Raw genomic sequence first — 922,746 nt, 5'->3', positions numbered from 1 at the left:
TTTCCTTCATGATTTGTCGCGCTTCTTTATTCAGTTGCTTCTTGATTTCCTTATCATGTGCTTCCATGTCAGAAGCAGACATTTCTTGAGAATCATCTCCTGTTTGTTGTTCTTTTTGATTTTTTCCTTCGATATCGCTACTGCGTTCTTTTTGCATTTGAGGAGGAATCTCGTTTTTTTCTATTGTTTCTTCTTGTTTCTCTTCTCCCTCATTTGGTTCTTCAGCAGACAACGATTTCTTTTCATCTAAGCGCAGAATTTCTTCAGCATTTTCAGTGATGTTTCGTTCATTTGCTTCTTCGGCGCTAATGGTTCTTCCTTTTGTATGCTCAGATTGAGGATGACCCCATTTTTCTTTTCTCAATATGTCCTGAAGTTCCAGTAGCAATCCACTGTCAGACAAAGCTTGTTCAAGAATTGCCAATTCATCTGGATCAGTGGATAATTTATACAAAACTTTTGGATAAATCGACTGGAGTAAATCTTGTCCTTGCTTATAGGTATTTGCCCAATAAAAATAAGAACGCATTCCTGCTACACCTTTGATGGCGTTAGCTTTTGCAGTTTCATCCAACAAACGGATAATCTCTGCCATCTTTAAGAGAAGTTCTTGTTTTTGGATCATAGTTTTCGCCATCGCACGTTCTGCCATGACTTCTAAGGCAGGAAGATCCATTTTTTCCGCATGTTGCATCCGATCTCTTAAAGATTCATTTAATGGGCGATTTCCTTGGTAATTTCGATTTGTAGTGATCACAATGACGCAATCTGGATGGCGACGAATGATTCCTGTCGGTAAATTCAACATCCCATTTGGTTCGAGCGCTGAGTTAAGTGCCACAAGAACAGAGGCATCTCGGATGACAGTCGGCTCTTGAATCTCTAATAAATATCCTTTTTCAATCGCTCGAACGATTTCAGAAGGGTAATAGCTGTAATGGATTGCATCTGGATAATCAGCTTCGATCCTTTGAACTAGCTCTGCTAATTTTTCTTTAGCAGAAAAAGGATCAATGCCGTAATGGTTCTGGATCAGTGTCAGTACAGCTTCAAGTGTATCTGTTTGGTAAATAGCTTCTAGTAATTCTTGGTCTTGTTCCTTATTAGAATCTACTACAGGTAATAAGGCTCCGAAAACATCTGATTTGTCCATATCTGCAAAACAGGTCACTTTTGTATAGGGAAGTTGCAGATCAGCAGATAGTGCTTTGGCTAATTGTGTCTTCCCCGACCCGGCATCTCCTTCCAAAAGTACGTTACTGATTTTCATTTCAGGATCTTGCCAATTCCCTTTGATTTCGGAGGCGATCCGCCATTCTTCTGCACTTGTCCGATGGCTTTTCGGTTTCTTCCAGATCATTTGCTTTTCTAGCCGTGAAAAGGTTCGGTTTTCTGTTAGTGAGAAATTCTCCATGCTTCTCTTCCCCTTTTGATCATCTCTGTCTATTAATATCCTAGCTCATCTAAAAGACGTTTTAAAATACGGAATCGTTCCCCAATCAGTTCTCCGTCTTTTTGTAGTGTATCGTAATACAAAATGATGTCTTCATCGATCTTTGGATTTTTGGTATCTACTTCTACCGTCATTCGGTTCCCTTGCAATCCAATGATGTCTACGACTGGATTTTCTGGATCATAAAATTTTTCATAACGATAAGCATCTTGGAAGTATAAACTTCCTTGCGCAGCTAAGATCGCTAAATCTAAAATACGTGTGATTGGTAATTCTTCCGACTGTCGTGACCATTTTTCTCCAGTATGTCGCCATACCTTGCCTGAGATATCGACTTTTCCACGATCATTCCACTGAGCAAGGCCCAGTGAAAGCCCTTTTGCATCCGTATTTAATGCATTTCTTCCATCAACTTTATCATAGTCTTCTACAACGATTACTGGTTTATGTTTTAAATTTGTTGGTATTTCCATTATTTTAACTCCTCATCCTTTTATTTTTAGTAAATAAGTAAATTAGTAGTTTACTCATTTACTAAACTATATGCGACATTATAGAGGATTGAAGTGAGGATTGCAAAGAAAAAGAGCTTCATTGATAGAAATAAAAACACCATCTCGTTCTTTTACACGCTCATTAGTAACATGTAGAAAGTCCAAGATGATGTTGGAATATTTTTGGTATGTTTTTTGAATAAAAGGAATTATTGCGCTGAAATGGCAATGCCGATGGCTTTTTCACCTAAATGTGTACCAATGACTGGTCCGAAATGACCAATTTCGATTTCTGCATTTGGATATTTTTTCTGCAATTTCTCTTTCTCCGCAATCGCTACTTCTAAATTATTTGCATGTATCACGTAAAGTTTGACTGGCGGTTGTATTTCGTTATTTCTTCTACCAATAATTTCTTCAGCTCGAGCAAATGCTTTTTTACTTGAACGGATTTTTTCGAATAAAACAATTTTCCCTTCAGAAAATGTCAGGATCGGTTTGATTTTTAATAAGCTGCCAATCAGCGCTGCACCATTTGTCAAACGTCCTCCTCGTACTAAATTGTTCAAATCATCTACAATCAGATAAGCGTAGGTATTATCTCGGATTCGATCGACATGTGCAAGTATTTCATCAAGGGACTGACCTTCATCATTTAAGTCTAAGGCAGCTTCTACCATGTGTCCCATCGGCATACTAGTGATCTTAGAGTCATAAGGAATGACCGTTACTCCGCTGATGTCATCTTTCATCGCAAATAATGTGTTGACAAAGCCAGAAATCCCTGAAGAAAGATGGATACTTAAAATCGTGTCATACCCTTTCTCTTTCAATTCCTCATATAAACCCAAAACTTCCCCTACGACAGGTTGTGAAGTAGTAGGAAAATCTTTACTGTTTTTTAAAAGTCCATAATATTCATCCGCTTCGATATCGATTCCTTCGTTATAAATTTTCCCATCCATAATCAAAGGGATTGGAATAACGAATAAGTCGGGATGGTTCTTGATACGTTCCGGCAGATATGCCGAACTATCTGTAACTACTGCAAGTTTCATGTGTTTAATTTCCTCGTTTCAAAGAATTTTTCCAGACCTTATAACTATATCATAAGTAAGATTAGATATGAAACTAAAATTGGAAAATAGAAAAACGACAAGCGTAATCATACGAGTTGCCGTTTTTCAAGTGACAGCAAAAAACAATTAGTTAACCTATTCTTTGCTTCTGCTATGATGTTTAACATTTTTCAACATTCGAAACCCATTTTTTCCGAATTGAGAAAATAAAAATACTAAGCCGCCAATACTTCCTACAGCCACACAATAAATCATTGCATAGCTTTTTGATTCCATTGACAATCGCTGATTCAGCAAAAAGAAAACGGCAAAACATACTGCAAGCATAATCAGGGTGGAGCGGAAAGTTTTTAAGAAAAAATTGCTGATCTTTGCTAAAGGTGCTATTCGGTATTCTTTGCACATAAAGTGATAGCCGCGAACAAAGACAATACCGAATGCTAAGCCATTTGATAAGCTCATCCCGTATCCGCCAACTAATCCTAATCCGATTACTTGGAAGATGACTTTCAGGATAATTGCTTCTACAGTTAATCGGATCGCAAAACGATGGTGATTCAAAGATTGAAGCATCGTAGATAGGATCGTGAATAAAGAGAAAAACAAAGAAGCTAGCAAAGCCATTTGGAAATATCCGACACTTTCAGGATCATAGCCAAAAAACAATGTGTATAGTGGTCCAGCTAATAAAGACATTCCAGTCAATGAAGGAAGAAGAATCAATAACGCAATCGAAAAACTATCTCCTACTGTTTTTTCGATTTGTATCCGATCTTTTTTCTTCATCGTGCTTAATATTGGCAAGCTGCTTATAGCTACTGTTCCTACCATGGAGATCAGGATCAATGTCAATTTATTTGGATTGACAGAAGCACGGCTGAATAAGAATTCCAGTTGCTGATCTGCGATCTCTGGACGGAAAAAGTGAAGCAGTGGTTTCATCGTTACTTGGTCGATCATTTGAACGATAGTAATGACTGAGCCGACAAAAATAAACGGTAGTGTTTCCCGAATGATAGAGACAGAGGCAGATCGGTTTTCTCTTTCGAAATAACGGCTGGAAATCAAAAAATCTTTAAGTTCGAAGAAGTCTTTTCTGCGTCCGACGATATACATATGGATAATCGCAGCTAACCCACCGAAGAAAGAAGCGACTGTACTGATCAATACAGCTTCTAATATGGTTCCGTCAGTCAATACGCGCAAGTAATAAGTACCAGCCAAGATAACGATCACTCGTACAGCTTGTTCAATAATCAAAGAAGTTCCATAAGGTCGTAAATCGTTTTTCCCTTGGAAATATCCTCTCATTGCACTAAGAATTGGGATAGCAATCAAAGATGGGCATAAACTTCTGATAGCTAGTATCCCATTATTAACGTTAGCAATCGGACTGATTCCGGCTAGTAAAGGAGCAAATAAATACATCAGTGCAGCAGAGGCGATACCGATGACAAACATGATATTGATCGTACTTCTAAAAATCAGCCGACAAGCAGCGTTATCTCCTTCTTTTGTGGCTACAGCTACTTTTTTTGCAATCGCATTTGGAAATCCGACTGTACCAAGCATCAGGAACAATCCATAAGGAAGATAGCCAACATTATACAATGTCGTAGCAAGCATACCATCTTGATTGTTCCCCATCATACTTAGCCAGGGAATCAAATAGACTACCCCTAAAACTTTACATAGAAGATTAGCAAAGGTTAGCCAAAATGTTCCTTGCATCAATTTTTTATTCATTTAAATTCCCTCAACTATTCTTTCATAAAATAAACATCTTCCCTATTATAGCAAAAAATCATAGAAGGACAAATCCCTCTCTAATTCCTAAAATAAAAAAGAGCTTGCATCATAAGCCAACACTAATCTTTTTTATCCCTACGAATAAACTTGCATCCAGAATTGACTGTTGCAAATGCAGTTCGGATAGATCAGTTTGAACAACTTATGTCGCAATCTCTGTTTTTAATAAAATAAAACAGTTTAAAGCATAGACAGCAAAAAGACAGACGCAAGTCCTGTCAAAACTGACAACGCCATCGAACGTGTTTTGTAAGCCACGCCTGCTACTAGAATCATTGCAGCTATTTTGATATTCCAAGCAATATCCAGATGTTCATGAGTAATGAAAACATCTTTAAAAGCTAACGCCGCAAATAATGCCACCGGTACATATTTCATCCAGTCACTGAACCAGGATGGCACTTTTCGATGAGTAAAATAAAGCATCGGGAACAAGCGCGGGATATATGCCACGATGAACAGACAAGCAACTAAAAGTAGCAAATATAGTTTAGTCATGGTGATTGGCCTCCTGTTCCGGGAAGTTGAAGAGCGGCTCATTGACATCTTTACCGCGGTCTCTTAGTTTCTTAGCTTTTTCTTTTTTGAATGCCTTCTCCAGCATAAATCCGGCAAATGAAGCAATGACTGTTGCTGCAATCAATCCGAAAGTATTTTGGAATAATACCATGAATACGACCCCTAATACGCCTGAGAATAAACCTGTAAAGATCAGTAGTGCGCTTTTCATCTGCATGATAAACATGAAAATGAACATGGCCGTCAAAGCAAAATGGACAAGGTCAGCATCTACTCGAATCACCGAGCCGAAAAAATTACCGATCATATTGCTACCGGCCCATGCAGTCATTGAGAACCAATTGACATATAAAGCCTTTCTTTTATTCCAGGAAGGGTCAGTTGAAAACTTTAAGTAGTTCACCGCATAGTTTTCATCATTCAGTGATTGAGAAAAGACAGCCAAAAACGTCCGCTTTTCTTTTTTCATAAAACCGGCAAGACTTGCTCCTAATAATGTATAGCGTAATTCTAAAAAGAAAACCATCAATAATGTCGTTGCAAATGATGCTTGCGTCGTAAGCATAGATGCAACTAAAAACTGCGCGCCACCGGAAAAGACCAGAATCGATAACAGTCCTGATAAGAGAGGATCAAATCCAACTTTTTGCAACAATACTCCGCAAGCTAATCCTACTGGTATATAGCTTATACAAAGTGGCATCACTGCATGCAAAGCTTGAAGCCATGGCGCACTTTTCTTTTTGTTCATTAAAATATCTCCTTTAATTACAACAAATAAACAGCGGACTCATTGTAACATAAATTCGCTAAATTGTAGCCGTTTTATTTAAAAACAAGATTATATTTTTCTCATTTTTGCTTCAATTCATGAATAAACGTTTTATTTACGAGAATAATTTGGGTCATATTTATCTGTTTCAATGTATATATACATCTTCTTGTCAGGAAGAGACTGACGCATATTTTTTTCAATATCGTTGATGACCGAGTAAGCTTCATTCTCTTTGTTACCAACGATATCTGCTTTTGCTGCAACTAAAATCTCCGTTGGACTTAAATGAACTGTTTTTATATCGATCAGCCGACTGATCTCAGGACGTTCAAAAGCTAACTTGATTTTTGACAAATCGCTTGCTGTCACGCTTTCACCGATGATCAGACTATAAAATTCTTTTGCTAGGAAAATGGCGGCTCCCATCAGCAAGAAACCGATCAGCAATCCGCTGATCGCATCAAATGCAGCAATCCCGGTTGCATAAGTCAATATTGTTCCTGCTAAAGCCAAGACCAAACCGATTACAGCACACAAGTCTTCCGTAAAAATAATCAGTATTTCACTGTGTCGACTTTCGCGCAAAAAGCGCATCGTGGAAAGTTTTTCAGTATTCAATTCTTTGATTTCTTTCATTGCCACGCGTAACGAACTTCCTTCGATTACCAAACCAAATAACAGTATTGCTATAACAATGATCGGATTACCCACTTCATGGGATGGATGCGTCAACTTTTCAAAAGCTTCCATCACCCCAAGTGCCCCACCGCCGAAGAAAAGCATCATTGCGACGATTGTACTGAAAAAGTATTTTGCTCGTCCTTCACCAAATTGATGCAACTCGCTCTGTCCTTTATTGGCTTGTTTATCACCGAATAACAGCAAAATCTGATTGCTGCAATCAACGATACTGTGGATGCTTTCGTTTAGCATGGCGGCACTGCCACTGATTGCATAGCCGACAAATTTGCTGATAGCCACTAGAATATTAGCCCCTAGAGCAGCAATTACGGAAAACATTCCGCTTTTTTTAAAATTTTCCATGTTATTTTCCTTCTTTCATCAACTGAACTAACTGAATTATGGCAATATTCGCCCTTTAACAGTTTTTTATGAAACTTATAGTTTAGACAAATTGAAAATGACCGATTGTCCATCATTCAATTTGATCTCTTTGGCACCAGTAGTAGCACTTTTCCCGTCCACAGTAAACATCCAATAGAGTTGATTTTTCTCATCCTGTGAGTGCCCTTCAAGCGAAGTGATGAAGCCGTTATCTTCTTCGACTTCAAAATTTCGTTTCAAAATACTCAGTAAATCATCGCCTTTTTTGAAGACCACTTCTTTTTCCGAAAAGTTTTGACCATTTTCTTGTAACGTGATTGTTGCTTTTTGCGATGTTTTTACTTCCTCCTTTTGGTTGGAAGCCGATTGTGTATAGGCTGTACTGCAACTTGTCAAAATGAGTATACTGACACTCATTGCAAGCAAACTATAAATTATTTTTTTCATTTTTTCCTCCTGAATGATTGTAAAAACGTTTGACGACTGGCAGAAAAACAAGAAAGAACACAACATTGCCTATACTGTGCATCAAATCAAACGACACCCCTTGAAGGTAATAGATCCAAGGTTGAGGCAAACGATATAACAGCGTATCAAAAACGGTCATACCTATTCCGTAAACCATGCCCGCCAGAAAAAAACAGACTCCCTTTAACCATAGATTCCTTTGCACTGTTTTTCTCAAGCAGACGATTGAAAACAAACTCAGAACAACAGTATAGCTGATCCATTGGCCGATGACCCATGGTCCAACACCAAAATAAAAACTGCTGATTGCAATAGAAAGACTCATGACAATTAACGCATCTTTCAAGCTTAAGTAAAGTACTATAAATAAAAAAATAGCAGTCATTGGCTGGAAATTCGGAATAAATTGAAAAGCGATCCTACCTGCTACACAAGCAGCAGACAATAAGCTAAGCTGTGCTATTTTATTTGTGGACATTCCTAATGAAATCCCTCCTTCATCAGCAAGTTATTCACGTCCATTTAGTACATACAGAAAAGACTTGTGACAATTATTCTGGATAACTGCCGCAAGTCCTTTGGAACAGAATTATCTGAATGACATCTGGTAATCCAACTTATCCAATCAGGACTTTCTCACCATTAATGGGACCAAGAATTCGTAATTGATAAAGAAATCAATGACAGATCGTGGGTAGTCTCCAGATGAGATCGACAAGACTGTTTGATCTTTTTCGTTTGTTGTTATCGTTAAAGACTGTCCTTTATCTAATCGTACTTGATAAGTAGTTTCGTTGATCTTTTCCATATCGTAGGATGGATTTTTCATTGCCACGATAAAAATATCATCCAATACTTCATTCGTCAATTCAAATTCGCTCTGAAGATTCAAACGAAGTGGCTTCGTATTGTCTAGTAATGTCTGATTAACGGTAAAACCAAGTGTTCTTGCATGGGCTAATAATTGATTCAATTTGTGATTGAATATCGTGATCTGCCCTGCAGAGAATACTCGATCCACTGACCAGTGTCGGATCAAAGAAAGCACCCGGTCATCTTGGACATTGATTTCCATTGTCTCTGGTGATACGTTTAGGAGACTCATCGATTCCACTTGGTATCGTTGATCGATGGTCGGTAATATAAAGGAAAAGACTAATTCGTTTTGTCCATTCAACGTATAATTGATCGAAAAATGTCTTGTTTTCCATGTGTCATAAGCTGAATTTGACCGTTCCAGACCAATATCATTCAACGGTTTCAGTAATTCATACGTGAAGTATTCGATCAGGCTTGTCTTTCCGATCGTGGAGATTGGTTCTTCATTCAATATAAAACGATCATATGATTCTAATAATTGTGGAAAATCTGATTCGATCAAATCTTTTCTCATACGTAAATCCGCTAATTCTGCTTCCGCTGTTTCAATCAAACTGACGATATCTTGATGATCTTGCTCTTTTCCTTCTAAATACCCGGGATTTTCAGTTATTTCGTAAGCATGGGTGTTCTCTGCAGTATTCGTATTCGTCGGAGTTACTTTTTCTTTTTCGTGTATTTTTGTTTCCTCTAGCATAGGGATTTCTTCTGTGTCATCCAGAGGATTACTTGTTTGTTCTTCCAATGAAGTGTTCGTTTCTTCATGATCTTCTGTTTGTTCTTCATTTTTTGTCCATTCTGCTTCATCGTGTTCATTCATACTCGGAACCTCCTTCATTAGATTGATTATTAGGATTCTCATTGCCAAGATAATTCATCAAGAATTCATGGATTGCTTGACCGAATCCCTCTTTGCTACCGAAATAGCGTCTGATTTGCCTTTGTTCTTTTTCTACGATGGCTGCACGAAGCTGGTCCGCTCTTGCTTCTTGCTTCAATGCTTCTTTTTGCTGCTGGATTGTTTCAGGCGTCTCAATATAAGGAAGCCAGCCTAATTTTTCATTAGATAGTACTTGCTTCTTCTTCTCTAATTCTTGAATTTCTTCCTCGATTTTTTTACGATTCAAGAATCCTTTATTGTCGTTCAAATCAGTCATTTGTCGATTAATTTCTTTTATTTGTTCATCTAAACGTTCAATTTCTGTCTGAGCAGTGATCACCTTTGCGTCTAGTTCATTGATTTTTTTGTCATAGTCCGTTGACTCCGGTTGGGAATATTTCTCCCACTCATCATCGATCTTAGGCAAAACAAAAATTTCTGGCAGACTTGCATCAATACCGACCGTGGGCCGATCATGGTAATAAGTGCCGATTTTGTAATAGCTCATCGTTGGCGAGATGCTTTCTACTTGTTCCATAAAAGGAAATTCCTGTAAAAAACGATCATGGATCTTACGCATCAGCAATTGATCGATCTCGTGATTTTCATTTGAGCTTCTTTTTAATTCTTCATTCAATCGGCCATTGTATAAACGGTAGATCTCAGGGATATCTTCTTCGCGGACAGCTTTTTCAAAAGCCTGTAAGTCTTCTAATAATTGGGAAAGATTCATGCTTGCTTTTTCTTTGATATCGTAAAAAGAAGACGATTCTTGTCCTGTATCCTGATCCGCGTTCGTCTCCTCTAGTTCGTCTGGCTCATAATTTGCATTTGTATCTGGCTCTTTCATACTACTTGCCTCCTCTTACTCATCTGTTTTTCACTTATTAATACTTCAATAGTACCATTTTCTGTAAAAAATTGTTATAAAAAAGAGCGGGCAATGCTCCATAAAACAGGCTGCACCAAAATTTGGTACAGCCTTTTTTTCGATCAACTAGTCTTTCCATCTGATAGGACAGAATCGAATCCAATGACCTTTATCTTATTTTTTATTTACTAGGCAGATCTCTTGTTGTGAAATGAATGCGCTGATGCTCATCACGAGTTAGCTGCGTTTCTTCGTTTAGATAAGTAAACGTCAATTGTTCCAATTCGGGATCTTCAAGCATTCTTTCATAACCGGTAAAAATCGAACGGATATAGTGTTTATATGCGTTTTTCTTTTTCTGTCTTTTTTTCATGTAGCACCTTCCTTATCAAAAACTATCATACCAATGAATAACTATCTAGACAAGTTGGTTTAAACCATTTTCTTTGTTTTTTTGAGGAATTTCGCTCTTCCAGTTGACGAATCCTCAAAAAAATGAAAAAATGCTTTAGTACTTAAGGAGGGAACCTAGTGAAAAAAATTGGTTTTGATTCAGAAAAATATATTGAAGAGCAGTCAGCGTATATTTTGGAACGAGTGAACCACTATGACAAATTATATTTAGAATTTGGTGGGAAGCTAGTTGACGACAAGCATGCGAAACGTGTACTTCCAGGATTTGAAGAAGATGCGAAAATCAAATTGCTGCAAAAATTGAAAGATCAAGCTGAAATACTGATTTGCGTCTATGCTGGAGATATTGAACGTAATAAGATCCGTGGTGATTATGGGATTACTTATGATATGGATATCTTGCGGTTAATCGATGAATTACGTGGTTATGGCTTATTAATCAACAGTGTCGTTATCACTCGCTATAGTGGACAGCCTGCCACGAAAGTCTTTATCAATAAACTAGAAAGACGAAACATCAAGGTCTATAAACACTCAGAAATCGAAGACTATCCAGTCAACGTAGAAAAAATCGTCTCAGAAGATGGTTTTGGAAAAAATGAGTATATTGAAACAACTAAACCAATCGTTGTAGTGACAGCTCCTGGCCCAGGAAGTGGAAAGCTCGCTACTTGCTTGAACCAACTGTATCATGAAAGCCAAAAAGGACATGCAGCTGGTTACTCCAAGTTCGAAACTTTCCCAGTATGGAATGTTCCGTTGAAACATCCGCTGAACATTGCTTATGAAGCAGCCACAGTCGATCTAAAAGATGTCAATATGATCGATTCCTTCCACTTTGATGCCTACAATAAAGTAGCTGTGAACTATAATCGGGATGTTGAGACATTTCCTGTAATCAAACGTATTATTGAAAAAATTACTGGTAAAGAATCTGTTTATCAATCTCCTACTGACATGGGTGTGAATCGTGTAGGATTTGGGATCGTGGATGATACCGTTGTCCAAGAAGCCTCTAAACAAGAAATCATCCGTCGTTATTTCCAAACAGAATGCGACTTCAAAAAAGGATTGATCGACGAAGAAGCAGTTAATCGAATCAAACTGATTATGGAAGAAGTCGGTTTACGTCCTGAAGACCGAAACGTGGTAGTCCCTGCCCATGACTATGCAGATAAGATTCAAGCGCAAAGTCCTACAAAAGATCCTTCTGCTGTGATTGCAATCGAATTACCAGATGAAGTCATCATTACCGGGCGTACAAGTTCATTGATGGATGCGTCAGCGGCAGTTATCTTAAATGCAGTAAAACATTTAGCCCATATCGCAGATGACATTCCTTTATTGTCACCATTAGTTCTTGAAACAATACAAGGATTGAAATCAAAGACACTTCATTCCTCTTTGGATGCACTAAGCATCAATGAAGTCTTGATCGCTTTATCAATCAGTGCAGTAACGAATCCAATCGCTCAAGTTGCTTATGATAAACTAGCTGAACTTGAGGGAGCACAAGCCCACTCTACTGTGATGGTCAATAAAAATGATGAACAAACATTGAAAAAACTAGGAATCGATATTACCTGCGCACCTGTCTACCCTTCCGAAAATCTATATTACCAATAGAAAAAGTTTACTTATAAATGTTGAAAACGAAACTATTAGCTTAATCAATAGTTTCGTTTTTTTATAGACTTTACTAAGACGTTACACTTTTTAAACCTTTTATTTTGTTCGCTTTATTTTCTAATGGAAAATGAATGCGTTTCACTCTAAAAAAGTAATGAAAATTTCACTAAAGATTAGTATTTTATTTGCAAAACAGGTAAAATAAAACGGAATTTGGAATAGGAGTGATTATTTGAGTTATTTATTAGGTATTATTGGTTTATGTGTCACATTAGGGCTTGCTTTTTTGATCAGCAGTAATAAAAAAGCAATCAAATTGAAACCACTAATTGTGATGTTCGTTTTACAGCTTGTTCTTGGTTTCGTATTATTACGTACAACTTTTGGTACAGCGGTTGTTTCTGTATTGGCAAAAATGTTTGATCATCTTCTTGCTTTTGCTGGGCAAGGTGTTGACTTTGTTTTTGCCGGTGTAGCAAATAAAGGAAGTGCACCTTTCTTTCTTTCCGTATTGATGCCAATCGTATTTATTTCTGCTATTATCGGTATTCTACGCTATATCAAGATTCTTCCATTATTTATGAAAGCTGTTGGTCTAGGATTAAGTAAAATCAACGGGATGGGCAAATTGGAATCTTATAATGGAGTAGCTTCTGCTATTTTAGGACAATCGGAAGTTTTTATTTCCATAAAAAAGGAATTACCCTTCCTATCTGAGAAACGTTTGTTCACCATGAGTGTATCGGCTATGTCTACAGTTTCTATGTCGATCGTCGGATCTTATATGGCACTGATCGATTCTAAATATGTGATCACTGCCCTTGTTTTGAACTTATTTGGCGGTTATATTCTGGCTTCAATTGTAAATCCCTATGTATTAGAAGAAAAAGAAGATGAGCTGATCATTGAAGAAAACAAAGAACAGACATTTTTCCAAATGTTGGGAGAATACATTCTTGATGGTTTCCATGTGGCGATCACGGTTGCTGCTATGCTTATCGGTTTTGTTGCTTTGATTGCCATGATCAATGCTATCTTTCACGGGATATTCGGCATCACTTTCCAAGAGATCCTAGGTTACATCTTTGCCCCTCTTGCCTTCATCAGCGGAATCCCATGGAAAGAAGCAGTGGATGCCGGTAGTATCATGGCGACTAAACTGGTTACAAATGAATTTGTTGCTATGACAGAATTAGCAAATGGTAATTTCCATTTTACTGAGCGTACAACAGCAATTATATCTGTCTTCCTCGTTTCATTTGCCAACTTCTCTTCTATCGGGATCATTTCTGGTGCGATGAAGGGATTAAATGAAGAAAAAGGAAATCTTGTCGCAAAACACGGATTGAAAATTTTGCTAACAGCGACTTTAGTCAGCTTTTTAAGTGCTATTGTGACCGGCTTGCTGGTATAATATACAAAAAAGCAAAGTTGCTTTTAAAAGCTTTGGAAATATTTTCCAAAGCTTTTTCACTTGTTCAATCATCAAAGGAGAAATGACAATGAATTATTGCTATGTATTTATCGGTCCTTCTGGTTCTGGAAAAACTTCACTCGCAGAAGCTATTTTTCAGCCGGAACAAAAGATCATTACTTACACGAATCGATCACCAAGACCTGGGGAAAAAGATCAAGAGGATTATTATTTTGTTTCTGACAATACATTCAATCAGATGATCAAGGGAAATGAATTTGCAGAGTGGGACCAATATGCTCAACATAAATATGGTTCCAGTAAAGCAGAAATTAAAAAGAAACTGACAGTAGGAAATTGTTACGCCGTTTTGACAGCAAATGGTTTTTGGCATTTATATGAGTATTTCGGGACGGTAGTCCGTCCTATCTTTATTACGATCTCTAAAGAAACATTGCAATCGCGCCTGAAAAAACGTGGAGATTCATCTGAACAGATTTCAGCCAGACTGGCGGTTTATGTAGAAGATTTAGCACAGTTGAAACGTTTGAAAGCTATCCCCTCACTTTTAGTCGTGTCAAACGATGGAGCGTTCCAAGAAGCTGCAGATAAAATAAAAAAAGGATTATTGATATAAATGTATCGAATAATACTCGTAGGATAAGCCGAGAGGTCGTGACAAAAGCTATGTCACGACCTCTCGATGAAGGGAGTTTCAGAAAGCAGCTTTTTCGTAAAATACGCTAAAATTCCACAAAAATTTGAGAAGCATTTTCGGAAATTCTTTCTTGTTTTTTGAAGCTGGCCACTTCTGTTACAACCTCTTGGCTATCATATGATTGTTTTTTTCAGTAGTGTTAATGTCTTTATCTTTGCTCAGATGATTTTATAGTCAATTGATGATTATTTGATATGCTTTTCTTTCGCCGTGTTCAAAAGGAAATTCAATCATCCCTTGATAAGTGAATCCAGCAGAATAGATGGTCTTTTCCATCGGTTCATTAGCTGGATAAGTATCGATACGGATATCTTGGATATTTTTGCTGGCTGCAATCGTCAACAAATGTTCTAAGAACGGTTTTGCTAGTTTTTTTCCTCGAGTACTTTCTGCTAAAGCGACACGATGAATCGATAAATAAGGACCAGTTGATTCTTTCCAACTACCATCTATTTTTGTGTAAACGGGATCCACGCCTGAGACTAATGCAGCTGTTCCAGCAATTTGATCTTCCACTATTAATACATAGCTTTCTTTTCTTTCAATATCGTTCAAAATCGTTTCTTTTGTTGGTTTCTGCCCGTTTTGCCATTGAGGAGAGCCTTGCGAAGCAATGAAATCCGCTGCGGCATTAATGATTTCTACCACTTCTTCTACTTCTTCTTTCCTTGTTTGCCGAATATACATCCAGTTTCCTCTTTTCTATTCCTTTTTCATTTACATTATCTAATCATTGGATCACTTCATATAGTTCCTGAACTTTTGAATAATATTTAAGCCAATCTTTTGGATGATCTAGCAGGTGATTAATAAGTTCCAAATGATGCATAAGTGACCACTTTTTCAACACTCCCAGTCCAGGGAATTTTTGTTGCTGGTAAAGAGCCAATAATTCAATCATTCCTGAAGTAATCAAGAGTTGATGATGGTGACGCATGATCCATTTTTTCATTTTATCTCCTGCTTCAAGAAACTTCAATGCTTGGTCTTTAGCAGAGTCGTTACTGTCAGAGACAAAATGTTTCACGCGTATATTGCCGTAAGCATCAATATACGTTAGATGGATAGCAAGCGCTCGGCTAGGGAACCCTTTATCGAAATAACGGCTACCTTCGATCGTGAAATCAGAAAATCCAATATATCCGTCTGCGTGGAAAAAAAGATAGTCATCACTAAAAAAGTCATCTGTTTTATCTGCATAACTTTCAACATGCTTTCTCGTTTGAAAAGAGTCACGGATCACAATTTTGTTTTCGGGCAGCCAGATGCGAAAGCGACTAGTATCTGGTATCAAAAATTTCGAATCAACTCCTGCCAGCTGTTTCCACACCTCTGTATCTTTTGGGTAGTGCTGTCCATCGAAAACAAGAAACGCTGGAGGTGAATCCAGTACTTCACTGAGATTTTCTGGCGTTAAGATCTGTGCAGGGACGACAGAGCTATTTTCTTTGACTGTCCAACTGTGCACATGCTGATCGAATAATTTGAATTGTCCTACTTGGGGATTTTGGATCACAGCGATTGGATGGTGCTTTTTTTGAAATAATTCGATCACATTTTTAAGCGTAGCGGAATCACGTACTGGTTCGATCACTGGTTGGATTTTATTGGAGAGCAATCCTCGCGACAGTGCTTCTTTTAATGCTAATAGATCAAATTGTTTTCCTCTTAAATAAGGATAGTACATATTTTTCACTCCAATGGCTCTGTAGGCAACCGACGGATCTGCTGTTGTTGCCTCAAATATTCATAATCATGCTGAAGCGCGATAACTTCTTCTTGCAACTCATTGATTGCCTGACTAGCTATTTCCTCTAAAAACCGTTCATAATATCGTTCGTTAGAAAATGGATCTTGATTTTCTGAACGTCTTTTCAATTCTTTGTACAATTGATCTGTTGGAAAATATTTTACGCCTCGCTCCATTTGCTTTGCTTTTCTTACTTCCCTGAATAAAGAAGCCATGAAGCGGTTTGTCAAAGCTTCTTCCGGTACAGCAAGCTCTTTCTTTGCTGCTTTTTTCGCAATCAGAAATGTACCAGAGGCAGGCATCTCCTCTTCAACCGTGTACGGACGATACACTAAAACACCTATTCCTGTAGGGATTTCAGTTTTTACTTCTTCATATAGTTTACTTGGTAAAACAAAATAATTATAATGTCCAACAAATGACAGTTTGGCTGTAGAGCGAAAATCTGCTTTTGTCACTTTCAGCTCATAGCATCGCCATTCTCGGCTTCCATCAAATTTTGTCAAGCAGCTAAGCGTATCTACAATTCCTTGGTCATCAGGCATCGTGACTTCTTCTACAACCAAGCCGCCTTGCTCGATGCAATATTGGTATAACGAGGATTCTATTTCGATGGTTAGCGGGGTCTTCATGTTTTCTACCTCCGAACATATTTTCGATTTACATTTTACATGAAATGGTTTTAAAATACTAGGCAGAATATACAAGAAACAAAAAATAGAAATGGTGCCAGCCACGCTAGCACCATTTCTATTTTTCAGATTGACTGATGGATAGAACGTTTTTCTAAATACTGTTGCACTTTTTCGATCCCGATACAAATGACCCAATAAATCAGTGCAACTAAAATATAGAGAGAAAAATAATCGAATGTCCGACCGCCTATGATCTTTGCTTTTTGAAATATTTCTGGCACTGTGATTGTTGCTGCTAACGAAGTACCTTTCACTAGATCCATAGCTACGTTACTGAGTGCCGGTACTGAGATTCGAAAAGCTTGCGGCAAAACGATATATTTCAATACCCCAAAGAAAGAAAAACCAGAAGCTAAACCAGCGTCCCACTGACCTGAAGAAACGCCTGCTAGTGATCCTCGATAGATTTCACCAATAAATGCACTGCTGGTAATCGTAAAGCAGATGACTGAAGCCGTTAAGGCACTTAATTGATAAGGTAACCCGAAATATAACAGAAACAGCAGGACTAGTGCGGGAATGCCTCTAAAGAACGATAAATAAAAACGAATAAATACATTCAGAGGCAGCCAATCCAAAAGACCTAAAACTGTCAAAAGCAACCCTACCAAATTTCCTAAAAGAAACGACACGAAGCCAATCCCTAATGTGTATACCAAGCCTTGCAGTACGAAAGGAAGTGAAGTCCACATGAGGGAAAAATCAATTAGAGGAAAGTACATCACTCACTCACCGACTCAGCCATCGTTTCTTTCGGTTTGACTGAAACATCAGTTTGAAAATATTTTTCAGATATTTTCTTTGTCGTCCCATCTTCTTTCATCTCTTTTAATACGCCATCGATTTTCTTTTTCAGAGCATCATTTCCTTCTTTCAATAAAAAACCACTTTCGTTTTCATTGAAATAAACGTTCTCCAGTATTTTTACAGGGATATCTGGTAAAGCAGATACGGCCATTTTCTGCAGATAATAATCATTTAGAATAACATCTGTTCGACCATTTGCTACATCGCTTAAATACTGATCATTCGTGGCATTGTCATATGTGACTAATTTAGCTCCGTGTTTTTCCGCTAAACGCATATAGCTAGTATTGGGTTCGCCAGCTGCTTTTTTCCCTTTAAGATCTTCAAGTGAGTGGATTCCTGAATCATCTTTTTTTCGTACGATCATACTGTCAAATGAATATTTGAAAGTCTCTGAAAGGGAGAATTTTTTTTCTCTTTCTTTTGTGATACCAAAATCGTTCGCAGCAAAATCTGATTCTCTTTTTGAAACAGAAGTGATTTGTCCATCCACGTTGTATTCTTTAAAGGAGATTTTGACATTTAACCGTTTAGCCACCTCTTTTGCCAAATCTACATCATAACCAACTAATTCATTTTGATCATTATAATAAGATGCGGGAAACAGTGTGCCAGAAGTCGCTACTACTAATTCTTTCTTTTTTTCTACATTACTCCAGCTGTTATCTTCCTGATTAGCGGCAGCTGTACCGCAAGCGCTTAAAATAAAAAAGGCACTAGTTATTAGAGCAAACAATCTTTTTTTCTTCATTCTTCTTCTCCTTGTTTCTGCTATTTCCATGGATTTGGTAAATGGAACTGATGATTTGCTTCAAATAGATAGCCGATTTGAAATAGCAAATCTTCTCTTCCTCTGGCAGCCATAAATTGGATTCCTAGAGGCATGTTTTCTTTTGTCAAATGAGTAGGCAAGCTGATTGCTGGTTGTCCAGTCAGATTAGCCAACTGTGTATAAGGTGTGATCTTCAAGCTCTCCTCAAACATGGAAGAAACAACGTCTAAACCTTCTACTTCAGAACAATCACTGATGTGTTCCATCTGTGCTCTTATCGCATCACTTTGCAAATCTTCGCTGATTTTAGGGGCGGTAAATGCAGTCGTTGGTGAAAGGAATAGATCGTATTCTTGATGCAAGTTTTCCATGACAATTGCTGCTTCATCCCATACATGCAGAGAATCGATGTAAGTAGCGGCAGAGAGCTTCTGACCATATTGGAACAAAGTCCAAGAAATGGGTTCAAGTTCTTCTTTTCTGACAGCTCGCTGGATGCCTGTTTCAATCGAGCGGATCATTGCTGCTGTTTCTGCGCCATTCATCTGATAATAAGACGTGATCAGTTTACGACCATCTAGTGGGTAAGGAATCTCTGTCAAATCATGCCCTTCTTTTCCAAGGAAATCTACAGCTTTTTTTACAGCAAGTACTGCCTCTTCACTAATCTGTGAGTGGATCGGTGAATCAACACAAAAAGCTATCTTCAACCGTTTTTTTCTTGGATGTGTTTGCCACTCAACTGGCGATACTTGATATGGCGCACCGGAATGGATACTTCTCATCCCATAAAATAAAGCCTCCGTGTCTCTCATAGAAACTGTCAAGCCGAAATCAATAGCAGCTCCTTGCCATCCTCTCCAAGCATATGGACCAACTGGCATCGTCCCTCGCGAAGGTTTCAGCCCAATCAATCCGCAAAACGAAGCGGGTATTCTAATAGAACCACCGCCATCACTAGCACCAGCTAAAGGAACGATTCCTGATGAAACTGCAGCAGCAGCTCCTCCACTTGATCCGCCCGGTGTACATTCAAGGTTCCAAGGGTTTCTTGCTGGGCCATAGATGACTGGGTCTGTAATATTTTTGAAACCAAACTCTGGCGCATTGGTTTGTCCAAAAGGAACTAGACCTATCGCTTCTGCTTGCCGCACATAATTAGATGTATGAGAAGCTCGGTGTGTTTCAAATAAACGAGATCCTGAAGTAGCTAGCCATCCCTTTTTTTCTTGACCGAGCATTTTTAAAGGAAATGGGATACCAGCCAATGGCCCTTTTTCTGACTGGGGAATCAATAGCTCGTGGGAATTACTCTCGAATGGTTCAAGCGCGACAAACGCATTCAATTCATGATTTTGCTTCTTTATTTTTTTCTGTATATCCGTAACTAGTTCTTGAAAACTAAATTCTTTTTCTTTAAGCTCTTTTGCTAATTCTGTTGCATCATTCATATTATCCTCCTTTTTGCCTCTGTTATTTTCCCACAAGTTCGTCTAACATACAATGAGTACGCTTGCACAGGAATGAACAGACGAGTGTTTTTTATAAAAAAAGACGAAGATCAATCATGACCTTCGTCTCTTTGCTATGAAATGGTGCGTAATTTGCCTTTAAATTCGTCAATTGACGTATATCCTTTTTCTGACATAATCTGCGTTAATTCTTTTATGATTCTAGAAAAAATTTCCGGCCCTTCTTTATGAAGCTCGGTACCAATCTGTAACATGCTTGCGCCACATAGCAGATGTTCAAATGCATCTTGTCCTGTCCGAATCCCACCTGTACCAATGATTTGGATTTCTGGTTTCAAACGTGTATAAAAAGCGCGAACATTTGCCAAAGCAGTCGGCTTGATATACTCTCCGCCAATGCCGCCGAACCCTTCTTTTGGTTTGATGACTACTGCTTCTTGTTCTGTATCGATATACAAACCATTGCCCACACTGTTGATAGCATTGACATAGGTCAATGGAAACTGATTCAAGATATCAGCCATCTGATCAAAATGAGCAAAATCAAAATAAGGAGGCAATTTGATTCCTAGCGGCTTAGAAAAGATGCTGAATACTTCTTTCAGTGTTTCATAAGTGGCCTCAAAATCGTAAGCTAGTTGTGGTTTTCCAGGCACATTGGGACAAGATAAATTTAATTCAGTGATCCCATTAAACCCACTTTTTTCTATTTTCTCAAGCATTTCCAAGTTTTCCTGGACACTCATCCCGGCAATGGAAAAAAATAACGGTTGATTTTGGTTTTCCTGCACTTTTTCATACGCAAGAGCATACTCTAGATAATAAGAAAAACCTAGGTTTGGAAGTCCCATAGAATTGATACTCCCTAAAGGAACATCAAAATAGCGTGGTTCGGGATTTCCTTTTCGTTCATTGATCGTACAGCTCTTAGTGATAAATGCTCCTGCTTCTGAATGAGCCAGTTCATCTAATTCCTGGGTAGTCATGCAGTGGACACCAGATGCATTCATCAAAGGATTGGCAAAGATATGATTGGCAAAGGTCGTTTCTAAACTCAAGTAAATCGCTCCTTCAAACAAGTTATTTTATCTAGTGTATCATGACTAAAAGAAAAATCAACTCTTGTTTTCCGAAGAAATTCTTAATCATCTTGTTCAGTTGACAGTACTTCGCCTGTTTGGCTATTGATCTTGACTGATGTACTTTGATTGCCGTCTTTTACTTTGACTTCCCAATAAGTAGTACCTAAATCTTTATCCAAATCCCAATCTGTTGCCGTACCGCTTCCTACTTTGTCGACGGCGATTTTTGCTGCTTCCTCAATCGTGATCAATTTATCAACATCCAGACCATCTTCTTTTTTCTTTTGACCATTTTGTTCATCTCGATCTAGAGTTTCTGGATTCTCTGTCTCCATTTTTTCATTTTGAGCATCAATTCTTGCTTCGTATTCTTTTTGATCATCGACACCTTCTATCTTGTAGAAGTAAGATCCCCAATCACTATCTAATTCCAAACTAGTAATTGCAGTATCTGGGTATTTATCTTGGAACAATTCGATCGCACGAGCTGCAGACACTTTGATATCTGACTGAGTACTTGCTTCACTAGAACTTTTTGTCTGGCTAGACGAAGATGTGCTTGCTTTTGTTGAGGAGTCCGATACCTGTGAAGAGCGCTGTTCGCTACTGGAAGACGTATTCCCAGATGTGCCTTGATTGGTATTTGATTGACAAGCAGCTAAAAACAAAGCTGCAAATAAACTAGTATAAATAACAGTTTTTTTCATTGATTCGATCCCCTTTGTTATAAAATAGTATTCTATTACAAGTATAACGAAGAAAAAATTTTCTGTCATGTTTAAAAATTAAAGAACCAAATTTTTATTATGAAAATATAAAGAAAAAGAAACTAAGCTTTAGAGACAATCCTAGAAGTTAGACAAAAAAGTTCACTTCTGGAGCATCATAAAACTTAGCTTCTTTTTAAATAGTCTTTAAACAGTACTTTTGCCTCAATTATGCACGATGCATTGGGATGTCATTGTTTCCAGGTTGAACAAGCAAATATTGAATCACATCGATATTACTTGATTCAAATGAAGCTGCACAAGCTTGTAAATATAGATCCCACATTCGATAGAAGGAATCACCCATTTCTTTCGTGACTTGATCTTGGACTTGATGAAAATTCTTTGTCCAATGTTCTAATGTCAATTGGTAGTCACGACGTAAGCTTTCCAAATCAATCAGTTGCAAATCGTTTTTTGTAATATTATCAACTAATTCAGTAACACCAGGGACATAACCGCCAGGGAAAATATATTTATTGATCCAAGCATTTGTCGCACCGCCTTGTTGTCGGCTGATTCCATGGATCAAAGCTGTTCCTTTTGGTTTCAATAAATCTTTTACCACTTTGAAATAACCTTCAAGATTTTCAGAACCTACATGTTCGAACATACCTACACTTGTGATATGATCAAACGTTTCGCCTTTTAGTTCGCGGTAATCCATTAATAATACACGGCATTTATCTTCTAAATGTTCTTCTTTTATTCTTTTGGTAATCAAATCGTATTGTTCTTCACTTAGTGTGATCCCAGTTGCCTTGACATTATACTCTTTGGCAGCAGTGAACATCAATGTTCCCCAGCCACAACCGATATCAAGCAACGTTTCGCCTTCTTTGATAAAGAGTTTGTCTAAGATATGATGGACTTTATTGATTTGTGCTTGTTCCAACGTATCTTCAGGTGTGTTGAAATAAGCACAAGAATAAGTCAAAGTTGGATCTAGCCAAAGTTTATAAAAGTCGTTACCTAAGTCATAATGCGCATGGATATCTTCTTTGTTTTTTTGTTTCGTATGTTTTTCTTTCTTTGGCAGCCATTTTAGATAATCTTTTCCTCGTAAAAAGCTGTTTGCTTGCTGATAAGCATCGTTGATTAATGCTTGGATACTTCCCTCGATCTCGATTCGATGATCCATATAGGCTTCTCCTAGTGCCAAAGAAGCGTTACTTGTAATCTCTTTCATTGGGATTTCTTCATGGATATTGATTTTGATTTGGGGAGGAGTGTCCGTATCTCCGTATTGTTTCGTTGTACCGTCCCAATAATTTACTTCGACAGGGAGCGAGAAAGAACGTGAAAATAATTGATTGTATAAAGTTTTCTCTAACATGATTTTCCTCCTTAAAAAAACTACCCTATTACGTTAATACTAAAAAAGAAAAGAATCAACTAAGAAGTTTAATTTTTTCAGAAATTTTTCAAAAACTACTTTATTTTTCATTTTTTTCACATTCATTGTCGCACAAATCACTTAAACTTGTCATTCGACACGCTTATCTTTGAATCTTGTTTTGACAAAAACCCATAAAAGCAGCAAGACAGTTATCGTTGTTTGGACACTTAGCATCAAGATAAAGTCAAAGTGGATAAACCCTACAACTGCTGCTGCCATGGAACCTATTCCCATAACATTCAGCATCAAATTTGCACTCTCTTTGAATGTATGAATGGATGAAAGTTGGCTTTTTCTTGTCATCCACAAGAAAAAGGAAGCCCCGAATAAAATGAGACTCGTCATGACAAGTAGGACAAGACCAAGACTTAAACTATAAGATAAAATGATTGTTGGACGATTACTGGCATAAAATTCTCTTTCTAAAAATCGTTGGAAATCTTCGGGCGTACGTACAGAATCTGGTTGGAAAGATGGGCTATAATTCATCGTATAGCGGCGTATACCAGATTTATCCTTTTGTTGGATCACCCATTGTTCCTTCTCAAAATCAATAAAAGTTCCATGATCGGATTGTTGTTTCTCAGATAAAGACACACCTACCAAAATTTCAGGGGTCACAGCTATCGTTTGTTGCGATGATTGTAACCCAGTTTCAGATAATTCAAGTTCAGAAAATTTTTTGGTTCCTTGTTCATCGATCAGCGAATGAACGGATAGAAATTGTTCTAATGGAATCGCTTGGATCTGATTGGCATAAAAAAGAGTCACAGGCATAACCATCAAGGAAACTAAAAATACAAATATCAAGAAAAATTTAGGCCATGATAATAGTTTGCGTCCCGCAAACACTTGAGTTGGCGTACGTAATGCGGAAAAATAGTTTAACGGAAATGTTTGCATGATACTCTGCTCCTATCCTTTTGTTCCGCCAGATGTCAGGCCGGTAACAAAGTTCTTTTGTAAAAAGAAGAATAATAGACAAATCGGTAGTGCAATCAAAATTGCCCCAGCAGCAAAAAGAGAGACTCTTTGGTTTGTCACATCAGAAATAAATGTTTGTAAGCCGACAGCAACAGTCTGATTTTCAGGTGTACGAAGCAGGAACTTAGCTAACATGAAATCCCCAAAAGGTCCCATAAAAGCCCATAATGCTTGAACGGCGAGCATCGGTTTGACAAGCGGTAATACAATCTGGAAAAAAATCCTGAAATGCCCTGCCCCATCAAGTTTAGCAGATTCATCTAAATCTATTGGTACTGTGTCAAAGTATCCTTTCATCAGCCAAGTATTCATTGGAATCCCACCGCCTATATAGATCATCGTCAAGAACCAGTACTTATCTAGCGCCTCTAATAGGAAAGCCATGACATAAAAGGCAGTCAATGCTGCCATAGTCGGTACCATCTGAATCACTAAAAAGAACATCAAACTTGATTTGCGGCCGATAAAACGATAACGGCTATACGTATAGCCAGCTAAAGTTACTACAGTTACTTGTACGATCATCGTTAGGACAGAGATGATTAACGTATTTTTATACCAAGTCCCGTAAAGTGTTTCACTGAATAGCCGAGTAAAGTTTCCTAAAGTCCAGTCACTTGAAAGATCTAAACTAAAAGCTGCAATATTTCCTGACTTGAAGGCAGTACTTGCTGTGATCAAAAGCGGATAGATGATAATGACTGACAGTATTAAAAGAAAAAAGTAAGTAAAAAAGTGAGAAAGTCGTTTTTGGAATCGAGCACTCGAATGAAATTTTTTCATTGTTAATCCCCCATATTGAACGCATTTGTCTTTTTAAATACCAGCAATGACACACAGATAACGATGATGGAGATAATCAACGTGATTGCTGAAGCCATAGAATATTGCGGAGAAGTTCCAGTCGTAAGTTTATAGATCCAGGAAATAAGAATATCAGTAGAACCAGCTCCTCCGCCTACGCTTCCGGGACCACCATTGTTAAACAGATAGATCATGGAGAAATTATTGAAATTCCCCGTATACTGTGTAATAAATGTTGGCGCTGCCACTAGGAAGACAGCAGGAAGCGTGATGTTTGAAAAGCGCTGCCATGCATTTGCTCCGTCGATTTTTGCTGCTTCATATAAGTCTTCTGAAATCGATTGTAAGATTCCTGTAACCATCACATAGATATAGGGAAATCCTAACCAGCCCTGCACTAAGATAATTGCTACTTTCGTCCAGTTGGGATCTGTTTTCCAAGAGATTGCACTGATATCTACAAAAGGAAGCTGGTTTAGGAAAGGAATCACTTGAGTATTGATGGCTCCTACGCTGTCGTTGAATATATTCGAAAAACTCATGATAGTAATAAAAGCTGGGACCGCCCATGGTAATAAGAAAATGATACCGAAAATACGTTTGAATTTAATAAATTTCTGGTGAGCAACAACCGCTGTGAGAATACCAAGGGTGATTTGCAAAGTTGTTGCACATAAAGTCCAAATCACGGTCCACGAAAAGACTGCAAAAAAAGTATTACGATATGAGCTTAAAAAGAAGATACTAAAAAAGTTTTTAGCCCCTACCCAATCAATCAAACTGGCTGGTGGAATATGATTGAAGTCATAATTAGTAAATGCAGTGAACAATGTAACTAGGACTGGGAAAATGATCGTAAAAATCATGAGAAGATAAGCGGGAAGTGTCAATAGATAAGGAAAACCTTCATCACCTATATTATGTATGACTTCCTTCATCGTCCGATTGATTTTTTTGCCCTCTTGACGCATCTTCGCTACTCGATAAGCGTCTAAAAGATTCAAACCGTAAAAAATCAAGAAAATGATTGTAATGATGAATTGCAAAGTGCCTTCAATCAAAATAAATAATGAATGATCTTCCATTGGTATACTTCCCAAAGTAACCAATCCTACCAATGCATGAAATCCGCCCAGAAGCATCTGACCAATGAATAGGACGAATATGGCGAAAAAAACGATACCTTTAAAAGCTTGGCCATTTACAAACTGCCCCATCCCTGGAATAAGTGAACAAAGCGTGATTTTTTTTTCGTTGATATTGCTTGTTTTATCTTGCTGCATCTGAATGCCCCCTCTAAACTTGCTAAACCGCAAACTGCTTTTAAGATAATGGCAACAAGAGCAAGATAATTTTCCATCTCGCTCTTGCCACTTTTATCTGAAGCACCTGTTCCATTTTTTATAAAAATGGACGGTTATCATTTTAATCAGTATTTTTGTTCTATGGCTTCACTGATTGTTTTTACTGCTTCATCTGCGGATTCTTTTGGTGTTTTTGAACCTGATGCTGCATCGAACATCAAGTTTTCTGCACCTGTCCAAACTTCGCCCATTTCTGGGATGTTTGGCATCGCTTGAGCTGTTTCATATTGTTCAATCACAGCTGTTGTTAATTCATCGTTTTTAGCCTTTGCTGTTTCCCTAGCTTGTTGGTTTGCAGGGATTTCATTTACCATTTCAAAGAATTTTTCTTGATTTTCCTGATTCGTTACATAATCAAGCCATTTTTGAGAGAGGTCTTTGTTTTTAGCATAATTGCTGACTACCCATCCTTTTCCTCCGCCAAACGGTTGATAAGGCTGTCCATTATTTAGAGTAGGAATTTTGGCTACACCATAATTGATATTGTTTTCTTTGTATGTTTGCGCTTGCCATGGACCGTCAATGATTGCTGCAGTTTTATTGGACATGAATTGCTGGCTGGCGAAGTCTCCTGCACTTTTTATGTCTTGCATTCCCTTTGGCCAAACATTTTTGAACCAATCTGTTGCATAAGAGATTCCTTCTACAGCACCTGCATTATTCAAACCGATATCTGAAGGATTTGTACCATCATCACCAAATACATAGCCACCGTAACCTGCAATTAAACCATAGGAATAATAAAAGTCAGTCCATTTAGCTAAAAATCCTGTATTTTTTCCTGCTTCTGACTCAAAAGCAAAACGACTGTCTTTGGATAGATTCTCCAAATCTTTAAACGTTGATGGTGCTGTATCGACTAAATCTTTGTTATAGTACAAAACAAGGGTCTCGATTACTGCAGGTTCTCCGTAGATTTTTCCATCATAAGTCACTTGGGCTTTGTCTGTTTCATCGTAAGCTGCTTCATTTCCCAGTTTTACTTCCGCCAGATGTCCTTGCTGTCCTAACGCACCGATTCGGTCATATGCTGCCATCATAACGTCAGGTCCCTTTCCAGCAGGCCCATCTAACGCTAATGATTCCAACTGATCGAACATGTCCTTTTCTACTAGCTTGATTTTCACATCGTTTTCTTTTTCGAAAGTGTTTTTTATTTCGTTTATATAATCTTTATATCCAGAATCAACGGAAACTGTTAACGTTTTTCCTTCATCGGCTTCCCCTTCTGCTGAAGAGTTACCATTGCCACAAGCCGCTAATCCGCCTAAGATTCCTAAAGAGATTAACCCTAAACCCAACTGTTTCACACTTCTTTTTTTCATCTTCATTTCCTCCTGTGTATTCAACGTGCTGTTACACCCTTATTATAATGGGCACAAATCTTCATTTGCAAACGCTTTCTTGTTGTTACCGGTAACAGTTTTCAACACATGATCAAAAATCCGTATTGTCGTATCTCTGCTTTCCCGTCTTCTAACAACTGACAATTTTGACTAAGAATCACCTCATTTTCCTGTTCTACTACCCAAGGTTCTTTTGACTGATTAAAGTAAACATAGATGATCTGTCCCTCTAGTTCCCGTGTGAAATAGAGCTTATCTTCACGATCATTTACTATTAGCCACTGAGTAGAACCTTCAGAAATAATCTTAGACAACTGTTTCCTTAGAGAAACAAGTTCTTTTATAAAACCGAATAGCTCTAGATCTTGTTCCTCCTTCTCCCATATCATACATTTGCGGCAATCCGGGTCATCTTCACCAGTCATCCCTATTTCTGTCCCGTAATAGATACAAGGAGACCCTTTTTGAAGAAACATAAAGGCCATCACAGACTTCATCAATTCTTTGTTACCTTGGCAAAGGGTCAAGATCCTGGCAGTATCATGAGAATCTAATAAGTTGAATGTTCCTTCGTTCACCTGATCTCTGTAAAGCATTTGCTGATGATTCATTCCACTGACCATTTGTGAAGCTGTGATTTTCTTTTTTGCAAAATAATCTTTAATCGAATCTGTAAATGCATAATTCATCACTGCATGGAATTCATCCCCTTGCAGCCAAGCTTGAGAGGAATGCCAAATCTCTCCAAGGATATAGATGTCTGGTTTGATTTCTGTAACTGCTTCTCTGAATTTTTTCCAAAAATGATGATCGACTTCATTAGCAACATCAAGACGCCATCCATCAATATCGAATTCTTTTATCCAATAAGTTGCGATATCCAGCAAATATTTTTGCACTTCTGGATTTGCTGTATTTAGTTTCGGCATGAATGGAGTAAAAGCAAAAGTATCATATGGGATATTTTCAGCAGTTTCTGGTAAGTCAGTCATCTGATAAGAATCTACTGGGAAAAAACGGATGTGGAACCAGTCTTTATAGATCGATTTTTCTCCGTTTTTGAGAACGTCTTGCCACTGTGGTGAATGGACACCCATATGATTGAATACAGCATCGAACATGATACGTATCCCTCTTTTATGTGCTTCATCAATCAAGTTTTTTAAAAGTTTTTTATCGCCAAAAGCGGGATCCACCTCATAATAATCAATCGTATCGTATTTATGATTGGATGTGGCTTTAAATATGGGACAAAAATAGATGCCATTGATGCCAAGGTCCGTCAAGTAATCCAAATGATCCATCACACCTTGCAAATCTCCCCCGAAGAAGTCTTCTCGGTCTGGATCTTTACTTCCCCAAGGTAAAGTGTGTTCGGGGTCATTTGCTTTGTCCCCGTTTGCAAATCTTTCGGGAAAAATTTGATACCATACTGTTTCTTTTACCCATTCTGGAATAGTGAATCGATCGATTTGATGAAAATAAGGTATTCGAAAATAAAAATTTGGTTCAGTAATCACATTTTCTCGATAAGGAAAAATTCCTTGATCACCGTAAAAACAGTCCGTGTTATCTTCCCCAACAACATGGAACGCATACTGTAAGCGCCTTGTTTCGCTTGTCACTTCAATTTCCCAATAATCATGAACATTGGTACTTAGACATTTTTTCATTGGTCGTTGTTTTTGATACCATTTTTCAGTTGTTATGGTATATGGATCTCCACATAGCACATATACTTTTTTGATATCATTTTTCCTAGTACGAAGCCGAATACGAAATCTTGTATTCGTATATAGAAATGCATATTCACTTTCCGGTCGATGATAAATTGCAGCTGTATCCATTGATTTCCTCCTTGTGTTTTAATATGACGTCATCACTATAAGTGATAGAGAAACAAAAGACAACGCTTTCAAAAATGTTATCGGTAACAGTTTTTTGATACCGAATTTTTATTTTTTAAACTTGCCAAATAGATAGACTTAAAACTTTTAAAAGTTTTAATCTACTTCCTGTACTATTTAGTGTCCTGAATTTATCTTAAGCGATCAATTTATCCAATTTTCTAAAGTAAAAGTTTTTTAACAGTTTTTAACGTAGAAGTATATTCTAGAAGAATGAAACATAATAATTTAGACTAACCTAATTTTTTTATTAATTAAAGTTAACTTAAGGTGAAAAGTAAGTTATAATAAGATAAGAGTATTATTAATGAATTAAGGAAGTGGATAAATGAAAGAAACGAGACAATTTATATGGACATACATTAAGATTATTTTTGCCCTCTTCATATTAGGAGTCGCTATCAATATGTTTTTAGGGCCTCATCATATTGCTGCTGGAGGTGTCAGCGGTCTAGGAATATTACTGGAAGCTGCTTTAGGCTTTGACCGAGCTATAGTTATTTTAGTGTTGAATATCGTTATGTTGGTACTAGCTCTTCTATTTTTAGGTAAAAAACCCTTTTTTAAAGTACTTTTCGGAAGCTTGGTTTTTCCTTTAATCATTGCAATAGTTCCAGAAACAATGATTACTTCAGATCGGTTGTTGTCTGTCATTTTTGGAAGTGCGATTTTTGCTTTAGGAGTTGCGATTTTATATAAAAACAACTCTTCTAGCGGCGGTACGACGATCCCTCCCCTCATTTTTAAAAAATATTTCCACTTGAATACTTCGATTGGCTTATTTTTTACAGACGCATTCGTTGTTTCTCTTAATCTGTTTGTTTTTGGAATAGAAGAGTTTCTTTATGCTATTTTATCTATTGCAATCACTTCAATTGTCATGACTTATATCGAAACAGGTATCAATCGAAAGAAATCTGTTATGGTCATGAGTGAACATTATTTGGAAGACATCCGCCTTCGCTTAAGTGCTGAGATTGGACGTGGCCTTACCCTGCTAGAGGCAAAAGGCGGGTATAATCGAAAGTCAAAAGAGGTTTTATTGATCGTTGTGACTGATCATGAATTTTCCCGAATGAAACCATTGATAGAAGAAATCGATCCAAGTGCCTTTGTCATTGTCAGCAGCGTAGCAGAAGTAATGGGACGCGGATTTACTTATCATCCAATCGAATGAGTTGGTAAGTAAATCCGCTATTTTTTTGAATGCGTTTTCTTTAACTGGTATAATAAAAGAATCTAGTAACTGTTCGACTGAAAAGGAGAGGAGATCTTTATGCATAAAGGAACGGAAATCGATTTTGTATTAAATGATAGTTTGAAAGCACTAGAACTGTATCAAACAATCTTTGATGAAATACAACTGATTGAGGCAACAGATTACCCTAAAGGCAATAATGAAGTCATTTTTACCTTGTATGGCACGAGATTCCATATGCTGGATGAAAACACGTCTCTTGGTTTGACTGCTCCTACTGCTGAACATCCAAATACGACCTGGTTCAATATCATCGTCTCTGATATCGAGGACACACATAATAAAGCATTACGAAATGGCTGTGTAGAGATTCAAGAAATGACAGAAATGATGGACTTTGGTGTGACTAACTCAATGTTCAGAGATCCTTTTGGTTATTTATGGATGCTTCATCAGGTCCATCGTGAAGTAAGTTTTGAAGAAAGAAAACAACTTTTTGAGAAATATATGTAATGTTTATGATGAGATTAGTTTTTGTCTCTGATATTTTTTGTATATGTTTGCTATTCGAGAAAGTGCGTCTGTTTCATGTGCTTTCTCTTATTTATCTTATGCCAATCCATTTCTTTGCTTTTCACAATTATATTGTGTAAAATTCAATTGTATAAAATATAATTAAAGGTGGTAATTTTATGAAAAAAATGTATTCTACGAAAATAATCAACACAGGCGGACGCTCTGGAGAAGTGCATAATCCCGATCGTACATTCGAATTGAATATTGCAGCTCCTGGTAAACGCGTCGAAAATGCAACCAACCCTGAACAATTGTTTGCAGCTGGTTTCAGTGCATGTTTTAACAGTGCATTAGAATTGATCAAACAGCAAAAAAATATCTCTGGGGCTTCTACTGTCAGTGCACAAGTTTCCCTTTATTCAGAAAGTGAAACGAGCTTTGTCTTAGGTGTAGAGATTGAAGGATCTATCGAAGGTCTTTCTCTGGAAGAAACGCAAGAATTATTAGAGGCAGCGCATAAAGTGTGTCCGTATTCAAAAGCTACAGCTGGAAATATAGAAGTTACTCTGAAAGCAGTTAGTGAATAGACTTTTTTGTGTAAATCCGCTATGATACACTATAGTAAAACAGCGGAGGTGGAAAAATGGAAGATCTATATTTAGTTAATCAAGTATGTTTTCCTTTATATGCCGCCTCTAAGGAAATCATTAGACACTACACTCCCCTCCTCAAGCCGCTGAATCTTACCTATACCCAGTATCTTGTGATGTTAGTTTTATGGGAAAAGAAAAAGACTTCAGTGAAAGAGCTAGGAAATGATTTGTGTCTGGATTCTGGTACGCTGACTCCCTTACTAAAAAAGTTAGCAGAAAAAAATTATATTAATCGTCAGCGTGAAACGGGTGATGAAAGAATCGTAAATGTTACGCTGACTCCTCAAGGTGCTGCGTTGCAAAAACAAGCAGAAGGTATTCCACAAAAGATCAAGTCTTATCTTCCACTTGAACAGGAAGAATTGGATACACTGCAACATCTGACCCGAAAAATGCTAGATAATTTTCATCAAGACCAGAAAAAGGGCTGAAACTGCTAGATGAACGATTTTATGAGGAAAACCAACTCATAAGATAACGTCATTTAGCGGTTTTTCTTTTTGCTCTTTCTCTTTCTTATTTTCATATTCCATCATATAATGAATAACGTGTTTATTTTTTGTTATTTGGAGGTTGTCGATTTGACCGTTTATCAGCGTTTTTTGGCGAATGAAAAAATACGCCGTCTCACTGTTTTATTATTTGTCGTTTTTGTTCTTTTCTTAGTTAGAAGTATGATTACAACCATTTTGCTCACATTTATCTTTACTTATTTGATGATTCATCTTGTTCAAATCATTCAGCGATTTGTCCGAATCCCTACAGGTGTTTTAGCTATCATGATTTATACACTGATCGTTTACCTTATCTATCTGGCATTCACAAAGTATATCCCGATGCTTATTCATCAAACATTTGATATGATCCAGTCCGTTATTGATTTTTACGAGCATCAGCCAAAAGATGCAGATCCTGTTTTACAATATATCCATACTTATATTGAGCGAAACGATTTTTTTGAACAGCTTCAAAATGGCGCTTCGATTGCGCTTGGCTATTTACAGGATATAGGAAAAATGGCAGTGGCGTTTGCTATGTCATTCATCTTAAGTTTCTTTTTTATGATTGAAAAGAAAAAAACAATTGTATTCTCAAGATTGTTTTTAAAAAGTGAATTTTCTTGGTTCTTTCAAGATATTTACTATTTTGCCGATAAGTTTGTCAATACATTTGGTTTGGTATTAGAAGCTCAATTTGTTATTGCTCTTTTAAACACGTTGCTCACTACAATCGCCTTGGCTGTATTTGGCTTTCATCAGCTGCTGAGTTTAGCGATCATGATTTTCATTTTAAGTCTGATCCCAGTAGCAGGTGTTATCATTTCTTGTATTCCTCTATCTTTCATAGCTTATTCCCAAGGAGGCATCCGAGATGTTGTTTATATCCTGATTACGATTTTGATTGTCCATCTAATTGAGTCTTATGTGCTGAATCCGAAGTTGATGTCCAGCAAAACAGAACTGCCGATTTTTTATACATTTGTGGTCTTACTTGTTAGCGAACGGTTCTTTGGCGTTTGGGGCTTGATTGTCGGCATTCCGATCTTTACCTTCTTTTTAGATGTATTGAAAGTGAAAAAGATCCCGAACCATCTTCCAAAAGAAACAGATATCCCTTAAAATAAATATGAAGAAAGATAAAGTATGAACGACCCCAAATATCAGATTTCAATCTGGTATTTTGGGGTCGTTTTCTGGATATTTCTTTTTATTTGAAAAATGCGTTCACAGACATTATTCAAATGTTAGAGAGATCTGTTTTGTTTAAATCTTTTTGCAGAAAGCATTGTTGCTATACTTAATAGAATGATTCCGCTCCACAGTATAACTTTGTTTTGTGACTCTCCGGATTTTGGTAGCTGTTTATTTTTCGTTTCAGGACTAGCAAAGGTTGTATCCTTGCTACTTTTTAAGGTTTCAGCTGATTGGGCGCTATCAAATATTCGTGATTTTTTATTCAGCTGCTCTTCATTTATTTTTAGAATTGCTAGATTTGATTTTTTACTCTCTTTTTTTCCATCCTCTTGAATTGTTTTTTTGTTTATTTTTTCTGGTATTCCTTGGTCTCTTGCGTCCGTATCTGGTTCTGGAGTCACATCTAGTTTTTCTTCTGGATCTACCTCTGGTTTTTCTGGATTTTCAGTTTCATTATCTGTGTCTGGATTTGTTTCCGGTACTGTTTGGTTTCCAGAATCCGTATCTGGTTCTGGAGTTACATCTGGTTTTTCTTCTGGGGCTACCTCTGGTTTTTCTGGATTTTCAGTTTCATTATCTGTGTCTGGATTTGTTTCCGGTACTGTTTGGTTTCCAAAATCCGTATCTGGTTCTGGAGTCACATCTGGTTTTTCTTCTGGGTCTACATCTGGTTTTTCTCCAGGGGTTATTTCAGGTTTTGATTCATTGTCTGGCTCTGGTTGAGTTTCTGTATCGGGTTCTTCTCCAGGTTCTATTTCCGGTTTCTGTTCTCCGTCTGGATTTTCTGTAGGCGGTACTTCTGGCTTATTTTCATTTTCTGGTTTATCTGTTGGTTCTTCAACAAGATCTCCTCCTGAGTCGATAGCTGAATCTTGCTCAATTGTCTGCCGCTGACTATACGGCGTTAAATGATGATGATCGTTCGGTAGTCCATCTGATACCTTGACAGTAAAAAGCGCTGGTTTTAACAAGTCCTGATTTAATGTAACGGTGAAGGTAAATATCGCTTGCTTGTGTTGGATAGTCAAAGTGTTCTCGTCATAGCCAATCGACAAAGCGGGATCAACATTCTCAAATGTAACAGCTGATTGTAGTATAGGTGCTAAGTCTCCTGAATAGTCAATTTTTGCTTTGATGGTCGCTGTTTGTCCTTTTCTTAATTTTGCGACTCCTGAATTGAAGGATGAAAATTCATCCTGAAAGGTAATTCGATTGACGTTGGCCCACTTGGTTTCTGTCCATTTGGCTGTTTCTATCTCCTCTGTGTGGACTGTCTGATTTATAGTAAGCGATAAGCTTAAGGCTGCAAATGTTGATATTAAGATGGTTGAATATCTCATAACTCTCTCACTCCTTGATTTTTTTGTATGCAAGAAATAAGATAGTAGAGATTCTACCTATATGTTTACTGTTTTTTTGTCTAAATTTATGAAAAAAACAGTAATATTTTCAAGTTTTAACAATTTAAGTAAAAAGGAGCCTCTTTCATGCAAACTCAAGAAGCGATTAAAACGTTTCTCTTGAAGAAAAAAAGCAATACAAAATTAGATATTTTTCTTTTCCTATCTGAACATCGTTTCTTTATTACTACACAATATTTAGCAGATCATTTCCATATGTCTGAATCAAATTTTTTACTATACATCAAAGAATTAGAACAAGACTTTGAGCGTCTCAATCTAACAAAACTGCATATTGATAAGCAAAAACCTTTTTTAAAGTTGAATTTTGAAGGAATTGATCCGGCTTACTGCTATTATCGTCTATTTGGAAGATACTGCAACGAATCAGTCAGTTATCAGATCTTGACTTCTTTGTTCAGCTGTCAGACAAATTCGATTATCAGTTTAAGTCAGCAAACAAACTATAGTGCCTCTTATTTGTATACGAAAATGAAAAAGATTAATGCATTTTTAGCATTGTACGGTTTGTCTATCTCCTTTTCTAATAACGGCAGAAAGTCTTTTTCTGGAAAAGAGGTACAAATTCAATATGCAGCATTAGATATTTATTGGAACATCTTTTCAAGTACTGCTACAGAATTTTATGATGAAGATCCGCAAGTAGTGGCTTTTATGATGAATACTTTTTTTAAAAAAGAAGTACTTGACCGACTAAATAGCGGTATGATAGATAAATTATATTTTCTATTAAAAATATGTAAAGAGAATTTTCCTGCAACTTCTGTGAAAGACGTACAAAAAGAATTCACAGAGTATGAATATATTGACTTTTTTATTGATCCCTCTGTAGATATTTTGCGACCTAATCTGCCAATTTGTCGCGAACAACGCATCTTAGTGAATATTTTAGCTCGACTTTCTATCACGAAAATCGAATCGGAAGAAACAAGCTTGGAGCAATACAAACTTTTAAAAAAAGCAAACGTTCCTCATGTTCTTTATTCAAGAGAAATGGTGGAGTCCTTTTGTACTGTATTTGATTTGTTTATACCTGAAAAAGAAAAGATTCTTTACTCATTGGCATTCGCACGAAATAAACTTTATAATGGATTTCTTAACTTCAATCAACCAAATACGCCCCTTCCTACTTTCATGCTTTATCAAGAACATAGCGTGTTGAAAGAAGTCCAAACCGCCATTGAACAATTTTATATGGATTTCAGAGAACAAAATCAACACTTGTTACCAGTTATTTTAGAAAAGGAAAATGTGCAATGGATGGTTGAAGACCTAGTACATTTGTATGATCGCTACAAAAAACAGCCGCGAATTGTGATTGGTGTGAACTATACGCGTGATTTTTATATCAGTAAAGATTTGATCGTTAAGATAGAACAAATTTTTTCAAATGAATCGATCAAAATACAAAATGATTTTATGGAGAACTGCAACATCGTTATCAGCGACTGCCCTTTGAAACAATTGCCTTCTCATATCAAAAAAATCTATATTTTAAAAGGAATCATCACACCAGAAGACTGGAAAAAAGTGATTATGAGGATCTCAGAATATATCTTTGAATTAAAAGAAGAAGCACTCATGGATCAATCGAAAAAAGAAAATCAAGTTACTTCCTAGACCAAATAAGATACATAAATCCGAATGCTTATTAACAACCTCCGGATTTATGTATCAAGAATTTGAACATCCTTCTTATTTACATAATAAAATTACAGTTTTTTTCACTAATTATCTTTACTTTTGTTTCCTTTTTCGATTGCTTCCCATAATCCATTTAGATAAACAGCACCTAATGCTCGATCATATAAGCCGTATCCTGGTCTTCCTGTCTCATTCCAGATCATTCTTCCATGATCAGGACGGATGTATCCGTTAAATCCGTTGTCATACATTGTTTTTAGTATGCGGTACATGTCTAATGAACCGTATTCGGATTTATGCGGTGCCTCATAGAAATCTCGATTAGCTAAAAATTTAATATTTCGAACATGTGCAAATGGGATTCGATCTCTTTGACAAAATTCTGCTAAAATCCCATATACATCATTTTCTGGATCTTCTGCAATACTCCCTGTACAAAGAGTGATTCCGTTATAAGGGCTGTCTACTATGCGGCACAACCAATCTAAATCTTCTCGATTCTTTACGATTCGAGGTAATCCAAAAATCGAGTATGGCGGATCATCTGGATGTACAGCCATTTTGACCCCTACCTCTTCACATGTTGGGATGATTGATTGGAGAAAATAGGCAAAATTTTCTCGAAGTTTTTCTTCGTCTACTGATGCATAGGCTTCAAGCAAGGATTTGATATGAGCTAAGCGCTCAGGTTCCCATCCCGGCAATTCAAATTCATTGCTGGAATGTTCGATGCGCGCGACGATTTCTCTTGGATCATCTGGAATATCATCAGATATAAAAGCTAACGTGGATGAGCCGTCTTCTAAGCGGTAGTCAAGGTCAGATTTCACCCAGTCAAATACAGGCATAAAATTATAGCAGATGACTTCTATTCCATATTCTGCCAAGTTTCGGATTGTCTGCTTATAGTTTTCGATATACTGCTCACGGGAAGGTAATCCAATTTTAATGGCATCATGCACATTGACGCTTTCAATTACTTTTAGTGTTAACCCACGAGACTCAATTTCTTCTTTTAGTTCTTTGATCCTCTCCCTAGGCCATACCTCTCCTACTGGTATATCCATCAATGTGCCTACAATCCCTTTGACCGCAGGAATCTGTCTGATTTCATCTAAGGTAATCTTTTCTTCCTGTGATCCGTACCATCTAAAAGTCATTTCCATGATAAATTTCCTCCATGTTCTTGTAAGTAATCCTGTAATGTTTTTCGTACGGCATTCGGTCCTGCTACCATCTTGATGAACATTTCTTCTATTTTTCTGCCAAGCTCTGCTTGGTAAAGATCTACACCAAAAATTTCTTTATTTGACAAAATAGGAACCATTTTCTCATGAATATGTGATGTATCTTGCGTACCCAGTTGAATATCGGAAAGCTTATGCTGAAGGTCTGTCAATAGTGGGTCTGGACTCGGGATGAATGGTTTTCCTTGATCATCAATGCCAATAAGGTATCGAAGCCAAGCAGCGAGAGTCAATGGTATGAATACAAGTGTCTGCGGGTCTTTAACTTCTATTTCCATATATTTTTTAATCGTCTCACCATAACGAATCGCCACCTTTTGAGAGGTATCCGTGGCGATTCGCTGAGGCATATCAGGAATATTTGGATTAGAAAAGCGCACAGTAATTACTTCTTCCAGAAAGATCTTTGGATCAATGATACCTGGAGACTCCACAACTGGGAGGCCTTCATTGTACCCGATTTCAGAAACTAGCAGCGATAAATCTGGATCTTTCATCTCCTCAGCTATGCTCCTATACCCCAGTAAACAACCCATAATAGCTAAAGACGTATGCAAAGGATTAAGGCAAGTCGTCACCTTCATCGTATCTGCTTTATCTACCGTTGCACGATCAGTCAAGAATACCCCAGCTTTTTCGAATTTCGGACGTCCATTGGGAAAATGATCTTCCATGATTAAATAATGGATGTCCTCTGTATTGACAAATGGAGCAATATTATTTCCTTTTGCGGTTTGGAAAATCGACATATTTGAAAAGCCCTCTTTTGCCAACATTTTGCTAACTGACAAGGAAGGATTCGGGGTGATACGATCAATCATCGTCCATGGAAACGCAACAATTTCTTCATTCGATAAGTATTGGATAAATGTATTTTGTACATAACCTTCCTTTTGCCATTCTTTTGCGATCGTTAGCAAAGAAGTACGTAATTGACTACCGTTTTGTGAAAAATTATCTGTAGAGACAAGTGCAATCGGCCAAGCTCCAGATAAAAAACGTTTATAAAGTAGCGCAGCAAGAATACTCATTGTATGTGATGGCTTCTTTGGACCATTTTTTATATCGACTGCAATCGGTCCTATATATTTATTATTTGTATCTTTCAATCGATAACCTTTTTCAGTAATAGCAAAAGTAACTAATTGTAAACTAGGATTTTCAAAGTGTCGAATCATCTTATCAAAGTGTTCAGAACAATCTGGATGACAATACAGACTGTCAGCTGTCGCAGCTAATATACGTTTGACGAACTCTCCACTGCTTGGCATGACCACTTCAAGAATCAAATCATCAAAATCTTGGTAAGCCCTTTCAATTATTTCTTCATCGAATGTTTCACAAACAATGACACCAGTGGACAATTCGCCTAGATCCGCTAAACGTTGAGCGATTTCTGCATGAAATCCTCGATAAAGATTTCCGCCACCGAAATGGATCCAGACAGGATTTTTTTGTCCATTTTCTCTTAATGATGCACGGTCAAAATGAGGTATTTCTACTTCTTTTTGAGATAATTCAGGAATAAAGTTCCTCCAGTTGTTTAAATCAATCATTTTTCCCCTCCTAAACTAACATATTAGTTTTTGTATTCAAGTGAATTTTATGCAATAAAAATCGCTATGTCAACCAAAATTTTACTATTTATACAAATTCCCTAGTTAATGTGACATATCAGATTATTTTTCAGACCTCTTCTGTTATACTACGTTCATAGAAATGATTTTGGAGGTATAAAAATGAAAAGCAGCTTGCAATCTCAAGCTTATCAAGCGATTCGTAAACAAATTATCTATGCTGACTTAGAACCTGGAAGGAAAATATCTGAAAAGGCACTGGAGGAACATCTTGCTATCGGCCGGACTCCCATTCGCGAAGCATTGATTCAACTACGTCAGCAAGAACTCGTGTATACGATACCTCAAAGTGGTACGTATGTTTCAAAAATTAATCTTGTTTCTGCAGAAAATGCTCGCTTTGTCCGAGAACAGTTGGAAGAGCAAATCATGATTGAATGTTGTTCCAAATTGGACACACAAACACGAATAGTGCTAGAAACGATTTTAGAAGAACAAGAAAAAGCAGTCAAAATAAATGACGAACGCGCTTTTTTCCGTGCAGATAATTTATTTCATGAAGCTTGTTTCGAAATTGCAGGAAGAAAAGAAGTTTGGAACTGGTTAGATGACCATAATACCCATTTAGAACGTTTCCGCTGGTTACGAGTGACCATTCAGGGGCTTCCATGGGAAACGATCATGGAACAACATTATGATTTACTCAAGGCTTTAGTTGATAAAAAACCAGAAGAAGCTCGATTTCAAACGGGATTGCACTTACACATGATGCTGAAAGAACAGGAAACTGTTACTCAACGTTATCCCGAGTATTTCCAGCAGTAGCATTTTCTTGCGACCTCTTCTATTTTTATAATTAACCTTCGTTTTTGAGTAATCTTTATTAAATAACAAAATATCCATTGACTTTGCAACTCCAACTAAATTACAATAATTATAAATAAATAATTATTATTGGAGGTTTTACTATGTCATTGATTGGGAAAAAAATCGAAGAATTTAATGCACATGCTTATCATCAAGGAGAATTTTTAGAAGTCAGTGAAAAAGATCTTATGGGGAACTGGAGTATTCTTTGCTTCTATCCAGCTGATTTTACTTTTGTTTGTCCTACTGAATTAGAAGACTTACAAGAACAATACAGTACATTGAAATCTTTAGGTGTTGAAGTCTTTTCTTGCTCTACCGATACCCACTTTACTCACAAAGCATGGCATGATACATCAGATGCTATCGGTAAAATCGAATACGTGATGATCGGTGATCCGTCTCATCAGATTTCTCGTATTTTTGATGTTTTGGATGAAGAGCAAGGATTAGCTCAGCGAGGAACATTTATTATTGATCCAGACGGAATCGTTCAAGCTATGGAAATCAATGCAGATGGAATCGGTCGTGACGCTAGTGCACTGATTGATAAGATTCGCGCTGCTCAATATGTACGTACCCACCCAGGTGAAGTTTGTCCGGCAAAATGGAAAGAAAGTGGCGAAACATTGAAACCAAGTTTTGATCTTGTTGGAAAGATTTAGGTGGTGGATATGTTAGACAAAGAAACTAAACAAAATCTCGAACAATATTTAGCACTGATTGAATCTCCTATTGTTTTTTCTGTTAGTTTGGATACTAGTGAAAATAGTCAAAAACTAGCTGAATTTACGAAGGAAATAGCAGAAATGTCTCCTAAAATCTCTTGGAAAAAAAGAGATTCGATGCGAACACCTAGTTTTTCTATCAATCCAGTTGGCAAAGAAAGTGGAATCGTTTTTGCTGGTATCCCCCTCGGTCATGAATTTTCCTCTTTTTTACTGGCTATGTTACAAATTAGTGGACGGGCACCGAAAATCAGTGAATCTTTGAGTCTTAAAATCAAAAAAATAACACAAACATTGCATTTTGACAGTTATGTTAGCTTGACTTGTCATAATTGCCCCGACGTTGTACAGGCATTGAATATATTAGCTGTATTAAATCCAAATATTACTCATACGATGATTGAAGGTGGGATGTTCCAAAAAGAAATCGATGATAAAAAAATCATGGCAGTGCCAACTGTGTTTTTAAATGGAGAAGAATTTAGTAGCGGACGCATGACGATCGAACAAATTGTTGAAAAAATCACTGGCCCTTTGATTGAAGAAGAGTTGTTTGAAAAAGAACCTTATGATGTATTAGTGATTGGCGGTGGACCAGCAGCTAGTAGTGCAGCTATCTATGCAGCACGTAAAGGAATCCGTACAGGACTTGTCGCTGATTCTTTCGGCGGACAAGTCGTTGAAACACTCGGGATTGAAAATATGATTGGCACCCCTTACACAGAAGGTCCAAAATTGATGCAGCAAGTAGAAAGTCATGTGCGTAGTTACCCTATCGACATTATGATGAATCAACAGGCCGTTTCCTTAAATAAAGAGCAACATTTTATTAATATTGGCTTAGCTAACGGTATATCACTTAAAGCAAAAACCGCAATCATCGCGACAGGTGCGCACTGGCGTTCTATCAATGTACCAGGCGAAAAAGAGTTTAAAAATAAAGGAATTGCTTATTGCCCACACTGTGACGGCCCTTTATTTAAAGGAAAAGAGATTGCTGTAATCGGTGGTGGTAATTCTGGTGTTGAAGCAGCGATTGATCTAGCTGGGTTAGCAAAACATGTTTATGTTCTAGAATTCTTACCCGAATTAAAAGCAGATCAAGTTTTACAGGATAAACTAGTTTCTCTTGCGAATGTCACTGTTATCAAAAATGCAGCGACGAAAGAAATCAGCGGGTCGAATCAGGTCGAATCTCTCTCCTATATCGATCAACATACGAAAGAGTTGCATACTCTAGCTGTTTCAGGTGTATTCATTTTAGTCGGTTTACTTCCTAACACGGATTGGCTAGATGGAACAATCGAAATGAACCCAAGAAATGAAATAGTGACTGAGAAAAATGGCGCGACGAATATCCCCGGTGTTTTCGCAGCTGGTGATTGTACAGATAGTCCATACAAACAAATCATTGTTTCAATGGGTTCAGGAGCTACTGCAGCTTTAGGAGCCTTCGATTATTTGATGCGCACTTGAGCGATGAAGATTATACAAAAGACAGATAGAGGTTGTAAGCCTGCCGTTTCGCTCCGAGTCACAAGGAACAATTTAATAAACAGTTTCTCATGTTTGTTGAATATTGTGACTTGTGACCGAGGAGTTGACAGGACAACACCGTTCACTCGGAAAAAAGGATTGTGACAAGAATTTTGTCACAATCCTTTTTGTTTTTTTGAATAATCGCTTTTTCTTCTCTTTTTCTTATATACTATAAGTAGTAAATAATTTGAAAAAAAGAAAGGTGACTGATTATGGCGCAAAATCGTATTTTTACGACAAGTTTTGCAAGCGTTTATCCTATGTATGTAGCAAAAGCGGAGAGAAAAGATCGTATAAAAGAGGAAGTAGATGAAATCATTTGTTGGCTGACGGGTTATTCCCAAACAGAACTAGAATATCAACTACAAAAACAAGTGACTTTCGAACAATTTTTTGCGGAAGCCCCTGTCCCCAATCCTTCACGTTCCTTGATTACAGGTGTTGTTTGTGGTGTACGAGTAGAAGACATCGAGGATAACTTGATGAAAGAAATTCGTTATTTAGATAAAATGATCGATGAGCTAGCAAAAGGCAAAAAAATGGAAAAGATCCTCAGAAGTTGATTTTTCCAGAGATATTCTTCTCCTTCGCTCATTTTGTAACATTTAATTTGGTAAAATGACTAGTTCACGTTAAAATAAGTCAAAGGAGGTTTTCTTATATGTTTGAGACGATTAAACAAAATATTCAAAAATACGCCTTATTAAGAGCTGCTGTTTATATTATTTCTGGGATTGCGATTGTGCTAAACCCTTCTGCTGTTTTTCATTTTATCGGTTATCTGATCACCGCCTATCTTGTTTTGCTTGGGTTGTTGAATCTTTTTGAGGCTTACCGTTTTAAAAGGAAAACAGGTTCTTGGAGTATCGGTCTGTTCAGTGGTCTTTTTTTCCTGATCTTAGCTCTGATCGTCTATGCTTTTGCACCTGCAATCGTTTCTATCCTGCCGATTCTTCTTGGATTAGCTGTTATCATCAACAGCTTGTTCCAGTTGTTCTTCAGCATGAATACAAAAGCTAAAAGTTGGAGTGTTTATAGTATTCTGTTGTTGATTGGCGGATTCGTCTTATTGTTCAATCCATTCAAAAGTTTGATGCTTCTATTCCAAATATTCGGCTTTATTTTGATTTTCATGGGCATCCAGGAGATTATCAATTTCATCAGAATAAGAAAAATGACTATACGTTAATCATTTTTAGTTATTAAAATAGACCGTATAAAAACCAACAATCCAAAAAAATCTTTTGGATTGTTGGTTTTTTTGTGAGTATATTTTCCTATTTTTTCAATAATGTATGTTATGCTAAGTTCGGGCTATATTTTATACAAAGGAATGATGAGAATGGAATTTATTGGTATTTTATGCCTGATATTGATTTCAACAACGATTGGCTCACATATCTCGCGGAGATTAGGTATCCCAGCAGTGATTGGACAATTACTTGTTGGTGTTTTGCTAGGCCAAGCTGGATTGAATTGGGTCAAACCTGATATTCTAGTCCATGACTTTTCGGAGATTGGTGTGATCTTATTAATGTTTTTAGCTGGTCTGGAAAGTGATTTATCTCTTTTGAAAAAATATTTCCGACCTGGTATGTTCGTTGCTTTGCTTGGGATCATCTTCCCGGTTGTTTTTGGCTGGTTGACAGGCGAAGCATTCCAAGTTTCGGGAAATGAAGCGATTTTCTTTGGGATTATTCTTGCGGCAACTTCTGTCAGTATTTCAGTAGAAGTATTAAAAGAACTAAACGTAGTGAATACAAAAGAAGGATCAACAATTTTGGGTGCTTCTGTGGTAGATGACATTTTGGTCGTTTTAGTTCTAAGTTTCAGCCTATCTTTTCTAACGGGGGAAGCTTCTAGCAATGCTTCTTTACCGCTTGTTTTGATTGAACAGCTAATTTATTTTGTTTTTATTTTCTTATTAGTCAAATGGATTGCGCCTTTCCTACTTTCATTTGCAGAAAAAGTGTACGCAAATTCTTCTATTATCATCGTATCGCTAGTTATTTGTTTAGGAATGTCTTACGTAGCGGATCTTGTTGGGCTTAGCTCTGTCATTGGTGCTTTTTTTGCTGGGATAGCTGTCAGTCAGACAAAGGTTAAAGAAGAAGTATACCACAATGTAGAGGCTTTAGGATATGCAGTATTTATACCAGTATTTTTTGTCAGTGTAGGATTAGAAGTTGATTTTTCTGACTTTAGTGAACAACTACTCTTTATTTCTATATTGACGCTTGTAGCGATTTTGACCAAATTGCTTGGAGGTTATTTTGGTGCTCAGATTGCCGGTTTTTCTCAACATAGTTCATTGATGGTCGGTGCTGGTATGATTTCGCGTGGAGAAATGGCTTTGATCATTTTACAAATTGGACAGCAAAGTCAATTGATCGAACCACAGTACTATTCACCTTTAGTTATCGTGATTTTATTAAGTACACTTATTTCTCCACTTGTTCTCAAATATTTTACAAAAAAAGTTTATGAAGTGTGAGTAAATCAAAAAGAAGTTGTGAAAGAGACATCGTGAAAACCGTTTATTTGAAAAAAGGACTGTGACGATAACGCCACAGTCCTTTTACTGTACTTAAAAAGCAATTTTTTATTGATAATTTTGGTTGAGGTATTGCAATAGTTCCGGTGCTCGTTTGGTTGCTGAATCATCATCTTCTTTATTTTCCAACATGCTGACCATCATATAACCTTGGTTATCAGGATTGAAAGCAAACAAGAAACTGTTCTCTTTCCCCTTTTCATCCTGTTTTTCTTTGATTTCCGCTGTACCAGTTTTCGCTGCCAACGGAATCCCTAAAGCAGAAAGAGAATGTGCTGTACCATTTACATCTTGCACAACTTCTCTCAGATCTGGCACGATCGTTTGTACTGCTGTTTCGCCGATGACATTCTTCTTATCTTTTGTCTCTTTATCTGCAATCAATTTAGGATAGACAAGTGTGCCATTGTTGGCAAAAACAGAATACATTGCTGCTTGCTGGATAGGATTAATTAGAAGTTCGCCCTGTCCATATCCAGTATCAGCTAGCAAGATATCTGAGTTAAAGCTATCTTCATTAGAAATTTGTGCTGGATTCATACTAATTGGCAAATCAAGGTCTTCACCAAAAATGAATTTATCTAAGCCTGTACGAAATTTTTTCTCACCCATTTTCAACGTTTCTTGTGCCATATATATATTATCGGAATAGATCAAAGCAGTTTTTAAGTCTACTTGTGATACATCACTGACACGCGTTACTTGATAAGATCCCCAAGAACTGTCTTTTTGCCATTTAAGCCCGTTGATCGTCAACACTTCATTTGGATCGATAGTGCCGTTGTCGAGACCGATTGCTGCTGTAATCATTTTAAACGTAGATCCAGGAGCATAACCTGTCGCAAATCGGCTGATGAATGGCTGTTCAGGATTTTCTTCATAAGCTTTGTAATCTTCTTGTGAGATCCCGTTTGTCATTTTGTTTGGATCATAGCTTGGAGAGCTAGCAAGCGCAAGAAGATCACCGGTTTTTGGCGTTGTCGCAACAGTTGATCCAGCTTTTCCTCCTAGACTGTCAAAAGCTGTTTTTTGTGCCTTCGCATCGATTGTCAATTTGACATCTTTGCCATTTTGAACTTCATGTTCGATCAGAACTTTTTTCTCTACACCGTCTGCATCTGTAATGCTTAATTTCCCACCTGTTGTCCCACGAAGATCCTTATCAAAAGCCATCTCCAAACCTGAGCGACCGATTTTTCCATTACTGCTTAATTCTGGATTCTTATCAATATCTTCTGCTGTGATATCTCCCACGTAACCAATCAGCTGAGCAGCTGCTTCACCCAAAGGATAATATCTGCCGTCTACTTCTTGAATGGTAGCTCCAGCTGGAAGTTCTGGCGTTGCTCCATCAATGATTTTCAATGGGACAAAGTAATCGGGTTGTACCCAGCTTTGTGAAATCGCCTGATTGATAGCATCTTCTGTTAAGTCGAAGGAGGAAGCAATCGCTTTGATATTGGCTGTTTTTTCGCCTCCATCTCCAAGTTTACTTGGAACGACTCCTAATTGTTTTAGTTTGCCTGTTGTTGCTAATGGTTCACCATTTCGATCTATAATATTCCCTCTTGCTGCTTCTTGTGTGGTCAGGCTTACTTTGTCATTTCCTTCCATTTCTGGAAAAACCAAGTTGGGTTGCCAGTTGATCGTGGTTTGACCATCATTTCTGTCTAATGTTCCTTTATAAGAAAGATCTTTCAATTCACCTAATGAGGTATTCATCTTTGCTTTATATGAAAAACTGTAAGTAGAATCGTCTTTTTTATCTACTTTTAGATTCGATATCTGAAGTCCTTTGACATCAGCAGCACCGTATATATTCTGGTATTTATCTAAGATCTCTTTTTCAGATAATGCACTTTTATTTGCCGCCTTTTTTGATGTCATTTCTGCAGCTTTGTTATAATCTCCCTTGTTCAAAGCTTGGACAAATTGCTCAACTGTCTTTTCTCCAGCTTCTACTGCTTGGGTTTCTTGATAGTGCTGGTAGTAAAAATAACCGCCACCCGCAGCTGCTATTAAGATCACTGCGCCGGCAATATAAGCGCCTGTTCGATTTTTGCCGTGCTTGTCACTTCTTTTCATTTTTTCCTCCTTCTCTTGCTTGTCATTCCTTTATTTTCACTATTTATACCTGTTTATTCTAACATAATAAAAGAAGTCAGAACATAACATAGATTGTTATTTCTAACTTCTTTTATTTTCTTTACTTAATTATTCAGAAATTTTTTGATTGCTTCTTGGTTTTTGGTCAAATCTAATTCCAGAACACTTCCGGAAGGCGTATTGTCGTTGAAGTCCCAACTGCCGTCTACTGGTACGGATAATGTATCGATCTTTTTATTATTGTCTTTGAGGAAATCCATACCACAATCCAGAAGCACACTTTCTGGAAGGTTCGTTTGGATACTACCAAGTAATTTCCCAACCGCTTTGGGTAGCTTGAATATTGAAGTTACGTCTTTCAGCTGCTGAGAGATAGCTTTGATCACTTGCTGCTGCCTTCTGATCCTCCCGAAGTCTCCTTCTTTGTCTTCCCGAAATCGAGCATACTGGAGTAAAGTATTACCATCCATCACTTGCTCTCCTTTGTTTATATATACGCCATCTAAATCTAGAGATTTTTCTGCATCGATCTTGACTCCACCAGGAAACAGTTCATTAACGCAATCGATAAAATCTTGAAATGTGATACTTGCATAATAGGGAGCTTCAAATTTGAAATTTTCCTTTAATGTTTGATTTAATAAATCAACTCCCCCATAAGAGTAAGCTGCATTTATCTTATTCATTCCGTAACCTGGAATATCGACATATGAATCTCTCATGATAGAGATCAGTTTTGCTTGTTGTGTTTTCTGGTTGTATTGTGCAACCAGAAGTGAATCCGAGCGACCGTTTTCGTCTTTCGAACGAGCATCTGAACCAATCAAAGCCACATTTAGTGTGGTAGGGACACTTTTCGGCTCTACCTTTTTCACAGTTGAACTCTGTTTTGCAGACGAAAATCCATGGATAAACTCAATCGAAAAATAGCCAACTACTAATGTAAGCAGTAACAAAATAGATAATATGATTTTTTGAGATACTTTCATTGCGAATTCCTCTTTCTAAAAGAACCTCTCGCTTGAAAAATAAAAGATTGTACTTTATGATAATTCAAACTGAGAGTTTCTCAGTTTCTCTTTATTGTTTTTCAGGTCGATAGAGCGGCAACTCTTCGGCCTGTATCTTTGAAGAAATATTCAACGTGATTCCGATTCCTAAAGAAAGGATCAGATAACTTGTTCCTCCGTAGCTAACAAATGGCAATGGCACACCAGTCATTGGCATCAGCCCCGCGATACTTCCCACGTTCATTATCGTCTGAACGAATAGCAAAGTTCCGAATCCTAAAAGAAACAATCCAGCTTGCTGATTTTTACAGCGACTGCTTAAACAAAAGATTCTCATGCATAATGAGAACAATAAGAAAAGCACACACAATGCACCGATTAGCCCAAGCTCTTCTGTAATAATCGAAAAAATAAAATCTGTTTCTGTCTCTGGAAGATACCCTTTTTTTGTGATACTATTTCCTAATCCCCGCCCAAATATGCCACCATTATATAGTGCATAAAACGAATGGGTCATTTGATAGCCCGCGCCATGACTATCGATAAAAGGATCTCTTAAAGTCGCGATCCTTTCATAAGCATGATTAAACATCTGTGGAAGCCAACCTTTATTTCCTAAATATAATACCCCGCCTGCTGCTCCAATCAGCAATGCAGAAAAAGTAACGATTAGATAGATCCCTTTTTTAAATGGAACCGCCGCTGCCCAAAATATGACCCACGCAATCGAAAGGATCATCAATGCTCCAGCAATCTTTGGCTGGAATAAAATCAGAAAAGTTATACCTACTGTAATCAGGAATGGTTTTTTTAGATCTTTTGGGCTACTATTTCCGTCACGAAAAAACCAGCTTAAATAAAAAATCAAAAAAAGATTTGCCAGTTCAGAAGGCTGGAATTGAATGCCAAACAGAGAGATCCAACGTTGTGCGCCGTTGACAGTGACACCGAATATCCCTATTCTTACTAATACTAAAAAGAAAATCGATAAGGCTAAACCGTATCCTGCTATTTTAGGGTGAAGTAAATAGTGTAGTTTGACTGAACGAGCTAAGAAGATCACGCTCCAACTCAAAAATATGAAAATTAGTTGACGCAATAATAGACTTTTTGTATTTTCATCGGCTTGCAATAAACGATAAGAACTGGCACTGTATACTTCTAAAAGACCGATCATGGACAAAGTCAAATAAGGACCCAAAATCCACCAATCGATCTTTTTTCTTTTTTTCACCGCATCTCCTCCTCACACAGCAATCCACTTGTCAGGTAAGGAGCGAGTTTGTCTCATCAAATAAGTCAGTCACAAAAATATAAAGAAAAGGTCAGAAACCTTTTCGAACAAGAATTCTGACCTAGCATCATCTCATCGTCCGAGTTTTAGCACTATACAACGTAAAGAAAACATTCTTAGCTATTGGAAAAAGCCTTAATCCGACAGTTTCTGTTTTACCCATTGGCGACTTTCGACGTTTCTGGGCAACAGCCTATGTTTGTATAGGAGCCTCACCTAACAAGGTTATTACTATATTCTATTTACGAGTTCATGATAGACTTTTCCTAATGATTAGGCAATGGAATTTGAAATGAAATAGTGAAATTTAACAATCTTTAATATTTTTTAGAAAAAAATAACAAATAAGTTGAAAGAATCCCGTTGCAAATTCTTTCAGTTGCACCAGGATTCTTTGATAATTTTTTAGTTTTATGTGTTTTTTTATGTGTTTTTTCACTTTTCGGAATAAATATTTATTTGTTAAAGTAATTAAACAATCCGCTAATCGTTTGATCTGGCATTTCTATTTCCTTACCATCTAAAGTAACAGTAGTAACGACAAAATGGTCTTGCAATGGCGGAACTTCTAAGTACTGCCCTTGCAGAAAATCATTCACTGTTTCATATTCTTTTTTCATTTCTTTTGAATCTGTCGATGGTTTATAGCTTATTTTTAACATAACTAGTGCTCCTTTTCATTCGGGACGTGCAATCGTGAAAATTTCTCCTATTGCTGCATAATCATTTCCTGCCAAACGGCTTACAGCATTCAATTTTCTTGGATCGATCCTTCCTGTCTTATCATCATAGACTGTTTCATTTAAATGATATTTCTGTACTTCTAGCAAAAATAAATCAGCTGTTACTTTATTTTTATTCCGTATCTCGACATGTTCATATAAGGATGTTTCAAAACGAACTTTTGCTTCTGTCAATGCTGGTACTGAAATAATTACTGAATCAGTTAAAGTCAAGTCAGTCAGGTACAGTTCGCTTTCCTCATTAGGCAGATTGGCTGCTGTTTTATTTACTTCTTCTACGTTGTCCTCATCAAGGATATGGATAACAGCTTCTCTTGTCTCAAGAATATTCTTTGCTGTGTCTTTTACTGCATCTTGTTTTCTCTGGATCGCCAAGGATAAGATGGGTGGATTCGAACTGACGATATTGAAGTAACTGAAGGGTGCGATATTCACTATATCTTTTGCTGATTTAGTCGTTACTACTGCTACTGGTCTAGGGATGACTGAACCAATCAGCAACTTGTAATTTTCACGTTCTGTCAATTCTGAAGGACTCCGTTCAAACAAGGTTTCGCCTTCTTTCTATAAAATTCGTTAAAAAGCAGATCTTGAAGACAAAATGAAAAGTAATGCTTTTTTCATCTTCTTAGAATCTGCTTTAAACTATCTATCAATTTTTCTTTTTTGTCAAGAATCTGTGCCGTGCGTGTTTTTTAGTTATTTGCTTTACTTGCGGCTTCGACATATCTTTTAGTGATCAATTGCGGACGGGTGATAATAGATCCAACTACGACTGAAAAAGCACCTAATTCATATGCTTTCTCTACTTGTTCAGGAGAGTCAGTATGTCCTTCCATAATTACTGGGATATCGACTTGTTCTATGATTTGATTCAATAAATCAAAATCAGGTGTCTGCGTCTTTCGTGAATATTCTGTATAGCCTGCTAAAGTCGTAGACAAAAGATCAAAACCATCTTCTTGCGCTTGAAGCGCTTCCTCAAAAGTCGAAATATCTGCCATAGCTAACCGACCGTGTTCGTGAATCATTTGGACAAGTTCAGCAGTTGTTTTTTCTGTCGGACGTTTACGAGAAGTTGCATCCAGTGCAATGATTTCTGCTTGCGTCTCCAAAAGTTCTTCCACTTCTTTTTCTGTCGCAGTAATAAACACTTCTGACCCATCGTAATCTCTTTTGATAATCCCTATTACCGGTAAATCAACGATTCGCTTGATTTCATTGATATCTTCTGTCGTATTTGCTCGAATACCAACTGCTCCGCCTTCTTTTGCAGCCAAAGCCATTCTCCCCATAATAAAAGAACTGTGTAGCGGCTCGTTTTCCAAAGCTTGACAAGAAACGACGACTCCGCCTTTGATTTGTTCCAGTGTATCCACAATATCTCCTCCAGTAATGTTATATAAAAATACAGCTTCATATAAAAATGTAACCCTTTTCTATTCAGGAGTCAATAATGAGCTATTTCTTTCAGCAGACCTTTCTTACTAAAAGAAAATTACTTCAAATTCTTCGTATACGACCAGCTTCTCTTCTGTAAATTCTATGTTCAACGCTTCTTTATAAGCATGTTTAAAAAACTCAGCATGGACTTTCCGCCAATAAGCTAATGTCCGATCCCCTTCTCCTTCTTTCCAAGCATGCTCTTTCGTGACTTCACTAAAAGGCAAGATGGTCACATTTATATTTTTGATGATACAAACTGGTTCATTTTTTCCATTCAGGACCACGTCTAATTGACCAACTTTTGGTAAAGGCTCATTCTCTTGTTTATACAGATCGTAACCACTTGATGTACCAGTCTTTATCTTTTTTACAACTAGTTCGCTCAACTCGTCTGCCATTTTTTCTGTATCCCCAAATGAAAAGAAACCTAATTTTTCTGATTGATAACTAGGATATTTTTCTTGGAACTTTTTGACATATTCTTCTACTTGCTGATACATAACATCCACCCCTTTGCTTTTTATAATGAAAAAACCATCCAGATACTAGTATAAACAATTATCTGGATGGTGAGCATAATGAATTATTGAATATTCAAGACACGCAGACTATCTTCAACGATTTGTTTTGGTGTTAAATGATAACGTTCATAAAGCTGCCCTACAGGAACGCTATCCGTGAATTCTTTCTCTGCACCAAAATTTAATACGTTCATTGAAGAATCACCATAATAACGACTGATATTTTCGCCAAATCCTCCTGACAAACTACCATCTTCTAATGTGATGACTAATTCATGTGTTTCTTTTAATTTATCTAATGTTTCTACGTCATTTTCTGTGATCGTTCCTGGATTGATCAACGTTGCTTCGATTCCTTTTTTTCTAAAAGCTTTTACTGTTTCTTTTCCTAATTCAAGAAAACCGCCTAAAGCTAAAATTGCTACTTTTCCTCCATTATTTACTGTTTGATAGGCTGGAATACTATAATCATTTGCGATAGCTGTACCATGTTCTACACCATGTGTAGGAATTCGGATTGCTACAGGCTGCGCTGTTTGTTCGAACGCCCAATCTAGCATAGAGATCATATCCTCTTTTGTTGCTGGAGCAAGATATTTGATGTTCGGGATACTTGATAAGTAAGGAATGTCAAATGTTCCTTGGTGTGTTCGGTCACTAGCTGAGATCGTTCCGCCACCGACTAAAATAATCACTGGATTCTCGTTGATCGCTAAATCATGTGATAATTGATCATATGCCCGTTGCAAGAAAGTACTTGATTGGAAGACGACTGGACGTACTCCCTGAGAAGCCAAAGCAGAAGCGAAAGTGATAGAGTGCTGTTCAGCGATCCCCACGTCAAAATAATGATCTGGATGTTTTTCTTGGAATGTTTTCAGTCCAAAGGCGCCTGGTATCGCTGCATTGACTGCGGCAATAGGAGCTGTACTTGTTTGCATTTTCTTATCCAAATAATCCATGATGATCATATTAAATGTTTCTCCAGAAGTTACCTGCTTTGCCTCCCCGGTGGACAGATCAAATGGTACATGCCAATGATATTTCATTTTATTATCGATTGCCGGCTGATAACCGCGACCTTTTTCCGTATGGACGTGAAGTACAATCGGATGATCAATATCTTTTACTTCTTCAAATAAACGGATCACCGTTTCCAGATCGTTTCCATTATCCACGTAACGATAATCAAATCCCATTGCTTTAAATAGGTTATTGCTGCTTTTACCGTTGGTTTGACGAAGCTCAGCTAAGTTTTTATATAAACTGCCATGATTCTCATCAATAGACATCTCATTATCGTTTACTAATACGATTAGATTGGATTGTAAAACACCACCATTGTTCAATCCTTCAAAAGCTAAGCCACCACTTAGGGAGCCGTCACCGATAAATGCTACCACATTTCCTGATTCTTTCTTCAGATCTCTCGCTTTAGCTAAACCTGTTGCTAAGCTGATAGATGTAGATGTGTGCCCCACTGTAAAATAGTCATGTTTACTTTCATGTTGGTTGGAATATCCGCTCACTTCACGGTAATGTCCTTTTTCAAAACCATTTTTTCGACCAGTTAAAAGCTTATGACCATAAGACTGATGGGAAACGTCCCAAACGATTTTATCCTTTGGTGAATCAAATACATAATGAAACGCAATCGTTAATTCTACTACACCTAGATTCGGACCAACGTGCCCACCTACATCGCTGTCCTTTTGCAAGATTTTTTGGCGCATCTCTTCTGCCAACTGCTTCATTTCCTCAACAGATAATTTTTTGACATCTGCGGGGCTATTGATTGCATCCAATACATGTAATACTGTACTCATAATACATTCTCTCCTCCGTACTATCTTCTTTTAATGAAAATAGATTTGTTACACTTTATCTATTCTACTACTTAGAGTTGACTCTAAGTCAATAGCATTTTAAAAAAATTTCAGAGAAAACTTGTTATATAAGTAGATCTTCGCACGAATCAGGACTCAAATAAAAACCTTCTACAGACAATTAAAAAGATTTGTAGAAGGTCTCCTAATTAAGGTCTCATCAAGAAATATGTTTTTTTAATAGGTGAAGTTCCTGAGCAATATGATACAAATGGATGTTTGCACCTTTTAATGAGATTGGATAGATCTTTGTCTTTTCAGTTTCTAATCCATTTTGATAGCTAGCAGCATCGCACAAAACCACTCTTTTTTTCGCACATAGACATTCATCAGGCAATTCTTCTAATGAACGAAATAAAATAGGATTTATTTCGGCGATGCCTTCTTCCGCATACAAATGAAATTGGGTTCGATAAAAAAATTGTTTGACTGAACTTTCTGAAACAACAAAAATTTCTATTTCCTGTCTCCCCGCTTGTTCACTGTTGATCAAAGAAAGACTTTTGACGAATTTTCGAATGAAATTTTCATTCCATCTTAGTTGGATTTGATTTTTCTTTTTCCACTCTTCCAATATTTCTACAATTTTTCCGTACAGAAGTTGTTCTTTTTCTGATAGAAGATAGATCCTTTCCGGTAAAAATACTTGTCCATCTGCCCACAACGTACGGACAAATTGTAAAAAGGATTGCTTGAAAATAAAATTTTCTGCATCGTCGATTTCAGCGATACTAATAATCTGTAAAATCAATTCATTCAGTGATAGGTCATTGAGAACAAAATTTTTATAAACAACTTCGAAATCTTTTCTTAACAGCTCCATGTTCTCATTGGTATAATTTCTACTGTTGAACAAAGAAAAAATATAATAGACATCTTCTTCTTGTAAGTCTAGAATTCCTTTTTGCTCTTCCAATCCTTGACAGACTAATTGAAATAACGGCTTCGTTTCTGCGCTTTTCTTATCTTCTTCTTTCAGTCCAAGGGGAAATGCCTTTCTTCCGATTGCGATCTCTATTCCTCGTATGATAAAGGACTTTTCATCTTCCGAATATCTTCTTTTAAAAAAATGAGTCTCTACATAATCAATCAACTCGTTACAAGCTTCTTCTACATACGGATTTTTATTTTCATAGCCTTCCCAATTGACATAGCGTACTAAAGCTAGCAAGATGTTCCGCGAGTCAAATTCTGGGATAATGATTTCTTTATTTTTCAAATAATCATTTTCTTTAAAAAAATCCAATACGATTTTTTTGATTGTATATACTTTGCTCAAAGAAATAAATTCAAGATCAGCCAGTTCTGTACTCGTGAATATACCATTAAAATAATAACTTAAAAACTTTAAAAAATAAGATTGACCGTACAGAAACTGTGTGAGCTCAGAAAGAGCAATACCATGTTTGAATACGAGTTTATACTTATGCTTCTCTCTTACTTGTTCTTTTATGCAATATTCTAGACACTCGGCTAGACTTTCTAGATCGTGAAGGATCGTTGGTGTAGTCACCCTTAGTGAAATAGCTGTTTGTTCGATATCTATTTCTTGGAATTCAAATAATTGTTCACACAGATACACTTTTCTAAATATATTTCGCTCGATGTAATTTTCCAGCATTCCTGATACACGCCTCCAGTTTTTCTTATGATTTTATTTAATCATATCTGTAAATCGTATTTTTGTTTCCTTTTTATTTAGAAAAGCCCTTTCAAAAACCAATAAAAAAAGAAACTGGGACAAAAGTCAAACAAGCTCACAATTTCAGCCTCATTGTAGGTAGCTTTGAGCCGTTTGGACTTTTACCCCAGCCTCTTTCAAGAATGGTTATTCAAAGATGTCAGCGTCTAGTTCTTTGACTACATCTTTCAACAATTGGATACCAGCTGCGCTGTTACCAAATGGATCTAGTGCCGGGCTGAAGACACCTATGCCGTAACGATTTGGCACAGCTGCCATCAACCCGCCGCCTACACCGCTTTTTGCAGGTACACCAACATGGACGGAAAACTCTCCTGATTCATCATACAAACCAGCAGTTGTCATAATTGATTTGACGATTGTAGCACTTTCTTCAGTAATGATTTGTTTGCCATTCCAAGGAGCGATTCCTTTATTTGCCAGCACAGCAGCTAATTTTGCTATGCCTGTAGCGGTGACATTGAGGGAGCATTGTCTGAAATAAGCATCGAGTATCTCCGATACGTCTCCTTCGATCATTTGATTACCTTTCATATAGTAAGCAAGAGAGCGATTGATATCACCTGTTCTTGATTCAGAATGATAGATTTCTTCATTCAATGTGATATTAGGATCATCACAGATCTCTTTCATAAATGACAAGATTCGCTCAAATTTTTCATCTGCATCTTTACCGGCAATCAACGAGGTTGTTGCAATCGCTCCTGCATTAACAAAAGGATTCATTGGATGTTTGCGATGATTGATTTCCATATTCATGATAGAATTGAAAGCAAATCCGGTTGGTTCCGTGTTGATTGTTTGAAAGACTTTTTCTATTCCGTTGTCTTTGATTGCTAATAACAATACGGGAACTTTTGACATGCTTTCGATGGCAAAGCGCACATCGGCATCTCCACCCTCAATCAGTTGTTTTGTATCCAAATCATAAATCGCCATACCTAATTGTTTAGGATCCACTTCAGCTAATGCTGGAATGTAATCCGCCACTTGTCCTGTTTGATAATAGTGGAAATTTTTTCCAATCAATTGTTCTAATTCTTTTACTTCCATTTGAATAACCAGCTTTCATTTTTTATTTTTCTGCATGCTGGAATTTATGACGGCATGCGTAGATCGTAAATGGAATAACTAAGACGATAAGATAAGAAACAATCAGAATCGTTTCATAAATCCCATGCTGTCCATCTGCGATACTAGCAGGTGGAACAAATGAGATACAAAAAGCAAAAAGTGAAGTCAAAAGACCTAAACAAGCAACGATTACTTTTACAACTTTTCCGCCTGGAACCTGATAGGCTCTTTCAAGGCTGTCATCTTTAAAAACCAGCTTCAAATAGCCCGCGAAAAACATAAAGTACAACATCAGGTAGATTACAACAGTCAATGACATCGCTGCAAGAAATGAAAGATTATTCCCCCCGCCGCTTAATGTAAAGACGGCTGCCCAGATTGTTGCAACGATCCCATTTGCGATCATCAAATGAGCAGGAACACCGTGTGTGTTTTCTTTTGCAAAATATTCAGGAAGTAATCCTTCTTCTGCTGCTACGTGAAGTGCTTTTGAAGGAGAGGTTACCCAAGAAGCAATTTCTCCGATGACACCTAAACAAACAAGAATCGCAAGAATTTTCGCAATCCATGCAAGATTTGGATCAATGTGTCTTAATAGGAATTCTAACGATTGAATCACCCCTGTATTAAGAGACAAACCATGTTGAGGTACTGTAGTAGCGACGGTCAATCCGCCAAAAGTATCTAAAATGATTGCCAGAATAACCAATACAAACATTGCTAATGGATAATCCTTTTTAGGGTTTTCCATTTCATTTGCATGACTGGCAGATGTTTCTACGCCCATATATGCTAAAATAAAGGAAACAAAAACAACCAGCGTAGGCAATTTCGAAAAATCAGGAATCAATGTTTTCATAGACAGTGTCGTTTGTAGTGGAGCGCCTGAAGCGACATAATGGATCCCTAAGCCAAACAAGACTAATGCTGGCAACAAGATACCAGCTACAAAACCGATCCGAGCAATCAATGAAGTATATTTGGTTCCTTTTAACTGTGAGAGTAAAATAGCCCAGAAAATAATCAATAGGATTGCCAATTTCAGATATTTATTGTTTTGTATAGCACCAATACCCGTTGCATAGGATAATGCACCAGTTAAGAAATACAGCATGGTCAAGTAGCCAACTGTTATCTCAAACCATTGGAAAAAGATTGCGGCAAAACCGAATCGTTTTCCCAATGTGCGACTGACCCAAGTATAGACACCGCCTTTTTCCCATCCTTTCACCGTTGCCATCTCTGCTGCGCACAATGCCACAGGGATAAACCATAGCAAACCGCCTAATAACAAGAAAAATACTAAGCTGAAGCCTGAGGTCGCGAATGTGGGATATTCATATAATGAAACGACCATTGAGATGGTCATAGCCAAAAAGCCAAAGAACGTTAATTTTTTTGCAGGAATTTTCGTTTTGCTTTGTTGCATGAATCTTCCTCTTTTCTATTTGAATTTGTTTCAATTGAGTTTGTTGCCAAAGAAGAAAAAGTCCAATCCTTCTTCTTGTTCTTCTTTTGTAGTAGTGATCGTTGTAAAGTGCATCGCCGATTTTAAAATCACTGTTGTCAGCACATAGGCATACACGGCAGTAATGATGACACCAATCACTTGAATCCCTAAGAAGTACCAGCTGCTTGGATTCGTTAGTAAATGGCTGTTAGATGCAAAGATCCCTATCAGAATCGTACCTGTGAATCCGCCCATGCCATGAACACCCCACACATCAAGTGCATCATCCCATTGTTTCTTTTTACGAAAATCAACAGCAGCATGACAGACGATACCCGCAATGATCCCAATCAGCATGGCACTTTTTGCTTCTACATAACCGGCACAAGGCGTAATGGCTGCCAATCCAGCAACGGATCCTGTTAGTACGTCGACAAAATCAAAGCCATTTCCTTTTACTTTTGCAATGATCAGCCAAGTAATCATCGCAAATGCAAGAGCGATGAATGTTGAACCAAATGCATTGACTGCTTGTTCATCTGCTCGAAGTGCACCACCGGAATTAAAACCGAACCAGCCAAACCAAAGCAGTCCTGTACCGATAGCAGCTGCCATAAGACTGCTATGCTGACTTCTTTCTCCTAAAGGAATCTTTCTTTGACCAAGTGTGAGGATACATGCTAAAGAGCCGAATCCAGCTGTCGTGTGGATGACTGCTCCACCAGCGAAATCTCTAAATCCCATCTGATCCAAAAATCCGCCGCCCCATATCCAGTGGCAAACAGGGAAATAAATCAGCAGATTCCAAAAAATAACAAGTATAATATAGCCTTTTAAATTCAATCTCCCTGCAAAAGCTCCTGTCATCAAAGGAACGGTAATCACGATAAACATCAGTTGGTAAAGAAAGAACATTAAAAATGGAATCGTTGCACCATGAAACATGTTGGGGAAGCTTGTAACATGTCTCATCAAAAAGAAATCTGCCGGGTTTCCAATAACACCGCCGATATCCCGTCCAAAGGCCAATCCGAATCCACCAAATACCCACATAATCGTTGTTATCCCAACGGAGAGAAAAGATTGAGACATGATCGTTAGTATATTATTCTTCCGTGCTAATCCGCCGTAAAAAAAAGCTAGACCAGGAGTCATCAGACAAACCATTGCTGTACATAAAATCATGAATGCTGTATCTCCTGTATTGATAGGTAATGTATTCATTTTTTTCGCCTCCTTTCTACGATTACGAGTATAAAAGAAGGTGTAGTTGTTTTTTTCTTCTGTTTTTTTGAATTAATACTTGCATTTATAAAAGACAGACAATTAATAAAAGCTTGATGTGTTGTGCTCTTTTTCGTTTTTCACACAAATAAAGACAAAAAATAAACGGTCTTCTTTTTATAGAAAACCGTTTATTTTCGTCTTTTTTTATTTTTAAAGATATTTTTTCATAAGGAATAAAGAATACTTCATATAAAATATATAAAAAAGAACCGCAGCGAGTGTCGCTACGGTTCTCAAATTTGTTCTTCATTTCAACATAAGTTTTTCTTCAATTTGCTTATAATTTACGTGCAAAGAATGAAACGACTAATACTAAAATGATTGCACCGATCAATGATGGAATGATAGCCATTCCTGCAATTGTTGGTCCCCAAGTTCCTAGTAAAGCTTGTCCAATTGCTGAACCTACTAAACCAGCAATGATGTTTGCGATGATCCCCATTGATGATCCTTTATTCGTGATTGCTCCTGCAATTGCTCCAATGATACCGCCGACGATTAATGCCCAAATAAATCCCATTTTAAATTCCTCCTAACTGACTTTTTACTTCTTATTGTACACGTGGTTCGTTATTTTCTTTGACTTTTTGTGCACCTTTGCCTACAGCAGATTTTGCTTTATCTGTTTGGCGTGAAGCAAATTGTCCTGTTGATTTTGCTGCTTCTGTTACTTTGTCTTGTACTGTTTCTTGATCTTTTTGGTATTCTTCTTGTGTTTTGATGTCTGCAACATTCACATTCACTTCGATAACATCTAAATGTGTCATATTGTTTACTTCAGTACTGATTAATTCTTTGATTTGGTTGTAAATATCTTCGATGTCTTTACCGTATTCTACGATCACATCTAGATCCACAGCTACTTGTTTCTTACCTACTTCTGTATTGATACCTGCTGTTACGTTATCTGTGTTGACTAATTTTTCAGCCATATTTGAGAAAAATCCGCCATCTAATGTCAATAGACCATCTACATCTTTCAAAGCATAACCGATGATTTTTTGGATGACTTTGTCTTCATAAGTCAATTCACCATTCATCATGCGGTTTTCTCCTTTTTCATTTGCCAAAACTGATCCATTTGTTGTATTCATGTTTTTGTTTTCCATCTTTGTTTCCTCCTATGATTTAAAAAATTGATCAACTATTCCTGTCTGTTTCAAATAAAAACCGATTCCTGCGCCAATTGCTGTCATGATTATGATCAACAATGTCTTGAAAAATCCAATCGTTAACCATAAAACAGCTAGCAGTAGTCCAAGACCCCCAAAGATAATAGGGAGCTTGTATGCTGAAAATAGTTCTTTCATTATTTGGCCCTCCTATTCCACTCGAGAGTGCTTGTAGTCTCTTGTATCTTCTTGTTCTTCATAACCGCTGTATGTGACTGCCACTTTGACCGTTTCTTTTGTTCCGAGTACTTTAGTCACTTCTTCTTCGATGTCTTGCATCAATACACCTGTTTTCCCTACTAATGAAGAAGTTCGTTTCAAGTCTCCGTTGACATGGATATGGATTCGATTTTTCGTTGAACGTATCCGTACTTTAGGTGAATGAATGAACTCTTCTTCGTGTAAATGGGAACGTACCAACCCTTCGATCGCTTTTTTGTCGATTGTTAGTTTGCCATCTTCCCGTTTCATAACGAAAGTTCCTCTTGACTTTGGATAGAAAAGAACGACTAGCAAGATGATAATAGCAAGAACGGCAAATACTACAGCTGCCCAGAAAATATATTGTTGCATGTAGTAATTCGTTAAAGTAAAGAAGCGAAATCGTTCCAATTGTTCAGGCATAATATACGGCGCATTGATCAACGCAATCGCTAGAAATACTGAAAGTAGCAGTAAACTCATGATAACACCGATTATTTTTAACCCCTTATTCATTTTCCACCTCCTATAAACATATTTTTACCCTGTAAATAACTCTACCGACAATCACAGTATAGATAGCGAACAGTTAGCATAGCACCAGTAAATAAAGCGCTACCAAACATTGTTGGATCATAACGGCGTTTTATTGCCAGTCTGATACTGAAATAACAATTGCTTACTTATTCTCTATTTACTTTTGATTGCTGGCTATACTTAAAGGATATTATTCAAGATTAAAAATTGCAAAGATTATGCTCAGTTATTATTACAAGATTCTATTTATTTATTAAATTTTTTCGGAGAATTAAAAAATACAATAAATAACTTTAGTTACTTTAATGCGTTCTTGCTTTATTTTTATATTATCATTTTTCTTATTCACTTCTTTGGTTTATACTATTCTTATAAATAAAAACGAGGTATGTCCTATGATGAAAAGATTGTGCTATTCATTGATCATAACGATTGGCTATTTGATTGTATCAAATCTAGGAAATATGGTATTTGGTATCAGTAAAGAATTCAGTTGGACTACTACATTATGGGAATCTCTATTCTTTTTCATCTTCGTATTTTTGTTACAAAATTATCGAAAAAAATAAACATGTGCCATCTATCTGTTGGCACATGTTTTAGGATTTATGGTACTTTTTATTCGGCAATCCATTTTATTTTTCTACTTCTTCTTAATACCTCTAACACTTTTGATTTATAAACTAATCCAATGCATCTACTTGCGCTTATTAAGCTATTTCAGCTAGATAGTACCACCCCATGTGTCAATGCTTGATTTTCCTTTTGTATAACATTGTATAAGCAATAAAGGACAAATAAGTGGAGATTACACCAAACCATTGAATAAGAAAAATTCTGATACGTAAATAAACATGAACTTGAAAAAATTAATGAATCGGTTAGCTACTACGTAGTTGTCTTTTTTCTCATACAGTTCTGTTAACTTACACTTCTCTTCGCTAGATAATAAAAAATCCTCCAACTGTATTGTCCAATATAATCCCAGGCATCTAAACTAGCATTATAGAAGAGACACACATAGAATCTAAAATAACTGGTTTTAAATGTTTCTTACAATCAAAAAAAGCTGTTAAATGCACTCCACACCTTCATACTCTATCATTTTTTATAAACGATATATTTTTATTGTTTTTCGATAAAAAATAGTTGTTTTACAATAATTATTCTGCTATATTTTAGCTATCAAAGATAAAAGAGGGATAAAAATGAAATTTAAAACATTGCTATTAAAATTTGTCGTTTTAGGTATAAGTGCCGTATTTATTTTGTTCGGCGTACTTTTTTACACTCAGATCGCTACAAGCGAAAAAGGATTCAATTTTGATTGGCAGACCACATTATTTGTTTCTGTCATTTACTTTGCCCTTTTCCTAGGGATCGTTATTGCTTATTTCTTATTGAAACTATTGAAAAAAATCGAAGATAACCAAGCTTTTTCCACTCAAAGCTTAAACATACTAAAAAAAATCGAACGAACCATTTTGTTTATTGGTTTCGCTTTTTTTGGCTTACTTCCTAAATTTATGAAAGTAGCGGATTTAGACGATGCTCCAGGTTTGATGTTGGTAGGAATCGCTGTCGTATTCATTCCTTTTGCAGTATACACATTAACAAGCGTGCTGGAAAAACTGCTTGAACATGCGATTTTACTTAAGACAGATCATGATTTGACAGTGTGAGGTGCGACATGGCAATTATCGTTAATTTAGATGTAGTATTAGCTCAAAAAAAAATGAGTGTGACTGAATTGAGTGAGAAAGTGGGCATTACGATGGCAAACATCTCTATTCTAAAAAATGGAAAAGCAAAAGCCATCCGTTTTTCCACTCTCGAAAAAATCTGCCAAGTTTTGGAGTGTCAACCGGGTGATTTGTTGACCTATAAAAATGACTCGAATACTATACCAGAAGAATAAAATAAAGTAGAACAAACAGTAAATAAAAAATAATCTGAATGATAGATGTGTAAGACTTTTAGAAGTTATTTACGTCTATTATTCAGATTTTTTATTTCGATTGAATACCGTTTTATCTATAAATAAGATATGTACTGACTCATACAAAGGGGGCCTTTTCTTCTCCATGTACTATCACTTTTCCTGATACAACTGGTTTCCTGTTACGTTGTAGTTGGATCTGCTTTTAGTATAATACTTTATTCATTCCACCAGATTGATAGCAGTTTGAGCAGTCTAAATAATCATGTAGTATTACAGGCCATTCTGTTTCATACCTTGAAGTGCTTAAAACTTCAGCTAATGGCCCATTGTGTTAACTCTTACTCCATTCTTTTTTAGTAAACTCCCATATATACTGTAAAGCCTTCTATATATTATGTCATGTTGCTTTTACCATTTACTATGTAGTTTTGATAAAATGATTTGAATAACAGTGATGGACTATTCTTTTTTATTTTTAACATTATTTTGATAATAATGATTATTTATTTAAAAATACATTAGATAACATTTGTTACGACACGAAAAAGCTTCACAAACAAATATCGTTATTTTAAAATGAGGGCGAACTCACACAATTAGGAGGAATAGTATGCCATTTATTGTTTACTTTTTTCTTTCATTACTCGTGATCTATATTCCATTACCAACATTTTTCCTGCTCGTCAATCGTCTAGCAGAGCAACATGATACGATTGCTGCTCTTACGAAACTTTGTTTACTTCTATTTGTTTGTCTAGATTACTTTACGAGCTATTATTGGCTAAAACAGACAAGAGTAAAAAAGAGATATTATTTCTTCCTTGTCTTTTTCAATCTCTTTGAGTTTCTGATCCATTGCTTTTTACTTCATCAGTATCATACGATCCATTTGTGGATCATCTGGGTTTTCCAAGTGGTCGTATTATTTTGTATGTTCACCTTTCCTATCTCAAGAAAATTTAGGAAGGCATTGTTTTATTAAAGAAGCTTCTCTGTATCAATAAAGACACATTTAAGGAAAAACTTTTAAAAATCTAATTGGGAATTTGCCCGCATAAATAAGAGGCTGTGACAAAAGTCTTGTCACAGCCTCTTATTCCGAATAAACAGTGTTCAAAAGCTTGCATCTTCGATAATATGCCCAACCAAATGAAAAATATGAGAAGCTATTTTTGTTTGGCTGTTCTTATTACTTGATGAAGAACAGCTTTTTCACGACCTCTTTTTAAAAGTCTTTTTACAGTTTTCGAGCAAAGAATGATACGATTAGTACTAAAATGATGGCACCAATCAATGATGGCACGATTGCCATTCCTGCAATACTTGGTCCCCAAGAACCTAACAATGCTTGACCAAGTGCTGATCCAACTAAACCTGCTACGACATTTGCAATAATCCCCATCGAAGAACCTTTATTCGTGATTGCTCCTGCAATTGCTCCGATAATTCCTCCGACGATAAGTGACCAAATAAATCCCATGTTTCGTTCCTCCTAATGTTTTACTTCCTTATTACTGAACCCGTGGTTCTGTATTTTCTTTTACTTTTTGTGCGCCGCTTCCAGCTGCTGATTTTACTTTATCTGTTTGATTCGAAGCAAATTCACCGGTTTTTTTCGCTGCGTCAGTTACTTTGTCTTGCACCGTTTCTTGATCTTTTTCAAATTCTTCTTTTGTTTTGATGTCCACTACGTTAGCGTTGACTTCGATCACTTCTAAGTGTGTCATATTTTTTACTTCTTTGCCGATTACTTCTTGCATTTCTTCAAAGATTTTTTCGATATCTTTGCCATATTCCACAATGACATCCATATCAACTGCTACTTGTTTTTTACCGACTTCTGTTTCAATACCAGCCGTTACATTATCTGTATTCACAAGTTTTCCTGCCACATTAGAGAAGAAACCACCGTTTGCAGATAATAAACCGTCTACTTGTTCAATTGCGATTCCGATGATTTTTTGCACAACTTTATCTTCATAATTCAGCTCACCGCGCATTGAATCTTCCTGTTCAGAATCATGCTTTCCTTGGTTATTTGTATGATCAGAACCAAGTTTTCCTTGTCCGTTTGTGTGGTCAGAACTAAGTTTTTCTTGTGCTTTCGCATGGTCAGAAGGATGTTTTTGCTCTTCCACAGGTTTAGAAGGATCGATTGCATCATGTTGTTCTGGAACTTTAGATTCTGGAGTTCCTGGATGATGAGGTGCATGCTTTTCTGCATCATGTTTCTTCTCTTCTACTCCTTGTTGAACGTTAGGGACTACTGGATCTGGATGTGCAGATACTGGTGCTGTTTTGTTCTTTTCATCGTTCACACCATTTGATTGGTTTGGTGTCGTTGGGTCTGGATGTGCAGACACTGGTTTTTGGTTGTTCATTTTATTGTTATTATTTTTGTTATTGTTATTCATGGATGTTTCCTCCTAAGATTTAAAATAGTGATCTAAGATTTTCGTTTGTTTCAGATAAAAACCGATAGCGACGCCGATCGCTGCCATGATCAAGATCAATAAGGTCTTGAAAAAGCCCACGGTGATCCATAAAACGGCTAATATCAATCCAAGTACCCCAAAGATGATAGGGAGCTTGTATGTCGAAAATAGTTCTTTCATTTTTGGTCCCCCCCTATTCTACTCGTTTGCGGTCATTGCTTCGTTTAGCTGGTTCTTCAAAGCCTGTGTATTTCACCGATACTTTCACTGGCTCTTTTGTTCCCAATATGTGTTGTACTTCATTTTCGATTTCTTTCATCAATGTTCCTGTTTTACCAATGAGTGCTGAAGTTCGTTTCAACTCCCCTTTTACATTGACGGCGATCTTGTTTTTCGTTGCTTTGACATTTACTTTTGGTGAATGGATGAATTCATCTTCATGCAAGTGAGAACGAACCATTCCTTCAATTGCTTTTTTATCCAACGTCAACTCCCCATCACCATGTTTCAGTAGAAAGTTTCCGATTGTTTTTGGATAAAACAGGAAAACAAGTAACGTGATAATTGTCAAAATAGCAAATGCAACGGCAAGCCAAAATACATATTGTTGCACGTATGAATTAGTGATGGAAAAGAATCGAAACTTCTCTAGCTGAAAAGGCAATGGATAGGTTGCACTTAATAGTATCGCAAACAAAAGCACAGATAGCAAAAGTAACGTTCCGATCACTCCGATCGTTTTTACACCTTTATTCATTTTCGCACCTCCTCATAGGGGTGAAACGATCAACTTCTTATAAGTTGATCGCTTCTCCACCAGTTACTCCGTAAATTTGGGCTGTAACATAACTTGCTTTATTCGATGCTAAGAAAACATAAACTGGTGCTAATTCTCCTGGCTGACCTGCACGTTCTAGTAAACTTTGCTGACCAAATTCAGGGATCGAATCAGAAGGTTGTCCTTCGTCTAGTTGTAATGGTGTCCAGATTGGACCAGGTGCTACACCATTTACACGGATTCCTTTAGGTGCAAGCTGTTTTGCTAAACCGATCGTAAAGTTAGCGATTGAAGCTTTTGTTGCTGCGTAATCTAATAAATGTTCGCTTGGATTGAATGCTTGAACAGAAGTTGTTGTTACGATTGCTCCTCCTGCTGGGATATGCGGAACAGCTTCTTTCACTAAAGCAAACATAGCGATGATGTTTATCATAAATGTGTCTTTGACTTGCTCAAGTGGTAACTCAGCAATAGACTGACAAGAAATTTGCTGTCCTGCGTTTAGTACCATCGTATCTAGCCCGCCAAGTTCACTCACGGCTTTATCTATGATTTCTTTAGGTGCTTGTTCGTCACGAAGATCAAAAGGTAGTAAGACAATCTTACGTCCTGCATCTTTCACGTATTTTGCTACTTCCTCTGCATCTTTTTCTTCTCCTGGGAAGAATTGAAGAGCGATATCTGCCCCTTCTCTAGCAAATGCAATCGCTGCTGCACGACCGATCCCTGAATCTCCACCAGTGATTAGTACACGGCGGTTTTCTAGTTGATTATTGCCTTCATAGGATTCTTCTCCGCAATCAGGAACAGGAATCATATTCTGCTGTAAAGCGGGTGTATCCTGATCTTGTTTAGGAAATTTCTCCGTATGGTACAAGTTTCGCGGGTCGATTAATTTTGGTTCTGTCATTGCTGTATTCCTCCTAGTTTTTAAATTGTATTGCCAAAACAAATTTCTTTGTTTGATACCTGTTTTAAATAGATTCTTTAATTTGTATAATCTTTCCGGTATAAATGGTAACCTAAAACTACTGCTGCTATCAAAGAGCCAAAGACTACGAGTATAAAGCCTAGAGCAGAACTTTTACCCGGTAATCCTCCTGTATTCATTCCCCAAATCCCTGCGAACAACGCCGGAACGGAAATGATTAATGCAGCTGAATCTAGATATTTCATGATATGATTTAGATTATTGTCCATCATCCCGTTGAATAGATCACCAATACTCTCTAATAAATCTCGATATATCTCGATCATTTTTTCTGTTTGTCGCTGTCTCAAATGGACATCATAGAGTAGCTGTTCATCATCTAAACGTTTGATGAAAGTTTCAGAATTCCATAATTGATCCATTGTTTCCCGTTGATCTCTTAAGGTATGATCGATATATACGATGTCTCTTTCAAGATCTGCCTGTTTATACAGTTCTTCATTTTCCGTTGTTTTACGAGCTGCTTTATCCAAAGCGTCAATTCGCTTTTTCATCTCTCTTAGTTCTTTCACGTAATGGGTGTAAATATCTAATAATGTATACGTGATGATCTTTTCAAACGAGTTTAAATGATTTCCATGCTTTGTCAGCAGCCGATCCACAAATTCGGTTTTTCTATCGATACAAGTAATCAAGAGATTATCGGAAAGTACAAAAGATATTGGCGTTAATTTTTTTTCGATACGATTATCTGACTGATCTAGATTAATCACTACCAAAGAAAATGGATGCTCTAGTTTCGTCTCATAAAGGCGCTCCATCCGAGAAACTTCTTCCGGATATTCGGTTCCTACGAAAATATCATCAGGAAGCTCGAATTCTTCGATTGCTTGCTCAATCTCTTCGGGCTTTGCACTATCAAGTACGAGCCAATTATATTTTTTTTCATCTGTTTCTATTACATTCTTTTCTTCATCCACAAAGTAGTATCTCAATGTATACCTCCTTTTTGGACTTTCTCGAAACTATTAGCTGAAGAAGCAGTTCTTTAATTTGATATTATAATCGAGTACTGCGATTTCATTTTCTAATGAAAAGCTGTCAAGCTGTTTGTTGAAGTCCATGTTCAATCGTTTACCGAAATAATTTTGCTCTAATTTAGATGTATAGATGTCCAATAATGGATGCTCGATTTTAGTCGCATATTCTCCAAATTCCGAAACAAAAGGAATGATTTGAAAAAAGCTGCCTTTTGCAAAAGCACCTTTGTCCCTTAAAAATGGATCGGAATCATTGATGAGCGCGAGTGCGATTTTTGTATTTTCCCCAACCTTTTCAATTAACGTCTCTACTGCATTTTTAGACATTGTAATTTCCATTCCTGCTCCCCCTCTTCAGTTGTTGTCTTCTATTATTTAACAACTACATCTGTTTTTGGTTGAACTTTTGCGTATTTTGGATATTTAGGGAATTTAGCTACACAGCGGAAAGCCGTCATCCCTGCATATTTTTCGTAATATTTCTTCGTTGGCCCTTCAAAATCCTTGCTCCACGGTTTCACATGTCCTGAAAAATGGATAATGTAAGGATTGTTGCGAGTTTCTTCGTATTCACGTTCACCTGCTGCTGTTGGATGTTTTTTTGCTTTTGCCATGATATAGCCTTGTGCATTCCAACGCGGATGAAGTGGTAACCAACGGTCATGTAAGATAGCATTTAATGCATCTTGGTCATGGAATCGTAATTTTTCTGGATTATGTTCGATGAAATCTAATACTTTTTGCGTAATATTTTCATCTAACCATTTTTTCACATTGATCAGCATCAAACCTGAGTTGAAATAACGCATTGATTTAGCTGAAATTTCCATTTTTTCCAGTCGTTGATGGAACCCTGCATCTTCAACAGCTGCTACGATTGAATCCCCAAAATCAAGACGCCATAATTTAGAGATGTCTTGTAAAGCGATCATGTCGCAATCCATATATAAGATACGTTCAACTTCTGTGCCGCGGAACAATTCCGGAATCGCAATACGATAATAAGCTGTTTCTGGAATACGATCGCTGATTACCACATTTGTAAAGAATTCTTTATTGATTTTCAAGAATTCCACATCTGAGTTCATTCGTGCGTTTTTCACTGAGAAGCGTAAAAGCTGTTTACTTTCAAAATCGATATCATCGTCAATCACATAGAACCGAACAAATTTAGACGGGTTGCAATTATCTAATACTGAGACAAATAATGCAGCTAAATGTGGTACGAATTTTGTGTTACAACTTGCGACTACTGCTATTTCTTTTTTATTCATTGATCTCGCCTACTTTCGTTAGAGTACTGTGTGCTAATTTTTTTAAGTATAAATTGGTATACGGATGATCTTTCAACGTATTCCAAGGTTTATCATGTCCTGTAAAGTGAACGATCGAAGGTTTTTCATTTCCTTCTTTATACTGACGTTCATATTTTTCATTTGGTGCTGGATGACGTTCAAAAATCAGCGAAGTCTGCATGTTCCATTTTGGATGAAGTTGTTCCCAATCTTCATAAAGTACAGCATTCAAAGCATCTTGGTCGTGATAGATGATTCGATCGCCATTTTCACTGAGGTAATGGATAGTTTTTTCTGTAATTTCTTTTTTATTCCATTGATCAATGTCAATCACCATCACTCCTGAATTGAAGTACAAGTCATCGGAATCGATTCCTAATCTTTCCAAAGCTTTCACTTGACCTGGATCGATAATAGCGCCGATTGTTTTTCCATTTAACGGCTCATCATATAGTTTTACGATATCGTCTAGTACTAACACATCTGAATCTAAGTAAAGGACTTTCTTATAATCCTCTTTAGCTAATAAGTTTGGTAAAGAAATTCTTAAGTAAGCGGTAGTTGTGATATGGTCACTGACTAGGAAGTCTTCGTAGATATCTTTTTCCACTGTCAGGAATTGGATACTTGCATTACTTGAATATTTATTTACCGTTTCTTCCAATCCTTCTTTACTATATTCTGATAGACCATCGTCAATCACATAAAATTTTATGCGTCTTGTTTTATTGCAATTTTCTAATGCAGTTGCGATCATCACGCTCAAGTAAGGAGCATAATTTTCGTCTGAAGCAGTTACCACAGGAACTACGCCGTATCTCTTCTCCATCAAAATCACTCCTTTTTCTAATCTTTTTCTAACCTGTTCTACATCTAGAATATTCCTCATTTGGTTTTAAAGCAAAATATATGCTTTGTTTTCATTGAATATTTTAAAATTTTTTTATCACAAAACGCATTGGTAAGCGCTAACTATTCGTTTTTCATGGCTTTTTATTCAAAGGTATTGACCAAAAACTACTATATATAGCCACCTTTTTCTTAAGAATGTTTTTTGAAAAAATTCATAATGACAAAGCAAGTTAGTTTCATTTTTTTAAATTCTCATTTAATCTTAAGGTAACAGGAAAATAGATATGTAAAAAGAAAGTAGGAAGATAAAATGAAACTAGCAGCGATTGATTTAGACGGTACCTTGCTTGATCGAAATGGAAAGATACCAGAAGAAAATATCCAAGCACTTCGGAAATTTGATGAAAATGGCGGAATCGTAACCGTCGCTACCGGAAGGAACAGCATTTCTGCTAAAGATATTTTTTCCGAATTAGGAATCGGTGGCTATTTGATTTCTTCCAATGGTTCACTGATTGCTGAAATGAAGGATGGAAAAATGGCGAAAGTTCTCAGACGTTCAAAAATAGATAGCGATACACTGAGAAAAGCCTTCTTCTATGCTCAAGAAGCGAAAATATCCATCATTGCTAGCCGAGAAACCCAAGATGATCAGCTGACATTCGATGAATCAAATCTAGTCAAAGATGACCCTTATTATGAACATTTCAATTTACAGAACCATTCTTTTGATCAAATTTTAAATATGTTGGAAGATCCTTCTCTTAGCTATCTTAAATTAGCATTAACAGATAAGAGTGAAGAAAAACTACAGAAGCTACAAAGAGATCTGCAAGCAGATGGTATCCAATCAGTATTCTCTGATCCGCATTTCTTAGAAATCACGCCTACAGGTATCACTAAAGCTCATTCACTTGTTTTTCTGGCGGATTACCTTGGAATCGAATCGAGTGACATCATGGCTTTTGGCGATCAAGAAAACGACATTGCTATGTTGAATTACAGCGGGTTGAGTATTGCGATGGGGAATGCACAGCGACAAGTAAAAGAAATTGCAAACCAAGTAACGCTGACGAATGAAGAAGCTGGTGTTGCTTATATTTTAAAAAACTTTTATTAAAAAGAATAAAATGACGATATGAATGTAGGAGGAAAGAAAATGTTAGTTATTATTGATATGCAAAATCATATTCTTGATCCAAACAGCGAATTTTATATTCCAGAGTCAGATCAATTGGCAGAACGTATTGCTCAAAGATTAGCTAAAGCACGCCAAAATAATGAATATATTCTCTTCACACGGGATATTCCAGTTGAACTGAAGGACAAAGAAGAAGAACGAGAAGATTTGCAATTGATCCCTCTTCTTTCTCCACAAGAAAATGAACGAGTGATTAAAAAGTATTACTTTACGATTCCACCTGAAACTTTAGCTGAAATCAAGGAAACTTTATTTGAAAGCAAAGAAGAACAAAAAGAGATCGAAGTAGTCGGGATTGAAACAAACTTGTGTGTACTCTCTAATCTGATAGGCCTGCAGAGTGCTTTTCCTGAAGCAGACTTTTTTGTTGATCCAATGTTAGTCTCCAGTAGAAAACACGGAGAATCCGCTTTAGAGCTGTTGAAAGATTTCAACGTCTCTATCGTCGAATCATAAAAATATCTATCTTCATTTACGATATTTAACACACAATAAAAAAAGCACGCAGAACTGTTTTAGTCCTACGTGCTTTTTCTATCAAAGTAGATTGGCTTTTTTATGACACATAGTGAAACGGAAGGCTCACGACCTCTTTCTTAAATGGTGTTCAATCAGCTGACCCTCGGTATTAGCTTAACAAACGGCAAAATACGAGGAACTATTTTTCCGTTTGTTTCTCTAATACTCAGGTCAAAACGCTGATTTCACAACCTCTTCCTTAAACGGTATTCAAAAGCTTGCATCTGCAGTAATAAGAACAGCCAAGTAAAAACATAAGAAGCTGTTTTTACTTGGCTGTTCTTATTACTTGATGCAGGGCAGCTTTTTCACAACCTCTTATGTACCTTGTAGGACTCGAACCTACGACCGGACGGTTATGAGCCGTCTGCTCTAACCAACTGAGCTAAAGGTACATCATAAATAAAATTTATTTTTGTTACTTTTCAACTATAGCACGGATGATAAACTCTCGCAAGTTCCAAAATATAAGTAAAATAATATTGTTATTCTTATTTCTTTTACTTGTGTCATAACTATTTTGTTACTTTAATTTTTATTTGCTTATTTTAGAAAAAATGTTATTCTTTTATTTATTCTCAATGTTAGGAGTGATTATTTTGCCATTTATTGCGATTTTATTCGATTTAGTTGCGGCAGCAGCTTATTTTCTCCAATTAAATTATCAAACCTCAGGAATTCTGTTTATTGGAATGATTTTTCAAGGTGTGATTACCCTTTTGCTTCTTGTCATGATGCTCAGCTATAAAGGAAAAAGATATGCCCGTATTCAAACAAAAGTATTTGTTAAATATATTTCCATTCGCTATGGGATCATCATTCTTTCCTTTTTAGTGAATGCGATCGTCCTCTTTTTATATGTATTGAATTACTTAGATATCAATCCATTGATTTTTTCTCGATAGATAAGACACATTCAGCGGAACAGTTCCTGCTTATCAGCAGAAAACTGTTCTGCTTTTTCATTTTTCATTGATCTATTCTTCTTTTATTTTCCTAGCATTTCATTTGTGATGTATGCAATAACATGTTATCTTTTATTATATGAATCGTTGAGGAGTCCGTTACATGATTACGTTGGTGAGAGTTTTGTTTTGGGTGCCTGCGGTCGCACTGGTCGCAAGTATTGTTTATCTTATGAATTGGAACAAAGAACGGTTTTATTTAGCTATTTTGACTCTTTCGGCTATCTACTTTATGTGGAAAGTTTTTAATTACAACTACTTTGAACCCGATAGTGTTTTTATAGAAGAATTATCAGGACTGGTTTTGTCTTTATTGATCGTCATTCTTTATTTGATACGTTTAAATAAAAAACATTGAGTACTATTGATTGCATGTGTAGCTTTCTATAGTCATTATAACTATTCTACTATAATGAAAGGTGATTAAATGAGTATCGAAGAAGCTATTTTACTGGATACTTTACGTTGTCGTCTGAATTTCTTAAGAACTGGCCGATCTTTATCTCAAGTAGCTGTTTCTAGCGCGTTAAGTATTCCTTTATTCAAATATCGTAAGTACGAAGAAGGAGAAGAAATTCCAAGCATCATTGAATTAATCTATATCGCTGACTTTTACGATATTTCCGTTGATTACCTAATTGGTCGCTCAGAAACAGCAAGCAAACTGAAGTGATTTTTTCCAGCCTTGTTGCTGGTTTTTTCATTTAACGTCTAAGGTTAACAATCTATATATAAAGGAGACATTTCTATGCGATTATGGCATGAAAAATTGATTTCAAAGCTTCCTCGTCAACAGCTTTTAGGACAACATCGGGAATGCTGTGCATTAAGAGGAAATGGCTGGGGAAAGAAACATGCTACTGTGGATTATGTTTTTCACTATTCTCCTTATAGATTATTCCAATATCATCAGCTTGTCATGGATGAAATGGAAAAACGTGGTTACAGCCCAGCACCAGAGTGGAAAAATCCTATGTATCGTGGCAAATCATGCGAAGCATTTTTTGATTTACCTACTGTAGAGCGCAACGTGCCGATTTATCCGGAACACGATGAAGTTTATCTAGCAGAATGTTTAGCAAATTTGGAGCAAAAAGGAATTTATCTTACCTAATATAACTAGAAAAGCCTTCTATCTCCTCTTACTTCATTAAAAAGCTTTAACCATCTTAGATCAAGCTAAAATGTCGTAAGTTTTAAGGTTATCTTCATCCTCACGTGCAAAACTAAAAGCGTACTCTAGTTTTGGTTCATCGCCAGCTTCCCTAGACATAAATGAACATCTCCTGACGTGGTTTAAAAGTACCGCATCTTCGACGTCTGTATACGATGCACAGCACAGATTGCTTCTTTTGATCTTTCTTTTGATTTTTCTATTGCTTCTTCTACAACTTCTTCGATTACTACATCGATGCTTACAATTGCTTCTGCCTAATATTCCCATGCATCGTCGATTTAAGCCTCTGTAGTCACTGTGATCGTTTCCACATTTTAACTCCTCTGTCGTGGCTTCAGTTGATTTTGTGATCAGTTCAGTTGCTGAGCCAGAGTCAGAACAACCTGCCATTGCTAGCGTTAATATTAATAGTAAAAATAGTTTTTTTATCATAAGGTTACCCCCCCTGAAAATAGACTAAAATAATAACGCTTTCTTTTTTTGTTTTCAGACGAAAATTAATAATTTCTAAATATTCTTTAAAAAAACTTATAACTATTATGCCTTTTTTAATATATAACACAGTTATTTTTAAAAATAAGAATGCTAAATCACTCTACAATAACGGCGAAAGCACAAAAAACAAAAAAATTATTACGTTATTTAAAAAACAGATGAAAGATCAGGTTTTATTAGATCTCATTCTTTCATCACTTGAAGGGATTTAATGAACTACTTTTTCCTCTTTGTCGTTTTTATATACTCGTATTCCTTCAAACAGTAGGATAGCCTCTTTCAATGCTTGATATTTGAACTGTCCGTTACTTAAAAATGTAGATGTGCCGCCCTCTTCCTAGAACATATTCTTTTTTACTTTTTCATTAATTGACAGACCAATCGAACGAAACTGTAAATTTCGATAGGATAATGATTGGTCAAACTCATTCATTTTCAAGACATCTCGTTTCATATTCAAGATAGGAATCTTTTTATCAACATCACTTTATTCGTATTTTCCTCTACCATAAAAGCCTCACGCTCCACAAAATTGTTTTATACACTACTATTCAGCCCATTCAACGACCAATGAATTTTTTCGTACAAAAAAACCGTCTTTTCTTTCGAAAAGACGGTTAAAAGTCAATTTTTATTAAGCTTTAACAATGTTTGTTGCTTGAGGGCCACGTTGACCATCTTCAACATCGTAAGACACTGCTTGGCCTTCTTCTAAAGTTTTGAAGCCGTCACCTTGGATAGCTGAAAAATGTGCAAATACATCATTTCCATCTTCACCAGTGATAAAGCCAAAACCTTTGTCTGCGTTGAACCATTTTACTGTACCGTTATTCATAAATAAATTCCTCCTGATACGTATCAATGTACGTTTTTTCGTTGCAATAAATATTTGATAGGCAAAAGGAGTTTTATCTATGTAGATATATCGCTCAAATTACGTTTCAAAATAGATTACTCATTTAATATATCATGCTTTTTCTAATAACACAAGGATAATGCAATGAAATATAAAATTCATTGTCTTCTATTGTCTTCGAATCGAAGAAAAAGTTGAATAACCGCGATTGATTCACTTTTTGTTTTCTTGTTTATTTGCTTTTATCTGCAACTTTTGACTTTAAAATTTCTTAACTATGAAAACCTTTCAATTGGTGGTATACTTATAAATGGAATTTCGTTATCAACGCGTTCGTTGCCTTTCAGCAAGTATTTAAAGAAAGGAGAATGGCTATGACATTCTATAACAAAGATATACAATATCGAGTAACCTTGGATACAGATTTGAATCTATTTGTCGTTTTTGACAAAGAAAATACCAATCATGTAGCGACAGGTGTTACGATCGAACAAGCAGTGCAAGAATTAAAAAAATCTGCATAAGGAGTGGAAACCCTCATATGGACGATTCTCGTTCTTCTCTTTAAACGCATCTACTGGTAGATAACAGTAGATGCGTTTTGTGTTTGTTCTAAATTGTTCACTACAAATAAGGTAGATACTTCAAAATAAAAAATTACTTCTTTTTCATCTGTTCCCTCAGTCGTGCAGGACAATAAATAAAGAGGACTAGAAAATAGTCCTCTTTATTAGAGATACAACCCTTTACTTTCTAAAAATCGTTTTGCTTGATGCAGGTCATAAAATTCATAGTCTGCTTTATTGGATTCATATAAACTTACATCTACTTTCAACTTATGCTTCCCATTATGATCGGGCAACCCTATCAAATGATCTTTGATGAGAAAAGACAAAATGCCCGCTCGCCTTGCTGCTTCGATCCCTGCAATCGAGTCTTCAAATACAAGTGCTTCACTTGGAGAAATATTCATTTTTGAACAAGCTTTCAAAAAGATTTCTGGTTCCGGTTTTCCTTTTTCCACGTCATCTCCCGAAATGATTTGTTCAAAAAAATCGTATAGATTTTCCATTCTTAAATACATTTCTATTTTCTCGCGTGTATTAGACGAGGCCACGATTGTATGGATTCCTCTTTCTTTTGCAAAAGATAAAATTTCTTCTGCTCCTTTTTTCGTATATACTCTCTTATCTTCTTTCACGATTTTTTCTTTATATTGATTGATTGCTTCTCGCCATTTGATATATGGAACATCTTCTCCGTACAAAATGCCCATTTGTTCTCTTATCGCCATTTCTGTTTGGCCAGTTAGTAAATAATAGACTTCCTTACGCATTTCATAATCATACTTTTGTGCTGATTTTACATAAGCACGATAAGCTAAACGTCCAGTTTCTAATAAAAGGCCATCCATATCAAAGATGAAGAGCTTGATTTTATTCATAATGCTCTCCCAGTGGTTTTTCCTTACTTATCGCCTCATATAGACCTTGCATGTAAGTGAGTCCCATTGCACGATCATACAGGCCATATCCAGGCATAGCCACTTCACCCCACACGGTTCTACCATGATCAGGGCGTATAGGACCGTCGAACCCTTCTTGCACCAACGCTTTCATAATATGATACATATCAAGGGAGCCTTCTGTAGAGGGATGTGCCGTTTCTTTGAACTTTCTTTCTCCTAAAAACTCCACGTTTCTGAAGTGGACAAAATGGATGCGCGAACCTACCTCATGGATGATTTCAACTAAATCGTTTTCCGGATTTGCCCCTAAAGATCCTGTGCACAGCGTTAGTCCATTATATGGAGAATCTACTGCATTTAGAATTTTCTTCAAGTCGCCAAGATTTTTCGTCACTCTAGGAAAACCAAAAAGTTCCCATGGCGGATCATCTGGATGGATAGCCATTTTTACATCTGCTTTTTCGCACACTGGAATCACTTTTTCTAAAAAATAAGTCAGATTTTCAAATAATTCTTCTTCGGTCATTCCTTCATACAGTTTTTCCAGCTGAGCGAATTTTTTCAACCGTTCTTCTTCCCAACCCGGCAATTTGAATCCCTTTGACTGGCTGTGTATCAATTGATACATTTCTCCTGGCTCCATCTGATCGACGATTTTCTGATCGTATAAAAGTGAATAGCTTCCATCGTTGTTTTCATTAAACAAATCAGTTTTCGCCCATCCAAAAATTGGTTTGAAGCTATAACAAATCAATCGAACCCCACATCGAGACAAGTTTTTGATTGTTCGTATATAGTTATCAATATAGTAATCTCGTTCATCTGTCCCTGCCTTGATTGCATCGTGGATCGCTACACTTTCAATTCCAAGCAGTTCCAGTCCTTGGCTCTCAACAGATGCTTTCAACTCCTCAATTTCTGAAATCTCCCAAACATCTCCAGGCATTTTAGTCAGCAAAGTTCCAATTATCCCATTTATTCCCGGTATTTGGCGAACATATTTTAATGGGATCGAATCCCCTTTTTCACCATACCATCTAAATCCCCACTTCATCTTTTCAGCCTTCCTTCTAAAAATCGTCCTCATCTAATTTTTTTTCTTCCGCTGAAGCATGCCAAACAGTTAAATTATCTTTTCCTTGTTTGACAATTTGTTCCACCGCTTCTTCTATCGGTGTGTGAAGCATCTGATGATTGATTGCTTCTAACAACATTGGCAGATTCACGCCCCCTATGACATAAGTGGCTGCTTTCTTTTCTTCAGTCAGTTCATTGACTGCCAAGAGCGCTTGATTGTACGGACTTGCGCTAATTAGATCAACAAATACTAGCATGGGTTCTGCTGTGTTGATCATAGTTAATTTTTCTTTGACCTTCTCTCCGAATGTTTGGATGTCCTCCCCAGACTCTAAGCACATTGTTTCAATATGGCTCGATGTCCCGACAATTACTTCCGCCGCATCTTTCAGTCCTTCGCTCAACTTACCATGTGTAACGATCATGATTTCCAACATTAGTCTTCTCACTCCTTGTTTTGCACTTTTTACTTATCGAAAAAGAGCAATAATCTGATTGGCATTTTGCCAATTAAATGTTTTCCCTCGTAAATCTGTTTTGGTCAAATAGAAGAACTGCGCTTGCTTTTTTCTTGCACTAAAAATATAATTGACGTTTTTTTCTTTCAACTTATCAACTTGTTTCAGCCACTGTTCTTTATTTGAAAAATAATTTCCCGAAAACTGTAGCGGTGTATCTGCCCCAACAGAGTCTAGATAAAAAAGAATAGCCTCTTTTTTCATACCCGATCTCACGCTGTCTAAGCCCTTTTCTCCATAACAGCCTTCATCAACAAACGCATACGCTACACTCGGATCATCAATCGTACGGATCATTTCCAGCATCGTTAATATGGATGAAGTATTTCGAATAAACGTTTGTCTGCTAGACCATCCGCGCGCTGCTTTTCCCAATAAGAAAAAGTAGCTCCCAAATGCTAGTACAGTGATACTTGTTTGTACGGATAGCAGATCGAATACGTGATGAGGATTTCCGTTATATATCATCATTCCCCACCAACCTAAACTGAACAACAAAATGAAGGACAATAATATAGAATAGATTGTTTTTTTCCGTTGGTCTTTCCAATCAAACATGAAATAACTTCCTAATGTATGAACGGGTGTATCGTAATAAGTACAGATAACTTTCTCTGCTTTTTCGATATCTCCAACATAAATATTTTTTGATCGGTAGGCTGGCGTATCGTAAGCAATGACTGTCACATCTGTTCTCATACTGTAAATATCTGATACCAACGCTGAAAGAAAACGCTGTTTACTTTTTTTTGTACGTCGCTTACGATAAACATAGCGATAACGGAATTCCCAATCACGAAACAGCTCGTTATTCTTCATTTTCCCGCCCTCTTTATCTTTTTTCTAAGCATTTGTTCATGACAAATCAAACTTGTTCAATACATCTTTTAATCCTGTTTTAGGTGCAGATGGAGTGGCTTGAAAATAAATATTCTTTACGCCATATTGTTCATTCATTTCTTTCAATTTTTCAGCATCTGATTTATTTAAATAAACAGATTTCGTCACTAAAAGATCTGTATCAGGATTTTTTTGAGCAATCCCTCCGATATTCAATTCTTCCATGGGGATTCCGTGTTTTACTAAGTCGTAAATCGTTTGGACTGTTTTTGCGATCAAAATACAATTGTACTCTTTAAATTGATATTCATCCCAATAGAATTTAGCTTTCTCTGGTGTAATGACAATTGTTTTTTGTCCTGTACGGCTTCCTGCATTTTTGTAAAGATCTCTCATAAATTTATCTTTTGCTACAACTTCGTCTACAACAAAAATGGAATTCACTCCACTTTTTTGAGATAACGTTACCATTACTTGTCCATGGATCAAACGCTCATCCACACGCGCTAAATTGACTACACCCATCTTATTCACATTCCCTTCTTTTTATAAAATACCGATTCCTGCTAGCACAATTAATATTCCTGTCAGCCATAATAATGCTTGTGTGACTTTCAAACCTTTTTTCGTATAGAACAAGTACACACCCATTACGACAGCCAAAGGTAATATTCCTGGCACGATTTGATCAAGAATTTCCTGGATAACAAACTCACGTCCGGAAATTGCAAATTTCAATGAAGATTCTACTTTTACATAGTTTCCCGCAAGCACCCCCATCATAAACAATCCTAAAACTGATAGCATTTCAATCGCTGTCTGAACACCAGTGTTTTGCATCAGGCCTGTAGCATTACGGCCCATAGTGAAAGCTTGTCTTGCAAAAAATACCCCTAGTAAAACCTGATACAACCCAAAGCAGATAAAAGGAAAAAGTGCGCCTAAAGGACTTCCCTGTTGTGCCCAAGGTACCGCGATTGCGATAAAAATATATTGGACGGTTCCTGAATCGATTGCATCTCCGATTCCTGCTAGTGCCCCCATCAATCCCGCTTTCGTGTTATACATCAAGTCATCCTGCATCAAGATCTCTTTTTCTTCATACTCTTCTTCTGCTCTTTGCTGTTCCATAGAAGACATTAGGCCAGTGATCACACCGCCGCCCCAGCTTAATTGAGTGTTGAAGAACAGTAACTGGCGTTTATACGCTGCTTTTAAAGCGTCTTCATCTTTATAAAGTTTTTTCAAGATTGGCATCATTCCGTATAGTAGTGATGGCGCCAAGTAACGTTCAAAAGAGTGAGGAATTTCGTTTGCAAAATGCCATCTCAGATATGCTTTTGTTACATCTTTTTTCGTGATTTCTTCAGGAGCACCTGTTTGATTATCCATTATTTCAGCCATTTCCCATTCCTCCTAAATTAAAATCCGTCATCATAGTCATCTTCGTCATCAAAAGATGCTGAATTGTTATTGCTTGTAGCAGGCTGTACTTGTTTTCCTTTTTGCGACTGGACAAAGATCAAAGCGATAATAATCCCAAAAATGGCATAAGTAACCATCGTAATATCTAAAGATTTCAAAACAACACTCATAAAATAAGCAAGGAAGAAAAAGACCAGATAATCTTTTCGACCGATAACGTATACAGTTGTCGCGATACCGATTGCCGCTAACCCTCCACCTACTACTTCAAGAATGTGGATAACGACTGTTCCCTCTAAAGCTTTGATTACATCAGCAATCAATGGTGCCCCTAAATATAAAGCAACGAAAACAAGCGGAACGAATAATAAAAATGAGGCAACCGTTGGATAAAGAATAATTGATCGGGCCATAGCTTTTGTATTCAAATCTTCTACAGCTTTATCTGTATATTTACCTAAAAAAGTATTGATGAAAAAACGAAACTGATACAAGTAACTTCCGAGCAATCCGACTGGCACCGCAACAGCAATCGCTGCTTCTGGCGACAGATCCCCTAATAATGCGACTGGTACTGCGATAGCTGCTGCAATAGATGGTTCAGCTGGCATTGATCCTCCTGGAGAAAAAACCCCCATATAAATCATTTGCAAAGCGGCTGTAACGATCATTGCTTGTGCAACTTCCCCCATGATCAACCCGACGACTAATCCAGTCATCAAAGGAGAAAAACGTAAGGTCAACGTGGCTCCTCCACCTAACCAGCGGGACATGACCGCGGCTACCCATAAAGCAATCAACAAACTTTGTACTACACTTAATGTTTCCATGTGTCCTCCTCCTTCAGATCTTTCTGATATAACCTTCCAGTTCCATCATTGACTGTATCAATGATTTCTTTGTCACCTCTATAGGAATCAAATGCACTTTCTCTTTCGAATCAATAAATTCAGCCATTTTATCTATTATTTGTTTATCTTTCGGAAATAATCCCATTTGTTCTAGAGAAACCGGCAGTTCTAATTCCTGATACAAAGGATATAACTCGTCTATTTTTTCCCAACGACCTTCTAGTGCCAATTGGTAGAAAATCCCATACGCCACTTTTTCTCCATGTAGAAAACGATGGCTTTCCGGAATATATTTACTGATAGCGTCATGCATAGCATGTGCTGCCGCATTTCTTGCATATTTATCTCCTAATCCTCCAACTAAACCAGCAACAGCAAAGATAATCTCTGAAAGCTGTTTGAACTCCGATGTCAGTTTTCTTTGTGCCATATCTTGGATTGCTTTAGCAGAATGATTCAAAATCTCTTCTTTGCAGATCTTCGCAGTATCTTGTGCTAGCTTCAAAAATGATTCATCTTGCAAAAAATCTTGTTCTAATATGAGCTCAGATTCATACCATTTGGCAAGTGTATCTGCTAACCCGGCAATGAAATATGGAACAGGGGAATCAATCACTAATTGGGGATCTGTTATAAAAAAAGCAGCTTGTCTGTAAAAGTGTTCTGTTTTCCCTTCTGCTTGTCCATTCTCCTTATACATGACAGCAAGTGGTGTCCATGGAGCACAATTACTAGCTAAAGTAGGTATGACGCCAAAATTGATTTTTGCAAGGTTTGCGCTATAACCCACTAGATCGGTCAGTTTTCCTCCGCCAACGCCAACCAAGAAATCGATTTCATTTTCTTTGATGATTGTAGCTATTCGTCTGGCTTCAGCGTAACTACATTCTCCAGAATAACGATGATAAAAAAATTGAATCGTTTCGTCATTCAAAAATACTAATTTAGGTAGCGCCTTTTCCCATGATACCGTTCCATGGGTAATCAATACTCTTTTTGCGCCGTATGATTCTAAGAGATCAGAAACTTTTGAAATGCCACCTTCTTCATATAAATAAAATTGAGGACCCGTTTTCACTTTTAACCCGTTCACCATTTTCTTCATCATCCTTTTATATAGTTGCTCTTTGTCTGGACAGAACGTTCAGGAAGAAGGTGCTGACTGATCTGTTCGACATCTCTGACACATTTTTCACCCATTGCTTCTAAACATTCCCTTGTGTAGGCCGATATATGTGGCGTAATCACTACTTGTTCAAACGCTAAATACGGATGATCTTGACGTCCCGGTTCTTCTTCTAAAACATCTGTGGCATATCCTGCGATCTTTCCGCTTTTCAGACCATTAATCATCGCTTCTTCATCAACTAGAGCGCCTCTTGCACTATTAGATAGATAAACATTTTCTTTCATCTGATCGACTTCTTTAGCAGAAATCATGTGATAGTTCTCTTCTGTCAAATTCGCACATAAACAAATGATATCTGAATGTTCCAGTAATTCTTGAAGTTCTACTTTTTTTGCACCAAAGCTTTCGATGTATAAATCTGATTTGTGAGGATCATAAGCTAGAACATCACAGCGAAAACCGTTACGCAAAATTTCGATTACTCCGCTGCCGGTATTTCCTGCACCAATCACACCAACTGTTTTGTTAAACAGCGTCCTACCGACGAACTCCGCCCGATCTTCCCATCGATCGTCCTTGACTCTTGCTTGTGCTTGTGTCGTGCGTCGAAGCATGGACAACAAATTAGTTATATTATTTTCTGCTACAGCATTTCGTTCAACTAAAGCAGGTATGATAGATACGATTGTCTGGTGTTCTTTTGCTGCTTTTAAATCAATATTGTTGTAACCAATACCATGTCGGGAAATCAATAGCAATTCATCTTTGTTTTCGAAAAAATCTCGTCGAAAAAATGGCGTAACACTTGCAATAATGATATTGAATCCTTTAAGTAACTCCGCTAATTCTTTTCCTGGAATCTCTTGATCAACAGTAAAGAAATGAACGTCTCCAACCGACTTTAATCTTTCCAAGTGGTGTGGAAAAACTTTCCCGAAACTGCTGGAATTAACGATTGCTATATGATAATCTGGCATTTTACTCACCCTTTTCAACTATTTCATGTCCGCCAAACCCATTTCTTAGTGCTGAAACTACTTTTGCTGAAAAACTATCTTCTTCCTGTGAAAGATTCCTCATGAACAAACTAGTTGCAATTACTGGAACTGGAACAGCCATTTCTAGCGCTGTTTCAACCGTCCATTTTGCTTCACCTGATGCAGAAACGATTCCCCGATAATTACTTAAATTGGGATGTTCTTTTAACTGATCTTCCATGATTTCCATCAGCCAGCCGCGAATCACCGAACCATGATTCCAAACACGTGCGACTTGTTCCAAGTCAAAAGCATACTCACTTTTTTGTACAAGTTGGAATCCTTCACCGATTGCTTGCATCATTCCATATTCGATTCCATTATGGATCATTTTCAAGAAGTGTCCGCTTCCGGATGCACCAGCATACAGATACCCTCTTTCAATTGCTACATCTTTGAATAATTGTTCCACGGATAGAAAAGTTTCTTTATCTCCTCCAATCATTAAGCAGGCTTGATGTCGTGCTCCTTCGATTCCCCCAGAAGTCCCGCAATCCAAGTAACCGATTTCATTTTTCTGAAACTCTTCTGCTCGACGGATTGAATCTTTATAATAAGAGTTTCCGCCTTCAATAACAATGTCTCCTGGTCCGAGTTTTGGAAAAAGTTTTCTTAACATGTTTTCGGTTATCTCTCCAGCAGGAAGCATTAACCAGATGATTTTTTTCTGCTCAAAAGTAGCTAGAAATTCAGAGAGCTCCTGATAAGCAGGAACGCCACTTTCTCTTGCCTGACTAACAGCTGTACTTGAAATGTCGAGTCCTTGTACTTTGTGATGGTGCTCTTTTAAGTTTAAAGCTAAATTCAATCCCATTTTTCCCAAACCAATTACACCAATTTCCATGATAGCGCCTCCATTTCTTATACCCTCATTATACAAAAAAATATTTTTTTGTAAATAGATTTTACAAAAATATTTTTTGTTTGATTTTTTCCTACTCTCCTTGTATCTTTAACATTAATGAGAACGAAAAAAATGATAATCTTATTATGAAAAGGAGGAATTCTCATGAGCGTCTCCATAAGACTACAAATCAAAACAATGTACAACGACTTCAGCCCAAAAGAACAGGCTATCGCCGATTATATTTTAGAAAATCCTAGCAAAGTAAGTCATAGTCCTATTAGCAATTTAGCAAGTGAACTGGGCATTGCTGACTCTACTTTTTTTCAATTTACAAAAAAACTTGGTTATAATGGATTTAAAGATTTTAAAATGGCCATGTTGATCCAAGAAAATGATCTATCTGCTATTTCAATCCACGAAAATATTCAGAAAACGGATACTGAGCTCACTATGGCGCAAAAAGTGTTCGAGTCCAGTATTTCCACTTTAAATGACACAAAAAGGTTATTACAACAAAAAGATCTAAAAAAAGCAGCTACTATTGTCAATGAATCTAAACGTGTCTATTTTTTCGGTGTTGGTGGTTCAGAGATTGTAGCAACTGACGCTTATCATAAATTTTTGCGTTCCCCTATCGCAACTTCTCACAGCACGGATTACCATATTCAATTGATGGAAGCTTCTTTATTGACGGAAAAAGACTGTGCTGTTTTGATTTCTCACACAGGGCAATCAAAAGAAACAATCCATATTGCTGAAACCGTAAGAAAAACTGGAGCAAAAACAATCGTTATTACTAGCCAAGCTAATTCTTCCCTTGCTAAACTTGGCGATGTCGTTTTTATTTCTATTTCTGAAGAAACAGAATTCCGATCTGAAGCTTTAGCTTCCCGTATTTCTCAACTAAGCATTTTGGACTCTCTATATGTGATTTTGATGTTTTACAACGAAAAAGAATCACGTCGTTCTATCGCTAAAGTTCGTCATACGATTTCTGAAATCAAGAAATAGCACCATAACAGAAAAAGTAAAAAATCTATTAAAACCTAAAAAGCCATTACCAAATATTTGGTAGTGGCTTTTTTGGTTCTGTAAGAGTGGTACAGAACATCAATAGTCGGTGGGTTAGAACGTATGTCATCGCATCTTTGGAGAAGGTTGTATTGGTATTATTCGAGTTACTTGTTAGATGCGATAACAAAGTTAGTATACAGTAGTAAAAAATTTATCTTTTCTTTTTTTTATTATTTTTGTTTCTTATTTTCTAAAAAATTAAAAAAAATTTTGGTAAATTAAGTATTTCCTTGATAACACTGGCTTTTGACCTCATTTTAGGTTATCATTTGTAATTTTATTTCACAGTTGATATGATTGTTATGTAAAATAAAAAAGTTTAGGATACATCGAATTTTTGGGGAAATTCTTTTGGGGGTATCCTAAATCTTTTCTATTATATTCCCATATTTTCTATTATTGGTCTAGACGTATGATGGTAAACTTTGTAACTATCTGATTGCTGAATCATTAATTGCTTATCATTAGCCATCTTTGTTTCAAGTTCGCTGGATGATCATTTTATTCACATCCTAACAAACTTGTCACATTTATAGATTCTTAATCTATTTATCATACAATTATAAAAAAGGAGGTGCTGCTTATGAAAGCTATCCATATTTCTTTGCTTTTTTTCGCTAGTGCATTGATTTTATTTGCTATTCATCTTTGTTCCCAGCCTTATATCAATAACAACGGAATATTAGTGGAACCAGCATTCTTTTGCTTACCACTCGGCTTTTTGTCCCTTCTTGCCTCCGCAGGCTTCGGATTTGTTGCTTTTTTTAAACGATCAAAACAACAAATCTGACTTATAAAATTTACGTAAAAGAGATCGTGACAATAATCGTGTGATATTCCCAAATTTCGAATAAAAGGTGCCCCTTGCCATCTCTAACTCCTCAGTCACAAGTTACAATATTCATAAACCATGAAAAGCTTGTTTATTGAAATTGCTCCTTGTGACTTGGAGCTAAGTGACAGATTACAACCTCTTTTGCATCATAAGACTTTACTCCTTGAAAAACATTACTAACTTTTGATATGTTTCTTGCGCTTGTTTATTGCTGAAATCAAACTGATATTCATGGTTCAAAACAGCATTTTTCTCCGCATAATCTACTTTTGTGACTTTCACCCCCGCTTTCTCAAATACAGAAGTTACTTCTTCCATTTGTTTCGTAAACGTATTTGTATTTCCATCCGTTAAGAATGTGTTTTGCGTCCAACGATCCGCATGTCTGACCAAGGCTAAACTTTTGACCTTCTCTGATTGTTCAAAGTCCTTATTATCAAAGTAAGCCCATCCACATTTTTCATAAAGAAAGCTAGAGATTTTATCACTTACTTGAGTAAATGCAGAAGGATCCAACAGACCAGACAAAGAAATAAACTTCGTAATCTGCTTGTTCTCCAAAGTCGGATCAAGATGATCAGCTTTTTTAATTTCTTCATTTTGAAGTGCTAACAAATATTCTCCACTAATTTGTGCACCTGCCGAATCTCCACCAATCGAAATATTCGACCAATCTGCTTGATCTTTTATCTCTTTTTTAGCTGCTTGAATGGCTTCGTTCAATTGGATAACTGGTGTAGGATGTTTTGCTTCCGGTGATCGTTCATAATCTATATTTACGATGATTTGCTGCGTGTCTGAACATAGATATTCCAAATAATCACGACAATCATTTTTATTCCCTCCTACATATGCGCCTCCATGCATCCAGAAAAGAATCGGTAACTTTTTCTTTTCCACTTTCGGTGTGTAGATATCCATATTATTATTTTTGTATTTTGAAGGATAGGATATTTCTTTTTTTATATCGATTTGTTCGATTTTTTGCTGGAAATCATCTGGTCGGGCATATACTTGTTCTTTTTCACTTGTGTCAAATTGTTTTCTAACAAGCAAGCTAATCGGCTTTGGTGTGATTTGATTAATCAAAAATACAGTGACTAAAATAACTACGATGATAACTGGTACTGCAATCACTATTCGCTTGAACCATTTCATTCATTTACCCTCTCTTTCTTCGCCAAATCCATGTGATAATCGTGCTAACAGATAAAAATCCACCTGAATAAATGAGAAGCGAATGTTTCTTTTCTCCAGTTTTCGGCAACATTCTTTTTTTTGCATCTGTCTTTTTTTGTACTTTCACTGTCATCTGAATCGGTTGCGTATCATCACTTGATTGATCCTCTCGAGGTTCATTCTTTCCCTTATTGTCTGCATTCTCTGTCGGATCTTGCTTTTTTAGTGGAGCTACTGGGATTTTTTTGTAATGGTAAATAATAGTTGGTATCGTCTCATTAAAAATCCCTTCAGTCGGTCCTTCAACATTTGCTAATTCGTATCCTTCGAATGTCTTTTGCTCTGTCATATAATTCTCTCCATAAGCTCCGTAAAGCTGGATTTCGTCCTGGTCTTTGAGTAGACTTTTATTGTTTTCATCCACATACTTTATGTTTATCTGATCATGGAACACTACTTTCAAAAAGTCCGTTACATGTTTCGTGTAGGCAGCATGGTCAACTTCCTGTGCCTTTCCATGTCCTGCTCCTTCTACTAATAAAAGATCTTTATACCCTCCTGATAACTCATATAATTTTTGCGCGTTAGACACAGGTACTACATCATCTGCTGTTCCATGGATAATCAATTTAGGCAATGAATCTGACATTCCAATCGTAGGTAGAGCAGCTTTTGTATCCAAATGCATCTCCTGATCAAAATAGTATTGTTTCAAAAGGCCCATAAATAAATCTTCATGCTCTTGATCCCCAATGATGTCTAACTGATTTTTTATGGCATCCGGTAGTGCGGGGACTACTGTCTGGCTGTACGTAAAACGTAGTTGTTCATCAATTGATGCAAATCCGCAATTTTCAATAATTCCTTTGACATTGACAGGAATATCTTTCGCTAATACAGACATCATCGTAGCTGCTCCCATCGAACCACCATAAAGTAAAATCTTTTGAGATGGCCGCTCTCGAACTTCTTGATTTATCCAGTAAAGGACGTCATCTGACTCATATTGTCCATAGGTCACATAATCGCCTCCGCTATTACCAGTCGCTCTGGAATCAACAAATAATAAATTATACCCGGCCTTATAAAAATCATTGTATTCTTCTGTAACGATCCCGTTATTCCAATTCCCTCGAAATCCGCCATGGATCATGACTGTTTTATCTGAACCTTGATCGACATAATATGCATATACATCCATCATTTTGCCATCTTGTTTGTTTAGTACAGTTTGATGAAGTTGTTTTGTATTTGGATAGAAGCCTGTGTTTTCTGTAGGCGTTGTCCCATCATCTGTACCTCCAAGCATCGACATCAACACACTGTTTTTTGCAAAAGCGATATCGTACAATAGATAAGTAGCAATCAGATGTTTGATAATCTCTTTATCTACACCATAATCATTAACAGCAAGCTCAGTGACTAATAACTCTATTAATTTTGACTTGATGTCTTCTGTTGGTCCATTAAGTATTTCTGTCATCTGTTTACCGAAGTAATTCAAATATTCTTTACCATTGAAATTTTCACCTTTACCGATATCATCATTTTCTGTCCCATTCTCTTTGTCACTTACTTTAGCAGAAGAGGATTCGTCGTTTGACATTTTTGTAGCTGTTGCTTCTTCTGTTTGTTGGTTATCTGTGGTAGCGGTCGTTTCTTGATCTGTGCTAGTAACAGATGTCTCAGCCGTTGTTTCAGTATTTGTTTCTGTTTGTGAAGTACTCGATTTCGTTTCATTTCCAGCATCAGTAGTTTCTGTGGTTTCTACCTCCCGAGATTCCGATTCGGAAGAAATGCTCTCTCCATATACTGTCCATTGCGGGACGCTTGTACTTACAGCAAATAAAATGACCAACGCTCCCTTTAATACTTGTTTTGTTCTCAAGCTATTCACTCCTTTTTATGTTTCTAGGAGAATTATATGTAAACGCAAACATTTTTTATACAAAAAATAAATGGTTTATCCCATAAAAATAGAACAGGATTATTTTCTCATTTTACGTAATAAAGCAGAATGGATAAACCAGTATCCATTCTGCTTTTTTTAAACGAAGAAACAACTTATTGCTCCAAAAATGTCAGAAATCGTTTATCCCAAATTTTCTCGTAAAAAGCGATTGTTTCCTTTGCTTTCATAAAAGGATTATCATAAGTTGTCGTTGCTCCTCTACACATCATAAGCTGGTATCCTAATCCATGAGCAAACTTCACAGTCGTATCTATACAATACTCTGTTTGTGCCCCACATAATTCGATCGAATGACAGTCCAATTCAGTTAATAACATACTCAGATTAGTCTTATAAAATGAATTCGCATGGGTTTTTCTCACAAAATAACTGTGCTCAGGAATAGATAATTCCGACAATAGCTCCCATGGTTTTGTTCCTGGTACTAATTGATCATCTTCGTGTTGAACGAAAATAACTGGTTTCCCAATCGTTTCGTATGTTTTGATTCTTTTATTCACTAATGCTGTCACTGTTTCTAATTCGTGTATCGGCGAAGAATCAAAACATACCCCTTTTTGTAAATCGATCACTACTATTGCGTCGGCTGTGTTTGACATACTTGTGCCTTCTTTCTTTTTTCTTGATTTAATAGTATTTCTTATCTAGCTAGTTCCATTATACGTGACAACATTTTCTTATTTTACACCTCTAAATGGCACTTTTCGACTATTTCTTCATGTTATTATTTCATAAATACTTAGCTATTGGAGGAATGTATGATGATTAAATTGTATACAGGTTCTGGCTGCTCGTCTTCAAGACGCGCAAAACGTTGGCTTATCGTCCATGATATACCGTTTATCGAACAAAACTTAATTCGTCAACCACTAACCAAAAATGAATTTATCCACTTACTAAAATTGACAAACAACGGCGTGACCGAAATGCTCTCTACTCATTCTATTAGTTATAAAAATCTTGTTCATAGAATAGACGAGCTCAGTTTGAGTGAACTATACCTTGAGATTCGTACATCCCCTTCTTTATTGAAAAAACCGATTATCTACGACCAACCTGCAAAACTTTTGACTGGATTTAGCGAAGATAAAATCAGGATGTTCCTTCCTAAAACTAAAAGAAAGCAAGAGCTCAATGAACTCTTGCTTTCTGGTCATCTTGTTGATTTTAAAGAAAACAATCTTTTGGCGATGTCTTGATCTTGGCATAAAAAATCTGCTGTTCTTAATTAACGAAATCCAATTTTTCCAATATGGATCTATTTTTCTCATTCCTGATTTTTATGATCTCAGCTTTCAGACGCGCCCAATCATTTTTTGTAGGTTGTCCATTCCAGTAAAATATCTGTGTATTCGTTTGATCATATGCCTTTTTGTCGATAGGATAATCGCTAATGACAATATCAGGTAACTGATCAGCGGATGCACTATATTTTATTGGGCGTTCAGTCATAGATAATATCCTTTTCTTTGCCCATAATTCCTGAGTTTTACCGTACTTCGATTGAATATAGAATATGACAGGTTGTTCGTGTTTTATAAAAATGTCCCTGACTAGCATACAGTATTGAAAAATCAACCGACTGTTCTTTTCATAATAAGTATTAAGCTCTGGAATTCTGCGAGCTACCCCACCAAAAAACTGTTGCATGATTGGATACATCACTGGAAATATATGCTGAAAATCTCTGTCTTCTGCTGATTTTCCGAAAGCATCCACCTTCTTTTTTGTCCCAAAAACCCTTGAATACAAATGGATCATTGCCAAATTGACATATAGATAATTTTTTTCTGAAGTTGTAAAACAAATCTTGAAGTTTTTTTCAAAATTTTCTACAATAGACGATTCAATCCAGCCCCAACTTTCTTGTACTTTATCTGGAGCATCCAACAAATCTTCTTCCAAATAGGTATTCATTACACCAAACATAAAATAAAGGTAAGCTTGCTCTGTTGGAGTGATGTGATTCATCGACCAGAAGTTTGCTTCAAAAAAAGGCTCTAGTATGTAATGCGTAAACTCTTCTTTTGTTATCAATGGATGCACAAATTTGTTCATCTCTTCTGGGACATACGTAATCGGGTGGCCTTGTTTCATTCGTTGCAACGAAATTCTTAGTAGGCTGATCCATTTCTTTCTATCTATACTACGCGTATATGGCGAATGTTTCGCAAATTTTTCTAATAGTTGACGTTTATTTTTTATACTTGATAATATATCAGAATGATTTTCGTCGAATGACTGCCAATACATCAAGTGAAAAAAGTATCGGATACGGTATTCTTCTCCTTCTATCGGATTACCTTTTTTCAAGCTGCAAGATAAATGATAGTTTTTCAAAATAGTATTAAGTTCTCTTGATTTTCTTTGAATCGTACGCAAACTTATATAATTTTTTTGACTAAGATTTTCTAAGGATTGATAAGTACCTTTGTAAAGTGAATCCAGTAAAATATAACCAATCGTTCCCTCTAACAGTATAGAATAAACTTTACTCAGTAAAAACTGAGAAGAAAACTCGACTTTTATCATCTTGTTTTCTGAAAGAAAAGATAATTTATATTCTGGATACCTTTCGCAAAACGATTCTGCTTGTTGAATCACCGAATTCATCTTAGCCAGGGTGTAGTTTAGATCTAAAGCGATATCCTTCACCACATATAATTTCTCGTCTCTTTCATAACAATAGTTCAAAAATTGATATACTTGCCTTTCATTGATATCAATAAATTCTTCAAACAAAGTACATACTCCTTTTTATCTATTATTTAGACTTATTCCGACAGCTACATGAATAACGTACAAATAGATTCGTTACTGATTTTTCAGAGATACTACCATGCGCAGTGTGCATTGTCAATTATTCTTGCTTTTCCATTTGTGTTCCTGTTATTTCCTGTTTCTCAAATATGTTAGTAAACAAAAATAGACCTGGCAAAGCTACAACTTCGCCAGGCAATACAGCACTCTCGAATGAAATATTCACTCAAAAATCTATCGTTTTTTATTCAATTTTAGATCTGTTGCTTTTATTCTTTATTTCACTCGATGGAAGAGAGAACGAAAATAGCTTGCTCCTACAATCAAAATGAGTAACACACCCATCCATGTAATTAGCTTGTTCAAGGTTCTACTACCAGTTTCTGGTAAATCGCTTTTTCTATTATCTGTTTCTTTCGCTTTTTCTTGATGATCAATTCCACGAGAAACAAAATCAGGCTGTTTTAGCACACTTTTTAGGTTGCTCCCTGCATTTCTCTTTTGTTCCTTAGTTGGTATGATAGGTACCAAATCAAGTTCATTATTTACTTTTCCTGTGCTGCTTTCACTACTTGTTCTATCCGTACTGCTTTCGCTGCTCGTGCTTCCTGTGCTACTTTCACTGCTCGTACTTTCTGTGCTGCTTTCACTGCTTGTGCTATCCGTACTGCTTTCGCTGCTCGTGTTTTCTGTGCTACTTTCACTGCTCGTACTTTCTGTACTGCTTTCACTACTTGTGCTATCTGTACTGCTTTCGCTGCTCGTGCTTCCTGTGCTACTCTCACTGCTCGTGCTTCCTGTGCTACTTTCACTGCTCGTGCTTCCTGTGCTACTTTCACTGCTCGTACTTTCTGTGCTGCTTTCACTGCTTGTGCTATCCGTACTGCTTTCGCTGCTCGTGCTTCCTGTGCTACTCTCACTGCTCGTACTCTCCGTACTGCTTTCACTGCTCGTACTCTCCGTACTGCTTTCACTGCTCGTACTCTCTGTGCTGCTTTCACTGCTCGTACTCTCTGTACTGCTTTCACTGCTCGTACTCTCTGTACTGCTTTCACTGCTCGTACTCTCTGTGCTGCTTTCACTGCTCGTACTCTCTGTACTGCTTTCACTGCTCGTACTCTCTGTGCTGCTTTCACTGCTCGTGTTTTCTGTGCTGCCTTCACTGCTCGTGTTTTCTGTGCTACTTTCACTGCTCGTGTTTTCTGTGCTGCCTTCACTGCTCGTGTTTTCTGTACTGCTTTCACTACTTGTGCTATCCGTACTGCTTGGCGGTCCAACAACTGTCCAACTGCTTGGTTTCAAATTCTCCGTAATCGTCATCTGTTCATCATAAAAAACAATCAAATCAACTTTATCTTTACTCTTGATCTCATCAATCGATAGTTCTGCAGAAATCATTATTGTATACTCAATACCAGCGGTCCATTGTACGTCTTTTAAATAAACTTCCCCAATAACCTTTTCTGAACTTCCATTACCATCCCAACCATATGTTAGAACAGCATGTACATCACTAGCATTCACGCTTTTGTTTGGTTTGACCGGAATAGTAATGACTTGTTGTGTCATGTCATAAACGATCCGATCAGTTTTCACAGTAAATGAAAGATTCTCATTTGCTCGTTCATTTGCAGAAGTACTGATTCCAATCATTGCTGCAATTATACTTAGCCCAAGAATAACAAATAATACGGTCGCTGTTTTCTTCATTTCTATCACTCTCCATATAATTACCTTCTATTTGATAAAGGAATTATATAAAATGAAAATGATGAGAACACGACAGTCAGTTGTGAATATCTAACAAAAAATGTCGTGTATTCGCTTGAATTTGTTTACTTTTTCGTTTAATCAATGACAGACTTAAAAAAGCAAGACCGATATCAGCCTTGCTTTCTTCATCTTTTATTGATAAACAGCAGTGTATTTCTTCATCCGCTTTGTTTTATATGCATAGAGTAGCAAACCAACAATCAAGACTAACAAGAATAATGTAGTCGATATAGACGCTTCAGCTCCAAAGTTTCCCCCAGTAATTATTGTGTTTTGCGATTGAACCAGTGTGGAGAAAAAACCTTGTTCTTGCGTTCCGCTGACTGGTATACCCAAAATAGCTCCTTGTGTCCAATTCCAAGTAATATGAGCACCAATAGCCGTAAATAAACTTCCTGTACTGTAGATAAGTGCGCTGAAAAAGCAACCTGCTAAAAAGATATTGCAAACTGCCAGAAATGTCATGTTAGGATTCAATCCGTGCAAAAGAGCAAATAATGCAGCAGATCCAATCATTGCTATTAACGGACCAAATCTAAGCAGCTGGTGCTGAAAAAAGCCACGGAATAAAAGCTCTTCAGATGCCCCCACTGCAATAAATAAAATAAAACTCGTTATCAGCGGCACAATGTTTGCGTTTCCTGAATCTAACCGATACGCCCCCATCAAATATAATGGACTAGTAATAAGCAGAAACACTCCAATTCCAACAACGAGACCTCCCGCTAAATACCCCCAGTCTTTTCCTCGTCCAGAAATACCATAATCTTCCACTTTTTTCCCTTCTATCTTACTAGCAAGAAATAAAGCTAGTAAAAAAACAACTAAATGTCCAACCGTACCAGCAATTGCTCCAATCCATTCACTGTCTCCAATAAACATATCCGCAAGTGCATTATTGACAAGAATACCTAAAACAAAACCAACTAAGACTATTAAAACAGATCCAATCAACCGAATAATCCTGATCATCTTTCATCCCTCCTTTATATTAAGTTTAACAACCCTTTTCTTTCTTGTCTCGTGAAAACTATATAAATGTTCTCCATCATAGAGAGAATAGATTTTTACGAACTAAGAATATCTACAGCAACCTTACGAAAATGAAAGACTGTCTCCCTAATTCTTCTGTTAGACTGTCTTTAATAAGGAAAGGATGGGAAATTTTTTGAAAAAACAACTACTGATTATGTGCCTTTCAGCATTTGCTATTTTACTATTCTCAGGTTGTAGCAAGTCCAATGAAACAATTGCAACGTTTAAAGGTGGAACACTTACAGTTCAGGATTTTTATGATAACCCAAAAGTTAAATCAAACAATCAAACACTATTAAGAAAAATGATTGTCTTCAAAGCATTTGATGATGTATACGGAAAAGAGATTTCTTCAAAGGAAGTTACAAAAGAATATAATGAACAAATCAAAAAACTCGGTCCAAACTACAAGGAACAATTAAAAGCAGTTGGCCAAACAGAAGAGACATATAAGAAACTCTTTAAACAGATGCTGGCTTTCCAATACGGTTTGAAAGCCAATGTAAAATTAACAGATAAAGATCTAGACACTGCTTGGAAAGAATTCTATCCAGAAGTTAGTACACAGATCATTCTATTTTCGACTAAAGAAGAAGCAGATAAAGCAAAAAAAGAAGCAAATGAAGGGGAAAATTTCTCCAAGCTTGTTCAAGCTTATGGAAAAAATAAAACATTAAAGGAAACTGATGGAAAAATGAATTTTGATTCAACCAATCCAGAGATTCCTACTGAAGTAAAAAAAGCAGCATTTAAACTAAAAAACGGGGAAGTTTCTGATATCATTCCTGTAACAGATCCAACGACTTATCAGCAAAGCTATTATCTAGTAAAAATGGTAAAAAAACAGGATAAAGGTTCTAATAAAGACAAATACAAATCTGAGCTAGAAAAAATTGCTACCGAAGCAAAAACTCTTGATACGGAATTCATGGATAAAACAATCCGTAAAGTGATGAAAAAAGACAATGTAACTATTAAAGATCCTTATGTAAAAAATATATTCAAATAAACAAATTTGACCCAATTGGGGATGTGGCAAAAGTGATGGCACATCCCCTTATTTGAATAAATAGTATTCAAAAACAATAAAATTTAAGTAGCTATTTTTCTTTTTTGCTTCTCTAATATTCAGAACAGAACACTGTTTTCACAGCCTCTGTCGTCTGTTTTATTATTATTCTAGGTACGGCGTACGGAAAGAATTATTGATTTTTTTTATTTCCTTCAAGTCACATTTTGGTTGTCGATCATAGGTCAACAAGCCATTGATTTCTTGTTCTACATCTGTCAATTGCGTATAACAAAATCCCCAAAGCCCCTTTGATCTATATACAGCATTTATGATTCGCCGGTAGTTTTTGATGAAATCAATCTCATTTTTCACAGAGGTATATCCCCAACCTTTTTGCCCAGAAAAATCAAAACCAATGCCGCCGAATTCGGTCAACAAAATGGGCTGACCTTGATATATAAACCCGTTAGCAAATATTGGCCACGGAGTAGACGGTCGATTAAGCAAATCTTCTCTTGTACTTAAGGTTGTGACGAAATCTTGATACTTATCTTCCTCTTTTTCCTCTCCATGTCCATAATGATGGATGGCACAAATATCTGTCTCCGTCATTGCCCAGCCATCATTTGAAATAACAAGACGAGTCGTATCCAGACTATGCAGATAATGGTACAGCGATTGGGAAAAATGCTGTTGCTGGCGGTCAAACGAAATTTTAGGTACTCCCCAGCTTTCATTGATCGGTACCCATGTAACAATACACGGATGATTATAATCGCGATCAACGATTTCTGTCCATTCCTGCATCAAACGTTTGCTGGAATCATGTGTAAACACAGCAGGTGCCGCACATTCTCCCCAAACAAGGTAGCCAAGTTTATCCGCCCAATAGAGGAATCTGGGATCTTCCGTCTTTTGGTGTTTGCGGCAGCCGTTAAACCCCATTTCTTTTGCGACTTGGATATCTTTTGCTAATGCATCATCAGTCGGGGCAGTCATTAAACCAGTTGGCCAATATCCTTGATCCAATATTAGCTTCTGATAGTACGGTTTATTGTTAAGATAAATCATTCCGTTTTCTTGATGTATCTTTCTCAGACCAAAATAGCTGGAAACAACATCTTTTATGTTTTCTTTTTGCTTCAATACAAATTCTACATCAAATAAATTGGGTGTCTCTGGTGTCCAAGACCAACCTTCATGATGGAAATTGGTTCGAAAAATATAGTTCTGCAACAGGTCAACAGTCAGTATGACTCTTTTTTCGACAAAAGAATGGGACAATTTTGCGACAATTCTCCCTTTAAAAGCAATACAGCAATCGACAGTTAATCCTTCTCTAAATTCATTTAGTTCCAACTCAGCTACAACTTTTCCTTCATCGAATAGTGGGGTGAATCTCAAGTGAGAAAAATAAACATCTTCCACCACTTCCAGCCAGACAGTTTGCCATATACCCGTTGAATTGGTGTACCAGATTCCCTCAGGTTTTTCTTGCCAAAATTGCTTTCCGCGCGGAATACTCTCATCTTTATGAGGATCTTCTGCTCTTACTGATAGTTGCTGATGCTTTTCATTTGTCAAATAATCGGTTATATCAAACGAAAAAGAGGTATGTCCACCGCTATGTCGTCCGACATGATGTCCGTTCACAAATATATCCGCATAATAATCTACAGCGCCAAAATGAAGGATTGCTCTCTGACCATCCTGTTTGTTTATGTCAAATTCACGGTAGTACCAAACAATATCATAAGGCGTTTGATCATTTATCCCACTTTCCCGGCATTGATATACAAAAGGAACAAGGATTTTCTGATCATAATATTTCGGATGGCTCCCCCATTTTTCTTTCATTCCAACACATTGATCATCAAACGCAAAAAGCCATTCTCCATTCAGATTCTGCCATTTTTTTCTAACAAATTGTGGTCTTGGATACTCGGTTTTATTCATCAAAACGTACCTTCCTTTACTTGATCCCGCTTTGTAGGGACATTGATTTCATAAAGCTTTTCTGTGCGACTAAATAAAGTGCGAATGTAGGAACAAGCGCCAACAACGCGCCTGCAGCACCTATCCCTGGGTAGGTCAGATATTGACCTTGCAGCAGCTGTAATCCTGGAGTAATTGGCAATTTATCTATATCATTGATAACGATAGAAGGCCAAAGAAAATCATTCCATGAACTGGTAAAACTGAATAAAGCAACGACTGTCAATACGGGTTTGATCAAAGGCAGGATGATATAATAAAAGATTTGAAATTCATTTGCTCCATCAACAACTGCCGATTCGTCTAGCTCTTTTGGGATTCCAAGAATAAATTGCCTCACTAAAAAAATATTGTAGACACCTGCTGCACCAGGAACGATGACAGCCATAAACGTATTCGTCCAACCAAGCATATCAATGATCTTAAAATTAGGGATAAGATTCATTACTGTTGGAAACATCATCGTGCCTAAAAGAAGAGAAAAGATCACCTCTCGACCTTTAAAAGTTAGACGAGTATAGCCGTATGCAGACATAGATACGATAAAAAGTACTAATAGCATATGCGAAAGTGAAATAATCAGCGAATTGACAAACCATCGAAAAACGGGAGACGATTCATTACCCATCAGCTGCAAATAGTTTGCTAAAGTCCATTGCTGTGGTAACAAACTGAAACCTGTTGCTTGGATCTCCATTTCTGGTTTGAAGGAAGTGAAGACAGCCCAGATCAAAGGGAACAACCAAATGATACAAACAGCTAGAAGCAAGAAAAAAGCGATTTTTTTACCTAGTTTATTTTCTTTCATTTTCTGTCCTCTACTTTTCTAGTTTTTTCATGCTTACAAACTGGAATATAGATACGATCATGATAGCTAACCCTAAAAGAACAGCCATCGCGGAGGACATTCCCGCTACTGATGTACTGCTTCCAAAAGCATTTTCCTGAATATACATCATCAAGACGCGTGTTGAATTATTTGGGCCACCCCCTGTCAGCATCAAAGGCTGCCCATAAATATTAAACTGAGCAATCGTCGTCATAACTGTCGTAAACAACAATTGATTTTTGATAGACGGGAGAGAAATCTTGAAAAATTTAGTGACGTTGTTTGCACCATCCAACTCTGCTGCTTCTAGCAATTCTCGGGAAACATTGCTAAGCGCTGCAGTATAGATGATGAGATTACCTCCTGCTGTCCACCAAATCGTTACAGCTACTATCGCTAACCAAGCCCATGGTTGCGTACCTGTTAAATGAACATCAAATCCAAAGAGCTCTTTGATAGGTCCAAAAGAAAGACTAAGTAAAAACCCCCAGATGATCATTACAGCTGAAATAGCGAATAATGTAGGCAAGTAAAGAATGGATTGAAAAAAACGGGCAAGTCTTGGTTTAGCTGATAACGCTGCGGCTAAACCTAATGGAATCACGATACATAGCGGAACTGACAATAAAGCAAAAAGCATCGTGTTTTTGAATCCATTGATGAATTGAGTATGATAAATAGAATCTGTATCCCATAGCAACGTCCGAAAGTTATCTAATCCAACAAATACAGGCTGACTGTATAGATCCCATTCTGTCATTGATACGTAAATACCAATCATTGCTGGAATAAGAAAAAATAGGACAAATAAAAGCATATGCGGACCAATAAATAAAGCAGGCCACACACTTATTTTCCCTTTGTTCTTCAATATTTGTGCACTCCTCTCACTTCAGATTCGTTCGATTTCTTTCGGTTACTTCATTTTTTCATCCACTACTTTTTGGATTTCTTCAAAAGTTTCTTTAATATCCGCCTTTCCGGTAATCATATCCCAAGAACGATTATCATACTCAGCAAATACATAAGAAAGACCATCTTGATCGTTTACCGATAAAGCTTCCTGTCCCTTTTCAGTCGCCAATAAAAATGATTGAGGCATATCCGTATACGATTCATTCTCTAACATAGCTAATGAAGTAGGGTTTGCTCCTGATTTGATCCATTCCAATTGATTGCTTTGCAACCAAGTCAAAAATTCGACCATACCAGCTTTTTTATCGTCCGAACGTTCCTCTCTCGTTTTGAACATTGCGAATTGATCAACACCTGTTCCTTGAACAAGATTTTCTGCATCCCATTGTGGTGTGAAGGTCGCTCCCCATTGAAAATCACTAATTTTTTCCATTTGTCCCAACATCCACGTTCCTTCTGGTAAGAAGAGGAGTCTTTGATTCAAAAATAATTTATTTGCATCCTCACCTTCTGGAACCATCAACTTATTATCATGAAGCTTTTTGAATTCTTCTACTGTTCGATACGAATGTTCATTGTTTATATCGATGTTATTCCCGCTATCTAGCCATTCTCCTCCCATCTGCTGATAAAGGTTCGAATAGTTCTGCATCCCCCAAGTATACCCATAACTATATATCCCATCTTCTTTTGCTTTTTGTCCGGCTTCTTCTATCTCTTGGTAGGTGATGATCTCATCATCTAACGCTTGAGGATGGTATTTTTCTACTAGATCCTTATTGTAATACATGATCCACGAGCCCATCGTTGCTGGGATACCATATTGATCCTCTTCTAATTTTCCTACTTCCCAAGCAATTTCTACATAATTCTCTTTTTTTAATTCTGTATCCGCTATCATTTCATTCCAAGTTTCAAGCATGTCCTGATTCTTATAAGTAGGAAGGGCTTCGGATGCAACAAGCGCAATATCTGGGACTCCTCTTCCTGATTTTCCAGCAGTAGTGAGCCGAGAAGTAAATGTATCAGCAGCCATTGAAACAAATTTTACAGGGAAATCGGGGTTTGTTCGATTATATTCGTCGATATTCTTTTTTATTTTCTCCCCATCTGGTCCCGTAGCAGAAGACCATAAAAGAATCTCATTTTTGTTTCCTGAAGAAGTATTTCCCTCACCGCAAGCAGCTAAACCGGTTATTGCAAGTGTTGCTACAGATAATGCCATCCATTGTTTTCTTAACTTCATTTTCCTCTCTCCTTTTTAGTCAACTCTTTCGTTTACTTTTTATTAAACAACTTGTTTATTAAATCATAACACACGAAAGAAAACGCTGTCAAAAGTATATTAAAAGGATTAAAAGCAGTAAACTAAATGGTTTATATTTACATTTGATTTGTACAAAAGTTCTATATATAGTAAACTTGAAACGAAATAAAAAGAAAGGAGATCCGCCATGGAACTCTCCCTTGATCTAGATTCACTTCTTGTTTACAAGGCACTATCAGCAGAAACTCGATTAATCATATTGGATAAACTAGCACAAAAACCGCAGACTTCTAGTGAACTAGCCCAACAAATGAATTTAAGCAAAGCCATCATCTCTCGGCACTTGAAAGTTCTTGAAGCAGCTTCACTTATTTCTCTTTTGGAACTTAGCGAAGTGGAGGAAGACAATCGAAAGAAGATTTATTCTTTATCCGTGGACAAAATAGAAATCCACTTCCCTCAACAAATCTATCTCCCTTATAAAAAAAAGAGCCACGAGATTGCTTTGGGTTATTTTTCGGATTTTTCTGTGCAGCCTTCTTGCGGATTAGCTAGTCCTGAAAAAGTGATTGGAAAAATGGATGACTTGCGTTCATTCGTATCAAACAAACGAGTCGATGCTTCCCTTTTGTGGTTTTCAGATGGGTATGTAGAATATATTTTTCCTAATCCTTTAGAAGCTTCTGATCAACCGGAACTATTGGATATTTCTCTAGAGCTTTCTTCTGAATTCCCAGTTTCCAACAACAACTGGCCAAGCGACATTTCCTTTTATATCAATGATGTAAAAGTTGGCACTTGGACCGCCAATGGCAATTACTCCGACGTCCGCGGAAGATTGACGCCTGACTGGTGGGACAGTCGCTTCAGCCAATACGGTATGTTAAAGCACTTGCGCATCAATACAAAAGACACCGGGATAGATGGAGAGCAGCTATCAATAATCAATCTCCCTGATTTAAAATTGCAGCACTCCCCTTTTATCAAATTCAGAATCGGTGTCGACAAAGAGGCTAAGAACAAAGGCGGATTGACGATTTTTGGGCGCCATTTCGGTAACCACCCTCAAAATATTGTAGTTGATCTTTATTATTCACAAAAAGAAAAACATTGATTTCTCGATAAATAGTATTCATTTCATTAAAATATCCCTTCTGGACTTGTTCTTCTTATTCTGTTATACTAGAGAAACACGAAAGATATTTTTATGCGACACTTTTCATTTGTTTTTATGAAATTTATTCAAAACTGGCGTAACTTCAGAGTTACAAGGATGTATTAGAGGTTAGGGAATACATCGTTTAAATGAGAAATAAGTAATAGTTAGTAATAGTCACCCAAACTTTAAATTAATGAATATTGAATCGTCAGATAGCCTTCTCGAGTTTTCGAGAAGGCTATCGTTTATTTTATGGAGAAATTGATTCAGAAGTAATCAGCGACCTTTTTTAGTTCACCAATCGTTTCTGCTTGGAAAGTTTGCACCCAATCTTCTTGGAAGCCCCTCACTGCTTTATCAATCGAGGGCATCTCTAATACTTGATCTAGTAGCTCTTTACCTAACGTTATCGCATGAGCTCCAGATCGAATGGCTGTAGTGACTTGTTCACAATTTTTGAAACTAGCTGCTAATATTTTTGTTGGACTTTGCGTACGTTCGATCTCAGTCCGCAACGAATCAATCACTTTCATAGCATCAATGCCTTGATTTTGCATCCTGTTATAATAAGGTGCAATATAATCTGCTCCATTATTAATAGCTAAATACCCTTGTAATTCTGTGTAAATAGCTGTACCGGTAATCAAATAACCTTCTTTTTTCAACTTTTTGATTGCTTGAAGGCCTGCTTGATTCACCGGCACCTTGATAAACGTATCTTTTCCCAGTTCTTCTATGATAACTCGAGCATCCTCTATCATTTCTTCTTCCGTTCTTCCTATTGTCTGAATATGGATGGGAATCTGTCCGATTATTTTTTTGATTTCTTTCATATGCGAGAAGAAGTTTGACACTCCTTCTTTTTTCAGAATAGTAGGATTTGTTGTTACGCCTGTTAAATTCAAAAACTGTTGACAAGAATAAATACTTTTTGTATTTGCTGTATCAAGCATGATTTCCATATAGCTTTCCCCCATTCTGATCCTCTTGATCGATTTTAATGATTGTCCCCTTTCTTAAATACGGCATTTCCTTATCTTCTACATACATTGTTCCTGGAAGTTCCGGCTCATGAGATCCATCAAATTTTATCGTGATATGTCCTAATTCATTCAAATTAGTTTGGACAACATCTCCTACTGCTGTGATTACATACATTTGTTTATCAAAGCAGAGCTTCATATCACAAGTTATTTCTTTTCTTACCTGATTCAATTCAATCTTATAACAATAATCTGTTAATGTTTCCGGTGCTTCATCTCCAAATAAAATCATTATTTTTTCTTTCCTGAATACTTCTGCTTCTATACCAACATCTGTTACAACCGTTTCAAAGATCGTCATCTCTGTTCCTCCTAAACTCAGCTATATAATCCAAAACTTGCTACCCAAGCAATGATAACTCGTGGGATGCCGTTAAGAAATCTTGAATAAAGAACTGATGGTACACCTACTTCTACTGTCTCAGCTTTTGCTTCTTCCAAACCTAGACCGACTGGAATAAAATCACATGCATTTTGAGTATTGATAGCAAATAGTGCCGGTAATGCTAATTGGGGAGGAATATTTCCTTTCCCAATCTCTACACCGATCAATGTTCCAATCACTTGGCTAATAACTGCCCCTGGACCAAGCAAAGGAGATAAAAATGGCAGTGAACAAATAAAGCCAATAATTGTTAATCCAACTGCATTTCCTGCTAAAGGTGCCATAATGTTAGCAAATACATTACCGATCCCAGAACCTTGTATCACACCAATCAAAAGGGAAACGAAAGCCATAAAAGGGATCACTGTCCGGATCATCGTATCTACTGCTTCTCTTGCTGATTGATTGAATGTAGCAACTACTTTTCCCGCGCCCATTCCAATTTTTGCTATCCAGTTTTGCTGCTCTGCTTTTTGCTCGGTTATCTTTTTAGAAGTATCATATTTGTACTTTTTATCTGGAGATGCAGTATTTACTGTTTCTTTGTTATCACCAGTTTCCATTAGTGGCTGTATTTGTTCTAATCCTACTGCTGAAACATAAATATCTTCAGTGATATATTGTGCTAATGGGCCACTTTTTCCTGTGGGAACGATATTGATGGTTGGTATCCCTTTTTTAGGATAAATTCCACATCTAAGAGTCCCTCCACAGTCAACGATTGCAAGCGCGATTTCACTATCAGGTATTGATGTTTTGAATCCATTGATAGACTCCATGCCTGTCAGTTCTTCTATTTTATCTACGATCATTGGCCTCTCACCTCCACCTGTGACATAGATGAACTTGTGTTTATCTTTTGTCGGCCTAATAATCAAAGGACCTCCATACCCGCCGTTTCCTTTTACGATCTTGATATCACTATACATTTAAAACTCTCCTTTCTCTAATCAACTGAAAGCTCTACTTTTTTGCTAAGAACGATTCCTTGCTGTCTGCATACAAATCCAGTAGTAAAATCAGTTATCCAACCACCAATAAAGTTCATCAGCAGTCCCACAAGCAAGTATCGGATAGCCAGCTCCATCGAATTTAGCCCTAAGGTTTCGATCCCTTGAGCAATCCCAATCCATACAAACAATTCTCCAGGATTAATATGGGGGAATACACCATTGCTCGTATGACAAAATTGAGCTTGAGCAGCATAATAGCTTGGTTTGTAGTATTCTGGAAGGAAACGAGCCATTGTAAATGACATAGGATTTCCCAACATAAAAGCAGATAAAAACGGTAACACAAGGTAACGAGTAAGCGGATTTTTCGCTGATAATTTGGCTACTTTCGTTACTCGGTCTTCACCTAAAAAAGCAATCAGCGTATTCATTGCAACCATCAGCATCAAGACAACTGGTACGATTCCTGTCATCCAGCTTATGAATGTTTCTGCACCTGTTTGGAACAGCCTCATAAATCCCTCAGCAAATTTTGTTATGATATCCATCGTTTGTCACTCCTTTTTTCTTTGATCGTATTTTTCCATATCCGAAAATTATTGAGCATAGCAATAAAAGGCAATGAAGGTTGTTCACTTTTTTCATTTCCTGCCTCTATTCGTAAGTATACTTCTCTGGCATTTTCTAAAGCTGCTTGTGTCAAACGATCTTCCGCTCGAACTGAGGGATGGTAACGATCGATGTAATGGATATCTTCACCCGCATAGACAGGTAATGAATGAAATTTCGCCAAAGATGTAACCCCTTGCATTTTTCTGACTTCTAAAACTTGATCATGATCGTCTATAGCTAGCATAACAATCGTGCCTGAACGGATTTTCCCAGGTCGTTTACCAATCGCTACTTTTCCTTTTCTTCGCAGTTCGCTATATGTTTGATTGAAATGCTTTAGTTGCTTCCAACTGATAACTGCTTGCAGCACATAAGCTGAAGCTGCGAAAACTATGAATAGATACATATCATTCATGAAGTCTCTCTCCTTTACTTTTGATTAGTTTTAAAAATGATTCCTGTGTCGGTGCTAATTCAATAAACTCATCTATTCCCATTTTTATGAGTTCAAATAGGATATCGTATAGCTCAAATAATTCATTTTCAACTTCAGCCGTCATTTCTTCAGGTATGGCAAATAAAAAAATAACTCCATTTCCTCCTGTTTCTGCTAAACCTTGATCAGTTATTAGCCCTACTGATAAAACAATGTGTTGAGATAGCTGGTTGGTTGTGTGAGGAAAAGCAAATTCTTTGTTAACAAATGTGCTTTGCTGAGATTCTCTTTTCAAGATCCTTTTTTCAAATTCTTCATCCACATAATAGCCTCTGATCAAAGGAGCGACTAATTTGTTTAAATATTCTTGATACGTCTTTTTTTCTTTCCATATTTGATAGAAAAAAACAGTAGAATGAAACCCGACTAATCGCTTTTTTTTTGCTTTTTGCCATTGTGCCCTTAACCAAGAGTCATCGAAAAGATTAGTCAAATGGATCACCGGTGTCTCTTCATTTACATTTTTTAACGGAATCGTTGTAAAAACAGCGAAATATTTGTTTAGATCTACTTTTTCATATTGTTCTTCTGAAACATGTGTTATTTGTATATCCCTCCCCAATATCCTTTTGATTTGTCTTTGGATCATTAATGCTGTTCCTTTTCCTGTCGTATGAACAATGGCTACTTTTTTAGAGGAAAAATGCTCTTTTTGATATCGAAATGCTAACTCCAAATACAACGTTAGGTAGCTGATCTCTACTTTAGAGATCGTATGTTGCAAGATAGCTTCTAATGCTTGTATGCATTCGCTAGCGATTTGGTAAGAAAAAGGATACTTTTTTTCTATCTCACCATAAAATAAATCAGTCAATCGATAACGAAAAATTACCCGATTTATCAATAAAGAGAGGTGCTGTTTCATCTCTTGATATAAGAAGGACTCATCCAGATCAATGAGATCTAATCGTCGAATACGCATCATCATGGGGTCGAAATATAAGCGCAAATCAGAGTTAGCTTTTCTTATCATCGTTATACTTGTGTTGATGATGTTCAAAGGAAAACTGATAAAATCTTTTTCATATTGGCTCAAAGTTAGTTCATAGATTTCTTCCAACTGATTGATCAGTTCATTGAATTCTTGGATATATTCAAAACACCCACTGTAACGATTGATGGGCTTCTTCAACAGATAGTTACTAGAGATTCTATTCAAAGAAATACCGATAACTTTCGTCAAAAGGGTGATTTCTTGTTTACTAGCATTCGTCTTCTTCTGAAAATGTTTGATTGCTTGTTTTTCTTCTAGAAACTGTTCTGTTTTCGTCTCTGAAAAATAGGGAGAAACAAAATAAAATAAAAGTAGTCGTAATTCTAGCTCATCTCCTATTATTCTTAGTCCTTTATTTGGTGTGCCTGTAATCTTTACATCAAAATCATTGATCATCTCTTTTAATGTCTTTAGATCCTTGACCACTGTTCCTCTGCTGACACCGACTTCTTCAGACAAATCATCCATACGTAAGAAATCCTCTGTTTCGATCAGCCTATTTAGTAAATAAGCGATTCTTTTGGATGCCGAATTGAAATCACTGGCTGTTTTCAATTTTCCTTGCATGATCTCATCAAAAAAATCAAAATCATAAATTTCAAGTTCAAAATGTTTGTTTTTTTGGATGATTTTTGCAATACCGGCAATTTCTTCATTCAACTCCCCAATATCTTTTTTTATGGTTTGATTACTGGTTTTGATTTCTTTTTGCACTTCCTGGATTGAAACTTTCTTGTGAGTGACTAGTAATTTCAATAATTGGTACCATCTGTTTACTAGCGTCACGTGCGTCCCCCCTATTCTTTATCCTCTTGTTTTACCTCCTGAAATATTAGTCGTGACTCCAGTGATATAACTTGATCTTTCTGAAAGATAATAGCAGACTAGATCCGCCACTTCTTGCAGCTTACCACTCCTTCCTAGAGGGATCGTACTTGTTCGACTGTAACCGTTTCTCAGCTGTTCGACGCTTATACCTCTCGTATAAGAAAGAGCTTCTTCATATTCTTGTGTTCTCAAACCGGTTTCTTCCAGTATCCCTGGTGCAACACCTACCACACGAACATTCCTCTTTCCTAACTCTTTTGCCCAAGAACGAGTAAAACTGTTCATCGCTGCTTTTGTAGCAGCATAACAGCTCTGTCCTTCTGATCCTTCCAATCCTGATTCAGAAGAAAGATTCACGATCACTCCTGATCCCTTTTGCACCAAGATTCTTCCAACTGCTTGGCTCATCAAATATACACTTTTTTGATTGACAGCGATCATCTTATCAAAAACTTGTTCTGATAATTCATACTTGCTTTTTGGATGATTTCTATCTATTAGAAGAGAAGGAATATTTATTCCTGCATTATTGACTAGACCATCGATCGTCTTGAAATGTTTCATTACTTTATATATCCCTTCTTCTATGTCCGTTTTAGAAGACACATCGACTTTTAAAGATAGTAGGTTTTCATGCTGTATACGGCATTCAGTTACATCAAAATTCGCTACTTGTGCATTCTGCTTCAACAAATTTTCGACGATACTTCTTCCAATTCCTGAGGAACCTCCAGTTACAATTACTACTTTTCCTGCAATATCCAACCAATCCGACATATGTGATCCTCTCCTTCTTTTTTCTTACAAATCCAGTATAAAAGCTCACTAAAAAAAATTAAGACATGAAATTTACAGCTTCAGCTAAAAAATGTGTACTAATGGAAGAGCAAAAAAAATTTTCATCTTTTTGCATAGATTGCTAAAATTCCTGAGCGTTATATAAGCAATGTTTCTCTTTTTGATATATAATTGTTTTATCATTTAAGAAAGGAGAATTCTAATGAAAACTTTAGATGCTATTGCATTAACTTTATTGATTGTGGGAGGGTTGAACTGGCTGTTGGTAGGCTTGTTCGAACTTGATTTAGTAGCTATGATTGCTGGTGGTTCAACAACTATTTTTGCGAAGATCATTTATATCGTCGTAGGTATTTGTGCGATCTACTGCTTGAAATTTTTCCCAATGATTACTAGAAAAGTTGATGAAAGATATTAGAAAGCTATAATTATTAAAAAAGTTATTATCTTCATGAACCTTCCCTTTATCGGGAAGGTTTTTTCATTTTAAACCATCTGCTTTTCTTTGTTTAAGTGATATACTGAATAAAGATAATCTATTTTAGGAGGAGCTATCATGCATAAAGGGATTTACGCAGGCTTGTTGGGAACTGTAATACTTTTTTCTGCCTGTGGATATAAAACAAAGAATTCTGTTAAAGAATCTTCAGCAGCCATTTCAACAACTGAGGTTGGTTCAACTAAAAGTACTTCTACTACTTCCATTACTAATACTTCTACTGGTAATGTAGATTCGCAACATAGCCAATCAAGTATTCAGTCGTCTAGCATTTCTTCAACATCTGAAATGCAAGAAAGCACTGTACCTTCTCTTCCATTAGAAAACTCTGACAAAGCACTTCTATTTCTTATTGCCCACCGTTCCGAATTACAAAGTGACGATATTGTTATTAGCTTTTATCAAAAAATTGATCGAGATTATTTGTTCACAGCTTCCAGCAAACAAATCCGTTCCCAAGGGGGATCTGGAAGCGTTGGTTTTTATCGAGTGTCACCCGAAGGATCGATTACGATGACAGATGCAAATGGAACACCATTTTGATTAGATGATATTATACGGATTTACAGTACTAGCAAGTCATTATCGGTATTATTTTTTCTGAGAAAGTTATATGGAGTATAAATAAGCATTTGCATTAACCTAATAATTCGTTACAGCTATTTCTCTTATGAATATACTCACTTCTCTACTTGCTCTCTTGATAAATTTTTGGTATCTACTTCATTTTCGGTCAACTGAGTTAATGAAATTTATTGTCGGACGGTTTTCTAGATTCAATTTTTCTATATTTGGATAGAAGAATTTACTTTTTTACCTTTTGACATATTTTCTTCTTATTATTTTAATGATCCCTTTTTCAAATTAGAAAGATAGCCTTTGTATCGTATTAGATGAAATATTCACAAAGCTAACCATTATACTTGCATTTTTTTCAAAATAGAGTTATTACGTAAATAGGGATAAATAAAAAATACTTATTGAAAGGATGATCAAAAATGGCAAATGTACCTAGCATTCGCGACATGTTCCCTGATTTCAATGACGTGTTTAGTCCAGCATTCAATGATTTTTTAGGTGTTTCAAGTTATCCAAAAGTAGATTTAGTCGAAAATGAAAAAGAATACAAACTAACTGCTGATATGCCTGGCTGTGACAAAGAAGACACGACAGTTGAATATTCAGATAATACTTTGACGATCTCCGCCAATCATGAGTCCCATACAGAAGATAAAGAAGATGGCAACTATGTACGGAAAGAAAGACATTCGGTCTCTTACAAACGTTCATTCTATCTTCCTAATGTTGATGAAGAAAAAATCACTGGAACCTTTAAAAACGGTGTGCTGAAATTGGTATTACCTAAAACAGCTCATCAGCCAAAAGAAACAAAAAAAATTGAGTTAAATTAGAACTTATCGCCTCTCGATGAATGAGGGGCGATTTTTATATATTTGGATAAAAACGAGTATGTTTAAATTTTCAAAATGAGCAAAAAAATATTTTGTTTTTACGATAAAGATGTTATGATCTCTCTTGGTAAAAAATATGGGAGTTGATCATTTGATTGTCTTAAGTAAACTTTTGTTTTGGATACCATTTATCATAATGACCAGTGCTTTCTTTTACTTATTCAAAAGGCCTAACAAATACTTACTCTTATCTGCTTGTCCGATGATCTATTTTATCCATAAGATTAGAGGATTTTATTATTACGACTCTGGTATCTCATTGTTTTGCTACGAAATCGGCTTATTAGCTTCGGCCATCTTTTTCATATTTGTGTTAGAATATTTCAGAAAAAAATAAACTTCCAGTCAGTTTTGGCTGGAAGTTTTTTATTTGGTGCAGATCTTTTCAGCTGTTATTCATACAAGTTGATCCATTTTTCTATTATTAAGTACATACCATTGTTACTCTTTGAATGTGGGGGAGAAAAAAATAAAAGGAGCTGGTATTTTGTTAGTTATGAGTAAAGCTTTGTTTTTACTTCCCTGCACGTTCATGTTTATTGTTTTATGTTATTTCAAAAGAAGAAAAAAATGGTGCTGGATCGATGTTCTACTATTCCTTCCCTTTTTCCCGCTTATTTATTTTCTTGAAGAAATATGGGATGATATGGCATGTGATTCTGCTTTTCTTTTTAGTCATTCATTGGGGCTTATGATCTCTCTTACGATCTTTGCCATTGTGCTATTTTTTTTGAATAAAAAATAATGTATTAAAATGTATTAACTCGTTTGTCCCAACTTCCAAAACATATTTTTGAAAGTTGGGTGTTATCTTTTTTGAAGTATAAAAAGATCTCAAATCAATCCACTTTACTTTCTTATTATGTTATTCATAGTAACAAAATCCCACCTACTTTATCTTATAACTTGATTTTTTGCATAAAAACTAAATAAAGAGTGCGGCATTTCGCACTTTTTTATTATAGATAAACGTTTAGACAAATTGGAGTACTTCTAGTTTCGTGATATATTGGCATAGAAATTACTTGCAGTCTTCAGGTTTACATAATTTAATTATAGTTACACTCTATTTTATCTCCCATTCACTAATATTTCAAAGATGATTTCTCCATCTCGTTAATTATTATAGAAAATCATATGACAAAAGTGTTAGCTTTTTCGATTGTGATTCTTGCTCAACTTTATTAATAATACAACTGTCACTTGTTTCATTTATTTAATTAGGAGGGAAAAATTTGAATACTGTTAGCTTGAAAAAAGGATTTTCTACCTTTGATCTAAAAATTTTAGGGATTACGTTGATGTTTATCGATCACATTCATCAAATGTTTTATCCGTTTGGTGCTCCCGATTGGCTGGATTGGTTTGGTAGGCCAGTTGCTACTTTGTTCTTTTTTATAAGCGTTGTAGGCTTCTCACATACACATGATAAAAAGAAATATATGAAGCGACTTTATTTCTCAATGGTTCTTATGGCTTTCTTCACTTATTTTCTTGGTAATATCGTTCATTATGATGAAGTGGTATTGATAAATAATATTTTTAGAGATTTGTTTATTGGTACGGTCATGATGTATGCAATTGATCTTTTCACTGATGGAAAAAATACTGGAAGTTGGAAAAAGATTCTTACAAGTATTTTCTTGTTCATTTTACCAATCTTACTCTCACTATTTATTCCCTTGTTATTTTCCAGTCCAGTAATCGTTCAAAATAAAATTGTTTTTATGCTGATTACGTCATTTTTACCTGCACTGCTTTTAGCAGAAAATAATTTTATGGTTCTTTTGATTCCTTTACTTTATTTAGCAAGAAATCACCGTAGCATTCAATGTATTATTATCTCAATCGTTGCCGGCATATACTTCTTCTTGGGTACGACCCAGTGGATAATGATCTTTTCAGTCATCCCGATATTGTTATATAACGGACAAAAAGGAAAAGGAATGAAATATTTCTTCTATATCTTTTATCCGGCACATATTTCCCTATTATATTTGCTATCCGCGTTTTTATATAAATACTAGACTGATTATTAATGAAAGAAAAACTTGTCATAAACACTTAAAGAATCCCATGAAACTTATGCAGGAGAATTCACCATTTCGATTTAGTTCCTTTCCTTAGTCTTTTTTACCCATTCCATGTTACAATCGCTTTGCAATCGATCTCACAAAAAGGAATCTGGAGGGAAAAAGATGAAGCAAATATTGCCGTTTTTGACGTATAATGGTCAAGCAGAAGAAGCAATCAATTGGTATCACAAAGCTTTTCCTAACTCCGAAATCACTAAGTTGAATCGGTATGGAGATACCAGTAAAGAGGAACCGGATCTTATACTTGAAGGCGAACTTAAATTAGGCAATCAAGTAATTGGATTTTTGGATATGTCAAAAGATTTCCCTGCACCTGCCTCCACCTGGGCATCTACCATTTTGATTGAAGTAGATGATCAGGCAGAATTCGATCAGGCGTTTAATATATTAAAAGATAGCGGAACTGTAATGATGCATGAAAAAAACTATGAGAAGTATACGGAAGTTTGCTGGGTGACTGACAAGTTTGGCTTTACTTGGCAATTGTTATTCTAAGCATGAGATAAAACGTAAAAAACGATAGTTGACATCCATTAAATATGGAAAGTCAACTATCGTTTTTTCTCTCGAGTAATATTACTTTTCTAACTTGAATAAATCGTCTAATGCATTTGAGAATGTTGTTATTTCAAAATCTGGAAATTTCTTTTTAAATTTATCAGAATTAAACTTGTTGTCATAATGATATCTAGGTAATAACTCTTTTAGCTCTTGCATATTTTTATTGAATATAGAGCCAAGATCAAACATCCATTGTTTGATCACTTTATATTTTACCGGTTTGTGCAATTTTTCTTCCATCAACTTTATCATCTCTTCATATGTTCGACTTACATCACAAGGTAGATGCCAGGTTTGGTTATAAGTGTCAGGCTGATTTGCTAAAAGCGCCATGGCTTTACTAGCATCAGGTGTCCATATTAAGGTCCTTAATGTTTGATCAGAAATTGGTAACCAAGCAGTCTTATCATTTTTCACTCGGTTAAACAATAAACTGTTTGTAATACTTTGCGTCTTATTAGGTCCATAAAATTCAGGAGCGCGACAAATCATCACATCGATGTCAGGATTCTCCATTTCAGTCACTAGCCGGTCTGCCATTTTAGCTCGAACAGTGGATTTGATACCATCATAAATAAATTTGCTATCCTCAAATTGTTCCGTGTCATTTTTTTCGTACATATAAGTATTATCGAAAAAAACTAATTTCGCCTTTGTTTCTTTACAAGCCTGTATGACGTTTTCTAACATGATTTCAAATTTTGTTTTCCACTGTTCGGAGTCCATCGGTAATCCTGCAGCAAAATAAACAATCTCACTTCCTGCTACAGCGCAAATAGTTGCCTCACGATCTAAAATATCCGCTGAGATTAGTTCGTCTGTATCGTTGATTGATTTCGGATTTCGACTAACTAAGCGAAGCTGTTTCCCGTAAGTTTGATTAAGTTCTTTTGCTAACTCGTATCCAATTTGGCCATTACTGCCAATAACTGTTTGCATTTAGATAACCTCCTTGATGAATGTTCGTGCTAGTTCTCTTGTTGAATACGGATTTTGTCCAGTAATCAGATGTCCATCCTTTACCACATGACTCTTAAAGAAACGCTTCTTGATAAAATATCCTTTTCTCCTTACAGTCATCTCTTCATTATCAAAAGGAACTACTTTGCTTTTCATCGCCAATAATTCCTCCGTTTTAGTAAAACCAGTCAATTTTTTATTTGCTATTAAATAGTCATTATTAGCAAGTCTGATATTAAATAAACCTGCTATACCATGGCACACAGATAACACATATCCATTTGATTCATAAATATCACTAGCTATTTTTTGTAATGCACTATTCTCGGGAAAATCCCACATGACACCATGCCCACCAGTAAAGTAAATAGCAGTATAATCTTTGCTCTTTACGTTTGCAGGAGACAACGTATTCCTCAAACCTTTTTCAATAAAAGCTTTATTAGAATAAAGGTCTATTACATCAGAATCTAGATTTCTCATACTTCGAGGGTCAATCGGTACATAACCACCTAACGGACTGACAAAATCAGCTTCAAATTGATATTTATAGATTTCTGCTAAAAATTCTACTGTTTCTCCTAGCCAAAGCCCAGTAGCTTTATTTGTTCCTTTGTATTGATTGACATTTGTTTCAACTATCAGAATTTTCTTCACTGTTTTTTAGCTCCTCTATTTCGTCTATTACGTCAGACAAAAAATCTCTTAGTTTATATATATTTTTATTTTCGTGTTTTAAATAGTAAAAATTTTTTGTTCCTTCTTCTCTGACCTCTAATAAATCGGCGTCTTTTAAAATTTTCAAGTGGTGCGATACTGCTGGTCTTGATAAACCTGTATCGTCAGTTAGTTCTCCTACTTGCAAACCATGACAGCTTTTTTCATTTAATAATCTAATCAAAATCAATTGTCTTTTTCTGTCACCTAAAGCTGCTAAAAAATCACTTAATGATTCTAGTTCTGTTTTTAAGCGATCGTGTCCATTCATTGTGATCTACCTCTTTCGTTTATTAGTTTAAACCATTAAACCATTTTTAATAAAATATGTAAATTCCTTTGCTCAAAAAAGTAGCTTCTTTACGATTCGACAATTTCAGATAAAGCAGGTAAAAACTGGCTGTCAGAAAATAGCCAAACTGAAGCAAAAAATAATGTTAAAATTAATTAATGAACGAAAAAAATCCCTCACCTAATATTACGGTGAGGAATTTTTTCTACCGACATAAACAAAAAAACCACCTCATATGAGGCGGTAAACGTTCAACATTATTTTACGATATTTACTGCTTGAGGACCACGTTGTCCTTCTTCAATATCATAAGTAACTGCTTGGCCTTCATCTAAAGACTTAAAGCCTTCTCCTTGGATTGCTGAAAAATGAGCGAATACGTCATTTCCATCTTCACCAGTGATGAAACCAAAACCTTTATCTGAGTTAAACCATTTTACTGTACCGTTATTCATATATATTTCCTCCTGATACGTATATAATACGTGTTTTATTGCAATTAATATTACTTGGTAAAAGGAGTTTTTATAGTGTGAATATATCGCTCAGATTACGTTTCAAATTAGATTACTTATTTACTATAACACGGATGTAATGCTAACACAAGGATAATCACTCGATATACGGCTTAAATATAAATAAAAAGATGTGAAATTTCAGAAAATCACAATAATTGATTAACCAACGCGAAAGACCTTCAATGAATGATCTCTCTATCAATTAATCGAGTAATATCTAGTTTCTTTTTGTTCTTCGTTAACTACTTCCGTTTTTAAACAAAATGTTTGCAGTGTGGTTATATTAGCAATACTATTTTTCGCAACTTTATATGTTTCTTCTTCAGAAACTCCGTATTCTTTTTTTAATTTTGCTTTCGCTGCAGTTAGTTCGTGTTTTCTTAATTTTGTTAATTTGAGGTATCTGTGATTCATTCGAAACTATTCTTCTTATTATTTGGTTATTAGTTGGCTATTAGGTGATAAAATGCTATTATCCTAATTGATATAAGACTATATGGGAGATGATACTGTGGTCACATTTAGTATGCTTTTATTTTGGATTCCAGTCTGTATTGGTGTCATCTCTTTCTTTTACTTCACTAAACGTTCTAGAAAAGCGATTATATTAGTGCTTTCTTTTTTACCATCTGCGTTTTTTATAATAAAAATAATAAAACATACATTTTATCAATCGCTTTCAGCATTAAATTTTTACGTAGTAGGGTTGTTTTTATCTCTTATTCTTTTTATCGTTGTTTTGCGATATCTTTATAAGAATTATTAATTTTTCTGCTTTTATAACTATAAATTTTCTCACTTGTTGTTTTTGTCTTTATACTAGTACTATCAATCGACATCCATCTGTTTCTCCTTAATTCTTGTTTCTATCGACTTATTATTAAGGTATTGACTATAAAATAAATAAGAGATACTCTTTTCTAAAAGTGATTGGAGGTAGAAACATGACACCTATCAACAAACTTAACACTGATATATTTTTGTACATCGGAATGATTCTTGTTATTCTTAATGCTATTTTTTTAGATTTCAATTTTTTTGTAAATATTTTAGGTCTTGCTCTTATCTTATTTTCTAGCAATATTATAAAATTAATTGGTAACCTTCTAAAAGACGATCACTAGTTGATTGTCTTTTTTTCTGAATGTCTATGTAACTAAAAAATATGAAAAGAATCTGTTTATCTTTTCCCCTAACGGTAGTCGCTAGACTTTAAGTGCCTTATTTTCTCTTTTTTTACTCATTTAAATAAAATTCTGATTTATCTTGTTGTGGATCAATTCATAATACGCCTTACTAGAAACCGCTGTGCTTATCTTAGCTTTATTATTTTACAAATCTTACACGATCAAACTGCAAAAACGACCATTTATTGTAATCTGTGTTTGATTTGTTTTATCAAATTTTTCATTTGAATAATTAGCTGCCTCTTCATTCTTCTCCTGCATAATGACCTCAATCTTCTCTTCAGCAAAAAAATAGCTAGAAACAGAAGTATCATGTATAATTAAATTAAAATTAAAATAATTAGAGAAGGTGAAGTTATGGATGAATTTCAAATGATAAAAAGCACTCTTGCATCTATAAAAGAATATGTATCAATGAGAAGTAGCTTTCCTAATGAAAGTGATAGAAACAACGTTATAAGGAATTTTAATATTCAGTTTATAGGAAAAGAACGTAAAAAAGTTATTTCTATAGAGATTGCTAATTATTTAAAATTAGAAAATAGGATATTTAACAAATATATTGAAGAAGTTGCCAATGAACTCCACATCAAATTAGAAGGACTCCATAAGGTAAATTCTGTTACTTCGGAAGCTGATGCGTATTATATTTATCTTTGACAATAAGCAATTGATATATTTTAAGTAAACATAACTTTGATGTTTATAAATTGATAGACAGCAACGGAAATAGTAAAAACAAGGATGTGAATTTCAACTCTTCCTAATTGTTCTTACTATTTTTCAACCGTTGCTGTCTATCGCATTTCATCATTCTTTCAATCCGAATTAATTAGGGTACTTTATCGGCATATCTAGTATTTAACCATCAATACCATGACTACTATCGTAAAATCCGTCTTTTATTTTTATTCCGTTCCCTCCCATTGACGATCATTATCTAATATAGAAATCCAAACTTACGAATAGCTTCACTCGCATTAACAATACGTCGATTTGCCATTTTATATACTTCTTCTTCAGAAACTTTGTTGTGACTTCTCCCCTTAGTCTCATTTCTTTCTCATAATAAATAAATAGTGATAAAATAAATATATTGGGAAAGAGAAAAAATAAAGGGGATATAACTTTGTTATTTATTAGTAAAATCTTATTCTGGGTTACTTGTGCATATAAAATTATTGTTCTAAGTTGTTTGAAAATATGGCGTAAAAAAGATTGTTTATTGATCGTCTCATTCCTCCCATTTATCTATTTCATGATCAAGATTTGGGATGATTCAGATTCTGATCCCCTTTTTTTATCCAATTATTTAGTTGGGTTAGTGTTTTCGATAGTATTTTTTATTTGTATATTAATTTATCTGAATACAAAAAATTAACTTTTCCAGCTCTTGTAGCTGGCTTCTTTTGTTTCTAGCCTAATTATTTTTCTAAAAAGTTATTTGAATAAATACTCTTTTTGAGAGATCTTAGCCAAACCATTTTTTAAATAGCTAGGGATTCTGCGTTAACTTAAACGGCATAACTCAGTTTATACATGTATTCTTTTGATTAATCCAAAGTTGTTTCCAACTCATCCACTGATTCCAAGGTATCCAAGGCATTATTTGATGTACACCTATTCTCATGTGACAAATAAGATAAAAACTGAAACGATAGATATCATGGAGAATTTAAGAAAAAATTCTTGAATTTTACCAAAAAAAGCCACCGGTAACAATCCGGTGGCAAACCCAAAAGAAATCCAGGCTCGAGTTGGTCATTCTAGATTAGTTACTACTATGGATGCTTACGCACATGTAACCAAAAAATGAAAAATGAAGCTGTTGATATTTTCGCCCAACGTCTGAAAAGATCTTTGATTTAAAATGCAAAAAATTCGCCCAAGTAAAAACTTGGGCGAACATAGGGCGAATATTTTTGAATTTCACAAATTTTGAAAGCTAAGAAACTCCTAAATTCCTTGCTACTTCTTACTTTCTTCCTCATCCATTTTCAGAACGGCCATGAAGGCTTCTTGCGGAACTTCGACGGAGCCGATTTGTTTCATCCGCTTCTTCCCTTCTTTTTGTTTCTCTAAGAGTTTACGTTTACGAGAAACATCTCCACCATAACATTTAGCCAAGACGTTTTTACGCAAGGCCTTGATGTCTGAACGGGCAACGATTTTTTGTCCAATAGCTGCTTGGATTGGCACCTCAAATTGTTGGCGTGGGATTAGTTTTTTCAGTTTTTCAACGATTGCTTTTCCACGTTCATAGGCAAAGTCTCGGTGAACGATAAAGCTTAATGCATCGACTTTTTCTCCATTCAGCAAGATGTCCATCTTCACTAACTTGCTTTTTTGATAACCAGACATTTCATAATCCAATGAGGCATAGCCTTTCGTGCTTGATTTCAATTTGTCGAAAAAGTCAAAGACAATTTCAGAAAGCGGAATATTATAGACGACATTTACTCGGTAATCATCTAAATAATCCATCGTAATGAATTCTCCCCGTTTTCGTTGAGAAAGTTCCATTACTGCACCGACAAAATCATTTGGGACCATGATCTGTGCTTTGACGAATGGTTCTTCTACATCCTGGATCGTTACAGGTTCAGGAAAATCTGCCGGGTTATCTACTGTAGCAGTCGTACCATCCGTTTTATTAACATGGTAAATAACGGATGGTGCAGTCGTGATCAATTCTAGATTGAATTCCCGTTCCAAGCGTTCTTGGACGACATCCATATGAAGAAGTCCGAGGAATCCACAGCGGAACCCAAAACCTAATGCTTGAGAGGTTTCTGGTTCGAATTGTAAAGCAGCATCATTCAATTGCAGTTTTTCTAAAGCTTCCCGCAAATCGTTGTAACGAGAAGTATCAATTGGATAAAGACCACAATAAACCATCGGATTCATTTTTCGGTAACCTGGTAAAGCTTCAGCAGCAGGATTGTCTGCTAACGTTACTGTATCCCCTACTCGTGTATCTTGGACAGTTTTGATACTTGCTGTGATATAACCGACATCACCGACCATCAAAAAGTCTCTAGCAACTGCTTTTGGCGAGAAGACCCCGACCTCTGTAACATCAAATGTTTTTCCATTACTCATCAGTTTGATTTTGTCTCCGGGTTTGACCATACCGTCCGTGATTCGGACATTTAGAACAACACCGCGGTAACTATCATAAATAGAGTCAAAGATCAAAGCTTTTAGCGGTGCATCTAAGTCTCCACTTGGTGCAGGAACATATTCCACGATCTGCTCGAGAATATCTTCAATCCCAATCCCTGATTTGGCACTAGCTAATACAGCTTCACTAGCATCAATTCCGATTACGTCTTCGATTTCTTGACGGACACGTTCGGGATCTGCTGCGGGTAGGTCGATTTTATTGATGACTGGCAGGATCTCCAAATCATTGTCTAAGGCCAAATAAACATTGGCCAATGTTTGGGCTTCGATTCCTTGTGCTGCATCGACCACTAAAACGGCACCCTCACAGGCAGCAAGGCTTCGAGAGACTTCATAGGTGAAGTCGACGTGCCCTGGGGTGTCAATCAAGTGAAAGATATATGTTTCTCCATTTTTCGCTGTGTAATTGAGTTCTACAGCATTTAATTTAATCGTGATTCCACGTTCACGTTCCAAATCCATCGAGTCTAACAGCTGATCTTGCATTTCGCGAGACGTCACAGTGTGCGTCATTTCTAAAATACGATCGGCCAATGTAGATTTCCCATGGTCGATATGAGCGATGATCGAAAAATTACGAATCTGCTCTTGGCGTTCTTTCATTTTCTTTATATCCATAGCGTCTCCTCTTTTCATATAATCAGCACTTTCCATTATACCAACGAAAAGCAGTAATTTAAAGAGTTTTTAATTAGTCAGCTATAGAAGTTTTTTTTGTAGAATTTTGCTATACTGTTATCAAGCTAATAAATGGAGATGAAAAAATGGATCAAAAAGATTTTAGAGAAAATCTTGAATTAAAACCGGTCACTCAAGAACATATCGATCAATTCAATGAATTACTTTCCTATGTGTTCCAAGTGACTGAAGCAGATATCGAGGAAAGCGGGTTTGAGAATAAACGAGCTTTTATCCGTTCCAAAAAACCGATTTTGGAAGTATCGAAAGTGTTCGGATGGTTCCACGAAAATAAACTGATCTCTCAAATCGCTATCTATCCTTGTGAAGTCAATATTCACGGTGCACGTTATAAAATGGGTGGTGTGACTGGAGTTGGAACTTATCCAGAATATGCTAACCATGGATTGATGCAAGATCTAATTATCGTTGCATTGGATAATATGCGCAAGAATAAGCAATGGATCTCTTATTTGTATCCTTACAGTATCCCCTACTATCGGCGTAAAGGATGGGAAATCATGTCTGATAAACTTTCCTTTAAAATCAGAGATACACAGCTACCTAAACAAATCCCAGTAAGTGGTATGGTTGAGCGATTACCAGTTGATCATCCAGACGTATTTTCCGTTTATGACAAATTTGCCCAACAAAACCATGGTGCTTTATTCCGCAGTGATTTTCATTGGGAAGAGTATTGGCGTTTCGAAAATGAAGATGAGCGCACAGCCGCTGTCTACTACGATAGCAACCATGAACCAAGAGGTGTTCTATTCTACTGGGTAGCTGAAGAAATATTTCACGTAAAAGAAATGTTCTATCTTGATCAAGAAGCTCGAAATGGCTTATGGAACTTTATTTCCGCACATTTTTCCATGATCTACTGGGTACATGGAGATATTTATAAAAATGAGCCTTTAGCATTTTTGATTGAAGATAGTCAGATCAAAGAGCAGATCGAACCATATTTTATGGCTCGGATCGTTGATGTAAAAGAATTCCTTCAACGGTTTCCGTTTGTTGGAACAGCTGATGCTTTTCATTTCATCATTGAAGATCCTGTCGCTCCTTGGAATAATGGTGTCTTCGCTTTAACATGGGATGAACAGGGACAAGTCCGTGTCTTAAATGAACCTATAGGAAAATCCGTTCGACTGGATATCCAAACATTGACTTGCTTGATGATGAATTATCGCCGTGCTTCTTATTTGGCAAGAATCGAACGGTTAGAAACAGATGAAGAAACACTGAAGTCACTAGAGCGTATCATTCCAAACATGGAAGCTTACTTTAGCGATTATTTTTGATAAAAAGGATGATGTTTAGATGAAAATTTATTTTGCCGCACCAATGTTTGCTAAAAGTGATTTGTTATATAACCAACAGTTAGTTAAAGAAATCAGAGAGCTCTCTTCTGAGCTTTCGATCTATCTTCCTCAAGAAAATGAAGCAATCAATGACAAAACTGCTTATGCAGACAGTCGAATGATTGCTCTTGCTGACACAGAAAAAGTGTTGGCTAGTGATTTAATGATTGCTTTACTAGATGGGCTGACGATCGATGCCGGGGTAGCATCGGAAATCGGTGTGGCTTATGCGAAAGGCATCCCAGTGATCGGCTTATATACTGATACTCGACAGCAAGGCGGAACCCACCCGAAAAAAATCGCTGCGCTACAAGAAACAGCTGAAAATCAATTTCACTATCTGAACTTATATACAGTAGGACTGATCAAATTGAACGGAAAAGTGGTTTCTTCAGAGACTGAGTTGCTTTCAGAAGTAAAAAGATTTTTAGATGGAGGGACTTTCAGTGATTAAAGAAATCAAAAAGGTTCAAATAGCTTTACTTGCTTTTGGTGTATTCGTTGTCTGCTATAATTTTTATGAATTTATCACCCAAAAGTATTCGACTTCTCAAGGAATCACATTTATCGTGGAATCTTTATTAGGGATTGCATTGATTTTCATGCCACAAGTCATTTTGACAGTTTTCAAACTTAAAATTCCAGCAGCAATCGTTTTGTTTTACTGGTTCTTCTTATTCATCTCTGTCTTTTTAGGTACAGGGATGCATTTGATCAGTATCATCTCTTTTTGGGACAAAATCTTACATGCGGTGAGTCCAATGGTCCTGACAGCTCTTGGCTATGGATTGATTGGTTACTTGATGAAAGATGCTGAGATATCAAAAACCAGTCCTTGGTTGTTCCTCTTATTCGGCTTTGCGTTTGCTGGACTTTGCGGCGTGTTTTGGGAGTTCTGGGAATTCTTATGCGACCAGTTCTTAGGCATGAATCTTCAACGTTTTGCTGCTTCTGATGGCACACTGTTTGTCGGACGAGCAGCATTGATGGATACGATGGGCGACTTGCTGACAAATACGATAGGTGCTGCCTTAATGGGATTGTTTGCATGGTCTCAAAGTAAAAAAGATGAGCGTTACTTTGAAAGTTATAAATTAGAAAAAGTGAAAAATACCTAATAAAAGAGGTTGTGACAGAAGCGGGCAGCTTCAAGAAATTTCGACTTATTTTTCGAAGAAGCTACTTCTGGAATTTATTCGGAAAAAGGGGGTGTGACACTAGTTGTGTCACACCCCCTTTTTCTTTCATAGTCTCAATGGAAGATTAGACGATTTCTTCTAGCTCTTCTGTTTTGAAATGAAGTTGTCCATCAAGTAAAGTAATCGTTACTTTTGATTTAGGCATAACATGTCCTGCAACGATTTCTTTAGCTAGTGGTGTTTCTACTTCCTTAGTGATAAATCGTTTCAATGGTCTTGCACCATATGCTGGTTCATAAGCATTTTCAGCAATCCACGTTTTGGCTTCATCACTGATTGTCAGCAGGATTTCTTGATGTTCCAGACGTTGTGCCAATTGCGCCACCATTTTGTCAACGATTCCTTTCACGTTGTCTAGGCTCAATGGTGTAAATAAAATCGTGTCGTCGATTCGGTTCAAGAATTCTGGTTTGAAGTTTCCACGTAATAGCGTGTTGACTTGTTCAGCCACTGCTTCTGGAATCGTTCCATCAGCAGTCACACCTTCCAACAGTAACTGTGAACCGATATTGCTAGTCATGATTAGAACCGTATTTTTGAAATCTACTACTCGCCCTTTTGAATCAGTCAAGCGTCCGTCATCTAGGACTTGTAACAAGATATTGAAGACATCCGGATGCGCTTTTTCGATTTCATCCAACAAGACGATTGTATAAGGATTTCGTCTGACAGCTTCCGTTAATTGACCACCTTCTTCGTAACCTACATAGCCTGGAGGAGCTCCGACTAGACGAGACACAGCATGTTTTTCCATATATTCACTCATATCGATCCGTACCATATGATCTTCTGAGTCAAACAAGTTCTCAGCTAACGCTTTCGCTAATTCGGTTTTTCCGACACCAGTTGGTCCTAGGAAAAGGAAAGAACCTAGAGGACGATTTGGGTCTTGCAATCCAGCCCGTGAACGAATTACCGCGTCACTGACCGCATCAACTGCTTCATCTTGACCAATCACTCGTTTGTGAAGTGTTTCATTCAATTTAATCAGTTTTTCTCGTTCACCTTCTACAAGTTTCGTTACGGGGATACCCGTTAATCTGCCAACGACTTGAGCAATCTCATTTTCGGTAACGGACTCTTGAACCATCTTAATCTCGCTGTCTTTTGCTTTAGCTTCTAATTCCTTCAATTCTTTTTCTAATTGAGGTATCGTACCATGACGCAATACAGCAGCGCGTTCTAAATCATAGTTATTTTCTGCATCTTCTAATTCGTGTTTTGCTTTATCGATTTCAGCACGTTTTGCTGAAACAGAATTGACTTCTTCTTTTTCTGTTTCCCACTGCATCTTCATCGCATTTGCTTCTTCACGAAGTTCAGCTAATTCTTCTTGCAAATTTTTCAAGCGTTTTTTACTTGCATCATCTGATTCTTTTTTCAGTGCAGCTTCTTCGATTTCCAACTGCATCAAACGTCTAGTAACTTGATCTAATTCCGTTGGCATAGAGTTCATTTCTACCCGAATCGTTGCACTGGCTTCATCGATCAAATCGATTGCTTTGTCCGGTAAGAACCGATCAGTAATATAACGGTCAGATAAAGTAGCTGCTGCTACTAATGCGTTGTCATGGATGTTAACACCATGGTGGATCTCAAAACGTTCTTTTAATCCACGCAGAATACTGATCGTATCTTCCACTGTTGGTTCTTTGACTAATACCTTTTGAAAGCGACGTTCCAACGCTTTGTCTTTTTCCATATATTGACGGTACTCATCTAAAGTTGTGGCACCGATCAAATGTAATTCACCGCGAGCAAGCATTGGTTTCAACAGATTTCCGGCATCCATACTTCCTTCTGTTTTTCCTGCCCCTACGATATTGTGGATTTCATCGATGAACAAGAGGATACGTCCATCACTTTTTTTGACTTCTTTCAAGACTGCTTTTAGTCTTTCTTCAAATTCACCACGGAATTTTGCTCCAGCGATCAATGCACCCATATCTAATGAAAAAATCGTTTTATCTTTTAAATTTTCAGGCACATCTTTGCGTACGATACGTTGAGCAAGCCCTTCAACGATTGCCGTTTTCCCTACACCGGGTTCTCCTATCAGAACAGGATTATTTTTTGTTTTTCGTGAAAGAATACGGATGACATCACGGATTTCTTCATCACGACCGATGATTGGATCCATTTTTCCGCTTTTGACTTGCTGTACTAAATCAACGCCGTATTTTTCTAATGCTTTGTATTGTTCTTCTTGGTTTTGTGAGGTCACTCTTTCTCCTCCTCTCATCTCTTCGATGTTTTTACGCAATTCTTTTTCAGATAATCCGTTTTTATTCAAATAAACAGTTAACGGATAATTTTTTAATTTCATCAACGCTAAAATAACGACTTCCGTTGAAAGAAACTCGTCGCCGAAGCTTTCACGTATTTGGTCTGCTTCATTCAATAATCGAAAGAAATTCTGGCTGAGGTTTTGTCCATATTGGACGTTTCCACCAGAAACAACTGGATACTCATCCAGTAGACGATCAATTTCATGTTCAAAAGATTCGACATCCAATCCGGCATCCGTATAGAAATTTCGACCAAAATGATTAGGTTGTAAAAAGATTTTCCATACATGGGCAATGTCGATATCTTGATGTTTTCGAGTGACCGCAATCTGTTGAGCTTCAGCAATCGCTTCTTGAAGCGTCGTAGTCATTTTCTCAATATTCATACAGGTATACCCTCCTAATTAAAGGTAAGATCACTTATTTCTTTGATCTTTACAAAAACTATTATATCGCTTTGGTCAATTTTGGTCAAAATATACACATAGTTTTTTGACTTTTTTTCTCGACTTATATAAATCTTAAAAAACAAAATTGATTGTATGTATATAAAAAAAAGAGCCAAACAAACGTAAAATTATCTTATCCATAACGTTTTTCTTTGATTTGATAAAAAGGGTAGATCTTATAAAAGACCTACCCTTGATTTTCTTTATTCTCTTTTTTTACTTCTATTATTTCTTCTTTGATCACTCTTCGCCGTTCAGCAATCACATACACAAATCCATAGAGAAATGGCAAGATAAAGGAACTGAAACGATACAGTAAAAGCGAAGAAACTGCGTCAACTGTTCCAACAACTGGTCTGAATAATAACAAATAGACAAATTCAAAGGAACCAATACCAGCAGGCGTAGGAATAACCCCTGAAAGCACTACTGCAAAGCTGATAAACGAAATGGTCAGTAGAAAATCTATTTTAGGATGGTTTTCAATCAGAATCAAATAAGGAAGTACATACCAAAATACAAGTTTTAACATATTCCATAGATAAATCCGCAATAGCGCAGTCCTGTCTTGGATAATGGTTTGGACCGTTTCCCTTAAAGAGTAGATCTGCTGATTGCATGTATCCACCCATTTCCGCAAACGCTCACTTTTAAATAACTTATTCGATAAGCTGACAAAAAATATTTGAACATTCAAGCTGACGGACATCGCCAATAAAAAGGCAACAATCACGATCGTCAAAAGGATACCAGCGATGATAAACCAGATCATTGATGGACCATTAGAATAAAAAAGAGAGAATTGGATGACCAAGCCAGCTAATGCATAAGTGATCACTGCCAGTTTGTACATAATCATATGGAGTGCTGTCACCCCTGCTCCCTGGGATAGCTTCATTCCTTTTTTGTTATAAAAATAAATCTCCGAGATCAGCGTTCCTGTACCAAACGAAACGATTCGGTAAAACGCAATATAGCTAGAGGTCAAGAACCCATCTTTCGTTGTAAAATTCGGCGCGAAAGGTTCAGCAATTTCTTTGATTGAGCGCCCTTCAGCGATTTGGTAAACTGTCCCTAATATAACAGCCGCTGCCAAAACAACAACACTGGTAGACAGCAATTCGGCAAAGATATCTGCAAATGATTGATTGATTAAATAATAAATAATGGCAAAAATCACAATCAGCAAAAGCAGATTCAGAATGATTTTAGTTTTCGTTCCTTTAGACGACATCTCCTGCTCCTTAATGGAAAAAATAAATGAGAATCAAATCAACAAGTACACCTGCAGCGAATCCTATAGTAAACTTCTTTTTCCGAGTTTTATGATGGAAAACTTTTCGAGAGATCAATCCTCCCAAACCACCGCCTAACAGGCTGACAAATATCAAATTATTCTCAGGAACACGCCAGCCGCTAGTTCTAGCCTGATGTTTATCATACCCCATCAGACAAAATAAGTAAAAATTCACAATGAAAAGGTAAAACCACAAAGGATTGTGTAACAATACATCCATTACTCTTCTTCCAACTTTCTGTTAACTACTATTTCTAAGCTTTTTCTTCTTTCTTTGGTGAATAAACTGTTAATCCTTTTGATACAACAGATAATTCAACTGGAAGATCATCTGTCGTGTCTCCATCCGTTCGAGTGCCCACAGATTTTTCCTGCGCTTGGATTTTCATGCGTTTGGCTGTGAAATAAGTAATGCCGGGGATCGTATAGAATTTGCCTCTCATGATTCTAGGCAAATAAAAAATAAATCGGAAAATATCTAAGGAAGGTACGATCGTTACATGAAATTTTCCATCATCTGGGGTCGCTGAGTCGTCAAAATTTGTAAAACCGCCCACGGAGTTAGACATCGTGACTGTCAACAGTTGGGATTTTCCTTTCCAATGCTCCTCGTCTGTTTCTAAATCCAAATGATACTTTTTCTTCTTCAGCAATAACTTAAAAAACTTCTTGATAAAGATCCACGAGCCGTAACGCTGTTTTTCTTCTTGACTGATCCAAACTGCTGTATCTGCTAAGATACCGATTGTCAGTGTAGAGATAATGACTTCATCATTGACTTGACCATAGTCTATTTTCCGTACATTGCCTTCCAGGATCACGTCAGCAGCTTCTTCTTTTTTGAGTGGAATCTCAAGAACACGTGCAAGGTTGTTGACAGTTCCACCTGGAAGTAATCCGACATGGTATTGAGATAATGTTTTTTGGAACGCTTGGACGATATGATGAATCGTGCCGTCTCCACCTATAATTACTAAAGTATCAGCTTCTATGGCTTCTGCTTTCTTGACTAATTCCGCATCATCAATCGATGGGCCAGTTTCAGCTAGTTCTACATATAATTCTGGCTGCTTTTCTTTTACATAATCTTGAAACCAGCGTGCTAATTTCTCACCCTCATCTTTCCCTGAACTTTTGTTATAAAAAACTAGCAGCTTTTCCATTCTTTACCTCCTATTTACTCTTCAAAAAAGAGGGCGGGACAACCAATTCCATTGTCCTGCCCTTTAGCCTTAGACAGATGACATTCCATCATTGGGACGAACGCCTTGTCATAAGCTGTTCTTTTTCGATTTTAACTCTTTGTGTTCAATTCTGCAATTTTTACAATCACGTCTGTTGCTTTTTCCATTACTTGTAAAGAAACAAATTCGAATCGTCCGTGCATATTTTCTCCTCCGGCAAATAGATTTGGCGTCGGAATACCCATGTAAGAGATTTTTGAACCATCTGTTCCTCCACGAACTGGTTCGATCACTGGAGAGATACCAAGCTCGATCATTGCTTGTTTCGCTAATTCCACGATGCTCATATCTTTTTCAATGATTTCTTTCATGTTGTAATATTGATCATACATATCTACTTTGATTCGTTCTTGATCAAATCGCTGATTCAACTCTTCTTGGATATGTGTGATTTGTGCTTTGCGTGCTTCGAATTTTTCACGATCATGATCGCGAATGATATAACTCATAGAAGCTTCTTCAGGATTCCCATCCAATGCCATCAAATGGAAGAAACCTTCGTATCCTTCCGTTTTTTCTGGAACTTCATCGGCTGGAAGCTGATTATGAAAATCGATTGCTAACTGTAGAGCATTGATCATTGTATCTTTTGCCGTCCCTGGATGTACATTTTTCCCTTGGATCGTAATATTTGCTTGAGCAGCACTAAACGTTTCATACTGCAACTCACCTAAAGGACCACCATCGACTGTATAAGCAAAATCTACATCGAATTGCTCAACATCGAATTTATCCGCTCCGACACCGATTTCTTCATCAGGACCAAAAGCCACTTTGATGGTACCGTGAGGGATAGAAGGATCATTGATCAAGATCTCCATTGCAGTCATGATTTCCGCAATCCCTGATTTGTCATCTGCTCCCAGTAATGTACTGCCATCTGTTGTGATCAATGTGTGGCCTTCATAATTTTTCAAATTTGGAAAATCTTTTGTATTCAATGTATAGCGTTCTTCCGCATCTAGTACGATCGTAGACTCGCCATCATAGTTTTCAATGATTTGTGGATTGACTCCTACTGCATTAAAATCTGCTGTATCCATGTGGGAAATAAATCCAATGGAACGCACTTCATGATCAACATTGCTTGGTAATGTTCCCATAACGAATCCGTTATCTTCATTATAGAAAACATCAGCTAAGCCTAACTCTTCTAATTCTTTTTTCAATTCTTGCGCAAAAGCAACTTGTGTCTGAGTCGATGGAGTCGTTTTGCTTGTTGCATCGGAGCGTGTTTCTGTTTTGACATATCGTAAAAAACGTGGCAAAAGATTTTCGTACATAGTATTCTCTCCTTTTAATTAAATTGAAATGGGTTTGTATTTGTTTCAGAAACGAAAAAGTTAATATCCCAATTTTCTTCTTGTTTCCAAGATTCAAATTTCTCGATAAATCGTTGCTTGCATAACGATTCAATATAATGACCGGGATCAATTGCAATCAACCCAGCGCTTTGCATATCATGAGCCGTATGATAATAGATATCTCCCGTGATATAGACATCTGCTCTTTGGGCGATTGCTTGCGGATAAAATTTTTCACCGCTTCCACCGCAAATCGCAATGCGCTTCACAGAGGATTTTGCATTTTTTGGCTGGACTATTCTCAGTCCATCTAGTTGGAACGCTTCTTTTACTTGTTCTACAAATGCCTCTATAGAAATTTCTTGCGGCAATTCACCTACTCGTCCTAACCCAAACATTTCGACTGGTTCATCTATAGCGAAAAGATCATAAGCAGGTTCCTCATAAGGATGAGCTGACCGCATGGCTTGAATCACTTGTTTTTCGATAGTTTCCGGCAAAATAACCTCAACTTTTGCCTCTTGAACTTGTTCTGTCTTCCCTACTTTCCCAATCGCTGGTTGTGCACCAGCTTCCGGAGTAAATCGACCGTGTCCAATCGAGGTAAAACTTGTACCGGTATAATCACCTTGTGTACCAGCACCAGCTGCAGCTAATACTTCACGCATTTTCTGTGCATGATCCACAGGTACATAAACGGCCAGTTTTTTATAATGAATCTCATGAGTCTTTACTAAATAACTCTCCACTTCAATACCGAGAAGTTCACAAAACCAGTCATTCAGTCCATCCCAAATAATATCCATGTTCGTGTGTGCTGCATAGACGGCAATATCATGTTTCAACAAATCTGCATACATTTTTTCTTGTGGCTGATCAGTAACCAGCCGTTTTACAGGACGAAAGATTGGAGGATGTTTAGCAATCAGCAAATCGATTTTTTTCTTGATTGCTTCTTCGACCACTTCTGGACGAACGTCTAATGTCATCATTACTCGTTGGATTGGCTTATCCAATGTTCCGATATGCAGTCCGACTGGGTCTCCTTCTTCAGCTAGCCACTGAGGACAATAGCTTTCAAACTTTTGGATGAAGGTGCGTCCGCTGATTGTCATGTCTTTAAAACCTCCTCAATCATTTGGATTTCCTGCTCGATTTGTTTTTGACGTGCCTCTTGATTAGCTGCTTGTTTGAGCTGTTCACGGATAGCTTTTCTTTGTTGAAGCTCTCTTGTCCATTTTGATTTGAAGATCTCACTTTTCTCTTCAAGCAGAAATGGCCCGAACATCAGCTCCATTTCATTGTAAGTAACTGGTTTTTGTTCTTTTTCGGCTACAATGATTTCATATATTTTTTTATTTTCTTCAAGTATTTTTTCTGATTGGATTTTATACTGATTTTCTTGCAGCCAAGATCGTAATGTACGCTCTCCGATGTTTGGCTGAAGGATCAAACGTTCTTGTCCGCTTAAGCGTTGATTCAACTTGCCAGCTTCTAGGATATCTCGGATCAGTGAACCTCCCATACCCGCAATCGTGACAGCTGTAATACCATCTTGTGGCTGGATAGCATCTAGACCATTTGCAAGGCGTACGGTGATACGGTCTTCTAATCCATCTTTTTTGACTTGCTTACGTGCTGATTCATAAGGACCTTGAACGACTTCACCAGCAACTGCATATTCGATTTTTCCTCTTAATATCAATGCAACGGGTAAGTAAGCGTGATCTGATCCAATGTCTGCTAAACGAGCGGATTCAGGGACAAAGTCACCCACTGCGGCTAAGCGCTGAGATAAATCTAAATGGTTCATAGCTTCACTCCTTCTAGATAATTATAGCATTTTCCAAATAAAATAAGGAGACTAGGAATAAAAAAATTCCCATATCTCCTTAAAAAATATACCTTTTCGTTCTATAAAACAACATTTTCTTATTTTTGAAAAAATGTTGTTGGTTATTTGTTCAATGAAACATCAATAATCGAATCTCCAGGAACTTGCGGTGGGATAGACATCGTCATGATCGGCATCTCAACTAATGTAAATTGGACTTTGTCACCGATTTTCAATTCATTTATGTCCACGCTTATTTTTTCAGCAGTAGCATTTAAGATCACTCCGTCATTGCTGAATGACGTTCCCATATTCGCTGGATCTTCTTTGGCCATGACATCGACGAGTTTCAACTGAAGCGTTTCTTCTTCTTCTTCTACTTGAGTGATACTTTCAATCGTTCCGACAAATATGCTTTGTCCCTCCGTTTTCGTACTGCTTGTTTTTACTGTTTGACCCGCATCAATCGAATCAACAGAACCTGTGTTGCTATCTGCGCTACCGCAGCCTGCTAAAAGAAAAAATAGACCAACTACAGATATACTAGAAAAAATAGCCCTCATAAAAAATCCTCCGTTTAAGTTTCTGCATTACTTGTTGCGGTGATTGTCTCCGGTCATTTCTGTCCATATAATGATTCGCTGACCTGCTTTTACTACTAGGTCAAATGTCAGTTGGACTTGTCAACTGTTCAACCATTGCGTCGGTTGCGACCAGTCATTTCGATTTCTTTTGTCAAATAACGTATGCGTTCCATTATCCGTTTCGCTTTTAGCGGCTCTTCATCTCCACGTTGAGTGACGGACAAATGCTGTTCCAATTCATCCATTGTAAAATTCGATGAGAAGAAGGTTGGTAACTGTTCCTGCATCCGATATTGAAGGATAACACCGAATACTTCGTCTCGTATCCAACTACTCATCGCATCTGCACCAATATCATCGATCATCAAAATAGGTGAACGTTTCACTGCATCTAACTTTTCTGCCACTTGATCTTTTCCGATTGCCTGTTTCATCTCAACGGCAAATGTCGGAAAATGGACTAGCGTCGTGGTGAATCCAGCAATCGCTAATTCTCTCGCTGTTGCTCCTAATAAATATGTTTTTCCAATACCAAAACTTCCTACTAGATACAGTCCTTTATGATACCCTTTTGGATCAGCAGTATATTTCTCTACAAAATCTAGGGCTTCTAAGCTCGCATATCCTCGTCCATCTGTACGTTCAAAGTTTTCAAAAGAAGCCGATTGAATATCTTTTGGCATATCCATTGCTTTTACTCGGCTTCTGATTTCTTCTTGTCTTTGCCGTGCTAACAATGCTTCCGTTGGTACATAAGTGACATCCACATAATGAAAATTCAACGTCAGCTTCGGCTCATAGCCGGGAGCGATCATCGTTGGATCGTTTTTTTGATATTTACGCTTTTCTTGCACGAATTCATACAATTTAGCGTAACTTTTTTCAATATCCGCTTGTGTCAATTCTTCTTGGTGTGCGCTTAGAAAAGCTTGAACATCCGCATCATTTAAGACTTCAGCGATCATTTCAGCATACTTTTCTTGATAATTGCGTTTGCTGATGATCCTCTTCAATTCTTTGCCTACGTCTTCCATTAGATGTCACCCTCCTTTTTTGCCAGGTATTCTTTAAAACGGCGGTCAATCTCTGCTTTTTTCTCGCTGCTGATCTGTTTTTCATCTTTTGGCTGATTGACCCAATCAGGAAGCTTTTCCCGCCGAACATTTCGCTTGCCGTTTGGATAATTTGTTTGCTTCTTTTGTTTTGATTGTTTTGCTTGATTGCTTATTTGCCGAATATGCTGAATTGCTTCTTCTGCTGTGGCGATTTTCTTTTGTGCCCATTCATTTGCCACTGTATTTACATAACTGGCATTTAAGCTAGCATTATTCTTGATCACTAGTACATAATTCAGCAAAACATTGATCACGCTACTGGAAAGACCTGATTGAGAAACAAGATCTTGCAGTAACCAGTTTTCTTGTTTAGAAACATATCCGCCTTTTTCTGACTTGATTGCTTCCAGATATTTCATCGGTGGAATGCTCTGTGCTTCTTTTATCAGCTGAAGCGCTGCGTTTGTCAAATGTTCGTTTGACGAGGGTTCATTACTGTTTTCAGAAACCGCAACTGTTTCTTTTGTTTGCTTCACCGGACGTCTCTGCATTGCCAAAATGGCTTTTTGCAGTTCTTTTTCAGATACTTTTTGTTCACTAAAGTCATAAGATTGACTGATCAGTTCGCCAAGTGTCAATTCATCGAAACCGTAAAGCTGATGATACATGTCGACTTGTTTGATGATTGGATCATCAAGACTTGCAATATGTTTTTTTGCCAGCCAATCATTCAAAAACTGCCAATCGAATGTCGAATCTGCTTCAAGTAATGCTACTGATTCAGATTCTTCAAAAGATTTATTCAGTGATTCGATGTTTTCTTGATTAGCAGCGTACACTGCTTCATTGAAGCGATAAACATCTAAAAATTTTTTTGTGATTTTTTGATATCCCTCTGCTGTATGCCTTTTAGGTTCAAACAATTTGGTAAGCTTCTGGAATCGTCGTTCACCAACTTTTTCCAGAAGAAGAAAAGCCAGAACAGAGTCTTTGAAAAATGCTTTAGGAATGAGTGGTTCTAACAGCTCATAAATAAAACGAGGTCCCAGATCACTATCTTCTTTAAAATAAACATCCAGTAAGCCGATTCCTTCTAGCTTTTTTCTTGCATCATAAAATTGCGGGATACCACAGCCTAGACTACTAAGCAGATCTGCATGCATCCCTTCAGGACCTTTGCCAGATTCTTGAGAGATTTCTGATAACAGGGTGAAATAGATACTCAAGGCTTCTCCGCCGATTAGTGGCTGATAAAGATACAGCAAGGCGTTCTTGCTGTCTTCTCTCAGCGGAGCCGCTTTTCTTCCTTGGTAAATATTTTTTGGTTGAAGCTCTTTCCAAGCATTTTCCAAGGAAATGCCTCCTTTTTGTTTCTTAATTGTTTTCTTTATTGTTCTCTTTATTATTTTCTTTTGCTTTATCCACGATATCTTGCAATTCTTTTAAGAAAACAGACATATCTTTGAACTGGCGATAAACACTTGCAAAACGAATATAAGCGATTTCGTCTAAATCAACTAAATCTTCCATCACATATTCACCAATTAGATTCGTCGATACTTCGTTTTCTCCGAGACTGCGTACGCGGTTTTCGACATGGTTGACGATTTGTTCCATTTGTTCCATAGCTACAGGTCTTTTTTCTGCTGAACGGATGAGTCCTCTTAAAATTTTATCGCGATTGAACTCTTCGCGTTCCCCGTTTTTCTTGATTACTAATAACGGAGCAGCTTCAATTCGTTCAAATGTAGTGAATCGGAACGAACAATTCTCACATTCGCGACGGCGACGGATCGCACGTCCATCATCTGCTTGACGGCTGTCGATTACTCGTGAATTATTATGTTGACATCTGGGACATCTCATTTTGTCTCACCTCTTGCATCGCATTTTTATATAAAGGGTGTGTCTTTCTTTACAACTAGTTGTATTATAACACGAAACAAATCACAAACGCGACTGTCCTACCCAAAAAACACGGATATAAGAACAATTTTTTCTACTTTCATGCGTAATTGTGTCCCCTGTCCTTACCAAATTTCAATTTTCCAATACTGATCACCTTGATTACTGAGAAATAACTTACACAAAAGCTGATTTAGTCATCTAGCACAAAAAACTTGAAGCAGATGAACACCTTCTCATCTGCTTCAAGTCACATCTCGATTTTTTACTATTTTATAACTTCTCTTCGATTCCTGTATAGTGTTTCATTCGCTGTTCCTCGATTTTTTGCTCATCAGGAATGTGGTCACTTTCTGGGAGCGGTGTTTTACTACGATCAGGTGTCGGATTTTTTCGTTCTTGAGTCAAATCTTGCCGCTTCGCTTCTTCTTCTGCCTGCTGGTCTTCTATTTCATCGATTCTTGCTTGGTACTGCTTTTCTTTTTCTTCTGCTGTTTCTGATTGCGTACGACCTTCATCGATTAGATTTTCTTTATTGAGTATCTCGCCGATTTTTTCTTTTGCGTTACCTACGACTTTATCCTTTTGATTTTTTAATGATCCCATCGCTATCCCTCACTTTCTATACTCAGGATAGCAAAATTGACACAGATACTCAAAGAAAGCGATTAGCAAAAAGCCAATTTTCGATTTGTCCCACAAGTTTTTCTTTTGTTCCATTGTTGTCGAACAAAATATCCGCACGCTGCTTTTTTTCTTCGATTGGAAGCTGACTACTAATTCTCTGCTGCGCTTGTTTTAGCGTCAGTTGATTACGTTTCATCAAACGCTGAAGCTGAGTTTCTGGCGTAGTATAAACGACAGCTACTGCATCCATATAGTGGTCATAATGACCTTCGTAGAGCAATGGGATATCTACAATTACTAAAGGCTGATTGGAACTTAGAGAGGCGATTTGATCTTTTATCGCTTTTCGGATAAACGGATCTAATAGCTGATCAAGTTTTTGCCGTTTTTCCTTTGATGGAAAAACAATCATCCCAAGTTTCCCTCGATCTAGCTGCCCATCAGACTGCAATACCTCTTGGCCAAACACTGACACAATTTTCCTCAGAGCAAGCGTTCCAGGCTCAACAGTTTCTCTGGCAATCACATCGCCATCGATCAAAGGAAATCCATGAGACTGAAAGACTTTGGCTGCCGTACTTTTACCGGTAGCTATTCCACCCGTCAAACCTAAAACAAATCCTACTTTGCGATTTTTAGCCTTTGACAATTCGGACAATAGTGCGTCCCCCTTTGTGCCACTTTTGTTTTCACGATCGGCGTTCCACAACGTATACATGGTTTGCCAGTTTGCTGATAGACATGCAGTGCTACTTGAAATCCGCCTGATTCTCCTAATGCATTCAAATAACTGCGAATCGTGGTACCTCCGGCTTCTATTGCACGATCCAAAACATCAATGATCGATAGACGTAATTGTTCTACCTCTTTGGGGCGCAGTGTGTTCGCCGGTTGTTCTGGATGGATCTTCGCTTCCCATAATGCTTCATCTACATAAATATTACCTAGACCAGTCACTAGACGTTGGTCTAGCAGCAATGGCTTGATTGCTTTGTGGGACTTTTTCAGTCCATTTGCGAAATCTGCTAATAAGAAGCTATCTGGCAAAGGCTCAGGTCCCAATTTCATGATTCCTCGGTAAGTTGCACTTGCTCCTTTTTCGACGATTGTCATACGACCAAATTTTCGTACATCGTTGTAGCGAAGTTGGCTTCCATCCTCAAAAAAGAAAAGTACATGCGTATGTTTATCGATTGGTGTATTTTCTTTCGTAAATTGATATTTTCCTTCCATTCGCAAGTGTGAGATCAGTTCATAATGATCGAGATGAAAAATTAAAAACTTCCCTCTACGTCCAATGGATTGGATGGTTTCGCCAACAAGAGAAGCCTCAAAGATGGGTGTCTCTGGTTGCTCGATGATCTTGGGCCACAAGACCTGAACTTTTTGAATCGTTTTTCCTACTACTAACCGTTCCAATCCTTTACGAACGGTTTCTACTTCTGGTAATTCTGGCATTTTTTCTTTTCACCTTCATTATATTGCTCTGTCTTAAACAATGTTTATTTTGCTTCGTACCACGTTTTTCCCCAACTGCTGTCAGTGATCAGTGGTACATGAAGAGAAACAGCTTGTTCCATAACTTCCTTCACCAATTTATCTAATGATTCAAGTTCTTTTTCCGGTACCTCGAAGACAAGTTCATCATGAACTTGTAACAGCATCGTAGCTTGAAGACCTGTTTCTTTTAATCGTTTATCCAATTCGATCATCGCGATTTTCAAAATATCAGCAGCACTTCCTTGGATTGGTGTATTGATAGCTGTTCGTTCCGCAAAAGAACGGATATTGTAATTTCTTGAATTGATGTCTGGCAGATATCGACGGCGGTGATACAGCGTTTCGACGTAGCCTTGGTCTTTTGCTTCGCGTACGATTCTTTCCATATATTCTTTGACACCTGGGTATTTTTCAAAGTACGTATCGATGTATTGCTGTGCTGCTTTTCGGCTGATTCCTAGATTTTGTGAAAGTCCGTAATCAGAGATGCCATACACGATACCAAAATTCACTGCTTTTGCCTGCCTACGCATATTTGGTGTGACATCCTCTGCCTTTTCGATTCCAAATACACGCATCGCTGTGCTGGCATGGATATCTTGACCTTCTAGGAAGGCAGCTTTCAAATGTTCATCATTTGAGATATGCGCAAGTACGCGTAACTCGATTTGTGAATAGTCAGAAGAATAAATCAGCCAGTCTTTTTCTCTAGGAACAAATGCCTGACGTATCTTTCTCCCTTCATCTAATCGAATCGGGATGTTCTGCAAATTAGGATCAACAGAGCTTAATCGTCCTGTTTGGGTCAATGTCTGGACATAACGGGTATGCACTTTTCCATCTGATTGGATCACTTTCAGCAGTCCCTCGACATAGGTAGATTGAATTTTTGCAATTTGACGATAGGTGAGGATATCCTCTACGATTGGTGCTTGTTCACGAAGCTGTTCCAGTACATCTACAGCTGTGGAATATCCAGTTTTTGTTTTTTTGATAACGGGTAATCCCATTTTTTCAAATAAGATCACTCCTAATTGCTTTGGTGAATTCAAATTGAATTCTTCGCCGGCTTCTTCGTAGATTTTTTGTTCGATCTCTCTTAAGCGAGCAGAGAACTCGCCCTTCATTTCTTGTAAGCGAGTCGCATCTACTTTGATCCCGCTTATTTCCATCTCTGCCAAAATGATAGACAATGGCAGTTCCATTTTCCGGAAAAGATCTTCTTGGTTTTTATCTGCCAGTTCTTGGCTCAATTTTGGTGTCAACGCATTGATTGCAGCTACTTTTCGCGCTAAATGAGCAAAAAAGAGTTCCTCTTCTTCTGGTAAACCTTTTTTCGCCCCTTTGCCGTATACAGCTTCATCTGATTGGATATCGTTGTATCCGTAATGAGCAGCTATTCCTTCGATATCTGTGCTTTTTTCATTCGTATCAAGAAGGTATGCACCTAGCAAGACATCAAAATCGATTCCTTTCGTTTTTCCAGTATAGCGGTTTAAAGCAACATAAGTTCGTTTCGCATCATATACTTTTTTCAGCCGAGTCGGATCAGTGATCCAAGAATGGAACGCTCGGTTTTCGAATACAGATAGATCGTTCGTGACATAAATTTTCTTTTCTGTCCCCCACGCTACTCCGACGATTTCCTCTGTATGATAATTGTCGCCCATCATTTCCACGTACAACGCCATATCCGTAGTAAACATTTCCTCTTTGAATTCATGAACGACTTCAAACAAAATATCATCCATTTTTACTTCTTCTTCTACGATATTCAATTTAGAAAGGAACTGATTGAAATCCATTTCTTTATAAAACGGAACGAGTTTATCGAGATTTTTCCCTTCATACTTCAATGAGTCGATAGAGACATCCACAGGCGCTGAAGTATTGATGGTCGCCAATTTTTTCGATAAGAAAGCCTGCTCTTTGTCATTTATCAGATTTTCTTTCATTTTGCTTTGCTTCATTTCATCGATATGTTCATAAATTCCTTCGACTGAGCCATATTGTTTCAATAGCTTGATAGCTGTTTTTTCACCGATTTTAGTCACACCGGGGATATTGTCAGAGGCATCTCCGGCTAGTCCCTTCATGTCAATAATCTGTTTTGGCGTCAACCCATCATATTTTTCCGCTACATGTTCTGGTGTATAGCTTTCGATATCGCTGACACCTTTTACAGTGATATCCACTTTTACTTCTTTACTAGCTAATTGAGTCAAATCCCGATCACCTGAAAGCACGACGACATCAAATTGATCTTTGTCTACTTTTTCTGCCAAAGTACCGATAATATCATCTGCTTCATAATTGGGCAATTCGTAATACTGTACCCCTAGTCCTGTCAACAAATCACGTATATATGGCATTTGTTCTTTGAATTCGCCAGGTGTTTTGGATCTTCCACCTTTGTACTCCGCATACATCTCTGTCCGAAAAGTCGTTTTTCCTGCATCGAACGCAACCAGAACATGAGTCGGTTGCTCTTTTTGCATAACATTTTCAAACATCGTATTGAATGCATAGATTGCATTTGTATGAAGACCGTTTCTATTTTTGAAACGTTCAAGAGAATTGTGAAGCGCAAAGAATGCGCGAAAAGCCACACTGTTCCCATCAACGAGTAATAATTTATTTTTTGTCATCTTCTTAACTCCTTACTGTAAAGTTCTTATTCATTCTAACAAAGAATCCTGCGGAATGCGAAAAGAAAAAGCGGGACCATACCAAATAATTCGGTATAGCCCCAACTGATGAATTTTTTTCTTTTTTAGTTGTTCCGTCCAAAGATTCTCAGAAACGCCAAGAACAAGTTGATAAAGTCCAAATACAGCTTCAATGCCATGAATACAGCAATTCCACTATGTGCTGTTCCGTTTGTCTGGACATAGATATTACGGATGCTTTGGTTATCATAAGCTGTAATCCCTGCAAAGATGACGACTAACAGTAGGGAGATGAACAACTCAACTGCGCTACTTCTCAAAATGAAGATGTTCAAGACTAGTGCAATGATTACTCCGATTAAAGCTGCCTGTCCTGCTCTTCCAACCCCGCTAAGATCTCTTTTTGTTGTTACTCCGACAACAGACATCCCCATGAACATCAAGGTAGCTGTCAAGAAAGCTTGCGTTACTGTTCCAATATCGTAGTATGCAAGAGTAACTGCTAATGTTATGCCATTCAAAAGAGAGTAGGCAATAAATCCACCGATTGCTAAGCTCGGATTCTTTTGTGCTTTTACGCCTAGAACCATTACTAAAATCAGTTCAACGATCCACAGACCCACAAAGCCTAGTGGAAAATTATTGATAAAAGTTGCTAATTGCAAAGGGAATACCCAAAGAGCCAAGTAAGAAGTGGCTGCACTAAGGGCAAGTCCCATACCTAAAAATCCATAAACTTTTGCATAAAAACGATTGATACCTGACATTGATGTACTTGGATTATTCATTCAATTCACCTTCACTTTCGATTGCTATTTCCAATTCAGGAACTTGTGGCGGTTGGACCATAACGACAGCATCCAACACACGATCTTCGTTCGTATTCTCCGCTTCTACAGAAATCGTCACCACATCCTTCATCTTATCTACTTTTATGACCTCAAACTGAAAAGTCAGTGTTTCATAATGGAAAACCGGTTCAATAAAATTGACAGAAAAATTGACAACATGTGATCCTGGTCCAGGAAGATGCTTTGAAATTGCACTTGTGATGATCCCCATCAGCATCACTGATGGAACGATTGGCTGTTGATATTCTGTTTTTTGTGCAAAGTCATGTTGGATATACAAAGGATTTGCATCATTCGTCAATCCCAAATACAGCAAAAGCTGGTTATCTTCAATAGATTCTGTTAAGGATAACGAGTCGCCTTCCTCGATTTCATTTATTGTTTTTCCTAGTTTTCTCGGCTTACCTATGTTCAAGATAGAAACCCTCCAGTTTATTTTTAATCATACATTATTGTACCAAAAGTAGCGTAAAAGGCAAGTTCTGCTCCCTTGATTTAACAGATTCCTATAGTTTACAGAGGTCGTGAAAAAGCTGTCCTGCATCAAGTAATAAGAACAGCCAAGAAAAAACAGCTTCTCATGTTTTTGATTTGGTTGGGCTTATTACCGCAGATGTAAGCTTTTGAACACCGTTTATCAGAGGTTGTGAAAAAGCTGCCCTGCATCAAGTAATAAGAACAGCCAAGAAAAACAGCTTCTCATGTTTTTGATTTGGTTGGGCTTATTACCGCAGATGCAAGATTTTGAACACCGTTTATCTGAGGTCGTGAAAAAGCTGCCCTGCATCAAGTAATAAGAATAGTCAAATAAAAATAGCTCCTCATATTTTTCATTTGGCTGGACTTATTACCGCAGATGCAAGCTTTTGAACACCGTTTATCATAAGTTGCAAAAAAGGGGGCTTGGCAAGATTTTTGCCACTCCCCCTCTTTCTATTTTTATAAGGACACTGCAGTAATTGTATTACAGTACATTTTTCGTCGTGCTGCTTAAAAGTTTTTCATACGCTTGTTCAAATTTTTGAACATCTCCAGCACCCATGAAGATTACTACTGCATCATGATAATCTAACAATGGAGATACATTATTTTCTTTGATGACTTCTCCACCTTTTTTGATTTTCGCTCCAAGGTCTTCAATCTTAACGTTTCCTTGTTCTTCCCGAGCCGAACCAAAAATATCGCATAAGTAAACTTTATCAGCTAAATCAAGTGCTTCTGCAAATTCATCCATCAATGCAATCGTACGCGTAAACGTATGGGGTTGGAAAACTGCAATTATTTCTTTATCTGGATATTTTTGGCGTGCGCCATCAATCGTTGCTTTGATCTCTGCAGGGTGATGCGCATAATCATCGACTACGGTCATGTCTGCTACGATCTTTTCACTGAATCGACGTTTTACTCCTGGGAAAGTCAGCATTTCTTCTGCAACTTCTTTCAGATCCAGTTTTTCGAAATAAGCTACTGCAATAACACCTAAAGCATTTAAGATATTGTGTTTACCGAATGCTGGTACAGTGAAGTGCCCAACAAATTCATCCCCATGATAGACATCAAAAGCAGAACCAGAAGTTGTGCGTTCGATGTTTCGTGCTTGGATATCATCGTTTTCTGTGACACCATAATAATAAATCGGCACATCTGCTTTTAATTTGCGTAAATAAGCATCGTCACCATACGCAAAAATAGCTTTTTTCACTTGTCCAGCCATTGTTTGGAAAGCTGTAAATACATCGTCGATACTTGTATAATAATCCGGATGATCAAAATCGATATTGGTCATGATTGCATAGTCTGGTGAATAGGCAAGGAAATGACGGCGATATTCACAGGCCTCAAATGAAAAGAATTCCGCTTGCGGATCACCATGTCCTGTTCCATCTCCAATTAGATAACTTGTTGGACGGACACCACTCAATACATGAGAGAGCAGTCCAGTCGTACTTGTTTTTCCGTGAGAGCCTGTTACAGCGATACTCGTATAGTTTTGGATAAAATGACCAATAAAGTCGTGATAGCGAATCACTTCCAAACCTAATTCTTTTGCTCGCTGGATTTCTTCATGTGAATCAGGAAATGCATTTCCTGCAATGATCGTCATCCCTGGTTTTACATTATCTGCGTTAAATGGCAGAATCGTGATATTTGCTTTTTCTAAATCTCTTTGTGTAAAGAAATATTTTTCAATGTCTGATCCTTGGACATTTAGACCTTGTTCATGTAAAACAAGAGCCAAGGAGCTCATTCCTGAACCTTTGATACCAACAAAATGATACAATTTATTTTGATTTTCCATTTGAATCCTCTTCTCTTATCTAGCGTCCATTCTTTTAGCTATTACATTCAACACGCTCCTCATTATCTTATAAACGATTGAAAATTTCAACCAAATTTATTTGGAAAGGAGGATTCGCTTGCTAAAATGGTCAAGTACGGGAAAAATCCGTTTTTATTGACTCTTTAATTCTGGTGTAAGAAGACCAAACTTCCTCTGATATATCAATGTGAGGAATAAAATCTTTTCCTTTCGGACCATAGCCGTTCTCATCGTCATGGAGTCGTTCCATTTCTCCTAATACTAGCGCATGGAAATATTCCTTAGGCCATTGGTGGTTCAGTTCTTTTGCTGTAAAGATGATCTCTTCAGAAAAGTGAAGGATTTCCGGCACAAATGGCACAGCATTCGCGAAAATAGTTTGTTCATTTTGCCATACTTTCTCAAAAGTTGCTCGAGTCCTGCGTTGCAGTGTCGGATCATTCATCAATAAGATTTTTTCTGGTACAGCTCCTAAGGAATGAAGAATCTCCAGTGAAAAAGTGGCGTTCTCTCCAGAATTTGTAGACTTCGATTCTATCAGAAAAGCCTTATCGGGCAAATCATAGACTTCTTTTAGATACTGACGACAGATTTCACTTTCACTCATGCCATCTTCAAAATGAAATCCTTGCTTTTCAAAATTCTCATAAAGGATTCTAGTCGCATGCCCCACCCCTCCGACCAAAAACAATTGATCTACTTGGCCATTTAAATACATTTGTGCTGCTTTATCAGCTAAGATAGGAAGACAGTTTCCAGCTAAAATAAGTGTAGGTGCCGTCAGTTCCTCAAAATTTCCCTCTTCAGGTGCGGCTAAAAAATTTAATAGCTGATTCCAGTCTTTTAGATTCCTCTGCTCACTTTTTTCCAAAGGCCTTCTATCCTTTCATCTGATTTTTTGTGCTTCATTAAAGTCTTCTCTTTTTGTCTCAATCCATTTGATTTCTCCATGACATCTTCCACAACGATATTTGCGTACATCGATTCTTCTCTTGCGGCAGATCGTGGCAGAACAATCTTGGCATCGATAATACTCCATCTTTATCTGTTTCTTCGTCAAGGCTGGTGCATAGCGCAACCCTCCTGTTTTTTTCAAAAGATACTTGAAATCCATATCTTTATGCTGATACCCTCTTCCAGCTAGATGAAGATGATAATGGCAAAGTTCATGTTTGATGATTCCTGCAATCGTCTCTTCGTCTGACTCTTCAAATAGCTTCGCATTAAAATCTAAATGATGATCGTTTAAATGATAGCGCCCGCCAGTTGTACGTAAGCGTGGATTGAACATTGCTTGGTGCTTGAAAGGAAGCTGGAAGCTTTTTAATGATATCTCTTCTACTAACTGCTGCAGTTCTTCTTGTGTCAATTTTTGTTACTCCTCATTGTTACTCTTCATAAGGGGAAAGCATCGTCAAACTGATTCTGCCTTTTTTCGTATCGACTTGTTCTATCCAAACTGTTACGATATCTCCTACTGACACGACATCTGTAGGATGCTTGACGAATTTTTTGCTGAGTTTCGATATATGGACAAGTCCGTCTTGCTTCACACCGATATCAACAAATGCGCCGAAGTCAATGACATTACGGACCGTTCCAGTCAATTCCATCCCTGGTTTCAAGTCTTCCATACTCAATACATCTGTACGTAATAAGGGCGCTGGCATCTCATCACGCATATCTCGTCCAGGTTGTGTCAGCCCAGCTAAAATATCGGCTAACGTTTCTTCTCCGACTGATAGGCTTTCAGCCAGTTTCTCTACGGATAATCGTGTCAATTTTTCTACTGCTTCTTCTGTACCAAGCTCTTTTTCTGAAAGTTGGACTGAAGTTAATATTTCTTTTGCAATAGAATAGCTTTCGGGATGGATACCTGTGTTGTCCAAAATGTTTTTCCCACCAGGGACTCGCAAGAATCCGATTGCTTGTTCATATGCTTTTGGTCCTAAGCGTGGCACTTTTTTCAATTGAGTTCGTGCGGTGAATTCTCCGTTTTCTTCACGATAAATGACAATGTTTTGGGCAGTTGTTTTATTCAATCCTGATATATGCTGCAAGAGCTGCGGGCTTGCTGTATTCACATCCACGCCTACTTGGTTAACCGCTGTTTCCACAACAAAATCCAATTGTTCAGCCAAACGTTTTTGAGAAACGTCATGTTGGTACTGGCCTACTCCGACAGCTTTAGGATCGATTTTGACTAATTCAGCTAAAGGATCTTGCAGGCGACGGGCAATAGAAACAGCACTTCTTTCTTCAACTTGTAGATGTGGGAATTCTTTTCGTGCAATTTCACTAGCGGAGTAAACAGAAGCACCTGCTTCGTTGACGATGGCGTAATAGGTTTTATGGTCGGCGGATTTCAACTGCTCAGCCACAAAAAGTTCAGATTCCCGACTGGCTGTACCATTTCCGATAGCTACCATATCTACTTGATATTTATTAATTAATTGGATAAAAGCTGGTCCAGCAGCTTCTCTTTTTGCTTGCGCTGCAGGTTTATGAGGATAAATAACTTCGATTGCTAAAACTTTCCCTGTCGCATCTACGACTGCTAGTTTACATCCAGTACGATAAGCCGGATCAAATCCCAGGACAACTTTACCTTTTAGTGGCGGTTGCAACAAAAGATTACGGAGGTTTTCGCCGAAAATAGCGATTGCTTGCTCATCTGCCTTTTCAGTCAATTCATTGCGCAGTTCTCGCTCGATTGCTGGCTGAATAAAGCGTTTATAACTATCCTGATAGGCTTCTCTGACGAATGAAGAAGAAGGAGAGGCAGGATTTTTGACTATTTGGCGATCCAAGTAAGCTAAAATTGCTGCTTCATCTACTTGAAGGAATACTTTCAGAATATCTTCTTTTTCTCCACGATTAGTAGCTAATATTCGATGAGAAACCATTTTATGGACGGGTTCTGCAAAGTCATAATACATTTCATATACGCCTTTTTCATCTGCTTGCTCATCCTTGACATTGCTGACATACATACCTTTGTTATACGTATAAGACCGAATCCAAGTCCGAAATTTTGCATTATCGCTGACTTGTTCAGCAATAATCTCATGAGCACCGTGCAACGCTTCTTCGGCAGAAGAGACTTCTTTTTCTTTGTCAATATATTTTTCTGCTTCAGATTGCACTTCTCCATCTGTAAGCTGCATCAGCCACTTCGCGAGTGGTTCAAGTCCTTTTTCTTTAGCAATCGTTGCTTTTGTCCGTCGTTTTTGTTTGTATGGACGATACAAATCTTCCACTTGTTGCATTTTCACGGCTTGGGTGATTTCTGCTTCTAACTCGGGAGTCAGTTTCCCTTGTTCATCGATTAGCCGAATCACTTCAGTTTTACGTTTTTCTAAGTTTTCAAGATAGGCATATCGCTCTTCGATTTCACGAATCTGGACTTCATCAAGACTTCCAGTCATTTCTTTTCGGTAACGCGCGATAAAAGGAACAGTGTTTCCTTCATTTAACAAATTAAGTACAGTAGTCAACTGCTTGGGACGATAGTCTGAAAGCTCTTTTTGTACAAGCTGAATGATCGTCTGGTTCAAATTTTCCGTCATTAAAATGCCTCTTTTCTGCTAAAAATTGCTTCTTTATTCTATCATACTTTTTATCCTAGGTTAAACTACTGAAAGAAACAATATTCTCTATACAAATAAAAAGAGCCGCAACAAAGTCACAGCTCCTTCATTCTTTCCATTAGTCAGATTCCATGCCAAGGTCCTTCGTTGTTCTGATATTCAATGTCTTGAAGAATACCTTCCTTGTCAAAAACAACCCCATGCAATGACCCTCCAAATACAGCTCCACCGTCCATGCCGATTTTATGATCATGGATCCAGAGGTCTGTTGTCTGCATATCTCCATGGAGCATGGGTGTAATCGTATGTCCAAATACAATTGTCTTACCTGTATTGTTTTTCCCTTCATGAAATGGTTCCCGTATCCAAATAAAGTCTCTTAGACTTGTCTTACGCCAGTCTTTCTTTGTCAAATCCACACCGGCATGGACAAAAAGATAATTTTCCCATTCATAATACAAGGGGCGCTGGACTAAAAATTTAATCAGTTCTGAATATCTCGATTGGATCATCATCGAGATTTCAGTTGGGGAGTATTCCTCCGATGCCCCTGGGTGAAGCAGGCTTTCAAACGTTTCTTTTCCACCATTTCTCATATAAGGCGCATACCAGTCCTCCGGTGATTGCAGAAATTGCAAAAAATATTCTTCATGGTTTCCCCGGAGGTAAATGGCTCCTGTTTCTTCGACTAATTGCTTTCCTAATAAAAAACATTCTTTTGTACGAGGACCTCGATCATTGAGATCCCCTAATAAAACAAGCTGATGGATCTTTGGATCATAATAGTGAATAAGTTTTTCAAAAAGCTCATATTTGCCATGGACATCCCCAATAGCATAAAGTAATGATTTCATGTGGATCACCATCCTCAACGCTAGTATAGCGCATATTGGAAATGGTCGACAATCAAAACTATTGTTTTCTATTTACTTAAAGCTGTAAACCGCAGTTCTGCTTCTTCTGGAGAGATTCCATGGTCTTGAACATAGCGATTGCGCGGATGTTTCGCACACTCTATGCTACATGCTCCTAAATGTTTTTCTTCATTTTCAATGGAAGCAAGAATCTGACGATTGCACTCAGGATTGCTACAATTGATATATCGTTCACATGGTGTTCCGTCAAACCAGTCGCGACCGACGATTTGTTTATCTACTTGGTTGATATCGACAGCGATCCGTTCATCAAACACATACATCTTGCCGTCCCATAATTCTCCTTGGACTTCAGGATCCTTACCATAAGTAGCAATACCGCCATGCAGCTGTCCGACATCTTTGAATCCTTCACGGACAAGCCAACCAGAAAACTTCTCGCAACGAATGCCACCAGTACAGTAGGTCACTACCCGTTTTTCCATAAATTCTTCTTTGTGCTCGCGGATCCAGTCTGGAAGCTCTCGAAAACTGCGTATATCTGGGCGTACAGCCCCTCGAAAATGTCCCAAGTCATATTCATAATCATTCCGTGCATCAATCACCACTGTCTGTTCATCTAAAATAGCTTCTTTAAATTCTTGCGGTGAAAGATAAGCACCTGTCACTTGGTTTGGATCAATGTCCTCTTCTAGCTTTAAACTTACAAGCTCTGGACGGTATCTTACAAACATCTTCTTAAAGGCATGTCCTTCGCTTGGATCGATCTTGAACATCGTATCAGCAAATCGAGGATCAGCTTTCATTGCTTCCATATAGGCAGTTGTGTTTTCAACGGTTCCAGACACAGTACCATTTATTCCTTCTTCAGCTACTAGAATACGACCTTTAAGATCCAAAGATTTGCAAAAGGCTAAATGATTTTTGGCAAATTCCTCTGGTTCTTCGATTTTTGTATAATTGTAATAAAGCAGTACTTGATAATCCATGTATTTCTTCCTTCCTTCTTTTCGTTCCTAAACAGTATAAAGAAGGCGTTCGCATTTGACGATTTATTTGCTTGTGTATAATTACGCATGGAAAGTTTTTTTGTTTACATAATATTATTATTTGAATTAAAAAGACTTCGCTTTCCTGTTTCGCACAGAAAAACAAAGTCTTTATTTCTATTATTTACCTGTAACCGCAAAGTAGTTGCCATCGGGATCAGCAAAGTTAAAGACATATTCTTCTCCAAGCTGTACCATATCACCTAATGTGACTGATTGCGTCTGCATTTTTTTATATAGTCCAAAGATATCTTTACTGTAAAACATCAAAGATGGGGCACTAGTAGCTGTGCCAGGTGAATGGGACTCAACAAATGCTCGATCATATAACAGAAATGAGGTTTGACTATCCTCAACTCCTACTTCAATTATAAGCGTCCCATCCATTTCTTGACGATCTTTTTCTGCAAAGCCAACTGCTCTCCAAAACGTTGCATTTTTTTCTACATCGTCCACATAAAGCATGATTTTTATTTCATTCGTAAACATCTGTTTCCTCCTAAACGATCTGTTCTAACATTCTCAACTTTGTCAGTTTACCATAGGAAAATGGGAAAATCTACGAAAGCTCTCAACAGAATCGTCCTACTTAAATACGCTTTTCTTTAATAATAAATAAGTTGGTTGTTTTTGTTATTCACGCTTTCACTTTTCGGAATAAATAATATGTGTTTATATGGAATAAATAAAAAAAGAGGTCGTGACTAAAAACAAGTCACAACCTCTGGTAAACGGTGTTCTCCTGACAACTCCTCGGTCACAAGACACAATATTCAACAAACATGAGAAGCTATTTTTTGAAATTGCTCTTTGTGACTCAGAGTGAAACGGCAGGCTCACGACCTCTTTCTTAAACGGTGTTCAAAAGCTTGCATCTGCGGTAATAAGCTCAACCAAACGTAAAATATGAGGAACTATTTTTGTTTGGCTGTTCTTATTACTTGATGCAGGGCAGCTTTTTCACAACCTCTTATTCACGGTGTTTCAGAAGTAGCTTCTCGGAAATAAGCCGAAATTTCACAAAAATTTGAGAAACTATTTTTAGGAAACTTCTTCTTATTTCTTAAAGCTGACCACTTCTATCACAACCTCTTTTTGACTATGCATTCACATCGATCACTTTAGAATCATCATTGATGACATCGCGATCTAAATCTTTGATGCGTGCACTTGTCACGATACCAGCTACCATGCTACCGCTGACGTTTACTGCTGTACGTGCCATATCGATCAATGGTTCGACAGAGATAACTAACCCAACGATTGCTACTGGCAAGTTCATTGCCCCTAAAACGATCAGTGAAGCAAATGTTGCGCCCCCACCGACTCCAGCTACACCAAAAGAACTGATTGTTACAATTGCCACAAGCATCAAAATAAATTCCAAACTAAAGACATTCACTCCAGCTGCTGGTGCGACGATCGTTGCCAACATAGCTGGATAAACGCCAGCACAGCCGTTTTGTCCAATAGACAAACCAAAACTTGCTGAGAAATTAGCTGTTGCATCATCTACTCCTAAAGCTTTTGTCTGAGTCTCGATATTCAATGGCAAAGCTCCAGCACTTGAACGTGAAGTAAACGCAAAGCTCAATACCGGAAAGGCTTTTTTGAAATAGTTGATTGGATTGACTTTTGCACCAATCAAAATCAGTGAGTGGACAATCAAAACAGCAAGCAATGCTACGTAAGAAGCAACGACAAATTTACCTAAATTGACGATAGCTGCAAAATCACTTGTTGCCAAAACGTTTGTCATCAAAGCAAATACTCCATAAGGTGTCAAACGCAAAACAAGCGTCACGATCCGCATAATGATTTTATACAGACTGTCGACTAAATCTGAAAAGAATGCTGCTTCTTTTGGCGCTTTTCTTTTCACGCCTAGATAAGCGATTCCGACAAATGCCGCGAAAATAACGACTCCAATCGTACTTGTTGCACGACTACCTGCTAAATCAGCAAATACGTTTTTAGGGATAAAGGATAAAATCTGCTGTGGAATCGATAAGTTTTCAACTGTTTCCTGACGTGTTGCCAGTTCAGAGATTCGTGCTGTTTCTGCAGCTCCTTGTGTGAATTTAGCTCCTTGGAGTCCGAACAGCATTGTTGAACCAATTCCGATCAATGCTGCAATAGCTGTTGTTCCAAGTAAAGAAGTCAATACAGTCGCACTAATTTTCCCTAGCTTTTCAGAAACTTTCATTTTTGTGAATGCACCAATGATCGAAATAAACACTAAAGGCATAACTAGCATTTGCAAGAATGATACATATCCTTGACCTACAATCCCGATCCATTCCATGGATTGAGTAACGACTTTGTCGTCTACACCAAAGATCAATTGAAGCAGACCGCCAAAGACGATACCAACTCCTAATGCTGTAAAGACGCGTGTTGAAAATTTTGTATGGCGCTTTTGCATACGATAGAACACATATAATAATGCCGCAAAAACTAGAACCACTAAAACTGTGATGAGTGTTGTCATTTTTCTCCTCCTCATATTATTAATGACAAGTCCATCGAAGGAAGTAAAGGTTCCCGAGAATGATTCTTCAACCATCCTCCTGAAAAAATTTTTTTCAGTGACTTTTATATTTTAGACGATTTTTATCGAAATGACATTCTTTTTGCTTACAATTAGTAATAAAAAAACATACCTGTGATAGCTTTAATCTATCACAAGTATGTTTTTACTGTCTATTCTTGTTTTTCTGATTGAAAATTCAATTTTACCCCAGGCTGATCTAAGGCGATCTCTGTCACCTCATAAGACATCCGGCGTACGATATCGAATAACGGTGCTACTAGCTCGTCCACTTCTTCTTGTGTGACATCATTTTGACCTTCAATTTTCCGATTGAGGATATGATTGATCTGACTCACACTTCCAGATAAAACATATGTATCAAACACTAAACGGAACTCTAAGCGTGCTCCTACGATGCTATGTTCTTTCGGATAGTTTTCGATCGTTTCTTTTAAAGGCGAGAAACCCACTTTCAAATCTGTTTCTACATCTTGATTTGGCAATCTCATATCATAATGAAATGCTTCTACAACTTCTTTTTGTCTTCTGATTTCCATATAATTTTATCACTCCTTTATGAAAATTATAACATATCTCCTTTGAAAGGGGATACTACTTTTTAATGATGCTCTGCAAGGTAAGGATTTCATTCAGATTTCCTACCACATAATCTGCCGGGATCTCACCCAGAAAATGATCGATGTCGTAAAGACAAGTAGCGACTCCTGCATTTTTCCCTGCTTCGATATCTAAACGACGATCGCCGATCATCATCGTGTCTGTTCTTTCTAAATGAAAAGTATCGATCAAATAATTTAAAGATGCTGGATTAGGTTTACGAGGAAAGTCCTGATCGATCCCTACTACTTCCTCAATCAGATGTGCCAATCGATGTTCTTTTAACAGGCCCCATGTTGATTCTGTCAAACGATGGGTCAGGATGAAATGACGACCGCCGTTGTCTTTTAGCATTTCCAGTACTTGTTTCGTTTCTGGAAATGGACGGGAAACTTCCGTACTTTCTTTTTCATATCGGTGAAATAATTCATTAAACTCTTTGGCGTTCAAGTTTGATTCATTGATCAAATAACTAGTAGAATACTTTTTCATTTTGAAGTAGATTTCTTTTTTGTCCATACTGATACCAAAATCTTTTAGTGCTTGCCATGCACCATCTACCATTGCGGGATACGTATCAAACAATGTACCATCAAAGTCCCATATATAATTTTTCATGTTCCTTTTGTTCCATTCCTTTGCTTCTTTTTTCTATCTCTCACTTTAGATAAAGGTGTTCTTTAAAGTATTTTTTTGTCCAGAATTGTCAAATCATCTGCTAATGTATACTGGATTGGTTGTGCATTTGGGATATCGATCGTATCCATTTGATCTTCAGGAACATCTTCTAAATATTTTGTCAGTGCTCGGATGCTATTACCATGACCCACAACTAGTAAATCTTGCCGATCTTTTAGTTTTGGTGCTAGATGATCTTGCCATAAGGGAATGATCCGATTCACTGTCATTTCCAGACTTTCTCCGTATGGGATCAAATGCGGGTCCAAGTGATCATATCTGCGGTCAAATCTATTTTCTGCGGTTAACGGCGGAACTTCCGTATATCCTCTGCGCCATTTTTTTACTTGATCTTTTCCGTATATTTCTTTCATCTTATCTTTGTTTTTACCCACAAGATCCCCATAATGCCGTTCATTTAGACGCCATGTTTTTATTATAGGAAGCCATAACTGACCCATTTCTTCTAGTGCGACTTGTCCGGTAAGAATCGCACGTTTCAAAACAGAGGTATAAACGGCATCGAATTGAAGGCCAGCTTCAAGCATTTTTTGACCGGCTACTGCTGCTTGTTCTTTTCCTTTTTCTGTTAAGGCGACATCTAGCCATCCTGTCCAGTAATTTTCAAAATTTGCTTCGCTTTCGCCATGACGTAATAATACTAATTTCATTCTTTTCTCCCTTAAACATTCGTTTCGAATTTTATACCACATGTTTTGCATGTCACGCGTATTCGTCCTTTTCCTTTAGGCGCACGCTGCTTTTGATGACAATTCGGGCACTCAAAAAAAGTATAACTTTTTCGATCCATTTTAGCTTGCTTTTTGTTTGTTATCTGATGATATTTTTCTTTGACTCTATCAAGATATTTCAAATAACGTTGATTCTCATTTAGTCTGGGGTAGATTTTTTTTGATAGGAAACGAAATATCATCCATCCGAAAAAGACGATGAACAACAATTGTCCGATTCTATAGGGCAACCAACGACTTAGCAAACTAAAGACAAGCGCAGCGATCAATAGACCGCGATTCAACTGATCAAATTTCGCATATCTTCCCTGCATAAGTTTGTGATAGTTCTGCTGAAATCGTATTAGCCTTTCTAACCATGTTTGCATCATATTATCTCCTCCATCATCTAATATTTATTATGACAAAAAAATCCAAAAAGAAAAAGCCTTAATTGGCCTTTTCCATTGCAACTTGGTGAAGGACATTCCGATTTCTGGTAAAGTCAATCACAATCACTTTCTTTTTATCTTCTCTGTTGACTACTCGAAATGTGTCCGTCAATGGAAGAAACAGCTTCTTAGATGGTAGCTGTTGCATACGTATAAAACGATGGATCATCGTAATCAATTGAGGAAATTGAATAGACGTGTGAAGCAGACCTGGATATTTTTTCAACAGCTGTGTCGTTTTGATCAGATTCCGTTTTTTACTGATCACTTTTAAAAAGCTTTTTAGAATCTTTTGCTGACGTCTAAAAATAGAAAAAGAATTTTCGTCATCTATTTGATAACGCATTTGTTTTTGCAGTTCTGCTGCAGTCAGATGGATCTTCCCATCGTTTGTATCGATCATTAAACCTTCTGGAAACAGTTCAACCACTGCTCGATCCCAAGATTCAAGAGAAAGCTCGATATAATCTTTTACTGGTAATTCCAATTCTACCTTAAAAAAGTGCAAAACAGCCGACAGCCCTTCTGCTTGATAGATTTCTCCTAATGTTAGCCCCTCTAGATGGAACTCTGGTGAAAAATGCAGCAATGTTTTATTTTCCTGCAATTGAACATATAGAAATGTAGATCGCTCAATCAGAGTATCTTTTAAAACAACTAAAAAATTCATTTTTCTCCCCCTTTTTTCATCATTTTTAAAATAGCATATTTTGAAAAGAAAGTCTGATGCTTAGAGTAGAATTTCATAAAAATTTACTATTTCATAAGTATTCACGAGAAAAATACAAACAAAAAAGCGGAAATAACGCTCATCCGCCTTCTTGTTTATGTTTATTTCCTCTTCAAACGCTTGTCTATGATTCAGACTCTTCTCTATCTTTATTTTCATCTAAAAGTTCTTGCATTCCGATAATTTCTCGATATTGATGAATCTTAGTGATACCAATGACTTTGTCTACATCAATACTAAAACAAATACCATTACCTGGAATATCGATGTTGATGCCTTGACCAATCGCATCCATTACTTTATTCGTCAAACTATCGGGTACTAATGTCAACACAATATCTTTTTCTGGCGAAATGTCCAAACCTAAAAATTTCCCTGAATCATGTACACCAGAACCTCTTCCATGTAAGATCGTTCCGCCTGCTGCACCTGCTTCTTTTGAAAAGTCGATAACATCTTCGCCCGTTCCTCCGTCAACGATCGTCACAATCATGTGAAGATTCAATGCTACAAGATCTTTCATTTGCTTTCCCCCAATTTTTGCAATCTTTCTTTTTCGATTCTGTCTTTTTCATCTTTTCGTTTATAAATATATCCTAGTACTAAAGTGGATAATATTGGTGTCAATGCAATCATTGCAACCACACCAAACCCGTCAATGATCGGATCTCTTCCCTCAATTTGTGCAGCGATCGCCACGCTCATTGATAAAATAAATGTCGAACACATCGGACCCGTTGCTACTCCACCGTTGTCAAAAGCCATTGCTAAAAAGATCTTGTCCACTTTTCGTCCTAAAATAAATGCTAGCCCGTATCCTGGGATCAAGAAATAATAAAGAGAGAATCCGACGAGCAAACGCCACATAGACAACCCTACTGCTGCGCCAATCCCAATCGAAATCACCATCAGCATGACTTTCGATCGGATTCTCCCCTCGCTCAATTCTTCAACCTGTTTGACCATTACATGAATCGCCGGCTCAGCAAACCCTACTAAGAACCCCATTAAAAAGCCAAGGGGAACCAGTATATAATTGTAAGGCAATCCCGCAATAGCACTGCCTAAATGCTGTCCTACCGGTACATAAGCCATATTGACTCCGTGCAGGAAAAGGATCAACCCAATAGTCGTTATCAAGAAACCTTTCATAATGTCAAAGAAACGCTTTTTGCGCATACGAAAACTAATGATATTCATTAAAACAAATAGGATTACGATAGGTGCCACTGCCAAAATGACTTCCATGGTAACGATTTCGATTCCATCTATCACTTGCTGCCAGAAACTCATTGGAAGATCACCCCCAAAATCATCACGGCAAGAATCGGCCCTAACGAAGCAATACCGACCATTCCAAAACTGTCATTTTCATTTTTCTTTTGTTTGATCATGCTAGTCATCCCTCCGGCAAGGGCCAAAATAAACGGAACAGTTACTGGACCAGTAGTTACTCCGCCCGAATCAAAAGCAATCGGCATAAATTCGGAACTGGTGAAAAATGAGGCGATCAAAACGCCTATGTAGCCTATAGCCATCAATTGATAATAGGATAGCTTGAATACGACCCGAAGTAGCGCAAAGGCTAAAAATACTCCAGTGCCGACGCTGACGATCCCAATCAGCAACACTCTGCCAATCTCTCCGTCAGATATATCATATACTTGTTGTCCCAAAACTTGCACGGAAGGTTCAGCAATCGTGATCACGATCCCGATAGCAAATCCCAAACTGACCAAAACAGCCAAACTTTTCTTTTTGATCATATATTTCCCTACTAGATCTCCGACTTCCATCATAGAATAATCTGCTCCAAACAAAAAGAGCGTCATTCCGATCATCATGATTGCCGCACCAACCAGAAATGAAGCGAGGTCTTCTCCTTCTAACGGTGCAAAAACAAACGTTAAAATGACAATCAGGACAGTCATCGGCAATATAGCAGCAATCACTTCTTTAAAATTTTTTAGCATGTATCCTCCTCCTTTACTCTTTAAGTTTACCTTAAAATGAAAGAGTTTTCGAGCACAAACTTAAAACGTTATCATTTAATTTTTCTCAACATAAAATAACACGCGTCCCAAAAGTATCTTTTTACTTGGAAAAATGACTTTGAAGGAACGCGCTTATTGTGTTTTTTTATTTTACAGAGCCGATCATTCCTTGAACGAATTGCTTTTGCAAAACAAAAAATACGATGGCAGTTGGTAAAGTAGCGATGACTAATCCAGCCATGATCATTCCATAGTCTGGTGTATAGGAAGCACCCATAGCAGATAAAACAAGCGGAACCGTCCGTTTATCAGGAGATTGCAAAGCTACTAAGGGCCATAAATAATTGTTCCAGCTACTCATGAATGTGATGATTGCAGCCGCGGCATAGGTATTTTTAGCCGTCGGCATATACACTCTAAAAAAAATACTTAGTTCTTTTAGACCGTCTAATCGAGCGGCTTCTACTAGATCTTTTGGAAAAGATTTAACATTTTGTCGAAAGAAGAAGATCAAAAAAGCAGTGCTAACAGATGGCAGGATGACAACCAAGAAACTGTTGATTCCCAAAACCGTTCCGTTCAATTGTGAAAACATTCGATACAAAGGGATCATCAATGCCGCAAAAGGAACCATCATCGATAGCAGTAGAATATTGAAAATTAGGTCTTTTCGTTTACTTTGATAAATCTCAAATCCATATCCTGCCATTGACGAAATCAGTAATGCAAACACAGTGGTCACCAAAGCGATCATCGCTGAATTCCAAAGGGAACGAGTAAAATTCAGCTCATTGGAAAACAAATTTTGAAAATTGATGATCAAGTTACTGCCAATCTTTATTTTTCCCGATGTGATATCCACGGGTGTATTCGTCATTCCCAAAACCATCCAGACAAAAGGGAAAATGGAAATAAATGATAGGATGCTTAATGCTGTATACTTTAATACTGAACCAATTGTCGAACGAAGTTCTAATGCTTGTTTTTTGACGTTGGGGCGTTCGATTGTTTCTTTTTCTACCATATTTTTCATCGACTTTCTCCTCCTACTTTCGTTTGGATTATCGACAATATCACAATAAAGGAAACAATAACAAAGGAAACTGCTGCCGCATATCCAAAATTAGGCGTGAATTTATAACTCAAATTATAGATGTATTGAGATAGGGTGGTCGTTGCATTTGCTGGTCCCCCGCCAGTAATATTTTGTACTTCATCAAAAAGCTGCAATGTCCCGATCGTCGAAGTAATGGAAGTAAACAAAATGATTGGTTTTAAATTTGGGATCGTCACTTTGATAAACTGCTGCCATTTAGAAGCACCGTCAATAGATGCTGCTTCATAAATCTCCGAATCAATATTTTGCATGCCTGAAAGGAAAAAAATCATATTGTATCCAGTCCAACGCCAAGTGATCGAAAGAATGATCAGAACTCTCGCCCAAATTGGATGAGTCAACCAGCCAATCGGTGTGTCAATCATACCAATGCCCAACAACAAGTTGTTTACAAGGCCAGATTGAGAAAATAGACTTTTCATGATCAGAGAATAACTGACCATCGAAGTGATACATGGAAGAAAGATAGCGGTTCGAAACAACCCTTTATATTTCAACTTTTTATCATTTAAAAGGTTGGAAATAAAAAGTGCTAGAAACAACATGATCGGTACTTGTACAAGTAAATACAGGAATGTATTAAAAAAAGCTTTTTTAAAAGTTGCATCTGTCAACATCCGCTGATAATTACCTAACCCGTTAAATGTCATATTGACAGGGGGACCACTTTGAAAAGACGTGATCAAAGCCAAAACCATCGGAATAAAAACCATGATTGATATCAAAATGACTGGCAAGATTAAAAAAGCATGCCCGTTTTTGAATAAATCTTTCTGCTTCATTCTTTTCCCTCCAATTCTATCATTGATTATCTACATGAAAAGACAAGAAAGACAACATCTGTAAGGCAGACGTGATCTTTTTTGTCTTTTCGTTTGTCTGATGAAAAAGCGAAGAAATTCACTTTTTTACCACCGATCAATTAGCCAATTGTGCTTCTACTTGTTTTTGTGTATCTGCTAGTACCTTGTCTGTCTCTTCTCCATTGATGATTCGATGAAGAGCTTCAGCTACGACTGCTTCAATTGCATAGGTCTCATGTCCGTAATTCACTTCTGGTATTTCAGATGTCCATGTTGAAAAATCGTCAAAGATCTTTTGACCACTGTAAAATTCAGAAGCTTCTTGATAAGCTTCTTGTTCATTCGCGCTAAGCATCGTAGATACTAGTCCGATTTCTTTCGCAAGAGTGCCCATCAGTTCTTCATTCGAAGCAAACGTTGCTTCTAGGAAATCTTTCGCTGAATCTTCTCCAGCTACTCCTTTGATCACATACCAGCCAGCGCCGCCAAGGTTAGAAGCTTGCGCTTTTTGCAGATTTTCTGGAAGTGCAGGTATTGGTGCAATCTTCCATTTTCCAGATTGGTTTTCTGCTCCTTGGATCGTTGAAGAATACCAAGCGCCAGTTGGGCTAGAAGCTACTGCTCCTGATTGTATCGCAGTTACTCCAGCATTCCAGTCAGAGGTTTGTTCGACTAGATCTTCTTTCAAAAGAGTGGCAAACAATTCAAGACCATACTTTAAAGATGCATTGTCTTGGATCGTGACTGTCTCCCCATCTTCAGATGTATACCATTCTCCTGCCTGTTGCATAATCATCCTTACTCGACCAAGGTCAGAAGGATTGACTTCAGCGATTTTCTTTCCCGTCTTTTCTTTGACATCTCGCGCTACTTGAATATACTCGTCCCATTTTAGATTATCCATATCCTCTTCTGTATAACCTGCTTCTGCCATCAGATCCGTACGATAGAAGTTTGCTGTTACGCCCGAATCGAAAGGAACACCGTATATTTTATCTCCTACTTTGTTTACCGCAAATTTATACGGTGCAAAATGATCTTCCTTTACAATAGCAGACAAATCAGCGAATGCATCTGGATAAGAAGTCAAATAGCCTTGTATCCTATAATCTTCAATCAAGACGATATTGGGCAATCCTTCTGTATTCCCGCTCGCTAAAGCGGTGTTCAGTTTCTGAACGATATCATCCTGAGACATCGTAACAACTTCTATCTCTGTTTCTTCGTTCTCATAAACTTTTTTTGCTTCATTCACTGCTTTGATATTGAATGTCTCATCCCACGCCCAGACAGTGACTTTTTCTTCGTTGTCTGCTGTACTACTAGCACTTCCGCATCCTGTTAAGAAACCTGATGCTGCCGCTAAACAAACGACTCCAGCAATTAACTTTCTGATGTTCATTTTTATCCGCTCCTTTTCCATCCATTAGTTGTTTACGTTTGCTACATTCATCATACCAAAATTTGAAAACGGTTTCTTTATTATTCAGATACTTCAAAAATTTCTCCTAAAATAATAAAAAAATACAAATCAACTATGACAAAAGGAATAATCTTAGCATCTAGACCAAAGATCGAAATGGTGAGGTTTCTTTAAAATAAAAATATCCTTGCATTTTCTCCTAGAAATAAGTATTTTTAAATTACAAGACTATTCTTAAGGCGGGTAAAAAAATGCCAATACGCGTAATTCTTATCGATGATGAACAGACGATTTTAGATGGAATGAAACAGTTGATCAATTGGTCTGAGCACGGGTTTCAATTAATAGGGACTTTTTCCAGCCCATTGAAAGCGCTTGATTTTTCTTTGGTACATGCAATCGATATCGTGGTCACAGATGTAATGATGCCTGAATTAAATGGAATCGAATTATCGCGGCTATTAAAACAGCAACAACCTGAAACACAGATCCTTATCCTCTCTAGCTATGATGAATTTGATATGGTTAAAGATTCTTTTAAAGAAGGCGTCGCTGATTATCTTTTAAAGCCTCGATTGAGTCCTGATTTTTTTCTAAATTCCTTAACTGCCGTTTCACAAAAAATCAAAAAAAAGCCCAACAAAAGCCCAATCACCAATCGTTATGAGCAGATCTGCGAGAATCTTTCACAGCAGATTGCTGGACAAACTCGTCCATTGCTTGACCCTCTTCTTTTTGAACACACCCTGTTTTTTCTGTTATATACCGAAAAACGGCCATTCAGTTTAAAACAAGGCTCTAAACAAAAACAGTCGATCACCCATTCATTGATGGATAGCGACGATTCGTTTACTATTTATCCTGTTTCTACCTTTTCGGAAGAATCCGGCTATGTGATCAATACTGATTCCAAAGATACATTTAGGAAGTTTGTTCAAAAGTTTCGTCAAGAAGTTTTTCCAGGTGATTTTTTTGTTGTTTCTGATTCTTTTGCAATCCAAGATATCAATGAAATATTCCAAGAGATCAGAAATTGCACCAAAGGACAACGTTTCTATCATAAGGGAAAGAACCTTGCTTATCAGCATGAACTTCTTCCGTTATTAACCAACCACGAGCAGCAAGCAAGTAGTTATTTAACAAAAATCGTTCATAAAGACTACGCTTTAGCTATCAAAGAACTTGAGAATTTCTTCACGACGATATTGGAACAGCCTATTGATCCAGCTTATTTGAAACATGAGGCAATCAATCGTTTCTATGCATTACTCAACGCTTTGGCTGACGAGCATGTTGGGAATGAAGAACTTTCTTTGCTCAAGATCGCCCTTCCTTCTTTATTAGCCGATGCTGAGTATTTCGAAGATTTTTCTATTCTTGTCAAAGAAACACTTGAGAAACTCACCCACTTTTCTGCAAATGCAAAAAAAGACAATTTCGATATCTTGACTTTGATCTACGAGTTCGTCCAGGAAAATTATGAGAAAGAAATCAATTTACAACTTCTATCCGAAAAATATCATTTTTCATATAGCTATCTTTCAGCCATCTTTACTGAAAAATTTGGCATCAACTTTTCAAAATATCTAAAAAAAGTCCGTATCAGTAAAGCCAAGCTCTTTTTAACGGAAACACGGCTTACTTTGACGGAAATCTGTGAGAAAGTCGGCTATACCGAACTGGGTTATTTCTCCAGAGTTTTTAAAGAAGAGACAGGAATGACACCTTCTCAATACCGTAAAGGAACTTTTGTAAAATGAGAAAAAAAATCAAAGAGCATGAACTCTTTACCAAACTTCTGTTCATTTTGTTCATCGGTCTTTTTCTGCAAGCCATCGTCATCTCTTTGTTTATTTATCATCGATCAAGGGATGCCTATATCCAGCTGTTCAATCAATCGAATGATGTGGTACTAAAAAAGATCCAATCTGAATTTGAAAGCTTGAATGATACAATCGAGAATACATTAGCCGCTTTTGATTCTAATCCAGCTGTCGAAAGCTATTTTTCCAATGATCCAGCCCAACATATGGAACAGCTTCAGCAACTAAGAACAATCCAAAAAATGAATGACTCTCTTTCAAAAATCCATCCAATGATCGATTACGATGTATTGATCTTTGGAGAAAATGGAAGAACTTTTGTCGGAAACGACATGCTCACTGCCGTATCTGCCAATTCTTTTTTTCAATCTGCGATTGCTCAGAGAGTGAATGAACGTGCTGCTGATACACAAATGCTTTTTGCACACCACGGATTGACTCTTCGCGATAAGAAAGCACCCAGCGTCTTCTTTGTCAAAAAACTGAAAAATACATTGAATCACGTTTACGGATATGCTGTTTTATCGATCTCATCCAAGCAACTAGCGAATCTTTTTCAATCTGTAGTAAATCCTGAGATATCGAAGATCTCCTTCATGAACGAAGAACAGACGATCATCGCATCAAATGAAGAAAATACAATTGGGAGCCGATCAATGATTTTCAAAAAACTAACAGTAGGTGAAACAACGATTTCAAATGGACAGCAGTTGACCCGTCTTCCTTTGTACCGCCAGGATTGTACATTACTCAGTCAAGTCGATCTTCATTCTTTGTCTAACCAAATGGGCGTGATTTTTCCGATTATTTTGTATAATATCGTGACACTTGCTTTTGCTGGCTCATTGGTATTTATGTATTTGGATCGACACACAAAATCGATCTACCGCTTGATTGATTCGCTAAAACGGCTAGAGGAAGATGGCTTAAAAGCTATTGTTCCTGTACAAGGAAGCCATGAAGTCCAATTGCTAGGGAATACGATCAATCAATTGCTAAGTAATGCTCAGCATCATTATGAACAGACGATCCAAGACGAAAAGAAGAAACGTTCGCTTGAAATCCAAACTATGCAAGCACAGATACAGCCCCATTTTATTTATAATACGCTGACTAGCTTGAAATTTTTGATTTGGCAGAAAAAAACAGATGAAGCAGTTCAAGGAATCGACAGTTTCATTACTTTACTAAGAAGTACGATTGGGAAAAAAGAAGAAGTGATTCCAGTCAAGGAAGAAATCAAAAGCGTACAAAGTTACATCGATCTTTTGAGTATGCGATATGGCGAAAGAATCTCGGCTAAAATAATGATTCCTGATGAACTGCAGTCATTATCTATGCCGAATATGATCCTTCAACCAATTATCGAAAACGCCTATCTTCATGCTTTTCACAATAAAACGCAAGGATTCATCACGGTGTACGGCAAAACAAAAAATCAGCTTCTTTTATTCGAAGTGATTGATAACGGCGATGGCTTCGATACTGAAAATACCAAACAAAAAAATGATCATTTTTCAGGAATCGGCATCAGCCATGTAGATGAGCGGATACGCCTAATGTATGGCGATGCATATGGCTTAACGATCCAATCAGTGATTGGGACAGGAACGACTGTAACGATTTGTCTACCGCTTCTTCCTAAAAATCAATCAGAATATCAAAAATAAAGAATAGCCAAGCGCTGATTTTTTTATTTTAAGTTAAATAAATCAATCAGTATTCTTGACTTTCATCTACGCGTCTCTTCTACTGTCAGCACTGGATAACAGCCCAATATTTGACTTTCTCCTCCGAGCATCTTGATTTCTTGGAGCGCATTCTCTACTAATGTCATTGGACGGTCCAACAACAAATCGATCACGAAAAAATATTCTCCCAAGCTAGTTTTCAATGGTCGGGATTCAATCTTACTTAAGTTGATTTCCCGCCAGCCAAAAGCTGCCAGCATTTTATGAAGCATCCCTGGCCGATTAGCAGGTAGTGTCAAGATGACACTCATTTTTACTGGAGCTGACTGCTGGCTGGTCATCTTTCGGTCACCGACGATCCAAAAACGTGTCTGGTTCAACTCATTATCTTGGATATTCTCAGCTAAGATCTCCAATCCAACATGCTGTGCTGTTTCTAATGAAGCAATCGCTGCTGCGTCTTCTTTCGGATGTTCTGCTACATACATTGCTGCAGCAGTTGTTGATTCTGTTGCTACTAAAGGAACATTAGGATAATGCGTTTCTAAAAACTGTTGTGATTGTGCTAGTGCTTGTGGATGTGAAAGGATTTTTGTAATCTTTGTTGCTGGATTGCCTAAAAGCTGCTGCTTGATAGGAAGAACGATTTCACTTTTAACTTCGACTTCTGGATGTTTGGAAAGAAGATCGATTGTGTGATGAACAGATCCTTCCAATGAATTCTCTACAGGAACGACAGCCAGATCGACTTGTTTGCGAAACAAAGCGCGCAAACAAGCAGGGATGGAAGCATACGCAGTCAATTGTTCTGTAGGAAATAGCTGACAAGCCGCCTGATAAGTGAATGAACTTTCTGGCCCTAGATAGCTGACGTTCATATGCTTTTGATCCTTTCTATAATGGTATCGATGATCTTTTCTGGTGTTTGATTGGTCGTGTTGATTCGATGTGTCGCACTTTCTTCATACCAAGAAAGTCGTTGTGCCAATAATGCTTTTATTTCTTCTCTTGTTTTTCCAAGAGCTAAAGGTCGAATAGACGTTTCATCTTGTTGGATACGATCAACTAGACAGTCCGCTTCTGCCTCTAAGTAAAGAACAATCGGCTGTGTTTTTAAAAAACGCCGATTTTCTGCACTTTGGACAATCCCTCCACCAGTCGCGATAATTTTGTCTTCATTTGACAGCTTTCTTAAAATATCTGACTCCACTTTTCGAAAGCTTTTTTCACCGTAATAGTGAAAATATTCGGCAATCGACAATTGGATATGTTCCTCAATCTTTGTATCTAAATCTACATACTCTTTTTGTAAACGTTGAGCTAACCCTTTACCGATTGTTGTTTTTCCAGCGCCCATGAAACCAATCAGCAAAATGCTAGCCATGAGCTTCTCCTCCTGACACAAGTTCTGCTAAATCGTCAAAAAATGCCGGATAAGAGATTGAAACAGCTTCAGCTCCTTCTAGTTCGCAAGGTCCATCAGCTATCAAAGCAGCTACTTGCAGCATCATACCGATTCGATGATCGCCTCTGCTGGACACTTTTGCGCCCTGCAGAGGTGTCGGCCCATGGATGATCAGACCGTCTGCTGTCGCTTTTATCTTTGCTCCCATTTTCTGTAATTCTTCTGCCACCGCATCAATTCTGTTGGTTTCTTTTACTTTTAATTCTTCTGCGTCTTTGATGATCGTGATTCCTTCTGCTTGAGTAGCCACTAAAGCTAGAATGGGCAATTCATCAATCAGACGTGGAATGATTTCTCCACCAATCGTTGCTTTCTTCAAATGACTCGTCTTGACACTTAAATCAGCCGATTGGTTCTGTTCATTGTGATTCGTCTGGGTAATCGCTGCGCCCATCTCCTCCAACACATCTAAGATACCGGTTCTTGTTGGATTGACCCCGACATTTTTTAACAACAGTTGGCTTTCCGGAACAAGAAGCCCTGCTGCTAGAAAGAAAGCAGCCGATGAAATATCGCCTGGAACAGTTATCTGTTGACCAGTTAATTTTTGTGGTCCGGTCACTATGATCGTTTTACCTTCTACTGAGATCCTTCCGCCAAATTGACGAATCATTTCTTCCGTATGGTTACGGGAACGTTCTTTTTCAACGATTACGGATGTGCCTTCTGCTTGTAATGCCGCAAACAGCAAAGCAGATTTGACTTGCGCACTGGCTACAGGCATATTGTATCGGATAGGTGATAAAGAGTTGGTTCCTGTCACAGTGATTGGTAGATACTGCTCATTCTCTTTTCCTTGCAAGTCAGCGCCCATCTCGCGTAAAGGTTCCATCACTCGCCCCATTGGACGTTTAGACAACGAAGCATCCCCGAACAGAGTAGTCGTAAAAGGCTGTCCAGCCAAAATACCCATCAATAAACGTATGGTCGTACCGGAGTTTCCCATGTCGATTGATTCGGTTGGTTGGACAAATGAGTGGCTACCGCGACCATGAATCTTGATCATCTCTTCCTCTTCTTCGATTTCAACGCCTAATTGCTGGAAGGCATGTAAAGTACTCAGACAATCTTCTGCGCGCAAAAAATTTTGTATAGTCGTCGTTCCTTCCGCAATTGCCCCAAACATGATGCTGCGATGAGAAATTGATTTGTCTGCTGGTATCCTAACAGTTCCTCTTAATCCATGTATTTGTTGTAATAATTGCATTTATCCAGCCTCCTATTTGATCCAGCAATGATAACTGGTATTAGACATAATGATTCTTTTTGCTTGTAACAAATCCTGTTGGTTTTTAAAACTGATTTGCAGTATTCCTAAAATATCTTCCCTGGTCTCTTGGATCTTCAAATTAATCAAAGAAACTCCCGCTTTTCCGATCAGTCCAGTTACTTCTGCAATAACGCCAGGTTCATCTGGCACATCGATAAATAAATCAAAAAAGGCAGGAATCGCGCCTTGCTTATGGATAGGCAACTGGTCTCGACTTTCTTTTGCCCGATTGAAAAAAGAAAAGATTTCCGATTGGTTCTCAGTCATGATCCATTCTGCTATTTGTGCCATTTCTTGCTGCCAATCCGCCAATCGTTCCAATAATATCTGCTTATTGCTCAACAAAATATCTGTCCACATAACAGGATCCGAGGAAGCGATCCTAGTGATATCTCGAAAGCCTCCTGCTGCCAGTTGTTTGGCTCGCGGATACTCTTGATTGAATTGTTCTGCCTGATTGACTAAGCCAGCTGCCAGAATATGTGGAAAATGACTTAGCATTCCTGTTATACGGTCATGTTCTCTTGCTGTAAGAGTTACATATTTTGCTTTGGTTCCGCAAAATAGTTCTTGCAGTTTTTCAACATCTTTTTTCGTCTTTTCCAAAGGTGTAAAGATATAATAGGCATTTTCAAATAGTTTAGCATCTGCTGCCTGTATACCTGATTTATGAGAACCAGCCATTGGATGTCCACCGACAAACCGAAGATTTTTCTGCTCAGCGGATGTCACGACTTGCTGCTTCGTACTGCTGACATCCGTAATGATGACGTGATCAGACAAGTTGATTCTTTCAAGGACATCAAGATAAGCTAAGGTTGTACGGACGGGAACGGCTAATAAGATAACGTCTGCTTGTTCTGCACCTGTTTCAAAATCACTTGCAACGTAATCAACGATCTGCTGTTCTACTGCTTGCTCACGGGTTTTTGACTGACTATCCCAACCAACTACTATCAGTTCTGGATTGGTCTGACGAATACAAAGTGCCATAGAAGCACCAATCAGTCCAAGCCCCACGATAAAAACATGTTGTGCCATCTTATTTGCCCCCTTTTTAATAATGTTTCAAGTAGTCACGGTACTCCTTCACTGCAACTTTCAACTCAACAAGCGAATCACTTGGGAATTTTGACAATAGCTCTGTCGCTACCACAGTGGCTACAACATTTTCCGCAACGACGCTAGCTGCAGGAACTGCTGTACTATCCGAACGTTCTACACTTGCTTTGTAAGGTTCTTTTGTATCGATATCAACACTTTGAAGTGGCTTGTACAATGTAGGAATGGGTTTCATGACCCCGCGAATGACAAGTGGTTCGCCATTGGTCATTCCGCCTTCGAAGCCGCCTAGATTATTGGTACGTCGGAAATAGCCTCTTTCTTCTTCCCATAGGATCTCATCCATCACTTCTGAGCCTGGTAATGAACCAGAAGTGAATCCGACCCCAAATTCTACGCCTTTAAAGGCATTGATACTAACCACAGCTTGTGCGATTTTGGCATCTAGCTTCGTGTCCCATTGTACGTAGCTTCCTAATCCAGCTGGAACGCCTCCAACGAGCACTTCTACAATTCCTCCGATCGTATCTCCATTTTTCTTTGTCTGATCGATCAAATCTTTTATTCTTTGCTCAACTGCTGGATCAACAACTCGTACTTCTGACGCTTCAGAAATTTCTTTGATTTCTTGAATCGAGATATTTCCAGGTATTTCTGCTTGGATTCCACCAAGACAAATCACGTGTCCTGCTACGATGATGTCAAGTTCTTCCAGAATTTTCTTGGCAATTGCGCCGATTGCTACACGCATGGTCGTCTCTCTTGCAGAGGACCGTTCAAGCACATTCCGAAGATCTCGATGATGGTATTTCATACCGCCTACCAAATCCGCGTGTCCTGGACGCGGACGTGCAACTCGCCGCAGTGATTGGTCTTTTTCAGGCACTTCTGCTACAGACATGACAGTTGTCCAATTTTTCCAATCTTTATTTTCTACCACTAAAGTGACAGGTGAACCAATTGTTTTGCCGTGACGGATGCCAGACGTGATCCGAACACGATCTTTTTCGATCTTCATCCTTCCTCCTCTGCCGTAACCAGCTTGTCTGCGAGCGAGTTCGTGATTGATTTCTTCTTCTGACAGAGGTAATCCTGCTGGTAGTCCTTCAATAATCGCTGTTAATTCTGGTCCATGGGATTCTCCCGCAGTCATATAACGCATCTTACAGTCCTCCTAAGTAATCTTTGAATGTCTCTGTGGGAACAGGAACGATTTTTGCTTGCCCAATCTTTTCTAGCAAGATGATATTCAATTGGCTTCCTCTTGCTTTCTTATCATGGGTTATCGCGTGGAATAATTCATCTGGATGACTTAGATCGTACGTAATCGGCAGATGGAATTTTTGAAGTATCCTTTCTAAAGCAGCTGTCGATCCAGTTGGAGACAAGCCGATTTTTTCTGCATGAGAAGTGATGGCTACCATTCCAATAGCTACTCCTTCTCCATGACTGACTACCCCATATCCTGCTGTATTTTCAATTGCATGGCCAATTGTATGACCAAAATTTAAAATAAGTCGATTTCCTTGGTCAAAGACATCTTCTTCCACTACTTTTCGTTTGATTTCCAACGTAGCAGTAATGATTGGAACAGCATGTTCCAGAAGATCTTTTTCGTCTTTCAGCTCGTTCAGCTGTTTCCAAAGCGTTGCATCTGCTATAGCTGCTGATTTGATGATTTCAGCGATTCCTTCTCGTAAACGACGTACCGGCAAAGTTTTTAGAACCTCAGGATCAATCAATACACCAGCTGGCTGGCTAAATGTTCCGACAAGGTTTTTCGCTTTGTTTGTATTGACTGCTGTCTTCCCGCCAATACTAGAATCTACTTGTGCAAGTAGCGTAGTCGGAATTTGAACGAAATGGATCCCACGCATGAACGTCGAGGCCACGAATGCGGCTAGATCACCCACCATTCCTCCACCAAGTGCAAGTATCCCATCGCTGCGGGTAAAATCATTATCTGCTAAAAAATCGTATAACTCAGCTGCTTGTTCTAAAGATTTACTGGTCTCACCCGCCGGTATGATTGAAAGGACTGGTTCAAAATTAGCTTGTCTCAATTGGAACATGATTTTTTCTGCATATAGTGGAGCAACGTTTGTATCAGTGATCACAGCTACTTTTTGAGGTCTCCAAATCGTTTGAAGCCATGATCCAGCCTGTTCTAGTGCGCCTTTTTCAATATGAATATCGTATTTTTGGTTATCAACATGTACAGTAAGCATTCGTTTCACTTCTTTCTTTTAAAAAGCTGGAATTAATCGAGTGTCTGAATCTTTTCCATTGCTTCTTTCATGATCGCAACTTCTTTCATCATGCGTGAGTAAGTCTTTTCATTCAACGATTGGGGACCGTCTGACCAAGCATTTGCAGGATCAGGATGGATCTCTACGATCATGCCATCTGCTCCGCTTGCCACACCCGCACGAGCCATTGGTGGTACAAGATCCCAAATTCCTGTACCATGACTTGGATCAACAATCACAGGGAAATGAGTTAATTTTTTCATCAATGGGACAGCACTTAAATCAAACGTATTACGTGTCGCTGTCTCGTAAGTCCGAATTCCACGTTCGATAAAAATGACAGGAGATTTGTCTTCGACTGCAATGTATTCTGCAGCATTAAGCCATTCATTGATCGTACCGGAAATTCCACGTTTCAATCCAACAGGTTTACCTGTTTTACCGACAGCAGATAGCAGTTTAAAATTTTGCATATTACGTGCGCCAATCTGTAGGATATCGCTGTACTCAGCCACCATATCGATATGCCCTTCATCCATCACTTCAGTAATCACTTTCATTCCAAATTCATCAGCCGCTTGACGGATGTATTTCAATCCTTCTTCTTCTAAACCTTGGAAAGCATATGGAGAAGTACGTGGTTTGAAGGCACCACCTCGCAGAATTTTTGCGCCCCCGGCTTTGGCCATTCGCGCACATTCTCTGATTTGGTCTAATCCTTCGATAGAACAAGGACCAGCCATCGTCACGAAACTGCCGTCACCAATTTTTACTCCGTCTACATCCACGACTGTATTGCCAGGATGGAATTCTCGAGAAGTCAATTTGTATGTGTTTAAAATACGCACAGCATTTTCTACTCCTTCATAGCGTGTAAATGCTCCTTCTTGTAAACTTCGCGTATCACCTTTTAGTCCAATCACTACTCGTTCTGTTCCTTGATCGATTGAGACTTTGAATCCTTCTTTTTCGATATGATCGACGACTTTTTTTATTTGTTCTTCCGTTGCTTCTTTTTTCATAATTACTATCATTGTTTTTCCCGCTTTCTTTTGTTTACTTATCTATCTTGGCTGATTTTCTCTACTTTTTCAAGGTGGTTTTACATTAATTCCTACTAAATGACCGTGTCCTGTTGTTCTCATTTTCGCTCCTTCTTTCCTACTTATGACCCAGATAATCAACAAAAAAAGATGTCCCTGTAGGAAATTGCCTCTACAGTGAACATCTTCAACGAGCCTTAAAAAGCGCTGCAAAAATATAAAATAGCCACTATAGATGAATTTCTCTACGTGGCTGTAAGTCGTGTTTAAAAATCTTTAGCCATCATAGATACAAACCTGGTTTGTTTGTACCCACGAAGTCATGAATACAAACCTATCTAAAATAGCTAAAGTAATACGTATTCAGTTTTGTAAGTTTTCTAGATTTCATAAAAAATCGCTCCAAACTGATGTAAGAATTGTACCTAGTATAGACATAAAAAAATCGACTGTCAATCATTTTTATGAAACTTTTTTTAATTTTCTGATAGTTAACTTTGTTTTTCAGAAAAATAACAATTGGTTTTATTGAAGAAAATAGTCATGAACAAAAGTATCTGAGAACTTTTTTACTCTCTTGTTCATGACATATAGAATAAAGCAGCTTTGTCTTGTAAACTCCGTTTTTCAAATAATAATCTAAAGATTGCTACTGAATAATAAAGCCGATTTCATGGTCCTCTTCGCTGCTGATTCGGTAAGGTGACTCAACATCCGCTCCCCAGCTATTGATACCCCCGACTCCTCTTACTTTTGCAAAAATCGTAAGAACCGTTCGTCTTTCTGGCGGTAGTTCTTCTATATGTGTTGCCTGTTCCAGTTCTTCTGCTTTGAATGGTAAAGTGGAAAAAGCAAATGGCGTATCCTGCTGTTCAAATCGCAACGAAAAATCTTCTTGATCTTTATCCGTATTATCCAACGTTTGATTTCTTGTTAGTTCTACCCATTTCGTTTCCATATGCATGCCGCATTCTTGGGGAACAAGGTATGGGGAAACGGGGAGTCCTGCCACTTTATAAATACCTTCGACACCACCAGCCATCCGATCCGGATATGTTTCCCCTGATAGGCCTTCATACTCAAAAAATTTTGCTTTCGTTGGCATAATGAACCTTAAACCCAATGCGGGTAATTCCGGTAATCCTTTTTGTCCATAATAATGCATATTGACAAGCATTTTACCCTCTCCAGCGATTTGGTAGGAAATTGTCACTTGGGTTTTTGGTACTGTGTTGATTTCCAGTGTAAAAATGATTTCAAACGTTTCAGCGTATTCATTACTTGAATATTGATTATTTACTGGAGCAATCGGCAAATCGATCTTTTTATTGTCCACCAGTACTTCTATTTCTTTGACTTTTGGATACAATCCGGCTCCTAACCACATACCGGATTTAAATCCAAATCCGCTACCTCTGTCATTATCGGTCGTTGCTCGCCAAAAAACTGGAAGTGTTTCCCGGTATAGCCATTCTTTTCCGTTTTTATTGAGCGATTCCAGTCCGCCTCTTGTATAAGAAAAAATATAATGCGTATTCCCCGATTTGACACCTAATGTACAGTCGCCGAAGACGATTGCAACTTTTTCCGTATCCATATGACTTTTATTTACTGTATTTTTCATAATAATATCTTACCTCCTGCATGGCGGGTTTTTCTTGTCCATCTGCAAAAACGATTCCATTCCCTGAGAATTCATAGTCACTTGGTTTATCGTCAAAGTCACCGCCATAGCGCATCACTTCTCTACCAGTGATTGGATCAGTCACTTGGATCGCCTGATCTTTAAAATCCCATATATAGCCTCCTTGGTACATTTCATAACGATCAAGCAACGTCATGTAAGAATCCATTCCACCTAACGAATTCCCCATGTCATGCATGTATTCACATAAGATGAACGGTTTTTCCGCTTTATTTTCAAGGTAGTCAATAATCTCTTCTGGTGGCGCATACATGCAGCTTTTTACATCTGAAATCGAATCTTCGAATGCTGGATTTGGAAAATTCCCTTCATAATGGACAAGTCGATCGGGGTCTACTTTTTTGAAGTAATCGTTCATTTGTCGAATGTTTTCTTCCGCATAAGATTCATTTCCAAGAGACCAAAAAAGAATACTTGGATGGTTTTTTAATGTTTCGAAATTCGTTTTTGCTCGATCAAGAACAGCCGCCTGCCACTGAGGTACTGCACCTGGTACGTTGTAAGAAGGCTCAAATGCGCCCATTTTTTGCCATGAGCCATGGGATTCGAGGTTCGTTTCCGCCATCACATGGATTCCTGCTTGGTCGCATAAATAATACCAAGTGATCTGGTTGGGGTAATGAGATGTCCGTACGCCGTTGATCTTTGCATTTTTTATGATAGCCAAATCTTTTTCCATATCTTCTATAGTGATGGCGCGTCCTTTTTTCGGATGCCACTCATGTCGATTTACCCCGTTGATAATCATCCGTTTTCCATTGAAGTATATGATTTTATCTTTGATTTCGATTTTACGAAAACCGAAGGAATAGTCAATATATTCTGTTACTCTTTTTTCTTCGTCTATCGTCTCCAATTCAAGCTTATATAAATTGGGCTGAAAATGCCCCCACAGTGCCACATTTTCAAATCCATCGATGCGAATCGTCATTTGCTCTTTTAACGGATATTGCTGTTGATAGATTTCCTTCCCATCAGGATCTAGTATCGCTACATTCAGCTGACTGTTTTTGGCTACTTGCTCAAAAGACAAATCTACTTCAAGTTTGCCATTTTGACATTTGTCATCTAAGCGAGGTTTGATCCAAAGATCTTCTAAATGGTTTTGTCCTCGAGCAACTAAGAAGACATCTCTGAAGATCCCAAAAAATCGGAAAAAGTCCTGATCTTCCAAGAATGCAGCTGTACTTCTTTTGTAAACCTCCACAGCTAGAATATTTTCTTCTTCCAAATAAGGTGTTAAATCAAATTCAGACGGAGTGAACGAATCTTCGGCATACCCGATAAAATGACCATTCAACCAAATAAACATTGCTTGTTCTACACCAGCAAAATGAATCGAGATTTGTTTTCCCTTTAGACCTTCTTCTAATCGAAAAGTCGTCAAATACGAACCAACCGGATTGTCTTTAGCAGCTGAAAAGATCCCTTCCGCCTCTTTCTCAGGGCTTGTCGTGAAAGGGGGACGGCGAAATACATGTCCCTCCCACGGATACATCGTATTGATGTAATGGATCTTGTCATAATTTGCTAATTCAATATGACTAGGAACAGTGATTTCATCAAAAGAACAGGCATCAAAATCTTTTTTATAAAATGTTTTTGGTCGTACCGAAGGATTTGGCGAATAACAAAAACGCCATGATCCATTTAAAGACTGTTTAAGGGAGGATGTGGTTTCTACTTCTTCCCTTGTTGCATAGCAAACATGATCGCTATGTGCATTTGATTGGTTCACTCTAAAAACTTGTGGATCATCTAACCATTTTATATTTGCTTTCATACTTTTTTCCTTCTCTCTCATAACTTTTTGAAATGAAGCAGTTCTGTTTGGAAATCACCTTGAAAATCGGGGAAGTAAAGTCCAACTGTCATCAATTCGGCCCCCGAAAATATCCGCTTCGAGGTCTGTTCCTGATAAAGTGCCTCATCATCTAACCCCATCAGATATACTTCATGGAACGCTGGTTGAGCTGAAGCTAGTATCCTCCCTAAAAACACAATAGCTTCATCTTGTTTAGGAGACACAAACATCCATGCGGCAATATTTTCTTCAAAAGGACTCGCCAAACGATAATAATGGCCATACTGGATCACCGGACGAATCGTTTGATAGGATATAATTTGGTCTTTGACTTGCTTTTTTTCTTCAGGAGACAGCTTTGTCAAATCCAGTTCATAACCAAAAACAGCGCTCATAGCTGTTTCTCCTCTTGTTTTCAACGAAGTAGATCTGTCGGTCTGATGATTTGGTACAGCTGATACATGAGCTGTGATGGACGAAATCGGATAAGCAAGGCTTGTTCCATATTGGATTTTCATACGCTCCACTGCATCCGTGTTATCACTTGTCCATGACTGCGGCATATAATAAATAAACCCGGCATCAAACCGTCCACCTCCACCAGAACAGCCTTCCCATAAGATTTCCGGATAATCAGTTGTCAAATGTTCAAGTAGTTCATAAAGCCCGAGCATATAACGATGCGCTACTTCTCCTTGTCTCTGTGGGTCAAGGGTAATCGAATAGACATCTGAAAGCGAACGGTTCATATCCCATTTGATGTAGTCAAGAGGAATCGTATCTAAAATCTTTCTCATTTGTTTCTCAATCGTCTGCCGAACATCTAACCTTGTAAAATCCAGTACATGTTGTGATCTGGAAGCAGAAGGCATTCTACCTGGCTCCTGCATAAGAAAATCAGAATGTGTTCGATACAGTTCAGAATCAACCGAGATCATTTCAGGTTCAAACCATAAACCAAATTTCAACCCTTTGCTATGAGCATAATCTGCTATTTCACGTAATCCATTTGTCAACTTGCCTTCATACTCGAACCAGTCTCCTAATGAAGAATTGTCCGCATCTCTTTTTCCAAACCAGCCATCATCTAATACGAACATTTCGATGCCTAGCTCCTTTGCTTCATCAATGATCGCCTTGATTTTTTCACTATTGAAGTCAAAGTAAGTGGCTTCCCAGTTATTGACCAGAATCGGCCGTTCAGCAAATTGATGACGACCTCTTGCGATTCTTTCACGTAGCAACTCATGGTGGATCTGACTCATTTTGTTCAATCCCTGACTTGAGTAAGAAAGGATCATTTCAGGTGTTTGAAAAGACTGGCCTGCATTCAATTCCCACGAAAAACGATGGCTGTTGATCCCACCGACGACTCTCAATTGATTGATTTGATCTTTTTCAAGTTCGAAAGAATGATTGCCGGAATAAACAAATTGAAGTCCGATCGCTTCTCCAGTATTTTCTGTCGTATGATGATGAACTAAAGCAATAAAGTTATTCATATGGTGACTGCTCGTTCCTCGACGGCTTTCAAATACTTTTGTTCCAGATAAAACAGATTGCCGTGAAATCTGTCTTTCATTGACATGTGCTCCTGGCAAAGCAATGACTTCATCAAATCGCCTAGTATGGGCAAAGTCTAGCTGGAAACTAGCTGCTTTTTCTAGTTTGATTGTTTCTCCGGTTTCATTTCTTATCTTTACAGATCGTGTGATCACTGCTCTATCAGTAAATATGGTATAGAACAAATCGAAATAAATCGCTGTTTCTCTATCCTTAAGTGAAATCACCAACGTTTGTGCCTCTGACTTGTCCATCACATAAGTTTGAGGCAAGCCTTCGATCTCTGGCTTCCCATCTGTAATATAATGGCTGTCATATCTCAGATCCAGTAAGTCTGACCCATTCTTGCGCTGAATGATCGATGCGGGCGTTCGAAAGTCCATGCTGCCATGAGAAGAGTATTCTTGCGGTAGTGTATCTTTCGACAGAGACCGGTCAGGATTTAAGGGAACATTTCCTGAAAATCCACGATCTCTTCGGGGATAATTTTTATTGTCTTTGTACTGCTTGACTGGTTTGCCAAAATAAATATGCGCCAATACATTGCTTTCTTCTATCTTTATCAGATAAGAAAGAAATGTATTTCGTAAATGGAAGACTCGGCTCTTTTCATCAAATAAGATGAAATTTTTATCTGTTTTTCTATGCGTAATATCCATCATTTCACTCCCATCAAAACGGAAACCGTTTACTTTTTTTATAATTCCTGTATACTGTTTACTAAACAATTTTGTCAATAAAAATTTTTTATTTTTTTGAGGAGTGTGTAAAAATGGTTGGAATTAGAGATGTCGCACGAAAGGCAAATGTCTCTCCTGCTACAGTTTCCCGCGTGTTGAATAACGATCAGACGATCCATGTGGCTCAGACTACTCGGCAACGGATAGTAGAGGCAGCTGCTGCGTTGGATTATGACATCAGTACTCGTAAATATATCAAAAAGAGAATGCCTTCGATTGGTGTGATCTCTACGATCGGCAAAGCGAGCGAAGAACAGGATATCTATTACAAACATTTGCGAGTAGGGATGGAAGAAGAAGCTCGACGTCTGCATTTAGGGATGAATCGAATCTATAATCTATCTGATAATCCTAAACAATGGGAAGATCTAGATCAGTTAGGTGCGGTGATCGTTGTTGGGACTGTTACGAAAGAATCGATTACCGCCTTGTTAAAACAAAACATGCAAATAGTCGTCGTGGATAACCCTGACATCCAGCAAGAGGTCGATATGGTGTACGCAGATCTTGAACGGATGACTAAAACCGTACTGGAATTGTTCTTAGAAAATGGCCATAAAAGAATAGCCTATATCGGGGGATATAAAGTCGATATGGATGAATTCGGTGGGAAGCAGATTTCTATAAACGAAAAGAGGATGCGTGCCTATCAGCATTTTATGATCGATCATCACTTAGAAAAATATATGTCTTATCGTCTAGGTGGCTGGACAGAAAAACAAGGTGAGATACTTGCGACTGATCTATTAGAAAATGAATCCCCTCTTCCTACTGCCATTCTTGTCGGGAGCGATCCAATGGCAATTGGTGTCTATCGGGCATTGAAACAAAAAAATATCCAAATTGGAGAAGAGATTGTTGTAGCAAGCTTTGATAATATCGAGACAATCGCAAACCTCTCCCCTGGCTTGACCAGTGTTCAAATCAATGCGAAATCAATTGGGCAAGCAGCTGTTCGAATGGCATTGGAGCGAATTGACGGTATACGGGACGAACCAATCATTTTGACTTATCCTGCACGATTGATTGTTAGGGAAAGTTTTATCCCAAGAACAAAAAGGTATTGAAAGAGAGGTTGTGAAAAGCCGCTTCGTTTCTTCATACTCAAAACGAAACGGCTTTTTCACAACCTCTTACTTATACTTATTCACAAAATCCAATGTCTGCTGGTAACAAATTTGCGATTCTTTTAGCGTGTAATCAAATTGGTATTCATGGGTAATCTCTTTTTTTGTATCTGTATAAAACAAGGATTGCACGGGTACCTTTAATTCTGTCAACCGATTTTCTAATGCTTGACCTTGTTCCTGGAATGAGTATGCATTTCCGTCAGTTATATACGTTGGCGGAAATTCCTTAGAAACATGGTCAGCCACACTAGCTTCTTTCAGTTGCTCGCTCGTTTTCCAATCTTTTGTTCCAATCAACGACCATGCAACAGTTTTGACGAAGAACTTCATAAATCGATCATCCGAATGTTGCTGTGCTGTTAGCTTCAAATCAACGGGTCCGCAATAAGAAATGGTTCCTTTCAAACTATCTTTTGGAAGTACCTGTTTGATTTTCATTTGTTTGGCATATGCTTCGTTTGTTTGTAGAGCTGCATATTGCAAAGCGATTTGTGCACCTGCACTATCTCCGCCAAAAAATAGTTGTTCCATGTCTAGCAGTTTGTCGTCTTTTTCTTCAGCTAATAAATCTTTGACCAGCTCATTCACTTGAAGAACTTGATTAGGGTATTCTGAATCAGGCGCTAATTCATAATTCATCGCAACCACTGCGATGTTGGCGTCTGATACTAATTTTGTCGCAAATTCCTTGACACCTGATTTATCTCCGCCGACGAACCCTCCACCATGTACCCAAAATAGAACAGGAACAGGCCCCTTGCTGTTTTTTGGATAGTAGATGTCATAAGTATTCTCTTTATACTTGGACTCATACGTCAAATCTGTTTTTTTCGCCACGTTTTTTTCTGCTTGATCGAACGTTTTTTTATCAGTGATTTGAACAGTATTTGAAAACATATGGTTGATCAAGAATGCTCCAGGTCTGGGGGAAAGCTGGAAGGCAAGAAAGATTGCAAACGCGATCCCAAGAATGATTCCGAAGAACCATCCGATAAATTTAAGAATTTTCTTTTTCATAAGGCTCCCTCAGTAGTTAGTATTAAGCATTCTGATTATACCATAGTGTTATTTCCTATCAAGCTCTCCTAGATGATTTAATGATTTTCCCCAAACTTCTTCTGCAATGCTTCTGACAAAAGAAATTTTTTCCATTGTTCTTCAAACAAAACATTTTCTTCTTCTGTTGAAGCAAATCCACATTGAGGACTTAAGCACAAACGATCCAAAGGCAGATATCGTGTCGCTTCGTAGATCCGGTCAATCACTTGCTAGTGCTCTTCCATTTCGCCATTTTTCGTTACAGTCAAAATCTAAGACAACTAATTTATCTTCAGAGACTTTCTCTAAAAGAACAAAGCTCCCAGCACGTTCACTATCGTATTCTAAATAGTAGGCACGGACAAAAATAATGGGTCTGCTACGTCGTCATTCCCCTGATGCCGCCCAAATCGAATAATAATTTCCGCGTCAAACATGTATATTTAGTGTTGAATCATTTGAGAATATGAAAATAAAAATCTTTTTGATCAATCAGTTAATCAAATTGAAATAACGAAAAATCTGAGACAGAATGACGTTCATTCTGACCCAGATTTGATTTTGCACAACTCAACAGTCCTTATTGGCAAATCGCCAAAATAATGTAGACTAACTAAAAAGACTAAGAAACAATAACAAAAGTTAACGCTTCTTAGTCTTTCTTTAGCACGTCTATTTATTAAAGATTTTAGGGCCTTTTCTCATGTTTTTACGATCATTTTTAGGTGTTTCCATTTGTTTGGATCGGCCTCCACCTTGTTTCTTTTTGATCAATTCTTTCATTTTTTCTTTTTGGTCCATTTTTATTCTCCTTTAACGAATGAAGCGACTAATTCGATATGATGGGTTTGCGGGAAAAGATCTACAGGCTGAACTTTCTTCACGGCGTAACCTGCTTCTGCAAATAACTTAGCATCTCTTGCAAAAGTTGCTGGATTACAAGAGATATAGACGATTCGTTCTGGTGACATTTCGATTGCTGATTCAATAAAATGATGATCTAATCCTTTACGTGGAGGGTCTACTACGATCACAGATGGTTTGACCCCTTTTTCTTGCCATTTTTTCATGACTTTTTCTGCTTTTCCGACTTCATAATGAACATTTTCGATTTTATTATTTAAGGCATTGAACTGTGCATCTTCAATTGCTTCTGGAATAACTTCCATCCCATATACCTTATCTACTCTGTCAGCTAGAGACAATCCGATTGTACCTATTCCTGAATAAGCATCGATCACAATGTCTTTTTTATCCAACTCGGCAAATTCGATGGCTGTTTGGTACAAATACTCTGCTTGTTGAGTATTTACTTGATAAAATGACTTCGCTGAGATTCGATAGGTTTTTCCTAATAGCTGATCTTCGATATAGTCTCTGCCGTATAAAACTTTTTCTTTGTCTCCTAAAATCACATTTGTTTTTTCTTCATTGATATTTTGGATGACCGAAACCACTTCTGGCAATTCTTCATGAATGGCTTCAGCAATTTCCTTGGATTTAAAAAATTTTTCTTTACGAGTAACTAAAACGACCATCATTTCATGGGAATAATGACCACGACGGATAATGATGTGACGAAGCTGTCCTTCATTTTTTTCTTCATTATATCCTCGTACTTGGAACCGTTGCAAGATATCTCTGACTACTTTGATTGCCTGATCGATGACAGGATCTTGGATATAAAAATCTTCGATAGGGACTAGATCATGGCTATTCTTTTTGTAAAAACCGGTGGCTAACTGTCCATCGATACGGCGAACAGGGATCTGTGCTTTATTACGGTAGCCGAATGGTTCTGCCATTCCGACCGTTGGAAGTACAGGAACTTCTGGCATCTTAGCAATCTTCGCCATTACATGCTCTACTTGTTTTTGTTTGAAGACAAGCTGTTGTTCATACTTCAAATGGGCTAAAGGTGCGATACCTGTGCGAAGTAATGCATTGTTTTCTACAGGCTGACGATCAGGTGATTGTGTAATAAATGTTTCGACTTTTCCATATCCAAACTTATTGCCTGCTTTCACTACTAGTATTTCTACTTCTTCTCCAGGGAGTGCATTTTCGATAAATAATGGATAACCATCGATTTTTGCTACCCCCATTCCTTCATAACTCAAGTCGACGATTTCGACTGTATATCGTTCGTTTTTCTTTACTATTTGCTGTTCTGTCATATTTTGCTCCTTTAAGCCTATTTTTCAATCCTACTGAACTCTACTATAAATCAGCTAATTACACAACTAAAACCGGCACTGACCTTACTACGTTCAGCACCGGCTTTTGATTAATTCTTTTGATTAGGTGTTTCGTCTGCTATTTTTCCGTCACCGTCGATATCTTCATCCGTTAAACGTTCGACTTCTTTTACAAATTCTTTGCTAACAACCTCTAATTCTTCTTCATCTGTGCCTGTGATTGCTTCATCAGGAATCTGATCGGTATTTGCAAAGAACTCAATATGCTGATGAAGATTTTGGAAATGCATCGGTGCTTCCCCACCATATTCACCATCTAAGTTGATCATTACTGGTCGATTGATATCATCTTCTGTTTCGACGAACAAACTGCTTGTTTTGGTATAGATTACTCTTGGATCATCGACATGTCGACCGCCATTTAGCATGAGTGCCGCAATATGCAAGATCTCAAAGATATTTGCTGTCTTCACAATGATTAAAGAAAACTTCCCATCATCCAATTTGGCATCTGGCGCGATCTGTTCGAATCCTCCAACAGAGTTCGTCAGCCCTAGGAAAAACATCGAAGCATTTCCGATATATTCCCCTTCATCATACTTCAAACGCATTTTGATGGGCTTTACTCGAGGGAGCATCTCTGCTCCTTTTGCAAGATAAGCAAGATAACCAAAAATACTCTTTAGTTCTGATGGAACTTCATAAGTCAATTCTGTCAAATAGCCACCTGCAGCGATATTGATGAAGTAACTGTTATCAGAAAGGCCGATGTCCATTTTTACGGTTTGGTGTTTTTTTATCACTTCTGCTGCTGCTTTAATATTATCTCTAGGAATTTTTAATGCTCGAGCATAGTCGTTCGTTGTACCAGCTGGGATGATGGCCATTTTAGGACGGTGTTCAAGCGGAGCGATTCCATTAACCACTTCGTTGATTGTGCCATCGCCACCAGCTGCCACTACTAGATCAAAACCTAGTTCTGCGACTCTACGTGCTTCATTCTTGGCTGAATCTGGTTCTGGTGTAGTTGCATAGGCGCTGGCTTCAAATCCTGCTTCTTCTAATGCCTGTAGGATATCCGCCAAATTTTTTTTCAATAATTCTTTTCCCGAGGTGGGGTTATAAATTACGCGTGCTTTTTTCATTTTCAGCCTCTATCGTTTCGCTAATTCATCTTTAAGTAGCTTATTCACGACACCAGGATTTGCTTGTCCTTTAGTTGCTTTCATAATTTGACCGACTAGGAAGCCAACCGCACGATCTTTTCCATTTTTGAAATCATCGACAGATTGTTGGTTGTTATCCAAAATTTCATTAATGATTGGCAGTAGTTTGTTCGGATCAGATAATTGCACCCAACCATTTTTTTCAACTACTTCTTGGGCTTCTCCGCCATTTGTGATCAATTCACGGAAGACTTTTTTGGCGATTTTTGAGCTGATCGTTCCATCGGCGATCAAACGAATCATTCCTGCTAAGTTCTCAGGTGTCAATTTTGTCTCAGCTAATTCCAGTTTCTCACTGTTCAAGTAAGCAGAAACTTCACCCATCAACCAGTTAGATGCTTGCTTGGCATCTGCACCATTTTCCAAAACAGCTTCAAAGAAATCAGACATTTCTTTTGTAAGTGTCAATACCATTGCGTCATACTCTGGAAGACCAAACTCACGGATATAGCGTTCGCGACGAGAAGCTGGCATCTCAGGCAAACTAGCTTTTACTTTTTGAATCCATTCGTCATCGATCACGAATTTCGGGATATCAGGCTCTGGGAAGTAACGATAATCACTAGACCCTTCTTTGACACGCATCAAAACTGTTTTATTCGTTGTTTCGTCAAAACGGCGTGTTTCTTGTTGGATTTCTCCTCCTGAAAGAAGAACTTTTGCTTGACGTTTTTCTTCAAAAGCTAAACCTTTTTTCACGAAAGATAAAGAGTTCAAGTTTTTCAATTCTGCTTTCGTACCGAACTCTTCTTGTCCATAAGGGCGAAGAGAAATATTGGCATCACAGCGCATAGAGCCTTCTTCCATTTTCACATCGCTGACTTCTGTAAATTGGATAATTGATCGCAATGCTTCTAGATAAGCGTATGCTTCTTCTGGTGAACGCATATCAGCTTCAGAAACGATTTCGATCAAAGGCGTGCCTTGTCGGTTCAAATCAACGTAAGAATAACCGCCAATACCATGCATGTTTTTTCCAGCATCTTCTTCTAAATGGACACGTTCGATCCGGATTTTTTTCTTTTTACCTTCTACTTCGATTTCGATCCATCCGTCATGACCGATTGGTTGATCAAATTGGGAAATTTGATATGCTTTTGGATTATCTGGGTAAAAGTAATTTTTCCGGTCAAAATGAGTATCTTTAGAGATTTCACAGTTTAATGCCAAAGCTGCTTTCATCCCGAATTCCAGCGCAGCTTTATTCATTACTGGCAGCACGCCTGGATAACCCCAGTCGATCACGTTTGTATTGCTGTTTGGTTCTGCACCAAAATGAGCTGGCGCTGGAGAGAAAATTTTTGAGTTGGTTTTTAACTCGACGTGGACTTCTAGTCCAATGACTGTTTCAAAATTCATTCGTCTTTCCCTCCTAAAATAGCTGGTTGTTGTGTGTGGAATTCTGTTGCTTGTTCAAACGCATATGCCGCTTGATACATCGTTTTTTCATCAAAATAATTACCGATGATCTGCAATCCAACTGGTAATCCTTCTGATAAACCTGCCGGTACAGACATACCTGGAAGTCCAGCCAAGTTGACAGGGATCGTTAAGATGTCACTCATGTACATTGTGATTGGATCGTTAATGTTCTCACCGATTCCGAATGCAACTGTTGGTGAAGATGGCCCGATGATCAAGTCATAATCTGCAAAGACTTTTTCAAAATCTCGTTTGATCAATGTACGGACTTGTCCTGCTTTTTTGAAGTAAGCGTCATAATAACCCGCGCTTAAGGAGAATGTACCTAACATGATACGGCGTTTTACTTCTTCACCGAATCCTTCTGAACGTGAGTTGACATATACATCATCTAATGATTTCACATTTTCAGAGCGATAACCGTAGCGGATACCATCGAATCGTTGCAAATTGGAACTTGCTTCTGATGAGGCAATGATATAATAAACAGCCACACCGTATTTTGAATGAGGCAAGCTGACTTCTTCCACAACAGCACCTAATGAACGGAATGTTTCTGCTGCTTTCAATACAGCTTCTTTTACGCCAGGGGCCACACCTTCGCCTAAGTATTCTTTAGGTAAAGCAATCTTCATTCCTTTGATGTCGCCTGTCAATCCCTCTGCAAAATCAGGAACTGAAACGCCTGAAGAAGTACCGTCTTTTTCGTCATAACCGCTGATAGCTGTCAATGCTAATGCATTATCTTTCACCGTACGGGTCATTGGTCCGATTTGGTCAAGAGATGAAGCAAAGGCAATCAAACCAAAACGTGAGACACGGCCATAAGTAGGTTTCATCCCTACGATGCCGTTAAAAGCTGCTGGTTGGCGGATACTTCCCCCAGTATCACTACCTAAAGAAACTGGAATTTGTCCAGCTGCAACTGCTGCTGCAGAACCACCAGAAGAGCCACCAGGTACTTTTGTTGGGTCCCAAGCATTTTTTGTTTTCTTGAAATAAGAAGTTTCTGTACTTCCACCCATAGCAAATTCATCCATGTTTAGCTTACCAACAGGGATCATATCTGCTTGATAGATTTTATCCATGACCGTTGCATCATAAATTGGTTCAAAATTGTAAAGGATCTTAGATGCAGCGGTTGTCAAGATATCTTTTGTTACGATATTATCCTTGATACCAATTGGAATACCAGCAAGGACGTTGCTTTCATCAATCCCTTTTTCATCTAAAGCTTTTGCCTGTTCCAATGCTTTTTCTTCGTTCAATGTAATGAATGCTTCGACCTCAGGCTCTGTTTCTTTGATTCGTTCAAATGTTGCTTTTGTCAAATCTTGTACAGTGATTTCTTTCGATACAAGCATATGATGCAGTTCTTCTAGAGAACGATTGTGTAATTCTGTCATTATGCGCCAGCCTCCCCATTATCGATGATTGCGGGTACTTTGATAAAGCCGTCTTCTGTTTCCGGCACATTTTTCAATAATTCATCGCGGTTCCATCCAGCTTGCGCCCGATCTTGTCGCATCACGTTTACTGTTTCAACCACATTCGACGTAAATGGAACACCTTCCGTATCTACTTCTTCCAGCATTTCAACCATATCGATGATTTTACCTAATTGGTCGGTAAAACTTGCAAGTTCTTCATCTGCGAACGCAAGTTTTGCTAATTTGGCAACGTGTTTCACTTGTTCTTCACTAATCGCCATACTACCCCTTCTTTCTAAACGAGTTAAAAACTTTGCTCTCTATTTTAACATAAGAGTGCCCTGTCTGAAATTATTTATTGAAATTTGTCTGAAAAAACTCAATATTTATTCTTTTGCTGAGTGGCTTTTAGCCAATGCTTCTGCCATTTGATCTTCTGTCCAAACTTCGATTCCTAATTCTTGTGCTTTGGTCAGCTTGCTGCCAGCATCTTCTCCTGCTACCACGATATCCGTTTTTTTCGATACGCTACCAGTCACTTTCCCGCCAAGATTTTCGATCGTCTCTTTTGCTTCTTCACGAGTAAATCGTGTTAGTTTACCAGTAAGGACTACTGTTTTTTCTTTAAAAGGAGACTCGACTTCTTGCAATTGGGCATTTCGAAGCCCTTTGTATTCGAAATTGACGCCTGCTTGTTTTAATTCGTTCATCAATTCATGGACTTCTTCGTTACTGAAATAAGTGACTACACTGTCGGCAATGATATCACCGATCGTATCAAGCGCAATAATCGACTCATAGTCACTTTTACTCAATGTTTCTAGATCACCGAAATGTTCTGCTAAAATTTTTGCCGCTTTCGCTCCGACATGTCGGATTCCTAACCCGAAAATCAACCGCTCGACCGAATTATCTTTGCTGTTGTCGATTGCTGTCAAAATATTATTTGCTGATTTTTCTTTTATTTTGTCCAACGTCAATAACTCTTCTTCTGTCAATTTGTAAAGATCAGCAACATCTGCTACTAGTTTTTTATCATACATCTGTTCAAGTACGCGCGGCCCCAACCCATCGATATTCATCGCATTTCTTGAAACAAAGTGGTTCAAACCTTCTTTCATTTGAGCAGGGCATTTAGGATTGATGCACCGTAAGGCTACTTCTTCATCCAAATGGACAAGTTCACTTCCACAAACTGGACAATGTGTAGGCAATTGGTATTCTTCGCTGTCTTTAGGTCGTTTATCTAACACGACTTGCGAAACTTCTGGGATGATGTCTCCAGCTTTATAAATCAGAACTGTATCTTTCAAGCGGATATCCTTCAACTTAATATAATCACCGTTATGCAGGCTGGCACGGCTTACTGTCGTTCCTGCTACTCGGACTGGTGTCATGATAGCTGTTGGCGTTACTACCCCTGTTCGACCGACTGTCCATTCGATGTTTTCGATTAGCGTTTCAACTTCTTCTGGCGGAAACTTGTAAGCTGCTGCCCATCTCGGTGCTTTGACAGTAAAACCAAGTTGATCTTGTAGCGAGAATTCATTCACTTTGATGACGATTCCATCGATTTCATAGGGCAAATCCACACGTTTGTCATGATATTCTTCAATGTATGACCACACTTCATCAATCGAATGACATAGACGTTTTTCCCGATTCGTGTGGAATCCAATTTTTTCTAGCTCTTCTAGCGCATCATACTGGGTTTTTGCTTGCATAGGACCGAAATCAGCTACTGTGTATAAAAAAGTGTCCAGATTTCTTTTCGCTGTGATTTTAGAATCTAACTGACGCAAAGAACCAGCTGCGGCGTTCCGAGGATTCGCAAAGATATCTTTTCCCTCTGCTTCTCTGTCTTGGTTCAATTGGACAAATGACCGTTTTGGCATGAAACATTCGCCTCTTACTTCGATGTTCATTGGTTCTTTTAATTTGATTGGGACCGACCGGACAGTTTTTAGGTTTTCAGTGATGTTTTCTCCTACAGTTCCATCCCCGCGAGTCGCACCTCTCACGAAATTTCCATCTTCATAACGCAAAGAAACGGAAAGTCCATCTATTTTTAGTTCACAGCAATAGTCAACTACACGTCCCACTGCTTTTTGTACACGTTGATCAAAAGCTATCAGCTCTTCTTTGCTGAAAACGTCGTTCAAACTGTAAAGCGGAATATCATGAGTGACTTTTTCAAAACCTTCTAATACTTTTCCGCCTACTCGTTGAGTGGGAGAATCAGACGTGATCAAATCAGGATATTGTTCCTCGATTGCTACTAATTCTGCGTATTCTTTATCATAAACATAGTCTTCCACTGTTGGTTTATCTTCTACGTAGTATTCGCGAGACCATTGGTTCAGTCTTGTACGAAGTTCTTCTGCTCGTTTAGCAGCTTCGTCAATCGTCATTTCATGTTCCATCATTTACCCTCCACTACTAAGCTTTTTCAATTGGCGCAAAGGCAGCCAAAAGACGTTTTACTCCTTGACTTGGGAAAGCCACATCTAGTTCTAGATCCTTCGACGTCCCGCTTACTCGGACGACTGTTCCTAGACCCCATTTTTTGTGTTTGACTTTATCTCCAGGTTTCCAGCTGTTATTTTCCCCTCCAGTAGCACTTTTAGAGGGAACAACCGCTGTCTCTGGCTGTTTATAGCTATATGCTGTTTTTTTAGCGAATACAGGTGTTTTTTTAGGCGTAGGACGCATGCCTTCGATTTCCAGTAACTCCTGATCGATTTCTTCTACAAAACGAGAAGGTCGGTTATATTGCGTCCGTCCATATAATGTTCTGGAGAAAGCATTTGTTAAATACAACGCTTCTTCTGCTCGCGTGATCCCCACATATGCGAGACGGCGTTCTTCTTCCAGTTCGCTTTCTTCCATCAATGCTCGAGATAAAGGAAAAACCCCCTCTTCTAGACCAATCAGGAATACAACTGGGAATTCTAATCCTTTGGCTGCATGCAAAGTCATCAATGTCACTTGGGAAGCATCTTCTTCTAAATTGTCAATGTCGGAAACAAGTGCCAGATCATTTAAGAAGACCGTTAGTTTTTCTTCTGGTGCATCAGCGTCTTCTTCATTTTGCTGTTCGAATTGTTTGTCGAATTCTTGTGTGACCGTTAAAAATTCCTCCAAGTTTTCGATGCGTGCTTGTGCTTCTAATGTATTTTGGATTTTTAAGTCTTCTAGATATCCGCTACGATCCAAAACCTCTTTCGTCAATTCTGTCACTGTCAAGTATGGGATCATCTGAGTGACTTCTTGGATCATCTCTCCAAATGCACCTAATTGCTGTCCTGCTTTTCCACCGATATTTGCCAGATCCACATTTTGCGCTGCTTCAAGCAGTGGCCATTCATGAAGAGAAGCAAAACTGCGTAGTTTTTCGATAGATCCTGGTCCGATGCCTCGTTTGGGCGAATTAACGATACGCTCAAAACTGATTGAATCTTGAGGATTTGCCAGCACATTCAAATACGCTAAAATATCTTTGATTTCTTTACGATCGTAGAACTTGTGCCCTCCAACCATTTTATAAGGAATATTTGCTTTCAACAGAGTTTCTTCCATTACACGAGATTGTGCGTTCGTCCGGTACAAGATGGCAAAGTCGCCGTAATTCCGATGATTGCTTCGAATCTCTTCTTGCATCCGGTCTACGATAAAACGGGTTTCGTCTCGTTCATTATCTGCACGGTAGTAAGTGATCTTGTTTCCTTCTTTGTTTTCTGTCCACAAGTTTTTTGGTTTTCGATTGCTATTGTTTTCAATGACTTGGTTTGCTGCGCTAAGGATGTTTTTCGTGGAGCGATAGTTTTGTTCTAGCAAAATTACTGCAGCATCTGGATAATCTTTTTCAAAATCCAAGATGTTCTGCATATCTGCACCGCGCCAGCCGTAAATACTTTGATCTGCATCTCCCACGACGCACAGGTTCCTAAATCTACCTGCCAATAAATTGACTAGCGTATACTGTGCGTGATTTGTATCTTGGTACTCATCTACATGAATATAATGGAATTTGTTTTGATAATATGTGAGTGAATCAGGATGTTCTTCAAATAATCGAATCGTATTCATGATCAGGTCGTCAAAGTCCATACATTGATTATATTGAAGCTCTTTTTGATAAGCAGCATAACATTTTGCCGCAATCTCTTCGTAATAACTGCCTTGCATTTTTGTAAAATCCTGAGGGGTCTGCAGGCTGTTTTTTGCTTGAGAGATTGTTCCTAATATACTTCGAGGATCATATTTTTTCGGATCAATGTTCAGTTCTTTTAGTATCCGTTTCATCAAGGTCAGCTGTTCAGAAGAATCGATGATTGTAAAGTTCCGGTTATACCCGATAAAATCAACATCTCTTCTTAAAATACGCACACACATCGAGTGAAAAGTCGATACCCAGACATCTTCGCCTCCAGATGCGAGAATCGCATTGACACGTTCTTTCATTTCTTTTGCAGCCTTATTGGTAAAAGTAATCGCTAGGATGTTCCAAGGATTGACTTCTTTTTCCTCAATCAAATAGGCAATGCGGTGTGTCAGCACTCTCGTCTTTCCACTTCCTGCACCTGCCATTAGCAGTAATGGTCCGTCAGTGTGAAGAACAGCTTCTTTCTGACGGGGGTTCATCCCGTTTAATAATTCAGCTTTGGATGACATTAACAACATCCTTTCTTTTATCAATCTTGTTAATTATAGCATTTTCTTGGCTTTCATTAAACTAGCTAGTTCAAAATCATTTGTTTCTTTTTATGGATTTTTCCTTGTCAATTCGTTGATTTCGCGCTAAATTAAAAGAAAGCGAGGCGTTTGAATGGAAAAAAAAGGAAAAATCAAAAAATTAGATAAGACTCAGATATATTTTATTCTAAAAGGAATATTTGTTGGACTGCTGACAGGAATCGTCGTTAGCCTGTTTCGATTATCTATCGAAAAGCTAAGCGATTTAGTTCGAAGTATCTATGAAATGAGTCGGGAACAGCCGATTTACTTAATTGGCCTAGCTATTTGCTGCATCCTTGCAGCATTTTTCGTGGGTTATCTGGTCAAAAATGAACCGGATATCAAGGGAAGCGGGATTCCACAAGTAGAGGGACAGCTTCGCGGGGAATTATCAATGAACTGGTTCTCTGTTTTATGGAAAAAGTTCATTGGCGGTGTACTTTCAGTTGGTGCGGGCCTTTTTCTAGGTAGAGAAGGACCTTCTATACAGCTTGGCGCATCCATTGGACAAGGAGCTGGACAATTGTTTCGGAGTCCATCTTCAGAAGAAAAGATTTTAATTTCTAGCGGTGCAAGTAGCGGACTTGCAGCAGCATTCAATGCTCCTATCGCAGGATTACTCTTTGTTTTAGAAGAAATCCATCACTCCTTTTCTCCACTTGTTTGGCTGACATCATTTGCTTCAGCAATCACTGCTAACTTCGTCTCTCTTTACTTTTTCGGCTTGAGACCTGTTTTATATCTAGGTGACCTTCCTTCTTTGCCGTTGAAATATTATGGTTCCTTAGTGATCTTAGGAGTACTTCTAGGCGTCTTAGGTTTTATTTATCAGAAGGTCTTGCTGGCTTTGCCAAAATTTTACAACCGATTGCCTTTACCAGCTTATTTTCACGGGTTCGTTCCTTTCTTGCTGATTTTGCCAATTGGTTATTTATGGCCTAATACTCTAGGCGGAGGCAATCAAATCGTTTTAGCTTTTGGACATGCTTCCTTGCCAATCATTATGATTATCGGTTTGTTTGTTCTTCGATTCGTTTTTTCCATGATTTCTTACGGTGGTGGTCTTCCAGGGGGGATTTTCCTTCCGATATTGACATTGGGGGCTTTAATCGGTAGCTTTTATGGAAACATTATGGTTGATTTCGGGATGGATCCAATCTACATCAAGGATTTTGTCGTTATTGCCATGGCTGGTTATTTCACAGCGATTGGAAAAGCACCGCTGACAGCAATTATTTTAGTGACAGAAATGGTTGGCTCTCTTAATCATCTGATGCCTTTAGGATTGGCTGCTCTTGTTGCTTATATCGTCAATGACCTTCTCGGCGGTAATCCAATTTACGAATCATTATTGGAACGTCTACTTGGAAATACTCAGACCGCCTCACTAAAAGGTGCAAGGACAACTTTTGATTTTCCAGTAACGGCAGAGAGTTCTTTAGACGGTTTAATGGTACGAGACTTCAATTGGCCTAAAAATATGCTGCTAATCTCTATACGCAGAGGAAATCAGGAAATCTTGACTCACGGTGATACGATCATGAATGTAGGAGATATTTTGGTTATCTTGACTGATGAAGCAAACTTGCCAAGAATCAAGCAGGAAATCGAGGCTAAATCTTCTATCACAAATTTGAAGCAATCATTTTAACGAACATGGAAAAACTATTTTACAACAACTATTCATCTACACTACTTGATTCTATATGATTCTATAAAAAAAGAAGAGACTGGGAAAACCCAGCCTCTTCTTTTTTATTTCTATGCTTCTGCTGCTGCAGGAGCTTTTCTCAATAACCCATAAATCACACCAGATACGACTGCTCCGATAGCAATAAACACCAAATACATGACCGGGTGACTCAGTAAGAATACAACGAAAATCCCGCCATGAGGAGCCAGTAATTTGATCCCGAAAGCTCCGACTAATCCGCCAGTTAAAGCAGAACCAATAATAAAACTTGGAATGGCACGAATCGGGTCAGCTGCTGCAAATGGAATCGATCCTTCCGTGACAAACGATAGTCCCATCACGATGTTCGTCAAACCAGCATCTTGATCTGTTTTGCTGAATTTATTCTTAAACAAACGTGTAGCAACGAAAATTGCCAATGGAGGTACCATTCCTCCAGCCATAACAGAAGCCATCACGACACTTCCGCCAGTTGCAACAGTCGTAGCTAAAGTTGCTGTACCAAACACATAAGCGGCTTTGTTGATTGGACCGCCTAAATCTGCCGCCATCATTCCAGCTAATAATGCACCAAGTAAAGCAGCATTCGAACCACTCATACTTGTCAAGAAACCGTTCAATGCATCATTGATTGCTTTCATAGGGACATTGACCAGCAACATCAAGAAACCAGTAATCAGTAAGCCAAACACTGGATAAAAGAGGATCGTTTTAATTCCATCCAATGATTTTGGCAAGTTCTTGAATAATTTACGTAAAAATACGATGACATAACCAGCTAAGAATCCACCAATCAGTGCACCTAAGAATCCTGCACCGCCTGTATTAGCTAATGCACCAGCAGCAAATCCAACGATCAAACCAGGGCGATCACCGATACTTGAAGCAATAAATCCTGCTAATACCGGCAGCATGAAACCAAATGCAGCTTGTCCGATTTGGTTGAACCAGCTAGCAGCTTGATTGTAATTCCCTAGATTTGATAATTGATCATGTGGCACGCCAATAAATTGGTCGATCATGAAAGAAAGCGCAATAGCGATTCCTCCACCAATAACGAAAGGTAACATGTGTGATACGCCGTTCATCAAATCTTTGTAGATTCTTTGTCCGATAGTACCATCCGCATTTCCTTCTTCTGAACTGCTTTCTTTTCCATCACCATGGAATACTGGTGCAGTACCACTAAGGGCTAGATTGATCAGCTCTTCTGGTTTACGGATACCATCACTGACAGGACGATTGATCAGTTCTTTTCCGTCAAAGCGATTCATCTCTACTTTTTTGTCTGCTGCAACGATTACACCTTCTGCACGGGCGATGTCTTCAGCAGTCAATCGGTTTTTGATTCCTTCTGAACCGTTCGTTTCGACTTTGATCTCCACACCCATTTCTTTCGCTTTTTTCTTCAGAGCATCTTCTGCCATGTAAGTGTGAGCGATCCCTGTTGGACAAGCTGTAACGGCAACAACGAATTTTCTTTCTGGATGAGCAGAAGCTTCTGCAGCTTGTGTTTCTTGTTCTGCTTTTTCTTCTGCTTCTTTTTGCTCTTCAGCTGTTTGGAACAAGTCTTGGACTTCTTCTGGTGTATTTGCTTCTTTTAATTTTCCTACGAAATCTGCATCAATCAGCAATCGAGATAGTGCTGCTAATGCTTGCAAATGTGTGTCGTTTGCGCCTTCTGGAGCTGCGATCATGAAAAACAGATAAGTTGGCTGTCCGTCTAAGGCTTCATAATCTACTCCTTTTTGGCTTTTTGCGAATAAAACTGTTGCTTCTTTAACTGCACTGTTTTTCGCGTGAGGCATGGCGATTCCATCACCAAGACCTGTAGAAGTTTGTGCTTCGCGGGCTAGAATTCCTTCTTTATATGTTTCGATATCGGAAATCCGGCCGGCATCAAACATTTTTTGGACCATTTCATCGATTGCGCCTTTTTTATCAGTCGCTTGCAAATCCATGATCATCGCTTCTTTGACCATTAAATCCTTGATATTCATGATTATCCTCCTTGAAACTAATCAATTTTTGTGATTTCAACTTCTGGCAGCAACTCATCAATCAATTCGCGAGCTGCCAAGTCATCAGAAAAAGCTGTTGCGCTTCCGCAAGCAACTCCCCATTTAAAGGCTTCGATTGGATCTTTCGTACGGCTGTAAGCCCCAATAAAGCCTGCAATCATTGAATCCCCTGCACCTACTGAATTTTTCAATGGGCGAACTAATACATTCGTTTTATAAGTTCCTTGTTCCGTGAAGAGCAAAGCACCGTCTCCAGCCATTGAGATCAGCACATTCTGTGCCCCTTCAGCTAGTAATTTTTTCCCATACGGAATGATTTCTTCTACAGATTGGAAGGTTGTGTTGTAAAGCTCAGCTAATTCGTGATTGTTTGGTTTGATCAACAACGGTTTCTTAACAAGTGCATTTTTTAGGTCATCACCTGTTGTATCAATCACGAAATCTGCACCTTTTTCTCGAATGATATCAATCAGTTCTTGATAAAATCCTTTTCGCAGGCTAGCTGGCGCGCTTCCTGACAATACGACGATATCTCCTTGCCCTACTGTTCCTAATGCTTGCTTCAACTCATCGATTTCTTCATCTGAAATAGATGGGCCTAAGCCATTGATCTCAGTTTCAGTGTCTGATTTTAGTTTGATATTGATTCTTGTATCTTCTTTTACGGTTGTGAACAAAGACTGGATTTGTTCTTTTTCAAGCCACTTCGAAATAAATTCGCCAGTGAACCCTCCTAAAAACCCTAGTGCTGTAGATTGAGAATCGATCCGTTTCAAAATACGGGAAACATTGATCCCTTTTCCTCCAGGTAACTTGAAGTCTTCCTTCATTCGGTTCAAATCGCCTAGTTTTAACCCATCTACGCGTACGATATAATCAATTGATGGATTAAGTGTTACTGTGTAAATCATTGTATTGCCTCCTTAATTGTTGTCTTTTCACGGAATTCATTAACGAATTCTAATGGACAACGCTCGGTTATGATCGTGGCTGCTTCCAAAGGTGCAACAGAGGTGAAGGACAACTGGTTGAATTTGGTATGATCAATCAATACAAATGTCTCTTCGGAATTTGTCATGGCTAAACGTTTAACAGCTGCCTCTTCTGGATCCGGAGTCGTGAATCCTTGTTCAAGATGGGCACCGTTCATTCCCATAAATGCTTTATTAAAATGAAAATTTTTTAGTTGTTCTATCGCATTAGATCCTAAAACAGCATTAGTTGCCAGCTTTATCGTTCCACCTAAAATAATGGTAGCAAGCTCCAAATCAACTAAATTTGCCGCATGTTGAACGGAATTTGTCACTACTGTGATCTGTTTTCCTTGCAGAAAAGGAATCATTTCTAACGTAGTAGAGCCAGCGTCTAAATAAATGACATCTTCGTCATTAATGGTTTCAGCTGCCGATTTGGCGATTTGCTGTTTTTCGTGAACGTTTTTGAGTGATTTTTCACTCATATTCTGCTCAAAATTCAATAATTGCTCTTTCTTAGCTCCGCCATGAACTCTTTCTAGAAACCCACTATTCTCCAGCTCTTGTAAATCACGTCTTATCGTTGATTCAGAAGCATTCAAAAGGTTTACAAGATCTTGTGATTTCACGATTTTCTGCTGTTCAAGCAAGTCTAGGATTTTTTGTCTGCGTTCCTCTGTAAGCATTTTCACGATCACCTCAATACAAATAATAGCATATTTTTTTTCTACTCGCAATATAAATCAGTCAAAAACGTTCATAAAAATTATAAATCAGTCAAAAAAAATAAAAAACCAGTCAAAAAGACTGGTTTTTTATTTTTTTGTCTATCATCAAGCCGTTTTATCGTTTTTTATTTTCGCTTCTTGTTTTTTTCATATAAACAGAAGCAGGTTTTCTTTCCTTATGAAGAAGATAATAATAAAGTCCCATCCCGCCAAACATGACCAAAAAACCGATGACTGATCGAATAGGAAAATTAGGAACAAAAAAGAGACAGACGGATAATAATGATGCCGGAACCATTATTCGATAATAGAGTTGTTTATCCATTTTCTTCACCTCATATTTTTTGTAAAGTAATCAATTGTTCTAATTCTCGGTAATCTAAAAATTGCACACGCAGATGCTGCTCACCTTTCTTGACATCGAATTGGATACTTCGCCGCTTTTTCTTTATTCGTTTGAAGGTAACATCAGAGAGTCTATGTTTGATTTCCTTTAACGGTAATTCTGACAGGGATTCTGAAGGAACATAGATTCTTAAGGATAAAAGATACTCTTGATATTTTTCATCTGTTACCTCTACTTCTAGATATTCCCTAATATAATAACAATAAGCTTCGATTCCATTATCCAAAGCAACAGTCGGATCGATAACTTTATAGCACATCATGCGCGAGCGATTCTCGTCAACCCAAGGAAAATACGCCTGAGCATTTAGTGTTCCGCGAACACGCCTTTCTTTATAATCTCCTTGTTGAATATCATAACTTTTTGTTACAAAAAATGAAGCATTCTTTTTAGGAACAGGTTGCATTTGTGCATTCTGATACTGGACAGATTGGATCGTATGGTCAGTGTAAATGTATTCAACGAATGGCGGTTTCAATAAACCGACACCATTGTCCCAAGCAAGATGATCAAATCCAAGCTGGTCCCTAAAATAGGATTGAAACATTTGATTGTTTGGCTTTTGCCAGTTAAAGGGGTCTCGATAAAGCTGGATACATATGACTTCGTTTTCTAATTCCTTCACTTTTTCTACTTGTTGGATGTCGAGAAAAATCGGTTTAGGGATGATTTGATGATAATAGCGACTATAATACATTTCCCAACACGAAGTGAAACATAAACCTTGGTAAAAAAGATCGTATCCTGGAAATTGGTTGCAATCGACTACTACTTCCCCGTTTTGTTGTTTCATTTTAGGTAAATGTTCGATTTCATCCTTTTTCTCAAACAATAGCCGTTGAGAGATCTGTTTTGTATTGTGATAGATAAACTCGCTATAAGCTCGCATATAGGCGAACACCCCATGAGCAATCATTTTTTTCTGAATGAAGTCTCGAATCAAAAATTGCTTTTCTTTGAAAACAGAGATAGACAATACATTTTTTATCAACAATTGATTATCTTCCAAGCGAAAACTACATTCGTTCTCGTCATTTCCTACAACTAACCAACTTTCGTCTCTTACCGATGCTAGCATTATTTTTTCTTGAAGCTTTCGAAGATCATACGGATCCGCTTGTTGTGTGAAAGAGCGGATAAATGTTGGCTGGATCAACAGACGTGTCAAAATAGCCCAATCGCTTATTTCCTGTTTTTTTTCTTCTTCATTTAAGTCTGTGAGCTGGATAGTCATCAATAATTTATCTTCGCCAATCATTTTCTCACCTCTTTCAAATCTTTTTATAATTTAATTATAACCAATGATAAAGAAAAACTAAAACTTTATGTCTTAGAAACCAATTTGGACGATTACATGATAGACTAAGTAAAAAGAAGCAAAGAGGTGTTTACAATGGGGTTGAAATTTGAACGTACAGATAATTTAGATAAACTTTTCGAATCATTTGCTGTCGATCCGGAAAAAACAGTTGCACCAAAAGAAGAGATCGATCGATTTCTAAAACCACAGCCACAAAATGAAAAGAAAAAAGACAAGAAACAAAAGTAAGTTAAGCTCAAAAAAAGACTTACCAGCCAAACTTTTATGAAAGAGTTTGGCTGGTAAGTCTTTTTTATTCTTTTTATGATTCAATTGCTTGTTCGATTGCTGCCCACGCTTCTTCTTTTCCCTGTTTTGTAACGGAAGAAAAGAGAATAAACGTGTCATTGCGATCAAAATCCAACGCTTTTTTGATTTCGCTCTCATGCTTGTTCCATTTACCACGAGGGATCTTATCTGCCTTAGTGGCAACAACAATTACAGGGATATCATAATACTTCAAAAATTGATACATCTGGATATCTTCTTGAGAAGGCTTATGACGCAAATCTACTAAAGAAACGACCGCACGTAGCTGGTCTCTAGTCGTTAAATATGTCTCGATCATCTTTCCCCATTTTGCTCGCTCAGTTTTGGATACTTTTGCATACCCATATCCCGGAACATCGACAAAATGTAATGCGTTCTCGATCAAATAAAAATTCAATGTCTGGGTCTTTCCTGGCTTACCGGAAGTACGGGCTAAATTCTTTCGATCAATCAATGTGTTGATAAAAGAAGATTTCCCTACATTTGATCGTCCTGCCAGAGCTATTTCTGGCAATTGTGTATCTGGATATTGTTTTGGTGCCACTGCACTTATGATAATTTCAGCTTGATGGACTTTCATGGTCTCTCTCCTTAACAAGGTGATGAATAAAGCAAGCGGCTGTCGCAAAAGCCAAAATGACTTTTACGGCAGCCTCTTTTCATCAACCCGCTTTTTTCTCTGAATCTTTATAGATTACTGTTGGCTCACCAGACAATTCAGCTGCTTCTTTTGTGATAATCACTTTTTCGATGTTTTCATTTGAAGGGATATCAAACATCACATCCATCATGATTTCTTCAATGATGGAACGAAGTCCTCGAGCACCGGTATTGCGTTCGATTGCTTTTTTCGCAATGGCTCTCAACGCTTCAGGTTCGAATTCAAGTTCGGTATTATCTAGAGAAAGAAGTTTCTGATATTGTTTGACTAGCGCATTTTTCGGCTCAGTCAAGATCCGTACCAGATCATCTGTTGTCAATTTCTCTAAAGCTGCCATAACAGGTAATCGTCCGATAAACTCAGGGATCAATCCGAATTTTAGTAAATCTTCAGGAATGATATGCTGCATGACACTTTCGTCTTCAGAAAGTTTTTGGTTTTGTGTACCAAATCCAATCGTCTTTTCGCCCATACGATTCTTCACAATCGTTTCGATGCCATCAAATGCACCACCTACGATGAACAATATGTTCGTCGTATCAATCTGAATAAATTCTTGATGTGGATGTTTACGTCCTCCCTGAGGTGGCACGCTTGCAACAGTTCCTTCTAGAATTTTCAGCAAGGCTTGTTGGACACCTTCGCCGGAAACGTCACGAGTAATAGATACATTTTCGCTTTTACGCGCAATTTTATCGATCTCATCAATATAGATGATCCCTTTTTCTGCACGTTCCACATTGTAATCAGCAGATTGAAGCAATTTAAGCAAAATGTTTTCTACATCTTCCCCCACATAACCAGCTTCTGTCAAACTTGTCGCATCTGCGATTGCAAAAGGTACATTCAATGTTTTTGCTAATGTTTGTGCTAAAAATGTTTTACCAGACCCTGTAGGTCCGATCAAGCAGATATTGCTTTTTTGCAGTTCAACATCATCTGTGTTTTCTTGTGCTTGCTGATTGACACGTTTATAGTGATTGTATACGGCAACAGCTAACGAGCGTTTTGCGCGATCTTGTCCAATCACGTAGTTATTCAATACTTCAAGAATTTCTAGTGGTTTAGGGACTTCAGTGAATTCGCGTACAGCTTCTTCATAAAATTCTTCATCAATGATTTCTTTACATAGGTCGATACATTCATTACAGATGTAGACCCCTGGACCAGCTACGATCTTTTTCACTTCTTCTTGGGTTTTCCCGCAAAAAGAACAGCGTACGGTCTCATTGCTACTTGGATTGTCATACATGGTCTTCACCCCTTAACTTGCAAAAAGTATGCAAGAAACTATCAAAGACTTTACAGTCTTTTACTATCATAACATAGTTTAGTAAAAAGAAAAAGTGTTTAACAAAGGATCAACTGACCTATACCTTTGCATTTTTTACTCTTAACAAAAAATAAGGAACTGTGACAAAATCGTGTCACAGTCCCTTATTTCGAATAAACAATTTTCTAGAAGTAGCTTCTTCAGAAATGATTTATTACTTGATTTCTATTCTTTCGCTTCTGTCGCTGTACCTGTGATCAATTCGATTGCTTTTTTCATTGTCACATCATGTTCCAGCATATCTTCTGTCAACACGCGTTTGATTTGTTCGATTGGCATGTTGTATGTTTCTGATAATTCTTGGATTTCTGCATTGATTTCTTCTTCTGTTGCTTGAAGATTTTCAGCAGCTGCAATTGCTTCGATCACAAGATTTGTTCTTGTGCGCATTTCTGCTTCACCTTCGAATTGTTTATGCAAGTCTTCTTCTGTAGAACCAGTTAATTGATAGTACATTTCAGGAGAGATACCTTGACGTTGCATGTTGTTCAAGAATTCGTCCATTGAACGATGTACTTCATCATGAACCATCACGTGTGGCAATTCAACGATTTCTGCGTTTTCAACAGCCATACGGATCGCTGCTTCATCTTTTGCATCGTCCGCTGCTTTTTCTTTTGTTTCTACTAATTCTTTGCGATATTTTTCTTTCAATTCGTCTAATGTTGATACTTCGTCATCAACATCTTTTGCGAATTCGTCATCTAATTCAGGCACTTCTTTTGCTTTTACTTCATGGATTGTCACTTTGAAGACTGCTTCTTTTCCAGCAAGATCTTCTGCTTGATAATCTTCTGGGAAAGTTACATTTACATCTAGACTTTCACCTGATTTATGACCAACTAATTGATCTTCAAAACCTGGAATGAATGAGCCTGAACCTAATTCAAGTGAGTAATTTTCGCCTTTTCCGCCATCAAACGCTTCGCCATCTACAAAGCCTTCGAAGTCGATTACTACTGTATCGCCATTTTCAGCTGCAGTATCTTCTTTGATAACTAATTCAGCTTGTGCTTCTTGTTCACGTTTGATACGTGCATCCACGTCAGCATCTGTTACTTCACGGTCTTGTTTTTCAACAACTAGATCTTTATATTGTCCTAATTTTACTTCTGGTTTCACTGTTACTTCAGCAGTGATTACCCAGTCTTGACCTTTTTCCATGCTTTCAACATCGATTTTTGGTTGAGAAACAGGATCGATGCCAGCTTCTTTGACAGCAGCTTCATAAGCTTCTGGTAATACAGCATTCAATGCATCTTCATATAAAGCTTCTTCACCGTACATACGGTTGAATACTTGACGAGAAACTTTCCCTTTACGGAATCCAGGTACGTTCAAGCTTTTTTTCACTTTATTAAACGCAGTTGTTAATCCTTTTTGGATTTCGTCTTGCGCAATCGTAAATTTTAAAACACCATCATTCGTGCCTTTTTTTTCAAATGTTGCAGTCATTTAATTCCCTCCGAGTTTAGAAATTCATTTTATACATCAAAAACGTTTCATGCATACCTTTAAATAGTACACTAACCCTTTCAAATTGTAAACATATTGAATGGATAGAATCCTTGTTTTTCATAACATTTTTATCTTTTTCACTGATAAAATCTAATGGAAGAAGATCATTTGCTGCAAAATTTTTTCTCTTTTTTTTAAAAAATCTTGTTTTTCATCTTCTGTACCTTCATACATCGTTTTTCCTGTACACGCCTCTACAGTCAGTTGAAACCAGCGCTTCGGGTCTTCGATGTATGTATCATAGACAGGATAAACAATTGCAGATTGCAACGTGAATTCTTCTTTTAACACGGAACTAAGCAGCGCATCTTCATTACCGTAACGATCTGAAAACACACATAATCGCTGGTAACTTGCCTGCTGCTGCGGCTTTGGCAGATCTTTTGGTATGACTTTGACTAACTTTTCTTCAATCGTCAAATAGAAAACAGGATGGCATTCGTTCAATTGCCTAAGTGTCTCCAGTAATTTTGCCCTTGCTAAAATATGGACCTCTGGCGATACAATAAGTTTACTCGCTGTTTGGATAAACTCATGATAAGGAAGCTGTTCGATCTCATCAATAGACGCAAGCTGACGTGCAGGTTCCAACGAAGGAAGTTCCTCCGATTTATTGTGGAGTGCCTTGATCTTCTGCCTCTCCATTTGTCCGGATAATTCTTCTGCAAATTGGATTTTTTCAATGACCCGCTGCTCGAAAGCTTCATAAAAATCTGTACTTGCTATCAATTTTCTAGCATATAAAAAATCTTGTGTACTGATTAACAAGTCAAAATAAAATTCAGCAAACTCCTCATTTTGAAGATACTGTTTTTCATGCAAGAGTGCTTGCTTCAATGCTTCTTTTTTCTCGTCCAACTCGTAAAGACAAAAAACAAGCAGGCTATTAGCCTCAAAGCTTTCTTTCAACTCGTAAGCTCGTTGAAATAATTCTTTTGCCTGCTGATATTGCTGGTTTGCTAGTGCTTGTTGTGCTACTCGCATTAAATTCTCATATTTTTCTGGAAAATCAATCGGCTTCACGCAGTGTCCTCCTCTTGCTCATGTTCAGCTCATGTTCAGCTCATGTTCAATAGTAGCAAAACAAAAAAAGCATGACAATTAAAAATAACTGAAGCACCCTCTAAAAGCTAGATTTTAGATCTGACTTTTAGAAGGTGCTTTCAACTGTTACTGCTTTTTATTGCTCATCAGCTGTTGACTTCCTGGTTGAATGCTTTGATCAGATTGATCGTAACAACACTTGTATTAGTGAAAAAATCGCCCAGATGTTGCTTTTTCTGATTAAAGATTGCTGGAAGATACCCTAACATTAGCAAAGGAAATTTTAGAATGAACCGGCAAGCACCTTCTCTAACTAAAACGGTTGACCAGCTAAGTTCTTCTTCATCAAAGCTGATGACTCGAATACCAAAGATCATTTTCCCAATCGTTTGGCCATGATTGAATTTCGTCAATAAAATAAAATACGCTAGATAAATAAGTAAGGCTGTGAATCCGTAGAGACTCAGATAAGAATCTGAAAAATTAAGCCAACCTAGATTTTTGGCAATACCAAGTGTTAAACGCGTAATAGCTCCGATACACAAAAGATCGACCAAGAAGGCAAACATTCGGATAAAAAAACCTGCATAGAAATACTTAGGAAAATCATTTGCTTTTGGCGGTTCATTTCTTGTGTCCGTATACTTTTTCCATTTACGTTGTTTCTTTTTGATTTCTTCGGGCGTCAAAGGCTCTCTTTCAAAAGAGCTCAGTACCTTTTGGGAAAAGTTGGAGTCAGGTCCTACAGCAGGCTGCTGTTGCTTATCTTTTTCTTGTTCCTTATTTTCATTTGAAAGCTCTGACATGCTTACTCACCTCCGTAATAATACATTGCTTTTGGTGATTCCGCTGTCCCTAGATTCTCAAGAACGGATAAGATCTGACTAGTCTCAGAAGGCTTCAATCCCTGGAATTCTGCTAGTTTACTTCCTAACCATGTACTAGCAAACCCAGATGGCGTGGAAGAATATTCTACTAGTTCCGCATCTTCAAGCTGTTGTTCCTTTCGCATAGCTTTTAAAGCATCTTCAGGAAATCCCAATTCATCGACTAAACCTACTTCTTTTGCTTGGACACCATCATAAATCCTTCCATCAGCAATTTTTTTGACTTCTTCTTCAGATTTATTCCGTCCCTCGCTGACGATTGCTACAAAACGACTATATGCGCTGTCGATATATGCTTGAAGCACCGCTTCTTCTTCTTTTGTCTCTGGTCGCGTTCCTGAACCCATATCTTTCAACGCTCCGCTTTTAACTGTTGTATCTTCCACACCCAGTTTTTCTAGAAGTCCTGAATAATTCAATCCTGACATGATCACACCAATTGAGCCGGTCACTGTTTCTTCTGTTGCAAAGATTTTATCTGCTTGAGCAGAAATATAGTAGCCACCGCTAGCTGCCATGTTTTTCATGCTGACATACATTGGGATATCATGTTCTTTACGAATCGTATCCAATTTCTTAGCGATTTCCGCACTTTCGTAGACACCGCCACCAGGAGAATTTACTTCTAAAAAGATACCTTTGACTGTTGGATCTTCTTCAATCGCCTTCAGTTGTTCCATAAAATTTTTATGATTGTAACCTTCAGAAGCAAATAAACCTGAAGACCCTCCCGCAGCAATCGTTCCATCTACTGATAATTTTACGATTTTTTGCGTACTGTCTCCCTCTTCCAACACATTTGGAGCTAGTTCTTCATCCCCATATAACCAACTGTTCAATCCCTCAATTTGATCGTTTTCCTGAGGCTTAGTCAAACTAGCTGAAACTAACGAAACCACAAATAATCCTGCAGCAATCAGAACTGCTGCCCAACGTCTTTTATTCATTCTTTCTCCTTTCTAATACAAGTTTTTTATGACGATCACAGTTTCTGACTGCTCAGAAGTGTCGAACCGCTCTGCTTTTTCTTCCCGCGCATACCCGGAAAACGACTCTTTTGTCAATTCATCTTCTACCGTAAACTCACGAGCTTGAGCAACTTCCAAGGCATCAGGTGCGATTTCTTGGATGCTATCCCAGCCAGTATCTAAAAATATTTTCGTATCATCTGATACACCAGCTGATGCTTCGAATTTGGACAATTGTTTTTTTAACATTCCCAGTGTCATGATCTCAATTTTTGAATCCATTTTTACTCCTCCTCTATCCGATTACTTTCTATTGTACCGAACTCCTGAAAAAGATGATAGATAAAAACCCATTATTTTTTGACATAAAAAGGACATTTGACAAAGCATTTGATATATACCAATTTATTTTTTATTCTTTTTTTGTTGACAAGAACATTCGCAAAAGGTTATGATTTTAAATGTTTCCAGATAAAAAACAAAAAAGGAGGATAGTTATACCTTTTAGGATAGCGCCAGGTCTGTGTAAACAGATGACGAGGAGAGGGTTTATCGAAAGATTCGGCGGATGGCCCTAGGGACTGCACTCTACAGAAAATCCACAAAAAGTATCTGCAAAGATAAAACAAAAGGATTTTCCTGCAGCTGGAAGCATTCATACGAATTCATTATAGAAAGTAGGATGTTTTTTATGTGCGGAATTGTTGGAATGATTGGATTAAAAAATGTAACACCAGGATTGATTGACGGTCTAGAAAAATTAGAATACCGTGGTTATGATTCAGCTGGTATCTTTGTCTCAGATGGCACAACTGATTATCTGGTCAAAGCACAAGGCAGAATTCAAAATTTGAAAAACAAAATAAATATTGATACTACAGGAAATATAGGTATTGGTCATACACGTTGGGCAACTCACGGGCAACCTTCTGAAGAAAACGCCCATCCACATACTTCCCAAAGTGGACGCTTCGTGCTCGTTCACAACGGCGTAATCGAAAACTTTGAAGAACTTAAAATTGCTTATTTAGCAAATGACCACTTTATTGGTGAGACCGATACTGAGATTATCGCTCATCTAATTGAAACTTTCGCGAAGGATACTACAACGCAAGAGGCGTTTTTAAAAGCTTTGCGGGTCATCAAAGGTTCTTACGCTTTCGCTTTGATTGATCGGACAGCACCTGATGTTATTTACGTCGCTAAAAATAAAAGTCCACTATTAATCGGACTCGGCGATGGATTCAATGTGATTGCCAGCGATGCAATGGCTATGCTTGCTCATACGAAGGAATTCGTTGAGATTGAAGATGAAGAGATGGTTACCGTCACATCAGAAAAAGTTATTATTCAAAATTTTGCAGGTGACATCGTAGAACGTTCTTCATTCGAAGCACAAGTAGATTCTTCAGATATCGAGAAAGGTACCTATCCTTTTTATATGCTGAAAGAAATCGACGAACAGCCTATTATCATGCGTCGTATCGCTCAAAAATACGTAACAGAAGACAATCGTGTCTCTCTTGATCAAAAGCTGGTCGATACATTGTCTGATAGCGATCGAATCTATATCGTTGCTTGCGGAACTAGTTACCATGCGGGGTTAGCAGGTAAACAGACTTTGGAAAAATTGACACAGATCCCTGTTGAGGTTCATTTAGCCAGTGAATTTGGCTATAACACACCTCTTCTTTCAAAAAAACCATTCTTTATTTTCTTGAGTCAAAGTGGCGAAACAGCAGATAGCCGCCAAGTTCTGGTAAAAATCAACCGTCTCGGCTACCCTTCACTTACGATTACAAATGTTGCTGGTTCTACTCTTTCGCGGGAAGCATCCTTTACACTGCTATTGCATGCTGGACCCGAAATCGCAGTAGCATCAACGAAAGCTTATACTGCACAAATAGCTGTACTAACTTTATTAGCCAAAGCTATCGGTGATAAAAAAGAATTTGAAACTTCTCTTGTATTCGATATCACTCATGAATTGAGTTTAGTTGCTAATGCGATGGAATCGGTCATCGCCCAAAAAGATTATTTAGAAGAGTTGGCAGAAGTATATCTCAGCGATACAAGAAATGCCTTTTACATTGGACGTGGCGCTGACTACAACGTTTCTCTTGAAGCTGCTTTGAAATTGAAAGAAATCAGTTATATCCAGGCAGAAGGTTTTGCCGCTGGCGAATTGAAACATGGAACGATTGCTTTGATCGAAGAAGGAACACCAGTGATCGGAATCATCAGTGAAGAAGTGACTGGTGCGCATACTCGAGGAAACCTGAAAGAAGTCGAAAGCCGTGGCGCTAAAACACTAGTTATTGTCTCAGAGGGATTAGAAAAGGAAAGTGACCAGCTGGTGCTACCCACTGTCCACCCTTATCTAACTACTCTAACCACAGTCGTACCGACTCAATTACTTGCATATTACGCAACGCTATTACGGGGATTCGACGTTGACAAACCACGTAATTTAGCGAAATCAGTGACAGTAGAATAATAAAAGAACAAGGACCAGTGTCAGACATCTGACACTGGTCCTTGTTCTTTTATTTTTTATGAAAATATCTCTTAATCCAGTCCGATTTCTTCTTTGACTACTGCCGCGATTTTATCGACATAGTAATTAACTTTCTCATCAGTAGGCGCTTCTGCCATCACTCGAAGTAATGGTTCTGTACCGGAAGGACGAACTAGGATTCTTCCTTCTGATCCCATTTCAGCTTCTGCCTCTTCAATCACTTTTTTGATTGCCGGAACATCCATCGCACCGTTTTTATCACTTACGCGGATATTCACTAATTTTTGCGGATAGATTGTTACCTCTGCTGCAAGCTCTGATAATTTCTTACCTGTCTGTTTCATGATATTCAGTAACTGAATTCCTGAAAGCATCCCATCTCCAGTTGTGTTAAAATCTAAGAAAATCATGTGCCCAGACTGCTCGCCGCCAAAGTTATAATCGTTTTTGCGCATTTCTTCTACAACGTAACGATCACCAACTTGTGTAACGACATCTTTCAAACCGATTCCTTCCACCGCTTTGTGGAATCCTAAGTTACTCATGACAGTCGTAACGATCGTATCTTTTTTCAATCGATTTTTTTCTGCCAAGTATTTAGCACAGATAAACATGATTTTATCACCGTCGACAATGTTTCCAAGTTCATCCACCGCAATAATACGATCGCCATCGCCATCGAAAGCTAGTCCAGCATCTGCTCCTTTTTCAACGACCATCTCAGCTAAACGTTCTGGATGGGTAGAGCCTACGCCATCATTGATATTTAACCCGTCTGGATTTGTGCCCATGGTATAAAAATCTGTTTCAAGATCGGCAAACAAACGATTAACACTTGTTGAAGTGGCTCCGTTTGCTGCATCGACACAAATGGTCAAACCGGAAAGGTCACCGTTGATCGTTTGTACAAGGAATTGAGAATATTTCAATAAGCCTTCTGGAAATTCTTCTACAGTTCCCAATCCTTCAGCTGATGGACGAGGCAATTCATCCACTTCAGCATCTAATAATGCTTCAATTTCTAGCTCTTGGTCATCTACTAGTTTAAAACCATCTGCACCGAAAAATTTGATTCCATTATCTTGTGCTGGATTATGAGAAGCAGAAATCATGACCCCTGCGCTTGCTTTTTGCAAACGTGTCAGATAAGCAACACCTGGTGTAGAGATCACACCTAGCTGGAACACTTCGATACCCACCGATAAAAGTCCTGAAATCAGCGCTTCTTCTAACATTTGACCTGAGATTCTTGTATCCCGCCCTACTAACACGCGTGGGCGTTTTCCTTCTTCTTCATGCTGGCTTAGGACATAACCTCCGCACCGTCCCAGCTTAAATGCAAGTTCTGGCGTAAGTTCCTTGTTGGCTTCACCGCGTACGCCGTCTGTTCCAAAATATTTACCCATAGTTGTAAAATTACTCCTTTAACTTAATTTTCTGAGGAATTTGTTCTGCTCATTTGTGTTGATTCGCTTGTTTCTGATGTTTCTTCTGTACTTGTGGTCGAGTTGCTTGTCCCAGATTCCGAACTGGAAGAAATGGTTGTTGTCGATGGTTCCGTTCCTGAATCAGCAGATGAAATACTTCTACTCGTACTTGTATTTTCTTGTGTCCGACTGCTCGTCGAAGCAGAGCTACTGCTTGACGTTTGCAACACGGGTGTAATCTCCACACTAACTGATTCGGGCTTGATACTTAACCCCTCTTCTACTGGTATTTCAATTTTACGAGTTGTTCGATGATTGATACCTGAGACATTGATCGGTACAGCAATACTGTCACCGATCGATGCAAGCAAATCGCTAGAGCCGCTTACTTCTGCTTCCAGTTTTGAAAAACTGAAATCATAGCTTTCTACCCCGGCAGCTGGTGTTCCTTGCTGTATCCCATAAAGTCGTACCGACTTGCTTGGCTTGATCGAATCAGCTCTCACTGTTACTTGCACTGGATCAGAGACGATACTTAATACTTCCCCTGCTGCATTCAGCGCCTGTATTGGGACCTCACTATTAATCCCATCATCTGTGACCATCGAAGCGTCCACATCAGCTACTACTCGTTTGATTTCTGCCAATGTTTTGTCACCTGTAGTGATAGAGACTTTTTTAGGACTAACGGAAGTATCATCAAGTTCATATCCAGATGGTGTGAACGTTGAAGGAATCAACGTTTCCACATCGAAATCTTTTATTACCTTTTTCTCAACCGTTACTGTAATAGTCGATGGTTCGATCTTTGCTGTGACAGCACTGCTCAAATTTTGAATTTTTAGCGGAACTTCATGTGTTCCTTCGCCCAGCTTAGTGATATCTGCTGTGACGCGGAACATCCGTGTATCTTCGTTTGCCTCTGCATTCAACTGAACTCGGTTTGCACTGGAAAGTTTGACAGTCACTGCATTTTCATATCCATGGATATAGTAGCGCTTTGAATCATAAGAAATCTTGATCGGCACCCCCGTAACTGTTTGATTATACGCTTCATTTCCAGAAAGCGTATTTGGAACGGACTGGCCATTTGCATTGAAGTACAGCGCAATACTGAACAGCAATGCAATAAAACTGTAAAGAATGCTTGTCCGTTTCTCTTTTGAGATCATTTGCGATCCCCTCCCTTAGTCATACCGTCTAGGAAAGATTGAATCACGTTTTTCTTGTTTTTTGTTTTCTCTTCAGCAATTAGTTCTCTACGCAAGATTGCCAAATATTCTTGCTGGGATAAGCCAGCCATCAGTTCATTATCTAACGTGATGCTGACGTCCCCGGTTTCTTCAGAGACAACGATGGTAATCGCGTCACTGACTTCGCTTATACCGACAGCTGCCCGGTGTCGAGTCCCGAATTCTTTAGGGATCAACATACTTTCTGATAGAGGAAGATAGGCGCTTGCTACTGCGATCTTTCCTTCTTTTACAATAACTGCACCGTCATGCAGCGGTGTATTAGGAATAAAGATATTGATCAGCAGCTCCCCAGTGATATCTGCATCTAAAGCAATCCCTGTCTCAATATACTCATCTAATCCAGTATGACGTTCGATAGTGATCAACGCACCGATTTTTCGCTTGGACATATATTGGATGGCTTTGTCAAAAGACAAGATCATCTTCTCATCTTCCTGCTGTTCGCTTTTTGATTGTTTGAAAAGCGAACTGCGTCCAAGATGTTCCAGTCCTCTCCGGATTTCCGGCTGAAAAATCACGATAGCAGCTATCACCCCGTACGTAATGACTTGGTTCATCAGCCAAGACAAGGTGTGCAGACCAATGATTTCCGCTACGATTCGGATAACAATAAAAATAGCTACACCTTTCAGAAGCTGAATCGCTTTTGTGCCTCGCAGCAGTTGGATCAGTTTGTATACAAGATACCAGACAACCAGAATATCAAGTATGTTCACCAAAAAATTCAGAGAGAACAAGTCACCGGAAAACATTTGCTGCCAATAGTCCAAATTAAAAAGTTCCCCGATTTGAAATGACATAAAAAGCCTCTCTTCTCTTTTGAGATTTCCTCTCTAGTATATCATATGTTTTAATTTTAGAGGCTGATCTGCTCGTATTTTTCTTGAGAAAAACGCATAATTTTCAAGAAAATTGCAAGTATGCGTTTTATTTTTCTCTGCAATAAATATTTTTAAACTTCAGAGAATTATTCATTATATTTTTTCTGTTATTTTTCCTTTTTTTCTTTTGTAGCTTGTTCCATTTTTTTACGTCGTTCTGCTCTGGCAGCTCTTCTAGCAGCTCTTCTTTCTTCTGCTTCAAGGTCCGTCGTTTTTTCTTTTCTAGTCTTAACGGGTACATCGATAGATTCCTCTGGTTCAAGTCGTTTCTTGATTTTTTCTAATTCTCCCGTCAGTGCAGCATAGTTGTAAAAACGTGTTTTAGCGTCGTGGACAGTCTTTTCAAATAAAGCTTTTGCAAGATTTGGATTTGCGTTATCTAGCGAGGAAAAGCGAACTTGTTTCCTCATGAAATCAGGCATAGCAGAGAAATCAGGTTTTTTGTAGTCCAAAGTCATTGGGTTCTTGTTTTTTTCGACCATTGTAGGGTTATATCGATATAATGACCAATAACCAGAAGAAACAGCTTCTTTTGCTTCTTTAAGCGATTCTTTCATTCCGCCAAGCAAGCCATGTGTGATACAAGGCGTATAGGCAATAATCAGAGAAGGACCAGGATACTTTTCTGCTTCTTCAAATGCCTTGATCGTTTGCATTTGATTGGCACCTGAAGCAATTTGCGCCACATAAACATTTCCATATGTCATCGCCATCATTCCTAGATCTTTCTTTGAAGCATACTTTCCACTAGCCGAAAATTTAGCGATTGCCGAAGCTGGTGTTGCTTTTGAGGTTTGACCGCCAGTATTGGAATAGACTTCGTTATCCAAAACAAGGATATTCACGTCTGCTCCGCTGGCAAGTACATGATCGATCCCGCCAAAACCAATGTCGTAAGCCCATCCGTCTCCACCAATCATCCATTGGCTGTTTTTTACGAATAGATCCTTTCTCTTGTATATATCCTCCAGTTCAGGGAAAATTGATCGTTCGCTTTCGATCGCAGCTTGCAGTTTTGCTGCTCTTTGCTGCGTTCCTTCACTCTCAAACATGTGTACTAACCAGTCTTCCATCAATTCTCGTAGTTCTTCTGATACTTTTGGCAATACTTCTTTGATTGAACTTGCCAAAGCCTCGCGACGAGTCTGTGCCGCTAGAAGCATACCATAACCAAATTCAGCATTATCTTCCAATAAAGAATTTGACCATGCAGGCCCTTGACCACATTCATTGGTCGTATAAGGAGAAGCAGGAGAAGCACCGCCCCAAATAGAAGAACAGCCTGTCGCATTCGCGATCATCATTCGATCACCGAACATTTGTGTCAATAATTTTACATAAGGTGTTTCGCCACAGCCTGAGCAAGCGCCCGAGAATTCAAGAAGCGGTTGATTGAATTGTGTAGACAAGACAGTATTCTTTCCTTTGACTGGATTTGCTTTTTGTCTTAATGTCATTGCAAAAGCCCAATTCACAGCTTGTTCTTTCTGTTCTTCATAAGGCTTCATCACTAAAGCTTTTTCTTTTGCGGGACAAGCCTCTACACACAGACCACAACCTGTACAGTCTTCCACTGAAACTTGGATACGGTATTTTACGCCGTCTGCGCCTCGCATTTCTCTCACGATAAATTCTTCTGGCGCTTCTTCCATTTCCTCTTCATCTGCTAAAAATGGACGGATGGCAGCATGAGGACAAACAAAGGCACATTCATTACACATCGTACAGCGATCACTAATCCACTCAGGTACTTCTAAAGCGACGCCCCGCTTTTCCATAGAAGCCGTTCCTAAAGGCATTTCGCCAGTTGTCATTCCATTTGCTACAAGTGTACCAACAGAGAGTTGATTTCCTTCCTGTGCATTCACTGGTTCAAGTATTTCTTGTACATAACCAGTGTTCCTTTTATTGATTTTTTCAGGCATCTCCAACGTTCTCCAATGGTCTGGGATCGCGACTTGATGAAGCAGTTCGGTCGTCCGATCGATTGCTTGTATGTTTTTTTCTACGATAGCCATTGATTTATGTCCATAGCTTTTCAGGGCTTCTTCTTTTAGCAGCGGAAGCACCTCATCAAAAGGAATGATGTCAGCTAATTTAAAAAAAGCCGTTTCCATTGCCGTATTGATCCGGCGTCCCAAATCGACTTCTTGGGCCAATCTCATGGCATTGATCGTATAGAATCTAATGTTATTTTCAGCCAAGTAACGTTTTAATTTTAAGGGCAGATGCGTTTCTAATTGTTCGTCGCTCCAAAGAGTATTCAATAAAAAAATGCCACCTGGCTTCAATCCTTTGACCAAGTCATAGCTATGCAGGTAAGCTGGTGTGTGACAGGCAACAAGGTCCGCATGCTCGACAAGATACGCTGAACGTATCGGCGTATCTCCAAAACGAAGATGAGAGACAGTCAGACCGCCAGATTTTTTCGAATCATAATAAAAATAGCCTTGCGCATATTTATCGGTGTGATCTCCAATAATCTTGATAGCTGATTTATTTGCTCCGACTGTTCCGTCAGATCCAAATCCCCAAAACTTGGCCTGGAATGTTTGCGGTTCTGTCAAATCCAGACTTTCCTTTGGTTCCAAAGATTGATAAGTCACATCATCCACGATCCCTATGGTAAACCGTTTTTTGCGTATGCTTGGGTCTTTTTTCAATTCATCAAAAACTGCTGAGATTTGGTCGGGAGTCACATCTTTAGACCCCAATCCGTAGCGACCACCAATAACAGCCGGGCGAAGTTCAGAATCATATAACGCACTTTGAACGTCTAATAAGAGAGGTTCTCCACCTGCCCCTGGTTCTTTACTTCGATCAAGAACAGCAATTGTTTTTACTGTATGAGGCAACTTTTGCACGAATGTTTCCACTGGAAAAGGACGATAAAGATGGATATTCAAAAAACCTGTTTTCCGTCCGTTTGCATTCAAGTAATCAATCGTTTGTTCAATCGTCTGTGCAACTGATCCCATAGAAACAATGACTTCTTCCGCATCGTCTGCTCCGTAATAAGTCACCAAGTCATAAGAAGTTCCTCGTAATCGGTTGATCTCTTTCATATATTTTTGAACGATTTCAGGTAATTTATCATAATAGGGGTTGATCGTTTCACGTTGTTGAAAATGGATGTCTGGATTCTGGTTCGTACCACTAACAGTCGGATGATTGGGATTCATCCCTCGTTTACGAAATGAAGCTAATTTCTCCTGATTGATCAGAGGAGCTAATTCTTCATATTCCAAAACTTCGATTTTTTGAATCTCGTGACTCGTACGGAATCCATCAAAGAAATTCAAAAAAGGGACTTCTCCTTCAATAGAAGCAAGATGGGCAACAGGTGCTAAATCCATCACTTCTTGTACACTGCTTTCAGCTAACATAGCAAATCCTGTTTGTCTTGCAGCCATCACGTCTCCGTGATCTCCGAAAATATTCAACGCATTTGTCGTCACTGCCCGACTAGCAACGTGGAAAACACTTGGCAGTAGTTCCCCAGCAATCTTGTACATATTCGGTACCATCAAAAGCAGCCCTTGTGAAGCGGTATATGTAGTTGTCAGTGCACCAGTTTTCAATGATCCATGGACCACACCAGCTGCTCCTGCTTCGGATTGCATTTCTACTACTTTTACTGGTTGACCGAATACATTTTCTTTTCCTGCTGCTGACCATTGATCTACTAATTCAGCCATGGTCGAACTGGGTGTTATTGGATATATTGCAGCAATCTCGGTAAATGCATAAGAAATATATGCGGCTGCCGTATTGCCATCCATTGTTTTCATTTTTCGCATGATTCATCATCCTTGTTCATATTCTCTCTTATTATCTGTTCCATTATAACGTAAAACATGCCATTTTTTTCTTTTATTTATAAAAATATTTTACATGTATCTATTTGAATTGGTCATCTAATTTTTAGACAAACAGTCTAAATCGTTGCCTTTTTTTGTCAGACATGTATAAACTATAAGCGAAAGAGGTGTTTTAACATGGATATATCAGTGATTGATGCAACGAAAACAAATACACAAAAAGGAATCCTTTATGGTTCATCGAATGCTCCTAAAAAAATGGTCGAATTCATCAACTTAGCTTGTCCGTATTGCCGACAATGGTTTGAAGAATCTTATGAGCTATTAGAAGAAGCAGTCCAAAGCGGGCAATTGCAGCGAGTGATCAAATTGTTCGATAAAGAAAAAGAAAGCTTGCAGCGAGGAAACGTGATGCACCGGTATCTCACAATCAGCGATGGTCAAAAAGCGATCAAAGAGATCAAACAAATATTCGATACTCAAGACGAGTGGAAACATCTTTCTCTCCAAGAAGTAGCGGATTTTGCAGTAGATAAACTAAAGCTGACAGAACAAAAAGACGAACAGCTGAGCCAAGCTGTCATCAACGAAGCTGAGCAAGCACATATTCGATTTGTTCCGACTGTCATCTTGGGTAAAGAAATCTTTGATGAATCTATTTCAATAGAGGAATTAAAAGAATTGATCCAAACAAAATAAAAAAATAAGGAGCGTGGGACAAAAGTAAAGAACACTTTTGTCTCACGCTCTAAACACGTATAAACGGCGGAAGCAGAAGCAACTCCTTCTTATTTCTTGGAGTTAAACGCTTCTGTCCCAGCCTCCTTATTCCGAATAAACGGTGTCCAAAAGCTTGCATCTGCCAGATTATCTCATTTCTTATGACAAGCTGAGCAAATTATCTCCACCAAATAATTTATTCATATTTTTGACTTGCGCATACTAACTAATTCTTAAATTTTCATACAAAATTTCTCAATTTCCCTTAACGAGTAATATTTATGTACGGTGATTCTCACTAGTATCCCAATCACTTTTTAAGTTATCCCGATTTCAATTCTACTTCAAAAATAGTTGCTTTTATGTATGCTGTTAGTTGATTAGATGGTCATTTGTTGAGCTAGGTCGTTTATTTTAAACAAGTTGTTTCTTTAGCTTATACCTATCTCGTCTACCAAACGCAAGATGGCAAACACAAATGCATACGCATCTGTATTTGCCACTTTGATTCGTATAAAGCTAACAACTATTAACTCCTCTCAGCTAATAGTTGCTCTCTTTTTTATTCAGATTCATTTTTGCTGATCACAGCCTAGTATTTCAATGGTTTTGAACACTAAACCAAATTGTTCCATTACAACATTCACTGGCTGATGAAATGGATTAGTAGATTTCGATTATTCAAAGCGATTTTCTATTGGTGGATCGTGTTCCCAACTAATAAGACGGATTCCAAACCTATCGTACAGATCTTCTAAACCACTTATAAATTTTGCACCTATTTCAGGTGTTTTATTGCGTGGATATTCTATTGTTACGCCATTAAATGGATACCAATTAGGATTAGGCTCTCTTTTTTTCTGTACATCTCCCATAAAATAGTTAGCACTTTCTGGGACATAATATATTCTTCGACCATCCTCTAATTCATCTAATAAGATATTTCGTGATCGTTTATCACTTGCTAAATGTAGACGCCACGTGCGATACCATGCCATGCTACCTGCATCTGCAGAAAATCCATCAAATAATGCAACAATTGTATCTTCTATCACAATCCTTTCCCCATCTACTTCATATTCTAATCTAAAATCAAACTCCCCTCGGGTAATTTCTGGTCTTGGAGGCTTAGGACCCAATATTATTCTACTTAAAACCGCATTCGTTCCCAGATGAAACACAGCTATAACAACAATAATGATTAATATTTTGTTTCTATTTGATAAATTTCTCATTATACGCACATCACCTCTACATTCTCACATATTAGTTCGTAATACTCCTTTAATATCAAAATATCTACTGGTCGTAATAATATTCGCTATGAATTCCTACTACTCGTATAAGAAAGGCCAAATCATCAGCTTTTACTTGCTGATGATTTGGCTTGTTTCTATTTATCGTAATTGTTTTCTAATCACCAAAATTGTTAACAATCGGTTCAGATATTTCCCAGTTGATTAAGGTAATTCCGTATTGTGTCAAAACTTCTTGCGCTTCTCCGAAATTAAGTACAGTTCTTATGTATCCACTTTCTCCTAATATAAAGTCTACCTCTCTTCTAAAACCTTCCTCGAGATTTCTAAGGGCTATATGTGGTTTTAATGACATTGATTGTACATTTTCCCCCATATAATATTGCGCACTTCCTCGACTAAAATAGATTCCTAGATCGTCCCCAAAAGGTAGATCTTCTCTATCACTAGCTAATCTACTTCTCCATCTTCGTTCTCTTTTCATAGAACCTGCGCTGAACTCACATCCGTTAAACTCAGCTATGACAGTATCTTCAATTATGTTAATCTGTCCATCTAGTTCGTATTCAATCCTAAATGGAAATTCTCCATAGGTGATTTCCGGTTCGGGTATTTTAGGTGAGATTAATGCAAAGAAAGGAAATATTAAGCTTGGTAACATCAAAAACACTCCTCCTATAATCACAATTCCCGATGCAATCCAAAATATAATTTGTACAATTCTCATTGATCCATTGTATTCCATTTTATTCCCCCTATTACTATTCATATCCGCCTATCTATATCGATCTTCCAATGCAGAGATAATTGCTTCCATACCTTGATTTTTTACTGAGTTACCTATGTGAGATATCATTCTCCACCAAGGTGCATCATATTGTCTATCTAACATGATTAACTCTCCAATCGGACTACTTATTCCACCGAAAAAATTATTTAATGCATCTCCTTCGACAACATAAGCTACCATGTTTGCTGTATATGTGTTTGAGTCTAAGTCATAAGCAGATAAATTTACTGTCGCTGGATTAAATATAATCGTATTCGTATTTATAGCTACTGAATTTGCTGCTTCAGCACCACCTTTTGAATGTCCGATCATTGTGATTTCAATAGTAGGATTTACGTGGACAGCCCTCACCGTTTACCCTGACCATTATAGAAATCGCTTACTTTTTTGAACTACGCAACAAAGGATACAATGCTCCTAACTTCACTGTCTCCATTTTTGTCCACTAAGGAATATAAAAAATAGGCATTAGTTCATTTAATTCGGTCACAACACATTACCTTTTAAATCATTATACTGTATCTCATACATTATTATCAATAAACTATTATAAAAATGCAAAAAATGCTTTATCAATCTATTTTGTAATTGGTCATAATATCATTGAAATCATACCCTGTATCGATTTTTCCTATGAATCTCATCTCTTTGTGATTGACGAAAAAGAGGCAAGACAGACACTGGAATGGTAATTTTACCCACTATTTTGCTCCAACTATTTGTAATCATACCCACTTTTGAAATACCAAGATGATCATTTTAATTGATATGCTGATTCCCAAGCAAAACCCCAAGAAATTAAATGCTCTATCGCATCTAGCTTCTTGGGTTTTGCTTATATAAATTCCAACATTTAAATTTTTTATGCTGTTCGGTCTCAGAAATGCCGTTTTTGCTTATATCACAATATCAAGATGTCAAATTATTCGTGTTGCCGATGACTTTGATTAATTTTTTTCAAATTGTTTATTAAGACTAATGCTGTCTTTTTGCAGATACCAATGTTCGAACTTTTTAACATTATCATATGATCCTGCAAGTTATAACTTCTTACCATTAGATGTTATCAAAGTTATAATTAATCTTGCCTTTTTCCCATTAGGATCTTTTATTTTATGAATTTTCTGCAGGTAATCTCTCCTAATGGCAACTATTTTTACCTCATCAGTGCTGATAAACCATTGATCATCCACATACATACTGCCTGTTATGTTGTGTTTTTCCATTTCTTCCGAGAACGAAAAGTTTAAGGCTCGTTCTTACTTCCAAAGTTGAATGAGTCCATGGATTGGACTTAGTGTGAGAATTGAGAACAACAATAAGAATCCATATCCTCCCGCAAACATCCCTAAGGCTATACTGTCTCTCCATCCATAAGTAGGATTAGAAGAGAAAAGAGTCACCGTTTGTAATAATATGAAAAGGAATAATCCAGCACAAACACCAAAGATAACAACTCCAAACATTGAATTTTTATACAATGACCATTTATTTATAGGCTTTTCTTTCATTTTACTTCCCCCTACTGTTCTGTTCACACGGAATGAATTCAAAGTTCATAAGCCCTCCTCTTTGAACATATGAATACGACTTGCTAACTATACTTTAAAAAAGCTTGTTTTAAGCGGTTATAGGCGGGTTGTAATCTCTATTCATCTCATTAGCAAATATCTTGCCGAAAAGTCTACTGAAATTAAAGCAGATAGTGGAAGAATTATCTAGCCAGGATAGACACTATTTGTGAAACACATGTCTTTACTTTTGAAATTCTATGATGAAAAGCCTTGGAATACAGTAGCTCTTAATTGGTAATACTTTTTCCATTATAAATAACCTCTTTTCATTTTATATTTATCCCCTCTAAAAATAATATCTAATCTAATATTTTAAACTTATATTTCCCTCGCTGTGCTAATAGAGCATTACTAAATAAATAGAAACTAGAAAAAAGCATTACGCCTGCCAGAATAAACCAATTATTTGAAACTATAAACGCCACCATCGAAGAAACAGAAAACAGTATAAGCATTATAAAAATTATCAACAACCTTGATCCTTCTTTTATAGATTCAGGAAACAGTATAATTTTAGTACTAGACAAATTGTTTACACCGATTAGTGTTAAAATATCTTTATTCTTCTTGCTAACATAACCCTTTATGCACAAAAGAACGGCTGTACTTAAAGTAACAAACAAATAACGTATTCCAATAGAAAAATCACTATAAATACTCTCTAGGACAGAACCGACAATTGAAGAAGTCACTACCGCAAATGCTGGACCTATCCAAGCAACATTAGAATGTTCTTTCTCTCTTTTCCTTTGTAAATCTTTGTTGAGTATTAATCTATTTATTTCTTCTGCAGGCAAGTTAATTTTCATAACCTTATGGGGGATTATCCAATTGAAAATTGGAAAAAGGTAGCCTCCCCAAAAAGTATAGTGATCTGTGTCAATCAGATAATAACCTGATTTTGATTCCAGAATAACATATCTCAAAGCCGAACGAAAATTTTTCATGAATATCCATAATCTCACTGTTTCCACACCTAATTCCTCCAATTCCAATTAAATGGATTTATAGCATCACCAATTATGTTAACTGCCTGACCAACCTCATTGATAAAATTGGCACCACTATCCCATGCTTCAACAATGCTATATATCTATCAAACAAAAAATGGAAAACTAAATACTCGCGCACATAAATTTTACATTCTGTTTTTTATAAGACTAATAATAATCATTGAAAAAATTTCTTATCGGTGGCGCATATTCCCAATTGATTAATGTGATCCCATATTCTGCAAGTATTTTACGAGCTTCTTCTAAGTCATAGTGAGAAAAATGCATAAAACCTGCAATACGATCACGGACTGTGAGCTGTGGCTTGCTTCCACCATCATTCATAAAATATCCAGCAGAGCCACTACTTAAAGTGATTGTTACATCTTCACTTTCTATTATTAAGAATTCATAATGAAATGCTTTCAACTCTCCACTATTATTTAAAAGTTTTATACTCCAACTTCGTCTAGGTTGAGTTGTCACATTCCCTCTAAAACTTCCTATAAATTCTGCAATCACCGTATCTTCAATCAAAATTCTTTCCTCATCTATTTCATATTCAAGACTAAACGGAAATTCTCCATATGTAATCTCTGGCAATGGTGGTGCTGTAGTTCTCCAAATAAATACAATAACTGTGAATAGAAAAAATCCAACGATCGATATAAATGTTATGAGACCTGCTCGAAGTAAAACCCGATATAATAAAAATGCTGTATTTCGCTTTGCTATATCTAGAAAAATAAAAAGTACTGCAATCATAATGATAGTAAAAGTTGTAAAAAAGCACATTTTTTGCCCTCCCTTTATAAACATCGATTCTCAAATTCTAAACCAAATCTTGATAGTTCAAGTTCAGGTATAACGTATACCAATCATACATCCCAATTACTATTTATGAACTTATGATTATCACTGAATAAATCACTCCATTCCCTTGTTAAAACTTCTACATTAATTACACCTGGTTGTTTTCGACTAGCTAATCCAATGAACTTATCAACCATCCTTATCCACCAACCACGAGAATCTTGACCAGAAGTAAGAAAAACAGTTCTCAAGGTTGATCGAGCAGTTCCTTCCAGTTTTTAATTAATCTCCAGTTATAGATAAATACTTGATCCTATCTATATCAGGACTTCTATATTAAGCAAAAGTTTATGTATAAAACTAAAATCTTCATTCAGTTGTCTCCCCGCTTTTTATACGATTGTATTAAAAAACAATAGAAGCCTTTCAAAATTATGTTACACCAGTAAAGTTGGAATTATAGTTTGACGGAAGAAAAGCAAGTATAGCTTTTAAAAAAAAACTGATACATTCGCATCTCCTGCTTCATGTATCAGTTTTTTCTTTGGATTAAACTGCTTCTTCACGCAGTTTTTCCGCAAATTCATTTATTTTTCGAATTCGGTGATTAATTCCCGATTTTGATATTGCACCTGAGGGAATCATTTCCCCTAATTCTTTCAAGCTGACCTCTGGATGTTGAAGCCGAAGTTCTGCGATTTCCTGAAGTTTTTCAGGAAGAGCATGTAGACCGACCTTTGCTTCGATCAATTCGATGTTTTCGATTTGTTTAGAAGCCGCATCAATCGTCTTGTTCAGATTTGCTGTCTCACAATTGACTAGACGATTGACCGAATTTCTCATATCCCGTACGATTCGAACATCTTCAAATCGGAGCATTGAGTTGGTTGCACCAATCAATGTTAAGAAATCAGCAATTTTTTCTGCTCCTTTTAAATAAGAAATATAGCCATTGCGCCGTTCAAGCGTTCGAGCATGTAGACCGTAATAATTTAACATATCGCAAATGTCTTGGTTATGCTGTTCATAAATAGAAAATATTTCCAAATGATAACGGCTCGTTTCCGGATTATTGACTGAACCTGAGGCCATAAAAGCACCACGTAAGTAAGAACGCATTTTTTGCGAATTTCCCATAATCTCGTCCGAAACGTGTCCATTGAACATCATACCATCCATGATATCAAGATCCATCAACACATCTTTTGTGCCTTGCTTCAACCGGACGATATAGACATTGTTCTTTTTTAATTTCATTTTTTTACGAACGAGTAGCTCACTTCGTACCTGATAATGATCTTTCAAAAGAGAATAGATACGTCTGGCAATTGCAGCATTTTCTGTTTGGACGTTCAAAATAAACTGCTGGTTCACAATACCTAAAGAGCCGTTCATTCGCAGCAAAGCAGCTAATTCCGCTTTCGCATGTTCTCGATGAACTTCCAAACCAGTTAGTTCTTTCTTCACATCTGCAGCAAATGACATCCTATTCTCCTCCTTTCTCCAACAATAAATTGCTTAATATTTTGAACCGAAAACTAAACGGAACAATTCTTCTACTACTTTGTCTCCATCGTGGAAGACACCACCATCTTTCAATTCTAAAAAGTCGGTGGAAATCACTCGACATCCTTCATTTCTCAATCCGTTGAAGTCGTGTGCGACTTGTACTAGATACTCATCATAGATCTCTGGGTCCATATAATCTTCAGGCACTTTTTCCGTATTGACCAATACTGTATCGATAAAAGGCTGATTCAAATGCTTGTGTAAAACACGTATATGATCGGCATCTGTGAAATGTTCCGTTTCCCCTTTTTGGGTCATGATATTACAGATATAGACGGTTTCAGCAGTTGTCTTGAGCATTGCTTCGCCGATTTCTGGTATCACTAAATTTGGAAGGATACTGGTGAATAAACTTCCGGGTCCCAAAACGACCATGTCGGCGTCCATAATTGCTGAAACGACTTTTCGAGCCGCTTTGGCTTCACTTTTATCATTTGTGTTGCAGACATACACACGGTCAATGGTTTTACGGTTGATCGCGATTTTAGATTCTCCTACTGCAGTCGTTCCGTCTTTAAAAACAGCATGCAAGGTCAAAGGAGTTTCTGAAGAAGGGTAAACATGTCCATCTACATGCATCATTTTTGCTAATAATTGAATCGCCTCATAAGTGCTTCCCCGCATCTCGGAAACTGCGGCAATGATCAGATTACCGATCGTATGATTGGCTAAAAACTGATCTTCCTTTTTGAAACGGTATTGGAAAATATCTTCATAGAATTGTGGCATATCCGATAACGCCACTAAGACATTTCTCAAGTCACCAGGAGGAGCCATAGCGATCGATTCTCTGATTGCACCGCTGCTTCCACCATCATCTGCAACAGTCACTACTGCTGTGATATCTGCTCCTTGGTTTCGTAAACTTTTCAGGATAACTGGCAGACCAGTGCCACCGCCGACCACTACGATCTTTGGTTTTCTTATCCGGTAGGTTTTCATTTTCACGACCGGTTCACCGTCTCTTTCCTTTTATCCTTGTCCCGATGTGTCACATTGACTTTATAGTTTTTCCCTAAAGCATTTGCCAAACGTTCAGTCAATGCCACAGAACGGTGTTGACCGCCTGTACAGCCGATTGCAACTGTCAAGCTGCTTTTTCCTTCTTTAATGTATCCAGGCAATACAGTTTCCAGAAGATCCAAAAATTTATGGTAGAATGATTGCGTTTCATCAAAGGACATCACATAATCATAGACTGGCTGATCTTTTCCGGTCAATGGTCTTAGTTCCGGGATATAATGAGGGTTGGGCAAAAAACGCACATCCATCACAATATCCGAATCGATCGGCAACCCGTATTTAAAACCAAATGATACAAATTCGATCCGAAATCCTTGGTCTCCCTTTGATTTGAATGACTCATTGATTTTTTCACGTAATTGTCGTGGTGTCAGTGTTGTCGTATCAATGATCACGGAAGCTTGGGCTTTCAAGTCGTCTAGTATCGCCCGTTCTTTACGTATCCCTTCAGTGATCAAACCGTCCATCGCCATTGGATGTGCTCGTCTTGTTTCTTTGTAGCGAGCCACTAGTTCTTCGTCTGAAGCATCTAAAAATAAGATAGAAGTGTCGATGAAGTTCGTATTTTCGATTTCGATCAGCATGTTTTGGATTTCTTCAAAGAAGGAACGAGAACGCAAATCCACTCCTAAAGCCATTTTTGTGACTTTACCTGATTCTTTGATCAATTCCCAGAATTTTGGAATCAATCGAGGCGGCATATTATCGATACAAAAATAGCCCATATCTTCAAAACTTTGGATAGCTACTGTTTTCCCTGCACCACTCATACCTGTTATGATGACTAATTGCAAATTATCTGTCATATTTACGAACCCCTCTCACATTGTGCATAATAAAACTATATCATTCCGGGCGTATCATTACCAGTTTTCTTTTTCTTTTACAAAAAGATTTGGACCAAATATCTTTTAGGATATTTGCCCCAAATCCAATTTTTTTACTTTTCCGATGCTGTATCCAATGCCTCGCTTCTTTCAGCTAATGCACGTTCGATCGTTCGATCCGCTAAAATAGATTGAGCATCGATCACTGGGTAATGATTATCTTTAGCAAATTCATGCATCAAAGATAATTCTGTGCAACCTAGGATGACTTTTTCACAGTTTAGGCGCTCTACCGCTTCCTCTAAGATTTCGTAATAGAGCTCTTGATTCAAATAATCCGATTCCTTGATCTCATGATAGATCAGGTAATTGATTTTTTCTTGAAGCGCAGTATCAGGAATCACTGTTTCGAAACCAAGATTTTTGACTTCGCGTTCATAGATTCCAGCTTTCATACTTCCTTCTGTTCCTAGAATCGCTACTCTCCCTGTCGTATGCTGACGGACAAGTTCATTTGCTGCTTCTCTTGGCATATGCAAGATAGGAATATCCGTTGCCGCTTGTAACTCTTCAAAAAAGTAGTGTGCGGTGTTACAAGTCAACACAATGAAGTTTGGTCGCAATAAATTTTGTTTCTCAATATCATCCAGCAGAAACGGCATTGGATTTTCTTCTGATCGATCTAAAATATAAGCTGTACGATCAGGAACTGTTGCATGATTGAATAAGACATAATTCAAATATTCTTGATCTTTTGTAGCTTTCGTTCGGTGGTTGATCAAGCGAACAAAACTTTCTGTCGCCATCGTGCCCATTCCGCCTAAAATACTGAAAAAATTCTCCATGAACTAGCCTTCTTTCACATGAAAATACTTTTTGAATCTTGGAATATAGTTATGGAACATATATTTCATCAACAACCAGCGCTTGATTGACCGGTCTTTTTCATAAAATACAGTAGTACCGTAACGATTTTCTTTGATCATTTGCTCAGCTAGTTTTTTGTCTTCATTTTCCCGAGCATATTCTAAAAAGATTTTTTTGGGCACACCCATCCATAATCTTGCTTTATCTGATTGATTCGTTCCATAGGTCGTTTCAACAAAGGGTTTGTTAAACACACGATCTTCTGTGACGAAACGAGCCAGATTCAAGCCGTTCAATGTCACAAAGAAACTGCTACGACCTTGTCTCAAATTGATTTCAAATAATTTATATTCTCCATCTCTAGGATCATACTTCATATCGAAATTGGCAAAGCCGGTATATTCGATTTTTTCCAAAAATGCCTTAATGGTTTGATAGATTTTTTCGTTATAATCTGGCATGATCACAACGTAATTACCAATCGATGCTGGTGTAGGATCTTCTAACAGTGGATGACCAAGGCACATCATCCGAACTTGATGATCTTCATCTACATACGCATTTAGCACACGCATATTACTATCATCACCCGGGATAAAATCTTGTACAATCATTTCACTTTTATAACCGGCTTCGTATATCCGGCCTAAAATTAAATCGAACTCTTCTCTAGTCTCTAAAATAAAAGCTTTTTTTCTTCCTTCAAATTGGACAGAAAGATACTCCACACTGTTTGCAGGTTTCAAAGCAACTGGGAATTCAAAAGGCAATTCCTGTTCCAAATGTCCATTTACTAACATTTCTTCTCTGACGATCAATGTTTTAGGATACGGAAGATCATATTCTTCACAAACTTCATAAAAGCTTACTTTATTGATCAGTCTTTCAAATAAAGAATAATCAATATATGGACAGATAAAATATTCTGACAGCTCTTGTTTATGTTGGGAGATCAATTCTGCATATCCATCACCACAAGCAATCAAAAGATATTTTTTACTCTTATCAGAATATCTTTCTTTTGCCAAACGAAGCATCGTCTCGATAAATACAGGGTCTTTATCAAATCCTGGAATAACTTCTACATTGACAATTTTACTGTAGCGGGTAGGGGCTAACTGATCCGAAGCATATGCTTGGCAGATTTTGCCGTATGCTTCATTAAAAGAACGTGCCATACCATAAACGTTCATGTCGCTTCCTAATAATATAGGGATAAATTCTTCATTTTCAATACTGTTCATCATTATCTCTCACTTACTCATAATCTCTTGTTTTTCTTTTCCAACTACACAAGGAATATCATACCATAAAGAAAAAAGCAATCAAAGGAAACTCCTCCGATTGCTCAATTCTTTTTTGAACGGATTGAACTTATAGGAAGTTTTTATCTATACCAATCAGTGTAGAAAGAACTACCATGTAATGATTCTAGAACACTGATATTAATAAAACAAGCAAAAATTCATTTTTTTATGTTTTTTTAACTATCTCAGCTATCTATCCTCTTTATACCATTATTTTTTTCAAATAGTGACCTGTATAACTTTCTTTTACGTTAATGATTTCTTCTGGTGTTCCAGTCGCAAGGATCGTTCCTCCACCTTCTCCACCTTCTGGTCCTAAATCAATGATATAATCTGCTGTTTTGATTACATCTAGATTGTGTTCAATCACTAAAACTGTGTTACCAGCATCTACTAATCTTTGTAATACATGCAACAAGCGGGCGATGTCATCGCTATGAAGTCCTGTCGTTGGTTCATCTAGTATATAGAAATTCTTTCCATTAGAGATTTTGTGCAATTCACTGGCAAGTTTCATCCGTTGTGCCTCACCACCGGACAATGTCGTTGCTGGTTGCCCCATCGTCACATAACCTAAGCCAACATCAACAATCGTTTGCAGTTTGCGATGAATCTTTGGAATGTGCTTGAAGAATTCTACAGCATCTTCTACTGTCATTTCCAAAATATCAGCAATGCTTTTTCCTTTGTAATGCACTTCTAATGTTTCAGAATTATATCGTTTACCATGACATACTTCACAAGGAACATAGACATCAGGCAAAAAGTGCATTTCGATCTTAATAATTCCATCCCCGCGACAAGCTTCACAACGACCGCCTTTTACGTTGAAACTAAAACGCCCTTTCTTATAACCCCGCATTTTTGCCTCGTTCGTTTGAGCAAATAACCCACGGATATCATCAAATACACTTGTATAAGTCGCTGGATTACTTCTCGGCGTCCGGCCGATTGGGCTTTGATCGATATCGATGATCTTTTCGATACTTTCGTAGCCGGAAATTGTCTTGAATTTACCTGGCTTAGCAGAATTCTTATTTAATTTTTGCGCTAACGATTTCTTTAAGATACTATTGACCAATGTACTCTTTCCAGAACCAGACACACCTGTGACTGCTACAAATTCTCCTAATGGAAATTCAACACTAATATTTTTCAGATTGTTTTCTGAAGCACCAGTGATCTTGATTGCTTTCCCATTACCTTTACGGCGTTCTTTTGGTACAGGGATTGATTTTTTCCCTGAAAGATATTTCCCTGTCAAAGAATTTTCATCATTAGCTACTTCTTCAGGAGTGCCTGCAGCCACGATTTGTCCGCCTTGTTCTCCGGCCCCAGGTCCGACGTCAATCAAATAATCTGCTGCCCACATCGTATCTTCATCATGTTCGACTACAACGAGGGTGTTGCCAAGATCACGCATTTTCTTTAATGAGCCAATCAGTCGATCGTTGTCGCGTTGATGCAATCCGATCGATGGTTCATCTAAAATATACAAAACTCCAGAAAGATTCGATCCAATTTGTGTAGCCAATCTGATTCGCTGCGCTTCTCCCCCAGATAATGTTCCGGAAGCGCGACTCAAAGTTAGATAGTCTAGTCCCACATTTTCCAAGAATGAAAGTCTGTCATTTACTTCTTTTAAAATCGGTTTGGCAATTACTTTCTCTTGTTCAGATAACGTTAAGTTTGAGAAGAAATCTACTGCTTTTTGAATAGACAACTCATTTGTTTGCCCGATATTCGTTCCATTGATTTGAACAGATAGAGCTTGGGGATTCAATCGATAACCTTTACATGTCTGACAAGTTAATTCTGTCATATAAAGACGCATTTGCTCACGCGTGAAATCACTGTTCGTATCATGATAACGACGCTCGATATTCTTCAATACCCCTTCGAAAGTCGTTTCTACATCGCGAACGCCACCAAAATCATTTTCATAATGGAAATGGAAAAGATCATCTGTCCCATTCAAGATGATCTCCTGATGCTCTTCCGGTAATTCTTCGAATGGTGTATCTAAATCGATACCGAAACTTTCACAAGCCTGCGCTAACATTTGAGGATAATACTGAGAGCTGATTGGATTCCATGGAACGATAGCACCTTGACTAAGTGTCTTCGTTCTATCTGGAATCACTAAATCTTGATCGACTTCTAATTTGACACCTAAACCATCACAGTCTGGACAAGCTCCAAAAGGCGCATTGAATGAGAACAGTCTTGGTTCTAGTTCGCCAACAGTAAATCCGCAATAAGGACAGGCATAGTGTTCGCTAAACAACATTTCTTCTTCACCGATCACGTCAACCAGAGCATAGCCGTCTGCTAATCGCAGGGCCGCCTCTAAAGAATCAAATAGGCGAGAACGAATCCCTTCTTTCACAATGATCCGGTCGATGACGATCGCGATATCATGTTTTTTGTTTTTCTCCAGCTCAGGCACTTCACTTAAATCATAGATCTCACCATCGACTCGAACGCGGACGTATCCCTCTTTTTGGATTCGTTCGAATATTTTTTTATGTTGTCCTTTTTTCTTTACCACGATCGGTGCCAACACTTGGATCTTTGTGCGCTCAGGCAAAGCCATTACTTGATCTGCCATTTGATCTACAGATTGACTGGTAATCTCGATATGATCGTTGGGACAAATCGGATGTCCTACACGTGCAAACAACAAGCGTAAATAGTCATTGATTTCCGTCACAGTACCTACTGTCGACCGAGGATTTTTACTTGTTGTTTTCTGATCAATAGAAATCGCCGGACTCAATCCGTCGATGCTATCTACGTCCGGCTTATCCATTTGTCCTAAAAACTGACGAGCATAAGCAGAAAGGCTCTCTACGTATCTCCGCTGCCCTTCAGCGTATAGCGTATCAAATGCTAGGGAACTTTTTCCAGAACCGGACAAACCTGTAACGACCACGAATTTATCTCGTGGAATCGTTACATCTATATTTTTCAAGTTATGGGCACGTGCACCGTGAATCGTAATTTTATCGTTAGCCATGTTGTCCTCCTACTTTGAAGCTTTTAATTCTAAAATCATATCTCGCACATTAGCGGCTGTTTCAAAATCCAATGCTTTCGCCGCATCTTTCATTTCTTTTTCTAATTTCATCAATAACGTATCTTTTTCTTCTTTCGTCATTTCTTCATACGAGACTTGTACCGCTTCTTTTGTATCATCTTCCGATTCTTTCGTAATAGAAATCAAATCTCGGATTTCTTTAATGATCGTTTTTGGAACGATCCCATGTTCTTCATTGTACTTCTGCTGAATCGTACGGCGTCTTGATGTTTCATCCATCGCTAGACGCATAGAATCTGTTACTTTGTCTGCGTACATGATTACTTTACCTTCTTCATTCCGAGCAGCTCGTCCAATCGTTTGGACTAAGGAACGTTCACTACGTAAAAAGCCTTCTTTATCCGCATCCAAGATAGCAACAAGGGAAACTTCAGGTACGTCTAATCCTTCACGAAGCAAATTGATTCCAACTAACACATCAAATTCACCTAATCGAAGATCTCGAATGATTTCTGTTCGTTCCAGCGTTTTGATATCACTATGCAAATATTTGACTTTGATCCCTAATTCTTTGAAATAATCTGTGAGGTCTTCTGCCATTTTTTTCGTCAATGTCGTTACAAACACCCGCTGGTCTTTTTCGACTCGTTCATTTATTTCGCCTACTAGATCATCGATTTGTCCCATGATTGGACGGACTTCAATTACTGGATCAAGCAGCCCTGTCGGACGGATGATTTGTTGGATAACGGTATCTGTTTGTTCATGTTCATATGGTCCTGGCGTCGCAGAGACATAAATGATCTGATTGACATGTTTTTCAAACTCTTCTAACCGAAGTGGCCGATTGTCTAAAGCAGATGGCAAACGGAAACCGTAATCTACTAGCATCTGTTTTCTCGCTCGGTCACCATTATACATTCCTCTGATTTGAGGCATGGTTACGTGCGATTCGTCCGCCACGATCAAAAAATCTTCAGGAAAGAAATCCAATAGCGTATAAGGCGGTTCACCTTCTTTACGTCCGTCCATATGCCGAGAATAATTTTCAATTCCCGACGTGTAGCCCATTTCTAACATCATTTCAATATCGTAATTGGTTCGCTGTTCTAAACGTTGAGCTTCCAGAAGTTTGTTTTCATTTCGCAAGACAGTTAAACGCTGTTCTAATTCCGCTTTGATATTCGCTACGGCATGCTCCATATGTTCATCATTCGTCACAAAGTGAGTCGCCGGGAAGATTGCTACGTGTTCCGTTTCTCCTAAAACTTCACCTGTCAGTGCATTGACTTCTCGGATACGTTCGACCTCATCTCCAAAAAACTCCACACGTAAGGCACGTTCATCTCTTGAAGCCGGAAAAATCTCCACGACATCACCGCGCACTCGAAAACGACCGCGCTGAAAATCTATATCATTTCTTTCGAATTGGATACTGACTAAGTCACGAATCAACTGATTGCGATCTAGTTCTGCTCCCTGTCGAATCGAAACTACTTGTTTTTGGTACTCAAAAGGCGAGCCTAATCCAAAAATACATGAAACGGATGCAATGACGATCACATCATTTCTTTCTAATAATGAACTAGTAGCCGAATGTCGTAATTTGTCGATCTCATCATTTACACTTGAATCTTTTTCGATATACGTATCGCTTGAAGGCACATAAGCTTCAGGCTGATAATAATCATAATAAGAAACAAAATATTCAACAGCATTGTTAGGGAAAAATTCCTTGAATTCCCCGTACAGCTGACCAGCCAATGTTTTGTTATGAGCAATAATCAGTGTTGGTTTATTCACTTTCTCAATAAGATTGGAAATCGTATATGTTTTCCCTGTTCCAGTCGCACCTAATAAGATTTGTGCTTTTTTCCCGCCGACTACGCCATCCACTAATTGGTTAATCGCTTCAGGCTGATCACCAGCCGGTTGGTATTTCGAGACAAGCTCAAAGTGTCGGGAGGTATCTCTCTCAATCATTCTTCGTCCTCCTTTTCATTCATTCCTTTTCATTTTACGACCAATAAAAAGAAAAGGAAAGCAAAGGCATTCCTTACTAAAAAATTATACCACACCGAACATACTTTCGCCACTTTTTTATCTTATTATGCATGTTATGTTTTATAACATAAAATGTTAGAAACTCGCATTTTTTTCATTTTTTCGAGCTTACAGTCTTGTCTGATTCAGCACTTTTCGCCTATAATAATAAAATATTGGAAATTTAGGAGGTTGATTATGAAAAGAAAGCATTTATTTCACTCATTTGTTTTCTTAATGACAGGACTTGTGACACTTGCGTTTGGTCATGTTGCACAAGCTGACAACACTACAACGGCAGAGTCAAGCACAAGCGAGACAATGCAAAAAATAGAGCCCAAAAAAGACGTATACGTAATTGCCAGTGACTCTGCTTTTGCTCCATTTGAATTTCAAAACGCAAAGGGCGAGTACGAAGGCATCGATGTAAAATTGATGGAAAACATCGCCAAACTGCAAGGATTTAACATCCGAATGGACTACCGTGGTTTCTCTGCTGCTTTGCAAGCTTTGGAATCAGGACAAGCAGACGGAATGATTGCCGGAATGACTGTAACAGATGAACGAAAGAAAAGCTATGATTTTTCTGATTCTTACTTTGATAGCGGGATCCAATTAGCTGTCAAAAAAGGAGATACTTCGATCAAGTCTTATGAAGATTTGAAAGGAAAAACAGTCGGAGCAAAAGTTGGTACCGAAAGTGCTGAATTTTTAAGCGACCATGAATCTGAATATGGCTATTCTATCAAATATTTTGATGCTGCTGATCAATTGTACGACGGGTTAAAAGTTGGCGCAATCGATGCAATGATGGATGATTATCCGGTAATCGGTTATGCGATCAAACAAGGACAAGAATTGGAAACACCGATCAAAAAAGAATCTGGCGGAAAATATGCATTTGCCGTTAAAAAAGGACAAAATCCTGAGCTTCTTAATATGTTCAATGAAGGATTGAAAGAATTAAAAAGAACAGGCGAATACGATAAGATTATTAAAGAATATGTAGCGGATGGTTCAGAAACTTCCAGTGAGTCTTCCACTGCTGATGAATCAACATTTCTTGGACTTATCCAAAACAACTATCAAGCATTGTTGAAAGGACTTTGGAGAACAATTCTCCTAACTTTGATCTCCTTTGCTTTGGCTATAGTAATCGGTGTGATTTTTGGATTATTCAGTGTAGCACCAATACGCGCTCTTCGCACAATTGCTAGTATTTATGTCGATATCATCCGAGGAATTCCAATGATGGTTCTTGCGTTCTTTATTTTCTTTGGGTTGCCTGGTATCGTTGGATTTACGATTCCTGACTTCCTTGCTGGTGTTATCACCTTGACTCTTAACGCAAGTGCTTATATCGCAGAGATTGTTCGAGGCGGGATCAACGCCGTTCCTGTCGGACAAATGGAAGCTTCCAGAAGTTTAGGTCTTTCTTATAATCGGACAATGCAAAAAATCATTTTGCCGCAAGCGATACGCATCATGATCCCATCATTCGTCAATCAGTTCGTTATCTCATTAAAAGACACAACGATCATTTCCGCAATCGGTGTAGTCGAATTGCTGCAAACTGGTAAGATCATTGTTGCACGTACAACACAAAGTACGTATGTTTACTTGATCATTGCGATCATGTACTTGATTTTGATCACAGCATTGACAAAATTAGCAAAAGTTTTAGAAAAGAAGGTGAAGTAAGATGGCAGAAAAAATCTTAGTTGAGCATTTAGTCAAAAAATACGGCGATAACACAGTATTAAACGACATCAATGTATCCATCAACGAAGGAGATGTCGTCTGTATCATTGGCCCTTCAGGTTCAGGAAAAAGTACATTCTTGCGTTGCTTGAATCGTTTAGAAGAACCTTCTGACGGTGAAATTATTATTGACGGCGCCCACTTGATGGATAAAAGCACAGATATCAACTTGGTGAGACAACATATCGGAATGGTATTCCAACACTTTAACCTATTCCCTCATCTTTCTATTTTGGAAAACATCATTTTAGCACCGATGGACCTGAAGAAAGAATCTAGAGAAGAAGCAGAGAAAAAAGCAATCAAATTACTGCAGACAGTTGGTCTAGAAGATAAAAAAGATATGTATCCTGAAATGCTTTCTGGTGGACAAAAACAGCGTGTGGCTATTGCTCGTGCTCTAGCGATGAACCCTGACATCATGCTTTTTGATGAGCCTACTTCTGCACTTGATCCTGAAATGGTCGGTGATGTCTTGAACGTCATGAAAAAGTTAGCAGAACAAGGTATGACGATGGTTATCGTTACGCACGAAATGGGGTTCGCTAAAGAAGTGGCCAATCGCGTCATGTTCATTGACGACGGAAACTTTTTAGAAGACGGAACGCCTCAACAAATCTTTGAAAATCCGCAAAATGAACGGACAAAAGATTTCTTGAATAAAGTATTAAATATTTAATAAAAACCAAAAATGCACGGTCGCCATGAAGGGACCGTGTATTTTTATCTTCTTATTTTCTCACCTAATCGTATCATCAGCCGCATCGCTTGTTTTCCTGCACAAACAAGCAATCGCTCTACCTGTTCCATCGCATAAGAAAGTACCATCGGTTCATTGATGATATCAAGTACATAGTCGATACCACCCTCACTTAATTGAGCTTGATTTTTCTTTTCCATATTATGTAGTTGTGGGACAACTTTCTGACAATCAGCAATTGTGTCAAGAACGGATCAATCCTTTATTGGAGTTGCTCGAAAGGATCTTCTCTTATTACGGACAGGCTTTGTTCACTGTACATAGACAACAAATCATTATCCTAGTCAATCAGATTTCCAGAGCCTCATTGCTATCATTGCTTGACAAAATCCAGACAAAGTTTAATAAAATGTATCAGTTACAGCTAAACTTTGGAATTGGGTCGCTTTGTTATACAGAGCAAGAGACACCGCAATCTTTCCTTCATGCCCAACACGCTGTGAACGGATAACTTTCCATCAATCTGTGAACGAGATCCGCTTTTTTGAAGATTTAGACCTCGGGATCATTTTACCAGCAATCCCGTCAGATCAACGAACATTATATGTAAAACGTATTTTGAAAAGCCTGACAGAAGAAGAAGTACATTTGTTCAAGAAGACTTTGGCATGCTTCAGTAAAAATAACGGAAGCATCAAAAATTGCTCAGAAGAATTATTTATTCATAAAAACACCTTGCAATATCGATTGAACAAGTTCCATTCTCTCACTGGTTATACCCCTAGAAACTATGACGATTATCATATTCTAAAGCTGGCTTTTTTGTTGGTACAAACATGACAACTACAAAAAAACCAGGCGAACATATGATTGTTCGTCTGGTTTTTAATTATTAATGACTTAGCGTTTTTACTAGAAAAACTACTTCCGCTTTTTCCCGCCAAAAGCATCTTTAAACTTATCGAAGAAACCGTCTTCTTGCTGTTCTTCAACTTTGATGCCGCCAGCTTCAGCGAATGCACGTAATGCTTCTCTTTGTTGTTCATTTAGATTTTTCGGTGTGATCAGTTTTACTTTGACATGTTGGTCGCCTGTTGCACCACCACGTAACTTCGGAGCGCCTTTTCCACGTAAACGGAAGTTCGTACCTGTCTGTGTTCCAGCAGGGATCTTCAATTTCACATCTCCATGGACAGTTGGTACTTGGACTTCATCCCCCAAAGCTGCTTGTACAAAACTTAAAGGCAATTCATAGTAAATTTCAGAACCTTCACGATCAAAGATATCACTTTCTTCTACACGGAAGACCACATACAAATCACCAAATGGTCCGCCGTTTTCTCCCGCTTCTCCTTGACCAGCTAAACGCATTTGTTGCCCTTCTTCTACACCAGCTGGTACATTCACTTTAACTGAATGTGCTTTCTTCTCATGTCCTGAGCCATGACAGGTTGGACAAGGTTCTTTGATTTCTTTCCCTGTCCCATGACAAACATCACAAGTTTGACGGCTCATCACTCGTCCAAGTGGTGTTTGGCGTTCTACATTGATCGTACCTGCACCATGACATTTATGACAAGTAGTTGGTTGTGTGCCTGGTTTTGCACCGTTTCCACCACAAGTATGACAGATTTCTTCCCGATTATACTTGATTTCTTTTTCTACACCAAAAATCGCTTCTTCAAAAGACAAGTCGACCGTATATTGCAAATCAGCACCTTGACGAGGCGCATTTGGATCGACTGACCGACCGCCTCCTCCAAAGAAAGAGTCGAAGATATCTTCAAAACCACCGAAGCCGCCACCAGAGAAGCCGCCGAATCCACCAAATCCGCCACCAGCTCCACCAGCACCGTAATTTGGATCTGTTCCTGCATGCCCGTATTGGTCATATGCAGCGCGTTTTTGCGGGTCACTTAAAATCTCATATGCTTCTGATACTTCTTTGAATTTTTCTTCCGCATCAGGTTCTTTATTGATGTCAGGATGGTATTTTTTCGAAAGCTTACGATAAGCTTTCTTTATTTCATCTTCTGATGCTCCTTTTGAGAGCCCTAAGACTTCATAATAATCACGTTTTGTTGCCATAGGCTTTCCTCCTATTGGTTCTCATCATTTTCACGTCGCTTGTTATCATATCATATTTTGTTTGAAACAAAAACCGATACTTCAAACTATTTTTCAAAAGAAAAAGCCAAAGTAGCAACTTTGGCCTTCTCTCGAAATTCAGTGAACTGATTATTTATCGTCGCCATCGACTTCTTCAAAATCAGCATCAACGACATCATCTGCTCCGCCTTGAGCTGCTTCTGGGTTTTCTTGAGCTTGTTGTTGTGCCGCTTGTTCGTATAGTTTAACAGTCAAGTTTTGAACGATTTCGTTCAATGCATCGCGTTTAGTTTTCATTTCTTCGATGTTGTTTGCTTCAACAGCGGCTTTCAATTCATCGCGAGCTGTTTCTGCTTTTTTCACTTCTTCTTCGTCCACTTTGCCTTCTAATTCTTTCAATGTTTTGTCCACAGAGAATAGCAATGCATCTACATCATTACGTAGGTCAACTTCCTCTTTACGAGCTTTATCTGCTTCTGCATTTGCTTCTGCATCTTTTACCATACGTTCGATTTCTTCGTCTGTTAGACCTGAAGAAGATTTGATCGTGATTTTTTGTTCTTTTTGTGTACCTAGATCTTTCGCAGATACATTTACAATCCCGTTTTTATCAATATCGAATGTTACTTCGATTTGTGGAATACCACGAGGAGCTGCTGGAATATCTGTCAATTGGAATCTTCCTAGAGTTTTGTTGTCAGCAGCCATTGGGCGTTCACCTTGTAATACATGGATGTCTACTGCTGGTTGATTATCTGCCGCAGTTGAGAATACTTGTGATTTACTTGTTGGAATCGTTGTATTGCGGTCAATCAATTTAGTGAACACTCCACCCATTGTTTCGATACCTAATGACAATGGTGTAACGTCAAGTAAAACAACATCTTTCACATCACCAGTGATCACGCCACCTTGGATAGCAGCACCCATAGCAACTACTTCATCAGGGTTAACTGATTTGTTTGGTTCTTTTCCTGTTTCTTTACGTACTGCTTCTACAACTGCAGGGATACGAGTAGATCCACCGACTAAAATAACTTCGTCGATTTCTGATTGTGATAAACCTGCATCTTTTAGCGCTTGACGTACTGGTACTTTTGTACGTTCTACTAAGTCAGCTGTTAATTCATCAAATTTTGCACGTGTCAATGTCATTTCCAAATGCAATGGTCCAGATTCTCCTGCTGTGATAAATGGCAAGCTGATTTGTGTGCTTGATACGCCAGATAAATCTTTTTTCGCTTTTTCAGCAGCGTCTTTCAAGCGTTGTAAAGCCATTTTGTCTTGAGACAAGTCAATGCTGTTTTCTTTTTTGAATTCTGCTACCATGTAGTCGATGATTTTGTTATCAAAGTCGTCCCCACCTAGATGGTTGTCGCCAGCTGTTGACAATACATCAAAGACACCGTCTCCTAGTTCAAGGATAGATACGTCAAAAGTACCGCCACCAAGGTCGAATACTAAGATTTTTTCGTCGCGATCTGTTTTATCTAAACCATAGGCAAGAGCAGCTGCAGTTGGTTCATTGACGATACGTTCTACTTCTAGACCAGCGATCTTACCAGCATCTTTTGTTGCTTGACGTTGTGCATCATTAAAGTAAGCTGGCACAGTGATAACTGCTTTTTCGACTTTTTCACCTAAATAGTCTTCTGCGAATCCTTTGATATATTGGAGGATCATTGCTGAGATTTCTTGTGGTGTATATGATTTACCTTCTACATCTACTTTGTAACCTGCTTCACCGATATGGCGTTTGATTGATGAAATCGTATTTGGGTTTGTCACAGCTTGACGTTTTGCAACTTCCCCTACTTGGATTTCTCCATTTTTGAATGATACAACAGAAGGTGTTGTACGGTTTCCTTCTGGGTTAGCGATGATTTTTGCTTCGTTTCCTTCCAATACTGCTACTGCAGAGTTAGTCGTACCTAAGTCAATACCGATAATTTTACTCATAATTAACGTCTCCTTCTTTAATTGAAAGTGTAAGTTTTATATCCGCACAATTATTGTGCAACAATGACCATAGTTGGTCTTAACACGCGATCATGTAATTTGTAGCCTTCTTGTAGTACTTCTACAATCGTATCGGCTGGTGTATCTTCAGTCGCTGGAACAGTTTGTACCGCTTGATGAAGATTAGGATCAAAGGCTTCTCCTTTAGCAGGGATTTTTTCAATTCCTTCTTCTTCCAGTGCGTTACGCAAACTTTCCAAGACCATTTCCACGCCTTTTTTCAAACCTGCCCCTTGATCATCTGACACTTCTGTGGCTAATGCACGTTCCAGGTTGTCAATTGATGGAAGTAATTTTTTGGCTAAATCTTGTGAACGGTATTTTTGTAATTGCTCACGCTCATTTTTTCCTCGATTTGCCATATTTGCGATTTCAGCACGAGCCCGCAAGTATTTATCTTCCATTTCTTCTAACTCAGCTTTTAATTTCGCTGTTTCGAATTCTTCCGCTTCAGCTTCTGAAATACCCGAATCTTCTGCAGCTTCGACATCGATTTCCGATTCTGGCTGAGCATCTGTCATTTCTTTATCTAGTTCTTCTTGATTTTCTTTCACGATACAGTCTTCCTTTCATTATTCAGTCAGCTGTTTGATTGCTCTTACTAAGAAAGAGAGAACGATCAGCTGCAAATAGCTTCGTTATTCACATTACGAGTTTGACAAGTCAAGCGAACGGTAGTAATCAGCAAGTTTAGCTGCTAGTTCTCTTCGATAAACATCGACTAGACCGAACATCCGAGAATAAGGCATACTAGTAGGCCCTAACAAGGCTATTGTACCTCTTCCATGACCATCTATCTCGTAACTTGCTTGAATCATACTCATATTCTGCAATAAATCATTGCCTAATTCAGCACCAATCTTGATATGAATATTGCTATCCATCGGAGTGATCATTTGTGTAAGTCCGTCTGAGTCTTTCATAAAAGAAAACATCGATTTGAACTGATCAAGATCTTGAAGGGGCTCATAATCCAAGAGATTCATTTGTCCACTGACATAAACCTTATCTTCAAAAACATGACCAAGAACGGTGTCAAATAACTGAGACATCCCTTCTGTCGTCTGGAAATATTTATGAAGAATCATCGGAATCTCCGTACGAAGTTTATGGTACACCGTCATCAGAGGATCTCCGACTAGACGGTCGTTTACAATCTGTACCATTTTTTCTAGTTCCTGACTTCCCATATATTCGGGAAGAGTGAACACTTGGCTTTCTACATTCCCCATATCTGTTACGACGATAGCAATAATCTGTCGATTATTCAAGGGTACGATACGAAAGCCAGTCAGTCGGCGGTCTTTTATTTCAGGTCCCAATGAAAAAGTCGTATAGCTTGTCAGCTCAGATAATATCTCAGCAGATTGCTTAATAATCTCATTGATTTCATGAAATTCTCTGCCTAGAGACTGACGAATCAGCAGCAAATCATCTTCTGCTACGCGAGCAGGTTTTAACAAATGATCCACGTAATAACGATAGCCTAAAGCAGATGGAATCCGCCCAGAAGAAGAGTGAGTCTTCAACAGCAATCCTTCATCTTCTAATGCTTTCATATCATTGCGAATCGTTGCTGAGCTGGCCTTGACTCCCTCAGACATCAATGTTTTGGAACCAACGGGCACGCCACTACTCGTATAGTGTTGGATGATCAGACGTAAAATGTCGTTTTGTCGCTTTGTTAACATCTTCCTCACCTCTCATTAGCACTCATATATTCTAAGTGCTAATCCACTTATAAATATAGCAAGAAGCCCTTCTCCTGTCAAGAGAAAGACTCCATTTTTTAGCACTCTAAACACAAGAGTGCTAATTCTAAATAATTGATGTAAATCCAGTTATATCAACGTTTCAATAGTCCTTTATTGTATTTTTGAACTTTTTTTATTTAAATTCAGATAAAAAACAAATATTCTTTAAACTATTTTTCAAACAAAAAGCGCTCAAACACATTGTTCCCCAAAAAGGTCCCTCTTGGTGTCAAATAAACACGGTCTTCTTCATTAACAAGTAACCCTTCTTGCTCTAATTCCCTTAGCACATCACCGTACACCGATTCAATTGTTTTTTGATAGCGATCATAGAAATGTTTTTTAGTAATCCCTGTTTTTTTTCTTAGTCCTAAGAACATTTCTTCTTCTATTTGATTTTTTCGTGTCAATTTTTCTTCTTCCAATACCGGGCGTTCATTTGCTCGTAATGGGCGTAAATAGTGTTGGATTGGTCCTTTGTTGCGGTAACGAATATCTCCAAGATAACCGCTAGCACCAGCTCCAAACCCAAAATAGTGGTCATTGTTCCAGTACATGAGGTTATGTTGAGATTCATGTCCGGAGAGCCCAAAGTTACTTATTTCATATTGGTGACGTCCATGCTTTTCCATTGCTTCAATCGTCTCTTCAAACATTCTGGTTTCCGTTTCCTGATCAGGCAGTTCGAGTCTTCCTTGTCGTACCCAGTTCATGAACATTGTTTTGTTTTCGAGGATCAATGAGTACAAAGAATAGTGAGGCAGATCCAAAGCCAAAGCTTTTTCCAAAGTATCCCGATATCCTTCTAGTGTTTGTCCCGGTAATGCATAAATCAAATCGATGCTTACATTGGTAAAATTTTCTGCTTCTAAAAATTGCATTGTTTGATACACATCTTCTGCAGTATGTTTACGTCCAATTTTTTTCAATAAGCGATTGTCAAATGTCTGCACTCCCATGGATAAACGATTGACGCCATAGTTTTTCATCACTTGAAGTTTTTCACGGGTCAAATCACCAGGATTCGCTTCTACAGTAAACTCATTACCATTTTGAAAAGGCAGGATCTCTCTAGCACCTGATAATAGTCGATCAAGTTGTTTAGCAGATAAAGAAGTTGGTGTTCCGCCTCCTACATAAAGTGTTTCCAAACTCGCTGTAGGATGACTTTCCAGCATTAATCTCATTTCATTCAGCAGCATTTCCACATACTCATCTACTGGCTGCCCTTCTAAAAAAACTTTATTAAAGTCACAGTAATAGCAGATATGCTCGCAAAATGGGATATGAATGTACGCAGAAACCTTGTTTTCTGCGGGATTTATTGTTTCTATCATTGAAATTCTTTCTCCTTACGTCGAAAAGTCGTACCGATTTTCGACCTTCTTTAAACGGTGTTCACAAAGCTGACCTTCGGCATTAACTCAAAATCTGCAAAAATATGAAAAGCTATTTTCACAGATTCCTCCTTAAGTGCTCAGGTCACAACGCTTTGCTTACAACCTCTCATATACGCATACTAAACGTATTTGACGAACAAATCCACTAAAAAATCCAAGAATCGACTTCTTGGATGATTTTTTTACGTTCATGATTCCCCTAAACAATCTTGTCCTTATTTTATTCATAAAAAAATCTAGTTAAATCTCTCACTTCAAGAGGTTTAACTAGAATCCAATTATTATTTTTTTGTAAAAATAAACAGTATCTTAATCATAGATATTTCTTCGGTGTCCTACTTGAATAGCGATAACAACCAATTGTTTATCTTCTATCTCTACCAACACACGATATTTGCCAATTCGATAACGCCATTGTCCTGAACGATTAGCGGTCAATCCTTTTCCGAATTTTCTCGGATCGTCAATACCATCAATATGTTGATACAGCCATCGAACGATCAGCATCGCTTGATGCTTATCCATTTTACGAAGTTGTTTCTGAATTTCAGGCGTGAATTCTAAACGGTAGGTCATTCCAGCCCTCCAAATTCATGAAGGATTTCTTCCATAGATACTGTTGTTTTTCCACTTTCTACCCAATGTTTATGGGCAATTTCAGCCGTTTGACGATCGTATTCATCTTCTAGTTGTTCCATCGAATAGGTTTTTAGAAGCTCAGATAAAGTAATCCCATAAAATTCCGCCATATAAGAAAGCCATTCTTTTTCGGCATCACTCACACGAACCGTAATCATAGCCATATTATCGCCTCCCTTTTGTATCACATTGTAATACAAAAGGGACAAGATGTCAATTTTGTATGATTTACTTAGCTTATTTTGAGATTTTTCCATTTTTTTAACCAATAAAAAAAGTCAGGAGAATTATTGGATTGAATGTGATTTCTGAAGAACTTTATTTTGAAGCTGCAGACCTTGCAAATGAACTCTCAGAAGAAGTGAGTTATTACTGTTCAAAGAAAATGGAACATGTAAAATGCTACGACATTGAGAATTATGTAAATGAAGTTGAAAATATTGAGTTTATAGAGTACAAATTCAAAAATAACTTAAGTAAGAAATTGCTTGGTTCCATTACAAAAGTTCATGGCGAAATCATTATTACCACCAATCAACAATTAATGCTCGAACGTAAAGATTTTACAAAAATGCATGAGATCATCCATTATTATAGGGACGTCCCCTATCTTGGAGAATCTCATGCATTTTCTGATATGATTTTAGAAGATACTTACCTGCCAGAGGACTACGAAAAAGAACTTCGAGCAAATATAGGTGCCAGCATCCTCATGGCGAATGATCGAGCACTACCCTATGCGTTAAAAAAGTTCAGAAATTTTGACGAAGTAGCCAATTACTTTTTCATGAGCAAGGCAGCCCTACGAAAAAGAATCCTCCAGTACTTGGAATTTACTGGAGGATACACTGCAGAAGAAGCTTATCGATTATTTAAAAATTATTATTATTATAAAAGATTCGAATTGCTGAAGCTTTTATAAAAATCTTAGATTTCATTCAGGTGTTTATCCTATTACTAATGATCTAGGACAATTTTACTCAAAAAGATCATCTGAATCTTCAGGTTTATCTAAATCTAAAAGACTATTCTCATATTTCTCATCATACAAAAATTCATCCAAATATCCAGCTTTGTCAAAAGGATCTAACTGTTTTTCTTCTTTCTTATGCTCTTTTAAGTTTTCCAAAAATAATTTGTACATATAATTTTCTTTCTTTTGCTCATGCGTAAGCGTGTTATACAATTCCTTTAAAAAAGCATCTTTATCTATTGTTTCCCTCATATAACTCTTAACGGGATTCTTTTTTAAATGCCTCTTCTCTCTTTTAAACAGATAACCGTCGTTATCGATCCCCAATTCAAAATCATCGTTCTTAGCATTTAATTCATTAATTTGTTTTAGAACTTCTCCTATTTTATTGTATTGAATATTAAATTTATTATTAATATTATACAGTTCTTCCGAAGAAGTCTTCAATTCATTCATTTCTACATCACTTAAGTTATTTGCAAGTTGGACAAATCTTAAATTATTTAGTATATGGAACTCTTTGCTTGCTTCCACTTGCAACTCATTCATTAGATGAATGTTAGGTCCAACCGTCAGATTATGAACTTTATATAACAAGTCTACCTTTTTGTCGGATTTCCCATCATTTGTAACAAATATTACTTTTTTCCCTAATTTATCACTATTTTTTGAATACTTGATAATGTCCTTCCATATTAAGAGATCCCCATACTTTCTTTGATATTCAATATCTCCATAGCGTCGAATAGAGTCGTTTTCATCCTCTTTACCAGTATCATTAAAGCCTGGAGGAATTTTCTTTTCATATCTTTCTTTACCTTCTTCTTCCACGCTAGAAATCCACTCTTGTGTGTACTTATCCCCGATTTTCTCTTCAATTATTTGTATTAATTTATCATATAATTCTACTTCTTCTTTTGTTATGATAGATTCTATTTTTTCTTCGATTAAATTTACTAACTTTTCTGAATAATCTTTAGTTACATCAACTAACTCTGTAATAAATTCTTCTTTTTCACTCTTATCTACTAAGTCAATTGTTGTTATAGCTTTTTCAACTGCTGAAACTGAATTCGTTACAGTATCTTTATACGCTTTTATTTTTTTTATCTTCTCTTTTTTTATACTACTTTTTTTAAAATTAAACTCTAAAGCTGTCAGATAAGGTATATAAATATTATCTTTTACTTTTTCTAATGCTTCAATGTATTTTTTTGAAACAGTTGTAGGTAATTGAATTATATCCAAAAGGTAGTTTGTATCTAACACGATTAAGTTATCAGTTTGATTGCTCAAATCTGACATATTTAAACTAGTTTGATAAAATTCTGGAAAAAGTTCCTTTAAATTTGCCATTTAACGACTCCTTAAAATTTTCTATACAACAAATATTTTAGGTATGAGATTGATCGGAAAAGAATCAAACTCAGACATAACAACATTAAAACCCATATCATCTTCTAAAGTTATTTTTATATCTGCTCTAATTTGCTTTAAACCGTAACAAGTAGAATTAATAAATACTGTTGGTTTTCTAGCATAAGTGTCAAACATTGTGCGTCCTCCTTCTAAAGCTGTAACTATCTATTATTTATACTATTATTGTCCATTCAATTTCAATCTATGTTGACTTTTGATATCAAAATAACTATCAAACAATCAAGTTCTATTACTATATAAACTAGTCATTCTAAGTGTTCTATTAATTTCTCTAGAGATTCAACCAATTGTTTTATCTTGAAATGATCTATTCTCCCTAAACTTATTTTTTCTGATTTACTGTTTATTTTTTTTAGGAATAGCTTTATATCCTCAATTTCTCCTGCGCGAAAATCTTTGGCATTACTAATTCTTAAATATTCAGAATTGATGTATTGCCAAAGTAGGTCAGCTTTATTATTATCTGTCACGATATAGCAACTTATTGAATCTGCTTCTAACATGGCTTTAAAAATATTATTGCTTATTAAGAAGCCACTTTGTTTCAACCTACGAAATACTTCATAATTTTCATTGAATAGACTATCAAGAAATAATTTCATCTTATCTTCAACTATTTTATTATCAATTTGTTTAAATTCTTCAAACAGTTTAGGCTTTTCTTCTTTTATATTCGAAAATCCAGACATAAAGAATCTATCAACTAAATCCATGTCATCATTTACACTCTCAGCATAATATGATTCTATTAGTTTACTTTCAATTATTTCTGAGTAATTACTATCAAGAAATATTAAATCCATCTTCTCAAACTGATTAAGTTGCCCGTAAACAGTAATTAACTCTTTAAAATCAAACTTATCTTCTTCAACATCTTTTAATATATTGTGTTGAATTGCTTTTAGTTCATCATCTGTAAGACGTCTAAAATTACTCAGCTGATCTAGGTTACTTATTTCCATGGATTTAGGAAAAAAGGCCTTTTCCCAAACACTAATATAATTACTTTGATCTATATAACCTGTTAAAATATATGTGCTAATGTCTCTTGAATAAAAGATATAATCATCAAATTCTTCACATTGGTTATGATATTGATCGATAATTTTTTCTTTAATAGTTTTTGTTTCACCTTCACTCAAATAATAGGAAAAGTATCTAGTATCCATTAGTCCATTCAATGATTTTAAACTTTCTTCATCAATATTTCCTAACTTATACTCACTTGTGATAACAAAAATATTTAAAAAAATGCTTTTCTTTATCTTAAGATCATCCGATTCTTGGGTATTAATATTTTCACGTAATCTAGATTCAACAAAATCAAACGTTTCAATTATAGAAAAGAGAGTTCTCATGTTTAATCCTTTTTTCTCTGTTACAACCTGCTGGCTTTCTAACACTATTCTTATCCATGAACTATATTCCTGAATAAAAGTATTTCTGCTTGTTTTTAAAATCATATCTTCAATAGTTGACATATCATATTTAAATTTTACTGTTCTTGATATCACTTTTTCTTTGATTTTTTTAAATTCATCAGAATTTGAAATCTCTGAATTGTTGGACAAAATAATCACTTTACATTTCAATTTTTCTAAAAGCTCATTTAATATGAATCCTAATAAATCTTTTAATTCAATTTCTTTACTTACACGTTCTAAATCATCTATAAAAATAACTATTGATTGTTCATCTGTAGAAGAATTTAGTTTAGCATTATTATATGATTCTAAAATCCAATCACTGATTAAACCAATCGATTTCAATTTACTATTATCTAATATGTTAGAAATTTTTTTAAATTTCTTATTTATTTTACTTATTGATGACAATGTATTTTTATTTGAACCTAAGGCTGAAATTATTTGGTAAAATAATTCCTGTTTTAAATCACTTAAGTCATTGAATCCATATGCAGAAAAGTAAACTGGGTAATTACCTTTCTCCTTTAGAGTGCTCATAACATTATTTTTAATAAAATATGTTTTCCCCGCTCCCCATTCACCATCAATTTGAAGCGCATAGGGTTCTTCGCTTTGAAGATAATTATCTATAATTTGAGTTAAGTTATTCATTTTTCGAATCTCCATTCACAAGCGTACATTCGCTTCTTTAGCACCTATTTCCCATTTTCCGTATTTAAAAACGACACGTAACGAGTCATTATACAGAACTATATCATAGTCACACATTAACTTTTCTCCCTGAACTTCACATTCAAGCTTAGAATTTACTATATAGGGAGATATTGATTTTCTAAACACTCCACTAATTTCTTCGTGTAATTCCTTTTTGGAAAAATACAAATACTCAACAACCAGCTCACTCATTGGCAACACCTCATACCTCATATCATTCAATATAAACTTAAGAGTTTTTAAAATCATTTTTTAAAACTATAATTATGACAAGTATTTTAGAGAGCAAGTAATTCTACATAAATTATTTTTTATTAAATAACAAAACTAGAAAACACGTTAATTTCTACACTATTGATGTCTAGATTTTAACTCATCATCTATTTTTACTACATATATCATTAGAATTAGTAATGATATTGCATTATCTGTATCATACATTGTTGAATCATCATAGTTTGGTACACCATGTTGATACCTATTTCGGATTGCCCAACTGTTATCAAATACTTTATTATTAAGCAAAAAGTTAAGATAGTCCGATTCTTGTTTCGTAAAGAAGGTACTTGAAAAAATAATCAACTCTTCACTTTCCAATTCATCAAGAGCAGCTTTTTCTTCACTTGATGAATGTAAATAACTTGTCGAGCCAAACAAATATATTTCACGAAGAAGCATGATCTTTGTAATATTTTCAAACTGCAAAATATCATTTTTTTCTGTAAGAATTTTATTATCAATTAAATATTGTAATGTTTCTCTATCGTATTCTGGAAAATCTGAAATAGTTACATCGTGATTTAAAAGCAAATCAAAAAAACTATCTCCTTTAATTTCTTCATTTATAAAATTAATTAAAGATTGGTCATCAAAAATTAAATATAACAAATTTTTTGCCAAGTCATTTTCTGAAAGATACGCATATTTTTTGGGAAGTAAGCTTTTTAAATTTGAAATTGAGGGTGTTGATGTTTCATTCACTAAATCACTTTTAATTTCATTTTCTTCTGTAAAAACAAGATATTGTGTACGGATACTTTCTTCAATTCTAAAAAAAGTGGAAGTACGATTTCCTATGTTTTCATCTTTGTGTGGAAGATATAATGGTAGCCACGAAACACCATATTGTTTTACACAATATTCTGTAAAGAACCAATCAATCAGACTTTCAATATCTAAATTCCACCTACTGAGAATCGATGATATAGTCTGAACTTTAGATACAGCAAGTTGGTTCTTAACTTTAAAATAAATTCCATGATCATAAGAGTCATTCGTTTTAACTCCCATAGTTTTACTTACGGTTCCCATTTCCTTATTTGGGTAACTCGGCAAATTAGCTATTAGTTTTTCTGTGAAAAATTTAAAATCCTCACTAAAGTACTTCAATAAACTATCAAAAGAGTGATCATTATCAATTTGTTCTTTGTCTATCAAAGCACTCATTGAACATTGAAATTGTTGCGTCCCTGTACCACCGGTTGCAGCCACAATATTATTAAGAATACTTCGATCTACCGCTTCTTGTATTGTCATCTGGTTCTTTTCTTTATCGACAGCTTCCTCATAATCTTCTCGTTGAATATAAACTGTACTACTCAGAAGCACCCCAGAATCCTTGCTAATAATTTTTTTATTGAACTCTTCGGAACGGTCTATAATACGAAGCTTCTGTTTTGGCGTAACATTGAAATATTTTTTTCCGTCAAGTTTCTGAATTGGGTTTTCAAGTATAGTCATATAATTCAAATTTGCATTTGAGACATCTATATATTCATCAAGTAACCTGTCCCATTCTTCCTTTGATATATTATTAGGAAAATATAATTTTTCCTTATTTACTTCTATAAAATTAGAAATTAGCAGTTCAATACTTAATGGATCTGCTAAAATATAACTTTTTATGGAAGCTGCATAAACTTTTATGAAATATTGCGATTTTAATAAATAGCGAACAGGGATACCTATTCTGTTAAACTCTTTCATAAATTCTTCTTCAGAAATTCTATTAGCATACTTAAAATTGGCAAAATTCTCAAAGAAATCATCTCGATATTCATAACTTAACTCCCCCATAGAATCTAAGATCTCCTCTTTTTTTGCTGTTCCTAAATATTTATCGACACTTTTTTTTAGTACAGTTTTTGCATCTTTGATCTTTTCAATATATTCAGGTGACCAATCTTTAGAGAATATTTCTGCATCTATATATTTGACAACATTCTGTATTTCAATTGCTTCCTCAAAGCTACTTGGGGGCTTAGGGTTGTTTAAAAAAGCATCAATAATTTCTTTAATCCTAGAGAGAAAGGTTGGTGCAATTAAATCCCCTTTGCTATAAAACTTTACTCTATTAATTTTCATCATTACAAATCTCCTCAAAAAATAAGTTCAACCGCTGGATTACAGCAAGTTTTCAATTTGATTCTTTAATTCCTTCATTATATTTTACCATATAGAAATATTTGATTATCATAAAGAACAATAATTTAAAACTACTATTCTCATCCATCAAAGCTTACAATCTCAATAATTATAAGTTTTTTATTGCTAACTTTTTACTCTTCTTAAGTATTTTATTTTACTATATTGTTAATGGTCATTTTAAAATGACGTTTTTGGGGCATGCCTATAAGTAGAGCATGCAGGCGTTTAAATAACTTGCATTGGTATTGTTTGATTAGGACTAGGATATGATTACTTCTGTTAGCCTAAAGCTTTTTAAGGGCTCATACCATACTCCAGAAGACTCCTTTTCGAGTTATATCGAATTGATAACTAAAATTGGAATTTATTAAATATTTTAATGACCGAATACCCACATTCTAAGATGACCAAAAAACAATTTAATTATTACTGCTATTTTTAGTTTACATAATGCACATTATCCTAAGCTCAGATTTTCTATAAACTTTAGCACGAGTAAAAACTCCACAAATTATAAATACATAAGGATAATCACTTAAACAGGAGACGTCCCTATAAAAGTGATCAACCTCATGCATTGATTTAACATTTAAAGTAATTAAATAAAGATTAACTCTTCTCCATCAAAGCATGTACCCTAGTTACTTCTCTTAACAGTTCTACTAAAATTGCTTTATTTTTTCTTAACTGATTGGAAGCATCATTTGAATCGGATAATTTATTCAATACTTTACTTATCTCAAAAGTATTTCTAGTAGCATTCAAATTATATTGACATGTTCTTTTTCCATTTTTCTCAGTAACAATTCTATGAGAGACAGGCCATAGCGTTATGGTATTGTAAAAGTAGTCTAAATAATATTTGGACCATACGATTAGATTAATACCATATTCTGAATAAATATGTTTAATGAACTTTTTGGATTTCTGGCTTAATTTATATTGAGAAACTCCTAGACCACAGTTTCTGTTACATATTCCATAGTAATCTTTGGCAAACGCTAGGATTTCTAATGGATAATCGCTTAAATAAGAGTACTTATTTGTTATTTTAGTGTATAAATCATAAGAGAGTTTATCCCAATCATACTCATCTGAAATTAATAAGAAATAGTCTATATCATCAAGTATTTTAGATAGATTTCTATTCATTTTTATATTGTACTGGCAAAAAATTTTAATTAGCCAACGCTGGATGGACTCACTATATGAATCTATTTCATACTGATAATTAACATTTCTTCTCAGCTCTTTCAATTCTTGATTCTTTTTAGGAGTTTTATCTTCTTCCAATAATTTATAATAGTCAAAGATATAATTAATCAGTTTTTGAATACTCTCGTCTTTGTTTTTTAAATTTGTTTCATCAAATCCGTCATGCTTTTTTCTAAGTTTAATGTAATCTTCTATTTTCATACTGAATCACAGGCTTGTTTCATATATTCTTCATATAGATTATCATCAACTGGTGCAATTTCCTTTTGCCAATAGTACATAACCAATATTTCCAATATTTTCTTTTTCCCTCGAATATAAGGTAAAGTTGACAATTGAGAATAGATAGTATCGATATTAAATTTATTTTTCTTTGCTTTCATAGGGTTATAGCACTTTCCAAATTCTGAAACATCATAAGTTCCTACTGGCCAAATATGTTCATATTTATAAAAATTGTTTGCATATGTCTGCGCCCAGATAAGTAAATTTACTTTATACTTATTAGCTGTTTTTACTACATAACTATCAATTTTTTCGTTAAAACTTGCTTCCTCTTTTTGATCAAATTGATAATTGTAGTTTAATACTCTATGTTGATCAATAATAAATTCATAAAGTTGTTCTATATAATTTTCCATGAAGGGATACTTTTTTATCAATTGTGAGTAGCATTTATATGAGTATTTTCTAAAACTCTCAGGTGAATTAGTCAGTAAAAAAACATCAATATTGTTTAATAATTTAGGGATTTGCTGATTCAGCTTTTTATTATATTGAGTATAAACTTCAATAAGCCATCCTTGGACACTAGATGAATATTTTTCTATTTGTCTTTGATACTTTGCTACCTTCTCATCATTTTCAATTTGTAAAAATTGAGTCTCATCTATATTGATATAGGTATTAAAATAGTCAAAAACATAATTTACACAATCTTGCAGATTAGTTTCCTTCATACTTAAATCCAGCAAATTTTTCTTGTCATCCTTCAATCTTTGTTCAATAAACTTCTCTAATGTAATCATAAGAACCTCTTTCTAAATAAAAATTTTAAGAAAAAGCTTTATTTAATAGTAACAAATTCTGAAATACTTTCTTCAGTAAATTAATCCTTTTTAAACAACATGTATAACACTAAATTTAAAGTTAATATCTTTCATTTATTTCCTTCATAACTACATTCATGACCATCTTCAAGTACATAAGCAGTTTGAAGGATGTCTAGATAACTTTAGTAAAAATCAAACAATCTTCGTTTTGTTATATGCAAAGACTATTCAATTATAGGCGATTATTATGAAACATATTGAAAGTTCAAACTTAACCAAATTTAGCGTACATATATCCCTTAATATCTGAAAATAGGTATTCCAATTTAAAAAGTTCTCGGTATTTTGGATTGATACTCTCTACAGCAACATCATAAGCCACTTTATTTAGACATTCTTTTGAGCAACATGATCCTGAATCTTCCTCAAAATGAATAAGTGAGTTGGGTATAGTATTATAAGAATTTATCCAGTAACGATCCTCTCCCTCTCGTACATCAAACTCTTTTAAACAATTTTTACAAACATAAGGTCTGTTTGACTTCCTCATGTTGCTTTTTCTCATTCTTGTTTTGTTGATATTGATAAGATTGATTGGATAATTACTCTTAAAACTATGACCACTACTTAAATTATTCAGTTCATTGACTAAATTTGCTTTTTTTATGGAAAGATTACTTTTATTAGCTTCTTGAAATTCAATTGTTTTTATTAAAGAACTAACAATTTCTTTCATATTATCTACTGTCAGAACCTCTCCATGACTATCCATCAAATATAGATGTCCTTCATATTCAACAAAATTGAATGAATGATTGTTTAACATTCTAACACTCCGTTCTATTTATATTTAATAATATCATTTTTTATTAACTCTTAAATCTAAACTAGATGATCATAAAGCTTAATCCAAAGAATTTATTTATTGAAATAGTTTATTGCATATAAATCTCCTTAAAAATCCATGCTACTTTGAGAAAATCATACACTATTATGGATAACCAGAACATCTCAAAATTTGATAAAATAAAAATGTAATCTCTTAAGAAGCATACCAGTCATATAAAATATTACTACAGGGATGAACTAGAAGTACTTCGTTATTTGGAGTAATGCTTGATACTTTAAATAGTGTTGTCATTTCAATACTTCTTGATACTCTCTATATGACCACAATAAGCTGCGCAAGCATTAAAATATTGTCCGATTGTTCCATTCTGCCGTAGTATCATGACTCCTTTGTTACATTTAGGACAAATTTTTATATTTTTAGGCAAAGAACTCAATACTTGATATTTCAGCATCATCTCTGGAATTAACTGATTTAACAGTTTTAAAAGTTCATATCTGCCATACCACTCGATTTTATGTACTTTTTCATTTTCAGCTATTTGTTTATAAGCATAACTATTAAAAAAAGACGAAGTGATAAACATCTTTTTAGTCCAGTTTTTGTCAGATATTCCTGCAAAAATTTTTACGTCATTATCAGTGATCAATCGCTCCTCTTTCGTGCTATTTAAGCGCTTTGATTTTGCTTGAACCGCTATACGCTCATTTTCTTTAGTTAAAATCAAATCTACACCACCATCGCCAGTATAGACACGCTTGTCTTTTTTATACCTTTTTTTAGTAATTTCAACTTCATATCCAGCCAACCGAAACACCGCGGCTAAAAATCTCTCAAAATGATCCCCTTGTCTCACTCGATCTCGAATACTACTTCCAAAATCCCTATCCATATCGCTTACGAAATCTACGACAATTTTTTCATCATTATTTAGTGCAAATGATACTTCTTCTAATCCCTTTTTTTCTTCTGGGATAATTTCTTGAATCTCTGTTTCATCTTCTGGCTGACTCGATTTTCCATTTAACTTCTGTAAAAATTTTAGAACCAATTTATTGTCTCCCTTCACAAAGTTATATATCACTTTTTATTGTAAATTATTAACAAGAGTATTAATTTGTTTGACCATAAAAAAATGATTTTTTTGTGAAAGGAAGATTGAACTTTCGAACAATATAAAAATGCATGAGATATTCCACTTTATAGGGATGTACCCTTGAAGAATCTCATGCATTTTTTGATATGAAATTTAAAAAAATTTACTTGCTAGAAAACTGTGAAAAAGAACTTCGTGCAAATGTAAGTGTCAGCATCCTCATGGCGAATGATTGAGCACTTCCTCATGCGTTAAAAAAATTTAGAAATTTTGACGAAGTAGCCAACTACTTTTTCCTGAGCAAGGCAGCACTAAGAAAAAAATCCTCCAGTACTTGGGATTTACTGGAGGACGTACTTCAGAAGAATCATAAAAAATGAATCAGATATGCTACGGCGGCTGTAATAAAATCTAATGTTTAAAATATACATTCGTCTTATTTAGAGTAAAATAATTCTAACAATTACACTAGGATATAAAACACAGAGCATTACCTCACCAATAACTCTCCAATCAAAACCACTTCATTTACGACTCTAGTGAATCATTACTTTTTTATTTAACAATATTTTGCTTTTAAAAATTGTGCTACTTCACTTATTTCAGGATATATAAATCCATGGGTTATCCCAAAAAGTTCTAGCTCTTCTAAAAATTCACTTTTTTTATTGTATGGAATTCTAATGATTACCTTTTTTCCTGTATTTGATTCAACTCTAAAACAATTCAGTTTATTTAAGTTTTTTTTATTTAATGAACATATTATGAATGATCCAAACTGTTGAGATATACGCTTGTTATCTCTTGTTGATACAACAAAATAGTCTTCTTTAAATGTTTGTTTTTTTATAGCTTGTATGAAAGCTGGCTTTTCCAAAGAAACTTCATGTTTCAAACGCTTTACTTCTTCTTTATTATTGAAATCATCATCACTTATTGAACTATCATTTGCGAATTCTATTATATTTTCCTTCACACATTGATCAAAAAAAGAAAGAGAGGCAATTATTGAAACATTATCACTACGGGTATACTTTATTTTATCACTGGAAAAAACGATTAATTCACCATCTTTATCAAAATTATTTTCTACAGCAAAAAATAAAGCTACAAGTAAGTTTTGTGTTACATCTAAAAGTCTAGTTGGCAAACCATAGTGTTGCATTTTTTTTAAGATATTTAAATGATTATTATTTGAATTTTTATATTCTTCTGGGTTTCTAGCTAGTGACTCTTCACATAATAAATGTTCGTTTAAATAACTTTTCTCAGTTCTATAAACCGAAGGGATTAATTGATAATTTATATCTGTATGGCCTCTAAAAAAAATTTCATCATCATTATTATTTTGTAACTTTTTAATTTCCTTTATTCGTTCTGTAATTCTTTGAATAGAACTTCCAGTCCAAATTTCCACTATATTTTTATAATATATATAATCATTTTCTAAAACTAATTCTTCACGAATCTTACCAGTATATTCAATCTTGCCTTTATTAAAATATATTTCGTTATTTTCCCCATGTTTAGTTAATTCTTTGATAATATAGATTCTTACTAATTTTCTGTAATTTTCAGAATCCATAATTGTTTTAAATATTTGTTGTCTCCTATCTTTAAAACTATTTTTTTCCGAAAATTGGAGCAAATGAAGGGTTATTAATACTTTTTTGTCATTCATATCCAATTGATTAAATTCAATATTTTCTTTTTTAAATACATTGTCTATATCCGTTAATAGTTTGTACGTCTCTTCTCTAGAGGAACTTAACAACTTACTCATTATAGCGTGAATTTTTCTTCGTTTTTTATTGTATTCTGGAATTGTATGATAATTCACTTTGAGATCCGTCTTTACCAAAGAGGCAATAATTACTTTAATATTTATATATCCATCTCTAAATAATTTTTCAAAAAAAATATCATGATAACTTTTTATAATAAATTCACTATCACTTTTAAGAGGTTCCTTGTCAAAAAAATAAAAGAAAAACATAATTTCAATTCTCCTATACATATATTTATAAAAATAGAATTCTAAAGGTATTTTTACTTTCTACTGATTTTATTTAGAAATATTTTGTTTAAATTTATTAAATTCGTTATTTTTAAATTGGGCTTCTAATAGTTATTCTTTACAAGAAGTATATCAATTGTCACTATTACTTCTTAAAATTTTTGAAATTTCCTCAATCGTATAAGCAGGTCTCTTTCTATGAATCATTGCATGACAGTTTGGACAAACAGGCTTCATGTCCTCAATCGGATCAATTTCATAAAATTCATCAAGCATACTTAATTCTTTTTCATGATGAACATGAATAAACTCTTTGCCAATTTCCCCGTAAGTTTCTTCAAAATTGAATTTACAGACTACACATCTATATCCATAATGACCTAAACATGCTTTTCTTGCTCTTGGATCTCTTTCGTAAATATTTACATATCTGTTAATTTTTCTTCCTTCTAAAAATTTTTTTCTTTTTAAAGTTTGTTCTTTAACTGTAGCCTGATCCATAGACGGGATCATTTTCCATGTTATCTCGGTCGTCTCTTTATCGTTGTAATCCACCATAACTCCTAACCCTTTGTATTCAAACTCAGGATCATTACTATTTTCTCTAATAAAAATATGAACTGGAAATTCTCCACTTACCATCTTTTGAATAGTAGGAGAATTAAAAGTAGTATTTTTCTTAGCATACCAATATAAGATGTTCCCTTCTATACTATTGTTATAATCATGTCCAGTTCTACCTGCAGATAATATATTAGTGAAAATAAAAAATTCATCTTCATGACGAACATACCCCGTGCTCCAAATCCCACCAATTTTTTCAGGTTCAGAATATCCTAGGAGCTTACGTATTTCTTTTCTAGAATATTTTTGCTCAATATTAAAGTAATGCATTGTGTCTCCAATCTGATAATATTACATTTAATTACTTATAGAACTTACTTGATGTTTAAGTTAGCTGTTATTAATAAGTCACTTTTATTATACATCAGTTCAATTAATATATAACATATTTATCAGAAAGTTTAAGTTTGATATCATTACTGTAATATACAATCAAAAATAACTTCAGATAATTCTAAATTTAAATATTCTAAAGATAAATTTGCAGATCAAAACGATGTACTTATATAAACATAATATCCCCTTAACATTATCTATTCTATTCCATCCAGAGCTAATTCTATTAAATAAAACAATAAAAAATACCAACTAGATTTCTCTAATCGGTATTCTGTCTAATATTGGGCTCTTGTTATACTTTGTCTATTTTTATTAATAAATAGAATTACGTGTAAAATTTTATATTTTTACAGTTTTTTTACTAGCTATAGTTTGATTGAACTTTAATTTCATTTCATCAGCAACTGCTTTGATCATTGGAACAGCAACGCTATTTCCAAATTGTCTATACATCTGAGTTCTAGAAACAGGAATAATAAAATCATCAGGAAATCCCATAAGTCTTTTACATTCTAGCTCTGAAAATAATCGTATACCAGTTTCTCCCCCTTTTACAAAAGTACCCGTCAATCTTTGAATTTTATGGTAACTTGCGACTAAAGTTTTTACTTGAATTTTTGAATTTCGGTCCACGAGTTGTGGTTTACCATCATCTTTTTTAAATAAGTAACTTTCTTGCAAATGTTTAGAAATTGAATACCCTGAAACTTCCGTCTCTAATATTTCTCCCACAGGTTTTCTTTCGTTTTTATTTCCTTCTGGAAAGGTAAAATTATCTATTCCTAAATCATTTCTAAACCCTACAATTACTACTCTTTTCCTTACCTGTGGTAATCCATAATTTTGGGCATCCAGTACATCAGAGAAAACTTGGTAACCAGCTTCTTTTAGCGATTCAATAATCACTCTGAATGTTTCACCATGCTGAATAGTTAATAGACCTTGTACATTTTCTAGCAAAAACATTTTAGGCATATGGTGTTTTAATATTCTTAGTACATCAAAAAATAGTGTCCCTTGTGTTTCATGGCCAAAACCTTCTCTTTTGCCAATCATGGAAAAGGGTTGACAAGGAAACCCTGCTAAAAGGACATCGTGTGCTGGGATTTCCGAAGACATAATTTTGGTTATATCTCCAGCAGGTACTTCGCCGTAATTCGCTTCATAAGTTTTTTGAGCAAATTTATCCCATTCTGAGCTAAAGACACCTATTGTATTTTCATCCTCAAAACCTTTTCTAATTCCTCCTATACCTGCAAATAAGTCAATAAATTTCAGCTTTTCTGTCATATTTAATGCTTTCCTCTCATTTTCAATAAACTCTAAACCTTTCTCCAATAGGTAAACACACTTTTTATTAAAACTTTTACAATCTATTATACTTAATTCTGAAAGTCGTTGTTCCAATGGAGGAGGTAAATAGATATTTTTTGAAATTTTTTTCTTTTATACATTTTCTTCCTGCACCTTCTCTATGTCCACCTCTCATATACACGTACCTCCTTCCAGAACGTTTGTTCACACAAGTATACTATTTTATTTTTGATTTTTCAATTTGTTTTATCTATTATCCATCCGTACTAGACTATTATATATTTTGTGAGATAATTATAATACAATAAATTAATAAGGATGATTTGTAATGACTTATAAATACAATAAAGGTGAATGGTCAGAACTATATACATTTTTAAATGTTTTAGCTTCAGGTGAACTGTACGCTGCTAATGAAAAACTTGAAAAAGATACTTCAACTAAATATAAAGTACTTTCTGCTTTTCAAAAAGATGTTGAGTATGTTCGTAGTGAAACAAATAGTAAAGTATTTTTTGAATATAATTCCACAGAATACGAGATTCCATTTGATCAGTTTGATGAATATAGTAAAAAATTATTTAATGGTATAAAACAAGGAAAGGGTAGAACATTTTCAATAAAAGAAATTGATTCTTTTATTGATGCTTTGAAGATCTCCTCGCTAAAAGCCGGTTCAAGAAAAAAAGGAGATCTCTTGATAAAAATTGATGACATTTTTACTGCACAATATCAAAAGCTTAATTTTAGTGTAAAATCATATATTGGAAGCAAGCCTACTTTGTTAAATGCCTCTGAAGGAACTATACTACAATTTTCGTTAACCGAAAAAATACCTGATAAAAATATAGATCTTATAAACGATATTAGTACTCCAGCAAAAATCAAGGATAGGATATTAAAGCTTAAAGAAATGGGAATAGGCTTAAACTATCACGATGTGCCCTCACCTATTTTTAAAAAAAATTTACAAATGATTGATTATAGATTACCTGAACTCATATCTAAGCTATATTTAGAGTCTTATTTTGTACCAGGAAAAAGAATATCTGCAGTTGTAGATTCATTTTTAAAAAATAACCCCAGTGAAGATAAAGATATAATAATCTATAAAATCAAACAACTCTTAATCGCTGCAGCTTTAGGAATGGTTCCTCTCACACCATGGTTAGGATTAGAAGAAGCAAACGGTGGCTATATTGTTGTTAAGGATAATTCTGATGTGTTATGCTATCATATCTATGATAGAAATAGATTGAGTGAATACCTTTATAATCATACTGCTTTTGATACTCCTAGTACTGGTAGAACATCTGTAGGTAAAGTTATAAGAAACGAAAATGGGGAATTAGGATTTAATCTAACTATGCAAATTAGATTCATTTAATATACTAAGTTCTTAACCTCAATGCATTATAAAGAATTTAATTTAAAGTCACAGTAATAGCAGATATGCTCGCAAAATGGGATATGGATGTACGCAGAAACCTTATTTTCTGCGGGATTTATTGTTTCTATCATTGAAATTCTTTCTCCTTACGTCGAAAAGTCGTGCCTGTTTTCGACCTTCTTAAAATCGCGTTCAAGCACCAACTCATTGAAATAAGCCGCATATTTAGAATCAAGGAAACCTAGTTCTAAAAATGCTTGCTTATTGTCATCGGAGCTACACGGTGCTTTTACAGCCTCTCGATAAACGGTAATCGCAAAGCTGACCTTCGCCATTAAGTCAAAATCTGCAAAAATATGAAAAGCTATTTTCACAGATTCCTCCTTAAGTGCTCAGACCACAACGCTTTGCTTACAACCTCTCATATACGCATACTAAACGTATTTGGCGAACAAATCCACTAAAAAATCCAAGAATCGACTTCTTGGATGATTTTTTCTTTCATTAAACTGGTTACCTAGTTATATATCTCTAGGGTTGTTTTCATGTCTGAGTGCCCGATATGATTTATTTTTCGTTTCTATAATTACTTTTTGCCTTCCAGTTTCTTTTAATATTGTACTCAAGCAAGTGGGAATTGGTTCTTTTGTCATCCATGTATGCAAAATGTTATAATGCTGGTAAACAAAAATGATTACCTGTCATTTTTATTTAGTTCGTATTTAATTAAGTTGACTATCTGTATACTCTGTCTAAAACTTAAGAATTGTTGTTTTCGCTGTCGCTACCCAATTTTAATGAATGTCTGTAGGTTAAAACTGTTGTCCTTGTTATAGATAGTAAAGGAGAGCTTGAAAATGAAAACTGCGATTACGTTTCTATTAGAGGAATATGCCGATTGGGAAGGTGCTTATATTACTAGCACACTAAACCAAAATGAGAAATGGCAAAACAAAACTGCTTCTATCCAATCAGAGGTCACTTCCATTGGAGGATTAAAAACAAAAATCGATTACTTAATCGAACAAATACCTGAAAAAGTTGACCTTTTTATTATGATCGGTGGCAATTCATGGGACATAAAAAATCATCATTTATATCAAATAATCGATAAATTGTTAAAAACAGACGTACCAGTAGCTGCTATTTGTGGGGCAGTTGATTATTTAGCTCAGAGCGGATTATTGCAAGGTTACAAACACACCGGAAATGCGCAATTTCCTTGGTTAGAATCGGAAAATTATCAGAATAAAGAAGATTTTATAGAACAACAAGCTGTGAAAGATCGTAATTTGATTACTGCGAATGGAACAGCTCCTATAGAATTCACAGACTTGATTCTTCAAGCAGTCCATTTTGAAACAGAAGAAATAAGAGAAAAAACGATTCGTCTATACAAACTTGGATTCTATGATTACTATAAAAAGTACGGAGATCCTTTCTCCTAATCATTCTCTTCAATTAAATACTCCTTATCAATAGTGTGACAAGTAATTTTACTGATGATTATTTGTCACACTTTTTCTGACATTTATCAAAGAAGATACACTCTATTTATATTCATAGACAAGGTTTTACGGATTCAAAAATTCAGGATTATGCTATACTGGTATTAAAAAAATAATGAGGTATTTTATATGAAAAAGTTAGGTTTTATTTTATTGTTGGTCTCTTTATTCCTTGTAGGATGTACGTCTCCTAGTAAAGAAAATAGTGATCCATCTGCGACCACAGACAAAAGTTCAATCAGACAAATCAGTTCAGCTGAAAAATCAAGTACTCAGAAATCAGCTTCTACTGAAACGAATACATCTTCAACAAGCAGTAAAGTCTCAGAGCCCAATACTTCTTCTACATCTAGTAGTACAGTTGAGACAAATATTTCTTCTTCAACAATAGACACAACCTCCTCACAGTCTTCTCAGTCAATAGATCCGTTAGCAGGATATTCTGATCTACAAATTGAGTACGCACGTGTTTGGCTAGCTATTAGAGGTAATACTTTTAGAGATACATCGGGTGATTTCGAATTACATGTTATTCATTATCCTGCAGGAACACCTATCGCCCCTTATGATGCAGGGAGTGCAGTCTATCCGAAAGATGTGGTTATGCTCACTGGGAAATACAGTTACCAGGGAGTTTTAGTGTATTCAAGTAACCATGACGGGACAATCACTAGTTATCCAGTTCCTTCACATTGGCAAATGCCTGCAGATCAAACATCTTATCCAGCGTTCATTAGAGAAACAACTCAAGAAATCATTGATAATGCATCTGTAGTAGCTATTCCTACAGGAAATCCAAATGATGTGAAACAGCTGATCAATGTGATAGTTATAGATAATTAGACTTTCTAATATGTTATACAAAAAGAAGCTGACAGCATTTTGTCAGCTTCTTTCACTTTCTTTTCTATTTAGATTTATTGGTCTTTGATAGACTCCAAGGCAGGAAAAAATTTTTTAAATAAACGTTTGCAAAACAGTCGCTTTTCTATCTTCTACCGCTACTTCTGCATAGGCACCATTAATCAATGTCAGTTGTGGCGGTACATGACCACAATCAATATCATACAAGATCGGTAGTTTTAATTCCTTTGACAGATCTTCGTATACATCCTTCATTTTATAATCTAACAAATCCTCTGCCGCACTTCTACCGAACATGATCCCCGAGCTGCCATCAAACCAGCCTGCCAGTTTCATCTGAACAAGTGATCTTCTTAAATCAACTGACGATAGCTCACAGTTTTCTAGAAACCACAAGATCGGCTTTCCATCATTATACTTTCTTTTAAAAGATTGGACATCTCCATAAGGAGTACCGATTAAATGCCTGATCGTATCAATACAACCACCTAATAATCGTCCCTTCATCCTTACTGCATCTCCGCTGACTGATTGCCAATTTGTTGGTTCAGTGAGATGGAAAACAGAAGATGATGAATGCTCATGGGGCCACACTTTTTGATACTTTTCAGAAGATTGCTGTAGAATCGATTCTCCTTCTCTTGTTTTCAGTACACTTTCCCACATTGCTGTCGTTTCATCCAAGTACTCTCCTCTTAAATCAATAAGGTTAGTTCCATGTGCAGTGGCTATCCCTGTTTTTAATGTGACAGCAAGTAGCAACGTACTAATATCTGAATAACCTACTATCCATTTTGGTTGTAGAGCATCAAAATCGACAAAATCGAGAATCTCAATCAATAATTCTCCTCCCCAAGGCGGAAAGATCATTTGGATATTTTCATCTTGCATCATTTGATTGAATTCATCTGCTCGTTTTCTTGCTGGACCTGATTTTTCCTTATCTTGCGTCCAAAGCGTCTTTCCAGTAACTACTTGGAAAGATTTTTCTTCCATTCTCTTTAAAGCTGATTCGAGTAACGAATGGTGTTCCTCTGATACGCCTGAGGATGGTGCAGTAACCCCAATCGTTGCATTTCTTTCTAATAATGGATAACTTATCATGTTGCTTCACCTCCAAGTATGCACTATTTTACTTGGTTAATTGTTTTTTTCGTTTGCCGGCATCAAAAATATCGGCATCTCAAGTAGCTGGATGATTTTGTTTAAGTCAACCGTTTGGATGACCATCGTTTGATCTGGTCTACCTGGTGCAAAAACAAGTTTTTCATTTGATAAGAGCTCTTCATCAATAATAATCGGAATCTGTTTTTCATAACCAAACGGAGAAACAGCGCCCTGCTTTTGTCCCGTTTGTTCTTCCATGCGTTCTGATGAAACAATAGAAAGCCTTTTACCGACGATCTTCCCTAATGCTTTGAAATCCGTTTGTTTCGTAGTAAAAGTCAGATATACGTAGTTATTATCTTTTTTATCTTTTAAGAATAAGCTTTTGGTCTCTGTACCTGTAAATCCTTGTTCTTTCTTTATTACCAAAGCATCTTCATTTGTATAAATGGCTCGATGATGATACAACTCAAAATATATATTTTCGTGTAAGAATTTCTTTGCCAAGTCAATCATTTTTATGTCTCTTTTCTATTTTACTATTTGAGACATCTTATCATATAAATATAGCGGTTACAACATTACTTGTGTTTTGTTCGTTTTTTATACATAACTATTGTTTTTCTGGTAAAATAAATCAAACCACTTAATGGAGGCGTTTTAGAATGGAAAAATTTCAGCCGATCATCAATCAGATCAAAGAAAAAGAACATCAACAAAAGATCAAAGACCTTTTTGCTAAGATAACAGAAACGTATCCCCAGCTAGACACAACTGTAAAATGGAATCAGCCTATCTTTACTGACCATGGTACCTTTATTATTGCATTTAGTTTTGCTAAAAATCATTTTTCTATCGCACCGGAAAAAGCAGCGATTCGTGCCCTTGAAAAAAATATCCAAGAAGCAGGCTACGTATATACGGATAACGTCATCAAAGTTCCTTGGAAAAGTGTAATCAACTGGGAATTGATTGAACAATTGATTTCATTTAATATTGAAGATAAAAAAGGTCATGATAAATTTTGGCGATAAAGCTTTATACGAATAAACCCTTTACTGGCGAGGAAACTATTCATCACCTTATACAGGTTTTGTTCAATCCTATCCTTTTTATCATCCCTGGTTAAACACTTAATTGACAAAGTATCTGCTATTTTTATAAGGAGTCTTTCTTGTGCTGAAAAAAATCACTGATTGAATGGCTTTGAATTTTCCACTTAGTAAAATTATTTTTTCAGCAATTTTCCTGCAAAACTTTTGAATAAGGAAAAAATACGAGAAAATATCAGCGATCTTTCATAATACTGCCCATTATTTTCAGGTATATTTAAATATAATATCACTTTAGGAGAGAAGGAATTTCTTTAGAGAAAGAAAAGTTAGAATTTTCTGACTTGATTTTTACAATGACCTTAATTAAAATCGTTCTTTCTACATTTCGTGATTAAGCAAATATCAACTAAGTCAGTAGAACCATTCACATAGGAGGGTGAACATTGAAAGATTTTTACTCAGTAAATGAATTAGCCGAACAATTAGGTGTTACTACACGTTCTATCAGAAATTATCTTCATGAAGGAAAACTAAAAGGAACAAAGGTTGGCGGGCAATGGAAATTTTCTGAACGTAATCTTTTTGAGTTCCTTTACGGAGATCAAGCAGAGGAAGCAGCAAAAGAAATGCAGCGATTCATGCTAAATGCACCAATCACGATGCGTTTCAACCTTCAGTATCGTGATTTTACAGCAATCAATCAATTCCGAGAACAATTAGTCCAGTACCATAACGATGTTTACGCAAATAAAAAAGACCGTCTTTTACAATACGATCTTTATAAAGACAATCATGCGGAGATACTAATCGGTGGTAACTTCAATTATGTCGTAAACTTTAGTCAATGGATCAATGAAAAATTATTGATCCAGACAGATATTTCCCTTGTATCTTAAACAATTAAAAAGCGCTAGAAATTCCAGAGATGTTGGAAATTCTAGCGCTATTTTTTTATAAGTACTTACTGTTTGATTCAAACAAATATTTTTTTAATAAATGAGATTTTACCATCTTTATCCTCAAATAAAAACCGTAACCATGCTTCCTACTACGATCAGCAATAATCCGATAATCGTTAATTTTTTTTCTTTTGGTGTCTTATTTTCATGCAGGATGTACATACCGCCTAATGTAGAGATAACTACGTTTAGCTGTGTAATGATATATGCAGTAGCAACCCCATTTTCATTTGCTGAAAAAATATAAGCCAATGCTGACACACTAAAGATGGCTCCAACGATCGTTGCTTTCCAACTCTTGTCTTCAGAAAATGCGGTTGGTTTACGGAAAATCACATAAATCACTGCCCCTAAAAAGACACCGATCATTTGCGGAAAGAAAATGGAAAGTCCGCTTGCATCAACTAGTTTGGGCAATGCACTGTATACCCAATAACCAATACTTGTTGATGCTAATAGACTAATTCCTTTTGTGATACCGCCTTTTTTTCCAGGATCATCACTGATTGCCGTTAAAGCAGAACCAAATACAAGAAGAATGATTGCTGCTGCTCCAATGATTTTCCCCATACTTCCAGACCATTCTCCAAAAGCGAAGACACCAATCAACGAGGTTCCGACTAACTGTAATGCAGTCGAAATTGGCATCGTTTTAGAAACACCAATCAAGTTGAAAGATGTATACTGTCCTGTTTGTCCAATAACCCAAAATGCACCAGAAAGTAAACTAATCAAAAATGTAGTCACTGAAATACCAGCTGGAGAAGCGAATAATTGAACGAGTAAGCCGACAAGCACCGCTCCAATACCAGTTCCTAATATCTCATTTGTTGGTCTGCCACCAATCTTTTTCAAAATCAGTGGCTGGATCCCCCAGCCAACTGCAGGGATCAATGCAATCAATAAACCCATTTTTATTCACCCTTATCCTTTTCCACCTTGGAAAGAAGGATATAAAGTCATCCCACCATCTGCAAATAGTGTAATACCTGTAACATAACTGGATTCGTCTGAAGCCAACCATGCAGCTGTCGCCGCTATTTCTTTTGGTTCACCTACGCGTCCTAGTGGGATCATACTTTCCAAGAGTTCTTTTTGTTCAGGATCATCAAATTTTGCCGCATTAATAGGTGTACGGATAGCACCAGGGCCTATACTATTGATTCTGATTCCCTTCGGTGCATACTCCATTGCTACCGTTTCGGTAAATAATTTTACCCCGCCTTTTGAAGCAGCGTAATGAGCAAACGTTGGCCATGGGATCTGTTCATGAACAGAAGACATATTGATGATATTTCCTTTTTTATTATTCTCTGTAAAGTAATTTAAAGCCGCTTTCGTTCCGATAAAAACGCCAGTCAAATTGACTTTTAACACTCTTTCCCAATCTTCAAGGCTAAGTTCATGGGTTGGATGCTGATTTTCCATCCCAGCATTATTAACCCAAACGTCCAGTGTCCCAAAATTTTCTAAAGCCGTATCAAGTAAACGCTGTATTCCTTCTTCAGAACTGACATCTGCTTGTACAGAGACAGCTTTTCCGCCTGCCTCTTCGATTGCTTTGACTGCTTTTTCTGCTCCTTCTTTATCCGAGTTATAGTTGACAACTACATTCATTTTTTCTTTCCCGAATCGTTGAGCAATCGCTGTTCCAATCCCCTTTGAGCCACCAGTTACTACTGCGACTTTGTTTTCTAATTCCTTGTACATAGTACCCACTCCTTTTTCATACCTAAACCTGTTATTACGGATAACTTTTATTTCCGTCTTAAAGTGAGTGTACACCAAGATATATAGTCTAAAGCAAATGATACGCTCTAGCAATCGTTTTCATGAATTGCTAGTGTCCTTTTATTTCTATAAAGAAAGAGGTTGTGACAGAAGTGGTCAGCTTCAAGAAATTTCGGCTTATTTCCGAAGAAGCTACTTCTGAAAAACCATTTATTTGGAAAAAAAGGCTGTGACAAGACTTTTGTCACAGCCCCTTTCCTGGGCTTATTTATCACCCATTTTATTGTAATTGCTAGTTATACATAAACAAGAGATTTTATGCATAATGTTTTATTGCTGAGAAAAATATTCAGCTGTTGCTTGTTCATCCTCTTTGAGTTGTTCAATCAATTCCTCTACACTAGAAAATTTCACTTGATCTCTTAAAAATTGATTCCAGCGTACTGCGACATGTTCACCATAGATATCTTGATTAAAATCCAAAATATACAATTCTACAGTCAGCTCCCGTCCTTCACCGAATGTATCATTATGTCCAATTGAACCCATGGCTGGATACCAAGTTTCCCCAATTTTTATTTCCGATACATAAACACCTTCTTTAGGCAAATGAACTGTGCTCTTTACTTTGACATTTGCTGTAGGGAATCCTAGTAGTCTGCCTCGTGCATCGCCATGGACAACTACCCCTTCTACCTCATATGTGCAACCTAATAGTTTTGCTGCTTCTTTTACTTGTCCGCTGTCTAGTAATCCTCGAATACGGGTAGAGCTGATTTTTTCACCTTGTTCTTCTTCTTTAGAAACTGTGACGATTTTGAATCTTCCTTTGGCATATTCAGGAAAATGAGCGACATCTGCAATGTCTTTTGGTCCATACGTATAATCAAAACCGGAAACAGCATATTTTGCATGTAACCCTACGATGTATTGATCAACAAATTCCTGCGGTGCTAAATGAGCAAAAGAAGAAGTAAAATCAACTTCATATAAATAATCTATACCCAAAGCGGCCATTTTTTCTTCTTTTTGCTTAAGGCTAGTCAAATATTTCACGCTGCTAGGATCGATCTTTTTAAAGACAATAGATGGATGCTGATTGAAAGTCATCAATGCTAATTTCAATCCTTCTTTTTGTGCAATTTCCATACCTGTCTTTATGACTTTCTGGTGTCCGATATGCACGCCGTCGAAAAATCCCAGCACTAAAACGACATCGTCTTCTGGAATTTGTTCTGATTGGTAAGGATGTCTGATCTTGATGATATTCATTCGTTATTCCTCATTTCTCAATACTTTACTAGGTTTTAATTTGTTTTTTTCTTTCGGGTTTGGCTGATAGATACTGACAACTTTTCCTTTATAAAACAAAGCAATTTCTTCTGACGGCATTTCTGGGAGCGCAAATACAGTATAATCAAGTCTCATACCGTTTTTTACTTTCTGCCATACTTCATCAGTAATATCTACTCGTTTGAACCGTTCCACTCCTTTTTCTATTGGCAGCAAACAATCATCGATTGTCCCATTTTTCACAGCTTGAGCTACTTCTTCTAATGTCAGAGCATCTTTCTGGGACATACCGGCACTTGCTGTTCGGGTCAGATCAGACATGTGCGCAGGGTAACCAAGTTTCTTGCCTGTATCTACAGCTAATGTGCGGACATAGGTTCCTTTCCCGCATTCTACTTCGAAGCGCCAAGAAATGGTTCCTGTCACTTCGTCTCTTGTCAATTCACTTGTCCGGATAAAACGGTAAATCTGAGCCTTTCTAACAGGACGCTCCACTGTTTCATTATTGCGGGCATATTCATATAACCGCTTACCGTTGACTTTTACCGCTGAGTACATTGGTGGTATCTGGGTGATCTCACCAATAAATGAAGCCATCACTTCATCTATTTTTTTTTCAGATAAAGACATATCTACTGGTTTTGTTTCTACCCGTTCTCCGGATCGATCTTCCGTCGTTGTACTGAAACCTAGAGTTATCTCGCCTACATAGATTTTCCCAGAATCTGTCAAATATTCGATAACTTTTGTGGCTTTTCCAATACAAATGGGCAACACACCGTCTACGTCTGGGTCAAGCGTACCCCCATGTCCGATTTTTTTCGTATGTAAGATTTTTCTTAATTTGAATACGCAATCATGACTTGTCATTCCGCGTTCTTTCCATAAAGGTAATAACCCGTCCATGTCTTTTCTCCATTTCATTTTTGATTTAACTGAATTATTATAACACATTGCATCAATTACTGACGAATTTGACATCATAATGAACGGTTTTTATTTTTCGGCAATAAAAACGTAACAAAATTCATGCTCACGTAAATAGAAATCATGTTATGCTTTTTTAAAGGAGGGAATAGAATGGAAGATTTTTTCTTTGCACCATTTGATTGGATTTATGGGTGGCTTACAGGTAAATAGTTTGGTTTTCACTTCCCAAAAACGAAAAAAAGACTGGCCATTCTTCCAGTCTTTTTTCCGTTTTTTTTATTTATTTTTTCAGTTTCTTAATCAATGTAAAAAATTCTGTTTTGCGGGATCGATTTTATCATTTTATTGGTCAAGATTTTTCCATTTCCAATCCAATACTTCTGGCAGATCAATACCATTTTCACGAATATAGTTTTGATGTTCTTGTAATTTCTGATCCATTTTTTTCGCAAAATCTTCTGCTTGACTTCCTTTGATTTTTAAAGCTGCGTCTTTTGCCAAATGATAACGATCAAGTTCATTTACTACACGCATGTCAAATGGTGTCGTGATATCTCCATTTTCTTTGTAGCCATGAATCATTAAATGATGGTTATGACGATCAAAGAAAATCGTGCGGACCAATGTTTCATAACCGTGGAAAGCAAATAAGATCGGTTTGTCTTTTGTAAAATATTGATCAAATTCTTCATCGCTCAACCCACGCGGATCTTGACTTGGATGACGTAATTTCAATAAATCTACGACATTGATGAACCGAATTTTCAGTTTTGGGAATTCTTCCAGCAGCAAAGTTACAGCTGCTAATGCTTCTAAGTTAGATTCCGTTCCTGCAGCAGCAATGACCAATTCAGGTTCCTCCTCTTTTGCTGTCGAAGCCCAATCAATGATTTTCAAGCCTTCATTCACTAAGACGGCTGCTTCTTCTGCTGAGTAAAATTGAGCACGCGGATGTTTGGAAGAGATGATCAAATTGATTTTTTCTGACGAGCGGAATGCTTTATCCATGACTGCGAGCAATGTATTTGCATCCGCAGGCAGATATTCACGGATGAACTCCGCCTTCTTTTCTGCCAAATGTGTCAATATTCCTGGATCTTGGTGGCTATATCCATTGTGATCTTGCTGGAAGACTGTTGAGCTTGCAATGAGATTTAGCGAAGGATAATCATTTCGCCAAGAAAGGTCATGTGATTTCCGCATCCATTTGAAGTGCTGAGTCAACATAGAGTCAACCACTCGCAAGAATGATTCGTAACTTGCAAAAAAACCATGCCGTCCAGTCAGAACGTACCCTTCTAAGAACCCTTCATCTTGGTGTTCCGATAATTGACTGTCGATGACGCGACCAGATGGCGAAAGCCATTCATCATTTTCTGGTTCGATTTTTTCCATCCATTGGCGATTTGTCGTTTTGAAAACTTGATTCAATCGGTTTGATTTTGTTTCATCTGGTCCAAATATACGGAAATTTTCTGGATTTTTCTCAATGATCTCGCGAACGAATTTACCAAGTTCGGTCATATCTTCTGCTTTAACGGAGCCTGGTTTTTCAAATTGCAAAGTATATTTTTTCCAATCTGGCATAATAAGCGGTCTTGGATCGATTCCACCATTGGTGATAGGATTTTTTGCCATTCTTTGGTCACCAGTAGGCGCGATTTCTCTGATTTCTTCTAAAATACGTCCTTGTGCATCAAATAATTTTTCTGGTTCATAGGATTTCAGCCAACGGAGTAAAGCATCTGCATGATCCATATGTTCTTGATCTACAGGAATCGGTACTTGGTGTGCTCGGAAGGTTCCTTCAATTGGTTCCCCGTCCCATTCTTTTGGACCGGTCCATCCTTTTGGTGTGCGTACGATCAATACTGGCCATTTTGGCATCACGACATCTGTTGCTGTCTTCAGGCGAGCTTCTTTTTGGATGGATTTAATTTTCTCGATTGCTTGATCCATTTTTTCAGCCATAACAGGATTTAATTTTTCTGAATCATTTCCTTCAATAAAGAAAGGTTCCCAGCCAAGTCCGTTAAAGTAATTTGCTAATTCTCCATCTGATTTACGTGCCAAGATCGTTGGGTTGGCTATTTTTGCACCATTTAAATGAAGGATCGGTAAAACAGCTCCATCTATCACTGGATTGATAAAGACATTTGAGAACCAGCTTCCAGCTAAAGGACCGGTTTCTGCTTCACCATCACCAATCACGACAGCAGAGATTACTTCAGGATTGTCTAATACAGCTCCGACTGCATGTGAAAGAGAGTATCCAAGCTCTCCGCCTTCATGGATAGAACCTGGTGTTTCTGGTGCTGCATGAGAAGCAATGCCTCCAGGAAATGAAAATCGTTTGAATAATTTTTGCATTCCTGTCTCATCTTCCGTTACTTCTGGATAGATCTCTGTGTAACTTCCATCTAAATAAGCATTCGATACCATGACTTGTCCGCCGTGTCCTGGCCCTTCAATATAAAACATGTTCAAATCATATTTATTGATGACTCGGTTCAAATGGACATAAATAAAATTTTGGCCAGGAATCGTTCCCCAATGACCGATTGGATGTTTTTTGACATCTTCTGGTTTCAGTGTACGTCTCAGTAAGGGGTTATCTTTAAGATAAAGTTGCCCAACAGAAAGATAATTAGCAGCACGCCACCAAGCCGTCATTTTATCAAAGTATTCTTTACTAGAATAATCCATACATAACACTCCTTTTCATTATTACTCTTATTCTAGCGCAGATACTCCCAATTGAAACCTAATAAGCACTTCTGTTCATTTGTTTGGATTTTATATCTAGCCAAATGAACAGGTATAAAAAACCACGAAATTTTTCCTTTCGCTGACGTTTTTTACATTGATCCAAAAAACTTGTCGTTATCACAATGGCTGTTCCGCAGTTCATTTCGCTCCTCATCATGCATAATTTGCTGAATGACGCTGGGCCAGTTAACACATTGCTGGAAAACTGGGGCTGGATCGAGCAATTCCTTTCCTGATTGATCCGTTTTATGTAAAAGTCTCTGTTATCTTTGTCAATATGTGAATTGGTATCCCAGCTACTATGCTAATTTCTACAGGGATTATCCAAAATTTGGATCGTGACCAAATCGAAGCGGCGTAATCGGAAATATCAATAACTTCAACGTGATTTTTCTTTTAACTGTCAACGGACCGACAAACTCAAACTTTTATGGTGCAGGTTCCACTGATCTTCTAGTTACTTGGCTATACCTGACTGTCACTAAAATAGATTACAATCTAGCTTCCGTTATCGGTATCTTGATCTTTATCTATATGCAAAAATTTATATACTACTAGAAAAAAGAAAGTCGAATTTTTTACTTTTCTTTTTCTCTTTTTTGGTTAGCTGACACGCCGCAAGACTAAAGTCATGGAACTCTTAGGTAATACGTCTTAATGAAAACAAAAAAATCCCGCAACCCCTGATTTCACAGGATTTGCGGGATTTTTTGATTAGTCTTTGTTCAAGTCGCGAAGCAATTCATCGATATGGTTGCCATAGACAACTGATTCATCAAGTTCAAAGAACAATTCAGGTGTCTTATAAATACTTAGATTGTGCCCTAACTCTCGACGAATCAATCCTGATGCTTTATTCAATCCATCTTGTGCTTTTTTCTTATCTGATGCTAAGTCAGATAAAATGCTGTAATAGATCGTTGCTTGCTGTAAGTCCCCCGTAACTTTCACATCTGTGATCGTTACGTTCTCCACACGAGGGTCACGGACCTTTTTGCGCAAAATATCATTGACTTCTTTTAAGATTTCTTGACCGACTCGGCGGTCACGGTAGTTAGCCATAATGATTGGCCTCCTTTTATCAGTTTTTAGTCATTTTTGACTTCTTCCATGATAAATCCTTCAATTACGTCATCTACTTTGATGTCATTGAATTTTTCAATCATTGCACCACATTCATAACCCATTTTGACTTCTTTCACGTCATCTTTGAATCGTTTCAGACTTGCAAGTTGGCCTTCATAGATTACGATTCCGTCACGGATTACACGGACACCGCTATCTCTACGAATATATCCTTCTGTTACATAGGCACCTGCAATCGTACCAACTTTAGAAACTTTGAAGGTTTCACGAACGATCATTTGACCGGTGATTTTTTCTTCAAATTCAGGGTCTAGCATCCCTTTCATCGCAGTTTCGATTTCTTCGATGGCTTTATAGATGATACGGTGAAGACGAATATCGACTTCTTCAGTATCAGCTTGCACTTTTGCCTGCGGTGTAGGACGAACGTTGAAACCGATGATAATAGCGTTGCTGGCTGCTGCTAAGGTTACATCACTTTCATTGATTGCTCCGACAGCTGAATGGACGATTTTTACACGGACACCTTCCACATCAATCTTCTTCAATGATGCAGCCAGTGCTTCTGCTGAACCTTGTACATCTGCTTTGATGATTACGTTAACTTCTTTCAATTCGCCTTCTTTCAGGCTTTCAAATAAGTTATCCAAAGTCACACGGCTTGTGGCAGCACGGTTTTCTAATAATGCACGTTTCGCGCGTTCTTCACCCGCTGCACGTGCTGTCTTTTCGTCTTCGAAGACTACGAAACGGTCACCTGCTTGAGGTACATCATTCAAGCCAGTGATTTCTACTGGCGTTGCAGGTCCTGCTTCTTTATCGCGACGGCCAAGATCGTTTGTCATTACACGGACACGTCCGTAAGTATTACCGACAACGATTGGGTCACCAACATGAAGTGTTCCTTCTTGGACAAGTAAGGTTGACACAGGACCTTTACCTTTATCAAGACGTGCTTCGATCACTGTTCCGATTGCGCGTTGTGTTGGATCTGCTTTTAAATCTTCTACTTCTGCGACTAACAGGATCATTTCCAGCAATTCTTCGATGTTTTGGCCGAATTTCGCTGAGATCTCAACAAAGATCGTTTCTCCACCCCATGCTTCAGGAATTAACTCATACTCACTTAATTCTTGCATAACATGTTGAGGGTTTGCACCTGGTTTATCAATTTTATTTACAGCGACGATGATTGGAACGCCTGCAGCTTTGGCATGGTTGATTGCTTCAACTGTTTGTGGCATGACGCCATCATCTGCAGCAACAACTAAGATCGTGATATCTGTGATACTTGCTCCACGTGCACGCATACTTGTAAAGGCCGCATGTCCTGGTGTATCCAAGAAAGTGATTGGTTTACCATCAATATCGATCTGGTAGGCACCGATATGCTGTGTGATTCCGCCGGCTTCGCCGCTTGTTACACGTGAATGGCGTAATGTATCCAATAAAGTTGTTTTCCCATGGTCTACGTGTCCCATAATCGTTACGACTGGCGGACGTGAGACTAATTTATCTGGATCGACTTCTTCTGCCTCGAAGAATTTATCGATATCAGCAATGTCAACTTGGACTTTTTCTTGTGGTTCCATGCCATAGTCCGTCGCTAACAGTTCAATCGTATCTTTATCCAGTGCTTGGTTTTGATTGACCATGACACCAAGCATAAATAATTTTTTAATGATTTCTGCTGGCTCACGATGAATTTTTTTCGCAATATCTGCTACGTTCATACCTTCAGTATACTCTAATACATCTGGCAATTCACGGAATTTGCGTGGTGGTACAGCTGGTTTAGTTGATTGTTGCTGTTTGCCTTTTTTACCTTTTTTATTATAACGATTACGGTTATTATTATTAAATTTGCCGCGATTGTTATTGTTTGGTTTGTTGTTATTGTTAGTACGGTTTTGATTGCCGCCTTGGCTCGTTCCTTGACGATTTTGGCTGCTGGTATTTCCCGTATTATTTTGGTTTGTTGTTGGTTTTTTTCCTTGATTCACTTGACCGCTCCCTTGACCGCGATCTTGATAACTGCGGTTATTTTTATTTTTTTGTTGATTGTTCGTTGTTTCTTTTTTACGTTGATCGTTCGGCTGTTGATTGGCTGGTTTTCTGCTTGCTTGTTGTGCAGCTTGTTGTTTCGTGCTTGGGTTTTTGAACGCTTGTTGCAATTTCTTCTCATCATTGCTAGTAATCGCACCCATATGGTTTTTCACATCGATGCCAAGTTGTTGTGCTTTTTCCACGACGTCTTTACTAGATTTTTTGAGTTCTTTTGCTAATTCATAGATTCTTTTGTTGCCCATGCAATCACCTTCCTAACCTTCAATTAGCTCCTTGGTCTTCTTCGCAAATCCGGCATCCATTATTCCGAATACCTTGCGAGGTTTTCCGATCATCTGCGTGATTTCTGCTTCAGAAAATAGCTCAAAGCAAGGAACTTCATAATATGAACTCTTATCTTTTATCTTTTTTCTTGTATTCTCGCTTGCATCGGTTGCCACAAACACCAATTTTGCTTTTTGTTTGCGGATTTCAGCAATGGTCAGTTCTTCACCCGTGATTAGTTTTCCCGCGCGCATCGCTAGACCGATGAGATTCATGGCTTTTTGCCGATTAACTGTATTCATTTTCCAAATAACTCTTTACGTGCTTTTTGGTGAGTGACATAGTCAAGAAGTTCTTGATAAAACTCATCTGTTAATGTTGTTTCGAGTACTCGATCGAGAATTTTTTTATCCCAAGCTTGTTGTACTTCTTCCGGCTCAAGTGAGACATACGCTCCTCGTCCAGGCATTTTTCCAGTTGGATCGATCGATACTTCCCCTTCTTTTGAACGGGTGATTCGGACCATCTCTTTTTTAGGTTTCATTTCACCTGAAACCACGGATTTGCGTAAAGGAATTTTCCTTTGTTTCATCTCTTTGCCTCCTTACTAAAGTTAAGCTTCTGGTTTTTCTTCGACCGTTTCATTGTTGAATGCAATTGTTTCATATTCATCGTCTGTTAAATCTGACTGAACGATTGCTTCATCATGCAGTTCTTCTGTTTCTTTTTGTTGTTCTTGATTTTCATAAAATTCCGTCATGTCAGATTCTGATTTGATATCGATTTTATGGTTAGTCAATTTAGCAGCTAAACGTGCATTTTGTCCGCGTTTACCGATTGCTAGCGATAATTGGTAGTCTGGAACGACAACTGTGCAGGCCTTTGGATTTGTCTCATCGAAGATCACATCCATGACTTGTGCAGGATTCAATGCATTTGCAATGAATACAGCTGGATCTTCATTCCATTCGACGATATCCATGTTTTCGCCTTTTAATTCATTGACGATTGCTTGAACTCGTTGTCCCTTTGGCCCGACACATGTACCGACTGCATCGATATTTGGATCATTTGAGCGAACTGCCACTTTTGAACGATCGCCAGCTTCACGGGCGATGCTGACAATTTCAACGATTCCATCATAGACTTCTGGTACTTCTTGCTCAAATAAGCGGCGCAATAGGTCTGGATGGCTGCGACTAACAAATACTTGCGGACCTTTAGACGTATTTTCTACTCGGGAAACATAAACTTTGATTCGATCATGTGGTTGATAAAATTCATTTGGCATTTGATCTTGTTTAGAAAGAACTGCCTCAATTTTACCAAGATTGACATAAATATAACGTTTATCCTGGCGTTCGACGATTCCTTGCATGATGTCTTTTTCATAAGCACTGAATTCGTTATAAATAATCGTTCTTTCTGCTTCACGTACACGCTGTAAAATAACTTGTTTAGCCGTTTGCGCAGCGATCCGCCCAAAATCTTTTGGTGTTACTTCAAAACGGATCGTATCACCGATCTCATATGCTGGATTGATTAAAAGTGCATCTTTCAATGAGACTTCCAACTGTGAATCCATCACTTCTTCCGTTACTTCTTTTACTGCATAGACATGGATCTTTCCTTTTTTCTGATCAAATTCCACTTCGACGTTTTGTGCTTGGCCATAGTGACGTTTGTATGCAGAAACCAATGCTGCTTCTAAAGCATCGATCACGATTTCTTTTGAGATCCCTTTTTCAGCTTCTAAAGCGTCTAACGCATTTAACATTTCTTTACTCATTTTTTTCTGATTCCTCTCCGTGATTAAAATTGGATAGCTAAGCGAGCTTTTGCAATATTTTTTCGGTCAAAAGTCAATTCTTTTTCTCGTGTTTTTATGCGTATTTTCAATGTAAGCTGTTCAGCATCAAATGATTGAAGAAATCCTTCATATTGTTTTTCGCCATCTACTGGTTGGTATAAGGAGACATGGACATAATCACCAAGTGCCTTTTCATAGTCGCTTTCTTTTTTCAATGGCCGCTCTGCTCCCGGGGAGGATACCTCCAGGAAATAAGCTTGAGGAATCGGATCTGGATCTGCTGCATCAAGTTTTTCACTCAGTTTCTCACTGACAAAGGCGCATTCTTCGATATCGATACCGCCTTCTTTGTCAATAAATACTCGTAAGAACCAGCTTTTTCCTTCTTTTACAAATTCGACTTCGACAAGTTCAAAATTTTGTTCATCTAAAATCGGTGTCACCATTTCTGTGACTGTTTCAACGACGCTACTCAAAAGTTTCGCCTCCTTAAAAAATTAAGTGCGTAATTCCATTAAAAAGAGTGAGCGAAAAATCCGCTCACTCACAGTTAGTATCATTACCTATAAGAACTATACCATACTCTGCTTAAAATTACAAGCAGACAGGAAAACAGATGCTTATAGCATATCGAATAACGATAATTGATTTTCATCTGGTAGATCTTTCAATACGCCATTGTCGTTCATATATTCGATCAATGTTTTTGAAACTTTACCGCGGGTGGCAAGATCTTCTTTGGATAAAAATGGACCGTCTTTTCTTGCTTCAACGATTTGTTTTGCCACGTTGGTTCCCAAACTTGGGACAGCTCTAAATGGTGCGATCAACGTATCACCTTCAATAACAAAGTTAACGGCATCCGATTTATACAAATCAATCATTCCAAATTTGAATCCTCGTTCCAGCATTTCATTGGCTAACTCCAGCACTGTCAGTTGATTCTTTTCTTTTACGGAAGCATCTAATCCTTTGTCCGTGATTTCTTTCATTGCTTGTTTCACAGCATCTTTTCCTTTGCACATGGAGACTAGATCAAAGTCGTCTGCACGTACAGAAAAGTATGCACAGTAATACAAAATAGGGAAATAAACCTTGAAATAAGCGACACGAAGAGCCATCAATACGTAAGCTGCAGCATGGGCTTTCGGAAACATATATTTGATTTTTGAACAAGAATCGATATACCAGTCGGGCACATTATTTTCTTTCATCGCCGATAGATAGGTTTCTCGCAATTCATCAGGGATCTTGTTCCATTGTCCTTTACGAACAGTTTCCATGATTTTAAATGCCATCCCGCTATCTAATCCAGCATGGATCAAATAAACCATAATATCATCACGACAGCCGATTACTTCCGCCAGTGTCGCATCTCCTCGTCGAATCAATTCTTCCGCATTTCCTAACCATACGTCTGTACCATGAGATAGTCCGGAAATTTGCAGTAGTTCTGCAAAAGTTGTAGGATGCGTTTCTTCTAACATTCCTCGAACAAAACGAGTGCCGAATTCTGGAATACCTAATGTCCCTGTTTTGGAATAAATTTGTTCCTGACTTACTCCAAGTACTTCAGGACCGGCAAATATCCGCATCACTTCCGGGTCATCCGTAGGGATCGTTTGTGGATCGATCCCTGATAAATCTTGAAGCATCCGAATAACAGTTGGGTCATCATGCCCTAGAATATCTAATTTCAATACATTATCGTGAATCGAGTGGAAATCAAAATGAGTCGTTTTCCATTCTGAATTTTGATCGTCTGCTGGATATTGGATCGGCGTAAAATCATAGACATCCATATAATCGGGAATAACGATGATCCCCCCTGGATGCTGGCCGGTTGTCCGTTTGACTCCAGTAGCGCCTTTTGCTAATCTGTCGACTTCTGCACTTCGAAACTGCAGATTATTGTCCCTTTCGTATCCTTTTACATAGCCATATGCTGTTTTGTCGGCGACTGTACCAATCGTTCCGGCACGGTAAACATAGTCTTCGCCAAACAATACTTTCGTATAGTTATGGGCTTCTGCTTGATAATCACCTGAGAAGTTCAAATCAATATCGGGCACTTTGTCTCCATGGAATCCTAAAAATGTCTCAAATGGAATATCATGACCGTCTTTGTTTAAGCGTGCACCACATTTTGGACATTGTTTTTCTGGCATGTCAAATCCAGAACCATACGTACCATCTTCAAAAAACTCGGAATATTGGCACTCTGGACAATAATAATGAGGGGCTAATGGATTAACTTCAGTGATTCCTGTCATCGTCGCAACAAAGCTAGAGCCAACAGAGCCACGTGAACCTACTAAATAGCCATCTTCATTACTTTTATGCACTAGTTTTTGGGCGATCAGATAAATAACCGAGAAGCCATTACCATTAATAGAATTCAACTCTTTTTCTAATCGTTTTTGAATGATCTCAGGTAACGGATCTCCGTACATTTGTTTTGCTTTTGTGTAACTCAATTCTGATATTTCATCTTCTGAACCTGGAATCTTCGGTGTATAAAGTTCATCTTTGACTGGAATCACTTCTTCGCAGATATCTGCGATTTTATTCGTATTTTCTACTACGATCTCTTTCGCTGTTTCTTCCCCTAAAAAGTGAAATGCAGTTAGCATCTCATCGGTTGTTCGGAAATGGACATCCGGCAAACTATGACGATTCAACGGATTCGCTCCGCCCATAGAATTGATCAAAATTTTTCGGTAAATGGCATCTTCTTCGTTCAGATAATGTACATTACCTGTTGCAACAACGATTTTATCCAAACTTTTTCCGATTTCTACCAAATTTTGGATAATTTCTTCCAAATCATGTTCATTTTTTACCAATTCTTGCTCGATCAAAGGCGCATAGACCGCTTTTGGCATAACTTCAATATAATCGTAGAATTTTGCTCGGTTTCTTGCCTCTTCTACCCCTTTTTGCATCATGGCTTCGAATATTTCTCCCTTATCACAAGCTGAGCCGATCAATAGATTTTCACGCATCTTTTTCAATTGGGAGCGTGGTATTCGTGGGACGCGTTCGAAGTATTCGACATTCGACATTGAAATCAGTTTGAACAAATCTTTCAGTCCTGCCTGATTTTTTGCTAAAATCGTTACATGGAAAGGTCGAGCCCTTTTGTAAGAATCTCCTTCTCCGATATGCTCATTTAGCTGATCATGATAAAGCATGTTATGATTGTCCATTGCCTCTTTCACAAAGATCCATGCTAAGTGACCAGTTGCTTCAGCATCATAGATTGCTCGGTGATGCTGTTCCAAGCTGACACCAAATTTTTTAGATAACACACCTAATCCGAAACGTTTGAATTGAGGATACAGATATCTAGCTAATTCCAACGTATCAATAACTGGATTGGCCGCTTCAGGAATACCATACCTTGCGTAGCTAGTATTCAAGAACCCCATATCAAAAGCCGCGTTGTGGGCTACCAAAATTGTATCTTTTGAAAATTCAAGGAACATCCGCAATACTTCTTCTTCCGACTTTGATCCTCGAACCATTTCATCCGTGATACCAGTCAGATCTACCGTTGTTCGTGACAAAGGATGTCCTGGATCGATAAACTCATCAAAGCTTTCGATCACATTTCCTTTATACATTTTGACTGCGGCTAGCTCGATGATCGTGTCATATACTGCAGACAATCCTGTCGTTTCCACGTCAAATACGACATATGTGGCTTCACTCAATGCTTCATGTGCATCATTATAAGCAATTGGGACACCATCATCTACGACATTCGCTTCCACGCCGTATAAGATTTTCACACCTGCTTTTTTTCCAGCACTATGTGCTTCCGGAAAGGCTTGCGCACCACCGTGGTCTGTAATGGCGATAGCTCGATGTCCCCATTTCCCTGCTTGTGCCACAAGATCAGAGATGCTGTTTGTTGCATCCATCGTACTCATATTGCTATGAACATGAAGCTCTACTCGTTTTTCCCCTTCAGGAGCATAATCTTTGCGAGGTGTATGTTTGACTTCTATGATATCTTGCGCATTCATGACCAAATCACGGACAAACGTATCTTCTTGAATACTTCCTCGTACCTTTAACCAGCTACCGACACTGATCGCATCAAATACTTGTTCATCTTTTTCGCCGTTCGAGAATTTTTTGACGATAAATGATGAAGTATAATCTGTGATTTTCAAAGTCAAGATCTTGCGTTTTGAACGTAGTTCTCTGACTTCTTTGTCGAATACGTACCCCTCAAGTGTGACTCTTCGTTCTTCTTCAACGATACTGATCATTGGTGTCGTTGGTTCATCGGCTGGAATATTTCGTCCTAGCTGGATGGGTCCTTCAAGAGCTGGCGATTGCTCTTTTCTTTCCTTTTTCTTTTGTTCGTGGACAACTAGACTTTCAGCTGCTTGCTTCATAAAGGCTTCTGCCTGTTCTTGTTTGCGTTCTTCAAAAAGTTTCAATACTCGTTCCGCTTGCTGCTCATCCACTTCTGGTTCGATACGAAATTTTGGGAATCCGTAACTGACGAACAACTCTTCTACTAATGGCAAGTATTGTTGCTTCAAATAAGAAATAGCTCCTGTACTGTCGATTGGCAAGATGACTTTACGATCTTTTATCACAGGTACCTGCGTTTTCAATACTTGCTGTGCTAGTGGTGTATCGCATTGCTGATTTTCCAAAGCTTGGGCCCAGTAATCTTGCAAGAGCTGTTCATCGAATGTCTGGTCATCTGCTAAGATATTCAGTTTGACTTGTGCAATATCTTTAAAAGCGATAGTCAGATGCTGAGTCAATGACCGATATAGCATAATAGGCAAAATTTTGGAAAAATGCAGCGTAAATTCCCATAAACGCGATTTACGATGGACCACTACACTATCCATTTCACCAGCAGTAAGCAGTGGATGATTTCTTTCTGCTTCCTCTAATTGGATTTGTTCCAACAGTTTTTCAAATAAATCTCGTTTTTCTGACAAAGATATACGCCCTTTCTGATGAGAAACAATGCAATTGATCGCATCTTATCCTCTTCTTTTTCAGTACCTTTTAGTATACTCGTTTTTTCTGAGTTTTACATTAAAAAATTGGAACTGCGATTTGAATCGCAGTTCCAATTTTAAAAGCGAATCATCAGATTGTCAAAAACAGCTGATTCAGCTATTTTTATTTTCTGTGTTTTAACGCTTATTATTCGCCTTGGTTCAAGAGGATTGGTAAAGTATTCGCCAATTCTTCTTTACGTACTTCAACCATTTCGCCAGTTTTCTTGATTTTTACTTCTACGATTCCATCCACTGCTTTTTTACCGACAGTGATTCTGATTGGACAGCCAATCAAATCAGAATCCGCGAATTTCACTCCTGCGCGTTCATTTCTGTCATCAACCAGTACTTCATAGCCAGCTTTTGTCATCGCTTCTTCTAGTTCATTCGTCAGGTTTGTTTGGTATTCGTCTTTTAGATTCATTTGGACGACATGCAGATCAAATGGCGCAATTCCTTTTGGCCAGTTGATTCCTTGTTCATCTGAATGTTGTTCTACGATTGCTGATAATAAACGACTTACACCGATACCATAACAGCCCATAATCACAAATTTTTCTCGTCCATTTTCGTCTAGTACAGTTGCTCCCATAGATTCACTGTAACGAGTGCCGATTTTGAAGATATGTCCGATTTCGATTCCTCGAGTAAAGGCAAGAACACCATTGTTGTCTGGTGAAGGATCTCCTTCTTGTACAAAACGAAGATCTTCATAAGAAAGTACAGTGAAATCGCGTTCTGGATTCACATTTTTATAGTGGAATCCTGTTTCGTTCGCTCCAGTAATGGCATTCGCTAAATCTTGGACATAACGGTCTGCATATACTTTTACGTCATCTGAAACACCGACTGGTCCGACAGAACCAAACTCAGCACCTAGATATTTTTGTGCTTCTTCTTCTGTTGCTTCTTCTAAAAAGTCAGCAGATAAAAAGTTTTTCAGTTTTACGTCATTGACTTCATGGTCTCCGCGTACCAAAACAAGGACAGGTTGTTCATCCGCAATGAACAATACAGACTTGATGATTTTTTGAGGTTCAACAGAAAAGAAATCTGCTACTTCGTCAATTGATTTTACGTTAGGTGTAGCTACTTTCTCCAATTCAAGCTGTGTTTCATGCGATTTTTTTGATACATAGTAGCTTGTAGCCATCTCCAAGTTTGCAGCATAATCACTTTCAGTCGAATAACAGATCGTATCCTCCCCGATTTCTGAGATCGCCATGAATTCTTTTGAGTCTTTCCCGCCCATTGCGCCACCGTCTCCGATAATCGAGCGAAATTCTAAGCCACAACGCTTGAATACTTCGGTGTAGGCTTTTTCGTAATCTTTATATGTCTCGTCCAAACTTTCTTCCGTTGCATGGAAAGAATACGCATCTTTCATGATAAACTCTCTTCCGCGAAGCAAACCGAAGCGAGGTCGTTTTTCGTCACGATATTTAGGTTGGATTTGATAAAGATTTAAAGGTAATTTCTTATATGAATTGATTTCATTACGCATCAAATCAGTAAAAGTTTCTTCGTGAGTTGGTCCAAGGATCATTTTTCGATCATTGCGGTCTTTGAAACGATACAAGTTTGGTCCATATGTTTCGTAACGCCCGGATTCTTCCCAAAGTTCTGCTGGCAAGATGGCAGGCATCAGCATTTCTACCGCTCCGATTTTTTCAAATTCTTCCCGCATAATGCGTTTCAGTTTTTCCAATACACGATTTGCTAATGGCAGATATGAATAAATACCCGCTGATACTTGGCGGATATATCCAGCTCTTAGCAAGATTTGATGGCTTAATACTTCTGCATCATTTGGAACTTCGCGTAATGTTGGAATCAACATTTTTGATTGTCTCATTCTATATACTCCTTTATTTCCTCAAAATAGTTATCGTTTGTTATTATACCCTATTTGTCAACTTTTTCTAGAAAAAGAATCGTTGAATATCGTTCCATGTAACTAGCACCATCAACAACATTAAAAATCCAAAGCCAGCTAATGTCAATATTCCTTCTTTTTCTTGACTTAATGGTTTCCCGCGAATCCCTTCAAAAATATTCAAGACTAATTTCCCGCCATCTAAGGCAGGAATCGGAAGCAGATTGACGATTCCGAGATTCATTGAAAGAAGCGCCATCAAACTAATAACAGTTGTTACACCTTGATTTGCTGCTTCTGAAGACAATTGGTACATCATGACAGGTCCGCCTAATTTATCTAAACTGAAACCTGTAAATAGTGATCCTAAGGCTTTGAAAATTTCCAATGAACCGCTGAAAGCTTGACGCGTCCCTCCAATGATCTTATCCATAAAACCTGTATTCATTGGGGCTTTTATACCAAGTTGGCCAACTTTTTCGCCATTTGACTCTACAGATTTCGGTGTCACGTCGACAGATTGCACCTGACCTTCTCGTTCGATCTTAAAGTCTAATGTTTTATCCGGATTTTTCGTAATGACTGTTGTCAGATCATTCCATGAATGGATTTCTTTTCCGTCCACACTGACTACCTCATCATTTTCTTTTAAGCCTGCTTCTGCCGCAGCTCCATTAGGCATGATCTCTCCTACGCGATTAGTGTTCGTCACTTGAACACCACCTTGCATAAATGCCAGAATGATGAATAACAGGATTGCCAAAATAAAGTTATTCATGGGTCCAGCAAAGTTGGTCAGCATACGCTGCCACAATTTAGCCGATTGGAACTGTACGTCTTTTGGCGCAATTCTGATTTCTGTTCCGTCGTTTTCAATAATCGTCGCATCGTGATCAACAGGGTAGGTTACTACTTCTGTTTCGTCTCCATTCACATAACCAGTGATAGTCAGCTCATCTTCTAAATCATAACGGCTCAATTCCATCGGGATAGCATTTGTCAATTGGATTTTCTTACTTAAATTTATCTTCTCTACGATGCCGTCAGAATTTAGTAAAAGAGAAAGAGGCATTCCTGGTGCCATTTCTGTTTCATCATCCCCATTGCCTGCCATTCGAACATAACCGCCAATAGGTAATAGGCGAAGCGTATATGTTGTCCCGTCTTTTGCTTGATGCCCATAAATTTTCGGACCCATACCGATAGCAAATTCGCGAACGAGGATTCCTGATCGTTTCGCAAAGAAGAAATGACCAAACTCATGAACAATCACTAATATACCAAAAACGATGATAAATGTCAGAATCGTTTTCATAGCTTTTTTCTCCTTTACTTGTTTTTTGTGTTTTTTATAAAACAACGATAAAACACTATAATTTTACCATAGTATACCAAAGACACCAATAGTATCAATATAATGAAAAATAAAAACCTGCGTCTTTTATGAAATTCACAAAGAAACGCAGGTATACTTACTAAATAATGCCAAATAAATGCATGATAGGAAATACAAACAGCAAACTGTCGAAACGGTCTAAGATTCCACCATGGCCTGGTAAGATATTTCCCGAATCTTTCACATCATAATGACGTTTGATTGCAGATTCGACCAAATCACCAAATTGTCCGACTGCTGAAAAAATAATCGTCATCAGAAGCATGACAAACATACCATGATTGAATAGTTCTTTTGCTGGGTATAGCAATAAATAAAGAAATGCGACTACAACAGCACTACCGATACCACCGAGCGCACCTTCAATCGTTTTGTTGGGCGAAATATCAGGACTTAACTTATGCTGACCATAACGTCGACCAACCATATATGCTCCGATATCAGTTGCCCAAACAATAAATAGACCAAATATCAAAACAGCCAAGCTTTCTGTTCGTGCATTGACAAAATTCTGGAAACCTATTCCCACATACAAGCTGACAAGCACAGGAAAACCTGCTTCATCAATCGTATACGTATTTTTAGAAATAACTGATGTTCCTAAAAGAATCATAACTATAAGATAAAATAACATAAATGTACTTACATTCTCTGGAAGAAAGAAAAACCATCTTTCTTTTGGCAAAACAAGTAACACTGCACCAACGGCGGATAAAACTCCTTCAAAACTTAAGAGTGTCAATCCTTTCATCCGGAACAGCTCGTAAACTCCTACTACCGCTAAGATTGCTGCTGTAAGCTCAACTGCTATGCCTCCGATCCATATAATCGGAATAAACAAGACTAGCGCCACAGCTGCTGTGATCACACGTTGTTTCATGACTGATCCCCTTTCTCATCTTCTGTTTTTTTTACACCGCCGAATCGACGGTCTCGATTTTGATAAGAGGCGATTGCTTCTTCAAGATGCGCACCATCAAAATCAGGCCAAAGCGCTTTTGTAAAATACAGCTCACTATATGCGATCTGCCATAACAGAAAATTACTAATTCGCTCTTCTCCACTTGTACGGATCATCAGCTCAGGATCTTGTAACTCTTTAGGCAAGAAACCTGTCATTAAATGCTTAGCAATCAATTCATCATCGATTTCTTCTGCGTGTATTTCTCCTTTTGCTACTTCTTCGGCAATTTCTTGGACAGCAGTCACGATCTCTGCTCTACTTCCATAATTCAAAGCAAAATTCAATACCATTCCAGTATTGTTTTTTGTTTGCTCAATTGCACGTCTTACAGCATCTTGCGTATGTTCTGGCAATACGTTTTCATAACCCATGACATGAACTTTGACATTTTCTTTAATCAATTCTGGTACGAACGTATCAAAGAAGTCGACAGGTAGTTGCATGAGAAAACTTACTTCATCTTTTGGTCGCTTCCAGTTTTCAGTCGAAAAGGCATAAAGCGTCAACACTTTCACTCCAAGCCTTGATGCTTTTTTTGTGACTTTCTTTACTGTTTCCATGCCTTCTTTATGGCCAGCAACTCGTGGCAAACGACGGTTTTGCGCCCAACGACCATTGCCGTCCATGATGATGGCAATGTGCTGAGGAATTGGTCCATCGGTATTAAATTGAAATTCGCTTTTTTCTTGAATATATTTGTTTTTTTGCGGAAAAAAACGTAACATTCTTTTTCCTCCTATACTTAAAAGATTCCCACTATCTTAAGTATTATAGCAATATCTAACTGTTTTTCCTATGAAATCATTGTTTTTTTATTTAAAAACTGAATAATTTTTTCTTTTTTTAATTTTTAAATAAAAGAAATATAAATAAAAACAGAGGAAGCGGAATGATCCGCCCCTCTGTTTTTATGATTTTATTAAACTTCCAATAATTCTTTTTCTTTATCAGCAGCGATCTTATCTACTTCTTTGATGCTGTTATCTGTCAATGTTTGTACGTCTTTTTCTAATCCGCGCAAATCATCTTCGGTAATATCACCATTTTTTTGTTGTTTTTTATATTCATCGATCGCATCACGACGGATGTTACGAATCGCGATTTTTGCATTTTCTGCTTCTTTTTTAACATCTTTAGCTAATTCTTTTCTGCGTTCTTCTGTCAGTTGCGGGATAACTAAGCGAATGACATTTCCATCATTGGTTGGACTGATTCCGATATCACTTGCCATAATAGCTTTTTCAACATCTTGAAGAATGCTCTTGTCAAAAGGTGTGATCATTAAAACACGTGCTTCTGGAATTTGGATTGATGCCATTTGGTTCAATGGTGTTGGCGCACCGTAGTAGTTCACAGTAATACGGTCCAAAAGGCTAGCGTTCGCACGGCCTGCGCGGATTTGCCCAAGTTCACGTTGAAGATTTTGTGCTGCTTTTTTCATTTTTTCTTTTGCTTCTGTCATAATTGCATCTGCCATTTTTATTTCCCCCTTACAGTTGTTCCGATATTTTCGCCTAAGATTGCACGGCGAATATTTCCGTGTTCATTTAAATTGAAGACAAGCAGTGGAATATCATTATCCATGCTTAGTGAACTTGCAGTTGAATCCATGACTTGTAATCCTTTGGCAATAACTTCCAGATGAGTCAGTTCTTCAAATTTCACTGCATTTGCATCTACTTTCGGATCAGCAGAATAAACACCGTCTACATTGTTTTTAGCCATCAGGATAACATCTGCGCCGATTTCTGCCGCGCGTAATGCTGCTGTTGTGTCTGTCGAGAAGTACGGGTTGCCGGTACCGCCTGCAAAGATAACGATCCGTCCTTTTTCTAAATGACGTTCTGCTTTACGGCGAATATATGGCTCTGCGATTTGACGCATTTCAATCGAAGTTTGCACGCGTGTCGGTACACCCACGTTTTCCAACGTATCCTGTAAAGCTAAGGCATTCATAACTGTAGCTAACATACCCATGTAATCAGCTTGAGCACGTTCCATGCCCATTTGTGCTCCGATTTGTCCGCGCCAGATATTTCCGCCGCCCACAACGATTGCCATTTCAACGCCCAGCTCGTGAACTTCTTTGATTTCTTGGATGATTTCTTTGATTACTGGTGGTTTGATTCCAAATCCTGCATCCCCAGCTAAAGCTTCTCCACTCAATTTTAAGACTACACGCTGATATTTCGGTGTGACCATGTTCATTCCTCCAATATTTTCTATTGCCATTTTACCATACTTAGATGATTTCGACACTCTAAGACTGGTTTTTCTTGTTTTGCTTAAAAAAAGGGAGCGCACAAACCGTGCGTTCCCGTCTGTTATTCAACAGAATTATTTTTTCACTTGGCTCATAACTTCTTCTACAAAGTTATCTTCGCGTTTTTCGATACCTTCGCCAACTTCGAAACGTACGAATGTTTTAACAGTTGCGCCTTTTGATGCAACGTATTTTTCAACAGTCATATCAGGATCTTTAACGAATGGTTGGTCCACCAAAGCGATTTCTGCTTTGAATTTCTTCAAGCGTCCTTCTACCATTTTTTCAACGATATTCGCTGGTTTGCCTTCGTTCAATGCTTGTTCTGTAAGAACAGTTTTTTCATGTTCTAATTCAGCTTCTGGAATTTGTGATTCGTTTACATAACGAGGATTGATAGCTGCTACGTGCATAGCTACGTCTCTTGCAACTGTTTCGTCAGTTGTTCCATCTAGAACAGTCAATACGGCAATACGTCCGCCCATATGCAAGTATCCACCAAATGCAGCATTGTCGTCTTTTTCTACAACTTCAAAGCGACGGAAGCTGATTTTTTCTCCGATAACTTGAGTTGCTTCGATCAAGTCAGATTCAATTGTACCTTTATCTGTTTTGATTTTCATTGCAGCTTCCATGTCTGCTGGTTTGTTTTCAGCAACAAGTTCTGCAATTTCTTTTACTAAATCTTGGAACATTTCGTTTTTAGAAACAAAGTCTGTTTCTGAGTTTACTTCAACGATTGCTGCAGTGTTACCTTTCACAGCAACTGAAGCCAATCCTTCAGCTGCAATGCGGTCATTTTTCTTCGCAGCCTTTGCCATTCCTTTTTCACGTAAAAGATCAACTGCTTTTTCCATGTCGCCTTCTACTTCAACTAATGCTTTTTTCGCATCCATCATTCCTACGCCAGTCATTTCGCGTAGTTCTTTTACCATTTTAGCTGTAACGTCTGCCATGTTTAACTCCTCCTGTGTGTTTTTCTTTTTAAAAAAAGCTGCTTCAAAGGAGAGTGAGGCTTGTCGCCCAGCCTTTGAAACAGCTCCATCATTCAAAATTATTCTGCTGAAGAATTGTCGCCTTCAACAACATCTACGATTTCTTCGATTGATGTTGCTGTGTTTTCTTCTGTGAAATCTTCTTCAACTACTTGATCTTCACCTTGGTTTCCTTCGATGAAAGCATCAGCCATTTTTGAAGTAATCAATTTAACGGCACGAATTGCATCGTCGTTTGAAGGGATTACTACGTCGATTTCATCTGGATCGCAGTTTGTATCAACCATAGCTACGATTGGGATATTTAATTTGTGTGCTTCTTGAACAGCAATACGTTCTTTACGTGGGTCAACGATGTACATTACATCTGGGATTCTTGGCATATCAGCGATACCGCCTAAGAATTTTTCAAGACGTTCACGTTCTTTGTTCAAACCAGCAACTTCTTTTTTAGGTAGAACTTCAAAAGTTCCATCTTCTTCCATTGCATTGATTTGTTTCAAACGGCTGATACGTTTTTGGATAGTATCCCAGTTTGTCAATGTTCCGCCTAACCAACGATGGTTAACGAAGTATTGTCCTGCACGAGTTGCTTCTTCTTTGATTGCTTCTTGTGCTTGTTTTTTTGTACCTACGAATAATGCTACGCCACCTTCTTCAGCAACGCTCTTCATGTAATCATAAGCTGCATCTACTAATTTAACTGTTTTTTGCAAGTCAATGATGTAGATTCCGTTTCTTTCTGTGAAGATATATTTCTTCATTTTTGGGTTCCAGCGACGAGTTTGGTGACCAAAGTGTACGCCGGCTTCTAGTAATTGTTTCATAGAAATTACTGCCATGTTTGTTTCCTCCGATTTGGTTTTATTTTTCCTCTTCTTATCTTCTACCTTGCCGGCAAACTTTTTCAAGCACCTACCGACAATCCAATAAGAATGTGGATTTGCTGATGCATAAAGCACCCTCAGCTATTATACAGACAAAAGATCCGTATCGCAAGAGCAAATGTACTTTTCTGCTCAACATTCAATAGTTTACCTGAAAGATAAAAAGAATTCAAGAAAAACAGTAGATTTCTCTTTGTTTCTTTATTATCCTTTTTCCATAAAATAATTTTAGGTATAAAAGACGAATATTATTGGGCAATCCTTCTTTTTTTTGTTATGATACATGTGAAATCTTTCGTAAAGGAGAAAGAAAATGCGCAAAGCTCAAAGACATTTGCTGATTAAACAAGTCATTGAAGAATTCCCGATCCGTACGCAAGAAGAACTATTAAACAAACTTGGGCATTATGGCGTTACCGCCACGCAGGCAACGATTTCTCGAGATATCCGTGATCTAAAAATCGTGAAGGCACCTGATGAAAATGGCGTTTCCCGCTTCGTATTGTTTCGCGAAAAAGGAACTCCTGAGACTAGGACTGAGGAAGAGGATCGGCTGGTTCAAATGATTGAAGACATTGTATTGAAAGTCGAACGAGTCCACTTTTTGACGATCGTCAATACCTTGCCAGACAATGCTCATTTATTTGCATCTGTTTTAGATGAGATCAAACCTCCCTCTATTGTCAGTACAATTGCTGGATTCGATACGATCATGGTCATCTCGGAAAATGAGGAGGACGCAAAACGAGTAGAAGAATTTCTTCACCATCCAACTGAAGTATCACTTTTTTAATCAGAGCACGTATTCCTAATATGGAATGCGTGTTTTTTTATTTTCAATATTTTCCTTATTAAATAAACCTTTACACTCTTTACAAAAATACATCATTTTTTATTCAAATTTTTCAACAGCTTGATTGAATCACAATAATCATCATTTATATTGGATGTTAACAAGAGCAGCTTCTTGCTCTTTGTGTATTTCAAAAAAGAAATGAAAGGAAATCATATGTATAAATTATTAACTCCTGGACCATTGACGACTTCTGAAACAGTGAAAAATGCTATGCTGATCGATCATTGTACTTGGGATCAAGAATACAAAGAAATTACACAATGGATAAGAAAAAAATTACTGGATCTTGCTCAAGTATCGGAAGGAATATACACAACGGTCTTAATGCAAGGTAGCGGCTCCTTCGGGGTAGAATCGGTATTAAGTTCTGTGATCAGGCCAGAAGATACTGTACTGATTTGTTCAAACGGCACATATGGACAACGAATGATCAACATGTGCGAATGTCTGAAACTGAACTATACCGTTTATGAGGTATCGGAACATCAAATCCTCCAAGCTCATGTGATTACACAGCTGATTGAAGAGAATCCCTCTATCTCCGCACTAGCAATGGTCCATAGCGAGACTACTTCCGGTATTTTGAATAATTTGGAAGAGATTGCTGCTGTCACACAAGAAAGAGATCTTTTGTTTATAGTGGACGCGATGTCAAGCTTTGGTGGGATACCGATTCGTGTAGCCGAACTAGGGATTGATTTTTTGATTTCCAGCTCAAACAAATGTATTCAAGGTGTTCCGGGCTTTTCTTTTGTACTTGCTAATAAAGCGGAACTAGAAAAGCGAAAAAATGTGAGTCGAAGTTTGTCACTTGATCTATATGACCAGTACCGCGTGATGGAAAACGAGAATGGCAAATGGCGTTTCACTTCCCCTACCCATACGGTTTTGGCTTTTCAACAAGCGCTGAAGGAACTAGAGGCAGAAGGAGGAATCGAAACTCGATATTCACGTTATCTCGCCAATAATCATGTACTACGACAAAAAATGACAGAGATGGGGTTCCAGCCTTTCATTCAAGAATATCAGGGGCCATTCATCACCTCTTTTCTTTATCCTAAGGACTGGCGATTTGATTTTAATCATTTTTATCAGTATTTAAAGCAAAACGGATTTGTGATCTATCCCGGGAAAATCAGCGATCATGAATGTTTTCGTATCGGAAATATTGGCGAGATCTATCCGGAAGATATTTTGGAACTGACAGCAATTATCAAAGACTATAAGGAGAACGTTAATGATTAAAACTGTAATTTTTGATTGGGCAGGAACAACTGTGGACTTTGGCTGTATGGCTCCTGTCCACGCTTTTAGAAATGCTTTTCTAGAAAAAGGAATCCAACTGACTGACAAAGAAATCCGCGAACCGATGGGAAAATTAAAATGGGATCATATCCAACAGCTTCTTTCCCTCCCTTCTGTCAAAAAACAATGGATAGCTATTTATGGACAACTACCTCAGGAAAAAGAGGTAGAGGAATTGTATCAACAATTTGAACATTATCTGTTTAAAGATTTGGCCCAGCATTCTACCTTGAAACCCGACACATTGGAAACGATCGAACGGTTGAGAAACGCTGGGATCAATATTGGTTCCACGACTGGATTTACTGCTCCTATGATGGCAATCGTAGCAGAAACCGCAAAAAAAGAAGGGTATTCACCAGACTTCATAGCAACTTCTGAAGACGTCGAAGGGTATGGTCGACCGTTTCCTTATATGATCCATAAAAACATGCAGTACTTCAAAAACAAGTCGGTTGATGAAGTAATCAAAGTCGGAGATACGGTCTCAGATATCCAGGAAGGGAAAAATGCCGGAGTGTTGACAATAGGTGTAATTGAAGGTAGTTCGCTAATGGGGATTTCTTATGATGAGTACCAAAAATTAAAGATGGGGAAAAAAGATCGTTTAAAACAGTCTGTTGCTCTTAGATTCCAACAAGTTGGCGCTGATATTTGTGTAAACAATTTAAAAGAGTTAACAGAATACATTTTGTACGCTGACAAGAATCCAGAATGACTTTTATACAAAATAAGAGGTTGTGAAAAAGCTGTCCTGCATCAAGTAATAAGAACAGCCAAACAAAAATAGCTCCTCATATTTTTCGTTTGGTTAGGCTTATTACCGCAGATGCAAGCTTTTGAACACCGTTTATTCGAAAAAAAAAGGGAGCTGTGACACGACTTTTGTCACAGTCCCCTTATTTGCAAACAAACAGTGTTTAAGAGACAACCTCTCCACTAAACGGTGTTCATTCAGCTGACTCTCGGTATTTGCTCAAAAAACGATAAAATTTGAAAAGCTATTTTCTCTTTTGTTTCTCTAATACTCGGATCAGAACGCTGATTTCACATTCTCTTTTTCTTACATCTTATCTGGTGCATGAAGTCCTAGCAAACGAAGGTCTTCTTTCAATAATACAGTCACTGCATAAACTAGAGCTAAGCGTGCTTCTTTTTGTTCATCATCAGCTAAAATCTTCGTATGAGCATAGTATTTGTTGAATGCTTGTGCTAATTTGATTGCATGTTTCGCAATCACTGACGGTTCGTATTTTTCCCCAGCAGACAAGACCGTTTCAGGGTATTTTTGAACTAATTTAACCACTTCCCAGCTGGTATCGTCATTCAATGCATAGTCTGCTGTTTCTGAAGGGACAAATCCTGCTTTTTCCAACAGGCTGACTGCACGAGCATGTGTATATTGCACATAAGGTCCAGTTTCTCCTTCAAATCGAACAACTTCTTCCAGGTTAAAGTCAAATGTATTCAGTCGATCGTTTTTCAAATCGTGGAAAATGACTGCCCCAACCCCAACTTGTTTAGCTACAGCATCTTTGTTTTCCAAATCAGGGTTTTTCTCGCTGATTTGTTCTTTAGCAGATTGGATTGCTTCATTTAATACTTCTTCTAATAAGACGATCTTTCCTTTACGAGTTGATAATTTTTTACCACCTTGTGTGATCAAACCAAATGGAATATGGTGCATGTCGTCAGACCAGTCAAAGCCCATTTCCTTCAAGACAGCTTTCAACTGTTTAAAATGATAGCTTTGTTCATTCCCTACTACATATAGAGATTGTTTAAAGTCGTAAGTACGTTTACGGTACAATGCAGCAGCTAAGTCACGTGTAATGTATAGTGTCGCACCGTCTGACTTCTTAATCAACGCTGGATTCAGGTCATAAGCAGATAGGTCAACGATCTCTGCACCTTTATCCTCGTTCAGCAAATGTTTTTCTTCTAAAAGTTTGACGATTTCATCCATCTTGTCATTGTAGAAAGCTTCACCGTTCAACGAATCGAAACGTACTTCCAGCAGATCATAGATTTTATTGAATTCTTTCATCGATTCATCACGGAACCATTGCCATAATTGAATAGCCTCTTCATCGCCTTCTTCCAGACGTTTGAACCAAGCACGAGCTTCTTCATTTAATTCTGGTTCTGTTTCAGCTACTTCATGGAATTGGACATATAAACGAAGCAATTCATTGATTGGTTCTGCTTTAACAGCTTCTTCTGTACCCCATTTTTTGTAAGCGACGATCAGTTTTCCAAACTGTGTTCCCCAGTCACCTAAATGGTTGATGCGGATTGGCTGATAACCGATTTTTTCCATAATGAAACCGATCGAATTACCGATAACTGTCGAACGCAAATGTCCCATTGAGATTGGTTTGGCAATATTAGGAGAAGACATGTCGATTGGTACTGTTCCTTGATTCCCGATATTGCTATCCCCATAATGTTCTTTTTCTTTCACTACTGTTTGCAAAACTTTTTTGCTGATAAGTTCTTTATTCATGAAAAAGTTCAAGTAAGGTCCGACAACTTCGATTTTTTCAAAGTTAGCAGAATCGATTTTTTCTGCTAAATCTGCAGCGATTTGCTGTGGCGCTTTTCGGTAAACTTTTGCTAATGAAAAGGCTGGAAATGCAACATCTCCGTGTTCAGCTGATTTTGGATTTTCTAGTAATTGTTCGACTTGTTCCAGTGTTAAATCATCTTTGACAGCGTCATAGACAGCTTTTGCGACAAGATCTTTATTATTCATCTTTATTCCTCCTAAAGTGCTCCCTTGATTGTTAAACAAAAAAAATCTCTAGCGACGGCATACTTAGTATGCCATCACTAGAGACGAGATTTCCCGCGGTACCACTCCAATTGTCCTAAAAAAGGACCAGCTCCATCTGATATCGGTAGACGACCGTCTGTTTAAAACAGAATTCTCCAAGTGCGCTTCGTTGTATCTTCTTCATTCGGCTTCCACCATTTCCGAATTCGCTAGCCAAGAATGATACAAGTACTCTCTTGTTCAACAAATCTTAGTCTTATTAAACTTTCTTGAATTATATCAGAAAAAAAAACGAAAGGCTAGTCGTTTCTGATAAAAAAACAATCCAGATGGCCTAAAGGAGAAGAAATACCACCTGGATAGCTATAAATCATTTCGTAAATACGAAAGACTTAACAAATTAATCAGCTACGATAATCGTTCCTTCTTCAGAAGCTAAAAGATTCTCGATATTTTCTAAAGAAGTGATGATTGCCTTAGCGTTTGGTTTTGCTTCAACAAATGCAATAGCTGCCTCTACTTTCGGAAGCATGCTTCCTGGAGCAAATTGCTTTTCATCAATGTATTGTTTCATTTCTGAAACAGTAACAGTTTCTAATTTCTTTTGATCTGGTTTTTGGTAATTGACATACACATTGTCTACTCCTGTCAATACGATCAGCAAATCCGCATCGATGATTTCGGCTAATTTTTCTGAAGCAAAATCTTTATCGATTACGGCTTCTCGTCCTTCTAATCCAGTAGCTGTTTCTACAACAGGAATCCCACCGCCACCAACAGAGACTGTGATAACTCCTTGATCGACCAGCGTTTCGATGACACGTGCTTCTTTAATCGAGATGGGTTTAGGGGAAGCGACTACTTTTCTCCATCCACGTCCAGCATCTTCTTTGAATGTCACAGTGGAGTCAGCATTCATTTGTTCTTTGGCTTCTTCTTCCGTGTAGAATGGACCGACTGGTTTACTTGGATTTTTGAATGAAGGATCATTTTCATCCACAATAACTTGAGTGACTAAAGAAACCACATCTTTATCGATCCCTTTTTCCTTCAGTACTTCGCCCATGGCGTTTTGTAACCAGTAACCGATAGATCCTTCTGTCATTGCAACACATGTATCTAAAGGCATTGCCGGTGTTTTCTCAGAATCAGCAGCTTGCTGCTGAATCAATAGGTTACCGACTTGCGGACCATTTCCGTGGGAGATGATCAATTCATCTCCTTGTTCGATAAATTTCACTAAATACTTTGCTGTTTCCATTAACGCTTCTTGTTGGGCTTTTGCACTTGCATCCGTAGACAAGATGGCATTACCCCCTAAAGCGACAACTACTTTTCGTTTGGCCATTTCATTCGTCCTTTCTTCAGTTCTACCGAATTTTCTAGATAACAAAACGAGCCAGCGTTTTGTGATTTTCCCTCAATGCTGACTCGTTTTTTCGTGAGATGAATGTGGTTATGCTTAAACGCGAGGGATAAACAAGTTACCTAATGTTGCTGCCATGATCGCTTTGATTGAGTGCATACGATTTTCTGCTTGGTCAAATTGACGAGCATATTTGCTGCGGAAGACTTCATCTGTTACTTCCATTTCAGTGATGCCAAAGCGTTCTTTCATTTGTTCACCGTAAACAGTGTTTGTATCATGGAAAGCTGGCAAGCAGTGCAAGAAGATCAAACGATCTGTGTTGTGTGTTTTTTCTACCATTTCCATATTGATTTGGTAAGGTTTCAACAATTTGATACGTTCTTCGAATTTATCTTCTTCACCCATTGATACCCATACATCAGAATAAAGGACGTCTGCTCCGTCTACACCTTTATCAACATCGTCGGTAATCATCAATTGTGCACCGGATTTTTCAGCAAAGCCTTCTGCCATTTTGACGATTTCTTCTTCAGGTTGTAATTCTTTTGGTGCAACGATACGCATATTCGCTCCTAAAATTGCACCTGTGACTAATAAAGAGTTAGCCATATTGTTTCGACCATCTCCGCAGTAAGCAACAGTGATACCTTCTACTGTTCCAAAGTTTTCTTGGATAGTTAAAAAGTCAGCGATCATTTGTGTTGGATGCCATTCATCAGTCAAGCCATTCCAAACTGGAACACCAGAGAATTCTGCTAGTTCCTCTACCATTTTTTGACTGAATCCACGGAATTCGATTCCGTCAAACATACGTCCTAGTACTTTAGCTGTATCTTCTGTGGATTCTTTTTTACCTAATTGGATATCATTTGCACCTAAATATTCAGGATGTGCACCTAGATCGATCGCTGCAGTAGTAAATGCAGAACGAGTACGTGTAGATGTTTTTTCAAATAAAAGCGCAATATTTTTTCCTTCTAGATAGTGATGTGGGATACCACGTTTTTTCAAGTCTTTCAAGTGTTCTGAAAAATCGATCAAATATTGTAATTCTTCTTTTGTAAAGTCTTTTTCTGCTAATAAGCTTCTTCCTTGGAATACTGATTCTTTCATATTAAACATTCTCCTTTAGATTGTTTTTATTTAAGATTAAAGAGGAAATCCCGACGGCAGCTGACAGTAAGACCGCCGTCAGGAAACAAATTACTTCAAGTCTTCACGGACAAGTGGTTGGCTCATGCAGCGTGGACCACCACGGCCTCGTGACAATTCACTTGAATTGATTTCTAATACTTTGATGCCATAGCTACGAAGCAATTCGTTCGATACATAATTTCGGTTATAAGTGACTACAACACCTGGAGCGATTGCCAATGTGTTTGATCCATCATTCCATTGTTCTCGAGGTGCAACGATCTCATCTCCATTACCAGTTGGGATCAGTACAAGATCATCTAATCCAAGAGCAGCTTTCATCGTTTCGTGTAAGTTATCTGAATGAGTAATCTTGATATCATCACCATCTGGTTCGATTGTAAAGACATCCATCTTACCGTCTTTACTTTGAATTGCTGGATGGATAGTGAATTTATCGTGATCTACCATTGTAAATACGGTATCCAAATGCATCATTGCACGGTTGTTTGGAATTTTGATTGCTAACACTTTTTCAAATCCTGAATTTTTTGCGAATAGGTGGCGTGCTAATTTTTCTAAAGCTTTCGCATTAGTTCGTTGAGAAATCCCAACAGCTACTACTTTATCGCTTAAGATCAATTCGTCTCCGCCTTCGATATGATCTGGATTTTCACGATCCAACCATACTTCGATTCCTTTATTTGCAAATCTTGGATGATGTTTCAAAATATATTCTGTAAACATCGATTCACGACGACGTGCTTCAAAAGTCATCTTATTGACTGTCATCCCATTTCCCATTGATGCGGAAGGGTCGCGTGTAAAGTACAAGTTTGGCATTGGGTCCATGTAAAATGGATAGTCATCGTCTGCTGACAGATCGTATAGACTGCTAGAACGTACTTCAATATCTTTTGTACGAACCCCAGCCATGATTTTATCTACCATTTCTTGCGTTTCCATTGATAGAAGGAACTCATGAAGACCCTCTCTTACAGCATTCGATGCAATATGAGATTCATCCAACATTTTATTCAAGAATTGTTCTTTGACATTGCCTGCGTCAATCGCTTCTGCCGCTAATTTTTCCAAGTAAAGAGTCTCGACGCCTTCATTTTGCAATGTCTTTGCAAAGTTGTCATGTTCTTCTTGAGCAATCGGAAGATATGGAATATCATCGAACAACAGACGATCCATAATATCTGGTGTCAAATTTTCCACTTCTTGTCCAGGCCGTTTCAGTAAAACTGTCTTTAATTTCCCTATTTCAGAGAAAACGTGAATAGGTTTATCCATGTTGTGTTGCCTCCTTCTTTTTGATTACATGTATAGGATATCCTCCTTTTGTAATCACTTTCATAATTTTGTCTCATTCAAAATGAGACATTCCTCACATTAATATTCGATAATTAAATAATTAAACGTTTTTCTATTTTTAAGCGTAATTTATTCATTTTTTATTCTGTATACACTTTCAAAAAAATATTTATTCATTGAAAAAATTTTTTTGAATAAATTAAAAAAATAAATTATATTAGCGTTGTTAGCGTTTACTATATGTATTATTGTTGTTTTTTATACACAAATCATTCGCTTCAAAACAAATTATTCAATACCATTGTATATTTTTTACATAATAACAAATTATATTTGTAAAGTATTAAAACTTGTTTCTAATGTTGGTATGTTAAAACTTTACAAATTCTTTAAAAAAAGTGACAATAAATATAGTGAACAATAAGGAGAGGACTTTTTAATGCGTGTTAATAAAATCGATTTTCACTTTTCAAAACTCAGATATCAACCTGATTTTGAACATTTCTCGGATGAAGAGTTCCAACAGATCAAGGAACATACTGTTCTTCGTTCTTATAAAAAAGGACAGATCCTTTTCGACGATGGTGATCCCAGACAACGGTTGTATATCTTGACCAAAGGACTCGTTCGTTTAGAACGTTATGATGAAAGTGCAACTTATTACTACTATGACTATGTGAATACAAATAACCTTTTTCCTATGTCAGGAATGTTTGGAGAAGAGACCTACACTTATACAGCTCAAGCGATGACTGATATTGAAACATTCTACCTTCCTGTTTCCTACTATGAAAAATTAGCACGAAAAAATCCCGAACAGTTGATCTATATGATACAAAAAATTTCTAAAGTAGTTGAAATACATGAATTGCGTATCCAAATCGGATTGACCTCTAGCGCCTTTGACCGGGTAAAACAAAATTTATTCATTTTGAAAGAAGAATTGGGCGTACCAACAAAAGATGGTCATATCACCATTCCTTATCCGATCACCTTAAAAGAATTAGCAGTGAATAGCGGCACGACACGTGAAACTGCTGGACAAGTAATCAAACAACTACGTGATTCCGGACTGTTAGATTATGACAAAAAGCGTTTTACTTTCTGTAAGACAGCTACTACTCCAGCTATGAGAGAATAACGCGAACAAAAATAAGCAGTGACCCTGATATTTATCAGGGTCACTGCTTATTTTCCTCCCTAAAACTTCTGAAAGATCCGGCAGTTTTAGATCACTGGGCAAGACTCAAAGATTTTCTATGTGTGTTTCAGTTATGTAATATTCACTGTTTGCAAAAAATACTGATAGATTAATTAGAGGAAGCGTCTTGTCCTCATCCGACCTAGATTATTCGATATTCCTCGACAATAAACGATTAATCAGTGAGGGCAATCAGAGGAACGGATAATGATGAATAAGCTGTAAAAAATAGGGCTTTGACAAAAGCGTGTCACAGCCCTTATTTCGATTAAACGGTGTGTACCTGTCAACTCTTCGGTCACAAGTCATAATGTTCATAAACATGAGGAGCTGTTTTTTGAAATTGTTCCTTGTGAATCAGAGTTAAACGACAGGCTTACGAACTCTTGATTAAACGGCGTTCAAAAGCTTGCATACGCGGTAATAAGAACAGCCAGGTCAAAAACATGAGAAGCCGTTTTTCCTGGGCTGTTCTTATTACTTGATGCAGGGCAGATTTTTCACAACCTCTTTATTCAGATAAAACCAAGCTTGGATCAGCATTCAACTGATAGCTAGCAAAATTTCTTTTTTGCATTTCCACATGTGCTGCTGCTCCAATCATTGCAGCATTATCTCCACAAAGTCGAAGAGGGGGAATCACTAGTTCTACCTCAGGGAATTTAGTTGCCAAAGCATCCTGCAATCCTTCACGCAACCCTTGATTGGCCGCTACACCTCCAGCTACAATCAGTTGCTTGACTGGATAATTTTGACAAGCTCGAAGTGTTTTAGTAATCAATACATCGATCACACTTGCTTGAAAGCTAGCTGCTAAATCATTTTTGTCTAGATCTTCTCCACGCTGTTGTGCATTATGCACCAAATTGATAAATGCACTTTTTAATCCGCTAAAACTGAAATCATAATTATCTTCATGGATCATCGCTCGTGGAAAATGGTAATTATCTTTTCCCTGATGAGCTAGCTGATCGATTTCTTTTCCGCTTGGGTAAGAAAGACCTAATACTCTTCCAACTTTGTCATAAGCTTCTCCTGCTGCGTCATCTCTTGTCTCCCCAATGATTTCATATGATCCATCTTCTTGCATATAGACTAATTCTGTATGTCCTCCGCTAACAAGAAGTGCCATCAATGGAAACTGGAATGGTTTAACCAGACGGGCTGCATAGATATGCCCTGCCATATGGTTTACAGGAATAAGCGGCAATTGGTGTGCCCAAGCAAAAGCCTTAGCTGCAGAAATACCAATCAGCAACGAGCCGACAAGTCCTGGTCCATAAGTGACAGCGACTGCCGATAAATCTTCTGCCGACACACCAGCTTCTACCAGTGCATCTTCCAAGCATAAGGTGATTTGTTCTACGTGATGGCGGCTAGCTACTTCAGGAACTACGCCACCAAAACGTTTATGACTGTTTATTTGAGAAGCAACGATGTTAGATAAGATCTCTGTTCCATTTCTAACGACCGCTACACTCGTTTCATCACAACTTGATTCAATCGCCAGAATCAATTCTTCATTCATTTCATCGTCTCCGTTTTTAACTTTCTGCTCATAATGATCGCATCTTCCGTCGGATTGCGATAATATGATTTCCGTTTACCTAATATACGAAACTTTTCTGATTCATAAAGTTTTCTTGCTGCTTCATTAGATAGACGTACTTCTAAAAAAACATGCAGCGAATCTTTTATTTGTTCCGTAATCAGTAATTGTAACAAATGCCGTGCATGCCCTTTTCCTTGTTCTGAAACTGCAACAGCAATATTTGTGATCTCGACTTCATCTATTACTTTCGAGTATCCAATAAAGCCACAGATCTGGTTATCTTCAACTAAAAGCAGATAATCAGAGTGAGGCTGTTGGATGTCTGCCAAAAACTGCATTTTCGTCCAAGGTGAACCATGTGGATAAGCATTTTCGCTAATCACCCATACGCATTCTGCCAAGTACGCTTCATCAAAATCTTTTTTTCTGCAAATCAACTAATCTCACTCATTTTCTAAAAGTTTTATCATATCCAATGCATCTTCTTTTGTTTCAGTGTAATATCTTTTTTTGATCGTCGTTGCTTGAAAACCTAACTTCCGATAAAGTCTTTGTGCATCTTGATTACTCATACGCACTTCTAATGACATCGTCTCACAGCGATTCATTATAGCAAAGTTCTCGATTTCGTCAATAAGCAGCGAACCGATTCGTTTACGCTGATATGCCGGTCGAACGGCAATATTCGTGATATGGCAATCTAAACCGAACGCTCTTGAACCGATAAAACCAATCATTCTTCCATTATCAAAGATACCTAGATATAGATGAGGAAGCGGTGACTTCAATTCTGATATAAAGGCACTTTTTGTCCATGGCAATTCGCCATTATAGACTTCTCGTTCGACATCCAGCAGCTCTTTGATATCTTCTGTAGTCAATTCTCTTAGTACGTAACGACGATCGATTTGTTCGATTGTTTTTTCTGTATAAATCATTTTATCTTGAAAAAAGCTTCTGGCATACGCTCTAAATTTTTTCAACATAACTTTCGTCTCCAGGTGTGTGCGTCTCCAACCATTTTTCTTCTGCTTCTACCCGTTTTAAATAGCGAGGAAGAAAAGCTTGTTTCTCTGCAACTGGTTCAGCTAAAGTACCTAATTGAGCCACAGTTACACCACTTGGAATATCCCATGCTGGAACTGTATTAATCATCGCACTAGGCAATATTTCCTTTATTTCAGAGAAGAATTTGTGACAATCACTCCCGACGAAATAAATAGCTTCATTCAGCTTTTGTAGTTGTGTGAACAAATCAGAAGCAGAAATATGTACATCTTCAAGTACAGTTTCTAATCTATTTTCTTTCCAGCGGTATGCCCCAGCGTATACATTTTTTCTTCGAGCATCAAACATGGGCACAATAATATTATCCACACCGATGCAATTAGCCGCGATGGTTTTCAGACTAGATACTCCTACTAGCTCTTTATCTAATGTATAAGCAATCGTTTTTGCTGTCGTTACACCTATACGAAGCCCTGTATAAGAACCGGGACCATCAGAAACCGCGATTCGGTCAATGTCTTTTGGACTTATTTGAAGATCTGCAAACAATTGGTCGATTGCAGGCATCAGTGTTACACTGTGGTTGCGTTTGATATTTGTTTGTATTTGTCCAAGAATTTGTTCGTCTTCTACCACACCGATCGCCAAAGTTTGGTTTGCAGTATCTATTCCTAATGTAATCATATATTTGATCCTTTCTGCTATGACATTCTCGCCTTCCATTGTAGCATACTTTTTTATTCTGAGGATGAAAATACCAAAGGCAAAACTAGTACAATGATACATGATTATCTGCTGGCGGGCAAATTTTGCCCCTTCCTGAAACACAAAAAAGCTGCGGTATCACTCCATTTCCCCACAGCTTTTCCATCTTTTATTTCGTTGATTCTCGAATAATCAACTCTGTTTCCACAATAATCTTTCTTGAAACCGGTGCTTTGGAATTACTTAATTGAAGAATCGTCTCCACTGCTAGCTCTCCCATCCATTCGGTATAAACTTTTACAGTAGAAAGAGAGGGCATTACATATTTCGCTACACTGACATCATTGAAGCCCATCACAGAAATATCTTCTGGTACCACTAAACCTTTTTCTTGAATCGCTTTCAGTGCGCCAATCGCTAATGCATCATTAGCTGCAAAAAGCGCATCAGGAACATGCGGATTCGTTTTTAAATACTTCTTAACTGCTTGATATCCTGACTCGACAGAAAAATCTGCTTCGATAATTAGACCTTCGTCGTAGCCTTTTTCTGCCAAAACTTGTTGAAATGCCATAATTCTGGGATCTTTTAGCCGCTGATGGTTTTTCTTCGTATATTCTGTTCCAGCAAGCATAGCGATATGTTGCGCTTTATGGGAGACAAAGTGTTCAATGACTTTTTGAACACTTGACTTAAAGTCGACAACTAGAGAGTCGATTCCTTGAGAAGTGCCGTCAGAATCTACCAAAAGCAAGGCATTTTGGGATCCTTTCATTTCTAATAACTGAGCTTCGTCGAATTTTCCTAGTGCGATCGTTCCATCTGCCGGAAGATCACTAATGGAATCCCACGTTTCTTTCAATAAAGTAACGTTTGCTTCTTCTGCCTTTTTTTCGATTCCTAGGCGAATAGATAAATAATAAAGATCTTCAAGCTCTTCCGTATCGTCGTACCACTGGATCAGGCGAAGCGTTTGCTTAGTATTTGCTGCATTTTTACGATGTTTCGTATAATTTAAGCGTTCTGCTGCTTCAAAAATTTTTTGCTTTGTGGCTAAGCCGACGGAAAGATCAGGATCATAGTTGAGAACTCTTGAAACAGTAGCAGGAGAAACTCCTGCCAACTGCGCAATGTCTTTAATTGTTGCCATTTGTCTCTCCTCCTTTTTTACGTTTATAAAATCGCAGTAAATCGTTCAAACGCTGCCTGTCCTTTTTCATCTCGCTTGAATACTCCAGCGTCTTCCAGTACACGTGCAAAAACCTGACCTACAGATTTTTGTACGACATCGGTGACCGTATCTTTCGTCAAATCAGGATGTTCTTTTTTCAATTGTTCTGCCCACGGACGATGATATTCAGCCATCTGGTTTTCTTCTCCTAATAAGAAATGCTCTACTTCTACTAGTTCTGGTTTCAAACGAGGTGGTAAAACAGCAAGCCCCATTACTTCGATCAACCCAATGTTCTCCTTTTTGATATGTTGGACATCTTTATGTGGATGAAAAATCCCATCAGGATGTTCTTCTGAAACATTGTTGTCTCGAAGGACAAGGTCCAACTCAAAGTAATTGTCTCTTCTTCGTGCAATTGGCGTAATCGTATGGTGTGGTGTACCATCTGCTGAAAAAGCTCTGATAGATACTGTTTCATCCGAATATGCTTTCCACTTTTCCAATACTGAGTTAGCTGCTTCAATCAGCAAGTTTTTCTCTGTTGATTGCAAACGGATCACAGACATCGGCCATTTCACGACTCCTGCGATGACTTGCGGATAATCTTCTAGTTTGATAAGTTTTTCTATCGGTGCTTTTGCCATAGGAAATTCATGACGTCCTGCCTGATAATGATCATGAGAAAGAATCGATCCTCCAACAATTGGTAAGTCAGCATTCGAACCAACAAAGTAATGAGGCAAGACTTCAGTAATCCGAAGCAGTCTAGCAAATGTTTCCTTTGTGATTTTCATCGGGCGGTGTTGTTCTGATAAAATGATCGAATGTTCATTGTAATAAGCATAAGGAGAATATTGGAATCCCCAGCTTTCACCGTCTAGATTCATTCGAATAATCCGGTGATTGGTGCGGGCTGGATAGTTCAAGCGACCTCTATATCCTTCGTTTTCCATGCAAAGCATGCAGGTAGGATAGTCTACTTTTACCGCCTCGCGTTCTGCTGCGATTTGTTTTGGATCTTTTTCTGGCTTAGATAAATTGATTGTGATTTCCAGTTCACCATACTCCGACTCTGCCGGAAATTTGATGTTTTTTGCGATGGCTCTTGTTTTGATATAGTCATTTTTCTTACTTAAATTAAAGAAATACTCAGTTGCTTCCTCTGGGCTTTTCGAATAGTGCTGTGCAAAGAATGCATTGACGACTGAAGGTGGCGGTGTGAGAAAATCCATTAATTGCGCTTCAAAAATCTCTTGTTCTGCTGGCAATTCTGAAAGAACACCATTTTCTCTTGCCTTAGCGACAAGCTGATCCAATAAGTCTACAGATTCTTCCTTAACTGGTCTTACTTCAATGCTTTCTAGAGCATCTTCTCCTACCATCCCTAAAAGACGATTCTGTAAATATAAGCGGTCCATTTCCATCCATCCGCCAGCTTCGATCGCAAGTGTGGCAAAATCACAAATCGTTTGACTGATTGACATATCTCATTCCCCTATTCTTCATAACCATTTGGATGGCTGACATGCCAATCCCATGCTGTTTTGATAATTGCTTTGATATCTGTGTATTCAGGTTTCCAGCCCAGAACCTCTCTCGCTTTTTCACTTGAAGCGACTAATCGGCTAGGATCTCCAGCTCTTCTTGGTGCTATTTCTGCTGGAATTTCTTTTCCTGTCACTTCTCTAGCTGCTTCTAGCATTTCCTTGACTGAGTATCCTTTGCTGCTGCCTAAATTGAAGAAGTTGCTTTCATTTCCTTCTTTCAAGTATTCCAAAGCTAAAATATGTGCAGCAATCAAATCTTCTACTTGAACATAATCTCTGATACATGTTCCATCTGGTGTATCATAATCGTCTCCATAAACAGCCAATGCTTTTCTTTGACCAAGAGCTACTTGTAAAATGATTGGGACAAGATGCGTTTCTGGTGTATGATCTTCTCCGATAGATGCATCTGCTTTTGCTCCGGCTACATTGAAGTAGCGCAAAGCGACATAGCGCATGCCATATGCTTGGTCACACCACTTCATCATTTTTTCCATCATCAATTTACTTTCACCATACGGATTTTTAGGATTAGCTGGTGTATCTTCTGTGATTGGAGACTCTTTTGGTTCTCCGTAAGTTGCTGCAGTAGAAGAGAACACGATTTTATTCACATTGAACTCGTGCATGACTTCAAGTAAGATTTGCATACCGTATACGTTGTTGTTGAAATACATCAATGGTTTTTCGACAGATTCTCCTACTAAAGAGCTTGCAGCAAAATGGATTACTCCTTCAATCGGTTCCTTTTCAAATACGGAACGTAGAAATTCTTTATCCCGGATGTCTCCTTCATAAAAATGAGCATCTGGATGTACTGCTTGTTTGTGACCTGTGAGCAAATTATCTACCACAGCTACTTGATACCCCTTTTGAACTAGCTGGTCTACAGCGTGCGAACCGATATAACCGGCTCCGCCTAGTACTAAAATTGTCATAAAAAACACTCCTTTGATTAGTAAAATTGTGTTTGTTGATTCTATATAATTTAAAAAAACGAAGTTTACTTTTATGGTGAAAACAAACAAAGTAAAATTTCGTAAATTCATATGGTAAATTTATAATAAAACATTTAGTAAACATTTTCAAGGATTTTTTGCAAAGGTTTACAAACAAACGTAAAACTAGCCTTTTTTTCTCTTTTGTTCCATAATGGATATAACAAATAATAAATGAGGTGGATTCAATGAAAAAATTTGTATCTGGAATATTAGTAGGAAGTCTGGCAACAGCCGCTGCCGTTGCTGGTTTGGTCGCTTCTGTGAAAAAAACAGTGATCGATCCAATTGACGAAAAAGAAGCAATGATCGAAGAAAACCGTAAAAAAGCAATGCGCAAACGCGTTTCTCGTTAATAATTATTTAAAAATACGCATGAAGACTTTTGAAAGAACAGATAAGTCATCATGCGTATTTTTATTTGTCAGTCAATATAAGTTGTGCTATTTTATCTGCCTGTCTCAGATTCCATGGATCTGTATAAGGTCTAGCTGCTGCTGCAGTTAGCCAATCCACACCTTCAACAGGTATTCCATAGCAATAAAAGTCAGACTGGATTTCCCCTGAAGCATCAATCACGCGATTCGTACCTCGCTCAACATCTATAGCTTCTGAATGATAACTTCCTGTATTATCTGAAAATGAAAAAGGGCGAACAAGTTTGTTTTCCTTCAAATTTTTTATGACAGGATTACTTGAACGAGAAAAGCTTGTTTGTGGCAATCGAGCTTCAATCAAATAGCGACTGCTGATTTCTTTATCTTGTAGAGAAATAACATAGCGGTTGTGCTTTTGCTGAATATCAAGTGGCGGTTCGATCAAATGAAAAATACCCGCATCTATCAGTGCTACTAATTCTTTCGTCCGAATGACTGGCGGACCGATCGTTAAAAAGCTATTTAGATGAGTAAACCATCCCCATAGTATTTCTTTGTATTCCTTTGCAGAAAAAACGTGCCATTCAATAGCCTGCCGGATTGGATCACGCCAGTCTTTTAATGCATCAAATGTTGAAGCAAATGCTCCTGTGCAATTGCCTTTTTCCGCTTCTTTTATCTGCCCTTCAATAAATGCTCGGCTAGCTTCTGCAAAGGACTCATCCTGATAGGTAAGAGGAATTTCTAAATACGACCAATCCCATCTATAAGGGATTAGTGCTGGATGCTTTCCGAGACACTCCTCTGAAGAGAGGGAGAGAAAATCATGCTCAAAATTTTTCTTTGGAATCGGCAAATGATATTCTTCGATGATTTTCTTGTAATAAAACAACTCAACGTCTTTTTTCAGATAGTCAAAAAATGTTTCGCCAGTCAAAAATCCCGACTGATGCCATTGCTCCAGGTTTTCTTTTGTTAGTAACCGTGGCCATGCCATTGCTCCGCCTTGCTTTTGGTTTCTTCCTCGAGGGTAATAAGGGAGCCCCCTTCTTGATCCACTGTATACAATCGGTTCCTTGCCTGATGGATGATAGACAAGTTTTCCCTTTTCGTTCTCGAAGCGCCCTCCTCTTGATACTGTAAACAATCCGACATAATCAAAAAAACTTAAGCCTAGACCTCTTAAAAAGACATTTTCTTTAGGCGGTATCTTCGAAAGATCGACATCTGCAGGATTAGAAGGAAGCTGATACAGTAAATCATTTTTCTTTGCGTAGTCTACCCACACTCTTTCTTCTTCTGTCTCATCATTTTCCCAGTGACCGCTTGCTAAAACAAGCTGATCGATAGAATAGCTTTGCTGATCTGTCTGTAAAAGATAACCATCTTTTCTTTTGCTGACTTTTTTTACTAAAGAATAAACAAACTGAATAGAAGCTGGAAATTCTTCTTGCAACTTTGAGAAAAACCAGCGTTGATAGAGTCCGTATAAACATCGAGTAGATTGCTGATCTTTTTCCAGACGATTGATTTCTTCTATAATTAGTTGCTTATTTTTGGTTACCGTCTGTTCGATATAATCTGTAGCAGGTCCTTTACTCCATTGAAACAAGTTGGGTCCCTGTGTTACCAATCCTCCACTGGACAATGTTTCATCTGTAAAAAGCGTCACTTGTTGAGAAACAGAATTCATTAATAACTCCGGTGGCTGATTCAACCGCCAAACTCGACCTCCAGGACCATTGGGATCGAAAAGAAAAAGTTCAAGAGAATGTCTGCCCTGATTATTATGGAGAATCCTTTCTGCTACACTTAATCCTCTAGGTCCGGCACCAATGATCCCTATTTTCATTTGCATGCCTCCATTTCGATAAATTTTTTCAATAAAACAGCATGGTTCTGATGTTCATTTTTTGCACCATAAACAAAAGTAATGACTGGATGTTCTTTCATAAGTTGACTGAGTTTAAGAATAGCTTGCTTCTTTTCTTCTTCGAAAATCAATTCTTGCTGGTATTTCTTTGCAAATGAAGCAAATCGTTCTGGTACATGGTCAAAAGTTTTGCGTGCTTCATTACTAGGTGCAATTTCTTTCAACCACAGATCTAACTGCGCTTTTTCTTTTGAAATTCCTCGGGGCCAGAACCTATCCACGAGTATTCTATAGCCATCCTCTTTTTCAGCATCAAGGTAAACACGTTTTAATTTGATCATAGTTGTTTCCTTCTTTCTGCCTTTTCGCTTAGCTTATATATGTAGATAATAGCACAAAATAAAAAAAATGAACGGCACAACTATCCATTGCGCCGTTCATGTGATCTTGGTCAAAATCTAATGATTGATTCGGTTTTTAAAGCTGTCATACAATCATCTGTTTTATACTTTTTTACTTTTGATTTTTCCAGACCATCCGTCATATCCACCCTTAAGTAAATAAATCTCTTGATAACCTGCTTTACGTAATTTATTTGCTGTACGGATGCTCAAACTTTTCTTTTGATCGTAAATATAAACAGGCTGGTCTTTTCGAATAGATCCTAATGAATCTTTCAAAACAGTGTAAGGGATGTTTCTTGCACCTAAAATATGCCCAGCATCAAACACATCTTTTTCGCGAACATCGATTACTTGTGCTTTTCTCATTCCTTCTCGAAATTCTTCTTCTGTCAAAGTCGTTGCCGAACGCTTGGCCATTACTCGTAGATAGACTTCCCAAAAGATGATTGCAAGCACAATCAATAGCAAAATGATATTAATTACCCATAAAACCATGTAATGCCTCCGTTTTTTTAAGCAAATTTCAAGGCTAATGAGGCAGCGCCAATGACACCAGCTTCATTTCCAAGCTCTGCTAATTTGATTTTTGTTGATTCTCTTACTTGCGGGAAAGTAAATTCTTTAAAATATTTCTCTACACGGCTGCGTAAAAATTCTCCTGCTGCCGATACTCCTCCACCTAACACAATACTTGACGGATTCAATGTATTCCCCAAGTTGGCGCAAGCTAAACCTAAGTAGAAGCATACGCGATCAACAACCATCAATGCAAACGGATCGTCTTCTTGAGCCATTTCAAAGATATCTTTACTTGTTACTTCTTCACCGTTGTCTAACATTGCTTTCAGTTTTGAATCTCCTGCGTATTCTTCTGCCAAGTAACGACCTAGACGTACCACACCAGTAGCGCTAGACACAGTTTCTAAACATCCGCGTTTACCGCAAGTACATTCGAACCCTTCAGGATCCACAGTGATATGGCCGATCTCTCCGCCTGCTCCGCTCACGCCGTGAATCAAATTTCCGCCAGCAACGATACCACCGCCAACACCTGTTCCTAGAGTAACGAATACAACGTCTGGATCGTTTTCTCCAGCACCTTTCCATCGTTCACCTAAAGCAGCAACATTCGCATCATTATCGATAGCGAATTTGATTCCTGTTCCTGCCTCGATCAGTTTTTTCACAAATTGAACTTCTGTCCAGTTTAAGTTATACGCACCAATAACCGTTCCAGCTTCGCTGTCCACGCTTCCTGGGGTACCCATGCCGATTCCGATAAAGTCTTCGGCTTTCATATTATATAAATTCAAACGATGGTTGATTGATTCAATGATTTCAGGAACGATATGCTTACCATCATCCAAAATATTGGTATCGATGCTCCATTTTTGTTGAATCTCTCCTTCTGGTGTTAAAATTGCAAATTTTGCTGTTGTTCCACCTAAATCAATCCCAATAATCTTCTTGTCCATTACAAATTTCCTTTCTTTCGGCTTTCTTCAATTCGGTGCTCTCTTTTTAATATGCGCCACGCTGTCATGTATGTATCATGATCAATCAAACGGCTATCATACAGATTACGCAATTCGATAGTCATTAATTCAATGTCATAGATGCGTGCACCCACATAGATAAAGATGCCAAATTTTTTGAACAGCTGCTGTACATCATATAAGCTCTCCATCTTTAAGCACTTCCTTCATATTATACAAGTAAACCATATTTTTTTAAACCCAGTAAAATACATATTACAAAAAGAAATACAAAAACTAGTGTAGAAAGAATCCTTTGGTGTATCGAATAGCTTGTCTGTTGTTTCGGTAGACCCAAAACATTCCCTAACACTAATCCGCCAATTAGCCCACCGACATGTCCCCAAACATCTACAGAGGTATCCAGAAGACCAAAAACAAATGTCAACACAATAAATAAAAGAAAATGTCTGACTAGCTGCTGGATCGCTGGGTTATGTTTAAAATGAAACCCTAAGATAAACAACGCACCGAACAAACCGAATATCGAAGTACTCGCACCACCAGACAGAACATTCGCTTCGTTAAAAGCAAAGCTTGCTGTATTTCCCATTATCCCGCTGAACATATAAATCAAGAAAAAACGCCAATGGCCATAGATTGCCTCGATTTGCTGCCCCATAAAATACAATATCAGTGAGTTCATTACGAAATGCATCAGTCCAAAATGGATGAAGATTGGTGTCACTAAACGCCACCATTCATTGAAGTGAACAAGATAAGGACCATACATTCCGGCATAATAAGGGATCTCAAGTCGCGGAAATAATTCCATCATGAGGAAGACCGCTGTCTGTATCCCTAAAAAAGCATAGGTCCATAACGGTCGTCTTAACCATGCACGCAATTTTATTTGCTGTTGATAATTCATGAAAACCTCCCATTTCATTTTAGTCAATAAACAATTGTTGGATCTTCTGATCAAAGCTCTCCGGTTGCCATTGTTCATTCAATTGTTCACGAAAAACAAGGCTACATGTTTTTTTATGAAAATTATTTAAATACCGGTCGTAATAACCACCGCCAAAACCGATTCGATAACCGGCTCTATTGTAGATAATACCTGGTACAATGAGGAGATCGATCATCTCCGGCAAATAGAGCTTCTCTGATTGTGGCTCAAGAACACCAAAACTCGAACGTACAAGAACGGACTGTTCATCCATTTCATAAAACGCCATCTGACGTTTCGGCAAAGTTTTAGGTACAACTATTTTCTTTTGTTCTTTTTCTGCTCGTTGGATAACCGGCTGTGTATCCAGTTCAAATTCATTCGATAAAGTCGTCCCTATCACTTTTGCTGACTTCCAGTACTCGCTGGCGAATAGCTGTTTATAGATTCGCTGTTCTTTTTCCTTTTTCTTGCCACTTTTGGCCAGATTTTTCAGCTTTTCGATTCCTTTCCGGCGTAATATTACTTTCAATTGGTCCAAAAACTCACCCTTCCTTCTCTCATAAAATGGTATAGGAAAAAAAGAAAAATAGCAATCGAACTTTCAAATAAATGCATAAATAGAATAAAAAGAAGACCTAGAAATGATTGGCCTTCCTTTTTTAATGAATTTCAACTGTTCAGCGCGTGTTTTTGTCTGATAAAAAGTGCATACAGAAAATATGGCGCACCAAAAAGGGCAATCAAAATTCCTGTAGGTACTTCCCCACTTGGTAGAATCACTCTAGCAACCATATCTGCACTAAGTACAAAAATGGAACCGAACAAACCGCTCAGAACAAAGGTCCAGTTATTTTCTTTACGTACGACTAGCTTCGCAGCATGAGGAGCTAGTAGTCCTACAAAAGATAAACTACCTGTCACCGCTACACTACCGCTTGCCAAAGCAACAGCTAACAACAAAAGGATTTTTTGACTTTTAGCCACGTTAAGGCCTAATCCTTGCGCGCGTTCTTGACCAAATGATAGCAATCCAATCCTCTGTGCATAAAGTCCTCCTAGCGGAATTAAGATAACCGCCCATGGAAGCAATGCCCAAACATAAGGCCAGCTCGCACCCCAGATTGATCCCGCTAACCATGCATTCACAAATCCATAATTTTCCTTAGATAATTGGATCGTGCATAGCAATGTTAATGCAGAAAGGCCGGCATTAACGGCAATACCGGACAATAAGATTCGATTCATACCCAAAAAGCCATTTCGATCATAGGCCGCAAGATAGACACAGCAAGCAGCTAAAACACCACCTAGAAAGGCTACAACTAGCAATAGAAACGGCAGCGAATAGTGCGAAAAGAAACCTAAATAAAGCATCACTAAAAATCCTGCTCCGGCATTAATGCCCAATATACTAGAATCTGCCAATTCATTTCTTGTTACTCCTTGCAAGATATAACCAGAAACGCCAAGACAAGCTCCTGCTAATAAACTGATCAGTAATCGAGGAACTCGAAATTCTCTAACAATCAGCGCCAAAGAAGATGATTCTTTCCCTATGAACGTGGCAAAAAGCTGATCCAGGTAAATAAAAGGCGTACCAATCATTAAACTACCTATAGACAGGATGACAAGTACAAAAAGCAAGAAATAAAACGTCCAATATATTTTTTTCACCGTTGTTCCCTCCTTACTTGTATCAGTAAAAACGGAACGCCAATCAATGCAATGACTAATCCAAAAGGTGTTTCAAAAGGGGGATTGATCATCCTCGCTGTAAAATCCGCCAACATAACCAATCCACCGCCAACTAAAAAAGAGACAGGTAGAACATAACGATAGTCCGTTCCAACCATTCCACGAACAACTGGCGGAACCAACAGTCCAATAAAGGAGACTGGACCGACTAACGAAACTGCTATGGCTGCCAACACTGCGACTAGACAGAAAACAATCAACCGCGTTCGTTTAGGATGACTTCCAAGAGCTAATGCATGTGTTTCACTCAAATGAATCAAAGATATTGCTTTTCCTAATGAAAAAGAAACCAAAACAGCAAGTATATATAAAGGAAACAATACTGCTAATTGTTTCCATGTGATATTGGCAGCTCCGCCTACAAACCAAAAAGCAAGATCCTGCTGCAGATTAAAGAATTGGGTAAGTGCTTGGCTGATAGCAGTAAAAAAAGAACTAATAGCTACGCCAGCTAAAATCAGCTGTAAAGGATTCATGCCCATTTTCGAAAACTGCAAAAAACCAAATACGAGCAAAGTTACAGCAAAAGAACCTGCCAATGACATTAGAAACACAGAAAAATCAGAAGCTTTAGGCCAAAAAGCAAAACTAAGGGCCATTGCCAACGAAGCACCCGCGTTGATTCCTAGTAAGCCTGAATCTGCTAAAGGATTTCTTGTCACTCCTTGCATCAATGCACCGCTCAATGCAAAACAACTCCCTACAAGAAATGCTCCCGCCACACGAGGCAAACGAATATTTCGTATGATTTGGTGACTTTGTTTTGATCTATCAAAATCAAACAACGCCTGCCAAAAATCTGCTTTTCCCACAGTCGCTGCGCCATTTGAAAGAGCAACAAAAAAAATAATCAAAAGAACAAAACAGACCAAAAGCAGGAGTCTATTTTTCTTCATAGTCCTCATAATTGATCCTCCTGCTCTTTTGGCAACAAATCATAGGTTAGAAAAACTGGTTTATTTGTTCTTGGAAGCGTGACAATCGTTGCATCAATCTCAAATATTTTTTTCATACACTCTTTTGTGATCACTTCTTCAGGTGTACCTTCTGTGATCAACTTACCGTTTTTCATTGCTAATAAATAATCTGAAAAACGTGAAGCATGATTAATGTCATGAATCGACATCAAGATCGTTGTTTGTTTCATTTGATTGATTTCAGTCAATAACTGTAGGATCTCTAATTGGTGTGCCGGATCTAAAAATGTTGTCGGTTCATCCAAGATCAAGATATCTGTTTCCTGAGCAAGCGCCATAGCGATCCAGACACGCTGGGTTTGTCCACCAGACAGCGTTGCGATATCCCGCATACGAAATCCAGCTAGACCTGTAGCATCCAACGCCCACTCGATTGCTTCATGATCTTGCGTGTCCATGCCACTGAACAGTTTTTGATAAGGGTATCGTCCGTAAGATACTACTTCTTCTACTGTCATACCTGTAGGGTGTTCACTAGTTTGTGCTAATAATGCAATTTTTTTTGCAAGTTCTTTTGAACTGTATGTAGAGATATCAGAGTTATTGACAATGATCTTTCCTGATTTCACAGGTAGTATACGGGTAAAACTTTTCAATAAAGTAGATTTTCCACTTCCATTTGGCCCAATCAAACTCGTGATTTTCCCTTCAGGAATCGTAACAGACATGTTTTCAATGATTTTTTTGTTTTCGTAGCCGGCTGCAATGTCAGCTGCTCTTAATCTCGTCATTTCACCCATCCTTTCGCTGAAAATCATTCTCAATTATGACGCTGTTTCAACATTTCGTCAAGCGCTACTTTCATATCTATAGCCAAATGAAGCGGTTGACAGCGTTCGAAATATCAGGAATAATAACCAATGAGAAAGATTCTCAATTATGTCAGGAGGAAAGAAATGAAATTAAAAACAAAAGTATTCACATTATCTAGCATATTGCTGCTGGCTGGAGTACTGAGCGCTTGCTCCCCCTCTTCAGATAAAGAAACAGCTACAACTGCCAATTCGACGACTTCATCCAATAGTACTCATACAGTCACAGATACACTTGGACATAAAGTAGAGATTCCAAACGCGCCCAAACGGATCATCGGCAGTTACTTAGAAGACTATCTGATTGCACTAGAGGAAAAACCTATCGCCCAGTGGACTGTTGGCAGTGGTTCCATTCAAGATTATCTGCAAGATGATTTAAAGGATGTCCCAACGATTTCTTATGACCTTCCTTATGAGAAAGTGTTAAGCTTTGAGCCTGATTTGCTGTTGATTTCTTCTTCCGCTACTGTCGAAGGCGGGAAATACGAACAATATAGCAAAATCGCGCCAACTTATGTTGTAAAAAACGGAACAGATGTCACATGGGAAGAACAACTAAAAGATGTCGGCAAAGCTTTGGCAAAAGAAAAAGAGGCAGAAAAAATCATTTCCGATTATCAAAAATCCATCAAGAAAACTCGAGAAGAACTAGCAGATAAAATCGAGAACAAGACAGCTGCAGTGTTGTGGGTGACCAACAACTCAGCCTTTATGGTCAGCAAAAATCGGTCAAGTGGAAGAATCGTATACGACGATCTGGAATTTGGTGTTCCTGATCTAGTGGAAGAGGTCTCCAAAAAAGCCACTTCTGACTGGTCTGCTGTTTCCTCTGAAAAGCTAGCTGAATTAGATGCTGACTACATCATCCTTGTGAACAGTGACAAAGATGCTGCCATGTTCAATGAACCAAGCTGGAAGAATCTTAAAGCAGTGACAGACAATCATGTACTGCAATTCGGACCTGAATCTAGCTGGCTATATAACGGACCTATTGCCAGTCAGGAAATGGTCAATGATATCAAAGAAAAACTAAATTGATTTTAACTAAAAAAAGCATCTTCACGATTAGTCGTGAGATGCTTTTGTTCTTATTAACAAACTAGACGCATAGATTTTATTCTTCTTTTGAAGCAACCCTATTTTTTACTCTTTCCCATTTTTGAAAACGATGGGCATATAGATTTTCTTGATCCGTTATCCCCTCATACTCCTCTATAAGGGTGAAGTCTGAAAAATCAATATTCCCAATATACGTATCGCCTTCAAACGTGCTATCGATCAATGTTCGCCAGATCCGACCAGTGTAAGGAAGAAGTTCTTGAAAAATCCGACTACCACCCGAAACATAGATATCTTCTGAGATCGTTTGACTATACGACAAAAGTTCATCGATCGAATGCATTACTTCCGCATTTTCTTTCGTACGAAAATTTGGTTGCGTTGTCAACACGATGATATGGCGATAAGGAAGTGAAAGATCCCCCATTCCTTCATAGGTCTTTCTTCCCATCACTAAAATTCGATCCATTGTATGTTCGCGAAAGAAACGCATATCATTTGGCAATCGCCATGGTAACAAACCATTTTTGCCGATCAGACCATTTTTATCTTGTGCCCACATGGAAATAAACATATTATCCGCTCCTTATGATTTTAGATGTTTTGAGATAAAAAAAGTCTCAATTCTTTGACCAGCAAGGAATTGAGAACTTTAAAAACATTATTTTGTTTCACGGTGCAAAGTAACTTTGCGTTCGCGTGGGCAATATTTTTGTTTTTCCAAACGATCAGGATTGTTACGTTTGTTTTTGCTTGTTAGATAGTTACGTTCTTTACAAGAAGTACACTCTAAAGTGATGTTTACGCGCATGATCTTCCCTCCCATTTTTACAAGAATCCTCTAAGATGACTCTCAGACTTGATTATCTTACCATGATTTTTTCCAGATTGCTAGTGTTTTTCACGATTTTGTTAAGTAAAACTACTTGACGATAAATACAACGGTTTTACTTCTCAGACAAAATCTTTTTCTTTTTGTATAAATACCCTTACACTTGTTTATAGAGACTATGTTTTTTTAAATAAAGGGGGATACTAATATGCCATGGAACATGAAGGACTTTCCTGCATCAATGAAAAACTTAGATAAACTGACAAGAAAAAAGGCGATCGACATCGCAAATGCTCTATTAGACGAGGGTTACCCTGATAGCCGTGCGATCCCAATTGCCATTGATCAAGCAAAAGAGTGGTATGAAAATGCTAGTGAATCAGAAAGACGAACATTCGAAAAAGAAAAAAATCCAAGTAAGTCGGATAAACATGATACGAATCCTCGTGCCGGAAAATTGCTTGATTCAGATGTGATCGTAGAATATGCCGAAGAACAATGGATCGTGAAATCTAAAGGAGCAAAAAAGGCTAGCAACCATTTTGATACAAAGAAAGAAGCGATCGAAAAAGGAAAGCAAGTAGCACAAAACAAAGAATCAACTTTGGTCATTTATAAAAAAGATGGGACAAAAGAAAAAGAAATCGATTATTGAACATATGTAAAGGGGTTGTGACGAAAATCGTGTCACAACCCCTTATGTTCGAAACAATGGTGTTCCTCTGCCAACTCCGAACCACAAGTCATAATATCTATAAAACGGGAAGAGCTGTTTTTTGAAATTGTTTCTTATCACTCGGTGTTAAACGGTAGGAGAAAACCTATTTTTTATTGATATTTGATTTTCATCAAACAGTCACATAGTCGATTGCTTCTGCTTGCGGAATCGTTTCATCTACAAAGTAGACTTTATACCATGTCAAGAAACTGAAGATTGTCCAGATTTTTCTTTGCTCTTCTTTACGTCCTTCGTGATGGTCATCTAGCAACTTCATGATTTTTTCTTGATCAAAAAATTCTTTTGCAAAATCTGCTTCGAATAATGCTTTGACTTGTTCGTAGCCGTGTTCTTCTTTCAACCAAGCTTTGATTGGCACAGGAAATCCTAATTTCACCCGATTCGACCACTCTTCCGGAAGATGTTTGTTCGCAGCTTGTCTGAAAATATCTTTTGTGTTGTTTTGATTCAATAAGAACTTACTTGGTATTTGTTGAGCCAATTTCATGACTTCGATATCCAATAAAGGTACTCGGACTTCCAAAGAACTTGCCATAGAAAGTTTATCTGCCTTCAACAAGATATCTTTTGGCATCCATTGATGAAGATCGACATATTGCATCTTATTGACTTCATCTTTGATTCCTTCTGTTTTCTCGTAATGAACAGTCATGATTTCATCCACAGATGGTGCTGTTTGATATTTTGGTGTCAACACTTCTGATGCTTCTGATTCTTCGAACACTCGAGCATGACCGATAAAATATTCTTTTGCAGGAGCAAGTGATTCATATAAATGGATCCGTCCATGGAAATTTTTCATTTTTCCGATTTTACGTCCTAAATTATAGCGTGTTCCTTTTGGTAATTTTTTCAATCCTTGAGCAATCACACGGATGAATTTTGAATTCGTATGGAATCCATACGTTTGGTATCCCGCAAACAGTTCATCCGCCCCTTCTCCAGATTGGACTACCCGCACGCTTTGTGAAGCAAGATTTGCTAAAAAGTACAAAGGTACGCAAGAAGGATTTGAATCAGGTTCATCTAAGTGATACTGGATCAAAGGGAATGCTTTGAACGACATGTCTCCGTCGATCACTGCTGCTGTATTATCTAAGTCCAATAGTTCGGTTAGTTTTCTGGCTTCAATCGCTTCATTATAGGTTTTATCATCAAACCCGATTGAGAAAGAATGATCTGGTTTCAATACAGAGGTTACATAACTGGAATCAACCCCGCTGGATAAGAAAGAACCAACTTCTACATCACTGACCGTATGTGCTTCAATAGAAGCTTGAACGGTTTCGTCGATTTTTTCGATCCATTCTTGTCGGGAATGCGTTTCTTTTGTTTCAAAATCTGCATCCCAATATTGCTGAATGTCTAGTTTTCCATCTTTATACGTATAATAATGGCCTTCAGGCAAACGATAGACATCTTTGAAGAATGTTTCGCCGTTTAATGGAGAATATTGGAAAGTCATATAAGGTTTCAACGCTTCTTTGTTCAATTCTTTGTTAAAATCAGGATGAGGCAGAAAACTTTTGATTTCTGAACCAAACATAAATGTTCCGTTCATTTCTGCATAATAATATGGTTTGATCCCAAAGTGGTCTCTTGCACCGAATAACTCATTCTTTTCATTATCCCAAATAGCAAAAGCAAACATTCCGCGGATCTTTTGCAATAATTCTGTTCCCCATTCTTCGTAACCATGCAAAAGGACTTCTGTATCTGCATGTGTTTGAAAAACGTGGCCAGCTGCAATCAATTCTTCTCTCAAAGGCTGGTAATTATAGATTTCGCCATTAAAAATAATGATCTTTGTCCGATCTTCATTGTAAATAGGCTGAGTACCGCCCTCTAAGTCAATAATACTTAATCTTCTGAATCCTAAAGCAACATGTTTATCGATATATTCTCCTGAACTATTAGGTCCACGGTGAACGATTCGATCCATCATTGTATTAATAATTGTTTTTTTGTTGTCCTTGTCGTTAACAAAACCTACAATACCGCACATTTAACTTTCACATCCTAATATAAAATTACTGTTTATTTCATTCATATGCATCTTATCATAGAATAAATAGCGGACGAATATTTTCTCTCTTACAGTTTCGTCACGTGAAAACAAAAGATGAAAGTTTCTGTTTTTACAGAAAATAAAGTCCCAATATCTAATTTACCATGTTTTCTTTTTTGAGGCTATCTTATTCTCTTCGTGTTAAAAAAATATTAGTGGATGCTATTTCCAAAAAAACCAGCAAAAAAAGACACGACCTAAAGATCGTGTCTAATTATGACTGTATCAGAAAATATGATACCAAACGGATCTATTCATTAATTAATTGACATAGTTTATCTGTTGCTCTTTTATGACTGGATAACTGACCAATTCATGACGATTCAAGTCTTCTTTATTCATATTTACAGCAGTAATCTGACTGTCTTCATACGTACGATAATAATAAATCCCTTTATCAACGTTACAGCAAGAAGAATAAATCGTATATTCGTATTTTCCTTCTCCAGTATCGCATACTCCTTTTTGTTGCTCGACTGAGCCTAGTATATGAAAAAATTGACTGATACTTTCAGATTCTGAATCACCTGATGCAGCATTCATTTTAGTAAATGTGGCTTTTACAAATCGAGAAACAGAAGAGAGATCTCCAGGTAAGCCCAATCCTCCCATCCCACGACTATAAACATTCAAGCTGATCTGGTTTGAAAAATGATTTTCTGGTGTTCCATTTGATAGCGAGCGATAATTGTTCAGATTAAATAATTGATAATCAAATGGCGGATTATTTGTCAACACACCGACAGGATTATCATATAAATGAAGTCCATCTTTCATACTTTCAATTACTATCGATTTTTCTTTATCAGCTAATAACCAGTGTAAAGGTGACAAGGGTAGTTTTTCACTAAAATCGATATTGACTAGATTGATAGTAGCCAATAATTCTTTAGCTTCGTCTATGGTTGAGCATTGCCCTAGTATCCATGGAATAAACTCAAATGGTGCAACGTTATCTTTTCCTTCTTGTAATTCTTTATAATCAGCATTGCCAGGAAAATTCAGTCCTGCCATACTCAACCCTTTTTCATTGGTAGCCTCATAATAGAGTGGATAGTTGGCTACCCCAGCTGCTATCCCAATCATTGCATAATGTTTATCTAAATTTTTTACCTTTCTAAAATCGAAACGATAATTTCTTGGAGTAATAGTGACTACTTCATTATAAGACATCTCATAATCAAAATTCCTTCCAAAATAATGGTCTTTCGTTGCATAAGTGATTGCGGTACACATCGTTTTCCCTCCTAAAACAAATCGTTTTTACACTTTTATCTTACATCTAGTATTTTTTTTTATCAAAAAAAAGGCCAAAGAAGATTGATTTACTAGCATTTATAAAAAATAGTACTCAGGGGGAATCAAAAAATATTGTAGGCTAAAAGTACAACAAAAATAAGGGGCTGTGACAAAAGCCTTGTCACAGCCCTTTATTCCGAACAAACGGTGTTCAAAAGCTTGCATCTGCGGTAATAAGTCCAACCAAATGAAAAAATAGGAAAAGCTATTTTTGTTTGGCCGTTCTTATTACTTGATGCAGGACAGCTTCTTTACAACCTCTAATCGTTGATATAAGGAAGGTACAGGATTTGAACCTGCGCGCCGGTATTAGCCGGTTCGCCGGATTTCGAGTCCGGTGCATTACCACTCTGCCAACCTTCCGTAAGTACTATTTTTAAACTTTTTCCACGAAATGTCAAGCCTATTTCTAATAGATAAATAACAGAAATCGCTTTTTTTAGCAAAAAAGTCCATTGACAGTTTGCAGCCAACGGACTTACCGATCAAATTCATACTGATAGAACACTATCTGATTATTTCAGGATTATCTAATGCTAAAATCGAGTCAATTGTCCGTTTGATCAGTGCAATGATTTGTTCTTCTGTTGGATGCATGATATTTGATGACATCAATGACGCTAAGCCAGTCACTGCTACCCACGTACCAGTATGCAGAGCATCGACATATTCATCCGATAATTGATTGTATCTTTCATCTTCTTTAACTATTTCACAGAAATAATTGTATGAAAAATCATGCATTTTCTTTCCGTCCCCATGTTCATCAATGTACAATGCCATGTAAAGACTATGATGCTTTTTTGCAAAGTAGATATAGTTCAAACCGAGATCAATGATTTTATCACCAGTACGTTCAATAGGGAAAACATCTTCTTTTAGTTGTTCAAAGATAGAATCCAGCAACGTATTTTTTAAATCTTCCATGTTTTTGAATTCCAGATAAATCGGCTGTGTCGAAATCCCCATCTTTTTAGCAATATTTCTCGCAGTAAATCCTTTAAACCCTTCCTTTGCAACAACATCATAAGCAGCTTTTAGAATTTGATCCTTGGTATAGACTTTTCTTCTCATTAAAACTCCCCCACTTCTTTACTGCAGTATATGTTGTTTTATTGTACCCTATTTTTAGCATTTTTTGCAAACATTTTACTCAAAACGTTATATTTTAAATTTTTTTCTCAGTCTTCTTTAACTTTTTTTGCAAAATTAAAAAAATTTGGTTAAATTCAATGGGTTCCCTTACATTTTTAGTTTTGACCTAAATGATAGTTGACCAAATCTTTCATTTCAAGTTATAGTTAAAGAAAATGAAAAAGAAGGTGTGTAATGGAAAACGAAACTGACGTTATTTATATTCATCCTCAAAAACGAATCGTTTCACAGAAAAGAAAGTATTTTTATCTTGGTTTTACAGGTGCTTTTTTTCTTTTTATTGGCTTGCTTTCTGGTACTCCTACTGATAATTGGAGTGGATTGCTAACTATTCTTACCTCGCCAAGCAATCTTTTGACAGATTATTTTGCTTTAGGCGGTTTCGGAAGCGCATTCATAAATGTAGGGATTTTGACCTTACTTTCTGTGCTTTTAGCTTATCGGCACAAGGTGATTTTAAACGGTCCCTTATTTGCTTCGATTCTAACAGTTACCGGTTTCTCTTTTTTTGGCAAAAACCTTTATAATTCTATCTCAATCATTTTAGGTGTGTATCTATACGCTGTATTTGTCAATAAACCTTTTTCTCAGTACATCATGATCGGACTGTTTGGTAGCGCATTATCACCGGTCGTTAGTTATATCACTTTTGGTATGCGTTTTCCTTTACTGATAGGTATTTTATTGGGGAATTTAGCTGGCATAGCAATTGGTCTACTTCTTCCGCCCTTAGCTGCTCAAACTTTAGTTTTCCATCGTGGATTCACACTTTATAATATTGGATTCACCTCTGGGTTGATTGCGATGACTTTTACTGCTGTTTTGAGGTTATTCAGCTATTCAATCGTCGAAAATACATTGGTTTCCAATGAATATCACTTTCCTCTCATTTGGATTATTTTTGGCTTTTTTTCGCTGACAGTCGGAATTGGTTTCTATTATAATTCCTTTCGGCTTTCGGGGATTCGAGAGATTTTCGATTCATCTGGAAAATTGACAACTGATTTCATTGCTAATTCTGGTATTGGTGCTACTTTGATCAACATGGGCTTAGTTGGTCTGATGCTGTCTTCTTATGTTTTACTGGTTGGCGGTCAGTTAAATGGACCTGTCATCGGTGCTATTTTATCTGCGGTTGGTTTCAGTGCTTTTGGTTGTCATTTAAAAAACAGTTTTCCGATACTAGTCGGAATATTTATTGCTTCTTTGTTTGGAACTTTTCATGAGATCACCAGTACTGGCATGCTTGTTGCAGCTGTGTTTGGGACAGGTCTCGCGCCCATAAGCGGTTTTTACGGCAGTTTTTACGGTGTAATAGCTGGTGTGCTACATATTGCTCTTGTCCATAACGTCAGCACTTTACACGGAGGACTAAATCTATATAACAGTGGTTTTTCAACTGGTTTCGTTGCAGGTATCCTTGTACCGATACTAGATAACTTTACCGCTGTCAGAAAGGAAAAAAAGACACTTGGAAAAAGAATTATCAAAAAGAATCATCGATGAGCTTCTTACTTATTTATATTCCCATGAAATAACTGAAATACGTATTGGAGTAGAATTTGCTGAGGAAGGGCTTTTCATAGAGATACAGGGTACGGCAGAAACTCAGCCAGAAGATTTAGATGTACTTGCTGATTTGCTGAACAATCCTCGGGACCCTAGTATGGAAATCTACTATCAGGAACTATTAGGTAATCCCCGACATGATCGGGAAGATTATCATCTGTTAGGTAGTTTGATTGATGACGTGGAAATCATGTACGCCCAGCCGATTATCAATATTAAGATCTTTCGACGTGCTTCTCCTCGTTCCTATTATTAACCCTATTTTCTATTTATAAAAGACTGAATCAAAAAAGCAGCTCCTGAAAGTTCGATTAAAATCTACTTTCAGGAGCTGTTCAAGCTTGACATTATTGATTTTCCAATCCTTCATACACTTCATCTGTTACAGGTTCTAAAAACTCTGAGTTTCCGGAAGTGATCGCTAAATGTTCAAACCAACTGTCTTTTGTAGCACCATGCCAGTGTTTGATTCCTTTGTGCGTCACCACAACGTCTCCAGCTCTTAATCGTCTTGCTGGCTTTCCTTCTTCCTGGTACCATCCTTCTCCGCCAGTCACAAGTAAGATTTGATATCCATCTGTATGGACATGCCAGTGATTGCGACAACCTGGTTCAAATGTTACATTCCCTACACCAACAGAAACTTCGGGATCATTCACTAACATATTCAGATAGCTTTGCCCAGTAAATACCTGAGCGTAAGCTTCGTTTTTTTCCCCTGCTGGAAAAATCACGCCATTGTGTATTTCTTCGTATTTTGTCATCATTTACGCCTCTTTCTTGTTTACGCTGTTTCCTTCTAGATAGATTTCTTTTGCTAAGTTAAAAGCTGACCAAGCTTTTGGCCATCCTACATAAAAAGCTAAATGGGTAATGATTTCTGCTATTTCTTCACCAGTAATGCCATTTTGTTTGCCAATCTTCAGATGAGCTGGCAATTGTTCAAAATTTCCTCCTGAAATTAATGAAGATATGGTGATGATACTACGCTGATGAGCAGATAATTCTTCTCTGGACCATACTTGTCCAAATAAAACATCATCATTCAATTCTGCAAATTTTGGTGCAAAATCTCCTAATTGATCTCGTCCTGCGGTTTGTTTTTCTGCCATTTCTCTTATTCTCCCTTCACGACTGTTAGGTGATTCAACTGTGGTTCTAAGGCAACTTTATTTTCTATTGTTTCTTCGTATTTCATTTTAAATGTAGTCTTTCAGCCTGTCCAATGCTTAGTTTATTCAGTCGATATGCTTTTTAAGCATAGTTGCTAACGCTTTTTTTATTTTAAAAAAAAACAAGTTATTAAATAAGTCTTTAGTTGGATGTTTTTTTGAGATCAATCTTTTATACTTATGATGAACTTACAAAATTGTTTGTTTTCTGTCATATCAAAAAATGGCGCAGTTAGTTGCTTTTCTAGTAAAGTATAGTTAACAAAGAACCTCTAAGGAGTTGGTGAATAATGAATATTGCTGCCTCTCGAAAACTGATAAATTTCATATCCATTATCGGATTAGGCCTATCAATCGCGCTGACGATTTATTTTATTAATTTAGGTGTTTTCAAAGATTTGAATGCGTTAAGAGGATTAGTAGGTGATTCCATCATTTTAGGACCGATTATTTTTGTCTTCATCCAAATCCTGCAAGTAGTTATTCCAATCATTCCTGGAGGGATCAGTACTGCAGCTGGTGTCCTGATATTTGGCCCTTATGCTGGATTTATCTATAACTATATTGGAATCTGCATTGGTTCGATTATCATTTTTCTGCTAGGGCGTCGTTATGGAAAGCCATTCATACTTTCCATGATTAGCGATAAGACATATAACAAATATATTGGCTGGCTGGATAATCAAAACCGCTTTGAGAAGCTGTTTGCTCTAGCTATTTTTCTTCCAGTTGCTCCTGACGATGCGTTATGTTTGATGGCTGGATTGACAAACATGTCAGTGAAACGATATACACTAATCATTTTGATTGCTAAACCACTGTCGATTTTCTTATATAGTATGGCCTTGATTTATGGAGGCCAATATCTAAGTGGTCTTCTTGGATAATATTTATTTTGCAAAATTAGTCATTGATTGACAATGTTAAATCTGGGAAAGGGTCTGCAAAACACACTGCACCCTTTCCTTTTTCATTAGATTTGCGCTACAATGTGAAGAGCAGGTGATAGGATGAATTATTTAAAACGTAGCTTAGGTAATGCTTGGGACTTTTTAAAAGGAACACAAGCTTATTTCCGTGATGTCTTGCTGATGCATGGCTTTATTTTATTTATTTGTTTACCCTTATTGAGCAGTACGACCCGTTTTATTTTACACCGAGGGGCAATTGACTATTTGTCTTATGACAATATTCCTTCAATTTTTTCTCAACATCCTGGAGTTCTACTCTCGTTAATCGTAGTTTTGATGATGATTTTACTGTTAGTTTATTTCGAATTTACTTTTCTTTTGATGAGTGTCTTTTTTATTAAAAAGAAAGAACCAATCTCTTTGAAGCAACTCTTACACTTGACGATACTTCAGCTGAAGAAAGTGAGACCCATTACTTTTTTGTTTTTCCTTGCTTATTTTTTATTGATTCTACCGATCAGCGGATTAAGTTTTAATTCTGATCTACTGTCAAAAATAAAAATCCCCGCTTTCATTATGGATTTTATTTTTGCTAACCGTTGGATCATCGTCAGTTCCTTTTTACTCGTTTATATTTTCCTTGGCTATATTGGGATTCGACTGATTTTTGCTTTACCGGAAATGATTCTACGAGATCGTCCTTTTCGAGCAGCCATTCGGGAAAGCTGGTCATTGACCAAATCGCGTCTTTTGGCCATCACGGGCCAATTTATTGTGATTGGCGGTACGATTTTACTCCTTTCTTCTTTAGGATATATCGTTGTTATTTTGGCACAAAGTATGGTTGAACAATTTTTCCCAGACTATGCATTGATCAGCGCTGTGTTTGCTATGACGCTTTTACAAGGGATTTTATTATTCAATATCGTGATGTCTACCGTAGGGATTTTTTATATCATTGTTGATTTCATGGATGACGAAGGCTTCTTGCCTGAGATCCCTAAGTGGTTTATCCCACAAGCCCCCAACTTGCGTTTCTCTGCGCTGAAAAACACTGGTTTGACTCTTTTTGCAGTTTTTTTCGGTATTGGCGTCTGTCTTTACAATATGGATTATCTAACTTCAGCTGTTCAGACAAAACCAGTGACTGTCTCTCACAGAGGTGTGAGTACCCAAAATGGGGCGCAAAATACTTTAGAAGCACTTGAAAAAACAAGCAGAGACTATCATCCTGATTATGTAGAGATGGATGTTCAGGAAACAAAAGATGGTCATTTCGTAGTGATGCATGATGCAAATCTTCGTCACTTAACAGGGGTAAATGGAACACCACAGGATCTTACATTGAAAGAATTGACAAATCTTACAGTTACTGAAAACGGAGTGCAAGCCCCTGTTTGTTCTTTTGATTCTTATTTGGAAAAAGCACATAAGCTAAACCAAAAATTACTTATTGAGATCAAGACCTCTAAAAAAGATTCGGATGACCTTGTCGAACGATTTGTCCATAAATACCGCAAAGTTATCTTAGAGAACCATCATATTTTGCAAAGTTTGACGTACCAAACCGTTTCAGATTTAAAAGAAGCAGAACCAAACTTTTATGTGGGCTACATCTTACCTTTCAATATTGTTGGGCCCCCTGTGACGCCTGCTGATTTTCTGACAATGGAATATAGTACGATCAACCGTAACTTCATTAATTCTGCCCACCAAGACGGAAAAGAAGTATATGTATGGACAATCAACGATTCAGATGCCATGAGCCGCATGATGTTTTATGGTGTGGATGGTATCATAACCGATGAGATGGGACTACTAAATGAAAGTGTGAAACAAACAGATGAAGAAATCACTTATTCAGATAAACTGCTAAATTTTGTTTTGGGAGTCGGCTAATCAAAAATCGTTAATGAAAAAAGTCTTTATACAACAAAAAACGCATAACCTGCCACCGCAGGTATATGCGTTTTTTGTTTGACGCTCATAATGTGTGCTTAACTTTCTCTTGATTCCTTCATCGCACGAACAATAGCTAAAATAGCAGGAATTGCAGAGATTACTGCAAGAATAATTCCCATTTTCCCTGAACTTTTTCTTTTTGGCATATCTTCTCGCTCCCTTCTGTCTTTATTTATATTATAAGGGAGTTCTTGCGAATTCTCAAAAATACTGTTTAAGAAACCAATTCAGCAGGTGCGCTAATATCACAGAATTTTACGAGCATGCGATACTTGCTTTCATTGATAAGTTGATAGTCTCGTTGGTCATAACTTTCAACATACACGACAGCCGTGTTGATATATGTACGTTCAATACAGCCGATTAGTTCATGAGATACTCCGATCGGTTTGCATATATAAGATCTTCCTACTTCTGCTTTTACCATTTCATTCCCTCTTTTCTTTATTTTTATTTTGTTTTTTCTTTATTTTATAATAACAAATTACCTTATATTTGAAAACGTTTTTATTCATTTTTTTATTTTTTATTTTGAGTATCTTTCTGCTTTTTAGATAACTATTTTTTAACACGATCTTAGACGTTGTGACAAAAACGTTTGTTTATATTCCTATGTTGTTCGTGCGTTTTTTTCTTTATATTGCTAAGTTATTTATAAAGAGGTGAGCATATGATTTATATTCAAGCAATAGTATTTGTAACCTTAATGATTGGGCTACTTATCGGATTAAAAGAAAATAGCTAAACCATTTAAGAAAAAATAAATAAGGAAAATGATAAATGCTTTTTAATTGCATCAAAAAACGTACGATGCTAAACTTGGTATAAGTTCGAAAGTTTAAAGGAAACTTTCAAGAACTAAATTACATTACAAAGGAGATGGATTTTATGACGTTTACAAAAACAAATATGCAATACCGCGTAGCTTTTGATACAACTTCTAACCGTTTTATGGCGATTGATGCACAAAACGAAAATAACGTTGCGTTTGGTATTACAATCGAACAAGCAGTCCGAGCATTAAACGAATCTAGATAAGGAGTGAACCATTCCAAATGGCGACTGATGAGATCTCGGAAAATCAATAAAAGACGTTTGTAACGGTAATCCGCGACAAACGTCTTTTTGTATTCATTACATATATTTGGAAATTGTCTCTCTTTATCTCTAGACCTAAACAAAAACACAAGTTCTAATATCAACCATCTCGTTTTTTATGACAATTTTGTTAGCTGTTTCGATGATAATATTCCGTTATTATCTGTATAATATTTAATATAATAAAAATAAAAAAGGAGATCTTTCATGAAAAAAATTTTAGGGTTGATCGTTATCATATTGATTGCTTTTATAGGATGGAAAGGTTGGGACTACTATCAGTCTACTTATGTAGGTAAAGATTATTATGCGGTAGTCAAAGCTCCAATGCCTGCAGAAACTGATATCAAAGCAGATAATGGGGAAGTAATTGGAAGAGGTTTTAAATACAACGTAGATGCTTATGCTGAAAACGGTGAAAAAAGACAGTTAGATTTCGATGTCATTACTTCTGGTGACTCTGCCAATGGTTCTGCTTACCCCGAAGGAACGATCTTGCAGTTGAAAGCAAGCGAAAAGCGGATCATAGAGAAAAAAGTAATTACCAGCGATAAGGTACCCTCATCTGTAAAAGAAAAATTAGGCCTATCTTAAGCTAAGAATATATCGTAAAAAAGCACTCGAAGTGAGTGCTTTTTTTGTTGATTTTAGAAAACAAAAAATAGAATGGGTCTTCGAAGTCAGCCTCACTGTTCTTAAAGTCCTAAATCAAACTAAAGAACAAGGCAATCAATCGATTTCTATACAAACAAGGGACTGTGACAAAAGTCTTGTCACAGCCCCTTATTCTGAATAAACGATGCAGTATGTTTGAGTACCTAAATGGATACCAGTTTTCATTTTAAAGCGAACATGTTTCTATCACTGATTATTTAAATCTAGCGAAAAACCCTTATTTTAAAGGCGTTCGTTCAATTCTTTAGCAAGATCTTCAAAGCCTGGTTTGCCTAGAAGTGCGAACATGTTTTTCTTGTATCATTTATACATTTATTACTTTTTTTCTCTTTTATACCGTTAGAAAACGCCGAAATATCAGCATTTTATCTATCTCTTGTTTTTTCTATCTTTTCTGATTTTTAATATCACTATCACCAAAGCTATCACTAGTTTTTCTATTATTTTTACTTTTTTATATGTATATTGAAACAGGAGTTAGAAAAATTAATAGAAGAACGAAAAAAGACCTCAACCAAATTTAATTGCTGGGGTCTTTTTATAAGAAGAAATGCATATTATCGTTTAGATATTGTAAATACATATTCAGGAAAATCTATTTTAGGGTTTACAATAAGAACGTTTGTTCGTATACTCTTTTTGAGGTGAACTTTATATGTTAATGGAAGGAAAAACACAATTATGGTTTAAATTTGATCCTTCGAATAGATTTGTCAAAGATTTTTATAAGGTGTGGGATTCAGAAGTTTTCTTTTTAGCAATCGAAGATAGCTTATTAATCAATCTCTACTATTCTAATAAGAACTACTTTAAAATTCCTGCTGCGAAAACTAGAATGAAGAAAGATGTATATTTTTTGTTTGATATCGTGACTGACGTGCCAGACGCACGGAGCGATCATCGGCGTTATGACTATATAAAGTATACTTTCGTTGATCCAGAAAGGTATATAGATTAAAATAAGTTACCTAAAAAGGACAAATACAAATTTTATTATCTTATTTATAGTAAGAAGATAATTTTAAGATTGCGAAATACGATACTATTTGTAATCTATAGTATCAGTCCTATAAAATAAACATCTAATTAATTACTCTAAATCCTAATTATAAGCCTTTTTTCTCACTTTTTTTCAAAAATATGGTATGCTTCTTAGTGAATTCAAATATAAAAGAGTTTAAAGCGTAATACACTTATGGGGAAGTGGTTTGGGGTGCGCTTTAAACTCTTCTTTATTATTATCTCACAGCATACTTAAAAGGTCTATGGATTAAGTTATGTAAAAAAGTGCCTCTTTAAACGTCCTAAAATCCAAAAAAGAATAGCATAATATACACTATCGTTGATCCAGAAAACAGGTAAATAAATTTTGCAAAAGCAATAAGTTAAAAACATTACAAAAAAGACAAGGATATCACATCAAGAAAAAATGTTTTGAAAATATCTTTGCCTTTTTGTATTATATCTATATTAAATACTCAACCACAACATACTAACTAATTTATATATTTAATTTGTTGTTTTTCTATAATTGGATAACTAATTAACTTATGACTATCTAAGTCTTCTTTATTCATATCAATTGCAGTAATTTGGCTGTCCTCATATGTCCGATAATAATAGATTCCTTTGTCAACATTGCAACAAGAAGAATAAATTGTATATTCATATTTTCCATCACCAACATCACACAAACCTTTTTGTTGTTCTACTGAACCTAAGATATGGAAAAATTGACTAATACTTTCTGACTCTGAATCTCCAGATACAGAGTTCAGCTTCGTAAAAGTCGCTTTAACAAAACGAGAAACTGAGGACAAATCTCCAGGCAATCCTATCCCTCCCATACCGCGGCTATAGGCATTCAAACTTATTTGATTTGAAAAATTATTTTTAGGAGTTTCACTCGATAAGACACGATAATTGTTTAAATTAAATAATTGATAGTCAAATGAAGGATTATTGGTAAGAACACCCACAGGGTTATCATATATATGAAGTCCATCTTTCATACTTTCAATGACAATTGATTTTTCTTTATCAGCTAATAGCCAATGTAAAGGGGATAAAGGAAGTTCATCACTATAATTTATATTTGCTAAATTGATATTTTTTAACAATTTTTTAGCTTCTCCTACTGTTGAGCATTGTCCTAAAATCCAAGGAATAAATTCAAAAGGAGATACATTGTCTTTCCCTTCTTGTATTTCTTTATAATCAGCATACCCAGAAAAATTTAGCCCAGCCATACTCAATCCTTTTTCATTTGTCGCATCGTAATAAAGAGGGTAGTCAGCTATACCAGCGGCAATACCAATCATTGCATAATGAGTATCCAAATCATTTACCTTTCGAAAATTCAACTTATAATTTCTTGGAGTAACAGTGACTACTTCATTGTAAGATATTTCATAATCAAAATTCCTTCCAAAATAATGATCACTTGTTACATAAGTAATAGACGTACACATAGTTTATTCCTCCTAATATTGTTCTGTCCACGTTCATATTACTCCAAAGTTTTCCTCATTCCAAAAGAAAAGCACAGAATACACGAAGAAGCGTTTCTATTTGTATAAACTATATCAAAGTTCTATACTTAAATTATCAAATAAAAAGGACGTGAAGATAAATGTCAAATTTAGAAAACAAAGAAGAAAAAGTTGTAAACAAAATTGTTTCTGTTGTCAATAAACTGGATAAAGAGTTAGACGAACTTGATACGTTATCTGAAAATCCAGAAAAAAAACATAACCTAAAAAAATGGTTAGTTGAACGAAAGGCTATTCACGAAATTAAAAAAGTTCTTCATGAAGCTGATAAATATGAAAAATATGATGAAAAAGAACTTGATAAAGAATTTAAAGAAATCAATGACTTATTACTCTGATTTGTTAAACGACTCATTATGAGTCCAAAGAAACTATCTAGAGGTGATCCAAATATAAATATTGATTGTGGTACAAAAAAGAAGCGTCCGAAGACGCTTCGCTGTTTAAATACGTAAAAAGATTGGGAAATTGATTCATCAGCTATTACGATTATTATTATAATCTCATCCTGTAAAAAATCAATACTAAAAAAGCTACTCTTTCGAGTAGCTCTGAACAGATGTCATCATAACTTATGAAGGAAATAGACATAAGATTGTGTATAAAAAAATAACCACCCGAAAGTGGCTGAAGAAAGCTTTTATTTACATGAATACTCTTCTAAGTAATTTTAACACACAACTAACTTAATTACTATATGTAACTCGAACCTACGACCGGACGGTTATGAGCCGTTTGCTCTGACCAACTGAGCTAAATGTACCATTGGAGGAATCATTCATAAGTTAATGAACAATAAAGAGGGTTTCCGCGACAACGTATTTAATTTACTTGAATTAAAGTAATATGTCTATAGAAACAAAAAAGCCTCAACCATCCTTGGCTAAGGCTTTTAACTACATTTAATAGGCTGATCATAAATTTTGCTCAAAAAGCTACCAATATAATAAAAAAAACCGCCTAAGGCGGCCAACAAGAAAGAGGTGACAATACATATCACTTACTAAATAGTAGCTCTATAATCTTGTTTATCAGCTATCACTGCTGCAATTGAATAATAGCATATATATTTTTTTTACGCAATACTTTCGCTAGAAAAAAAATTAGGGTGTTTTCTACAACACGTATCTGTTTTTTTATCTAACAAAATCTTTAGGTCTTTAGATTTATTTTGGAAACGTTGGAACTTACAATTTGCAAGTAAATCTGCTACCTGTATCAATGGCTCAGACTTAGAATCCATGTATTCGACTTTAAAATCTACATCAGACTCTAGAAAGTATTCACTGTTTTTATAGCACCCTTTAAATACTTTGTTAATATAATTTTTAAAACTATCACGATTACATACATTAGTTTGGCTTTGATTATCAATGTAAAGATTAACTTTTTTTATGTGTCCATACCCTAATTTCTTTATTTGTTTCAGGGCATCTTCTACTAGTCTTCTCAAAATATAATTTTTATGCAATTGAACGGCTTCACAATTAAAAAAATCAATAGTTAAACTTGATACTTTAGTAACTACATAAATCGGATGAACATCTTCTTTAACAATTTTTTTTAGAAAACGTTTCTTTTCCCAGTGTTCCATGTTACTGCTTTTTATTTCTTTACTAGTATGAAATAATTGTCTTTTAGTTTTTGAAAAAGCTGATTTTATCTTAGATTTCTCAGAATCCAAACACCAAAATCCACCGTAAACAAAATAATCAGAATAATAGTTTGAGTGTAATTGACCTGAGTCATCAATATAAATTGAAATTTCCATTTTGCACCTCCTAATTACAAGGATATGAATATCTATGTTATCTGTCAACCTATCATTATCTAGGAGAATACATTGATAATTAATATATGTACTGCCCCTCAACGAGGGGCTATTTTTATTTATAGCGTCAAATAGATATCAGAAATCCGCACATCATTCACTGCGCCTTCACCATTAGACTGATTGCATCGACGTAAGATGATATCAATTTTCTTTCCTTTCATCCAACTAGAATCAAAAGTAACATCAAAACCTAGCGCGTCGCCACCTTGATAGCCGTATGCCTTTTTGACATCTGGACGAGCAATTCCTTGAGATTGGATACGTGTTAATTCTTTAGGTGTCCCGTGTTCCATCACAAGTACGTAAGCATAAGTTCCAATTGCACCTTGTGGTTTATCAGGAACCAACCAACCAGCCACACGAACAGTTTTGTCTGATACCTTCTTGAAAATATCTAGTTTTCCATAGGCATTCCCTTGATGCGTTGGCGTACTTGCTGATACTTTATCATCATGATTCTGATCTTCTGTACTGCCATCAGGTTTCAATGCGGGATTATCATGGTATTTCTTGATTTGTGAAATAAAGTAATCTTGCATTTGAGCAGTGATGGCTGCAGGAACTGCTAACGTAGAATCATAGCCACAATGTTCCATCAGTGAACGCTTAGGGCATTCAGTTGCTGAAAATTGATGATGGCATTTGACTGTATCTCGGTTAACTGGCAATCCGTAAAAACGAAGATCCTCCGCTGCTTGCCAGAAAGCATTTTGCTCCGCTTGTAGGAAGACTGCTTTTGGCGTTTCCCGATTCCCACGCACTTCATATCCGAGATAGCTATTATTACCGTCAGAATTAGCGACGTGCCAAGCACGATTATAAGTATCTTCTGTGCGAATAATCGTGTTTTCATCACAGTAATAATGAGCAAATCCTGCTTCTAACTGTTTATCTGTCATTCCTGCTAAACGATTCATTTCTTGTTCTGCTGTTGTGTTTGTCCAAGTATTATGGATGACTACACCCTTCACATCTCCTACACGTTTACCTGCTACACCACGACATACTGAATTATTGATAATATTGACCATTATTGTTTTCCTCCTAAAGTATTATTTTTGTCTTTTCCTTGTTCTTCAGATGAATCTTTTAATTTGCTGAATCGATCTTTCACAAAATCTGGAATCGGGATTCCTAGCTGACCTAAATTCTCGATCACCGAGATTCCATAAACAGCAATGTATGAAAGCACAAAAGCTGTTGCGACTCCTTCAAAGTTCATGATTTTAAGATAGGGATACGCAATCAGCACAAGCGCCACGACCAGCAAATGCTTTACTACCCCCATTAGTCCCTTAGTACTATTTGTTTCTTTTCCAGCAAGTCCTTTACAAACTCCTGTAATGATATCCGCAATGACAATCCAAACAAAAATTTGAATATAAACGTTGCTTACTAGATTTTTAAACTCTGATAACAAAACTAAATTATCAATGATCACCATGTTTCCACCCTTCACTTTCTATTTTTGGCCATACAAAAAGCGCACTCGTTTGAGCACGCTTCTATTCTTCGCTATTAATAATCTCATCCGCTTCTTCATCCGTAATACATAATGGAACAAATTCACGAACCTGTTCTTCTGTAAAACAGCCCCAGTCAAACATCATTTTCACATCGCTAAAACTAAACATACTACTCGCCTCCTTCTGTCTCTGGATTTAATTGCTCTTTAATTTCTGCAATATCCTTGCTGTTTTGAAGCGAAGCAAGCATTGTCTTTGAATTGATTTGTGCTAAACTATCAGCTTTTTCTTTCAATGCAGTATTTTCCTGTTTAATTGCTACATCGTTTAGCATGAGTTTGGCATTTAGCTGTTTTAGGTTGTCATTTTCATGTTCCAGAGCCTTGTACATCGCTTTGAGATTGTTTAAATCGTTGTGATCTAGTGCGTTTGCTAAAACAATCCATTGGTTCAATTTAGGATCAAACATCTGATCAGCAATCGTTAGTGGTTCACCATCAGCACGTACCCCTTCAAGTGGTGGCTGATCTGTGTAAGGAACGGATACAAGCATGTCGTCCAACACTTTTCCTGCGTACTCTCCGCCAGTACGCCCGTATTTCCAAATGTTTTTCATTCATTTCACTCCTAGTCTATATAGTATTGAATTGGTGCTAAAAACAAGTTGACTGTTCCCCTAAATGAAGGTAGACCGCAAACGCCGTTCGGTCGGATATAAGCCATCCCGCCATTGTCTAAAGTATTGCTACTTTGTGGTGGTAACAAGAATTGATACTCATAATTATCAGTTGGATTACTTGGTCTAAATCCTTCTGGAATCGTACAAAAATCTTGTGTACTTAGCGTGCTACCTTTTAATGATCCACGGAACATCACTAGTTTTCCAATTCTCCTAATTTGTCCCTGTTTATTCCAGGAGTGGCCGTTGATCGCTGTTAGATTTACCCATCCGGTATCTTCTGGAACTATAGCAACTTCTTTTCCCGCTATTTGCAAACCATCCTCAAAGTTTTTAAGCCCTAAAACAGTTTCAGGCTCGGTTAAGCTCACAGAATCATTCAAGCCTTTTTCAGTATATTCAGGTGTGATGTCCCAGCTGTAGTCGTTCGGATTGTTGCTGTCTTTCAATCCTTCACCGAAGTATTTATACTCACTAATATTGGGAGTTCGGGTGTTGCCTTTTTCAATCTTTAGCCAGTCAATTTGGCATGCGCCTGCTGTTGATTGCGGATACTGAAAAATACGAAATTCTTTAGGCGCATTTGAAGCGATTTTCGTTGGTGTGAATGTTAGTGACCATACGTCTGTCAATCCCTCAACTGGCTTTAGGTTTCCAAAACTAATAACCCCATCATTATACGCTACAAATGTTTGACTCGCGGGTTTTGTTCCTTTAAGCGTGATAGTATATGTTTGACCTAATATATACTCTTCTTCCATGTTAGCTTTATATATTTGGTACTCGCTAGATTTGATTGGGAACGTCGTACCTTTATTTGCAATATTCTTACCCAACGATGTTTTACCTACCCAGTAAGGGTCATCAAGTAAGTTAGGTTGATATGGTGTGGCTGTTGAGCCTTCTTCAATCTTAATGTCACTGACTATTACCCCACCATTTATCCGACTACTATACCCTTCAAGATCAATAGTTAAATAAAACCTTGATAAATCTGTGAGTTCATAATTTACTACACCTGTAGCCTTTACCGTTATTTCTTTACCTATTTCAATATCTTTAGCAGTAACACTTAATAAAATAGTACCATTGTTAGTTTTACGATAAGATATTCTTATTGTATTAATATCTCCAGTTGTACCTTCATCTACTTTAACTTTTGCACTTATGGTGTACGTTTTACCACTAATTAAACTAGGTGCGTTATTTGAAGTAAATGCGTTGAGTCGTTCAGCACCTTTCGAGATTACGTGTATAGCATTAGTAGAAACATCTGTTACAACAGTATCACCTTCTAGATGAAAATCAGAAGCTTTAATTACACTCATTAAATTCGGATTCCCCGAATAATCATAGTTCCCGAAGTCGATGCTATTGGAGTACATCTTTTTCAGCTTGCCGAGATCACCGATTTGCTGATTGGTTTGATCAATACGATCATTTGTCTTATCAATATTAGTATTGAGAGTTGCGACATCTTGATTGGCTTTCGTGATTTTGTCGTTTGTGTCTTTTAATTTCGCCTCAATCTGCGTTTCAGATTCCGCAATTTTCTGTTCAATCTCTTGCTTCCCATCAGCTAGAATTTTTTCGATTTTGTCAATGGTCTGACTGAAACCATTGAAATAATAATCTTCTAGTTCTGGTGTACTATCATCGATTTGACTGCGTTTGATGTCAAAAGTAAAACGACCAGCTGTATCTAACGAGCGGTCGTTTGGAAAATCAATATATACGCTACCTTCTACTTTTCCGACATATCCTAAAATATTATCTTCTAATACGATAGACACAATACCATTCACACGATCTTCAATGGTGGCAAGATAGTCATGTTTTCCATATCCACCTTCTGCTGTTGCAGATTTAAATATCAGACGAATAGGAACCGTAGTTCCTTCTGGTAGGCTCTGAGGAATCCCGTTTTTTCTTACTAACTTCATTCGAAGCTTAGCTGTTCCTCGATCATGCGACCAAAAAACAACATTCGTATTAATGGGCTTAATTGCTTCTGCTTGGATCACAATGATCGATTCATTCATTTTATAAACCATCAGCTTAACACCTGCCCATTATTGATAATCAATCCTCGACCAATAATTCTATTTTCAGTTGTCGCAAATCCTGCAGCTGGCTTGGCATATCTAGCAGTTGCTGCATCAACGTACACCCCAATGCTATTGCCTGAGCCTTTCAAGTCGCCCACGCTAAACTCTGATAGCAAACGAACTTGCACAGCTATGTCTTGATTAATGAATGTTGTTGAACCATACATATTCATCTTAGAAGTCCCACCTACGTATACAGCGTTATATGCCAATGATTTAGTATTCTCCGCAAATTTACACTGACTAATAGCCATATAGCCACTCTGTTCATTGACAATTCCATACTGTCTTCCTTGAAAAAGTGGAGAATTTGCAGCATCAACGATCTGCATTCCGACGATTTGACAATAGCCAGTACATGTTGCGAACATAATACTTCTAACTTTTACTGGGCAATCAGATACTTGAGGGTCTAATGTGCTGGTATCGTTTAAAGGACGTATGACAAACGTTCTAAACGTTAAACCGTTGACAAGTACGTCTTCCAAATACACCCCATCACTAATCCAAATAGTGACAGTAGAAGTTGTAATGAGCGGAACCGAATTAACAGCAGTTTGAATCGTGAGAAATGGTTTCTCTTGAGATCCATCTCCAGTCTGGTCGTTTCCATCCTTTGAAACATAGATACTGATAGGTTCGTTATACCCTCCAATGATTTGTTGGACTGCTTTGTTTAATTGCTCTACTTGTGCTTTTTGACTAGCGGCATTTGTAATTAATTCACTAATTTGTTCGTCCGACAGGTTTTCATGTTCTAATAATCTTCCGTGTAATGTATCAAAGATTTCTCCCTTATTATTTACACGTGCATCCACTACTTCGTTAGGAGAATCACCGCCTGAATGAAGCACGAGATTATCAATACGACTGTTCGTTGATTTGTCTTGAACAGATAGTTTCTTTTCAAGATCATTGAGGTAGTCAATGTTTTTATTAAATTTCTCTTTCCATTCTGTAGAGATACGGTTACTGATTAATTTTAATAACCCCATCAAATCACTCCTTTCTGTGCCATTTCAGCGAGTATCGACGTCATTGTTTTCTTTGTATTACTCAATGTGATTTCTGGTGGCTTATTTGGTATTGCTGGATACGTCTTGATTCCTACCACTTGAATGTACGTATTGATATTCAAAGGTTCATAAATGAATGGGACGTGATCGCCTTTGTCGGGACTGATTTTCCATTTCAACGTTACGGATCCCGAAATACTTGGATAGTCTTGCAAGTCTGTCTTTAACCGCTCGAGCATATTCCCTGATATGGTATATCGTTCATCCTTAACAGGATCTTGTATCCTGATTCCCCACTTCTGTGATTCAGGACTTGTGTAAGTGATAGGAGTAAATCTATAGTCACTATCTTTAGGATTCTCAGTATTTGCGCCATCCTTCAATTTTCCATAGCCTTTGATCTGCGTCTTCAAGGAATACGTATCAATATCAAACGACACTTCATCTGTATTGTATTTATAGCGAATCTGTTCTTCCGTCTGTTGGCCGTACTCACTGGCAGGATAAAAAGTTAGATGTTTATTATTCGGAATCACGACTGCATTATAGTCAGACAGAATCTCATTGATCAGCTTCAAGTAATTCGCATTACCAAAGTTTTCTTGTTCGACTGTAAGGAATTTCTTGTTTGGATCAATAACTTCCCATGTAAAGCCGCGACTACCTGCACTAAATACATGCGTGAGTAACTGACTAATAGATCTCGACCCTGTCACTGTGTTGTACTGATAGCCATCTTGAACGGTGTAATAGATATGTGTCGCAACTACTTGTTTCGTCAACAACTGTCCAAGTGCTTTGCGAGTCATTTCTTTGATCACAAATTCCTGTCCGTTGTAGAAAACAGAAGACTCGTATTCGACTAAATCAAATACTTCTTGATTCAACGAATTGCTGGTAACGGTAAAGCCGATCTCCCACGTTTCATTTTGTTGCCAGTTTTCATAAAAAGAACCCTTGTCATAACCGACAAGGATTTCTTCTTTGGTTTGTTCATAATTTCGAATAATTAAATCAGTCACTCAATCACCTACTTATATAAGAAACGGAAATCCCATGAAGATTTCACGCGAGTAATATTTTGAATTTCGATTTCATTGACTCCCTCAACCAAATTGATCAGTCCGTGATTCGTATTGATTCCACAACTTACACCGTTCAATTTTGGAATCACGCCATCCAAGACTAATGTCTGTCCGAGATTCGTAGAAAGTGATGGATAGTAAACAAATCGATCACCAGTCGTTTTATTAAAGATCGTTACATTACCTTCTGATTCCCCTTCTAATGCGATCCGCAGATAATGTTCACGTGGATCAATTTCAAAGCTTCCAGCATTGTAAATAATGAAGTGACTAGTCTGATGCGTGTACTTGTAATCTTCCGCCACTAGACCTTGCGAGAATTGCCATTCTTCCTCTAGATTGAAATCCGTTAAAGTAGTTGCGATGGATTCAGAATATCCTCTGATAGCTTCCAGATTTACAGTATATCTTGTGTAAATTACGCCTTTTCTTTCATCGTCAATAGAATCATAAACTACTCGATATTTTTTACCTGGCTCTTTGCTGTAAATTAGATAAAATTCCGGTTCTCTAGTAAACAATTCGCGGAGTTCCGTCTTTTGTAAAACTAAGTCAAACATCGATTGCTCTCTACTTCGAATGTCAAATGAGAGAGTAATAGGAAAAGCGTCAAACGAGCTGTTCGAAAGACGCTTTCCATTCGTTCCAGAAAACTCAACAAACTCATTTTTTGCCACTGGCATACCTATATTAATCTCAATCAATCTCAGATAAGAATTATTTGTCAATTCGACAACTTCATCAGAAAATTCAAGATATACACGAGTTTTCTCATTCATTAACCTATTCTCCTCTCATGTACGATCTACGATTCAATACTTTTCCAAAACGTTGATCCATATTATCCCCTACTAAAGTTCCATCTAAATAACTTGAGACCCGTACTGGCTGTTTTGCAATTACTTGTGCAAGCTTTTCAACATCAAATTGTTTATGATTGTTGTAGGTATTATTAACTATTTGTGATCCAACAGATGCCATCCCCATCCTTGAAGTGCCAAGAGCTGATTCTGGCGTGATAGAATTCATCAAACCATTAGAAAGCTTATTCATTGCTGAATATGCAGATTTCGCATCTGCTTCGATACCTACAGCTATTCCTTGAGGGATAAACTTACCAACGTAATCTCTCATCCAACGTGATGGAGAATGAATTCCAAGCGCGCCAGTTATTTTGTCTTTAATGTTTCCAGCTACTTCAGAAATTTTAGAAGCAACTGCTCCAACCATTGAACCGATACCGTTAATTAATCCTTGTATGATGTTTGAACCAATTTCAAATAAATCAATCCCACTCAAAGTATCTATTATAGAGTTTCCTATATTAGATACTGCACTGGTTACTGACCCTATCACACTAAGAATCCCAGAAACTAAGTTTCTAATTAAATTGGCTCCAGCATTCACCATTTGTCCAAGAAACTGAGCTATAGTACTCAATAATCCAGTAATTAATCTCGCTCCAGCTGATAATAATTGTCCCAATAAGCTCAAGATTCCTCTAATAAGTGCGTTGATCAATTGAACACCAGCTGATAAAAGTTGTGGTATAGCACTTACTAAAGCTTTGAACAAAGCAGCCATTAATTGAATAGCAGCTGATACTAATTGAGGAAGTACTGAGATCACTCCATCTACCAACGCAACAATCAATTTAATACCCGCTGATATCATTTGAGGCAATGCACTAATCAACGCATTAACTAGGGCAATAGTGATTTGAATTGCCGCTGCAACCAACTGTGGTAATATCGAGATTATTCCTTGTATTAATGCTAATAACAGCTGAATGCCAGCAGCAATAATTTGCGGAAGCGCACTGATTAATGCACTAATCAAAGCCATTGTGATTTGGATAGCAGCATTTATTAACAACGGAAGAATAGAAATTATGCCTCCGATAAGCGCCATTAACATTTGTATTCCTGCAGAAATTAATGTCGGTAAAGCTTCAATAATTGTTGTTAGCAAAGTAGTAACGATAACGGTAGATGCTTCAACAAGTTGAGGCAATGCAGTTATTATCGCATTCACGAGAGAAGTGATGATTTGTAATCCAACTTCTAAAAGCATAGGTAGTACTGTTAAGAACCCATCAATCAGTGTATTAATAATCTGAATGACAACTTCAATTATCGTAGGTAGTGCTGCTACGATCCCTTGAATAAGCATAGTTAACAAATTTGTGCCAACTTCAATAATTTTTGGTAGAAGCTCAGCAAAAGCAGAAATGAGTTTTGTAATTATCTCTGTTGCAGCCAATAGCAGTGCGGGAAGAGCTAATGAAATGCCTTGTACAATAGTAGTTATTATTTTCGTGGCTATTTCAATCAATTTAGGCAAATAAGTAACAATTGCATCCGTCAATGTTTGAATAAGCTGTATAGCTATCTCTGTTAGTTGCGGTAACATTTCAACTATTTTGTCGACAATACTTGTAATCACAGAAGTAATACTTTCGATAATTTGCGGGAGATATTGAGAGATAGAACCTGCCACATTACTAATTGTTTCACTTAATTGATCAAGCACTTTTGTGATTCCATCTGCACTAAAATCGCCAGTTTTAGCCCACGCTGATATAAATGAAATAATTAAAGAAACTGCTAATCCGAATGGACCAGTAAGCCCTAGTGCTGCTATTGCTACTTTAGTCAAAATGCCGATAACTAGAGAAACTGCTCCGCCGACTTTACCAAAAGCTCCTCCAAATTTTTCCAGCAGATTACCTGCCAATTCTATACCAGAAGAAAAAATCCCTGACAATACAGAGCCTATTTGCGAAAGAGTAGAGCCAAATCTTTCTATGCCAGAAGAAACAATTCTTTTTACTGCATCAACAAAATTAAAAAAAGCTGGTACCGCTACTGAAGCAATTGCTGATCCGACTTCGACAACTTTTTGAAATCCTTTAACAAGATAGTTTCCTACTGTATCAGCTACTTTTTGAAGTGTAGGTAATATAGAAATAAAGACTCCTTTTAGATATTCAAATGACTTAATCAGTCCAGATTTTACAACTTCAATAGTTTTATTTATGCCATTTCGAAACGTTTCATTTGTTTTATAAAAATAGATGAAAGCTGCAACTGCTGCTCCTATAACACCTGAAAGTAGTTGAAATACCGTCAGACCAGCTGGAATAATAGCAGATAACAATGCGTAAGCTGTTCCAGATACTCCAAACATGCTGACCATACTACCTAGGGCCGTTATCACTCCATAGATTTTTCCTACAAAACTTATTAATGTACCTAGAGCTAATGCTGTTTTGAAGCCTACATACGCTCCAGTGGCTGCAATAAAAGCTGGAGCTAACAATTCCACAATGTCTAATAGGCCTTTAAAAGCAGAAATCATATCATCAGTATTATCTATCAATATGTCCATTACTTTTGACATTTCTTCAAATGATTCATTAATAATAGATTTCATACTATCAATATTTTGAGCAATAGTTTTACCAGTAAGTTTCTGCACCAGTTCATCAAACTTAGTAATAAGATTAGCTACACCTTTAGAAACAGCATTACTTAGATTTCCGAATGAAGTAGCGATCCCCAGCGAATTCTCCTTTGCCAAGATTGCCAACATTCCTGTTCCAGTTCCTAGCTCAATCAGTTTATCTTGGAATTGATCAAATGTTACTGTTCCTTCTTTAAGCGCATTATAGAGATCTCTTTGAGCTGATTTCCCAACAAATCCCATTGCTTCAGCTGTTTTTTGCAAAGCAAGGGGCATGGTTTCTTGTAAAGTTTTCCAGCTCTCTAAGTCGACTTGCCCAGTCGAAAGCATCTGGTTATACTGTTGCATACCTCGACTGGCATCTTCTGTTGAAGCGCCAGACGCAAGAAATGCATTGTTTAATGCTAAAACAGTGTCCGTGGATCTATCTAAATCTCCAGTGATTGCTGTCATTTGTTGTGTACTTGCTACAACATCATCTAATTTAGTTGGCAAACCATCAATTCCATCGGATAATTTGTTAATGGATCTCTGAGAGTCCTCTGCACTAAAACCTAAAGCTTTCATTACTTTAGGGAATTTTTGCATAGTATCGAAACGGCTAATTGCGGAATCTAGCGAATTCTTTAAAACATTAAAAGCAGCCGCCGCAACTTTAACGAGGCCTAAGGAAACAACTAAATTTTTAATTGAGGCTCCTGCTTTATTACTCTTACCTTCTAACTGATCAAGACCCTTGTTAAGTATGGTAACGCCTTTGCCATCCACATCAACTTCTATCTCTACCCTTCCATCAGCCATCGTCTTCACCTACCTCCGAATCAGGCAATGCATATTTTTGTTGTAGCTTTCTCATGCGTTCTTTTTCTTTAGCTGATTCTCCTTTGCTCGGTTCCCATGTCCTAATCTGGATGATTCGAGCAAGAATGGTGTCATCTGGCAAACTCTCAAGTAACGCTTGGAATTCCTCCCACATCATCCGTCCTTGCTCTTCAAATAGATTGATGCCAATTTGTCTGAACGATGCATAGATGTATTTAGCATCATGAACTAGGCTGATGGTCTTTTTTTCTTTAACTGCATTAGGCATAGGATTGCCTAAACGATCAGTTTCAACACCATCACTATCTCCTACAGAAATATAATTTTCTAAAATGTAGTTAAATAATAAAAACTGTTGTTCAGACGAGCCTTGAAAAATTTTTTCAAAGTCGCTGATCAACAGTTCTAAACACATATTCACTTTTTCTTCTGGAAATAAATCACTATCTTCCAAAATATCAAAAACATCTAGTACATTATCAAATGTTAAATCGATAGGTAATTCTATACCATCAACCTCTATCGAAGTGACTAACGGGTCATTTAACCGCATTTAATCACCTACTTCTTTTTCTTATTTTTCAATGCTTTCTTTTTCAATAAATCAGCTTTCTTCTTAGAAAGTGTATCTTTACGTTTCAAAGCTTCTTTTTCGATTGCTTCCGCAACTTCAAAAGAGATTGGATCAAATAATTCTATTAATTGTTCTGCATCAGGATAAACAGAATAAATTTTTTCAAATGATCCTTCACCAAGCAACGAATCATATTCCGCCTTAGCTAAATCTTTCGTTAGAGAAATAATCTTAATAGCGTCTTCTTTTTTAGGCCGCTCGATATTCTCGATTTGTTTAAGTTGCTGTTTAAGCTCCCTTACCTGTTCCTCAAATTCAGCTTGGGTATCAAAAAAACGTGTCAGTTCTTCTGGAGTAGTATCGAAAAAGAACTCTACTTCTCCAATATTGATAGGAAAACCTTTTTTCTCTATTTGAAATGATAATTTGTTAGTCATGTTATCCTCCTAAAAAAGCTGCCCAGACGGACAGCTCGACTTATTTTTTGATTAATACTACTGGTCTGGACCAAGCAGAACCTAAGAATTCACCATCATGCAAATAGCGTGCTTTCTCGATATCATTAGCCCCTTGGCCAACCACATTGTAAGTTTGGATATAGAAACGGATTTCATCGCCAGCTTCTAGATGTGGCATATCTGCTGCTGATAACGTCCAAGAATTTGTTTCCGTATACCCCATTTTGTTAGCTTCGTGCGGATCTGTTTGATTCGCATCGGTATAGTGTGGAATATAAGATTTTGCTTCGGGCACTGCATCCCAAGAAAGAGAAACTGACCCATCAGCATTCAAAACCCCAGTTACGTTCTGGGGTGCATTAGGGTGTAACAGGAACGTCTTCTGCTTCTGGTGTGCTATCAAATGCGATACCGCATGAGAAATCACCGTATGCAGTAGCATCGCCGACTTGAGCAACTGGCTCTGTTACTGTTGCTTTACCAATACGTTGTTTTTTACCAGATGCAGATACTACTTTGAACCACACTTTCCGAGCATCTCCTGATTTTCCAATCATGCCCTCAATAGCCGCCATCGCAGCATCATCTTCATCGTATAAACCTGTAAATGAATAACCTAACTGATGAGAAGTAACGTCTGTCTCCCCTTCGCCGTTCCCATCATAGTAGCCAGTAGTTTCAGATTCTTCGTTCGAATTATCATCAACGTTAGAAATCCACTTTGCTAACTCCAACCAGCCGTCTTCGGTTGGCGCATCTGTGTTAGTAGGTGTAATTAATTGAATAAAATAAGCTTGTAAGGCATTTTTGCGTCTCATTTATTTTCCCCCTCAAAAGTAGTTAATTTTGTTTGAAAATCTAATAAAAAAACGAACCAACCCTGTTCATCAGCATCATTGATGAAAGGTTTGCTCGTTATAGTTAAATTGTTAAATTCAAAAGATCCATCAGAGCTAGCAACGTCTGACACACGCTCTAACGAATCAGAGATAAGCCAAAGCGTTTGCTCAATTCTATGACCATCTTTTGACTTCATCGCAATTTCAAAATTTAGTTGTACATCTTTAATACCGTCATAGTATTCCACAAGGTTTTGCCCTCCTGGTAATGGGTAAATTACTAAGCTTTCGTCAGCAGAAAGATAGCCTTTTTTCATTTTTAATGGCAGTTCTGGAATACTATTAATCTTATCTTTTATCCGATCGATAAAATCCATTATTGGATACCAGCTCCTTTCAGATACGCTTTTTTCCAAGAAGGCATATACAGTGATTTTGCTTTAAGATCCCATCTTGGACCTGTTCCTGGAGTAGTATATTTTTTCCCATTTAGATAGAACTGTCTCCTTGCGTATTTCGTTTCATACAGAATAGCGTTGCCGTCACTTTTGATATGCGCACTTTGGCGAAGGATATTATTCTTTTTAGGTACAAATGAGTTCATGTCAGCCATTGCTTGGTTGGCTAATGCGTATCTTCCTCGCTTCATAGCCTGTGGGCTGACTTTAGCTCTAACTCCATCAAGATTAACTTTAATACCCATCAAATCACCTCTAATTCGTATGAATAGATAGCATCTGAATACGCTTCTATAATTGTATCGATCTTAGTGATGACATGTTCTTTACCATCATAAATAACTAATGATTGTTCTTTAAAATTCGGTAAAGGGATAGTTAAAGTGTTATAACAAAAAATTACTGCATTATAGAGCAACTGCTTGCCACTTGGCGAAAAAGAATACTGACTTCCTCGGTCAATCCGACAATTTTCTATAGTTACATAATCTCCATAAATAGGTTGGTTATAGTCTCCTTCTCCTAAATATTCTCGATAAATAAAAGAATCCACTAGAAATTGTACTGGAGGTTTTGGCATTACCATGATGGCACACCTCGATATAACAAACCCGTTCCTTCTAAATAAATATAGATATCCTCAGCAACAAGTGATTTACTCTCATTTTTTCCTGAAGGATTATATCTACTAGAGTTTGAGATACTTGTTCTACCAGCAGAAAAGCTTTGTGGTGTATTATTGATACTTTCATAAGTATCTGCTCCAACTTCATCGAAATATATAATTTGTGAACATAGAGCTAGCTTAAATTGTTTTACACGAAAACCAATTGGATCTTCCTCAATTTTATTAAATTGATAAAAATAGTTAGTGATGCTATCTAGAACAGCAGTTGCTTTTGACAAATGCTTTTCGAAAGCAGCTTTAAAATCATCTGTTTTCCCAGTAAGATCTTTGAATTCTTCAAATTCAATATAAGGCATATAACATCCCTCCTTATTAAAAGAAGAGGGAACTATGCCCCTCCTCCTGCTTCTGTTACAGTAACTTCGCATGTCGCTGTTTTACCATTTACTGTTGTTCCAGTAATCGTTGCTGTTCCTGCGGCAACACCTGTGACTTTTCCTTGTACAGGAGTTACAGTAGCAATTGCTGTATCGCTAGAAGAAAACTGAACAGATTTATCAGCTGCATTTTCAGGCAAAACAGTTGCCGTTAATGTTTCAGTTGCCCCTACTTCAAGCGTTAGTGTTGTTTTATTCAATGTAACGCTTGAAGGGGCTACGCTTTTGGGAGGGTGACTTTCATAACAGCTTTTTTATTTGCTGGAAGGATGAACTCTCCCGCTTTACCTGCTCCTTGTAAAGCTACTCCGTCAAAGTCTTCTGACTCAATCGTTCGGGAAGTATTGATTCCAGTAAATTGTTTACCCACACTGACAATTGATGTATATGCTAGTTCACCTTCTTGGAATTTAGCATCTGGAACTTCTTTGATAATGAAACCTTTAAATTTGAAAATTCCGTTTTCGTCAACATTTGTATTAGATGATTTAGCAGTAGTTGTCAGCGGATGATCTACTAGAGCGTTGTAAATCGCTGGTTTGACCCATGCCATCTTAGTGCCTACAGTCTCTAAATTAGTATAGGTTGTAGACAAATCGTTGAAAAGCTTCGTCAAGTTGTCAGCAGTGACAGCTTCTAATTCAATAGTTTTGTCAGCGATACTAGAAATAAATGCTCCGCCTTTGTCATCGAATCTTTGGACTTTCGCTTGCGCTTGTAAGTCTAAACGGTCAGCTATCGCTCCAGTAAAATCTGCATTTACCGTATGACGATCAATTCCTTCATGATATGTCCATTCCCAAGTGTAATTAGCAGGGGTATCTGCATAGATGATTTCTGTACGATTACCAAAACGCGTTGAATTCCCTGTCCCAGTACCAAATCCTACATTTTCTTCTTTGTTATATTCAGCACCGACTACAACTGGAATATCAGATGTTTTAATATAAAAAGCTGTTTGGTTATTCGTAACTCCATCTAATGCTTCTAGTTTTCCGCCAAAAAATTCACTGAAATAGGCTTGTTTTTTATACACCGCTTGTAATAATGCTTTGAATTCCTTTTGATATGAGCGTACTGTTTGATTATTGTTTTCTCCTGCCATATTATTGGCCTCCTTAATTATATTTGGCTAATTTAGCCGAAAATGGATCATTATCCGCACTTCCACTTTGAGGATTTCCTCCTGCTAAAATTTGTGGAGTGGCTGGGTTTGGTTCATTCTTTTCTTGGAACAGAAAGGACTTGCTTTCTTTTAAACCTTCTAATTGCTCATTGAATCCTTGCAATCCGTCATCAGTAACCTTGATAGTATCTCGATCTAAAAGACCTAAGACGATGTTCTCATCAAGCGCATTCGCTTCTTTTAAAGCTAACTTGATTGCAAAGTCTTTTTGTTGCTCTGCAAGTTTTTTTTCAGAATCAGATTTAACAGCATCAAATTTACTCTGTAAGTCTGCAAGTTGTTGAGTCAATTCCTCGTCACCTTTTGCAGATTCTTTAAGTGCATCTAGTTCTGTTTGGTTAGAATCAAGCTGTTCTTTAAATTGATCGCGTTCTTGTTCTGCAGTAGCAAGATTTTTGTTCAATTCAGTAACAGTTTGTCCATGCATTCCCATCACAGAATTTACTTGTTCATCTGTTAACCCCAGTTCTTTCAATTGTTCTCTTTTCATTCTTCTTCATCCTTTCGAGTTTTAACGTGGCAACGAACACGATGGAGCAGTTTGTCTTTTACGCCTTAACAGGCTAAACAAGGCAAAATAAAAACAGCTAAAAAATAGCTGTTTACTGATCATATCTGAAATCTTTTAGCAATGTGCCAATTGGTGTATAAACTTTTTCTCTTGCATAATTTCTACTTAAATACTCATTAGAATCAACTAGAGTACGCAATCGACTTTGTGTGGCTCTAATTTTCTTCGACCAACCTTTTGCGTTTTCGTCTTGTCCGAGAGCTTCTGAGACCATTCTATTCTTTTTATATTTCACAACCTGACGTTCTAGGTAGCGTTGCTTCTTAGTTAATTCTGCAACCCTTTTATTTTCTTTTTCGTTGAATTTAGGTTGATTATTTGTATTGACACTAGGAATAAATGGGATATGCAGATGTTGACAATTTACACCTCGGTGCCCGCCTGCAGTTTCATATTCTGCTTGCCAATACGGGTCGTAGATACTTCTATATTTCCAATTGGGAGGTAAGTCAGACATGGGTCGTAAGTCAACCACATGACCTTGAATCTTTGAGCATGCTTGTCTTGCTCCCATATGGCTTGTGACTAGCACTGTGTGGACACTATACTCGCTCATGCGGACTTTTCTTAATGTGTCATAGGTATTTGATAGGGTAGACTTTAAGACTGTTCTAACATACCGCTCTAAGCTCCATGTATGCCCTCCCTTATCAATAAAAGTAGACTTAATACCTTTTTGAGCCCATCCTTGAATCGTTCTTTCTAGTGCTTCATCGAATGTAAAAAGACCGCTGTTAAATGCAGCAGTCGTTTTGTTAATTATTTCTGTGTACATTTGAGTGATAGCTGTTCCGTAGCCAAAATTGGTAGATAGTAACGTTTGATTCACATAATTGTTTATGTCAGACCATACTTGATCATGATAAGCTTTCATGACATTATCGAGATTCGATGGTAACGGCTTAGAATCGTAAGGCAGTTGTTTGTCTAAGTCTCTGATTATCTTTTCTCCCGAGCTATCAAACATACTTTCAATTTCAGACTCAGCAATTCCTGTTATTTGAGAAATCACTTTTGCAGTTTCTTTATTAAATAGATGCAACTGCTGCAGTTTTTCTCTTTGCCAATCTAAAATATTATCGTGCCCACTATTCAATCGTTTGATGATAATACGTATTAATTCGCCTTCTAACGATTGATATAGATGAGCCATATTAGAAGACCAAAGATCGAGTTGATGAGGAGTAACATCCATTTAGATCACAGCTTTCTTAATTTAGTTAACGACGGCCCGCCAATTCTTGCGGCGAACTCAAACGGATACTTAGGTATTTCAATAAATTTGTCACTTATTTGAGTTTGAATCTCTATGTCTCCTTGATGTACACCTCTCCGTAAACCATCCACAAAAGCACTAGCTACAGATTGGAATTTTTCGGATTTTGAGTTAATTACATTATTACTCATTCTTCTTCCCCCAATTCTTGATTAATTTTTTTCTGTTCGTGCTCCGAATAATCCATGTCTAAATTCTCTGCTCTAATCTCATATACTATCCTTTTTGCTTCTTTTTCTGTAACTCCAGTAAGTTTTTGAATAGCAGTTAACTTAGATGTTAAGCCAGCTGTTACTAGTTTAGAGTAATAATCAGCCTTGGCATCTTGCGATTGGAAAACACCATCATCAAAGTCGATATTTATTCCTAATTCTTTGATAGGATTAAATAACTTGTATGCCGCAGCAAGTTCAAAAATCGTAGTGATCAATTCTTTCAACGCTTCTTCTACAATAAGAACATTATCTGACCGAGTAGAAAAAGTTTCAGAGTTTTCACTAATTATCTCCGTCGCTGTTTTAACAGACTGGCCATCAAAACTAAATGTTCCACTAGAAAAGCCTGTCTGGAGCTCAATAATTCGCAAAATGAAATTGATACTTGCTATAAATTCAGTTGATCGCAATGATGGAGCGAATTCATCAATAAAAGCTTCATCAGATTTAAGCCGTTGAAAAACAGATGTTTTACTGTCAAACCGCTTCACTGGTTTCCCATTGCTGTCATATTTAACTCTGAAAAAGTGATCAGATGCTAAAATTTTTCTTCTAGCTTCTTCTATTTCCCACATAAACTCATCGTATTTTTCATTGATATCTGCCAATTGTCGCTTAGCGTTGTCGATCACACCCAAACTTAGTGGGCTATCTAAATTAATATTATTTTTACCCGCTAGCTTTATATACACAAAAAGAGGACGACTAAAACCATCTAAGATCGTCTCCTCCTGCAGATTTTTGTACTTTTCTAAAGAGTTGAGAGGGATCCTCACACCAACTTGCTTTTGTTCTTCAGATCGATACAATTCGTTTCTGATGCGGTACTTTCCGTCAACCCATTCATGAAATTCTAGCAAAGTATAATAGATTGTCTTTTGTCCCTCGGCTTGCTGAGTTACAGTAGCGATGGCTGCTTCTGAAATATCATTGGTATTGGATTGTAGAGGGAAAAATGTATCAGCTCGACAAAACGAAATTTTGATTTTACCTGAATTGGTATCCACGTAAGGCCTCAAAGCTAAACCGCCAATGGCATAACCAGCCTCTAGCTCTTCTCCGAAGTTTTTCCTGAATTTATTGTCAGCAAATACCGACTGCAAAAATTCATCAGCTTTTTCATCATCCAAACTGATGTTGCATCCATCGTTGAATACTAGCTTAGATAACTTTCTGGACACTACTTTGGATACGTTCAACGAGTGAAAAGGACGCGTCTGCCTATAACCATCACTATTGATATATTCTATGTCCCCATAAACGTTTCTATAAATTTCTTTATTGTTCCTTATTCGACTTAATTCGCTATCACTCATAGCAATCTTTGGATGATCTGTGATACTATTCAACGTTTCAACCATTCCTATTTTTGCACCTCCAATCCTAAACAAAGCTTTTAATTTGTCGAACATTTGTCCACCTCTTTTCTAGGCGATGTAAGTTTTGTAGAAATAATTGTTTCCATATCTCGCTTCATCGAGAGCGTGATTATATTTATCAATCGGTAATCCATTGTCATTTCTTACGTACATAGATATTTCTTTTTCAAAATTGTAGTGATCATATTCTTCTCCGTTTTCCAAGATAATGAATTGCCCACTAGTCATTGTATTTTGGAGACGTTCAATGCCGACTTCGATTTTCAATCCATTACTCGAAACTTTGTCAGAACTATTATTGTCAGCTTTATCAGTCTCAATACCAATTAAATTCAGTTCTGTTCTTAGTGTTTTACATGCTGGATCGACAAAGAACCAGTTCCATCGAGGGAGATATTTCCATTTTGTATAGCACCACTCAACAAACTTTTTGATTTCTTTAGCGTATGTAGACATCGCCTTGGTTTCTCCAGTCTCAGTTCCGCTATGATAGTAGTTAGCTAAACGATACAAATAAAACTTTCCTTCGTGATGAGTAACCACCCAAAAAGCACAAGTCGTAGCATCAGCTTGCCCACCATCTGCAGTAAAAAATGTTTCAATTATATTCCCCTTTATCTCGGTAGCTTTGTTGTTCTTGCCAAACATAGCATAGATAACACCTTGCGGTAATACTCGATGTCCGTACCAGTCACGTTCTAGAAGATATTCACTACTAGAAAGCTCATCAAAAAGTTCTTTCTTTCGCTCCTCACTTAAAATTGGATTGTCGTTCGGTGTCCAATGACGAAATAAAAAACGTCCTGACTTCTCAAAACGTTCAAGCAATTCAAGATTAGGATGGTTTGGCGCTGGTGGGTTCTGTTCTCCTAAGTGGTAACGCCATTCAGCGGCAAATGTCCGTCTAAAGCATTCATTGATAAAGTCTTTGTGCAATAGATTAAATTCGAGAAATGTCACAGAGCCTAAAGACATACCCGTGATAGCACCAACAGAGTTTATCTTCCCTCCGCCTTTATAATAAATTTTCTTTTCACCGTTTGGAGCATATAACAACAGATGATCACCATGTTCATCGTGTCGTATATCGGAACAACCATCAAATATATGGACCAAGCCTAATCCATCTCCATCCATAAACATTCGATAAGCTTGTTCCTGGTTATAAGCAGTTACAAGATGGTTTTGATCAGGGGATCTCAAATAAAAATCAGCCATTTTAAAAATATCGGAAGTTGTCTTCCCACTACGAGGTGTTCCTTCATTCAATTCAAAAGCAATCCCTTGAACCACTTGATTAATATTGCTAATCTGCTTCGGGCTAAACTTCAGCTTCATTACTTCCATTACCTCCAGACTTAACATCTAAGAGAGCTTGAAGTAGATCATTGACTTTCCCACCAGCAGTGAGTTTCTCAGCACTATTTTTAGCGATGTCTGCATCTGCTTTCGCTTTGATTATTTGTGATTCCATCAATTCCAACTTCTTACGTCTTTCGTCTTTTTCGTCAGCAATATTAATGAACTGCTTTATCAAATTTGATAATGTGCTCATTGCTCTTGACTGTGCGTTCATAAAATTAGCTTGTTTATCCCAAGCATATTGAATAGCATATTCTTCTGAACTTCCAGAATCACTCGACGACCACTTAGAAACTTCTTTGGACAAACTATCCTCATAATCCACAAACATGATTTTCTGTGCTCTGATAATAGCTGTGTACTGGATCATAATATTATTCCATAAGATATCCTCAGGTTTGGAGGTTGCAACCTCATTCATAATTTCTAATGTTTCAGAAGGTAACCAATTGGCAAAAAGGCCATGGGTAACAGCGTTTTTGTTGTCCTCTGGCGCTCCTTTGTTGTTCGGAATAGTTGCGTTCTTGGTTGCAACCTTTTCTCGAGACCAGTAACGTGACTTCCACGATTTTACTGTGCTGATGGATACACCATATTTTTCAGCTATTTCTCTATATTTCAATCCTTTTTCATAATCATCTTTAGCTAGTTCGTATTTCTTCACATGTGACACCACCTCGCTTGTTTGCAACATTTGTTTTGTAACTTAGATGTATTTAGATAGGTTAATTTGTATATGTTCATCTGAATAGAAACCATGACCGCAATAGACTAAACGGCATGCATCAATTTCATTCGGTTCGGCTTCTCTGATCATCTCTATAACAGAATATTTGCTTTTCATTTGAACAGATTGAACAACTCTTTTATCACGACAATCTTTACATCTTGGATAATCGTTGATCAATGACACATACCAGTAGTTCCTCATCGGCTTTCCTCCCTAAAATATGTATGAAATAGCCAGCGACAACAAATAGATAATAAGAACGTTTTAGGAGGAGTTGAGTTCACATCCTTTTTATTTATGTTGGTTGCCACCGACTATCGTTAAAGAAGAAGCATCGAAAACGATGCATGTTTTATTTTTGAAGAACAATTATTCGGAATAAAAAAATGAATTAATTTGTGAGTGTCTCATCTAATAATTGCCTTCACTTATAGGTGGGAATGGTTTACAAATTTTAGCTAATCTCAAAAAGGTTGATTTGGTGTCCATATTCAAAATAATTATCAATCTTATTTTTTATCCTCTGAGACATAGATTTGACTGTTCCAACAGCTAAGTCCATTTTTTCAGCAGCTTCTCCATAAGTGCATAGATCTTTATTGATCAGATGGAATAATGTCAGTTCTTTATTAGACAATAAAGATTCTATCTCCGTCACTTGGAGCAACATTTCTTTTTTCTTTGGGGAAATCGTCTCTTCAGCTGGTTTTTCTATTTCTTGCAAGTAAACTTGATAACTCATAACATCGATATCTGCCACTTTAATGGCTCTCCTATGTTTTGGTATCTTCTTAGCTTGTTCATCATCAAATGGTTTTTCTCTCCCTGTTTCTAGCCAAAATAAAGCATATTCTGTTGTTGATATAGCTTCTGCTATCACTTTTTGGTCTGCGATGTCTTGAGGAGTGCGATCATCTATTAATTTATGTATCACTCTCCCGTTTTCGTTAACAGGCACGCGATATCGTTTATTTAAAATTTTTTGATGCTGTTTTTTCAATGTATTCAAGTCAGTTTTGTATTCTTGAATCAACTCATTCATATAGATAGCCTCCTCAATTTCGCAAATAAAAAAGCGGACACAAATCAACAAGAAAATTCTTGTTAACTTGTATCCGCCAGTCTTCTGGTAGGATAATATTTAAAATAGTTGTTTTACTTCTTCTTTAACTTGCTTAACTTTATTGCAATGAGATTCTATAACTGTTGTTCCAAACGAAGGAAGCTCGACACTTTTCATTTGACCGTTTGAAATAATGATTAAACAATGTTCTCCTTGCATTTTTTCAATGTCGCTTAATTCAATTACCTTTAACTCCATAGCTGCCTCCTGTGATATAATAGACTTACCTTGGCAGGGGCAAATCATATTTGTCACGAGCAGCGAGCTAATAATGGCTTGCTGTTTATGTTTATTAATAATATTATGCTGATAATGAATTCACTATTATCTCCTTCAATAATTCTTCATACTTTATATTTAGCAATAAACTCATCGATATCTTTGATGTCATATTTTGGACGGCTGTTTTCACCGAATATGATTACTTTCAATCCTTTTTTTACCCACTCATTTATCGTTCCTGCAGATGTCCCTGTATAATGAACTGCTTCTTTTTGAGTCAAATAGCGTTTAGGCACATATCCTACTAACAATGAGTCTAAGTCATTTTTATTGATAAATTTGTCATTCATATTGATTTCTCCTTATATAACTTATAATTCTCTTTTTATAATCTCCATATCCACCAATCTCACCACTGCTAAATTCTCTTTGCTTTTCGCTGTCCATTTATCGCATTCCATCGTGTTTTCAATACGAATGATCGCCGAGTGATTATAGACATGCTCTACATATCCACGAAACGGATAGATGAACTCCTCTGCTTCACAGCGGACCATGTCACCGACTTTGACTTTTGGTTTCTTATGTGTTTTAGGGTTCTTAGTCAGCATGTCTAGCATTAAACCGCCAATACCATGACTGCTAGCGTAAAATCCGTCTTTTAGTTTCATCTTATTTCCTCCCATTTACGATCATCATTTAATATTGAAATTCCAAACTTTCGAATAGCGTCACTTGCATCTGCAACACACTGACTTGCCACTTTATATGTTTCTTCTACAGAAATTCCGTATTCTTTTTCAAACTTTGCCTTTAGTGCATTCAGTTCTTGTTTTCTCACTTTTGTTACTCTTCGGTGTCTGTTGTTCATACTAATTCCTCCTTCACAATCTATTCGCTATATATGAATTTTCAATCAATTCAACAACAAAAAATAGTTAAATTAATTTTTCCTCATTAAAACGTTTTCCACTTATGTTTTAAGTTAAAAAATATAGGTTATTTTATCTTAAAGTGTATAATTACATTTGCTTTACAATAAGCTTATCAGGAGATGATGCACATGAATAAATTATTAAAAAGAGATTTAAATGCTGGCAAATTGATATTAGGTACACTCATTGTTATATTAGGTATATTAGGTTTATTATATGGCCCATCTGTAATTAGCATTTTAGCTTTAACTGTCACAGGTCTCATAGCGTTTCGTTATGTTTACGGAAAAGGAAATATAAAGTATTTATTTTCTAAACCTATCGCTCCAATAAAAAATATTTTTATCTATTTACTTCTAAACATCGTTGTGAGTTTTATCGTATCCTATGTTTTGGAAAATTTATTGCATTGGAATCTTTCAGGAAATTCTGTTACTGAAGCCTTTCAGCCACTATTGTTAATCGTTTTGCCTATAATGATACTAGGTGAAGAACTATTTTCTATTTATTTTCTTTCAATCTTTTCTAGTAAATTCAGTATTCCTATCGCTAGTGTTTTTTCCGCAATTTTATTTGGATTGATTCATTATTCAACCTATGACAATGGTAATGTATTTCATACTCTAGTCCATATTCTTTTAATACAAGGTGTTGCAAGGTTAATTTTTAACCAAGCGGCAATTAAAAGTAATTCTATAGTGACCAGTTATGCGGTCCATTTAATATTTGATTTAACCGCTATTTTATTAGCCTATTACTTTGGATAATATTCATACTTGCTAATCTAAATTAGATTAGCTTTTTTATTTGGTTGGGTAATTAATCAATTACATTGTATTACCTTCAAACACGATGAAACAATGAATCACTGATAATTCGATAATCTTCAATTCTGATGTCTGGCATATTCTGAACGTTCCCTTCTTAAATTTTCGATCTTTTAGAGAGTTAACTTCTAACAATTTTGTCACTCATACCTTTTCTTAAGCATTTTCATTTATAATTCAAAAATAAGGAGGAGATACTTATGAAAAAATATGACATTTCTATTTTATTTTTTATTGTAAGTGTGATTTTATTTATGACTTCTGCAATTGTCGGTTCACATCTTGATGCAAACGGTATGTTGATTGAGCCTGCATTCTTTTGTATTCCATTAGGCTATTTGTCTCTTATCATCTCAGTTTTTACAGCACTGTATCAATTATTCAAAGGAAAATTTATCAATACTGTATCGAAGTAAACGGCCATTTGGTCGTTTTTTTCATTGCTGCTTTCTTATCCACGCTCATTCCTCCAATCTACGAATTTCCCTTCTTAAGTTCTCTATGTGCAAATTGATTGCCTTTCTAGCCGTTTCATTGACCATCACTGCCTTTGTTCGTTCCAGATCGGCAATCTCACGCTGAAGGCTTCGAATACGCATTTGAATCACTTCTTCTATTGTCATGATGGACCACCTCGTTAAAAACGCTCTTCCTTGAACGTATTCCGATATTTTTTAGCTAAAATCAACGGAACTTGATATTTATGACAAAACAATTTCGCCTTGATCTTAAAGTCTTTTGTCTGCATCCCTTTAACATCTACGACTTTGACAAGCTTACCGTTTTTATAAAATGTGAAGTCGGGAATATACTCGATCTTGCGATACTTCTTTCCGTCTAGTTCAAATTTCGGCATCAGCTCAAATCTTTCCTGAAGTTTTACTTTCCAGCCGTTCGCTTCCGCTTGCCACAAGGCTAGATCGTAGTACTTTGCTTCTGCGATAGAATCGAACTTGATACCTCGATGGATAGTTTTTCGATTACGATATTTATTCATTCTCAAGAAGCGCCTCCTTCTTAGCCTGATAAGCAGCAAAGCGGGCTTCTAATTCTGCTTTTTTATCAGGATCTAGTGCCTTTTCTTCTTGAGGTTTGTTGACCCAATCAGGTAACTTTTCACGCCGTACGTTGTTCTGACGTTTAGGAAGATAGTTTTGTTTTTTCTTGCTCTTAAAAGCTTCTTGGGCTTTTTCTGCTGATTCCATTGTCTTAATCCCTTGATTACTCCATGAATTTAATATCGCTTCAACGTATTTTTTCAATCCTGGCATCTCGACGTTGTTTTCGAAAGCTAATTTAAAAGCAAAGAGAATCATATCTGCTCCCCAAGCTTTAATCATCGGTCCTAATGCTCCTTGCAAAAGTCCAGTAGGTGCTTTCCCCCAGTTTTTTTGGATGAACTCATACACGCCTATATCATCTTCTTTATTTGTCTTGTTTTGTTTTGTATTGTTTATATAAGCTGAAGGATTTACTGTAGAATCTACTGAAGGATTTACTTCCCTATTTACTTTCGAATTTACTTTACTATCTACTGGAATACTTCCAGTAGTGGGATTTTCTACTGTATTATCTACTGTAGTTTTTACTGTAAAATTTCCAGTTAGATCGGAAAGAATATAAACTCCAGCTTTTGTACGACCTCTCTTTTTATATTGAAGGAGTCCATTTTGGATCAATTGGTTTCGATTATTAATCAATGTTTTTTCAGACGTTTTAGTCATTGCTTGTAGCCTTGTATTGGCAATCGATAATTCGCTCTGCCATCCACTTCTGTTTGCTATAGCCATAAGCTTGTACCAAAGCAATTGGGGACCAGCGCCAAGCTCGTTATATTCAAGCCAATTGTCGAAAGCATTAAGCTGTCCGATGTAATCCAATTGAGTCCCTCCTTTCGTTCTAGTAATTTGAGGGAGAAAACTCCCTCATTATTTATTTAACGGCGGATTAGATGCATCAAATAATCCAGTTTGTACATCTTCGTGTTCTTCAGAAATAACCTCTGCTTCTTTTATTTCAGGAATATCTTCTTCAACTTCTGTTTCAGCAATAATGCTGCCATCTTCTTGAACTCTTTGGACTCTCTCATCCGATGTGGTGGCTTCTTGCATTTCGATGGACAAGATCCCCCATTTAGAAAGAAGATTTCTCAGAACAGTTTTTCGTGCCATTGCATTGTAATCAGATGCCCACACACCACTTAACTTTGTCTTATCTCGATCTTTATTGTTAGCAATCCGATGTGCTTCAATTTCTTGTTTAGTCCAATAAACAGTTTTTTTGAATCCATTCAGTAACTCGAAGTAACCTACATATCCAATGACCTTGTCAGATGTTCGACCGTTAGGATCAAACTCGAACTCTTCGGTTAGTCGGTTCCAGCTCTTTAATTCTCCTTCGTAAACTTCAATCACGTTTAATGCTTTGTATTTACCTGAACGTTGGGCTAGTTGGATATAACCTTTATAGCCAAGCATGAATTGAGCTTTCTTTTCCCATTTTCCTGTTTGCTTGTTTTTACTATTGAATGGAACTAAATATGCATAACCTAAATTCTTATCTAGCCCAAGATTTAATGTTGCAGCAGTTAACGCACCACTCATGATAGACATTGGTTCACTATCTGCAAGATAACTATCATTAGATACAAGAGTCATAACATTCGACATAAAAGCATTAGCATTGTCATGAAGTACTTCTTCAAATTTCTTTCTCATTGTTGGTGTATTCATTAGAGCTTTAAGTCCTAACTGTCCTGGTGCAACTTGTTTCTGTGGCTTTTCTGACAATTGGTTTTTTAACGATTCATTTGTTGCCATTGTTCTTTTCCTCCTTCAGTGGTAATCCACAAATCGTACAATAACTCCAAGATGTTTCTCTAACTTCGCTTCCACAGCGGGGACATCTTTCCATCATTTAATCTCCTTTTCTGTCAATCTTCTAGATTCAGTAATGCTATAGATTTCTTCATCACTTGCGATATCTGGATATTTCTCTGCTAGTTTCTTCGTGTTCATGCGTTTAGTACTAACAAGTTTCCATCTGATGATGTTTCTTTGTGTAATGCCGATACTTGCCTCACGTTTTCCTAGCTCGCTGATAATCTCGTTGTCTACTTGACGGATAGCTGACTCAATTTCTTTTTTCGTCCGCTTGAGTTCTCTTTTTTGCTCGATAAGTTCATCAAAACGTGATGGTAGAGCTGTTTGATTTTCTTCTACATCTGCATATTTTTCTTTTAAGAAGTCAGCAGTCGCTTCACTTCCGTCAATTACAGGCTCGATACCTTCAACTACATTTGTTTCCCAAAATTCAACCAAGCGTTCTGTAATTGTATCGATCAATTCTTGATCTCTCGCAATTCGCTTCCAAATGAATCTTTGTCCGCCAATCAACACAGCGATATAACAATAATCTTTGTTCAAAACATTCATATAATGTTGAATCTGACAGAGATAGCTAAGCGGGACTTCTTCGCCTTCCCACTCTTTACCAAGAAATTGGTTAGCTGTTTTGCATTCAAGAATGGCGTTTTCCCCTACTACGTCACGATCAATATTTGCTCTTAAAAATGGATGTAACGGATGTTCAAACACTTGGTTTCTTCTGCGTACTTTTTTGCCTGTACGTTCCTGAAACTCTTTAGCAACAACTTCTTCTAAAACATTGCCCCAATAAGCTGGTTCATTTTCTGATTCTTCAAATACGAATTGTCCTGTTTTTTCTAGCCAGAGTTGATAAGGTGATTTCCACTTATTCAATCCTAAAATCGTTCCGACATCAGAACCTCCGATACCTTTCTTACGGTCTTCGAGCCATTCTTGATGGCTCATTTCTAAGGTAGATTTACTCATCGTCTTCCTCCTCTTTATGTGGCGTGCCCCATTCAGGAGTCGTTAAATATTGATCAAGCGCTTGTCCAAAATCATTCATTGTTTTAGCCTTCCTTTCGTGCTAAAATACAGTTAAGTTATTTTGTTATGTTGCCGATTAGCGATTGCCGTCGCTGGTCGGTCTTTTTTGTGTTGGCATTTTGAAACTTTCTCTTACAGCAGTAACCGCTACTAAGGTTCCCCAATAAATAAGTGCATATGCTGGATTAATACTTGCCAGTACAATAGCTACTAGGCTCATAAGCAAAGCACTTTTGACAGTCATTTTAAAAACTGTTCTCATTACTTCATTCTCCTCTCTAATTAGTATTGCGTTCTTCCCATTCCTTAACTAACTCGAAATCGTATTGCAAAACACCTCTAACTCTTCGGGAAGGTAATGGATCATTATTTGAGTTAGTCCATTTGGAAATAGTAGCTACTGAGACACCGAAATATTCAGCAATATCTTTAGCTTTCTTCCATACTCTTTCTTTTGGCTTCTTTTTTGGAGCTAAAGGAACCACTTTTTCCATTTGTGAAACTTTCATTTTAACTCTCCTTTCATATATCCTTGATTTACCCAGTACGATAATCGCTGCTCACTGAGCTTACGGATGTCGATACCAAGCATTTCGCATAATGCACTGATAAGAGTTACTTCAACCATAATCTCGTCTAAAAACTCATAGGCGTATGAGATTATTTGTTGACGATCGTCAGCGGTTAAATAATTAACTTGTTTAAGAAGAATTTTCTCAACTTCTTGTTTCTTCTGCTTACGTTCGTCAGATTCAATCATTTGCAACTTATCTAATGAAGATGGATCTCTTCTATAAACATCACCATCAATTGATTTGAATAGACCGAAAAACTCATGAATCACTTGAAGAGTAAAATCAGAATCTCGAAAGTGATCAGTTAAAGCTTGGGCATTTTCAAGTGTGACTGGCTTTGTATTATGTGGCGTTGACCAATCGCTTAGTGATTGTTGTGATACATTGATTTGCCTTGCTATTTCCTTCTTGGTTTCACCACTCTTATTAATCGCTTCAACTAACGGCTCTCTAATCACCACTGATTGTTTTAGCATTTTCCCCACTCCTTTTTCTTATTTACCCACATAGTAATATGAACAAATTCCCTATATTATTGATTTATAAATCAAACAAAAGCCGCTTCATCTAATTCTCGTTGAAGTTCTTTTTGAACTTCTGCAACTAAGCGATCAAGTTGATCATCGTTAGCGCATTTGATGATGTGAATCAATCGTGGTCTAGCATCAAGTACAATGTTTATTTTTTCTTGTCGTGTCATTTGGTAACCCCCTTACGTGTCAATTCGCGTCTTTCTTTCTCAAAAAAAATAGTCCAGTCGAATTCTAATGCGGATGCTATACGCATAGCATTCTCGACAGATGGTCTACGTCTTCCTTGCTCTATAGATGAATACGTTGTTCTTGGTATATCAGCTAATCGAGCTACTTCATCTTGCGTCATTTTTTTTGATGTCCGCATTTTAACTAGCCAGTTATTCATTAAAAACCACCCCCTTTCAATGTGTCGAATTGCGTATTTTTATAGTACTACGCATTTTGACACGTGTCAACGATAAAATACTCTTTTTGACACATTTTTTTGTTTATATTTATTATACGCAATATGCGTAGTATGATTAATACGAAGCGAATCATTAGGAGGTGTAAAAAATGTTTGGTAATCGTTTAACAGAATTAAGAAAACAAAGAAATTTAACCCAAAATGATATGGCAAAATTATTAGGTGTTGCTAGAACTACGTACTCATCTTACGAACAAGGCAGAAGAACTCCTGATGTAGAAATCCAAAACAAAATTGCAGACTATTTTGGAGTAACTTTAGATTATCTTCATGGAAGAAACCAAAAGAATGATTCGACTTATACTAAAAAACAACAAACTGTTGCTGCTCACATTGATGACGATGTTTCAGATGATGAAATGAAGGAAATATTAAATTTCATTGATTACATTAAAAATAGAGATCACAGTAAGTAGGTGTTGTTGAGTGGATAAGGTCGAAAAATTCATGTCTAAGTTTCCCAATTTAGAATATAAATTTGAAAAGTATATGCCAGAGAAACAAAAAGGATTGTATATCGATAATGTCATTTATTTAAATCCAGAACAATCAATTCAAGAAATGGCAAGCACTATAACTGAAGAAATCGGTCACCACTTATCTAGCGTTGGGGATATTGTCGATCAGGACACTAATGAAAAAAGAAAACAAGAACAAAAAGCTAGAGATATTGGCTTTACACTGCTGGTTACTCCACAAGATTTTATAGATTGTTATAATGAAAGATTCACATTTATGTGGGAATCAGCAGAATTTCTAGGCATAACAACAGAGGCGTTAAAAAATGCAGTTAGAACATATTCTAAGATTTATCCAGACGGTCTAGCTTATAAGAACTATAAAATCTTATTTAAGGCTAATGGAACTGTAGGCGTTTTCGAGTGGTTTGATTGATTGCTGTAAAGTATTATGAATTTCTAAATATTATAAATATAAATAATGGAGTGAGAAGCATGGGCTTGTTTGGCAATAGCCAAAAGAAAGAAGAAAAAATAAAAAAAAAATTATTAATTCAAGAAGAAAATGAAGAAAAGAAATTACTAAAAAAAAGACAACAAGAAGAAAACTTAAGAAAATTAAAAGATTTTACTCCTAATAGAACAATTGAGAAAAGTATTTTTATAGATACAGAAAAACGACAATTTAAAATCAAGGGGCTCTTTAATTCTAGTTCTATTTATGATTTAGATAAAATAAACAGTTACGAATTAGTCGAAAATGGAACTTCTATTTCTTCAGGAGGATTAGGAAGAGCTGCTATAGGTGCCCTAGCTTTTGGTGGTGTAGGAGCCATCGTTGGAGCAGTTACTGGTAAAAAGAAAGATAATACTATTATAGAGCATCTTAATATAAAAATTAATATGAATGATCTGGATAAACCAGTTATATATTTGCCACTGATCAGTAAGAAAACAAAACGTAGCTCAATGTTATATAAAAATGCTATTGTACAAGCTGATAAAATATTATCAACTTTAGACATATTGTTAAAAGAAACCTCTAAAGAACAAATAAATATTATAGCAGAAAATCAAGTATTTTCTCCTGCTGATGAGTTAAGAAAATATAAAGAACTTTTAGACGACGGAATAATTAACCAAGAAGAATTTAATATAAAGAAAAAGGAATTATTGGATTTATAGAAATCATCTCTAAATTGAGAAATTAACAAATTTATACGGACTTCCTGAAAGCGCGTATAGATTTTTAATTTAATTGGCGGCTACTACTTCCTGCCTCAAAGTGGGAGTAAATTATTTTATTTTTTTGGAGGAAAATATGAAAAAAATAGTTGGGATAGGATTGATTTTGTTTTTGAGCATCACATTAGGTGCTTGTGGTAACAACGATTCAAACTCTGATGTGCCTAAAAAAACGACTACTAATACTTCTACAATGGTTACTTTAGAGAGCAGCAACTCTATGGATTCAAGTACTGAAGAAAAATCTACAAGTGATACAACTTTTGAAGACGATTCATCAAAGATTGTAATAAAAAACACTGAAGAATTATCTAGCCAATATGATCCAAATAAAAAAATATTAGCTATTGAAATTCAATATACTAATAAATCTGACAAAGCTCAAAGTCCTTGGATGGCATTCGCTACATCAATCAAACCTATACAGGAAACAGATAAAACCGAAGAACTATTGAGTGGAGCAAATGGCTTGTTCCCTCAAGACTACAAACCAGATCTTGTAAAGATGGGCGATACAGATGTTAAGCCTGATGCTACTGTTGATGCAGTTGTTGGTGTAGAAATTATTTATCCAGGTTCTCCTATTATCATGAAAGATTTTATGGATAATGGAAGTTTTGAAAAAACTATCCCTACTAATTAAAAAAGGTTGGCCTTCGGGCTTTCTTTTTGTTAAGGCTTTATTAAGGGCGACTATCACTACCTGCCTTCAAGTGGGAGTAAATACTTGATTTACCCAGTGATATATTCAACAAGGAGGAATAAATGAGTACGTTTTTAATTTTAGTTGGGTTCTTTGGTTTTCTATTTGGAGTATGTTTTTTAGTATATTCTTTTTTCTCCAAGAAGAAACGTTCAAAGAAAAAGATTAGTATTGGAATTCTAGTAGCTTTTATAGTTATGGTAATCGGAGGGGCTCTTGCTCCACCAACAACTGGACAAGCAGATGTACACAAAGACGCTAAATCTTCATCTTCTAGTGTATCTGTCTCTTCTGAAAGCCGAGAAAAAGATGAAAAAAAGGCTAAAGAATTAGCTAAAAAGAAAAAGGCCGAAGAACAAAAAGCTAAAGAAGAGGCTGAAAAAAAGCACCAAGAAGAACAAAAAGCTAAAGAAGCTGAGAAAAAGCGCCAAGAAGAACAGAAAGCTAAAGAGGCTGAGAAAAAACGCCAAGAAGAACAAAAAGCTAAAGAGGCTGAGAAAAAACGCCAAGAAGAAATTAATCAAAAAACTTCAACAGCTAAAACCATTCTGGAACAAGCTGAAGCTAATCCAACTAGAGATAACTACAATGCAGCATTATCAGCTATCCAATCTATACCTGGTGGAAACCAAGAATTACTAAATCGCTTAGTCAATGTTGATTCAACTATAAAATCTAATGAGGCAGCTGAAGCAGAACGACAAAAGCAACAAGCTGCTGAAGCTCAGCGTCAGGCTCAAGAACAGCAAGCTGCTGAGGCTCAACGTCAAGCTGAACAACAAAATAATTCATATACTGTTGATGGCCAGTGGTCTATCGCTGCAAATGGTATGGTTTTCGCTCGTTCAGATAGTGGAAAGTACTATTCTCGTGTTACAAATCCAAATAATTATCAATATATGACTCAAATAGATGCTGATAATGCTGGGTATAGTCGTGCCCCTCGAGGGAATCAATACGCTCGGCCCTAATTAGTTGCATTGTAATAGTTTAAGATCAGCCTTCGGGCTTTTCTTTTTAAATATAAAAGAACATAAGTTCGTATAAGAACTCTGTTAATACGAAGATTTTCTAAATATTCGTTCAAATCACATACCTCCCCTAAAATATTCTTATTATTAGAAATGAAATACGAAAGGATTGATTTTAATGGCTTCCATTAAAAAGTACTATTTAAAAAAATCAAAAGAATATCGTTATGAAGTCTATATATCAAATGGAATTGATCCTGGTACTAAGCTACAGAAAAAGATTCATAAAAAAGGGTTTAAAAGTCATGAAGAAGCAGAAAGATTCGCAAAAATTATCGAAGGTGAAATAGCTTCAGAAGAATATACACAAAAAAACCCTAAAAATTTGACTATAGAAAAGTTTATGGACGATTGGATTAATAACTATAAAATGAATGTTAAAGAAGGAACAAGAATTGTTCACAGAGCAAATATAAAAATGTACATCACTCCATATATTGGAAAATATAAACTAGATAAATATACTAGAGCTGATCATCAAAGATTCATCAATCAGTTACTTACTAAAAAGGGTTTGGGGAGAACTAAGGAAGGTCTCTCAGTAACAACAGCCAAAAGTATCAATGCCACTCTTAGCAATGCTTTCAAAAAAGCTATTCAGTTAGGATATATAAAGAATAACCCTACTAGTTTTGTTGAGTTTCCAAGAAATCAATCTGATAAAAAGAAAGTTAAATATTATACTTTTGATCAATCTGAACTATTTCTCGAATTTGCCAAAAAAGAAAAATCATTTATATGGTATCCCTTTTTCCTTATTATATTTGATCAAGGATTGCGAAAATCAGAAGCTTTAGGGCTTCAATGGGCTGATATTGATTTTTCTCAGAATACACTTAATATTAATCGTGAACGACTTGGAGCTGCTGAAAAAGGACCTAACAAAGGTTTGATTATTACAGATGACACAAAAACCCCATCTGGTACACGATCATTGCCTATGACAAAACGAGTAAAGAAAGCCTTATTGACTTTAAGAAATCAAGTAATAAAAGAATTTGGTTTTTTACCTGAAACAGATGACCACGAAGCATTTATTTTTATAAATACTTACGGTAAAAATAAAGGTATTCCAATAAGGGATAGAACTGTTAATGGTGCTTCTCACAGAATTGAAAAACGTGCCAATCTCCCCCACATAACTGTGCATGATGGTAGACATACTTTTGCAGCTAGAACGAGACAAGCAGGAATACCTTTAGAAGATATCAAAGATTTTTTAGGTCATAAAGATGTTTCTACTACACAAGTCTATGCCCATATTTCTCCCGAAGTGAAAAAAAGATCAATGAATCAACTAGAAAACTATATAGAAGAGCAAATAAAAAAGCACTCAAATTGAGTGCTTTTTTTAAGTTCACTATCACTAAAACTATCACTAATTTTATTTAGAAGCGAACATGTTTCTATCACTGATTTTTTAAATCTAGCGAAAAAACCTTATCTTACAGGCGTTCGTTCAATTCTTTCGCAAGGTCTTCAAAGCCTGGTTTGCCTAGAAGTGCGAACATGTTTTTCTTGTAAGCTTCTACACCTGGTTGGTCGAATGGGTTGATTCCATTCAAGTAACCTGAAATACCTACAGCAATTTCAAAGAAGTACATTGTATAACCCAATGTATAAGCATCCATTTCTGGAATTTTGACTAGCAAGTTAGGCACGTCACCGTCTGTATGAGCAAGCAATGTTCCTTCAAATGCTTTTGTATTTACGAAGTCCACTTCTTTTCCTTGCAAGTAGCCTAGACCGTCTAAATCTTCTGCTTGTTCAGGAATTGTGATTGATTTACGAGGTTTTTCAACCTTCACAACTGTTTCAAAAATATTGCGACGTCCTTCTTGGATGAATTGTCCTAAAGAGTGCAAATCAGTTGAGAAGTTTGCGCTTGAAGGATAGATGCCTTTTTGGTCTTTTCCTTCAGATTCACCATACAATTGTTTCCACCATTCTGAGAAGTATTGCATTCCTGGTTCATAGTTGATCAACAACTCAGTTACTTTGCCTTTACGGTAAAGAATGTTACGCATTGCTGCGTATTGGTAAGCTTCGTTTTCTTCTAGTTTGTCGCTTGAGTATGCTTTGCTTGCATCAGCGGCACCTTGCATCAATGCATCGATATCTGCACCACTAACAGCGATTGGTAACAAACCAACAGCAGTTAATACAGAGAAACGTCCGCCGATGTCATCAGGAATCACGAAAGTTTCCCAACCTTCTGCATCTGCTTCTACTTTAACTGCACCTTTTGCTTTATCTGTTGTAGCGTAGATACGTTTGTTTGCTTCTTCTTGTCCATATTTCTTAACAAGAAGCTCTTTGAATACACGGAACGCAATCGCTGGTTCAGTAGTTGTTCCAGATTTTGAAATAACGTTTACTGAAAAGTCGCGATCACCGATTACTTCGATCAAGTCAGCAATATATGTTGAGCTGATTGAATTTCCGGCAAAGAAGATTTGTGGTGCTTTTCTTGTGTTGCTATCTAATAAATTGAAGAATGTGTGATTCAAGAAGTCGATCGCTGCACGAGCGCCTAAATAAGAACCACCGATACCGATAACAACTAATACTTCAGAATCAGATTGGATTTTTTTAGCTGCTTCTTTGATACGTGAAAATTCTTCTTTGTCATAGTTCGTTGGTAAATCGATCCAGCCGCGGAAGTCGCTTCCTGCGCCAGTACCTTCCCGTAATTCGTTGTGGGCTGCTGTTACTTGGCTTTGCATGTACCCTAACTCTTGTTCGTTGACAAACGGTGCTACTTTTGAATAGTCAAAATGAATGTGTGCCATTTGTTCTCCTCCTTATAGGTTTACTCTACAGGTAATACTTTACGTTTTTTTTTATTATTTTTCAAGCAAATAAACAAAATGCTGACAATATTTCCAAGAAAGTTTCATTTTTCAAACTAAACCTTCTGCTGCCATTGCTTTGGCAACTTTTTCAAATCCAGCAACATTTGCTCCAAGAAGCAGATTTTTTTCGTCGCCGTACTCGGCTGCTGTTTGGCGACACGTATGGTAAATCGTTTCCATGATTTGATCCAGCTGCTCATCCACTTGCTCTCTTTCCCAAGTCAATCGCTGGGCGTTCTGACTCATTTCTAAAGCAGATACTGCCACTCCTCCAGCATTAGCAGCTTTTCCTGGACAATACCACACGCCTGCTTCATGAAGAACAGAAACAGCTTTTACTGTACATGGCATATTAGCGCCTTCTGCTACGATTTTGATCCCATTTTCTACTAAGATTTCGGCCAAGCTTTCGTCTATTTCATTTTGAGTAGCACATGGCAAAGCGATATCCGCTTTTTCTTTCAATGTCCAAACAGATTCTCCAGCATGATAAATAGCAGAAGGACGCTGGTTTGCGTATTCCGTCAAACGTTGTCTATTGATTTCTTTGACTTCTTTCAATAGTTTCACGTCTATTCCTTCTGGATCATAGATGTACCCGCTAGAATCTGAACATGTAACAACTTTCCCGCCTAGCTCTTGCACTTTTTCGATTGCATAAATGGCTACATTCCCGCTTCCGGAAACAAAAACTGTTTTTTGATTAAATGAATCTTTTTCTTCGTTCAATAGATGTTTGACATAATACACTAATCCATAACCAGTAGCTTCCGTACGTATCTTACTTCCCCAAAAATCCAAAGGTTTACCCGTCAACACACCAGTATCATATTTTTTCAATCGTTTATATTCGCCGAACAAATAGCCGATTTCTCTAGCTCCTACACCGATATCTCCCGCAGGAACATCAATCGATGGGCCGATATGTTTTGACAATTCCAGCATGAAACTTTGACAAAAACGCATGATCTCATTATCAGATTTTCCTTTAGGATCGAAGTCACTTCCGCCTTTTCCTCCACCGATTGGCAGACCGGTTAAACTATTCTTGAAAATCTGTTCAAAAGCCAAAAATTTTAAGATACTTAGATTGACACTAGGATGGAAGCGTAATCCACCTTTATAAGGGCCGATAGCTGAATTGTATTGGATACGGTAGCCTCTATTTACTCGCCAGTTTCCTTCATCATCTTGCCAAGGCACTCGAAATTGAATAACTCTTTCTGGTTCCGTTAAAAGTTCTAAGATATTCTTTTCGATATATTCGGGATGAGTGTCCAAAAAAGACATAACCGTGGGCATGAATTCATCGATTGCTTGTAAAAATTCTTCTTGCCCTTGATCCTTTTGATGTAGCTTTTCTTGAATTGCTTGAACATATTCTGTTGCGTTTGTCATCGTTCCACGCTCCTTTGCTTATCTTCCCTCATTTTAGCTCATTTTCTCTTTTGGCTCAAAACATTTTTTTCTGTTTTCTTTCTTCAGATATGCTACACTTTCCTTGAGGTGAGGGAATGGAAAAACTGTATGATGTGATCGTAGTCGGCGCTGGAACAAGCGGGATGATGGCAGCGATCAGTGCAGCTGAACAAGGCGCACGCGTACTCTTGATCGAAAAAAACAAAAAAGCAGGAAAAAAACTACTGATGACAGGTGGTGGTCGGTGCAATGTTACGAACAATCGTCCTGTTGATGATTTGATTGCACATATTCCTGGAAATGGAAAGTTTTTATATAGTACGTTTGCGCAATGGAATAATTTCGATATCATGAACTTCTTTGAATCACAAGGCGTACATTTAAAAGAAGAGGATCATGGACGGATGTTTCCTGTAACAAATAAATCAAAAACGATTATCGAAGCATTGCTCAATCGTCTGAAAGAACTAGATGTGACGCTTCTATTCTTTACTCGAGTAGAGAAATTGATCCACAAAGAACATAAAATTTACGGTATACGCACGGAATTCGAAGAGTTCCATGCTCCTGCCGTTATCTTAACAACTGGTGGACGGACTTATCCATCTACTGGTTCTACTGGAGATGGGTACAAGATCGTGAAGCGAGTGGGTCACACGGTGACGCCTCTTTATGCGACAGAGTCCCCCTTGATATCGGATGAACCGTATATTCAGGAGAAAACACTTCAAGGGCTTTCTTTACAAGACATCACTTTACGCGTTTTAAATAAAAAAGGTCGTGTATTGACTGAACATACGATGGATTTACTTTTCACCCATTTCGGTATTTCTGGTCCGGCTGCACTGCGTTGTTCAAGTTTTGTCAATAAAGAATTAGAGAAAACGGGAGAACCAGTGACACTTTCTCTGGATTGTTTCCCTACACAAACCAAACAAGAGCTTATTCATTTATTGACAGAAAAAAGTAAAACCACCAAAAAGAACTTGGTAAATGCCTGGCACGGTTTATTACCTGAGCGATTGTTAGTTTTCTTTCTTGAGCGGCTTGAAATGGATCATCTGACAGGACAACAAGCCTCTCAAAAACAAATTCAAGATTTCGTTCAATTATGCAAAGAGTTTAAGCTATCAATCAACAAGACTTTTCCTATTGAGAAATCATTTGTAACTGGCGGAGGGGTTTCTCTAAAGGAAATTCATCCTAAAACGTTGGAGAGTAAAATCATTGATGGTCTGTATTTTGCGGGAGAATTACTGGATGTCAATGGTTATACTGGCGGCTTTAATATCACAGCGGCTTTCGCTACAGGGCATGTAGCAGGAATGAATGCTGGGCGAAGAGCATAATGTATAAAAAAGAAAGAAGAAGACTGGGCAAACAACATCCCGGCCTCCTTCTTTCTTTTATACGTATGATTTATTGTTTTATATCTGCAAATTGTCCGCTCGTTAATGCACAGATATCTTGAGGTGCTAACTCCATCTGTAGCCCTCTTCTGCCAGCCGAGACAATGATTTGTTCATAGCTTTCTGCAATTTGATCTAAATAAGTAGGAAATAGTTTTTTCATACCTATAGGCGAGCAGCCACCACGTATGTATCCGGTCGTTGCTTCCAAATCTTTTAAATGGAGCATTTCTACTTTTTTATTCCCTGAAACTTTTGCTAATTTTTTTAGATTCAATTCGGCTTCTCCCGGTATCACAGCAACAAGAGGCCCCGTCACATTGCCCACAGCAACCAGTGTTTTAAATATACGAGATTGGCTTTCTGGAAGCTGTTCAGCGACCGATGACGCACTTAGGTGGCTTTCGTCCCACTCACATTCGTGCTCTGTATAGGGAATCTTTTTTTGTTCGACCATACGGATTGCATTCGTTTTTACTATTTTTTTCTTTGCCAAAAAATATCACCTCAAACTTGTTCTACAACGGTTCATTTAATAATTGAATAATTTGCTTCAATGCTTTGACCGGTAATTGTCCTGGAGCAGAAGTAGAATCGCTGCTTAAGGAACCAAATGTCATAACGGAACCCGTCGTTCCGCCAGCCAGACGAGAAATTTTACCAAGATTTCCCATGGACATCGTAATAATAGGCATGGAGACAAAAGCATTTGCCCGTCTAGTCAACTCCATCAACCGCAAAACATCTCGTTCATTATTGGGAGTTACTGCCAGTTTTCCGATATCGGCTCCAAAATGTTCCATGACATTCAGTCGGTAAAGCAAGACAGGGTCAGCTGGTGTTTCTTTAAAATCATGACTACTGATGATCAAAGGGATATCTAAAGATTTGATTTCCTCTATCAGTCCTTTCCCTAAACTTTCAACTTTGAACAACTCGATATCGACCACATCTACTAATCCTGTGTGTATCACATGTTCATAAAGGTCGCGATACTGACGGATCGATATGTCTTGTTCTCCGCCTTCAGCTAAGGTACGAAACGTAAATAATAACGGCAGTCCATCAAGCATCTCATGGATAAGAACCAATGTTTCTTCTACTTCATCAAAAGAAAAAACTTCACGATAATGATCGACTCGCCATTCGACTAAATCGGCCCCTGCTTCACGTGCAAGAACTGCTTCACGTAATACTTCCTCTCGGACGGCCCCGATAAGAGGCGCACAAATCTTTGGTCTACCGCTTCCTATATTCAATCCCTTTACCCGAACCATTCTGCATCGCTCCTTCTAATGGTTATTTTTAATTTGATAAACAAACACTTTCAGATAATTGCCTTCTAAAAAGGTATCCGTCGTCTGGAAATCTTTTGGCAGACGATATAAAGCAAGTTGTTCAAAAAAAACATTTTTGGCATGGAATTCCTCTTCAATCATTGTTTGGAATTCTTCTATCGAGACATTCGCAGCATTTGTAGACGCAATAAGTATCCCGTCTTCTGCTAAAATATCCAGACTATCCTTGACCAGTTCCCCATAATCTTTTGCTACGCGAAAGACTTTTTTCTTATTTCTGGCAAAACTTGGTGGATCCAATACAATCATGTCATATAAAAATTGTTTTCTTTTGGCGTATTTGAAATACTCGAATACGTCCATAACAATGATTTTTTGCTGATCGACATCCAAACCATTCACTTCAAACTGTTCCTGTGTTTTTTTTAAACTGCGTTTTGCTAGATCGACACTTGTTGTTTCGATTGCCCCTCCCATTGCGGCAGCAACAGAAAAGGCGCCGGTATAACTAAACATGTTCAAAACTGTTTTCCCAGAAGCGAAACCTTCTGCTAATGATCCCCGTACTTCTTTTTGGTCTAAAAAGATCCCAGTCATTAATCCTTCATTTAAATAAACAGCAAATTTGACTCCGTTTTCTTTTACGATCAAGGGTTCCGGTGCCTCTTTTCCGTAAATGAACTGGCTCTCAGGCAGATTTACTGATTCAAATCGAATTTTCTCATAGCCTCCTATGATTTCCGGGTAGATTTCACGAAAAGCTTGAATCAATAATTCACGATGTGCATATAACGTTTCGTTATACCAAGAAAAAACAGCATAACCTGCATAATAATCAACAATCAGACCGCCGATCCCGTCTCCTTCTCCATTGAATATACGAAAAGCGGTAGTAGAATCATCTGAAAAAAAGAAAGTTCTTTTTTCTTTTGACTTCACAAAAAGTTCTTCAAAAAATGATTGATCAAATGGGATGTTCTGCTGGCTCAATACCCAACCGATTCCCTTATTCTGCTTTCCTAGATACCCTTTTGCGATAAATTGGTTTTGCGAATCAACTAATTCCACCCATTGCGTGGTTTCTTTTTGGGGATGAGCAAGGTCTTCTTTTTGGATCAGTGGATATCCTTTTTTCAATCGATTGCTTGCTCTTTTTTTTACTTGTACTTTCATTCCTTCACCTGCTTTAGCTTTCTCTTCCCAAGTATAACAAAAAACATAGGACTTGTCTTACTGCTCATTTTTTCATGAAGCTTAAAGAAAACCTTAATGAAACAGCATAAACTTCTGGTTTCAATTGACACTATATTGTCATACTAGTAAAATAAATGAGAATAAGTGAGCTGTGTAACATGGTTTCATGACACTTCTGTGATTAAGAAGTGCAGAAAGGAAGATTATCTTGAAATATATAAAAACACCTGCCTTTTTGAATAAGAGGCTCGGATTTTTTTCTTTACTAGTCGTTTTACTTTGGTTGAAAACGATTTTTGCCTATTTAGTTGATTTCCATCTCGGAATCGAAAGTGGCATTCAATACTTTATCTTGTTTATCAACCCTATTGCAACTACATTGTTATTACTTGGAATTGCTCTTTATATCAGACGCCCTAGAGTTGCTTATATCACGATGATGGTCATTTATTTTCTTTTGACATTGCTTGTTTTTTCGAATGTCACTTATTATCGAGAATTCACGGACTTCATTACGATCAACACGATTTTAGGTGCTGGGAAAGTAGCGAGTGGTCTGGGAGAAAGTGCCATTCGACTGTTTCGCCCATATGATGTGATCTATTGGATCGATTTTATTATCTTGACTGTTCTGCTGATTGCAAAAAAAATCAAGTTGGACCCTCGCCCGATCCGAGCAAGAATGGCTTTTGCGATCTCTACATTAGCAGTTATGATTTTCTCAGGAAATCTTTTTATGGCGGAAGCTGATCGTCCAGAATTGCTGACTCGAACATTCTCTCGTGATTATTTGGTCAAATATCTTGGCTTGAATGCTTTCATGGTTTATGACGGTGTTCAAACTTACCAGACAAACCAAGTGCGGGCAGAAGCAAGTCCCAATGATATGAAAGAAGTAGAAAATTATGTAAAAGAACATTATGCAGCACCAAATGACGATTTGTTCGGGCTCGCTAAAGGAAAAAATGTGATTTATATCCATTTAGAAAGCTTCCAGCAATTCCTGATCGATTATAAATTGACAGATGAGAATGGTGTCCAGCATGAAGTTACACCTTTCATCAATAGTCTTTACCACAGCAACAGCACGTTCAGTTTTGACAACTTTTTCCATCAAGTAAAAGCAGGAAAAACAAGCGATGCGGAAACGCTGATGGAAAATTCATTGTTTGGCTTGAATCAAGGCTCCTTGTTCACACAATTAGGCGGAAAAAATACTTTCCAAGCTGCACCTGATATTTTAAGTCAAACACAAGGTTACACTAGTGCGGTATTCCATGGGAACGCTGGTACATTCTGGAATCGAAACGAGACATATAAGAATTTAGGATATGATTATTTCTTTGATTCTTCTTATTATGATGTTAATGATGACAATTCGTTCCAATACGGGTTGCATGATAAACCATTTTTCCAACAATCCGTACAATACTTGGAACGTCTGCAACAACCATTTTATTCAAAATTCATTGCTGTATCTAACCATTATCCTTATTCAAAATTCACCAATGACGAAGCAGGATTCCCGTTAGCCAATACAAATGATGAAACGATCAACGGTTACTTTGCGACAGCCAATTATTTAGATACCGCCGTACAAGAATTCTTCAATTATTTGAAAGAAAGCGGCTTGTATGATAATTCAGTCATCGTCCTTTACGGTGACCATTACGGTGTCTCGAATTCAAGAAATAAAAATCTAGCTGAATTAGTTGGAAAAACAAGTTCTACTTGGACAAACTACGACAATGCACAAATGCAGCGTGTCCCTTATATGATCCATATCCCTGGACAAACACAGGGCGGAATCAATCACACTTATGGCGGCCAAGTTGATGCTTTGCCTACACTGCTCCATTTACTAGGTGTAGATACAAAAAATTATATTCAGTTAGGACAAGATCTATTCTCAAAAGATCATGAACAGCTTGTTTCTTTCCGTGATGGCGATTTTGTTACTCCAAAATATACTTACTACGGTGGTACCATCTACAGTAATGAAACTGGTGAAGCCATTACTGAACCTACTGAGGAAGTACAGAATGAAATTGATTCACTCAAAGAAAAAGTTGATAAACAGTTAGCTGTTTCTGATCAAATCAATAACGGTGATCTTCTTCGGTTCTATACGAATAGTGGATTAGACCCAATTGATACCAGTGATTATGACTACAAGAATGGCTTAGAGAAATTAAAAGAAGCTGAAAAATCTCTAGGTGACAAATCAACTAGTGTCTTTAGTCAACACAACGGACAATCAACTGTTGATCTTTATAAAACACAAACGTATCAAGAACTTCACGGAACGACCACAAGTTCTTCCGAATGATAAAATAAATTTAAAAGGAGCAGCGACAAAATTCTTGTCGCTGCTCCTTTTTTCGAATAAACAGTGTTCAAAAGCTTGCATCTACGGTAATAGAATAGGGCAGCTTCTTCACAACCTCTTGCTTTTTACAAAATATTTTCTGGTTTTAATTCGTGATTTCACTAAAGGAATTTCATACTTTATTCATATTCATTTTCTATACTTTTTATAGAGGTGAAAAGTATGAAAATAATCCGCTATGCTACTGCTCGATTAATTTATTACAAAAAGCAGACAATACTCTATTGTTTATTTTCAAGCTTTTCTGCTTTTTTATTGATAGCATGCCTGACTCTTTACCATTTGCAATCGGCTTTAGCCAATCAAGTCCAAGATCGGCTTTCATTTATTGGTGCTTCTGCATCTACAGAGCTTCTTCCGGCTTTAGAATTAGCTAGCCGATTTTATATAAAAGGCATATTCAGTTTATTTTTTCTATTTGCCTTCCTTTTTATCTTTTTCTTTTACTATTCAGTCAGGCAAAACAAGCAGGAATTGATCAATTGGCGCCTGACTGGTCTTTCTAAAACCAAATTATTCCTTTTTATTTTCTGGCAGCTGTTCTTTCCTCTCTTTCTTTGTTGTATCTTGGTTTTATTGTGGATCGTCAGCTTCCAGTCAGTTTATGAAGCGCTTCTTCAAAGGATCAATTTTCTTGTCTTAAAGACTACTGAACTGCCAGATATCCGTGATATCTTGACTTCGGTAAGCGGACTGACAATTCCGATGGATCAACAGACTTTTTTTACCATCGATTTCCAAAATGATCTTTTTTTCACAGATATACTTAAGGGATTTGCCCAAACTCTTATTGGACTCAGTGGATGCTGTCTCATTCTTAGTCTATTCCCTTTCACTTTTTTTATCCATCATTTGCAAAGTAGGAGGCCTGGACGTAATGAAACCTGAATATTTGATTCATGCTGAACACTTGACCGTTATTTTGTGTCCTCTCGAAAAACAGCATAAAATATTGGAGCACTTGAAAAAAGAGGTTCTTGTTGCAAAACTGGATAATTTTGCGATCATCCAAAAAAATTGGCCGATGTTTCCTTATCTGAATCTTAAAGACCATGTCCTGTTGGATGTACCGGAAAAAGAAATCAAACAAGATCGTTTGGCCTATCAAGAAAAACTTGATATCTCTTCTTCCTTGCTTAATTGTGCGGCAGCTGAGTTGACGTCTTTTGAAAAAGTAAAGCTGCAATTACTTCATGCCTTGCTTTCCAAGCGAAACAATATTGTTATTGAAGATACATTTGATGAACTTAGTGTATTGGAGATCCAAGAGCTACTCCACTTGCTTTCTTATTTAGCTCATGAAGAAAATCAAGGTATCTTACTCTTTACTCATGATGCTACTATTGCCCAAAGTCCTTATATTGATCGTTTAGAGCCCGCGGGCTAAATCAATCATTTTATAGTAAAAACAAGCGGTATAGAAGATCGATTCATGATCTTTTATACCGCTTGTTTTTTACTCTTCTTTGATTTCTACGTCAGGCAAACGAACAGTGAATTTTGTTCCTTTTCCTAGTTCGCTTTCTACTTCTAATTTTCCTTTATGCAAGCGTACAAGTTGCTGCACGATTGGTAAACCTAATCCTGATTCACCATATTTTGTATTTTTTCTTGAAGGATCTACTTTATAATAACGATCCCAGATACTTTTCATTTGTTGTTCAGACATTCCAATTCCCGTATCTTCAATCGTGATGATCGTTTCAAGATAGCCTTTTTCTAGAGTAATCGTGATTTGGCCGTTTTCAGTAAACTGTATCGCGTTTTGAATAATATTGACCATGATTTGGACAAATCGGTCATAATCAGCGTAAACATCAATATCATCAACGGCTTTCAATGTCAATGTATCTCCTGCTGCTTCTGCTTTAGCTTCTAACTGTGCAACAATATTTTTCAATGTTTCTGTTCCATTGAATTTTTTAATGACCATACTGATTTGATTCGTACGGATTTTTTCATAATCCAAGTTTTCATTCACCAAACGGATCAGACGCTCTGTTTCATTTTTCATCAATTTAATCGCGTTTTCTCGCTGGTTTTCAGGGATTGCATTGTATTCTAACCCTTCCAGAAGTCCGTTGATTGTCGTAAGAGGTGTTCTCATCTCGTGAGAAGCATCTGCCATAAATTGTCTTCGACGATTTTCTTGTTCTTCAATTTCTGCTTGAGATTCTTTCAATGAATTCGTCATTTTATTGAAATCATCTGCTAACTCATCAAATTCATCTTTGTCATGTACGGGGAGCTGTACATCAAAATTACCATTCGTCACTTCTTTCGTCGCATTCCTTAACCGATTGATACGCTTAACTTGGAATGCTGCAAAAGCATAGCTGGCAATAACTGCAACGATACTGGAAAAAATAAATCCTTTGAACAGGTTCAGTGTAATTGGACGAACGCTGTTATCGATATTTCGCGCAGGTTGACTAACTACAAGTGCTCCATAGAATTCATGATTCAAATTAAATGGCACAAGTGCGTAAGAGGTCGCCTGTGCTTGTCCTAAAATATTTTTATTCGATGTGAATTTTTCTTGACGTCCATTCCTCAGATTTTTCCATTGATCAGCTGTTAAGGTAAAATTCAGTAAAGCTGTATTAGTCGGATAAATGACACGTTCGTTTTTATCGATAAATATAAAGTTCACATTTTGTTCTGTCAGTACTTGCTCTGTCAGCAGCAGTGCATTTTGAAACGCCTGATCTTGACTAAACTGCGGGAGCGTATCGGCATAGGTTTGCGTTGTCTTTTCAACTGATTCAGCATATCCAAACAGTTGCTGGTAATTGTTTTCTTCAATCGTTTGTTTTGTCAGTTGTGTAAAAGAAACTCCAACGATCAATAAGATCAATGCGACCATTCCGCAAAAAGCTAAGAGTTGCTGATACAAATAACGCATTAGGCAACACCAGAATCATCGAATTTGTAGCCGACTCCCCAAACAGTTTGGATGACTTGTGGTCCGACCTTTTCGATTTTTTGTCGTAATTTCTTGATATGGGCGTCCACTGTCCGTTCATCACCAAAGTACTGATAATCCCAGACTAATTCAAGCAGCTGCTCCCGAGAGAATACTTGACGTGGTTTTTTTGCTAAAGTAAACAATAGATCGAACTCTTTAGGCGTCAGTCCTTCAATTGGCCGGTTGTCCAGATACGCTTCTCGTGTTTTCGTATTCATCTTGAAATGACTAGTCTCGATATCAAAATGATCATCTGAAACTGCTGCTTCTTCTCTTGCTTCTGCCAACTCACTACGGCGATGCAAAGCTTTCATTCGAGCAATAAGCGTCAGAGGACTGAAAGGTTTTGTGACATAATCATCTGCCCCCATCTCTAAGCCGATCACCTGATCGCTTTCAGAATCTCTAGCTGTCAGCATGATAATCGGCACAGTACTTGAAACTTTGCGGATCTCTCTTCCTACTAGCATACCGTCCAGTGTGGGCAAATTCAGGTCTAGTGTAATCATATCCCAATGTTGTGGGTTTTCTAAAAAGGCATCGAGCCCTTCTTTTCCATCATACTTGAAAGTTGCTTCCCAACCTTCATTTAAGAAAAACATCTGCATCATTTCAGAAACAGATTGATTATCTTCAATCATTAAAATATTCATTATCGTTCCCTCCAGTTTCCAGGTCATATTTCTGTAATTTCTTTTCTGTCATAATAAAAATAGGCATAATTGGAAATACTAGCAAAAGCATTTCAATCAGAAAATAATTCGTATGCCCAGATGTCTTTAAATAATAGCCGATCAATGCCATCAGTAAGCCCATAAGAAAAAACCAGTTTCCGCTTGTCTTTTGAGCCAGCCGCCAATGAGCGTCTGTTTTTGCGGCAAGAGGCGAATGGTACCCATAAAAAGGCAGATTTCCTTTTGAGGGCAGAATCCGAAAAAGACTGCCAATTATTAAGAATAAGATACCAATACTGAAAAAAATCATTCTTTCCCTCCTAAATTCTCTTCTTATAGTATACTCTAAATTGTTGACTGAACCAATATGTTCAGGAATTCTTCACGAAAGGTTTGTCTTTTGTTCATTCTTTGTTAAGATAAACTTATTCCAATAAAAAAGGAGTTTTATTTGTGTCAAATTATCGTGCAATCACTTTCTTTGATCTTGATGGAACATTACTAGATGCGAAATCAAAAATCACACCCGAAGTGGCAAAAGCTATGAACGCATTAAAAGAAAACAATGTTCTCCCCGTCATCGCTACAGGACGTACAGAAGCAGAAATCCACTCTATCATGGAAGATGCGGGCATTACTTCTGCGGTCACCATGAATGGTTCTTTCATTCGAGTAGACGGCGAAGAAATCTATTCTCAAACATTTTCTTCAGAAGAATGTCAAAAAATGTATGATCATGTACAGTTGAACGGTCATGAACTTTCTTACTATAACGATCAGAAAATCTGGTGTACCGGTCATAGCCAAACAATGATCAATGCTTACGACTTCATTCATTCAGATGTTCCGGAAATTGATCCTTTAGGCTTTAAAGAAAACACAGTAAATATGTTGCTGATCTTATCTCAATCAGGTGACGAATACTATCACGAACATTTTCCTGAGCTAACTTTTTATCGGAATGGTCCTTACTCGATCGATACAGTGAAGAAAGGAATCTCAAAAGGGGCAGGTGTCAAACGTCTGCAAAAAGAACTTCAGCTGGAAAAAGTTCCTACTTTTGGATTTGGCGATGGTCCGAATGATTTTGCCTTGTTGGAAGCTTGCGACAACAAAATCGCTATGGGCAACGCCTATGACGGATTAAAAGAACTTTCTACCTTTATCACAAAGAAAAATACAGAAGGCGGAATTGTCCACGCATTGAAGTATTTTGATCTGATTTAAGATCTTTTTTTGAAGCTACCTCTTTTCTTAAGAAAATCGCTTATTTTTTCTTAAGAAAGGGGCAGTTATTATATAAATAATGGGATATGATTCGCTTTTTTATTGAATTTATCCCAATATATGCTATACTAATTTTGTATGAAAAATACACGTAACCCTTGTTAGCTAACGGGGACGTTACGGATTCGACAGGCACAGTCGAGCTTGAATTGCGTTTCGTAGGTTACGTCTACGTAAAAACGTTACAGTTAAATATAACTGCTAAAAACGAAAACAACTCTTACGCTTTAGCTGCCTAAAAACAGTTAGCGTAGATCCTCTCGGCATCGCCCATGTGCTCGAGTAAGGGTCCTAACTTTAGTGGGATACGTTTCAACTTTCCGTCTGTAAGTTGAAAAAGAGAACATCAGACTAGCGATACAGAATGCCTGTCACTCGGCAAGCTGTAAAGCGAATCCTTAAATGAGTTGACTATGAACGTAGATTTTTAAGTGGCGATGTGTTTGGACGCGGGTTCGACTCCCGCCGTCTCCATTGTGAGATTTCAGCAGATTTCGCTAGATGCTTAAATCCTTATTTTATAAGGGTTTGAGCATTTTTTATTTTTGCTGATTTTCGTTAAATGAATGAAAATGGCATTCAAAAAAACACATTTTTTAATATAAATTACTTCCTCCATATTATCAACGCTATTCCTACTTCACAAAAATACTAGTTCGTATATCCTTTTTGAGGTGAACATTAAGTTAATGAAAGGTAAAACATAGTTATGGTTTAAGTATGTTCCTTCAAATAAGTTTTTTAATTATAAACTCTAGAGAAATTAATTCGTCCTAACATAAAATAATTGTTCACTCAAAAGTTTTTCTAGAACAATTAAAACAGCAGGCTTCTCATTCGCTATACATTTGTAAGAAGTAATAATTCTTGTACTAAAAGGCGTAATTGCTTTAATTATTTTTTGACTTCTCTTCAAACACAAGAAGTAGTTGTGTAATAATTGCAGAAATAAGGATTCCAATAATAGATATAAAATTTGACATGGAAACGTCTATAACATTTAAAGAATAAAGTGTTGAAGAAAGTAAACTGATTGAAATAATCCCTCCGTAAAAAATAGTCTGTGAAAATACCCACTTTTTTTCAGAAGACGTACTTCGTTTGGTTCTAAAACCTATCCCTGCATTTCTACTCTTATCAAAAAACCAAATATTTAGAAGTAATAATATTGCTATTATTAAGATAAAATTACTGTAAAAATCCAAAAGCTATCCTCCTAGCAACTATTTAAATGCCCAAAAAAATTACGTCTAGATAATATCATACCTACGTTTTCACTTATAAATTTTTTCATAAAAAAAGCGTTTAGAAGCATAATCGTTAATACAGATGGTAACCAATGTAACTGGTTTGAACTGGGATATCACCCTCTCCATGTATTGCTAAGACTAATAGATACTATAAAAGACTTGATAGTTTTGTATTGATTTTGCCTAATACTGAGCATAGGTGTATGCTAAACGATACTATAAGGAGTGTGTATATAATGAAAAGAATTCTGTTTATCAGTTTATCAAATTTATTGTTACTTACTGCTTGTGGGACTTCTGCATCAAAGAACATACCTTCAGATACGCAAATTTCGAATAGTATCGATTCAACAATTTCTACAAATGAGAAAAATTCTCCGGTAGAAACTTCCGATATAAAAGTTTCTACCTCTGCCAAAAACAGGGTAAAGAAACTGTCAGCACGTCTCCTTTATTTCAAACAAACTCTGAATTAGCTTCTTCATCTTCTTCAGCAAATAATGATGATAGTTTCGCGTTTACTCCTAACTAAATGCAACCTTTACAAATGCTTTACGATAACAAGCCTGAGCTAAATGATCCTGATATCAGTTTTGCATTTTTTGAAATGATTGGATCGGATGATCTTTTTAAAACTACTAGTTTGTCTATCCGAAAATAGGACAGTTCTGGCAGTATAGGTTTTTATCGAGTTTCTCCACCAGGCCTCGTTACAGAAACAGATTCTCTAGGCGAACCTTTTGAATAAATCAAAAATCATGAACAATCACTGCCAACTAAATAAAGTGCCTTCAAAAGCTTGGTCTTCTCGCTTTTGAAGGCACTTTATTTAAATCTTTATGAAACTAAAGTATGTTCATATTTATTGCTGTAGTTATATAGATATTCTGTTGTTTCCAACTCATAAACGTGAGTATATTTTGCCACTACTTTTCCGCATTTTTCTAATATTTCATTGCGATCGACGTCATGATATTCGTCTACGCAGATCACAACACAATTTTCTAATTTACTGATTACTTCTCCAACCACTTTTTGTTTCAAGCCAATAGGTTGGCAAATATATTTTTTTCCTAAAATGATAGTTTCGTTATTCATATTTCATCCATCCTTAATGTGTTTTTCATTATTTAAAATGATAATACCATTAAAATATGATTATGAAAACCAATAACACTTGTGATTTTATAAAAAAATAAAAAAACCGAAAAACAGAAATGCCCACTGTCTTTCCGGCTCTTTTTATTCTTGATTTCTCTTCTTTTTTGTTTCAATAGACGATTTTAGTTATTAATAAATGAAAAAGCATTTATATTAAAATTTGCTAATAAAAGATCTACATATTTTTCTAGAAATGCTTGATCGATTTCATCATACCCTTTCGTTACTCCGCAATCGATATCTAAAACACCGATTAAATGACCTTCTTTTACCATTGGCACTACGATTTCTGATTGTGCGGCTGAATCGCAGGAAATGTAATTTGCATGGGTTTTGACATCATCAACGATCAATGTTTCTTGTTTTTCAGCTGATTCTCCACAAACTCCTTTTCCCATCTTGATACGTGTGCAAGAAACTCGCCCTTGGAACGGTCCTAAAATCAATTCATTACCATCGAATAAATAATATCCTGCAAAGACAGTCTCAGGCAAAGTCTCATTCAACAATGCAGATGAATTTGCTAAATTTGCTAACCAGGTATCTTCTGCTTCTAATAATCCTTGTTGCTGTAATAATAAAATTTCGTATGCATCTTTTTTCTGTTTTTCTGTCCACATGATAAAAACCGCTCCTTTTTGATCTATGGAGAAGATTATAGCTCAGTTTTTTTGTAAACGCTAGGTTTCCTCCTCAAAAAAACGAGATACGTCAGGTTGATCACCTTGAACGCATCTCGCTGTCTTTTTCTATTCTGCTTGTTGGATTTCTGCTGCTAAATCAGCATAATCAATCGTTTCGTGAACAAAAGTCGGATCATCAACTGGAAAATGCTGTACAAGGGACGAGATGCGGCTAATCTCAACTTTTCCTTCAGCCACTTCAAAATCCATTACATGTCCGCCAAATGTATGTGTATCATCGATAAAATGCAGGTGAAATCCCGCTGCAGCAACTCCTTGGAATAATTCAGGCGTAAAGAACCCGACTAATGTTCCTTGGACATTGCTTTGTTGGAATTCTGGTTGAGACTCTGAAATTTTTGCTAGTCTTCTGTAAGGTTTTTCTTGCTTCGGCATGATACGGATGTGCATATTTTTGAATAATCCAGTTATCTTCACTGCCAAAAATAGGTTTTCCCCGGCTTCTCTTACTAATATGTCTTTTTTCAATTGTTCTCCATCTGCAGTTTTTGAGACAGAAAAACTAGTATCTGGCGTAAAATCTGTAATTGCTGCATAGGGGGTAAGTTCACTTCCATCTAATTGGGCAACTGAGCCATCTGATCTTCCTTGATAAGCTACGCCATCTAAAAAGATGACTTCACCATCAAGTCCATGCAATGTTCCCAATCCCAGAGTTCCTTTTTCTAATATATGAGCAATCGTTTCTGTTCCATCCATCAAGCCGGCCATCAAAGCTCCTAATGTCCCGTGCTGGTATAAGATTTTTTCAGTCATGTCGACACTTCCTTAATAGAATTGATCTGGTAAGATTGTTTCTCCCAATTTCTCATTATCACGGTAATCAATCGGAATATCAATAATTACGGGTCCTTCTGTCGCAAATCCTTCTTCTAAAGCTTTTTCTAATTCCTCTACACTTGTAGCTCGGATTCCTTTAGCGCCAAAAGCTTCTGCATATTTCACAAAATCAACTGGACCAAAGTCTACACCTGACGCCCGCTGATATTTCATTTTTTCTTGGAACTCTACCATATTGTAGTGTCCATCATTCCAAATCAAATGAACGATATTCAATTTTTTACGTACAGCCGTTTCTAAATCCTGGGCAGAGAATAAAAATCCCCCATCGCCGGAAACTGATACGATTTGTGTATTTGGACGCACCAATGCAGCAGAAATCGCCCATGGCAATGCAACACCAAGCGTTTGCATACCATTACTGAATAACAAATGACGAGGTTCATAACTTCTAAAGTGGCGTGCCATCCAAATATAATGACTACCTACATCTACGGTAACAGTCATATCATCTGTTACTTTTGACTGAAGCGTGTTAATGACTTCTAAAGGATGCAAGATACCTGCTTCTCCTTTTGATTGAACAATGTCCCGCTCCGTTAATTTTGCTTGAAGAGATGCTAAATATTCTTTTGCATCTTCTGACACTTGTTGAGGCTCTAATGAACCTGTCAATAAATCAAGAGTAGCTGAGATATCACCGATCAATTCTCTTTCAGGCTGCATAAAAGGATCGATTTCAGCTGGCGCTTCATCGATCACAATGATCCGCGCATCTTTTTCCGCATTCCAGTTTCTTGCTTCATATTCGATTGGATCATAGCCAATTGCAATAACTAGATCACTTCGTTTCAAAAGCATATCTCCTGGTTGGTTTCTAAATAAACCCACACGACCAAAGAAATGCGCTTCTAATTCACGTGAGATCACTCCAGCTGCTTGGAATGTCTCTACAACAGGCAATGCTGTCTTTTCAACTAATTGCCTGATGGCTAACGTTTCTTTTTCACTTGATCCTCGCATACCTACTAATAGTACCGGTAGTTTTGCTTCTCTAATGCGTTCAGCTAGGTAACGGATATCATCTGCAGAAGCAGAACCTAATTTAGGATCGCTCAATGGCTTGATGACATTACCTTGGACAGGTGCATCCACTACATCTTGCGGGATACTGATAAAGCTCGCGCCTTTTTTTGAACTCTTAGCCATACGATAAGCATTGGCAATCACTTCTGAAATTGTTTCTGGATCTTGGATTTCTGCACTGTATTTTGTGATTGGCTGGAACAGTGCTGCATTATCCATGCTTTGATGGGTCAACTTCAATAGATCGCTTCGTTTTACTTGTCCGGCAATTGCTAAAACTGGGTCACCTTCTGCTGTCGCTGTTACCAAACCTGTAGCTAAGTTACTAGCACCAGGACCACTTGTTGCGATAACTACTCCTGGCTCTCCTGTAATACGTCCGATTGCTTGTGCCATAAATGCAGCATTTTGTTCGTGACGAGTCACGATTAATTCAGGACCTTGATCCTCTAATTCATTAAATACACCATCGATTTTTGCACCTGGTATACCGAATACATAATCAACGTGATGATTAATCAAACTTTCTACTACAGATTTCGAACCTTGTTTCATTTTTTTAGCCATTGAACATCGTCCTTTTTATGGTTTATTTTTAATTATTAGTTAGAAATAATCACAAATAAGTGATACAGTTTCTAAACCTGTTTCATTCAGAAGTATAGCACGTTTTATTTCATTTGTTTAGCCATATGTTTCAAAAAATGAAAAAGAATGACAGTTTTTACATAAAAAACTGTCATTCTTAATTGAAAGTTTCAACCAATTTCACAAAAGGTCATATATAATTCAGCAACAATCGTGTCTCATCAATCAGAAAGTTTAATTTCTGTCCATTTTTCAAAGTGACAGTAATCATCTCACCATCTTCTTCGATTTTATCTGCTTTTAGAGGAAGATAGTTCAAGTAATCATCTATAATTTGTTTTTTCCCCCGGTTATTTTGATCTTCATCAAAATAAGATAACCGTACAACTTTTTTGTTCGTTTCATCAATGATTGCCGTTCCGTAGCCTGTTTGCGTGAGGAATTCCATTTGCCAAAATACGCTGTCCTCTGAGATCAAAACTTCATAGTCTTGAACAATCACTGGCTCTTTTGGCATGGATAGCTTTTGAAATAGCTGATTTAATTCCTCTCGCAGCCGATTGACCATATCTAATTGGCTCTGATCTGATTCTTCCATAATAGAAAAAGATTGGGCTTGGCTCATTGCTGTTTCGATAGAGTGAGAAGAAGCTGAACTTAAAGAAGAGATATCTACTGTTCTTTGTTCTTTTGCAGTAATACTACTCGCTAAAATATCTGGTAAAAAAAACAATCCTGCGCTGAATACCAGAAAGAAAGCAGAAAGAAGATATAATTTAATTTTCATCTGTTTCCCCTCCTAAAGCAAAATCGATCGTGATCATTGTCCCTGAGTCTAGCGTACTTTCTATGTCAAAAGAACTATTATGCAATTCGGTTATTTTCTTTACCAAAGCTAATCCAAGTCCTAAATGTTTCGTTGTCCTTGAAGGATTTCCTGTAAAAAATTCATCTGTTACTTTAGACAAATTTTCTGCTGGTATCCCTCTCCCATTATCGGAAAACTGCAGAATATAACGCTTTTCTTTCTTTATTCCTTTGACCACTAATTTTCCATCTTCTGCTATAGCTTCTAATGAATTCGCCAGAATATTCATTGCTAGTAACTTGAAAAGATTGATGTCTAGCAAAATATTGGCAGGTTCTAGTTCGATGGTATAAGTAAATCCTTGTTTCATTCCTTTAAGAAACTTGTTTAGATCATTGCTGATCATGCTGGTCGATATTTCTTCAAGAGAGACATTTGTTCTTTCCAGTTCTATCAATTTCAAAATATCATTGGACAAATGTTTTAGCCGGTTGCTTTCTTCAAGGATATAATCGACAGATTCTTCGGCTGATTGGTCCAATTTTTCCCATTTCAGCATTTGCGCATAGCCGATAATGGAAGTCAGCGGCGTTCGAATCTCGTGAGAAAAGCTAGAAACAAATAAATCTTGCTTTTCCTTTGCCTGACGGAGAGTTTCTAAATCGTAGTTCAATTTATCAGCCATATTGTTCAAACTGTTCCCTAATTTCCCAATTTCGTCTTGAGTATTGACTATTGCCCGTTCTTTCGTCTTACCTTCTGTGATATGCTGGGCTACAGAAATCAGCTGATTGATGGGCTTCAAGATCATGCTTGTTAGAAAATAAGTGACGGGAATGATAGCCAAAAGCAAAAAGAGTAAAATCAGCCGAAAATAGACAAGGGAATCTTTCGCGATTTCTTCATAGTTCTTTGCTTGATGGTAAGTAGCTAAACGATAGGTAGTGTCGGGTATCTTTGAAGTCGAATAAAGTATCTTTTTGTTTTTAACAGTAACCATATCACTGATTTCTACAATACGATTAGACAACTCTTTTGGAGAATCGTATTTTTCAAACAAAGTAGGCTTTGTACTAAAAACCGTTTTACCTTTTTTGTCTAGAATCTCAAATTCTCCGATTTTGGCTGCAGCTACGAATTCACCATTTTTTCTCATTTCATCTGTTGTTTCATCTCCGTCTGTTTTCGTCGACAAAAGCAGTAAGAGATTTTTTTGCTGGTTGACTAGCACTTCTTTTTCTTGAGAAACTGTGCGCTGGTAAATCGCATGCAGTGTAAAACCACTGACCACCAAATAAATGAGTAAAAAGAAGAATAATAATGAAAAGAAAACTTTGCTCGTATATTTCAAGTTCACCCCTCCAATAGGTAACCTACACCATAAATCGTACGCAAGTCCTGTCCTAATTGCAATTTATTTCTGATTCGTTGGATGTGTAAATCAAGCGTTCTGGAGTTGGGTTCTTCTTCCCTTCCCCAGATTTTTTGATAGATTTTTTCTCTTGGCAAAATAATTGCTTTATTTCTAATTAAGTAAAGAAGTAATTCATATTCTTTAGGAGTCAAAGAAACAGCTTGATTTCTTGCAGTGACGGCTCTTGTTTTTTCATTGATTTCGATATACTTCCATTTCAATAATTTATTTGAGCTAGATTTTCCGTTTCTTCGAAGAACAACTTCCACCCGTGCCAGCAATTCTTCTAGATCAAATGGCTTTGTTATATAATCTTCAGCTCCTGACCTTAATCCGCTCACTCGGTCGGAAATCTGGTCTTTGGCTGTCAAGAAAATAACGGGGAGATCATACTCACGCATATACGCAAATACTTCATAACCATCGATTTCAGGAAGCATGATATCCAACAACGCCAAATCAAATTCCTGCTGCTCGATGATATCTGCCGCTTCCTTTCCTGTGAATACTGAATAGACCGTATAGCCATTTTTTTCTAATGTACGAACTAAAAGTTTATTGATTGCAAGATTATCTTCTACTACTAGTATCTTCATACAGATCCTCACCTTCTGCCAATAGAGCAAATTTTATCCCTAACTTATAAATATACACGAATATCAGTGAAAAGAAAAAGATGAGTACGATCAATAAAAAAGATGGACTGTCTATCCTGGTAAATGCTTCGATCAATCTCATGAGCGTTTCTTTGCTGTCGGTGAAGACGTCTGTACTGTTCAATCTTAAAAAGCGACCGAAGTAAATCCCTATGGCGTTGATAAACAAGATGATGCTGACAACTAACCATTGATAGACGCCTATTCCGATTTTTTTGACGATTATATCGGTAACTATCCATAAGCTTTCACAACCCAAAAATGTGGTTGGAAAGACAGAAAGAACGACTAGCAACAATTTATACCAGATTTCCATCTCCATACTTATCATCATAGTTGATGGATCATAAGGTGAAAGCAAAGACAGATGGAATAAATCGGTGAACAAATAAAAGTTATTGGGAAAAAACAGTAACCAGAATAAGATCAGCACGAGAGAGACTAATTTGGATCTGCTGGATTTTATCCACATCGCTAATTCAATCGGGATATATGCCAGAATCGTATTAGTAAAAAATAAATAAAAAACACTTTTTTCATAAAAAGAAAGATAAAGAACGAGCAGCAACAAAATGTAATATCCTCTAATAAAATACATCTGCTTTTGAATCATTGGACATCTCTCCTTTTTTAAACTAAACGGGTCGGTGATCATTGCGCCCATAATAATTTTCTGCTTTTGATGGATTATCTAATAAATCGCTGATGGTCGTAAAAGTATATCCTTCTCTTTTTAATTCATCAATCAGCACAGGAACAGCATCTACGGTCTCAGGATAGATATCATGTAGTAAGATAATTGCACCGTCATATACTGTGCTTTTTACTTGCTGCAGAATTTTTTCCTTTTGTCTAGATTGCCAATCTTTCGAATCAACAGACCATTCGATCATTGGGCGATTAATGATTCCTGCTCCTTTTTTTGTGATAGAGCCATACGGAGGTCGGACATATGCTGGCTTTTTACCGATTGCTTTCAAAATAGCGTTATCTGTTTGAGTAATTTCAGCACTGATTTCCTGGTCAGATAGACCTGCTAAATCTTTATGTGAAAATGTATGGCTGCCGATTTGATGACCATCTTGTACCTCTTTTTTCAAAAGTTGTTCGTTCTGGGAAACATTTTCTCCTAGAACAAAAAAAGTGGCATGTATATCTTTTTGTTTTAAAACTTCTAAAAGTTTCGGCGTTGTGGACGGATTAGGCCCGTCATCAAAGGTAAGAGCAATGGTCTTTGATGATTTCATTGTATCTTCCGTTTCTTTATTTTTTTCATTTTTTGTTTGCTGTTCCTTTGTGGTGATCGTTGGACTGGTAGAATTTTGTATTTCTGTTTGCTCTTGTTTCCTGGAGCTTTCAGTATTTTCTATTGTTTTGTCTTCGTTCGTTGAGGGCGTGAAGACTCTGTCTGCCATATAGACGCTTCCCCCTGTGATCCCTATTAGAAGGATGATTATTCCAAAGGCTATCAAACTTTTTTTAATCATATTCCTCTCTCCTGCTTTACCGTAATTGCTGACTGATTCGTTTGATTTCTGCATCAGTCATTTTTTGGTAAGATATGCCGTCAATTATTTCTTCTTCCCCTTTTAATTGATCCGTACTCATTTTAAATTTGTTGTTCTTCGTTATATATAATTTCAGCAATTCTCCCAAAGGTAAATTGGTTTTCATATTGTTGCCTAAAACATTGATGATTTTGTCTACTTTAGGTATGGATTCCAGAGTCAATAGCTTCTGCATAATCGCTTTGATCACTTTTTGCTGTCGAATTTGTCTCCCATAGTCACCATTAGGATCGTCATATCTCATTCTTGACCAGGCAAGTGCTTCTTCTGGAGATAACGTAAGGGAGCCTTTTGGGAAATCATAGTGATCAAAGCTGAAAGCAAAATCATTGTCCACTTCAATATCGCCAACGATACTTAGAATACTCTCCAGCCCTTTCATATTCATTGCCATGTAGTAGGGAATAGTAGTATCAAGCATACTCTCTGTCGTTTGAATAGCAGTTTGTTCTCCTCCGTAAGCATAAGCGGCATTCAATTTGTCAAATCTGTTTTGTCCTGCGATTTGAACATAGGTATCTCGCTCTAGACTAATCAATTTTATTGCTTCATTTTTCAGATCAACATGAGCAGCAATCATTGAATCCGATCTTCCTCGTTCCGTCCTTCCAAATTCTCCAGTATCTACACCTAATAGCAGTACATTGAACCGATCGGGTAATTGTGTGTCTGTATCGGCTGAATATTTCACATTCATGTTGGCGGCTGTTTTTTTTGAAACCTCAGACAGGTTTTGCAATTTCATATATTCGCTTACACCATAAGCACCTGCTGCTATAATAAACATCAATAGAAAAATAGATATGATTTTTAACGTTTTATACATTTATCTTCTCCTCCTTTGCTGTTAAGGATAGAAGCAAAATCTATCTGATTTGTATCTAAATACCATACTTTAGAGAAATTAAAAAAAGGTTGTGCCAAAATTCTTGTCACAACCTCTTGATAAACGGTATTCTAAAAGTAGCTTTTTCGAAAAATAATTTATTTACTGAACTGGCCGATGATCGTTTCTGCCATAGTAGTTCTCGACAGCCGTTGGATGTCCTAATAAATCCCCCACTGTCGTGATGCGATAGCTTTGCTCTTTCAGATAATCGATCACTTGAGGAACGGAACGAATCGTTTCAGGATAGATATCATGGAATAAAATAATTGCCCCATCGTATACTGTTGCTTGGATCTTCTGCAAAATCAAGTCAGGATTTCTTGTCTTCCAATCTTCTGAATCAACAGACCATTCGATGATCGGTCGCTGGATGATCGTTGCTCCTACATTCGTGACAGAACCATAGGGCGGACGAACAAAAGTGGGGGTTTTGCCAGTGACTTTTTTGATCTCAGTGTCTGCTTTCGTCACTTCCTCCGTCATCGACTGGGCAGAAAGAGTGGCCAGATTCTGATGATCGTATGTGTGATTGCCAATCTCGTGCCCTGCTTCAGCTGTCTGCTTCACGATTTCAGGATGTTGCGCCGTATTTTCTCCTAAGACGAAAAAAGTGGCATGCACGTTTTTTTCTTTTAAGATTCGCAGAAGCTGCGGCGTTGTGGTCGCTCCTGGTCCATCATCAAAGCTGATTGCGACGCTTTTGACAGCCGTATCTCGGCTCGTTTTTGTACTGTCTTGTGTTGATTGTGATGACTGACTTTGTACCTTTTCCGCTGATTCTTGAATGGCTTCTTTGACGTTAGCTGTTTCAGTTGATTGTTCTGATTGTTTGAAAGATTGTGACGAATGCTCCGAAGAATGTGCTTGTCCTTTTACTTCGGTGATCAAGGAGGCCACCGAAGTAACTTCGAAAAATAAAATACCTAGCAAAGCAATAATCCCAATAACTAAAAAAGACTGTTTTGACATACACATTCTTCCTTTAATCCTTATTTTTGCAGAATTCTCAAGAAACAAATTTTTTGCTACTTTATAATTACTTTATTATCACTTTATTGTTATATTATCGTCAGTTAGTTCAAAATCAGCGTTCGATAATACTCAGCCTAAAATAAAGGGCTAACATTTCTTTAGAAATTTCTGCTATTTCTCATTGATACTAGGATAAATGATAAATGAATGGCATATGAGATAAAAATGATTTTTTTTACTGTTATTTGATTAATTAATATGATAATTAAAAAAATTCATCCTCACTTTACTCTTTTCAATTGAAACATTCTATGATAATGACCGCTTCCAAGTGTAAAAACACTTGAAAGCGGTCATTATTATTATTCGTAAGATTTTCCTAAAATAGTTAAATCAGTCAACTGATCATCCATGTTTGCAACTTTAGGTAAATGCCCCCACTGCTCAAATCCGTTTTTTCGGAATAGGTTGATGCTCGCTTGATTGGTAGCAAACACAAAAGCTAAAAGTGTATCGATCTTACAATCTAAAAGTTGAGATTCAGCAAATGATAATGCTTTTTGTCCTAATCCATGTTTTCGGTAATTTGAATCAATATAAATACTTATCTCTGCAGTTTTTGCATAAGCTGGTCTCCCGTAAAAATCGCTAAGACTCACCCATCCTGCGATATTTTGATCGATCTTCATAACCCACATCGGGCGTTCTTTTGATTGATGGGCATCAAACCATGCCTTTTTCGATTCTATTGTAACTGGTTCTAAATCAGCTGTAGATAAGCGAGTTGGAATCGCTTGATTGTAAATTTCCACGATTCTAGGCAAATCCTGGATCTGTGATAAAGAAAAGTTGATCATCGTTCACAATCCCCTCATACGTAATTGAGGTTATTATATCATTATCTATAGTTGCTGCAATCATTTTTTCATTTTTCTGAAACAGGTAGTTTATTCAATTATAGAGTAGTTGATCGGGAAATTCTCGCGCATCTGTGATCAAGGTCCTGCCAAATCCTGTAGTCCCTCTTATTCCATGAAAATCAGAACCGCCAAAACAAGAAAAATGATATGTTTTGATGAGATCTGAAAGGATCTTAAGGTCTCTTATACGATGAGCTGGATGATACTTCTCCAAACCATCAATCCCGAATGAAGCGAGTTCTGGGATTAAATCATAGTTATCAAATTTTCCTGGACAGGCTAGAACAGTCAATCCACCACCGTATTTGATTGCCTCTATGGCATCATATACATTTATTTTTTTTCGATTATCAGAAACTTCTTCTGCTGTCATAAGTTTTTGATAAAACGTATGGTCCATCTGTGTACCATAGCCTCTTTTTTTCAATAAACGATATAAATGACAGGGATAAAGTGCAGTTGCCTTCTCTGCTTCCTTCCAAAGTTCCTCTTCCTTCAGATGATAACCTTCTGCCTGCAGTTTTTTTAACTTAAATAAAGTTTGATTGGTTTGAAAATGAAGTAACGGTCTGCACAACTGCTTGATATAGCTCCGATTTGAAAGATTATATCCCAATATGCGGACATGTTTTTGTCTTTTCAAGTCAAAAGCACTAATTTCGATTCCTTCGATCAAATTAACAGGCGACTCAAAGAATACTTCTTTTACTGCTTCTATCCCTGCGAATGTATGATGATCCACGATTGCTAAATGGTTTATTTCTTGAGCTGTCGCTAAAGACAAAAGTTCTTTTGGATGAAAAAAACCATTCGAATAGCAGCTATGCACATGTAAGTCTGCCTTCATTCCCGTTCTCCTCTTTCTATAAAATTTTATGTTTTGACAATATATTTTTCTTTTAATTTCAAAGAAATAAATTCTAACAGTACAGCAATCGTCAAGATCATATAGACCATCACGCCGATTTCTCGAAAATCAAAATAAAAGTTACTAGCCATCGTCAACTGAAAGCCTAATCCTCCTGCACCAGCTGCAGCTCCTACCGCAATCGCATTTGTAAAATTGATTTCAAACCGAATGAATGTCCAAGAAAGCAATGTCGTGAAACAATGAGGGAGAACACTTTGAAAAACAATCTGCCACCAGCTCGCTCCACACGCTTTCAAACTTTCGATCATGCCAGACTCCATTTCTTCAATACTTTCAGAATAAACTTTTGTCAAATAAGCAATGCTGTGAAAAGACATCCCGATAATTGCAGCATTCGCTCCTAATCCGATCAAAATAGAAAAAATCATGACCCATAAAATCGTGGGAACTGCTCGAATAAAAGACATCAGCCCTCTTATCGTATTGGAAAGAAAGCCACTGCTTAAGTTTCGGGAAGCTAACAGGCTAAGAAAGAAAGCAAGAAAAGCACCAATCACAGTTGTTAAAACAGAGAGACCAATCGTTATACCAAGACTTTCTACTAAAGAAAACGTCGTAAATCTTCCAGATAACTGCGGACGCAAGAAAATATTGAACATATTGGAGAAAAAAGCAGAAACTGCTTCTGTTAACTTGACATTCCCGTAATCCATTGTGATCACAGTGTATGCAGAAACCAAACATAAAAGTAGCAGCATGAGCCTTACAATGATCCGTTCTTGTCGCCATAGTTTAACTTTTATCCTCTGATTTCTTTTCCTGAATGCAACCTTTGAATAAGAGGTTGGATTAAATATGGCATTCGTTTCATTTGTCTGATAATCCATCATCAGCGGATCATCCTCCTTACTGTATTCGAAATTGCCTCCAGTGAGATAACTGCAATAATGACAGTCAGCGTAATCATCCCGACCACATCGTATTGGAATTTTTTGTAATAAAAGTCAAATAAAAAACCAATACCAGTCCCTGTCAGTATCCCGACTAGCGTAGCATCACGAATATTATTTTCTATTAGAAAAAGAAGCCAGCTAAGGAGCTGATTCAGACACATCGGCAAAACACCTTGCCAAATGATTTGCAAATAGGAAGCTCCAGATGCCATCATCGCTTCAATGACGCTGCCAGATACTTCATCGATTGTTTCCATGAATGAACGGGTTAAATAACCAAATGTCGTAAAAGTAATCGCCAAATATCCGGTAAACTCGTTTTGTTTGAAACTTAACAACAAGATTATTGCCCATACAACAATAGGGACATTTCTGAAAAAACTCGCCATGCCTCTAGCGATCACTTTTGTGAAACGATTCAAACCGATTTCTCTTGATCCAATCACAGCTGCTATCAAGGCAAAAATAGCACCTGATGTCGTAGCAGTCACTGCCATCAGTATCGTCTGGACGAGTCTAGATATGATGATCGATAAATAGGCTAGGGAATCACTTGTCGGAATAAAGTTGGAGAATAGCCAGAAAAAACTTTTTGGCACAGCAGAAAAAGCTGCTCCTGCCCGAAATCCAACGCCATGTGCTGAAATAAAATAAAGAAAAGCAATCAGCAAAATATAAAACAAGCGATATCTTTTTTGTTGTCTGAAAAATTTTTCTGCCTCTATTTTTTCCATTCTCTCATCCTTTACACTAATAATTTTTTAGATTGATAGATCGTTTCTATTTTTTCTTTTGTCAACTCGTATGGCCTTCCCTCAAATACGATCTTTCCGCTATTCACTCCAATGATCCTATCGGAATAATCGATGGCTGTTTCCACTTGATGCAAGTTGACAAGGCAAGTAATCGCCAATTCATTGGTTATTCTTTTTAAGTAATCCATGATCGTTTTAGCAGATTTTGGATCAAGAGAAGCTATTGGTTCATCACATAAGATGAGTGCCGGATTTTGCATGAGTGCTCTGGCGATTCCGACCCGCTGCTTTTGTCCACCACTTAATTCGTCACATCGAGTGTACGCAAATGCCGAAAGATCCACCTTTTCTATAAGATCAAAAGCCTGTTCTTTTTCTTCTTCTCGATAAAGACCAGCAGCTCCACTGAGTGTTGTTTTATAACCCAAACAGCCATGCAGTACATTTTCGATTACGGTAAGGCGACTGACAAGATTATAATGCTGAAAAATCATACCAATACGTCTTCTTTTCTTTCGCAGTTCTTTTCTTTTCAGTTCATTCATTTCTCTATCCTCAAATCGAATCGTACCACTATCTGCTTCGATTAATCGGTTGATCGTACGCAAGATGGTTGATTTTCCCGCCCCAGACGGCCCGATGATCGAAACAAATTCTCCTTTTTCAAGTGAAAATGAAATATCCTGCAATGCTTGATTTCCGTTTGGATAGGTTTTCGTGATGTTTTTTACTTCTAATAGCATTTGGCTTTCCTTTCCAGTCTTTTCTTATTTGTTCATTTCTTTGATCTCATCATAAAAGTCATCTGAGACTTCCACATACCGCTCATTTCCTTCTTTTGTGAACATACCTGGGACATCAGCATCTTTTGGTGCAAAAATAGCTTTATTTTCAGCTGTACTATCAGCAGTCATTCCTTTGATGATCTTATCAATATCTGCTTCAGACAACGTCTGTTTGTTTGCTGCAATTGGTCCATTCAAGACCGGTATGGAAAGAATAACTTGTGCTTGTTCCCCTCGTACCGTGTCAAAAGGAGCTTGAGCATCTTTTTTTACTTCGTAAATGACTCCTGCCTTGTTTTCTTCTCCTTGGATCACATCAAAATATTGCGGCATATTCATAAAAGCAGCTACATCCGCGTCGCCTTTTAATAAATTGATCATGGATCCTTGATGAGACCCGCCAAACAACACTTTTTCAAAGAATAGACCATCCATGATAAGATCATCTGTATTCTTTAAATCAAAATGTTCAGCGATTTTGTTGCTCGGTACAGTAAAACCAGAAGTTGAGGTATTCGTGACGAAAGAAATCGTTTTGTCTTTGATTGGATCAATCGTATAGCCACCTGTTTCTTCATACTCTTTGCTGTTTTCTGGTTTCACCGCTAAAAAGCTGTAATATAACGCATCTTCCAGCGTTCCGCTTGGCCCAGAATTGGTCAATATGGCTTCTACTTGCTCATTTTTCTTGTTTGCTTCGATATAGCCTTCTGCACCCATATAAGCTAAGTCTACTTGTCCATTTGCAATAGATTCCACGACCACGTTGTAATCTGTACTTGTCACTAATTCAACTTTCTTATCTGTAGCTTTTTCAACCACCGCTTTTACCGCTTCTCTTGCCGGTTCAAACTCTGCAGCAGATTCATTAGGGTAAAAAGCAATTTTGATCGTATCAGAGGATTGGTTTTGATTACCACTTACTGTCTGATTGGACGAACGACAACCTGCTAATACCATTAGAGTTGCTATTAATACTATACTCACCATCGTTTTTTCTATTTTTTTCAACTCAAACATATCTTAGCTCCTTTTATTTATTTGCTACATCTTTAGTGTACCCTCTATTTGTAAAGTTCTAATTTGTATCTTTCTTAATTCAAATAAAGATTGTAAAAACTATGTAAATTCGTGATTTCTCTATCCCAAAAGTTTATCTAAGCAGGAACAAGGTTCTTTGTCTCTTTTCAGCTAGCTAGATCTAAACTGGTTTAAACAAAGATTTACAAAACTCGCTGTGCTGGAAATATTTTTACGGTGGATTCTTTCCTATCTCGGTTAAAAATAAAAAGCATGCCCTGCAATATGCAGGTCATGCTTTTTATTCACTATTATTTAATTAAATAGAAGTTTCTGTGATGATCGCAATCAATTTCTTTCTTAACTGATCGAATTGACTGTAAGACTGATTGAATAATCTCTGCACAGACTGATGGCTGTTTTCCATCCAGTTTTCTGGCTTTTTCTCTCCAAGAAAATCAGCTAGGAGCTGGTCTGTTTTTGTTTTGTTTATTTTCTCCGCTTCTTTTAGCAGATAAAAGTCTTCTACACCACGATACAGTTCTTTATAGCGAAGAGACAAGAGCAGGCTACCGGAGACAGATGGATAAACCAAGCACAAATCACCAATTGGAAGTGAACTGGTATTGTAACGAATATCTTCTCTTGCATGTTCCGGCCAGCAGTTATATGCCCATCTCAGCAGACCATCTGTTCCAAAATAATAAGCTAATGCTCCTTGTAAGCGGCTTTCTGTCAAAGGACTGTGCAAGAATGTGTTTGGTTTATCTGGATAATTGCAGATGTAGTATTGTGTTTTTCCAGGAAACTGTTCCTTCAGCCATTCATAATTTTGACAAGTACAATAAAAAGATGTGACTGGATAGTCGATCTCTGAAATCAAGGCTTGTAAGACTGGTTCCTTGTCAAATGCCACTTTCAGCTGTAATGTTGGTTCAATTTCTTTTAGACACTTGACAGCTTCTTTAAACGTAGCGATTTCATGTGCTTTTGGCTCATCTGCCATGAGACGAACTTTGTCCCAAATGTTCTTTTTCTTAAAATAGGTAAACAATTGCTGGAAATATTGTCTGAGCTCTTCTTGTTTTTCGATGAATGCCATTTGCTCTATTTCCTCATCATAATAACGGATCACAAGTTTTTCTGGATGTTCTACTGCTTTATTCAAAGGGAAGAAGGGTGGCTGCCAGACGCCTAAAAGGCCGAACACATCGATTTCTTTATCGATCCCTGCTTCAAAAAAACAAGCTAAATACTTATCCAAAATTGAAAAATCACACTGGATATTTCCTTCTTTTGTTTTGAGGACTTTGACCATTGAGTATTCATACAAGTTAGCTGGGAAATCTTTGACAATATAATTGAACCATCCTTTCCAAGGGATTTCTCCTGCAATGACTGTGATGGTTTTTTGGCCTAATTCAGCTAAAGTTGAAGCCATTGTCTGAATCAGTTCAAAATGTTGATTACTCCAAAGAGGCACTTGGAATGTACGAGAAAGATTAGAAGGTTGCTGCCAAATGTCTAAATGGAAGGAGTCAGTTACTTTATCACTGAAAGTAAATGCTTCTACAGTTACTTCTAATCGTTTCTGTCCGATGACTGTTTCTTTTGTTGTTATTCCTGCTTGATAAATCGTGATATCTATTGGATAGGTGCCGGTTTTTTGTTGACCATCAACCGGGATTTCTACGTAAATAGGAGTAAAGCGATCACCAGAATAAGTATGTGCTTTTTCTTCTAACAGTTTATCTCCGTAGAAAATGTCGTCTTTTCCGCAATAATATTCAATAAAATTCGACTTGATGGGCAGTTCTGAGTTGATTTCTATTCGGTATATAGGTATTTCAATCGCATCTGGGATCGTAAATTGCTCGTCTAAGCTGTAATGGTTTTTCTTCCCATCATGCAGCAATAACTGAAATGCGGCTGTACTATTTCGATAAACAGATAGATTTTCGAGTGGCTCCGGTTCTTGGGCAAACATACTAGTAGATGGTTTAAAGGTTTCGTTCGTCAGCAAGATATTCATGGACAACCTCCTGTTCTTTTTTCGGATAGGTATATAAAGAGAATTTGATGATTTTAGGCATATTACCGATATATGGCGTATAGCGCTCATCCCCATTTAAAACACGCTCTGTGGTCCATTTTTTTCCTTCAAAATATCCTTCTTCAAAATTCAAAATTTCTGAACACAGCTCTTCATCTACTGCATCGTGGAATAGAGCAAAGTTACATCCAGCAAAAAAATAATCATTTTCTAATTGAAAAAAGAGGCCAGCAGTGTTCAGCTGCTCTTTCTTGTCTTTGCTTAAATATTTGATCAAAAATCGGTAATTTCCATCTTGATACTGATACGTCATGTCCTTTTCCTTTTTAAAAGAATGGATCTTGATTGTTTCATCCGTTAAAAACGGGGTTAGTTCTTTAATTATTTGATAACACTTAGTAAAATAAGGCAAACTTCCTGTCGGATCAAAAGCCGCTTGGTCTAATCCTAACTCTTTCAAAAAAGCCTGATCCTCATCTATTATAGCTTCCGTACTTTTTCTAAGATCTTCGATTCCAAATGGAGAATACAAAAGTGCGCCTTTCCCAAATGCATAGAAACAATTAGATAGATATCTTAGATCTTTTCTTGTTTCTGGTATGAAAAGGGGTTGATCAATCATTTGATAATCTTGAATGATTTCCCGAAAATTTTCTTCATAGATATCTGGAGCAAAAGCCGTTAAGCTAGGTGCATTTTTTTCCCATACGTTTAATACATTTTTTGTAGGACCACCGCTAGGATAGTCGCCCGCGCTTTTTCCTTCTTTATGCAGCCAAGCATTGGTGAACAACGGGATATCTAACCATTTTTTTGCTTCTAATGCCATCTTTTCCAGTGCATGACTAAAGGCATAGGCCATGAATGTCTCGTCTGAAAGTTCCTGCCAGCTGTTTGCTTGAGGATATAATTCTCTGATTCTTTCTGGAAGTGTGGATCCATATATTTGCTGTGCTTTTCTAGAGTAATCCCTTGCCGTTTCAAGACAGCCAACCTCATTTTGGATCTGCATCATGCATACTTGATCTTTCAGCGGATGCTGACTGATAAATTGACATAGGCTAGATAATGCGCGACAATCTGCTTCAATTGCTTTCTCGCAAAACGGTGAGATACAATTTAACTGCTCTTGCTTTTGGTTGACTACTCTAAAATAATTTTCTGTATCTGTCTTGATCCACGGAGGAACATAAGTAGATAAACCGTTTTTCCATAAACCGAACCACAGAAAAACCAGCTTGATCTTATTTTCAGCTGCTTTTTGTAACTGAGCTTCTATCAAATCAAAGTTGAATATTCCCGGAATTGACTCAATGTTTTCCCAATAAACAGGTACAAGCAGGGTGTTCAATCCAATATTGTTCACAAATGGCCAAATATTTTTTTCCATAGAAAGTGTCGTGGAAGCTGCTGAATTATGCACTTCTCCCCCTAAGAGAAGACAGGGTTTTTCATCCATGAGAAAATAGAACCGATTGTTCTTATTGATTATTTCATATTTCATTTATTTCCTCCGATCATCGATTCTTTGATGGAAAAGTTCAAAGATTCCAAGTCAATTCATTTACCCATAGACTGATCTTTGTTTTTGTAAATTTCTCTGGCGAAAATTCACACAGCTGGTTGAGGGACAAACTTCGAATGATTTTGTACCTACTTCTATCGGCTAAAAATGGCAGATGTTCAAGTAAGATCGAACGATTTGCTTCAATGGCGTATAAATTTTTGATCGGTACTTGCCAAACGTCTTCTATTTTTTGTGTAGTTTCTACAGCGGCTTGTGACCAAATGATTTCCAGCCACTCGATACAAAGCTCAAACCACTTGGCAAATCGTGGGTCCACCATCTCTTCACTATTTCCACTCCATTTATTTCCTAATGATAATCCGTGCTTTCCTTTTTGAAAAATATGTGTTTCAAATGGTACATCGTTTTCTTCTAACGCTCTCAAATACAAAATAGAATTCTCGATAGGCACCACATTATCTTCGAATGTAGAAAACAAAAAAGTAGGTGGCGTTTGCGGTGTCACACACATGTCTAAAGAAGGAGCCTTGATTTTCATCGCTTCTGCAAAGGAGCTTAAAATAGCCGGATAGGCAAGGATACAAGCACTTGGTTTTCGATCGGACAAAGTAGACAAAGCGGCTGCTAAATGCCCACCGGCAGAAAAACCGATCACTGCAACTTTGGATTGATCGATTTTTGCTTTTTCAGCTAGTAAGGCAATCAGATCCATGCTTTTTTCTGCATCCGCCAGTGCTTTGTGGAAATCACGGTGTTCTCCAACGTGATAGCGCAGCACACCCGCATGATAACCTTCAGCAGCAAATTTCAATGCAATCGGTTCTGCTTCTCTTTCACTGCAAAATCCATACCCTCCTCCTGGAATCACTAGTATAAACGGACGTTTGTCAATACGGTGAAATTCGGGTTTTTCTTCATGAAGATAAACCGTTAGAGTCGTATTGGCTTCGTTGTCAATAGTCATCGTATTGATCTGCATAGGCTTACTCCTCTTCGTTTAATCCATTTTCAGCAATCAATTTTTGATACCAATAAAAGCTATCCTTTTTATAACGATCCAAAGTATTCAAAGAATCATCTGTTCGATCAACATAAATAAAACCGTATCTTTTTTCGATTCCTTCATGGGTGCTGATCAAATCGATCGCGCTCCACGGACAATAACCGATCACCTCTACACCATCTTCCATTGCTAGATACATTTGCTGGATATGCTGTTTCAAATAGTCGATGCGATACTTGTCATGGATTTTTCCATCTTCTGTTAATTGGTCTTTTGCTCCTATTCCGTTTTCGGTTATCAATAACGGCAGACGATATCTTGAATAGATCTCATTTAACGTATAACGGAACCCTTCTGGATCGATTGGCCAGCCGAATTCAGTCATTGGCAAATGTGGGTTCGTTGTTGCTTGAAAGAAATCCGGGATACCAAAGCCAGATTGCTGATCGATCTTGTTTTCTTTTTGATAATAGGCTGACACAGTCATGGTATTGTAATAATTAAAAGCGATATAATCGCATGTACCTTCTAGCATGATTTTTTTGTCTTCTTCTGTTACTTCAGGACAGGCATTGATTTTTGACAAAATGTGCCAGGCATTATGGTTATAGACACCATAAACCGCAGCATCTAAAAACAGCCAGTTTCTTAAAGCACTCATATTCATTGCAGCCAACTGGTCTTCTGGTTTATCAGAAGCAGCATATACACTGGCAATGTTCGGCGCGGGTCCGATCTTTCCTGGATAATTCCCATCATGATAATTTTTCGTGACTAGGGCTTGAGCAACGAGCATATGATGGTTTTCTTGAAACTTTTCTTTCATTGATTTATTACTTGTACCAATGATCGAACCAGCTAAAGCCATGACATTTTGTTCATTGATTGTTTGCCAATAGTTTACTTCTTGACCGAATGTGTCAAAAAGCAGCTGGCAGTAATCAGCGAAAGCTTGGATCGTCGCCCTATTTTCCCAGCCTCCCTTTTCATGGATTTCATAAGGCAAATCAAAATGGAATACCGTCACGATCGGCTCGATCTCATTTTCTTTCAATAAAGCAATGAGTTTCTTATAAAACTCCAGCCCTTTTGGATTAACTTTTCCATTAGACATGACTCTACTCCAAGAAATCGAGAACCGATAAGCTTTTAATCCTAGCTCTTTAAATAAACGAACATCTTCTTCAAAGCGATGGTAATGATCTACCGCCACTTTGAAATCACTTGTTCCGTCAGGTATTTCTTTCATATCTTGAACAGACGGCGCTTTACCGTCTGCATCCCAAGCTCCCTCTGTCTGATACGCACTAGTGGAAGCTCCCCATAAAAAATCAGTTGGAAATCTCATTCAATCGTACTCCTTTCGCTGCACCGATCAGATTTGCTTCAGACTCAAAGGCGGCAGCTTCTATCGTCATTTTCGTAATCGTTTGTTCGATCATCGGCGACACAGAAAAGATGGCTTCATAGTTTTTCTGGATATCTCTGATCAGCCTTTTTTGTTTACTGATTCCACCGCCAATAATTATTTTGTCCAAATCCAGCAAACACTGGATATTGAAACAAAGAATCGCTACTTGATTGCAGTATGTGCGATATAAAGTTTGTGCTTGTTCATCTTCTTTTTGATATAGATAATCAAATACAAGAGGTCCTTCTGGTTCACACTGAAATAATTTTGCCAGTTCTTTTACTAATCGAACAGCTGACAAATTGATCCCTGCAAATGATTCAGCCCCATTTATCCCACGATCTTGTATCAAGAAACTAACCTCTCCAGCTTGACAATGGGGTCCTTTTCTTACCTGCCTATCTAGCAAAAGTCCAACGCCGACGCCTGTTCCTAGAATAATTCCTGCACCATTTTCAATCCCTTTTAAATGACCGAAACTTGCTTCTCCCAATACAGCAGCTTTCGCATCATTTTCTACGAACACACGAACGGGCAAATGTTTTTCTATTTCTTGCTTTAAATTGACTTCATTCAGGCATGCGACTGCTCCACCAAAAAAGACGGTTGACGCTTCTTTCACCGCACCAGGAACAGAAAATCCGACAAATTCAATGGGTTCGATCTGCTGATAAGAACGGATCAATTCGACAAGGACAAGGATAAAATTGTCCTTATCTGTTTTTGGTGTCTCTATTTGTCTTTTTTCTCTTATTTGCGTATCCATTATTAAAGCTGACTTGATATACGTTCCACCGATATCGATACTTAATGTCCACATGCTTTTCCCCTTCATTATGCTTCGACTTCTGCATTGATGATTTTTTCTGCTTTCATTTCTGCTTCTTCTTTTTCCAGCGCCGCTTCTAACTCTAGTTCTTTCTTATCTGCGATCTTAATGAATGGGTACCACATCACCACACCGATTGCCATACAAATAACCATTAGGATCGTGTAGTTCAATCCGCCTGATAAAGGCATCTTCACAAATGTAGGAGTTGTCCAAGGTAATAGCGACATAGTCGGATTCAAAGAAATCGGCAATATGGTAGTGGTTAATCCCCACGTAACGAATCCTGCAATCAATTGTGTAAAGATTTGTGGAATAAAGAAAATCGGATTCAAGATGATCGGCATCCCAAACATCAATGGTTCTGTCACATTGAATAAGGATGGAACAAAAGATAATTTACCTAACTGGCGCATTTTGGCTGATTTGCTTTTGATCATGAAAAATGTCACGAATCCCATGAATCCAGCTGCGTACATCCCCATGTAGATAACAGACGGAACTAAATAGGGTAATGCTTTTCCTTCTTGGAAGGCAGCAATATTCCCAACGACCATCGTCATACTGATTGCGCCTAAAGGTCCTTGCAAAACAGCATTGTGGATACCGAAGAACCATAAAACAGCTAATAATTCCATGATAATGATGATCGATAACGGACTCGCTACTAAAGAGTTCAATGGGGCATTGATTACGTCGATAAAGAATTGGAAAATCGTTCCTGATTGTGTCAAGCCAAACAATACTCGCAAAGCAAATACAACAACAAAAATGATCGTAACGACAAATACTGGTGACAAGGATTGTGTGACCATTGGCGGCACGCTTTCCGGTAATTTGATCATAATATTTTTCTTAGCTAAGAAGGCATAGAAGCGGGTAATGAGCAAAGCGACAAGCATACCGATAAATAATCCTTGTCCGCCCAGATAATCCAATCGTAACGCACCGACAGCTTGTTCAACTGCTTTCCCATCTTGTGTGACAGTTGTCATGACGGATTGCGGCATCAGCATAATGAAACTTGCCAAAGAGATGATCGAGGCATTCCGTTCATTGGTCCCTAATTGTTTTGCATAAGAGAAAGCTAAACTATATACGACATACAACGAGAAAACACCTGTAGCACCATTAGTGATTGCTTCTACATGAGGAAAAATCCCCACATTTTTCAAAAAATCGATCCAGCCAGGAAATGGGAAATTACCAATAATTGTAATGAAGGCAATCCCTAATGTAATTGGACTCGTTCGGATAAACCCTTCCATCAATGCGGCTAACACTTTGTTCTTTTGTAATTTCTCCGACATCGGCAATAGTCTGCTACTTAAAAACTGTTCTAATTTTTCCATCTTTCTTCTCCTTTTTTATAATTGAATTGTACGGTCATCTTCTGAATCTACTGTCGAGAGAGAAAAAGTAAATTCGCCAGACTCCCAAATTTTTTCCCCTTGATTGTTATAAAACATAAGTGCTTCTTTTGATAATGTATAGTTAATCGATTTTTTCTCATCTGCATGTATAGAAACGACTTGACTAGCAATCAACCGTCTAACTGGTTGCACAATAGAAGCTGTCTTGTCCTTTACATAAATATGGATAACTGTTTCTATTGGTTTTGCTGAATGATTGATTACTTCATAAACAAGTTGCAACTTATCTTCTTGATCCTGTATCTCCTGCCAGCTTGCTTCGACTTTTCCATACGTTTTACCAGTGCCAAAAGCAAACAGTGGCTCATTGGATTCATCAATATACTTGGACACAAAGCGAGTGGAATGCGTACTTGTTTCTAAAGGTCGGCCAGTTGAAGCATGTGCATAATAGATTGGAATCTGTCCCTCACTCCGTGGGAAAGTCATGCTGAGTCGAGCACTTGGCGCTGCTTTTCCTGCAAGAAGATTGGCAATACCGATGCCTCCCATCGTTCCAGGATACCAAACGAGCAGCAAACTAGAGAAATAAGGTTCGATCTCCGTTAGGACAAGCGGACGTCCGGTATATAAAATCCCCACGATTGGTTTGCCCAATGCTGCTAACGCTTTGATCAACCGTTTTTGCTTTTCAGGCAATCGAAGGTTAGTTTTAGAAGCTCCTTCTCCACTTTCTAAAAATTGTTCTCCGATCGTCAGTAAAATCACGTCAGATTTTTCAGCAGTTTCCAATGCTTCTTGGAATAATGTTTCTTCGTCTTCGATTGTTCCATTCAGTTGTTCAATTCCAGCTTTTAACGGTCCAAATGGTTCATAAGAATCAAACAGGTTGAATCCTTTTGCAAATAATAGCTGTTCTTTTGAAAAATGCTGTTCTAGTCCATCTTTTAGTGGAATACTATCTTGAGGTTTACCACTGACAGAAGCCCAGAATCCAATCGTCAGACGACTTTTGCCGTAAGGACCGATAACTGCGATTTTCTGGTGTTTTTTTAATGGAAGTGTATCCTCATTCTTCAGCAAGACACAACTCTTTTCCACTAACTTGACTGCTATTTCTTTCGATTCTTCCGTCAGGATTTCTCCCGTGTTCTCTTCTTCAAGCCCACGATAAGGATCTTCGAATAGTCCAAGTTTGTTCTTTAAATCTAAGATCCGCCACACTGCTTCATCTAACAATTGCAAGATCTCTTTATTTTCTTCTGCTAATTTTTCTAAAGAATTGGCATAGACAGAAGTCATCATATCGAAGTCCACACCGGCTTCTAATGCTTTTTTAGCTGAATCTGCTTGATCTTTCGCATAGCCATGTACTTGCAACTCTTCAATAGCCGCATAATCAGATACCAGTACGCCGTTAAAGCCGAACCTTTTTCGAAGAATATCCCGATTAAGCCAGCGATTACCAGTAGAAGGCACGCCATTCAAAACGTTGAACGCGGTCATGACTAGCAAACAATTGGCTTCAACTGCCGCTTGATAAGGAGCGAGATATTCATTGAAGAGACGTTGGTTGGACATATCGACCGTATTGTATTCCCTCCCAGCTTCTGGAGCCCCGTATCCTGCAAAATGCTTGATACATGCGCCCACTCGGTATTTGTCAATCAACTGGAGATTGTCTCCTTGATACCCTTGGACAGCGTGTTTAGCAAATTCTTTTGCAGTATACACATCTTCTCCCGGAGACTCCATCACCCGTCCCCAGCGAGGATCTCTTACTAAATCAAGCATAGGTGAAAATAGAACATGCAGTCCGCTTAAATAACTCTCTTTCGCTGTTTCTTGTGCGGCTTTTTGAATCAAGTCAAAATCATACGATCCAGCTTGTGCTAACGGAATAGGAAAAATGGTTCGGAAACCATAAATAACATCTGACATAAAGAGGAGCGGAATTTTTTTATTCCTTTCTTCCATTATTTTTTTTTGGATTTTTTTTAGTTTTTCAGGTTCATTTATATTATAAATGGAACCAATCTGACTTAAATCAAAATCATCAGGAAAGCCTAATTCCTTTGTTGGTCCGGTATTCATCACATTGCTATCAGTAAATAAGTCGCCGTTCAACTGGACAGTTTGTGCGATTTTTTCTTTTATTGTCAAGGAATCGACTAATTGCTTTAATTGTTTTTCATCCATTATTTTCTCCTTTTTTGTAACCGTTTTTACACTTTTAATTATAACGATAAAATTTTCTTTGTTATACAACAAAAGAAGACTTTATATAAAAATAGAAGAGAGATACCTGAAAAAATTAATATTCAACATGTTATTTTTGCGATACAATGGAAGAAAAAGGATAGACAGGAGGAAAATAATTGAAACAGACAGCGATTTCTAAAATAATGGATTTGTTATACAAAAAATATCTGATCCCCATGGTTTTATTCGATTCAAGCGGCGAAGTTTGCCACCCGAAGATTTCATGGGAGATACAGCCTATCATGGAAAAATTCATTTCGCCTAAAGAGAATCAATCCGTATGTTTATTTAATCACTTTCCTTTTATGTTTGCTAAACTGGATTTTATTACAGACAGCAAGCCCTATTCCTTATTAATCGGCCCTTGCGGTATGATCGGAGAATCCCCTGATACTTTCCTTTTCAAAGGACATAGCTATCACTATGGTATTCACTATACGAAAGAAACAACTGCAGCTTTTGAAGAATTCGTCCAGCTTATCTATGCTTTTCTAACACACGAACTCTTGAAAAAAGAGGAATTGCACTGGGTTTACCAAAAAGAAATCAAGCAGCGATCTACCACGGATCAACGGTTAGAGGACAGTTTGTACGACCGCCGGATGCAAGAAGCCACTTTTGATTCTTATCAATTCGAGCTTCGATACACGGAGTATATCAAACGGAATCAGCCAGAAAAGATTGATTGGCTCTTCAAAAAGATGCAAGAAACGTATCATGTCGAATTGTCCGAAAATGAATTAGAAGGTTTGAAGCTGAAGTTCTCTGCTTTCGTTGCCATCCTGACGCGTATTAGTATCGATGAAGGAGTCCCGATTAATCAGGCCTTCAGTTTATCTGATGCTTTGATCCAAGGCTTGTTCCGTATCCATTCTTCTAGTGAATGGCACACATATATGAAAGAAGCGACTTATCGTTTCATGCAACTGATCCATCAGCAGCCTCTAGCCGATAAATCCATGCTAGTCAAGCAACTGATCAATTATATAGACAGTCATATTTACGATCGTGTAACGCTTGACGAGCTAGCTGAGACATTTGATAAGCACAAGACACATCTTTCTGCTTTATTCAAAAAAGAAATGGGACAAACGATCCACTCCTATATCCAAGAACGGAAGATCAATGAAAGTAAACATTTATTGCTTTTTACGGACAAGAGTTATAAAGAAATCAGCGTATTGCTTTCATTTGCGAGTCAAAGCCATTTTATTCAAGTCTTTAAAAAAACAACTTCCCTTACGCCAAGAGAATATCGCGATCAACATTATGCTTATTCCGTCCATTAAAAAGATAAAATGATATATTCTCTAATTAATAAAAAAACAAATATCAATTATATGATGAAATTTATAGAAAAAATCTGTTATACTAACCGTAATGAAATCTGTCTTAGGGGAATCGAATCATGAAAATCTACTACATTGAAGATAACTTGTTTCATCAGGAACTATTTAAGAAAGAATTAATGAAACATCAAGAGCTGAGTGTCATCTCTCTTCAAATATTCCCGAACAATGAGTTGGAAACGATTTATAAGCGCTTAGATACACTGGTCTTTTCTTCTTCTGATTTGTTTATTATTGACATTGATCTGAAGACATTGCATAGCGGTATTGATTTTGCTAAAAAAATACGGAACAAAAACCCAGAATGCTCCATTATCTTCCTATCAAATGATAATACACGCGGATTAGAAATCATTAATCAGCAGATTCGTCCCGATTGTTACCTTGATAAAACGAACCTAGATGAAGTTGCGCAAACATTGAAACAACTTCTCTTAGAAAAACTGGAAGCTCATAAACAATCGTCCTCTATCATTGAACTGCAAGGTGCCGCAAAAGTCTTTTTGATTGCGCCAGACGAAGTCAATTATATTTCAACGATCAATGGTTCTCGCTCCACATTAGAATTTTATGGAACAAACGAGAACTTCGTTATTCATGATAAAATGAAAAATATCAAACAAAAATTTCAAAATTATCATTTCTTTAATGACCTGAAAAGTTTTTCTATCAACCCGTTCAATATCAAAGAAGTAGATAAACAAATGATGGAAGTCCATTTCAAAAATAAAGATACGCTTTTTTTAAGTTCTTCTAGTGTAAAAAAACTATTGCGCCATATTGACCAGCTGAAACAAACGAACAGCTGACGATTCCTTTTTTCAAACATCAAAACGGGTAGGACATCTCTGTCCTGCCCGTTTTAACTTCAATAGGCTACTTTACTAGCTATTCAAACAATTTTACTGATAGATTTCTCATAGATTGCTAATTCCAAGACAAACATTTTCGTGCGCTTTAAATATTTGATCCCGTAATTGGCGTTTAGATATTTATCCGTGATTTTCGAGAAGTTATAAAGACCGAGCCCCCCATTTTTTTTCATTGAGCTTCCTCTTTTCATCAACTTAGATAAACTTGTTGATGACATATCAGCTGGATTCTCGATTTTGAAATAAAACCGTTCGTTTGTTTGATTGATCGTGATACTGACGGGCACTTCTTTTCTTGTTTTATCACAATGTTCAATGGCATTATTCAGTGCGATAGATAAAAGACGAAGAACATCGATATAATCTGCTTTGATATTATTGATGATATTTAGAACTTGGATATCATAAGAAACACCTGATTGATTTGCTTTTTCCATAAAATGATAAAAAAGCCCGCGTACCGCTGGATCGCCGATTCGCTTCAGAGGATTATGCCTGGCATCATCGATCGCTTCTAAAGAATAATCCTTTAAATGTGTCAATAGCTTGATAGAATTCTCCTGACTGTCATTCTTCAAGCTGTATTCCAATGCAGAAATATAATTCAAATAATCATGACGGAAATCATCCAATTTCTCGTAGTAGTCTTTTGTCTCCTGATTGTCTTTCAAATAAAGTTCGATCACTTGGAACTTTTTCTTGTATATAATAAAAACAATAAAAAAAGCCGTATAAAAAATACTATATAAAAGTGTGATGATCGAAGTAAGGATGTAATCCAATGAATAAAAACTAATACCTAAATGAAAGATGTAAATCAGCACATAAATAACAACGGATAAAACTGTCAGTCCTTTCAGTTTTTTCGTGTAACCGCTGAAATAATCGAATATATCATATTTTTGGTCTGCTTTTCTGATGATTGAAAACAAGCAAGCTGCTAACGCTAGCTCTACTGAAAGGTTCAAATAACTTGTATAAAATCCCAAATATCTTGGAATATCGATTGCTAAGAAAAAGGAAATACCTATCACATTCAATAGAAAATTCTGTAGCAGGACCGATAAAAAAATATTTTCTACCAAAAGATACAAGAACCAGCATGTCACAACATAAGCGATTGCAAAGAAAAATGACGTATATGGAACAAAGAACATATTAGCCATCATCAACCCCAAATAAAATAAGATGAATCGCCATTTTGACGCTCCTTTAAATAACATACTCATCCAAATAAACAAATTTAAATAAGCAACAAGAACAAACATGATTGACTCCATCAACTAACCCCACCCTTTCGTCCTTATCATAACAAAAATAAGAAGGAAAAACAGCCGCGTTTCCCCTTCTTATTATTATGGCGCTGTTTCGATCGTCCATTCCAACTGTGACTGATATTCACCAGCATAAGCACCTGGTAAAACAGCTAACTGGAATTGATGGTTCGCATCTTGATGCAAAGAATAATCTGTCGTATTGTTTTGGACTACTGGTAATTCTATTGCTGAACTATTCGTTATTGGCAATTTTTCTTCGCCATTTAGATAAGTTAATTGCGCAGGCAACTCTCTTGTTCCGTCAGAAAAAGAGGAGGTCTGTTTGACTTTAAGCTGCCAATCTTTCGTAATTCCTGTCGTATCTTCTACAACTACCCCAACAGTTGCTTGTGGTGAAGAATAAACAGTGCTACCGAAAATAACCATATTTTGAAATTGGATCTCCGGATCGATCGATTTAAAGCTTACCTTTCCTTGATTCAATATGATTTTAAAACTTTCGTGATTAGATAGCTGACCTTCTGCATCTTTAGCATAAACTTCTACTTGATTATCGCCAAGTTTCAAATCTGTAAGAGATATATCTTGTGAAAAAGGAAGCCATGAGTCTTTTGCTGTATTGCTAACGTTGTCTTGTAAGACTCTTTCTTGACCATTTAGTTTATAAAACAATGTAACCGTATTACTGTCTTTATCCTTCCATTCCCCATTGATCGTCAATGACTGATCTGTTGGAAAAACATTGACAGTAGCATTTGCCAAAGAATCAGAAAGTTTGATTTGTGGTGGAACAAATGGTTGGGCAAGTGTAATGACTGCATCGTCTTCCGCGACTTGGCCATTACTATCAGAAAGCTTGATATGGATATTGTTCGTTCCGATATTCCCCACATTTTTCAGATCAATCGGAATCGCGAATGTCCCGTCCTCTTTAAAACTACCATCTGGTATAGGTAATTCTTTACCATCTACTGTCAGCACAGGATGGATATCATCTTTTGCCCCTGCCCAAAAACCGGTTAAAGTAGTTTGGTAAGAAGAATCGTCTTTGATATCGATCTTTTTGTTTTTAGTTGCTTCATCAAAAGAGACTCTTAGATCTTGAATGCTTGGCATAGATGCTGTTAGAAAATGATCCCAGTCAAAATTACCAGCCTTACTGTCATAAACAGCGGCATGAAGCATAAATTTATCGTTCTTCAATGCTTCTTCTGTCACGGTCGCTTTATAGCTTAAAATGACTTTAGAACCTTTTAGAGCTAATAAATTCGATAAGGCATATCCATCCTCATATGGGCCATCGTCATATTCAGTGGTGATTGGAATCTCTGTCATTCGGCCATCGTAAGTCAGCGGGTCACCGTGATCTAAATTGACCGATGCATTAAACATCATCAATAGATAAATGTGTAATGATTTGGTTATTTCAACAAATCTCCCCGTATCTTGTATCCCTGCTATCTCATATTTAAATTCAGGCTCTCCTTGTAATTCTAAGCCTTGTGTCTTATCAGGGAACAACATAAGAACAGAAGATTGTTTATACTGATCGGGCAAAGCACCATCATCTAACTTTTCTAAAGTGGTCGTAACCGTCACCGTATCTCCAACAGCCGTATAATGAGGGGAATGATCTTTTTTGTAAGAAATCGATGCTTCAACATGTCCTCCAAGAATCGACCCCTCACTCACTTCTGTATAATCTGCTGCTGAAACCTCAATAGAATGAAAAAAGATACTTCCTAAAACACAAATAAAAAACAAACTTAATATATATAACTTATTTAGTGGCTGATTCAATTTCACTTGAAAGACTCACCTACTTTTTTTGTTTAAGTAATTTGTAACTTAAAAATGCGATGATCAATAATAACAAAATTCCGACTGTAATGATAGCTGTGAGATACGGGATTCCTTTATCTTCTGTCACTGCTTCTTGATTGATCTTTTTGGCTTTTTCTGACTGGATCGTAAAATCAGTTGTCAAATGCCATGTTTTATCTGTGTTGCCTTCGCTGGCATCGATTGTTACCGTGTAATCTCCAGCTTCGATCTTCTCCTTATTCAAGCTGATCGGAAAGTCGAAGTTCGTATTAGGAGCGATCGACATGTTCTCTTTTTTTGTTTCATAAAGAACATCTTTTGATCCTTTTTTTGTGATCTTTGCATCGAATTCGACTTTGCTGATAATTCCAGGTGTTGGGTTTTGTACATTAGCAAACACAGTCGTATATGAATTTTGTAGACCTGCTTTTGCTGAGTTCAGCTTCAAATCAGGTGTGACAGCATCTGTATCGTTTTGCAATTTTACACCGATCACGTATGCATATTTATTGCGGATAGCTGTCCCGTCTACTTTTTCACTGACATTATCTTTTTTGCTGATGTGTATTCCGCCAAGGATAATTCCTTTGAAACGATTTTTTGGCATGTGAACTTGGAAAGTCACATCTTTGGATTCACCAGCTTGTAATTCGATTTCTTGATTTTTAGGAGTAACAAGCTGATTCAATACATATTTAGCAGAAGGGTCCTTCTTTAGATCTGTTTGTCCGTAATCAATGACCCCATTACTGTTTGTGGCAGCATTATTAACGTCTACGCTAAAAGTTGCTTTTTCTTTTGCTGAATTTGCTAAATGGATCGAAATCTCTTCTTTTTGATCTAGACCTAATTGCAAATCAAAATAAGAAACGTTCTTATTTTTTTGAAAGTCGGGAATATTCGCACTGACGCTGTACGCTGATTCATTCGAATCAGCGTATGTCGTCAGTGGCACGACTACAACACTTAATAAACTAAGAGCAGCAACAAACAATGATTGAAGTTTGTTCATTTTTCTCTCCATTCTAAGCAGTTGGGCCTGACGTGAGTGTCCAAGTGATCGTTGCCGTGTATTCTTTTGCTTGTGCAGATCCTGCAGGAACAGACAATTGAACATTTGTGTTATTTCCTTCTGTTCCTTTAAAGACATCCAGCCATGTTCCTTGACCTTTCAAGTTACCAGCTGTCATAACTGTTTTTGCTTGAGTATTATCAAAGATCAAATCACTTGCTGTGGGTGCTTTACTTACATTACCAGAAGTTGTTTCTGTTACTCCATGTTTAAATGTTAGTTCTGCACCTTTTAATTCGGATTTATCACTGGCGATAAATTTTGTAGCTGCGGCTGTTAATGTCCATCCGCCTTCTACTCCACGTTTATCAGTGATCTGAACATGTGGTTCTGCATTTTCAGCGTTATATACTTGACTAGTCGTTGAGATATCTTGTGTGCCAAATGTGATATTTGAGACATAGTCGATTGACAAAGGTCCGTTATCTTCAGTCCCGTGGTTATCTGGGTCGTCCGGATCTACTGGGTTCACTGGATTATCAGGATCATCTGGGTTTACTGGATCTACAGGATCAGTGTTATCTCCTGTAAATCTGATCTTTGCTGTCGAAGTGGTAGAATCTTTTGCTGGCTCTGTTTCATCTGCTTGTACGTTCAATGCGCTTAATAATGAGCTTGATAGCAATACTGTCGCTGCTAATGTGTAGAATACTTGTTTTTTCATCGTTGTTCTTCTCTCCTTATTCGTTCATGATAAATGTTTCATTAAGCTGGTGCGTCTGATAAAGTCCAGACAAGCGTAGCTGTGTAATCACCCACTAAGTTACCTGATGGGACTTTAAGCGAAACATTTGCTGTGTCCATTTCATCTGCCCATGTCCCTAATCCTGTATTCGTATTCGCAGTCGCTGTCATAATGTTTTGTGCGGTATCATTAACTACTACTTCGCTTGTAGCAGGAGGTGTAGCCTTGTTATCTGCAACACTTTTAGCAGTTCCGCTAGGTAATGTTAGTTCTGCACCACTCAATGTTTTATCTTCTGAAGTAAATCCTGGCTTTTCTGTATCGTAATTTACTTGCAAATGCCAGCCAGCCCCAGTTCCTCGTAAATCTGATACTTGTGATTCTGTTAGAGACGCAGGTTTTTCGGCAATATATGTTTCTGTTTTCCCAGAAATCGTTTGAGTACCAAAGTCGATGTTTGAGATATAATCGATACGCAAGTCCCCAGTATTTCCAGTTGGATCATTTGAAGGAGGATTATCATCAGGATCGATTGGATCGATCGGGCCTACTGGATTATCTGGATCTTGTTTCGTTAGACCGATTTTTGCTGTACTCTTACCACTTAGGTCATCTGCATGTACGGCCACTGTTCCCGCTAAGATTGTTGTGCTGATTAATAATGTAGCTAAAATTGTTTTTTTCATTCTCTACTCCTCTTTCTATTCCAAAATATAAATAATAAAATAACTACTAAAAGAAATACTCCACTCCATGTAATAAATGTTTGCTGTTGCTCATTGGTCTTCGGGTATTTCTCTTGTCTGGATTGATCTGCTGATTTATCAGCATCTTGCGAGGATGGTACGGATGGATCAGTTGAACTTGGCGGAACGCTTCCTTCAAAAGTGATACCTACACTACTTTTTTCACTTGCAGCAAACACCACTTGGTTGAAAGCAGAAAGTTGTATCAAGCAACTCAACGTAAAAACCAATATCAAACTTTTTCTAAATCTTTTCATGAAAGCTCCTCCCATTTTTCTTTTCGAACACCTCCAAAGTTATAACCTTCATTTCTTTATAATGATTACAATCCAGAACAACGCTTATTATAGCCGATTCCGTTCTATCCTTTTTTTATTTGTAAGCGCTTATTTAATAAGTTGTGTAAATTTTTTGATTTTTTGATTCAAAATGAAAAATAAAAAAAGGAGTGTGACAATAGTTATGTCACTCTCCTTTTTTCAAATAAACGATGTTCTAAAGCTTGTATTTGAGGTAATAAGTCGAAATTATATAAAATATTTGAAAAGCTATTTTCGTACATCTCATCTTATTTCCTGAAACTGACCACTTTTGTCACAACCTTTTTATCAATTAATATTATTGAGTTTCCTTGATTAGAAATGGTTATTACTGTTCAAAAGCTTCTTTAAAACGGTGGATCAATTCATTGACTACAGGTGACAAGATCCGATTCTTTTTCCAGACTAGCATGCAGTTCGTTTCAATCAGCGGGTCAAGCGGAACAAATCTCACTTCCTTTGAATGATTACTTACAGCCCCTTCTATGACTAAAGCAGCTCCTACCTGATTCTCAATTAGCGAGAACACATTGAAAATCAAATTGTACGTTCCTGTGATCAACAGCTGTTCTTTTTTTATACCTAACCAGTCTGCAAACATTCGTTGTATTTCTGGACGCTTAGAAATCAAAAGAGAGACATTGGAAAAGTCTTCTTTTTTTATTGCATCTTTTTGTGCTAAATCAGAAGCTTTTGAAATGAGTAATCCCCATTTTTCCTTTCTTGGCAGCAAAATCGTTTCATATTTTTCTGTATCTACTGGATCTAGCAAAATCGCTAAATCTAACAGACCTTTTTCTAGCCGCTCCGTGATGTCATCACTTGTTCCGCTATGTATATGAAATTGAACGCTAGGATAATCACGGATCAACTCTTCTAGTAATAATGCCAATGTGTCTGAATTATCAGCTTCCACACATCCGATCGTAAATCGTCCGCTGAATAATTGTTTCTTTCTGTTCTCGAATTCTTGAGTCGTTTGATTCGTCAAATCTAAGATTTCTTCTGCTCGGCTTTTTAGAAAATAACCTGCATCTGTCAAGATCATTTTACGATTTTCACGTACAAACAGTTCTATTCCTAGCTCCTCTTCTAGTTCCTTCAATTGTCGGCTTAAGGTGGGTTGTGTAAGATGCAAAACTTCTGCAGCTTGGGAAATCGTTCCTTCTTCTGCAATTGTCCAAAAATATTTTAGCAAGCGTAATTCCATAACGATGCTCCTTGATTTTTTTACTTGATACATTCCATTTTATTTCTAGATAAAACATGATCATATTTCTTGATTTTACCTTGCAAACGTTCTAAACATTCTTGCATTTCAGCAATTTTTTTCGTCAAAAGTTCACTTTCTTCAATCAAAAGCTTACGTCGTTCAGACACAGTTGCTTCTCCTTCGCTAGATAGACGAATATATTCGATCAAAGACTCAATCGATAATCCAGCGTTTCGCATACAAATCGTAAAATCGACCCATTTCAGGTCTTCTTTTGTATAATCACGAATCCCGCCTTTTGTCCGATTAACTGGCGGAATCAGCCCGATTCGTTCATAATAGCGCAATGTATCGGCCGAAATTCCCTTTTCTTCACTGACTTGTTTGATATTCATTTGATCACTCTTTCTTTTATTATCTTACCACTTCTCTTATGTATCTTATTATTCTATAACTTTAAGTGTACTCTAAGTCAATAACCATTTCTATTAAAACTGAGCTGGATCATCTATATCAGCCGGATCTACTCTATTCGGAATAAAGAAGACTTGTTTTTTTATTCTTTTTTGGATATACTTTTAACAATTTAGGAAAATTTTAGGAAAAGGGGTATAAAAATGACAAAGTATCAGCGAAAGGTATTATTATCGACATCGGCGGGAATTGCATTAGAGAATATGGACATTATGTTTTTAGCTTTTTCATTATCTTCAATGATTGCTTCTTTTCATATTAGTGGTACGCAAGCGGGGTTCATTTCAACGATCACTAATTTGGGGATGCTCATTGGAGGTATTTTTTTTGGCATCATAGCTGACAAATATGGTCGCGTGAAAGTATTTTCTCAAACGGTCCTTCTGTTTTCGATTGCTTCTTTATTGATGTATTTTGCTTCAAATATCTACTTAGTTTATCTCTTTCGCTTTATCGCAGGTGTAGGAGCAGGAGGAGAATATGGTGCATGCATGTCCTTGATTTCCGAAAGTTTTTCCAAAAAACAAATTGGCCGAGCTTCGTCGGTTGCTGGTATTGGTGCGCAGGTTGGTGCGGCTTTGGCTGCGATTTTAGCTGCTTTGATCATTCCAGCGTTTGGTTGGAAGATGCTATATGTCGTAGGCGTACTTCCGGTACTGATGGTATTGTTCATTCGTCGCGGTTTGACTGAACCAAAGGAATTCAAATCTATACAATCCGCCAAAAAGAAAACCAAACTTAGCCGACTATTTGAAACAAAACATCTTGCTTGGCAAACATGTGGCCTTAGTATCATGGTGACTGTCCAAATTACCGGTTATTTCGGGTTGATGAACTGGCTCCCTTCGATTATGCAAGATCGATTAGGACTTTCAGTTTCTGGTTCTTCATTGTGGATGGTAAGTACTATTTTAGGAATGTCTTTGGGGATGATGACTTTTGGCATGATCATGGATAAGATGGGGCCTAAACTAGCCTTTTCTTTATTTTTGATTTGTTCTTCTTTATCTGTCTATCTACTTGTATTAGCTCATAGCCAGTGGAGTTTGGTAGCCGCAGCTGTGATAGTCGGCTACTTTATCAATGGTATGTATGGTGGATATGGCGCAGTAATCAGCAGTTTGTATCCAACGGAAATCCGTGCGACGGCGAATAATTTCATTATGAATCTTGGACGAGCTGTTGGTGGTTTTTCTTCTATCGTCATCGGTTTTTTGATGGATCATTATAGTTTAACTGCCGTGATCTTGTTTTTGAGTGGTATTTACCTAGTCAGTCTGCTAGTTCTGACAACTATTACTGGTATTACAGAATTAAGGGAAAGCTTGCAGCATTAAAATTCGATGATATAAAGAACCAAAAGGGAGACTGATTAAAAAGTTATACTATAATAATAAAAATCTTCTGAAGCATAAAAAATAGAAGCTGGCGTTCCAGATAGTAAACCAAAAATAGTAGTTTACACGTCCATTTCGTCAGCTTCTCTTTTTTTATTTAGTCGGTTTCCTCTGCTTTTTTGGACATCTTCATTCATTCTTTCTCAATCAAATAGTACGCCTCTTTTTCTTTTCGCAGTTTGTATCTTCCTTTTTTCAATTTCATTGAAAACTGTTTCGAATGTTTATGTTTTACATGGATTTTAAGTAGGATCTCCTCATGTTGCAAGCGATAGTTCCCGCCCTTCAAATCGGAAAACATGACTAATCCATATTCATCAGAAGCTTTCACGAATGGAACTTTTTCTCTAGTAATATAGTGTTTGCCGTTGAGTGTTTTTACAGAAAAGACCATTCCTTCGATTGGTCGTCCGTTTTTGTTCTTTACATAAAAAGATAAAGGATAGTTTCGCTTAGCAATGGCCAAAAAATCTAAATAAGCTATGATTAACCAAATTAAGCCGATCGATCCAAGTAGTATGCCGATAGTCAATGCAAAAAATTTCCATTTTTTCCATTGATCAATTCCTTGGATTGCTTTTTTTGCCTCTTTTGCATGATAAGGAATACGATGACCAGTCACAAGCAGTCGATGTGTATTGACCATGTAAGGAGTGCAGGTAAGCAAAGTCACGAGATCCCTACCTTTTTGGATACCCAAAGAATCTACTTCATCAGGTAAGACTACTTGGATTTTTTCTACTTGATATGCCAATGTCTTTCCATTGATCTGGATGAAAAATTGGTCTTCTTTCTTCAATTTAGGCAGATCTGTAAATAATTTTGCTTCTGGAAGACCACGATGTCCAGAAAGAACGGCATGGGTGCTTTTCCCGCCAGTCGGGTAAGAGCTTCCTTCCAATAATGACGTTCCTTTTTGCAAAAATATCTCCGTTGTCTGATCAAATATGGGTAAACTGACATTGATTTTTGGGATTTCGATGACTCCAAGCATGTGTGCCATAAAAAAGGCATTACTAGGTAAATCTTTTAATACTTTTGCATCAACTGTCTGGTTGAAACTGGCTATCCCTGGTGATACATTTTTTTCTGCCAGCTGCTGGTTTTTCTTTGTCATTTTTTCTTGCTGTTTTTTTATTTCTGCTGAATTCTTTTTCGATGCTTGCTTTTGATAATGGATGATCATCTGCTGGGCAAGAAAATCATTCAGTGAATCTTCTACAAAAGGATAGGAAAAGATCCCGATCCCAACGACTAAAATGATTGCCATGAAGATGTCCAGTATTCTTATTCTGTTTTTTTTCATCATGTCCACCTGTTTTTTAATATGTATATGAAGAGGTTGTGAAATCAGCGTCTTGACCTGAGTATTAGAGAAGCAAACGGAAAAATAGTTCCTCATATTTTACTGTTTGTTGAGCTAATACCGAGGGTCAGCTGATTGAACACCGTTTAAGAAAGAGGTCGTGAGCCTGCCGTTCAGCTCTGAGTCACAAGGAACAATTTCAAAAAACAGCTTCTCATGTTTGATGAATATTATGACTTGTGACCGAGGAGTTGGTAGGAGAACACCGTTTAAAGAAGAGGTTCTGAAATCAGCGCCTTGACCTGAGTATTAGAGAAGCAAACGGAAAAATAGTTCCTCATATTTTGCTATTTTTTAGAAGGAAAAGCTGTGACAAAAGTCTTATCACAGTCCCTTCTTCCGAATAGACGGTGTTCAAGAGACAGCCTATCGGCAATAAGGCACGATTTTGTAAAATATGAGGAGCTATTTTTCAAAATCGCTTCTTATCGGTCAAGGCTGAACATCTCTTTCACAACCTTTCTCCCCATCTGATTCACTGTCGTTTATTATCGTATGATTTTTGTTTCCAATAGTTTATGCTTCTATTTCTTGATGGCGTTTTTTGAAGTAGATCACTGCTCCTCCAACTAAAGCAATACCTACCAAGATGAATACGATGATCCCCATACCACCAGTTGAAGGCAAGATTCCTTTAGGTTGGTTATCGATCGTTGTTTCATCAGAAGTTGTTGGATCATCATCTACTGTAAATTCAGTGTACGCAGCTTCATTCTTAGGTAATGCGTAGCCTTCTGGTGCTTTTGTTTCTTGAAGGCAGTATGCCCCTTGTTTCAGGCCTTCGATTGAAAATTTCCCTTCTGAATCAGAAATCAATTTCACTTCTTCCCAGTCAGAACCTGTGACTTCATCTGACCAAGCATATAGGTATTCTCCTGAGACAAGGTTTGCTATTTTCTTCATCAATTTAACGGTTGGATCTTTTGCTCTTAGAATAGAAAATTCTGCCCCTCCTAATTTTTCTTGTGTGTTCACGTCTTGTTTGATGAAGTGGAAATCACCGTATTTTGGGACGTTTTCTACAGTAATCGTGTTATCTGTAGTTGTATTTTCCCGATTGACTACACCGGTTGGATTCCCAAGATTTGCTTCATCTGCCCCATGGATGATTCCGGTTGTTTGTTGCAATTTTCCGTTTTTTACTATAAAAGTAGTTTCTTTTTGTGGATCGGTTAATTGATAACCATCTGGTGCTTTTGTTTCAACTAAAGTATAATTGCCGTCTATTAATCCATTGACACTGATGGATCCTTCAGTATCAGTTGTGAATGTCAACGCTGACTCAGCAGGATCATAGAGAGCAACACCAGTGTTTTCATCAAAACCGGTCACGAATTGATTCTCTGAATTTTTGATCTGAAATTGCGCCCCTGCTAACTTATCTACCCCTGAAAAGTTCCCAGCTTTCTGGATTTTGATATTGCTTTCTTTGATGACATTTTTAGCATATAGGTGAATCGTGTCTAAAGGTTTGTCAGGGTCTGATGAATTCGGGTTATAAAAGGGTAAGCTTAACACGATATTTGGCGACGTTTCGACACCGGGCTTTGGTGTTTCTACAAAGACGTATACAGCATCTTTCCCATCAGATTTACCTGGAAGAGTCAGGTTAGCTAATCCTTCACCAGAAGTCGTTACACTTGCGAAGGGTGTAGCGTCTGCTGGAACTGCTGTGTCTTTACTTGGATAGTACGTAGCAGTGATGTCATATACGTTGAATTCAACGCCGTTCAACGGTTCGCTATTCGGAAATGTCAATTCCGTTCCGTTGTTTATTTGATTTTCTGGTGCTGAAGTGAATTTCAATTTATGCAAATTAACCGTAACATTTTCTGGTGTAGGTGATACGGCTGCAGAAACCTCTGCAGTTCCTAGGCCGAGAACGAAAGGAAGCAGCATGATAGCAGCTCCTAAAAACGTCCATATTTTTGTTTTGATGTTTTTCATTTTATTTCCCTCCTATTGTTTCCTTTTTGTTGTTTTTTATAAAACCAAGCTGTCCCTGTTGAAAGGACTAGCAACAACCCTAAAATTGAGAAACCTCCAAGCATCTCTTCGCTTGTTTTTGGAAAGCTTCCTCCATTTTTTTCATTTGATGGACCATTTGTCTGCATCTGAACTGGCGTTTTTCCATTATTCGTCGGATTTGCTTTTGGTTCGTTGATGATTTCCAATGGTATAGGATGAAGCGGATCATAACTGCCTTTTTCAACTTCAAAGGGAATGGTTGATTGACTCAATATATATCCTTTAGGCGGTTTAATCTCCACTAGTTCGTAACTTCCAAAAGACAATCCATGGACAGAAAATGTTCCATCTTTACTGGAAGTAAAAATCGTTGCTCTTGAATCATCTTTGGCTACCCAATGATTTATCCCGTTTTCTTGCGCTAAGTATTGGTCATTTTTTTTGACTAGAAATTGAGCATCTGCTAGTCTTTGTTTCGTTTGCCGATCCACTTTGACAAATTGTTTGCCTCCTGTTTGGATGGCAAGATGTGTTTCTACTGTTTGATTGTCAGTCGTCAAACGTACATCGTTATCAAATGTCGTTTTTTCACTGTTTTCTTTCAATGTCATTTGGTAACGGATCGTTAATTTTTTCCCAGCAAACGAACTGAGATCTTTTCCAGAATCTGATAAGACAAAACCATGTTTTGTTTTTTGTGTGTGAAATGTATGAATCTTGTCTCCACCAATCAAAAAATCGATCGTTTCTGGTTCTAGCCATAACTGAGGATCAGCTGTATCTTTGATCGTATAGGTTCCTATCTCGTTGATGTTCTCAGGAATTGTTACGGTGATGAGATAAGGGACTTTATCCCCATCTGCAAAATCTGTGTGCTTATTCTCTACTGTTTTTGTTAATGTGAGTGCAGCAGGTATTTTTTGTTCACTCTTTGGATACAAGTGGATGGTCGTCAATTTATGATTAGATGAATCTGTCACAGGAAGCACAACGACAAATGGTGCTGATTTTTCTTTTACTTGATCTGAAGTCTTTATTTCCGCAAATCGGTAAACAGCGTCACGACCTTGCTCATCTTTGTCCGATGCACTAAAAGAAGCAATGCCCTCTTCCCCGTCTACTGTTTTTGTCACATTTTCTGCCAGTATTTTTTCACTATCACTTTTTTGTGCTAGTTTTCTTTGTGCGTCTTCCACACTACTTCCTTCTGACCGCAGCTTGTAAAATTCATCCGAGACATCATATATAGCGAAAGTAACGCCGTTCAACCCTTTTACTCCTTGAAAGTTATCTGGGATATTTATTCCGTCGTTTTGACTGATACTTGGCATCTTATCGCTTTCAAACATTCGATTATGCAAAGTAAATGTAATAGGTAATTCTCTAGCTGACACAGTCGGAGAACCTATAAAAAAGACCAGTAGGATAAAAAAGAGAACAGCAAATATATCCACACGTACATTTTTTGTTTTTTTCATCGCTGTTCACCTGCTTTTTTCTTACGATGGATAAAATAAAAGAAGCCAGAAAAAATAAAGATCAGTCCTAAAAAGACAAAGGGCAGTAGACCTATCCCGCCTGTCGAAGGAAGCAAGAGAGTCGGATTGATCGTCAACTTAGCGGTATCTGTTGCGATAATCGTATAATTATTGTTTACAGTTCCTTCGCCTAAACTAATCGTTACTATTTGTGATCCAATATCTGTCCGGCTGTTAACTGTTAGGGTATAATCCAATGATTCGCCTAAGACAACACCGGTAACGTGGAGATTTCCAACCGGAATCGAGTGACTTTGGGCATCATAATTAAAGGCAGCGTCATCGACAGTAATCACTGCGTTAGCTTTATAGATGGTATAAGTTCCTGATGTGTTGGCTATATCAGTAAATGACAACTTGGGATTTGCTGTTTTGACTTTGTCTATTCCGCTATTCGTTAGTTTAATTGTATAGCTGCCAGCATTAACCATATTTTTTGCTGATTGTGCATCTACTGTGTAATCCATACTGCTAAGTGCCACTTGTACTGGAGTAAGCGAACTAGTGACACCCTCTGCTAGCTTGACATGGATTGACGGGACACCTGCTTTTCCATCATATGTCTTACTGCCACCGAGCTCTACCGCACCGCTGATTTGCTTAATCGTATAGACATCAGATGTCTGCACGATAGTAAATAAATAGTTTGTTCTGGCAGCTAGTTTAGCTAGTCCGCTTTTTGTCAATTGCCAAGACGTATAGGTTCCAATTTCAGTAGGCGCAGTTACTTCAACTCCCTTTTCATTCATCGCTTTGAAATCAGTTGGATTCCATGTGATTTGATCAATACTGAGATCATTGTTTAAAAGGGATGTTGATTCTGTTTTATCATTAAAGGCATATTTAACGATCGGTACAACAGAAAGACCATCATAGTACTTACTGCCATTTGCATTGATTGATACTGTTGCATTTGTCTTATAATATAGGATGACTTCAGAAATCTGTTTTCCATTTGCGTCCTTTACGATTACATTTCCATTTGTATCTAAACTAGCTAAAACACTCATTGCTGATTGGTTCTTTGTTTCTGTCGCTGAAACAGCTGTAAAGGTATATCCGCTGATAGTAGGCGTATTAGTCGTCAGGTCTTGTGCGGCACTTCCGTAAGTAATATTCATCATTTTAGGAGGAGCAATCGTCTGTCCAAAATAGTCTTGGTACTTAATAGTGATTGGTGCTTGTTTACCTGTATAGGTCACCGTATTGACGTTACTTGCTAGAGCTGTGAGAGAACCGTTTGTTTGTGTAAAAGAATAGCCCGTTACTGCTGTTGGAGTGATAACCACTTTGTCACCCACATGGATTCCAGATAATGTAGTCCCGTACGTTCCGATTTTTGCTGCTCCACCATTGACTGTATAAGAAAAAGTTCCTGTCCGATTCGCATTGACCTGAACCGTCGCTGCTTGATAGGTTGGGAAATTTGAAACATTTCCCTTACCATCAACGATCTGCCCATTTTTGATCGAGTACCCTGTGAATGGAATATCATTTGCTAACTGTATACCGATTGAAAAAGTACTCATACCTCCTCCGGCAGGAAGCCCTCCCCATGTTGAGGGTGTAAAAGAATAACTTTTATCCGCATTGGGAATAACTGAATCGATCGTATTTCCAGCGGTAGCCACCCCCATATAGATACTTTTTGGGAATGTGATAGTAGTACCATTTACTGTGGAGCCAATAAACAGATTATGGATATCTGGACGGTTATCAATAAAAGCGATTGCTTTGGTTACGCCTTGTAACGCAGTTTTATCCGCACTCATCGATCCGTTAACCGCAACAATGACCCCATCTTTGGCATATATCACTATATATCCATCTGGTATGGTATGTCCGTTGAAATTCGTCGTGGCCGCAACAGCGCTAAATGTCTGGCTTCTACCTGTTTCTGAATAAGCTTTCTCCCCTGCTGCTTTTGCTGCTGCAATTTCTTTTTCTGTCGGATCAATCAGTTGAGTCGAGGATGTGGTTGAGGTTGTCTCGTTGTTGCTAGACTGATTGGTGCTTTCTATGGACTGTATTTCAGAATAGGGTGGACTATTTGTCTCCTCTGTCGTTTGGTTAGCAAAATTTGACGTTTCTGTATAAACGTTTACATAAATACTTGATAAGCTCCCTAAGAAAGTAAAAATCAAGATGATCGAAATCATAATGGGATGTAAGTATTTTCTTTTAGATACAGCTTTGAGTCTAGAAACAAAATGTTTTTGACATATACGTTGGATTTTATTTTGAGTTTTCTTAATCATTTTCATCCCTCCTCTCAATAAAAAATCATCAAATAATCCTTTACACGTTATTCTAAATTTAATTTTTATTATTTTATTGATGTATAGAAAGTTTGGGGCTTTTTTTCTCTTTTTATTCTAAGGTTATTTTAGTCTTGTCCTTTAATACAAAGATTTTATTTTTAAATAAAAAATACTCTTTTTTTACGATTATTGAAAAAAAAAGATAAAACTTGATTAATTGAAGTATTGCTTAAATTTGGAAGCTAGGAGGGAAGAATAAAAGAGTTAGGACGGGATTATCTACTATTTTTCTTTGTTTTAAATATTTGTTATCTTTGAACATAAAAGAGAAATGTGTCGACTGCAGTGTTGTGTCCCTCATCACGAATAAACGGTGTTCAATTAGCTGATCTTGTATTCACTTAAAAAATGGTAAAGTACGAGTTGCTATTCCCCATTTTCAATTTTCTAACGCTCAGGACAAAATACTGTTTTCACAACCTCATTGGAATAAAAGCATATATATTGTTTCAAGAACGAAATCTTGTTATCTTTTTAAAGGGCATCTGTCCAAAATCTAATTTTAGGAGGTACGTTTTGGTATTTATTCGTACAAATAAAAGAGAATTATCTTTATTCATTCTTTATTTTCTATTCATAGGATTTCAATTAGGGATCCTTCCATTAGCCTTATTATCTATGGTAACGAACAGTGATTTAATACATTCAGAGTTTGTTGTGTTCGCGGTTAACTTATGTATTCCTTCTATTATTGGTATCATTTTGTTTCGTAAAGAGATCATAGAAAGTTTTTCTTATTTCAAAGAAAAAACTTGGCTGAGGATTGCTAGTATATTTTTTTGGGTAGGCTTGATCTTTTTAGTAGACGTCTTCATGCAATACATTTTAGGTCCTACTAACCAATCAGCCAATCAGGGATATTTATTGCAATTAGGAAAACAAACGCCGCTATTTTTGACTTTGATTGTTTTTGCTTTCTTTGGTCCGATTTTAGAAGAACTTATTTTTCGTCATCTTTTAATTAATTGGCTTTCTCAATCTATTGGTTTAATTTTGTCTTCTTTGATTTCTATTTTTCTATTTACATTTATTCATGTAACGCATCCAATTGATTTTTTCATGTACGCTCCTGGAACGATTTTACTGACGATTGCTTATTTAACTGCGAATCGCTCATTAGCTTTTATCATAGCTATCCATATTTTGAATAACGTTCTTGGCTTTGTATTATAGATACAGATGACAAAAAAAGTTCAAGTATGCGGTGTAGAACCAATATCGCATACTTGAACTTTTTTCAATGAGTATAAATTAAAACTTCTAATTTTCAATTTCCATCATCTGATATGCCCGACCGTCTGAACTTCTTTTGAAAAAGCCGAATGTGATTAGATAACGTCTTTGTTCGACGTAATCGCCACTAGAAAATACGTTCAGCAGTATCGAATTAACCTCTGTTTCTGTATAAGTCACTCCATGGTTAAAGCGTTTCAAGACTTCTTTCAATAGGATGTATTTCTTTTTTGTTGAACTTGGTACTTGTTTTACTTTTCCATCATTCATGAATGTCTCCAAAACTTTCATCTTCTCTTTCTCCGTATAAGTATAAATCATCTTCTTTCTCCTTTTGATTCTAAGAATACTCCATTTATGTTAGAATATTCTGGATTTTTTATTAAAGCGGTTACTCTTAAGAAAGATATTATCATAGTGCTCTTTTTTTTACTACTACTTATAGGTAGATTTATTCTAATCCATTATTCTCCCCTACCAATAATTAAAGAAAAAAACTGGATCAGGGTGTTCAAATTACATGCTAAGAAAAAAGAACCCTTGAATACCAAGGGTTCTTTCTCAGTCTGATAACAATGATTAACGACGGATTTCTTTGATACGAGCAGCTTTTCCGTGTAATGCACGTAGGTAGTACAATTTTGCACGACGTACTTTACCGTAGCGAACTACTTCGATTTTTGCAACACGTGGTGTGTGCAATGGGAATGTACGCTCAACGCCCACTCCGTTAGAAACTTTACGTACTGTATAAGTTTCGCTGATTCCAGCACCGCGGCGTTTGATAACAACACCTTCAAATAACTGGATACGTTCACGAGTACCTTCAACAACTTTTGCGTGAACACGCACAGTGTCACCAGGGCGGAACGCTGGGATGTCAGAACGTAATTGTTCTTTTGTTAATTCTTCGATTAATGGATTCATGGTTTTCTTCTCCTTATTCCAAATATTCTTATGAGCTTTTCTCACAGCGGAATATCGTAATAGTTAAGTGCTTTTGCACTCACCATAAAATACTAACATATTATCAACCTACTGTAAAGAAGATTTTAGAAAAAGTCACTTGGCTTCATCTGCTGTTTTTTCTTGTTCTTCTTTCTTGATTTCTTCTAAAAATTTCGTCATTTGGGGTGTCCATTCAAGTGTTTCCAAAAGATCAGGCCGACGTTGATAGGTCCTTCTTAGTGATTCTTTTAATTGCCATTCTTCAATCAATTTATGATTTCCATTTGTCAATACTTCTGGTACTTTCATCCCTTTATATTCTGCCGGGCGAGTATATTGGGGATGTTCCAATAAACCGGTTGAATAAGAATCCGTTTGAGCTGAAGTCTGATTCCCTAACACATCTGGCAAAAGCCGAACTGTTGCATCGATCATGACCATTGCACCTAATTCTCCCCCAGTAAGGACATAATCTCCTAAGGAAACTTCATCTGTCACTAATGTGCGGATACGTTCATCATATCCCTCATAATGACCACAAATGAATACTAAGTGTTCTTCTTGTGAAAATTCTTCTGCCATTTTCTGATCGAATCGTTTACCAGCTGGGTCAAGAAGAATTACTCTTTTTTTGACATCCGGTGCAGCTTTTTCAATGGCTTGGATGTTATCATAGATGGGCTGGACTTTGAGCAGCATGCCTGCTCCACCGCCGTATGGATAATCATCTACTGTCTGATGTTTGTTATCTGAATAATCGCGGAAGTTAGAGATATTGATATCTAATAATCCTTTATCTACAGCCTTACCGATGATGGATTCCCCCATAGGACCTTCAAACATTCTTGGAAATAAAGTCAATACATCAATCTTCATCGTCAATCAGTCCTTCTGGGATTTCTACACGGACCACTCCAGCTTCTAAATCGACTTCTTTGACGACAGAAGCGATATATGGAAGCAATATATCAGCTTTTTTCGGACGTTGAACGACCCAAACATCATTGGCACCTGGTGACAAGATTTCTTTTACTTTACCTAACTCAGTTCCATCTTCTAATACACGCAGACCGATGATCTCATGGTAATAGAATTCATTTTCAGCTAAATCTACAGAGTTGTCTTTCGACACTTTTAATATGCCATCCCGATATTTTTCCACATCATTGATAGAAGGATGTCCTTCAAAACTCAATAAGTCAAAATTTTTATGTTTGCGATGACTTTTGACTGTTAATTCCACAGGTGCTTTTCCGTCTTGGAATAGTGTTAGCACCGTTCCTTTTTTGTAACGTTCTTCTGGGAAATCCGTTGTTGAGATCACACGGACTTCGCCTTTGATACCTTGTGTGTTTACGATTTTTCCTACATTCAAGTATTCAGTCAACTTATATCCCCATTTCTTTTTTGTCTGTTTTATTTTAGCATGTGTGAAGAGGCAATTCTAGTTTTCTTTTAAGGTATTAAGCCAAAATTATGCAAAAATGCGGCGTGCTATTTTTGATTACTTCCTGTGACTTGGAGTTAAATGATGGGCTCAGATCAGCGCGCTGATTTCACGACCTCTTCATAGAAACTGCCATCTTCAACGCAGACATAGGATCTTGATGAGTGATCGTATAGGCATTTTTCGGTTCTTGCCAGCTTACTTCTACGGCTCGATTCGTCGTATCACCCATATCAACAGTAATTTTACCAAATTGTTCAGGTGCTGGTAGACTGTTTTCTTCCAAATAAGCTACGATTTCTTTAGCTAATAGTAAGGGATCTTGGCCTTCTATATTATTCCCACGGATTCGAATACGCCAATTTCCTTCTTGCCATTCAAGGTAGCTTGAACCTGCTGCACCTTGCTGATACCCTGTGATTCGAGAACCTAAGTCCACTTGCTGACCATTTGTGTTGATCTCAAAGGGCTGCAAAACTTGGATTGTTTCTTGACTAGAAGCAAACCCATATTGATATAGATAGGTTGCAATAGGCGTTTCTTGATTCAATTCGTCAGCATTCAACCCGAGGGGACGATCTGTTCTGTAATATAAAATAGAATAACCTTGCTTTGTATGTGTCGCTGCGATATTGAGATAGCCTGAAGAGACTGGTACATCTAGAGGCATGGGAACATTTGGCTGTTGTTCTTTCAACTGGTCTAAAGCAGTCTTTTTCTCATTATTTGAGGTAGCCATTGTTTGTTCAGTGGTGGAAGCCGTTTTGGTACTACTTTTTTCTGGACTGGTAACAGTTTCAGATATACTGCTTGATAGATGTGTATTGTCTGATTCTTGAGTAACCGAACTACAAGCGCTTAACAATAGAGCAAATGGAATAAATAACATTTTCTTTCTCATTGGCTGTTCACTCCCTCCTCCTATAAGGATACGCTTTCTTGCTTGTTTTGCCAAATAATCATTTCTTCAATTAATAAAAAAAACAAAAAAGCTGCACTCGAAAATTCGAGTACAGCACGTTTATTTACTTTTCCTTATCATCGATGATATTCAAACGCACTTTTTTCGGTGCATTGATCCGAACACCGTAAACGATTGTGCGGATTGCTTTAGCAACACGCCCTTGTTTTCCAATGATACGGCCAATATCTTCAGGAGCCACTGTTAGATTGTACTCGTAAAAGTCTTTCGACTCTACGACATCTAACTTGACTTGATCAGGATAAGTGACTAGCGGACGAACGATTGTTAAGACTAAGTCGCTTAAATCTTTCATATCCGGTCACCTTATTTCTTTGAGAATTTAGCTTCGTGGTGTTTTTGCATAACGCCTTCTTTTGAAAGGATGTTACGTACAGTGTCAGAAGGTTGTGCACCTTTTGATAACCAGTCAAGAACTAAGTCTTCTTTTAAAACTACTTCTGCAGGGTCTTTCAAAGGATTGTAAGTACCTACAGTTTCGATGAAACGTCCATCACGAGGAGAACGTGAATCAGCTACGACGATACGGTAAAACGGACTCTTTTTAGAACCCATACGTTTTAAACGGATTTTAACTGCCATTATTTATTTCCACCTCCATTGTTTTATTCACAAGATGTAGTGTAACAGTTTTTTTTTACCCTGTAAAGCTTTTTTTCTTTACAGCTTGATTAAATTCGATTTTTTTTAGGAAATAGAAGATTTTAGACTTCTTTTTTGTTAAAAATAAGCCACCCAGCTACGATGGATATGACGATAGAACAACACGTCACTGCTAATGACTGAGTATAATCTGTAAGGTGGATTTCTTTCGCAAGAAAATTTGAGGAAGAAATCAAATAAGTCGGTACATATTCTGCTACTTTAGAGAACAACCCAGCACCATAACTCAGAATGACCGTTCCCCCACTAGCCAACAGAACCGCATAATTGGAAGAAAGAAAAGCTGAATAAAATAAAATCAATGAATAAAGCCAACAGCCAAAAAAATAATAAGTAAAACTGATAAATAAAGGATGAGAGATAATCGACTGGTCCCAATAATAAATCGTGTATGCTAGCGTAATACTATAACAGCACCAATAGCTGACACTCCAAAACAGTATACCCATGATCCATTTCGACAGAAATATCTTCCAGCGCTTCATTCCTTTTGTCAGCAAGTTGATGATTGTTCCGTTTTGGTATTCGCTTGTCAATATCCCGCTGAATAAAAGAAGGAAGAAAATCAACAGCATCGGAATATTTTTATAAAATTGTGTCCATGAAGTCGTGGCATCAACTGTGATTTCCTGAACAGATATCCCTGACTCTGCCAGAGTTGTTGACATAGCTTGCACTAAATAAGGAGTCAATTTAGCTAGCAATGGATTCATTATACCGAAAATCACTGTGAGCGCACTTAATGTGATGATTTTTCCAGTACGCCAGTTTTCTTTTAGCTCCTTTTTAGCGAAGGCAATGAGTTGTCTCATGATTGAACGACCTCCAAAAAGAGTTTTTCTAGCGTAGGTTCTTCCATCTGGACCGATTGGACTGGCAATTGATATTTGGCTAGCAAATCCATAGCAAAAAGCATTTCTTCTTTACTTTTTTGTGGATAAGCTATACGCAGTTCACTTCGGATCATCCCTCCAGGTAAAAGCTCTTCAAATTGTTCGCGCTCTTTTTTGGAAAAAAATACGATCTCAAACCCACTAGCATTTGTTTGCTTTTTCAATTCGTCTACTGATCCAGACAACACGATTTTTCCATTATCCAAAAAAACAACTTTATCACAGATACGCACCACGTCAGATAAAATATGAGTAGAAAATAAAATCGTCGTTTGCTCTTTCACAGAGGATAAGATATCTAAGATTTCTTTTCGACCAACAGGATCAAGAGCAGAAGTTGGTTCATCGCAAATGAGTAATTTGGGCTCGTTCAACAAGGCTTGAGCAATTCCTAAACGTTGTCGCATCCCTCTGGAAAATTTTTTGATCCGATTCTTTTCATTTGACAGACCAACAAGTGACAACAGTTCATTGTTTTTTTCCTTTATCCGCTGTTTAGGCATTCCTGTGAGTTCGCCACAAAAGGTCAAATACTCAGAAGCGGTCATATAATCATAAAAAACCGGTACATCAGCTAGATAGCCGATTTCTTGATTGGTCGTTGTTTGTCCGTACTCTACTTCTTTTCCGTTCACTCGGATTGTTCCGCTGTCTTTTTTGATAAGACCTAAGATCAGTTTCATAGTTGTCGTTTTTCCAGAACCGTTTTTACCGATGAAACCAAAAATCGTCTGTTCTTCTACAGAAAAAGATAAATCATCCAGCAATTTGTTTGTACCAAAGGACTTTGAGACTTTTTCAAGTGTCAAGATAGCCACTACGCATCCTCCTTGCCAAAAATCAAATAAAGGACAGGACCGATAAACTGCATACCAACAATAACAATAATCACCCATATCATTCGATTTCCATGTTTATATGCAGAATGTGTAAAGATATGATGAAGTACATAAATAAGTAATCCAAACTGTACAATGATTAAAGGAATTAAAAACGGAAGAAATTCTTTGATGCCCATATTACTCGCCTGCCAATCGTTTTTTTAGTTTTTCAATTTTTGATCTTTCAATTTGTTGAAAAATCGGATTTTCTAATGCACTCAATGCCCCTTCCCTGATGATTTTCGTGTCTCTTATTTGCTGTACCCCAAGATCTGCTCCTTCAAATATCTCAGTTATCTCATCAAAATACCTATCACCATGAAGGATCCTGCCTTCCTCGCTTAAAAGTATAAGTGTCAAATCCACAAACTGTTTTAAGCACTTTATTACTTGTTCTTCTTTTTCATGTTTCGCATAAGCACAGGCTGCAGCATAAGAAAATTGAGCACAGCTGTTGGGATGGACCGCAGTCAGGTTGAATGCTTGGATCACAGCATCCATTCTATTGACAGTTTCTTCTATAACCGGTAATTGAATGATTTGGATCAATAGATAATGAGTGGCTGAAGATACGATATTGATTAAATGAGAAAACATGCTGTATTGAGTGTAGCTTACCGCTTTTTTTGTTTGACCAGCGGCTCGGTATGCTTGGATAAGTAATGTGTCGCTTTGCTGGGTAAAACGATAAGGATCCGCTTTTTCTTCGATCTCAGATAAAGCTTCTTCTGGTTTGCCTAACTGGAGCATGACCGCTACTTTTAACAAAGAAGCATTATTGCATAGAGATAATTCTGCTGATTCTTCTACGATTTTCGTACATAATGCTTCTGCTTCAGACAGAATTGCTTGTTGTTCCTCCAGATCCTTTGTTAGCATAAAATGATTCAACCACAAAACGACTACTTGTAAAAGAAAAGGATAACATGAGTAATATTGTTTGACCGCTTTTCTACAGTCCTCCATCACATATTCAAAGGGCTCTTCAGAAAAAGCGGTGGTCCACTGCTGATAAAAGTGTCTGATTTGCTCTTTCGTCAATTGAGGATGATAGCCAAGCAGTTCATCAACAGACACATCAAAAAAACTGGCTAATTTAGGCAATATGAGTACATCAGGCATACTTTGGCCTGTCTCCCATTTGGAAACAGAAGCTTTTGTCACACCTATGAATTCAGCTAGAGTTTCTTGAGTCACGCCTTTTTCCTTTCGTAAATTTGCTACATTTTTGGATAATGATAATTCTTCCATCTTATCCCTCCTTTTTCTTCATTATATAGACTTTCTAAGAGGGTTGGCAATGGAGACTAACGATACTTCGCGATCATTTGTCAACTAAAACGAAACTTTTATCAATAAGTGTTTTTATTTGCTCCAGTTACTTATTTTTTGTAAGATTATTATAGATAGTTTGAAGGAGGAAAAATCGTATGACAAAAAAAATTGGATTTTTTATTGGTAGTTTAAGAAAAGATTCTTACAACAAAAAAGTAGCAGAAGCTTTTGCGAAATTGCTTCCTGAAGGGTACGAAAGTGTATTTGTAAAAATCGATGATCTGCCATTTTACAATGAGGATCTCGAAACTCCAGAACAGGCTCCTGCTGAATGGACTCGTTTTCGTGAGGAAGTGAGGGGATTAGACGGTGTCGTTTTCGTTACTCCTGAATACAACCGCTCTGTGCCAGCAGTATTGAAAAATGCTTTAGATGTAGGCTCAAGACCTTATGGACACAGTGTTTGGGATCATAAACCAGGTTTAGTCGTTACTGCATCACCAGGTGGGATCGGCGGCTTTGGCGCAAACCACCATCTACGCCAATCACTTGTCTTTTTGAATGTGCCAACCTTGCAGCAACCGGAAGCATATATCGGAAACGTTGCGAATCTAATTGATGAAAACGGTAATATCGTTGAAGGAACATTAAGTTTCTTCCAAACGATTTTAGATGCGTATCTAGATTTTTCTAACAAATTAGCAGAATAAAATCAGAACAATAATAAAAAAAGAGGCTGGGACAGAAGCGTTTAACTCCAAGAAATAAGAAGGAATTCACGAAAATTGCTTTTCAAATTTTTGTGAATTTCAGCTTATTTCCGAAGGAGTTGCTTCTGCTTCCGCCGTTTATATGTGTTTAGAGCGTGAGACAAAAGTAAAGAACACTTTTGTCTCACGCTCCTTTTGTTTTATTTACTTCTACTTTCGTACGTAATGCAATTCGATAAATTCACCGAATCGTGTCGTATCTAGCAGTTCGAAACGTGCTTCATAGGTTCCTTTTTGGAATAAAGGGATCCCGTCCCCTAATAATACAGGGGCAATCTGGATATACCATTCATCAATCATTTGATGTTCCAATAACGGTTTGATCAATCGACCGCCACCCACAACCCAGATATCTTTTCCTTCTGTCATTTGTAGATTTTTTAGAAAAGCAACAGGATCTTCGTTTACGACCTCAGCATCTGGCAATTGTAATTGTGCGTGGGTGGAAAAAACGAAATTCTTTTTCTCTGGATAAATTGCTTCGGTCTCCAAATATTTTTTTGCTTCCTGATAAGTTTTTCTGCCCATGATGGTCGTATCGATTGTTTCATAAAAAGCTTCATAAGTGGTTTGCTTACCTGTTGGAGTGTCAAAAAGCCATTGAAGATCATCCGTTTTCGTTGCCAAATAGCCATCTAAACTTATAGCACCATAAAATATGATTTTTCGCATGCTTTATTCGCCCTTTCTGCCGATACGTACGACCTCTTCTTTGCGGAAACAACTGTCAAGGTGATCATTGATGATCCCGACAGCTTCTAAAAAAGCATAGATTGTTGTGCTTCCGATAAATTTAAATCCTCTTTTCTTTAGATCTTTTGCTAATTCATCTGAAAGAGGACTTGTTGTTGGGACTTCTTCTTGTGAATGATAAGAAGAATCAACGATTTTTCCATTAGAAAACGACCAAAGATACTCTGAAAAACTGCCGATTTCTTCTTGAATTTTCAAGACTGCTTTGGCGTTTTGGACGGCTGCTTCGATTTTTCTTCGGTTACGAATAATTCCTTTGTTTTCCATTAGTTCACTGATTTTTGTTTCTCCATAATTTGCGACTTTTTTGATATCGAATCGATCATATGCTTCATCGAATGCTTCACTTTTATTTAAAATCGTCTGCCAGCTCAATCCGGCTTGATTAATATCAAGCATCAATTTTCGGAACAGCTTTTGGTCATCATATTCAGGAACACCCCAGACAGTATCATGATATTCCCGCATATTTTCTGTTTGTTCACTCCACGGACATCTCATCTGTGCCACCTCTTTATTTAGAGTAATTGTACCAATAAGTAATAAAAATTGCTGATAGAAAAGCTTCGGCAGTAGACATTCTTCTGTCTATACCGAAGCTGTTTTTCATATTTTATTTCCGTTTTTTCTTTTTCTTCTTGTTTTTCTTGATCATTCGATTCATCGCCATTTTGCCCAGTTTTCCTTTGACACCTGTGCCAAACATTTGGTCCATCCCTGGGATGTTCATATCACCTTTGGACATTTGCTGCATCATTTTTCTTGATTCCTTGAATTGTTTGATCATTCGATTCACTTCAACAACACTGTTTCCAGAACCGGCAGCAATTCGGCGACGACGGCTTGGGTTCAACAGATCAGGATTTGCTCTTTCTGCTGGTGTCATAGAATAAACCATCGCTTTTTTACGTTCTACGTCTTTTGGATCTACCTTGACGTTTTCGATTCCGGGTACTTGATTCATTCCTGGAATCATCTTGATTAGATCTTCCAATGGTCCCATACCCATCACTTGATCAAGCTGTTCAATAAAGTCATTGAAATCAAATGAATTTTCCCGCATTTTCTGTGCAAGTTCTTCCGCTTTTTTCTCGTCATAGTCTTGCTGCGCTTTTTCAATCAATGTCAGCATATCCCCCATACCAAGGATACGGCTAGCCATACGATCTGGGTGGAATACTTCTAAGTCAGTCAATTTTTCACCAGAACCGATGAATTTGATTGGTGCGCCTGTCACTGAGCGGATCGATAGTGCTGCCCCGCCTCGAGTATCCCCATCAAGTTTAGTGATGACGACCCCTGTAATACCTAATTGCTGGTTGAAGCTATCAGCTACGTTGACGGCATCTTGACCAGTCATGGCGTCGACAACAAGCAAAATCTCATTTGGTTGCGTCAATTCTTTGATTTGTTTCAACTCATCCATCAATGTTTCATCGATATGCAGACGTCCTGCCGTATCGATCAATACATAGTCGTTTTTCTTTTCTCTTGCTAACTCCATCCCTTGACGGACGATCTCTACCGGGCTGACTTCAGTTCCCATATCAAATACAGGAACGTCTAGCTGTTGACCTAATACTTTCAATTGGTCGATCGCAGCTGGTCGATATACGTCCCCTGCGATTAGGAGCGGACGAGCATTTTCATTTTTCTTTAAATAATTGGCTAATTTACCAGTAAAGGTCGTTTTACCTGCCCCTTGAAGACCAGCCATCATGATAACAGTTGGTATTTTTGGTGATTTATTTAACTCTGCTGTTTCAGAACCAAGTGTGATCGTCAATTCTTCATCAACGATTTTTACGATTTGTTGTGCAGGTGATAAACTTTCCAGCACTTCTGCCCCTACCGCACGTTCGCGTACGCGCTTAGTAAAATCTTTGACTACTTGCAAGTTAACATCGGCTTCTAGTAAGGCAAGGCGGATTTCCCGCATCATTTCTTTTACGTCAGCTTCTGATACTTTTCCTTTTTTTCTTAGTTTTCCCATCGCCTGCTGGAGACGTTCAGTTAAGCTTTCAAATGCCATATTTTCTTCATTCCTTTTATTTATTCTTCGATTGCTTGAATTTGCTGTACATATTCAAGTAGTTTTTTATCTTCCGGGTACTTATCTGTAATATATGCAGTCATATTTTCCAATACCTGTTCTCGAACAATATAATTAGAGAAAAGATGGAGTTTTTTTTCATAATCCTCCAAGATCTTGCTTGTCCGCTTGATATTGTCATATACTGCTTGTCGGCTTACTTCGTATTCTTCCGCGATCTCACCTAATGAAAAATCATCTGCATAATATAATTCCATGTAGTTCATTTGTTTTTCTGTCAATAAGGTCGAATAAAATTCAAAGAGCGCGTTCATTCGATTGGTCTTTTCGATTTCCATTCTGCTCACCTCTAGTTTTCAGCCATTCTTCATCAGAGAGCACAGTCATTTTTTGCTGAATAAAATAAGCAGTAGCCACTCCGGCACCATTTTTTGTTATTCCGGAAAAACTCCCGTCATAAATCGAACGGGTTCCGCATGAAGGGCTTTTTTCCTTCATGATGACTAGATCAATGTGTTTTTCCTGCAATTTTTGATAGGCTTTGATCGCGCCATTTTTGTACGCTTCCGTTACATCTTCGCCGCTTGTCGTCCATACTTTTGCTTGATCTTTCCACACATCGAATCCATTTCCACCAATGATTTCAGCGGGATCTCTAGGAATTGGTAATCCGCCGATCACTTCTGGACAGACCATGACAGCTTCTCCAGTTTCAACTAGTTCCATCAATTCTGGTACTTCTTTTTTCTGTCCATCATAGCGACATGCCAGACCGCCTAAACATGCACTGATTCCAATCATTGACTGCTCTTCCTTTCTATTCAGCAAAGTGCCTTCCTATTATACCATTTATTTCTTTTGTAAAATAGCCCTTTGTACTGATTCTATGCTAAAATATAAACAGAATGAAACCTATTTAAAGGAGATTTGAATGAAAAAAATACTAGTTGTTGATGATGAACCTTCTATTGTAACGCTCTTGACGTTCAATTTGGAAAAAGAAGGCTACAAGGTAACCAGTGCCACAGATGGAGGCGAAGGATTAGAATTAGCATTAGAACAATCATTTGATTTCATCATTTTAGATGTGATGCTTCCAACGATGGATGGCATGGAGATCACTCAGCGGCTGCGTCAAGAAAAAAATGAAACACCGATTTTGATGCTGACGGCTAAAGATGACCAAGTGGATCGGATCATTGGCCTAGAAATAGGTGCTGACGACTATTTGACCAAACCATTTAGTCCTCGCGAAGTATTAGCCCGTATGAAAGCCATATTCAGAAGGATTGAACCTCGTAAGCAATCAAAAGATGAAGCTGAGCCTGAATATCTATCGATTGGACAAATCACTGCTGATTTGACCAATTATCAAGTGACCGTAGACGACCATCTGATTGAACTAACACCGAAAGAATTTGAATTACTGGTTTATTTCATGAAACGAAAAGACCGTGTGATCGACCGAGACACACTGCTAGACCGCATTTGGAATTTTGACTTCGCAGGACAAAGTCGAATCGTAGATGTACACGTTAGTCATTTGCGAGAAAAAATCGAGCGAGATCCAAAACATCCAAAGTACTTGGTGACTGTTAGAGGATTTGGCTATAAGTTTCAGGAACCAAAACGATGAAATGGAAAAAAATTTATGAACGTCTCTTCTTTCTTATTCTTTTAGTTAGTTTGTTTTTTGGTGGCTGGCAATTGATTTCCCATTATTTTCAACAGCAGATCGTGGAACAGCAAGAAAGCTACCTGACAAAAAAAGCACAACTGCTGATCCGGCAATTAGATGTCGAAAACCTCCAAGCAGCGCAAAACAAAACTGCTTTGGAAGAATTCGTCCATCAGTCGAACGAACGGATTACTTTAATGGATGCTACTGGAAAGATCTTATTTGACACAAACAATGAAACATTGAATGAACAGCGAAACTCCCGTCCCGAAATCAAAGCCGTATTGAATGGCGGAAACCTAGGTAGCGCTTTGCGTAAAAGTACCACTTTGGATGAGGATCTTTTATATGTCGCATTACCAGTCAAAAAAAGTGGCCAGTTAGAAGCCATTTTACGTATCGCAGAACCGACAAGCGGTTTTTTACCGAGAACTGAGAGTTTTCGCCGTTGGGTCTTTTTCTTCTTTCTGTCTTTCTTCCTTGTTCTTGCAGGAATGATCTATTATCTGATCTATCAAAAAAACCAGCCATTGAAAACCGTGCTGCCCGTACTTAAAAAAATGGTGCAAAATCCTAATCAGGCGGAAGTAATCATGCAAACACCCGATCAATGGGAAGAATTGTATCAGACGATCAATGCGTTGAGCGAACAAATGAGTAAGATGTATCGGGCGTATACTACCACAGAAGAGCAATTATATACGTTACTGAACGAACTGATGATTGGCGTATTCCTGATTGATGATGCTGATTCTCGTTTACTACTGCTTAATCCAAAGATGCAGCTACATTTAAACGTGGTAAGCTATCAACCTGAACAGCGGTACACAGAAGTCATTCAAGATCCAAAACTCATTCAGCTGATTCATCAAGTGACTCCTGAGCATCCGCTGATCCATCAGGAGATCACCCTTACAGAAGGTCGGCAGACATTAGACTTGAGTTTGCGCTACTTTACTAATTCAGAAGGTACCGGACAGATTCTAGGGGTGGCGTATGACTTAACGAAAGTGCGACGTTTAGAAAAGCTACAAAAGGATTTCGTTGGCAACGTCTCTCACGAATTAAAAACTCCTGTGACTTCACTGATTGGTTTTACCGAGACTTTATTGGATGGTGCAAAAGATGACCCGCAAACTCTGACTTCTTTTCTTGAGATCATGCAAAAAGATGCGATTCGGTTAGATAAATTGATTCGGGAAATCATCCAGCTGTCAAAAGATGGCGAGAATTCTTACGAGATCCAGACAATTTATATAGAACCTTATTTCCAGCAAATCGTTCAAAATTATCAGCCAATCATCGAAAAGAAACGGTTGACAATTCGATTGATTGGAAAGAACGAATCATTTACTACTAAAGCAGATATCCTTTATCCAATTATCAAAAATCTGATTGAAAATGCTGTCCAATATTCAAAAAGCGACAGCGAGATTATTATCCGCTATCAGGCAACAGATGATCTATCGTTTTCTGTCCAAGATTTTGGTATAGGTATCGACATTGAGGATCAGGAACGTATCTTTGAGCGTTTTTACCGCGTAGACAAGGCGCGAAGCCGACATTCAGGCGGGACCGGATTAGGGTTAGCAATTGTAAAAGACTACGTGCAACTCCTTCATGGTACGATTACTGTAGACAGTCATCTTGGAACAGGTTCGACTTTCACCGTTACCATTCCGAAAATGTAAAAAAGAGCAACTGCTCGTGCGTTTTAAAGTTGGATGACTCATCCTTCTTCGAAAGATACACGAGTGGTTGTTCTTTTTTACTTTTTTTTGAGATACTTTTCGTCAATTTTCTCGTTTAAATATCGATAGAAATTTTTTAACTACGCGACTAAACGGCTTTTGCTCTTTTTCATTTTTACGTTCAAACAAATATTCTACCAATGTGGTCAAATGCCTAAAAATCGAATCTGCCGAGAAAAATAGAATGCTCAACAGCAAAAGCGATACAGCTGAGATACCGGTGATTGAAAACAGCTTATGCAAAAAGACGACCGAAAAAAAGATACCGCTAGCACAGAAAAGAATGATCTGACTTCTGAATTTATTCAGCGGTGAACAGATTTTATAGAGAACGAGGAACCCTACTGCAATCAAAAGCATGGTAGATGCTGTAGAAACATCTGTTTTATTTAGATTCAAAGTCACCCCGCAGATCACCAACGCACCGACTACGATCATATCTGTTAGTCCACCTGGCACAGCTTTTTCCATCACATTCATGATGAATTTCCCTCTGATTCGCTTTTTGTTTTCTTCTAGAGCAAGCAAGAAAGATGGAAGTCCGATAGTAAACAAACTAATCAATGTGATTTGTGATGGTTCTAAAGGATAGGTCAGAGCAAAGATCACTGAAAACAGTGAGAGCAAAAAGGAGAAAATATTCTTCACTAAAAACAAGCTAGCTGATCGCTCAATATTGTTCACAACGCGCCGTCCTTCTGCAACAACTTCTGGCATGCGTGAAAAGTCAGAATCAAGTAAGACCACTTGTGAGGCCTGCATGGCGGCTTCATTTCCGGAAGCCATCGCTATACTGCAGTCTGCTTCTTTCATGGCTAGAATATCATTCACGCCATCACCTGTCATAGCTACTGTATTGTTACGCTTTAGCAATTGAACGAAGATTTTCTTTTGTTCTGGCTTGACGCGTCCAAAAACTGTATATTTTTCGACAGCTGCTTCATATTCTTCTTCTGATAATTTAGATGCATCAACGTACTGATCAGCATGTGAAATCCCTGCTTGGACAGCTACATTGGATACGGTGAGCGGATTATCTCCGGAAATCACTTTGATGGCTACTTGCTGTTTTTTGAAGTAATCAAATGTGGCTCTTGCTTCTTTTCTGATAGGATTAGCAATCAGAATATAGCCTAATGGTGTGACTGCTTCTGTCAATACTGGTTCTTCAAGAATCCCATCGTACACACCAAAGACCAACACGCGATAGCCTTTTTCAGCGAAAGAAACAAACTCTTCCGCATATTCCGGCAATTGATCGCGCAAAACCATTTCGGGCGCTCCTAAAACATACACCTTGTCTGCCAACGCTACACTGCTGAATTTTTGGACAGAAGAAAAAGGAATAACATGGTGATAGGATTGATCAGTGGTTTTTGTAAAATATGCTTTAACAGCTTCCATTGTTGCATTGTCTCCTGCCATCGCTTTTGCATAGTCAGCAATGCATGCTTCCAATTGATCTGACTGACTGATTATTTCTTGTTTTTTAGAGACGATCACTTTTTGAACAGACATTTTATTTTCTGTGATCGTTCCTGTTTTATCTACACAAAGGACATTTACCCTTGCCAATGTCTCAATGCTTTTCATATTGTGTAAAAGAACTCTTTGCTTTGCTAGTTTAGTCGCACTTAATGCTAATGCAATCGTCGTCAGCAAGTACAGTCCTTCAGGTATCATACCGATCAATGCTGCTTCCATTGCAACGACACTTTCTTTGATCGTGTTTCCATTAAAAAAGTAACTTTGAGAAAAAAGCAGGATACCGATAGGAATAATGATGATCCCAATCCATTTGATCAATTGATTAAGAGAAGCAATCATCTCCGACTGTTCTCCTTCTCCCATTGTCTTGGCTTTGACTGTCAGCTGGGAAATATACGAATCTGCTCCAACTTTGTCTAATCGGGCGTAAGCTTTTCCGGAAACAATGAAACTGCCGGACATTAATGGATCGCCTATTTCTTTGGTTATTTCATCTGCTTCGCCTGTCAATAAAGCCTCATTAACTTGCAGTTTCCCTTCCACGACCTCTGCATCTGCTGGAATTTGATGTCCAGTCTCTAAAATAACAATGTCATCTATTACAAGGTCTTCTATATCTATTGTTTGTTCTATCCCGTCTCGTATGACATTGACTTTTGCTGTATTTAAAACATTTAGTTCGTCCAAGATCTTTTTGGATCGAATTTCCTGAAAAATGGCGATTCCTGTATTGGCTATGATAACTGGTAAAAAAGTCAAGTTCTTATAGGATTCTACTAAACAAAGCAAAATAGCTAAGATAAGAAAGATCAAATTGAAATACGTAAAAATGTTTTCCAATACGATTTGCTGATTTGTTTTGAATGTGGGATCGACTGAATCATTTGCTGCACCTTTTTCTATTCGTTCCTTGACTTGATCTGCCGTTAATCCTTTTTTATACGATGGAAAAAGACGGATGACTTTATCTGATGATCTTTGTGTTACTTTCTTTTTTTTACTTCGATTTGTCCATTTATTCTTCATGTGGCTACCTCGATTGATTTCGTTTTCTGGATATTTCCAAACTTCTCCTATCCAGTATAGAACAGATATGGAAAGTGTTCCTCACATTAAGCTTGCAAACACCTTTCATTCCTGTCATATAGCAAAAAAAAGCTACGACAGTTCTATGTCGTAGCTCTTTTTTTCGAATAAACGGTGTTCAATCAGCTGACCCTCGGTATTAGCTCAAAAAACGGCAAAATATGAGGAACTATTTTTCACAATTAAAGGAAAAATGTATATGTGGGGAAACATAGTTGATTTTTCCTTAATAGTAACGACTACCGTAGTATGTTTATCTGCTAGTTATTTGATATTTCCTTCGTGATCACGTTCTACTTCCATCATTGTGATCGGTAAATACCCTAATTCTTTGACAGGACCTTCTTGTATTTCTTCTGTCATCATGTAGTCTAAGAATTTTTGAACTTCAGGGGAAGGTTTTCCGTTCGTGTACATATGTTCATATGACCAGATTCCCCAGCTGTTATCTGCTACATTCTCTTCTTTTGGTTCTACACCGTCGATACTTAGTGCTTGTGTGGAATCATCGAGATATGAGAAAGCTAAATAGCTGATTGCTCCTGGTGTTTGACTTACCAGTTGCCGAACTGTTCCTGATGAATCTTGTTCTTGGGACTGCACAGGGGTAGCACCATCCAGTCCCCATTTTTCGAATGTCGCGCGGGTACCGCTGCCGTTTGCACGGTTCACGACGTTGATTTGTTGATCTTTCCCGCCAACTTCCTTCCAGTTAGTGATTTTTCCTGTAAAGATATCAATCAATTCCTGTTTGGTGATATCTTTGACATCTGTATCTTTATTGACGATTGGTGCCATCCCGACCACTGCTACTTTATGATCCACTAATTTTGAAGCATCAACTCCGTCTCTTTCTTCTGCAAATACATCAGAGTTTCCGATAGTAACTGCTCCAGCTTCGACTTGGCTCAAACCAGTTCCGCTTCCTCCTCCTTGTACAGAGATTTGATAATTTGGATTTTCTTGTACAAAGCTTTCTTGTGCTGCATCGACTAACGGCTGTAATGCTGTCGAACCTACCGCAACGATTTTTACTTGTTCATTTGAGTCACTTGAATTATTTTGTGTGGCAGAGCCATCTGTATTTCCTGATCCTGAGCCGCATCCGGCTAAAAGAATTCCCATCATACCTAGAGTAAACAATACTTTTTTCATTTTATTGCTCCTTTCTTATTTACAACTAAAGTTTATCAGTCGACTGTAAATCCCTCGTATGGTTGCTGTAAAAATATAGTTAAGTTATGTAAAAATCATGTAAACGTTTTTCGCATTCTTTACATAATAATAAAAAAAGCATATGAGAAACATGCATTTTACGCAGCTCATATGCTTTTTTACTGATGATCCACCATCAATAGTTATTTTTTATAGATACAGATCGTTCACTTTTTATCCTGATTTCTGTCCAGAAGTAAAAAAATGTTGCAAGAATAAATGAGGCAATTACTAAATAGAACCATGGTTTGATCGTCAAGAAATACATGGAGGAATAAGCTGAATCCTTCAATCCACTCTCGCTCAAACCATTAGGGCCGATAATCAAGCGAGGCAGCAAAGAAAACATAGATGTAAATACTAATAAGCAAGAAAAGTAAAGCAGCTGCCAATTGTAGTGATTGATCAGAGATTTTGGTAATAAGAGACCTACACTTATCACTAAATAGAAAACAGTCAAAGCTGGAAAATTCCTAGAAACCACAAATCCGCTTCCTTGGATCAGGCCTAATATCTCCGCACCTTGTACAACAGCATTTACCCATGTAAAAGGTAGCAAAACGATAGGAAAAAACCAAAAAAATAAATAAAGCCGATCGATTACTGCTTTTCTTCTCATTAACGTTCCCCCAAACTACTTTTTCTCTCATCATACTATACAATTTTCTATCTAAAAAAATTAGGGGGAAAAACTTTTTTTTTAGAGATAATGGCATGAGAGTTTATTCATTTAATCTAGAAATAATGAAAAAGTAATTGATTATTGCAGGATTCAATTTACAATAAAACTAACAAAATAATAACACTTGTTAGGTGGTGATGAAAGATGATAAAAACTTGCTGGAAAAACCTTCCATTGCTTTTATCTTTTGTTCCTTATGTGCATTTCGCCTTACTGCTTGATTTCCGTTATCATTCCGTAAGCGGGTTCATCACATTGATATTTTTATCTCTTTTTGCTGGATATTATTTTCAAAGGAACAGGCGTATTATATCTTTATTCATTGCCAATATTATATCTACTGTCACTTCCTATTTATTTTGCGCCAATTTTACTGAATGGCGTTACTTCTATCATCCTTTAAAACCGACCCAGCTGATCTTGCTTCTTGCAGGTATTTACTTAGTTCCACAAATCCTTGGGTCGTTATGGGCGGTAGCCTTATCTTATAAAAAAGCTCGGCATCCATAAAAACAAACCATATATGTACAAAGAGAAGCTACTTTCTTCTTTTTATACATATATGGTTTTCTTATAGCTCATGTAGAAAAATTTTCTTGATGATGATTTTATCCATCAATTGAGATTGACTGTTTTGCTCTCCTATGATTTCAGCTATGATTGTCCGATTTTGCGGTTTTCTTCTTAACTGGTAGTTGATTTTCCCAGTTTCCATCAACTCGCTAAGCATATCCACGACTCCGCCAAATCCGGTCTTTTTCGTAATAAAACCTAGTGCTACCATTCGTTCATCTAGATTTTTTGCTGTAATCGTCACACCAGTAATGAGCGAGTGCTGTAATGTTTGGGCCAGCTCTTCCATCCCTTCAGCATTGGATACGACGGAAGCTGTTTTGTTAATAGGTTCTTCGTTTATTTCTTTTGGTTCTTTCCTCTCCACTTTCACTGTTTGACGAAGGACATCTAGTTCTTGCAAGAGCGTTTCGTATTGTTCTTGGGTCAGCATCACGCCAGCTACTTTTTCACGATTAAATATATATACGCCAGTTCCCGCGTCTCGCGCTTGAGCAAATACATCCATCGGCGATCGTTTCACTTCTGTGATCGAAGATGTGGGAACTTCTAATTTCTTTAATTCCAATGGATTTCCTCCTTTACTAATCGCTTTTTATTATATCACAGACTGACTTGTTTTGATCTTTTTTCCAAAGGTTTTATCGGTTTTTGCCTAACCAGTAATTGATATCGGTAAGAAGTCTTTCGATACCAAATGAAGGATGGTACAGATACGTTTTTTGATCTTCGTTATGGTCTAGTGGAAAAAAATGATCGGTGATCACTAGATCTGCATACCGAGGCGGCTTATTTCGAGTACATACATGTATAGAGATCCGTTTTCGATGTCTTAGCGTTTTGTTCAGTACCTCGGCAAGTCTTCTTGCTTCTTGGTGTTCATAGCGAAAAAAAAAGACGATTTTCACTTCAGGAGGGTGGACATCTAAATACCCTCGTTCCTGGAGTGTTTTCAGTAAAAGCATCCCCCACTCTACTGCGGGGTGTGCAAGAGCTTGTTGGATCGCTAGCCGAAATTGATATAGTTTATCTTTGGAATTGGGAAATTTTTCTAATGTTTCCTGATAATAACGAACTTCTTCTTCTACCAGCCGGTCATGGATACCAATTACGTAACGAAGCCATTCTTGGTAAAGTACTTTTGTCAGCTTTGATTTGTTTTCGCTCTCAAATTCGCTATTCAGCCAAAACAGCGAATCAAGCTTTTCAGTCACAATCGTCAATTTCCGATAGTCTTGTGTCTCTTCTATCCGTTTCCACCGCTTTTCAGTAATCTGGTTACAGCTCAAGCGCAAAATTGCTAGATAATTTTTTTCTTTTATTGGCAAAATCTGCTCCTCTCTAAATAGCAATTCAGGAAACAATTCAAAGAATAGTGTTCGACTGTCTCCTAAAATCTCGATTTCTGCCGGATCCTTTCTTTGCTTCAATAATTGGATGAACATCTCAGAAAAGGACTGCTCTCCATCATCTGCAAAAAAATGCGGAAAATCTTTCAAAAAGCAAAACAGCAGATATCTTACTTTTCTTTCTGAACCAAAGATCTGTGCTTTTTTATAAGAAAAAGAAAGGTGGTACTCGCCAAACCACTTTCTCAATCGCTCTTGCGTAGAACGATCGTACTTCTGCTCGTAAGGTTCATTCAATAGCAGATTTTTCAGTAAACAAAACGGGGGTGATTGGATCAGAAAAACAAATAGGAGGTAAGGTTCGCTATATCCTTGATCATAAACTAACTGAACGGTTTTCTTATGAAGAATCAGCTGGATGGGACAGTCGCTTTCCGCCAAACGTTTCAGATGCCGATCCACTGTTTTAACATCGATTTTCAGTTCTTCAGCTAAATCAGCTTTTCGCCAGATCAAATCTTTCATTAGATTGATTAGTGAAAATAAATTTTGTGCATTTTTTGATAATAGTTTTTGCCATCTCATCGATCATTTCTCACCTGATTTCTAAACATATTGTTTGATCAAAATGGATTCACTCCTAAAAAGATAAAAAACTCCCTTTCTATTTATTTAAATACGCAAATTTTCCTCATTATTTTTTATTTTACTCAATTTAATCGTATTCTCATTTCAAAACGAATGTACTTTAAAAAAACATAATAAAATCACTTTGCTTGTAGGATGTATTCCCTTCCATTACAATGAAATAAATAGCGGTTTTATGAGAAGGTGATGTGAAAATGGAAGAAAAAATCGAAGAATCCAAACAAAAAATCGATCAGTTGATACAAGAATTAGAAAAAGCGGTCATCGGCAAACGTTCAACTATCCAATTGATGATCGTGGCCCTATTAGCAGGTGGTCATGTCTTATTCGAAGATATTCCCGGTGTAGGTAAAACGTTACTGGTCAAAGCACTAGCAAAAGCTGTACAGGGAACCTTCAGCAGAGTCCAATGTACTCCTGATCTGCTGCCTAGTGATATTCTTGGTTTTTCCGTATACAATTCACAATCAAAAGAGTTTGAATTTCGTCCGGGACCGATCTTTACCACGATCTTGTTGGCAGATGAGATCAATCGTACGACTCCTCGTACTCAGTCAGCACTTTTAGAAGCAATGGCCGAGAATCATGCAACGATCGACAACAATACATACCCTCTAGACAATCATTTTTTTGTCTTAGCTACGCAAAATCCAATCGAGTACGAAGGAACATATCCTTTGCCGGAAGCACAGCTCGATCGTTTTTTATTCCGACTACAAATCGGTTATCCTTCTTTTGATGACGAACTTTTGCTACTTTTGGATAAATTCGAAAAAGTGTTGGATAACTTAAATGAAGTATTGAACAGTTATGAAATAGAAGAAATAAAAACAAATGTGGCGAATGTCTTTGTCAGTCCCGAAGTGGCATCTTATGCCTTGCAGTTAGTGTCAGCAACAAGAAGCCATGCTGCCATCCAGCTTGGCATCAGTCCACGAGGAAGCCTTTCCTTTATTCAGGCAGCAAAAGCTTATGCTTTAATCCATGGGAGAAATTACGTCACGCCCAAAGATTTGCAGGATTTAGTTCCTTACGTGTTTTCCCATCGCCTGATTTTTTACGATCGTTCATTGAAGGAAGACGAAAAGAAACAAATCATTCATACTCTTGTTGCACAAATTCCTATTCCTGTGAGGTAGATTGAGGTAGATAATGGAAAAAATCAAAGATTATTTCATTAATTTTGTGTTATTTCTGGTATATTTCATCATTGTGCTTTTTGCTCTTGTATTCAACAATTCTTTAGGCTGGTTCTTGTTGGCCTTTTTTACTCTTTATGTATCATGGAGCTTGATTTCATTAAGCAGCTTTCTAAAGAAACTTTCGGTTACTTGTACATTGCAGCCACTCGTTTATCGCAAAAAAAGTATACAGGTTATTTTTTCCATAGCAAAAAAGAGAACTTTTTCTTTACCTCTCCCTCGTTTACAAATCGGCTTCCCAGCAATCTTTGCAGAAAAAAAACAAGAGATTTTGATTCTTACAAATAAACCGCAAGAAGTCCAATTGCTTTGGCAGCCAAAAGAAAGAGGATGCCATGAAACATTAACTGTCATTTTTACAGCCTATGATAGCCTAGGACTTTTCAGAAAAAGTGCAAAAAGAGAGATCTCTTTTCCTGTGACTGTTCTGCCTGCTTTTTGTAAGATTCAAGCAGAAAAATTACAGAGAGTTCTGGAAAAAAAACAGCAGCTGAACGCGTACCAAAGAGGTCTTGATTTTCGGGAACATCGCGCTTATCGTCCAGGTGATTCTTTCAACCGAATCGATTGGAAATTGTCTGCTCATACTCAAGAGTGGTTATACCGTGAATACGATTATCAAGAAGAAGAATGTTCTCCTCTTTTTTGCTTTTGGGGTTCGCACAGTCCAAAATTTGAACCTCTGCTAGACTTGTATTTTTCTTTATGGCATTTGAGAAAAGAAAAGCAGCCGGAACTTCTGATATTAGGCAACCGCGCCTTTCATGGCAAAGACCCCGGTCATACCTATTTTGCTTCTTTGGAAGCTGGCGATGAGAAAGCTTTTTTAGCACACTTGAAAAAATATGCAAAAAAACAAATCGTCCTCTTTGTTCCTGAGAATTCTCCTGAAGTCTCAGAAGCTATTGAAACATTGTCAAAAGATCGAACGGTTTATCTTGTTTATTTCGTAGAAAAACAACTCATGGTCCAAGAAAAAGACAAGATATGTTCATTGCCAGGAGGTGAATGGATTGACGATTAAATGGGAAAAATGGCTGCGTGGCGTTTACTCCTTTGTGATACTAAGTGTAGGTGCTCCGATATTTGTAGTAGCTAATCAATTGCAAAACAGCTACCTTCTTATCCTAACTATTGGTGTCCTATGCCTTATTGTCTGCTGTATTCCTAAAAAATGGGTACGTTTGCTGCTTTCTTTGCCAGTAATGATAGGTTGTTTGTTTTTATATTTTCCTTCGAAGACATTTTCCATATTATGGATCTTACAGTTTTTTTCGTCAGTCACAGAGGAATTCTTCCATCTATCCCAAGGTAAACTTTATTATTTGCCAGAAAAGACAGCTTTTTTTCTCATAATGTTGCTGATCTATTTATTTATTACATTGACCGTGGATTACGACTATTGGTACGCACCCTTTCTTTCTTTGATGGCTTACTTCATGATGCTTACCGTTTTTCGGGAAAAAGATTTACTGTACGAAATGATTGCGGTAGTAACTGTTTTGTTCGTGTATCTGGCAGCAAGGCAATTTTTCTCCATCCGGTTGTTGTCGGGAAACACTCGATTCCAGTCATTGACTACAGTTCTGCTTATTTGTTTCTTAACTTTTAGCGCTATTTTGCCTTTATATCTTCCGAAAGTACACCAATCTCTCGAGGAAACGAGTGAACCGATCCGAGAATATCTTAATGATGAAGGGCTTTATGACACACTCCATGAGTATCAATTAACCGGAAGTGCAAGAACAGGCTTCAGTGAGAATGATGAACAGCTTGGTGGACCTTTATATGATAATGGCGAAGTTGTTTTTACAGCGAACCAAAAAGGAAATGGCTATTGGAAGATCGAAAATAAAAATCATTACACCGGTTCTGGATGGATAGAAGATCAGGACGCACCCATCCAACCAATCCAAGAATTCCCTGTTGACATCACGAGCTACCAAACCGTTATGGAAGACAAAGAAAACATTACATTGACCCTAAAAAAACAAGCTTTCTTACCTTATCCTTATGGAAATACTACCTTGACTGATTTTTCATTAGCTAGTGGACAAACGCTTTACTATTTGCCTGAAAGCCAGCGATTCATTCCTGTCCCGAATGAATCGACACGTTCTGCAACTTTACAAACAGAAAGGTTAGTTTTTACGAGAGAAGAATTAAAAAGCAGTCAGTTAAAAGCTGATGATTTAGAAAATCAGCAGACAAATCTTCAATTGCCAAAAAGTTTGCCTAAACGTATTGAGGACTTGGCGGTCGAATTGACCAAAAATGAAGCAACTTTAATTCGTAAAGTCGAAGCTGTCGAACAGTATTTAAAAACAAGCGGAAATTTCCGCTATTCCAAAACGGATACCGGACATACTCCGAAAGAACACGATTATGTGGATTATTTCCTCTTTGATTCAAAAGTCGGCTATTGTGACAACTTTTCAACTTCTATGGTCGTCCTTCTTCGAACACTTGGTATCCCAGCTCGCTGGACAAAAGGTTTTACAAATGGGCTCAGAACAGGCACAGATAATCAAGGGAATGAGGAATACAGCATTCTCAATAGTCATGCTCATTCTTGGCCAGAGGTATACTTTCCTGGATTTGGCTGGCTTCCATTTGAACCAACCCCTTCATTTGCCAATCCAATGGGTTCACAACCAGTTGCTGAAACAACCGAAACCGTCCAGCCTGCTATCGAACAACCAAATGAAAGCGAAAATATGGCAGAAACTATTTCCAGTGAGAGATCTGAGGTCATTCCATCAGAAGAAACAACAATCACACCAGCTTATAAAATCGTCTTATTCAGCCTTGGAGTGTGTTTATCCGTCTTGTTGTTCTTTCTATTGTTATTCAGAAAATCTCTGCGCTGGACAAGTTATCTTATCTATCTTCATTTTTTTGCTTCTACTAATACGATTGCATATCAAAAACTTCTTAACCATTTGGAAACATTGGTACCGCGCAAACCCGCAGAATCTTTGCAGGAATATAGCCTGCGAATAGAACAAGAATTCAAGCTAGATCTGCGTTTCATTCGATTAACTACTCAATATGAAGCAGAAATATATGGACGACAAGCAGATCCGGTAAAATTCGATAAAAAAACCTATTTAGAAATAACGCATATAATAAGAAAAACGGTATACAAAAAAGTTCTGACAAAAGGGAGCCGCTTCAAAAAATAAGATAAAATTTCTGGAGAATCTACTTCTGGAATGCCGAGAACCAGCTGATTGAGTATCGATTATTCGAAAAAAAGGTTGTGACACGTTTTTTGTCACAACCTTTTTTCATTATTATTTGATTTTCAATGTCAAAGCATTTAGAGCTACAACTACCGTACTTAACGACATCAAGACAGCACCAACTGCTGGACTTAATATGATACCAATTGGCGCAAGAATTCCGGCTGCTAGCGGAATTGCAAGAATATTGTAACCTGCCCCCCACCAGAGGTTCTGGATCATTTTCTTTCGCGTTTGCTTGGCTAGATCAAGGAAATGCAAAATATCTTTTGGATCGCTGTTTGTCAATACGACATCCGCAGAATCGATTGCGATATCTGTCCCTGCACCGATTGCCATCCCGATTGAAGCACGGGCTAAACTTGGCGCATCATTGATCCCATCACCCACCATGATTACTTTTTTCCCTTGGTCAAGGTATTTCTGGACAACAGCTTCTTTATCATCTGGTAATAAACCGCCATAATATTCTTCGATCCCTAAATAATCTGCTACTGCTTGGGCAGCGTTTTTATTGTCACCAGTAAGCATGACAGGAGTGATTTTTCTTTCTTTCAATGTTCGGATAAATTCTTTTGCTTCTGTTTTTACTACGTCACCTAAAGCAACGATTGCAGCTAGATGATTTTCTAAAATCAGGAAGCTGATGGTATTTCCTTGTTCTTGGTAAGGTTTCAATAATGCTTGTTCTACGTTTAATCCGAGACGCTCAACTTCTTTTTCATTAACTATTTTCACTTGTTGTTTTTTGACTGTTGCCTCTAGCCCGACTCCTGAAAGATTTTTTAGATTTTCAGCTTGATAAGGCTTGATTTCATGTTCTTTCAAATAATTCATAATGCCAACAGCCAATGGATGATTGGCATTCGCTTCCAAGGCTCCTAGATATTGAAGGATTTCATTTTTATTGAACGCATCATCAAGTACTTCGACACCCGTTACAGTAAATTTTCCTTCTGTTAGTGTTCCTGTTTTGTCCAGCATGATCACATCTAGATCATTGGCTTGCTCCAGTGCATTGCGGTTTTTCAAAAGTAATCCGTTTTTAGCTGCTATTGATGTAGAGCGAGCAACAACTAATGGGATAGCTAAACCTAGAGCATGAGGACAGGCGATGATAAAGACTGTTACCATACGTTCTAATGCATTAGGAAGATCTGTCAAGAACAACCAGGCGATGAATGCCAGGATACCCACAATTAATGCGACATAAAACAGCCATTTTGCCACTTTGTCAGATAATGACTCTAGCTTGGATTTTTCTCCTTGTGCTTTTCGCACCATTTCCATAACCTTCGCTAGATAACCATTTTCACCAGTTCCAGTTACTTCGATTTCGATCGTTCCATCCCCATTGATAGAACCGCCAATCACTTTGTCATTGGCTTGTTTTTTGATTCCTCTTGATTCGCCAGTCACAGCTGATTCGTCAACAATTGTTTCACCTTTCAAGATTACACCATCTGTTGGCATTTTATCACCAGACCGGACGATCAAACGATCACCTTCGTTTACTTCTTTCAATGAAACTGTCTCTTCTTTTCCATCTTTCGTCAAGCGTTTCACTGATTCTGGCAGTAATTCTGCTAGTTTTTGTAAAGCATTGCTGGCATTCGACACAGCATTCATTTCAATCCAGTGACCTAGTAGCATAATAACGATCAAAGTAGCCAATTCCCAGAAGAAATCCATGACGTGTATATGTGGATTGAGCAGATTTGCGATAAACGAATAGACACTATAAATATATGCAACTGTAATCCCCATCGCGATCAGTGTCATCATAGCAGGACTTTTTTGTTTCAATTCCATCTTAGCTCCACTTAAAAATGGCTGACCGCCATAGATAAATAGTATAGTTGCTAAGATCAATACGAGCCAATCAGAACCAGGAAACGTTACTTGAAATGGAAATTCCATTCCCATCATTGGTGAAAAAAGAATGATTGGGATAGCTAGGATAAGCGATAGCCAAAATTTTTGCTTGAAATTCCCCATGTGCATGGAATGATCCATGCCGCCGTGTTCGTGATCCATGTGCATCGAATGGTCCATTTGTTTGCTGTTTGCTATATCTCCATGGTTATGTCCCATGTGCATGGAATGGTCCATCTGGCTATGGTCATGCTTCATCTCCATCTGTTTTTCAGGAGATTCTGTACTTTCTTTGTTTACTACTTCTTTTTTATGTTCATGTTTTTTCTCCATATCGTTCCCATTCATTTTTACTCCATCCCTTCTCTTACTTTTTCATGTGTCGATTTAAGCTCAGGGAATTCAACAATACACTGACGGAACTAAACGCCATCGCTCCTCCTGCAATGATTGGATTCAAAAAGCCTAGTGCGGCAAAAGGAATACCAATCGTATTATAGACAAAAGCCCAGAAAAGATTTTGTTTGATTTTTCTCAATGTCACCCTAGACAACTCGATTGTTTGTGCAATGGATGCCAAACTGCTACTCATCAGCGTCACATCGGCTGTTTCCATCGCGATGTCCGTTCCACTTCCCATTGCCATACCAACATCAGCTAATGCTAAAGCCGGTGCATCATTGATTCCATCGCCTGCCATACCGACTTTTTTGCCATCTTTCTGAAGTTTTTCTACGTAGGCTGCTTTATCTTCTGGAAGTACTTCAGCAAAGATATGCTTTGGATCAATACCAACTTGTTTACCAATCGTTTCGGCTGCCAGTTTGTTGTCTCCTGTCAGCATAAAAACATCTAATCCTTTATTCTGGAGCTGCTTGATTGCTTGTTTGGCTTCTAGTTTGATTTGATCAGCCACGGCAATCAACCCGATCACTTGCTTTTCATCAGCTAAAAACATGACTGTTTTTCCCTGCTGTTCTAATTCTAACGCGTGTTCTTGGTATTCATCAAATGATAGGTTCAATTCAATTAATCGTTTACGTGTACCCGCAAAATAGCGTACTCCGTTAATCGTACCGCTGATTCCAGCACCTGGGTGAGCTGTAAAATCAATCATATCGTATGTTGCTGCTTCTTGCAGTTTTCCGTATTCCACGATTGCTTTACCTAGTGGATGTTCAGAAGCTTGTTCTAAAGTATAAAAAATAGATAGGACTTCTTTAGAACCGACTAGATCTGTAACTTTGGGCTTTCCTTCTGTAATCGTTCCAGTTTTATCCAAAACAATGCTGTCTAAGTGAGCAGCTGCTTCTAATGCTTCTCCGCCTTTAATTAAGATTCCGTTTCGTGCGCCAACACCCGTACCTACCATAATAGCTGTTGGAGTCGCTAAACCTAATGCACATGGACACGCAATGACTAATACAGAGACACTATGGATCAATGCGAGTTGCCAATCACCAGTGATCAAACCTGTAGCTACGAGCGTGATGAACGCGATGACTAATACGATCGGAACAAAAATCCCTGAGATCCGATCTGCGATTTTTTGGATTGGGGCTTTGCTCCCTTGAGCATCTTCCACCATTTGAATGATTTGCGCTAATACTGTCTGCTTGCCGACTTGTGTAACTTCCATGTGAAGTAGACCATTCGTATTGATTGTCCCGCCAAAGAGCGTGTCATCCGGATTCTTTTCTACAGGAAGATTTTCACCAGTAAGCATACTTTCATCTATCGCACTGCTTCCTGAAATAATTCGACCATCTGCTGGAATCTGCTCACCAGGACGGATGACTAGTTGATCACCAACGACTACTTCTTCAATCGCTAACGTTTCTTCTTTCCCGTTTCTTATCACTTGGGCGGTTTTTGTTTGAAGAGACATCAATTGTTTGATTGCATTACCTGTTTTCGTTTTTGCTGTATGTTCCAAATATTTGCCGAGCAAAATCAGCGTGATGATCATACTGCTGCTTTCAAAATAAAGATCTTGGGGGTGTCCACGGAAAAATCCGTTGTAAATGCTCAATGCAAAGGCAGCCGATGTTCCAATTGCTACCAATACATCCATATTTGGTGCTTTCGTCTTGATTGCATGGTACGCACCTTTATAAAAACGAGCACCGACATAAAATTGGACAGGAGCAGACAGCACTAACTGGACGATTGGAAAATGAAAAAAGTGAACAATCGCCGCATGGCTTCCTAACATCATAGCAATCATTGACAACATCAATGGCAAAGTCAAAACCGTACTCAATATAAGATCGAATAGCATTTTTTTCAAATACGCTTGCTTTTCTTCTGCAATTTTTTGTTTGTGGGCTTCATCGTACAAAATTGCACCATAACCGATGTTTTCTACGCTTTGGATTAATTTTTCAGTGGTCGTCCCTTCATATTTGACACTTGCTTTTTCAGTGGCCAAGTTGACTGTGGCATTGACCACACCAGGTTGTCCGTTCAGCTCTTTTTCGATCCTAGCAGAACAATTTGCACAAGTCATACCTGTAATGACGAACGTATCCATTTTGGTTTCTGCTGTTGCCATCAAATCACCTCTGCTTTATAACCCAATCCATTGATTGCTTGACAAATCTTTTCGGATTGAACTTTTGTTTCATCAAACTTGACCGTACCGTTTGCTTTTTTCAAATTTACTTTCACTTTTTGCACGCCGTCAAGTGCGCTTACTGTTTCTTCTACTCTTGCTACACAATGATTGCAGCTCATACCTTCGATTGAAAATTGTTGTTTCATTTTTTCTTCCTCCTATTGATGTTGTTTACATTCACATTGACCTGGGATACAGTTACATTCGATCGTATCTACTGGTTGCTTTTGTTCCAGTTGTTTCAAAATCTCATTGATATCTTCTTGAGTCAAAGTGGCTTCTTCTACTAGATCCGCAATCGTCTCTCCAATCCTTTTTGCACAGATATGGGAAAAAAGATTTTCCGTCGCACTGCGAACTGTTTCCATCTCCGAGACAGCTGGATGATAAATGAATTTTTTTCCTTCTTGTTCTGTCCAGATCACTTCTTTTTTTACCAAACGTCCCAGCAAAGTTTTGATCGTTGCTGGTTTCCAATCCATCGAATCAGCTAAGATCTGCGTGATTTCTTGGGCTGTCGTCTGTCCAAGTGTCCAAATAACACGCATGATCTCCCACTCTGAATCACTGATTTTTACTGGCGTTTTGACTTTTTCCATTTATTTCACACCTTTCGTTTACAAATGTAATCATTAACTTATGAATACAGATTACACTTGTAAACAAAAACTGTCAATTATTTTTGCTCTCTATTTTCAATTTAGTTAAAAATTCTTGTTTCTCTCGTCTTGTTTTAAGGATGATCAGTTTATTTCTTGCATTAGCTACTTGGATCAGCTGCTGTATTTTTGGTTCATTGTTTTCTTCAAAATGCCAGATAAAAGATAAAAATTCTAAGTATTCCCTGTTTAGTTTCTCCGAAAATGATTCAGGCATATCTGGCCGAGATTTTTTGTTTATCTTTCTTTTTAGAGAACGCCAAACTACTCGGTAGATGGCGAGATAACGCGGCACTTTAAGCCAAATGATCTTATCTGCTTCTTTAATCCTTTCCTCTAACGTAGAAGTATAATTTCCTTCAACGATCCATGACGGATTAGATACCATAAACGATTGCTGTTCTTGCAAAAACCACTTTTTTGCCTGAATACTGTAGTCTGTTGTATGCCATAAAAGGTCTAGCGGCAGTAGCGGAAAGCCGGTGATTTCTTTGATATTCCTTGCGAGGGTCGATTTTCCCGACCCACTTTGTCCAATCACGATGATCTTCATTCTTCTCCCTCACTTCTCTTTGGAATTTGGTTCGATCATACCACTTATAACGCCGCAAAAAAACAAGGGACTGTGACAAAAGTCGTGTCAAAGTCCCTTGTTTCGAATAAATGGTGTTCAATCAGCTGCCCTTCAGCATTAGCTCAAAAAACGGCAAAATATGAGAAGCTATTTTTCCGTTTTGTTTCTCTAATACTCAGGTCAAACCGCTGATTTCACAACCTCTTCCTTAAACGGTGTTCTCCTGCCAACACCTCGGTCACAAGTCACAATAGTCAACAAACATGAGAAGTTGTTTTTTGAAATTGCTCCTTGTGACTCGGAGTTAAACGGCAGGCTCACTACCTCTTTCTTAAACGGTGTTCAAAAGCTTGCCTCTGCGGTAATAAGTCCAGCCAAACGAAAAATATGAGGGGCTATTTTTGTTTGGCTGTTCTTATTACTTGATGCAGGACAGCTTTTTCACAACCTCTGATTCACGGTGTTCCAGAAGTAGCTTCTTCGAAAAACAAGCCGAAACTTCACAAAAACTTGAGAAGCAATTTTCGTAAATTCCTTCTTATTTCTTGAAGCTGACCACTTCTGTCACAACCTCTTGTAACAAGTATTTCTATTTTAAGGCTGAACCACTGTTTCTGGTTCAGTGATTTCTTTGTTTTTGTCTCGACGAGCAATTGCTGGCAAGATCATACCTAATAAGATCAAGACGATTGGTGTGATGATATTCGTAAATAATTGGAACCACCATGCTTTAGGATCAGCAGTATAATCTACTTTTGGCACCATTCCTAGGATACATGCAAACGCAGTGAAGGCAAAGCACCAAGCACCAAAGATAAAACCGATTTTTGGATTTTTAACAAATTTATATTCAGAATTGAATTTCTTATAAGCTTTATTCAACATCATATATGCCAAGAACACCCATAGGTAACGCATTGGCATGACAACTGAGTTCAAGTTCGTCAACCATTTTACTAATTCATTCATATCTTTGATACCAAAGATCGGCAACAAAATAATGATTCCTACTAGTATACCTGTCAGAAGATAACCATTCACCAATGTACCTTTACGATTACGTTTACGTAGCCAGTTTGGTACAAATTCTGGATCCGCATCTGCTAACAAGATTTTTAGTGGTGCATCAATTGAAAAGGCTAATGCGGAGATTTGTCCAATCATGTTTGTCAATGCGTAAATGATCATCAATGAGTTACCGATACCATAGTAATTACCTAAAATTTGAAAAGCACTGTATGCCCCATTTGCCATCAAGTCTTTAGGAATATTATCGCTAGCAAACAGCATACCCATTGCGACTGAGCCTAATACAGCACAAATCCCTACCATTGCTGCTAAGAAGATCATCCCTTTAGGAAATTCCTTTGCAGGATTTCTTGTAGAGTTGACATAAGGGGATATTTTTTCCGCTCCTCCAACTGCAAATACTAGCATCGAAACGGTTGTGAAATAACTGAAATCAAATGTTGGAATATATGTTTTCACTTGATTCATATGTGGTGTGGCAAATTCCATCGTTGGATTGATGAACGGTGCCGTTACAGCTAAAAGAATAAATAAGATCGACATGACGAACATCGCTGTTCCGGCCAGTCCGCCAATCACTTTCAAAGTAGAAAGTCCTTTTGTTGATAAATATAAAAAGGCAAGAAATATAATAAGTGAAATAACTGCTACCATTTGTACTGACATCGTATTTACGATATTTCCATTTCCTTGGACTGCCCAACCACCAGCAATCAGAATTGCTTGAGGCTTTTGTGCCAAATAAGGAATATGGACGACCCAGTAAGTCCAAGCGGCATAGTATGCCAGTCGTTTATTAGATGTCGTATTTTCGACCCATGAACTGACGCCTCCTTTACTATCCTTGAAGGCTGATCCTAATTGTCCAACGATCAATGCGTATGGAATAAAATAAATGGCCAAAATCAATAGCCAAGAGGTGACAACTGATACTCCTTGCTGAGCATAGTTATTAACTACATTCCCCATGCCCCAAACCATGTTAAATGCAATTAACGCAACAGTAAACCAGCGTAATTGTTTGTTGTTCATTCGTTCTCTCCTTTATGATAAAAATTTGTTATCCAGATGTAATCATATTCAATTTTTAACAAACTTACAAGACAGTGTTATTTTATGTGTGTATTCTTTTATTTAATACACATCGTTTTTTCATATTTTTTCCATCAAAAAAATAAGTTATTTTCTTTCATTTCATTGACCTTATTGAATTTCAAGCTATTTTGAATTTTCTGTAAAATTAAAAACATTAGTTATTTTATAATCCTATCTATTTTCTTTACATTTTTCATTAAGAAAAGGATATAAAAAAAAGAGGACGTTCATTCGTCCTCTTCATTGATCAACGTTTATTTTTTACATGCAAGCTTCGCATGGCATTCAAAACAGCTAATACTGTCACCCCAACATCTGCAAATACTGCATCTCCCATTGATGCAAAACCAAAAGCACCTAAGGAAAGTACCAAAATTTTTATCCCAATAGCAAAGACAATGTTCTGTTTGACGATTTTCAATGTTTTCTTTGCTAAATGGATTGCTTCTGCAATCTTCGATGGTTGATCATTCATGATGACTACATCTGCTGCTTCAATTGCAGCATCGCTTCCCAATCCACCCATTGCGATTCCTACATCTGCTCTTGCTAGCACCGGTGCATCGTTGATTCCATCTCCGACAAATGCGGTCTTTTTATTGTTACTTTGTAAGATTTCCTCTAACCGCTGCACTTTATCTTCTGGAAGCAATTCGCTATATATCTTGTCCACGCCTACTTGCTTCCCGATATGATCAGCAATTTTTTTCGAGTCGCCCGTCAACATGACTGTGTTCTTCACACCAGCCTGTTTTAATTGAACCAATGCGTCTACGGCATCTTCTTTCAAGGTATCTGCAATAACAAGATAACCACTGTAACTTTGATCGATCGCTAGATAAAGCAATGTACCGATTTCTTGACTTGAAGGAAAAGAGATTTCAAATCTTTCCATCAATTTGTGATTACCTGCTAATACTTGTTTGCCATCAACTTCAGCTAAGATCCCTTCACCTGCAAATTCTTGGATATTAGCTGTTGGTAAAAGCGGACCTGCGTAGCCTTCTAAAACAGATTGAGCAATCGGATGTGTAGAAAACTGTTCTGCACTCGCAACATATTGCATGAATATCTTTGGATCGATTTTTGTATCGATCGTCTGGATCGAAAAGTCACCTTTCGTTAATGTGCCGGTTTTATCGAATACCACTGTCTCAGTTTGTGCAAGCAACTCCAAGTAATTTGAACCTTTTACTAATACACCGATTTTACTTGCTCCTCCGATACCGCCAAAGAAACTAAGTGGCACGGAAATCACTAATGCACATGGACATGAGATCACTAAAAATGTCAATGCTCGATAGATCCATTCAGAAAACGCCGCTCCAGAAACAACAAGTGGAGGTAAAACAGCTAATAAAACGGCCAATCCTACAACGATTGGTGTGTAATAGCGCGCGAATTTAGTAATGAAATTTTCAGCTGGTGCTTTTTTACTGCTGGCATTTTCTACTAATTCTAATAATTTGCTGATAGTAGAATTTTCATAAGATTTTTCTACTTGAACTAAAAATGGTTTATTTTTATTGATAAATCCGCTTAATACTGTTTCACCAACATATACAGATTTAGGGACTGATTCTCCTGTAAGTGCTGACGTATCGACTAATGATTCTCCTTCGATGATCGTTCCATCTAACGGTACACGTTCACCAGGCTTCACAAGTACAAACTGACCGATCTGCACGTCTTCAGGGTTCACGGTCATCAATCCTTCCGTCGTCTGCACGTGAGCTGTTTCTGGACGGATCGCCATCAATTCGCGAATCGATTTTCTTGAATGACTGACTGCCAATCCTTGGAAATACTCGCCGATTTGATAAAATAGCATCACTGCTACGGCTTCTGGATATTCACCGATCAACATAGCGCCAATCGTAGCAACAGACATAAGAAAATTTTCATCAAAGATTTTTCCTTTGACGATATTCATCACTGCCTTCTTCACTACATCATATCCTATCAGCAGATAAATCAATAAATACCCTATCAAGCGAATTGGTTCATTAAAATCAAATAATAGCAATAAAGCGATACCTGCAAGGGAAAATAAAATCCGGAACAGCGTATTTCTCTCTTTTTCATTTCCATGTTCAGATACTTTTTCCTTATCTATTTCTGTTACTTTGACATCTGGTTCTAATTCCTTCACTACTTTTTTTGTTTCTTGTTCAATCGTAGCCAAATGATCTTCCTCTGCGTCAATCGTTAGTTTTCCAGAAGTGAAGTTTACCGTTGCTTCCTTGACTCCATTGATCTTCTGAACTCCTTTTTCGATTTTCATTGCACAGTTCGCACAATCTAAACCTTCTAATCTGTAACTTTTCATTTTAATGACCTCCTCGCCTCAACATATGAATATCTCTTCATAACTAATTATAAATGAATGGTTATTCATATGTCAAGGTATCCGAAAGAAAAAATGAAAAACATCTGCATCGGAAAATTTCTTCCATACAGATGTTTTGGCTTATTCTTTCTTTTTCTCTTCGATCATTGCCACTGCTCTTATCCAACCCGCACTTGCCTTCTTGATCTTGATAGGATAGCAACTAAGTTTGAAGCCTGTTGCTGGCAATTTGTCTAAATTCATTAATTTTTCGATAGGACAATATCTTTTTTCAATCCCTGCAAAATGTCCTTCCCAGATATTCGAAGCTCCACTAAGCTTTCAAAAATATAGAAAGAGTTCTTTAATGAAAATTATTTCAACTTTCCATAAACAGTAACCCCATATAAATAAAAGACGTAAAAGTCACATGGAAGAACTTATACAGAAAAACGCATAGAGTCAGGTGAAATACATGTATCCCACCTGACTCTATGCGTTATCTAACCTTTATTATTCTCTTTTATACAATTTCTGCACCGAATGGCATCAACGCCAATCGAGCAAGTTTGAAAGATTGCTTGGCAAAAGGTATCCCTATGATCGTGATACATAGAAGGATGCCGCTGACGACATGTGCGAGAGCAATTGGTAGGCCTGAAACGATCAGCCAGATGATATTAACAATCAATGACATGCCAGACTGGTGATAAATTACTTCTTTGCCAAAAGGCGCAAAAGAAAGGGAGGCGATCTTAAAACATTGCATACCGATTGGGATACCTATGATCGTGATACACCAAAGTATCCCCGCTGCTAACCAGCTAAGACCACCGATTAGTCCGCCGAATATAAACCAGATGACATTTCCTAAACAACTCATTGTATTTCTCCTTCTATTACTGTTTTTGATTAAAACTGGGCAAAAAATGATTTTATTCTTCTTTTTTTAGCTTCCAGCATCAAATATTCTGCAAATTTTTTTTGGATTTCTTCCGTATTTTCTTTTGTTACTAATGTGTGTTGGATTAGTTTTCCTGATGGTCGCTGATCCAATCGTTCTTCTGACTGTTGCACGTCCGCTTGCGCAAAACCGATAATCCGTTTTTCTTTTGTTACAGCAACGAGCAATAGTTTATTCTTATCATTTAGGTCAGCTGCCGTTTTTGCTTTTACGAATGATTCTGGATGATCAGTAATCAGCTGATTGATTTGAGGTAGATCTTCTTTTACTGCCCACCGTATTTCCATCATTTTTCACTTTTCTTTCGCTCATTTTTATCTCCACTAAAAAAATCGACTGCGGCAATTGCATCTATCCAGCTTTGTGCAATGATCTCATGTCCGCCAATCGTTGGGTGGACCCCATCTTCTCTTGTATATTTCGAAAAACCATAAGCAATCCCTAAAGCATTGAATATGCCATCTAAAGGAACCAGCAATGCGCCATATTCCTTAGCAAGTTTACGAACAATTTGTATTTTAGGGTCTAAGTCTTTACGCCAGCCATGACGGTCGTCGGTTATAGGAAGTACAAACGGCTCCATCAAGATGATGTTGCAGATTCCCGCTTTTTGAAGTTCATTTAGTAATTTTCGATAAACGGATTCAAATTGCTGAGCAGATTTCTCAGTTCCGAATATAGCCTGATCGCTAGTATTATGCCAGGTATCATTGATTCCGATCAAAATCGATACATAGTCAGGTTGTAAAGCTAAACAATCTTCTTGCCAACGTACTTGCAGATCTGCAATTTTGTCTCCTCCTATCCCACGGTTCATGCATTCAAATTCCATCGTTGGATATTGGGAGATTAGTTTTCCGGCAATCAAAAGTGGATAACCTTTACCTAGATCAGTTGCTTCTGCTCGGTCTCTTCCTGCGTCTGTAATGCTATCACCGATAAATAATATACGTTTTTTCATTTGTCAAAAACTCCTTTTTGAATAAAACGATGATTTTCTTCCTTATATTATCCCATAAGCCCTATCAAGACGAAAGAGAAAATATATGTATAAAAAATGACACCAGCCTAGTCCCTTCAAACAATTGAATGAACGCTCATCAAGTGTCTAGTTTTTTATGCTATTTTTTTCTTAACGTGCCGGATTCCCCTTGATTCCTTCGTTGTTTGGTCCAGAGAGATCGATCATACCCAAGCTTCCGTCAATCAGACCACTGATGACGCCATCAAAACATATATTTATAGGCTCATCTAAGACTTCTAGTAAATGTCCCTTTACTAATATCTCTTCTAGATTGCTTGGGATAGATTGGTCATAACTTTATCTGGTCCGATGATTTCAAGGGTGAATTGAACTTACATATGGATTATTGCATGCTGAAAATACGGACCTACTCCATCTTCGAATGTTACTATTAGTTTGTTTTCAGGTGCTAGATGCTGCTTTATTTCAACAGCAGAAGCATCATCAAATCAGATTTCCATTTGAATTACCTTCTTTGTAAATGTTTGATTGATTGCGGTTTCGTTATAGAACCTTGTGAATCAAATAGCAATTTCTTTTGCTTTCTTCTCTTGTCTGCTGGAAACTTCCTTTATCCCGTATTTTAAAAAAAGAACTGCGAGAGTTCGCAGTTCTTTTTTAGAATAAACGGTGCTCTCCGGCCAACTCCTCGGTCACAAGTCACAATAGTCATCAAACATGAAAAACTGTTTTTTGAAATTACTCCTTGTGACTCGGAGCTGAACGGCAGGCGCACAACCTCTTGATATAAACGGTGTTCAATCAGCTGACCCTCGATATTAGCTAAAAAAACGGTAAAATATGAGAAGCTATTTTTCCGTTTTGTTTCTCTAATACTCAGGTCAAGGCACTGATTTCACAACCTCTTCCTTAAACGGTGTTCAAAAGCCAGTTTCTCGGTATTAAGCCAAATTTATGCAAAAATGTGGAAAGCCATTTTCACAAAATTTTTCTTAATACTCGAAACTAAACAGCTTTTTCACAACCTCTCCACTAAACGGTGTTCAAAAGCCAGTTTCTCGGTATTAAGCCAAATTTATGCAAAAATGTGGAAAGCCATTTTCACAAAGTTTTTCTTAATACTCGAAACTAAACAGCTTTTTCACAACCTCTCCACTAAACGGTATTCAAAAGCTTACATCTGCGGTAATAAGTCCCGCCAATTCAAAAACATGAACAGCTGTTTTTGCTTGGCTGTTCTAATTACTTGATGCAGAACAGCTTTTTCATCACCTCTTATGGATAAATTCGGTTCAACAAACGTGGGAATGGAATAGCTTCACGTACATGGTCGATACCAGCAATCCAAGTGACTGTTCGTTCAAGGCCTAGACCAAAACCAGAGTGCGGAACAGAACCGTATTTACGTAGATCAAGATACCATGAATATTCTTTTTCATCCAAACCGTGATTACGGATTTGTTCTAGCAAGAAATCATAGTCTGTTGCCCGTTCGCTTCCGCCAATAATTTCACCGTAACCTTCTGGTGCGATCATATCTGCACAAATTACCACGTCTTCTCTTGTTGGATGTGGTTTCATGTAGAATGGCTTGATGGCTTTTGGATAGTTTAGGATAAAGACAGGCTGTTCGAATGAATTCGCAATGAACGTTTCATGAGGTGAACCAAAGTCTTCGCCCCATTCGATGTCATCAAATCCATTTTTCTTCAGTAATTCGATTGCATCATCGTAAGTAATACGAGGGAATGGCAATTTTGTATAAGTTTTTAAGACTTCTTTGTCTCGTCCTAGTACATCTAATGCGTATTCGCAATGATCTAAAACATTTTGTACTAAGAATGCTACATATTGTTCCTGTACTTCTAAACTTTCTTCTTGATGAGTGAAAGCCATTTCTGGTTCGATCATCCAGAATTCGATCAAATGACGTCGTGTTTTTGATTTTTCAGCACGGAAAGTCGGACCGAATGAAAAGACTTTTCCGAAAGCCATAGCAGCAGCTTCCATGTATAATTGGCCACTTTGAGATAAATAAGCTTTTTGATCAAAGTAATTTGTTTCGAATAGATCCGTAGTGCCTTCTGGTGCAGAACCAGTCAAGATCGGCGGATCAATTTTGACAAAATGATGTTGATTAAAGAATTCATACGTTGCACGAATGATTTCATTTCTGATCTGCATAATCGCATGTTGTCTTGAAGAACGCAGCCATAAATGACGATGATCCATCAAGAAGTCTGTTCCGTGTTCTTTTGGTGTGATCGGATAATCGTGGCTCTCGCTTACCACTTCCACATTTGTAATTCCGATTTCATAACCAAATTTTGAACGACTGTCTTCACGGATTTCTCCAGTTACTAACACGGATGTTTCTTGGTGTAGATTTTTAGCTGTTTGGAAAACTTCTTCCGACACTTCGCTCTTTACAACTACACCTTGGAAAAAGGCTGTTCCGTCTCTTAATTGTAAAAATGCGATTTTTCCGCTTGATCGCTTATTTGCGACCCAAGCGCCGATTGTTACTGTTTCTCCCACATGGTTTTTCGAATCGATGATTTGAATTTGTTCCACGTATGACTCTCCTTTTATATTCCTTGAATTTCTTCAGGATTAATTTTGACTTTTACTCTCAATAAATTGCTTGATTCTGCGTACCGCTTCTTCTAACGTAGCGCGATCAGTAGCATAACTCATGCGGACATTTTCTGGTGCCCCAAAGCCTTCGCCAGTCACAAGCGCTACCCCTGTTTCTTCTAAAAGATCTTCTACCCATTGTGTGACATTTTCATATTTACACATGCGTAGCGTTTCTTTTACATTAGGAAAAAGATAAAAAGCTCCTTGTGGCTTTTCAAGAGAAACACCCGGCAGTTCTGCCACAAGCGGATATAACGTATTCAGGCGTTCTTCAAAGGCGTTCCGCATTTCTTCCACTGTATCTTGCTCGCCTTTCAATGCTTCAACAGCTGCATATTGACTGACTGCTGTCGGATTACTGGTTGACTGGGAAGCAACAGCAATCATTCCATTGATGATCTCAGAATTCCCCACCGCATAACCAATGCGCCAGCCTGTCATCGCATACGTTTTAGACACACCATTGATGATGATGGTCTGATTTTTGATTGCTTCTGAAATCGTTGCAATTGGAGTAAACTCATTGCCATTATAAACTAAACGGCCATAAATATCATCAGCAACTATCAAAATATCATTTTTTACTGCCCATTCACCGATTGCCTGCAGTTCATTCTTGCTATAAATCATTCCAGTCGGATTCGATGGAGAATTGATGATTACGGCTTTTGTTTTTTCTGAACGTGCTTGTTCTAGCTGTTCAACAGTAACTTTCCAGCTATTGGATTCTTCCCCTTTCACAAAGACAGGAAGTCCTTCTGCCAGTTTTACTTGCTCACCGTAACTGACCCAGTAAGGCACAGGAATGATGACTTCATCTTGCGGGTCAAGGATCGTTTGGAAAAGGGTATACAAAGCAAATTTCGCTCCGTCTGTTACGACTGTTTGTGAAGGTTCATAGACAAGTCCATAGTTTTTCTTCAGATAATCAACGATTGCCTGTCGAAGCTCTGGGATTCCTGCTGTTGGTGTATAATAGCTAGCTTTCCCGTTGCGGATTGCTTCGATTGCTGCTTCTTGGATGTTTTCTGGTGTCGCAAAATCCGGTTCTCCCACAGTCAAACTCAGCACATCTCTGCCTTTTGCTTTTAATGCCTTGGCCTTTGCCGCAGCTGCCAAAGTGACAGACGGTTCTAATCGTTTTGTTCTTTTTGATAACTCCATCCCATTCATTCCTTTACCTTTTAAATTCCCTTGATTGTCTTGACTTCATCTCCAGATTCAAAGCCAATCAGGTAATAATTCAGTTTCCCATTTGTTTCTTTTCCTACTACTTCCCACACAGGCTGATCATCATACATCCCTAAAGCAGCTTTTTCGATTTGGATTTCAGGATGGGCCGCAGCAATTGTCTGTTTTGCTTCGTTTTCAGTCAGTCCCTTTGTTTGATCCAATACTTTTACTTTTTCACCAGATTTAGGAATGATAACGGCGATTTCTTTTCCTTTATCATTTGTACCTGTCAGTGAAAAGTATGTCTTCTTTCGAGTAAACCAATAAAAATGATCGGCTTCCTCAAGATTTGCATATTTCTTTGCGATTTCTACTGCTTCTTTCTTCGCCTGCACCGCCGGACGACTGGAACGCAAGTAAAAAATCGAGCTGATCACGATGACCGCTAATAAAAATACGATCAAGCCAAGTAACACGCGATTAATCGTTTTTTCCTTTGTCTGTTTTTTCTTCAAGGGTCGTCGCTCCTTTATCTTCATTCCTTTTCATTATAGCAGATTTTAATTATGAAAAAAGACAGCTCCTCTAACTTCCTTCTTCATTTTTCTTTAAGAATTCATGGATGTCCTGATAGATTTCCTCCATAGCTAGCTCTTTGATCGGTACTTTTTTCGGTAATGCATGGATGATCCGTGCACCATATTTTGCAGTGACTAGTCTTCGATCCAAAATAAGCAATACGCCACGATCTGTCTCCGTCCTTATCAAGCGACCTAATGCTTGGCGTAACTTCAAAGCTGCTTTAGGTACGGATTCCTGGTAAAAAGGATTGATCCCCTCTGATTCTAAATAAGCGTTCCTAGCTTTGACCATCGGGCGAAGCGGATTATCGAAGGGTAAACGTGTGACTACAACGATCTGCAAAGCATCTCCAGGCAAATCTACACCTTCCCAAAAGCTGTCAGCGCCAAACAATACGCTTTTTTCTGACAAAATGAAGCGTTTCAAAAGCTTCTCCCGGCTTCCGCCAAACCCTTGAGCTAGTATTTCTCGTCCTTTTTCTAGCATGGACAGATGCATTTTCTGATAGACCTTCTGCAAAACATCATGAGAAGTGAATAACACAAGTATTGGCCGATCTTCTTGTTCGATCAGACCTGTAAGTGCTGTCTCTAAATAATCGATATATGCTTGATTGCTGACTTGATGGACGGCAGGTGCCTCTTTTGGCACATAGATCCTTGCCTGTTTCTCATAATCATAAGGAGAGGCAATCACTTTAAGAGGTGCTGCTTCAATGCCAAGCCTCTTAGAGAGATAGTGTCGATTAGGGCCGATCTTCAGCGTTCCTCCAATATAAAGAATACGATCATATCGAGGATACCAAACAGTCGACGGCAACATAGCCGCTTGAAAATCATGGAGATGAAAAATCATCTGCTGCGCTGTGTTCCCAGGAACGAACCAATGGATCAAATGATCTCGCCAGTCTTCCAGCCATTGATCCATCAGCAAGTACTGCTTGTCTAATTGATCAAATAGGCTATATAAACTTGCTAAATCGATCCGCATCTGGTTTGTCCAGCTTTCTTGGATAATCTCAAAAGTCAGACGCATTTGTGACTGTAGCTGCTGGATCTCCTGATAAAAAAGCTGCAGGTGATCAATGGCTGTCCCAGATTCCAGTGGCAGCTGATCCAACATCTCTTTTGTCATCATGACTTCTTCTGGATACTGTCCGTTAGGTTGCTTGCCGCTCACTAAACTCATTAATCCTTCTGCCATACAAATCTGTGCTTCGCATAGCGCAGAAAGTTCTTCTCGATAAATCGATAACCAGCGTAAGGCTTCATGTTCTTTCGGTAAATAGCTTTGTATTCGGTCAAACAGCTGATTTGGTTCTTCTAATTGCTGGATTTGTTTATGGAAATAGTTAATACTTAATCGTTTGTCATTTACTTTTTCAGCGATTTCCGGCAAATGATGTACTTCATCGATCAACAAAAATGGACTAGCTGGAAGCAATGGTTCTTTTCGCTGTGTTTCTTGTACTAAAAACGCATGATTGACAATCAAAAAATTACTTTGCCTGATTTTCTTTTGCAAGAAACGAACAAAGTCTTGTTCGTAAAATGACTGATTTCTTGCTAAAAATCCAATACCTCTGTGCGCGATATCTGCAAAGAATGAATGGTTCAAATTTGTTAAATGTAATTCATCCAAATCACCGGTCTTCGTTTGCGTCAGCCAAACTAAGACCGCCATTTGATACAAAGCATATTGTTTTTGTTCTGGCGGTTCCACAAGTGTGCCTTTAAATCGCTGCAGGTCAATATAGTGGCGATAGCTTTTGATAATTACAGGTTGTATGGGCTGATCTAGCAATTGATTCAGCAATGGAATGTCTTTTTCTATGATCTGCTGCTGCAAAACTAGCGAAACGGTACTGATGACAGCGGGTTTTTCAGGTGTAGCCAAATAACTCAATGGCAGCAGATAACCGATTGTTTTACCCATTCCTGTAGCTGCTTCGATCATCAAATCTTTTGATTCATCTTTTGTGAAATGGTCGTAGACCGCATTCATCAGTCTGTTCTGTTCTTTTCGATACATCAGTGTTTTACCAAACATTTTTTCTTTTGCTTGTTTTTTTCTTGGATATGTCCGCTCGCCATAATGGACGGATGTGAATAGTTCCACTTCTTTTTTCTGCAAAGCTAGCCCATCGACGATTTCTAATGAGGGATCAAGTGGCTCTGGTTTTTCTTTCATTTCTTCAATCACATGATAAATGAAACGACTCGTATCCATACCTGTGTGTCTACTTAATCGCGCAATCTGCTCTAACGTGATGATTGGCAATTTTCTCATCCGTTCTTCGATCAGCAAAAGAAGTTGACCTGTCACTTCGGCATCACTATCTGCCTGATGAGGATTCTCATGAATAAATCCAAAGCTTTCTGACAAATCAGCTAAGCGAAAGCTTGGTTCCGTCGGCAAGAAAATTTGTGCAAGTTCTACTGTATCGATGCCTGGTATCTTCAAACTAGGAAGTCCGCATCGCATGAGTTCATGGTTCAAAAAATTATAATCAAAATAAATATTATGCGCGACAAATATGGTGTCTGCCAAAAGATTGTAAATCGTTTGGGCGACATCTTCGAAATAAGGCGCTTTTTGGACGCGTTGATTCGTGATCCCTGTTAAATGCTGGATTTGTTTTGAAATCTTCCGCCCTGGATGAATATCGATCGAAAAACGTGAAGTGATCCGACCTGATTCAATCATGACGCAGCCAAATTGGATGATCCGATCTTCTTTTGGATTCGTCCCAGTCGTTTCGATATCAACGACTGCATAAGTTCTTGGTTTCAAAATATCTTCCTCTTCTCCTGCCTCTAATGTTCTTTTGAAATTATACTACAAAGTGCAGAAAAATACTCTCATCGCTTTTTAAAGAAAATAGACAAAAACGCCCAGACACGCAAATGTCTGGGCGTTTATTTTTTAGTATAGGTTAATTAAGCTTTAGTAACGTTTGTTGCTTGAGGTCCGCGTTGGCCTTCTTCAACATCGAAAGTTACTGCTTGGCCTTCTTCTAAAGTTTTGAATCCGTCGCCTTGGATAGCTGAGAAATGAACGAATACATCGTTTCCGTTTTCTGCAGTGATGAATCCAAATCCTTTTTCTGAGTTAAACCATTTTACTGTACCTGTTTCCATAATAAAAATCCTCCTTGTGTATCAACACATATTTTGCAATTACTTGAATGGTGTATATCTGGAAGATGTTTATTTGAAACAAGCTACCACAGATTACCGAACAAAAACTACTCCTATAGTATATCATACCGTTTACAAAAAAGCTAGAGTTTTTCGACTTTTTTTATTAAAAAAAGTTTTCTCAGCGATTACATAAAGTGAAAAACCGAACTTTTTTTAAAATAAACGACATATTGTTCAGTTGGTGTTTTTTTGCTCTGATGTTCTTTTTTAAACTAAAAAAATTATTCTTTCTGACTACTTATCGGTTCTGTTTCAACGGTCGAGGCTGGGGAAGATTCTTTAGTAGGTCTGATGTTCTCATGGTATTTCTGATAGCCTATGACAGTTACCAGAAGAACAAGGCAAACCAATACGATCAACGAGATTAGTTTTTCTTTTTTGCTCATATCTATACCTCATAAATAACAGGATGATGTCCATCATATTTCTGAGTATGAGTAAAAGCAAAAGCTGCAGCTGTAGAATGTAAGAAATGCCAGCAACTTTCATAATCACAGGTCGGACAGTACCAAAAGTAACCAAATCTTGGCTGCAAAGACCGTTCTTCTGTTTCAGGAATCGCAGAATCAAGATCTGTTGTCTGTACATAAACATTTTTGTACAGACGTGTGCCTGTAATAGGAGACCGCTGTGTTTCTTCAGCAAAAACTGGCTGACTTGTTAAACTTAGGGATAGAAACAGCAAACACCATAACAGTCTTTTTTTCATAAAGACCTCCTTATCGATAAGTTTTTCCCAATTAAAATCATATCTCAAGAACGCCCGTTATTCACATTTTGTTCATAAATGATGTTTTTTGTATCATAATCGTCAAAAAGAGGTCGTGACCACGTCACAACCTCTTTTTTAAACGGTGTTCCAGAAGTAGCTTCTTCGGAAATAAGCCGAAATTTCACAAAAATTTGAGAAATAATTTTTGTCAATCTCTTCTTATTTCTTGAAGCTGACCACTTCTGTCACAACCTCTTCCTTAAACGGTGTTCAAAAGCTTGCATCTGCGGTAATAAGCCCACCAAACAAAAAATATGAAGAGCTATTTTTGCTTGCTGTTCTTATTACTTGATGCAGAACAGCTTTTTCACAACCTCTCATACACGGTGTTTAATCAGCTGACCTTCGGTATTAGCTCAAAAAACGGAAAAATATGTGAAACTATTTTTCCGTTTGTTTCTCTAATACTCAGGTCAAAACACTGATTTCACAACCTCTTTTAATAACGAAGAATTGCTGTCAGACTCTTTTCATCTGGCGCATCTTTTTGATCCAAAATAAACACTTTTCCGCCATTAATGATCACATCATCTGCTAATGCATTCAACACTTGACGCCGATCATATTCTGTTTCAGGATCTTCACCGAAACCATCAGCTAAGTTTGACGTAGCGATAAATAAATGTGACACTTTTCCTTCTTTCGCAGCTGGAACGATATCAACTAACTGATCGATGAATTTCTTATCTAAGAGTTTATTGTATTCTTTTGATTCTTGAGCTGCGAGTTCACTTGACAGCTTCTTCGCCCCTTCTTCGATATCTCTAAAGGATAGCTGCGCAGGAGAAGCAGAAATCGCAACGTCTGCACAATAATAGGGATTTTTAGCAATTTTTTTGAACATCGTCTGATTTTCTGGTAGAGCGAATAAATAAATCGGCCATTGTTCTGGATTTTCGAAAGAATCCTTCAAGTACGTATCAACAGCTTGGTAATAGTTGACCCAATCGATCTCTACTTCTTCATCTTTTGGATTTACGCCATGGAAAGTTACTCCATCTCGGGCTCCGCCTCCTCCATTAGAAGAGAAGTTCAAACCGCCACCTGTCAGTTCAGATCCCAATGCAGTAACGACATCAACCGGTGCCCCTTCTGGTAGAGATACTTCTTTTACTTGTTTGTTGCTGACCTCATACAATTTCATGGAGTCGCGGTTCAATCCCAATAAATAATAAGAATAGTTGAACTGCCCATTTTTGATAATAGCCAGTAAATAAGGAAGATCACTTACATAGTATTGATCGTCTACCGGGATACTCAAACGATGGATATAGGTTTGGTCAGCAGTTATAATGACCGCTACACTCGTAGTTGCACTACGCCAAAACGAAGGATCTCCTAACAAATTTTCAATTTTTTCTTGGAACGGGGACCAGTCATGTTCGGAATATTTTTTCTCAAAACGTTTCTTTGCTTCTTTCGCAAAATTTTTGAATTTGATCTGATCTTTTTCCACATCTTGATGGGCGACATGCGTATTCAGCATGATCGTGACGAATGGTCCTTTAGCGCCTTCTGAAGTCAATTGTGACAATAATTCTTTATCCTTTTTTGCCATAAACGTACCCCTCCTAAAAAAATCATTCCTTTGTTTCTATCTAAAGTCTACCACAACACTATTTTTCCATACAATAAAACGTATCTAAAAAAATAAAACGGTTTCTACGGTTTTAAATTTAGCTATTTTTTTAAGTTATCTTCATAATTTCCTCAATTATTTAGCCCCAGTCTTCAACTATTCTTCATGAAATGCTGATAAACTAAGAAAAAGAATAAAAGAGGTGGATCTTATGCATTTGATTATGATTTTCAGTTTATTAAGTATTATCAGTTTATTTGCTTTCAGCGCTTCCCGCTTATTAGATGCGGAAACACAGCCTATTCCTGTAAAAGTACGTAAAAACGACCGCTAAACTTCCATAACGCGCGTTCTTATCCTAAAGTTTTTTCAGAAACATTGAAACTCTCTCCCCTCTCTGATAAAATTTTAATTTGTAGCGAAACAAATTAATTACAAGGAGATCGGATATGTCCATAAAAAAAACACGTCTAGTCCTATTATTGGCTAGTCTCATTCTTTGCCTTGCTTCTTTTCTACCAGCTGTTGCTGTGCAAGCTGAAGATACGTTCAAAGTAAATGCAAAAGCAGCTTTTGCTGTAGATGCGCAAAGCGGTAAGATTCTTTATGATCAAGATGGAGAAAAAACCATGGGGATCGCTTCAATCACAAAAATCATCGGTCTTTACATCGTCCTTGATCAAGTAAAAGAAGGAAAACTATCATGGGATGATAAAGTTTCGATTTCAGATTATGCAGAAAATTTGAGTATCACCCCAGATTTATCGAATGTTCCTTTGCATAAAGAAAACACCTACACTGTCAAAGAATTATTCGACTCTGCAATCATCCAGTCAGCCAATGCTTCAATGGTGGCCTTGGCAGAAAAAATCTCTGGCAGCGAAGCTAAATTCACTGAAAGAATGAAAGAACAATTGAAAGATTGGGGAATCAAAGATGCAACGATCGTTAATGCATCAGGATTGAACAACTCTTATCTTGGCGAAAACCGACCAGAAGGCACTGGAGAAAACGACGAAAATCAAATGTCTGCTCAAGATGTGGCCATCGTTGCCCGCCATTTGATCTTGGATTTCCCAGAAATACTGGATGTATCAAGTACTACGACCCAAATGTTTGGCGAAAATACGCAATCACCAGTGGAAATGGTCAACTGGAACTGGATGCTCCCAGGATTCGTTAATTACAAGGAAGGCGTGGACGGATTAAAAACTGGTACGACTGAGCTTGCAGGTGCTTGTTTCGTTGGTACGATCACTAAAAACGATCAACGGATCATCACTGTCGTATTGAATGCGGACGGCCATGCGGAAAACCCGAGTGCCCGCTTCAATGAAACAGACCGTTTGATGGACTACTGCTATGACAATTGGTCAGAAAAAGAGCTCGGAAAAGCTAACGCAAGTATTCCTAGCCTAAAAACCATTGATGTAAAAGACGGAAAAGAATCAACAGTTCCTGTTGTGCTTAAAAGCCCTGTAAAAGTATGGGTACGAAACGATATGGATACTGGCAAATTAACGATCACGCCAACACTTGACAAGAAGCAAGTCACTGACAACGAGATCCAAGCACCTATGGATAAAGGTACAAAAATCGGTACCGCTACGATCACCTTGGCAGACGATAAATTAGGTTATTTAGAAGACAACAATGCGCCATCGACAGAGATCATTACGGATAAAACAGTGGAAAAAGCGAATATGTTCGTGATTGGCTGGCGACGCGTCGCAGAATTTTTCGGCAACTTGTTTTAATTGAACAATAAGAAAAGCATCTTTCCATCGGAAAGATGTTTTTTTGCTTTTTCTAGTTTAAATAACAGCTTTTTTCATCTATTTTCGTTATACTGTATAAGAAAAAGGAGTTGAATTTATGAATCTAACCAGAGATCTGATCTTTTTAGTTCTCTATCTTATTGGGGTATTCTCTATCGTTTATTGGCGAAAACAGAAGAAGGATCCTTCCTTGTTCTTTTACGGCAGTACGTGGACATTTACGGTAATCTTAACTTATTTTGTCGTGTTGGAAATTTTTTATTCGACCTTTTATTTTTTGATTCCATTGTTGTTCTTTAGTATCTTTGCTTTTTCTTATTTCACAGAAAAACGAAGGCTGCTGAATGGTCTTTTATTCAATGTTTTCCTCATCAGTTTCGGCATCTACTTGTTTGTCTTGCTGTATGAAACGCAAAATATTTTCCTTGGCGGACTGATCGCCTTGATCACGATTCCATTGCTACTTGTCCTTTTATTTGGTATTTATGGATTGATTGTTTTTCTTTTTTGGAACGGGGTCACAGTTTTACGTAGAGAATCGCATTCATTAGCTAATCTTTTAACGTTGATACTAGCCATTTTTCTTACACTGTTTCTTGTTTTTGACTTTTTCTTGTTAAAATATTTGCCGCAATGGATAAATGCTTTGTTTTTCTGCGTTCCCCTGATCTTGATCTATCTATTTATCGTATTCTACAACTTTTTGACTGTCTCATTCTTGTATCAGTTCAACCGGCCTCGATACAATCAAGACTTCATCGTTGTGTTAGGCGCTGGGTTGATCAATGGAGAAACAGTTTCTCCTCTTCTAGCCAAGCGAATCAATAAGGCAATTGCTTTTTATCGGGCTCAAAGCCGTGCTACATTAAATCCGCCCATCTTATTGATGTCTGGTGGGCAAGGAGCAGACGAAAAAGTGCCAGAGGCCATTGCGATGAAACAATATGCCATGGAACAAGGAATTCCTGAAAGAGACATTCTTGTCGAAACCAATTCGACAACCACTTTGGAGAACATGCTCTATTCAAAGGAAATCATGGATCAGCAAATGAAAGGGCCATACCGCGCGATCTTCAGTTCCAACAATTACCACATTTTTAGAGCCGGTCTTTATGCGCGACAAGCCAAATTGAAAGCAAATGGTATTGGTGCAAAAACAGCTTTCTACTACTTGCCTAATGCGTTTTTGAGAGAATACATCGCCATCTTGATGATGAACAAAAAAAGACATATGATCATTTGCGGATTGCTTTTCGCAGGCTCCGCATTCTTATCGCTGATTACTTTACTTTTCTAAAAAAACAAGGTGTGACAAAACATATGTCACACCTTGTTTTTTTCTTTCATTCTCTTAACTATTGGCAAAAAGAGTATCCCTTTTTTGACCGCTACTTGCTGAGCAGAATAAATACCGCTGTTGCCTGAACACATAAAGCTGATCAAGCAGATCATAAAGAAGTATACTGCCGCTTGTGAACCGAACAATTCGATCCCCATCACAAAGCAGGCAATCGGTGTATTTGTCGCACCAGAAAATACTCCGATAAAGCCCAATCCTGCAAGAAAAGGAACAGAAACATGGAGCAAAGGCGCTAGTGCTGCACCAAGCGTTGCACCAATTTCAAACAATGGTGTCACTTCTCCCCCTTGATATCCCGCGCCTAAAGACAAAACTGTGAAGAATAACTTCCCAATAAAATCATAGACATGTGCCTGTCCATTAAATGATTCTTGAAGTAACGGAAGACTCAATCCGAGATAACGTTGTGTTTGCAAAATCAATGCTGCTGCCACAACTACAGCTCCACCTATCGTATTTCGCCAAACAGGATGAGGAATCCATTGTGCATATCGTGCTTTTAAAAAGACGATCGAACGGCTGAATACCCAGCCAATCAAACCAAAAGCAATCCCAGCAACAAAAACTTTGAAGAACAGCAACATACTCCATTCAGGAATCACACCCATTTGGTAATGTAGATGAGAAACACCATAGCTTTCCGTCATGAAATTTGCAAACAGTGCAGCAAAGAAGCTAGGGAAGATCGCTTCTGTTCGGACTTTCCCGATTGCCAACACTTCTAATCCAAATAATGTTCCAGCTAAAGGTGTGCCAAATACAGAACTAAAACCCGCACTGATTCCACTGATAATCAAGATTTCCCGTTCTGATTTATCCAATCGGAACAAACGTGCTGTATTATCTGCTAACGCTCCCCCCATTTGAACTGCTGTTCCTTCACGGCCAACAGATCCCCCAAATAAATGGGTAGTTATGGTTCCAAACAGTGTAAGTGGAATAAGCCGCAACGGGATTTTTTCTTCTCCACCATTTCCTTGATCGATCACTAAGTTGTTTCCACGACTAGAAAGACCGCCGTGATACGCATAGAGATAAGCAAAAAGCGCACCACTAACTGGTAGTAGATAAAGGAGCCAAGGATGTGATAGTCGGATATCTGTCACAACTGTCAGGCTATTTAAGAAAAAAGCAGACAAGCTCCCCATGAATATACCGAGAATCGCTGTGATCACCAGCCACTTCAGCATGTACACTAAAATGCGTACTGGACTCGGTAATTGTTTTTCCATAAAAAATTCCTCCTCAATAAAAAAACGCCTACTAAAGAAAGGGGCTGTCCCCAGACTTTAGTAGGCGTCATTAGCTATCTTTCGTTAGCATTTAAAGGCGAACACCATCACCTATTCACTTCCATTAAAAGATAGCATATTTTTCTGTAAAAAACAATAAAATTATCGTTCTTTCTTTACACGTTCAGCAAATTCATAGAAAGGAGCCAATTTCGTTAACTGTTGATTACATTGGTCACTATCATGACAAATATAATTCCCCTTTTTCGTATACGTGCCATCAGAACCTGCTTTCGTTGTAGAAAGAAAAAGCGAAACATTCGATGTTTTCTGACAGATTGCACAGATTCCCTTATTTATCGTTGGTGATAAAGTACCGCTAATCCCTTTTAATTTTTCATCTTCGTAATAGACCATGAATTTTTTCTGCGTACCTGGATCATTCCAGCCGATGTACGTATGTTCTTGCAAGTCGATTTCATTCCAAGCTGGTTGTTTGAGTTTTTTCACTTTTCGGAATAATTTCTCGATTTGTGGTTTGCTAGGCTGCATAAACGGCTGAACGATTTGCTTCAGCTCCTCCAATGCTCTTTCTGCTTGCGCTTTTGTCAGTTTTACGTCTAAAACTGTCGTTAAAAATGTATCGATTTCTGGCAGTTCGTGATCTAATATGTCTCGAATCTTTTCAGCTGCTAGTGCCTGAACTGTTTGTACCGTTTTTGGATCATTGACAGATGAGTACGCATTTAATAACTGTTCTACTTCTCTTTTTATAAAAAAATATTGGTATGGTTTTATTGTTTGTTCCATGATTTTAAAGTCCTTTCTTCTAACCAAAGTGCATACTTTGTAGAAAAAAGTGATCTTCTGCAAAGTATGTGTTACCTGAAGATCCCGGACTCTTTTAAATAAGATACGTTTTGCATCTTATCATCACCCCCTTTAATGCTTATTATTCTATGTACATGATTCATTCGATAAATAAAAGTAAACCGTATCTTGAACAGATAGTCAACTGCAAACAGAAAAAAGGACTGTGACAAAAGTCGTGTCAAAGTCCCTTGTTTCGAATGAATGGTGTTCAAAAGCTTGCATCTGCGGTAATAAGCCGAAACTTCACAAAAATTTGAGAAGTAATTTTCGTAAATTCCTTCTTATTTCTTGAAGCTGACCACTTCTGTCACAACCTCAATATGGTCTATTATTGGTTTTACCTGTTAAATCGAGGATTCTTTGCCAAAGTAACGTTGCCATCTCTTACGCATACTTGCAGACATGGGCTGAGCCGCTTCTTTGACTGCGCAGTATTTGTCCACGAATGTCACGATATATCCTTCTTTGTACTTAGGCGGTGCGATCGTTGCACCCCACATGTGCTTCAAAATGATATCTCGCTCAAGATCCGACAAATCGGTGATTTTTTCTGCATTCTTTACAGCAATTCTTGGATGGATATACGCATGTGTCCCCTCGTCAAATTTCGTCGTACGCCAATCATAGTAGAACAGATCATGCAAAAGTCCAGCACGCGCTGTTGCTTTAGCATTGCCACCCCATTTTTTTGCGAGCAGATAACTATAGTAAGAAACACTGATGGAATGCTCCAAACGAGTGGAATGAACATGCTGTGTGTAATTCGCTAATTTTTTCACTGCTTCTGTTTCTAAAAGATCTTGTACATAAGACATATATTCTTCGTCTTCACGCCATTTTTCTGTCATAATTATCGATCTGCCACCTTTTTGAATTTCATTTTCTTCTGAAATTGATCTAAGTATACCACCAGTGTTCGGATTATTCTAGTCGCTCTAGATAAAATAGCTAAAGCTTAATAGTTCCTTAATCATAAAGAAAAATGATAAAGAACGATCCCTGCTGCGACTCCGACATTCAATGATTCCGCATTTCCTTTCATTGGGATATATACGTTCTGATCAGTCAAAGACAAGATTTCCTGACTTACTCCCTGACCTTCGTTTCCCATAATTATAGCGAAATCCTCTGTTTTTTCTACTTTGTCTAATGCATGTGCTTCTTCATTTAATTCTGTACCGTACACCGTAAACCCTTTGCCTTTCATTACAGGGATTACATCTGCCAAATCTTTTTGTAACACAGGCAAATGATAATTGCTTCCCTGCATGCTTCGCAGCACCTTTGTACTATAAATATCTGCCGTTCCTTTACCTAATAAAACACCAGCCATACCAAACGCATCTGCCGTACGGATCATCGTTCCCACATTTCCAGGATCCTGTACATTATCTAGTAAAAGCCAGCCTCCTGAAAAATCTGGCGTATCTTCAGATGTTAACGTCATCACTGCTAAGATCCCTTGCGGTGTAGGTAGATCTGACATAGCGGTCATGACCTCATCTGAAACTAGAAAAGTAGAAATCTCTTTGTTTACAGCCAGCCAGTCTCCCCATTCTTTCATACCTCTCTGTGTCACAAAAAGTTCTTTTATTTCTGCATCAGACGACGCAGCTTCTTCGATCAGATGGAACCCTTCCAAAAGATATTCTGCCTTTTCTTCTCTGTATTTCTTTTTATGTAGTTTTTTTAATTCTTTGATTCTTGGATTTTTTGCTGATTGGATCTCTTTCACATTCCTTCACCTCACCTGATTATATCATGGAATAGGTGCTTGAGCTTGTTTCATCCTAAAAAAATCGGTATCATTGATTTATAAAACAGGAAAGAAAGGTGACGAACATGCGCAAAGTTAAAATGAATGTCCAAGGACGTGTCCAGGGCGTGGGATTTCGCTATATGACCAAGATGGTTGCTGATCAGTTAGGCGTGACCGGAACGGTAAAAAACGAAGACGACGGCTCAGTCACAATCGAAGCAATCGGAAATGACGACATCATCCAAAAATTTATCGAAGAAGTCAAGAAGTCTCCGAGCCCAAGTGGACGAGTGCAGTATGTGGATGTCCAAGAAGATCCGATGATTGAGGAACGAAAGAAATTTGATGTGGTGGGATAAGGTTGTGAAAAAGTCGCTTAGTTTTGAGTATTAAGGAAAATTTTGTGAAAATGGCTTTCCACATTTTTGCATAAATTTGACTTAATACCGAGAAACTGACTTTTGAACACCGTCGATAAGGTTGTTTTTGAAGCGCTTTGCCTCGAGTATTAAGGAGAAACATTTTAAAAATAGCTTCTCATATTTTGAAATGTAATGACTTAATACCGAGAAACTGACTTTTGAACACCGTCGATAAGGTTGTTTTTGAGGCACTTTGCCTCAAGTATTAAAGACAGGTAGTAAAAAAGCTGATCTATAACTTGCAATAAATTTGCTTAACCCATATTTTCCAGACAGAACAAAAAAGTTTTTAGTTTTTTAAATAAGAAAGAAACACTTGGAATCACTCTTTTCTTTCTAAGTATTTCTTTCTTGATTTTTTGTCTTTTTTCAAAATTTTTCGCTACGAAAAAGAACGAATATTTATATGAAATTTCTATGAAGTTGATTGAATTCCATGCGCTTTTTTAGTATAGTTAAGTTTGTGTAAAAATTATAGAAGAGGAAGTATTCTATGAATAAATGGAAAAACTGGTTATTGGGATCCGGACTTGTCAGTATCCTGCTCTTTTTATCTGGCTGTGTGCGGATGGATTCAAACGGAAACCCTGACACTTCAGGAATCGTTTATCGAGTACTCGTCCATCCTATGGGCCAAGCGATTACATATCTAGTTGAGAATTTCAATTGGTCTTACGGCTGGGCAGTTATTGCAATGACTGTGATCGTTCGTATCATCATCTTGCCACTAGGTATCAGTCAATCGAAAAAAACAATGATCCAATCTGAAAAAATGCAAGCGTTAAAACCACAAGTTGAAGCAGCACAGCAAAAGCTAAAAGCTGCAACAACACGTGAAGAACAAATGGCAGCACAAGCAGAAATGCAGCAAGTATATCGCGAAAATGGATTGAGTATGACCGGCGGAATCGGCTGTCTGCCTCTATTGATCCAAATGCCGATCTTCTCTGCCTTGTATTTTACGGCTCGCTACACAGAAGGTATCCGTGAATCATCTTTTTACGGCATCGATCTAGGCTCACCAAGTATGGTGCTTGTGGCCATTGCAGGGGTCGCTTATCTGCTTCAAGGATATATTTCAACAATCGGTATTCCTGAAGAGCAGAAAAAGACGATGCGTACGATGCTGATCGTCTCTCCTGCTATGATCGTCTTCATGTCGATCAGTGCGCCAGCCGGTGTTACACTTTACTGGGTAGTCGGTGGTGTGTTCAGCTGTCTGCAAACATTCATCACAAACGTTATGATGAAACCACGTTTGAAAGCACAAGTGGCAGAAGAGTTGAAACAAAACCCGCCAAAACAAGTCGTCACTCCAAGAAAAGACGTGACAGAATCAGCAAAGCCAGCTAACAACAAACAAGCAACAAAACAAATCAAACAACCAAAAAACAGTACAAATAACAAAGGCCGCAACGCAGGAAAGCAGCAGAAGCGGAAGTAGATAGTAAATAAGAGTGTAATAAAAATTCATTAACAGTTTTAGCAATTAAAAATATCGACCAAGATTTTTGAAAAAGAAATCTGGTCGATATTTTTATTTAAGTGAATGTTTAATTTGAATCATCGATTGATCGCTATCTAATTGCAGCAGCATCTTTTTATGAAGAAACAACTTTTTCTTATCTATCAACGTAGACAGGTGTTGCTGTTTCTACTAATAGTGTACTTAATTCCTTAATATTTTGTTTTCCTTCTTCTAACATCCAACTACTCGCTTTTTCTTCGCCTTCGGTAACAAAAGGTGCCACTCCCTTCGCCCATGTTGCTCGCCCACATAAGACACCATTGAATGTCGAACCTGATTGTTTTGCAAAACGTAATGTATCTTGAAATAGCGTAGCATTGACTCCCGCACTTAAAAAAATAAACGGTTGTTCAGTCACTTTCGATTGTTCATAGAAATACGCGGATGCCCCTGCTTGACTATAACAAGTCTCTTGCCCATATCCTTCCACAAATCTCATATTCACTGGCACTTCTACTTTCAATACATCCACTTGATAACGTTCTTTTGAAAATTCTCGCATGGCTTCAATAACTTTATGTGGTTTTACTTTTGCATAGGCAAGAGAAGACGGATCGCCAATAGTTGCATCATAAGAAAGGATCTCTAAAAAGAAAGGTATGCCTTCTGCTTCGCATTCTGAACCAATCCGTTCTATAACTATTTGTTTTTGCACATTAATCTCTGCTGGTTCATCAACGTCATAGTACAATAAAAATTTACAAGCATCCGCACCAGCTTCTTTTAACCTTTTCACCGACCAAATATTCAATAAATCAGGTAATCTTCCCGGCATTTTCGTATCATAGCCGGTTTTTTCATAAGCTAGCAGCAAGCCACATTCTTTCTCTCGAAGCGCTGCTGCAGGCAGGCCGTATTCTGGATCAAGTAAAATAGCTGAGGCATAGGGAGTCAGGTATTGAGAAACCATCTGTTTAAATTGGATGATGTCTTCTGATGTAGCTTCTTTATATTGGTTGATCATTTTCTTCAAAGCACCACGCTGGTCGATTGCTAACGCGCTAATAATTCCAGCTTCATCCGTCAATCGCTTCAAACGTTCCTGCTTTTCTATACTCATCTTCTTCATAGATCTTCACCTATTTCTTTAGTTAATATTGTGGCTATTTCTGTTTTTGATTTTGCTTTTCTCAACTGTTCTGTAACCTCTTTTCGCATCAATGATCGTGCAACGAGAGATAATAATTTCAAATGAGTCGTTCCTGCTTCTGAATCTGGAATAAATAACGCAAAAATAAAATCAACTGACTGTCTATCTAAACTGTTCCATTCAATTCCTTTGTTCAGTGTGACGATAATCATACTAGGTTCGTTGATTGTTTGAGACTTCGCATGAGGGATAGCAAAACCTGACATTATTCCTGTAGTACCTTCTTTTTCTCTTTCTAGAAGTTTTTGATATACTTCTTTTTCGTCATGAGCAATTCCTAAGCAGAATGTTTGCTTTGCTAAAAACTTAAATGCTTCTTCTTGACTATCTAATGGCTGTTGTAAAAAAATGTTCTCTTCATGAATGATTGTCATGATAAGCCTCCTGCTCTTCCTTCTTCGATAACTGTACGATTTGCTGCTTTATTATCCATCTTCTTGTCTTTATCAGTTACTCTTTTCTTTTGGATTAATCCTAGTATCACTCCACCAACGATCGAACCAATAAGAATCGCTGTAACCCATTGGATTTTTCCTGTTACTACAGGTAATACTAAAAAACCGCCATGTGGTGCTGGAACTTGGACGCCAAACAAATAAGTCAAGACAGCAGCAATTGATGAGCCTAACATCATCGTGGGTAACACTCGGATCGGGTCTTTCGCAGCAAACGGAATAGCTCCTTCCGTAATATGAGTTGATCCTAAAATAAAATTAACCAAACCTGCATTACGATCATTGGTATCAAAATATTTACCAAACAATAAAGTAGCAAAACCAGTAATCAACGGTGGTGTAATACAAGCTGCTGACACACCAGCCATAAAAGTCGTGTTTCCTTGTGCCAAAAGAGCTGTTCCTGTTACATATGCCGCCTTATTAATCGGTCCTCCCATATCAAACGCACACATGCAACCAACAATCACGCCAAGAACAAGTGGATTCGAATGTTCAAATCCAGCTAAAAAGCTCATCATTCCTTCATTTATAGCCTTCATTGGACCTGCCAGCAAAGACATCACGATGCCAATAAATGCTACACCAATAACTGGATATAAGAAGATTGCCTTCAAGCCATCTAGTTGTTTAGGTAAAATTGTCAGTAGCTTTTGCAAAAATAAGATAAAATAACCTGCTAAGAACCCAGCTAAAATACCTCCTAAAAATCCAGTACCGCCATTCATGGCTACGATTCCACCAACAAATCCAACGACTAACCCTGGACGTTTCGCGATCCCTTCTGCAATATAAGCTGCTAAAACTGGAACCATCATTCCCATTGCTGCATCGCCAACTGCTTTTACCATTGCCGCTGTAGCACTGTATTGTGCATGATCTGGATCAAAAGAATAGATTCCCCAAACTGCAAATGAAATAGCAATCAATACTCCGCCAGCTACCACGAAAGGCAACATATGAGAGACACCATTCATCAAATTTTTATAGATGCTACGACCAAAATTAGCACCACTCATCACTTCTGGTTCTAAAGTATCAACAGCTTCATTATCTGCTAAGACAGTACCTTTTCCTGCCAATGCCTCGTCAATCAGCCGTTGTGCATCCTTGATTCCTGTACTGACAGAAACATCAATGACTCGTTTTCCCGCAAATCTTTCTGAATGGACATCTTTGTCTGCGGCAATAATGACAGCATCCGCCTGTTTGATTTCTTCAGCCGTTAATTCATTTTCGATCCCAATTTGTCCATGGGTCTCTACTTTGATCGTGATGCCTTTTTTCCTAGCTGCTTGTTCTAATGCCTCTTGCGCCATGTAGGTATGCGCAATTCCTGTCGGACAACCGGTTGCTGCAATTAGTTGATATTTTCCCATCTTTCGAACCTCTCTTCCCTGATTTTGATTTGTTTACTTAATTCCTCCACATCTAAAAAATCTGTTAATCCTTTGCGAAAAGCGGTTGAGCTGCCTGCTGCTATGCTTTTACGTAACGTTTCATCAAGTGGTCGTCGATTCATGTATCCTGCTAAAAAAGCGCCTAACATGGTATCACCTGCACATGCTGTATTGACAACTTTTCCTTTTGGCGAGTTTCCTCTAAACACCCTGTCTTTCGTAAAAAGAATCGCTCCTTTCTCACCGAGGGATAACAAAACATTTTCTGCACCTAACTCTACTAGTCGTTGTCCATAAACAAAGTAATCTTCATCTGTAACCATTTTTCGTCCGAACCAAGAAGAAAGTTCTTCCTCGTTTGGTTTCAGCAAAAACGGTCGATAGGGTAAACAATCCATGACTTCTTGATCACTACTATCAATAATCAAATGAATCCCCTTTTCCTGACAAATCCGACTGATTTCTATTAAAACCTTTGGAGACAGCCCTCTTGGTAAACTCCCAGAAACACAAAGATAATCTTCTTTTTGTAATGCTCTTATTTGATTTAAAAAATTATGGACAGCTGTCTGCGGTATTTCAGGTCCTTGATTCACTAATTTGTATTCTTCTCCCGTTTGATTGACTTGTGTAAATACATTGATACGCGTCATACCAGGCACTTCAATAAACTCTGTTTGGATTTGTTTCTGCTGTAAATAGTCTTCTATATACTTTCCTGTGAACCCAGCAGAAAAACCAAATGCCGTACTTGGGAAATCTAGCATCTTTAATACTAGTGACACATTCACTCCTTTTCCGTTTGCCTGAATGTCATCCTCTTTTGTGCGATTTACCATAAAAGGATGCATCTCCTCTGTTTCAATAAATAGATCAATTGCCAAATTCATCGTGCATGTGTAGATAGACATAACCAATGACCTCCTTGACTCTATTATGAAATACGCGAAAGAGAAAATGTTTTCTTAATCGTCCCAACACAAAGAAAACCTTTACATTTATAAACTCGTCGTGCTATTTTTTAACTAACTTTTGGTGAAAGAAGGAAAGAATATGGATCACAAATTAAGTGAAACAGAACAGTACCTCTGGAACTTTATCGAACACCACATCCTAGAGATCCCTAACTACTCCATCGTGAAACTAAGTGAACAAGCAAATGTCTCAACAGCCACCATTGTGCGGACAATGAAAAAGAAAGGCTATGAAGGGTTTACTTCGTTTAAGCATCATCTAAAAGAAGGAGAAAACAAGAACATCAATTTTTCTTTCTTAGATAAAGTAGACAAAGGTATCCGCCGAGCCATTCTAAAAAATGAACAAGAAGTGGTACGTACGATCAATATGTTGGAAATCGGAAACATTGAGGATGCGATACAAAGAATCAAATTTGCTGACCGGGTTTTTGTCTTTGCCCGAGGATTTTCAGAAATGATTGGCCAAGAAATGCTGGTAAAACTTCAATTAACGGGAAAAAATTGTCAAATGCATACTGATCCAGAAATTATCAAAAGCATCAGTCAGAAACTGACTAAGAAAGACAGCGTTATTTTTGTTTCTTTGAACGGCGAGACAAAAGAACTCGTCACCGCCGCAAAGAATTGCTATGATGCAGAGATTGGTTCGATTCTAGTTACAGCCAATCATTCCTCTACACTGAAAGACTATTGCGAGATCAATCTCGTAGGTTTCAAATCAGAAGGTTCTTATTTCCCTGATTATGAAGTACGGTCACGTTTGCCTCTCCAGATCATCGCGAGAATCTTGCTTGACGCCTATGTATTGCGTATGGGGGAGAATTGAGGATATTTGATTTGCGATTGATAACAATTGCTAGAAAAACTGTAAAAAATGCTTTACGTATCTCGCTACTATAATTTATTAGTTTCATTTTCCATTTTAGATAAAAGCTATCGTGTACTTTAGCATGGCTAAAAAATAAATAAGCAAAAAAATAATAAAAAATCTGGAACAGAAGCTTGTGCTTTCTGTTCCAGATTTGGGTTGATGAAAATTAAATTATTTGAGGTTCATATTTTTGTACATAAAAATTCTAAAAATAACTTATTGAAAGTCAATCGGCTTTTCTTGCTGTATTCCAAAATTATAAGCAATTGCATCTAATATACGTTCACTTGCATTACCATCGCCATATGGATTGGACGCTTGCGACATTTTCTCGTATTCTTCTTTATCGCTTAACAGCAGAGTGGCTTCTTCAAAAACTTTGTCTTCTTCTGTTCCCACCAGTTTTAAAGTACCCGCCTCAATTCCTTCCGGTCTTTCAGTGGTATCCCTCAAGACCAATACTGGCACACCAAGAGAAGGTGCTTCTTCTTGTACACCCCCAGAATCAGATAAAATCATATAGCTGTTATTAGAAAAGTTTTGAAAATCAATAACATCTAAAGGTTCAATTAAGTGCACTTGTTTAGAGTCACTTAATGTTTCTTCTGCATTTTTTCTTACCTTAGGATTTTTATGCATTGGAAATACGATATGCACATCTTCAAATTTCTCAACTAATCTATTGATTGCTTTAAAAACATTCGTCATTGGTTGACCTAGGTTTTCCCGACGATGCATTGTGACTAAAATAATTCTTTTTCCTGCTAGATTATCTAGCAATTCATTAGAATAATTTTGTTTGATAGTGTATTCCATGGCGTCTATCACTGTATTTCCTGTAATAAATATAGATTCCTCTGGTCTTCCTTCCTTGAGAAGATTAGATTTACTCATCACTGTAGGTGCAAAATAAATATCTGCTAGTGTATCAGTCAATTGTCTATTCATTTCTTCAGGAAATGGAGAATATTTATTCCACGTTCTCAATCCAGCTTCTACATGGCCAATCTTTATTTGATGATAAAATCCTGCGATAGATGCTGCAAATGTTGTTGTCGTATCACCATGGACCAAAATAATATCAGGTTTAGCTTCTACCAATACGCTGTCTAACTCTTTGATTACTCGGCTCGTAATATCCGTCAATGTTTGTCCATCTTTCATGATATTTAAATCATAATCTGCTTTAAGATCAAAAATATCCATTACTTGATCTAACATTTGCCGATGTTGTGCTGTGACTGTTACGATTGATTCAAAGCGTTCATCATTTTCAATTGCTTTTATCAATGGAGCCATTTTTATTGCTTCGGGACGAGTGCCGAAAATGGTCATGATTTTTATTTTCATTTTTAACTCCTAACTAAAGTCATAATTTATTGGATTTTTCCTGATATCTTGAATAGTTCTCAAAGTATCCCTCTGAATAACCATACTAACAAACAACAATATGATGTTTAATAGAATAATATATTTTAAATTATAGGAATTCATTATACCCGCAAGTAAGAGAACTAGGATTTGCATAGATTGTTTTTTTACAGAAATTTGGAATTTATTTTTTTTAGAAAAGTAAGTTCTTGTATAATAGAAAACTAAATAGCTAATAGATATAGCCAAAGCTGCTCCAGTTGCCGTTATCTTGGGAACTAGAATTAAAGATGTAATTAAACATGTAAAAATTGAAAATAAACTCACATATATATTCAAATAACTTTTTCTAGAAAAGACAATTCCTAAAGTTGTTGTTTCACTTAGAGTATATAAAATGGGTACTAACGCTAATAAACATATAATGTATTGAGAATCTGAATAACTTGTAGACAGTAATAGGGTAATGTTTTTCTTAAATATCGCTAGAATAAAAAAACCCACAGTTGCAATTAATAATAGACAGTCGCTAATAACTTGAAAATGAACTTGGCTCTTACCTTCTTTATACCATCTATATGACAGTGGCACCCAAAAACTAGTAAACGAAACTTGTATTAAGGTTAAAAGATTAGCTATTTTTTGTCCAGCAGTATAAATTCCTAAATCATTAAACGTTCCGTATATTCTCAAAAATAGACTACCAGTTGTATTTAGGAAATAATTCACTGACACTGAAACAAGTAACGGAAAACCAAATCTGAGTAATGTATTAATTAAGGGCCAAGAAAAATTTTTAAATTTTACATCTGTAAATAAAGATTTATATCTAACAATAAGGTATAAATCTCCTACCATTTGACCAATCAATGTTGAATATACTACAACTGTAAAGTCTCTCTTCCCTATATATATTAAAAAAACTGTAACAATCAATATTACAATTTTAAGCAGTACTGAAAATACTGAATATTCAAGTGCTTTTTCCTCCATTCTTATTGACATAAGAATAAATCTTTCAAAAACACCAAATATAACTGCTAATCCAAATAAAATTGATATATATGAATATCTACTATTTCCAAAGATAAATAGAGAAAAGTTCTCTTTATAAAAAGAAAGTACAAGAAGAAAAATACAACTAACCATCACTGGAATCAACAAAGAATTTTGAAAAAGTATTTTCTTATTATTAGAATAATGAAACTCTCTAGAGTATGACTGATCTACACCAAGATAGGATAGTGTAATAACCAATCCATATACCATTGTAAATAATCCCGCTTTCCCAAATTCAGAAGGAGAAATAAAGTACGTTGTCACAGGGATAGTTATCAATGAAATAATTGCTCCCCCAATTGGCCCAATTGAGAAAGAAAAAAATTTTTTTATAAATCCATTCATTTATTTTCACCATCTATCAACTTTAATTCTCTCCAAACAATTTCATTTAGATCACATTTTTCTAAGATTCTTTTTCGCGCGTTTCTAGATATATTATCAAAGCTAGTATCATCATTGCTGATTTTTATAATTGCTGAACAAATATCCTTTGCATTTTTACATAGTAAGCCCTCTGTCTTATCGTCTACAAATTCTGGTATCGCAGTATTATTGGATGCAACTACCACTAATCCACTAGACATCGCCTCACACATAGATACTCCTTGCGCATCCTGACGTGTTGGACACAAAAATATTCCATTTTCTGAATGAAGCTTCACGATCTCATCTGATGTTAAAAATCTGTTAATTAGGCTAACATTGTTGTATTGTCTAAGTGCCTTAGTATCCTTTTCGTAATATTGTCCCTCTCCAACAATTGTTATCGAATATTCAGAAAAATTTTTTTCATTCGATAATAACTCAAGAGCTTTACAAGCAACATCCGTTGCATACTTTCTACTATTGAATGGTCTTATTAAGAGAATATTCTTTTTCAATGAATCCTTTGAGGAATACTTAAATTTTTCAGTATCTATGCCGTTAGGTATAATTTCAAAGTTAGTAAATTTAGCTTTAATATCCTTCTCTGCGATATCCTTCATCCATTCAGAAACAAACACAAAAGTACTATTGGTATCGTAACTTAGATATTTTCTATAGTATCTGAGTTGTAGTTCATTATAATAAATATATTTTATGAAATCTGAACTAAAAATATTAAACATTCGTCGTTTCCAACTCAACGCTTCATACCCATGTACCCATATTAATTTTTTAATTTTAATAAATTTTTCTTCTATAAGTACTGGTATCATTTGCCACGTTAGAAAGTGTATGATTATCTTATCATAAGTTTTATTATCAAGTATCTCCCTTAATTTATCAGCAGTACCTTCTTGTACATTAACTTGTTCATAAACGTACTTATTATTTCTATTATTTAGAACAAATACTTCATAATTATCACTTGTTTCGTTTAAATATCGTTTTACTCTTGTATGAACAAAACCATTTCTATATATATCAGCTTCTTTTGGATACTGCTGAGTTAAAATTAATACTCTCATCATTAATCCCTCCTAAAGATATCTCTCGTATAAACCTTATCCTCTACATCATTAAGTACAGGTTCAACACGGTTCGATACAATCACATCTGAAATAGTTTTAAATTCTTCAAAGTCTTTAACCACTTTAGAATTAAAGAAATCTTCCGCATCTAATGTTGGTTCATAAACAACTACTTCAATTCCTTTTGCTTTGATCCGTTTCATAACACCTTGAATTGATGAATAACGGAAATTATCTGAATTAGCTTTCATCGTTAAACGGTAGATTCCAACTATTTTAGGATTTTTAGCAATGATTTGTTCTGCAATAAAATCTTTTCTTGTCGTATTTGCGTCTACAATTGCATTGATGATATTGCTTGGAACATTTTCATAGTTTGCTCTTAGCTGCTTTGTATCTTTAGGTAAACAATATCCTCCGTAACCGAATGAGGGATTATTGTAGTGAGAGCCAATTCGAGGATCTAACCCTACTCCCTCAATGATTTGTTTTGTATTCAATCCTCGAGATTCAGCATAAGTATCTAACTCATTAAAATATGCTACGCGTAAAGCAAGATAAGTGTTTGAAAACAATTTAATTGCTTCAGCTTCAGTAGGATGTGTCAAAAGAACTGGCACATCTTTATCTAAAGCGTTCCGTTCAAACATATCCGCTATTTCTTGCCCTCTATCAGAACACTCTCCTACAACAATTCGAGAAGGATGCAAGTTATCATACAATGCCTTCCCTTCTCTTAAAAACTCTGGAGAAAAAATAATATTCTCTGTTTTAAATTTTGCTTTTAATTCTAATGTATATCCCACGGGAACAGTTGACTTAATAATAAAGGTAGCATCTGGTCGAATGATCAGAGCTTTTTCAATAACATCTTCAACTGTGGAAGTATTAAAGTAGTTTTTCTTTTCGTCGTAATCTGTCGGTGTAGCGATGATCAAGTAATCCCCAAAAAGTACAGCTTCCTCAAAATCTTTAGTAAATTCCACATTTAAATCATCCCGTTCGAGAAACTCGTAAACTTCTTTATCCTCTAAAGGTGATTGTCTGTTTCTTAGCATATTGATCTTTTCCTCAACGATATCATATGCTTTAACATTTTCGTGCTGGCTAAGTAATAAGGCATTGGCTAAGCCAACGTAACCTAAACCAAATACTGAAATTTTCATATAAATTCTCCCTTTTTCTTTATTTTTTCATATAGTTAACATTTATACTGAATTTCTTGTTATAAGCTACAGAATTCTATAAACTTAAAAACCCATTTATATTGCTAACCAAAGTAACTAAAACTGTCTATCAGCGTAAAATTGTTCCTGAAATAGTAACAATTTATTTTTATTAATTTATTCGTTTACTTCGGAAAACATTAGAAATAGCCCAAATAAATAGCCAGTATCTTAATGATGCAGAACAACTTATAACTGCTAAGAATGATAATCATATGTCCAAAAATATATAACTAGCTTTTATTTTATAGTTAGAGTCAATAATTTAATTCTAAGATAAAGAACTGTAAAACGTGATCTTAATGATATTGTTTGAATTCGTTCCTTAATTAATTCTCTCTTGTCTTCAGATTTTATATTAGAATCTTTTGCAATTCCTCCAATCACAACATTCAACAGAAAACTCTCTCTTGATTGTTTAGATATTAAAGTTTCCACAGATTTTAGCCACTTTTCAGAATCTCTCCATCTATTTACTTTCCCCACGCTTTGAGCTGGGTTCATATTATACACGGTTAAAGGTAGATTCACGTGAATAATTTCTGAATTAAATAATTTTACGGCACGTATTACCCAGTCCCAGTCTTGATGCTTAGGTAGACCACTAGTAAATGGGTTTTTTAAAAATAATTCTCTGCTTGCTAGAATTGTTGATGTTTGAATGAATCCATATGCTCGTCCCAACTTTGTTCCAAATAGATATCCTCCTATTTCTTGACCAGAGTAGGATGTTCTAGGACGAATAACTTTTCTCTGAAATCTATCAGTCGTTTGAACAGACGTGAAGCAGATTGAGTTAGCTGCATTTTTACTATTTTCAATAGCTATCATTTGCTTTTCAATTTTATCCGGTAACCATTCATCATCATCATCAAGTAAAGCCACCCATGGATAGATTGCATTCTGTATGCCTATATTTCTCGATTCATTTCCTCCAAGCCGTGTTTCATTTTTAACAAAACAAAGCTCAACTTCATTATCAGCTTTCCATTTATTTAGAAAAGTACTACATTCAGCATTTTCTCCATCCAAAACAACAATAATCTGAATATTATCGTAAGTTTGTTTCACAACACTTTCTAATGATTTCATAAGAAATGTAGTATTTCCAATCGTTGTAATAACAACACTGACCCCAGAACCATCAGTCATTAACTTTTATCCCCTTTTTAATAAAAATAAAATATTACAGTTTTGAAGAGATAACATATAGGATGTAGTTACCCTTATATGTTATCTCGATAGCTTTTAACTTCTCAGAATATGTTCCAAAAAATGTTTAAATATCCAAATATGCTTTTTTATAATATATAACAAATTTAACTTCTACATAGCACCCAAACATTCTTCAAATTTAAGACACCATATCTATAATAGTATTTTTCTAACTACGATTCATTAATAGATATATTTTGTTCTAACAAGTTTTGATAATAAAAAATTAACTCCTTCTGTTCTATCTTTATATCATAACCTAATGAAATAGCTTTATTTTCATTTCGTTTTAGTCTCGTTTTATTGCTGATCTCAATTATCTTGCGTACCCAAACATCAGTATTTCTAATAGATAAAAAGGAGGTTTTTTCATCAGTTAAATCCTTTGTAATTTTATCGCTTAATAATAAATCCAATCCATTTGCTAAGCTTTCAATAGCGACCATCGGAAACCCTTCGAATTTTGAAGGCATTAAAATTAAATCCAATGAATTCAAAAAGTCACTAATTTTATTTTCATGACTTCTTATCATCACATAATCACTCAAATTCATTTTTACAATTTTATTTTCTAATTTCTTTTGATCTGGTCCTTCACCAATTAGAAGAATCAGAAAATTTTTATAATCATTATTTATTAGTTCCCTTGCAACTTTCAACAAAAATTCTTGATTTTTTTGAGGAGTAAATCTTCCTATACATCCCATAACAAACTTATCCTCAAAATGAAGTTCTTTTCTTATACCAATTCTTTTTCCTTCATTAAAAGAAAAACGCTCTGCCTCAATAGCATTTTTTATTAACTTATACTGTCCTCCTTTAGCTAAAAAAGCACCTGATTCATTTGAGCAGCCTATAAAATTTGAAAAAAACTTTTTCCGACCAAGAAGTAGAAAAAAATTTCTTAGTGCTGATATTTTTTTATCTGAATACTTTGTTGCATGTGAGTGTCCTATGATGATTTTAAAACCGTATTTGGATGCTATTGGAGAAATTAAGAAAGCAATGTTGGGATGATGTACATGCAAAATATTATATTCTTCTATATGCTTTGAAAAAAAAGCATCTATATTTTTTATATTTTGTTTGATTTTTTTTAATGAGATAGCTGGCAAAATATGAACAGTACGTCCATGTTCGCGCATATCTTTATCAAATTTATTATTTCCTTCTGAACCGAAAAACAGAAAATCAAAAATAATGGATTCATCAAAATTCTTTTCAAAATTTCTAATTACAGTCTCTACGCCTCCAGAAGGTCTCTCTGCAGTTATGTTTAGTACTCTAGGTTTCATTGTTTATTCTCCTAATTCCAATAAAATAAATAAGGGTATACTTTATTCCATTCGGGTTTAAAAATAATAATAATTAGATAATATAGCATAAAAAAGGCAAGAAAAAGATACATATAAAAAATGATTTTTTTTGTATTTTTAATCTTCGCTAATTGATTTGGCAAATAGACAATTAGGTTGATAAGAAAAAAATCAGAAATTCTATCAAATAGATTAAACTGAAGAGATAGCAGTAAAACAACTATTCCTATTAAACCGGAATTAAAGCAAAAGTCATCTAAATTAAAAATTTTTTTATTATAATTTTCATTGGAAATGTGTAAAGAGTTAGTTTCAGTCTTTCTATTTTTTCTTTCAAGATAAAAGCTTACAGAGAAAATAAAAGTAAATAAAATTATTTTTAGTACTGAAGCAATTCTGACATTTCCATTTAAATATTCCGAATCAATGTAGTAACTATAAATTGGAAAAATTTCCAATAAAATTACTAATATTTTAATAAAAAATAAGTTAAAAAGAATCACCAAAGTTGAAAGCATCGATATTGATAAAAAGGATAATTTAATTCTTCTTTTATAAATGAAAATAAATGATATAGCGACAATAGCAGTTCTGTGAAACAGAAAAGCAGTAGCTATTCCTACGAAAAAAAGTATCATTCTTGACTTTTTTAATGCAACGATACTTAGCATAACAAAAGCAATTGATACTGAAAGACGAATAACATTCATTGACATATCAAAATATCTCAATAAAAAGAACATTGCGATAGAAAAACCCCATAGAGATGAGAACTCTTTTAAATATATATATAGGGCTATTATGACTATAAACATACACACTGCGAATAACAATATATAGTTTTTACTAACTAAATTTAGTAGTCTATTTAAAAATAAAAAACCCAGTTCATAACGTTCTTTATATCCCTCCCAAGAACCTTGACCTATTGTTTGAAATACTCGAGCATACTCCATAGAATCATTTCCGATTGATAAATGTCTAAACGATCCAAGAAACCAAAAAGGTATTAGACTAAAAAATAAAAGAATATTTGACCTTTTTTTGATAAATGAAAATGAGAGGATCGTCACATATACTAGATAAAAAAATAAAACGTTCATACACGGATTCCTTGCCTTTAAATTATTTTATTGTAATCAGAAATAGCGGCCTCCAAAAACTTCACTATTAAATGTAATATTAAATTAATATTCATTTAATTTACGCTTTTCCTTAGGTACTTATTAGATACAAATTTCAATACTTTTTTTGGAGCTATCATAAAAAACAACTGACTTATAACCACATAAGATAAATCAAAAAAATCACAATATTTTTTTTTATAATATGAATAGATTGTTGAAATATAGTTTATGCAATTCACCTTGTCTTTTCTTCTCAAATAATTATCCTCATTTGATCTAAAGTACAGTCCTATTTCATCTAAGTTTTCCGAGTAATATTCATTATTTAAAGCATTTAAAAAAAGTTCAAGATCTTCTTTCCTACGGACATCTTTATATCCACCTAATTCTAAAATTCTTGATTTCTTATACATTACAGTTGGATGATTAAATGGACTTCTTCTTCTTGAAAATTCGATTATTTCATCAAACTTCGTTGGAACCTGTCGCATACTTACGATATCTTTCGGTGTTGTATAAAATTCAGCAATCTGAGTTCCTAATATTACCAATTCCTCTTTAGAATTAAATCTATTGAGCTGGTGTTCACATCTGGTTGAAAGACTAATGTCGTCGCTATCCATTCGAGCTACTAATTCATTTTTACAATTTGCTAACCCTGCATTTAAAGCTAAACCTAATCCGATATTTTTTTCCAAACTAATTAATTTTATAAAAGAAAACTTTTTTGAATATTTATCTAAAATTAAATCTAACTCTGGTGTTAGCGGTCCATCTTTTACAATAACAAAATCATCTGTTAAAATAGACTGATTAACGATACTTTCTATGCTTTCTACTAAATATTCTGGTTTCTCTTTATAGTATACTGACATTAAAACTGAGTAAGTAGTAAACTTATTCATCTTGTCTCCCCTTATAATTTCTTTTCTCATAAACCAAATTCCCAAACGCCTTATTCGTTAATCTTCCGATTTTTCCTGGTACATATCCGAGTAAGCGTATTGCCCAATTCATATAAGAGAAAAGGTAAATTTTTTTTCCATTTTCTTGAGCAATATCTCTCACCATATGACTTGTGCGAACATATTGATCATTTTGTGGGAAAAATACACCACTGTCTTGAGCATCAATGCGTTCTTTGATAAACTCAGACAACTTATCAATATGTAGCATTGATCGTTCATTTTTTACATCAGGAAAAATAGGTAATTTATTTGCCAACTTCACCAATTGTTGATAGTTTCCCTTACTCCCCGGTCCATAGATCATTGGCGGACGTAAAATAGCGACATGGAAAGTATCGTCGTCTAATGGTTGTAAGCCAATCTCCGCTTGCAGTTTGCTGTCGCCATAGAAATTGGAAGGATTTGGTTTGGTATCTGATGTGATTACACGTTTTTTGTTGATATTTGTTTCTTCACCATAAATAATGATGGAGCTCATATAAATGAATTGGCCCTTTTTTCCTGATAGATCTTGTTTATATTTTTTTGCGGTCTCAATCGCAAGGTCTCGGTTGACCGCATAATAGAGCTGCTTTGTTTCTTCGCTTACTTTGGATACATCTGCGTGCGCGATACCTGCTACATGAAAAACCGTATCATACCCCGAAAAGTCATGTTCTCTCCACGCGTCACCTCGTACACTTAGTGTGTCGATTTGATACTCGTCTTGAAATTGTGTCATCCATTTTTTGAAGGATGTACCGATATAGCTGTTTGCACCAGTAATCAGGATCTTTTTCATTTTGCATCCTCCTTTTTCACCGAACCAGTTCCGCCTTCGACAACGCCGTCGCTTTTAAAGACGGAGATTATGGTTCCAAAAAAGCATTTTAGATCCATCCATGGCGTGATATTTGCTGTGTACTGTCCATCTAAACGTGCTTTGTAGTCGATCTCTAATTCATCTCGTCCACTGATCTGTGCGAGCCCTGTTAGTCCTGGACGGATATCATTTGCATGGTACTTGTCTCGTTCTTCAATCAAATCATATTGGTTCCATAGTGCTGGACGTGGTCCGATGACTGCCATGTCCCCTTTTAATATATTAAATAATTGCGGTAGTTCATCCAGACTTGTTTTTCTAAGGAATTTTCCTACTCGTGTAATAAAAAAGTCAGGATTTGATAACAAATGAGTTGGTGTCTCTTGAGGCGTATCTACTTTCATCGTTCGGAATTTATAGATATAAAAATGGGATTTGTTTTTTCCTACCCGTTTTTGTTTGAAGATGACTGGACCTTTTGAATCGATTTTGATAGCTATACATAGAATCAAAAGGATCGGTGACAATACGATGATACCAACTAAAGATAATAAAAAATCTATCCCTCTTTTTAAACCGTCTTTATACACTTTACTCCCCCTACTTATTCGAAGCATTTGCAAAAGTGACAATGTCTTTAGCCAATTGTTCATCGTCTTGCGGCAGGCTCTTAACAAAATCCATCACTTTTTGTATTGAGTAGCCTTTGATGTTTCCTACAAAGATTTTCTCATAAACTGCTTCATCATTTCTTTCCTTATCCAACAATAGTTCTTCATATAGTTTTTCCCCTGGACGGATACCTGTTTCAATGATTTCGATTTCGTCTTCGCTATACCCGCTCAATCGGATCATGTTTTTCGCTAGGTCTACAATCTTCACTGGTTCACTCATATCTAGAATAAAAATTTCGCCACCTTTTGCTAATGCGCCAGATTGAATAACTAAACGACTCGCTTCAGGAATCGTCATGAAGTATCGGGTCATACGAAAGTCTGTTACAGTGATTGGACCACCTTGAGCAATTTGTTCTCTGAATACTGGAATCACACTACCGCGAGAACCAAGGACATTCCCAAATCTGACAGCTGAGAATTTCGTACAGCCTTCTTCATTCAATCCAGTCACGATCATTTCAGCGATTCGTTTTGTTGAACCCATGACATTTGGAGGATTGTTAGCTTTATCTGTCGATACCATGACGAAGTTTTTCACTTTTGCTGCTTTAGCTGCTTCTGCTACATTTTTTGTACCGAAAATATTGTTTTTGACTGCTTCTTTTGGATTATATTCCATCAGTGGTACATGTTTATGAGCAGCTGCATGGTAGACGATATCTGGATGATATTGTTCCATGATCTCATTGATTTTCTCACGATCTTGGATATCTGCGATGATCGGTACGATTTCTGTAGGACAATTTTGATGATGCGTGCGTAACTCACGGTCAATCAAGTAGATCGAGTTCTCCCCATGACCTAAAAGTAATAGTTTTGCAGGGACAAATTGGATGATTTGCCGGCAGATTTCTGAACCAATTGATCCTCCTGCACCGGTGACAAGAATGACTTTGTCTGTGATCTGATCTTTGATGGATTCAATATCCAGCTTTACCTCATCTCTTCCCAGTAAATCCACTACGTCAATTGTTTTTAATTTTGATACGCTAATTTTTCCTGAAGCAAGTTCTTCTATAGAAGGCATCGTGTTGACTTTCACACGAGCGGATTCGACTAACTCGAAGATTCGTCGTAATTTTTTTCTTGATAAGGAAGGGATAGCGATCGTTACCATTTGAATGTCATATTTTTCAATCAATTCCGGAATATCTTTTAATGCACCTAATACTTTTTTTCCTGAAAGATACGTATTTCTTTTATTTGGATCATCATCTACAAACCCGACAACGTGGATATCTTGAGCCGTTTTGGATCCAAGAAAGCTGTTGTATAAAATACGCCCGCCTTCGCCAGCACCAACAATCAAGGTATTTTTAGCAGAATCTGCTGATACGTATCTCATATTTTTTGTTTCGATGTAGATACGCCAGATCAATCGGCTACCGATGATCAATAAGAGCGAAAGCAGATAAGCAAAGATAACTAACCGTAAACTGTATCGCCGATTAATGAACAGCAGTATGAGGATACTTGAGGCAGCACTTGCAGATAGTGAACTAAAAATTGCAATGATCTCTCTTAAATTTGTATAGCGATTGATCCGAGTGAAAACTTTGAATAAACTACCATAAAATAAATAAAAACCAATCGACAAACCGATAGAGATTAAAATAAGGTCCATTGGTATAGCTACAAACGGCTTCATGAATTTAGCTGCTGCAATATTTGCAGCAATTAATAACAAGCTGTCCACAAAAACCAATGTGGCAATTTTTCTTCTTCTTGTTAATATAAACACTTTTTAATTCCCCCTAAAATAAACCAAACTTCTTCTTTTTTACCTCTTCATAGATTGGATAACTGATTTCATCCCCGTTGATCAGATCCTTTGCGACTTGTTTCATCTGTACTACTTTTTCCTTACCAAAGTCCTTGGCAATCTGTTCATAGCACTCTTTTAAGTAAAAGGTGCGCTTAGAGACCCCATGGGCATCAGAAGCAGCCATCTGCACGAGATTATGTTTGACCATCGTTTTGGCTGTTTTCTGGATATCTTTGCCAAATACCCCAACATAACTTGGCGCAGTAAGTTGGGCCAAACATCCCATATCTAGGAACGGAATTAAATGATTCGGGTCTTCGCGAAAATGCGCATTACGTTCTGGATGGACGATCACTGGTGTCTTTCCTAGTTCTAACAACTCAAAAAAAAGCCGTTCTGCATATAACGGCACTTCCAGTGTCGGAAATTCGATCAGAAGATATGTATCATCTAAATCTGTAAATAAAATTTCATCTCGATGGATGTCTTCGATGAGCGTTCCGGTAATACGTACTTCTTGTCCTTCCAATAACGTCAAAGGCAATTGTCTTTTCTCTAATTCTGCTTGTAACGAAGCGACTAGAGAAATGACTTGTGATTTTTCATTGCTGTATTTTCCATTATTATGGTGTGGTGTGCATAAAATATGCGTGATGCCTTGCTGAATCGCTTTTTCAGCCATTGCAATACTTGCTTCTAAGTTTTCTGCCCCGTCATCGATTCCTGGTAGGATATGGCAATGTAGATCGATCATTTCTCTTGTCTCCTCTCTTCTTATTCCTTAATTTCCGTAGTAATAACCAGCATCTTTGCTATGTTCTGCTCCGTTGTACACAACACCTAAGACTCGTGCTTGTACCATCTCCAGCAGTTCTTTTGCTTTAGTCAAGGATTCTTTACGTGACGTATTTTCACGTACGACCAATAAAGTGCCATCCGTTTTTGAAGACATGATCTGTGCATCTGTTACGGCTACTACTGGTGGCATATCGAATATCACCACGTCAAATAACTGTCTTGCTTCGGCTAGGATCTGATCCATTCTTGGCGAGCTTAACAATTCGGATGGGTTGGGTGGCTTAGGCCCACTAGGCAAAATCGACAAGTTCTCGACTGGCGTTCGTTGGATCACATCTGCTACACTTCCTGATGAACTAAGTGCTGTACTTAATCCACTGGCATTGTTCAGCTGGAATGTCTTATAGACGACGGGTTTACGTAAATCTGCATCGACTAGTAGAACTCGTTGACCTGATTTAGCAAAAACGACTGCAATGTTTGCTGAAGTGGTGGATTTCCCTTCTCCAGGACCTGATGAAGTCACGACAATCGTTTTGATTTGCTGACCAGCTGCGGAGGCAAACTGGATATTCGTCCGGATCGTACGATATTGTTCGGCGATTGGTGAAGATGGGTTTGTTAATGTGATCAAACTGACTGCATGAGTTTGTGCTGCTTTTTGTTTCTGTGTTCGTGCCATTTTTCTTCCTCCTAGACTCTTGAGCGGCTTCTGCGTGATGGGGCTGTTTTATCGTTTGTAGCTTTTGGTCGTGCAGGAGCTGGTCCTTTTTTACGGATACCAGCGTTCAATTCTTTCGCTGACATTTCTGGAACTGTTCCTAAGATTGGGAATCCTAATGTATCCGTCACATATTTTTCATCTTTCACTGTCCGATCAAGTAATTCGAATAAGAATGCCAGACCTACGCCTACCATCATTCCTAATACTAAGCCAATCACTAGATTCAATTTATTATTTGGCGAAACAGGTGTCGTATTGGCAACTGCACCTGAAATAATCGAAATTTTATCGACATTCATCACGTCTTTTGCATTCTCTTGGAAAACTTGGGAAGTTGTGTTAGCGATCTGTTGAGCAGTCACTGCATTCGTGCTTATTGCCTGGATCGAGAACATTTGTGAGTTTTCTGACTGATTGACTGAGATAACATCTTTGATTTGTCCAGCAGTCATTTTCACATTATCTTCTGTCTCTAAACGGTCTTTGACTTCATTGAGCACTAAATCACTAACGATCATATCTTTATACGTATTGATCATTTGCAGGTTCGTATTGACATCATTGACATTTGCAGTGTCTGATTGTGGCAGCGTCACGATCAATTGTGCTTGTGAACTGTATTTGGGTGTCAAGATGAAAAATGTTACGATTCCTGAGATGGCCAAGCCAGCAAACATTGAGATGATGATTGTTGCCAAGTGTTTGCGTAATGTTTCAAAAATTTCTTTCAAGCTGATTGTCTCTTCCATTTTTTCTCCACTTTCCTATTTATTCTCTAGATTCATTTGATCTTTTAATTCTTTTTTCACACGATCAAGTTCTTGATCGCTGACTTTTTGATAGGAGATATTATCTTGCATGAAGCCTTCTCCTTGCAACTGATCTTGCTTGATCGTACCAAATGCCTCCCGATAATCTAAAGCGATTTTTTTCATTTCATCAAAGCTCATGTCTGTTTTCATATTCGACTCTAGGGCATTCAAAACGGATTGATAGTTGCTGACACCGTTTAGACTCAATACTTTTTTTGCTACGCCTTCTACGATCTTTCTTTGACGCTCTTGTCTACCATAGTCACCGTTTGGATCTTCATAACGCATACGAGAATAAGATAATGCCTGATCCCCGTTCAATGTGATTTTACCGATTGTAAAGTCATAGCCATCTTGTGAGAAAGTGAGGTCATTATTGACTTCGATACCACCAACTGCATCAACGAGTTCCTTTAGCCCTTTCATATTGATAGAGACATAGTGATCGATTGGGATGTCTACATATTTTTGTACGGTATCCATCGCCATGGCAGCTCCGCCGAATGCGTAAGCGTGGTTGATCTTGTCTTTTGTGTCACGACCTACGATGTCGACATACGTATCTCGAGGAATGCTGACGATCGTTGTCTGTTTGTCTTCAGGACTGACTGTGGCAACCATCATCGTATCTGATCTTCCTTGATCGACCCGACCTAAATCTCCAGTATCAATCCCCATCAATAGAACAGAGAAAGATTCTTGTTTGTCCAGATCAACTGGTTTCGTTCGTTCTCCTTGGGTTCGTTCCACTGATTCGTAAGTTTTCTCAATAGAATGTGAGAGATCCAGATATAATTTTGCTCCTACTCCTACAATTGCTAATACTAATACGATAAGAACTGCTAAAATAATCAGAAATATTTTTTTCCCTCTTGATTTTCTTCTTCGACTTGCCATAGTTTCCTCCGTTTGCTAACCTTGCTTGAATCAACGTTTTAACTGTCAATAGCTTATATTGCTATAGCCCATTTGCTGAGCAACAGTTTGTGCTTTTGTTGCGTATGCTGCGCGTATTTTTTCATTCCGGATCTGCTCTATTTGACTGAGCACCGTCAAATATTGATCGTAAGTAGCGGTGGCAGTCACTTGACCATCCTTCAACATCGTATCGAATAACTGATCTAGTTGCGTGACTTGCGCGATCTGAGTATCAGCGAATCCTAGATATTGCATAACAACCGTTTTCCAAGGACTATCTTTAAAAAAGCTCATATTTTCACGTACACGAGCGACATCTGCACTTGTCACCTTTTCTTTGATGACGACATCGTCTACAGCTTGCTGCCAGTTTGATACATTTTTAGTAAATAAATCGTTGACAGCTGTCTGGATCTTCAGTTTTGATTCTGCACTATCTAACTGTGTCACGATTGCTTTCTTCTCATCTTGGATTGCAACAGCTTCTTTAGGCAATTCTGATTCTTTGATGTCGTAATCATCTGCTGAAAGTTTGACAGAGGATAGCTTATGGGACAAACTTGTAATTGTTTCTTCTGTTATTTCAGGGTTTAGAAAAATTTTTTCTTTTGTACTATACAGCTTGTCTACTTCTTTCGATAAAGAAGTCAAGGTGTCTTTTTGATTGGTGATGGCAGATTCTGCATAATTGATCCGTTGCTGATGTTGCCGCTGATTATTGATATGGTAACCAAACAAACAGATCGCAATAGCACCTGCACCTACCGCCACAGCAGTCAATGACTTGACGAATGGCTTTTCCATAGATTCACTCCTAAGTATTGATGATAGATAAATTAAGATATAATTCACTTACATAAAAATGACAGCTTTTTATTTTAAAAACATAATTAAACTAATATATTCACAGAAATATTTGTAAACAAGTTTTCCCTATATAATCATACCACAAACTGTTTTCTTGACTAGGGCAATTTACGATTTAAAAATAAATAAAACATTAATAAGATAACAATTAATCGATTTCATTTTTATTTCCTTAATTTTCATAGGTGTTTTTAAAAGTTACACAAAAAATAAAATAACAAAAAAAATTAACATTGAATTAATAATAGTTATTTATATTTATAACAAATAAACCAGAGAAATAGCCTATTTTGTGCCTGTTCTCTGGTTTATTTACATATTAGAAATTATTTTGTGATGATTTGATCTAAACTTGCTAGTGACAAAGCCATGGCAGCAATTTGACTTAATTGCGTTAATCGGTTCTTACGTACTGCTGGTTCTTCTGCCATGACCATCGTCTGATCAAAATAATTTTCGATCAGTGGGCGAAGGCTTACAAGCTGATCATAATTTTCGTTGATCGTTTGGTCAGCAAAGCTTGTTTTCATTGCCTCTACTGCTTTGTGCAGTTCTTTCTCCGCTTCGTTTTCGAACAGTTCAGGGTCTACTTCTGATTGTTTTTCAAGCTCCGCTTTTTTCGCTAAGTTCACGACACGTGTCAAAGCTTCCATCGATGGTTTGAAGTCTTCATCTGCAAGATGCTGCTTGAACAATTGTGCTGCTGCAAATACTTTTGTCAGATCTTTTTGTTCTGCGTTCAAAACAGCTTCGATGACATCATGACGAATATTCTTAGTTGTCAATAATTGGCGCAGACGGCCTTTGATAAAGTCGATCACCTGTTGTTGTCCCGCTGACAAGCCAATGCCAAAACGATCCGTATCTTTACTGATAACTTCACTAATCGTTTCTTGCAGAACAGACAAAGGAAAGGCCCATTTTTTCGATTCGATGATTCGAACGACACCATATGCTTGACGGCGCAAAGCATATGGATCGTTTGAGCCACTTGGGATCATCCCAACTGCAAAGAAAGAAAAGATACTATCTAATTTATCAGCAATCGCTAAAACAGAACCTACTGTAGTCTCAGGTAGATCTCCTTCACTGGATATAGGCATGTAATGTTCACGGATCGCTGTTGCTACGGCTGGTTTCTCGCCTTTAAGCAGAGCATATTTTTCTCCCATGATCCCTTGTAGTTCAGGGAATTCTCCTACCATGTTGGTTACTAGATCAAATTTATAGATTTCAGCAGCGCGTTGCAGATCCATCAATTCTTCCTCAGATAGTCCTACTTGTTCGCCTATAATGCGGGCGATGACTTGTACCCGTTGCATTTTCTCGTAGATGCTACCGATTTTTTCATGGAAAGTAACAGTTTTTAATTTTTCAACGTATTGGTCGATTGAAGCTTTCTTGTCTTCATTATAAAAGAATTCCGCATCTTCTAAACGAGCAGTCAATACTTTTTGATTGCCTCGTACCACATTTTCCAATTTTACCCGATCGCCATTACGAGCAGAAATAAAATGAGGAAGCAACATACCTTGATCGTTCCGTACTTCGAAATAACGTTGATGTTCTTTCATAGAAGTGACTAGTACTTCTTCAGGAACAGATAGATATTTTTCTTCGAAGTCGCCAGAAAAGACAGTTGGATATTCGACTAGATTGTTGACTTCTTCTAGTAAATCTTCATCTAGATCAATGATCCAGTGATTTTTTTCTGCTAATTCGTTTGCTTGTGTGATGATCATTTCTTTTCTTTTTTGCGGTGAAGCAATAACAAATTGTTCATTTAATTTTTCTTCGTATTCTTTTGCATGCGTAAATGTCACATCTTCGCCTAAGAAACGATGACCTCTTGAAGCTCTGTCTGTTTTGACATCCAAGATCTCAAACGGGATTATTTCGTCATCTAACAATGCCACGATCCAGTGAATAGGGCGAATATATTCAAAATCGTATTCTGCCCAGTGCATCGTTACTGGGAAAGTGAGGCTTTTAATGACATCTGCTAAACCTGTCAATACTTCTTTTGCTTCTTTGCCGTGAGTGTATTTCGTTACATAGACATATTCCACGCCTTTTAATTCTCTAAAAGTGATAGCATCTGTCGTCAGACCTTGTCCGCGGACAAATCCTTCAGCTGCTTTCGTCCAGTTTCCATCTGCGTCCAAAGCAATTTTTTTGGCTGGTCCTTTGACTTCTTCTTCGCTGTCTGCTTGACGTTCTGGAATGTTTGTTACTTTGATTGCTAAGCGGCGCGGTGTAGAAAACGTTTCGATCGTATCATAAGTCAATTGGTTTTCATCTAAAAATTTTGCTGTTTTTTCTTCTAATTGTTTCATGCTTGGTGTGACTACATGAGCAGGCATTTCTTCCAGCCCGATTTCAAGTAATAAGTCTTTTGCCATCTTATTCAGCCTCCTTCACGTTTTCTGGATTTGCTGTGTTTTTATTCAATAAAGGGAATCCTAATTTTTCGCGTTCTGCCACAAAGATTTTGGCTACAGCACGAGCCATGTTGCGGATGCGGGAAAGATAACCTGCACGCTCTGTTACGGATACTGCACCGCGAGCATCTAATAAATTGAATGTATGGCTACATTTCAAAATATAATCATACGCTGGATGAACAAGATTTTCATCGATACAGCGTTTAGCTTCTTTTTCAAAACGGTCAAAGTTACTTAGTAGCAAGTCTTGGTCGCTTACTTCAAAAGAATATTTGGAATGTTCATATTCTGGTTGTTTGAAGATCTCGCCATATTTCACGCCATCAGCCCATTCCAAGTCATAGACACTTTCAACTTCTTGAATATATGAAGCAAGACGTTCTAGTCCATAAGTGATCTCAGAAGTAACTGGTTTACAAGGTAGTCCTCCGACTTGCTGGAAGTACGTGAATTGTGTGATCTCCATCCCATCAAGCCATACTTCCCAGCCCACACCGGCACAACCCATCGATGGGTTCTCCCAGTTGTCTTCAACAAAACGAATATCGTGTTCTAATGGATCAATTCCTAAAAGACGCAAGCTTTCTAAATAAAGCTCTTGGATATTTTCAGGTGAAGGTTTCATTACGACTTGAAATTGATGATGCTGATACAAACGGTTTGGGTTTTCTCCATAACGCCCGTCAGCTGGTCGGCGGGATGGCTCTACATAAGCAGCATTCCATGGTTCCGGTCCGATTGCCCGTAAGAATGTATATGGGCTCATCGTACCTGCTCCTTTTTCTGTATCATAAGCTTGCATCAGCATGCAGCCGTTTGATGACCAAAATTTTTGTAATGTTAAAATCATATCTTGGACGGTCAATTTTTTACTCATCTGTTTTGCCCCTTTCAATTTTTAAGCGTTGCTGTCAATAAGAATACAGGAAAGAAAACGACAAAAAGTCCCTATGTCTGATTACAGACATAGGGACGAATAATTTCGCGGTTCCACCCTACTTCCGAATAAAGATTCGGCAGCTTCATTTATCGTACTCGCAAGTGCCTCTTCAAAAATCGTTTGGGTCCGGCTTCCACTCTCCCGAACTCGCTAAACCACGTGTTTTTTACTGATCTTGGTCAATGTACGTATTCATTTTGCAGTTTTCTTGTTTCTATAATAGATCCTCTCAGTGAACGATCTATTTAATCTACGGTTAATAATAGACGGAAGTCCCTGTATTTGTCAAATAGTTTTGATTTTTTTGTTGTATCTTTCATTTATTCTTCTTTTTCAGGTATCTCTTTTTCAGGCATATTTTTCTCTGGCGTCTTTAATACGTGTGCCCAAGACTTCATTTGATCAATGAACTTTTTGCTTTTTAGATGAATACCGACATATTCATCATACAACTGGTCAATGAGGTCACGGATTGCCTGCTTCGTTTCTTCTTTCAAGTGGATTCCACTGATCTTATCATAAGAAATAGCCGAAAACATTCGAACGAAATAAACAGCGCGAGGATCTGCATGATAACGGTGTTCGCCCATTGGCCAGTGTTTCTCGCATATCACACCGCCATATTTGGAAGAATAGTCAAATTTTCCTTTTGTTTCCCCGCATACGACACAGTGCGTCCAAATTGGCGCGATTCCGAAGCGTTGCAGTATTTGAACTTCAAAGATATTCGTGATGATTTCTGCATCATCTCCTTGATCCATCCGCTGCAGAGCTTGTTGCGTAAATTGGAATAAATGCGGGTCATATTGATGATCTTCGATTGCTGCATCTACTAGATTTAGCAAATACGTACCATAACCGCTCAAAAAGATATCTTCTTGGATGTTCCGAAACGCATGGACGTCTTTGACACTGCTTAAAAACGACAAACCTTCACTTCGAAAATTACCGATATAGACTGCTTCGGTAAAGGGGAGCAAAGCCGGAGCTAATGGCTGATTTTGCCGATGGATTCCTTTGATATAAAACATCATTTTGCCAGAAGATTCCGTAAAGATTTTGACTAATTTATCTTTTTCTTTGTAATTACGGCTAGATAAAATCAAGCCTTTCGATTCTGCAAGCTGGCTCATATTCTCCCTCCTAAAAAATAAATCTGGAAAAGCAGATTCTGCCGATCCAGATTATTTATGTTTCGATCTTCCGCCGTTTTTCTCAACGTGCGGATTTTTATCCAGTTTATTTCTATACTTAACCTATAAGAAGTTCAGAATATCAGTATTCATCTTTTCGGTAGCCGAAGTCTTGCAGATAGACTTTTTTGTCTCGCCAGTCTTTTTGGACTTTGACCCAAAGTTCTAGAAATACTTTGTCTCCTAAAAGATTTTCGATATCCTTTCTTGCTTTCGTTCCTACTTGCTTCAGCATTTTTCCGCCTTTGCCGATAATGATTCCTTTTTGGCTATCTCTTTCGACGATGATCGTGGCCTGGATATGGATTTTATCATTCTCGTTTCGCTTCATCGAATCAACAACGACTGCGACAGAATGAGGCACTTCGTCTCGTGTTAAAAACAAGACTTTCTCACGGATCAATTCAGAAACGATGAAGTATTCAGGATGATCAGTCACTTGATCATCTGGAAAATATTGTGGGCCCTCTGGCATTTCACTGACTAATACATCCATTAAGCGTTCGACATTGTTTCCTTCTGTAGCAGAGATCGGAATCACTTGTGCAAAAGGCATCTGCGTTGAATAATCTTCGATGATTCCCAGCAACTCGTCTGGATGGATCTTATCGATTTTATTGATAATCAGATAAACAGGAGAATGCACGTTTTTTAGACGTTCAATAATAAAATCGTCTCCCCGACCGCGTTTTTGATCAGCACTGATCATAAATAAGACTGCATCCACTTCTTTCAACGCACTGTAAGCTGCTTCTACCATAAAATCTCCTAGACGATGCTTTGGTTTATGGATTCCTGGTGTATCGATAAAAATCAGCTGAGCTTCTGGTGTAGTATATACTCCTTGGATTTTATTTCTAGTTGTCTGTGCCTTGTCACTCATAATGGCAATTTTTTGACCCACGATTCGGTTCAATAATGTGGATTTTCCTACATTCGGGCGGCCGACGATTGCGACAAACCCTGATTTATGTTCTGGCATATACGTTCTCCTTTTTAATTAAACAACAAATGATATATTTTAGGGACAAATAAAATCAACCCAATGATGACAGCAAAACAAGCGGTCACTAAAACTGCTCCAGCTGCCATATCTTTGATTTTTTTCCCAATCGGATGAAAATGAAAATCCGTAAACATGTCCACTACATTTTCAAAAACAGTATTGATGATCTCTACTATCCAAACGAGAAAAACAGCTAAAAGCAGCCATAACCACTCTATCCGATCAAACTGGAAAATCACGCCCATAAATAAAGCAAGGATACCGAACGCAACATGTTTCCTCATATTGCGTTCTTCCTCAAAAACGGTTTTGACTCCTTGGACAGCAAATTCCACAGACATCAGGAAATGTTTGTTTTTCTCTACGTTTTTATCTTTTGAGTCCATAGGCATCCAAGATCTCTTTCTGTAAACCAAACATTTCTTTCTCATCTTCTGGTGTCATATGGTCATACCCGTTGATATGCAAGAATCCATGTACCGCTAAAAAGCCAAGTTCCCGATCATATGAATGGCCGTAAGCTTCTGCTTGTTCAGCAGCACGTTCAATAGAGATCATGATGTCTCCTAGTACACGAGGCAATGGATTCTCTCCATCTTCAAAAATCACTGGGATTTCGTCTTCGCCTTCTTCTTCCAGAGCAAAACTGATGACGTCTGTCGGTGCATCTTTTCCACGGTAATCACGATTGATTACTTGGATTGCTGCATTGTCCATGAAAGTAACAGACATTTCTGTTTCCTCTGGTATCTTTAAATAAGATGCTGCAAATTGCAGCAAGTCATCGATTTCTTTCATTTTCTCTTCTGAGACTTGGTTTGTTTCATCCATAAAGGTAATATCCATTATACATCGCTTCTTTCTATTCTTCTTGTTCTTCCTTTATCTTCTCAACTTCTGTTTTCATTTTAGGATATTTGATCCGAGAATGGAAGGTGCTACTTAAACCGCTGATCAATGATTTTTCCACTTTTCGGATTTCTTTCAAGGTCAGTCCACTATCGTCTAATTGACCATCGGAAATACGCTCTTCGATAAGATTATGGACAAAACTTTCGATTTTTTCGCTCGTCGGATGATCCATTGCCCGTACTGCAGCCTCACAACTGTCAGCAATATTGACGATCCCTGCTTCGCGACTTTGCGGTTTTGGTCCAGGATAACGGAATTGCTCTTCTGTTACTTCCGGATTGCGTTCTTTCGCTTTGATGTAGAAATAACGCATTAGCGTGGTTCCATGATGCTGTCTGCAAATATCGATCACCATTTGCGGCATATTATAATCTTCCAATATTTTGGCTCCATCTGTCACATGTCCAAAGATAATATGTTTACTGTCTTCTGGCAATAAGAAATTGTGCGGGTTTTCCGCTCCTGAAGGCAAGTTCTCAACGAAAAAGCTAGCATGTTTGATCTTGCCGATATCATGATAATAGCAAGCTACTCGAGTTAGCAAAGAACGTCCGCCGATTTCTGCTACAGCGTTAGCACTTAGATTAGCTACCATCATACTATGATGATAAGTACCTGGCGCTTCTTCCAGCAACTGTTTCAATAAAGGATGATTTGGATTGCTGAGTTCATTTAATACAATTACACTGTCATCATTGACCATTAATTCAATATATGGGTGTAGACCGATCGTCAGCAAGAATGAGAAGAGTGCACCAGTGAACCCGCAGACAAGCATTAACCAAGTCGTTGCATCACCAAAGCTCATTCCTTGATAGACGATCAAAATGACATCCATCATCACAGGAAAAATAATGACCCACATGGCAGCAGATAATCCTTGTTCTGAGATCCGTTTACGTCTGACAATCGTTGCCATGAGCCCAGAGAAAACATAAGACATCAAGATAATCGTTAGAAAGTTCGTGCCAATCGAATCATAAAAAATGAAAAGTGCAGATACTGCTTGGAAAATACCAGCCATGATCCCTGCTCTTCGATTCAAGAAAAAGCTTAAAACAAGTGGTGCAAAAGCAGCGGGATAAAACAGCGGGATATAAGTAGCTTGTTCCGTTTGGAATAATTGGAAAAATTTCATCAGCACTATGCTGACTGACATAGCTGTCACATAGAAAAGCACGTATTTTGTTCTTTCTCCTGCATTTTGGAATTGAAGTGAATTATAAATCAGTACGCCGATTTGAAGCAAAACAGCTAAAACCATGGCAATTAGCGGAAAAATCGAAGTTGTTTGATTAGTCAGTCCTAGTAATTCCAATTTTTTCATAGCTGAAGCATCGATTTGATTACCTTCACGAACAATGATTTCTCCTTGGAAGATCATCACTGGTTGTACAGCTTCTCGTGCGGATTGTTTCAATTCTTCTGTCTTTTTCTCATTCAATACGTCATTCACTACGATACCTTGATCCACTAAGTAGCGAATCATTTGTTGTTGTGCTGGTGTGACATTCAAATATTGGATTTGCTCTTCTGCTTCTTGTTTAAAAGCTTCCAATTCACTTTCACGAACTTGTTTGCTCATCTGTTCGTCAATGAGCTTCAGACTCTCATCCCTCACAGTATGGATCTCAGTTTCAGTCATTTCAAATATCGTCGAATAAAAATTGTTCGGTAGTTTTTGATAAAACGCAACATTTTCTGCATTCACATTTTCAAAATTTTTCTTCAACGCGGCGATCCGCTCTTCTGTAGTAGGCTTTGGGATATTTTCATCTTCCTTTGCCTTATCAATCTTTTCGTCATAAGATTTGTTGATGGCATCATTCGTCTTATCGATCAATTCAAATAGTTGCTTGATCCGATTGTTCTGGTCATCTGCAAGATCTTTTTGGTAAGTGTATTCTGGAGTGACTGCTTCTGCTGCCAGTTTTCTTTTTTGTTCGGTTTCTTCCGTGTTCTCGATCGTTTTGTTCGCACGGATACTTTCTTCTGCTACTTGGCCTTCTCTGAAATCATTGGCCTTTTGTTTGACACTACTAAATGTAACGCCGCAGATAATGATAAAAAACAAGAACAGCAGGAAAGGCAATGCTGCCTTTCCAAGTTTTTCTTGTAGTTTCTGCAGTGTTTTATTCAACATGTGCTTATCCTCCTAAGCAAAGCTTATTCTTGATGGAGATCTGCCTTTTCATAAGCTTTGATGATTTCGGCAACTACAGGGTGCCGAACAACGTCACTTGCTTCAAAATTAACAAAATCGATTTTCTTGATTTGCTTTAATGTTCGTTCTGCATGAACAAGACCACTTGTTGTCCCTCGAGGCAGATCAATCTGACTCGTATCTCCATTGACAATCATTTTTGATTGATAACCAAGACGTGTCAGGAACATTTTCATCTGAGCAACTGTCGTGTTCTGTGCTTCATCCAAAATAACGAATGCATCATCCAATGTCCGCCCCCGCATGTAAGCTAAAGGAGCAATTTCGATCACGCCTCGTTCCATCAATCGGTTCGTATGATCTAATCCAAAAATTTGGTATAAAGCATCATAAACAGGACGCAGATAAGGATCTACTTTTTCTTTTAGATCCCCGGGAAGAAAGCCTAGATTTTCCCCTGCTTCCACAGCAGGCCGCGTCAAAATGATTTTTTGCACTTCACCTTTTTTCAAGGCAGCGATTGCTAATACTACTGCAAGAAAAGTTTTTCCTGTCCCGGCTGGTCCTACGCCAAATACGATATCATGTTTGGCTACCGATTCGACATATTTCTTTTGGCCGCTGTTTTTTACCCGTATAGGTTTTCCATTACGGTCTTTGACGATCTCTTCCTCATACATCTCAACAAAATAATCTAATGTGCCTTTTTGCCCCATTTTCAGTGCCGTCACGACATCTGGTGTACTTACATGGATTCCTCGTTTGATCAATTCCTGCAATGTCCGAATGACTGAGGCAGCCAAGGAAATCTGGGATTGTTCACCAATGATCTGAATGATTTCTCCACGTGTATGGATGGTTGTTTCTGTTGTTTCTTCAATCAGTTTTATATGCTTGTCGTGTGCACCTAAAAGCATGCTGACATCATCAGCAGCCGTCAATCTAATCTCTAAAGAACTAGACTCTTCCGTCAAAAATAGACATCCCCTTTTTTTCGATTCATTCTTTCCTATTTTACCATACTCAGAAGAAACTATATAGCAAATAAGAAAAGGTTCTAAAAGAGTTGCTTAACCATAAGTACCAAGAAACGTTAAAAAATAGCTGCTTCCATTCTCTAAAGGTCTCGTTTGAATAAAAAAAGCTGATCATGTAAGCTATGCATAAGATAGAGGACAAGTATTCCGTCTAACTTAGCAAGTATTCTCTGGGTATTTTTCTTGTTTCAAAAAAAGAAAACAAAATATTTGAAATATTCTTGCATTTCAAAAAAAACAGGTGTATTATAACGTCAACAAATAAATATACAGCAAAGCGTCGAGGAAAACAGTAGGCTATTCAGTGATTTATTCCCAGTGAGTCATGTAAGTGAGAAATGACAATAAATCGAATAGACGAACATCATTTCCGAGTCAATGTCGAAAACGTAGATCATTGTGGCTGCCTCCATTATCAGGCTAGCGGATAACTTTATCGAAAAGCGTCCGTGAATGAAGAAGCTTTTTTAAGCGAAAAAAGGTGGTACCGTTCTAGAATCTAGAGCCCTTTTCCCAAGTGGAAAAGGGCTTTTTTTATATTTTAAGGTGGTGGTTTTCATGGAATCTGATATTAGTGGTATTTCTAGTTTCTGCAACGTTTATTTTGTTACTCAAAATGATAATTATTGGAGGAAAAATTTATGGAAGAAACAAAAACTTATTCATGGAAGCAATTATTGATGGTCAGTTCACTTATCTTCGGGATGTTCTTCGGGTCAGGTAATCTGATCTTTCCTGTCCACTTAGGTCAAATGGCTGGATCAAACTGGATCAGCGCTGGTGTAGGATTTGCCATCTCAGGCGCTCTTTTCCCATTATTAGCTATCTTAGCTGTAGTAGTGACAAAAAGTGATGGTCTGTATGACTTAGCTAAACCTGTCGGAAAATGGTATGCTGCCTTGTTCTTGATCCTTGTTCATTTAACGATCGGACCATTCTTTGGTACACCGCGGACAGCAGCAACTGCTTTTGAAATGGCTGCTAAACCTTTTTTGCCTGAAAAATATGATTCATTAGGTATGTTTTTATTCTCTGCTCTTTTCTTTTTACTTGCTTATTTCCTTACTGTACATCCAACACGTTTGGTCAAATATGTCGGAAAGTATTTAAACTCCTTGTTTCTTGCATTATTAGCTATCATTTTTGTCGTTTCTTTATTCCAACCCATGGGGAATCTAAACCAATCTGCTGCAGATTCTTATCAGACGAACGCTTTGACAAATGGCGTTTTAGAAGGATACAACACGGTTGATGCAGTAGCTTTACTTGCTTTAAGTGTCACTTTTGTCCATGCAGTTCGTGATCTTGGTTTTAAAGATAAAAAAGTCACAGAATTAACAGCAAAAGCTGGTAGCCTGAGCGTTGCGTTAGAAGTCATGATTTATTTTGGTCTGGTCCTTCTCGGTGCGATGAGTTTGAATAAGATGTCTTTATCAGAAAATGGCGGAACTGCACTTTCTCAGATCACTAATTTTTATTTAGGTAACTTCGGTGCTAGCTTCTTAGGGGTAATGGTCACATTAGGTGTCTTCACTACCGCTATGGGACTCGTTGTTTCTTTTGCACAAGATTTCCATAAATTGTTCCCTAAAGTCAGTTATATGACATGGCTGCGGTTAACGACTTTTGTCTCTTTTGTCGTTGCGAATGCCGGTTTGGATAATATCATCCAATGGTCTTTACCAGTATTGATGCTTTTGTATCCATTGTCACTTGCGTTAATCTTGCTTTCCTTAACAGCAAAATTCTTCCAAAAGAGTCCATTTGTCTATCAAGTAACGATGTTCTTTTCTGCCGTTCCAGCCGTATTGGATATGTTGGCAAATTCGCCTGCATTAGTCAGTCAGCAAACTGTCGTAGCAAGCTTACTAGGATTTTATCATCATTATGTTCCTTTTGCTGCATTAGGTCTTGGCTGGGTCGTCCCAACGTTGCTTGGTTACGCTGGCAGCTTGCTCTTTTATTATGTATATCGCGTATCAGGATATAAACAAGAAGCAAGTGAGTTACCAGAAGAATAACCAAATCAAACACAATTTAACATAAGAGATATTAAACAGGAAAAAAACAGCTAGAAGAAAGAATAAGATTCTTTCTTCTAGCTGTTTTTTAGTTCTTTTTTTACGAACACAAAAAACTGCGGACAATCACTGTCCGCAGTTTAAATGATAAAATTAAGATTGTAATAGTTCTTTCACAATCGCATTCACTTGGTTTCCATCTGCTTTTCCTTTGACTTTAGGCATAATTGCACCCATAACTTTGCCAAATTCTTTCATTGATGAAGCACCAGTTTGAGTGATTGCTTCTTGAACAAGTTGTCGAATTTCTTCGTCGGAAAGTTGTTCCGGCATATATTTTTCGACTATTACAATTTCACTTTTTACTTTTTCAGCTAAATCGTCACGTCCTGCTTCTTCAAACTCATGCAAAGAATCACGTCGCTGTTTCATTTCGCGAGACAACACCGTTAGTTCTTCTTCTTCTGTCAAGTCGTGACCTTCTTTAATCTGCTCGTTTTGTATAGATGACTTGATCATTCGGATGACTTGTAAAGATTCCTTATCTTTCGCTTTCATCGCTGCTTTCATGTCATCGTTTAATCTACTTAGTAGTGACACACTACCAACTCCAATTCATCACAGAACTAGAATTTTTTGCGTTTTCTAGCTGCTTCAGATTTTTTCTTGCGTCTTACACTTGGTTTTTCGTAGAATTCACGTTTACGAGATTCTTGTAAAGTACCCGCTTTTGACACGGAACGTTTGAAGCGACGAAGAGCATCGTCAAGTGATTCGTTTTTGCGAACGACTGTTTTTGACATGTTAATTCCCTCCCTCCGAGCTTAAAAAGTAACCGTAATTGTTATTGAAATATATCTCAAAAAACAAGACTGTCCTGTAAATATTATATCTAATGCTGTTTTGACCGTCAAGGAAATCTTGCTTTTTTTTAAAATTATCAAATGTTATTTTATTTAAATCCTTATTGACAATTTTCACATCTTCCGAAAATCTCGAATCTATGCCCTTCGATCGTGCATCCACCTAGCTGTTCTTCGAAATAATTCATCGGACACATATGGATTTCTTTCGTTGTTCCGCACACTGTACAGATAAAATGATGGTGGTGGCCGATTTCCCCCTGACAGCAATGAAAACGAAACTTCATTTCTCCATTTAAATCGGTTTCTTCCAGTAAATCGATCTCTGCAAAATCATGGAGATTCCGATAAATCGTATCATAACTTACCCCTTTGAATTCCTGATTCATATAGTCAAAAACTTCTTTAGCAGATACGTAGCGGTTACGCTTCACTAAATAAGTTAACAATGCTTCTCTTTTTTTAGTATATTTAAAACCGTTATTTTTCAATGTTTCTAATGATTGTTCGATCAATGTCTGTTTTTTCATGACTTATTCCTCCAAATCAAAATGATTACGAAGTACGCATTCTAGAGTATGGTATAATAAACATAAAAAAAATGCAAGTGAGGTTTTATCCATGTCTTCCGATTCTACAGAAATCGTTACTTTTTTTGTCATCTCCGACTCTGCTGGAGAAACTGCGACAAAACTAGCGCAAGCTACTATGGCTCAGTATCCTACCGTTGAGTTCAACCTATTCCGCAGAACGTTCGTGACAGATGAAAAAACATTAAGGCAGGCATTGCAAGATGCATTAGAAGAAAAAGCACTTGTCCTGCATACATTAATCAATCAAGAACTGATCGAGATAACACGTTCTTTTTGTGAAGAACATCAATTATTTAGTTTTGATGTGATGACGCCACCGATATCAGAAATTGAACGTTTAACTGGTATCAAGCCAATTCGGCAACCTGGTGCCCTCCATTTATTGAATGAGAACTATTTCAAACGGATCAAAGCAATGGAATTTGCTGTAAAATACGATGATGGGAAAGATCCTCGTGGTTTTTTAGAAGCAGATGTCGTTTTGCTAGGCGTATCCCGAACTTCCAAAACGCCTTTGAGCTTGTTTTTAGCAAATAAAAATTTAAAAGTTGCCAATTTACCTTTGATCCCACAAGCACATATTCCCAAACAGCTTTGGGAGATCGATCCTAAAAAAATCGTGGGACTAACGAATAACCCAGATATTTTAAATAATATCCGTAAAGAACGGATGCGCTCTTACGGATTAAACCCTGATACTGCTTATTCCGATATCGAAAAAATTAGAGCTGAACTCGATTTTGCGAATGATCTTTATGAAAAACTAGGATGTGTAGTGATCAATGTGGCATCTTTATCTATTGAAGAAACGGCTTCGCTTATTTTGAATGCTTTAGACCTAGAAGATCATAGTTATTATGGAACTGAAACAACAGAAAAAAGCGATTAATCATTTTTGTCTTTTTCTAAAAAAACACTGGTGTGTGACAACGAAATTTCTTCGTTGTCACACACCAGTGTTTATCTATTTGCACCTATCGTTATTGATGTTCCACATGTTTGAGTGTCTGGTTCAAAATATCCAGTACATGAGAATCATCAAGACTATACAAAATCGCTTTTCCCTCGCGATGAGACTTGACGACATGATTTTCTCTTAATAAACGTAGTTGATGCGATACAGCAGACTGCTCCATTTCCACTGCTTGGGTGATTGCTGTCACATTTTGTTCCCCGTCTTTCAGATATAGCAGAATTTTAAGACGAGTGGGATCACTCAACATTTTGAATAATTGACTGACTTTCTCTACTTTTGATTTTTGCGTGTCTGGCAATCCATTCACCTCCAACTTGAAAAAAGACTGACTTCTAAAGTTTACCACTTTTTCCATCAGTCTCAAGTTTTTTATTCTTCTGTCATCTTTTTGATAATCGCTTCATAAGAGGCTACTTTTTCGGCTGCGTCTTCTGTAGAGCTTCCTTTTACACCAATATAAAACTTGATTTTCGGCTCAGTTCCTGAAGGGCGGATAGCGATCCAGCCATTTTCTTCCAATGTATACTTCAATACGTCGGATGGCGGTGTTGTTAGTTTTTCTACGTTTCCTTCACGGTCTGTTCTCGTCAATTCTTTAAAGTCTTCTGTTTGAATAACTTTTGCTCCGGCAAATTCTGTCGGTGCTTCTTTACGGAATTTTTCCATCAAAGCAGAGATTTTCGCAGAACCTTCTTGTCCGCTCATTGTCACAGAAATCGTTTTTTCTGCGAAATAGCCATAGGTTTCAAAAATCGTTTGCAAGCCGTCATACAACGTTTTGCCTTGTTTTTTATAGTAAGCTGCTACTTCTGCTAATAAAAGCAATGCTTGGATCGCGTCTTTATCGCGAACAAAAGGTTTAACTAAATAACCATAACTTTCTTCGAATCCAAACATAAAAGTATGTGAATGGTCTTCTTCAAATTGTTGGATTTTTTCAGCAATGAATTTAAACCCTGTCAACACATTGAACATGGTAGCACCGTAGTGTTCCGCAATTGCTGTAGGCAATTCGCTGGAAACGATTGATTTCAATACCGCTGCGTTTTCTGGCAAAGTGCCTCTTGATTGATGTGCTTCCAAAATATATTGAGCAAACAATGCTCCGATTTGGTTCCCAGTCAATACTTCATAAGAACCATCTGGCAAACGAACCGCTGCGCCTAAACGGTCTGCATCAGGATCTGTTGCAATCAGCAAGTCAGCTCCTTCTTTTTCTCCAAGTCGTATAGCATATTCAAAAGCTGAATGTTCTTCTGGATTTGGCGATTTGACCGTAGTGAAATCTGGATCTGCCACAGCTTGTTCGGGAACTAGTACGAATTGTTCGAATCCAGCTTGTTTCAACGCACGTTCGCCCAACATTTTCCCTGTTCCATGAAGTGGCGTGTACACAAGTTTCAAATCTTTCCCCATTGTTTCAACCAATTCACGATCAATCGTCACTGCTTTGATTTCTTCTAGATAAGCAGCGTCCACTTCTTCTCCGATGATCGTGATCAACCCGCTATGTTTAGCTTCTTCGTCAGATAATACTTCGACTTTTAGCGGATTGCTGACTTCACGGACATATTTCGTCAATGCATCTGCGTCTGCAGGAGGCATTTGTCCGCCATCTTCTCCGTAGACTTTATATCCATTGTAAGCCGCTGGGTTGTGAGATGCGGTTACCATGATTCCCGCAAACGTCTTCAAATGACGAACTGCAAAAGAAAGCTCTGGTGTTGGACGCAGACTTTCGAATACATAAGACGGGATATTGTGATGTGCCAGTGTTTTGGCTGCTTCCATTGCAAATTCTGGTGACTGATGGCGTGAGTCATAAGCGATAGCGACACCTCGGCGTTTTGTTTCTTCAACTTGTGTATCCATGAAACGTGCTAGTCCTTCTGTTGCTTGTCTTACCGTATAGATGTTCATTCGATTGATCCCAGGTCCTAAGATTCCCCGCATGCCTGCAGTACCGAATTCCAACGGTGCATAAAAAGCATCTTCAAGTTTTTCAGGATCTTCACCCAGATCATTTAATTGTTTTTTTAAGTTTTCTTCTAAATTTTCTTCATGTACCCATTGTTCATACACTTGTTCCCAAGACATGAAAATAACACCTCTTTCTGAAATATGGTTCTTAATAAGTATAGCATTCACTTATTAGATATGAAAGTATGAGGACCAAAAAACGCTTAAATCAAGAAAGGATTCTTTTATCAAAAGGTGTTGGACGTGTTCGCATAAATCAGATTCAGTAAATTTCACGCGAAAAAAAGAGTAAAAGAACAATTGAAACCGTTCTTTCACTCTTTTTAAACTTATGCTGTTGTTTCTTCTAAAGACTCCAAGTATTTATACACTTGTTGTCCAGCAATACCGCCGTCACCAACAGCTGTAGTGATTTGTCGCAAATCTTTTTCACGAACATCTCCGATGGCAAAAACGCCTGGCATATTCGTTTTCATTTCGTTGTCTGTTGGAATCCAGCCAGCCTCGTTCGTCAAACCTGCTTCTCTAAAAGGTGCAGTTAATGGATCCAGTCCAACATAGATGAATACTCCGTCTGCTGCTAAATCAAATTCATTGCCGGTTTTGACATTACGTGCTTTCACACCTGTCACTACCATTTCGTTTCCAACGATTTCGTCAACGACTGTATCCCACATAAAGGAAATTTTTTCATTTGCAAATGCACGGTCTTGGATGATCTTTTGTGCACGTAATTCATCTCTACGGTGGACGATCACTACTTCAGAAGCAAATTGTGTCAAATAGATGGCTTCTTCTACTGCTGAGTCCCCACCCCCGATGACTACTAGACGTTTGTTACGGAAAAACGCACCATCACAGACTGCACAGTAAGAAACGCCTCGTCCAGCAAATTCTTCCTCGCCAGGTACGCCTAATTTACGGTGGATACAGCCTGTTGCGATAATGACTGTTTTTCCTTCGTAACTTTTATCTTCACAGATGACTTCTTTATGGCTGCCGTGATCCTTGATATCTTGAACGATTCCATAAGCATTTTCTGTCCCAAATCTTGAGACACTTTCATACATCTTATAAGCTAGATCGGGACCCATGATCGAATCGAATCCAGGATAATTTTCGATTTCTGCCGTATTGTTCATTTGGCCGCCAGGGGCACCTTGTTCGATCATCAATACGGATAAGTTTGAACGTGAAGCATATAAAGCAGCAGTCATCCCAGCAGGACCTGCGCCAATAACGATTACATCATACATATGTAGATTCTCCTTTACTTAATCAAGTAAGCATACTTTACAGCCAATGCGAAAAAAAGTCTATTGTTCTGCTTGCGTTTCTCGAATAGCTTTATTATACTCGAAAAATCCGCTGAAAAACAATAGACTTTTATAAATCATTGATCAATCGTTCGAAAGATTTTCTCCATTTGAATCAATTACTTTTTTATACCAGTTGAATGATTTTTTCTTTGAACGGGCTAATGTGCCATTTCCTTGGTTATCACGATCGACATAAATGAATCCGTACCTTTTCTTCATCTCACCGGTACCAGCTGATACTAAATCAATACATCCCCAAGTCGTATAGCCTAATAGATCGACTCCGTCTAGTTCTACTGCATCCTTCATCGCCTGGATATGCGCTGCCAGGTAATCGATTCGGTAATCATCTTCCACATAACCATTTTCATCTGGCGTATCGACTGCACCTAAGCCGTTTTCTACAATAAATAATGGTTTTTGATAACGATCATAAATATCATTCATCGTTATTCTCAAGCCTAATGGATCAATTTGCCACCCCCATTCACTTGCTTGCAGATATGGATTTTTGACAGAAGCAAAGATATTTCCTGCAGTCTGTTCCAAGAGTTCGTTGTCGGTAGTCGAAACTCGGGAAGAATAATAAGAAAAAGAGATAAAATCAACAGTATGTTCTTTCAGCAATGCGGCATCCCCTGGTTCCATTTCGATCTGAATGCCATTTCGCTCCATTTCTTTCAATGCATAAGCGGGATATTCTCCTCGTGACTGGACATCAATGAAGAAATAATTTTCTCGATCTGATTTTCTAGAAGCCCAAACATCTTCAGGATTGCAAGTGTATGGATAATATGCTCCTGCTGCCAGCATACAGCCTACTTTGTTCTCCGGATCTACTTCATGAGCAATCTTCGTTGCGATGGCACTTGCAACCAACTCATGATGTGCCGCTTGATATTTGATTTGTTCTTCATTTTCTCCTTCTTCAAAATACAGCCCTGCGCCCATGAATGGTGCATGAAGGATCATATTGATCTCATTGAATGTCAGCCAATATTTGACAAGTCCTTTATAGCGATTGAAGATGACTCGGCACAGATTTTCATAAAAACCAACGAGTTCTCTGGAACGCCACGCACCATATTCTTTGATCAAATGCATTGGACAGTCAAAATGCGTAATCGTCACAAGTGGCTCAATTCCGTGCTTTTGGCATTCTTTAAAGACATCCTCATAAAATTTCAAGCCAGCTTCATTCGGCTCTTTCTCATCCCCCATTGGAAAAATACGACTCCAGGCGATGGACATTCGATAAGTCTTGAACCCCATTTCTGCAAACAAAGCAATATCTTCCTTATAACGATGATACATATCGATTGCAATTTTTGCTGGATAAAAATGATCCTCATCAAATTCAAACATTTTTTTCTTTCCGGTGATAACAGGAAAACGGTCTTTTCCGATTGGCACAACATCTACGTTTGCTAGTCCGCGTCCACCTTCATCATAACCGCCCTCACATTGATTGGCTGCTGTAGCACCGCCCCATAAAAAATCTTTTCTGAATCCCATTATACTTCCTCCATTATATGTGTATTACCTGATAATTCTCTTGCCAGTTCATCTTGAACTTCGATTCCTTCTTCTTTTAATCGGCTGATTGTTTCCTTGAATTGCGGTAAATACTGCTGGTGTGCAATAAACAACTCATCCATGATCCGTTTTGCTGTCTTTCCTGATCGTATAAGTGGATTGATCGTAAACGCCTGTAAAGCTGTCCCATAATCACCAGTCACAGCTGCTTCGATCGTCAGCAATTCCATATTCTTCATTACTTGCAACCAGCCTCTTTCAGCAGCAGGAAGAGAACCAAACGCTACATTTCTCGCTCCTTGTGCGCCAACATAGGCAGTGACTTCTACTACACAATCTGCCGGCAGGTCAGGAACAGCTCCATCATTCTTTGTAGATACCACGATCTGTGTTTCTTTATTTCCATAGATTGAAGCAATCGTTTCACAGGCAGCGTCTGAATAATAAGCGCCACCTCGTTTTTGCAATTGTTCAGGTTTATGGTCTAATTCTGGATCTTTGTATAATTCAAATAGCTCTGCTTCTGTTTCTTTCACTTGCTGCGCTCTTGTACCAATCGTTTGATATTCTTCTAAAGCATGTTCCAGCATTTCTTCTTCACGGTAGTAATAGCGGTGGTAGCCACAAGGGATCATGTTCATTTGTTTTAATTGTTCTTTGAAAAACGGGATATCAAAGATATTTTTCGGTAATCCATTATCTTCATCGTATAAACGATCAATCAATTCTGCCGTGCGGTCATTTCCTTTATTATCTGCTACTTTGTGCCAATGGAAATGATTTAGACCGGCAAACTTGTAGATCAGCTCTTCTTTTTTCTTGCCAAGCATTGCTGGTTCTGTCATCATCGCCATCACTGGCACATTGCATAATCCAATCACTTTATCCCATTTGCCATATCTGATAACTGCTTCTGTCACCATCCCACTTGGGTTCGCGAAATTGATCAGCCAAGCATTTGGACATAAACGCTTCATGTCCTCAACGATTGCCAAAACGACTGGAACGGTACGAAAAGCTTTGAATATCCCGCCAGCACCATTTGTTTCTTGTCCGATCATCCCGTAATAACTAGGGATCCGCTCGTCTTTGATTCGTGCATCTAATTGACCGACACGAAACTGAGTCGTAACAAAATCCGCATCTTTCAATGCTTCTTCCCGATCCAGAGTTGCATAGATCTTGACTTCATACGGAGAAGCATCCCACATACGCTGAGACATCTGACTAACGATCTCAAGCTTTTCTTTTCCTTCTTCTACATCTACGAGCCAGATTTCTCGTATCGGTAATTCCTCATATCTTTTGATAAATCCTTCCATCAACTCGGGGGTGTAACTGCTGCCTCCACCAATCGTAGCGATTTTGATTCCTTTTGCCATGTTCTCACTCCTTTACTTTTTTACACTTTCATTATCTTTTTTGTAAACAAAACAAACAATAGAAATCTGTTTCTTTCCAGTAACATTTACAAAATTTACTGTTTTCTAGTGGATTTTTGTAAATATCTTGTCAAAAAATGTCTATTTTAAGTTATATAGTATAAATCCGTTTACAAATCATTTTCAAAAAAGTTATAATTTACGTAAAAAAATAAGAAGAAGGTATCTACATGTTATTACGTGAAAAAATCAAAGAAATCTCCTTTTCTCCTTCAGAAAATGAAGTGATCCAGTTTCTCTTAAGCGATTCTCCAGCACTTGGCGAAATGACCATCCAAGAGATCGCTGAGCGATGTTATGTCCACCCGTCTACACTCATCCGTGTAGCAAAAAAAATGGGTTTTGATGGCTGGGTCAGTTTTCGTAATGCTTTTTTAGCTGAAACAGCCTATCTTGAAGGGAATTTTCAAGACGTAGATGCGAATCTTCCTTTTTCCACCACAGACGGTATTATGACGATCGCAAATAAAATGGCTTCTTTAGAACAGATGACGATTCAAGATACACTTTCTCTCATTCATCATGACCAACTGCAAAAAGCCAAGTATTTACTGCTCCAGGCAAAAAAAATCGTGATCTTCGCCAGTAACTCGAATACTTTGATTTCTCAAGATTTCATGCTGAAAATGAAGCGCATCAAAATGGATGTCACAATTGTCACCACTTTTGGTGAATCATTCTATGAAGCGTACAATTGCACGAGCGATATGTGCGGGATCCTGATTTCTTATACGGGTGAAAATAAAGTGATTCTTCGTACCGCAGAAATATTGAAACAAAATCATGTTCCAATTTTAGCTTTGACCAGTATCGGTGATTCAACGCTATCTGCAATGAGTACAGCCGCTTTGCGACTTACGACACGCGAGCGACTGTATTCAAAAATTGGTAATTTTACGATCAATACATCAATTTGTTATCTTCTAGACGTGTTATATAGTTGTGTTTTTGCAGAAAATTATCAACAGAATTTAGTCCATCTAATTTCTGTCGGACAAAAATTCGATAAACGCCCTATCAGCTCAGCCATCATGAAAGAGCCTTTCAATTTTGAAAATAAAGAAGTGGAATAAAAAGAATAGTTAAGCCTAGTCCATTCTTCACCTAACCGTTCAGGTCAGTGCGGTGATAAGTGCATCGTCTGGCCCGACCGTCTCCCCTTGGTTTTCCAAAATATCCAAATAATCCGTGTAATTGGTGACGATCACAGGTGTTTCTAAACTGTATCCTTCCTTTTCGATTTTCTTTTTGTCGAAGCGTAGCAACAGATCGCCTTGTTTCACTCTTTCTCCTTGCTGCACTAAGCTTTCAAAATATTTCCCTTCCAACTGCACAGTATCCAATCCGACATGAATCAGCAATTCCAGCCCTGTTTCAGAAACCATTCCGATTGCATGTTTCGTCGGGAACAGGGTCATAACTGTTCCGTCAAAAGGGGCACGTACTTCTCCTTTTTCAGGGTAGATCAGGATCCCTCGACCTAATGTTCCTTGAGCAAAAGCTGCATCCTTCGCTGCATTTAGTGGAGCGATTTGTCCTTGTATCGGTGTTTTTACAATTTCTTTACCTGATTTTTTCTGTATATCATCTGTTTCACCTGCTTCATCCTTCCAAAAGAAAAAAGTCAGCGAAAACCCGATTACCGAAGCAATAGCAATGCCGATAAACGCTTGAAACATACCACTGGCGTCTGTTTCCGTGATGTAGTTTACCACCCCAAAAATCCCTAACCCGCCCATTGTGTAGCTGATTGTTCCAGATGCCATCAAATAGATTCCTGAAACAGCACCACCAATCATCGAGTAAATAAATGGCTTCTTCTTCGGTAAGGTGATTCCATAAATGGCCGGTTCTGTTACGCCGAAGATTCCTGAAATCACAGCTGGCATGCAAAGCGCCTTCATTTTTTGATCCTTGAACTTGAAATACATCGCCAATACCACTGCTGTCTGTGCAAAACTCGCGCCATAAACGCCTACTAACATCTGACTCCACCCATTTTGCGCTAGCTGCATAATCGCAAGAGGGATAATACTCCAATGAAGTCCGAAAATCACCAGTACTTGCCAAAGAAACCCTAGAACTGCACCATACACAGCTGGAGAAAAGTCCATCAATGCTTGGAATCCCGTGCTTAATAGATCTGTCAGTATACTGACAATCGGACCGATAATCAAAAAGCCAGCAGGAAGTGCGATTAATAACACAGAAAAAGGAACCAAAAAGGTCTGGACGACTGCAGGAATCCATTTCTTGGCAATTTTTTGGACTTGTCCGGCAAATGCGATAATGAAGATAACAGGTACGACGCTACTGGTATAACTGCTGCCCACCCATGGGATACCCAAAAATGTTTCATAAGCCGGAAGACCCAGTAAGCTATAAGGCGCAGGACTGCCATCAGGGAAACCACTTTGTAGTGCTGCTCCTTGTACAGTCGGATAACAAAGTGCTGCACCAATCACGAGCCCCACCATCGGATTCAGATGAAATTTTTTCGCTGCTGTGTACCCTAAGATCACTGGCATGAAATAAAAAATTGCATCCCCTATCCCATTCAGCATGATGTACGTACCCGATCCTTCAGTATAAAATTTGAGAAACAAGAACAAAGCATTTAATCCTTTAACCATTCCCGCTGCAGCCAAAGCACCTAAAAAAGGCTGGAAACAGCCACTTAATATGTCGATTAATCGATTGAACAGATTACTACTTGAAGAAACCTCTTCTTCTGCTTCATCGGAAATCCCGGCTACTGTCAGTACTTCTGCATAGACATCTGGCACATGATTCCCGATTACAACTTGATATTGCCCGCCGCTTTTCATGATGGTGACTATCCCTTCCATCTTTTTCAAAACATCATCCTTTGCTTTATTTTCCTCCTTTAGTTTGAAACGAAGTCGCGTCACACAGTGTGTCAAGCTACGGATATTTTCTTTTCCTCCGATATTCTTTACGATGTTTTCTGCTAATTCCTGGTATTTTCCCATTTCTATTCCCTCCAATTAATTAGTGGAAGGTTTAGCCAACTGAATGTCACTACCCTTATTTTCATACGTTCTTGTTAATTTGTCCTCCTTTTTTATTTATTTACAACGATTCTCATGCACTAAACGCGCAGTATGGATCGTTAAATACATTTTTTCATCCGTGGACATCTGGTAGTCGAAAGCACCGGTTAAAAAGTCTGCTATTTTCTCAACGCAACCAAACGTATCCTTATATTTTTTTTGAATAACTTGGAACAATTCTTCAGAAACTTCTCCATCTTCTGATTTTGCTCCATCTAGGACACGTGTCAGAAAAAAACGCAGGTGTGTGACGAATCGAAAAAAGTGGACTGAATCTTCATCAAATGTAATCTTATAGTAATAGCGGACGATATTTAAAATATCCTGTATTGTTGTGGTAAACAGGTAGGTATTGTCTTGCTGGCTTTGAATGCCTTGTGCATTGACTAAATGCAATGCGATAAATCCGGCTTCGTCTTCTGATAACTTGATGTGGTATTTATCCGAGATTTTCTTCACTGTTTTTTTCCCAATGGCATACTCTTTAGGAAACAGTTGTTTGATATCATACAGCAATACATTTGGCACAAAGATCCCCATTTTTTGACGTTCGATAGCTGTATACAAGTGATCCGTCAATGAAATATACACAGAATCATTTAAATGGACTTGCAGAGCCTCTTTTGTATATTCAATGATTTCACAAGAAATTTCTAAGTACTCAAGAGGAATCGCTTGTGCCAATTCTTGGAACTGTTGTGAAAGTCCGTCATTTGTCAACTGAAATTTTTTGTCGATGCATGAGTCAAGAATCGGGTCACCCACCTTCTTTTTGAATGCCAATCCTTTTCCCATCACAATCATTTCCCGATCTCTTTCATCCCTTGTTATTACGACGTTGTTATTCAGTACTTTCTCAATCAGCATGTTTTGCTCCTTTCCATGATATATAGGGCTGTATCCAAAACAAAAAGAAAAACCCAAAAAGCCGTCCATGAAACCATGGGAGACTCATCAGGTTTAGCTTGCATCAGGCAATCACTATCCAAGTTGTATCGTTTTCTTTATATTATCGAAAGCAAACGATTTTGTCAACGCTTTCTTAGGGGCTATTAGGCACTTCTGACTAGCTGACGTCGTCTTTTTTAAATCTGGTAACTACGACACTAACTCTCACAGATGAAAAATATGGGAAGCTATGTTTTATTTTCACTCTAGTGCTTAGGTCAAAATGCTACTGTCACAACATCTTTTATATACCACTGCTTTGCAGTTTGTACATATCTGCATACAAACCATTTTGCGCTAGAAGTGTTTCATGATTCCCGCGTTCTACTATATGACCTTTGTCTAAAACTAAAATCAATTCTGCATCTCGAATCGTTGACAGCCGATGGGCAATCGCAATCGTTGTCCGTCCTTGTCGCATTTTCGCCAATCCTTCTTGGATCAATCCTTCTGTTTCAGTATCGATATTTGCTGTTGCTTCATCCAATACTAGAATTTTAGGATCAGTCACGATTGTTCGCGCAAAAGTGATCAGCTGTCGTTGTCCACTAGAATAGCTGGCACCATGTTCGATCACTTTTGAGTGATATCCTTTTGGTAATTCATCGATGAATTTGTTTGCTTGAACAAACTCAGCCGCATGGCGTATCTGTTCGTCTGTGATAGCTGGATTCATCATCCGAATATTTCCTGCGATATCCCCATAAAACAAGAAAGCATCTTGCAAGACCAGCCCCATTTTCTTACGTAACTCTTCCATTGGATATTCTCGAATGTCATGATCATCAATCAATATCTGACCTTCATAAAATTCGTAAAACCGCATCAACACATTGATGATCGAGCTTTTCCCACTTCCGGTGTGTCCCACTAATGCAACGGTCTCTCCCGGATTAGCAACAAAAGAGATATTGTTTAATACATTGTGCTCTCCATCATAAGAAAAGCTTACATTGCGAAACTCAATCTTACCTGAAGTAATCATTTGATCTGCTCCAGGGTTTTGTTGTGGTGCATATTCTTCTGTATCCATAATCTTCAAGATACGACTACCAGCAACCATCCCATCTGTGAAGATGCTCAAAAAGTCCATCATTTGAGACATTGGATTAAAAAATCCCTGGACATAGGTCGTAAATGCATAGATCAGTCCAACTTCTACGGGAGAATGCAACGCATCGATCCCAAACAAAGTCAACACCAACGCAATCGCCAATGCATATAGAAAATTGATGATTGGACTTAACAGAATCGAATTCGTTTTGATCATCGCATAACGCGTGTCTAAATACTCATTGTTCACTTGTTCAAATTCTTTAGCTAAACGAGCTTCTTGGCGAAACTGCTGGATAATACGCATGCCGGAAATCGATTCATTCAATTTCGTATTCAGCTGACTTAATTTTTCTCGCATATTCCGGTAAATACGAGAACTAAATTTCTGGTAATACCAGATGACGATTCCTAAAATTGGCAAGAACACCAAAGTCCACAAGGCAATTTCTCCATTGATTTGAAACATGGCAATGAATGAAGAAACGACTGCAAAGATCCCAGTCAATACCATCAAAAAGACGTACCAAAATTCAAATAGCGTTTCTGTGTCATTCGTCACTCGAGAAACGGTTGATCCTGCCGGTGTCTGATCAAAATAACGCATACCTAGTGTATGCAGCTTTTCAAATAATTTTACCCTAATATACTGATAGGTCTTCAATGAAGCCATGGAATACAAATACCATTGGAAAAACCAAATGATACTTTTTACTATGACTCCAAATAAGTACATACCAGCAAAAAACAAAATAACTTGTGTCGTAGCCGACTGTTTAGCCAGATGATCATCCATAAAAGTTTGGATGATCCTTGGCAATAGGACATTGATCACAGACAGAGCAAACGCAAATAAGATAGCAACGATGAACGTTCTTCTAAAAGGTTTGGCGAACTTCATCAGTCGTGTGATAATCTTTTTCTGTTCTTTAAGTGGAATCGATTTTGTCCATTCCGATTGATAATTTTCATCCATCAGGCCTCGCCTCCTTCTATCTTCGCTTCTAATTGCTGTTTCTCCCACATTTGTTCATACCAGCCGCCTAGTGCAAGCAGCTCATGATGGGTTCCTCGTTCAATGATTTTCCCTTGATCGACAACAATGATTTCTTTTGCATGCATCACGCTACTTAAACGGTGAGCTGAAATGATAGTTGTTTTCTCTTTTCTTATTTCTTTTAAATTATGCAAGATAGCTTCTTCTGTTTTGGCATCTACTGCAGAGAGTGCATCATCTAATATTAATAATTCAGGATTTTTGATCAATGCTCGAGCAATCGAAATCCTTTGTTTCTGTCCGCCAGATAAAGAGACTCCACGTTCTCCAACTAAGGTATCATAACCTTTTGGTAATTCCTTGATTTCATTGTTGATAAATGCTAAAGAAGCCGCATGCTCTACTTCTTCTTCTGAAAGTTTTGGATTAGAAAAACGGATATTATCTCGAATGGTCATCGAAAACAAGAAGTGATCCTGAGGCACATAGCCGATTGATCCTAATAAAGCATTCAATGAATATTCTTTGATCGAACGTCCGCCAAATTGAATTTTCCCTTGATAATCATCGTATTCACGCATCAGTAATTTGATGATCGTCGTTTTTCCCGCACCAGTTTTCCCAACAATACCTAATGTTTCTCCTTCTTGGATCGCAAACTTGATTTGTTCTAATGCTGGTGATTCTTCTTTCGGATAATTAAAAGAGGAAATAGCTACATTCAGCTCGCCTTTTGCCGGGGTCTGCACTGCACCCAGTTGTTCCACGATATGCGTTTTTTCATGCAAAAGTTCATTGACGCGATCATAAGAAGCATTTCCTCTTTCCAATACGTTGAACAATCGACCAATCGCAAACATCGGCCAAACAAGCATACCGATATAACTAATAAATGAGACCATCTGCCCGATCGAGATCGTGCCTTCCAAGACATACTTTCCACCTAAAATAATTGTTGCAACATAAGACAGACCGATAATCAAGGTAATGAATGGATCAAATAAGGAGTCTAAAAAATTGACTCGTTTGTTTTTAATAATTGCATCTTCAATCTTTTCTTCAAAATCCGCTAGATCTTCTTTTTCTTGTCCAAATGTTTTAATGACTTTGATCCCAGTGATACTTTCTTGTGTCTTATCATTGATACTAGAAAAAGCTTCTTGCGAATCACGAAAAGCATCATGGAGTTTTGACCCCAGCACTCGCGAAGTGACGGCCAGCAAAGGCAGAGGAATCAGCGCAATCAGTGTTAAGCGCCAATCAATAAACAAAATCATCGCAATGATCGTTGTTCCGCCCGTAATCACTGAATCTGCAAAGGTCAAGATACCAGCTCCTGCTACATTCTGGATCGCATTCAAATCATTCGTTGCATGAGCCATCAAATCCCCAGTCCGATATTTTTGGTAAAAGAGATTGTCCATTTCTGTAAAATGTTTGAATAACTGCTGCCGAAGTTCTTTCTCCAACCGAGCTGCACTTCCCCAAATATTCGTCCGCCAGATATAACGAAAAAGATATTGTAAAAAAGCAGCGATAATCAATAGGAAGATCCACCCGAAAATGATCTTTACTGATAAATTTTTATCGGCAATCTCATCAATGATGATCCCAATCACTTTTGGAGGAACTAACTGTACCAAGGCCACTGCGAATAGCGAGAAAACCCCAATTAAATAATGTTTCTTTTCCTGACGAAAAAACCAGCCTAACTTTCTAAAAATCGACATTTTACTCCTCCTTTGTCTTTATCAAGAGCCTAGGATTGTCTGTGCTTGTCTTTTTGCTGAATAATCTGAATAGTCTAACAAATTACGAAATAAAAAACGGACTGAAAAAATCAGCCCGTAAAAAGTCGTTGGGTCAGAACCTATTTTTTCCCTTGGTTCTTCATTTGCTGCATCATCTGGCGAATTTTCTTCTCAGATGGTTTTTGCCCCATTGACATCATCATTGATCGCAACATGTCCTCATTAACGGGAGGATTTTTTTCTAAATAGTCTTTCATATATTTACGCGCTAGGAAAAAGCCACCTACTGCGCCGATTAGCAAAGCAATAATAGCAATAAGTACGACAATACCTGTTGATAACATATAAATCTCTCCTTTCTATTTCCGAATTGCTCTCAATGACTTATTTTACTAAAGTTTATTGAAAAAAGAAAGGCGTATTCTTTAGTTTCATGCAAAAAATAGTGGTTTTTTTAGAGGAGAACAAAATTTCTTTCGTCATTCAGCAAGACGCGCCACGAAAATAAATTAGGCATACCGAATCTTTTTCTTTAATTTTTTCTTTTTGAGGTGTAGAATGTAATCGTAGATAAATAGGAAAGGTGGTTTTTTCTTGAATAATCAATCCAACAAACAATTTCATAAGCATCGACTTATTGAACATACAAATGGTTTATCTTTAGCTGAAGTAAATGGAACAGTTGATGTACCAAAGGGGAAAAGTTTTTTTAAAACGCTTCTTGCTTACTCTGGACCAGGTGCATTAGTAGCAGTTGGTTATATGGATCCAGGTAACTGGTCCACTTCGATCACTGGTGGACAAAATTTCCAATATTTATTGATGTCAGTTATTTTGATGTCTAGTCTGATTGCTATGCTTTTACAGTATATGGCAGCAAAATTAGGAATCGTGACCCAAATGGATTTGGCCCAAGCAATCCGAGCACGCACAAGTAAGACATTGGGTGTCATTTTATGGATCTTGACTGAATTAGCCATTATGGCAACAGACATCGCAGAAGTCATTGGTGCAGCAATCGCCCTCTACTTACTTTTTGATATTCCATTGGTGATTGCCGTCTTTATTACTGTATTAGATGTTTTCGTTCTCTTACTACTGACAAAAGTCGGGTTTCGTAAGATCGAAGCACTGGTTGTCTGCTTAATTTTCGTCATTTTATTCGTTTTTGTCTATCAAGTTGGCTTGTCTAACCCAGATTGGCACAGTTTATTTGCTGGCTTTATCCCTAACAGTCATACATTCTCAGACTCACCGGTCATCGGCGGCGAAACTCCGCTGACTGGAGCTTTAGGGATTATTGGTGCAACAGTCATGCCGCATAACTTATATCTTCATTCAGCAGTTTCTCAAACTCGGAAGATCGATCACCAAGACGAAGAAGATGTAGCACAAGCTGTACGTTTTTCTACTTGGGACTCTAATATCCAATTGTCGATGGCTTTTCTAGTCAATGCACTGCTATTGATCATGGGTGTCGCTGTCTTCAAAACCGGTTCTGTCCAAGATCCTTCCTTTTTTGGTCTGTATGAAGCTTTATCTGATCCATCAGCTATGAGCAATGGTATCTTGATTGCTGTAGCAAAATCTGGTATCTTGTCCACTTTATTTGCTGTAGCACTTCTTGCTTCTGGCCAGAACTCTACTATTACTGGTACGTTGACCGGTCAAGTCATCATGGAAGGATTCATCCATATGCGTATCCCGATTTGGCTAAGAAGACTGGTCACACGGTTGCTTTCTGTGATTCCTGTATTGATTTGTGTTTTGTTTACAAGTACAAAAGGAACGATCGAAGAACATACCGCTTTGAATAACTTAATGAATGAATCCCAGGTGTTCCTGGCTTTTGCGTTGCCGTTTTCGATGATTCCTTTACTGATGATGACCAACAGCCAAGCGGAGATGGGTAGCCGATTTAAAAATTCATTCATCGTAAAACTTCTTGGCTGGTTCTCTGTGATTAGTCTAACTTACTTGAACTTACGAGGATTACCAGGACAGATCGAAAGTTTCTTTGGTGAACAAGCCACTTCCGCTCAACTAGCATTGGCTGATCACATTGCTTATATAATCATTGTTCTTGTCCTTCTCCTGTTGGCATGGACGATTGGTGATTTATATAAAGGAAACAAAAAATATGAACAACGTTTGCAGGAAACGATAGAAGAAATCGAATAAAAACTGATTTTTCCACACAAAGACCCTTGATAGTTAGGTTAAAAATCTAGCTACCAAGGGTCTTTTTATTTAGAAGATAAAGCTTTTTTCAGATTTAATTTACTGAAAACTAGCATGCTTGTTACTACGATGAATTGCGTTAATGGCACGCCTGCGCCAGTGTAAACACTTAAAAAATAATCCTTTTTTTCTGGCGCATAAGAACAAAACCACGAGACACCGAAAAGAAAAACCAATTGTGTCAGTATTAATCCGGTGACCACAATCAAAGAGGAACTATAATAGGCACGATCAGCTTTTGCAAATACGGTTCCTAGTATCATAAGTAATATCCCTGCTATTGAAGCAATCAGCACGGGAATAGCCAGAACTTGGTAAATTTTTATGATGACATTCGCGACTTTTGCTGATTTTGTTAATTGGAAATTAGGTGTTCTCGGTTCATTACTATCGATCCAATTCTCCATTAGCGGAAGGTTTAATAATTCTTGAGCCTGTTTGACTTGTTCTTGCGTTCCGAAACTATAATTTCCTCCTTGATGGAAATCTTTATATCGCCATGCATAAGCGTATCCTGATTGAAGGAAATCGAATACGATTGGCAGATCACTCATCGTCTTTCCATCACCTGATCCCATCAGATAGAACTCTTTTTTCTTTTTGATGGTTCCCTTGTGATAGGCTTCTTCTAATTCTTGGTTGACTTTTTTCCAAAAATCATTGGTTTCTTTTGCATTGTTTTGGTAATAACCAGATTCGCTTACCACATCTCGCAATGCCCAAAAGATGATATCTCCGGGTAATTCTTTTACTTTTCCACCTTGGGTCCACGCGTGAGTCGTATATAATTCGTCAATACGGGTAGAAACAGTATGGAATGTAGGAGATGCGGCTAATGCTTTATTTAGTGCAGCATGTGAGACCCATATCTCACTGTTTTCTTTATTCAAGTTCGTTTCATCATCTATTCGGATCAGTTGTTTCATCAAACGTCCAAATTCTCCACTGGAACGGTCATTGATGGTTGCAATACCGTATGTTGTCTCATTTTTATATTCGATCCACTGATAGACGATGGAAAAGCCAACTATAGGAAGTAAAAACAATGAAAGTTTCAGCCATTCCCGTTTCGAGAGAAGAAAGAGTCGTTTTTTTAACTTCTTTACTTCTTTGAAAGAAAAGTCTTGCCCTAGCAAGATCTGGACGAAACTGATACCCAAAGCTACTACAGTAAAAGGAAGAAGCCAGATAGAATCTTCGCGAATGAACCAAAAGAAAGGAAAAGCGACAGAAAGCCCTAAAAACCATGGCAGCAATTTTCTGCTAGAACCGTATTTGCGGTAATAAATAGCTAGTAAACAAGCGATAATGATCTCAACAGCCGGAATCACGAGGGCATTACGATACGTTCGAGTGGAATATTCATGTGTAAAACTAATCGGAGAAAACAAAAAATAAAAATAGATACTTAAAAGAAGATACTTGTTCTTCACGATCGGTTTAAACGCGAGTGCAACCAATATACTGGCAAAAATACTGAACATGCCGAATAAAACTGCATAAGAAAGATGCAGTTTATGTGCAAGTACTAAAAATAAGCTGTAGGAGATTCCTTTGGAAAGTGTTGTAGTCGTATACTCCCCTAGCCATTTACCGTCCAAAATATTTTGAGCATAGCGAATCAGCAGCTGGTCATCATAGGTTGCTGACATGTCTGTTCCATAGATTGCTTTACTATATAAATACAAACGAATAATTGTAAATAATAGGGCTATGCCAAGAATAAAGTATGTATGTTTCTTTTTTAGTTGGTTGATCAAGGGTTTTAAAGTGTTCAGCATCTTTTCGTCCTTCCAATCACGTTTTGCCACTTGCTTGTGAAACTTTTCGTTTTTTTACTTTTCTACCAGTATACCTTGTTTGTCTAAATTTAAAAAGAGGGGGGAGAAGATGCATGATGAAAAAGACTGCAAAAAGTACTCCTTTGTTTCTTAAACAAAAAAGGACAAGGCAATGTGCCTGGTCCTTTTTTGCTGCTGTCAGATAGAAAATCTTAGAGTATCACTTCTTCTGCTAATAACTCAGGAAACACTTCTGGATCAAATGTTTGCGCTTTGAACATGGCGATTTCTTTTCCATATGGTGCGTAAGCTTTCTTTTTATCTTTGCCGACATAGGGAGTTTCCAAGATTTTCGAAATATTGTCAAACATTGGATCATGGACGATCTTATTCAGCGTGTCGAATCCGATTGTTCCAAAACCAATATTGGCGTGCCGGTCTTTATGCGAACCTTGCGGATTTTTAGAATCATTGATATGGAGTACTTTAAGCCGATCTAACCCGATGATCTTATCAAACTCTTCCATTACACCTGAAAAGTCTTCTTTAATATTATAACCGGCATCATTCGTATGACAGGTGTCAAAAGTAACGGATAATTTTTCATTCAATTTTACTCCATCGATGATTTGCGCTAATTCCTCAAATGTTCGACCGATTTCCGTACCTTTACCTGCCATTGTCTCCAAAGCGATTTGTGCCGTCTGTTCTTTTGTCAAAACTTCATTCAAGCCTTCAATAATTCTAGCAATTCCGGCTTCTGTTCCTGCCCCTACATGAGCACCTGGGTGAAGTGTAATTTGAGTAGCGCCTAAAGCTTCCGCACGAACAATCTCTTCTCTCAGAAATTGGACGGCAAAAGGAAACATTTCTGGTTTGATCGTATTCCCCAAATTAATGATATAAGGGGCATGAACGACGATATTTGTTAGACCGTTTTCTGCCATGTACGCTTTTCCGGCATCAATATTCATCTCTTCGATGGCTTTTCTTCTAGTGTTTTGAGGGGCGCCTGTATAGATCATAAAAGTCGAAGATCCATAACTGGCTGCTTCTTCTGCTGCTCCTAACAGCATTTTCTTTCCGCTCATGCTGACGTGTGAGCCTAATAACATGGATGGATTCCTCCTTGAAAGGCAATTGTTACTAACAATTCCTATATATTGGTAAGATGATATACAAAGAAAATGATTGATTTTTCTTTGCCCTGTTCTCCATAGTAACTGAAATTTTCTCTAAAGAAAAGCTTAAGAACTCTTTTATAAAAAAGATCATTTTCTCACGTTTTAACTCCTTTAAAAAAGAAATTCCTGCCAAAAACAGCCTTGTCTGTTTTTTTGTTCTATTATTTGCTATAATTAGCGAAATAAAACCATTAGTTGAGGTGACCCTTTTGCCACGCAAAAATACTCGAAAAAAACAGAATAGAAGAAAAAAAGAAAAATGGTTTGTTCCTAAGATTATTTTTAGAGTTTTTCAATCATTGACTGTTTTTATTACTGTTCTTCTTTTGATGTTCGCAGCTCTAGGTATTGGAATAGGCGCTGGCTATTTTGCCTATCTCGTCGAAGACACACAATTGCCGACTAAAAAAGCACTGCAGACAGAACTAGGAAACATTACAGAAACGTCAAAGATTGTTTATGCAGATAATACAGAGATATCAAAAATCCAGACAGATCTGATGCGCACGACTATTTCATCTGATAAAATTTCACCTTTATTGAAAACTGCAATTATCAGCACAGAGGATGAATACTTCGATAAACACCAAGGTTACGTTCCTAAAGCTGTTTTACGAGCATTAGTATCTGAAGCTACTGGTATTGGCTCTTCTGGTGGATCAACTTTGACACAGCAATTAGTCAAACAGCAGATCCTTACAGATGAAACAACATTCAAACGTAAAGCAAACGAGATCATTCTTTCTGCACAAGTAGAAAAATACTTTTCAAAAGATGAGATCATTGCTACGTATTTGAATGTCTCACCATTTGGTCGTAATAATAAGGGACAAAACATTGCTGGAGTCCAGGAAGCTGCAAGAGGAATCTTTGGTGTAGATGCAAAAGATGTTACTCTGCCGCAAGCTGCTTATATCGCTGGATTACCCCAAAGCCCGATCACGTATAGTCCATACACGAACACAGGTGCGCTAAAAGAAGATCTTTCTGCCGGCCTTGCCAGAAAAGATTTTGTTTTATTCAGTATGTATCGTGAAGGCCAAATCACGAAAGAACAATACGAAGAAGCAAAAGCCTATGACCTTACAAAAGACTTTCTACCACAACAAATCGCAGAACAGACTGACAGAGAATTCTTGTATTATACTGTGATGAATGAAGCAACAAGAATCATTGCACAACAATTGGCTGAAAAAGACAACGCTGATATGTCTGATTCATCGATCAGTGACGCTTATTATCAAAAGGCACAGCAAACGATCCAAAATAAAGGATATACAATCCATTCGACAATCGATAAAGATGTCTATGCTGCATTGCAAAATGGCGTTGAAAATTATGGATACATGTTAGATGATGGTGCTGGCAGTCAAGTAGAAACCGGAAATGTATTGATGGATAACAGAACTGGCCGCATCTACGGATTCGTTGGCGGACGGAATTACAGTCAGAATCAAAATAACCATGCCTTCGATACAGAACGTCAAGCTGGCTCATCAATCAAACCAGTTCTTGTTTACGGACCTGCAATCGACATGGGGCTTATCGGATCAGAATCCCGTGTATCAGATTATGCAACAACTTGGCAAGAAGGAGAAAATGCTGGCGAGAAAATCGTCAATGCTACTAACGAAGGATCGAACACCTTCCAAACCGTCCGTGAGTCACTAGAATGGTCCAACAATATCCCGGCTTATCACTTATATCAAGATGTGTTGAATTCCGGTGGATCGAAACAATATGCTTACGAGCACTACTTGGCAAAGATGAACTACCCGGCAAATGACAATTGGGGCGTTGAATCTGCTCCTTTAGGTACAGTAGATGTCACGACGCTTCAACAGACCAACGGATTTCAGGCTTTAGCAAACGGCGGGGTCTATGAAGAAGGCTATATCATCGATTCCATCACAGATAACGCAGGAAATGTAATTTATAAACACGAAAGCAACTCTGTCCGGATCTATTCGGAAGCAACGGCATCGATCATGAATGATATGATGCGCAGTGTGATCAATGCAAAAATCACTACACCATTCAAAGATGCCATCTCAAGCTTAAACGGAAATCTAGGAAAAGCAGATTGGGTCGGAAAAACTGGTTCTACCAATGAATACCGAGATTCATGGCTAATTGTCTCTACTCCGTCTATTACCATCAGTAGCTGGGCAGGGCACGATGACAATACTGGAATGGACAGCAAAGCAAGGATACGTTCGGCTAATTATCTTGCCAATCTGATCAATCAAGCTTACCAAGCAAAACCTGACATTTTTGGCACTGATGAGAAATTCGAATTATCATCTGATGTGATGAAGAAAAAAGTATCTGGATTTACTGGTCAAACACCTGGAAAAGTTACTGTCAATAAAAAATCCATCCAAACACCAGGAAAAACAGTTGAATCGCTATGGGCGAAAAATGGACCGAAGAAAAGCGCCTTTAAGTTTGGCGTTGGCGGTACCGATGAAAACTATACAGATTACTGGAACACCGCTTCAGCTTATGCAAGAGCGAATCAAGCAACCAAAGAATCAGATGAGAAAGATGATTGATTTAATAGAATACACAGTAATAAGGGAATGTGACAATAGTATTGTCACATTCCCTTATTTTTTTGATGGTGGTGAACAAAATGCAGCATCTATACATGGATTGTTTTATATACGATAAATGTAATTTCAACCACTTTCTCTCTTTTTTAAGACACAAAAAAAGGATTATAACAAAATTTTGTCATAACCCCTTTTCCCGAATAGACGGTGTTCTCCTGCCAACTCCGAATCACGAGTCACAATATTCATCAAACATGAGATGCTGTTTTTTGAAATTGCTCCTTGTAACGCAGAGTTAAACGGCAGGCACACAACCTCTGAATGGTTGTCCTTTTATTATTTTGTAGATCCTTTTTCTTCGATTCCATAAGGCAAGATAATCGTTTTTTCTTCGACTTCTTCTTTATTCATCATTTTCGTCAATAGGCGCATAGATACCGCCCCTAAATCGTATAATGGTTGTGTGATACTTGTTAAACGAGGACGAGCTACTTCTGTCAGTAGTGAATTGTTACTTGTGATGATTTCGAATTCTTCCGGTACTTTCACGCCACGGTCTAATAAACCATCCAAAATACCGATGGCTAATTCATCATCTGAAACATAGACAGCTGTTGCACCGCTATTATGGATCCGATCGACTAGAGATAGACCATCTTTGAAGTTGTATTGTGCTTCAAAGATCAATCCTTCGCTATATGGCAGGTTATTTTCGCTTAATGCTTCTTTATAGCCTTTCAGACGATTTTGTCCATTGATAGGATCGATCAACGCACCACTGACAAAAGCGATTTTTTTATTGCCGCTTTTTGCCAATTTGTTTACTGCATCTTTTGTTGCTGATACATAATCAATGTTTACGCTACCTACTTGTTCATCTGGATCGATAGAGCCAGCTAATACAACAGGAGTTTTTGAACGTGAAAATTCTCCACGGATTTCGTCTGTGATATGGTGACCCATGAAGATCACGCCGTCCACTTGCTTAGCCAGTAAGTTATTCAATACATTGACTTCTTTTTGGTCGTTACCATCTGAATTTGCTAAGATAATATTGTATTTGTACATTGTTGCCACATCATCGATACCACGTGCTAAAGAAGCAAAGAACATATTGCTGACATCAGGGATGATTACCCCAACTGTTGTTGTTTTCTTACTTGCCAAGCCACGCGCAACTGCGTTTGGACGATAATCCAAGCGATCGATAACTTCCAAGACTTTTTTTCTTGTTGCTGGTTTGACGTTTGGATTGCCATTTACGACACGTGAAACAGTAGCCATCGAAACATTTGCCTCTCTCGCTACATCATAGATAGTGATTGTTTGCTTTTCCATTTGTGTTCTCCTATTCATATTTTATATGTTTTCTGAAAATACGTCTTACATTTCTAAAATAGAATATCAAATAATCTCAAGAATTGCAACCGTTTTATCTCTGTTTTCATGAAAATTTTTACTTTTTTCAGTTTTTAGAACGTTGGTCTTTTAATAAATCAGTGGTACAATTATTGAATACAAAATTAATTTAGAAAGTAGGTTGCCAAATGAATAACGTAAAAATCAATGAACTACGTCAATGGATGGCACAACACCAAGTCGAATTGGCTTATATCAGCGACCCTGGCCACATCGCTTACTTTTCCGGATACGAAAGTGATCCTCATGAGCGTGTACTAGCTCTTTTTATCCCTCTTGAACAAGATCCTTTCCTTTTCACTCCTGCTTTGGAAGTTGAAGATGCTCAAAACAGTAGTTGGGCGTATGATGTCCGTGGCTATTTAGACAGCGAAAACCCTTGGGAGATCATCGGAAAAGAACTTCGTGCTCGCTATGGTCAGCCTGGCAATGTAGGGATTGAAAAGAACGCCTTGACTGTCGAGCGCTTCGATGCTATCTCTGATATCTTGACGGGAACGGATTCTTACACTGATCTAACTTCCATCATCCAACGTCTACAACTGATCAAAACTCTAGAGGAAAAAGACAAACTGATCGAAGCTGGTAAATGGGCCGATGTTGCATTTGAGATTGGCTTTAAAGCAGTGAAAGAAGGCGTGACTGAACAAGCGATCATTGCAGAAATCGAATACCAATTGAAAAAACAAGGTGTTTCACAAATGTCTTTCGACACATTAGTCCTTGCAGGAGCAAATGCTGCAAGCCCTCATGGTACACCAGGAAACACGAAGATTTCACCGAATGAACTTGTGTTATTCGATCTTGGCGTTGTTTGGAATGGCTATTGCAGTGATGCTACTCGTACAATTGCTTATCAAAAACCAACCGACTTCCAAGAAAAAATCTACAACATCACTCTTGAAGCACAGCTTGCCGCACAAGAAGCCGTCCGTCCAGGTGTGACAGCAGGTGAACTTGATCAAATCGCACGAAACGTGATCAACAGCTATGGCTACGGCGAATATTTCAATCACCGTTTAGGTCATGGGATCGGAACAACCGTCCACGAATTCCCTTCCCTTGTAGAAGGAAATGACTTAGTAATCGAAGAAGGGATGTGCTTCTCTCTTGAACCAGGAATCTATATTCCTGAAAAAGTAGGGGTACGTATCGAAGACTGTGTATATGTGACAAGCGATGGCTGTGTGCCATTCACGACTACACCAAAAGAATTACTTGTTTTAGAAAAATAAGAGTAAAAAAGGTGAGAGCTAGTCCGCTCCCACCTTTTTATTCTATAAATTTGTGATTTTAGTGATTTGTAGATGAATCTGTCATTGTATCTTTTATTTCTTTTTTAGCTTCTTTCGCATCTTCTTTTGCCATTTTCATCATTTCTTTTGTGTCATCTGCAACTGGTTTTGCTTCTGACATTCCTTCATTGACAGTATCTCCTGCTTTACCAGCAGCGTCTTTTACATCAATCATGATATCTTCTGAAGTATCTTTAGCAATACTTCCTAATTCATCTGCAGGTTTTTTCATATCTTCTGCCGTTTTTTTGAAACGATTAGATAAATCAGCTGATTGTTCTTTAAGATTTAACAAGATATCGTCAGATTCACTTCCTGCTTCATCTGCTGATTCACTTACTTTTTGTTTGACACTACCTGCTAGATCACCTGCTTGTTGAGAAAGATCTTGCGCTTTTTCTTTTGCAATACCTGTTAACTCAGTCGATTTTTCTTTCGCCATATCTGTGTAATCTGAAGCCATATCCATCAAATCATCCGCTTGGGCAGCTAATTCATCCCGAAGTTCTTTACCAGATTTTGGTGCTAACAATAACGCGGCGATTGCTGCGGCTGTGCCTCCGACTACTGCACCTAATAAAAATCCACCTTTTTTAGCCATTTTTATTTTCCTCCTGTCGTTTCAGTATGTTTTTTGTTTTTAAAAAATTTCATCGCTGTCCCACCGACTTTTCCGGCAACCGTCGCTTTAGCTGTCGTTTTACCGATTCCGCCGACTTTCGTCGCGATGTTTTTACTAGAATGATTAAGTTCTGATACACTTTCACTTAAATCAGCAACTGCTGTGAACAATGGATCGATCGTTGCGACTTTTCCATTGATATCCAAGAGCAGTTCATTACTTTTGACCAGCAAACCTTCTACTTGTCTAGACAAAAGATCTACGTCTTTTGTGACGATTTCGATCGTCGTATTTGCTTCTGCTACAGTCTGATCTACTTTTTCTAAAGTTTTAGAAACTTGCAACAACACACGAACGATAAAAACGACAAGTATCGCAAAGGCGATTGCTGCGATCAATCCTGCAATTTCTCCTCCTGACATGATCAAACTCCCTTCTTGTCTCTCTTTTCTATAAGGATAGCATTTTCGTGTTTTTTAAACAAATAAAAACGAGCTTCAACTACTTTTTATTCAATTAGCAGCTGAAGCTCGTTAGAAAAAAGGGTTATTTTTTCTTTTCTTCTTTGATTTCTGTTATTCCTTTTGGATTATGATCGATCTTGCTTCCTTCTGCTTCTAATGTTTTACCTAAAGACAGGATGTACTCACGTAAAGGTGCACCTACTTCTGGATGTGTTAGACCATATTCAATACTTGTTTTCATAAAACCAAATTTGTCACCGACATCGTAACGTTTACCTGTGAATTTACGGGCAAATACGCGTTGTGTTTTATTCAATGTATCGATTGCGTCAGTTAGTTGGATTTCATTTCCGGCTCCTGGTTGTTGCTCGGACAATACATCAAAAATTTCTGGAGTCAATAAGTAACGTCCAATAATAGCTAAATCACTTGGTGCTTTGCTTGGATCTGGTTTTTCAACAAAGTTTTTGACATTGTATAACCCATCTTCCAATACTTCTCCTGGATTGATAATTCCGTATTTTGAAGTTTCATCATGAGGAACTTGCATAACGGCGATTGTAGAAGCATGAGTACGTTCGTAATCATCGATTAATTGCTGTGTCAATGGTACTTCGTCTTCCATGATATCATCGCCTAGCATAACGACAAATGGTTCATTTCCAATAAAGGCTCTTGCTTGAAGAACGGCATGTCCTAAACCCTTTGGATGAGATTGACGGATGAAATGCAAGTTGACATCTGTCGTTTCTTCTACTAATTTCAATAATTCGGTCTTTCCTTTTTCACTTAGGTTTGTTTCTAATTCAATATTTGAATCAAAGTGATCTTCGATTGGTCGTTTAGCTTTTCCTGTAACGATCAAGATGTCTTCGATTCCTGATTTCAACGCTTCTTCAACGATGAACTGGATTGTTGGTTTATCAACAATTGGCAACATTTCCTTTGCCATAGCTTTTGTTGCTGGTAAAAATCTTGTTCCTAATCCTGCTGCTGGAATAACTGCTTTTTTGACTTTCATATACATTCGCTCCTTCAAAAAATTGTTAATGAGAATTCATTTTCTTTTTTCCCATCACGTAACATGATTTCTTTTGCGGCTGTTTTGATTTCTTTTTGTTCATACAGCACTTCATAGATTGTTTGAGTGATGGGCATTTCGATTTCCATCATTTGGGCTAGTTCCATCGCTGCTTGGGTAGTATTCACACCTTCAACGACCATTCCCATATTGGCTAGCACCTCTTCTAGGGGCTGCCCTTGTCCTAACAAGTTGCCTGCGCGCCAGTTCCTAGAATGAACACTTGTGCAAGTAACGACTAGATCGCCTACTCCGCTTAATCCGATAAAGGTCAGCGGGTTGGCACCCATTGCTACACCTAAACGGCTGATCTCAGCTAATCCGCGCGTCATGATTGCTGCCTTTGCATTATCGCCAAACCCTAAGCCGTGAATAGCGCCAGCACCAATAGCAATAATATTTTTCAAAGCTGCCCCCATCTCTACACCGATCACATCAGGATTGGTATAGATCCGAAAATAATTATTCATGAACAGCTCTTGTACATATTTTGCTGCTTTTGCATCTGTACTTGCAGCTGTGATCGTAGTGATGTCATGTTTCGCTACTTCTTCTGCATGGCTTGGTCCAGAAAGAACAACAACAGCTTTTCTTTTTTCTGCTGGGATTTCCTCTAATAAGATGTCAGAGATCCTTTTATGTGTTCCCTGTTCTAATCCTTTACTTGCATGGATGATCACTGGCTTTGTATTCAATTTAGGCACTAGTTCTTTTGCAACAGAACGTATTGCTTTCGTTGGAATGACGAATAGCACCGCATCTGCGTCTTTTACTGCATCTTCCATATTGGTGAATGCTTGGATGGAATCGGGTAGATAATGATCTGGTAAATAACGTTGATTCGTGTGTTGGGTGTTGATTTCTTCTACTTGTGAAGCACGATGTCCCCAAATCCGAACGTCATGTCCGTTTTCGGCGAGGACTTGTGCCAAAGCAGTACCCCAAGAGCCTGGTCCTAAAACCGCTACTCTATAATTCATTTTACCACTCCTGAAATTTTTTTCATTTTTAACGCTCTAAAAATCAGATAATTTGTTGATTTTTTCCTAATGAGCGGTCATAATCCGGTAAATTTTCTTTTTTTCTGCGCCAAATAAATAGAATCAATGTACCGACAAATAACACAGCAGATAATAATTGAGAAATACGGATCACACCTAAAAAGTAAAGACTGTCTGTACGTAATCCTTCAATAAAGAAACGCCCGAAACTATACCACATTAGATAACATAAAAGGACTTCGCCTTTTTTCAAAAGGTGTGGTTTCTTTCGTAAAAACAAAAGCAAAATAAATCCAATCAAACTCCAAAGTGATTCATAAAGAAATGTTGGTTGACGATAGATCCCTTCGATATACATATTATCAATGATGAATTGCGGTAAATGCAGACTTTCTAAGAAGCTTCGCGTCGTGTCTGGTCCATATGCTTCGTGGTTCATGAAATTTCCCCAACGACCGATTGCCTGTGCTAATAATACACTTGGTGCAGCGATATCTAAAAAAGTCCACAAAGAAATAAAATGATATTTAGTAAAAAAATACAGCGTGATCGCGCCTGCAATCAGTCCGCCATAAATAGCTAAGCCTCCTGAACGGATATTGAATATTTGGATTGGATCAGCTATATACTGGGGAAGATCAAATAAAACATAATATAAGCGAGCGCCAATAATGGAGATAGGCAATCCCCACAACATAAAATCTGTCACATCATCTGCTTTTAATCCTACCCGAACAGCCTCTCTGCTGCTAAGCCACATGGCGATAATGATACCTGATACGATGATCAATGCATACCAGTAGATAGGAATCCCTACAAGCTCAAAAGCAACTCGATTGATTTGTGCTAACATATTGTCACTCCTTGCTAGTCGTTGCCTGAGTTTTCTTCAATCAAGCGACTTAATCTTTCTTCAAATGTTTTCGTCGCGTCAAAGCCCATTGTACGTGCACGGAAATTCATCGCGGCTACTTCAATGATGATTGCAACGTTTCGTCCTGTTTTGACAGGGATTTTTATTTGTGGAATGCCCACTTCCGCGATTTCAACGGTCGTGTCTTCAGAGCCCAGACGGTCGTATTTCTTATCTTTTGCCCATGCTTCCAGATAAACAGCCAACTGGACTTGCATAGAGCCACGTACCGCACTCGCACCAAAAAGATTCATTACATCAATGATCCCGATTCCTCGGATTTCAATCAGATGTTCCAGGATTTTAGGCGGTTCTCCGATCACCGTTAATTCATCTTGCTGATAAACATCTACTCGATCGTCTGCGATCAATCGATGACCGCGTTTGATCAACTCCAACGCTGTTTCACTTTTTCCTATCCCACTGTCACCTTGAATCAGTACACCTAATCCGTAAACATCCACTAAAACACCGTGGACACTTGTTCGAGGGGCAAGGCGACCATCTAAATAACTGGATAATTCTCCTAATAAACGAGAAGTTGAGATGGGAGAACGCAGTACAGCTATCCCATTTTCATTTGCTGCCTGGATCATTTCTTCTGGAGCTGGTAATCCTCTTGAAATAATAAATGCGGGCATATCTTCACTACATAATCTTCTCATGATGATCAAACGCTCTTCTGGGATCATCCGTTCCGCAAAACTGATTTCTTTACTGCCAAATAGCTGTAAACGATTATGGGAATAATAATTAAAATAACCAGTCAACTCTAGTCCTGGGCGTGAGATGTCCCCAGTTACGATGACACGGTCTAAGCTTTTCTCGTCGCCTGTCACGATTTCCAAAGATAATTTTTTCACTAATTGGCTAACTTTTACAACTTCTGACATTCATGCTACCTCATTTCTATTAGAGTGTTCTCTATCATTTTATCATTGTCTAGCCAAAAGTACTACCAATTAAAAAAAACGTTTTTATTTAATTACCAATGTAATAGAAAACGCATTCCTGATTCTAAATAAAAAAACTGCGCCGATAGTTCGGCACAGCTTTCTTTTATTTTCTACTGTTATGTTCGCTGACAATTACATTGACAAGCGACATCAAGATAGCTACTAACAACGCTGCACCGAATGAAGAAAAACTAAAATGTTCTGCTCCCACAAAAAAGGAGGTCATTTTAAGAATCGCTGCATTGATAACAAACGTAAACAATCCCAATGTGACTAATGTAAAGGGCAGGGACAGTATCGTCAAAATCGGTTTGACAAACATATTCAACACAGACAATACAAAGCTGGCAAGAACGGCCGTCCAAATACTGCTCACATGGACCATCGCAGGAAAAAGAACAGCCAATGATATGAATGTTAACGTATTAACTAAAATACGTTGAAAGTACGACATTAAAAGTCACTCCATTCGTCATCATCGATTTTTTCCGCTTCTTTGCGTTTTTTTGTTTGTTTACGATAATTGTTTTTTTTATAATATGCATTGTTATGTCCATAGTTTGTTCGTTCAGAAGGCGCATCTGGAATAATCAAAGCTAATAGAATGTATAAAATGATGGGACTACCAAAAGCAACTAAGCTTAAGAATACATAAAGCACTCGGATAACAGTCGGATCGATCCCGATATATTCCCCTATCCCTGCTAAAGTCCCTGTCAAAACTTCATTTTCATTGGATTTTGTCAACTTTTTTTTCATCATGTCTCACCTCTGTTCTACTATTTTAAATGAAGAAAATCGTTGTGACAACCTTCTTCTTAATCGGTGTCTTTCTACAAAATTCTCGGTCACAAATTACCATATTCATAAAACGTGACGAGCTTTTTCTGAAATTATTCCTTGTGACTCGGCGATAATTGGCAGGTTCATAATCTCTTGGTAAACGGTGTTCAAGAGATAGCCTATCGGCAATAAGGCACAATTTTGTAAAATAGGGGAAGCTATTTTACAAAATCGCTTCTTATTGCTCAAGGCTGAACATCTCTTTCACAACCTCTTTATTTATCTGTATCTTTTAAATAGATACTTCCTGTTGTCGTTGAAAGTTGCACTTGCGCGATTTCACCATCTGAAACACGACGGAATTGCAACATTTGGTTTGTCCGTTCTTTTTTCTCACGAACTACTTCGTAATTGGACAGACGGCTGTTGATACTTCCAAGACTTGTTTTAGCATGTCCTTCCAAACCGATGCCATCTGGTAAAGCGACTTTGACATTTCCGTTCACTGAACTTGCTTCTACTTTTTTCAAATTATCTTCTTTAATCGTAAGACGTACATCACCATTTACTAAAGACACAGAAAGGTTTTCTGCTGTCGCACCAAATGTCACTGTACCATTTACTGTTTCGATAATAGAATCTAAGATGTTCCCGTTTCGAATATCGATATTGCCGTTTACACCTTCTACTTCCAGCATCGTTGCAGTTAATTGGTCCACGATGATGTTACCATTCGTAGATTTTGTATAAATATCTTTAGCTTCCAATGTTTCAATCATGATGTTGCCATTTAGAAGTTTAATAGCTGCGTGGTCGTATACTCGTTTAGGTAAGTAGAAAACAAGGTCTGCACGCACACGTTTATTTGGAATTTGGAAGGAGATATGATCTTCATTAACCTCAATCTGGCTCCGTTCAGAGAATGCTTCAAATGGTTCAGCACCCATTTTTCCGTAAAGTTTGATCTTAGCTTCAACTTTCACATCATCACTGTCCCACGTTTTTAACGTCACGTTTCCGTTTGCTGCCTTGATATCAAGGATACTTGCTGCAGGAGCTTCATAGTAAAATTCATGCTCAAATTTCGTTGTCGCAATCCCAGGGACACGTAAGCTGACATCTTTCCATTCCATGTTGTCATTCACTGTTTCTGAAACAGTTTGGAATGTTTTCTTCAAGAATTTGCCTAGCTGTGATCCAGCTTCTGACATTTTTTCGCCTACTTGATTCAGTGTATCTGTTGCTTGATCTTTCCAATCATCTGGCAATTCAAACTTATCAGTAAACGTTTCTTTTTTCTCAGACCATTGATTCTTACGGATATCTTTTAATTCTGCTTCTAATTTCAATTGTTCTTCTAACAGTGTATCGCCACTAGCTTCTAATTCTTTGATTTCTGCTTCTAACGTCTGACGCTGTGCTAATTCTTCTTCTGTCAACTCGCCTAATTCTTCTTTTGTATTCAGCTGCATCAATGCTTCCTGTTTCTCATTGCGTGCTGCCTTATTGTCAGCGAATTGAGCATTTACTTCATCTAGACGCGCCGAAGTTTTATTCGCTTCAGTTGCTAGTTCATCTAAGATCTTTTCTAAGTTTTCTTGATCTTGTCTTTCTCTTTCCTTTGGATCAACTGGCTCAGAAATTTCTTCTTCGCCGTTTTCAAGTTTATCGATCAATTGACTTGCCTGATCTTTTTCTTTATGACTAGCAGTTACCTTGTCTGCTTCTTTTTTGATTTGCTTTTCGTCTTTTTCAGTTGCCATGCTTTCTAATAAATCTAAGCCTTCTTCAGTCGAAAGGATTCCTTTTTTCACTAAATCTAAAATACGTTCTCTTTCTTTCATGGAAATTGCCTCCTTAAGCAAAATTGTTTGCAAGCTTTTCCTTACATCCATATTATGCACTGATTCAGTAAAAATGTCATAGGACTTAAGTTGTAACTTTTACTCCATCTTGAGTTGTTCTTTCTTTTTTGTAAAGAGATATGCTGTAGTCACGCAGGTTAAAGGAAGAACAAGTAGTGCGGACAATGTGGTAAGAATAGCCATCGTATATTCTAGAACAAATGATTTTTCATTGATCACTTGCTGAAAAGGAATGTCTAAATCAATAAACCAGAGGATCAACGCTAAAGAACTTCCCATGAATGCAAAAAGAAGTGTCATTACTGTTGACGCCAATATTTTTTTAGCAATAGCGAAACTAGAATGGCGCAATTGGTAAAAAGATAATTGCGGATTTGCCTGATATACTTCGAATGTCCCACTAGAAATTGCTACACTCGCATCTAAAACAGCACCACTAAGACTAATCAGAAGCAACGATCTCGTAAGTAATCTAAAATCAATCGCTAAAGTCTTATCTAAGCCAGATAATTCTTCTAGTTCTACCGATGTAAAACCTTGGATCGCTAAAAAATCAGTGATAGGAAGCAATAGTAGGAAACAAAATAAAAAGATCAGTATACTCACAAAAGCTGCACGCATTTTTAGATTATAACCGTTGATAAAAAATAAGATAACCACAGCAATCAATAAAAATCCTATGACCGACAATGCCAGTATCGGCCACTTCTGATGATAACCGAATAACAACAGGAAAAAGATCCCTAAATTGATGAATAAGCCTAAAAGAATATACATACCTTGCGTACCGCCAATAAGTAGCACGCTGATTGCTAAAATCCCAACAAGTATAATAAGTACATTCATCGTTTCAGCCTCCTTACAGTCAGAAAAAAGAGGACCGAGATGGGGATCGATAATACTATTCCTAAGCTGCCAGCAATGACGCGTAAAAATTCCAATGATAAATGCTGTTCTATCGTTTCTTTGAACGACCATTGATTTCCTAAATATAAAAGAAGCGATGGAACTGACCCACTGATATAGACGAACAAAAGGATATTGGTCATCGAGCCAATCACATCTCGACCCACTTGCCTTCCTGAAAGCCATAACTGTTTCGCTGTTATTTCTGGTTGTCGCTTAGTCAATTCTTCTAATGTCGCAATGACTGTGATAACGGTATCGAGTGTTCCTCCAGCTGTTCCAATCAGTACGCTAGAAAGAAAAACAGAACGATACGGTCGTGTCAGATAATTCAGTTCCTCATAGCGCAGTCCTTGGTCTTTCCAATGATTCATTGTCAAAAGACAAATAAAAAATGCTAAAAAAACACTCGTAACTGCAGCTGAAATTTTGATTATACTGCTTCTATTCCATCCATCTAAAGCCAATATGCTAATAATCATCCCTATAACGACGAACAGGATAGATATATTTAATAGAGAAATCCCTTCTGTTTTAGTAAAGATGAGCAACAAAAGTAAAAGTAAAACGATATTGATGATGAGACTTCCTAAAGCAAATAGACCCTGTTTTCCGCCAATAAGCAACATGGCGCCAATGAAGATACTTGTGAAGAAGAAAAGCCAGCCATCATTTTTTTTTGCTACTAGCTGCCATTCATCTCCATGCATTTGGACTAGATACATTTGTCTCGCTTTTATATTTGCTGTTTCTATTTGATTTTTTTGATAAGGAACCGATAAATAAATCGATTCTCCTTTTTGATCCGTGTTCATCAGTCTTCCTGTAATCAATTGATGATCCTCTTTTATTCGTACTTTTTCGATCTCGATGACAGGTACTTCATATAAAGCAGCTTGATGCTGAATAACCCATGAAGTAAGCACACAAATAAAAAATATAGTGATGATGCTAATTTTTTTTTGCATTCTTTATCCTTTCTATGAAATGATGAAAAGGGTTTGTGACATGTTTTGTCACAAACCCTTTCCCGAATAAACGGTGTTCAAAAGCTTGCATCTGCGGTAATAAGTCCAGCCAAACTAAAAATATGAGGAGCTATTTTTTGTTTGAATGTTCTTATTACTTGATGTAGAACAGCTTTTTCACAACCGCTGATTTCACAACCTCTTTTCCTAAACAAACGGCATAATCACAGCTTCAGTTTAGAAAATCTCATTGTGGTTCGTATTTAACTCAGTGATTTTCCCTGTAGCCAAGTAGACGATCCATTCACAGATGTTTGTCACATAGTCTCCGATCCGTTCTAGATAACTGGCAACATTCAAGTAGTCTGTTCCACTGATGACTGTCTCAGGATTTTCCTGCATATTTTTGATTGTTGCATTATAGATTCGATTGAAATAGTCATTGACTCTTTGATCCATATTGGCGATCGTACGTGCGTCTTTTTCGTCTGTTTTGACATAAGCAACTAGGACGTTGTCCACCATTTTTTTCACATAATCGGACATATCGGAGATCTCTTTTTCGATTTCCGGTATTCTCGTCTGCCCTTTTACGCGAATCGTGGATTTAGCAACAGACACCGCATGATCGGCCATACGTTCTAAATCCGAGCTAGCTTTCATGACCGTAATGATCATACGCAAATCAGTTGTAACTGGCTGTTGCAATGCGATCATTTCAAAACTTTTCTTCTCCAAGCGTGTTTCCATGTTATTGATATTTATATCGTTTTCGATAACTTCTTGGGCTAAGATTTTATCGTGTTTGATGTATGCACGAACTGACTTGTGCACGGCGCTGCTCACCATCATCCCCATTTCGTAGAACTGATTATGGAGATTCAGCAATTCTTCTTCAAATTGTGTACGTAGCATTCCGTTTCCTCCTTATCCAAATCGACCTGAAATATAATCTTCTGTCTCTTGTTTTTCTGGATTCATGAATATCTTCTTCGTATCGTTGTATTCGATCAAGTGACCATCTAAAAAGAATGCCGTCTTATCTGAAATACGTGAAGCTTGAGACATATTATGGGTCACGATGATCATCGTATACCGCTCTCTTAATTCTAACAGCATACTTTCGATTTTCCCAGTAGAAACAGGATCAAGCGCACTTGTTGGTTCATCCAATAAGATGATTTCCGGATTAACTGCCAAAACACGTGCGATACATACACGCTGCTGCTGCCCACCGGATAAAGATAAAGCACTTTTATGCAATTTGTCTTTCACATCATCCCAAACAGACGCTGCCTTCAGGCTTTCTTCAACTACTTGATCAAGGACTTTTTTATCTTTTTCCCCTTTTAATTTCAATCCATAGATGACATTTTCATAGATAGAAAAAGGAAATGGGTTTGGCTGCTGGAATACCATGCCGATTTCTTTTCTTAGTTCAACAACATCTGTTTTTGGACCATAGATGTCTTTGTCTTTATATAAAACACTTCCGGTGATCGTTACATTCGGAATCAGGTCATTCATCCGGTTCAAAGAACGCAGATAAGTGGATTTCCCGCAACCAGAAGGACCGATCATCGCAGTGATTTCCCCTTGATTGAAACTTAGATCGATCCCTTTTAGTGCTTCTTTCTTTCCATAATACAGATGAAGATCTTTAGATGAAATAATTTCTTTTGTCATGTTGAGGCCTCCGTCTTAACCAAAATGACCGGACACATAATCTTCGGTTGCCTGAATTTTTGGTCTGGTAAATATCTTGTTAGTTTTGTCATATTCCATTACTTTTCCTAGATAGAAAAAGGCAGTATAGTCGCTAATACGAGCTGCTTGTTGCATGTTATGCGTCACGATGATGATCGTATAGTCTTCTTTCAAGTTTACAAGTGTTTCTTCAACCGTTCCTGTCGAAATAGGGTCCAAAGCACTTGCCGGCTCGTCTAGCAGCAAGATATCAGGTTTCATCGCGATCGCACGAGCAATACATAAACGTTGCTGTTGCCCGCCAGATAAAGCCAAGGCACTTTTGTCCAAGCTGTCTTTTACTTGGTCCCACAAGGCAGCTTGTTTCAAGCTTGTTTCAACGATTTCATCTAATTTCTTTTTGTTTTTTTCGCCGTGCTGTTTCAAAGCAAATGTAATATTGTCATAAATCGACTTGCTGAACGGATTAGGACGTTGAAAAACCATGCCAATCCGTTTGCGCATCTCATAAACATCCACTTGAGGCGCATTAATATCTACGCCTTGATACATGATTTTCCCAGTGATTTTCGTATTAGCGATCCCATCATTCATTCGATTCAACGAACGAAGATACGTAGATTTTCCGCAGCCGGAAGGACCAATCAGTGCAGTGATCTTATTTTTTTCAAATTCCAGATCCACTCCTTTGATTGCTTCATTGTCGCCATACCAGACATGTAGATCATCCGTATATAGTGCTACTTCTTTCTCTTTTGGCATGGTGATGACATTTGTTTCATTCCAGTTATATTTTTTCATTTTGCTTCTTCTCCTTAGGCTGAAGTCATTTTTCGGTATAATCGTTTGCCAATCGCACGAGCGCCGAAGTTGAACAGTAAAACAGCAATGATCAACACGGCAGAAGCGCCAGCCGAAACAGAAACACCATCAGGCATCGTGCCTTCTGTATTGATCTTCCAAATATGGACAGCTAATGTTTCAGCTTGACGGAAAATGCTGATCGGGCTTGAAACACTTAATGGATTCCAGTTCGTAAAATCTAACGCAGGTGCACTTTGTCCAGCCGTATAGATCAATGCAGCTGCTTCACCAAAAATTCTTCCAGAACTTAGGATCACACCAGTCAAAATCCCTGGTGTCGCTTCTGGAACCACTACTTTTATCACTGTTTCCCAGCGTGACAAACCTAAGGCCAATCCTGCTTCTCGTTGTGTGTAATGGACCGCTTGTAAAGACTCCTCAACTGTTCTAGTCAAAAGAGGCAAGTTGAATACAGTCAAAGCCAATGCACCAGAAATAATCGAGAAACCATACTGGAATTGAATAACGAAAACCAAGAAACCGAATAAACCGACAACGACAGAAGGCAACGAGCTCAAGATTTCAATCGACGTGCGAATCACATCTGTTAGCCAGTTTTTTCCAGCATATTCTGAAAGATAGATACCCGCACCTAAAGAAATAGGAAAACTGATGATCATCGTGATCAAAAGCAAATAAATCGAGTTAAATAGCTGTATCCCGATTCCACCGCCTTCTTGGTAGGCTTTGGAAGGTTCGGTCAAGAAGGACCATGAAATGTGCGGTATTCCCCGAACTAAGATATAAAGTAGTAAAGCTGCTAAAATCAATACGATGATCCCCGAAACTATATATAAAACACCTGTAGCAATTTTATCTGAGCGTTTTGCGTTCATTATTTCAGCTCTCCTTTCTTCCCAATCATACGGATCACGATATTAAAGAATAATGACATCAATAGCAAGATCAACGCTAATGACCATAACACATTATTTTCAACTGTTCCCATGATTGTATTTCCGATTCCCATTGTTAAGATGGACGTCAATGTAGAAGCAGGAGTAGTAAGTCCTGTTGGCATCAATGCTGCATTACCGATGACCATTTGGATAGCTAAGGCTTCACCAAACGCACGAGCCATACCAAAAACGACTGCTGTTAAAATCCCGGGCACGGCTGCTCGTAGCACGACTTTGTAGATTGTTTGCCATCTTGTGGCACCAAGCGCTAATGAAGCTTCCCGATAGTGCCGTGGCACTGCCTTTAATGCATCAACAGTCATCGTTGTGACAGTCGGCAAGATCATAACGAACAACACAAATGTACCAGCTAAGATACCAAACCCAGTCCCGCCAAAAATACTTCTGACAAAAGGCACGATAACTGATAAACCGATAAAACCATAAACGACAGAAGGAATACCTACAAGCAGCTCGATGACCGGCTGTAAGATCTTCGTTCCGTTTTTAGGAGAGATCTCCGTCATGAATACTGCTGCACCAATGGCAAATGGCGTGGCAACGATAGCAGATAAAAAGGTCACAATAAACGAACCTGTGATCATAGGCAATGCCCCTACCATTGGTTTCCCATTTGCTCCGATTTGGCTTGGATTCCAATCTGTACCAAACAGAAAATCAAATACATTGATCTTATCAGTAAAAAAGGTGGCCAATCCTTTACTAGCTACAAAATAAAAAATAGATAATACAACCAACACGATCAGCGCGATACATAAAAAACTGATGAATTTTCCACGCTGTTCCATTTTTGAACGTTTTGATTTTGTTAATAATACTTTTTTCACATCTTCCACAGATGACTCCCCCTTAATCAGGTTTAACATACTCACTCAGTGTACAAATTGAACATCAATTTGGTTTTAATAACATGTAAAAGTTTAGCTAAGTTTGTAAATTTTGTGTAAAGATTACTCTTTAACGATATTTCCTTGCCAATCACGTTCGACTTTCATATGAGAAACAGGGATATAACCTAGTTCTCCAACGATGTTATCTTGTACTTCATCAGATAAGATATAGTCTAAAAATTCTTTTGTCAGTTTTTTTGGATGATCTCTTGTGTACATATGCTCATATGCCCAAATCGTCCATTTGTTCGTTGTCACATTTTCATCTGTCGGTTCTACACCGTTAACATTCAACGTATCTACATCATCGGAAACATAAGAAAAAGCAACATAGCTGATTGCACCGGGTGTGTCGGCAACGATCTGGCGCACCATTCCGCTTGAATCTTGTTCTTGTGCCTGAACAGCTGTTTCTCCGTCCAATACCCATTTTTCAAACGTGCTACGGGTTCCGCTTCCTGAAGCGCGGTTCAATATAACTACTGGCTGATCTTTTCCACCGACTTCACTCCAGTTTTTGATCTCGCCTGTAAATAGTTTTTTCAGGTTTTCCATACTGATGTCTTTTACACCAATATCCTTGTTCACAATAGGAGTGATCCCAACAACTGCTACTCGATGATCGACTAATGCTGAGGCATCGATCCCCGATTTTTCTTCCGCAAACAAATCAGAGTTTCCGATGTCGACTGCTCCTGACTGTACTTGAGACAAACCAGTTCCGCTTCCGCCCCCTTGTACATTGATGAATTTTCCAGGATTTTCTGTCTGGTAAGTTTCAGCAACTGTTTCTACTAAAGGCTGTAAAGCAGAAGAGCCAACAGCCGTAATGGATTCTCCTCGATCAATCCACTTTGAACAGCCTGATAAAAGAATAGCTAATCCTATTATTGGTAAGAATAATTTAAGTTTTTTCATTAGAAATCTCCTTTAATCCTAAAGTATGTTTATTTTATCATTTTCATTACTTGATGAAAACGAATCAAAATCATTAAATAACAAAATAAATTCTCATAATTGTAAAAAAACTATCTCATTAAAAGTTTCTATGCTATACTGGCTTTGAAATGTGTCTCTTTTAATAGCATATATTAGCTTATTTCTTGCTTTCCCCAAAAAACAAGAGATACCCCAAAGTTAATTTCGCTCATGCGAGACGCTTTCTCCATTTCTGACGTTCTCTCAGAAATGGCCCCGTTAGAAAAGGACACGAGATCTCCATCTGTTGATGGTTCTCATGTCCTTTTTATGTTTTAAAGGAGCGGCGAAATCAATCTTGCTAATCCTTCTTTCATCTTGATGATTATTCCTCGGTTTTCATACATTTCTTTTGTGAGATGCGTAGAAATTTTCGAGTCTTCAAAAAAAGCTTTTCTTACACGTGAAGCCATTCGTTCATCATAAACCAGTGTATTGACCTCAAAGTCCAAGCGAAATGAACGAACATCGATATTTGCTGAGCCAACTGAAACAATGCCACCATCGATAATCATCGTCTTTGCATGAATAAATCCATTCTCATATGTTTCGATCCTTGCTCCATACTCGATTAGCTCTGCAGCGAAAGAATACGTTGCCCAGTAAACGAGAAGATGATCTGGTTTGTTAGGTATTTGGATATGAACTTTTACGCCTGAAAGAAGAGCCAACTTCAGTGCTTCATGAATCGATCCATCCGGTATGTAATAAGGCGTTTGGATCAATATCTCCCGTTTGGCTAACGAAATCATTTTCAAATAAGTCATTTTGATTTGTTCATGTTCGGTATCTGGTCCGCTTGTCACGATTTGAACAGCTATATCACCAGTAGAGTGAATGGACGGAAAAAATTTGGGAGAATAGCCTACTTCTTTTGTATGCTGAGAATTCCAGTCCATCAAAAAACGGTTTTGCAAGGTATACACCGCTTCTCCGTAAATACGCAAATGATTGTCTCGCCAATAACCAAATTTCTTTACCAATCCTAGATATTCATTTCCAACATTGAACCCACCTGTATATCCGATTTTCCCATCAATAACTACGATTTTACGATGATTGCGATAATTGATCCGAGGATTAATATACGGAACAAATAGAGGAAAGAAAAATGCGACTTCTCCGCCTGCTTTTTTCAAATTCTGAAAAAAGCTGGAAGAAACTTGTGTGGAACCCCATGCATCAAGAAGGACTCTGACTTTTACCCCTCGTCTTGCCGCCTCTGTCAATGCATCTCGAACTTCTTCACCTAATGCATCACTGCGATAAATATAATACTGGAAGTGGATATGGTCTTCTGCCTGCTTGATATCTTCAATCAGCGCATCGAATTTTTCACGACCATCTGTAAATAAAGTGATTTCATTTTTAGTCGTATAGAGCGTACTTTCAAATACCGTGAGCATATAGATCAATTGTTTCACATCTACTTGTCCAGTAGGCGGATGAGGATAAAGCCCTCGCATCAATGCCTGTTTGTCTTCTTCAATTTCCAGGTTCTTACCGATTTTCCCTTGGATCTTCAAATCAAAGATTTTCTCTTTGGAAATCCCTCTTCCTAAAAAAATATATAAAATAAATCCTACAACTGGAATGAACATCAAAACGAGCAGCCATGCCCATGTTTGAGCAGTTTCCTTTCTTTCTCGAAAAACGATGATAAAGGAAAGCAAAATATTCATAATCAAAAGGATCGTAAAAAAATTGTCAACGATAATTTTCACGGCTTCACCTCTTCTTCTACCAACTTAAGAATACCCAAGTTGTTTTTTAAAGTAAAGGGAAAAAAGCCGCTTCCTTCTATTCTCCTAGCCAATAAAAAAAGAAAGCTGGAACGAAACTGTCCAACTTTCTCATTTTATTTATATTGTGGTATTAGAATTTCAAGAAACGTCTCATAGAAATGATCGAGCCAAGTGAACCAATGATCACACCAATGCCGACCATTAAAAGATTGATTTTCCAAACGATATTTTGTGGATGAATCAATGAATAATGGGAACGTAATAATGATGGATTGATCAATTGGAAAAACCATGCATAACCAAATGTGATGATCAAAATCGGAAGAATCGCACCGATCAGACCGATCCAGCCACCTTCAAGGAAAAACGGCCAGCGAATATATCCATTTTTTGCACCGACTAAACGCATGATTTGAATTTCACGCTGTCTAGACAAAATCGTGATCCGAATCGTGTTCGAAATGAGAAACATCGCTACGAACAGCAGCAATGCCGCTGCAACTAATCCCCATGTCCGAACTGCACCAGCGATTTGGAAAATCCGATCTGAGGAAGCTCCACCGTAATCAGAACGAGAAACATTCTTCAAATCTGCTGCTTCTTCTGCTACTTGTTTTGTATAAGAAGGATCAGTAGCACTTACTACATACACATCATATAACGGGTTATTGTCACCTTCAAACAATTTCCAGGAATCACCCATTTCGTTTTGGATTTTTTTCAATTCCTGTTCTTTGCTTGAAAATTCAACTTTTTTAACATGATCTAAGTCATTCAATTCTTTTTCTAGCTTTTTCATCTCTTCGTCTTTTGTACCGATATCTACGAATACAGAGACATCAACGTTTCCTTCTATATCTTGAGCTAATTTAGTTGCGTTCATGATAACTGCCATGAATACACCGACTAAAGTCAATGTGATCGTTACCGCACTGACTGAAGCAACTGTCATCCAGCCGTTACGTTTCAAACTCTTGATACTTTCTAATAAATGGCGGAAAAAGGTTCTAATCATCGTATCCATATTCCCCTTCCGCTTGATCTCGAATAATGCGGCCGTTTTCGATAGCAATTACTCGGTGCCGAATCGTATTTACGATCGTACTGTTATGTGTAGCCATCACGACAGTAGTTCCTTGGGCATTGATCCGATCTAATAATTTCATGATTTCCCATGAGTTTTCTGGATCCAGATTTCCTGTCGGTTCATCCGCGATAAGTACTTTAGGCGTATTCACTATTGCCCGAGCAATAGAGACACGTTGCTGTTCCCCACCGGATAATTCGCTAGGAAAGACTCGAACTTTGTGTTTCAAACCAACAAGGTCCAGCACTTCCATTACTCGTTTTTTGATATCCCGAGGTTTTCTGCCGATAACTTGCATAGCGTACGCAACATTTTCATATACTGTTTTTCTTGGTAATAATTTATAGTCTTGGAACACCACGCCGATTTCTCTGCGTAGATAAGGAACTTCGCGGTTTTTGATTGCTATTAGATCATGACCTGCGACGTTCAAAGTTCCTTTTGAAGCTTTTTCTTCTCGATACATCAATTTGATGAATGTAGATTTACCGGCTCCAGACGGACCAACCACATAGACAAACTCTCCTTGTTCGATGACAATCGAGAGATTGCGGATAGCGGTCGTACCATTTGAGTACTTCTTCATTACATCCTTCATTTCAATCATGGCGTTCTCTCCATATCTTTTTCAGTCTTTAGCTATTATAGCATGGCAATGTTTCAACATGCTTGCAAAATCTTACAATTTTATTTCAATTTAACAATGGGTTCTTATTGTAGATGCATTTTTAAATAGCCGTCAATAAATAAATCAAGGTCACCGTCCATAACTGCTTGGACATTTCCTGTCTCTACGTTTGTCCGATGGTCTTTTACCATAGAATATGGATGGAAAACATAAGAACGGATCTGTGAACCCCAGCCGATTTCTTTTTGTTCTCCTCGAAGTGCAGCTGCTTCTTGTTCTTTCCTTTCCACTTCTAATTGATAAAGCTTAGCTTTTAACATCCCCATCGCTTGCTCACGGTTTTTCAATTGTGAACGTTGTGCCTGACTAGCTACTACTGTTCCTGTAGGCAAGTGAGTGATCCGTACAGCAGATTCTGTTTTATTGATGTGCTGACCACCTGCACCACTTGCTCGGTACGTATCGATTTTCAAATCATCTGGATTGATTTCTATATCGATCGTTTCATCAAGCTCTGGCATCACATCTACCGAACAAAAAGAAGTATGACGTCGTTTCGCTGAGTCAAAAGGCGAGATACGTACAAGGCGATGAACACCTTTTTCTGATTTCAGATAACCAAATGCGTTGTGTCCTTTGATCAGTAGGGTCACACTCTTGATTCCTGCTTCATCACCTGCTTGATAATCTAGTGTCTCTACTTGATACCCATGCTGCTCTGCCCAGCGTGTATACATACGTAAAAGCATACTGCCCCAATCTTGGGACTCCGTTCCGCCAGCCCCTGGATGCAATTCAACGATGGCGTTGTTTCGATCATAAGGACCATCTAACAACATAGATAATTCATATGTCTTCATTTTTTCATCTAGCGCATTGATACGTGTTTCTGCTTCTTCTTGCATGGCTGCATCAGGTTCTTCCTGCAACATCTCCACCATCAATTCGATTTCTTCCAGTTCTTCAGCAAGAGAATGGAATTGATCATAAGTTTCTTTATTTGCATTGTTTTCACTGATCACTTTTTGAGCAGCTTCGCTATCATCCCAAAAACCAGGTTCAGCCATTTTTGCTTCTGCTTCCGCAATGTCTTCTTCCAGCTGGTCTAAGTCAAAGAGACCTCCTGAAGCTTGTGACCTTTTCCTGCATTTCTGTCAGGAGATTTCGAATTTCGGATATTTCCATGTTTTTTCCTTCTTTCACTATACTTTTTTCATTATATCTAGTCTAACAGAATCAGCAAATAACAGAAAGAAGGTGAGACGAATTCTTAAAAAAAGAATTTGTCTCACCAATCCTGCTGTCAGAAATTAGTTTGCATTTTTTCCATGACAGTTCTTATATTTTTTCCCGCTTCCACAAGGACAAGGATCATTTCTTCCGACCTTGTTCACATGGATTGGCTGTTTTTTCGCGCTAGTATTACTATTTTCTTTGGCATCTCCGTCTTCTGAGTGAGAAGCTGTTCCTTGAGAAACCTGTTCACGCTGTACGTTTTGACGGATCTCAGCTTTCATAAAGATTCGAGTGACTTCATACTCGATGGCGCCTACCATATCTTCAAACATCTTATAGCCTTCTGTTTGATATTCGACTAATGGATTGTTCTGTCCATAAGCACGTAAGCCGATTGACTGACGTAATTGATCCATTGCATCAATATGGTCTGTCCATTTAGAGTCCACAACACGCAAGATCACGACTTTTTCAAATTCCAACAGTTGCTCTGGACCATTTAGTTGAGCCGCTTTGGTATTAAATACTTCTTGTGCTCGTTCGTTTAGATACTCTTTGATCTCCTGAGCTGTTTTTCCTTCGATATCTGCAAGAGTAATACTATCTTCATGGACAAGAGTACTGCCGGCAAAATCGATGATACTTTCCAAATTCCAATTTTCTTTCTCTAATTGTGTATGCGCATCTACTACACGACTGATTGTCCGTTTGACCATGTTCATTAGTGGCTTGGATAAGCTTTTTTCTTCCATGATTACTTCTTGTCGCTGTTTATAGATTACTTCACGTTGTTCACGCATCACATCATCGTATTGTAAGACGTTTTTACGTGTGTCATAGTTATTTCCTTCTACACGTTTTTGTGCAGATTCTACTTGTTTCGTCAGCATCTTGCTTTGGATAACAGCATCTTCCTCACCGATCTTCATCCGATCTAAGAAAGCTTTGATTCGTTCTGAACCGAATCGTTTCATCAAATCATCTTCCAATGACAAGTAGAACTGTGACATACCTGGGTCTCCTTGACGTCCTGCACGTCCTCGAAGCTGGTTATCGATACGACGAGATTCATGTCGTTCTGTCCCGATAACTGCTAGACCACCAAGTTCTCTTACCCCAAGTCCTAACTTGATATCTGTTCCCCGACCAGCCATGTTGGTAGCAATCGTCACAGCACCTTTTTGACCAGCATTCATGATGATCTCTGCTTCTTTAAAGTGATTTTTCGCATTCAGCACTTCATGAGGAATACGTTCTTGATTCAGCATATCTGATAATAACTCAGATGTTTCAACCGCAACAGTTCCGACTAACACAGGTTGACCTTTGCGGTAGCGATCTTTGATATCTTGCACGACAGCGTGGAACTTGCTTTGTAATGTTGGGTAAAGTAAATCTGGACGATCATCACGGATAACCGGACGATTTGTCGGAATCTGGTATACTTGGATGTTATAAATTTCTCTGAATTCTTCTTCTTCTGTTTTAGCTGTACCAGTCATTCCCGCAAGTTTCTTATACATACGGAAATAGTTCTGGAAAGTGATCGTCGCCATGGTTTTCGTTTCGTCTTCGATCTCTACGCCTTCTTTAGCTTCGATTGCTTGGTGAAGTCCATCTGAATAACGGCGTCCATCCATGATCCGACCAGTGAACTGGTCAACAATCAGTACTTTTCCGTCTTGGACAACATAATCGATATCTAAAAGCATGATATAGTTGGCTCTCAATGCTTGATCCAAGTGATGGGTCAATGCAGTATTTTCAATGTCGTATAAGTTATCCAAGCCGAATGTTTCTTCTGCTTTTTCGATCCCTGCTTCGGTTAAACTGATTGTTTTTGATTGTACATCGATTTTATAATCTTCTTCTTCTTTCAAACGTTTCACGAAGTTGTCTGCTCTTGTATATAAAGCTGTGGATTTTTCTGCTTGCCCTGAAATGATCAGCGGCGTTCTCGCTTCATCAATCAAGATTGAGTCAACTTCATCGACAATGGCATAATTCAGCGGACGTTGTACCATTTGATGGCGGTAAACGACCATATTGTCTCTCAAGTAGTCAAATCCTAATTCATTATTCGTACTATAAGTGATATCACAATTATAAGCCTCGCGTTTTTCATCCGAAGATTTTGAGTTGATATTCAACCCCACTGTTAATCCTAAGAAATTATAAAGTTCGCCCATTTCCGTCGAGTCACGGGTTGCTAAATATTCATTGACGGTAACTACGTGGACCCCTTCGCCAGTCAGAGCATTTAGATATACTGGCATCGTTGCGGTCAAGGTTTTACCTTCACCAGTACGCATTTCAGGGATATTTCCATCGTGAAGCACGATTCCACCCATCAATTGTACGTGGTATGGATATAAACCTAATACACGTTTTGCTGCTTCTCGGACGACTGCAAAAGCTTCCGGAAGTAATTGATCTAATGTTTCTCCTTTTTGGTATCTGCCCTTGAATTCAGCAGTTTTTGCCTGTAATTGTTCATCAGTTAATGCCGCCATTTGGTCAGCGTATGCTTCAACTTTTTTTGCAATGCTATCTAAACGTTTTAGTTCTTTCTTATCGTTTTCGATAAGTGAACGAATCAAATTGGCCATGCGTTGTGTAATCTCCTTTTCCTTCTGTGTATTATCCAGACTATGTAGACTTTACTTTTCATTTTATCATTAGTTATAGATAATTGAAATATCTTAAGCGTATTAAAGTAAGAACTTCATAATTTATTCATATTTCATCTAAAAGAGGAGGAAACTCAAAAAAAACTTGCGGCAGCTGTCAGTAGCTGCTGCAAGTTTTCGTTGTTATTTAAGTAAGGCTGATCAGTCTGTTTCAATCAGTCCGTATTTTCCATCTTTACGGCGGTAAACGATACTTGTACCATTTGTTTCTGCATCTTCAAAAATAAAGAAGTTATGTCCCAGCATGTTCATTTGCAAGACTGCTTCTTCACTATCCATTGGTTTCAATGAAAGGCGTTTCGTACGTACGATATCTAATTCAGAATCATTTTCGTTTTCGTCCTCTTCATTGAATAAAGCAGCAGCATCTGCAGTATTCATGCCCGTTTCACGGGATTTACGATTAATTTTTGTTTTGAATTTGCGGATTTGGCGTTCCAATTTGTCAACAACCAAATCGATACTTGCGTATAAATCTGGAGAAGTTTCTTCGGCACGTAATACAAGATAAGGTAATGGGATCGTTACTTCCACTTTTGCTGTTTTTTCTGTATAAACTTTTAAGTTCACATGCGCCGTTGCATCGGGTGCGTCACTGAAATAGCGTTCTAGTTTGCCTACTTTTTTCTCAACGTAGTCGCGAATCGCTTCAGTTACTTCGATATTTTCGCCGCGTACATTATATCTAAACATAAAAATTACCCCTTTCGTCTACCACAATCAAGAAGGAGAAGGACCACTCTTTCCCTCTTCTTAATTCTATTATATCGAACTCTAGGTTATTTGCAAATTAAATCGCTATCAAATTTCCACATCTAATTCATCTCGCCAAAGAAATAGTTCGGATGATTTTCGGCTGTGCGATCTGCAAACAATCTGCTGCGTGGAAAAGAGTCTGTCCTGTTGTATAGACATCATCAATAATCAATATTTTTTTATTTTGTATCTTAGAAAAGGTGACTGCAAGTTCAAAAGGTTGCGGCATCTCCAATCTTTCCTTTCGCGTGTTTTTTGCTTGAGCCAGCAGATGCTTCTCTCTTTTGAGTAGCATCTGAAAAGGAATTCTTGCTGCTTTCAACATCTCGCTTACTTGATTGAATCCTCTTTCTGTTCGCCTTTTTTCAGATAAAGGTATTGGACAATAGATGTATGTCGGGTATTCTTTTTTTATCTGCGTCCATTTATATGCAAAGGTGCCTGCTAGTCGGATATCTCCCATAAACTTGTATTGATTGAGCCAGGCCTTCATATTTTCATCGTACACAAAAAAGGCACGGTGCTGAAAATCATAGGTCGGATATTTCTTCTTCCATTCTTGACAGTCACTGCAGTAAACGGGAATAGACTTTACTTTCTTTTTCGTACTCTCTAGATTGAAATGGATTGGTTTTTGACAGCCAGAACAGCCTCTTGTTTCCAATAAATGAAATTGTGCGCGACAAACTGAACAAGTCTGAGGTAATCTGTATTTCGAAACACCAATAATCTCGCTGAATGTTAAATTTTGGACGATATCTTTACTGCAGCAACTGCACCTCACAGCATCTTCTTCCCTTCTTCATTCATTTCTTTGATTTCCTGACAAGCTTTTCGAATAGCTGCAGTTTTTTCTTCATAGAAAAAGTATACTTGACTGTTCGTATAAGGCCCTTTACGATCGGCTCTTCCTGCGATTTGTACCAAAGAAGATTTAGTAAAAACCGGATGATCCGCTCCTAAAACGATAACGGATATTCTTTCAAATGTGACTCCACGTTCAAGGATCATCGTGGTTAACAGTATGTCATATTTTGCTTCTCGCATTTTCTGGACTTTTTCCGCCCGCTGATTGTCTCTTGAAGAAACATCTGTGATCTCATATCTCGGAAGAGCCTCTTGAAGTGTGGCTTTCAAACGATGCATCATCGTGATACTTGGACAAAATAAAAGGATATGGTTTTCTTTAATTAATTGATGAATGATCCGCACCAAAGATTTTATCTTCTTGTTCTTGCATTTTTGTCGCCAATTATTCATGAAAACCAAGACGGGTTCAGGAAGCAAACGCCGATGAAAGCGTAAAGCAAGTTTGTGGATGTCAAACGTCTGCTTGATTTCCTTTAGTAACTTTTTATCAGGTGTGGCACTTAAGTAGATGAATCGTCCGTCTGGTTTAATCGCTGTTTGCACAGCATGAGCTAATCCTGCATCCCCGTTATAAGGAAACGCATCGATCTCATCGATCACTATTAAATCAAAGGACCGATAAAAACGGTATAGCTGATGAATCGTACAGATAACAAAAGAAGTAAAGGTATAAGCCGTTGCTGTATTCCCATGGAGCAACGTGATTTTTTCTTCTGGAAAAACATAACGATAGCGTAAAAACAATTCATTACAAACATCGACTCGCGGTGTACAAATCGCTACTCTTCCTCCAGCTTTTAAAGTTTCCACTAAAATAGGATAAAGCATCTCTGTTTTCCCTGCACCTGTTACAGCCCAAATAAGATGATGTCTTTTTTCTGAATGGCAAAGTATTCTCTTTGAGATTTCCGTTTGTTTTTCAGTAAGCTGTCCTGTCCAAAAAAAGACGACTTCTCGAGGTTTTGCTTCAGGCTGATCAAACAAATATAAATCTTGTTGAGTGTCGCATCGCCCTAAATATAGACAATGTGTACAAAAATAACCGTAATCTGCAAGCTGTCCATCAATGACGGACGTCCTCATTCCACAGCGATGACAAAGAATCCAGTTGCCCAAACGTTCCACTGCTGCGATCTTCTCATAATTTGGTAAATTTACCTCCTCACAGTCTATTGCTTTAATATCTCTCGTCAGAAGCCTTCTGCCCCAAAAATGATTCATATCATTCGCCCTAAAAAAATATACGAAAAAACAAGCAATCTTTTTTTTGGATTGCTTGTTCGATAGTTCTATATAATCTATTTATTCACCAATCAATGTAATTGCTTGTTCTAGTACTTTTTCGCCATTCATCATTCCATAATCAGCCATATTGATGACGTCTAAAGGAATGCCTTTTGGTTCCAGACGTTTTTCAAAATCAGCTTTCATAAAGCGAACTTGAGGTCCTAATAACAGTACATCTACATCTTTATTTGCAAGATTATTATCTGCATCAGAAGCTGACACAGCGAAAATATCAGAATCGATTCCTTTTGCTTCCGCAGCTTTTTGCATTTTTGTTACTAGTAAACTTGTGCTCATACCAGCCGAACATACAAGCATGATTGTTTTTTTAGCCATACTTTTCTCTCCTTTTTAAAACAAACTACGCAAACGTTTTCTTCGCGTCTGTTACTCTATTATATAAAAAGAAAGAAATTTGTCAACGTTTTCTAAACGCATTTTATTTAATCAAATAGCCAACTAGATTTCACTAATTTATTGAACACGACATATTCTTTGTCCAAATTGATGACAACTACTTCATAGCCTGCATTTATCCAGCCATAGGCACCTTTTTCAGGGTGTTTATAATCATTTGCCCACCAATCTGTACTTTCCCTTGCTGTTTTGGGAAGTCCGTTACTGGGAAACAGCAGTTCGTCAAATTGGGTAAAGGTCAACGTTACTTGAGAGCCGCCATTGTTCTTCAAATAATGCGTAATTGCATCGTACTTTTTCATTCGTTCCTGCATCCCCAGATCCACCTGCCTTTGTCTTTATTATCGCATACTACAGCAATTGCGCAACCGTTACAGTGTTGAAACAACCTAGAACTTTATTTATACTGAATAAAGAAAATGAAAAAAAGAGGTGACAAGATGATCGAGCGCTATCGTACAATAAAAGAAAATGGACAAAGTGAGATTGAGATCAAAAAATCACGCTTTATCTGTTCTCTTAGACGAATAGAATCAGAGGACCAAGCAAAAAGTTTCATTCAAGAAATAAAAAAAGAACATTGGAAAGCGAACCATAACTGCAGCGCCTTCATCATTGGAGAAAAAAATGAAATCCAGCGAAGCAGCGATGATGGAGAACCAAGTGGAACGGCGGGCGTACCGATGTTGGAAGTCCTCAAAAAAAATCAACTGATCAATGTAGCTGCAGTAGTCACTCGATATTTTGGAGGAACGAAACTCGGCACAGGCGGATTAATACGAGCATACACTCATGCGGTCTCTCAAGCATTGTCTGACATTGGAATCGTAGAAGGTACCTTGCAACAGGAGATCTCTGTGATGATCACGTATCCGCAACTAGGAAAATTACAGAATTATCTTGAACTCCAACATTTTTTTATAAAAGAAATCCAATATACTGATCAAGTTAGCGTCATCTGTGCTGTAGATGAAAAAAGTGCTGACCACTTTAAAGAATCCATCATTGAGCTGCTGAACGGACAAGTCCAATTTGAAGAGGGTCCTGTTTCTTATCACGAGCAACTGGTAACTGATCATATATAAAAACAGGTGATTCTGATTCTCTTTTATTTCTAATAAGGAATCAGGGATCACCTGTTTTTTATTTTTCCAAATAAAACTCAAAACGATTTCCTACGTATTGCGTACGCACATACTCAAACGGCGTACCGTCTTCAAAATAAGAAATCTGGCGCAAACGAAGAACTGCATCTCCTCGTTTTACCTCTAAATAGTCAGCAATTTTCTCAGAAGCCAACACAGCAGTAATCGTTTGATTCGCTGGACCGATCTTTTTCCCGCCTTTTTCTTCTAGCGTGCGATACAACGATTCAGTAATCTCTGCTTTGCTGTAGCCATCGATCAGCTTTTGTGGCACACTGGCAACTTCAAAACAAATAGGGACATCATCTGCGAAACGAATACGTTCCATTCGCAAGATCGTGTCATCTTTACTCAAGTTTAGTTTTTCCATTTCACTTGAGCTTGGCGAAGTCAAGAAATAAGAGATTGTCCGACTAGACGGTACTCGATTTTGCGATTCCATAATTTCTGTAAAACTTGTTGCACCAGACATTTTTTCTTGTACTTTTTCTCGCGCAACATATGTACCCGAACCGATCTTTCTTTCTAAGATTCCTTCATCTGCCAAGTTTTGAATTGCTTGTCTCAACGTCATACGGCTGACATTGAATTTCACTGCTAATTCTCTTTCTGAAGGAAGACGGTCTCCGACTTTCCATATACCTTGTTCGATTTCATTTTTTAATTGGTCATGAATCTGTATATATACAGGTAATTGATTCGACATAACGTACACCCGTCCTTTCGTTTCTTCTATTATAACTGGTATATACCTGATTCACAACTGAAAAAGATAAAGGTTTCTATCCATCAACTGAGGATTTAGACACACATCGTTCTTCCTACTCCTATTGTCAGAAACAATTTTTTAGATATGTTCAACCTAGAAAATAACAAAAGACCCTAAAATCGATGAAAATGCCGACTTATGGATCTTTTGTTATTATTAGCGGTTTTTAGCCATCCATTTTTTTGTATGATTCGTTGGGCGTTTTGATTTTACCTGGACCGCTTTTCCGCCTTTTTTCGGAATATTCACTTCAATATTGTATTTTTCTGATTTGACCAAATCATATAACTTTTCAGCTGCTTCGTCTACTTTTTCTTTCCATTTCATGTGGATCCCTCCAATTCTTGTAGTTAACTTAACTCTATCTTAAATCAGCAGAATCTTCAAGGAACAAGGTAGCAAAGCAAAAAAAAGAGCTCTCGAACTAACGAGAGCTTACGATTGTGGTATACTGGGGTAGCTGGATTCGAACCAACGCATGAGGGAGTCAAAGTCCCTTGCCTTACCGCTTGGCTATACCCCAATGAAATGGAGGAGAGTGGATTCGAACCACTGAACCCTAAGGAACGGATTTACAGTCCGTCGCGTTTAGCCACTTCGCTACTCCTCCGAAAGGTTTGTATCAACCTGACTTAGTTATAATACCTAATTTTCCAGATTTTTGCAACCCTTTATTGAAAGTTTTTTTGATATTTTTTTATTCGTGCAGATTCCAGTGTCGAATCACTGTTTCTATCGCATTTTCAAGACTTTTTTCTTTTCCAAAATCTTCTTCACCAAAGAAAATTTCATATTCTTTTGGCCCATAGGCTAAGATCTCACCAATCATTTTTTTCCCTATAAATAACTGAGTGACTTCATAATTCTTACCTTTGATATCTTTTTTCACTTCTTCTATACGCACTTCAATATCTTTATTTTTTTTTGACATCATTTTCACCTCTCAGATATTTTATCATACTGCAGCAAATAAAACATTCCTTAGGTAAAAATCTCCTATTCATTTCATTCACTTCTTTTATGCAAGCTGCACCTTCTCTAAAGCTCTTAATTCTCTCCTTGACGTACAGCGAGATAGTTTGCTGCTGCACCTACAAGATTAGCATCGTTTCTGTATTCACATAATAAAATCTGCGGTTCGAAATCATGCAGATCGAATTGTTCTGTCAGCTTCTTCATTCGGTTTTTGATCTCATCAATGAGCCCTTCTTTTGCAGAAACACCGCCGCCTAATACGATCACTTCTGGATCAAATGAAAATTGAATACTGAATAATCCCTTTGTAAGATACGTATAAAAACTCTCAACTTCTTCTTTTGCTATTGCATCTCCAGTTTCTGCTAATTCAAAGACATCTTTTCCGGTATAAGCATTTTTATCGAGACCTTTGCGTTCACAATAACGCCAAGCCATCTGTACCGCTGTACCAAGTTTACTGAATGTCTTATCGCCATTTAAGAACATCAACCCAAATTCTCCACCATAAAGATGTGCCCCTTTATTGATTTGTCCTTTCGTGAACAACGCCCCGCCAATCCCAGTTCCTGCCACAACAAAAGCAACATCTTGATAATCACGGGCAGCACCTTCATAAAATTCAGCCATTCCGGCACAGTTGGCGTCATTTTCAATCGTTACTGGGAGTTGAAACAGAGTTTCCAAATCTCGGAAAATATTAAATCCATGAATATAAGGAATCGCACTGATTCCCTCAATCACCTGTTTCTCATTATTCACTACTCCAGGAGAGCTGATTCCAATTCCTTCGACTTCAAAAGAAACGAGTATTTTTTTATAAACTTGAAATAATTGCGCTTTCATTTCTTCCCAAGATTCAGGCGTTGCAAATTGTCCCTTACCTTTAATCTCTTTGCCATCCCAACAACCATATTTGACAGCCGATCCACCAAAATCAAAAACTAATATTCCCATAAAAATATTCTCCTTTTTGTTTGCTAAAGCTATTGTAATGTATCTATTTAGCATTTGAAAGCATTTTCTCGAATTGAAAGTTTATTAGTTAAAGCTATTTTTAGGTAAGTGAATTGCTAAAATCACTTGATCCCTTAATTGATCTCCATTTTCAAAAATGGGCTCAGAGTAATGATGGATAAAATAGTCTTTGACTCGACCAATCTCCACATAGCCCATTTTTTGATAGAGATGTAACGCCGCACTGCTAGTACTGCCGGTTCGTATGATGATCTGAGTTTGACTGGAAGCGAGTTGTGAAAGCTTCTGAAAAGCTGTCTCAAGTAATTTTCCGCCAATCCCCTTTCCTTGATACGTTGGGGCTACTGCTACATTGACGATTTCGTATTCTTTTTCCCTTGCCACATAGATCAGTACACCTATTGTTTTTTCTTTTTCTTTCCATATCCAGCCACTCCCTCTGGAAACATATACTTGAACTTTTTCTTTATCAGGATCTGCATCTAATAACAAGGACCATGGTAAATCTTTCTTGTTTAGTTCTTCGATCATTTTTTGTCCCCCATATAAGTAGTTGCGGAGTTGTTACTTTGACAATAAATTTCCTCTTTTTCTTTATCGCTCAGTGCTACTCGTATTTTTCACAACCTTTTTTTGACGGTGTTCAAAATCCAACACTTCGGCAATAACTCACAATTTTGCAAAATATGAGAAGCTATTTTCCAAATTGTTTCTTTATCGCTCAGTGCTACCCGTATTTTTCACAACCTTTTTATAATCTGGTTCTTTTTTATCTTTCTTATTTCGCGTTAATCGGAATGTCAATGGTACATAATCGATACCGCCTTTGACAAAAGGATGACAGCGTAAGATCCGTGCAGTCCCCATTACCGTCCCTTTTAGCGCACCATGGGTTTGAATTGCTTTTATCATATAATTGGAACAGGTTGGGTAATAACGGCAGCTAGGTGGAAATGCAGGCGAAATAAAGCGCTGATATCCTCTAACTAAATAAATCAATATCTTCTTCATCAATTAGATTCCTTCTTTTCTTTTACTAAAAAAAGGGATCGCGACTAACGTCAACGTTCCCTTCTGTTTTCTTTTATCATGTTCTGCTTCATGGCTCACTTCATATCGACTAGAACCACTGTGATTCTTATTTATCAATGAAAAAAGTCTCGAATATGAATCCACAAACTTGGCTGGAATACTTTAAATGGATTGCCGCCACCGATGACACCATATCCGATCATCGTTCCGGCCACAAAAAGAAGGATAAGCAATAAGATCACCACTAAAATCTTTATCAAAGTTAATAAGATATATCGTTGGTTACTCATTCAGCCACTTCCTTAAGCAATCGTTTGTGCTGTTTTTTCAGCAGAAGTTTGATCCATGTCTACACGTTCAACGTCTGCACCTAATTGCTGTAGTTTGATATGGAAATTATAATATCCACGGTCTAGATAATTCAAGTTACGCACACGTGTGATTCCATTTGCTTTCAAGCCAGCTAAAACTAATGCTGCTGCTGCCCGCAAGTCTGTTGCATATACTTCTGCACCTTGCAATTCATGGTTTCCATCCATGATTGCTACATTTCCGTCGATTTTGACATGAGCGTTCATACGGCGCATCTCTTCTAAATGTTGGAAACGATTTTCAAACACTGTTTCAGTCACTACACTTGTACCTTCTGCAACTAATTGGATAGCTGTCATTTGAGCTTGCATATCTGTAGGGAAACCAGGATGAGGCATCGTTTTTACATCTGTAGGTAAGATATGTTTTGGTCCGATGACACGGACTCCGCCTTCTTCTTCAATGATTTCTGCACCCATTTCGATCAATTTAGAAATCAATGGGCGGTTATGTTCAGAGATAGCATCTGCAATCAGCACATTGCCTTGTGTCATTGCAGCAGCAACCATAAAGGTACCTGCTTCGATACGATCTTGTACGATTGAGTGGTTGACTGCATGTAAATGATCCACGCCTTCAATACGCATTGTTTCAGTACCAGCTCCATAGACTTGAGCGCCCATTTTATTCAAAATGTTTGCTAAATCAACGATTTCTGGTTCGCGAGCTACGTTTTCAATGATGGTTGTTCCTTTTGCTTTTACGGCAGCCATCATGATATTTTGAGTAGCACCTACACTAGGGAAATCTAAATAAATCGTGTTACCGATCAATTCATCCGCAATTGCTTCGATATAGCCGTTTTTTTGAATAATTTTTGCTCCTAAAGCTTGAAATCCTTTTAAATGCAAATCGATTGGTCGTTTACCAATCGCACATCCACCAGGCATAGCTACTTTTGCATGTCCATTTCTGGCAAGTAGCGGACCCATCACAACGATTGAAGCACGCATTTGACTAACATACTCATAAGGCGCTTCGATTTCTAATTGTCTTGAAGCGTCGATTGTTACTTGATTCTTTTGTTCATCAAAATCTACATCTACGTTTAAGTGACGAATCACTTGATTCATAGTGAAGACATCAGAAAGAATCGGAACGTTGTCTAATGTCGTAATACCTTCTTCTGCTAACAAACTAGCAGCTAAAATAGGCAAAACAGCATTTTTAGCTCCTTCAATTCTTATTGTTCCATTTAATTGATTGCCACCTCTTACGATGATCTCTTCCATGTTGTTCCCTCCAAAAAATTCCAATGAGCATACACTTACTCAAAATCTTTTCTATTATAACATCCTTGCTTTTAAAATAGTACCTTTTTTTAAAATTTACAGGCTAACGAAAAGATTTCGGCATAAAGCGATAACTTCTAAGAAAAAATTACTTGCAGTGTACCCTAAAAAAATTGAAAAAAGTACGATTGCCATTCTAATTTGCGTATTATGCATTGGTCTGAAAAAAGTTTCAATGCGTAACGAACGTAAAGACCAGAAGGCTAAGTAGATAAACGCCAAATGACTCACGATTCGAAGCACCGCATCAATTCCGTATACTTGCATAATGACGTCCTTTCTAACGATTGTTTTATAATAACTAATAAAATGATAATACCATAAAATGTATAAAAGGAAAAACAAGTATACTTAAAAATATAGGAATCCCCTTACATTTTTTAGGAAATAAATGCTAAAAATATGCAAAAAAAGGGACTGAGACAAAAGTCTTGTCGCAGTCCCTTATTCCAAATAAACGGTGTTCAATCATCTGACCCTCGGTATTAGCTCAAAAAACGGCAAAATATGAGGAACTATTTTCCATTTGTTTCTCTAATACTCAGGACAAAACGCTGATTTTACAACCTCTGATATACGGTGTTCAAAAGCTTGCATCTGCGGTAATAAGTCCAACCAAACGAAAAATATAAGGAGCTATTTTTGTTTAGCTGTTCTTATTACTTGATGCAGGGCAGCTTTTTCACAACCTCTGATATACGGTGTTCCAGAAGTAGCTTCTTCGAAAAATAAGCTGAGATTTCACAAAAATTTGAGAAGCAATTTTCGTAAATTCCTTCTTATGTCTTGAAGCTGACCACTTCTGTCATAACCTCTTTTTACTGTTCTTAAACACGGATAAACATCCGCATCTCATTTTATGAGTGCTTAGATACTTTGATACGATTGATTGCTCGGTGCAACGCAACAGTTGCCCGTTTCAATTCGTTCGTATCTTGTTTTGCTTTTGCTTCTTCGATTTGGCGTTCTGCACGTTGTTTTGCACGTTCTGCACGAGATACATCGATATCACGTTCACGTTCCGCACTATCAGCAACGATTGAAACAACATTATCACGAACTTCCATGATTCCGCCATTAACAGCGATCCAATCGACGTGGGTATCTGAATCTGTTCGTTTTACGCGAACTTCATCAATCGTCAATGGAACGATGATTGGTGCATGTTTAGGCAAAATCCCAAGCTCACCAGCTGTCGTACGTGCAACGACGATAGCTGCATGGTGATCATAGACCAAACCGGCAGGAGTTACCACATTTACTGTTAAATATTGATCCATGGGGCACCCCTTTCTAGTAGCCTAGTGTTTTCGCTTTTTCTACGACGTCTTCGATTCGGCCAACACTTCGGAAAGCTTCTTCAGGAAGATCATCGTATTTGCCTTCCAAGATTTCGCGGAATCCTTTCACTGTTTCTTCTACAGGGACATATGAACCTGGAAGACCAGTAAATTGTTCAGCCACGTTAAAGTTTTGTGACAAGAAGAATTGGACTCTGCGGGCACGAGAAACTAACACTTTTTCTTGATCGGATAATTCATCCATACCTAAGATAGCAATGATATCTTGTAATTCACGATATCGTTGCAATACGTGTTGGACTTCTGTTGCTACTTTATAATGTTCTTCTCCCACGATTTCAGGTGCTAAAGCACTTGAAGAAGAAGCCAATGGATCTACCGCTGGATAAATCCCTTGTTCTGTTAATTTACGTTCCAAGTTGGTTGTCGCATCCAAATGGGCGAATGCTGTTGCCGGCGCCGGGTCAGTGTAGTCATCGGCTGGCACATAGATTGCTTGGATCGATGTGATCGAACCTTTTTTCGTAGATGTGATACGTTCTTGCAATTGACCCATTTCTGTTGCCAATGTTGGTTGATAACCAACCGCAGAAGGCATCCGTCCTAACAAGGCTGATACTTCAGATCCAGCTTGAGTGAAACGGAAAATGTTGTCGATAAACAACAGTACATCTTGACCTTCTACATCACGGAAATATTCCGCAATCGTCAAACCAGTCAAAGCAACACGCATACGTGCACCTGGTGGTTCGTTCATTTGTCCGAACACCATGGCTGTTTTTTCGATAACTCCTGAATCTTTCATTTCATAATACAAGTCATTACCTTCACGAGTACGTTCACCTACACCGGTAAATACAGAAATACCACCATGTTCTTGGGCGATATTATGGATCAGTTCTTGGATCAGTACGGTTTTACCAACACCGGCACCACCGAATAGTCCGACTTTCCCACCTTTTAAATATGGGGCAAGCAAATCGATAACTTTGATCCCTGTTTCCAAAATTTCTGTACTTGTACTTAATTCGTCAAAGGCTGGTGCTTTTTTATGAATTTCGCTTCTTTCCGCATCTTCTGGGAAAGGTGTTTCTAAATCGATCGTATCTCCTAGTACGTTGAATACGCGACCTAATGTTTCTTTACCTACAGGAACAGAGATTGCTTTGCCTGTATCAATGACTTCCATTCCTCTTTGTAAACCATCTGTTGATTCCATCGCAATGGTCCGGATCACTCCGTCCCCTAATTCTAACGCTGCTTCAAGAACAACTTTTGATTTATTTTCGTCATTTTTATAAACAACTAATGCGTTGTTGATATCTGGTAAGGATTGGTCTAAAGAAAATTCCACGTCGACAACGGGACCGATTACTTGAACAATCTTGCCTGAACTCATCTTTTTTCCTCCAATCTCAATACTATTCTAGTGCCGAAGCTCCGGCAACAATTTCGGTAATTTCTTGGGTAATAGCCCCTTGTCTTGCACGGTTGTAAGAAACCGTCAGCTCATCAATGATATTAGCAGCATTATCAGTTGCTGTTTTCATTGCTGTCATACCAGCAGCATGTTCTGCTGTTTTGGCGTCAACGATCGCACCGTAGATCAAACTTTCAGCATACTGAGGCAATAACTGAGACAAGATTTCTTCTTTTGAAGGTTCAAAAATATATTCTTGTTCGAAAGTAGTTGCTTCTTCTGGATCTAAGTCTGAGATTGGCAGCATTTTTTCTACACGAAACTGACTAGTTAGCGAATTGATATGATGGTTATAACATACGTATAATTCATCGAATACTTCGTTTTGGTACATAGTTGTTGCCATATTTACGATTTTGCGGACTTCATCAAAGCTTGGCTGATCAGATAGATTGCGCAGCTCATATGCTAGATTGATACCGCGTGCTTTAAAGAAGTCTGCACCAGTTCCGCCAATTGCGATCATCACGTAATCATCGGGTGATTGGTGGTCTTCTTCTAAAATAGACATCGTTTGTTTCAATATCGAGCTGTTATATCCACCGACTAAACCGCCATCTGCAGTGATGACGATATAACCAGTTTTCTTAACAGGACGGCTGAGCAGCATGCTGTTGTAATTGATATCCCCTCTAGGATTTTCTGAGGCAATATCATTTAACTGAGTAGCAGTCAAATGCGTAACGATTTCTCTTACTTTTGTTGCATAAACCTGAAACTTCTGTGAAGAAGCTTCAGATTTTGTCAACTTAGAAGCAGACACCATCTGCATTGCCCGCGTGATTTGGCTCGTTTTTTTCGTTGAAGCGATACGTGTCTTGATTTCATTTAATGAAGCACCCATTCATCTCACCTCACTATGCATTTTGAATGGATTTCAATTTATCTTCTGTAGAGGAATTATTTCCTTTTGTAGCTAAGAACATGTCTTTATATTCCTGAATCGCACTGTTCAACGCTTCTTCTTCTGGAAGATCTTTTGTTGTACGGATTGTTTCAAAGATATCTGAATGATTGGTATCCAGATATTCGAATAATTCATGTTCGAAGTCTAAAATACTGTCTACAGGGATACTATCTAAGAATCCATGTGTCAAAGCATACAAAATCACTACTTGTTTTTCAACAGCTAGCGGTGCATGCAATTTTTGTTTCAAGATTTCTACTGTACGGCGTCCACGATTTAGTTTTGCTTGTGTTGCTGCATCCAAGTCAGAACCGAATTGTGTAAATGCTTCTAATTCACGGTAACTTGCTAAGTCTAGACGTAAAGTCCCAGCAACTTTTTTCATTGCTTTGATTTGCGCAGAACCCCCTACACGAGATACAGATAGTCCGGCATCAACCGCTGGACGAGTACCTGCGTAGAACAAGTCGCTTTCTAAGAAGATTTGTCCATCAGTGATCGAAATAACGTTTGTTGGGATATAAGCAGAGATATCTCCAGCTTGTGTTTCAACAAATGGTAAGGCAGTCATTGAACCGCCACCTAAATCATCACTTAATTTTGCTGCACGTTCCAATAAGCGTGAGTGTAAGTAGAAAACATCCCCTGGATAAGCTTCACGACCTGGTGGACGGCGAAGTAGCAAGGAAAGTTCACGATAAGCAACAGCTTGTTTTGAAAGATCATCAAAAATGATCAAGACATGTTTCCCGTTGTACATGAACTCTTCACCCATTGCAGTACCAGCATATGGTGCGATATAAAGCAACGGCGCTGGTTGAGACGCACCGGCATTCACAACGATTGTGTAATCCATTGCGCCATATTTTTTCAATGTTTCAACTTGTGTACGAACTGTAGAATCTTTTTGTCCGATTGCTACATAGATACAGATCATATCTTGACCTTTTTGGTTGATGATCGTATCGATCGCAATGGAAGTTTTCCCTGTTTTACGGTCACCGATAACTAATTCACGTTGGCCGCGTCCGATTGGTACAAGAGCGTCGATTGCTTTTAGACCTGTTTGCATTGGTTCGTTAACAGATTTACGTTGCATAACGCCTGGTGCCATTGCTTCTACTGGACGAGCTTTGTCAGTAACGATTTCACCTAGTCCGTCGATTGGCTGACCTAGCGGATTAACTACCCGTCCGATCAAGGCCTCTCCAACTGGAACTTCCATGATCTTTCCTGTTCGTTTTACTTTATCTCCTTCACGAATGGACTCGAAATCGCCAAGGATAATGATACCTACATCATTTGATTCTAAGTTTTGCGCCATTCCGTATGAGCCATTTGAAAATTCAAGCAACTCACCACTCATCGCGTTTTCTAAACCATGTGCACGAGCGATCCCGTCACCTACATAAGTTACGGTACCGATTTCTTCGACTGAAAGCACGTTTTGATAATTTTCAATTTGTTCTTTAATCAAGGCACTAATTTCTTCTGCTTTGATGGCCATTCGATTCACCTACCTCTTTGTACTATCTATTTAATTGATTACGCATATTTTCTAATTGCGTGCGAATGCTTCCGTCGATTACTCGATGGTTAGCTTCAACAATCGCGCCACCAATAATAGAAGAATCAACGATTTGTTTTAATTCGACTGATTGATAGTTCATTGTTTTTGCAACATTCTTTTCTAATTGTATTCGTTGTTCGTCTGAAAGTGGAACTGCTGTTGTGACACTTCCCAACAGCAAACCTTGATGTTCATCATATCGACGTTCATATTCTTCGATCATGAACAAAAGATCATCCATTCGGTTATACGCATAAACAACTTCTAAAAAGTTTTTAACGATTCCATCATAGCCACTAACAAGCTTGTCCATGATTTCTCGTTTTTCATGAGGTTCTAGACGAACATCACTTAACATATTACCTAATCCAGGTACTTGTTCATAGATTTGACGTAAGCTTACGAGATCTTGATAGATTTCTTCTGCTTGATTTGAATCGATCGCCAGTTCAAATAAAGCTTTCCCGTAACGTCTTCCTACTGTATATTTATCTAGTTTCATTTGAAGAACCTAGACCTTCGATATATTGATTGATTAATGATTCGTGCATTTCTGGAGATAATTCTTTGTTCAAGATTTTTTCCGCGATTTGAAGAGATAGTTCTGCAACATCGTCTTTTACAGAGTTCAGCGCTGAATCACGTTCTACAGTGATATCAGCTTGGGCTTTACTTTTTAGACGAGCTGCTTCTTCTTGAGCATCCTTCAAAATATTTTGGCGGCTTAATTCTCCACTTTCTTTCGCATTTTTGATGATATCAGCTGCATCAGAACGAGAGGCTAACAATTGTTGTTCGCGTTCTTGTTCCATTTTCGCTGAGTTGATGCGAGATTGTTCTGCAGAATCCAAATCATTGGCGATCTTGTCTTCACGTTTTTTCAAAATATCGCTGATTGGTCCCCAAGCAAAATGCTTCAAGAGAGCCAGTAGTATCAAAAATGAGCCGCTGACAACGATGACATTTCCTAACATCGCATTGCCAACTTCTGCAATTGCCAATTGATTCAGCATAGGCGAGCCTTCCTTTCTTTGAAGTACTTCTAGTTTTCATGTAAAAAAGCAGTAACAAACCAAATTGTTTCTGCCTTAATACTGATTCAATTAAACACCAAAAACTAGAATCAAGGCGACAACTACCCCTAAGATAGGAACAGCTTCGACTAGAGCTACCCCGATAAACATTGTTGTACGGAATTGACCAGACATTTCAGGTTGGCGAGCCATTGATTCGATTGTTTTAGAGATAACTTGACCGTTACCATAACCGGCTCCGATTGCTGCTCCCATGATTGCGATTGCTGCTGCGATATAATTCATAATTGTTTTCCTCCTAAATTAGATAAATAGTAGTTTGTTTTTAAAACGAATATTATTCTTCCACTTCAATCTTATGGCTCATATAAACCATAGATAAAGTAACGAAGACAAATGCTTGGATGCTTCCGATAAACAAGGAGAATGCGATCCAGACCATCTCTAATGGAATTGCTAACGGCAATGAGAACCAGCCTAAGCTTATTACCATTTTTGCAATCAAGGTTAGCAAAACTTCCCCCGCATAAATATTCCCATAAAGACGTAAAGCAAGTGTTAATAAGTTTGTAAATTCTTCAATCAGTTTCATCGGAAACATAAAACTATATGGTTTCAAGAACGAATTTACGAAATATCCTTTGAAGCCTAACTTTTTCACCCCAAATAAGTGAGTAAGTAAGATCATTATAAATGCCAAAGTTAAAGTAACAAACGGGTCTGCTGTCGGGCTTTTCCAAAGTGTTGTTTCGTTAGGTAAAACGATTTTTGTTACTAAACCGATGTTGTTTGCAACAAAAACAAATAAAAACAATGTAAATGCCAACAAATGGAAATTGCTCAATTCTTTTCTAGGCAGATTATCTGTTACGATTCCTCGACTAAAATCAATGACCCATTCTATCGCATTTTGTTTGCCTGTTGGTTTCAACTTAAGATTTCTTGTAAAAAAGTAAGCTAAGAAGAAAACAATCAAACAGGTCAGTAACACCATTATACAAACTGTACCATCAAACCAAATTGGTCCAATGTGGAACGTTAGCGAGCGTTCATCCAATCCATTTCACCTCTTTTCCCCGAAATTCACATAAAATCAATTCATGTGCGTATCTGGTTTTTTCCAATCGGTTTCTAACCACACGGTATCATACCACCATGAAACAGAAAATTCAAAACATTTTCATGAAAATTAGACACTTTTTTATTTCAGTCAAAAACGAAGCGAATTTTTCTTTATACACGGTGCTCCTGATCTAAGAAAAAACCTATGATAATCATGTTTTATCAGATTAAATGCTAACAAATTTTATCATTAAGTAAAAGCAAAAGCACCGAATATGCGAAAAAGGATAATGAAATTATCTAGAGAAATTTTTTAATGTTCGATCAATTTGTCGATCGATATCTTTTCGTTTCAAATCTTCCCGTTTATCATACGATTTTTTCCCTTTTGCCAGACCAATCAATACCTTGGCATAGCCGTTACGAATATAGACTTTTAAAGGAACAACAGTGATCCCAGTATTTTTCAATTCATTTTCAAGACGGATGATTTGTTTTTTGTGTAATAATAACTTTCTCGTGCGCAACGGATCATGATTAAAAATATTTCCTTGTTCATAAGGACTGATATGAACATTATGCAAGAAAGCTTCTCCGTTGCGGACGCGAATAAATCCATCTTTTAGATTGATCCGGCTGTTTCGTATCGACTTGATCTCGGTTCCTTGCAAGACCATCCCTGCTTCCATCGTGTCGATGATCGAATAATCATGGCGAGCTTTCTTGTTTTGTGCAATTAATTTTCCCTCGCCTTTTGGCATAGCTGTTTCCTCCAACTCATTTTATTTTTTCTTTTTCTTCTTTTTAACACCTTTGTAAAATGGCTTCTTCCCTTTTTTCTTACCGAACGTTTGCTTACTATCGCTATATCGTTTGTTCTTCTTGCCATTTCTTTCTGGGCGTTTTCCTGCTTGTTTTCCTTCGCGTTTTCCTGATTTTCCATTTCGTATTTTTGGCCGTTCCAACGCTGTAACCTCTTCTGCGGAAACAAGTTCAAAATCTACTGCCCGTTCATCTGGATCAGCTTTGACTACTTTTACTCGCACTTTCTGTCCGATTTTAAAAGTCAGACCAGTTCTTTCACCTACAAGAGCTAAATGATTTTCAACAAAATGGAAGTAGTCCTGTTTCAATTCATTGATATGGATCAATCCTTCTACTGTATTCGGCAGTTCGATAAACAGGCCGAATTTCACAACAGAGCTGATGATCCCATCGAATTCTTCTCCCACTTTGTCCATCATGAATTCTGCTTTCTTCATGGAATCTACTTCACGTTCTGTTTCTACTGCACGACGTTCCATCTTAGAACTATGATCTGCAATTTCAGGAAGTTCCGCAGCCCACGAACTTTGATTGCTTTCACTTTTATCTTCACTGTAAGAACGGATCAGACGATGGACGATTAGATCGGGATAGCGTCGAATAGGAGATGTAAAGTGTGTGTAGTAATCTGCCGCTAAGCCATAATGCCCAAAATTGTCTTCTGAATAGCGTGCTTGTTGCATGCTTCTTAGCAACATAGTATTGATAACTGCAGCTTCTGGTTTGTCTTCTACTCCTTCGATCACATGCTGTAAATCTTTTGGTGTGATCGTTCCTTTCGTTCCTCGGACCAGAATGCCCAAAGCTGAAGCAAAATCAAAGAAGCGCTGCATTTTTTCTTCTTTTGGCTGTTCATGGATTCGGTAAATAAACGGCAGATTTAATTTATTATAATGTTCAGCTACCGTTTCATTGGCCGCAAGCATGAAAGATTCGATCAAGCGTTCACCAATTCCTCTGCTTCTTAGCTGGATGTCATTTGGGTGTCCTTCAGCATCAACAAGGATTTTCGCTTCGCGATCCTCAAAAGAAATCGCGCCACGTTTGATTCGCATCGTTTCAAGGATTCGATGCAATTCACCCATTTCTTGGAACATAGGTACGAGCTGAGCATAGCGTTGCATCGTTTCTTCGTCTTGATCTTCTAAGATTTGATTGACAGCTGTGTAGGTCATCCGTTCTGTTGTTTGGATCACACTTGGGAAAATATCATGAGAGACTACTTGTCCATTTGGATCAATCTCCATTTCGCAACTCATGGTCAGCCTTGGAACATGGGGATTCAGTGAACAGATACCATTCGATAAACGTTGCGGGATCATCGGAATCACTCGATCAGTCAAATATACACTTGTCCCTCTTTCATATGCTTCTCTGTCCAATTGACTGCCTTGTGTCACATAGTAAGAAACATCTGCAATGTGTACTCCAAGAAAATAATTACCGTTATCTAATTTTTTAACCGTAACTGCATCATCTAGATCTTTTGCATCTTCTCCATCAATCGTAACAATGAGCTGATTTCTTAAATCTCTACGTCCAGTTATATCCTTTTCGCTGATTTGATCTGGAACTTCATCTGCTTCAGACAATACATCATCAGGAAATTTCGTAGGGATACCATTAGCCACGACAATTGAGAGGATATCCATGCCAGGGTCATTCTTATGACCAATCACTTGCTTGATTATCCCTTCTAAACTAGTCGCATACCCTTTTTCAGGGTAATGGGTCAGTTCGATCAGCACAATACTTCCGTCAACTGGACGAACTCCCTCTGCTGCTGCATATACTTTAAATTGGTTGAGCTTTCTATCTTTCGGGATAACAACGCCGTAAAGATCCGTTTCTTGTATTTCTTCTTCTGAATAAGCAACGAATTCCCCTGCTAACTGAGTAGTCGCCCGGTCTCGAATCTCGACTACTTTCCCCTCTGCTCCGCGATCCATATCTGTATTTGCTCGCTTCATGATATCGATTGCTACGGTGTCTCCATCCATTGCAAAACCAGTCGCTTCTTTTGGGATATAGATGTCATCTTCTTCGGGATCAATCGTTACAAATCCAAATCCTCGTTCATTTGCTCGAAATGTTCCTTCGATCAAGATTGGTTTTAAAGGAAGTTTCACTTTTCCTTTTTTATTGAAAACTATACTCTGTTCTCTTTCCATTTGAGCAATCGTTTGTACTAGTAATTTAAAATCATCGCTTTTTTGGAACCCTAAACCTTCAGCGATTTCTTCCATAGAAAAACTGCGTTTGCGACTGCTTTCCATGAAAAAGAGAATTTTCTCTTTTATCGTTTCTTTTGTCATATTTATTCCTCATTCCAAGGTAATTTTTCTAAAAATTCCAAGACGTCTTTTTCTAATTCGCGTCTTGCTGTACCAACTGTAATCACATGACCACTTTCAGGATACCATTGAAGTGTCACTCGCTGACGGCTCAACTTGCGTGCAGTTTCAAATACGCCATTAGGGTCGATCATTTCATCTTTCCCAGCTTGAGCTAAAAATATCGGCTGTTGGATATCTGACAACCTACTTTCTACGATTGCTGCCTGATCTTGTATATCCATTAATTGTTGTTCAGCTAACGAGCGGTAAGCAACTGCTTTTTCATTGATTTCTTTCTCTGATTTACCTGCTGTCTTCAGCACTTGACGTACGTATTTTTCAAAGTTTTCAGGCACGTTTGTTTTTACAGGAGACAAAGGCGAACAGAAAAAACCGCCGCCAATCACTGATTCTTCTTCTAGTGCTCGTACAGCAAAGATGCCGCCCATTGATAATCCTAATACGGCAATATCAGAAAACTGCTCAGACTGTAAAAAATGGATGGCTTTTTTAGTGTCTGCCCACCAGCTTTCTGCTTTTTCTTGCAAAATATCATATGGCTCCATTGTTCCGTGTCCTTTAAAAAGCGGCGCATAAACTGTATAATCTGCTTTTTCCAAAAATCGTGCGAGCATTCGAACATCGTTTGGACTTCCTGAGTAAGCGTGAAGCAGCAAAACCGCTCGCTTTCCATGTTTTGCATAAAGGGGTTTTGGTAATTGTCTCACTCGTCTCACCTCTTTCGCCTCATTTTACCATAGTTTCTTTCATAACTTCTTCTTAAGCGTTCTCTTTGCAATAAAAAAAGCCGCCCGCCGTTTTGCGAGAGGCTTATTCAACTACTTCGAAGATAAATATGCTAGGACAAATAATAAGATCATCCAGATAGCTCCCATAACTGCAGTTGATCGCTGCATGACAGCTTCAAAGCCGCGAGCTTTTTGTTTGCCGAATAGTTGATCCGCACCGCCGGTAAATGCACTCGCTGCACTATTTTGCTTGCTTGGCTGCATCATAATCGCAATGACCATAACAATCGATAAAACGATCACGATTCCCAAAATTAAATTATACATATCGCAGCCTCCTTCCCAAAAGATATCGTCTCTTTAACTTTATCATAGATAAAAGTCCGTGACAACTCTATATAAATGGAATAACAGCTGAAAGTTCAAAACTTTCAGCTGTTATTCTTATGACTGACGTAAGACGTCTTGATATTCTGGTTTCTTTTCAAACTCTTTTTTTGCATAAGGGCATAAAGGAATGATCTTTTTCCTGTCTCGTCTTGCTAATTCTACTCCAGTATACACTAGCTTTTCAGCTAACTTTTGACCACGATATGCTGGATCTACAAATGTATGGTCAATGATCATGATGTCTGGGCCCGCATCTGACCATGTCATTTCTCCGATCTCTTGTTGTTCATCATTGAATAAAGCAAGACGATTTTTTTCTTCTTTGATTTCCATATGCCGCACTCCTCAAATAACTGATATTTTTTTATTCCTACCTTATTTTAGCAGTCTCCTGATCTATAAACAATTATTTATCCTCGAATTACTTACAAAAAAGAAGAGAAAATTAATTCATCGTTATTCTTTGTTCAATAAATGAAAAAATCACTGTCCAATAGGTTTTCGGATCTTTCATCGATGCTTCCAAGTGTTCTGCTTCTGGAACAAGCAGCAGTGCTTTATCCCCTGCCGTAGCATTTTGAATCGTGTACGCTGCTTCTGTAGGGACAAAATGATCTCTTTCACCATGGATGACTAATAAAGGCAGATGATTGCTGCCAAGCTGTCTCGTAGCTGATGCTTGCTTTAAGGAGTAACCGGCGTATTTCTGGGCATAATGATTCGCATATCTCATGACCATTTTTTTAGGAAAGACAGTGATTTTACTTAACATATATCGGAATTCTGCATAAACAGAAACATATCCGCTGTCTAAAATAAATCCTTTGACCGCTGATGGAAGTTTTTCACCACTTGCCATCATGATCGTAGAAGCTCCCATTGATCCGCCGTGTAAAATAATGGACGCATTCGGCTGTTCATCTAAGATGAGTTGGATCCAGGCAATTAAATCTAGCCGATCTAGCCATCCCATTCCGATGATTTCTCCTTCACTTTCTCCGTGCGCACGTAAATCAGGTACAAGAACGTTGAATCCTTTCTCTGCATATCTTTTACCTATATGAGACATGTCTCTTTTCCCTGTGCTTCGGTAATCATGTACGCAAATGACCCATTTATTCTGCTTATTTGGATGGATGAACATCTGACCAGCTAGTTTCAACCCGTCATAACTTTTGATTGTTTTGGGTGTTCCCTGCTCCCAAAAGCTTTCACACTCTTCTTCTAATTTTTGTCGTTTTTTTTCTACTGACGTGACTGCAGCAGGGTCCATCAAACGATGACCAGTGTCTTCATACCAGTCATATCCTCTCTGTACTCCCGCTCTTACTAATTTCTTTGCATAAAAATAAGAAAGAAAATGGTAACTGATCCCTATAATTATCAGAATAAGAATGAAATAAAAAATAACCATTGTACACCCGCCGCTTTCTGCCAAACTATAATCTAACTATTATCCAATGTACCGATCCATAGGATTCTTTATTTTCGGCACACGTAAATTCCATTTCTTTTTCATTGTATCATTTACTTAAAGTTCTCCTCAATAGATTTACTTGTAAGAGAGCATTTACATTCGCAATAAAAGCCAGTATACTAATTTCGTGCATTATAATCAAGACGCTCGTCTTGGACTGGTTCGGAAACTTCCCAGAATAAAAAACTAAGTATCTCTAAAGAAAGGAGATTGGAAATAATGCGAAAAGTAATTATTGATTGCGATCCAGGGATCGACGACACTTTAGCTTTATCATTAGCTGTCAAATCCCCTGATATCGAAGTAGTTGCTATTACCGTAGTTTGTGGGAATGTCCCTGCAGATATAGGTACGCAGAATGTGCTGAAATGCCTGGAACGCTGTGATCGTTTAGACATTCCTGTTTATCAAGGAATGGAAAAACCTTTGAAGCAACCTTTCATCAGTGCACAAGACACTCATGGTATGGATGGTTTAGGGGAAACAAATTTCCCGATGATCTTGAGAAAACAGGCAGAACCTCTCCATGCCGTTGATTTTTTGGCTGATTATTTCAAAGAAAAGACAAATACATCAGTCATTGCTTTGGGTCCTTTGACCAATATCGCTTTTGCTTTGAAAGTCAACCCAAATATTGGGAAACATATGGATCGTTTTGTCTCGATGGGTGGAACTTACAAAAGCCATGGTAACTGTTCGCCAGTTGCTGAATACAATTACTGGTGTGATCCTGAAGCAGCTTCTTATGTATTCGAGAATCTCAAACAAACGATAGAAATGGTTGGGTTAGATGTGACAAGAGAAATCGTCTTGACACCGACTATCCTCGAATACTGCTGTCAAATGAATCCTGAAGAGGGAGAGTATCTAAAAGCGATCACTCGTTTTTATTTTGACTTCCACTGGAAACAAGAAAGAATTTTAGGATGTGTCATCAATGATCCGTTAGCTGTTGCTTATTTTATCGAGGGGGCCATCTGTGAAGGTTTCAAAAGCTTCACTGCTGTGGAAACTCAAGGAATAAGTCGTGGACAAACATTGGTTGATCGTTATGAATTTTGGCAGAAACCTGCTAACAGTAAAATTATGACAAAAGTAGATACTCGTCTTTTTTTCCGAAAGTTTTTAACCGTTCTTTTAAATGCACAAGAAGAAACGATTATGAAAGATTTGGAAAGGTTAAAGATGGGCTAACAAAATGAATAAAAACAAAATGGCAACTCGCGTACTTACAGTGATGGCTTTGTGTATTGGGATCAATTATATTGGAGGAACGATTGCTTTATGGCTTCGTTTGCCAATCTATCTCGATTCTATCGGAACGATTTTTGCTGGTGCATTGCTTGGGCCTGTACCTGGAATGCTGACAGGATTGTCCAGCGGTATTTTAAGTGGAGTGACTACAGATATTTTTTCTCTGTATTATTCGCCAATCCAAATTCTCACAGGCTTGCTTGCTGGATTGATTTTGCCAAGATATCTCGGCAAAGATAAAAACAGCTTGAAACTGTTATTACTCGCTTTGATTTTGTCGGTACCTGGAACGATCGTTTCTTCGATCATTACCGTTCAGTTATTTGGCGGGATCACCTCCTCAGGATCCAGTATGATCGTTCAGCTATTACATGGGTTAGGTTTAAGTCAGACAACAAGTGTGATCTTGGTACAGGCAGGTACAGACTACCTTGATCGTTTGTTGTCTATCGTCGTTGTTTCATTAGTCATCACTATGTTGCCACAACGCTTGATATATTCAAAAAGAAAAATAGGCTGAATAAACAGAGCTGGATTAGCAAAATAATGCTAATCTGGCTCTGTTTTTTCATTTATTAAAAAAATCTTACGCTAAGTAGGATAAAATAATTCCTTGATATTTTTCAATCATATCCAAATAATTATCGATTTCAACATACTCATCTACTTGATGAGGCAAAGTAACGACACCAGGCCCAAAGACGACAAAGTCGAAGGAATGGTTAGCTTTCGTAAATTCGGCTGCATCCGTTGTTGCTGCCGCTCCAACTAAAGGTAATGGCTGGCTGAATTGTTGCTGAATGCAATGAATCAAAGGAGAATCTGGATCAGCTTTGACAGGTATTTTGTTGTAATCGATCATCAATTCCAAATGATAGTCTGTCTCTTGATTCAATTCATTGACGATTGATTGCAGCAATGCAATGATTTTATCATTTGGGTATTCTGGAATCGATCGAATGTTCCCTTGGAGCTGCGCATGGCTTGGGATGCTGTTGACTTGATTCCCGCCACTGATCAATGTAACATTATGGATTGTTTTTCCTAGGACAGGATTCTCGATTGTTTCAGCGAGGTGATTCATTTCAGCATTTGCTTTCGTAATGAATTCATTTAGGTGATTGATTGCATTATAACCTTGGTCTGGCATAGAGCTATGCGCTTCTTTTCCGTGCGAGGTGACTGTATAGTTGATTGATCCCATGTGCGTATACATCAAACTGTAATTGGTTGGCTCTCCGATGATCAAGGCATCTAAGTCATCTACATAGCCTGCTTTCGTGAGCTGTTCCCCACCTAGTTCACCCACTTCTTCTCCGACAGTGGCTAATAATTTGACTGTTCCGTTAAATGGTTTTCCTGACTCTTTCAGTTCGATCATGGCAATCACCATTGCTGCCAAGCCACTCTTCATATCTGTAGCACCACGTCCGTACAAACGGTTCCCATGGATTTCTGCTGCAAAGGGTGCATAGGTCCAAGACGATTCATCACCAGCCGCCACGACATCCATATGCCCAGATAGGCCTAACACTTTTCCTGATTGGCCCTTTTGGTAACGAGCAATCAAATTATCTCTACCATCTCTGTAAGAAACAATCTCTCCTGTTATGTCATGCTTTGCCAAAAGCTTATTCAAATAGGCTGCTACTTCACCTTCGTTTCCATTCACTGATTTAATTCGGATGATCTCTTGTAAAATCACGATTTTTTCTTCTTTTTTCATCTAATCCTCTCCCTTGCCATTTCTTTTTATTGTATTTGAGTGTGCTCGAATTTTCAAATAGGAGCAACCAAAGTAAAAATGAAGAAAGAGAGCCACTTTATGAAAAATATGCTGCTACTTCCCTCCTATTTTATTTATACGAGAGGGCTTGCTCATAGATTCCTATTCTACTGTTCTATCCTTAAAAGCTCTTATATGATGCTAGTTATTGTTAGCTTTCCTTTTTCAAGGATGATCTTTTCTTGTACCATTCTTTGTAAACATCATATACAGAAGCTAGTTGCAAAAAAACTCTCTACCTGCTGATATTTCAGCAAGTAGAGAGTTCGATTACTTAACTAAGTGATCATACTCGACTATCTTTCAATAGTCGATCATGTATCTTCATTAGAAAAGAATTATTTGTTTTTTAAGTTGTAGAAAGATTTCAAACCTTTGTATTCTGCAACTTCACCAAGTTGGTCTTCGATACGTAGTAATTGGTTGTATTTAGCAATACGGTCAGTACGTGATAGAGAACCAGTTTTGATTTGGCCAGCGTTTGTTGCAACAGCGATATCAGAGATTGTTGAATCTTCTGTTTCACCAGAACGGTGAGATACAACTGCTGTGTAGCCAGCTTCTTTAGCCATTTCGATAGCTTCGAAAGTTTCTGTTAATGTACCGATTTGGTTCACTTTGATAAGGATTGAGTTAGCAATTCCTTTTTCGATACCTTCAGATAATTTTTGAGTGTTTGTTACGAACAAGTCGTCACCAACTAATTGAACTTTGTCGCCTAATACGTCAGTTAATTTCTTGAATCCGTCCCAGTCGTTTTCGTCTAATCCGTCTTCGATTGAGATGATTGGATATTTAGAAACTAATTCTTCGTAGAATTTGATCATTTCGTCAGTTGTTTTTTCGCCTTCGCCTGAATCAGCTAGTACGTAAACACCTTTTTCTTTGTCGTAGAATTCTGAAGAAGCAGCATCCATAGCAAGAACAACGTCTTTACCAGGTACATAGCCAGCTTTTTCGATTGCTTCGATGATTACTTCAAAACCTTCTTCGTTTGAACCAAGGTTTGGAGCAAATCCACCTTCGTCACCAACAGAAGTTGCTAATCCGCGAGCTTTCAAGATTGAAGCTAATGCGTGGAATACTTCAGCACCCATACGTAGAGCTTCTTTGAATGTTGGAGCGCCAACAGGCATGATCATGAATTCTTGGAAGTCGATTGAGTTATCAGCATGTGATCCGCCGTTGATGATGTTCATCATTGGTGTTGGCAATACTTTTGTGTTGAATCCGCCTAGGTAGTGGTATAAAGGTACTTCTAGGTAGTCAGCAGCTGCACGTGCAACAGCGATAGAAACACCTAAAATAGCGTTCGCACCTAATTTACCTTTGTTAGGAGTTCCGTCTAAAGCGATCATAGCTTTGTCGATAGCCATTTGGTCACGAACATCGTAGCCAATGATTGCTTCAGCAATGATGTTGTTTACGTTGTCGACAGCTTTAGTTACACCTTTACCGCCATAACGAGCTTTGTCTCCGTCACGTAATTCAACTGCTTCGTATTCACCAGTTGAAGCACCTGAAGGAACCATTCCGCGGCCAAAAGCTCCGCTTTCTGTGTATACTTCTACTTCGATTGTTGGGTTACCACGTGAGTCTAAGATCTCGCGAGCGTAAACATCAGTAATAATTGACATGTTTTGTCTCTCCTTTGAGTTTGTTTTTTCCTAAGGGATTTCCCTCATATACGATTTTAGTTAATTTTGCTCATTAGTGCAAACATTTCTTGCATTTTTCGCAAATTTTCAACAATTATTTTACAGCGTCTAACAATGACAAGAATGAATCTGCTTGCAAGCTTGCGCCACCGACTAAAGCACCGTCAACATTTTCTTTTGCCATGTATTCAGCAATATTTTCTGGTTTTACAGAACCGCCGTATTGGATACGAACTGCTTCTGATACTTCTTTTCCATAAAGTTTTTCAACTGTTTGACGTACAACTCCACAAATTTCGTCAGCGATTTGTGCGTCAGCTGATTTACCAGTACCGATTGCCCAGATTGGTTCATAAGCAATAACCATGTTTGACACCTGTTCAGCTGAAAGATCAGCTAAACCAGCTGTAATTTGTCCTTCGATCCATTCAGCAGTTTTGCCTGCTTCATAGGTTTCTAAAGATTCGCCGCAGCATAGGATTGGTGTCATACCATTTGCAAAGATAGCTTTTGCTTTTTTATTGATGTCTTCGTCTGTTTCATGGAAATATTCACGACGTTCTGAATGTCCGATGATCACATAATGAACACCTAGATCAGCAAGAGCTGCTGGTGAAGTTTCACCAGTGAACGCACCTGAGTTTTCCCAGTAGCAGTTTTGTGCTGAGATTTTTAGTTCTGTACCTTCAGCTGATGTCATTAATTCTTGTAAGAATAATGCAGGAGATCCGATGACTGAATCAACTTTGTCATTTGAAGGGATTTTGTTTTTTACTGCTTCAGCAAATTCTTTTGCTTCTGATGCAGTTTTGTTCATTTTCCAGTTACCTGCGATAATAGGTTTACGCATTGAGGAACACACTCCTTAATTTATTGAAAAATGGCTAGGGAGTCATGAAAACTCCCTTCACCTTTTGTTCGATTACTCGTCAGAATTGAGCAAACTTGGTCGTTTATTTATCGTTGATTGCTGCTAGTCCTGGTAATTCTTTACCTTCAAGCAATTCCAAGCTTGCGCCGCCACCTGTTGAGATGTGTGTGAATTTGTCAGCAAATCCTAATTGTTCTGCTGCTGCGGCTGAGTCTCCGCCACCGATGATTGTTGTTGCGCCTTCTAAGTTAGCGATTGCTTCACAAACACCGATTGTACCTTTAGCAAAGTTACTCATTTCAAATACACCCATAGGTCCGTTCCAAACAACTGTTTTTGCACCTTGTAATGTATCAGCAAATAATTTTACTGATGCTGGGCCGATGTCTAAAGCCATCAAACCATCAGGAATGTCTCCTTCGATTACTTGTGTTTCAACATCATTTGAAAATTCTGGTGCACAGACATTGTCGATTGGCAAGACAAGTTTGTCGCCTGCTTTTTCGATTAATTCTTTTGCTAGTTCCACTTTATCAGCTTCTACTAGAGAGTTACCGATCTTGATTCCTTTTGCTTCGTAGAATGTGTAAGTCATTCCGCCACCGATCAAGATTTTATCTGCTTTAGGAATCAAGTTTTCGATTACGCCGATTTTATCAGAAACTTTTGCGCCACCAAGGATTGCAATCATTGGGCGTTTTGGTTCTTCTACTGCTTCACCGATGAACTTGATTTCTTTTTCCATCAAGAATCCAGCAACTGTTGGGATACCAGTTGAAGCGATACCTACGTTAGAAGCATGCGCACGGTGAGCTGTACCGAAAGCATCGTTAACAAATACATCGCCTAATGAAGCCCAGTATTTACCTAGTTCTGTATCATTTTTGCTTTCTTTTTTACCGTCAATATCTTCAAAACGTGTATTTTCGAATACGACAACGTCGCCGTCATTCATGTTGCGGATTGCTTCTTCTAATTGTTCTCCGCGAGTTTCAGGTACGAATGTTACTTCTTTACCTAATAATTCGCCTAGACGTTTTGCAACTGGAGCTAAAGATTTTCCTTCTTTATCTTCTTCTGTTTTTACACGTCCAAGGTGAGAGAAAAGGATTGCTTTTCCGCCTTGTTCTAGAACGTAGTTGATTGTTGGCAATGCTGCTTTGATACGAGTGTCGTCAGTGATCACGCCGTCTTTCAAAGGAACGTTGAAGTCAACACGGACAAGAACTTTTTTGTCTTTTAAATCGATATCTTTCACTGTTTTCTTAGCCATTTTATTTCCTCCTGAATAAACTTATTATCAAAAAAAGCGGAAGAAGCGCGATTGCTTCCCCGCTTTTAAATGTACATGTCTATAATTTACACTTGTACGTTTGTCTATCTTATAAGTTAGCGAAGTATTCTAAAGTACGTACTAATTGTGCAGTGTATGACATTTCGTTGTCGTACCAAGCAACAGTTTTAACTAATTGTTTGTCGCCAACTGTCATTACTTTAGTTTGTGTAGCATCAAATAATGAACCGTAAGTCATACCAACGATATCTGAAGAAACGATTTCGTCTGTGTTGTATCCGTAAGATTCGTTTGAAGCTTCTTTCATTGCTGCATTGATTTCGTCAACAGTTACTTCTTTTTCAAGAACTGTTACTAATTCTGTTAATGAACCTGTTGGTACAGGAACACGTTGAGCAGCTCCGTCTAATTTACCATTCAATTCAGGAATTACTAAACCGATAGCTTTAGCAGCACCTGTTGAGTTAGGAACGATGTTTGCAGCAGCAGCGCGTGCACGGCGGAAGTCACCTTTAGGATGAGGTCCGTCTAGAGTCATTTGGTCACCTGTGTAAGCGTGGATAGTTGTCATTAATCCTTCAACAACACCAAATTTGTCGTTCAATGTTTTAGCCATAGGAGCTAAACAGTTAGTAGTACATGAAGCACCTGAGATAACTGTTTCTTTACCAGTTAATGTTTCGTGGTTTGTGTTATAAACGATTGTTGGAACATCGTTTCCGCCAGGAGCAGAGATAACAACGCGTTTAGCACCAGCTGTTAAATGTTTTTCAGCTGCTGATTTAGAAGTGAAGAAACCAGTACATTCTAGAACGATATCTACGCCTAGTTCGCCCCATGGTAATTCTTCTGGGTTGCGGTTAGCTAATACTTTAACTTCTTTTCCGTTTACGTTGAATGAACCTTCATGAACTTCAACTGTTCCGTTGAAACGTCCTTGAGTTGTGTCGTATTTTAACAAGTGTGCCAACATTTTAGCATCTGTCAAGTCGTTGATTGCTACTACTTCGATTCCATCTACATCTTGGATACGACGGAATGCTAGACGTCCAATACGTCCAAAACCATTAATACCTACTTTAACTGTCATTTAAGATTTCCTCCTTATGAAAATCAAAAAAATATTTATTTTAAAGGGTTACCCCTTTTAAAATCTCATTTGCAGCAGCTTCATCAGTGATGAGCCACGTTTGGTTTGGTGCATTTTTCATATAAGCTCGAATTGCTTTGGCTTTTGATTTTCCGCCCGCGATTGCCATGATGATCGGGACTTTTTCCAAATCTTGCAATTCTATGCCGATTCTAGGGACCTTATAAACGACTTCACCTTTTTCATTGAAAAAGTAGCCAAAAGATTCCGCAACAGCATTTGCTTGTTTCAGCATGACTAATTCTTTTTCAGTCATCTTACGACGTGCTGCCATGTGTAATGCACGCCCAATACTATGAATAACACAATTCGCTTCACTAATCAAGTTTAAGACTTCTTGGATAGATGGCTCATTGAGTAAAGAATTGTAAGTTGCCAGACTTAATTGTTCCGGAACATAAAGTGCACGGTGGTTACCGTTTGCTTTAGCAGCCATTCTTGCACTGACAGAATTTGCCTGTACAGTTATCGCTTCACCAATCCCGCCTCTTGCAGGGACAAACAGGTTATGCCGTTTCTTATTTTCCAGATTAGACAATTGTTCGGCTACCACAGCCATAGTAGTTCCTCCCATCACAGCGATGATATTCTCGCCTTCTGGAAGTAGTCGGTCTAGGGCTTCGCTCAGCGCTTCGCCGAATGCATCAGCCACTTTGGTCTGCTCTTCGCTGTTTCCTGAAACAACGATACAGCGTTGGTTACCAAAATATTCTGCCAACTGTTGTTCGGTTTGATGCGTACCTAAAAGCTGATCCATGAAGTTTTCAAGGCTTTGATAAACTTCTTCGCCCTTAGTTGTCAGCGTCATACCGCTTTTTGAGGTGTCGATCAAATTCAGATTTTTCAAAAGGTCTGTTTCTGTTCGTAATACTCGTTCTGTGATCCCCATACTTTCCGATAAACTTCGACGTCCAATCGGCTGCATCCAATAGATATTTCGTAAAATTTTATAGCGTTCTTGCAACACTTCGATAATATCTGGTGCAACAGATTCAATCATTTTTATTTCATCCAGCATAGCGATCTCCTTAGTTGGACACTTTACGTCCAATGTAGACTTAAAACGACCCATATACGATAAAAAAAGAAATTAACTATTCGAATTTCACATCAATAAAGGGAAATCTCAACCTCACGACTGTAAGTCTAACAGTTTTGCTCTTGTTTTTCAACTAAAAAGACTAGAAAAAGTGAAATACTTTTTCTAGTCTTTTGACTGATTAGTTATCATAACGTTTTCTTTTTGATGAACTCGGGATTCCTAATAAATCACGATATTTTGCTACTGTTCGTCTTGAGATCGCTATCTCATCTTTTTTCAGCAATTCAACCAATTTCTGGTCAGACAACGGCTTGTTTTTGTCTTCTTGATCGACTAATTCCTGCAACTTTTTCTTCGCTGTATCTGCTGAAAGGTCTTCTGTCTGTTCTGTACTATTCGTAGGAATTCGTGTAGTGAAAAATTTTTTTAATTCAAATACACCGAAATCTGTTTCCAAATATTTCCCGTTGACTGCACGACTGACCGTGGATTCATGCACATCTATCTCAGTTGCAACTTCCTTTAACGTAAGAGGCTTGATTGGACGTTCCTTGTCGATAAAGAAAGCTTTTTGCCGGGAAACAATGACTTGAGCAACCCGCAAAATTGTATCCCCACGTTGGAGGATCGTTTTCTTCAACCATTCGAATTCCTGTTTCCGTTCTTTTAAATAATTTTCAGTTTCTTTATCTGCTTGTTGTGACATTTGTTTGAAGTAACTCTCTTGAAAGCGTATATTTGGCTGATTTTTTCGGTTTGAGATAACTTGTACATTTTTATCGTCGTCCACTAATACCCGGACATCAGGAATAATGTACAATTCGCTGCTACGGTCGAAAATCCGGCCAGGGCTTGGACTCAACGTTTGTAAATAGTCGAATATCTGCTGAACAGCATGTAGATCAACAGAAAAACGTTGTGCGATTTCTTTCCATTTTCGCTCCACCAGTTCCTCAAAACATTCTTCCAACACGATATAAGCTAATTCCGGCGCATAATCATCTCGTTCTGTTTGAAGCATGAGACATTCTTGCAAACTACGTGCACCTACTCCAGCTGGTTCTAATTGCTGAATCAGAGTCAACGCATCGAGCATTTGGATAGGCGTAGCTCCAATCTCTTTTCCGGCTTCTTCTAAACTAATCGTCAAAAATCCGTTCAAATCGATGTATTCTACAAGATAAAGAACGATTTTCCTCAAAAAAGTATCTCGGTAATTCAAATGGACTTGTTCGATCAATGAATCAAATAAAGACCCTTTTGTATCAGGAATCTGATTTAGGTAATTTGTCTCTTCTCCTTCATAAGAAGATGAAGAAGCTTTTATGTAATCTGGCTGCCATTCCGGCTCAACAACTTCCACCAATGGATTTTCCATTGCTTGACTCTCAACGAATGCCAACAGCTCCTCACTGTTATATTGTAAAACTTGGATGGACTGTTGCAACTGTTGCGTCATGGCTAGTTTCTGTGTCTGCTGCTGTTTTTGTGAAAAATTTTGCTCAAATTTCATTTTTTTGTCCAATCCCCTTGTAATTTTTTATCTGTTTAGTTACAATTATCCCAGTGCTTGCGTCCTTAGTGTAGTGGATATCACGTAAGATTCCGGTTCTTGAGACGGGGGTTCGATTCCCTCAGGACGCGTTCTACTGCTATTTTAGCATAATTTACGAATAGTTGCTTCTTTATTTTTAAGTGAAAACTGTCCGCCAAAGAAAATTGGTGGACAGTTTTTTGTTGTATCTGTATAGATATTGTTAAGCCTTTGCAAGTAAGGTAGTTATGTGTTCAACTACTTATTCAAATGTGTTATTTATTAAAGATACTTGTCTCACTTACTGAACTGGTCGATGATCATTTCTGCCATAGTAGTTCTCGACAGCCGTTGGATGCCCTAATAAATCGCCAACTGTCGTGATGCGATAGCCTTGCTCTTTCAGATAATCGATCACTTGAGGAACGGCACGAATCGTTTCAGGATAGATATCATGGAATAAAATAATTGCCCCATCGTATACTGTTGCTTGGATCTTCTGCAAAATCAAATCAGGATTTCTTGTCTTCCAATCTTCTGAATCAACAGACCATTCGATGATCGGTCGCTGGATGATCGTTGCTCCTACATTCGTGACAGAACCATAGGGCGGACGAACAAAAGCGGGGGTTTTGCCAGTGACTTTTTTGATCTCAGTGTCTGCTTTCGTCACTTCCTCCGTCATCGACTGGGCAGAAAGAGTGGCCAGATTCTGATGATCGTATGTGTGATTGCCAATCTCGTGCCCTGCTTCAGCTGTCTGCTTCACGATTTCAGGATGCTGCGCCGTATTTTCTCCTAAGACGAAAAAAGTGGCATGCACGTTTTTTTCTTTTAAGATTCGCAGAAGCTGCGGCGTTGTGGTCGCTCCTGGTCCATCATCAAAGCTGATTGCGACGCTTTTGACAGCCGTATCTCGGCTCGTTTTTGTACTGTCTTGTGTTGATTGTGATGACTGACTTTGTACCTTTTTCGCTGATTCTTGAATGGCTTCTTTGACGTTAGCTGTTTCAGTTGATTGGCTTTTAATGGTTGATTGTTCTGATTGTTTGAAAGATTGTGACGAATGCTCCGAAGAGTGTGTTTGCCCTTTTACTTCGGTGATCAAGGAGGCCACCGAAGTAATTTCGAAAAACAAAAGCACGGATAAAGCAATAATACTGATAACTAAATAATTTCTTTTCACTATATCTCTTCTTTCTCTTTTTCTCTTCTTATTATTTACTTGTACTTACTTGAAAATTGAAACTGCTAGTCGCAACTACTTCTCGTCTAATGATCCAAATAATCTTCCGATGCCAAAATCGTTTTTGTCACGGACTTAGGAATGACAAATTCTGGTGTACCCATATAACCAGGAGCAATTTCGTATTGAGAAAAAGTCAAAACTAATTGATGCTCTTTGTTCAAATAAAAACTTCGTGTAGGCGTAACAAGTGTTGGTTTTTCTATCGTCCCTTCTTGAATATCTTGCTCAGTCCAATAGTACTTAGATGGATCTTCCTTGACTTGTTCGGCCATCTGCCGTTTGACTTCTTTTGTCAAAACAGATAGATAGGTGTCATCTTTGAATAAGAGTGGAAGTGAGAGCTGGACACTGTTTTTCTTGTCGATTATGTCGTATCTTTTTTCAACATGGCTATCTGCTGCTGTTTGGGTGATCTGCCTTTCAATCACGAGAAACCGGTTATCGTCTACGATTTTCTGATAATCTCCCAAAACTTGGTAATGATCCGTTTCAAAATTTCCATATTCTTTTTCAGCTTTTTCAAAATCTGCTTGTCCTTCGCGAAAGTATTTTTGATTTAATCCATGAATTGTTTTATTTTCTTTCTCATTTTGTGTATTGATCTTCGGTACCTGAATATCGATTTTTTCAGATCGATCAGTAAAGCGTTCGCCTAAAATCAATTCAATGACTGATCCTAAGATGGGTAAATCTTCTGCAAAGCTTCGAACTTGACTATTAAAAAGAAGGCTACTTGTTGTAATCATCACGATAGCCAAAGATACTCCGAACCCTTGGAGACGTCTCTTTCTCCGCCTTGCTTTTATAAATGATTGCTCTTCGATAATAAAACGCTGGCGGATCTCCTCTTTAAGCCCTTTGGGAATTGCTTGTTCTTTATAAGTTTTCTTTAGTTTTTTTAAATTTTCTTTTTGGGAATACATGGCACTCTTCTCTCCTTCATTCTAGGATTTGACGTAAAGCATTCAATGAGCGGTACATTTTCGTTTTAACTGTGTTTTCATTCATATCCAAGATAGTTGCAATTTCTTTCAAACGAAATCCTTCAAAAAAGTAGAGGATCAGAATCTCTTTTTCCGGACTGTCTATTTTATCTAAAATCATATGGAGCTCTGCAACGGAAGTTTCTAAAGGTAACTGTTGGGGGATATCTTGAATTTCAAATAAGTCCACAGGCGTCCTTTTTTGTCTGCGCCAACTATCTAATGCCGTGCGGATCAATATCCGATAAAACCATGCACTAAAATGCTCGATCTCTTTTTCTTTTTCAAAATAGTTCAGGGCTTTATGAAAACTATCTTGCATCACATCTAAGGCCTCTTCTTTATCATGTACGTAATTCATCGTAATACGGAACATTTTTTGATAATCAGTTTCGATGAGTCCATTCAGCAGGTGACGGTATTTTTCGATCTGCCGTTTTTTCTTATATCCAGTAAAAATCATTCTCCACTCCTTTCTGCCTCACTTAATATGACGTACAAGGTGCGCTAAAAGTTTCAATTTTTTTATTTTTTATGTATTTACTTGGGATTTTTATATACAAAAAAGAAGGTGTGACAAAAATCGTGTCACACCTCCTTATTCTGATAGGCTGATCGTCTCTGTCACAACCTCTCGTAAGAAAATAATGTTTATTCTTTTTCAGAGTCAGAAAATTCTTCCTCTTCATAATCTTCATCATCATCGTCTTCGTCTATGATACTTAAATCTTCTTCGATATTTCCTGGCAAGTCTTCTTCATCATCTGTCGGGTCATCTGCTCCGATTTCTTGCAAGTCAGAATTATAAGCAGCGATTTCTTCATCTTCATCATCATCGTCATCAAACAGATCATCGTCATCTTCTTCTGTCAGATCTGTATCTTCTGGGTCATCGTCATTGTAATCGATCGCGTCTTCATCATCATTGATAAAGGCGTTGACTTTCTTGCGTTTACGGCGACGTGGAGTATCTTCATCCTCTTCGTCCATTCCATGGTTTACTTCTTCATCGATCGAATCGATAGCATACCATGAACGCAAGCCCCAACGATTATCCCCTAATGAGATAAAGCTGCCGTCAATATTCAAGTCAGTATAAAATTGTGCGAGTGAATCACGAATTTCACTGTCTGATTTCCCAAGATAGTTTTGGATCTGGTTAGCTAAATCAGAAAAATCCATGACATCGCCACGTTGTTCTAAGATCGCGTGTGCTACTTCGATCATTGATAATTCGCTTTTGTTTGCACCTTCAAATACACTAATTTCCAATCAGGACACGTCCTTTCACAGTCTACTCCTTATCATACAAAATCAGACACAAAAAATCAAACTTTTCTTTTATATTTACGCTGTAAAATCCAAGGTCAAATAATATTCGCCGATTTTTTCCGGTCCCATGAACAGATCATAATCGATTCGAACCTTCCCTGCTGTGGGACGGTCTTTCAAACTAACATGCAGTTCTTTCGTAAAAGTAGCAATCTGGATCATACCGTATGGTGTTCGATAGGATGTTTCTAACCGTTCTTTATAGCCAAATTTCAAACGCATCCGCATTTCTCCTGCACGGATCAGCTGTACATGACCATCTGGAACTAATTTGATCGTTACAGGAATCTCATCGCCCGTCTCCTCCTGAATCTCTTTATAACGTATGTACAGCGTATCGCCAATTGTCACCATTTGCCCTTTCAAATCAAAATAAAAATCTTGCACTTCCCCTTGCTGTTTTACTTTTGTACGCAATTTGATTGAAATCGGTGTTCCTTGTGATAATTCCATTATTCATTCTCCTTTACTTCTCATAGCTACATTGTTCCTAGTTTCTTTTGTTTTGTCAACCAACTTGTCCATTTTTACAGAAAACCTTTTTTCCAAAAAAACTCCTTGATTTTAGAGTATAATATTGTAGAAAATATGAATTTATACAAAGGAGCCGGTTGAATGAACCCTGCGATTCGACTAGATCAGCACATTTATCAAAAAAACGACTTTTCCCCTTTTGCATTAACAGATATATTAACGGAATATTCTAAAGAACACCAGCAAATCTTTTTACATTTCTGGCAATATGACTGCACAGTCATCTTAGGTATGAAGGATGTTCGAACTCCTTTTCTAAGTGACGGGATCCAAACACTGAAAGATGCAGGTTACGCTCCAGTGATCAGAAATTCAGGTGGATTAGGGATCGTATCAGATGAAGGAATTTTGAACATTTCTTTGATTTTCCCCCAAAGTGACACAAAAAAAATAACCATAGATGACGCTTACGAGCAAATGCTCCTATTGACTAAATACGCTTTTCCAAAGGCACCGATCCAAGCATTCGAAATCGCCCATTCTTATTGTCCTGGAACTTATGATTTAAGCATCCATGGCAAAAAATTTGCCGGTATCGCTCAGCGTCGGATCAAAAATGGGATTTCTGTTATGATGTACTTAAGTGTCAACGGTAATCAGGAAAAACGCGGGCAAGTCATGAAGCAATTTTATCAATCTGCTTTAAAAGAAGACTTTGGTACAAATGGCTATCCTGCAGTGGATCCTGCTACAATGGCAACACTTGAAGAACTGCTTGACCAACCCCTTTTTGTAAAAGAAGTCAAAGAAGCATTTGCAAAAGCTTTTGAAAAGCTGTATTCTGCAAGTGATTTACATGATTCTACCGACTGGCTAAAAAAAGAAATCCAGCTGGAGCAATGGAACAACCAAATCCAGAGAATGGAACAACGTAATAACATAAAGGAGCTACATTATGACAACCCCTTATAAATATCAAATGCTGCCTATGGAAAAAGTTTTTCGTGATCCAGTCCATAACTATATCCATGTCCAGCATCAAGTAATCTTAGATTTGATCAATTCGAAAGAAGTCCAACGTCTACGACGCATTAAACAATTAGGCACTTCTTCTTTCACTTTTCACGGAGCAGAACATAGCCGTTTTACCCATTCATTAGGCGTTTATGAGATTTCAAGACGAATCTGCGATATCTTTTCTCGAAATTTTTCAAAAGAAAAAATAGGCAACGGAGGCTGGGATGATCAAGAACGGCTGGTGACTTTATGTGCGGCACTGTTGCATGATGTCGGTCATGGTCCTTACTCTCATACATTTGAACATATCTTCCATACGAATCATGAAGCCATCACTGTAGAGATCATCACTTCTCCAGAAACAGAAGTGTATCAGATTCTTAACCGAGTAGAAGAAGGTTTTCCTGAAAAGGTAGCTAGTGTGATCCAAAAAACTTACCCCAACCCACAAGTTGTCCAAATGATTTCTAGTCAGATCGATGCAGATCGAATGGACTATTTGCTTCGGGATGCTTATTTCACTGGAACAGAATATGGAACATTTGATCTTACCCGAATATTACGTGTGATTCGTCCTTATGAAGGCGGGATCGCTTTTTCCATGAGTGGCATGCATGCAGTGGAAGATTATATCGTTAGCCGATATCAAATGTATGTGCAAGTGTACTTCCATCCTGTTTCCCGTGGTATGGAAGTGATTTTGGAGCATCTGCTTCATCGCGCACACGAGTTGTATCAAGAAGATGCCAGCAGTTTTGAACTCCATTCTCAATTACTTCTGCCATTTCTTGACGGAAGCTTTACTTTAGAAGAATACCTCAAACTTGATGATGGGGTCTTGGGCACTTACTTTACTCAATGGTCTGAATCTGCTGATCCTATTTTAAATGATTTAGCTAAACGTTTTTTGAATCGTAAACCACTGAAATCTGCTACTTTTTCTGGCAACCGGGATTCAAAATTAGTCCAAGAACTCACTTTGTTAGTAGAAAAGGTCGGATATAATCCTGTTTATTACACTGCTGTGAATTCTAGCTACGATCTACCTTATGATTTTTATCGCCCAGAACAAGGCAGACATCGCACACAAATCGAGATTTTGCGAAATGACGGAACTTTGATAGAATTATCACAGGTTAGTCAGCTTGTTGCTGCATTAGCGGGACAAGAACAAGGAGATGAGCGATTTTTCTTTCCAAAAGAAATGGTTGATCCGTCCTTGCGTGATCATTATGATTTATTTGACGAAACTTATCAAGAATTTGCCAGCCATATCCGTAATGGCGCATTGATTGAAATAAATTAAAATATATTGGAGGAAATTATGTCTATCAAACTAGTCGCTATCGACATCGATGGTACTTTATTAAATGAGAAAAGAGAAGTAACAAAAGAAGTAAAAGAAGCGATTGCCGCTGCTGTTGCAAAAGGTGTTTCGATCGTTTTATGCACTGGCCGTCCCTTACCAGGTGTCCAGGAACAGTTAAACGAGTTGAACCTTTTTCAAGATAATGATTACGTTATTACTTATAACGGGGCACTCGTACAACAAACGAAATCAGGTAAAATCATCGCCCGTCACGGACTGACTCATGAAGATTTCCTAGAGATCGAAGTGATGGCACGCCGTGTCGGCAGTCATCTCCATTCGATCGATGACAAAGCGATCTACACGCCTAATCGAGATATCAGCGCTTATACGATTCACGAAGCAAGTTTAGTCAAGATGCCGCTAAAATATCGAACACCTGAAGAAATGACACCAGACATGAACATCGTCAAAATGATGATGATCGACGAACCAGAAATTTTAGATGCAGCAATTGCGCGTTTACCGCAAACTTTCCGTGATAAATACACAACGGTCAAAAGTGCACCCTATTACTTCGAAGTACTAAATAAAGAAGCAAGTAAAGGTGCGGCAGTTGCGAATCTCGCACAGCACCTTGGTATTGATCAAGATGAAATCATGGCTATCGGAGATAACGAGAACGACTTATCCATGATTGAATATGCTGGTCTAGGAGTAGCAATGGGAAATGCCGTTTCTCTTGTCAAAGAAGCAGCAAATGTCATCACTTCATCAAACGACGAGCACGGTGTAGCTGAAGCAATCAAAAAATATGTACTGTAATAAATAAAAAAACTGAGAGAAAGCTGATCTACTCGCTTTCTTTCAGTTTTTATTTTTTTCGATCCATCTCTCGACTGCCCATCGGTGGCTACCACGTTTCAATTTCACAAGCGCTTCTTGAGGGCTCACCCACCAAATTTTATTGGTCTTTTCAGTTGGTTCTCCTATGCGCTTCCAAGAATCAGCAACAAAGAAATATCCTGGATTATAATAATAAGTTGCACGATAATTCGAGTAAAAATACTCATCAGCTTCTCCCAGATAAGAAGAAATTTCTGCCACAATTCCCATTTCTTCTATCAGCTCACGGACAATCGCTTCTTCTTTCGTCTCTTCTCCTTCAATTTCCCCGCCAGGAAGAAAAAAAGCACCATTTGGAGCCTCGATCACTGCAATCTGCTGATCTCTTTCTATGACAATATATGCTGCATAACGGGTTTGATAATCAGCAAATTGCTTTTTTTCACCAAAAATTGGTTTATCCATGAATAGTTTCCACCTTAACAGTTTTATTTTCTATCCATTTTACATGAGAAATTTCTCATGAACAAGCACAAATCAACTATTTCCTTACATCTTTTTGTTATGATTGAGTAAAAGGAAAAGGAGAGATGAATCTATGAAAATGGCTCACACATGTGTTCGAGTGAAAGATCTTGAAGCATCAATCGAATTTTATCAAAAGGCATTTGGTTTTGAAGAAAGCCGCCGCCGTGATTTTCCAGAAAACAAATTTACACTTGTTTATTTGACACTTCCTGGGGATGACTATGAATTAGAGTTGACTTACAACTATGATCATGGTGCGTATGATCTAGGAGACGGCTATGGTCATATCGCTATTGCAGCTGATGATCTAGAAAAATTACACGAGCAACATAAAGCTGCTGGTCTTGAGATTACTGACTTAAAAGGATTACCTGGCACTGCGCCTTCTTACTACTTTGTCATTGACCCTGATGGTTATAAAATCGAAGTCATCCGAGGATAGTTAGTATGGGGCATTTTACTCTTGATTGAATAAAAAACAAACACCAATAATTAAAATGAGACGCAAACTTTTCATTAAATTGAAAAAGTTTGCGTCTTTTTTTAACAACCATTGTAGCTATAAGGCTGCCACTCTCCACCAATTTATTTTTAATTCATTTGAAAGAAATCAAATAAACGAGGTACCTTTAGAAAACAAAACTGCTTTTCCTCCTATTATCACACGATCTTCTTTTAATTCACATTCTAGATCCCCGCCCCTTGATGACATTTGATAAGCTGACAATTTTGTTTTATTCATTCTTTCTGCCCAATAAGGAATAAGATTAGAATGTGCTGATCCACATACTGGATCTTCATTGATTGTTAATTTTGGAAAGAAGGTTCTAGAAACAAAGTCTTTTTGCACACTTTCTGCTGTCACGATGACTCCTATTCCTAATTCAAAATTTTTGATAGCTGTAAAATCTGGCTGCAATTTAGCCACCGTTTTTTCATCTTCTAATACGAAAAATAAATCACGTGCTAAGTAGGCTTCTTTAATCTTAGTCCCAATCGCTTCTTCATATTCAGTCAATATCGGCACTTTTTTCGGCATAATACTAGGAAAATCCATGTAATAATAATCTTTAATTCTTGTCACAAATAGATTACCGCTTTGAGTAGAAAATTTAATCGTTTCATCAGGTATTTTGTAATAGTTAAATAAAACAAATGCTGTTGCTAATGTCGCGTGACCACAAAGATCGATTTCTCGATCTGGCGTAAACCATCTAAGCTCAAATTCTTGGTTTTTCTTCACTGTAAATGCTGTTTCAGATAAATTGTTTTCAATGGCAATTTTTTGCATCGTACCTTCTGGCAGCCATTCTTCTAGCACATAAACCGCTGCTGGATTTCCTTTGAACACCTCATCTGCAAATGCATCAACTACGTAATAATCTAAGTTCATTTTAAAGCCCCTTTCTCTAATTTGTTATAAATATATTCTGCACAACAAAGATCTTCAATAGCTAGACCAACTGCGTCGAAAATCGTCGGCCTCGATTCTCCTTTATAAAATGTTTTTTTCTCAGAAACTAATTCGCCTAATGTACCAACAATACAAGATTCCTCTAAATCTCCTTCTGCCATGGCTATAAGCAGGTCCCCGCTTTCTGTTAAGGCAGCTGAGTAATCATCTACATAGATTTGAGAAGTTTCCATCAACGATGTACTTATCTCTCTTGTATCAGGAGTAAATGTGCCCACAGCATTGATATGTGCGTCTTCCCTTACCCACTCTTTTTGAAGAAATGCCTCTTTACTAGAGGTCAACGTACAAATGATTTCCGCTGGACGTACTGCATCTTCTACTGATATTGCATTTATAAACGTTATTTTAGGATACTGTTTTTTAGCTTTAGCGATAAAAGTATTTCGTCTTTCTTCTAAAATATCGTAAACAAACACTGTAGTGATGGGACGAATGGTAGAAATCGCAGTCAAATGCGACAATGCTTGTTGACCAGCTCCAATTAAAGCAAGTGTTTCTGCATGCGGATTTGCTAAGTAATCTGTTGCCAGCGCAGATACAGCAGCTGTTCGAATCCAGGTGACTGCATTTGCGTTTATCAATGCTTTGGGTAGTCCGTTTTGAGCATCAAACAAGAAAATCTCTCCTAAATGAGAAGGTAAATGATACTGATGATTATCCGGAAAAGCGGTAATGACTTTTGTTCCAAAATATCTGTTCTCCCCCAAATAAGCAGGCATCATCGCAAACATATTTTTGTCTTTTCCGTCAGGTAAAATTTCCACCAATCGAGGATTTTGGCTGATTTTACCACTTTCATAATCAAAAAAACATTTTTTCATTACTTGAATCGCTTCTTCAAAACTAAAAGAAGCTACTACTTCCTCAAAATTAATAATTTTCATAGACAATTCCCTCCTCACAAAAGATTAACTTCTAAAATCAATACAATCAATGGTAAAATTGTATGGTATACAATTTTAAGGAGTGGAGAAAATGCCTATTAATTCTTATGACAATTACCCGTTAACTTGGCGACCAGACAAACAAAAATTGAAGCGTCCTTATTATCGATCGTTGATTCAACAATTAGAACAAGATATTTTAAAGAATAAATTACAGAAAAACACTCAGTTACCCTCCCAAAGAGAGCTAGCTGATTATTTAGATTTAAATTTTACTACCGTTGGCAAGGCTTATAAATATGGAATTGAGAAAGGTTTGCTGTATACGAATATTGGAAGTGGCACATTTATTTCTCCCAATGTCTTTGAGTCCATCACCATCTCTACCAATGAAGTAACCGAACATATCATTGATTTTGGTCTGGTTAGTTCTTTTGAAGAATGTAATAAATTCGTTGTCCCGTTTATTCAATCAACTAGTAATAACCCAAATCTTGTTGGTTTGCTTAATTACCAAGATCCCAAAGGCACAAATTTTCAATTGACTACTGCAGCAAATTGGTTAAAAACTCAAGGAGTCATTCCGTCCTTAGAATCTCTATCTATTGTTTCCGGTGTTCAAAATGGATTGGCTATCACACTTTCTGCACTTTTCTCTCCAGGTGATAGAATAGCAACAGACCGATATACATACGCTAATTTCATTGAATTGGCTCAGTTATATCATTTAGAGATCGTTCCAATTGATTTTGACGAGCAAGGAATGCGACCTGATATATTGATTCAGGAATGTAGAAAAAAGAAGATTCATGGTGTCTTTCTTATGCCTTCTTGTAATAATCCTATAGGGTTTCAAATCTCTCACAAAAGACGAGAGCAATTAGCCGAAGTGATTGAAAAAGAAGGTCTATGGGTTATTGAAGATGATATCCATTCATTTTTAACAACTTACTATCAACATACGATCATTCCTCCTTTCCAAAAATTATTACCTAACCAAACAATCTACTTAGCTGGAATGACAAAATTTATTTGTTCTGGATTGCGAGTTGCTTATCTTGTAGTTCCAGTACATGTCCAAAGCAAGATAGAACAAGCAATTTTTAATATAAATGTGAAAACTTCTGGATTAGATGTGGAAGTCATCACTCAAATCCTCCATTCAAATGAAGCAAATAGGATCTTAGAAACTAAATTAAGTCTTACGAAAAGAGCCAATCAGCTTTTTGATTCTCTTTTCAAAGTAGAAAAACCAACGAATCGTGTCCCTTACTATCGAATTCTTCCAGTTGATCCTGAGATTGACCCTAAGATAATTGAGAATGACTTTCTTGCTAACGGTATACGACTTTATCATTCCAGACGCTTTACTACACGTGCGCAACCAGATGCATTCGTTCGAATTTCCCTATCCTCTAATAACCTTGAAATTTTAGCTTCTGGACTAAGTATCGTAAAAGAAAAAATAAAAAAATATGAATTATAACCTATTGATAAATAAAGGAATCAAATCTTATTGATTCCTTTCAATAAAAAAGAGGCACTACCCGAGGTTCAACAACGGGTAGTGCCTCAAAAAATAAACGAACATTTTGCACTTAAAGTATCCAAGAAGCAAGAAAAATTATTTTATTTTCTTATTTTACTAAATCACTAGGTTTCTGTCAGAAGATGAAATTATCCAATCATGACACTTTCTTCTGGATATTTGTATTTTGATTGTGTTCTTTGTGCTTTTGTCATCAGAGAGAAGACCACAGTCAATACACCAACTCGTCCAATGTACATAAGCGCTATAATGATCAATTTCCCTATTGCAGTCAAGTCTGGCGTCAATCCCATCGTAAGACCTACTGTACCAAACGCAGAGAAGACCTCAAAAGCAATATATTCGATGCCAGAAGTTTTAGGTATCGTTTCAGTCACCGATAAAATCATGATGGCGACTACACACAACGTCAACGTAACAAAAAATAAAGTAAGTGCCCGCAACACTGCGCCTTGTCGGATGGTACGGCCAAATGCTTCCGCTCTCGTACGTCCTTTCAACATCGAACGCATCTGGATCAGCAACACACCTAACGTAGTTGTTTTCAATCCGCCGGCCGTCGACCCAGATGTTCCGCCGATGTACATCAAAAACATCGTTAAAATCAGACCTGCATGGCTCATATGGAGGTAATCAACTGAATAATATCCAGCCGTTCTAGGTGTCACACTCATAAAAAAGGTGTTTGCCAATCGTTGAAACATATTCCCTTCCACTAGCGTTGCCCCATTGCGCTCTGTGAAAAAGAACACAACGAATCCGCCTAATAAAAGGGTACCTGTAACGGTTAATGCGATTTTTGAATGAATCGTCATCTTCTTTTTCTGATGATATTCCAGTAAATCACGCCATACGATGAAGCCTAACCCACCAGAAATGATCAAAGCAGATACCACCATGATCAAATAAACATTTTGCTGGTGATTGGCTAAACTGTCTCCTAACAAATCAAACCCTGCATTACAAAAACTAGAGATTGCATGGAACAAACTGTACCAGATACCTTTCAACCAGCCAAATTCAGGCACAAATACAAAAGATAAAGCAACCGTACCAATCAATTGGATCACAAAGGCCAATTTCAGGATGTAAAGCATGAGCTTCATCACACCTGATACTTCTTCTAGATTCAGCGCTTCTTTTAATATAATACGTGTGCTGAGACTGACTTTCTTCTTTATCAATGCAAAGCATAGAATCGGAACCATCATAAAACCAAGACCGCCGATCTCAATCAAAAGCATGATCAAAAATTGACCAGCACTGTTCCAATGCTCTGCTGTATTCAATGTTGTCAATCCCGTTACACAGACAGCAGAAGTTGCAGTGAAAAGTGCATCGATAAAATTTGTCCCATGCCCACTATTACTAAAAAATGGTAGGGTAAGTAGGCCGCCGCCAACTAAAATCAGGAGAAAAAATCCTAATGCGAGAAGCTGAACAGCCGGCAAGCGTTTCTTTATTTGTTTGCTTTGTTTAATCATCGTTTTCCTCTTTTAAAAAAGGATACCACTTAGTCAGTGGTACCCATATTTTTTACTTTGATCAACCTTGTTACTTCTGCGCGCTCGTTTTCTTCCAGCTTCATACGAATATAATAGATCGTTTCTTCTAATTGAGGGATCGTCATATATTCTAATGCATTGACTCGCCGACGTGTCTTTTCGATTTCACTCGCCATCAGTTGACAAGTTTTTTCGATTTCTGTCAGTTCCAAAAGTTTTGGAAGCAGGGTAGTAAACCGATCGATTGACCGATCCAGTTCGGCACTGGAATTCAAATACCCGTATTCCAAAGGTGTGTCTGTCAGCTGTTCATCATATTCAAAATTCATCACAGGTACTTTTACACTCATGATATTTTTGTCTACGATAGACAAATCAACGTTTTCCGCCGGCAAAACAAATAATTCTTCGATGAAAGGTTCCGTGATCGAAGCATTTGCCAATACAAAATCAGACATTGCTTCTGTCATAGACTCTTCCATTTCTTGACGCAGCTGGTTGTTCTTTCGAATCAACAGGATGAATTGACGCATCAGTTCATCTTGCTTATCTTTTAATAATTTATGCCCTCTTGTGGCAGTTGTCAACTGTTTTTTCAATCGAGTCAATTCCATGCGGGTCGGATTCACATTCAATCGTGCCATCAGAACTCACTTCCCTTCTGGCAGATATTTGTCCAGCATGTCGTCTTTGATTCGTTTTAATTCGGTTCTTGGCAACATCGATAGCAGTTCCCACCCTAGATCAAGTGTTTCAGTAATCGAACGGTTCGTGTAGAATCCTTGATTGACATATTCTTTTTCAAACCGCTCAGCAAACTTCGCATAGATCTTGTCTACATCAGATAAAGCAGATTCACCTAAAACTACGGCTAATTCTTTTGCCTGTTTTCCTTGTGCATAGGCTGCAAAAAGCTGATTCATCGTAGCTGCATGGTCTTCTCTTGTCTTTCCGGGTCCAGTTCCCTTATCTTTTAACCGCGAAAGAGACGGGAGTACATCAATTGGTGGCTGAATCCCACTCTTGTAAAGCTCTCTAGTCAAGATGATCTGTCCTTCTGTAATATAACCAGTCAAGTCAGGGATTGGATGAGTTTTATCGTCTTCTGGCATTGTTAGAATCGGAATTTGAGTAACCGATCCTTTTAGTCCGCGGATTCTTCCTGCTCGTTCGAATAAAGTAGCTAAGTTCGTGTAAAGATACCCAGGATATCCTCTTCTTCCTGGAACTTCTCGCCGTGCTGCAGAAATCTCTCGCAATGCCTCTGCATAGTTGGTCATGTCTGTCATGATAACCAAAACATGCATTCCCTTTTCATAAGCAAGATATTCTGCAGCAGTCAAAGCCATACGAGGAGTAGCGATACGTTCGATTGCAGGGTCGTTTGCTAAATTCATAAACATGACAGAACGGTCGATTGCGCCCGTTTGACGAAAATCTTCCATGAAAAATTCAGCTTCTTCAAAAGTGATTCCAATAGCAGCAAAGACTACGGCGAAATCATCTGATGAATCGAGTACCGTTGCTTGTCGCGCGATCTGAGCAGCTAATTCTTTATGAGGAAGACCAGAACCAGAAAATACTGGTAATTTTTGCCCACGAACTAATGTATTCAAATGATCGATTGCAGAGATACCTGTTTGGATAAACTCATCTGGATAATCCCGAGCTACTGGATTGATTACTTCTCCGTTAATATCCAAATGCTTTTCAGGCAGGATCTCTGGTCCGTTATCTTTCGGTCGTCCCAAACCATCGAATACTCGACCGATCATGTCTTCCGATACACCTAGTTCTAAAGGATGGCCTAAAAATCGTACAGAAGAGTCACGTAAATTGATACCACTTGTTCCTTCGAATATTTGGACCATTGCTTTATCTTCTTGGACTTCCAATACTTGTCCACGACGAATCTCGCCATTTTGCATACGGACTTCGATTAATTCTTCATATTTGACACCAGCAACTTTTTCAACCGCCATCAATGGACCGACGACTTCACCGATCGTACGATATTCTTTAATCATTGCTCATGCCTCCTTCTGAAACGATCGTTTGCATCGTTTGCTTGATTTCACCAATAATTTGATCTAGTTTTTCTAATTCTGTTTCCGGGATATATTTGCTTCGTCCGATCCTTTCACGAATCGATACGGTACCGTCCATGATCTCACTTAAATAAGCACCTAACGACAACGCACGGCGTCCTTCTTCACCAAAGGTCAAGATCATCTTCAACATTTTGAACTGTTTCTCTCTTGAAGTGAATGTATCGACATCATCAAAAGCATTTTGCTGCAAATAATCTTCACGAATGGATTTTGCCACTTCTAATGTCAGACGGTCATTATCTGAAAGGGAATCAATCCCTACCAAACGCACGATTTCATTCAGCTGCTGTTCTTCTTGCAAAATACGCATGCCCTCGGTGACCATGGATGCCCAGTCAGCTTGAAGGATATGATCCATATACTTCCCTACTTCTGTTGAATAAAGAGAATAGCTTTGTATCCAATCGATCGAAGGAAAATGTCTTTTTTGGGCTAAACTGGAATCAAGACCCCAGAATACTTTTACAACCCGCAATGTATTTTGTGTGACTGGTTCCGAAATATCCCCTCCAGACGGCGATACAGCACTGATTGCGGTTATACTTCCTTCGCGACCTTCTGATCCTAATGCAATGACTCTTCCAGATCGTTCATAGTATTCCGCAAGCCGTGAACCAAGATAAGCTGGATAACCTTCATCACCAGGCATTTCTTCCAAACGTCCGCTCATCTCACGAAGTGCTTCTGCCCATCGTGAAGTGGAGTCTGCCATGATAGCAACGTCATAACCCATGTCACGGAAATATTCCGCAATTGTGATTCCCGTATAGATAGAAGCTTCTCGAGCTGCTACTGGCATGTTTGATGTATTAGCAATCAATACCGTACGTTCCATCAACGATTCTCCTGTATTAGGGTCAATCAATTCAGGGAATTCATTTAAAACATCCGTCATCTCATTTCCACGCTCGCCACATCCCACATAGACAACCATGTCCACATCGGCCCATTTTGCAATTTGATGCTGAACGACTGTTTTCCCTGCACCAAAAGGACCAGGTACAGCTGCTGCTCCTCCTTTTGTCACTGGGAAGAATGTATCAATCACTCGCTGTCCAGTGATCATGGGTGCATCCGGGTTTAATTTTTCTTTGATTGGCCGACTACGTCTTACTGGCCATTTTTGAAGCATCGTCAAATTTTTGTCACCATTTTCGGTTTCAATGACACATACTGTTTCATCAATAGTGAATGAACCTTTTTCGATTGTTTTGATCGTACCTTTTATCCCATTTGGCACCATGATTTTATGTTTGATAACTTTTGTTTCTTCTACGATCCCGATAACATCTCCGGCACTCACCGTTTCTCCGGTTTCTACTGTTGCTTCGAACCACCATTTTTTCTCATGGTCCAATGCGGGCAATTGAACTCCGCGCCCTAAGAAATTACTTTGTGTGATTTCCATAAAGGTATCTAATGGCCGTTGGATTCCGTCAAACATTTGTGAAATGATCCCTGGTCCTAATTCAACAGATAAAGCTTCACCAGTAGAGCGAACCGGTTCGCCTGGACCAATTCCAGAAGTCTCTTCATATACTTGAATAGACGCCACATCGCCACGCATCTCGATAATTTCTCCGATAACTCCTAGATCTCCCACTAGACACATGTCTTGGATACTGGCATCAGACATGTTCTCAGCCATTACAAGAGGTCCGGAGACTTTTATGATTTTTCCAATTTGCAAAATTTCTATCTCCTTTTCATACTATAAGATATTTTGACCTACTGCTTTTTCTACGTTTTTTTGAATTTCTTCCAGCCCTATCCCTAATGATCCTTGATGATTGGGAATCAATACGATAGCAGGTATCATTTGTTCCTTGTAACGTTCGATCGTTTCTGGGCTCAATGCTGCACATTGCTCTGTGACATAAATCACGCCATACTCATTCTTTGCCATTTCTTCAATTGCCTGACGAACGGTTTGCTTGGTTGTACCATAACGAACATCAAAGCCAAACAATTTGAATGGCAAAACAGAATCTTTGTCGCCAACTACACCAATCTTATGCGTCATAGACTTGTCTCACCCGCTTTCTGATTGTTTCTGATTCGAAATGGCTTCTTTTGCCGATAACCAGTAAACGAAGGTTTTTGCTTTCTACCTCTTTTGCGTTCAAAAAGGCTAGTAGTGGCAGTGGTCCGAAAGCCTGGGTTTGTGCTTCTTGATACAATGAACTTAGATAATCATCTTTCAACTGTTCAAGCTTTACGAGATCAATATTTCCCTCACGGATGACAGGGCGCAGAAAATCAGCATAATCTGTCTCTAATAGAAAATTCGTGTAATCTTCCATATCTTTATCTACAAAGTTCAAAAATACTTCTTTTTCGATACTTCCCGAGCTGGAAAGTACCGTCGTCATGAACCCATATGTTCTTTTCTGCAATATTCCTCGAGCCATCGTTGTGATATTGGTCAAGTCAATAAAAGCAATGACTTCTGTCAGCAATTCTTGATATCCTAGCTTATCGGCAAGCCGTCGCTGCTCTGTCAAAAACTGTCGATCATAAATCACGTCAATTCCCTGAAGAATGGTAGACTCTTCAAAATAATCACGTACTTCTCGTATACTGTCCATAATGCTTTCAGGAAGTTCATTTGAAACTTGCGTATGAATGGCATCCTTCAAGGTTTCTAATGAATAAAATCCATCGTCGATATACAAATGGTCCAGATTTTGATTTGTCATCTCAGCTTTTGTCAAAACCTTCAGATTATGGAAAGTATAACGCATCGTATAGATCCAAACGATTTCAGGCTCCGGTGCTGATTCCTTTAACCAGCGAAATAGACGGCTCTGCTCCTTTAAAAGATTCTGTTCGAAGTCATATTCATATCCGTCATAAATATATGGACTGTAAATCGTGGATTTCAATATTTCACCAAGTGCTTCGACAGAATTTGTTTGAATCATCCGTTCAAATGTCTCATTGGACAAAAGTTCAAGCTCTCTTCCGCGAATCAAGGGATTTAGTTCGTGGTATTCCATACACTGATCCCTCCTTATTCGAATAATTGATTGGCAATCTCAAAACTCATCGTTCCTTGGATATCTTGTACAAGGCTGCTGAAAAGAAAATTATACTGAACTCCTTGATCGTTTATCAGAAAACCCGCTTGATCAGCAACAGTTTCATCACTTAAAATCATCATAAAGGGAAGTTCATTGTTCCATTCATCCAACAACGTCTGAGAAAGATAGGCTGCTGATTTTTCTCCAGCAATGAATGCTACTTTTCCTGTCAAAGGTAATGAATACAATGCATTTTTGATAAACTGGATTTGTTCAGATTCATCCCAATTTTCCATTTCAGTTACCGCATCTGCAAACAATCGTCTTAAAAATTCCTGCTTCGCATTCAAATTTTCTTGTCGTACTTCTACTTGCTGGCGATTCCTTAGCTGACGGTATTTTTTTTCGAGTAATTCGATTTGTTTTTCTTTTTGTTTTTGATGTTCTGTTTCAACTTGCGTACGTTTTTGTTCAAAGTTTTGATCGATCTTCATTCGCTCTTCTTGTTCTAACGCCGCTCTTTCCTGCTCTGCTGCTTCGTTCATCTGAGAGATGATTTTTTCAATGGCGTTCATCTGCTTTTCCTCCTTTATGCTTAGGCATTCAACACTAATAGGAAGGAAATAACGAAACCTAAAATCGCGTATGTTTCAACCATCGCAGCAAAAATGATTCCTTTTGTAGCATGTTCAGGTTTTTTCGCTAAAATTTGAATACCTGCCGCTGCGACTTTTCCTTGGGCAATACCTGAAAACAAGCCTGTAAAAGCAATCGGCAGAGAAGCACCTAGAAAGTTCAGTCCTTGTACAACTGACATGTCATTTCCTAAGTTGATAAAAATCAAAAAGGCAATAACAAATCCATACAAACCTTGCGTACCTGGAAGCAATTGCAGAATCAGAGCCTGCCCGAATTTTTCGGGTTGACTTGTTGTCAATGCTGCTGCTGCCTCACCTGTCATTCCAACACCTTTAGCTGAACCGATCCCTGAAAAAATCGTCGCTGTTGCCATCGCTAATACCGCAAATACCATTCCACCATTTTGACTAATTAAGTAATCCATCATTGTATAAAAATCCTCCAATTATTTATTGTTTTTTTTCTTGTGATTGATGTTGACGTATTTTTCCGCCGTTTTCAGCGGATCAAAGGCACGTCCGCCTCCTGTATAAAACTTCCCAAAAAATTCGACATACTGCAATCGTGCGCCATGGACATAGGCACTTAGCAGTGTCAAAAACATATTCAGTGCGTGTAAAGCGATGATCAAAAGGATCCCTACACTGAATCGAGCAGCTGGCGGCATGAAAGCAACTAGCATATTGAATGCCGCTCCAATACTTCCGCCTGAAATACCCAATGCCATCAAACGTGTATAACTGACTAAATCACCGATATAGCCGGTCAGTCCGTAAAGATTATACGCACCTTTGGCAGCACCTTTGACTTTAGACGGCGTTTGGATAATCGGAACGATCAAGATACATAAGGCAGCAATGATCGATAGCCCAGCGCCAAGGTAAACAAATGCTGTATTTTTTATCAACATGGCACCAACCAACGCAATAACGATCCCAATTAGGATCCCTTGCCAGGCAAATCCATCACTGACAGCACTCAAGTAATCTTTTCTCCTGATATTTTCCTTTGCTGCCACAAATAATCCAACCAAAATCTGTATCAGACCGAAAATCACGGATAAAATCAAAATCGTATTGACGTCATCCGTCGTAGATAGGATTGGGAAAGGCAAGCGGATGCCAAACAGTTCTTTTGGTAATGCCTGTCCGAAAAATGAACTGTAGATCAATCCCCAGATGATCGATGGTATCGAGAGAATCTCAAAGAATTTTACGAAACGTTTCATCCCACGTGGTAGAACAAGTAGTTTTTGAGCTAGTATTGTCCCAATGAGCATCAGCAATCCGTAACCAACATCTGCGACCATCATCCCGAAGAAGACAAGATAAAATGGTGTCATCCAAGGTGTTGGATCTACTTCTTCATATTTTGGCAGACTGTACATTTCAGTCAGCAATTCAAAAGGTTCGACAAGCGGATGGTTTTTCAATTTAGTAGGGACTTCCTGCTGAATCTCTTCTGAGTTTGGTGTTTCGAAACTGACGTATATATCTTCTTCTGATACGGTTTCGTTTAACACATGCAGCAAATTCTGTTTTTCTTCTGCATCTACCCAACCTTGCAAAACGATCAGATAAGTCGCATGGATAAACCGTTCTTTTATTTTTTCTCGTTCTGCAACGGCAAGTGTGACTTCTTCTACCCATTCAAATTCTTGGATATAGCCACTGCACTGACCTAACGCTGTCGTTATCTTCTTTTGCTGCTCGTGAACAATGGATAATTGCTGCTTGGTCTCTTGCAGTTTTTCTTTAGGATTTTGTTCATAAGGATACGTTTCTTTATTGAACCCGTATTTCCCAGCAATTTCTTCTATAACAGCAACTGATTTTTTTAAAGCAACATACGAAAGATAAACTTGTTTTGGCGTATAATCTATTTCTTCCATATAAACGTCATCAAGCTTACTCAGTTCTTCCTTGAAACTTTCAAAATTTGCTGCACTCACAGTCCCCATCTCAAAAATGGTCGTCTTACTTGCATACATACTTGGAGCAATATCCAGCTGTTGCCAATGAAGAAGCCATTCTTCCTCTTCTTCTAAACGATCACGTTTTTCAGTTAGCTGTTCCCACTTTTCTTTTAAATCAAGGACTTCTTTCAATTTATTCATGAAATTTTCTTCGGAATAATTGGCTTCCAAATCTTGTAAGGAAAGTTCTTGACGTTTCAAATGGAGTTTCTTTTGACGGCTATCGCCGTGGTGTTGTATGAATTGGATAGCTTCTTGGATGTCTTTCAACCGATTACCTAAAGCGCTTAATTTTGCTTCTTTATCAATAATCGTGGTATCTGGAAAATACTTCTCTACCCACTGGTTGTTTGTTCTATTTTGATACAGATCCCGGATTTCAACGTTTTGGATTCCTTGTACTGCTTGTAAAATCCTCTCCTGATTTCTTTTATCTGAAATGAGGGTCACTTTTTCCATCTTAGTGACGGCCATAAGTTTCTTTCACCCTTTCAATGATCGCACCGATCGCTTGACTCTGATGCTTTTGATATTGATCTTTCAAAGTTGCTTGCACCTTGTCTGCTTCTGCTTTCAATTTCATTTTTTCTTTTTCTAATTCTTGTATTTCGAATTGTTCTTTTTCTTCCACCAACTGTTTTAGTTGTTGTCGATAGTTTGTTTGGATCGTTTCCAATTCCTGCTCTTTTTCTGTTGCATAGATCTTCAGCTGCTGCCGCAGTGTTTGAGCACGCTTTTCATTTTCTTCTTCTGCTTTTCGGATTTGTTCCAAAGCTTCTAACACTTGCTTCACTTCCTTTCGATTTAAAAAAGAGGTACATGCTTTCTTTTTTCATTGAAAGTATGTACCTCTAAAGATAACTTAGTATAGGCAGGCCCCTTCAATAAAATGTCCTTCTCACCCCTTGAAGAACTAGATCCTTGAAGCTTACGCCCAACCTTTTTATTTCTGCTTACTTTTTATTATAACAAATTAAGCAATATTTTCAACTATCGTCATGAATTTCACACGAAATTTCTCTTTACAGATAGTAACACAGCAAGAACAGATAAGTATAGGGGCAAGTCTTACATAGTTTAATTTTTTTTAAATCCTTGTTACAATAAGTCTACTTTAGGGGGAATACAAATGAAACCAATCATCGGCATTGCCGGAAATCAACTGATTCGAGCAACAGATACTTTCCAAGGAAATCAAGTGAGCTATACACCGCAAGGATTCGTGGATGCAGTTTTAGATGCTCAAGGATTGCCTCTTATTCTGCCAGTCATGTCTCCAGATTCAGCTCCTCAACTGATTGGACAAATCGACAAACTTATTCTTGCAGGTGGTCAAGATGTCAGTCCACAACTTTACATGGAAGATCCTCATCCAAAGCTAACGGAAACAAATATTCAACGAGACCAATTTGAACAGGCACTGATCTTGGAAGCATTGAAACAAAGAAAACCAATTTTTGCAGTCTGCCGGGGACTCCAACTATTGAATGTCGTTTTGGAAGGTACACTTTATCAAGATCTTTCATTATATCCAAAGTGGTCAGTAAAACATGAACAACAGCCCACTGCCCCGCAATTTACGACTCACGAAGTCAAGATTGTTTCAGACAGTTTGTTAAGCAACCTTCTCCCCGATCCATATTTTGTGAATTCTTACCATCATCAGGCAGTCAAAGATCTTTCACCTTTATTAAAAGCCATCGCTTTTTCTAACGATGGACTCGTTGAAGCGGTTCAAAGCAAAGATGATATGCATAAAATCCTCGGTGTTCAATGGCATCCGGAACTTACCCACCGTGTACATCCATCTGAACAGCGCTTATTCGATTTCTTTGTGAATGAATTTTAATAGACTTTCTGAGGGGGTTGTGAAAAAGCTGTTTAGTTTCGAGTATTAAGAAAAATTTTGTGAAAATGGCTTTTCACATTTTTGCATAAATTTGGCTTAATACCGAGAAACTGGCTTTTGAACACCGTTTAAGGAAGAGGTTGTGAAATCAGTGCCTTGACCTGAGTATTAGAGAAACAAAACGGAAAAATAGTTTCTCATATTTTACCGTTTTTTGAGCTAATATCGAGGGTCAGCTGATTGAACACCGTTTATACCAAGAGGTCGTGAGCCTGCCGTTCAACTCTGAGTCACAAGGAGCAATTTCAAAAAACAGCTTTTCATGTTTGTTGAATAGTGTGACTTGTGACCGAGGAGTTGGCAGAAGAACACCGTTTATCCGGAAAAAGAGACTGCGACACGACTTTTGTCTCAGTCTCCAGTCTATGGAACAATGTTCACTGGAATTCTTCTCAATCGTCCTTTCGATAGTCCAACAGCCTTTTGAGCTGGGTAATCTGCTGCTGCAGTTCCATACCTTTTGTTGTATCACGATTGAGTTTGCGTGGTAGCTGCTGTTCGATTACTTTTTTCACATTTGTTTGGTCGGATTTTTTTGCAAATTGTTGTTCAATAGGCAAAAACGGATAATGTGTCACGATTTGGAAACCATAAGAATTGCATAATAGTGAATAACCGGCAATTCCTGTCGTTTTTTGATAAGCTTTGGATAAACCTCCGTCAATGACAAATACTTTTCCATTTGCTTTGATCGGTGACTCCCCTTTTTTTACTTTTACTGGCGTGTGCCCATTAATGATTGCTGACCCTTCTTCTTTTGTGTCGAATTCTGCTAAAATTTTTTCACTGAACCACTCTTCATCTCGCAAGTGATAATAAGGGTTGCTTTTCTCGATGTGCGTATGAGGCTCTGTGAGAAAATAACGTTCAAAAGTCGCCATTTTACTCTTGCCGAATAAAGGCGAAAATGGCCCACTCCACGCATACCAAATCAAATCGGTTGCTAAATCTTCTTTTGCAGTCAGATCTTTTGCGCTTTCAATTATCTGTTTTTCAAAAAAGCCCAGCAGTTCTTTTCCGCGATAAGATTGGTCTAATTCAAATGCTAAGAGCTGTCCCTTCTCGTCTACAGGTATACAGCCATGAAACAGCACATGCTGATTGTTCGTGAGATACATTCCCCCTTTTTCGATCAAAAACGTCATATGTTTTTGCATTCTCAAAGAGTGCTGGAATGAATACATCAAACTATCAATCACTTTTTGTTCCTCTTCCAAGAATTTTTTTGGATCATCTGGCTGGATCGTTTGAAAACAAGTTCCTTTCAACTCATAGAGCTGACCTTTTAAATCAACCGTTGATGCTTCATAGTCGATTTTTTCCAGCAATTTACGATCGTCCATTTTAAATTCAGGTCGACGATCCAATAACTGATGTTCTGATTTGAATTGAAGGATAGAAAGTGCCTGATGGATTTTTTCTAATTCTTCTTGCTCTCTTTCGGATAGATTTTTACTGTTTTTAGGCGCAAATACTGGATTCTTCTGATAAGTTTGATGAGCAAAAGAAAACAATGGACGTAAATTCAACCCATATTCTTTCTCTAATTCAAATAAATAATTATAGCGTGCTGCAATCCGTAAAAGTGTCAGTAAACATGCCTCAGAGCCGCAATACGCACCAATCCACAAAATATCATGATTTCCCCATTGGATATCTACAGAAGAAAAATCCATGATTCGATCCATCACTTTGGCTGCTTGAGTTCCTCGGTCAAAAATATCTCCAACGATATGCAAATGATCGATGACAGATTTTTGGATCGTCTGTGCAAGTTTCGTTAAAAATTTTTCTTCTTCCTTCATCAAAACAAGTTGTTCAATGATTTTTTTTACATAGTCTTTTTTTCCATTGATACGGTCATCGATATACAAGAGTTCCTCAATGATATAGCTATATTCTTTCGGCAATCCTTTTCGAACTTTTGACCGGGTATATTTGACTGTCGTAAACCGTAAAAGATCGATCAAATGATGGATCAGCTGCGATTTATCTTGTTCTTTGTACCAATCAGTCGTTAATGCATATTCTGGATAAGCCGTAAAAATAGTGAATTGGCTGATATCCGTTTCCGTCATTTGTTCAGAAAAAAGGTCTTTGATCTTTTCTTTAAGATTTCCTGAACCGATACGCAGAATATGATCAAAAGCAGGAAATTCGCCATGTATATCACTCAAAAATAACTCTGTTCCTTTTGGAAGCTGCAAAATTGCTTCGAGATTGATGATTTCCGTGATGACATCTTCCGTTGAGGGGAATTTTTCTGAAAGTAAATCTAAATAACGGTCCATTAAAACGCCTCCAAAAATTGGTATACTCAATATTATAAAGTTGTTATACACTATTTTCAATGAATATATATCCAATATAGTAAAATAAATAAAATAGGTCTATACAAAAAGAAGCTGGGAACAATAGATGTCCAGCTTCCTTCTATATTTTAGGATTGTTTTATGCTTTTTTTCGTTCATTCCTCATAATTGAAATCGATTGTTTCAATGAACTCCATAATCCGCCTTCGCTATAAACGAGTACATTCGATTTGTACATGTTTGCAGACAAGATCATCAATAAGAATGTTACGGCTACAAGTACCAACAAGGAAATCAATGCTCCACCCATACCGACTGTCTCATTTGCTAAGCGAACCGGCATAATATATGAAGATAAGAATGGAATATACGAAGTGATCCGAATAACGATATTGTTTGGATCTGAAGCTCCTAGTATCAATCCAAGCATGTATCCGCCTAGAGATAGATAAGTCACTGGCAAAATTGCTTTTGCTGTATCTTCTGCTTTGTTGACCAAAGAGCCACATAAAGCTGCTAAAACAGAAAAAATCAAAATGCCAAAGATCATGAATAGAAGAGAATACCACAAGAATGGTCCAATCAAGTTATCCAATGAGATACCGTCTAATATATTTTTGACCATTTCCATATCTTTGAATTGACTGTATCCTATACCAAAAATAATACCGTATAATGCCATTTGCGTTAATGCAACAAGTAAAACACCTGTTAATTTTCCGTAGAAATGCTTTTGTGCAGTCGTACTGGACAGGATCACTTCCATGATCCGCGTGCCTTTTTCAGAAGCGATCTCTTGTGCAATGATCTGCGCATACGTCAAAATAATAATGAACAAGACAATCGTTGCTACATAACTTACGACATATTGGACTGTCGAGTTATCTTCTCCGACTGTCATTTTTCCTTTTGAATCAAAATTGACTTTTTGTCGAGTCAAACTTGCTTGTTGGCTCAAGCTAGCTACTTCTTCTGGTGAAATGCCTAATTGACTCGCTCGAAGCATCGATTGCAAGCCAGTCAGTTGTTGTTGTATCAGTAGTTGTGTACTTTGTCCTAATGAATTTTCGCTATAAAGCATCCCATTTATCTTATCATTCTCAGTTGAGACTACTAAATACGCATCGATTTTTTCTTCCGAAAGCTCTTTTTGTGCTTTTTCTTCAGAATCAACTGCTTTGAACTCAAAATCATCTGTTTTGACTTGGCTCAGTTGCTGACTGATTTGCTCATTGTCAGCCAATACGCCGATTTTATTGACATCACTATTTTGTTGAGCAAAGTTTCCTGCTACATAAATGATACCCAGCATGATAAAAGGGACTAATATCATGATCAAGAAAGAAATCGACTTAACATTTTTTAAATAGACATCTTTGGTAATAATCCAAAACTTACGCATCGATTTCACCTGCTTTCAATTTGAAAATCTCTTCCAAAGTTGGCGGTTGTTGGTTGAACATAGGAATGTAGCCGAACTGAGTCGCACGAGTAAAGATTTCTTTCCCAGCTTCAGGATCTTCTAAGGTAATCTCTAATGTATTGTCTTCATGAAGGATCACTTTTTTCACGCCTTCGATTTCTTCTACTTCCTGTTGGCTTAAACCAGATTCCAAGAATAACTTCGTACGGCCAAATGATTCACGAATCTCATGTACTTTTCCATTCAAAACCATTTTTCCGTTTCGCAACATGATCAAATGATCGCAGATTTTTTCTACATTATCCATATTGTGGCTAGAAAAAATGACACATGAACCATGTTTTTTCAATTCCAATATTCCATCTTTTAGCAATTCAGCATTTACCGGATCTAACCCGCTGAATGGCTCATCCAAAATGATCAATTTAGGTTCATGGATTAACGTGGCGATCAGCTGGACTTTTTGCTGATTTCCTTTAGACAAAGATTTTACTTTATCCGTCTTTTTCCCTTTTACCTGAAATTTTTCCATCCAAAAGTCAATTTTTGGTTCAATCTCTTTTCTTGATTTCCCTCTAAGTTCTGCAAAATAAAGCAGTTGGTCTTGAATCGTTACTTTCGGATAAAGTCCCCGTTCCTCCGGAAGATAACCGATGACATCATAATCTTTCTCCCCAAGATGATGGCCATTCCATAACACTTCTCCTTGGTCTTGTGTCAAAAAATCCAAGATCAAACGAAAAGTCGTTGTCTTCCCAGCCCCGTTTTGGCCAATTAGCCCCATGATTTTTCCATCGGGGATTTGGAAAGAGACATGATCGACAGCTGTGTAGTTCCCAAAAGTTTTAACAAGATCCTTGACTTCTAACATTTCTTCACTCCTTCTTCAAGAAATCACATATATCCTTAGACACCAGACGTAAGCGATTTATTATTTACCAACAAAACGTAAACGCTCTTTTTGTTGTACATAAAATGATAGGACACTTTACTTTCTTTGTAAAGTGCCCTTTCCTCATTCCTGATGTAATTTATCAAATACGTTTTGTGCGACATTTTTCGGCAGTCCGATTTCTTGTAATTCTTCTGTCGTGGCTGCTGTGATATTTTTCAACGATTTGAACTCTTTAAGCAGCATTTTTTTTCGTTTTGGTCCTAACCCTTCAATTTCATCTAATCGGGAAGCAAAACTGTTTTTACTGCGTAGCTGCCGATGGAAAGTGATTGCGAATCGATGGACTTCATCTTGGATTCGCTGGAGTAAGAAAAACTCTGGTGAATTTCGCTCAAGCGGTACTACAGCCAAATCTGTACCGAATAGCAACTCATTTGTTTTATGTTTATCGTTTTTTGCCATGCCAGCAATAGGAATATCGATTCCTAATTGATTTTCTAAGACATCTTTTGCCACATCTACTTGTCCTTTTCCTCCATCGATCAAGATCAAATCAGGTAAAGGCAACCCTTCGCGAATCACTCGCGAATATCTGCGATAGATGACTTCTCTCATTGATGCATAATCATCCGGTCCGTTGACTGTTTTTATTTTATATTTCCGATATTCTTTTCTTGCCGGTTTTCCATCAATGAATACGACCATCGCAGCCACAGGATTCGTCCCCATGATATTAGAGTTATCAAAAGACTCGATACGTATTGGGGTCGGGATATTCATCGCGTTTCCTAAACGTTCAACTGCTCCGATCGTCCGTTCCTGTTTTCTGGCAATCAGATCAAACCGTTCATTCAAAGCAACTGAGGCATTCTTATTCGCCAATTCAACTAATTTTTTCTTTTCTCCTCGTTTTGGTTGCAGCACTTTCGTAGCTAATAAAGCTTCTACACTTGGCTTGTCGATCGTATCAGGAATCAAGACTTCTTTAGGAATGAAATGCTCATTTTCCTGATAAAACTGACCGATGTAAGTCAAGAAATCTTCTTCTGCTTCGTTATAGAAAGGAAACATTGAAACATCTCGTTCAATTAGCTTTCCTTGTCTTACGAAAAACACTTGGACACACATCCATCCTTTGTCAATCGCATAACCAAATACATCTCGATCCAGTAAATCAGTATTTGTCATTTTTTGGCGAGTCATGATTGTCTCAATGGCACGGATCTGGTCTCGGTACTCTGCAGCTTTTTCAAACTCCATATTTTCAGCAGCTTTTTCCATTTTCTGATGGATCTCTGACTCGATTTTTTCGTGTCCTCCGTTTAAAAAGTTTTTCACTTCATCAACGATTTTCGTATAGACTTTCGGATCTACGTCGAAATAATAAGGACACAGACATTGTCCCAAATGATAGTAAAGACAAGGCTCCTTCGTCTGACTAGGTTTGCATTTTCTCAGAGGAAATAATCGATCGAGGATCTTCTTTGTCTCATTCGCCGCACCGACATCAGGATATGGTCCAAAATACAGTGCTTTGTCTTTTAGTACCTTACGAGTAATCACCAAACGGGGATATTTTTCATTCGTTATCTTAAGGAAAGGATAGGTTTTATCATCCTTTAACATAATGTTGTATTTAGGATCATTTTTCTTTATCAGATTGATCTCTAAGAGCAATGCTTCGATATTCGATTCTGTAACGATGTATTCAAAGTCTTCGATTTCACTAACAAGCCGTTCCGTTTTCGTATTATGACTGCCAGTAAAATATGAGCGGACACGATTTTTTAATATTTTGGCTTTGCCGACATAAATGATCGTTCCATTTTTATCTTTCATCAAGTAACAGCCGGGCTGATCAGGAAGTAAAGCTAATTTGTTTTTGATTCGTTCGTTCATCTGGTACTCCCCTTCATATTCAATTAAAGTTATTATAGCATGTCTGTCAAAAAAACAATCCAGCCTGACAACGTAATTATACTCAAAAAATATTAATTTGAATAACCTTAACTCAACCGCAAAAAAACCGAGGACGGAACTGGATTCAGTTCCACCCTCAGCTTATTTTTGCTGTAAGTTTTTATAAATATTGATCGATCATTTGACGTAGTTGTTCTTTTGAATGAACACCAACAGCTTTTTCTACTACTTGACCATCTTTTTTCAACATTAATGTTGGAATGCTCATGATACCGAATTGTTGAGGAGTTTCTGGATTTTCATCCACATCCATTTTAGCAATTCTGAATTCTTCTTCATCATATTCTTGTTCCAACTGATCCAAAATCGGTGCTTGCATACGACATGGACCACACCAAGTTGCCCAAAAATCAATCAATACAAGTCCTTTATCTGTTTCTTCATTAAATGTCTTATCTGTAATTACTTGTGACATATCAAAGACCTCCATTTTAAAATTTATGACTAGTATAGCATTATGAGAGCTGCTTCTCAATGATTACGACTTTTAATATCTTTTATTGATGGCTAAACATATATGAATAGATTTAAAATAGTTCAACAATACTTAAATTGACTACTGTAAAAATACGACTAAGTTCAATATGGTTAAAGTGCAAAAAGTTAAGCTAAATTTTAATTTTATCAATGGTTCATGTTGTAATTTTACAAACTGATACTGTTATGAATAGCTGTGACATAAAATTTTTGTCTGCTCTAATCATTCTTACCACCCCTCCTTTAACAATCCACAAACAAGGGCTGTTCTCTTCCACAGTGGTATCGAATGATTTTTATTGATATTTTCCAAAGTTCACTCTATGTACTTGATAGATAAACTTTTCATCTACCAAGAAATCAAGGGTTTATAGGCAACCAGCTTGGATATATTTTTGCTATGATTCATTTCAACACCTTATAAGCTTCTCCTTCAAGAAAATCAAAAACTGCTAAGATGTTCATGAACAAGCTTCCAGCTCCCATCTATTTTACAAAAAACATTTGTTGCTTTGCCTTTTCCTTTAACATACTGATCGTTACAATCATATCCTGAGTATTCGTAAATGTAAGTATAAACTTTTGTATGATTATCTTCAAACAAAAGGCTTACCTCATTGGCTGCATAAACTTCATCTCTTATTTCTATCCAAGCATTTTCAAAATAATTTTGTATTTCATTTGGCGTAGAACATATTTGATCTGTAAAAATAAATAGGGATTTCTTTGTTAATATTTCATTTACCTGCTTGAAATCATGTGTGTTGATTCTCATTATATAATCTTCTAAAATATCAAGATTTTTGTATTTATTTGACATTACTCAATAACCACCTTTCTTCTTAATTATATATTGTATCAAAATCATTAAGACAGCGCTAACAAAAATTGCAATATAAACAACTAATTGACTTATGTCCAGTTGACCAAGCAATGAATGCTAATGACAAAGTATCAAGAAATGTATTCCGTGAATGAAGAGATCACTAACTATCCCAAGGAATATTTATAAGATTAAATATTAGCTGATAACACAGAAATAATTAAGCAAGGAGAAACCCATAACGACAAAAATAGATATTCAAAAAGTTTTAAACATTGATCTACTACAAATAAGCGTGATGTTTATCATGATTCATATTTAAATGTTTGTACCTATCTAACTGCTATCAATGAGTTGAATATCTTACAAGAAACCAGTCAATAGTTTGTCATCACCTACGCACCTATTTGAGATTAGACGGGTGGCTATTGAGAAATCACGATTTCAATGTAAGAGATTGCGTTGGGCTAACCTTTGGACCTAATACAGTACAGCTGATAAAAACGATGAGATACACCATGGAACGAATTTATATGAAAGCTCACTGTCAAGGGCACTTTCCCTTATAAAATTCTTGAAACAGTTGAGCTCTACCACATTCAACTGTTTCAAGAAGTGAAAGGTTTTAATGTATTCGCATTGTTTTGAAAAATTTAAGAAAACTTAACTGAACTACTTACCGTTGTCGAATAGATTAAAAAAATAGATGGTAGAGTGTGACTATTCACTCACAATTAGGAAAAGCATATTAATTGGATTGATAACAACTCATCTGATTACCTTTAGTAAGCTTTACTTAAATTTAACAATTGTCGCACCATTTCCGCCTTGGTTTGCCGGTGCAAACTCAAAGCTTTTGACGCTCCGATGGTTTTTAAGATAATCAGTAATTCCCTTGCGAAGTGCGCCTGTTCCTTTTCCGTGGACAATAGTCACTTGAGGATAACCAGCTAGAATGGCAGAATCCAAATATTGATCTACCTCACTTAGCGCTTCTTCGTATCGTTTTCCTCGAAGGTCCAATTGATTCGGCACGTGACTACTAGATTCAGATCGTACAGCATGGATAACTCGTTGTGTCGGCTCTTTTTGAGGAGCAACAGGCGTCAGCTCGTCTTCGGACACATTCATTTTTAATATACCGATTTCTACTTGCCACTGATTCCCGTTTTTACGTAAAAGCGTCCCTCTTTGGCCGTAAGTCGTAACCAACACTTCGTCTCCCGGTTTCAACGTTTTTTGTTCTTTCGCCTTCTTCAATACTTTATTTTTCTTCAAAGTTTCTTCTTGATGTAGATTTGCTAATTGGGTCTTTGCATCGATCAACTGATGCTCTTTCACATTTCCTTGCCCAATCTGCTGTTGCATTTTACGAATATCAGCAATGATTTTTTCTGCTTTTTCTTCCGCCTCTGACACGACTTCATTTGCTTTTTTCTTTGCTTTTTCCATTTCTTTTTCACGTTCTTCAAAGAAATAGCTGTAAGCTTCTTTCAAATCATCGTGAAGTTCTTGTGCCTCAGAAACAAAATGACGCATTTCCAGATATTCGGTCTCTGCCATTTTCCGGCGATTCTCTAAATCTGTGATCATTTCGTTTAAATCTTGGCTCTCATCATTCATCAACTGCTTCGCTTCATCAATAACTTCTGTATCAAGACCTAATCGGCTAGAGATTTCAAACGCATTGCTTCGTCCAGGAACGCCAATCAGCAAACGATACGTTGGACTTAATGTATCCACATCAAACTCCATGCTGGCATTAATCGTATTTGCCCGATTATATCCATAAACTTTCAATTCAGGATAATGCGTTGTTGCCATCACATAAGCAGACTTTTTACCAAGATCATCTAAGATTGCGATTGCTAGAGCAGCACCTTCTTGCGGATCTGTTCCTGCACCGAGCTCGTCAAATAATACCAGACTTTTTTCATTGACTTTTGATAAAATATCTACAGTGTTCGTCATATGAGAAGAAAAGGTCGATAGACTTTGCTCAATCGACTGTTCGTCTCCTATATCCGCAAATACTTCCTCAAAAATACCGATTTGACTTTCTTCACCTGCAGGAATCGGTAATCCTGCTTGCCCCATCAGTTGTAACAGACCTAAAGTCTTCAACGTGATCGTTTTCCCACCTGTGTTAGGTCCTGTAATGACGATGGCTTGATAGTCTTTTCCGATTGTGATGTCATTAGAAACTACTTTTTCCTGATCGATCAGTGGATGTCTTGCTTGTTTCAAGACGACATGATTGTCTTCACTGATTCCCGGCACGATAGCTTTTACTTCTTTACCAAATCGTGCTTTTGCATTCATCAGATCCATTTTACCAATCACATAAGCATTGTGGATGATTTCTTGACGATGGGGAACAAGTTCAGCAGAAAGTTCACTTAAAATACGTTGAATCTCATTTCGTTCAGCGATTTGGTATTGACGCAAACGATTATTCAAATCCACCACTTGTTTTGGTTCAATAAATAAAGTCTGTCCTGAAGCACTTTGATCGTGGACTACACCGCCAAATACACCGCGGTATTCTTGTTTGACTGGGATAACGTAGCGGTCATTTCGCATGGTGATGATCGCATCACTTAAATACTTTGCATTTTTCCCACGGACGATCCCATCTAACTGTTCACGAACAGCTTGTTCACTTCGCCGAATGTTCTGTCTTATGCTCTTTAACTCAGGAGAAGCGTCATCAGTCACGCGTCCGTCTTCATCGATTGCTTCCTTTAAACGGCGGCTCAAAACAGGGATCGTGACTAGCTGATCTGCCCACATATACAAACGCGCAAATTCGATTTCACTGTCAGAAAGATCATCAATGAACCGATGCAATTCACTTGTCGTAGATAACACTCTGGAAACTTGTGCAAGCTCCACTCCATTCAAGTCTGCCCCGATTTCGATCCGTTTCATATGAGGGCGGATATTTTCAAGTTTTGGTATAGGGATCCCGCCTCGCAGACGTTGCACTTTCAATCCATCCTCAGTTTCTTGAAGCCAGTTTGTGATCGTTTGTTTCTCACTCACTGGTACCAATTCTGCCAGTTCTTCTTTTCCTTGTGCAGTCACTACAAATTGTCTGACCATCTGTTTGACTTTTTCAAATTCCAATGTTTCAAGGATTCGGTTATTCATTTTATCACCTTATCTTTCACTATGAAAAAAGAGCTGTGCCGGACATACGCTACGCAGCCTTCTTAAATAAACTACTCTGTACAAAAAACGAAATATTTTCCAGCACTATTTTCCTTAATTCAAAATATTCGTTACCCAAAGCTCATACATCTTGTTGGTAAGAAATGGCGTTCTCTCAACGATAAAACGAGCGAAACTATGCTCGCCGAATTGATTTTGGACCACATCTAATGGAACAAAGGCAAGTAACTGCAAAATCAAAAATATAGTAACGTAAGCCATGATTAGTGACAGGATGCCTCCTGCAATCCAGTCTACCTGTCTCAAGATCGGCACATACGTCAACCCATGGACAAAAACCCCCACAAATCGGGTAAGCAGCCAGCCAATTAGCAAAATAATCAGAAAAGCAGTTCCTGCATAAAAAGCTTCATCTAGGTGAAAGGCAAATACCTGATCAAAAAATGCTAACTTTGATGTTGGGGTGACAGCTGGGTATGGAATGTATAATTCCAAATGACTTGCTAATGGTTTGTAAAAATGCTGGGCAGCAATAAATGACAATACATATCCAATCGCGAATATGATTTGCAAAGCAAACCCGCGACGTGCTCCAGAAAAAAACGCAATTAGCAATAAAAATAAAATCAGCAAACTCAGCATGCTACGTTCCTTTCTCTTCTAACTTTTTTAAATTTTTCTTATTTTGATAAAAGGATCTTAATTAGAAGATTTTTGTTTAATTTGTCCTTTTCGTTTCTCGTTTAAAATCTGTTGTGCTTCCACATGATTTTTAATGGTATGATCTGCTTGACCATTTTCTTTCAATACTTCCCGAGCTTCGTTCTCGATTGCTTCAATGCGTTTCACACGATTTTCAAGCTCTGTAAATTTGATCATTTTTTTCTTTAATTCTGCTGTTTCTTCTTCCAGCTCCAAGATTCTTTCTTGTTTCTTCAATTGATCCGAAAGCGCATTGACAGCCATCAAGATTGCTGCTTGTTCATTATCCATTTGTGGTGATAATTGTTTCAATTCTGCTAACTGTTCATTGATCAGCTTCGTTACGATATCCATATGATGCTTGGTTTCCCGTCCGATAATAGTATATGTTTGGTTGGCAATCACTGCTTTGTAGCGTGTTTTTTCGTGCGCCATACGAATCATTTCCTCCTATTTGATGAAAGTTTTATTTAGTGTACCATGAAGTTGGTTCTTTCACCGTTCTCCACAAATATTTTTCACATACTTAACTATTATATGATAAACTTTAAAAAAATGCTATGTCTCGCAATCTCTTAGAAAACGAAAAGTCGTGAGTTGCGGTATAGTTTTATGTATAAAAACGAGGAGAATTTTATGAGCAACGTCATTATCAAAGCAACAAACGACCAACTTAGTCAAATGAAAGCATACTATCGCTCTTATTTGTTAAATAAACAGATTCCTTATACTAGCTTTGCTGCAAAAAAAGACGGGACGACCATTACCGCTTATACATCCGGAAAAGTGATGTTTCAAGGTACGAATGCAGCAATAGAAGCTGATAAATGGGGGGAGGCACAGGATAAACAAGCCAAGCCAGCAAAAACAGCCTCTTCTTTGCCAAAAAATATCAGTCAATTATCCGTTTTAGGTAGTGATGAGGTCGGAAATGGCAGCTATTTCGGTCCGCTAACAGTATGTGCTGCTTATGTGAAACGTGATCAGCTTGCAGAATTACGTAAACTTGGTGTTAGAGATTCAAAAGAGTTAAAAGATAGCCAAATCATCCAGCTTGCTGACATCTTAAAAAAAACCATCCCCTATAAACTGCTTGTCTTATCTCCAGAAAAATACAATGAGATCCAGCCAAAATACAATGCCGTTCGGATGAAAGTCGCTTTGCACAATCAAGCGATCCATTTGCTGCTAAAAAAAATCGAGCCAGAAAAACCAGAAGCGATTTTGATCGATCAGTTTACGCCGGAAGCAAATTTTAAAAAATATGCGCGTTTAGAAAAAAATCAATTACAAGAAAAACTGTACTTCGTTACTAAAGGAGAACAATATCATTTAGCTGTTGCTGCTGCTTCTATCATCAGTCGTGCCAGCTTTTTGGAAGAGTTACACAAAGCATCAGCTGAAGCTGGAATCACCCTTCCATCAGGAGCTGGAACGAAATCTGACCAAGTAGCGGCAAAACTATTGGAGAAAGGCGGCATGCCTATGCTTGAAAAATATGCCAAACTTCATTTTGCCAATACAGAAAAAGCTTTGAAGCTACTAAAAAAATAATGGAACTGTGACAAAAGTCATGTCACAGTCCCTTGTTCCGAATAAACGGTGTTCAATCATCTGATCCTCGGTATTAGCTCAAAAAACGGCAAAATATGAGGAACTATTTTTCCATTTGTTTCTCTAATACTCAGGTCAGAACGCTGATTTTACAACCTCTCCACTAAACGGTGTTCTCATGCCAACTCCTCGGTCACAAGTCACAATAGTCATCAAACATGAGAAGCTGTTTTTTGAAATTGCTCCTTGTGACGCGGAGTTAAACGGCAGGCTCACAACCTCTTCCTTAAACGGTGTTCAAAAGCTTGCATCTGCGATAATAAGCCCGGCCAAACGAAAAATATGAGGAGCTATTTTTGTTTGGCTGGGCTTATTTATTACTGAAAATAAGTGGTCAATGCTTGTGTCAAACTTGCAGCAATCTGCTGCTGATAACTGTCTGTTACTAATTCCTTTAAATCACTATCATTATTCATATAACCCATCTCGATTAAAATAGATGGTTGAAGATTTTCTCGAAGAACTTGATAGTTCCCAGTGGAGATTCCTCTTGAATCCAGAGGCAGATCAGTGAAGGAGTCAGCAATTGTCTGTGCTAATGTTTCCTCTTGTCCATAGTAATAATATGTCGTGATTCCAGTTGCTTCATTCGCATATTCCGTAGAGTCTGCGTGTAAACTGATAAAGACATCTGCCTTTTTTTCTTCACTGTAGTCGCATATATCTCCAAGCTGTACTAATTCATCTGTAGTATGGGTCAAATAAACCGTTGCTCCAGCATCCTCTAGCGCCTTTTTTACTTTTATGGCTGTACTTAATGTTATATCTTTTTCTTCTGTTTGTTCATCATTGCTTAATGCCCCAGTATCATTTCCGCCATGCCCAGGATCTAATACAATCACTGCATCAGATAGCTCTTCCGGTTTTGTTTGTATATTCTTTGTGACTTTGGTTCCATCTTCGAGGGCTAAATATCCAGTATAGCCATCATTTGTCTTGATTTGATAAGCATTTTTTGTTTCAGAAAGAAACTCCGCCAGCTCTCCGCCGTTTATAGTTGCAAGTGGGGTAGTTAGCGAGTCATCTGTATATAGTGTACGGTCATTTTTTCCGATTTTGATTAATGTCTCTTGTTCTGTATCATCAAATGATTCCTTTGTCTTTGTAACCGTACTGTTCGTACTGCTGACCGTTTGTCCAACTATCTTTTTTTGACCAAAAACATCTATTTGAAAACAGATAATAATGATAATGATTGCAAATACAAAAGCTCCAATTATTTTTTTCATTCTTGACTCTCACCTCGTAGATCCAGACTAAGGGCCAAAACTTAAAATCAGCTTAAGTAAGCAAAAAAGGGGCTGTAAAAGATATAACCGTAGAAAATAACATTACTGCTAAAATGATTTTTTTCATTTTTGGCATATCCTGAAATCTCCTTTTGACTATTCGTGGTGATTCATCTACCCAATAAATAGTTTCCTTCATTCTACAAACAATTAATTTCTACGTTATTAAATTAAAACACTTCCTGGAACACCGACATAATAAATAAAAATATACCCTGATAATCATGAGAGAATAACAAATTTGTATTTATGAAAAACTACCTATATAAAGAAGCAAGATATAACGATCTTCGTCATATCTTGCTTCTTCACCTAACTATTTTCTCCCTATATAACAGCTTTACGCTTCTCCTAATACACCATTCAAATATAAATCGATCAATTGCGCCACATTTAGCGGTTCTTCCACAGGTCTTTTCGACCGGGTGATGTAAGGTGCTAACACTAAGAAAAAATGCCTTGCTGCGATTTCTTTTGAAATCCCATTTCTTAGCACATATTGGTTTGCTGAAAAGATTTCTTCAAAAGGTTCACGATAATTTTTCTTCCATAGAAAGAAAAGATGATCTCTTGTTTCCTTTGAAAGATTGCTTTCAAGATCGTGAAGCATCAGAAACAAATCGACCAGATGTGTCTCAATCAAAAACTGCGCCATTTTTGTCAAGGTCACTTGAAATCCCGTTTCGCTTGTTTGAACGATTTCTCTCAAAGCTTTTCCAACATCTTTTAAGTGGTTTTCTAAAACTGCCGTATATAGTTTTTCTTTATCACCGAAATAATGATAGAGATTGGGCTGGGTGATCCCAACTTTTTGTGCGATTTCTCTTGTTGAAGTGCCGAGATATCCCTTGGACATAAACAAGTCAGTCGCTTCTTTCAAAATTTTTTGCTGTGTATCTTTGTTGTATCGATGGACCATTTTTCCACCTGCTTTTTGGTTATTCTTTTTCTTTCAATACACCATCTTCCATCATAAATATTCTATCGCATTTGTCAATCAGCCGTGTATCGTGAGTAACCATGATCGTTGCTTTATTTTTGTCTTTTGATTCTTTTGCCAAGATATCGACTACTTCTCGTGCCTTTTCTGAATCCAAACTAGCAGTTGGTTCATCTGCTAGAATAATGGACGGATCATTGTACAATGCACGAGCGATTGCGACCCTTTGCCGTTCTCCACCAGATAGTTCTTCTGGATACTTGTTGATCAACTTATCCACGCCAAGCTGCTCAAATAATTCGTTTGCTTCTTTTTGACGATGTTCATGTTTAATCTTATCTACTAATAATAACTGCTTTTTTACTGTCAGAAAAGGAACCAGATTGGAAGCTTGCAAAATAAAGCCAATTTCTTTAAAACGTAGTTTAACGCGTTCGCTTTCTTTTTGATTACTGAATTCTTGATCATTGATAAATACAGAGCCACTGCTAGGCGTCTGCAATCCGCCTGCCAAAGTCAAAAAAGTACTTTTACCTGAACCAGAAGGACCGATGATTGCAACAAATTCCCCTTTATCGATACTCATGGTTGTTTCTTTCAATGCTTTAACTACTTGGTCGCCATCTTGGAAACTTTTTTCTACTTCTTTAAATTCTATTGCTTTCATGTTCTTCCTCCTTCTTATCCAATTGCCTTCAACGGATCGATTTTTACGATTGTCCGAACAGAAAATAGTGCGCCTAACACAGCTACTACTAACATCAACAAGCTAATGACGCCAAAAAACAGCCAATTGCTTTGGAATGGAACCGCATCAGGTAGAACAAGGGATGTTCCCACTGTTCCTAATAGACCAAGAAGAATACCAACAAATGATAAAATGAATGTTTGTGCCACTACAGAACGCGCAATAAATCCTCCTGTGATCCCTTGTGCTTTCATTACACCAAAGATATTAATCTTTTGCATCGTCAGTACATAAATGAAAATCCCGATCACAATAGCCGCAATAACGATCAAAAATCCGATCATAAATCCAAAAGTCAATACTTGCGCATTATATCCAGGTAATTCATTGATGAATTTAGAAATTTTGATCTGTTCTAAATCTTCAGGTAAATTACTGATTTTACCTCTGACAACTATTGCGTTAATCCGTGCATTTTCACTTGTATCTTCTTTTTCGAAGCGGATTTCTTGGTAAGCATTGATGGTTGTATAGAGAACTGGTGAGACATTGAATTTGGCATGATCCGTAAAGCCAGTTAGTTTAAACGTCTTGTCACTACCAGATAACTTAACTGTATCTCCTATGGCTAGACCATATTCTTCTTTCAAACTAATATCGCCTACTGCCTCATCATCGTTATCAAAAGCTTTTCCTTCAACAAGATTGGGCATGATGAATTGATTTTTATCGATACCGAAGAAGCTAACATTGATTTTTCCTTCTTCTGTACTGTCTTTACTAGTCACGACTCCAGGTGTTTGGGCAAGATACGCCACTTTCCCACCTTCGACTTCTTCTGCTATCTTCTTAGTAATCATGGACATCCCTAGATTTGAATTTGCATCTTTCGAAAGCACAATCGAATCTGCCTCCCACTTGTCGACTGCTGTTCGATTATCTTGAGCTAAGCCATAAGCTAACCCAGTCAAAAAAAATACCAGGTAGGCGATCAAAAACATCACCCCTGCAACTAACGCATAACGTAACTTTGAATGCATAATTTCATTTAATGCTAAAAACATTTAACTCCTCCTCCTGAAATAATCATTTTATACAACAATTTTATCACTTGATAAATTTTTGGCGAATATTATGCTCAAAAAATTCTTCCGCTATTTCATTATATGAATTTTTTATTCTCGATTGATTAATATTTATTATATCCCCACACAATAAAAGACCGTGATATTTCTCACAGTCTTTTATCTACTCTATTGCTATTTGCTCTCTTAGCTAGTACTTTAAAAGCTAACTCATTGAGGTAGTGAAAACGAGAGGTGTATTCAGACAGAAATCCAAAATCCTCAACTGCTAGCTGTGGAATCGTAGTTTTGTGTTTCACGATATCCGCAAGCAGGTTCAAATCTGATAATAAGAATTCTTGGCTTATCAGCTGTCCGCCAATTATTTCTAATGTATCCGGATGGTAGATCAGCTTTGCATTTACTGTTTTGTTTTCTTCGTCGTATTGTGGAAATAGATCAAATTCTCCTGAACACGAACCGGTATTTTGTTCCAAGAATGGCGCTTCATCTTCTGTCAGCCCTACAGTTCCTAAAAAGTAGTCTATAATGACTGCTGCTGTTATCTTTTGTCTGAGGTCGTAAGCGGTTGGCTGACCACTCAAAGTTAGCGCTACTGCTCTTGCCATATGTACAGCTCGAGTAACTAAAGGTAAAAAGAGATGCCGTTTATTTTTGTCAAAACTGACTGGGACGATATCTCCAATCGCATAGATGTCCGGATCACTTGTCTGCAGATATTCATTGACTATCACAGTCTCATCCTCATACAAAGCCACTTTTTCTTTTAACAATGTCGTATTAGGACGAGTTTGGGCAGAAAAAATGACCATATCTGCCTTTATTGTTTGAGACAGAAGTTGTACGGATACTACTTTCTCTTCTGATTTTTTCCAATCGATCAAGAATTCATTTGGATAAAAATTTATTTGCTTAGTTTGCAGCTGATTTTGAAAACTGTTGATCATATCCTTATCGAAATATCTTGATAAAACATTCGGCATATAATCAACTAGATGAATAATGTATCCTTTATTTCTCAAAGCATCTGCTAATTCCAATCCAATGTAACCAGCACCGAAGATCACTACTTCTTTTGCTTCTTTTAAAGCGGCAAGTACTTGCTTAGATTGCACTAGATTTTTATAGGTGTAGACATTTTCAGCTTCAATTTGTTTATACAAGGTGACAGGAGAGGAACCTGTCGCTACGATTAATTTATCATAGGTTATGGTCTTGTTTTTTCCTTCTTTGGATGCGAGGATGAGCTGATGTTTGTCTGGATCAAGTTCAGTTACTCTCCATTCGGTGATCAGTTTTGCCCCACTTTCTTGAAGAATCCGCATGTTATGGGCAACTTCAGCTAAACTACGTATCTTTCCTTTTAAATAAAGGTTGATTCCATTTGAAACATAGCCTAGTCCATCTTTATGATCTTCATCGATCAGTAAAACTTCTGCTTTCGGTTGAAGTTTTCTTAGATTTAGGGCAGCTGTGATGCCTGCATGGGAAGCACCAATGATCACGATTTTCATGTTTTATTCATCCTTAAATTCAATTTTTCTAAATAACATTCTTTTAAAAATTGGTTCAAATAGGGGAAATCATAATTATATTCGTTGCTAGTGAATACAAAAACTTTAGCGGACTTCTGTGACGGGTACTCTTTCAATTGGCTAGTCAAAATGATATCATACTGCTTTTCTTTCTCGTATTCGACTAAATCATATTTGATCGTATTCAGCAATTGTTCCTGGATGATTTCTTTCACGATATCCGCCATTAGCCTTTCATAAGGAAGATCATAAGCAATTTGCAGACGTAATTCTAACTGCTTGATCAGCGTCCGTAAAATAGATGCATAGCGAGCAAATAATTCAAAGCGGGCATTTTCCTCGTCTACTTCAGTAAAATCAACAATAGCAAATGTTTGTCTGACCAATCTTTCACATAAAACCAGGAATTGTTTATCTTCTACTTCAGTTAACCGCTGTTTTAATCCTTCTTGGCCAAAAATATTCATCCATCCTCTAAAATAGGCAAAATGAGCGTGATTTTGCATCACTGTCAACGCAATCTTTTGCGAAATCTCTTCTGGAAAAACATAAAAAGAGAAATATTCTTCTATCGATTGTTTAAACGTTCGATTCAATTGAGCTACTACGTCGTCTTTGTATTTTTCGCTTATCAAAAACTCCTGGACATGCGAGTTATGTGTATCTAATGTAAAGTTACTGATCATGAAAAGATAAAAAACCAACGTTTCATTTTGATTCCAAGGAAAGGCATATTGAAAGAAGTAACGGGTCAAAAATGTATGGAGGTCCAATAAAAATTGTGTCGTTTGAAACAATCCAACAGGAAGATTGCTATAATCTGGTTTGGATTTTTTCGTACAGCGCATTCGCTTCTTCATAATGGAAAGCCATATTTCAAATTTCAATCGTCCTTCTTCTGTAATAGCAAAACTAAACTCTTTTTGCAGCAGATCTAAAAAAGTGTTTCCTGATAAATCACTGTATTCTTTTTTGTTTTCAAGATAGGGACGTCCAAACCAAAATAATTGGAAATAAAAATAACGAATTTGACTTTCTGGACCGGTCAGCCGCCCGCTTTTTATTTTCAGATGAAACTCATTTAAAGAATCATTTAATTCCTTCACTCTGCGAGACAAAGTAGCCGAACTGATATTAAGTTCCATGACAAGTTTCTGCCGATCAAATGAGCCATTTTCCAACAGATAAAGAAGTATCTGATATTTTGTAGAATAGCGCAAGTAACAATGATAATAAACATCGACTGCTGCTATATTTCCATGTCTGATTAATAAAATATTCCCTTCTTGGATAACAATTTCCAATTGTTTGATATTTTCCAAGTTAGCTTGTAAATAAAACAGATCTTCTTTCAAGGTAGCCCGATCAACTGATAAGCGGGTAAGTACGTTATTAACGGAAACCTCTCCTTTTTCCTCTAATAAAAGTTGGAAAAGTTTGATTTGCCGTTGTTCATTTTTTTCAAGCAAACTGAAAAGTTCCAAGTCCACTCCTCCAAGCATTTCTGATTTTAACAGCAGAAGTTTCCTTCTCATCCTTGAAAAAGAGGATCTGTGACAGTTATCACAGATCCATACAAATTCTAATCACTTAGCTGGTTGGCCCAGCTGTCAGTTCCCATGTGACCATGCCTTGATACGTTGCGCCAGGTTGAGCATTCGTACTGCTATTTACCTCTAAGAGTAAACCATCGGTATCGGGAAAGTCAACGAGAACCTCTCCTTTAGCTGTTCCATCACTCTCATAAATCAACGTGTTTTGACCTTGCTGAATCAATTGCTTTGATCCAGAATGATTGAAGTATAATTTTGTTCCGCTTAATTCTTGACCTTGATCATTCTTAAATAAAGAAGTCAATGTACCTGTCAGTTGCCAAGGAGACGTGCTTGGAAGCCGAGTATCCCGCACATCAAAAGAAAAATCGCCTTTTGCTTCATAATAACTTGTCTTCAACGGTTTGGGGAGATCGTTACCAAATGTAAAATCATCTGGTACATTAACTAATGTTAATTCTTGTTTGGGGACAAGAATTGTTTTAGCAGATGTTTGGACAACTGGGTTAGGAAGCTTAGCACCATCTGCTAATGTAATATTGCTGGAAAGTACAGCTGCCTTTGTCAGTATGCTGACGGATTGTACAGAAGTATCTACAGTATTTAATTGATAGTTGTAAGTAAGATGAATGGTATCTCCTATTTTGCTCAATAGATCTGCTGGGACAGAAACTCCTTGTTGAATGCCGGTATCTGCGATAGTTGTACCATTTAATTTTAAGGAACCATTGATATAAGTAGTATTTTCAGGAAGTGAGATCGTGATTTTTTTGTCGGTTATCGCATCCCCAGATTTTGTTAACGTGAATGTCACATTTTCTTGAATCGTATCTCCTGATAGAGCAGACAGGGGATCTCCTGTCTCAGGTTGTCTGCTAAGGTTTTTTAGCTGACTATCTGCACTCACAGATGGAAAATTAGCCACTGTTATTTGAGGAAGAGTGGTGATTCCAGCTTGTTCAGACTGCCATTTGTACGCAAAAGACGGATACATGTTAGTAAGTACATCGTCCACCAAGCGATAATCAAAATAATATTGCCCTGAAGCCAATGCAGGTAGTGTAGAAGTAGCTGTATTTACACCCCCGTTATTTGATTGGATCGTTTGGAAAAGTTGATCTGTCCATCCTGTCGCTAATTTTTGGGTTCCTTTCGAATAAAGCCTGTAATGGATCGAACCCTTTTTTAGTTCAGTTGCTGACCAATTGGCCGTGACTTGGTACGATGCAGAAGAAAGGAGCTTTCCCCACTGACTATCGGCTGTTAAGTTTGTTGGTAAAACCGTTCCGTCTAGCTTGTACTGCTCCAATACCTTTAAAGCAACAGGAGAAAGCAATCCGCCTTGCGCATCTTTCCCACTGTACACGATATTGGCTGTCTGATTCAATCCACTTGTGCTTGCTGGAGTATGAGTCAGTATTGCTCCTTGTGTAACGTTTTTTCCTGTAAAATAGTTGACTACGCGATCAAAGCGACTAAATGGCAACTGATCAAAACGTCCTTCAGTCAGCCCCATCGTCAATGTCCGACTATTGGTAGAGCCTGGAAGGTTCTGGTTATTTCCATCCACGTATTCTGTGGTATCAGCAAATGTATTATATTTTCCTGTTGAATCACTTGGTGAGATGTAACTATTCCACGTATTTATCTCTGCACTTGCAGAAAATGCATATGCTCCTGGATTCAAGTTTCCGCCAGTTAATTTAGGATAAAATCTACCTGCAGCTGGAGCTAAAATCGAATTGAACATACGATCTTGGATAATATTATTCGAATCATAAAAATCAACAGAAAAAACGGCCTTTTTAGACATAGAAGGTTGTAATTTACCCTTGGTCAAAATTTTGTTTGGACTCGTATCATATTTATCTCCGTTTTCTGTCATCTTCGCGACATTAGCTGTAACATCAAATTGAAGCGGGATATCGTCCACGTTGAATTCGCCTCGCGTAATAATAGCAATAATATCTGCCAATAGAGTATTTGTATCCCACGACCCCATCCCAAAACGCAAGGTATGGCTTCCTGCTGATAATAAACTTCCGCTAGTAACCTTGATGGGGGCACCGGCAATATACAAGTAGGCGTTGTTCCAGTCAATTGCTTTTAATACATCACTGCTTGATACATGTTCCGGCAAATTGATGATCGCCACAAATGCAAATCCTTGTGCAGTGATATTCACCAAATCAAGTACATTTGTTAGTTTCACATGGCTTTCCCAATGAAAACGGACCGTGCCACCTTTCCAAGGATCATTTGAACCATCGTTCAAATAAGTAGCAGTCAATTTAGGCAATTGGTTAGCCCCAGTTAGTTGGACAAGCTTCCCGCCATTGACTGCACTACGTCCACCATTTGGAGGTACGATATTTTCATACGTGTATGGATCATAAGAAATGGCAGGAGGCGTTGCTCCAACAGCTTCTGCCGAAGGTGAAAAGATAAATATACTTAAAACAAAAAGCGAAGTAAAAAAGAAGGAGCGAAAAAATGAAAATTTATTTTGTAGCAACATGTTCATCCTCCTTTTCCTTTCTTCTCCATAACAACAACCACGCAAGAAGCCATAATTCTATACCAATGATCAAATAAAGAAAACGGATCTTTTGTTCATTCGTCTCCGGGAATACGCCATGTTGATTAGATTCTTTATAAATCGGTAGCTGTGTCTGCTGTTTTGATGCGCCATTGACTGAACCACTTGGATGCGGAACTGGACTTAGATCATAAAATGTAATCGTACCTGAACTTTTGGTATCTGCTTGGACTGGCTCTTGCCAGCTGAAGAACAGCAAACTTGCAATAATCCCTCCCAATAAGATCGATGTTTTCAACGAAATCACCTCATCATGTTGTTTCTCCTTTTTTCTTTTTCTTGTGGACCCACAAAAACAGCAAAATCAACCATAACACTAGAACTGCAGCAACCAATCCTGCATAAAGCCATGGGAAAGATTGTTCTTGTACTGCAAAAACGGAATTTTCATTTACTTTTTGTGCTTTTTCTTTTTTGATCGTAAAGTTTTGTGTAAATCGCCATTCATTACTGTCGCCTGATTTTGCTATGATTTCTGCGCGGTAATCGCCGGCTTTTGCTTTATCACCAGCTAAATCAAGATTCAAGTGAAAATTCGAATTTGGTGCAACTAAAAATGCATTAGACGTATTTTCAATATAAAGCTGATTTTCATAAAAGATCTTGCTCGTAAATATCAAATTGCTGATAATCCTAGGCTGAGGATTTTGGAAACGAAGCTGAACAGTTGGCTTTGCGTTGACCTCGTCCAAATCTCCTGATAAAAGTTTCAGATCCGGTTCTATCGTCTCTTGACTTTCTTGTAAAACGACTGCGAGATTATAAGCAATACGATTTTTGATTTGTGCTCCTTCTGTAGCATTTTCTGTTTCAGCTTCTTCTTTAGGTGAAACATGAATACCCGCTAATACACGTCCCTTAAAGCTTTTTGCTGGGATTTTCACTTCTATAGGTACAGTTGTTTCTGCATGTGCTGATACATTGATTTCCTTTTTCGCAATGAGCAAAACGTCACGGACATCAAACGGCAATGTCTCATCTAACGTTGGGTTTTTTTGACTATAATCGATCGTTCCACCATCACTCGTTACCGCCGGATTGACAGAGACCTCAAATGTTCGTTCTTCATCTGAAGAATTGCTGATAATTACTTCTAGTGTCTGATTTTGTTCCGGTGCCACTAATAAATCAAAATAACCGATTGCTTTATCTATTTGGTTCTCTGGAAATACCGGTTTGATTCCAAAGTCTCCTGCTGAATCCTTTGCTTGGCTGATTGACGGAAAAATGAAAAATAGACTTAAAATAGAAAAAAACGAAACAAACAGTCGTTTACTTTGATTCATTGTCCACCACATCCTTTCAACAACAACTACGGTAAAAAATCCTTCACCTATAGTATTTTCACCGCAGTTTGTTGAATTTATTTCATACTCTATGCTACTGGGCCAGCCACGAGGTTCCAAGTCAAATCAGCCGTGAATGTTCCAGCTGCTGCTTTCGGCACTTTCAGTGTGATATTTGCTGGATCATAAACAGAAAGCCATGTTCCCAGACCTTGATCTTTTGCTGCTGTAAATATTGGTGTCGCTGCACTTGCTTTACTCAACCCAGTTACAGTTTGACTAGTTGGTCCAGTGGATTCGTTATCTGACGTACTTTTAACAGTGGATGTTCCAAAATCTAATTCAGCGCCTTGCAAAACTTGTGAACCGTTTACAAAATCTGAAACCGAAACTGTCACGTTCCACCCTTGTGCTTGGCCATCTGCACCTACACCTCGACGATCTGATACTTGGAGATAAGGTGTATCGTTTTTTGAAGCGTCTACTTGATACGTTTTTGTTCCGCTTTCAATCTCGTGTGTACCAAATGGCAATTCAGGAACTACATCCAATGTTAAAGAACCTATCTGGCCAGTTGCTGGATTTTCCGGATCTGCTGGCTCTACTGGTTTTGAAGGATCAGTAGGGTTAAGAGGCTCAACGGTATTTGTTGGTTCAGTAAAGGTAATATCTCCTTTTGAAGTCGCTTGACCCTCAGCAAAAGCTGGTGTTGCCAAGCCGCCTAGAAGAAGTGTTGAAAGTAATAATGTCCCAATCATGTTCTTTTTCATAATAAATCACTCCTTTTTCTTAGTGACCTAAGTATAGTAGAGACAGTATGCAAAAAATCCTCATGAATTCATCCGCTTACTTGAAATTATGACCCTTTTTGTATAAAAGAGAAAAAAACAATAAAATCGTTTACATGAATATTCTTCCTTTTTTATTAAGTATGAAAAAATATTTCAATTTTATTTTTTCGTTTCAAATTATTCTATTAGTGACATCCTTGAACTATAAAAATAGGAGTACGGCATCATCTGCCGCACTCCTATTTTTTTTCGTCATTTATTTCTTAAATAAAACGATTCTCACGCAATTTTATTTTTTTGATATCTTCTACTGTTTGTGTTCCAGCTAATTGCATGACCATTTCCAATTCTGTTTTAAAGAAATCAAATACTTGATGGACTCCTGTACTTCCTCCTAAAGACAATCCATAAATAACGGGTCTGCCAATAGCAACAAGATCGGCACCTGATGCGATTGCTTTGAAAACATGTTGTCCACGTCGTACACCGCTGTCAAACACGATTGGTACACGTTTATCTACTGCTTCTGCCACATATTGCAACGAATCAAACGCAGCAGGCCCCCCATCTAATTGACGGCCACCATGGTTAGATACCCAAATTCCACCAGCACCAGATTCTAATGATCGATAGACATCTTCTTCTGATTGAACACCTTTCACGTAGACTGGCAAATCAGAATGAGCAGCGATAAATTCTACATCTTTTGGACTAAGTTTTTGTTTGGAAGATTTATATACAGCATCCATCGTTTGGCCTACTCCTGATTGATAAGCCTGAACGATCGGCATTGGCAGCGGGAAGGTAAACCCGTTTCTGCGGTCTGTTTCACGGTTTCCGCCAACTGTTGCATCCGCTGTCAATACGATTGCTTTTGCTCCATTACGCTTGGCCACTTCAAGAATATCCAAATTGATTCCATTATCTTTGCTCATATAAAATTGAAACCATTGCGGTGCTTTCTCCCCGCCTGCTTCTCTTATCTCTTCTAAAGTACAAGAAGCGTAAGAACTTGCTGTATAGATCGTCCCAAAATCTGCTACACCTTTTGCAGAAGCTTTCTCCGCCTTCACATGAGCTAATCCATGAGCAGCAACTGGTGCCATGATGATTGGTGCAGTCAGCATTTCTTCGTCAAAATGTGTAGTTGTATCGGGTAATTCTACATCTCTTAATACATGAGGAATAATCAAACGATGATTGAATGCCCGTTCATTTTCTTGATAAGTAAATAAGTCGCCAGCACCACTGCTGATGTAACCATAACCACCAGCTGGAATCACTTGTGAAGCCGCGATTTCTAAATCTTCCATATTGATAAAATCTACTATTCCTTCATTTGTACCTGCTTGATATGTTTTTTCCATCTAAATGCCTTCTTTCTATAAAAATTGAATGACGAACAATATGATAGCGTTTACACTTTTTATATTACTCTTCGACATTGATACAGGCAAATAATCTGTTTACATTTCAGCCATTCCAGATGTCACTACTCTGGAAGAAATGATTGTAATAAAAATAGATAAAAAACCGATGGGACTTTGACAAAATTCGTGTCAAAGTCCCTTTTTTTGAATAAACGGTGTTCAAAAGCCATTTTCTCGGTATTAAGCCCAACCAAACGAAAAATAGGAGGAGCTATTTTTGTTTGGCTGTTCTTATTACTTGATGCAGGGCAGCTTTTTCACGACCTCTGATTCACGGTGTTTCTTTTTCATCAACATTTTTACGAAATACTGTGGAAGACTATTGAAATAAGTGTGGATTGTTTCTTTGTGTTTCAATCGTTTCTTGCCATTCTTCATTTAATTTTGGATTACCGTTTTCTTCCTTGAACTCATAAGGTCCTAATTCAAAAAGCCCAGACAGTATTTGATTCACGATTTCATATAGTTCAGTGTGATCAGACACATGATTCTTGAAGATCATCTCATTATCACCACGTTTGAACCTCACATTCGGGCTCTCATGATGAACCTCTATGCATTTTTCTCCTTTTTTTAACTGACGGACTTCTGAAAACATCTCATAAATATCTTCTCCAGTAAAACCTTCAGCAAGCGCCAGACTGTCCACAAGACCGCCTACTGTCAGTTCAGAGATTATTGCTTGATTGGAATCTAATTTTAATGTATAGCTTGTCGCTTCTACTACGCCACATGCATTGCAACCGCCTTCTGATAGTTCGCTTTTTCTGATCAATTGAACTTCTTGCATTTTCTGTTCCTCCTCTTAATTTTCTACTTATGTATTTTTATCACCTGACATAGGTGACTCCTATCAACGCTATCATGTGCTTTTTTCCTCATAAATCCTATTTATCCATTCCATCTATCCCTTATTCTTCTACTTTTCTTTCTCTAGCATATAAGAGATACGCATAGTATTCAAGCAAGGATTGTCGATATAAAAAGAACAAATACTGCTATTTTGATTTCTTTTGGCTATATTACATATAAATAAAATTTATCATACCTGCTCTTTTTGACTATATCATCATCTGACTTCTATACTTCGTTTGTATTAAAACTTAGGAGGAATCATTCATGCTTACAGGGTTAAACTTATTAAATAATCCTTTTCTAAATAAAGGAACAGCTTTTACAAAAGAAGAACGGGCAAAATATGGAATCACTGGTATGCTTCCAAGTACTGTCCAAACACTGGAACAACAATCTGTTCAAGCTTATGGTCAATACTTAAGCAAACAAACAGATTTGGAAAAACGTATCTTCTTAATGAATCTATTCAATACGAATCGGACATTGTTTTATAAATTGATGGGCGAACATTTAGTTGAATTCATGCCTGTCGTTTATGATCCTGTCGTTGCGGATTCAATCGAACAATACAACGAAATTTTCTTGAAACCGCAAGATGCTGCATTTCTTTCAATCGACGAACCAGAAAACATCAAAGCAAGTTTGAAGAACGCGGCAGATGGACGAGACATTCGTTTGATTGTTGTGACTGATGCAGAAGGAATCTTAGGTATGGGCGACTGGGGTGTGAACGGTGTTGACATCGCTATCGGCAAATTGATGGTCTATACTGCTGCTGCTGGTATTAATCCAGCACAAGTTTTGCCTGTATCGATCGACGCTGGTACTAATAATGAAGAATTATTGAATAATCCCTTATACTTAGGCAATCGTCATGCTCGTGTAGAAGGCGAAACTTACTATGAATTCATCGATCAATTCGTTCAATCAGCTACCGAATTATTCCCAGAATTGTTATTGCATTGGGAAGATTTTGGACGAGGAAATGCTGCAGCGATCTTAGAAAAATACGAAGATCAAATCACTACTTTCAACGACGATATCCAAGGTACAGGAATTGTTGTCCTAGCAGGTGTATTAGGCGGATTGAATATATCCGGTGAACAATTGAAAGATCAAATAATTTTGACATTTGGTGCTGGTACTGCTGGTGTGGGTATCGCAAACATCCTTTTAGATGAGATGATCCGTCAAGGTGTACCTGAAGAAGAAGCACGCCAACATTTCTATCAAGTAGATAAACAAGGTTTATTGTTTGAAGATACAGAAGGATTGACTCCTGGTCAAATCCCATTCGCTCGCAAACGCTCAGAATTCACTAATGCTGATGAATTGACAAACTTAGAAGCAGTTGTAAAAGCGATCCATCCGACAATCATGATTGGTACTTCTACCCAACCTGGAGCATTCACTGAAGAAATCGTGAAAGAAATGGCTGCTCATACACCACGTCCGATCATCATGCCTTTGTCTAATCCAACAAAATTGGCAGAAGCAAAAGCAAAAGATTTAATAGAATGGACGGACGGAAAAGCATTAGTTGGAACAGGTATCCCTGCTGCTGATGTTGAATATAATGGTGTAACTTACCAAATCGGTCAAGCAAATAATGCTTTGATGTACCCAGGTTTAGGACTTGGTTTAATTGCTTCAACAGCTACACGAGTAAATGCTGAAATCATTTCTCAAGCTAGTCGAGCATTAGGCGGAATCGTTGATGTAACAAAACCAGGAGCAGCTATCTTGCCTCCAGTAGCAAAAATCACTGAATTTTCTCAAACGATTGCTGAAACTGTCGCAAAATCAGTTGTCGCACAAAATTTGAATCGTGAAGAAATCACGGATATCAAAGAAGCAGTTGAATCTGCTAAATGGGTTCCTGAATATAAATCTTTAGAAGATTAAGATCGTTATAGTAAAAGAACATACAGAAACTTTGTATGACGTCTAAAAAGAAAAAAGCGACTGCGGCAAAACAGCGGCCAGCCAACTCCTGCTCTTTTGCCGCTTTTCTTTGGCTTTTTTCATATGATACAGAATAAGAAAGGATCTGTAAAAATGGCACAAAAAACAACAACTGCAACTGCAGTTGAGGAAAAGAAAAAAGAAGGTTTTTGGTCCACAAAAATCACCGGCGTAAGTTTGCCACTTTATTTGATCATGGTCCTTGTCCTGATCATTGCAATGGCTTTAGGGAAATTACCGACGAATATGATTGGACCAATCGCAGTTTTGGTTATTTTCGGTAATTTATTTCATTTTATCGGGACAAAAATCCCTATCGTCAAAAGTTATTTGGGTGGTGGTTCCGTTTTTGCGATCTTCGCTTCTGCTGCGATTGCTACATTTGGGATCTTACCTGAATATGTAGTGAAATCCACAGAAAACTTTGTCAGCAATATGGGCTTTTTGGACTTTTATATTGCTGCCTTGATTACTGGTAGCATCCTTGGTATGAACCGTAATCTATTGATGAAAGCTTCTGTTCGTTTTATTCCCGTTGCACTTATTTCAATGGTCGTCTCCTTTTTTGCCGTAGGACTCGTGGGCATGCTTATCGGAAATGGTTTTGCAAATTCCGTTTTATACATCTCATTACCTGCGATGGCTGGTGGTGTTGGAGCCGGAGCCGTTCCTTTATCAACGATTTATGCAAATGTTTTAGGTACGGATGCTTCTTCTATCATTTCCCGCCTGATTCCTGCTACAGCAATGACAAATGTCTTAGCTATCATCGGTGCAGCATTAGTTGCTCGTGCTGGACAATCAATGCCAAAATTCAACGGCAATGGTAAATTAATGGAAAAAGGCGATCTTGGCGATGGAAAACCTCGAACTGTGAAACCTTCCATTCCACAGTTAGGTGTTGGTTTGATGGTATCATTGACTTTCTTCATCTTAGGACAAATTGGTAACTATTTTGTTCCTAAAGTCCATGCATACGCATTTATGATCATTATCGTTGTCATCTGTAAAATCGCCAACCTATTACCAGAATATTATGAAGATGCAGCTATCATGTTCAATAACTTGATTGTCAAAAACTTGACAGCAGCTGTTCTTGCCGGTATCGGTATTGCGTTGCTGAATCTGAATGTATTAGCTTCTGCTTTGACATGGCAATTTGTTGTCTTATGTCTGACAAGTGTTATCGCGATTTCAGTTGTTTCAGGATTTGTCGGTCGTTTGTTTGGTTTATATCCAATTGAATCAACTATTACTGCTGGCTTATGCAACAACTCGATGGGCGGAACAGGAAATGTAGCCGTCTTATCTGCAGCTAATCGGATGGAACTTATTGCTTTTGCTCAAATGGGCAATCGACTTGGTGGTGCCATCGTTTTGATCATCTCTGGTTTCTTGATGCAATTACTTTCTTAGTCAAAAAAACAAAAATACCTGATCATCAAGTATCGGCTTGATGATCGGGTATTTTTTTGATAAAGATTTACAGGATTTTCAAAAATCTTTTTTGCATTTTATCGGAATGATAACCGATGTGTTCATAAAATTGGTGTGCTTCTACTCTGTATTCTGCAGAATTAAGCCTTATTGCCGTTATACCTCGTTTTTTCGCTTCTTCTTCTACGCCAGTCATCAAAGCCTTTCCGATTCCTCTTTTTTCAGCATATTTAGACACAGCAAGTGCCATAATATTGAACATTGGATCGCTGAAAATCGATTCATAGGACTCCGCTTGTACATAGCCAGCTGCTTTTTTAGAAGTAGGATCTTCATAAACCAAGAAAAAATTTTTCTCTGGCTCCTTCAGCAGTTTCTTCATTTGTCTCACCGTAACGGTTAATGGTATATCATACCCTAATTGATCCGCATTGATTTCACGTAGTGCTTCTGCATCTTCTAAACGCATTTCCCGTAACATCCAAATCACCAGCCAATTTCTGATTTTTTAAAATGAATTTTTTTATCATAGTATACTCTTTTTTTCATTTAAAACAATATGTTTCAGTGATTTTGACTTGCGTTAGTCTAGATTCTCCTAATGTTTGTAAGATGACAAAGGCATTGTAACAATTGACCAAAAGAACCACGAGGACAATTACTTGAAAAATAAAGGTCACTTTTTTTGGAGACAAAATCCTGCTAAATTTTGCTCCCCACAAACCTCCAATAACAGCAGCGGGGATAATATAAAACAACATAGATAAATCAAAGCGCATAAAGCCACTTGTTAAAGCAATCGTTACTAATTTAGCCAGTTGAGAAAAGAAAATCGTAGATAGAGAATACAGCGTTGCTTCTTTTATTGGCAAGGCAAACATCAGCATCAGCAATGAAACATTGATGGGTCCACCACCGATACCTAAAAAGCTAGCTAAAAAGCCCAAGATCACCCCACATATAAGATACCAAATCCATGACGTTAGATGAAATTTTGGCTGATGATGCTTGGTGTAGAAGAACGCAAAAACCAAGGTCAATACCGTCAAGAAAATTTGGATCAGCTGCACATGCTTTTCATTTTCAAACAACCGTAAAAAAACTTCGAATACAATGTTACCGGCTATTCCTCCAACTACAGCTCCACCAGATACCCAACCGACAATCTGCCAATTCAGCGATTTCCCACTTGATACTTGTCGCACTGTCGAAACAATAGACATCGTGAATACCGCAACCGTTGAGTAAAAAGAAATACCTGCAATAGAATGGGCACCGATAAGATCAAGAATCGGTTTGATCAACACGCCTCCGCCCATGCCGGAAATAGCGCCAACTGTATTTGCCAGAACGATCACCACAAAATAAATCAGACCAATCATATCATCTTGTATATCCTTTCTCTTATTTATATCTTTATATCTTTTAGCGATTTTTACTCTTTGCTTATATTATACAGTAAAAGAAACAAACGAGGCTTCGAAAGCTTTTCTACTTTTTAAGGAAATGTAGTACTAAACGAAAAGAGGTTGTGAAAAAGCTGTCCTGCATCAAGTAATAAGAACAGCCAAACAAAAATAGCTCCTCATATTTTTCGTTTGGTTGAACTTATTACCGCAGATGCAAGCTTTTGAACACCGTTTAAGAAAGAGGTCGTGAGCCTGCCGTTCAGCTTTGAGTCACAAGGAACAATTTCAAAAAACAGCTTCTCATGTTTGTTGAATATTGTGACTTGTGACCGAGGAGTTGGCAGGAGAACACCGTTTAAGGAAGAGGTCGTGAGCCTGCCGTTCAGCTCCGAGTCACAAGGAACAATTTCAAAAAACAGCTTCTCATGTTTGTTGAATATTGTGACTTGTGACCGAGGAGTTGGCAGGAGAACACCGTTTAAGGAAGAGACTGTGAAGTCAACGTTTTGACCTGATTATTAGAGAAACAAATGGCAAAATAGTTCTTCATATTTCGCCGTTTTTCGAGCGAATGCTGAGGGGCAGCTGATTGAACATCGTTTATTTGGAAAAAGGGATTGTGACAAGACGTTTGTCACAATCCCTTTTTTTATATCTTATTAATTCATTCATTCTTTTATTCTATTCTTCTTCTTCCGCCATGAATGTATTGAATACTTCTTCAATCATGTCCCATTCTGCGTCTGTTTCGATTTGTTCTAACTCGCCTTCTGTTCCATCTTCGTTTTCGATGTATGCATAAGCTTGTAATTCTACATCTTCATCTTCTGAAACACCAGCAGGATATAAAAGAACATAGTTACGTCCAAATTCTTCTTGTCCGTCAACTGTTAGTAGGATTTCATATAATGTTTCATTTCCTTGGTCATCCACCAATGTGATGTGTTCGTGTCCTTCATGGTCGTGGGAATGGTTATGTTCTGTCATAAGATTACCTCTTTTCTTTTATTATTAAAATAATTGCTTACCTGAGCCGTCTAAATAATTTTGTAAGATCATCACAGCTGCTAATTTATCGATGACTTTTTTTCGTTTGGCTCTTGAAGTATTTGCCTGCTCTACTAGCATACGTTCTGCCTGAACAGTGGTTAATCGTTCATCTTGATAATCAACTGGCAAGGAGAATAGTTCTTTGATCTTTTCTCCATATGACATGGAAGCTTCTGCCCTTGGTCCGATGGAATTGTTCATATTTTTAGGTAATCCAACTACAAACCGGTCTACTTCATATTGTGCTACTAATTCCTTCAACCGATCAAAGCCAAACTCTTCTTCTGCTTCATTGATCCGAATAATCTCTACTCCTTGAGCTGTCCAGCCAAAGGGGTCACTGATAGCAACACCTACTGTCTTAGAACCGACATCCAAGCCCATTACTCTCATAAATTCACTCCATGATTTGAGAGGTAGTCCTTGACAATTACTTCCATGATCTCATCGCGTTCGTGACGGCGAATCAAATTTCGAGCATCACGATAACGAGGAATGTAGGCCGGGTCTCCAGAAAGCAAGTAGCCGACAATCTGATTGATTGGATTGTAGCCTTTTTCTTCCAAAGCCCGATAAACAATCGCTAATGTTTCGCTCACTTCTTTTTTGCGACTATCGTCAAAACCAAAACGTACGGTTTCATCTGTAAAACCCATGATTCTACACCTCTTTCCCGCAAGGTAATTCCAGCTTACCTTCTACAACCTTATTTTACTCGAAGAAAGGGAAAACTACAAACAAATATTCCAAACTTCCGAATAAATTAAGAAACACTATTTGTATGTTTTTTTCCTTTTTTCTGTAGCTTTATCAAAAGTACTCTTTTCATAAAGTATACGCTATATTTCTTTGAATGTATGTTTTTACACAATTTTTTCATAATATTCATAAAAAATTCGAATAGCTGCTACTAATTTTTTGTTTTTGTTGCTTGTCCTGTCTCATAATTGATCGTGTAGCCATCTTGAACATTGTAGATAAAGACATTGAATTCAATTTTTTTGTCTTCAATGCTTTCTGCTTCCAATTGCACTCCCCTGGCTACCAGTTCATCCCCCTCAAAATGAGGAGTGACACGGTAGCGTACATGATGATTTGTTTCTTTGATATATGCCGCAATATCATTTTCGTGAGCAAGCATGTATGGAGCATTCAACGAACGTGTCCCTGTCATCAAGTTTTTAATGTTGTTATTTTGACCAGTCAGCTGGAAACCAATTAAATGGCTGCGATTATATAACCATTGCCCGTCACTTAATTTCTTTTGTTTCCAACCTGTCGGGTCAATATACAAAGGCTCTCTCTTTTCAGTAGGGAACAAATCTTTTCCAAGCATAGCATTGGCTTGTCCTACTCTGTTCAATTTATCAATATTTGAATAGCTTTCCCATGTCCCTTTGGAAAGGCTAAGATCCTCTTTTGTAAATTCCGGCTGATTCCCATTGATTTCTATTTCTTGATGTTTTCCATCATATTCTGGCACATCCGCTACTTGAGAAGCTTGTGGTGTGGAATCAAAAATAGTTGTAATCTGCTGAAAGATATCTGAATCTTTTTGTGTGGTGGAAACACCGAATGCCCCTGCAATCACAGCAGCGACGATCCCCACGATCGCCTTGGTTGTTTTTTTGCTCATTTCTTTACTCCTTTACTAACAGCTCCCTAAATCTTAACATATGTTCCCCTATAAATAAATACTAGAAAGAGATAGAAACAGCAAAAAATAAAACCTGTTTTAAGATGGCTTAAAAATACAAAAAAGAGACGGATTCCTCGTCTCTAATCAGTCACCACTCTATCTGTAAGGTATTTATTATTATTCAAAAATTTTCTTCATACTCAAGACAATACACTGATTTCACAACCGCTTGGTAAACGGTGCGCAAAAGCTTGCATCTGCGGTAATAAGTCCATCCAAGTTAAAAACATAAGAAGTTGTTTTTGCTTGGCTGTTCTTATTACTTGTTGCAGAGCAGCTTTTTCACAACCTATTTTAAGCGGGTGACGGGAATCGAACCCGCGACATCAGCTTGGGAAGCTGGGATTTTACCACTAAACTACACCCGCAATACAAAAACAGTATACGCCTCTTTTATTCCTTCCTCAAGTTTTTTTATTCTTTACGCTTCTGGTATGTTTTGTAGTAAAATAAAACTAATCAATCAATTATTGGAGAAGATGCTATGACGGGAAAAGAATTAGATCTGTTGCTGGACACTTGTTTACTCGCTGGGAAAATCATGATGGAAAGCAATGCGGAGATGTATCGGGTAGAAGATACGATGAGTCGAATTGCTTTAGCTTCTGGAAATTTCCGTTTGGTCAGCTATGTCACTCAAACCGGTCTCTTTATTGGTCTTGATCGTACCTCGACCATCCGAATGGAACAAATTACCAACCGTTCGATTAATTTAGAAAAAGTAGTAAAAGTAAATGATCTTTCACGTAAATATGTTGCTTCAGAGCTAACATTAGAAGAACTTTACTGCGAACTGCAAGCAATCGACCGAGACCGTTCTTTCTTTCCTGTCTGGTTGCAAATCGTTAGCGCGGCAGTGATCAGTGGAACAATTATGGTGTTATTTGGCGGAAAGATGACCGATTTACCTGTGACTTTAGTCATTGGAGGATTGGGATACGCAGCTTATCTATATAGTTTGAAATTTTTTAGAATCAAATTTTTATCGGAATTTTTATCTTCTTTATTGATTGGCATAGCCGCTATCTACAGCGTACGTTTTGGCTTAGGAAGCAATCAGGATCTAATCATTATCGGATGTGTGATGCCTTTAGTTCCTGGAGTTCAAATTACGAACGCTATCCGTGATTTGCTAGCTGGACATTATGTCTCAGGAGTTTCTCGCGGAACAGAAGCGATGATGACTGCTACGATGATCGGTTTTGCGATTGCTTTTATTTTCCAGCTTTTTTATTAGGAAAGGAACACAAGTATGGGGACGATATTTATTCAGTTTTCTTTTAGTTTTTTAGCGACTGCGGCATTTGCCGTTATTACAAATGTACCTAGGCGTTCATTGATTTGTTGTGGTCTTTCTGGTGCTTTTGGCTGGATGATCTACTGGATCTGTGTTCAAATAGGCGGATCTGCTGCTTTTGGTTCATTGCTTGGTTCTTTAGGAGTAGCATTCATCAGCGATCTTTTCTCTAAACGTTTGAAAATGCCCGTAACGATTTTCAATATTCCCGGGATGGTTCCTCTAGTCCCTGGTGGTTTAGCTTATCAAGCGGTTCGGAATCTCGTTACTGAATCCTATCGAGAAGCGGCTCATTATGCGGTCCAAGCAATTATGATTGCTGGAGCAATCGCTTTAGGTCTTGTATTATCAGAAGTCTTTAACCATAACATCCGTAATTTCAAAGTAAAGCGTGACGCAATCATGATGAAACGAAAAAAACGGCTTTTTAAATAAACGAAGTGTAACAAAGAAAAGGTTGTGAAAGAGACGTTCAGCCTTGAGCGATGACAAAATATCTCACAAACATTGCGACAAGTAACCGCAGGAGCAATAAGAAGTAATTATGAGTATTAAAAAAAGTTTTGTAAAAATAGCTTCTTACATTTTTACATAAAATTGACTTAATACTGAGAAACTGACTTTTGAACACCCTCTATCTGTAAAAAAGGGGCTGCGACATGATTTTTGTCACGGCCCCTCTTCTTTATTCAAATTTTTTCCAAAACGTTCGTTGATAATAAACGATCCATAGAGCGGAAAGTATTAGAACTAAACCGATCACAGGAATATTCACTAACCAAAATGGATAAAACAAAGCCAACATTCCGTATAAGACGATAAGAATAATACTGATGATCAATGAACCCATCATAGTTGCGACTAAACCCAAACTTCCTGAACCTCTGTTAAATAATTGGTTAATATTGGTCCAGTTCAGCAGCAGCAACCGATAATCTCTAGCGAAATAACGTAGTGACAATAAGTAGCAGCCGAATAAAGAACCAAATAGCAAGCTAGGGATAAAAAACAAAGGCAGCCGAAAAGACAGTCCGCTTAATAATGCGATCCCACCAGTTAAAAAACTCTGCAATATCCATCCGAATCTGAACTTTTCTTTTAAATATTGGTTCATAGAGATTGGCAAAGAACGGATAAACAGAAAATTTTCTTGATCCAAAGAAATAAGATTACTGATAAAAGAAGTCTGATTAACTGTTAAGAAAGCCAATGCGATCCCTACCAGGAAAACAACACCGATTAACTTATTATCTAAATCAGTTAATTTTATTTCGCCTCCTAGGGCAAAAGCAAGAATAAAAATGATTGGAGTTAACAAGGAAGAAGAAAGAACTTGCATAATCAAATTAGGTTCTTTTACTAATTGAGCATTGTAACTAAATAAAAGCTGATGCACATTTTGGTTCTTTTTATGGGTTCTTTTTATTTTGAACTCACTGTTTGAATCAGTCAGTTGCTCTGTAAGCTTTGGTACTATCAGCTGTTTTACAGCAAGGAAAAATCCCAGAGCCGTGATAGCTAGTATTCCCCAACCCAATAAACCTTGTTGAGAAAGTGGCTGACTGGCAGCATCATAGAATGGCAATAATATCGAAATCGGATGCCGATCTGTTAACTCATTTTCAATAGTCCCCGTTTGATGATTCATCCACATGATTCCAGCAAATGCGATCAGCATCGAGCTGCCAAGCAAGATACTAGAAACTGTTTTTCTATGTTTTTTAAACACTGCTGTTCGAGCCAAACCAAAAACAATCAAACTAGCCAGACAAAAAAGAATAATCAAAAATAGAGAAAACAAAAGGATCGAAATAATGATAGTAAGAAAAATCCCTAGATCAGCTCGCCATCCGGTTAAAATAAACATGACTAGAAGCGGAAAAACAAAAGGAATGATGGTCAAAGCAACTACCAAAATCTTTGCTGAAAAAACCTGTCCTTGTCCAAAAGGCAGAGGCAAAAATACTTGCAGGTCATTTCCTTCAAAAAAGATATTATAAATGACTGATATACTTTGAGTTAAACCTAACATACCAAAAAGTGCCACGTAATAAGTAAAGAAACCTGGCAATTTAACAAAGTTCATAGCAAACATAGCAAATCCGTAAATCAGTAAAAAAATCAGCCCTGAAAAAAGATTTTGAGACAAAAGATAGATAGTTAATCGCTTTCCCTTTTTTCCTTTCTCTCTTGCTTTATTCGTGAGCTGTGGATTAACATATAAAAGATTAACTCGAATTAATTCTAATAATTGTCGCTTATACATACGGTCCATCTCCTGTCGCTTGCCTTCCAGCCATTTTCAAATAAATCTTTTCTAGCGTTTCATCAGGTGAGCCATTCAATAATTCACTAACTGCCCCCTGATAAATCAATTCACCTTTCTTCAAAATAGCCAGTTTATCGCATAACTGTTGTGCGGTATCCAATACATGTGTAGAAAAAATGACTGTTTTTCCTTTTGCGGCATGAGCCTTCATCATTTCTTTCAAATCAAATGCTGCTTGAGGATCAAGTCCTTGCAAAGGTTCATCCAATACCCAAATATCTGGATCTGGCAGCAACGTGCCGATCAAAATCGTTTTTTGACGCATTCCATGTGAAAAACTTGCGATTGTTTCATTTTGATGACTATACATATCAAAAAGCGCTGTCAATTCTGCTAAACGCTTTTCTTTTTTTTGTGTGTCTAATTCATAGGCAGCTGAAATCAAGTCCCAATATTCTCCAGCCGTCAATTGTAAAAAAATATCTGGGGAATCAGGCACATAACCGATTTTTTGTTTGATACTCAAGCGATTTTCCGTCAATTTCATTCCATCTACTAAAATCGTTCCCGATGATGGTTCAATAATACTAACTAAACTTTTAATCGTAGTTGATTTTCCGGCACCATTATGTCCTAAAAATCCAAAAATTTCCCCTTGTCTTATCGAGAGAGACAAGTCTTTTAATGCTTGTTTTTTCCCGTAACTTTTACTTACATTGATGAATTCAATCATTTCTGTACTCCTTTTGTTTGTTATTACTTTTTATTGTACCCTTCGTTATTGGTGGAGTAAATGTCAAAAAGAGTGCATAACAAAAAAGGATAGAAACGACTAGGCTGCTACTTGGGTTGTTCTCTTCTACAGGAAAACACTCTTCTAACAGGTAAGATATGAGTCTTTGTTTTCTTTAAAATGATTCATTTTCTATCTTTTCTTGCATAAAATTCTTTAGTTTATCAATACTTCTCTTTCCCATCTCTAGTTGTTCTCCATTTGCAAATGTTACTATTTCGTTTACTCTGCTAATAGATGTAATGTTTTCAGTATTAATGATATAAGCTTTTAAATCTTTACATAAATACTCATATTCGAGTGATTTTTTATATTTTTTAATTGTGCCGTTTACGAGAATCTCTTCATCTTTCAATACTAGGCCTATTTTATTTTTATAACCTGGCATGCTCATTAGATAAAGGATTTCATCGTAATGGATATAGTGATCGCTATTACCATAACGGACAGTTGTCCACCTTTTTTTCGTAGCATATTGAACAGGATAGTTTTCTTTTTCTTTCAATAAGTAACTTTGGATGCTTTTTTTATTTTTTTCATAAGTGAATTCTTTTATCAAATAACCACTAGGCGTAATCTTTCGATTAATAACAGTTATTGCTTTATTCGGATGAGACGTTAGATAAACAATTTTACACTTTTCATTCTTTTCTCTAAGCATTTCGCCTAGTTCGATACCGCTATAATAGGCGTTCAAATCGATGTCTAGGAAAAAAATATCTGAGGAATAGATTTCATTATTTTTAATGAATTCAACAAATTGTATAACGTTCAATCCCTGAACGATCTCAAATTTCCAAGGACTTAATAAAATTCTGGATTCTTCCAAAATTTCTACTAGCATTTTTTCAAAAACCAAACTATCATCCAAAATAAATATACGCGTTACCATAAAAAGTACCTCCACTCGATATTTTACTATCAAAATCATTTCATACAACTTTTCAACATACATGTTAGGAATAAATTGTAATTCTCTTCACAATCTTTTCCAACACCTTTGAAACCGATATCAAATACTTTCAGGATGCTGCTTCTAAAATAAATATCAAACAAATGAATACATCATGCAAAAAAAGCCAGACAACCGACGTCCTTGCGTGTCAGCTGTCTGAGCTATGTTTATTTATTTTGTTCTTTTAAAAAGAACGATACACATACTGATTTTTCGGAGCAGAGACTTTCTCAGCGTTTGTAACAACTACAGATGGGATTTCACGCTTGAATGGTTGATAATAGTCTGATTGGATGGTTCCTTCTATTTTATACCATTCATCATTTTTAACCGTTACTCCTTCCGGCATATGCGTCAACAAACCAAAGACTCCTGAATCTGCCACACAATGGATAATGCCGAATCGGAACAAGAAAATATCTGTATTGCTATCGTTCGGTGTTTGGTAAACAAATCCTTCATAGCTGATTTTTTTGCCAATGAATTCGCTAGGGTAATTATAAATTAGCTCCATAACTTCTAAATAGTTTTCATCTGTGATCTTGATAGTTTGCTTATCCCCATACTTTTCTTTCAACTCATTCATTTGGTCTAAGTAGTCTGATTTGTTGAAATAAATACTGGTATCCGGCTTTAAGTATTGTGTCTGCATCTCCGGATCCCCTACTGATTCTTTACTTACTGGGAAATTAAATCCTTTGGCTTCTACGATCGTAGTGTCGAGACTAACTGTTGGAAACAACGTCCCCACGATTACTGGCAAAGCTAGCAGTACATAAGCGATTCCACGTTGATAAGGTTTTGACAACCCATGGTCATGATCGTGCTCGTGTGCCTTTTCCTCTGCTTTTCCGTTTTTGACCCACAAATACAGCTGAACTAAAGCCAAAAGAGCAGATAAAATCATTGAAAGAATAGCTAAGTAGCGATAATGGACATTGATATATTGATCGAGTTTGCCAGAAACTTGCAAGTACATCATCAATTCGAAATACCCAGATAAAATCAAAAACCGCAGCATATTTTTCCTCCTAAATAAATAATGTGAATCCAATAACGCTAAGGGCAATCAGTCCGATCAGCGATAAAATAAAGCGTCCTGTAAAATATCGTTTCATCATCAGTAGATTTTTGATATCGACCATTGGGCCAAAGACCAAAAAGGCAGCTACAGGTGCTGTGCCGAACAGACTTAACAAAGAAGATCCTATAAACGCATCTGCTTCTGAGCAAAGAGACATCGTAAAGGCCAATAACAGCATGATGATAATGGCTAAAATCTTTGTTGAGCCGAGCGTTAGCATAATTCTAGTTGGTAAATAAGTCTGCATCGCAGCTGCGATTAATCCGCCAATGATCAAATAACGACCTGTATCAAAAAATTCGTCGATTGAATGTGTCAACACATGCCCAGTTTGATGGATCAGCTGATTTTTTGGTTCATTCTTCTCACTTTGTTCTTCTTCATGGACATGATGATGGTGATTTTCTGCTACTTTAGACGTGATTTTTTCTTTCAATACAGCGTCTTTTTGAAAATAGGCAAGCCAGACACCAATCACAAGGGCAACAAAAAAGCTGCCTATCACCCGCCAGCTTGCCATCTGCCAAGAATTGCCAAATGCGATAAAAGTGGAAAAAATCACGATTGGATTGATGATCGGAGCAGTCAGCATAAAAGCAAACGCTGTGTGAACTGGTACGCCTTTTTTAACAAATTGATGAACGATCGGTACGATGCCGCATTCACATGAAGGAAAGAAAAATCCTAAGATCGAACCAGTAAAAATAGAGAATATACGATTTTCAGGAAGCCATCTCTTCACACGTTCTGGGGTCAAAAATACTTGTAAGGCGCCTGAGATAAGACAGCCTAATAATACGAAAGGTAATGCTTCAATAACGATCGATAAGAAAATCGTACTCATCTGCAAAACCGAATTTGGAATAAAAGAAAACATGAGTTTCCTCCTTTTTATTTCTAGTTCATTCGCTTTGCAAATATACGCTTTTATTCAAAAAAAAACAAGTTGCTCTGTAAATTTTTACACAACTCTTATTTTTTACCAAAGCACTTCAATTGACTTTTTCTGTTATTCCCATTAAATTAAGGTCTCATACATATCACTTCTATCATAAAAGGGAGAATAAAAATGAAACAAACCACTAACTTGACTGAAGTTCAAGACATACTGCAACAGTCATCCGTTGCCGTCATTTATCTTTCGATGCCTAATTGCAGTGTTTGTCACGCTGTTCGTCCACGACTAGAGGAACTTCTCACACATTATGATATTCCGGCACTTCATTTGGATGCATTTGAAACACCAGAAGTAGCTAGTAAATTTGAAGTGCTGACTGCGCCAGTTGTCCTGATTTTTCATCAAGGAAAAGAAGTCTTTCGGCAAGCACGGTTCATCGACTTTAAAAAAATCCGTTATCTACTAGATGAACTGACAGCAGAAGATGATTCCCTTTCTTATGAAGAAATCTTCCGAACAAAATAATCGTTGTCCAAACAGAAAAAAGCGATTGAACAAGTGAAAGTTTTGCCTTCATTTGTTCAATCGCTTTTTATTTTTATTCTGCTGTATTTTCGGAATGCGCATTTGCGTCAGAATGCAAGAAATAGATCAAGGTTTGCAATTCATTCGTCAAATCAACATTTTGGATCAATACATCTGACGGAGCATTCAATCGAGCAGCGGTAAAGTTCAAGATTCCTTTGATTCCTGCTTCCGTTAACTGATTGACTACTTCTTGTGCTCTTTCAGCGGGTATCGTTAAAATTGCTACTTCGATTTGTTGGATCTTGATTTGTTCTGACATATCTTCCATTGGATAAACGGGGATACCGTCTACGATGCGCCCAACGATTTCCTCATTCACATCAAAAGCACAACTGATACGTATGCTATTACTTTGATGGAATTTGTATTTTAGTAAAGCACTTCCCAAGTTCCCTACACCGATCAGCGCAACATTTGTCAATTGATCGTCGTTTAATGTCTTTGCAAAAAAGTGCATAAGATCTTCTACATCATAACCATACCCACGTTTTCCTAATTCGCCAAAATAAGAAAAATCTCGACGGATCGTTGCACTATCTACTTGAACGGCTTCACTTAATTCAGTTGAAGACACTTTTTTCTTTCCAGCATTATTTAAAATCCTTAAATAGCGATAATACAAAGGCAGTCTTTTAGCTGTCGCCTTTGGAATAATATGATCTTTCACGAAATGACCTCCACGTATTGTCTAATTACATCTTTGATTTCTCCATCATAGCAGTATTTATAGGAAAAAATCAATTCCATTGCTCAGATATTGTGAAATTTTATTCTTTATTCATTTATTTATCATTTCTGCAAATCTCGCAGTATAATGGAATTTATGGTAGACTACTAATTGAAAAATAGTTTTTTATTTGAGGAGAATTCACAAAGTAGAAAAGAGGATTCCATGATATTATTACAAGCCAATCAGATTGCTCGCCATTTTGGTGCAGAAGTCTTATTTGAAAACATACATTTAGAAATCAGTACAGGCGCTCGTGTCGCTTTAGTTGGCAGAAATGGCGCTGGAAAATCGACTTTATTAAAGATCATTGCTGGAATTGAAGCACCTGATGAAGGAAAGATCGCTAAAAATAAAACAGCGACTCTCGGATACCTCGCTCAGGACACAGGACTTGATTCCAATGAAACAGTTTGGAACGAGATGCTGAAAGCTTTTGAACAAGTTAGACAAATGGAAGAGCGGATGCGCGAGCTAGAGATTTTCATTAGCGAAGGTACGCCAGACACACCTGCTTATAGTTCTTATTTAAAAGAATACGACCGGCTGCAACACGATTTTTCAGATCGAAACGGCTATGGTTATGAAAATGAAATTCGTTCCGTATTGCATGGGTTTAAATTCGATTCTTCATTTTATGATCAGAAAATCGATACTTTATCAGGCGGACAGCGCACACGTTTAGCTTTAGCTCGCATGCTTTTGCAACACCCTGACATTTTGATTCTAGATGAACCAACGAACCATTTAGATATCGAGACACTTTCCTGGCTTGAGAATTATCTGCAAAGCTATACTGGTGCATTATTGATTGTTTCCCATGACCGTTATTTTTTAGATAAAGTAGTCAATGAAGTCTATGAATTAAGCAGAAGAAAAATGCGCCATTACAAAGGTAACTATTCGAAATATCTAGATTTGAAAGCAGAACAGCTAGCAAGTGAATGGAAGGCTTATGAAAAGCAGCAAACAGAAATCCATAAATTAGAAGACTTCGTTGCTCGGAACCTTGTTCGCGCCTCTACCACAAAACGAGCGCAAAGCCGCAGAAAGACATTAGAAAAAATGGACCGGCTGGATCGTCCTCAAGGGGATGAAAAACAAGCAAACTTTCTATTCAGTATAGAAAAGCCTTCTGGAAATGTAGTCTTGCAAATCGAAGATGCCGCTATCGGATATGATAATGTCACCTTATCTGAACCAATCAATCTAGATATCCGTCGTCAAGAAGCGATTGCTCTAGTAGGTCCGAATGGTATCGGGAAATCGACATTGCTGAAATCAATCATTCACCAGATCCCTTTTATTCGTGGAAAAGAAACGCTAGGGACAAATGTCACCATCGGCTATTACGATCAAGGTCAAGCTGATCTGCATACAAACAAGACGATCCTAGCAGAATTGTGGGATGAGCATCCTACCACTCCAGAAAAAGAGATTCGAAGTGCTTTAGGTGCTTTCTTATTTTCTGGCGAAGATGTAGAAAAACCAATCCCTCTGCTAAGTGGCGGTGAAAAAGCACGGGTTGCTTTAGCCAAGTTAGCGATGAACAAAGAAAATTTTTTGATTTTGGATGAACCAACAAACCATTTAGATATTGACAACAAAGAAGTATTAGAAAATGCATTGATCGATTATGACGGCACACTGCTTTTTGTTTCCCATGACCGATATTTCATCAATCGGATCGCGACAAAAGTCGTCGAACTCTCTGAAAATGGCAGCAAAGTCTATCTAGGAGACTATGATTATTATTTAGAGAAAAAGCAGGAAGAAGAAGAAATCGCCGAATTGTTGGCACAAGATGAGCCAGAATCTGCTCCTGCTCCCACGAACAAATCTGATTATTACCAAAGCAAAGAACAGCAAAAGCTTATCCGTAGCCTTCAACGAAAAATTACTCAGGTTGAAGAAGAAATGGCGCGGATCGATGAATGGATCGATCAGTTGGAACAAGAAATGGTCGCGCCAGAAAACCTGGAAGATCACGTAAAACTCAATGAGCTGAACCAAGATTTAGAAGCTGCTAGACAAAATCAAGAAACAAAATTGACGGAATGGGAAGAACTAAGCTTGGAATTAGAAGAATATGAAAATTAACGAAAAAACCAAAACAGAAACCATTCATGCTGTTTTGGTTTTTCTTTTTTTATTTTATCAAACAAAAATTCCATATTTACCTTTTTCACCAATAAGAAGACCAATTACTAGTCATTCTCACTAAAGCTTCTAAATAATAGTAATCACCCCAAATACAAGGTGTATTTACCCCATTATTTTTGGGCTTATTATAAACAGACTGTGTTAAAAAGCCATCTTCTTCTTCCGTTGTAGCATATCTTTCTTTCAATTGTCGCATAATTTTCCAAACAGCAGACTGGTATAAGTTCTTTTCTGTTTTGTCTAATAGACCTGATTCTATTAATTCTAATAATCCACAAACCATGATCACCATACTAGATGTATCTTTTTCTTCTCTGCTAGAATCATCAAAGATCAAATCCCAATAACAAATGGTATCTTCTGGCAACCGATTCATAAAATAATTGGCTAATATTTTGCTTAAATCAAAATATTTTTGTTCTTTCAAATAACGATAACTTAATGCAAAACCGTAAATCCCCCATGCTTGGCCTCTAGCCCAACAGGAATTATCACTATAACCTTGATGCGTACTTCCATATCTTGGTTTTCCATCTTTGACATCCATATAAAATGTATGATAAGTTGAACCATCTTCTCTTACTAAATAATCTGCTGCATTTTGAATATGAGCCTGAGCAGCTTTTTTATATTTTTGATTTCCAGTTTCTTCACTCGCCCAATACAATAATGGAAGATTCATGCAACAATCCATGATCATTCTACCTTGTTGTGAAGGATCACTAGGATCTCCCCAAGCTTGTATAACTCCTGCCTTCTCCCAAAAACGCTGAAGTAATGTTTCTGCCGCATCAATTGAAGCTTCCTTCATTTTTCGATTTCCCGTTATTTTATAATCTGCTACGGTTGATAAAGAATACAAAAAACCAAGATCGTGATGATTAGTGATAATTTGACAGTCAATCCTGTGGATAAAATCTATATCTGCTTTTTCAGCTGTTTGTTGAAATAAAGGATCACCCGTCTTCTCAAATAACAACCAATTAATTCCTGTCCAAAATCCTTCTGTCCAACCAATATTGTCTCTTAATGGATAACGTCCTTTTATAGGACACTCGCTTGGGAATTGATACTGACTGTTACTGATACGTTTGATTAACCTCTCCGTGTGTCTGCGACAACGCTCGATCTCATTATTCCATTCTTTTTCCATTAATTCTTTATAACATTCATTTATCCATTTTTCTGGATGTATTATCTCTTCAAACATCACTTTATCAAGCATTTCCCCACCAGCCTTTAGCATAATTTTAGTCTTTTTTTATTGTTTTTATTTTGGATAGTTAGCCCGGTTGTCCCATCAAAATCAATTTTGGGACGATTGTTCCATACTTCTAAACTATAATCCCGATCTTGATGAGCAACCACTCCTGTTCCGAGCCAATGGGTTCCTTTTTCAAATGTACCCTCTAATCCAGGAATAAAAGTGTTTTCCCATGTCATCAAGTTTGTATTGGGCAAACCCATAATAGCTGTGGATTTTCGTTTAATAGTATCGTCACTTAAACAGATAATACCTGAAAAGCCAGCTTCACTCACCCTATAGTTTTCCTTGTCTTCTTCTATGATTATTCCTTCTTTCTCAGGAGAACATTCAATAGCAAACCCTGTCTCATATAGAACATATTCTGTATCTAATTCTACTTTGTGTACGCGAATCTGCCAGCCTTCAAAAGGAATAAGCCAAGTTCTGATTTTTGCCTGTAAAGTAGGTTCCCATGTAGAGGCAAGTACCTCTTTCTTACATACAATGTCTCGTACATTATTTCGAACGATGAACTGTCCATAGGTTTTGATGCTCTCATTCTTAAAACTGGTCGTGATATATGTGTCCGCTCGCTGAATCCCTAGCATTGAATCCATTGCCATTTCTGCTTTCAATTGATTCGCTCGCGGTATCGAAAAACCAAATTGACTAGAATAAGCAAATTTTAAATATTTTTCATTGGTCAATGTATGGAAATTTGGCCCTAATTGTCCCGCATTCAAAAAAAATGTATGTCCATTATCATGTTGTATGAGCAAATTGGCTTCTGAAAGAAGTTTAGTTCCTTCACGAATAGGCATAGGCATTTCTTTAGCCGTCCAATACTCATGGTCTTCAGGTAGCGCCAACAATAAAAAAATCTTATTCAGCCATAATGGAGATAACGTACTATTATAGGGTTCAGTCAATGTCAATTGAGGGTAGGTATAACCAATATTCAGGATACCTTTTTCATCAAATATTTCTTTTTGCATCCACCATCTTATATTCCGATTGACTAACCCCTTGATTTCACCTAATTTAAAAGGCAAAAGATCGGCCCACAACATAGCTGACCAAAAGCTTGAAACTGCAAAACGATAAATCATGCTTCGACCAAAAGGCACATTTGCACCATCTTCCGCAAAAAAATGAATATAGTCTCTAGAAAAATCAATAGCTCGGTTCTTATATATCTGGCTAATGGGCTTTTCTGGTTCTAGTACGCTATAAATCAAACCATAATAATGAAATGCAAAAGGATTATAATAATCTTGGCGACCTCTTGAACTGTCTCGATACCAGCCATTTTGAAGATAACAATTTTCTATATTATCAAATGCTTCTTTCAGTGCTGATTCTTTAACTGGATAACCAAATTTTTGGATAATTGTTCCGACAATTATCTTAAAAAATTGCCAATTACCATCTGCACATTCATATTCAAAAATTTGCGAGAACCAATGAATAATCTGGTTTTTTTCTCCTGTATCTAATTTTTTCCATAATAATTGTTCATGATGATATAACGCTAATAACATTGCGGGCATTTCTACCATACGCTGGTCTCTTTCATGTATTTCTCCCCAATAATCGGGATGGGAAGGATCTGTTCCAGCTTTTATTCCTGATAGAATTAATTTCAACCATCGTTCATCTAATTGGTCAATTGCGGGCCCCGCTCCCCATAAAACCCGAGAGAATCCTTCCATTCCTGCAATTTTATTTCCATATCCTACCCCTTGATGTATATAATCAATTTGTGCGCCACTTGCTCGATAAAACGGCTGGAGTGGTTGATTTATCTTTTTAAATAAGTCAAAGTAATCCTGTCTGGTCCTTAATAGTGGTACTGGATATTTCATTGTATTTTCTCCTCTTTTTACTACCAAATAGCTAATTCCGACTGTTCTAATCGAAGTAAGCCTTCAATAAAAAAATAATCAGAATAGATCAGTGGCACATTATAAGTCAGTTCTCTATGGTATGCTTCTGCTCCGCCTCCAATGATCCCATCTTCATCCATATTCCAATTTGCATAGTGCTTTTCTGTCTTTTGGAGTATATTGATAGCAGCTTCATGATACATTTTTGATCGTACAGAGGAAACATATCCTGCTAATTCCAGAAGACCGCATGCAGCGCATACTCCAGCACTGGTATCAATATTCGAATCTTTTACAGCAAAATCAATGAGAGGAATATAACCAGTTTTTTCGATTTTCTGAATAAAATTTACTGCTATCTTTTCTGCTATAGCTAGATAGTACGGATTTTTTGTGTAACGATAACTTAACGCGAATCCATATAAAGCCCATGCATTTCCTCTGCTCCAACAAGAATTCTCATTGTATCCTTGCCCGCCAAGTAACCGAATATATTTCCCTGATTCTGCATCAAACTCTGCGATATGCCCGGTTGATCCATCTTTCCTCACTAGATACTTAGCTGTTGTATCTGCATGCTGCCGAGCAATTTTAGAGAACCTCGGATCACCAGTTTCCCTCGAAGCCCAATACAGTAATGGTAAATTCATCATACTATCAATAATCATCCAACCAGGTTTATGGTCATTCCATGCTACTAAATAGTTCCCTGAAATATTATAGCGTCCAGCAAGTACCGTAGCTGCATGTAACCCTAGTTGTCGACTATGCTTGTTTTGAGACTGTTGATAATGTGCAATAGCCGATGGTAAGAATAAAAAACCTACATCATGATGAACGTCTGAAAAATGGTACAGGGCAGATTCTAATAATTGTTCTTGCTGTATTGCTGCCTCTTTGAACTTTTCTCGTTTTGTCTTGTGAAAGAGCTGCCATAAAATACCACTCCAAAAACCATTGGTCCACCAGTCGATTCCTCTGTCCTTTATTACGTCTGTATATTTTCCGTTGTAAGAAATATATGGAATTTTATTCCCCATTCTGTCTAATTCCGCATCTATCTTTTCAGAAGCTACATTCAAAATTTTTCTTGACCATTCCTTCGTCTGTTCATTCATGGATATCCCGCCATTCTTTTAATTTTTATGAATGTGGAGTTGCTCCTAGAACGAACTAGATGGTTAACATTCGTTATTTTTTTTACTTATTTGCAGCTCCAATGTCATTCTCCTTAAATTTAGACTGCGCCCACACATAAATCAAGACCATTGGGATCACTGAAGTTGCTAAAATTAGCATAATTGCGCCATAATTAATTGGCTCACCTGTACTAGAAACCGTCATATTTTTGATAATTAAGGGAACCGTATATTTATCTTTATCTGAAAGCATGACTAATGGAAATAGATATTGATTCCAACTTCCCATAAAGATAAGTAAACCACTAGTAATAATCGTAGGTGATAAAATCGGTACAGCGATTTTCGTAAAAATCACCCACTCATTGGCACCATCGATTCTGGCAGCCTCCATCAGTGCTGTAGGAAATTGACTGCTATATTGTCGCATCATAAACACTGAAGTTGTACTGGCAATCGAAGGGATGATCACACCTGCATAAGTATTCGATAATCCTAAACGACTCATAATGTAAAATAAAGGAATCAATGTGGTAAAAAAAGGCACCATCCTAGATAGCATAACTGTATTGAACAACAGTTTATTCCCCTTAAAACGATACTTTGCTAATGCATAACCCGCCATTGTAGAACTGGCTGTAGCTAAAACTGTACTGATTACCGCAATAACAATCGAATTCCAAATAATCAAGGGATAATTATATCTCGCCATGATGGCTTGCCAGTTTTTTAATAGCATATCCCCAAACTTGAAATTGATTCCGCCACTTAAAATTTCTTGATTACTTTGCGTTGAAGCTACAATCATATATAAATATGGCATCAAAAATATTAAGGCACCAAACACAATAATGACGTACGTAAAAATTCTGCTTTGTATCTTTTGTTTAGTCATTTTTATCACCTCCGAATTTAAATTGAATAGCCGATAATATAACAGATACAAACACCATCGTCCAGGCAATAGCAGAGGCTTTTCCAAAATCAACCATTTCAAAACTTGTTTTATATAAATTGACTCCTACGACCAAAGCTGAATTTTCTGGTCCATTGGAAGTCCCAAAGAATATATTTGGGATATTGAAATTACCCAAGCCATTGATAGTGGCTAAAACTGTGGCCATTAAAATGATTGGCTTTAGCATGGGGATCGTTAATAAAAAGAATTGCCGAAATTTCGATGCTCCATCTATTTCAGCACTTTCGTATATCTCTTTAGAAATCCCTTGAAGACCAGCTAAAAATAAAATAGTGTTATATCCTACACTAAGCCAAATCATCGTGATGATCATTGATATTCGTATCCAAAAAGGATTTGTTAACCACTGTACACCGTTAATTCCTAGCGCATTCAAAAATCCATTGAATAACCCAGTCGGATTGAAAAAAGTCATGAATACGGAAGCTACAGCCACCGTTGATGTAATGGTTGGAATATAATAGACAGTTCTAAAAAATCCTTTTCCTTTTAACTGTGCTGAATTCAATAAAACAGCAAAGTAAATAGCTAATAGCATCGTTATTGGAATTGATCCTGCCATGATAATCAAAACATTCGTGTAAGATTTAATAAACAATGGATCTCGGAAAATAGCTAGATAATTGTCAAATCCAACAAATTCAAATGAATAGCCAATTTTCATAAAACTAAAAGCAAACGAGATAATGATGGGAATCAAAATCGTCACAATAAAGAAAATAACAAAAGGTGTGACCAATCCATAAGCACTTTTTTTATGAGACGTATCTGTTGCTTTTTTCTTGCTGTTCTTTATTGTCTTGCTTGGTAACGAAGATTGCATCATCGTTAAGTCCTCCTAATATTTTTTAATCACCAATTAATTTTACGCCGTACTTATGAGCAAAATTTTCTGCTTCTTTTAGATATGAATTTTCAAAATCACCTGTTTGCCAATAGTTATATGCAGCGGTAGTCAAATAAGACGTAGCATCTGAATAAGTGGCTGGTAAAACAGTATTTGATGTATTTTCATTGATTTTATTCAATAGTTCATAGTATTTTTGTCCTCCGTAGTAGTCAAACTTTTTCTCAGCTGCTTCTGTTTGATAGGCCAATGAGTTAGATGTAGCCACGCCCAGCTCCAGTGCGTTGGCTAAGCATTCTTCATCTGTCAGCATAAATGTAAGAAATTGTTGTGCCACTTGTGGATTTTTGGCATCTTTAGGGACATAAAAACTTGATCCTCCTGATACTGCACCTTTTCCTGGATTTTCTTTTGAAAAAGGAATCAGTGGAGCCATGCGCCATTTGTCAGATGCATCAGGAAAATTCAAAGACATATTCGTAGCATACCAGCCGCCAGCAACAAACATTGCAGATTCTTGAAATGCTTTCTCAGCATCTTGTGCACCGTAGAAATGTACAATATCTGAGTCGATCATTTCTTTGATTAACTTTGCAGCATGTTTCGCTTCTTTAGTATTCAGACGGATATTTCCTTCTTCATCAAGCAAAGATTGATTCTGCTGGGCTAGCATGTTGATAAACAATTCTTGGTCCCCAGATTCTGGCAAGGCAATTCCAAAACTACCAGTTTTTTCTTTTAATGCTTTTGCCACCTGGATATATTCTTCCCAAGAACTGATTTCTTCAAAATCTACACCTATTTCAGCAAATTTTTTTGGTTGATAATAACAAAGTGCTGGGGTAAAATCACTAGCCCAAGGAATAATCGTTTCATTACTCGTTTGTTGACGCAAAATATTCAATTTTTGATCATAAAACTGATCGCCATATTTGTCATAAAATCCATATTCATCAGCACTATAAAAAGCATCTTGAAATTTTTCCAGCACACCTGCTGCTGAAGTGTCTGCCATGGAGATAATATCCGGCATATCTTCGTGTGTTACCAATTTTGGGGTGATCATTTGTACTGTTGCTGTTCCCGAAGCTACATTCACAATTTTTAAGTCAATATTTGCTCCAGTTTTGCGGTTATAGATTTTTGCAGCATTTTCAACATAGTTTGTCAGTTTGCCGTTTGCGACATATACTTCTAATGTAGTGGCTTTTTTTATCATTGGATCTGCGATGTTTGCTGTTACTTCTTCGTTAGTTTTTCCACATGCACTTAAGCTGAATAATAGGGTAATGTTTAGCAAAGCTATCACCAATTTGTATCTTTTTTTCATGTCTATCCCTTCTTTCTTTTCAAGTTCTTATATAAAACGCTTTCACTTATGTATATTAACGGAATTAGTAACACAAATATTTATATAAAAAAATATTTTACTTGTCGTTTTGGCTTTTCATTTTTGTTATAATAGTCATTAATTATAAATAGAAAGCTTTTTATATAAAAAGAGAAAGGAAAGTGGTTCTTTTGTTAACAAACAACCAATCCTCCAATCTTGTCAAAAAAACACTAACCTATTCCATAGATACCCATCTTCATTTATCTGCTGCTCCCTATTTTCGACTACTAATAAATGAAAGCGCTAATTTATATGCTGAATTTGCACATAAATCTATAGAACTAGATAATCCTTCCCTTTTATTCATTGATAAACAGCAAGAAGTCCAAATCTTTTCTACTCAAAAGGAAACACAAACTTTTATCATTATCCAGTTTTATTTTGATGAGCAATTATTAGCACATATTACGGGACAATCTTTTTCTATAGATCAAGAAATAACATCTATCATTACTTTTCTGAAAAATGAACAGTTCAAAATTGATTATCTAAAACATAGTAAGCCAGCTATTTCCTATGATCAGGAAATCAATTCTTTTTTCATACTATGCCAACAGATGAGCATTCATTTGCTTTCCTTATTAGTTACTTATTGTCTGCAAAAAATTCAATTGTCTTCCTTACCAAGGCATTATCAACAGGAACTTGCTTTATTGACAATACCTTCAAATGAGAAAGTCATTCCTAAAAAAAAGCATATTCTTTATTCAGATGAATTAGTTGATCCAATCATACGATATTTAGAAGAACATCTTTCAGAAAATTTTTCGCTTGAACAATTAGCCCAAATTTTTTTTATCAGTCCAGCCAGCTTAAAAAAACATTTTAGAAAAGTGACTGGAAAAAGTGTTATTAGCTATTTTAAAGAACTAAAAATGGAAAAAGCAAAACGTCTCGTGCTAGAAAATGAATTAACCTATACAGAAATTGCAGATATATTAGGATTTCATTCGATCCATCATTTTTCTTCAGCTTTTAAAAAATATACAGGGTTATCCCCTTCAAAGTATTATCTATCCTTAAAATAGAAAAAAATTTTTAGGTTTTATCCACAAATTATTTCTCTATATTTTCTGTCTATTCAAAATAAACAATAATTTTCCGGCACAATTATTTGCTGTTTTTTACCATAACATAGTACGATCAACGTAGAAAAGGAGATGTTTTTATGAAAGTTGTTGTCATTGGCGGTGTAGCTGGCGGTCCTTCATTTGCCACTCGTTTCCGTCGATTGAATGAAGCGCACGAAATCATTATCTATGAACGCGGAGAAAATATTTCTTATGCAAGTTGTGCTTTGCCTTATTATTTAGGAGGTGTGATCACTGACCGTGACTCGCTGATCGAACGTACACCAGAAATATTGAAAACAAAAAACAACATCGATGTCTTTACTAAACACGAAGTAACAGCAATCGATCCTTCTACTAAGCGATTAACAGTTAAAGACCTATCCACAAATGAAGAAACAAAAACAGATTACGATAAGTTGATCATCTCTTCTGGTGCTAGACCAGATTATCCGGATATTCCCGGAGTTTTTGAAGCAGAAAACGGCTTTGTCCTCCGTAGTGTGACGGATGCGGATCAAATCAAATCGTTCCTTGAAGAAAAAAATCCACAACATGTCGTCATTCTTGGTGCAGGTGTTATGGGTCTGGAATTAGCTGAGAATTTCAAGCATCGCGGCTTAGACGTGACTTTAATCGATCAATTGCCACAAGTCGCTTTCCCTTATGATCCAGAAATTGCTGATTTAGTTTATGACAAATTGCTGAAAGAAGGATTAGCCGTTCATTTAGAAACAAGAATTACTGAGATCCGTGATAAAGGTCGAGAAATAGTATTATCAGATGGCTCCGTCCTTTCTGCTGATATGCTAATCTTTGCTGTTGGTGTTTCTCCGAATAATGAAGTGGTGAAAGCAACCGGCATACAATTATCAGATACAGGCCAGATCATTGTTGATGACCAGTTACAAACCAATCTGCCGGACATCTATGCGATTGGCGATATTATCGAAACGACTAGTGTAGTGACTGGTCAGCCGATCCAAAGTATGCTTTCCAGTGCGGCCAATCGTCAAGGACATATGTTGGCAGATATTTTAAATGGTACGCCTATGCGCTATCGCGGATATATTGGTGCAGGTGTCGCAAAAATCTTTGATCATACAGCAAGTTATGCGGGAATGACAGAACATGCATTAAAAGCATCAGGCATAACAAATTATAAAACTGTTTTTATCACTCCTTTTGACCATGCCTATTTCTATCCAGAAGCTACAAGATTAAATCTAAAGCTGATTTTTGATGCAGATAGCGGTCGTATTTTAGGTGGACAAGCATTTGGAGAAAAAGGTGTCGATAAACGGATGGGAGAACTTTCTGTAGCGATCACCGGAAACTTGACAGTCTTTGATTTACCTGATTTGGAGTTGCCTTACTCTCCACCGTATTCTACTACCCGTGACCCGTTGAATATAGCTGGTTATGTCGCAATCAATCAAATGACGAATATCGTAGAAACGATCAAAGCAAGTGATATACCCGAAAACGATTTGAAAGAAGCGTTCTTTTTAGATATACGTGAACCTAATAAAGCACCTTCTGGCAGTATCTCGGCAACAAAAAATATTCCAATGAATGAGTTACGAGATCGAATCAATGAAATCCCAAAAGATAAAAAAGTTTACATTACTTTCAGAAGAGGATTGAATACTTATACTTCTGCCCGAATCTTGGCAGGTTTGGGTATCAAAGCGATTTTGATTGAAGAATAAAAAAACGACCGCGGTGGGTAGCCGCGGTCTAGGAGTTATTTTTACTTGAGGAGTAAAAATGAAAAAGTATATAGGGTTGTTGGTTGGTATGTATATAGAATAGAAGATAAATGTGAAGAAATTGTGCATTATTTCTTCACATTTATTAGGTTATAGTTTAAGAAAGTTTAAACATTGCGCAATTTAATTATTTTAGCTGTTTCTTTTCATAAAAAAACATGTTGTGACTCTGAGACAAATCATAGTCCATACTGATGTCTCTAGAGTAACTACGCCTAATATTACGAGGCATAATATTAATTCATCAGCACTAGTACCTAAACTAGCATCCCTTTCGAATATTTTTTCTTATATAATAAAGTTTGCTTTCACTCCTCTAATCTCACCAAATCGACTGGCTTGCGTTGTGTGATACTAGGAACTGATTTGTTTAGAACGACTTTTCTATTGTAATCATATTTTTCGCCATCCTCGTTGTCTTCTAATCCTTCAATGAATGATCCCTAATGTGTGTATTAAGTAATTTAATTTTTTTGTTCCTATTTATTTAACAAATAAATAATATAAAAGGTAAATAAAAAAGAGTGGATTTCTCCACTCCATGAAAAGCCGACTTTTTGGGACGCTTTTTTTTGCCAAGCCTCACATTTTCATAGCCAAACTTCTTTTGCGACTTGCTGCAATAATTGGATTTTCTTCCATTGTTCTTCTTCTGTTAAATGGTTTCCTTCTTCTGTTGAAGCAAACCCACATTGAGGACTGATACTTAGATTTTCCAATGGTACAAATTGTTGTGCTTCTTTTATTCGTTCTTTTATTTTCTCCGTATCTTCCAAATCTGGAAACTTAGAAGTAACTAATCCTAAAACAACTTTACTTTCTTTGTTACTCCAATGTCTTAAAGGAGTAAAATCTCCTGCTCGGTCAGAATCATATTCCAAAAAGAAACCATCATAATTTGTTGAAAACAACTCTTCTGCAATGGGTTCATATCCACCGGAAAACAGCCAAGAAGAAGCGTGATTCCCGCGGCAGATATGTGTTGTGATCGTCAAATCTTCTGGTTTGTCTTCCAGTGCGTTATTGATAATCTCTGTACAAATATGGGCCATTTCTTTCGGATCAATTCCTTTTTGAAGAAGTGCTTCTCTTTTAGTTTGATCAGCTAGAAACGCCCAATTTGTATCATCGAATTGCAGGTAACGGCAACCTTTTTCATAAAAAGCATGAATCGCTGCTTTGTAAGTAGAGGACAAGTCCTCATAAAAATCAGATAGATCAGGATAAATCTCCTTGATTTTTGAAGAACCATCATTAGATAGGATCTCTTGTCGTAAAATCATCGTGGGACTAGGGATCGTTGCTTTTGCAACAAAAGTATCATCTGTTTCCACTACTTCTTTCAGAAAAGCAAAATCTTTTAAAAATGGGTGATTTGGATTGAAAGATAATTTATCTACTACCCGAATATTATAAGCTGGAGCTGCTTTTCCGTGGAATGTTTGATTATATCCAGTTTCTGGAACATAGCCTTCGATACCATTTAGTTCTTCTAAAAAATCAAGATGCCAAAATCCACGCCGAAATTCACCATCTGTAATTCCTTTGATGCCGACTGCTTTTTGGTCTTCCACTAATTTTTTTATTTCCTGGTCTTCGATTGCACGAAGTTCTTCTTTTGAAAGTAAGCCTTCTTGAACTTTTTTTCTTGCTTCTTTGATCGATTGCGGGCGTAAGAAACTTCCGACATGATCTACTGTAAATGGTCTATTTTTGCTCATTTCACTCACTCTTTTCTTTGTTTTTTTGTAAAAAAAAATCCTTTTACTAGCAAATACTAGTAAAAGGACGATTATACTCGTGGTACCACCTTTTTTCAGAAAAAACATTCTTTCTCTCAGCCTGACAATAAAATCAGTGGTCTTGGTAACGAAAGACTGTTCGTTTTTGCCTACCTTTCGACAAAAAATCCTCTAAGGCCATTTTCGACAGTCAACTTCTAGCTTTTTACACCAACCAAAGCCTCTCTTGAACCATTTTCTGTCTACTTTCCTTCTCATCGGATACTATTAGAATAAAATTAGAATAGCATGTTTGAAAGAAAAGTCAATAGGGAATAAGAACAAACAAAAACTAATTTGTTATCTTTAGATCACTTCCTTAAAATAATTATACCCGTTTCAACTACATAAAAAGGACCTAGTTTTGAAAATTTTCCCATCAAAACTAAGTCCTTTTTATTATAGTTATGCAAATTTGCTTATTTTCTCGCTATTTCCGATACATCTTGAATTCTAAGAATAGGTCATTATAGATGCCTAGGTATTTCGATCCTAGATCTTCGTAGACTTCAAGATGGGAGATCGTGTCATCAGATGGATAGAATTGTTCGTCCGACGAAATGTCTTTTGGCAATAACGCTTTTGCTTTTTCATTTGGTGTAGAATAACCAATATACTCTGCATTTTGTGCCGCATTTTCCGGTTCTAGCATAAAGTTGATGAAATCATAGGCACCTTCTTTATTTTTCACGGTTTTTGGCATAACGATATTATCAAACCAAAGATTGGATCCTTCTGGTGGGATCACATAATGTAAATGTTCATTTTCCCACATCATATCGGCAGCTTCGCCAGAAAATGTCACTGCCACGGAGGCTTCTTCATTGATCATATACATTTTGATCTCATCTGCCACGATTGCTTTGACATTTGGTGTTAAATGATTCAATTTATTTGCTGCTTCTGTCAGCTGTGCCATATTCTTACTATTCAAAGAATAGCCTAAACTATTCAAAGAAAGCCCCATAACTTCTCGTGCACCGTCAATCAGCATCAAACTGTCTTTTAATTCCGGCTTCCACAAATCATCCCAATGCTTAATTTGATCTGCATCAAAGAATTTATCGTTATATACGATCCCTAAAGTTCCCCAAAAATATGGAATCGAATACTGATTATCTGGATCAAAATCCAAGTCTAAAAATCGTGGATCAATATTATTTAATCCTTTGATCTTCGAATGATCTAATGGAAGTACTAGTTTTTCTTTGATCATTTTTTGGATCATATATTCACTTGGTATAGCGATGTCGTAGTTTGTCCCACCTTGCTGGATTTTTGTGAACATCGCTTCATTAGAATCAAATGTTTCATAATTCACTTTGTATCCATATTCTTTTTCAAATTTCGTGATCAAACTAGGATCGATATAATCTCCCCAGTTATAGATGGTAAGTACCTTTGCTCCACTCATGCCACTTGTTTTTTCAAGTTGACGAACACCAAGCAGCAGCACCGCAATAATGATGAGAATACCTAAAAACAGAGATTGTAATTTTTTCATCGCAGCCGTGCCACCCCCTCGCGTACTCTTCTATTTTTCTTCAGCCGTTTTGGACGGTTTTCTTTACTAATGAAGTAGTATCCAATGACCAATATCATGGAGAACAAGAAAACTAACGCACTTAGCGCATTGATTTCTAAACTGATTCCTTGTCTTGCACGAGAATAAATCTCTACTGAGAGCGTCGTAAAGCCATTTCCTGTGACGAAAAACGTAACCGCAAAATCATCAAGAGAATAGGTAAATGCCATAAAATATCCAGCTATGATTCCTGGAGAAAGATAAGGTAAAATGATATTTTTGACTACTTGGAAATTATTAGCACCAAGATCTCTAGCCGCATCAACCATTGAATCGTTCATTTCCTGCAATTTTGGCAAGACCATCAAGACGACGATTGGAATGCTGAAAGCAATATGGGAAAGCAATACACTCTGAAAACCTAATCCGAATCCTAGTAGTGTAAAGAAAATCAAGAAACTAGCACCGATAATAACATCAGGAGAGACTAATAAGATGTTATTCATGCTCAACAACGCTGTCCGTGCACGTCGTTTCTTCGTGTAATAGATCCCCATAGCCCCAAATGTCCCGATGATCGTGGCGATCAATGCAGATAAGAAAGCCAGCATGAACGTATTCAATACGATAATGATCAAACGTGTATCTTCAAAAACAGCTTCATAATTTTCCCAAGTAAATCCTGTAAAGCTGTTCATCGTTCCTCCTTCATTGAAGGAATAAAAAATCAGATAGAAGATCGGTGCATATAAGAATAAAAAAACAATCCCTAAATAAAGATACGACCATTTAAATTTTTTCATTTATGAGCGACCTCCTTTTTTCTTCTCGCCTGTCAGGAGCATCACGATGAACATAGCAATGATTAAAATCACACCGATTGTAGAACCCATTCCCCAGTTTTGTGTAACCAAGAAATGCTGTTCGATAGCCGTTCCTAAAGTGATCACCCGATTTCCGCCAATCAGACGAGTCAGCATGAATAAAGAAAGAGAAGGAATAAATACTGCTTGGACACCACTTTTCACACCATTTAATGATAACGGAAAAATCACTCGTCGGAAGGTCTCAAAGCTATTCGCGCCTAAATCTCTACTAGCACTGATCAAAGAAGGATTCATCTCTTCCAATGCATTGAAAATTGGCATAATCATAAATGGAATCTCGATATACGTTGCCACGAACAGAAAACTGAAGTCTGTGAATAATATCTGTTTCGGCCCGATCCCGATAAAATCAAAGAAATGATTCACGCTGCCGTGCACACTGAAAATCCCAATAAATGCGTAAGCTTTAAGCAGCAGATTCACCCATGTAGGCAAAATAATCAGCATCAGCCATAATTGCTTGTGCTTCAGTTTTGTTAAAAAATAAGCAGTCGGGTAACTGATGATCAGCGTGAAAAACGTGATCAAAAATGCATACCATACAGAATTGATCGTCATAGAAAGCGATGTCCCCGACGTAAAATAAGATAGATAATTATTCAGCGTGAATTGCCCATTCATATCAAAAAAAGATTGATAAATGATCATTAATACAGGCGCGATCACGAATAAACCGAGCCACAAAATATAAGGGACGGAATAGATCCTGCGCATTGTTTTCATTCTTGTCCCCCCTATTCTTCGTAGCTGTCAAGACGTGCATCGAATTCTTCTTCAGACTCGTTGAAACGCATGACATGGATATCTTCTGGCTCAAAGGCCAATCCTACTTTGCTTCCTTCTTTAGCTTTTTTCGTTGAATGGACCATCCATTCATTTTGCTGTTCATCATAACAGATGATTTCATAATGGACACCACGAAACAGCTGAGTATCGACCGTTACGACTAGTTTTCCTTTATCTGGTGTCGTGATCGTCAAATCCTCTGGGCGTAAAACAACTTCAACTGGTTCATTTAGACGCATCCCGCCATCGACACATTCAAATTGCTTACCAACAAACTCAACTAGATTATCTTCGATCATTACACCGTCCACGATATTGCTCTCCCCAACAAAATCAGCAACGAAATGATTGATTGGCTCATCATAAATATCTACGGGTGTACCACTTTGGACGATTTTCCCTTTATTCATGACAAAAATCTCATCACTCATTGCCAACGCTTCTTCTTGGTCATGAGTAACAAAAATAAACGTGATTCCTAATCGTTGTTGCAGATCCCGCAGTTCATACTGCATATCTGTACGTAGTTTCAAATCAAGCGCCGATAACGGTTCATCTAGTAGCAATACTTTCGGTTCATTTACAATTGCTCGTGCAATCGCTACACGCTGTCTTTGACCACCAGACATTTCACTGATCTCCCGTTTTTCGTATCCAGGAAGCTGGACCATACGCAAAGCATCTTTTACCTTCTTTTCGATATCTGATTTGGACATTTTCTTGATCTTCAATCCAAAAGCAACGTTATCAAAAACATTCATATGAGGAAAAAGTGCATAATCTTGGAAGACTGTATTTACTTGTCGCTTATTAGCTGGCAAATCATTCAACCGTTTCCCTTCAAAATAGATGTCCCCTTCTGTAGCTTCGGTGAATCCAGCTATAATACGTAGGATCGTTGTTTTGCCACAGCCGGAAGGACCAAGCAGTGTATAAAATTTTCCTTGTTCGATCTCAAAACTTACTTTTTTTAATACTGTTTCATCATCATAGCGTTTCACTACTTGATCAAATGAAATGATTGGTTTCCCCACGTTTTTACCCCCTATATTACAAATATGATTGCGTTGCAACAATCAATACTTTTGTTCGTTTTTTGAGATGATTCCTTAATTGATGTTGTTTTGTCGCTTGATAATAGATCGACTGTCCTGCTTTTGCCACATAGACCGTCTCTCCTAAGCTTAACTCTAATTCCCCTTCTAATACAAAAATAAACGTTTCAGATAATGAAGGTTCAAACGTCTTATATTCTCCTGCACCTTCAAAAGTCAGCAAGACAGGCTCCATTTCTTTTTCATTCGAATCAGCCACGAGCCATTCCAATTCATACCCGTTTTCTTCATCGAAATAAACCGTATGATCTTCTTTTGAATAAACCACTTGCAGATTCGCTGCTTCTTGATGAAAAAATTCTTCTGGAGTCACACCTAAGACTTCAAGAATAGAAAAGAATGTTTCCATTGATGGTGAACTTAAATCTCGTTCCAACTGGGAAATATACCCTTTTGACAAATCTGTGCGTTCGCCTAGTTCTTCTTGTGTCAAATTCTTTTGGATGCGCAAATTTCTTAACTTCTCACCAATTTCCATAATTTCCTCCGAATCGAAGTTTTCTAATAGTAAACTTCCTGTTTACTACCACTCGTATTAGTATACGAAATTTATTGAAAAAGGCAACCCTTTGTAAAATTTTTTTTGCTGAATATTTCTTTATCTTTTGGAATAAATTCTAGTTGTTTGATTCTTTATTTTTCACCTAATTTTTGTCTAAATTTACGGAAGAACAAGAATAAAAGAGTAGGCTTTATGGTATGATAAAAGAAAATTTTAAAAGGAGTGTCTCACGAATGAACGCTTTTCGATCTTTTCAGGTAATAAAGGAACCTGTTTTCCATACAGCAATCAGTGATCTGCCATTTACTGAATTGGCTGAAAATGAAGTCTTGGTAAAAATTGCCTATTCTGATGTCAATTATAAAGATGCATTGGCAATGAGCGAATCTGGTCAGGTGATACGAACCTATCCGATGACTCCAGGGATTGATTTATCCGGAATTGTCGTCCAAAGTAACAATCCACGTTTTTCAAAAGAAGATCTTGTACTTGCTACTGGTTTTGGGCTTGGTGTCACCTATCCAGGCGGTTACAGCCAATACCAAAAAGTACCAGGAGACTGGTTAGTCCCTCTACCGAAAAATATGACACTGCGTCAAGCGATGATTTTTGGTACAGCAGGGTTTACTGCTATGTTGTGTGTGAACGCTTTAATCCGTCAAGGTATGACCTCCGATAAAAAAGTTGTCGTTACTGGTGCTTCTGGCGGTGTAGGCAGTACAGCGATAGCCCTGTTACATAAACTAGGATTCCAGTCAATCATTGCCTTTTCCAGAAAAGAAGAGTCTGTCACATGGCTAAAAAGTCTAGGTGCTTCTCAAGTCTTACGACCTGATGAATTTCTGCCAGAGACAACAAAAGCTTTAGGAAAACAGCAAATCGACTATGTCATCGACACAGTAGGTGGCGAGCAGCTAAGCAGTCTTCTTCCATTGATCTCTTATAACGGTGCAGTAGCTTTATGTGGCAATGCTGGGGGAATCAAACTAAACGCGACTGTCTTGCCTTTTATTCTGCGAAACATCCAGTTGATTGGAATTGATTCTGTCAATGTACCAATAGATCAACGTCTTTCTTTATGGCCACAGATGGCGGATTTGCAGATTGCAGATGAACTGGTCGTCCAAGAGATTACTCTGGATCAATTGCCTGAAACAGCATCTAAACTACTTGCTGGAACACACCAAGGAAGAACACTAGTAAATGTAGGTGACCATAAATGAAGATTCTAATCACAGCTGGAGGAACGACTGAAAAAATCGATCAAGTACGTGCTATTACAAATCATTCGACAGGACGATTAGGGCAAGCATTAGCTGATTATTTAGCTGCCAATCCGGATACCACAATCGATTACGTGACTACGAAACAAGCACTGAAACCGAAAAGACACTCCAATATAACGATTTATACGATCGAATCTGCACTGGACTTATTTTTACAATTAGAAGCACTAACGAAAAAAGAACACTACGATGCGATTATCCACAGTATGGCAGTCAGTGATTTTACTCCTGCTTTTAGTTTTTCAGAAGAACAGCTGGCAAAAAACCTACCCACTTCTTCAACGCAAGAAGAACTGGACAATTGGTTTGCGGAAAATGAACAGACAGATACCACTGTTTCAAAGATCTCTTCTGACACCGAGCATCTTGTGCTCGTTTTGAAGAAAACACCAAAAATCATTTCTTATCTACGTGAATGGCAGCCAAAAGCAAAAATCATTGGTTTCAAACTATTAGTAGATGTACCAAAGGAATCTCTTCTGGCAGTCGCAAAAAATAGTCTGATAAATAACAAAACTGATTTTATTTTCGCAAATGATTTGACGGAAATCCATGGCGAGACACACCACGGCTATCTCTTATCTAAAGATGGAACAGTGGAAGAAGCTCAAAGTAAATCTGAGATTGCTGCATTGATTACTGAGAAAATTAGACTGGAGGAATCAAAATGAAAAAGATCTTACTAGGCGTTACTGGAAGTATTTCTGCTTACAAAAGCGCTGATCTTACAAGTCAATTCGTCAAATTAGGTACCCAGGTAGATGTGATTATGTCTAAAAGCAGCACACATTTTATCACGCCATTAACCTTGCAATCTCTGTCGAAGCGCGCAGTCCATACAGACGTCATGCAAGAATCAAATCCGCAGGTAATCAATCATATCGAACTAGCAAAACAAGCTGACTTGTTTCTCATCGCGCCTGCTACAGCAAACATTATCGGCAAGCTAGCAAATGGCATTGCAGACGATCTTCTTTCAACAGTCGCAATGGCGCTTCCAGTGGGAACACCAAAATTGATTGCCCCTGCCATGAACACGAATATGTATCAAAACCCGATCACTCAGCGTAATCTGGAAACATTGAGATCTGTCGGCTATCAGGAAATTGAACCAAGAGAATCTCTTTTAGCTTGTGGAGATTTTGGAAAAGGTGCCTTAGCTGATATTCAGACGATCATCGAACAGGTCATGCTGACTCTTAATGAAAGAAATGCTTAGAAAAAAGGAGTACTTATGAAAAATACAAAAAACTTTACATTAACTGCGATGTTTTTAGCTATTTTGATTTTATTAGCTGTTACGCCTTTAGGTTTTATCCCTATCGGTCCAATCAATGCAACAACCATGCATATTCCTGTAATCATTGCTTCGATCGTTTTAGGACCAAGACTAGGTGCTTTTCTTGGCGGTACATTTGGACTGATCAGCATGATCCGTAGCACAGTTATCCAAACACCTTTGTCTTTTGTCTTTTCTCCGTTTATCCCAGTCATCGGAACAGAACATGGAAGCTGGAAAGCCTTGCTGATCGCGTTTATTCCTCGCATCTTGATTGGGGTGGTTCCTTATTTCGTTTATAAAGGTCTGCGCAAACTAATGAAACAAAAAGCAGATTCCGTTTCTTTATTCTTAGCTGGACTTTCCGGTTCATTGACCAATACGATTTTAGTGATGAATATGATCTACTTTTTATTCCAGCAAGATTATGCCAAAGTCATCGGAACAAATTTAAATGCTGTTTATTCAGCTATTCTAGCGGTTATTTTTACAAGTGGTATACCTGAAGGAATCGTCGCAGGTCTTGCGACTGCAGCAGTATGCAATGTCTTGTTAAGATACTTCAAGCACCCTTCTCTTACTAACTGATAGTCATCGTAGCCGATCTCTGATTTTTTTCTCTTTTGGTGTTACTATTGAATGGAAAGATTTGACGTCGAAAGGATGATCCAAATGAAAATTTTTGTTGTAGGTGCAAACGGACAAATTGGCCGACACCTGATAAAAGATTTAGCTCCAAGTTCCCATGAAATTTTTGCAGGGGTGAGAGATGTTGCTTCCCAAACATTAGTAAAAAAAGAGAATGTTTCGTATGTCTCTTTTGATTTAACTTGGTCCGTGGAAAAAATGACCGAAGCATTCAAAGGCATCGATGTATTGATTTTTGCTGCCGGCTCTCAAGGAAAGAATCTTCTGCAAGTAGACTTGGATGGCGCAATCAAAACAGTGATCGCAGCTGAAAATGCGCATGTCTCTCGCTATCTGATGGTCAGTGCTGTTTATGCAGATGAACCAGCAAAATGGCCTGAGTCCATGACAGATTATTATATTACTAAACATTATGCAGATGAATGGCTGAAACGAACTAACTTAGATTTTGTCATTCTTCAACCAGTCACATTGACTAACGATGAAGAAGTTACTTCCATTCAATTAACTAAGCCTAATGAGAAGGCATCAAAAACGATCACTCGCTCTACAGTTGCTGCTGTACTTGCCGCTCTAGTGGAAGAAACGGATATTTCTCGTACGACTCTAGTACTTTCTGAAGGTAGCAAAGAGTTGAATACAGCATTCCAAGAATGGGCAAAGGAGGAATAGATCCATGCGTGCCATTTCAATCAAGCATCCTGGTTCTGTAGATGTATTAGAACAAATTGAAGTGCCTGTTCCTAAACCAAAACAAGGCGAATTACTGATCAAAGTCCATACAGCAGCTGTCAATCGAACAGATATTATGAAAAGAGAATCAGTCTCTTTGAAACCTCCCTACCCTATTTTGGGAGTCGAAGTAGCTGGAGAGGTAGTTGAGAATAAAAGTGATATCTCCACTTTTACTCCTGGGACAAAAGTATACGGATTAGTCAATCTAGGTGGTTATGCCGAATATGCTGTGATGCCTGCCGATCGTGCAATCCTTCTCCCTGATACGCTAGACTATGTTTCTGCTGCTGGAATCTCAGAAGTTTTTTTGACTGCTTATCAAACACTTTACTGGCTTGGAAAATTACAAGAAGGCGAAACTGTCTTGATCCATGCAGGAGCAAGTGGTGTGGGAACAGCAGCGATCCAATTAGCTAGACAGCTTTCTCACGCGAAAATCATCGTTACTGCAGGATCAGAAGAAAAACTCGCCTTTTGTAAAGAACTTGGTGCAGATGAATTGATCAACTATAAAAAACAAGACTTTCAAGAAGAGGTACGAAAAATCACTGAAGGTCGGGGAGTCGATGTTATTTTGGATTTCATCGGCGCTTCTTACTGGGAAAAGAATTTAGCTTCTGTAGCCGTTGATGGACGTTGGGTCTTGATTGGTATGCTAGGTGGGACCATCGTGCCTGAGATAGACCTTGGTGTATTGATTGGGAAACGTGTCCAACTGCTTGGTACATTATTGACACCTAGAAGTGATCAGTATAAAGCAGAGCTCGCACAAACTTTTATGCAAAAAGCTGGGCCTTTTCTAGAAAATGGCAAGATTCGGCCAATCATTGACCGTACATTCCAATTCAGCGCAGTCAAACAAGCGCATGAATATATGGAAGCAAACAAAAACATCGGAAAAATCATTTTGAAGATAACTGAATAAAATCATGCTGATCAAAAAAGAGGCTGGGACAGAAGCGTTTAACTCCAAGAAATAAGAAGAAATTCACGAAAATTGCTTTTCAAATTTTTGTGAATTCCAGCTAATTTCCAAAGGAGTTGCTTCTGCTTCCGCCGTTTATACGTGTTTAGAGCGTGGGACAAAAGTAAAGAACACTTTTGTCTCACGCTCTTTTTCCGAACAAATGGTGTTCAAAAGCTTGCATCTGCGGTAATAAGTCCAACCAAGTTAAAAACATAAGAAGCTGTTTTTACTTGGCTGTTCTTATTACTTGATGCAGGGCAGCTTTTTCACAACCTCTTCACTAAACAGTGTTCAATCAGCTGACCCTCGGTATTAGCTCAAAAAACGGCAAAATATGAGGAACTATTTTGCCGTTTGTTTCTCTAATACTCAGGTCAAAACGCTGATTTCACAACCTCTTTTTATTTACGTTCTATTTCATTCATTTTCCGAAGCAAATCGAGCTGCTTGTATGCCCGCTTGTCGCCCAAAAATAATGATCTCCGCAACTGAATTTCCACCGATCCGGTTGTTTCCGTGTAAGCCACCTGTGACTTCACCAGCAGCATATAACCCCCTAATTGGCTGGTTTTCTTTATCTAATACTTCAGTGTTCGTATTGATTTTCACACCGCCCATCGTGTAATGGATTCCTGGTGCGATTTTGATCGCATAATAATTCGGAGACGATAAGTCATGTTCCATGGCTGTGGCACGGTTGAATTGAGCATCTTTTTTCTCCGCAACATCCGTATTCCATCCATCAACTGTTTTTGCTAGTGTTTCTTTTGGTAAATCGATTTTTTCTGCTAATTCTTCCATTGTCTTTCCAGTTGTGACATATCCTTTTTGGTCATAAAATTCAATAGCTGTGGCACGATCACGCACGCCTTGGTCAAAAATCAAATAAGCTGATTTTTCAGGCAATGCTGTAATTGCTGCAGATACTTTATCCCTTGTATCCATTTCATTGACAAATCTTTTCCCCTCTTGATCGACCAAGATTGCTCCTTCTCCGCGAACAACCTCACCAATCAAGACCCCCTCATCCTGCTGCACAGTTGGATGAATTTGTATTTTATCCATATCAACGGTTTGTCCACCTAATTTTTCAATCATGGTGATACCATCTCCAGTTGATCCTTCTTGATTTGTCGTAATATAATCAGCTAAATCGGGACGATATTTTTCAATAAATTCTTTGCTGGCACCAAAACCGCCTGTGGTAACTACGATTGCTTTTCCGGTGACCTCTTTTGGTTCTTCTCCTTGAACATGTACAGTCACTTCATTGACCGTTTCCCCATTTTTCTTAATGTCTGTCACATCTGCGTTGACAAAAATAGGGATTTCCCGCTCATGGACGTTATTCAATAACCCCTCCACTAAGTATCCACCAATAGCCGAGCCATCAGACGGACGATGTGTCCTCTTTTCACTCATCCCTCCAGTGATCGTTAAGTTGTCCAGTTTGATACCGTTTTGATCTAGCCAATCGACCGCATCAGCAGAGTGATCGACAAAGTATCGAAGCATTTCTTTATCATTCGTTCCTCCACCACCTTTTAGCGTTTCTTCATAGAAGGCATCATTCGAGTCTTTGATTCCTTCTTCTTTTTGAAATTTTGTTTCTGAAGCATTCATACCGCTTGATGATTTAGATGTGTTTCCTCCGGCAACAGGCATCTTTTCCAAAATTACTGGATTCAACCCAGCATCTTTTGCTTCGATAGCTGCTGCCATCCCTGCACCACCAGCTCCAATAATCACGACATCATAAGATTCTTTCATTTCTTTTGGATCTGTATATACTTGTTCAGAAGCGCCTGATGATACTTCGGCAGATTCCTTCGTACTAGAACTTGTCTGCGCTGTATTTTTCTGATCTGCGCCGCATGCGCTCATAGCAAGAAGTGCAACGGCTGTTAATAAACCAGCAACTAATTTTTTCATTTGTATCCCCCTTTTCTCCTTATACTATATTAAGTGATTTTTTTCACAATATCAACTCTGTTTTTCTTTAAGTCATATAGCTTTGGTAAACACACGCTTCTTAGTATAATTAAGGATATACATGAAGGAGTTATTTTATGAATCATTTGAAAACCTTTTTTACGAACAGTACAAAAACTGCTGGCAGAATCACAAATGGAATCTATATTTTATTACGTATCATCGTTGTTATTATGTTGGCTGATCAGATTTGGAACCAACATTGGGGAAATACGATGCTTTTATTATTGACACTAATTTTATTTGAAATCCCTTATTTTCTGGAAAAGATATTAAAGATACAGATTCCAAATATGCTAGAAATCATTTTGTTATCTTTTATTTTTAGTTCAACAGTTTTAGGTGAGTTAAGTGATTTTTATGGCTATTTTTCAATGTGGGATACTTTTCTACATGCATTCAGCGGATTTTTAGCTGGGGGTGTCGGCTTTTCCCTTGTTTATTTGCTCAATAAAAATACAAAAACCATGAACTTGACTCCTTTATTACTAGCAGTTGTTTCCTTCTGTTTTTCGATGACAGTTGGTGTTATGTGGGAGTTTGTGGAATTTTCAGCAGATAAATTACTGCAATTCGATATGCAAAAAGATACGATCATCCAGCAAATCAATAGTGTGGAGTTAAGTAAAGACGGAAACACTGTCTATCATGTTCCAGATATCACTCGGACAATCATTGAAAGTCAAAATGCAGATGGTAAAACAGATAAAACAATCATCCAAAATGGTTACTTAGACGTGGGAATCATGGATACTATGAAGGATTTATTTGTTAATTTTATTGGAGCAGTTGTTTTCAGTGTATTTGGTTACCTCTATAGTCGAAACGATTACCAAAAATTTACGTTCATCAAGAATTTTATTCCTAAAAAAATCAAACGATAAAACATGCTAAAAAACAAGAGAAGGGGCAGTGACAATACTTTTGTCACTGCCCCTTCTTTTTTGAATGTATGGCATGCCATTAGTTATCCGATAGTATTAACTCAAAAAAGTAAGATATGAGGAATGACTATTTCGTTTTTTATCCCAATACTGAGGACTTATTTCACCATTTCGTTATTTATCTAATTTACTTAAAACCTGCATAACTTTTTCATAATCTGGATTAGGTGTGCCGTCTAGATTTTCAGCAATAAAAGTAAAACCCATTTTTTTATAAAGAGCAATCGCCTGATGGCTCCATGTCTGTGTGTGAAGATAGATTGGTCCGTCCGTATGGAGGGTAGGAAATTCTTGCAAGACTCTGGCAGTCAATGCTTTTGCGAGCCCTTTTCCTTGGTAATCTGGTTTCACTGCTAACCAATGAAAAACCGGATACACTTGCTCTCTTGATTTTTTTCGCCAAGCGGTACAGGTTGCTACTTTTTCTCCTTTTTTTGTCTCTACAAAAAACATCCTTCTTTCAAGTTCTTCAGGATAAGGAGCAAAGTTTTGTTGAAAATACTCAAGTGCTTCATCTGTCGTTTGAAATTCCCCAACGGAAGTCTCAATCTCCGCCCAAGCAGATTCATCTTCTTTTTGATAAAATCGAAATTCAAAACCTTCCGCTAAAGGCGTGATTGGAACATTTTGTTGAAGTGGTCTTGTCATCCAGATTTCTGCGTAAGGTAACGTTTTATCTAACATTTTTCTATCCCTCCTCGTCTCCATTATGCCAAATAACATATGACTCAGCTACTTATTTGACTATAACAGATAGAGATATAAATCAGAACCAGTCATCTGCGTCAAATTCATTTCGATTAGCGTATACCCATGTTCCTGCCATACCTCGCATGAAATCTCCTAAAGCAGAAGAAGAAGGAATACCTCCACCAGGTGCGGGTGTTCCCGGACTAGGAAGTGGTACTTGCGGCTGCAGATGCTCATCGGTGGAATCAATAGTTGACAAGCGTTTTTTCTTCGTTTCCTTCTGGTCATCTGATTCCTTCTGATCTTCCGACTGTTTAGCAACAAATTCTTTTTCTGATTGTTGTTTTATTTTAGGCTCTAAAATTTCATTTTCCAATCCAGAAACTTGTGGGGCCAAATGCGCTTCTTGCCTTATCGTTTTATTAGATTCTGAGATTTTTCTAGATATTCTTGCTAACTCTAGGCTTCTTGTTTGTTTTACTTTCCCTGTTGGAGAAACTGCATGAGCCATTTGTTGTTTTTTTTCTGACAAGCTTTCTTCTTGTCTTTTTTGTTCTTTTTGATCTATCTGTTTGTTTAATGGTAAAACATGTAATAGTGACTGAGCATGGAGTTCTTGGAGTGAATACGGGTCATGATAACTATACATAATCGTAAAATCACCTGTTTGTTTGGTCAAATAACCATCCTCCAATGGTACTTCATTGATTGTAACCGATACATCCTTTAACGGTACGGGTTTATCTAAGGAATTTGTTGCTGATTGGATCAACTCTTCTTTGTTTATTTTTTCGTTTGGATGAACAATAAGATCATGGCCTTCTAATGAACGATTGTCTGGTATATAAACATAAGTAAAGGTAATTTCCCCTCCTGATTGCTTCCTGTTATTCATCAGTTCTGAGTGAAGTACTTCAAGGATCTCCGACCAGTGACTTTTTCTGTCTAATCCGTTTGCTTGCATCCAATCAGAAATAGAAGTGACTTTTCCGTCTTGTTCATAAGTCGATAAATCTATATTTGGCACTCGATCAGAAAATTCAGCAGGTAGGCGCAAATCAGGAATACGATTTACACTACCCATATGTGTTTCTGCTTGAAGTTCTTTATTTGTTTGACTATCTATAAAATGAGTGATGACAGTCGATGAAGCAGCAGATGCTTCTACATAAACTACAGCTGTTGTTTCTGCCACATTTGATGTTTTCGAGTCTATATAAGTTAATACAACGGGATATTCTCCCGGAGTTGTAGTATCTACTGTCCCGTTCATTTTGATTTCTTCTTTATTTCCTGAAGTTCCATCGCTTTTTGTTACATATTCAACAAGATCTTTAGGGGCGTAACTCTCTCCTGTTCTTAAGTGAAGATCTTTTCCTTTGATAGCTGTTTGATCAGCACGAACATGGATCACAGCAGATGCAGTCATTGTTTTTAAAGCAATTGGATCAAAATAGGACAAGGAAATAGTAGATGTTCCTGTATTAGTCGTATCCACGATATTCCCATTGTTTGAAATTACTTTGGACATATCTCCTTGTGTTCCATCTGCGTTCTTCAGCCTTTCTACCAGATCAGATATCGAAACTTTTGTCCCTGCCAGAACATCGATTTTCTTTCCTTCAAACTGTGAATAATCTTTTTCATATACATAAGAAACTTGTGCGCTTCCACCGTCCTTTAGATCTGTCAAAGCATGATTCAAAATATCAGTGATCTGTTTTAACTGATCACCTTTTGTAGGATCAGTCATATCGGAAAAGATAGAAAGCGGCACACTGCTTCCGGTTTCCGATGTCCATAATGTTTTGTTAGGAATTAACCAGTAGTGGTTTATCGTTGGAGGATAACTGACTTTATTATAGGAAGTCAATGCAGGAAGTAGCTGTTTTCCATTTGCATCAGTGAAAGTATGAGTAATAGTGATAGGGGAATCAGTGGTCTCAGAAACAGAGGTACGTACGACCTTGATGGTTTGTGTCGTTGCCTGAACGGGTACATGCATATAGACACCTACAGATAAACTGATCAGCATCGTGCGCATCATAAACTTAACGTAGTGTTTTTCAGAACACGACCGTTCCTTATCTAAACGACAAGCGTGTTTATTTAGTTGTTTTGAACGTCTTTTTGAACACATTTATTCTTAGTCCTCCCTACTCTTGTCTAAACATGAAGTAGTAATTTTCATAAGATGATTTCATTATATAAATAAAATCAAAAGAAGATGGACTATTAGGAGAGTATTTTTTTTGATTTTTTATTGTTTCAAGAAAATCGGAATAATAACTTATGTAATTTTTAATTTTGTTAAGTAATATATCTAGTTATATCTAGTTACCTTTTCTTTGAAAAAAACATAAATCAGCTAATAAATATGTGAGACAAAGCTGCCATCCATAAATACTAGCTGATTTTTTCAGTTAAATGTCTATTTTTTTCTCTGATGATGATATTTCCAAAATATTCCCAGTCATCTGGAGTCGGTGGATTTTTCCAAATTATCTGTTCTTTATTAAATTTTTCAAGTAAACAATCAGATAAATAAATATTCGTACGAGAAGTGATTCGACTCTCAATCACAATATTGTAATTTTTAAATCCTTTCACTTGAGAAATAATGTAATCGGTATAAGCAGATCCTTGCGAAAAATCAATACAGACATGAATCGGTGCTTCAAAATATGATACCGGACAAATACCGACCAATAAAAAGAGATAATCATAAAATAAGCGAATCATGAAACGTTCATCTTTTCCCAAGAAATAGCGTTTATTCTCTTGTATGACCTTTTGGATTGCTGTACTGAATATTGGATACGTCTCGAAGAAAAACTGTAGCTGCTTTTTAGACGTAAAGCTAGTCATCTCAAAGTCGAATATCCAATTTTTTCGATTGACATGCATCATACCCATACGAAGTTCTTTTCGTATATATAGTCTTTCTTCTTCAGAGATTTCAATCGAAAATGGTAATTGATCAATCAATTCCACTGACATTTTTTGACTAATCATGTGGATATCATGAAAATGAGCTTCCGCAAGTCCAAATGCGCCATCTAATTCAAATTCTTCTTCCGTGATCAAAAACAACATGATATAAGAAATCTCATCAATGATCTGCTCTTTAGGGATATGAAGAAAAGAAATATGTGATAAATCCTTGATGATCTTCATTCCTTCTGAGCTCTTAAAGTATTCATCTGAAAAGAAACGTTTTCCGATTGGTTGATTCCCATAGGCCCTCAACAAACTAATAGTGGTTAGCAAATTGAATTTGATTCGTTTTGTTGCAGACAGTTTTAAATTGAACAGATATTCAAAATATTGCACGATACTCTTTGCTTCATTCATGACGCTTTCTCTAAATGGCATAGAAAAACCATTAAAGACCCCGAAATATACCCCAAATAATACGTTCCGTATGTTTATTTCTTCCCCAACTAATATGTTTTTCTTTAACTTTATTTGATGCTGTTCAAGAAAAGAGACTAATTCTCTTCTTTTTACATAGGCTCTTGATATGCTTAAAAAATGATTCTCTGCAAATTTTTCGATCGTTACTTTTGAATCCACGATCTCCGTTAACAGTCGAGCAATTTTTGATCGTTGAAAGTAGATTCTTCTTAAATTTTTGATATCCGTCAAATTCAGACGTTCGACATGGATCTCTGCTTCTTCTGAAATTTGGATCTCTGGCTTTGTTTTGAATTCAGTAAATTCTTTATTTAATTCTATGATATAATTTCTTGTTTTAAATTTAGACAAACCTAATGTTTCATATAACTTAGGTAGCACTACATAATTCTTTTTCTCAAATTCTAAATATCTAGCTAGCAGCAGTTTTTCTCTATCTTCCTCTTCTATAAGGTAATCCAACTTCATATCCTACACCTCAAAAAATGCCTCATACCAATTACTTGATATGCAGATGAAAGTTCATCTTTTCACCTATACTGATTTTATGATGGATTATGCTTGTTTTTTCATCAGTTATTCTCATTTTTTATCTTTTTTTTGAGAATATTGCAAAAAATGGAAAAATTTATGAGGAAATATTCTATATTTTTTGTTTTATTGTGTTAAAATGTACAAGATTTGCGCCATTTGCGTAAACAACCACAAAAAAGAGCAGGGCGGCCACCGTCCTGCTCTTTTACTTATTTTAAGTTCCATTACTTATTAATTGGCTAAACTTCTGCTTGTTTCTGATATTGCTTGTTTTTCTCCAATGATCCGCACTTCTGTTTCTAAAGACACATCAAATTTTTCTTTGATTACTTCTTGGATGTGCGCAATCAATTCAATATAATCTGTCGCTGTCGCATGATCGATATTGACGATGAATCCAGCATGTTTTTCAGAGACTTGTGCACCGCCCCATTTCAGGCCTTGCAATCCTGCTTGTTGGATCAGCTGACCTGTATAGTGTCCTACTGGGCGCTTAAAGACACTTCCGCATGAAGGGTATTCTAATGGCTGTTTTGATTGACGCAATTCGGTCAACTCATCCATTCTTGCTTTGATTGCTTCATAATCCCCTGTTTGCAAACTGAATCGAGCTTCCAATACGATAGCACGTAATTCTTGGACTTTACTGTGACGATAAGAAAATACCATTTCGTCTTTTGTCAAAGTTTTCAATGTTCCATCTTCAAGCAAAAGATCCACTTCAGCAAAAACATCTTTGATCTCTCCGCCATACGCACCTGCATTCATATAAACCGCTCCACCGACACTTCCCGGGATGCCGCAAGCAAATTCAAATCCAGTCAATGATTCTGCCAAAGCTGCATAAGTCGTATCAATCAGTGAGGCACCTGCTTCCGCAATGACCATCGTTCCTTTGACATGAATCTGTTTCATTTCAGTCAGCATGATGACTACACCGCGAATCCCGCCATCTTGAACGATCAGATTGCTTGCATTTCCTAATACCATCCAAGGTATATCATGGATTCGGCAATAATCGATGATTTGCTTTACTTCGTCTTGCTTTTTCGGGAATGCAAGGACATCAGCTGGTCCGCCTGTTTTCGTAAACGTATAGTTCATCAATGGTTCATCAAACAATAAAGTAATCGTGGCTAAGCTTTCAACTATTTCTTCTTTATTCACTGAGGATTTTCCTTTCTTTTCTCAAACGTCCTCATTATTCTATCACGCTTAATACAATCTTGCCAGTCTTGTTCAAAGTTGATGACGGTAGTGATCTTTAAGCACTTTCTCACATAATTCATGACTTCTTACAACTTCTTTTTGTTTAAGCACTTCTGTTTCCGATTTACCTAAACGGATCTGAGAAAAGAAGGCCTCTACCATTGGCTCAAACCCGCGTTTGACTAGCGTGTTTGTCCAGTCGCCAAATTCTTTCACTTTTTTTCCATCAGCATCTTGAATGACAAGCTGGGTCAGATCGTTTACTTCATAAGTACCATTTTTACTTGTTACTTGATATTTTTCTATATTAGCGCCACTTGCTAAATCCATCGTTAAAATAGCCGTTTGATTTTGTGTTTCTAATTGTAAAATGGCATATTCCAAAAATTCCTTTGTTTCTCTTATCTGGTATTTTGTTCTCAAAATGGGTTCATCTAATAAATACACAGCTGTATCAATAAGATGTAAAAACAAATCATAAAGGACGAATTCTGTCGTTTCTTTTGCCGCTATTCGATTTTTTTGCAGGTGGATCAACCGCTTATCTGGGATACATTTCAATTCTTCTACCATAGGAGCAAAGCGTCGGTTGAAACCGATCATCAAAATTATTTGGTTCTTATCAGCTAATTCTTGCAATTCACGAACTTCATTTAGATGGACACTCAGTGGTTTGTCAATATAAACATGGATACCATTTTCTAGACATTTTTTGGCTAATTCATAATGTACTTTTGTTGCTGCGTGGATCATACATGCTTCGATTTTTTCTTCTAAAAGCTCATCGATCGTTTCATATAGATGTTGGAACCCGTACTCTTTTTGAATTCTTTCTTTTGTTTCTTTATTTCTTGTTGCAAAATAAAAATCAAGTGTTCCTTGTTTTTTCGCATAAGTTGGTAAATATGCTTTTTCTGCGATATTCCCTACACCGATTACACCAATCTTCATCGACTTTCCTCCTGGATCATTTAGTTACTTTCATCTTACACCATTTTTTACTAAAATGAGGTACAATAGTATCGCAAAGGTAAGGAAATTAATTCGAAGGAGTGTGCTTTTATTGAAATTTATCTCTTGGAACGTAAACGGGCTTCGTGCCATCGTAAATAAAAATTTTTTAGAAGTTTTTCATGAGTTAGACGCCGATTTTTTCTGTCTGCAGGAAACGAAACTCCAAGCAGGACAAATTGATTTAGATCTTCCAGGTTATTATCAATATTGGAATTACGCGGAACGAAAAGGCTATTCCGGCACAGCGATTTTTGCTAAAAAACCAGCATTGAATGCCACTTACGGAATGGGTATCGATATCCATGATACAGAAGGCCGTCTGATTACTTTGGAATATTCCGATTTCTTTCTTGTAACCTGTTACACGCCAAATTCTCAAAGCGAATTAAAACGTTTAGATTACCGATTAGAATGGGAAGAAGCCTTTTATAATTATTTGGAAAATCTAAAAAAACAAAAACCAGTCATCGTGTGTGGGGATCTAAATGTCGCTCATCAAAAGATTGATTTGAAAAACTGGAAAACGAATCAAAAAAATGCTGGATTCACTCCAGAAGAAAGAGCGGCTCTTTCTCGACTGTTGGATAACGGGTTTATCGATACATTCCGTTATTTTTATCCAACCCAGGAAGGTGTCTACTCTTGGTGGAACTACCGATTCAATTCAAGAAAAAACAATGCTGGTTGGCGGATCGATTACTTTTTGACGAGCAAAGATTTAGAGCCAAGACTAGCTGATGCAAAGATCCATACGGACATTATGGGCAGTGATCATTGTCCAGTAGAATTAGATTTGAAATAAAGAGGATGTGAAAAAGTCGTTTAGTTTCGAGTAGTAAGAAAAATTTTGTGAAAATGGCTTTCCACATTTTGCATAAATTTGGCTTAATACCGAGAAACTGGCTTTTGAACACCGTTTATCGAGAGGTTGTGAAAAAGCTGTCCTGCATCAAGTAATAAGAACAGCCAAACAAAAATAGTTCCTCATGTTTTTCGTTTGTTTGGGCTTATTACCGCAGATGCAAGCTTTTGAACACCGTTTATTAAGAGGTTGTGAAATCAGCGTTCTGACCTGAGTATTAGAGAAACAAATGGAAAAATAGTTCCTCATATTTTGCCATTTTTTGAGCTAATACCGAGGGCCAGCTGATTGAACACCGTTTAGTGGAGAGGTTGTAAAATCAGCGTTCTGACCTGAGTATTAGAGAAACAAATGGAAAAAATAGTTCCTCATATTTTGCCATTTTTTGAGCTAATACCGAGGGTCAGCTGATTGAACACCGTTTAGTGGAGAGGTTGTGAAATCAGCGTTCTGACCTGAGTATTAGAGAAACAAACGGAAAAATAGTTCCTCATATTTTGCCATTTTTTGAGCTAATACCGAGGGCCAGCTGATTGAACACCGTTTAGTGGAGAGGTTGTAAAATCAGCGTTCTGACCTGAGTATTAGAGAAACAAATGGAAAAATAGTTCCTCATATTTTGCCGTTTTTTGAGCTAATACCGAGGGTCAGCTGATTGAACACCGTTTAGTGGAGAGGTTGTAAAATCAGCGTTCTGACCTGAGTATTAGAGAAACAAATGGAAAAATAGTTCCTCATATTTTGCCATTTTTTGAGCTAATACCGAGAGTCAGCTGATTGAACACCGTTTAGTGGAGAGGTTGTGAAAAAGTCGCCTACTTTCGAGTCGTAAGAAATTTTTTTGAAAATGGTTCCTCACAACTTTGCATAAGTTTGACTTAATACCGAGAAGTAATGATCCCTATCTAACTCCAAATCACAAGGAATAAGTTCAAAAACTAGCTTTTTTCAACAAATATTACATAAAAAATTCTATGTTTTTTGTTAAATTTATTTGCTTTTTTCAAAAGTATGTTACAGTAATTTCCCAAGGAGGTTTTACAGAAATGAATTTTGTTGCCATGGATTTTGAAACTGCCAATCATCAGCCTTATAGTGCTTGTTCTCTTGCGCTAGTCATGGTAAAAAACAGCCAGATCGTTGATGAATTCTATACATTGATACAGCCTGAGACTCCTTTTTTCTGGCGAAATGTCCAAATTCACGGAATCCATCAAGAAGACGTACGCAATGCGCCGAAATTCCCAGAAGTCTGGCAAACTATCCAACCATATTTTCAAAAAAATCGTTTAGTCGTTGCACATAATGCTGCTTTTGATACAAAGGTCTTAGCGGGATGCTTAGATTATTATCATCTTGAACAGCCTAATTATCTTTCTTTATGTACAGTGAAAAGTAGCCGTCGCTTGTTTCCTGAATTTCCAAATCATCGATTGAACACTGTGTGCGAAAATTTGAACATCCAATTAGATCATCACCATGATGCATTGGAAGATAGTCGTGCATGTGCGGAAATCCTGCTTTATCAAGAAAAAAAATTCGGGACAGATCCATTGAAAAAACTTGTGACTATAAAGTAAAAGAATACTTATGAAACACACAAAGAGGTCGTGAGCCTGCCGTTTCACTCCGAGTCACAAGGAGCAATTTCAAAAAATAGCTCCTCATGTTTATTAAATATTGTGACTGGTAACCGAGGAGCTGGCAGGAGAACACCGTATAAGGAAGAGGTTGTGAAAAAGCTGTTCTGCATCAAGTAATAAGAACAGCCAAACAAAAATAGCTTCTGATATTTTTCATTTGGTTGGACTTATTACCGCAGATGCAAGCTTTTGAACACCGTTTACCAAGAGGTTGTGAAATCAGCGTTTTGATCTGAGTATTAGAGAAACAAACGGCAAAATAGTTCCTCATATTTTGCTGTTTTTTGAGCTAATACCGAAGGTTAGCTGATTGAACACCGTTTATTCAGAAAAAGGGACTGTGACACGTATTTTGTCATAGTCCCTTCGTGTGTTTTTCTGCCTTCTCAAAAGGATGACAGTTTCTCACTCTTTTCCTATTTCTTCTATTCAATCAAATAACTCATTTTATATACATCTAAAAATTCGCCTAGATCTGTTCTTGCCCCTCTAGGCATGACCGCTTCGATTTGGAGGCCCATTTTTCGGTAAAGGTGTACGGCTCTTTCATTACGAACTTGAACGTCAAGCTCCAATCGAAAAAGTACACCCATTTCCTTCGCCCAACTGATGATTTCTTCTAGCATAAGAGTGCCTAGTCCCATTCCCCAATATTCCTGCAGAATACTGATACCGACTTCTCCCACGTGAGACAAACGAAATTGACTGTCTGCCTTGACAGATGCTGTTCCAATAATCGTCCCTTCATAGATTGCAAGCAGCAATAAATTATTATTGCTTTCGTATATATAATCCAACTCTTCTTCTAAGGTTTCTGGTGGTAACAGGAGTTCTGCTTCATCCAAAACTAAAAATTCTGTCTCCTTATTGACTTGTCCCATCATCAAAAGAATGTCTTTTGCATCTCCTGGCACTGCTTCCCGCAAGATGATCCCAACTTCTTCACTCATGATTTTCAGCCCATTTTTCTAGAATTCGCTGTTTGAAGGTTTCACTTTGCTCCCCGTATGAGATTAGTTTCACATACCGCTTTTCTAAATCTGTATCACTTTTTTCTAAAATCAGTTCCAAATAATCCTCCGGCAGTGCTTCTTCTAATAGATTTCCCCATTCTACAACGGAAAGCCCATCACCTTCAAAATATTCATCTAACCCTAAATCTGCTCCGCTAGCTGCTACCCGATAAATATCCATATGATACAACGGAATCCGACCTTGACTATATTCTCTAATAATCGTGTATGTCGGACTTTTGATCATTTGCGTTATCCCTAATCCTTGGGCAATTCCTTTCGTCAACGTTGTTTTACCCGCACCTAGATCACCAGTCAATATCAGATTGTCACCTGGCATTGCGGAATGACCAATTGCCTCTGCGAATTGTTCTGTCATTGTTAATCCTGATAGTTCGATCATTTTTCATCTTCTCCCGCTCTTCTTTCTTTTTGCCAGTATATCGCGTAATGAAGTTTTTTTAAAGAAAAAATGAACTAGTCAAGAACAGCAGCTGCTGTTTTTGGCTAGTTCGCGTGTATTTGTTAATCAATCAATGTTTGTGCTGCTGTGATAATCGATAATTTATATACATCTTCTTCATTTGCTCCACGAGACAAATCAGAAACCGGTTTGTTCAAGCCTTGTAGAATTGGTCCGATTGCTTCAAAGTTACCGAAACGCTGAGCAATTTTATAGCCGATATTTCCTGACTGCAATTCTGGAAATACAAAGACTGTTGCTTGACCAGCTACTTCTGAATCTGGCGCTTTCAGTTGTGCAACTGAAGGAACATAAGAAGCATCAAATTGCAATTCGCCGTCGATCATGTATTGTGGCGCTAGTTTTTTAGCGATTTTAGTTGCTTCAACTACTTTGTCTACTTCTGGCGATTTCGCTGAGCCTTTTGTCGAGAAGCTCATCATTGCTACTTTTGGTTCGATATCGAACAATTCTGCTGTTTTTGCAGAATCTACGGCGATTTCAGCCAATTCTTGCGCAGTTGGATTCACGTTGATCGCACAATCCGAAAAGACATATTTTTCTTGATCTCTTCCACGTACCATGATCATCGCTCCGCTTGTCCGACTGATGCCAGGCTTTGTTTTGATGATCTGAAGTGCTGGGCGAACAGTGTCGCCAGTCGAATGGATCGCTCCAGAGACCATTCCGTCTGCAATCCCCATATACGTAAGCATCGTACCAAAGTAATTCACATCTTTTAAAATCTTTTCTGCTTGTTCTTTGGATGCCTTTCCATTTCTGCGTTCAACAAAAGCATCCACCATTTCATCCCACTTATCGTAATTATCAGGGCTGATGATCGTAAAGCTAGATGTTTTGATTCCTCTGGCATGCGCTGCATTTCTTATTTCTTCTTCGTTCCCTACTAAAATAGGTTCCACAAGTTCTTCTGCTTTCAACCGGGCAGCTGCGCCTAAAATACGAGCATCAGTAGCTTCCGGGAAAACGATTTTGATCCCACGGCGAACAATCTTAAATCTTAAACTATCAAACAATTCCACAAGATGACCTCCAGACGTTTTTATATGTATTATCATACACTATTCCAGAAAAAAAGAACAGTTTATTTTATCTGTATCAGTCAAAAATGCTGGAAAAATTAAGTTTTTCACATACATAGCGAACTGCGCTATAACAGGAAAGCGCTGTTTTATTACACTGTTTCAGGCAGTTGCCAATCAATCGGTTCTTCTCCTAACGCAAGGAGCGCATCATTCGTTTTCGAGAAGGGTTTGGAACCAAAAAAGCCACGACTTGCAGATAACGGACTGGGATGTGGAGATGTTATGATGATATGGCGACTCTTATCGATCATTTTGATTTTTTCTTGTGCCGGTTTTCCCCACAAGATAAACACGATTGGTTTTTCCCGTTCATTTAATTTTTCAATGATCGTGTCTGTTAATCTTTCCCAACCTTTCCCGCGATGAGAATACGCTTGCCCTTCCCGAACGGTAAGAACGGTGTTGAGTAAAAGGACTCCCTGTTTAGCCCATGACACTAGATTTCCATGTTGAACAGGTGCGATTCCAAGATCATCATAAAGCTCTTTATAGATATTTCTTAACGATGGCGGGATCTTTACGCCGGGTTGCACAGAAAAAGATAAGCCATGAGCTTGATTTTCTCCATGATAAGGATCTTGTCCTAAAATCACCACTTTAACTTCTTCATAAGGAGTCAATTCCAATGCTTCATAGATATGATACATATCTGGATGGATCTTTTGGGACGCATATTCTTTTTTTAAAAATTCTCTTAGATGCAGATAATAATCTTTTGAAAATTCTGAGGACAAAACTTCTTGCCAACTGTTATGAATGATTTCTTTCAAAACCTCCACCTCCTAATAAAAAGAATAACTCACATTTTCTTCAATCACAAGGGACAATCTTCACCCTCAGCACTTGATTAATATGGTAAACTAGGAACAAGAAGCAGAAAGGAACGATAATCATTATGATCAAATTAATTGCATCAGATATGGACGGCACATTATTAGATGCCCATATGAGTGTTTCTCCTGAAAATGCCGAGGCGATACGTTTTGCAAATGATGCCGGTGTTGAGTTCATGGTCGCTACTGGTCGAAACTATCAAGAAGCTCGCGCAGCTTTAGATGAGGTAGGAATCGATTGTGCGATGATCACTTTGAACGGGGCACAGGTATTTGATAAAGAAGGAAATTCACTGTTTACCGTATCGATTCCAAATAATCAAGCAATCTCTGTTTTAGATATTCTAGATGCTAACGGTATTTACTATGAAGTAGCAACCAACGATGGTCTTTATTCTGAAAATCAAGCGAAACGAATCGAAAGTTTTGCTTCCATGGTGGCTACCCATTTACCTCACCTTACGTATAAAATGGCGATTGCCATGGCCTCAGCTAAGCTAGAGTTATTGCACATCACATACGTGGACAGTATTCGTGCTATCTTGGAAGAAAAGAATCTGGAAGTTCTAAAAATTATTTGTTTTCATACAGAAGGGCCAGCTGTATTAGGTCCAGTTGGAAAGCAGATTTCTCTTTTAGGCGATCTAGCAGTTACTTCCTCTGGTCAAAACAATATCGAAGTGAACCATAAAAACGCTCAAAAAGGAATTGCTGTTGCCCATGTCGCTCACGAGCGTGGGATTTCTTTAGAAGAAGTCATGACGATTGGCGATAACTTCAATGATGTCAGCATGCTGCAAGTAGCAGGAGTCAGTTTTGCAATGGGAAATGCAGAAATCGAAGTAAAAGATTATGCCAAATATACAACGGACACAAACCTTGAATCTGGCGTAGGAAAAGCCATATTGCGCGCGATTGCAGAAGACTTGTAGTTTTATCTAGAAAAGAGGGATATAGATGTCAGAATTTTTCATTCAGGAAAAACAGCTTGGACGTGCAACTCGGACAATTGTCAAAAACGAAAAAGGACATTCCCTGTTTTTGATGGTTGGTCGCTGGGGAACAAAGGGCGATGCATTGTCTCTTTATGCCATGAATGGCGATCTCGTTGCTCACATCAAGCAGATAAGCCTGACATTCGGTACGCGTTTTGAGCTGTATAAAGAGTTCGAAAAGGTGGGAACCATGCAGAAAATATTCAATTGGCCCGGTGATTTTTATTATATTCGTAGACTTCACTGGACAGTCCAAGGTGATATCTATAATCATCAATATCAAATCCATCATTTCAATCAGCAAATCATGAAAATGGATAAAGCAACACTTTTTTCAGGAGATTACTATGTATTGGATGTCTCAAATGATGAAGATGCTCCAGTTTGTATTTGTATTGCTGCGGTTTTAGATTACTGGCTCTACCGTAAAGACAAAAGCAAAGAAAAGCCTTTATCCTATCGATTTGATGTGAACTAGAAAAAATGAAAGCAAGCTAACAATAAACAATCTCAAACTCTAAGTCAAAATTAAGAATCTACGATATTGGGAGTCGTTACTTGATCGAGTAACGACTCCCAATATTTCTTATCAATAATAGAAAATACCAAAATTCCCCACGAAGCAGAGGTATTCAAACACTCTTGATGAACTAAAAAAGTGCTATTTCATCCATCTATATTCTCCTATCACATATTAAGACTTTAATCGACCGATAGGACATCCTCCATTCGATCTGACCGTCCCTCTGTATATCCCTACATACCAGAATCTTCCTGTAGCAAAATCTTTGTCGTAAGACCAACTTTGTAAATATAATTGCCCACAATAAATACCATCATTATATATAATTGTATTTGTTAGACCGCTTAAAGTAGCCGATCGTCTTGTATGGTAAATAACTTTACTACCTCTGCTATTGATAGTACTCATTACTTGCTCAGCACTTAAATCATTTGTATCGGCATGTATTTTTTGTGAAAAAGCGGTTAATCCCCATATAACCATTGTTAAAATAAATAAGTTCTTAAATTTTTTCACTTATATATCTCCTTCCCTGAAATTTATTTTTGAAGGAATCGGTAAAGGTAAGGAATGGTGATAAAAATATCCCTCATAATATCCTCGAGTTCCATTTGAAACAGGCATTTCCCTATATTTTCCAAGCCAACCTCGATAGGCTCCAGATTGGAAAAATGCAACAGCTGGAGCAGGATTTCCAGTCGTTGTCCATCCACTTGTCCAATAACGTGTCAATATAGCTTGCGGAGAAATAGTGATAAACTTCATTTGATCGAAATCAAAAATAGTGGTTTCTACAATGTGAGAAGGAGCATCCTCACCATAGCTAAAATCTTTTGCTTCAGCATGGACACCGTTATTACTTAATAAAAAAACAGCAACGGACAGTAAAAAACAGCCAGATAAAAAAACATTTTTAATCATAAAAAACCTCCATTTCTATTTTTACACTCTCATTATACATTGAATTTTTATGCATATCAAACAAAACTCCAATTATATTACCCATTATTTTATAAATATGGTAAAATATTAGAAAAATAGAGATTCAAGGAGAGGGTCATATGAAAAAAAAGTTATTAAAAAGAACTATTTATACATCACATTTGTTATTATTATTCATAATCAGCGGTTGCAATTCGAATTACAATAAAATAACTCATGTCACAATAGAACAAATTACAGCTAATGGAACCTTACAAACTAGAGGAACTTATATTTTAGATAATGGGTATTTAGAAATCAGTAAAGAATTTAAACAAAATATAAATTTAAATACCTCTCCAACAAAATTGTTAAGCGAAACCGATCGACTGTTACTGGCTGAAATGATTAAAGAAGACTTTCCTTCCGAAACTATTTCTACTGAAAATCCAGAGTTACTGCAAAGTTTCAACAGGAAAGTCAAAAATGGAAGAGTGGAAATCGATTCTGATAATAAAAAAACTTATCTAATCGGAAAAGATTACAAAAAGGAATTTACATGGGTAGCTGATAACCAAACAAGATTGAAAGATTCATTCGGAGTCGAATACAGTTTTACAGCGGATAGCAAATAGGACTGTGACAAAAATCGTGTCACAGTCCTTTATTTCGAATAAACGGTGTTCAAAAGCCAGTTTCTCGGTATTAAGCCAAATTTATGCAAAAATGTAGAAAGCCATTTTCACAAAATTTTTCTTAATACTCGAAACTAAGCGGCTTTTTCACAACCTCTTCCTTAAACGGTGTTCAAAAGCTTGCATCTGCGGTAATAAGCCCAACCAAACGAAAAATAGGAGGAGCTATTTTTATTTGGCTGTTCTTATTACTTGATGCAGGGCAGCTTTTTCACAACCTCTGATACACGGTGTTCCAGAAGTAGCTTCTTCGAAAAATAAGCCGAAATTTTACAAAAATTTGAGAAGCAATTTTCGTAAATTCCTTCTTATTTCTTGAAGCTGACCACTTCTGTCACAACCTTATTAAAACCTATTCAATTTTTAGTAACGTTCATTCTTCTTTACACCATTATTATTTTTTCACTATTTGACAATTTAAATCAATTTAATTTCTTTTGCATATGATCATAAAGATGACCACTGATCATCCGCTGACCGACAACTTTGAAGTCATGGCGTTCGTATAATTTTTTAGCCTTTGGATTTTTTTCATCCACACTTAGACCGATGACGGAGCGATTAGCTTTCTTCGCCAATTTAGGTAATGCTTCTAATAACCGTGAACCGATGCCTTGTCCTCTAAAATCTTCTGATACGCTGATAGAGTCCAAATACCATTCATCGGGAAACGTTTCTTTATCAATGAACAAACGTGTAGACGCATCTAGCTGATATTTCTCTAAGATAGGTACCAGTGGCTGATCGATGATTGATTCTTCTTCATCTGTATAACCGTAAGCAACTCCTGCAACTTTACCGTCTATTTCTTCTACGATACCTCGTGAATAACTGTAACGATAATTTGGATCAGTGATTGCTTCTTCTAAAATCTCTAAAGTCTTTTGTTCCCCTGTCTGCTTCAAAAATGGCAATTCCATGTCTTTTAGAATCACTAAGATCAATGGGGCGATTTCTGGAGCATCTTCTTTTCTCGCAAAACGAATCATAGTTTCCTCTCCTTTTCTCCATTCTAACATGCAGAAAAAGAAATCGCAAAATCGTTATTTTAAAAAATCTTCAATCTTTTCAGTAATGAAATAACCATGAGTAACGATTCTTGCCGCTTCAGTTCGGCAATAAGGGCAGACGACTGGCATTTCTTTATCATTATGTTCGACTACATTATTGACTTCTTCGTATGCAAATTTTTTTCCGCAATTAGGGCATTTCATTTTTTCCATGTTATCTCAACTTCCTTTCATCTTTACCCTCTTAGCTTACTCTTATATTGAAAAAAAGAGAAGCAATATCCTTCTTCTATGCAGATATCCATACCTGACGGTCCTGTTCTCCATCTATTAATCGGACTTTATAATAAGGACGTTCATCTTTGACTAGAAGTGTCCACTCTTTCACTTTTGCTTTTTTCCCGTAGTAGCTGACTGCTTCCTTCATCGCTGCTTGCGGTTGTTTGAACTCTTCCGTTTTTTCTATATCAAAAAGATGTTCTGCGGCCTTTTCCGTGTCATTTCGTACGGTTGTTTTCCCAGTGGATGGATTGACTGCTATGACTTGTCCTTCACAAAAAAACTGGTATTCATATGTTGCATTCGTAGGATTCTCCAAATCTTTTTCAACTGCAAAATGAATAGCAGATATGTTATGTTCTTTTGTTTCGTTTTTTACGATTGCTGCTGCTTTTTTCAATGAGATCCGATATTCCTGGTCACTAATATCATCCATGTGAAAAGCGGCATTGAGCAGTCCCGTCATACCGGTAATCCCTATTACGATGAGGGCAGCAACACCAAACATCATTTTTTTCATTCTTCATTCTCCTGTTTCTTTTTTTTAAAGAATATCAAGAAATGAACGAATGAAAAATCGAATGAAACGAAAAAAAAGTGACAATTTTGTTATCTTTATTCGTGCAGTTCTAATGGCAATCCGTCTGGATCAAAGAAAAACGTCATTTTTTTTCCTGTAAAGGTATCTTCTCTAATCGGTTCTGATTCGATCCCTAAGGACTGCAATTCTGCAATTGTTTCTTCAATATCGTCTACTTTGAAAGCAAGATGACGCAAGCCACAAGCTTCTGGATAGTTTGGTCGTTGTGGCGCATTAGCAATTCCAAAAATCTCCAATTCAGCACTTCCTAGTTTCAGATCTAATTTATAGTCATCTCGTTCTTTGCGGTAATTTTCTCTGATTACTTCAAATCCTAATTTATTAACATAAAAATCACGTGATTTCTGATAATCTGAAACAATGATGGCTATATGATGGATCGTTGTAAGGTTCATATGAGCACTCCTATTCTTCGTTTAAGCTCGGATCTATATTAATCTCCAGTTCCATTGTAAATGTGTCAGATTGAAAAAAATAGCTGTTTTTCCTTTTTATAAGAAAAAAGGCAAAAAAAAAACAGAAAGTAGGTCCTCCAAGACACTCTTCCTGTTCCCAATATAATAAATGAAAGTAAGAAATTATATTTTCAAGAAAACAAACAGAAAATTATCATAACACAAATTATTTATAATTGAAAGACTAGTTTTTTTTCAAGAAAAGCATACAATAGATTGTGTTAGTAAATACAGAACACACTACATTTAGTGTCTTAAGGAGTCCTCATACATGAAGTCATATTTTCAGTTTTTAGCTCATCAGCTAAAAGGCTGGCCGCAACAAAATTATTATCTTTTCTTTTTCAGTCTTGGCTGCCAGGTCATGACTCTTGTCAATAGTCCCATCACTTGGCTGTCCGTTATTACATTTATCGGTACCACGCTTGGTGTATTGTGTATTTTATCCATCAATGCGGCAAAATCAGTCAACGGTATTTTAGGTATTTTGTCTGCGATTTGTTTTATTATCGTTGGATTCTCAGCAAAGAACTATTTAAGTATCGGTGAACAGATTGCTTATATGATCACATTGGATATCCCCGTATTGTTAAGTAAAGAATGGAATCATAATATGGCTTCAAAAATCCGAAAATTCACTGGAAAAAGCTGGTTTATCGCAATCATCAGTACTTTCCTTGTCTATCTTGTTTCAGGATTCCTGATTGGTCGTTATACAGATGATCCTCGGCCGTGGGTAGATGCCATTGCTTTTTCTATTAGCTTGACTGCTGGTATCATCAGTTTCTTGCGTTACAACAACCAATATTACTGGTGGTTAGCTTCAGGGCTTGCTCAAATGGTCCTTTGGTATATTTCATTTACGCATGGATCTGCAAGTTTGGCGATGTTCGTGAACAGCTCTGTTTACTTGCTGAATGATGTCCTTGCATTTACCGTTTCACCTTGGTATAACCAAAAAGAACGTGAACGTATGCAAAAAATGGAAGAAGAATACTACAACGCACAACAACACGCATAAAAAAACTGAGCGTGGGACAAAAGTAAAGAACACTTTTGTCTCACGCTCTAAACACGTATAAACGGCGGAAGCAGAAGCAACTCCTTCGGAAATAAGCTGAAATTCACAAAAATTCGAAAAGCAATTTTCGTGAATTCCTTCTTATTTCTTGGAGTTAAACGCTTCTGTCCCAGCCTCTATTTTTTATAGTAATTCCTTCAGATACTTTCTTGCCTCATCATTGAAACGCAGTGATTCTTCTAACTTCTGATAATATTCCAACGCTTGTTTCTGAGCTTCAGTAAAACGATAATGTTTTCCTTTCCATTTGTCGATTGTCTCTTGCACATTTCCAGATTGGATATCTTTCACTACTAGTTGCCATTTTTCTTTTGAGACTGTACGGTCTTTCTTATCAGCAGATTGTATAGCTTCTCGTTCTTTACGCAATACTTTTAAAAAACCATTTCTGACTATCCGAGGAATGCTGTCGAAGAACCCTTCTGTAAAACCATAGCGACAATATTGCTTCCAAATAAATAGATAGATTTTTGGTTGGATGAATCGTTGGTTTTTCGCAAAATATTCCATCTGAGCAGTGACTTCTGGTGTTCGTTGACGTTTTGTCTTTCTCAACACAGAAATAAATGTTTCAAAATAAGCATTAGGATGTACTGGCACTTCTTCATATACGATGGATTGCCAATCTTTACGTAAAAATGCGCGATAGTTGATCAAGAATTCTTCTACATCCTTTACTAATTCTTCTGCAAAGTCGTCAAATAGTTTTTTTTTATCTGTCGCTTTTTTGGCTGCCCATTGATGTGTTCACTTATTTTCTTGATTTCATTTTCCAATGCTTGATAATCCGCTATGTAAATCGGCATTTCTACTTGGCGAAATTCTGCGAGCCGCTGAGCTAATTTTATATCCGGTAAATATGGCTGTTTCATCCGACGATTTTGGTACAAGACAAAACAGTATTTTTGCCATAGTCCTTCAGGAAAATCGATATTCTTCTGCTTAAGCCATAATAATTCGTCTAAGGCCAGATCAACTTTTGTCATTCCCTGATGGATCGAAGCTGCCACTGTCGGAGAGACATGCAGGTGATCGGCAAAGTGGTTGATGCCTAGTTTTAGGATCTTTCCGGTTTTTGGCGATTTAACGATGTATTGCACTTTTAATTCTCTACCACACTCACAATACAATTTTTGCTGGCTTCGTTTTGTTCGAAAAAACGGATTGATCTTGAAGTCAGAAAACACCCAATCTGTTGCAGCTAAATAATGTTCTTCCATAAAACGAGAGCTGATTAGATATCGGCGGTGCTTATCGACTAGTTCCCGCTGTTTTTTCGTTAATTTTGCATAGATCTCCCAACGTTGACTGCTTGTGTATTGTTTAGAAATTTTGATGGGATAGCTTTTGCTGATTTCTTTTGGAAACCATTCTTCAAAGACGGATTGCCATTCTTCCACGGCTGTTTCTTTCCTTTCTAATTACAAAAAGCTGGCTACTAACATAACGTTAGCAACCAGCCAGTGTTTCTTGCTAAACTAGTGAGTTGTTCCGGCATTTCCGGAAATATCTTCTTTATTTTCTACTGCTGCTTCAACTGCATAAGTCAAAGAAGAAGCAATGTCTTCTAAAGACATAGAAGGCGTACCCACTGGACGATCGATCACTTGATCGGGTGAGAATGGCACGTGGATGAACCCACCTCGAATGGCCGGGAATTGTGTTTCGATCAAATGAAGCAAACGATACATGATATCGTTGCAGACAAATGTTCCTGCTGTATAAGAGATGTACGCTGGTAGACCATGATCTTGTACATTTTTTGTCATTGCTTTGATTGGCAATGAGGTAAAGTAAGCGGCTGGACCGTTTTCTTCTAAAGCCGTATCGAATGGCTGATTTCCTTCATTATCAGGGATTCTTGCTTCTGCTAGATTGATTGCGACACGTTCGAACGAGACTGCTGACCGTCCACCTGCTTGTCCGACACAGATCACGACATCTGGTTGGTGCTGTTGGATGGCTTCTTTGACTACTTGACTGCTTTTTTCGAATACGGTCGGTACTTCCACTTTGATGATTTCAGCACCGCTGATTTCATCTGGCATTTTTTTTACTGCTTCATAGGCTGGATTCACTTTGTCCCCACCAAATGGATCAAAACCTGTTACTAGTACTTTCATCTGTTGTTCCTCCGTCCGATTGATTTAACATATGGTTATCTTTTATCATACCATTTTCCTTGAACAGCGTAAACAAAGGAAACAATAGTTTAAATAACATAACAGATCAAACTTAATATATTCTTATAAAAAAATAGTGTTCCACTACTTTGAAAGCGGATTAATTTGCTATAAAATAAAGATTGTCTGATGGAAATATCACCTATACCATTTATTTAAGAAAGGAAGTAAGAAATGAAAAAAATAACGTTAGTTTGCAAAATAGGACTTCTTTTAGGAAGCACTGTCGTTACCATGGCACAAACAGAAGTCCACGCTGGCACAGTAACAGACTCAAAAAATGAAATACGGATAACCGAACAAATGCCTCGATCAGGCGGGGTCATTTTGGATGATAGTGGGAAAGTGATCGGCACGACAGATCCCTCTCTCATAACGGATGCCCCTTTAGAAAGCAGAGGATCTGTCCATATCCACCGCGGGCATTGGACATACGGGACGCATAGTTGGCCTGCTATGCCAATAGGACAAAAACGTGCTTGGTCAAATTTCAATCATTATGATTTCTATCACCATGCAACAGCAGTTGTTGGCGGTAACAGGCGAACAGCTTATGCTGGAGCGAACCAATATGCCTATGCCACTGTAGTAGGTGATAGCAGACACACTGGCTTAGCGTATTACGGCTGGTGATGAGTCACTTCTAAGTAACCACATCGATGTTTTCATCAGACGTCATTAAAAAGTTGCTACCTATTTTAACAGTAAAGGATCACGTTTCATGAACAATAAACTTATTCGGTTGAATTTATTTGTCCTTTTTCCTATCCTTTCATTTATGATTTTCTTTTATGTCCAAGAGATGGCACAAGAAAGGATCATCTCCAATAGCTATTCGCTCCCTAAACAATACCAATCGTTCGATCTACCTCGAATGATCCAAGACGATCGACAAAACTTTTCGAGAAATCTCACCATTTTGCTCGAAACGGCAGAAGAAGAACAGTTGAACGTACTTTTTCGTGAAACAAATTTCACACCCAAAATCACGAACGGAAAGCCTGATCCAAGTGTTGATCTAGTCGTGATCGACTATTATTCTAATGAGCCAGATTTGAGAACGCTACTGAATCAACCATCAGCAAAACACCTCTCAACCCAACACTATGTGATCAATTATGCTACGTTCAACAATCATCCATTGATAGAGCTGCCTTCCTTTAAAGAAGCAACGAAATTTGTGGAGAGCCAACATACAGAGAAGGTATCAGCGTTCATCGAAAGCTTAATGACTAAATATAATAAACTCTACCAACCTTCATTCACAGTACAGGATTTTCAATATACCGACCATCCAGAAACCATCATGTTGCTTGATTTTCGACCTGTGAGAAATCTGATCTTTATCAGTCTGGTCTTCTTCCTGCTATTCACTGCTCTATGGCTATTTGACAATGCAAGAAAGTTGACGATCCTTCGATTGAATGGGCTTTCTTGTGTGGTGATTTTATATAAAGTCCTGATAAAGCATCTGCTTTTCCTGTTCGGACTGTGTTGTTTTGTCCAGCTGGTTTTTGATCCATCGATCTTCCTTTTGAATATGAGCCGCCAAGTTGCTTTTTTTACCGTATCTATCGTTAGTTTGCTATGTGTTGTTTATTTCTTATGCACCACTTCTTTTGTGGAGAATCTAAATAGGAAATCGTATGCCAGAACCTTTATTTTTTCACTTTATTTCTTCAAGACCATCGCCTTCGTCTGGTGCTTGGCAAGCGTCCTTACTGTTGTCGAATTGGTCAATCTGTCGCTTCTTCCTTCTACGTATCCAGATGAATTTTCTGAGTATGCAGTATTTTATAATACCTATTCAGGGAAAAACAACCATGAAGTCATCAGTATCGAAAACAATGTATTAAGTGCCCAACAAGACCGCTTGTACCAATATCTAGAAGAAAACGGGATGCTACTGATTGGTACCATCAGTTACTTTATGGAAGAAGAAGAGATCAACCGTAAAATTTGTGTAAATGTCAATTATCTGCAAAAATACCCGATCATCAGCGTAACTGGACAAAAAATAGCGATCTCTCCCGAGGAAACACAACGTGTCTTTCTAATACCGGAAAGATTGGAGAACCAGTTCCAAGAAATCAAAGAACATTGTTTGCATGGCTACTTTCTGGATGAATCGCAAGCTGATTTTTATCTTATTCGGTCCAAACAAGAGATCCATACATTCTATCCAGACGAAGAGATCATTCATTATCCGAATGTCATCGAAGTCCAAACAAGAAACAACAGTGCGGGGAACCTCCGACAAGTCATTACAGGTAATGGGTACTTTGATCCGGTGAAAGTTCCTATCACTCACTCGGTCGAGGAAACATTTGAACCGATCAAAAAGATACTGGAAGAAAATTATTTATTGGACAACTATCCAGTCCTCACCCCGCTTTCAGAAATCAAAAAAATAGATTTACAAAGAGGTTTTGGCGAAATCAAACGACGTAGTCTGGAAATTCTCTTCGCTCTTTATCTTTTGGTCACGATGATTGCCTATCTCGTGCTGATCTCTTTGAAAATCAAAAAACAGAAATATACGATTTGGCGCTTGAATGGTATGTCCATGCTCAAAACCTATCGTATGATTTTCTTGCCGTTTTTCATACAGTATGGTGCATTGATTTTATATACAATTTTCACCGATATGCCTTTTGCTTGGATCCAGAGTCTGATTCTTTTTTCTATCTTAGAGATAGGGATGATTTTCCTCACTCTACACCGTTTGGAAAGAAAAGAAAAAGCAACTATATTAAAAGGAGAATGATGTCTTGATGCCTCTCATCCAATTAGATCATGTAACGAAAGCCTACAAACAAAAACTTGTCCTGGATTCTGTCTCCTTGTCGATCGATCAAGGAGAATTTTGGACGATCCACGGAAAAAGCGGTGCAGGAAAATCCACTCTATTGAACCTTTTGGGACTGATTGATTCATTCGATGAAGGAACGGTCTCGCTCTTTGGAAAAAATGCGCCGAAAATCAACAGCAAAGCAGCTCTTTTACTACGTAGAAATAAAATCTCTTATCTTTTCCAAAATCATGGATTGATCGAAGATGAAACGATCACGGACAATTTGAATATTCCCTTCATTTATCGAAAGATCAGACGAAGAGAAAAAATTAAACTGCAGCAAGAAGCTCTTGATCAGGTATCCTTAGACTATCCATTGAAAACAAAAGTCTATCGACTTTCTGGCGGAGAAAAGCAACGCCTAGCTTTCGCCAAACTTCTACTAGAAGATAAAGAACTGATTCTAGCAGATGAACCCACTGGCTCTTTAGATAACGAGAACCGTAACCATATCTTGGATCTGCTATTCCAACAGCATCGCTCAGGGAAAACAGTCATCGTTGTGACCCATGATCCTTATATCATCGAAAAAAGTCCATGCTCTTTTTCGATAGATTCGTGGCAGGAAACTAAAAAAAGAGGTTGTGAAATCAGCGCTCTGACCTGAGTATTAGAGAAACAAACAGGAGGCGTGACACAACTAGTGTCACACCTCCTGTTTCCTAATAAAAGGTGTTCCAGAAGTAGCTTCTTCGAAAAATAAGCCGAAATTCCACAAAAATTTGAGAAGCTATTTTCGTCAATTCCTTCTTATTTTTTGAAGCTGTCCACTTCTATCACAACCTCTTCTTTCCTCTTTTACTTAAATAGAATCATATAAACAATTTGGAAAACTAGCATAAATAACGCAATAAACAACTGGTTTTTGATCACTCCGTATTTGTCTTTCATCTCCAGCATCGCTACAGGCACGATATTGAAGTTAGCAGCCATCGGTGTCAGCAGGGTCCCACAAAAACCGCAAGTCAATGCAACCATTCCTATTAACGCTGGATTCGCTCCATGACTAAATACGAATGGTGCACCGATCCCAACCGTCATCACGGTGATGGCCGCAAATGCATTCCCCATGATTACCGTAAATATCACCATGCCAAGAGCGTAAATGATGATGCCGATGTTCACGTTTCCTTCTGGAACGATCGTACCTACTGCATTGGAAATCACTGTCCCAACTCCAGCGCTTGTAAATACCGCACCTAGAGAAGCTAAAAGCATTGGCAACATGCTTAACGGCCCTACTGTGCCCAGCATATCTGCTGCATCATCTAAAAATGTACTTGGTCGATTATCTCGAGAAAAGAACATCAAGATTAGCATGGCTGCAAAAACACCGACGCCCACGCCGACTAAAGCACCTAAATTGGTAAATAGAGCAAACAAGATCGCAAAGACACCGATACTCAAAGCCGGAATAAAGATTTTCATTCCTAGTTTGTCTGACATTTTTTCCATATATTCTTTTGATGGAAGCCGGCTTTCTCCTTTGCTGACTTTCTTAGCAATTGCTGGTATGGTCATCGCAAAGATCAAGCCACCGTTCACGATTGCCGGAAGCCATCTTCCTCCTGCAATAACTACCCCTAAGACCGTCCAGAAAAAGGCTGACCCATAACGATGAGGATTGGTTTTATCTGTTAAATTTCTTACTCCAGTGTAAATCAATACGAGTCCCATCACGATATAAAGGATCTCCAGTAATTTATCGCCTAATAAAATATCAGGATTTGTAAAAAAGTCCATCTTATTGCCCCTTTCCTGGATAATATTTCTTCGCTAATTTCTTTTCTTTAAGATAGAAGTAGACACTTGCCACAACTAAAGCCGTGATAGCCACTGGAACTTCCACTAAAGCAAGCTGTCCCAATGTTACGTCATATCCTAGATCTTTCAGTGTTGATTGGACTAGCAACGCCCCTGCTCCTCCGATGAATAGTACTTGGCCAAAGAACCAGCAGACATTTTCCATAGCCGAAGCCATACCTTTTAGTTCTTCTTCATGCTTAGGATGGACTTCTAATCCTTTTGATTCGATGGTCCCCAATGCCATCGGTAAAATGATTGGACGAACAAATCCAGCAACTCCACCAAAACTCACGTTAAAAGCTGCAAAGATCATTCGAAAGATTCCATAAATATCTACGATCATGCCAGCAGATACTTTCTTGAACCGCTTGATCAAGGAAGCCGCTGATTCTTTCAGACCATTTCTTTCAAGTGTTCCTGTTGCCAACATAATGATGATAAAAATCGCCATCCCGCGATTGTTTACAAAACTTGTACCTAAAAGTTCTAACATTCCTTGAATGCCAAGACCGCCAGTCAAAGCTGTAACAACTAAAGCAACCATTACGATCAATATCGAGTCTAATTTAAATGCAAACCCGAGAATAACAATCAAGACGCCTAAAAGGCTAAGATAATTTTCCATATATTTTCCTCCATAAAATGACAATATTTTTTTAATTATAAAGCAAAACACATAAAAAATATAGTTGTTTTCTCACGAAATAGACACTATTTTTAAATATTTTTCGTTATTTTTTTATCACAAAAATTATCTTACTTATTGTAAGGTAAAGCTTTTTTTAATTTATTGCCCGCTAATATATAGAAATAAGGTCTAGTTACTGTTTTTTTTAAATGATTAATAAATAACAACTCCTTTCTATGAAATTGCAAAGCATTCATCTTCTTTTCTGCTAACGATATATCCGTCAATGCTTGGTACACTTTACTAAAAAGTATGAGATTGCCGATATCTGGATAGGTGTGCTATACTACAGAAAAAGATATACGATCTGCCACCGGGTAGTAAAAAAGAGGATGATCATTCCATTAGGTCTTTGAAGGGATGATTCTCCTCTTTTTGTGTATTTTTTATATTGAAGGAGGAACGTATGTATGGCATGGATGGAATTAATCATAGCAGGAATTTTGGAAGTATTCTGGTCAACGATGATGAAATGGAGTGATGGTTTTTCTAAAATCAATTATTCTTTTTACACAGTGATTGGAATGATTGCTAGTTTTTACTTTTTATCAAAGGCAATCAAAAGTTTGCCGATGAGTCTCTCTTATCCTATCTGGACAGGGATTGGCGCAGTTGGTTCGGTCATAATTGGTGTGGTCTTGTTTCATGATAAGCTGAATCTTTCCACTTGGTTCTTTGTGGGGATGCTACTCATCAGTATCATTGGCATCAAGATTACTAGCGGCCACTAGACACTTGGAATAAGTACTGATCAGAAAAAATAAGCCTTTTTATTTAATATTCAATTTTTTTATGAACAAATAAGAAATAAGTCCAATGACCTAGCGACTTCTCCACTCATCAGGTGTATGCTTGTACTATCTATAGAAAAGGAGTGAATATTTTTGAAAAGTCTTTCGGTCCAAGAATTATCCAAGAACTTTGGTCACAAACAAGCCCTCAGCGATGTCAGTTTTAGCTTATCCCCTGGCAAAATCGTTGGATTAGTAGGTCCTAATGGCGCTGGAAAAACAACGATCATGAAAGCTATTTTAGGACTGATCCATTACTCAGATGGAACAATCCGTATTGGGGAAAATGAGATTTCTCCCTCTAGTCATAAAGGGTTGGAACAAGTAGGAGCATTGATCGAATATCCGGGTATCTACCCATTCTTAACAGGCTATGATCATCTGAAGTTATTCTCTGAAACAAACGATGTATCTGCTATCGATACTATCGTGAATCAGCTCAAGATGGAAAAGTACATTCACAAAAAAGCGAAATCTTACTCGTTGGGAATGAAACAAAAGCTAGGGATTGCTCTTGCCTTACTGAACCATCCTTCTATCGTTATTTTAGATGAACCGATGAACGGGTTGGATCCACAAGCAACAAGAGATGTGCGAAAAATCATTACCGACTTGGCTGCTCAAGGCACCTCTTTCTTGATCTCCAGTCACTTACTCAGTGAGCTTGAAAAAATGGTGGATGAACTGATCCTGATCAATCAAGGAAAGATCATCAAGCAATGTACAATGGCTGAATTGAACCAAGCAGCGCAAGATTTCATCATTATCTCTACAACGAATGATCTAGCTGCTCGAACGATCTTGACAGAAGCTGGATATACTTTGGAAGATTCTGATAAAATCAAGCTTTTAAAAGAAAACGAAGAATTATTAGGAACCGTGATCCAGTTATTGTCTGCACAAAATATCCATGTGACAGACGTCCAGCATCTGACGAATGATTTGGAATCTTCTCTATTGGAAATTCTGGATTCAGTAAAGGGGGAAGAAGAAAAATGACATTGCTTGTAAAACAAGAGTTATTTAAATTGATCAAGAAAAAGTCAACTGCTGTTTTATCTGTTCTATTAGTTGTTTTGCTCATAGGAACAGCACTTCTAGCCAAAAAATACACGACGATCATTGATCCAGTTGAAATGACTGCTCAGCTTTTTAGTGCCACATCTTGGATTGTCTTTATCATGATTGCAGCTGCAAGCACGATCATTTCGATGGAAGCACAATATGGTACATTGAAAAATCTCCTTTATAGAAAGTATTCTCGAGGAGAAATATTAGTAAGCAAATGGATCACATTAGTTATTTATTCTGTTTATTTATACCTTTTAGCTATTATTGTCACTGTGTTGATGAAACTGATTCTTTTCCCTTCGATTTCCTTCACGGAGAAGGTTTCTACTGGTCAAACACTGATCCAAAGCTTGTTCACTTATACTTTGGGTAGTTATATCGGTTTATGGCTGATTTTAAGTTTAGTGTTGATGATTGCTTGCTTTATCAATAGTTCCGGTGCATCCATCTCAGCAGGAATCGTCTTTTATTTTGCTTCGTCAATCATATCTGGTATCCTTATCGCACTCATCCAAAAATGGGAGTGGATCAAATGGAATCCGATCAGTATGTTGAATCTGCAAAACCAAATTGGAAACGAAGAGATCATGAAGCAATTGACTCATCTTTCTACTAATCAAATGCTGTTCGGTAATTTAGCTTACATCGTTTTGTTCTTAGCATTAGGATATCTCGTATTTAAGCGAAAAAATGTATGATGACTCATCAAAAAAGAGGTTGTGAAAGAGCCGTTCAGCCTTATTGCCGATTGGCTGTCTCTTAAACACCGTTTATTCTGAAAAAGGAGCTGTGACAACATTTGTGTCACAGCTCCTTTCCTAGTATGTTTTTGAATAAACGACAGGCTCACAACATCTCTTTATACTTCTTTTATACTTCTATACGTGAAGCATCCCAGTGGCAAATAAAACCATTGCAATCACTCCGACCATCGTCACACCTATAAGTAAAATCTTATCTAAGTGGATATGTTGTACAGGCTCGTTTTGCTCCTTACGTGCTTTGAGGTAAAAATAAATGCCTGGCAAGAAAAGAACAAGAACAAGCATTACTTCATTAAAGGCTACGACTAGCATAGCCCATACTTGAAAGGCACTTGCTAAAAGCCCTACTAAAAATTGGACCCATTCTTTCCGCTGATAAGAAAGTTTCATTTGGTACAATCCTAAGAAAAGCCACGTGAAGAAAATAGCTGCTGTACCAAGTGTGTAAGCAAAGTTATAAGCACTGTCAGTGAATAATAATGAAAGTAAAAAGACATTCGTACATAACGTCGTCAATACGATAGCATAAGTTGGTGCCCCATTTTTGTTGAGTTTTCCCCATGCTTTAGGCAAAAGTCCGTCTTCAGCCATGTTTCCCATTGTTTCAATCGGTAAGATCGTCCATGAGAGCCAAACACCAACTAAAGAAATGATCAAACCGCCGTTGATCACGACTGCTCCCCATTTACCAACCATCATTTCAAACACATAGCCCATAGCAGGCTGCGCCTTGATCGTTTGCAGCTGATTCATCGTCATTGTCCCATATGGAAGCATGGAAACCAAGACGTAAATAATAATCAAGCCGAATATCCCTAGAATCGTTGCTTTCCCAACATCTGATTGTTTTTTTGCTCGTGAACCTACGACAGAGGCTCCTTCAATACCAACAAATACCCAAAGCATCACCATGATGCAACTCAATACTTGACTGGAAAACGGGATCGGCTGCCCATTCGCATTCAATATGATATCGCTAGAAAAGTTATCAATGAATTGTTGGATCGAAAAGGTGCTGATAGCTACTACAATAAATAAAAATAATGGCACTAATTTACAAAATGTGACGATAGCATTGACAAAGCTAGCATTTTCAACTCCCCGATTCACTAGCCATGCATATCCCCATAAGAAGACTGTACTCATCACGATCGATGCCAGATTTTGCCCACCTTCAAATACTGGGAAGAAATATCCTAATGCGCTCATCAACAATGTTGCAAAAGCTACGTTGCCTAACCAGCATGTGAGCCAGTAACCCCAACCGCTGATAAAACCAGCGAAACGGCCAAAACCTTCTTCTGCGTAACTAAAGATCCCGCCTTTTAAATCTGGACGTTTTTTATTGATATTATTGATCGACAAGGAGAGCATCAACATTGCTGTTCCTACGAGTACCCAACTGAAAATAGCTGGGCCGCCAGCCGATCCGGAGATGTCCGTCATAATACCAAATACGCCACCTCCAATCGCTGAACCAATTACTAAGGCAGCAAGTGGAATTAAACCAATTCCTTTTTTCTGTTGCTCTGTATCCATGTAAGCATCCTCCAAAATAAAACCGCTTTTATCAAAAAGTATAACAAACCTTTTTTATTTTTACTTAATTAATAAAAACTTTAATAGAAATATAATTCTACCGGCTTTTTTCTCATTATACAAGCAAAGCGCCTAGTCCCTTTCCAAATTACACCACCAAAAAACTTAAAAAAGATGCTATACTAAAAGGAAAGAATTGGGGGATGATCCATGAACATTTTATATATATCGATTTCAGGAAATACGCGTGCCTTTGCCAAACATCTAGCAGAATATGCTGAAAAAATGCATGCAGAAGATCCTGTCAATCCTGAAGTTACTTTAAAAGAAATCCATGAAAATAGTGATTTTACGAAAGAAACAGAACCATTTTTTACTTTCGTTCCTACTTATTTAGACGGCGGAAATGGTTTAGATAACGGTGACACAGAAATCTTGACCGAAACGATGCGTGAATATCTGGAACATGAAGACAATCATAAACTTTGTCTTGGTGTAGTCGGTAGCGGGAATAAAAACTTCAATAATCAGTATTGTCTAACAGCCAAACAATATGCACAAACATTTGGCTTTCCTTTCTTGGCAGATTATGAATTACGGGGAACACCATCTGATGTGACACGAATTTATCAGATTTTAGCAGAAAACAATAAATAATAAAAAAGAAGAAGCTGAAAAATAGATTTCAGCTTCTTCTTTCGTTTCTATTGTTTCTATCATATTAAGCTTTGACATCCATCACAGGTGCTTTTGCTTTTGCTTTACCTGTTTTTTCCAAGACAAAGTTTTTTACACGATCCATATTGGTTACCAAGACGATCATGGATGTTTCTTTGCCTGCTGCTTTGATCGCTTCTAAGTCAGCTTCTGCTACAAGCGTATCAGGTGTCACTTGCTGCCCTTCTGTTACTTTCACATCAAATGGCGTACCACCTAAGTCAACTGTGTTGATTCCCATATGAAGCAAGATTTCTAAACCATTTGGCGTTGTGATCCCAATAGCGTGTTTCGTTGGGAAGACAGAACTGACTACCCCAGTAACTGGAGAATGGATATGTCCGTTTTCTGGTTCTACAAAGTAGCCTTCACCCATCATCTTTTGTGCAAAAACTGGATCACTTGCTTTATCTAAAGAAACAACTGTTCCGTCAGCAACTGATGAGAGGATAGTCACACTTTCAGCTGAAGTTTGAGGTACTGCTTTTTCAGGCACTTCATTTACTGTGGCTGTTTCAGTCGCTAATTCTTCTTTTTCTAAACGGTCTTTAGGAATACCGAAGAAGAATGTAGCAACGAAGCCACCAGCATAAGCTGCCAATAATCCAAGGATGTAGCCTAACCATTTACCGTCAGAGATCAATGGGATCAAAGCGGCTCCTGAAGGTCCAATAGCGATAGCCCCGACATTTCCGATCATTCCGATCACTGCCCCGCCGATACCTCCACCGATACAAGCAGTAATAAATGGGCGTCCTAGAGGTAATGTTACTCCGTAAATCAATGGTTCGCCGATTCCTAGGATCCCGACTGGTAAAGCTCCTTTGATCATTTCTGTTAATTCTTTATCTTTTTTGCAGCGAATCCATAATGCCAATGCTGCACCCACTTGTCCTGCACCAGCCATCGCAAGAATTGGAAGCAATAGCGTACGACCAGTTTCATCAATCATTTGCACATGGATTGGAGTCAAAATTTGATGCAGTCCGAACATAACCATCGGCAAGAATAATGTGCCTAGAACGAAGCCGGCAAATGCTCCACCAACGCCAAGTACCCAGTTGATCCCACCGACCATGCCATCAGAAATGAAACCTGCTAAAGGCATGATGAAGAAAATTTCAATCAGACCGATGGCAATCAATGAAAGAGTTGGTGTAACGATGATATCTACCGCATCAGGTACTACTTTATGCAGTTTTTTCTCAACGATTGACAATAGCCAAACAGCGAAGATGACACCTAAGATCCCACCTTGTCCAGCTGCAAGAGCTTCACCAGTAAATAAGTTTTTCAGTGGTGCTTCCGGATTCATCCCTGTCAGCATCACAACGGCCCCGATAACTCCACCAAGAGTTGGTGTTGCACCAAAAACTTGTGCAGCATTGATACCTGTATAGATAACTAGGTAGCTAAACATCCCGTTTTTCAAGATGTTCATCACATCGATATATTGTTGCCATGTTGCTGCATCAAGTGTTCCGGCTGTGACTAAGTTTGCTAAAACTGCGGCAATCCCTGCCACGATCCCAGTACCGACAAATGCAGGAATCATTGGCACAAAGATATTAGAAATGTCTTTTAATACCGATTTGATTTTAGATGGTTTTTGTTTCGATTTTTGTGCCGCTTTCATTTCTTGTGCCCGTTCGTTTACACGGTCTTTTCCAGACGCTGATGAATTTGCTGTAGCTGCACTTACAGAAGGAAGTTTTTCTCCTAATTTCACGCCTGCCAAATCAACCATTTGCTGTGCTACTTTGTTCACTTTCCCAGGTCCGATGATGACTTGAAGCTGTTCATCTTCTACTACACCAAGCACTCCTGGAATCGCTTTTAATTCAGAGACATTTACAAGATCATCATTGATGATCTTCATACGCACACGAGTCATGCAGTGGACAATGCTTTCTACATTGCCCATGCCGCCTGCCCCTTTATAAATTTGTTTTGCCAGTTCTTCCAAAGTCAGTTCGTTTTTTGCCATGGTCTTTTCCCCCTCATAAGGTCCCTTTTACAAAACCGTTTGCTTCAGCTAATTTTGCTTGAGCTTCCTCTTTATCACTATTTGTCAAAATCATGACGATAGCCAGCTTAACATTTTGATCTGCTTCTTCAAAGTACTTTTCAGCTGTTTCGTAATCAGCTTCTGTCGCTTGCATGATGATTCGTTTTGAGCGTTCGATTAGTTTTTCATTTGTTGGTTTGACATCGACCATCAAGTTATTGAATACTTTACCTATACCAATCATACTGATAGTAGAAATCATATTCAAGATCAGTTTTTGTGCTGTTCCTGACTTCAATCGAGTAGAGCCTGTCAAAAATTCTGGACCTGCATCGACTTCGATTGGGAAATCCGCGTGTTTACTGATTTCGGCTTGTTTATTGCAAGAAATCGTTCCTGTGACAGCACCGATCGATTTTGCGTAATCTAATCCACCGATCACATATGGTGTACGACCGCTAGCTGCGATACCAATAACTATATCATTTTTTGTCAAATTCAGCTTGATTAGATCTTCTTGCCCTAGCTCATAAGAATCCTCGGCCCCTTCGACAGCTACAGTCATTGCTTCTTCTCCACCAGCAATTAGACCTATGACCATTTCCGGTTCTACACCGAATGTCGGTACGCATTCAGCAGCATCTAACACACCTAGTCTTCCACTTGTTCCGGCTCCCATATAAATCAGACGTCCACCTTTTTTAAAGGATTCAATCGTGTTAGCAATCACTGGTTCGATACTTGTCAGTTCTTTTTCAACCGCAGCGGCCACTTTCTGATCTTCTTTGTTCATTAGTTGAACGGCTTGAGAAATACTCATCTCATCTAATCCAAAAGTTTCTTGGTTTCTGCGTTCCGTTGTTAGGTTCTCTAAATTGATTTTGCTCATTTTTATCTTCCTTCTTTTCTTATAAATTGATAGTTCATACCAGCTTTGATTTGGTTGATCAATGGTAGCTCTTCTTTGATAACTTTGGCTACTACATTCACTTTTTCATCCGCTGGCAAATCATATTTAGTTAATTGGATCTCACCCATATAGCGCAAATACTTTTCGTTATCTAAAGTAATAGACCCTTTCATACGCGTAGCTGTATTTCTTGCTGGGATAGACGGAATCTCTCGAAAACGTGCATCTGCGCTTCGTATGACATCTCTTGCATCGTCTTGCCGATTCGTATGCTTCCCTAATATATATTCGTAAAATTCTTCATCTACAGGTTCCGTATGGAGCAAGACTGTCTGTTCTTTTTGGAAAGAAGCAAATTGCTCCTGAACGTTTTCTGACAGACCTGCATCTCCGATGTAAACAATATCCGTGTTACTTGCTAATAGATCTAGAGCGCCTGCAAGAGGATGGACCCCGCGATGTTCTTCCAAAGTCGGCAATCCTTGATATAGTGGGCCTCTCAACTCTGTATCTCCTGGTACAAAACCTTGGACAAGGAGACCTTGAATTTTGAGCCATTGATTTTTTTTCTGATACCATTCTTTGTCCAGCCCTGTTTCGGGACGTGGATAATAATTATGCCAAGCTTCAATCTGTGAGAAATCAGCTTCTGCTTCTTTCAATTCATCGATATCTTTAGGCGTGATCGTGCTAGCATTCAAACTGATTTTCAATTGATGTGACCAGTCGGCAATCTGCTGATTGGAAATATGATAATCCATTCTTAAACCTGTTACACCAATTGCTTTCAAAGGCGTTAGATCTTCTAATGAAAAACCCGCTCGTTCCAATGCCTCTCCTGAAATATCGACCATCAATTCTAGTTTATTCTTTTTCGCTTCGCTTCCTAGTTCGATCAATCGCTTTTGATATGCCGAAACATCATCTTCTGGTATATGCATGGAAGTGAAAATACCGACAAAGCCATTGGATGCCATTTGGCGGATATACTGTTTCTTCTCTTCTGACAAAGAATCGTTCATAAATATTGAAAAGCCAAACATATTATCCCTCTTTTTCTGTATCCGTCTTCATTTCTATGACTAGAGTATATATCTAAAGAAATAAAATTTCAACACTTTTATTAAAATAATTAAATTCCATTTCTAAAGCTTGAGTTTATATTACCAAAAGAATTGTCATAACCTAAAAAAAGGCACTGCTAAGCAAAAGCAGTGCCTTGAAATATTTTATTTAAATAACACAAACACATAATTACTCATAAGAAACCAATTCTGTATTATCTACCATGAATGTAAAGAACCCCTCATTAGGCATCGGATGAAAATAAGCATTGATCACTCTTATCAAGGCATTATGGCAAACTAACAGATAGACATTTTCTTCGTCTTCGATGCATTCTTTCAATAAAGGAACGATCCGTGCATACACATCTAAGACTGACTCCCCATTTGGGAATCGTACAGCGAACGCTAAACGTGCTTTTTGAAAGTTCTCATCTTTGCTTGGCAGTCCATCATAATCCCCAAAATCCATTTCTACCAATCGTTCATCAACGGTCAGCGGCAAGCTGAGACGATCAGCAACTGCTTGTGCTGTATCTCTTGCTCGTTGAAGAGGGGAATGGATGATTTTCGTGATTGGAACAGGCAAATCTACTACCTTTTCTGCTAGTTTCTGTGCCTGCATCTGTCCTTTTTCAGTCAGCGGCACATCTGCCCGTCCGCAAACTAATCCTTGTGCGTTCCAAGTTGTTTCTCCGTGTCTCGTTACATAAAGCATGTGATTCTCTCCTTCGTTGGCAAAGTTTCCCTTAACCATACCTTGTTGTTCTTGAGATTACAAGGGTTAGATTTTCTCAAGAGAAATAATCTCAGTAGATACTTTATCCAGGAAGGTTTGATCATGTTCCACTAATAACATGGCAGGTTTCACGTTCAAGATCAGTTGTTCTAATTGTTCTTGATTGAAGACATCCAAATAATTCAATGGTTCATCCCATATATATAGTTCAGCTGGCTGTGATAAAGATTTAGCCAATTCCACTTTTTTCCGTTGGCCCATACTCATCTGCTCAATCTTGTTATGAAAAACATCTCTTTCCATCCCAAGCTTTCGGAGGTTGTTCAAAAATGCTTGGTAGTCTACTTGGTTTTTCTCTGCAAATTCCGCCAACGTTCCTCGATTGTCTTCATAATTTTGGCGTACATAACTAATGCTCAGATGTTTTGGCTGGGATTTTTCTCCTATAACCTTGCCGTTGAATGCCCCCAGAAGATAATGGATAATGGATGACTTTCCTGCACCGTTAGGACCTGAAATCGCCACCCGCTGATGAGGCTCGATTGTAAAATGAATTGGCTCGAATAACAGATTTTCATACCCTAATTGAAGATCTTCTACGCTTAAAAGTCGCTTATGGTGAGACGCTTGGCTATTCATCGTCAAAGAATCGATATATTCGATATCTTTTAATAGTTTTTCTTTCTCGCTGATCTGGGTCTCCATCCGATTCACGATTGCTTTGGATCGTTTCATCGTCCGTGCAGCATCAGCACCCACTGCTCCTTTATTCACTCGTCTAGATTCAGTATCGATGAATCCGACTTGTTTCTTTGTTTTATCTCCTTCTCGGGAACGAGACCATTCGGCTTTTTCAGCTGCTGTTTTCTTTAGCCTACTGACTTCTTTTTTCAATTTTTCATTTTGAGCCATTTCAAATTCATCACGAAGTTTTTTCTGTTCTTCATAGATAGAGAAATTCCCTTGATAAAGTTCCAGTTGACTTTTTTCGATTGCTAAAACATGGTCCACTACTTCATCGATAAATCCCCGGTCATGGCTGACCACGATGAAGCCTTGTTTTTTCTTTTTCAAATAAGCCGCTACTTGTTTTCTACCAGAGATATCCAAATGATTCGTTGGTTCATCGATTAACGGGAAATGAGTGTCATCCACAAATAAAAGTGCCAGTAGGACTTTTGTCTTCTCTCCCCCTGATAGTGTGCTGAATTCTCTCCATAAGATTTCAGGATCTGTTTGCATCAATTGGAGCTCTCTTTCGATTTCCCATATCTCAAAATCCGTAATATCATTTAACACGTAATAGGTTAAACGTTCTTTATCTTTTGTCTGTTGCGGGAAATAGACAAATTCTTGCTGATGGATTACTTGCCCTTGATAAGGTAGTTTGTTTTGTAGAATATTCAGTAAAGTTGTCTTTCCTCGACCGTTTCGTCCGATAAGTCCTAGTTTCCATTGTGTGTCAAAATTTAGATTTGCTTGTTCAAATAATAATGTGCCTTGGCTGTCGTAGCCGAATGTCAGATTTTTTATTTCGATTTTAGACATTTTCCATCACCTCGTAAAAAAAGACCAGTCCTATTTTCAGAACTGGCTAAAGAGGATGCAAGGGTTGGGTACACACAAAAAGACCCATACATCGAAAAAACCAAGCCAATCCCGAAAATCTGCACACTGCTCCCTTGTCTCCACAAGGTACAGTCTGAATGCAGCTTTCATCAATCGACTTAATTTTTCAATGCACGGATCCCTCACTTTGTCCTATATTTGAAATTACGATAGCATAAAGAAAATGATTTTGTCAACTACTTCGGGAGGATGGTGAAAAATCTGCTAAGTGTCTGTCCTAAGATTTTTGTTTTTTCTAATGTTTGCCTGTGTTCCATTGCTTCTTCTAAACCTATTGGACCCAAATGAATACTTAAGACAATTGGGAGAAAATCAGAGAGTCCTTCTAGCTCTTGGTCTCTACTTCCGCAAATAGCGATTATTGGTTTTCGAAATTTTTTTGCAAGCACTGCTACACCGTATGGAACTTTTCCGTGGATCGTTTGCTGATCGATCCGCCCTTCTCCTGTAATGATGACATCTGCTTGTTCGATCTTTTTTTCCAATCCAGTGATTTGGCTGACTAAATCGAAACCAGAAACCATCTTCGCTCCCAACAAAAAAAGGGCTCCACCAATACCGCCTGCTGCTCCACTTCCTGGAATATCATCTAAATCCACCTCCCAGAAATCTTTTATTTGCTGAGCAATCTTTCCTGCTTGTTTATCTAAGAAAGCTAGCGTCGTATCTATTCCTCCTTTTTGTCTTCCAAATTGCCAAGCAGCTCCTTGTTGACCTGTATATGGATTGGTAACATCTGCAGCGATAATCAATTTTACTTTAGAAACAAGAACGTTTCTTCGATCAAAATGAAGTTTTTTAGTAGATAATAAAGGATTTCCTTCTGTGTACCCTTCTAAAGAAGCACCCAAGGATTGGAGTAATCCTAGACCACCATCGCTACACCCGCTTCCTCCTAAAGTGACAATAATTTGTTCTACTTCTTGAAGCAGTGCATCTTTGATAAGTTCTCCTAAGGCATAACTGGAAGCAAGTCGGATAGTTTGATCCGTTGGTTTATCAAGTAGATCTAACCCCAATGCTTGTGCAGATTCGATGACTGCGGTATTTTTTCCTTGCCAAGTTGTCAATAAATAGCTGATTTTTCGCTGACGGAATAAGAGATCCATCCCATCAATGGTACGCCATGTTCCCCCGAGCGCGTAATAGATTGCTTCTGCAGTATTTTCTCCGCCATCTGCAATCGGCACATTGATTTTTCTTCCTTTACGATCTTCCCAGCCATTTAGAACTGCCTGATTTAGTTCAAATGAAGAAGCACTTCCTTTAAATGAATCAATTGCCGCCAAAATATCCATCTGTATCCCTCACTTTCTTCTTAAGTAAGACACTTTTTTTCATTTTTTTCAAACAAAACAATGCTATTTTCTTCCATCTTTCTATATACTAAAAGGGAACTCATTGAATAAAGGAGAGAAAAAACATGAAAATCGCAATAGCTGGGGCCGGAGCAATGGGCAGCCGAATCGGATTGATGCTACATCAAAGCGGAAATGAGGTCCTCTTGATCGATCGTTGGCCTGCTCACATTGAAGCCATTCGTACAAATGGGTTGATTGCTGACTTTAACGGTAAAGAAGTGGTCGCAAAACTGCCAATCTATTCACCAGAAGAAATCATCGAAAGCAACGAACACGTGGACTTGATCGTAGCATTAACAAAAGCGAATCAATTAGATGATATGTTTCGTTCGATCCAATCCATTATTACTGACAATACTTATGTTTTGTGTTTACTAAATGGATTAGGTCATGAAGATGTACTGGAAAAATATGTGCCAAAGAAAAATATCTTATTTGGGATCACGATGTGGACAGCTGGTCTGGCTGGTCCCGGAAAAGTCACATTGTTAGGTGATGGAGAAATCGAACTAGAGAACTTGGAACCAGAAGGCGAAGCATTTACAAAAGAAGTTGTAGAAGTCTTTCAAGAAGCAAAATTAAATCCGATCTATAGCCATAATGTTCGTTATTCCATTTGGCGAAAAGCTTGTGTAAATGGAACATTGAATGGTTTATGCACGATTTTGGATTGTAATATTGCTGAACTAGGCGCGCAAAAAGCGGCAGAGAGCATGGTTCGAACAATCGTATCTGAATTTGCTTCTATCGCAGCAAAAGAAGGAATCATACTAGATCAAGAAGAAGTGTACCAACATATTGCTTCTACTTATGATCCTGACAACATCGGGTTGCATTACCCATCTATGTACCAAGACCTGATCAAAAACCATCGTTTGACTGAAATCGACTACATCGATGGTGCCGTTTGGCGAAAAGGACAAAAATATGATATTGCTACACCATATTGTGCCTTTTTGACCCAATTAGTCCATGCAAAAGAAGGAATCCTTGGCGCAGAATAAAAGGCTCTCTGATGAGAATCAGCTGAATCAGCAGCTGGTTCTCTTTTTTTAAGCCCAATGAAAGATCAAAAAGAAAACACAACTCTCATGATGCCATAAGAATTGTGCTTGTTTGTTTCGGTACATAATATCTTCAAAATGTAGGTTTTTTATTTATTTTCAACAGAGGAGAGGTCATATTCGTATTGCTCATAAATAGTGGAATCGTTAGTGATAAATCGTTTTGCCCAATTTTCTGCATCATAAAATTCCAATAGCTCTGATGGGATTGGCTTAAAAGGTGTATGCAGAAATTCCGGTAATTCATCTAAATCACGTTCTCGAAGCAAAAAAATATTTTCAGGACGATAAAAATGATAATGAGCAATCGCTTGATTATCCGTTACTAGTTTCTTTTGAAAATACATAGATTCAAATGTCCGCAAAGTCACTCCTTGCTGACCCTCCCGCAACAGTTCCAGAATCCCGCGCGATTCCCCTGTTTTTTTCAGGTACTCTTCATAAGTAAGATATCCAGGTTGTTCATTCCCTCGATGTGGAAGAATGAAATAGTTGGTCGTAACATCTCTTTTTATAAATTCCTGCTTATAGCTTTCTGCTCGTTCTTTTCTCCCATTATTCGTTGCACCAAAAAATAGATCCGTCTTTGGTTCGCTAGAAGAAAAATCCATATGTTTCGAATAAAATGAACTATTATGTTTCAGCCCAAGTTCTTTTGCTTCCAAAAAATCAAAATGATAAATCTCATCGATTGCCGGTTCATCTTGTGCCTGCTTCAGCATCGCCTCGTGTTCTGCTTTGAAGTGATTCCAAAAAAATAACACAATTTTTGCATTGGTAAATGGGCGCACGCGTCGAGCCATCTCCATATCAAATCCATAATCTAAAAAAACGATCAGCTGATAATTTGCCAACTGTTGTCTAGCTGATTTAATGAATTCCGACTGTAGTAAATCTTTTCCGGACCAAACATCTAAAGAGCGGATGGAAGGCAAAAAATAAAGTGATTTATTTTTTGCAACTAGCAGTACGTCATTTTTGTTCATCTTTTCCGCCTCACTTTCTCTGTCACTTTTTCCTATGATAGCCTGTTTAAATAGTAAAAAGCCAGTAAAACGCTTCCTATATTTGTATGAAAATTTAACATTTGTATGAAAATATGATGAAATAAATCATTCTTCTATTAAAATTCGCCTAAAAGTTTTCTGAATAGTTGTAATTGTCTGAAAATTTGTTATCATTAGTCATTGTTAAATATTGCTATTTATTCTTAATATAAATTTTGATTGTGAATTTAAAAGAAAGAGGTCATTTATGGAAGATAAAAAATTGAAAAAACAACTTAGCTCCAGACATATCACCATGTTAGCTTTAGGTGGAGCAATCGGTGCAGGTCTATTTAAAGGAAGTGGCGAAGCGATTGGAATCGCCGGCCCTTCTGTATTGATTGCTTTTTTGATTGGTGGACTGATTTTATATATCGTGATGAAAGGTCTGGGAAAAATCGTTTTAAGCGGTGGCGACACGCATCACGGATTATCCGGTTTGATACGCCCTTATCTAGGTGCTCATTCTGCTGATTTTACTGATTGGGTCTACTGGTCTATGTGGATTATCAATATCATCGCTGAAGCTGTTGCAGCTGCTTCCTTTTTGCAGTTGTGGTTCCCGCACATTCCAGCCTGGGTATTTGTTTTTATGTTGGCTGTTTTGACTACGATCATCAATCTTTATTCGGTACGGTTATTCGCAGAAACAGAATATTGGCTGGCTTTTGCTAAAATCAGTGTCATTATCTTACTGATCATTTTTGCTACTTATCTTGTCGGTCAGCAAATGTTGGGCACAGGCGTTTTCCCTACCCTTCAGCAATTGACTGACCATGGTGGGTTTACTCCTCATGGTATGAAGGGAATCATCAGTTCTTTGCTTGTAGTTATCTATTCTTACGGCGGTTCTGAACTGATTGCTATCACGGTAAGCGAAGCAGATGATCCTAAACGTGCGATTCCTAAAGCCATCAAAGGTGTCATGGGAAGAATCATTTCCTTTTACATCATTCCTTTGTTTTTGCTTTTGATTCTTTTTCCTTGGAATACTTTAGCAGGTACGAATGTCAGTCCTTTTGTGATGGTATTTGAAAAAATGAATATCCCATTTGCAGCGGATATCGTCAATTTTGTGATTGTCCTTGCTTTGTTCTCATCTATCAATTCGGGTGTGTATGCATCTTCAAGAATTTTGTTCTTCCGTTTGAAGGATCGAAAAGGTTCCTCTAGAAAACTAGCTGTTTTAAACAAGCATCAAGTACCGCAACGTGCTGTTTTATTTTGTACCAGTGTTCTTTATCTTGGTGTAGCTCTTTCTTATTTTGTCGGTGACAAATTATTTGGCTATCTGGCAGGTTCCCTTTCGTATACAGTATTATTGATCTGGATCATTATCAGTGCGGCATCCTTTGTACTGGCACTAAGGAAAGGAACGTTATGGGACAAAGGAATCAGCTTTTTTGCATTAGCTGTCTTAGGGTTGATTTTCCTCGGTATCCTATTCACGAACTCCATTGGGGTAACTGTATTGACCGGTTTGCTTTACCTGTTCATTTATTTCAGTTATCAAAAAAAGAATGATGCGTTCGTCTTGACGAATGAATGAAACCAATAGAGAATTTTATTCTATTTATATTGAATAGCTAGAGCTATTGAAAAAAGGAGCTGCGACAAAAATTGTTGCAGTTCCTTTTTCCGAATAAACAGTCTCACGACCTCTTGGTAAACGGTGTTCAAAAACCCTCTGTGCAAAATAATTGATTGTTCTCCATGCTCATGACATGATAGAAGAAAGGAATGAAAAAAAGGAGTTTGTTTTAAATGAAAAAGTATTGGAAGTTTTTGTTGATGATCGGTGTTTCAACGGTAGTTATGTTTGGTATGATGTACTTGAATGTCTATGCGCTCGATCATATCTTCTTCAGTCGTACACGAGTATTCATGGCGTTGATGATGGGTGCAGTCATGGCAGTCATCATGCTGTTGTTCATGTGGAAAATGTATGAAAACAAAAAGATAAATGTTATGATCTTAGCCGCTAGTCTTCTTGTTTTTGCCGGTTCCTTGTTTATGGTACGAAGCCAAACTACTGTCAACGACACAGCTTGGATGAAGGCCATGATTCCTCATCATTCTATCGCTATCCTGACAAGTAAACGAGCTGATTTAAAAGATCCTGAAGTAAAAAAATTAGCGGAAGAAATCATTCAGGCACAAGAAGAAGAGATCGACAAAATGAAAAAAATGATCAAAGAAATGGAATGACCATTATCTATCCAAACAGAAAAACTGCTGGGAAACGAAAGTTTCTCGGCAGTTTTTTACATAAACATCCTGTTTTTATTGTTCTAATTGCGCTGTCTTGCTTACTGCTTCTTGCGGTTTCACAAATTTCTTTGAGATCCCCCAACCTGTGAAGGCACTGACCATCGAAAACACAGGAGAAAGCAAACTGAAAAATACGAATGGCAAGTAAGTGAGTGTAGGAATACCAAATGTACTTGCTACGAAACTTCCGGCAATTCCCCAAGGCACTAAGTAGTTGATTACTGTTCCACCATCTTCTAGCGTTCTACCTAATACAGTTGGATCAAATCCTGCTTTTTCATAAGTTTCTTTAAATGCATTACCAGGCAGAATAACAGATAGGAATTGTTCACCAATAAAAATATTTACTCCGATACTTGTCATCAATGTTGTAAAAATCAATTTTGGTGTGTTCGTCATCTTTCTTGATACTCGTTCCATCACGGTTGAGATCAAGCCAAATTCGATCAACAATCCACCTAATGACAAAGTTAGAATAATCAATGACACAGTAGGCATCATACTTTCGATTCCTCCGCGGCTAAGCAGTGAATCGATTTGTTGGTTTCCAGTATTTGAAACAAACCCTGATTCGATGACCCCAGCCAACTTCGTTAAGGAAGTTTGTGGGTTTTGAATAAAAATCATTCCTACTGCTACAGCGATATTCAACAAAATCGTCAAAATTGCCGGCACCTTTTTCCATGCACACAGTAACATTAAAAATAAAGGAATCAGTGACCAGATTGAAATAGTAAAGTTTGCTTCTAGAACATCAGTCACTTCACGAATAGATGAAAGACTTGCGGCTTTACTTGTGTGTCCTAAAATCATGAATAAAAAGAAAGAAACAACAAATGCCGGAACAGTTGACCACATCATATGCTTGATGTGTTTGAACAAATCGGCATCAACAATAGCTGCTGCTAGATTTGTTGATTCGGATAATGGAGACATCTTATCTCCAAAAACGGCACCTGAAACAATAGCTCCAACAACCAGCGCTGGATTTAGGCCTAGTGTTGTCCCAATACCGAAAAATGCAATCCCAATCGTTGACATAACAGTAAAGGCACTCCCTACAGCGCTACCTACGATTGCACACACAACAAATACAGAAGGGACAAACCACTGGACACTGATCAATTTGAACCCAATGACCATTAGAGTTGGAATGATCCCTGCTTGTATCCATACAGCAATCAATGAACCGACTAAAATAAAAATAAAGATTGGGATGATTCCTGGTTTGATGCCATTGATGATTCCTTCGTGCAGCCAATCTGTCGGGTATCTTTTTATCACTGCATACAACATGACCATTCCGATCGCTGCTAAGATCGTGATATTAGGTGAGACCTTTAATCCGACAACGCCAATCGCAATGCCTAAAACAATAACCATTAATACAAGTGTTGCTTCTAAAAAACTTGGTGTTCCTTTTTTTCCCATGATAATCTCTCCTTTTTTAGTTGTTCTTATGTTCTAAAAAAGTTAAGATATCGGATTACTCCGCCGCAATTCATCCGCGATTCCTCCTTTATAAAAATAAAAAGACCTGTTTTAAACTAAGGACGAATGACTCCGCGGTACCACCTTAATTAAAAACAGATCTGTTTTTCACTTTCAAACTTTTATTCAAATGTATGGACTTTCCATGTAATTCGTCAATTAGGCTTGATCGGTTCACAGCGACCACCGACTTTCTGAACAAAACACCTAACCGCTACTGCGTGAAAAGTTGACTTGTATGAAGTTTACCTTCCATAAGATCATTTGTCAATGAAAAAGAAAATATTTTTTCATTTTTCTGAAAATTATTTTTATAACTTTCACACACAAGTTTATTTTTTACTAGAAAGTAGCACCCTCTTGTTTTTTTCTTGCTACTATTTCTTGATGTTCTTGCTTGATTCTTTCTAATAGCTTTGGCTCTTTCAACAGATCAAGAGCTGTATTGGCGAGTAGTTCTGCTGCAATCGCAATAGAAGCAAGGCCTTTGTCACTTTTAGCAGCAGCTTTGAATTCTTCTGTGTGTCCGGCAATATATGTCTCAGAGATTGCTACCGTAGGCTGGATTGTTGGTATGACTTGGCTGACATTTCCTACATCAGAAGAACCGAGACTTGTTCTTTGTTCCGTTTCTATTTCTTCATCTGGAACACCTGCTTCTTTTGCATGCTGGAAGAATAAGTCATCAAAAGAAGGAGTAACGATGACATCATCAACTGCATTTTGGAACAATCCAAACTCAAAAGTCGTGCCCGTACTTATCGCAGCACCTCGTACGATATTTTCCACTTTTTCATATACTTTATCTAATGTTTGCCGATTTCCTGCACGTAAATAGAAACGTCCAGCAGCGTAATCTGGAATGACGTTGGCAGCTACTCCTCCGTCTGTAATGATCCCATGGATATTGACATCTTTTGGCAATTGCAAGCGTAGAGCGTTGATTCCATTAAACACTTGGATCAATGCTTCCAAAGCATTTACTCCTTTTTCAGGTGCTGCTGCTGCATGGGAAGCGACACCGTAAAATTTGATGTCGACTGGATCATTCGCTAAAGATTCTGTCGTTTTCCCATAACGAAAAGCTGGATGGACGCATAATGCTACATCGACATCCTCAAAAAAACCTTCTCGAACAAAGCTGCCTTTAGCTGATCCGTTCTCGCCCCCTTCTTCCCCTGGGGTGCCATATACACGGATTTCTCCACCAGTTTCATCAATGAATTGCTTCACTATGCTGGCGGCTAATACGGAGTAAGTACCAAACAAATTATGCCCGCATGCATGACCAATACCTGGTAAAGCATCGAATTCTGCCAAAAAGGCAATTGTGGGACCGGGTTTATTGGAAATATAACGTGCATCAAAGGCTGTTCGGTGTCCAGCTACTTCTTTTTCTACCCAAAACCCTTCTTTTTCTAATTGTTTAATCAACGCTGCTGAGGAATAAAACTCATAGTTACTTACTTCAGGATGTTCGTGGATATCTAGAGCAAGTGCTTGATATTCTGGTAAACGATATTGGATTAGATCCTTCAATTGGTTTGTTGAGATTGTTGTTGTCATAAAAAATTCCTCCTATGCTAGTCATTTTTCTTATTTTCTCCCGAATGTTTCCCATGCAGGCACGCTTGATCCTTTTGATGTTTTCTCGATTACTTTGACTGTGTCTTCTGTTTGATAAGCGTCTACTATTTTTTGATACGTTTTATTGTTTTCATCTTCTTTTCTTGCAACGATGATATTCACATAAGGACGTGCATGGTCATCCACTGGTTCTAAGAAGATGGCATCAGAAGCAGGATTAAATCCAGCATCTACAGCTACACCGCTATTGATCACTGAAATGTCTACATCTGACAAAGCACGTGCTGTTTGGGAAGCATCTAATTCAGAAATGTCTAGATTTTTTCTATTCTCGGTAATATCAGAAACAGTGGGCGCTTGTCCTTTTGCCTTATCCACTTTGATCAATCCAGCAGTTTGCAATAACAGAAGAGCTCTGCCGCCATTTGTAACATCATTAGGGATTGCTACTTTTGCTCCGTCTTTGATATCAGCTACATCCTTCAAAGTGTTAGAATAAATTCCCAGCGGTGCATTGACAGTATTTCCGATCGATACTAAATCAGTTCCGTGTTCTTTATTGTAATTGTCTAAAAAGAATTGATGTTGGAAAGAATTCAAATCAATCGATCCATCTGCTAAAGCCGCATTTGGTTGATTGTAATCTGTAAATTTCACGTATTCCAAATTAATGTTCTCCTTTTTCAAACGGTCTTTCACGTTGTCCCATACATCTGTATCTTCTCCAATAATCCCTAGTTTTACGGTAGTTTCTTTTTTATCAGTTGTATCTGCTTTTCCTTGGCTACACCCTGCCAACCAAATAATTGCTACAAATGTAATGACTACAAAACGAATAATTTTTTTCATTTTTTCTCCTCCACTTTCAATGTGTAATTTTTTTAATCAGTTGATTACTGATAAATTGACTTAAAAAAACTAAGATTAGAATCAATAATGTAGCCACAATCGTTACATCTGTTTGGAATCGATTATACCCTCTCGATATAGCAAGATTCCCTAATCCGCCTGCACCTACTGCTCCAGCCATGGTAGTCAGTCCGATCACGTTGATGATAGTCAACGCCGAGACCCGAATGATACCAGGCAAACCTTCTAACAAATACACACGTAAAATAATACCGATTGGACTGGTTCCCATCGCTTCTGCCGCTTCGATCACCCCAGGATCAACTTCTAGCAGTGCGTTCTCGATTTGACGAGCAAAAAACGGAACAACTCCAAAAATCAATGGCACTAAAGCTGCTTTCGCACCAATCGTCGTTCCAACTAAGAAACGAGTAGTCAATGCTAAAAGAGAAAGCAAGATAATGAAAGGGATGGAACGAATGATATTGATCAGCTTATCAAGTATTTCAAATAGCAGACGGTTAGCTAGTAATCCATTAGGGCGTGTCACTACTAACGTCACACCTAAGATGATTCCGATCATCCCGCCAATGAATGCTGTCCAAAAAGACATATATAGTGTTTGCTTCGTCGCTTCGACAAATTCATCCGGAATCAAATAAACATTGGGCAAATATGTTTTAAAGAAATCAGTCATTTTATCTTCCTCCTTCGATCACTTTGATACGACTATCTAATTCGTTTTTTTGTAAAATATTTATTTTTACACCAGATTTGATCAAATAATCCAATGCTTTTTGCCGCTGTTTGGTTTCTCCAGCTAAAGTAACGATCAAACTCCCTAACGGCGTTTCTTGTAATAACTCTACATTGCCATATAAAATATTCGCTGTTACTTGATATTTGCTGTACAGATGAGCGATTAGAGGTTCGTTCGTCTGATTTCCAATATAACTTAATTCCAACAGCCATTTATTGGCGATCTGATCGGCAAAAGCAGAATGGGCAATGATCGTTTCTAATGCTTGGTCAAGATGAGTAGCTGTTCGAATAAAATCTTTGGTCAATTCTTCTTCAGGATTGCTGAAGATCTGGATGCTGCTACCTTTTTCAATGATTCTTCCATCTTCCATAACCGCTACCTTGTTGCAGATTTCTTTGACAACTTGCATCTCATGAGTGATCAGGACGATTGTTAAACCTAACTGGCGATTCAATTTTTTTAACAATGCAAGGATCTGAAGGGTCGTTTTCGGATCAAGTGCACTGGTTGCTTCATCACATAATAATACCTTAGGTTCATTCGCCAAAGCTCGTGCGATTGCTACTCGTTGTTTTTGTCCCCCCGACAGTTGTTTAGGATAAGCAGATGCTTTTTCTTCCAAACCGACAAGTTCCAGTAGTTCATTCACTTTTTGACGACGTTCCTGTTTCGATTTTCCAGAATACTTTAAAGAAAAATCAACGTTGTCAAAAATAGTTCGGCTTTCCATTAGATTGAAATGCTGAAAGATCATACCGATGGCCTTTCTTTCTTTTCGCAATTCTTTGGGAGAGAGCTGACTCAAATTCGTCTGATTGACAATGACTTCTCCTGCTGTTGGTTTCTGCAGCAAATTCATCACACGAACTAACGTACTTTTCCCTGCACCTGAGTAACCGACGATTCCATAAACATCGCCTTTTTCAATCGTTAAATCTACAGAATCTACTGCCTGTATCTCTTTTTCTTTTTGTTTGAAACATACAGAAACATCTCGCAATTCAATCATTAAAATTCCTCCTTATCTAAAAAAAGCGTCCTCAAGAAAATGAAAATGTCATTTTCTTGAGGACGCTTTTTTGCGTGTTACCACCTCATGTTCAAGCTGTGTTCACACACAACTCCTCTTCAAGTACGATCATACTCTAGCAAGATATCGGTCGCAGCCGTCATCGCCTTACATCTATGCTCGGGATGAATTGCTCGATGGCCATTTTCCAATAGTCGTTCCTTGCTTCTTCTCAGCTACCGAAGCTCTCTGTCAAAGGTTCTTCTATCGTACTTACCATTTCAATGCAAATAATATTCAAAAAAAAAAATCCTTTTACTAACATAAACTATGTCAGTAAAAGGACGACGTATCGCGGTACCACCTTTTTTCGGAAGTTTCCTTCCCTCAAGCCCAACATCTCAAAAAGAGAGATTGGCGTTCGTTTTAACGGTCGAACAGTTCCGAATTTGCCTACTTATCGACAAATTATTCTCCAAGGCCATTTTCAGCTTTTCTTACTTGACTCTTCTCACCAGCCAGAGCCTCTCTGCAAAGTTTCCAAACTTACTTTCCTTTTCAACGAAATCGATATTTTGTTGTTGGGATTAATCTACATGAGGAAAACTGAAAAGTCAAGTACGAAATTCAAATTATTTTTTCTATATTTATTTTTCTGTTTTTTTATTTAACATTTCAATAACAGTTCGAAGATCTTTTCCTTCCGCAAGAAGTTTCAATTTTTCCTTTTCTTCGACGGTATAATTTCGGACAAAACTGGAATCAGGTATCAAAACAACGCCTAATCCTGCTCGTGAAGCAGCTGTTGCTCCTACTAAAGAATCTTCCACTGCAAAGGCTGAACTAGCTTCTAATCCTGTTCGTTCCAAAGCTGTCAGATAAGGAATCGGTGAAGGCTTGTTCTCCGACACTTCGTCTCCGAATGTAAACGTGTCAAAGTAATCAGCTAATTTAAAGTGATCCAAGATATCTGTTGCTCTTTTCGTAACAGTGGTCGTAGCAATGCCTAGTTTCATATGACGTTCTTTTAAGTCTGCCAATATTTCTTTTGCATATGGTTTTAAGTGGATGGCTCCGCTTGTCAGCTGTTGATAAAAATATTCTTCACGCTTCGCTCGGACTTCCTGTACTTTTTCAGGGCTACCTGCTGCTTTCACTAAAATATCAAAACTTTGTTTCCAGTTTTTTCCGCCCCAAGCGTCAACGATTTCTTTTGGGATATGGATATCAAATTGCTGAAATCCCCAAAGCCAGCCATCACGATACGTTTTTTCTGTGTCAACTAACAAACCATCTAAATCAAATATTGCACCTTTCATCTATACATTAATCCTTTCCAAAACAATACACATAGTTTAGCACGACTGGTCCAAAAAGAACAGAAGCAAAGAACCATCCTTCTCGTTTATAAGAGTTCTTGGAATCGACGGATATAGATTTTCTTCACAGCTGTCACAAGCGCCAGATAAGCGATGACTGTAGCAAATAACCATAACCAGTAATTGCCAGGAAGTGGCATCAAGCCTAATTCAGTACCAAAACTTGTAAAAGGAAGGACAGAACCGACAATAATTCCTAATGTAGTGATAACAAACATGGCAAATGTTGCATTGCTTTGGATAAATGGTACTTTCGGTGTACGCAGTGCATGGAGCACTAAGGTTTGTGTCCATAGTGATTCGACAAACCATCCTGCATGGAATAATGCGATGAAAATCACTTGCTGTGAACTATCCAATGTATGGAAACTTCCGCCCACTACAGCAGGACAAATAACAAAATACATCAACAAGTAAGTAGTAATATCAAATATCGAACTTGTTGGGCCAAAGTAAACCATGAATTTCCCAATACTAGATGCATTCCATTTTTTTGGCTCGTCCAAATATTCTTTATCCATCCGATCCCATGGCAAGGAAATGCAGGAAACATCATAGATCAGATTCAAAAACAGAAGTTGTAAAGGCAGCATTGGTAAAAATGGCAGGAACGTACTTGCAATCAGCACGGAAAACATATTGCCAAAATTAGAACTTGCTGTAGCCTTGATATATTTCATGATATTCCCAAAAGTTTCTCGTCCAGAAAGAAGGCCTCTTTCCAAAATCGTCAAATCTTTTTCTAAAAGGATCACGTCTGCAGATTCTTTCGCAATATCCACAGCTGTATCTACAGAAATACCGATATCAGCCACTTTCATTGCAGGAGCGTCATTGATACCATCTCCTAAAAATCCGACAGTATGACCATTTTTACGTAAAGCTGTCGTCAAACGTGCTTTTTGCTGAGGATTCAATTTTACGAATACTTCATGGTCTTCAGCTACTTGTGCTAATTCATGATCACTCATTTCCGAGATTTTCTCACCGGTAACCAATTCATTGATCTCTAGACCTACTTGACGGCACACTGAACGTGTAACTAATTCGTTGTCCCCAGTCAGAACTTTTACAGCTACACCATGTTCTTTCAGAGCTTTCAACGCTTGTTTCGTTGTTTCTTTTGGTGGATCAAGGAAAGCAAGATAACCAATCAAAACCATGTCTGACTCATCTTTGACTGAAAATTCTCCAACGACGCTTGGATTGGTCTTTTGTGCGACACCAATCACTCGTAAGCCATCTTCATTAAGTGACTGTACTTTTGCAAGTACGGCTTCTTTTCGTTCTTTTGTTAATGGTGTAACAGTACCGCCAAGATCAATAAATTTAGAAATGTTCAGCATTTCTTCAATCGCGCCTTTTGTGATCATTTGTGTTTTACCAGCTGGATCAGCAACCACAACACTCATACGGCGACGTTCAAAATCAAAAGGAATTTCATCCACTTTTTGATAATTGATCTTATCTGTATCTAAAGTTTCTGTTGCTTCATCAATGATAGCCACATCTAACAAATTTTTCAGCCCTGTTTGATAGTAGCTATTTAGATACGCATGGCGCAAAACACGATCATCTTCATTTCCTTCACAATCCATATGATATTCAAGAATGATTTTATCTTGTGTCAATGTCCCCGTTTTATCCGTACATAACACATCGATTGCACCAAAGTTCTGGATGGCATTCAAATTTTTGATCACTGTTCCTTTTTTGGCCATCACACTTGCTCCTTTGACCAAATTCGTCGTAACGATCATTGGAAGCATTTCAGGTGTTAGACCAACTGCTACAGATAGTCCAAAAAGAAAAGCTTCTAGCCAATCCCCTTTTGTAAGCCCATTGATGACGATAACTGCTGGAGCCATCAATGACATAAATTTGATCAGTAGCATGGATGTTTTATGGATGCCTAATTCAAAGCTTGATTGAATTGGTTTTTCAGATAGCGTTTCTGCTACATGACCAAATAGTGTTTCATTTCCAACAGAAACAATGATTCCTTCCGCACTTCCACTGATGACATTACTTCCCATAAAGACAAGATTTTCGTAACTTGTTTCGCTTTGCTGATCGTCTTCACATACTTTCGCATGCTTTTCTACTGGATAGCTTTCCCCTGTCAATGCTGCTTGGGAAATGAATAAATCCTTTGCGGACAATAAACGCATATCCGCTGGTATCATATCCCCTGCTGAAAGCCGAACAAGATCTCCACAGACGATTTCTTCCATAGGAATCTCTGTGTACTTTCCATTACGTTTTACAGCTGCCGTTACTTTCACAAGTGATTTCAGTTTTTCAGCCGCTTGATTGGAACGTACGGACTGAATCAACGTCATTGTCCCGCTGACGATAACCATAGTGAAGATAATGGCTACACCGAAAAGATCTTTATCCCCAGGAGCTGCTAATACATATTCCGTGATGAATGAAATAATTCCTAATGCGATCAACACTAATGTAAATGGCGTGATGTATGCTTTCAATATTTCTACGATGAATGGTGTTTTTTTGCCATATGAAATCGCATTTTCACCGTAATTTTCTCTTGAACGTTCGATTTGTTCTTCTGTCAATCCATTTGCTGATGCATGGAATAGTTCAAATAATTCTTGTTTCGTTTTTCCAGCAAAAGCTGCATAGATTTTTTGTGTATCTTTCTTTTTTTCCATCTCAATCTCTCCTTTGTGTCCAAAAGACAGCTGTTCTCGCTGCTTTTGGTCTTTAGCTATTCATCGGATCGATAGAGAAAAAACTGAAAGGGGCTGAGAACAGATAGATAATAGCCCTGGCCTTTCCTCTAGATCCTTGTTTTTCGAATGACTGTCATCCATTTGTTCTCATCTCCTTTACTAAGTAATTTTAATTCATGACTTCCAATCATTTTTCGAATAGTTATTTTCCCAATTAGACCACCTCCTTTTTATTTTTCACCGATGGGGATTTGCGGCAACAAAAAAACCTCTCGCCAAATACTCAGCGAAAGGTTTGAAAAAGCATATTAAAAAAAGCTTCTCAGATCTCATCGTTGAGTTTTGACACTGTACAACGTAAAAAGCAGATACCTGCTTTTAGCTACCTTATGAAAAGCCTTATCTCGACAATTCCTGTTCTACCCATTGGCGTCTCTCGACGTTTTTGGGCAGTAGCCTATGTTTGTATAGGAGCCTCACCTAACAAATCTTATTCGGTTTTCCTTCGTTAATATAACAACTAAAAAAGAGGATGTCAAATCAATTTTCCATGTTTTTCATACTTTTTTTAAAATACACGCGTTATATTCCTGTCTCACGCGGTTTTATTTGTCTCATTTTCCACCTCCCGCTATAATAGAAATATAGTAGGAAACGAGGTGCTGTTATGGAAAGAACACTTGTTATTATCAAGCCAGACGGCGTGAGACGCCATTTAGTCGGAAGCATCATCCAACGTTTTGAAGCAAAGGGACTGGCCATTGCTGAAATGAAGTTTGAAACTATGACTCCTGAATTAGCAAAAGAACATTATCAGCACTTGACTGAGCGCAGTTTTTTTGATGAACTGATCGATTACATGACTTCCGGTCCTGTCGTTTATCTTGTCCTGGTCGGCGAGGAAGTGATCGATATCGTCCGTAAGATGGTTGGAGCAACAAAAGCTGCCGATGCTGTTCCAGGTACGATCCGAGGAGACTACGCGCTGCCGGGGACTGAAAACATTATTCACGCTTCTGATTCCCGTGATGCTGCGGTAAAAGAGATCGCCCGCTTTTTCCCGCCATTCGATATAAACAAACCGTCTGAAAAAGCGGCGAAGTGATACAAATTCTAAACTGCTGGTCTAGTTGCTGGGTTCAGCAATGGCCAGCAGTTTTTTCTCTAAGGACCTCCGTTGATTCTTTCCTAACATATATTCGAGCACTGTGAAGAATTCTTGGTAGTCTTTCGTCTTTTCTTCCCCTAAAGCAGCAGAAATCAATCTTTGATAATAATCTGCCATCAATGTTTCATAGATCACTGTACTTCTTTCTTTATGTGCTAAGCTCCGTTTCATATCTTCATTCACACTACGTGCCTTTTTCAACCGACCATTTTCTATATAAAACGAAGTCAGGTTCATTAAAAAAGTAAAGAGATACTGCTCATGATTGTTCAACTGTGCTAATCGTCGCATTCTTTTTTTGATTTTCAAATAATTGTTCTCAATGAACCGATCACTGAATATCCAAGGAAAATCAGCTAGAATAGATAGTTCAAATTGACCATAGTCTGGTATCTGCATCAAGTATTCTTCAATGATTCGGCATTCATAACGTAAAAATTCAAATTCTGTCTCAGATACTTCTGTTTTTTCGACCATGTGAAGATTCAAAACCAAATAATACAGATCTTCTGTTTTCTTAAAATGCCTACGGTTATTGCTGATCTCTTTATAAGGATCAAAGCTGTCTTCTTGTACCCGATCTAGCATTCGTCTTTTTTTCTTTAACTTTATTGGTTCATCCAGCTGGTTTCGCATCCATTCATATTCTGCAAGTGTCATGTTCATTCGCTCTAAAAATGATCTCAATGTTACAAATGACATTTTTTTCACTGAATTTGTCTCAATCCCGACTAGAGAAGTCTTAGAACAGATTCCTTCCGCTAATTGGGACTGTGTCAACTTCTTGTTGACTCGAAGTTTCTTGATCAATTCACCATCATACATAATAGTTCTCCTTTTTAATTTAAATTTTTCCGCATTCAATAAATAGATACGTTAAAAAGGAAAAATACACGAAAAAAATAAAAAAATGTTTTTTTCATAAAAAATACCAACCTTCAAGCATTAGAATGTTGTCTAACTACTGAAGGTTGGTTTGATTGTTTATTGATTATCTTTTTGCTGTTCAACGTCTGTTCTTGTTACTGGATATAAGTTGGTTGTTGTTTTATTGCCATTTTTTGAAAAGACACTTGTCGAATGTTCGCCTTTTTGCTTTTCGATGGCTATGTTACGTTCTGCTTCATTTTTATAGTCATATTTTTTCGGATCGATCGTTTCAAATCCGTTTGGCACATAAAAACGCAAGAGATTTTCTTGATTCAGCTTATCTGAAAGACTTAAAGCAGACTTGACTTTTTCCTGATCTTTGGAAATTTCCTCGTCGATTCCTGCTGCTTTCGTATCGATGATTTCTCCTGTTTGGTTATTGTAAGCTTTTCCTCCTAAGATGGTGTATTTGGGTGTCACGAAGTTCCCATTTCGAAAAGCCACTACTTGATCATGCTGAGGAGATAATAAATCCGTACCAAAATGGAGATAGTCTTTATCATCGATTCCCAAGAGATGAAGTAATGTCGGCAAAACATCGATTTCTCCACCGTATTCGTGATTGACTGACCCTTTAGTATAACCAGGCATATGGATCATCAATGGCACTCGTTGCATCTGTGCGTTGTCAAATTCATCCCATGTATCTGGATCTTTACCAAGAGCGCTTGCTAAATCTTTATTATCTGTATTCGAGATCCCAAAATGATCCCCGTAAATCACAAAGATTGAATTTTGGTAAATACCAGATTTTTTCAAATACGTAAAAAATTGTTCCAATGATTGATCCAGATAATGTGCCGTTCGAACATAATTATCTACTGTGCTATTGCCAGTATTCAAAGATGGAAAGTCGAAATTCTTGTCATCCGTATAATAAGGCGTGTGGTTGGTTACGGAAAGAAATTTCGTGTAAAACGGCTGTTGTAGATGCTCAAGATATTGGGCAGATTCTCTGAATAAATCTTTATCTAATATCCCATAACCTAACGTTTCGTCGGATTCATCAAAATAAGATCGATCAAAGAAATTGTCATAACCTAAGTTTTTATATACATGATCTCTATTCCAAAAACTAGCTACATTCCCATGGAAAACAGCGCTTGTATAGCCTTGCTTTTGTCCAAGGATCGCTGGTGCGGCTTGAAAGACATTGTCTGACCCAAGCTCTGTGAATAATGAGCCTTGAGGTAAACCAAATGTGCCAGTTTCCAACATATTTTCAGCATCACTTGTCTTTCCCTGTCCTACTTCATGAAAGAAATTGTCAAAGCTGATCGTTGCTTGATTCTGGAAAATACTATTTAAAAACGGTGTGACTTCTTGTCCGTCTACCTTCATATTAATCAAAAACTGCTGGAAACTTTCTAAATGGAGAACGATCACATTTTTCCCTTTAGCGATCCCAAATGTTTCGGGATTTGGCTCTGCATAATGTTTCTTTGTATAATCTAAAACTTCATCAATCCCATTACTGCTTGCATGCGCGCGAACACTGCTAGTCATTCCTGTTTTGATTCCGTCATAAATAGTATACGCATCGATTCCTAGATATTTGACAATATATGAACGGTCAAATGTTCGCTGCAGCAATTGTGGACGGTTGGCTTCGCTCAGCGCTAGATTTCCTGAAAAAATAAGCCCTGAAAGACAGGTAACAGCGATAGCCATCGGTTTGCCGACAGGTTGACTTTTGATAGGTATTTTCTTGACCTTCAACCAAACCAGTAGCCCAATGAACACAGCGATATCCAGCCAGTAGATGACATCATGGGGCTTCATCAAAGAAAAGGAGCTTCCTGACAATCCTTGCGACACTTTCGAAAAGCCTAATACAGATTTGACTGTAATGAAATCTGTGAATTCCCGATAAAAAATAATATTCAAGTATAACAAAAGCGTATTTAAAATATCAATGATCAAAAGAATAGCTAACGCTGGCTTTGGCTTTTTAATATACAAAGAAAGGCCAAAAAACAATAAGGTAGTCGCAATTGGGTTGATCCACAAGATAAAGTACTGGATCGTACCTTCCACACCTAATGAAAAATCTGCATAGTAGGCAATGATCGTCTTCAGCCAGAAAAAGAAAACAGCTGTCAAAACGATTGCTAAACGATTTTGGCACAATTTTTTAAGTTGTGTCACGTATATCACTTCTCTCTATTCACATTTTTTCTTATTTTGCTCCTGAAAAATGAAAATTTCCTAAAAAAGTTGTTATCTTAAGATTTTTTTATTCTTTCTAAAGATTATTCCGTCCACTTTTCACAGCATAAAACCGCTGCGATGTAAGCGATTAAACTAATGAAGAGATAAAAGTCTTGTGGTGACCGCTTCACTCCACGGTATTCAAAAGCCAGTTTCTCGGTATTCGTACAAAAAAAGAGGCTGTGACAAAATTCTTGTCGCAGCTCCTTATTTCTTGATGCAGGACAGCTTTTTCGGAAATAAGCCGAAATTTTACAAAAACTTGAGAAGCACTTTTCGTAAATTTCTTCTTATTTCTTGAAGCTGACCACTTCTGTCACAACCTCTGTTTTTCATTGCCCATAAGTTTGATATTGTCCTTCTGATGACTCATTCGTAATGATTGAGGCTTGATTTTCTTCATTTCCCGTTATCGTTTGCCCACTGCCAGAATCTGAAGGGCTTGTTCCTGTCGATTCGTTTTTTTGAGAAGAATCTGTTGTTTTCTTGACTTGTTCATTGGTCTTTTTCCATTCCGCTAAACGATCGGCGACCACTTTTTTGTCTACTTTTTCAGAATAAGCGGTGATCACTTTTCCGTTTTTCAAACGGGCTACTTTGTCGCCATCATGAGTCAAAAGCAAAACGGTCAAATGCTTGTCTTTAAATTGATATTGTCTGAGAGAAATCGCACTAAGTACGTCATCGATATTAATAAATTGATTTTCTTCTTTTCCTTTTGGCAAATAGATGTCCAATTCGCCTTTTTCGTAATTGGCAGTTATTTTATACTCCGCCCACCAATAAGTTGAGAATTCTTTTTTGAAATTATCTACTGATTCTTTGCTTGCTACGATTTTTTCTGTTTCTTTCTGAGCAAGATCTGCTGTCATTTTTCCTGAAAATGCTGCGGATAAAATAAGCAGTAAGAAAAAACCGAATAACCAAAAGAGAAGAAACGGTCTTTTTTTCCTCATGCTTTCCTCCACTCCTATTTAATTTTGACTATTCTATTATATACAAAAAATGAAATAGAAAGACAAAAAAGTTGAAAAAGATCGTAAATAATTGAACTTCTTTTTCACAAAATGGTAAGAATGGAGAATTTCACGCATTTGCTCTCAACTATTCTTTCTTAAGCCTCAAATCCGTTTTTATCTGATACGTCTTTGAACCAATGACCCGATTTTTTGATTGTTCTTTTTCCATCTTGTGCTAAGTCTACTGAAATAAAGCCATATCGATTCTTATATGCATTGGTCCACGACCAGTTATCCATACATGTCCACATATGATAGCCTAAACAATTGGCACCTTCTTGAATGGCTTGATGGACATATTTCAGATGAGATTGGACAAATTCGATCCGATAATCATCGTGGATCATGCCATCTTCTTTGATAAATCGTGCTTCGTTTTCTACACCCATACCGTTTTCAGAAATAAAGCAGTCGATATTTCCATAATGATCTCGTACATTGATCAAAATATCATAGATTCCTTGTTCATAGATCTCCCATCCGCGATAAGGATTCATTTTACGACCAGGCATTTCATAATTGTCGAAATAATCCTCAGGCATTGGACCGTTTTTAGTATCGATTGGTGTTTCTTTTGCTTTTACCCGGCGTGGCTGGTAATAATTGATACCTAAAAGATCTACTGTATTTTCTTTGATGACCGTCAAATCCTCTGCATGGATCACAGGCATGAGATCAAGTTCTTTTACTATCTCAATCAATTCACTTGGAAACTCGCCTTTTACAGCTGGATCAAGGAATGAACGATTGAAGAACGCATCTGCTATTTGCGCTGCTTTAACATCTTCAGGGTTTGATTCGTCTCTTGGATAGCTTGGTGTCAGATTCAAGATGATACCAATAACACCACCTTGCTCCATTTCATGGTAAGATTTGATGGCTAACGCTGAAGCCAACGCTTCATGATAGCCAACTTGGATCGCTTTTTTCATATCTGACTCTTCTGGATAATGCCATCGATATAAATAACCTGCTTCGACTGGAACGATTGGTTCATTATGAGTAAACCATTTTTTTACTTTCGAACCAAACAATTCAAAACAACTTTTGGCATATTTTTCATAGGCTTCAACCGTTTCTCGGTTCAACCATCCGCCTTTTTCTTGCAGATACATCGGCATATCGAAATGATACAGATTCACAAAGGGTTCGATACCGTTTTCAATCAACTCATCAAAATAACGATGATAGAAACGAACGGCTTCTTCGTTGATTGTTCCAGATTCATCAGGTATCAAACGGCTCCATTGGATAGAGGTTCGAAATGAATTATGCCCAGTCTGTTTCATCAACTGTACATCCTCTTGATACTTCGTATAAACTTGCGAGGTTTTTTCAGGTCCTACTTGATCAAAGAACTTTTGCGGTTCGTTTTTGTACCAATAATCAAAAATGTTCTCTCCTTTTCCATCGCCTGAAATTCTTCCTTCTGTTTGTGGACCACTTGCTGCAGAACCCCACCAAAAATTTGCTGGAAATTGATATTTTTTCATCAAAGCACCTCTTTTTCTTTTTTAGTTCGTTTTAGTTGATTCCATGTATGATATTTTCCATCACAATCACTTTTTCATTTTCTTCCTCTTCTTTTTTGATTCGTTTTAACAGCTGTTCTGCTGCTCGTTCCCCGATTTTATCTGTTGGTGGCGTGATCGTGATTTTCGGAAGGATACTCAGATCGTTTTTATCTAAATAATCATAATGACTGAACGCAATGTCCTTCCCGATTCTGATACCTTCTTGATTGAAACATTCGATAGCACCGATCGACATATTATAATTGCTGACAAAAATAGCAGTTGCCCCTTTTTCTAATAATGCTTTTGCCCCGTAATAGCCGCTTTTTCTAGAATAGTCTCCTGTAAAGATCTCTAAATGGATAGACGGATCCTTTTGTACCGCTTCTTTAGCTCCAGCTAAACGTTCTCTTGCTACGTAATCTGTTTGAGCGGCAGCAATAAATCCTATTGTTTTATGTCCTTGTTCGCCATGATGAGCAATCACTTTTGCTACACTTTCTCGATCATTCACTACTATTGTATCAATACCTGCTGGCCCATCCGGACAATTCAATGCGACAACTGGGATACTCATTTTTGTCAGCATTTCAAATCCAGACCACTCTTCTTCTGATAAGAAGACGATCAACCCATCGATTGCATGCTTCATCAGGTATTCGATTTTTTGTTCGATTTTTTCTGGCTGATCGGCAAACCCGCTTAATAATAAGCTATACCCATTTTCTTCAGCTACTCTTTCGATCCCTGAAACAACCTCCGAACCAAAACGGCTAGATATCCCGTTTATCAAAAGTCCAATAGAGAAACTTCGATTATTCTTCAACCCTTTAGCAATGATGTTTTCTTTATAGTCCAACGCTGAAATCGCTTCTGCTATTTTTTCCATATTCTTTTCCTTCAGCTGCTGACCGTTTAAATAGCGGGAAACTGTTCCCACTGAAACACCAGCCATCTTAGCCACGTCACGGATCGATGCCATACATTTTCACTCCTGCCAGTTACATTTGATTTCTCTTTCTTGTTGTTCGACCATGATGACCGCTTTCTTTGCATAATGCCTCTTGTCATCAATATCCATATAACTAAAGTCTTCAGAAGTGAGTTCAAAAACAAGCAGTCTTTCCTCTTGAGATTGCAATTCATCTTTACGAAAAGCTTTCAATAATTTCGTTCTTTGGATGACAGCGCCGTCAATTAATCGGACATAGACAAGAGTACTTGTTTTACCTGAAACACTTCCTGTATTTTTAACTTTAATTGATATTATTACTTTGTCAATATCCGTTTTGACTTCCATCTGACTGTATTCAAATGTTGTATAGCTTAGACCATGTCCAAAAGGATAAAATGGACTGCCGCTTAAATCATAATAATTCTCTTGTTTAGAAGCAGCACGCTGATAGTAATAAACAGGTAGTTGCTGACTATTTCTAGGATAAGACAAACTCAATCGTCCGCTTGGGTTATTTCTTCCAGAAATCATCTGTGCAATGGCTTTTCCACCCTCCTGTCCAGGAAACCATGCTGTTGCAATGGCATTCGTAAATGACTCGATTTTCATCAAATCGTAGGGTCTTCCTTGCACAAGTATCATGATGATTGGCTTGCCTAGTTGATGCAATTGTTCGATCAGCTGTTCTTGGTATCCACCTAAAGAAAGAGAAGCAACATCTACATTTTCTCCAGAATCCATGTTGATCCCTTTCGATGAAACTGCCCCGTTACGAAGGAATTCCATATCAAAGTTCCGCGCACTTGATCCACCTAGAACTGCAATGATCACATCTGAGTTTTGAGCAAGGGTCACCGCTTCTAATAATTTTTCTTCCTGATCCTCCTGATTTCTTACTTCACATCCTTGTGCATAAGAAACCGTTGATTGTGGAAACTCTGTTTTTATTTCTTGTACTATCGTTTTTTTCAAACGGTCTTCTGTTTGTGGTGCAGAGTAGTCTCCCAACAAGTGGTATACATCGTGAGCATTTGGTCCTATAACAGCAATGTTTTTTACTTGTTGATCCAACGGCAATATACCGTCATTTTTTAGTAAAGTGATACTTTCTTTTGCTGTCTCTAAATTTAAGTGCTCTGATTCCTCCATGAGATGATCCCAATACTCCTTTGGATCGTTTGCAAACGGCTGTTCAAACAAACCCAATAAAAATTTGACAGATAAAACTCGGCGAACTGCTTGATCTAGTAGCTGTTCTTCTACGACTTGATCATCAATGGCTTCTGCAATCTTGGTATAGGTCTCGTCCCACAAACTTAGATCGATTCCTGCCGCTAATGCATATGTTGCAGCAGTCTTTTTATCTGTAAAAACATCGGATAAACGATCCAAAGCAACACCGTCTGCCATAACGATCCCTTGATAACCGATTTTTTTTCTTAATATTTGCTCAAAAAGCGCTCGATTGATATGACAAGGTACCCCGTCGATATCATTATAAGCAGCCATGACACCTACTGCATTTCTTGTACTCTTCAATAATGGTCCGTAAATATCGGAAAACTCTCTGCGTCCAATCGTCACTGTGCCTGAATTATGACCGCCTAAAGCTTCTCCTTGTGCGATACAGTGCTTTAACACAACACCGATCTGATCCTTCTTCTTATTGATTTCCTCTACTGTCTGATCAAGAAAAGAAACTTTTTCTGAAATAATCTCTCCTTGAAACCCTCGAATGACCGCTTCAGAAAAACGAGCTGAGAGAATCGGATCTTCCCCAAAACACTCTTCTGTCCTTCCCCAACGAGGATCTTTTGCCAGATCCAAAGTCGAAACCAACGCTAAATGAACACCTTTAGCAGCCAGTTCTTTTGCCATCAATCGGCTCGTTTGTTCTAATAACGCTACATTGAAGGTATTTCCACGGCCGATATTCGTTGGATAAGAAATCCCATCCAAACCTTGATGACCATGTGGACATTCTTCCACAAGCAAAACAGGAATTTTCCATCGCGAATGCTGTAGTACATATTCTTGGAGTAGATTAGCCACCTTCCAGCTTTCTTTTGCAGGAATCCCATTCTTATAATCTGTCTTAGACCACGGATCAGAGCGAAACAGACCGTATAAGGCACCCAGACCGCCTCCCCATTTAACATGTTCTTTTAACTTTTCTGTTAATTCGATCTTGTCTCCGTTTTTTTCATAACATTCCCAACCATACAAATGCTGGTTTATCTGTCCTACTTTTTCAGCAATATTCATCCGCGAAAGTAAATCTTCTACTCTTTGGCGGATGGTTAACTTTGGGTTTTGATACGGGTAATCGTACACCTTAATATCCTCCTTCTGCCAATTTTGCCTTATTAGCGGCTAATACAAATGGCAGGAATAAAAATACATCTAGAATGATAAGTATTACTGTTAAGACTGCTGCTCGTATATCGCCTCCTGTAGCAATAAAAGATTGTATAACCGGCGGAGTGATCCAAGGTGCAGCAGCAACTGTTTTACTGATGATTCCAAGACTTGTGGCTGCGTAGGCAATAATCAAGTTAATAGATGGTATAATAGCGCAAGGAATCATATATATTGGATTCATGACTACTGGTAAACCAAACATAATTGGTTCAGTAATATTAAATAAACAAGTAGTCAGACCAAATTTAGCGATTGATCGCTGTTCTTGACGTTTAGAAGCCCACAAGATAGCAATAACTAACGGTAAAATACACCCGCCACCTCCAATCAATCCAAATGCATTGGTAAAGGGCTCCGTAATAATATTAGGAATTTCTTTTCCTACTGAAAAAGCATCCATGTTTTCCTGAATAGATTGTAACAAAGGTGCTTGCCGTATAGGAGCCAAAATACTCGAACCATGCATCCCAAACACCCATAAGAAATCAGAGAAAAACTGTAAAAATAAGATGCCTGGGACGGATAAAACAAAAGCTTTCAATGGCGTCTGAATCGCTAATTCAATTAATTGCGGAACATTCAAACCAGTCGTATGGTTTAAAGTAAAAACGACAACTGAAAAAAATAAAATGACAACTATTTCTGGTACTAAAGAATTAAATGACGTGGCTACTGCCGGTGGAACTCCTTCTGGCATCCTGATTTTAAAACTTTTCATTTTCGCTAATTTGATAAATAATTCTGTACTGACAAGGGCAGCAATCATCGCCGTTGCTAAGCCAGACGAAGAAGTCAGACTTTGTAAGAAAACCCCTGTAGCTTCTGCTGTATTTCCGTCCAACAAAGTGACTGTACTTGATAAAGGCATCAAAATAAACATTACGGCTGTACTTAGAATTCCTGCATGAACAGGACTAAATGATGGATCATCAATCACGCCTATTTGGATATAATGGGTTGCCAAATTCCAGCCGATATTGTAACACACGATAATAGCTAAAATACTCATCGTACCATTATTCACGATTGAAGCAAGTTCAGCCAATGAACTTAGATCAAGTACTCTTTGGATTGTTGCATTTGAAAAAATCAGAGCATTCAGCAAAACCATGACAGAAGCAGCCATTACTAACGGCATAGTAACGATAAAACTGTCTCGAATGGCCAGCAAGTGCCGCTGGCTACTCATCTTAGATACGATTGGTAGCATTTTTTCAGATAGTCTGTCTACGACTTTCATTATTTCATCTCCTAGATTCTAAAATTGAACCGGTTCATTTTTAATATAGCATTTTTCTAAAAGATTGCAACACTTTTTTAAAACGCTTTCTGAAAGTGGCGGATTTTTTGCCTTTTTAAAATTTTATTCTAAAATTTACTCTATTTGTGGGTGTTTTGTGCGTTTTTCTCTTCCATCCGTTTGAAGTTTTACATTCCAATGGTATAATTTCTTTATCCTATCAAATGGGGGAAGTATTTTGAAGAAATTAATCGTACTATTTATTTTGTCTGCGGGACTTTTGACATTGACTGGCTGTGATTTGTTTGGCGGCTCTGACCAATCCTCGGACGAAACAACCGATTCTTCTGTCTTAAAAGCGGAAAAAGCAGATATCACCAACAGTGTATATACGCTAAAAGTACGTAAAGATATGGATTTATCCGCGGGACAGTTGACATTTACAGATAAAAAAATGGAATGGACACGCACGTATCAGACACAAGGAACTGATTCTTCTGAATCATCTGAAGAAAAAACAGTGCTGACAGATATCAAGATCACTACCAAAGATGACGAATATATTATTTCAGGAAAAGAAAATAAAAAAGAAACAACAGTCATATTTACAAAAATCGGTAATTACCGTTTGAAGGATGAGGATGGCAACATCTACAGTCTATAGTGCCGTCTGTTGGATCTTCTTTTGTTTCTCCCCTTCTTTTCTGCTATAGTAAAGAAGCAAGATGATTGTAAAGGAGACGAAATGGATGATCGATAGTCCTGATTATTGTACATGTAATAACAACAAAAATATCCATACAGAATTTAATGACCAAGGAAGCTTGAGCATATGCGACAACTGTCACAAACTAGTCAAAGATTCATTTAAAACATTTGAATCTTATCCTGTTCAAAATTATGTAAAAAGTAGAAGAAGATAAACAAAATCAAGCAAAACTCACTATGGCTGATTTTTATGAACTTCAAACTCAGCTTCTTCCTTTGATCAAGCTTCATCAGTAAAACAAACAGTGGATCATTTCAGTTTACAAATCAAAGAGTAAAGATTTATTTATTTCAAATATTTGAATATAAAATAACCAAACGACAGAAAGGCTTATTCTACATCACGTAGTAATTTTTCTTTCCCGTCGTTTGGTTTTTTATTTTTAGCCTAATTCTTGACCTTTTGCATGCTGGTTATCCGTAAAATATTTTCCAGCAGGCTTTCCTTCCAATTCAGCTAATTTTTCTTGGATCTGACGGATCACCTTTTTTGCATCTTCTGGATTTTCTACAAAATCGAATGTATCCCCATCCACTTGTATTTTAGGACATACATCAAAATCTTCATACCATTGATTATAGCGGGTGTTCAACGTTTCGTAATAGGTATATAACGTTTCATCGCTTTCTAGCTGTTCATAATCACGCCCACGTTTTTTGATACGTTCTAGCATCGTGTCCAAAGAAACTTTGATATGGACCATCAAATCAGGCCGTTTTTTTGGAGCAACATCATCTAACTCGTTTAGCATCGTATCTAATAAGCTATCGTACTGCTGTACTTCGATATCCGTTACCCGACCTAAATCAGCGTTTAGATGGAACAACAGGCTATCTTCATAGATGGATCGGTCTAGCACATTGTCATCGTTCACTAAAGCATTTTTCATTGCTAAAAATCGCTTGTTCAAAAAGAAGATTTGCAATAAAAATGCGTACTGCTCAGGATTTGAATAAAAGAGCGGCAATACTTCGTTATCTTCGACATTTTCATAAAATGGTTTAGAATCAATCTCTTTTGCAAGCATATCCGTCAAACTGCTCTTACCTGCACCAATCGTTCCTGAAATCAAAATCACTGACATACAACCCTTCCTCTTCTATAAGTACTCGCCTACGTAAGTTTCAACAGGCAATGTTTCAAAATCATATTCACGTACAGCTTGGTCTGATTTTAAATACGTATGGAGACTTTGTGTAATCATCAAGTTCGTAGGTACCGTCTCTTCTTGTACAATGATCATCGGTTTTTTCAACATAGTTGCCACACCTAATTCGTAAGCCGTTCCTGGATCGATTGTTTGATGCTCAAAGTCAAGGATAGCAACAACAAATTCTGCATTTGTCAGTTCTTCCATATCTTTTTCGTATACTTCCTGCGCCCATCCAGCGCTGAATAGTTCATAATTGCTTTCTTGGTGATGACGTGGAGAGTAGAAACTTGTGACTGTTTTGTTTTCCTCCAACGCTTTTTCGATACGACTTACTCGATCGATTTGCTCCTCTGAAAAAAATGGTCCTGCTAAATATATTTGACTCATTATTTTGCCTCCTTCAATAATAACTGATTTTTAATAGATACTGCTCGTAATTCATTGACCAGTTCCAATGGATTGTTGGAAAAGATTACTTGATCCAACCATTTTTTATCCATAAAATCCTCTTTTGCAAAAGTTTCTAATAATTGTTGCAAGCCGCTGTAATAACCGCCAATATTCAATATTCCGATTGGCTTGTCGGGCGTCAGACCGATTGCTATCCAAGAAAGAAGTTGTGAGAATTCCTCCAATGTACCTAGACCTCCAGGGAAAACGAGGACAGCATCTCCCTTTTCAAATAATAATACCTTTCTTTCATCGATCGTTTCTGTAGGAATAAATGTAGTAACATCTTTTCCAGGCAATTCAGTTTCAAAAAGCCCATTCGGATAGATACCTGTGACTTTTCCGTTATTTTCCAGTACTGTTTTACTAATCACTCCCATAATCCCGGAGTATGAACCACCGTAAACCAGTTCGATTTCTTCTTGTGCCATGTATTTTCCTAACGTTTGCGCAATAAATTTGTAACTTTCTTTATTACCAAAACGGGAACCGCAAAAAACAGTAAGTTTCATAAAAAAACACTCCCTAACTCAAAAGTCTATCTTTATTCTACACGTGTTTTTTTAAAATAAAAGACTAGATTTTGTAGTTTTTTAGTGGTATATAGGATAGAAACCACTATATATAGTATTTAGGAAAAAATCATTTTTCAGCTATTTTATAGATAAAATAAAAATAAATAACGTGTTTTCATCGATATGAAATGACTTACTTATAGAAGATACTGGGATTTCGTCCTATATGCCAATAACGTGCATTATTTTAAACAACAAATACTTGTTTCTTTTATTAATGAAAAAATCATTTTGTTCTCGTGTTATGTTTCACTGATAAATGATGTTTCTCTAAATAAAAAAGCCGACGAACTAAACGATCAAAATTTGATCATTTTTGTTCATCAGCTTCTCCTAAAAATCTTTTTGTTAACGATAAATAGCTGGATTTGTAAAAATATCACTTGAATCGTCACTGCTGGAAGAAAATTCAGTGATAACCGCACCTGTTGCGCCTGCCTGGAACTAGTGTTTGATATTGGGCTCGATCGTGTATTGATCTCTAGCATGAAGAATAATTTCTTTTTTTACTGTATAATAACTTTCTTTCCTTTTTGGAATAGTACAGGAAAGTTTTTTTGTTTCCTTTCCTTCGACATAAGGTATACCAGACCTTTTCGACAACGAAAGGTTCTCATTTTTCCTTCATCGTCATTTCAAGGAGGGTGCCGATGCTCTGGACAGTTTCGATCGCTCCTAAACCAAAATCTGTATATTCGATTCTTTCTAACTCTGATTCTTTCATACCATTCCTGCCTCAAGGTACATCTATTGTACTTTTTTCTTGTAATCCATTCTGCCTCTCCTAACTAATTGTCAAATCATCCCAAGATATGTCTTCTTCCTCTTTTTCTTCTTGGATGATTTCTGCATTCGGATCTACTGGTTTTTTCAATAATAAAATGGTTATTCCTGTGACAAAAGAACCAGCTAACAATGCACCAATGAATGCCCATGGTCTGGTCATCGTAGCGACTGCAAACATTCCCGATGCCGGAATACGGCTATCTGCGCCCCAAAGCATGCTTAATCCGCCACCTACTGCCCCACCGACTCCCGTTGCTATGACATTGCGTGCCAAGTCGTTCAATACGATAGGGAAACATCCCTCTGTGATCTGACAGATCCCCATAGGAAAAGCGGTCTTCAATGTATCGATTTCTTGACGATTGAATATATTTTTACGAATGATTTTCCCTAAGAAATAAGCGATCGTCAAGCCGAATGGGGTTACCATCGAAGCTAAAATCAATACAGTGATTGGTTCATAGATTCCTTCTGAAAACAAAGCAAAAACAAAAGCAAATACTACTTTGTTGATTGCTCCACCGTAATCGATTGATGATAATACTCCAATTACTGCACCATATAAAAATAACGAAGAAGTATCTAAATTACTTAGATAACCTGTAACCATCTCTGTAATCCAATTAATAGGTGTCCCTATCACGTAATACATGACCAATCCTCCAATAAAAGAACTGAGAAATGGTAAAACCAGAGTCGGCATTAGACCATCCATCCATTTAGGTACTTTGATTCCTGCCGTTAGTCCAATAACAACTAATCCAGATAAATATCCGCCAACCATTCCACCTAAAAATCCCGCTCCAATCCCACTAGCGGTCATCCCAGTAATCAAACCAGGGGCAATACCAGGCTTATCTGCTATTGAATAAGAAATGGCACAGGAAACAATCATTGGTAATAAACCTAAACCATATCCTCCCATCGTTGTCATCGTATCTGCAAAAGAAAACCCATCTGTGAATGATTCAATAGTGACTCCATCCATCATATTCCCGATAGCTAGCAAGAATCCGGAAGCGACGACGATAGGTAAAAAGAAAGAGATCGCCGTCATTAAATGTTTTTTGAAGCCTATTGATTTCAGTATCTCCATCTTATTCCCCTTCCATTCTTTCATTCAGCATCTCTTCTAATTTTTCGATCAGCTTTCTCGGAGATTTGACAACTAAACTAGTTGGTACCTCGACTACTTTTTTTCCACGAAAACGCTCTTTTCCGTTTACCTTGATATCTGCTGCAATAAGCACGACATCTGCAGCAGCAATGCACTTTTGCTCTAGTGGCTCTTGTGTTCCAGCAAGACCTTGTGTCTCAATCCAGATTTCATGTCCAAGGCTCTCTGCTGCTTGAAGCAGTTTTTCCTTTGCGATATACGTGTGTGCAATCCCCGCGGTACAAGCTGCGATTCCTACGATCTTCATTTTGTTGCCCCCTCACATATAGTATTTTGCTTTGCCATCTGATTGGAATAAATAAATTTTATCTAAAGCAACCTGTTTTGCAGCTTCCATACAAGGCGGAAACAGCATATTCGGTTCACGTATCTCTAAATCTCCTGAGTTCAAGATATCTCGGAGTTTTTCTGCGAATGCCATTTTGATATCACTGGAAATATTGATTTTATTTATTCCTAATTCTACTGCCTGACGAATCTCCTCATCTGGATTGCTTGATCCTCCATGAAGGACTAAAGGAATAGTAGTCAATGATCGAATCGATTCTAAAATATCGAAGCGAAGCTTGGGTTTGAGTTCTTTAGGATAGATCCCGTGGGCTGTTCCAATAGCGATCGCTAAACTGTCGATTCCGGTCTCCTCAATGAATGCTTGTGCTGTTAACGGATCCGTATAAATAATCTCGCTGACACCGCCTTCTACAGTATTACCTGTGTCTCCGATCGTCCCCAGCTCGGCCTCTACAGAAATACCAACAGCGTGAGCAGCTTCTACTATTTTTTTAGATAACATGACATTTGTTTCATACGATTGATGGGATGCATCGATCATAACAGAAGTAAAACCTAAGCGGATGGCATGAATAATTTGTTTGAATTCATCACCATGGTCTAAATGGATACATACGGGAATATCTGTCTGCTCAGCTGCATATTTCACTTGAGCGATGAAACTGTCTGCCAAAAATTTCAGTTCTTCTGGATGGATTGCAATCATAACAGGAGATTCTGCTTCTTCACAAGCTTCTATCACTGCGTTCAATAATTGCCCAGAACCTGCATTAAAGGCAGGAACGGCAAAGCTTCTCTCTTTCGCTACGGCTAGTATTTCTTTTCCTGTTACTAACATAAGTCATCATTCCTCCTAGTCATTTTGTGTCAATAATATATATAATTCCTCGATTGAAGCAGCTTTTTTCAGTTCTTTGATAAACCTCTCTCTTGCCAAAAGTACGGCAATCTTTTGCAAAAGCTGAAGATGCCCTTTATTTTTGTCACCTTCTTGTACAGCAAATAAAATCACGATTTCTACAGGACGATCATCTAATGTTTCCCATGGAATCGGATCAGCTAAAGTAGCAGCTGCGATCACTGTCTGCCGGACACTTGGTGATTTACCATGAGGGATAGCAATCCCTTGTCCGATTCCTGTTGCTCCTTCTTCTTCTCTTTGATAGACATCATCCAAGAAACTTTCTGTATCAGTTATTACGCCTTTATCTGTCATAATTTTTGTTAATTCTTTTAAGATTTGGCGTTTCGTTTGTGCTTTTGACTGAATGATCAGCAACTCTTCATAAATGACTTGAGTCAATTCCAGCGGTATTTCCTCCCTTCAAAAAAACAGGCTTGACGCATTCCGCTGAAGCGAAATGGGTCAAGCCTGTTGAACAGTGACTCCCCGATTTTTAAATTTTTTGATAGACACTTTCCACATCTCTTTCATTGATTGGATCCCCGATCTTGCGTCCAAAGCCTATTCCTTTTTTGATCAACACCCACTCCCCTTCCTCTGATTTCGCAATGATAGCATTGTGATTCAAAATAGCGATCACTTGCATCGGTTGCTCCTCTCCTTTCAGCGATAGAAAACAGCCAAATAAAATCTGCTTCCATAATAAGATACGCAAAGGCTAGTTCCTTTGACGAAAAAACATCTTTTTACACTGATCGATTCTGCTGGCTATAGCTCTATTAAAAGCACAAGAGATCTTCGAACAGAGCAGTTTTATCTTCAGGTGTATGTTCAGACAAAAAAGGTATTGAACACAAACGTCCAATACCTTTTGCTCAGCAAATAAAACGCATACATTTTGTTAAAATTTCTCCTCTAAAGGGTAGATTTCTCCTTTTAGATTCGATACAATAAACAAGGTTGATGTATTTACATTGACTATGGCAAACTTGGACGGTCACGTGTGATGACTTTTCAAGGTCTCTGCTTCTAGCTGCCACTAGAAGCAGAGGTGCCTTTTTTATTTGGCTGTGTCTATCTGCCATTTATGATACTGATAGCGCCATCAGTAGTCAAGAAAAAACGAAAAAATACGAAAATGTGTACTGTTTTTCGGTCAGGTTTTTGTAAAAACAATATTTCTTATTCTTTTACGATTCATTCACGAAATATACTTGTTTCTAGTGCCCCTTCTCTTTTTTTCTTTCTTCTAACAGTCTCAAGATGAGAGGTACGGCATTTCATCCATCCAAAACTTCTGGTGATCATACTTTTTTAGCCAATCCTTTTCCTGATTCTTGGCTACACCTTAAGTCAAAGCGCTACTGATAAGGACCTGCTTTTTTTGCTACATAATAATTTTTCTCCTCTTATGCAAATCTTATGCAAACACCGTAAACAAGGAAAAGTGTCGTGTGTTTAGCCATTTTGTTAGCTCCCCTCACAGTTTATAAAAAATTTATTCGCAAGAAACTTCAAGAGATACGTCTTAAGCTCCCTAAAGCTACTATTGTTAATGAAATTATAGAATTAGTAATTTATAGCTAGTCAGTACTCAACTCAGTATGTTGAAAAAGTATACTGGTATACGAACAACTTGATTATTTCCAAGAGTGGTCTATGATTAGGTTAAACGAACAGATAATGATCTTCTCTGCTAACTGAAGATAACTATCAAGTTCAAGAGTATTAAAGTATATACTACATTACTTATATTATATAGACACAATAAAAGTATTAAGGAGTGAAAGGTATGAAAAAGCTGGTATGGATTTATTCGGTAAACACAAGAGGGGGAATTCTTAAGAGTAGCGGAGCCGGTATGATCTGGAGTAGATCAAAGAAGCTTCAGGAACAATTACGTATAAAAGTTGAACCCGAATGGGACCTTTCAATCATTAGCTACGATATTACTACTGATATTCCCCAAGCTGATTTGATTATGTACAATGAAATGGATCAAGCTTATATGAATGATGAGATCAAAAAAAATGGGCTTTCCATCCCTTATCAGGATTTAGCGACAGCTGACGTAGATAGCATTTTCGATAAGATAGAAGCCTTTTCGAAATATAATCATTACAAATTGAATGATCCTGTGTTATAGATCTTTGAGTTTATTACCACCATAGCAAACAGCTATTAATTTTTAGGGAATATTTGCTACGTTACTAAAAAACGATTATTACCAAACTACTATTTAACAATCCTTATGTAAGTTATATTGACCAGATCCATATACTTATTTGAAAAGGAATATTGTTAGATACGGATTTTCTTTTTGAAAAATATAAAGAAAAAATACACTGCGTGAAAAAAAGAAAAAAACCATTAATTACATTAAAAGAAATGTAGATGTAAATGAGGTCCCTATTTCCAAAATCTATAAAGATCATCTTGAAATGTTAAAAACCAATGTTGTTAACTCGATTTATGTTCGAAAAGAAAAAACAATAGAATTTCACCTATTTTATGTAGAAAACAACTCAAAAAGCAAAATATATTGTCAGTCATATGCAAAAAATCCAATCACACTCCCTAGGTTAAAGAAAGGAACAATTTATATTATATTCGAAGCGTCACTGGGGATCATGGAAACAAATTGCAGTTTATTAGCTATTGACTTTAGAATCCAACAAGGAATCGAACAGGAACATTTAGATAATAGAGATATTTATTTTTTAGATTATGTTTCAAACTTTGAAAATCGACATCTCTTTGAATCATACAGAAGACCGTAGTTCTGCTTGCAGTGTTCTCCTTTCATAATGGATGGAGGTTGTGACAGAAGTGGGCAGCTTCAAGAAATAAGAAGGAATTTACGAAAATTGCTTTTCAAATTTTTGTGAAATTTCGGCTTATTTTTCGAAGAAGTTACTTCTGGAACACCGTGTATCAGAGGTTATGAAAAAGCTGCCCTGCATCAAGTAATAAGAACAGCCAAACAAAAATAGTTCCTCATATTTTACGTTTGGTTGAGCTTATTACCGCAGATGCAAGCTTTTGAACACCGTTTATTCGGAAAAAGGAACTGCGACAAGACTTTTGTCACAGTTCCCTCTTAGCGTCATACTTTACGTTTATCTTTAAATTGATTTCTTTAGATTACATACGCTATATATCTACATGGTTGAGTTTTGTATGCTCTTATTAATAAATGATTTACAATTTTTGGAGACTTAAAAGCTTACTTTATATAAAGTAAGGCAATATAGTTGCTACTAGCAAAATAATATAGAGAAACAGTCCAAACAGATTTCTAGGATTGATAGTATACCCAAATCCCAGGCCCTTTTCAACGAATACCTCATGTTTTTTCGAAGGTTCTACGTTTATGAAACTAACAATAAGAATCCCTAATACAACAATAAATGAAACCAGCGGAAGAAAATCAAATTGGCTGTTTTTGAATATTGTATGTCTTAGAACTAGCATAATGAATACAATAACAACCAAAATACCTACTAAAAGATCATTTGCTTTCATTCCTTTGAGTTTCTTTTTTTTATTTTTCATTTTTTCTCCTCTTTTAATTAAGAATTTTATATCTTACATGGATTGTTTCAAATGGTTTTCTATTCAAAAAGGGAATTTTAACACTTTCAATGATTTCATCATAGTTCTCTGTGTTTATTTGATGGCAGACTTAAATCTCCCCGTAAGATATGTGTGTTGATAAGTATATTCTAAGCTTACGATACTTTAAATCATTCCATTTATCCACCTCGATAATTTTTATAGTCCTCATTGTAACTATCAAACATTAATTACCCATGAATTTTGTTTAAGTTTACAAATAAGTTGGTTTGTTATCTGTATCGGTGTATATCAAAAATCTAACAGGGGGAAATTTGACTTTTTCCTATTTTAGTAAGATAGTATCAAACCTTCTCGAGTGTTTTCTTAGAATCTTCCAGCATACCTAGTGTAAAATTTTATGGTTACGGACCTCATGTGTCATGTCTCTTTTTCTGTACTCTTCGTTATATGATTTTTTATTTGCAAAGACTCAAATAAAAGAAAAAACCCATGACCAAAATTCGTCATGAGCTTTTTTGATACTCGATGTAAGATAGTTTTTCACCTTGTCTGATTGGTATACTTAACGGATCAAGTCTGTTTCAGGATCATTCAGCAGACGCTCGACTTGTACTCTTGTCGTTAACGGAACATCTCCTTGGATCGAATGAGCTAATCGAGCATTTCCTAAGGCAAAATAAACGGTCTTCTGTAAGGACCACTTCTCAGAGAAACCGAGTAAGATTCCAGCAGCAAATGCATCTCCTGCCCCGATTCGATCAAGTACATCCAAGGGATAAACTGTTGTTTTCTCTGCTTCTTGTTGTGTGATCAAGTAACCACTTAACTGTTTTCTTCCATCCACACTTTCTCGCCTCGTCCCAGTAAACCACTGGATATCGTAGTGATTCATAAAGGACTGGATATAAGAAATAGGATCATGTTCGTTTTCTACATTGTCTGTTTCCTCCCACTGCACCAGTTCTGTCAGATCTCTAACTGAGCCAAACAAGATGTCGCAATAAGGTAACATTGAATGATAACGCTTCTTCATCTGTTCTTTTTTTCCATCTTCTTGATTCAAACTAGGACGATAATTGAAATCAAAACAAACTTTTTTCCCTGCTTTATGTGCTTGTTCTGCTAACTGGATAGCTGTTTCAGCCGTCTCATCAGATAAGCTTAAACTGATCCCGCAGATATGGATCAAATCGATCTCATCAATAAATGCTGCACAGTCATAATCCTCTATTACAGATAAACCAAATGAGCTATGTTTTCGGTTTTGATAAGTGACTTCTGTCGGACGGACACCATACCCCATTTCTGCAAAATAAGTCCCGATGTGTTGATATTGATGGATCACATACTTCGTTTGGATACCTAGTCCGTTCAAATTAGTGAGTGCTGCTTTTCCTAGACGATTGTCTGGCAGAGCCGTCAGTAAATAACTTTCAACACCAAAATGGGCAAGGTTCCCTACTAGATTTACGCCAGTCCCTGTGTAAGCCATGCGTAAGGTATGGGTTTGTTCCAGCATCAAATGTTCTGGAGGCGTGAGTCGCAGCATGACTTCCCCAAATGCACCAATTTTCATTCTTCTCACCTTATTCCACGATTTTTTTCATCAATTGCAACAGTTGGCGTACCTCTTCTGGGCGTGTATTACCTGTATCCTTGTCGATAATTGCACTATATACATGAGGGATGACCTTTTTCACTCCTGCGTCTATTGCGATCCGTACGATTTCTTCTACATTATCAAGGTCGATTCCACCAGTTGGCTCTAAATAAAAATCATTGGCAGCACAAGCTTCTGCTAAGGCTTTATATTCTTTGATATGAGCAAGTCCCTTCATAGGAAAATATTTGATTGAGCTGCCGCCCATATCTTTCAACAATCGAATAGCTGTTTCAAGTGTCACGACTCCAGCAGGTCCTTGTGAACTTAAAGGACCAGTTGCGATGTTGACATATCCTTCTTTTCCCGTGGGAGAAACCAAACCGTTGATGACCGTTTCTGTCTGTTTCAATACAGCTCGGGAAGCTCCTACTCCTGTAAAGACTTGATTGACATGCTGAGGCTGCAATACTTCGGCTAAACGAGTGACCATCTGGCTCTGGTTTGGATCTCCCGCGCCTAGACCGATAGATAAGGCATTATTTGTTGCTTGCTGGTATTTTTTCATTTCTGCAATAGCTGTTTCGTCGTCAGAAAAGTTCTTTGAAAGAACCCCTAAAACAATATGGCCTTCCGCGGCCTCATAGCATTCTTTTGCGTTTTCTACAGAATTTGCTAACACATTTAGACATATCTTATCTTTTAAATAATTGGGACTTAATCTCATTCCTTTTTCTCTCCTAGTTCTTCAAGATTTCTTTTAAGCGATCGATGATTTTCTTCATCTCCTGTTGATTGACGGAACGGATATCAAATTCAATGATGCCGTTGTTTGCCTGGTATTCTCTTGTATAGATGGCAGGATTTTTTTCTTTCAATGCTTTAATCACTTGTTTAGCTGATTGATCTCCTGAAACTTTCACACTTGCTCGATAGATTTCTCGACCTGCGCTATCTTGAACGATTTTAGCTTCCAAATGATCGATCTGATTGAGTTGTTCGATGAACGGTTGTAGTCTTTCTTTCATTGTAAGGCCAGACTCACTGCCTTTATTCAAATAGTCTTCCACTGCTTGGACAAAACCGAGGATATTTTCCTTTCCGATTTTCATAGAACGTCCGATTCCTTTTGATTGCATCCGAACCCATGAAACATAAGTTTTTTTTCCAATCACCATTCCGGCGCTTGGTCCTTCGATCGCTTTTGCCCCTGAATAAATAACTAGATCAGCGCCCAACTGCACATATTTTTTCAGATCTTCTTCTGCCGCAGCATCAACGATTAACGGAAGCTGGTGCTTTTTGGCAATCTGTGCTGCCTCTGACACGTCAAGCATACTTTTTTGTACCGTGTGATGGCTTTTTATATAGAGAATCCCTGCTGTTTCTTCTGTGATCATCATTTCGATCTGTTCCGGCGTACACATATTAGCGTAACCTGCTTCGACTACCTGACCGCCTCCTTGCTGTACCATGATTTCCACAGCCGTGCCGTAATCTACATTGTGTCCTTTTGGCAAAATGATTTGTCGTTTTTTGATGGATTCTGCATAAGGATGATAAAGGGGATACAGTTCTCCTTTACCTATAACAGCAGCTACCGATTGAGCGATTCCTGCAGATGCGGATGAAACGATCTGGACATCTTCTACTTCTAACAAATCGGCTAAATATTTTCCTGTTTGAATGCTTAATTCTTCCATCTCAAAAAAATGCTGGCCACCAAAACGTTGCGCGTCAAGAACTGTCTCTGAGAGGGTCGAGACTCCTAGAATCGTCATTCTTCCTGAAGCATTGATTACTTTTTTCAGCTGAAATTTCTCATGATTCGCATGCATAACTTTTTCCTCCGATAATCGTTTGTACTGGTTTGATTTGCTGATTTGACTGTCTTTTCTCTCCATTGGAATCGATTAGTTCCTTAGGTTGATTGATCAATTCAAAAACAGTAAAATCAGCGTCAAAGCCTTCTTTGATTTGTCCCTTCGTCTTCAAGTGAAAATTCTGTGCTGGAACTTCCGTCACCTTTTCGATGATTTCTTCCCACGTATATCCGACAAGCCGCAATTTTTCCATTGTTGTGGCCAAATCGTAGACTGGACCGTTTTTACGATTACGAATATAGATGTCTGTGCTGATCGTATCTGCTTTTATCCCTTGGTGATAGGCGGTTTCTGCAACTTGGAAATTAAAACTATCCGTCCCGTGTCCAATATCGAAGATGATTCCTCGATTTTTTGCTTCTACAGCTATTTGTTTGATTTTTTTCGTTTTCTGTTCCAAGATCCCGTTTGTTTTTCCATTGAAACAATGAGTCATAATATCTCCTGATTCCAGTAAAGCTAAAATATCCAACAAATTTGGCGGAGCAGAACCGATATGAACCATCAAAGGAAGCTGATGGTTTTCTTTTTGTATCCTTTTTGCTAGCTGTAGCGGAGTGATGCCGTTTTGACCCACTACGCTCTTGCTCATCCGTGCTTTGAGACCAATAATGAAATCCGGCAGTTCCTCGATTTTTTGCTTTACCATATCAGCTTGGATCTTGTTTAGGTCTGCTAGTTCATCTTGTGCAATGATTCCCCATTTTGAGATATTCAAAAGCGCATAGACATTTGTTTTTGCCTGTTTAGCATGTTCATAAAAATCAGCAATGTTTTCTGCCCCAGTCGTCCCCGCATCGATGACTGTTGTCACACCTTTATTCACGCCGATTTGATCTGGATAATCATAATACAGGGTCATTTCTTCAAAACAATGAACATGATCGTCGATCCAACCAGCCGACAAATATTGCTGAGGGGTCAAGCTGATTTTCTGACGAGCTTTTTTTGTGATGAGAGGTGCAATTTCGCAGATCTTTCCTTTGGTTATCCCGATATCGAAGGTCATCCCGTTAAACTTTCTTGCATTTTTAATGACTAAATCATACATAATCATTCCTACTTTTCTATAAATTTGAATTTAGACCATGGATGAATGAATGGCAGCAAGATCAATTCTTCTTGAATAATATGCCCTACTTTATTCTTTCGCGGATCACTGTGGGGCTCTAAAACAATTTGCAGCTCGTTTTTATATTTGCCAAAACGGTCATTTCCAACGACAACATCTCCTACGACAAATTCAAACTCGGTATCATGTGCTTTGTTTTCATATTTTTGATATTTTTTTCGAACTTCCGTTGATCGTATCACTTGATCTGTGATGTCCCCTCGACGAACATGCTGCTCTTCCAATACGATTTGCCGTTCCACCTCATTTATATTTGCAACAAACTCGACCCTAAAAACAGTCTGGTAACGATCCAAATGCCCTAATGACTTCAATTCTTCTTCACTTGCGTATGCGTTTCCAATAATTATATCATCAATTAGATTTGTGGCAAACAAATGCTTAGCTGCTGTTTCTACAGAGAAATGGCGATGCATTTCTAAAGTAGGCAGTCCATCATTGATATCCCATGGTCCGATTCTACCTGATTGTGAGGTAATGAAGGCTGCCGTTCGAATACCGTTTTTTTTGAATCGTTCACTACTAGATTGGAAAAAATGATACGGTAAACCGGTTCCTTCTTGCGGATAAAAATTGTGACAGCCATATAGAAAAGATGTATTCGCCTGATGTGTCAAGATATTTTCTAGATAAGCGACATCGTTACTCATATTCAACTCGATGGCCAATTGATAAGGATTAAAAGTCAAAAGTGCTTCTTTTTTTCCATCAAATCCTAAGTCTAAACGAATACCATCTGCTCCTAATTTATGGAAGAATCCTAAATCGTCATAAGAAATATTCAGTTGTTCAAAAATAGCGGGCGAAACATCTAATATCGTTTCAAATCCTCTCTCTTTTGCAAAAAAGATCAATTGCTGGAATTTTTTCTGAACAACTTTCGGATCTTCCGAGATTTCAAGCATACTCATAAAAATCCTGCTGAATCCGTATTGATGGGCTGTTTCGATATACTCACGATCTTTTTGAGGATCACTGTGGTCTGGGTAAAGGGAAATGCCTAATGAACGTTTCATGATTTGTTCTCTTCTTTCTTTTCAATTATAGTCGTTCTTCGGTGACGCCATCTGTCAGAGTGAGATCTGCTTGCTCTTTCGCTTGCTCCTCTGCTTCTCTGGCTAATTGCTGTTTTTCAAACACTTTGAAGAATGGATAATAAATAGCCAAAGTAATCAAGAAATTACCAATAACCAATAATCCTGCTGCAATACTCCAGTTCGTGCTCATCCAAGCAGCAATCGGCGCAGGCATCGCAAACGGCAGACGCGCAACCATCATTGGCACGACACCACTGACAGTGAGAATATAAGACAGAGTCGTCGTCACAAGAGGTGCAAGAATAAATGGAATTCCTAAAACTGGGTTCATCACTACTGGTGCACCAAAAATCATTGGTTCATTAATATTGAACAAACCCGGCAGAATGGACAAACGTCCTAAGCTTTTTAAATACTTGGATTTAGAAAACATGAATAAGACGACTAACGCAAGAGTGGTTCCTGCTCCGCCAATCCAAACGAACCATTGTAGAAATTGTTCAGTGAAAATATTCGGCATGGCGTTAGCACTTGTCCCTGCATTAAACGCATCAATATTTTCAGCAATCGAAATATCCCAAAACGGACGAATAACCGGACCCATGATCGCTGGGCCATGGATTCCTAATACCCAGAAGAAACAAATCAGGAAGACAGTCAAAAGACCGCCAAACAAGCTGTTACCCGCTAATACACCTTTTAAAGGCATAAGTAGTTGACTCAAGAATCCATTTAAATCGAACCCAAGCATATGGCGGATGATCCAAAAGAAAATCAAGATAACTGCTCCTGGTATCAATGCCACAAAAGAATTTGTTACTTCCGGCGGTACACCATCTGGCATTCTGATGGTTATTTTTTTCTCAATAAAAAACCGGTAAATTTCTACTGAAATAATTGCTGTCACGATAGCTCCAAATAATGAGCCCGATCCTAGATTAGCAATGTTGATGTAACGTCCGGCTGTGACTTCCCCCATATCTTCTAAAATACGTGTAGGAGGAGCTGCCACGATCAGAAAAGACATTAATGCCAAGATACCTGCTGTTAGGGAATCGAGTCGATAGCTTTTCGCCAAAGAAGAAGCTATCCCAAATGTCGCATAAAGAGCAAGGATACCAACAGTATAGCGAAAAGGAATATCTAATATCTCACGGTATGGCTCAATGACTGCTGCAACTGATTCAATTGGGATGTTCAGTAAAATTGTAAAAAATGATCCTACGATTGTCAGTGGCATAGTGGCAATGATTCCTTTTCTAATGGCAGTCATATGTCGCTGAGTACCAATACGATTGGCTACGGGCATGATTTTTTGTTCGATAATTCCTATAAATTTATCCATCTTCTTTCTCCTTTTATAACATTATAATGTTTACAAGTGAATAGTAACACACTTCTCTGTTAATTGTAAACGCTTTTCTAACAATCTCTCCTTCTTTTGCTGTTTTCTTTTTAGAAAGAAAAGGAGATATGACAAAAGTCGTGCCACACTCCCTTATCCAGAATAAGTGGTAATCCAGAAACAGCCGTGTATCTGCGGTAATAAGTCCAACCAATTCAAAAACATGAATAGCTGTTTTTTGAAATTGTTCCTTGTGACTCGGAGCTGAAGGGCAAGCTCACGACCTCTTGGTAAACGGTGTTCAAAAGCCAGTTTCTCGGTATTAAGCCAAATTTATGCAAAAATGTAGAAAGCCATTTTCACAAAATTTTTCTTAATACTCGAAACTAAGCGACTTTTTCACAACCTCTTCCTTAAACGGTGTTCAAAAGCTTACATCTGCGGTAATAAGCCTAACCAAACGAAAAATATGAGAAGCTATTTTTGTTTGGCTGTTCTTAGTACTTGATGCAGGGCAGCTTTTTCACAACCTCTTTTTTTATTTATGTTTCATAATCAATATGGTAAGGATGCAGATCCGTATGGTAGACCGCCTCCGAATATTCAATCATTTCCCCAATTTGCGTAGACGATTTCCGTATCCGTTTGATGCCGATCTGTGCGTTTGTTTTCAGAATTCCTTGTTCTTCTTCTGTTAAAAATACTGCAGAGAAATCATCAGAAAATGAGTCAATAGTATATCCTTTTTTCGTCAGCAAACGATACAAAGATTCTTTGCCAAATTCTTCTCTGCTGAATTGCATCATTTCTTGTGGAAGATAATGGACAAAATAAATATAAGGCTGATTGTTCAAATAATATAAGCGCTTAAAACAAACAGCTTGCTCACCGAAAAAGGAAAACAAAGGATCTTCCTTCTTTATATTGACCAATTGCAAATCCAGCGTTTCTTTCCGGACTTCATATCGGGAGTTCTCCAAGATTTGCGTAAAGCTTGCCGCTTTGGATAATCGATTGTAAGGACGATTGCTTAGAACCGTCGTCCCACGACCACTTTTCTTTTCGACATATTCATCTGATGCCAGCAGTTCGATTGCCTTTCGGACAGTGATTTTGCTGACTTGAAACAGTTCTTCTAATTCACTTTCTGTCGGCAACATCGAACCGACTGGATATTTTCCTGAGAAAATATCTTCTTTAATTTTATCTGCGACTTCCAAGTATAGTACACGTGTCCTTTTCATAACGTCACCCTTTGCTTTACTATTACTAAAAGAATAGCACATAAAAAATAAAAAAAGAACACAAATCACATGTGAGAAGTGTGTTCTTTTTCATTCAGCTGCTTTAATTACAAGTTTACGCCATTTGAGGCAATTACTTCTTTATACCAATCAAAAGATTTTTTCTTTGATCGATTCAGTGTCCCATTTCCTTCATCGTCTAGATCCACATAGATAAAGCCGTAACGTTTACTCATTTCTCCTGTTGATGCACTGACAAGATCGATACATCCCCAAGGCGTATAGCCCATCAAATCTACACCATCTGCTACTGCATTAGCCATCGCTTCGATATGACGACGTAAATAATCGATCCGATAATCATCAATAATCGTGCCATCCTCTTCCATATGATCAATGGCTCCAAGACCGTTTTCAACAATGAATAATGGTTTCTGGTAACGATTGTATAATTCATTCAATGCGATTCTCAGCCCTTCTGGATCGATCTGCCAGCCCCATTCACTTGCCTCAAGAAACGGATTTTTTACTCCTCCCAGCAAGTTCCCTTCTGAAGTTGCTGCTTGAGGATCAGTCTCATTGATTGCCGTAGACATATAATAACTAAATCCGATGTAGTCCACTGGATATTCTTTTAGCAACTGGAAGTCTTCTTCCGTTTGCTCTAATTTTTCCGGATCGACTCCATATTTTTTATGGGTACGCGCTGTGTATGCAGGGTATTCTCCACGTACTTGGACATCCGTGCAGAAAAAATTGAATTCTTGGTTTTGGATCATTGTTGCTGCCTGATTGACTGGATTGGCATCGATGCTGTAAGTTGTTGCATAGATAATCATGCAGCCGATTTGGATATCCGAACGCAATTCGTGGCCGATTTTTACGGCTTTGCTACTTGCAACGAATTGATTATGCCATGCTTGGAAAATATTTTGGTACTCTCCTGCTCCATTGCTTTTTACTAATCCTTGACTTAAAGCTGGAAAGTGAAAGGCCGAATTGATTTCATTGAAAGTCATCCAATATTTGACTTTACTGCTGTATCTCTCTAATACTGTCTGAGCAAATCGTTCATAGAAGTCGATCAGTTTTCGATTTTTCCAGCCACCGTATTCTTTTGCCAAATGAAGAGGCATTTCGTAATGAGAAATCGTGATCACAGGTTCAATATCATATTTTAAGCACTCATCAATCAGCTGATCATAAAATTCTAATCCCGCTTCGTTAGGAGTACCTTCGTCTCCATTTGGAAAAATCCGTGTCCAGGCAATCGAAAAACGATAACATTTGAATCCCATTTCCGCAAACAAGGCAAGATCTTCTTTGAAACGATCGTAATGATCGATTCCGCGATGATTCGGGTAAATATATTTTTCTTGATCAATCGTCCAGTCAAATTCTTCACTGCCGATAATCGCAAAGCGCTGCTTACCTCCAGGCATAGCATCTGCAACGGATAACCCTTTTCCGTCTCGATCATAAGCTCCTTCTAATTGATTGGCAGCGGTTGCGCCACCCCATAAAAATTTTTCTGAAAAGCGTGATTGCATCCTGATTTCCTCCTTATTTTACAATTGCTAGAACATCTTCGTTTGCAATAATCTCTTTTTGGTCTAATTCAAGTATATCGGCAAATGCATCAGTATTCGTAATGACAACTGGAGTGATTACGCTATAGCCAGCTGCTCTAATTGCTTCGATGTCAAAACGAATCAATAAATCTCCTGCTTTGACGAGATCCCCTTGTTTGACTAAGATCTCAAAGCCATTCCCATTTAATTCTACTGTATCCATCCCGATATGAATCAAAATCTCCGCTCCGTCAGTCGTTGTGATCCCTACAGCATGTCCAGTTGGGAAAATAGTCGTGATCTCTCCGTCTGCAGGTGCAACTAGTTCTCCTACTTCTGGATCAATAGCGATACCTTTTCCCATCACGCCAGAAGAAAAAACTTGGTCTGGTACTTCACTCAATGGCAGTACTTTACCCGTTAAAGGACTTTTTAAGGTATGCCGTGCTGAAGTAATCGGTTCTCCTGCATTCGCATGTTTGTTTTCTAATTGATTGTCTTGTGTTTGTTCGTCAAATCCTAAAATCAATGTACCTACGAATGCAAGAACAAAAGCAATTCCTGTAGCTATTACTGCTACTGTCACATTTGACTCTACACCATCCACCGTACTAATGAAAGTCGGAATTGTCAATAAGCTGACCAAACTGCTGGAGAAAGCTTTTACTCCGGAAAATCCGATAATAGCTCCACCAATACCTCCAGAAATACAAGCGGCAATGAATGGTTTCTTCAAAGGTAATGTCACACCATACACAGTTGGTTCAGTGATTCCAAATAACGAAGTCACTGTAGAAGAAATCCCTAATGCTCGAAGTTTCGTATCTTTTGTTCGCAATGCTACAGCTAAAGCAGCCCCACCTTGTGCCAAGATGGCTGGAAGAAGCATTGGCATCAATACATCAAACCCATATTGTTCGATATTCAAGAACATGATTGGTACGAATCCCCAATGCATGCCGAACATCACGAATACTTGCCATAAACTTCCCATGATTAGACCTGCTACGATTGGACTAAATCCATAAATCGAGTTGAAGAGACCGCCTAAAGCATTACCGGCAACCGTCCCGATTGGTCCTAAAGCAAGAAATGTTAATGGAACCATCACTACTAAAACGACAAGCGGAACTAAAATCATTTGCAGAAATTGCGGAATCACTTTTTTTACGAATGGCTCTAATTTACTTTGAACCCATACCGCTAGAATGATTGGTATGACAGAAGAAGTATAACCAGATGGTGAAAGAATCACTGGGATCCCAAAGAAACTGATAGCTTCTCCCGCACCAGCAACTGCTGTGATAGCTGGGTACACAAGTGCCATAGCAATTGCTACTGCTAAAAACTGGTTGGCTTTGAACTTTTTAGCTGCTGTAAAAGCAAGCATGACAGGTAAGAAGGTAAAGACACCATCTGCTGCAGCAAACAATATTTGATAAGTACCGCTATCAGCTGTCAGCCAGCCCATCACCGTTGCCAATGACAAGAATCCTTTCAATACCCCGGCGGCTGCCATCGCCCCTAGAAAAGGTGTAAATATACTAGAAATGATATCAATTAGACGATTCAAAATATTTTTGGACTCTTCTTTTCCATCCTCCGAAACTGCAAGACCTTCCTCATCCACGATCGATTGATAAACATCTGCTACATTACTGCCAATCACTACTTGATACTGACCGCCACTTTGGACGACTTGGATCACGTCCGGGTCTTCTTTTAACTTTTGCGTATCTGCTAAAGATTCATCTTTTAATCTGAATCGCAACCGCGTAGCACAATGTACTAAACTTTTGACATTCTTTTGTCCTCCTACCGCTTCCCATACACGACGACCAACTGCTTGATTATCCATTGTTTTTTCCTTCTTTCTTTTTTATTTAAAAAATAAAAACCCAGATTGAAAAAAACAGTCACAAACATTCGTGAACCTATTTTTTCAATCCAGGTTTTGCCTGCCATACAGTAACAATCCTTATGATTGGATGCTTTTTTTCTCACTTACTACTCTTTGAATATGGATCGTCAAATAAATCTGCTCTGCGATCCCCATTTCCTGTTTTTGCGTTTGTCGAAGATACTCATTGATCCGTTCGACACAATGAAACGCTTTTGGATACTTTCCTTGAACTAATGCGTAGAGAAATTCATCTTGTTCGTCAGATCCTTCCCCTTTGAGATAACGCTGGGCAAAAAACTGCAGATGAGTAATGATACGCTGATAATTCAAAGATTCTTCATCGAACACGATGCCGAAGAATTTACTGATGATACTCAGTATATCTCTTACCATTGTGGTAGCGGTCATCGTCACTTGCATGTCTTCGTTTCCTTGTTGGCTATTCACAAAATGAAAGGCAATAAAACCGGCTTCATCCTCAGAAAGTTCCACACCCGTCTTTTGTTTCACGAACAAAAGAGCCTCTTTCGCTGCTTGATATTCTTTCGGATAAAATTTTTTTGTTTCAAATAATAATGGATTAGGCAGTTGGATATTTTCTTTTGCTCGTGTGATCGCATAATGAAGATGATCGGTCAATGTCAGATAAATATTAGGCGAAAATTCAACTTTTAGTTTATCTTCAGCTTGTTCTACTACTTGCTTGACCCATTCGATCTCCTCTGCCGGAATATCAGCCATCAGCTGCTGGAATTGGTTTTTAACAAAAGAATCTCTTAAAACAAATTCTTTTTGGACCGCTTCTGGCGAAATCTCGTCCCCAATCTTTTTTTGAAAAGCTAGTCCTTTTCCCATACAAACGACTTCTTCCCCGAATCCATTTTTCGAAATGACGACGTTGTTATTCAAAATTTTATCAATTTTCATTTTGCTTCGCCCTCTCAAGAAAAATAAAAAAACCTAGAATTCGCCTACTGTTTCTTAGCTGAATTCTGGTTTTGCCTGCCGTACAGTAACAATCCATTTCTTATTCAAAATCATCATACCATCGAATTTCCACTTATGCAAGCCTTTTCATATAAAAAAATAAAAAAAACTGGAACACAAGTCTATCTAGAAAACAACCAAATCAGAGATGCACCTCTTTGCGTTCCTCTTTTTTTCAGCAAATCGGTTTTTCCTTATCGATTCATATCCTTTGGCTGTTTTTGATCTGTAACGACTTATGTCCCAGTATCCTAAAATGTTTTTGTCTCTAGATTGAAAGCAGTTCTCATATCATCTGTCGCATCTTTTATCGGTGTAACACTTTCCAGTTCTCCTTGTACAACTAGTCGCGTGACTGCATCCATGTCGCCACAAGTAATTAGTGTGACAATTTCTTTTCCCTCGACTTCATTCAGTAATTGGGTATCTGTAGGAGCAACTTTTTCTTTAAAAAATGTTTTGTATGTATACACATTTTCTAAATCTGTCAAATAGATCTTGGCACCCATCTCTAAATTTTCCAGCGGTGTAAACAGCAATTCAGGGTTCGTTGCACGATGGCTTGCTAAGGCATAATTTCCTTTTCCCATTTCTTGATCTGGAGATAATGTTCCTGCTCCGTAAAGTAGTGACGTATTATCTAAGCCTTTGAAAATCGGTAAATTGATTGAAACTGAAGGGACTGCGATACTAGCAATCACTGGTAGATCTGTTCCTCTCATCTGCGACCTCATGACCCCTTCTGTCGTCATTGGTTCTACCGCATCAAAGTCAAAACTGACATCTTTATCGTTATTCTTTTTCAGATCTTCTTTTGTTACATTCGCTATAGCATATTTATCTCCTGTCTCTCTGACAAGATAATCCTTGATCTGTTCATTGAAAATCAAAGCTAGTCCTACTAATAACAAGAGGAACAAGAGGATATTGACTAGCCATCTTTTTGCTTTTCCTTTTTTTTTCATTTTCTCTCCCTCCAGACTCATTTTACTGTTTTTCTTTTGCTCTTTCCAACAGCCGAATGACACATTTCTACAACTCTGTGTATTTTTTTCGTACACCTGCGCTTTTTTCTACAGGATATTTCAAATTATTTTTGGTCAATTTTTCCTCAATGATCTCATCTAGATCCAACTGAAGATTGTCTGCCATCATGTATGAATAGATCAATACATCCGCCAGTTCTTCTTTGATTCGTTCTAATTGTGTTTCTTTTACTTCTTCCGGCGTTTTCCATTGAAAAAGTTCTAACAATTCAGATGCTTCCAAAGAAATAGAAATAGCCAAATCTTTTTCGTTATGAAATTGTCGCCAATTACGTTCATCTCTAAACTGGTTGACTTTTTCCATGCTATTCATTTGCTTGCCTTCTTCCAATCATTTCTTACTTGATTAATCATACCATTTTTTTACATAAAAAATAGATGATGCTTTTTAAAAAACTCCTGTTTTCTTTTATTTAAAATAAATGTCATAGAAAATCAGTAATTTAGGTAGCCACCATGTGTATGCAGTAATGTGACTTCTTCCCCTGAGGCTTTTTGTTTTTCGATACGTTCTTCTCCCCAAACAGACATCGCTACTAGAATCTCTCTTAATGATTTTCCTTCTTCGGTGAGCGAGTACTCTACTTTAGGCGGGACTTGGTTATAGACTTTTCGATGGACAATGCCATCTTGTTCTAACTCTCTTAACTGCTGGGTCAGCATTTTTTGTGTGATCGTAGGGATTTTCTTGCTTCTCCACGCCTAAAATAAGCGATATTGCTCTTCCCTTTATCTGGTGTAAGCAAAGCAGTTAGCATTTTGACGATCGTGGGTTCCGCTTTTCACTTCTTATCTACTTAGTATCATGAAGTATACTTTCGTACTAATACTAAGTAGCGGAAGTGTCAACTACTTTGTTTAACTACATAGCAAAAGAAACAGAAGGGTGACAACGGTCATCACGCTTCTGTTTCTTTTGAATATGCTGTGTTGTTGTCTCTATCTCCGTGTAGACTTTCCTCAAGCTTATCCTTTGACAGTAAGTCAGTAGGCTGATTTGCTCTTTCTAGATGCCAGATACATTTCTACAAAGAAACAGTGATTCTGCTTTGAAAAATCGATTTTTAGTTCTGCATTTTCGTAAACATCCAGCATTTTTTTCGCACTGTATAGACCTAACCCGCCATTTTTTTTAGAGGTTTTTCCTCTTTTGACCATCTCCGATAGCGTCAAATTCGTTGGATTTGCCTTGTTCGCTATACTAAAACGTAATCCCTCTTTTTCTTCCAGCAGATTGATCGTAATCGGACTCTGATCGGCTACACGATGATCGAATGCGTTAGAAATAAAAATAGATAAACAGCGAATAAAAACAACCAGATCAATCGGGATTGTTTTCACTTCGACAGGAATAACTACTTGGATCGGGATTTTCTCCGATTCTGCTTTTTCTAGAAATTTTAAAAAGACACCCCTTACAGCTGGGGATACAATATTTGTTAGCTGTTGTATTTGCGGTTTTTCAAAAATAGCTGCAGAATGATCTTCTAAGATTTCTAAAAATTCCAACGTTTCTTTTTTATTTTCCTGAAGAGTAATTTTTAATGAAAACAGTAGACTTTTATAATCATGTTTGAATTCCTCTAGATGATGGTAATATTCTTCATTTATTTGATACAGTTGAAGCGATTCCTGATGTTGTCTTTCTTTTACTTGGAAACTGATCAACATAATGGAAAAAAACAAAGAAAAAAAACTGATGACTATCGACAAAAGAGATAGAAGCAGATAATTAGATGAGCGGAAGTGAACACTTCCCAATACCAAGTAAATCACGCCCCAGCTTAATAAAATACAAATACCTCCAAAATAGTGTTCAGTTGGATAAGTAAAAAGCAAGTTGAGAAATCTCGTCTGTTTGTCTATACTTTTTACTAATAGATAGAAAATAAATGCGATAAGTAGTGCAAAAAAACTTGCTGTTCCAAGATGTCTCTTTCCTAAATAATCCATCAGATCAAAAACCAGAAAAAAGCTGAGTCCAGTGATAGCAAAAAAAAGATTACTGATCAAACAGCTGATAAACAGGTTTTTCGTAGTAAAATAAAAAAGAAACATCAATAATAAGCCAACTAGGTAAGGAAAGCTCACTTTAGGGATAGGAAGTAAAAGTGTCACCACCATCAAAGCTATACAACCAAAGCTGTTTTTTACTAGCAGTTGTTTCGAAAAGAATAAATAGATGCCTAAATCTAAAATCAAAGTAAAGGTCAAATAAAGTGTCACTGTTGCGACCATCTTATTCCTCCATTGTTTTGTTTCAAAATGTACACATATTTTTTTAATAGGAGCCTGCATATGAAAAAGTATTTTATCATAGAAGATAACCAGTTTCACAGCGAATGGATCATCAAAGAATTGGTCAATCATCATATCGAGAATATCGTGCAGCTCACTTCTGTCTCTCAAATCAATCAGTTGATCCAGTTGGGCACTATTGATAATCACGATGTTTTCTTTATCGATATCGACTTGAAGCAATCACTCACAGGTATTGATGTCGCCGAACAAATACGTAAAAAAAATGCACATAGTAATATTGTTTTTTTCACCGCTTATACGAATTTTGCAGTAGAGATCATCAATCGGAAAATCCTTCCGATTGGATATATCAGAAAAGACAGGAATTTATCTGAACAAATTCGTCAAGTGCTAGAACAGATCAATTGGAAAGAACAGCAGATCGTAAATGTCGATAAAATCTTTATTGATCAAAAAGGTGGAAGTCTCGTCCTGTATCCTCGGGAAATTTTATATATTGAAAGTATCAAAGGTTTGAAAAACCAAGTTATGGTCAAAACAACTACAGAAGATAAATTAGTGAATACTTCTTTAAAACAATTGAAGACAGAGTTGGAAAAGTATGCTTACTTTTTACTATTAAAATCTTACTGTATCAACTTATCGCAATTGCAGAAAATTGATTCTGCTCATTATGTGTTAGAATTTTTCAATGGTGACTCCTTACTCGTTGGTCGAAAGATCTTTGAAAAGACAAAGGAACGTTTCCATGACTTCCAAAAAACTGCTTCGAGTTGATGAATAAGAGCTGAGACGTAAGCATAGCAGATTTCAGGGAGTAGGCCTTGAATCGGCTCCACTCCCTGAAGTCATTGATTTGATTTTACGCTTTCCCTTCTGTAGGAGCATCTGTTAACGACCATGTGAATGTTGAAACGTAGTTGTCTACGGCATAATTGGATACAGGAACAAATAATTCCACTGATTGTCTCCCTTGTTCCACATTCTCTCCTAATGAATAAATCCATGTGCCAATCCCTTCATTTGCTCCTGCAGTTACTAGATCTACTGCCTGATCTGCTGGGATCTCAATTCCTTCAGCGCCAGTACCAGAAATAGTAGATGGCGTTCCACTGCTATTAGTTGCGCTATTTCGAATCACGGCGTTTTTGAATTTCACCTTTGAACCAGTTAGTTTATTCGTATCAGATGTTGTACCAATAAATTCTGTTCGTTTGACTGATAGTTTCCAACCGGCATAATTTCCGCTTTTATCCGTTACTTGTACGAAATTCTGTACTTGTGTTGCTGTCCCTGTACTGTCCGTTCCGTTTTGTAATGCAGCATATACTGTTTTTGCTGTACCTAACTTGATTGTTCCAAAATCAAGATCTGGAGCTTGGTCAATCGTCAGTAATCCGGATGTTCCCTGATTTGGTTCGTCAGGTGTAAACGGCGTATCGGGATCATTTGGATCAACAGGAGGAACTGGAACAACGTCTTCAGGATTTGCGGCATCTGGTTTTGTTACAGAAATCGTTCCTTCTGTAGTGGCTGAGCTCTTATTCTCAGCAAAAACACTTTGTGTACATAATAATAGACTTCCAGCTAGAACGGTACTTAATGCAATTGTTTTTTTCATTTCTTTTTCCTTCTTTCTTTTAAAATAAATAATCCAGCAAATAAGCCAATAAGAATGACTCCAACAAGTATCAGCCATCGCCAGTCAAATGTTTCTGGCTGATTTTTTAAATCAATATCCTTTTCATTCAATTGGTCCGCTGCATCATCAGTTATTTCAAAATCGGTATGGAGATTCCAGCGTTTTTCTTTCCAAGCACCCTTCACAACCGCTTGATAATGTCCCGGAGCTAATTTTTTTCCTTCTAATGGGACAAGTAAATCAAAATTTGTATTGGGTGCTACATCTATTTTTTCTTTTTTTATTGAAAGGTAAGGCTCTTTTGTTTCTTTTTTGTAGATTTCAACCGATGTAGTCAAGCCGAACATATAAGAAGCATTTGGATTTTGAAGATTCGCCTTAATCACATTTCTTCCATCGCTTTGATCCGCATAAGCTTTTTTTAATTTCAAATCTGGGGAAGACTCTTTTTCGCTATTTCGAATCAAGATCGCTTTCACTTGAGAAAACTGATTGACGACACCAACTGTACTTTTGTTAGAAACGTTCTCTTTTTTTTCTTGAAACGTGATCCCTCCTGCGACCACACCAGCCAGCTCTTTTTCTGGCGCTTTCAGTGAAAGTGTCTCAGTGACCGCACTTTGAGGAGGAACAGTTATTTCTCCCACTGTTTTTGCTAAGTTTTTCATATCATAACTTAATGTTTCATCTAATTTACTTTTTGATTCTCCATATTCGATCACACCGTTTGAATTCGTCGTAGCGGAGTGGATCAATGTCTCAACTATTACTGATTTATCTGTTCGGTTAAAGACCGTGTAGGGGATTTCCTGTGTTTTCCCAGGCTCCATCCTTACATTTATATATGTTTTGTTCTTATCAATCTGATTAGCCGGTAATTCAAAATCTACCGCAAAATTGAATTCGGAGGCATGGACAGGTGTCTGCCAAAGGATGAATCCAAGGAGAAGGATCAGAAGTAAAGAGCAGTTGTTTCGATGACTTTTATTCCATATTCGATTCATCAATCATCCTCCTTGATCTTTATTCTGTCGGCGCATCTGCTAATGTCCATGTCATCTCTGCTGAGTAATTACCAGCTATCTGATTTTCTTTGGTTAAGACAAGTTTAAACGCCCGACCGTTATTTAAATATTCTGAATAATCTGCTTGCACATTCGTTGAATTTTGTCCTCTGACAATTTCCAGTTCTTCTTCATTCACTAATTGATATTCCTCAGCTTTCTTGAAATATAGGACATCCTGCATAGAAAATCCTGCATCGGTTGTGAAAGGCTGAGATAATTTTATCGTTAAGATCCATGGACTTTTTGTTTCTCGCTGATCATAAATCCATAATTTTTCCTGCCCATCCATTTGGCCAAATGCTTCTTGCGTCAACCCAGTTGCTTTGATCTGACCAAAATCGAGTTTGGAAGGGGCAAGAAATGAGAGACCACCTTCTACTACGATCTTCGTAGCAGGTGCAAAAGGCGGGGCATCATGATAAACAACTGGCGTATCACTTGGATTGTGATTCCCAATTTCATCGTTGGTACTTGGCTTGTTCTGCACACCCTTAGCAGCAGCTTCTCCTGCTTGGTCGTTTAATACAATTTCTAATACATCTCCTGCAAAAAGTTGATTTTCTGGGATAGAAAGAACAAATTTCCCTGTATCATCAATAGTTGTTTCGGACAAAACAGCTTGATTTTTTTTCAATGAAACCAAAGCTCCTGCTTCACCTGTACCTGTGATCGTGCGAGAAGCTGCATTGATCAATGTGGTACTTAATTTAGCAGGTTCAGGAGGAATCACATCGACTGTCGTTTTGGCAGAGTCCAGTTCTGTCACTTCTTGGCCGCCTCTTACTTTTTTAGCAGCAACTACTTGCACTTGATCCCCCGTTGTTAGTCTTTCTTCGTTGGGTACTTGAACTTCAAACAAACCGCCTTGTTCGCCTTCTCCCCACGGATTATATCCTGCCCCTTCATTTTCATCTGTTTGTCCTTGTGTGAGAGCAGTAATTTCTACAGGTGATTTCGTCGTATCTGCATAAGTAATACGTAAAGTCACTTCTACTTCGCCTGTCCAAGCATCTCTTGGCTTTGCCTCGACACCTTCGGGAACAACGACATGCCCATAGATTTTTTTATCTGCATTCGTTGGTACTCTTAAGGATTCAATCATCGGAAGCTGGTTATTGGCACTGATTCGATTATAATTTTTCATTCCGGCACCTGTCTGAGCAAATTCATTTGTTAAACCTGCACTAGGGCTTGATACAAAATTACCTAAGTCGGTTCCATTGATCGATAAGTCTGTCATATCAGAAAAATAATCCGGATCTTTTTCAAAGTTATCGAACGTTGCTCCTGCCTTTCGCCATAAAGCAATTTCTGAATGAGCGATCTTCAAAGAAGAATCGCCATTTCCTTGAAATACCCAGCCACCTATGCCATTAGTCTCGCTTCCGATCCGTTTGTTTTGGAAATCGAAATAGGTAGGAGATTCTAAGTCTACATTCAACACATCCCCACTGATGATGCCAGTCTTATCTTCCCCAGTTTTCCCGACCATGACTAAATAAGTTTTTTCGCCAGCCATAAAGTTCAAATCAATATCTCCAGTTGTATCTACGGTAGCTCCGGAATCTGCGCGTATATCGATATTTGATTTTTCTCCAGTAACCGTAAAATCAGCTGACCCTGGACTTTCTAGAAAACCAGAAGCGTCATAAAATTGGATCGCTTGGTTTCCTTGATTGAGTCTGTTCACATAAGATTTGCCATCCCCTGCATTTCTTACCTTCAATGAGCCTCCATTAGTTACTGTTAGTTTTTGCGTACCGTTCTCAAAACGAACTGCGCTAGAGCGACCACTTTGCTTATCAATATCGATGACTGATCCGGCTCCTTCTACGATCAAAGAAAGTCCTTTCCCTACAAAACGCATCCCATTGTTTCCAGGCTGGTCGCCATCTCCAGCCATTTTGACCGAGATTTGTCCACCACTTGATACATGGATTTGACTAGAATCTCCTTGCAGGCGAAATCCGCCAGTAGTCGCTGTATTGATTGTGATTTTCCCATCATTCGACACAGCGACTCTTGATCCTGAGCCTCTCATTTGGATAATTCCGCGATTGTTGTCGTTGGTAATATTGATCTTTGTATTTACCGAAAATTCACTTCCTGAGCCACTGACTTCAAATGTGACATTCCCGGGTAGCGTATCGACAGCCTCTCCTTCATCGCTGACGCCATCTGCCCGATCATAGTCAAGAGAGACCTTTGAACCACTCAAGATATGGAGTCCTGGTGCTGTTTTTCCACTGCCCGTCTCATCACCTGAATCTAGAAAACCATAGAATTTTCCTAGATATGGTCCATAAAGCTGACTACCATTGATTACATTTAGCTGATAGCTTCTACAAAAATAAGCTTTACCCGGAGCGGCATTCATCCCTTCTTTCACTGGTTGGACATCCAATACACCGGAAACACCATCTAATGTGACAGTTGCCCGAGGGGCGTAAATCAGGCCTAATTTAGAACCATCATATAAGTCAAGTGTCCCGGTAAATTTTATTTCTCCCGTAAAATGATATCTGTTTCCCCAAAAATCGGACATATAAGCAATGATAATGGCATTTCCATCGATATTTGGTATCAACCCACCTGGATGAGCTGCCGTTCCTTTAAAATTCTGAAACTCGATCGACTGAGGTGTCTCATTGATATAGATGTGATGTGTGCCGAAATTATGAGCAAGTCCGCCAAAATCGATAACGATATCTCGCTTGATCTCCAATTCCTTGTCTAAAGTCAAAGGCTGAGTTAAACGAATCTTAGCTACTGATTCGTCTGCGAGAAGCTGCGTCAGTTCTTCTGTTGTGGCAGCTTCGCTGTACCCATCCGCTGAAACAACTCTAACCTGTACCTCTTCACTGCTATCAGACGTTTGTTCAGCTACTTCTGAGGTCTCACTTGTCTTATTTTCTTCTTGCCTTGTATTAGAAGTAGGCGCCTCACTTTGGGATTCTGTAGTTTCAGAAGTAATTGATTCTTCTGAAAAAGTAGTCTTGTCAAAACTTTGATTCTCTGATTGCGTTGATTCGCTTGTTTTCTCTACATCGGCAAAAACGGATGTCACCATCAAGAGAGGGAAGACAAACAAAATCGACGCAATCAGCTTTTTTACATATTGATTCATTCTCCACCATCCTCTCTGACGTTTTGACAATTTTATTTTAACGTTTTAATTTATTTGTAATTGTACTTTCATATTTAAAATATGTATTTTTATGGCAAATTTTTCTGTTAGGTGAAAATTTCTTTTTTGTACAAAAAAAGGCTGTGACAAAAGTCTTGTCACAGTCCCTTATTCCGAACAACCGATGTCCTCCTGACAACTCTTCGGTCACAACCTCCATTTTAACAATAAACCTGTAAATGTGAGGGTAACACTTTGATTGTCACAGGTAATTTATCCCCTTCATCCCCATCAACATTCGTCGTCAATTCTTCCTCATCAGCTAATGACACAACTAATTGCTCACAAGTAAGATAGGCTAGATTTTTCGTTGATTCATCTACTCCTTTTAATAGGTCTGGCAATGTTTTAAGCGTATCGATCAAAGAAGAATCTTTTAAATAAACCAAATGGAGCTTACCATCATCCACTTTTGCATTTGGAAGTAATGTTTCAAAACCGCCGACTGAGTTAGTTAGTCCTATCAGCAAGGTACTGCTCTCAATTTCTTCCTTCTTTCCATCAACTTCTACGTGAAACGAGTAGGATTGTGTGGAAGCTAACTGTTTGATTCCTGACATGAAATAAGCTAGTTTTCCAAATTTCGTCTTCTTCTCCGCATCTACATCATTGATTGCTTCAGGGATAGAGCCAATTGCGACGACATTCATAAAATAGTCGTCATTTATTTTTCCAATATCCAATGGCTTGACTGATTCAATCGAAAAATGATTGATCGCTTCCTCAGGTTCTAGCGGTATCCCTAATGCTCGAGCCAAGTCATTCACCGTACCCAATGGGAAAAATCCGAAATTTGGCCGATGTTCTTGTTCAGCGATTCCACTGATTCCTTCGTTGACTGTTCCATCTCCGCCCATGACAAACACACTATGATACCCTTCCGTAGCCGCTTCGCGAGTAAAGTTTTTTGCATCCCCTGCTTTTTTTGTATGCAAGACGACCACTTCATCAAACACCGATTCCAATTTTGCTATCGCTAATTGCTCAAATTCCTTTGCTTGTTCACCGCCTGAACTGGGGTTTACCACTAATAAAACTTTTTTCATCACTTTCTTTCCCTTCTCATTGATTTCTTTAATATAACGATAGCATAAAGAAAAAAATTAGGCTGTGATGAAGTACTGTTCATGAAACATTCATTTATTTTTTGACAAGATAAAACACCCATACTATGAAACTGAGGAAAATTAAAACAATGATATAGGAAATAAAAGAAAATGATAGGCATTGTATACCTAATAAAGTAAAAATCTTAGGTGGCAGATAAAAACACAAAAATAGCAAGAGAATGTAATAGCGTTTCTTCCACTTTTTGTTATCAGACCTTATAGCGATCAGAGGAATACCAAATGCATAACTGAAAAACTCTTGATGTACTGTTAATATGTCACGACCTTGAATAATAAATGCGACAATCCCCGCTATAATTAGTGTGCCTAACACCAAAACGGAAAACTGATGAATATATTTTATATACAAATGATCCATTGTACTTCCTGCCTTTTTATTTGTGAGAAAAACAAATCCGTATACGTGAATAACTTCTAGAAATAAAAGAAATTTGCAAAACCACTCCATTTATCTACTTCTACGTGCATTTTTTGATATTGTTTTCTTTATTTAAGATTATACAGAAAAATATCTAGGGTCGCTGGATTCTAAGTAAAAAAAATTTTTAAAATAAAAAGAACTAAATCAAGTAGTAATTAAACTACTGTTGATTTAGTTCTAATAAAAAGATTTAGATGAACAGTTTTATTGATTTAAATAGTTCATATTTTTTATTTATACCGCTTATTTACTACTTGCTGTACTAGAATCTGAAGTGAATGTACTCAAAACATTTTCAAAGTCTTTGTCTTTGATTTTTACATTAGCGTCTTTCAATACTTCGCCAATTACTTTATTCTGGAAGGTACTGTCACTTAATTTTGTGTCTGTTGCAATTTCTTTCAATTCTTTTTTGTATTTATCCATGTCGTTGCCTTTGTTTTGGTTTTTCACCATTTTAACCACATAATATTCCGTAGTATAAGTTGAAGCATTGGTAGAAGTGATCACATCAGAAACTTGACCATCTTTCAACTTAAAGGCTGCTTCTTTGACTTCTGCCGGAACCGTTGTAGTAGTGGAATCAAATTTCACTTTTCCGCCATCTTCTTTTGTCGTAGTATCAGTTGACTTGTCTTTGGCTAATTTAGAGAAATCGTCTCCCTTATCAGCAGCTTTCTTCACATCTTTTGCATCATCTTCACTTGCTACTTGGATAATTTGAGCTTCCACTTCTGGATGGAAAGATTCCCAAGCCGTTTTTAAATCTTCATCGGTCAATTTGATATGTTTCTTTAGACCTTCTTGAAAGGCTAGGCTTTGTTTGATACTGTCTTTGAATGTTTGTTCTGTGTAACCTGCAGATTTCAATTGTGAATCAAATGAATCACCCAATTGTTTCTTTGTTTGATCATATTGGGAATCGATTTCTTTGGTTGATACGTCATCTCCATATTTATCTTCAAATACTTGATAAACGATCAACTGTTGCACAGCGGAATCTGCTCCTTGCATTTTTTTCAAGCTATCCATTACTTCTTGTTCGCTGATTGTACCGCCTTTATAACTAACGGCTGTTTTTTCACCGGCATTCGTACAGCCTGACAATAAGCCAGTGCCTAGTACGATGGCAAGTGCTAAAAATCTTTTTTTCATTTATCAATTCTCCTACTTTTCGTTTTTTGCGAATTGCTAAAAACAAAGGTGTTCAAGATGAAAATCATCAAGAACACCTTTACTAATCTGCTCGATACGTCCTGAATAGATATAAGGCTACACAATCCAGAAAGTTCGCTCAGCAGAATAAATGTCAAGTAGCACATCACACCTTAATATACTACTTCTTTTGTTACCGTTTTTCAAGTCTATCTTGCGTTCCGTATTTAACGTAACTAATTCTTAGAACAAATGTTATCGATTTTGTTTTTCTTCTTCCGCTGCTGGGATATTCAAATCAGACACTTTTATGTTCGATTTTCCAGACATTTTTTTGTTGTTTTTATTAGAAAAAGTTTGTTTTTTCATTTGTTTTCTAAAGCATGATCTTCTTGTTTCCTATTTTGGTCAGATATGGATCATGCGTGACCACGATAACTAACGTACCTTGGGAAGCTTGTTGCGATAAAATTTCAACGACTTGCTCCTTATTTCGTTTATCTAATGATCCAGTTGGTTCATCGGCTAAAATGATTTTGCTATTCTTCAATAAGACTCTCGCACAGGCGATTCTTTGCTTCTCACCACCAGATAATGTGTAGATAGGCGTACTTAGTTTCTTGTTTATATTTACTTTTTTCAATGCCTCATACTTTGCTGTTCGCTTATCTGAAACATTTAAATTCGAAAAATTCAATCCAATATCTAAATTAAAATCGATTGTTTCATATTCAATCAACCCAAAATCTTGAAAAAGAAAAGATATGGTATTTCTTTTTATCAAGCGCTTCTCTCTTCCAGTTAATTGTTTCGTCTCTTGATCGAACAAATAGAATTGTCCTGAACTGAACTGATCATTCAATCCTAATATATTCAATAACGTACTTTTACCTGCTCCACTTTCTCCAACAACAGTCACAAGATCCCCAGCATCCGCAGTGAAACGATCCAAATGAAGAATCGTTTTGTTTCGAATGATTTTTTTCGCACCTTTTATCACTATCAACGGCTCCAATTGTTAACCTCCATTCATCAGCAATAACTGACTTTTCTTTTCTGTAGACAAAATAAAAACAACTGAAAGAATAAAATCAATGAAGCTAAAGAAAAAAATATTAAAAAGATATTTAGGCTCTCTTTCTATAAGAAAAAGGAAGATTACACTTGTCGTTCCCCATTTGATGAGGTTCATCATGAAGAAATCTTTATACGTTTCAAAGAGCGAATAACCACTTGAACGAAAGATAGCGACTTTCCGACAATTGTAGACAAAATATATGCATAACATGACATAGCTCAACAAGAAGAAAGAAAAGAAAGTGAGTAAAAATATCTGTATCAAGTAATGAAATGATCTGCTTAACACTTTGACAGCTATCTCTTCAGTCTGAGTATACGGAAATGATAACTGCAAGTTATCACGTAACTGACTTTCTTCAATCCGCTCAAATAACCTTTCTTTCGACAAAGAGCCTATCTTGATCTTTAACGGTGGATAGATTTCTCCGCTGAGAATATTTCTTTCCCAATACGTACTGTTTTTCAATGTCAGTATTTCAACAACCGGATAATGTTCGATCCAGGGGATAGAAGGAATAAATGTATAAATGGGTTGATTGTTTTTTATAAATAGAAATTCCGGTTCTTTTTCACTGATTTCTTGATAATATTCTGTTATTTGCGCCAGGTCATTTTTTAAATCTGTATGTCTATATCGTTCAGGGATCAATATAACAGGGTGCGTTTCTTCTTCGGTTATTTGGATCAACCTTCCAGAGACATCAATCAAAGGAAATTTCTTAAGATAATTCAGATTTATTTTTATCCCTCTGCCAAACTGTTCGTTATCTTCATTCAAGTAATCTGATACATTGACTAATATACTTCCGTTTTTATTCAAAGTTTCATATAATTCCTGATCTGCTGCTGATGCAAAACGATTGGAATAAATAAAATCCACGTGGTTTTTCCCGATGGTTACTGGATAAAACACATAATAGTCTTCATCAGCGATTTCTTTTGGAGGTTCATGGGAAACAGCTAACTGTGAAGAAGAAAAAACGATAGTTGCTAATTCGACATTGGCAACGGTCAAAAGAAGAGAAAACAACAATCCAAATGTAAAAAGAATGTATTGGATATAGTTGAACGCTTCTCTTAACGAAGCGATTTTTTCAACTAATAAAAGAGAAATCAAAGAGATACCATATATTCCGCTGAACAAGAAAACGTACATCTGGAACAAATAAAGAAATTGCTCCTTATAATACATAAAAATAAAACCACCAATGATTCCTGCAATTATGAATGTAATAATGATTTTCTTTTTCCCCAATAAACACCACAATACTTGATGTAATGAAAAGCCATTATTCAATAATAAACTGATTTCTTTATTCATCAATAAGAAAAAGGATGATAACAAAAGGAATAAAAGAATCAATCCAATAGTTAAATACACTCGATAATTATATACGTCTGTACTTGAAATAACCGAATACGAATAGCTATTTTCAAAGTCTTCAAAAATATTAGTCGCATAATCAGTGTGAAATGCTTGATTGAATCGATCAGTGAATAGTGAAATGAACCGTTCATAGGCTTCTTTTTCTCTCGTCATCAAGAAAAATTCACCTTCAAAATCTTTTATTTTGATCGATTCTTCAATGGACGTTACGCGAAAGGAGGTATTAGAATAGGGTACCTTCTCGTGAGAAGATTTGACATCCCCTTGATAATACAATGTCATTTCAAGCTTTGGCTGTATCTTGAAGTTCCAAGATGTATCTACTTCATTGGATTCATTTACTGTTTTTTTCATATAAGAAAGCTCAGTTTCTGATGAGACATTTTCAAATACCATGATTAGCTGCTCATATTCTTCTTGCCCAATAAAATGTTGTGGCAATCGAATCGGAGTATAAGTATCTGTTTGATGGAAAAATTCATTTGTCCGATAGAGTACCTGTTTATTTATACTAACCAAGGCAAAACCACTCATGATACCGGTCACTATGATTGTGAGTAAAACTGTGAACTTTTTTTTGATTATCACCACTCTCCCTTACTTAAATGATTCTTTGATAAAATCATACCGTTTTTCATCAAAAAAACGTATCTATCAAGTGTATAGGTCATGTAGAATAAATCTATATACTGTAGAATCGAAAGGAGAAGAAGATGAACATCGGAGAAAAAATACGAACTTACCGCAGAAATTGTAACCTTACGCAAAAAGAATTAGGCGAAAAAATTGGTGTTTCCGATAAAACGATTTCTAGTTGGGAAAATTCTCGTACAATGCCAGACCTTGAAATGCTGTCACTTTTACATCAGACTTTAGGTCTGCCGATTGATTTTCCTTCTATTGAATCAGCTACCGAATCAATAGAACCAACATTGCCAGACGAACCTCTTGTTAACAAGAAATCTTATTCATCAAAACAACCCTTCTCACTCAAAAAGACACTATCTTTCTTTCTGCTCGTCTTTTGTTTGGTCTATCTTTTTCTTATCAATTATCAATACAAAAATGAAACGATTGATCGATTCAATCCTTTTTTGAAACCACAAATCGGCTATACCACACTCCCTGTAGGATACGTGGACAATTCCATCGAACATTGGGTATGTAATGATATCTTTGTCCATGGTACATGGCTGTCTTTTCACGCTGGAGAGGTAGAAAAAGAGAAAAACCATGCTGTAATCAAACACAAAGGAAAACACGTCATGAACGTTCGCCTGCTCTCTTGGGAAGCCATTCCCTCAGATTACCAAGAAATCCTCAGCCAAGACTATGACGACGCCTTAAAAAGAACCCCTCAGGAGCCAGATAGGCATTAAGTAAAAAGATGAGTGTGAAATAGGTAAAAATGGTTATTCAACCTATCTTGAACAGTTGTTTCTATACTTATGGAAATTAATCTTATTGAAACTAAAAATCATGGTTGACTGTAAGTATAACGATTCCTAAAAATTAGATTTTCGATCTAACTTTTAGGAATCGGTTTACTTTCTTTGTGTAAAGGAATGTTTTATTATGAATGACTTTGTAACCGTTCTCTTTATAACTGCTGATGTTTATGATCGCTAAGAATTACTTCCCGCCCATGACAAATCCTTCCTCGAAATTTTTATTGAGGAGAATATAAATAATTATTGTCGGGATGGATGCAATACCGCAAGCTAAAAGTACTGCTGGTGCATTTGTCGTTGCACCACTAGGACCATTTAATTGTGATAAAACAGTCATGATAGGACGTACATTTCCTGATTTGCTAAACGTCAAGCCAAATAACAAATCATTCCAAACAAAGGAAAATTGGAATAGAAACAATGCAGAGATGGGAGCTTTAGCCATTGGAATATAAATTTGACAAAAGATCTGAAAGTCAGAAGCTCCGTCGATTTTTGCCGCTTCTCCTTGTTCTTTATCTATAGAATTGAAAAAGTTTCTTAACACAAATGTGCAAAATGGGATAGAGATTGCTGTATAAAAAAGGATCAATCCCATCTGTGTGTCATATAACCCTAAGTTGGCATACAGCCTGTAAACTGGGACTAGGTACATTTGAAAAGGGAAAATCGTTCCGCTATAAATCAAGATAAACCAGAAAAATCTCCCTCTTATGTTTAATTTCGTAATCGCATAAGCAGCTAAAGCAGCTAACAAAATAGCTACTGTGGAAGAAACAACCCCATACAATATACTATTTATGAATCCTTGTCCAAATGAAACCCTCTCTGAAATAAAATCAAACGAGTTAGTAATTGAAATCCCTTTAGGCCAGTCCCAAAAATTCCCTTGATTGTATTCCGGACCTGATTTCACTGCATTTACTAAAGCAAACGTAAATGGAAACATCCAAATAAATCCTAAGACACATAAGATAAGATTAGTTAATTTCCCATTTGATTTATTCACTCTTCCCATACTAATCCTCCTTAAATGTCTGTCTCAAATAAATCACCGAAATCGCTAATACAATAATAGAAAGAACAACTGCAACTGTTGAACCATAGCCGTAAGAACCGTTAGCGAATGTTTCCTTATACATCGTCACTGCAAGCGTTTCAGAAGAGCGGTACGGGCCGCCTCCAGTCATCAGCCAAATACCGTCAAATGTCTTGAAACTATTGATGATTGCCATCAGTAAAACAATAATTAAAGTAGGTTTCAATAATGGTAATATAACATATCGATACAATTTGAATCCTGAAGCTCCATCTAGTTTTGCAGCCTCTACTGGTTCTGCTGGTAAATTACTTAATCCTACAATCAGTAAGATCAAGTTAGTGCCTATTCCCTGCCAGACACTTGAACCTATCATGACAAATGTATTTACATAAGGTATCCCTAGCCAATAGGTGGTAGTTTCAGTCAAACCAACTGTCTCAAGTAATTTAGGTAGTCCGTAATTCGATAAAAGCGAGGTCATAATCAAGGCACCAATTGTAGGCGAAACAGCGTTAGGTAAATAGAATATGTTTTTAAATGCTGTACCCCAGCGACTATTTATAACCATTATTGCTAATACTAATGGGATGATGACAGGGATAATTAATGCTGAAAAGACCCATATTAACGTATTAAGTAAAGACTGAATAAAATAACCATCGTGGAATAAACGTATATAGTTTTCTAATCCGACAAATTGAATATCCGACAATCCATTCCATTTAGTAAAGCTCAAGCTAAAAGTAAAAATAGCTGACATGATAAAGAACACTGTAACTAATAACGCTGCTGGTAGTACATAAAAATACGGAACAATTTTTTTGAATGATAATTTATTTTTTCTTTTAACTAGATCTGTTTCTTTGATCTTTATTTCCATAGTTGTTCCCCCAATCAGGGATAGGGTTTGTCTACCCTACCCCATATCTTTACCCGTCTTTCTCGAAAGCGCTTGTTATTTTTCAGTTTTTTCCCAAGCTTTTTGAATCGTCTCTAAACTTTGATCGACTTGTGCATTTGTTGGATTAGAAAAAATTTTCCAATATTCATCAATTGAAAGGTTGACGATTTCCGGTGTAAACTGCTCATAATAACGTAGCTTCAAATCATAGTGTTCTGAGTCATTTACTTTTTCAACAAGTGATTTGCTGATAGGATCTTCAAAAGAGACATTTGTTACAGCAGACATCCCTGTCTTATCAGCATATTCTTGTTGAACGTTTTCTTTAAAATATGACGTTAATACTTTTTTCGCATTTTCTTTGTTACTGCTATTTTTTCCAACTACTAGAGGGGCAACTTCGTAATAAATCGTCCTTTTTGATTCTTCTTCTTCACCAGGTAAAACAAACATATCCATTTGCTTTCCAGAAGACATTCCGTATTCATCATTCAGACCTGTTAACAAATTTGTCGCCTGATACATCATCGCAGTTTTTTTACCAGCAAAATCTTTTACCTGATCCTGTTGAACATCTGAGAAATACCCTTTATTTATCATTTCACACCACTTATAGAAAATATTCTTGATACGTTTATCCGTAAATGGAACTTTTCCAGCTGTCCACTCCTCGTATAAATCTGGGTCTATACTTCCCATCAACGCTTGGGGCCAACTAAACGACTGCCAAGTATTTCCGATACCGATTGGTACTTCCCCATTCGATTTCAAAGTTTCACAAATCGTTAAAAACTCGTCTAAATTTTTGGGGGCCGATAATCCATACTTATCAAAAATTTCTTTATTGTAAAATATACCATTATATATCACATTTAATGGTGCGCCGTATACTTTTCCATCTACTGACAGTGCATCTTTGATTTGATCACTCACTCCCTCATCCACGTACAGATCCCACTGATCTGTTAAGTCCTCTAGCAAGTCATTTTTTACTAATTCTTTTAATTGACTTCCTGTCCACCACGTAAAGAGTGCAGGTGCATCTCCACCTTGCAGTGATTGTTGGATATTCGTCTGATACGCGCTCAGATCCGGCGTGTTGATAAACTTGACCTTCAATCCAGCTTCTTTTTCAAGGATTGGCACAAAAGTTTTAGAGGGACCCGTACCTTGTCCTTTATCATTCAAAACTTCTACTACTTCTGTGTTGTTATCAGCAGATTTTGAATCCGTCCCTTTTCCACAACCACTAAGAAAAAATAATATGGATAGAAAAGCAATACTTAAACTCCATGTTTTTTTTATAGACATTTTTTCTTCCCCCCATTTTCTAAACCGAGATTCCAATGATTCCTTGCGAGAATTCCTCCAGCTTATCTCTTGCTTCTTTTTGGTCAAAGATCTTATCATAGTAATTTAGTGAATAATCAAATTCATAGAATCCTCCCAAATCAGCTTTGAAATTTGTTTCCCAGAAGTTATTCATGATCCAAGAATAAGTAACTTGAGTGTTTTTCCAAGTGGTACTTTCATTTGCTAGCTGGATTTCATGAAAATCCAAATCACCATATGTCAGTAACGGTGCATCTTTGCAATTTACAAATAATGTTCCTTTTTCCGATTCAGAGATCCAACCATTTTGTGTAAGATAAAATTCCATATTTGTATCTGGAAGCTGATCAATCCCTGGACGAATCAGACAACCTGTTTTATCTATCCATGTTTTGGAATTTGGTAATGAAAATGGTAGCGATACATACAAGTTTTCTGGGGCCCACACACTTTCTTTATGCAGTCGTATCGTAGCGTCAATCCTTGCAGTAGTTTTGAAAAATTTCATGTAGACAGCGTATAGTCGTGTCCCCTCGAGTTCATAATCAAATAAGACACTCGTGAAAATCTCTCCATCATCTAAAATCCGAATGTCTTTGAGTACTGCTTGACTTCTTTTTGCAAATTTTCCTTTTCTGTTCCTCCCCATCAATCGTCGTTCCTCTACTGGATCTTGTCGAATCGGTGTTACTTCGTAAACACCAGAAAATGGTGCGTAAAGCATTTCATCATTTATGATAGAACATGCATTTTTCTTTAACTCCAAATGAGAGATTCCCATAGGATACTCGAATACGGTAGAAAAGTAATCGTTTTCAACACCGTTTATATTTGCTCTGTTTTTTTGCTGTTTCTCTAAAATATCCTGCACTCCTTCTGATCCTTCAATCAAGGACAAGTCATATAATTTTTGCTTTTCAGGTTTGAAGATTACTTTTATGTTTTTTTCTTCTTTTGGTTCTAATTCTATCCAAATTTTGACTTCTGTGGCTCTTGCAGTCTTCATAGCTTGTGTTAATAGCTCTTTACCAGTTTCCTGATCAACTGCTGACAAACGATGAATATTTTTTTCATCGATATAGATATCCTCCACATTTTCCCAATGTTCAATATATACGGTAGCCATGTCTACTATTTTTTGATTATGGGGATTGATGATCTTAAATCTTTTTTCTCTGTTGGGACGAATCGATACTTCTCCATGTTTTGCTAATATTTCATCTAAATGAAGAGAAGCGGCTACACTTGCTTGAGTGGCATATCCTGTTTTTCGATATTCCAGTTCATTGACCAATGTATTCCACGGTTCAGATATCGAGGAGGAATAGCCCCATGTGTGTTCTGCATACATTATTAAGTTGTCTTCAGCTTTATGTTTTTCATTCGTGATTCCAGTTAACCCATCTGGATCCAATTTTTCAGCTAATTGATACTTTCGTTGTGCTTCTTTATATATTTTCGTTGCTGCTGGTGTCGAACCGACACCGTCTGCCCACCAATCATTCCAATCGCCCGAATAAACTGGTAAGCCTGTTTCTTTTTCTGCTATTTTAAAAAAGTCATTGAGCGTGATCATTTGTAGAAAAATTTCTTGTCCATGTTTTTCATTCCATAAATTAATTGTATCCATCAATTCGCCATTTGCTGGCGCATTGTCGGTCAGTACACCGGAAATCATCACTGGTACATAATCAAACATATAATGATCTGCTTTTAGTGAATGGACATATTTAAATATACGTTTTTCTGTTATTTCAAATTGATTCGTTTGATGATCATCCATGAATTCGTCTTTCAAATGATACGTAAATCGTGTGTTAGGAATCAGTAAAAATTCATTTCCTAACATGTAATGTCCACCATTCCAAACAAATAGTTCTTTCCCATCTGGTGTTTTCCACTTAAATGGTCGCTGCTGTCTTCTTAATGGAGATAATCCGTGATGTCCATGTATGCAAGAAAACAAATTTTTGATTCCATTATCATAAAGTGCAGAAGCATACCCCCAACTATATCCATTGATATCCGCAGTCATTGCTGAATTACCTTTGAAATCGATTTCTCTAGCCCATTCCTTTCCTTCTTGTAATTTCTTACGCAAGATCTGATCATCCACTAATTCCGTCAAATTCAAATAATTTAAAGAAACATCGATTTTTTTCTCTTGAATCAAACGATAAAATTCTGTTTTTTCATCAGATGTAGCTGATTTCAGAAAATTTTCTACTTGCCAATAATTTTCACAAGTCCATCGGAAGCCTTCCCAGTTAGGATGTGATCCTGCTTCAATTTCTTTGTTCATATTTATTACTTGTTTGATAAAATCAACATGATATCTTTCAATTTTTTCTTGCCGATCGGTATATCCGATATCTGTATGCGAATGCGAGATAAGATACATAGTAAATTTTTTTGCCATCAATATATCCTTCCTTCTTTTTTCAATTTGAATAGTCCTCTGATTGTCGTAATAGAAGTATTGTCAGAAACTCTTAATTTGACTGGTTCATTCGTCATCCTCAATTTTTCCAGGATGCCCTTTTTCATAAATTCAAAACTTTTGCTGATTTGCCCACCAAAAACGATCTCACTTGGCTGGAAGCTTTCAATGTATGGATATAATGCTAACCCGATATTTTGACCAAATTTATGGAATACTTCTAGTGCTTGCTCTTGATTTGAAAGTGCATTTTTATAAACCTCTTCAATAGAAATAACTGAACCGTAGACTTCTTTAATAATGTTCGTCACTCCTCTTGCAGAAATATAATCATCTATGATACTTTCCTTGAAAGGTTCCTTATAGATCATCCCTGATTCTGGTATTCCTTTACTGTCCTTGATGATTCGCTCATCTTCAATAAAAGTAGACCCACAGCCTGTCCCAATCGTTATATATGCTCCTCTGTTGTTAGTTGGCCGATAAATTTGATAGCCTCCAAAAGCAAAGGCTACAGCATCATTGAATATTTCAATAGATATTGTTGAAGAATAATCAATGAACGTATGTTGTTTTATTTCTTCTTCCAAAGCCATTTTTACATTTTGTTGATAAAGAGAGTCGAATTTAGCCAGATTTTTTATTAAACTAATTCCTTCCTCATAATCAAAAGGTCCTGGAAAAGCTAATACAATTGATGTCAACAATTTATTTTTATTTACTACTTGTTTGTATAAGTCTTCGATAATACCTGCAAAATTTTTGATGATCCCCTTTCTTGTTTGAGATGCTTTCGATTCATAGTAATTGATTCCTTCAATCAATTCTTTTCCTGTCTCGTCAAAAACCATTCCTTTTGTAAATGTCCCTCCGACATCTAAACAAATCGTTACATCCATTTGATTCTTTCCCCTTCTTATTTGATAAATGCTTTCATCACTATACACGTCTCTTTATCAACTATTGGCCGAATCACGTAGTTTTTGATATTCTCTGGAATAATAAATGTTTCTCCGTAATTGATTTTTAATGGTTCAAACGTCTCAGCTGTACTTTCAATAACTATTCCCTCTCCTTCCACAAGATTTAGCATATTTACACTGCCTTCAGTCGTCTGCTCAATCGGTACACAAAAAGTAAGCCTGTGAGTTTCGATTGGTTCCAATGGATGAAGACCAGTCCGCTCTATATGGATATTTTCTGTAATAGTTAGATCAACTACTTGATTAACGAGTTCTGAAAAAACTCTATTAGTTTTCATGCTCTCATTGATCACTTGTTTCCCATGCTCAATATGGATAGGACGAGGAATTCCATCTAAATCTACTCTTTCCCAATCCCATAATTTAAAGGTAAATCGATTAGGCGTGGCACTTATTTCTAAAACCACGCAGTTTTCTCCGCTACAATGGATTGTCCCAGCAGGAATCAAAAAGTGATCATGTTTTTTTACTTTGATTTTATTTATATATTTTTCGACATCTAATCTTCCAGTGATGCGGCTTTCTTCTAATGCTTGGATAAAGTCAGGCGTTCCGACTTCTTCTTTTAATCCTAGATAAATATAGGCATCTTCTTCACAATCCATAATGTAGTAACTTTCATCTTGGGTGTACTTCAACCCAAATTTTCGATAAGCATAATCAAGAGTCGGATGGACTTGAAGGCTTAGATTCCCACCGGCCATCGTATCCAAGTAATCGAATCGGATAGGAAAATCACTGCCAAATCGGCCAAACACTTTTTCTCCTAATATTGAGACAGGGTAAAAAAGGACAAGATCATTTCCTGGCACTTCAAAAGTTACGGTCCCAATCTCAAAAATCACACTATTTTCTTCTGGTACACCATCAAAACACCATGCTAGATTGACCTCTTCTTTTCCTACATCAAACTTTTTCTGCATCCATTTACCACCCCAAATGCCTGGTTCAAAATATGGGACTAAACGAAACGGTTGATTACTAAAATGCCTCAGAGCATTGTAATAATCTTTTGTTTTTATCATTTTTGGTGTATTTTCTTCATTTAAATCGATTAAATATTGACTAGAAGGAAGAACTAATTTTTTACGTTCGTCAGCTGCCGGCCATTCAAAATAATAAGCTCGTTTGACTTTTTTTAAAAATTCTTCCTGAGCATTGTCTGCTTGCCAATTCTCTGCACCTGCTTTGAGCTTTAATTGGATATTTCGCTTAGTCAGATTAGCATACACCACCATATCAGCATCAATTAGTTCCGCAGCTCCTACGCCAATCAACAATACGCGATCAGCTTGATTCAAACTTTCATTTTTTTCCTTTGCCAAAAAATCTAGAAATGTAGCATCTGTCAATCGTCCAAATACTCGATCATCTGTTAATACTTCTGTTAATTTTTCCTTTATTTCATTACTTGATTGGTAAAACTGATTCGTTGTGGTTATAAATAAATCTTCCATTTTAAGTGCTCTGATTTCATGTGCTACTTTTTCACTATCTATTCCTGGATAACATTCTAAAGCAATTTTTTTCGTTTTCTTATCTTTCAATAATTCATTAATTATTTTGGTATACCCGGTAAAAGTGCTTATTTGTTCTTTCAAAATAATCCTAGGTCTTTTTTCATACATGTCATTCACCCTTTGTCTTTTTATCATAGCAATAGTATAATTCTAATTGTATGCGTTTACAATGCTGTTTTATGTACATTTTTTCTACCTGCTATATCAGCTTTTTTCGCTATTGTCTTATTGTATATAACTTAAAAAAGGAGGAACAAAATGACCAATGGTATTCCTTACTATCTGCAAATTGCAGATGATATGCGTAGTAATATTCAAATTGAAAAATGGAAAGAAGGAGAAAAAATTCCGACAGAATTACAACTATGTGATATTTATCATGTCAGCCGTATCACTGTACGCAAGGCAATAGATGAATTGGTGAAAGATAATTTATTAGACAGAAAAAGAGCGAAAGGCACATTTGTCAAGAAGTTAGATGCGAAGTTATCCGATCACTTTACACTAGTTAAAAGCTTTACAGAAGAAATGAAAGAAGTCGGAATAGACATCGTTACGCAAACAGTGAATGTCTTAATCACTCACGCAGATAAAAGATTAGCGCAGTACTTAGATGTCGATTTAGGAGAAAAATTGATCGTTTTAAAACGATTGCGAGGAGATAAGAAAAAAAGTATCGGATATTTTATTACGTATTTTAAATATGAGGATTTTTTTAGCCTAAATACAAGAGATTACTATGGCTCTTTTTATGCCTATTTAAAGCAACACGACATTATCGTCACAAACAAAAAAGAAATTATCGAGTCTATACATCCGACCCAAGAAATCGCCTATTTTTTAAAAGTTTCCCAAAATACTCCGATCCTTAAACGTACGCGATTTACTTCTGATTTGACAAATAGTTTTAAAGAATACACGGAATGTTTTTACATTGGAAAGGAATATAAGTACTTTGTAGATTTTCATTAATAATGGCAAAAGAGTGTTGTCTTGTCCCTCAAAGTCTATCTAAAATCTCACTTCGATAGGTTCGCCATTTTTTCGTATTTGGTTCTTATAATCGAGACTAAATTCCTGTTAATCAATCTGCAACGATTTGCAAGGTTTCTTTTGCCGCATGGATCCATTTTGTCCTTTGATGGCAATAAAGACGTTGTTTTTTCTCGTGTGGGGAATTTTCTAGTTTGAGAAGTGACTTTGCTAGGGCTAGCTACACGCAAACGAATCAGTTGTCTTTCTAGTTTTTTTCGTTGTTGGATTAATTCAGTGTCTCCGCCTTCAAGTAAAGCATCTGCTCCACTCATGATCCTGTCGAATTCAAATATATGAACACCACTCTCTTTTTGACTTTTTTTATTCTTTGATATGGAGCTTATTGACATGGGAAATAGCTAGAATACTTACTCCTTATCAGAAACAGAAACCAATTCATGTAATACTATCTATTGAAATTCAAAAAAAATCCAACAGACCCTTCCAATGACTCTTTTGGGAATCAAAAGAAAGGAATAGGCTTTGTACAAATATTTCATTTGACAAAGCATAATAGTCTCATAGTGTACATTATCAAATACTATCGTCGAGAACGTAACCAATCTCGTAGCCAAAATAGCAAGCAGGTAGAGAAGTTATTTGGGGAATCAATTTACTGTTAGGTTAGCTCCTAGTGTCTACTTTTGACAGTAATTCATTCATGAAACAAATCCATATTCTCAAATACAGTTAAAGATTATATATCTTGTAATTCAATTAACCATGATCATATAGATGAAAAAATCTTATTACTATTTCCCTTAATAGGATTCGCTACTCATTATTACTAATATATTTTTTGTAAATATATCCTTCATGATTGAAAGATTTTTTTAATTATTCAAAATTTCTATCCTTTGATTATCTTTTCTTTCGGGCATCTATTGATAATAAATGAGCAAATAACTATAGGCGGATTGATTGCATTTAACACTATTGGTGTAATGTTTTTATCTCCTTTATTATCAATAGCTAATAGTTATAATCAACTATTGATGGTAAAAATTTATTTAGATAGATTGTTGGATATCTTAGAAACTAAAAATGAAACACTTACTAGTGGAGACCAAGAAATGAAAAGCTATACGGGAGCAATTAGCTTGGATCGAATTAGTTATCGATACAGCCTATTTTCAGAGAATGCAGTTTCGGATGTTCAATTGAAGATTTCTTCGAATGAAAAAATAGCGATTGTTGGCGCAAGCGGTTCTGGAAAATCCACATTATTGAAGCTCATGTCATGCTTATATAAGCCGACTAGTGGTGAAATCTACTATGATTATTTGAATGTGAAAGATGTTCGATTGCATGATTTGAGAGAACACATAGGCATTGTTTTACAAGAGAATGTTTTATTTAGTGGAACTTTTAAAGAGAATATCTTAATGGGAAGGGAATATTCAGATGAAGAAATTATGGAAAGCATTAAAGTAGCTAATTTAGAGGAACTGCTTTCATCATTTCCATTAGGTTTGGAAACAAGAATTTCAGAAAGTGGGCATAATCTTTCTGGTGGACAAAGGCAAAAAATATCTATTGCTCGAACGATTATATCTGATCCTAAAATTATTTTTATGGATGAGCCGACTAGTGCATTAGATAATATTTCTGAAAAAATTGTTATGAATAACTTATTTAAAGTTTGTTCAACGATGATTGTTGTAGCACACAGATTGTCTATGATTCAACATTTTCATAAAATCATTGTTATGGATCACGGGAGAATAGTTGCAATAGGTACGCATAGAGAACTGATTGAAAATTCCTTTTATTATAAAAAGCTATATGAGAAAAATGAAAAGGAATAGCTTCTACTATTTTCATTGATTAATGAATATAATTTTAAAGACCAAATGAGAGACTAGAAAATTGAGTAAACTATTACTCAACATAGTTAGGAAGGAGATGGCTTCGTGAATATAGTGCTTTTAGCGATAGGGAGTATAATGATATTTTTGTTTAATCTATACATTCATGAACTAGGACACTTAGTTTGTGGCTTTGCAACAGGGTACAAATTTCATAGCTTTCAAGCAGGATTTTTTATGTGGATTAAAGAGGAAGATCGTATAAATTTTAAGTTATTAAAGTTTTTTTCTATGGGAGAATGCTTGATGATTCCGCATGAAAATAAAGAAGTGTTTAAATTTTTTTGGTATAATTTTGGTGGAAGTCTTTTTAATCTATTAAGTGCTATTGCATTACTTCTTATTTATAAAAATTCAGAAGGAAGCATTTTATATGAGAATCTTTTAATTGTTGGGATTATTGCGGGTATTATGTTCTTTATTACGAACTCTTTTCCAACTCCAAGAGGAACTAATGATGGAACAAACATTTATGCGGCATTAAGATCTGAAGAAGCAAAAAGGGGGATGCATGCTTTCTTTTATCTTCCACCTACCATGGCGAAAAACGGCAAAAGATTCAGAGATTTACCTCATGAAATGTTTAAAGTTGATGAAGGAATTAAGCTAGATAATCAGTTTATCATTTATCTTCTTTTATGTGAAGCAAGTCGGTTACGAGACATGGGTGAATACAATCTTGCAATAGAAGAGCTTAACCGATTGGATTTTAAAAACTTGCCACCTTCATTTAAAATATTAGTAGCTCTTGAGTTTTTAGATTATCATATTATTCATCGCCCTGATTTTGAAAAAGCGAAGGGCATATATGAAGATAAAGAGGTGCAGTTATTTTTGAAAAATGATCGGCCTTCTAACACTAGAATTTTAGCAACATATACTTATTTTGTTTTGGGTAATGTAGTGGAAGGAAGGTATCTTTTAGAAAAGGCTAAAAAACAGCTAATAAACTTTCCTGATCGAGGATATAGAAAGATGGAAATTGAATATGTAGAACGTTTGGAGAAATTAATGTAATGTATGGAATCACTTATGTTGCGAATAAACTTATTTTTTGATTTTAAATAATCATGAACGTATAAAAGGAGATTGTTACAATGGATTAAGATATTCTCCTGCCTGATATTGTTCGATTGCACCTGTTATGAGAACCATGATTACTGGAGTTAAAGCCGCCATAATAGAAACAGGATAAATCCCAATAAAAAATAGTAAAGCACAAACAAAGGAAACGAGGATAAAAGTAGTTGGTGATTCTCCTAATTTCATGATTGGAGCGCCAATAAATTGATTTATTAAGTCAAAAATATTTACATCGGTTAAAAGTGAAAGTCCCATCTGAAATAATGCAATCATGATAAAGATAATGAATCCTATTGCTAGTGGTTCAAAAGACTGACTAACCATTGGTGGTACAGAATCAGGGAATTTGATTACTAATTTATCAGTTTTGACTGACCTTAGATAAGGCATTGAAATTAAAACTGATACAATCATTGTAACAAATAAATCAGAGCTCCCTAAATACTTTTGTTGGAAACCTATAATGACTTCTTCGCCATTTGGAATAGTCTGTGGCATTGAACATTGCTGTAAAAATTGGTGTTAACCCTACTGCTAAAAAGAATTCCGCAACTGATTGCATTGGAAAATTTGAAAGTAAAGAGTCTAATAAATCAGAAAGCATGTTAACTTGATAGACATTTTCCTCGCTAAGTAATTTGTAGACTGTCTCACTAAAGGTATCCATAGCCATCAAATCAACCATAAATTTTGGTTCTAATTTATTATTTCCAACAATAAAAATCGGTAGTCCTATATCTGCTAATTCCGTAAGCAACTGTATTGTTTTGGTAGAATTTCTATCTTTAGATTGAATAATCAATGCTTTGCAGCCTATACCATTCGTTGACACATTCACTTTTTCTATTTTAAATTCTAACAATAAATCAGTTGAAACAAATTCATAAGAAAAACCATGATCATTTAATATGGAGTTATCTTTTACTAAATGTTTCCCGTAACTTCCCTTTTCAGAATTTAGGTATTCATCTCTTAGAATCGCTAGATCAATATGATGTTTTTTCTTCTTTCTTTGATTAGTTTAATTTGATGAGCAAATATTTTTTCTTGATTATCAATTCCTTTATTAGACATTTTATTTTTCCTTTATGCAAATCCCCAAAATTTATAACGTCATTGTAATCGTTATCAAAAAAATATAGGCTATTAGAGCCTTTTTTTTGTATTAAAAGGACAATATTATACTTAAAATCCAAATATTTACCGAGTTATTTTGGAAAACAGATTAATTTCAAAGATTATCTAATAATTAGGTAGATGATCTCCCTTAATCAGACTGAACTAGAGATTAACACTCCGAAAATTAAAAAACTAAAATATGAAACATCAAAAAAGATAAATTCTTTGAAAATCAGAAAATTAAGTCTAAAAACCTGATAAAAATATCAATCAATTTGTTATTAAAACAAATCAGATAATGCAACGTTCAAAACAAACACTCCATAATGTTTAATCATATTTGAAAAATGGACATTCTACACAAATTGTTATCAAAATGATAAGAAGAGTAAAGCCAACTGTTCTAGTTCCTTCAACTTTTTGTTAATAGACTAAGGAACAAAAGTTACTAAAGAAGGGCTATAAGTACGAAATTAGGCGTGTTTAAATTCCTTTTACTTGTTCAAACTATTTCTAGAATAGTACAAAGAATGTTTGATATTTGGAAAGATCCATCAGAGGTACCGAAAAAAATCAAAGTATTCCAAAGAACAAAAGCGAGAACTGTTAATCATTAGGCAGTGTTATATATAAACTATTCGTATACTTAGTTATCCAAATAGTGATACCTGACGCAATGGCGTGAAGAAATAGCAGCAACCAAGGCTAGAAAACTTTGGAAAAATACGGAAAAATTAACCAAAAAATTATAAAGAGGATATGTTGAAAAATTCTTTATCTCCAAATAAGCAGAAAAAAGCCAACTGAAATTAGCTGACAGATAATTTTGAGTTTAGAATTCCCGCAGAGAAAATTCATTTATTACTACTTGTTGATTATCACGATATTGCTATCATTAGTTAGTCCATTAAATTCAAGCTTAATGCAGGATCAGTAAATAATATGTTAAGTGCTAGACTCGCTACCCGCCAAGTCAAAGTGAATCCAATCGTTCATTCTGACCGTGATACTTATTACCGACGACCCAATTAGTTCGAACAAATAGAAGAAGTGAATTTGTCTCGCTCCATTTCTAAAAAGGTTACTCACCAGCAAGCTCAGCCTTCGCAAGTTTGTTTGGCATCATAATCAACGAATAGGATTATATTGAGTGCTCAGTCCTCTCTAATAACGGAAAAGAATGTATTTAGTAAAAAGGGAAGAGAATTATACCCATCCCCTTTCATACATTTTATTATTGTCGTTCGCACTCAAAGTAGTGATTAAAAAATGTTGCTTGAGCTACTACTAGAATTTGAACAATCTAGTAGTAAACATTCAAGTCTTTAGATTCATCAGACAAATGGATAATATTAGCTGTTCAGTTCATTATTTCTGGACGGTCGTTTGTTTTAAGTTAATATACTGATGAATAAAAAAATGCTCGAAACGCTTTAATATCAACGTTTCGAGCAATGAAATAGTTGTTATCCGACAGACCCTTCCATCTCATAACTGATCAATCGGTTGAGTTCGACTGCATATTCCATTGGAAGTTCTTTGGTGAATGGTTCAACAAAGCCCATGACGATCATTTCAGTTGCTTCAGATTCGGTCAGGCCTCGGCTCATCAGATAGTAGAGTTGTTCTTCTGAGATTTTTGAGACTTTGGCTTCGTGTTCTAAAGAGACTTGGCTGTTGTGGATCTCATTAAATGGGATCGTATCGGATTTCGACCATTCGTCCATAATGATTGTGTCACATTCGATATGAGAGATCGAACCCGCACTGTTTTTGGCGAAGGTTACTTGTCCTCGATAGTTTACTTCTCCGCCGTCTTTTGAGATTGATTTAGAGACGATAGAGCTAGATGTATTGGGTGCATTGTGGATCATTTTTGCACCCGTATCTTGGATTTGGTTTGCTCCTGCAAAGGCGATGGAGAGCATGGTGCCTCGTGCACCTTTTCCATCTAAGTAAACACTTGGGTATTTCATCGTTGTTTTTGCACCTAGGTTTCCGTCGATCCATTCAACGGTTGCGCCTTCGTATGCTTTTGCTCGTTTGGTTACTAAGTTGTACACATTGTCTGACCAGTTTTGGATCGTTGTGTAACGGCAATACGCATCTTTTCTTGTAAAGATTTCTACGATGGCGGCATGCAGGCTGTTACTTGAATAAGTAGGTGCCGTACAACCTTCGACATAGTGGATGCTTGCTCCTTCGTCAACGATGATCAGCGTACGTTCGAATTGCCCCGTGTTTTCCGCATTGATCCGGAAGTAAGTTTGTAATGGAACATCGACTTTGACGCCTTTTGGCACGTAAATAAAGGTGCCACCTGACCATACGGCTGAATTCAGCGCTGCTAATTTGTTGTCAGTTGGCGGTACAAGTTTTGAAAAGTACTCTTTGAATAATTCAGGGTATTCTTTCAAAGCAGAGTCAGTGTCAGTAAAGACGATTCCTAACTTTTCGAATTCATCTTTCATATTATGGTACACGACTTCTGATTCATATTGTGCGGAAGCACCGGCTAGATAAGCTCGTTCTGCTTCTGGGATACCAATCTTTTCAAATGTATCTTTGATTTTTTCTGGTACGTCTTCCCAGTCACGAGCGGGTTTGTCACTTGGTTTTTGGTAATATTTGATGGCATCGAAATCGATGTCTGAAAGGTCGGGGCCCCATGTTTGCATTGGCATTTTGTTAAATGTTTCTAGAGATTTCAGACGGAATTCAAGCATCCATTCTGGTTCGCCTTTGATTCTTGACATCTCACGGATCACTTCTTCTGTCAAGCCTTCTCCTGTACTGAAAACCGGTTCGACATCATCGTGAAACCCGAATTTATATTCTTCTAATTCTGGTACGCCCATGTTCTCACTCCTCTTCCTTGTGGTAATGATGGAAAGCTGCGGTACCATCGTTTTCCATTGCTTTTCCTAGTGCTTTCCAGGCAAGTGTCGCACATTTGATCCGAGCTGGAAATTTAGCTACACCACCAAGCATAGCAGCATCGCCTAATTGGTCGGGATCTTTGACTTCTTTTCCTTGGACAAGCTGTAGAAAGTCTACAGTTAAATGTTCTGCTTCTTCTATTGATTTTCCGATGACGGCGTCTGTCATCATCGAGGCACTTGCCGTACTGATGGAGCAGCCACTGCCGTCAAAGGCGATATTTTTGATGATTCCGTCTTTTACATCGACTTGCAATTCGATCACATCTCCACATGTGGGGTTGTTCAATTCGATCTTGCTGGTCGAGTCAGTCAAGCTTCCACGATGATGCGGATGGGAAGAATGATCCAAGATCACTTGACGGTATAAATTGTCTAATTTAGATAGTCCCATGTTGGAAAAACTCCTTTGTTGCCATGATTGCTTCAACTAAACGGTCGGCGTCTTGCGTTGTGTTGTAGAAATAAAAGCTCGCGCGAGCAGTCGCTGATACTTCAAGGTACTTCAATAGCGGTTGCGCACAATGATGACCTGCTCTGACGGCTACCCCTTCCATGTCTAAAGCTGTCGCGACATCATGGGGATGTAACCCATCCAAATTGAATGCAACGACTCCTGTCCGAAAATTCGGGTCTTGTGGACCATAAACAGTCAATCCATCAATTGCTTGTAATTTTGGCAACACATAAGCGGCTAGTTCTTCTTCATATCGATGGATATTATCCATGCCGAGTTCTTGCAAATAATCGATTGCATGGCCTAATGCGATAGCGCCGGCGATATTTGGTGTCCCTGCTTCGAATTTCCAAGGTAGTTCTTTCCATGTACTGTCGTATAATTCGACAAAATCGATCATTTCGCCACCAAATTCAATAGGTTCCATTTCTTCTAACCATTTTCGTTTACCATATAAAGCACCAATACCTGTTGGTCCGCACATTTTGTGTCCGCTGAAAGCAAAGAAATCACAGTCTAGTGCTTGGACATCAATGGCCATGTGCGGGGCAGATTGAGCACCATCTACTACGATGACCCCGCCGTTTTCATGGACAAGTTCAGCTAATTCTTGAACAGGATTGATGACACCTAAGACATTGGATACATGAGCAATGGAGACGATTTTGGTTTTGTCCGTAATCTTTTTCGCTGCATCCTCCATATCCAGGAAGCCTTCTTCTGTTAGTTCGATATATTTCAAGACAGCACCTGTTCGTTTTGCCAACTGCTGCCACGGGATAACATTAGAATGATGTTCCATGTAAGAGAGCACTATCTCGTCTCCTGCTTTGATATAGCGGTCGCCGAAGCTTCTGGCTACCCAATTCAAGCTTGTCGTCGTACCACGAGTAAACAGCACTTCTGCTGTTTCTTTTGCATGGATGAACGCCCGTACTTTTTCTCTTGCTTGTTCATAATCATGGGTCGCGCGTTCTGCTAACGTATGGACACCGCGATGAACATTGGCGTTATCGTGTTCGTAATAGTGCGCTAATGCCTGGAGTACTTGTTTTGGCTTTTGGGTCGTCGCTGCATTATCCAGATAAACTAAAGGTTCATCATTGACGTCTTGAAATAAGATAGGAAAATCATTGCGTAGCTTTTTAGCATCGATCATCCATTCAACTTCCCTTCGATTACTTCGACTAATTCTTTCCGAACTTGTTCTACAGGGATTGCTGTTAAGACAGAACCGAGGAATCCTCGAATCACTAAGCGCTCTGCTTCTTCTTTATGCAATCCTCTACTCATCAGATAGTACATTTCTTCTGGATCAACTCGTCCTACACTGGCAGCATGTCCAGCAGTTACTTCGTTTTCATCGATCAAAAGAATAGGATTCGCATCACCACGTGCTTTATCAGAAAGCATCAAGACACGACTTTCTTGTTGGGCATCTGCACCTTTTGCCCCTTTCAAGATGTGGCCGATACCATTAAAGGTCAATGTTCCTTTTTCTCGGATCACTCCGTGTTGCAAAATATGCCCGATCGTATGAGGGGCTTTATTGGTTACTCGCGTATCGATTCCTTGGATTTGTCTGCCCGAGCTGATTGCCACGATTTTGACTTCTGCGTGTGCACCTTCTCCTGCTAAATCTGAGTCAAAGTCAGCGATCACATGACCGTCATTCATGACACCAATTGCCCAGTCGACAGAAGCATCTCGTAAAATGTGCCCACGGCGATTCATATAAGAAGTAATATTTTCTCCTAATTGATCTACGGCTGAATATTTGATTTTTGAACCAGCTTTAGCGATGACTTCCACGATGATATTACCTGATGATTTTGCTACTTGTTCTTTGGTTGTCTGGAAACGTTCCAGATAAGAAAATTCACTATGTTCATCTGCCACGATCAACACATGCTTGAAGAAGTGATCATCGGATGCGCCATCTTGAATGAATAAGGACTCGAGTGGTTCATCGATCACGACATTTTTAGGCACATACAGGAAAATACCGCTGTTCATAAAAGCTACATGGAGTGCAGTCAATTGGTCTTCGTTCATGTTTACTGCTTTTTTCATATAATATTCTTGGACTAGTTCTGGATATTCGATCATTGCAGTGAACAAGTCGGTAAAAATGACTCCTTTTTCTGCTAATTCCACAGGCAGTTGTTCAAAAATCGTCCATGAACCTTGTTGGACAAGCACAGGATTGTCTTTCATTGCATCAAATGCCGGAATCGTGCCTGTTTCACTGATGGTTTGTGTTTCTTTCACATCGAATAACGACCAGCGATGGAATTTCACCCGATCGATATGCGGCAATGGCAGTTCATCTGCTTTCGTTAGTGCGTCTTGACGGAAGGTTCTCATCCAATCAGGTTCGCCTTTACTTAAAGAAAAATCATTTACCGCGTCAAGATAATCGAGCCAGTTTTTTTCTTTCATTCTTGCTCCCCCTTACGCTTCTTCTTCTTTATAGTCGATTCCTAATTCTTTACTGATACCAGCGTAGCCTTCTGCTTCCAGACGTTTAGCTAGGTCAGCATTCCCTGTCATGACTACTCGGCCTTCCATCATGATGTGAACGACATCAGGTGTGATATAGTTCAATAATCGTTGATAGTGGGTGATGATCAATGCACCGAAATTGTCTCCGCGCATTTCATTTACTCCTTTAGCAACGACTTTCAAAGCATCGATATCCAGACCTGAATCGATTTCGTCTAAAATTGCAAATGTTGGTTCTAACATCAACAATTGCAGGATCTCATTCCGTTTCTTTTCTCCGCCAGAAAAACCTTCGTTCAGATAACGTTCAGCCATTTCTTCTGGCATATTTAGTAAAGCCATTTTTTCATCTAACTTTTTCAAAAATGCCATAACAGAAATTTTGTCGTTTTCATCACGTTTCGCATTGATCGCTGCACGCATGAATTCCGCATTCGTGATACCTGGTATCTCACTTGGATATTGCATAGCTAAAAATAAGCCAAGTCGCGCACGTTCATCTACTTCCAAGTCTAAAACATTTTTCCCGTCAAACAAAATTTCGCCTTCTGTTACTTCATAGTTTGGATTGCCCATGATAGCGGCAGATAAGGTAGATTTTCCTGTGCCGTTAGGTCCCATGATGGCATGGATTTCTCCGGTTTTCATTGTTAGGTTTACGCCTTTAAGGATTTCTTTTTCCTCGATCGACACATGTAGATTTTTTATTTCTAAGACAGACATGCATTATACCCCCAAATTCTCTTTCGTTCTCACTCATTTTAGACTAATTGAGAATGAAGCGCAATGACCTTCCTTACTAAAATCAAATATCTTTTATTTATTATTAAACAATTTTGATTTCTAAATTAGAATAGGTATAAAAAAGATGAGAAATAAGCCATTACAGACTTATTTCTCATCTTTTTTGTTCCATACCTTATTTTGCATCAGCCTTTACTGGTTTAACAGAGCCACCCCATTTGTCTGTGATCCATTCTTGGACTTCTTTGCGGTGAAGCACTTCAATCAGTTTTTTGATTTTGTCACTGTCTTCATCACCTTTACGAGTCGCAATAATATTCACGTAAGGAGAGTTGTCCTTTTCAAGCAATACGGCATCTTCTAATGGATTCAACCCTGCGCCGTAAGCGAAGTTTGCGTTGATTGCAACTAGGTCACCTTCATCATTTTGGTACGTAGAAGCTAAAAGTGATGGGTCGATCGTATGGTTGAACTTCAAGTTCTTAGGGTTTTCTTCAATATCATCGAATGTTGCTGTTTCCAGATCTACTCCATTTTTGACTTTGACTAAGCCAGCATCTTGTAGAATTGTGATGATGCGTCCCCAGTCTGATTCAGAATTTGAAGTAATGATTGTTGCACCATCTTTTAATTCGGAAACATCTTTGACTTTTTTAGAGTACAAGCCCATTGGTTCGATGTGGACAGCACCGGCATTGACAAAGTCATATCCTTTTTCTTTGATTTCTTTGTTCAAATAAGGAATATGCTGGAAGTAATTGGCATCAATGTCGCCTTCTTCCAAAGATTGGTTCGGTAATACATAGTCATCGAATTTGACGATTTCAAGATCGATTCCTTCATCTTTCAATAATGGTTTCACATGTTCCAAAATCTCTGCGTGCGGTGTCGGTGAAGCGCCGACTTTCAATGTCGTGTCGTCTGCTTTATTTGCTGAATCTTTGCTGTCGCTGTTGTTACCGCATGCTGCTAATCCTACAGTCAGCAAAAGCGCTGCTGCTAATCCAAAAATTTTCTTTTTCATATCCTACATCCCCCTATATCCTATTATCTTTTGTCTGTTTTCTTAGTTAAGAAATCACCGATTCCTTGAACGATAAATACGATTAGTAAAATAATTAAAGTCGCAACGAATGTCACTGTCAGATTACCACGCTGGTAGCCTTCCTGCCAAGCAAGACCTCCAAGTCCACCTGCGCCGATCGCGCCGGCCATCGCAGTAAATCCGATCATCGAGATCGTTGTAACTGTTAATCCAGAAATCAATGCGGGAATACTTTCAGGTATCAAGACCTTCCAGATGATTTCCCAGTAACTTGCTCCCATTGCATCTGCTGCTTCCAGTACACCAGGGCTGACTTCACGAAAAGCAATCTCTACTAGACGGGCATAAAATGGTGCTGCGGATAAAACAAGAGCTGGAATGGCTGCTTGCGCACCTAGCATAGTGCCTACGATTGCTTTAGTAAATGGAATGATCAAAACCATCAAGATCATAAATGGCGTTGACCGGAAAATATTACTGATGATCGATACGATTCCATAAATGATTCGAGCATACGGTTTGTTTTTGCGTCCAATAGAGTAAAGGATCAATCCCAAAACTAATCCGATGATCGTCACTAAGACCATTGAGATTAATGTCATATATAGTGTATCAAGGATAGCCTGATTCATCGTTTCCGGGTTGATTTGTTTAAAATCTAGATATGTTTCTGAAAAGCTTTTATCCACGATGGATCACCTCAATTCCTACTCCTTGTTCTTTGATGAACACTTCTGCTTGATCTAATTCTTTGGTTTCACCAGTCATCAAGACAGTCAATGAACCAAAGGAACCTTCTTTCACTTGTTTGATCTTTCCATACACAACGTTGACATCGATGTTATAGCGTCGAATCGCTTGGGAAATGACTGGCTCGTTGGCATTTCTTTCGCTAAAGGTCAAAGTTGCCAAACGGCCGCTTGGATTTTCTTTGATGAGTTCAGCTAATAGTTCTGTCGAATCAGCTTCTGGTTCGATGTCTTGTTGTACAAAGCGTTTGGTTACTTCTTTTTTCGGTTGTCTGAAGACAGTCAATACGTCTCCTTCTTCTACGACTTTCCCCAACTCCATCACAGCGACTTTGTTGCAGATTTTGCGGATCACATTCATTTCATGTGTGATCAAGACGATGGTCAAATTCAATTTCTTATTGATCGCTAACAATAAGTCTAATACTTCTTCTGTTGTTTGCGGGTCCAATGCGCTAGTAGCCTCATCACAAAGCAGGATCTCAGGATCATTTGCCAATGCTCGTGCGATACCGACGCGTTGTTTCTGTCCGCCGGAAAGTTGTGAAGGATATGCTTGTCCGCGTCCTTCTAACCCGACTAAACGCAACAGTTCTTCTGCCCGTTCTTTACGTTTGCTCTTTGGTACGCCAGCTAATTCCAGCGGCAGCTGGATATTTTCAAGTACAGTTCTTGACCATAACAGGTTGAAATGCTGGAAGATCATACCGATTTTCTTTCGGAATGTACGTAATTCTTTGTTTTTTAATTTTGTAATATCTTGATCGTTTACGATCACTTCGCCGCTCGTGGGAAGCTCAAGTCCATTCAGGAGACGGACTAATGTACTTTTTCCTGCGCCAGAATAGCCGACGATTCCATAAATATCCCCTTTTTCAACGTTTAGTGAAACGTCATTGACGGCTTGGATGTTTCCGTTTTTCCCATTGAATGTCTTTTTGACATTCGTTAGTTGGATTAATGACATGCCATTCACATCTTTCTCTTATGATTTTTCAAACAAAAAAGCCTTCGCCCTCTTGCCTTAAGCAAAAGGACGAAAGCTTGAACTTCCGTGTTACCACCTTGATTTACCGTTACTTCGCAATAACAGCCTCTTCCAGTACTTGGACTTAGCTTCTTTCCGTATACTGTCGCGCTGTAACGGGCACTCCCGTAGTAAGTTTGCTTACGCTCGCTTACTCTGCTCTAAGACCATCTTCCATCTCATTTTCGTTACCCATTTTCAGCAAACAGGGCTCTCTTCAAACGTCCGTGACATGTACTCTTCTTTTCAAAGCTTTCTCGTTTCATATAGGATTGCTTATGATTATAGCAACTGGAAGAATCAGTGTCAACTTTTTTCAAGTGATTTTCTGATTTTATAATTCGTCAAATTCTTTTGGATCAACATCTTTGAAACTTAAGATCCACGCATTCATTTCATCTGAATCATTCAAGATATTGATATCTTCACCGATTTTATCATTAACAGAAGAAACTGTACCCGTTAGCGGGCTGGCAAATTCATTGACCGCTTTTTCCGCTTCAACTTCGATCAGAGGTTCATCTTTTTTTAGCGATTGTCCTGCTTTTGGCAGATTGGCAAACGTGATGTCTCCAAGTTCTTCTTGCGCTTCATTTGTCAAACCAACACAGTATTCTTTTCCATTAAATAAGATCCAAAGGTTGTCCTTTTTCTTCAAATGCTTGCCTGCCATTTTATATCAGTTCTCCTTCATAAATTTTTTCATTGAATCCAATTGCAACAAGCTGGTCCTCTCGTAAGATCAGTGGCCGCTTGATCAGCATACCATCTGTCGATAAGACTTGGCTCGCTTTTGAAGCCGTAAACTCGCCTACTTGATCTTTCAGTCCAAGTTCCCGATATTTCATCCCGCTTGTGTTGAACAGGCGACGGATTGGTACTTGACTCGTTTCTAGCCAAGTCTCAATCGTTGAGGCCTTCGGTACTTCTTTGATCATATCAACAGTTTGATAACTAACGCCATGCTGGTCTAACCACGCTTTGGCTTTTTTGCATGTTGAACATTTCGGGTACCAGTAAAAGGTGTACAATTTTCTTACCTCCTTGAAGATCTTGCAGGTGCTTCATTTTGATATCTCATCGATAATATCAACCCGATACCGATCATGTTCCCTAAAATCGAAGATCCTCCTTGGCTAATGAAAGGCAATGGGATCCCTGTTAAAGGAAGTAATCCGATATTTGCTCCAATATTCTCAAAGACATGGAACAGCAGCATCATGATCAAACCGCTTGCGATATAGGCGTAAAATTCATTATTCGTATCGAAACACACCCGAATCATACGATAGATTAAAATAAAATACAAGAAAATGACGAATGCACCACCGATAAAGCCGAAGTTTTCACCGATAACGGTAAAAATCATATCGGACTCACGAACAGGCACATAAATATTGCTTACGTTGAATCCTTTACCAAACAAGCCACCGGTACCAATTGCCAAAAGTCCTTGGGCCGGCTGATAACTCATTCCTGACGTATCATGGAAAGGGTCCAGCCATGAATCAATACGTGCAAACTGATAAGATTTGAAGCCAACTTTGTAAAGCAAGTCTCTTCCGCCTTCAGTCGTAACCAAGAAGATCGTTCCTGCTCCAACAACTACTGCCAAGATTACTACAGGTGCGATGATGCGCCAAGAGATTCCAGACATCAAGAAAATCCCGCCAAAGATCGCAAGAAAGACAAGCATCGTTCCAAAGTCATCTTGGGCCATGATCAATGCTAAAACCGGTATTGTCACGATCAAGAGCTTCCCAATCAGCCAAAAGTCCGATTTCATCGTCCGTTCTTTTACTTGCGTATTATGTTTAGTTACGATCAGTGCCATCATCAAGATGTACGCAATCTTCATCAACTCTGCTGGCTGGAAAGTAAACGCACCGAATCGAAACCAGTTTTTAGACCCTGTTGAAGCAGCTAAATTCTGATCATAGAATTTGAGCAAGAGTCCCATTACCACTAACCCCAAACCATAAAGGTAAGGAGTCAGTTTCCAGATCCATTTGGAATTCAAATGCATGATGACAACGATTGCTGCCGCTCCAACTAAATACCAGACAACTTGCATCCCTACGCCTTTCAAGACTGCTGGATTGTTCGGATCATGGCTAAGTGCTACATATAATGAGAGCAGACCAATCAAACATAACAGAAAGACTGGTAAAATCACGCCATAATCAATACGATTATCGTTCGAAGCTTTTAATTTTTTTTCCATGTTTCATCCCTTTTCTTAAAAACCATACTGCTGATTATTATAGCGGTCCAGTTAGATAATGGAAAGTCTTTCCATAGACATTTGGGAAAAATTAACTTTCCGTTTGTGCAGTTGCTTGAGCAAATGCAGTACAAAAGCCTACTGCTTATCTTTAGTGTATCATAGAACTTTTTTTGATACATGCAATTATCTACCAGCTGAGATTCTCCTCGCTGTGAGAAGTTTCTGTGCTTTCATTGTATCGAAGGATCTCTTCGGCAATCTCTAGCAGCTGATCAGAAACCAGATTGGTTCGTTGGATGAAATAAAAATACCGATGGAAATTCAACGGAGTCATTGGCACATTTTCTGGAACAGAGCGCTTAGACAAAATCGAGCGACCGATTCCTTCCTTCAGCAACGCAACAATTACATCGTTACTTTTCACGATCATCTTCTTATCTTGGATATTCATCTCTTCAAAATAACGCTGCGTGTAATGAAAAACACCAGAGTTTGCTTCTCTTACAAGCCACAATTTGCTTTTTGGGTCCCCAGCGATGACTAGCTGGTCTTCCATCAAAGAGTATCTTTGTACGCCGGAAGTCTCTAATGGCTTTTCGATAAAACCAAAATCGGATTCATGTTTCGCTACTTGTTCTAATGATTCATGAGAATTCGCGATTTCGATCTCAAAATGCACTTTAGGAAACCTTTTGATCAGATGTTTCATCAACTGAGGCAAAAGATAGACAGCAAAGGTGTGGGAAGCAACGATCCGACATACTTCTTCTTCATTTTGTTCATTGAGCAATTTTTGCTGAGTTTCTTCCCATTCTTCTAACAAAACCAGTGTCCGTTCATATAATAAGTCGGCTTGCTTAGTTGGAAGCATCTCTTTTCTTCCGTTACGTTGAAAAAGATCGATATTCAATTCCCGCTCCAACTGTTTGATTTGATTCGAGACTGCTGGTTGAGATAAAAACAGTACTTCTGCTGCTCTGGAAAAATTTCTTGTTTCATATACTGCTCGAAAAGTCGTTAATAACTTAAACATGGCACCACTTCCATAACTTTTTATGATAATTACTATAAAAACTATTTGATTTAAATATACAAAAAACCATCTATAATAGAAATGTACAACAAAACAGTTGCTGATCCAACTAGTAACTTAGATGAAGACAATCAGCTGTCTGCTTGCTCGTAATCATACATTCCTATTCATTTTACAATGTATTCGTTCATCTTGGTACTAAAATCTATTAAATAAAAAGGAGAATATTATATATGAAGAACTTTTTGAAAATTATTCCGATCCCGATCTGCGGGTTGATCCTTGGGTTAGCTTCCCTTGGAAATCTGTTTAAAGACTATCACCATGTTGCTTTAGGCAATCTAACTGGCGGTATCTCTATGATTCTTATGATATTCATTTTTGTTAAATTGTTTATCTTATTCGAACACACGAAACAAACGTTGCATGATCCAATCATCGCCTCCGTTTCACCAACTTTTACGATGTCACTCATGGTTATTTGTACTTATTTTGTTTCATATGAAAGTATTGCACCAATTGTCAAATTCATTTGGCTGTGCGCTGTTATCTTCCAAGTGATCCTTGTCTTTTATTTCAATTATCACCATGTTATCAAAGCTGATCTTTCAATTGAAGCAATTTATCCAAGCTGGTTTATCATTTACGTTGGATTTGGGGTCATCACTGTAACTGCCGGGAACTTCTTCCCGCTTATTGGAAAAATTTTCTTTTGGATTTCATTGATCTGCTATGCGTTCTTATTGCCGATCATCATCAAACGTGTCTTTTTCGTAAGAAATATGGCTCATCCGACACGTCCGCTGATTACGATCGTTGCAGCACCTGGTTCTCTTTGCCTAACAGGTTATCTTAAAAACTTTGCTGAACCTAATTTTTATCTTGTCTTAGCATTGTTCGCTTTATCTCAAGTATTGTATTTCGTTGTGCTGTCTATGCTTCCACGTTTGTTCAAGCTTCGTTTTTATCCAAGCTATGCAGCCTTTACATTCCCGCTTGTTATCTCTGCAACAGCTATATTTACTACTGTTCATTACTTCAACAGTTTAGGTATCTATAGTAGCGTATTGGATTTCTTAAAAGTTGCGGAATGTCTGTTTGCAAGTGTAGTTGTCTTCTACGTTCTTGCTCATTACGTACGTTTCTTAATTAAAGAACATAGCAAACATGGAAAATTTGTTTCTAAAAAAATCGCTTAATAATCGATTCAATAGGTTGTGAAAAAGCTGTTCTGCATCAAGTAATAAGAACGGCCAAACAAAAACAGCTGTTCATGTTTTTGTACTGGTTGGGCTTATTACCGCAGATGCAAGCTTTTGAACACCGTTTACCAAGAGGTCGTAAAAGAAGTGGTCAGCTTCAAGAAATAAGAAGGAATTTACGAAAATTGCTTCTCAAATTTTTGTGAAATTTCGGCTTATTTCCGAAGAAGCTACTTCTGGAACACCGTTTACCAAGAGGTCGTGAAAAAGCCGCTTAGTTTCGAGTATTAAGAAAAATTTTTTGAAAATGGCTTTCCACATTTTTGCATAAATTTGGCTTAATACCGAAAAACTGGCTTTTGAACACCGTTTATTCGAAACAAGAGGTCGTGACAAGACTTTTGTCACGACCTCTTGTTCTTTTGTCAAAATACTGGTTTAGTGCTACTATGTTCGAGTATGCTTTTAGTATTTATTGACGAAAGGAACCGATCAAATGAAATCATTGTCACATCCAATAAAATCTGTAAAGGATTCAGCGGTCCGCGAAATCTTACCCGGGTTACTGCTTTCTTTTGCCATCGCTGCCTTCAGCAGGCTTCTTGCTATTTATCTGCCACAGTTAGGTGGAGCGACTATTGCTATTTTATTGGGTATTTTATTAGGAAATACTTTTTTTAAACAGCCTGTTCTAGCAATCGGCACAAAATTTGCTGAAAGCAAACTATTAGAATTCTCTGTTTTTTTACTAGGTGCAACTGTCACAGCTCAAACGATTGCTCAAATTGGTATAAAAGGAATTGTTTTTGTGTTACTGCAAATGTCAGTCACTATCATCGGTGCTTACTTGATTGGTAAAAAACTGCAATTCAGCGATACTTCTTCTTTGATGATGGCTGGAGGAAACGCTGTTTGTGGTTCTTCTGCTATTGCTTCGATCGCCCCTTCCATCCATGCGAAAGAGGAAGAAAAAGGACAGATCATCACACTAGTCAATCTACTGGGTACTGTGATGATGTTGACTCTCCCTTTTCTTGGATTACAGTTGTTTGGTGGAAATCTCATTGAAAAAAGTGCACTTTTGGGTGGTACACTCCAATCTGTTGGTCAAGTAGTCGCTGGGGCAAGCTTACTTGACAATTCTGTTGTCGAATTCGCCATGCTATTTAAGATTCTACGTATTATGATGCTCGTTGTTGTTGTCTATCTGTTTGAAAAATTCATGCACAAGAAACAACCAGCTCTGTTTGAAACGCCAACTGATACGCAGAAAAAACGAAAATTACCGCTTCCTTGGTATGTATTAGGGTTTGTGATCTTTTGTTTGGTCAACAGCTTGTTTTCTTTACCTGTAGTTATTGACCAATCGGCACATTTTATCAGCAGCTGGTTTGAGATCACTGCTTTAGCGGCAATTGGTCTGCGTTTAGACTTTGCAAAATTCATGAAAGAAGGTACACGCTTCTTATTTTATGGATTAGCTGTCGGGCTTCTCCAAACAGTGATGGCTTTACTATTTATTTGGCTGATCAAAGTTTAGAATGAACATGAAAAAACAGTTGTGATTCTCGCATGGAACAATGTCCGAATCACAACTGTTTTTAATTTTGCAGATATCCTTCTAACAACAACAATTGGCGTTTGATTTCAACCCCATCTATTGCGTTTCCCATATATCCTGTCAGTTTTCCATTTTGCCCGATCACTCGATGACAAGGAATAACGATTGGCAATGGATTGGTTCGATTTGCCTGCCCAATCGCTCGCACAGCTTTCGGACTATCAACAGCAACAGCTACTTCTTTATACGTTCGGATTTCTCCATAAGGAATAGTCGACAAAGCTTTCCAGACATTTTGCTGAAAAGGCGTACCTCTCTTTATAGATAAAGGAACATCAAATTCTTTTCTTTTTCCCGCAAAATATTCTTCAAACTGTTCTTGTGTGCGCGTTAAAATTTGCTGATTCGCTGATTCGTTTTCTGAAATTGGCTGAAAAGATACAGCAGTCAATCCGGATTCATCTGCATCTAACCATAAAAAGCCGATAGGTGTGTGTATTTTCATTTTGTTTGCTCCTAGTCAATAGACTGGAACTTCCTCCTTTTTCTCTATCCAAAACTACTTGCCAACTAATAAAAATTGTTCTTAAAAGTTTGATAAACCGAGGAAACATGGTAAACTAAATACGTTAGTTTACAAAAAGAATACCTGTTCTTTTACGTAAAATCAAATTTTAAAGGTGTTATTTAAGGTTTATTAAATTTTGAATGTAAACCATATATAAACATACGATTGAAAGGATAGAAACGATGAAAGTATCAATTGTTGTCCCATGTTTTAATGAAGAAAAAACTGTTCCTCTTTTTTTTGATGAGGTTGAAAAATTCAAAGGTGCCCATGAGTTCGAATATTTGTTTATTGACGACGGATCAAAAGACGGTACGTTAGCAGCAATCAAGAAGCTAGCCTCAGCTTATCCTTATGTCCGCTTTGTCTCATTTTCCAGAAATTTTGGGAAAGAAGCGGCTCTATACGCTGGATTGCAAGCTTCTACAGGAGATTTAGTGACCGTGATGGATGTTGATCTGCAAGATCCGCCCGAACTGCTTCCTGAGATGATCAACCGGATCACTACTTCTGATATCGATTGTGTCGGCACCCGGCGTTCGACTCGTGAAGGCGAGCCTGCGATACGCAGTTTCTTTGCGAAAAAATTCTACCAGTTGATCAATAAAATCAGCGATACAGAAATGGTCGATGGCGCTCGTGATTTCCGCTTGATGACTCGTCAAATGGTGGATGCCGTCCTAGAATTAACAGAATACAACCGATTTTCAAAAGGATTATTTAGCTGGGTCGGGTTTAAAACAGAATATATTTCTTATGAAAACCGCGAACGTGTGGCTGGCGAAACATCTTGGTCCTTCTGGAAATTATTCAACTACTCGATTGATGGTATCGTGAACTTCTCGGATGCACCGTTAACGATTGCTTCATTTATCGGCGCTTTGTCTTGTGTCGGTTCTGGTATTGCAATTTTGTTCATTATTTTGCGGGCATTGTTGTTTGGTGATCCTACATCAGGATGGCCTTCCATGGTCTCGATCTTCCTGTTCATTGGTGGAATCCAACTGTTATGTCTTGGAATCATCGGGAAATATATCGGGAAAATCTTCTTAGAAACGAAACAGCGTCCTGTTTATATCATAAGAGAAACAGAAAAAGTGAAGCCAAATGAATTGAAGCCTCACCAATAATATACGTCAAATGAAGTAAACATTTTTTTAAATGAAAAAGGACTGTGACAAAAGTCTTGTCACAGTCCTTTTTTCCGAATAAATGGTGTTCCAGAAGTAGCTTCTTCGGAAATAAGCCGAAATTTCACAAAAATTTGAGAAGCAATTTTCGTAAATTCCTTCTTATTTCTTGAAGCTGACCACTTCTATCACAACCTCTTTCATATCTTATTACTTCTTCATTGCTGCTTTTAGTGCTGCTGCTAATGGGCTTTCTTCTGGTTCTTCTGCTTGTGCATATTTTTTCAGCAAGCGTCGTTCTTCATGTTTGGTCATTTTCTTCTTCTGCTCTTTTTTATCAAGCATTTTTTCTGTCGTTCCATCGTATTTACAACGGAAATAAGCACCGTTTTTACCTTCGATGATTTCCATTTTCCGGTGACATTGCGGGCATCGATGATTAGAGACTTTTGGATCTTTTCTTCTGCGGTAGTTGCAATCTGAATTGGTGCAGACATAGATTTTGCCGTCACGTGTGTTTTTCTCGCGCAGATTGGCCCCACATTCTGGGCATTTCTTTTGGGTAATCGAGAAATCTTGATATTCTTGTTTGCTTGATTTGATCTCATTCACCAAGCGTTTTGTTTCTTTTTCGATTCCATTCAAGAAGGTTCCTGCTTGTTTCTTTCCTGCAGCAATAGCTTCAAGGTCTTTTTCCCAGCTTTCTGTCAAATCTGGTGTTACTAAAGAGGGATTTACCAATACTAATAATTGCTTACCTTTAGGAGATACTTGCAGTCCTTGAGGGGTACGTTCCATCAGTTCAGATTTGATTAGTTTCTCGATAATCTCTGCACGCGTAGCTGGGGTTCCCAGACTGTATTTTTCCATTTGACCAAGCAAGCTTGCTTCTGACAATGGTTTAGGCGGTGCAGATAGTTCTTTTTTGATGGCGAAATCGGGATTGATTCTCATTCCTTTTTCCCATTTGACTGTTTCCGTCTCAGTTTCAGTTTCGCCTTTCCATCCTGCTTGGACGACACGATTTTGCCGAAAAATGAATCGTTCTTTACCAAATTCAACCGTAACTTTTGTTTGGCTGACTTTATGGGGTTGAGCAAACAGTCCTAAAAAACGAGAGACAATCATTTGATAGATTTTTTGCTCTTCATTACTTAATTTTTCATAACGTGCTCTGTTTTCAGTTGGCAAAAGTGCATGGTGATCGGTCACTTTACTGTCTTGGAATACTTTTGTCTGTTGGACGATGGCTCCGTTTTTCAAATACTGCTTGACCTCAGGAGCAAAGTCGCTGACTGCTTGCAATCGTTCTTTCATCGTACTTTTCATGTCATTTGTCAGATATTTGCTGTCTGTACGCGGATAAGTAACGATCTTATGGGTCTCATACAAACTTTGTACAAGACTTAATGTTTTCTTTGCAGAATAGCCATAGCGTTGATTGGCTTCTCTTTGGATCTCTGTTAAATCATAAGGCAATGGCGCAGATTCCGTTTTTAATTTTTCTTGGACTTCTGTGACAGTTCCTTTGCTTGTACTGATCAATTGAACAAGTTTTTGTGCTTCTTCTTGTGTTTTTAAAGCAAATTGATTTTTTTGAAGCATTTTGGCTTGTTCTTTTCCAGCTTGCAACGTGATCGTGAAATACGTTTGTGGACGGAACTGCTCGATTTTCTTTTCTTGGTCTCTCACTAATGCTAGTGTCGGTGTCTGCACACGGCCTGCTGATAAATTATCCGCGTACTTCACAGTTAAGGCTCTGGTCACATTCAATCCTACCAGCCAGTCCGCTTTTGCCCGGGCAAGAGCAGATTCATACAATGCATCATATTCTTTCGCAGGTCTTAGTTGCTTGAATCCAGTTTTGATTGCTTTATCTGTTTGAGAAGAGATCCATAACCGCTTCACTGGTTTATTGAAATGCACATACTCTAAGATCCAGCGAGCAACAAGTTCCCCTTCTCTTCCGGCATCTGTCGCAATGACTGCTTCTGAGACATCTTTTCGCTGAGCCAGCTGCTTGATTGCTTTTAATTGATGACCTGTTTTAGGAAGTGGTTTGATTCCTAGTTTTTTAGGGATCATTGGCAACGTGTCCATTTGCCAGCTCTGCCATTCCTTATTCAGATCTTCCGGCATTTTCAATCCTAATAAATGACCAAGGGCCCAAGTAACGATCACCTTGGGTCCTTCATAATAATTTTTGTGCTTTTGATTAGCACCAAGCACCTTGCTTAGGTCTTTCGCAACGCTTGGTTTTTCCGCTAGAATTAGTTGTTTCATAAAATTCCTTTCCGCTTTCTACTGTGATGGGCTGATGATTTTTCAACAACGCAAGTCCTTTGTATTGCTGTAAATCATCGTCACACTCTTCACACCAGCGCTCATCTCCGTCATTCCAAAAGGCGCTGAGAAAGTTACTTTTTGCATTGATATATTCATAATTTTGATGGATTTCGTTCCATTGTTTTTCGTACGCTTGTCGTGCTTCTTCGAAAGACTCGAATGTTTCTTCTGCTTCAATATCTTCTTCCCAGTCTTCAAAAAACCACCAAGGCTCATTGTCCCCGAACATGGTAATTACTTGATACATACTCGTGCTCCTTCTTTCAGCTTTTCTAGACTCATCTTAGTCACTTTTCAAGAAAGTTGCAAGAATTTTCTCTTATAAAAGGGTCATTTAATGAACATCTTAAAATTGTTACAAATGAATCTGATTGTTTAAGGCAAAGTAGCGATAAAGTCATTGATCATCCAAAAATAGCTGTCTTCTGGATCGATTGTTGGTTCTTTTGTAAAGTATCCTAAAAAACGTAAGGAAAGATAACCGTGGATCATACTACGAAGTTCCCTGCTTCGATGAACTTTTTCTTCTTTCGTTAATTGAAAAGCCTCAAATATCTGCAAAATGATCTGATTCGTTTCATGGATTCCATCTAATAAAACAGCTTCATTGGTATGCGGTACACTGATCAGTAACTCATACACTGCTTGATTTGAAAAAGCAAAGGATCGATAAGTTTCTGCATAGATCTGCAGTGCTTCCTGACTACTTTTTCCTACAAGAGCCCGACGCAGCTGGTCATTAAGTTCCTGCAGAAGTTTCGCTGTTAGCGCTGTTTTGACATCACGAATATTTTTGAAATGGTTATACAGCGAGGGAGCCTTGATATCCAAGCGTTTGGCTAAATGCTGAAAGGTTATTTGCTGAACATCCATCTCTTCTGCTAGTTCTCGAAAGCAGTCGATGATTTTCTCTTGAGACAGATTTCTTTTTTTCATTTCCATGTTTCCTCTCATAAAATAAATCCTTCACTCTTTCAGTTTACCACGAAAAAGAAAGAGAAAAAAGAGACTTTCATTGATAAACTACATATTGTAGTTTATAATAAAGAGCTGTAGATGAAAATTTTCAGAAAGAAGGAGTCTAATTGGCTGCAAGAATAAAGGAAAAATTATTTAGGAAAAGAGAAACTTGGGAACAAAACTTGTTTGTCTTATGGTTTGGAACATTTATGGCTGGTATCGGATTTAGTTTAGTCATGCCTTTTATGTCACTTTACATAGATACGTTAGGTAATTATAGTACGTCACAATTGAACTTTTGGAGCGGATTGACTTTTTCATCTACTTTCTTGGTGACTACGCTGATCTCTCCTTGGTGGGGAAAATTAGCCGACCAAAAAGGAAGAAAATTGATGCTGTTGCGTGCTTCATTAGGAATGGCAATCGTCATTTCTTTGATGGGTTGCGTGACTAGTGTGTATCAATTAGTCGCATTGCGTCTGCTTCAAGGGATTTTTTCTGGTTATATCAGTAATGCCACTGCCCTTGTCGCAACTGGGACGCCAAAAGAAAAAAGTGGTCAAGTTCTTGGAACCTTAGCAACTGGTTCTGTTACAGGAACATTACTTGGACCGCTTCTTGGCGGGATCTCTGCTTCAGCGTTTGGCTATCGCCCTACCTTTTTCATTACAGGGATCATCTTATTTTTCGTCTTCTTGTTGAGTCTGTTTTTCGTCCATGAAAAATTTGTCCCAGTGAAAAAAGAAAACATGGTTTCTGCCAAACAGATTTTCAAAGACTTGAAATATCCACACGTCGTCATCGGTATGTTCGTCACAACGATGATCATCCAAGCATCCAACAATTCCATTAGTCCAATCATCAGTCTGTACATTCGCCAATTGCTGCATGGACATGGGAATGTTACGTTGATCAGCGGAATCATCGCTTCGATACCTGGGATTGCCACTTTGATAGCCGCTCCAAGATTTGGTCGCTTAGGTGACAAGATCGGGAGTGAAAGAATACTTGCGATTGGTTTGGGTTTTGCGATTCTGGTTTATATCCCAATGGCATTCGTCACGAATGTTTGGCAATTAGCTGCCTTACGTTTTTTGATTGGTATCTCTGATGCTTGTCTGCTCCCTGCTGTCCAAGCATTGATCACAAAATATTCGCCTCATCAAGCTGCTGGACGGATCTTCAGTTATAACCAATCTTTCCAAGCAACTGGTAACGTAGTAGGGCCTATGATCGGCTCCAGTGTTTCCAGTGCATTTGGTTATCGTGGCGTCTTTCTTTCGACTTCTCTTCTTGTTTTGGTCAACTTCTTGCTTGTACGACACAATACACAAGAGATCCATCAGCAAGAAACTGCAGAAGAAAAAGCTTCAGGAGTCTCCATATCTTCAGGGCACTCTCCTTCTCATAGACAATAAGCGTAAATGAAAAACACTGCTTGAACAGTTGTCACAGACTGTCCTTGCAGTGTTTTTGTTTAGGCCTGTTTTTTCAAGAACTCAGATAAGAGGAATAATCCCTTTTCCAAGGTTTCTTTTTTACAACAGTAACCTAGTCGGGCATGCTTCGGTAAATCAAAGGCACTTCCTGGTACTAATAGTACTCCTGTTTCTTCTAATAAATTGATACAAAATGTCTGGTCATCTTCTTCGATGGCTAATTTAATGAAAGAAGTAGAGACGTAATTGGGAGCGACAAGTTCAACTTTCGGTTCATTGGCTACCCATTGTTTTAAAATCACAAGGTTCTCTGTAATGATCTTTTTGTTTCGCTCCAATATTTTTTCTTTATTCTTCAATGCATGTACAGCAAGATCATCTGACAGGACTCCGCCGCAAATCATCGTGTAGTCTCGATACTTTCGAAAAACTTCTGCCAACTCAGGTCCAGTAGCTGTCCAGCCAATACGAATACCTGGAATGGAGTAGGTCTTGGATAAGGAATTGGTTGCTATACCTTTTTCATAGACATCTACGATCGACAAGAATTCACCTTTATCCGTTAAAGGCGCATATACTTCATCTATCAATACATATGCATCTACTGTACGAGCAATTTCTGCGATTTTTTCTAAAGTTTTCCGATCTAGCAATGTGCCTGTAGGATTGTTTGCACTATTCAAACAGATGATTTTTGTTTCAGGTTTGACTAAGGCTTCTAGCTGTTCTAAATCAAACTGCCAATCTTCTTCTTCCTTCAAATGAACAAAGTCAACAGCGGCACCTAAAGATTTGGGGATGTCATATAATTGCTGATAAGTAGGAAGCATCGAAACAACATGATCTCCTGCTTCCACTAACGCGTATAGAGCTAAAAGATTAGCACCAGTCGCTCCATTCGTTTGTAAGATGTTTTCCGGATCGACGGTTTGATAAAGAGAAGCGACTTCTTGTTTGAAAACATCTGATCCTTCGATCCAGCCATAGTCCAATGGTTCGTTTTTGCGTTTTTCGAAAAATTCACTTACGCTAGTCCCATCTAAGCCAACGAGTTCGTCTAATGTCAATGCTTCGATCGAGCTTTGTGCAATATCATATACCGCTTTCTTTTCCCATTTATTTAGCCATTCTTCTACACCGAAATTTGCGATTTCCATGTTTCTTTCCCCCTTATATCTTGATCCAGCCTACAGCAAGCAACCCGATTGAAAGCAGTGCGGCCACACAAATCAGCCCAATCATTACTTTTTCTTTTCCCGTAATTTGATGTTTGGTTTCACGACAAGCGATCCAGTAGAAGCAAAAACCAGGAAGATAGGCAATACTACATAAAAGGACATAAGAAAATCCTGCTAAAATGATGCCCATCAATTCAAAAACTACAGCAATCCCACCGATCACTACTTGTTTTTTGATTCCTTCTTTTAAAGAAAACTGGACTTGATAGATCCCGACAAGTAGATAACAAATCAAAATTGCCGCTGTACATAAAGAATAGGCAAATTGATAGGCATAATCAGTAACTAAGAAAGTCAATAAGAATAGATTAGTCAAGATTGCAGTAACAACTAACGAATAAGTTGGGGCATTTTTTTTATTCGTTTTTCCCCAAGCTTTCGGCAACAGACCGTCTCGAGCCATCAACATCGTTGTTTCTGCTGGGAGCATCGTCCAAGACAACCAAGAACCAATGATCGAAATAATCAAGCCGATATTAATCAGCGCTGCTCCCCAATTTCCCACGATTCCTTTTAAAATATTTGCCATAGCAGGTTGTGAAATAGTTGCTAACTCTTCTTGAGATAAGACGCCGTATGGCAAGATCGAAGCAAGGATATAGATAAACAATAAACAAAGCAGACCAATGATCGATGCTTGCTGGGCTTCTGAACGTTTCTTCGCGCGGTTGGCTAAAACACTTGCGCCTTCGATCCCTACAAAGACCCACATCATAACCATCAAACAACCTTTAATCTGCAACCAGATCGTTCCTTGCTGCCCTGTTCCATTCACTAGATTATCAGATACGTTACCCCAAAAATCAGCAGTGAATATATTCACTTTAAATGCGATAAATACAAATATTAAAAATAGGAATAATGGCACTAATTTACAGATCGTCACGATTGTATTGATGACGCTCGCTCCTTCAACTCCATTGTTTACTAATAAAGTCAGACCCCAAATAAAAATACTTGCAAATAAAATAGAAGGAACATTTTGTCCACCTTTGAATATCGGGAAAAATTCTCCCATGGCGCTCATCAGCATCGTTGCAAAAGCAACATTTCCCAGCCACGCAGACAACCAGTAACCCCAACCACTGATGAAGCCACCTAATTTACCAAATGAAGCTTCCGCGTAACCGAAAATACCACCATCTAGATCTGGACGTTTTTCTCCTAAATGATTCAGCGATAATACCAAAGCTAAAATACCAATCCCAACGATTATCCATGAAAGGATCGCTGGCCCTGGAGCTGCAGAACTAGCCAGATCACTTGTGATCCCAAACACACCGCTTCCGATTGACGAACTGACAACCAGAGCAACCAGTCCCCATTTGCTAATACCCGTCGATTTCTTTTCCATTTCCATCACCCTCACTTATAAAATTGAACAAATCACTTGCAAAAGATTCCCTTCTATTTTGCAACTGCTCTTGCTTAACAAAAAGCAACTTTATTCATATTATTGGATATTATGAACTTTTTACACAAGCATTTCAAGTATAAAATGAATAAAAATTAATTTTATTGCAAAAAAACAGCTATGCTATCCAAAAGAAAAGGTGTTTCTTTTGTTAGCCATAGCTGTTTTGATTCATTTAATATCGCTTAAACGTATTGTAAAACTTTTGTTTCTTGATATGCGTGGTCGATCAAACCACCACCCAGACATTCCATTCCATCATAAAATACAACTGCTTGTCCAGGAGTGATTGCACGTACAGGTTCGTCGAATACGACTTCTGCACGATTATCATCCAATAAGCGAACTGTCACAGGAACGTCTTGCTGACGATAACGAAATTTCGCTGTACACTTGAATTCTTTTGGCATTGGTTCATTCGTCGTAAAGTGGATTTCACTTGCATCCAAGCTTGTGGCATACAATGCAGGATGATGGAACCCTTGCCCCACATATAATGTGTTTGTCGCTAGATCTTTTCCTACAACAAACCAGGGTTCTTGCGAATCTCCTCCGCCACCGATCCCTAGTCCTTGACGTTGACCAATCGTATAATACATCAAGCCAGCATGTTGGCCTTTGACTTCACCATCAAGAGTGACCATATTTCCTTTTTTTGCTGGCAGATAGTTGCTCAAAAATTGTTTGAAGTTCTTTTCACCAATAAAGCAGATTCCCGTTGAATCTTTTTTCTTAGCAGTCGCAAGGCCTGCGCGTTCAGCAATTGCCCGTACTTCTGATTTTTCCATGCCGCCTAGAGGGAACATCGTTTTTGAAAGCTGTTCTTGTGATAATTGGCTAAGGAAGTAAGTTTGATCTTTATTATTGTCTACTCCACGAAGCATGTGGACCACGCCGTTTTCATCGCGAGTGACTTGCGCATAATGTCCAGTAGCTACATAATCGGCGCCAAGATCCATTGCATAATCCAAGAATGCTTTGAATTTGATTTCTTTGTTGCACATCACGTCTGGGTTAGGTGTACGTCCTGCGCGGTATTCGGCTAGGAAATATTCAAATACACGATCCCAATATTCTTTTTCAAAATTCACAGAGTAATAAGGAATCCCGATTTGAGCAGCTACTTTCGCTACATCCTTATAATCTTCCGTGGCCGTGCATACACCGTTTTCGTCCGTGTCATCCCAATTTTTCATGAATATTCCGATCACGTCGTATCCTTGTTCCTTTAACAAAAGTGCTGTTACAGATGAGTCGACACCGCCGCTCATCCCTACGACAACGCGTGTTTTGCTGTTGTCTGTCATGATATCACCATCATTTCAATTAGATTCTGAAACATCTACGAGTTGAAGGTCGCAACTTTTCAGTATTTTACATTATACGTCATATTTCTGAAAATTTCATCCCTTAATTATCAAGTCGTAAAAATACTGTTCTACTGGACCTATTCAGTACACAAACATGATAGTCAACCAAAAAATCACTCATCTTTTGAGCATTCGATATAAAAAATTGGCATACTCATAAAAAGGGCCAGCCTTTCGGCAATAAGGAATAATTTTGTAAATTGTGAAAAACTATTTTTCAAAATTGCTTCTTATCGCTTAAAGCTGCACGTCTCATTTACAACCTTTTCTTTTTAGATGTTATGAGTTGCTCAGATAAGTGATTTTGTTTACTCTAAGAAAAAAGGGAGGCAAGAGATACATGAATTACTTTACCAGTGATATGCACTTTTTCCATGAACGCTTATTAGGAAAAAACGACTTTGCTCCGCGGCTCTTTGCAAATGTGGATGAAATGAACCAACAGTTGATCACTAGCTGGAATGCAGTAATAAAAGAAACCGACCATGTTTATCATCTAGGCGACCTTGCTATGCATCCGCAATATGAAAAAGCAAATGCAGAAATTTTGGAACTGGTCACTCAACTGCAAGGAACAATCCACTTGATCAAAGGGAACCATGACAGTCGTGCTTTTTTCCGTTATTTAGAAAAAAATGATCCTAGGCTTACTGACGGAAGTCCCAAATTTTATTTTTATGATGTAGGTGCCATCGTTAAATTCGACCATCAACAATATTACTTGACTCATTATCCGATGTTGCTCGGGCCTAACGACACTATCCGCAATCTTCATGGACATATCCATCATTACAGCGTACCTATCGAGAACGATGTCAATGTAGGCGTAGACGCACCGGAAAGAGAACTCTTAAAGGAAAAACTACCATTTGGCACTCCGTTATCTGAGCAACAAATCAAAGAAATCTATGAAGCAAAGAGGAAGTACGATAGGTCGTGAAAAAACTGCCCTATATCAAGTATTAAACAAATAAAGATAATTACTCATATTTTTCATTTGAGTAGGCTTATTGCCACAGGAACATTAGGATCAGAAATGGAGTTGTAACAAGACTTCTGTCACAACTCCATTCCATACTATTCGTCTTTTTGCTCATGGTGTTCTTTTACCAATTTTTTCTGTAATTCTTTATCATAATTTCGAGCAGCTGACGTTAAAAATAAAACGATTCCGCATAATAAAATCCCGATTCCAGAAAACAAGAACATTTTTTCTACCCCTAAACGATCAGCTAATGGTCCTGCAAATAATAATCCAATTGGACCTGCCAGGTTCATCAAAGAGTTGAAGTTCCCTAAGACACGACCTAAAACATTCGATTCATAACTCTGCTGGATCATTGCCATCAGCAGTGTATTGAAATATGGCGTTGCACAACCTGCTCCTGCATTCAAGATAAGAAAGTACAAGAACCCTTGACTATCGTTTGGAACCAATCCGCTTGCACCGATCGTCAGGCCCATAATGATGTAGGCTATAATAATAGGTTTCATTCGGTCTTTCCATGTTCCTATAAAACTGATCAGTGCACCGCCTAAGAGCATTCCGACTGCGTAGACTACTTCCACTGCTCCCGCCTGTCCAACGGAACCACCAAAGTAATCTAGCGTCATCAATGGATACAGACTGATTGCTGGCATGAACAACAGCATCACAAATGCACCATTGATCGTTATGTACCATAACCCTTTGTTATCCATCAATTGCTGCAGCCCAAATTTTGCATCTTTAAAAATAGTAAGCGGAACTTCCAATATTTCAGGAGAAACTTTTGGGATCTTCACAAAAATCAATAAGCCGACACCAAAAACTGCCCCCAATACATCTAATAAAATAAGGTAATTGACAGGAACGACTGAAAACAAAGCCGCACCTAGAGCTGGCGCAATGATGAAATTCGCTGATTGGACCATTCCTAACTGTCCATTCGTCCTTGTTATGTGAGAAGATGGAACGATTGTCGGCATAATCGACTGGATCGTTGGCATTTGGAATGTTTGTGCGACCGAACGCATAAACAAAGACACAAAAACTAGCCAAATCGGGAAGGATTCTGAAATCGTTCCGACTACTGCTAAAATAAGCGCGAAAATCGCTACAATAATATCCGTGACAATCAAAAGAGCTTTTTTATCCCAGCGATCCACTAGCGGTCCTACAAATGGGCTTAGTAAAACCATGGGAATCATTCCTAGTAAAGTAGCAAAACTCAAAATTGTCGCCGAACCGGTTTCTCTTGTCAAATACCAGATGATCGCATATTGAACGACCATACTAGTGATTCCTGACAAAAACTGTCCCGATAAAAAGAACAAATAATTTCTCTTCCAATTCGTTAAAACGACCGACTGTTCATTTTCCATAAACATCCCTCTTTTCTTTTTCATTTTGTATAGCGTTTGCACAACAATCATTATACGGGATTCTTTTTTCAAAAAATACCTTTTTCCCTAAATAACAATCGTTTCAATTTAAATTTCTTTACTTAGAAACAATAAATCAGCAAAATATTAAAAATAACAACATGTGTTAAATTTAAAAATAAAAAAGACAACTAATTTGCGTCGTCCTTACAAAGTTAGTCATCTAACAATAGGCCGTTTCAAAACTAATTGTCTTTTTATATCCACAGATCATTCGACTTTTTCGAATAACCCACGGCTAATCATCCCATCCATCAGAAAATAAAATTTATCTTGGCTCATTTTCTGTTTTGGATCTTTGAAAATATTGACTGCTTTCAATCCATTTGCTGTAGTGATCGACATTTTCAATGTTTGAATATCTTTTGATACAGTGATTTTTAATTTGAATCCTTCTTTGCTTTGCGGCGTGGCATCTAATGGTCGGATCAATTGATAATTGCCTCCGTTTGTTTCTGTAAATCCATTATCGCGCAATGTATATCTTTTTGCATCAGGATGCAAACGATAGCTAATTGGTGCGCCCAGTACCGTTGCTGTTGTTTCAAATGCCATGATTTTCACCTCGATAAAATTAGTTTCTCTTTATTATAAAAGTTTATCCTGATTTTTACTAGGTTTTTCAGTTAAGTTCCCTAAAAAATGAAGGCGTTCTCTCAGACATCTGTTCATATAAGAATGACTTCACTAGTTATTTTTTGACAGCACGAACTAATTGATCAAGGAAATACTGGATGTCGTCTTCGGTATTTCCCAAACCAAAGCTGATACGGATGGATTCTTTTAGTATCGGTGTATCTTCTCCATACATTGCTTCTAATACGTGTGAAGGCTCGATATTTCCTGCTGTACAAGCTGAACCAGTAGAAATAGCGACCCCATTAATATCAAGCTTCATCAGTAGCAAATCATTTGCTTCGCCAATTAAGCGAAGATTCAACACATGAGGGAGTTTATTCGTTAAATCACCATTTACTTGATAAGGGATTTCGTTTGCTTCTAATGTATCAAGAATCAATTGCTGGAATCCTTTATATTTGTTGTTACGTGCTTCACGTTCTTCAGATGACAGCAGTTCAACTGCTTTTGCCATACCCCAGATCCCTGCTAAATTTTCTGTACCTGCACGCCGCTTTTCTTCCTGCTCCCCGCCTAAAAGCAATGCAGGGATATTTACTCCGTCTCGTTTATATAAGAAACCGACGCCTTTTGGCCCATTGATTTTATGAGCAGAGATACTTAATAAATCGATTCCTAATTCTTCTGGATGGATCGTTTGGTTTCCGTACGCTTGTACCGCATCTGTATGGAAATAAGCTGGATGATCCGCTAAAAGTTCACCGATTTCTTTGATTGGCATCAAATTTCCGATTTCATTGTTCCCGTACATCACAGAGACCAAGATCGTATCTTCTCGTAACGCTTTTTTGACCTCTTCGATCGACAGATTCCCTTTTTCATCTACAGGCAGATATGTAACGTCAAACCCCTTTGTCTCTAAATATTTCATGGTATTAAGAACAGCAGGATGTTCGATAGCTGTAGTGATTAGATGTCTGCCTTCTTTTTGACGCGAGAACGCTGTTTCTAAGATAGCTGTATTATCCCCTTCTGTTCCACCACTATTAAAGATGATCTCGTGAGGTTTTGCTTGCAGACTGTCTGCAATGATTTGTCTTGCTGTTTCCAATTTTTCATGCGCGTGGCGACCAAATCCATGTATGCTTGAAGGATTTCCAAACGTGTCTTGCATGATTGCCGTCATCGCTTCAATTACTTGTGGATGCATGGGGGTAGTTGCCGCATGATCCAGATAAATAGTTTTCACTTCATTCATCCCTTCCAAATTATTGCTAGGCACATTCTAGCATAAAATAGCGAACAAACCAAAGAAGAGCTCATTTTTGTCTAGAGGACGTTTCATGGGCATAGAAAAAAGGAGCTGTGACAAAAGTCTTGTCGCAGCTCCTTGAAGCTGCTCACTTGTGTCACAACTTCGTTCCCTCTTTTTTTGTTTATTCGAATTCTTTTTCTTCCAGACGGAATAACGGACTCATCGGTGTATTTTCATGGATGCGTTTGACCGCTTCTCCCATTAATTCTGAACATGTAACGATTGTTAAGTTTTCTGGATGACGATTTTCTTCTGTGAAAACAGAATCAGTGATACAAATATCTTTGATTGGTGCATTGTCTAAAATACTTTTCGCATGATCGGACAATAATCCATGTGACGCACAGGCATATACTTCTTTTGCGCCGTTTTCTTTTAATACATTTGCTGCTCGTGCAAGCGTTGCTCCTGTGTTCAAGATATCATCTACCATGATACATGTCTTTCCTTGAACATCACCGATCACATAACCACCCTCAGTTGAAGCATCATCTGCATGATCTACGATGGCTAATGTGCTGTTCAAATATTCTGAAAGACTACGTGCACGCTGAACACCGCTGTTTTTTGGCGAAACAACTACGATGTCATCTCCCGTCAGACCTAATTGACGGTAATAATGAGCAAACAACGGCATCGTAAATAAATTATCTACAGGAATATCAAAGAATCCTTGTACTTGAACCGTGTGCAGATCTAAAGTCAGTACTCGAGTTGCCCCTGCTTCTTCGATCAAGTTAGCGATCAATTTCGCAGTGATCGGTTCATGAGGTTTCGCCGTGCGGTCTTGCCTAGCATACCCATAGTAAGGCAATACGACATTGATCGTTTTCGCACTTGCTCGCTTCATTGCATCGATCATGATCAGTAGTTCCATATAGTAGTCATTGACAGGTGCATTCGTTGATTGAACGATATACACATGATCCCCTCGAATACTTTCTTCGATATTGATGGAAATCTCGCCATCACTAAATTGCTTCACGACGCTTTTACCTAATTCTGTTCCGAACACTTTCGCGATTTTTTCAGCTAATGGACGGTTGCCATTCAAACTAAAAATCTTCAACGTGTCATCCTGATACTTATTACTCATGTAGTCCTCCCCAAAACTTCTCTATTCTTCGATAGTTTAACATATTTTTCCAAGATTTTCTGTTAATTTCAGCAAATTCTTAAGGAAGTGAAACTGTTCCGTTACTCCAACTGGCAGGAATGACTTTATGATAATCGCCCCAGTTGTCGTGTACTTTGTAATAACGTTCTCCTGTTTCAGTTTCAAAATAAGCGTACGCTGTCACCCAATGATTGCCATATGTACTGCCAAGTACTTTCAAAATACCAATCATCACAGGTTTGCCTTCACGTATACGTTTTGTAGCTCGCTGCCATGAACCTAGAAGAGTTGCTCGTGCACGCTCATGATTGCCATTCTTCTTTAAAAAACTAGAAATCCCTGTACTAACCTGAAAAGGAATCGTAGGAAGTCCTAGTGGTTGGATCTGGCTACGCAATGCCTTCGTCAAAACCAACGAATCAGCCGTATTTTTCTTGCGAATCTCATTTGGAAGCATCCACCCCTTACGATAGTCTTGATAATAGGCAAGGAGAACTGCTGCCGCGTAAGTACCACAAAGATAGCCTGAGGGGGTAGCCCATTTCTTATACCTCAAAAAACGTTCTTCTGGCAATCCCACCCAGCAATTTGCGAGTTCCTTTCCTGACCTTTTTTCTTCGATCAAAGCGGGAATATCTTCTTTTCTGTTGATCCATCTAGATAACTCGATTGGCTCTTCATTGATCAGCTTCCATTTTTTACAAGAAAGACCCTCTTGATAAGTATATTTTGCTGGAGAATATTCTACCGGATGTCCTGATTGATCGATAATCACATAACTTTGATCTTCAAAAACCAGAGCTAAAAAAAGCAATTTACTTTTTCTTGACTGCAGCTGCTGAGTGCTGGCTAATTTTTTAATTTTTTTATCTACTTTGAAATATAAAGGTTTATCCACTACTTGATTCAGTTGGGATCGCCTCCTTTTTTTCATTATAAGTGAAGGATTGAAAAAAACAAATCAGTTTGATTGTTCGAATTTTCAATTTTTTATGTTCTATTTGTTAATTCCTTCATTTTGTAAGATAATGGGCACACGAAACAAAAAAGGAGCGATCGATGAATGAACAAAGAACGATTGAAACAAGATTTCTATGAAGCAGTCAATGAAGAATGGCAAAAAACAGCAAAAATCCCTGCAGATAAACCAGCTACAGGCGGTTTCCAAGATTTAGTTGACGGGATCGACCAACTTTTGATGGGAGAAACAGACGATCTGCTTGCCCATCCAGAAAAAGTGTCTTCAGAAAAAATGAAACATTTCCTTGCATATTATCAACTGGCAAACGATTATGACCGAAGAAATGAGTTGCATGCTCAACCACTTCAACCTATAATCGAAAAAGTTGAATCATTGCAGTCTTTCGACGAATTGAATGAGCAATTTCCAGAATGGCTGTTGGATACATTACCATTGCCATTTAATCTGGATGTAGATGCAGATATGAAGAATGCGCAAACGAACGCCTTCTTTGCTTATCCGCCTTCTTTATTCCTTCCAGATAAGACGTATTATGCATCAGACCATCCCAACGGTGCACAACTAATAGGCGTTTTCTTTGATATGGCTGTTCAGTTATTAGAGCTTGCCGGCAAAGAAAAAAGTCAGGCAGAAGCAATCACAGAACAAGCAGTGCAATTTGATAAATTGATTGCTCCTCATGTAAAAAGTGCAGAAGAAAACGCAGATTACAGCAAAATGTATAATCCGCAATCTTTTGATACATTTATTCAATACACAGATAAACTGGACTTGAAAAAACTTGTCACGGGTTTGATTGGGACAACTCCAGATAAAGTGATCGTAACTGATCCAGTGTACTTCGATCATTTGAATGACATCCTGACAGAAGCTCATTTTCCGTTATTCAAAAGCTGGATGATCATTAAAACAGTACGTTCTCTTAGTGGTTATCTATCAGAAGAATTCCGCCAAGTCAGCGGAATCTATTCTCGCGTATTGTCTGGAACAGACGAAGCAATGCCTCAGAAAAAAGCAGCGTATTACCTTGCCTCTGGACAATTCGATCAAGTAGTTGGCGATTACTACGGAAAAAAATATTTTGGCGAAGCTGCTAAAAAAGACGTAGAACAAATGGTGAAAAAAATGATCGCCGTTTATAAAAAACGTCTAGAAGAAAATGACTGGCTTGGGGATGCAACAAAAGAAAAAGCCGTCATAAAATTAAATAACTTAGGTATCCAAGTAGGCTACCCCGATAAGATCCCAGCATTATTCGACCAGTTCAAAACAGTACCTGCAGATCAGGGTGGTACTTTGCTTTCAAATACTCTTGTTTTCAGCAAACTCACATTAAAAGATCGTTTCAGCAAATGGAACAAACCAGTGGATCGTTCAGAATGGGAAATGAGTGCTGACACGGTCAATGCTTATTATCATCCATTTCGGAATGTGATCGTCTTTCCGGCAGCGATCCTTCAAGCACCATTTTACAGTCTAGAACAATCAAGCTCTGCTAATTATGGTGGAATCGGAGCTGTTATCGCTCATGAGATTTCCCATGCATTTGATAATAACGGCGCTTTATTTGACGAATATGGCAACTTGAACAACTGGTGGACAGAAGAAGATCTTACACAATTTCAAAACAAAGCACAAGCAATGATCGAAGAATTCGATGGTCTGCCTTTTGCTGACGGAAAAGTAAACGGAAAATTAACCGTTTCGGAAAATATTGCTGATGCAGGCGGTCTAAGCTGTGCATTGGAAGCAGCAAAAACGGAATCAGATCTTTCTATCGAGGAATTCTTTGTCAATTGGGCAACGATTTGGCGTACAAAAGCAAAAAAAGAATACCAACAACTTTTACTGCAAATCGATGTCCATGCCCCTGCTAAACTCCGAGCAAACGTGCAACCAAAAAACCTTGACGAATTCTATGAAACATTTGGTATCACGGAACAAGACGCTATGTATCTAGCGCCAGAAAAAAGAGTGCGAATCTGGTAAGAGGTTGTGAAAAAGCCGCTTAGTTTCAAGTAGTAAGAAAAATTTTGTGAAAATAGCTTTCCACATTTTTGCATAAATTTGACTTACTACTGAGAAACTGGCTTTTGAACACCGTTTATCGAGAGGTTGTGAAATCAGCGTCCTGACCTGAGTATTAGAGAAAAAAACGGAAAAATAGTTCTTCATATTTTGCCGTTTGTTGAGCTAATACCGAGGGTCAGCTGATTGAACACCGTTTAGTGGAGAGATTGTGAAAAAGCTGTCCTGCATCAAGTAATAAGAACAGCCAATCAAAAGCAGCAAGGAGAACCTCATCTATAAAAAGATAGAAGGAAGTGAGACATCTATTGGTCTCATTTCCTTCTATTTTTACTTTCCTCAGTCAATTGTTTTACATCATAAAAGGAGAAATTCCACTTATTTTTTTCGCTGTTTCATGACATAAACAACTACACCGATTAACAAAATTCCTCCAGCTAATGCTAGCAACGGGTTATTAAATTCTCCCGTTTTTGGGAGTCCTTGAGTGCCATTTTTTTCACTTTCTTTTGCTGTCCTATCCGGATGAGAAGGTTTTCCATTTGGTTTTCCATTTGGTTTTCCATTTGGTTTTCCATTTGGTGATTCATTTCCTGGATTTTCTCTTTCTGGTTTGTCATTTCCCGGGGGAACATCGGCAGTTTCTCGCACAGTGATCGCTTTTTGCTGGGTAACAGATTCTGTATGAGCAGACCATTTTTCCCCATCAAATATTTCCGAACGATAAGTGACTTCTAGCGTATATTCTCCTTTTGAAGGTGCTGAAAAAATAGCGGTATGATTAGAAAATTGAGCACTTGACTGTGTTTCAACGATTTGGATCTTTTCTGGGAAATAACGCATATCTTCAAAGACAGGCGTTCCTTGATTTGGTGTGAAAGTTGACACAAAAACTGTAAAAGGCTTCAGTTCAATGATATTTCCTTCTGCATTCTCCGCCACACCATTTGCTTCTTGTATAATAATCGGATTATTTTGTTCATTTGGTTTTGTCTGATTTGGTTCTTGTACGATTGCATATTCTGGATACTCCGAAGACGGTGAGGTTTCTCCGTCAAAAGTAGCACCTACAGATAGTGGAAGACCATCTACTCTTCCCTTTTCTGTTTGACGATTCTCCGGTTTGATTTGCATCAATCCATGGACATGGATGCTTCCATTCGCATAGCGAGTAACAGGCTGCTGCCCTTCTTGCGAATGTGTATTTAGAGATTCGATCCAATCTTTTGATACGGTATGTCCAAGAGTATTTTCTGATTGTTTCTCTCGTTCATTCCAATAGTAGTTCAACGAGTGATAGATTTGATCTTCGTTTTGATTCAATGGGCGGATCTGCTCTCTCATCTCAAGATTTTCTGTTCGGAAAGATAAGATACCAGAAGCATGGAAGTCTGTGTTTCCTGCCGAAGAGGTATAAAGAGCCACATTATATGAACCGTTATTAAAACTTGTACTGCTATTGACGATAATATCTGTTCCGCTATTGGAATCGATTCCTTTTGCAAGATTTTCGAAAGACAAACTATTGATCAATTCATGAGGGCCCGATAAAGAGGAACCACCCATTTTGAATCCATTACCGTTCCCTTCTCCTTCAACTCCCGGTACCCAACCGTTTCGATAAGCAACTGAGTTTTTGATGACTACTTTCCCGATTGAACCTGTTTCATTTTTAGCAAAAAGATCCCAACCATCATCTGCATTATGATAAGCGATACAACCGTCAAATACATTCCCTTCTCCTATTGTCAGTTTGGCCGCAAATCCATCGGCATCTTCAAATCCTGGATCGGCATTTTCAAAAGATGTACAGTTCTTGACTAAGTTATGCGCTGGCCATGCTTCGAAAGGATCATTTGAGCTACCACTGATTTGGATTCCTGTATTTCCATTCCGATAAGCATGGATCTCTTCAATCAAATTATGGTTTCCAGAAATCTGCAATCCTTTTTGCATAGCGGCACTATTTGTAACGTCAAACCCACGTAAAACCCAGTAATGACTAAACAGTGTCATCCCATTTCCAGTTCCTTTAAAATCAAGTACAGGTCGCTTGTTTTCTGGATTTTTCTCTGCAATCAATTGAATCGGGTTTTCTCTTGTCCCGTTAACTCCTTTTGGAATCGTCAATCCTCTTTCAAAGGAATAAGTTCCAGGAGCCAGGACGATTGTCTGCCCAGCATATGCGTATCTCAATGCTTGCGTCAGAGATAACGGATTTTGTCTGCTTCCGTTTCCTGTATCTGACCCTTCCGGTGTTACATAAACTGTCGAATAGTTAGGTTTACGGTAGTCAACTGTATGCAGAATCTCTTTTGTTTCATAACTAGTCATCTCTACGTATTCTTCTGGCGGATAGTTTTTATCTGGCATAAAACTGAAAGTAAATTCGTTCGTTCCTTCCATCAGTTTTGTCTGATAATCAAATTCCCGATTCGCAGTGATAGCCAAGTTTTTTGCGTTCTTAAGCACCTCTCCTGTTGCTTTATTTTTAATTGTCAATAATCCGTCAGCATTTGCTCTAAAGGACATAGTATGATCTTGGTTTCCTGAATGATTACTAGAGGTCACAGTGTAAATCGGATCAATCAAGCGAGTAGGTCTTTCTTGCCCAGGAGGATCTGTCGCAGGATCTGAGTAAGCAACTTCGATTCCTTCTACCTTGATCGTCATATTCCTTGCTGCAGCAAATCCTGCATAAATAACCGATTCATCTGAAGCGTATAATTTTTCCCAGTCATACATGATGTCAGAAGCCATTTCTTCTCCTGTTTCAGGATCGTAATAATATGCCTCTAAACCAGTATTCGTTTTTTTCATCTCTACGTCCAGTTTAGTAATCGAGTTCGTGGCCGGAAACAGATTCCCATGACCGTTTCCGAATATATTATAAGAACCTGTTTCTTTTTCCAAGAACCCTGCTGAAGTCTCTAAAGGTGTTGTTTCCACTGAGACACTCCCAGGAGCTGGCGCAGCTTGCGGATCTTCAGATGATATTCCTGTGATTGCCCGTGTCCCCAATCCAAGTCGCATCGTATATTTGCTGCCGCTCGTGTTGACCACTTCTTGTCTATCCGAGTCCCAGACATATTCGATCCGACTGCCTAGTATGGCAAATGAATTTGAATAAAATGCCTGCCCAAACAAATGATCTTTTGGTACTGCGTCTCTTACCATTAAAGCAAATCCTTCTTGGGCATTCGTATAGGTCCAAGATTCTATTTCGATCGTCGCCCGCATCCTAAAGTTGATGTCTTTGGGGATTGCTTGATAATAATAGGTCATTCCATCTGATCCGCTTGACTGGAATTTTCCGCCGTTATTCGTGGAAGAGAGCCGCACGCCGTCTTCTAATGGTTCAATGGTATACCTACTAGCACTTGTGCTTTCTCCGAAAACAACCCCTTTCCACTCTTCATTTGCTTCTTCAGATTGCTTTTTTGTCTTTTCATTTTCTGATTCTTTCATCATAGGATCATTTCCTTCTTCCGTATCCATATCTTCACTAGTTCTTGGTACTTCCTCCATTGTTGACATCCCTTCAATGTTCACGTGTGCATTTTCTTCGTTCACAGACTGTTGTTCGTTAGCAGCAACTTCAACGACAGAAATTAAAACCGGGGTACTGAGCATAAGGAGATTCATCATTAGCGCACTGTATTTTATACGTTTTTTTAACAAGTGTATTCCTCCCGTAACAAATTAGAAAGCGTTTACTTAAAGTATTACCTAATTTATTTTTACTGTCAATAAAAAACAAAATTATAATAAGTGTATTTTATAAAAAGAAAAAATATAACTTAAGTTGTTGATAATAAAGAGATTTATTAACGTAAAAAGAATAAGATTTTTTTGAAATAACGTATAAAAAAGAGCATAAAACAAAGTCGTTTGTTTTATGCTCTTCTTTTATTATTTTGTGCTTTTTATTTTATCAAATCACTTTGTTTTTTTATAAAATTTCTGCGCCTAGTGTGGATTCAAAATGTCTCAATGCCCATTCATGTCCAACGGGATCGAAACTTGCCACGGCATCTTTGAAAATATGGAGTTTGTATCCTAGATTATACGCATCGACTGCTGTATGCAACACACAGATATCTGTACATACGCCGGTCAAATAAATATCTGTGATCTGGCGTTCTCGCAAACGGATGTCTAGATCTGTTCCACTAAAAGCGGAATAATGCCGTTTGTCTATCCAATAAACATTTTCCTCTTGCTCATAGTCTTGGTATAAACTTTTTAAAGAGCCGTACAATTCCCGTCCACCCGTTCCTATCACATTATGCGGAGGAAATAAGCGGTTCTCCGGATGAAAGGAATCTTTTGGATCATGCGCATCAATGGCAAAAACGACAAAATCCTTTTGATCAATAAACTTCTTTGTATGAGCAGTCAGCTTTTTTTCAATTACTTGTCCTGCTGTCCCAGTAGTCAGCTTTCCATCCTCTGCAACAAAATCATATGTGTAGTCAATAGAGATCAATGCGTTCATCTTAGTCCTCCTTATACGAGATGTTTAACAAATTCGATCACCATTTCTGCTGATCGTTTGCCTGCGTCTTCGATAAATTCGTCAAAGCTTTGTGTCGCCGAGTGATCTGCTGTGTCGCTCATTGCACGTACGATCAAAAATGGGATATTGAACTGACGAGCTGTTTGTCCAACAGCGGCTCCTTCCATTTCGCAAGCTAATGCTTCAGGGAAATTCGTTAAGATTTCTTTGATTTTATCTGGCGAGTCGACAAATGTATCACCTGTAACGATCAATCCTTCTTTTGCGTTCAAATTCGTTGCTTTTGCTGCTTTAACCATTTCACTGCGCAAATATGTGCTTGCTTCATAATATAGAGGCATTCCTGGTAATTGTCCTGGTTTGTAGCCAAATCCTGTTGCATCTGCATCAAAATAAGCTACTTTGTCTGATATAACGATGTCACCTACTTGTAAGCCTTCACCGATTCCGCCAGCTGAACCTGTATTGATCACCATGTTCACGCCGTATTGTTGGATCAACAGACTTGTGGTAATAGATGCTAAGACTTTTCCTATACCGGAACGTACGACGATCACTTCGTGGTTACCTAATGAACCTGAAATAAATAAAGCGCCTGCGCGTTCCCATGATAATGGTTCGCTTAGGTTCTCTCTCAAAATTTTTACTTCTTCTTCCATTGCGCCGATAATACCGATTTTCATCTTTTTAATTCCTTCTTTCTATATAAATGCGATTGCTAAAAAAACCACACATAACATTAGGATAACAATAATAAGAGATTTCATCAAAAAAGAGTTCCATTTGGTCGTCTTTTCCCGTTCGCTGATCCTTGTTTTCGTGATTGGTTTATTCTTTTTGCTTTCTTTACGATAAAAGCTGGCAATCTTTTTTTCTTCTTGCTGATAAGCTGTTTCTGCTTTTCGCTGTTTTTTTAATGACTCGCTTGCTTGTGCTTGTTGTCGCTTGCGAAGTTCGCTTCGCGTAATAAGCGGTCCTTTGGCCATAAGCCGATCCCTCTACTTTCCTTTGGTCAATAGTTCCCAGTATTGAATCGCATAAATCGTCTTTGCATCACAAATCAACTGATCTTTCATCGCTTGTTGCGCCTCTTCAAGAGTTAGATGATACAACTCCAGTACTTCGTCTTCATCTTGTGCTAAAGGATTCTCGACCTTCTCTACCCCTTGTGCATGATAAATATGAAGGACTTCATTTGCAAAACCTGGTGAAAGATACATCGAAGTAAGATGGCTCAGCGACTTCGCACGATAGCCAGTTTCTTCTTCTAATTCTCTAGCTGCTGTCATTTCGGGATTTTGTCCTTCTCCTGGATCGATTTTTCCAGCTGGAATCTCCAAAATCACTTTTTCTAAAGGTTTTCGAAATTGTTTGACAAGAAGCAGACGATCTTGTTCGTCAAAAGCAATGATCCCGACACCGCCAGGATGAAATACCAGTTCTCTCTTCGAAGTTCCTCCATCTGGCAAACGAACTTCGTCTACAGCAACATCAATAATTTTTCCGCTATAGATTTCTTTGCGACTGATTGTTTTTTCTTCAAATTGCTCATTGTTCAGCATATCTTCTCCTGCTTTCTTTGTAATCATAACTGCTTTTTTTTCATTTTTCAATTTTTCTCAAAAACTCCTTATTAGTTTACCATAGATAAACCTTAGATTTTCTCTAAATATAGAAAATCCTTCTTTAGTCCGATACTCTTTCTAGTAGTCCGTATGCTAAAATAAGTATGTAATCGAATAACGAAAAGAATTCAATACTCAACGATAAATGACATGGAGGGTTTATTATGATAAAACGAAATTGGCCGTGGCTTCTAGCATTGGTCTTGCTATTTCTCTTTGTCCGAAACAATAGTTTTTCTTTTGTTCTAGGACTTTTATTGATAGGTGTAGTTTTAGTTTTGTGGGGACTCTTTGGTTCGCGCAGGAAAAAGGGAAAACAAGAAGAAATTCCTGCACTGACTGACGAACTTGAAACTCACTATGAAAAAAGCGGTATGACAGCGAATGAAATTTCATTTTTTCGACAAACAATGAATCAAACAAAAAATGAGATCAATCAATTGCAAATGAATATGCAGCAGACAGCCAAACTTAAAGCAATCGATCTCCGCCATGATCCAGTCAAAGCAGCAAAAGCTTTATTCAAAGAATTGGTGAAAGAACCAAACCGACTGCATGAAGCAAGTCAGTTTCTTTATACGCATCTGCCGAATCTAGTTGATTTGACAAATAAGTATAATGAGATCAATGACCATGAGATCAAAAACAAACAGACCTATGAAAAACTAGAAGAAAGCGCGCAGATCATCGACCAGCTGTCAGCTTTAATCGCACAAGATTATCAAAAATTCGTTGCTGAAGATCTAGATGATATCGACGTAGAGATATCTGTTGCGAAACAGAGCTTAAAGCGTGATAATAAATATGAACCAGAACAAAAGGATTAACTCTTTTGTTCATAAAAGAAGACTCGGAACATTCAGATGATGTCTGGCTGTTTCGAGTACTTTTTCTAAAGTAGAGACATTCATGTAAGAATCGAGAACAGATTCAACAAGGAGGAATTTTTTATGGATCATAAACCGACTGAAACAAAAGATGTTACACCAGTTAACGATACACTTGAAGATTTATTGAACAACCCGTTTTCAACTCCAACAGATACGCTGACCACTTCACAACAAGCGGAGATTGATCAGCTCCAAGAGCAACAGACAGCTGCTCGTTTAATTGACAAACTACCGGCGGAACGCCAAGAACAAGCTAAACAGCTAGCAGCAAAAATCGATGCTAATGATGCACAGTCTGTCATCAGCTACGGATCGGCTGCCCAAGCAAAATTAAGTGAATTCTCACAATCGATGTTGAATCATGTGCAAGCACAAGATATTGGTCCTGTAGGAGATTCCTTAACTGAACTGATGTATCGTCTCCAAGAAGCCAATCCTGACGAACTGCGTGCCGGAGAAGGGAACATCTTCCAGCGTGTCTTCGGGAAGGTCAAACAATCGATCTATGAAGTGACAGCAAAATATCAAAAGATTGGTGCACAAATTGACAAGATTTCAGTGAAATTAGATAAAGAAAAAGACGGTCTGCTAAAAGATAATCTGATGTTAGAACAGCTTTACCAGAAAAACAAAGACTACTTTGATGCACTGAATATTTATATCGCTGCTGGAGAATTGAAAATGGAAGAACTTCAAACAACGATCATTCCAGAAGCGATGAAAAGAGCAGAAGAAACTGGCGATCAGATGGATGTTCAGATTGCCAATGATTACACGCAATTCCTAGATCGTCTGGATAAACGTACGCATGATCTTCGCTTAGCTAGACAGATTACGATCCAGCAAGCACCACAAATCCGTTTGATCCAAAACACAAATCAGGCCTTGGCTGAAAAGATCCAAGCATCTATCGCTACAGCCATTCCGCTGTGGAAAAACCAAGTCGTGATCGCATTGACCTTGCTTCGTCAAAAAGATGCAGTAACTGCTCAACGCCAAGTTTCTGAAACAACAAACGACTTATTGAAGAAAAATTCAGAAATGCTGAAAATCTCAGCCATCGAAACAGCGAAAGAAAATGAACGTGGAATCGTAGATATCGAGACCCTTCAAACCACTCAAAATGATTTGATCGAAACAATCCAAGAGACATTGCGTATCCAAAAAGAAGGAAAAGAAAAACGTCGTCATGCAGAAGTAGAGCTTGGACACATGGAAGAAGATCTGAAACAAAAACTGTTGGATTTAACCCAATAGATCACCTTTCGCTTGTTACTAAAACAAACGCCCATCAACAGTGTAATAAACTGTTGATGGGCGTTTTTCTTATCTTTCTTCTAACTTCTCCATTGGAGTCTATTTCTCATTCATCTTGCTGTGTCCATAGCCATAGCCAAAATAAATGATCAGTCCAATAACCATTACGATACCGAACACGATCCATGTCACAGTTTGCAGACGAAGCATCAATACAATACAAGTCAAGATGGAGACGATTGGCAATAGCGGAACGAATGGCACTTTGAATTCTCCAGCTTTTGGTTTGCCAAACATTTTTCTCAACTTCAGTAAGCCTAGACTAACAAGCATCAAATAGGCGAGCGCCATGATATTCGTTAGTTCCGCTAATACATTCAATGGGAAAAATCCGGCAAAGAATACAGCTGCCACACCAGCGGCATAAGTCGCTTTTTTCGGTGTACGATGCTTTTGATCGATTTCTGTCATAAACTTAGGAAGTAAGCCATCCTTGCTGACAGCAAACAGTAAACGAGCAAGTGAATACATCATCGAGATCGTTACCGTCAGTAGCGTTAAAATTGCCCCTACAGCGATCACCGCGCCCACTGTTCCATGTCCTACATACCTCATTGCAAAAGCCACTGGGTCATTGACTCCTAGTTCAGTATACGGAACGATTCCTGTCAAGATCAGCGTCACGATGATGTAAAGGACAGTAGCAATCAGTATCGAACCAATGATTCCTCTTGGCACATCTTTTTGCGGGTTTTTGACTTCCTCGGCTGCCATTGCAACGGCATCAAATCCCAAGAAAGCAAAAAACACAAGAGCTGCACCATCTAGCACACCGGAAAAACCAAAAGGCATGAATGGCTGCCAGTTATCAGGTTTAACGAAAAATATTCCTACAATGATAAACAACGCGATGATACCAAATTTGACATATACCATGGCATTATTCAAACGTAATGCTTTCTTGGCTTCAAGCGACACGATGTAAGTGACGAATATCACTACGAGCACCGCAATCAAGTCAATGTATGTACCATTTTCCGGATTGTACCCGCCAGTTAATGCTTGTGGAAGTTCGGCCCCTAAACTTTTCAAAAAACCTTGCATATAGCCAGACCATCCGGAAGCAACAGAGGAAACTGCTAGTAAAAATTCCCCGATCAACAACCACCCTGTCAGCCAGGCAGCAAATTCACCAAATACAACATACAGATAGGCATATGGCCCACCAATCACTGGCACTCGCGAAGCAAATTCTGCGAAACTTAGTCCAGACAAAATGACAACGATTGCAGCTAAGACAAATGAAAGTGACAGTGCTGGACCAGCATTTTGATTGGCCGCAACCCCTGTCACCACAAATATTCCCGTACCGATGATCGCACCAATTCCAAGCATGATCAAATCAGACGTTTTTAGTTCTTTTTTCATCTCACTCGTATGATTGAGATTGATCTCTTTCTTACGAAACAAATCCATTGAAGTTCCTCCCCATTTTAGGTTGGAAAACAGCGATTAAACTGTTTTCATATACCCTAAAAGGATACCACCTAAAATGACTAAAAGGCAACCAACAATAACATAAATGAGCTCTTTTTTCGTTTTTCTTTCGCCAAGGATGAAAATCCCACCTAAAGTAGAGATAATGATCCCCATTTGTGAAAGTGAGAAGCCAACAGCTAAACCAAGTGATTTGACTGTTAGAAGCATGCAGATGTTTCCTAAGCCCCATAATAATCCACAGATCATGTTTTTCCACACAAACTGATCGACTTTAACTTTACGGAAAGCAAAGAAGCTTGCGCCTAAGATCATTCCGATACTTTGAGGTAAGATAATTGACATCGCATCCAAATTCGCCCAGTTGACGATGATGGTATATACACCATAACCAATCGTAGAGAAGATCAATGCTCTAAAACCCTTACCAAAATCAAGCATTTTATTATCTGTATCTATTTTTCCTTCGTCATCTTGTCGGGCAGTCAAATACGCACCGCTTACAAGAAGAGCTAAAGCAATAATACCGTATACATAATCTTTCGTTTGTGTCCATTCATGGAAGAAAACGGCTCCCGCAATCGTATTCAAAATTAATTGAAAACCAGTAGACAATGGTAACCCTACAGAAACACCCATGTACTTCATTCCATGGAACTGCCCATTTTGTCCAACACTCCAAGCTAAGCCGGATAAAAATCCGATCAAGAAAATCCAAGGGGTGATTACAGGACTAACAACGAAAAAGACAACTAAAGAAAACAGAAATGCACCGATCGTCATTCCTAGTGTTTGTTGATTGGCATCGCCACCAATTTTACCACTTACTAAACCAATACTACCCCATGCCAACATAGGGACTAATGCTATTAAAATTTCCATAACCAATCTCCTTTTATTTCACATGATAAGAAACTTATCAGCGAAAACGTTAACAACACAAGCACTTTTTTTCGTTTCTAACGATTTTCTAACGTTTTTCATTATAAAAATTTAAGATTGGGAAAAATAAAGTCATTGTTGTCCCTTTTCCTTCAGTTGATTCAGCCGTCAAATGGATACCTAATTTTTCGGCCAGATTTTTTGCTAAATAAAGTCCTAATCCTGTTGAATGTGTTTTGCTAAGTCGACCATTTCTCCCAGTAAATCCCTTATCAAAGATCCGTTTCAAGTCTTCCGCTGGGATACCGATTCCTGAATCTTTAACTGAAAGGCTGACTCCTTGTGCTTCCTTTTCTATGCTCACAATGATGTTTCCGTGATCCGGCGTATATTTGATGGCATTACTAAGCAATTGGTTGAAGATAAAAGCGATCCATTTAGCATCGGTCAAAACAGTATGATCCTCACCAACAATCTCGTAGCGAATATTTTTTTGGATAAAATAATTTGCCTGACTGCGTATCACAGGCTGAATGATTCCTTTTAGTCCATATTCTTGGATGAGGTAGTCCCGCGAAAAACTGTCTAGTCTTGCATAATACAAAACTTGTTCTACGTATTCATCGATTTTTGATAATTCATTTTCTAGTAATGTATACTTTTGATCGTCAATATCGAACTCGATCGAACGAACTAGCAATTTAGAAGCGGAAAGTGGCACTTTGATTTCATGGACCCATGAGTCAATATAATCTTTTTGGTCTTGTTGATTACTGATTGCTGATTGCATTACTTCTTGGTGTTCACGGATCAGCTGATTGATATATTCTTCTACCAGTTTTTCTTCTTCTGTCCTCCCACCACTCAAATAATTTTGCAAAGGGGAAGTTTTTTGTATGTCGGCTAATTTTCCCCACCATCTTCTCTTGCTCAAGTAACCACCCAGCAGATAAAAAATCAGAAAGACGCCCTCAATCAAAGCTAAATAAGCAATTGTGCTCAAATCAACTTTGATGTTTGGCGCCAGCCACATCACAAAGATCGTCAATGCAATAAAAAACAGCCATCCCAAGATCAATGTCCACTGATCTTTCAAATATTTAAAAAAATTCATCTTAACCGCTCATCCTTTCAGGGAACGATATATCCCTGTCCTACTTTTGTTTCGATATATCCTTGGATACCTGCCTGTTCGATTTTTCGGCGTAACCGATTGATGTTGACTGTCAATGTATTGTCATCTACAAATCGTTCGTCATCCCACAGTGCTCGCAGCAATTTTTCCCGACTTAAGATCTTTCCATTGTGCTTCATCAAAATAAATAATAGACGATATTCATTTTTGCTCAAATCAATGATCTCTCCGTTGATTTCCATACTTCCGTTGTCAACATTCAACGTAATGCCATTGTGGCTCATCATTTCACTAGATAATTCTGTGTAGTTGTAAGAACGGCGAAGTAATGCATTGATTTTTGCAATCAGTACATCGATTTGGAAAGGTTTTGTCACAAAATCATCTGCCCCCATGTTCATAGCCATGATCATATCCATATTCGTATTCCTGCTGGAGATAAAAATGATCGGTACTTTCGATACTTCACGTATTTTTTGACACCAATAATAGCCATCCAAAACGGGAAGATTAATATCTAGTAATACAAGCTGTGGTTCTTCTCTTTCAAAGTCTGAGAACACTTGATTGAAATCGGTCGTTCCAAAGGTTTCAAATTGCCATTTCTCAAGTTCCTCCATGATCAATTGTCGAATGATCTCTTCGTCTTCGACTACCATGATTTTTGCCATAAAAAATCCCTCCATCTTTCTTCTTGCTACTACAATATCAAAGAAGCCCTTGTGAAACAAGTTGGCTTACCTGGAAAATGTCATTTTAGTAAACGTTAAAAAAAACTGGAAATATGCGATTTAATCGCTTTTGTCTTTTCAATACAGCTTAAATTTATTATGTTATTCTTAACAATTGGTCTATGATCTGTTATTTTTCCTTAGTTGTTTTTGTCTTTTAAATTTCCAATAACACCAATAACCGAAAAGCGTTAGCACTAGCAATATACCTAGAAGGAGTATAAGTAATCGATAAAGATGGTATTTTTTTGTCTGTTCTATCTTTGAAGAGACTTCTTCTGTAAAGGGAACTCGCCTTCCTGTCACTAGTAATCGGTGAGTGTTCACGGTGTAAGGTGTACAAGTGATAAGTGTGACTAGATCCTGCTTTTCTCTGATTGCTAATGTATTTGTTTTTGTTGGAAGGACAACAATTTTCTCAACGACTTCATAAGCGAGCATCCGACCATACACTTCAAGATAGAATCGGTCATCTTGCTCCATTTCTTCAAGATCCGTAAAGAGTTTTTTCTCAGCAATACCGCTATGGGCGGTAATCACGGAATGTGTACTCTCTCCTCCAGTTGGAAAAGAGGTGCCTTGCAGGACTGTCGCTCCTCTATCTAACAAAAGATCATTCGTTTCATCAAATAAAGGCAAGCTAACATTGATTTTCGGAATATAGATGGCTCCGATCATATGTTGTTCGTAATATTCTTTTCCTGGATTTTGGACATTTCTAACCGCTTGCTCAAAAGGATCTTTGACTCGTCCCATTCCTGGGATTACTGATGTATGAGCAAGCGTCTGATTTTTCTTTTCATGCACTGCTAATTGTTGCTCATGTTTTTCTTCTTTATCGCGTTCAAGCTGCTTTTGATAATTCTCGATCCTTCTTTGATCCAAATAATTGCTGAGAGCATCTGCTAAAAATGGATATGTAAAAACTGCAGCTCCGGCAAGAAACATCACTGCCATAAATAATTGTAATAAAAGACTGATTTGGGTTTGAGGTCTATTACCTGTTTTCTTTTTCATTTTCTTCACCTTCTTATTTAAAAAAACTGCAGCAACCTTTATAAAACCGATTGCTGCAGCTTATTTTTGTTGCTTATACTTCAGACTTCATTTTAGATTTACGGTACCAGCTGTACGCTCCAATCATCAAACTTATTCCGATTAGTAAGAATGCCAAGAGCCCGTTCCCACCAGTAGCAGGAAGTGACCCGCGTTTCATATTCGGTACTCTTTCTGGCCCTGGATTTTCTACTCCTACGATCTGAATTTCTTCATTATAGCTTCCATAAGAGATGATAAATTCAGTAAAGGCTGCCTCACCTGTTGGAAGTACATAACCTTCTGGCGCCATGGTCTCTTTCATTTGATAGGTTCCATAATCTAACCCTTGAACCTCAAAGTATCCATTTCCATCTGCGACAAATTCTGTTGCTTGTCCGCTTGTTGCCCACTCAATTCTATCTGCTCCTGATTCATAAACAGCTAAAGGCGACTCCCCTTTATAAAATATTGCGTATTCAGAACGGTCTTCATTCCACAATTCGAATCTTGCATCTTTAAGCAATTCACTGCTTGATGCATCATATTTTTCAAACTTTCTTCCACCTGTTGTGACTTTCTCTGGCGGCTCTACTCCTTCTTCATAATCAAATTCATCATTTCGTCCGATTTCAATAACCGCTGTGTTGTTATGGAAATCATCCGCTTCTAGTTCTGTGGAAACCTTCAAATTATACGTGATCGTTAAATCTCCTCCACGTGCATCTGCTAATCTACCTAAAGTATCTACTTTGGCTACTCCATTTTCTTCTGTCAAAATCGTCACGACAAACCCGTTGTTTACTACTTCTACTATATAATCTTGTCCTTTTGTTAAAATCGTCTCGCCGGCTCGCACTTCTATTTCCTGATCATAATAAGTTAGACCAACTGTAGGCGTATCTGTGATTTTGTAATTTTTGATAACAGCGCTTCCGTTTTCAAGGACAGAATCGATGAAATAAGGAATAGGTGCTGTGATCGTGTAAGAAGCCGTTTTTCCTCTTTCTAGATCAATATAAGAAATCGTTTCTTGTTCTCCAGCTTCATTAATAATCGTTACTTGTCTAAGGTCGCTTTCCTCTACATTCATCTGTTTATCTGCTTCTCTGATTTCGTTTTTCGGATACAAATGCACATCTGTATTGTATGTGTCTTTCCATGTAGAACCATCCCACACACCATCCACCATATCAGGCATCATCACTGGCATCATAACAACCATTGGAGACGCGATTCTGGAAATATGAGCTGGCGAATAAGTTTCTAAGAAAAGATAGACTTTATCTCTAGAAGAAGGTGCTTCTTCCGTCACTTGGACGGTAGAAAATACCGCTTCTCCAGCTTCATTCGTTGTTTGTTTGTCAATACTTGTCAGTCGATATTTTAAAAACCAACTTTCTGTGTGCCGTTTTTGAATCCATTCAATCGCTTCGGCAGAATTAAGACCGTCTTCTCGTTCCGGTGTTAAAGGATTATCTCGAATCAAATCGTAATATACTTCCGTTACGTCAAACAAATCAAAATCGACTCCTGGAATATTTTCTTCACCAAAATCCGTAGAAACCAATCCGCTATTCGGTCGTTCTTCCGGAACAGATGAGAAACCTTTTTTGTGTAATGTAATCGTCACTTCACTTGGTTTTTGTGCGACTTCTTCGGCTTTGACTAGTTTTCCGTTCCCGAAAATCCCTATTCCCGCAGTAACGAGTAACAGTACACTCATTCCCGTGACAATCATTTTTTTATTCATTTTTTTCTCCCCGTTCTTTTTTTATTAATAAAACAGCACCTAACAATAAAAGAATTCCTAGTAAAGAAATCAACGTTCTTGCTTCATTCGTTTGCGGGAATACGGACCATTTTCCTGATTGACCTGGATTGCTTGGACCACTCGGCTCTTTCGGTTTGTCCGTTGTTTCTTTTACGGTCTCGTTATAAACACGTGGTGTTGCGGATTCATAGGCAGAGACTGGAACTTTCCCGGATTCTAATTCAGCCATCTCCTGTCCGTTAACTACTACATATTGTGGTTGGCCTTTTGCATCCACCCAAAATTCAGGGATGATGACCTCGATTCTCTTACTTGCTTCATCCATCTCGTAACCTTCCACACCTTTTAATTCTTCAAAATAATAGGTGCCAGAAGGCAAGAAACGTTGTCCTGTCGTAACAAGGCCCTCTTTATCCGAAATGAATTTGCTTACATTTTTGTCATTCAAAGGATCATTGTCTGCTGGTTTGATCCATTGATTTTTCAAGTCATTAGCAGGAGCCATATCTAAATAATATTTCTCCCCTTCTATCATCTGATATAGAGCAAAAACAGCACCTTCTAATGGTTTTCCTTTTTCAGTTGTTCCTCTTTGACGTCCATACTTGAAGAAGTATGGATCTCTTAGATAACCGACATTTTTAGGATAGATATGAATCTCTTGCAGTTCCTCGGTTGATTCTGTCGGGTGATAAATTGGCAAAATAGCAGCAATTGGGATAGCTGTCTGATCGATATCAACATCCAATCCAACTTCTGGATCAATCGATTCTTCGAAAATCAAATAAACTGCATCCCGATCTTGGTTTTTCTTAGGTGCTTTGATACGTGCAATCCCGTTTCCTAATCCGCCAACCGTATCTTTCCCAGTTGTTACCGAAGTCCCTATTTGGACAAGCCTTTCTTCTGTGATTAGCTGACGGATATTGTTTCTGTTCGTTTCAGCGATTTGCTGGACGAATTCTTTAGGAGTCATGTTTTCAGCAGCTTTTTTTTCATGATAATAATCGGTCATGTCGTAAATGGCAAATGTCGCTCCATTTAGTGGCACCGTCTGTGAAATGATATCTGCTGTTTCCCCTGCTTCCTCAGAGATAGCCAAGCCATCATTTTCATGGTATTCAAATTGATCGTTATAATCGATATCTCGAATCATCCGTTTATGCAACACGAATTCCACGACATCTTCCCCTGATTCTTCTGCCGACATCGCCTGTGGAAGAAGGACTGCTGCAAGCGGTAGTAAAACAAGTAATTGAAGCATCAAACACAACAGCTTTTTCATTACCTTGCTCCCTCCTTTTTAGATTGTCTGACAAACAAACCATAGGCTGCTCCTGCAAGCGCCATGAAGAATGCAGCAAGCAGGATATAGAATAATCGTCCGGATCCTCCTGTAGCAGGCAACGGATTTTCAGGATCGTTCCCGACACTAAGCTGTAATCTGATTCGATTTGTCTCCAAAAGTTCATATTCTAACTCTTGCTGTAGATCAGGCGTCTCTGCTTCTTCGTTTGGGTAATACGAAATCTCAACTTTTAGTGTACCCGCTTCTTTTCCTGGAACTACCCGATCATTTTCTATGTCAGGTTCTTCTCGATAACTAATTTCTAAAATAAAGTAACCTGGAAGTTTTCTATAGCTGTCAGGTGACTTCACTTCCTTGATCCGATAGACCCCTTCCAACAAGTCTGAAGCATTGAATAGGGAAGAATCGTTTGGATCTGGTGCCAAGCCTCCCTCGATGATTTCATACTCTCCTGCACTATTTTGTTTCTCAATTGAAAATTCTGCGCCTTCAAGACGTCGGCTATTCATACTGTCAATTTTCAAAAGTTCCAAATCGATTGGCGCTAGTTCATCTTCTAAGGTTACTTGTAGTACACCATCGATGATTTCATAGCCTTCCGGCAAGGGAGCAGTTTCGTCTTCGATGACCGTATCTTCAATGATAAACTTACCTTCTTCATTCAGTGCAAACTGGAACACTTGATCAGATAGCCGATACCCATTTGGTGCGACAGATTCCGAGACCTCATATTCACCAATAGACAGATGCAGAGGTTGGTCGTAATTTAAATCGACATACTTTTCTACTCCTACGGCACGAGAATAGAAGTATCCGATCCCAGGCAAACGTTTCGATTCTTCTGGTTCTAACGGATTACCAGTGTATGCTCGATACAGCGGGAAGGAAGAATCCCCCACTTTCCTGATATCGAAACCTGCACCATCTAATGTATGGCCTTCATGGTCTAATTTTCTAACTCGGATCTCCCGATAATCAAACGTATTGTAAGCAGTGAATGCTACCCATAAACGATCCTCTTCATCTGTTGTATACGTGAGATATTGCCAATTTTCTTCACCTGTTTGCTTGAGCTGGATAGTCCCTATAGCATTATCGTAAAGTCGCAAGATCCATGTGTCATTTTCGTCAGGTTCTTTGAAACCTTCTGGGTTCTGGCTCTCAATGATTTTGTATTCTGCATAGTTGGTAGTTTCTTCACTATCCTTATAAACAAATGAATCTGGCTCTCCGATTGGATGAATAACTTTCTCACCATCCACGATTACATATTTCCCGTCTTCATCTACTGAATAGAACGTGAGTCTCCCTTTCTCTTCCTCTACTTCGTTCACACCAGAAAGCCCTTTCGCTACTGGATATCCGATTTCCAGTCCGTTACCATCTGTTTCATAAAGTTCAAACTCTGCGCCATTGATTGGCATATTACTGCCTTCAATTAGTTTATTGATATTCATGTGGATTGGCTTGAATTCATTTCGCATTTCCAGTTTGACATACAACTCATCATACTCTGTGCCTTCTATGTTGGGCTCTTGTACAACAGAAAGTTTGTGATATTCTCCTTCATAATAGGAATTCGGATCTTTACCTTCCGGTCCGCCGACTCTCGAACCAGATGTATATTCATCTACAAGCTCGTAGTGACCTAACATCTCATCTTCGTTGGCTGCATATTTTTTGATTTGGAATTGATATGTCTCATCTACTAACTGATAACGTGGTGGTCCAGCGATCTCTCTGATCCAAAATATGTCGCTGACTGCTCCAGTTTCATCTCCTAAAATCGGCATCTTCGTTTCAAAGATCGCTATTCCGTCCGTGGTAGTTTTACTTGTTTCGATTGGTTCGGCTTCCCCACTCTCTGGATTTTGGTCATATAATGCAAATTCGACTCCAGCCAACGGCTCGCCATTTTGACCCTTCTTGCTGACTTGGAAATTACGGCCTTTATGTTCGTAACGAATGGAAGGAGATGGGAAATACATCCGTCCAGTAGTGATATCATTCTCATAATCCTCCAGGTTCTGAATATAGGCCATATTGTTCACTGTGTAAAAATTTCCGTCTTGAGCTCCCGCATCAAGTTTTACTTGGTACTTGATCCTGACCATTTCCCCTTCACCTAAAGAAATCGGAGAAAATTTATAAGCTTGATTTTCCCGTCCGACATACGTTGTCGGAGTCGCCACTACTTCTGGTGGGGCTTGGCCATGACGTTCTTCATCCCATATTTCTGGCTCTTGGTACTTCATGCCGTTTTCTCCTGGATCTAGATGGTAAAACTGAATATCTGCCGATCTGCCAGCTCCAAATGGTGAGACATTAAAACCAGTTTCATCATAAAGTGTGGCTTGCTGGATCGTTCTCTTGAAGGTAGAAGAGATATCCTCCAAGGCTGTAACAATGTCATTCTTGTTGTTCGCATTGTAATATCGCGGTGTTACGCCATCTTCTTCTAAATCAGCAATATTTTTCAATACATTTCGTCCAATAGCATCTAGTCGTTGTCTCCCGCTAACGTTTCCATCGATTCCTAAACCAATGGAGAAGATACTTGGCGGGTTCTCTTGATACTTGTTTTTCAGCCAATGATGATAAGCAACTGTGTTGATCGCAGATGACTTTTCTTGCGAAGTAGGACTGCCATTCGTATTGTTATTAGAAGAACCATCACCAACCCAGTGAGTCGCTTTATTATCTCCTTCTTTTACCTCTCCATAACGATAGTGTACATTTACTTCATCTTCTGGACGGTTAAAGTCAGATGCGTAGGTAACTGGATGAGTAAACCCTGCATTAGAAGTATTCCCAGAAAACTCCTCAAAATTTCTGAACAAAACGCCATTATCTTCAGCAATCTTATCTTCCATCACAGTCCAGTTGCTCCAAGCTCCATTAGTGCTCGTACGATAACTTGACTGAATCGGTGCATAACTGAAGGTCGGTGTCCCATCTCCCACAACGATCAGGATTTTTTCTGGATTTCTATTTTCTCCGCCATTGTCTTTATACAATGTTTCATAGCCATTTTTAAGCCCTAGTGTAAGCGGAGTTCCTCCGATTGGTGTACGATTTAATGCTGTATTCTCACTTCCCGTCAAACGATTGATATCATTTGTCAATGGAAAGATGTCCGAACTGATTTGCTCATGGTTATTGATAGCTGTACTATTATGGTAAAAATTCACCATACCGATTCGAATATCCAGACTCGGGTCAGAGAGCAGATCTTTACTCATTTCGTTTACTGCCTCAATCAACGCAGCATTTTTAGTTTGACTATTGGTCCCAGCGGTTAATTCACTCATACTCGCTGACTTATCTAGAACAAAAACGATATCGATTGGACTGATTTCCTTTTTCTCGCCCCCGATGACATCTAGATAGACATTGTAAAGGGTTGTTGCATCTTCAGGATGTAGATCAGATGCTGTGCTGCTTGGCAGAACAGGTTCTACCCATTTTTTGATGTACGCCCCGTTATAATCCAAGTAACTGTTTTCAAAATTCCGTTCATTTCCCCAAAGCTGAACGGTTTGAGCTGGAACGTTTCTATCTTCTTCGCCTGCAGTTGATCCATTATTAGTAGCATAGTCGTAATTTCGCCAGTTCGCTCCCCCGTTTGTATAATCACTATCATCGATCAAGTTCTCTCCGTCATATGGCGAGCCTTTGTCTCCTTGATAGCGTTCATTGCTTTGTGTCCAATTTCCTAACACTTTTGTATAGTCATTCGTTGTAAATTTCGGGTAGCGATGCTGTTCGTTTTCAACTTCTCCGCTAGGATAGATATATTCATAGGGGTCTTGCGTAGCTGTTGGCCCAAGACGCTCCAAAATACCGTTGAATAACTGGCGTTGAATGCGCTGGAGTGCTTGACCGCTGGGTACGATTGGTTCGTCCAGCTTTTCCATCTCATTTTCTTCGCTACGTTGAATTTCAGCGGAATCTTCTGTATCAGTTTCATTTTCTTGTAATTCTTGGTTATCTATTCTTTCATCAACCACCACTTGAAGAGGTAGTTCCCCTTCGTTCACATCGGGGATCTTTTCTGTTTCAAAAATCAATGTGCCGGTTTCTGCTTCTTTTGAATAAACTTTTCCGACATACCATTCTTGACCATCGATCGTCTCGACTTTTAGGTCTTCTCCATCTTCATCATAGGAGGATAGACCTGTTCCACGAACGTTTTTTACGGTACCAATCCCGGCGGCTGCCGCATCGATTGCTAAACGTATTCTACCTTCATTGGCACTTTCCTTTTTTTCAAAAGCCAGATGCCATTCAAGGGTTTCTTCTTTTTCAATATACTTCCCTTCAATTTTTGCATAGTCCTCATCTAAGAATACCTCATCCTCCTTTGTTTCTGTTGACTCAGCAGCTACATCCAGTGTCGTCATATGATAGACTGACTGGAAATATGGTCCAAATAGCAAACTGACAGTCACTAACTGCAAAAGCTTCAATTTTAACCCTTTCACATCCTTATACTCCTTTCAAAAATATTTGTCTTCTTTCACAACAATCAACAAAACAATGCCCATCTAATTATAATTTAATTTAATTTTAATTTTAAATCAAACAATATCCTTTTTAGTTAAAAAACACCAATTATACAACATTTATTATTAAAATTAAATTATAAATTTTTATAACGTTCTCATTTAACAAAACTTAAGTTATTAAGACAAATGAATAAACAACTACGCTTTCCTCGAAACAAAAAAATAAAGCACAAATGCGCATTTACGCACTCATGCTTTATTCGTACAATTAATTCAGATAACGGCAGCGCATAGGATGCCAATAACACTTCCTAAAATAGCTCCTCCTAAAATGTCAGTAGGATAATGTAAAAGTAAAAAAATCCTCGAATAAGCGATCAAACAAGCAAATAAAAAGGCTAATATTCCTGCAACCGGACTTAATTCGAACAACGCAGCTACTGATAAAAAGGCTAGCGCTGTATGTCCTGAAGGAAAAGAAGAAGTCTTCGGTTTACTTGTGTAAAGGACAAGCCGACGATTTTTTTCATAAGGTCTTTTCCGTCTTGTCGTTTTTTTGATAAAAAGCAAACCAACAAAAAAATAGATCAAACTGCCGATAAGAATGGCTAGACCATATTCTCTAGTATCAGGTATCAAGACTAAAACAGCAGCAAGGAGCAACCAAATAAAACCACCATTAGAGATATTACTGATAAATTTCAAAAAATTGATTTTTCGACTATCCGTTTTCCGTTGCTTGGCGAACTTGTTGATAATACTATCATCGATTTTAGCAATCAAACGCAACATGTTATTCCTCCTTTTTAAGAACCTTTTCTTGCGTACGATGGATAAAAAGCAGGACTTGAAAATAAAACAAGAAACTGAAACCTAATAAAGCAAAATAGATTGGTCCTGCAAACCAGAATGCGACAAGAAGGATCAACGTGCCTGCCAAATAGAAAAGCGCGCTTTTGAAATCATTAAAAAACAAGAAAAATGCAGTAATCCAAGAAGCTTCTTTTTGTTCCAGTTGAAGCAAGATTTTGTAACTAAAGAGAAGCGCGCTTAATAGAAGCAAAAACAACGTAGTATACATCAATGTATAGCCAATTCCCCCACCCCAATAGCGGAAAATCTGATAATCGATCAATAGAAGAAGAAAATAAACACTTGCTAAACTATCTTGCTTTCCATAAAGAGAGAAGTTCTCACGAAACTTTTTCCAGAATAGTGAACCGAGCTTTTTCTCTTCATTTTTTTTGTAATGATAAATCATATACAGAACTGTTCGACTTGCAGTTCCTAATGTGAAAACAGGCAAGACGCACAGGAACCATAGTAGCTGTAAATGGATAAGACGTGGAATCCATTCAATGATTTCTAAGAAATAATCATTGGCTTTTTTACCAATCGATCGATTCATCATCCTTTTGAACCTCCTGTCAAATCCATCCCTTCAATGAAATAACGTTGTGCAAAAAAGAACAGCAAAATCGTCGGGATCAAGACAAGTGTTGCTCCTGCCATCAGATAATTCCATTGTGTCGTTGCTTGGTTCTGAAAAACTTGCAAGCCAATCTGTAACGTGTATTTTTCTTGATCTTGGATATATAACAGAGGACCTAAGAAATCATTCCAAGCTGCGTTGAAGGAATTGATCGCAATGGTAATCAAGGCAGGTTTCGTCAATGGAAGCATCAAATGACTCCAAATGTACAAATGATTCGCTCCGTCGATTTCAGCAGCTTCGATCAATTCATTATTGATCGATAAGTAAAATTGACGCATCAGAAATATATTGAACGCATTGCCGAAGAACGATGGAACGATCAGGGGCAAATAAGTACCTACCCAGCCGATCTTGGAGAATAATACATATTGAGGGATCATCGTTACAAACCCCGGGATCATCATCGTAGAAAGAACCAAAGCAAACATCAGCTTTTTCCCAGGAAAATCAAGCTTCGCAAATCCATAAGCAATAAAAGAATTTGAAAGGACATTACCGATCACTACTAGCACAGTGATTAATAATGTATTTCTTGCATAGCGCCAAAAAGGAAAGGCGGCAATCGTATCCAGATAGTTTTCCCATACGATTTTTTCTGGGAAAAAGGTCGGAGGATAACGAACGATTTCTTCCATTGGTTTCAATGAAGTAAACACCATCCAAAGCAATGGAATGATCAAAATGATTCCTATTACTGTCATGAGGACATAACTTAGTATTTTTTTTGTTTGCCGATTCACACTGGTCTTTTTGAAATAATCCATCATTTGCCGTCACCTCCAGAATAATAGACCCACTTAGGTGCAAGCTTCAAATTGACAAACGTCAGAACCAACACGATCAGAAACAGGATCATTGACATAGCCATCGCATAACCCATATCAAAAGCTACGAACGCCTTGTTCCACATATGCAGATTATAAAAAAGCAAAGAATTTGCAGGTCCGCCTGTTCCATTTTTCGTCATGACATAAGCTTCTTGAAAAATTTGGAAAGAACCGATCGTAGAGGTGATCACATCGTAAAAAATAATAGGAGTGATTAATGGCAAAGTAATACTTTTGAACTTTCCCCAAACGCCTGCTCCATCGATTTCTGCTGATTCATATAAAGATCTAGGAACATTTTGTAATGTAGCTAAGTAAAGTAGCATTGCTCCTCCAGAACTCCATATTTTCATCAAAATCAACGCAGGTTTCGTCCATTGTGGATCAAACAGCCAAGCTGGTCCAGGGATATGGAACCAGCCCAGAAATGTGTTGATCAATCCTGCAGATGGAGAAAGCAGCTGCATCCATAAGATGTAGACTGCTACTCCTGATAAGACTGCCGGTAAATAGAAAGCTGTACGGAATACACTGATTCCTTTGATTTTTTGATTGAGTACTGTGGCTAAAAACACACTGAAAATCGTCGTCAGCGGTACATTGAAGATGACGAAATAAACGGTGTTGTATAACGATTTCCAAAATAAATCATCGTGAACGAACATTCTTTTGAAATTTGCTAGACCAATGAAATTCATCTTGGATGTCAAATTATAATCGGTGAAACTACCAATAACTGAAAAAAGCATAGGCCCTAGCATAAATACCAAGAACCCGATAATAAAAGGCGAGATAAATAAATAGGCCCATCTTGCTTCTTTTTTCTTTCGGATAGATAAACGCTTCAAATTTTCTTGCCTCCTCTGTACCTAGACAGTCAAAAATGGATTATTGATTTTGCTTGACTAAGTTTTCTACTGCTTTTTGTGCATCTGCCAATCCTTCTTTTGGTGATTTTGTTCCTAAAAGAATCTGGTCAATCTGTTCATTCACTAATGTCGTGTAATCCGGAGCATCTAAAGGAACTGGTGTGATCACCGTATTTTTAAAGTTTTCGTCCGCCATTTGATAGATCATTTTTCCTTTATCCGTTAGGTTGTCATTATTCACTAAATTCTCATTGGCTGTCTTGCTCGCCATGATATCAAAACTTTTTTCGCCGAATTTTTCTTGTACTTCTGGAGAAGAAAGATATTTGATGAATTCATAAGAGGCCTCAGGATCTTTTGCTCCGTATGGTACTTCCAAGACGAATCCGCCACCCCACGACCAATGGCCTGAACCTTCTTCTTTTTCTGGGAGCTGCATCACGCCAAAATCAAAATCATCCGGTGCATTTTCCATCAAACTAGAGTAATAATTGATATTTTGGGCACGCATGGCTACTAATCCGGAAATAAATGGATCAGATACACCAGACCCAAATTCGGCTTCTAATTTATTGATCGTATTTTTCCCATAATAATCTTGCCAGTCTTGGATCCACTCCAAGGCTTCCACTTTATTTTTAGTATCAATCTTGACTTTTTCATCTTTGTCAAACCAACTAGTCCCGTTATCTGCGTTTAGCGCCCATACATCAGCCCCTAAATTCCATAATGGATAAAAACCGATGCGTGTAAATTCTTTTCCTTCTTTTTTATCTAGTTTACGTGCTGTTTCTTCTAATTCATCCCAAGTTGTCGGTAGATCTTGTTCACTGATTCCAGCTTCTTTAAATAACTTTTTATTATAAAAAATGACTTGTGTATCTGTATTGAATGGGATCGCATAAGGATCACCTTCATATTCTACTGTATCCCAAAGCTGCGGATAAAAATCCTTAGAAGTGTCTTTTTCTACATATTTGGAGAGATTAGTTGCTTGCTGTGCTTCTGCTCTTTGGGCAACGGAATTTATGTCCTGTACAATAACATCGGGTGCATTTCCAGCTGTTATTGCAGATAAAGATTTAGTCCAGATGTCACCCCATGGCTGATACTTATAATTTACATGGATCTCGTTTTGTGATTGATTGAAATCCTCAATGATTTCTTCGATAGCTTCTTTTCGTGCACCGGATCCCCAAAAGGACCAGAAATCAATATTTTTTCTTCCATCACTTGTTTTTTCAGAAGAATTTGCTGCACTTGAACTGGCATCGCTTGCATTACTTGATCCGCATCCTCCTAATAAAAACAATGCTGAACTTGCCAGCAACCCTGTAAACAATAATTTTTTCATATTTTACCTCCAAATTTTAATGTAACCGATGTCGGTTTTAATATAACGATATCATTTTGTTCTGAAAATAACAATTTATAAGGCATGATTCTAAAAAAATTATTAATGATACCAATACTTTATATAATTCGCGAGCGTTTTCTTTGAATTTTTTAATCTTTCGTAGCAGAATGAGAATGTATTAAAAATAGATTAGGAGGAATTTTGATGTTTAGACACCAGAAAGAATTGCAGTTTGAAGCAAAACCAGATCGTCCGAATCCATTAATCGCGAAATATCTGCAGGAGCTGATCGGCGGCCAATATGGCGAGATGAGTGTAGCTATGCAGTACCTGTTCCAAGGCTGGAGCTGCCGAGGAGAAGAAAAATATAAAGATATGCTGATGGACATTGCAACAGAAGAAATCGGCCACGTGGAAATGTTGGCGACAATGGTTGCTCGTTTATTAGAGGGTGCGCCTGTTGAAGATCAAGAAGCAGCGATGCAAAAAGATCCAACAATCGGTGCCATTATCTCTGGAATGAATCCACAGCACGCGATCGTAGCTGGCTTAGGACCTCGTCCTGCTGACAGCGTGGGCAATCCATGGAGCGGTGCCTATATCATTGCGAGTGGCAACTTGTTAGCAGATTTTAGAGCTAATTTAAATGCCGAATCACAAGGAAGACTTCAAGTAGCACGTATTTACGAAATGATCGATGATCGTGGCGTAAAAGATATGCTGTCTGTTCTCCTTGCAAGAGATAGCTATCATCAAAATCTATGGGAATGTGCAGTGAAAGAATTAGAAGAAAAAGAAGGTTCGATCTTAGTCCCAAGTACTTTCCCGCGTGACAAAGAACGAAAAGACATTGCTTATGACTTCTATAACTTCTCAGAAGGAGACCAAAGTAGTGAGGGTTCTTGGGCTAGCGGCAAAGCATTGGACGGCGAAGGCGAATATCAATGGTTGAAAGAACCTAAGATCGAAGGCGCTGCGCCAAAATTAGAACCAGTAACACCAAAAATGTATGGGACACCTCCATTCAAGAAATAAATATCTACCCGTAGAAACACCCGTTTTTTGTTCCACACGCTTTGTGAGCAAAACTGACTAAAGTCATTAATCATAACCACCCTTCAAAAGGGTGGTTTTCTCTAGAGCTATAAGCTCAAAACACCGGCCAGCGCCTAAAGACGCTGGCTTTCATATTTTATGTTCAAGCCATATTGCCTTTGCCAGTTTTGCCCACCTCTTAAAAGGTTTATGTACTACTCCTTAGCCCTTAAAAGGATCGTCTTACTCTCGTACACTCAGCTTATCTAACGCACTATCATGTTTTTCTTGTTCTTGAATGTACTTTTTGATGGTCGCTTCATTTTGTCCTACTTTTGTCACATAGTATCCTTCCACCCAAAAGTGTCGATACCCAAATTTATATTTTAGATTTGCACAATCTCTTGATGATCTCCTGAATATTGGCTCGATATTGATTATAAATTATTTTTCTTCTATACTTTGGTGTGAATACAATGTGGTATTTACACATCTACTTTGTACGGGCTAAACTATTTCCCTTTATTGCTCCACCCGCATAGCAAGTGGTTTTGTATTTCACTCGCTCGGCGCGCTCAATTAGGTCTAAAGACAATAAATCTAAAAACCCGCTGCTTCACTGACAGAAACAACGGGTTTTCAGAAAAAAATGAAATGAAAAAGATCTCTTACGGCAATCTATTTTATTTTTTTGATTTTTTATAAATGGAAAATGCTTCAAGAAGTCCAAGAAATAAAGCCGTATAAAAACCAGAACCTATGAAATCTTTATTTATTAGATATTCAACAGAAATCCCGATAACACTAGCCAACAATATATTTATCAGAAGTGTAAAATAAGGATGCTTTTTATAGAATAGAACTAGTGTTGTTTTCATAGACTCTCCTTTCTTCATATTTCCAATTAATCACAAATTCACGGCATTACTAGAAAAATTAAAGGGGCGCAGAAGTGGAAAAATACTCTTCGACTTTCCCTACAAACCAGGCCATCTTGTGTTTAATAACTATACCAAATCTAAGGTACCTCTAAATCTAAATTCCATTTGTGGCGGTGACCCCCAATTTTTAACTCTTCTATCTCCCATCCAGTATACATAACCTTGATACTTCGACCACTTATATATCGAACACACCAATACCTATCCATTGCAGGAGTACTACCTAACTTAGTTGCTACTTGCATCTAAATAACAGCTGAAAAGATAGGACTTACTCTTAGTAAAGTATCTGAACTATTAATTTTTAAACTATCATTTTTATCCTCAACTACATACATATCTGTTGCAACTTCACTTTCTGTCTCATCCAGATAAATGATTAAGGAATCGGGAATTGCAATATCTTCAGCTGACGCTGGAATAGTTGAGCTAAATTAGTCATCATATCTTTATTATAAAATAACCAACAGCAAAAAATACAATGAAAAACAAACTTGGAACTAATGTATCATTAATAAATGTTGAAAGATTCAGCAACTCATTACTGTATGATTTTAGCAGCCCAACCAACATATACCCTATAAAAGCTAATAAGATGGTTAGGAATCCTTTAGAATTTTTACTCATTCATAGACACTTCCTTAAATAACTTTTATTATAGAAGGTATTGTAAATAATAATATTGACAAAAAGTGACTCAAAATAAAAAAAACCTTACATTATACTGGAATGAACTGTATTGATAGTGTACCTAAAAGCTCTACTGACATAAGATCGTGTAATCGGTAAAGTAATTTTATTAATTATACGGGATGTAATCAATTAGAGAATAAACTAATCATAAAAGGTACTTTTACATTCATAATTGTCGCTTTGAGATTCTACTTTGGTTCACTATCTGACCCAATTGCACATTTTCGAGCATTACAAGTATTGGTGTCGTTAGAACAACTAAATAGAAACTAGCGGTAGATTTTTCAGAATCTATGCTAATTTCTGTACGGATGTTCCAGTGATGGCAAATTTCTCTTTTCATTGTTTTTCTTGTCGCATGCTATGCCTTTTTGTGTTATTCAGTTAAACTATAGAAATTCTTTCCTAGACAGATCTTGATCCCAAATTTTACGTTTTTGAGCATCGATATAGTTTAAAATGACATTACTCATATCTAAAGAGTTTAGATTTTTTAGGACTAAAACTGTCAGTTGTTCTTTTTCTTCTTTCTGTTAAAGTATTGTCGCGACTTTTCGTATACGTTAAGATATGTCGTGAAAAAACAAGTTTTGTGACACAAAAAAACGAATGACTTGAGGAAATCACCTCAATCATTCGTTTAAAATGCTATATATTCTTTAGTTTAAGATACGGAAATTAATCCCATCGACCACACTAGTAGAATGAACGACATTTACTTGGCCTTTTTTTAATTTCGTTATGTTTAGCATATAAAAATATTATAGAGTTTACTTACAATGCTTAAAACATATACTGTATAATCTGATCAATTTTAGCCATGTCTTGCAATGGTAAGTTTTCTATTTTTTTGAGTTTTCGTTCCTTAAAATCAAGAGATTTTAATTGTGAAATAATTACTTGTCCTTTTATATCTAGCTCTTCAGGTAATGAGTAACGTGTCGGTAAATTCTTTATAGTGGAAGTAATTGGACATATGACCGAAAACATTGTTTTACGGTTAAATTCATAACGAGAGACGACTAGTCCTGGTCGTCTTTTTTGAATTTCTTTTCCTACGGAGGGATCAAAATCAATCCATACAATATCACCTTTTTTAGGAATATAAATTCTTTCTTCTGACACTATAAAATTTCTCTCCCTTCAGGAGTTAAATCTTCCCATTCGTCTTTCTCATAATACTCGGCCTCTTCCCCACCACTAAATGGATCTTCAATTTTTGGAACTAACGTAATTGTTCCATCATCAGAATACACAACGATATATTCTTGGTTTTCTGAAGGTTTCTTTCCGTTATCAGAAGGTAAAGTTACCACTACAGAACTTCCTTGTAATCTAGATTTTGTAACAAGCATTATCATCACTCCCTTAATAAAAGTATACTATATAACACTAAGTAACGCAAAATTCCCCTTTGTAAACTATCTAGAAAATTGTTTTGTTTAAAGTATATCTTATTGGATATAAATAGAAATAAATTGTAGCCAGTTCATTTTTTCTTTAAATAAAAAAATAATCCAAGAAACATTGAACCTATGGATCCAAAAGCTACCCAAATACTATAGCTAACTCCCCGCTACCTTCAATCTTGCAGAAAAAACGCTTTGGAAAAAAATCGAGAAAATCGCAAAGACGACAGGCCATCCTATCATGCCCGATTATAAACAAAAAGCTGGCTATTCCTTTTGCTCTGGCAAATTTCAATTGGGAAAGTTCACGAAACTAGCAGGTGAAGAAGTTTCAACTGTTCGGATCAAAGAATGCCTGATTCAAATAGAAACGTTGGTTCAACGAATTTCAACTAGAGAAGACTTTGCTATTGTAGAATGTGAGATCGTAGCTATTTTTGTAGAAGAAGGGATTTTACATGATCCAACTCATATCAATGTGGATAAATGGCAACCTCTTATCTATAAACTCAGAGAATATACAACTGCCAACCAGTCGTTAAGTTTGAATTTTAGATTCCAAGAATTCAAAGAGTCATAATGATAAACATCGTTAGGTATAAATAAAAAAGACTCGCAGCACAAGTAAAAAACAAATAGAAGCTATACCTTAGAAAGGTCGACTGTGACTCTATAGATGCAGTATATGCAGCTTATGAGCATTTCTTCTGTTCTCTTTGTTTTTGGGATCTGTGCTGAAGTCTTTTTCGTTTTTTGCCGCTCTTTCTTTGAAAAATCGATTATGTTATACCTTCTCCATTACTAATTCAGGCATCTGTTGAGTAATGATTTTTCGCGCAAAAGAAATATCTGTTACCCAAGGTTCGATTTGTTCTTCAGTCAAGACAAGCGGCATTCGGTCATGGATTGGTGCGACTGTGCGGTTAGGTTCAGTAGTCATTATGATTGATTCTGCCATTTTTTCATCCTGATGGCTACGATAAAAACCGCCAACATACACTATTTTTTCCTTATTTGAAAACATAAATTTGTCTTTTTCTTCATTCCACTCATAAAAGCCACTCATTGGGAAAACACAACGATTTTGCAAAAATGGTTGATGAAAGGTCTTTTTTTCTTCTACTGTCTCTGCACGGGCATTAATCATCAATTGTCCTTTTTTAAATCCGGTAAATCCCCACTTCATGATTTCCGGAGTGAGGATGTTTTCTTCCTCTTTTCTTAACGTCACAACAAGATTTGACGGAAAAACTTCTCCAGCTGCTAATTCTGCTGCCTGCTCCGGTTGTTTCGTCTGGGCTTCTCGATAATAATTCTGAAGGAGCTCTGACTCTAGATCAAAAAAATAACGACCACACATCCTAATCCCTCCCAATCTTTTTTTCTATCATACACTGCAACAAGAAGTTCGCACCAACAAAACGCTTTCAATTTGTGTAGAACTAAAAAAGTTGTGACAAGTGACAAACTCTCCAGTGAATGGTATTCTCCTGCCAACTCCTCGGTCACAAGTCACAATATTCAACAAACATGAGAAGCTGCTTTTTGAAATTGTTCCTTGTGACTCGGAGTGAAACGGCAGGCTTACGACCTCTGGGTAAACGGTGTTCCAAAGCCAGTTTCTCGGTATTAAGCCAAATTTATGCAAAAATGTAGAAAGCCATTTTCACAAAATTTTTCTTAATACTCGAAACTAAGCGACTTTTTCACAACCTCTTCCTTAAATGGTGTTCCAAAGCTTGCATCTGCGGTAATAAGCCCAACCAAACGAAAAATATGAGCAGCTATTTTTATTTGGCTGTTCTTATTACTTGATGCAGGGCAGCTTTTTCACAACCTCTCCACTAAACGGTGTTCAATCAGCTAACCTTCGGTATTAGCTCAAAAAACGGCAAAATATGAGGAACTATTTTGCCGTTTGTTTCTCTAATACTCAGGTCAAAGCGCTGATTTCACAACCTCTTATACACGGTGTTCCAGAAGTAGCTTCTTCGAAAAATAAGCCGAAATTTCACAAAAATTTGAGAAGCAATTTTCGTAAATTCATTCTTATTTCTTGAAGCTGACCACTTCTGTCACAACCTCTAATTATTAAAGAACCTTTTGCGAAGTTAACAATCTTTCTTTGATCAATTGGAAATTCTGTCTAAGTAGTGATAGATCTTGTGTGACTTTCAACAATAAGATACTGCCCTGGATTTCAGCAATCAACGCTTTGGCTTGACGGTCTGCCTCTGCATCGGACAGTTTTTCTTCAGAAAGTGCCAGGATATTTTGTTTCGTATACTTGACCCATTGATTGACTAATTCTAGTAGCAACAGACGGTATTCTTCATCCACTGTACTCAACTCAATAATCAAATTACCTACAGGACAGCCATGATAAGTGATCTGTGTCTCATGATCAGCGAAAATCCAGTCCAACATTTCTTCTAATGCTTCTTCTGGCTGTTTTCCAGCATTTAAGATGTCTTCGAACAATTCTGTCTGCCATACGTCCATATGCGCATGGATCACCGCTAGACAAACTTCTTTTTTTGAAGAAAAGTAATAATAAAATTGACCTTTTCCTGTATCAGAAGCTACTAGAATATCTCGGATTGACGTTTCATGATAGCCTTTTTTATAAATAAGATCTTTGGTCGCTTCCAAGATCTTTTCCTTTGTTTTCAATGATATTCTCCTTTTTCATTTCTCATAGTCCTATATTATACAGTAAATTCATCATTTTTTCTTCTTAATCGTTTAAAAAAGACTGTGCCAAATTATCTGACACAGCCCTCACTATAAAACTGTTCTCATATAGCTAGATGTTCATTGATTCAAGAACTGCGAGGACAAAAGCAATTCCTATCTTATGATAGTTGCTCTAATACTTCCTCTGTTGTCATCACTTGATCTGCAATAAAGCCAAAGTTCGTCAACGCTGCATCCATTGCTTCTTGACCAGGAGCACCAATTGCATCTGTCGCTACCACAACATTGAATCCACTCTCTACCAATTCACGCATATGGGAATCGCTACACAAGTTTCCGTTCATTCCACCAAGAATCACTGTGTCGATTCCATTTTTTCTCAATTGAAGCGCTAAGTCGTTGCTTTCTGGTCCAAAGATTTTATGAGGAGAGCTGATGATCGTATTTTCATCCAAATATGGTTTCAATTCTTCGATGAAATCAGCTCCTGAACCTTCTTCAACTGATTCATATTGACTTTTTCTAGCAAACATCTGCTGTTCAAGCATCATATGTTCTCCTGCACCGCCAAATTGCCATTTATGGTCATGTGGATAAAAATAATGAGGAGAAATAAAGAGTTTGTATCCTTTTTCTTTTGCTTGTTTCACCATTTCGATCATATTTTCGATCGTATTGTATTTTTCTAAGATATCTTTTGTCAAACCAAAGCCACCGCCTGCTGGTTTCAAGAACTCGACTTGCGGGTCAGTGAGAACTACTGCTGTATTTTTGTTGTTGAACATGATAAATTCTCCATTCGTTATTTATTTTAATACATCATTTAAAGCTTCACTCATTGTTGGATGAGAATAGATTTGATCTCTCAATAACGTATAAGGAAGTTTTCCATTCATAGCTAGCGAAATCAAGTTGATGACTTCATGAGAATCTTCCGCATAGATACTTGCCCCTAGAATCAAGTCAGTTTCAGGGTCGACTAAAACTTTGAATAACCCTTTAGGATCTTCTAATACTTGTGCTTTAGGAACACCGCTTGTCATATACTTGAATAATTTGTAATTGACGCCTTGTGCTTTGGCTTGTTTTTCTGTTAATCCTACATTGGATAAAGTTGGAGTGATAAATACACTGTAAGGCACAGCTTTCCGGTTATTCGTTGTTCGTGTATTCTCGCCTTTCAACTGATCCATGATAATTCGATAATCATCTAGAGAAATATAAGTGAACTGCAATCCGCCTTTGACGTCTCCAATCGCCCAAATGTTGTCTGCATCTGTACGAAGGTATTCATCCACAGCGATTGCTCCGCGATCTGTTAGTTTAACATCTGTATTTTCTAATCCAAGTGATGCTGTACTTGGTTTTCTTCCAGTTGCAGCCAAAACTTTTGACGCTTGGATTGTTACTTCTTGGCCATCTTCTGTAAAGGTGACGGCAGCTGTTGATTCTTGGTCTGCTACTTGATCTACAGATACACCTAGATGGAATTCGATTCCCGCATTTGTCATGTCTTCTAAAATCATTTGCGCGATATCTTCATCTTCACGAGGAAGAAATTCAGGATGGGCATCAAGAACGACAACTTTAGATCCGTATTCATTGAACATTGATGCAAATTCCAAGCCAATATATCCAGCCCCGATGATCACTAATTTTTCCGGTAATTGTTCCTGATCCATCGCTTGCGTAGAATCAATCAAGTAGCGACTTGTATTCAATCCTTTGATTGGTAAAATGATTGGTTCAGAACCAGTATTGATGAAAATCCGTTCGCCTTCAACAATCACTTTTTCACCATTATTCGTCACTTCGATTTGATGGTTAGAAAGAAAACGTGCTGTACCGTCCATCACTGTCCCAGTTGCCTCATCGCTGATCATATGATAATTTTTGGCGCGAAGCATGCCCGTCAATTTTTCTTTCCGAGCAACAGCCTCTGTAAAGTCGATTCCTCTTTCTCCATTGAAAATCAATGATTTAGAAGGAATACAGCCGATGTTGATACATGTTCCGCCATACATACGTGTTGACTTTTCAACGACTAAAACCGATTCGCCTTTTGAAGCTAACGCCTTCGCTAAAGTCTTACCGCCCTTTCCAAAGCCGATCACAATATTTTGATATTTTTCCATCCTTTTTCCCTCGCTTCTTTTTTACCTACCGATTGGTACAAAAATATGATAACCGATAATTGTCTATTCTCCAAATCATCTGCTTTATTTGTCAAAAAAAACCAGACAAAAAGCGGTCCTTTCACGTTTTTAGTCTGGTTCGATTTCCTTTATTCTTCTAAACAATCGTTACTTCTACATCGATATTTCCTCTAGTTGCTTTGGAGTAAGGGCAGAATTCATGCGCATCTTCTGCAATTTTTTGGGCTTCTTCTTCGCTGATGCCATCGATATGCACTTCTAACACTACACCGATCTGATAGCCGCCATCATCTAAATTATAAAGAGAGACACGTGCTTTTACTGTGGACTCTGCTGTCATTCCTGCTTCTTTGATCATATGTTGTACCGCCCCATTGAAACAAGAAGCATAACCTGCTGCAAATAATTGTTCTGGATTTGTTCCTTCTGCATGGATTCCTGGAGGAGTGATTTTCATATGCATCGAGCCATTTGGTGCCTCGACTTCTCCATTGCGCCCGCCATGGTTGATCATTGCTGTTTCGTATGCTTTTTTCATTGTACTGCTCCTTTCGATTGACCATTTGCTACTTGGCTATAATTATAGTGTATGACAAGTAAGGCGCTTTCTACAAAAATTCTGCTTATTCGAATACCAGAATGCCGTCTTCTACTATTTTTCCAAAAAACAAAAAAATACTACTCGTGAACAACAGCGTCATATTTGTTCCAAAATAAATTGCAATCTTTTCTACATAATCTTTTATATGATTGATTTTAAGATACATATATACCAGAAAGTTGACCCCATAAACCAATACTGTTAAAAAAATAACCATATTCGTTACCATTTTTTCCTCCTTTTGCTGGTCTCCCTACCAGCATTCGATTTAACCATACCACTTTTTTTGCCGTCCAAGCAACTAGCCTTTCAAAAAGACTGGTTTATTCTGCTGTTAATGATTCAAGATCAGAAAAATGTCCGAATAATTTTGCTAATTTTACTAACGCCAACTTGTTCTTTCCGAATTCATCATTTTCTATCTGTAATACTAGTAACGGCTCATGTAAGCTTAAACGGATCAAAAACCAGCCGTTTCCGTATGGCTCTTCTAGATCATACCGAATACCTTCTTCATTTTCCGGGTCGAAGTTCATCCCTTTTTCTTCTTCCAACAGTCGCTTCATTTCTTCTAATATCTTGTTTCCTTGTTCGCGTGGTTCATCGCTGAACAATTTTAGTCGGATTTCTTGTACTTCTACGGGCTGTTTCAACTCTTTGATTTGTTCATCTAATGTGATACCTTTTCTTTTTAATTCTGGCAAAAGCATCAGGATCTTTGCGATGACATATGCACCATCATCCAGAAAATAATTTTCCTTGAATGCAGCGTGTCCGCTTGTTTCGATGGCTAGCTGTGTATCTTTCCCAAGACGGTTAAGTTCTAATGCTTTATTGATTACATTTCGATAGCCGGAAATATAACGAACTTGGATGCCTCCTTTTTCTTCAATGAATCTTTGTAGATGAGAAGAAGTAGGGGAATTCGTCACGATTCTTGTTCCTGGATGCTCTTTTAATACGATTGTACTTAATACTGCGATCAAATTATTTCGATTGATCACTGTTCCAGAAGCACTGACAACTGCAGAACGATCCACATCTGTATCGAAAATGATCCCAAGATCTGCTTCATTTGCTAAAACAGCCTGCTTGATACTTTCCATCGCTTCTTTATTATCAGGATTTGGGATATGATTAGGAAATCGGCCATCTGGTTCCAAAAATTGGGAACCTGTTGAATCCGCACCTAAGCTATTCAATACTTTTTCAGCAAAGAATCCACCAGCACCATTTCCGGCATCAACAATGATTTTCCAACCATTTAGTGGTTTGCTTTCTAGTGTTCCAATCCCCTTTTTAATTTTTGTGACTAAATCTTGCGCATAAGGTGTCAAAAGGTCTGCTTTTTCTACGCTTCCAGTTTGTTCGCTTTTTATTTTTTGCTGCTGTGATAGGATAAAAGCAATATCTTCTTTTTCTGCTCCTCCTTCTGAGGTAAAGAATTTTATTCCATTATAATAATAGGGAAGATGGCTAGCAGTCAGCATAACCGCAGCATCGCACGAGAACTGTTCAAATTGAGTGGACATAAACATAGCAGGCGTAGTAGCTAATTCGAAATCGATGACATGTATCCCTTGTTCTTTCAGACTTTGGATCAACGCCTCTTTCAGTGCTGGTCCGCTTATCCTACTGTCATGACCAATCCCAATCGTCCATTTTTTATTTGGATCGGTTGATTTCTTCTTTTTCTTTATCCAGTTTGCTAGTCCCCAGCCGATCTTTTTTACCATGTCTGTCGTCAAGTTTACTTCATATCCTTCAACTGGTAATGCGATTCCTCGAATATCCGATCCATTTTGCAGCGCTTTCATATCTTTCATATAAAAGTCCTCCTCATTTATTCCCTCATTTTTTCCAGCTTTTCTGCAAATCGCTGTGCTTCTTCTTCTGAGCGGCAAATAATAATGAATGTATCTACACCGGCCATCGTTCCGACAACTTCAGGGTAAGCCACTTCATCTAGCCAATTCGTTACCACATCGGCACCATTTCGTTCAGTCAATACGATGACCATGAACTGAACAGACTGGATACGCAAAACCTCGCGTCTAATTGCTGTACGCAAACGTTCTTCATTTAAAGAAACAGATGGCTGGTTAAATAATGTATAGCGTACTATTTTGTTTTCATTTTGACTTTTTACTAACTTCATTTCTCGAATGTCTCGAGAAATCGTTGCTTGAGTCACATCGGCGCCTGCTTCATGCAGCCGCGCAAGCAGCTCTTCCTGTGTCCCAATAGGTTGTTCTGTAATGATCTGGCGGATCAGTGCTTGTCGCTGTTTCTTTTTCATATTAGACACCTCTCAATGTTGATTATAGCAAAAGATAAGTAATATTTCTTCATATTTTGGTATTTTTTACTTTTATTTTTTGTTTTCATTCAGGTTGCTAACCTTTTTCTATTTTAACACGCAAAATCGTCTTCATTTTTTCAGGTGCTGATTTTCTTGGATCGCTGATGTAAATCTCTTTGTGTTCTTTAGAAGCTCTTTCATAGCCTTCTTTTGCGATGAATGCTTCTAATTTCTCAAACGTTGCTGGTTCTTCGTCATAGGGCCCGACGTGTAAGATTTGGGCACAAAGACCTTCTTCCATCTTTTTGAATACTACTTGTTCTTTCAAGTCTTCCGGAAGTTTGCTAGAACGCTGAATGGCTTCTTGTGCTATCGCTTCTGTAACAAAGTCAGGCTGTCGGATCATCAATTGATAAGAAAAATGTTCTTTTTTCATCACTGGTTCATGCAAATACTTTTCTTGCAGTCCCCATTGTCCTTCCAGTGGATAGACAGTATACATCTGATAATCAGGAATCAGCCAATTTTTTTTAGGCGACATGCGTATTGCATAGCTGACTGCATATAGACAGGCTACTCTTCGTTTAAAGTCTTCCTGATTCGGGTCGCCGATCCCTCTGATGCTAAAGAATGGTTTTTTAGGAACCTCTAGTATTTGCGGGCTTTTTTTCATACTATAGCTCTTGTCTTTACGCCATTCAATTTTTTCCATTTTTCTTCCTCCGCGAAATTCCATTTAGTTATTTATTATCATACCTCTTTTTGAGTGACTTGGCTAATCGTGTTGACACTATTTTTCAGTTTGTGCTAGAATAAGTGAAGTAAATAAATCGTACAGATAACACGTTTCGGCGTGTCGAGAGAGAGGCGGTTTCTATTTTTATAATAGAAATCACTCTCTTTTTTTACGAAATTTTTTAGAGGTGATGTAAATGACAAAACAAAAACAGCTGCTTTTAGTACCTGCAGTAATTGCAACAGGGATGATGTCTTTTGCGGGCGTATTGATCGAAACGGCCATGAATGTAACTTTCCCAACTCTTATCAGACAGTTTGATTTAACGACCGCACAAGTCCAATGGGTAACAACGATTTATCTTTTGATGATTTCGATCATTGTTCCGCTGTCTACTTATTTGAATCGCAATTTTAGTCTCAAAAAACTCTTTTTAGCTTCAAATCTGCTTTTCTTGGCAGGTATAATGATCGATTTCTTCTCTCCTACCTTCATGGTCCTATTGTTTGGTCGATTGCTCCAAGGGGCAGCGACAGGTATCGCTCTTCCGTTGATGTTCCATATTATCTTGACGTTTGCCCCCCTCAATCGACGAGGCGCGATGATGGGTGTCGGTACTTTGACAACGGCCATTGCTCCAGCAATTGGTCCCACTTATGGAGGCATTATGACTTCACATTTTACATGGAATCATATCTTCCTGTTTCTTGTGCCCGTTTTGATTCTTTCTTTGATTATCGGCTGGTTTGCTATTCCCGAGATGGCAGTACAAAAAAGTGGTTATTTGGATTGGATAAGCGTTTTAGGAATTTGTCTTTTGTTTAGTGGAAGTCTAACATTTTTGAGTACGTTGGGAACAGTTTCCAGCTGGATTGCTTTAATCATCGGCGGCATTGGCTGGTTCCTTTTTTACTATCGAAGTAAAAAAGTGGAGCATCCGCTGATCCGACTGTCTATTCTTTCAAATAAAACATTCCGCTTGTTTTTGATTGGCTTCTTAGTTTATCAGTTTTTATTACTTGGTGTATCTTTTGTCTTGCCGAATTTCCTTCAGATCGTTCAAGGAAGTAGTCCTTTTGTCGCTGGATTAGCGATGCTTCCCGGCGCAGCGGTTGGTGCTTTGCTTTCTCCTTTTTCCGGGAAAATGCTGGATCAATATGGTCCGAAGAAGCCAATTTTTGCTGGGCTGATTCTTTCTTTGATTGGTTGGCTAGCATTATTCCTACTCATAGGACACGCTTCAGTGGGTGTATTGATTGCTTGTCATGTGTTTTATATGATCGGTATCGGATTATCTTACAGCAATATGATGACCACCGGAATGAATGCACTGAATGAAGAACTACAAGGAGACGGGAACGCAATGTTCAATACCTTGCAGCAGTTTTCTGGCGCTGTGGCTACTTCATTAGTAGCGGTCATTATCAATTACGTCCAGCATCATACTTCCCATAACTATGAAGTGTCTACTACATTAGGATCAAAAGCAGCATTAGGCGTCTTGTTGCTGTTGCTTCTCGTAAGCTTTGCTCGATTCGCCTATTATCTGTTCTTTGCTAAAAAAGCGTAGATTCCATATACGGCAGGTGTTGCATCTGCCGTTTTTTTGTGTGAAAATGGTTGTTTGTAAAAGGAGGCTTTTTTATGGAAAAAATTGCCATTATCGGTGGCGGGATCATTGGTATGACCCTAGCCAGTTACTTAGATACATCAAAATTCAATGTTGCTTTATTTGATGAAGGGACAGGACAGGCAACTAAAGCTAGCGCTGGGATTATCTCCCCTTGGTTGTCGAAACGCAGAAACAAACAATGGTATCGTCTGGCTAAAGACGGCGCTGCTTTTTTCCCTAAACTTATAAAAGATTTCCAACTTGATCAAACGATTTACGCACAATCAGGGACACTTTTGCTTCGACCTGAAAAAGATTTAGCTGAATTGGCTGTTCTTGCCGAGAAACGAAAAGAAGAAGCGCCAGAAATTGGAAACATCGAATGGCTTTCACCTGAACAGACATCTCAAGCACTTCCGTTATTGAAACCAGCAGTTTCACTGCGTATCAGTGGTGGTGGTCGTCTGGATGGAAAAGCATATTTAGAACATCTTGGTCAGCGTTTAGCACAAAAACAAATGGAGCAGATCCAGGCAAAAGTCACTTTGCATAAGAAGAGCGATTCTTGGCTCATCAAGGGACCGTTTGGAGAATACACAGCTGATCGTGTAATTTTGACACCTGGCCCGGCACTTAAGCCTTTATTACAAGAATTAGGCTATGCTGCAGATATACGTCCGCAAAAAGGGCAGCTCTTAGCATTTCAGACATCTTATAAGATGAGTCAAGACTGGCCTGTTGCTATGCTTGACGGAGAAGCTGATTTCATTCCTTTCATGGATGGAAAGATCCTTTTAGGTGCTACCCATGAAAACGATCAAGGCTGGGATTTGGCTCCTACTAGCGAAGCTTATAAGGGATTGACTAAGAGTACAGAACAGTTCTTGACTGATCCAGATCAGATAAAAAACTGGCCATACGAGTTCCGTGTAGGTACCCGTGCTTATACGTCAGATTTTTCCCCATTTTTCGGCGTACTGCCAGATGATCCAAGCTTACTGGCTGCTAGCGGTCTAGGCTCTTCTGGCTTGACCACAGGTCCTTATATCGGCTATCTATTAGCCAACTTCTTAAATACTGGTCATTGGCCTACGGAAGATTATCAAAAGGACATCTCCACCTATATTACGAAAAATCCATCATAGAAAAACAGCTTTTTCAAGTAAGGATCCCGAGCGATATTGCGCATGGATTACTTCTTGAAAAAGCTGTTATTTTAGTTCAATTTCTGAATCAAATTCTCCAAACTTTCTTTTGCTTCATCTGGCAAGAGATCTTTTCCTATCTGAGCTTCAATGAATCGTAAACGAATATCAAGTCGTTGTTTCACCAGATTTTTATAGGACGTATCCTCAAAAGAAACAGGAAAATCTGGTATAGGTAAATAGTGGATGTCTTCAAATGGACCAAACGACTTGAATTCTGCCGTTTGTTGCACGATTCTTTCAACGATTGACAATGTCGTTTCAGGTTTGATTTTTTTATCATCGAAATATCCAGTATTCAGGACATAGCAGGCTGTTTGCTGTTTCAAAAACAACTCTCGAAAAGCTTGATAGTCTTCCCTAAGAGGATAGACACGGAAAGGGTTAGCAAATGGTTCAATGACTAGCTCATCTAGCTGTCTTTTTGTAGTGATATTTTCCGCGTCTGATCGTTTTGTTGCTAATGTTGCACCAAAAGACGCTGCTAAAACCGGGTCATTGATCTTGATAATTGGCGGAAGCGAATCATCTTTCATGATCCAAAAAACAGCATCGATCTTTTCGCTAAGATGATCGACTCGGTCGGGTGTCGCATAACGTGATTTGACTGTCCGCCCATTTCCGTTTCGTATATCTCCTGTTACTAGGACTTTTTCTCCTTTACTTGTACATGTCACGCCCACATTCTGACAAGTAAGAAAAGAAGAAATGGCCGGATCATCAGACGGATAGTCTTGTGTTTTATCAAAGTAAGAAGGTTCCAAGGCAGTAGCAAAACCATTTTTTCGAGAAATAACGAAAGCATCGTCATGCAAGATCGAAACAGAGTGACCTTCCGTATGTTTTGCTAAGGTGATCGTTGATTTTCCAGAACCGGACAACCCAAATACAGCCATCGTATAGGTCTGGTCATTACTAGCATATTGTTTCATCCCACCGTGGCAGGCAATAAAGCCATTGCGATTTCCCAATGCCCAAGCAAGCGTCAAAGTCGCTTTTTTTAATTCTCCAAAGTAACGTAATCCTAGCACAGCCGCTGTATTATGGAGAGCATCAAACAAAATGAGTCCATTGGGAAATGTTTCATGTGTCCACTCGGGATCACAAAAGATATAAAGATCTCCCTCATCAAAGGAAACAGACTTTTGATAAGTCTCTAAGATCTTCGAATTCGCTGGCTGAAAATTCAGCAAATAAGAATACAAATTGTTCTCAAATCCTTCTGGAATCAGCAAATGACTTTGCACAGAAAATTCTTCAGATAGGCCAACGATTACTTTTGTATGGTAAAACTGGCGCTTGCGACTTTGATACACAGCTTCTCTTAAAATTTTCTCGTATTTGCTTTGTTCCTTGTCTAAGTCCTCAAAGATCCGCCGAGCACTTGCTGTTCTTCCCACAATGCTTCCATCATTGAATACTAGTGTCCTGACATCAGCTGGTAAATCTAGTTCTTCAGCATGTGAGATTGTTAAATCTGTGATGATCGTTCCTGGACTCCCTTTTGCTAGTTGATAAGCTGTCTTCCTGTCAAAAACTTCTTGAACATTATTACCGTAGAATGCCGTTTCAACAATGGATCGAATACTGGATAACAGTGGATTTTCATTTGTGATTTCCTCTAATTCGAGACTCTCTTTTGTACTCATGGCTCCTCCTCATTCCCTAAACAAAAAAACGTTTTCTTTATTATACATTATTCGAGTTTTTATTTGTACTGCTGCGCTGTGGGAAGCAAACGAGTTATTTTTCACACAAAAAAACCGAGAACTTGAATAAACAAGTTTCTCGGTTTCATCATTTTCCTTTTATCGGCTTAGTACCAGCCGTTTGCTAACCAGAATGTTTTAGCAGCATCCCATGAACCATAACGAGATGTTACATATTGTTCTGCTACACGTTCTTGATTGGCAGCTGAATAGTCGCCGTTTAAGTATGAAGCATCTAATTGATAACGGCCGATGTAACGTCCGTTAGTAGCTGTGTATGAACCGCCTGATTCTTTTTGTGCGATCCATTCTTTTGCAGAGCTTGAAGTTGGCGCTGTTGCAGCAGCTGGGGCAGCAGGAGCTACTTCAACTGTTTCAACAGGTGCAACGTATGTATGTTCTTGCGTTGCTGTTTCAGTTGTAGATGCTGTATTTTCTGTTGTTTTGTTTTCTGTTGTTGCTGAAGAATCATTTGAAGTTGGGATTGTTAATTGTTCACCAACATAAATGCGGTTGATGTTTGCGATCGAATTTTTTTCAGCAATTGCATCGATCATTGAGTTGTCTCCTGCAAATTTTTGTGAGATCTTAGATAATGAATCACCTGATTTTACTGTATAAACTTCATCAGCGTGAGCATTTGTAGTTCCTACAAACATTGCAGTAGCACCAGCAGCAAAAGTTGTACCTAAAACAATTTTCTTAAATGAATTCATATTAAACTCCTTTTTTTCTCCGTTTTTTATTCTTTCGACGCTATTAACTTTATCATTTAGAAATATTTCATAGGTAAAAGAAACATGACATTTAATGACAAAATGACGAATTATTTAATATTTGTAACATTTAAACAAATATTTTTTTGATACAAAACCATAAAATCCTTGTTGTATAAGCAAAGTAATCGTTTTTCTATGTTTTTTTATTTTTGAATGAAAAACGCAGATTCTGTAACATTCACTGCAATAATCCATAAAAAAAAGCAAAAAAATTTTTGATTTTTATCAAATTCTCTTAAAAAAATGTAAAAAATACAAAAAAACCAGTAATTGTTACAACAATTACTGGACAAAAACTTTGAATAATGTTAACTATTTTTTTATTTTAACTTTCTCCGCAATAATTTCTGGGCATGTTCCAATTCGTTTATAACGACTTCTTCTGTTTCTTTAGCTAATATTTCATCTAATACATCAAGCCATTTTTCCGGTTCTTTTGTTCCTAGACGTCCAATAGCCCAAGCTGCTGTTCCTCTGATGACAGGGCGGACATCTGTTAAACATTCTGAAATCTCAGGCAATGCCGTTCGATCACCTAGATTAGCTAAAGCAATCAATGCGTTTCTCTGCAAAGGTTTCTTCCCACGCCATGAACCAGCTAAATGCCCAAATTGCTGTTTGAAGTCTTTATTAGACATCGAAAGCATTGGCTTTAATTTTGGATATACTTCGTCTACTTTTGGTTCCATCTCTTCATGAAAATGAAAATCTTTTCCTTGATTGTAAGGGCAGACTAACTGGCAGATATCACATCCATAAATGACATTTCGCATTTTTTTACGATATTCTTCCGGCATCATCCCTTTTGTCTGAGTTTGATAAGACAAACATCGCTGGGCATTCATTCTTCCGTCACCAAGCAATGCTTTTGTCGGACAAGCAGTCACGCAGCGCATACAGTCACCGCAACCAAATTCTCCTGGTTTATCAGGCTCAAATACAATATTAGTAACGATCTCACCAAGATAGACAAATGAACCGAACTCTTCAGTGATCAACAATCCGTTTCGTCCAATAAATCCTAAACCAGCTCGCTGTGCTACAGCGACATCGATCAGTTCTCCAGTATCTACTTGCGGAGCTAGACGCCATTCCTCTTCTTTTTGCCATTTTTCTGCTCTTGTTTGGATGAATTCGATCAATCGGTTCAAACGGTCTCTTAGTATATCATGGTAATCGATCCCCCAAGAAGCACGAGCAAACTGCCCGCGTTTTTCATCCCTAGGCACTTCTTCATGGATCCTAGTAGGATACGCAAGTGCAATGGAAATGATCGATTTCGGCTGATCAAATGTCATTTCAGGATAAAGACGCTCATCGATATTTGGATGTTCAAAGCCAGAAGTATGGCCAGCTGCTTTTTGTTCTTCCAACGATTCTTTTAATGAATCAAAAGGTTCCGCCGTGGTGAACCCGATTTTGTCAATTCCTAATCGTTTGCTTTCTTGTATGATTTCTTCTTTTAATGTCATGGTCTTCCTCGCTTGCTGTTAACGGCTGTATAACCCATAATATAGTTTTTCTTTTTTCAGCTGGACAAACTGGATCTGCTGATCGGCAATCTTCTTTTCTTCCATCCATTTTTTTCTTGCAGCAAATACTTCCCAATAATTTGTTGAAATTAATTTTCTTTTGTTATCTAATGCATTAAAAAAATTCAATGAAACTGGTTTTGTACTTAACAGTTCATGGAGCCTTACCTCTTCCCATGGCGAAAACTCAGACAGATCGCGGGAATACAATACTTCTTCATAGAGATTTTTTTGCTGTGTGTACGTGAATGTTTGCGGGATTTTCCCAGGCCTGGCAATTTCTACTAGACGATTATAAAACATATTCATTAATTTGCTGTTGGCAATAAATTGACTTTTATAATAGGCCGACTGGATCTTTTTGATTACTCCTTCTGCTTTGATGACTGAAAATAATGCAGGCCATGCTTTGACGGTTATTTCGTCGTTTTGTTTAACTAATACGCCAGGTGTGAAGCCGACTGGAGAAAGGAACACAAAATAACCGATACCGGTATTTTCATCTAAAGGCTGAAATTCATCAAACAACCATTTGCCTATGTACAGCTCTTCATCTGGTTCTGTTGTCTCATTTTGATTTGCTATGAATAATTTAGCTAATTCTGCTTCAAGAAATTGAAGGTCTTGATCCTTGTCGGTATTTTCCTGCTGGCTGATCAATCGAAAGACTTCTTCTTTAATCGTATATTTATCTTTACGTGTAAAATTCATAGCCACACCTTCCTTCCTTACTCTAACTATAACGGAATTTCTTCAAAAAAGGTATCTGTACGACGAAAAACAGCATAATTTTTTTCATATCTCTTATAAAAAATGCAAGGCCTGCTCCTCAAGCTAGACCTTGCACTTTTCAGCTTTCTTTTGTTTGTGACAAACCTTCATGGATCGTTTCAATATTCCATTTCATCATCTGATAGTAAGAATCTCCTTGTTCTCCTTCTTTTGCTATGGAATCAGTGAACAGTTTATCATAGATTTTCAAACCCGTTTCTTTTGCTACCCGTTCCATGCTTCTTGAGTCTACACTGGTTTCCACGAATAAAACCGGTACTTCTTTTGCTCTTATCTGATCAATGATCGCTTTCATTTGATCAGGCGTACCTTGACTTTCTGTATTGATCTCCCATATATAAGCTGCTGGCAAATCATATGCTCGTGAAAAATACTTGAATGCCCCTTCACTTGTTACTAATAATTTTTTGTTCTCTTCGATAGAAGCAAAACTTTCCTTCGCTTGTGTATCTAATTCTTTTAGTTTTTCCACATATGCTTCTGCATTTTTTTTATAGAGTGTCGCATTTTCTGCATCTTTTTCAGAGAATATACGTGCGATTTCCTCCACATATTTTATTCCGTTAGATAGGTCTAGCCAAGCATGGGGATCTGCTTTTGTATGTTCTTCACCGCTAGTTAAATAAAGAGGTTCTACATTTTTGCTAACTGCAAAATAATCTTTTCCTTCTTCTTTTTTAGCCGTTTCCATCAAGTTATCGAACCAGCTGTTACCTGTTTCAAGATTCAAACCGTTGTATAAAATAACATCTGCATCGCTTGCCTTTTTGATGTCTTCTGGTAGTACTTCATATTCATGCGGATCTGTTCCGACTGGTACGATACTGTGGATATCTATTTGATCTGTTCCGACCTCTTTTGCCATGTCCGCCAAGATCGAATTGGTAGCCACGACTGACAACTTTTCTTTACTTCCTTCATCCGCTTGGTCAGAAGCCTGCTTTCCGCAACCGGCTAATACCAAGAAACTAACTGCCAAGATTAAAAAGAGTGATTTTTTTGTTTTCATCTATCTGCTTCCTTTCTGAAATAAAATTCCTTTTGTTGGAGAAAATAAAAAAGCAAGGATAAAAAATGCGGTACATGCTAACACGATCGTAGCTCCTGATGGCCAATTGTAACTATAACTGAAAAACACACCGACAACTGCACTTAGCATACCGATTCCTGCAGCTGTAATGATCATTTTCAGTAAATGGTTCGTTAGCAAGTAAGCCGTGGCGGCTGGTGTGATCAACATGGCAATCACCAAGATTGTTCCTACTGTCTGTAAACTGACTACAGCCACTAATGTCAAAAAGAACATCAAAAGATAATGGATCAGCGATGTGTTCAGCCCATAAGCTTTTGCCATTGTCGGATCGAACGATGTGATCTTCAATTCTTTATAAAAGAAAAAGACAAATATCAAGACGATTCCACTAACGAGTGCTGTCAGCAACAAATCGCTTTCCCTAACAGCTAAGACATTCCCAAATAAAATATGATACAAATCTGTCGCACTCTGGGCATATGAAATCAAGATAATCCCTAATGCAAAAAAGGAGCTAAAGACAATTCCAATCGCTGTATCATTTTTCAATCGGCTCCGCTGAGTCACGAAACCAATCACTGCTGCTGTTAGCATCCCAAAAGCAGTGGCTCCAAAGATGTAACTAAAACCAAACATATAAGAAATGGCTACACCTGGAAGAACTGCGTGAGAGATAGCGTCTCCCATCAAAGACATCCCTCGTAAAATAATAAAAGAACCGATGACTCCAGAAGCAAGTCCTACAAGCATGGAAGTGACCAAAGCGTATTGCAGGAATTGATAATTCATTAATCCATCAATAAAGGATTGGATCATTTTTTCTCTCCTCCTTTTACTAAATGTCTGATGATCTCACCATAGGCCAATTGAAGGTTCTTCGATGTAAAGACTTCTTGTACTGGACCGGAAGCAATCAGCTGTTTATTTAAAAGAATAACCTCATCGAAATATTCTTCTACTTTATGAAGATCATGATGGACGATCAAAATCGTTTTTCCTGAATTCTTCAATTCCTGCAAGATGTCAAAGATCTTTCGTTCACTTAACGCATCAATCCCTACGAATGGTTCATCTAAAAAGATCCATTCTGCTCCTTGGGCTAGAGCTCTTGCAATAAAAACTCTCTGAAGCTGTCCACCCGATAGTTCGCTGATCTGTCTTTTGGCATATTCTTCCATCCCTACTTTTTTCAAAGCTTGTCTTGCACGTTCTTTTTCTTTTTTCCCAGGTCTTTGTCCAATTCGTAAAGATGGATATGTTCCTAAAAGTACAACGCCTAATACATCAATTGGAAAGGAAAGATCCAATTCACTTCGCTGTTCCACGTAGGCTATTTTTTTACGGACTGAGTTTACCGGCTGTCCAGAAAAGGTGACTTTACCAGTAGTAGCTGGTATCAACTCTAGCAAAGATTTCATAAATGTTGATTTTCCTGCACCGTTTGGTCCGATAATACCGGTAATTTTTTGTGGATTTATCGTCAAGTTGATAGTTTTCAAAACAGTTTTCCCTTGATAAGCGGCTGAAAGGTCTTGAATTACAATGGCCGTACGTTCCAAATCTTACACTCCTTTTTAGGTTTACCTAACTTTTTATTTAAATATAGTTTAACTAAAATGGAAAGCATTTTCAAGTAGAATGATGAAAAAGTTTTTTTCGAATTTTCCTCGCATTTTATGAAAATTTTCTGTAGAATCACATCAAGAGTTCAATAAGGCTAACCTAATAATGAAAAACATGTGTTGAAACGTTTGATTATTTTTTCTTGTTGACTCAACAACGAAAGGAGTTTTTGTATGGAAGAAGAAAAGTTAACTCGAAGTCTTAGTGCCCGTCATATCCAAATGATCGCACTAGGTGGAACGATCGGTGTCGGTCTGTTTATGGGTGCCTCCTCAACCATACGCTGGACAGGGCCCTCAGTGATGGGAGCCTATGCGATTGCAGGATTCTTTTTGTATTTGATTATGCGTGCTTTAGGCGAAATGCTTTACGTTGATCCTTCGACTGGTTCTTTTGCAAATTACGCGAGCGAGTACATCCATCCTGTGGCTGGCTACTTGACCGCTTGGAGTAATATTTTTCAATATATTGTCGTAGGAATAAGTGAAGTGATTGCTGTAGGATCTTATATGAATTATTGGTGGCCTGATTTGCCGGCAATTATTCCCGGGATCATTGTCGTCTTGTTTCTTATGCTGGCAAATCTTATTTCTGTCAAGGCGTTTGGCGAATTAGAATTTTGGTTTTCGATCATCAAAGTCATAACGATCATTTTGATGATCATTGCAGGTCTTGGGGTAATCTTATTTGGATTTGGTAATCATGGTCAGGCAGTAGGGATTTCAAATCTTTGGAAAAATGGTGGATTCTTCACTGGAGGCGTCAAAGGATTTTTCTTTGCATTATCGATCGTTGTTGCTTCCTATCAAGGAATCGAACTGATTGGAATGACTGCTGGTGAAGCAGAGAATCCTAAAAAGACGATCATTGAAGCTGTCCAGTCCACTATCGGTCGAATCTTGATTTTTTATATTGGTGCTATTTTTATCATTGTGAGTGTCTATCCGTGGAATCAATTGAGTGAGATTGGTTCACCTTTTGTACAAACTTTTTCTAAAGTCGGCATTACATTTGCTGCAGGACTGATTAATTTTGTCGTGATTACAGCGGCATTATCAGGTTGCAATTCAGGGATTTTCAGCGCAAGTCGTATGGTCTATACACTTGCCATGAATGGAAAGATGTCTAAAAAATTTCTGAAACTTTCTCGTCACGGCGCGCCTTTTTATCCTGTCGTAGCAATCTCAGGTGGAATCTTAATTGGTCTGATCTTAAATTATCTTCTACCAATGTTCATCAACCAGTCAGAAAATATTTTCGTTTTCGTATACAGCTCAAGTATTTTGCCTGGTATGGTTCCTTGGGTAGTGATTTTGATCAGCGAGATTCGCTTCAAAAAGAAGCATGCAGATAAAATGCATGATCATCCTTTTAAAATGCCACTATCTCCTTATACGAATTATGTGACACTTGCTTTTTTAGCTATCGTATTGATTTTCATGTTTATCAATCCTGAAACGAGAATCTCATTGATTATTGGACTCGTTTTCTTGCTTTACATGACGATCCATTACTTTGTACGCGAAAAAAGAACCGGAAAATAAAAAAAGAACGAAGCTTCACCTTAGTGGAAGCTTCGTTCTTTTTTATTGCTTTTATCAATTCAATTTTAGCGTCTCACCGGGAGTCAGGAAATAATTCTCCATGCTCATCCCATTCAGCGACAAGATTGTTTCTACTGGTACGCCAGTTCGTTCGGCTATTTGATTTGGACCTTCTCCTTCCAAAACTACGGTTGTCGCAGCCTGTGAAGTCGCGCTGTTGGTATTAGTTTCAGAGGGATCTGTTGTGTCTTGTGTTGTTCGAGCTTGCATTTCAGAAGCTTCTACCGACTCTGCCGTCTCAGAATCAGAAGATGTTGTGTCTTGTGTGCTTGTTGACTCTGCTTGAAGAGAGGCGCTAGTCTGCAAATAAATATCGGAAATCTTAGCTACATGATTCGTATAATTAGCCGATAATTGATTGATCAAAGTATCTAAGTCTACACCGTCTTTATTTTCTGCTGCCTGATACGCTGCACGTAATTTTCTGATCCCTTCGTCGGAGATTGCTTGAAGCTCACGTGCTTTTTGGTTAGCAACTGCTGATAAACCAGCTATGCCTTCTTGATTTCCCTGAATTTCTGTCTGGTATTCTTCAATCAATGCAGGCGTCTTTTCTTCGATCTTTTTCGAATAATCATTTACGATTGCTTGAAGTTGCTCTGGCAAACCATTTGCTGTTTTTTCTTCAGAAGTTTGTGTCTCTTTTGTTTTAGTTGATGACTCACTTGTTTGTTTCGTCTCTGTTTTCTTTGTCGTTGTTTCCGTTATGGTCGTACTTTTCGCTTCTGACGAATTTTTTCCATGAAAATATAGACCCGCAACTCCTCCTGCTATGATCAAAAACACGGCAACTGCTGCCCCAATCATGATCATCCGCTTACGAGCTGCCTGTTTTTGCTGTCTTCTTCGGGTCATCCGAACATTTTCTCCCCACTCATTTTCATCATACATTTTTTTCACCACCAATTTTTATGTATAATAGCGTTATCAAACGCTTCATATTCTTATTGTAGCAAATAATTGCCGCTGTGCACATTTTTATCTTTGTTATTTATAAGAAAATTTCACCAGTTGAGATGATTCCAAGATTGTCCGTCGATTTCTCCTTGCAGCTGCATTGTTCGTTCGTCTATCTCAGCCATCAGTTTCTTTATTTCATATAAGAGCGCACGGTCTTGATATTCTGATTTTTCGCTTAATTCATCTAATTGTTGGATCAGCCAATCATTTGTCATAATGAAGTTCCTTTCATTTCTTGCAGTGTAAAGGTCAAGTCTTCGATCTGCTCTTTTGCCTCAGTCAGTGCTTCTACGATATATGCTTGTTTTTCAGATTCTTCTTCCTGCATTTTCTGATTTTCCTGTACTCTTTGAATAAACCAGTCAATCCGCTGAGTCAGCGATGGTTTGCCTTCCAATGAGAGATACTGCTGATAAGCAATTAGCTTCTCCCAACGTTTTTCCTGGGATAAATACATAAATTGTGCTAAAACGAATGGCGGAAGATAGGTCATATGGAATTTATTTGCGATTCGCTGATACGGCCTCAAAAATTCGGAAATCGTATATTCTTCTTTTCCTCCAGCTTGGTATTCTTTTTCCGCCACACCTGTTGTCAATACGATTCCTAGTTCTTTCCCTTTTAATACATGTGCTGCTCGTTCCAAGACATTATCTTGCCAAATTTTTAAATGAGCAGGAGAACTATACCAGTAAAACGGAAACTGGAAAATGATCCGATCATGCTGGGCCAAGAGCTGTAGTTCAGTCTCTATATCTATTTTTCCGTCTGGATAACTTGATTCCAAATGATGCCAAGTAGCTGGTAAACCAGCAGAAGCTTCTTTGAAAAATTGCTGATTTAAAGATTCTTCGATCGTTGGATGGCTAATGATGATAAGTGTACGCATCCCTTTTCCTCCTTTTTAGTCTTCGCTTTACAGTGTAGCATAACCGCCACAAGTTTCTTTTGCCGATGCTTGTCATTTTAACCAGACTAATCAGGTTGTCCAAGAAACTGCGGTTTGTTTTTCCAACTGTTTTTTCAAGGTATCCAAAGCAATATTCTTAAAATTTTCGTTTTTCATACGTTTACGATAGTTCGTAGCCGTTTCTCCGGTACTCTTTTTGAACATTCGGCTAAATACGACTAGACTATTGAACCCTACTTGATAGGCAATACTTTCCACGGATTCATCCGTCAGAGAAAGAAGAAACGCCCCTCGATTGATCCGTACCCCGATCAAATATTCCTTGATACTGGTTCCCATATGATTTTTGAATACTCGCGACAAATGGCTCCGATTGACCGCTAAATGCTGGGCGATTTCCTCAACAGACAATTTTTCAGCATAATGTGCCTCGATGTATTTGACTGTTTCAACAGCTAAAGAGGAATGAACCTTTTGTACACCACCGCTGACCTTTCCGCCATCTTTTAAAAGGACTGATAAAAAACGGTAGGTTAATGCTGTTAACTGTAATTCATTTTCCAAGGTTTCTTCCGTATCTTTCATGCATTCTAAAATAATGTCGATATATTTTTGTATGTCAGAAGAGACCATCGTGTATTGGTCTTCTCTGAAAAGCGACTGCCGAATGATTTCTTCTGCAGCACTCCCACCAAATGAAAGCCAGCAATACATCCACGGATCTTCTCCATCTGATAAGTAAAACGTCGAGTCTCCTGGACGAATCAAGAACAGATCACCTTTTTTCAATTGGAATTGTTGATTTTTCACATGATAAGATCCTTTGCCTTCCATCACGACATGCAGAATGTAATCATTGCGAATAGCAGGACCAAAAGAATGAAACGGCATCGTTTTAGAGAAACCACAAAAATCAAAATACAATTCTTTTTCTACTTGTTGATGTTCCTTTTTTAAAAAAATCGATTGCTCCACGTCTATCCCTCCTTACTCCTTTAGTATAATGCAACAAAAAGTTAAATAAAAGTCACAGAAATATATTAAAAAGGAAGCGATTTCTTGTTAAGTTTAAGTCATTAAAAGATCTTTGTTATTCGTTGTAACCGGTTTACTTAGTATTATATATTGAACAGGAGAGGAATACAGATTATGAAAAGCAAAATGATCCAACGTGTGTCCTACGCTTTAGGCGCTTTTGGACACGACACATTCTATGTTACATTAAGCACTTATTTTATGGTATTCGTGACAAGCCAGATGTTCGCAGGAACAGATAAGGCAACGAATGCAAAAATGATTGCTACAGTTACAAGCTTAGTTGTAGGTATCCGCTTAGTTGAAATTATTTTTGATCCTTTGATTGGTGGCATCATCGATAATACTCGTACAAAATACGGTAAATTCAAACCATGGTTAGTTATCGGCGGCGTTGTTAGTTCCGTACTCTTGGTAGCAATCTTTACCAATTTCTTTGGCTTAGCTACTCATAATACGACTTTATTTATCATATTATTTGCAATCGTTTTCATCTTATTGGATAGTTTTTATTCATTTAAGGATATCGCTTTTTGGTCAATGATTCCAGCTTTGAGTACGGAAACAAAGGAACGTGAAAAATTTGCTACGTTTGCTCGTTTCGGCTCTTCTCTAGGTGCAAATGGTACTACTCTAGTCGTTGTCCCTATCGTTACTTTCTTTACCTATCTTGTTACTCATAAACATATTGAAGGCGCTTCAGGCTGGTTCTGGTTCGGTGTGATTGCTGCTGTTATTTCAGGCGGTACTGCGATTATCACTGCCTTGGGCACAAAAGAAGTCGATACTGCGATCCGTCAGCAAAATGAAAAAGCTGGGATCAAAGATGTGTTCAAAGCAGTTGCTCAAAATGATCAGTTGATGTGGCTTGCCCTTGCTTATATCGCTTATGCGATTGCCAATGTAGCAACAACTGCCGTATTATTCTACTTCTTCAAATATGTACTTGGCCAACCAACTGAATTTTGGATCGTTGGTCTAGTTGCTGCCTTACTTGGTTTAGTAGCTGTTCCACTATTCCCAATGCTTACACGCGTCATCTCTCGTCGCTACGTTTACCTTGGAGGGATCGCAATGATGATTTCTTCTTACTTTTTCTTTACGATCGCAGGTTCAAGTTTGCCAATCGTTATCATCGGGCTAGTATTGTTCTACTTCCCTCAACAATTGATTTTCTTATCCGCTTTGATGACGATCACAGACTCTGTTGAATATGGTCAATGGAAAAATGGTATCCGTAACGAAGCTGTTACTCTATCAATTCGCCCTTTACTAGATAAAATCGCTGGTGCTTTGTCTAACGGGATCGTAGGGTTTGTCGCTATCGCTTCTGGGATGACTGGTAATGCTACTGCTGCTGATATCACTGCTCATGGCGTAACGACTTTCAAAGCTTATGCATTCTATGCTCCTGCTGCTTTGATGATTTTCTCCGCTATTATTTTTGCTTGGAAGATTACATTGACAGAGAAAAAACATGCACAAATCGTTGAGGAATTGGAAAACAAATTGGCTCCAGCTGATACAATGGAAGATGAACTTCACGATGCAGTAGTTCCTTCCCATTAAGAAAGGATCTTGAAAATGAAGATTACAGAAAAAGATTTTGGCCAAGGTTATCACTTGATAACCTTGGAGAACAAAAACAAGCTAGCACTTTCTATCTCTGATTTAGGTGCTAGAATCGTCAGTTTAAAATCAAATGATCGAGAATTAGTTTTGGGATTTGACACCGCTGAAGAATATATCGAAAAAGATCCGTATATCGGTGCTTCTATCGGTCGCACCGCAGGGAGAATCGAAAATGGCCGCTTTTCTCTCAATGGAAAAACTTACCAATTAGCCACAGATCCAAAAACTGGACATAATTTGCATGGTGGTGCTCCTGGATTTGAATTAAAAAAATGGTCTTATGTCATTTTGAATGGCGAAAATGAAGCTTCTGTCATTTTTACTACTACAAGTCCCGACGGAGAACATGGTTTTCCAGGTACAATGGATGTGGAAATCCGCTATACTTTGACACAAGATAATATCTGGCGAGTGACCTCTCGCGGCACCAGTGACCAAGATACTTTATTCAATCCGACAAATCATGTTTACTTCAACTTGACGGGAGATGCTTCTCAATCAATCGATCAACATGAGCTTTGGCTCAATAGCGAAGCTTATGCTCCTTTGCGAACAGATAGTATTCCTATAGGGGTAAAAGAAAATACTGCAGGAAGTGCTTTCGATTTTCAAATACCTAAAAAATTAGCGTCCGTTTTTGCTAGTGATTTGGATCAAAAAAATCTTGTTGACGGAATCGATCATCCATTTTTCTTAAAAGAAACCGGCTTGGATAAAGAAGCCGCTCGCTTGACTAGCCCCGATAAAAGAATCCAAGTAGATATTGCTACAGATGCTTCTAGTGTGGTTATTTTCACTGCAAATTTCGGCACAGAAACACCAGAAATGCGCAACCGAAAACTGGCACATCACGGTGGCATCACATTTGAGACTCAAACAGCTCCAGGTGCAGAGCGCTTCTCAGCATTTGGTTCGATTCATTTAAAAGCCGGATCAGTATTTGAAACAGTGACAGAATTCAAAATCAAAACAAGAAAGGAATAACTCATCATGGAAATCAAAAGAAGCTTAAACACAAAATTTGCCGAAATATTCGGACCTAAAAAAACTACACAATACTTCTCACCAGGACGCATCAATTTGATTGGTGAACACACAGATTACAATGGAGGCCATGTCTTCCCCGCTTCCATCACTTATGGAACGCAAGGTGTAGCAGCACCTCGAGACGATAATAAAATATTAGTTTATTCCACAAACTTTGACGATATCGGTGTCATTAGTTTTACTTTAGATGAGCTAGAATATGATAAAAAAGCAAACTGGGCAAATTACGTAAAAGGAATGGTCCTTAAATTAAAAGAAGCTGGACACTCAATCGATCATGGGTTTGAGTTGTTAGTGGAAGGAACAATCCCTAATGGTGCAGGACTTTCCAGTAGCGCTTCATTAGAATTATTGGTAGGTGTTGTATTAGAAGATCTGTTTGATTTAAAAACAGATCGCTTGGAACTAGTCCAAACAGGTAAAAAAGTAGAAAATGAATTCATCGGTGTCAATTCAGGTATCATGGATCAGTTTGCCATCGGCTTCGGTGAGCTAGATCATGCAATCTTATTAGATACAAATACGCTGAAATACGAAATGGTCCCAGTGAAACTAGATGGTTATGCAATCGTCATCATGAATACGAATAAGCGGCGGGAATTGGCAGATTCAAAATACAATGAACGCCGCAGCGAATGCGAAGAAGCCTTGGCACGTTTGCAAAAAACTTTGCCTATCTCTTCTTTAGGAGACTTAGATGAAGAAGAATTTGAATCAACTATTGACCAAATCGGCGATGATACATTGATACGCAGAGCTCGCCATGCCGTTTCTGAAAATCAGCGGACTTTGAAGGCAAAAGCTGAATTAGAAGCTGGGAACTTAGAAGCATTTGGTCAACTGTTAAATGATTCTCACCACTCTCTTCGCTATGATTATGAAGTAACTGGGATCGAATTAGATACACTAGTAGATGCTGCTCAAAAACAAGAAGGTGTCTTAGGTGCACGAATGACAGGAGCTGGATTTGGTGGCTGTGCGATTGCTCTTGTCAAAGAAGAAAATATACCTGCCTTCAAAAACAATGTCTATGATGAATACATGAAAGTTGTCGGCTATGCTCCGGAATTTTATGTTGCACACATTGGAAATGGGACAACAAAGATCGATCCAGAAGCTGTTCATGTTTGATAAAAAAATCAACGATCTCAGCTAAAAACAAATAGATAAAAATAACCTCTCAGCAATTTTCAAATGTGAGCCTTTTGCTCGTATTTGAAAATTGCTGTTTTTTATTGACACGGAAAGAGAACATGTGTTCTAATTGTGTTGAAGAGGTGATTGTTATGTGGGCGAATCAAAATCCGGTATTTGTTTATGAAAAAGAACCTTCAAGAGATATTTTATGTATTGACTGCAAATCTTTTTACGCCTCCGTAGAGTGCGTTGAAAAGGATCTTGATCCCCTTACAACTAAATTAGTAGTCATGTCCTATCCGTCCGATTCGACAGAAACACGGGGTAGCGGATTAATCTTGGCTTCCAGTCCTGCAGCAAAAAAAGCTTACGGCATCACCAATATCAGCCGTGCCAGAGATCTTCCCTTCCCCTATCCAAGTGATTTATATATTGTTGCCCCAAGGATGGCCTATTATATGGAAAAGAACAGAGAAATCAATTCTATCTATAAAAAATATGCAGACGAAGCGAACCATCATGTCTATTCCGTCGATGAAAGCTTCCTTGATGTAACAAATAGCATGGCACTCTTTGGTAAAACAAATGCGTACGACATGGCTAAACTGATCCATAAAGATGTGTTTGAGCAGACCGGAATCTACACGACTATAGGAATTGGCGATAACCCGCTACTTGCTAAACTAGCCTTAGACAATGGCTCAAAAGACGGAAAACAAATGTTTGCTGAATGGCGTTATGAAGATGTACCAGAAAAGTTATGGAAAATCTCAGATATCACTGACTTTTGGGGAATCGGCAAACGAACAGCAAAACGTCTGAAACAAATGGGTATACATTCTGTTTATGATTTAGCTCACGCGGATTATTATCACTTGAAAAGCAAGCTAGGGGTCATCGGTACTCAGCTTTATGCCCATGCTTGGGGGATCGATCGAAGTTTTTTGGGACAAGAATATACACCAAAATCAAAAAGTATCGGAAATAGTCAAATCCTAGATAGAGATTATACAAGACGAGAAGAAATCGAGATCGTTATCAAAGAAATGGCCGATCAAGTCGGCACTCGCTTGAGACGATCTGCAGCAAAAACACAAGTAGTCAGCTTATGGGTAGGATACTCTTTAGGCTATCTTGATCCAAATGGCAAGACCGGGTTTCACCAGCAAATGAAAATCGAAGCGACAAATGCTAGCAGAGATCTAGCAGATGCTTTATTGACCATTTTCCACCAGCATTACCACTACCAGGATATTCGGCGTGTAGGCGTGAACTGTTCCGACCTCGTATACGCGACAGGTTTACAGCTTAACCTTTTTGAAGATCCTGAAAAGCATATAAATGAAGCGAAAGTTGATTTTGTTGTCGATACGATTAGAAAAAAATACGGCTTTCAATCAATCATCCATGCGCATAGTCTCTTGCAAGGAGGACGCGCCATCGCACGTAGTTCTCTCGTTGGCGGGCATGCAGGTGGTATGAGTGGATTAGAAGGTGGAAAAGATGAGACGGACAGCAAAAAAATTCATTGACTATAACGAGTATCGAGATCGGCCATTTGGATTAAAATGGGGGACTGCTTTTGCGATGGAAGAACTAGTCAACGGTATCAAAAAAAATGAAGAAGAAGCACGCAAACAGCCTCTTCCTAAACAACAAATGACATTGCAAGAAATCGATAGTATACTGACAGAAGCCTTTTTATCTCGTAAAGCAGTAATCATTCAGCTCAATTTAAAAGATGAATTTGGAAGACTCTTGGATGAGGTCGAAGGGCACTTCATTGGTGAAGCCTATGAAGATTACTTTATGATTGACCATCAGCCGATATTGTGGGAAGACGTACGGTATATTGAGTTAAAGGAAACAAAAAAATGGTTTGTGACATGAGAGGTTGTGACAGAAGTGATCAACTTCAAAAAATAAGAAAGGATTTTTCGAAAATTGCTTCTTAAATTTTTGTGGAATTTTGGCTTATTTTTCGAAGAAGCAACTTCTGGAACAACGTATATTAGATATCAGAGGTTGTGAAAAAGTCGCTTAGTTTTGAGTAACAATCCAAGGCGCTGGTTTCACAACCTCTGTCTATCCATCTATTCGGTAAGATTCATGCATGACGTCTTCTTTATTTAGTATGTAGAGCCCTTTTTCTTCTGACCATTCAACATAAATCAGCTGTTTTACATCTGCATAGCCTTCTTTCTTCAAGTTCTCCATAAGCCATGCTTCAGTCAATTGATTGGACTGAAGCACTTTATGCTGAATTTGCCCTTCATCTACAAGCAAGATCGATAAAGCTTTGTCTTCATCTGATTTTTTCAATACACTCATTTGACCAGCATTCTCTAGGATAACATGTTTGGCATTTTCAAGAGAAAAGCATTCCTGCTGTCTTAAGATTGCTCGCAACTGCTCCATCTCGATATGGTTATTTGTCAACTCTGTCATGTTGATGACGCCGTCTTTGATTAGAACAGATGGCTCGCCTTTGACCCAACGATTGACCTTTTCATTTTTTTGGACGATACGTTCGATACCATAAATCATTACTGCCCAAAGCGCAATGGCAAATAGGACATGCCCTACATGGACATTGTCATCATAGGTTGATTCTTCTAAGATCCCACCTAAAACAAGCGTATAGACTAAATCAAACGGTGTGATTTCTGACATGGATTTCTTCCCAAGCAAACGTACCACTAATAATAAACCGATCAACCCGAATACCAGTTTCATTGTAATTGAAAAAATCATTTTTTCTCCCCCTAACTATCTGTTAATTAAATTATATATGCTTTCTCACGAACACGCATGGAATATACAAGGAAGAAATGTATCCTTTTACTAAAACACTGTAGTGACCCCCAAAAGTTAGATTTTTTTGGAGTGGAGAAATCCACTCCTTTTTTCATGCTCTAAAATGATATTTTTACACAACCGTTACGGTTGTTTTACGAAATTGGACGGGACTTTACCAGTTTAATTTCTGTTTTATCCGTTCATTATTGTAGTAATAGATATAGCTATCGATGGCTGATTTTAATTCCACGAAACAGTTATAAACTTTCCCGTGAAAAATCTCTTGTTTTAATAAGCCAAAAAAATTCTCCATAAGTGAATTATCTAAGCAGTTCCCTTTCCGAGACATGCTTTGAAAGATTTTGTACTCCTTCAATTTGTTTCTATAAGCTTTCATTTGATACGCCCAACCTTGATCTGAGTGAAACGTACGACGATAGGGACAATCGTTAGTGGTCTGGATAGCTTCCTCCAAACCTTCCATTACCGCTAATGCATTGGGCTTTTCAGAGATACGATAGGATAAAATCTCACTATTGAACATATCCATAAAAGGATCTAGATACAATTTCTTTTGACGGATAATGCCTTTGGCATCCACTTCATGGTATTTAAATTCAGTTGTATCCGTCGTGATTTTCTGATGGCAGATACTGGTGTAGAAACGACGATGGATCCGATTTTGGGCTACTGCTCCGACTTGTCCTCGATAAGAATTGTAGCGCCGTGATTTACGTGTGTATGCCGTTACTTTTATTCCTAGCTTCTTGATCAGGCGCTGAACTTTCTTTTTATTGATAGAGAAACCGCGGTTTCTTAGTTCATTGGTCATCCGTAAACAGCCATAATCCTTGTGCTTCTCCCGAATTTTAAGCATTTCCGCTTCAATCTCTTGATCTGGATTTTTACGGTCCAATCGCCTTTGCCATCCAAATAATCATGAACGATCTTTAATTTAAGTTCAAAAGTATATTTAACCATAAAAAATACCGACCTCCAAAAGTTAGATTTTTTGGTCTAACTTTTGGGGATCGGTACACAAATCGTGTCACAGTCCCTTTTTTGAAAATAAACGGTGTTCAAAAGCTTGCATCTGCGGTAATAAGTCCAGCCAAGTTAAAAACATAAGAAGCTGTTTTTACTTGGCTGTTCTTATTACTTGATGCAAGGCAGCTTTTTCACAACCTCTGACTCACGGTGTTCCAGAAGTAACTTCTTCGAAAAATAAGCCGAAATTTCACAAAAATTTGAGAAACGATTTTCGTGAATTCCTTCTTATTTCTTGAAGCTGACCACTTCTGTCACAACCTCTTTTCAAATATTTCGTTTTCTTATTCTACAAATGGTTCTTCTCCTAACGCTTGTTGAGCGGCTAGATTCAACATGCTCCATTGTCGGTCAAAGCCTGGCTGGAAGAAGAAGTCAGCTTCTGCTAGTTCTTCTAAAGTCAGTTTGTTTTGGATCGCTAGTGCCAATACATTTCCTTGACCTGTAACATCATAGGTAGATAATACTGCTCCTCCTAGCAATTGATGGGTCATTGGATCCGAGAATAATTGGATGGACACTTTTGGATTTCCTTGTTCTTCTGGTACATATTTTGGTCGTAACGTATCTTCATAATAAGACACTCGTACATCTACTCCTGCTTTTGCTGCTGTAAAGCTATTCAATCCGCTTGCTGCAAAATGATAGTCAAAGACACTTAATGCAGAGGAACCTACGACTCCGCCGAACGGTTTGTTTGGTACTTCTTCAAAAAGATGTTTTACTACATAACGTGCTTCTCTACGTGCAACAGTCGCTAAAGCGATCGGCATTTTTTTGCGGGCTGGGATAGAATAAGCAAGTGTAGCATCTCCTACTGCATACACATCTGGAAGATTCGTTTGCAAGTATTCATTTGTTTGGATCCAGCCACGTTCATCTAAGTCAACGATCCCTTTTAACCATTCTGTATTTGCCTTCACACCGGCAGCTTGAATGACCAGATCTGCTGGGATTTCTTTTTCACTTGTTTTGATTGCCTCAACTTTTCCGTTACCAGTAAAAGCTTCGATTTTTGCATTTGTCAAAACTTCAATACCGTTTTCATTTAGGTGTTGTTCTAAAATATCTGTCATCTCAGCATCTAAATAAGTGCCTAAAGGTCTATCGATCACATCAAGCAATACGACTTCTTTCCCAGCTTTTCGGCTTGCTTCTGCTGCTTCGATCCCAATGTAACCCGCACCTACGACAGCGATTTTTTTAATAGCCGGATCATTTAATTTTTCTTTGATTTTGGTTGCCCAATTGTATCCACGCATCAAGTAGACATTTTCTAGATCTGCTCCTGGTACTGGCAGATTGTTTGGTTTGACACCAGAACTCAAAATCAATTTGTCATAAGGATATTCTTTTGTTTCGTTATCTGATGCGCTAGTAACCGTTACTGTTTTTTTATCGGCATCGATCGTTTTTACTTCGTGATTATTTAAAATATGAACATTGGATTGCGGAAAGTTTTCTGGTCTGAAATTACGTACATCATTTACATCTGTTACCTTGTCTTCTAAATACAGCTCCATACCACATGACATGAAGGAAATATAGTCTCCTGCTTCAAATAGCGTGATATCTACATTTTCACCGTATCGTGTCAATAGTTCCAAGATCGATTGATGCCCTCCATGAGATGCACCTACAATGACAACTTTGATTTTTTCCATTGATGAAACCTCCTTGAATATTCTTTTAAAATCATTCTAAACAATTTAAACTTAACATTACATTAGTTATGAATCAAAAGAAACGCGTTCATTTGAACTAAATTTAAAAAACAATCGTCTCCTTGCAGAATATACCGCAAAATTAACGATTGTTTTTTTTGATAAAATCTATGAATCACTGTTCTGTTAAAAAGTCTTTGATCCGTTTGCAGGCCTCATGTAATTTTTCCATGCTGCTAGCATAAGAAATCCGGATATAACCTTCTCCTTCTGGGCCAAATGCAATTCCTGGGATACACGCAACTTTTGCCTGTTCCGCTAATTCTACACAAAACTGCCAAGAGTCAGTTTGAATGGCAGCTGGGAGTTTGCAAAACAAGTAAAATGCACCGTTTGGCTGGGTCACTTCAAATCCTAAAGGCGCCAATTGCTGGACCAGATAGTCTCTTCGTGTTTGATATTGCTCTTTCATATTCTCGCTATCTTTCACCCCATTTATTAGCGCTTCAGCCGCAGCTTTTTGCGCCATCGTTGTAGCGGCAGTCACCAGATATTGATGGACTTTAATTAGTTCGTCAATAAGGGCTTTTTGAGCAAAAATAAAGCCCACTCGCCAACCAGTCATCGCATGTGACTTGGATAACCCGCTTATCATGATTGTTTGTTCTGGAAGATAAGTAGCTATGGACATATGCGTTCCACTATAAGTCAATTCAGCATATACTTCATCACTTATAACAAATACCGGATATTTTTTTAAAACCTCAGCGATTGCTTTCAATTGTTTTGCAGACAATGTCGTCCCAGTAGGATTGTTAGGATAGTTTAAAATGACTGCTTTGACAGCTGATCCATATTGTTCAAATGCTCGTTCAAATTGTTCCGGCTGACAGACAAACCCTGTGTCAGAAGTATCTATCGGGATCAATTCAGCACCAGCTAGTTCCACTAATGGCTGATATCCTGAATAAGCAGGCGCTGGAATAAGAACCTTGTCTCCTTCTTCCAAAACAGATAACAATGCAGAGGCAATCGCTTCCGTTGCACCAACCGTCGTCAAAACTTCCGTTTGCGGATCATAAGTTAGTCCATAACGCTGCTGCTGAAACATACAAGCAGCTTCCCGCAGTTCCTCTAATCCTCTCATTCCGGTATAGTGAGAAAAGTCTTCTTCGATCGCTGCTATTCCTGCTTGCTTGACATGTTCAGGAGTTGGAAAATCCGATTCTCCCAGGGTGAGTTTGATCACATCTGGTATCGACGATATTTGCTGATCGAATTGTCGTATTTTTGATACTTCTATTCTAGAAAGCCTGGGACTAAATCGATTGGATAAATTCATCATTATTTACTCGCTCCTCTTTTGAACTGCTATCGATTTTTACAAGAAGATTTTCTGTAAAAAGAATCGTTTTGTACCATTCTACACCATTTTCTAAAACATCCATATCAAAATCGAACGTCGGATCATGTAAAGCAGGGGTATCACCGACACCTAAAAAGAAAAATACACATGGATATTGTTGCGTATATATGCCAAAATCTTCGGCTTGAAGAACTGGAGCATCTAATTCATGTAGTTTGTTTGAATCTAACAGTGCTGCATATAAGCCTCTATGGTTGATTACAGCTGGATAGCCGTCATTATAGCGAAAAGAAATAGTAGCTGTAGAGTGAAACTGTTCTGCTAAATGGTCTAATCCCCTCTTCAAATAATTTTGCATATCTGAACTGTAAGAACGGATACTTCCGGATACAATAACTTCTCCAGCTAAAACATTTCGGATCGTTCCACCTTGGATTTGGCCAAATTTCATTAGATGATTCCACTCTGCCGGTAATTGACGGTCAAAATCATAAACATTCTTCAAAAATCGTACAGCTGCCTCCAGACTATCGATTCCTTTTTCACTAGAAGCAATATGTGCAGACTGGCCTTTAATGATAATGTCTGTTTCACTGCTTTGTGCCATCAAAGGTCCTGGTCGAGAGAAAACTTCTCCCTTAGCTAGTCCAGGCCATAGATGAAAGCCAAATATTGCTTGTACTTCATATTTATCCAACAATCCTGACTGAATAACGCTTTGTGCGCCACCGGAAATTTCTTCTGATGGCTGATAGATCAGTACTACATTATAAATAAGATCCTCAATGTGTTTAGTTATAAAGTCAGTCAACCCTAAAAGCATCGCCATATGTCCGTCATGACCACATGCATGCATATACCCTTCATGCTTAGAAGCAAAAGAGAGATTCGTTTCTTCTTTGACTGGCAGTGCATCGATATCTGTTCGAAAAGCAATCGTTTCTTCTTGTTGATTATCAAAATAAAGGAGTAGTCCTGTTTCGCCGATTTCATGGATAACGGCCCCGCTGTTTTTTACTTGTTCATATAAATATTTTTTTGTCTTGAATTCATGAAATCCGATTTCAGGAATTTGATGGAGTGCCATTCGATATTCTTTCAGCATCCGTATTCACCATCCCTTCATAGATACCCTTCACTACTGTTTCATATTGATTATTCGGTACACCGATGATCAGATTCAACTCCTGTGCTCCTTGTGATAAGATCGATGTGCGAATTTCTAATTTGTTCAATATCGATAACACTTTCCCAGATAATCCAATCAATTCTTTATGCGGACCCCCAACGACAGAGATCAAAGCTAAGTCTTCGATCACGACGATTTCTTCCACGCCAAGTGTTTCTTTTAATTCTTTCGTGATGAGAAATAATTTATCGGCAATCGCTTCTGCCGAGACGATCACTCCGATATTGTCGATCCCTGAAGGAATATGTTCGATTGATATCTCATGTTTAGCAAAAATGCTCATTGCTTTCCAGATAAACCCGATTTCATCGGACATATGTCGTTTGAATAAAGTGATGGAAAGAAAATCCTTGCGTCCAGCTATTCCTGTCAGTCCATTTTCCTTTTCTATTTCGTGATTCGATATTTTTGTCCCTTGAGCGAAAGGATCATTGGTATTTTTTATTTGGATGGGGATATCAGCCTCTTGAACTGGGAAAACAGCTGCTTCATGAAGAACGTTAGCCCCCATATAAGCCATCTCTCTCAGTTCTCTAAAAGAGATTTCCTCGATGATTTTAGGATGATCGATGATTCGCGGATCAGCCATCATGATTCCTGAAACATCCGTCCAATTCTCATAACTTTCCGCTTGCAACATCTTCGCCAGTATCGCGCCGGTAATGTCGCTTCCCCCACGGCCCAATAATTTTTCTTTTCCTGCAGGGTTCGCCCCGTAAAACCCTGGAACAACCATTTTCGGATATCTTTTAAATGCTTTTGTGATTTCCTGTGCTGTTTTTTCCTGATCGATTTTCCCATCATAGTCAAAGAAAATCAGGTCTTTTGCGTCAATAAACTGGTAACCAAGATACTCAGCCATCAGTTGAGCAGTCAGATATTCACCTCTACTTACTAAATAATCTTCAGTTATCTTTTCGTCTTCCAGTTGTTTCTGTATGCGTGCTAGTTCATCTTCAATAGGTAACTGCAGGGCAAGAACATCTCTTACTTGAATGAAACGATCACAAATCCTTTTCCAAAGGGGTGTCCAATCAACATGATGCTGAAGGTAAGCATAAATCAAATAAAGTAAGTCTGTTACTTTGTCATCATCTGACGTACGTTTGCCTAAAGCAGAAACAACGATCACTTGGCGATTGGGATCTGAAAGAACAATTGTACGGACTTTTTTGAATTGCTCTTCATGAGACATCGATGTTCCGCCGAATTTCGCTACTTTCAGCGTATTACTCATCTTGCCACCTCCGCTATTTTCTGCATTAAAGCTGCAGCAATCTGTACGGCATTCGCAGCGGCTCCTTTGCGTATGTTATCGGCAGTCGTATAGAACAACAATCCGTTCTCTAAAGAAGTGTCTTTTCTGATCCTCCCAACATAAACCATATCTGTTCCTCTAGCAAGAATGCTCGTCGGATATTTATGTGCTGCTAGATCATCTTCTAATTGAATCCCTGGAAACTGGCTGAGACACTCTCTAATTTCTTCCGTCGTAAACTCTTTTTGCAGTTGAACTGCCACAGAGACTCCATGTCCATTTTCGATTGGCACACGTACGCAGGTTGCTGATACTGGCAAAGCAGGCTGATGCAGAATCTTACGGGTCTCATTTATCATTTTCTGTTCTTCTTTTGTATACCCATTTTCCAAAGGCTGATCGATTTCCGGAATCACCGTTTGGCTAATATTATAAGGATACAAAACTGGTTCCTCGTCATTTTGCGTACGATGAAGATCTTCAATGCCTTTTTGCCCGGAACCAGAAACTGCTTGATAGGTCGAATAATTGACTCGCTGGATACCAAAGGCTTCTTGTAAAGCTTTAAGCGGAAGTACCGCTTGAATGGTTGAACAATTTGGATTTGCAATCAGCCGATTCAATGTATAGTCTTCCAGATTGACCTCTGGAACGATTAATGGAATATCCGAATCTTCCCGCCATGCTGAGGAATTATCTATGACAAATAGTCCCTGACTTCGTGCGATTGGCGCAAACTCTTTGGATACAGAAGCACCTGCAGAAAATAGCGCTAAATCATATCCTTCAAATGAAGTTTCTGTCAATTCCTGTACAGTGTGTTTCTTTTTCTTGAATACACAAACTTTACCGGCTGAACGTTTTGAAGCTAATAATTTCAATCGTCCTACTGGAAAATCATATTCTTCTAACACTTTGAGCATCGTTTGGCCGACTAATCCGGTTGCCCCCACAATACAGGTATCTATTTCGCGCATTTTTCTCCATCTCCTCTATAATTCGCGTAACGCAGCAATCAATGCTGTATTTTCTTTTGTCTGATCATCACTTATTTTTAATACACGTGCAGGTATTCCACCGACAACAGTGCCTGCTGCCACATCTTCTAAAACCACTGCTCCTGCTGCCACGACTGCATCTTTTCCGATATGGACACCTTCAACAATCACTGCATTCGCACCTACCAGTACGCCGTCTTCTACGATAACCGGTTTGGCCGATGCTGGTTCGATCACACCTGCTAAGACAGCTCCTGCACCAATATGGCAGTTTTTGCCCACTGTCGCTCGTCCACCTAAGACAGCACCCATATCAATCATCGTGTTTTCACCGATTACTGCACCAATATTGATAATCGCTCCCATCATGATCACGGCATTGTTGCCGATTGACACTTGATCTCTGATAATAGCACCTGGTTCGATACGAGCATTAATTTTTTTAATATCTAGCAAAGGAACTGCGCTGTATCTTGCAGCAGTTTCGATTTCGATTTCAATGATTTTTTCTGATTCAGCTTCTAAAACCGGAGCAATCGTCTCATAGTCACCAAAAACAACGAAGCTGCTTCCTTCACCAAAAACTTTACTTTCTTTAAATTCGATTGGCTCGGTTACATTCAGATAGACTTTCACAGGCGTCTTTTTAGATGCCGTTTGAATGTAGCGGATGATTTCTTGAGCTTCCACGTTTTTTACACCCCTTTGTCCATTAATAAATCTTCTAATTTGTAATAACCTGGTGACTGATCTTTCAACCAGTCCGCTGCTTCTACTGCGCCTGCAGCAAAGATTCGATTAGAAAAAGATTCATGTTTGATCGTAAATATTTCATCAGTAGCAGCAAACAATACATCATGTTCACCAGGTAAAGAACCTGCACGAATACTGTGTACACCAATTTGGTTTTCTTCTCTTTTTTTCCCTTGCCAGTTGTATACGGGCTGCAGCTTTTGCACTTCTTGGATTGTTTGAAGCAGCATATTTGCAGTACCAGATGGTGCATCTTTTTTACGACTATGATGTTTTTCAATCAGTTCGATCTGCCAGCCTTGCAACATTGCAGCTGCTTGCTTGATTAGTTGATTCATCACCATGATGCCGAACGAAAAATTAGCACTATACATCACAGGTACATGTTTGGCATGTTCTTTTATTTCTTGGAACTGTGATTGTGTATAACCTGTCGTGCCAATGACTAACGGAAGTTGATATGATAAGCTATACGAAAGGATTTTCTCTAAATTATCTGGATGAGAAAAATCAATAAGCATTTCTGGCAGTTCCGGAAAAACAAGCGTAGTTGCTTCTTTAGGTGACGTCTGTAAAAGAAGGATCGTATCTCCTCTTTCTTGTGCAACTTCTTCGACTCTGTCTCCCATCTGTCCACTGCCAATCAGTCCGATTCTCATTTTTCACCCGTCCTTTCTTTTAACAAAAGCTGAGCTAATTGTTTCTTTTTCTCTTTTGAAAGAGAAACTAAAGGCAGGCGTAGAGGTCCGGAAGGTAAGTCTAATAATGACATGGCTGCTTTGACAGGAATAGGATTGGTCTCACTGAACAAGGCATGGATCAGTTCAAGTGCATTTAATTGCTTTTCTTTTGCTTGCTGCCATCTTCCGTCCTGCGTATCTTTTACTAATTCATGGACTATTTTAGGTTGGATATTCGCCCATACACTTATTACACCGCTTCCTCCTACACTCATTACTGGTAGGATCAAATCATCATTTCCACTGTAAAGGAAGAATTCTTTTCCAATCAACCGAGCGGCATCCATCACATAAGCCATATCTCCTGAGGCTTCTTTCAAACCAATGATATTAGGATGTTCTGCTAAATTTACTAATACATGGATTGGAATCGACATGCCTGTTCTAGAAGGAACATTATACAAAATAAGCGGAATCGGTGAGGCTTCTGCAATTGCTGTAAAATGAGCAGCTAGTCCTGCATCACTTGTTTTGTTGTAGTAAGGGGTGATGACCAAAAGTGCGTCTGCCCCCAAAGAAGCAAAATGCTTCGCTTTTTCAATCGTTTCTTTCGTATTATTCGTTCCAGCTCCTGCAATCACCGGCACACGGCCAGCCACTTTCTTTACTGTCAGTTGAAGGATCTGCTCCTCCTCAGATTGTGTGAGCGTAGAAGATTCTCCTGTTGTACCTAAAACTAATAATCCGTCTGTTTGTTCATCTAAATGGAATTGGATCAATTTTTCCAAACCAGCATAATCTACTGATCCCTCTTCATTCATCGGCGTGATCAGCGCCACGATCGAACCTTTTATCATCTTCATTCCTCCAATATTCTTGTCCATTCATGAACTGCTGGGCCAGCCATTTGTATCGCATCCTCACCAGAGATCATCAAGTCTCCTTGTTCCAAGTGAACAACTACCTGATCTGCTGAAATTTTCCCAGTTTCCTTAGCAACCACATAAGAGGCACAGCAACCTGTACCGCAAGCAAGTGTCCAACCTACTCCTCTTTCATAGGTACGGACGATCAATTCTTGTTCATTGACTACTTCTACAAAGTTGACATTGGTTTTTTCTTTGAACAAAGGATGATGACAGATCAGTTCACCTCTTTTTCTCCAGACTTCCTCACGCGCATTTTCAACAAAAACAACAGTATGAATCGTTCCTAAAAATAAACTAGTGATCGTTACTTTTTCACCATTGATCTCTATTTCCTGGTTTTTTATTGGATAAGTTTGATTAGCTTTGATTTTTTCCGGAGAATCATCTGGCACTCCCATATCTACGCTGCAATAAAAAGGTGAGGGATCCAACACCGTAATTTTTCTTGTGCCTGCTAATGTCTCTACGTTGAATTCCTGTTCATTCATCATGTTCTGATCATTTACGTATCGAGCAAAACAGCGAATGCCATTTCCGCACATCGGCGCGCGGCTGCCATCTTTGTTGTAATAGATCATTTCCAACGGATCGATTTTTACGGCGATCAATCCGTCTGTATCATATTTTTCTTTTGTGCATAAAGAAGCGGCTAATTGACTATAATCTGTGTCTTCTGCGTAATCTAATAAGATAAAATCATTTCCGCAGCCATTATATTTATGAAGGATCATAGGAAACTTCCCCCCTTAGTAGATCAGAAAATGCTTGTCTGCGAACAATCAGTCTTGATTGGCCATTATTGACAAAAACAACTGCTGGTCGTGTCGCTCGATTGTAGTTGCTGCTCATCGAGTATCCATAAGCTCCCGTGGAATAAACAGCTAAAAGATCACCCGATTCTGCTTTCGGCAAATAAGCTTCTTTAATTACCACATCGCCTGATTCACACATTTTTCCTGCAATCGTCACTTTCTCTGTTTTTTCTTCCGACAGTTTTGCTGCTAAATCACAATCGTATTCTGCCTGATACAGAGCTGGACGGATATTATCTGTCATCCCGCCATCTACAAAGTAATATTTTTTATGTGGTGTCTTTTTGATGAAACCAATCGTGTATAGTGTTGTACCAGCTTCTCCAACAATACTTCTACCCGGTTCGATCAGTAATTGACGAATGGTCAGTTTTCGTTTTTCCAAAGCTTCTTCCGTATATTCAATCAGTTTTTTTAGTGCCTCTTCGACTGGGATTGGCTGATCATTTTGTGTATAACGAATCCCAAACCCTCCGCCAAGATTCAAGGAAAGAGGTTGGTCAAAATCGGTTAAGTAATTCGTCAATTTGTCGATTTCAGCTAACCAAGCAGTAACATCAAAAATTTGTGACCCGATATGAGCATGAAATCCTTCTAACTCTAGATAGCTGCTTTCTTTTATCAACTGAAGGGCTTGTTGGCACTCTTTACTTTCATAGCTCATGCCGAATTTTGAATCAATATGCGCAGTGACGATATATTCATGAGTATGTGCTTCTACTCCGACATTCAACCGAAGCATGATACAGATTTTTTTTAAATAGCGTTGGCTTAATTCTGCTAATAATTCAACTTCCATCAAATTATCGGCAACAATATGCAACAAATCATTTTCAAGTGCATAGATTAGTTCCTCTGGCGTCTTGTTGTTACCATGGAAGTAGATAGTATCTCTAGGAAAATCAGCTTGCAAAGCGGTATAGATTTCCCCACCACTGACAACATCTAGCCCGAATCCATATTCACGAACTAAATGCAGCATCTCAATCGTTTGGAATGCTTTAGAGGCGTAAAGTACTTTTGTATCAAAACGTTTCGATACAAAGCCTCGCTTGAATGACAGCATCGTTTGTCTCATCTTTTCTTCATCATACACATACAGAGGTGTCTTATACTTTTCTGCCAATGTGCTTGCTGTGACTCCGCCAATTATCAATTCTGTCATTTTTTCATTCCTCTTTTCACTTTTTTTCCGTTTTTATTGGAATTTCATTTGATAAAGATTTGAATTTTATTGGAATAATATTAAACAAAATTTTCTGAATTGTCTAGTATATTTCGAAATATTTTTTTAAAAATAAGAATAAAAATGGTTATAAAAACAAAATACCCGAACTATTAGAAGCTATTTATACATAAAAACATAAATTCAACACTATTTAGTGATGAAAAAATATTTTCGCTTCAATATAGTTCGGAATAGTTCGGATATTTTCAATTTTATGAATCATTTCAATTTCTTCATAAATAAGTGCAGTTTCTTCTTTCTCTAGCTTTTGCCATTCATCTTTCAAAATATAAATAAAATCAAATACTTTTTTATTTTTCAATTTGCTGATTCCACAAAAAAACCTCTTGAAAGGCAGATCCGATGATCTGCCTTTCAAGAGGTCAAGCTATGTTTTTCAACTTCTTATCAATTCGTCAGCTCATTATTTTGATGCACGTTTTACATAAGAACCTTCTGCTGTATTGATTTCCAACAATTCATCTGTTTCGATGAAGTCAGGAACATTGACTACTAAGCCAGTTTCCATTGTCGCTGGTTTACCTGAACCAGTGACTGTTGCACCTTTGATGGAAGGTTGTGTTTCCACAACACGTAATACGACAGTTGTTGGTAATTGAACGCCGATGACTTCGCTACCGAAGAATTGGATTTTTACTTCCATGTTTTCTAGGATATATTTCATTTCTTCTTCTACTGTTTCTACAGGAATTTCATATTGCTCATATGTTTCCAAATCCATGAAGAAAGCTGTATCATCCATCGTGTACAAATATTGTACAGGTTTTGTGTCGATATGTGCTTTTTCAAATTTTTCTTCTGGTCTGAACGTTGTGTCGTATGTTGCACCTGAACGGACATCTTTCAGTTTCATACGCATAACTGTATTTCCTTTACCAGGTTTATGGTGGCTTGCATCCAGAACTTTAATCAGTTTGCCGTCTTGTACGAAAGTCATACCGGCTCTTAAATCACTTGCTGAGATCATTATTTTTGCTCCTTCTTTTCTTTATCATAATCAACTTTATTGTATCAGACAACCGGCCAGAAAACTAGAGTATTCTCTATCTTTTAAGGTCTCATGCCTATTTGTCAGAAAAATAAACACGGGTAAACGATGCTATCGAAATATTTTTTTCTTTCAAGCCTTTGACTTTTATTTTTTTTCATGCTATCGTTAATAAAAATTTTACTTGGAGGGATACACATGACAGTCAGCAACCAAAAACAATTGAATCGTTGCTGTTGTATGGTGCATAAAAGCAGCATACTATTTGTCATGTCTATTAATTGCCCTTCATAGAATGAGTACCAGGTAACTTATCTTTTTATCTACTCAATTTTTCTCTATGTCTTTCAAGGAGCTGATTTAATAGTCAGCTCCTTTTTTTATTATCTTTTTTTAGGAGGCCCATATGATTATCTCGACAATTACAGAAGCTATTGGTTCCACACCGCTTTATCGCTTTGACAATCAGCACTATTCTATGCCTAAAGGTTCTGCTATTTATGCAAAACTAGAATATTTAAATCCTGGAGGAAGTATCAAAGATAGATTGGGCAGTTATTTGATCAAAGAAGGATTTGCCCAAGGAAAAATCAATGAAAAAACGACGATCATCGAACCAACTGCCGGAAATACAGGAATTGGGATCGCTCTGGCCGCACTCACATACAAATTAAGAACGGTTTTTGTTGTTCCAGAGAAGTTTAGCTTAGAAAAACAACAATTGATGAAAGCATTGGGAGCAAAGATCATCCATTCTCCTAGTGAGCAAGGAATCATCGGTGCCATCAGCAAAAGTAAAAAACTTGCAGAGGAGATATCAAACAGCTATCTGCCTCTTCAATTTGAAAATAAAGATAATCCTGCTGCTTACTATCATACGTTAGGGCCAGAAATCTTTCATGAAATCAAAGAAAATATCCATAGTTTTGTAGCAGGAATTGGGAGTGGTGGAACCTTTGCTGGAACTTCTACCTTTTTGAAAGAAAAATATCCCGACATTCGAATAATCGGTGTAGAACCAGAGGGCTCTGTGTTAAATGGTGGTGATCCAGCCCCTCACGAAATTGAGGGTATCGGTGTAGAATTCATTCCGCCGTTTCTTTCTCCCCTTTCAATCAATCAGATCGAGACAATCTCTGATGTAGAAGGGTTTAACCATACTAGGCAGTTAGCACGAGAACAAGGACTATTAGTTGGAAGTTCGAGTGGTGCGGCTTTTGCAGCAGCATTAAGAGAAATTCGTCGTTTACCACCTGGTCATCGTGTCGTTACGATTTTTCCAGACGCAGCAGACCGCTATTTATCAAAAAACATTTACTTATAGGAGGAAAGAAACATGCACATTCAAACAAAATTGATCCACGGAGGCATCAGTGAAGATCCCACAACAGGAGCTGTCAGTGTACCTATTTATCAAACATCCACTTATCGGCAAGATGGCGTCGGCCAGCCTAAACAATATGAATATTCAAGATCTGGTAATCCTACTCGTTTTGCATTGGAAGAACTGATTGCTGATTTGGAAGGCGGTGTTCGAGGATTCGCTTTTTCTTCTGGTCTTTCTGGGATTCATGCCGTTTTTTCTCTTTTTCAAGCTGGCGATCATATCTTATTAGGAGATGATGTCTATGGAGGAACATTCCGTCTATTTGACAAAGTTCTTACTAAAAATGGTCTCGAGTACACGATCATAGATACGAGTAATCTTGATAAAATAGAACAATCCATCAAACCCAATACAAAAGCACTTTATCTTGAAACACCTAGCAATCCGCTTCTAAAGATTACTGATTTAGAAAAAAGTGCCACTCTGGCTCATCAACATGGATTGATAGTTATTGCTGACAATACATTTGCTACTCCTTATTTTCAAAGACCTTTAGATCTCGGTTCTGATATCGTTGTCCATAGCGGTACCAAATATCTAGGCGGACACAGCGATGTAGTAGCTGGTTTAGTGACTTCTAACCATAAAGATCTAGCCGATCAGATCGGATTTTACCAAAATGCTATCGGAGCCGTACTTGGTCCCCAAGATAGCTGGTTACTTCAGCGCGGAATCAAGACACTAAGTGTTCGTATGGAGGAACATCAAAAAAATGCTTTTGTGGTAGCTGATTTTCTATTTTCTCATCCAGCAGTAGAAAAGGTCTACTATCCAGGATTACCCGATCATGAACTCCATGGAGTTGCTAAGCAGCAGATGAGCGGCTTTAGCGGAATGATTTCTTTTACTTTAAAAAATGAAGAATCTGCTATTCCATTTGTTGAATCACTCCAACTATTTACTTTAGCAGAAAGTTTAGGTGGCGTAGAAAGTTTAGTGGAAATTCCTTCTGTCATGACTCATGCGTCTATTCCAAAAGAAAAACGAGAAGAGGCTGGCATAAAGGACGGCTTGATCCGTCTTTCTGTAGGAATTGAGTATGGTCAGGATCTCATAAACGATTTAGCTCAGGCATTTGACAGAATCAAGAACTAGAAGTCCCAATAAACGACTTAGCAGAAAAATCTAAAAAATATTTCAGATTGCTACACCTTGGAAACGATAAGTGTTAGAATCAAGTAGAAAGACGTTTTTGATGCTTTTCACTAAATAATTCTTTAGTGAAAAGCATCAAAACGAATGAACAAACAGATAGGAGTCTTACAAATGAGAATGAATGTCGAAAGTTTTAATCTTGACCATACAAAAGTCAAAGCACCTTATGTACGTGTAGCTGATCGAAAAACGGGTGCGCATGGCGATGTCATCATTAAATACGACGTCCGCTTTAAACAACCAAATAAAGAACACATGGACATGCCAAGTCTACATTCACTTGAGCACTTGACTGCCGAACTAATCCGCAATCACGCAGATTACATCGTAGACTGGTCTCCAATGGGATGCCAAACAGGCTTTTACTTGACTGTATTGAATCATGAAAGCTACGAAGACATTTTAGATGTTCTTGAAGCAACAATGAAAGATGTTCTTGAAGCTACTGAAGTACCTGCAAGCAATGAAACACAATGTGGCTGGGCTGCCAGCCATACACTAGAAGGTGCACAAGCTTTGGCTCGTGAATTTTTAGCAAAACGCGATGAATGGTCTGAAGTAGAAGCATAGTTTCTAAAAGAACGTAAAGATGAGAAGCAATATAGCTATCTTATCTTCGTATTTTATTAAATATTTATTGTCTGAAAAGAGTTCTAAACGGGAAAACAAATAGCTAGTTTTCAGTTTAGCGCTCTTTTTATTATATAAAATAGAAAGGAGAAAACTTTATGTCTATTTATAATTTTGAAACTACTTTAGAAGACGGCACTGTCTATTCATTGAAAAAATATGCAGGCAAACCGATAATCATTGTTAACACTGCAACAAAATGCGGTCTAGCACCTCAATTTAAACAATTAGAAGAACTTTACCAAGCTTATCAGACACAAGGTCTGGTTATCTTAGGCTTTCCTTCCAATCAATTTAAACAAGAGCTAGATTCAGCGACTGAAGCAGCAGAAGCTTGTAAAACCACTTATGGCGTTACCTTCCCTATGCATCAATTGATTGACGTAAATGGAGAAAATACAGATCCTCTTTTTACTTATCTTAAAAATGAAGCTCCTGGTACTGT

At 37.7% G+C, this 922,746-nt stretch carries 879 protein-coding genes, 6 tRNA genes, 1 other RNA gene, 12 pseudogenes, 4 riboswitches and 6 other annotated features (2 of these 908 only partly in view); of the genes and pseudogenes, 187 read left to right on the top strand and 711 right to left on the bottom strand.

What is annotated here, in order from left to right:
- From IGL31_RS06505 to IGL31_RS06450, 12 genes are all read right to left on the bottom strand, one after another.
- On the bottom strand, positions 1 to 1,414 hold the 5' portion of the coding sequence (locus tag IGL31_RS06505; protein ID WP_010829672.1) for an AAA family ATPase. Its footprint begins 815 nt before the window's first position; only the first 1,414 of its 2,229 coding nucleotides appear in the window; it begins with the start codon at positions 1,412 to 1,414; its stop codon lies beyond the left edge, outside the window.
- A 32-nt stretch (positions 1,415 to 1,446) separates the two neighbouring features.
- A complete protein-coding gene (locus IGL31_RS06500) occupies positions 1,447 to 1,926 on the bottom strand; it encodes a DUF6530 family protein (RefSeq protein ID WP_002286073.1) in 480 nt (159 codons plus the stop codon).
- Positions 1,927 to 2,156: 230 nt separating this feature from the next.
- Complete coding sequence (locus IGL31_RS06495) at positions 2,157 to 3,005, bottom strand: DegV family protein (protein WP_002298432.1); 849 nt, start codon at positions 3,003 to 3,005, stop codon at positions 2,157 to 2,159.
- Between the two features lie 156 nt (positions 3,006 to 3,161).
- Positions 3,162 to 4,772 (bottom strand): polysaccharide biosynthesis protein, encoded by a 1,611-nt coding sequence (locus IGL31_RS06490; RefSeq protein ID WP_002286080.1) that lies wholly within the window; start codon positions 4,770 to 4,772, stop codon positions 3,162 to 3,164.
- Between the two features lie 243 nt (positions 4,773 to 5,015).
- Positions 5,016 to 5,333 carry an AzlD domain-containing protein gene (locus IGL31_RS06485; RefSeq protein WP_002295896.1) on the bottom strand — a complete coding sequence of 106 codons (318 nt, stop codon included), beginning with the start codon at positions 5,331 to 5,333 and terminating at the stop codon, positions 5,016 to 5,018.
- Positions 5,326 to 6,105 carry an AzlC family ABC transporter permease gene (locus IGL31_RS06480; protein WP_002295898.1) on the bottom strand — a complete coding sequence of 260 codons (780 nt, stop codon included), beginning with the start codon at positions 6,103 to 6,105 and terminating at the stop codon, positions 5,326 to 5,328. Before IGL31_RS06480 ends, IGL31_RS06485 begins: the two co-directional genes overlap by 8 nt.
- Before the next feature lie 132 nt (positions 6,106 to 6,237).
- Entirely contained in the window at positions 6,238 to 7,173 is a 936-nt protein-coding gene (locus tag IGL31_RS06475) for a cation diffusion facilitator family transporter (RefSeq protein ID WP_002295900.1), read from the bottom strand.
- Between the two features lie 75 nt (positions 7,174 to 7,248).
- A complete protein-coding gene (locus tag IGL31_RS06470) occupies positions 7,249 to 7,641 on the bottom strand; it encodes a DUF4430 domain-containing protein (protein ID WP_081156378.1) in 393 nt (130 codons plus the stop codon).
- The gene (locus tag IGL31_RS06465) at positions 7,622 to 8,140 is read right to left on the bottom strand and encodes a membrane protein (protein ID WP_002295904.1); all 519 of its coding nucleotides are present in this window, start codon (positions 8,138 to 8,140) and stop codon (positions 7,622 to 7,624) included. Before IGL31_RS06465 ends, IGL31_RS06470 begins: the two co-directional genes overlap by 20 nt.
- A gap of 147 nt (positions 8,141 to 8,287) precedes the next feature.
- On the bottom strand, positions 8,288 to 9,361 hold the full coding sequence (locus IGL31_RS06460; protein ID WP_086300078.1) for a hypothetical protein: 1,074 nt from the start codon (positions 9,359 to 9,361) through the stop codon (positions 8,288 to 8,290).
- On the bottom strand, positions 9,354 to 10,271 hold the full coding sequence (locus IGL31_RS06455) for a coiled-coil domain-containing protein (RefSeq protein WP_081156379.1): 918 nt from the start codon (positions 10,269 to 10,271) through the stop codon (positions 9,354 to 9,356). The genes IGL31_RS06460 and IGL31_RS06455 overlap by 8 nt, the downstream gene beginning before the upstream one ends.
- A gap of 202 nt (positions 10,272 to 10,473) precedes the next feature.
- Positions 10,474 to 10,665, bottom strand: coding sequence for a hypothetical protein (locus tag IGL31_RS06450; protein WP_002295907.1), 192 nt, complete (start codon positions 10,663 to 10,665; stop codon positions 10,474 to 10,476).
- A gap of 158 nt (positions 10,666 to 10,823) precedes the next feature.
- Here IGL31_RS06450 and IGL31_RS06445 point away from each other — a divergent pair, with 158 nt between their 5' ends.
- The 3 genes from IGL31_RS06445 to IGL31_RS06435 all read left to right on the top strand — a co-directional run bounded on the left by IGL31_RS06445 (position 10,824) and on the right by IGL31_RS06435 (position 14,386).
- Positions 10,824 to 12,332 carry a DUF1846 domain-containing protein gene (locus IGL31_RS06445; protein ID WP_002295908.1) on the top strand — a complete coding sequence of 503 codons (1,509 nt, stop codon included), beginning with the start codon at positions 10,824 to 10,826 and terminating at the stop codon, positions 12,330 to 12,332.
- A 235-nt stretch (positions 12,333 to 12,567) separates the two neighbouring features.
- Positions 12,568 to 13,749: a NupC/NupG family nucleoside CNT transporter gene (locus IGL31_RS06440; protein ID WP_081156380.1), complete on the top strand. Its 1,182-nt coding sequence runs from the start codon at positions 12,568 to 12,570 to the stop codon at positions 13,747 to 13,749.
- A gap of 88 nt (positions 13,750 to 13,837) precedes the next feature.
- Positions 13,838 to 14,386 (top strand): guanylate kinase, encoded by a 549-nt coding sequence (locus IGL31_RS06435; protein ID WP_002295911.1) that lies wholly within the window; start codon positions 13,838 to 13,840, stop codon positions 14,384 to 14,386.
- A gap of 255 nt (positions 14,387 to 14,641) precedes the next feature.
- Here IGL31_RS06435 and IGL31_RS06430 read toward each other — a convergent pair whose 3' ends face one another.
- From IGL31_RS06430 to IGL31_RS06365, 14 genes are all read right to left on the bottom strand, one after another.
- The gene (locus IGL31_RS06430) at positions 14,642 to 15,154 is read right to left on the bottom strand and encodes a GNAT family N-acetyltransferase (protein WP_002295912.1); all 513 of its coding nucleotides are present in this window, start codon (positions 15,152 to 15,154) and stop codon (positions 14,642 to 14,644) included.
- Positions 15,155 to 15,197: 43 nt separating this feature from the next.
- Complete coding sequence (locus IGL31_RS06425) at positions 15,198 to 16,154, bottom strand: sce7725 family protein (RefSeq protein ID WP_086300077.1); 957 nt, start codon at positions 16,152 to 16,154, stop codon at positions 15,198 to 15,200.
- Between the two features lie 5 nt (positions 16,155 to 16,159).
- The gene (locus IGL31_RS06420; RefSeq protein WP_002298443.1) at positions 16,160 to 16,849 is read right to left on the bottom strand and encodes a hypothetical protein; all 690 of its coding nucleotides are present in this window, start codon (positions 16,847 to 16,849) and stop codon (positions 16,160 to 16,162) included.
- 125 nt (positions 16,850 to 16,974) lie between these two features.
- A complete protein-coding gene (locus IGL31_RS06415) occupies positions 16,975 to 17,634 on the bottom strand; it encodes an amino acid ABC transporter permease (protein WP_002321153.1) in 660 nt (219 codons plus the stop codon).
- Positions 17,634 to 18,470 carry a transporter substrate-binding domain-containing protein gene (locus tag IGL31_RS06410; protein WP_002295916.1) on the bottom strand — a complete coding sequence of 279 codons (837 nt, stop codon included), beginning with the start codon at positions 18,468 to 18,470 and terminating at the stop codon, positions 17,634 to 17,636. The genes IGL31_RS06415 and IGL31_RS06410 overlap by 1 nt, the downstream gene beginning before the upstream one ends.
- 20 nt (positions 18,471 to 18,490) lie before the next feature.
- Positions 18,491 to 19,942: an amidase gene (locus IGL31_RS06405; protein ID WP_002295917.1), complete on the bottom strand. Its 1,452-nt coding sequence runs from the start codon at positions 19,940 to 19,942 to the stop codon at positions 18,491 to 18,493.
- A 134-nt stretch (positions 19,943 to 20,076) separates the two neighbouring features.
- Positions 20,077 to 21,021, bottom strand: a complete 945-nt coding sequence (locus IGL31_RS06400) for a dihydroorotate oxidase (protein WP_002295918.1) — start codon at positions 21,019 to 21,021, stop codon at positions 20,077 to 20,079.
- A gap of 83 nt (positions 21,022 to 21,104) precedes the next feature.
- Positions 21,105 to 21,752, bottom strand: a complete 648-nt coding sequence (locus IGL31_RS06395) for a PepSY domain-containing protein (RefSeq protein WP_002295919.1) — start codon at positions 21,750 to 21,752, stop codon at positions 21,105 to 21,107.
- 229 nt (positions 21,753 to 21,981) lie between these two features.
- Positions 21,982 to 23,148 carry an SAM-dependent methyltransferase gene (locus IGL31_RS06390; protein ID WP_002324076.1) on the bottom strand — a complete coding sequence of 389 codons (1,167 nt, stop codon included), beginning with the start codon at positions 23,146 to 23,148 and terminating at the stop codon, positions 21,982 to 21,984.
- 150 nt (positions 23,149 to 23,298) lie between these two features.
- On the bottom strand, positions 23,299 to 24,114 hold the full coding sequence (locus tag IGL31_RS06385; protein ID WP_047929392.1) for a maltodextrose utilization protein MalA: 816 nt from the start codon (positions 24,112 to 24,114) through the stop codon (positions 23,299 to 23,301).
- Positions 24,115 to 24,126: 12 nt separating this feature from the next.
- Complete coding sequence (locus tag IGL31_RS06380) at positions 24,127 to 24,978, bottom strand: sugar ABC transporter permease (protein WP_002288156.1); 852 nt, start codon at positions 24,976 to 24,978, stop codon at positions 24,127 to 24,129.
- A 2-nt stretch (positions 24,979 to 24,980) separates the two neighbouring features.
- Positions 24,981 to 26,282: a carbohydrate ABC transporter permease gene (locus IGL31_RS06375; protein WP_002318365.1), complete on the bottom strand. Its 1,302-nt coding sequence runs from the start codon at positions 26,280 to 26,282 to the stop codon at positions 24,981 to 24,983.
- Positions 26,283 to 26,428: 146 nt separating this feature from the next.
- Positions 26,429 to 27,688, bottom strand: a complete 1,260-nt coding sequence (locus tag IGL31_RS06370; protein ID WP_002288159.1) for an extracellular solute-binding protein — start codon at positions 27,686 to 27,688, stop codon at positions 26,429 to 26,431.
- 101 nt (positions 27,689 to 27,789) lie between these two features.
- Complete coding sequence (locus IGL31_RS06365; RefSeq protein WP_010727752.1) at positions 27,790 to 29,556, bottom strand: glycoside hydrolase family 13 protein; 1,767 nt, start codon at positions 29,554 to 29,556, stop codon at positions 27,790 to 27,792.
- A 388-nt stretch (positions 29,557 to 29,944) separates the two neighbouring features.
- Here IGL31_RS06365 and IGL31_RS06360 point away from each other — a divergent pair, with 388 nt between their 5' ends.
- The 5 genes from IGL31_RS06360 to IGL31_RS06340 all read left to right on the top strand — a co-directional run bounded on the left by IGL31_RS06360 (position 29,945) and on the right by IGL31_RS06340 (position 33,602).
- Positions 29,945 to 30,793, top strand: a complete 849-nt coding sequence (locus IGL31_RS06360; protein WP_002288161.1) for a YitT family protein — start codon at positions 29,945 to 29,947, stop codon at positions 30,791 to 30,793.
- 99 nt (positions 30,794 to 30,892) lie between these two features.
- Positions 30,893 to 31,327 carry a VOC family protein gene (locus tag IGL31_RS06355; RefSeq protein ID WP_086300076.1) on the top strand — a complete coding sequence of 145 codons (435 nt, stop codon included), beginning with the start codon at positions 30,893 to 30,895 and terminating at the stop codon, positions 31,325 to 31,327.
- A gap of 179 nt (positions 31,328 to 31,506) precedes the next feature.
- Positions 31,507 to 31,917, top strand: coding sequence for an organic hydroperoxide resistance protein (locus IGL31_RS06350; protein WP_086300075.1), 411 nt, complete (start codon positions 31,507 to 31,509; stop codon positions 31,915 to 31,917).
- 56 nt (positions 31,918 to 31,973) lie between these two features.
- Positions 31,974 to 32,414 carry a MarR family winged helix-turn-helix transcriptional regulator gene (locus tag IGL31_RS06345; RefSeq protein WP_002311986.1) on the top strand — a complete coding sequence of 147 codons (441 nt, stop codon included), beginning with the start codon at positions 31,974 to 31,976 and terminating at the stop codon, positions 32,412 to 32,414.
- 108 nt (positions 32,415 to 32,522) lie between these two features.
- Positions 32,523 to 33,602 carry an AI-2E family transporter gene (locus IGL31_RS06340; RefSeq protein ID WP_002288167.1) on the top strand — a complete coding sequence of 360 codons (1,080 nt, stop codon included), beginning with the start codon at positions 32,523 to 32,525 and terminating at the stop codon, positions 33,600 to 33,602.
- A 125-nt stretch (positions 33,603 to 33,727) separates the two neighbouring features.
- Here IGL31_RS06340 and IGL31_RS06335 read toward each other — a convergent pair whose 3' ends face one another.
- Complete coding sequence (locus IGL31_RS06335; protein ID WP_430619622.1) at positions 33,728 to 35,017, bottom strand: LPXTG cell wall anchor domain-containing protein; 1,290 nt, start codon at positions 35,015 to 35,017, stop codon at positions 33,728 to 33,730.
- Between the two features lie 147 nt (positions 35,018 to 35,164).
- Here IGL31_RS06335 and IGL31_RS06330 point away from each other — a divergent pair, with 147 nt between their 5' ends.
- Positions 35,165 to 36,718: a helix-turn-helix domain-containing protein gene (locus IGL31_RS06330; RefSeq protein WP_058140335.1), complete on the top strand. Its 1,554-nt coding sequence runs from the start codon at positions 35,165 to 35,167 to the stop codon at positions 36,716 to 36,718.
- Positions 36,719 to 36,825: 107 nt separating this feature from the next.
- Here IGL31_RS06330 and uxuA (IGL31_RS06325) read toward each other — a convergent pair whose 3' ends face one another.
- Together uxuA (IGL31_RS06325) and IGL31_RS06320 are read right to left on the bottom strand one after the other, a co-directional pair.
- Positions 36,826 to 37,908, bottom strand: coding sequence for a mannonate dehydratase (gene uxuA / locus IGL31_RS06325; RefSeq protein ID WP_002296275.1), 1,083 nt, complete (start codon positions 37,906 to 37,908; stop codon positions 36,826 to 36,828).
- Positions 37,899 to 39,545, bottom strand: a complete 1,647-nt coding sequence (locus tag IGL31_RS06320) for a mannitol dehydrogenase family protein (RefSeq protein WP_086300073.1) — start codon at positions 39,543 to 39,545, stop codon at positions 37,899 to 37,901. The genes uxuA (IGL31_RS06325) and IGL31_RS06320 overlap by 10 nt, the downstream gene beginning before the upstream one ends.
- Positions 39,546 to 39,728: 183 nt before the next feature.
- On the opposite strand from IGL31_RS06320, the gene IGL31_RS06315 reads away from it, so the two are divergent.
- From IGL31_RS06315 to IGL31_RS06290, 6 genes are all read left to right on the top strand, one after another.
- Positions 39,729 to 40,391 carry a GntR family transcriptional regulator gene (locus IGL31_RS06315; RefSeq protein WP_002288176.1) on the top strand — a complete coding sequence of 221 codons (663 nt, stop codon included), beginning with the start codon at positions 39,729 to 39,731 and terminating at the stop codon, positions 40,389 to 40,391.
- Between the two features lie 143 nt (positions 40,392 to 40,534).
- Positions 40,535 to 41,098 carry an alkyl hydroperoxide reductase subunit C gene (ahpC, locus tag IGL31_RS06310; protein WP_002288178.1) on the top strand — a complete coding sequence of 188 codons (564 nt, stop codon included), beginning with the start codon at positions 40,535 to 40,537 and terminating at the stop codon, positions 41,096 to 41,098.
- A 9-nt stretch (positions 41,099 to 41,107) separates the two neighbouring features.
- The gene (ahpF, locus tag IGL31_RS06305) at positions 41,108 to 42,637 is read left to right on the top strand and encodes an alkyl hydroperoxide reductase subunit F (protein WP_086300072.1); all 1,530 of its coding nucleotides are present in this window, start codon (positions 41,108 to 41,110) and stop codon (positions 42,635 to 42,637) included.
- Between the two features lie 275 nt (positions 42,638 to 42,912).
- Entirely contained in the window at positions 42,913 to 43,263 is a 351-nt protein-coding gene (locus IGL31_RS06300) for a DUF2200 domain-containing protein (RefSeq protein WP_002288180.1), read from the top strand.
- Positions 43,264 to 43,361: 98 nt separating this feature from the next.
- Positions 43,362 to 43,889, top strand: a complete 528-nt coding sequence (locus tag IGL31_RS06295) for a DUF308 domain-containing protein (RefSeq protein ID WP_002324862.1) — start codon at positions 43,362 to 43,364, stop codon at positions 43,887 to 43,889.
- A gap of 153 nt (positions 43,890 to 44,042) precedes the next feature.
- The gene (locus tag IGL31_RS06290; RefSeq protein ID WP_002298469.1) at positions 44,043 to 45,194 is read left to right on the top strand and encodes a cation:proton antiporter; all 1,152 of its coding nucleotides are present in this window, start codon (positions 44,043 to 44,045) and stop codon (positions 45,192 to 45,194) included.
- 108 nt (positions 45,195 to 45,302) lie between these two features.
- On the opposite strand, the gene IGL31_RS06285 is transcribed toward IGL31_RS06290, so the two are convergent.
- From IGL31_RS06285 to amaP (IGL31_RS06205), 17 genes are all read right to left on the bottom strand, one after another.
- On the bottom strand, positions 45,303 to 47,339 hold the full coding sequence (locus tag IGL31_RS06285) for a penicillin-binding transpeptidase domain-containing protein (RefSeq protein WP_086300071.1): 2,037 nt from the start codon (positions 47,337 to 47,339) through the stop codon (positions 45,303 to 45,305).
- Between the two features lie 125 nt (positions 47,340 to 47,464).
- A complete protein-coding gene (locus tag IGL31_RS06280) occupies positions 47,465 to 48,349 on the bottom strand; it encodes an LCP family protein (protein WP_002325723.1) in 885 nt (294 codons plus the stop codon).
- Between the two features lie 91 nt (positions 48,350 to 48,440).
- Entirely contained in the window at positions 48,441 to 49,604 is a 1,164-nt protein-coding gene (locus IGL31_RS06275; protein ID WP_002331743.1) for an FtsW/RodA/SpoVE family cell cycle protein, read from the bottom strand.
- Between the two features lie 124 nt (positions 49,605 to 49,728).
- Positions 49,729 to 49,895, bottom strand: a riboswitch (M-box (ykoK) riboswitch).
- Positions 49,896 to 50,119: 224 nt separating this feature from the next.
- On the bottom strand, positions 50,120 to 50,326 hold the full coding sequence (locus IGL31_RS06270; RefSeq protein ID WP_002287763.1) for a hypothetical protein: 207 nt from the start codon (positions 50,324 to 50,326) through the stop codon (positions 50,120 to 50,122).
- A 15-nt stretch (positions 50,327 to 50,341) separates the two neighbouring features.
- Entirely contained in the window at positions 50,342 to 50,956 is a 615-nt protein-coding gene (locus tag IGL31_RS06265; RefSeq protein WP_002297470.1) for a flavin reductase family protein, read from the bottom strand.
- A 146-nt stretch (positions 50,957 to 51,102) separates the two neighbouring features.
- Positions 51,103 to 51,786, bottom strand: coding sequence for an N-acetylmannosamine-6-phosphate 2-epimerase (locus IGL31_RS06260; protein ID WP_002287767.1), 684 nt, complete (start codon positions 51,784 to 51,786; stop codon positions 51,103 to 51,105).
- A gap of 108 nt (positions 51,787 to 51,894) precedes the next feature.
- On the bottom strand, positions 51,895 to 52,353 hold the full coding sequence (locus IGL31_RS06255; RefSeq protein ID WP_002295936.1) for an ASCH domain-containing protein: 459 nt from the start codon (positions 52,351 to 52,353) through the stop codon (positions 51,895 to 51,897).
- An 83-nt stretch (positions 52,354 to 52,436) separates the two neighbouring features.
- Complete coding sequence (locus tag IGL31_RS06250; RefSeq protein WP_002287770.1) at positions 52,437 to 54,200, bottom strand: 1-deoxy-D-xylulose-5-phosphate synthase; 1,764 nt, start codon at positions 54,198 to 54,200, stop codon at positions 52,437 to 52,439.
- A gap of 220 nt (positions 54,201 to 54,420) precedes the next feature.
- The gene (locus IGL31_RS06245; protein ID WP_002295937.1) at positions 54,421 to 55,881 is read right to left on the bottom strand and encodes a hypothetical protein; all 1,461 of its coding nucleotides are present in this window, start codon (positions 55,879 to 55,881) and stop codon (positions 54,421 to 54,423) included.
- A gap of 207 nt (positions 55,882 to 56,088) precedes the next feature.
- On the bottom strand, positions 56,089 to 57,015 hold the full coding sequence (gene glsA / locus IGL31_RS06240; RefSeq protein WP_086300070.1) for a glutaminase A: 927 nt from the start codon (positions 57,013 to 57,015) through the stop codon (positions 56,089 to 56,091).
- A gap of 22 nt (positions 57,016 to 57,037) precedes the next feature.
- Complete coding sequence (locus IGL31_RS06235) at positions 57,038 to 58,465, bottom strand: amino acid permease (RefSeq protein WP_086300069.1); 1,428 nt, start codon at positions 58,463 to 58,465, stop codon at positions 57,038 to 57,040.
- 30 nt (positions 58,466 to 58,495) lie between these two features.
- The gene (locus IGL31_RS06230; RefSeq protein WP_002296683.1) at positions 58,496 to 59,710 is read right to left on the bottom strand and encodes an ammonium transporter; all 1,215 of its coding nucleotides are present in this window, start codon (positions 59,708 to 59,710) and stop codon (positions 58,496 to 58,498) included.
- Between the two features lie 85 nt (positions 59,711 to 59,795).
- Positions 59,796 to 60,023 carry a hypothetical protein gene (locus IGL31_RS06225; RefSeq protein ID WP_002295943.1) on the bottom strand — a complete coding sequence of 76 codons (228 nt, stop codon included), beginning with the start codon at positions 60,021 to 60,023 and terminating at the stop codon, positions 59,796 to 59,798.
- A 27-nt stretch (positions 60,024 to 60,050) separates the two neighbouring features.
- A complete protein-coding gene (locus IGL31_RS06220) occupies positions 60,051 to 60,293 on the bottom strand; it encodes a GlsB/YeaQ/YmgE family stress response membrane protein (RefSeq protein WP_002290686.1) in 243 nt (80 codons plus the stop codon).
- A 31-nt stretch (positions 60,294 to 60,324) separates the two neighbouring features.
- Positions 60,325 to 60,882, bottom strand: coding sequence for an Asp23/Gls24 family envelope stress response protein (locus tag IGL31_RS06215; protein ID WP_002295944.1), 558 nt, complete (start codon positions 60,880 to 60,882; stop codon positions 60,325 to 60,327).
- A gap of 12 nt (positions 60,883 to 60,894) precedes the next feature.
- Entirely contained in the window at positions 60,895 to 61,083 is a 189-nt protein-coding gene (locus tag IGL31_RS06210; RefSeq protein ID WP_002290682.1) for a DUF2273 domain-containing protein, read from the bottom strand.
- A 12-nt stretch (positions 61,084 to 61,095) separates the two neighbouring features.
- Entirely contained in the window at positions 61,096 to 61,662 is a 567-nt protein-coding gene (amaP, locus tag IGL31_RS06205; protein ID WP_002295947.1) for an alkaline shock response membrane anchor protein AmaP, read from the bottom strand.
- A 416-nt stretch (positions 61,663 to 62,078) separates the two neighbouring features.
- Here amaP (IGL31_RS06205) and IGL31_RS06200 point away from each other — a divergent pair, with 416 nt between their 5' ends.
- From IGL31_RS06200 to IGL31_RS06185, 4 genes are all read left to right on the top strand, one after another.
- Positions 62,079 to 62,252 carry a hypothetical protein gene (locus IGL31_RS06200; RefSeq protein WP_179189390.1) on the top strand — a complete coding sequence of 58 codons (174 nt, stop codon included), beginning with the start codon at positions 62,079 to 62,081 and terminating at the stop codon, positions 62,250 to 62,252.
- Positions 62,253 to 62,891: 639 nt separating this feature from the next.
- Entirely contained in the window at positions 62,892 to 63,365 is a 474-nt protein-coding gene (locus IGL31_RS06195; protein WP_002331739.1) for a DUF2975 domain-containing protein, read from the top strand.
- Between the two features lie 8 nt (positions 63,366 to 63,373).
- Positions 63,374 to 63,601 carry a helix-turn-helix domain-containing protein gene (locus IGL31_RS06190; protein WP_002295139.1) on the top strand — a complete coding sequence of 76 codons (228 nt, stop codon included), beginning with the start codon at positions 63,374 to 63,376 and terminating at the stop codon, positions 63,599 to 63,601.
- Between the two features lie 634 nt (positions 63,602 to 64,235).
- Positions 64,236 to 64,607: a hypothetical protein gene (locus IGL31_RS06185; protein ID WP_086300068.1), complete on the top strand. Its 372-nt coding sequence runs from the start codon at positions 64,236 to 64,238 to the stop codon at positions 64,605 to 64,607.
- Between the two features lie 255 nt (positions 64,608 to 64,862).
- Here the strand turns inward: IGL31_RS06185 and IGL31_RS06180 are convergent, their stop codons facing one another.
- From IGL31_RS06180 to IGL31_RS06140, 9 genes are all read right to left on the bottom strand, one after another.
- Entirely contained in the window at positions 64,863 to 65,105 is a 243-nt protein-coding gene (locus IGL31_RS06180) for a GlsB/YeaQ/YmgE family stress response membrane protein (RefSeq protein ID WP_002291278.1), read from the bottom strand.
- Between the two features lie 31 nt (positions 65,106 to 65,136).
- On the bottom strand, positions 65,137 to 66,039 hold the full coding sequence (locus IGL31_RS06175) for an Asp23/Gls24 family envelope stress response protein (protein WP_002296679.1): 903 nt from the start codon (positions 66,037 to 66,039) through the stop codon (positions 65,137 to 65,139).
- Between the two features lie 12 nt (positions 66,040 to 66,051).
- Positions 66,052 to 66,240, bottom strand: a complete 189-nt coding sequence (locus tag IGL31_RS06170; protein WP_002291274.1) for a DUF2273 domain-containing protein — start codon at positions 66,238 to 66,240, stop codon at positions 66,052 to 66,054.
- 13 nt (positions 66,241 to 66,253) lie between these two features.
- Positions 66,254 to 66,817, bottom strand: coding sequence for an alkaline shock response membrane anchor protein AmaP (gene amaP, locus IGL31_RS06165; RefSeq protein ID WP_002296677.1), 564 nt, complete (start codon positions 66,815 to 66,817; stop codon positions 66,254 to 66,256).
- A 37-nt stretch (positions 66,818 to 66,854) separates the two neighbouring features.
- Positions 66,855 to 67,748, bottom strand: coding sequence for an SDR family oxidoreductase (locus IGL31_RS06160; RefSeq protein WP_002296675.1), 894 nt, complete (start codon positions 67,746 to 67,748; stop codon positions 66,855 to 66,857).
- Positions 67,749 to 67,825: 77 nt separating this feature from the next.
- Positions 67,826 to 68,749 carry a magnesium transporter CorA family protein gene (locus IGL31_RS06155; RefSeq protein WP_002303839.1) on the bottom strand — a complete coding sequence of 308 codons (924 nt, stop codon included), beginning with the start codon at positions 68,747 to 68,749 and terminating at the stop codon, positions 67,826 to 67,828.
- A 48-nt stretch (positions 68,750 to 68,797) separates the two neighbouring features.
- Positions 68,798 to 69,148 carry an iron-sulfur cluster biosynthesis family protein gene (locus tag IGL31_RS06150; protein WP_002296672.1) on the bottom strand — a complete coding sequence of 117 codons (351 nt, stop codon included), beginning with the start codon at positions 69,146 to 69,148 and terminating at the stop codon, positions 68,798 to 68,800.
- 32 nt (positions 69,149 to 69,180) lie between these two features.
- On the bottom strand, positions 69,181 to 70,083 hold the full coding sequence (locus IGL31_RS06145; protein ID WP_002298674.1) for a glycosyltransferase family 8 protein: 903 nt from the start codon (positions 70,081 to 70,083) through the stop codon (positions 69,181 to 69,183).
- On the bottom strand, positions 70,076 to 70,933 hold the full coding sequence (locus tag IGL31_RS06140; protein ID WP_002296670.1) for a glycosyltransferase family 8 protein: 858 nt from the start codon (positions 70,931 to 70,933) through the stop codon (positions 70,076 to 70,078). Before IGL31_RS06140 ends, IGL31_RS06145 begins: the two co-directional genes overlap by 8 nt.
- A 333-nt stretch (positions 70,934 to 71,266) precedes the next feature.
- Between IGL31_RS06140 and IGL31_RS06135 the strand changes: the two genes are divergently transcribed.
- Both IGL31_RS06135 and IGL31_RS06130 read left to right on the top strand, forming a co-directional pair.
- The gene (locus IGL31_RS06135) at positions 71,267 to 72,076 is read left to right on the top strand and encodes a Cof-type HAD-IIB family hydrolase (RefSeq protein ID WP_002296669.1); all 810 of its coding nucleotides are present in this window, start codon (positions 71,267 to 71,269) and stop codon (positions 72,074 to 72,076) included.
- 39 nt (positions 72,077 to 72,115) lie between these two features.
- Positions 72,116 to 72,613 carry an isochorismatase family cysteine hydrolase gene (locus IGL31_RS06130; protein ID WP_010724100.1) on the top strand — a complete coding sequence of 166 codons (498 nt, stop codon included), beginning with the start codon at positions 72,116 to 72,118 and terminating at the stop codon, positions 72,611 to 72,613.
- 384 nt (positions 72,614 to 72,997) lie between these two features.
- On the opposite strand, the gene IGL31_RS06125 is transcribed toward IGL31_RS06130, so the two are convergent.
- Positions 72,998 to 73,071, bottom strand: a tRNA-Ile gene (locus IGL31_RS06125).
- Positions 73,072 to 73,257: 186 nt separating this feature from the next.
- Here IGL31_RS06125 and IGL31_RS06120 point away from each other — a divergent pair.
- The 4 genes from IGL31_RS06120 to IGL31_RS06105 all read left to right on the top strand — a co-directional run bounded on the left by IGL31_RS06120 (position 73,258) and on the right by IGL31_RS06105 (position 74,755).
- Complete coding sequence (locus tag IGL31_RS06120) at positions 73,258 to 73,581, top strand: hypothetical protein (protein ID WP_086300067.1); 324 nt, start codon at positions 73,258 to 73,260, stop codon at positions 73,579 to 73,581.
- 163 nt (positions 73,582 to 73,744) lie between these two features.
- Positions 73,745 to 73,999, top strand: a complete 255-nt coding sequence (locus IGL31_RS06115) for a hypothetical protein (protein ID WP_086300066.1) — start codon at positions 73,745 to 73,747, stop codon at positions 73,997 to 73,999.
- Positions 74,000 to 74,068: 69 nt separating this feature from the next.
- On the top strand, positions 74,069 to 74,314 hold the full coding sequence (locus tag IGL31_RS06110; protein ID WP_002296663.1) for a helix-turn-helix domain-containing protein: 246 nt from the start codon (positions 74,069 to 74,071) through the stop codon (positions 74,312 to 74,314).
- A 75-nt stretch (positions 74,315 to 74,389) separates the two neighbouring features.
- The gene (locus IGL31_RS06105; protein ID WP_002296662.1) at positions 74,390 to 74,755 is read left to right on the top strand and encodes a TIGR02328 family protein; all 366 of its coding nucleotides are present in this window, start codon (positions 74,390 to 74,392) and stop codon (positions 74,753 to 74,755) included.
- Between the two features lie 1,192 nt (positions 74,756 to 75,947).
- On the opposite strand, the gene IGL31_RS06100 is transcribed toward IGL31_RS06105, so the two are convergent.
- Positions 75,948 to 76,148 carry a cold-shock protein gene (locus IGL31_RS06100; protein WP_002293303.1) on the bottom strand — a complete coding sequence of 67 codons (201 nt, stop codon included), beginning with the start codon at positions 76,146 to 76,148 and terminating at the stop codon, positions 75,948 to 75,950.
- Positions 76,149 to 76,543: 395 nt separating this feature from the next.
- Here IGL31_RS06100 and IGL31_RS06095 point away from each other — a divergent pair, with 395 nt between their 5' ends.
- The gene (locus IGL31_RS06095; RefSeq protein WP_002296658.1) at positions 76,544 to 76,693 is read left to right on the top strand and encodes a hypothetical protein; all 150 of its coding nucleotides are present in this window, start codon (positions 76,544 to 76,546) and stop codon (positions 76,691 to 76,693) included.
- A 206-nt stretch (positions 76,694 to 76,899) separates the two neighbouring features.
- Here IGL31_RS06095 and IGL31_RS06090 read toward each other — a convergent pair whose 3' ends face one another.
- The 10 genes from IGL31_RS06090 to gnd all read right to left on the bottom strand — a co-directional run bounded on the left by IGL31_RS06090 (position 76,900) and on the right by gnd (position 85,358).
- Positions 76,900 to 77,613, bottom strand: a complete 714-nt coding sequence (locus IGL31_RS06090) for an HAD family hydrolase (protein WP_081156677.1) — start codon at positions 77,611 to 77,613, stop codon at positions 76,900 to 76,902.
- Complete coding sequence (gene uxuA, locus IGL31_RS06085; protein ID WP_002296654.1) at positions 77,606 to 78,691, bottom strand: mannonate dehydratase; 1,086 nt, start codon at positions 78,689 to 78,691, stop codon at positions 77,606 to 77,608. The genes IGL31_RS06090 and uxuA (IGL31_RS06085) overlap by 8 nt, the downstream gene beginning before the upstream one ends.
- Before the next feature lie 16 nt (positions 78,692 to 78,707).
- Entirely contained in the window at positions 78,708 to 79,151 is a 444-nt protein-coding gene (locus tag IGL31_RS06080) for a PTS sugar transporter subunit IIA (protein ID WP_002296653.1), read from the bottom strand.
- Positions 79,152 to 79,184: 33 nt separating this feature from the next.
- The gene (locus tag IGL31_RS06075) at positions 79,185 to 79,538 is read right to left on the bottom strand and encodes a hypothetical protein (protein ID WP_002321678.1); all 354 of its coding nucleotides are present in this window, start codon (positions 79,536 to 79,538) and stop codon (positions 79,185 to 79,187) included.
- A 549-nt stretch (positions 79,539 to 80,087) separates the two neighbouring features.
- On the bottom strand, positions 80,088 to 80,597 hold the full coding sequence (locus tag IGL31_RS06070) for a PTS system mannose/fructose/N-acetylgalactosamine-transporter subunit IIB (RefSeq protein ID WP_002296648.1): 510 nt from the start codon (positions 80,595 to 80,597) through the stop codon (positions 80,088 to 80,090).
- Between the two features lie 21 nt (positions 80,598 to 80,618).
- Positions 80,619 to 81,476 carry a PTS system mannose/fructose/sorbose family transporter subunit IID gene (locus IGL31_RS06065; RefSeq protein ID WP_002374645.1) on the bottom strand — a complete coding sequence of 286 codons (858 nt, stop codon included), beginning with the start codon at positions 81,474 to 81,476 and terminating at the stop codon, positions 80,619 to 80,621.
- A gap of 17 nt (positions 81,477 to 81,493) precedes the next feature.
- Positions 81,494 to 82,327, bottom strand: a complete 834-nt coding sequence (locus IGL31_RS06060) for a PTS mannose/fructose/sorbose/N-acetylgalactosamine transporter subunit IIC (protein WP_002335079.1) — start codon at positions 82,325 to 82,327, stop codon at positions 81,494 to 81,496.
- A 13-nt stretch (positions 82,328 to 82,340) separates the two neighbouring features.
- On the bottom strand, positions 82,341 to 83,444 hold the full coding sequence (locus tag IGL31_RS06055; protein WP_086300064.1) for an iron-containing alcohol dehydrogenase family protein: 1,104 nt from the start codon (positions 83,442 to 83,444) through the stop codon (positions 82,341 to 82,343).
- An 8-nt stretch (positions 83,445 to 83,452) separates the two neighbouring features.
- A complete protein-coding gene (locus tag IGL31_RS06050) occupies positions 83,453 to 84,454 on the bottom strand; it encodes a D-isomer specific 2-hydroxyacid dehydrogenase family protein (RefSeq protein WP_086300063.1) in 1,002 nt (333 codons plus the stop codon).
- 1 nt (position 84,455) lies between these two features.
- Positions 84,456 to 85,358 carry a phosphogluconate dehydrogenase (NAD(+)-dependent, decarboxylating) gene (gene gnd, locus IGL31_RS06045; protein ID WP_086300062.1) on the bottom strand — a complete coding sequence of 301 codons (903 nt, stop codon included), beginning with the start codon at positions 85,356 to 85,358 and terminating at the stop codon, positions 84,456 to 84,458.
- 165 nt (positions 85,359 to 85,523) lie between these two features.
- On the opposite strand from gnd, the gene IGL31_RS06040 reads away from it, so the two are divergent.
- Positions 85,524 to 86,372 carry a MurR/RpiR family transcriptional regulator gene (locus tag IGL31_RS06040; protein ID WP_086300060.1) on the top strand — a complete coding sequence of 283 codons (849 nt, stop codon included), beginning with the start codon at positions 85,524 to 85,526 and terminating at the stop codon, positions 86,370 to 86,372.
- 646 nt (positions 86,373 to 87,018) lie between these two features.
- Positions 87,019 to 87,225, top strand: a complete 207-nt coding sequence (locus IGL31_RS06035) for a DUF3955 domain-containing protein (RefSeq protein WP_002296638.1) — start codon at positions 87,019 to 87,021, stop codon at positions 87,223 to 87,225.
- Positions 87,226 to 87,426: 201 nt separating this feature from the next.
- Here IGL31_RS06035 and IGL31_RS06030 read toward each other — a convergent pair whose 3' ends face one another.
- The 3 genes from IGL31_RS06030 to IGL31_RS06020 all read right to left on the bottom strand — a co-directional run bounded on the left by IGL31_RS06030 (position 87,427) and on the right by IGL31_RS06020 (position 91,020).
- Positions 87,427 to 88,428 (bottom strand): alpha/beta hydrolase, encoded by a 1,002-nt coding sequence (locus IGL31_RS06030; RefSeq protein ID WP_086300059.1) that lies wholly within the window; start codon positions 88,426 to 88,428, stop codon positions 87,427 to 87,429.
- A gap of 4 nt (positions 88,429 to 88,432) precedes the next feature.
- Entirely contained in the window at positions 88,433 to 90,346 is a 1,914-nt protein-coding gene (locus IGL31_RS06025) for an alpha/beta fold hydrolase (RefSeq protein WP_086300058.1), read from the bottom strand.
- Positions 90,347 to 90,513: 167 nt separating this feature from the next.
- Complete coding sequence (locus IGL31_RS06020) at positions 90,514 to 91,020, bottom strand: cysteine hydrolase family protein (protein WP_086300057.1); 507 nt, start codon at positions 91,018 to 91,020, stop codon at positions 90,514 to 90,516.
- A 159-nt stretch (positions 91,021 to 91,179) separates the two neighbouring features.
- On the opposite strand from IGL31_RS06020, the gene IGL31_RS06015 reads away from it, so the two are divergent.
- Positions 91,180 to 91,620, top strand: a complete 441-nt coding sequence (locus IGL31_RS06015; RefSeq protein ID WP_086300056.1) for a Spx/MgsR family RNA polymerase-binding regulatory protein — start codon at positions 91,180 to 91,182, stop codon at positions 91,618 to 91,620.
- A gap of 25 nt (positions 91,621 to 91,645) precedes the next feature.
- On the opposite strand, the gene IGL31_RS06010 is transcribed toward IGL31_RS06015, so the two are convergent.
- The 5 genes and pseudogenes from IGL31_RS06010 to IGL31_RS05990 all read right to left on the bottom strand — a co-directional run bounded on the left by IGL31_RS06010 (position 91,646) and on the right by IGL31_RS05990 (position 95,926).
- Positions 91,646 to 92,674: a hypothetical protein gene (locus tag IGL31_RS06010; protein WP_306297573.1), complete on the bottom strand. Its 1,029-nt coding sequence runs from the start codon at positions 92,672 to 92,674 to the stop codon at positions 91,646 to 91,648.
- A gap of 54 nt (positions 92,675 to 92,728) precedes the next feature.
- Positions 92,729 to 92,953 (bottom strand): annotated as a pseudogene (locus IGL31_RS06005) (helix-turn-helix domain-containing protein); the annotation flags it as partial.
- Positions 92,954 to 93,457: 504 nt separating this feature from the next.
- A pseudogene (sgrA, locus tag IGL31_RS06000) lies at positions 93,458 to 93,988 on the bottom strand (LPXTG-anchored fibrinogen/nidogen-binding adhesin SgrA); the annotation flags it as partial.
- A 189-nt stretch (positions 93,989 to 94,177) separates the two neighbouring features.
- Positions 94,178 to 94,891: pseudogene (sgrA, locus tag IGL31_RS05995) on the bottom strand (LPXTG-anchored fibrinogen/nidogen-binding adhesin SgrA); the annotation flags it as partial.
- 195 nt (positions 94,892 to 95,086) lie between these two features.
- Positions 95,087 to 95,926 carry a CPBP family intramembrane glutamic endopeptidase gene (locus tag IGL31_RS05990; RefSeq protein WP_086300055.1) on the bottom strand — a complete coding sequence of 280 codons (840 nt, stop codon included), beginning with the start codon at positions 95,924 to 95,926 and terminating at the stop codon, positions 95,087 to 95,089.
- A gap of 184 nt (positions 95,927 to 96,110) precedes the next feature.
- Here IGL31_RS05990 and IGL31_RS05985 point away from each other — a divergent pair, with 184 nt between their 5' ends.
- Complete coding sequence (locus IGL31_RS05985; protein ID WP_086300054.1) at positions 96,111 to 96,998, top strand: peptidyl-prolyl cis-trans isomerase; 888 nt, start codon at positions 96,111 to 96,113, stop codon at positions 96,996 to 96,998.
- A 165-nt stretch (positions 96,999 to 97,163) separates the two neighbouring features.
- Here the strand turns inward: IGL31_RS05985 and IGL31_RS05980 are convergent, their stop codons facing one another.
- The 4 genes from IGL31_RS05980 to IGL31_RS05965 form a co-directional block, all read right to left on the bottom strand.
- Positions 97,164 to 98,957, bottom strand: coding sequence for a glycoside hydrolase family 2 protein (locus tag IGL31_RS05980; RefSeq protein WP_086300053.1), 1,794 nt, complete (start codon positions 98,955 to 98,957; stop codon positions 97,164 to 97,166).
- Between the two features lie 16 nt (positions 98,958 to 98,973).
- Entirely contained in the window at positions 98,974 to 99,804 is an 831-nt protein-coding gene (locus IGL31_RS05975) for a carbohydrate ABC transporter permease (protein ID WP_081156665.1), read from the bottom strand.
- Between the two features lie 10 nt (positions 99,805 to 99,814).
- A complete protein-coding gene (locus tag IGL31_RS05970) occupies positions 99,815 to 100,642 on the bottom strand; it encodes a carbohydrate ABC transporter permease (RefSeq protein WP_370683723.1) in 828 nt (275 codons plus the stop codon).
- 99 nt (positions 100,643 to 100,741) lie between these two features.
- Positions 100,742 to 101,986, bottom strand: coding sequence for an ABC transporter substrate-binding protein (locus IGL31_RS05965; protein WP_081156664.1), 1,245 nt, complete (start codon positions 101,984 to 101,986; stop codon positions 100,742 to 100,744).
- A gap of 208 nt (positions 101,987 to 102,194) precedes the next feature.
- On the opposite strand from IGL31_RS05965, the gene IGL31_RS05960 reads away from it, so the two are divergent.
- On the top strand, positions 102,195 to 103,121 hold the full coding sequence (locus IGL31_RS05960) for an ArsR/SmtB family transcription factor (RefSeq protein ID WP_086300052.1): 927 nt from the start codon (positions 102,195 to 102,197) through the stop codon (positions 103,119 to 103,121).
- A gap of 311 nt (positions 103,122 to 103,432) precedes the next feature.
- Here the strand turns inward: IGL31_RS05960 and IGL31_RS05955 are convergent, their stop codons facing one another.
- The 7 genes from IGL31_RS05955 to IGL31_RS05925 are packed head-to-tail and all read right to left on the bottom strand — an operon-like array spanning position 103,433 to position 109,254.
- On the bottom strand, positions 103,433 to 104,128 hold the full coding sequence (locus IGL31_RS05955) for a fructose-6-phosphate aldolase (protein WP_086300164.1): 696 nt from the start codon (positions 104,126 to 104,128) through the stop codon (positions 103,433 to 103,435).
- The gene (locus IGL31_RS05950) at positions 104,112 to 104,510 is read right to left on the bottom strand and encodes a PTS glucitol/sorbitol transporter subunit IIA (protein ID WP_002319298.1); all 399 of its coding nucleotides are present in this window, start codon (positions 104,508 to 104,510) and stop codon (positions 104,112 to 104,114) included. The genes IGL31_RS05955 and IGL31_RS05950 overlap by 17 nt, the downstream gene beginning before the upstream one ends.
- Before the next feature lie 17 nt (positions 104,511 to 104,527).
- Entirely contained in the window at positions 104,528 to 105,523 is a 996-nt protein-coding gene (gene srlE, locus IGL31_RS05945; protein ID WP_010727716.1) for a PTS glucitol/sorbitol transporter subunit IIB, read from the bottom strand.
- A gap of 17 nt (positions 105,524 to 105,540) precedes the next feature.
- A complete protein-coding gene (srlA, locus tag IGL31_RS05940) occupies positions 105,541 to 106,095 on the bottom strand; it encodes a PTS glucitol/sorbitol transporter subunit IIC (RefSeq protein ID WP_002337181.1) in 555 nt (184 codons plus the stop codon).
- Positions 106,083 to 106,574: a transcriptional regulator GutM gene (locus IGL31_RS05935; RefSeq protein ID WP_086300051.1), complete on the bottom strand. Its 492-nt coding sequence runs from the start codon at positions 106,572 to 106,574 to the stop codon at positions 106,083 to 106,085. The genes srlA and IGL31_RS05935 overlap by 13 nt, the downstream gene beginning before the upstream one ends.
- Positions 106,567 to 108,435, bottom strand: a complete 1,869-nt coding sequence (locus tag IGL31_RS05930) for a BglG family transcription antiterminator (RefSeq protein WP_086300050.1) — start codon at positions 108,433 to 108,435, stop codon at positions 106,567 to 106,569. Before IGL31_RS05930 ends, IGL31_RS05935 begins: the two co-directional genes overlap by 8 nt.
- 18 nt (positions 108,436 to 108,453) lie before the next feature.
- Positions 108,454 to 109,254 carry an SDR family oxidoreductase gene (locus IGL31_RS05925; RefSeq protein WP_002289420.1) on the bottom strand — a complete coding sequence of 267 codons (801 nt, stop codon included), beginning with the start codon at positions 109,252 to 109,254 and terminating at the stop codon, positions 108,454 to 108,456.
- A 223-nt stretch (positions 109,255 to 109,477) separates the two neighbouring features.
- Here IGL31_RS05925 and IGL31_RS05920 point away from each other — a divergent pair, with 223 nt between their 5' ends.
- The 7 genes from IGL31_RS05920 to IGL31_RS05890 all read left to right on the top strand — a co-directional run bounded on the left by IGL31_RS05920 (position 109,478) and on the right by IGL31_RS05890 (position 113,837).
- Positions 109,478 to 109,693: a DUF378 domain-containing protein gene (locus tag IGL31_RS05920; RefSeq protein ID WP_002289418.1), complete on the top strand. Its 216-nt coding sequence runs from the start codon at positions 109,478 to 109,480 to the stop codon at positions 109,691 to 109,693.
- A gap of 138 nt (positions 109,694 to 109,831) precedes the next feature.
- On the top strand, positions 109,832 to 110,317 hold the full coding sequence (locus tag IGL31_RS05915) for a hypothetical protein (RefSeq protein ID WP_002324037.1): 486 nt from the start codon (positions 109,832 to 109,834) through the stop codon (positions 110,315 to 110,317).
- Positions 110,318 to 110,772: 455 nt separating this feature from the next.
- Positions 110,773 to 111,186 carry an Hsp20/alpha crystallin family protein gene (locus IGL31_RS05910; protein ID WP_002299276.1) on the top strand — a complete coding sequence of 138 codons (414 nt, stop codon included), beginning with the start codon at positions 110,773 to 110,775 and terminating at the stop codon, positions 111,184 to 111,186.
- Between the two features lie 136 nt (positions 111,187 to 111,322).
- Positions 111,323 to 111,583 (top strand): hypothetical protein, encoded by a 261-nt coding sequence (locus tag IGL31_RS05905; RefSeq protein ID WP_002322258.1) that lies wholly within the window; start codon positions 111,323 to 111,325, stop codon positions 111,581 to 111,583.
- 117 nt (positions 111,584 to 111,700) lie between these two features.
- A complete protein-coding gene (locus IGL31_RS05900) occupies positions 111,701 to 111,991 on the top strand; it encodes a hypothetical protein (protein WP_002321532.1) in 291 nt (96 codons plus the stop codon).
- Positions 111,992 to 112,481: 490 nt separating this feature from the next.
- On the top strand, positions 112,482 to 113,273 hold the full coding sequence (locus tag IGL31_RS05895; protein WP_086300049.1) for a TraX family protein: 792 nt from the start codon (positions 112,482 to 112,484) through the stop codon (positions 113,271 to 113,273).
- Between the two features lie 171 nt (positions 113,274 to 113,444).
- Positions 113,445 to 113,837 (top strand): VOC family protein, encoded by a 393-nt coding sequence (locus tag IGL31_RS05890; protein ID WP_010829655.1) that lies wholly within the window; start codon positions 113,445 to 113,447, stop codon positions 113,835 to 113,837.
- A gap of 81 nt (positions 113,838 to 113,918) precedes the next feature.
- On the opposite strand, the gene IGL31_RS05885 is transcribed toward IGL31_RS05890, so the two are convergent.
- From IGL31_RS05885 to IGL31_RS05865, 5 genes are all read right to left on the bottom strand, one after another.
- Positions 113,919 to 114,842, bottom strand: a complete 924-nt coding sequence (locus tag IGL31_RS05885) for an NAD-dependent epimerase/dehydratase family protein (protein ID WP_086300048.1) — start codon at positions 114,840 to 114,842, stop codon at positions 113,919 to 113,921.
- Positions 114,843 to 115,520 (bottom strand): type 1 glutamine amidotransferase domain-containing protein, encoded by a 678-nt coding sequence (locus tag IGL31_RS05880; protein WP_086300047.1) that lies wholly within the window; start codon positions 115,518 to 115,520, stop codon positions 114,843 to 114,845. It lies immediately after the preceding gene.
- A complete protein-coding gene (locus IGL31_RS05875; protein WP_002324895.1) occupies positions 115,498 to 115,851 on the bottom strand; it encodes an ArsR/SmtB family transcription factor in 354 nt (117 codons plus the stop codon). The genes IGL31_RS05880 and IGL31_RS05875 overlap by 23 nt, the downstream gene beginning before the upstream one ends.
- Before the next feature lie 278 nt (positions 115,852 to 116,129).
- Entirely contained in the window at positions 116,130 to 116,327 is a 198-nt protein-coding gene (locus tag IGL31_RS05870; protein WP_002293041.1) for a cold-shock protein, read from the bottom strand.
- A gap of 261 nt (positions 116,328 to 116,588) precedes the next feature.
- Positions 116,589 to 116,804 carry a hypothetical protein gene (locus IGL31_RS05865; RefSeq protein ID WP_086300046.1) on the bottom strand — a complete coding sequence of 72 codons (216 nt, stop codon included), beginning with the start codon at positions 116,802 to 116,804 and terminating at the stop codon, positions 116,589 to 116,591.
- Positions 116,805 to 116,901: 97 nt separating this feature from the next.
- Here IGL31_RS05865 and IGL31_RS05860 point away from each other — a divergent pair, with 97 nt between their 5' ends.
- From IGL31_RS05860 to IGL31_RS05850, 3 genes are all read left to right on the top strand, one after another.
- The gene (locus IGL31_RS05860) at positions 116,902 to 117,156 is read left to right on the top strand and encodes a hypothetical protein (RefSeq protein ID WP_002298667.1); all 255 of its coding nucleotides are present in this window, start codon (positions 116,902 to 116,904) and stop codon (positions 117,154 to 117,156) included.
- 178 nt (positions 117,157 to 117,334) lie between these two features.
- Positions 117,335 to 117,514 carry a hypothetical protein gene (locus IGL31_RS05855; protein WP_086300045.1) on the top strand — a complete coding sequence of 60 codons (180 nt, stop codon included), beginning with the start codon at positions 117,335 to 117,337 and terminating at the stop codon, positions 117,512 to 117,514.
- A gap of 420 nt (positions 117,515 to 117,934) precedes the next feature.
- Positions 117,935 to 118,237, top strand: coding sequence for a hypothetical protein (locus IGL31_RS05850; protein WP_002324900.1), 303 nt, complete (start codon positions 117,935 to 117,937; stop codon positions 118,235 to 118,237).
- A gap of 1,308 nt (positions 118,238 to 119,545) precedes the next feature.
- Here IGL31_RS05850 and lepA read toward each other — a convergent pair.
- Positions 119,546 to 121,381 (bottom strand): translation elongation factor 4, encoded by a 1,836-nt coding sequence (gene lepA, locus IGL31_RS05845; RefSeq protein WP_002317740.1) that lies wholly within the window; start codon positions 121,379 to 121,381, stop codon positions 119,546 to 119,548.
- Between the two features lie 146 nt (positions 121,382 to 121,527).
- Here lepA and IGL31_RS05840 point away from each other — a divergent pair, with 146 nt between their 5' ends.
- Genes IGL31_RS05840 through IGL31_RS05830 form a run of 3 tightly spaced genes read left to right on the top strand, consistent with a single transcriptional unit; the run spans position 121,528 to position 123,926 of the window.
- A complete protein-coding gene (locus tag IGL31_RS05840) occupies positions 121,528 to 122,748 on the top strand; it encodes a GNAT family N-acetyltransferase (protein WP_002288353.1) in 1,221 nt (406 codons plus the stop codon).
- A 19-nt stretch (positions 122,749 to 122,767) separates the two neighbouring features.
- The gene (locus IGL31_RS05835) at positions 122,768 to 123,262 is read left to right on the top strand and encodes a nucleoside 2-deoxyribosyltransferase (protein WP_086300043.1); all 495 of its coding nucleotides are present in this window, start codon (positions 122,768 to 122,770) and stop codon (positions 123,260 to 123,262) included.
- Complete coding sequence (locus tag IGL31_RS05830; RefSeq protein ID WP_002316308.1) at positions 123,240 to 123,926, top strand: hypothetical protein; 687 nt, start codon at positions 123,240 to 123,242, stop codon at positions 123,924 to 123,926. Before IGL31_RS05835 ends, IGL31_RS05830 begins: the two co-directional genes overlap by 23 nt.
- Before the next feature lie 145 nt (positions 123,927 to 124,071).
- Here IGL31_RS05830 and clpB read toward each other — a convergent pair whose 3' ends face one another.
- From clpB to IGL31_RS05650, 36 genes are all read right to left on the bottom strand, one after another.
- On the bottom strand, positions 124,072 to 126,681 hold the full coding sequence (gene clpB / locus IGL31_RS05825) for an ATP-dependent chaperone ClpB (RefSeq protein ID WP_002301554.1): 2,610 nt from the start codon (positions 126,679 to 126,681) through the stop codon (positions 124,072 to 124,074).
- Positions 126,682 to 126,931: 250 nt separating this feature from the next.
- Complete coding sequence (locus IGL31_RS05820) at positions 126,932 to 127,978, bottom strand: lysylphosphatidylglycerol synthase transmembrane domain-containing protein (protein ID WP_002288347.1); 1,047 nt, start codon at positions 127,976 to 127,978, stop codon at positions 126,932 to 126,934.
- 10 nt (positions 127,979 to 127,988) lie between these two features.
- Complete coding sequence (locus tag IGL31_RS05815; RefSeq protein ID WP_002288344.1) at positions 127,989 to 128,261, bottom strand: DUF1294 domain-containing protein; 273 nt, start codon at positions 128,259 to 128,261, stop codon at positions 127,989 to 127,991.
- A gap of 34 nt (positions 128,262 to 128,295) precedes the next feature.
- Complete coding sequence (locus tag IGL31_RS05810; RefSeq protein WP_002338327.1) at positions 128,296 to 129,204, bottom strand: diacylglycerol/lipid kinase family protein; 909 nt, start codon at positions 129,202 to 129,204, stop codon at positions 128,296 to 128,298.
- 131 nt (positions 129,205 to 129,335) lie between these two features.
- Positions 129,336 to 130,568, bottom strand: a complete 1,233-nt coding sequence (gene pepT / locus IGL31_RS05805) for a peptidase T (RefSeq protein ID WP_086300042.1) — start codon at positions 130,566 to 130,568, stop codon at positions 129,336 to 129,338.
- Positions 130,569 to 130,582: 14 nt separating this feature from the next.
- On the bottom strand, positions 130,583 to 131,704 hold the full coding sequence (locus tag IGL31_RS05800; RefSeq protein WP_002288338.1) for a Nif3-like dinuclear metal center hexameric protein: 1,122 nt from the start codon (positions 131,702 to 131,704) through the stop codon (positions 130,583 to 130,585).
- Positions 131,701 to 132,402 (bottom strand): tRNA (adenine(22)-N(1))-methyltransferase, encoded by a 702-nt coding sequence (locus tag IGL31_RS05795; RefSeq protein WP_002317743.1) that lies wholly within the window; start codon positions 132,400 to 132,402, stop codon positions 131,701 to 131,703. Before IGL31_RS05795 ends, IGL31_RS05800 begins: the two co-directional genes overlap by 4 nt.
- Before the next feature lie 143 nt (positions 132,403 to 132,545).
- Positions 132,546 to 132,986 carry a hypothetical protein gene (locus IGL31_RS05790; RefSeq protein ID WP_010727635.1) on the bottom strand — a complete coding sequence of 147 codons (441 nt, stop codon included), beginning with the start codon at positions 132,984 to 132,986 and terminating at the stop codon, positions 132,546 to 132,548.
- 128 nt (positions 132,987 to 133,114) lie between these two features.
- Positions 133,115 to 134,041 carry a primosomal protein DnaI gene (gene dnaI / locus IGL31_RS05785; RefSeq protein ID WP_002288331.1) on the bottom strand — a complete coding sequence of 309 codons (927 nt, stop codon included), beginning with the start codon at positions 134,039 to 134,041 and terminating at the stop codon, positions 133,115 to 133,117.
- Positions 134,041 to 135,414 (bottom strand): replication initiation and membrane attachment family protein, encoded by a 1,374-nt coding sequence (locus tag IGL31_RS05780; protein WP_086300041.1) that lies wholly within the window; start codon positions 135,412 to 135,414, stop codon positions 134,041 to 134,043. The genes dnaI and IGL31_RS05780 overlap by 1 nt, the downstream gene beginning before the upstream one ends.
- 22 nt (positions 135,415 to 135,436) lie before the next feature.
- Entirely contained in the window at positions 135,437 to 135,928 is a 492-nt protein-coding gene (gene nrdR / locus IGL31_RS05775; RefSeq protein WP_002288327.1) for a transcriptional regulator NrdR, read from the bottom strand.
- 312 nt (positions 135,929 to 136,240) lie between these two features.
- Positions 136,241 to 136,573, bottom strand: a complete 333-nt coding sequence (locus tag IGL31_RS05770; protein ID WP_002319136.1) for a hypothetical protein — start codon at positions 136,571 to 136,573, stop codon at positions 136,241 to 136,243.
- A gap of 49 nt (positions 136,574 to 136,622) precedes the next feature.
- Complete coding sequence (gene coaE, locus IGL31_RS05765) at positions 136,623 to 137,252, bottom strand: dephospho-CoA kinase (RefSeq protein WP_086300040.1); 630 nt, start codon at positions 137,250 to 137,252, stop codon at positions 136,623 to 136,625.
- On the bottom strand, positions 137,216 to 138,052 hold the full coding sequence (mutM, locus tag IGL31_RS05760) for a DNA-formamidopyrimidine glycosylase (RefSeq protein WP_002300666.1): 837 nt from the start codon (positions 138,050 to 138,052) through the stop codon (positions 137,216 to 137,218). Before mutM ends, coaE begins: the two co-directional genes overlap by 37 nt.
- Positions 138,053 to 138,096: 44 nt before the next feature.
- Entirely contained in the window at positions 138,097 to 140,742 is a 2,646-nt protein-coding gene (polA, locus tag IGL31_RS05755; protein WP_002303538.1) for a DNA polymerase I, read from the bottom strand.
- Between the two features lie 125 nt (positions 140,743 to 140,867).
- Positions 140,868 to 141,551, bottom strand: a complete 684-nt coding sequence (locus tag IGL31_RS05750) for a Bax inhibitor-1/YccA family protein (RefSeq protein ID WP_002324016.1) — start codon at positions 141,549 to 141,551, stop codon at positions 140,868 to 140,870.
- Positions 141,544 to 142,029, bottom strand: coding sequence for a MaoC/PaaZ C-terminal domain-containing protein (locus tag IGL31_RS05745; RefSeq protein ID WP_002296398.1), 486 nt, complete (start codon positions 142,027 to 142,029; stop codon positions 141,544 to 141,546). Before IGL31_RS05745 ends, IGL31_RS05750 begins: the two co-directional genes overlap by 8 nt.
- Positions 142,030 to 142,578: 549 nt before the next feature.
- Positions 142,579 to 143,913, bottom strand: coding sequence for a UDP-N-acetylmuramate--L-alanine ligase (murC, locus tag IGL31_RS05740; RefSeq protein ID WP_002324015.1), 1,335 nt, complete (start codon positions 143,911 to 143,913; stop codon positions 142,579 to 142,581).
- A gap of 130 nt (positions 143,914 to 144,043) precedes the next feature.
- On the bottom strand, positions 144,044 to 144,805 hold the full coding sequence (locus IGL31_RS05735) for a YdcF family protein (protein WP_002296401.1): 762 nt from the start codon (positions 144,803 to 144,805) through the stop codon (positions 144,044 to 144,046).
- A 15-nt stretch (positions 144,806 to 144,820) separates the two neighbouring features.
- Positions 144,821 to 145,303: a SprT family protein gene (locus IGL31_RS05730; protein WP_002296402.1), complete on the bottom strand. Its 483-nt coding sequence runs from the start codon at positions 145,301 to 145,303 to the stop codon at positions 144,821 to 144,823.
- Positions 145,304 to 145,322: 19 nt separating this feature from the next.
- The gene (locus IGL31_RS05725; RefSeq protein WP_002333586.1) at positions 145,323 to 147,503 is read right to left on the bottom strand and encodes a Tex family protein; all 2,181 of its coding nucleotides are present in this window, start codon (positions 147,501 to 147,503) and stop codon (positions 145,323 to 145,325) included.
- 143 nt (positions 147,504 to 147,646) lie between these two features.
- A complete protein-coding gene (locus IGL31_RS05720) occupies positions 147,647 to 148,378 on the bottom strand; it encodes a metallophosphoesterase (protein ID WP_081156650.1) in 732 nt (243 codons plus the stop codon).
- A 68-nt stretch (positions 148,379 to 148,446) separates the two neighbouring features.
- On the bottom strand, positions 148,447 to 149,388 hold the full coding sequence (locus IGL31_RS05715) for a rhodanese-related sulfurtransferase (protein ID WP_002324948.1): 942 nt from the start codon (positions 149,386 to 149,388) through the stop codon (positions 148,447 to 148,449).
- Positions 149,389 to 149,568: 180 nt separating this feature from the next.
- The gene (locus tag IGL31_RS05710; protein WP_002296407.1) at positions 149,569 to 149,937 is read right to left on the bottom strand and encodes a lactoylglutathione lyase; all 369 of its coding nucleotides are present in this window, start codon (positions 149,935 to 149,937) and stop codon (positions 149,569 to 149,571) included.
- 610 nt (positions 149,938 to 150,547) lie between these two features.
- A complete protein-coding gene (locus IGL31_RS05705; protein WP_002295194.1) occupies positions 150,548 to 151,939 on the bottom strand; it encodes an L-cystine transporter in 1,392 nt (463 codons plus the stop codon).
- A gap of 212 nt (positions 151,940 to 152,151) precedes the next feature.
- The gene (locus tag IGL31_RS05700; protein WP_081156649.1) at positions 152,152 to 152,538 is read right to left on the bottom strand and encodes a DUF1149 family protein; all 387 of its coding nucleotides are present in this window, start codon (positions 152,536 to 152,538) and stop codon (positions 152,152 to 152,154) included.
- A 55-nt stretch (positions 152,539 to 152,593) separates the two neighbouring features.
- Positions 152,594 to 153,217: an HAD-IA family hydrolase gene (locus IGL31_RS05695; RefSeq protein ID WP_002325748.1), complete on the bottom strand. Its 624-nt coding sequence runs from the start codon at positions 153,215 to 153,217 to the stop codon at positions 152,594 to 152,596.
- A gap of 62 nt (positions 153,218 to 153,279) precedes the next feature.
- A complete protein-coding gene (locus IGL31_RS05690; protein ID WP_002324009.1) occupies positions 153,280 to 153,948 on the bottom strand; it encodes a 2,3-bisphosphoglycerate-dependent phosphoglycerate mutase in 669 nt (222 codons plus the stop codon).
- Between the two features lie 11 nt (positions 153,949 to 153,959).
- Positions 153,960 to 154,400: a hypothetical protein gene (locus IGL31_RS05685; protein ID WP_002324957.1), complete on the bottom strand. Its 441-nt coding sequence runs from the start codon at positions 154,398 to 154,400 to the stop codon at positions 153,960 to 153,962.
- A gap of 58 nt (positions 154,401 to 154,458) precedes the next feature.
- Complete coding sequence (locus tag IGL31_RS05680) at positions 154,459 to 155,130, bottom strand: transcriptional regulator (RefSeq protein ID WP_002295199.1); 672 nt, start codon at positions 155,128 to 155,130, stop codon at positions 154,459 to 154,461.
- A 184-nt stretch (positions 155,131 to 155,314) separates the two neighbouring features.
- Positions 155,315 to 155,713 (bottom strand): P-II family nitrogen regulator, encoded by a 399-nt coding sequence (locus IGL31_RS05675; RefSeq protein WP_081156648.1) that lies wholly within the window; start codon positions 155,711 to 155,713, stop codon positions 155,315 to 155,317.
- Positions 155,710 to 156,483, bottom strand: a complete 774-nt coding sequence (locus tag IGL31_RS05670) for a DUF1538 domain-containing protein (RefSeq protein WP_002324958.1) — start codon at positions 156,481 to 156,483, stop codon at positions 155,710 to 155,712. Before IGL31_RS05670 ends, IGL31_RS05675 begins: the two co-directional genes overlap by 4 nt.
- Positions 156,480 to 157,163, bottom strand: coding sequence for a DUF1538 domain-containing protein (locus IGL31_RS05665; RefSeq protein WP_002292009.1), 684 nt, complete (start codon positions 157,161 to 157,163; stop codon positions 156,480 to 156,482). Before IGL31_RS05665 ends, IGL31_RS05670 begins: the two co-directional genes overlap by 4 nt.
- A gap of 166 nt (positions 157,164 to 157,329) precedes the next feature.
- Positions 157,330 to 158,217: a carbohydrate ABC transporter permease gene (locus tag IGL31_RS05660; protein WP_002289130.1), complete on the bottom strand. Its 888-nt coding sequence runs from the start codon at positions 158,215 to 158,217 to the stop codon at positions 157,330 to 157,332.
- The gene (locus IGL31_RS05655; RefSeq protein ID WP_002289132.1) at positions 158,214 to 159,083 is read right to left on the bottom strand and encodes a carbohydrate ABC transporter permease; all 870 of its coding nucleotides are present in this window, start codon (positions 159,081 to 159,083) and stop codon (positions 158,214 to 158,216) included. Before IGL31_RS05655 ends, IGL31_RS05660 begins: the two co-directional genes overlap by 4 nt.
- A 136-nt stretch (positions 159,084 to 159,219) precedes the next feature.
- Positions 159,220 to 160,506 carry an ABC transporter substrate-binding protein gene (locus tag IGL31_RS05650; RefSeq protein WP_002324961.1) on the bottom strand — a complete coding sequence of 429 codons (1,287 nt, stop codon included), beginning with the start codon at positions 160,504 to 160,506 and terminating at the stop codon, positions 159,220 to 159,222.
- A gap of 272 nt (positions 160,507 to 160,778) precedes the next feature.
- On the opposite strand from IGL31_RS05650, the gene IGL31_RS05645 reads away from it, so the two are divergent.
- On the top strand, positions 160,779 to 162,287 hold the full coding sequence (locus IGL31_RS05645; protein ID WP_086300039.1) for a response regulator transcription factor: 1,509 nt from the start codon (positions 160,779 to 160,781) through the stop codon (positions 162,285 to 162,287).
- Entirely contained in the window at positions 162,284 to 164,020 is a 1,737-nt protein-coding gene (locus IGL31_RS05640) for a cache domain-containing sensor histidine kinase (protein ID WP_086300038.1), read from the top strand. Before IGL31_RS05645 ends, IGL31_RS05640 begins: the two co-directional genes overlap by 4 nt.
- Positions 164,021 to 164,082: 62 nt before the next feature.
- On the opposite strand, the gene pheA is transcribed toward IGL31_RS05640, so the two are convergent.
- The 10 genes from pheA to IGL31_RS05590 all read right to left on the bottom strand — a co-directional run bounded on the left by pheA (position 164,083) and on the right by IGL31_RS05590 (position 176,861).
- On the bottom strand, positions 164,083 to 164,919 hold the full coding sequence (pheA, locus tag IGL31_RS05635) for a prephenate dehydratase (protein WP_002338784.1): 837 nt from the start codon (positions 164,917 to 164,919) through the stop codon (positions 164,083 to 164,085).
- On the bottom strand, positions 164,916 to 165,425 hold the full coding sequence (locus tag IGL31_RS05630) for a shikimate kinase (RefSeq protein WP_002295213.1): 510 nt from the start codon (positions 165,423 to 165,425) through the stop codon (positions 164,916 to 164,918). Before IGL31_RS05630 ends, pheA begins: the two co-directional genes overlap by 4 nt.
- Positions 165,418 to 166,713 carry a 3-phosphoshikimate 1-carboxyvinyltransferase gene (gene aroA / locus IGL31_RS05625; protein ID WP_086300037.1) on the bottom strand — a complete coding sequence of 432 codons (1,296 nt, stop codon included), beginning with the start codon at positions 166,711 to 166,713 and terminating at the stop codon, positions 165,418 to 165,420. Before aroA ends, IGL31_RS05630 begins: the two co-directional genes overlap by 8 nt.
- A gap of 12 nt (positions 166,714 to 166,725) precedes the next feature.
- Complete coding sequence (locus IGL31_RS05620; protein WP_081156641.1) at positions 166,726 to 167,817, bottom strand: prephenate dehydrogenase; 1,092 nt, start codon at positions 167,815 to 167,817, stop codon at positions 166,726 to 166,728.
- A gap of 16 nt (positions 167,818 to 167,833) precedes the next feature.
- Positions 167,834 to 169,000, bottom strand: a complete 1,167-nt coding sequence (gene aroC / locus IGL31_RS05615) for a chorismate synthase (RefSeq protein WP_002295218.1) — start codon at positions 168,998 to 169,000, stop codon at positions 167,834 to 167,836.
- A gap of 1 nt (position 169,001) precedes the next feature.
- On the bottom strand, positions 169,002 to 170,066 hold the full coding sequence (aroB, locus tag IGL31_RS05610) for a 3-dehydroquinate synthase (RefSeq protein WP_086300036.1): 1,065 nt from the start codon (positions 170,064 to 170,066) through the stop codon (positions 169,002 to 169,004).
- 32 nt (positions 170,067 to 170,098) lie between these two features.
- On the bottom strand, positions 170,099 to 171,121 hold the full coding sequence (gene aroF, locus IGL31_RS05605) for a 3-deoxy-7-phosphoheptulonate synthase (RefSeq protein ID WP_002324971.1): 1,023 nt from the start codon (positions 171,119 to 171,121) through the stop codon (positions 170,099 to 170,101).
- A gap of 658 nt (positions 171,122 to 171,779) precedes the next feature.
- Entirely contained in the window at positions 171,780 to 172,754 is a 975-nt protein-coding gene (locus IGL31_RS05600; RefSeq protein WP_086300035.1) for a beta-galactosidase small subunit, read from the bottom strand.
- Positions 172,735 to 174,618, bottom strand: a complete 1,884-nt coding sequence (locus IGL31_RS05595; RefSeq protein WP_002289518.1) for a glycoside hydrolase family 2 — start codon at positions 174,616 to 174,618, stop codon at positions 172,735 to 172,737. Before IGL31_RS05595 ends, IGL31_RS05600 begins: the two co-directional genes overlap by 20 nt.
- 17 nt (positions 174,619 to 174,635) lie before the next feature.
- A complete protein-coding gene (locus IGL31_RS05590) occupies positions 174,636 to 176,861 on the bottom strand; it encodes an alpha-galactosidase (RefSeq protein WP_086300034.1) in 2,226 nt (741 codons plus the stop codon).
- Positions 176,862 to 176,974: 113 nt separating this feature from the next.
- On the opposite strand from IGL31_RS05590, the gene IGL31_RS05585 reads away from it, so the two are divergent.
- Positions 176,975 to 178,009 (top strand): LacI family DNA-binding transcriptional regulator, encoded by a 1,035-nt coding sequence (locus IGL31_RS05585; protein WP_086300033.1) that lies wholly within the window; start codon positions 176,975 to 176,977, stop codon positions 178,007 to 178,009.
- 66 nt (positions 178,010 to 178,075) lie between these two features.
- On the opposite strand, the gene IGL31_RS05580 is transcribed toward IGL31_RS05585, so the two are convergent.
- The 10 genes from IGL31_RS05580 to pcrA all read right to left on the bottom strand — a co-directional run bounded on the left by IGL31_RS05580 (position 178,076) and on the right by pcrA (position 190,060).
- Positions 178,076 to 179,089: an alpha/beta hydrolase gene (locus IGL31_RS05580; RefSeq protein ID WP_086300032.1), complete on the bottom strand. Its 1,014-nt coding sequence runs from the start codon at positions 179,087 to 179,089 to the stop codon at positions 178,076 to 178,078.
- Positions 179,090 to 179,166: 77 nt separating this feature from the next.
- The gene (locus tag IGL31_RS05575; protein WP_256927190.1) at positions 179,167 to 179,337 is read right to left on the bottom strand and encodes a methionine synthase; all 171 of its coding nucleotides are present in this window, start codon (positions 179,335 to 179,337) and stop codon (positions 179,167 to 179,169) included.
- 445 nt (positions 179,338 to 179,782) lie between these two features.
- On the bottom strand, positions 179,783 to 179,911 hold the full coding sequence (locus tag IGL31_RS05570) for a 30S ribosomal protein S9 (RefSeq protein WP_002295229.1): 129 nt from the start codon (positions 179,909 to 179,911) through the stop codon (positions 179,783 to 179,785).
- Between the two features lie 2 nt (positions 179,912 to 179,913).
- Positions 179,914 to 181,287, bottom strand: coding sequence for a 23S rRNA (uracil(1939)-C(5))-methyltransferase RlmD (rlmD, locus tag IGL31_RS05565; RefSeq protein ID WP_002323988.1), 1,374 nt, complete (start codon positions 181,285 to 181,287; stop codon positions 179,914 to 179,916).
- Positions 181,288 to 181,397: 110 nt separating this feature from the next.
- Positions 181,398 to 182,453 (bottom strand): diacylglycerol kinase, encoded by a 1,056-nt coding sequence (locus tag IGL31_RS05560; RefSeq protein WP_002295235.1) that lies wholly within the window; start codon positions 182,451 to 182,453, stop codon positions 181,398 to 181,400.
- A gap of 9 nt (positions 182,454 to 182,462) precedes the next feature.
- Complete coding sequence (gatB, locus tag IGL31_RS05555; protein ID WP_002288473.1) at positions 182,463 to 183,893, bottom strand: Asp-tRNA(Asn)/Glu-tRNA(Gln) amidotransferase subunit GatB; 1,431 nt, start codon at positions 183,891 to 183,893, stop codon at positions 182,463 to 182,465.
- Positions 183,890 to 185,362 carry an Asp-tRNA(Asn)/Glu-tRNA(Gln) amidotransferase subunit GatA gene (gatA, locus tag IGL31_RS05550; protein ID WP_002331436.1) on the bottom strand — a complete coding sequence of 491 codons (1,473 nt, stop codon included), beginning with the start codon at positions 185,360 to 185,362 and terminating at the stop codon, positions 183,890 to 183,892. The genes gatB and gatA overlap by 4 nt, the downstream gene beginning before the upstream one ends.
- Entirely contained in the window at positions 185,362 to 185,667 is a 306-nt protein-coding gene (gene gatC / locus IGL31_RS05545; protein WP_002288477.1) for an Asp-tRNA(Asn)/Glu-tRNA(Gln) amidotransferase subunit GatC, read from the bottom strand. The genes gatA and gatC overlap by 1 nt, the downstream gene beginning before the upstream one ends.
- A 105-nt stretch (positions 185,668 to 185,772) precedes the next feature.
- Positions 185,773 to 187,809, bottom strand: coding sequence for an NAD-dependent DNA ligase LigA (gene ligA, locus IGL31_RS05540; RefSeq protein ID WP_086300031.1), 2,037 nt, complete (start codon positions 187,807 to 187,809; stop codon positions 185,773 to 185,775).
- Positions 187,810 to 187,825: 16 nt separating this feature from the next.
- The gene (gene pcrA / locus IGL31_RS05535; protein ID WP_002323985.1) at positions 187,826 to 190,060 is read right to left on the bottom strand and encodes a DNA helicase PcrA; all 2,235 of its coding nucleotides are present in this window, start codon (positions 190,058 to 190,060) and stop codon (positions 187,826 to 187,828) included.
- Between the two features lie 154 nt (positions 190,061 to 190,214).
- Here pcrA and IGL31_RS05530 point away from each other — a divergent pair, with 154 nt between their 5' ends.
- Positions 190,215 to 191,774, top strand: coding sequence for a ClC family H(+)/Cl(-) exchange transporter (locus IGL31_RS05530; protein WP_002331437.1), 1,560 nt, complete (start codon positions 190,215 to 190,217; stop codon positions 191,772 to 191,774).
- A 110-nt stretch (positions 191,775 to 191,884) separates the two neighbouring features.
- Here IGL31_RS05530 and IGL31_RS05525 read toward each other — a convergent pair whose 3' ends face one another.
- The 5 genes from IGL31_RS05525 to IGL31_RS05505 form a co-directional block, all read right to left on the bottom strand.
- On the bottom strand, positions 191,885 to 193,816 hold the full coding sequence (locus IGL31_RS05525; RefSeq protein WP_002323114.1) for a PTS fructose transporter subunit IIABC: 1,932 nt from the start codon (positions 193,814 to 193,816) through the stop codon (positions 191,885 to 191,887).
- 17 nt (positions 193,817 to 193,833) lie between these two features.
- Entirely contained in the window at positions 193,834 to 194,748 is a 915-nt protein-coding gene (gene pfkB, locus IGL31_RS05520; RefSeq protein WP_002288484.1) for a 1-phosphofructokinase, read from the bottom strand.
- Complete coding sequence (locus IGL31_RS05515; RefSeq protein ID WP_086300030.1) at positions 194,745 to 195,497, bottom strand: DeoR/GlpR family DNA-binding transcription regulator; 753 nt, start codon at positions 195,495 to 195,497, stop codon at positions 194,745 to 194,747. Before IGL31_RS05515 ends, pfkB (IGL31_RS05520) begins: the two co-directional genes overlap by 4 nt.
- Positions 195,498 to 195,654: 157 nt before the next feature.
- Positions 195,655 to 195,864, bottom strand: a complete 210-nt coding sequence (locus tag IGL31_RS05510) for a hypothetical protein (RefSeq protein WP_002294422.1) — start codon at positions 195,862 to 195,864, stop codon at positions 195,655 to 195,657.
- Between the two features lie 10 nt (positions 195,865 to 195,874).
- Entirely contained in the window at positions 195,875 to 197,203 is a 1,329-nt protein-coding gene (locus tag IGL31_RS05505) for a hypothetical protein (protein WP_002288487.1), read from the bottom strand.
- 135 nt (positions 197,204 to 197,338) lie between these two features.
- On the opposite strand from IGL31_RS05505, the gene IGL31_RS05500 reads away from it, so the two are divergent.
- Complete coding sequence (locus IGL31_RS05500; RefSeq protein WP_002288488.1) at positions 197,339 to 197,494, top strand: SPJ_0845 family protein; 156 nt, start codon at positions 197,339 to 197,341, stop codon at positions 197,492 to 197,494.
- Between the two features lie 73 nt (positions 197,495 to 197,567).
- Here the strand turns inward: IGL31_RS05500 and yihA are convergent, their stop codons facing one another.
- The 7 genes from yihA to IGL31_RS05465 all read right to left on the bottom strand — a co-directional run bounded on the left by yihA (position 197,568) and on the right by IGL31_RS05465 (position 204,268).
- On the bottom strand, positions 197,568 to 198,155 hold the full coding sequence (gene yihA, locus IGL31_RS05495) for a ribosome biogenesis GTP-binding protein YihA/YsxC (protein WP_002288491.1): 588 nt from the start codon (positions 198,153 to 198,155) through the stop codon (positions 197,568 to 197,570).
- 82 nt (positions 198,156 to 198,237) lie between these two features.
- Positions 198,238 to 199,488 carry an ATP-dependent Clp protease ATP-binding subunit ClpX gene (gene clpX, locus IGL31_RS05490; RefSeq protein ID WP_002294425.1) on the bottom strand — a complete coding sequence of 417 codons (1,251 nt, stop codon included), beginning with the start codon at positions 199,486 to 199,488 and terminating at the stop codon, positions 198,238 to 198,240.
- Between the two features lie 246 nt (positions 199,489 to 199,734).
- Positions 199,735 to 201,024, bottom strand: a complete 1,290-nt coding sequence (gene tig, locus IGL31_RS05485; protein ID WP_086300029.1) for a trigger factor — start codon at positions 201,022 to 201,024, stop codon at positions 199,735 to 199,737.
- A 153-nt stretch (positions 201,025 to 201,177) separates the two neighbouring features.
- A complete protein-coding gene (locus tag IGL31_RS05480; RefSeq protein ID WP_002323980.1) occupies positions 201,178 to 202,110 on the bottom strand; it encodes a hypothetical protein in 933 nt (310 codons plus the stop codon).
- Positions 202,111 to 202,277: 167 nt separating this feature from the next.
- Positions 202,278 to 202,937, bottom strand: coding sequence for an RDD family protein (locus tag IGL31_RS05475; RefSeq protein WP_002294427.1), 660 nt, complete (start codon positions 202,935 to 202,937; stop codon positions 202,278 to 202,280).
- Between the two features lie 2 nt (positions 202,938 to 202,939).
- Positions 202,940 to 203,965, bottom strand: coding sequence for a signal peptide peptidase SppA (sppA, locus tag IGL31_RS05470; protein ID WP_002324980.1), 1,026 nt, complete (start codon positions 203,963 to 203,965; stop codon positions 202,940 to 202,942).
- A 12-nt stretch (positions 203,966 to 203,977) separates the two neighbouring features.
- Positions 203,978 to 204,268 (bottom strand): hypothetical protein, encoded by a 291-nt coding sequence (locus IGL31_RS05465; RefSeq protein WP_002287827.1) that lies wholly within the window; start codon positions 204,266 to 204,268, stop codon positions 203,978 to 203,980.
- A gap of 409 nt (positions 204,269 to 204,677) precedes the next feature.
- Here IGL31_RS05465 and glmS point away from each other — a divergent pair, with 409 nt between their 5' ends.
- The gene (gene glmS, locus IGL31_RS05460) at positions 204,678 to 206,483 is read left to right on the top strand and encodes a glutamine--fructose-6-phosphate transaminase (isomerizing) (protein WP_002323144.1); all 1,806 of its coding nucleotides are present in this window, start codon (positions 204,678 to 204,680) and stop codon (positions 206,481 to 206,483) included.
- A gap of 71 nt (positions 206,484 to 206,554) precedes the next feature.
- Here the strand turns inward: glmS and glmM are convergent, their stop codons facing one another.
- The 4 genes from glmM to nifJ all read right to left on the bottom strand — a co-directional run bounded on the left by glmM (position 206,555) and on the right by nifJ (position 213,868).
- Positions 206,555 to 207,910, bottom strand: a complete 1,356-nt coding sequence (gene glmM / locus IGL31_RS05455; RefSeq protein WP_002287824.1) for a phosphoglucosamine mutase — start codon at positions 207,908 to 207,910, stop codon at positions 206,555 to 206,557.
- 23 nt (positions 207,911 to 207,933) lie between these two features.
- Entirely contained in the window at positions 207,934 to 209,103 is a 1,170-nt protein-coding gene (locus IGL31_RS05450) for a CdaR family protein (protein WP_029485546.1), read from the bottom strand.
- Complete coding sequence (gene cdaA / locus IGL31_RS05445) at positions 209,100 to 209,987, bottom strand: diadenylate cyclase CdaA (protein WP_002287821.1); 888 nt, start codon at positions 209,985 to 209,987, stop codon at positions 209,100 to 209,102. The genes IGL31_RS05450 and cdaA overlap by 4 nt, the downstream gene beginning before the upstream one ends.
- Before the next feature lie 188 nt (positions 209,988 to 210,175).
- The gene (nifJ, locus tag IGL31_RS05440) at positions 210,176 to 213,868 is read right to left on the bottom strand and encodes a pyruvate:ferredoxin (flavodoxin) oxidoreductase (RefSeq protein WP_086300028.1); all 3,693 of its coding nucleotides are present in this window, start codon (positions 213,866 to 213,868) and stop codon (positions 210,176 to 210,178) included.
- Positions 213,869 to 214,066: 198 nt separating this feature from the next.
- Here nifJ and IGL31_RS05435 point away from each other — a divergent pair, with 198 nt between their 5' ends.
- Positions 214,067 to 214,588: a DsbA family protein gene (locus IGL31_RS05435; RefSeq protein WP_002287818.1), complete on the top strand. Its 522-nt coding sequence runs from the start codon at positions 214,067 to 214,069 to the stop codon at positions 214,586 to 214,588.
- Between the two features lie 698 nt (positions 214,589 to 215,286).
- On the opposite strand, the gene IGL31_RS05430 is transcribed toward IGL31_RS05435, so the two are convergent.
- The 14 genes and pseudogenes from IGL31_RS05430 to uvrB form a co-directional block, all read right to left on the bottom strand.
- On the bottom strand, positions 215,287 to 215,844 hold the full coding sequence (locus IGL31_RS05430) for a hypothetical protein (RefSeq protein ID WP_010728316.1): 558 nt from the start codon (positions 215,842 to 215,844) through the stop codon (positions 215,287 to 215,289).
- A gap of 178 nt (positions 215,845 to 216,022) precedes the next feature.
- Positions 216,023 to 216,634 (bottom strand): hypothetical protein, encoded by a 612-nt coding sequence (locus IGL31_RS05425; protein ID WP_086300027.1) that lies wholly within the window; start codon positions 216,632 to 216,634, stop codon positions 216,023 to 216,025.
- Between the two features lie 112 nt (positions 216,635 to 216,746).
- Positions 216,747 to 217,006, bottom strand: a pseudogene (locus IGL31_RS05420) (hypothetical protein).
- Positions 217,007 to 217,602: 596 nt separating this feature from the next.
- Positions 217,603 to 217,881 (bottom strand): annotated as a pseudogene (locus tag IGL31_RS05415) (hypothetical protein).
- A gap of 33 nt (positions 217,882 to 217,914) precedes the next feature.
- Positions 217,915 to 218,166: a hypothetical protein gene (locus IGL31_RS05410; RefSeq protein ID WP_002321467.1), complete on the bottom strand. Its 252-nt coding sequence runs from the start codon at positions 218,164 to 218,166 to the stop codon at positions 217,915 to 217,917.
- A 362-nt stretch (positions 218,167 to 218,528) separates the two neighbouring features.
- Positions 218,529 to 219,203 (bottom strand): DUF443 family protein, encoded by a 675-nt coding sequence (locus IGL31_RS05405; RefSeq protein ID WP_143351566.1) that lies wholly within the window; start codon positions 219,201 to 219,203, stop codon positions 218,529 to 218,531.
- A gap of 186 nt (positions 219,204 to 219,389) precedes the next feature.
- Complete coding sequence (locus IGL31_RS05400; protein WP_002289700.1) at positions 219,390 to 220,016, bottom strand: hypothetical protein; 627 nt, start codon at positions 220,014 to 220,016, stop codon at positions 219,390 to 219,392.
- A 567-nt stretch (positions 220,017 to 220,583) separates the two neighbouring features.
- Positions 220,584 to 221,519 (bottom strand): DNA-binding protein WhiA, encoded by a 936-nt coding sequence (whiA, locus tag IGL31_RS05395; RefSeq protein ID WP_002289698.1) that lies wholly within the window; start codon positions 221,517 to 221,519, stop codon positions 220,584 to 220,586.
- 33 nt (positions 221,520 to 221,552) lie between these two features.
- Positions 221,553 to 222,551 carry a gluconeogenesis factor YvcK family protein gene (locus tag IGL31_RS05390; RefSeq protein WP_002289697.1) on the bottom strand — a complete coding sequence of 333 codons (999 nt, stop codon included), beginning with the start codon at positions 222,549 to 222,551 and terminating at the stop codon, positions 221,553 to 221,555.
- The gene (gene rapZ / locus IGL31_RS05385) at positions 222,548 to 223,432 is read right to left on the bottom strand and encodes an RNase adapter RapZ (RefSeq protein WP_002289695.1); all 885 of its coding nucleotides are present in this window, start codon (positions 223,430 to 223,432) and stop codon (positions 222,548 to 222,550) included. Before rapZ ends, IGL31_RS05390 begins: the two co-directional genes overlap by 4 nt.
- Positions 223,433 to 223,566: 134 nt before the next feature.
- Positions 223,567 to 224,298, bottom strand: a complete 732-nt coding sequence (locus IGL31_RS05380; RefSeq protein WP_086300025.1) for an aspartate racemase — start codon at positions 224,296 to 224,298, stop codon at positions 223,567 to 223,569.
- 3 nt (positions 224,299 to 224,301) lie between these two features.
- Complete coding sequence (locus IGL31_RS05375) at positions 224,302 to 225,567, bottom strand: D-aspartate ligase (RefSeq protein ID WP_002294441.1); 1,266 nt, start codon at positions 225,565 to 225,567, stop codon at positions 224,302 to 224,304.
- Positions 225,568 to 225,829: 262 nt separating this feature from the next.
- Complete coding sequence (gene uvrA / locus IGL31_RS05370; RefSeq protein WP_002296519.1) at positions 225,830 to 228,646, bottom strand: excinuclease ABC subunit UvrA; 2,817 nt, start codon at positions 228,644 to 228,646, stop codon at positions 225,830 to 225,832.
- Between the two features lie 9 nt (positions 228,647 to 228,655).
- Positions 228,656 to 230,650 (bottom strand): excinuclease ABC subunit UvrB, encoded by a 1,995-nt coding sequence (gene uvrB, locus IGL31_RS05365; protein WP_002294444.1) that lies wholly within the window; start codon positions 230,648 to 230,650, stop codon positions 228,656 to 228,658.
- 258 nt (positions 230,651 to 230,908) lie between these two features.
- Here uvrB and IGL31_RS05360 point away from each other — a divergent pair, with 258 nt between their 5' ends.
- Entirely contained in the window at positions 230,909 to 232,411 is a 1,503-nt protein-coding gene (locus IGL31_RS05360) for an amino acid ABC transporter substrate-binding protein/permease (protein WP_002296521.1), read from the top strand.
- A 1-nt stretch (position 232,412) separates the two neighbouring features.
- On the top strand, positions 232,413 to 233,150 hold the full coding sequence (locus tag IGL31_RS05355; protein WP_002292113.1) for an amino acid ABC transporter ATP-binding protein: 738 nt from the start codon (positions 232,413 to 232,415) through the stop codon (positions 233,148 to 233,150).
- 44 nt (positions 233,151 to 233,194) lie between these two features.
- Here the strand turns inward: IGL31_RS05355 and IGL31_RS05350 are convergent, their stop codons facing one another.
- On the bottom strand, positions 233,195 to 233,371 hold the full coding sequence (locus IGL31_RS05350; RefSeq protein ID WP_002299633.1) for a hypothetical protein: 177 nt from the start codon (positions 233,369 to 233,371) through the stop codon (positions 233,195 to 233,197).
- A gap of 11 nt (positions 233,372 to 233,382) precedes the next feature.
- Here IGL31_RS05350 and IGL31_RS05345 point away from each other — a divergent pair.
- Positions 233,383 to 234,011, top strand: a pseudogene (locus tag IGL31_RS05345) (PucR family transcriptional regulator).
- 81 nt (positions 234,012 to 234,092) lie between these two features.
- Here IGL31_RS05345 and dnaJ read toward each other — a convergent pair.
- The 7 genes from dnaJ to relB form a co-directional block, all read right to left on the bottom strand.
- On the bottom strand, positions 234,093 to 235,259 hold the full coding sequence (dnaJ, locus tag IGL31_RS05340) for a molecular chaperone DnaJ (RefSeq protein WP_002289374.1): 1,167 nt from the start codon (positions 235,257 to 235,259) through the stop codon (positions 234,093 to 234,095).
- A 150-nt stretch (positions 235,260 to 235,409) separates the two neighbouring features.
- The gene (gene dnaK, locus IGL31_RS05335; RefSeq protein ID WP_002292134.1) at positions 235,410 to 237,239 is read right to left on the bottom strand and encodes a molecular chaperone DnaK; all 1,830 of its coding nucleotides are present in this window, start codon (positions 237,237 to 237,239) and stop codon (positions 235,410 to 235,412) included.
- 50 nt (positions 237,240 to 237,289) lie between these two features.
- A complete protein-coding gene (grpE, locus tag IGL31_RS05330; RefSeq protein ID WP_086300024.1) occupies positions 237,290 to 237,853 on the bottom strand; it encodes a nucleotide exchange factor GrpE in 564 nt (187 codons plus the stop codon).
- Positions 237,854 to 237,946: 93 nt separating this feature from the next.
- Positions 237,947 to 238,990: a heat-inducible transcriptional repressor HrcA gene (hrcA, locus tag IGL31_RS05325; protein WP_086300023.1), complete on the bottom strand. Its 1,044-nt coding sequence runs from the start codon at positions 238,988 to 238,990 to the stop codon at positions 237,947 to 237,949.
- 233 nt (positions 238,991 to 239,223) lie between these two features.
- Positions 239,224 to 240,390 carry a radical SAM family heme chaperone HemW gene (gene hemW / locus IGL31_RS05320; RefSeq protein WP_002299641.1) on the bottom strand — a complete coding sequence of 389 codons (1,167 nt, stop codon included), beginning with the start codon at positions 240,388 to 240,390 and terminating at the stop codon, positions 239,224 to 239,226.
- Positions 240,391 to 240,762: 372 nt separating this feature from the next.
- Complete coding sequence (locus tag IGL31_RS05315) at positions 240,763 to 241,029, bottom strand: type II toxin-antitoxin system RelE family toxin (protein WP_002400299.1); 267 nt, start codon at positions 241,027 to 241,029, stop codon at positions 240,763 to 240,765.
- A complete protein-coding gene (gene relB, locus IGL31_RS05310; protein WP_002329324.1) occupies positions 241,026 to 241,256 on the bottom strand; it encodes a type II toxin-antitoxin system RelB family antitoxin in 231 nt (76 codons plus the stop codon). The genes IGL31_RS05315 and relB overlap by 4 nt, the downstream gene beginning before the upstream one ends.
- 122 nt (positions 241,257 to 241,378) lie before the next feature.
- Between relB and IGL31_RS05305 the strand changes: the two genes are divergently transcribed.
- The gene (locus IGL31_RS05305; protein WP_242617246.1) at positions 241,379 to 242,014 is read left to right on the top strand and encodes an ImmA/IrrE family metallo-endopeptidase; all 636 of its coding nucleotides are present in this window, start codon (positions 241,379 to 241,381) and stop codon (positions 242,012 to 242,014) included.
- 54 nt (positions 242,015 to 242,068) lie between these two features.
- Here IGL31_RS05305 and IGL31_RS05300 read toward each other — a convergent pair whose 3' ends face one another.
- From IGL31_RS05300 to IGL31_RS05245, 12 genes are all read right to left on the bottom strand, one after another.
- A complete protein-coding gene (locus tag IGL31_RS05300; protein WP_086300021.1) occupies positions 242,069 to 243,421 on the bottom strand; it encodes a PIN-like domain-containing protein in 1,353 nt (450 codons plus the stop codon).
- A 21-nt stretch (positions 243,422 to 243,442) separates the two neighbouring features.
- Positions 243,443 to 243,619, bottom strand: a complete 177-nt coding sequence (locus IGL31_RS05295) for a hypothetical protein (RefSeq protein WP_179189389.1) — start codon at positions 243,617 to 243,619, stop codon at positions 243,443 to 243,445.
- A gap of 131 nt (positions 243,620 to 243,750) precedes the next feature.
- Positions 243,751 to 245,583, bottom strand: a complete 1,833-nt coding sequence (locus IGL31_RS05290) for a P-loop NTPase fold protein (protein ID WP_086300020.1) — start codon at positions 245,581 to 245,583, stop codon at positions 243,751 to 243,753.
- Positions 245,584 to 245,598: 15 nt separating this feature from the next.
- Positions 245,599 to 245,838, bottom strand: a complete 240-nt coding sequence (locus tag IGL31_RS05285; RefSeq protein ID WP_086300019.1) for a hypothetical protein — start codon at positions 245,836 to 245,838, stop codon at positions 245,599 to 245,601.
- A 159-nt stretch (positions 245,839 to 245,997) separates the two neighbouring features.
- Positions 245,998 to 248,013, bottom strand: coding sequence for a hypothetical protein (locus tag IGL31_RS05280; protein WP_086300018.1), 2,016 nt, complete (start codon positions 248,011 to 248,013; stop codon positions 245,998 to 246,000).
- Between the two features lie 669 nt (positions 248,014 to 248,682).
- A complete protein-coding gene (locus tag IGL31_RS05275; RefSeq protein ID WP_086300017.1) occupies positions 248,683 to 249,489 on the bottom strand; it encodes a hypothetical protein in 807 nt (268 codons plus the stop codon).
- Positions 249,486 to 250,316: a hypothetical protein gene (locus IGL31_RS05270; RefSeq protein ID WP_086300016.1), complete on the bottom strand. Its 831-nt coding sequence runs from the start codon at positions 250,314 to 250,316 to the stop codon at positions 249,486 to 249,488. Before IGL31_RS05270 ends, IGL31_RS05275 begins: the two co-directional genes overlap by 4 nt.
- Positions 250,317 to 250,611: 295 nt before the next feature.
- Complete coding sequence (locus IGL31_RS05265; protein ID WP_086300015.1) at positions 250,612 to 251,166, bottom strand: hypothetical protein; 555 nt, start codon at positions 251,164 to 251,166, stop codon at positions 250,612 to 250,614.
- A 316-nt stretch (positions 251,167 to 251,482) separates the two neighbouring features.
- Positions 251,483 to 252,241, bottom strand: a complete 759-nt coding sequence (locus tag IGL31_RS05260) for a restriction endonuclease (protein WP_086300014.1) — start codon at positions 252,239 to 252,241, stop codon at positions 251,483 to 251,485.
- 604 nt (positions 252,242 to 252,845) lie between these two features.
- On the bottom strand, positions 252,846 to 254,282 hold the full coding sequence (locus IGL31_RS05255) for an FRG domain-containing protein (protein ID WP_242617249.1): 1,437 nt from the start codon (positions 254,280 to 254,282) through the stop codon (positions 252,846 to 252,848).
- 153 nt (positions 254,283 to 254,435) lie between these two features.
- Positions 254,436 to 255,197: a DUF3427 domain-containing protein gene (locus IGL31_RS05250; RefSeq protein ID WP_086300012.1), complete on the bottom strand. Its 762-nt coding sequence runs from the start codon at positions 255,195 to 255,197 to the stop codon at positions 254,436 to 254,438.
- 408 nt (positions 255,198 to 255,605) lie between these two features.
- Entirely contained in the window at positions 255,606 to 256,604 is a 999-nt protein-coding gene (locus IGL31_RS05245; protein ID WP_240186353.1) for a DNA cytosine methyltransferase, read from the bottom strand.
- A gap of 304 nt (positions 256,605 to 256,908) precedes the next feature.
- Here IGL31_RS05245 and IGL31_RS05240 point away from each other — a divergent pair, with 304 nt between their 5' ends.
- Complete coding sequence (locus IGL31_RS05240) at positions 256,909 to 257,967, top strand: HpaII family restriction endonuclease (protein WP_086300011.1); 1,059 nt, start codon at positions 256,909 to 256,911, stop codon at positions 257,965 to 257,967.
- A gap of 149 nt (positions 257,968 to 258,116) precedes the next feature.
- On the opposite strand, the gene IGL31_RS05235 is transcribed toward IGL31_RS05240, so the two are convergent.
- A complete protein-coding gene (locus IGL31_RS05235; protein ID WP_002299642.1) occupies positions 258,117 to 258,344 on the bottom strand; it encodes a hypothetical protein in 228 nt (75 codons plus the stop codon).
- Positions 258,345 to 258,827: 483 nt separating this feature from the next.
- On the opposite strand from IGL31_RS05235, the gene IGL31_RS05230 reads away from it, so the two are divergent.
- Entirely contained in the window at positions 258,828 to 259,418 is a 591-nt protein-coding gene (locus tag IGL31_RS05230; protein ID WP_002289535.1) for a type 1 glutamine amidotransferase family protein, read from the top strand.
- Positions 259,419 to 259,607: 189 nt separating this feature from the next.
- Positions 259,608 to 260,321, top strand: a complete 714-nt coding sequence (locus IGL31_RS05225) for a hypothetical protein (RefSeq protein WP_086300010.1) — start codon at positions 259,608 to 259,610, stop codon at positions 260,319 to 260,321.
- Positions 260,322 to 260,435: 114 nt separating this feature from the next.
- Here IGL31_RS05225 and IGL31_RS05220 read toward each other — a convergent pair whose 3' ends face one another.
- Entirely contained in the window at positions 260,436 to 261,446 is a 1,011-nt protein-coding gene (locus IGL31_RS05220; RefSeq protein ID WP_002317625.1) for a S66 family peptidase, read from the bottom strand.
- Positions 261,447 to 261,482: 36 nt separating this feature from the next.
- A complete protein-coding gene (locus IGL31_RS05215; protein WP_002294466.1) occupies positions 261,483 to 261,965 on the bottom strand; it encodes a YbaK/EbsC family protein in 483 nt (160 codons plus the stop codon).
- Positions 261,966 to 262,114: 149 nt separating this feature from the next.
- On the opposite strand from IGL31_RS05215, the gene IGL31_RS05210 reads away from it, so the two are divergent.
- Positions 262,115 to 262,483, top strand: a complete 369-nt coding sequence (locus IGL31_RS05210; RefSeq protein WP_002338374.1) for an iron chaperone — start codon at positions 262,115 to 262,117, stop codon at positions 262,481 to 262,483.
- Positions 262,484 to 262,947: 464 nt separating this feature from the next.
- A complete protein-coding gene (locus IGL31_RS05205; protein ID WP_002296526.1) occupies positions 262,948 to 263,400 on the top strand; it encodes a helix-turn-helix domain-containing protein in 453 nt (150 codons plus the stop codon).
- A 123-nt stretch (positions 263,401 to 263,523) separates the two neighbouring features.
- Here the strand turns inward: IGL31_RS05205 and IGL31_RS05200 are convergent, their stop codons facing one another.
- The 5 genes from IGL31_RS05200 to IGL31_RS05180 all read right to left on the bottom strand — a co-directional run bounded on the left by IGL31_RS05200 (position 263,524) and on the right by IGL31_RS05180 (position 270,123).
- Entirely contained in the window at positions 263,524 to 264,375 is an 852-nt protein-coding gene (locus IGL31_RS05200) for a GRP family sugar transporter (protein ID WP_002288523.1), read from the bottom strand.
- A gap of 12 nt (positions 264,376 to 264,387) precedes the next feature.
- Positions 264,388 to 265,173 (bottom strand): SDR family oxidoreductase, encoded by a 786-nt coding sequence (locus IGL31_RS05195; RefSeq protein ID WP_002288522.1) that lies wholly within the window; start codon positions 265,171 to 265,173, stop codon positions 264,388 to 264,390.
- A 351-nt stretch (positions 265,174 to 265,524) separates the two neighbouring features.
- Positions 265,525 to 266,466, bottom strand: a complete 942-nt coding sequence (gene ribF / locus IGL31_RS05190) for a riboflavin biosynthesis protein RibF (RefSeq protein ID WP_002288521.1) — start codon at positions 266,464 to 266,466, stop codon at positions 265,525 to 265,527.
- 3 nt (positions 266,467 to 266,469) lie between these two features.
- Positions 266,470 to 267,393, bottom strand: a complete 924-nt coding sequence (gene truB / locus IGL31_RS05185) for a tRNA pseudouridine(55) synthase TruB (RefSeq protein ID WP_002288520.1) — start codon at positions 267,391 to 267,393, stop codon at positions 266,470 to 266,472.
- A gap of 366 nt (positions 267,394 to 267,759) precedes the next feature.
- The gene (locus IGL31_RS05180) at positions 267,760 to 270,123 is read right to left on the bottom strand and encodes a phosphoketolase family protein (protein ID WP_002297397.1); all 2,364 of its coding nucleotides are present in this window, start codon (positions 270,121 to 270,123) and stop codon (positions 267,760 to 267,762) included.
- Positions 270,124 to 270,287: 164 nt separating this feature from the next.
- Between IGL31_RS05180 and IGL31_RS05175 the strand changes: the two are divergent.
- Positions 270,288 to 270,744: pseudogene (locus tag IGL31_RS05175) on the top strand (carbohydrate ABC transporter permease); the annotation flags it as partial.
- A gap of 156 nt (positions 270,745 to 270,900) precedes the next feature.
- On the opposite strand, the gene rbfA reads toward IGL31_RS05175, so the two are convergent.
- From rbfA to rpsB, 15 genes are all read right to left on the bottom strand, one after another.
- On the bottom strand, positions 270,901 to 271,248 hold the full coding sequence (gene rbfA, locus IGL31_RS05170) for a 30S ribosome-binding factor RbfA (protein ID WP_002294142.1): 348 nt from the start codon (positions 271,246 to 271,248) through the stop codon (positions 270,901 to 270,903).
- A gap of 26 nt (positions 271,249 to 271,274) precedes the next feature.
- Positions 271,275 to 273,581, bottom strand: a complete 2,307-nt coding sequence (gene infB / locus IGL31_RS05165) for a translation initiation factor IF-2 (RefSeq protein WP_002288511.1) — start codon at positions 273,579 to 273,581, stop codon at positions 271,275 to 271,277.
- A 12-nt stretch (positions 273,582 to 273,593) separates the two neighbouring features.
- Positions 273,594 to 273,905 carry a YlxQ-related RNA-binding protein gene (locus IGL31_RS05160; protein WP_002288509.1) on the bottom strand — a complete coding sequence of 104 codons (312 nt, stop codon included), beginning with the start codon at positions 273,903 to 273,905 and terminating at the stop codon, positions 273,594 to 273,596.
- A complete protein-coding gene (gene rnpM / locus IGL31_RS05155; protein ID WP_002288501.1) occupies positions 273,902 to 274,195 on the bottom strand; it encodes an RNase P modulator RnpM in 294 nt (97 codons plus the stop codon). The genes IGL31_RS05160 and rnpM overlap by 4 nt, the downstream gene beginning before the upstream one ends.
- A gap of 21 nt (positions 274,196 to 274,216) precedes the next feature.
- Positions 274,217 to 275,392: a transcription termination factor NusA gene (gene nusA, locus IGL31_RS05150; protein ID WP_002288500.1), complete on the bottom strand. Its 1,176-nt coding sequence runs from the start codon at positions 275,390 to 275,392 to the stop codon at positions 274,217 to 274,219.
- A 23-nt stretch (positions 275,393 to 275,415) separates the two neighbouring features.
- Positions 275,416 to 275,889, bottom strand: coding sequence for a ribosome maturation factor RimP (gene rimP / locus IGL31_RS05145; protein WP_002288499.1), 474 nt, complete (start codon positions 275,887 to 275,889; stop codon positions 275,416 to 275,418).
- 144 nt (positions 275,890 to 276,033) lie between these two features.
- Complete coding sequence (locus IGL31_RS05140) at positions 276,034 to 280,386, bottom strand: PolC-type DNA polymerase III (protein WP_002319369.1); 4,353 nt, start codon at positions 280,384 to 280,386, stop codon at positions 276,034 to 276,036.
- Positions 280,387 to 280,597: 211 nt separating this feature from the next.
- Positions 280,598 to 282,307 (bottom strand): proline--tRNA ligase, encoded by a 1,710-nt coding sequence (locus IGL31_RS05135; protein WP_086300009.1) that lies wholly within the window; start codon positions 282,305 to 282,307, stop codon positions 280,598 to 280,600.
- A 67-nt stretch (positions 282,308 to 282,374) separates the two neighbouring features.
- The gene (rseP, locus tag IGL31_RS05130) at positions 282,375 to 283,643 is read right to left on the bottom strand and encodes an RIP metalloprotease RseP (RefSeq protein WP_002288494.1); all 1,269 of its coding nucleotides are present in this window, start codon (positions 283,641 to 283,643) and stop codon (positions 282,375 to 282,377) included.
- Positions 283,644 to 283,803: 160 nt separating this feature from the next.
- Positions 283,804 to 284,604 (bottom strand): phosphatidate cytidylyltransferase, encoded by an 801-nt coding sequence (locus tag IGL31_RS05125; protein WP_002294135.1) that lies wholly within the window; start codon positions 284,602 to 284,604, stop codon positions 283,804 to 283,806.
- A complete protein-coding gene (locus tag IGL31_RS05120) occupies positions 284,601 to 285,413 on the bottom strand; it encodes an isoprenyl transferase (RefSeq protein WP_002294134.1) in 813 nt (270 codons plus the stop codon). Before IGL31_RS05120 ends, IGL31_RS05125 begins: the two co-directional genes overlap by 4 nt.
- A 194-nt stretch (positions 285,414 to 285,607) precedes the next feature.
- Positions 285,608 to 286,165: a ribosome recycling factor gene (gene frr / locus IGL31_RS05115; RefSeq protein ID WP_002293875.1), complete on the bottom strand. Its 558-nt coding sequence runs from the start codon at positions 286,163 to 286,165 to the stop codon at positions 285,608 to 285,610.
- A 2-nt stretch (positions 286,166 to 286,167) separates the two neighbouring features.
- Entirely contained in the window at positions 286,168 to 286,890 is a 723-nt protein-coding gene (gene pyrH, locus IGL31_RS05110; protein WP_002293877.1) for a UMP kinase, read from the bottom strand.
- Between the two features lie 135 nt (positions 286,891 to 287,025).
- Positions 287,026 to 287,907 carry a translation elongation factor Ts gene (gene tsf, locus IGL31_RS05105; RefSeq protein ID WP_002293878.1) on the bottom strand — a complete coding sequence of 294 codons (882 nt, stop codon included), beginning with the start codon at positions 287,905 to 287,907 and terminating at the stop codon, positions 287,026 to 287,028.
- Between the two features lie 98 nt (positions 287,908 to 288,005).
- Positions 288,006 to 288,788 (bottom strand): 30S ribosomal protein S2, encoded by a 783-nt coding sequence (gene rpsB / locus IGL31_RS05100; protein ID WP_002293880.1) that lies wholly within the window; start codon positions 288,786 to 288,788, stop codon positions 288,006 to 288,008.
- Between the two features lie 358 nt (positions 288,789 to 289,146).
- Between rpsB and IGL31_RS05095 the strand changes: the two genes are divergently transcribed.
- From IGL31_RS05095 to phnX, 3 genes are all read left to right on the top strand, one after another.
- Positions 289,147 to 289,626: an arginine repressor gene (locus tag IGL31_RS05095; protein WP_002293881.1), complete on the top strand. Its 480-nt coding sequence runs from the start codon at positions 289,147 to 289,149 to the stop codon at positions 289,624 to 289,626.
- A gap of 216 nt (positions 289,627 to 289,842) precedes the next feature.
- Positions 289,843 to 290,934: a 2-aminoethylphosphonate--pyruvate transaminase gene (gene phnW / locus IGL31_RS05090; protein ID WP_086300163.1), complete on the top strand. Its 1,092-nt coding sequence runs from the start codon at positions 289,843 to 289,845 to the stop codon at positions 290,932 to 290,934.
- Positions 290,927 to 291,712 (top strand): phosphonoacetaldehyde hydrolase, encoded by a 786-nt coding sequence (gene phnX, locus IGL31_RS05085; protein ID WP_010727588.1) that lies wholly within the window; start codon positions 290,927 to 290,929, stop codon positions 291,710 to 291,712. The genes phnW and phnX overlap by 8 nt, the downstream gene beginning before the upstream one ends.
- 345 nt (positions 291,713 to 292,057) lie before the next feature.
- Here phnX and argS read toward each other — a convergent pair whose 3' ends face one another.
- From argS to arcA, 4 genes are all read right to left on the bottom strand, one after another.
- A complete protein-coding gene (gene argS / locus IGL31_RS05080) occupies positions 292,058 to 293,749 on the bottom strand; it encodes an arginine--tRNA ligase (protein ID WP_002317792.1) in 1,692 nt (563 codons plus the stop codon).
- Positions 293,750 to 293,825: 76 nt separating this feature from the next.
- Positions 293,826 to 294,023: a binding site (T-box leader), on the bottom strand.
- A 147-nt stretch (positions 294,024 to 294,170) separates the two neighbouring features.
- Complete coding sequence (gene arcC, locus IGL31_RS05075) at positions 294,171 to 295,118, bottom strand: carbamate kinase (RefSeq protein WP_002288434.1); 948 nt, start codon at positions 295,116 to 295,118, stop codon at positions 294,171 to 294,173.
- Between the two features lie 114 nt (positions 295,119 to 295,232).
- Positions 295,233 to 296,252 (bottom strand): ornithine carbamoyltransferase, encoded by a 1,020-nt coding sequence (gene argF, locus IGL31_RS05070; RefSeq protein WP_002288437.1) that lies wholly within the window; start codon positions 296,250 to 296,252, stop codon positions 295,233 to 295,235.
- A 90-nt stretch (positions 296,253 to 296,342) separates the two neighbouring features.
- Entirely contained in the window at positions 296,343 to 297,572 is a 1,230-nt protein-coding gene (arcA, locus tag IGL31_RS05065; protein ID WP_002288439.1) for an arginine deiminase, read from the bottom strand.
- A gap of 460 nt (positions 297,573 to 298,032) precedes the next feature.
- Here arcA and IGL31_RS05060 point away from each other — a divergent pair, with 460 nt between their 5' ends.
- Positions 298,033 to 298,734, top strand: a complete 702-nt coding sequence (locus IGL31_RS05060) for a Crp/Fnr family transcriptional regulator (protein ID WP_002288442.1) — start codon at positions 298,033 to 298,035, stop codon at positions 298,732 to 298,734.
- Between the two features lie 571 nt (positions 298,735 to 299,305).
- Here IGL31_RS05060 and tsaD read toward each other — a convergent pair.
- The 7 genes from tsaD to galE form a co-directional block, all read right to left on the bottom strand.
- Positions 299,306 to 300,322, bottom strand: coding sequence for a tRNA (adenosine(37)-N6)-threonylcarbamoyltransferase complex transferase subunit TsaD (tsaD, locus tag IGL31_RS05055; protein WP_002317795.1), 1,017 nt, complete (start codon positions 300,320 to 300,322; stop codon positions 299,306 to 299,308).
- Positions 300,319 to 300,783, bottom strand: a complete 465-nt coding sequence (gene rimI, locus IGL31_RS05050; RefSeq protein WP_002306425.1) for a ribosomal protein S18-alanine N-acetyltransferase — start codon at positions 300,781 to 300,783, stop codon at positions 300,319 to 300,321. Before rimI (IGL31_RS05050) ends, tsaD begins: the two co-directional genes overlap by 4 nt.
- Positions 300,784 to 300,789: 6 nt before the next feature.
- A complete protein-coding gene (gene rimI, locus IGL31_RS05045) occupies positions 300,790 to 301,332 on the bottom strand; it encodes a ribosomal protein S18-alanine N-acetyltransferase (protein WP_002293890.1) in 543 nt (180 codons plus the stop codon).
- The gene (gene tsaB, locus IGL31_RS05040) at positions 301,316 to 302,038 is read right to left on the bottom strand and encodes a tRNA (adenosine(37)-N6)-threonylcarbamoyltransferase complex dimerization subunit type 1 TsaB (RefSeq protein WP_218776279.1); all 723 of its coding nucleotides are present in this window, start codon (positions 302,036 to 302,038) and stop codon (positions 301,316 to 301,318) included. The genes rimI (IGL31_RS05045) and tsaB overlap by 17 nt, the downstream gene beginning before the upstream one ends.
- A 190-nt stretch (positions 302,039 to 302,228) precedes the next feature.
- Complete coding sequence (locus IGL31_RS05035; protein ID WP_086300008.1) at positions 302,229 to 303,209, bottom strand: LacI family DNA-binding transcriptional regulator; 981 nt, start codon at positions 303,207 to 303,209, stop codon at positions 302,229 to 302,231.
- Between the two features lie 23 nt (positions 303,210 to 303,232).
- Positions 303,233 to 304,717 carry a UDP-glucose--hexose-1-phosphate uridylyltransferase gene (gene galT / locus IGL31_RS05030; protein ID WP_002288451.1) on the bottom strand — a complete coding sequence of 495 codons (1,485 nt, stop codon included), beginning with the start codon at positions 304,715 to 304,717 and terminating at the stop codon, positions 303,233 to 303,235.
- Between the two features lie 11 nt (positions 304,718 to 304,728).
- A complete protein-coding gene (gene galE / locus IGL31_RS05025; protein WP_002293897.1) occupies positions 304,729 to 305,718 on the bottom strand; it encodes a UDP-glucose 4-epimerase GalE in 990 nt (329 codons plus the stop codon).
- A 248-nt stretch (positions 305,719 to 305,966) separates the two neighbouring features.
- Here galE and IGL31_RS05020 point away from each other — a divergent pair, with 248 nt between their 5' ends.
- Positions 305,967 to 306,134: a DUF3042 family protein gene (locus tag IGL31_RS05020; protein ID WP_002288457.1), complete on the top strand. Its 168-nt coding sequence runs from the start codon at positions 305,967 to 305,969 to the stop codon at positions 306,132 to 306,134.
- Between the two features lie 61 nt (positions 306,135 to 306,195).
- Here IGL31_RS05020 and IGL31_RS05015 read toward each other — a convergent pair whose 3' ends face one another.
- The 10 genes from IGL31_RS05015 to IGL31_RS04970 form a co-directional block, all read right to left on the bottom strand.
- Complete coding sequence (locus IGL31_RS05015) at positions 306,196 to 308,007, bottom strand: FAD/NAD(P)-binding protein (RefSeq protein ID WP_086300007.1); 1,812 nt, start codon at positions 308,005 to 308,007, stop codon at positions 306,196 to 306,198.
- Positions 308,004 to 308,369, bottom strand: a complete 366-nt coding sequence (locus IGL31_RS05010; RefSeq protein ID WP_002330097.1) for a DUF488 domain-containing protein — start codon at positions 308,367 to 308,369, stop codon at positions 308,004 to 308,006. Before IGL31_RS05010 ends, IGL31_RS05015 begins: the two co-directional genes overlap by 4 nt.
- Before the next feature lie 162 nt (positions 308,370 to 308,531).
- Positions 308,532 to 308,927, bottom strand: coding sequence for a rhodanese-like domain-containing protein (locus IGL31_RS05005; RefSeq protein ID WP_002293900.1), 396 nt, complete (start codon positions 308,925 to 308,927; stop codon positions 308,532 to 308,534).
- A 17-nt stretch (positions 308,928 to 308,944) separates the two neighbouring features.
- Positions 308,945 to 309,907, bottom strand: a complete 963-nt coding sequence (locus IGL31_RS05000) for an ROK family glucokinase (RefSeq protein WP_002293901.1) — start codon at positions 309,905 to 309,907, stop codon at positions 308,945 to 308,947.
- Positions 309,907 to 310,119, bottom strand: a complete 213-nt coding sequence (locus tag IGL31_RS04995) for a YqgQ family protein (protein WP_002293902.1) — start codon at positions 310,117 to 310,119, stop codon at positions 309,907 to 309,909. Before IGL31_RS04995 ends, IGL31_RS05000 begins: the two co-directional genes overlap by 1 nt.
- A 20-nt stretch (positions 310,120 to 310,139) precedes the next feature.
- A complete protein-coding gene (locus tag IGL31_RS04990; protein ID WP_002289885.1) occupies positions 310,140 to 310,838 on the bottom strand; it encodes a rhomboid family intramembrane serine protease in 699 nt (232 codons plus the stop codon).
- Between the two features lie 19 nt (positions 310,839 to 310,857).
- Entirely contained in the window at positions 310,858 to 311,400 is a 543-nt protein-coding gene (locus IGL31_RS04985; protein ID WP_049142477.1) for a 5-formyltetrahydrofolate cyclo-ligase, read from the bottom strand.
- 131 nt (positions 311,401 to 311,531) lie between these two features.
- Positions 311,532 to 312,536, bottom strand: a complete 1,005-nt coding sequence (locus tag IGL31_RS04980; RefSeq protein ID WP_002293903.1) for a FecCD family ABC transporter permease — start codon at positions 312,534 to 312,536, stop codon at positions 311,532 to 311,534.
- Complete coding sequence (locus IGL31_RS04975) at positions 312,533 to 313,522, bottom strand: FecCD family ABC transporter permease (protein ID WP_002293904.1); 990 nt, start codon at positions 313,520 to 313,522, stop codon at positions 312,533 to 312,535. The genes IGL31_RS04980 and IGL31_RS04975 overlap by 4 nt, the downstream gene beginning before the upstream one ends.
- Positions 313,519 to 314,325, bottom strand: coding sequence for an ABC transporter ATP-binding protein (locus IGL31_RS04970; protein ID WP_002293905.1), 807 nt, complete (start codon positions 314,323 to 314,325; stop codon positions 313,519 to 313,521). The genes IGL31_RS04975 and IGL31_RS04970 overlap by 4 nt, the downstream gene beginning before the upstream one ends.
- A gap of 165 nt (positions 314,326 to 314,490) precedes the next feature.
- Between IGL31_RS04970 and IGL31_RS04965 the strand changes: the two genes are divergently transcribed.
- Positions 314,491 to 315,447: an ABC transporter substrate-binding protein gene (locus IGL31_RS04965; protein ID WP_081156623.1), complete on the top strand. Its 957-nt coding sequence runs from the start codon at positions 314,491 to 314,493 to the stop codon at positions 315,445 to 315,447.
- Between the two features lie 76 nt (positions 315,448 to 315,523).
- Here IGL31_RS04965 and IGL31_RS04960 read toward each other — a convergent pair whose 3' ends face one another.
- Positions 315,524 to 316,042, bottom strand: coding sequence for a dihydrofolate reductase (locus IGL31_RS04960; protein ID WP_002324997.1), 519 nt, complete (start codon positions 316,040 to 316,042; stop codon positions 315,524 to 315,526).
- An 87-nt stretch (positions 316,043 to 316,129) separates the two neighbouring features.
- Positions 316,130 to 316,294 carry a 50S ribosomal protein L33 gene (gene rpmG / locus IGL31_RS04955; protein ID WP_002293909.1) on the bottom strand — a complete coding sequence of 55 codons (165 nt, stop codon included), beginning with the start codon at positions 316,292 to 316,294 and terminating at the stop codon, positions 316,130 to 316,132.
- Positions 316,295 to 316,508: 214 nt separating this feature from the next.
- Here rpmG and IGL31_RS04950 point away from each other — a divergent pair, with 214 nt between their 5' ends.
- Positions 316,509 to 316,955, top strand: coding sequence for a DUF2188 domain-containing protein (locus IGL31_RS04950; protein ID WP_002293914.1), 447 nt, complete (start codon positions 316,509 to 316,511; stop codon positions 316,953 to 316,955).
- Between the two features lie 193 nt (positions 316,956 to 317,148).
- Here IGL31_RS04950 and asnB read toward each other — a convergent pair whose 3' ends face one another.
- The 4 genes from asnB to IGL31_RS04930 all read right to left on the bottom strand — a co-directional run bounded on the left by asnB (position 317,149) and on the right by IGL31_RS04930 (position 321,480).
- A complete protein-coding gene (asnB, locus tag IGL31_RS04945; RefSeq protein ID WP_002293915.1) occupies positions 317,149 to 319,044 on the bottom strand; it encodes an asparagine synthase (glutamine-hydrolyzing) in 1,896 nt (631 codons plus the stop codon).
- A gap of 324 nt (positions 319,045 to 319,368) precedes the next feature.
- Positions 319,369 to 320,343 carry a choloylglycine hydrolase gene (bsh, locus tag IGL31_RS04940; RefSeq protein ID WP_086300006.1) on the bottom strand — a complete coding sequence of 325 codons (975 nt, stop codon included), beginning with the start codon at positions 320,341 to 320,343 and terminating at the stop codon, positions 319,369 to 319,371.
- Between the two features lie 338 nt (positions 320,344 to 320,681).
- Positions 320,682 to 320,769, bottom strand: a tRNA-Ser gene (locus IGL31_RS04935).
- Between the two features lie 144 nt (positions 320,770 to 320,913).
- Positions 320,914 to 321,480: a TetR/AcrR family transcriptional regulator gene (locus IGL31_RS04930; protein ID WP_002302607.1), complete on the bottom strand. Its 567-nt coding sequence runs from the start codon at positions 321,478 to 321,480 to the stop codon at positions 320,914 to 320,916.
- A 255-nt stretch (positions 321,481 to 321,735) separates the two neighbouring features.
- Here IGL31_RS04930 and IGL31_RS04925 point away from each other — a divergent pair, with 255 nt between their 5' ends.
- Both IGL31_RS04925 and IGL31_RS04920 read left to right on the top strand, forming a co-directional pair.
- The gene (locus IGL31_RS04925) at positions 321,736 to 323,067 is read left to right on the top strand and encodes a DUF1576 domain-containing protein (protein ID WP_002293921.1); all 1,332 of its coding nucleotides are present in this window, start codon (positions 321,736 to 321,738) and stop codon (positions 323,065 to 323,067) included.
- Positions 323,033 to 323,386, top strand: a complete 354-nt coding sequence (locus tag IGL31_RS04920; RefSeq protein ID WP_002293923.1) for a hypothetical protein — start codon at positions 323,033 to 323,035, stop codon at positions 323,384 to 323,386. Before IGL31_RS04925 ends, IGL31_RS04920 begins: the two co-directional genes overlap by 35 nt.
- 91 nt (positions 323,387 to 323,477) lie before the next feature.
- Here IGL31_RS04920 and IGL31_RS04915 read toward each other — a convergent pair whose 3' ends face one another.
- Together IGL31_RS04915 and IGL31_RS04910 are read right to left on the bottom strand one after the other, a co-directional pair.
- A complete protein-coding gene (locus IGL31_RS04915) occupies positions 323,478 to 323,897 on the bottom strand; it encodes a cupin domain-containing protein (protein ID WP_002306407.1) in 420 nt (139 codons plus the stop codon).
- Entirely contained in the window at positions 323,898 to 324,242 is a 345-nt protein-coding gene (locus tag IGL31_RS04910) for a carboxymuconolactone decarboxylase family protein (protein ID WP_002293927.1), read from the bottom strand. It abuts the gene before it with no gap.
- Positions 324,243 to 324,592: 350 nt separating this feature from the next.
- Here IGL31_RS04910 and IGL31_RS04905 point away from each other — a divergent pair, with 350 nt between their 5' ends.
- Positions 324,593 to 325,189, top strand: coding sequence for a TVP38/TMEM64 family protein (locus tag IGL31_RS04905; RefSeq protein WP_002287776.1), 597 nt, complete (start codon positions 324,593 to 324,595; stop codon positions 325,187 to 325,189).
- Between the two features lie 123 nt (positions 325,190 to 325,312).
- Complete coding sequence (locus IGL31_RS04900; protein ID WP_002293929.1) at positions 325,313 to 327,112, top strand: glycerophosphoryl diester phosphodiesterase membrane domain-containing protein; 1,800 nt, start codon at positions 325,313 to 325,315, stop codon at positions 327,110 to 327,112.
- 277 nt (positions 327,113 to 327,389) lie between these two features.
- On the opposite strand, the gene IGL31_RS04895 is transcribed toward IGL31_RS04900, so the two are convergent.
- The gene (locus IGL31_RS04895; protein ID WP_002297633.1) at positions 327,390 to 327,602 is read right to left on the bottom strand and encodes a hypothetical protein; all 213 of its coding nucleotides are present in this window, start codon (positions 327,600 to 327,602) and stop codon (positions 327,390 to 327,392) included.
- 461 nt (positions 327,603 to 328,063) lie between these two features.
- On the opposite strand from IGL31_RS04895, the gene IGL31_RS04890 reads away from it, so the two are divergent.
- The 3 genes from IGL31_RS04890 to IGL31_RS04880 all read left to right on the top strand — a co-directional run bounded on the left by IGL31_RS04890 (position 328,064) and on the right by IGL31_RS04880 (position 329,906).
- Complete coding sequence (locus tag IGL31_RS04890) at positions 328,064 to 328,213, top strand: hypothetical protein (protein WP_002293931.1); 150 nt, start codon at positions 328,064 to 328,066, stop codon at positions 328,211 to 328,213.
- A 267-nt stretch (positions 328,214 to 328,480) separates the two neighbouring features.
- The gene (locus tag IGL31_RS04885) at positions 328,481 to 328,867 is read left to right on the top strand and encodes a YxeA family protein (RefSeq protein ID WP_002288573.1); all 387 of its coding nucleotides are present in this window, start codon (positions 328,481 to 328,483) and stop codon (positions 328,865 to 328,867) included.
- A 736-nt stretch (positions 328,868 to 329,603) separates the two neighbouring features.
- On the top strand, positions 329,604 to 329,906 hold the full coding sequence (locus IGL31_RS04880; RefSeq protein ID WP_038398716.1) for a DUF5960 family protein: 303 nt from the start codon (positions 329,604 to 329,606) through the stop codon (positions 329,904 to 329,906).
- Positions 329,907 to 330,444: 538 nt separating this feature from the next.
- Here the strand turns inward: IGL31_RS04880 and bsh (IGL31_RS04875) are convergent.
- Entirely contained in the window at positions 330,445 to 331,419 is a 975-nt protein-coding gene (gene bsh / locus IGL31_RS04875) for a choloylglycine hydrolase (protein WP_002287105.1), read from the bottom strand.
- A 161-nt stretch (positions 331,420 to 331,580) separates the two neighbouring features.
- Here bsh (IGL31_RS04875) and IGL31_RS04870 point away from each other — a divergent pair, with 161 nt between their 5' ends.
- A complete protein-coding gene (locus IGL31_RS04870) occupies positions 331,581 to 331,838 on the top strand; it encodes a hypothetical protein (RefSeq protein WP_002295273.1) in 258 nt (85 codons plus the stop codon).
- A 737-nt stretch (positions 331,839 to 332,575) separates the two neighbouring features.
- Here the strand turns inward: IGL31_RS04870 and IGL31_RS04865 are convergent.
- The 32 genes from IGL31_RS04865 to IGL31_RS04710 all read right to left on the bottom strand — a co-directional run bounded on the left by IGL31_RS04865 (position 332,576) and on the right by IGL31_RS04710 (position 356,304).
- Positions 332,576 to 333,271, bottom strand: coding sequence for a DUF3800 domain-containing protein (locus tag IGL31_RS04865; RefSeq protein ID WP_086299720.1), 696 nt, complete (start codon positions 333,269 to 333,271; stop codon positions 332,576 to 332,578).
- 119 nt (positions 333,272 to 333,390) lie between these two features.
- Complete coding sequence (locus tag IGL31_RS04860; protein ID WP_086299721.1) at positions 333,391 to 334,365, bottom strand: peptidoglycan recognition protein family protein; 975 nt, start codon at positions 334,363 to 334,365, stop codon at positions 333,391 to 333,393.
- Entirely contained in the window at positions 334,365 to 334,778 is a 414-nt protein-coding gene (locus tag IGL31_RS04855; RefSeq protein ID WP_002333628.1) for a phage holin family protein, read from the bottom strand. Before IGL31_RS04855 ends, IGL31_RS04860 begins: the two co-directional genes overlap by 1 nt.
- A 61-nt stretch (positions 334,779 to 334,839) precedes the next feature.
- Positions 334,840 to 334,968, bottom strand: coding sequence for an XkdX family protein (locus tag IGL31_RS04850; RefSeq protein ID WP_083314616.1), 129 nt, complete (start codon positions 334,966 to 334,968; stop codon positions 334,840 to 334,842).
- Between the two features lies 1 nt (position 334,969).
- Positions 334,970 to 335,416 (bottom strand): hypothetical protein, encoded by a 447-nt coding sequence (locus IGL31_RS04845; RefSeq protein ID WP_086299722.1) that lies wholly within the window; start codon positions 335,414 to 335,416, stop codon positions 334,970 to 334,972.
- Positions 335,417 to 335,427: 11 nt separating this feature from the next.
- Entirely contained in the window at positions 335,428 to 337,533 is a 2,106-nt protein-coding gene (locus IGL31_RS04840; protein ID WP_086299723.1) for a BppU family phage baseplate upper protein, read from the bottom strand.
- A complete protein-coding gene (locus IGL31_RS04835) occupies positions 337,533 to 338,582 on the bottom strand; it encodes a hypothetical protein (RefSeq protein ID WP_086299724.1) in 1,050 nt (349 codons plus the stop codon). The genes IGL31_RS04840 and IGL31_RS04835 overlap by 1 nt, the downstream gene beginning before the upstream one ends.
- The gene (locus IGL31_RS04830) at positions 338,582 to 339,625 is read right to left on the bottom strand and encodes a phage tail protein (RefSeq protein WP_086299725.1); all 1,044 of its coding nucleotides are present in this window, start codon (positions 339,623 to 339,625) and stop codon (positions 338,582 to 338,584) included. Before IGL31_RS04830 ends, IGL31_RS04835 begins: the two co-directional genes overlap by 1 nt.
- Positions 339,626 to 339,633: 8 nt before the next feature.
- On the bottom strand, positions 339,634 to 340,467 hold the full coding sequence (locus IGL31_RS04825) for a phage tail family protein (protein WP_086299726.1): 834 nt from the start codon (positions 340,465 to 340,467) through the stop codon (positions 339,634 to 339,636).
- 4 nt (positions 340,468 to 340,471) lie between these two features.
- Positions 340,472 to 343,954, bottom strand: coding sequence for a tape measure protein (locus IGL31_RS04820; protein ID WP_086299727.1), 3,483 nt, complete (start codon positions 343,952 to 343,954; stop codon positions 340,472 to 340,474).
- The gene (locus tag IGL31_RS04815) at positions 343,947 to 344,528 is read right to left on the bottom strand and encodes a Gp15 family bacteriophage protein (protein WP_002326214.1); all 582 of its coding nucleotides are present in this window, start codon (positions 344,526 to 344,528) and stop codon (positions 343,947 to 343,949) included. Before IGL31_RS04815 ends, IGL31_RS04820 begins: the two co-directional genes overlap by 8 nt.
- An 8-nt stretch (positions 344,529 to 344,536) precedes the next feature.
- Complete coding sequence (locus tag IGL31_RS04810) at positions 344,537 to 344,986, bottom strand: hypothetical protein (protein WP_086299728.1); 450 nt, start codon at positions 344,984 to 344,986, stop codon at positions 344,537 to 344,539.
- Positions 344,987 to 345,026: 40 nt separating this feature from the next.
- Positions 345,027 to 345,341: a fibronectin type III domain-containing protein gene (locus IGL31_RS04805; RefSeq protein ID WP_086299729.1), complete on the bottom strand. Its 315-nt coding sequence runs from the start codon at positions 345,339 to 345,341 to the stop codon at positions 345,027 to 345,029.
- Positions 345,342 to 345,366: 25 nt separating this feature from the next.
- Positions 345,367 to 345,825 carry a phage tail tube protein gene (locus IGL31_RS04800; protein WP_086299730.1) on the bottom strand — a complete coding sequence of 153 codons (459 nt, stop codon included), beginning with the start codon at positions 345,823 to 345,825 and terminating at the stop codon, positions 345,367 to 345,369.
- Entirely contained in the window at positions 345,822 to 346,223 is a 402-nt protein-coding gene (locus IGL31_RS04795; RefSeq protein ID WP_002330828.1) for a minor capsid protein, read from the bottom strand. The genes IGL31_RS04800 and IGL31_RS04795 overlap by 4 nt, the downstream gene beginning before the upstream one ends.
- On the bottom strand, positions 346,223 to 346,549 hold the full coding sequence (locus tag IGL31_RS04790; protein ID WP_086299731.1) for a minor capsid protein: 327 nt from the start codon (positions 346,547 to 346,549) through the stop codon (positions 346,223 to 346,225). Before IGL31_RS04790 ends, IGL31_RS04795 begins: the two co-directional genes overlap by 1 nt.
- Positions 346,549 to 346,890 (bottom strand): putative minor capsid protein, encoded by a 342-nt coding sequence (locus IGL31_RS04785; protein ID WP_086299732.1) that lies wholly within the window; start codon positions 346,888 to 346,890, stop codon positions 346,549 to 346,551. Before IGL31_RS04785 ends, IGL31_RS04790 begins: the two co-directional genes overlap by 1 nt.
- The gene (locus IGL31_RS04780) at positions 346,884 to 347,288 is read right to left on the bottom strand and encodes a hypothetical protein (RefSeq protein WP_010732313.1); all 405 of its coding nucleotides are present in this window, start codon (positions 347,286 to 347,288) and stop codon (positions 346,884 to 346,886) included. The genes IGL31_RS04785 and IGL31_RS04780 overlap by 7 nt, the downstream gene beginning before the upstream one ends.
- Positions 347,289 to 347,320: 32 nt before the next feature.
- Positions 347,321 to 347,569, bottom strand: a complete 249-nt coding sequence (locus IGL31_RS04775) for an Ig-like domain-containing protein (protein ID WP_086299733.1) — start codon at positions 347,567 to 347,569, stop codon at positions 347,321 to 347,323.
- A 17-nt stretch (positions 347,570 to 347,586) separates the two neighbouring features.
- Complete coding sequence (locus tag IGL31_RS04770; RefSeq protein WP_086299734.1) at positions 347,587 to 348,474, bottom strand: phage capsid protein; 888 nt, start codon at positions 348,472 to 348,474, stop codon at positions 347,587 to 347,589.
- A 13-nt stretch (positions 348,475 to 348,487) separates the two neighbouring features.
- Positions 348,488 to 349,045 carry a phage scaffolding protein gene (locus IGL31_RS04765; RefSeq protein WP_086299735.1) on the bottom strand — a complete coding sequence of 186 codons (558 nt, stop codon included), beginning with the start codon at positions 349,043 to 349,045 and terminating at the stop codon, positions 348,488 to 348,490.
- Between the two features lie 112 nt (positions 349,046 to 349,157).
- On the bottom strand, positions 349,158 to 350,321 hold the full coding sequence (locus IGL31_RS04760; RefSeq protein ID WP_086299736.1) for a phage minor capsid protein: 1,164 nt from the start codon (positions 350,319 to 350,321) through the stop codon (positions 349,158 to 349,160).
- Between the two features lie 5 nt (positions 350,322 to 350,326).
- Positions 350,327 to 350,533, bottom strand: a complete 207-nt coding sequence (locus tag IGL31_RS04755; protein ID WP_081156599.1) for a hypothetical protein — start codon at positions 350,531 to 350,533, stop codon at positions 350,327 to 350,329.
- Complete coding sequence (locus tag IGL31_RS04750; protein WP_086299737.1) at positions 350,530 to 352,029, bottom strand: phage portal protein; 1,500 nt, start codon at positions 352,027 to 352,029, stop codon at positions 350,530 to 350,532. The genes IGL31_RS04755 and IGL31_RS04750 overlap by 4 nt, the downstream gene beginning before the upstream one ends.
- Positions 352,030 to 352,044: 15 nt before the next feature.
- A complete protein-coding gene (locus IGL31_RS04745) occupies positions 352,045 to 353,334 on the bottom strand; it encodes a PBSX family phage terminase large subunit (protein ID WP_081156597.1) in 1,290 nt (429 codons plus the stop codon).
- Positions 353,318 to 354,022 (bottom strand): phage terminase small subunit, encoded by a 705-nt coding sequence (terS, locus tag IGL31_RS04740; RefSeq protein WP_081156596.1) that lies wholly within the window; start codon positions 354,020 to 354,022, stop codon positions 353,318 to 353,320. Before terS ends, IGL31_RS04745 begins: the two co-directional genes overlap by 17 nt.
- A 42-nt stretch (positions 354,023 to 354,064) precedes the next feature.
- Positions 354,065 to 354,289 carry a hypothetical protein gene (locus tag IGL31_RS04735; protein WP_081156595.1) on the bottom strand — a complete coding sequence of 75 codons (225 nt, stop codon included), beginning with the start codon at positions 354,287 to 354,289 and terminating at the stop codon, positions 354,065 to 354,067.
- A gap of 253 nt (positions 354,290 to 354,542) precedes the next feature.
- On the bottom strand, positions 354,543 to 355,130 hold the full coding sequence (locus IGL31_RS04730; protein ID WP_081156594.1) for a positive control factor: 588 nt from the start codon (positions 355,128 to 355,130) through the stop codon (positions 354,543 to 354,545).
- 99 nt (positions 355,131 to 355,229) lie between these two features.
- Positions 355,230 to 355,409: an XtrA/YqaO family protein gene (locus tag IGL31_RS04725; protein ID WP_081156593.1), complete on the bottom strand. Its 180-nt coding sequence runs from the start codon at positions 355,407 to 355,409 to the stop codon at positions 355,230 to 355,232.
- Positions 355,410 to 355,555: 146 nt separating this feature from the next.
- Positions 355,556 to 355,783 (bottom strand): helix-turn-helix transcriptional regulator, encoded by a 228-nt coding sequence (locus IGL31_RS04720; RefSeq protein ID WP_002314901.1) that lies wholly within the window; start codon positions 355,781 to 355,783, stop codon positions 355,556 to 355,558.
- A gap of 21 nt (positions 355,784 to 355,804) precedes the next feature.
- Entirely contained in the window at positions 355,805 to 356,104 is a 300-nt protein-coding gene (locus tag IGL31_RS04715) for a hypothetical protein (protein ID WP_086299738.1), read from the bottom strand.
- Entirely contained in the window at positions 356,101 to 356,304 is a 204-nt protein-coding gene (locus IGL31_RS04710) for a toxin PIN (RefSeq protein WP_086299739.1), read from the bottom strand. Before IGL31_RS04710 ends, IGL31_RS04715 begins: the two co-directional genes overlap by 4 nt.
- A 192-nt stretch (positions 356,305 to 356,496) precedes the next feature.
- On the opposite strand from IGL31_RS04710, the gene IGL31_RS04705 reads away from it, so the two are divergent.
- Positions 356,497 to 357,135: a CPBP family intramembrane glutamic endopeptidase gene (locus tag IGL31_RS04705; protein WP_086299740.1), complete on the top strand. Its 639-nt coding sequence runs from the start codon at positions 356,497 to 356,499 to the stop codon at positions 357,133 to 357,135.
- A gap of 260 nt (positions 357,136 to 357,395) precedes the next feature.
- The gene (locus IGL31_RS04700; protein WP_010732298.1) at positions 357,396 to 357,611 is read left to right on the top strand and encodes a DUF3955 domain-containing protein; all 216 of its coding nucleotides are present in this window, start codon (positions 357,396 to 357,398) and stop codon (positions 357,609 to 357,611) included.
- A gap of 45 nt (positions 357,612 to 357,656) precedes the next feature.
- Here IGL31_RS04700 and IGL31_RS04695 read toward each other — a convergent pair whose 3' ends face one another.
- From IGL31_RS04695 to IGL31_RS04650, 10 genes are all read right to left on the bottom strand, one after another.
- A complete protein-coding gene (locus tag IGL31_RS04695) occupies positions 357,657 to 357,818 on the bottom strand; it encodes an antitoxin (protein WP_086299741.1) in 162 nt (53 codons plus the stop codon).
- Positions 357,819 to 357,832: 14 nt separating this feature from the next.
- Positions 357,833 to 358,192, bottom strand: coding sequence for a DUF1064 domain-containing protein (locus tag IGL31_RS04690; protein ID WP_086299742.1), 360 nt, complete (start codon positions 358,190 to 358,192; stop codon positions 357,833 to 357,835).
- Positions 358,185 to 359,075 carry a DnaD domain protein gene (locus IGL31_RS04685; RefSeq protein WP_086299743.1) on the bottom strand — a complete coding sequence of 297 codons (891 nt, stop codon included), beginning with the start codon at positions 359,073 to 359,075 and terminating at the stop codon, positions 358,185 to 358,187. Before IGL31_RS04685 ends, IGL31_RS04690 begins: the two co-directional genes overlap by 8 nt.
- A 48-nt stretch (positions 359,076 to 359,123) precedes the next feature.
- Entirely contained in the window at positions 359,124 to 360,014 is an 891-nt protein-coding gene (locus IGL31_RS04680; RefSeq protein WP_086299744.1) for a recombinase RecT, read from the bottom strand.
- A gap of 93 nt (positions 360,015 to 360,107) precedes the next feature.
- The gene (locus IGL31_RS04675; protein WP_086299745.1) at positions 360,108 to 361,049 is read right to left on the bottom strand and encodes a YqaJ viral recombinase family protein; all 942 of its coding nucleotides are present in this window, start codon (positions 361,047 to 361,049) and stop codon (positions 360,108 to 360,110) included.
- A 136-nt stretch (positions 361,050 to 361,185) separates the two neighbouring features.
- Entirely contained in the window at positions 361,186 to 361,371 is a 186-nt protein-coding gene (locus tag IGL31_RS04670) for a hypothetical protein (protein WP_002290431.1), read from the bottom strand.
- Between the two features lie 16 nt (positions 361,372 to 361,387).
- Positions 361,388 to 361,618, bottom strand: a complete 231-nt coding sequence (locus tag IGL31_RS04665; RefSeq protein ID WP_002290430.1) for a helix-turn-helix domain-containing protein — start codon at positions 361,616 to 361,618, stop codon at positions 361,388 to 361,390.
- The gene (locus IGL31_RS04660) at positions 361,615 to 362,169 is read right to left on the bottom strand and encodes a hypothetical protein (RefSeq protein ID WP_038398692.1); all 555 of its coding nucleotides are present in this window, start codon (positions 362,167 to 362,169) and stop codon (positions 361,615 to 361,617) included. The genes IGL31_RS04665 and IGL31_RS04660 overlap by 4 nt, the downstream gene beginning before the upstream one ends.
- A 62-nt stretch (positions 362,170 to 362,231) precedes the next feature.
- Positions 362,232 to 362,384, bottom strand: coding sequence for a hypothetical protein (locus IGL31_RS04655; RefSeq protein WP_162846314.1), 153 nt, complete (start codon positions 362,382 to 362,384; stop codon positions 362,232 to 362,234).
- Positions 362,381 to 362,605: a helix-turn-helix transcriptional regulator gene (locus IGL31_RS04650; RefSeq protein ID WP_038398690.1), complete on the bottom strand. Its 225-nt coding sequence runs from the start codon at positions 362,603 to 362,605 to the stop codon at positions 362,381 to 362,383. Before IGL31_RS04650 ends, IGL31_RS04655 begins: the two co-directional genes overlap by 4 nt.
- 170 nt (positions 362,606 to 362,775) lie before the next feature.
- Between IGL31_RS04650 and IGL31_RS04645 the strand changes: the two genes are divergently transcribed.
- From IGL31_RS04645 to IGL31_RS04620, 6 genes are all read left to right on the top strand, one after another.
- On the top strand, positions 362,776 to 363,102 hold the full coding sequence (locus IGL31_RS04645; RefSeq protein WP_010732290.1) for a helix-turn-helix transcriptional regulator: 327 nt from the start codon (positions 362,776 to 362,778) through the stop codon (positions 363,100 to 363,102).
- A gap of 31 nt (positions 363,103 to 363,133) precedes the next feature.
- The gene (locus IGL31_RS04640) at positions 363,134 to 363,580 is read left to right on the top strand and encodes an ImmA/IrrE family metallo-endopeptidase (RefSeq protein ID WP_080114445.1); all 447 of its coding nucleotides are present in this window, start codon (positions 363,134 to 363,136) and stop codon (positions 363,578 to 363,580) included.
- Positions 363,581 to 363,639: 59 nt separating this feature from the next.
- Positions 363,640 to 364,329: an SHOCT domain-containing protein gene (locus IGL31_RS04635; RefSeq protein ID WP_061573481.1), complete on the top strand. Its 690-nt coding sequence runs from the start codon at positions 363,640 to 363,642 to the stop codon at positions 364,327 to 364,329.
- A 136-nt stretch (positions 364,330 to 364,465) separates the two neighbouring features.
- The gene (locus IGL31_RS04630; protein ID WP_086299746.1) at positions 364,466 to 365,032 is read left to right on the top strand and encodes a DUF5067 domain-containing protein; all 567 of its coding nucleotides are present in this window, start codon (positions 364,466 to 364,468) and stop codon (positions 365,030 to 365,032) included.
- A gap of 122 nt (positions 365,033 to 365,154) precedes the next feature.
- Entirely contained in the window at positions 365,155 to 366,063 is a 909-nt protein-coding gene (locus IGL31_RS04625) for a hypothetical protein (protein ID WP_016252646.1), read from the top strand.
- Positions 366,064 to 366,241: 178 nt separating this feature from the next.
- Positions 366,242 to 367,465, top strand: a complete 1,224-nt coding sequence (locus IGL31_RS04620) for a tyrosine-type recombinase/integrase (RefSeq protein WP_086299747.1) — start codon at positions 366,242 to 366,244, stop codon at positions 367,463 to 367,465.
- A 103-nt stretch (positions 367,466 to 367,568) separates the two neighbouring features.
- On the opposite strand, the gene IGL31_RS04615 is transcribed toward IGL31_RS04620, so the two are convergent.
- Positions 367,569 to 368,915, bottom strand: coding sequence for a glucose-6-phosphate isomerase (locus IGL31_RS04615; protein ID WP_010728282.1), 1,347 nt, complete (start codon positions 368,913 to 368,915; stop codon positions 367,569 to 367,571).
- Between the two features lie 111 nt (positions 368,916 to 369,026).
- On the bottom strand, positions 369,027 to 370,376 hold the full coding sequence (gene gdhA, locus IGL31_RS04610) for an NADP-specific glutamate dehydrogenase (protein WP_002317577.1): 1,350 nt from the start codon (positions 370,374 to 370,376) through the stop codon (positions 369,027 to 369,029).
- Between the two features lie 116 nt (positions 370,377 to 370,492).
- On the opposite strand from gdhA, the gene IGL31_RS04605 reads away from it, so the two are divergent.
- Positions 370,493 to 371,746 (top strand): NAD(P)/FAD-dependent oxidoreductase, encoded by a 1,254-nt coding sequence (locus tag IGL31_RS04605; RefSeq protein WP_086299748.1) that lies wholly within the window; start codon positions 370,493 to 370,495, stop codon positions 371,744 to 371,746.
- Between the two features lie 70 nt (positions 371,747 to 371,816).
- Here the strand turns inward: IGL31_RS04605 and ybaK are convergent, their stop codons facing one another.
- Genes ybaK through IGL31_RS04590 form a run of 3 tightly spaced genes read right to left on the bottom strand, consistent with a single transcriptional unit; the run spans position 371,817 to position 374,277 of the window.
- Positions 371,817 to 372,302, bottom strand: a complete 486-nt coding sequence (ybaK, locus tag IGL31_RS04600) for a Cys-tRNA(Pro) deacylase (protein ID WP_086299749.1) — start codon at positions 372,300 to 372,302, stop codon at positions 371,817 to 371,819.
- Between the two features lie 22 nt (positions 372,303 to 372,324).
- Positions 372,325 to 373,083: a type I 3-dehydroquinate dehydratase gene (gene aroD / locus IGL31_RS04595; protein ID WP_086299750.1), complete on the bottom strand. Its 759-nt coding sequence runs from the start codon at positions 373,081 to 373,083 to the stop codon at positions 372,325 to 372,327.
- Between the two features lie 15 nt (positions 373,084 to 373,098).
- Positions 373,099 to 374,277, bottom strand: a complete 1,179-nt coding sequence (locus IGL31_RS04590; protein WP_086299751.1) for a class I SAM-dependent rRNA methyltransferase — start codon at positions 374,275 to 374,277, stop codon at positions 373,099 to 373,101.
- 229 nt (positions 374,278 to 374,506) lie between these two features.
- On the opposite strand from IGL31_RS04590, the gene IGL31_RS04585 reads away from it, so the two are divergent.
- The 3 genes from IGL31_RS04585 to IGL31_RS04575 all read left to right on the top strand — a co-directional run bounded on the left by IGL31_RS04585 (position 374,507) and on the right by IGL31_RS04575 (position 378,074).
- Positions 374,507 to 376,627, top strand: a complete 2,121-nt coding sequence (locus IGL31_RS04585) for an LTA synthase family protein (RefSeq protein ID WP_002338396.1) — start codon at positions 374,507 to 374,509, stop codon at positions 376,625 to 376,627.
- Between the two features lie 222 nt (positions 376,628 to 376,849).
- Positions 376,850 to 377,575 (top strand): hypothetical protein, encoded by a 726-nt coding sequence (locus IGL31_RS04580; RefSeq protein WP_002297641.1) that lies wholly within the window; start codon positions 376,850 to 376,852, stop codon positions 377,573 to 377,575.
- The gene (locus tag IGL31_RS04575) at positions 377,565 to 378,074 is read left to right on the top strand and encodes a hypothetical protein (RefSeq protein WP_002331483.1); all 510 of its coding nucleotides are present in this window, start codon (positions 377,565 to 377,567) and stop codon (positions 378,072 to 378,074) included. Before IGL31_RS04580 ends, IGL31_RS04575 begins: the two co-directional genes overlap by 11 nt.
- Before the next feature lie 69 nt (positions 378,075 to 378,143).
- Here the strand turns inward: IGL31_RS04575 and IGL31_RS04570 are convergent, their stop codons facing one another.
- The 3 genes from IGL31_RS04570 to IGL31_RS04560 are packed head-to-tail and all read right to left on the bottom strand — an operon-like array spanning position 378,144 to position 380,639.
- Positions 378,144 to 379,592, bottom strand: coding sequence for a sensor histidine kinase (locus tag IGL31_RS04570; protein WP_002302594.1), 1,449 nt, complete (start codon positions 379,590 to 379,592; stop codon positions 378,144 to 378,146).
- Positions 379,592 to 380,308, bottom strand: a complete 717-nt coding sequence (locus tag IGL31_RS04565) for a response regulator transcription factor (protein ID WP_002293942.1) — start codon at positions 380,306 to 380,308, stop codon at positions 379,592 to 379,594. The genes IGL31_RS04570 and IGL31_RS04565 overlap by 1 nt, the downstream gene beginning before the upstream one ends.
- Entirely contained in the window at positions 380,289 to 380,639 is a 351-nt protein-coding gene (locus IGL31_RS04560) for an SdpI family protein (RefSeq protein WP_002288595.1), read from the bottom strand. The genes IGL31_RS04565 and IGL31_RS04560 overlap by 20 nt, the downstream gene beginning before the upstream one ends.
- A gap of 143 nt (positions 380,640 to 380,782) precedes the next feature.
- On the opposite strand from IGL31_RS04560, the gene IGL31_RS04555 reads away from it, so the two are divergent.
- Positions 380,783 to 381,556: a Cof-type HAD-IIB family hydrolase gene (locus tag IGL31_RS04555; protein ID WP_002288592.1), complete on the top strand. Its 774-nt coding sequence runs from the start codon at positions 380,783 to 380,785 to the stop codon at positions 381,554 to 381,556.
- Positions 381,557 to 381,726: 170 nt separating this feature from the next.
- Positions 381,727 to 382,093: a transfer-messenger RNA gene (ssrA, locus tag IGL31_RS04550) on the top strand.
- A 413-nt stretch (positions 382,094 to 382,506) separates the two neighbouring features.
- On the opposite strand, the gene IGL31_RS04545 is transcribed toward ssrA, so the two are convergent.
- Positions 382,507 to 382,821, bottom strand: a complete 315-nt coding sequence (locus IGL31_RS04545) for an SdpI family protein (RefSeq protein WP_002331484.1) — start codon at positions 382,819 to 382,821, stop codon at positions 382,507 to 382,509.
- Between the two features lie 281 nt (positions 382,822 to 383,102).
- Here IGL31_RS04545 and IGL31_RS04540 point away from each other — a divergent pair, with 281 nt between their 5' ends.
- A complete protein-coding gene (locus IGL31_RS04540) occupies positions 383,103 to 383,342 on the top strand; it encodes a hypothetical protein (protein WP_002321266.1) in 240 nt (79 codons plus the stop codon).
- 361 nt (positions 383,343 to 383,703) lie between these two features.
- Here the strand turns inward: IGL31_RS04540 and IGL31_RS04535 are convergent, their stop codons facing one another.
- From IGL31_RS04535 to IGL31_RS04420, 24 genes are all read right to left on the bottom strand, one after another.
- Positions 383,704 to 383,964, bottom strand: a complete 261-nt coding sequence (locus IGL31_RS04535; protein WP_002289617.1) for a hypothetical protein — start codon at positions 383,962 to 383,964, stop codon at positions 383,704 to 383,706.
- A 185-nt stretch (positions 383,965 to 384,149) separates the two neighbouring features.
- Positions 384,150 to 384,647 (bottom strand): GAF domain-containing protein, encoded by a 498-nt coding sequence (locus IGL31_RS04530; RefSeq protein ID WP_086299752.1) that lies wholly within the window; start codon positions 384,645 to 384,647, stop codon positions 384,150 to 384,152.
- A gap of 129 nt (positions 384,648 to 384,776) precedes the next feature.
- Complete coding sequence (budA, locus tag IGL31_RS04525) at positions 384,777 to 385,487, bottom strand: acetolactate decarboxylase (RefSeq protein ID WP_002289619.1); 711 nt, start codon at positions 385,485 to 385,487, stop codon at positions 384,777 to 384,779.
- A 12-nt stretch (positions 385,488 to 385,499) separates the two neighbouring features.
- Positions 385,500 to 387,164: an acetolactate synthase AlsS gene (alsS, locus tag IGL31_RS04520; protein ID WP_002293952.1), complete on the bottom strand. Its 1,665-nt coding sequence runs from the start codon at positions 387,162 to 387,164 to the stop codon at positions 385,500 to 385,502.
- Positions 387,165 to 387,375: 211 nt separating this feature from the next.
- Entirely contained in the window at positions 387,376 to 387,972 is a 597-nt protein-coding gene (locus IGL31_RS04515; protein WP_086299753.1) for a hypothetical protein, read from the bottom strand.
- Entirely contained in the window at positions 387,962 to 389,350 is a 1,389-nt protein-coding gene (locus IGL31_RS04510) for a HAMP domain-containing sensor histidine kinase (RefSeq protein ID WP_229205835.1), read from the bottom strand. Before IGL31_RS04510 ends, IGL31_RS04515 begins: the two co-directional genes overlap by 11 nt.
- Positions 389,347 to 390,003 (bottom strand): response regulator transcription factor, encoded by a 657-nt coding sequence (locus tag IGL31_RS04505; RefSeq protein ID WP_002302578.1) that lies wholly within the window; start codon positions 390,001 to 390,003, stop codon positions 389,347 to 389,349. Before IGL31_RS04505 ends, IGL31_RS04510 begins: the two co-directional genes overlap by 4 nt.
- Complete coding sequence (locus IGL31_RS04500) at positions 389,978 to 390,676, bottom strand: DUF1361 domain-containing protein (protein ID WP_010727571.1); 699 nt, start codon at positions 390,674 to 390,676, stop codon at positions 389,978 to 389,980. Before IGL31_RS04500 ends, IGL31_RS04505 begins: the two co-directional genes overlap by 26 nt.
- Before the next feature lie 22 nt (positions 390,677 to 390,698).
- Positions 390,699 to 391,550: a polysaccharide deacetylase family protein gene (locus IGL31_RS04495; RefSeq protein ID WP_002331495.1), complete on the bottom strand. Its 852-nt coding sequence runs from the start codon at positions 391,548 to 391,550 to the stop codon at positions 390,699 to 390,701.
- Positions 391,551 to 391,566: 16 nt separating this feature from the next.
- Positions 391,567 to 392,457, bottom strand: coding sequence for an LCP family protein (locus IGL31_RS04490; protein WP_081156570.1), 891 nt, complete (start codon positions 392,455 to 392,457; stop codon positions 391,567 to 391,569).
- 162 nt (positions 392,458 to 392,619) lie between these two features.
- A complete protein-coding gene (locus IGL31_RS04485; protein ID WP_086299754.1) occupies positions 392,620 to 393,489 on the bottom strand; it encodes a polysaccharide deacetylase family protein in 870 nt (289 codons plus the stop codon).
- A gap of 365 nt (positions 393,490 to 393,854) precedes the next feature.
- Positions 393,855 to 394,349 carry a GNAT family N-acetyltransferase gene (locus tag IGL31_RS04480; protein WP_002302931.1) on the bottom strand — a complete coding sequence of 165 codons (495 nt, stop codon included), beginning with the start codon at positions 394,347 to 394,349 and terminating at the stop codon, positions 393,855 to 393,857.
- A 94-nt stretch (positions 394,350 to 394,443) separates the two neighbouring features.
- Positions 394,444 to 395,259: a PHP domain-containing protein gene (locus IGL31_RS04475; RefSeq protein ID WP_002306310.1), complete on the bottom strand. Its 816-nt coding sequence runs from the start codon at positions 395,257 to 395,259 to the stop codon at positions 394,444 to 394,446.
- Between the two features lie 26 nt (positions 395,260 to 395,285).
- A complete protein-coding gene (locus tag IGL31_RS04470; protein ID WP_002331497.1) occupies positions 395,286 to 396,173 on the bottom strand; it encodes a PhnE/PtxC family ABC transporter permease in 888 nt (295 codons plus the stop codon).
- Positions 396,173 to 396,970, bottom strand: a complete 798-nt coding sequence (locus IGL31_RS04465) for a phosphate/phosphonate ABC transporter permease (protein WP_002332494.1) — start codon at positions 396,968 to 396,970, stop codon at positions 396,173 to 396,175. The genes IGL31_RS04470 and IGL31_RS04465 overlap by 1 nt, the downstream gene beginning before the upstream one ends.
- Before the next feature lie 11 nt (positions 396,971 to 396,981).
- On the bottom strand, positions 396,982 to 397,734 hold the full coding sequence (gene phnC, locus IGL31_RS04460) for a phosphonate ABC transporter ATP-binding protein (RefSeq protein ID WP_002302937.1): 753 nt from the start codon (positions 397,732 to 397,734) through the stop codon (positions 396,982 to 396,984).
- A gap of 24 nt (positions 397,735 to 397,758) precedes the next feature.
- Positions 397,759 to 398,796, bottom strand: a complete 1,038-nt coding sequence (locus tag IGL31_RS04455) for a phosphate/phosphite/phosphonate ABC transporter substrate-binding protein (protein WP_002306305.1) — start codon at positions 398,794 to 398,796, stop codon at positions 397,759 to 397,761.
- A gap of 319 nt (positions 398,797 to 399,115) precedes the next feature.
- Positions 399,116 to 400,828, bottom strand: coding sequence for a DUF4091 domain-containing protein (locus tag IGL31_RS04450; RefSeq protein WP_086299755.1), 1,713 nt, complete (start codon positions 400,826 to 400,828; stop codon positions 399,116 to 399,118).
- Positions 400,797 to 402,353: a DUF5597 domain-containing protein gene (locus IGL31_RS04445; RefSeq protein ID WP_086299756.1), complete on the bottom strand. Its 1,557-nt coding sequence runs from the start codon at positions 402,351 to 402,353 to the stop codon at positions 400,797 to 400,799. Before IGL31_RS04445 ends, IGL31_RS04450 begins: the two co-directional genes overlap by 32 nt.
- A gap of 37 nt (positions 402,354 to 402,390) precedes the next feature.
- Entirely contained in the window at positions 402,391 to 403,356 is a 966-nt protein-coding gene (locus IGL31_RS04440; protein WP_086299757.1) for an alpha/beta hydrolase, read from the bottom strand.
- Between the two features lie 4 nt (positions 403,357 to 403,360).
- The gene (locus tag IGL31_RS04435) at positions 403,361 to 404,728 is read right to left on the bottom strand and encodes a glycoside hydrolase family 1 protein (protein WP_002332499.1); all 1,368 of its coding nucleotides are present in this window, start codon (positions 404,726 to 404,728) and stop codon (positions 403,361 to 403,363) included.
- Positions 404,712 to 405,626 (bottom strand): ROK family protein, encoded by a 915-nt coding sequence (locus tag IGL31_RS04430; RefSeq protein ID WP_086299758.1) that lies wholly within the window; start codon positions 405,624 to 405,626, stop codon positions 404,712 to 404,714. Before IGL31_RS04430 ends, IGL31_RS04435 begins: the two co-directional genes overlap by 17 nt.
- Entirely contained in the window at positions 405,626 to 406,972 is a 1,347-nt protein-coding gene (locus IGL31_RS04425) for a PTS sugar transporter subunit IIC (protein ID WP_086299759.1), read from the bottom strand. The genes IGL31_RS04430 and IGL31_RS04425 overlap by 1 nt, the downstream gene beginning before the upstream one ends.
- A 15-nt stretch (positions 406,973 to 406,987) precedes the next feature.
- Complete coding sequence (locus IGL31_RS04420) at positions 406,988 to 409,192, bottom strand: glycoside hydrolase family 3 N-terminal domain-containing protein (protein ID WP_086299760.1); 2,205 nt, start codon at positions 409,190 to 409,192, stop codon at positions 406,988 to 406,990.
- A 206-nt stretch (positions 409,193 to 409,398) separates the two neighbouring features.
- On the opposite strand from IGL31_RS04420, the gene IGL31_RS04415 reads away from it, so the two are divergent.
- The gene (locus IGL31_RS04415; RefSeq protein WP_086299990.1) at positions 409,399 to 410,544 is read left to right on the top strand and encodes a helix-turn-helix transcriptional regulator; all 1,146 of its coding nucleotides are present in this window, start codon (positions 409,399 to 409,401) and stop codon (positions 410,542 to 410,544) included.
- A 119-nt stretch (positions 410,545 to 410,663) separates the two neighbouring features.
- Positions 410,664 to 411,413: a LytR/AlgR family response regulator transcription factor gene (locus IGL31_RS04410; RefSeq protein WP_002306297.1), complete on the top strand. Its 750-nt coding sequence runs from the start codon at positions 410,664 to 410,666 to the stop codon at positions 411,411 to 411,413.
- Positions 411,414 to 411,496: 83 nt separating this feature from the next.
- Here IGL31_RS04410 and IGL31_RS04405 read toward each other — a convergent pair whose 3' ends face one another.
- The 8 genes from IGL31_RS04405 to IGL31_RS04370 form a co-directional block, all read right to left on the bottom strand.
- A complete protein-coding gene (locus tag IGL31_RS04405) occupies positions 411,497 to 412,756 on the bottom strand; it encodes a GHKL domain-containing protein (protein ID WP_086299761.1) in 1,260 nt (419 codons plus the stop codon).
- A 75-nt stretch (positions 412,757 to 412,831) separates the two neighbouring features.
- Positions 412,832 to 414,559 carry a hypothetical protein gene (locus IGL31_RS04400; RefSeq protein ID WP_086299762.1) on the bottom strand — a complete coding sequence of 576 codons (1,728 nt, stop codon included), beginning with the start codon at positions 414,557 to 414,559 and terminating at the stop codon, positions 412,832 to 412,834.
- Between the two features lie 13 nt (positions 414,560 to 414,572).
- The gene (locus tag IGL31_RS04395; protein ID WP_086299763.1) at positions 414,573 to 415,589 is read right to left on the bottom strand and encodes a DUF916 and DUF3324 domain-containing protein; all 1,017 of its coding nucleotides are present in this window, start codon (positions 415,587 to 415,589) and stop codon (positions 414,573 to 414,575) included.
- A gap of 13 nt (positions 415,590 to 415,602) precedes the next feature.
- Positions 415,603 to 416,313: a WxL domain-containing protein gene (locus IGL31_RS04390; RefSeq protein WP_086299764.1), complete on the bottom strand. Its 711-nt coding sequence runs from the start codon at positions 416,311 to 416,313 to the stop codon at positions 415,603 to 415,605.
- 41 nt (positions 416,314 to 416,354) lie between these two features.
- On the bottom strand, positions 416,355 to 417,020 hold the full coding sequence (locus IGL31_RS04385; RefSeq protein WP_086299765.1) for a WxL domain-containing protein: 666 nt from the start codon (positions 417,018 to 417,020) through the stop codon (positions 416,355 to 416,357).
- Positions 417,017 to 417,337, bottom strand: coding sequence for an LPXTG cell wall anchor domain-containing protein (locus tag IGL31_RS04380; protein WP_086299766.1), 321 nt, complete (start codon positions 417,335 to 417,337; stop codon positions 417,017 to 417,019). Before IGL31_RS04380 ends, IGL31_RS04385 begins: the two co-directional genes overlap by 4 nt.
- Before the next feature lie 391 nt (positions 417,338 to 417,728).
- Positions 417,729 to 418,610, bottom strand: coding sequence for a LysR family transcriptional regulator (locus tag IGL31_RS04375; RefSeq protein ID WP_002331511.1), 882 nt, complete (start codon positions 418,608 to 418,610; stop codon positions 417,729 to 417,731).
- A gap of 20 nt (positions 418,611 to 418,630) precedes the next feature.
- Positions 418,631 to 419,008 carry a MerR family transcriptional regulator gene (locus IGL31_RS04370; RefSeq protein WP_002331512.1) on the bottom strand — a complete coding sequence of 126 codons (378 nt, stop codon included), beginning with the start codon at positions 419,006 to 419,008 and terminating at the stop codon, positions 418,631 to 418,633.
- A gap of 222 nt (positions 419,009 to 419,230) precedes the next feature.
- Between IGL31_RS04370 and IGL31_RS04365 the strand changes: the two genes are divergently transcribed.
- Positions 419,231 to 420,424 (top strand): MFS transporter, encoded by a 1,194-nt coding sequence (locus tag IGL31_RS04365; protein ID WP_086299767.1) that lies wholly within the window; start codon positions 419,231 to 419,233, stop codon positions 420,422 to 420,424.
- 193 nt (positions 420,425 to 420,617) lie between these two features.
- Here IGL31_RS04365 and IGL31_RS04360 read toward each other — a convergent pair whose 3' ends face one another.
- The 4 genes from IGL31_RS04360 to IGL31_RS04345 all read right to left on the bottom strand — a co-directional run bounded on the left by IGL31_RS04360 (position 420,618) and on the right by IGL31_RS04345 (position 427,620).
- The gene (locus tag IGL31_RS04360; protein WP_010727551.1) at positions 420,618 to 421,790 is read right to left on the bottom strand and encodes a class C sortase; all 1,173 of its coding nucleotides are present in this window, start codon (positions 421,788 to 421,790) and stop codon (positions 420,618 to 420,620) included.
- Positions 421,791 to 422,366: 576 nt separating this feature from the next.
- Entirely contained in the window at positions 422,367 to 423,797 is a 1,431-nt protein-coding gene (locus IGL31_RS04355; RefSeq protein WP_086299768.1) for a SpaH/EbpB family LPXTG-anchored major pilin, read from the bottom strand.
- Positions 423,794 to 425,296: a SpaH/EbpB family LPXTG-anchored major pilin gene (locus IGL31_RS04350; protein WP_086299769.1), complete on the bottom strand. Its 1,503-nt coding sequence runs from the start codon at positions 425,294 to 425,296 to the stop codon at positions 423,794 to 423,796. The genes IGL31_RS04355 and IGL31_RS04350 overlap by 4 nt, the downstream gene beginning before the upstream one ends.
- Positions 425,293 to 427,620, bottom strand: coding sequence for an MBG domain-containing protein (locus tag IGL31_RS04345; RefSeq protein ID WP_086299770.1), 2,328 nt, complete (start codon positions 427,618 to 427,620; stop codon positions 425,293 to 425,295). The genes IGL31_RS04350 and IGL31_RS04345 overlap by 4 nt, the downstream gene beginning before the upstream one ends.
- Before the next feature lie 573 nt (positions 427,621 to 428,193).
- On the opposite strand from IGL31_RS04345, the gene IGL31_RS04340 reads away from it, so the two are divergent.
- Positions 428,194 to 428,850, top strand: coding sequence for a CPBP family intramembrane glutamic endopeptidase (locus IGL31_RS04340; protein WP_002306282.1), 657 nt, complete (start codon positions 428,194 to 428,196; stop codon positions 428,848 to 428,850).
- An 87-nt stretch (positions 428,851 to 428,937) separates the two neighbouring features.
- Here the strand turns inward: IGL31_RS04340 and IGL31_RS04335 are convergent, their stop codons facing one another.
- The 11 genes from IGL31_RS04335 to IGL31_RS04285 all read right to left on the bottom strand — a co-directional run bounded on the left by IGL31_RS04335 (position 428,938) and on the right by IGL31_RS04285 (position 435,975).
- Complete coding sequence (locus IGL31_RS04335; protein WP_086299771.1) at positions 428,938 to 429,231, bottom strand: DUF2087 domain-containing protein; 294 nt, start codon at positions 429,229 to 429,231, stop codon at positions 428,938 to 428,940.
- Between the two features lie 258 nt (positions 429,232 to 429,489).
- Entirely contained in the window at positions 429,490 to 429,837 is a 348-nt protein-coding gene (gene rplS, locus IGL31_RS04330) for a 50S ribosomal protein L19 (protein ID WP_002286913.1), read from the bottom strand.
- A gap of 135 nt (positions 429,838 to 429,972) precedes the next feature.
- Complete coding sequence (trmD, locus tag IGL31_RS04325) at positions 429,973 to 430,734, bottom strand: tRNA (guanosine(37)-N1)-methyltransferase TrmD (RefSeq protein ID WP_002293717.1); 762 nt, start codon at positions 430,732 to 430,734, stop codon at positions 429,973 to 429,975.
- Complete coding sequence (gene rimM / locus IGL31_RS04320) at positions 430,724 to 431,245, bottom strand: ribosome maturation factor RimM (RefSeq protein ID WP_002306278.1); 522 nt, start codon at positions 431,243 to 431,245, stop codon at positions 430,724 to 430,726. The genes trmD and rimM overlap by 11 nt, the downstream gene beginning before the upstream one ends.
- Before the next feature lie 169 nt (positions 431,246 to 431,414).
- Complete coding sequence (locus IGL31_RS04315) at positions 431,415 to 432,206, bottom strand: hypothetical protein (RefSeq protein ID WP_086299772.1); 792 nt, start codon at positions 432,204 to 432,206, stop codon at positions 431,415 to 431,417.
- Between the two features lie 124 nt (positions 432,207 to 432,330).
- On the bottom strand, positions 432,331 to 432,582 hold the full coding sequence (locus IGL31_RS04310) for a KH domain-containing protein (protein WP_002290277.1): 252 nt from the start codon (positions 432,580 to 432,582) through the stop codon (positions 432,331 to 432,333).
- Between the two features lie 11 nt (positions 432,583 to 432,593).
- Positions 432,594 to 432,869 carry a 30S ribosomal protein S16 gene (gene rpsP, locus IGL31_RS04305; protein WP_002290274.1) on the bottom strand — a complete coding sequence of 92 codons (276 nt, stop codon included), beginning with the start codon at positions 432,867 to 432,869 and terminating at the stop codon, positions 432,594 to 432,596.
- A gap of 122 nt (positions 432,870 to 432,991) precedes the next feature.
- The gene (locus tag IGL31_RS04300; RefSeq protein WP_010829601.1) at positions 432,992 to 433,762 is read right to left on the bottom strand and encodes an ABC transporter permease subunit; all 771 of its coding nucleotides are present in this window, start codon (positions 433,760 to 433,762) and stop codon (positions 432,992 to 432,994) included.
- Positions 433,759 to 434,661, bottom strand: a complete 903-nt coding sequence (locus IGL31_RS04295; RefSeq protein WP_086299773.1) for an ABC transporter ATP-binding protein — start codon at positions 434,659 to 434,661, stop codon at positions 433,759 to 433,761. Before IGL31_RS04295 ends, IGL31_RS04300 begins: the two co-directional genes overlap by 4 nt.
- Positions 434,661 to 434,861, bottom strand: coding sequence for a PLDc N-terminal domain-containing protein (locus IGL31_RS04290; RefSeq protein ID WP_002306273.1), 201 nt, complete (start codon positions 434,859 to 434,861; stop codon positions 434,661 to 434,663). Before IGL31_RS04290 ends, IGL31_RS04295 begins: the two co-directional genes overlap by 1 nt.
- Before the next feature lies 1 nt (position 434,862).
- A complete protein-coding gene (locus IGL31_RS04285; RefSeq protein WP_086299774.1) occupies positions 434,863 to 435,975 on the bottom strand; it encodes a helix-turn-helix domain-containing protein in 1,113 nt (370 codons plus the stop codon).
- Positions 435,976 to 436,154: 179 nt separating this feature from the next.
- On the opposite strand from IGL31_RS04285, the gene IGL31_RS04280 reads away from it, so the two are divergent.
- Positions 436,155 to 436,709, top strand: coding sequence for an NADPH-dependent FMN reductase (locus IGL31_RS04280; protein WP_002306271.1), 555 nt, complete (start codon positions 436,155 to 436,157; stop codon positions 436,707 to 436,709).
- A gap of 210 nt (positions 436,710 to 436,919) precedes the next feature.
- Here IGL31_RS04280 and IGL31_RS04275 read toward each other — a convergent pair whose 3' ends face one another.
- From IGL31_RS04275 to IGL31_RS04255, 5 genes are all read right to left on the bottom strand, one after another.
- On the bottom strand, positions 436,920 to 437,441 hold the full coding sequence (locus IGL31_RS04275) for a dihydrofolate reductase family protein (RefSeq protein WP_010727544.1): 522 nt from the start codon (positions 437,439 to 437,441) through the stop codon (positions 436,920 to 436,922).
- Positions 437,442 to 437,444: 3 nt separating this feature from the next.
- Positions 437,445 to 438,023 (bottom strand): DNA-3-methyladenine glycosylase I, encoded by a 579-nt coding sequence (locus IGL31_RS04270; RefSeq protein ID WP_002332521.1) that lies wholly within the window; start codon positions 438,021 to 438,023, stop codon positions 437,445 to 437,447.
- Between the two features lie 112 nt (positions 438,024 to 438,135).
- Entirely contained in the window at positions 438,136 to 439,554 is a 1,419-nt protein-coding gene (ffh, locus tag IGL31_RS04265; protein ID WP_010727543.1) for a signal recognition particle protein, read from the bottom strand.
- 20 nt (positions 439,555 to 439,574) lie between these two features.
- Entirely contained in the window at positions 439,575 to 439,913 is a 339-nt protein-coding gene (locus IGL31_RS04260; RefSeq protein WP_002293708.1) for a putative DNA-binding protein, read from the bottom strand.
- On the bottom strand, positions 439,873 to 440,376 hold the full coding sequence (locus IGL31_RS04255) for a DUF523 domain-containing protein (RefSeq protein WP_002306268.1): 504 nt from the start codon (positions 440,374 to 440,376) through the stop codon (positions 439,873 to 439,875). Before IGL31_RS04255 ends, IGL31_RS04260 begins: the two co-directional genes overlap by 41 nt.
- A gap of 130 nt (positions 440,377 to 440,506) precedes the next feature.
- Here IGL31_RS04255 and IGL31_RS04250 point away from each other — a divergent pair, with 130 nt between their 5' ends.
- Both IGL31_RS04250 and IGL31_RS04245 read left to right on the top strand, forming a co-directional pair.
- The gene (locus tag IGL31_RS04250; protein WP_002306267.1) at positions 440,507 to 441,211 is read left to right on the top strand and encodes a response regulator transcription factor; all 705 of its coding nucleotides are present in this window, start codon (positions 440,507 to 440,509) and stop codon (positions 441,209 to 441,211) included.
- Positions 441,208 to 442,944 carry an ATP-binding protein gene (locus IGL31_RS04245; protein ID WP_086299775.1) on the top strand — a complete coding sequence of 579 codons (1,737 nt, stop codon included), beginning with the start codon at positions 441,208 to 441,210 and terminating at the stop codon, positions 442,942 to 442,944. Before IGL31_RS04250 ends, IGL31_RS04245 begins: the two co-directional genes overlap by 4 nt.
- Positions 442,945 to 443,046: 102 nt before the next feature.
- Here IGL31_RS04245 and IGL31_RS04240 read toward each other — a convergent pair whose 3' ends face one another.
- The 3 genes from IGL31_RS04240 to IGL31_RS04230 all read right to left on the bottom strand — a co-directional run bounded on the left by IGL31_RS04240 (position 443,047) and on the right by IGL31_RS04230 (position 447,412).
- Positions 443,047 to 445,518 (bottom strand): cation-translocating P-type ATPase, encoded by a 2,472-nt coding sequence (locus IGL31_RS04240; RefSeq protein ID WP_086299776.1) that lies wholly within the window; start codon positions 445,516 to 445,518, stop codon positions 443,047 to 443,049.
- A 324-nt stretch (positions 445,519 to 445,842) separates the two neighbouring features.
- Positions 445,843 to 446,733 carry a phosphate ABC transporter substrate-binding protein PstS family protein gene (locus IGL31_RS04235; RefSeq protein WP_086299777.1) on the bottom strand — a complete coding sequence of 297 codons (891 nt, stop codon included), beginning with the start codon at positions 446,731 to 446,733 and terminating at the stop codon, positions 445,843 to 445,845.
- Positions 446,734 to 446,929: 196 nt separating this feature from the next.
- A complete protein-coding gene (locus tag IGL31_RS04230; RefSeq protein WP_002305696.1) occupies positions 446,930 to 447,412 on the bottom strand; it encodes a hypothetical protein in 483 nt (160 codons plus the stop codon).
- Between the two features lie 207 nt (positions 447,413 to 447,619).
- Here IGL31_RS04230 and IGL31_RS04225 point away from each other — a divergent pair, with 207 nt between their 5' ends.
- Positions 447,620 to 447,985 carry a hypothetical protein gene (locus IGL31_RS04225; RefSeq protein WP_002289810.1) on the top strand — a complete coding sequence of 122 codons (366 nt, stop codon included), beginning with the start codon at positions 447,620 to 447,622 and terminating at the stop codon, positions 447,983 to 447,985.
- A 61-nt stretch (positions 447,986 to 448,046) separates the two neighbouring features.
- On the opposite strand, the gene IGL31_RS04220 is transcribed toward IGL31_RS04225, so the two are convergent.
- Positions 448,047 to 448,616, bottom strand: a complete 570-nt coding sequence (locus IGL31_RS04220) for a prevent-host-death protein (RefSeq protein WP_002294835.1) — start codon at positions 448,614 to 448,616, stop codon at positions 448,047 to 448,049.
- 73 nt (positions 448,617 to 448,689) lie between these two features.
- Complete coding sequence (locus tag IGL31_RS04215; RefSeq protein ID WP_086299778.1) at positions 448,690 to 449,982, bottom strand: hypothetical protein; 1,293 nt, start codon at positions 449,980 to 449,982, stop codon at positions 448,690 to 448,692.
- 257 nt (positions 449,983 to 450,239) lie between these two features.
- Here IGL31_RS04215 and IGL31_RS04210 point away from each other — a divergent pair, with 257 nt between their 5' ends.
- From IGL31_RS04210 to IGL31_RS04200, 3 genes are read left to right on the top strand one after another with little or no spacing between them, the layout of a single operon-like run.
- Positions 450,240 to 451,184: an AAA family ATPase gene (locus IGL31_RS04210; RefSeq protein ID WP_002303094.1), complete on the top strand. Its 945-nt coding sequence runs from the start codon at positions 450,240 to 450,242 to the stop codon at positions 451,182 to 451,184.
- A 13-nt stretch (positions 451,185 to 451,197) separates the two neighbouring features.
- Positions 451,198 to 452,271 carry a DUF58 domain-containing protein gene (locus IGL31_RS04205; RefSeq protein WP_086299779.1) on the top strand — a complete coding sequence of 358 codons (1,074 nt, stop codon included), beginning with the start codon at positions 451,198 to 451,200 and terminating at the stop codon, positions 452,269 to 452,271.
- Positions 452,261 to 454,432: a transglutaminase domain-containing protein gene (locus tag IGL31_RS04200; protein WP_086299780.1), complete on the top strand. Its 2,172-nt coding sequence runs from the start codon at positions 452,261 to 452,263 to the stop codon at positions 454,430 to 454,432. The genes IGL31_RS04205 and IGL31_RS04200 overlap by 11 nt, the downstream gene beginning before the upstream one ends.
- Before the next feature lie 111 nt (positions 454,433 to 454,543).
- On the opposite strand, the gene copB is transcribed toward IGL31_RS04200, so the two are convergent.
- The 18 genes from copB to IGL31_RS04110 form a co-directional block, all read right to left on the bottom strand.
- On the bottom strand, positions 454,544 to 456,715 hold the full coding sequence (gene copB, locus IGL31_RS04195; RefSeq protein WP_086299781.1) for a copper/silver-translocating P-type ATPase CopB: 2,172 nt from the start codon (positions 456,713 to 456,715) through the stop codon (positions 454,544 to 454,546).
- 19 nt (positions 456,716 to 456,734) lie between these two features.
- Positions 456,735 to 458,921 carry a heavy metal translocating P-type ATPase gene (locus IGL31_RS04190; RefSeq protein ID WP_086299782.1) on the bottom strand — a complete coding sequence of 729 codons (2,187 nt, stop codon included), beginning with the start codon at positions 458,919 to 458,921 and terminating at the stop codon, positions 456,735 to 456,737.
- Positions 458,921 to 459,130 carry a copper chaperone CopZ gene (copZ, locus tag IGL31_RS04185; RefSeq protein WP_077940648.1) on the bottom strand — a complete coding sequence of 70 codons (210 nt, stop codon included), beginning with the start codon at positions 459,128 to 459,130 and terminating at the stop codon, positions 458,921 to 458,923. Before copZ ends, IGL31_RS04190 begins: the two co-directional genes overlap by 1 nt.
- Before the next feature lie 12 nt (positions 459,131 to 459,142).
- Entirely contained in the window at positions 459,143 to 459,583 is a 441-nt protein-coding gene (locus IGL31_RS04180; protein WP_002294855.1) for a CopY/TcrY family copper transport repressor, read from the bottom strand.
- 73 nt (positions 459,584 to 459,656) lie between these two features.
- Positions 459,657 to 460,196: a hypothetical protein gene (locus IGL31_RS04175; protein ID WP_002303087.1), complete on the bottom strand. Its 540-nt coding sequence runs from the start codon at positions 460,194 to 460,196 to the stop codon at positions 459,657 to 459,659.
- Between the two features lie 615 nt (positions 460,197 to 460,811).
- Positions 460,812 to 462,278: an APC family permease gene (locus IGL31_RS04170; RefSeq protein WP_002288779.1), complete on the bottom strand. Its 1,467-nt coding sequence runs from the start codon at positions 462,276 to 462,278 to the stop codon at positions 460,812 to 460,814.
- Between the two features lie 310 nt (positions 462,279 to 462,588).
- A complete protein-coding gene (locus IGL31_RS04165; RefSeq protein ID WP_086299785.1) occupies positions 462,589 to 464,670 on the bottom strand; it encodes a heavy metal translocating P-type ATPase in 2,082 nt (693 codons plus the stop codon).
- 141 nt (positions 464,671 to 464,811) lie between these two features.
- Positions 464,812 to 464,934: a hypothetical protein gene (locus IGL31_RS04160; protein ID WP_016853036.1), complete on the bottom strand. Its 123-nt coding sequence runs from the start codon at positions 464,932 to 464,934 to the stop codon at positions 464,812 to 464,814.
- Between the two features lie 259 nt (positions 464,935 to 465,193).
- The gene (locus IGL31_RS04155) at positions 465,194 to 465,553 is read right to left on the bottom strand and encodes a YccF domain-containing protein (RefSeq protein WP_002288776.1); all 360 of its coding nucleotides are present in this window, start codon (positions 465,551 to 465,553) and stop codon (positions 465,194 to 465,196) included.
- A 29-nt stretch (positions 465,554 to 465,582) separates the two neighbouring features.
- Positions 465,583 to 465,924 carry a hypothetical protein gene (locus IGL31_RS04150; protein ID WP_002340853.1) on the bottom strand — a complete coding sequence of 114 codons (342 nt, stop codon included), beginning with the start codon at positions 465,922 to 465,924 and terminating at the stop codon, positions 465,583 to 465,585.
- Positions 465,921 to 466,595: an SGNH/GDSL hydrolase family protein gene (locus tag IGL31_RS04145; protein ID WP_002299532.1), complete on the bottom strand. Its 675-nt coding sequence runs from the start codon at positions 466,593 to 466,595 to the stop codon at positions 465,921 to 465,923. Before IGL31_RS04145 ends, IGL31_RS04150 begins: the two co-directional genes overlap by 4 nt.
- Positions 466,596 to 467,894: 1,299 nt before the next feature.
- A complete protein-coding gene (gene asnS / locus IGL31_RS04140; RefSeq protein WP_002288767.1) occupies positions 467,895 to 469,193 on the bottom strand; it encodes an asparagine--tRNA ligase in 1,299 nt (432 codons plus the stop codon).
- Positions 469,194 to 469,232: 39 nt separating this feature from the next.
- The gene (locus IGL31_RS04135; RefSeq protein ID WP_002305679.1) at positions 469,233 to 470,423 is read right to left on the bottom strand and encodes a pyridoxal phosphate-dependent aminotransferase; all 1,191 of its coding nucleotides are present in this window, start codon (positions 470,421 to 470,423) and stop codon (positions 469,233 to 469,235) included.
- 20 nt (positions 470,424 to 470,443) lie between these two features.
- On the bottom strand, positions 470,444 to 470,971 hold the full coding sequence (locus tag IGL31_RS04130) for a DUF5590 domain-containing protein (protein WP_002348809.1): 528 nt from the start codon (positions 470,969 to 470,971) through the stop codon (positions 470,444 to 470,446).
- A 46-nt stretch (positions 470,972 to 471,017) separates the two neighbouring features.
- Complete coding sequence (locus IGL31_RS04125) at positions 471,018 to 473,807, bottom strand: helicase C-terminal domain-containing protein (protein WP_086299787.1); 2,790 nt, start codon at positions 473,805 to 473,807, stop codon at positions 471,018 to 471,020.
- 146 nt (positions 473,808 to 473,953) lie between these two features.
- On the bottom strand, positions 473,954 to 474,154 hold the full coding sequence (locus IGL31_RS04120; protein ID WP_002288762.1) for a cold-shock protein: 201 nt from the start codon (positions 474,152 to 474,154) through the stop codon (positions 473,954 to 473,956).
- Positions 474,155 to 474,605: 451 nt separating this feature from the next.
- The gene (locus IGL31_RS04115) at positions 474,606 to 474,926 is read right to left on the bottom strand and encodes a hypothetical protein (RefSeq protein ID WP_002323868.1); all 321 of its coding nucleotides are present in this window, start codon (positions 474,924 to 474,926) and stop codon (positions 474,606 to 474,608) included.
- A 502-nt stretch (positions 474,927 to 475,428) separates the two neighbouring features.
- The gene (locus IGL31_RS04110; RefSeq protein WP_002294874.1) at positions 475,429 to 476,547 is read right to left on the bottom strand and encodes a hypothetical protein; all 1,119 of its coding nucleotides are present in this window, start codon (positions 476,545 to 476,547) and stop codon (positions 475,429 to 475,431) included.
- A 232-nt stretch (positions 476,548 to 476,779) separates the two neighbouring features.
- On the opposite strand from IGL31_RS04110, the gene IGL31_RS04105 reads away from it, so the two are divergent.
- From IGL31_RS04105 to IGL31_RS04095, 3 genes are all read left to right on the top strand, one after another.
- Positions 476,780 to 476,902, top strand: coding sequence for a hypothetical protein (locus IGL31_RS04105; RefSeq protein ID WP_002296297.1), 123 nt, complete (start codon positions 476,780 to 476,782; stop codon positions 476,900 to 476,902).
- A 115-nt stretch (positions 476,903 to 477,017) separates the two neighbouring features.
- The gene (locus tag IGL31_RS04100; RefSeq protein WP_002302201.1) at positions 477,018 to 478,325 is read left to right on the top strand and encodes a serine hydrolase; all 1,308 of its coding nucleotides are present in this window, start codon (positions 477,018 to 477,020) and stop codon (positions 478,323 to 478,325) included.
- Between the two features lie 118 nt (positions 478,326 to 478,443).
- Positions 478,444 to 479,643 carry a YdcF family protein gene (locus IGL31_RS04095; protein ID WP_002302199.1) on the top strand — a complete coding sequence of 400 codons (1,200 nt, stop codon included), beginning with the start codon at positions 478,444 to 478,446 and terminating at the stop codon, positions 479,641 to 479,643.
- A 26-nt stretch (positions 479,644 to 479,669) separates the two neighbouring features.
- Here IGL31_RS04095 and IGL31_RS04090 read toward each other — a convergent pair whose 3' ends face one another.
- From IGL31_RS04090 to IGL31_RS04075, 4 genes are all read right to left on the bottom strand, one after another.
- A complete protein-coding gene (locus IGL31_RS04090) occupies positions 479,670 to 480,938 on the bottom strand; it encodes a voltage-gated chloride channel family protein (RefSeq protein ID WP_002306246.1) in 1,269 nt (422 codons plus the stop codon).
- Between the two features lie 54 nt (positions 480,939 to 480,992).
- Positions 480,993 to 481,059, bottom strand: a riboswitch (Fluoride riboswitch).
- A 41-nt stretch (positions 481,060 to 481,100) separates the two neighbouring features.
- Entirely contained in the window at positions 481,101 to 481,748 is a 648-nt protein-coding gene (locus IGL31_RS04085; RefSeq protein ID WP_002323864.1) for a FusB/FusC family EF-G-binding protein, read from the bottom strand.
- Positions 481,749 to 482,155: 407 nt separating this feature from the next.
- Complete coding sequence (locus IGL31_RS04080) at positions 482,156 to 482,659, bottom strand: HD domain-containing protein (RefSeq protein WP_002289559.1); 504 nt, start codon at positions 482,657 to 482,659, stop codon at positions 482,156 to 482,158.
- A gap of 122 nt (positions 482,660 to 482,781) precedes the next feature.
- On the bottom strand, positions 482,782 to 483,546 hold the full coding sequence (locus tag IGL31_RS04075) for a TrmH family RNA methyltransferase (RefSeq protein ID WP_002327792.1): 765 nt from the start codon (positions 483,544 to 483,546) through the stop codon (positions 482,782 to 482,784).
- A 107-nt stretch (positions 483,547 to 483,653) separates the two neighbouring features.
- Here IGL31_RS04075 and IGL31_RS04070 point away from each other — a divergent pair, with 107 nt between their 5' ends.
- Together IGL31_RS04070 and yidC are read left to right on the top strand one after the other, a co-directional pair.
- On the top strand, positions 483,654 to 483,929 hold the full coding sequence (locus tag IGL31_RS04070; protein ID WP_002289551.1) for an acylphosphatase: 276 nt from the start codon (positions 483,654 to 483,656) through the stop codon (positions 483,927 to 483,929).
- 556 nt (positions 483,930 to 484,485) lie between these two features.
- The gene (yidC, locus tag IGL31_RS04065; RefSeq protein WP_002302193.1) at positions 484,486 to 485,436 is read left to right on the top strand and encodes a membrane protein insertase YidC; all 951 of its coding nucleotides are present in this window, start codon (positions 484,486 to 484,488) and stop codon (positions 485,434 to 485,436) included.
- Between the two features lie 178 nt (positions 485,437 to 485,614).
- Here the strand turns inward: yidC and lacD are convergent, their stop codons facing one another.
- Genes lacD through pfkB (IGL31_RS04045) form a run of 4 tightly spaced genes read right to left on the bottom strand, consistent with a single transcriptional unit; the run spans position 485,615 to position 489,436 of the window.
- Positions 485,615 to 486,589, bottom strand: a complete 975-nt coding sequence (gene lacD / locus IGL31_RS04060; protein WP_086299788.1) for a tagatose-bisphosphate aldolase — start codon at positions 486,587 to 486,589, stop codon at positions 485,615 to 485,617.
- A complete protein-coding gene (locus IGL31_RS04055) occupies positions 486,586 to 487,044 on the bottom strand; it encodes a fructose PTS transporter subunit IIA (protein WP_002330075.1) in 459 nt (152 codons plus the stop codon). The genes lacD and IGL31_RS04055 overlap by 4 nt, the downstream gene beginning before the upstream one ends.
- Positions 487,041 to 488,504 carry a PTS fructose transporter subunit IIC gene (locus IGL31_RS04050; RefSeq protein WP_086299789.1) on the bottom strand — a complete coding sequence of 488 codons (1,464 nt, stop codon included), beginning with the start codon at positions 488,502 to 488,504 and terminating at the stop codon, positions 487,041 to 487,043. Before IGL31_RS04050 ends, IGL31_RS04055 begins: the two co-directional genes overlap by 4 nt.
- Positions 488,486 to 489,436 (bottom strand): 1-phosphofructokinase, encoded by a 951-nt coding sequence (pfkB, locus tag IGL31_RS04045; RefSeq protein ID WP_086299790.1) that lies wholly within the window; start codon positions 489,434 to 489,436, stop codon positions 488,486 to 488,488. The genes IGL31_RS04050 and pfkB (IGL31_RS04045) overlap by 19 nt, the downstream gene beginning before the upstream one ends.
- Before the next feature lie 142 nt (positions 489,437 to 489,578).
- Between pfkB (IGL31_RS04045) and IGL31_RS04040 the strand changes: the two genes are divergently transcribed.
- Positions 489,579 to 490,328, top strand: coding sequence for a MurR/RpiR family transcriptional regulator (locus IGL31_RS04040; protein WP_002329464.1), 750 nt, complete (start codon positions 489,579 to 489,581; stop codon positions 490,326 to 490,328).
- Positions 490,329 to 490,589: 261 nt separating this feature from the next.
- Here the strand turns inward: IGL31_RS04040 and wecB are convergent, their stop codons facing one another.
- The 24 genes from wecB to IGL31_RS03920 form a co-directional block, all read right to left on the bottom strand.
- Positions 490,590 to 491,723, bottom strand: coding sequence for a non-hydrolyzing UDP-N-acetylglucosamine 2-epimerase (gene wecB, locus IGL31_RS04035; RefSeq protein ID WP_086299791.1), 1,134 nt, complete (start codon positions 491,721 to 491,723; stop codon positions 490,590 to 490,592).
- Between the two features lie 9 nt (positions 491,724 to 491,732).
- A complete protein-coding gene (locus tag IGL31_RS04030) occupies positions 491,733 to 493,148 on the bottom strand; it encodes a lipopolysaccharide biosynthesis protein (RefSeq protein WP_086299792.1) in 1,416 nt (471 codons plus the stop codon).
- Entirely contained in the window at positions 493,145 to 494,257 is a 1,113-nt protein-coding gene (locus IGL31_RS04025; protein ID WP_179189375.1) for a glycosyltransferase family 4 protein, read from the bottom strand. Before IGL31_RS04025 ends, IGL31_RS04030 begins: the two co-directional genes overlap by 4 nt.
- A 2-nt stretch (positions 494,258 to 494,259) precedes the next feature.
- The gene (locus tag IGL31_RS04020; protein WP_086299794.1) at positions 494,260 to 495,426 is read right to left on the bottom strand and encodes a nucleotide sugar dehydrogenase; all 1,167 of its coding nucleotides are present in this window, start codon (positions 495,424 to 495,426) and stop codon (positions 494,260 to 494,262) included.
- Between the two features lie 300 nt (positions 495,427 to 495,726).
- Positions 495,727 to 496,638 carry a glycosyltransferase family A protein gene (locus tag IGL31_RS04015; RefSeq protein WP_086299795.1) on the bottom strand — a complete coding sequence of 304 codons (912 nt, stop codon included), beginning with the start codon at positions 496,636 to 496,638 and terminating at the stop codon, positions 495,727 to 495,729.
- A 236-nt stretch (positions 496,639 to 496,874) separates the two neighbouring features.
- The gene (locus IGL31_RS04010) at positions 496,875 to 497,996 is read right to left on the bottom strand and encodes a glycosyltransferase (protein ID WP_086299796.1); all 1,122 of its coding nucleotides are present in this window, start codon (positions 497,994 to 497,996) and stop codon (positions 496,875 to 496,877) included.
- An 11-nt stretch (positions 497,997 to 498,007) separates the two neighbouring features.
- A complete protein-coding gene (locus IGL31_RS04005) occupies positions 498,008 to 499,120 on the bottom strand; it encodes an EpsG family protein (protein WP_086299797.1) in 1,113 nt (370 codons plus the stop codon).
- A gap of 95 nt (positions 499,121 to 499,215) precedes the next feature.
- On the bottom strand, positions 499,216 to 500,049 hold the full coding sequence (locus IGL31_RS04000; RefSeq protein ID WP_086299798.1) for a glycosyltransferase: 834 nt from the start codon (positions 500,047 to 500,049) through the stop codon (positions 499,216 to 499,218).
- Entirely contained in the window at positions 500,042 to 500,893 is an 852-nt protein-coding gene (locus IGL31_RS03995; RefSeq protein WP_086299799.1) for an NAD-dependent epimerase/dehydratase family protein, read from the bottom strand. Before IGL31_RS03995 ends, IGL31_RS04000 begins: the two co-directional genes overlap by 8 nt.
- Positions 500,890 to 501,504: a sugar transferase gene (locus IGL31_RS03990; protein ID WP_010724855.1), complete on the bottom strand. Its 615-nt coding sequence runs from the start codon at positions 501,502 to 501,504 to the stop codon at positions 500,890 to 500,892. Before IGL31_RS03990 ends, IGL31_RS03995 begins: the two co-directional genes overlap by 4 nt.
- Before the next feature lie 10 nt (positions 501,505 to 501,514).
- Entirely contained in the window at positions 501,515 to 503,332 is a 1,818-nt protein-coding gene (locus IGL31_RS03985) for a polysaccharide biosynthesis protein (RefSeq protein WP_086299800.1), read from the bottom strand.
- 13 nt (positions 503,333 to 503,345) lie between these two features.
- A complete protein-coding gene (locus IGL31_RS03980; protein ID WP_005874278.1) occupies positions 503,346 to 504,110 on the bottom strand; it encodes a tyrosine-protein phosphatase in 765 nt (254 codons plus the stop codon).
- Positions 504,111 to 504,137: 27 nt separating this feature from the next.
- Positions 504,138 to 504,836 (bottom strand): CpsD/CapB family tyrosine-protein kinase, encoded by a 699-nt coding sequence (locus tag IGL31_RS03975; RefSeq protein ID WP_086299801.1) that lies wholly within the window; start codon positions 504,834 to 504,836, stop codon positions 504,138 to 504,140.
- Between the two features lie 11 nt (positions 504,837 to 504,847).
- Positions 504,848 to 505,627, bottom strand: coding sequence for a YveK family protein (locus IGL31_RS03970; protein WP_086299802.1), 780 nt, complete (start codon positions 505,625 to 505,627; stop codon positions 504,848 to 504,850).
- A gap of 15 nt (positions 505,628 to 505,642) precedes the next feature.
- Positions 505,643 to 506,587, bottom strand: coding sequence for an LCP family protein (locus IGL31_RS03965; RefSeq protein WP_086299803.1), 945 nt, complete (start codon positions 506,585 to 506,587; stop codon positions 505,643 to 505,645).
- 45 nt (positions 506,588 to 506,632) lie between these two features.
- The gene (locus IGL31_RS03960) at positions 506,633 to 507,412 is read right to left on the bottom strand and encodes a hypothetical protein (RefSeq protein ID WP_086299804.1); all 780 of its coding nucleotides are present in this window, start codon (positions 507,410 to 507,412) and stop codon (positions 506,633 to 506,635) included.
- A gap of 389 nt (positions 507,413 to 507,801) precedes the next feature.
- The gene (glyS, locus tag IGL31_RS03955; protein WP_002301247.1) at positions 507,802 to 509,877 is read right to left on the bottom strand and encodes a glycine--tRNA ligase subunit beta; all 2,076 of its coding nucleotides are present in this window, start codon (positions 509,875 to 509,877) and stop codon (positions 507,802 to 507,804) included.
- 1 nt (position 509,878) lies between these two features.
- Positions 509,879 to 510,796 (bottom strand): glycine--tRNA ligase subunit alpha, encoded by a 918-nt coding sequence (gene glyQ / locus IGL31_RS03950; RefSeq protein WP_002291706.1) that lies wholly within the window; start codon positions 510,794 to 510,796, stop codon positions 509,879 to 509,881.
- A 383-nt stretch (positions 510,797 to 511,179) separates the two neighbouring features.
- Complete coding sequence (gene recO, locus IGL31_RS03945; protein ID WP_086299805.1) at positions 511,180 to 511,992, bottom strand: DNA repair protein RecO; 813 nt, start codon at positions 511,990 to 511,992, stop codon at positions 511,180 to 511,182.
- Positions 511,993 to 512,134: 142 nt separating this feature from the next.
- Positions 512,135 to 513,034: a GTPase Era gene (gene era / locus IGL31_RS03940; protein ID WP_002288753.1), complete on the bottom strand. Its 900-nt coding sequence runs from the start codon at positions 513,032 to 513,034 to the stop codon at positions 512,135 to 512,137.
- 14 nt (positions 513,035 to 513,048) lie between these two features.
- Entirely contained in the window at positions 513,049 to 513,444 is a 396-nt protein-coding gene (locus tag IGL31_RS03935; RefSeq protein ID WP_179189376.1) for a diacylglycerol kinase family protein, read from the bottom strand.
- Positions 513,428 to 513,904: an rRNA maturation RNase YbeY gene (ybeY, locus tag IGL31_RS03930; protein ID WP_086299807.1), complete on the bottom strand. Its 477-nt coding sequence runs from the start codon at positions 513,902 to 513,904 to the stop codon at positions 513,428 to 513,430. The genes IGL31_RS03935 and ybeY overlap by 17 nt, the downstream gene beginning before the upstream one ends.
- A gap of 16 nt (positions 513,905 to 513,920) precedes the next feature.
- A complete protein-coding gene (locus tag IGL31_RS03925) occupies positions 513,921 to 516,113 on the bottom strand; it encodes an HD family phosphohydrolase (protein WP_002306228.1) in 2,193 nt (730 codons plus the stop codon).
- 23 nt (positions 516,114 to 516,136) lie between these two features.
- The gene (locus IGL31_RS03920) at positions 516,137 to 517,108 is read right to left on the bottom strand and encodes a PhoH family protein (RefSeq protein ID WP_002291698.1); all 972 of its coding nucleotides are present in this window, start codon (positions 517,106 to 517,108) and stop codon (positions 516,137 to 516,139) included.
- A gap of 704 nt (positions 517,109 to 517,812) precedes the next feature.
- Here IGL31_RS03920 and brnQ point away from each other — a divergent pair.
- Positions 517,813 to 519,192, top strand: a complete 1,380-nt coding sequence (brnQ, locus tag IGL31_RS03915) for a branched-chain amino acid transport system II carrier protein (protein ID WP_002288744.1) — start codon at positions 517,813 to 517,815, stop codon at positions 519,190 to 519,192.
- Between the two features lie 153 nt (positions 519,193 to 519,345).
- On the opposite strand, the gene IGL31_RS03910 is transcribed toward brnQ, so the two are convergent.
- The 3 genes from IGL31_RS03910 to IGL31_RS03900 all read right to left on the bottom strand — a co-directional run bounded on the left by IGL31_RS03910 (position 519,346) and on the right by IGL31_RS03900 (position 520,585).
- Positions 519,346 to 519,792: a GatB/YqeY domain-containing protein gene (locus IGL31_RS03910; protein ID WP_002287318.1), complete on the bottom strand. Its 447-nt coding sequence runs from the start codon at positions 519,790 to 519,792 to the stop codon at positions 519,346 to 519,348.
- A gap of 26 nt (positions 519,793 to 519,818) precedes the next feature.
- Positions 519,819 to 519,995, bottom strand: a complete 177-nt coding sequence (gene rpsU / locus IGL31_RS03905; protein ID WP_002287321.1) for a 30S ribosomal protein S21 — start codon at positions 519,993 to 519,995, stop codon at positions 519,819 to 519,821.
- 161 nt (positions 519,996 to 520,156) lie between these two features.
- Positions 520,157 to 520,585: a Fur family transcriptional regulator gene (locus tag IGL31_RS03900; RefSeq protein ID WP_002287322.1), complete on the bottom strand. Its 429-nt coding sequence runs from the start codon at positions 520,583 to 520,585 to the stop codon at positions 520,157 to 520,159.
- Positions 520,586 to 520,676: 91 nt separating this feature from the next.
- Between IGL31_RS03900 and IGL31_RS03895 the strand changes: the two genes are divergently transcribed.
- Positions 520,677 to 521,537, top strand: coding sequence for a pyruvate, water dikinase regulatory protein (locus tag IGL31_RS03895; RefSeq protein ID WP_002296156.1), 861 nt, complete (start codon positions 520,677 to 520,679; stop codon positions 521,535 to 521,537).
- A gap of 91 nt (positions 521,538 to 521,628) precedes the next feature.
- On the opposite strand, the gene IGL31_RS03890 is transcribed toward IGL31_RS03895, so the two are convergent.
- The 5 genes from IGL31_RS03890 to IGL31_RS03870 all read right to left on the bottom strand — a co-directional run bounded on the left by IGL31_RS03890 (position 521,629) and on the right by IGL31_RS03870 (position 527,841).
- Entirely contained in the window at positions 521,629 to 521,979 is a 351-nt protein-coding gene (locus IGL31_RS03890) for an ArsR/SmtB family transcription factor (RefSeq protein WP_002321425.1), read from the bottom strand.
- A 14-nt stretch (positions 521,980 to 521,993) separates the two neighbouring features.
- Positions 521,994 to 523,721, bottom strand: coding sequence for a phospho-sugar mutase (locus IGL31_RS03885; protein ID WP_086299808.1), 1,728 nt, complete (start codon positions 523,719 to 523,721; stop codon positions 521,994 to 521,996).
- 212 nt (positions 523,722 to 523,933) lie between these two features.
- The gene (gene trxB, locus IGL31_RS03880; protein WP_002296150.1) at positions 523,934 to 524,860 is read right to left on the bottom strand and encodes a thioredoxin-disulfide reductase; all 927 of its coding nucleotides are present in this window, start codon (positions 524,858 to 524,860) and stop codon (positions 523,934 to 523,936) included.
- Positions 524,861 to 525,004: 144 nt separating this feature from the next.
- Positions 525,005 to 526,438, bottom strand: a complete 1,434-nt coding sequence (locus IGL31_RS03875) for a 6-phospho-beta-glucosidase (protein ID WP_002289178.1) — start codon at positions 526,436 to 526,438, stop codon at positions 525,005 to 525,007.
- Positions 526,438 to 527,841, bottom strand: a complete 1,404-nt coding sequence (locus IGL31_RS03870) for a 6-phospho-beta-glucosidase (protein ID WP_002289176.1) — start codon at positions 527,839 to 527,841, stop codon at positions 526,438 to 526,440. Before IGL31_RS03870 ends, IGL31_RS03875 begins: the two co-directional genes overlap by 1 nt.
- Positions 527,842 to 528,071: 230 nt before the next feature.
- Here IGL31_RS03870 and IGL31_RS03865 point away from each other — a divergent pair, with 230 nt between their 5' ends.
- Positions 528,072 to 528,974 (top strand): MurR/RpiR family transcriptional regulator, encoded by a 903-nt coding sequence (locus IGL31_RS03865; protein WP_002289172.1) that lies wholly within the window; start codon positions 528,072 to 528,074, stop codon positions 528,972 to 528,974.
- A gap of 39 nt (positions 528,975 to 529,013) precedes the next feature.
- Here IGL31_RS03865 and IGL31_RS03860 read toward each other — a convergent pair whose 3' ends face one another.
- The 5 genes from IGL31_RS03860 to IGL31_RS03840 all read right to left on the bottom strand — a co-directional run bounded on the left by IGL31_RS03860 (position 529,014) and on the right by IGL31_RS03840 (position 536,068).
- Positions 529,014 to 530,894 carry a beta-glucoside-specific PTS transporter subunit IIABC gene (locus tag IGL31_RS03860; RefSeq protein ID WP_081156483.1) on the bottom strand — a complete coding sequence of 627 codons (1,881 nt, stop codon included), beginning with the start codon at positions 530,892 to 530,894 and terminating at the stop codon, positions 529,014 to 529,016.
- A 96-nt stretch (positions 530,895 to 530,990) separates the two neighbouring features.
- Entirely contained in the window at positions 530,991 to 531,842 is an 852-nt protein-coding gene (gene licT / locus IGL31_RS03855) for a BglG family transcription antiterminator LicT (protein ID WP_002327764.1), read from the bottom strand.
- Between the two features lie 325 nt (positions 531,843 to 532,167).
- Entirely contained in the window at positions 532,168 to 533,952 is a 1,785-nt protein-coding gene (locus IGL31_RS03850; RefSeq protein ID WP_002377427.1) for an ABC transporter ATP-binding protein, read from the bottom strand.
- Positions 533,952 to 535,703: an ABC transporter ATP-binding protein gene (locus IGL31_RS03845; RefSeq protein WP_002304603.1), complete on the bottom strand. Its 1,752-nt coding sequence runs from the start codon at positions 535,701 to 535,703 to the stop codon at positions 533,952 to 533,954. Before IGL31_RS03845 ends, IGL31_RS03850 begins: the two co-directional genes overlap by 1 nt.
- Positions 535,704 to 535,843: 140 nt before the next feature.
- On the bottom strand, positions 535,844 to 536,068 hold the full coding sequence (locus IGL31_RS03840; protein ID WP_002294955.1) for a YneF family protein: 225 nt from the start codon (positions 536,066 to 536,068) through the stop codon (positions 535,844 to 535,846).
- A gap of 250 nt (positions 536,069 to 536,318) precedes the next feature.
- On the opposite strand from IGL31_RS03840, the gene IGL31_RS03835 reads away from it, so the two are divergent.
- Positions 536,319 to 537,905 (top strand): Nramp family divalent metal transporter, encoded by a 1,587-nt coding sequence (locus IGL31_RS03835; RefSeq protein WP_086299809.1) that lies wholly within the window; start codon positions 536,319 to 536,321, stop codon positions 537,903 to 537,905.
- Between the two features lie 65 nt (positions 537,906 to 537,970).
- Here IGL31_RS03835 and IGL31_RS03830 read toward each other — a convergent pair whose 3' ends face one another.
- Positions 537,971 to 539,746 (bottom strand): hypothetical protein, encoded by a 1,776-nt coding sequence (locus tag IGL31_RS03830; protein ID WP_002294959.1) that lies wholly within the window; start codon positions 539,744 to 539,746, stop codon positions 537,971 to 537,973.
- A 212-nt stretch (positions 539,747 to 539,958) separates the two neighbouring features.
- Entirely contained in the window at positions 539,959 to 540,861 is a 903-nt protein-coding gene (locus tag IGL31_RS03825) for a deoxyribonuclease IV (RefSeq protein ID WP_002300683.1), read from the bottom strand.
- Between the two features lie 278 nt (positions 540,862 to 541,139).
- On the opposite strand from IGL31_RS03825, the gene IGL31_RS03820 reads away from it, so the two are divergent.
- Positions 541,140 to 543,485 carry a transglycosylase domain-containing protein gene (locus IGL31_RS03820; protein WP_002333732.1) on the top strand — a complete coding sequence of 782 codons (2,346 nt, stop codon included), beginning with the start codon at positions 541,140 to 541,142 and terminating at the stop codon, positions 543,483 to 543,485.
- 336 nt (positions 543,486 to 543,821) lie between these two features.
- Here the strand turns inward: IGL31_RS03820 and ccpA are convergent, their stop codons facing one another.
- On the bottom strand, positions 543,822 to 544,823 hold the full coding sequence (gene ccpA, locus IGL31_RS03815; RefSeq protein ID WP_002291653.1) for a catabolite control protein A: 1,002 nt from the start codon (positions 544,821 to 544,823) through the stop codon (positions 543,822 to 543,824).
- 209 nt (positions 544,824 to 545,032) lie between these two features.
- Between ccpA and IGL31_RS03810 the strand changes: the two genes are divergently transcribed.
- Entirely contained in the window at positions 545,033 to 546,139 is a 1,107-nt protein-coding gene (locus IGL31_RS03810; protein WP_002296134.1) for an aminopeptidase P family protein, read from the top strand.
- A 58-nt stretch (positions 546,140 to 546,197) separates the two neighbouring features.
- Here the strand turns inward: IGL31_RS03810 and IGL31_RS03805 are convergent, their stop codons facing one another.
- From IGL31_RS03805 to IGL31_RS03675, 27 genes are all read right to left on the bottom strand, one after another.
- Positions 546,198 to 546,800 (bottom strand): YtxH domain-containing protein, encoded by a 603-nt coding sequence (locus IGL31_RS03805; protein WP_002294968.1) that lies wholly within the window; start codon positions 546,798 to 546,800, stop codon positions 546,198 to 546,200.
- 2 nt (positions 546,801 to 546,802) lie between these two features.
- Positions 546,803 to 547,243: a DUF948 domain-containing protein gene (locus IGL31_RS03800; protein ID WP_002289575.1), complete on the bottom strand. Its 441-nt coding sequence runs from the start codon at positions 547,241 to 547,243 to the stop codon at positions 546,803 to 546,805.
- 124 nt (positions 547,244 to 547,367) lie between these two features.
- Positions 547,368 to 548,306 (bottom strand): UTP--glucose-1-phosphate uridylyltransferase GalU, encoded by a 939-nt coding sequence (galU, locus tag IGL31_RS03795; RefSeq protein ID WP_002289574.1) that lies wholly within the window; start codon positions 548,304 to 548,306, stop codon positions 547,368 to 547,370.
- 14 nt (positions 548,307 to 548,320) lie between these two features.
- Positions 548,321 to 549,346, bottom strand: coding sequence for an NAD(P)H-dependent glycerol-3-phosphate dehydrogenase (locus IGL31_RS03790; protein WP_002325060.1), 1,026 nt, complete (start codon positions 549,344 to 549,346; stop codon positions 548,321 to 548,323).
- 43 nt (positions 549,347 to 549,389) lie between these two features.
- Positions 549,390 to 550,220, bottom strand: coding sequence for a prolipoprotein diacylglyceryl transferase (gene lgt, locus IGL31_RS03785; protein WP_010727506.1), 831 nt, complete (start codon positions 550,218 to 550,220; stop codon positions 549,390 to 549,392).
- 14 nt (positions 550,221 to 550,234) lie between these two features.
- On the bottom strand, positions 550,235 to 551,173 hold the full coding sequence (hprK, locus tag IGL31_RS03780) for an HPr(Ser) kinase/phosphatase (RefSeq protein ID WP_002289568.1): 939 nt from the start codon (positions 551,171 to 551,173) through the stop codon (positions 550,235 to 550,237).
- A gap of 166 nt (positions 551,174 to 551,339) precedes the next feature.
- The gene (locus IGL31_RS03775; RefSeq protein WP_002289566.1) at positions 551,340 to 551,690 is read right to left on the bottom strand and encodes a phage holin family protein; all 351 of its coding nucleotides are present in this window, start codon (positions 551,688 to 551,690) and stop codon (positions 551,340 to 551,342) included.
- Entirely contained in the window at positions 551,690 to 551,998 is a 309-nt protein-coding gene (locus IGL31_RS03770) for a PspC domain-containing protein (RefSeq protein ID WP_002306213.1), read from the bottom strand. Before IGL31_RS03770 ends, IGL31_RS03775 begins: the two co-directional genes overlap by 1 nt.
- Before the next feature lie 296 nt (positions 551,999 to 552,294).
- Positions 552,295 to 553,863 carry a daptomycin-sensing surface protein LiaX gene (gene liaX, locus IGL31_RS03765; RefSeq protein WP_002306212.1) on the bottom strand — a complete coding sequence of 523 codons (1,569 nt, stop codon included), beginning with the start codon at positions 553,861 to 553,863 and terminating at the stop codon, positions 552,295 to 552,297.
- 99 nt (positions 553,864 to 553,962) lie between these two features.
- Positions 553,963 to 554,730, bottom strand: coding sequence for a YibE/F family protein (locus IGL31_RS03760; protein WP_002294975.1), 768 nt, complete (start codon positions 554,728 to 554,730; stop codon positions 553,963 to 553,965).
- Positions 554,727 to 555,758 (bottom strand): YibE/F family protein, encoded by a 1,032-nt coding sequence (locus IGL31_RS03755; RefSeq protein ID WP_002317876.1) that lies wholly within the window; start codon positions 555,756 to 555,758, stop codon positions 554,727 to 554,729. Before IGL31_RS03755 ends, IGL31_RS03760 begins: the two co-directional genes overlap by 4 nt.
- A gap of 237 nt (positions 555,759 to 555,995) precedes the next feature.
- Positions 555,996 to 556,673: a phosphate signaling complex protein PhoU gene (gene phoU, locus IGL31_RS03750; protein ID WP_002289490.1), complete on the bottom strand. Its 678-nt coding sequence runs from the start codon at positions 556,671 to 556,673 to the stop codon at positions 555,996 to 555,998.
- Positions 556,674 to 556,685: 12 nt separating this feature from the next.
- Positions 556,686 to 557,444 (bottom strand): phosphate ABC transporter ATP-binding protein PstB, encoded by a 759-nt coding sequence (gene pstB / locus IGL31_RS03745; protein ID WP_002289489.1) that lies wholly within the window; start codon positions 557,442 to 557,444, stop codon positions 556,686 to 556,688.
- A gap of 15 nt (positions 557,445 to 557,459) precedes the next feature.
- On the bottom strand, positions 557,460 to 558,266 hold the full coding sequence (gene pstB / locus IGL31_RS03740; RefSeq protein WP_002289486.1) for a phosphate ABC transporter ATP-binding protein PstB: 807 nt from the start codon (positions 558,264 to 558,266) through the stop codon (positions 557,460 to 557,462).
- Between the two features lie 14 nt (positions 558,267 to 558,280).
- A complete protein-coding gene (pstA, locus tag IGL31_RS03735) occupies positions 558,281 to 559,165 on the bottom strand; it encodes a phosphate ABC transporter permease PstA (protein ID WP_002296590.1) in 885 nt (294 codons plus the stop codon).
- A complete protein-coding gene (pstC, locus tag IGL31_RS03730; RefSeq protein WP_002292761.1) occupies positions 559,165 to 560,085 on the bottom strand; it encodes a phosphate ABC transporter permease subunit PstC in 921 nt (306 codons plus the stop codon). Before pstC ends, pstA begins: the two co-directional genes overlap by 1 nt.
- A 114-nt stretch (positions 560,086 to 560,199) precedes the next feature.
- On the bottom strand, positions 560,200 to 561,057 hold the full coding sequence (locus IGL31_RS03725; RefSeq protein WP_002292763.1) for a phosphate ABC transporter substrate-binding protein PstS: 858 nt from the start codon (positions 561,055 to 561,057) through the stop codon (positions 560,200 to 560,202).
- 335 nt (positions 561,058 to 561,392) lie between these two features.
- Positions 561,393 to 562,841, bottom strand: coding sequence for a cardiolipin synthase (cls, locus tag IGL31_RS03720; protein WP_002306208.1), 1,449 nt, complete (start codon positions 562,839 to 562,841; stop codon positions 561,393 to 561,395).
- A gap of 151 nt (positions 562,842 to 562,992) precedes the next feature.
- Positions 562,993 to 563,877 (bottom strand): permease-like cell division protein FtsX, encoded by an 885-nt coding sequence (ftsX, locus tag IGL31_RS03715; protein WP_002294981.1) that lies wholly within the window; start codon positions 563,875 to 563,877, stop codon positions 562,993 to 562,995.
- Positions 563,870 to 564,556 (bottom strand): cell division ATP-binding protein FtsE, encoded by a 687-nt coding sequence (gene ftsE, locus IGL31_RS03710; protein ID WP_002292768.1) that lies wholly within the window; start codon positions 564,554 to 564,556, stop codon positions 563,870 to 563,872. Before ftsE ends, ftsX begins: the two co-directional genes overlap by 8 nt.
- A 104-nt stretch (positions 564,557 to 564,660) precedes the next feature.
- Positions 564,661 to 565,762 (bottom strand): peptide chain release factor 2 gene (gene prfB / locus IGL31_RS03705; RefSeq protein ID WP_143351554.1). Its coding sequence is split into 2 segments (ribosomal slippage): positions 564,661 to 565,689 and positions 565,691 to 565,762, totalling 1,101 coding nucleotides; the frame shifts between segments, so codons are not numbered across the junction.
- A 125-nt stretch (positions 565,763 to 565,887) separates the two neighbouring features.
- Complete coding sequence (gene secA / locus IGL31_RS03700) at positions 565,888 to 568,422, bottom strand: preprotein translocase subunit SecA (protein ID WP_002289770.1); 2,535 nt, start codon at positions 568,420 to 568,422, stop codon at positions 565,888 to 565,890.
- A gap of 222 nt (positions 568,423 to 568,644) precedes the next feature.
- Complete coding sequence (gene hpf, locus IGL31_RS03695) at positions 568,645 to 569,196, bottom strand: ribosome hibernation-promoting factor, HPF/YfiA family (RefSeq protein WP_002294985.1); 552 nt, start codon at positions 569,194 to 569,196, stop codon at positions 568,645 to 568,647.
- 127 nt (positions 569,197 to 569,323) lie between these two features.
- Positions 569,324 to 570,043 carry a ComF family protein gene (locus IGL31_RS03690; protein ID WP_010727502.1) on the bottom strand — a complete coding sequence of 240 codons (720 nt, stop codon included), beginning with the start codon at positions 570,041 to 570,043 and terminating at the stop codon, positions 569,324 to 569,326.
- Entirely contained in the window at positions 570,040 to 571,350 is a 1,311-nt protein-coding gene (locus tag IGL31_RS03685; RefSeq protein ID WP_086299811.1) for a DEAD/DEAH box helicase family protein, read from the bottom strand. The genes IGL31_RS03690 and IGL31_RS03685 overlap by 4 nt, the downstream gene beginning before the upstream one ends.
- 81 nt (positions 571,351 to 571,431) lie before the next feature.
- Positions 571,432 to 571,752: a PTS sugar transporter subunit IIB gene (locus tag IGL31_RS03680; protein WP_086299812.1), complete on the bottom strand. Its 321-nt coding sequence runs from the start codon at positions 571,750 to 571,752 to the stop codon at positions 571,432 to 571,434.
- 107 nt (positions 571,753 to 571,859) lie between these two features.
- Positions 571,860 to 572,147: a DUF7662 domain-containing protein gene (locus IGL31_RS03675; RefSeq protein WP_002294988.1), complete on the bottom strand. Its 288-nt coding sequence runs from the start codon at positions 572,145 to 572,147 to the stop codon at positions 571,860 to 571,862.
- A gap of 126 nt (positions 572,148 to 572,273) precedes the next feature.
- Between IGL31_RS03675 and IGL31_RS03670 the strand changes: the two genes are divergently transcribed.
- The gene (locus IGL31_RS03670; RefSeq protein WP_002296584.1) at positions 572,274 to 572,918 is read left to right on the top strand and encodes a YigZ family protein; all 645 of its coding nucleotides are present in this window, start codon (positions 572,274 to 572,276) and stop codon (positions 572,916 to 572,918) included.
- A 58-nt stretch (positions 572,919 to 572,976) separates the two neighbouring features.
- Here IGL31_RS03670 and IGL31_RS03665 read toward each other — a convergent pair whose 3' ends face one another.
- The 25 genes from IGL31_RS03665 to IGL31_RS03545 all read right to left on the bottom strand — a co-directional run bounded on the left by IGL31_RS03665 (position 572,977) and on the right by IGL31_RS03545 (position 591,464).
- Positions 572,977 to 573,684, bottom strand: coding sequence for a GntR family transcriptional regulator (locus IGL31_RS03665; RefSeq protein ID WP_002292782.1), 708 nt, complete (start codon positions 573,682 to 573,684; stop codon positions 572,977 to 572,979).
- A gap of 219 nt (positions 573,685 to 573,903) precedes the next feature.
- On the bottom strand, positions 573,904 to 574,074 hold the full coding sequence (locus IGL31_RS03660) for a hypothetical protein (RefSeq protein ID WP_002294990.1): 171 nt from the start codon (positions 574,072 to 574,074) through the stop codon (positions 573,904 to 573,906).
- 124 nt (positions 574,075 to 574,198) lie between these two features.
- Positions 574,199 to 574,270: transfer RNA gene (locus IGL31_RS03655), tRNA-Gln, on the bottom strand.
- A 6-nt stretch (positions 574,271 to 574,276) separates the two neighbouring features.
- Positions 574,277 to 574,357: transfer RNA gene (locus tag IGL31_RS03650), tRNA-Tyr, on the bottom strand.
- An 87-nt stretch (positions 574,358 to 574,444) separates the two neighbouring features.
- A complete protein-coding gene (locus IGL31_RS03645; protein ID WP_002316425.1) occupies positions 574,445 to 574,681 on the bottom strand; it encodes a DUF2969 domain-containing protein in 237 nt (78 codons plus the stop codon).
- Between the two features lie 113 nt (positions 574,682 to 574,794).
- Positions 574,795 to 575,679 (bottom strand): ROK family protein, encoded by an 885-nt coding sequence (locus IGL31_RS03640; protein ID WP_086299813.1) that lies wholly within the window; start codon positions 575,677 to 575,679, stop codon positions 574,795 to 574,797.
- 84 nt (positions 575,680 to 575,763) lie between these two features.
- Positions 575,764 to 576,231, bottom strand: coding sequence for a GNAT family N-acetyltransferase (locus IGL31_RS03635; protein ID WP_002296580.1), 468 nt, complete (start codon positions 576,229 to 576,231; stop codon positions 575,764 to 575,766).
- Positions 576,232 to 576,414: 183 nt separating this feature from the next.
- Complete coding sequence (yidD, locus tag IGL31_RS03630; protein WP_002289000.1) at positions 576,415 to 576,711, bottom strand: membrane protein insertion efficiency factor YidD; 297 nt, start codon at positions 576,709 to 576,711, stop codon at positions 576,415 to 576,417.
- 134 nt (positions 576,712 to 576,845) lie between these two features.
- Positions 576,846 to 577,022, bottom strand: a complete 177-nt coding sequence (locus IGL31_RS03625; RefSeq protein ID WP_002292789.1) for a DNA-directed RNA polymerase subunit beta — start codon at positions 577,020 to 577,022, stop codon at positions 576,846 to 576,848.
- 12 nt (positions 577,023 to 577,034) lie between these two features.
- Positions 577,035 to 578,336, bottom strand: coding sequence for a UDP-N-acetylglucosamine 1-carboxyvinyltransferase (murA, locus tag IGL31_RS03620; RefSeq protein WP_086299814.1), 1,302 nt, complete (start codon positions 578,334 to 578,336; stop codon positions 577,035 to 577,037).
- Positions 578,337 to 578,432: 96 nt separating this feature from the next.
- Positions 578,433 to 578,663 (bottom strand): DUF1146 family protein, encoded by a 231-nt coding sequence (locus IGL31_RS03615; RefSeq protein WP_002289004.1) that lies wholly within the window; start codon positions 578,661 to 578,663, stop codon positions 578,433 to 578,435.
- 590 nt (positions 578,664 to 579,253) lie between these two features.
- Positions 579,254 to 579,676 carry a F0F1 ATP synthase subunit epsilon gene (locus IGL31_RS03610; protein WP_002289005.1) on the bottom strand — a complete coding sequence of 141 codons (423 nt, stop codon included), beginning with the start codon at positions 579,674 to 579,676 and terminating at the stop codon, positions 579,254 to 579,256.
- Between the two features lie 13 nt (positions 579,677 to 579,689).
- Positions 579,690 to 581,096 carry a F0F1 ATP synthase subunit beta gene (gene atpD / locus IGL31_RS03605; RefSeq protein WP_002289006.1) on the bottom strand — a complete coding sequence of 469 codons (1,407 nt, stop codon included), beginning with the start codon at positions 581,094 to 581,096 and terminating at the stop codon, positions 579,690 to 579,692.
- 22 nt (positions 581,097 to 581,118) lie between these two features.
- Positions 581,119 to 582,021 (bottom strand): F0F1 ATP synthase subunit gamma, encoded by a 903-nt coding sequence (locus tag IGL31_RS03600; RefSeq protein ID WP_002292792.1) that lies wholly within the window; start codon positions 582,019 to 582,021, stop codon positions 581,119 to 581,121.
- 13 nt (positions 582,022 to 582,034) lie between these two features.
- Positions 582,035 to 583,591, bottom strand: a complete 1,557-nt coding sequence (gene atpA, locus IGL31_RS03595; protein WP_002289008.1) for a F0F1 ATP synthase subunit alpha — start codon at positions 583,589 to 583,591, stop codon at positions 582,035 to 582,037.
- 22 nt (positions 583,592 to 583,613) lie between these two features.
- Positions 583,614 to 584,156, bottom strand: a complete 543-nt coding sequence (locus IGL31_RS03590) for a F0F1 ATP synthase subunit delta (RefSeq protein WP_002289009.1) — start codon at positions 584,154 to 584,156, stop codon at positions 583,614 to 583,616.
- Positions 584,143 to 584,667 carry a F0F1 ATP synthase subunit B gene (gene atpF, locus IGL31_RS03585; RefSeq protein ID WP_002289010.1) on the bottom strand — a complete coding sequence of 175 codons (525 nt, stop codon included), beginning with the start codon at positions 584,665 to 584,667 and terminating at the stop codon, positions 584,143 to 584,145. The genes IGL31_RS03590 and atpF overlap by 14 nt, the downstream gene beginning before the upstream one ends.
- A gap of 90 nt (positions 584,668 to 584,757) precedes the next feature.
- Positions 584,758 to 584,973: an ATP synthase F0 subunit C gene (atpE, locus tag IGL31_RS03580; protein ID WP_002289011.1), complete on the bottom strand. Its 216-nt coding sequence runs from the start codon at positions 584,971 to 584,973 to the stop codon at positions 584,758 to 584,760.
- Between the two features lie 52 nt (positions 584,974 to 585,025).
- Positions 585,026 to 585,745: a F0F1 ATP synthase subunit A gene (gene atpB, locus IGL31_RS03575; RefSeq protein WP_002289012.1), complete on the bottom strand. Its 720-nt coding sequence runs from the start codon at positions 585,743 to 585,745 to the stop codon at positions 585,026 to 585,028.
- A gap of 301 nt (positions 585,746 to 586,046) precedes the next feature.
- A complete protein-coding gene (gene smpB, locus IGL31_RS03570) occupies positions 586,047 to 586,511 on the bottom strand; it encodes an SsrA-binding protein SmpB (protein ID WP_002289013.1) in 465 nt (154 codons plus the stop codon).
- 21 nt (positions 586,512 to 586,532) lie between these two features.
- Positions 586,533 to 588,890, bottom strand: a complete 2,358-nt coding sequence (gene rnr / locus IGL31_RS03565) for a ribonuclease R (RefSeq protein WP_002299412.1) — start codon at positions 588,888 to 588,890, stop codon at positions 586,533 to 586,535.
- Between the two features lie 2 nt (positions 588,891 to 588,892).
- Positions 588,893 to 589,648, bottom strand: a complete 756-nt coding sequence (locus IGL31_RS03560; protein ID WP_002304573.1) for an alpha/beta hydrolase — start codon at positions 589,646 to 589,648, stop codon at positions 588,893 to 588,895.
- 102 nt (positions 589,649 to 589,750) lie between these two features.
- The gene (secG, locus tag IGL31_RS03555; RefSeq protein WP_002289017.1) at positions 589,751 to 589,987 is read right to left on the bottom strand and encodes a preprotein translocase subunit SecG; all 237 of its coding nucleotides are present in this window, start codon (positions 589,985 to 589,987) and stop codon (positions 589,751 to 589,753) included.
- Between the two features lie 117 nt (positions 589,988 to 590,104).
- On the bottom strand, positions 590,105 to 590,383 hold the full coding sequence (locus tag IGL31_RS03550) for a GNAT family N-acetyltransferase (RefSeq protein WP_086299815.1): 279 nt from the start codon (positions 590,381 to 590,383) through the stop codon (positions 590,105 to 590,107).
- A gap of 112 nt (positions 590,384 to 590,495) precedes the next feature.
- On the bottom strand, positions 590,496 to 591,464 hold the full coding sequence (locus tag IGL31_RS03545) for an alpha/beta hydrolase (protein WP_002289477.1): 969 nt from the start codon (positions 591,462 to 591,464) through the stop codon (positions 590,496 to 590,498).
- 214 nt (positions 591,465 to 591,678) lie between these two features.
- Positions 591,679 to 591,723: riboswitch (PreQ1 riboswitch) on the top strand.
- A 23-nt stretch (positions 591,724 to 591,746) separates the two neighbouring features.
- Between IGL31_RS03545 and IGL31_RS03540 the strand changes: the two genes are divergently transcribed.
- Together IGL31_RS03540 and IGL31_RS03535 are read left to right on the top strand one after the other, a co-directional pair.
- Positions 591,747 to 592,721, top strand: coding sequence for a nucleoside hydrolase (locus IGL31_RS03540; RefSeq protein ID WP_002296444.1), 975 nt, complete (start codon positions 591,747 to 591,749; stop codon positions 592,719 to 592,721).
- A gap of 4 nt (positions 592,722 to 592,725) precedes the next feature.
- Positions 592,726 to 593,301: an ECF transporter S component gene (locus IGL31_RS03535; RefSeq protein ID WP_002289479.1), complete on the top strand. Its 576-nt coding sequence runs from the start codon at positions 592,726 to 592,728 to the stop codon at positions 593,299 to 593,301.
- A gap of 66 nt (positions 593,302 to 593,367) precedes the next feature.
- On the opposite strand, the gene IGL31_RS03530 is transcribed toward IGL31_RS03535, so the two are convergent.
- From IGL31_RS03530 to rpoN, 7 genes are all read right to left on the bottom strand, one after another.
- Positions 593,368 to 594,507: an ArgE/DapE family deacylase gene (locus tag IGL31_RS03530; protein WP_086299816.1), complete on the bottom strand. Its 1,140-nt coding sequence runs from the start codon at positions 594,505 to 594,507 to the stop codon at positions 593,368 to 593,370.
- Positions 594,508 to 594,905: 398 nt separating this feature from the next.
- Complete coding sequence (eno, locus tag IGL31_RS03525) at positions 594,906 to 596,204, bottom strand: phosphopyruvate hydratase (RefSeq protein WP_002292812.1); 1,299 nt, start codon at positions 596,202 to 596,204, stop codon at positions 594,906 to 594,908.
- Positions 596,205 to 596,319: 115 nt separating this feature from the next.
- Positions 596,320 to 597,075 (bottom strand): triose-phosphate isomerase, encoded by a 756-nt coding sequence (gene tpiA, locus IGL31_RS03520; RefSeq protein ID WP_002292815.1) that lies wholly within the window; start codon positions 597,073 to 597,075, stop codon positions 596,320 to 596,322.
- Positions 597,076 to 597,178: 103 nt separating this feature from the next.
- The gene (locus IGL31_RS03515; protein ID WP_002295135.1) at positions 597,179 to 598,369 is read right to left on the bottom strand and encodes a phosphoglycerate kinase; all 1,191 of its coding nucleotides are present in this window, start codon (positions 598,367 to 598,369) and stop codon (positions 597,179 to 597,181) included.
- A 109-nt stretch (positions 598,370 to 598,478) separates the two neighbouring features.
- Entirely contained in the window at positions 598,479 to 599,480 is a 1,002-nt protein-coding gene (gene gap / locus IGL31_RS03510) for a type I glyceraldehyde-3-phosphate dehydrogenase (protein ID WP_002292818.1), read from the bottom strand.
- A gap of 40 nt (positions 599,481 to 599,520) precedes the next feature.
- Positions 599,521 to 600,612, bottom strand: coding sequence for a sugar-binding transcriptional regulator (locus tag IGL31_RS03505; protein ID WP_179189377.1), 1,092 nt, complete (start codon positions 600,610 to 600,612; stop codon positions 599,521 to 599,523).
- A gap of 148 nt (positions 600,613 to 600,760) precedes the next feature.
- Positions 600,761 to 602,095, bottom strand: a complete 1,335-nt coding sequence (gene rpoN / locus IGL31_RS03500) for an RNA polymerase factor sigma-54 (RefSeq protein ID WP_002333142.1) — start codon at positions 602,093 to 602,095, stop codon at positions 600,761 to 600,763.
- 59 nt (positions 602,096 to 602,154) lie between these two features.
- Here rpoN and IGL31_RS03495 point away from each other — a divergent pair.
- A tRNA-Arg gene (locus tag IGL31_RS03495) sits at positions 602,155 to 602,226 on the top strand.
- Between the two features lie 191 nt (positions 602,227 to 602,417).
- Here IGL31_RS03495 and IGL31_RS03490 read toward each other — a convergent pair.
- From IGL31_RS03490 to IGL31_RS03470, 5 genes are all read right to left on the bottom strand, one after another.
- Positions 602,418 to 603,302, bottom strand: coding sequence for a polysaccharide deacetylase family protein (locus IGL31_RS03490; protein ID WP_002333143.1), 885 nt, complete (start codon positions 603,300 to 603,302; stop codon positions 602,418 to 602,420).
- A gap of 86 nt (positions 603,303 to 603,388) precedes the next feature.
- Entirely contained in the window at positions 603,389 to 604,288 is a 900-nt protein-coding gene (locus tag IGL31_RS03485; RefSeq protein WP_086299818.1) for an RsiV family protein, read from the bottom strand.
- A gap of 16 nt (positions 604,289 to 604,304) precedes the next feature.
- Complete coding sequence (locus IGL31_RS03480; RefSeq protein WP_002295126.1) at positions 604,305 to 604,811, bottom strand: RNA polymerase sigma factor; 507 nt, start codon at positions 604,809 to 604,811, stop codon at positions 604,305 to 604,307.
- Positions 604,812 to 604,999: 188 nt separating this feature from the next.
- Positions 605,000 to 605,620, bottom strand: coding sequence for a DNA-directed RNA polymerase subunit delta (rpoE, locus tag IGL31_RS03475; protein ID WP_002292825.1), 621 nt, complete (start codon positions 605,618 to 605,620; stop codon positions 605,000 to 605,002).
- Between the two features lie 75 nt (positions 605,621 to 605,695).
- The gene (locus IGL31_RS03470) at positions 605,696 to 606,133 is read right to left on the bottom strand and encodes a DUF1934 domain-containing protein (protein ID WP_002295125.1); all 438 of its coding nucleotides are present in this window, start codon (positions 606,131 to 606,133) and stop codon (positions 605,696 to 605,698) included.
- A 162-nt stretch (positions 606,134 to 606,295) separates the two neighbouring features.
- Here IGL31_RS03470 and IGL31_RS03465 point away from each other — a divergent pair, with 162 nt between their 5' ends.
- From IGL31_RS03465 to yidA, 3 genes are read left to right on the top strand one after another with little or no spacing between them, the layout of a single operon-like run.
- Positions 606,296 to 607,126, top strand: coding sequence for a lipoate--protein ligase family protein (locus IGL31_RS03465; protein ID WP_086299819.1), 831 nt, complete (start codon positions 606,296 to 606,298; stop codon positions 607,124 to 607,126).
- Positions 607,110 to 608,477: an HD domain-containing protein gene (locus IGL31_RS03460; protein ID WP_002295121.1), complete on the top strand. Its 1,368-nt coding sequence runs from the start codon at positions 607,110 to 607,112 to the stop codon at positions 608,475 to 608,477. Before IGL31_RS03465 ends, IGL31_RS03460 begins: the two co-directional genes overlap by 17 nt.
- Positions 608,478 to 608,495: 18 nt before the next feature.
- Entirely contained in the window at positions 608,496 to 609,305 is an 810-nt protein-coding gene (yidA, locus tag IGL31_RS03455; RefSeq protein ID WP_002295119.1) for a sugar-phosphatase, read from the top strand.
- 42 nt (positions 609,306 to 609,347) lie between these two features.
- On the opposite strand, the gene IGL31_RS03450 is transcribed toward yidA, so the two are convergent.
- Positions 609,348 to 609,791 (bottom strand): NUDIX domain-containing protein, encoded by a 444-nt coding sequence (locus tag IGL31_RS03450; protein ID WP_002295117.1) that lies wholly within the window; start codon positions 609,789 to 609,791, stop codon positions 609,348 to 609,350.
- Positions 609,792 to 609,924: 133 nt separating this feature from the next.
- Here IGL31_RS03450 and gloA point away from each other — a divergent pair, with 133 nt between their 5' ends.
- A complete protein-coding gene (gene gloA / locus IGL31_RS03445; RefSeq protein ID WP_002295115.1) occupies positions 609,925 to 610,296 on the top strand; it encodes a lactoylglutathione lyase in 372 nt (123 codons plus the stop codon).
- Positions 610,297 to 610,464: 168 nt separating this feature from the next.
- Here gloA and IGL31_RS03440 read toward each other — a convergent pair whose 3' ends face one another.
- Complete coding sequence (locus IGL31_RS03440) at positions 610,465 to 611,247, bottom strand: PhzF family phenazine biosynthesis protein (protein WP_086299820.1); 783 nt, start codon at positions 611,245 to 611,247, stop codon at positions 610,465 to 610,467.
- Positions 611,244 to 612,215 carry an ornithine cyclodeaminase family protein gene (locus IGL31_RS03435; RefSeq protein ID WP_002334119.1) on the bottom strand — a complete coding sequence of 324 codons (972 nt, stop codon included), beginning with the start codon at positions 612,213 to 612,215 and terminating at the stop codon, positions 611,244 to 611,246. The genes IGL31_RS03440 and IGL31_RS03435 overlap by 4 nt, the downstream gene beginning before the upstream one ends.
- Positions 612,216 to 612,306: 91 nt before the next feature.
- On the opposite strand from IGL31_RS03435, the gene IGL31_RS03430 reads away from it, so the two are divergent.
- On the top strand, positions 612,307 to 613,701 hold the full coding sequence (locus tag IGL31_RS03430) for a PLP-dependent aminotransferase family protein (RefSeq protein WP_002325072.1): 1,395 nt from the start codon (positions 612,307 to 612,309) through the stop codon (positions 613,699 to 613,701).
- A 191-nt stretch (positions 613,702 to 613,892) separates the two neighbouring features.
- On the opposite strand, the gene IGL31_RS03425 is transcribed toward IGL31_RS03430, so the two are convergent.
- The 10 genes from IGL31_RS03425 to IGL31_RS03380 are packed head-to-tail and all read right to left on the bottom strand — an operon-like array spanning position 613,893 to position 623,810.
- Positions 613,893 to 615,248, bottom strand: coding sequence for a TrkH family potassium uptake protein (locus IGL31_RS03425; RefSeq protein ID WP_002295106.1), 1,356 nt, complete (start codon positions 615,246 to 615,248; stop codon positions 613,893 to 613,895).
- Positions 615,249 to 615,277: 29 nt separating this feature from the next.
- Positions 615,278 to 615,913: a V-type ATP synthase subunit D gene (locus tag IGL31_RS03420; protein WP_002295103.1), complete on the bottom strand. Its 636-nt coding sequence runs from the start codon at positions 615,911 to 615,913 to the stop codon at positions 615,278 to 615,280.
- A 6-nt stretch (positions 615,914 to 615,919) separates the two neighbouring features.
- On the bottom strand, positions 615,920 to 617,296 hold the full coding sequence (locus tag IGL31_RS03415; RefSeq protein ID WP_002292842.1) for a V-type ATP synthase subunit B: 1,377 nt from the start codon (positions 617,294 to 617,296) through the stop codon (positions 615,920 to 615,922).
- Positions 617,289 to 619,070 (bottom strand): V-type ATP synthase subunit A, encoded by a 1,782-nt coding sequence (locus tag IGL31_RS03410; protein WP_086299821.1) that lies wholly within the window; start codon positions 619,068 to 619,070, stop codon positions 617,289 to 617,291. Before IGL31_RS03410 ends, IGL31_RS03415 begins: the two co-directional genes overlap by 8 nt.
- A gap of 21 nt (positions 619,071 to 619,091) precedes the next feature.
- Complete coding sequence (locus IGL31_RS03405; RefSeq protein ID WP_002292844.1) at positions 619,092 to 619,403, bottom strand: V-type ATP synthase subunit F; 312 nt, start codon at positions 619,401 to 619,403, stop codon at positions 619,092 to 619,094.
- Entirely contained in the window at positions 619,393 to 620,379 is a 987-nt protein-coding gene (locus IGL31_RS03400; protein WP_002295099.1) for a V-type ATPase subunit, read from the bottom strand. The genes IGL31_RS03405 and IGL31_RS03400 overlap by 11 nt, the downstream gene beginning before the upstream one ends.
- 14 nt (positions 620,380 to 620,393) lie before the next feature.
- Entirely contained in the window at positions 620,394 to 620,978 is a 585-nt protein-coding gene (locus tag IGL31_RS03395) for an ATPase V (protein ID WP_058128366.1), read from the bottom strand.
- Between the two features lie 20 nt (positions 620,979 to 620,998).
- A complete protein-coding gene (locus IGL31_RS03390; RefSeq protein WP_002292848.1) occupies positions 620,999 to 621,469 on the bottom strand; it encodes a V-type ATP synthase subunit K in 471 nt (156 codons plus the stop codon).
- Between the two features lie 18 nt (positions 621,470 to 621,487).
- The gene (locus IGL31_RS03385; protein ID WP_086299822.1) at positions 621,488 to 623,491 is read right to left on the bottom strand and encodes a V-type ATP synthase subunit I; all 2,004 of its coding nucleotides are present in this window, start codon (positions 623,489 to 623,491) and stop codon (positions 621,488 to 621,490) included.
- Positions 623,478 to 623,810 carry a hypothetical protein gene (locus tag IGL31_RS03380; protein WP_002349065.1) on the bottom strand — a complete coding sequence of 111 codons (333 nt, stop codon included), beginning with the start codon at positions 623,808 to 623,810 and terminating at the stop codon, positions 623,478 to 623,480. The genes IGL31_RS03385 and IGL31_RS03380 overlap by 14 nt, the downstream gene beginning before the upstream one ends.
- 99 nt (positions 623,811 to 623,909) lie before the next feature.
- Positions 623,910 to 623,957: a sequence feature (sodium ion sensor (DUF1646 type); this cis-regulatory element may regulate processes involved in with the transportation of sodium ions), on the bottom strand.
- Positions 623,958 to 624,146: 189 nt separating this feature from the next.
- On the opposite strand from IGL31_RS03380, the gene IGL31_RS03375 reads away from it, so the two are divergent.
- A complete protein-coding gene (locus IGL31_RS03375; RefSeq protein ID WP_002300438.1) occupies positions 624,147 to 624,866 on the top strand; it encodes a gamma-glutamyl-gamma-aminobutyrate hydrolase family protein in 720 nt (239 codons plus the stop codon).
- A 452-nt stretch (positions 624,867 to 625,318) separates the two neighbouring features.
- Here the strand turns inward: IGL31_RS03375 and IGL31_RS03370 are convergent, their stop codons facing one another.
- The 9 genes from IGL31_RS03370 to zapA all read right to left on the bottom strand — a co-directional run bounded on the left by IGL31_RS03370 (position 625,319) and on the right by zapA (position 637,147).
- Positions 625,319 to 627,217: a fructose-1,6-bisphosphatase gene (locus tag IGL31_RS03370; RefSeq protein ID WP_086299823.1), complete on the bottom strand. Its 1,899-nt coding sequence runs from the start codon at positions 627,215 to 627,217 to the stop codon at positions 625,319 to 625,321.
- Between the two features lie 160 nt (positions 627,218 to 627,377).
- Positions 627,378 to 628,640 (bottom strand): ABC transporter permease, encoded by a 1,263-nt coding sequence (locus IGL31_RS03365; RefSeq protein ID WP_086299824.1) that lies wholly within the window; start codon positions 628,638 to 628,640, stop codon positions 627,378 to 627,380.
- Positions 628,633 to 629,532 carry an ABC transporter ATP-binding protein gene (locus IGL31_RS03360; protein ID WP_002295091.1) on the bottom strand — a complete coding sequence of 300 codons (900 nt, stop codon included), beginning with the start codon at positions 629,530 to 629,532 and terminating at the stop codon, positions 628,633 to 628,635. Before IGL31_RS03360 ends, IGL31_RS03365 begins: the two co-directional genes overlap by 8 nt.
- A 144-nt stretch (positions 629,533 to 629,676) precedes the next feature.
- The gene (gene uvrC / locus IGL31_RS03355; protein ID WP_002334114.1) at positions 629,677 to 631,455 is read right to left on the bottom strand and encodes an excinuclease ABC subunit UvrC; all 1,779 of its coding nucleotides are present in this window, start codon (positions 631,453 to 631,455) and stop codon (positions 629,677 to 629,679) included.
- A 181-nt stretch (positions 631,456 to 631,636) separates the two neighbouring features.
- Positions 631,637 to 631,951, bottom strand: coding sequence for a thioredoxin (gene trxA / locus IGL31_RS03350; protein WP_002290803.1), 315 nt, complete (start codon positions 631,949 to 631,951; stop codon positions 631,637 to 631,639).
- Positions 631,952 to 632,455: 504 nt separating this feature from the next.
- Positions 632,456 to 632,833: a YybH family protein gene (locus tag IGL31_RS03345; RefSeq protein ID WP_086299825.1), complete on the bottom strand. Its 378-nt coding sequence runs from the start codon at positions 632,831 to 632,833 to the stop codon at positions 632,456 to 632,458.
- A gap of 795 nt (positions 632,834 to 633,628) precedes the next feature.
- A complete protein-coding gene (locus tag IGL31_RS03340) occupies positions 633,629 to 635,989 on the bottom strand; it encodes an endonuclease MutS2 (RefSeq protein WP_086299826.1) in 2,361 nt (786 codons plus the stop codon).
- 114 nt (positions 635,990 to 636,103) lie between these two features.
- The gene (locus IGL31_RS03335) at positions 636,104 to 636,652 is read right to left on the bottom strand and encodes a CvpA family protein (protein WP_002295088.1); all 549 of its coding nucleotides are present in this window, start codon (positions 636,650 to 636,652) and stop codon (positions 636,104 to 636,106) included.
- 57 nt (positions 636,653 to 636,709) lie between these two features.
- Positions 636,710 to 637,147, bottom strand: coding sequence for a cell division protein ZapA (zapA, locus tag IGL31_RS03330; protein WP_002295087.1), 438 nt, complete (start codon positions 637,145 to 637,147; stop codon positions 636,710 to 636,712).
- A 201-nt stretch (positions 637,148 to 637,348) separates the two neighbouring features.
- On the opposite strand from zapA, the gene rnhC reads away from it, so the two are divergent.
- A complete protein-coding gene (gene rnhC / locus IGL31_RS03325; RefSeq protein ID WP_002296459.1) occupies positions 637,349 to 638,266 on the top strand; it encodes a ribonuclease HIII in 918 nt (305 codons plus the stop codon).
- Positions 638,267 to 638,643: 377 nt separating this feature from the next.
- On the opposite strand, the gene IGL31_RS03320 is transcribed toward rnhC, so the two are convergent.
- The 12 genes from IGL31_RS03320 to IGL31_RS03265 form a co-directional block, all read right to left on the bottom strand.
- A complete protein-coding gene (locus IGL31_RS03320; RefSeq protein ID WP_002295084.1) occupies positions 638,644 to 639,555 on the bottom strand; it encodes an N-acetylmuramoyl-L-alanine amidase family protein in 912 nt (303 codons plus the stop codon).
- Between the two features lie 400 nt (positions 639,556 to 639,955).
- A complete protein-coding gene (locus tag IGL31_RS03315) occupies positions 639,956 to 640,534 on the bottom strand; it encodes a TetR/AcrR family transcriptional regulator (RefSeq protein WP_086299827.1) in 579 nt (192 codons plus the stop codon).
- 19 nt (positions 640,535 to 640,553) lie between these two features.
- Entirely contained in the window at positions 640,554 to 641,222 is a 669-nt protein-coding gene (locus IGL31_RS03310; RefSeq protein ID WP_002295078.1) for an ABC transporter ATP-binding protein, read from the bottom strand.
- A 14-nt stretch (positions 641,223 to 641,236) separates the two neighbouring features.
- Positions 641,237 to 642,307: an ABC transporter permease gene (locus IGL31_RS03305; protein ID WP_002295076.1), complete on the bottom strand. Its 1,071-nt coding sequence runs from the start codon at positions 642,305 to 642,307 to the stop codon at positions 641,237 to 641,239.
- Positions 642,308 to 642,477: 170 nt separating this feature from the next.
- Complete coding sequence (locus tag IGL31_RS03300) at positions 642,478 to 643,842, bottom strand: NAD(P)/FAD-dependent oxidoreductase (RefSeq protein ID WP_086299828.1); 1,365 nt, start codon at positions 643,840 to 643,842, stop codon at positions 642,478 to 642,480.
- Positions 643,839 to 645,398 (bottom strand): helix-turn-helix domain-containing protein, encoded by a 1,560-nt coding sequence (locus IGL31_RS03295; protein ID WP_016925810.1) that lies wholly within the window; start codon positions 645,396 to 645,398, stop codon positions 643,839 to 643,841. Before IGL31_RS03295 ends, IGL31_RS03300 begins: the two co-directional genes overlap by 4 nt.
- Before the next feature lie 55 nt (positions 645,399 to 645,453).
- On the bottom strand, positions 645,454 to 647,934 hold the full coding sequence (locus IGL31_RS03290; protein ID WP_010728177.1) for a hypothetical protein: 2,481 nt from the start codon (positions 647,932 to 647,934) through the stop codon (positions 645,454 to 645,456).
- Positions 647,918 to 648,253, bottom strand: a complete 336-nt coding sequence (locus IGL31_RS03285; protein WP_002306162.1) for a hypothetical protein — start codon at positions 648,251 to 648,253, stop codon at positions 647,918 to 647,920. Before IGL31_RS03285 ends, IGL31_RS03290 begins: the two co-directional genes overlap by 17 nt.
- A 13-nt stretch (positions 648,254 to 648,266) precedes the next feature.
- The gene (locus IGL31_RS03280; protein WP_002295065.1) at positions 648,267 to 649,301 is read right to left on the bottom strand and encodes a DUF916 and DUF3324 domain-containing protein; all 1,035 of its coding nucleotides are present in this window, start codon (positions 649,299 to 649,301) and stop codon (positions 648,267 to 648,269) included.
- A gap of 89 nt (positions 649,302 to 649,390) precedes the next feature.
- On the bottom strand, positions 649,391 to 650,071 hold the full coding sequence (locus IGL31_RS03275) for a WxL domain-containing protein (RefSeq protein ID WP_010727486.1): 681 nt from the start codon (positions 650,069 to 650,071) through the stop codon (positions 649,391 to 649,393).
- 284 nt (positions 650,072 to 650,355) lie between these two features.
- The gene (locus IGL31_RS03270) at positions 650,356 to 651,459 is read right to left on the bottom strand and encodes an alpha-hydroxy-acid oxidizing protein (protein ID WP_002296473.1); all 1,104 of its coding nucleotides are present in this window, start codon (positions 651,457 to 651,459) and stop codon (positions 650,356 to 650,358) included.
- Positions 651,460 to 651,841: 382 nt separating this feature from the next.
- On the bottom strand, positions 651,842 to 652,312 hold the full coding sequence (locus tag IGL31_RS03265; protein ID WP_002339022.1) for a DUF4809 family protein: 471 nt from the start codon (positions 652,310 to 652,312) through the stop codon (positions 651,842 to 651,844).
- Between the two features lie 329 nt (positions 652,313 to 652,641).
- Here IGL31_RS03265 and IGL31_RS03260 point away from each other — a divergent pair, with 329 nt between their 5' ends.
- A complete protein-coding gene (locus tag IGL31_RS03260; RefSeq protein ID WP_002306156.1) occupies positions 652,642 to 654,282 on the top strand; it encodes a malolactic enzyme in 1,641 nt (546 codons plus the stop codon).
- A 153-nt stretch (positions 654,283 to 654,435) separates the two neighbouring features.
- Positions 654,436 to 655,758, top strand: coding sequence for a 2-hydroxycarboxylate transporter family protein (locus IGL31_RS03255; protein ID WP_002301062.1), 1,323 nt, complete (start codon positions 654,436 to 654,438; stop codon positions 655,756 to 655,758).
- A gap of 67 nt (positions 655,759 to 655,825) precedes the next feature.
- Here the strand turns inward: IGL31_RS03255 and IGL31_RS03250 are convergent, their stop codons facing one another.
- The 7 genes from IGL31_RS03250 to IGL31_RS03220 form a co-directional block, all read right to left on the bottom strand.
- A complete protein-coding gene (locus IGL31_RS03250) occupies positions 655,826 to 656,260 on the bottom strand; it encodes a GNAT family N-acetyltransferase (RefSeq protein WP_002306155.1) in 435 nt (144 codons plus the stop codon).
- 64 nt (positions 656,261 to 656,324) lie between these two features.
- A complete protein-coding gene (locus tag IGL31_RS03245) occupies positions 656,325 to 657,161 on the bottom strand; it encodes a sulfite exporter TauE/SafE family protein (protein WP_002331589.1) in 837 nt (278 codons plus the stop codon).
- Positions 657,162 to 657,869: 708 nt separating this feature from the next.
- A complete protein-coding gene (locus IGL31_RS03240) occupies positions 657,870 to 658,175 on the bottom strand; it encodes a DUF1292 domain-containing protein (RefSeq protein WP_002290887.1) in 306 nt (101 codons plus the stop codon).
- A 24-nt stretch (positions 658,176 to 658,199) separates the two neighbouring features.
- Entirely contained in the window at positions 658,200 to 658,631 is a 432-nt protein-coding gene (ruvX, locus tag IGL31_RS03235) for a Holliday junction resolvase RuvX (RefSeq protein WP_002296503.1), read from the bottom strand.
- Complete coding sequence (locus IGL31_RS03230; RefSeq protein ID WP_002290885.1) at positions 658,628 to 658,894, bottom strand: IreB family regulatory phosphoprotein; 267 nt, start codon at positions 658,892 to 658,894, stop codon at positions 658,628 to 658,630. The genes ruvX and IGL31_RS03230 overlap by 4 nt, the downstream gene beginning before the upstream one ends.
- A gap of 254 nt (positions 658,895 to 659,148) precedes the next feature.
- Positions 659,149 to 659,874, bottom strand: a complete 726-nt coding sequence (locus tag IGL31_RS03225) for a DNA/RNA non-specific endonuclease (RefSeq protein ID WP_002300763.1) — start codon at positions 659,872 to 659,874, stop codon at positions 659,149 to 659,151.
- Between the two features lie 360 nt (positions 659,875 to 660,234).
- Positions 660,235 to 660,305, bottom strand: a tRNA-Gly gene (locus IGL31_RS03220).
- 116 nt (positions 660,306 to 660,421) lie between these two features.
- On the opposite strand from IGL31_RS03220, the gene IGL31_RS03215 reads away from it, so the two are divergent.
- Entirely contained in the window at positions 660,422 to 661,174 is a 753-nt protein-coding gene (locus tag IGL31_RS03215; RefSeq protein ID WP_002289867.1) for a threonine/serine exporter family protein, read from the top strand.
- Positions 661,175 to 661,189: 15 nt separating this feature from the next.
- Complete coding sequence (locus tag IGL31_RS03210; protein ID WP_002289868.1) at positions 661,190 to 661,669, top strand: threonine/serine exporter family protein; 480 nt, start codon at positions 661,190 to 661,192, stop codon at positions 661,667 to 661,669.
- Positions 661,670 to 661,919: 250 nt separating this feature from the next.
- On the opposite strand, the gene IGL31_RS03205 is transcribed toward IGL31_RS03210, so the two are convergent.
- The 5 genes from IGL31_RS03205 to IGL31_RS03185 form a co-directional block, all read right to left on the bottom strand.
- Positions 661,920 to 663,500 (bottom strand): ABC transporter, encoded by a 1,581-nt coding sequence (locus IGL31_RS03205; RefSeq protein ID WP_086299829.1) that lies wholly within the window; start codon positions 663,498 to 663,500, stop codon positions 661,920 to 661,922.
- Positions 663,493 to 664,236, bottom strand: a complete 744-nt coding sequence (locus IGL31_RS03200; RefSeq protein ID WP_002287741.1) for an ABC transporter ATP-binding protein — start codon at positions 664,234 to 664,236, stop codon at positions 663,493 to 663,495. The genes IGL31_RS03205 and IGL31_RS03200 overlap by 8 nt, the downstream gene beginning before the upstream one ends.
- Positions 664,237 to 664,411: 175 nt before the next feature.
- Positions 664,412 to 665,188, bottom strand: coding sequence for a LytR/AlgR family response regulator transcription factor (locus tag IGL31_RS03195; RefSeq protein WP_086299830.1), 777 nt, complete (start codon positions 665,186 to 665,188; stop codon positions 664,412 to 664,414).
- Positions 665,189 to 665,435: 247 nt separating this feature from the next.
- Complete coding sequence (locus IGL31_RS03190) at positions 665,436 to 666,272, bottom strand: TIGR03943 family putative permease subunit (protein ID WP_002287743.1); 837 nt, start codon at positions 666,270 to 666,272, stop codon at positions 665,436 to 665,438.
- Between the two features lie 10 nt (positions 666,273 to 666,282).
- A complete protein-coding gene (locus IGL31_RS03185) occupies positions 666,283 to 667,212 on the bottom strand; it encodes a permease (protein ID WP_002287744.1) in 930 nt (309 codons plus the stop codon).
- 192 nt (positions 667,213 to 667,404) lie between these two features.
- Between IGL31_RS03185 and IGL31_RS03180 the strand changes: the two genes are divergently transcribed.
- The gene (locus IGL31_RS03180) at positions 667,405 to 667,758 is read left to right on the top strand and encodes a thioredoxin family protein (protein ID WP_002287745.1); all 354 of its coding nucleotides are present in this window, start codon (positions 667,405 to 667,407) and stop codon (positions 667,756 to 667,758) included.
- A 73-nt stretch (positions 667,759 to 667,831) separates the two neighbouring features.
- On the opposite strand, the gene IGL31_RS03175 is transcribed toward IGL31_RS03180, so the two are convergent.
- Positions 667,832 to 668,488 carry a redox-sensing transcriptional repressor Rex gene (locus IGL31_RS03175; protein ID WP_002287746.1) on the bottom strand — a complete coding sequence of 219 codons (657 nt, stop codon included), beginning with the start codon at positions 668,486 to 668,488 and terminating at the stop codon, positions 667,832 to 667,834.
- 225 nt (positions 668,489 to 668,713) lie between these two features.
- Here IGL31_RS03175 and IGL31_RS03170 point away from each other — a divergent pair, with 225 nt between their 5' ends.
- Positions 668,714 to 670,648 (top strand): ABC-F family ATP-binding cassette domain-containing protein, encoded by a 1,935-nt coding sequence (locus tag IGL31_RS03170; protein ID WP_086299831.1) that lies wholly within the window; start codon positions 668,714 to 668,716, stop codon positions 670,646 to 670,648.
- 85 nt (positions 670,649 to 670,733) lie between these two features.
- On the opposite strand, the gene IGL31_RS03165 is transcribed toward IGL31_RS03170, so the two are convergent.
- From IGL31_RS03165 to IGL31_RS03140, 6 genes and pseudogenes are all read right to left on the bottom strand, one after another.
- Entirely contained in the window at positions 670,734 to 671,957 is a 1,224-nt protein-coding gene (locus IGL31_RS03165; RefSeq protein WP_002321414.1) for a glycoside hydrolase family 88 protein, read from the bottom strand.
- Positions 671,951 to 673,822 carry a DUF2264 domain-containing protein gene (locus IGL31_RS03160; protein WP_086299832.1) on the bottom strand — a complete coding sequence of 624 codons (1,872 nt, stop codon included), beginning with the start codon at positions 673,820 to 673,822 and terminating at the stop codon, positions 671,951 to 671,953. The genes IGL31_RS03165 and IGL31_RS03160 overlap by 7 nt, the downstream gene beginning before the upstream one ends.
- Before the next feature lie 20 nt (positions 673,823 to 673,842).
- Positions 673,843 to 674,961: a glycoside hydrolase family 88 protein gene (locus tag IGL31_RS03155; protein WP_002287753.1), complete on the bottom strand. Its 1,119-nt coding sequence runs from the start codon at positions 674,959 to 674,961 to the stop codon at positions 673,843 to 673,845.
- A gap of 82 nt (positions 674,962 to 675,043) precedes the next feature.
- Complete coding sequence (locus IGL31_RS03150) at positions 675,044 to 675,877, bottom strand: carbohydrate ABC transporter permease (RefSeq protein WP_086299833.1); 834 nt, start codon at positions 675,875 to 675,877, stop codon at positions 675,044 to 675,046.
- Positions 675,870 to 676,787 carry a carbohydrate ABC transporter permease gene (locus tag IGL31_RS03145; protein WP_002287755.1) on the bottom strand — a complete coding sequence of 306 codons (918 nt, stop codon included), beginning with the start codon at positions 676,785 to 676,787 and terminating at the stop codon, positions 675,870 to 675,872. The genes IGL31_RS03150 and IGL31_RS03145 overlap by 8 nt, the downstream gene beginning before the upstream one ends.
- A 229-nt stretch (positions 676,788 to 677,016) precedes the next feature.
- Positions 677,017 to 678,138 (bottom strand): annotated as a pseudogene (locus IGL31_RS03140) (ABC transporter substrate-binding protein); the annotation flags it as partial.
- Positions 678,139 to 678,320: 182 nt separating this feature from the next.
- Between IGL31_RS03140 and IGL31_RS03135 the strand changes: the two are divergent.
- Complete coding sequence (locus tag IGL31_RS03135; protein ID WP_010727476.1) at positions 678,321 to 679,229, top strand: helix-turn-helix transcriptional regulator; 909 nt, start codon at positions 678,321 to 678,323, stop codon at positions 679,227 to 679,229.
- 140 nt (positions 679,230 to 679,369) lie between these two features.
- Complete coding sequence (locus IGL31_RS03130) at positions 679,370 to 680,983, top strand: FAD-dependent oxidoreductase (protein WP_086299834.1); 1,614 nt, start codon at positions 679,370 to 679,372, stop codon at positions 680,981 to 680,983.
- A 650-nt stretch (positions 680,984 to 681,633) separates the two neighbouring features.
- On the opposite strand, the gene IGL31_RS03125 is transcribed toward IGL31_RS03130, so the two are convergent.
- The 6 genes from IGL31_RS03125 to IGL31_RS03100 all read right to left on the bottom strand — a co-directional run bounded on the left by IGL31_RS03125 (position 681,634) and on the right by IGL31_RS03100 (position 687,615).
- On the bottom strand, positions 681,634 to 682,764 hold the full coding sequence (locus IGL31_RS03125; protein WP_002287014.1) for a 5-methyltetrahydropteroyltriglutamate--homocysteine S-methyltransferase: 1,131 nt from the start codon (positions 682,762 to 682,764) through the stop codon (positions 681,634 to 681,636).
- 60 nt (positions 682,765 to 682,824) lie between these two features.
- Positions 682,825 to 683,052 (bottom strand) — a binding site (T-box leader).
- A gap of 202 nt (positions 683,053 to 683,254) precedes the next feature.
- Positions 683,255 to 684,328 carry an ABC transporter substrate-binding protein gene (locus tag IGL31_RS03120; protein ID WP_002293464.1) on the bottom strand — a complete coding sequence of 358 codons (1,074 nt, stop codon included), beginning with the start codon at positions 684,326 to 684,328 and terminating at the stop codon, positions 683,255 to 683,257.
- Positions 684,325 to 685,152, bottom strand: a complete 828-nt coding sequence (locus IGL31_RS03115) for an ABC transporter permease (RefSeq protein WP_002287036.1) — start codon at positions 685,150 to 685,152, stop codon at positions 684,325 to 684,327. The genes IGL31_RS03120 and IGL31_RS03115 overlap by 4 nt, the downstream gene beginning before the upstream one ends.
- Entirely contained in the window at positions 685,153 to 685,959 is an 807-nt protein-coding gene (locus tag IGL31_RS03110) for an ABC transporter permease (protein WP_002287038.1), read from the bottom strand. It lies immediately after the preceding gene.
- A gap of 11 nt (positions 685,960 to 685,970) precedes the next feature.
- Positions 685,971 to 687,056, bottom strand: a complete 1,086-nt coding sequence (locus IGL31_RS03105; protein WP_002287039.1) for an ABC transporter ATP-binding protein — start codon at positions 687,054 to 687,056, stop codon at positions 685,971 to 685,973.
- 16 nt (positions 687,057 to 687,072) lie between these two features.
- On the bottom strand, positions 687,073 to 687,615 hold the full coding sequence (locus tag IGL31_RS03100; protein WP_002287040.1) for a helix-turn-helix domain-containing protein: 543 nt from the start codon (positions 687,613 to 687,615) through the stop codon (positions 687,073 to 687,075).
- 257 nt (positions 687,616 to 687,872) lie between these two features.
- Between IGL31_RS03100 and IGL31_RS03095 the strand changes: the two genes are divergently transcribed.
- From IGL31_RS03095 to IGL31_RS03070, 6 genes are all read left to right on the top strand, one after another.
- A complete protein-coding gene (locus IGL31_RS03095; protein ID WP_086299835.1) occupies positions 687,873 to 688,862 on the top strand; it encodes an oxidoreductase in 990 nt (329 codons plus the stop codon).
- Positions 688,859 to 689,596 carry a phosphopantothenate--cysteine ligase gene (locus IGL31_RS03090; protein WP_002293460.1) on the top strand — a complete coding sequence of 246 codons (738 nt, stop codon included), beginning with the start codon at positions 688,859 to 688,861 and terminating at the stop codon, positions 689,594 to 689,596. Before IGL31_RS03095 ends, IGL31_RS03090 begins: the two co-directional genes overlap by 4 nt.
- Positions 689,593 to 690,144 carry a phosphopantothenoylcysteine decarboxylase gene (coaC, locus tag IGL31_RS03085; RefSeq protein ID WP_086299836.1) on the top strand — a complete coding sequence of 184 codons (552 nt, stop codon included), beginning with the start codon at positions 689,593 to 689,595 and terminating at the stop codon, positions 690,142 to 690,144. The genes IGL31_RS03090 and coaC overlap by 4 nt, the downstream gene beginning before the upstream one ends.
- Before the next feature lie 15 nt (positions 690,145 to 690,159).
- Positions 690,160 to 690,792, top strand: a complete 633-nt coding sequence (locus tag IGL31_RS03080; protein ID WP_002287046.1) for an ECF transporter S component — start codon at positions 690,160 to 690,162, stop codon at positions 690,790 to 690,792.
- 84 nt (positions 690,793 to 690,876) lie between these two features.
- Complete coding sequence (locus IGL31_RS03075) at positions 690,877 to 691,524, top strand: NAD(P)-binding oxidoreductase (RefSeq protein ID WP_002296930.1); 648 nt, start codon at positions 690,877 to 690,879, stop codon at positions 691,522 to 691,524.
- Positions 691,525 to 691,528: 4 nt separating this feature from the next.
- Positions 691,529 to 692,512 (top strand): NAD(P)H-quinone oxidoreductase, encoded by a 984-nt coding sequence (locus tag IGL31_RS03070; RefSeq protein ID WP_086299837.1) that lies wholly within the window; start codon positions 691,529 to 691,531, stop codon positions 692,510 to 692,512.
- Between the two features lie 459 nt (positions 692,513 to 692,971).
- Here the strand turns inward: IGL31_RS03070 and IGL31_RS03065 are convergent, their stop codons facing one another.
- Complete coding sequence (locus tag IGL31_RS03065; protein WP_002287050.1) at positions 692,972 to 694,486, bottom strand: flavocytochrome c; 1,515 nt, start codon at positions 694,484 to 694,486, stop codon at positions 692,972 to 692,974.
- Positions 694,487 to 694,623: 137 nt separating this feature from the next.
- On the opposite strand from IGL31_RS03065, the gene IGL31_RS03060 reads away from it, so the two are divergent.
- A complete protein-coding gene (locus IGL31_RS03060) occupies positions 694,624 to 695,430 on the top strand; it encodes a hypothetical protein (protein ID WP_002323382.1) in 807 nt (268 codons plus the stop codon).
- Between the two features lie 174 nt (positions 695,431 to 695,604).
- Here the strand turns inward: IGL31_RS03060 and IGL31_RS03055 are convergent, their stop codons facing one another.
- From IGL31_RS03055 to IGL31_RS03035, 5 genes are all read right to left on the bottom strand, one after another.
- Complete coding sequence (locus IGL31_RS03055; protein ID WP_002287055.1) at positions 695,605 to 696,174, bottom strand: GNAT family N-acetyltransferase; 570 nt, start codon at positions 696,172 to 696,174, stop codon at positions 695,605 to 695,607.
- An 82-nt stretch (positions 696,175 to 696,256) separates the two neighbouring features.
- Positions 696,257 to 698,320 carry a bacterial Ig-like domain-containing protein gene (locus IGL31_RS03050; protein ID WP_086299838.1) on the bottom strand — a complete coding sequence of 688 codons (2,064 nt, stop codon included), beginning with the start codon at positions 698,318 to 698,320 and terminating at the stop codon, positions 696,257 to 696,259.
- A 266-nt stretch (positions 698,321 to 698,586) separates the two neighbouring features.
- Complete coding sequence (locus tag IGL31_RS03045; protein ID WP_002317943.1) at positions 698,587 to 700,065, bottom strand: helix-turn-helix domain-containing protein; 1,479 nt, start codon at positions 700,063 to 700,065, stop codon at positions 698,587 to 698,589.
- A gap of 297 nt (positions 700,066 to 700,362) precedes the next feature.
- Positions 700,363 to 701,298: a UDP-N-acetylmuramate dehydrogenase gene (gene murB / locus IGL31_RS03040; protein ID WP_002291437.1), complete on the bottom strand. Its 936-nt coding sequence runs from the start codon at positions 701,296 to 701,298 to the stop codon at positions 700,363 to 700,365.
- 72 nt (positions 701,299 to 701,370) lie between these two features.
- The gene (locus IGL31_RS03035) at positions 701,371 to 702,291 is read right to left on the bottom strand and encodes a Gfo/Idh/MocA family protein (protein WP_002323796.1); all 921 of its coding nucleotides are present in this window, start codon (positions 702,289 to 702,291) and stop codon (positions 701,371 to 701,373) included.
- Positions 702,292 to 702,403: 112 nt separating this feature from the next.
- Between IGL31_RS03035 and IGL31_RS03030 the strand changes: the two genes are divergently transcribed.
- Positions 702,404 to 703,156: an exodeoxyribonuclease III gene (locus IGL31_RS03030; protein ID WP_002293820.1), complete on the top strand. Its 753-nt coding sequence runs from the start codon at positions 702,404 to 702,406 to the stop codon at positions 703,154 to 703,156.
- A 1,106-nt stretch (positions 703,157 to 704,262) separates the two neighbouring features.
- Positions 704,263 to 704,796, top strand: coding sequence for a 3'-5' exonuclease (locus IGL31_RS03025; RefSeq protein ID WP_002291442.1), 534 nt, complete (start codon positions 704,263 to 704,265; stop codon positions 704,794 to 704,796).
- A gap of 488 nt (positions 704,797 to 705,284) precedes the next feature.
- On the opposite strand, the gene IGL31_RS03020 is transcribed toward IGL31_RS03025, so the two are convergent.
- The 4 genes from IGL31_RS03020 to IGL31_RS03005 all read right to left on the bottom strand — a co-directional run bounded on the left by IGL31_RS03020 (position 705,285) and on the right by IGL31_RS03005 (position 708,211).
- Positions 705,285 to 705,809 (bottom strand): GNAT family N-acetyltransferase, encoded by a 525-nt coding sequence (locus tag IGL31_RS03020; protein ID WP_086299839.1) that lies wholly within the window; start codon positions 705,807 to 705,809, stop codon positions 705,285 to 705,287.
- Positions 705,802 to 706,275, bottom strand: coding sequence for a tRNA (adenosine(37)-N6)-threonylcarbamoyltransferase complex ATPase subunit type 1 TsaE (gene tsaE / locus IGL31_RS03015; RefSeq protein ID WP_002287066.1), 474 nt, complete (start codon positions 706,273 to 706,275; stop codon positions 705,802 to 705,804). The genes IGL31_RS03020 and tsaE overlap by 8 nt, the downstream gene beginning before the upstream one ends.
- Positions 706,276 to 706,397: 122 nt before the next feature.
- Positions 706,398 to 707,378, bottom strand: coding sequence for a phosphate acetyltransferase (gene pta / locus IGL31_RS03010; protein WP_002291445.1), 981 nt, complete (start codon positions 707,376 to 707,378; stop codon positions 706,398 to 706,400).
- 152 nt (positions 707,379 to 707,530) lie between these two features.
- A complete protein-coding gene (locus IGL31_RS03005; protein ID WP_002287070.1) occupies positions 707,531 to 708,211 on the bottom strand; it encodes a uracil-DNA glycosylase in 681 nt (226 codons plus the stop codon).
- Positions 708,212 to 708,336: 125 nt separating this feature from the next.
- Here IGL31_RS03005 and IGL31_RS03000 point away from each other — a divergent pair, with 125 nt between their 5' ends.
- Both IGL31_RS03000 and IGL31_RS02995 read left to right on the top strand, forming a co-directional pair.
- Positions 708,337 to 709,206, top strand: a complete 870-nt coding sequence (locus tag IGL31_RS03000) for a Cof-type HAD-IIB family hydrolase (RefSeq protein WP_002287072.1) — start codon at positions 708,337 to 708,339, stop codon at positions 709,204 to 709,206.
- A gap of 25 nt (positions 709,207 to 709,231) precedes the next feature.
- Positions 709,232 to 709,747 carry an LURP-one-related/scramblase family protein gene (locus tag IGL31_RS02995; protein ID WP_002291449.1) on the top strand — a complete coding sequence of 172 codons (516 nt, stop codon included), beginning with the start codon at positions 709,232 to 709,234 and terminating at the stop codon, positions 709,745 to 709,747.
- A 216-nt stretch (positions 709,748 to 709,963) separates the two neighbouring features.
- Here IGL31_RS02995 and IGL31_RS02990 read toward each other — a convergent pair whose 3' ends face one another.
- Both IGL31_RS02990 and IGL31_RS02985 read right to left on the bottom strand, forming a co-directional pair.
- Complete coding sequence (locus IGL31_RS02990) at positions 709,964 to 710,308, bottom strand: hypothetical protein (protein ID WP_086299840.1); 345 nt, start codon at positions 710,306 to 710,308, stop codon at positions 709,964 to 709,966.
- Positions 710,309 to 710,713, bottom strand: coding sequence for a hypothetical protein (locus tag IGL31_RS02985; RefSeq protein ID WP_086299841.1), 405 nt, complete (start codon positions 710,711 to 710,713; stop codon positions 710,309 to 710,311).
- Positions 710,714 to 710,853: 140 nt separating this feature from the next.
- Between IGL31_RS02985 and IGL31_RS02980 the strand changes: the two genes are divergently transcribed.
- Positions 710,854 to 711,348, top strand: a complete 495-nt coding sequence (locus IGL31_RS02980; RefSeq protein WP_086299842.1) for a hypothetical protein — start codon at positions 710,854 to 710,856, stop codon at positions 711,346 to 711,348.
- Positions 711,349 to 711,830: 482 nt separating this feature from the next.
- On the opposite strand, the gene IGL31_RS02975 is transcribed toward IGL31_RS02980, so the two are convergent.
- The 4 genes from IGL31_RS02975 to gloA2 form a co-directional block, all read right to left on the bottom strand.
- Positions 711,831 to 712,397 carry a GNAT family N-acetyltransferase gene (locus IGL31_RS02975; protein ID WP_002299952.1) on the bottom strand — a complete coding sequence of 189 codons (567 nt, stop codon included), beginning with the start codon at positions 712,395 to 712,397 and terminating at the stop codon, positions 711,831 to 711,833.
- Positions 712,398 to 712,451: 54 nt separating this feature from the next.
- On the bottom strand, positions 712,452 to 712,631 hold the full coding sequence (locus IGL31_RS02970; RefSeq protein ID WP_002291570.1) for a hypothetical protein: 180 nt from the start codon (positions 712,629 to 712,631) through the stop codon (positions 712,452 to 712,454).
- 76 nt (positions 712,632 to 712,707) lie between these two features.
- Positions 712,708 to 713,217: a hypothetical protein gene (locus IGL31_RS02965; protein WP_002287075.1), complete on the bottom strand. Its 510-nt coding sequence runs from the start codon at positions 713,215 to 713,217 to the stop codon at positions 712,708 to 712,710.
- 95 nt (positions 713,218 to 713,312) lie between these two features.
- Positions 713,313 to 713,693 (bottom strand): SMU1112c/YaeR family gloxylase I-like metalloprotein, encoded by a 381-nt coding sequence (gene gloA2 / locus IGL31_RS02960; RefSeq protein ID WP_002287076.1) that lies wholly within the window; start codon positions 713,691 to 713,693, stop codon positions 713,313 to 713,315.
- A 331-nt stretch (positions 713,694 to 714,024) separates the two neighbouring features.
- On the opposite strand from gloA2, the gene pnuC reads away from it, so the two are divergent.
- Positions 714,025 to 714,774: a nicotinamide riboside transporter PnuC gene (gene pnuC, locus IGL31_RS02955; protein ID WP_002287078.1), complete on the top strand. Its 750-nt coding sequence runs from the start codon at positions 714,025 to 714,027 to the stop codon at positions 714,772 to 714,774.
- Between the two features lie 183 nt (positions 714,775 to 714,957).
- On the opposite strand, the pseudogene IGL31_RS02950 reads toward pnuC, so the two are convergent.
- Together IGL31_RS02950 and pcp are read right to left on the bottom strand one after the other, a co-directional pair.
- A pseudogene (locus tag IGL31_RS02950) lies at positions 714,958 to 716,234 on the bottom strand (hypothetical protein).
- Positions 716,235 to 716,312: 78 nt separating this feature from the next.
- Positions 716,313 to 716,957 (bottom strand): pyroglutamyl-peptidase I, encoded by a 645-nt coding sequence (gene pcp / locus IGL31_RS02945; protein WP_002287081.1) that lies wholly within the window; start codon positions 716,955 to 716,957, stop codon positions 716,313 to 716,315.
- Positions 716,958 to 717,191: 234 nt separating this feature from the next.
- Here pcp and IGL31_RS02940 point away from each other — a divergent pair, with 234 nt between their 5' ends.
- From IGL31_RS02940 to IGL31_RS02930, 3 genes are all read left to right on the top strand, one after another.
- Positions 717,192 to 717,650 (top strand): lactococcin 972 family bacteriocin, encoded by a 459-nt coding sequence (locus IGL31_RS02940; RefSeq protein ID WP_002323785.1) that lies wholly within the window; start codon positions 717,192 to 717,194, stop codon positions 717,648 to 717,650.
- 88 nt (positions 717,651 to 717,738) lie between these two features.
- Positions 717,739 to 719,784: a bacteriocin-associated protein gene (locus IGL31_RS02935; protein WP_086299843.1), complete on the top strand. Its 2,046-nt coding sequence runs from the start codon at positions 717,739 to 717,741 to the stop codon at positions 719,782 to 719,784.
- 7 nt (positions 719,785 to 719,791) lie between these two features.
- Entirely contained in the window at positions 719,792 to 720,478 is a 687-nt protein-coding gene (locus IGL31_RS02930) for a putative bacteriocin export ABC transporter (protein WP_086299844.1), read from the top strand.
- 191 nt (positions 720,479 to 720,669) lie between these two features.
- Here IGL31_RS02930 and IGL31_RS02925 read toward each other — a convergent pair whose 3' ends face one another.
- Together IGL31_RS02925 and IGL31_RS02920 are read right to left on the bottom strand one after the other, a co-directional pair.
- Entirely contained in the window at positions 720,670 to 721,614 is a 945-nt protein-coding gene (locus IGL31_RS02925; protein WP_086299845.1) for a DUF979 domain-containing protein, read from the bottom strand.
- A gap of 1 nt (position 721,615) precedes the next feature.
- Complete coding sequence (locus IGL31_RS02920; protein ID WP_002287083.1) at positions 721,616 to 722,302, bottom strand: DUF969 domain-containing protein; 687 nt, start codon at positions 722,300 to 722,302, stop codon at positions 721,616 to 721,618.
- 473 nt (positions 722,303 to 722,775) lie between these two features.
- On the opposite strand from IGL31_RS02920, the gene IGL31_RS02915 reads away from it, so the two are divergent.
- From IGL31_RS02915 to IGL31_RS02905, 3 genes are all read left to right on the top strand, one after another.
- A complete protein-coding gene (locus IGL31_RS02915) occupies positions 722,776 to 723,096 on the top strand; it encodes a DMT family transporter (RefSeq protein ID WP_002287086.1) in 321 nt (106 codons plus the stop codon).
- 153 nt (positions 723,097 to 723,249) lie between these two features.
- Complete coding sequence (locus tag IGL31_RS02910; protein ID WP_010829565.1) at positions 723,250 to 724,155, top strand: ABC transporter ATP-binding protein; 906 nt, start codon at positions 723,250 to 723,252, stop codon at positions 724,153 to 724,155.
- A complete protein-coding gene (locus IGL31_RS02905) occupies positions 724,152 to 724,925 on the top strand; it encodes an ABC transporter permease subunit (protein WP_002287088.1) in 774 nt (257 codons plus the stop codon). Before IGL31_RS02910 ends, IGL31_RS02905 begins: the two co-directional genes overlap by 4 nt.
- Before the next feature lie 180 nt (positions 724,926 to 725,105).
- Here the strand turns inward: IGL31_RS02905 and IGL31_RS02900 are convergent, their stop codons facing one another.
- Positions 725,106 to 726,530, bottom strand: a complete 1,425-nt coding sequence (locus IGL31_RS02900; protein ID WP_002287090.1) for a basic amino acid/polyamine antiporter — start codon at positions 726,528 to 726,530, stop codon at positions 725,106 to 725,108.
- Positions 726,531 to 726,740: 210 nt separating this feature from the next.
- On the opposite strand from IGL31_RS02900, the gene nrdI reads away from it, so the two are divergent.
- A complete protein-coding gene (nrdI, locus tag IGL31_RS02895) occupies positions 726,741 to 727,187 on the top strand; it encodes a class Ib ribonucleoside-diphosphate reductase assembly flavoprotein NrdI (protein ID WP_002287091.1) in 447 nt (148 codons plus the stop codon).
- Between the two features lie 64 nt (positions 727,188 to 727,251).
- On the opposite strand, the gene IGL31_RS02890 is transcribed toward nrdI, so the two are convergent.
- From IGL31_RS02890 to IGL31_RS02865, 6 genes are all read right to left on the bottom strand, one after another.
- Entirely contained in the window at positions 727,252 to 729,234 is a 1,983-nt protein-coding gene (locus IGL31_RS02890) for a glucose PTS transporter subunit IIA (RefSeq protein ID WP_002323720.1), read from the bottom strand.
- Positions 729,235 to 729,247: 13 nt separating this feature from the next.
- A complete protein-coding gene (murQ, locus tag IGL31_RS02885; protein ID WP_002287094.1) occupies positions 729,248 to 730,144 on the bottom strand; it encodes an N-acetylmuramic acid 6-phosphate etherase in 897 nt (298 codons plus the stop codon).
- Positions 730,145 to 730,146: 2 nt separating this feature from the next.
- Positions 730,147 to 731,208 (bottom strand): DUF871 domain-containing protein, encoded by a 1,062-nt coding sequence (locus IGL31_RS02880; protein ID WP_002299967.1) that lies wholly within the window; start codon positions 731,206 to 731,208, stop codon positions 730,147 to 730,149.
- A 211-nt stretch (positions 731,209 to 731,419) separates the two neighbouring features.
- Positions 731,420 to 731,947 (bottom strand): histidine phosphatase family protein, encoded by a 528-nt coding sequence (locus IGL31_RS02875; protein ID WP_002296174.1) that lies wholly within the window; start codon positions 731,945 to 731,947, stop codon positions 731,420 to 731,422.
- A 66-nt stretch (positions 731,948 to 732,013) separates the two neighbouring features.
- Entirely contained in the window at positions 732,014 to 733,516 is a 1,503-nt protein-coding gene (eat(A), locus tag IGL31_RS02870) for an ABC-F type ribosomal protection-like protein Eat(A) (protein WP_002291593.1), read from the bottom strand.
- Between the two features lie 257 nt (positions 733,517 to 733,773).
- A complete protein-coding gene (locus IGL31_RS02865) occupies positions 733,774 to 734,895 on the bottom strand; it encodes a glycerate kinase family protein (protein WP_086299846.1) in 1,122 nt (373 codons plus the stop codon).
- A 125-nt stretch (positions 734,896 to 735,020) separates the two neighbouring features.
- On the opposite strand from IGL31_RS02865, the gene IGL31_RS02860 reads away from it, so the two are divergent.
- A complete protein-coding gene (locus tag IGL31_RS02860; protein WP_002323721.1) occupies positions 735,021 to 735,962 on the top strand; it encodes a 2-dehydropantoate 2-reductase in 942 nt (313 codons plus the stop codon).
- 149 nt (positions 735,963 to 736,111) lie between these two features.
- On the opposite strand, the gene IGL31_RS02855 is transcribed toward IGL31_RS02860, so the two are convergent.
- Positions 736,112 to 737,008, bottom strand: a complete 897-nt coding sequence (locus tag IGL31_RS02855) for a hypothetical protein (protein ID WP_002323722.1) — start codon at positions 737,006 to 737,008, stop codon at positions 736,112 to 736,114.
- A gap of 268 nt (positions 737,009 to 737,276) precedes the next feature.
- Here IGL31_RS02855 and IGL31_RS02850 point away from each other — a divergent pair, with 268 nt between their 5' ends.
- Entirely contained in the window at positions 737,277 to 738,617 is a 1,341-nt protein-coding gene (locus tag IGL31_RS02850; RefSeq protein WP_002296179.1) for an amino acid permease, read from the top strand.
- A 215-nt stretch (positions 738,618 to 738,832) separates the two neighbouring features.
- Positions 738,833 to 739,276, top strand: coding sequence for a DUF305 domain-containing protein (locus IGL31_RS02845; protein WP_002299975.1), 444 nt, complete (start codon positions 738,833 to 738,835; stop codon positions 739,274 to 739,276).
- A 75-nt stretch (positions 739,277 to 739,351) separates the two neighbouring features.
- Here IGL31_RS02845 and nhaC read toward each other — a convergent pair whose 3' ends face one another.
- From nhaC to mgtA, 7 genes are all read right to left on the bottom strand, one after another.
- The gene (gene nhaC, locus IGL31_RS02840) at positions 739,352 to 740,770 is read right to left on the bottom strand and encodes a Na+/H+ antiporter NhaC (RefSeq protein ID WP_002293307.1); all 1,419 of its coding nucleotides are present in this window, start codon (positions 740,768 to 740,770) and stop codon (positions 739,352 to 739,354) included.
- A 402-nt stretch (positions 740,771 to 741,172) separates the two neighbouring features.
- The gene (locus tag IGL31_RS02835) at positions 741,173 to 742,396 is read right to left on the bottom strand and encodes a M20 family metallopeptidase (protein ID WP_002306090.1); all 1,224 of its coding nucleotides are present in this window, start codon (positions 742,394 to 742,396) and stop codon (positions 741,173 to 741,175) included.
- 30 nt (positions 742,397 to 742,426) lie between these two features.
- Positions 742,427 to 743,266: a MetQ/NlpA family ABC transporter substrate-binding protein gene (locus tag IGL31_RS02830; protein WP_086295062.1), complete on the bottom strand. Its 840-nt coding sequence runs from the start codon at positions 743,264 to 743,266 to the stop codon at positions 742,427 to 742,429.
- Positions 743,267 to 743,282: 16 nt separating this feature from the next.
- Positions 743,283 to 743,963 carry a methionine ABC transporter permease gene (locus IGL31_RS02825; RefSeq protein ID WP_002293786.1) on the bottom strand — a complete coding sequence of 227 codons (681 nt, stop codon included), beginning with the start codon at positions 743,961 to 743,963 and terminating at the stop codon, positions 743,283 to 743,285.
- A gap of 1 nt (position 743,964) precedes the next feature.
- Positions 743,965 to 745,038: a methionine ABC transporter ATP-binding protein gene (locus tag IGL31_RS02820; RefSeq protein WP_002323358.1), complete on the bottom strand. Its 1,074-nt coding sequence runs from the start codon at positions 745,036 to 745,038 to the stop codon at positions 743,965 to 743,967.
- A gap of 55 nt (positions 745,039 to 745,093) precedes the next feature.
- Positions 745,094 to 745,332: a binding site (T-box leader), on the bottom strand.
- Positions 745,333 to 745,375: 43 nt separating this feature from the next.
- Positions 745,376 to 745,609: a binding site (T-box leader), on the bottom strand.
- Between the two features lie 76 nt (positions 745,610 to 745,685).
- Positions 745,686 to 746,357 (bottom strand): HAD family hydrolase, encoded by a 672-nt coding sequence (locus tag IGL31_RS02815; RefSeq protein ID WP_002293780.1) that lies wholly within the window; start codon positions 746,355 to 746,357, stop codon positions 745,686 to 745,688.
- 86 nt (positions 746,358 to 746,443) lie between these two features.
- Positions 746,444 to 749,092: a magnesium-translocating P-type ATPase gene (gene mgtA, locus IGL31_RS02810; RefSeq protein ID WP_002323359.1), complete on the bottom strand. Its 2,649-nt coding sequence runs from the start codon at positions 749,090 to 749,092 to the stop codon at positions 746,444 to 746,446.
- 341 nt (positions 749,093 to 749,433) lie between these two features.
- Positions 749,434 to 749,608: riboswitch (M-box (ykoK) riboswitch) on the bottom strand.
- 172 nt (positions 749,609 to 749,780) lie between these two features.
- On the opposite strand from mgtA, the gene ndk reads away from it, so the two are divergent.
- Positions 749,781 to 750,218, top strand: a complete 438-nt coding sequence (ndk, locus tag IGL31_RS02805; protein WP_002293327.1) for a nucleoside-diphosphate kinase — start codon at positions 749,781 to 749,783, stop codon at positions 750,216 to 750,218.
- A gap of 21 nt (positions 750,219 to 750,239) precedes the next feature.
- Here ndk and IGL31_RS02800 read toward each other — a convergent pair whose 3' ends face one another.
- From IGL31_RS02800 to IGL31_RS02770, 7 genes are all read right to left on the bottom strand, one after another.
- Positions 750,240 to 751,106 carry an Rgg/GadR/MutR family transcriptional regulator gene (locus IGL31_RS02800; protein ID WP_002293329.1) on the bottom strand — a complete coding sequence of 289 codons (867 nt, stop codon included), beginning with the start codon at positions 751,104 to 751,106 and terminating at the stop codon, positions 750,240 to 750,242.
- A 159-nt stretch (positions 751,107 to 751,265) separates the two neighbouring features.
- Positions 751,266 to 753,359 carry an LTA synthase family protein gene (locus tag IGL31_RS02795; RefSeq protein WP_086299847.1) on the bottom strand — a complete coding sequence of 698 codons (2,094 nt, stop codon included), beginning with the start codon at positions 753,357 to 753,359 and terminating at the stop codon, positions 751,266 to 751,268.
- Positions 753,360 to 753,754: 395 nt separating this feature from the next.
- Positions 753,755 to 754,378: a hypothetical protein gene (locus tag IGL31_RS02790; protein ID WP_002339052.1), complete on the bottom strand. Its 624-nt coding sequence runs from the start codon at positions 754,376 to 754,378 to the stop codon at positions 753,755 to 753,757.
- Between the two features lie 158 nt (positions 754,379 to 754,536).
- The gene (locus tag IGL31_RS02785) at positions 754,537 to 755,934 is read right to left on the bottom strand and encodes a glycoside hydrolase family 1 protein (protein WP_086299848.1); all 1,398 of its coding nucleotides are present in this window, start codon (positions 755,932 to 755,934) and stop codon (positions 754,537 to 754,539) included.
- 31 nt (positions 755,935 to 755,965) lie between these two features.
- Positions 755,966 to 756,937: a LacI family DNA-binding transcriptional regulator gene (locus IGL31_RS02780; RefSeq protein WP_086299849.1), complete on the bottom strand. Its 972-nt coding sequence runs from the start codon at positions 756,935 to 756,937 to the stop codon at positions 755,966 to 755,968.
- 6 nt (positions 756,938 to 756,943) lie between these two features.
- The gene (locus IGL31_RS02775) at positions 756,944 to 759,244 is read right to left on the bottom strand and encodes a glycoside hydrolase family 3 N-terminal domain-containing protein (protein WP_086299850.1); all 2,301 of its coding nucleotides are present in this window, start codon (positions 759,242 to 759,244) and stop codon (positions 756,944 to 756,946) included.
- A 1-nt stretch (position 759,245) separates the two neighbouring features.
- Positions 759,246 to 760,571: a PTS sugar transporter subunit IIC gene (locus IGL31_RS02770; protein WP_081156441.1), complete on the bottom strand. Its 1,326-nt coding sequence runs from the start codon at positions 760,569 to 760,571 to the stop codon at positions 759,246 to 759,248.
- Positions 760,572 to 760,809: 238 nt separating this feature from the next.
- Here IGL31_RS02770 and IGL31_RS02765 point away from each other — a divergent pair, with 238 nt between their 5' ends.
- The gene (locus tag IGL31_RS02765) at positions 760,810 to 761,235 is read left to right on the top strand and encodes a hypothetical protein (protein WP_002293832.1); all 426 of its coding nucleotides are present in this window, start codon (positions 760,810 to 760,812) and stop codon (positions 761,233 to 761,235) included.
- A 487-nt stretch (positions 761,236 to 761,722) separates the two neighbouring features.
- Here IGL31_RS02765 and IGL31_RS02760 read toward each other — a convergent pair whose 3' ends face one another.
- From IGL31_RS02760 to IGL31_RS02750, 3 genes are read right to left on the bottom strand one after another with little or no spacing between them, the layout of a single operon-like run.
- A complete protein-coding gene (locus IGL31_RS02760; protein WP_002293604.1) occupies positions 761,723 to 762,424 on the bottom strand; it encodes a deoxynucleoside kinase in 702 nt (233 codons plus the stop codon).
- Positions 762,425 to 762,439: 15 nt separating this feature from the next.
- Positions 762,440 to 762,880: a nucleoside 2-deoxyribosyltransferase gene (locus IGL31_RS02755; protein ID WP_002293607.1), complete on the bottom strand. Its 441-nt coding sequence runs from the start codon at positions 762,878 to 762,880 to the stop codon at positions 762,440 to 762,442.
- Complete coding sequence (locus IGL31_RS02750; protein WP_002293608.1) at positions 762,880 to 763,455, bottom strand: TIGR00730 family Rossman fold protein; 576 nt, start codon at positions 763,453 to 763,455, stop codon at positions 762,880 to 762,882. The genes IGL31_RS02755 and IGL31_RS02750 overlap by 1 nt, the downstream gene beginning before the upstream one ends.
- 240 nt (positions 763,456 to 763,695) lie before the next feature.
- On the opposite strand from IGL31_RS02750, the gene IGL31_RS02745 reads away from it, so the two are divergent.
- A complete protein-coding gene (locus IGL31_RS02745) occupies positions 763,696 to 763,905 on the top strand; it encodes a hypothetical protein (protein WP_086299851.1) in 210 nt (69 codons plus the stop codon).
- Positions 763,906 to 764,302: 397 nt separating this feature from the next.
- Here the strand turns inward: IGL31_RS02745 and IGL31_RS02740 are convergent, their stop codons facing one another.
- The 5 genes from IGL31_RS02740 to IGL31_RS02720 form a co-directional block, all read right to left on the bottom strand.
- Positions 764,303 to 765,400, bottom strand: coding sequence for a PTS fructose transporter subunit IIC (locus IGL31_RS02740; RefSeq protein WP_002339057.1), 1,098 nt, complete (start codon positions 765,398 to 765,400; stop codon positions 764,303 to 764,305).
- A 1-nt stretch (position 765,401) separates the two neighbouring features.
- Positions 765,402 to 765,728: a PTS fructose transporter subunit IIB gene (locus IGL31_RS02735; protein ID WP_002293612.1), complete on the bottom strand. Its 327-nt coding sequence runs from the start codon at positions 765,726 to 765,728 to the stop codon at positions 765,402 to 765,404.
- 12 nt (positions 765,729 to 765,740) lie between these two features.
- Complete coding sequence (locus tag IGL31_RS02730; RefSeq protein ID WP_086299852.1) at positions 765,741 to 766,610, bottom strand: ketose-bisphosphate aldolase; 870 nt, start codon at positions 766,608 to 766,610, stop codon at positions 765,741 to 765,743.
- A gap of 15 nt (positions 766,611 to 766,625) precedes the next feature.
- Entirely contained in the window at positions 766,626 to 767,075 is a 450-nt protein-coding gene (locus tag IGL31_RS02725; protein ID WP_086299853.1) for a PTS sugar transporter subunit IIA, read from the bottom strand.
- 94 nt (positions 767,076 to 767,169) lie between these two features.
- The gene (locus tag IGL31_RS02720; RefSeq protein ID WP_016628078.1) at positions 767,170 to 767,391 is read right to left on the bottom strand and encodes a CAT RNA binding domain-containing protein; all 222 of its coding nucleotides are present in this window, start codon (positions 767,389 to 767,391) and stop codon (positions 767,170 to 767,172) included.
- A gap of 1,077 nt (positions 767,392 to 768,468) precedes the next feature.
- On the opposite strand from IGL31_RS02720, the gene IGL31_RS02715 reads away from it, so the two are divergent.
- A complete protein-coding gene (locus IGL31_RS02715; RefSeq protein WP_002306073.1) occupies positions 768,469 to 768,822 on the top strand; it encodes a hypothetical protein in 354 nt (117 codons plus the stop codon).
- 1,085 nt (positions 768,823 to 769,907) lie between these two features.
- Here the strand turns inward: IGL31_RS02715 and IGL31_RS02710 are convergent.
- The 15 genes and pseudogenes from IGL31_RS02710 to IGL31_RS02640 form a co-directional block, all read right to left on the bottom strand.
- Positions 769,908 to 770,231, bottom strand: a complete 324-nt coding sequence (locus IGL31_RS02710; protein ID WP_086299854.1) for a hypothetical protein — start codon at positions 770,229 to 770,231, stop codon at positions 769,908 to 769,910.
- Positions 770,232 to 770,817: 586 nt separating this feature from the next.
- The gene (locus tag IGL31_RS02705; protein ID WP_086299855.1) at positions 770,818 to 771,831 is read right to left on the bottom strand and encodes a sugar kinase; all 1,014 of its coding nucleotides are present in this window, start codon (positions 771,829 to 771,831) and stop codon (positions 770,818 to 770,820) included.
- A gap of 10 nt (positions 771,832 to 771,841) precedes the next feature.
- Positions 771,842 to 772,582 carry a 2-dehydro-3-deoxy-phosphogluconate aldolase gene (dagF, locus tag IGL31_RS02700; protein WP_002306070.1) on the bottom strand — a complete coding sequence of 247 codons (741 nt, stop codon included), beginning with the start codon at positions 772,580 to 772,582 and terminating at the stop codon, positions 771,842 to 771,844.
- A 13-nt stretch (positions 772,583 to 772,595) separates the two neighbouring features.
- Positions 772,596 to 773,693 (bottom strand): DgaE family pyridoxal phosphate-dependent ammonia lyase, encoded by a 1,098-nt coding sequence (locus tag IGL31_RS02695; RefSeq protein WP_086299856.1) that lies wholly within the window; start codon positions 773,691 to 773,693, stop codon positions 772,596 to 772,598.
- Positions 773,677 to 774,789, bottom strand: coding sequence for an amidohydrolase/deacetylase family metallohydrolase (locus tag IGL31_RS02690; protein WP_002291135.1), 1,113 nt, complete (start codon positions 774,787 to 774,789; stop codon positions 773,677 to 773,679). Before IGL31_RS02690 ends, IGL31_RS02695 begins: the two co-directional genes overlap by 17 nt.
- Before the next feature lie 8 nt (positions 774,790 to 774,797).
- On the bottom strand, positions 774,798 to 775,886 hold the full coding sequence (locus IGL31_RS02685; RefSeq protein ID WP_086299857.1) for a DUF871 domain-containing protein: 1,089 nt from the start codon (positions 775,884 to 775,886) through the stop codon (positions 774,798 to 774,800).
- A 25-nt stretch (positions 775,887 to 775,911) separates the two neighbouring features.
- Positions 775,912 to 777,252, bottom strand: coding sequence for a PTS sugar transporter subunit IIC (locus tag IGL31_RS02680; protein WP_002323610.1), 1,341 nt, complete (start codon positions 777,250 to 777,252; stop codon positions 775,912 to 775,914).
- Between the two features lie 542 nt (positions 777,253 to 777,794).
- Positions 777,795 to 778,496 carry a GntR family transcriptional regulator gene (locus tag IGL31_RS02675; RefSeq protein ID WP_002291138.1) on the bottom strand — a complete coding sequence of 234 codons (702 nt, stop codon included), beginning with the start codon at positions 778,494 to 778,496 and terminating at the stop codon, positions 777,795 to 777,797.
- A gap of 107 nt (positions 778,497 to 778,603) precedes the next feature.
- Positions 778,604 to 780,046: a glycoside hydrolase family 1 protein gene (locus tag IGL31_RS02670; RefSeq protein ID WP_002291139.1), complete on the bottom strand. Its 1,443-nt coding sequence runs from the start codon at positions 780,044 to 780,046 to the stop codon at positions 778,604 to 778,606.
- 13 nt (positions 780,047 to 780,059) lie between these two features.
- The gene (locus IGL31_RS02665) at positions 780,060 to 781,925 is read right to left on the bottom strand and encodes a beta-glucoside-specific PTS transporter subunit IIABC (RefSeq protein WP_002318720.1); all 1,866 of its coding nucleotides are present in this window, start codon (positions 781,923 to 781,925) and stop codon (positions 780,060 to 780,062) included.
- A gap of 120 nt (positions 781,926 to 782,045) precedes the next feature.
- The gene (licT, locus tag IGL31_RS02660; protein ID WP_086299858.1) at positions 782,046 to 782,897 is read right to left on the bottom strand and encodes a BglG family transcription antiterminator LicT; all 852 of its coding nucleotides are present in this window, start codon (positions 782,895 to 782,897) and stop codon (positions 782,046 to 782,048) included.
- A 311-nt stretch (positions 782,898 to 783,208) separates the two neighbouring features.
- On the bottom strand, positions 783,209 to 783,922 hold the full coding sequence (locus IGL31_RS02655; RefSeq protein WP_002317959.1) for a class A sortase: 714 nt from the start codon (positions 783,920 to 783,922) through the stop codon (positions 783,209 to 783,211).
- Positions 783,923 to 783,989: 67 nt separating this feature from the next.
- Positions 783,990 to 784,316: a nucleotide pyrophosphohydrolase gene (locus IGL31_RS02650; RefSeq protein WP_010727453.1), complete on the bottom strand. Its 327-nt coding sequence runs from the start codon at positions 784,314 to 784,316 to the stop codon at positions 783,990 to 783,992.
- A gap of 122 nt (positions 784,317 to 784,438) precedes the next feature.
- Positions 784,439 to 784,693: pseudogene (locus IGL31_RS02645) on the bottom strand (winged helix-turn-helix transcriptional regulator); the annotation flags it as partial.
- Positions 784,694 to 784,987: 294 nt separating this feature from the next.
- Complete coding sequence (locus IGL31_RS02640; RefSeq protein ID WP_002306056.1) at positions 784,988 to 786,241, bottom strand: GHKL domain-containing protein; 1,254 nt, start codon at positions 786,239 to 786,241, stop codon at positions 784,988 to 784,990.
- A gap of 60 nt (positions 786,242 to 786,301) precedes the next feature.
- On the opposite strand from IGL31_RS02640, the gene IGL31_RS02635 reads away from it, so the two are divergent.
- Positions 786,302 to 787,042 carry a LytR/AlgR family response regulator transcription factor gene (locus tag IGL31_RS02635; RefSeq protein ID WP_002291154.1) on the top strand — a complete coding sequence of 247 codons (741 nt, stop codon included), beginning with the start codon at positions 786,302 to 786,304 and terminating at the stop codon, positions 787,040 to 787,042.
- A gap of 85 nt (positions 787,043 to 787,127) precedes the next feature.
- Here the strand turns inward: IGL31_RS02635 and IGL31_RS02630 are convergent, their stop codons facing one another.
- The 8 genes from IGL31_RS02630 to IGL31_RS02595 form a co-directional block, all read right to left on the bottom strand.
- On the bottom strand, positions 787,128 to 787,886 hold the full coding sequence (locus IGL31_RS02630) for a WxL domain-containing protein (RefSeq protein WP_002291155.1): 759 nt from the start codon (positions 787,884 to 787,886) through the stop codon (positions 787,128 to 787,130).
- Positions 787,883 to 788,911 carry a DUF916 and DUF3324 domain-containing protein gene (locus tag IGL31_RS02625; protein WP_010727451.1) on the bottom strand — a complete coding sequence of 343 codons (1,029 nt, stop codon included), beginning with the start codon at positions 788,909 to 788,911 and terminating at the stop codon, positions 787,883 to 787,885. The genes IGL31_RS02630 and IGL31_RS02625 overlap by 4 nt, the downstream gene beginning before the upstream one ends.
- 19 nt (positions 788,912 to 788,930) lie before the next feature.
- Positions 788,931 to 792,101 (bottom strand): Ig-like domain-containing protein, encoded by a 3,171-nt coding sequence (locus IGL31_RS02620; protein WP_086299859.1) that lies wholly within the window; start codon positions 792,099 to 792,101, stop codon positions 788,931 to 788,933.
- Between the two features lie 221 nt (positions 792,102 to 792,322).
- Positions 792,323 to 793,207, bottom strand: coding sequence for a diacylglycerol/lipid kinase family protein (locus tag IGL31_RS02615; protein ID WP_002291161.1), 885 nt, complete (start codon positions 793,205 to 793,207; stop codon positions 792,323 to 792,325).
- A gap of 94 nt (positions 793,208 to 793,301) precedes the next feature.
- Positions 793,302 to 793,739 carry a hypothetical protein gene (locus tag IGL31_RS02610; RefSeq protein WP_002321308.1) on the bottom strand — a complete coding sequence of 146 codons (438 nt, stop codon included), beginning with the start codon at positions 793,737 to 793,739 and terminating at the stop codon, positions 793,302 to 793,304.
- Positions 793,740 to 793,955: 216 nt separating this feature from the next.
- A complete protein-coding gene (locus IGL31_RS02605) occupies positions 793,956 to 794,867 on the bottom strand; it encodes a peptidylprolyl isomerase (protein WP_002288548.1) in 912 nt (303 codons plus the stop codon).
- A gap of 376 nt (positions 794,868 to 795,243) precedes the next feature.
- On the bottom strand, positions 795,244 to 795,882 hold the full coding sequence (locus IGL31_RS02600; protein WP_086295095.1) for an ABC transporter ATP-binding protein: 639 nt from the start codon (positions 795,880 to 795,882) through the stop codon (positions 795,244 to 795,246).
- Between the two features lie 3 nt (positions 795,883 to 795,885).
- Positions 795,886 to 797,922, bottom strand: a complete 2,037-nt coding sequence (locus tag IGL31_RS02595) for a DUF1430 domain-containing protein (protein WP_086299860.1) — start codon at positions 797,920 to 797,922, stop codon at positions 795,886 to 795,888.
- A gap of 125 nt (positions 797,923 to 798,047) precedes the next feature.
- Between IGL31_RS02595 and IGL31_RS02590 the strand changes: the two genes are divergently transcribed.
- Complete coding sequence (locus IGL31_RS02590; RefSeq protein WP_010727444.1) at positions 798,048 to 798,713, top strand: helix-turn-helix domain-containing protein; 666 nt, start codon at positions 798,048 to 798,050, stop codon at positions 798,711 to 798,713.
- Positions 798,714 to 798,966: 253 nt separating this feature from the next.
- On the opposite strand, the gene IGL31_RS02585 is transcribed toward IGL31_RS02590, so the two are convergent.
- The 6 genes from IGL31_RS02585 to IGL31_RS02560 form a co-directional block, all read right to left on the bottom strand.
- Complete coding sequence (locus IGL31_RS02585) at positions 798,967 to 799,803, bottom strand: carbohydrate ABC transporter permease (RefSeq protein ID WP_010727443.1); 837 nt, start codon at positions 799,801 to 799,803, stop codon at positions 798,967 to 798,969.
- Between the two features lies 1 nt (position 799,804).
- Positions 799,805 to 800,707 (bottom strand): carbohydrate ABC transporter permease, encoded by a 903-nt coding sequence (locus IGL31_RS02580; protein ID WP_010727442.1) that lies wholly within the window; start codon positions 800,705 to 800,707, stop codon positions 799,805 to 799,807.
- Positions 800,708 to 800,782: 75 nt separating this feature from the next.
- Entirely contained in the window at positions 800,783 to 802,039 is a 1,257-nt protein-coding gene (locus IGL31_RS02575) for an ABC transporter substrate-binding protein (RefSeq protein WP_179189378.1), read from the bottom strand.
- Positions 802,040 to 802,058: 19 nt separating this feature from the next.
- Positions 802,059 to 804,479 (bottom strand): hypothetical protein, encoded by a 2,421-nt coding sequence (locus IGL31_RS02570; protein ID WP_086299862.1) that lies wholly within the window; start codon positions 804,477 to 804,479, stop codon positions 802,059 to 802,061.
- Positions 804,479 to 805,399: an ROK family protein gene (locus IGL31_RS02565; protein WP_010727439.1), complete on the bottom strand. Its 921-nt coding sequence runs from the start codon at positions 805,397 to 805,399 to the stop codon at positions 804,479 to 804,481. The genes IGL31_RS02570 and IGL31_RS02565 overlap by 1 nt, the downstream gene beginning before the upstream one ends.
- A gap of 17 nt (positions 805,400 to 805,416) precedes the next feature.
- Positions 805,417 to 807,111 carry a class I mannose-6-phosphate isomerase gene (locus IGL31_RS02560; protein ID WP_010727438.1) on the bottom strand — a complete coding sequence of 565 codons (1,695 nt, stop codon included), beginning with the start codon at positions 807,109 to 807,111 and terminating at the stop codon, positions 805,417 to 805,419.
- Positions 807,112 to 807,261: 150 nt separating this feature from the next.
- On the opposite strand from IGL31_RS02560, the gene IGL31_RS02555 reads away from it, so the two are divergent.
- The 3 genes from IGL31_RS02555 to IGL31_RS02545 all read left to right on the top strand — a co-directional run bounded on the left by IGL31_RS02555 (position 807,262) and on the right by IGL31_RS02545 (position 810,923).
- Positions 807,262 to 807,975 carry a GntR family transcriptional regulator gene (locus IGL31_RS02555; RefSeq protein ID WP_010727437.1) on the top strand — a complete coding sequence of 238 codons (714 nt, stop codon included), beginning with the start codon at positions 807,262 to 807,264 and terminating at the stop codon, positions 807,973 to 807,975.
- Between the two features lie 980 nt (positions 807,976 to 808,955).
- Positions 808,956 to 809,846, top strand: a complete 891-nt coding sequence (locus tag IGL31_RS02550) for a peptidase domain-containing ABC transporter (protein WP_256927188.1) — start codon at positions 808,956 to 808,958, stop codon at positions 809,844 to 809,846.
- Between the two features lie 105 nt (positions 809,847 to 809,951).
- Positions 809,952 to 810,923: a site-2 protease family protein gene (locus tag IGL31_RS02545; RefSeq protein ID WP_081156423.1), complete on the top strand. Its 972-nt coding sequence runs from the start codon at positions 809,952 to 809,954 to the stop codon at positions 810,921 to 810,923.
- Between the two features lie 75 nt (positions 810,924 to 810,998).
- Here IGL31_RS02545 and IGL31_RS02540 read toward each other — a convergent pair whose 3' ends face one another.
- The 14 genes from IGL31_RS02540 to IGL31_RS02475 form a co-directional block, all read right to left on the bottom strand.
- Complete coding sequence (locus IGL31_RS02540) at positions 810,999 to 811,487, bottom strand: PTS transporter subunit EIIC (RefSeq protein WP_081156422.1); 489 nt, start codon at positions 811,485 to 811,487, stop codon at positions 810,999 to 811,001.
- Positions 811,417 to 811,821, bottom strand: coding sequence for a hypothetical protein (locus IGL31_RS02535; RefSeq protein WP_144443810.1), 405 nt, complete (start codon positions 811,819 to 811,821; stop codon positions 811,417 to 811,419). The genes IGL31_RS02540 and IGL31_RS02535 overlap by 71 nt, the downstream gene beginning before the upstream one ends.
- 1,753 nt (positions 811,822 to 813,574) lie before the next feature.
- A complete protein-coding gene (gene sufB, locus IGL31_RS02530; protein WP_002287686.1) occupies positions 813,575 to 814,966 on the bottom strand; it encodes a Fe-S cluster assembly protein SufB in 1,392 nt (463 codons plus the stop codon).
- Positions 814,967 to 814,970: 4 nt separating this feature from the next.
- Positions 814,971 to 815,441: a Fe-S cluster assembly sulfur transfer protein SufU gene (gene sufU, locus IGL31_RS02525; RefSeq protein ID WP_002287684.1), complete on the bottom strand. Its 471-nt coding sequence runs from the start codon at positions 815,439 to 815,441 to the stop codon at positions 814,971 to 814,973.
- On the bottom strand, positions 815,428 to 816,663 hold the full coding sequence (locus tag IGL31_RS02520) for a cysteine desulfurase (protein ID WP_081156421.1): 1,236 nt from the start codon (positions 816,661 to 816,663) through the stop codon (positions 815,428 to 815,430). The genes sufU and IGL31_RS02520 overlap by 14 nt, the downstream gene beginning before the upstream one ends.
- Positions 816,660 to 817,946: a Fe-S cluster assembly protein SufD gene (gene sufD, locus IGL31_RS02515; RefSeq protein WP_002331648.1), complete on the bottom strand. Its 1,287-nt coding sequence runs from the start codon at positions 817,944 to 817,946 to the stop codon at positions 816,660 to 816,662. Before sufD ends, IGL31_RS02520 begins: the two co-directional genes overlap by 4 nt.
- Before the next feature lie 12 nt (positions 817,947 to 817,958).
- Positions 817,959 to 818,732: a Fe-S cluster assembly ATPase SufC gene (gene sufC / locus IGL31_RS02510; protein WP_002287679.1), complete on the bottom strand. Its 774-nt coding sequence runs from the start codon at positions 818,730 to 818,732 to the stop codon at positions 817,959 to 817,961.
- 196 nt (positions 818,733 to 818,928) lie between these two features.
- A complete protein-coding gene (locus IGL31_RS02505; protein WP_081156419.1) occupies positions 818,929 to 819,777 on the bottom strand; it encodes a MetQ/NlpA family ABC transporter substrate-binding protein in 849 nt (282 codons plus the stop codon).
- A gap of 23 nt (positions 819,778 to 819,800) precedes the next feature.
- Positions 819,801 to 820,487, bottom strand: a complete 687-nt coding sequence (locus IGL31_RS02500; RefSeq protein ID WP_002287674.1) for a methionine ABC transporter permease — start codon at positions 820,485 to 820,487, stop codon at positions 819,801 to 819,803.
- Entirely contained in the window at positions 820,480 to 821,514 is a 1,035-nt protein-coding gene (locus IGL31_RS02495; protein WP_002304234.1) for a methionine ABC transporter ATP-binding protein, read from the bottom strand. The genes IGL31_RS02500 and IGL31_RS02495 overlap by 8 nt, the downstream gene beginning before the upstream one ends.
- Positions 821,515 to 821,576: 62 nt before the next feature.
- Positions 821,577 to 821,833, bottom strand: a binding site (T-box leader).
- 75 nt (positions 821,834 to 821,908) lie between these two features.
- Positions 821,909 to 822,247: a glycine cleavage system protein H gene (locus IGL31_RS02490; protein ID WP_002291179.1), complete on the bottom strand. Its 339-nt coding sequence runs from the start codon at positions 822,245 to 822,247 to the stop codon at positions 821,909 to 821,911.
- A 1-nt stretch (position 822,248) separates the two neighbouring features.
- On the bottom strand, positions 822,249 to 822,605 hold the full coding sequence (locus tag IGL31_RS02485) for an arsenate reductase family protein (protein WP_002295166.1): 357 nt from the start codon (positions 822,603 to 822,605) through the stop codon (positions 822,249 to 822,251).
- Between the two features lie 5 nt (positions 822,606 to 822,610).
- Complete coding sequence (locus tag IGL31_RS02480; protein ID WP_002291183.1) at positions 822,611 to 823,798, bottom strand: FtsW/RodA/SpoVE family cell cycle protein; 1,188 nt, start codon at positions 823,796 to 823,798, stop codon at positions 822,611 to 822,613.
- A gap of 190 nt (positions 823,799 to 823,988) precedes the next feature.
- Entirely contained in the window at positions 823,989 to 824,834 is an 846-nt protein-coding gene (locus IGL31_RS02475) for a LysR family transcriptional regulator (RefSeq protein WP_002291186.1), read from the bottom strand.
- A gap of 233 nt (positions 824,835 to 825,067) precedes the next feature.
- Between IGL31_RS02475 and IGL31_RS02470 the strand changes: the two genes are divergently transcribed.
- Positions 825,068 to 826,033: a TDT family transporter gene (locus tag IGL31_RS02470; protein WP_010718307.1), complete on the top strand. Its 966-nt coding sequence runs from the start codon at positions 825,068 to 825,070 to the stop codon at positions 826,031 to 826,033.
- Positions 826,034 to 826,532: 499 nt separating this feature from the next.
- A complete protein-coding gene (locus IGL31_RS02465) occupies positions 826,533 to 827,576 on the top strand; it encodes a YeiH family protein (RefSeq protein WP_002298276.1) in 1,044 nt (347 codons plus the stop codon).
- A 61-nt stretch (positions 827,577 to 827,637) separates the two neighbouring features.
- Here IGL31_RS02465 and IGL31_RS02460 read toward each other — a convergent pair whose 3' ends face one another.
- A complete protein-coding gene (locus IGL31_RS02460) occupies positions 827,638 to 828,102 on the bottom strand; it encodes a methylated-DNA--[protein]-cysteine S-methyltransferase (protein ID WP_086299864.1) in 465 nt (154 codons plus the stop codon).
- A 245-nt stretch (positions 828,103 to 828,347) separates the two neighbouring features.
- Between IGL31_RS02460 and IGL31_RS02455 the strand changes: the two genes are divergently transcribed.
- On the top strand, positions 828,348 to 829,295 hold the full coding sequence (locus IGL31_RS02455) for a glycosyltransferase family 2 protein (RefSeq protein WP_002289773.1): 948 nt from the start codon (positions 828,348 to 828,350) through the stop codon (positions 829,293 to 829,295).
- A gap of 210 nt (positions 829,296 to 829,505) precedes the next feature.
- Here IGL31_RS02455 and IGL31_RS02450 read toward each other — a convergent pair whose 3' ends face one another.
- The 3 genes from IGL31_RS02450 to IGL31_RS02440 form a co-directional block, all read right to left on the bottom strand.
- Positions 829,506 to 831,578: a DNA topoisomerase III gene (locus IGL31_RS02450; protein ID WP_086299865.1), complete on the bottom strand. Its 2,073-nt coding sequence runs from the start codon at positions 831,576 to 831,578 to the stop codon at positions 829,506 to 829,508.
- Positions 831,511 to 831,888, bottom strand: coding sequence for a DUF1033 family protein (locus IGL31_RS02445; protein WP_002291196.1), 378 nt, complete (start codon positions 831,886 to 831,888; stop codon positions 831,511 to 831,513). Before IGL31_RS02445 ends, IGL31_RS02450 begins: the two co-directional genes overlap by 68 nt.
- 128 nt (positions 831,889 to 832,016) lie before the next feature.
- Positions 832,017 to 832,577 carry a TetR/AcrR family transcriptional regulator gene (locus IGL31_RS02440; protein WP_086299995.1) on the bottom strand — a complete coding sequence of 187 codons (561 nt, stop codon included), beginning with the start codon at positions 832,575 to 832,577 and terminating at the stop codon, positions 832,017 to 832,019.
- 149 nt (positions 832,578 to 832,726) lie between these two features.
- Between IGL31_RS02440 and IGL31_RS02435 the strand changes: the two genes are divergently transcribed.
- The gene (locus tag IGL31_RS02435) at positions 832,727 to 834,019 is read left to right on the top strand and encodes a multidrug efflux MFS transporter (protein WP_002325116.1); all 1,293 of its coding nucleotides are present in this window, start codon (positions 832,727 to 832,729) and stop codon (positions 834,017 to 834,019) included.
- A gap of 59 nt (positions 834,020 to 834,078) precedes the next feature.
- Here the strand turns inward: IGL31_RS02435 and IGL31_RS02430 are convergent, their stop codons facing one another.
- The 3 genes from IGL31_RS02430 to mnmA all read right to left on the bottom strand — a co-directional run bounded on the left by IGL31_RS02430 (position 834,079) and on the right by mnmA (position 837,999).
- A complete protein-coding gene (locus IGL31_RS02430) occupies positions 834,079 to 835,197 on the bottom strand; it encodes an aminotransferase (protein WP_086299866.1) in 1,119 nt (372 codons plus the stop codon).
- 13 nt (positions 835,198 to 835,210) lie between these two features.
- Positions 835,211 to 836,632, bottom strand: coding sequence for an arginine-ornithine antiporter (gene arcD / locus IGL31_RS02425; protein ID WP_010718310.1), 1,422 nt, complete (start codon positions 836,630 to 836,632; stop codon positions 835,211 to 835,213).
- A 245-nt stretch (positions 836,633 to 836,877) separates the two neighbouring features.
- On the bottom strand, positions 836,878 to 837,999 hold the full coding sequence (gene mnmA / locus IGL31_RS02420; RefSeq protein WP_002286726.1) for a tRNA 2-thiouridine(34) synthase MnmA: 1,122 nt from the start codon (positions 837,997 to 837,999) through the stop codon (positions 836,878 to 836,880).
- A gap of 403 nt (positions 838,000 to 838,402) precedes the next feature.
- On the opposite strand from mnmA, the gene IGL31_RS02415 reads away from it, so the two are divergent.
- Positions 838,403 to 839,002, top strand: a complete 600-nt coding sequence (locus tag IGL31_RS02415) for a metallophosphoesterase (RefSeq protein WP_002291205.1) — start codon at positions 838,403 to 838,405, stop codon at positions 839,000 to 839,002.
- 137 nt (positions 839,003 to 839,139) lie between these two features.
- Here IGL31_RS02415 and efmA read toward each other — a convergent pair whose 3' ends face one another.
- From efmA to IGL31_RS02390, 5 genes are all read right to left on the bottom strand, one after another.
- Positions 839,140 to 840,426, bottom strand: coding sequence for a multidrug efflux MFS transporter EfmA (gene efmA, locus IGL31_RS02410; protein ID WP_002291207.1), 1,287 nt, complete (start codon positions 840,424 to 840,426; stop codon positions 839,140 to 839,142).
- A gap of 270 nt (positions 840,427 to 840,696) precedes the next feature.
- Positions 840,697 to 841,041, bottom strand: a complete 345-nt coding sequence (locus tag IGL31_RS02405) for a DUF1831 domain-containing protein (protein WP_002286736.1) — start codon at positions 841,039 to 841,041, stop codon at positions 840,697 to 840,699.
- Between the two features lie 136 nt (positions 841,042 to 841,177).
- Positions 841,178 to 842,323: a cysteine desulfurase family protein gene (locus IGL31_RS02400; protein ID WP_179189380.1), complete on the bottom strand. Its 1,146-nt coding sequence runs from the start codon at positions 842,321 to 842,323 to the stop codon at positions 841,178 to 841,180.
- Positions 842,324 to 842,501: 178 nt separating this feature from the next.
- A complete protein-coding gene (locus IGL31_RS02395; protein WP_002286741.1) occupies positions 842,502 to 843,476 on the bottom strand; it encodes a ribose-phosphate diphosphokinase in 975 nt (324 codons plus the stop codon).
- 79 nt (positions 843,477 to 843,555) lie between these two features.
- Complete coding sequence (locus IGL31_RS02390) at positions 843,556 to 844,431, bottom strand: hypothetical protein (protein WP_002331654.1); 876 nt, start codon at positions 844,429 to 844,431, stop codon at positions 843,556 to 843,558.
- A 129-nt stretch (positions 844,432 to 844,560) separates the two neighbouring features.
- Here IGL31_RS02390 and IGL31_RS02385 point away from each other — a divergent pair, with 129 nt between their 5' ends.
- Positions 844,561 to 846,468 carry a M13 family metallopeptidase gene (locus IGL31_RS02385; protein ID WP_002301660.1) on the top strand — a complete coding sequence of 636 codons (1,908 nt, stop codon included), beginning with the start codon at positions 844,561 to 844,563 and terminating at the stop codon, positions 846,466 to 846,468.
- Positions 846,469 to 846,885: 417 nt separating this feature from the next.
- On the opposite strand, the gene IGL31_RS02380 is transcribed toward IGL31_RS02385, so the two are convergent.
- The 5 genes from IGL31_RS02380 to IGL31_RS02360 all read right to left on the bottom strand — a co-directional run bounded on the left by IGL31_RS02380 (position 846,886) and on the right by IGL31_RS02360 (position 852,588).
- Positions 846,886 to 850,188 carry a right-handed parallel beta-helix repeat-containing protein gene (locus tag IGL31_RS02380; protein ID WP_086299867.1) on the bottom strand — a complete coding sequence of 1,101 codons (3,303 nt, stop codon included), beginning with the start codon at positions 850,186 to 850,188 and terminating at the stop codon, positions 846,886 to 846,888.
- A 271-nt stretch (positions 850,189 to 850,459) separates the two neighbouring features.
- Positions 850,460 to 851,005 carry a cysteine hydrolase family protein gene (locus IGL31_RS02375; protein ID WP_002291217.1) on the bottom strand — a complete coding sequence of 182 codons (546 nt, stop codon included), beginning with the start codon at positions 851,003 to 851,005 and terminating at the stop codon, positions 850,460 to 850,462.
- An 11-nt stretch (positions 851,006 to 851,016) separates the two neighbouring features.
- Positions 851,017 to 851,709: a 5'-methylthioadenosine/adenosylhomocysteine nucleosidase gene (locus tag IGL31_RS02370; protein ID WP_002291218.1), complete on the bottom strand. Its 693-nt coding sequence runs from the start codon at positions 851,707 to 851,709 to the stop codon at positions 851,017 to 851,019.
- An 18-nt stretch (positions 851,710 to 851,727) separates the two neighbouring features.
- Positions 851,728 to 852,012 (bottom strand): cell wall synthase accessory phosphoprotein MacP, encoded by a 285-nt coding sequence (macP, locus tag IGL31_RS02365; RefSeq protein WP_002286760.1) that lies wholly within the window; start codon positions 852,010 to 852,012, stop codon positions 851,728 to 851,730.
- Between the two features lie 12 nt (positions 852,013 to 852,024).
- Positions 852,025 to 852,588: an NUDIX hydrolase gene (locus IGL31_RS02360; protein WP_002325125.1), complete on the bottom strand. Its 564-nt coding sequence runs from the start codon at positions 852,586 to 852,588 to the stop codon at positions 852,025 to 852,027.
- A 227-nt stretch (positions 852,589 to 852,815) separates the two neighbouring features.
- Here IGL31_RS02360 and IGL31_RS02355 point away from each other — a divergent pair, with 227 nt between their 5' ends.
- Both IGL31_RS02355 and IGL31_RS02350 read left to right on the top strand, forming a co-directional pair.
- A complete protein-coding gene (locus IGL31_RS02355; RefSeq protein ID WP_002286764.1) occupies positions 852,816 to 853,478 on the top strand; it encodes a 5-bromo-4-chloroindolyl phosphate hydrolysis family protein in 663 nt (220 codons plus the stop codon).
- 123 nt (positions 853,479 to 853,601) lie between these two features.
- Entirely contained in the window at positions 853,602 to 854,798 is a 1,197-nt protein-coding gene (locus IGL31_RS02350; RefSeq protein WP_002286766.1) for a toxic anion resistance protein, read from the top strand.
- Between the two features lie 99 nt (positions 854,799 to 854,897).
- Here the strand turns inward: IGL31_RS02350 and IGL31_RS02345 are convergent, their stop codons facing one another.
- The 13 genes from IGL31_RS02345 to IGL31_RS02285 form a co-directional block, all read right to left on the bottom strand.
- Positions 854,898 to 856,274 carry an amino acid permease gene (locus IGL31_RS02345; RefSeq protein ID WP_002286768.1) on the bottom strand — a complete coding sequence of 459 codons (1,377 nt, stop codon included), beginning with the start codon at positions 856,272 to 856,274 and terminating at the stop codon, positions 854,898 to 854,900.
- A 36-nt stretch (positions 856,275 to 856,310) separates the two neighbouring features.
- Positions 856,311 to 857,177: a GRP family sugar transporter gene (locus IGL31_RS02340; protein ID WP_002286769.1), complete on the bottom strand. Its 867-nt coding sequence runs from the start codon at positions 857,175 to 857,177 to the stop codon at positions 856,311 to 856,313.
- 88 nt (positions 857,178 to 857,265) lie between these two features.
- Positions 857,266 to 858,291: a two-component system sensor histidine kinase SapS gene (sapS, locus tag IGL31_RS02335; protein ID WP_002286770.1), complete on the bottom strand. Its 1,026-nt coding sequence runs from the start codon at positions 858,289 to 858,291 to the stop codon at positions 857,266 to 857,268.
- 17 nt (positions 858,292 to 858,308) lie between these two features.
- Complete coding sequence (sapR, locus tag IGL31_RS02330; RefSeq protein WP_002291233.1) at positions 858,309 to 858,983, bottom strand: two-component system response regulator SapR; 675 nt, start codon at positions 858,981 to 858,983, stop codon at positions 858,309 to 858,311.
- A 180-nt stretch (positions 858,984 to 859,163) separates the two neighbouring features.
- Positions 859,164 to 860,060: a class C sortase gene (locus IGL31_RS02325; protein ID WP_086299868.1), complete on the bottom strand. Its 897-nt coding sequence runs from the start codon at positions 860,058 to 860,060 to the stop codon at positions 859,164 to 859,166.
- 73 nt (positions 860,061 to 860,133) lie between these two features.
- The gene (locus IGL31_RS02320; RefSeq protein WP_002326336.1) at positions 860,134 to 861,831 is read right to left on the bottom strand and encodes a SpaH/EbpB family LPXTG-anchored major pilin; all 1,698 of its coding nucleotides are present in this window, start codon (positions 861,829 to 861,831) and stop codon (positions 860,134 to 860,136) included.
- A complete protein-coding gene (locus tag IGL31_RS02315) occupies positions 861,824 to 863,137 on the bottom strand; it encodes a pilin N-terminal domain-containing protein (RefSeq protein ID WP_073490353.1) in 1,314 nt (437 codons plus the stop codon). The genes IGL31_RS02320 and IGL31_RS02315 overlap by 8 nt, the downstream gene beginning before the upstream one ends.
- Complete coding sequence (locus IGL31_RS02310; protein ID WP_179189381.1) at positions 863,137 to 867,645, bottom strand: VWA domain-containing protein; 4,509 nt, start codon at positions 867,643 to 867,645, stop codon at positions 863,137 to 863,139. The genes IGL31_RS02315 and IGL31_RS02310 overlap by 1 nt, the downstream gene beginning before the upstream one ends.
- A gap of 297 nt (positions 867,646 to 867,942) precedes the next feature.
- Positions 867,943 to 868,461 carry a phosphatase PAP2 family protein gene (locus IGL31_RS02305; protein ID WP_002286782.1) on the bottom strand — a complete coding sequence of 173 codons (519 nt, stop codon included), beginning with the start codon at positions 868,459 to 868,461 and terminating at the stop codon, positions 867,943 to 867,945.
- A 1-nt stretch (position 868,462) separates the two neighbouring features.
- Positions 868,463 to 869,080, bottom strand: a complete 618-nt coding sequence (locus IGL31_RS02300; RefSeq protein WP_002286784.1) for a YesL family protein — start codon at positions 869,078 to 869,080, stop codon at positions 868,463 to 868,465.
- Complete coding sequence (locus tag IGL31_RS02295) at positions 869,077 to 869,931, bottom strand: carbohydrate ABC transporter permease (RefSeq protein WP_086299869.1); 855 nt, start codon at positions 869,929 to 869,931, stop codon at positions 869,077 to 869,079. Before IGL31_RS02295 ends, IGL31_RS02300 begins: the two co-directional genes overlap by 4 nt.
- Positions 869,928 to 870,839 (bottom strand): carbohydrate ABC transporter permease, encoded by a 912-nt coding sequence (locus tag IGL31_RS02290; RefSeq protein ID WP_002286787.1) that lies wholly within the window; start codon positions 870,837 to 870,839, stop codon positions 869,928 to 869,930. The genes IGL31_RS02295 and IGL31_RS02290 overlap by 4 nt, the downstream gene beginning before the upstream one ends.
- Before the next feature lie 40 nt (positions 870,840 to 870,879).
- The gene (locus tag IGL31_RS02285; RefSeq protein ID WP_002286788.1) at positions 870,880 to 872,214 is read right to left on the bottom strand and encodes an ABC transporter substrate-binding protein; all 1,335 of its coding nucleotides are present in this window, start codon (positions 872,212 to 872,214) and stop codon (positions 870,880 to 870,882) included.
- A 207-nt stretch (positions 872,215 to 872,421) separates the two neighbouring features.
- Here IGL31_RS02285 and IGL31_RS02280 point away from each other — a divergent pair, with 207 nt between their 5' ends.
- The gene (locus tag IGL31_RS02280) at positions 872,422 to 873,252 is read left to right on the top strand and encodes a manganese catalase family protein (RefSeq protein ID WP_002286789.1); all 831 of its coding nucleotides are present in this window, start codon (positions 872,422 to 872,424) and stop codon (positions 873,250 to 873,252) included.
- Between the two features lie 243 nt (positions 873,253 to 873,495).
- On the opposite strand, the pseudogene IGL31_RS02275 reads toward IGL31_RS02280, so the two are convergent.
- The 5 genes and pseudogenes from IGL31_RS02275 to mazE form a co-directional block, all read right to left on the bottom strand.
- Positions 873,496 to 873,745 (bottom strand): annotated as a pseudogene (locus IGL31_RS02275) (transposase).
- A gap of 190 nt (positions 873,746 to 873,935) precedes the next feature.
- Complete coding sequence (locus IGL31_RS02270) at positions 873,936 to 874,130, bottom strand: hypothetical protein (RefSeq protein WP_002295146.1); 195 nt, start codon at positions 874,128 to 874,130, stop codon at positions 873,936 to 873,938.
- A gap of 504 nt (positions 874,131 to 874,634) precedes the next feature.
- Positions 874,635 to 874,820 (bottom strand): hypothetical protein, encoded by a 186-nt coding sequence (locus tag IGL31_RS02265; RefSeq protein ID WP_086299870.1) that lies wholly within the window; start codon positions 874,818 to 874,820, stop codon positions 874,635 to 874,637.
- A gap of 849 nt (positions 874,821 to 875,669) precedes the next feature.
- Positions 875,670 to 876,011: a type II toxin-antitoxin system PemK/MazF family toxin gene (locus tag IGL31_RS02260; RefSeq protein ID WP_002302307.1), complete on the bottom strand. Its 342-nt coding sequence runs from the start codon at positions 876,009 to 876,011 to the stop codon at positions 875,670 to 875,672.
- Positions 876,011 to 876,241 carry a type II toxin-antitoxin system PemI/MazE family antitoxin gene (gene mazE, locus IGL31_RS02255; RefSeq protein WP_002323011.1) on the bottom strand — a complete coding sequence of 77 codons (231 nt, stop codon included), beginning with the start codon at positions 876,239 to 876,241 and terminating at the stop codon, positions 876,011 to 876,013. Before mazE ends, IGL31_RS02260 begins: the two co-directional genes overlap by 1 nt.
- 295 nt (positions 876,242 to 876,536) lie before the next feature.
- Here mazE and IGL31_RS02250 point away from each other — a divergent pair, with 295 nt between their 5' ends.
- The gene (locus IGL31_RS02250; RefSeq protein WP_086299871.1) at positions 876,537 to 876,875 is read left to right on the top strand and encodes a hypothetical protein; all 339 of its coding nucleotides are present in this window, start codon (positions 876,537 to 876,539) and stop codon (positions 876,873 to 876,875) included.
- Positions 876,876 to 877,079: 204 nt separating this feature from the next.
- Here IGL31_RS02250 and IGL31_RS02245 read toward each other — a convergent pair whose 3' ends face one another.
- The 9 genes from IGL31_RS02245 to IGL31_RS02205 form a co-directional block, all read right to left on the bottom strand.
- Entirely contained in the window at positions 877,080 to 877,655 is a 576-nt protein-coding gene (locus IGL31_RS02245; protein ID WP_086299872.1) for an SOS response-associated peptidase, read from the bottom strand.
- A 731-nt stretch (positions 877,656 to 878,386) separates the two neighbouring features.
- On the bottom strand, positions 878,387 to 878,968 hold the full coding sequence (locus tag IGL31_RS02240; RefSeq protein WP_086299873.1) for a TetR/AcrR family transcriptional regulator: 582 nt from the start codon (positions 878,966 to 878,968) through the stop codon (positions 878,387 to 878,389).
- A 182-nt stretch (positions 878,969 to 879,150) separates the two neighbouring features.
- Entirely contained in the window at positions 879,151 to 879,777 is a 627-nt protein-coding gene (locus IGL31_RS02235) for a cysteine hydrolase (protein WP_002286816.1), read from the bottom strand.
- A 21-nt stretch (positions 879,778 to 879,798) separates the two neighbouring features.
- Positions 879,799 to 881,127, bottom strand: coding sequence for an FAD-containing oxidoreductase (locus IGL31_RS02230; protein WP_086299874.1), 1,329 nt, complete (start codon positions 881,125 to 881,127; stop codon positions 879,799 to 879,801).
- 157 nt (positions 881,128 to 881,284) lie between these two features.
- A complete protein-coding gene (locus IGL31_RS02225; protein WP_002286825.1) occupies positions 881,285 to 881,686 on the bottom strand; it encodes an organic hydroperoxide resistance protein in 402 nt (133 codons plus the stop codon).
- 85 nt (positions 881,687 to 881,771) lie between these two features.
- Positions 881,772 to 881,978 (bottom strand): hypothetical protein, encoded by a 207-nt coding sequence (locus IGL31_RS02220; RefSeq protein ID WP_002293677.1) that lies wholly within the window; start codon positions 881,976 to 881,978, stop codon positions 881,772 to 881,774.
- A 94-nt stretch (positions 881,979 to 882,072) separates the two neighbouring features.
- Positions 882,073 to 883,575, bottom strand: coding sequence for a phosphomannomutase/phosphoglucomutase (locus IGL31_RS02215; RefSeq protein WP_002286827.1), 1,503 nt, complete (start codon positions 883,573 to 883,575; stop codon positions 882,073 to 882,075).
- Between the two features lie 17 nt (positions 883,576 to 883,592).
- Positions 883,593 to 884,048, bottom strand: a complete 456-nt coding sequence (gene argR, locus IGL31_RS02210) for an arginine repressor (protein ID WP_002286829.1) — start codon at positions 884,046 to 884,048, stop codon at positions 883,593 to 883,595.
- Positions 884,049 to 884,145: 97 nt separating this feature from the next.
- Entirely contained in the window at positions 884,146 to 884,763 is a 618-nt protein-coding gene (locus IGL31_RS02205) for a GyrI-like domain-containing protein (protein WP_002325134.1), read from the bottom strand.
- 220 nt (positions 884,764 to 884,983) lie between these two features.
- Here IGL31_RS02205 and IGL31_RS02200 point away from each other — a divergent pair, with 220 nt between their 5' ends.
- Together IGL31_RS02200 and IGL31_RS02195 are read left to right on the top strand one after the other, a co-directional pair.
- Positions 884,984 to 886,357: an MFS transporter gene (locus tag IGL31_RS02200; RefSeq protein WP_002293681.1), complete on the top strand. Its 1,374-nt coding sequence runs from the start codon at positions 884,984 to 884,986 to the stop codon at positions 886,355 to 886,357.
- 74 nt (positions 886,358 to 886,431) lie between these two features.
- Positions 886,432 to 887,544 carry an NAD(P)/FAD-dependent oxidoreductase gene (locus IGL31_RS02195; RefSeq protein WP_002286834.1) on the top strand — a complete coding sequence of 371 codons (1,113 nt, stop codon included), beginning with the start codon at positions 886,432 to 886,434 and terminating at the stop codon, positions 887,542 to 887,544.
- A 71-nt stretch (positions 887,545 to 887,615) separates the two neighbouring features.
- On the opposite strand, the gene IGL31_RS02190 is transcribed toward IGL31_RS02195, so the two are convergent.
- The 7 genes from IGL31_RS02190 to IGL31_RS02160 form a co-directional block, all read right to left on the bottom strand.
- The gene (locus tag IGL31_RS02190; RefSeq protein WP_086299875.1) at positions 887,616 to 889,253 is read right to left on the bottom strand and encodes a phosphoenolpyruvate carboxykinase (ATP); all 1,638 of its coding nucleotides are present in this window, start codon (positions 889,251 to 889,253) and stop codon (positions 887,616 to 887,618) included.
- Positions 889,254 to 889,420: 167 nt separating this feature from the next.
- Positions 889,421 to 890,029, bottom strand: coding sequence for a LysM peptidoglycan-binding domain-containing protein (locus IGL31_RS02185; protein ID WP_002286836.1), 609 nt, complete (start codon positions 890,027 to 890,029; stop codon positions 889,421 to 889,423).
- A gap of 383 nt (positions 890,030 to 890,412) precedes the next feature.
- Positions 890,413 to 891,564 carry a tRNA epoxyqueuosine(34) reductase QueG gene (gene queG, locus IGL31_RS02180; protein WP_002293684.1) on the bottom strand — a complete coding sequence of 384 codons (1,152 nt, stop codon included), beginning with the start codon at positions 891,562 to 891,564 and terminating at the stop codon, positions 890,413 to 890,415.
- An 18-nt stretch (positions 891,565 to 891,582) separates the two neighbouring features.
- Positions 891,583 to 892,335 carry a hypothetical protein gene (locus IGL31_RS02175; protein WP_002286840.1) on the bottom strand — a complete coding sequence of 251 codons (753 nt, stop codon included), beginning with the start codon at positions 892,333 to 892,335 and terminating at the stop codon, positions 891,583 to 891,585.
- A 139-nt stretch (positions 892,336 to 892,474) separates the two neighbouring features.
- Positions 892,475 to 893,425, bottom strand: coding sequence for a metal ABC transporter substrate-binding protein (locus IGL31_RS02170; RefSeq protein WP_002286843.1), 951 nt, complete (start codon positions 893,423 to 893,425; stop codon positions 892,475 to 892,477).
- A complete protein-coding gene (locus IGL31_RS02165; RefSeq protein ID WP_002286845.1) occupies positions 893,426 to 894,265 on the bottom strand; it encodes a metal ABC transporter permease in 840 nt (279 codons plus the stop codon).
- Positions 894,262 to 895,008 carry a metal ABC transporter ATP-binding protein gene (locus IGL31_RS02160; protein WP_002293686.1) on the bottom strand — a complete coding sequence of 249 codons (747 nt, stop codon included), beginning with the start codon at positions 895,006 to 895,008 and terminating at the stop codon, positions 894,262 to 894,264. Before IGL31_RS02160 ends, IGL31_RS02165 begins: the two co-directional genes overlap by 4 nt.
- Before the next feature lie 237 nt (positions 895,009 to 895,245).
- Between IGL31_RS02160 and IGL31_RS02155 the strand changes: the two genes are divergently transcribed.
- Positions 895,246 to 896,616, top strand: coding sequence for an amino acid permease (locus IGL31_RS02155; RefSeq protein WP_002297903.1), 1,371 nt, complete (start codon positions 895,246 to 895,248; stop codon positions 896,614 to 896,616).
- 54 nt (positions 896,617 to 896,670) lie between these two features.
- Here the strand turns inward: IGL31_RS02155 and IGL31_RS02150 are convergent, their stop codons facing one another.
- From IGL31_RS02150 to IGL31_RS02135, 4 genes are all read right to left on the bottom strand, one after another.
- The gene (locus IGL31_RS02150) at positions 896,671 to 897,567 is read right to left on the bottom strand and encodes a LysM peptidoglycan-binding domain-containing protein (RefSeq protein WP_086299876.1); all 897 of its coding nucleotides are present in this window, start codon (positions 897,565 to 897,567) and stop codon (positions 896,671 to 896,673) included.
- Positions 897,568 to 897,680: 113 nt separating this feature from the next.
- Entirely contained in the window at positions 897,681 to 897,851 is a 171-nt protein-coding gene (locus IGL31_RS02145; protein WP_002286849.1) for a hypothetical protein, read from the bottom strand.
- Positions 897,848 to 898,525: an NAD(P)H-dependent oxidoreductase gene (locus IGL31_RS02140; protein ID WP_002286851.1), complete on the bottom strand. Its 678-nt coding sequence runs from the start codon at positions 898,523 to 898,525 to the stop codon at positions 897,848 to 897,850. Before IGL31_RS02140 ends, IGL31_RS02145 begins: the two co-directional genes overlap by 4 nt.
- A 90-nt stretch (positions 898,526 to 898,615) precedes the next feature.
- Positions 898,616 to 899,521: an AraC family transcriptional regulator gene (locus tag IGL31_RS02135; protein WP_002286852.1), complete on the bottom strand. Its 906-nt coding sequence runs from the start codon at positions 899,519 to 899,521 to the stop codon at positions 898,616 to 898,618.
- A 174-nt stretch (positions 899,522 to 899,695) separates the two neighbouring features.
- Between IGL31_RS02135 and IGL31_RS02130 the strand changes: the two genes are divergently transcribed.
- From IGL31_RS02130 to IGL31_RS02110, 5 genes are all read left to right on the top strand, one after another.
- On the top strand, positions 899,696 to 901,150 hold the full coding sequence (locus IGL31_RS02130) for a glycoside-pentoside-hexuronide (GPH):cation symporter (RefSeq protein ID WP_002293689.1): 1,455 nt from the start codon (positions 899,696 to 899,698) through the stop codon (positions 901,148 to 901,150).
- Positions 901,151 to 901,165: 15 nt separating this feature from the next.
- Positions 901,166 to 902,197, top strand: a complete 1,032-nt coding sequence (locus tag IGL31_RS02125; RefSeq protein WP_002325138.1) for an aldose epimerase family protein — start codon at positions 901,166 to 901,168, stop codon at positions 902,195 to 902,197.
- 6 nt (positions 902,198 to 902,203) lie between these two features.
- On the top strand, positions 902,204 to 903,391 hold the full coding sequence (locus IGL31_RS02120) for a galactokinase (protein ID WP_086299877.1): 1,188 nt from the start codon (positions 902,204 to 902,206) through the stop codon (positions 903,389 to 903,391).
- A 155-nt stretch (positions 903,392 to 903,546) separates the two neighbouring features.
- Positions 903,547 to 904,929 carry a Y-family DNA polymerase gene (locus IGL31_RS02115; protein ID WP_086299878.1) on the top strand — a complete coding sequence of 461 codons (1,383 nt, stop codon included), beginning with the start codon at positions 903,547 to 903,549 and terminating at the stop codon, positions 904,927 to 904,929.
- The gene (locus IGL31_RS02110) at positions 904,901 to 905,287 is read left to right on the top strand and encodes a hypothetical protein (protein WP_002293692.1); all 387 of its coding nucleotides are present in this window, start codon (positions 904,901 to 904,903) and stop codon (positions 905,285 to 905,287) included. Before IGL31_RS02115 ends, IGL31_RS02110 begins: the two co-directional genes overlap by 29 nt.
- 195 nt (positions 905,288 to 905,482) lie before the next feature.
- On the opposite strand, the gene IGL31_RS02105 is transcribed toward IGL31_RS02110, so the two are convergent.
- From IGL31_RS02105 to efp, 14 genes and pseudogenes are all read right to left on the bottom strand, one after another.
- Positions 905,483 to 906,151: a DUF421 domain-containing protein gene (locus IGL31_RS02105; protein ID WP_002293693.1), complete on the bottom strand. Its 669-nt coding sequence runs from the start codon at positions 906,149 to 906,151 to the stop codon at positions 905,483 to 905,485.
- Between the two features lie 217 nt (positions 906,152 to 906,368).
- Positions 906,369 to 907,124: pseudogene (locus IGL31_RS02100) on the bottom strand (IS3-like element ISEfa10 family transposase); the annotation flags it as partial.
- A gap of 403 nt (positions 907,125 to 907,527) precedes the next feature.
- Entirely contained in the window at positions 907,528 to 908,907 is a 1,380-nt protein-coding gene (locus IGL31_RS02095) for an FAD-dependent oxidoreductase (protein WP_002286868.1), read from the bottom strand.
- A gap of 175 nt (positions 908,908 to 909,082) precedes the next feature.
- Complete coding sequence (locus IGL31_RS02090; protein WP_086299879.1) at positions 909,083 to 910,252, bottom strand: pyridoxal phosphate-dependent aminotransferase; 1,170 nt, start codon at positions 910,250 to 910,252, stop codon at positions 909,083 to 909,085.
- Positions 910,227 to 911,378 (bottom strand): M20 family metallopeptidase, encoded by a 1,152-nt coding sequence (locus IGL31_RS02085; RefSeq protein WP_002294351.1) that lies wholly within the window; start codon positions 911,376 to 911,378, stop codon positions 910,227 to 910,229. Before IGL31_RS02085 ends, IGL31_RS02090 begins: the two co-directional genes overlap by 26 nt.
- Positions 911,338 to 912,687: an aspartate kinase gene (locus IGL31_RS02080; RefSeq protein WP_002304192.1), complete on the bottom strand. Its 1,350-nt coding sequence runs from the start codon at positions 912,685 to 912,687 to the stop codon at positions 911,338 to 911,340. Before IGL31_RS02080 ends, IGL31_RS02085 begins: the two co-directional genes overlap by 41 nt.
- A gap of 8 nt (positions 912,688 to 912,695) precedes the next feature.
- Entirely contained in the window at positions 912,696 to 913,697 is a 1,002-nt protein-coding gene (locus IGL31_RS02075) for an aspartate-semialdehyde dehydrogenase (RefSeq protein WP_002286873.1), read from the bottom strand.
- A gap of 15 nt (positions 913,698 to 913,712) precedes the next feature.
- On the bottom strand, positions 913,713 to 914,408 hold the full coding sequence (gene dapD, locus IGL31_RS02070) for a 2,3,4,5-tetrahydropyridine-2,6-dicarboxylate N-acetyltransferase (protein WP_002301230.1): 696 nt from the start codon (positions 914,406 to 914,408) through the stop codon (positions 913,713 to 913,715).
- 5 nt (positions 914,409 to 914,413) lie between these two features.
- Positions 914,414 to 915,130, bottom strand: coding sequence for a 4-hydroxy-tetrahydrodipicolinate reductase (gene dapB, locus IGL31_RS02065; RefSeq protein ID WP_002297887.1), 717 nt, complete (start codon positions 915,128 to 915,130; stop codon positions 914,414 to 914,416).
- Complete coding sequence (gene dapA, locus IGL31_RS02060; protein WP_002297885.1) at positions 915,127 to 916,008, bottom strand: 4-hydroxy-tetrahydrodipicolinate synthase; 882 nt, start codon at positions 916,006 to 916,008, stop codon at positions 915,127 to 915,129. Before dapA ends, dapB begins: the two co-directional genes overlap by 4 nt.
- Before the next feature lie 2 nt (positions 916,009 to 916,010).
- On the bottom strand, positions 916,011 to 916,811 hold the full coding sequence (gene dapF, locus IGL31_RS02055; protein WP_002294349.1) for a diaminopimelate epimerase: 801 nt from the start codon (positions 916,809 to 916,811) through the stop codon (positions 916,011 to 916,013).
- Positions 916,798 to 918,057, bottom strand: coding sequence for a diaminopimelate decarboxylase (lysA, locus tag IGL31_RS02050; RefSeq protein ID WP_002286883.1), 1,260 nt, complete (start codon positions 918,055 to 918,057; stop codon positions 916,798 to 916,800). The genes dapF and lysA overlap by 14 nt, the downstream gene beginning before the upstream one ends.
- Before the next feature lie 214 nt (positions 918,058 to 918,271).
- A complete protein-coding gene (locus IGL31_RS02045) occupies positions 918,272 to 918,442 on the bottom strand; it encodes a hypothetical protein (protein ID WP_002294348.1) in 171 nt (56 codons plus the stop codon).
- Between the two features lie 102 nt (positions 918,443 to 918,544).
- Positions 918,545 to 919,108: an elongation factor P gene (efp, locus tag IGL31_RS02040; protein ID WP_002289434.1), complete on the bottom strand. Its 564-nt coding sequence runs from the start codon at positions 919,106 to 919,108 to the stop codon at positions 918,545 to 918,547.
- Positions 919,109 to 919,535: 427 nt separating this feature from the next.
- Between efp and IGL31_RS02035 the strand changes: the two genes are divergently transcribed.
- The 4 genes from IGL31_RS02035 to IGL31_RS02020 form a co-directional block, all read left to right on the top strand.
- The gene (locus tag IGL31_RS02035; protein ID WP_002297881.1) at positions 919,536 to 920,453 is read left to right on the top strand and encodes a PLP-dependent cysteine synthase family protein; all 918 of its coding nucleotides are present in this window, start codon (positions 919,536 to 919,538) and stop codon (positions 920,451 to 920,453) included.
- Between the two features lie 12 nt (positions 920,454 to 920,465).
- On the top strand, positions 920,466 to 921,611 hold the full coding sequence (locus IGL31_RS02030; protein WP_002289438.1) for a cystathionine gamma-synthase: 1,146 nt from the start codon (positions 920,466 to 920,468) through the stop codon (positions 921,609 to 921,611).
- Positions 921,612 to 921,782: 171 nt separating this feature from the next.
- A complete protein-coding gene (locus tag IGL31_RS02025; RefSeq protein ID WP_002289439.1) occupies positions 921,783 to 922,241 on the top strand; it encodes an S-ribosylhomocysteine lyase in 459 nt (152 codons plus the stop codon).
- Positions 922,242 to 922,399: 158 nt separating this feature from the next.
- Positions 922,400 to 922,746, top strand: the 5' portion of a protein-coding gene (locus IGL31_RS02020) for a glutathione peroxidase (protein WP_002289440.1). 124 nt of this gene lie beyond the right edge of the window; 347 of the gene's 471 nt are visible here — the first part of the coding sequence; its start codon is at positions 922,400 to 922,402; its stop codon lies beyond the right edge, outside the window.

This window comes from Enterococcus sp. MSG3290, assembly GCF_050555565.1.
Lineage (GTDB): Bacteria > Bacillota > Bacilli > Lactobacillales > Enterococcaceae > Enterococcus_B > Enterococcus_B faecium.
This window is presented reverse-complemented; position numbering and strand designations above follow the sequence as displayed.

Bases quoted from the DNA above. Each gene is read 5' to 3' on its own strand.
- IGL31_RS04915 (WP_002306407.1), bottom strand. From the start codon at position 323,897: ATGATGACAAAATACGAAGAAATACACAATGGCGTGATTTTTCCAGCA.
- IGL31_RS04615 (WP_010728282.1), bottom strand. From the start codon at position 368,915: ATGGCACACATTCATTTTGACTATTCAAAAGTAGCACCGTTTGTCAAC.
- IGL31_RS02790 (WP_002339052.1), bottom strand. From the start codon at position 754,378: ATGAGGAAAAAAAGACCGTTTCTTCTCTTTTGGTTATTCGGTTTTTTC.
- IGL31_RS02030 (WP_002289438.1), top strand. From the start codon at position 920,466: ATGCACATTCAAACAAAATTGATCCACGGAGGCATCAGTGAAGATCCC.
- pstB (WP_002289486.1), bottom strand. From the start codon at position 558,266: ATGAAAAAATATAACTGGAATGAAACAAATGTCATCACCATGCCAAAA.
- IGL31_RS04225 (WP_002289810.1), top strand. From the start codon at position 447,620: ATGATAAAAACTTGCTGGAAAAACCTTCCATTGCTTTTATCTTTTGTT.
- IGL31_RS05005 (WP_002293900.1), bottom strand. From the start codon at position 308,927: ATGGTTTTATGGGTAATTAATATCATTTTGCTATTGATTGTGCTTGCA.
- IGL31_RS02740 (WP_002339057.1), bottom strand. From the start codon at position 765,400: ATGGAGATACTGAAATCAATAGGCTTCAAAAAACATTTAATGACGGCG.
- rplS (WP_002286913.1), bottom strand. From the start codon at position 429,837: ATGAATCCATTAATCGAAGAATTAACAAAAGAACAATTACGTTCTGAC.
- IGL31_RS04675 (WP_086299745.1), bottom strand. From the start codon at position 361,049: ATGAGTAAATCTACCTTAGAAATGAGCCATCAAGAATGGCTCGAAGAC.
- sufU (WP_002287684.1), bottom strand. From the start codon at position 815,441: ATGGGACTATCTAAATTAGACAATTTATACCGTCAAGTGATCTTGGAT.
- smpB (WP_002289013.1), bottom strand. From the start codon at position 586,511: ATGCCAAAAGGCGAGGGAAAATTAATTGCACAAAACAAGAAAGCTCGC.
- IGL31_RS05700 (WP_081156649.1), bottom strand. From the start codon at position 152,538: ATGGAAATCAGAAGACAAAAAGAAGTTGTAGAAGCATTTCATTATGAT.
- IGL31_RS05515 (WP_086300030.1), bottom strand. From the start codon at position 195,497: ATGCTTACAGAGGAACGCAGACAAAAAATCCTAGACTTGCTTGAACAG.
- IGL31_RS02930 (WP_086299844.1), top strand. From the start codon at position 719,792: ATGCCTCTCATCCAATTAGATCATGTAACGAAAGCCTACAAACAAAAA.
- IGL31_RS03075 (WP_002296930.1), top strand. From the start codon at position 690,877: ATGAAAATTTTTGTTGTAGGTGCAAACGGACAAATTGGCCGACACCTG.
- IGL31_RS04670 (WP_002290431.1), bottom strand. From the start codon at position 361,371: ATGAGAACAGTTTTTAAAATGACTGTCAAAAGTGCTTTGCTTATGAGC.
- IGL31_RS05835 (WP_086300043.1), top strand. From the start codon at position 122,768: ATGAAAATTTATTTTGCCGCACCAATGTTTGCTAAAAGTGATTTGTTA.
- pstB (WP_002289489.1), bottom strand. From the start codon at position 557,444: ATGACAAAAGAAATTATTTCATCTAAAGATCTTCATCTGTATTATGGA.
- IGL31_RS05375 (WP_002294441.1), bottom strand. From the start codon at position 225,567: ATGATGAACAGTATTGAAAATGAAGAATTTATCCCTATATTATTAGGA.
- rnhC (WP_002296459.1), top strand. From the start codon at position 637,349: ATGAGCAACGTCATTATCAAAGCAACAAACGACCAACTTAGTCAAATG.
- IGL31_RS04505 (WP_002302578.1), bottom strand. From the start codon at position 390,003: ATGAAGATACTAGTAGTAGAAGATAATCTTGCAATCAATAAACTTTTA.
- IGL31_RS05910 (WP_002299276.1), top strand. From the start codon at position 110,773: ATGGCAAATGTACCTAGCATTCGCGACATGTTCCCTGATTTCAATGAC.
- IGL31_RS04725 (WP_081156593.1), bottom strand. From the start codon at position 355,409: ATGGAGTTAAAGGTAATTGAATTAAGCGACATTGAAAAAATGCAAGGA.
- IGL31_RS03790 (WP_002325060.1), bottom strand. From the start codon at position 549,346: ATGAATTATAGAGTAGCGGTTTTAGGACCAGGCTCTTGGGGTACTGCT.
- IGL31_RS03290 (WP_010728177.1), bottom strand. From the start codon at position 647,934: ATGTTGCTACAAAATAAATTTTCATTTTTTCGCTCCTTCTTTTTTACT.
- lacD (WP_086299788.1), bottom strand. From the start codon at position 486,589: ATGAAGAAGATGAGTATAGAAAAGCAGGAACGTTTGAAGCGATTGACG.
- IGL31_RS04135 (WP_002305679.1), bottom strand. From the start codon at position 470,423: ATGGAGTTATCAAAAAGAACAAAACGATTAGAACCGTCTGTCACTTTG.
- IGL31_RS05620 (WP_081156641.1), bottom strand. From the start codon at position 167,817: ATGGCACAACATGTTTTTATCGTGGGGCTTGGACTGATTGGTGCTTCT.
- IGL31_RS04620 (WP_086299747.1), top strand. From the start codon at position 366,242: ATGGCTTCCATTAAAAAGTACTATTTAAAAAAATCAAAAGAATATCGT.
- IGL31_RS05810 (WP_002338327.1), bottom strand. From the start codon at position 129,204: ATGGAAAAGCTGCTAGTTTTTTATAACAAAAGTTCAGGGAAAGATGAG.
- IGL31_RS06060 (WP_002335079.1), bottom strand. From the start codon at position 82,327: ATGGAAACATTAAGTGTAGTACAAAGTTTGTTGATTGCTTTATGGGTA.
- IGL31_RS02785 (WP_086299848.1), bottom strand. From the start codon at position 755,934: ATGAAAAAATATCAATTTCCAGCAAATTTTTGGTGGGGTTCTGCAGCA.
- IGL31_RS05465 (WP_002287827.1), bottom strand. From the start codon at position 204,268: ATGGATTCAAAAATTGAGATCATGACACTGGGAATGTTAAAAAAACAA.
- IGL31_RS04390 (WP_086299764.1), bottom strand. From the start codon at position 416,313: ATGAAAAAACAAGTATTCTACACATTAGCAGCGACAGTATTGCTATCA.
- IGL31_RS06055 (WP_086300064.1), bottom strand. From the start codon at position 83,444: ATGGTGAACGGGTTAAAAGTGAAAACGGGTCCTCAATTTTATTTATAT.
- IGL31_RS03250 (WP_002306155.1), bottom strand. From the start codon at position 656,260: ATGTTACGGGAAATGCGTTTAGAAGATGCAGAAGCACTACGTGAAATC.
- IGL31_RS02280 (WP_002286789.1), top strand. From the start codon at position 872,422: ATGTTTAGACACCAGAAAGAATTGCAGTTTGAAGCAAAACCAGATCGT.
- IGL31_RS03725 (WP_002292763.1), bottom strand. From the start codon at position 561,057: ATGAAAAAACTTAAATTATTCTTACCAATAATAGGATTAGCTATTCTT.
- IGL31_RS03160 (WP_086299832.1), bottom strand. From the start codon at position 673,822: ATGAAATATCCAGTACCACTATTAAGGACCAGACAGGATTACTTTGAC.
- IGL31_RS03150 (WP_086299833.1), bottom strand. From the start codon at position 675,877: ATGACTAAACAAAAGATACAAAGCAGAATTTTTACGTACGTCATTATT.
- arcD (WP_010718310.1), bottom strand. From the start codon at position 836,632: ATGGAAAAGAAATCGACGGGTATTAGCAAATGGGGACTGGTTGCTCTG.
- glmM (WP_002287824.1), bottom strand. From the start codon at position 207,910: ATGGGTAAATATTTTGGAACAGACGGCGTACGCGGTGAAGCCAACAAG.
- IGL31_RS03540 (WP_002296444.1), top strand. From the start codon at position 591,747: ATGCGAAAAGTAATTATTGATTGCGATCCAGGGATCGACGACACTTTA.
- IGL31_RS06420 (WP_002298443.1), bottom strand. From the start codon at position 16,849: ATGAAGACCCCGCTAACCATCGAAATAGAATCCTCGTTATACCAATAT.
- IGL31_RS04130 (WP_002348809.1), bottom strand. From the start codon at position 470,971: ATGAAGATAAAGGAGCGACGACCCTTGAAGAAAAAACAGACAAAGGAA.
- IGL31_RS02540 (WP_081156422.1), bottom strand. From the start codon at position 811,487: ATGCCACAGACTATTCCAAATGGCGAAGAAGTCATTATAGGTTTCCAA.
- IGL31_RS06230 (WP_002296683.1), bottom strand. From the start codon at position 59,710: ATGAATACATTACCTATCAATACAGGAGATACAGCATTCATGATTTTA.
- IGL31_RS05875 (WP_002324895.1), bottom strand. From the start codon at position 115,851: ATGAATGGACACGATCGCTTAAAAACAGAACTAGAATCATTAAGTGAT.
- era (WP_002288753.1), bottom strand. From the start codon at position 513,034: ATGCCAGAACATAAATCAGGGTTTGTCGCAATCGTCGGCCGCCCGAAT.
- IGL31_RS03450 (WP_002295117.1), bottom strand. From the start codon at position 609,791: ATGGATAAACCAATTTTTGGTGAAAAAAAGCAATTTGCTGATTATCAA.
- IGL31_RS03335 (WP_002295088.1), bottom strand. From the start codon at position 636,652: ATGCTGAGTTTGCTGATTTTATTTTTATTGCTAATTGCGTTTTTTTCT.
- IGL31_RS03480 (WP_002295126.1), bottom strand. From the start codon at position 604,811: ATGATTTTTACTGGATATAAGAAAAAACGGCAGATCGAAAAATACCGT.
- IGL31_RS05315 (WP_002400299.1), bottom strand. From the start codon at position 241,029: ATGACCTACCGTTTAGAATTCACGCCTGAAATTCAGAAACAACTTCGT.
- IGL31_RS02220 (WP_002293677.1), bottom strand. From the start codon at position 881,978: ATGGTAACGAATATGGTTATTTTTTTAACAGTATTGGTTTATGGGGTC.
- rbfA (WP_002294142.1), bottom strand. From the start codon at position 271,248: ATGGCTAACTACCGTGACCGCCGAGTCGGTCAAGAAATCTTAAAAGAA.
- recO (WP_086299805.1), bottom strand. From the start codon at position 511,992: ATGAGCCAGCTTGCAGAATCGAAAGGCTTGATTTTATCTAGCCGTAAT.
- IGL31_RS04145 (WP_002299532.1), bottom strand. From the start codon at position 466,595: ATGAAAAAACGTATATTATTTATCGGTGATAGCATTACAGACGCAGGA.
- IGL31_RS05675 (WP_081156648.1), bottom strand. From the start codon at position 155,713: ATGAAAGATCTTGTAGCATTGAATCTTCACATGATTGTGACGATCGTT.
- IGL31_RS06360 (WP_002288161.1), top strand. From the start codon at position 29,945: ATGAAAGAAACGAGACAATTTATATGGACATACATTAAGATTATTTTT.
- IGL31_RS04700 (WP_010732298.1), top strand. From the start codon at position 357,396: ATGAAAAAATATGACATTTCTATTTTATTTTTTATTGTAAGTGTGATT.
- IGL31_RS03400 (WP_002295099.1), bottom strand. From the start codon at position 620,379: ATGGAATACCACGAACTAAATCCCTTGATTCGCGGAAGAGAGCTTGAA.
- IGL31_RS05020 (WP_002288457.1), top strand. From the start codon at position 305,967: ATGAAAAAATTTGTATCTGGAATATTAGTAGGAAGTCTGGCAACAGCC.
- secA (WP_002289770.1), bottom strand. From the start codon at position 568,422: ATGGCCAATTTGATTCGTTCACTTATCGAAAACGATAAGAAAGAACTA.
- IGL31_RS03975 (WP_086299801.1), bottom strand. From the start codon at position 504,836: ATGGCACGAACACAGAAACAAAAAGCAGCACAAACTCATGCAGTCAGT.
- IGL31_RS05450 (WP_029485546.1), bottom strand. From the start codon at position 209,103: ATGATCTCAAAAGAGAAACGGACAAGCATTCTTTACAGTTTTATTGCA.
- IGL31_RS02770 (WP_081156441.1), bottom strand. From the start codon at position 760,571: ATGAAAGTCGTAGACAGACTATCTGAAAAAATGCTACCAATCGTATCT.
- IGL31_RS06070 (WP_002296648.1), bottom strand. From the start codon at position 80,597: ATGGGTGTAGTCAATTTAGCGCGTGTGGATGAGCGTTTGATCCATGGA.
- IGL31_RS02845 (WP_002299975.1), top strand. From the start codon at position 738,833: ATGAAAAAGTATTGGAAGTTTTTGTTGATGATCGGTGTTTCAACGGTA.
- uxuA (WP_002296654.1), bottom strand. From the start codon at position 78,691: ATGAAGTGGGGATTTAGATGGTATGGTGAAAAAGGGGATTCGATCCCA.
- IGL31_RS05650 (WP_002324961.1), bottom strand. From the start codon at position 160,506: ATGAACATCAGAAAGTTAATTGCTGGAGTCGTTTGTTTAGCGGCAGCA.
- IGL31_RS04745 (WP_081156597.1), bottom strand. From the start codon at position 353,334: ATGAAGCTGAAGTTTAGCCCGAAGCAGATTAGCAATATTAATCAAGTG.
- IGL31_RS02450 (WP_086299865.1), bottom strand. From the start codon at position 831,578: ATGAAACAACTAATTCTAGCGGAAAAACCAAGCGTTGCGAAAGACCTA.
- IGL31_RS04090 (WP_002306246.1), bottom strand. From the start codon at position 480,938: ATGGAAAAACAATTACCGAGTCCAGTACGCATTTTAGTGTACATGCTG.
- IGL31_RS05850 (WP_002324900.1), top strand. From the start codon at position 117,935: ATGGATGAATTTCAAATGATAAAAAGCACTCTTGCATCTATAAAAGAA.
- IGL31_RS03245 (WP_002331589.1), bottom strand. From the start codon at position 657,161: ATGATTGGTCTGATTTATTTTGTGGTGATCGTTCTGGCAAATACAGTT.
- IGL31_RS03760 (WP_002294975.1), bottom strand. From the start codon at position 554,730: ATGAATGTACTTATTATACTTGTTGGGATTTTAGCAATCAGCGTGCTA.
- licT (WP_002327764.1), bottom strand. From the start codon at position 531,842: ATGCTGATTGAGAAAGTACTGAATAACAACGTCGTAATAACAAGGGAT.
- pnuC (WP_002287078.1), top strand. From the start codon at position 714,025: ATGAAGTCATATTTTCAGTTTTTAGCTCATCAGCTAAAAGGCTGGCCG.
- IGL31_RS06425 (WP_086300077.1), bottom strand. From the start codon at position 16,154: ATGTACTATCCTTATTTAAGAGGAAAACAATTTGATCTATTAGCATTA.
- IGL31_RS02305 (WP_002286782.1), bottom strand. From the start codon at position 868,461: ATGTTGCGTTTGATTGCTAAAATCGATGATAGTATTATCAACAAGTTC.
- IGL31_RS05710 (WP_002296407.1), bottom strand. From the start codon at position 149,937: ATGTTTACGAATGAAATAAAAATCATGCTTTATGTGGACGATGTAGAA.
- IGL31_RS04755 (WP_081156599.1), bottom strand. From the start codon at position 350,533: ATGAGTAATAATGTAATTAACTCAAAATCCGAAAAATTCCAATCTGTA.
- pstA (WP_002296590.1), bottom strand. From the start codon at position 559,165: ATGAACGCAAAACGCTCAGATAAAATTGCTACAGGTGTTTTATATATA.
- copB (WP_086299781.1), bottom strand. From the start codon at position 456,715: ATGAATGGGAACGATATGGAGAAAAAACATGAACATAAAAAAGAAGTA.
- IGL31_RS05645 (WP_086300039.1), top strand. From the start codon at position 160,779: ATGCCAATACGCGTAATTCTTATCGATGATGAACAGACGATTTTAGAT.
- IGL31_RS03155 (WP_002287753.1), bottom strand. From the start codon at position 674,961: ATGAATGAACAGACGAAGGAATGGTCAAGAAAAATTTTGAATGTAGCT.
- IGL31_RS06455 (WP_081156379.1), bottom strand. From the start codon at position 10,271: ATGAAAGAGCCAGATACAAATGCAAATTATGAGCCAGACGAACTAGAG.
- murQ (WP_002287094.1), bottom strand. From the start codon at position 730,144: ATGAGCAAAATCAATTTAGAGAACCTAACAACGGAACGCAGAAACCAA.
- IGL31_RS02320 (WP_002326336.1), bottom strand. From the start codon at position 861,831: ATGAATAAAAAAATGATTGTCACGGGAATGAGTGTACTGTTACTCGTT.
- IGL31_RS04930 (WP_002302607.1), bottom strand. From the start codon at position 321,480: ATGAGAAGAAAAGTCTATACCAAGGATCAAATTCTAAAAGCTGCTTAT.
- IGL31_RS02625 (WP_010727451.1), bottom strand. From the start codon at position 788,911: ATGAATCGAATATGGAATAAAAGTCATCGAAACAACTGCTCTTTACTT.
- licT (WP_086299858.1), bottom strand. From the start codon at position 782,897: ATGAAAATTGATAAAATTTTGAATAACAACGTCGTCATTTCGAAAAAT.
- IGL31_RS04385 (WP_086299765.1), bottom strand. From the start codon at position 417,020: ATGAAAAAAACAATTTTAGCTACATTATTAATCAGCACAACAATCTTA.
- rpsP (WP_002290274.1), bottom strand. From the start codon at position 432,869: ATGGCAGTTAAAATCCGTTTAAAACGTATGGGTTCTAAAAAGAGTCCG.
- IGL31_RS02115 (WP_086299878.1), top strand. From the start codon at position 903,547: ATGTGGGCGAATCAAAATCCGGTATTTGTTTATGAAAAAGAACCTTCA.
- IGL31_RS06210 (WP_002290682.1), bottom strand. From the start codon at position 61,083: ATGAAAGAACTATTTTCAGCATACAAGCTCCCTATTATCTTTGGGGGT.
- IGL31_RS03020 (WP_086299839.1), bottom strand. From the start codon at position 705,809: ATGAGTGAAGAAGTTGGGATCATCTTGCGGGAAGCAGTGCCAGGAGAT.
- IGL31_RS02970 (WP_002291570.1), bottom strand. From the start codon at position 712,631: ATGGAAAAAATGAAATGCCCTAATTGCGGAAAAAAATTTGCATACGAA.
- IGL31_RS05890 (WP_010829655.1), top strand. From the start codon at position 113,445: ATGAAGCAAATATTGCCGTTTTTGACGTATAATGGTCAAGCAGAAGAA.
- IGL31_RS06170 (WP_002291274.1), bottom strand. From the start codon at position 66,240: ATGAAAGAACTATTTTCGACATACAAGCTCCCTATCATCTTTGGGGTA.
- IGL31_RS02345 (WP_002286768.1), bottom strand. From the start codon at position 856,274: ATGGATTTGTTTCGTAAGAAAGAGATCAATCTCAATCATACGAGTGAG.
- nrdI (WP_002287091.1), top strand. From the start codon at position 726,741: ATGAACATTTTATATATATCGATTTCAGGAAATACGCGTGCCTTTGCC.
- dapB (WP_002297887.1), bottom strand. From the start codon at position 915,130: ATGAGAATCGGACTGATTGGCAGTGGACAGATGGGAGACAGAGTCGAA.
- IGL31_RS05195 (WP_002288522.1), bottom strand. From the start codon at position 265,173: ATGTACAAGGAATTAGAAAACAAAGTCGCAGTAGTAACTGGTGGCTCA.
- IGL31_RS02925 (WP_086299845.1), bottom strand. From the start codon at position 721,614: ATGGACTTTTTTACAAATCCTGATATTTTATTAGGCGATAAATTACTG.
- IGL31_RS05990 (WP_086300055.1), bottom strand. From the start codon at position 95,926: ATGATCAGGATTATTCGGTTGATTGGATCTGTTTTAATAGTCTTAGTT.
- phnW (WP_086300163.1), top strand. From the start codon at position 289,843: ATGTATAAATTATTAACTCCTGGACCATTGACGACTTCTGAAACAGTG.
- IGL31_RS03420 (WP_002295103.1), bottom strand. From the start codon at position 615,913: ATGGCACGATTGAATGTGAATCCGACCCGCATGGAATTGACTCGATTG.
- IGL31_RS05855 (WP_086300045.1), top strand. From the start codon at position 117,335: ATGACACCTATCAACAAACTTAACACTGATATATTTTTGTACATCGGA.
- IGL31_RS06405 (WP_002295917.1), bottom strand. From the start codon at position 19,942: ATGAATGATGCAACAGAATTAGCAAAAGAGCTTAAAGAAAAAGAATTT.
- aroD (WP_086299750.1), bottom strand. From the start codon at position 373,083: ATGGTTCGGGTAAAGGGATTGAATATAGGAAGCGGTAGACCAAAGATT.
- IGL31_RS04885 (WP_002288573.1), top strand. From the start codon at position 328,481: ATGAAAAAAATTTTAGGGTTGATCGTTATCATATTGATTGCTTTTATA.
- IGL31_RS05035 (WP_086300008.1), bottom strand. From the start codon at position 303,209: ATGGCAACAATTAAAGACATTGCGCAGTTGGCAGGAGTTTCTCCTGCT.
- atpA (WP_002289008.1), bottom strand. From the start codon at position 583,591: ATGGCCATCAAAGCAGAAGAAATTAGTGCCTTGATTAAAGAACAAATT.
- pfkB (WP_002288484.1), bottom strand. From the start codon at position 194,748: ATGATTTACACAGTAACACTTAATCCATCAATTGATTATATCGTACGC.
- IGL31_RS04905 (WP_002287776.1), top strand. From the start codon at position 324,593: ATGAATATTGCTGCCTCTCGAAAACTGATAAATTTCATATCCATTATC.
- IGL31_RS03615 (WP_002289004.1), bottom strand. From the start codon at position 578,663: ATGCAAGTATACGGAATTGATGCGGTGCTTCGAATCGTGAGTCATTTG.
- IGL31_RS04695 (WP_086299741.1), bottom strand. From the start codon at position 357,818: ATGACAATAGAAGAAGTGATTCAAATGCGTATTCGAAGCCTTCAGCGT.
- IGL31_RS03805 (WP_002294968.1), bottom strand. From the start codon at position 546,800: ATGGCTAAAAAAGGTGGATTTTTATTAGGTGCAGTAGTCGGAGGCACA.
- IGL31_RS02755 (WP_002293607.1), bottom strand. From the start codon at position 762,880: ATGAGTCAAATATATTTAGCAGGACCATTTTTTTCAGAGGAGCAAATC.
- aroF (WP_002324971.1), bottom strand. From the start codon at position 171,121: ATGATAGTAATTATGAAAAAAGAAGCAACGGAAGAACAAATAAAAAAA.
- IGL31_RS06330 (WP_058140335.1), top strand. From the start codon at position 35,165: ATGCAAACTCAAGAAGCGATTAAAACGTTTCTCTTGAAGAAAAAAAGC.
- IGL31_RS05680 (WP_002295199.1), bottom strand. From the start codon at position 155,130: ATGAATTTTTTAGTTGTTTTAAAAGATACTCTGATTGAGCGATCTACA.
- IGL31_RS05355 (WP_002292113.1), top strand. From the start codon at position 232,413: ATGGCAGAAAAAATCTTAGTTGAGCATTTAGTCAAAAAATACGGCGAT.
- IGL31_RS02935 (WP_086299843.1), top strand. From the start codon at position 717,739: ATGAACAATAAACTTATTCGGTTGAATTTATTTGTCCTTTTTCCTATC.
- IGL31_RS02575 (WP_179189378.1), bottom strand. From the start codon at position 802,039: ATGTCTATAAAAAAAACATGGAGTTTAAGTATTGCTTTTCTATCCATA.
- ligA (WP_086300031.1), bottom strand. From the start codon at position 187,809: ATGGAACATGAAATGACGATTGACGAAGCTGCTAAACGAGCAGAAGAA.
- IGL31_RS03050 (WP_086299838.1), bottom strand. From the start codon at position 698,320: ATGTGTTCAAAAAGACGTTCAAAACAACTAAATAAACACGCTTGTCGT.
- IGL31_RS06225 (WP_002295943.1), bottom strand. From the start codon at position 60,023: ATGAAGAACAAATTTGAGAACCGTAGCGACACTCGCTGCGGTTCTTTT.
- gatC (WP_002288477.1), bottom strand. From the start codon at position 185,667: ATGGCGATTAGTGAAGAACAAGTGAAACACGTTGCCAAATTAGCAAAA.
- IGL31_RS03210 (WP_002289868.1), top strand. From the start codon at position 661,190: ATGGGGACGATATTTATTCAGTTTTCTTTTAGTTTTTTAGCGACTGCG.
- ruvX (WP_002296503.1), bottom strand. From the start codon at position 658,631: ATGAGAGTAATGGGCTTGGATGTCGGTTCTAAGACAGTAGGTGTTGCT.
- pheA (WP_002338784.1), bottom strand. From the start codon at position 164,919: ATGAACGTCAGCTATCTAGGGCCAGAAAGTTCATTCACTTATCAGGCG.
- IGL31_RS04565 (WP_002293942.1), bottom strand. From the start codon at position 380,308: ATGAATATTTTAATGATTGAAGATAATCAATCTGTTTCTGAAATGATG.
- eno (WP_002292812.1), bottom strand. From the start codon at position 596,204: ATGTCAATTATTACTGATGTTTACGCTCGCGAGATCTTAGACTCACGT.
- IGL31_RS02570 (WP_086299862.1), bottom strand. From the start codon at position 804,479: ATGGCAAAAAAATTTACTATGTATCTTATCTCGCATTCGCATACAGAT.
- IGL31_RS05225 (WP_086300010.1), top strand. From the start codon at position 259,608: ATGAAAAAGTTAGGTTTTATTTTATTGTTGGTCTCTTTATTCCTTGTA.
- IGL31_RS06280 (WP_002325723.1), bottom strand. From the start codon at position 48,349: ATGAAAGTATCTCAAAAAATCATATTATCTATTTTGTTACTGCTTACA.
- IGL31_RS02585 (WP_010727443.1), bottom strand. From the start codon at position 799,803: ATGGGAAGAGTGAATAAATCAAATGGGAAATTAACTAATCTTATCTTA.
- budA (WP_002289619.1), bottom strand. From the start codon at position 385,487: ATGACTGAAAAAATCTTATACCAGCACGGGACATTAGGAGCTTTGATG.
- IGL31_RS06460 (WP_086300078.1), bottom strand. From the start codon at position 9,361: ATGAATGAACACGATGAAGCAGAATGGACAAAAAATGAAGAACAAACA.
- IGL31_RS03060 (WP_002323382.1), top strand. From the start codon at position 694,624: ATGAATCATTTGAAAACCTTTTTTACGAACAGTACAAAAACTGCTGGC.
- IGL31_RS02325 (WP_086299868.1), bottom strand. From the start codon at position 860,060: ATGAAAAAGAAAACAGGTAATAGACCTCAAACCCAAATCAGTCTTTTA.
- IGL31_RS04455 (WP_002306305.1), bottom strand. From the start codon at position 398,796: ATGTTTGAGTTGAAAAAAATAGAAAAAACGATGGTGAGTATAGTATTA.
- IGL31_RS03850 (WP_002377427.1), bottom strand. From the start codon at position 533,952: ATGGATGAAAATTATCAATCGGAATGGACAAAATCGATTCCACTTAAA.
- trxA (WP_002290803.1), bottom strand. From the start codon at position 631,951: ATGTCACAAGTAATTACAGATAAGACATTTAATGAAGAAACAGATAAA.
- IGL31_RS03435 (WP_002334119.1), bottom strand. From the start codon at position 612,215: ATGAAAATTATTAATTTTGAGGAAGTAGTAGCTTCTTTTAGTTTTGAA.
- ribF (WP_002288521.1), bottom strand. From the start codon at position 266,466: ATGAATATCATCAAGATCAGACATCCTTACCAATCAGAACAAATTCCA.
- IGL31_RS03270 (WP_002296473.1), bottom strand. From the start codon at position 651,459: ATGGAAAAAACATATCAAGCAGGTACAAATGAAGGAATAGTAGATTTT.
- IGL31_RS04500 (WP_010727571.1), bottom strand. From the start codon at position 390,676: ATGATTCAAAAGCAGATGTATTTTATTAGAGGATATTACATTTTGTTG.
- IGL31_RS05670 (WP_002324958.1), bottom strand. From the start codon at position 156,483: ATGAGTTTCTGGCAGCAAGTGATAGATGGAATCGAAATCGTTACCATG.
- IGL31_RS04765 (WP_086299735.1), bottom strand. From the start codon at position 349,045: ATGAAAAGAGAACAATTGAAAGAACTGGGGTTAACAGATGAACAAGTA.
- IGL31_RS05180 (WP_002297397.1), bottom strand. From the start codon at position 270,123: ATGGATTATTCTAGTAAAGAATACTTTGATAAAATGACGGCTTGGTGG.
- IGL31_RS02520 (WP_081156421.1), bottom strand. From the start codon at position 816,663: ATGATCGATGCTAAAAAGCTACGCAATGATTTTCCTATCTTATTTCAA.
- IGL31_RS04800 (WP_086299730.1), bottom strand. From the start codon at position 345,825: ATGAGACGCAAAAATGCCTTACAAGCTTATTTTATTCAATTAATTACA.
- IGL31_RS04910 (WP_002293927.1), bottom strand. From the start codon at position 324,242: ATGGCAGAAAAACAAACCGCAGGACGAGATCAATTAGGAGATTTTGCA.
- IGL31_RS04950 (WP_002293914.1), top strand. From the start codon at position 316,509: ATGCCATGGAACATGAAGGACTTTCCTGCATCAATGAAAAACTTAGAT.
- IGL31_RS02820 (WP_002323358.1), bottom strand. From the start codon at position 745,038: ATGATTGAATTGCGAGATGTTTCTGTATGTTTCAAACAAAAAGAAAAA.
- IGL31_RS04435 (WP_002332499.1), bottom strand. From the start codon at position 404,728: ATGAGATTTCCAACTGATTTTTTATGGGGAGCTTCCACTAGTGCGTAT.
- IGL31_RS06180 (WP_002291278.1), bottom strand. From the start codon at position 65,105: ATGGGATTTATTTGGTCACTTATCGTCGGAGGAATTATCGGAGCAATT.
- infB (WP_002288511.1), bottom strand. From the start codon at position 273,581: ATGGGCAACAAAAGAATCTATGAATTAGCAAAAGAACTCAAAAAATCT.
- IGL31_RS04735 (WP_081156595.1), bottom strand. From the start codon at position 354,289: ATGAGGAACTACTGGTATGTGTCATTGATCAACGATTATCCAAGATGT.
- brnQ (WP_002288744.1), top strand. From the start codon at position 517,813: ATGGAAGAAACAAAAACTTATTCATGGAAGCAATTATTGATGGTCAGT.
- IGL31_RS04925 (WP_002293921.1), top strand. From the start codon at position 321,736: ATGGAAAACGAAACTGACGTTATTTATATTCATCCTCAAAAACGAATC.
- IGL31_RS02285 (WP_002286788.1), bottom strand. From the start codon at position 872,214: ATGAAAAAATTATTGTTTACAGGGTTGCTGGCAAGTTCAGCATTGTTT.
- IGL31_RS05120 (WP_002294134.1), bottom strand. From the start codon at position 285,413: ATGTTACGTTTTTTTCCGCAAAAAAACAAATATATTCAAGAAAAAAGC.
- IGL31_RS04370 (WP_002331512.1), bottom strand. From the start codon at position 419,008: ATGAATATCAAACAAGTCAGTGAAGAAAAGGGAATTTCGGCCGATACA.
- IGL31_RS03670 (WP_002296584.1), top strand. From the start codon at position 572,274: ATGATCGAGCGCTATCGTACAATAAAAGAAAATGGACAAAGTGAGATT.
- glyQ (WP_002291706.1), bottom strand. From the start codon at position 510,796: ATGAGTAAAAAATTGACCGTCCAAGATATGATTTTAACATTACAAAAA.
- IGL31_RS06105 (WP_002296662.1), top strand. From the start codon at position 74,390: ATGCGATTATGGCATGAAAAATTGATTTCAAAGCTTCCTCGTCAACAG.
- IGL31_RS02390 (WP_002331654.1), bottom strand. From the start codon at position 844,431: ATGAAAAAAAGGAGGCGATCCCAACTGAATCAAGTAGTGGATAAACCT.
- IGL31_RS05430 (WP_010728316.1), bottom strand. From the start codon at position 215,844: ATGAGAAATTTATCAAATAGAAACAAAATATTAATCATTATTGTTGTT.
- IGL31_RS06115 (WP_086300066.1), top strand. From the start codon at position 73,745: ATGATTACGTTGGTGAGAGTTTTGTTTTGGGTGCCTGCGGTCGCACTG.
- IGL31_RS04380 (WP_086299766.1), bottom strand. From the start codon at position 417,337: ATGAAAAGATTTAGAAAAAGTTTGATATTGGTTTTTACGTTGAGTTGC.
- nhaC (WP_002293307.1), bottom strand. From the start codon at position 740,770: ATGGGAAAAAAAGGAACACCAAGTTTTTTAGAAGCAACACTTGTATTA.
- IGL31_RS05500 (WP_002288488.1), top strand. From the start codon at position 197,339: ATGGGGTTGAAATTTGAACGTACAGATAATTTAGATAAACTTTTCGAA.
- IGL31_RS04040 (WP_002329464.1), top strand. From the start codon at position 489,579: ATGGATCACAAATTAAGTGAAACAGAACAGTACCTCTGGAACTTTATC.
- IGL31_RS03430 (WP_002325072.1), top strand. From the start codon at position 612,307: ATGCCTATTAATTCTTATGACAATTACCCGTTAACTTGGCGACCAGAC.
- amaP (WP_002295947.1), bottom strand. From the start codon at position 61,662: ATGAATAAGGGGTTAAAAATAATCGGTGTTATCATGAGTTTACTGCTA.
- mutM (WP_002300666.1), bottom strand. From the start codon at position 138,052: ATGCCAGAATTACCAGAAGTAGAAACCGTTCGTAAAGGATTGGAACGG.
- IGL31_RS03045 (WP_002317943.1), bottom strand. From the start codon at position 700,065: ATGAAGTTGGATTACCTTATAGAAGAGGAAGATAGAGAAAAACTGCTG.
- IGL31_RS05720 (WP_081156650.1), bottom strand. From the start codon at position 148,378: ATGAAATCATTACTTTATGCTATTGGGGATGTCCATGGCAAATATGAG.
- IGL31_RS04710 (WP_086299739.1), bottom strand. From the start codon at position 356,304: ATGAACAACAGACACCGAAGAGTAACAAAAGTGAGAAAACAAGAACTG.
- srlE (WP_010727716.1), bottom strand. From the start codon at position 105,523: ATGTATAGTGATATCAAGATCGTAAAAGGAAACGGCGGGTATGGAGGT.
- ahpC (WP_002288178.1), top strand. From the start codon at position 40,535: ATGTCATTGATTGGGAAAAAAATCGAAGAATTTAATGCACATGCTTAT.
- IGL31_RS06050 (WP_086300063.1), bottom strand. From the start codon at position 84,454: ATGCCAGATTATCATATAGCAATCGTTAATTCCAGCAGTTTCGGGAAA.
- IGL31_RS03865 (WP_002289172.1), top strand. From the start codon at position 528,072: ATGTTATTACGTGAAAAAATCAAAGAAATCTCCTTTTCTCCTTCAGAA.
- IGL31_RS02185 (WP_002286836.1), bottom strand. From the start codon at position 890,029: ATGAATTCATTTAAGAAAATTGTTTTAGGTACAACTTTTGCTGCTGGT.
- IGL31_RS06480 (WP_002295898.1), bottom strand. From the start codon at position 6,105: ATGAACAAAAAGAAAAGTGCGCCATGGCTTCAAGCTTTGCATGCAGTG.
- IGL31_RS03800 (WP_002289575.1), bottom strand. From the start codon at position 547,243: ATGTCAGGAGGAGAAATTGCAGGATTGATCGCAGCAATCGCCTTTGCG.
- uvrA (WP_002296519.1), bottom strand. From the start codon at position 228,646: ATGGCTAACGATAAAATTACGATTCACGGTGCACGTGCCCATAACTTG.
- IGL31_RS03340 (WP_086299826.1), bottom strand. From the start codon at position 635,989: ATGAATAACCGAATCCTTGAAACATTGGAATTTGAAAAAGTCAAACAG.
- IGL31_RS02985 (WP_086299841.1), bottom strand. From the start codon at position 710,713: ATGATTAAAAATGTTTTTTTATCTGGCTGTTTTTTACTGTCCGTTGCT.
- IGL31_RS04280 (WP_002306271.1), top strand. From the start codon at position 436,155: ATGACAAAAAAAATTGGATTTTTTATTGGTAGTTTAAGAAAAGATTCT.
- IGL31_RS04270 (WP_002332521.1), bottom strand. From the start codon at position 438,023: ATGAGATGTCCGTGGAGTGAACAAACAGAAAATATGCGGGAATATCAT.
- IGL31_RS04085 (WP_002323864.1), bottom strand. From the start codon at position 481,748: ATGGAACAAACAATAAAACCATACCAATATTTTTTTATAAAAAGAGAA.
- IGL31_RS02940 (WP_002323785.1), top strand. From the start codon at position 717,192: ATGAAAAAAATAACGTTAGTTTGCAAAATAGGACTTCTTTTAGGAAGC.
- IGL31_RS02430 (WP_086299866.1), bottom strand. From the start codon at position 835,197: ATGGAAATCGCAAATTTCGGTGTAGAAGAATGGCTAAATAAATGGGAA.
- IGL31_RS06355 (WP_086300076.1), top strand. From the start codon at position 30,893: ATGCATAAAGGAACGGAAATCGATTTTGTATTAAATGATAGTTTGAAA.
- glmS (WP_002323144.1), top strand. From the start codon at position 204,678: ATGTGCGGAATTGTTGGAATGATTGGATTAAAAAATGTAACACCAGGA.
- IGL31_RS03170 (WP_086299831.1), top strand. From the start codon at position 668,714: ATGATATTATTACAAGCCAATCAGATTGCTCGCCATTTTGGTGCAGAA.
- IGL31_RS04180 (WP_002294855.1), bottom strand. From the start codon at position 459,583: ATGGAAAAAGTCAAAACGCCAGTAAAAATCAGTGATTCAGAGTGGGAG.
- IGL31_RS04640 (WP_080114445.1), top strand. From the start codon at position 363,134: ATGTCTAAGTTTCCCAATTTAGAATATAAATTTGAAAAGTATATGCCA.
- tsaD (WP_002317795.1), bottom strand. From the start codon at position 300,322: ATGAATGAAGAATTGATTCTGGCGATTGAATCAAGTTGTGATGAAACG.
- IGL31_RS04750 (WP_086299737.1), bottom strand. From the start codon at position 352,029: ATGTTCGACAAATTAAAAGCTTTGTTTAGGATTGGAGGTGCAAAAATA.
- IGL31_RS04375 (WP_002331511.1), bottom strand. From the start codon at position 418,610: ATGGAATTACGCTTGCTAAAATATTTTTGGACAATTGCAGAAGAAGGA.
- IGL31_RS06490 (WP_002286080.1), bottom strand. From the start codon at position 4,772: ATGAATAAAAAATTGATGCAAGGAACATTTTGGCTAACCTTTGCTAAT.
- rpsU (WP_002287321.1), bottom strand. From the start codon at position 519,995: ATGTCAAAAACAGTCGTTCGCAAAAACGAATCACTTGACGATGCTCTT.
- IGL31_RS05220 (WP_002317625.1), bottom strand. From the start codon at position 261,446: ATGATAAGTTATCCATTATTAGAAAGAAATGCAACGATTGGGGTTACT.
- IGL31_RS04255 (WP_002306268.1), bottom strand. From the start codon at position 440,376: ATGATTGGAATCAGTGCATGTTTAGGCGGTCTGGCATGTCGCTATGAT.
- glyS (WP_002301247.1), bottom strand. From the start codon at position 509,877: ATGGCAAAAGACTTATTACTTGAAATCGGGCTGGAAGAAATGCCTGCT.
- IGL31_RS03960 (WP_086299804.1), bottom strand. From the start codon at position 507,412: ATGGAAAAGCCATTCGTCAAGTCATTGACTGCTGTGGCGGTAGGTGCA.
- IGL31_RS02265 (WP_086299870.1), bottom strand. From the start codon at position 874,820: ATGAGTAAAAATTCTAAAGGATTCCTAACCATCTTATTAGCTTTTATA.
- IGL31_RS04665 (WP_002290430.1), bottom strand. From the start codon at position 361,618: ATGAAAGTTTCACAAATGGAAAAAGTGGTTCCTTTAGCTCCAAAAAAG.
- IGL31_RS06185 (WP_086300068.1), top strand. From the start codon at position 64,236: ATGCCATTTATTGTTTACTTTTTTCTTTCATTACTCGTGATCTATATT.
- IGL31_RS02130 (WP_002293689.1), top strand. From the start codon at position 899,696: ATGAAAAGCAAAATGATCCAACGTGTGTCCTACGCTTTAGGCGCTTTT.
- sapR (WP_002291233.1), bottom strand. From the start codon at position 858,983: ATGGCAAAAATCATGGTAGTCGAAGACGAAGAGATCATTCGACAATTG.
- IGL31_RS04820 (WP_086299727.1), bottom strand. From the start codon at position 343,954: ATGGCTGATGGAAGGGTAGAGATAGAAGTTGATGTGGATGGCAAAGGC.
- aroB (WP_086300036.1), bottom strand. From the start codon at position 170,066: ATGCTTACTGTACATGTTGATAACCAAAAATACGATATTCATATTGAA.
- IGL31_RS06160 (WP_002296675.1), bottom strand. From the start codon at position 67,748: ATGACAGAACCAAAATTAATCGACCCGCGAAACTTGTACCATACGGAG.
- IGL31_RS02875 (WP_002296174.1), bottom strand. From the start codon at position 731,947: ATGCTTTATGTAACGAGACACGGAGAAACAACTTGGAACGCACAAGGA.
- gatA (WP_002331436.1), bottom strand. From the start codon at position 185,362: ATGACAGAATTACACAATCGTTCTCTAGAAGAACTGCATCATATGCTT.
- IGL31_RS03125 (WP_002287014.1), bottom strand. From the start codon at position 682,764: ATGAGCAAAAATAGACCATTTACAGTAGATCATGTCGGAAGTTTCTTA.
- IGL31_RS03810 (WP_002296134.1), top strand. From the start codon at position 545,033: ATGAATAACGTAAAAATCAATGAACTACGTCAATGGATGGCACAACAC.
- IGL31_RS02715 (WP_002306073.1), top strand. From the start codon at position 768,469: ATGAAAAAGCTGGTATGGATTTATTCGGTAAACACAAGAGGGGGAATT.
- IGL31_RS03440 (WP_086299820.1), bottom strand. From the start codon at position 611,247: ATGAACTTAGATTATTACGTAGTTGATGCATTTGCAGATGAGGTGTTC.
- IGL31_RS02850 (WP_002296179.1), top strand. From the start codon at position 737,277: ATGGAAGATAAAAAATTGAAAAAACAACTTAGCTCCAGACATATCACC.
- IGL31_RS06380 (WP_002288156.1), bottom strand. From the start codon at position 24,978: ATGAAAAAATTTCATTCGAGTGCTCGATTCCAAAAACGACTTTCTCAC.
- IGL31_RS03505 (WP_179189377.1), bottom strand. From the start codon at position 600,612: ATGGGTCGTTTTAAGTCTACATTGGACGTAAAGTGTCCAACTAAGGAG.
- IGL31_RS05690 (WP_002324009.1), bottom strand. From the start codon at position 153,948: ATGAAATTAGTATTATTACGTCATGGCGAAAGCGAAGCAAATTTTGAA.
- IGL31_RS05585 (WP_086300033.1), top strand. From the start codon at position 176,975: ATGGTTGGAATTAGAGATGTCGCACGAAAGGCAAATGTCTCTCCTGCT.
- IGL31_RS04865 (WP_086299720.1), bottom strand. From the start codon at position 333,271: ATGGAAATTTCAATTTATATTGATGACTCAGGTCAATTACACTCAAAC.
- efmA (WP_002291207.1), bottom strand. From the start codon at position 840,426: ATGGAAAATGAACAGTCGGTCGTTTTAACGAATTGGAAGAGAAATTAT.
- IGL31_RS05410 (WP_002321467.1), bottom strand. From the start codon at position 218,166: ATGAAAGAAAAGCCTATAAATAAATGGTCATTGTATAAAAATTCAATG.
- frr (WP_002293875.1), bottom strand. From the start codon at position 286,165: ATGGCAGATGCAATTATGACAGAAGCAAAAGAAAAAATGAAAAAAGCA.
- IGL31_RS04680 (WP_086299744.1), bottom strand. From the start codon at position 360,014: ATGGCAACAAATGAATCGTTAAAAAACCAATTGTCAGAAAAGCCACAG.
- IGL31_RS06385 (WP_047929392.1), bottom strand. From the start codon at position 24,114: ATGCAAACATTTCCGTTAAACTATTTTTCCGCATTACGTACGCCAACT.
- IGL31_RS05160 (WP_002288509.1), bottom strand. From the start codon at position 273,905: ATGAATACAGTTAATCGGCAAAAAGCCATGAATCTCATCGGTCTAGCG.
- IGL31_RS04285 (WP_086299774.1), bottom strand. From the start codon at position 435,975: ATGGAAGAATTATCATTATCCAAAAATGTAGCAAATTTACGAAAGGAA.
- IGL31_RS06335 (WP_430619622.1), bottom strand. From the start codon at position 35,017: ATGAGATATTCAACCATCTTAATATCAACATTTGCAGCCTTAAGCTTA.
- IGL31_RS04420 (WP_086299760.1), bottom strand. From the start codon at position 409,192: ATGGATGAAAAACAATTAAAGCAATTAGTCGATTCCTTGACAATAAAA.
- IGL31_RS06100 (WP_002293303.1), bottom strand. From the start codon at position 76,148: ATGAATAACGGTACAGTAAAATGGTTCAACGCAGACAAAGGTTTTGGC.
- IGL31_RS05865 (WP_086300046.1), bottom strand. From the start codon at position 116,804: ATGAATCACAGATACCTCAAATTAACAAAATTAAGAAAACACGAACTA.
- IGL31_RS03625 (WP_002292789.1), bottom strand. From the start codon at position 577,022: ATGAGTAACCAACGATATATCTTATTAACTTTGATAAAGATTTTAGTG.
- IGL31_RS02400 (WP_179189380.1), bottom strand. From the start codon at position 842,323: ATGAATGAAGTGAAAACTATTTATCTGGATCATGCGGCAACTACCCCC.
- ccpA (WP_002291653.1), bottom strand. From the start codon at position 544,823: ATGGAAAAGCAAACAATCACTATCTATGATGTAGCGAGAGAGGCAAAT.
- IGL31_RS06500 (WP_002286073.1), bottom strand. From the start codon at position 1,926: ATGGAAATACCAACAAATTTAAAACATAAACCAGTAATCGTTGTAGAA.
- clpX (WP_002294425.1), bottom strand. From the start codon at position 199,488: ATGTATGACAATCCAAGTAGCAATGAGACCGTACGCTGTTCTTTTTGC.
- IGL31_RS06065 (WP_002374645.1), bottom strand. From the start codon at position 81,476: ATGGCTGAAATAATGGATAATCAAACAGGTGCTCCTGAAGAAATCACG.
- IGL31_RS03770 (WP_002306213.1), bottom strand. From the start codon at position 551,998: ATGATGAAAAAAAAGTTGACAAAATCCAATGAAAATGAAGTTTTGACA.
- IGL31_RS05980 (WP_086300053.1), bottom strand. From the start codon at position 98,957: ATGAATAAAACCGAGTATCCAAGACCACAATTTGTTAGAAAAAAATGG.
- IGL31_RS05530 (WP_002331437.1), top strand. From the start codon at position 190,215: ATGGAAAAAAAAGGAAAAATCAAAAAATTAGATAAGACTCAGATATAT.
- IGL31_RS04030 (WP_086299792.1), bottom strand. From the start codon at position 493,148: ATGAATGGATTTATAAAAAAATTTTTTTCTTTCTCAATTGGGCCAATT.
- IGL31_RS05380 (WP_086300025.1), bottom strand. From the start codon at position 224,298: ATGGAGAATTTTTTCAGTATTTTAGGCGGAATGGGCACGATGGCGACA.
- IGL31_RS03090 (WP_002293460.1), top strand. From the start codon at position 688,859: ATGAAGATTCTAATCACAGCTGGAGGAACGACTGAAAAAATCGATCAA.
- IGL31_RS02155 (WP_002297903.1), top strand. From the start codon at position 895,246: ATGGAAGAAGAAAAGTTAACTCGAAGTCTTAGTGCCCGTCATATCCAA.
- IGL31_RS04535 (WP_002289617.1), bottom strand. From the start codon at position 383,964: ATGAATAACGAAACTATCATTTTAGGAAAAAAATATATTTGCCAACCT.
- IGL31_RS05750 (WP_002324016.1), bottom strand. From the start codon at position 141,551: ATGAATAATCCAAGTACATCAATGTCAGGTATCAATCGTTTTTATGCA.
- IGL31_RS02680 (WP_002323610.1), bottom strand. From the start codon at position 777,252: ATGGATAAATTTATAGGAATTATCGAACAAAAAATCATGCCCGTAGCC.
- IGL31_RS04705 (WP_086299740.1), top strand. From the start codon at position 356,497: ATGAATAAATTATTAAAAAGAGATTTAAATGCTGGCAAATTGATATTA.
- sppA (WP_002324980.1), bottom strand. From the start codon at position 203,965: ATGAATAAAAGACGTTGGGCAGCAGTTCTGATTGCTGCAGGATTATTT.
- sufC (WP_002287679.1), bottom strand. From the start codon at position 818,732: ATGTCTGTCTTAGAAATAAAAAATCTACATGTGTCGATCGAGGAAAAA.
- IGL31_RS06285 (WP_086300071.1), bottom strand. From the start codon at position 47,339: ATGAAAAGAAGTGACAAGCACGGCAAAAATCGAACAGGCGCTTATATT.
- ftsE (WP_002292768.1), bottom strand. From the start codon at position 564,556: ATGATTGAAATGAAGGATGTAATGAAGAAGTACTCAAATGGTACGACC.
- IGL31_RS04450 (WP_086299755.1), bottom strand. From the start codon at position 400,828: ATGAATATCTTGCTGACGAACGAAACCTTTAAACCATCTACTAGTATG.
- IGL31_RS03685 (WP_086299811.1), bottom strand. From the start codon at position 571,350: ATGAATCATTTTTGGGGCAGAAGGCTTCTGACGAGAGATATTAAAGCA.
- IGL31_RS04790 (WP_086299731.1), bottom strand. From the start codon at position 346,549: ATGGGTATTAAAGTTAATCTTGATGGAGTTAGAGCTAAAGTCAGCCCA.
- pfkB (WP_086299790.1), bottom strand. From the start codon at position 489,436: ATGTCTATCTACACATGCACGATGAATTTGGCAATTGATCTATTTATT.
- IGL31_RS02360 (WP_002325125.1), bottom strand. From the start codon at position 852,588: ATGCTGAACAATGAGCAATTTGAAGAAAAAACAATCAGTCGCAAAGAA.
- IGL31_RS06245 (WP_002295937.1), bottom strand. From the start codon at position 55,881: ATGCTGGAAAATTACATCGAGCGAAATATATTTAGAAAAGTGTATCTG.
- IGL31_RS04445 (WP_086299756.1), bottom strand. From the start codon at position 402,353: ATGAAATATGAAATAATCAATAAGAACAATCGGTTCTATTTTCTCATG.
- IGL31_RS04300 (WP_010829601.1), bottom strand. From the start codon at position 433,762: ATGAGACAACTCATTGCCTTCGCTAAAAAGGAGCTAAAAGAAAACTGG.
- IGL31_RS02495 (WP_002304234.1), bottom strand. From the start codon at position 821,514: ATGTCATTAATCCAACTAACGAATGTCAAAAAGACATTCAATGGGAAA.
- IGL31_RS03970 (WP_086299802.1), bottom strand. From the start codon at position 505,627: ATGGAAGAGACAATCAGCTTGAAAGAAATTTTTGAAACATTACGCAAA.
- IGL31_RS04580 (WP_002297641.1), top strand. From the start codon at position 376,850: ATGAAAATAATCCGCTATGCTACTGCTCGATTAATTTATTACAAAAAG.
- IGL31_RS03300 (WP_086299828.1), bottom strand. From the start codon at position 643,842: ATGAAAATCGTGATCATTGGTGCTTCCCATGCAGGCATCACAGCTGCC.
- gap (WP_002292818.1), bottom strand. From the start codon at position 599,480: ATGACAGTTAAAGTAGGTATTAATGGTTTTGGACGTATTGGACGTCTA.
- IGL31_RS03070 (WP_086299837.1), top strand. From the start codon at position 691,529: ATGCGTGCCATTTCAATCAAGCATCCTGGTTCTGTAGATGTATTAGAA.
- IGL31_RS05770 (WP_002319136.1), bottom strand. From the start codon at position 136,573: ATGGGATCATTAAAAAATCAAAAGGATAAAGTCGTAGGTAACGCAAAA.
- IGL31_RS05715 (WP_002324948.1), bottom strand. From the start codon at position 149,388: ATGGATTATCAAGTACTGCTTTATTACAATTATACAAAAATCGAAGAA.
- IGL31_RS02370 (WP_002291218.1), bottom strand. From the start codon at position 851,709: ATGAAAATCGGTATTATCGGCGCAATGGAAGAAGAAGTAAAAATTTTG.
- rpoN (WP_002333142.1), bottom strand. From the start codon at position 602,095: ATGAAATTTGAGCAAAATTTTTCACAAAAACAGCAGCAGACACAGAAA.
- IGL31_RS05280 (WP_086300018.1), bottom strand. From the start codon at position 248,013: ATGATGAAAATTAATAGAGTAAAGTTTTATAGCAAAGGGGATTTAATT.
- IGL31_RS02860 (WP_002323721.1), top strand. From the start codon at position 735,021: ATGAAAATCGCAATAGCTGGGGCCGGAGCAATGGGCAGCCGAATCGGA.
- phnC (WP_002302937.1), bottom strand. From the start codon at position 397,734: ATGCTATTAGAAGTAAAAAACATCACGAAAACCTATCCAAACGGAAAT.
- IGL31_RS02670 (WP_002291139.1), bottom strand. From the start codon at position 780,046: ATGCAATCACGCTTTTCAGAAAAATTTTTATGGGGTGGCGCAACCGCT.
- IGL31_RS03120 (WP_002293464.1), bottom strand. From the start codon at position 684,328: ATGAAAAAATTACAATCTCTGTTTTTAGGTATTCTCATCATTATTGCG.
- IGL31_RS02815 (WP_002293780.1), bottom strand. From the start codon at position 746,357: ATGAAAGGTGCAATATTTGATTTAGATGGTTTGTTAGTTGACACAGAA.
- IGL31_RS06495 (WP_002298432.1), bottom strand. From the start codon at position 3,005: ATGAAACTTGCAGTAGTTACAGATAGTTCGGCATATCTGCCGGAACGT.
- IGL31_RS06395 (WP_002295919.1), bottom strand. From the start codon at position 21,752: ATGAAAAAAACTGTTATTTATACTAGTTTATTTGCAGCTTTGTTTTTA.
- IGL31_RS05570 (WP_002295229.1), bottom strand. From the start codon at position 179,911: ATGGACCAAAAAGAAAAAATGAAAGAATTGATCAAAAAGAAACAAGGT.
- IGL31_RS04835 (WP_086299724.1), bottom strand. From the start codon at position 338,582: ATGGGGTTATTAAAATTAATCAGTAACCGTATCTCTACAGAATGGAAA.
- IGL31_RS04975 (WP_002293904.1), bottom strand. From the start codon at position 313,522: ATGAGGACTATGAAGAAAAATAGACTCCTGCTTTTGGTCTGTTTTGTT.
- IGL31_RS04730 (WP_081156594.1), bottom strand. From the start codon at position 355,130: ATGAATGAGTTGATTCAAGAATACAAAACTGACTTGAATACATTGAAA.
- IGL31_RS04010 (WP_086299796.1), bottom strand. From the start codon at position 497,996: ATGAAACCTAGAGTACTAAACATAACTGCAGAGAGACCTTCTGGAGGC.
- IGL31_RS02455 (WP_002289773.1), top strand. From the start codon at position 828,348: ATGAAAGTATCAATTGTTGTCCCATGTTTTAATGAAGAAAAAACTGTT.
- amaP (WP_002296677.1), bottom strand. From the start codon at position 66,817: ATGAATAAAGGTGTAAAAACGATCGGAGTGATCGGAACGTTACTTTTG.
- arcC (WP_002288434.1), bottom strand. From the start codon at position 295,118: ATGGCCAAACGAAAAGTAGTTGTCGCTTTAGGGGGTAATGCCATCTTG.
- IGL31_RS04690 (WP_086299742.1), bottom strand. From the start codon at position 358,192: ATGAATAAATATCGTAATCGAAAAACTATCCATCGAGGTATCAAGTTC.
- IGL31_RS04215 (WP_086299778.1), bottom strand. From the start codon at position 449,982: ATGAGATGGCAAAAACTATTATCAAAAAATGCACAAAATTTATTTTCA.
- IGL31_RS03590 (WP_002289009.1), bottom strand. From the start codon at position 584,156: ATGAAACTAGATAAATATACAGTAGGAAGACGTTACGGGAAAGCTTTA.
- IGL31_RS02915 (WP_002287086.1), top strand. From the start codon at position 722,776: ATGGCATGGATGGAATTAATCATAGCAGGAATTTTGGAAGTATTCTGG.
- tpiA (WP_002292815.1), bottom strand. From the start codon at position 597,075: ATGCGTAAACCTATTATCGCAGGTAACTGGAAAATGAACAAAACTGCA.
- arcA (WP_002288439.1), bottom strand. From the start codon at position 297,572: ATGGATAAACCTATTCACGTTTTCTCTGAAATAGGGAAATTAAAGACA.
- IGL31_RS02090 (WP_086299879.1), bottom strand. From the start codon at position 910,252: ATGATGAATTTATCCAATCGATTTAGTCCCAGGCTTTCTAGAATAGAA.
- liaX (WP_002306212.1), bottom strand. From the start codon at position 553,863: ATGAAAGAAAGAGAACGTATTTTAGATTTAGTGAAAAAAGGAATCCTT.
- IGL31_RS05970 (WP_370683723.1), bottom strand. From the start codon at position 100,642: ATGCTTTTATTTGTCCTATTTTTTCTTATTCCAGCAATGATTGGTATT.
- IGL31_RS02760 (WP_002293604.1), bottom strand. From the start codon at position 762,424: ATGTCAGTGATTTTGATTTCAGGAACGATTGGTGCAGGTAAGAGCAGT.
- IGL31_RS04110 (WP_002294874.1), bottom strand. From the start codon at position 476,547: ATGGCAAAAAAGGATAAAGAATTATTGTCACAATTGACTTCAGAAGGC.
- IGL31_RS06250 (WP_002287770.1), bottom strand. From the start codon at position 54,200: ATGAGTACAGTATTACATGTATTGGATGCAATCAATAGCCCCGCAGAT.
- IGL31_RS05560 (WP_002295235.1), bottom strand. From the start codon at position 182,453: ATGAAAAAAGCACGCGTAATTTATAACCCCACCTCGGGAAAAGAATTA.
- IGL31_RS03065 (WP_002287050.1), bottom strand. From the start codon at position 694,486: ATGAAAAAATTAGTTGCTGGTTTATTAACAGCCGTTGCACTTCTTGCT.
- IGL31_RS06410 (WP_002295916.1), bottom strand. From the start codon at position 18,470: ATGAAGAAAAAAAGATTGTTTGCTCTAATAACTAGTGCCTTTTTTATT.
- IGL31_RS02665 (WP_002318720.1), bottom strand. From the start codon at position 781,925: ATGGATAATCAAGCAGTTGGTCGTCGTGTATGGGAAGCGGTAGGAGGA.
- IGL31_RS04440 (WP_086299757.1), bottom strand. From the start codon at position 403,356: ATGCAGATCAATACGATGACTATTGACAACGAAGCCAATACGACTCTA.
- yidD (WP_002289000.1), bottom strand. From the start codon at position 576,711: ATGAAGAAGATATTGATTTATTTAGTTAGAGGATATCAGCGCTTTATT.
- IGL31_RS02235 (WP_002286816.1), bottom strand. From the start codon at position 879,777: ATGTTCAACAACAAAAATACAGCAGTAGTTCTCACTGACCCGCAAGTC.
- srlA (WP_002337181.1), bottom strand. From the start codon at position 106,095: ATGGATATCATAACAAAATTTGCTGAGGGATTTATGAGGCTGTTCCAA.
- IGL31_RS04590 (WP_086299751.1), bottom strand. From the start codon at position 374,277: ATGAAAGTACAAGTAAAAAAAAGAGCAAGCAATCGATTGAAAAAAGGA.
- IGL31_RS02620 (WP_086299859.1), bottom strand. From the start codon at position 792,101: ATGAATCAATATGTAAAAAAGCTGATTGCGTCGATTTTGTTTGTCTTC.
- IGL31_RS04560 (WP_002288595.1), bottom strand. From the start codon at position 380,639: ATGATTTTTTTCAGTATTGGTATCTTATTCTTAATAATTGGCAGTCTT.
- dnaJ (WP_002289374.1), bottom strand. From the start codon at position 235,259: ATGGCAACAAAACGTGATTATTATGAAGTCTTAGGGCTCTCAAAAGGA.
- IGL31_RS06300 (WP_002288180.1), top strand. From the start codon at position 42,913: ATGGCGCAAAATCGTATTTTTACGACAAGTTTTGCAAGCGTTTATCCT.
- IGL31_RS03660 (WP_002294990.1), bottom strand. From the start codon at position 574,074: ATGAAATGGAAAGAAAAAGTAGACGAAGCAGCTGAAAAGTTATATGAT.
- IGL31_RS02655 (WP_002317959.1), bottom strand. From the start codon at position 783,922: ATGAAAAAAAAAGGAAAAGCAAAAAGATGGCTAGTCAATATCCTCTTG.
- IGL31_RS03295 (WP_016925810.1), bottom strand. From the start codon at position 645,398: ATGAGAAGGAAACTTCTGCTGTTAAAATCAGAAATGCTTGGAGGAGTG.
- IGL31_RS04785 (WP_086299732.1), bottom strand. From the start codon at position 346,890: ATGGTAATGCCAAAACCTCCAGTACAATTTCTAGTGGATTCTTTTATT.
- IGL31_RS02650 (WP_010727453.1), bottom strand. From the start codon at position 784,316: ATGAATAGCATGGAAAAAGTCAACCAGTTTAGAGATGAACGTAATTGG.
- IGL31_RS06435 (WP_002295911.1), top strand. From the start codon at position 13,838: ATGAATTATTGCTATGTATTTATCGGTCCTTCTGGTTCTGGAAAAACT.
- IGL31_RS03635 (WP_002296580.1), bottom strand. From the start codon at position 576,231: ATGATCGAAGAACTAAACAAGAAAGATTTACCATGGTCCTTGTTATTA.
- IGL31_RS02175 (WP_002286840.1), bottom strand. From the start codon at position 892,335: ATGAATTTTACACGTAAAGATAAATATACGATTAAAGAAGAAGTCTTT.
- IGL31_RS03830 (WP_002294959.1), bottom strand. From the start codon at position 539,746: ATGCTGAACACTTTAAAACCCTTGATCAACCAACTAAAAAAGAAACAT.
- cdaA (WP_002287821.1), bottom strand. From the start codon at position 209,987: ATGTCATTTCAAATCGGGGAACTTTTTAATTTGGACTATTGGCAGCAA.
- IGL31_RS02110 (WP_002293692.1), top strand. From the start codon at position 904,901: ATGAGACGGACAGCAAAAAAATTCATTGACTATAACGAGTATCGAGAT.
- IGL31_RS04205 (WP_086299779.1), top strand. From the start codon at position 451,198: ATGGAAAAAATCAAAGATTATTTCATTAATTTTGTGTTATTTCTGGTA.
- IGL31_RS04100 (WP_002302201.1), top strand. From the start codon at position 477,018: ATGTCCATAAAAAAAACACGTCTAGTCCTATTATTGGCTAGTCTCATT.
- IGL31_RS02965 (WP_002287075.1), bottom strand. From the start codon at position 713,217: ATGAAAAAAATGATGTTTGGTGTTGCTGCCCTCATCGTAATAGGGATT.
- whiA (WP_002289698.1), bottom strand. From the start codon at position 221,519: ATGTCATTTGCTGCAGATGTGAAGAAAGAACTAACTGGTTTGGAAGTT.
- IGL31_RS05525 (WP_002323114.1), bottom strand. From the start codon at position 193,816: ATGAATATCAAGGATTTAATGGTCAAAGAAGCGATGATCATGGATTTG.
- ybeY (WP_086299807.1), bottom strand. From the start codon at position 513,904: ATGGATATTACCTTTATGGATGAAACAAACCAAGTCTCAGAAGAGAAA.
- trmD (WP_002293717.1), bottom strand. From the start codon at position 430,734: ATGAAGATTGATGTATTGACTTTATTTCCAAGAATGTTTGAAGGTCCT.
- IGL31_RS04120 (WP_002288762.1), bottom strand. From the start codon at position 474,154: ATGGAAACAGGTACAGTAAAATGGTTTAACTCAGAAAAAGGATTTGGA.
- IGL31_RS04715 (WP_086299738.1), bottom strand. From the start codon at position 356,104: ATGAAACTAAAAGACGGATTTTACGCTAGCAGTCATGGTATTGGCGGT.
- IGL31_RS02710 (WP_086299854.1), bottom strand. From the start codon at position 770,231: ATGAAAAATAAAAAAAAGAAACTCAAAGGAATGAAAGCAAATGATCTT.
- IGL31_RS04850 (WP_083314616.1), bottom strand. From the start codon at position 334,968: ATGTTTAGTTTTAGCGATGTGAAAATGATGTTTGACTGGGGCTGTTTT.
- IGL31_RS04995 (WP_002293902.1), bottom strand. From the start codon at position 310,119: ATGGAGAGCTTATATGATGTACAGCAGCTGTTCAAAAAATTTGGCATC.
- IGL31_RS02035 (WP_002297881.1), top strand. From the start codon at position 919,536: ATGATTATCTCGACAATTACAGAAGCTATTGGTTCCACACCGCTTTAT.
- IGL31_RS05955 (WP_086300164.1), bottom strand. From the start codon at position 104,128: ATGGAAATCATGCTTGATACAGCAAATACAAAAAGTATTTATTCTTGT.
- rnpM (WP_002288501.1), bottom strand. From the start codon at position 274,195: ATGAAACAAAGGAAAATTCCTTTACGCAAATCCGTGGTTTCAGGTGAA.
- IGL31_RS03260 (WP_002306156.1), top strand. From the start codon at position 652,642: ATGCTTACAGGGTTAAACTTATTAAATAATCCTTTTCTAAATAAAGGA.
- queG (WP_002293684.1), bottom strand. From the start codon at position 891,564: ATGACATTAAAAGAAGAAATCATACAAGAAAGCAAACGATTAGGAATT.
- IGL31_RS04825 (WP_086299726.1), bottom strand. From the start codon at position 340,467: ATGAATGAGAAAACTCGTGTATATCTTGAATTTTCTGATGAAGTTGTC.
- IGL31_RS04570 (WP_002302594.1), bottom strand. From the start codon at position 379,592: ATGCGTTATTTGTATCAGCAACTCTTAGCTTTTTGCGGAATGGTCGCA.
- lepA (WP_002317740.1), bottom strand. From the start codon at position 121,381: ATGGATATAAAGAAAATGAAAGAACGCCAAGAGCAGATTCGTAATTTT.
- truB (WP_002288520.1), bottom strand. From the start codon at position 267,393: ATGGACGGGTTATTACCTTTATGGAAAGAACGCGGAATGACAAGTCAT.
- IGL31_RS04575 (WP_002331483.1), top strand. From the start codon at position 377,565: ATGAAACCTGAATATTTGATTCATGCTGAACACTTGACCGTTATTTTG.
- IGL31_RS06270 (WP_002287763.1), bottom strand. From the start codon at position 50,326: ATGTTAAAAATAAGCTATAAACCATCGACAGATTCAAAAGAAATGAAA.
- IGL31_RS04605 (WP_086299748.1), top strand. From the start codon at position 370,493: ATGGAAAAACTGTATGATGTGATCGTAGTCGGCGCTGGAACAAGCGGG.
- gloA2 (WP_002287076.1), bottom strand. From the start codon at position 713,693: ATGAACCTTACAACGATCCATCATATAGCCATCATTGTTTCAGATTAT.
- IGL31_RS02120 (WP_086299877.1), top strand. From the start codon at position 902,204: ATGGAAATCAAAAGAAGCTTAAACACAAAATTTGCCGAAATATTCGGA.
- IGL31_RS03345 (WP_086299825.1), bottom strand. From the start codon at position 632,833: ATGTCAAATAAATACAAAAATCTTGATATTTTAGAAGATTATATAATG.
- atpE (WP_002289011.1), bottom strand. From the start codon at position 584,973: ATGAATTATATCGCAGCAGCAATCGCAATCATGGGAGCAGCAATCGGA.
- IGL31_RS03600 (WP_002292792.1), bottom strand. From the start codon at position 582,021: ATGGGTGCTTCATTAAATGAAATCAAGACACGTATCGCTTCAACGAAA.
- IGL31_RS03395 (WP_058128366.1), bottom strand. From the start codon at position 620,978: ATGAACGCCATTGAAAAAATCATCTCTCAGATGAACGAAGCAGCAGAG.
- IGL31_RS02615 (WP_002291161.1), bottom strand. From the start codon at position 793,207: ATGAAAAAAGTTTTATTAGTGGTAAACCCCAGTTCAGGCGGTGAACAA.
- IGL31_RS03305 (WP_002295076.1), bottom strand. From the start codon at position 642,307: ATGTTTTTAGCATTAAATGAAATTATGCATTCAAAGTTACGTTATGCG.
- IGL31_RS04150 (WP_002340853.1), bottom strand. From the start codon at position 465,924: ATGATGGAAATACGGTGGGCAGTAAAAGAAGATCTACCTCAAATCAAT.
- IGL31_RS04050 (WP_086299789.1), bottom strand. From the start codon at position 488,504: ATGGGAAAATATCAACTAATTGCAGCAACCGGTTGTCCGACAGGAATT.
- IGL31_RS03310 (WP_002295078.1), bottom strand. From the start codon at position 641,222: ATGAAAGCAATAGAATTTAAAGAAGTAGAAAAAAGTTTCCAAGATGGC.
- lysA (WP_002286883.1), bottom strand. From the start codon at position 918,057: ATGACAGAATTGATAATTGGCGGAGTCACAGCAAGCACATTGGCAGAA.
- IGL31_RS04095 (WP_002302199.1), top strand. From the start codon at position 478,444: ATGAATCTAACCAGAGATCTGATCTTTTTAGTTCTCTATCTTATTGGG.
- uvrB (WP_002294444.1), bottom strand. From the start codon at position 230,650: ATGATTGAGAGAGATACCTCCCGACACTTTGAGCTTGTCTCGAAATAC.
- IGL31_RS04210 (WP_002303094.1), top strand. From the start codon at position 450,240: ATGGAAGAAAAAATCGAAGAATCCAAACAAAAAATCGATCAGTTGATA.
- IGL31_RS04025 (WP_179189375.1), bottom strand. From the start codon at position 494,257: ATGAGAGTATTAATTTTAACTCAGCAGTATCCAAAAGAAGCTGATATA.
- IGL31_RS02440 (WP_086299995.1), bottom strand. From the start codon at position 832,577: ATGAAAAAAAGAAATCTGTCTCAAGAGAAAATCATCGACTGCTTTCGA.
- IGL31_RS03000 (WP_002287072.1), top strand. From the start codon at position 708,337: ATGATCAAATTAATTGCATCAGATATGGACGGCACATTATTAGATGCC.
- rseP (WP_002288494.1), bottom strand. From the start codon at position 283,643: ATGAAAACGATTCTGACATTTATCATCGTTTTTGGTATATTAGTGATT.
- tsaE (WP_002287066.1), bottom strand. From the start codon at position 706,275: ATGATCGAACTATCAGGATTAACAATGACAGAACAATTCGCAGAGGCA.
- IGL31_RS02315 (WP_073490353.1), bottom strand. From the start codon at position 863,137: ATGAAAAAGCTGTTGTGTTTGATGCTTCAATTACTTGTTTTACTACCG.
- IGL31_RS04015 (WP_086299795.1), bottom strand. From the start codon at position 496,638: ATGACTGATGGTTCTGGGGTCAGTGTTGTTATTACAACGATTGGAAAT.
- IGL31_RS06470 (WP_081156378.1), bottom strand. From the start codon at position 7,641: ATGAAAAAAATAATTTATAGTTTGCTTGCAATGAGTGTCAGTATACTC.
- nrdR (WP_002288327.1), bottom strand. From the start codon at position 135,928: ATGAGATGTCCCAGATGTCAACATAATAATTCACGAGTAATCGACAGC.
- IGL31_RS04780 (WP_010732313.1), bottom strand. From the start codon at position 347,288: ATGCCTTATATTGAATTTGAAGAATTCAAAGATCTTACTGGGAAAACA.
- IGL31_RS02445 (WP_002291196.1), bottom strand. From the start codon at position 831,888: ATGTATCAAGTAATTACCATGTTCGGGGACAATGAGCCTTGGTGGTTT.
- gloA (WP_002295115.1), top strand. From the start codon at position 609,925: ATGAAAATGGCTCACACATGTGTTCGAGTGAAAGATCTTGAAGCATCA.
- IGL31_RS04105 (WP_002296297.1), top strand. From the start codon at position 476,780: ATGCATTTGATTATGATTTTCAGTTTATTAAGTATTATCAGTTTATTT.
- IGL31_RS03900 (WP_002287322.1), bottom strand. From the start codon at position 520,585: ATGAAAAAACAGACATTGATCGAACAATCATTAGAAACATTGAAAAAT.
- IGL31_RS05960 (WP_086300052.1), top strand. From the start codon at position 102,195: ATGGAACTCTCCCTTGATCTAGATTCACTTCTTGTTTACAAGGCACTA.
- IGL31_RS02355 (WP_002286764.1), top strand. From the start codon at position 852,816: ATGATAAAACGAAATTGGCCGTGGCTTCTAGCATTGGTCTTGCTATTT.
- IGL31_RS05840 (WP_002288353.1), top strand. From the start codon at position 121,528: ATGGATCAAAAAGATTTTAGAGAAAATCTTGAATTAAAACCGGTCACT.
- IGL31_RS04530 (WP_086299752.1), bottom strand. From the start codon at position 384,647: ATGTGGACAGAAAAACAGAAAAAAGATGCATACGAAATTTTATTATTA.
- IGL31_RS04895 (WP_002297633.1), bottom strand. From the start codon at position 327,602: ATGGTAAAAGCAGAAGTAGGAAGATCTTATATATGCAAACCGATCGGA.
- IGL31_RS06190 (WP_002295139.1), top strand. From the start codon at position 63,374: ATGGCAATTATCGTTAATTTAGATGTAGTATTAGCTCAAAAAAAAATG.
- IGL31_RS04645 (WP_010732290.1), top strand. From the start codon at position 362,776: ATGTTTGGTAATCGTTTAACAGAATTAAGAAAACAAAGAAATTTAACC.
- murC (WP_002324015.1), bottom strand. From the start codon at position 143,913: ATGGAAAATCAAAATAAATTGTATCATTTTGTTGGTATCAAAGGTTCA.
- tsaB (WP_218776279.1), bottom strand. From the start codon at position 302,038: ATGATTACATTAGGAATAGATACTGCAAACCAAACTTTGGCGATCGGT.
- IGL31_RS02475 (WP_002291186.1), bottom strand. From the start codon at position 824,834: ATGTTTAAGTTATTAACGACTTTTCGAGCAGTATATGAAACAAGAAAT.
- IGL31_RS05505 (WP_002288487.1), bottom strand. From the start codon at position 197,203: ATGATTGGCGAAGATAAATTATTGATGACTATCCAGCTCACAGACTTA.
- IGL31_RS04020 (WP_086299794.1), bottom strand. From the start codon at position 495,426: ATGAAAATTTCAGTATTTGGTTTAGGTTACGTTGGCTTAGCCAATGCC.
- IGL31_RS03180 (WP_002287745.1), top strand. From the start codon at position 667,405: ATGAAACAAACCACTAACTTGACTGAAGTTCAAGACATACTGCAACAG.
- IGL31_RS04470 (WP_002331497.1), bottom strand. From the start codon at position 396,173: ATGATGGATTATCAGACAAATGAAACGAATGCCATATTTAATCCAACC.
- IGL31_RS02075 (WP_002286873.1), bottom strand. From the start codon at position 913,697: ATGCGCGAAATAGATACCTGTATTGTGGGGGCAACCGGATTAGTCGGC.
- IGL31_RS03080 (WP_002287046.1), top strand. From the start codon at position 690,160: ATGAAAAATACAAAAAACTTTACATTAACTGCGATGTTTTTAGCTATT.
- IGL31_RS02230 (WP_086299874.1), bottom strand. From the start codon at position 881,127: ATGGAAAAATATCAAAATATTGTGATCGGCTTTGGAAAGGGCGGTAAG.
- copZ (WP_077940648.1), bottom strand. From the start codon at position 459,130: ATGAAACAACAATTTTCAATCGAAGGTATGAGCTGCAATCATTGTGTA.
- IGL31_RS04245 (WP_086299775.1), top strand. From the start codon at position 441,208: ATGAAATGGAAAAAAATTTATGAACGTCTCTTCTTTCTTATTCTTTTA.
- pepT (WP_086300042.1), bottom strand. From the start codon at position 130,568: ATGTACGAAAATCTTTTGCCACGTTTTTTACGATATGTCAAAACAGAA.
- polA (WP_002303538.1), bottom strand. From the start codon at position 140,742: ATGACAAAAAATAAATTATTACTCGTTGATGGGAACAGTGTGGCTTTT.
- IGL31_RS04900 (WP_002293929.1), top strand. From the start codon at position 325,313: ATGAATTATTTAAAACGTAGCTTAGGTAATGCTTGGGACTTTTTAAAA.
- ahpF (WP_086300072.1), top strand. From the start codon at position 41,108: ATGTTAGACAAAGAAACTAAACAAAATCTCGAACAATATTTAGCACTG.
- IGL31_RS05870 (WP_002293041.1), bottom strand. From the start codon at position 116,327: ATGAATAACGGTACAGTAAAATGGTTTAACTCAGATAAAGGTTTTGGT.
- IGL31_RS04650 (WP_038398690.1), bottom strand. From the start codon at position 362,605: ATGAATAACTGGCTAGTTAAAATGCGGACATCAAAAAAAATGACGCAA.
- IGL31_RS04480 (WP_002302931.1), bottom strand. From the start codon at position 394,349: ATGATCAACTTTTCTTTATCACAGATCCAGGATTTGCCTAGAATCGTG.
- IGL31_RS06150 (WP_002296672.1), bottom strand. From the start codon at position 69,148: ATGGAAATTACAATGTCTAAAAATGCAGTAGAGACGTTAATTGAAAAG.
- murA (WP_086299814.1), bottom strand. From the start codon at position 578,336: ATGGAAGAGATCATCGTAAGAGGTGGCAATCAATTAAATGGAACAATA.
- IGL31_RS03545 (WP_002289477.1), bottom strand. From the start codon at position 591,464: ATGGTTATTTTTTATTTCATTCTTATTCTGATAATTATAGGGATCAGT.
- IGL31_RS04655 (WP_162846314.1), bottom strand. From the start codon at position 362,384: ATGACACGACAAGAAAAAATAAACATTGTACTTGATGCTAGACCACGA.
- IGL31_RS02300 (WP_002286784.1), bottom strand. From the start codon at position 869,080: ATGATGAATCGATCGATTGGTAAAAAAGCCAATGATTATTTCTTAGAA.
- secG (WP_002289017.1), bottom strand. From the start codon at position 589,987: ATGTATAATTTAATTTTGGGAATCGTGATCGTTTTATCGATTGTTATG.
- IGL31_RS06220 (WP_002290686.1), bottom strand. From the start codon at position 60,293: ATGGGATTTATTTGGGCATTAATCGTCGGCGGTATCATTGGAGCAATT.
- IGL31_RS06020 (WP_086300057.1), bottom strand. From the start codon at position 91,020: ATGTCAAACACAGCCGACGCAATAGTAGTGATCGATTTACAAAAAGGG.
- IGL31_RS03095 (WP_086299835.1), top strand. From the start codon at position 687,873: ATGAACGCTTTTCGATCTTTTCAGGTAATAAAGGAACCTGTTTTCCAT.
- IGL31_RS04625 (WP_016252646.1), top strand. From the start codon at position 365,155: ATGAGTACGTTTTTAATTTTAGTTGGGTTCTTTGGTTTTCTATTTGGA.
- pyrH (WP_002293877.1), bottom strand. From the start codon at position 286,890: ATGGTCACACCGAAATATCAGCGTGTAGTCTTAAAATTGAGTGGAGAA.
- mnmA (WP_002286726.1), bottom strand. From the start codon at position 837,999: ATGACAGACAACAGCAAAACACGCGTTGTCGTAGGGATGAGCGGCGGT.
- IGL31_RS02980 (WP_086299842.1), top strand. From the start codon at position 710,854: ATGAAAAAAAAGTTATTAAAAAGAACTATTTATACATCACATTTGTTA.
- IGL31_RS04170 (WP_002288779.1), bottom strand. From the start codon at position 462,278: ATGAACAACAAACAATTACGCTGGTTTACTGTTGCGTTAATTGCATTT.
- IGL31_RS03840 (WP_002294955.1), bottom strand. From the start codon at position 536,068: ATGTTATCAACAGGTATTGTCGTACTTATTGCTATTATTGCTTTGCTA.
- IGL31_RS04465 (WP_002332494.1), bottom strand. From the start codon at position 396,970: ATGGAAAAAATAGAGGCAGAAAAATTTTTCAGACAACAAAAAAGATAT.
- IGL31_RS03995 (WP_086299799.1), bottom strand. From the start codon at position 500,893: ATGAAAAAGATCCTGATTACTGGTGCAAACAGCTATATCGGTACATCC.
- IGL31_RS04990 (WP_002289885.1), bottom strand. From the start codon at position 310,838: ATGAATTATCAACAGCAAATAAAATTGCGTGCATGGTTAAGACGACCG.
- IGL31_RS04260 (WP_002293708.1), bottom strand. From the start codon at position 439,913: ATGGAAATCGAAAAGACCAATCGAATGAACGCGCTCTTTGAATTTTAT.
- IGL31_RS02835 (WP_002306090.1), bottom strand. From the start codon at position 742,396: ATGACAACAACAATCTCAACAAACCAATTGAAGGATCTAATCCAATAT.
- IGL31_RS03885 (WP_086299808.1), bottom strand. From the start codon at position 523,721: ATGTCTTGGGAACAAGTGTATGAACAATGGGTACATGAAGAAAATTTA.
- IGL31_RS04425 (WP_086299759.1), bottom strand. From the start codon at position 406,972: ATGGAAAAATTAGAACAGTTTTTAAGTAGCAGACTATTGCCGATGTCG.
- IGL31_RS06130 (WP_010724100.1), top strand. From the start codon at position 72,116: ATGTTAGTTATTATTGATATGCAAAATCATATTCTTGATCCAAACAGC.
- IGL31_RS03205 (WP_086299829.1), bottom strand. From the start codon at position 663,500: ATGTATAAGCGACAATTATTAGAATTAATTCGAGTTAATCTTTTATAT.
- IGL31_RS05630 (WP_002295213.1), bottom strand. From the start codon at position 165,425: ATGGCTAGCATTTTGCTGATTGGTTTCATGGGCGCTGGAAAAACAACA.
- IGL31_RS05510 (WP_002294422.1), bottom strand. From the start codon at position 195,864: ATGGATAAACAACTCTATTATCGAATAATGGTTCCGGCATCATTATTA.
- IGL31_RS05270 (WP_086300016.1), bottom strand. From the start codon at position 250,316: ATGATTACATTAGAGAAGTTTATTGAACAAAGATTGAAGGATGACAAG.
- alsS (WP_002293952.1), bottom strand. From the start codon at position 387,164: ATGGCTAAAAAAATGAAACAAGGTTCGAAATCTGTAGTAGAAAGTTTG.
- IGL31_RS03935 (WP_179189376.1), bottom strand. From the start codon at position 513,444: ATGGACTCAAAAGATAAAAACGTAGAGAAAAACAAACATTTCCTGATG.
- IGL31_RS03415 (WP_002292842.1), bottom strand. From the start codon at position 617,296: ATGATTAAAGAATATCGTACGATCGGTGAAGTCGTCGGTCCATTGATG.
- IGL31_RS03460 (WP_002295121.1), top strand. From the start codon at position 607,110: ATGACAACCCCTTATAAATATCAAATGCTGCCTATGGAAAAAGTTTTT.
- ndk (WP_002293327.1), top strand. From the start codon at position 749,781: ATGGAAAGAACACTTGTTATTATCAAGCCAGACGGCGTGAGACGCCAT.
- IGL31_RS06415 (WP_002321153.1), bottom strand. From the start codon at position 17,634: ATGTACTTTCCTCTAATTGATTTTTCCCTCATGTGGACTTCACTTCCT.
- IGL31_RS02145 (WP_002286849.1), bottom strand. From the start codon at position 897,851: ATGACAAATGATTGGCTGATCCAACAATTAGATGAATTAAGCGAAAAA.
- ffh (WP_010727543.1), bottom strand. From the start codon at position 439,554: ATGGCATTTGAAAGCTTAACTGAACGTCTCCAGCAGGCGATGGGAAAA.
- IGL31_RS05905 (WP_002322258.1), top strand. From the start codon at position 111,323: ATGGGAGTTGATCATTTGATTGTCTTAAGTAAACTTTTGTTTTGGATA.
- galT (WP_002288451.1), bottom strand. From the start codon at position 304,717: ATGTCAATCAGTCAAACGATTTGTGATTTTGCCACACTTGCGATCGAA.
- IGL31_RS05925 (WP_002289420.1), bottom strand. From the start codon at position 109,254: ATGTCGGATTGGTTGGATATTGCAGGAAAAGTAGTAATTGTAACTGGA.
- aroC (WP_002295218.1), bottom strand. From the start codon at position 169,000: ATGCGTTATATGACTGCGGGAGAATCCCATGGACCAGAATTAACAGCG.
- IGL31_RS02340 (WP_002286769.1), bottom strand. From the start codon at position 857,177: ATGGAAATTTTAATAGCATTAGTCCCTATGTTGGCATGGGGTAGTATT.
- IGL31_RS02125 (WP_002325138.1), top strand. From the start codon at position 901,166: ATGAAGATTACAGAAAAAGATTTTGGCCAAGGTTATCACTTGATAACC.
- gdhA (WP_002317577.1), bottom strand. From the start codon at position 370,376: ATGACAAACGCAACAGAATATGTTCAAGCAATTCAAGAAAAGCTACAT.
- IGL31_RS05705 (WP_002295194.1), bottom strand. From the start codon at position 151,939: ATGACAACACTCATCACAGTTTTAGTGGTTCTAGTTTTTGCGGCATTA.
- IGL31_RS03405 (WP_002292844.1), bottom strand. From the start codon at position 619,403: ATGACGCATAAGATTGGTGTAGTTGGCGACAAAGATTCTGTTTTGCCA.
- IGL31_RS03515 (WP_002295135.1), bottom strand. From the start codon at position 598,369: ATGGCTAAGAAAACAGTGAAAGATATCGATTTAAAAGACAAAAAAGTT.
- IGL31_RS02825 (WP_002293786.1), bottom strand. From the start codon at position 743,963: ATGACTGATTTCTTTAAAACATATTTGCCCAATGTTTATTTGATTCCG.
- mgtA (WP_002323359.1), bottom strand. From the start codon at position 749,092: ATGGAAAAAAAGAAAGATACACAAAAAATCTATGCAGCTTTTGCTGGA.
- IGL31_RS02685 (WP_086299857.1), bottom strand. From the start codon at position 775,886: ATGAAACGTTCATTAGGCATTTCCCTTTACCCAGACCACAGTGATCCT.
- IGL31_RS04410 (WP_002306297.1), top strand. From the start codon at position 410,664: ATGAAAATCTACTACATTGAAGATAACTTGTTTCATCAGGAACTATTT.
- macP (WP_002286760.1), bottom strand. From the start codon at position 852,012: ATGGCCAAAGGACCGCTTATTACGCGAAGCGAACTTCGCAAGCGACAA.
- IGL31_RS05010 (WP_002330097.1), bottom strand. From the start codon at position 308,369: ATGATCAAATTAAAACGTGTTTACCTTGATGCTGAAAAAGAGGATGGC.
- IGL31_RS03195 (WP_086299830.1), bottom strand. From the start codon at position 665,188: ATGGTAACGCGTATATTTATTTTGGATGATAGTTTGGTTTTTGAAAAA.
- IGL31_RS02920 (WP_002287083.1), bottom strand. From the start codon at position 722,302: ATGGAAAATTATCTTAGCCTTTTAGGCGTCTTGATTGTTATTCTCGGG.
- IGL31_RS02350 (WP_002286766.1), top strand. From the start codon at position 853,602: ATGGATCATAAACCGACTGAAACAAAAGATGTTACACCAGTTAACGAT.
- IGL31_RS04860 (WP_086299721.1), bottom strand. From the start codon at position 334,365: ATGGTCAATATTATCAATAATTCAGTATGTCGTGGTGTAGCAGGTAAA.
- IGL31_RS03665 (WP_002292782.1), bottom strand. From the start codon at position 573,684: ATGTCGAATCAATTACCTGTATATATACAGATTCATGACCAATTAAAA.
- IGL31_RS05095 (WP_002293881.1), top strand. From the start codon at position 289,147: ATGCGCAAAGCTCAAAGACATTTGCTGATTAAACAAGTCATTGAAGAA.
- IGL31_RS02190 (WP_086299875.1), bottom strand. From the start codon at position 889,253: ATGAGTACAAAAGAGAGTCTCGAATTAGAGGAAATCACAAATGAAAAT.
- IGL31_RS03875 (WP_002289178.1), bottom strand. From the start codon at position 526,438: ATGGGATTCAGAAAAGATTTTTTATGGGGCGGTGCTACAGCAGCCAAT.
- IGL31_RS02025 (WP_002289439.1), top strand. From the start codon at position 921,783: ATGAGAATGAATGTCGAAAGTTTTAATCTTGACCATACAAAAGTCAAA.
- hprK (WP_002289568.1), bottom strand. From the start codon at position 551,173: ATGTCAGAAGTTGTAAAAGTTAGCCAATTAGTGAAAAAATTATCTTTG.
- IGL31_RS03165 (WP_002321414.1), bottom strand. From the start codon at position 671,957: ATGCTAAAGGCTGGTGGGGAAATGCTTGATAAAGTGATGTTTGAAGAG.
- IGL31_RS03755 (WP_002317876.1), bottom strand. From the start codon at position 555,758: ATGCAAAAAAAAATTAGCATCATCACTATATTTTTTATTTGTGTGCTT.
- IGL31_RS04335 (WP_086299771.1), bottom strand. From the start codon at position 429,231: ATGATTTATACTTATACGGAGAAAGAGAAGATGAAAGTTTTGGAGACA.
- IGL31_RS04870 (WP_002295273.1), top strand. From the start codon at position 331,581: ATGTCAAATTTAGAAAACAAAGAAGAAAAAGTTGTAAACAAAATTGTT.
- hpf (WP_002294985.1), bottom strand. From the start codon at position 569,196: ATGTTTAGATATAATGTACGCGGCGAAAATATCGAAGTAACTGAAGCG.
- IGL31_RS03980 (WP_005874278.1), bottom strand. From the start codon at position 504,110: ATGATCGATCTACATTGCCATATCCTACCAGGAATCGATGACGGGGCA.
- IGL31_RS03185 (WP_002287744.1), bottom strand. From the start codon at position 667,212: ATGTTTTCTTTTATTCCAAATTCGGTTTTGCAGATGAGTACGATTTTC.
- IGL31_RS02995 (WP_002291449.1), top strand. From the start codon at position 709,232: ATGTCAGAATTTTTCATTCAGGAAAAACAGCTTGGACGTGCAACTCGG.
- IGL31_RS02605 (WP_002288548.1), bottom strand. From the start codon at position 794,867: ATGAAAAAAAGATTTTTAGCACTTGCCATCGTACTAGGCACTGGCTTA.
- rlmD (WP_002323988.1), bottom strand. From the start codon at position 181,287: ATGACAGAACAGCAAATAGTAAAGAAAAACGAACGATATACAGTCGAA.
- IGL31_RS03315 (WP_086299827.1), bottom strand. From the start codon at position 640,534: ATGGTCCATCGATACAACAAAGATACACAGCAAAAAATTTTGAAAGAA.
- IGL31_RS05475 (WP_002294427.1), bottom strand. From the start codon at position 202,937: ATGTCAGAGCTTTCAAATGAAAATAAGGAACAAGAAAAAGATAAGCAA.
- IGL31_RS05125 (WP_002294135.1), bottom strand. From the start codon at position 284,604: ATGAAACAACGTGTGATCACAGCAGCTGTGGCGCTAGTCTTGTTTATT.
- IGL31_RS04635 (WP_061573481.1), top strand. From the start codon at position 363,640: ATGGGCTTGTTTGGCAATAGCCAAAAGAAAGAAGAAAAAATAAAAAAA.
- IGL31_RS02695 (WP_086299856.1), bottom strand. From the start codon at position 773,693: ATGCATGCGAATCATGAGAAATTTCAGCTGAAAAAAGTAATCAATGCT.
- IGL31_RS04395 (WP_086299763.1), bottom strand. From the start codon at position 415,589: ATGAACAAACTTCAATCATTGTTTGTTGCTGCTCTTAGTTTATTAAGT.
- IGL31_RS06290 (WP_002298469.1), top strand. From the start codon at position 44,043: ATGGAATTTATTGGTATTTTATGCCTGATATTGATTTCAACAACGATT.
- IGL31_RS05135 (WP_086300009.1), bottom strand. From the start codon at position 282,307: ATGAGACAATCAAAAATGTTGATTCCAACATTACGCGAAGTTCCAAAT.
- IGL31_RS02395 (WP_002286741.1), bottom strand. From the start codon at position 843,476: ATGAGTAATAAGTATCAGGATGACACGTTGAAGATTTTTAGTTTGAAT.
- IGL31_RS06340 (WP_002288167.1), top strand. From the start codon at position 32,523: ATGAATAACGTGTTTATTTTTTGTTATTTGGAGGTTGTCGATTTGACC.
- IGL31_RS04890 (WP_002293931.1), top strand. From the start codon at position 328,064: ATGACGTTTACAAAAACAAATATGCAATACCGCGTAGCTTTTGATACA.
- IGL31_RS06350 (WP_086300075.1), top strand. From the start codon at position 31,507: ATGAAAAAAATGTATTCTACGAAAATAATCAACACAGGCGGACGCTCT.
- IGL31_RS04275 (WP_010727544.1), bottom strand. From the start codon at position 437,441: ATGCGAAAAATCATATTTTATGGTGCTATAAGTTTAGATGGCTATTTG.
- trxB (WP_002296150.1), bottom strand. From the start codon at position 524,860: ATGTATGATGTAATCGTTATTGGCGCAGGTCCTGCTGGGATGACTGCT.
- IGL31_RS05600 (WP_086300035.1), bottom strand. From the start codon at position 172,754: ATGAAAAATACAGTAAATAAAAGTCATATGGATACGGAAAAAGTTGCA.
- IGL31_RS04490 (WP_081156570.1), bottom strand. From the start codon at position 392,457: ATGTATAAAACGTTAAAAATCATATCTATTTTTCTATTGATGTTTATT.
- IGL31_RS06015 (WP_086300056.1), top strand. From the start codon at position 91,180: ATGATGATTAAATTGTATACAGGTTCTGGCTGCTCGTCTTCAAGACGC.
- tsf (WP_002293878.1), bottom strand. From the start codon at position 287,907: ATGGCAGACGTTACAGCTAAAATGGTAAAAGAACTACGCGAAATGACT.
- IGL31_RS06370 (WP_002288159.1), bottom strand. From the start codon at position 27,688: ATGAAAAAAAGAAGTGTGAAACAGTTGGGTTTAGGGTTAATCTCTTTA.
- IGL31_RS02735 (WP_002293612.1), bottom strand. From the start codon at position 765,728: ATGAAGATCGTAGGAATCGCAGCTTGTACCGCGGGGATTGCACACACG.
- uvrC (WP_002334114.1), bottom strand. From the start codon at position 631,455: ATGAACGAACGAATCAAAAACAAATTAGCTTTACTTCCTGATCAGCCC.
- IGL31_RS05210 (WP_002338374.1), top strand. From the start codon at position 262,115: ATGGAAAAATTTCAGCCGATCATCAATCAGATCAAAGAAAAAGAACAT.
- galE (WP_002293897.1), bottom strand. From the start codon at position 305,718: ATGACAATTTTAGTACTAGGCGGAGCCGGTTATATCGGTTCGCACGCT.
- IGL31_RS04365 (WP_086299767.1), top strand. From the start codon at position 419,231: ATGACAAAGTATCAGCGAAAGGTATTATTATCGACATCGGCGGGAATT.
- IGL31_RS05685 (WP_002324957.1), bottom strand. From the start codon at position 154,400: ATGATGCAAACATGGTTAGAAAGGCTAATACGATTTCAGCAGAACTAT.
- gatB (WP_002288473.1), bottom strand. From the start codon at position 183,893: ATGAATTTTGAAACAGTCATTGGACTAGAAGTCCACGTCGAGTTAAAA.
- IGL31_RS03675 (WP_002294988.1), bottom strand. From the start codon at position 572,147: ATGCAGGAACGAATGAAAAAGTACGATGCAATTACGCATTATTTGAAG.
- IGL31_RS03470 (WP_002295125.1), bottom strand. From the start codon at position 606,133: ATGGAATTATCACAAGGAACACCGATTTCAATCAAATTGCGTACAAAA.
- IGL31_RS03215 (WP_002289867.1), top strand. From the start codon at position 660,422: ATGACGGGAAAAGAATTAGATCTGTTGCTGGACACTTGTTTACTCGCT.
- IGL31_RS02565 (WP_010727439.1), bottom strand. From the start codon at position 805,399: ATGGATGTAACGATTTGTTTAGATGTCGGAGGGACATTTACAAAAGGA.
- IGL31_RS02640 (WP_002306056.1), bottom strand. From the start codon at position 786,241: ATGGTCGCAACAGTGACACTTTATTTGACCTTTACTTTGATTTTAGAT.
- IGL31_RS05660 (WP_002289130.1), bottom strand. From the start codon at position 158,217: ATGAAAAATATGGTAGAAAAAGAAACAATCGAACGCCCCAACGTCAAA.
- IGL31_RS03025 (WP_002291442.1), top strand. From the start codon at position 704,263: ATGAATTTTGTTGCCATGGATTTTGAAACTGCCAATCATCAGCCTTAT.
- IGL31_RS03130 (WP_086299834.1), top strand. From the start codon at position 679,370: ATGAAAGTTGTTGTCATTGGCGGTGTAGCTGGCGGTCCTTCATTTGCC.
- IGL31_RS02675 (WP_002291138.1), bottom strand. From the start codon at position 778,496: ATGAAAAGGACACGTGTACTATACTTGGAAGTCGCAGATAAAATTAAA.
- IGL31_RS04190 (WP_086299782.1), bottom strand. From the start codon at position 458,921: ATGGCAACAGCAGAAACCAAAATGGATACGTTCGTCATTACAGGTATG.
- IGL31_RS02780 (WP_086299849.1), bottom strand. From the start codon at position 756,937: ATGGCATCGATCCGTGACGTGGCTAAGATGGCTGGTGTTTCAGTGGGA.
- IGL31_RS06110 (WP_002296663.1), top strand. From the start codon at position 74,069: ATGAGTATCGAAGAAGCTATTTTACTGGATACTTTACGTTGTCGTCTG.
- IGL31_RS03320 (WP_002295084.1), bottom strand. From the start codon at position 639,555: ATGAAAAAAATAATTGGAGCTTTTGTATTTGCAATCATTATCATTATT.
- IGL31_RS02170 (WP_002286843.1), bottom strand. From the start codon at position 893,425: ATGAAAACAAAAAAATCACTCTTTTTAATCTTGGCAGTTAGTTTCTTG.
- IGL31_RS04350 (WP_086299769.1), bottom strand. From the start codon at position 425,296: ATGAAAAAAACAAAAAATGTACGTGTGGATATATTTGCTGTTCTCTTT.
- IGL31_RS03680 (WP_086299812.1), bottom strand. From the start codon at position 571,752: ATGGCTAAAAAAACAATCATGCTTGTATGTTCGGCTGGTATGAGCACA.
- IGL31_RS02105 (WP_002293693.1), bottom strand. From the start codon at position 906,151: ATGATTTTTTCAATTACAATGAAACTGGTATTCGGGTTGATCGGTTTA.
- IGL31_RS02905 (WP_002287088.1), top strand. From the start codon at position 724,152: ATGACATTGCTTGTAAAACAAGAGTTATTTAAATTGATCAAGAAAAAG.
- IGL31_RS02865 (WP_086299846.1), bottom strand. From the start codon at position 734,895: ATGGATATTTTGGCGGCAATTGATTCATTTAAAGGAAGTGCTTCTTCA.
- aroA (WP_086300037.1), bottom strand. From the start codon at position 166,713: ATGCAATTATTACAACAAATACATGGATTAAGAGGAACTGTTAGGATA.
- argS (WP_002317792.1), bottom strand. From the start codon at position 293,749: ATGAATAATAAAGATCTTGTCGCAAAAGCTGTCTATGACGCTGTCAAA.
- IGL31_RS05350 (WP_002299633.1), bottom strand. From the start codon at position 233,371: ATGGAAAAGAAAAATCAAGCTCAATTAAGTGAGGGTGGTATCGACTAT.
- IGL31_RS05820 (WP_002288347.1), bottom strand. From the start codon at position 127,978: ATGTCGTCTAAAGGAACGAAAACTAAAATCATTCTGAATCTGCTTTTG.
- argF (WP_002288437.1), bottom strand. From the start codon at position 296,252: ATGAAAGAATCAGTATTCCAAGGAAGAAGCTTATTAGCAGAAAAAGAC.
- IGL31_RS03360 (WP_002295091.1), bottom strand. From the start codon at position 629,532: ATGTTAGAAGTCAAGGATCTTGTTAAAACTTTTGGGAACTACACAGCT.
- asnB (WP_002293915.1), bottom strand. From the start codon at position 319,044: ATGTGCGGTATTGTAGGTTTTGTTAACGACAAGGACAACAAAAAAACA.
- IGL31_RS04415 (WP_086299990.1), top strand. From the start codon at position 409,399: ATGGATTTGTTATACAAAAAATATCTGATCCCCATGGTTTTATTCGAT.
- IGL31_RS06200 (WP_179189390.1), top strand. From the start codon at position 62,079: ATGATGAAAAGATTGTGCTATTCATTGATCATAACGATTGGCTATTTG.
- IGL31_RS05425 (WP_086300027.1), bottom strand. From the start codon at position 216,634: ATGAATAGTAATAGGGGGAATAAAATGGAATACAATGGATCAATGAGA.
- IGL31_RS02730 (WP_086299852.1), bottom strand. From the start codon at position 766,610: ATGTTAGTAACAGGAAAAGAAATACTAGCCGTAGCGAAAGAGAGAAGC.
- IGL31_RS06315 (WP_002288176.1), top strand. From the start codon at position 39,729: ATGAAAAGCAGCTTGCAATCTCAAGCTTATCAAGCGATTCGTAAACAA.
- sapS (WP_002286770.1), bottom strand. From the start codon at position 858,291: ATGAATTTTTTTAAATATTTGAAAGATCAGTGGACATTGATCTTGGGA.
- wecB (WP_086299791.1), bottom strand. From the start codon at position 491,723: ATGAAAATAAAAATCATGACCATTTTCGGCACTCGTCCCGAAGCAATA.
- dnaI (WP_002288331.1), bottom strand. From the start codon at position 134,041: ATGGAAGACGTAGGCAAAGAATTGAAGAGGATCATCAGCAAACGCAAT.
- IGL31_RS04080 (WP_002289559.1), bottom strand. From the start codon at position 482,659: ATGACAGAAAAATGGCGTGAAGACGAAGAATATATGTCTTATGTACAA.
- IGL31_RS04840 (WP_086299723.1), bottom strand. From the start codon at position 337,533: ATGGTTTATAAAATGAATGAATCGATCATTGTGATCCAAGCAGAAGCA.
- IGL31_RS05595 (WP_002289518.1), bottom strand. From the start codon at position 174,618: ATGAAAGCAAATATAAAATGGTTAGATGATCCACAAGTTTTTAGAGTG.
- IGL31_RS03610 (WP_002289005.1), bottom strand. From the start codon at position 579,676: ATGGATCAATATTTAACAGTAAATGTGGTAACTCCTGCCGGTTTGGTC.
- galU (WP_002289574.1), bottom strand. From the start codon at position 548,306: ATGAAAGTCAAAAAAGCAGTTATTCCAGCAGCAGGATTAGGAACAAGA.
- phoU (WP_002289490.1), bottom strand. From the start codon at position 556,673: ATGCTACGTACACAATTTGAAGAAGAATTGCTGAATCTCCATAATCAG.
- IGL31_RS06485 (WP_002295896.1), bottom strand. From the start codon at position 5,333: ATGACTAAACTATATTTGCTACTTTTAGTTGCTTGTCTGTTCATCGTG.
- IGL31_RS06145 (WP_002298674.1), bottom strand. From the start codon at position 70,083: ATGAATAAAAAAGAAATAGCAGTAGTCGCAAGTTGTAACACAAAATTC.
- IGL31_RS05950 (WP_002319298.1), bottom strand. From the start codon at position 104,510: ATGACGATCTTTGAAACGGTTGTAACAGATGTTGGTATAGAAGCAGAA.
- IGL31_RS05275 (WP_086300017.1), bottom strand. From the start codon at position 249,489: ATGAAAATAGAAGATTACATTAAACTTAGAAAAAAGCATGACGGATTT.
- tig (WP_086300029.1), bottom strand. From the start codon at position 201,024: ATGACTGCAACATTTGAAAAAAAAGGCACGAATGATGGTGTTTTAAAA.
- dapF (WP_002294349.1), bottom strand. From the start codon at position 916,811: ATGATCCTTCATAAATATAATGGCTGCGGAAATGATTTTATCTTATTA.
- IGL31_RS06390 (WP_002324076.1), bottom strand. From the start codon at position 23,148: ATGTTAGAGAAAACTTTATACAATCAATTATTTTCACGTTCTTTCTCG.
- IGL31_RS06375 (WP_002318365.1), bottom strand. From the start codon at position 26,282: ATGCAGCAAGATAAAACAAGCAATATCAACGAAAAAAAAATCACGCTT.
- IGL31_RS03190 (WP_002287743.1), bottom strand. From the start codon at position 666,272: ATGCTGCGGTTTTTGATTTTATCTGGGTATTTCGAATTGATGATGTAC.
- dagF (WP_002306070.1), bottom strand. From the start codon at position 772,582: ATGAGATTAAGTCCCAATTATTTAAAAGATAAGATATGTCTAAATGTG.
- IGL31_RS03825 (WP_002300683.1), bottom strand. From the start codon at position 540,861: ATGTTATTAGGCTCACACGTCAGCATGAGCGGAAAGAAAATGCTGTTA.
- IGL31_RS06450 (WP_002295907.1), bottom strand. From the start codon at position 10,665: ATGAAAAAAAGACAGAAAAAGAAAAACGCATATAAACACTATATCCGT.
- phnX (WP_010727588.1), top strand. From the start codon at position 290,927: ATGATTAAAACTGTAATTTTTGATTGGGCAGGAACAACTGTGGACTTT.
- IGL31_RS03530 (WP_086299816.1), bottom strand. From the start codon at position 594,507: ATGAAAAAAGAAGAAAAAATCGTGATTTTACAAGAGATCATCCGAATT.
- IGL31_RS05000 (WP_002293901.1), bottom strand. From the start codon at position 309,907: ATGGACAAGAAGATTATTGGGATTGATTTAGGTGGAACAACAGCAAAA.
- rapZ (WP_002289695.1), bottom strand. From the start codon at position 223,432: ATGACAGATAATTTGCAATTAGTCATCATAACAGGTATGAGTGGTGCA.
- IGL31_RS02200 (WP_002293681.1), top strand. From the start codon at position 884,984: ATGACAAAACAAAAACAGCTGCTTTTAGTACCTGCAGTAATTGCAACA.
- IGL31_RS04290 (WP_002306273.1), bottom strand. From the start codon at position 434,861: ATGGGCATCAAAGAATTTCTTCCGTTTTTAATTCCTTTAATCATTGTA.
- IGL31_RS03925 (WP_002306228.1), bottom strand. From the start codon at position 516,113: ATGTTGAATAAAACACTGCAGAAACTACAAGAAAAACTTGGAAAGGCA.
- IGL31_RS03375 (WP_002300438.1), top strand. From the start codon at position 624,147: ATGAAACCAATCATCGGCATTGCCGGAAATCAACTGATTCGAGCAACA.
- IGL31_RS02490 (WP_002291179.1), bottom strand. From the start codon at position 822,247: ATGGCAGGCAAGCATTTGAAGAAAAAGGACAACCTTTGGATCTTATTT.
- IGL31_RS02215 (WP_002286827.1), bottom strand. From the start codon at position 883,575: ATGAAAGATATGAAAGCGCTGCAAAATGGATCGGATATTCGAGGAATC.
- IGL31_RS06195 (WP_002331739.1), top strand. From the start codon at position 62,892: ATGAAATTTAAAACATTGCTATTAAAATTTGTCGTTTTAGGTATAAGT.
- IGL31_RS02270 (WP_002295146.1), bottom strand. From the start codon at position 874,130: ATGAAAACAACACTAGTTCTATTCTATAAAAAGCATCCTTATTTTACA.
- IGL31_RS02465 (WP_002298276.1), top strand. From the start codon at position 826,533: ATGAAATCATTGTCACATCCAATAAAATCTGTAAAGGATTCAGCGGTC.
- IGL31_RS04155 (WP_002288776.1), bottom strand. From the start codon at position 465,553: ATGAGTTGTTTAGGAAATGTCATCTGGTTTATATTCGGCGGACTAATC.
- IGL31_RS04165 (WP_086299785.1), bottom strand. From the start codon at position 464,670: ATGAAAAGTTACAGATTAGAAGGTTTAGATTGTGCGAACTGTGCAATG.
- IGL31_RS04070 (WP_002289551.1), top strand. From the start codon at position 483,654: ATGCGCAAAGTTAAAATGAATGTCCAAGGACGTGTCCAGGGCGTGGGA.
- IGL31_RS06030 (WP_086300059.1), bottom strand. From the start codon at position 88,428: ATGAAATGGTTCAAGCGAATAGTGATTGCAGTACCAGTTATCATCGTA.
- IGL31_RS03240 (WP_002290887.1), bottom strand. From the start codon at position 658,175: ATGACAGAACATAACCATTCCCACGACCATGAAGGACACGAACACATC.
- IGL31_RS02085 (WP_002294351.1), bottom strand. From the start codon at position 911,378: ATGCTGAAAGAATATCGAATGGCACTCCATCAAATTCCTGAAATCGGA.
- IGL31_RS03965 (WP_086299803.1), bottom strand. From the start codon at position 506,587: ATGGCAAGTCGAAGAAGAAAATCAAGAGGGAAAAAAATATTTCTGATT.
- IGL31_RS02250 (WP_086299871.1), top strand. From the start codon at position 876,537: ATGCCCGATTATAAACAAAAAGCTGGCTATTCCTTTTGCTCTGGCAAA.
- IGL31_RS05790 (WP_010727635.1), bottom strand. From the start codon at position 132,986: ATGAGGGCTATTTTTTCTAGTATATCTGTAGTTGGTCTATTTTTTCTT.
- IGL31_RS02855 (WP_002323722.1), bottom strand. From the start codon at position 737,008: ATGAACAAAAATGACGTACTGCTAGTTGCAAAAAATAAATCACTTTAT.
- IGL31_RS06475 (WP_002295900.1), bottom strand. From the start codon at position 7,173: ATGGAAAATTTTAAAAAAAGCGGAATGTTTTCCGTAATTGCTGCTCTA.
- IGL31_RS04355 (WP_086299768.1), bottom strand. From the start codon at position 423,797: ATGAAAAACATCAAAACAAAAATATGGACGTTTTTAGGAGCTGCTATC.
- IGL31_RS02480 (WP_002291183.1), bottom strand. From the start codon at position 823,798: ATGGAAAAAAAATTAAAAGCTTCGAACGATAATCGTATTGATTATGGC.
- IGL31_RS06090 (WP_081156677.1), bottom strand. From the start codon at position 77,613: ATGAATAAAATCAAGCTCTTCATCTTTGATATGGATGGCCTTTTATTA.
- bsh (WP_002287105.1), bottom strand. From the start codon at position 331,419: ATGTGTACGTCTATTACTTATGTAACAAGTGATCATTATTTTGGAAGG.
- IGL31_RS04160 (WP_016853036.1), bottom strand. From the start codon at position 464,934: ATGAATTTAGACAAATTGCCAGCAACAGGCTTCAAACTTAGTTGCTAT.
- IGL31_RS04055 (WP_002330075.1), bottom strand. From the start codon at position 487,044: ATGACAATCATTCATGAAGAGAACATTTTTTTACAACAGCCATTAGAT.
- rpmG (WP_002293909.1), bottom strand. From the start codon at position 316,294: ATGGGAGGGAAGATCATGCGCGTAAACATCACTTTAGAGTGTACTTCT.
- IGL31_RS05965 (WP_081156664.1), bottom strand. From the start codon at position 101,986: ATGAAGTTAAGAAAACAATGGATGGCATTATCTGTAGCAACACTTGCA.
- IGL31_RS02900 (WP_002287090.1), bottom strand. From the start codon at position 726,530: ATGGATACAGAGCAACAGAAAAAAGGAATTGGTTTAATTCCACTTGCT.
- IGL31_RS03870 (WP_002289176.1), bottom strand. From the start codon at position 527,841: ATGGCAAAAGGAATCAAAATCGCTACGATTGGTGGAGGCAGCAGTTAC.
- IGL31_RS04360 (WP_010727551.1), bottom strand. From the start codon at position 421,790: ATGAAAAAAAACAGAATAAGAATACTGGACATCTTCATGGCAATCATT.
- IGL31_RS05265 (WP_086300015.1), bottom strand. From the start codon at position 251,166: ATGTTAAACAATCATTCATTCAATTTTGTTGAATATGAAGGACATCTA.
- IGL31_RS06010 (WP_306297573.1), bottom strand. From the start codon at position 92,674: ATGTATTGGCAGTCATTCGACGAAAATCATTCTGATATATTATCAAGT.
- IGL31_RS05200 (WP_002288523.1), bottom strand. From the start codon at position 264,375: ATGGGTTTATTGATTGCATTGATCCCTGCAGTTGGCTGGGGGATCCAG.
- bsh (WP_086300006.1), bottom strand. From the start codon at position 320,343: ATGTGTACCGCAATCACTTATGCAACGAAAGACCATTATTTTGGAAGG.
- IGL31_RS02590 (WP_010727444.1), top strand. From the start codon at position 798,048: ATGAACATCGGAGAAAAAATACGAACTTACCGCAGAAATTGTAACCTT.
- IGL31_RS04810 (WP_086299728.1), bottom strand. From the start codon at position 344,986: ATGACTAACAAATTATCATTTCAAATAGAGAAAAAAGGTTTTCCTATC.
- IGL31_RS02560 (WP_010727438.1), bottom strand. From the start codon at position 807,111: ATGTATGAAAAAAGACCTAGGATTATTTTGAAAGAACAAATAAGCACT.
- IGL31_RS05665 (WP_002292009.1), bottom strand. From the start codon at position 157,163: ATGCTAAAAAATTTTAAAGAAGTGATTGCTGCTATATTGCCGATGACT.
- IGL31_RS06215 (WP_002295944.1), bottom strand. From the start codon at position 60,882: ATGGAAAACAAAAACATGAATACAACAAATGGATCAGTTTTGGCAAAT.
- IGL31_RS03645 (WP_002316425.1), bottom strand. From the start codon at position 574,681: ATGATGTCAAAAAAAAATAAAGATATTGAAGTGCGTATAGAAGAAGTG.
- IGL31_RS05580 (WP_086300032.1), bottom strand. From the start codon at position 179,089: ATGAAAAAGAAAATTCTTAAATTTATCGGATGGTTCTTCGGAATCATT.
- IGL31_RS04005 (WP_086299797.1), bottom strand. From the start codon at position 499,120: ATGAACGTTTTATTTTTTTATCTAGTATATGTGACGATCCTCTCATTT.
- IGL31_RS06295 (WP_002324862.1), top strand. From the start codon at position 43,362: ATGTTTGAGACGATTAAACAAAATATTCAAAAATACGCCTTATTAAGA.
- IGL31_RS04880 (WP_038398716.1), top strand. From the start codon at position 329,604: ATGTTAATGGAAGGAAAAACACAATTATGGTTTAAATTTGATCCTTCG.
- IGL31_RS05590 (WP_086300034.1), bottom strand. From the start codon at position 176,861: ATGGATATTACGCATAGAAAAACAGATAAAAATTTCATCTTATTTGAT.
- IGL31_RS02975 (WP_002299952.1), bottom strand. From the start codon at position 712,397: ATGATTCGTTTTGCGAGAAAAGAAGATGCTCCAGAAATCGCCCCATTG.
- IGL31_RS06430 (WP_002295912.1), bottom strand. From the start codon at position 15,154: ATGTATATTCGGCAAACAAGGAAAGAAGAAGTAGAAGAAGTGGTAGAA.
- IGL31_RS06465 (WP_002295904.1), bottom strand. From the start codon at position 8,140: ATGTCCACAAATAAAATAGCACAGCTTAGCTTATTGTCTGCTGCTTGT.
- IGL31_RS03550 (WP_086299815.1), bottom strand. From the start codon at position 590,383: ATGGAAATCAAAGAAGAAAAAAATCGTCTTGCTTTATTCAATGATGAA.
- IGL31_RS03265 (WP_002339022.1), bottom strand. From the start codon at position 652,312: ATGCAAGAAGTTCAATTGATCAGAAAAAGCGAACTATCAGAAGGCGGT.
- IGL31_RS04495 (WP_002331495.1), bottom strand. From the start codon at position 391,550: ATGATTAAAAAAAGTTTGATAGCCTTTGGAATAATCATCCTTCTAATA.
- rpsB (WP_002293880.1), bottom strand. From the start codon at position 288,788: ATGGCAGTAATTTCTATGAAACAATTACTAGAAGCCGGCGTACACTTT.
- IGL31_RS04855 (WP_002333628.1), bottom strand. From the start codon at position 334,778: ATGGTGATCATTGATAATTTAGTTTTGTTATCAGAGTTTAAAAATCTA.
- IGL31_RS04965 (WP_081156623.1), top strand. From the start codon at position 314,491: ATGAAATTAAAAACAAAAGTATTCACATTATCTAGCATATTGCTGCTG.
- IGL31_RS03110 (WP_002287038.1), bottom strand. From the start codon at position 685,959: ATGAAAACAATGCGCAGGATCTATTCCGTCCCTTATATTTTGTGGCTC.
- IGL31_RS04760 (WP_086299736.1), bottom strand. From the start codon at position 350,321: ATGGATGTTACTCCTCATCAACTCGATCTTTGGTCTTCTAATATGGCT.
- ftsX (WP_002294981.1), bottom strand. From the start codon at position 563,877: ATGATTAGAACCTTTTTCCGCCATTTATTAGAAAGTATCAAGAGTTTG.
- IGL31_RS06040 (WP_086300060.1), top strand. From the start codon at position 85,524: ATGAGCGTCTCCATAAGACTACAAATCAAAACAATGTACAACGACTTC.
- IGL31_RS06175 (WP_002296679.1), bottom strand. From the start codon at position 66,039: ATGAATAACAATAACAAAAATAATAACAATAAAATGAACAACCAAAAA.
- IGL31_RS05060 (WP_002288442.1), top strand. From the start codon at position 298,033: ATGCGTGTTAATAAAATCGATTTTCACTTTTCAAAACTCAGATATCAA.
- IGL31_RS05725 (WP_002333586.1), bottom strand. From the start codon at position 147,503: ATGACGGAAAATTTGAACCAGACGATCATTCAGCTTGTACAAAAAGAG.
- IGL31_RS03370 (WP_086299823.1), bottom strand. From the start codon at position 627,217: ATGGACCGTTATTTAGATTTACTTTCAGAAAAATTCCCCTCAACGGAA.
- IGL31_RS03860 (WP_081156483.1), bottom strand. From the start codon at position 530,894: ATGGGAAAATACCAGGAATTAGCAGAAAACATCGTAAAGAATATCGGA.
- IGL31_RS06080 (WP_002296653.1), bottom strand. From the start codon at position 79,151: ATGTTGGAAATCATGATCGTTACACATGGTAAGTTGAGCGAAGGACTG.
- IGL31_RS04720 (WP_002314901.1), bottom strand. From the start codon at position 355,783: ATGAATGACAAATTTATCAATAAAAATGACTTAGACTCATTGTTAGTA.
- IGL31_RS04250 (WP_002306267.1), top strand. From the start codon at position 440,507: ATGAAAAAAATACTAGTTGTTGATGATGAACCTTCTATTGTAACGCTC.
- IGL31_RS04000 (WP_086299798.1), bottom strand. From the start codon at position 500,049: ATGAATAAGTTTACTACTTACTCAGTTTTAATGTCAGTATACTATAAA.
- IGL31_RS05795 (WP_002317743.1), bottom strand. From the start codon at position 132,402: ATGAACCATTTAGATTTATCTCAGCGCTTAGCCGCAGTGGGTGACTTT.
- IGL31_RS02690 (WP_002291135.1), bottom strand. From the start codon at position 774,789: ATGTATGATTTAGTCATTAAAAATGCAAGAAAGTTTAACGGGATGACC.
- IGL31_RS03200 (WP_002287741.1), bottom strand. From the start codon at position 664,236: ATGATTGAATTCATCAATGTAAGTAAAAGTTACGGGAAAAAACAAGCA.
- IGL31_RS06135 (WP_002296669.1), top strand. From the start codon at position 71,267: ATGAAACTAGCAGCGATTGATTTAGACGGTACCTTGCTTGATCGAAAT.
- efp (WP_002289434.1), bottom strand. From the start codon at position 919,108: ATGATCTCAGCAAGTGATTTAAGAGCCGGTATGACTTTCGTACAAGAC.
- IGL31_RS04970 (WP_002293905.1), bottom strand. From the start codon at position 314,325: ATGACGAGATTAAGAGCAGCTGACATTGCAGCCGGCTACGAAAACAAA.
- IGL31_RS04240 (WP_086299776.1), bottom strand. From the start codon at position 445,518: ATGAAGAATAAATGGACAAATCGAAGTAAAAAAAAGAAAGTAACACAA.
- IGL31_RS02880 (WP_002299967.1), bottom strand. From the start codon at position 731,208: ATGTTTGGCTTTTCAATATTTATGAACGATTCTTTGTCAGAAGAGAAG.
- relB (WP_002329324.1), bottom strand. From the start codon at position 241,256: ATGGCTATGATTACGGTTCGTGTGAGTGATGCCGAAAAAGAATGGCTT.
- IGL31_RS02405 (WP_002286736.1), bottom strand. From the start codon at position 841,041: ATGGCATTTGAAACAACAGCAACGGTACTGGGCGCACCAATTAGCTAT.
- argR (WP_002286829.1), bottom strand. From the start codon at position 884,048: ATGAAAAAGAAACAGCGACAAGCACTGATCCGCCAGATCATTACAGAA.
- IGL31_RS05815 (WP_002288344.1), bottom strand. From the start codon at position 128,261: ATGGATGTATTGTTACACAATCCTTTGTGGTTTTACCTTTTCATTGTG.
- sufB (WP_002287686.1), bottom strand. From the start codon at position 814,966: ATGGGCGTACCAGAATTAGAAGAATATAAATTCGGGTTTCACGATGAT.
- IGL31_RS05695 (WP_002325748.1), bottom strand. From the start codon at position 153,217: ATGAAAAATTATATATGGGACTTTGATGGTACATTGTTTGATACGTAT.
- pcrA (WP_002323985.1), bottom strand. From the start codon at position 190,060: ATGTCATCCAAAGCTGAATTATTAAACGGGATGAACCCCCGTCAGAAA.
- IGL31_RS03230 (WP_002290885.1), bottom strand. From the start codon at position 658,894: ATGGGTTTTACAGATGAAACCGTACGTTTTGGTTTTGACGATAGTCGC.
- IGL31_RS05230 (WP_002289535.1), top strand. From the start codon at position 258,828: ATGAAAACTGCGATTACGTTTCTATTAGAGGAATATGCCGATTGGGAA.
- rnr (WP_002299412.1), bottom strand. From the start codon at position 588,890: ATGACAAAAGAAACGATAAAAGAGAAAATTCTCTTTTTCATGGAAAGC.
- IGL31_RS02610 (WP_002321308.1), bottom strand. From the start codon at position 793,739: ATGGAGTGGTTTTGCAAATTTCTTTTATTTCTAGAAGTTATTCACGTA.
- IGL31_RS05800 (WP_002288338.1), bottom strand. From the start codon at position 131,704: ATGACAATCAGCGGACGCACCTTCATCCAAAAGTTTGAAAGCTATTGT.
- IGL31_RS03895 (WP_002296156.1), top strand. From the start codon at position 520,677: ATGTCTTCCGATTCTACAGAAATCGTTACTTTTTTTGTCATCTCCGAC.
- IGL31_RS04515 (WP_086299753.1), bottom strand. From the start codon at position 387,972: ATGAAAATTAAATTATATCTTCTTTCTGCTTTCTTTCTGGTATTCAGC.
- hrcA (WP_086300023.1), bottom strand. From the start codon at position 238,990: ATGTTAACAAAGCGACAAAACGACATTTTACGTCTGATCATCCAACAC.
- IGL31_RS04235 (WP_086299777.1), bottom strand. From the start codon at position 446,733: ATGAAAAAAGTATTGTTTACTCTAGGTATGATGGGAATTCTTTTAGCC.
- IGL31_RS02830 (WP_086295062.1), bottom strand. From the start codon at position 743,266: ATGAAAAAAATTATTCGTTTTGTAGTCATTACATTTGTAGCAATTATT.
- IGL31_RS02630 (WP_002291155.1), bottom strand. From the start codon at position 787,886: ATGAAAAAAACAATTGCATTAAGTACCGTTCTAGCTGGAAGTCTATTA.
- IGL31_RS05295 (WP_179189389.1), bottom strand. From the start codon at position 243,619: ATGTTTGACACTTATGCTAGAAAACCAACAGTATTTATTAATTCTACT.
- dnaK (WP_002292134.1), bottom strand. From the start codon at position 237,239: ATGAGTAAAATTATCGGTATTGACTTAGGTACGACTAACTCTGCAGTA.
- IGL31_RS05920 (WP_002289418.1), top strand. From the start codon at position 109,478: ATGAAAACTTTAGATGCTATTGCATTAACTTTATTGATTGTGGGAGGG.
- IGL31_RS04230 (WP_002305696.1), bottom strand. From the start codon at position 447,412: ATGAGAAGAAAAGCAGTAATCGATCGGCTTTATTTATTTTTTTGGTTT.
- IGL31_RS06095 (WP_002296658.1), top strand. From the start codon at position 76,544: ATGACATTCTATAACAAAGATATACAATATCGAGTAACCTTGGATACA.
- IGL31_RS02205 (WP_002325134.1), bottom strand. From the start codon at position 884,763: ATGGAAAAAATTGAATGGCGTAAAGACAAGAGCTATAGTATGAAAAAA.
- IGL31_RS02460 (WP_086299864.1), bottom strand. From the start codon at position 828,102: ATGAAAATACACACACCTATCGGCTTTTTATGGTTAGATGCAGATGAA.
- lgt (WP_010727506.1), bottom strand. From the start codon at position 550,220: ATGTTAGCACAAATCAATCGAGTTGCTTTTGAGCTTGTAGGGATTCCT.
- IGL31_RS03425 (WP_002295106.1), bottom strand. From the start codon at position 615,248: ATGATTAAACAAAGCAAACAAATAAAGAAACGCTTGCCGGCTGTTCAG.
- IGL31_RS03390 (WP_002292848.1), bottom strand. From the start codon at position 621,469: ATGATGGATTACTTAATTAGTCAAAATGGTGGAATGGTATTTGCGGTA.
- IGL31_RS03115 (WP_002287036.1), bottom strand. From the start codon at position 685,152: ATGAAAAAATTTAAATGGTCGTATCTTTATTTAGGGATTGTTTTTTTA.
- IGL31_RS03640 (WP_086299813.1), bottom strand. From the start codon at position 575,679: ATGGGAATATTAGTTTTTGATTTTGGTGGATCGGCTGTCAAATATGGT.
- IGL31_RS06255 (WP_002295936.1), bottom strand. From the start codon at position 52,353: ATGTATCAGCAAGTAGAAGAATATGTCAAAAAGTTCCAAGAAAAATAT.
- IGL31_RS03365 (WP_086299824.1), bottom strand. From the start codon at position 628,640: ATGCGTAAGTTTTGGATTATTACCAAAGATGTCTATTTAAAAAATGTT.
- IGL31_RS03055 (WP_002287055.1), bottom strand. From the start codon at position 696,174: ATGTTAGATAAAACGTTACCTTACGCAGAAATCTGGATGACAAGACCA.
- IGL31_RS05255 (WP_242617249.1), bottom strand. From the start codon at position 254,282: ATGTTTTTCTTTTATTTTTTTGACAAGGAACCTCTTAAAAGTGATAGT.
- IGL31_RS02750 (WP_002293608.1), bottom strand. From the start codon at position 763,455: ATGAAACTTACTGTTTTTTGCGGTTCCCGTTTTGGTAATAAAGAAAGT.
- IGL31_RS02225 (WP_002286825.1), bottom strand. From the start codon at position 881,686: ATGAAAAAAGCATACGAAACAGCAATGATCAACCATGGCGGGCGCAAT.
- IGL31_RS05655 (WP_002289132.1), bottom strand. From the start codon at position 159,083: ATGAAGCAGAAAGATTTATTCAAAAACGGGCATGCTTTTTTAATCTTG.
- IGL31_RS02635 (WP_002291154.1), top strand. From the start codon at position 786,302: ATGAAAAAGTATTTTATCATAGAAGATAACCAGTTTCACAGCGAATGG.
- IGL31_RS06035 (WP_002296638.1), top strand. From the start codon at position 87,019: ATGAAAGCTATCCATATTTCTTTGCTTTTTTTCGCTAGTGCATTGATT.
- glsA (WP_086300070.1), bottom strand. From the start codon at position 57,015: ATGGAAGTAAAAGAATTAGAACAATTGATTGGAAAAAATTTCCACTAT.
- IGL31_RS02580 (WP_010727442.1), bottom strand. From the start codon at position 800,707: ATGGAAATAAAGATCAAAGAAACAGATCTAGTTAAAAGAAAAAATAAA.
- IGL31_RS04175 (WP_002303087.1), bottom strand. From the start codon at position 460,196: ATGAAGATCATCGTGATTGGACAAAGTGGGTCGGGAAAATCGACCCTC.
- IGL31_RS04630 (WP_086299746.1), top strand. From the start codon at position 364,466: ATGAAAAAAATAGTTGGGATAGGATTGATTTTGTTTTTGAGCATCACA.
- IGL31_RS06235 (WP_086300069.1), bottom strand. From the start codon at position 58,465: ATGCAACAAAGCAAAACGAAAATTCCTGCAAAAAAATTAACGTTCTTT.
- IGL31_RS03385 (WP_086299822.1), bottom strand. From the start codon at position 623,491: ATGGCCGTCACTAAGATGGAAAAAGTGACCCTCATTTCAGATAAAAGA.
- IGL31_RS05250 (WP_086300012.1), bottom strand. From the start codon at position 255,197: ATGCATTACTTTAATATTGAGCAAAAATATTCTAGAAAAGAAATACGT.
- IGL31_RS05360 (WP_002296521.1), top strand. From the start codon at position 230,909: ATGAAAAGAAAGCATTTATTTCACTCATTTGTTTTCTTAATGACAGGA.
- IGL31_RS02245 (WP_086299872.1), bottom strand. From the start codon at position 877,655: ATGTGTGGTCGTTATTTTTTTGATCTAGAGTCAGAGCTCCTTCAGAAT.
- IGL31_RS02800 (WP_002293329.1), bottom strand. From the start codon at position 751,106: ATGTATGATGGTGAATTGATCAAGAAACTTCGAGTCAACAAGAAGTTG.
- IGL31_RS04405 (WP_086299761.1), bottom strand. From the start codon at position 412,756: ATGGAGTCAATCATGTTTGTTCTTGTTGCTTATTTAAATTTGTTTATT.
- IGL31_RS04310 (WP_002290277.1), bottom strand. From the start codon at position 432,582: ATGAAAGATTTAAGCGACTTAGTCTTAACAATCGTTCGTCCGCTAGTC.
- IGL31_RS04960 (WP_002324997.1), bottom strand. From the start codon at position 316,042: ATGTTTATTTCCATGTGGGCACAAGATAAAAATGGTCTGATCGGCAAA.
- IGL31_RS04115 (WP_002323868.1), bottom strand. From the start codon at position 474,926: ATGAAAAAAAGACTGTTATGGTGTTTGCTGTTTCTATCCCTAAGTTTA.
- IGL31_RS03485 (WP_086299818.1), bottom strand. From the start codon at position 604,288: ATGTATTCCCAAAAAGAAAATTTAAAAAAACTAAAGAAAACTTATAAA.
- IGL31_RS04475 (WP_002306310.1), bottom strand. From the start codon at position 395,259: ATGAAGGCAGACTTACATGTGCATAGCTGCTATTCGAATGGTTTTTTT.
- rimI (WP_002293890.1), bottom strand. From the start codon at position 301,332: ATGTTGAAAAAATTTAGAGCGTATGCCAGAAGCTTTTTTCAAGATAAA.
- hemW (WP_002299641.1), bottom strand. From the start codon at position 240,390: ATGATAGAAACAATAAATCCCGCAGAAAACAAGGTTTCTGCGTACATT.
- IGL31_RS06120 (WP_086300067.1), top strand. From the start codon at position 73,258: ATGTTAGGAGTGATTATTTTGCCATTTATTGCGATTTTATTCGATTTA.
- IGL31_RS05400 (WP_002289700.1), bottom strand. From the start codon at position 220,016: ATGTGCTTTTTTACAACTTTTACTATCATTATGATTGCAGTACTTTTT.
- IGL31_RS05885 (WP_086300048.1), bottom strand. From the start codon at position 114,842: ATGCAAACAGTTATTGGCAGTAATGGCCAAATTGGATACGAGTTAGCA.
- IGL31_RS05640 (WP_086300038.1), top strand. From the start codon at position 162,284: ATGAGAAAAAAAATCAAAGAGCATGAACTCTTTACCAAACTTCTGTTC.
- yidA (WP_002295119.1), top strand. From the start codon at position 608,496: ATGTCTATCAAACTAGTCGCTATCGACATCGATGGTACTTTATTAAAT.
- IGL31_RS05830 (WP_002316308.1), top strand. From the start codon at position 123,240: ATGGAGGGACTTTCAGTGATTAAAGAAATCAAAAAGGTTCAAATAGCT.
- IGL31_RS03280 (WP_002295065.1), bottom strand. From the start codon at position 649,301: ATGAATCAAAGTAAACGACTGTTTGTTTCGTTTTTTTCTATTTTAAGT.
- IGL31_RS02165 (WP_002286845.1), bottom strand. From the start codon at position 894,265: ATGATCCAATCCTTTATTGATGGATTAATGAATTATCAATTCCTGCAA.
- gnd (WP_086300062.1), bottom strand. From the start codon at position 85,358: ATGGAAATTGGTGTAATTGGTTTGGGAAAAATGGGATTGAATTTAGCT.
- IGL31_RS02095 (WP_002286868.1), bottom strand. From the start codon at position 908,907: ATGGAAAAAATCAAAGTTGTCATTGTAGGTGCATCTCATGGAGGGCAT.
- IGL31_RS05015 (WP_086300007.1), bottom strand. From the start codon at position 308,007: ATGAAAATAGGGATCATTGGTGCCGGACCTAGAGGATTAAGTGTAGCA.
- IGL31_RS05935 (WP_086300051.1), bottom strand. From the start codon at position 106,574: ATGAATGATATGTATCTATTCATAGTTTTCGCAGCTTCAGCTTATGTG.
- IGL31_RS04430 (WP_086299758.1), bottom strand. From the start codon at position 405,626: ATGAAGGGGAAAAGCATGTGGACATTAAGTATCGATATCGGTGGAACG.
- IGL31_RS05435 (WP_002287818.1), top strand. From the start codon at position 214,067: ATGGATATATCAGTGATTGATGCAACGAAAACAAATACACAAAAAGGA.
- IGL31_RS05915 (WP_002324037.1), top strand. From the start codon at position 109,832: ATGCATAAAGGGATTTACGCAGGCTTGTTGGGAACTGTAATACTTTTT.
- atpF (WP_002289010.1), bottom strand. From the start codon at position 584,667: ATGCTGAATCAATTGGCAATTGCAGAAGTTGGCAATGCGATGTTAGGA.
- IGL31_RS03145 (WP_002287755.1), bottom strand. From the start codon at position 676,787: ATGATGCAATCTTCGTTACCAAGCAAGACAATAAAGAACAGCAAGAAA.
- dapA (WP_002297885.1), bottom strand. From the start codon at position 916,008: ATGATAAAAGGTTCGATCGTGGCGCTGATCACGCCGATGAATGAAGAG.
- IGL31_RS03255 (WP_002301062.1), top strand. From the start codon at position 654,436: ATGGCACAAAAAACAACAACTGCAACTGCAGTTGAGGAAAAGAAAAAA.
- mazE (WP_002323011.1), bottom strand. From the start codon at position 876,241: ATGCTTGTTACAAAATCTAGATTACAAGGAAGTTCTGTAGTGGTAACT.
- IGL31_RS05240 (WP_086300011.1), top strand. From the start codon at position 256,909: ATGACTTATAAATACAATAAAGGTGAATGGTCAGAACTATATACATTT.
- clpB (WP_002301554.1), bottom strand. From the start codon at position 126,681: ATGAATATTGAGAAAATGACTACGACGCTTCAAGAAGCGATTGCTGAA.
- IGL31_RS06320 (WP_086300073.1), bottom strand. From the start codon at position 39,545: ATGATTGATTTAAACAACTGGAGGAACTTTATTCCTGAATTATCTCAA.
- IGL31_RS02375 (WP_002291217.1), bottom strand. From the start codon at position 851,005: ATGAACGCATTGATCTCTATTGACTACACATATGATTTTGTTGCAGAG.
- IGL31_RS04815 (WP_002326214.1), bottom strand. From the start codon at position 344,528: ATGCGGTTAAATGACCCGTTAGTCACTTCGATAGAGGTTGATGGTATA.
- IGL31_RS02890 (WP_002323720.1), bottom strand. From the start codon at position 729,234: ATGGCAAAAAACGAACTGACTTTGGAAGAACTGGCAAAACAAATTTAT.
- IGL31_RS05215 (WP_002294466.1), bottom strand. From the start codon at position 261,965: ATGATTGACTTGGCAAAGAAATTCTTACACGAAAATATATATTTTGAG.
- IGL31_RS03275 (WP_010727486.1), bottom strand. From the start codon at position 650,071: ATGAAAAAGAACATGATTGGGACATTATTACTTTCAACACTTCTTCTA.
- IGL31_RS05290 (WP_086300020.1), bottom strand. From the start codon at position 245,583: ATGAATAACTTAACTCAAATTATAGATAATTATCTTCAAAGCGAAGAA.
- IGL31_RS04845 (WP_086299722.1), bottom strand. From the start codon at position 335,416: ATGAAAAACATTTGGAAATACGGGCGTACTGGCGGAGAGTACGCAGGA.
- IGL31_RS05985 (WP_086300054.1), top strand. From the start codon at position 96,111: ATGGGAAATTTTTTGAAAAAACAACTACTGATTATGTGCCTTTCAGCA.
- IGL31_RS02705 (WP_086299855.1), bottom strand. From the start codon at position 771,831: ATGAAAATTGGTGCATTTGGGGAAGTCATGCTGCGACTCACGCCTCCA.
- IGL31_RS04770 (WP_086299734.1), bottom strand. From the start codon at position 348,474: ATGGCAGGAGAAAACAATAATCAAACAGTACGCTCATATCAAAAGGAA.
- IGL31_RS02140 (WP_002286851.1), bottom strand. From the start codon at position 898,525: ATGCGTACACTTATCATCATTAGCCATCCAACGATCGAAGAATCTTTA.
- sufD (WP_002331648.1), bottom strand. From the start codon at position 817,946: ATGAAAGAAAAAAACTGGCTCGATTATCTTGACGCGGTAAATGATTTT.
- yidC (WP_002302193.1), top strand. From the start codon at position 484,486: ATGAATAAATGGAAAAACTGGTTATTGGGATCCGGACTTGTCAGTATC.
- pcp (WP_002287081.1), bottom strand. From the start codon at position 716,957: ATGAAAGTACTAGTAACAGGTTTTGATCCATTTGGTGGGGACAAAGTG.
- IGL31_RS02415 (WP_002291205.1), top strand. From the start codon at position 838,403: ATGAATTACTTTACCAGTGATATGCACTTTTTCCATGAACGCTTATTA.
- IGL31_RS05285 (WP_086300019.1), bottom strand. From the start codon at position 245,838: ATGAGTGAGCTGGTTGTTGAGTATTTGTATTTTTCCAAAAAGGAATTA.
- yihA (WP_002288491.1), bottom strand. From the start codon at position 198,155: ATGAAAGTCCATCAAGCTGAAATTATCATAAGTGCAGTGGCACCAAAA.
- IGL31_RS04795 (WP_002330828.1), bottom strand. From the start codon at position 346,223: ATGGATTTTATCGATCGGATAAAAGATAAGATTAATAGTATTCCAGAA.
- nifJ (WP_086300028.1), bottom strand. From the start codon at position 213,868: ATGCGAAAAATGAAAACAATGGATGGCAATACGGCAGCCGCATATATT.
- atpD (WP_002289006.1), bottom strand. From the start codon at position 581,096: ATGAGTTCAGGCAAGATTGTTCAAGTAATCGGTCCCGTTGTCGACGTG.
- IGL31_RS02195 (WP_002286834.1), top strand. From the start codon at position 886,432: ATGGAAAAAATTGCCATTATCGGTGGCGGGATCATTGGTATGACCCTA.
- IGL31_RS06140 (WP_002296670.1), bottom strand. From the start codon at position 70,933: ATGGAGAAGAGATACGGCGTAGTTCCTGTGGTAACTGCTTCAGACGAA.
- IGL31_RS04345 (WP_086299770.1), bottom strand. From the start codon at position 427,620: ATGAAAATGATTAAGAAAACTCAAAATAAAATCCAACGTATATGTCAA.
- IGL31_RS02505 (WP_081156419.1), bottom strand. From the start codon at position 819,777: ATGAAAAAGAAAATTTTTGGATTAGCAGCAGCGCTTTTGCTGACTGTA.
- IGL31_RS03465 (WP_086299819.1), top strand. From the start codon at position 606,296: ATGAACCCTGCGATTCGACTAGATCAGCACATTTATCAAAAAAACGAC.
- IGL31_RS05975 (WP_081156665.1), bottom strand. From the start codon at position 99,804: ATGAAAGAAAATAAACTAGGTAAAAAAATCGCTTTTTTCTTGCTTCTA.
- IGL31_RS02150 (WP_086299876.1), bottom strand. From the start codon at position 897,567: ATGTATGATGAAAATGAGTGGGGAGAAAATGTTCGGATGACCCGAAGA.
- IGL31_RS03775 (WP_002289566.1), bottom strand. From the start codon at position 551,690: ATGTCGTACTTTCAACGTATTTTAGTTAATACGTTAACATTCATATCA.
- IGL31_RS02295 (WP_086299869.1), bottom strand. From the start codon at position 869,931: ATGATGGATTATTTCAAAAAGACCAGTGTGAATCGGCAAACAAAAAAA.
- zapA (WP_002295087.1), bottom strand. From the start codon at position 637,147: ATGGCGCACGAAAAAACACGCTACAAAGCAGTGATTGCCAACCAAACA.
- nusA (WP_002288500.1), bottom strand. From the start codon at position 275,392: ATGAGTAAAGAAATGTTAAATGCGTTAGACGCTTTAGAAGCTGAAAAA.
- IGL31_RS04485 (WP_086299754.1), bottom strand. From the start codon at position 393,489: ATGTCAAAACAGTCTTTTTTAGTTATTGGGATTATTGCTTTGCTAGGT.
- IGL31_RS06075 (WP_002321678.1), bottom strand. From the start codon at position 79,538: ATGCTGGAAATGATCCGTACGATTGATGATCCGAGTGTAGCGTATGCG.
- IGL31_RS04315 (WP_086299772.1), bottom strand. From the start codon at position 432,206: ATGAGAAAGAAAATGTTATTTATTCCATTTGCTCTATTGTTAAGCGCT.
- IGL31_RS02555 (WP_010727437.1), top strand. From the start codon at position 807,262: ATGACCAATGGTATTCCTTACTATCTGCAAATTGCAGATGATATGCGT.
- IGL31_RS06345 (WP_002311986.1), top strand. From the start codon at position 31,974: ATGGAAGATCTATATTTAGTTAATCAAGTATGTTTTCCTTTATATGCC.
- IGL31_RS06365 (WP_010727752.1), bottom strand. From the start codon at position 29,556: ATGGATACAGCTGCAATTTATCATCGACCGGAAAGTGAATATGCATTT.
- IGL31_RS03035 (WP_002323796.1), bottom strand. From the start codon at position 702,291: ATGAAGATTGGTGTAATCGGTGTAGGGAATATCGCAGAAAAAGCATAT.
- IGL31_RS03100 (WP_002287040.1), bottom strand. From the start codon at position 687,615: ATGGAAATTGGTGAGAAGTTAAGAAATTTGCGCATCCAAAAGAATTTG.
- IGL31_RS03890 (WP_002321425.1), bottom strand. From the start codon at position 521,979: ATGGAAAAAGTGGTAAACTTTAGAAGTCAGTCTTTTTTCAAGTTGGAG.
- uxuA (WP_002296275.1), bottom strand. From the start codon at position 37,908: ATGGAAATGACTTTTAGATGGTACGGATCACAGGAAGAAAAGATTACC.
- coaC (WP_086299836.1), top strand. From the start codon at position 689,593: ATGAAAAAGATCTTACTAGGCGTTACTGGAAGTATTTCTGCTTACAAA.
- IGL31_RS02385 (WP_002301660.1), top strand. From the start codon at position 844,561: ATGAACAAAGAACGATTGAAACAAGATTTCTATGAAGCAGTCAATGAA.
- IGL31_RS03535 (WP_002289479.1), top strand. From the start codon at position 592,726: ATGAATAAAAACAAAATGGCAACTCGCGTACTTACAGTGATGGCTTTG.
- IGL31_RS02470 (WP_010718307.1), top strand. From the start codon at position 825,068: ATGAAGAACTTTTTGAAAATTATTCCGATCCCGATCTGCGGGTTGATC.
- IGL31_RS04540 (WP_002321266.1), top strand. From the start codon at position 383,103: ATGAAAAGAATTCTGTTTATCAGTTTATCAAATTTATTGTTACTTACT.
- IGL31_RS05300 (WP_086300021.1), bottom strand. From the start codon at position 243,421: ATGGCAAATTTAAAGGAACTTTTTCCAGAATTTTATCAAACTAGTTTA.
- IGL31_RS03225 (WP_002300763.1), bottom strand. From the start codon at position 659,874: ATGAGCAAAAAAACAACCAAGGCGATCGTGGGGATCGTCGCTGCTGTG.
- IGL31_RS03845 (WP_002304603.1), bottom strand. From the start codon at position 535,703: ATGTCGATTTTTAGAAAGTTAGGCTGGTTTTTTCGTCAGGAAAAGAAA.